General features: G+C 41.7%; 956 protein-coding genes, 23 tRNA genes, 3 rRNA genes, 1 other RNA gene, 7 pseudogenes, 7 riboswitches and 3 other annotated features (2 of these 1000 cut by a window edge). Of the genes and pseudogenes, 737 read left to right on the top strand and 253 right to left on the bottom strand.

Annotated features, from left to right (window positions below; all coding sequences use genetic code 11):
* The 7 genes from MHI11_RS19930 to MHI11_RS19900 form a co-directional block, all read left to right on the top strand.
* On the top strand, positions 1-428 hold the end of the coding sequence (locus tag MHI11_RS19930) for a sugar-binding transcriptional regulator (RefSeq protein WP_113767912.1). Its footprint begins 517 nt before the window's first position; only the last 428 of its 945 coding nucleotides appear in the window; the start codon falls outside the window, past its left edge; the stop codon is at positions 426-428.
* A gap of 84 nt (positions 429-512) precedes the next feature.
* Entirely contained in the window at positions 513-1,184 is a 672-nt protein-coding gene (gene deoC, locus MHI11_RS19925) for a deoxyribose-phosphate aldolase (RefSeq protein ID WP_340962160.1), read from the top strand.
* Between the two features lie 166 nt (positions 1,185-1,350).
* Complete coding sequence (locus MHI11_RS19920; protein ID WP_340962158.1) at positions 1,351-2,532, top strand: NupC/NupG family nucleoside CNT transporter; 1,182 nt, start codon at positions 1,351-1,353, stop codon at positions 2,530-2,532.
* Between the two features lie 25 nt (positions 2,533-2,557).
* Positions 2,558-3,859 carry a pyrimidine-nucleoside phosphorylase gene (locus tag MHI11_RS19915; RefSeq protein ID WP_044140343.1) on the top strand — a complete coding sequence of 434 codons (1,302 nt, stop codon included), beginning with the start codon at positions 2,558-2,560 and terminating at the stop codon, positions 3,857-3,859.
* Between the two features lie 181 nt (positions 3,860-4,040).
* Positions 4,041-4,484 carry a MarR family transcriptional regulator gene (locus MHI11_RS19910; protein ID WP_044140342.1) on the top strand — a complete coding sequence of 148 codons (444 nt, stop codon included), beginning with the start codon at positions 4,041-4,043 and terminating at the stop codon, positions 4,482-4,484.
* A 23-nt stretch (positions 4,485-4,507) separates the two neighbouring features.
* Positions 4,508-5,137 carry a nitroreductase family protein gene (locus MHI11_RS19905; protein ID WP_340962359.1) on the top strand — a complete coding sequence of 210 codons (630 nt, stop codon included), beginning with the start codon at positions 4,508-4,510 and terminating at the stop codon, positions 5,135-5,137.
* A 25-nt stretch (positions 5,138-5,162) separates the two neighbouring features.
* On the top strand, positions 5,163-5,456 hold the full coding sequence (locus MHI11_RS19900; protein ID WP_106065956.1) for a putative quinol monooxygenase: 294 nt from the start codon (positions 5,163-5,165) through the stop codon (positions 5,454-5,456).
* A 265-nt stretch (positions 5,457-5,721) separates the two neighbouring features.
* Here the strand turns inward: MHI11_RS19900 and MHI11_RS19895 are convergent, their stop codons facing one another.
* Positions 5,722-6,660: an MBL fold metallo-hydrolase gene (locus tag MHI11_RS19895; protein ID WP_340962155.1), complete on the bottom strand. Its 939-nt coding sequence runs from the start codon at positions 6,658-6,660 to the stop codon at positions 5,722-5,724.
* A gap of 655 nt (positions 6,661-7,315) precedes the next feature.
* Between MHI11_RS19895 and MHI11_RS19890 the strand changes: the two genes are divergently transcribed.
* The 3 genes from MHI11_RS19890 to MHI11_RS19880 all read left to right on the top strand — a co-directional run bounded on the left by MHI11_RS19890 (position 7,316) and on the right by MHI11_RS19880 (position 10,536).
* Positions 7,316-9,697: an immune inhibitor A domain-containing protein gene (locus MHI11_RS19890; protein WP_340962152.1), complete on the top strand. Its 2,382-nt coding sequence runs from the start codon at positions 7,316-7,318 to the stop codon at positions 9,695-9,697.
* A gap of 207 nt (positions 9,698-9,904) precedes the next feature.
* Positions 9,905-10,159: an ORF6C domain-containing protein gene (locus MHI11_RS19885; RefSeq protein WP_034620285.1), complete on the top strand. Its 255-nt coding sequence runs from the start codon at positions 9,905-9,907 to the stop codon at positions 10,157-10,159.
* A 5-nt stretch (positions 10,160-10,164) separates the two neighbouring features.
* Entirely contained in the window at positions 10,165-10,536 is a 372-nt protein-coding gene (locus MHI11_RS19880; RefSeq protein WP_003215243.1) for a DUF1304 domain-containing protein, read from the top strand.
* A gap of 34 nt (positions 10,537-10,570) precedes the next feature.
* Here the strand turns inward: MHI11_RS19880 and MHI11_RS19875 are convergent, their stop codons facing one another.
* Positions 10,571-10,735 (bottom strand): hypothetical protein, encoded by a 165-nt coding sequence (locus MHI11_RS19875; protein ID WP_003214630.1) that lies wholly within the window; start codon positions 10,733-10,735, stop codon positions 10,571-10,573.
* Between the two features lie 255 nt (positions 10,736-10,990).
* On the opposite strand from MHI11_RS19875, the gene MHI11_RS19870 reads away from it, so the two are divergent.
* The 11 genes from MHI11_RS19870 (at position 10,991) to MHI11_RS19820 (ending at position 23,409) form a co-directional block, all read left to right on the top strand.
* Positions 10,991-11,647 carry a type 1 glutamine amidotransferase domain-containing protein gene (locus tag MHI11_RS19870; RefSeq protein WP_003215149.1) on the top strand — a complete coding sequence of 219 codons (657 nt, stop codon included), beginning with the start codon at positions 10,991-10,993 and terminating at the stop codon, positions 11,645-11,647.
* A 140-nt stretch (positions 11,648-11,787) separates the two neighbouring features.
* Positions 11,788-12,915, top strand: a complete 1,128-nt coding sequence (locus MHI11_RS19865) for a hypothetical protein (RefSeq protein ID WP_111912950.1) — start codon at positions 11,788-11,790, stop codon at positions 12,913-12,915.
* A 56-nt stretch (positions 12,916-12,971) separates the two neighbouring features.
* Positions 12,972-13,075: riboswitch (TPP riboswitch) on the top strand.
* Positions 13,076-13,162: 87 nt separating this feature from the next.
* Positions 13,163-13,849 (top strand): thiaminase II, encoded by a 687-nt coding sequence (gene tenA, locus MHI11_RS19860; protein WP_340962148.1) that lies wholly within the window; start codon positions 13,163-13,165, stop codon positions 13,847-13,849.
* Complete coding sequence (locus tag MHI11_RS19855; RefSeq protein ID WP_106065962.1) at positions 13,846-14,445, top strand: ECF transporter S component; 600 nt, start codon at positions 13,846-13,848, stop codon at positions 14,443-14,445. The genes tenA and MHI11_RS19855 overlap by 4 nt, the downstream gene beginning before the upstream one ends.
* Positions 14,420-16,018, top strand: a complete 1,599-nt coding sequence (locus MHI11_RS19850; protein WP_340962146.1) for an ABC transporter ATP-binding protein — start codon at positions 14,420-14,422, stop codon at positions 16,016-16,018. The genes MHI11_RS19855 and MHI11_RS19850 overlap by 26 nt, the downstream gene beginning before the upstream one ends.
* Positions 16,008-16,742: an energy-coupling factor transporter transmembrane component T family protein gene (locus MHI11_RS19845; protein WP_340962145.1), complete on the top strand. Its 735-nt coding sequence runs from the start codon at positions 16,008-16,010 to the stop codon at positions 16,740-16,742. The genes MHI11_RS19850 and MHI11_RS19845 overlap by 11 nt, the downstream gene beginning before the upstream one ends.
* Positions 16,743-16,891: 149 nt before the next feature.
* Complete coding sequence (locus tag MHI11_RS19840) at positions 16,892-17,731, top strand: methyl-accepting chemotaxis protein (protein ID WP_044140331.1); 840 nt, start codon at positions 16,892-16,894, stop codon at positions 17,729-17,731.
* A gap of 171 nt (positions 17,732-17,902) precedes the next feature.
* The gene (locus MHI11_RS19835) at positions 17,903-18,718 is read left to right on the top strand and encodes a YwqG family protein (RefSeq protein ID WP_340962143.1); all 816 of its coding nucleotides are present in this window, start codon (positions 17,903-17,905) and stop codon (positions 18,716-18,718) included.
* A 233-nt stretch (positions 18,719-18,951) separates the two neighbouring features.
* Positions 18,952-19,785 carry a BglG family transcription antiterminator LicT gene (licT, locus tag MHI11_RS19830; RefSeq protein ID WP_044140329.1) on the top strand — a complete coding sequence of 278 codons (834 nt, stop codon included), beginning with the start codon at positions 18,952-18,954 and terminating at the stop codon, positions 19,783-19,785.
* A 326-nt stretch (positions 19,786-20,111) separates the two neighbouring features.
* Positions 20,112-22,019: a beta-glucoside-specific PTS transporter subunit IIABC gene (locus MHI11_RS19825; RefSeq protein ID WP_340962140.1), complete on the top strand. Its 1,908-nt coding sequence runs from the start codon at positions 20,112-20,114 to the stop codon at positions 22,017-22,019.
* Positions 21,991-23,409 carry a glycoside hydrolase family 1 protein gene (locus MHI11_RS19820; protein WP_044140327.1) on the top strand — a complete coding sequence of 473 codons (1,419 nt, stop codon included), beginning with the start codon at positions 21,991-21,993 and terminating at the stop codon, positions 23,407-23,409. Before MHI11_RS19825 ends, MHI11_RS19820 begins: the two co-directional genes overlap by 29 nt.
* A 54-nt stretch (positions 23,410-23,463) precedes the next feature.
* Here MHI11_RS19820 and MHI11_RS19815 read toward each other — a convergent pair whose 3' ends face one another.
* From MHI11_RS19815 to MHI11_RS19795, 5 genes are all read right to left on the bottom strand, one after another.
* The gene (locus MHI11_RS19815; protein WP_265208694.1) at positions 23,464-24,588 is read right to left on the bottom strand and encodes a 5-methyltetrahydropteroyltriglutamate--homocysteine S-methyltransferase; all 1,125 of its coding nucleotides are present in this window, start codon (positions 24,586-24,588) and stop codon (positions 23,464-23,466) included.
* Positions 24,589-24,675: 87 nt separating this feature from the next.
* A riboswitch (SAM riboswitch) is annotated at positions 24,676-24,788 on the bottom strand.
* Between the two features lie 81 nt (positions 24,789-24,869).
* The gene (locus MHI11_RS19810) at positions 24,870-26,189 is read right to left on the bottom strand and encodes a gluconate:H+ symporter (RefSeq protein WP_065099236.1); all 1,320 of its coding nucleotides are present in this window, start codon (positions 26,187-26,189) and stop codon (positions 24,870-24,872) included.
* 51 nt (positions 26,190-26,240) lie between these two features.
* Positions 26,241-27,662: a four-carbon acid sugar kinase family protein gene (locus MHI11_RS19805; RefSeq protein WP_217012556.1), complete on the bottom strand. Its 1,422-nt coding sequence runs from the start codon at positions 27,660-27,662 to the stop codon at positions 26,241-26,243.
* A gap of 7 nt (positions 27,663-27,669) precedes the next feature.
* Entirely contained in the window at positions 27,670-28,563 is an 894-nt protein-coding gene (garR, locus tag MHI11_RS19800) for a 2-hydroxy-3-oxopropionate reductase (protein WP_340962139.1), read from the bottom strand.
* A 198-nt stretch (positions 28,564-28,761) separates the two neighbouring features.
* Positions 28,762-29,619, bottom strand: a complete 858-nt coding sequence (locus MHI11_RS19795) for a MurR/RpiR family transcriptional regulator (RefSeq protein WP_340962138.1) — start codon at positions 29,617-29,619, stop codon at positions 28,762-28,764.
* A 161-nt stretch (positions 29,620-29,780) separates the two neighbouring features.
* Here MHI11_RS19795 and MHI11_RS19790 point away from each other — a divergent pair, with 161 nt between their 5' ends.
* Positions 29,781-30,458, top strand: coding sequence for a DUF3298 and DUF4163 domain-containing protein (locus tag MHI11_RS19790; protein WP_044140323.1), 678 nt, complete (start codon positions 29,781-29,783; stop codon positions 30,456-30,458).
* 81 nt (positions 30,459-30,539) lie between these two features.
* Here the strand turns inward: MHI11_RS19790 and MHI11_RS19785 are convergent, their stop codons facing one another.
* Positions 30,540-30,719 carry a hypothetical protein gene (locus tag MHI11_RS19785; RefSeq protein ID WP_003215411.1) on the bottom strand — a complete coding sequence of 60 codons (180 nt, stop codon included), beginning with the start codon at positions 30,717-30,719 and terminating at the stop codon, positions 30,540-30,542.
* Between the two features lie 288 nt (positions 30,720-31,007).
* Positions 31,008-32,240, bottom strand: a complete 1,233-nt coding sequence (gene pepT, locus MHI11_RS19780) for a peptidase T (protein ID WP_340962134.1) — start codon at positions 32,238-32,240, stop codon at positions 31,008-31,010.
* Between the two features lie 226 nt (positions 32,241-32,466).
* On the opposite strand from pepT, the gene MHI11_RS19775 reads away from it, so the two are divergent.
* The 5 genes from MHI11_RS19775 (at position 32,467) to MHI11_RS19755 (ending at position 35,877) form a co-directional block, all read left to right on the top strand.
* Positions 32,467-32,790: a WXG100 family type VII secretion target gene (locus MHI11_RS19775; protein ID WP_044140321.1), complete on the top strand. Its 324-nt coding sequence runs from the start codon at positions 32,467-32,469 to the stop codon at positions 32,788-32,790.
* Between the two features lie 4 nt (positions 32,791-32,794).
* The gene (locus tag MHI11_RS19770; protein ID WP_340962133.1) at positions 32,795-33,991 is read left to right on the top strand and encodes a DUF6861 domain-containing protein; all 1,197 of its coding nucleotides are present in this window, start codon (positions 32,795-32,797) and stop codon (positions 33,989-33,991) included.
* 12 nt (positions 33,992-34,003) lie between these two features.
* Positions 34,004-34,762: a hypothetical protein gene (locus MHI11_RS19765; RefSeq protein ID WP_340962132.1), complete on the top strand. Its 759-nt coding sequence runs from the start codon at positions 34,004-34,006 to the stop codon at positions 34,760-34,762.
* 21 nt (positions 34,763-34,783) lie between these two features.
* Positions 34,784-35,311, top strand: a complete 528-nt coding sequence (locus MHI11_RS19760) for a YfjD family protein (RefSeq protein WP_340962131.1) — start codon at positions 34,784-34,786, stop codon at positions 35,309-35,311.
* Positions 35,312-35,409: 98 nt separating this feature from the next.
* Positions 35,410-35,877, top strand: a complete 468-nt coding sequence (locus MHI11_RS19755; RefSeq protein ID WP_044140317.1) for an XRE family transcriptional regulator — start codon at positions 35,410-35,412, stop codon at positions 35,875-35,877.
* A 57-nt stretch (positions 35,878-35,934) separates the two neighbouring features.
* Here MHI11_RS19755 and MHI11_RS19750 read toward each other — a convergent pair whose 3' ends face one another.
* Complete coding sequence (locus MHI11_RS19750) at positions 35,935-36,282, bottom strand: helix-turn-helix domain-containing protein (RefSeq protein WP_003214932.1); 348 nt, start codon at positions 36,280-36,282, stop codon at positions 35,935-35,937.
* Positions 36,283-36,489: 207 nt separating this feature from the next.
* Between MHI11_RS19750 and MHI11_RS19745 the strand changes: the two genes are divergently transcribed.
* The 6 genes from MHI11_RS19745 to MHI11_RS19720 all read left to right on the top strand — a co-directional run bounded on the left by MHI11_RS19745 (position 36,490) and on the right by MHI11_RS19720 (position 42,211).
* Positions 36,490-37,479, top strand: a complete 990-nt coding sequence (locus MHI11_RS19745; protein WP_003215391.1) for an asparaginase — start codon at positions 36,490-36,492, stop codon at positions 37,477-37,479.
* Positions 37,480-37,507: 28 nt separating this feature from the next.
* A complete protein-coding gene (aspA, locus tag MHI11_RS19740) occupies positions 37,508-38,929 on the top strand; it encodes an aspartate ammonia-lyase (RefSeq protein WP_340962130.1) in 1,422 nt (473 codons plus the stop codon).
* A 143-nt stretch (positions 38,930-39,072) separates the two neighbouring features.
* Positions 39,073-40,479, top strand: coding sequence for a Na+/H+ antiporter NhaC (gene nhaC, locus MHI11_RS19735; protein ID WP_340962128.1), 1,407 nt, complete (start codon positions 39,073-39,075; stop codon positions 40,477-40,479).
* Positions 40,480-40,776: 297 nt separating this feature from the next.
* Positions 40,777-41,202, top strand: coding sequence for a YwqH-like family protein (locus tag MHI11_RS19730; protein WP_340962127.1), 426 nt, complete (start codon positions 40,777-40,779; stop codon positions 41,200-41,202).
* Positions 41,203-41,239: 37 nt separating this feature from the next.
* Positions 41,240-41,503, top strand: a complete 264-nt coding sequence (locus MHI11_RS19725; protein WP_044140312.1) for a YwqI/YxiC family protein — start codon at positions 41,240-41,242, stop codon at positions 41,501-41,503.
* Between the two features lie 282 nt (positions 41,504-41,785).
* Complete coding sequence (locus MHI11_RS19720; protein ID WP_340962126.1) at positions 41,786-42,211, top strand: DUF5082 domain-containing protein; 426 nt, start codon at positions 41,786-41,788, stop codon at positions 42,209-42,211.
* A gap of 44 nt (positions 42,212-42,255) precedes the next feature.
* On the opposite strand, the gene MHI11_RS19715 is transcribed toward MHI11_RS19720, so the two are convergent.
* Positions 42,256-42,468, bottom strand: a complete 213-nt coding sequence (locus MHI11_RS19715; RefSeq protein ID WP_223250412.1) for a hypothetical protein — start codon at positions 42,466-42,468, stop codon at positions 42,256-42,258.
* A gap of 136 nt (positions 42,469-42,604) precedes the next feature.
* Here MHI11_RS19715 and MHI11_RS19710 point away from each other — a divergent pair, with 136 nt between their 5' ends.
* The 7 genes from MHI11_RS19710 to MHI11_RS19680 all read left to right on the top strand — a co-directional run bounded on the left by MHI11_RS19710 (position 42,605) and on the right by MHI11_RS19680 (position 50,008).
* Positions 42,605-44,563: a BglG family transcription antiterminator gene (locus MHI11_RS19710; protein WP_340962125.1), complete on the top strand. Its 1,959-nt coding sequence runs from the start codon at positions 42,605-42,607 to the stop codon at positions 44,561-44,563.
* Between the two features lie 89 nt (positions 44,564-44,652).
* Complete coding sequence (locus MHI11_RS19705) at positions 44,653-45,963, top strand: PTS sugar transporter subunit IIC (RefSeq protein WP_185108094.1); 1,311 nt, start codon at positions 44,653-44,655, stop codon at positions 45,961-45,963.
* Positions 45,964-46,063: 100 nt separating this feature from the next.
* Positions 46,064-47,695 carry a glycoside hydrolase family 1 protein gene (locus MHI11_RS19700; protein ID WP_260406852.1) on the top strand — a complete coding sequence of 544 codons (1,632 nt, stop codon included), beginning with the start codon at positions 46,064-46,066 and terminating at the stop codon, positions 47,693-47,695.
* A 12-nt stretch (positions 47,696-47,707) separates the two neighbouring features.
* Positions 47,708-48,031 carry a PTS sugar transporter subunit IIB gene (locus MHI11_RS19695; RefSeq protein ID WP_044140307.1) on the top strand — a complete coding sequence of 108 codons (324 nt, stop codon included), beginning with the start codon at positions 47,708-47,710 and terminating at the stop codon, positions 48,029-48,031.
* 19 nt (positions 48,032-48,050) lie between these two features.
* A complete protein-coding gene (locus MHI11_RS19690) occupies positions 48,051-48,380 on the top strand; it encodes a PTS lactose/cellobiose transporter subunit IIA (protein ID WP_024423898.1) in 330 nt (109 codons plus the stop codon).
* A gap of 65 nt (positions 48,381-48,445) precedes the next feature.
* A complete protein-coding gene (locus tag MHI11_RS19685; protein ID WP_340962124.1) occupies positions 48,446-49,306 on the top strand; it encodes a polysaccharide deacetylase family protein in 861 nt (286 codons plus the stop codon).
* Positions 49,307-49,639: 333 nt separating this feature from the next.
* On the top strand, positions 49,640-50,008 hold the full coding sequence (locus tag MHI11_RS19680) for a VOC family protein (protein WP_106066370.1): 369 nt from the start codon (positions 49,640-49,642) through the stop codon (positions 50,006-50,008).
* Between the two features lie 63 nt (positions 50,009-50,071).
* Here the strand turns inward: MHI11_RS19680 and ribD are convergent, their stop codons facing one another.
* From ribD to MHI11_RS19665, 3 genes are read right to left on the bottom strand one after another with little or no spacing between them, the layout of a single operon-like run.
* On the bottom strand, positions 50,072-51,163 hold the full coding sequence (gene ribD, locus MHI11_RS19675) for a bifunctional diaminohydroxyphosphoribosylaminopyrimidine deaminase/5-amino-6-(5-phosphoribosylamino)uracil reductase RibD (protein WP_106065981.1): 1,092 nt from the start codon (positions 51,161-51,163) through the stop codon (positions 50,072-50,074).
* The gene (locus MHI11_RS19670) at positions 51,150-51,911 is read right to left on the bottom strand and encodes a GTP cyclohydrolase II (RefSeq protein WP_003215082.1); all 762 of its coding nucleotides are present in this window, start codon (positions 51,909-51,911) and stop codon (positions 51,150-51,152) included. Before MHI11_RS19670 ends, ribD begins: the two co-directional genes overlap by 14 nt.
* Positions 51,889-52,782, bottom strand: a complete 894-nt coding sequence (locus MHI11_RS19665; protein ID WP_185108084.1) for a VOC family protein — start codon at positions 52,780-52,782, stop codon at positions 51,889-51,891. The genes MHI11_RS19670 and MHI11_RS19665 overlap by 23 nt, the downstream gene beginning before the upstream one ends.
* Before the next feature lie 176 nt (positions 52,783-52,958).
* Here MHI11_RS19665 and MHI11_RS19660 point away from each other — a divergent pair, with 176 nt between their 5' ends.
* The 15 genes from MHI11_RS19660 to cydC all read left to right on the top strand — a co-directional run bounded on the left by MHI11_RS19660 (position 52,959) and on the right by cydC (position 69,443).
* Entirely contained in the window at positions 52,959-53,291 is a 333-nt protein-coding gene (locus tag MHI11_RS19660; RefSeq protein ID WP_050944548.1) for a winged helix-turn-helix transcriptional regulator, read from the top strand.
* Positions 53,292-53,661: 370 nt separating this feature from the next.
* Positions 53,662-54,120: an NEAT domain-containing protein gene (locus MHI11_RS19655; protein WP_340962121.1), complete on the top strand. Its 459-nt coding sequence runs from the start codon at positions 53,662-53,664 to the stop codon at positions 54,118-54,120.
* 20 nt (positions 54,121-54,140) lie between these two features.
* Positions 54,141-54,797: a heme uptake protein IsdC gene (gene isdC / locus MHI11_RS19650; RefSeq protein WP_340962120.1), complete on the top strand. Its 657-nt coding sequence runs from the start codon at positions 54,141-54,143 to the stop codon at positions 54,795-54,797.
* A gap of 18 nt (positions 54,798-54,815) precedes the next feature.
* A complete protein-coding gene (locus tag MHI11_RS19645; RefSeq protein ID WP_340962118.1) occupies positions 54,816-56,624 on the top strand; it encodes an NEAT domain-containing protein in 1,809 nt (602 codons plus the stop codon).
* A gap of 75 nt (positions 56,625-56,699) precedes the next feature.
* Positions 56,700-57,587 carry a heme ABC transporter substrate-binding protein IsdE gene (gene isdE / locus MHI11_RS19640; protein ID WP_340962117.1) on the top strand — a complete coding sequence of 296 codons (888 nt, stop codon included), beginning with the start codon at positions 56,700-56,702 and terminating at the stop codon, positions 57,585-57,587.
* A gap of 33 nt (positions 57,588-57,620) precedes the next feature.
* Positions 57,621-58,607, top strand: a complete 987-nt coding sequence (locus tag MHI11_RS19635; protein WP_044140297.1) for a FecCD family ABC transporter permease — start codon at positions 57,621-57,623, stop codon at positions 58,605-58,607.
* Positions 58,594-59,364, top strand: a complete 771-nt coding sequence (locus MHI11_RS19630) for an ABC transporter ATP-binding protein (RefSeq protein ID WP_340962116.1) — start codon at positions 58,594-58,596, stop codon at positions 59,362-59,364. Before MHI11_RS19635 ends, MHI11_RS19630 begins: the two co-directional genes overlap by 14 nt.
* A 26-nt stretch (positions 59,365-59,390) precedes the next feature.
* Positions 59,391-60,143, top strand: coding sequence for a class B sortase (srtB, locus tag MHI11_RS19625; RefSeq protein WP_044140295.1), 753 nt, complete (start codon positions 59,391-59,393; stop codon positions 60,141-60,143).
* Positions 60,144-60,161: 18 nt separating this feature from the next.
* A complete protein-coding gene (locus MHI11_RS19620) occupies positions 60,162-61,100 on the top strand; it encodes an ABC transporter substrate-binding protein (protein ID WP_340962115.1) in 939 nt (312 codons plus the stop codon).
* Complete coding sequence (locus MHI11_RS19615) at positions 61,097-62,110, top strand: FecCD family ABC transporter permease (protein ID WP_044140293.1); 1,014 nt, start codon at positions 61,097-61,099, stop codon at positions 62,108-62,110. The genes MHI11_RS19620 and MHI11_RS19615 overlap by 4 nt, the downstream gene beginning before the upstream one ends.
* Before the next feature lies 1 nt (position 62,111).
* A complete protein-coding gene (gene isdG, locus MHI11_RS19610) occupies positions 62,112-63,233 on the top strand; it encodes a heme oxygenase (protein ID WP_044140292.1) in 1,122 nt (373 codons plus the stop codon).
* Between the two features lie 332 nt (positions 63,234-63,565).
* Positions 63,566-64,981 (top strand): cytochrome ubiquinol oxidase subunit I, encoded by a 1,416-nt coding sequence (locus MHI11_RS19605; RefSeq protein WP_340962114.1) that lies wholly within the window; start codon positions 63,566-63,568, stop codon positions 64,979-64,981.
* Entirely contained in the window at positions 64,968-65,984 is a 1,017-nt protein-coding gene (gene cydB, locus MHI11_RS19600; protein ID WP_044140290.1) for a cytochrome d ubiquinol oxidase subunit II, read from the top strand. The genes MHI11_RS19605 and cydB overlap by 14 nt, the downstream gene beginning before the upstream one ends.
* On the top strand, positions 65,984-67,720 hold the full coding sequence (gene cydD, locus MHI11_RS19595; protein WP_126740979.1) for a thiol reductant ABC exporter subunit CydD: 1,737 nt from the start codon (positions 65,984-65,986) through the stop codon (positions 67,718-67,720). Before cydB ends, cydD begins: the two co-directional genes overlap by 1 nt.
* The gene (cydC, locus tag MHI11_RS19590) at positions 67,710-69,443 is read left to right on the top strand and encodes a thiol reductant ABC exporter subunit CydC (RefSeq protein WP_065099261.1); all 1,734 of its coding nucleotides are present in this window, start codon (positions 67,710-67,712) and stop codon (positions 69,441-69,443) included. The genes cydD and cydC overlap by 11 nt, the downstream gene beginning before the upstream one ends.
* 57 nt (positions 69,444-69,500) lie before the next feature.
* Here cydC and MHI11_RS19585 read toward each other — a convergent pair whose 3' ends face one another.
* Positions 69,501-70,538 (bottom strand): pectate lyase family protein, encoded by a 1,038-nt coding sequence (locus MHI11_RS19585; RefSeq protein WP_340962357.1) that lies wholly within the window; start codon positions 70,536-70,538, stop codon positions 69,501-69,503.
* 474 nt (positions 70,539-71,012) lie between these two features.
* Here MHI11_RS19585 and sigY point away from each other — a divergent pair, with 474 nt between their 5' ends.
* The 13 genes from sigY (at position 71,013) to MHI11_RS19520 (ending at position 82,307) form a co-directional block, all read left to right on the top strand.
* Entirely contained in the window at positions 71,013-71,546 is a 534-nt protein-coding gene (gene sigY, locus MHI11_RS19580; RefSeq protein ID WP_044140287.1) for an RNA polymerase sigma factor SigY, read from the top strand.
* Positions 71,543-71,854: a YxlC family protein gene (locus tag MHI11_RS19575; protein ID WP_044140286.1), complete on the top strand. Its 312-nt coding sequence runs from the start codon at positions 71,543-71,545 to the stop codon at positions 71,852-71,854. Before sigY ends, MHI11_RS19575 begins: the two co-directional genes overlap by 4 nt.
* Positions 71,851-72,063 (top strand): hypothetical protein, encoded by a 213-nt coding sequence (locus MHI11_RS19570; protein WP_044140285.1) that lies wholly within the window; start codon positions 71,851-71,853, stop codon positions 72,061-72,063. Before MHI11_RS19575 ends, MHI11_RS19570 begins: the two co-directional genes overlap by 4 nt.
* A gap of 307 nt (positions 72,064-72,370) precedes the next feature.
* A complete protein-coding gene (gene gdhA, locus MHI11_RS19565) occupies positions 72,371-73,741 on the top strand; it encodes an NADP-specific glutamate dehydrogenase (RefSeq protein ID WP_044140284.1) in 1,371 nt (456 codons plus the stop codon).
* Between the two features lie 83 nt (positions 73,742-73,824).
* Positions 73,825-73,938: a hypothetical protein gene (locus tag MHI11_RS19560; RefSeq protein WP_003214702.1), complete on the top strand. Its 114-nt coding sequence runs from the start codon at positions 73,825-73,827 to the stop codon at positions 73,936-73,938.
* Between the two features lie 126 nt (positions 73,939-74,064).
* Positions 74,065-75,447, top strand: a complete 1,383-nt coding sequence (locus MHI11_RS19555) for a copper amine oxidase (protein WP_340962111.1) — start codon at positions 74,065-74,067, stop codon at positions 75,445-75,447.
* A gap of 77 nt (positions 75,448-75,524) precedes the next feature.
* Positions 75,525-76,139, top strand: a complete 615-nt coding sequence (locus MHI11_RS19550; protein WP_340962109.1) for a class F sortase — start codon at positions 75,525-75,527, stop codon at positions 76,137-76,139.
* Between the two features lie 237 nt (positions 76,140-76,376).
* Positions 76,377-78,320, top strand: a complete 1,944-nt coding sequence (locus MHI11_RS19545) for a BglG family transcription antiterminator (protein WP_044140281.1) — start codon at positions 76,377-76,379, stop codon at positions 78,318-78,320.
* A 122-nt stretch (positions 78,321-78,442) separates the two neighbouring features.
* The gene (locus tag MHI11_RS19540; protein WP_044140280.1) at positions 78,443-78,748 is read left to right on the top strand and encodes a PTS sugar transporter subunit IIB; all 306 of its coding nucleotides are present in this window, start codon (positions 78,443-78,445) and stop codon (positions 78,746-78,748) included.
* A 14-nt stretch (positions 78,749-78,762) separates the two neighbouring features.
* On the top strand, positions 78,763-80,112 hold the full coding sequence (celB, locus tag MHI11_RS19535; RefSeq protein ID WP_044140279.1) for a PTS cellobiose transporter subunit IIC: 1,350 nt from the start codon (positions 78,763-78,765) through the stop codon (positions 80,110-80,112).
* Positions 80,113-80,138: 26 nt separating this feature from the next.
* A complete protein-coding gene (locus MHI11_RS19530; protein WP_003215078.1) occupies positions 80,139-80,465 on the top strand; it encodes a PTS lactose/cellobiose transporter subunit IIA in 327 nt (108 codons plus the stop codon).
* Complete coding sequence (locus tag MHI11_RS19525; protein ID WP_044140278.1) at positions 80,462-81,790, top strand: 6-phospho-beta-glucosidase; 1,329 nt, start codon at positions 80,462-80,464, stop codon at positions 81,788-81,790. The genes MHI11_RS19530 and MHI11_RS19525 overlap by 4 nt, the downstream gene beginning before the upstream one ends.
* A gap of 118 nt (positions 81,791-81,908) precedes the next feature.
* Positions 81,909-82,307 (top strand): hypothetical protein, encoded by a 399-nt coding sequence (locus tag MHI11_RS19520; RefSeq protein ID WP_044140277.1) that lies wholly within the window; start codon positions 81,909-81,911, stop codon positions 82,305-82,307.
* A gap of 313 nt (positions 82,308-82,620) precedes the next feature.
* Here the strand turns inward: MHI11_RS19520 and MHI11_RS19515 are convergent, their stop codons facing one another.
* The gene (locus MHI11_RS19515) at positions 82,621-83,712 is read right to left on the bottom strand and encodes a branched-chain amino acid aminotransferase (protein WP_003215056.1); all 1,092 of its coding nucleotides are present in this window, start codon (positions 83,710-83,712) and stop codon (positions 82,621-82,623) included.
* 368 nt (positions 83,713-84,080) lie between these two features.
* Between MHI11_RS19515 and MHI11_RS19510 the strand changes: the two genes are divergently transcribed.
* The 5 genes and pseudogenes from MHI11_RS19510 to MHI11_RS19490 all read left to right on the top strand — a co-directional run bounded on the left by MHI11_RS19510 (position 84,081) and on the right by MHI11_RS19490 (position 90,307).
* Positions 84,081-85,508 carry a DUF1565 domain-containing protein gene (locus MHI11_RS19510; RefSeq protein WP_113767872.1) on the top strand — a complete coding sequence of 476 codons (1,428 nt, stop codon included), beginning with the start codon at positions 84,081-84,083 and terminating at the stop codon, positions 85,506-85,508.
* A gap of 116 nt (positions 85,509-85,624) precedes the next feature.
* Positions 85,625-85,734: riboswitch (SAM riboswitch) on the top strand.
* 170 nt (positions 85,735-85,904) lie between these two features.
* A pseudogene (locus MHI11_RS19505) lies at positions 85,905-87,004 on the top strand (sugar ABC transporter substrate-binding protein).
* Between the two features lie 69 nt (positions 87,005-87,073).
* Positions 87,074-88,570 carry a sugar ABC transporter ATP-binding protein gene (locus MHI11_RS19500; RefSeq protein ID WP_340962107.1) on the top strand — a complete coding sequence of 499 codons (1,497 nt, stop codon included), beginning with the start codon at positions 87,074-87,076 and terminating at the stop codon, positions 88,568-88,570.
* Positions 88,567-89,580 (top strand): ABC transporter permease, encoded by a 1,014-nt coding sequence (locus tag MHI11_RS19495; protein ID WP_044140271.1) that lies wholly within the window; start codon positions 88,567-88,569, stop codon positions 89,578-89,580. The genes MHI11_RS19500 and MHI11_RS19495 overlap by 4 nt, the downstream gene beginning before the upstream one ends.
* 94 nt (positions 89,581-89,674) lie before the next feature.
* Positions 89,675-90,307: a GTP pyrophosphokinase gene (locus MHI11_RS19490; RefSeq protein ID WP_003215004.1), complete on the top strand. Its 633-nt coding sequence runs from the start codon at positions 89,675-89,677 to the stop codon at positions 90,305-90,307.
* Positions 90,308-90,354: 47 nt separating this feature from the next.
* On the opposite strand, the gene MHI11_RS19485 is transcribed toward MHI11_RS19490, so the two are convergent.
* Both MHI11_RS19485 and MHI11_RS19480 read right to left on the bottom strand, forming a co-directional pair.
* The gene (locus MHI11_RS19485) at positions 90,355-90,495 is read right to left on the bottom strand and encodes a hypothetical protein (protein WP_165840211.1); all 141 of its coding nucleotides are present in this window, start codon (positions 90,493-90,495) and stop codon (positions 90,355-90,357) included.
* Between the two features lie 19 nt (positions 90,496-90,514).
* Complete coding sequence (locus tag MHI11_RS19480; RefSeq protein WP_268508602.1) at positions 90,515-91,600, bottom strand: Rap family tetratricopeptide repeat protein; 1,086 nt, start codon at positions 91,598-91,600, stop codon at positions 90,515-90,517.
* Positions 91,601-92,127: 527 nt separating this feature from the next.
* Between MHI11_RS19480 and MHI11_RS19475 the strand changes: the two genes are divergently transcribed.
* The 3 genes from MHI11_RS19475 to MHI11_RS19465 all read left to right on the top strand — a co-directional run bounded on the left by MHI11_RS19475 (position 92,128) and on the right by MHI11_RS19465 (position 94,331).
* Entirely contained in the window at positions 92,128-92,892 is a 765-nt protein-coding gene (locus tag MHI11_RS19475) for a transporter substrate-binding domain-containing protein (RefSeq protein WP_065097770.1), read from the top strand.
* A gap of 69 nt (positions 92,893-92,961) precedes the next feature.
* Entirely contained in the window at positions 92,962-93,606 is a 645-nt protein-coding gene (locus MHI11_RS19470) for an amino acid ABC transporter permease (protein ID WP_003215015.1), read from the top strand.
* Positions 93,603-94,331, top strand: coding sequence for an amino acid ABC transporter ATP-binding protein (locus MHI11_RS19465; protein ID WP_003215369.1), 729 nt, complete (start codon positions 93,603-93,605; stop codon positions 94,329-94,331). Before MHI11_RS19470 ends, MHI11_RS19465 begins: the two co-directional genes overlap by 4 nt.
* A 77-nt stretch (positions 94,332-94,408) precedes the next feature.
* On the opposite strand, the gene MHI11_RS19460 is transcribed toward MHI11_RS19465, so the two are convergent.
* On the bottom strand, positions 94,409-94,792 hold the full coding sequence (locus MHI11_RS19460; RefSeq protein WP_003214664.1) for a VOC family protein: 384 nt from the start codon (positions 94,790-94,792) through the stop codon (positions 94,409-94,411).
* Positions 94,793-94,911: 119 nt separating this feature from the next.
* Between MHI11_RS19460 and MHI11_RS19455 the strand changes: the two genes are divergently transcribed.
* The gene (locus MHI11_RS19455) at positions 94,912-96,093 is read left to right on the top strand and encodes a class I SAM-dependent rRNA methyltransferase (RefSeq protein WP_065097779.1); all 1,182 of its coding nucleotides are present in this window, start codon (positions 94,912-94,914) and stop codon (positions 96,091-96,093) included.
* Positions 96,094-96,131: 38 nt separating this feature from the next.
* Here the strand turns inward: MHI11_RS19455 and MHI11_RS19450 are convergent, their stop codons facing one another.
* Positions 96,132-96,812 (bottom strand): CidB/LrgB family autolysis modulator, encoded by a 681-nt coding sequence (locus MHI11_RS19450; protein ID WP_044140267.1) that lies wholly within the window; start codon positions 96,810-96,812, stop codon positions 96,132-96,134.
* Positions 96,806-97,189, bottom strand: a complete 384-nt coding sequence (locus MHI11_RS19445) for a CidA/LrgA family holin-like protein (protein ID WP_012011691.1) — start codon at positions 97,187-97,189, stop codon at positions 96,806-96,808. The genes MHI11_RS19450 and MHI11_RS19445 overlap by 7 nt, the downstream gene beginning before the upstream one ends.
* A 165-nt stretch (positions 97,190-97,354) precedes the next feature.
* On the opposite strand from MHI11_RS19445, the gene cidR reads away from it, so the two are divergent.
* The 4 genes from cidR to MHI11_RS19425 all read left to right on the top strand — a co-directional run bounded on the left by cidR (position 97,355) and on the right by MHI11_RS19425 (position 100,248).
* A complete protein-coding gene (gene cidR / locus MHI11_RS19440; protein ID WP_003214744.1) occupies positions 97,355-98,242 on the top strand; it encodes a cidABC operon transcriptional activator CidR in 888 nt (295 codons plus the stop codon).
* A 17-nt stretch (positions 98,243-98,259) separates the two neighbouring features.
* Positions 98,260-99,084, top strand: a complete 825-nt coding sequence (gene thiM / locus MHI11_RS19435) for a hydroxyethylthiazole kinase (RefSeq protein ID WP_283924030.1) — start codon at positions 98,260-98,262, stop codon at positions 99,082-99,084.
* The gene (thiE, locus tag MHI11_RS19430; RefSeq protein WP_340962105.1) at positions 99,071-99,739 is read left to right on the top strand and encodes a thiamine phosphate synthase; all 669 of its coding nucleotides are present in this window, start codon (positions 99,071-99,073) and stop codon (positions 99,737-99,739) included. Before thiM ends, thiE begins: the two co-directional genes overlap by 14 nt.
* A gap of 134 nt (positions 99,740-99,873) precedes the next feature.
* Positions 99,874-100,248, top strand: coding sequence for a nuclear transport factor 2 family protein (locus tag MHI11_RS19425; RefSeq protein WP_060597556.1), 375 nt, complete (start codon positions 99,874-99,876; stop codon positions 100,246-100,248).
* Positions 100,249-100,473: 225 nt separating this feature from the next.
* Here MHI11_RS19425 and MHI11_RS19420 read toward each other — a convergent pair whose 3' ends face one another.
* From MHI11_RS19420 to MHI11_RS19410, 3 genes are all read right to left on the bottom strand, one after another.
* On the bottom strand, positions 100,474-100,812 hold the full coding sequence (locus MHI11_RS19420; RefSeq protein WP_044140262.1) for a DUF4288 domain-containing protein: 339 nt from the start codon (positions 100,810-100,812) through the stop codon (positions 100,474-100,476).
* A 345-nt stretch (positions 100,813-101,157) separates the two neighbouring features.
* On the bottom strand, positions 101,158-102,699 hold the full coding sequence (locus tag MHI11_RS19415; protein ID WP_003214799.1) for a solute symporter family protein: 1,542 nt from the start codon (positions 102,697-102,699) through the stop codon (positions 101,158-101,160).
* Positions 102,696-103,010: a DUF485 domain-containing protein gene (locus tag MHI11_RS19410; RefSeq protein ID WP_106066975.1), complete on the bottom strand. Its 315-nt coding sequence runs from the start codon at positions 103,008-103,010 to the stop codon at positions 102,696-102,698. Before MHI11_RS19410 ends, MHI11_RS19415 begins: the two co-directional genes overlap by 4 nt.
* Before the next feature lie 323 nt (positions 103,011-103,333).
* Between MHI11_RS19410 and MHI11_RS19405 the strand changes: the two genes are divergently transcribed.
* Positions 103,334-103,570 (top strand): hypothetical protein, encoded by a 237-nt coding sequence (locus MHI11_RS19405; protein ID WP_106072007.1) that lies wholly within the window; start codon positions 103,334-103,336, stop codon positions 103,568-103,570.
* A gap of 177 nt (positions 103,571-103,747) precedes the next feature.
* A complete protein-coding gene (locus MHI11_RS19400; RefSeq protein ID WP_106030652.1) occupies positions 103,748-104,125 on the top strand; it encodes a hypothetical protein in 378 nt (125 codons plus the stop codon).
* A 466-nt stretch (positions 104,126-104,591) separates the two neighbouring features.
* On the opposite strand, the gene MHI11_RS19395 is transcribed toward MHI11_RS19400, so the two are convergent.
* Entirely contained in the window at positions 104,592-105,170 is a 579-nt protein-coding gene (locus MHI11_RS19395; RefSeq protein ID WP_340962103.1) for a hypothetical protein, read from the bottom strand.
* Between the two features lie 604 nt (positions 105,171-105,774).
* On the opposite strand from MHI11_RS19395, the gene MHI11_RS19390 reads away from it, so the two are divergent.
* Positions 105,775-105,945, top strand: a complete 171-nt coding sequence (locus tag MHI11_RS19390; RefSeq protein WP_161792787.1) for a hypothetical protein — start codon at positions 105,775-105,777, stop codon at positions 105,943-105,945.
* Positions 105,946-106,063: 118 nt separating this feature from the next.
* Here MHI11_RS19390 and MHI11_RS19385 read toward each other — a convergent pair whose 3' ends face one another.
* The gene (locus tag MHI11_RS19385) at positions 106,064-107,416 is read right to left on the bottom strand and encodes an IS1182 family transposase (RefSeq protein WP_340960248.1); all 1,353 of its coding nucleotides are present in this window, start codon (positions 107,414-107,416) and stop codon (positions 106,064-106,066) included.
* A 434-nt stretch (positions 107,417-107,850) separates the two neighbouring features.
* On the opposite strand from MHI11_RS19385, the gene MHI11_RS19380 reads away from it, so the two are divergent.
* Entirely contained in the window at positions 107,851-108,978 is a 1,128-nt protein-coding gene (locus MHI11_RS19380) for a Rap family tetratricopeptide repeat protein (RefSeq protein WP_340962102.1), read from the top strand.
* Positions 108,968-109,216: a hypothetical protein gene (locus tag MHI11_RS19375; RefSeq protein WP_268508514.1), complete on the top strand. Its 249-nt coding sequence runs from the start codon at positions 108,968-108,970 to the stop codon at positions 109,214-109,216. Before MHI11_RS19380 ends, MHI11_RS19375 begins: the two co-directional genes overlap by 11 nt.
* A gap of 247 nt (positions 109,217-109,463) precedes the next feature.
* On the opposite strand, the gene MHI11_RS19370 is transcribed toward MHI11_RS19375, so the two are convergent.
* The 3 genes from MHI11_RS19370 to MHI11_RS19360 all read right to left on the bottom strand — a co-directional run bounded on the left by MHI11_RS19370 (position 109,464) and on the right by MHI11_RS19360 (position 111,253).
* The gene (locus tag MHI11_RS19370; protein WP_044140253.1) at positions 109,464-110,132 is read right to left on the bottom strand and encodes a glycosyltransferase family protein; all 669 of its coding nucleotides are present in this window, start codon (positions 110,130-110,132) and stop codon (positions 109,464-109,466) included.
* The gene (locus MHI11_RS19365; protein WP_044140252.1) at positions 110,125-110,814 is read right to left on the bottom strand and encodes a class I SAM-dependent methyltransferase; all 690 of its coding nucleotides are present in this window, start codon (positions 110,812-110,814) and stop codon (positions 110,125-110,127) included. The genes MHI11_RS19370 and MHI11_RS19365 overlap by 8 nt, the downstream gene beginning before the upstream one ends.
* A gap of 298 nt (positions 110,815-111,112) precedes the next feature.
* Positions 111,113-111,253, bottom strand: a complete 141-nt coding sequence (locus MHI11_RS19360; protein ID WP_003215413.1) for an anti-repressor SinI family protein — start codon at positions 111,251-111,253, stop codon at positions 111,113-111,115.
* A gap of 456 nt (positions 111,254-111,709) precedes the next feature.
* Here MHI11_RS19360 and MHI11_RS19355 point away from each other — a divergent pair, with 456 nt between their 5' ends.
* Together MHI11_RS19355 and MHI11_RS19350 are read left to right on the top strand one after the other, a co-directional pair.
* A complete protein-coding gene (locus tag MHI11_RS19355) occupies positions 111,710-112,093 on the top strand; it encodes a GtrA family protein (RefSeq protein ID WP_034620336.1) in 384 nt (127 codons plus the stop codon).
* Between the two features lie 27 nt (positions 112,094-112,120).
* Positions 112,121-112,378 carry a hypothetical protein gene (locus tag MHI11_RS19350; RefSeq protein ID WP_003215318.1) on the top strand — a complete coding sequence of 86 codons (258 nt, stop codon included), beginning with the start codon at positions 112,121-112,123 and terminating at the stop codon, positions 112,376-112,378.
* A 35-nt stretch (positions 112,379-112,413) separates the two neighbouring features.
* On the opposite strand, the gene MHI11_RS19345 is transcribed toward MHI11_RS19350, so the two are convergent.
* The gene (locus tag MHI11_RS19345; RefSeq protein ID WP_003214606.1) at positions 112,414-113,259 is read right to left on the bottom strand and encodes an AraC family transcriptional regulator; all 846 of its coding nucleotides are present in this window, start codon (positions 113,257-113,259) and stop codon (positions 112,414-112,416) included.
* A gap of 182 nt (positions 113,260-113,441) precedes the next feature.
* Here MHI11_RS19345 and MHI11_RS19340 point away from each other — a divergent pair, with 182 nt between their 5' ends.
* From MHI11_RS19340 to qoxD, 8 genes are all read left to right on the top strand, one after another.
* Positions 113,442-114,620: a galactokinase gene (locus MHI11_RS19340; protein WP_003214735.1), complete on the top strand. Its 1,179-nt coding sequence runs from the start codon at positions 113,442-113,444 to the stop codon at positions 114,618-114,620.
* Positions 114,620-115,612: a UDP-glucose 4-epimerase GalE gene (gene galE, locus MHI11_RS19335; RefSeq protein WP_340962101.1), complete on the top strand. Its 993-nt coding sequence runs from the start codon at positions 114,620-114,622 to the stop codon at positions 115,610-115,612. Before MHI11_RS19340 ends, galE begins: the two co-directional genes overlap by 1 nt.
* A 34-nt stretch (positions 115,613-115,646) precedes the next feature.
* A complete protein-coding gene (galT, locus tag MHI11_RS19330; RefSeq protein ID WP_340962100.1) occupies positions 115,647-117,167 on the top strand; it encodes a UDP-glucose--hexose-1-phosphate uridylyltransferase in 1,521 nt (506 codons plus the stop codon).
* Positions 117,168-117,171: 4 nt separating this feature from the next.
* Positions 117,172-118,254, top strand: a complete 1,083-nt coding sequence (locus MHI11_RS19325; protein WP_065097784.1) for a M24 family metallopeptidase — start codon at positions 117,172-117,174, stop codon at positions 118,252-118,254.
* 516 nt (positions 118,255-118,770) lie between these two features.
* Positions 118,771-119,727: a cytochrome aa3 quinol oxidase subunit II gene (gene qoxA / locus MHI11_RS19320; RefSeq protein ID WP_113754954.1), complete on the top strand. Its 957-nt coding sequence runs from the start codon at positions 118,771-118,773 to the stop codon at positions 119,725-119,727.
* Positions 119,728-119,754: 27 nt separating this feature from the next.
* A complete protein-coding gene (gene qoxB / locus MHI11_RS19315) occupies positions 119,755-121,713 on the top strand; it encodes a cytochrome aa3 quinol oxidase subunit I (protein WP_003215069.1) in 1,959 nt (652 codons plus the stop codon).
* Positions 121,713-122,330 carry a cytochrome aa3 quinol oxidase subunit III gene (gene qoxC / locus MHI11_RS19310; protein WP_034321973.1) on the top strand — a complete coding sequence of 206 codons (618 nt, stop codon included), beginning with the start codon at positions 121,713-121,715 and terminating at the stop codon, positions 122,328-122,330. The genes qoxB and qoxC overlap by 1 nt, the downstream gene beginning before the upstream one ends.
* A gap of 1 nt (position 122,331) precedes the next feature.
* The gene (gene qoxD / locus MHI11_RS19305) at positions 122,332-122,712 is read left to right on the top strand and encodes a cytochrome aa3 quinol oxidase subunit IV (protein WP_007497818.1); all 381 of its coding nucleotides are present in this window, start codon (positions 122,332-122,334) and stop codon (positions 122,710-122,712) included.
* Between the two features lie 55 nt (positions 122,713-122,767).
* Here the strand turns inward: qoxD and MHI11_RS19300 are convergent, their stop codons facing one another.
* Complete coding sequence (locus tag MHI11_RS19300) at positions 122,768-123,034, bottom strand: spore morphogenesis/germination protein YwcE (protein ID WP_003215279.1); 267 nt, start codon at positions 123,032-123,034, stop codon at positions 122,768-122,770.
* 474 nt (positions 123,035-123,508) lie between these two features.
* Here MHI11_RS19300 and MHI11_RS19295 point away from each other — a divergent pair, with 474 nt between their 5' ends.
* The 3 genes from MHI11_RS19295 (at position 123,509) to MHI11_RS19285 (ending at position 126,638) form a co-directional block, all read left to right on the top strand.
* Positions 123,509-124,720, top strand: coding sequence for an FtsW/RodA/SpoVE family cell cycle protein (locus tag MHI11_RS19295; protein ID WP_106066982.1), 1,212 nt, complete (start codon positions 123,509-123,511; stop codon positions 124,718-124,720).
* Positions 124,721-124,830: 110 nt separating this feature from the next.
* A complete protein-coding gene (gene nfsA / locus MHI11_RS19290) occupies positions 124,831-125,580 on the top strand; it encodes an oxygen-insensitive NADPH nitroreductase (protein WP_144520127.1) in 750 nt (249 codons plus the stop codon).
* 56 nt (positions 125,581-125,636) lie between these two features.
* Positions 125,637-126,638 carry an LLM class flavin-dependent oxidoreductase gene (locus MHI11_RS19285; RefSeq protein WP_340962098.1) on the top strand — a complete coding sequence of 334 codons (1,002 nt, stop codon included), beginning with the start codon at positions 125,637-125,639 and terminating at the stop codon, positions 126,636-126,638.
* 15 nt (positions 126,639-126,653) lie between these two features.
* Here the strand turns inward: MHI11_RS19285 and MHI11_RS19280 are convergent, their stop codons facing one another.
* Complete coding sequence (locus tag MHI11_RS19280) at positions 126,654-126,881, bottom strand: hypothetical protein (protein ID WP_340962097.1); 228 nt, start codon at positions 126,879-126,881, stop codon at positions 126,654-126,656.
* Positions 126,882-126,962: 81 nt separating this feature from the next.
* Positions 126,963-129,389: a S8 family peptidase gene (locus MHI11_RS19275; RefSeq protein ID WP_340962096.1), complete on the bottom strand. Its 2,427-nt coding sequence runs from the start codon at positions 129,387-129,389 to the stop codon at positions 126,963-126,965.
* 500 nt (positions 129,390-129,889) lie between these two features.
* On the opposite strand from MHI11_RS19275, the gene MHI11_RS19270 reads away from it, so the two are divergent.
* The 7 genes and pseudogenes from MHI11_RS19270 to MHI11_RS19240 all read left to right on the top strand — a co-directional run bounded on the left by MHI11_RS19270 (position 129,890) and on the right by MHI11_RS19240 (position 136,026).
* Entirely contained in the window at positions 129,890-130,168 is a 279-nt protein-coding gene (locus tag MHI11_RS19270; protein ID WP_044140240.1) for a hypothetical protein, read from the top strand.
* Between the two features lie 52 nt (positions 130,169-130,220).
* Entirely contained in the window at positions 130,221-131,054 is an 834-nt protein-coding gene (locus tag MHI11_RS19265; RefSeq protein WP_106066030.1) for a PRD domain-containing protein, read from the top strand.
* 254 nt (positions 131,055-131,308) lie between these two features.
* A complete protein-coding gene (locus tag MHI11_RS19260) occupies positions 131,309-132,697 on the top strand; it encodes a sucrose-specific PTS transporter subunit IIBC (RefSeq protein ID WP_340962095.1) in 1,389 nt (462 codons plus the stop codon).
* A 19-nt stretch (positions 132,698-132,716) separates the two neighbouring features.
* Positions 132,717-134,174, top strand: coding sequence for a glycoside hydrolase family 32 protein (locus MHI11_RS19255; RefSeq protein ID WP_340962093.1), 1,458 nt, complete (start codon positions 132,717-132,719; stop codon positions 134,172-134,174).
* Between the two features lie 500 nt (positions 134,175-134,674).
* Positions 134,675-134,868 (top strand): annotated as a pseudogene (locus tag MHI11_RS19250) (septation ring formation regulator EzrA); the annotation flags it as partial.
* A 64-nt stretch (positions 134,869-134,932) separates the two neighbouring features.
* Positions 134,933-135,424 (top strand): hypothetical protein, encoded by a 492-nt coding sequence (locus MHI11_RS19245; protein ID WP_340962092.1) that lies wholly within the window; start codon positions 134,933-134,935, stop codon positions 135,422-135,424.
* A gap of 350 nt (positions 135,425-135,774) precedes the next feature.
* Positions 135,775-136,026, top strand: a complete 252-nt coding sequence (locus MHI11_RS19240) for a hypothetical protein (protein ID WP_231129509.1) — start codon at positions 135,775-135,777, stop codon at positions 136,024-136,026.
* Between the two features lie 324 nt (positions 136,027-136,350).
* Here the strand turns inward: MHI11_RS19240 and MHI11_RS19230 are convergent, their stop codons facing one another.
* The 3 genes from MHI11_RS19230 to MHI11_RS19220 all read right to left on the bottom strand — a co-directional run bounded on the left by MHI11_RS19230 (position 136,351) and on the right by MHI11_RS19220 (position 138,042).
* On the bottom strand, positions 136,351-136,617 hold the full coding sequence (locus MHI11_RS19230) for a YesK family protein (protein WP_044140235.1): 267 nt from the start codon (positions 136,615-136,617) through the stop codon (positions 136,351-136,353).
* A 125-nt stretch (positions 136,618-136,742) separates the two neighbouring features.
* A complete protein-coding gene (locus tag MHI11_RS19225; protein WP_155758700.1) occupies positions 136,743-136,889 on the bottom strand; it encodes a hypothetical protein in 147 nt (48 codons plus the stop codon).
* Complete coding sequence (locus MHI11_RS19220; protein ID WP_126740956.1) at positions 136,876-138,042, bottom strand: Rap family tetratricopeptide repeat protein; 1,167 nt, start codon at positions 138,040-138,042, stop codon at positions 136,876-136,878. The genes MHI11_RS19225 and MHI11_RS19220 overlap by 14 nt, the downstream gene beginning before the upstream one ends.
* An 871-nt stretch (positions 138,043-138,913) precedes the next feature.
* On the opposite strand from MHI11_RS19220, the gene MHI11_RS19215 reads away from it, so the two are divergent.
* Both MHI11_RS19215 and MHI11_RS19210 read left to right on the top strand, forming a co-directional pair.
* A complete protein-coding gene (locus MHI11_RS19215; protein WP_008359596.1) occupies positions 138,914-139,168 on the top strand; it encodes a hypothetical protein in 255 nt (84 codons plus the stop codon).
* A gap of 74 nt (positions 139,169-139,242) precedes the next feature.
* Positions 139,243-139,725 (top strand): hypothetical protein, encoded by a 483-nt coding sequence (locus MHI11_RS19210; protein ID WP_126740955.1) that lies wholly within the window; start codon positions 139,243-139,245, stop codon positions 139,723-139,725.
* Positions 139,726-139,770: 45 nt separating this feature from the next.
* Here MHI11_RS19210 and MHI11_RS19205 read toward each other — a convergent pair whose 3' ends face one another.
* The gene (locus MHI11_RS19205; protein WP_044140232.1) at positions 139,771-140,580 is read right to left on the bottom strand and encodes a bifunctional hydroxymethylpyrimidine kinase/phosphomethylpyrimidine kinase; all 810 of its coding nucleotides are present in this window, start codon (positions 140,578-140,580) and stop codon (positions 139,771-139,773) included.
* Positions 140,581-140,706: 126 nt separating this feature from the next.
* Positions 140,707-141,012, bottom strand: coding sequence for a general stress protein (locus tag MHI11_RS19200; protein ID WP_065097796.1), 306 nt, complete (start codon positions 141,010-141,012; stop codon positions 140,707-140,709).
* A 128-nt stretch (positions 141,013-141,140) separates the two neighbouring features.
* On the opposite strand from MHI11_RS19200, the gene MHI11_RS19195 reads away from it, so the two are divergent.
* Both MHI11_RS19195 and MHI11_RS19190 read left to right on the top strand, forming a co-directional pair.
* The gene (locus MHI11_RS19195; protein ID WP_126740954.1) at positions 141,141-141,968 is read left to right on the top strand and encodes a glycosyltransferase family 2 protein; all 828 of its coding nucleotides are present in this window, start codon (positions 141,141-141,143) and stop codon (positions 141,966-141,968) included.
* On the top strand, positions 141,965-142,645 hold the full coding sequence (locus tag MHI11_RS19190; protein ID WP_278177043.1) for a uracil-DNA glycosylase: 681 nt from the start codon (positions 141,965-141,967) through the stop codon (positions 142,643-142,645). Before MHI11_RS19195 ends, MHI11_RS19190 begins: the two co-directional genes overlap by 4 nt.
* Positions 142,646-142,678: 33 nt before the next feature.
* On the opposite strand, the gene MHI11_RS19185 is transcribed toward MHI11_RS19190, so the two are convergent.
* Positions 142,679-144,037, bottom strand: a complete 1,359-nt coding sequence (locus tag MHI11_RS19185) for an aldehyde dehydrogenase (RefSeq protein ID WP_340962090.1) — start codon at positions 144,035-144,037, stop codon at positions 142,679-142,681.
* A gap of 169 nt (positions 144,038-144,206) precedes the next feature.
* Between MHI11_RS19185 and MHI11_RS19180 the strand changes: the two genes are divergently transcribed.
* Genes MHI11_RS19180 through MHI11_RS19170 form a run of 3 tightly spaced genes read left to right on the top strand, consistent with a single transcriptional unit; the run spans position 144,207 to position 146,322 of the window.
* Positions 144,207-144,539 (top strand): YwdI family protein, encoded by a 333-nt coding sequence (locus tag MHI11_RS19180; RefSeq protein WP_340962089.1) that lies wholly within the window; start codon positions 144,207-144,209, stop codon positions 144,537-144,539.
* A gap of 33 nt (positions 144,540-144,572) precedes the next feature.
* Entirely contained in the window at positions 144,573-145,892 is a 1,320-nt protein-coding gene (locus tag MHI11_RS19175; protein ID WP_044140225.1) for a purine/pyrimidine permease, read from the top strand.
* A 58-nt stretch (positions 145,893-145,950) separates the two neighbouring features.
* Positions 145,951-146,322 carry a DUF423 domain-containing protein gene (locus MHI11_RS19170; protein ID WP_003215282.1) on the top strand — a complete coding sequence of 124 codons (372 nt, stop codon included), beginning with the start codon at positions 145,951-145,953 and terminating at the stop codon, positions 146,320-146,322.
* A gap of 41 nt (positions 146,323-146,363) precedes the next feature.
* On the opposite strand, the gene MHI11_RS19165 is transcribed toward MHI11_RS19170, so the two are convergent.
* The 3 genes from MHI11_RS19165 to MHI11_RS19155 all read right to left on the bottom strand — a co-directional run bounded on the left by MHI11_RS19165 (position 146,364) and on the right by MHI11_RS19155 (position 148,546).
* On the bottom strand, positions 146,364-146,981 hold the full coding sequence (locus MHI11_RS19165; protein ID WP_340962087.1) for a cupin domain-containing protein: 618 nt from the start codon (positions 146,979-146,981) through the stop codon (positions 146,364-146,366).
* A 133-nt stretch (positions 146,982-147,114) separates the two neighbouring features.
* Entirely contained in the window at positions 147,115-147,657 is a 543-nt protein-coding gene (gene gerQ / locus MHI11_RS19160) for a spore coat protein GerQ (RefSeq protein ID WP_003215192.1), read from the bottom strand.
* A gap of 223 nt (positions 147,658-147,880) precedes the next feature.
* Positions 147,881-148,546 carry a YIP1 family protein gene (locus tag MHI11_RS19155; protein WP_340962354.1) on the bottom strand — a complete coding sequence of 222 codons (666 nt, stop codon included), beginning with the start codon at positions 148,544-148,546 and terminating at the stop codon, positions 147,881-147,883.
* Between the two features lie 184 nt (positions 148,547-148,730).
* On the opposite strand from MHI11_RS19155, the gene MHI11_RS19150 reads away from it, so the two are divergent.
* The 12 genes and pseudogenes from MHI11_RS19150 (at position 148,731) to MHI11_RS19095 (ending at position 159,556) form a co-directional block, all read left to right on the top strand.
* The gene (locus tag MHI11_RS19150) at positions 148,731-149,501 is read left to right on the top strand and encodes a glycosyltransferase family 2 protein (protein ID WP_340962085.1); all 771 of its coding nucleotides are present in this window, start codon (positions 148,731-148,733) and stop codon (positions 149,499-149,501) included.
* Between the two features lie 6 nt (positions 149,502-149,507).
* A complete protein-coding gene (locus MHI11_RS19145) occupies positions 149,508-150,920 on the top strand; it encodes a capsular polysaccharide export protein, LipB/KpsS family (RefSeq protein ID WP_340962083.1) in 1,413 nt (470 codons plus the stop codon).
* 21 nt (positions 150,921-150,941) lie between these two features.
* Complete coding sequence (locus MHI11_RS19140) at positions 150,942-152,120, top strand: DegT/DnrJ/EryC1/StrS family aminotransferase (protein ID WP_217012687.1); 1,179 nt, start codon at positions 150,942-150,944, stop codon at positions 152,118-152,120.
* The gene (locus MHI11_RS19135) at positions 152,117-152,992 is read left to right on the top strand and encodes a GNAT family N-acetyltransferase (RefSeq protein ID WP_268453498.1); all 876 of its coding nucleotides are present in this window, start codon (positions 152,117-152,119) and stop codon (positions 152,990-152,992) included. The genes MHI11_RS19140 and MHI11_RS19135 overlap by 4 nt, the downstream gene beginning before the upstream one ends.
* Position 152,993: 1 nt before the next feature.
* Positions 152,994-154,118 carry an N-acetylneuraminate synthase family protein gene (locus MHI11_RS19130; protein WP_340962078.1) on the top strand — a complete coding sequence of 375 codons (1,125 nt, stop codon included), beginning with the start codon at positions 152,994-152,996 and terminating at the stop codon, positions 154,116-154,118.
* The gene (locus tag MHI11_RS19125; RefSeq protein ID WP_111911767.1) at positions 154,108-154,848 is read left to right on the top strand and encodes a cytidylyltransferase domain-containing protein; all 741 of its coding nucleotides are present in this window, start codon (positions 154,108-154,110) and stop codon (positions 154,846-154,848) included. Before MHI11_RS19130 ends, MHI11_RS19125 begins: the two co-directional genes overlap by 11 nt.
* On the top strand, positions 154,845-155,873 hold the full coding sequence (locus tag MHI11_RS19120) for a PseG/SpsG family protein (RefSeq protein ID WP_340962075.1): 1,029 nt from the start codon (positions 154,845-154,847) through the stop codon (positions 155,871-155,873). The genes MHI11_RS19125 and MHI11_RS19120 overlap by 4 nt, the downstream gene beginning before the upstream one ends.
* Before the next feature lie 2 nt (positions 155,874-155,875).
* On the top strand, positions 155,876-156,616 hold the full coding sequence (locus MHI11_RS19115; protein ID WP_340962073.1) for a sugar phosphate nucleotidyltransferase: 741 nt from the start codon (positions 155,876-155,878) through the stop codon (positions 156,614-156,616).
* Positions 156,613-157,578 carry a dTDP-glucose 4,6-dehydratase gene (gene rfbB, locus MHI11_RS19110; RefSeq protein ID WP_340962071.1) on the top strand — a complete coding sequence of 322 codons (966 nt, stop codon included), beginning with the start codon at positions 156,613-156,615 and terminating at the stop codon, positions 157,576-157,578. The genes MHI11_RS19115 and rfbB overlap by 4 nt, the downstream gene beginning before the upstream one ends.
* A gap of 3 nt (positions 157,579-157,581) precedes the next feature.
* Positions 157,582-158,427, top strand: a complete 846-nt coding sequence (gene rfbD, locus MHI11_RS19105) for a dTDP-4-dehydrorhamnose reductase (protein ID WP_044140213.1) — start codon at positions 157,582-157,584, stop codon at positions 158,425-158,427.
* 1 nt (position 158,428) lies between these two features.
* Positions 158,429-158,884, top strand: coding sequence for a dTDP-4-dehydrorhamnose 3,5-epimerase family protein (locus tag MHI11_RS19100; RefSeq protein WP_003215275.1), 456 nt, complete (start codon positions 158,429-158,431; stop codon positions 158,882-158,884).
* Positions 158,885-159,076: 192 nt separating this feature from the next.
* Positions 159,077-159,556, top strand: a pseudogene (locus MHI11_RS19095) (Lrp/AsnC family transcriptional regulator).
* 115 nt (positions 159,557-159,671) lie between these two features.
* On the opposite strand, the gene MHI11_RS19090 reads toward MHI11_RS19095, so the two are convergent.
* Entirely contained in the window at positions 159,672-161,024 is a 1,353-nt protein-coding gene (locus MHI11_RS19090; RefSeq protein WP_340960248.1) for an IS1182 family transposase, read from the bottom strand.
* 613 nt (positions 161,025-161,637) lie between these two features.
* On the opposite strand from MHI11_RS19090, the gene MHI11_RS19085 reads away from it, so the two are divergent.
* Together MHI11_RS19085 and MHI11_RS19080 are read left to right on the top strand one after the other, a co-directional pair.
* On the top strand, positions 161,638-162,606 hold the full coding sequence (locus MHI11_RS19085) for an alpha/beta hydrolase family protein (RefSeq protein ID WP_106066990.1): 969 nt from the start codon (positions 161,638-161,640) through the stop codon (positions 162,604-162,606).
* A 4-nt stretch (positions 162,607-162,610) separates the two neighbouring features.
* Positions 162,611-163,147, top strand: coding sequence for a hypothetical protein (locus tag MHI11_RS19080; RefSeq protein WP_052465521.1), 537 nt, complete (start codon positions 162,611-162,613; stop codon positions 163,145-163,147).
* Positions 163,148-163,244: 97 nt separating this feature from the next.
* Here the strand turns inward: MHI11_RS19080 and hemQ are convergent, their stop codons facing one another.
* The gene (hemQ, locus tag MHI11_RS19075; RefSeq protein WP_106032086.1) at positions 163,245-164,015 is read right to left on the bottom strand and encodes a hydrogen peroxide-dependent heme synthase; all 771 of its coding nucleotides are present in this window, start codon (positions 164,013-164,015) and stop codon (positions 163,245-163,247) included.
* Between the two features lie 239 nt (positions 164,016-164,254).
* On the opposite strand from hemQ, the gene pta reads away from it, so the two are divergent.
* The 13 genes from pta (at position 164,255) to MHI11_RS19010 (ending at position 174,516) form a co-directional block, all read left to right on the top strand.
* Positions 164,255-165,226 carry a phosphate acetyltransferase gene (pta, locus tag MHI11_RS19070; RefSeq protein WP_003215086.1) on the top strand — a complete coding sequence of 324 codons (972 nt, stop codon included), beginning with the start codon at positions 164,255-164,257 and terminating at the stop codon, positions 165,224-165,226.
* A gap of 133 nt (positions 165,227-165,359) precedes the next feature.
* Complete coding sequence (locus MHI11_RS19065; RefSeq protein ID WP_065097818.1) at positions 165,360-166,211, top strand: MurR/RpiR family transcriptional regulator; 852 nt, start codon at positions 165,360-165,362, stop codon at positions 166,209-166,211.
* Between the two features lie 142 nt (positions 166,212-166,353).
* Positions 166,354-167,025, top strand: coding sequence for an RraA family protein (locus MHI11_RS19060; RefSeq protein ID WP_106066991.1), 672 nt, complete (start codon positions 166,354-166,356; stop codon positions 167,023-167,025).
* Positions 167,026-167,035: 10 nt separating this feature from the next.
* Complete coding sequence (locus MHI11_RS19055) at positions 167,036-167,920, top strand: prephenate dehydrogenase/arogenate dehydrogenase family protein (protein WP_065097820.1); 885 nt, start codon at positions 167,036-167,038, stop codon at positions 167,918-167,920.
* A gap of 36 nt (positions 167,921-167,956) precedes the next feature.
* Complete coding sequence (locus MHI11_RS19050) at positions 167,957-169,291, top strand: TRAP transporter large permease subunit (protein WP_340962064.1); 1,335 nt, start codon at positions 167,957-167,959, stop codon at positions 169,289-169,291.
* Between the two features lie 13 nt (positions 169,292-169,304).
* On the top strand, positions 169,305-169,571 hold the full coding sequence (locus MHI11_RS19045) for a hypothetical protein (protein WP_044140203.1): 267 nt from the start codon (positions 169,305-169,307) through the stop codon (positions 169,569-169,571).
* Between the two features lie 174 nt (positions 169,572-169,745).
* The gene (locus MHI11_RS19040; protein WP_340962060.1) at positions 169,746-170,156 is read left to right on the top strand and encodes a YwqH-like family protein; all 411 of its coding nucleotides are present in this window, start codon (positions 169,746-169,748) and stop codon (positions 170,154-170,156) included.
* A complete protein-coding gene (locus MHI11_RS19035; RefSeq protein ID WP_340962058.1) occupies positions 170,149-170,427 on the top strand; it encodes a YwqI/YxiC family protein in 279 nt (92 codons plus the stop codon). The genes MHI11_RS19040 and MHI11_RS19035 overlap by 8 nt, the downstream gene beginning before the upstream one ends.
* An 11-nt stretch (positions 170,428-170,438) precedes the next feature.
* On the top strand, positions 170,439-172,151 hold the full coding sequence (locus tag MHI11_RS19030) for a T7SS effector LXG polymorphic toxin (protein ID WP_044140200.1): 1,713 nt from the start codon (positions 170,439-170,441) through the stop codon (positions 172,149-172,151).
* Between the two features lie 21 nt (positions 172,152-172,172).
* On the top strand, positions 172,173-172,490 hold the full coding sequence (locus tag MHI11_RS19025; RefSeq protein WP_044140199.1) for a hypothetical protein: 318 nt from the start codon (positions 172,173-172,175) through the stop codon (positions 172,488-172,490).
* Between the two features lie 263 nt (positions 172,491-172,753).
* Positions 172,754-173,143, top strand: a complete 390-nt coding sequence (locus tag MHI11_RS19020) for an SMI1/KNR4 family protein (RefSeq protein WP_044140198.1) — start codon at positions 172,754-172,756, stop codon at positions 173,141-173,143.
* Positions 173,144-173,417: 274 nt separating this feature from the next.
* Entirely contained in the window at positions 173,418-174,263 is an 846-nt protein-coding gene (locus MHI11_RS19015) for a lipoate--protein ligase family protein (protein WP_111911782.1), read from the top strand.
* 19 nt (positions 174,264-174,282) lie between these two features.
* On the top strand, positions 174,283-174,516 hold the full coding sequence (locus MHI11_RS19010) for a DUF5970 family protein (RefSeq protein WP_340962050.1): 234 nt from the start codon (positions 174,283-174,285) through the stop codon (positions 174,514-174,516).
* Positions 174,517-174,550: 34 nt separating this feature from the next.
* On the opposite strand, the gene MHI11_RS19005 is transcribed toward MHI11_RS19010, so the two are convergent.
* Entirely contained in the window at positions 174,551-175,351 is an 801-nt protein-coding gene (locus MHI11_RS19005) for an RsfA family transcriptional regulator (RefSeq protein WP_282059542.1), read from the bottom strand.
* A 238-nt stretch (positions 175,352-175,589) separates the two neighbouring features.
* Between MHI11_RS19005 and MHI11_RS19000 the strand changes: the two genes are divergently transcribed.
* The 4 genes from MHI11_RS19000 (at position 175,590) to MHI11_RS18985 (ending at position 178,844) form a co-directional block, all read left to right on the top strand.
* Complete coding sequence (locus MHI11_RS19000; protein WP_003215259.1) at positions 175,590-175,811, top strand: DUF1450 domain-containing protein; 222 nt, start codon at positions 175,590-175,592, stop codon at positions 175,809-175,811.
* A gap of 168 nt (positions 175,812-175,979) precedes the next feature.
* The gene (locus MHI11_RS18995) at positions 175,980-177,281 is read left to right on the top strand and encodes an HD domain-containing protein (protein WP_007497716.1); all 1,302 of its coding nucleotides are present in this window, start codon (positions 175,980-175,982) and stop codon (positions 177,279-177,281) included.
* Positions 177,282-177,311: 30 nt separating this feature from the next.
* Entirely contained in the window at positions 177,312-177,812 is a 501-nt protein-coding gene (locus MHI11_RS18990; protein WP_012011603.1) for a YwgA family protein, read from the top strand.
* A gap of 225 nt (positions 177,813-178,037) precedes the next feature.
* Entirely contained in the window at positions 178,038-178,844 is an 807-nt protein-coding gene (locus MHI11_RS18985) for a zinc-dependent metalloprotease (protein ID WP_044140192.1), read from the top strand.
* Between the two features lie 49 nt (positions 178,845-178,893).
* Here the strand turns inward: MHI11_RS18985 and MHI11_RS18980 are convergent, their stop codons facing one another.
* Positions 178,894-179,079 carry a 2-hydroxymuconate tautomerase gene (locus tag MHI11_RS18980; RefSeq protein WP_003214939.1) on the bottom strand — a complete coding sequence of 62 codons (186 nt, stop codon included), beginning with the start codon at positions 179,077-179,079 and terminating at the stop codon, positions 178,894-178,896.
* A 113-nt stretch (positions 179,080-179,192) separates the two neighbouring features.
* On the opposite strand from MHI11_RS18980, the gene MHI11_RS18975 reads away from it, so the two are divergent.
* Together MHI11_RS18975 and MHI11_RS18970 are read left to right on the top strand one after the other, a co-directional pair.
* On the top strand, positions 179,193-179,849 hold the full coding sequence (locus MHI11_RS18975; protein ID WP_373861322.1) for a site-2 protease family protein: 657 nt from the start codon (positions 179,193-179,195) through the stop codon (positions 179,847-179,849).
* A 12-nt stretch (positions 179,850-179,861) separates the two neighbouring features.
* The gene (locus MHI11_RS18970; protein WP_065097836.1) at positions 179,862-180,380 is read left to right on the top strand and encodes a YwhD family protein; all 519 of its coding nucleotides are present in this window, start codon (positions 179,862-179,864) and stop codon (positions 180,378-180,380) included.
* Between the two features lie 125 nt (positions 180,381-180,505).
* Here MHI11_RS18970 and MHI11_RS18965 read toward each other — a convergent pair whose 3' ends face one another.
* The gene (locus MHI11_RS18965; RefSeq protein ID WP_340962041.1) at positions 180,506-182,575 is read right to left on the bottom strand and encodes a transglycosylase domain-containing protein; all 2,070 of its coding nucleotides are present in this window, start codon (positions 182,573-182,575) and stop codon (positions 180,506-180,508) included.
* Between the two features lie 224 nt (positions 182,576-182,799).
* Between MHI11_RS18965 and speE the strand changes: the two genes are divergently transcribed.
* The 5 genes from speE to argS all read left to right on the top strand — a co-directional run bounded on the left by speE (position 182,800) and on the right by argS (position 187,215).
* A complete protein-coding gene (gene speE, locus MHI11_RS18960; RefSeq protein WP_003214614.1) occupies positions 182,800-183,630 on the top strand; it encodes a spermidine synthase in 831 nt (276 codons plus the stop codon).
* 69 nt (positions 183,631-183,699) lie between these two features.
* Positions 183,700-184,572: an agmatinase gene (gene speB / locus MHI11_RS18955; RefSeq protein WP_283924014.1), complete on the top strand. Its 873-nt coding sequence runs from the start codon at positions 183,700-183,702 to the stop codon at positions 184,570-184,572.
* A gap of 78 nt (positions 184,573-184,650) precedes the next feature.
* Positions 184,651-185,052 carry a hypothetical protein gene (locus tag MHI11_RS18950; RefSeq protein ID WP_283924013.1) on the top strand — a complete coding sequence of 134 codons (402 nt, stop codon included), beginning with the start codon at positions 184,651-184,653 and terminating at the stop codon, positions 185,050-185,052.
* Between the two features lie 70 nt (positions 185,053-185,122).
* Positions 185,123-185,545 (top strand): DUF1934 domain-containing protein, encoded by a 423-nt coding sequence (locus MHI11_RS18945; RefSeq protein WP_044140186.1) that lies wholly within the window; start codon positions 185,123-185,125, stop codon positions 185,543-185,545.
* The gene (argS, locus tag MHI11_RS18940) at positions 185,542-187,215 is read left to right on the top strand and encodes an arginine--tRNA ligase (protein WP_044140185.1); all 1,674 of its coding nucleotides are present in this window, start codon (positions 185,542-185,544) and stop codon (positions 187,213-187,215) included. Before MHI11_RS18945 ends, argS begins: the two co-directional genes overlap by 4 nt.
* A 51-nt stretch (positions 187,216-187,266) precedes the next feature.
* Here the strand turns inward: argS and MHI11_RS18935 are convergent, their stop codons facing one another.
* From MHI11_RS18935 to MHI11_RS18925, 3 genes are all read right to left on the bottom strand, one after another.
* Entirely contained in the window at positions 187,267-187,584 is a 318-nt protein-coding gene (locus MHI11_RS18935) for a hypothetical protein (protein ID WP_044140184.1), read from the bottom strand.
* Between the two features lie 537 nt (positions 187,585-188,121).
* Positions 188,122-189,272 (bottom strand): IS3 family transposase gene (locus MHI11_RS18930; protein WP_340960284.1). Its coding sequence is split into 2 segments (ribosomal slippage): positions 188,122-188,999 and positions 188,999-189,272, totalling 1,152 coding nucleotides; the frame shifts between segments, so codons are not numbered across the junction.
* Between the two features lie 124 nt (positions 189,273-189,396).
* Positions 189,397-190,368 (bottom strand): S66 family peptidase, encoded by a 972-nt coding sequence (locus MHI11_RS18925; protein WP_340962038.1) that lies wholly within the window; start codon positions 190,366-190,368, stop codon positions 189,397-189,399.
* A 155-nt stretch (positions 190,369-190,523) separates the two neighbouring features.
* Between MHI11_RS18925 and cls (MHI11_RS18920) the strand changes: the two genes are divergently transcribed.
* From cls (MHI11_RS18920) to MHI11_RS18910, 3 genes are all read left to right on the top strand, one after another.
* The gene (gene cls, locus MHI11_RS18920; RefSeq protein WP_340962036.1) at positions 190,524-192,026 is read left to right on the top strand and encodes a cardiolipin synthase; all 1,503 of its coding nucleotides are present in this window, start codon (positions 190,524-190,526) and stop codon (positions 192,024-192,026) included.
* 105 nt (positions 192,027-192,131) lie between these two features.
* Positions 192,132-193,847, top strand: coding sequence for an ABC transporter ATP-binding protein (locus tag MHI11_RS18915; RefSeq protein ID WP_034620332.1), 1,716 nt, complete (start codon positions 192,132-192,134; stop codon positions 193,845-193,847).
* Between the two features lie 72 nt (positions 193,848-193,919).
* Entirely contained in the window at positions 193,920-194,918 is a 999-nt protein-coding gene (locus MHI11_RS18910; RefSeq protein ID WP_044140182.1) for a S66 family peptidase, read from the top strand.
* 30 nt (positions 194,919-194,948) lie between these two features.
* On the opposite strand, the gene MHI11_RS18905 is transcribed toward MHI11_RS18910, so the two are convergent.
* The 3 genes from MHI11_RS18905 to cls (MHI11_RS18895) form a co-directional block, all read right to left on the bottom strand.
* Entirely contained in the window at positions 194,949-195,203 is a 255-nt protein-coding gene (locus MHI11_RS18905; protein WP_044140181.1) for a hypothetical protein, read from the bottom strand.
* 73 nt (positions 195,204-195,276) lie between these two features.
* On the bottom strand, positions 195,277-196,239 hold the full coding sequence (uvsE, locus tag MHI11_RS18900; protein ID WP_340962033.1) for a UV DNA damage repair endonuclease UvsE: 963 nt from the start codon (positions 196,237-196,239) through the stop codon (positions 195,277-195,279).
* 12 nt (positions 196,240-196,251) lie between these two features.
* On the bottom strand, positions 196,252-197,448 hold the full coding sequence (gene cls, locus MHI11_RS18895) for a cardiolipin synthase (RefSeq protein ID WP_065097845.1): 1,197 nt from the start codon (positions 197,446-197,448) through the stop codon (positions 196,252-196,254).
* A gap of 143 nt (positions 197,449-197,591) precedes the next feature.
* Between cls (MHI11_RS18895) and MHI11_RS18890 the strand changes: the two genes are divergently transcribed.
* The 14 genes from MHI11_RS18890 to pyrG all read left to right on the top strand — a co-directional run bounded on the left by MHI11_RS18890 (position 197,592) and on the right by pyrG (position 212,077).
* On the top strand, positions 197,592-199,703 hold the full coding sequence (locus tag MHI11_RS18890) for a heterodisulfide reductase-related iron-sulfur binding cluster (protein ID WP_340962031.1): 2,112 nt from the start codon (positions 197,592-197,594) through the stop codon (positions 199,701-199,703).
* A gap of 102 nt (positions 199,704-199,805) precedes the next feature.
* Positions 199,806-200,981 (top strand): acetyl-CoA C-acetyltransferase, encoded by a 1,176-nt coding sequence (locus MHI11_RS18885; RefSeq protein WP_340962030.1) that lies wholly within the window; start codon positions 199,806-199,808, stop codon positions 200,979-200,981.
* A gap of 19 nt (positions 200,982-201,000) precedes the next feature.
* Positions 201,001-201,864 (top strand): 3-hydroxybutyryl-CoA dehydrogenase, encoded by an 864-nt coding sequence (locus tag MHI11_RS18880; protein ID WP_340962029.1) that lies wholly within the window; start codon positions 201,001-201,003, stop codon positions 201,862-201,864.
* Between the two features lie 11 nt (positions 201,865-201,875).
* On the top strand, positions 201,876-202,988 hold the full coding sequence (locus tag MHI11_RS18875; RefSeq protein ID WP_340962028.1) for an acyl-CoA dehydrogenase family protein: 1,113 nt from the start codon (positions 201,876-201,878) through the stop codon (positions 202,986-202,988).
* Positions 202,989-203,004: 16 nt separating this feature from the next.
* Positions 203,005-204,147: an acyl-CoA dehydrogenase gene (locus tag MHI11_RS18870; RefSeq protein WP_340962026.1), complete on the top strand. Its 1,143-nt coding sequence runs from the start codon at positions 203,005-203,007 to the stop codon at positions 204,145-204,147.
* Positions 204,148-204,493: 346 nt separating this feature from the next.
* A complete protein-coding gene (locus tag MHI11_RS18865) occupies positions 204,494-204,685 on the top strand; it encodes a hypothetical protein (protein WP_106066081.1) in 192 nt (63 codons plus the stop codon).
* 1,072 nt (positions 204,686-205,757) lie between these two features.
* Entirely contained in the window at positions 205,758-206,048 is a 291-nt protein-coding gene (locus MHI11_RS18860; RefSeq protein WP_003214902.1) for an uberolysin/carnocyclin family circular bacteriocin, read from the top strand.
* A gap of 158 nt (positions 206,049-206,206) precedes the next feature.
* Positions 206,207-206,386 carry a hypothetical protein gene (locus tag MHI11_RS18855; RefSeq protein ID WP_340962023.1) on the top strand — a complete coding sequence of 60 codons (180 nt, stop codon included), beginning with the start codon at positions 206,207-206,209 and terminating at the stop codon, positions 206,384-206,386.
* A gap of 695 nt (positions 206,387-207,081) precedes the next feature.
* On the top strand, positions 207,082-207,528 hold the full coding sequence (locus MHI11_RS18850; protein WP_223250666.1) for a hypothetical protein: 447 nt from the start codon (positions 207,082-207,084) through the stop codon (positions 207,526-207,528).
* A gap of 13 nt (positions 207,529-207,541) precedes the next feature.
* Positions 207,542-208,072, top strand: a complete 531-nt coding sequence (locus tag MHI11_RS18845) for a stage II sporulation protein M (protein WP_044140170.1) — start codon at positions 207,542-207,544, stop codon at positions 208,070-208,072.
* 30 nt (positions 208,073-208,102) lie between these two features.
* Positions 208,103-208,717, top strand: a complete 615-nt coding sequence (locus tag MHI11_RS18840; RefSeq protein WP_044140169.1) for an ATP-binding cassette domain-containing protein — start codon at positions 208,103-208,105, stop codon at positions 208,715-208,717.
* Positions 208,696-209,199 carry a hypothetical protein gene (locus MHI11_RS18835; protein ID WP_283924004.1) on the top strand — a complete coding sequence of 168 codons (504 nt, stop codon included), beginning with the start codon at positions 208,696-208,698 and terminating at the stop codon, positions 209,197-209,199. Before MHI11_RS18840 ends, MHI11_RS18835 begins: the two co-directional genes overlap by 22 nt.
* 492 nt (positions 209,200-209,691) lie before the next feature.
* Positions 209,692-210,231, top strand: coding sequence for a DNA-directed RNA polymerase subunit delta (rpoE, locus tag MHI11_RS18830; RefSeq protein ID WP_044140168.1), 540 nt, complete (start codon positions 209,692-209,694; stop codon positions 210,229-210,231).
* A gap of 238 nt (positions 210,232-210,469) precedes the next feature.
* The gene (pyrG, locus tag MHI11_RS18825) at positions 210,470-212,077 is read left to right on the top strand and encodes a glutamine hydrolyzing CTP synthase (RefSeq protein ID WP_185107712.1); all 1,608 of its coding nucleotides are present in this window, start codon (positions 210,470-210,472) and stop codon (positions 212,075-212,077) included.
* A 41-nt stretch (positions 212,078-212,118) separates the two neighbouring features.
* Here pyrG and MHI11_RS18820 read toward each other — a convergent pair whose 3' ends face one another.
* On the bottom strand, positions 212,119-212,649 hold the full coding sequence (locus MHI11_RS18820) for a DUF2529 domain-containing protein (RefSeq protein ID WP_044140166.1): 531 nt from the start codon (positions 212,647-212,649) through the stop codon (positions 212,119-212,121).
* A gap of 179 nt (positions 212,650-212,828) precedes the next feature.
* On the opposite strand from MHI11_RS18820, the gene MHI11_RS18815 reads away from it, so the two are divergent.
* From MHI11_RS18815 to MHI11_RS18770, 10 genes are all read left to right on the top strand, one after another.
* A complete protein-coding gene (locus MHI11_RS18815; protein WP_003214681.1) occupies positions 212,829-213,203 on the top strand; it encodes a response regulator in 375 nt (124 codons plus the stop codon).
* A 178-nt stretch (positions 213,204-213,381) separates the two neighbouring features.
* Positions 213,382-214,239 carry a class II fructose-bisphosphate aldolase gene (locus MHI11_RS18810; protein WP_003214879.1) on the top strand — a complete coding sequence of 286 codons (858 nt, stop codon included), beginning with the start codon at positions 213,382-213,384 and terminating at the stop codon, positions 214,237-214,239.
* A 112-nt stretch (positions 214,240-214,351) separates the two neighbouring features.
* The gene (gene fsa / locus MHI11_RS18805) at positions 214,352-214,990 is read left to right on the top strand and encodes a fructose-6-phosphate aldolase (protein ID WP_003215343.1); all 639 of its coding nucleotides are present in this window, start codon (positions 214,352-214,354) and stop codon (positions 214,988-214,990) included.
* A gap of 247 nt (positions 214,991-215,237) precedes the next feature.
* Positions 215,238-216,527, top strand: a complete 1,290-nt coding sequence (locus tag MHI11_RS18800; protein WP_003214820.1) for a UDP-N-acetylglucosamine 1-carboxyvinyltransferase — start codon at positions 215,238-215,240, stop codon at positions 216,525-216,527.
* A gap of 32 nt (positions 216,528-216,559) precedes the next feature.
* Positions 216,560-217,525 carry a class II fructose-bisphosphatase gene (gene glpX / locus MHI11_RS18795; protein WP_003214904.1) on the top strand — a complete coding sequence of 322 codons (966 nt, stop codon included), beginning with the start codon at positions 216,560-216,562 and terminating at the stop codon, positions 217,523-217,525.
* A 364-nt stretch (positions 217,526-217,889) separates the two neighbouring features.
* Complete coding sequence (gene rho / locus MHI11_RS18790) at positions 217,890-219,173, top strand: transcription termination factor Rho (protein WP_044140164.1); 1,284 nt, start codon at positions 217,890-217,892, stop codon at positions 219,171-219,173.
* Positions 219,174-219,303: 130 nt separating this feature from the next.
* A complete protein-coding gene (gene rpmE, locus MHI11_RS18785) occupies positions 219,304-219,504 on the top strand; it encodes a 50S ribosomal protein L31 (RefSeq protein WP_003215407.1) in 201 nt (66 codons plus the stop codon).
* Between the two features lie 87 nt (positions 219,505-219,591).
* Positions 219,592-220,194 carry a thymidine kinase gene (locus MHI11_RS18780; protein ID WP_044140163.1) on the top strand — a complete coding sequence of 201 codons (603 nt, stop codon included), beginning with the start codon at positions 219,592-219,594 and terminating at the stop codon, positions 220,192-220,194.
* A 279-nt stretch (positions 220,195-220,473) separates the two neighbouring features.
* A complete protein-coding gene (malS, locus tag MHI11_RS18775; protein WP_340962020.1) occupies positions 220,474-222,174 on the top strand; it encodes an oxaloacetate-decarboxylating malate dehydrogenase in 1,701 nt (566 codons plus the stop codon).
* Positions 222,175-222,262: 88 nt separating this feature from the next.
* Positions 222,263-223,219 (top strand): AEC family transporter, encoded by a 957-nt coding sequence (locus MHI11_RS18770; RefSeq protein WP_106066085.1) that lies wholly within the window; start codon positions 222,263-222,265, stop codon positions 223,217-223,219.
* Positions 223,220-223,253: 34 nt separating this feature from the next.
* Here MHI11_RS18770 and racA read toward each other — a convergent pair whose 3' ends face one another.
* Positions 223,254-223,802, bottom strand: a complete 549-nt coding sequence (gene racA / locus MHI11_RS18765) for a chromosome-anchoring protein RacA (RefSeq protein WP_111911806.1) — start codon at positions 223,800-223,802, stop codon at positions 223,254-223,256.
* 210 nt (positions 223,803-224,012) lie between these two features.
* Between racA and prfA the strand changes: the two genes are divergently transcribed.
* From prfA to MHI11_RS18660, 21 genes are all read left to right on the top strand, one after another.
* Positions 224,013-225,080 (top strand): peptide chain release factor 1, encoded by a 1,068-nt coding sequence (gene prfA / locus MHI11_RS18760; protein WP_044140158.1) that lies wholly within the window; start codon positions 224,013-224,015, stop codon positions 225,078-225,080.
* Positions 225,070-225,954, top strand: a complete 885-nt coding sequence (prmC, locus tag MHI11_RS18755) for a peptide chain release factor N(5)-glutamine methyltransferase (RefSeq protein ID WP_106066086.1) — start codon at positions 225,070-225,072, stop codon at positions 225,952-225,954. Before prfA ends, prmC begins: the two co-directional genes overlap by 11 nt.
* 142 nt (positions 225,955-226,096) lie before the next feature.
* The gene (locus MHI11_RS18750; protein ID WP_340962352.1) at positions 226,097-226,576 is read left to right on the top strand and encodes a hypothetical protein; all 480 of its coding nucleotides are present in this window, start codon (positions 226,097-226,099) and stop codon (positions 226,574-226,576) included.
* 119 nt (positions 226,577-226,695) lie between these two features.
* On the top strand, positions 226,696-227,352 hold the full coding sequence (spoIIR, locus tag MHI11_RS18745) for a stage II sporulation protein R (protein WP_340962015.1): 657 nt from the start codon (positions 226,696-226,698) through the stop codon (positions 227,350-227,352).
* A 63-nt stretch (positions 227,353-227,415) separates the two neighbouring features.
* Positions 227,416-227,859 carry a GNAT family N-acetyltransferase gene (locus MHI11_RS18740; RefSeq protein WP_003215151.1) on the top strand — a complete coding sequence of 148 codons (444 nt, stop codon included), beginning with the start codon at positions 227,416-227,418 and terminating at the stop codon, positions 227,857-227,859.
* 161 nt (positions 227,860-228,020) lie between these two features.
* Entirely contained in the window at positions 228,021-229,073 is a 1,053-nt protein-coding gene (locus tag MHI11_RS18735; protein ID WP_340962013.1) for an L-threonylcarbamoyladenylate synthase, read from the top strand.
* 60 nt (positions 229,074-229,133) lie between these two features.
* Positions 229,134-229,688: a manganese efflux pump MntP gene (locus MHI11_RS18730; RefSeq protein ID WP_335351373.1), complete on the top strand. Its 555-nt coding sequence runs from the start codon at positions 229,134-229,136 to the stop codon at positions 229,686-229,688.
* 63 nt (positions 229,689-229,751) lie between these two features.
* The gene (locus tag MHI11_RS18725) at positions 229,752-230,210 is read left to right on the top strand and encodes a low molecular weight protein arginine phosphatase (protein WP_340962008.1); all 459 of its coding nucleotides are present in this window, start codon (positions 229,752-229,754) and stop codon (positions 230,208-230,210) included.
* A gap of 140 nt (positions 230,211-230,350) precedes the next feature.
* Positions 230,351-230,800, top strand: coding sequence for a ribose 5-phosphate isomerase B (gene rpiB, locus MHI11_RS18720; protein ID WP_044140151.1), 450 nt, complete (start codon positions 230,351-230,353; stop codon positions 230,798-230,800).
* Positions 230,801-230,812: 12 nt separating this feature from the next.
* Positions 230,813-231,352 carry a TIGR01440 family protein gene (locus MHI11_RS18715; protein ID WP_340962006.1) on the top strand — a complete coding sequence of 180 codons (540 nt, stop codon included), beginning with the start codon at positions 230,813-230,815 and terminating at the stop codon, positions 231,350-231,352.
* A gap of 177 nt (positions 231,353-231,529) precedes the next feature.
* Complete coding sequence (gene glyA / locus MHI11_RS18710; protein ID WP_065097863.1) at positions 231,530-232,777, top strand: serine hydroxymethyltransferase; 1,248 nt, start codon at positions 231,530-231,532, stop codon at positions 232,775-232,777.
* Between the two features lie 146 nt (positions 232,778-232,923).
* Positions 232,924-233,553, top strand: coding sequence for a uracil phosphoribosyltransferase (gene upp, locus MHI11_RS18705; protein ID WP_003214553.1), 630 nt, complete (start codon positions 232,924-232,926; stop codon positions 233,551-233,553).
* Positions 233,554-234,076: 523 nt separating this feature from the next.
* Complete coding sequence (locus MHI11_RS18700; RefSeq protein ID WP_044140148.1) at positions 234,077-234,460, top strand: ATP synthase subunit I; 384 nt, start codon at positions 234,077-234,079, stop codon at positions 234,458-234,460.
* Between the two features lie 7 nt (positions 234,461-234,467).
* Complete coding sequence (atpB, locus tag MHI11_RS18695; RefSeq protein WP_044140147.1) at positions 234,468-235,202, top strand: F0F1 ATP synthase subunit A; 735 nt, start codon at positions 234,468-234,470, stop codon at positions 235,200-235,202.
* Between the two features lie 54 nt (positions 235,203-235,256).
* Positions 235,257-235,469: a F0F1 ATP synthase subunit C gene (atpE, locus tag MHI11_RS18690; protein ID WP_044140146.1), complete on the top strand. Its 213-nt coding sequence runs from the start codon at positions 235,257-235,259 to the stop codon at positions 235,467-235,469.
* Positions 235,470-235,600: 131 nt separating this feature from the next.
* On the top strand, positions 235,601-236,122 hold the full coding sequence (atpF, locus tag MHI11_RS18685) for a F0F1 ATP synthase subunit B (protein WP_044140145.1): 522 nt from the start codon (positions 235,601-235,603) through the stop codon (positions 236,120-236,122).
* A complete protein-coding gene (locus tag MHI11_RS18680) occupies positions 236,119-236,664 on the top strand; it encodes a F0F1 ATP synthase subunit delta (protein WP_034660287.1) in 546 nt (181 codons plus the stop codon). Before atpF ends, MHI11_RS18680 begins: the two co-directional genes overlap by 4 nt.
* A 16-nt stretch (positions 236,665-236,680) precedes the next feature.
* Entirely contained in the window at positions 236,681-238,189 is a 1,509-nt protein-coding gene (gene atpA / locus MHI11_RS18675; protein WP_034660286.1) for a F0F1 ATP synthase subunit alpha, read from the top strand.
* An 88-nt stretch (positions 238,190-238,277) separates the two neighbouring features.
* The gene (locus MHI11_RS18670; protein WP_044140144.1) at positions 238,278-239,144 is read left to right on the top strand and encodes a F0F1 ATP synthase subunit gamma; all 867 of its coding nucleotides are present in this window, start codon (positions 238,278-238,280) and stop codon (positions 239,142-239,144) included.
* A 24-nt stretch (positions 239,145-239,168) separates the two neighbouring features.
* The gene (gene atpD / locus MHI11_RS18665; protein ID WP_034660283.1) at positions 239,169-240,590 is read left to right on the top strand and encodes a F0F1 ATP synthase subunit beta; all 1,422 of its coding nucleotides are present in this window, start codon (positions 239,169-239,171) and stop codon (positions 240,588-240,590) included.
* 24 nt (positions 240,591-240,614) lie between these two features.
* Positions 240,615-241,010: a F0F1 ATP synthase subunit epsilon gene (locus tag MHI11_RS18660; RefSeq protein WP_044140142.1), complete on the top strand. Its 396-nt coding sequence runs from the start codon at positions 240,615-240,617 to the stop codon at positions 241,008-241,010.
* 41 nt (positions 241,011-241,051) lie between these two features.
* On the opposite strand, the gene MHI11_RS18655 is transcribed toward MHI11_RS18660, so the two are convergent.
* The gene (locus MHI11_RS18655; protein WP_065098079.1) at positions 241,052-241,525 is read right to left on the bottom strand and encodes a hypothetical protein; all 474 of its coding nucleotides are present in this window, start codon (positions 241,523-241,525) and stop codon (positions 241,052-241,054) included.
* A 170-nt stretch (positions 241,526-241,695) separates the two neighbouring features.
* On the opposite strand from MHI11_RS18655, the gene MHI11_RS18650 reads away from it, so the two are divergent.
* From MHI11_RS18650 to MHI11_RS18625, 6 genes are all read left to right on the top strand, one after another.
* Complete coding sequence (locus MHI11_RS18650) at positions 241,696-241,926, top strand: DUF1146 family protein (RefSeq protein ID WP_044140141.1); 231 nt, start codon at positions 241,696-241,698, stop codon at positions 241,924-241,926.
* A gap of 128 nt (positions 241,927-242,054) precedes the next feature.
* Complete coding sequence (locus MHI11_RS18645) at positions 242,055-242,789, top strand: YwmB family TATA-box binding protein (RefSeq protein WP_044140140.1); 735 nt, start codon at positions 242,055-242,057, stop codon at positions 242,787-242,789.
* Positions 242,790-242,821: 32 nt separating this feature from the next.
* The gene (gene murA / locus MHI11_RS18640; RefSeq protein ID WP_034660278.1) at positions 242,822-244,129 is read left to right on the top strand and encodes a UDP-N-acetylglucosamine 1-carboxyvinyltransferase; all 1,308 of its coding nucleotides are present in this window, start codon (positions 242,822-242,824) and stop codon (positions 244,127-244,129) included.
* Between the two features lie 257 nt (positions 244,130-244,386).
* On the top strand, positions 244,387-245,412 hold the full coding sequence (gene spoIID, locus MHI11_RS18635; RefSeq protein WP_340962004.1) for a stage II sporulation protein D: 1,026 nt from the start codon (positions 244,387-244,389) through the stop codon (positions 245,410-245,412).
* Positions 245,413-245,738: 326 nt separating this feature from the next.
* On the top strand, positions 245,739-246,437 hold the full coding sequence (locus tag MHI11_RS18630) for a VWA domain-containing protein (protein ID WP_340962349.1): 699 nt from the start codon (positions 245,739-245,741) through the stop codon (positions 246,435-246,437).
* A gap of 82 nt (positions 246,438-246,519) precedes the next feature.
* Positions 246,520-247,197: a VWA domain-containing protein gene (locus tag MHI11_RS18625; protein WP_340962002.1), complete on the top strand. Its 678-nt coding sequence runs from the start codon at positions 246,520-246,522 to the stop codon at positions 247,195-247,197.
* Positions 247,198-247,249: 52 nt separating this feature from the next.
* Here MHI11_RS18625 and MHI11_RS18620 read toward each other — a convergent pair whose 3' ends face one another.
* Both MHI11_RS18620 and MHI11_RS18615 read right to left on the bottom strand, forming a co-directional pair.
* Positions 247,250-249,598 (bottom strand): FdhF/YdeP family oxidoreductase, encoded by a 2,349-nt coding sequence (locus MHI11_RS18620; protein WP_340962000.1) that lies wholly within the window; start codon positions 249,596-249,598, stop codon positions 247,250-247,252.
* Positions 249,599-249,680: 82 nt separating this feature from the next.
* Entirely contained in the window at positions 249,681-250,946 is a 1,266-nt protein-coding gene (locus tag MHI11_RS18615) for an L-lactate MFS transporter (RefSeq protein ID WP_044140135.1), read from the bottom strand.
* A gap of 134 nt (positions 250,947-251,080) precedes the next feature.
* Here MHI11_RS18615 and fdhD point away from each other — a divergent pair, with 134 nt between their 5' ends.
* Entirely contained in the window at positions 251,081-251,869 is a 789-nt protein-coding gene (gene fdhD / locus MHI11_RS18610; protein ID WP_106066096.1) for a formate dehydrogenase accessory sulfurtransferase FdhD, read from the top strand.
* 10 nt (positions 251,870-251,879) lie between these two features.
* Complete coding sequence (gene moaA, locus MHI11_RS18605) at positions 251,880-252,887, top strand: GTP 3',8-cyclase MoaA (protein WP_065097872.1); 1,008 nt, start codon at positions 251,880-251,882, stop codon at positions 252,885-252,887.
* A gap of 253 nt (positions 252,888-253,140) precedes the next feature.
* Here the strand turns inward: moaA and rpsN are convergent, their stop codons facing one another.
* The 4 genes from rpsN to MHI11_RS18585 form a co-directional block, all read right to left on the bottom strand.
* Positions 253,141-253,410, bottom strand: a complete 270-nt coding sequence (gene rpsN, locus MHI11_RS18600; protein WP_003215208.1) for a 30S ribosomal protein S14 — start codon at positions 253,408-253,410, stop codon at positions 253,141-253,143.
* 16 nt (positions 253,411-253,426) lie between these two features.
* Positions 253,427-254,623 carry a GTP-binding protein gene (locus tag MHI11_RS18595; RefSeq protein ID WP_050944430.1) on the bottom strand — a complete coding sequence of 399 codons (1,197 nt, stop codon included), beginning with the start codon at positions 254,621-254,623 and terminating at the stop codon, positions 253,427-253,429.
* A gap of 80 nt (positions 254,624-254,703) precedes the next feature.
* A complete protein-coding gene (gene rpmG, locus MHI11_RS18590; protein ID WP_003214771.1) occupies positions 254,704-254,853 on the bottom strand; it encodes a 50S ribosomal protein L33 in 150 nt (49 codons plus the stop codon).
* A 142-nt stretch (positions 254,854-254,995) separates the two neighbouring features.
* Entirely contained in the window at positions 254,996-255,418 is a 423-nt protein-coding gene (locus MHI11_RS18585) for a DUF5362 family protein (RefSeq protein ID WP_340961999.1), read from the bottom strand.
* A gap of 299 nt (positions 255,419-255,717) precedes the next feature.
* Here MHI11_RS18585 and MHI11_RS18580 point away from each other — a divergent pair, with 299 nt between their 5' ends.
* Positions 255,718-255,912 (top strand): hypothetical protein, encoded by a 195-nt coding sequence (locus MHI11_RS18580; protein WP_003215165.1) that lies wholly within the window; start codon positions 255,718-255,720, stop codon positions 255,910-255,912.
* 33 nt (positions 255,913-255,945) lie between these two features.
* Positions 255,946-256,347: a hypothetical protein gene (locus MHI11_RS18575; RefSeq protein ID WP_185107725.1), complete on the top strand. Its 402-nt coding sequence runs from the start codon at positions 255,946-255,948 to the stop codon at positions 256,345-256,347.
* A gap of 48 nt (positions 256,348-256,395) precedes the next feature.
* Here the strand turns inward: MHI11_RS18575 and MHI11_RS18570 are convergent, their stop codons facing one another.
* A complete protein-coding gene (locus MHI11_RS18570; protein ID WP_340961998.1) occupies positions 256,396-256,905 on the bottom strand; it encodes a hypothetical protein in 510 nt (169 codons plus the stop codon).
* Positions 256,906-257,003: 98 nt separating this feature from the next.
* Between MHI11_RS18570 and MHI11_RS18565 the strand changes: the two genes are divergently transcribed.
* The 3 genes from MHI11_RS18565 to MHI11_RS18555 are packed head-to-tail and all read left to right on the top strand — an operon-like array spanning position 257,004 to position 259,889.
* Complete coding sequence (locus MHI11_RS18565) at positions 257,004-258,803, top strand: ABC transporter ATP-binding protein (protein ID WP_340961996.1); 1,800 nt, start codon at positions 257,004-257,006, stop codon at positions 258,801-258,803.
* A gap of 1 nt (position 258,804) precedes the next feature.
* Positions 258,805-259,362: a MauE/DoxX family redox-associated membrane protein gene (locus MHI11_RS18560; protein ID WP_335351371.1), complete on the top strand. Its 558-nt coding sequence runs from the start codon at positions 258,805-258,807 to the stop codon at positions 259,360-259,362.
* A complete protein-coding gene (locus MHI11_RS18555; RefSeq protein ID WP_340961991.1) occupies positions 259,359-259,889 on the top strand; it encodes a TlpA family protein disulfide reductase in 531 nt (176 codons plus the stop codon). Before MHI11_RS18560 ends, MHI11_RS18555 begins: the two co-directional genes overlap by 4 nt.
* A gap of 31 nt (positions 259,890-259,920) precedes the next feature.
* On the opposite strand, the gene MHI11_RS18550 is transcribed toward MHI11_RS18555, so the two are convergent.
* Positions 259,921-260,430 (bottom strand): GNAT family N-acetyltransferase, encoded by a 510-nt coding sequence (locus MHI11_RS18550; protein ID WP_044140124.1) that lies wholly within the window; start codon positions 260,428-260,430, stop codon positions 259,921-259,923.
* Positions 260,431-260,546: 116 nt separating this feature from the next.
* Here MHI11_RS18550 and MHI11_RS18545 point away from each other — a divergent pair, with 116 nt between their 5' ends.
* Complete coding sequence (locus tag MHI11_RS18545) at positions 260,547-261,443, top strand: peptidoglycan DD-metalloendopeptidase family protein (RefSeq protein WP_003214850.1); 897 nt, start codon at positions 260,547-260,549, stop codon at positions 261,441-261,443.
* Positions 261,444-261,523: 80 nt separating this feature from the next.
* Here the strand turns inward: MHI11_RS18545 and MHI11_RS18540 are convergent, their stop codons facing one another.
* The 5 genes from MHI11_RS18540 to MHI11_RS18520 all read right to left on the bottom strand — a co-directional run bounded on the left by MHI11_RS18540 (position 261,524) and on the right by MHI11_RS18520 (position 265,648).
* Positions 261,524-261,871, bottom strand: a complete 348-nt coding sequence (locus tag MHI11_RS18540; RefSeq protein ID WP_003214763.1) for a P-II family nitrogen regulator — start codon at positions 261,869-261,871, stop codon at positions 261,524-261,526.
* 18 nt (positions 261,872-261,889) lie between these two features.
* On the bottom strand, positions 261,890-263,098 hold the full coding sequence (locus tag MHI11_RS18535) for an ammonium transporter (protein WP_044140123.1): 1,209 nt from the start codon (positions 263,096-263,098) through the stop codon (positions 261,890-261,892).
* A 193-nt stretch (positions 263,099-263,291) separates the two neighbouring features.
* Positions 263,292-264,032, bottom strand: coding sequence for an amino acid ABC transporter ATP-binding protein (locus tag MHI11_RS18530; RefSeq protein WP_044140122.1), 741 nt, complete (start codon positions 264,030-264,032; stop codon positions 263,292-263,294).
* 10 nt (positions 264,033-264,042) lie between these two features.
* The gene (locus MHI11_RS18525; RefSeq protein WP_106066105.1) at positions 264,043-264,720 is read right to left on the bottom strand and encodes an amino acid ABC transporter permease; all 678 of its coding nucleotides are present in this window, start codon (positions 264,718-264,720) and stop codon (positions 264,043-264,045) included.
* Between the two features lie 40 nt (positions 264,721-264,760).
* Complete coding sequence (locus MHI11_RS18520) at positions 264,761-265,648, bottom strand: transporter substrate-binding domain-containing protein (protein WP_106067011.1); 888 nt, start codon at positions 265,646-265,648, stop codon at positions 264,761-264,763.
* A 168-nt stretch (positions 265,649-265,816) separates the two neighbouring features.
* On the opposite strand from MHI11_RS18520, the gene MHI11_RS18515 reads away from it, so the two are divergent.
* Positions 265,817-267,205, top strand: a complete 1,389-nt coding sequence (locus MHI11_RS18515; RefSeq protein ID WP_106066107.1) for an MFS transporter — start codon at positions 265,817-265,819, stop codon at positions 267,203-267,205.
* 37 nt (positions 267,206-267,242) lie between these two features.
* Here the strand turns inward: MHI11_RS18515 and MHI11_RS18510 are convergent, their stop codons facing one another.
* The 3 genes from MHI11_RS18510 to MHI11_RS18500 form a co-directional block, all read right to left on the bottom strand.
* Positions 267,243-267,842: an undecaprenyl-diphosphatase gene (locus MHI11_RS18510; RefSeq protein ID WP_044140370.1), complete on the bottom strand. Its 600-nt coding sequence runs from the start codon at positions 267,840-267,842 to the stop codon at positions 267,243-267,245.
* Between the two features lie 104 nt (positions 267,843-267,946).
* The gene (locus tag MHI11_RS18505) at positions 267,947-269,134 is read right to left on the bottom strand and encodes an MFS transporter (protein ID WP_044140116.1); all 1,188 of its coding nucleotides are present in this window, start codon (positions 269,132-269,134) and stop codon (positions 267,947-267,949) included.
* Between the two features lie 15 nt (positions 269,135-269,149).
* Positions 269,150-269,563 (bottom strand): MarR family winged helix-turn-helix transcriptional regulator, encoded by a 414-nt coding sequence (locus tag MHI11_RS18500; protein WP_340961988.1) that lies wholly within the window; start codon positions 269,561-269,563, stop codon positions 269,150-269,152.
* Between the two features lie 338 nt (positions 269,564-269,901).
* Between MHI11_RS18500 and spoIIID the strand changes: the two genes are divergently transcribed.
* The 4 genes from spoIIID (at position 269,902) to MHI11_RS18480 (ending at position 273,179) form a co-directional block, all read left to right on the top strand.
* Positions 269,902-270,180, top strand: coding sequence for a sporulation transcriptional regulator SpoIIID (gene spoIIID / locus MHI11_RS18495; protein WP_008343327.1), 279 nt, complete (start codon positions 269,902-269,904; stop codon positions 270,178-270,180).
* Between the two features lie 184 nt (positions 270,181-270,364).
* Positions 270,365-271,366, top strand: a complete 1,002-nt coding sequence (gene mbl, locus MHI11_RS18490; protein ID WP_012011515.1) for a cell shape-determining protein Mbl — start codon at positions 270,365-270,367, stop codon at positions 271,364-271,366.
* Between the two features lie 124 nt (positions 271,367-271,490).
* Positions 271,491-272,330: a flagellar hook-basal body protein gene (locus MHI11_RS18485; protein WP_003215293.1), complete on the top strand. Its 840-nt coding sequence runs from the start codon at positions 271,491-271,493 to the stop codon at positions 272,328-272,330.
* 30 nt (positions 272,331-272,360) lie between these two features.
* Positions 272,361-273,179 (top strand): flagellar hook-basal body protein, encoded by an 819-nt coding sequence (locus MHI11_RS18480; RefSeq protein WP_106071348.1) that lies wholly within the window; start codon positions 272,361-272,363, stop codon positions 273,177-273,179.
* 14 nt (positions 273,180-273,193) lie between these two features.
* Here MHI11_RS18480 and MHI11_RS18475 read toward each other — a convergent pair whose 3' ends face one another.
* On the bottom strand, positions 273,194-274,249 hold the full coding sequence (locus tag MHI11_RS18475; protein ID WP_340961987.1) for a tetratricopeptide repeat protein: 1,056 nt from the start codon (positions 274,247-274,249) through the stop codon (positions 273,194-273,196).
* Positions 274,250-274,467: 218 nt separating this feature from the next.
* Here MHI11_RS18475 and fabZ point away from each other — a divergent pair, with 218 nt between their 5' ends.
* Both fabZ and mscL read left to right on the top strand, forming a co-directional pair.
* Positions 274,468-274,902 carry a 3-hydroxyacyl-ACP dehydratase FabZ gene (fabZ, locus tag MHI11_RS18470; protein ID WP_012011512.1) on the top strand — a complete coding sequence of 145 codons (435 nt, stop codon included), beginning with the start codon at positions 274,468-274,470 and terminating at the stop codon, positions 274,900-274,902.
* Between the two features lie 125 nt (positions 274,903-275,027).
* Entirely contained in the window at positions 275,028-275,423 is a 396-nt protein-coding gene (gene mscL / locus MHI11_RS18465) for a large conductance mechanosensitive channel protein MscL (protein WP_268485138.1), read from the top strand.
* A 221-nt stretch (positions 275,424-275,644) separates the two neighbouring features.
* On the opposite strand, the gene MHI11_RS18460 is transcribed toward mscL, so the two are convergent.
* Positions 275,645-276,055 carry a YwpF-like family protein gene (locus MHI11_RS18460; RefSeq protein ID WP_003215215.1) on the bottom strand — a complete coding sequence of 137 codons (411 nt, stop codon included), beginning with the start codon at positions 276,053-276,055 and terminating at the stop codon, positions 275,645-275,647.
* Positions 276,056-276,172: 117 nt separating this feature from the next.
* Here MHI11_RS18460 and MHI11_RS18455 point away from each other — a divergent pair, with 117 nt between their 5' ends.
* From MHI11_RS18455 to MHI11_RS18445, 3 genes are all read left to right on the top strand, one after another.
* Entirely contained in the window at positions 276,173-276,529 is a 357-nt protein-coding gene (locus MHI11_RS18455; protein ID WP_065097885.1) for a hypothetical protein, read from the top strand.
* Between the two features lie 373 nt (positions 276,530-276,902).
* Entirely contained in the window at positions 276,903-277,763 is an 861-nt protein-coding gene (locus MHI11_RS18450; protein WP_217012704.1) for a Cof-type HAD-IIB family hydrolase, read from the top strand.
* Positions 277,764-277,916: 153 nt separating this feature from the next.
* Positions 277,917-278,705 carry a PAS domain-containing protein gene (locus MHI11_RS18445; protein WP_340961985.1) on the top strand — a complete coding sequence of 263 codons (789 nt, stop codon included), beginning with the start codon at positions 277,917-277,919 and terminating at the stop codon, positions 278,703-278,705.
* Between the two features lie 68 nt (positions 278,706-278,773).
* Here the strand turns inward: MHI11_RS18445 and MHI11_RS18440 are convergent, their stop codons facing one another.
* On the bottom strand, positions 278,774-281,551 hold the full coding sequence (locus MHI11_RS18440) for a DEAD/DEAH box helicase (RefSeq protein ID WP_340961984.1): 2,778 nt from the start codon (positions 281,549-281,551) through the stop codon (positions 278,774-278,776).
* Positions 281,538-283,145: an SWIM zinc finger family protein gene (locus MHI11_RS18435; protein WP_106066112.1), complete on the bottom strand. Its 1,608-nt coding sequence runs from the start codon at positions 283,143-283,145 to the stop codon at positions 281,538-281,540. The genes MHI11_RS18440 and MHI11_RS18435 overlap by 14 nt, the downstream gene beginning before the upstream one ends.
* A 186-nt stretch (positions 283,146-283,331) precedes the next feature.
* Between MHI11_RS18435 and MHI11_RS18430 the strand changes: the two genes are divergently transcribed.
* Positions 283,332-283,475, top strand: coding sequence for a hypothetical protein (locus tag MHI11_RS18430; protein ID WP_003214884.1), 144 nt, complete (start codon positions 283,332-283,334; stop codon positions 283,473-283,475).
* 116 nt (positions 283,476-283,591) lie between these two features.
* Entirely contained in the window at positions 283,592-284,911 is a 1,320-nt protein-coding gene (locus tag MHI11_RS18425) for a UDP-glucose dehydrogenase family protein (protein WP_340961983.1), read from the top strand.
* A 35-nt stretch (positions 284,912-284,946) separates the two neighbouring features.
* Here the strand turns inward: MHI11_RS18425 and MHI11_RS18420 are convergent, their stop codons facing one another.
* The 5 genes from MHI11_RS18420 to alsS all read right to left on the bottom strand — a co-directional run bounded on the left by MHI11_RS18420 (position 284,947) and on the right by alsS (position 289,214).
* Positions 284,947-285,480 carry a chromate transporter gene (locus tag MHI11_RS18420; protein ID WP_340962347.1) on the bottom strand — a complete coding sequence of 178 codons (534 nt, stop codon included), beginning with the start codon at positions 285,478-285,480 and terminating at the stop codon, positions 284,947-284,949.
* Positions 285,480-286,070, bottom strand: a complete 591-nt coding sequence (locus MHI11_RS18415; protein ID WP_340961982.1) for a chromate transporter — start codon at positions 286,068-286,070, stop codon at positions 285,480-285,482. The genes MHI11_RS18420 and MHI11_RS18415 overlap by 1 nt, the downstream gene beginning before the upstream one ends.
* A gap of 7 nt (positions 286,071-286,077) precedes the next feature.
* Positions 286,078-286,590: an Lrp/AsnC family transcriptional regulator gene (locus MHI11_RS18410; protein ID WP_221450687.1), complete on the bottom strand. Its 513-nt coding sequence runs from the start codon at positions 286,588-286,590 to the stop codon at positions 286,078-286,080.
* Positions 286,591-286,707: 117 nt separating this feature from the next.
* A complete protein-coding gene (budA, locus tag MHI11_RS18405) occupies positions 286,708-287,478 on the bottom strand; it encodes an acetolactate decarboxylase (protein ID WP_113767784.1) in 771 nt (256 codons plus the stop codon).
* 38 nt (positions 287,479-287,516) lie between these two features.
* Positions 287,517-289,214, bottom strand: coding sequence for an acetolactate synthase AlsS (gene alsS / locus MHI11_RS18400; RefSeq protein ID WP_044140100.1), 1,698 nt, complete (start codon positions 289,212-289,214; stop codon positions 287,517-287,519).
* Between the two features lie 150 nt (positions 289,215-289,364).
* Here alsS and alsR point away from each other — a divergent pair, with 150 nt between their 5' ends.
* Both alsR and MHI11_RS18390 read left to right on the top strand, forming a co-directional pair.
* Complete coding sequence (alsR, locus tag MHI11_RS18395) at positions 289,365-290,261, top strand: acetoin biosynthesis transcriptional regulator AlsR (RefSeq protein WP_126741278.1); 897 nt, start codon at positions 289,365-289,367, stop codon at positions 290,259-290,261.
* Between the two features lie 65 nt (positions 290,262-290,326).
* A complete protein-coding gene (locus tag MHI11_RS18390; protein WP_050782684.1) occupies positions 290,327-290,929 on the top strand; it encodes a flavin reductase family protein in 603 nt (200 codons plus the stop codon).
* Positions 290,930-291,003: 74 nt separating this feature from the next.
* Here the strand turns inward: MHI11_RS18390 and rbsB are convergent, their stop codons facing one another.
* From rbsB to MHI11_RS18345, 9 genes are all read right to left on the bottom strand, one after another.
* The gene (rbsB, locus tag MHI11_RS18385; RefSeq protein ID WP_340961981.1) at positions 291,004-291,921 is read right to left on the bottom strand and encodes a ribose ABC transporter substrate-binding protein RbsB; all 918 of its coding nucleotides are present in this window, start codon (positions 291,919-291,921) and stop codon (positions 291,004-291,006) included.
* A 13-nt stretch (positions 291,922-291,934) separates the two neighbouring features.
* Positions 291,935-292,888 (bottom strand): ribose ABC transporter permease RbsC, encoded by a 954-nt coding sequence (gene rbsC / locus MHI11_RS18380; RefSeq protein WP_044140093.1) that lies wholly within the window; start codon positions 292,886-292,888, stop codon positions 291,935-291,937.
* 1 nt (position 292,889) lies between these two features.
* A complete protein-coding gene (locus MHI11_RS18375) occupies positions 292,890-294,371 on the bottom strand; it encodes a sugar ABC transporter ATP-binding protein (RefSeq protein WP_216927342.1) in 1,482 nt (493 codons plus the stop codon).
* Between the two features lie 15 nt (positions 294,372-294,386).
* Positions 294,387-294,779: a D-ribose pyranase gene (rbsD, locus tag MHI11_RS18370; RefSeq protein ID WP_065097896.1), complete on the bottom strand. Its 393-nt coding sequence runs from the start codon at positions 294,777-294,779 to the stop codon at positions 294,387-294,389.
* Complete coding sequence (rbsK, locus tag MHI11_RS18365; RefSeq protein ID WP_065097897.1) at positions 294,776-295,654, bottom strand: ribokinase; 879 nt, start codon at positions 295,652-295,654, stop codon at positions 294,776-294,778. Before rbsK ends, rbsD begins: the two co-directional genes overlap by 4 nt.
* Positions 295,651-296,637 (bottom strand): LacI family DNA-binding transcriptional regulator, encoded by a 987-nt coding sequence (locus tag MHI11_RS18360; RefSeq protein WP_044140089.1) that lies wholly within the window; start codon positions 296,635-296,637, stop codon positions 295,651-295,653. Before MHI11_RS18360 ends, rbsK begins: the two co-directional genes overlap by 4 nt.
* Positions 296,638-296,754: 117 nt before the next feature.
* The gene (locus MHI11_RS18355) at positions 296,755-297,897 is read right to left on the bottom strand and encodes a Ger(x)C family spore germination protein (RefSeq protein WP_340961978.1); all 1,143 of its coding nucleotides are present in this window, start codon (positions 297,895-297,897) and stop codon (positions 296,755-296,757) included.
* Complete coding sequence (locus MHI11_RS18350; RefSeq protein WP_340961975.1) at positions 297,887-298,984, bottom strand: GerAB/ArcD/ProY family transporter; 1,098 nt, start codon at positions 298,982-298,984, stop codon at positions 297,887-297,889. The genes MHI11_RS18355 and MHI11_RS18350 overlap by 11 nt, the downstream gene beginning before the upstream one ends.
* A complete protein-coding gene (locus tag MHI11_RS18345; RefSeq protein WP_044140086.1) occupies positions 298,974-300,455 on the bottom strand; it encodes a spore germination protein in 1,482 nt (493 codons plus the stop codon). Before MHI11_RS18345 ends, MHI11_RS18350 begins: the two co-directional genes overlap by 11 nt.
* A 747-nt stretch (positions 300,456-301,202) precedes the next feature.
* Between MHI11_RS18345 and pgsB the strand changes: the two genes are divergently transcribed.
* The 5 genes from pgsB (at position 301,203) to MHI11_RS18320 (ending at position 305,532) form a co-directional block, all read left to right on the top strand.
* Positions 301,203-302,384 carry a poly-gamma-glutamate synthase PgsB gene (gene pgsB, locus MHI11_RS18340; RefSeq protein WP_012011489.1) on the top strand — a complete coding sequence of 394 codons (1,182 nt, stop codon included), beginning with the start codon at positions 301,203-301,205 and terminating at the stop codon, positions 302,382-302,384.
* A 15-nt stretch (positions 302,385-302,399) separates the two neighbouring features.
* Positions 302,400-302,849 (top strand): poly-gamma-glutamate biosynthesis protein PgsC, encoded by a 450-nt coding sequence (gene pgsC / locus MHI11_RS18335; RefSeq protein ID WP_012011488.1) that lies wholly within the window; start codon positions 302,400-302,402, stop codon positions 302,847-302,849.
* Between the two features lie 18 nt (positions 302,850-302,867).
* Positions 302,868-304,034, top strand: coding sequence for a CapA family protein (locus MHI11_RS18330; protein WP_044140085.1), 1,167 nt, complete (start codon positions 302,868-302,870; stop codon positions 304,032-304,034).
* Positions 304,031-304,201: a hypothetical protein gene (locus MHI11_RS18325; protein WP_003213661.1), complete on the top strand. Its 171-nt coding sequence runs from the start codon at positions 304,031-304,033 to the stop codon at positions 304,199-304,201. Before MHI11_RS18330 ends, MHI11_RS18325 begins: the two co-directional genes overlap by 4 nt.
* Positions 304,202-304,308: 107 nt before the next feature.
* Positions 304,309-305,532 carry a C40 family peptidase gene (locus tag MHI11_RS18320; RefSeq protein ID WP_340961972.1) on the top strand — a complete coding sequence of 408 codons (1,224 nt, stop codon included), beginning with the start codon at positions 304,309-304,311 and terminating at the stop codon, positions 305,530-305,532.
* A 56-nt stretch (positions 305,533-305,588) separates the two neighbouring features.
* Here the strand turns inward: MHI11_RS18320 and MHI11_RS18315 are convergent, their stop codons facing one another.
* Positions 305,589-306,470: a Cof-type HAD-IIB family hydrolase gene (locus tag MHI11_RS18315; RefSeq protein WP_340961970.1), complete on the bottom strand. Its 882-nt coding sequence runs from the start codon at positions 306,468-306,470 to the stop codon at positions 305,589-305,591.
* A gap of 390 nt (positions 306,471-306,860) precedes the next feature.
* Positions 306,861-307,826, bottom strand: coding sequence for an LCP family protein (locus tag MHI11_RS18310; protein WP_268484672.1), 966 nt, complete (start codon positions 307,824-307,826; stop codon positions 306,861-306,863).
* 270 nt (positions 307,827-308,096) lie between these two features.
* On the opposite strand from MHI11_RS18310, the gene MHI11_RS18305 reads away from it, so the two are divergent.
* Complete coding sequence (locus MHI11_RS18305) at positions 308,097-309,461, top strand: sugar porter family MFS transporter (RefSeq protein ID WP_340961968.1); 1,365 nt, start codon at positions 308,097-308,099, stop codon at positions 309,459-309,461.
* Positions 309,462-309,598: 137 nt separating this feature from the next.
* A complete protein-coding gene (locus MHI11_RS18300) occupies positions 309,599-310,996 on the top strand; it encodes a bifunctional glycosyltransferase family 2 protein/class I SAM-dependent methyltransferase (RefSeq protein WP_340961966.1) in 1,398 nt (465 codons plus the stop codon).
* Between the two features lie 13 nt (positions 310,997-311,009).
* Here the strand turns inward: MHI11_RS18300 and MHI11_RS18295 are convergent, their stop codons facing one another.
* The 5 genes from MHI11_RS18295 to kduI all read right to left on the bottom strand — a co-directional run bounded on the left by MHI11_RS18295 (position 311,010) and on the right by kduI (position 316,433).
* Positions 311,010-312,155 (bottom strand): Ger(x)C family spore germination protein, encoded by a 1,146-nt coding sequence (locus MHI11_RS18295; protein ID WP_340961964.1) that lies wholly within the window; start codon positions 312,153-312,155, stop codon positions 311,010-311,012.
* Entirely contained in the window at positions 312,152-313,252 is a 1,101-nt protein-coding gene (locus MHI11_RS18290) for a GerAB/ArcD/ProY family transporter (RefSeq protein WP_340961962.1), read from the bottom strand. The genes MHI11_RS18295 and MHI11_RS18290 overlap by 4 nt, the downstream gene beginning before the upstream one ends.
* Positions 313,253-313,255: 3 nt before the next feature.
* Entirely contained in the window at positions 313,256-314,722 is a 1,467-nt protein-coding gene (locus MHI11_RS18285) for a spore germination protein (protein WP_044140078.1), read from the bottom strand.
* A gap of 105 nt (positions 314,723-314,827) precedes the next feature.
* A complete protein-coding gene (gene kduD, locus MHI11_RS18280) occupies positions 314,828-315,601 on the bottom strand; it encodes a 2-dehydro-3-deoxy-D-gluconate 5-dehydrogenase KduD (protein WP_106066127.1) in 774 nt (257 codons plus the stop codon).
* Between the two features lie 4 nt (positions 315,602-315,605).
* On the bottom strand, positions 315,606-316,433 hold the full coding sequence (gene kduI / locus MHI11_RS18275; RefSeq protein ID WP_340961957.1) for a 5-dehydro-4-deoxy-D-glucuronate isomerase: 828 nt from the start codon (positions 316,431-316,433) through the stop codon (positions 315,606-315,608).
* A 262-nt stretch (positions 316,434-316,695) separates the two neighbouring features.
* Between kduI and MHI11_RS18270 the strand changes: the two genes are divergently transcribed.
* The 12 genes from MHI11_RS18270 to MHI11_RS18215 all read left to right on the top strand — a co-directional run bounded on the left by MHI11_RS18270 (position 316,696) and on the right by MHI11_RS18215 (position 331,137).
* Complete coding sequence (locus MHI11_RS18270) at positions 316,696-317,706, top strand: LacI family DNA-binding transcriptional regulator (protein WP_044140075.1); 1,011 nt, start codon at positions 316,696-316,698, stop codon at positions 317,704-317,706.
* Between the two features lie 86 nt (positions 317,707-317,792).
* Entirely contained in the window at positions 317,793-318,809 is a 1,017-nt protein-coding gene (locus MHI11_RS18265; RefSeq protein ID WP_080772960.1) for a sugar kinase, read from the top strand.
* Positions 318,781-319,380, top strand: a complete 600-nt coding sequence (locus MHI11_RS18260) for a bifunctional 4-hydroxy-2-oxoglutarate aldolase/2-dehydro-3-deoxy-phosphogluconate aldolase (protein ID WP_044140074.1) — start codon at positions 318,781-318,783, stop codon at positions 319,378-319,380. Before MHI11_RS18265 ends, MHI11_RS18260 begins: the two co-directional genes overlap by 29 nt.
* A gap of 118 nt (positions 319,381-319,498) precedes the next feature.
* Positions 319,499-319,954 (top strand): GNAT family N-acetyltransferase, encoded by a 456-nt coding sequence (locus MHI11_RS18255; RefSeq protein WP_044140072.1) that lies wholly within the window; start codon positions 319,499-319,501, stop codon positions 319,952-319,954.
* A gap of 67 nt (positions 319,955-320,021) precedes the next feature.
* Positions 320,022-321,023, top strand: coding sequence for a sugar-binding protein (locus tag MHI11_RS18250; RefSeq protein WP_268507596.1), 1,002 nt, complete (start codon positions 320,022-320,024; stop codon positions 321,021-321,023).
* Entirely contained in the window at positions 321,020-322,462 is a 1,443-nt protein-coding gene (locus MHI11_RS18245) for a sensor histidine kinase (protein ID WP_340961949.1), read from the top strand. The genes MHI11_RS18250 and MHI11_RS18245 overlap by 4 nt, the downstream gene beginning before the upstream one ends.
* Positions 322,456-323,874: a response regulator gene (locus tag MHI11_RS18240; RefSeq protein WP_106067039.1), complete on the top strand. Its 1,419-nt coding sequence runs from the start codon at positions 322,456-322,458 to the stop codon at positions 323,872-323,874. Before MHI11_RS18245 ends, MHI11_RS18240 begins: the two co-directional genes overlap by 7 nt.
* Positions 323,875-323,976: 102 nt before the next feature.
* Positions 323,977-325,242, top strand: coding sequence for an ABC transporter substrate-binding protein (locus MHI11_RS18235; protein WP_340961947.1), 1,266 nt, complete (start codon positions 323,977-323,979; stop codon positions 325,240-325,242).
* 61 nt (positions 325,243-325,303) lie between these two features.
* Positions 325,304-326,269 carry a carbohydrate ABC transporter permease gene (locus MHI11_RS18230; protein ID WP_065098081.1) on the top strand — a complete coding sequence of 322 codons (966 nt, stop codon included), beginning with the start codon at positions 325,304-325,306 and terminating at the stop codon, positions 326,267-326,269.
* Positions 326,266-327,087 (top strand): carbohydrate ABC transporter permease, encoded by an 822-nt coding sequence (locus tag MHI11_RS18225; protein WP_012011467.1) that lies wholly within the window; start codon positions 326,266-326,268, stop codon positions 327,085-327,087. Before MHI11_RS18230 ends, MHI11_RS18225 begins: the two co-directional genes overlap by 4 nt.
* A 146-nt stretch (positions 327,088-327,233) precedes the next feature.
* A complete protein-coding gene (manA, locus tag MHI11_RS18220; RefSeq protein ID WP_111911873.1) occupies positions 327,234-328,184 on the top strand; it encodes a mannose-6-phosphate isomerase, class I in 951 nt (316 codons plus the stop codon).
* Positions 328,185-328,506: 322 nt separating this feature from the next.
* Positions 328,507-331,137: a glucosaminidase domain-containing protein gene (locus MHI11_RS18215; RefSeq protein ID WP_340961943.1), complete on the top strand. Its 2,631-nt coding sequence runs from the start codon at positions 328,507-328,509 to the stop codon at positions 331,135-331,137.
* Positions 331,138-331,154: 17 nt separating this feature from the next.
* Here the strand turns inward: MHI11_RS18215 and MHI11_RS18210 are convergent, their stop codons facing one another.
* The gene (locus tag MHI11_RS18210; RefSeq protein WP_268507588.1) at positions 331,155-332,342 is read right to left on the bottom strand and encodes a CDP-glycerol glycerophosphotransferase family protein; all 1,188 of its coding nucleotides are present in this window, start codon (positions 332,340-332,342) and stop codon (positions 331,155-331,157) included.
* Between the two features lie 11 nt (positions 332,343-332,353).
* Positions 332,354-333,124: a WecB/TagA/CpsF family glycosyltransferase gene (locus tag MHI11_RS18205; protein ID WP_044140062.1), complete on the bottom strand. Its 771-nt coding sequence runs from the start codon at positions 333,122-333,124 to the stop codon at positions 332,354-332,356.
* A gap of 371 nt (positions 333,125-333,495) precedes the next feature.
* Between MHI11_RS18205 and tagD the strand changes: the two genes are divergently transcribed.
* From tagD to tagH, 6 genes are all read left to right on the top strand, one after another.
* A complete protein-coding gene (tagD, locus tag MHI11_RS18200) occupies positions 333,496-333,885 on the top strand; it encodes a glycerol-3-phosphate cytidylyltransferase (RefSeq protein ID WP_008343212.1) in 390 nt (129 codons plus the stop codon).
* Positions 333,886-333,975: 90 nt separating this feature from the next.
* Positions 333,976-335,442 (top strand): alpha-glucosyltransferase N-terminal domain-containing protein, encoded by a 1,467-nt coding sequence (locus MHI11_RS18195; protein ID WP_340913186.1) that lies wholly within the window; start codon positions 333,976-333,978, stop codon positions 335,440-335,442.
* Positions 335,443-335,490: 48 nt separating this feature from the next.
* Positions 335,491-337,752 carry a CDP-glycerol glycerophosphotransferase family protein gene (locus tag MHI11_RS18190; RefSeq protein WP_340961937.1) on the top strand — a complete coding sequence of 754 codons (2,262 nt, stop codon included), beginning with the start codon at positions 335,491-335,493 and terminating at the stop codon, positions 337,750-337,752.
* A 181-nt stretch (positions 337,753-337,933) separates the two neighbouring features.
* Positions 337,934-340,300, top strand: coding sequence for a CDP-glycerol glycerophosphotransferase family protein (locus MHI11_RS18185; protein ID WP_065097919.1), 2,367 nt, complete (start codon positions 337,934-337,936; stop codon positions 340,298-340,300).
* Positions 340,301-340,473: 173 nt separating this feature from the next.
* Complete coding sequence (locus MHI11_RS18180; RefSeq protein ID WP_065097920.1) at positions 340,474-341,301, top strand: ABC transporter permease; 828 nt, start codon at positions 340,474-340,476, stop codon at positions 341,299-341,301.
* A 19-nt stretch (positions 341,302-341,320) separates the two neighbouring features.
* Positions 341,321-342,925, top strand: a complete 1,605-nt coding sequence (tagH, locus tag MHI11_RS18175) for a teichoic acids export ABC transporter ATP-binding subunit TagH (protein ID WP_340961932.1) — start codon at positions 341,321-341,323, stop codon at positions 342,923-342,925.
* A gap of 114 nt (positions 342,926-343,039) precedes the next feature.
* Here the strand turns inward: tagH and MHI11_RS18170 are convergent, their stop codons facing one another.
* Together MHI11_RS18170 and galU are read right to left on the bottom strand one after the other, a co-directional pair.
* Entirely contained in the window at positions 343,040-344,392 is a 1,353-nt protein-coding gene (locus MHI11_RS18170) for an IS1182 family transposase (RefSeq protein ID WP_340960248.1), read from the bottom strand.
* A 125-nt stretch (positions 344,393-344,517) separates the two neighbouring features.
* Positions 344,518-345,399: a UTP--glucose-1-phosphate uridylyltransferase GalU gene (gene galU, locus MHI11_RS18165; protein WP_034660174.1), complete on the bottom strand. Its 882-nt coding sequence runs from the start codon at positions 345,397-345,399 to the stop codon at positions 344,518-344,520.
* Positions 345,400-345,668: 269 nt separating this feature from the next.
* On the opposite strand from galU, the gene wecB reads away from it, so the two are divergent.
* Positions 345,669-346,808 (top strand): non-hydrolyzing UDP-N-acetylglucosamine 2-epimerase, encoded by a 1,140-nt coding sequence (wecB, locus tag MHI11_RS18160; RefSeq protein WP_268507581.1) that lies wholly within the window; start codon positions 345,669-345,671, stop codon positions 346,806-346,808.
* Between the two features lie 81 nt (positions 346,809-346,889).
* Here the strand turns inward: wecB and tagU are convergent, their stop codons facing one another.
* Positions 346,890-347,810 carry a polyisoprenyl-teichoic acid--peptidoglycan teichoic acid transferase TagU gene (gene tagU / locus MHI11_RS18155; RefSeq protein ID WP_044140056.1) on the bottom strand — a complete coding sequence of 307 codons (921 nt, stop codon included), beginning with the start codon at positions 347,808-347,810 and terminating at the stop codon, positions 346,890-346,892.
* A gap of 182 nt (positions 347,811-347,992) precedes the next feature.
* On the opposite strand from tagU, the gene MHI11_RS18150 reads away from it, so the two are divergent.
* The 15 genes from MHI11_RS18150 (at position 347,993) to MHI11_RS18080 (ending at position 365,352) form a co-directional block, all read left to right on the top strand.
* The gene (locus MHI11_RS18150; RefSeq protein ID WP_003212891.1) at positions 347,993-348,316 is read left to right on the top strand and encodes a hypothetical protein; all 324 of its coding nucleotides are present in this window, start codon (positions 347,993-347,995) and stop codon (positions 348,314-348,316) included.
* Between the two features lie 24 nt (positions 348,317-348,340).
* Complete coding sequence (locus MHI11_RS18145; RefSeq protein WP_340961924.1) at positions 348,341-350,449, top strand: SpoIID/LytB domain-containing protein; 2,109 nt, start codon at positions 348,341-348,343, stop codon at positions 350,447-350,449.
* Positions 350,450-350,472: 23 nt separating this feature from the next.
* Positions 350,473-351,963, top strand: coding sequence for an N-acetylmuramoyl-L-alanine amidase (locus tag MHI11_RS18140; RefSeq protein WP_044140362.1), 1,491 nt, complete (start codon positions 350,473-350,475; stop codon positions 351,961-351,963).
* A 222-nt stretch (positions 351,964-352,185) separates the two neighbouring features.
* Positions 352,186-352,773 carry a hypothetical protein gene (locus MHI11_RS18135; RefSeq protein WP_238153564.1) on the top strand — a complete coding sequence of 196 codons (588 nt, stop codon included), beginning with the start codon at positions 352,186-352,188 and terminating at the stop codon, positions 352,771-352,773.
* A gap of 199 nt (positions 352,774-352,972) precedes the next feature.
* Positions 352,973-353,632 (top strand): sugar transferase, encoded by a 660-nt coding sequence (locus MHI11_RS18130; RefSeq protein ID WP_044140051.1) that lies wholly within the window; start codon positions 352,973-352,975, stop codon positions 353,630-353,632.
* An 18-nt stretch (positions 353,633-353,650) separates the two neighbouring features.
* Positions 353,651-355,102 (top strand): teichuronic acid biosynthesis protein TuaB, encoded by a 1,452-nt coding sequence (tuaB, locus tag MHI11_RS18125; RefSeq protein ID WP_340961921.1) that lies wholly within the window; start codon positions 353,651-353,653, stop codon positions 355,100-355,102.
* Positions 355,099-356,283: a teichuronic acid biosynthesis protein TuaC gene (gene tuaC / locus MHI11_RS18120; protein WP_340961919.1), complete on the top strand. Its 1,185-nt coding sequence runs from the start codon at positions 355,099-355,101 to the stop codon at positions 356,281-356,283. The genes tuaB and tuaC overlap by 4 nt, the downstream gene beginning before the upstream one ends.
* 79 nt (positions 356,284-356,362) lie before the next feature.
* The gene (tuaD, locus tag MHI11_RS18115; protein ID WP_044140047.1) at positions 356,363-357,700 is read left to right on the top strand and encodes a UDP-glucose 6-dehydrogenase TuaD; all 1,338 of its coding nucleotides are present in this window, start codon (positions 356,363-356,365) and stop codon (positions 357,698-357,700) included.
* 14 nt (positions 357,701-357,714) lie between these two features.
* On the top strand, positions 357,715-358,644 hold the full coding sequence (locus MHI11_RS18110; protein WP_340961915.1) for an NAD-dependent epimerase/dehydratase family protein: 930 nt from the start codon (positions 357,715-357,717) through the stop codon (positions 358,642-358,644).
* A 39-nt stretch (positions 358,645-358,683) separates the two neighbouring features.
* Entirely contained in the window at positions 358,684-360,141 is a 1,458-nt protein-coding gene (gene tuaE / locus MHI11_RS18105; protein WP_065097928.1) for a teichuronic acid biosynthesis protein TuaE, read from the top strand.
* A gap of 72 nt (positions 360,142-360,213) precedes the next feature.
* Positions 360,214-360,891: a teichuronic acid biosynthesis protein TuaF gene (gene tuaF, locus MHI11_RS18100; RefSeq protein WP_126741301.1), complete on the top strand. Its 678-nt coding sequence runs from the start codon at positions 360,214-360,216 to the stop codon at positions 360,889-360,891.
* A 23-nt stretch (positions 360,892-360,914) separates the two neighbouring features.
* Positions 360,915-361,670, top strand: a complete 756-nt coding sequence (tuaG, locus tag MHI11_RS18095) for a teichuronic acid biosynthesis protein TuaG (RefSeq protein ID WP_044140043.1) — start codon at positions 360,915-360,917, stop codon at positions 361,668-361,670.
* Between the two features lie 25 nt (positions 361,671-361,695).
* Positions 361,696-362,886 (top strand): teichuronic acid biosynthesis protein TuaH, encoded by a 1,191-nt coding sequence (tuaH, locus tag MHI11_RS18090; protein ID WP_044140361.1) that lies wholly within the window; start codon positions 361,696-361,698, stop codon positions 362,884-362,886.
* Between the two features lie 131 nt (positions 362,887-363,017).
* Positions 363,018-364,085: a glycosyltransferase family 4 protein gene (locus MHI11_RS18085; RefSeq protein WP_003212692.1), complete on the top strand. Its 1,068-nt coding sequence runs from the start codon at positions 363,018-363,020 to the stop codon at positions 364,083-364,085.
* A gap of 116 nt (positions 364,086-364,201) precedes the next feature.
* Positions 364,202-365,352 (top strand): IS3 family transposase gene (locus tag MHI11_RS18080; RefSeq protein ID WP_106030396.1). Its coding sequence is split into 2 segments (ribosomal slippage): positions 364,202-364,475 and positions 364,475-365,352, totalling 1,152 coding nucleotides; the frame shifts between segments, so codons are not numbered across the junction.
* 56 nt (positions 365,353-365,408) lie between these two features.
* On the opposite strand, the gene MHI11_RS18075 is transcribed toward MHI11_RS18080, so the two are convergent.
* Together MHI11_RS18075 and MHI11_RS18070 are read right to left on the bottom strand one after the other, a co-directional pair.
* Positions 365,409-366,497 (bottom strand): LCP family protein, encoded by a 1,089-nt coding sequence (locus tag MHI11_RS18075; RefSeq protein WP_106066156.1) that lies wholly within the window; start codon positions 366,495-366,497, stop codon positions 365,409-365,411.
* Entirely contained in the window at positions 366,482-367,150 is a 669-nt protein-coding gene (locus MHI11_RS18070; protein WP_003212936.1) for a YigZ family protein, read from the bottom strand. The genes MHI11_RS18075 and MHI11_RS18070 overlap by 16 nt, the downstream gene beginning before the upstream one ends.
* A 221-nt stretch (positions 367,151-367,371) precedes the next feature.
* On the opposite strand from MHI11_RS18070, the gene MHI11_RS18065 reads away from it, so the two are divergent.
* From MHI11_RS18065 to MHI11_RS17950, 24 genes are all read left to right on the top strand, one after another.
* On the top strand, positions 367,372-368,547 hold the full coding sequence (locus tag MHI11_RS18065) for a sensor histidine kinase (protein ID WP_268508547.1): 1,176 nt from the start codon (positions 367,372-367,374) through the stop codon (positions 368,545-368,547).
* 64 nt (positions 368,548-368,611) lie between these two features.
* The gene (degU, locus tag MHI11_RS18060) at positions 368,612-369,301 is read left to right on the top strand and encodes a two-component system response regulator DegU (RefSeq protein ID WP_008348273.1); all 690 of its coding nucleotides are present in this window, start codon (positions 368,612-368,614) and stop codon (positions 369,299-369,301) included.
* Between the two features lie 217 nt (positions 369,302-369,518).
* Entirely contained in the window at positions 369,519-370,361 is an 843-nt protein-coding gene (locus MHI11_RS18055; protein WP_268508546.1) for a DegV family protein, read from the top strand.
* A gap of 119 nt (positions 370,362-370,480) precedes the next feature.
* Positions 370,481-371,860, top strand: a complete 1,380-nt coding sequence (locus MHI11_RS18050) for a DEAD/DEAH box helicase (RefSeq protein ID WP_326480611.1) — start codon at positions 370,481-370,483, stop codon at positions 371,858-371,860.
* Between the two features lie 66 nt (positions 371,861-371,926).
* Complete coding sequence (locus MHI11_RS18045) at positions 371,927-372,220, top strand: late competence development ComFB family protein (RefSeq protein WP_106066158.1); 294 nt, start codon at positions 371,927-371,929, stop codon at positions 372,218-372,220.
* A complete protein-coding gene (locus tag MHI11_RS18040) occupies positions 372,217-372,903 on the top strand; it encodes a ComF family protein (RefSeq protein ID WP_340961909.1) in 687 nt (228 codons plus the stop codon). Before MHI11_RS18045 ends, MHI11_RS18040 begins: the two co-directional genes overlap by 4 nt.
* Positions 372,904-372,959: 56 nt before the next feature.
* Positions 372,960-373,379: a TIGR03826 family flagellar region protein gene (locus tag MHI11_RS18035; RefSeq protein ID WP_034660147.1), complete on the top strand. Its 420-nt coding sequence runs from the start codon at positions 372,960-372,962 to the stop codon at positions 373,377-373,379.
* A 79-nt stretch (positions 373,380-373,458) separates the two neighbouring features.
* The gene (flgM, locus tag MHI11_RS18030) at positions 373,459-373,722 is read left to right on the top strand and encodes a flagellar biosynthesis anti-sigma factor FlgM (protein WP_003213252.1); all 264 of its coding nucleotides are present in this window, start codon (positions 373,459-373,461) and stop codon (positions 373,720-373,722) included.
* Between the two features lie 18 nt (positions 373,723-373,740).
* Positions 373,741-374,223 (top strand): flagellar protein FlgN, encoded by a 483-nt coding sequence (locus MHI11_RS18025; protein ID WP_106048172.1) that lies wholly within the window; start codon positions 373,741-373,743, stop codon positions 374,221-374,223.
* Between the two features lie 15 nt (positions 374,224-374,238).
* Positions 374,239-375,759 carry a flagellar hook-associated protein FlgK gene (gene flgK / locus MHI11_RS18020; protein WP_268508544.1) on the top strand — a complete coding sequence of 507 codons (1,521 nt, stop codon included), beginning with the start codon at positions 374,239-374,241 and terminating at the stop codon, positions 375,757-375,759.
* A 9-nt stretch (positions 375,760-375,768) separates the two neighbouring features.
* Positions 375,769-376,680 carry a flagellar hook-associated protein FlgL gene (gene flgL / locus MHI11_RS18015; protein ID WP_340961905.1) on the top strand — a complete coding sequence of 304 codons (912 nt, stop codon included), beginning with the start codon at positions 375,769-375,771 and terminating at the stop codon, positions 376,678-376,680.
* Positions 376,681-376,728: 48 nt separating this feature from the next.
* Positions 376,729-377,307 (top strand): DUF6470 family protein, encoded by a 579-nt coding sequence (locus MHI11_RS18010; RefSeq protein WP_003213106.1) that lies wholly within the window; start codon positions 376,729-376,731, stop codon positions 377,305-377,307.
* Between the two features lie 28 nt (positions 377,308-377,335).
* Positions 377,336-377,770 carry a flagellar assembly protein FliW gene (gene fliW, locus MHI11_RS18005; RefSeq protein ID WP_340961903.1) on the top strand — a complete coding sequence of 145 codons (435 nt, stop codon included), beginning with the start codon at positions 377,336-377,338 and terminating at the stop codon, positions 377,768-377,770.
* Complete coding sequence (gene csrA / locus MHI11_RS18000; protein WP_003212955.1) at positions 377,764-377,988, top strand: carbon storage regulator CsrA; 225 nt, start codon at positions 377,764-377,766, stop codon at positions 377,986-377,988. Before fliW ends, csrA begins: the two co-directional genes overlap by 7 nt.
* Before the next feature lie 153 nt (positions 377,989-378,141).
* Positions 378,142-378,483 (top strand): flagellar protein FlaG, encoded by a 342-nt coding sequence (gene flaG, locus MHI11_RS17995; protein WP_003213002.1) that lies wholly within the window; start codon positions 378,142-378,144, stop codon positions 378,481-378,483.
* 20 nt (positions 378,484-378,503) lie between these two features.
* On the top strand, positions 378,504-380,033 hold the full coding sequence (locus MHI11_RS17990) for a flagellar hook-associated protein 2 (RefSeq protein ID WP_268508542.1): 1,530 nt from the start codon (positions 378,504-378,506) through the stop codon (positions 380,031-380,033).
* Positions 380,034-380,050: 17 nt separating this feature from the next.
* Entirely contained in the window at positions 380,051-380,455 is a 405-nt protein-coding gene (gene fliS / locus MHI11_RS17985; RefSeq protein WP_058013567.1) for a flagellar export chaperone FliS, read from the top strand.
* Positions 380,452-380,793, top strand: a complete 342-nt coding sequence (fliT, locus tag MHI11_RS17980; RefSeq protein ID WP_003212921.1) for a flagella biosynthesis regulatory protein FliT — start codon at positions 380,452-380,454, stop codon at positions 380,791-380,793. The genes fliS and fliT overlap by 4 nt, the downstream gene beginning before the upstream one ends.
* 13 nt (positions 380,794-380,806) lie before the next feature.
* Positions 380,807-381,187, top strand: a complete 381-nt coding sequence (locus MHI11_RS17975; protein ID WP_003213093.1) for a hypothetical protein — start codon at positions 380,807-380,809, stop codon at positions 381,185-381,187.
* 32 nt (positions 381,188-381,219) lie between these two features.
* Entirely contained in the window at positions 381,220-382,905 is a 1,686-nt protein-coding gene (locus MHI11_RS17970; protein ID WP_268508541.1) for a methyl-accepting chemotaxis protein, read from the top strand.
* A gap of 189 nt (positions 382,906-383,094) precedes the next feature.
* Entirely contained in the window at positions 383,095-383,658 is a 564-nt protein-coding gene (hpf, locus tag MHI11_RS17965; RefSeq protein ID WP_003213481.1) for a ribosome hibernation-promoting factor, HPF/YfiA family, read from the top strand.
* A gap of 186 nt (positions 383,659-383,844) precedes the next feature.
* Positions 383,845-386,370, top strand: a complete 2,526-nt coding sequence (secA, locus tag MHI11_RS17960) for a preprotein translocase subunit SecA (protein ID WP_065097934.1) — start codon at positions 383,845-383,847, stop codon at positions 386,368-386,370.
* Between the two features lie 67 nt (positions 386,371-386,437).
* A protein-coding gene (prfB, locus tag MHI11_RS17955; protein ID WP_113755007.1) for a peptide chain release factor 2 occupies positions 386,438-387,539 on the top strand; the annotation gives its coding sequence in 2 pieces (ribosomal slippage) (positions 386,438-386,509 and positions 386,511-387,539; 1,101 coding nt in all).
* A 124-nt stretch (positions 387,540-387,663) separates the two neighbouring features.
* Complete coding sequence (locus MHI11_RS17950) at positions 387,664-389,457, top strand: M3 family oligoendopeptidase (protein WP_044139347.1); 1,794 nt, start codon at positions 387,664-387,666, stop codon at positions 389,455-389,457.
* A 209-nt stretch (positions 389,458-389,666) separates the two neighbouring features.
* Here MHI11_RS17950 and MHI11_RS17945 read toward each other — a convergent pair whose 3' ends face one another.
* Positions 389,667-390,401, bottom strand: coding sequence for an alpha/beta family hydrolase (locus tag MHI11_RS17945; protein WP_044139348.1), 735 nt, complete (start codon positions 390,399-390,401; stop codon positions 389,667-389,669).
* Positions 390,402-390,590: 189 nt separating this feature from the next.
* Here MHI11_RS17945 and MHI11_RS17940 point away from each other — a divergent pair, with 189 nt between their 5' ends.
* The 5 genes from MHI11_RS17940 (at position 390,591) to MHI11_RS17920 (ending at position 395,150) form a co-directional block, all read left to right on the top strand.
* On the top strand, positions 390,591-391,439 hold the full coding sequence (locus MHI11_RS17940; protein ID WP_003212797.1) for a YitT family protein: 849 nt from the start codon (positions 390,591-390,593) through the stop codon (positions 391,437-391,439).
* Between the two features lie 48 nt (positions 391,440-391,487).
* Complete coding sequence (gene cccB, locus MHI11_RS17935; RefSeq protein ID WP_044139349.1) at positions 391,488-391,823, top strand: cytochrome c551; 336 nt, start codon at positions 391,488-391,490, stop codon at positions 391,821-391,823.
* A gap of 380 nt (positions 391,824-392,203) precedes the next feature.
* Entirely contained in the window at positions 392,204-392,890 is a 687-nt protein-coding gene (ftsE, locus tag MHI11_RS17930) for a cell division ATP-binding protein FtsE (protein WP_034660129.1), read from the top strand.
* Positions 392,883-393,773, top strand: coding sequence for a permease-like cell division protein FtsX (gene ftsX / locus MHI11_RS17925; protein ID WP_340961897.1), 891 nt, complete (start codon positions 392,883-392,885; stop codon positions 393,771-393,773). Before ftsE ends, ftsX begins: the two co-directional genes overlap by 8 nt.
* A gap of 111 nt (positions 393,774-393,884) precedes the next feature.
* Positions 393,885-395,150 (top strand): murein hydrolase activator EnvC family protein, encoded by a 1,266-nt coding sequence (locus tag MHI11_RS17920; RefSeq protein ID WP_340913130.1) that lies wholly within the window; start codon positions 393,885-393,887, stop codon positions 395,148-395,150.
* Between the two features lie 50 nt (positions 395,151-395,200).
* On the opposite strand, the gene MHI11_RS17915 is transcribed toward MHI11_RS17920, so the two are convergent.
* The gene (locus MHI11_RS17915; RefSeq protein ID WP_044139352.1) at positions 395,201-395,941 is read right to left on the bottom strand and encodes a sulfite exporter TauE/SafE family protein; all 741 of its coding nucleotides are present in this window, start codon (positions 395,939-395,941) and stop codon (positions 395,201-395,203) included.
* Between the two features lie 153 nt (positions 395,942-396,094).
* Here MHI11_RS17915 and ctpB point away from each other — a divergent pair, with 153 nt between their 5' ends.
* The 3 genes from ctpB to MHI11_RS17900 all read left to right on the top strand — a co-directional run bounded on the left by ctpB (position 396,095) and on the right by MHI11_RS17900 (position 399,497).
* Positions 396,095-397,543: a carboxy-terminal processing protease CtpB gene (gene ctpB, locus MHI11_RS17910; RefSeq protein ID WP_340961894.1), complete on the top strand. Its 1,449-nt coding sequence runs from the start codon at positions 396,095-396,097 to the stop codon at positions 397,541-397,543.
* Positions 397,544-397,887: 344 nt separating this feature from the next.
* Entirely contained in the window at positions 397,888-398,241 is a 354-nt protein-coding gene (locus tag MHI11_RS17905; protein ID WP_003212923.1) for a swarming motility protein SwrAA, read from the top strand.
* A gap of 68 nt (positions 398,242-398,309) precedes the next feature.
* The gene (locus tag MHI11_RS17900) at positions 398,310-399,497 is read left to right on the top strand and encodes a PDZ domain-containing protein (RefSeq protein WP_340961892.1); all 1,188 of its coding nucleotides are present in this window, start codon (positions 398,310-398,312) and stop codon (positions 399,495-399,497) included.
* 10 nt (positions 399,498-399,507) lie between these two features.
* Here the strand turns inward: MHI11_RS17900 and MHI11_RS17895 are convergent, their stop codons facing one another.
* Positions 399,508-399,873 carry a winged helix-turn-helix transcriptional regulator gene (locus tag MHI11_RS17895; protein ID WP_003213136.1) on the bottom strand — a complete coding sequence of 122 codons (366 nt, stop codon included), beginning with the start codon at positions 399,871-399,873 and terminating at the stop codon, positions 399,508-399,510.
* A 229-nt stretch (positions 399,874-400,102) separates the two neighbouring features.
* Between MHI11_RS17895 and MHI11_RS17890 the strand changes: the two genes are divergently transcribed.
* The gene (locus MHI11_RS17890) at positions 400,103-400,777 is read left to right on the top strand and encodes an NAD(P)H-dependent oxidoreductase (RefSeq protein ID WP_044139356.1); all 675 of its coding nucleotides are present in this window, start codon (positions 400,103-400,105) and stop codon (positions 400,775-400,777) included.
* Between the two features lie 90 nt (positions 400,778-400,867).
* Positions 400,868-401,092: a binding site (T-box leader), on the top strand.
* Between the two features lie 75 nt (positions 401,093-401,167).
* Entirely contained in the window at positions 401,168-402,517 is a 1,350-nt protein-coding gene (locus MHI11_RS17885) for an amino acid permease (RefSeq protein ID WP_003212968.1), read from the top strand.
* A 212-nt stretch (positions 402,518-402,729) separates the two neighbouring features.
* Here MHI11_RS17885 and MHI11_RS17880 read toward each other — a convergent pair whose 3' ends face one another.
* The 6 genes from MHI11_RS17880 to MHI11_RS17855 all read right to left on the bottom strand — a co-directional run bounded on the left by MHI11_RS17880 (position 402,730) and on the right by MHI11_RS17855 (position 410,656).
* Complete coding sequence (locus tag MHI11_RS17880) at positions 402,730-404,145, bottom strand: HAMP domain-containing sensor histidine kinase (RefSeq protein ID WP_044139357.1); 1,416 nt, start codon at positions 404,143-404,145, stop codon at positions 402,730-402,732.
* Positions 404,142-404,828 (bottom strand): response regulator transcription factor, encoded by a 687-nt coding sequence (locus MHI11_RS17875; protein ID WP_044139358.1) that lies wholly within the window; start codon positions 404,826-404,828, stop codon positions 404,142-404,144. The genes MHI11_RS17880 and MHI11_RS17875 overlap by 4 nt, the downstream gene beginning before the upstream one ends.
* On the bottom strand, positions 404,825-405,808 hold the full coding sequence (locus tag MHI11_RS17870; protein ID WP_044139359.1) for a YncE family protein: 984 nt from the start codon (positions 405,806-405,808) through the stop codon (positions 404,825-404,827). Before MHI11_RS17870 ends, MHI11_RS17875 begins: the two co-directional genes overlap by 4 nt.
* A 276-nt stretch (positions 405,809-406,084) precedes the next feature.
* Entirely contained in the window at positions 406,085-407,419 is a 1,335-nt protein-coding gene (locus tag MHI11_RS17865; protein WP_340961889.1) for an MFS transporter, read from the bottom strand.
* Positions 407,420-407,461: 42 nt separating this feature from the next.
* Positions 407,462-408,034, bottom strand: coding sequence for a TetR/AcrR family transcriptional regulator (locus tag MHI11_RS17860; protein ID WP_060597371.1), 573 nt, complete (start codon positions 408,032-408,034; stop codon positions 407,462-407,464).
* Between the two features lie 90 nt (positions 408,035-408,124).
* Positions 408,125-410,656 (bottom strand): PEP/pyruvate-binding domain-containing protein, encoded by a 2,532-nt coding sequence (locus tag MHI11_RS17855; RefSeq protein WP_044139362.1) that lies wholly within the window; start codon positions 410,654-410,656, stop codon positions 408,125-408,127.
* A 284-nt stretch (positions 410,657-410,940) separates the two neighbouring features.
* On the opposite strand from MHI11_RS17855, the gene MHI11_RS17850 reads away from it, so the two are divergent.
* The 3 genes from MHI11_RS17850 to uvrA all read left to right on the top strand — a co-directional run bounded on the left by MHI11_RS17850 (position 410,941) and on the right by uvrA (position 416,351).
* Entirely contained in the window at positions 410,941-411,186 is a 246-nt protein-coding gene (locus tag MHI11_RS17850) for a CsbA family protein (RefSeq protein ID WP_012011392.1), read from the top strand.
* A 295-nt stretch (positions 411,187-411,481) separates the two neighbouring features.
* Entirely contained in the window at positions 411,482-413,467 is a 1,986-nt protein-coding gene (gene uvrB, locus MHI11_RS17845; protein WP_340961886.1) for an excinuclease ABC subunit UvrB, read from the top strand.
* 7 nt (positions 413,468-413,474) lie between these two features.
* Entirely contained in the window at positions 413,475-416,351 is a 2,877-nt protein-coding gene (gene uvrA, locus MHI11_RS17840; protein WP_044139365.1) for an excinuclease ABC subunit UvrA, read from the top strand.
* A 233-nt stretch (positions 416,352-416,584) separates the two neighbouring features.
* Here the strand turns inward: uvrA and MHI11_RS17835 are convergent, their stop codons facing one another.
* A complete protein-coding gene (locus MHI11_RS17835; protein WP_003213489.1) occupies positions 416,585-416,815 on the bottom strand; it encodes a hypothetical protein in 231 nt (76 codons plus the stop codon).
* A 197-nt stretch (positions 416,816-417,012) separates the two neighbouring features.
* On the opposite strand from MHI11_RS17835, the gene MHI11_RS17830 reads away from it, so the two are divergent.
* The 5 genes from MHI11_RS17830 (at position 417,013) to MHI11_RS17810 (ending at position 422,991) form a co-directional block, all read left to right on the top strand.
* On the top strand, positions 417,013-417,348 hold the full coding sequence (locus tag MHI11_RS17830) for a membrane protein (RefSeq protein ID WP_044139366.1): 336 nt from the start codon (positions 417,013-417,015) through the stop codon (positions 417,346-417,348).
* A gap of 11 nt (positions 417,349-417,359) precedes the next feature.
* Positions 417,360-418,451 carry a DUF4097 family beta strand repeat-containing protein gene (locus MHI11_RS17825; RefSeq protein ID WP_044139367.1) on the top strand — a complete coding sequence of 364 codons (1,092 nt, stop codon included), beginning with the start codon at positions 417,360-417,362 and terminating at the stop codon, positions 418,449-418,451.
* A 6-nt stretch (positions 418,452-418,457) separates the two neighbouring features.
* A complete protein-coding gene (locus MHI11_RS17820) occupies positions 418,458-418,652 on the top strand; it encodes a PspC domain-containing protein (protein WP_044139369.1) in 195 nt (64 codons plus the stop codon).
* Positions 418,653-419,039: a phage holin family protein gene (locus tag MHI11_RS17815; RefSeq protein WP_003213568.1), complete on the top strand. Its 387-nt coding sequence runs from the start codon at positions 418,653-418,655 to the stop codon at positions 419,037-419,039.
* Positions 419,040-419,133: 94 nt separating this feature from the next.
* A complete protein-coding gene (locus MHI11_RS17810) occupies positions 419,134-422,991 on the top strand; it encodes a metallophosphoesterase (protein ID WP_340961880.1) in 3,858 nt (1,285 codons plus the stop codon).
* 29 nt (positions 422,992-423,020) lie between these two features.
* On the opposite strand, the gene MHI11_RS17805 is transcribed toward MHI11_RS17810, so the two are convergent.
* From MHI11_RS17805 to nagA, 3 genes are read right to left on the bottom strand one after another with little or no spacing between them, the layout of a single operon-like run.
* Positions 423,021-423,746, bottom strand: a complete 726-nt coding sequence (locus tag MHI11_RS17805; RefSeq protein ID WP_251190772.1) for a GntR family transcriptional regulator — start codon at positions 423,744-423,746, stop codon at positions 423,021-423,023.
* A 24-nt stretch (positions 423,747-423,770) separates the two neighbouring features.
* Positions 423,771-424,496: a glucosamine-6-phosphate deaminase gene (nagB, locus tag MHI11_RS17800; RefSeq protein WP_044139373.1), complete on the bottom strand. Its 726-nt coding sequence runs from the start codon at positions 424,494-424,496 to the stop codon at positions 423,771-423,773.
* Positions 424,496-425,686: an N-acetylglucosamine-6-phosphate deacetylase gene (gene nagA, locus MHI11_RS17795; protein ID WP_340961876.1), complete on the bottom strand. Its 1,191-nt coding sequence runs from the start codon at positions 425,684-425,686 to the stop codon at positions 424,496-424,498. Before nagA ends, nagB begins: the two co-directional genes overlap by 1 nt.
* A gap of 177 nt (positions 425,687-425,863) precedes the next feature.
* Between nagA and hprK the strand changes: the two genes are divergently transcribed.
* From hprK to MHI11_RS17755, 8 genes are all read left to right on the top strand, one after another.
* Positions 425,864-426,796, top strand: coding sequence for an HPr(Ser) kinase/phosphatase (gene hprK, locus MHI11_RS17790; protein ID WP_003212943.1), 933 nt, complete (start codon positions 425,864-425,866; stop codon positions 426,794-426,796).
* An 11-nt stretch (positions 426,797-426,807) separates the two neighbouring features.
* Complete coding sequence (gene lgt / locus MHI11_RS17785) at positions 426,808-427,632, top strand: prolipoprotein diacylglyceryl transferase (protein WP_340961874.1); 825 nt, start codon at positions 426,808-426,810, stop codon at positions 427,630-427,632.
* Between the two features lie 19 nt (positions 427,633-427,651).
* Positions 427,652-428,596 (top strand): nucleoside recognition domain-containing protein, encoded by a 945-nt coding sequence (locus tag MHI11_RS17780; RefSeq protein ID WP_340961872.1) that lies wholly within the window; start codon positions 427,652-427,654, stop codon positions 428,594-428,596.
* The gene (ppaX, locus tag MHI11_RS17775) at positions 428,593-429,243 is read left to right on the top strand and encodes a pyrophosphatase PpaX (RefSeq protein ID WP_340961870.1); all 651 of its coding nucleotides are present in this window, start codon (positions 428,593-428,595) and stop codon (positions 429,241-429,243) included. Before MHI11_RS17780 ends, ppaX begins: the two co-directional genes overlap by 4 nt.
* Before the next feature lies 1 nt (position 429,244).
* The gene (locus tag MHI11_RS17770; protein WP_340961868.1) at positions 429,245-429,763 is read left to right on the top strand and encodes an acyltransferase; all 519 of its coding nucleotides are present in this window, start codon (positions 429,245-429,247) and stop codon (positions 429,761-429,763) included.
* A 69-nt stretch (positions 429,764-429,832) separates the two neighbouring features.
* On the top strand, positions 429,833-430,261 hold the full coding sequence (locus MHI11_RS17765; RefSeq protein WP_003213266.1) for an Rrf2 family transcriptional regulator: 429 nt from the start codon (positions 429,833-429,835) through the stop codon (positions 430,259-430,261).
* Between the two features lie 86 nt (positions 430,262-430,347).
* On the top strand, positions 430,348-430,989 hold the full coding sequence (locus tag MHI11_RS17760) for an NAD(P)-dependent oxidoreductase (protein WP_106029373.1): 642 nt from the start codon (positions 430,348-430,350) through the stop codon (positions 430,987-430,989).
* Between the two features lie 43 nt (positions 430,990-431,032).
* Positions 431,033-431,671, top strand: a complete 639-nt coding sequence (locus MHI11_RS17755; RefSeq protein ID WP_044139379.1) for a DsbA family protein — start codon at positions 431,033-431,035, stop codon at positions 431,669-431,671.
* Between the two features lie 60 nt (positions 431,672-431,731).
* Here MHI11_RS17755 and MHI11_RS17750 read toward each other — a convergent pair whose 3' ends face one another.
* Positions 431,732-432,526 carry a C39 family peptidase gene (locus tag MHI11_RS17750; protein WP_106066189.1) on the bottom strand — a complete coding sequence of 265 codons (795 nt, stop codon included), beginning with the start codon at positions 432,524-432,526 and terminating at the stop codon, positions 431,732-431,734.
* 233 nt (positions 432,527-432,759) lie between these two features.
* Here MHI11_RS17750 and MHI11_RS17745 point away from each other — a divergent pair, with 233 nt between their 5' ends.
* From MHI11_RS17745 to MHI11_RS17665, 17 genes are all read left to right on the top strand, one after another.
* Positions 432,760-433,935: an ATP phosphoribosyltransferase regulatory subunit gene (locus tag MHI11_RS17745; RefSeq protein WP_340961864.1), complete on the top strand. Its 1,176-nt coding sequence runs from the start codon at positions 432,760-432,762 to the stop codon at positions 433,933-433,935.
* Complete coding sequence (hisG, locus tag MHI11_RS17740; protein WP_065097966.1) at positions 433,928-434,569, top strand: ATP phosphoribosyltransferase; 642 nt, start codon at positions 433,928-433,930, stop codon at positions 434,567-434,569. Before MHI11_RS17745 ends, hisG begins: the two co-directional genes overlap by 8 nt.
* Positions 434,566-435,855: a histidinol dehydrogenase gene (hisD, locus tag MHI11_RS17735; protein ID WP_268453910.1), complete on the top strand. Its 1,290-nt coding sequence runs from the start codon at positions 434,566-434,568 to the stop codon at positions 435,853-435,855. The genes hisG and hisD overlap by 4 nt, the downstream gene beginning before the upstream one ends.
* On the top strand, positions 435,852-436,436 hold the full coding sequence (gene hisB / locus MHI11_RS17730; RefSeq protein WP_065097968.1) for an imidazoleglycerol-phosphate dehydratase HisB: 585 nt from the start codon (positions 435,852-435,854) through the stop codon (positions 436,434-436,436). The genes hisD and hisB overlap by 4 nt, the downstream gene beginning before the upstream one ends.
* On the top strand, positions 436,436-437,074 hold the full coding sequence (gene hisH / locus MHI11_RS17725) for an imidazole glycerol phosphate synthase subunit HisH (RefSeq protein ID WP_268453909.1): 639 nt from the start codon (positions 436,436-436,438) through the stop codon (positions 437,072-437,074). The genes hisB and hisH overlap by 1 nt, the downstream gene beginning before the upstream one ends.
* A complete protein-coding gene (gene hisA / locus MHI11_RS17720; protein ID WP_340961857.1) occupies positions 437,071-437,808 on the top strand; it encodes a 1-(5-phosphoribosyl)-5-[(5-phosphoribosylamino)methylideneamino]imidazole-4-carboxamide isomerase in 738 nt (245 codons plus the stop codon). The genes hisH and hisA overlap by 4 nt, the downstream gene beginning before the upstream one ends.
* Positions 437,805-438,563 carry an imidazole glycerol phosphate synthase subunit HisF gene (gene hisF, locus MHI11_RS17715; protein ID WP_106067312.1) on the top strand — a complete coding sequence of 253 codons (759 nt, stop codon included), beginning with the start codon at positions 437,805-437,807 and terminating at the stop codon, positions 438,561-438,563. The genes hisA and hisF overlap by 4 nt, the downstream gene beginning before the upstream one ends.
* Positions 438,560-439,189 carry a bifunctional phosphoribosyl-AMP cyclohydrolase/phosphoribosyl-ATP diphosphatase HisIE gene (hisIE, locus tag MHI11_RS17710; RefSeq protein WP_106066194.1) on the top strand — a complete coding sequence of 210 codons (630 nt, stop codon included), beginning with the start codon at positions 438,560-438,562 and terminating at the stop codon, positions 439,187-439,189. Before hisF ends, hisIE begins: the two co-directional genes overlap by 4 nt.
* Positions 439,190-439,320: 131 nt before the next feature.
* Entirely contained in the window at positions 439,321-440,778 is a 1,458-nt protein-coding gene (locus MHI11_RS17705) for a tetratricopeptide repeat protein (RefSeq protein ID WP_340961854.1), read from the top strand.
* Between the two features lie 363 nt (positions 440,779-441,141).
* The gene (locus tag MHI11_RS17700) at positions 441,142-442,533 is read left to right on the top strand and encodes a C40 family peptidase (protein WP_065097973.1); all 1,392 of its coding nucleotides are present in this window, start codon (positions 441,142-441,144) and stop codon (positions 442,531-442,533) included.
* 233 nt (positions 442,534-442,766) lie between these two features.
* Entirely contained in the window at positions 442,767-443,717 is a 951-nt protein-coding gene (trxB, locus tag MHI11_RS17695; protein ID WP_034620189.1) for a thioredoxin-disulfide reductase, read from the top strand.
* Between the two features lie 358 nt (positions 443,718-444,075).
* Complete coding sequence (locus MHI11_RS17690) at positions 444,076-444,540, top strand: 8-oxo-dGTP diphosphatase (protein ID WP_003213484.1); 465 nt, start codon at positions 444,076-444,078, stop codon at positions 444,538-444,540.
* Positions 444,541-444,579: 39 nt separating this feature from the next.
* Positions 444,580-445,467, top strand: a complete 888-nt coding sequence (gene rapZ / locus MHI11_RS17685) for an RNase adapter RapZ (RefSeq protein WP_044139397.1) — start codon at positions 444,580-444,582, stop codon at positions 445,465-445,467.
* Positions 445,468-446,427 carry a gluconeogenesis factor YvcK family protein gene (locus tag MHI11_RS17680; RefSeq protein ID WP_044139390.1) on the top strand — a complete coding sequence of 320 codons (960 nt, stop codon included), beginning with the start codon at positions 445,468-445,470 and terminating at the stop codon, positions 446,425-446,427.
* A 17-nt stretch (positions 446,428-446,444) separates the two neighbouring features.
* The gene (whiA, locus tag MHI11_RS17675) at positions 446,445-447,395 is read left to right on the top strand and encodes a DNA-binding protein WhiA (RefSeq protein ID WP_044139391.1); all 951 of its coding nucleotides are present in this window, start codon (positions 446,445-446,447) and stop codon (positions 447,393-447,395) included.
* 26 nt (positions 447,396-447,421) lie between these two features.
* Positions 447,422-447,679 (top strand): HPr family phosphocarrier protein, encoded by a 258-nt coding sequence (locus MHI11_RS17670; RefSeq protein WP_044139392.1) that lies wholly within the window; start codon positions 447,422-447,424, stop codon positions 447,677-447,679.
* Between the two features lie 39 nt (positions 447,680-447,718).
* Entirely contained in the window at positions 447,719-448,462 is a 744-nt protein-coding gene (locus tag MHI11_RS17665; protein WP_340961851.1) for an arylamine N-acetyltransferase family protein, read from the top strand.
* Between the two features lie 50 nt (positions 448,463-448,512).
* Here the strand turns inward: MHI11_RS17665 and MHI11_RS17660 are convergent, their stop codons facing one another.
* Entirely contained in the window at positions 448,513-449,007 is a 495-nt protein-coding gene (locus MHI11_RS17660) for a ribonuclease (protein ID WP_376765241.1), read from the bottom strand.
* A gap of 178 nt (positions 449,008-449,185) precedes the next feature.
* A complete protein-coding gene (locus MHI11_RS17655; protein WP_065097976.1) occupies positions 449,186-450,163 on the bottom strand; it encodes a 2-hydroxyacid dehydrogenase in 978 nt (325 codons plus the stop codon).
* A gap of 554 nt (positions 450,164-450,717) precedes the next feature.
* Between MHI11_RS17655 and MHI11_RS17650 the strand changes: the two genes are divergently transcribed.
* Both MHI11_RS17650 and MHI11_RS17645 read left to right on the top strand, forming a co-directional pair.
* The gene (locus tag MHI11_RS17650) at positions 450,718-451,299 is read left to right on the top strand and encodes a beta-class carbonic anhydrase (protein ID WP_065097977.1); all 582 of its coding nucleotides are present in this window, start codon (positions 450,718-450,720) and stop codon (positions 451,297-451,299) included.
* Positions 451,300-451,336: 37 nt separating this feature from the next.
* On the top strand, positions 451,337-452,959 hold the full coding sequence (locus MHI11_RS17645) for a SulP family inorganic anion transporter (protein ID WP_340961849.1): 1,623 nt from the start codon (positions 451,337-451,339) through the stop codon (positions 452,957-452,959).
* Positions 452,960-452,987: 28 nt separating this feature from the next.
* Here the strand turns inward: MHI11_RS17645 and MHI11_RS17640 are convergent, their stop codons facing one another.
* Positions 452,988-453,317 (bottom strand): MazG nucleotide pyrophosphohydrolase domain-containing protein, encoded by a 330-nt coding sequence (locus MHI11_RS17640; RefSeq protein ID WP_003213115.1) that lies wholly within the window; start codon positions 453,315-453,317, stop codon positions 452,988-452,990.
* A 136-nt stretch (positions 453,318-453,453) separates the two neighbouring features.
* Here MHI11_RS17640 and MHI11_RS17635 point away from each other — a divergent pair, with 136 nt between their 5' ends.
* Positions 453,454-454,032 carry an LOG family protein gene (locus MHI11_RS17635; RefSeq protein ID WP_044139006.1) on the top strand — a complete coding sequence of 193 codons (579 nt, stop codon included), beginning with the start codon at positions 453,454-453,456 and terminating at the stop codon, positions 454,030-454,032.
* 59 nt (positions 454,033-454,091) lie between these two features.
* Here MHI11_RS17635 and clpP read toward each other — a convergent pair whose 3' ends face one another.
* Positions 454,092-454,688 carry an ATP-dependent Clp endopeptidase proteolytic subunit ClpP gene (gene clpP, locus MHI11_RS17630; RefSeq protein WP_003212962.1) on the bottom strand — a complete coding sequence of 199 codons (597 nt, stop codon included), beginning with the start codon at positions 454,686-454,688 and terminating at the stop codon, positions 454,092-454,094.
* Positions 454,689-455,120: 432 nt separating this feature from the next.
* On the opposite strand from clpP, the gene MHI11_RS17625 reads away from it, so the two are divergent.
* The 4 genes from MHI11_RS17625 (at position 455,121) to abc-f (ending at position 459,628) form a co-directional block, all read left to right on the top strand.
* A tRNA-Arg gene (locus tag MHI11_RS17625) sits at positions 455,121-455,196 on the top strand.
* Between the two features lie 175 nt (positions 455,197-455,371).
* Positions 455,372-456,262: an ABC transporter substrate-binding protein gene (locus tag MHI11_RS17620; protein WP_260564454.1), complete on the top strand. Its 891-nt coding sequence runs from the start codon at positions 455,372-455,374 to the stop codon at positions 456,260-456,262.
* 147 nt (positions 456,263-456,409) lie between these two features.
* Positions 456,410-457,579 carry a macrolide family glycosyltransferase gene (locus MHI11_RS17615; RefSeq protein ID WP_340961847.1) on the top strand — a complete coding sequence of 390 codons (1,170 nt, stop codon included), beginning with the start codon at positions 456,410-456,412 and terminating at the stop codon, positions 457,577-457,579.
* A gap of 459 nt (positions 457,580-458,038) precedes the next feature.
* The gene (abc-f, locus tag MHI11_RS17610; protein WP_445661863.1) at positions 458,039-459,628 is read left to right on the top strand and encodes a ribosomal protection-like ABC-F family protein; all 1,590 of its coding nucleotides are present in this window, start codon (positions 458,039-458,041) and stop codon (positions 459,626-459,628) included.
* A 15-nt stretch (positions 459,629-459,643) separates the two neighbouring features.
* Here abc-f and MHI11_RS17605 read toward each other — a convergent pair whose 3' ends face one another.
* Positions 459,644-461,053, bottom strand: a complete 1,410-nt coding sequence (locus MHI11_RS17605) for a polysaccharide deacetylase family protein (protein WP_340961845.1) — start codon at positions 461,051-461,053, stop codon at positions 459,644-459,646.
* Positions 461,054-461,341: 288 nt separating this feature from the next.
* Here MHI11_RS17605 and MHI11_RS17600 point away from each other — a divergent pair, with 288 nt between their 5' ends.
* The 4 genes from MHI11_RS17600 (at position 461,342) to MHI11_RS17585 (ending at position 464,679) form a co-directional block, all read left to right on the top strand.
* The gene (locus MHI11_RS17600; protein WP_080772918.1) at positions 461,342-462,394 is read left to right on the top strand and encodes a FecCD family ABC transporter permease; all 1,053 of its coding nucleotides are present in this window, start codon (positions 461,342-461,344) and stop codon (positions 462,392-462,394) included.
* On the top strand, positions 462,391-463,392 hold the full coding sequence (locus MHI11_RS17595; RefSeq protein ID WP_044139002.1) for a FecCD family ABC transporter permease: 1,002 nt from the start codon (positions 462,391-462,393) through the stop codon (positions 463,390-463,392). Before MHI11_RS17600 ends, MHI11_RS17595 begins: the two co-directional genes overlap by 4 nt.
* Before the next feature lie 17 nt (positions 463,393-463,409).
* Complete coding sequence (locus tag MHI11_RS17590) at positions 463,410-464,315, top strand: iron-hydroxamate ABC transporter substrate-binding protein (RefSeq protein ID WP_044139001.1); 906 nt, start codon at positions 463,410-463,412, stop codon at positions 464,313-464,315.
* A gap of 139 nt (positions 464,316-464,454) precedes the next feature.
* Positions 464,455-464,679, top strand: a complete 225-nt coding sequence (locus MHI11_RS17585; RefSeq protein WP_003212682.1) for a phage holin — start codon at positions 464,455-464,457, stop codon at positions 464,677-464,679.
* An 88-nt stretch (positions 464,680-464,767) separates the two neighbouring features.
* Here the strand turns inward: MHI11_RS17585 and slrR are convergent, their stop codons facing one another.
* On the bottom strand, positions 464,768-465,238 hold the full coding sequence (gene slrR, locus MHI11_RS17580; RefSeq protein WP_044139000.1) for an HTH-type transcriptional regulator SlrR: 471 nt from the start codon (positions 465,236-465,238) through the stop codon (positions 464,768-464,770).
* Positions 465,239-465,495: 257 nt separating this feature from the next.
* Here slrR and MHI11_RS17575 point away from each other — a divergent pair, with 257 nt between their 5' ends.
* The 19 genes from MHI11_RS17575 to MHI11_RS17485 all read left to right on the top strand — a co-directional run bounded on the left by MHI11_RS17575 (position 465,496) and on the right by MHI11_RS17485 (position 485,994).
* A complete protein-coding gene (locus MHI11_RS17575) occupies positions 465,496-466,227 on the top strand; it encodes a YveK family protein (protein ID WP_044138999.1) in 732 nt (243 codons plus the stop codon).
* Positions 466,217-466,900, top strand: coding sequence for a CpsD/CapB family tyrosine-protein kinase (locus tag MHI11_RS17570; RefSeq protein ID WP_340961841.1), 684 nt, complete (start codon positions 466,217-466,219; stop codon positions 466,898-466,900). The genes MHI11_RS17575 and MHI11_RS17570 overlap by 11 nt, the downstream gene beginning before the upstream one ends.
* Positions 466,901-467,065: 165 nt before the next feature.
* Positions 467,066-468,940 carry a polysaccharide biosynthesis protein gene (locus MHI11_RS17565; RefSeq protein WP_340961839.1) on the top strand — a complete coding sequence of 625 codons (1,875 nt, stop codon included), beginning with the start codon at positions 467,066-467,068 and terminating at the stop codon, positions 468,938-468,940.
* Positions 468,906-470,045, top strand: coding sequence for a glycosyltransferase family 4 protein (locus tag MHI11_RS17560; RefSeq protein ID WP_340961837.1), 1,140 nt, complete (start codon positions 468,906-468,908; stop codon positions 470,043-470,045). The genes MHI11_RS17565 and MHI11_RS17560 overlap by 35 nt, the downstream gene beginning before the upstream one ends.
* 2 nt (positions 470,046-470,047) lie before the next feature.
* Positions 470,048-470,887: a glycosyltransferase family 2 protein gene (locus tag MHI11_RS17555; protein ID WP_340961835.1), complete on the top strand. Its 840-nt coding sequence runs from the start codon at positions 470,048-470,050 to the stop codon at positions 470,885-470,887.
* Positions 470,880-472,010, top strand: coding sequence for a glycosyltransferase family 1 protein (locus tag MHI11_RS17550; RefSeq protein WP_340961833.1), 1,131 nt, complete (start codon positions 470,880-470,882; stop codon positions 472,008-472,010). Before MHI11_RS17555 ends, MHI11_RS17550 begins: the two co-directional genes overlap by 8 nt.
* A 14-nt stretch (positions 472,011-472,024) precedes the next feature.
* The gene (locus MHI11_RS17545; RefSeq protein ID WP_044138995.1) at positions 472,025-473,128 is read left to right on the top strand and encodes an EpsG family protein; all 1,104 of its coding nucleotides are present in this window, start codon (positions 472,025-472,027) and stop codon (positions 473,126-473,128) included.
* 27 nt (positions 473,129-473,155) lie between these two features.
* Positions 473,156-474,178 carry a glycosyltransferase family 2 protein gene (locus tag MHI11_RS17540; RefSeq protein WP_044138994.1) on the top strand — a complete coding sequence of 341 codons (1,023 nt, stop codon included), beginning with the start codon at positions 473,156-473,158 and terminating at the stop codon, positions 474,176-474,178.
* A 12-nt stretch (positions 474,179-474,190) separates the two neighbouring features.
* The gene (locus MHI11_RS17535; protein WP_340961829.1) at positions 474,191-475,213 is read left to right on the top strand and encodes a polysaccharide pyruvyl transferase family protein; all 1,023 of its coding nucleotides are present in this window, start codon (positions 474,191-474,193) and stop codon (positions 475,211-475,213) included.
* A 28-nt stretch (positions 475,214-475,241) separates the two neighbouring features.
* Positions 475,242-476,756 (top strand): MATE family efflux transporter, encoded by a 1,515-nt coding sequence (locus MHI11_RS17530; RefSeq protein ID WP_044138992.1) that lies wholly within the window; start codon positions 475,242-475,244, stop codon positions 476,754-476,756.
* A gap of 20 nt (positions 476,757-476,776) precedes the next feature.
* Positions 476,777-477,370, top strand: a complete 594-nt coding sequence (locus MHI11_RS17525; protein ID WP_340961826.1) for a sugar transferase — start codon at positions 476,777-476,779, stop codon at positions 477,368-477,370.
* Positions 477,333-478,019, top strand: coding sequence for an acetyltransferase (locus MHI11_RS17520; RefSeq protein ID WP_340961824.1), 687 nt, complete (start codon positions 477,333-477,335; stop codon positions 478,017-478,019). The genes MHI11_RS17525 and MHI11_RS17520 overlap by 38 nt, the downstream gene beginning before the upstream one ends.
* Positions 478,019-479,197 carry a DegT/DnrJ/EryC1/StrS family aminotransferase gene (locus MHI11_RS17515; protein WP_340962342.1) on the top strand — a complete coding sequence of 393 codons (1,179 nt, stop codon included), beginning with the start codon at positions 478,019-478,021 and terminating at the stop codon, positions 479,195-479,197. Before MHI11_RS17520 ends, MHI11_RS17515 begins: the two co-directional genes overlap by 1 nt.
* 149 nt (positions 479,198-479,346) lie before the next feature.
* On the top strand, positions 479,347-480,969 hold the full coding sequence (gene nikA / locus MHI11_RS17510; RefSeq protein ID WP_340961822.1) for a nickel ABC transporter substrate-binding protein: 1,623 nt from the start codon (positions 479,347-479,349) through the stop codon (positions 480,967-480,969).
* A gap of 18 nt (positions 480,970-480,987) precedes the next feature.
* Entirely contained in the window at positions 480,988-481,932 is a 945-nt protein-coding gene (nikB, locus tag MHI11_RS17505; protein ID WP_340961820.1) for a nickel ABC transporter permease subunit NikB, read from the top strand.
* Positions 481,929-482,762: a nickel ABC transporter permease subunit NikC gene (nikC, locus tag MHI11_RS17500; RefSeq protein WP_003213255.1), complete on the top strand. Its 834-nt coding sequence runs from the start codon at positions 481,929-481,931 to the stop codon at positions 482,760-482,762. Before nikB ends, nikC begins: the two co-directional genes overlap by 4 nt.
* 4 nt (positions 482,763-482,766) lie before the next feature.
* Entirely contained in the window at positions 482,767-483,582 is an 816-nt protein-coding gene (locus tag MHI11_RS17495) for an ABC transporter ATP-binding protein (RefSeq protein WP_181462029.1), read from the top strand.
* Positions 483,583-483,595: 13 nt separating this feature from the next.
* Complete coding sequence (gene nikE / locus MHI11_RS17490; RefSeq protein WP_044138985.1) at positions 483,596-484,411, top strand: nickel import ATP-binding protein NikE; 816 nt, start codon at positions 483,596-483,598, stop codon at positions 484,409-484,411.
* A 257-nt stretch (positions 484,412-484,668) separates the two neighbouring features.
* A complete protein-coding gene (locus MHI11_RS17485; RefSeq protein ID WP_044138983.1) occupies positions 484,669-485,994 on the top strand; it encodes an MATE family efflux transporter in 1,326 nt (441 codons plus the stop codon).
* Positions 485,995-486,014: 20 nt separating this feature from the next.
* Here MHI11_RS17485 and yvfG read toward each other — a convergent pair whose 3' ends face one another.
* Entirely contained in the window at positions 486,015-486,230 is a 216-nt protein-coding gene (gene yvfG, locus MHI11_RS17480) for a protein YvfG (protein ID WP_003213121.1), read from the bottom strand.
* Between the two features lie 70 nt (positions 486,231-486,300).
* Here yvfG and rpoN point away from each other — a divergent pair, with 70 nt between their 5' ends.
* Both rpoN and MHI11_RS17470 read left to right on the top strand, forming a co-directional pair.
* The gene (gene rpoN, locus MHI11_RS17475; RefSeq protein WP_340961816.1) at positions 486,301-487,599 is read left to right on the top strand and encodes an RNA polymerase factor sigma-54; all 1,299 of its coding nucleotides are present in this window, start codon (positions 486,301-486,303) and stop codon (positions 487,597-487,599) included.
* A 172-nt stretch (positions 487,600-487,771) separates the two neighbouring features.
* Positions 487,772-488,509: a FadR/GntR family transcriptional regulator gene (locus MHI11_RS17470; protein ID WP_044138981.1), complete on the top strand. Its 738-nt coding sequence runs from the start codon at positions 487,772-487,774 to the stop codon at positions 488,507-488,509.
* Between the two features lie 27 nt (positions 488,510-488,536).
* Here MHI11_RS17470 and MHI11_RS17465 read toward each other — a convergent pair whose 3' ends face one another.
* Complete coding sequence (locus MHI11_RS17465) at positions 488,537-489,979, bottom strand: sigma-54 interaction domain-containing protein (RefSeq protein WP_340961814.1); 1,443 nt, start codon at positions 489,977-489,979, stop codon at positions 488,537-488,539.
* Positions 489,980-490,187: 208 nt separating this feature from the next.
* Between MHI11_RS17465 and MHI11_RS17460 the strand changes: the two genes are divergently transcribed.
* The 13 genes from MHI11_RS17460 (at position 490,188) to MHI11_RS17400 (ending at position 503,697) form a co-directional block, all read left to right on the top strand.
* Positions 490,188-491,381, top strand: coding sequence for an ornithine--oxo-acid transaminase (locus tag MHI11_RS17460; protein WP_106066219.1), 1,194 nt, complete (start codon positions 490,188-490,190; stop codon positions 491,379-491,381).
* Positions 491,382-491,487: 106 nt separating this feature from the next.
* Positions 491,488-492,903: an amino acid permease gene (locus tag MHI11_RS17455; RefSeq protein ID WP_340961810.1), complete on the top strand. Its 1,416-nt coding sequence runs from the start codon at positions 491,488-491,490 to the stop codon at positions 492,901-492,903.
* Positions 492,904-493,217: 314 nt separating this feature from the next.
* Entirely contained in the window at positions 493,218-494,255 is a 1,038-nt protein-coding gene (locus MHI11_RS17450; RefSeq protein ID WP_340961808.1) for a sugar-binding transcriptional regulator, read from the top strand.
* Between the two features lie 29 nt (positions 494,256-494,284).
* Positions 494,285-495,292, top strand: coding sequence for a type I glyceraldehyde-3-phosphate dehydrogenase (gene gap, locus MHI11_RS17445; protein WP_003212811.1), 1,008 nt, complete (start codon positions 494,285-494,287; stop codon positions 495,290-495,292).
* A 213-nt stretch (positions 495,293-495,505) separates the two neighbouring features.
* The gene (locus tag MHI11_RS17440) at positions 495,506-496,690 is read left to right on the top strand and encodes a phosphoglycerate kinase (protein ID WP_340961806.1); all 1,185 of its coding nucleotides are present in this window, start codon (positions 495,506-495,508) and stop codon (positions 496,688-496,690) included.
* 30 nt (positions 496,691-496,720) lie between these two features.
* The gene (gene tpiA / locus MHI11_RS17435) at positions 496,721-497,482 is read left to right on the top strand and encodes a triose-phosphate isomerase (RefSeq protein WP_003213530.1); all 762 of its coding nucleotides are present in this window, start codon (positions 496,721-496,723) and stop codon (positions 497,480-497,482) included.
* Positions 497,475-499,010, top strand: coding sequence for a 2,3-bisphosphoglycerate-independent phosphoglycerate mutase (gpmI, locus tag MHI11_RS17430; protein WP_003213111.1), 1,536 nt, complete (start codon positions 497,475-497,477; stop codon positions 499,008-499,010). Before tpiA ends, gpmI begins: the two co-directional genes overlap by 8 nt.
* A 29-nt stretch (positions 499,011-499,039) precedes the next feature.
* Positions 499,040-500,332: a phosphopyruvate hydratase gene (eno, locus tag MHI11_RS17425; protein WP_003212752.1), complete on the top strand. Its 1,293-nt coding sequence runs from the start codon at positions 499,040-499,042 to the stop codon at positions 500,330-500,332.
* Positions 500,333-500,589: 257 nt separating this feature from the next.
* Positions 500,590-500,859, top strand: coding sequence for a hypothetical protein (locus MHI11_RS17420; RefSeq protein ID WP_044138975.1), 270 nt, complete (start codon positions 500,590-500,592; stop codon positions 500,857-500,859).
* 58 nt (positions 500,860-500,917) lie between these two features.
* Complete coding sequence (locus tag MHI11_RS17415; protein WP_217012136.1) at positions 500,918-501,685, top strand: ATP-binding cassette domain-containing protein; 768 nt, start codon at positions 500,918-500,920, stop codon at positions 501,683-501,685.
* A complete protein-coding gene (locus MHI11_RS17410) occupies positions 501,657-503,054 on the top strand; it encodes a hypothetical protein (RefSeq protein ID WP_044138973.1) in 1,398 nt (465 codons plus the stop codon). The genes MHI11_RS17415 and MHI11_RS17410 overlap by 29 nt, the downstream gene beginning before the upstream one ends.
* The gene (locus tag MHI11_RS17405; RefSeq protein ID WP_044138972.1) at positions 503,051-503,419 is read left to right on the top strand and encodes a hypothetical protein; all 369 of its coding nucleotides are present in this window, start codon (positions 503,051-503,053) and stop codon (positions 503,417-503,419) included. Before MHI11_RS17410 ends, MHI11_RS17405 begins: the two co-directional genes overlap by 4 nt.
* Positions 503,416-503,697: a hypothetical protein gene (locus MHI11_RS17400; RefSeq protein WP_044138971.1), complete on the top strand. Its 282-nt coding sequence runs from the start codon at positions 503,416-503,418 to the stop codon at positions 503,695-503,697. The genes MHI11_RS17405 and MHI11_RS17400 overlap by 4 nt, the downstream gene beginning before the upstream one ends.
* 22 nt (positions 503,698-503,719) lie before the next feature.
* Here the strand turns inward: MHI11_RS17400 and MHI11_RS17395 are convergent, their stop codons facing one another.
* Together MHI11_RS17395 and MHI11_RS17390 are read right to left on the bottom strand one after the other, a co-directional pair.
* Positions 503,720-504,184, bottom strand: coding sequence for a GNAT family N-acetyltransferase (locus MHI11_RS17395; protein WP_080772914.1), 465 nt, complete (start codon positions 504,182-504,184; stop codon positions 503,720-503,722).
* A gap of 15 nt (positions 504,185-504,199) precedes the next feature.
* On the bottom strand, positions 504,200-504,664 hold the full coding sequence (locus tag MHI11_RS17390) for a hypothetical protein (protein WP_340961802.1): 465 nt from the start codon (positions 504,662-504,664) through the stop codon (positions 504,200-504,202).
* A 117-nt stretch (positions 504,665-504,781) separates the two neighbouring features.
* Here MHI11_RS17390 and MHI11_RS17385 point away from each other — a divergent pair, with 117 nt between their 5' ends.
* Positions 504,782-505,414, top strand: a complete 633-nt coding sequence (locus MHI11_RS17385; protein ID WP_044138969.1) for a MarC family protein — start codon at positions 504,782-504,784, stop codon at positions 505,412-505,414.
* 54 nt (positions 505,415-505,468) lie between these two features.
* On the opposite strand, the gene MHI11_RS17380 is transcribed toward MHI11_RS17385, so the two are convergent.
* Positions 505,469-506,005: a GbsR/MarR family transcriptional regulator gene (locus MHI11_RS17380; protein WP_340961799.1), complete on the bottom strand. Its 537-nt coding sequence runs from the start codon at positions 506,003-506,005 to the stop codon at positions 505,469-505,471.
* Between the two features lie 269 nt (positions 506,006-506,274).
* Between MHI11_RS17380 and MHI11_RS17375 the strand changes: the two genes are divergently transcribed.
* From MHI11_RS17375 to MHI11_RS17360, 4 genes are read left to right on the top strand one after another with little or no spacing between them, the layout of a single operon-like run.
* Positions 506,275-507,423, top strand: a complete 1,149-nt coding sequence (locus MHI11_RS17375) for a betaine/proline/choline family ABC transporter ATP-binding protein (protein WP_003212926.1) — start codon at positions 506,275-506,277, stop codon at positions 507,421-507,423.
* 13 nt (positions 507,424-507,436) lie between these two features.
* Complete coding sequence (locus MHI11_RS17370) at positions 507,437-508,090, top strand: ABC transporter permease (protein ID WP_340961797.1); 654 nt, start codon at positions 507,437-507,439, stop codon at positions 508,088-508,090.
* A gap of 13 nt (positions 508,091-508,103) precedes the next feature.
* Positions 508,104-509,021: an osmoprotectant ABC transporter substrate-binding protein gene (locus tag MHI11_RS17365; protein WP_044138967.1), complete on the top strand. Its 918-nt coding sequence runs from the start codon at positions 508,104-508,106 to the stop codon at positions 509,019-509,021.
* A 21-nt stretch (positions 509,022-509,042) separates the two neighbouring features.
* The gene (locus tag MHI11_RS17360) at positions 509,043-509,732 is read left to right on the top strand and encodes an ABC transporter permease (protein WP_065098005.1); all 690 of its coding nucleotides are present in this window, start codon (positions 509,043-509,045) and stop codon (positions 509,730-509,732) included.
* An 80-nt stretch (positions 509,733-509,812) separates the two neighbouring features.
* Here MHI11_RS17360 and MHI11_RS17355 read toward each other — a convergent pair whose 3' ends face one another.
* The 3 genes from MHI11_RS17355 to MHI11_RS17345 form a co-directional block, all read right to left on the bottom strand.
* Positions 509,813-510,133: a winged helix-turn-helix transcriptional regulator gene (locus MHI11_RS17355; protein WP_106066228.1), complete on the bottom strand. Its 321-nt coding sequence runs from the start codon at positions 510,131-510,133 to the stop codon at positions 509,813-509,815.
* An 82-nt stretch (positions 510,134-510,215) separates the two neighbouring features.
* Positions 510,216-510,617, bottom strand: a complete 402-nt coding sequence (locus MHI11_RS17350) for a helix-turn-helix domain-containing protein (protein WP_340961793.1) — start codon at positions 510,615-510,617, stop codon at positions 510,216-510,218.
* A 130-nt stretch (positions 510,618-510,747) separates the two neighbouring features.
* A complete protein-coding gene (locus tag MHI11_RS17345; RefSeq protein WP_340961791.1) occupies positions 510,748-511,152 on the bottom strand; it encodes a helix-turn-helix domain-containing protein in 405 nt (134 codons plus the stop codon).
* 153 nt (positions 511,153-511,305) lie between these two features.
* Here MHI11_RS17345 and MHI11_RS17340 point away from each other — a divergent pair, with 153 nt between their 5' ends.
* From MHI11_RS17340 to MHI11_RS17305, 8 genes are all read left to right on the top strand, one after another.
* A complete protein-coding gene (locus MHI11_RS17340) occupies positions 511,306-511,539 on the top strand; it encodes a helix-turn-helix domain-containing protein (protein ID WP_106067294.1) in 234 nt (77 codons plus the stop codon).
* 26 nt (positions 511,540-511,565) lie between these two features.
* Positions 511,566-511,856 (top strand): AbrB/MazE/SpoVT family DNA-binding domain-containing protein, encoded by a 291-nt coding sequence (locus MHI11_RS17335; RefSeq protein ID WP_044138961.1) that lies wholly within the window; start codon positions 511,566-511,568, stop codon positions 511,854-511,856.
* A 186-nt stretch (positions 511,857-512,042) separates the two neighbouring features.
* A complete protein-coding gene (secG, locus tag MHI11_RS17330; protein WP_003212746.1) occupies positions 512,043-512,276 on the top strand; it encodes a preprotein translocase subunit SecG in 234 nt (77 codons plus the stop codon).
* A 124-nt stretch (positions 512,277-512,400) separates the two neighbouring features.
* A complete protein-coding gene (locus tag MHI11_RS17325) occupies positions 512,401-513,147 on the top strand; it encodes an alpha/beta hydrolase (RefSeq protein ID WP_044138960.1) in 747 nt (248 codons plus the stop codon).
* A 19-nt stretch (positions 513,148-513,166) separates the two neighbouring features.
* Positions 513,167-515,509: a ribonuclease R gene (gene rnr, locus MHI11_RS17320; protein ID WP_319610336.1), complete on the top strand. Its 2,343-nt coding sequence runs from the start codon at positions 513,167-513,169 to the stop codon at positions 515,507-515,509.
* Positions 515,510-515,648: 139 nt separating this feature from the next.
* A complete protein-coding gene (gene smpB / locus MHI11_RS17315) occupies positions 515,649-516,119 on the top strand; it encodes an SsrA-binding protein SmpB (protein WP_340961785.1) in 471 nt (156 codons plus the stop codon).
* 175 nt (positions 516,120-516,294) lie between these two features.
* Positions 516,295-516,658: a transfer-messenger RNA gene (gene ssrA, locus MHI11_RS17310) on the top strand.
* Between the two features lie 284 nt (positions 516,659-516,942).
* The gene (locus tag MHI11_RS17305) at positions 516,943-517,740 is read left to right on the top strand and encodes a hypothetical protein (RefSeq protein ID WP_340961784.1); all 798 of its coding nucleotides are present in this window, start codon (positions 516,943-516,945) and stop codon (positions 517,738-517,740) included.
* A 335-nt stretch (positions 517,741-518,075) separates the two neighbouring features.
* Here the strand turns inward: MHI11_RS17305 and MHI11_RS17300 are convergent, their stop codons facing one another.
* Positions 518,076-518,315, bottom strand: coding sequence for a hypothetical protein (locus tag MHI11_RS17300; protein WP_044138957.1), 240 nt, complete (start codon positions 518,313-518,315; stop codon positions 518,076-518,078).
* A 245-nt stretch (positions 518,316-518,560) separates the two neighbouring features.
* Between MHI11_RS17300 and MHI11_RS17295 the strand changes: the two genes are divergently transcribed.
* The 10 genes from MHI11_RS17295 (at position 518,561) to MHI11_RS17250 (ending at position 529,495) form a co-directional block, all read left to right on the top strand.
* Positions 518,561-520,150 (top strand): histidine kinase N-terminal 7TM domain-containing diguanylate cyclase, encoded by a 1,590-nt coding sequence (locus MHI11_RS17295; RefSeq protein WP_340961781.1) that lies wholly within the window; start codon positions 518,561-518,563, stop codon positions 520,148-520,150.
* Between the two features lie 276 nt (positions 520,151-520,426).
* The gene (locus MHI11_RS17290; RefSeq protein WP_106036520.1) at positions 520,427-520,882 is read left to right on the top strand and encodes a DUF6376 family protein; all 456 of its coding nucleotides are present in this window, start codon (positions 520,427-520,429) and stop codon (positions 520,880-520,882) included.
* Positions 520,883-520,983: 101 nt separating this feature from the next.
* Complete coding sequence (locus MHI11_RS17285) at positions 520,984-521,289, top strand: metal-sensing transcriptional repressor (protein WP_065098016.1); 306 nt, start codon at positions 520,984-520,986, stop codon at positions 521,287-521,289.
* A gap of 74 nt (positions 521,290-521,363) precedes the next feature.
* Complete coding sequence (gene copZ, locus MHI11_RS17280; RefSeq protein WP_012011271.1) at positions 521,364-521,570, top strand: copper chaperone CopZ; 207 nt, start codon at positions 521,364-521,366, stop codon at positions 521,568-521,570.
* Positions 521,571-521,650: 80 nt separating this feature from the next.
* Positions 521,651-524,086, top strand: a complete 2,436-nt coding sequence (locus MHI11_RS17275) for a heavy metal translocating P-type ATPase (RefSeq protein ID WP_340961778.1) — start codon at positions 521,651-521,653, stop codon at positions 524,084-524,086.
* Entirely contained in the window at positions 524,083-524,217 is a 135-nt protein-coding gene (locus MHI11_RS17270) for a hypothetical protein (RefSeq protein WP_260564453.1), read from the top strand. The genes MHI11_RS17275 and MHI11_RS17270 overlap by 4 nt, the downstream gene beginning before the upstream one ends.
* Positions 524,218-524,393: 176 nt before the next feature.
* Positions 524,394-525,671 carry a cation:dicarboxylate symporter family transporter gene (locus MHI11_RS17265; protein ID WP_003213370.1) on the top strand — a complete coding sequence of 426 codons (1,278 nt, stop codon included), beginning with the start codon at positions 524,394-524,396 and terminating at the stop codon, positions 525,669-525,671.
* Between the two features lie 16 nt (positions 525,672-525,687).
* On the top strand, positions 525,688-527,133 hold the full coding sequence (gene aspA / locus MHI11_RS17260; protein WP_058013682.1) for an aspartate ammonia-lyase: 1,446 nt from the start codon (positions 525,688-525,690) through the stop codon (positions 527,131-527,133).
* Positions 527,134-527,249: 116 nt separating this feature from the next.
* Positions 527,250-528,566: a sensor histidine kinase gene (locus MHI11_RS17255; RefSeq protein WP_065098019.1), complete on the top strand. Its 1,317-nt coding sequence runs from the start codon at positions 527,250-527,252 to the stop codon at positions 528,564-528,566.
* Positions 528,563-529,495 (top strand): response regulator, encoded by a 933-nt coding sequence (locus tag MHI11_RS17250; RefSeq protein WP_044138951.1) that lies wholly within the window; start codon positions 528,563-528,565, stop codon positions 529,493-529,495. The genes MHI11_RS17255 and MHI11_RS17250 overlap by 4 nt, the downstream gene beginning before the upstream one ends.
* 16 nt (positions 529,496-529,511) lie before the next feature.
* Here MHI11_RS17250 and MHI11_RS17245 read toward each other — a convergent pair whose 3' ends face one another.
* Positions 529,512-530,120 carry a TetR/AcrR family transcriptional regulator gene (locus tag MHI11_RS17245; protein WP_340961774.1) on the bottom strand — a complete coding sequence of 203 codons (609 nt, stop codon included), beginning with the start codon at positions 530,118-530,120 and terminating at the stop codon, positions 529,512-529,514.
* An 89-nt stretch (positions 530,121-530,209) separates the two neighbouring features.
* Here MHI11_RS17245 and MHI11_RS17240 point away from each other — a divergent pair, with 89 nt between their 5' ends.
* Positions 530,210-530,758, top strand: a complete 549-nt coding sequence (locus tag MHI11_RS17240; protein WP_058013685.1) for a hypothetical protein — start codon at positions 530,210-530,212, stop codon at positions 530,756-530,758.
* Positions 530,759-530,795: 37 nt separating this feature from the next.
* Here MHI11_RS17240 and MHI11_RS17235 read toward each other — a convergent pair whose 3' ends face one another.
* From MHI11_RS17235 to MHI11_RS17225, 3 genes are read right to left on the bottom strand one after another with little or no spacing between them, the layout of a single operon-like run.
* On the bottom strand, positions 530,796-531,734 hold the full coding sequence (locus MHI11_RS17235; protein WP_340961771.1) for a metal ABC transporter substrate-binding protein: 939 nt from the start codon (positions 531,732-531,734) through the stop codon (positions 530,796-530,798).
* A 13-nt stretch (positions 531,735-531,747) separates the two neighbouring features.
* The gene (locus tag MHI11_RS17230; protein ID WP_044138947.1) at positions 531,748-532,620 is read right to left on the bottom strand and encodes a metal ABC transporter permease; all 873 of its coding nucleotides are present in this window, start codon (positions 532,618-532,620) and stop codon (positions 531,748-531,750) included.
* Complete coding sequence (locus MHI11_RS17225) at positions 532,620-533,363, bottom strand: metal ABC transporter ATP-binding protein (protein WP_058013687.1); 744 nt, start codon at positions 533,361-533,363, stop codon at positions 532,620-532,622. Before MHI11_RS17225 ends, MHI11_RS17230 begins: the two co-directional genes overlap by 1 nt.
* A 432-nt stretch (positions 533,364-533,795) precedes the next feature.
* On the opposite strand from MHI11_RS17225, the gene MHI11_RS17220 reads away from it, so the two are divergent.
* From MHI11_RS17220 to MHI11_RS17190, 7 genes are all read left to right on the top strand, one after another.
* Positions 533,796-535,895, top strand: coding sequence for a heavy metal translocating P-type ATPase (locus MHI11_RS17220; protein ID WP_340961769.1), 2,100 nt, complete (start codon positions 533,796-533,798; stop codon positions 535,893-535,895).
* Positions 535,896-536,036: 141 nt separating this feature from the next.
* The gene (locus tag MHI11_RS17215) at positions 536,037-536,723 is read left to right on the top strand and encodes a DsbA family protein (protein WP_058013689.1); all 687 of its coding nucleotides are present in this window, start codon (positions 536,037-536,039) and stop codon (positions 536,721-536,723) included.
* A complete protein-coding gene (locus tag MHI11_RS17210; RefSeq protein ID WP_044138942.1) occupies positions 536,720-537,133 on the top strand; it encodes a disulfide oxidoreductase in 414 nt (137 codons plus the stop codon). Before MHI11_RS17215 ends, MHI11_RS17210 begins: the two co-directional genes overlap by 4 nt.
* 146 nt (positions 537,134-537,279) lie before the next feature.
* Entirely contained in the window at positions 537,280-537,891 is a 612-nt protein-coding gene (locus MHI11_RS17205; RefSeq protein ID WP_003212961.1) for a trimeric intracellular cation channel family protein, read from the top strand.
* 321 nt (positions 537,892-538,212) lie between these two features.
* The gene (locus MHI11_RS17200; protein ID WP_003212699.1) at positions 538,213-540,228 is read left to right on the top strand and encodes a Na+/H+ antiporter; all 2,016 of its coding nucleotides are present in this window, start codon (positions 538,213-538,215) and stop codon (positions 540,226-540,228) included.
* Between the two features lie 63 nt (positions 540,229-540,291).
* Positions 540,292-541,161 carry an ROK family protein gene (locus MHI11_RS17195; RefSeq protein WP_340961767.1) on the top strand — a complete coding sequence of 290 codons (870 nt, stop codon included), beginning with the start codon at positions 540,292-540,294 and terminating at the stop codon, positions 541,159-541,161.
* A 69-nt stretch (positions 541,162-541,230) separates the two neighbouring features.
* On the top strand, positions 541,231-542,076 hold the full coding sequence (locus tag MHI11_RS17190; protein ID WP_044140933.1) for an aldo/keto reductase: 846 nt from the start codon (positions 541,231-541,233) through the stop codon (positions 542,074-542,076).
* Between the two features lie 40 nt (positions 542,077-542,116).
* Here MHI11_RS17190 and modB read toward each other — a convergent pair whose 3' ends face one another.
* From modB to MHI11_RS17170, 4 genes are all read right to left on the bottom strand, one after another.
* The gene (gene modB / locus MHI11_RS17185; RefSeq protein ID WP_044140928.1) at positions 542,117-542,782 is read right to left on the bottom strand and encodes a molybdate ABC transporter permease subunit; all 666 of its coding nucleotides are present in this window, start codon (positions 542,780-542,782) and stop codon (positions 542,117-542,119) included.
* Complete coding sequence (gene modA / locus MHI11_RS17180) at positions 542,782-543,558, bottom strand: molybdate ABC transporter substrate-binding protein (RefSeq protein ID WP_106066247.1); 777 nt, start codon at positions 543,556-543,558, stop codon at positions 542,782-542,784. The genes modB and modA overlap by 1 nt, the downstream gene beginning before the upstream one ends.
* Before the next feature lie 151 nt (positions 543,559-543,709).
* Positions 543,710-545,560 (bottom strand): LTA synthase family protein, encoded by a 1,851-nt coding sequence (locus tag MHI11_RS17175; RefSeq protein WP_106066248.1) that lies wholly within the window; start codon positions 545,558-545,560, stop codon positions 543,710-543,712.
* 124 nt (positions 545,561-545,684) lie between these two features.
* Positions 545,685-546,176 carry a metal-dependent hydrolase gene (locus tag MHI11_RS17170; protein WP_340961764.1) on the bottom strand — a complete coding sequence of 164 codons (492 nt, stop codon included), beginning with the start codon at positions 546,174-546,176 and terminating at the stop codon, positions 545,685-545,687.
* A 171-nt stretch (positions 546,177-546,347) separates the two neighbouring features.
* On the opposite strand from MHI11_RS17170, the gene MHI11_RS17165 reads away from it, so the two are divergent.
* From MHI11_RS17165 to MHI11_RS17155, 3 genes are all read left to right on the top strand, one after another.
* Entirely contained in the window at positions 546,348-546,776 is a 429-nt protein-coding gene (locus tag MHI11_RS17165; RefSeq protein ID WP_065098026.1) for a MarR family winged helix-turn-helix transcriptional regulator, read from the top strand.
* Positions 546,777-546,858: 82 nt separating this feature from the next.
* Positions 546,859-547,002, top strand: coding sequence for a small acid-soluble spore protein SspJ (gene sspJ / locus MHI11_RS17160; RefSeq protein WP_003213383.1), 144 nt, complete (start codon positions 546,859-546,861; stop codon positions 547,000-547,002).
* Positions 547,003-547,123: 121 nt separating this feature from the next.
* Positions 547,124-547,302, top strand: a riboswitch (Lysine riboswitch).
* A gap of 192 nt (positions 547,303-547,494) precedes the next feature.
* Positions 547,495-548,901: an amino acid permease gene (locus tag MHI11_RS17155; protein ID WP_319610284.1), complete on the top strand. Its 1,407-nt coding sequence runs from the start codon at positions 547,495-547,497 to the stop codon at positions 548,899-548,901.
* A 35-nt stretch (positions 548,902-548,936) separates the two neighbouring features.
* On the opposite strand, the gene MHI11_RS17150 is transcribed toward MHI11_RS17155, so the two are convergent.
* Complete coding sequence (locus MHI11_RS17150; protein ID WP_185107868.1) at positions 548,937-549,875, bottom strand: iron-hydroxamate ABC transporter substrate-binding protein; 939 nt, start codon at positions 549,873-549,875, stop codon at positions 548,937-548,939.
* A 259-nt stretch (positions 549,876-550,134) separates the two neighbouring features.
* On the opposite strand from MHI11_RS17150, the gene MHI11_RS17145 reads away from it, so the two are divergent.
* The 20 genes from MHI11_RS17145 (at position 550,135) to MHI11_RS17050 (ending at position 571,598) form a co-directional block, all read left to right on the top strand.
* Positions 550,135-551,187 (top strand): FecCD family ABC transporter permease, encoded by a 1,053-nt coding sequence (locus MHI11_RS17145; protein WP_065098029.1) that lies wholly within the window; start codon positions 550,135-550,137, stop codon positions 551,185-551,187.
* Entirely contained in the window at positions 551,188-552,210 is a 1,023-nt protein-coding gene (locus MHI11_RS17140; RefSeq protein ID WP_340961762.1) for a FecCD family ABC transporter permease, read from the top strand.
* A 21-nt stretch (positions 552,211-552,231) separates the two neighbouring features.
* Positions 552,232-553,047, top strand: coding sequence for an ABC transporter ATP-binding protein (locus MHI11_RS17135; protein WP_003213716.1), 816 nt, complete (start codon positions 552,232-552,234; stop codon positions 553,045-553,047).
* Positions 553,048-553,223: 176 nt separating this feature from the next.
* A complete protein-coding gene (locus MHI11_RS17130; protein WP_044140919.1) occupies positions 553,224-553,946 on the top strand; it encodes a response regulator transcription factor in 723 nt (240 codons plus the stop codon).
* A gap of 3 nt (positions 553,947-553,949) precedes the next feature.
* Complete coding sequence (locus MHI11_RS17125) at positions 553,950-555,704, top strand: sensor histidine kinase (RefSeq protein WP_044140918.1); 1,755 nt, start codon at positions 553,950-553,952, stop codon at positions 555,702-555,704.
* 136 nt (positions 555,705-555,840) lie between these two features.
* Positions 555,841-557,277 (top strand): glucuronate isomerase, encoded by a 1,437-nt coding sequence (gene uxaC / locus MHI11_RS17120; RefSeq protein WP_340961757.1) that lies wholly within the window; start codon positions 555,841-555,843, stop codon positions 557,275-557,277.
* 68 nt (positions 557,278-557,345) lie between these two features.
* Positions 557,346-558,356: a LacI family DNA-binding transcriptional regulator gene (locus MHI11_RS17115; RefSeq protein ID WP_340961754.1), complete on the top strand. Its 1,011-nt coding sequence runs from the start codon at positions 557,346-557,348 to the stop codon at positions 558,354-558,356.
* A 59-nt stretch (positions 558,357-558,415) separates the two neighbouring features.
* Complete coding sequence (locus MHI11_RS17110) at positions 558,416-559,873, top strand: tagaturonate reductase (protein WP_340961752.1); 1,458 nt, start codon at positions 558,416-558,418, stop codon at positions 559,871-559,873.
* Positions 559,870-561,363 (top strand): UxaA family hydrolase, encoded by a 1,494-nt coding sequence (locus MHI11_RS17105; RefSeq protein ID WP_044140914.1) that lies wholly within the window; start codon positions 559,870-559,872, stop codon positions 561,361-561,363. Before MHI11_RS17110 ends, MHI11_RS17105 begins: the two co-directional genes overlap by 4 nt.
* A 20-nt stretch (positions 561,364-561,383) precedes the next feature.
* Positions 561,384-562,775 (top strand): glycoside hydrolase family 28 protein, encoded by a 1,392-nt coding sequence (locus tag MHI11_RS17100; RefSeq protein WP_340961750.1) that lies wholly within the window; start codon positions 561,384-561,386, stop codon positions 562,773-562,775.
* A 172-nt stretch (positions 562,776-562,947) separates the two neighbouring features.
* Positions 562,948-563,898: an ABC transporter substrate-binding protein gene (locus MHI11_RS17095; RefSeq protein WP_340961748.1), complete on the top strand. Its 951-nt coding sequence runs from the start codon at positions 562,948-562,950 to the stop codon at positions 563,896-563,898.
* Positions 563,864-564,922 carry a FecCD family ABC transporter permease gene (locus MHI11_RS17090; protein ID WP_340961746.1) on the top strand — a complete coding sequence of 353 codons (1,059 nt, stop codon included), beginning with the start codon at positions 563,864-563,866 and terminating at the stop codon, positions 564,920-564,922. The genes MHI11_RS17095 and MHI11_RS17090 overlap by 35 nt, the downstream gene beginning before the upstream one ends.
* Positions 564,919-566,199, top strand: coding sequence for a heme ABC transporter ATP-binding protein (locus MHI11_RS17085; protein WP_065098041.1), 1,281 nt, complete (start codon positions 564,919-564,921; stop codon positions 566,197-566,199). The genes MHI11_RS17090 and MHI11_RS17085 overlap by 4 nt, the downstream gene beginning before the upstream one ends.
* Positions 566,200-566,322: 123 nt before the next feature.
* On the top strand, positions 566,323-566,892 hold the full coding sequence (locus MHI11_RS17080) for a cob(I)yrinic acid a,c-diamide adenosyltransferase (RefSeq protein WP_065098042.1): 570 nt from the start codon (positions 566,323-566,325) through the stop codon (positions 566,890-566,892).
* 166 nt (positions 566,893-567,058) lie between these two features.
* Positions 567,059-567,451, top strand: a complete 393-nt coding sequence (locus tag MHI11_RS17075) for a hypothetical protein (protein WP_065098043.1) — start codon at positions 567,059-567,061, stop codon at positions 567,449-567,451.
* A gap of 15 nt (positions 567,452-567,466) precedes the next feature.
* The gene (gene liaH / locus MHI11_RS17070) at positions 567,467-568,129 is read left to right on the top strand and encodes a stress responsive protein LiaH (protein WP_065098044.1); all 663 of its coding nucleotides are present in this window, start codon (positions 567,467-567,469) and stop codon (positions 568,127-568,129) included.
* A 111-nt stretch (positions 568,130-568,240) separates the two neighbouring features.
* On the top strand, positions 568,241-569,110 hold the full coding sequence (gene liaG / locus MHI11_RS17065; RefSeq protein WP_106067281.1) for a LiaG family protein: 870 nt from the start codon (positions 568,241-568,243) through the stop codon (positions 569,108-569,110).
* A gap of 30 nt (positions 569,111-569,140) precedes the next feature.
* Positions 569,141-569,905 (top strand): cell wall-active antibiotics response protein LiaF, encoded by a 765-nt coding sequence (liaF, locus tag MHI11_RS17060; protein ID WP_044140904.1) that lies wholly within the window; start codon positions 569,141-569,143, stop codon positions 569,903-569,905.
* The gene (gene liaS, locus MHI11_RS17055; protein ID WP_044140903.1) at positions 569,902-570,966 is read left to right on the top strand and encodes a two-component system sensor histidine kinase LiaS; all 1,065 of its coding nucleotides are present in this window, start codon (positions 569,902-569,904) and stop codon (positions 570,964-570,966) included. Before liaF ends, liaS begins: the two co-directional genes overlap by 4 nt.
* Positions 570,963-571,598, top strand: coding sequence for a response regulator transcription factor (locus MHI11_RS17050; RefSeq protein ID WP_340961740.1), 636 nt, complete (start codon positions 570,963-570,965; stop codon positions 571,596-571,598). The genes liaS and MHI11_RS17050 overlap by 4 nt, the downstream gene beginning before the upstream one ends.
* A gap of 47 nt (positions 571,599-571,645) precedes the next feature.
* On the opposite strand, the gene MHI11_RS17045 is transcribed toward MHI11_RS17050, so the two are convergent.
* From MHI11_RS17045 to MHI11_RS17030, 4 genes are read right to left on the bottom strand one after another with little or no spacing between them, the layout of a single operon-like run.
* Positions 571,646-572,014, bottom strand: a complete 369-nt coding sequence (locus tag MHI11_RS17045; protein WP_003212877.1) for a hypothetical protein — start codon at positions 572,012-572,014, stop codon at positions 571,646-571,648.
* 37 nt (positions 572,015-572,051) lie between these two features.
* Positions 572,052-573,173, bottom strand: coding sequence for a Ger(x)C family spore germination protein (locus tag MHI11_RS17040; RefSeq protein WP_340961738.1), 1,122 nt, complete (start codon positions 573,171-573,173; stop codon positions 572,052-572,054).
* On the bottom strand, positions 573,170-574,264 hold the full coding sequence (locus MHI11_RS17035) for a GerAB/ArcD/ProY family transporter (RefSeq protein WP_340961736.1): 1,095 nt from the start codon (positions 574,262-574,264) through the stop codon (positions 573,170-573,172). The genes MHI11_RS17040 and MHI11_RS17035 overlap by 4 nt, the downstream gene beginning before the upstream one ends.
* Positions 574,251-575,675 (bottom strand): spore germination protein, encoded by a 1,425-nt coding sequence (locus MHI11_RS17030; RefSeq protein ID WP_111912033.1) that lies wholly within the window; start codon positions 575,673-575,675, stop codon positions 574,251-574,253. The genes MHI11_RS17035 and MHI11_RS17030 overlap by 14 nt, the downstream gene beginning before the upstream one ends.
* Positions 575,676-575,789: 114 nt before the next feature.
* Here MHI11_RS17030 and MHI11_RS17025 point away from each other — a divergent pair, with 114 nt between their 5' ends.
* The gene (locus tag MHI11_RS17025) at positions 575,790-575,957 is read left to right on the top strand and encodes a YvzF family protein (RefSeq protein ID WP_003213147.1); all 168 of its coding nucleotides are present in this window, start codon (positions 575,790-575,792) and stop codon (positions 575,955-575,957) included.
* Positions 575,958-576,045: 88 nt separating this feature from the next.
* Positions 576,046-577,440 carry a class II fumarate hydratase gene (gene fumC / locus MHI11_RS17020; protein ID WP_065098049.1) on the top strand — a complete coding sequence of 465 codons (1,395 nt, stop codon included), beginning with the start codon at positions 576,046-576,048 and terminating at the stop codon, positions 577,438-577,440.
* A 79-nt stretch (positions 577,441-577,519) separates the two neighbouring features.
* Here the strand turns inward: fumC and MHI11_RS17015 are convergent, their stop codons facing one another.
* Complete coding sequence (locus MHI11_RS17015) at positions 577,520-578,398, bottom strand: TetR/AcrR family transcriptional regulator (protein WP_065098050.1); 879 nt, start codon at positions 578,396-578,398, stop codon at positions 577,520-577,522.
* A gap of 192 nt (positions 578,399-578,590) precedes the next feature.
* Between MHI11_RS17015 and spxO the strand changes: the two genes are divergently transcribed.
* Positions 578,591-578,755, top strand: coding sequence for an anti-adapter protein SpxO (gene spxO, locus MHI11_RS17010; RefSeq protein WP_095285802.1), 165 nt, complete (start codon positions 578,591-578,593; stop codon positions 578,753-578,755).
* 20 nt (positions 578,756-578,775) lie between these two features.
* Here spxO and MHI11_RS17005 read toward each other — a convergent pair whose 3' ends face one another.
* Together MHI11_RS17005 and MHI11_RS17000 are read right to left on the bottom strand one after the other, a co-directional pair.
* Entirely contained in the window at positions 578,776-580,107 is a 1,332-nt protein-coding gene (locus MHI11_RS17005) for a HAMP domain-containing sensor histidine kinase (protein ID WP_065098051.1), read from the bottom strand.
* Positions 580,104-580,781 carry a response regulator transcription factor gene (locus MHI11_RS17000; RefSeq protein WP_003212732.1) on the bottom strand — a complete coding sequence of 226 codons (678 nt, stop codon included), beginning with the start codon at positions 580,779-580,781 and terminating at the stop codon, positions 580,104-580,106. The genes MHI11_RS17005 and MHI11_RS17000 overlap by 4 nt, the downstream gene beginning before the upstream one ends.
* A 336-nt stretch (positions 580,782-581,117) precedes the next feature.
* On the opposite strand from MHI11_RS17000, the gene MHI11_RS16995 reads away from it, so the two are divergent.
* On the top strand, positions 581,118-582,488 hold the full coding sequence (locus MHI11_RS16995) for a S1C family serine protease (protein ID WP_044140893.1): 1,371 nt from the start codon (positions 581,118-581,120) through the stop codon (positions 582,486-582,488).
* 45 nt (positions 582,489-582,533) lie between these two features.
* Here the strand turns inward: MHI11_RS16995 and MHI11_RS16990 are convergent, their stop codons facing one another.
* Positions 582,534-583,379: an oxidoreductase gene (locus MHI11_RS16990; protein ID WP_340961731.1), complete on the bottom strand. Its 846-nt coding sequence runs from the start codon at positions 583,377-583,379 to the stop codon at positions 582,534-582,536.
* 111 nt (positions 583,380-583,490) lie between these two features.
* On the opposite strand from MHI11_RS16990, the gene MHI11_RS16985 reads away from it, so the two are divergent.
* The 3 genes from MHI11_RS16985 (at position 583,491) to MHI11_RS16975 (ending at position 585,240) form a co-directional block, all read left to right on the top strand.
* Positions 583,491-583,937 carry a YusW family protein gene (locus MHI11_RS16985; protein ID WP_170965972.1) on the top strand — a complete coding sequence of 149 codons (447 nt, stop codon included), beginning with the start codon at positions 583,491-583,493 and terminating at the stop codon, positions 583,935-583,937.
* A gap of 148 nt (positions 583,938-584,085) precedes the next feature.
* Positions 584,086-584,916 carry an ABC transporter ATP-binding protein gene (locus MHI11_RS16980; protein ID WP_003213584.1) on the top strand — a complete coding sequence of 277 codons (831 nt, stop codon included), beginning with the start codon at positions 584,086-584,088 and terminating at the stop codon, positions 584,914-584,916.
* A gap of 72 nt (positions 584,917-584,988) precedes the next feature.
* The gene (locus MHI11_RS16975) at positions 584,989-585,240 is read left to right on the top strand and encodes a YusU family protein (RefSeq protein WP_044140890.1); all 252 of its coding nucleotides are present in this window, start codon (positions 584,989-584,991) and stop codon (positions 585,238-585,240) included.
* 32 nt (positions 585,241-585,272) lie between these two features.
* Here MHI11_RS16975 and MHI11_RS16970 read toward each other — a convergent pair whose 3' ends face one another.
* Genes MHI11_RS16970 through MHI11_RS16960 form a run of 3 tightly spaced genes read right to left on the bottom strand, consistent with a single transcriptional unit; the run spans position 585,273 to position 586,047 of the window.
* The gene (locus tag MHI11_RS16970) at positions 585,273-585,620 is read right to left on the bottom strand and encodes a spore coat protein (RefSeq protein ID WP_058013724.1); all 348 of its coding nucleotides are present in this window, start codon (positions 585,618-585,620) and stop codon (positions 585,273-585,275) included.
* Between the two features lie 11 nt (positions 585,621-585,631).
* Positions 585,632-585,865 (bottom strand): hypothetical protein, encoded by a 234-nt coding sequence (locus MHI11_RS16965; protein WP_223250686.1) that lies wholly within the window; start codon positions 585,863-585,865, stop codon positions 585,632-585,634.
* Between the two features lie 44 nt (positions 585,866-585,909).
* Entirely contained in the window at positions 585,910-586,047 is a 138-nt protein-coding gene (locus tag MHI11_RS16960) for a YuzL family protein (protein WP_003212904.1), read from the bottom strand.
* A 199-nt stretch (positions 586,048-586,246) separates the two neighbouring features.
* On the opposite strand from MHI11_RS16960, the gene MHI11_RS16955 reads away from it, so the two are divergent.
* From MHI11_RS16955 to sufB, 19 genes are all read left to right on the top strand, one after another.
* Positions 586,247-588,634 (top strand): 3-hydroxyacyl-CoA dehydrogenase/enoyl-CoA hydratase family protein, encoded by a 2,388-nt coding sequence (locus tag MHI11_RS16955; RefSeq protein ID WP_126740877.1) that lies wholly within the window; start codon positions 586,247-586,249, stop codon positions 588,632-588,634.
* 12 nt (positions 588,635-588,646) lie between these two features.
* A complete protein-coding gene (locus MHI11_RS16950; RefSeq protein ID WP_340961728.1) occupies positions 588,647-589,822 on the top strand; it encodes an acetyl-CoA C-acetyltransferase in 1,176 nt (391 codons plus the stop codon).
* A 14-nt stretch (positions 589,823-589,836) separates the two neighbouring features.
* A complete protein-coding gene (locus MHI11_RS16945; protein ID WP_106067273.1) occupies positions 589,837-591,618 on the top strand; it encodes an acyl-CoA dehydrogenase family protein in 1,782 nt (593 codons plus the stop codon).
* A 309-nt stretch (positions 591,619-591,927) separates the two neighbouring features.
* Positions 591,928-592,284, top strand: a complete 357-nt coding sequence (locus tag MHI11_RS16940) for an arsenate reductase family protein (RefSeq protein ID WP_044140884.1) — start codon at positions 591,928-591,930, stop codon at positions 592,282-592,284.
* A gap of 66 nt (positions 592,285-592,350) precedes the next feature.
* Complete coding sequence (gene gcvH / locus MHI11_RS16935) at positions 592,351-592,734, top strand: glycine cleavage system protein GcvH (RefSeq protein WP_003213614.1); 384 nt, start codon at positions 592,351-592,353, stop codon at positions 592,732-592,734.
* 44 nt (positions 592,735-592,778) lie between these two features.
* Entirely contained in the window at positions 592,779-593,015 is a 237-nt protein-coding gene (locus MHI11_RS16930; protein WP_044140883.1) for a YusG family protein, read from the top strand.
* Between the two features lie 128 nt (positions 593,016-593,143).
* Entirely contained in the window at positions 593,144-593,488 is a 345-nt protein-coding gene (locus MHI11_RS16925; protein ID WP_044140882.1) for a toprim domain-containing protein, read from the top strand.
* A gap of 12 nt (positions 593,489-593,500) precedes the next feature.
* Positions 593,501-593,803 (top strand): thioredoxin family protein, encoded by a 303-nt coding sequence (locus MHI11_RS16920; RefSeq protein WP_340961723.1) that lies wholly within the window; start codon positions 593,501-593,503, stop codon positions 593,801-593,803.
* Between the two features lie 120 nt (positions 593,804-593,923).
* Positions 593,924-594,265: an SCP2 sterol-binding domain-containing protein gene (locus MHI11_RS16915; RefSeq protein WP_003212918.1), complete on the top strand. Its 342-nt coding sequence runs from the start codon at positions 593,924-593,926 to the stop codon at positions 594,263-594,265.
* A 102-nt stretch (positions 594,266-594,367) separates the two neighbouring features.
* Positions 594,368-594,476, top strand: a riboswitch (SAM riboswitch).
* Between the two features lie 154 nt (positions 594,477-594,630).
* Positions 594,631-595,656, top strand: a complete 1,026-nt coding sequence (locus tag MHI11_RS16910; RefSeq protein ID WP_340961721.1) for a methionine ABC transporter ATP-binding protein — start codon at positions 594,631-594,633, stop codon at positions 595,654-595,656.
* Positions 595,649-596,317, top strand: coding sequence for a methionine ABC transporter permease (locus MHI11_RS16905; protein ID WP_044140880.1), 669 nt, complete (start codon positions 595,649-595,651; stop codon positions 596,315-596,317). Before MHI11_RS16910 ends, MHI11_RS16905 begins: the two co-directional genes overlap by 8 nt.
* 14 nt (positions 596,318-596,331) lie before the next feature.
* On the top strand, positions 596,332-597,153 hold the full coding sequence (gene metQ / locus MHI11_RS16900; protein ID WP_044140879.1) for a methionine ABC transporter substrate-binding lipoprotein MetQ: 822 nt from the start codon (positions 596,332-596,334) through the stop codon (positions 597,151-597,153).
* 117 nt (positions 597,154-597,270) lie between these two features.
* Positions 597,271-597,639 carry a carboxymuconolactone decarboxylase family protein gene (locus MHI11_RS16895; protein ID WP_003212803.1) on the top strand — a complete coding sequence of 123 codons (369 nt, stop codon included), beginning with the start codon at positions 597,271-597,273 and terminating at the stop codon, positions 597,637-597,639.
* 215 nt (positions 597,640-597,854) lie between these two features.
* Complete coding sequence (locus MHI11_RS16890; RefSeq protein WP_162839378.1) at positions 597,855-597,992, top strand: hypothetical protein; 138 nt, start codon at positions 597,855-597,857, stop codon at positions 597,990-597,992.
* A 210-nt stretch (positions 597,993-598,202) separates the two neighbouring features.
* Positions 598,203-598,988, top strand: a complete 786-nt coding sequence (sufC, locus tag MHI11_RS16885; protein ID WP_044140878.1) for a Fe-S cluster assembly ATPase SufC — start codon at positions 598,203-598,205, stop codon at positions 598,986-598,988.
* A gap of 18 nt (positions 598,989-599,006) precedes the next feature.
* Complete coding sequence (gene sufD / locus MHI11_RS16880; protein WP_044140877.1) at positions 599,007-600,320, top strand: Fe-S cluster assembly protein SufD; 1,314 nt, start codon at positions 599,007-599,009, stop codon at positions 600,318-600,320.
* Entirely contained in the window at positions 600,320-601,540 is a 1,221-nt protein-coding gene (locus MHI11_RS16875; protein WP_340961719.1) for a cysteine desulfurase, read from the top strand. The genes sufD and MHI11_RS16875 overlap by 1 nt, the downstream gene beginning before the upstream one ends.
* Positions 601,530-601,976: a Fe-S cluster assembly sulfur transfer protein SufU gene (sufU, locus tag MHI11_RS16870; RefSeq protein WP_003212941.1), complete on the top strand. Its 447-nt coding sequence runs from the start codon at positions 601,530-601,532 to the stop codon at positions 601,974-601,976. The genes MHI11_RS16875 and sufU overlap by 11 nt, the downstream gene beginning before the upstream one ends.
* Before the next feature lie 17 nt (positions 601,977-601,993).
* Entirely contained in the window at positions 601,994-603,391 is a 1,398-nt protein-coding gene (gene sufB / locus MHI11_RS16865; RefSeq protein ID WP_003213112.1) for a Fe-S cluster assembly protein SufB, read from the top strand.
* A 78-nt stretch (positions 603,392-603,469) separates the two neighbouring features.
* Here the strand turns inward: sufB and MHI11_RS16860 are convergent, their stop codons facing one another.
* The 3 genes from MHI11_RS16860 to MHI11_RS16850 are packed head-to-tail and all read right to left on the bottom strand — an operon-like array spanning position 603,470 to position 605,538.
* Positions 603,470-604,621, bottom strand: coding sequence for a site-specific integrase (locus MHI11_RS16860; protein WP_340961717.1), 1,152 nt, complete (start codon positions 604,619-604,621; stop codon positions 603,470-603,472).
* Between the two features lie 35 nt (positions 604,622-604,656).
* Positions 604,657-605,100 carry an ImmA/IrrE family metallo-endopeptidase gene (locus tag MHI11_RS16855; RefSeq protein ID WP_340961715.1) on the bottom strand — a complete coding sequence of 148 codons (444 nt, stop codon included), beginning with the start codon at positions 605,098-605,100 and terminating at the stop codon, positions 604,657-604,659.
* A gap of 18 nt (positions 605,101-605,118) precedes the next feature.
* On the bottom strand, positions 605,119-605,538 hold the full coding sequence (locus tag MHI11_RS16850) for a helix-turn-helix domain-containing protein (RefSeq protein ID WP_340961712.1): 420 nt from the start codon (positions 605,536-605,538) through the stop codon (positions 605,119-605,121).
* A 305-nt stretch (positions 605,539-605,843) separates the two neighbouring features.
* Between MHI11_RS16850 and MHI11_RS16845 the strand changes: the two genes are divergently transcribed.
* The 3 genes from MHI11_RS16845 (at position 605,844) to MHI11_RS16835 (ending at position 606,653) form a co-directional block, all read left to right on the top strand.
* A complete protein-coding gene (locus tag MHI11_RS16845; RefSeq protein WP_340961710.1) occupies positions 605,844-606,047 on the top strand; it encodes a helix-turn-helix transcriptional regulator in 204 nt (67 codons plus the stop codon).
* Entirely contained in the window at positions 606,047-606,316 is a 270-nt protein-coding gene (locus tag MHI11_RS16840) for a group-specific protein (protein WP_106035595.1), read from the top strand. Before MHI11_RS16845 ends, MHI11_RS16840 begins: the two co-directional genes overlap by 1 nt.
* Positions 606,317-606,380: 64 nt before the next feature.
* On the top strand, positions 606,381-606,653 hold the full coding sequence (locus MHI11_RS16835; protein ID WP_340961707.1) for a hypothetical protein: 273 nt from the start codon (positions 606,381-606,383) through the stop codon (positions 606,651-606,653).
* A 14-nt stretch (positions 606,654-606,667) separates the two neighbouring features.
* Here MHI11_RS16835 and MHI11_RS16830 read toward each other — a convergent pair whose 3' ends face one another.
* Positions 606,668-606,967, bottom strand: a complete 300-nt coding sequence (locus tag MHI11_RS16830; RefSeq protein WP_340961705.1) for a hypothetical protein — start codon at positions 606,965-606,967, stop codon at positions 606,668-606,670.
* Positions 606,968-607,093: 126 nt separating this feature from the next.
* On the opposite strand from MHI11_RS16830, the gene MHI11_RS16825 reads away from it, so the two are divergent.
* The 3 genes from MHI11_RS16825 (at position 607,094) to MHI11_RS16815 (ending at position 608,667) form a co-directional block, all read left to right on the top strand.
* Positions 607,094-607,741 (top strand): Rha family transcriptional regulator, encoded by a 648-nt coding sequence (locus MHI11_RS16825; protein WP_340961702.1) that lies wholly within the window; start codon positions 607,094-607,096, stop codon positions 607,739-607,741.
* A 342-nt stretch (positions 607,742-608,083) separates the two neighbouring features.
* Positions 608,084-608,431, top strand: a complete 348-nt coding sequence (locus MHI11_RS16820; RefSeq protein WP_340961700.1) for a hypothetical protein — start codon at positions 608,084-608,086, stop codon at positions 608,429-608,431.
* A complete protein-coding gene (locus MHI11_RS16815) occupies positions 608,428-608,667 on the top strand; it encodes a hypothetical protein (RefSeq protein WP_340961698.1) in 240 nt (79 codons plus the stop codon). The genes MHI11_RS16820 and MHI11_RS16815 overlap by 4 nt, the downstream gene beginning before the upstream one ends.
* A gap of 2 nt (positions 608,668-608,669) precedes the next feature.
* On the opposite strand, the gene MHI11_RS16810 is transcribed toward MHI11_RS16815, so the two are convergent.
* The gene (locus MHI11_RS16810; RefSeq protein ID WP_340961697.1) at positions 608,670-609,047 is read right to left on the bottom strand and encodes a DUF2513 domain-containing protein; all 378 of its coding nucleotides are present in this window, start codon (positions 609,045-609,047) and stop codon (positions 608,670-608,672) included.
* Positions 609,048-609,179: 132 nt separating this feature from the next.
* Between MHI11_RS16810 and MHI11_RS16805 the strand changes: the two genes are divergently transcribed.
* The 11 genes from MHI11_RS16805 to MHI11_RS16755 all read left to right on the top strand — a co-directional run bounded on the left by MHI11_RS16805 (position 609,180) and on the right by MHI11_RS16755 (position 615,092).
* Positions 609,180-609,932 carry a hypothetical protein gene (locus tag MHI11_RS16805; protein ID WP_340961695.1) on the top strand — a complete coding sequence of 251 codons (753 nt, stop codon included), beginning with the start codon at positions 609,180-609,182 and terminating at the stop codon, positions 609,930-609,932.
* 150 nt (positions 609,933-610,082) lie between these two features.
* Positions 610,083-610,493: a hypothetical protein gene (locus MHI11_RS16800; RefSeq protein WP_340961693.1), complete on the top strand. Its 411-nt coding sequence runs from the start codon at positions 610,083-610,085 to the stop codon at positions 610,491-610,493.
* A 148-nt stretch (positions 610,494-610,641) separates the two neighbouring features.
* A complete protein-coding gene (locus MHI11_RS16795) occupies positions 610,642-611,295 on the top strand; it encodes a Replication protein O (RefSeq protein ID WP_340961691.1) in 654 nt (217 codons plus the stop codon).
* The gene (locus MHI11_RS16790) at positions 611,288-611,647 is read left to right on the top strand and encodes a replicative helicase loader/inhibitor (protein WP_340961689.1); all 360 of its coding nucleotides are present in this window, start codon (positions 611,288-611,290) and stop codon (positions 611,645-611,647) included. Before MHI11_RS16795 ends, MHI11_RS16790 begins: the two co-directional genes overlap by 8 nt.
* A complete protein-coding gene (dnaB, locus tag MHI11_RS16785) occupies positions 611,644-612,972 on the top strand; it encodes a replicative DNA helicase (RefSeq protein ID WP_340961686.1) in 1,329 nt (442 codons plus the stop codon). The genes MHI11_RS16790 and dnaB overlap by 4 nt, the downstream gene beginning before the upstream one ends.
* Positions 612,969-613,184, top strand: a complete 216-nt coding sequence (locus MHI11_RS16780; RefSeq protein ID WP_340961684.1) for a hypothetical protein — start codon at positions 612,969-612,971, stop codon at positions 613,182-613,184. Before dnaB ends, MHI11_RS16780 begins: the two co-directional genes overlap by 4 nt.
* Positions 613,185-613,294: 110 nt before the next feature.
* Positions 613,295-613,483: an XtrA/YqaO family protein gene (locus MHI11_RS16775; protein ID WP_340961682.1), complete on the top strand. Its 189-nt coding sequence runs from the start codon at positions 613,295-613,297 to the stop codon at positions 613,481-613,483.
* Positions 613,484-613,580: 97 nt separating this feature from the next.
* Positions 613,581-613,772, top strand: coding sequence for a hypothetical protein (locus MHI11_RS16770; RefSeq protein WP_340961680.1), 192 nt, complete (start codon positions 613,581-613,583; stop codon positions 613,770-613,772).
* Between the two features lie 14 nt (positions 613,773-613,786).
* Positions 613,787-614,290: a sigma factor-like helix-turn-helix DNA-binding protein gene (locus MHI11_RS16765; protein WP_340961677.1), complete on the top strand. Its 504-nt coding sequence runs from the start codon at positions 613,787-613,789 to the stop codon at positions 614,288-614,290.
* The gene (locus MHI11_RS16760) at positions 614,280-614,714 is read left to right on the top strand and encodes an ArpU family phage packaging/lysis transcriptional regulator (RefSeq protein WP_268507865.1); all 435 of its coding nucleotides are present in this window, start codon (positions 614,280-614,282) and stop codon (positions 614,712-614,714) included. Before MHI11_RS16765 ends, MHI11_RS16760 begins: the two co-directional genes overlap by 11 nt.
* A gap of 180 nt (positions 614,715-614,894) precedes the next feature.
* Positions 614,895-615,092 (top strand): hypothetical protein, encoded by a 198-nt coding sequence (locus MHI11_RS16755; protein ID WP_268454767.1) that lies wholly within the window; start codon positions 614,895-614,897, stop codon positions 615,090-615,092.
* Here the strand turns inward: MHI11_RS16755 and MHI11_RS16750 are convergent.
* Positions 615,074-615,415: a hypothetical protein gene (locus MHI11_RS16750; protein ID WP_340961671.1), complete on the bottom strand. Its 342-nt coding sequence runs from the start codon at positions 615,413-615,415 to the stop codon at positions 615,074-615,076. The genes MHI11_RS16755 and MHI11_RS16750 overlap by 19 nt on opposite strands.
* 60 nt (positions 615,416-615,475) lie before the next feature.
* Here MHI11_RS16750 and MHI11_RS16745 point away from each other — a divergent pair, with 60 nt between their 5' ends.
* From MHI11_RS16745 to MHI11_RS16600, 30 genes are all read left to right on the top strand, one after another.
* Positions 615,476-615,646 carry a hypothetical protein gene (locus MHI11_RS16745; RefSeq protein WP_340961669.1) on the top strand — a complete coding sequence of 57 codons (171 nt, stop codon included), beginning with the start codon at positions 615,476-615,478 and terminating at the stop codon, positions 615,644-615,646.
* A 50-nt stretch (positions 615,647-615,696) separates the two neighbouring features.
* Positions 615,697-616,017, top strand: a complete 321-nt coding sequence (locus tag MHI11_RS16740; RefSeq protein WP_340961667.1) for a hypothetical protein — start codon at positions 615,697-615,699, stop codon at positions 616,015-616,017.
* Complete coding sequence (locus MHI11_RS16735; RefSeq protein WP_340961665.1) at positions 616,014-616,190, top strand: hypothetical protein; 177 nt, start codon at positions 616,014-616,016, stop codon at positions 616,188-616,190. Before MHI11_RS16740 ends, MHI11_RS16735 begins: the two co-directional genes overlap by 4 nt.
* 56 nt (positions 616,191-616,246) lie before the next feature.
* Positions 616,247-616,966: a hypothetical protein gene (locus MHI11_RS16730; RefSeq protein WP_340961662.1), complete on the top strand. Its 720-nt coding sequence runs from the start codon at positions 616,247-616,249 to the stop codon at positions 616,964-616,966.
* Positions 616,938-617,294 carry an HNH endonuclease gene (locus MHI11_RS16725; RefSeq protein ID WP_340961660.1) on the top strand — a complete coding sequence of 119 codons (357 nt, stop codon included), beginning with the start codon at positions 616,938-616,940 and terminating at the stop codon, positions 617,292-617,294. The genes MHI11_RS16730 and MHI11_RS16725 overlap by 29 nt, the downstream gene beginning before the upstream one ends.
* Positions 617,287-617,607, top strand: coding sequence for a transglycosylase (locus MHI11_RS16720; RefSeq protein WP_340961658.1), 321 nt, complete (start codon positions 617,287-617,289; stop codon positions 617,605-617,607). The genes MHI11_RS16725 and MHI11_RS16720 overlap by 8 nt, the downstream gene beginning before the upstream one ends.
* 86 nt (positions 617,608-617,693) lie before the next feature.
* The gene (locus tag MHI11_RS16715; RefSeq protein WP_340961656.1) at positions 617,694-618,200 is read left to right on the top strand and encodes a phage terminase small subunit P27 family; all 507 of its coding nucleotides are present in this window, start codon (positions 617,694-617,696) and stop codon (positions 618,198-618,200) included.
* Entirely contained in the window at positions 618,200-619,912 is a 1,713-nt protein-coding gene (locus MHI11_RS16710) for a terminase large subunit (RefSeq protein ID WP_340961654.1), read from the top strand. The genes MHI11_RS16715 and MHI11_RS16710 overlap by 1 nt, the downstream gene beginning before the upstream one ends.
* Positions 619,913-619,929: 17 nt before the next feature.
* Positions 619,930-620,112: a hypothetical protein gene (locus tag MHI11_RS16705; RefSeq protein WP_340961652.1), complete on the top strand. Its 183-nt coding sequence runs from the start codon at positions 619,930-619,932 to the stop codon at positions 620,110-620,112.
* A gap of 6 nt (positions 620,113-620,118) precedes the next feature.
* Entirely contained in the window at positions 620,119-621,360 is a 1,242-nt protein-coding gene (locus tag MHI11_RS16700; RefSeq protein WP_340961650.1) for a phage portal protein, read from the top strand.
* Positions 621,353-621,985, top strand: a complete 633-nt coding sequence (locus MHI11_RS16695; protein WP_340961648.1) for an HK97 family phage prohead protease — start codon at positions 621,353-621,355, stop codon at positions 621,983-621,985. The genes MHI11_RS16700 and MHI11_RS16695 overlap by 8 nt, the downstream gene beginning before the upstream one ends.
* 35 nt (positions 621,986-622,020) lie before the next feature.
* The gene (locus tag MHI11_RS16690; RefSeq protein ID WP_340961646.1) at positions 622,021-623,208 is read left to right on the top strand and encodes a phage major capsid protein; all 1,188 of its coding nucleotides are present in this window, start codon (positions 622,021-622,023) and stop codon (positions 623,206-623,208) included.
* A 21-nt stretch (positions 623,209-623,229) separates the two neighbouring features.
* A complete protein-coding gene (locus MHI11_RS16685) occupies positions 623,230-623,526 on the top strand; it encodes a hypothetical protein (protein ID WP_340961644.1) in 297 nt (98 codons plus the stop codon).
* 23 nt (positions 623,527-623,549) lie between these two features.
* The gene (locus MHI11_RS16680) at positions 623,550-623,951 is read left to right on the top strand and encodes a collagen-like protein (protein WP_340961642.1); all 402 of its coding nucleotides are present in this window, start codon (positions 623,550-623,552) and stop codon (positions 623,949-623,951) included.
* Between the two features lie 14 nt (positions 623,952-623,965).
* Positions 623,966-624,325 carry a head-tail connector protein gene (locus tag MHI11_RS16675; RefSeq protein WP_340961640.1) on the top strand — a complete coding sequence of 120 codons (360 nt, stop codon included), beginning with the start codon at positions 623,966-623,968 and terminating at the stop codon, positions 624,323-624,325.
* Entirely contained in the window at positions 624,243-624,608 is a 366-nt protein-coding gene (locus MHI11_RS16670) for a phage head closure protein (protein WP_340961638.1), read from the top strand. The genes MHI11_RS16675 and MHI11_RS16670 overlap by 83 nt, the downstream gene beginning before the upstream one ends.
* Positions 624,601-624,984, top strand: a complete 384-nt coding sequence (locus MHI11_RS16665; protein WP_340961636.1) for an HK97-gp10 family putative phage morphogenesis protein — start codon at positions 624,601-624,603, stop codon at positions 624,982-624,984. The genes MHI11_RS16670 and MHI11_RS16665 overlap by 8 nt, the downstream gene beginning before the upstream one ends.
* The gene (gene gp17, locus MHI11_RS16660) at positions 624,981-625,349 is read left to right on the top strand and encodes a tail completion protein gp17 (RefSeq protein ID WP_340961634.1); all 369 of its coding nucleotides are present in this window, start codon (positions 624,981-624,983) and stop codon (positions 625,347-625,349) included. Before MHI11_RS16665 ends, gp17 begins: the two co-directional genes overlap by 4 nt.
* Positions 625,350-625,360: 11 nt before the next feature.
* Entirely contained in the window at positions 625,361-625,987 is a 627-nt protein-coding gene (locus MHI11_RS16655; RefSeq protein WP_340961632.1) for a major tail protein, read from the top strand.
* A gap of 38 nt (positions 625,988-626,025) precedes the next feature.
* Positions 626,026-626,361, top strand: a complete 336-nt coding sequence (gene gpG, locus MHI11_RS16650; protein WP_060596927.1) for a phage tail assembly chaperone G — start codon at positions 626,026-626,028, stop codon at positions 626,359-626,361.
* Between the two features lie 2 nt (positions 626,362-626,363).
* Positions 626,364-626,558 (top strand): hypothetical protein, encoded by a 195-nt coding sequence (locus MHI11_RS16645; protein WP_017367766.1) that lies wholly within the window; start codon positions 626,364-626,366, stop codon positions 626,556-626,558.
* A 15-nt stretch (positions 626,559-626,573) separates the two neighbouring features.
* Entirely contained in the window at positions 626,574-630,590 is a 4,017-nt protein-coding gene (locus tag MHI11_RS16640) for a phage tail tape measure protein (protein ID WP_340961629.1), read from the top strand.
* Positions 630,591-631,424 carry a phage tail domain-containing protein gene (locus MHI11_RS16635; RefSeq protein ID WP_034665788.1) on the top strand — a complete coding sequence of 278 codons (834 nt, stop codon included), beginning with the start codon at positions 630,591-630,593 and terminating at the stop codon, positions 631,422-631,424. It abuts the gene before it with no gap.
* 12 nt (positions 631,425-631,436) lie between these two features.
* Positions 631,437-633,179 (top strand): phage tail protein, encoded by a 1,743-nt coding sequence (locus tag MHI11_RS16630; protein WP_340961626.1) that lies wholly within the window; start codon positions 631,437-631,439, stop codon positions 633,177-633,179.
* 38 nt (positions 633,180-633,217) lie between these two features.
* On the top strand, positions 633,218-635,773 hold the full coding sequence (locus MHI11_RS16625; RefSeq protein ID WP_340961622.1) for a peptidase G2 autoproteolytic cleavage domain-containing protein: 2,556 nt from the start codon (positions 633,218-633,220) through the stop codon (positions 635,771-635,773).
* 12 nt (positions 635,774-635,785) lie between these two features.
* Complete coding sequence (locus MHI11_RS16620; protein ID WP_340961620.1) at positions 635,786-637,447, top strand: BppU family phage baseplate upper protein; 1,662 nt, start codon at positions 635,786-635,788, stop codon at positions 637,445-637,447.
* Positions 637,448-637,461: 14 nt separating this feature from the next.
* A complete protein-coding gene (locus MHI11_RS16615) occupies positions 637,462-637,746 on the top strand; it encodes a hypothetical protein (RefSeq protein ID WP_003216383.1) in 285 nt (94 codons plus the stop codon).
* Positions 637,743-637,922: an XkdX family protein gene (locus MHI11_RS16610; RefSeq protein ID WP_003216807.1), complete on the top strand. Its 180-nt coding sequence runs from the start codon at positions 637,743-637,745 to the stop codon at positions 637,920-637,922. Before MHI11_RS16615 ends, MHI11_RS16610 begins: the two co-directional genes overlap by 4 nt.
* Before the next feature lie 44 nt (positions 637,923-637,966).
* Positions 637,967-638,386 (top strand): phage holin family protein, encoded by a 420-nt coding sequence (locus MHI11_RS16605; protein WP_144459771.1) that lies wholly within the window; start codon positions 637,967-637,969, stop codon positions 638,384-638,386.
* Between the two features lie 46 nt (positions 638,387-638,432).
* On the top strand, positions 638,433-639,254 hold the full coding sequence (locus MHI11_RS16600) for a peptidoglycan recognition protein family protein (protein WP_340961615.1): 822 nt from the start codon (positions 638,433-638,435) through the stop codon (positions 639,252-639,254).
* Between the two features lie 80 nt (positions 639,255-639,334).
* Here the strand turns inward: MHI11_RS16600 and MHI11_RS16595 are convergent, their stop codons facing one another.
* Complete coding sequence (locus tag MHI11_RS16595; RefSeq protein ID WP_340961613.1) at positions 639,335-639,847, bottom strand: hypothetical protein; 513 nt, start codon at positions 639,845-639,847, stop codon at positions 639,335-639,337.
* Positions 639,848-640,248: 401 nt separating this feature from the next.
* On the opposite strand from MHI11_RS16595, the gene MHI11_RS16590 reads away from it, so the two are divergent.
* Entirely contained in the window at positions 640,249-641,382 is a 1,134-nt protein-coding gene (locus MHI11_RS16590) for a response regulator aspartate phosphatase (protein WP_340961611.1), read from the top strand.
* Positions 641,383-641,536: 154 nt separating this feature from the next.
* Here the strand turns inward: MHI11_RS16590 and MHI11_RS16585 are convergent, their stop codons facing one another.
* Positions 641,537-641,689, bottom strand: a complete 153-nt coding sequence (locus MHI11_RS16585; RefSeq protein ID WP_340961609.1) for a hypothetical protein — start codon at positions 641,687-641,689, stop codon at positions 641,537-641,539.
* Between the two features lie 256 nt (positions 641,690-641,945).
* Positions 641,946-642,596, bottom strand: coding sequence for an FMN-dependent NADH-azoreductase (locus tag MHI11_RS16580; protein WP_340961606.1), 651 nt, complete (start codon positions 642,594-642,596; stop codon positions 641,946-641,948).
* 84 nt (positions 642,597-642,680) lie between these two features.
* Between MHI11_RS16580 and MHI11_RS16575 the strand changes: the two genes are divergently transcribed.
* Entirely contained in the window at positions 642,681-643,613 is a 933-nt protein-coding gene (locus MHI11_RS16575; protein WP_126740869.1) for a helix-turn-helix transcriptional regulator, read from the top strand.
* Between the two features lie 76 nt (positions 643,614-643,689).
* Here the strand turns inward: MHI11_RS16575 and MHI11_RS16570 are convergent, their stop codons facing one another.
* Positions 643,690-644,889 carry a DUF418 domain-containing protein gene (locus MHI11_RS16570; protein ID WP_340961603.1) on the bottom strand — a complete coding sequence of 400 codons (1,200 nt, stop codon included), beginning with the start codon at positions 644,887-644,889 and terminating at the stop codon, positions 643,690-643,692.
* Between the two features lie 247 nt (positions 644,890-645,136).
* Between MHI11_RS16570 and MHI11_RS16565 the strand changes: the two genes are divergently transcribed.
* The 7 genes from MHI11_RS16565 to MHI11_RS16535 all read left to right on the top strand — a co-directional run bounded on the left by MHI11_RS16565 (position 645,137) and on the right by MHI11_RS16535 (position 651,723).
* Positions 645,137-645,832: a response regulator transcription factor gene (locus tag MHI11_RS16565; protein WP_340961601.1), complete on the top strand. Its 696-nt coding sequence runs from the start codon at positions 645,137-645,139 to the stop codon at positions 645,830-645,832.
* Positions 645,819-647,126 (top strand): HAMP domain-containing sensor histidine kinase, encoded by a 1,308-nt coding sequence (locus MHI11_RS16560; protein ID WP_113768055.1) that lies wholly within the window; start codon positions 645,819-645,821, stop codon positions 647,124-647,126. Before MHI11_RS16565 ends, MHI11_RS16560 begins: the two co-directional genes overlap by 14 nt.
* A gap of 37 nt (positions 647,127-647,163) precedes the next feature.
* Positions 647,164-647,592 carry a phosphate-starvation-inducible protein PsiE gene (gene psiE, locus MHI11_RS16555; protein WP_113768054.1) on the top strand — a complete coding sequence of 143 codons (429 nt, stop codon included), beginning with the start codon at positions 647,164-647,166 and terminating at the stop codon, positions 647,590-647,592.
* A 295-nt stretch (positions 647,593-647,887) separates the two neighbouring features.
* The gene (locus MHI11_RS16550) at positions 647,888-648,841 is read left to right on the top strand and encodes an ABC transporter substrate-binding protein (RefSeq protein ID WP_126740866.1); all 954 of its coding nucleotides are present in this window, start codon (positions 647,888-647,890) and stop codon (positions 648,839-648,841) included.
* A 70-nt stretch (positions 648,842-648,911) separates the two neighbouring features.
* The gene (locus MHI11_RS16545; RefSeq protein WP_065098069.1) at positions 648,912-649,928 is read left to right on the top strand and encodes a FecCD family ABC transporter permease; all 1,017 of its coding nucleotides are present in this window, start codon (positions 648,912-648,914) and stop codon (positions 649,926-649,928) included.
* The gene (locus MHI11_RS16540; RefSeq protein ID WP_003212627.1) at positions 649,921-650,958 is read left to right on the top strand and encodes a FecCD family ABC transporter permease; all 1,038 of its coding nucleotides are present in this window, start codon (positions 649,921-649,923) and stop codon (positions 650,956-650,958) included. Before MHI11_RS16545 ends, MHI11_RS16540 begins: the two co-directional genes overlap by 8 nt.
* A 21-nt stretch (positions 650,959-650,979) precedes the next feature.
* Positions 650,980-651,723, top strand: coding sequence for an IucA/IucC family C-terminal-domain containing protein (locus MHI11_RS16535; protein ID WP_113768052.1), 744 nt, complete (start codon positions 650,980-650,982; stop codon positions 651,721-651,723).
* A gap of 15 nt (positions 651,724-651,738) precedes the next feature.
* On the opposite strand, the gene MHI11_RS16530 is transcribed toward MHI11_RS16535, so the two are convergent.
* Positions 651,739-652,617 carry an endonuclease I family protein gene (locus MHI11_RS16530; RefSeq protein WP_113768051.1) on the bottom strand — a complete coding sequence of 293 codons (879 nt, stop codon included), beginning with the start codon at positions 652,615-652,617 and terminating at the stop codon, positions 651,739-651,741.
* 169 nt (positions 652,618-652,786) lie between these two features.
* On the opposite strand from MHI11_RS16530, the gene MHI11_RS16525 reads away from it, so the two are divergent.
* Both MHI11_RS16525 and MHI11_RS16520 read left to right on the top strand, forming a co-directional pair.
* Complete coding sequence (locus MHI11_RS16525; RefSeq protein WP_065098096.1) at positions 652,787-654,022, top strand: pyridoxal-phosphate-dependent aminotransferase family protein; 1,236 nt, start codon at positions 652,787-652,789, stop codon at positions 654,020-654,022.
* 160 nt (positions 654,023-654,182) lie between these two features.
* Positions 654,183-655,373, top strand: a complete 1,191-nt coding sequence (locus tag MHI11_RS16520) for an MFS transporter (RefSeq protein ID WP_340961593.1) — start codon at positions 654,183-654,185, stop codon at positions 655,371-655,373.
* Between the two features lie 53 nt (positions 655,374-655,426).
* Here the strand turns inward: MHI11_RS16520 and MHI11_RS16515 are convergent, their stop codons facing one another.
* Both MHI11_RS16515 and MHI11_RS16510 read right to left on the bottom strand, forming a co-directional pair.
* Complete coding sequence (locus tag MHI11_RS16515) at positions 655,427-656,584, bottom strand: oxalate decarboxylase family bicupin (RefSeq protein ID WP_226803990.1); 1,158 nt, start codon at positions 656,582-656,584, stop codon at positions 655,427-655,429.
* A gap of 64 nt (positions 656,585-656,648) precedes the next feature.
* Positions 656,649-657,809, bottom strand: coding sequence for a PucR family transcriptional regulator (locus MHI11_RS16510; RefSeq protein ID WP_340961591.1), 1,161 nt, complete (start codon positions 657,807-657,809; stop codon positions 656,649-656,651).
* Positions 657,810-658,129: 320 nt separating this feature from the next.
* On the opposite strand from MHI11_RS16510, the gene MHI11_RS16505 reads away from it, so the two are divergent.
* The 5 genes from MHI11_RS16505 to MHI11_RS16485 all read left to right on the top strand — a co-directional run bounded on the left by MHI11_RS16505 (position 658,130) and on the right by MHI11_RS16485 (position 661,990).
* A complete protein-coding gene (locus MHI11_RS16505) occupies positions 658,130-658,981 on the top strand; it encodes a DUF72 domain-containing protein (protein ID WP_003212748.1) in 852 nt (283 codons plus the stop codon).
* Positions 658,982-659,044: 63 nt separating this feature from the next.
* Positions 659,045-660,418, top strand: a complete 1,374-nt coding sequence (locus MHI11_RS16500) for a bifunctional metallophosphatase/5'-nucleotidase (protein WP_340961588.1) — start codon at positions 659,045-659,047, stop codon at positions 660,416-660,418.
* Between the two features lie 66 nt (positions 660,419-660,484).
* A complete protein-coding gene (locus tag MHI11_RS16495) occupies positions 660,485-660,790 on the top strand; it encodes a YunC family protein (protein ID WP_012011159.1) in 306 nt (101 codons plus the stop codon).
* A gap of 75 nt (positions 660,791-660,865) precedes the next feature.
* A complete protein-coding gene (yunB, locus tag MHI11_RS16490; protein ID WP_044140941.1) occupies positions 660,866-661,630 on the top strand; it encodes a sporulation protein YunB in 765 nt (254 codons plus the stop codon).
* Between the two features lie 129 nt (positions 661,631-661,759).
* The gene (locus tag MHI11_RS16485) at positions 661,760-661,990 is read left to right on the top strand and encodes a hypothetical protein (RefSeq protein ID WP_003212760.1); all 231 of its coding nucleotides are present in this window, start codon (positions 661,760-661,762) and stop codon (positions 661,988-661,990) included.
* Between the two features lie 56 nt (positions 661,991-662,046).
* Here the strand turns inward: MHI11_RS16485 and MHI11_RS16480 are convergent, their stop codons facing one another.
* Complete coding sequence (locus MHI11_RS16480; protein WP_340962339.1) at positions 662,047-662,991, bottom strand: M23 family metallopeptidase; 945 nt, start codon at positions 662,989-662,991, stop codon at positions 662,047-662,049.
* A 327-nt stretch (positions 662,992-663,318) separates the two neighbouring features.
* On the opposite strand from MHI11_RS16480, the gene lipA reads away from it, so the two are divergent.
* A complete protein-coding gene (gene lipA, locus MHI11_RS16475) occupies positions 663,319-664,215 on the top strand; it encodes a lipoyl synthase (protein WP_340961585.1) in 897 nt (298 codons plus the stop codon).
* 39 nt (positions 664,216-664,254) lie between these two features.
* On the opposite strand, the gene MHI11_RS16470 is transcribed toward lipA, so the two are convergent.
* Positions 664,255-664,890, bottom strand: a complete 636-nt coding sequence (locus MHI11_RS16470; RefSeq protein WP_044140853.1) for a YhcN/YlaJ family sporulation lipoprotein — start codon at positions 664,888-664,890, stop codon at positions 664,255-664,257.
* A 120-nt stretch (positions 664,891-665,010) separates the two neighbouring features.
* Between MHI11_RS16470 and MHI11_RS16465 the strand changes: the two genes are divergently transcribed.
* Genes MHI11_RS16465 through MHI11_RS16455 form a run of 3 tightly spaced genes read left to right on the top strand, consistent with a single transcriptional unit; the run spans position 665,011 to position 666,526 of the window.
* Positions 665,011-665,286, top strand: a complete 276-nt coding sequence (locus MHI11_RS16465; protein WP_003213192.1) for a YutD family protein — start codon at positions 665,011-665,013, stop codon at positions 665,284-665,286.
* A gap of 19 nt (positions 665,287-665,305) precedes the next feature.
* Complete coding sequence (locus MHI11_RS16460; RefSeq protein ID WP_340961583.1) at positions 665,306-665,740, top strand: DUF86 domain-containing protein; 435 nt, start codon at positions 665,306-665,308, stop codon at positions 665,738-665,740.
* Between the two features lie 18 nt (positions 665,741-665,758).
* A complete protein-coding gene (locus tag MHI11_RS16455) occupies positions 665,759-666,526 on the top strand; it encodes a TIGR01457 family HAD-type hydrolase (RefSeq protein ID WP_155758722.1) in 768 nt (255 codons plus the stop codon).
* 47 nt (positions 666,527-666,573) lie between these two features.
* On the opposite strand, the gene MHI11_RS16450 is transcribed toward MHI11_RS16455, so the two are convergent.
* The gene (locus MHI11_RS16450) at positions 666,574-667,074 is read right to left on the bottom strand and encodes a phosphatidylglycerophosphatase A family protein (RefSeq protein ID WP_044140851.1); all 501 of its coding nucleotides are present in this window, start codon (positions 667,072-667,074) and stop codon (positions 666,574-666,576) included.
* Positions 667,075-667,206: 132 nt separating this feature from the next.
* Here MHI11_RS16450 and yutH point away from each other — a divergent pair, with 132 nt between their 5' ends.
* The 6 genes from yutH (at position 667,207) to MHI11_RS16420 (ending at position 675,061) form a co-directional block, all read left to right on the top strand.
* Complete coding sequence (gene yutH, locus MHI11_RS16445) at positions 667,207-668,217, top strand: spore coat putative kinase YutH (protein WP_340962337.1); 1,011 nt, start codon at positions 667,207-667,209, stop codon at positions 668,215-668,217.
* Between the two features lie 85 nt (positions 668,218-668,302).
* A complete protein-coding gene (locus tag MHI11_RS16440) occupies positions 668,303-669,286 on the top strand; it encodes a 2-hydroxyacid dehydrogenase (RefSeq protein WP_106066293.1) in 984 nt (327 codons plus the stop codon).
* 208 nt (positions 669,287-669,494) lie between these two features.
* On the top strand, positions 669,495-670,796 hold the full coding sequence (locus MHI11_RS16435) for a homoserine dehydrogenase (RefSeq protein WP_340961580.1): 1,302 nt from the start codon (positions 669,495-669,497) through the stop codon (positions 670,794-670,796).
* Positions 670,796-671,857 (top strand): threonine synthase, encoded by a 1,062-nt coding sequence (gene thrC, locus MHI11_RS16430; RefSeq protein ID WP_044140848.1) that lies wholly within the window; start codon positions 670,796-670,798, stop codon positions 671,855-671,857. The genes MHI11_RS16435 and thrC overlap by 1 nt, the downstream gene beginning before the upstream one ends.
* Positions 671,854-672,786, top strand: a complete 933-nt coding sequence (gene thrB, locus MHI11_RS16425) for a homoserine kinase (RefSeq protein ID WP_113768040.1) — start codon at positions 671,854-671,856, stop codon at positions 672,784-672,786. Before thrC ends, thrB begins: the two co-directional genes overlap by 4 nt.
* Positions 672,787-673,090: 304 nt before the next feature.
* Positions 673,091-675,061, top strand: a complete 1,971-nt coding sequence (locus MHI11_RS16420; protein WP_340961578.1) for a S9 family peptidase — start codon at positions 673,091-673,093, stop codon at positions 675,059-675,061.
* 210 nt (positions 675,062-675,271) lie between these two features.
* Here MHI11_RS16420 and MHI11_RS16415 read toward each other — a convergent pair.
* Positions 675,272-675,571, bottom strand: a pseudogene (locus tag MHI11_RS16415) (NifU family protein).
* Positions 675,572-675,692: 121 nt separating this feature from the next.
* On the opposite strand from MHI11_RS16415, the gene MHI11_RS16410 reads away from it, so the two are divergent.
* Both MHI11_RS16410 and MHI11_RS16405 read left to right on the top strand, forming a co-directional pair.
* On the top strand, positions 675,693-676,022 hold the full coding sequence (locus MHI11_RS16410) for a YuzD family protein (protein WP_003212989.1): 330 nt from the start codon (positions 675,693-675,695) through the stop codon (positions 676,020-676,022).
* 99 nt (positions 676,023-676,121) lie between these two features.
* Positions 676,122-676,352, top strand: a complete 231-nt coding sequence (locus tag MHI11_RS16405) for a hypothetical protein (RefSeq protein WP_065099091.1) — start codon at positions 676,122-676,124, stop codon at positions 676,350-676,352.
* Positions 676,353-676,402: 50 nt separating this feature from the next.
* Here MHI11_RS16405 and MHI11_RS16400 read toward each other — a convergent pair whose 3' ends face one another.
* Positions 676,403-677,470, bottom strand: coding sequence for an NAD(P)/FAD-dependent oxidoreductase (locus tag MHI11_RS16400; protein ID WP_065099090.1), 1,068 nt, complete (start codon positions 677,468-677,470; stop codon positions 676,403-676,405).
* 255 nt (positions 677,471-677,725) lie between these two features.
* Here MHI11_RS16400 and MHI11_RS16395 point away from each other — a divergent pair, with 255 nt between their 5' ends.
* The 3 genes from MHI11_RS16395 to erpA all read left to right on the top strand — a co-directional run bounded on the left by MHI11_RS16395 (position 677,726) and on the right by erpA (position 679,523).
* Positions 677,726-677,962: a YuzB family protein gene (locus tag MHI11_RS16395; RefSeq protein WP_003213414.1), complete on the top strand. Its 237-nt coding sequence runs from the start codon at positions 677,726-677,728 to the stop codon at positions 677,960-677,962.
* Between the two features lie 270 nt (positions 677,963-678,232).
* Entirely contained in the window at positions 678,233-679,087 is an 855-nt protein-coding gene (dapF, locus tag MHI11_RS16390) for a diaminopimelate epimerase (RefSeq protein ID WP_044140842.1), read from the top strand.
* Between the two features lie 73 nt (positions 679,088-679,160).
* Positions 679,161-679,523 carry an iron-sulfur cluster insertion protein ErpA gene (erpA, locus tag MHI11_RS16385; RefSeq protein WP_065099089.1) on the top strand — a complete coding sequence of 121 codons (363 nt, stop codon included), beginning with the start codon at positions 679,161-679,163 and terminating at the stop codon, positions 679,521-679,523.
* Positions 679,524-679,646: 123 nt separating this feature from the next.
* Here erpA and MHI11_RS16380 read toward each other — a convergent pair whose 3' ends face one another.
* Complete coding sequence (locus MHI11_RS16380) at positions 679,647-680,063, bottom strand: hypothetical protein (RefSeq protein WP_340961574.1); 417 nt, start codon at positions 680,061-680,063, stop codon at positions 679,647-679,649.
* A 194-nt stretch (positions 680,064-680,257) separates the two neighbouring features.
* Here MHI11_RS16380 and MHI11_RS16375 point away from each other — a divergent pair, with 194 nt between their 5' ends.
* Entirely contained in the window at positions 680,258-680,464 is a 207-nt protein-coding gene (locus tag MHI11_RS16375; RefSeq protein WP_012011136.1) for a hypothetical protein, read from the top strand.
* Positions 680,465-680,509: 45 nt separating this feature from the next.
* Here MHI11_RS16375 and yumC read toward each other — a convergent pair whose 3' ends face one another.
* A complete protein-coding gene (yumC, locus tag MHI11_RS16370) occupies positions 680,510-681,508 on the bottom strand; it encodes a ferredoxin--NADP reductase 2 (protein WP_065099087.1) in 999 nt (332 codons plus the stop codon).
* Between the two features lie 391 nt (positions 681,509-681,899).
* Between yumC and MHI11_RS16365 the strand changes: the two genes are divergently transcribed.
* The 4 genes from MHI11_RS16365 (at position 681,900) to MHI11_RS16350 (ending at position 684,518) form a co-directional block, all read left to right on the top strand.
* A complete protein-coding gene (locus tag MHI11_RS16365; protein WP_189318741.1) occupies positions 681,900-683,117 on the top strand; it encodes an NAD(P)/FAD-dependent oxidoreductase in 1,218 nt (405 codons plus the stop codon).
* A 129-nt stretch (positions 683,118-683,246) separates the two neighbouring features.
* The gene (locus tag MHI11_RS16360) at positions 683,247-683,372 is read left to right on the top strand and encodes a YuiA family protein (protein ID WP_157957789.1); all 126 of its coding nucleotides are present in this window, start codon (positions 683,247-683,249) and stop codon (positions 683,370-683,372) included.
* A gap of 81 nt (positions 683,373-683,453) precedes the next feature.
* A complete protein-coding gene (locus MHI11_RS16355) occupies positions 683,454-683,774 on the top strand; it encodes a YuiB family protein (protein ID WP_044140838.1) in 321 nt (106 codons plus the stop codon).
* A gap of 99 nt (positions 683,775-683,873) precedes the next feature.
* Positions 683,874-684,518, top strand: a complete 645-nt coding sequence (locus tag MHI11_RS16350; protein WP_003212854.1) for a 3D domain-containing protein — start codon at positions 683,874-683,876, stop codon at positions 684,516-684,518.
* Between the two features lie 41 nt (positions 684,519-684,559).
* On the opposite strand, the gene MHI11_RS16345 is transcribed toward MHI11_RS16350, so the two are convergent.
* Complete coding sequence (locus MHI11_RS16345) at positions 684,560-685,036, bottom strand: divergent PAP2 family protein (protein ID WP_044140837.1); 477 nt, start codon at positions 685,034-685,036, stop codon at positions 684,560-684,562.
* A 325-nt stretch (positions 685,037-685,361) separates the two neighbouring features.
* Here MHI11_RS16345 and MHI11_RS16340 point away from each other — a divergent pair, with 325 nt between their 5' ends.
* The 3 genes from MHI11_RS16340 (at position 685,362) to MHI11_RS16330 (ending at position 689,258) form a co-directional block, all read left to right on the top strand.
* Positions 685,362-686,852 (top strand): leucyl aminopeptidase, encoded by a 1,491-nt coding sequence (locus MHI11_RS16340; RefSeq protein ID WP_340961572.1) that lies wholly within the window; start codon positions 685,362-685,364, stop codon positions 686,850-686,852.
* Between the two features lie 141 nt (positions 686,853-686,993).
* The gene (locus MHI11_RS16335; protein ID WP_044140834.1) at positions 686,994-688,322 is read left to right on the top strand and encodes a Na+/H+ antiporter family protein; all 1,329 of its coding nucleotides are present in this window, start codon (positions 686,994-686,996) and stop codon (positions 688,320-688,322) included.
* A gap of 159 nt (positions 688,323-688,481) precedes the next feature.
* Entirely contained in the window at positions 688,482-689,258 is a 777-nt protein-coding gene (locus MHI11_RS16330) for a sporulation protein (protein WP_340961571.1), read from the top strand.
* Between the two features lie 69 nt (positions 689,259-689,327).
* Here MHI11_RS16330 and MHI11_RS16325 read toward each other — a convergent pair whose 3' ends face one another.
* From MHI11_RS16325 to MHI11_RS16315, 3 genes are all read right to left on the bottom strand, one after another.
* On the bottom strand, positions 689,328-689,924 hold the full coding sequence (locus MHI11_RS16325) for a biotin transporter BioY (protein WP_340961569.1): 597 nt from the start codon (positions 689,922-689,924) through the stop codon (positions 689,328-689,330).
* 115 nt (positions 689,925-690,039) lie between these two features.
* The gene (ald, locus tag MHI11_RS16320; RefSeq protein ID WP_044140831.1) at positions 690,040-691,176 is read right to left on the bottom strand and encodes an alanine dehydrogenase; all 1,137 of its coding nucleotides are present in this window, start codon (positions 691,174-691,176) and stop codon (positions 690,040-690,042) included.
* A 110-nt stretch (positions 691,177-691,286) separates the two neighbouring features.
* Positions 691,287-692,516 (bottom strand): PucR family transcriptional regulator, encoded by a 1,230-nt coding sequence (locus MHI11_RS16315; protein ID WP_044140830.1) that lies wholly within the window; start codon positions 692,514-692,516, stop codon positions 691,287-691,289.
* 405 nt (positions 692,517-692,921) lie between these two features.
* On the opposite strand from MHI11_RS16315, the gene MHI11_RS16310 reads away from it, so the two are divergent.
* The 8 genes from MHI11_RS16310 to MHI11_RS16275 all read left to right on the top strand — a co-directional run bounded on the left by MHI11_RS16310 (position 692,922) and on the right by MHI11_RS16275 (position 704,296).
* Positions 692,922-693,215, top strand: a complete 294-nt coding sequence (locus tag MHI11_RS16310) for a WXG100 family type VII secretion target (protein ID WP_003213769.1) — start codon at positions 692,922-692,924, stop codon at positions 693,213-693,215.
* A 95-nt stretch (positions 693,216-693,310) separates the two neighbouring features.
* The gene (locus MHI11_RS16305) at positions 693,311-693,550 is read left to right on the top strand and encodes an EsaB/YukD family protein (RefSeq protein ID WP_003213579.1); all 240 of its coding nucleotides are present in this window, start codon (positions 693,311-693,313) and stop codon (positions 693,548-693,550) included.
* Positions 693,551-693,564: 14 nt separating this feature from the next.
* Entirely contained in the window at positions 693,565-694,878 is a 1,314-nt protein-coding gene (gene essB, locus MHI11_RS16300) for a type VII secretion protein EssB (RefSeq protein WP_340961566.1), read from the top strand.
* 51 nt (positions 694,879-694,929) lie between these two features.
* Complete coding sequence (gene essC, locus MHI11_RS16295) at positions 694,930-699,405, top strand: type VII secretion protein EssC (protein ID WP_340961564.1); 4,476 nt, start codon at positions 694,930-694,932, stop codon at positions 699,403-699,405.
* Complete coding sequence (gene esaA / locus MHI11_RS16290; protein ID WP_106067666.1) at positions 699,402-702,299, top strand: type VII secretion protein EsaA; 2,898 nt, start codon at positions 699,402-699,404, stop codon at positions 702,297-702,299. Before essC ends, esaA begins: the two co-directional genes overlap by 4 nt.
* Entirely contained in the window at positions 702,289-702,774 is a 486-nt protein-coding gene (essA, locus tag MHI11_RS16285) for a type VII secretion protein EssA (RefSeq protein ID WP_034620111.1), read from the top strand. Before esaA ends, essA begins: the two co-directional genes overlap by 11 nt.
* A gap of 99 nt (positions 702,775-702,873) precedes the next feature.
* Positions 702,874-703,617 carry a (S)-benzoin forming benzil reductase gene (locus MHI11_RS16280; protein ID WP_189282620.1) on the top strand — a complete coding sequence of 248 codons (744 nt, stop codon included), beginning with the start codon at positions 702,874-702,876 and terminating at the stop codon, positions 703,615-703,617.
* 145 nt (positions 703,618-703,762) lie between these two features.
* A complete protein-coding gene (locus MHI11_RS16275; RefSeq protein ID WP_106029264.1) occupies positions 703,763-704,296 on the top strand; it encodes an HD domain-containing protein in 534 nt (177 codons plus the stop codon).
* On the opposite strand, the gene MHI11_RS16270 is transcribed toward MHI11_RS16275, so the two are convergent.
* Positions 704,293-705,777, bottom strand: coding sequence for an esterase/lipase family protein (locus tag MHI11_RS16270; protein WP_340961559.1), 1,485 nt, complete (start codon positions 705,775-705,777; stop codon positions 704,293-704,295). The two genes, MHI11_RS16275 and MHI11_RS16270, sit on opposite strands and share 4 nt — an antisense overlap.
* Positions 705,778-705,959: 182 nt before the next feature.
* On the opposite strand from MHI11_RS16270, the gene MHI11_RS16265 reads away from it, so the two are divergent.
* From MHI11_RS16265 to MHI11_RS16225, 9 genes are all read left to right on the top strand, one after another.
* On the top strand, positions 705,960-706,196 hold the full coding sequence (locus MHI11_RS16265; RefSeq protein WP_003213721.1) for a YuzF family protein: 237 nt from the start codon (positions 705,960-705,962) through the stop codon (positions 706,194-706,196).
* A 185-nt stretch (positions 706,197-706,381) separates the two neighbouring features.
* The gene (locus MHI11_RS16260) at positions 706,382-707,485 is read left to right on the top strand and encodes an AI-2E family transporter (RefSeq protein WP_003213254.1); all 1,104 of its coding nucleotides are present in this window, start codon (positions 706,382-706,384) and stop codon (positions 707,483-707,485) included.
* 71 nt (positions 707,486-707,556) lie between these two features.
* A complete protein-coding gene (locus MHI11_RS16255) occupies positions 707,557-707,778 on the top strand; it encodes a spore germination protein (protein WP_003213446.1) in 222 nt (73 codons plus the stop codon).
* A gap of 100 nt (positions 707,779-707,878) precedes the next feature.
* A complete protein-coding gene (locus MHI11_RS16250) occupies positions 707,879-708,100 on the top strand; it encodes a spore germination protein (RefSeq protein ID WP_340961557.1) in 222 nt (73 codons plus the stop codon).
* 96 nt (positions 708,101-708,196) lie between these two features.
* Positions 708,197-708,445: a YueH family protein gene (locus MHI11_RS16245; RefSeq protein WP_034660684.1), complete on the top strand. Its 249-nt coding sequence runs from the start codon at positions 708,197-708,199 to the stop codon at positions 708,443-708,445.
* 27 nt (positions 708,446-708,472) lie between these two features.
* Entirely contained in the window at positions 708,473-708,880 is a 408-nt protein-coding gene (locus MHI11_RS16240) for a YueI family protein (RefSeq protein ID WP_044140823.1), read from the top strand.
* A gap of 60 nt (positions 708,881-708,940) precedes the next feature.
* On the top strand, positions 708,941-709,492 hold the full coding sequence (locus tag MHI11_RS16235) for a cysteine hydrolase family protein (RefSeq protein WP_012011112.1): 552 nt from the start codon (positions 708,941-708,943) through the stop codon (positions 709,490-709,492).
* 17 nt (positions 709,493-709,509) lie between these two features.
* On the top strand, positions 709,510-710,979 hold the full coding sequence (locus tag MHI11_RS16230; RefSeq protein ID WP_058013789.1) for a nicotinate phosphoribosyltransferase: 1,470 nt from the start codon (positions 709,510-709,512) through the stop codon (positions 710,977-710,979).
* 139 nt (positions 710,980-711,118) lie between these two features.
* Positions 711,119-712,345, top strand: coding sequence for an EAL and HDOD domain-containing protein (locus MHI11_RS16225; RefSeq protein ID WP_106066310.1), 1,227 nt, complete (start codon positions 711,119-711,121; stop codon positions 712,343-712,345).
* A gap of 30 nt (positions 712,346-712,375) precedes the next feature.
* Here the strand turns inward: MHI11_RS16225 and MHI11_RS16220 are convergent, their stop codons facing one another.
* Entirely contained in the window at positions 712,376-712,729 is a 354-nt protein-coding gene (locus MHI11_RS16220) for a hypothetical protein (protein ID WP_034620108.1), read from the bottom strand.
* Between the two features lie 505 nt (positions 712,730-713,234).
* Here MHI11_RS16220 and degQ point away from each other — a divergent pair.
* The 6 genes from degQ (at position 713,235) to MHI11_RS16190 (ending at position 718,053) form a co-directional block, all read left to right on the top strand.
* Positions 713,235-713,375, top strand: a complete 141-nt coding sequence (degQ, locus tag MHI11_RS16215) for a degradation enzyme regulation protein DegQ (protein ID WP_003213123.1) — start codon at positions 713,235-713,237, stop codon at positions 713,373-713,375.
* Positions 713,376-713,526: 151 nt separating this feature from the next.
* Positions 713,527-714,450, top strand: a complete 924-nt coding sequence (locus MHI11_RS16210) for a polyprenyl synthetase family protein (protein WP_044140821.1) — start codon at positions 713,527-713,529, stop codon at positions 714,448-714,450.
* Positions 714,428-714,598 (top strand): competence pheromone ComX, encoded by a 171-nt coding sequence (gene comX, locus MHI11_RS16205; RefSeq protein WP_012011107.1) that lies wholly within the window; start codon positions 714,428-714,430, stop codon positions 714,596-714,598. Before MHI11_RS16210 ends, comX begins: the two co-directional genes overlap by 23 nt.
* Positions 714,599-714,611: 13 nt before the next feature.
* The gene (locus tag MHI11_RS16200; RefSeq protein ID WP_340961554.1) at positions 714,612-716,918 is read left to right on the top strand and encodes a sensor histidine kinase; all 2,307 of its coding nucleotides are present in this window, start codon (positions 714,612-714,614) and stop codon (positions 716,916-716,918) included.
* Positions 716,919-716,998: 80 nt separating this feature from the next.
* Entirely contained in the window at positions 716,999-717,640 is a 642-nt protein-coding gene (locus MHI11_RS16195) for a response regulator transcription factor (RefSeq protein WP_340961552.1), read from the top strand.
* Between the two features lie 23 nt (positions 717,641-717,663).
* Positions 717,664-718,053, top strand: coding sequence for a hotdog fold thioesterase (locus tag MHI11_RS16190; RefSeq protein ID WP_106066313.1), 390 nt, complete (start codon positions 717,664-717,666; stop codon positions 718,051-718,053).
* An 86-nt stretch (positions 718,054-718,139) separates the two neighbouring features.
* Here the strand turns inward: MHI11_RS16190 and mnhG are convergent, their stop codons facing one another.
* The 7 genes from mnhG to MHI11_RS16155 are packed head-to-tail and all read right to left on the bottom strand — an operon-like array spanning position 718,140 to position 723,916.
* Positions 718,140-718,514 (bottom strand): monovalent cation/H(+) antiporter subunit G, encoded by a 375-nt coding sequence (gene mnhG, locus MHI11_RS16185; RefSeq protein WP_003213369.1) that lies wholly within the window; start codon positions 718,512-718,514, stop codon positions 718,140-718,142.
* Positions 718,498-718,779, bottom strand: coding sequence for a Na(+)/H(+) antiporter subunit F1 (locus MHI11_RS16180; RefSeq protein ID WP_003213177.1), 282 nt, complete (start codon positions 718,777-718,779; stop codon positions 718,498-718,500). The genes mnhG and MHI11_RS16180 overlap by 17 nt, the downstream gene beginning before the upstream one ends.
* Complete coding sequence (locus MHI11_RS16175) at positions 718,779-719,258, bottom strand: Na+/H+ antiporter subunit E (protein ID WP_003213059.1); 480 nt, start codon at positions 719,256-719,258, stop codon at positions 718,779-718,781. The genes MHI11_RS16180 and MHI11_RS16175 overlap by 1 nt, the downstream gene beginning before the upstream one ends.
* Positions 719,259-719,264: 6 nt before the next feature.
* Positions 719,265-720,743, bottom strand: coding sequence for a Na+/H+ antiporter subunit D (locus MHI11_RS16170; RefSeq protein ID WP_340961550.1), 1,479 nt, complete (start codon positions 720,741-720,743; stop codon positions 719,265-719,267).
* A complete protein-coding gene (locus MHI11_RS16165) occupies positions 720,736-721,077 on the bottom strand; it encodes a Na(+)/H(+) antiporter subunit C (RefSeq protein ID WP_003213576.1) in 342 nt (113 codons plus the stop codon). Before MHI11_RS16165 ends, MHI11_RS16170 begins: the two co-directional genes overlap by 8 nt.
* Positions 721,077-721,508, bottom strand: coding sequence for a Na(+)/H(+) antiporter subunit B (locus MHI11_RS16160; RefSeq protein ID WP_044140818.1), 432 nt, complete (start codon positions 721,506-721,508; stop codon positions 721,077-721,079). The genes MHI11_RS16165 and MHI11_RS16160 overlap by 1 nt, the downstream gene beginning before the upstream one ends.
* Positions 721,505-723,916 (bottom strand): Na+/H+ antiporter subunit A, encoded by a 2,412-nt coding sequence (locus MHI11_RS16155; RefSeq protein WP_340961547.1) that lies wholly within the window; start codon positions 723,914-723,916, stop codon positions 721,505-721,507. Before MHI11_RS16155 ends, MHI11_RS16160 begins: the two co-directional genes overlap by 4 nt.
* Positions 723,917-724,135: 219 nt before the next feature.
* On the opposite strand from MHI11_RS16155, the gene MHI11_RS16150 reads away from it, so the two are divergent.
* Positions 724,136-724,345, top strand: coding sequence for a hypothetical protein (locus MHI11_RS16150; protein WP_050944039.1), 210 nt, complete (start codon positions 724,136-724,138; stop codon positions 724,343-724,345).
* Positions 724,346-724,419: 74 nt separating this feature from the next.
* Here MHI11_RS16150 and MHI11_RS16145 read toward each other — a convergent pair whose 3' ends face one another.
* From MHI11_RS16145 to malK, 7 genes are all read right to left on the bottom strand, one after another.
* Positions 724,420-725,757: a 2-hydroxycarboxylate transporter family protein gene (locus MHI11_RS16145; protein WP_003213451.1), complete on the bottom strand. Its 1,338-nt coding sequence runs from the start codon at positions 725,755-725,757 to the stop codon at positions 724,420-724,422.
* A gap of 175 nt (positions 725,758-725,932) precedes the next feature.
* A complete protein-coding gene (locus MHI11_RS16140) occupies positions 725,933-726,892 on the bottom strand; it encodes an ABC transporter permease (protein ID WP_003213713.1) in 960 nt (319 codons plus the stop codon).
* Entirely contained in the window at positions 726,893-727,939 is a 1,047-nt protein-coding gene (locus MHI11_RS16135) for an ABC transporter permease (protein WP_340961544.1), read from the bottom strand.
* Entirely contained in the window at positions 727,932-729,467 is a 1,536-nt protein-coding gene (locus MHI11_RS16130) for an ABC transporter ATP-binding protein (protein ID WP_340961542.1), read from the bottom strand. Before MHI11_RS16130 ends, MHI11_RS16135 begins: the two co-directional genes overlap by 8 nt.
* A gap of 159 nt (positions 729,468-729,626) precedes the next feature.
* Positions 729,627-730,709: a BMP family lipoprotein gene (locus tag MHI11_RS16125; RefSeq protein WP_044140813.1), complete on the bottom strand. Its 1,083-nt coding sequence runs from the start codon at positions 730,707-730,709 to the stop codon at positions 729,627-729,629.
* A 394-nt stretch (positions 730,710-731,103) separates the two neighbouring features.
* Positions 731,104-731,811: a response regulator gene (locus tag MHI11_RS16120; RefSeq protein WP_340961540.1), complete on the bottom strand. Its 708-nt coding sequence runs from the start codon at positions 731,809-731,811 to the stop codon at positions 731,104-731,106.
* Positions 731,804-733,402, bottom strand: coding sequence for a malate sensor histidine kinase MalK (gene malK, locus MHI11_RS16115; RefSeq protein WP_044140811.1), 1,599 nt, complete (start codon positions 733,400-733,402; stop codon positions 731,804-731,806). The genes MHI11_RS16120 and malK overlap by 8 nt, the downstream gene beginning before the upstream one ends.
* 185 nt (positions 733,403-733,587) lie before the next feature.
* Here malK and MHI11_RS16110 point away from each other — a divergent pair, with 185 nt between their 5' ends.
* A complete protein-coding gene (locus MHI11_RS16110) occupies positions 733,588-734,145 on the top strand; it encodes a YufK family protein (RefSeq protein WP_044140810.1) in 558 nt (185 codons plus the stop codon).
* A gap of 42 nt (positions 734,146-734,187) precedes the next feature.
* On the opposite strand, the gene MHI11_RS16105 is transcribed toward MHI11_RS16110, so the two are convergent.
* The 3 genes from MHI11_RS16105 to MHI11_RS16095 form a co-directional block, all read right to left on the bottom strand.
* Positions 734,188-734,598 (bottom strand): thiol-disulfide oxidoreductase DCC family protein, encoded by a 411-nt coding sequence (locus MHI11_RS16105; RefSeq protein ID WP_044140809.1) that lies wholly within the window; start codon positions 734,596-734,598, stop codon positions 734,188-734,190.
* A gap of 19 nt (positions 734,599-734,617) precedes the next feature.
* The gene (locus MHI11_RS16100) at positions 734,618-736,519 is read right to left on the bottom strand and encodes a transglycosylase domain-containing protein (RefSeq protein ID WP_044140808.1); all 1,902 of its coding nucleotides are present in this window, start codon (positions 736,517-736,519) and stop codon (positions 734,618-734,620) included.
* Positions 736,520-736,627: 108 nt separating this feature from the next.
* On the bottom strand, positions 736,628-737,806 hold the full coding sequence (locus tag MHI11_RS16095) for an MFS transporter (RefSeq protein ID WP_044140807.1): 1,179 nt from the start codon (positions 737,804-737,806) through the stop codon (positions 736,628-736,630).
* Positions 737,807-738,024: 218 nt separating this feature from the next.
* On the opposite strand from MHI11_RS16095, the gene kapD reads away from it, so the two are divergent.
* Positions 738,025-738,642 (top strand): 3'-5' exonuclease KapD, encoded by a 618-nt coding sequence (gene kapD, locus MHI11_RS16090; protein ID WP_003213730.1) that lies wholly within the window; start codon positions 738,025-738,027, stop codon positions 738,640-738,642.
* On the opposite strand, the gene MHI11_RS16085 is transcribed toward kapD, so the two are convergent.
* Positions 738,639-739,031 (bottom strand): kinase-associated lipoprotein B, encoded by a 393-nt coding sequence (locus MHI11_RS16085; protein WP_044140805.1) that lies wholly within the window; start codon positions 739,029-739,031, stop codon positions 738,639-738,641. The genes kapD and MHI11_RS16085 overlap by 4 nt on opposite strands.
* 90 nt (positions 739,032-739,121) lie before the next feature.
* Here MHI11_RS16085 and MHI11_RS16080 point away from each other — a divergent pair, with 90 nt between their 5' ends.
* On the top strand, positions 739,122-739,301 hold the full coding sequence (locus MHI11_RS16080) for a hypothetical protein (RefSeq protein WP_044140804.1): 180 nt from the start codon (positions 739,122-739,124) through the stop codon (positions 739,299-739,301).
* On the opposite strand, the gene MHI11_RS16075 is transcribed toward MHI11_RS16080, so the two are convergent.
* Both MHI11_RS16075 and MHI11_RS16070 read right to left on the bottom strand, forming a co-directional pair.
* A complete protein-coding gene (locus tag MHI11_RS16075) occupies positions 739,302-740,594 on the bottom strand; it encodes an ATP-binding protein (RefSeq protein WP_340912779.1) in 1,293 nt (430 codons plus the stop codon). It lies immediately after the preceding gene.
* Between the two features lie 133 nt (positions 740,595-740,727).
* Positions 740,728-741,903: a MalY/PatB family protein gene (locus tag MHI11_RS16070; protein WP_340961538.1), complete on the bottom strand. Its 1,176-nt coding sequence runs from the start codon at positions 741,901-741,903 to the stop codon at positions 740,728-740,730.
* Positions 741,904-741,986: 83 nt separating this feature from the next.
* Here MHI11_RS16070 and MHI11_RS16065 point away from each other — a divergent pair, with 83 nt between their 5' ends.
* A complete protein-coding gene (locus tag MHI11_RS16065) occupies positions 741,987-742,247 on the top strand; it encodes a YugE family protein (RefSeq protein WP_003213422.1) in 261 nt (86 codons plus the stop codon).
* Here the strand turns inward: MHI11_RS16065 and MHI11_RS16060 are convergent.
* Positions 742,244-743,068 (bottom strand): alpha/beta fold hydrolase, encoded by an 825-nt coding sequence (locus MHI11_RS16060; RefSeq protein ID WP_050944033.1) that lies wholly within the window; start codon positions 743,066-743,068, stop codon positions 742,244-742,246. The two genes, MHI11_RS16065 and MHI11_RS16060, sit on opposite strands and share 4 nt — an antisense overlap.
* A gap of 176 nt (positions 743,069-743,244) precedes the next feature.
* Here MHI11_RS16060 and MHI11_RS16055 point away from each other — a divergent pair, with 176 nt between their 5' ends.
* From MHI11_RS16055 to yugI, 3 genes are all read left to right on the top strand, one after another.
* The gene (locus MHI11_RS16055) at positions 743,245-743,745 is read left to right on the top strand and encodes an Lrp/AsnC family transcriptional regulator (RefSeq protein WP_003213765.1); all 501 of its coding nucleotides are present in this window, start codon (positions 743,245-743,247) and stop codon (positions 743,743-743,745) included.
* Positions 743,746-744,939, top strand: a complete 1,194-nt coding sequence (locus tag MHI11_RS16050) for an aminotransferase (RefSeq protein ID WP_044140799.1) — start codon at positions 743,746-743,748, stop codon at positions 744,937-744,939.
* Between the two features lie 199 nt (positions 744,940-745,138).
* A complete protein-coding gene (gene yugI, locus MHI11_RS16045; RefSeq protein WP_003213420.1) occupies positions 745,139-745,531 on the top strand; it encodes a S1 domain-containing post-transcriptional regulator GSP13 in 393 nt (130 codons plus the stop codon).
* Between the two features lie 67 nt (positions 745,532-745,598).
* Here the strand turns inward: yugI and MHI11_RS16040 are convergent, their stop codons facing one another.
* The gene (locus tag MHI11_RS16040; protein WP_003212952.1) at positions 745,599-745,835 is read right to left on the bottom strand and encodes a DUF378 domain-containing protein; all 237 of its coding nucleotides are present in this window, start codon (positions 745,833-745,835) and stop codon (positions 745,599-745,601) included.
* A gap of 144 nt (positions 745,836-745,979) precedes the next feature.
* Between MHI11_RS16040 and MHI11_RS16035 the strand changes: the two genes are divergently transcribed.
* From MHI11_RS16035 to MHI11_RS16025, 3 genes are all read left to right on the top strand, one after another.
* Positions 745,980-747,143: an iron-containing alcohol dehydrogenase gene (locus MHI11_RS16035; protein WP_044140798.1), complete on the top strand. Its 1,164-nt coding sequence runs from the start codon at positions 745,980-745,982 to the stop codon at positions 747,141-747,143.
* Between the two features lie 121 nt (positions 747,144-747,264).
* A complete protein-coding gene (locus MHI11_RS16030; protein WP_044140797.1) occupies positions 747,265-748,437 on the top strand; it encodes an iron-containing alcohol dehydrogenase in 1,173 nt (390 codons plus the stop codon).
* 126 nt (positions 748,438-748,563) lie between these two features.
* A complete protein-coding gene (locus MHI11_RS16025; RefSeq protein WP_340961535.1) occupies positions 748,564-749,919 on the top strand; it encodes a glucose-6-phosphate isomerase in 1,356 nt (451 codons plus the stop codon).
* A 63-nt stretch (positions 749,920-749,982) separates the two neighbouring features.
* Here MHI11_RS16025 and MHI11_RS16020 read toward each other — a convergent pair.
* A protein-coding gene (locus tag MHI11_RS16020; protein WP_106030396.1) for an IS3 family transposase occupies positions 749,983-751,133 on the bottom strand; the annotation gives its coding sequence in 2 pieces (ribosomal slippage) (positions 749,983-750,860 and positions 750,860-751,133; 1,152 coding nt in all).
* 184 nt (positions 751,134-751,317) lie between these two features.
* On the opposite strand from MHI11_RS16020, the gene MHI11_RS16015 reads away from it, so the two are divergent.
* Positions 751,318-751,536, top strand: coding sequence for a spore germination protein (locus tag MHI11_RS16015; RefSeq protein WP_044140795.1), 219 nt, complete (start codon positions 751,318-751,320; stop codon positions 751,534-751,536).
* 31 nt (positions 751,537-751,567) lie between these two features.
* Positions 751,568-751,969 (top strand): YugN-like family protein, encoded by a 402-nt coding sequence (locus MHI11_RS16010; protein ID WP_012011078.1) that lies wholly within the window; start codon positions 751,568-751,570, stop codon positions 751,967-751,969.
* Here the strand turns inward: MHI11_RS16010 and MHI11_RS16005 are convergent.
* Positions 751,966-752,952 carry a potassium channel family protein gene (locus MHI11_RS16005; RefSeq protein ID WP_340961533.1) on the bottom strand — a complete coding sequence of 329 codons (987 nt, stop codon included), beginning with the start codon at positions 752,950-752,952 and terminating at the stop codon, positions 751,966-751,968. The two genes, MHI11_RS16010 and MHI11_RS16005, sit on opposite strands and share 4 nt — an antisense overlap.
* A 118-nt stretch (positions 752,953-753,070) precedes the next feature.
* On the opposite strand from MHI11_RS16005, the gene MHI11_RS16000 reads away from it, so the two are divergent.
* From MHI11_RS16000 to MHI11_RS15975, 6 genes are all read left to right on the top strand, one after another.
* The gene (locus tag MHI11_RS16000) at positions 753,071-753,295 is read left to right on the top strand and encodes a hypothetical protein (RefSeq protein ID WP_003213467.1); all 225 of its coding nucleotides are present in this window, start codon (positions 753,071-753,073) and stop codon (positions 753,293-753,295) included.
* A gap of 81 nt (positions 753,296-753,376) precedes the next feature.
* A complete protein-coding gene (locus tag MHI11_RS15995) occupies positions 753,377-754,051 on the top strand; it encodes a zinc metallopeptidase (RefSeq protein WP_041816317.1) in 675 nt (224 codons plus the stop codon).
* Between the two features lie 48 nt (positions 754,052-754,099).
* Entirely contained in the window at positions 754,100-755,392 is a 1,293-nt protein-coding gene (locus MHI11_RS15990; protein WP_044140793.1) for a hemolysin family protein, read from the top strand.
* A 135-nt stretch (positions 755,393-755,527) separates the two neighbouring features.
* Positions 755,528-755,929 carry a secondary thiamine-phosphate synthase enzyme YjbQ gene (locus MHI11_RS15985; RefSeq protein WP_340961530.1) on the top strand — a complete coding sequence of 134 codons (402 nt, stop codon included), beginning with the start codon at positions 755,528-755,530 and terminating at the stop codon, positions 755,927-755,929.
* A gap of 16 nt (positions 755,930-755,945) precedes the next feature.
* Positions 755,946-756,977 (top strand): nitronate monooxygenase, encoded by a 1,032-nt coding sequence (locus tag MHI11_RS15980; RefSeq protein ID WP_340961528.1) that lies wholly within the window; start codon positions 755,946-755,948, stop codon positions 756,975-756,977.
* A 24-nt stretch (positions 756,978-757,001) separates the two neighbouring features.
* On the top strand, positions 757,002-757,232 hold the full coding sequence (locus MHI11_RS15975; RefSeq protein ID WP_340961526.1) for a hypothetical protein: 231 nt from the start codon (positions 757,002-757,004) through the stop codon (positions 757,230-757,232).
* Positions 757,233-757,271: 39 nt separating this feature from the next.
* Here the strand turns inward: MHI11_RS15975 and MHI11_RS15970 are convergent, their stop codons facing one another.
* The gene (locus MHI11_RS15970) at positions 757,272-758,012 is read right to left on the bottom strand and encodes a protein-glutamine gamma-glutamyltransferase (protein ID WP_044140789.1); all 741 of its coding nucleotides are present in this window, start codon (positions 758,010-758,012) and stop codon (positions 757,272-757,274) included.
* A gap of 156 nt (positions 758,013-758,168) precedes the next feature.
* Here MHI11_RS15970 and MHI11_RS20995 point away from each other — a divergent pair.
* The 8 genes and pseudogenes from MHI11_RS20995 to MHI11_RS15945 all read left to right on the top strand — a co-directional run.
* A pseudogene (locus MHI11_RS20995) lies at positions 758,169-759,218 on the top strand (cache domain-containing protein); the annotation flags it as partial.
* Positions 759,210-760,160 (top strand): methyl-accepting chemotaxis protein, encoded by a 951-nt coding sequence (locus tag MHI11_RS20990; RefSeq protein WP_372706104.1) that lies wholly within the window; start codon positions 759,210-759,212, stop codon positions 760,158-760,160. The pseudogene MHI11_RS20995 and the gene MHI11_RS20990, both read left to right, overlap by 9 nt.
* A 126-nt stretch (positions 760,161-760,286) precedes the next feature.
* Positions 760,287-761,333, top strand: a pseudogene (locus tag MHI11_RS20985) (HAMP domain-containing protein); the annotation flags it as partial.
* Positions 761,328-762,278: a methyl-accepting chemotaxis protein gene (locus MHI11_RS20980; protein WP_404841040.1), complete on the top strand. Its 951-nt coding sequence runs from the start codon at positions 761,328-761,330 to the stop codon at positions 762,276-762,278. The pseudogene MHI11_RS20985 and the gene MHI11_RS20980, both read left to right, overlap by 6 nt.
* Positions 762,279-762,452: 174 nt before the next feature.
* Positions 762,453-763,490: pseudogene (locus MHI11_RS20975) on the top strand (HAMP domain-containing protein); the annotation flags it as partial.
* Positions 763,482-764,429 carry a methyl-accepting chemotaxis protein gene (locus tag MHI11_RS20970; protein ID WP_445661869.1) on the top strand — a complete coding sequence of 316 codons (948 nt, stop codon included), beginning with the start codon at positions 763,482-763,484 and terminating at the stop codon, positions 764,427-764,429. The pseudogene MHI11_RS20975 and the gene MHI11_RS20970, both read left to right, overlap by 9 nt.
* Positions 764,430-764,593: 164 nt before the next feature.
* A complete protein-coding gene (gene tlpB / locus MHI11_RS15950; protein ID WP_340961518.1) occupies positions 764,594-766,582 on the top strand; it encodes a methyl-accepting chemotaxis protein TlpB in 1,989 nt (662 codons plus the stop codon).
* A gap of 90 nt (positions 766,583-766,672) precedes the next feature.
* Positions 766,673-767,197, top strand: coding sequence for a type 1 glutamine amidotransferase domain-containing protein (locus tag MHI11_RS15945; RefSeq protein ID WP_044140784.1), 525 nt, complete (start codon positions 766,673-766,675; stop codon positions 767,195-767,197).
* 81 nt (positions 767,198-767,278) lie between these two features.
* On the opposite strand, the gene MHI11_RS15940 is transcribed toward MHI11_RS15945, so the two are convergent.
* Entirely contained in the window at positions 767,279-768,262 is a 984-nt protein-coding gene (locus tag MHI11_RS15940) for a Gfo/Idh/MocA family protein (RefSeq protein ID WP_340961516.1), read from the bottom strand.
* Positions 768,263-768,462: 200 nt separating this feature from the next.
* Between MHI11_RS15940 and MHI11_RS15935 the strand changes: the two genes are divergently transcribed.
* The 4 genes from MHI11_RS15935 to MHI11_RS15920 all read left to right on the top strand — a co-directional run bounded on the left by MHI11_RS15935 (position 768,463) and on the right by MHI11_RS15920 (position 771,668).
* The gene (locus MHI11_RS15935) at positions 768,463-768,855 is read left to right on the top strand and encodes a DoxX family protein (RefSeq protein WP_340961514.1); all 393 of its coding nucleotides are present in this window, start codon (positions 768,463-768,465) and stop codon (positions 768,853-768,855) included.
* A 65-nt stretch (positions 768,856-768,920) separates the two neighbouring features.
* Complete coding sequence (locus MHI11_RS15930) at positions 768,921-770,063, top strand: AI-2E family transporter (RefSeq protein WP_003213553.1); 1,143 nt, start codon at positions 768,921-768,923, stop codon at positions 770,061-770,063.
* Between the two features lie 126 nt (positions 770,064-770,189).
* A complete protein-coding gene (locus tag MHI11_RS15925) occupies positions 770,190-771,023 on the top strand; it encodes an undecaprenyl-diphosphate phosphatase (RefSeq protein WP_034660680.1) in 834 nt (277 codons plus the stop codon).
* A 171-nt stretch (positions 771,024-771,194) separates the two neighbouring features.
* Positions 771,195-771,668, top strand: coding sequence for a stress protein (locus MHI11_RS15920; RefSeq protein WP_340961512.1), 474 nt, complete (start codon positions 771,195-771,197; stop codon positions 771,666-771,668).
* Positions 771,669-771,709: 41 nt separating this feature from the next.
* Here the strand turns inward: MHI11_RS15920 and bioB are convergent, their stop codons facing one another.
* The 3 genes from bioB to MHI11_RS15905 all read right to left on the bottom strand — a co-directional run bounded on the left by bioB (position 771,710) and on the right by MHI11_RS15905 (position 773,795).
* Positions 771,710-772,705: a biotin synthase BioB gene (gene bioB / locus MHI11_RS15915; protein ID WP_044140781.1), complete on the bottom strand. Its 996-nt coding sequence runs from the start codon at positions 772,703-772,705 to the stop codon at positions 771,710-771,712.
* Positions 772,706-772,867: 162 nt separating this feature from the next.
* Positions 772,868-773,218 carry a hypothetical protein gene (locus MHI11_RS15910; protein ID WP_003213146.1) on the bottom strand — a complete coding sequence of 117 codons (351 nt, stop codon included), beginning with the start codon at positions 773,216-773,218 and terminating at the stop codon, positions 772,868-772,870.
* Between the two features lie 199 nt (positions 773,219-773,417).
* Positions 773,418-773,795, bottom strand: coding sequence for a helix-turn-helix domain-containing protein (locus MHI11_RS15905; protein ID WP_044140780.1), 378 nt, complete (start codon positions 773,793-773,795; stop codon positions 773,418-773,420).
* A gap of 158 nt (positions 773,796-773,953) precedes the next feature.
* Here MHI11_RS15905 and MHI11_RS15900 point away from each other — a divergent pair, with 158 nt between their 5' ends.
* From MHI11_RS15900 to MHI11_RS15815, 18 genes are all read left to right on the top strand, one after another.
* Positions 773,954-774,217 (top strand): helix-turn-helix transcriptional regulator, encoded by a 264-nt coding sequence (locus MHI11_RS15900; RefSeq protein WP_340961510.1) that lies wholly within the window; start codon positions 773,954-773,956, stop codon positions 774,215-774,217.
* Positions 774,214-774,366 carry a hypothetical protein gene (locus MHI11_RS15895; RefSeq protein ID WP_165840216.1) on the top strand — a complete coding sequence of 51 codons (153 nt, stop codon included), beginning with the start codon at positions 774,214-774,216 and terminating at the stop codon, positions 774,364-774,366. Before MHI11_RS15900 ends, MHI11_RS15895 begins: the two co-directional genes overlap by 4 nt.
* A complete protein-coding gene (locus MHI11_RS15890) occupies positions 774,344-774,586 on the top strand; it encodes a hypothetical protein (RefSeq protein WP_065099047.1) in 243 nt (80 codons plus the stop codon). The genes MHI11_RS15895 and MHI11_RS15890 overlap by 23 nt, the downstream gene beginning before the upstream one ends.
* 50 nt (positions 774,587-774,636) lie before the next feature.
* Positions 774,637-775,038 carry a hypothetical protein gene (locus tag MHI11_RS15885; protein WP_044140778.1) on the top strand — a complete coding sequence of 134 codons (402 nt, stop codon included), beginning with the start codon at positions 774,637-774,639 and terminating at the stop codon, positions 775,036-775,038.
* Positions 775,035-775,241, top strand: coding sequence for an XtrA/YqaO family protein (locus MHI11_RS15880; protein ID WP_012011053.1), 207 nt, complete (start codon positions 775,035-775,037; stop codon positions 775,239-775,241). The genes MHI11_RS15885 and MHI11_RS15880 overlap by 4 nt, the downstream gene beginning before the upstream one ends.
* Positions 775,242-775,367: 126 nt before the next feature.
* Positions 775,368-775,886: a sigma-70 family RNA polymerase sigma factor gene (locus MHI11_RS15875; protein ID WP_340961507.1), complete on the top strand. Its 519-nt coding sequence runs from the start codon at positions 775,368-775,370 to the stop codon at positions 775,884-775,886.
* Positions 775,887-776,038: 152 nt separating this feature from the next.
* Positions 776,039-776,683: a phage terminase small subunit gene (gene terS, locus MHI11_RS15870; RefSeq protein WP_044140775.1), complete on the top strand. Its 645-nt coding sequence runs from the start codon at positions 776,039-776,041 to the stop codon at positions 776,681-776,683.
* Positions 776,684-776,691: 8 nt separating this feature from the next.
* The gene (locus MHI11_RS15865) at positions 776,692-777,993 is read left to right on the top strand and encodes a PBSX family phage terminase large subunit (protein ID WP_161792788.1); all 1,302 of its coding nucleotides are present in this window, start codon (positions 776,692-776,694) and stop codon (positions 777,991-777,993) included.
* Positions 777,990-779,447 carry a phage portal protein gene (locus tag MHI11_RS15860; protein ID WP_044140773.1) on the top strand — a complete coding sequence of 486 codons (1,458 nt, stop codon included), beginning with the start codon at positions 777,990-777,992 and terminating at the stop codon, positions 779,445-779,447. Before MHI11_RS15865 ends, MHI11_RS15860 begins: the two co-directional genes overlap by 4 nt.
* A gap of 38 nt (positions 779,448-779,485) precedes the next feature.
* Positions 779,486-780,574 carry an XkdF-like putative serine protease domain-containing protein gene (locus MHI11_RS15855; RefSeq protein ID WP_044140772.1) on the top strand — a complete coding sequence of 363 codons (1,089 nt, stop codon included), beginning with the start codon at positions 779,486-779,488 and terminating at the stop codon, positions 780,572-780,574.
* A gap of 22 nt (positions 780,575-780,596) precedes the next feature.
* Complete coding sequence (locus MHI11_RS15850; protein ID WP_044140771.1) at positions 780,597-781,520, top strand: phage major capsid protein; 924 nt, start codon at positions 780,597-780,599, stop codon at positions 781,518-781,520.
* Between the two features lie 13 nt (positions 781,521-781,533).
* Complete coding sequence (yqbG, locus tag MHI11_RS15845; protein ID WP_044140770.1) at positions 781,534-781,917, top strand: protein YqbG; 384 nt, start codon at positions 781,534-781,536, stop codon at positions 781,915-781,917.
* Positions 781,914-782,270, top strand: coding sequence for a YqbH/XkdH family protein (locus MHI11_RS15840; protein WP_044140769.1), 357 nt, complete (start codon positions 781,914-781,916; stop codon positions 782,268-782,270). The genes yqbG and MHI11_RS15840 overlap by 4 nt, the downstream gene beginning before the upstream one ends.
* Positions 782,267-782,764 (top strand): HK97 gp10 family phage protein, encoded by a 498-nt coding sequence (locus MHI11_RS15835; RefSeq protein ID WP_044140768.1) that lies wholly within the window; start codon positions 782,267-782,269, stop codon positions 782,762-782,764. The genes MHI11_RS15840 and MHI11_RS15835 overlap by 4 nt, the downstream gene beginning before the upstream one ends.
* Before the next feature lie 4 nt (positions 782,765-782,768).
* Entirely contained in the window at positions 782,769-783,224 is a 456-nt protein-coding gene (locus tag MHI11_RS15830; RefSeq protein ID WP_044140767.1) for a phage tail terminator family protein, read from the top strand.
* Complete coding sequence (locus tag MHI11_RS15825; RefSeq protein ID WP_003212736.1) at positions 783,211-783,423, top strand: hypothetical protein; 213 nt, start codon at positions 783,211-783,213, stop codon at positions 783,421-783,423. The genes MHI11_RS15830 and MHI11_RS15825 overlap by 14 nt, the downstream gene beginning before the upstream one ends.
* A 3-nt stretch (positions 783,424-783,426) precedes the next feature.
* Complete coding sequence (locus MHI11_RS15820) at positions 783,427-784,773, top strand: phage tail sheath family protein (protein ID WP_044140766.1); 1,347 nt, start codon at positions 783,427-783,429, stop codon at positions 784,771-784,773.
* Between the two features lies 1 nt (position 784,774).
* Positions 784,775-785,218, top strand: a complete 444-nt coding sequence (locus tag MHI11_RS15815) for a phage tail tube protein (protein WP_003213309.1) — start codon at positions 784,775-784,777, stop codon at positions 785,216-785,218.
* A gap of 285 nt (positions 785,219-785,503) precedes the next feature.
* On the opposite strand, the gene MHI11_RS15810 is transcribed toward MHI11_RS15815, so the two are convergent.
* Positions 785,504-785,593, bottom strand: a complete 90-nt coding sequence (locus tag MHI11_RS15810; protein WP_080772987.1) for a putative holin-like toxin — start codon at positions 785,591-785,593, stop codon at positions 785,504-785,506.
* Between the two features lie 152 nt (positions 785,594-785,745).
* Between MHI11_RS15810 and MHI11_RS15805 the strand changes: the two genes are divergently transcribed.
* From MHI11_RS15805 to MHI11_RS15715, 19 genes are all read left to right on the top strand, one after another.
* Positions 785,746-786,186 (top strand): phage tail assembly chaperone, encoded by a 441-nt coding sequence (locus MHI11_RS15805; RefSeq protein ID WP_012011040.1) that lies wholly within the window; start codon positions 785,746-785,748, stop codon positions 786,184-786,186.
* Positions 786,187-786,227: 41 nt separating this feature from the next.
* Positions 786,228-786,365 (top strand): hypothetical protein, encoded by a 138-nt coding sequence (locus tag MHI11_RS15800; protein WP_088002055.1) that lies wholly within the window; start codon positions 786,228-786,230, stop codon positions 786,363-786,365.
* Positions 786,366-790,409 carry a transglycosylase SLT domain-containing protein gene (locus MHI11_RS15795; protein WP_340961503.1) on the top strand — a complete coding sequence of 1,348 codons (4,044 nt, stop codon included), beginning with the start codon at positions 786,366-786,368 and terminating at the stop codon, positions 790,407-790,409.
* A complete protein-coding gene (locus tag MHI11_RS15790) occupies positions 790,402-791,070 on the top strand; it encodes a LysM peptidoglycan-binding domain-containing protein (RefSeq protein WP_106066345.1) in 669 nt (222 codons plus the stop codon). Before MHI11_RS15795 ends, MHI11_RS15790 begins: the two co-directional genes overlap by 8 nt.
* A 12-nt stretch (positions 791,071-791,082) precedes the next feature.
* Complete coding sequence (locus MHI11_RS15785; protein ID WP_111911917.1) at positions 791,083-792,093, top strand: XkdQ/YqbQ family protein; 1,011 nt, start codon at positions 791,083-791,085, stop codon at positions 792,091-792,093.
* Positions 792,090-792,356: a DUF2577 family protein gene (locus MHI11_RS15780; RefSeq protein ID WP_034659738.1), complete on the top strand. Its 267-nt coding sequence runs from the start codon at positions 792,090-792,092 to the stop codon at positions 792,354-792,356. Before MHI11_RS15785 ends, MHI11_RS15780 begins: the two co-directional genes overlap by 4 nt.
* Before the next feature lie 14 nt (positions 792,357-792,370).
* Positions 792,371-792,793 (top strand): DUF2634 domain-containing protein, encoded by a 423-nt coding sequence (locus tag MHI11_RS15775; RefSeq protein ID WP_044140762.1) that lies wholly within the window; start codon positions 792,371-792,373, stop codon positions 792,791-792,793.
* A complete protein-coding gene (locus tag MHI11_RS15770; protein ID WP_340961498.1) occupies positions 792,786-793,835 on the top strand; it encodes a baseplate J/gp47 family protein in 1,050 nt (349 codons plus the stop codon). Before MHI11_RS15775 ends, MHI11_RS15770 begins: the two co-directional genes overlap by 8 nt.
* Positions 793,819-794,742: a YmfQ family protein gene (locus MHI11_RS15765; RefSeq protein WP_340961496.1), complete on the top strand. Its 924-nt coding sequence runs from the start codon at positions 793,819-793,821 to the stop codon at positions 794,740-794,742. The genes MHI11_RS15770 and MHI11_RS15765 overlap by 17 nt, the downstream gene beginning before the upstream one ends.
* A gap of 11 nt (positions 794,743-794,753) precedes the next feature.
* Positions 794,754-795,137, top strand: coding sequence for a phage tail-collar fiber domain-containing protein (locus MHI11_RS15760; protein WP_044140760.1), 384 nt, complete (start codon positions 794,754-794,756; stop codon positions 795,135-795,137).
* Between the two features lie 14 nt (positions 795,138-795,151).
* Positions 795,152-796,030 carry a hypothetical protein gene (locus MHI11_RS15755; protein ID WP_340961494.1) on the top strand — a complete coding sequence of 293 codons (879 nt, stop codon included), beginning with the start codon at positions 795,152-795,154 and terminating at the stop codon, positions 796,028-796,030.
* Positions 796,031-796,039: 9 nt separating this feature from the next.
* Positions 796,040-796,369, top strand: a complete 330-nt coding sequence (locus MHI11_RS15750) for an XkdW family protein (RefSeq protein ID WP_340961492.1) — start codon at positions 796,040-796,042, stop codon at positions 796,367-796,369.
* Complete coding sequence (locus tag MHI11_RS15745) at positions 796,366-796,539, top strand: hypothetical protein (RefSeq protein ID WP_003212881.1); 174 nt, start codon at positions 796,366-796,368, stop codon at positions 796,537-796,539. Before MHI11_RS15750 ends, MHI11_RS15745 begins: the two co-directional genes overlap by 4 nt.
* A gap of 7 nt (positions 796,540-796,546) precedes the next feature.
* Positions 796,547-798,031, top strand: a complete 1,485-nt coding sequence (locus MHI11_RS15740; protein WP_340961490.1) for a hypothetical protein — start codon at positions 796,547-796,549, stop codon at positions 798,029-798,031.
* Between the two features lie 79 nt (positions 798,032-798,110).
* Positions 798,111-798,323, top strand: a complete 213-nt coding sequence (locus MHI11_RS15735; RefSeq protein WP_106029229.1) for a BhlA/UviB family holin-like peptide — start codon at positions 798,111-798,113, stop codon at positions 798,321-798,323.
* Between the two features lie 11 nt (positions 798,324-798,334).
* Entirely contained in the window at positions 798,335-798,598 is a 264-nt protein-coding gene (locus MHI11_RS15730; RefSeq protein ID WP_340961487.1) for a phage holin, read from the top strand.
* A gap of 62 nt (positions 798,599-798,660) precedes the next feature.
* Positions 798,661-799,731 carry an acyltransferase family protein gene (locus tag MHI11_RS15725; protein ID WP_340961485.1) on the top strand — a complete coding sequence of 357 codons (1,071 nt, stop codon included), beginning with the start codon at positions 798,661-798,663 and terminating at the stop codon, positions 799,729-799,731.
* A 59-nt stretch (positions 799,732-799,790) separates the two neighbouring features.
* Positions 799,791-800,615, top strand: coding sequence for a peptidoglycan-binding protein (locus tag MHI11_RS15720; RefSeq protein WP_340961483.1), 825 nt, complete (start codon positions 799,791-799,793; stop codon positions 800,613-800,615).
* Positions 800,616-800,729: 114 nt separating this feature from the next.
* Entirely contained in the window at positions 800,730-800,918 is a 189-nt protein-coding gene (locus MHI11_RS15715; protein ID WP_340961481.1) for a hypothetical protein, read from the top strand.
* Positions 800,919-800,972: 54 nt separating this feature from the next.
* Here MHI11_RS15715 and MHI11_RS15710 read toward each other — a convergent pair.
* Together MHI11_RS15710 and cudC are read right to left on the bottom strand one after the other, a co-directional pair.
* Positions 800,973-801,045 (bottom strand) — tRNA-Ala (locus MHI11_RS15710).
* A gap of 72 nt (positions 801,046-801,117) precedes the next feature.
* Positions 801,118-801,675 (bottom strand): choline uptake/conversion transcriptional regulator CudC, encoded by a 558-nt coding sequence (gene cudC / locus MHI11_RS15705; protein ID WP_340961479.1) that lies wholly within the window; start codon positions 801,673-801,675, stop codon positions 801,118-801,120.
* Positions 801,676-801,882: 207 nt separating this feature from the next.
* Between cudC and betB the strand changes: the two genes are divergently transcribed.
* Positions 801,883-803,352, top strand: a complete 1,470-nt coding sequence (gene betB / locus MHI11_RS15700) for a betaine-aldehyde dehydrogenase (RefSeq protein ID WP_340961477.1) — start codon at positions 801,883-801,885, stop codon at positions 803,350-803,352.
* 27 nt (positions 803,353-803,379) lie between these two features.
* Entirely contained in the window at positions 803,380-804,588 is a 1,209-nt protein-coding gene (locus MHI11_RS15695; protein ID WP_044140747.1) for an iron-containing alcohol dehydrogenase, read from the top strand.
* A gap of 241 nt (positions 804,589-804,829) precedes the next feature.
* On the opposite strand, the gene MHI11_RS15690 is transcribed toward MHI11_RS15695, so the two are convergent.
* Complete coding sequence (locus tag MHI11_RS15690) at positions 804,830-805,309, bottom strand: DinB family protein (protein ID WP_340961473.1); 480 nt, start codon at positions 805,307-805,309, stop codon at positions 804,830-804,832.
* Positions 805,310-805,513: 204 nt separating this feature from the next.
* Between MHI11_RS15690 and MHI11_RS15685 the strand changes: the two genes are divergently transcribed.
* Positions 805,514-806,044, top strand: a complete 531-nt coding sequence (locus MHI11_RS15685; RefSeq protein WP_065098973.1) for a hypothetical protein — start codon at positions 805,514-805,516, stop codon at positions 806,042-806,044.
* 11 nt (positions 806,045-806,055) lie between these two features.
* A complete protein-coding gene (locus tag MHI11_RS15680) occupies positions 806,056-807,603 on the top strand; it encodes a flotillin family protein (protein ID WP_003213366.1) in 1,548 nt (515 codons plus the stop codon).
* A gap of 151 nt (positions 807,604-807,754) precedes the next feature.
* Here MHI11_RS15680 and ftsW read toward each other — a convergent pair whose 3' ends face one another.
* The 3 genes from ftsW to MHI11_RS15665 are packed head-to-tail and all read right to left on the bottom strand — an operon-like array spanning position 807,755 to position 810,698.
* Positions 807,755-808,888, bottom strand: a complete 1,134-nt coding sequence (ftsW, locus tag MHI11_RS15675; protein WP_445661868.1) for a putative lipid II flippase FtsW — start codon at positions 808,886-808,888, stop codon at positions 807,755-807,757.
* A 5-nt stretch (positions 808,889-808,893) separates the two neighbouring features.
* A complete protein-coding gene (gene rodA / locus MHI11_RS15670) occupies positions 808,894-810,048 on the bottom strand; it encodes a rod shape-determining protein RodA (protein ID WP_044140741.1) in 1,155 nt (384 codons plus the stop codon).
* Between the two features lie 14 nt (positions 810,049-810,062).
* Complete coding sequence (locus MHI11_RS15665) at positions 810,063-810,698, bottom strand: helix-turn-helix domain-containing protein (protein ID WP_044140740.1); 636 nt, start codon at positions 810,696-810,698, stop codon at positions 810,063-810,065.
* A gap of 169 nt (positions 810,699-810,867) precedes the next feature.
* Between MHI11_RS15665 and MHI11_RS15660 the strand changes: the two genes are divergently transcribed.
* Complete coding sequence (locus tag MHI11_RS15660; protein WP_044140739.1) at positions 810,868-811,422, top strand: GNAT family N-acetyltransferase; 555 nt, start codon at positions 810,868-810,870, stop codon at positions 811,420-811,422.
* 240 nt (positions 811,423-811,662) lie between these two features.
* Here the strand turns inward: MHI11_RS15660 and thiT are convergent, their stop codons facing one another.
* Positions 811,663-812,238 (bottom strand): energy-coupled thiamine transporter ThiT, encoded by a 576-nt coding sequence (gene thiT, locus MHI11_RS15655; protein WP_044140737.1) that lies wholly within the window; start codon positions 812,236-812,238, stop codon positions 811,663-811,665.
* Positions 812,239-812,336: 98 nt separating this feature from the next.
* A riboswitch (TPP riboswitch) is annotated at positions 812,337-812,438 on the bottom strand.
* A 391-nt stretch (positions 812,439-812,829) separates the two neighbouring features.
* On the opposite strand from thiT, the gene MHI11_RS15650 reads away from it, so the two are divergent.
* The 24 genes from MHI11_RS15650 to MHI11_RS15535 all read left to right on the top strand — a co-directional run bounded on the left by MHI11_RS15650 (position 812,830) and on the right by MHI11_RS15535 (position 820,115).
* A 16S ribosomal RNA gene (locus MHI11_RS15650) occupies positions 812,830-814,378 on the top strand.
* A gap of 182 nt (positions 814,379-814,560) precedes the next feature.
* Positions 814,561-817,491 (top strand): 23S ribosomal RNA (locus MHI11_RS15645).
* A gap of 61 nt (positions 817,492-817,552) precedes the next feature.
* Positions 817,553-817,668 (top strand): 5S ribosomal RNA (gene rrf, locus MHI11_RS15640).
* The 16S, 23S and 5S rRNA genes sit together here with 21 tRNA genes alongside, the layout of an rRNA operon.
* A gap of 474 nt (positions 817,669-818,142) precedes the next feature.
* Positions 818,143-818,218: transfer RNA gene (locus MHI11_RS15635), tRNA-Val, on the top strand.
* A 33-nt stretch (positions 818,219-818,251) separates the two neighbouring features.
* Positions 818,252-818,327: transfer RNA gene (locus MHI11_RS15630), tRNA-Thr, on the top strand.
* 37 nt (positions 818,328-818,364) lie between these two features.
* Positions 818,365-818,440, top strand: a tRNA-Lys gene (locus MHI11_RS15625).
* Between the two features lie 8 nt (positions 818,441-818,448).
* Positions 818,449-818,531: transfer RNA gene (locus MHI11_RS15620), tRNA-Leu, on the top strand.
* Between the two features lie 30 nt (positions 818,532-818,561).
* Positions 818,562-818,633, top strand: a tRNA-Gly gene (locus MHI11_RS15615).
* Positions 818,634-818,645: 12 nt separating this feature from the next.
* Positions 818,646-818,731: transfer RNA gene (locus tag MHI11_RS15610), tRNA-Leu, on the top strand.
* Between the two features lie 11 nt (positions 818,732-818,742).
* Positions 818,743-818,819, top strand: a tRNA-Arg gene (locus tag MHI11_RS15605).
* 7 nt (positions 818,820-818,826) lie between these two features.
* Positions 818,827-818,903: transfer RNA gene (locus MHI11_RS15600), tRNA-Pro, on the top strand.
* An 8-nt stretch (positions 818,904-818,911) separates the two neighbouring features.
* A tRNA-Ala gene (locus MHI11_RS15595) sits at positions 818,912-818,984 on the top strand.
* 24 nt (positions 818,985-819,008) lie between these two features.
* Positions 819,009-819,082 (top strand) — tRNA-Met (locus tag MHI11_RS15590).
* A gap of 4 nt (positions 819,083-819,086) precedes the next feature.
* Positions 819,087-819,163 (top strand) — tRNA-Ile (locus MHI11_RS15585).
* Positions 819,164-819,170: 7 nt separating this feature from the next.
* Positions 819,171-819,263 (top strand) — tRNA-Ser (locus MHI11_RS15580).
* Positions 819,264-819,286: 23 nt separating this feature from the next.
* Positions 819,287-819,363: transfer RNA gene (locus MHI11_RS15575), tRNA-Met, on the top strand.
* Positions 819,364-819,411: 48 nt separating this feature from the next.
* Positions 819,412-819,488 (top strand) — tRNA-Asp (locus tag MHI11_RS15570).
* Positions 819,489-819,506: 18 nt separating this feature from the next.
* Positions 819,507-819,579, top strand: a tRNA-Phe gene (locus MHI11_RS15565).
* Positions 819,580-819,606: 27 nt separating this feature from the next.
* Positions 819,607-819,682: transfer RNA gene (locus MHI11_RS15560), tRNA-His, on the top strand.
* A gap of 11 nt (positions 819,683-819,693) precedes the next feature.
* Positions 819,694-819,767 (top strand) — tRNA-Gly (locus MHI11_RS15555).
* A gap of 17 nt (positions 819,768-819,784) precedes the next feature.
* A tRNA-Ile gene (locus tag MHI11_RS15550) sits at positions 819,785-819,861 on the top strand.
* Positions 819,862-819,867: 6 nt separating this feature from the next.
* Positions 819,868-819,942, top strand: a tRNA-Asn gene (locus MHI11_RS15545).
* Positions 819,943-819,945: 3 nt separating this feature from the next.
* Positions 819,946-820,036: transfer RNA gene (locus MHI11_RS15540), tRNA-Ser, on the top strand.
* A gap of 7 nt (positions 820,037-820,043) precedes the next feature.
* Positions 820,044-820,115, top strand: a tRNA-Glu gene (locus tag MHI11_RS15535).
* A gap of 77 nt (positions 820,116-820,192) precedes the next feature.
* On the opposite strand, the gene MHI11_RS15530 is transcribed toward MHI11_RS15535, so the two are convergent.
* The 3 genes from MHI11_RS15530 to MHI11_RS15520 all read right to left on the bottom strand — a co-directional run bounded on the left by MHI11_RS15530 (position 820,193) and on the right by MHI11_RS15520 (position 822,546).
* Complete coding sequence (locus MHI11_RS15530) at positions 820,193-820,669, bottom strand: TspO/MBR family protein (protein WP_034620862.1); 477 nt, start codon at positions 820,667-820,669, stop codon at positions 820,193-820,195.
* An 86-nt stretch (positions 820,670-820,755) separates the two neighbouring features.
* Positions 820,756-821,490 carry a TraR/DksA C4-type zinc finger protein gene (locus MHI11_RS15525; RefSeq protein WP_044142124.1) on the bottom strand — a complete coding sequence of 245 codons (735 nt, stop codon included), beginning with the start codon at positions 821,488-821,490 and terminating at the stop codon, positions 820,756-820,758.
* Positions 821,491-821,607: 117 nt separating this feature from the next.
* Positions 821,608-822,546 (bottom strand): 1,4-dihydroxy-2-naphthoate polyprenyltransferase, encoded by a 939-nt coding sequence (locus tag MHI11_RS15520; protein ID WP_044142125.1) that lies wholly within the window; start codon positions 822,544-822,546, stop codon positions 821,608-821,610.
* 381 nt (positions 822,547-822,927) lie between these two features.
* Here MHI11_RS15520 and MHI11_RS15515 point away from each other — a divergent pair, with 381 nt between their 5' ends.
* From MHI11_RS15515 to menC, 6 genes are all read left to right on the top strand, one after another.
* Positions 822,928-824,346, top strand: a complete 1,419-nt coding sequence (locus tag MHI11_RS15515; RefSeq protein ID WP_340961467.1) for an isochorismate synthase — start codon at positions 822,928-822,930, stop codon at positions 824,344-824,346.
* Positions 824,339-826,081 carry a 2-succinyl-5-enolpyruvyl-6-hydroxy-3-cyclohexene-1-carboxylic-acid synthase gene (menD, locus tag MHI11_RS15510; RefSeq protein ID WP_340961465.1) on the top strand — a complete coding sequence of 581 codons (1,743 nt, stop codon included), beginning with the start codon at positions 824,339-824,341 and terminating at the stop codon, positions 826,079-826,081. Before MHI11_RS15515 ends, menD begins: the two co-directional genes overlap by 8 nt.
* A complete protein-coding gene (gene menH / locus MHI11_RS15505) occupies positions 826,066-826,890 on the top strand; it encodes a 2-succinyl-6-hydroxy-2,4-cyclohexadiene-1-carboxylate synthase (protein ID WP_044142128.1) in 825 nt (274 codons plus the stop codon). The genes menD and menH overlap by 16 nt, the downstream gene beginning before the upstream one ends.
* Before the next feature lie 14 nt (positions 826,891-826,904).
* Positions 826,905-827,723: a 1,4-dihydroxy-2-naphthoyl-CoA synthase gene (menB, locus tag MHI11_RS15500; protein WP_044142129.1), complete on the top strand. Its 819-nt coding sequence runs from the start codon at positions 826,905-826,907 to the stop codon at positions 827,721-827,723.
* A 74-nt stretch (positions 827,724-827,797) separates the two neighbouring features.
* Positions 827,798-829,255 (top strand): o-succinylbenzoate--CoA ligase, encoded by a 1,458-nt coding sequence (locus MHI11_RS15495; protein WP_340961463.1) that lies wholly within the window; start codon positions 827,798-827,800, stop codon positions 829,253-829,255.
* A complete protein-coding gene (menC, locus tag MHI11_RS15490) occupies positions 829,242-830,366 on the top strand; it encodes an o-succinylbenzoate synthase (RefSeq protein WP_113768703.1) in 1,125 nt (374 codons plus the stop codon). Before MHI11_RS15495 ends, menC begins: the two co-directional genes overlap by 14 nt.
* A gap of 106 nt (positions 830,367-830,472) precedes the next feature.
* Here the strand turns inward: menC and MHI11_RS15485 are convergent, their stop codons facing one another.
* The 4 genes from MHI11_RS15485 to MHI11_RS15470 form a co-directional block, all read right to left on the bottom strand.
* Positions 830,473-830,664: a hypothetical protein gene (locus tag MHI11_RS15485; protein WP_044142132.1), complete on the bottom strand. Its 192-nt coding sequence runs from the start codon at positions 830,662-830,664 to the stop codon at positions 830,473-830,475.
* A 25-nt stretch (positions 830,665-830,689) separates the two neighbouring features.
* Positions 830,690-830,848, bottom strand: coding sequence for a DUF1540 domain-containing protein (locus tag MHI11_RS15480; RefSeq protein ID WP_008360682.1), 159 nt, complete (start codon positions 830,846-830,848; stop codon positions 830,690-830,692).
* Positions 830,849-830,916: 68 nt separating this feature from the next.
* Positions 830,917-831,963 carry a cytochrome d ubiquinol oxidase subunit II gene (locus tag MHI11_RS15475; RefSeq protein WP_185108921.1) on the bottom strand — a complete coding sequence of 349 codons (1,047 nt, stop codon included), beginning with the start codon at positions 831,961-831,963 and terminating at the stop codon, positions 830,917-830,919.
* Between the two features lie 21 nt (positions 831,964-831,984).
* A complete protein-coding gene (locus tag MHI11_RS15470) occupies positions 831,985-833,316 on the bottom strand; it encodes a cytochrome ubiquinol oxidase subunit I (protein WP_065098664.1) in 1,332 nt (443 codons plus the stop codon).
* A gap of 175 nt (positions 833,317-833,491) precedes the next feature.
* On the opposite strand from MHI11_RS15470, the gene MHI11_RS15465 reads away from it, so the two are divergent.
* A complete protein-coding gene (locus MHI11_RS15465) occupies positions 833,492-833,734 on the top strand; it encodes a type B 50S ribosomal protein L31 (RefSeq protein ID WP_003217579.1) in 243 nt (80 codons plus the stop codon).
* Between the two features lie 278 nt (positions 833,735-834,012).
* Here the strand turns inward: MHI11_RS15465 and MHI11_RS15460 are convergent, their stop codons facing one another.
* On the bottom strand, positions 834,013-835,002 hold the full coding sequence (locus MHI11_RS15460) for a metal ABC transporter solute-binding protein, Zn/Mn family (RefSeq protein WP_044142135.1): 990 nt from the start codon (positions 835,000-835,002) through the stop codon (positions 834,013-834,015).
* A 213-nt stretch (positions 835,003-835,215) separates the two neighbouring features.
* Here MHI11_RS15460 and MHI11_RS15455 point away from each other — a divergent pair, with 213 nt between their 5' ends.
* Entirely contained in the window at positions 835,216-835,782 is a 567-nt protein-coding gene (locus MHI11_RS15455; protein WP_044142136.1) for a beta-class carbonic anhydrase, read from the top strand.
* A 1-nt stretch (position 835,783) separates the two neighbouring features.
* Here the strand turns inward: MHI11_RS15455 and yidD are convergent, their stop codons facing one another.
* The gene (gene yidD, locus MHI11_RS15450) at positions 835,784-836,008 is read right to left on the bottom strand and encodes a membrane protein insertion efficiency factor YidD (protein ID WP_003217666.1); all 225 of its coding nucleotides are present in this window, start codon (positions 836,006-836,008) and stop codon (positions 835,784-835,786) included.
* A 126-nt stretch (positions 836,009-836,134) separates the two neighbouring features.
* On the opposite strand from yidD, the gene MHI11_RS15445 reads away from it, so the two are divergent.
* Positions 836,135-836,608 (top strand): S-ribosylhomocysteine lyase, encoded by a 474-nt coding sequence (locus MHI11_RS15445; RefSeq protein ID WP_003217624.1) that lies wholly within the window; start codon positions 836,135-836,137, stop codon positions 836,606-836,608.
* A 114-nt stretch (positions 836,609-836,722) separates the two neighbouring features.
* Positions 836,723-837,157, top strand: coding sequence for a FixH family protein (locus MHI11_RS15440; protein ID WP_044142137.1), 435 nt, complete (start codon positions 836,723-836,725; stop codon positions 837,155-837,157).
* 8 nt (positions 837,158-837,165) lie between these two features.
* Here MHI11_RS15440 and ytzI read toward each other — a convergent pair whose 3' ends face one another.
* The gene (ytzI, locus tag MHI11_RS15435) at positions 837,166-837,312 is read right to left on the bottom strand and encodes a YtzI protein (RefSeq protein WP_034665318.1); all 147 of its coding nucleotides are present in this window, start codon (positions 837,310-837,312) and stop codon (positions 837,166-837,168) included.
* 131 nt (positions 837,313-837,443) lie between these two features.
* Between ytzI and MHI11_RS15430 the strand changes: the two genes are divergently transcribed.
* From MHI11_RS15430 to MHI11_RS15415, 4 genes are all read left to right on the top strand, one after another.
* Positions 837,444-837,881 carry a Dps family protein gene (locus MHI11_RS15430; RefSeq protein ID WP_044142138.1) on the top strand — a complete coding sequence of 146 codons (438 nt, stop codon included), beginning with the start codon at positions 837,444-837,446 and terminating at the stop codon, positions 837,879-837,881.
* Between the two features lie 125 nt (positions 837,882-838,006).
* Positions 838,007-838,198, top strand: a complete 192-nt coding sequence (locus MHI11_RS15425) for a hypothetical protein (RefSeq protein WP_003217712.1) — start codon at positions 838,007-838,009, stop codon at positions 838,196-838,198.
* A gap of 155 nt (positions 838,199-838,353) precedes the next feature.
* Complete coding sequence (locus tag MHI11_RS15420) at positions 838,354-838,758, top strand: phage holin family protein (protein WP_044142140.1); 405 nt, start codon at positions 838,354-838,356, stop codon at positions 838,756-838,758.
* A gap of 43 nt (positions 838,759-838,801) precedes the next feature.
* Positions 838,802-839,110, top strand: coding sequence for a hypothetical protein (locus tag MHI11_RS15415; RefSeq protein ID WP_044142141.1), 309 nt, complete (start codon positions 838,802-838,804; stop codon positions 839,108-839,110).
* A gap of 18 nt (positions 839,111-839,128) precedes the next feature.
* Here the strand turns inward: MHI11_RS15415 and MHI11_RS15410 are convergent, their stop codons facing one another.
* The gene (locus MHI11_RS15410; protein WP_278176199.1) at positions 839,129-839,920 is read right to left on the bottom strand and encodes an AIM24 family protein; all 792 of its coding nucleotides are present in this window, start codon (positions 839,918-839,920) and stop codon (positions 839,129-839,131) included.
* Between the two features lie 22 nt (positions 839,921-839,942).
* Positions 839,943-840,596: a TerD family protein gene (locus MHI11_RS15405; protein ID WP_106065807.1), complete on the bottom strand. Its 654-nt coding sequence runs from the start codon at positions 840,594-840,596 to the stop codon at positions 839,943-839,945.
* A 248-nt stretch (positions 840,597-840,844) separates the two neighbouring features.
* Here MHI11_RS15405 and ytkD point away from each other — a divergent pair, with 248 nt between their 5' ends.
* Entirely contained in the window at positions 840,845-841,321 is a 477-nt protein-coding gene (gene ytkD, locus MHI11_RS15400; protein WP_044142144.1) for an RNA deprotection pyrophosphohydrolase, read from the top strand.
* 35 nt (positions 841,322-841,356) lie between these two features.
* Here ytkD and MHI11_RS15395 read toward each other — a convergent pair whose 3' ends face one another.
* From MHI11_RS15395 to MHI11_RS15385, 3 genes are read right to left on the bottom strand one after another with little or no spacing between them, the layout of a single operon-like run.
* Entirely contained in the window at positions 841,357-842,103 is a 747-nt protein-coding gene (locus tag MHI11_RS15395) for an ABC transporter permease (RefSeq protein ID WP_423190598.1), read from the bottom strand.
* A gap of 34 nt (positions 842,104-842,137) precedes the next feature.
* Entirely contained in the window at positions 842,138-842,908 is a 771-nt protein-coding gene (locus MHI11_RS15390; protein ID WP_044142147.1) for an ABC transporter ATP-binding protein, read from the bottom strand.
* Positions 842,909-842,923: 15 nt separating this feature from the next.
* On the bottom strand, positions 842,924-843,925 hold the full coding sequence (locus tag MHI11_RS15385) for an ABC transporter substrate-binding protein (RefSeq protein ID WP_340961457.1): 1,002 nt from the start codon (positions 843,923-843,925) through the stop codon (positions 842,924-842,926).
* 173 nt (positions 843,926-844,098) lie between these two features.
* Here MHI11_RS15385 and MHI11_RS15380 point away from each other — a divergent pair, with 173 nt between their 5' ends.
* Genes MHI11_RS15380 through MHI11_RS15355 form a run of 6 tightly spaced genes read left to right on the top strand, consistent with a single transcriptional unit; the run spans position 844,099 to position 849,235 of the window.
* Positions 844,099-844,827 (top strand): carotenoid biosynthesis protein, encoded by a 729-nt coding sequence (locus MHI11_RS15380; RefSeq protein ID WP_340961455.1) that lies wholly within the window; start codon positions 844,099-844,101, stop codon positions 844,825-844,827.
* Positions 844,796-845,542: a lysophospholipid acyltransferase family protein gene (locus MHI11_RS15375; protein ID WP_340961453.1), complete on the top strand. Its 747-nt coding sequence runs from the start codon at positions 844,796-844,798 to the stop codon at positions 845,540-845,542. Before MHI11_RS15380 ends, MHI11_RS15375 begins: the two co-directional genes overlap by 32 nt.
* Positions 845,527-846,654: a glycosyltransferase gene (locus MHI11_RS15370; RefSeq protein ID WP_340961451.1), complete on the top strand. Its 1,128-nt coding sequence runs from the start codon at positions 845,527-845,529 to the stop codon at positions 846,652-846,654. Before MHI11_RS15375 ends, MHI11_RS15370 begins: the two co-directional genes overlap by 16 nt.
* Entirely contained in the window at positions 846,651-848,132 is a 1,482-nt protein-coding gene (locus tag MHI11_RS15365) for a phytoene desaturase family protein (protein ID WP_340961448.1), read from the top strand. Before MHI11_RS15370 ends, MHI11_RS15365 begins: the two co-directional genes overlap by 4 nt.
* Before the next feature lie 26 nt (positions 848,133-848,158).
* Positions 848,159-848,953, top strand: a complete 795-nt coding sequence (locus tag MHI11_RS15360) for an alpha/beta hydrolase family protein (protein ID WP_044142153.1) — start codon at positions 848,159-848,161, stop codon at positions 848,951-848,953.
* Between the two features lie 39 nt (positions 848,954-848,992).
* Positions 848,993-849,235 carry a DUF2584 domain-containing protein gene (locus MHI11_RS15355; protein ID WP_044142154.1) on the top strand — a complete coding sequence of 81 codons (243 nt, stop codon included), beginning with the start codon at positions 848,993-848,995 and terminating at the stop codon, positions 849,233-849,235.
* A gap of 44 nt (positions 849,236-849,279) precedes the next feature.
* On the opposite strand, the gene pckA is transcribed toward MHI11_RS15355, so the two are convergent.
* A complete protein-coding gene (gene pckA / locus MHI11_RS15350) occupies positions 849,280-850,866 on the bottom strand; it encodes a phosphoenolpyruvate carboxykinase (ATP) (protein ID WP_012010978.1) in 1,587 nt (528 codons plus the stop codon).
* Positions 850,867-851,093: 227 nt separating this feature from the next.
* Positions 851,094-851,227, top strand: a riboswitch (SAM riboswitch).
* Positions 851,228-851,422: 195 nt separating this feature from the next.
* Between pckA and metK the strand changes: the two genes are divergently transcribed.
* Both metK and asnB read left to right on the top strand, forming a co-directional pair.
* Positions 851,423-852,625 (top strand): methionine adenosyltransferase, encoded by a 1,203-nt coding sequence (metK, locus tag MHI11_RS15345; protein WP_340961445.1) that lies wholly within the window; start codon positions 851,423-851,425, stop codon positions 852,623-852,625.
* 150 nt (positions 852,626-852,775) lie between these two features.
* The gene (gene asnB, locus MHI11_RS15340; protein WP_340961443.1) at positions 852,776-854,674 is read left to right on the top strand and encodes an asparagine synthase (glutamine-hydrolyzing); all 1,899 of its coding nucleotides are present in this window, start codon (positions 852,776-852,778) and stop codon (positions 854,672-854,674) included.
* Positions 854,675-854,816: 142 nt separating this feature from the next.
* Here asnB and MHI11_RS15335 read toward each other — a convergent pair whose 3' ends face one another.
* Positions 854,817-855,332: a gamma carbonic anhydrase gene (locus tag MHI11_RS15335; protein WP_012010975.1), complete on the bottom strand. Its 516-nt coding sequence runs from the start codon at positions 855,330-855,332 to the stop codon at positions 854,817-854,819.
* Between the two features lie 45 nt (positions 855,333-855,377).
* Here MHI11_RS15335 and MHI11_RS15330 point away from each other — a divergent pair, with 45 nt between their 5' ends.
* Together MHI11_RS15330 and MHI11_RS15325 are read left to right on the top strand one after the other, a co-directional pair.
* Positions 855,378-856,157 (top strand): alpha/beta hydrolase, encoded by a 780-nt coding sequence (locus MHI11_RS15330; protein ID WP_065098653.1) that lies wholly within the window; start codon positions 855,378-855,380, stop codon positions 856,155-856,157.
* A 31-nt stretch (positions 856,158-856,188) separates the two neighbouring features.
* Positions 856,189-857,268, top strand: coding sequence for a tetraprenyl-beta-curcumene synthase family protein (locus tag MHI11_RS15325; protein WP_340961441.1), 1,080 nt, complete (start codon positions 856,189-856,191; stop codon positions 857,266-857,268).
* A gap of 146 nt (positions 857,269-857,414) precedes the next feature.
* Here MHI11_RS15325 and MHI11_RS15320 read toward each other — a convergent pair whose 3' ends face one another.
* Together MHI11_RS15320 and MHI11_RS15315 are read right to left on the bottom strand one after the other, a co-directional pair.
* Positions 857,415-857,987: a tRNA (mnm(5)s(2)U34)-methyltransferase gene (locus MHI11_RS15320; protein WP_044142159.1), complete on the bottom strand. Its 573-nt coding sequence runs from the start codon at positions 857,985-857,987 to the stop codon at positions 857,415-857,417.
* The gene (locus MHI11_RS15315) at positions 857,984-858,949 is read right to left on the bottom strand and encodes a TIGR01212 family radical SAM protein (RefSeq protein WP_012010971.1); all 966 of its coding nucleotides are present in this window, start codon (positions 858,947-858,949) and stop codon (positions 857,984-857,986) included. Before MHI11_RS15315 ends, MHI11_RS15320 begins: the two co-directional genes overlap by 4 nt.
* A 152-nt stretch (positions 858,950-859,101) precedes the next feature.
* Here MHI11_RS15315 and MHI11_RS15310 point away from each other — a divergent pair, with 152 nt between their 5' ends.
* The 7 genes from MHI11_RS15310 to MHI11_RS15280 all read left to right on the top strand — a co-directional run bounded on the left by MHI11_RS15310 (position 859,102) and on the right by MHI11_RS15280 (position 863,979).
* The gene (locus tag MHI11_RS15310; RefSeq protein ID WP_034665376.1) at positions 859,102-859,377 is read left to right on the top strand and encodes a YtzC family protein; all 276 of its coding nucleotides are present in this window, start codon (positions 859,102-859,104) and stop codon (positions 859,375-859,377) included.
* Between the two features lie 141 nt (positions 859,378-859,518).
* Entirely contained in the window at positions 859,519-859,698 is a 180-nt protein-coding gene (locus MHI11_RS15305; RefSeq protein ID WP_003217546.1) for a hypothetical protein, read from the top strand.
* A 17-nt stretch (positions 859,699-859,715) separates the two neighbouring features.
* Positions 859,716-860,108 (top strand): GntR family transcriptional regulator, encoded by a 393-nt coding sequence (locus MHI11_RS15300; RefSeq protein ID WP_044142160.1) that lies wholly within the window; start codon positions 859,716-859,718, stop codon positions 860,106-860,108.
* Positions 860,101-860,979, top strand: a complete 879-nt coding sequence (locus tag MHI11_RS15295) for an ATP-binding cassette domain-containing protein (RefSeq protein WP_044142161.1) — start codon at positions 860,101-860,103, stop codon at positions 860,977-860,979. The genes MHI11_RS15300 and MHI11_RS15295 overlap by 8 nt, the downstream gene beginning before the upstream one ends.
* The gene (locus MHI11_RS15290) at positions 860,973-861,959 is read left to right on the top strand and encodes an ABC transporter permease subunit (protein WP_106065798.1); all 987 of its coding nucleotides are present in this window, start codon (positions 860,973-860,975) and stop codon (positions 861,957-861,959) included. The genes MHI11_RS15295 and MHI11_RS15290 overlap by 7 nt, the downstream gene beginning before the upstream one ends.
* Before the next feature lie 21 nt (positions 861,960-861,980).
* Positions 861,981-862,679, top strand: coding sequence for an ABC transporter ATP-binding protein (locus MHI11_RS15285; RefSeq protein WP_044142163.1), 699 nt, complete (start codon positions 861,981-861,983; stop codon positions 862,677-862,679).
* Positions 862,669-863,979 (top strand): ABC transporter permease, encoded by a 1,311-nt coding sequence (locus tag MHI11_RS15280; RefSeq protein WP_340961438.1) that lies wholly within the window; start codon positions 862,669-862,671, stop codon positions 863,977-863,979. The genes MHI11_RS15285 and MHI11_RS15280 overlap by 11 nt, the downstream gene beginning before the upstream one ends.
* 65 nt (positions 863,980-864,044) lie before the next feature.
* Here MHI11_RS15280 and MHI11_RS15275 read toward each other — a convergent pair whose 3' ends face one another.
* Together MHI11_RS15275 and MHI11_RS15270 are read right to left on the bottom strand one after the other, a co-directional pair.
* Positions 864,045-864,746: a coiled-coil domain-containing protein gene (locus MHI11_RS15275; RefSeq protein WP_044142165.1), complete on the bottom strand. Its 702-nt coding sequence runs from the start codon at positions 864,744-864,746 to the stop codon at positions 864,045-864,047.
* 87 nt (positions 864,747-864,833) lie between these two features.
* The gene (locus tag MHI11_RS15270; protein WP_003217570.1) at positions 864,834-865,637 is read right to left on the bottom strand and encodes a PAS domain-containing protein; all 804 of its coding nucleotides are present in this window, start codon (positions 865,635-865,637) and stop codon (positions 864,834-864,836) included.
* 425 nt (positions 865,638-866,062) lie between these two features.
* On the opposite strand from MHI11_RS15270, the gene MHI11_RS15265 reads away from it, so the two are divergent.
* From MHI11_RS15265 to MHI11_RS15240, 6 genes are all read left to right on the top strand, one after another.
* Positions 866,063-866,392: a DUF4257 domain-containing protein gene (locus tag MHI11_RS15265; protein WP_223250657.1), complete on the top strand. Its 330-nt coding sequence runs from the start codon at positions 866,063-866,065 to the stop codon at positions 866,390-866,392.
* 103 nt (positions 866,393-866,495) lie between these two features.
* Positions 866,496-866,717: a binding site (T-box leader), on the top strand.
* 97 nt (positions 866,718-866,814) lie between these two features.
* On the top strand, positions 866,815-869,229 hold the full coding sequence (gene leuS, locus MHI11_RS15260; protein ID WP_065098645.1) for a leucine--tRNA ligase: 2,415 nt from the start codon (positions 866,815-866,817) through the stop codon (positions 869,227-869,229).
* A gap of 130 nt (positions 869,230-869,359) precedes the next feature.
* Positions 869,360-870,262: a dienelactone hydrolase family protein gene (locus tag MHI11_RS15255; RefSeq protein ID WP_111911352.1), complete on the top strand. Its 903-nt coding sequence runs from the start codon at positions 869,360-869,362 to the stop codon at positions 870,260-870,262.
* 46 nt (positions 870,263-870,308) lie between these two features.
* On the top strand, positions 870,309-871,061 hold the full coding sequence (locus MHI11_RS15250) for an NAD-dependent epimerase/dehydratase family protein (RefSeq protein ID WP_340961435.1): 753 nt from the start codon (positions 870,309-870,311) through the stop codon (positions 871,059-871,061).
* 219 nt (positions 871,062-871,280) lie between these two features.
* Positions 871,281-872,141, top strand: a complete 861-nt coding sequence (locus tag MHI11_RS15245; RefSeq protein ID WP_087976618.1) for a carbohydrate ABC transporter permease — start codon at positions 871,281-871,283, stop codon at positions 872,139-872,141.
* 25 nt (positions 872,142-872,166) lie between these two features.
* On the top strand, positions 872,167-873,666 hold the full coding sequence (locus MHI11_RS15240; RefSeq protein WP_106065794.1) for an extracellular solute-binding protein: 1,500 nt from the start codon (positions 872,167-872,169) through the stop codon (positions 873,664-873,666).
* A 45-nt stretch (positions 873,667-873,711) separates the two neighbouring features.
* Here the strand turns inward: MHI11_RS15240 and MHI11_RS15235 are convergent, their stop codons facing one another.
* Complete coding sequence (locus tag MHI11_RS15235) at positions 873,712-874,551, bottom strand: aldo/keto reductase (protein ID WP_340961433.1); 840 nt, start codon at positions 874,549-874,551, stop codon at positions 873,712-873,714.
* A gap of 12 nt (positions 874,552-874,563) precedes the next feature.
* A complete protein-coding gene (locus MHI11_RS15230; RefSeq protein ID WP_340961431.1) occupies positions 874,564-875,751 on the bottom strand; it encodes an MFS transporter in 1,188 nt (395 codons plus the stop codon).
* A 155-nt stretch (positions 875,752-875,906) separates the two neighbouring features.
* Here MHI11_RS15230 and MHI11_RS15225 point away from each other — a divergent pair, with 155 nt between their 5' ends.
* A complete protein-coding gene (locus tag MHI11_RS15225) occupies positions 875,907-876,278 on the top strand; it encodes a winged helix-turn-helix transcriptional regulator (protein WP_340961429.1) in 372 nt (123 codons plus the stop codon).
* 40 nt (positions 876,279-876,318) lie between these two features.
* Here the strand turns inward: MHI11_RS15225 and MHI11_RS15220 are convergent, their stop codons facing one another.
* On the bottom strand, positions 876,319-878,619 hold the full coding sequence (locus tag MHI11_RS15220; RefSeq protein ID WP_340961427.1) for a helix-turn-helix domain-containing protein: 2,301 nt from the start codon (positions 878,617-878,619) through the stop codon (positions 876,319-876,321).
* A gap of 231 nt (positions 878,620-878,850) precedes the next feature.
* On the opposite strand from MHI11_RS15220, the gene MHI11_RS15215 reads away from it, so the two are divergent.
* From MHI11_RS15215 to MHI11_RS15185, 7 genes are all read left to right on the top strand, one after another.
* Positions 878,851-879,816, top strand: coding sequence for an ABC transporter permease (locus MHI11_RS15215; RefSeq protein ID WP_065098637.1), 966 nt, complete (start codon positions 878,851-878,853; stop codon positions 879,814-879,816).
* Positions 879,817-879,834: 18 nt separating this feature from the next.
* Positions 879,835-880,947, top strand: coding sequence for a glycoside hydrolase family 88/105 protein (locus MHI11_RS15210; protein WP_340961425.1), 1,113 nt, complete (start codon positions 879,835-879,837; stop codon positions 880,945-880,947).
* Entirely contained in the window at positions 880,944-881,468 is a 525-nt protein-coding gene (locus MHI11_RS15205) for a lipoprotein YteS (RefSeq protein ID WP_340961423.1), read from the top strand. Before MHI11_RS15210 ends, MHI11_RS15205 begins: the two co-directional genes overlap by 4 nt.
* A 17-nt stretch (positions 881,469-881,485) precedes the next feature.
* Complete coding sequence (locus MHI11_RS15200; protein WP_044142179.1) at positions 881,486-882,778, top strand: Gfo/Idh/MocA family protein; 1,293 nt, start codon at positions 881,486-881,488, stop codon at positions 882,776-882,778.
* A gap of 21 nt (positions 882,779-882,799) precedes the next feature.
* Positions 882,800-883,483 carry a YesL family protein gene (locus MHI11_RS15195; RefSeq protein ID WP_044142180.1) on the top strand — a complete coding sequence of 228 codons (684 nt, stop codon included), beginning with the start codon at positions 882,800-882,802 and terminating at the stop codon, positions 883,481-883,483.
* 54 nt (positions 883,484-883,537) lie between these two features.
* Positions 883,538-883,849 (top strand): rhodanese-like domain-containing protein, encoded by a 312-nt coding sequence (locus MHI11_RS15190; RefSeq protein ID WP_340961420.1) that lies wholly within the window; start codon positions 883,538-883,540, stop codon positions 883,847-883,849.
* A 101-nt stretch (positions 883,850-883,950) separates the two neighbouring features.
* The gene (locus tag MHI11_RS15185) at positions 883,951-884,133 is read left to right on the top strand and encodes a sporulation protein Cse60 (RefSeq protein WP_003217582.1); all 183 of its coding nucleotides are present in this window, start codon (positions 883,951-883,953) and stop codon (positions 884,131-884,133) included.
* A 45-nt stretch (positions 884,134-884,178) separates the two neighbouring features.
* Here the strand turns inward: MHI11_RS15185 and MHI11_RS15180 are convergent, their stop codons facing one another.
* The 4 genes from MHI11_RS15180 to MHI11_RS15165 form a co-directional block, all read right to left on the bottom strand.
* Positions 884,179-884,703, bottom strand: coding sequence for a CbrC family protein (locus MHI11_RS15180; RefSeq protein WP_044142183.1), 525 nt, complete (start codon positions 884,701-884,703; stop codon positions 884,179-884,181).
* 340 nt (positions 884,704-885,043) lie between these two features.
* Positions 885,044-886,576: a glycine betaine transporter OpuD gene (opuD, locus tag MHI11_RS15175; protein WP_106065787.1), complete on the bottom strand. Its 1,533-nt coding sequence runs from the start codon at positions 886,574-886,576 to the stop codon at positions 885,044-885,046.
* Between the two features lie 139 nt (positions 886,577-886,715).
* Entirely contained in the window at positions 886,716-886,913 is a 198-nt protein-coding gene (locus MHI11_RS15170) for a hypothetical protein (protein WP_106065786.1), read from the bottom strand.
* A complete protein-coding gene (locus MHI11_RS15165) occupies positions 886,910-888,181 on the bottom strand; it encodes a BaiN/RdsA family NAD(P)/FAD-dependent oxidoreductase (RefSeq protein WP_044142185.1) in 1,272 nt (423 codons plus the stop codon). Before MHI11_RS15165 ends, MHI11_RS15170 begins: the two co-directional genes overlap by 4 nt.
* Before the next feature lie 175 nt (positions 888,182-888,356).
* Between MHI11_RS15165 and MHI11_RS15160 the strand changes: the two genes are divergently transcribed.
* Both MHI11_RS15160 and MHI11_RS15155 read left to right on the top strand, forming a co-directional pair.
* Entirely contained in the window at positions 888,357-889,979 is a 1,623-nt protein-coding gene (locus tag MHI11_RS15160) for a putative polysaccharide biosynthesis protein (protein ID WP_111911334.1), read from the top strand.
* Positions 889,980-889,995: 16 nt separating this feature from the next.
* Positions 889,996-890,712, top strand: a complete 717-nt coding sequence (locus MHI11_RS15155) for a pseudouridine synthase (protein ID WP_106065784.1) — start codon at positions 889,996-889,998, stop codon at positions 890,710-890,712.
* A 76-nt stretch (positions 890,713-890,788) separates the two neighbouring features.
* Here the strand turns inward: MHI11_RS15155 and MHI11_RS15150 are convergent, their stop codons facing one another.
* Positions 890,789-891,010, bottom strand: a complete 222-nt coding sequence (locus MHI11_RS15150; RefSeq protein ID WP_008356419.1) for a DeoR family transcriptional regulator — start codon at positions 891,008-891,010, stop codon at positions 890,789-890,791.
* A 371-nt stretch (positions 891,011-891,381) separates the two neighbouring features.
* Positions 891,382-892,680 (bottom strand): NCS2 family permease, encoded by a 1,299-nt coding sequence (locus MHI11_RS15145; protein ID WP_044142189.1) that lies wholly within the window; start codon positions 892,678-892,680, stop codon positions 891,382-891,384.
* A gap of 94 nt (positions 892,681-892,774) precedes the next feature.
* Here MHI11_RS15145 and pepV point away from each other — a divergent pair, with 94 nt between their 5' ends.
* Together pepV and MHI11_RS15135 are read left to right on the top strand one after the other, a co-directional pair.
* Complete coding sequence (gene pepV / locus MHI11_RS15140) at positions 892,775-894,175, top strand: dipeptidase PepV (RefSeq protein WP_340961416.1); 1,401 nt, start codon at positions 892,775-892,777, stop codon at positions 894,173-894,175.
* Positions 894,176-894,198: 23 nt separating this feature from the next.
* On the top strand, positions 894,199-894,825 hold the full coding sequence (locus MHI11_RS15135) for a Type 1 glutamine amidotransferase-like domain-containing protein (protein WP_106065782.1): 627 nt from the start codon (positions 894,199-894,201) through the stop codon (positions 894,823-894,825).
* A 48-nt stretch (positions 894,826-894,873) separates the two neighbouring features.
* Here MHI11_RS15135 and cysK read toward each other — a convergent pair whose 3' ends face one another.
* Positions 894,874-895,803: a cysteine synthase A gene (gene cysK / locus MHI11_RS15130; protein WP_044142192.1), complete on the bottom strand. Its 930-nt coding sequence runs from the start codon at positions 895,801-895,803 to the stop codon at positions 894,874-894,876.
* 94 nt (positions 895,804-895,897) lie between these two features.
* On the opposite strand from cysK, the gene thpR reads away from it, so the two are divergent.
* The 4 genes from thpR to MHI11_RS15110 all read left to right on the top strand — a co-directional run bounded on the left by thpR (position 895,898) and on the right by MHI11_RS15110 (position 899,474).
* Complete coding sequence (gene thpR / locus MHI11_RS15125) at positions 895,898-896,449, top strand: RNA 2',3'-cyclic phosphodiesterase (RefSeq protein WP_052465550.1); 552 nt, start codon at positions 895,898-895,900, stop codon at positions 896,447-896,449.
* 25 nt (positions 896,450-896,474) lie between these two features.
* Positions 896,475-897,410, top strand: coding sequence for a hypothetical protein (locus tag MHI11_RS15120; protein WP_044142194.1), 936 nt, complete (start codon positions 896,475-896,477; stop codon positions 897,408-897,410).
* A gap of 48 nt (positions 897,411-897,458) precedes the next feature.
* A complete protein-coding gene (locus tag MHI11_RS15115) occupies positions 897,459-898,388 on the top strand; it encodes a YegS/Rv2252/BmrU family lipid kinase (protein ID WP_106029013.1) in 930 nt (309 codons plus the stop codon).
* A gap of 285 nt (positions 898,389-898,673) precedes the next feature.
* The gene (locus tag MHI11_RS15110; protein WP_170966030.1) at positions 898,674-899,474 is read left to right on the top strand and encodes a phosphotransferase family protein; all 801 of its coding nucleotides are present in this window, start codon (positions 898,674-898,676) and stop codon (positions 899,472-899,474) included.
* Here the strand turns inward: MHI11_RS15110 and MHI11_RS15105 are convergent.
* Positions 899,471-899,746: a YtzH-like family protein gene (locus MHI11_RS15105; protein WP_340961411.1), complete on the bottom strand. Its 276-nt coding sequence runs from the start codon at positions 899,744-899,746 to the stop codon at positions 899,471-899,473. The two genes, MHI11_RS15110 and MHI11_RS15105, sit on opposite strands and share 4 nt — an antisense overlap.
* A 188-nt stretch (positions 899,747-899,934) precedes the next feature.
* Between MHI11_RS15105 and trmB the strand changes: the two genes are divergently transcribed.
* From trmB to MHI11_RS15090, 3 genes are all read left to right on the top strand, one after another.
* A complete protein-coding gene (trmB, locus tag MHI11_RS15100; RefSeq protein ID WP_044142198.1) occupies positions 899,935-900,576 on the top strand; it encodes a tRNA (guanosine(46)-N7)-methyltransferase TrmB in 642 nt (213 codons plus the stop codon).
* Positions 900,577-900,690: 114 nt separating this feature from the next.
* Positions 900,691-901,539 carry a YtnP family quorum-quenching lactonase gene (locus MHI11_RS15095; protein ID WP_044142199.1) on the top strand — a complete coding sequence of 283 codons (849 nt, stop codon included), beginning with the start codon at positions 900,691-900,693 and terminating at the stop codon, positions 901,537-901,539.
* Positions 901,540-901,612: 73 nt separating this feature from the next.
* Positions 901,613-903,310 carry an NAD-dependent malic enzyme gene (locus tag MHI11_RS15090; RefSeq protein ID WP_080984725.1) on the top strand — a complete coding sequence of 566 codons (1,698 nt, stop codon included), beginning with the start codon at positions 901,613-901,615 and terminating at the stop codon, positions 903,308-903,310.
* Between the two features lie 42 nt (positions 903,311-903,352).
* Here MHI11_RS15090 and MHI11_RS15085 read toward each other — a convergent pair whose 3' ends face one another.
* Entirely contained in the window at positions 903,353-903,667 is a 315-nt protein-coding gene (locus MHI11_RS15085; protein WP_003217759.1) for a PepSY domain-containing protein, read from the bottom strand.
* Positions 903,668-903,866: 199 nt separating this feature from the next.
* On the opposite strand from MHI11_RS15085, the gene MHI11_RS15080 reads away from it, so the two are divergent.
* Complete coding sequence (locus MHI11_RS15080; RefSeq protein ID WP_340961408.1) at positions 903,867-904,940, top strand: M42 family metallopeptidase; 1,074 nt, start codon at positions 903,867-903,869, stop codon at positions 904,938-904,940.
* A 42-nt stretch (positions 904,941-904,982) separates the two neighbouring features.
* Here MHI11_RS15080 and MHI11_RS15075 read toward each other — a convergent pair whose 3' ends face one another.
* Complete coding sequence (locus tag MHI11_RS15075; protein WP_044142201.1) at positions 904,983-905,429, bottom strand: YtoQ family protein; 447 nt, start codon at positions 905,427-905,429, stop codon at positions 904,983-904,985.
* 201 nt (positions 905,430-905,630) lie between these two features.
* On the opposite strand from MHI11_RS15075, the gene MHI11_RS15070 reads away from it, so the two are divergent.
* From MHI11_RS15070 to ccpA, 11 genes are all read left to right on the top strand, one after another.
* Complete coding sequence (locus MHI11_RS15070) at positions 905,631-906,659, top strand: PTS transporter subunit IIC (RefSeq protein ID WP_065098621.1); 1,029 nt, start codon at positions 905,631-905,633, stop codon at positions 906,657-906,659.
* Positions 906,646-906,966 carry a thioredoxin family protein gene (locus MHI11_RS15065; RefSeq protein ID WP_003217665.1) on the top strand — a complete coding sequence of 107 codons (321 nt, stop codon included), beginning with the start codon at positions 906,646-906,648 and terminating at the stop codon, positions 906,964-906,966. Before MHI11_RS15070 ends, MHI11_RS15065 begins: the two co-directional genes overlap by 14 nt.
* 19 nt (positions 906,967-906,985) lie before the next feature.
* A complete protein-coding gene (locus MHI11_RS15060) occupies positions 906,986-907,798 on the top strand; it encodes a DUF1444 domain-containing protein (protein WP_340961406.1) in 813 nt (270 codons plus the stop codon).
* Positions 907,799-907,814: 16 nt separating this feature from the next.
* Complete coding sequence (gene ytpR / locus MHI11_RS15055; protein WP_044142204.1) at positions 907,815-908,420, top strand: YtpR family tRNA-binding protein; 606 nt, start codon at positions 907,815-907,817, stop codon at positions 908,418-908,420.
* A gap of 196 nt (positions 908,421-908,616) precedes the next feature.
* Positions 908,617-911,370 carry a DNA translocase FtsK gene (locus tag MHI11_RS15050; RefSeq protein WP_340961404.1) on the top strand — a complete coding sequence of 918 codons (2,754 nt, stop codon included), beginning with the start codon at positions 908,617-908,619 and terminating at the stop codon, positions 911,368-911,370.
* A 303-nt stretch (positions 911,371-911,673) separates the two neighbouring features.
* Complete coding sequence (gene murC / locus MHI11_RS15045) at positions 911,674-912,972, top strand: UDP-N-acetylmuramate--L-alanine ligase (RefSeq protein WP_044142205.1); 1,299 nt, start codon at positions 911,674-911,676, stop codon at positions 912,970-912,972.
* A gap of 223 nt (positions 912,973-913,195) precedes the next feature.
* The gene (locus tag MHI11_RS15040; protein ID WP_024424855.1) at positions 913,196-913,615 is read left to right on the top strand and encodes a DUF948 domain-containing protein; all 420 of its coding nucleotides are present in this window, start codon (positions 913,196-913,198) and stop codon (positions 913,613-913,615) included.
* Between the two features lie 26 nt (positions 913,616-913,641).
* Positions 913,642-914,112 carry a YtxH domain-containing protein gene (locus MHI11_RS15035; RefSeq protein WP_065098617.1) on the top strand — a complete coding sequence of 157 codons (471 nt, stop codon included), beginning with the start codon at positions 913,642-913,644 and terminating at the stop codon, positions 914,110-914,112.
* A 33-nt stretch (positions 914,113-914,145) separates the two neighbouring features.
* Positions 914,146-914,469 (top strand): bacillithiol system redox-active protein YtxJ, encoded by a 324-nt coding sequence (ytxJ, locus tag MHI11_RS15030; protein WP_106065771.1) that lies wholly within the window; start codon positions 914,146-914,148, stop codon positions 914,467-914,469.
* 217 nt (positions 914,470-914,686) lie between these two features.
* Positions 914,687-915,763 carry a bifunctional 3-deoxy-7-phosphoheptulonate synthase/chorismate mutase gene (locus MHI11_RS15025; protein ID WP_003217626.1) on the top strand — a complete coding sequence of 359 codons (1,077 nt, stop codon included), beginning with the start codon at positions 914,687-914,689 and terminating at the stop codon, positions 915,761-915,763.
* Between the two features lie 450 nt (positions 915,764-916,213).
* A complete protein-coding gene (ccpA, locus tag MHI11_RS15020) occupies positions 916,214-917,215 on the top strand; it encodes a catabolite control protein A (RefSeq protein WP_003217727.1) in 1,002 nt (333 codons plus the stop codon).
* A 42-nt stretch (positions 917,216-917,257) separates the two neighbouring features.
* Here the strand turns inward: ccpA and MHI11_RS15015 are convergent, their stop codons facing one another.
* Genes MHI11_RS15015 through MHI11_RS15005 form a run of 3 tightly spaced genes read right to left on the bottom strand, consistent with a single transcriptional unit; the run spans position 917,258 to position 919,728 of the window.
* Positions 917,258-918,418, bottom strand: a complete 1,161-nt coding sequence (locus tag MHI11_RS15015) for an acetoin utilization protein AcuC (protein WP_340961399.1) — start codon at positions 918,416-918,418, stop codon at positions 917,258-917,260.
* A complete protein-coding gene (locus MHI11_RS15010; protein ID WP_340961397.1) occupies positions 918,415-919,056 on the bottom strand; it encodes a CBS and ACT domain-containing protein in 642 nt (213 codons plus the stop codon). Before MHI11_RS15010 ends, MHI11_RS15015 begins: the two co-directional genes overlap by 4 nt.
* A 39-nt stretch (positions 919,057-919,095) precedes the next feature.
* Positions 919,096-919,728: a GNAT family N-acetyltransferase gene (locus MHI11_RS15005; protein WP_044142211.1), complete on the bottom strand. Its 633-nt coding sequence runs from the start codon at positions 919,726-919,728 to the stop codon at positions 919,096-919,098.
* Between the two features lie 155 nt (positions 919,729-919,883).
* Between MHI11_RS15005 and acsA the strand changes: the two genes are divergently transcribed.
* Positions 919,884-921,608, top strand: a complete 1,725-nt coding sequence (acsA, locus tag MHI11_RS15000; protein ID WP_044142212.1) for an acetate--CoA ligase — start codon at positions 919,884-919,886, stop codon at positions 921,606-921,608.
* Positions 921,609-921,667: 59 nt separating this feature from the next.
* Positions 921,668-921,906, top strand: a binding site (T-box leader).
* Between the two features lie 53 nt (positions 921,907-921,959).
* A protein-coding gene (gene tyrS / locus MHI11_RS14995; RefSeq protein ID WP_340961393.1) for a tyrosine--tRNA ligase crosses the window boundary here: on the top strand, positions 921,960-922,746 show its 5' portion. 482 nt of this gene lie beyond the right edge of the window; 787 of the gene's 1,269 nt are visible here — the first part of the coding sequence; it begins with the start codon at positions 921,960-921,962; its stop codon lies beyond the right edge, outside the window.

Below are 922,746 nucleotides of genomic sequence, written 5' to 3'. Positions count from 1 at the left end.
TTCCTGTTGTGTTTGATAGTGCAGCTGTTAAAGAGATGGTCGAACAGGACAGACATATTCAGCGCATCATTGAAATGGGCAAACAGGCGAATATTGCTGTGTTCACTGTTGGAACGGTAAGAGATGAAGCCCTTTTGTTTAGACTTGGTTACTTCCGCGAAGAAGAAAAAGCACTGCTTAAGGCATCCAGTGTCGGAGACATCTGTTCGCGCTTCTATGATCAAGAAGGACGCATTTGCAGTGAAGCGATTAACAATCGCACAATCGGTGTGGAGCTTGATGATTTAAGAACAAAAGAACGCTCTATTCTTGTTGCTGGCGGACATCGCAAGGTTGCTTCTATCCACGGGGCACTTAGAGGGAAATATGCGAACGTATTGATCATTGATCAGCACACAGCAAGAGTTCTTTTAAATGTCACAAAATAAATGAACAAAATTTCATAACCATGTTTACAAATGTTCATCGGTCATATATGATGAAAGTATCATAATTAAAAGGAAGTGTGAAGCATGACGATAGCAAACCTTATTGATCATACAGCACTAAAACCAGATACAACTAAAGCTGCGATTTTGCAGTTACTTGAAGAAGCGAAGACTCATCAATTTGCATCCGTTTGTGTCAATCCAACATGGGTGTCACTTGCAGCGAAAGAACTAGCAGGAACAGGCGTTGATGTATGTACTGTCATCGGTTTCCCGTTAGGCGCAAATACAACGGCGGTCAAGGCATTCGAAACAAAGGATGCGATTGAAAACGGAGCGACAGAAGTGGATACGGTCATCAATATTGCGGCATTGAAAGACGGCGAATATGATGTGGTTGAACAAGATATTCGTGCGGTAGTAGACGCGGCGAAAGGTAAGGCACTTGTGAAAGTCATCATTGAAGCGTGTTTACTCACAGATGAAGAGAAAGTACGAGCTTGTGAGCTTTCAGTGAAAGCAGGCGCTGATTTTGTGAAAACATCAACTGGATTTAGTACAGGCGGTGCAACCGCTGAGGACGTCGCATTGATGCGTAAAACAGTAGGTCCTGATATTGGGGTCAAAGCTTCAGGCAGCGTGAGAACAAAAGAAGATGTTGAGGCAATGCTAGCTGCAGGCGCTACCCGTATTGGTGCGAGTGCAGGGGTGTCTATTATCAAAGGGGATCAATCAGCTCCTTCGAAAGACTATTAATTCATACGATCCTATGGTAGGATAACATTCGTGACTCATAAATGGTGAAAAAGTCATATGCGGAAGGATCTCACTTTTGGGAATTTCTTCCGCACTTTGTTTACGAAATAGGGTTTGTTCTATTCAATCGCATTAATGTAAACGAATTCATTCGAGGAGGAAAAACATGAAATACGTGATTGGTATCATCGGTTTGCTGGTGATTCTCGCCATTGCATGGCTGGCTAGTAACGGGAAAAAACGAGTAAAATTCCGTCCAGTAATTGTCATGATTGTACTGCAATTTATTTTAGGTTATATTCTGCTCAATACAGGTGTTGGGAACTTCCTAGTCGGAGGTTTTGCAAAAGGATTCCAAATGCTTCTAGGCTATGCCGGTGAAGGAATCAACTTCGTATTTGGCGGGTTAATGAATGATAAGGCGTCAACTTTCTTCATCAACGTTTTACTGCCGATCGTTTTTATTTCGGCATTGATCGGTATCTTGCAGCATTGGCGTATCCTCCCGCTTATCGTACGCGGAATCGGGTATTTGCTTAGTAAAGTAAATGGAATGGGGAAACTAGAATCCTACAACGCAGTAGCGTCTGCGATTTTAGGTCAATCAGAAGTCTTTATTTCCATTAAGAAACAGCTCGGATTACTACCTAAGCAACGTCTTTATACATTGTGTGCATCTGCGATGTCAACTGTATCGATGTCCATTGTCGGTGCATACATGCAAATGATTAAACCAGAGTATGTTGTAACAGCACTCGTGTTGAACCTATTTGGTGGGTTTATTATTGCGTCTATCATCAATCCTTATGAAGTGGCTAAGGATGAAGACATGATTGAAATTGTAGAAGAAGAAAAGCAATCCTTCTTTGAAATGCTTGGCGAATATATTATGGATGGTTTCAAAGTAGCGATTGTTGTCGCTGCGATGTTGATTGGTTTCGTTGCATTAATTGCGATGATTAATGGAATCTTTACAGCTGTCATCGGTGTTTCTTTCCAAGATGTACTTGGATATGTGTTTGCTCCATTTGCTTTCCTTGTCGGTGTACCTTGGAGCGAAGCTGTACAAGCAGGAAGCATTATGGCAACGAAAATGGTATCTAACGAATTTGTGGCAATGCTTGCTCTAACTGGAGAAGGTTTGCATTTCACTGCTCGTACAGAAGCGATCATTTCTGTATTCCTTGTATCATTTGCGAACTTCTCTTCTATCGGTATCATTGCTGGAGCAGTCAAAGGCTTAAACGAAAAACAAGGAAACGTTGTCGCACGCTTTGGATTAAAGCTTCTATTTGGTGCAACACTTGTCAGCTTCTTAACAGCAGGCGTTGTCGGTTTGATTTACTAATTTAAAAAAAGGAATGGTGAAAACAATGAGAATGGTAGATATCATTGCAAAAAAACGTGACGGAAAAGAATTATCTTCAGAGGAAATTTCTTTCTTTGTCAAAGAATATACGGACGGAACAATTCCTGACTACCAAGCAAGTGCCTTGGCTATGGCAATTTTCTTCCAAGATATGACGGATCAAGAACGTGCTGACTTAACGCTCGCTATGGCGAACTCGGGAGACACGATTGACCTCTCTGCCATTGAGGGTATTAAAGTAGACAAGCACTCAACAGGCGGTGTAGGCGATACAACAACGCTTGTACTCGCTCCTCTTGTGGCTGCACTTGATGTACCTGTTGCGAAAATGTCTGGCCGCGGCCTTGGACATACAGGCGGTACAGTGGACAAGCTCGAAGCGGTAAAAGGCTTCCACGTAGAAATTACAAAAGACGAATTCATCGAGCTTGTGAACCGTCATAAAGTAGCGGTCATTGGTCAATCAGGCAACCTGACACCAGCGGATAAAAAGCTTTATGCCCTTCGTGATGTGACAGGAACCGTTAACTCAATCCCGCTCATTGCTAGCTCTATTATGAGTAAGAAAATTGCTGCTGGCGCAGATGCGATCGTATTAGATGTGAAAACAGGTGCAGGTGCTTTCATGAAAACACCTGAAGACTCTGAGAAGCTTGCAAAAGCCATGGTCCGCATCGGAAACAACGTTGGCAGACAAACGATGGCTGTCATCTCTGATATGTCTCAGCCACTAGGATTAGCGATTGGAAATTCCCTTGAAGTGAAAGAAGCGATTGATACGCTTAAAGGCGAAGGTCCTGAAGACTTAAACGAGCTTGTACTCACATTAGGAAGTCAAATGGTCGTTCTTGCGAAAAAAGCAGAAACGCTTGATGAAGCAAGAGAAAAGCTAATTGAAGTCATGAAAAACGGCAAAGCACTTGAGAAATTCAAAGAATTCTTAGAAAATCAAGGTGGGGACGGCTCGATTGTAGATCAGCCGGAAAAACTGCCGCAAGCCCCTTACCAAATCGAAGTTCCTGCAAAGGAAGCAGGTGTGGTTGCTGAAATCGTCGCAGACGAGATCGGTGTTGCAGCGATGATTCTTGGAGCAGGACGTGCGACAAAAGAGGACGAGATCGACCTATCTGTCGGCATCATGCTGAACAAAAAAGTCGGCGATCGTGTTGAAAAAGGAGATTCACTCGTGACACTTCATGCAAATCGTGAAGACGTTGCGAATGTCGTGGAGAAAATTTATGACAACATCCGCATCGCAGATCATGCTGATGCACCAACTCTCATTCACACTGTGATCACAGAATAAAGAAAAAAGGACAAAAGTGCTTCGCCGCTTTTGTCCTTTTTTTATTCATTTCTTTTTCTATTGAGATAAAAAATTTCACTTTATGAATCAAACCTCTTGCAATCATTAAATAATGGGTGTATATTAGTTGACGAGTCAATGATTGATATATCAACTAATTGATCTGAATAGAAAAGAGGGGATGGCATTGACTGCATTTTGCTCTGAAGAAGCAGAGGTATTATACCGTTTGCAGTGTGTGAACCGTATGATGGGCGTGAAGTTCGAAGCATGCACGGGCATCAGCCAATCAAGACTAGAGTTGCTATCACTGTTATTCCAAGCAGACGAAATCAGCCAGTCAGATTTGCAGAAAAAAGTAAATATTGATAGTGCGGCTGTGACGCGTCACTTAAAACAGTTAGAAACAAAAGGAATGGTCACGCGCAGAAGAAAGCCAGAAGATAATCGAGTCACACTTGTTCGTCTGACAGAAGAAGGCAGAATAAGAATCGAAGCTTCTAAAAAAGAAAAAGAACGATTTATCTCAGAAATGCTTGAAAACGTAAGTGACGAAGAACGAAAGCTTCTCACTGATGTGCTCAACCGAATACAACAAAACATCGAAAAGATTCAAACAACCTAAAGGAGTGTTTCAACATGGCTACAATATTAAAAACAAACGATTTTATGGAAATTATGAAAGGACGCCGCTCCATTCGTAACTATGACCCAGCTGTGAAAATCAGCAAAGAAGAAATGGCAGAGATTTTAGAAGAAGCAACAACTGCACCATCATCAGTGAATGCACAACCTTGGCGCTTCATGGTCATTGACAGCCCAGAAGGAAAAGAAAAGCTTGCACCACTTGCAAAATTCAACCAAACTCAAGTGTCAACATCAGCAGCTGTCATTGCTGTATTTGCAGATATGAAAAGCAATGAATACTTAGATGAAATTTATTCAAAAGCAGTGGAGCAAGGCTACATGCCGCAAGAAGTGAAAGAAAGACAAATTGCTGCACTAACTGCACACTTTGAGGTACTTCCAGAGCATGTCAACCGCGAAACAATCTTAATTGACGGTGGAATTGTGTCTATGCAGCTTATGCTTGCAGCACGTGCACACGGCTATGATACAAATCCAATTGGCGGATTTGATAAAGAAGTCATCGCTGAAACATTTGGCTGGGATAAAGAACGTTATGTACCAGTGATGCTGTTATCAATTGGGAAAGCTGCTGACGAAGGTTATGCTTCTTACCGCTTACCGATTGAACGCATTACAGAGTGGAAATAATATCTTTTAAAAAGGAGACGATTAGATGATTATTATTCATGCAGGGATGACCATTCATCCAGAAAAAGAAATCGTATTTCTAGAAGAAATCAATGCATTAATGAAAGCTTCACAAGCGGAAGAAGGCAATGTATCCTACAAGCTGTTCAAGGATACAGCTAAGGAAAATACCTTCTTAATGGTAGAAGTGTGGAAAGATGACGCTGCGGTTCAGAGCCATAATGCGAGTGCACATTTCCAAGCTTTCGTAGCGAAGGCAAAAGAATTCTTAGCCGCTCCACTTGACGTTGTTGCCTTTCAAGGCCAGCAACTTTCATAGTAAAACAACAAACACCCTAGGCGTTCAGGACTGGACCCTATAAAGGGAGACAAATAAAAACACCTTTAAGTTGAAAATCGGGTATAGAATACCTGAAATCAATTTGGAGGTGTTTTTCTTTGGGTTCAAGAGTTAGTTATTCACTTGAAGTGAAGATGAAATCAATTAAGGAGGTAAAATAATCAAGTCAAAATATTTCATCTAATCATTCAGGTGCTCCCATCTAAAATGAGAACACACTGAATGGTCAATCATATTTATGACATCACGGCCACTGTTGTTCGCCTTTCATGACTTTAGCACTCAATTCTAAGTCTCCAGTGTTCGTAAAGTTCGGATACTCTTTCTTCATTTCAGCAATCAATTGAGCTGAATTGTCTGCCCTCTTAGCTGCTGCTTCAAATTTTGTAATATAGTCACGGGTAAACACAACTGCTGATGTATCTTCAGCACTCTTACCTAGATAATGACCTGGAATCACACGTTCCGGCTTCAGATCAAGAATATGATTTAGAATTTCACGCCATTGATCACGACTTTTTTGAGATTGATTGTCTGCTGTCCAAACATATTCATTCTCATAAACAGGTACTCCACCTAGAACTGTTTTTTTCGATGGAACCCAAAGAAAAGTGTGAGATGGGTCTGGTCCGTCAAGTCCAATGATGTTGATGTTTTTTCCATCAACGGTCAGTTTATCTCCCTTTAAAACATCTGGAATTATCTGTGCTGTTGGTGCATTTTTCTTCAATATTGGATTCCAGTAATCATTTTTGGCCTGAATCGTTTTTTTAATTCCCTTAACAGTTTCAGGCGTTGCCACAATTTTCACATCAGGGAATGCTTCACGAATGGCAGAGAGACCAAAGTAATAATCTGGGTCTTTATGACTGACATAAACAGTTGTCAGTTTCTTTCCTGTATCGCGAATCATTTTTACTAACTTCTCTGCATTATCCTTTTCAAACTGGGCATCGACAAGAATGACCTCTTTCGGTCCTTCAATCAAGCTAGAAGTGACAGCAAAAACTCCTTTATCACCAGGGTTGAATGTTGTGATTTTAAGATTTACAGCTTGTTTGTCCGCTGTGTTTTTGTTATTGGTTGCTGTATTTTTTGTATCTTCATTGCTAGCACATGCGCTTAGCAATAACACGAAACAAAGACCTAAAGTAAATCCTATGACTGATTTTAATTTAAACATTAGATGATTCTCCTTTTTCATTTTTTACGAAGACCCTATATGTTATTAATGACTAAAAACACAGGTCTTATGTATGAGTGTAGCCAACACATAAATAAATATTTCTTTAGCGAATTAATTGGATATTGTTCAATCATTAACCTCCCCGAAACAAAGTGAATATTTGATTCATGCTGGATAGCCTTAGAAAAAAGATGTAACGGACTCAGTTACACCCAGATGAGATGTAACCATTATAGTTACACCTTTTGGTTGATGTCAATAGAAAAAAATTTGAGAGTTTCAACAAAATTCACCCTAATATGCCTTTTTAACGATCTGTTTTAGCAGTATCATGAGCATGTCCCATAAGGGTATGCCCGCTGATAATGCTCGATCGAATTCTTCCACTCCAGTTTGAAATTAGAAAGTCACCGAAAAAGTTTCGGCAACTGGCTGTTTCATTAAGGTGTTTTGATCCATGTATCAAAAACGGGTGTCAGTCCCCCGTTCATCACCCAGGGTTCTTTTATTTTCGACACCTTGTTCCGTCCATTTTATTCCCGTATTGTGCATTTTCCACAAAGTTTCTGAAAATAAAATGTTTTTCGACTTAAGTATATTGGAATATGCTAGAATGAGATATTATTTATTACCAAATTAGGGAGGAACCAAAATGAAAAAAGGGAAATGGACGAGCATAGCACTAACAGCTGTCCTCGGTTTAGGCACATTGACAGCTTTCAGCACCCCTCTATCAGCCCACACTACAGAAAAGTCAACATCCTCAGACGGCGGTCATTATTCAGGTATTCCATTCGATGCAAGTGTTGTGAATGAAGACCGTCTCATCAAAGCCTTGAAAAAACAAGGAAAGATCAAAAAAAATGCCAATGAAGCAGAAACCCAAAAAGCATTAAAGAACTATTTAAAGAAAAAAGAAGAAGCTGCCATGAAACAAAGTGCCAGCACCTTAACAGAAGAGCCTGAATTTCTGAAAGAATACAAACAAGAGGTACATAACAAATTAGCCAAAAAGAAAAAGTTAAAGAAGCATAAAGGAAAAGAAGGCAATCATGTAAAACCGGTCAAAAAGGAAAAGTATAAAGGCGATGTTCGCAATGATAAGGTATTGGTTTTATTAGTAGATTTTAAAGATTATAAGCATAATAGTATTAAAAAAGAAGAGACTGATATGTACTATGACAAGTACGATCAGCAGCACTATCAAGACATGCTTTTCGGAAAAAATGGCTACATCGGTCCAGATGGGAAACGAAAAGTATCCATGAAGCAATATTATGAGAAACAGTCTGGCGGCAGTTACACGATCAGTGGAACGGTTGCTGGCTGGTATACAGCGAAGCATGAAGCAGCCTATTATGGCGGGAACGTACCTGATGAATCAGGCAGTGACGGCAGACCGCGTGAATTGGTGAAAGAAGCACTCGAAGCAGCAGCAAAGGACCCGAACATTGATCTTGGTGAATATGATCAATGGGACCGCTATGATATGGATGGGGACGGCGTTTATAACGAACCAGACGGCATCATTGACCATCTGATGGTCGTTCATGCTGGCGTAGGTGAAGAAGCTGGCGGCGGACAGCTTGGCTCTAATGCAATTTGGTCGCACCGCTGGTCACTTGGTGATGTATTTGAAATTCCAAACACTGAATCTGAAGTCGGACAAGGCGGGAAATTAGGCGCGTTAGATTACACGATTGAGCCTGAAGATGGCGCGGCAGGCGTATTTACACATGAATTCGGACATGATCTCGGTCTTCCTGATGAGTACGATACACAGTACACAGGTGGAGGCGAGCCCGTATCCTACTGGTCGATCATGTCAAGCGGAAGCTGGGCAGGTAAAGTCCCTGGAACGGAACCAACAGGCTTTAGTCCATATGCGAAAGAAATGCTTCAAAACTTACATGGCGGTAACTGGCTTACTGGACAAACTATTGATGGTAAAACATTAAAGAAAAGCAAAACAGTGCTGATTGATGAAGCAGCAACAAAAGGAACGAACCATGATGCGGTTCGAGTGGATTTACCAGATAAAGAGATTGTGGTCACAAAACCTGCTCAAGGACAAAATGCGTACTTTAGCGGAACGGGTGACAATTTAAATGCGATCATGACGACAACAGGTATCGATTTGTCGAAAGGGAGCAAAGCAGAGCTGACATTTAAAGCATGGTACGATATCGAAGAGGATTATGATTATGCGTATGTAGAAGTTCGTGAAACAGGAACCGATCAGTGGAAGACCATTGCTGGTAACATCACGAACGATCGAAATGAAGCTGGAGCGAACGAAGGCAATGGAATTGACGGAAAATCAGACGGATGGGTAGATGCAGCCTTTGATCTTTCTGCTTATGCAGGAAAGAAAATTGACCTGCAATTCCGCTATACAACCGATGCAGGCTATTCACTGCCAGGCTTATTTGTAGATGATTTAAACATCACTGCAGATGGAACGAAAGTATGGTCAGATGATGCCGAGGGCACGTCTACTTTCACCTTTAACGGATTCTCGAAATCGAATGGAAAACAATATGCAGCACAATACTATTTACTAGAGTGGCGCTCATATGCTGACGTCGATAAAGGGTTAAAGCATATCAAACGCGGGGCAAGCCTCATGAGCTATAATAACGGTTTGGTCGTGTGGTATGTCGATCAATCCTACGGTGATAACTGGGTAGGAAAACACCCAGGGAACGGTTTCCTTGGGGTAGTAGATGCGGATCAGCAAGTATTGAAGTGGAGTGACGGCTCCATTGCAGCCACAGGTTTCCAAGTACATGATGCAGCATTTTCTTTGAATCCAAGTACGAAGCTCAATATTGATTATACAGCGACAAATGGCTTAACGTTGGTAGATCGCTATATTCGCCCGACTCGTACATTTAGTGATAAAAAGAATTATGTGAATCCAAATAATCCAGATGCAGGGCGTGATGTCCCAACATACGGTCTATCCTTTAAAGTTGTTGGACAAAGTAAGGATCGTTCTGTTGGAAAGGTATTAATTTCTAAAAGTAACTAAACAGAAAGCCGGATTCTACCATTGAATCCGGCTTTTTGATATGGTAATAAACTGTTTTTGATGAAAAGGACGGCTTTTTGGTCGAATGTCTGTTCTTTTTTATTTTGATATCCGAATGAAATCATTATATAATAGAGATTGGAAGGTTTTTCTTTCATACATGGTTCTTTTTAGCTGTTAAAACAAAGGAAAGGATGAGCGTTACCAATGAGTTGTGTCACTGCTAAGCAATTAAAGGTGATAAGAGGGACGATGCAGACTTTTTGCAGCCATTTCGAGTATGATGGTCACGGTAAGCTTCATATCAATACCATCATGGCTTTTATTAAAAAGGAGTTTGGTGTGAGAAAAATGAAAGACATTCCACAAAGCCGCTTTACTGAAGCGCTTGAATTAATACAAGACTTTGATTTATACACGGATAAAATAGAGATTCGTGATCGTCTATCAGAAAGGAATTAACTAAATTGAATATTTTAGCAATAATACTAGTAGGAATTGTCGCATTAGAACACCTTGTCATTATGTTATTAGAAATGTTTTTTATGGAATCAAAGATGGCAAAGAGATCCTTTAAGCTGCCAGAACACTTGCAAAAGGATCCAAATGTAAAAGTGATGTTTGCCAATCAGGGGCTTTATAACGGGTTTTTAGCTGCAGGACTGATTTGGGGGCTCATTCTCGGATCGAATACTGTTGGATATATGATTCAGCTATTTTTCATTCTTTGCGTGATCATCGCTGCGGTATTTGGCGGTGTGACCTCTAATAAATCAATCATCGTCAAGCAAGGAGTACCAGCGCTTCTTGCATTAATTGCGCTTATCCTGGCAATTTAACCGTAAATAAAGTCGCCCGAGTAAAGGGCGGCTTTTATCTTTTTCGAAGACCCATTAGACGAATAATGGATGTCAGACATAGTGCAACGGCAACGGCCAAAATAATTTTTCCATACATGACCCCTGTTAAGTTCATTAAAAAGACGGCCAATATGATACAGAGCGTGATGATGATCATCACAATCGAATAGGTTTTCATCTCTTTTCCACTCCTTTAAAAGTCCCCTCACATCCGTGAGGTCTATCCATCTTACCCTCATATGATATCACTCAATGACAATTTTACATGAAATTCCCTACCAATAGAATGTGACATATTGATTAGATTTGATGACATGCCATATTTTTTAGAAAATCGGGTATACCATAAAGAGTTGCAACGAAGTTCAATTGCTTGATATTTAATTGTGCAAAATATAAAATGGAAACATGATAAATCGAAAGGATGATCAAGATGAGTAAGAAAGTGTTATTAGTATCGACAAGCAGTTCAGAAATGAACGGACATCCAACAGGCTTATGGCTAGAAGAGTTGGCAGAGCCATTTCATATTTTTAAAGAAAATGAACTAGACGTTCAAATTGTCTCTATTCAAGGTGGAACTGTCCCTATTGATAAAAATTCAATTCCAGAAGGTGTTCCAGCGCAATATGAAGATGTATATGAATTACTTCAAGACACAAAGGCGCTTACAGATGTGAACCCAGCTGATTATGATGGCATCTTCTTTGCGGGAGGACACGGCCCAATGATCGATTTTGCGTCTAATCAACTGGTAGCCGATGCAATCTTAGCTATTTCAAACAAAAATGGTGCAGTCGGAGCTGTTTGTCACGGCGTTTCAGCATTCATTGATGTGAAGGATCAAGATGGCAAATCATTTATCGAAGGTAAAAAAATCACAGGCTTCACAAACGAAGAAGAGGAAGCTGTTCAGCTGACATCAAAAGTTCCATTTTTATTGGAAACAAAACTTCGTGAGCAAGGGGCAGCGTTTGAAAAAGGAGATGCCTTTGCACCATACGCTGTAGTTGACGGACAAATCATTACTGGACAAAACCCAGGTTCTAGTGCAGAAACAGCACGCCTGTTTGTTAAAACCATTTCATAAAGTGATCAAAAAACCAGTCGCAGCAAATACGGCTGGTTTTTTGTCATAAAAATTTCCTGAAAAAGACCAAAACAACGAATGAAATATGGTAAAATATTCACAGGGTAAAAAACCCAATTAAGGAAAAAGGGGATGTTCCTGTGAGAGCATTTTATGGAAAAATCACTGCAACTTTATTATCCATTCTACTCGTCACAACAGGTTTATTTTCACCAGTATTAAAAGCAGAAGAAGCACCGAAATCAGATGGGAAATTGTCACCACTGACGGAAAAAGCCATTCAGCAAGTGCAAGACTCGTTTTTGAAACAGGATGAAGGAACCGCTATCCAAAAGAAGCAGCTAAAAAAATCTTTTAAAGTAGATAAGAAAAATGGAATCAGTATCAAACGAAAAGCCGCTAAAGATGGTAAGATGCGTACATCTTCCGTTCGCTCCATTGATGGACTAGCCATCAACCAATCGGTTGTCTTATCAGAGGACGACCCAGTCGATTTATGGTTGTTAAGTACGACTTCACCTCAGGCACTCATCAGCCGAATTACCTCTTCAAATCCCGATTATTTTGTACAATTATTTGTTGTTGATTATGAAACTGGACAAGCTTATCCGACGGATTTGATTCAGCCAGCAGGCAGTCTCCTTGGTTTGACCAATTTACCAGCAGGTGACTACGCATTCGGTATCACAAGCGGTGGAAATTTCGGAGACTCTTACACGTTACAAGTGAATGCAAAAAACCCACCCAATTTCACAGGGGCTGTTTCCCTCTCTTCCACCCTGCAATACTTTGTAGCTGAGTATGCGAATGGGGATGTTTTCGCTAATGGTACAAAAGTGTATAACAAACAATCTAAGACCGCCGATTATAAATGGGAGCGTGTATTTTATTTCTCCTATGACGGAAAATATGATCAGAGAACCCATTCTGTTGAAAGTGTGAAAGTGAAAAGTATTTCGGCACCAGTATCGTACTCTTCTCCTTATGCGAGTTCATCTGAGGCCATTCTCGTCTACTTAGATGTGGAGACGTTATTTATGTATCATGAATCATCGTTTGCTAGCGGACAATACTACCATAGTAGCTTTGTTGATACACTTGGAAAGACAACGCCAAGGCGTTTAGATATTGATGATATGACAAATTACGGCGATCATATTTTAGCTGTTGATTTGAAAACAGGAAAACCAATTGATTTCTTCAGTGTCCTTAATTTTTACTATGCTGCAGGGATCGAAAAGCTGCCTACGATCAGAACGTTGAATTAAGAAAGGCGGTTGACAGCAAATCTACACATGTGTAGAGTAAAGATAATTGAATGACAAAAGTCCACTAGGGGAGTCATATATGACTGAGACAAGAGAAAATCTTGGACCCTTTGAACCTGATCTAGTTTGTACTAGCGGAGGGAAGTGGAGCTGGACCTCGTCTTATTCATGATTGAATCGATAAGAAGGCCGCTCCATTTGGGGTGGCTTTTTCATTTATTCTACTGAAGAAGAGGAGGCTTTTTTTATGACGTTTTCAGCGCAATTAAGAGAAGAAACAGAACCATTATTTGAAGCCATTTATCAGCATCCGTTTGTTAGAGGACTGGCAGCAGGAAAGCTGGAAAAGGAACAGATCATTCATTACGTCAAACAAGATGCAGAATATTTACATGCTTTTATTAAAATTTATGCAGCAGCTCTTAGCAGATGTACAGACAAAGAAGATATTGCGTTTTTCCATCAGCAGATTGCGTTTGTACTAGATAGTGAGACACACCCTCATCAAAATCTTTGCCGAGTGGCAGGTGTATCATATGATGAGCTCCAAGGTGCCCCGCTTGCTCCGAGTGCTCATCACTATATTCATCACATGCTACAAGTCGCCAAGGAAGGTACGCTTGGAGAAATCATCGCTGTCCTGCTTCCATGCCCTTGGACATATTGGGAAATCGGGAAACGAATGCTCGCATATGTGCAGCCTGACCCGTTACATCCGTTTTATGAGTGGATCACATTTTATGGAGGGTTAACCGACTCTATTACAGTGGAGCTTTGCAAGCGGCTCGATCAGCTGGCGGAAGCAGCAAGTGAGAAGGAAAAGGAAAAAATGAAACAGCACTTTATCTTAAGCTGTCAGCTTGAGTACAAGTTTTGGGATATGGCGTTTACGGTGGAAGAATGGCCAGTTCCATTTGAGGTGCATTCATCATGACATGGAAGATGAAAGAAGTTGTCCTTGCTGTCATTTTATCCGTTGCATGTGGTGTCATCTATTTAGGATGGTCCACACTTTACTTACCCATTACAGCACTTGTTGGCCCAGCAGGAGGCAACATCATGTTTGGCATTTGGGTGATTGCCAGTCCAATCGTCGCGTATATCATTCAAAAGCCGGGAGCTGCCCTGATTGCAGAAACAGCCGCTGCCGCTGTGGAATTACTGACAGGCAGCCACTTCGGTCTTTCAGCCCTGCTGATTGGTGTATGCCAAGGGCTTGGGGCAGAAATCGCCTTTGCTCTTTTTGGTTATAAACGATATCGCATGTGGACACTGATGCTGTCAGGTGCCTTTGCAGCTGTTGGAGCAATGGCATACAGCCTCGTTGCGAATGGCTTTGGTTATTACACACCTCAAGTTTTACTCATCACACTGATGACTCAAATCATCAGCGGAATGATACTGGGCGGATGTTTAGCGAAAGTAGTGGTGGACGCATTATCTAAAACCGGTGTACTGAATCAATATGCCATCATGAAAGAAAAACGAAACAAAGGTGAACAGCATGAATTCATTTCTCGCGTGCAATAATCTCACTGTCCGTTTTTATGAACAGCCTCAGCCCGTTTTGCATCAAATCTCTCTTTCCATTCAAAAAGGAGAAAAGGTGCTTATTTTAGGACCAAGCGGTAGCGGTAAATCCACGCTCATCTCCGTTCTGGCTGGCATCATTCCAGAACATTTAGAAGCGGACATGCAGGGCGAAGTGATATTGCAAAGACATACAGGCGTCATGTTTCAGGACCCTGATTCCCAGTTTTGTATGCATCGCGTCAATGAAGAAATTGCCTTTAGCTTAGAGAACCGTTCTGTCCCTCGTGACGAGATGGATGGCATCATTCAGCAGCTCATGCAAAAAGTTCAACTTGATGTCGATCCGAATACAGACATCCACACATTATCTGGCGGCATGAAGCAGCGATTGGCGCTTGCTTGTTTACTAGCGTTAGAGCCAGATGTGCTGTTCTTTGATGAACCGACCGCACAGCTTGATCCAGCAGGCAGAATGGAGATATTTCAGCTTCTACAGCAGCTTGCAGCTGATCAGCGACAAACCATGATTTTTGTAGAGCATGTGCTAGATGGTGTCATTGAATGGATGGACCGGGTGATTTTATTAAATGATCAAGGCAGCATCTTAGCAGATGGGTCTCCAAAAGATGTGCTCGCGACTTATGAAATAGAAATGAAAGAGGCAGGAATTTGGAGGCCGAAATTATTTCCCGAGAAATGGTCTACGATCTTTCAAGATCCATTTCATCCAATGAGTCACAAGCTTATGCAAACCTTTGAAGCAAGAAAGAAGCAGAATGAAAAAGTGCCGTCGACTAAGCGGGAGACCATCATTCGTTCAGAAGATCTTCAATTAAGCTACGGGAAAAAGAGGATTATGAGTGATCTTCAGCTTGATATCAAAGCAGGGGATTGGGTGGCGATCATTGGGAAAAATGGAAGCGGTAAAAGCACATGTCTCAAACATTTGGTTCGTTTAGAGCCAACGAAAAAAGGCCACATTTTTTTAAAAGAGACACTTCTTAAAAAATGGTCTGACCGAGAACTATATGAAAAAGCAGGCTTTGTGTTTCAAAATCCGGAGCTTCAATTCATACAAGATACAGTGTTCGATGAAATTGCATTTGGTGGAAGGCAGCGTAATTGGCCAGAATCCGTTGTGCAAGAAAAAACAGTTCAGCTATTGAAAGAGTTCGGTTTAGAAAAGCATGCAAAAACTCATCCTTTCACTTTAAGCTTAGGTCAAAAAAGAAGATTGAGTGTGGCTACAATGCTCCTTTTTGATCAGGATGTCCTATTGTTAGACGAGCCGACTTTCGGGCAGGATGAAAGAACAGCGAAGGAATTAATCAGGCGTTTGAAAGAGCGTCAACGCCAAGGCACCACTATTTTGATGGTCACACATGATATGGACCTTGTCGATGAGTGTGCCGATCAAGTGCTTCTTTTTCATCAAGGAAAGCATGTGTATGATGGCACGCCTTATGATTTGTTTTCAAATCAGGAACTTGTCGATGTTTATCAGCTGAGAGCCCCGTTGCATTATCGCTATGTGGCTGAAAGAAAGGAAGTGCTGACGATTGCAAAGTAATCATTCCTTTCTTTCCACTGTGAATCCAGTCATCAAATTACTCACTCATCTACTTGCGATGTGTTGTCTCATGGCGATATCTGATCCTAAAACAACCTTCATAATCTGGCTGTTTGCACTTGGTATTGGACTTGTTTTAGGCGGATGGAATTTGAAGTATCTTTTCACAAGACTTGTCCCTTATCTGCTCTTTTTTATTCTCGTGTTTTGGATGATGGCGGCCTTTGGCAAGGGGGATCATACTGTTTGGAAATGGGCATGGTTCCATATGACAGAGGAGAGTTTAAGAAATGGACTCACCATCGCTCTCAGAATGCTTGGCTTTGTGACATTCGGTCTCCTGTTTACGTCCACAACAGATTTGACAGCATTTATGATGAGTCTCATTCATCAGTGCAAAATGTCGCCAAAATGGGCGTATGGGATGCTTGCTGGCTTCCGGTTTATTCCGTTATTTCAAAGTGAATTAAAGCAAATGAAGGCGGCGCATAAAATTAGAGGCAATAAGCAAAAAAACAGCTGGAAAGCCTTTATGCGTTATGCACTTCCTCTTTTTACACAGGGCGTACGAAAATCAGAACGGTTGGCCATTGCGATGGAAGCAAGAGGCTTCACGGGTGAGAGAGAGCGGACGTATTATCATGTCATCAGCACTTCGTGGATCGACTATATGTATCTTTTGCTCATCGTTATCAGTGTCTTGATATGCATGTCCTTTTTTTAAAAATACCCACATTCTCTTGATAGAATGTGGGCTTTTTATATGTCTTAGGTCATTTGATTGATATTAGTGCACATTACAGGCTGTAATAGACCTTATAACGAACCGATAAAGAGGATGTACTGAGAAAAAGAGAGGATGAACGTGAGCGAATGTCACAGAGAATTGATAACATAATAGACGCTTTACCAATCATTGGACTAGCTATGAGAGAGCAACTAACCTTTTCTGTTTTAGGGAAAGAGAAGGTTCTTTATTATCAGCAACATGGGGACATTGACTTAGGATTTAAAGCTGGTGATACAGTGGCTGATGGATTTCAAAACTTTTCGATGTTGAAAAATGGGAGAGAGCCATCGTTTATCCAAATTCCGAAAGAAGTATACGGAATTCCAATGGATATTGTAGCCGTTCCAATTAAAGATGAGACGGGTCAGGTAGTCGCTGCTTTCTGCGTGGCCTATGATCAGACCAATCAACAACGATTAGATGACATTATGACGGAGAGCAACGAAGCTTCCGAAAAACTAGTCGCAATGGTACAGCAAGTTGCTGCGCATTCAGAGGAACTACAAGCGACAAGTGAACAAATTCTACAAAATACGAAAACCACTGTAGAAAATTCCTCTAAAATCAATCAAGTGTCCAATCTTATCAAAGGTATCTCTGATCAAACGAACTTACTTGGACTCAACGCATCAATTGAGGCTGCAAGAGTAGGTGAAGCAGGAGCAGGCTTCGGAGTAGTCGCAACGGAAGTGAGAAAACTGTCAACTCATGCGAAACAAGCGACGACTGATATTGAAACAGCGCTAAAAGATGTGCAGGGATCGATTAAAGGAATGGAAGAAGAAATAGCACAAATTGTCGCTTCTTCTGAGCATCAAGCAGAGCTTGTAGGCACGTTTACAAAAATTATTGAAGGTCTTCATGAAACAAATGAAACGATGAAATCACTCGCAGAAGACTTAGTGAATTATCAAGTGAAATAAAAAATAGATCGACCAAAACCTCCAGATTAATCGGAGGTTTTTTTCGTTTTAAGGTGAGGAACTTGTTAGGATATTGACCGATTGATCGCTGACAGGCAGTGTACACTTCTGTATGATAGAAAAGAGATACTACCCTGGTCAGTAGACCTATTCATAAGGAGGAAGACCATCGTGACACAATCAGCGAGGCTGCAAGAAATCATAGCACCTTACCGTAAAATGTTAGATCAAACTGAACAACCAATGATTCAACTAAATATGAAACAAGGAAAAACAGGACCATACGACAGCAAAATTGCAGGTGATCCTTACTTCCCTAAAAACGACGAATATCCAGTTGATGGCGCAGGACACCCTATGAAGCTTTTGGCACAAATGAATTTTGGCCAGCTACCGAAGCTGAAGGATTATCCAGAAACAGGACTTCTGCAAATTTTTATTTCTGTGCATGATGATCTTTATGGGATGAATATTGACCATAAAACAGAGCAAAAAGATTTTCGAATCAAATTTATTGAGGAACCTTTTTTGGCAGAAGAAGAGTTGTTGACTGATTTTTCTTTTGTGAAAATTCCTGATGATTTTTATTTTCCTGTGACGAAGGAAGGCGCCATTACAGGTGAACGATCAAGTGAAACGATTAGTGTAGAAGATTTCCGCTTTGAGAAAATCACAGGTAAGCGAAGCTGGGACCTATTCGAAGGTGTAGAAGGTATTGATGGAGATGAAGCGGATGCCTTGCTAGATGAATTTTATGAGACAGAGAGTGGTTTTGGTCACAAATTGGGTGGATATCCAGGCTTTACACAAGAGGATCCGCGTACCTATGAAGACCAAGAGCATACCGTTCTACTATTACAAATCGACTCAGATGATGAAGTGGATATGTTGTGGGGAGACTGCGGAATCGCCAACTTTTTTATCAAACCAGAAGACCTCAAACGAAAAAATTTCGAGAATGTCGTCTATAATTGGGATTGCTCCTGATTTTGTAAAAAACACTCTTTAAACACTCTTGATAGAGTGTTTTTGTGTATGTTTTTAGACTTTTTGCCCCTATTTCGTCATGTTTGAGAGGTAATATGTCATTCTTTCTAGTTGACCGTATCAAAAAAAAATGTAAAATCATCTTAAAGTCCTCTTTTTTGATAATAATAATAAAATGACATATCAATCAACAATAAATGCTCGAAAAAGCGGGATGTACTGGGGGGTATTAATTGATCATTTCGAAAGTAATCAATAATAATGTGGTCAGTGCGTATGATGACGAGCAGCATGAGCTGGTCATTATGGGCAGAGGGATCGCTTTTCAAAAGAAAAGTGGAGACCCGATTGACGAAGAACGTATTGAAAAAGTATTTTCCATTCAAAATAAAGATATATCAGAAAAATTCAAAACCCTGCTTTATGATATTCCAATCGAGTATATGCAAGTGTGTGAGGCGATTATTGATCATGCGAGAACAACCCTTAATAAAAATTTGAATGACAGCATCTATGTGACACTGACAGATCATATCACCTTTGCTATTGAACGTCATCAAAAAGGAATGGACATCAAAAATGCCTTGCTCTGGGAAATCAAGCGGTTGTACAAAGATGAGTTTATGTGTGGTGTAGAAGCGATTCGGATTATTCAGGACAAGCTCAACATTCATCTTCCTGAGGATGAAGCCGGTTTTATTGCGATGCACATTGTCAATGCAGAGCTCAATGAAGAAATGCCGAACGTGATTCAAATTACCAAACTCATTCAAGATATTTTAAATATCGTCAAGTATCACTTTCAAATTGATTTAGACGAGGAATCATTAAATTATTTCCGTTTTGTCACGCATTTAAAGTTTTTTGGGCAGCGTCTGTTTAACGAAACACAAATGGAAAATCAAAATGAATTCCTGTATGAAGTCGTAAAAGAGAAAAACACTGCAGCTTTCCAATGCGCCGAAAAAATTAATGATTATGTTCAAAAAGAATACAACCGAAGTCTCATAGAAGATGAGATGTTATACTTAACTTTGCATATCGACAGAGTGATAAAAAGAAAATAAATTTAAAAAGAAAGCGTTGACATCACTAAAATAACATGATAATTTATAACTATAAACTAAATAACCCACAATCTTTTAGGATTGTTACTGGTCAAGCAGGCAAAACCTAAATCATTGTCCCTATCTTTGATAAGGCATGATTTAGGTTTTTTTATATCTAAAGACATATAAAATTAAATAAAGATCAATCGCTATGAAGGATTGTTACTGGTTAAGCAGGCAAAACCTAAATATCGATTAATGTCTGAATCGCTATTTTTCGGACATTAATGGATGTTTAGGTTTTTTCTATATCAAGATGTAATCAACGATTGGAGGGTAATACAATGAACCACAAACAAACAGCAAAAGAAGTTTTAGAGCTTGTCGGCGGTGAAAAGAATGTTAAGCAAGTCACGCATTGTATGACAAGACTTCGCTTCAACTTATACGATGAAGGCAAAGCGGATAAAGAGAAGCTGCAATCAACAGACGGGGTCATGGGTGTGAATCAAAGCGGAGGTCAATATCATGTCATTATCGGCAATGATGTTTCAAATGTCTATCAAGCGATGATTGCTGACTCAGGACTGTCAACAGATGTAAAGTCAGGCGGTACAGAAGAAGCATCAAAACAAAATGTGATATCAAAGCTTTTCGATTTTATCTCTGGTGTCTTCACACCGATTCTTCCAGCCATTGCTGGAGCCGGTATGATCAAAGGGATCTTGGCACTCATGCTTACGTTCCAGTGGATATCGGATAAAAGCAGCACATATGCAATTTTAACAGCTATCGGAGACGGAGCCTTTTACTTCTTACCGATTCTGCTTGCTGTAAGCGTAGCTAAAAAAATTGGCACAAATCAGTATATCGCCGCTGCCATTGCAGCCGCCGCACTGCACCCGCAGTTAACGGCTTTACTAGGCGCAGGAAATACAGAATTTCTAGGCTTACCAGTGGTTGCCGTTGTGTACTCTTCATCGGTGATTCCAATTCTACTTACCATCTGGCTCGGCTCATATGTTGAAAGATTCGCGGAAAAATATAGCCCAAAATCATTGAAGATCATCCTTGTTCCAACGGTCACACTTCTTGTCGTAGTACCAATTATGCTTATCGCAGTTGGACCGCTTGGTGGGATTATCGGAAATGGCCTTTCAGGTGGAATTGATTTATTGTTCAAACATGCAGGTATTTTGGCCGGACTCTTGATCGGCGGCTTCATGTCACCATTGATCATTACGGGCATGCACTATGCACTACTTCCAATTATGATCAACAACATTACGTTAAACGGTTTTGACTTCATTCTTCCAATGATGTTTGTAGCAAATATGGCACAAGCAGGCGCAGCATTCGGTGTCTTCTTAAGATCAAAAAACAAAACATTCAAATCATTGGCGATGTCTACAAGTATCACTGCATTAATGGGTATTACTGAACCTGCTATGTATGGTGTGAACATGCGATTGAAAAAACCGTTCCTTGCAGCCCTCATTGGTGCAGCAGCAGGCGGCGTGTTCATGTCAATCTTTAAAGTAAAATCATATGTGATATCTGGATCAGCAGGTCTCCCTGGTCTCCCGACATTCATTGGCCCAACATTTGTCTACTCTATCATCGGCTTAGTAATCGCCTTTGTCGCAGCAACGATCATGACACTTGTTCTAGGATTCAAAGATGTACCAGTGAAAGATGATAAAAAAGCAGACAAACCAGAAGAAAAGAAAGACACAGTAGCACTTCAAAATGAAGTGGTACAAAGCCCGCTTGAAGGACAACTAAAGCCGCTAAATCAAGTAAATGATGCAACATTCTCAAATGAAATCATGGGTAAAGGTACAGCCATTGTCCCAACAGTTGGACGTGTAGTAGCACCATTCAATGGCAAGGTTGAAACCATTTTTCAAACGAAGCATGCCATTGGCTTAAAGAGTGACCAAGGCACAGAGCTTCTCATACATGTTGGAATTGATACGGTGAAGCTTGGCGGAAAGCATTTCACAAGTCATGTAGAGTCAGGCGATCTTGTTCAAGCAGGAGATGTGCTCGTTGAATTTGATATCGAGGGCATTCAGCAAGAAGGCTATGATGTCACTACACCAATTATCGTCACTAACACAAACGATTTTGCACAAGTTGATGCGAAAACAGAAGGCACGATTTCAGTACAAGAGACACTGCTCACAGTCAGTGTAGAAGAAAACGAGGAGGGCATTCAACATGAACAAGTTAGAAAAAACATTTCCTAAAGGTTTCTTATGGGGCGGCGCTGTTGCGGGCAACCAAATTGAAGGTGCTTATAATAAAGATGGAAAAGGCTTATCGACAGCTGATGTATCACCGCACGGTATTATGCATCCATTCGATGAATCAATGAAAGACTTGAACTTATATCATGATGCGATTGACTTCTACCATCGCTATAAAGAAGATATTGCACTCTTTGCAGAAATGGGATTCAAATGCTTCAGACTATCCATTTCTTGGCCGCGTATTTTCCCAAATGGCGATGATGCTGAACCAAATGAAGCAGGCCTTGCTTTTTATGACAGAGTATTTGATGAACTGCATAAGCATGGAATTGAACCAGTTGTCACGATTTCTCACTATGAAATGCCGCTTGCACTTGTGAAAAACTACGGCGGTTGGAGAAATCGTAAGCTTGTCGATCTGTATGAAACATATGCGAAAACGTTGTTTACTCGCTATAAAGACAAAGTGAAATATTGGATGACCTTTAATGAAATCAACGTCGTGTTACATGCGCCTTTCACTGGCGGCGGACTTGTATTTGAAGAGGGTGATGACGAGAAAAGCATTCAATATCAAGCAGCGCATCACCAATTTGTTGCAAGTGCTTTAGCTGTCAAAGCAGGACACGAAATCATTCCTGATGCGAAAATCGGCTGTATGATTGCAGCGATGACAACTTATCCGTACAGCTCAAGACCAGAAGATATGTTTGCAGCGATTGATCAAGATCGTAAAACATTGTTCTTCTCAGATGTACAGGCAAGAGGCTACTACCCAGGTTACATGAAACGATACTTCCGCGAAAATGGAATTCATATTGAGTTCCAAGATGGTGATGAAGACATCCTAAGAAACCATACAGTGGACTATATTGGCTTCAGCTATTATATGAGTTTTGTGACAAGTACAGATCCAGAGGTTCTTGGACAAGTGACTGGTGGTAACCTATTCGAAGGCGTGAAAAACCCTTATCTAGAAGCAAGTGATTGGGGCTGGCAAATTGATCCAAAAGGACTTCGTACAACACTAAACCAGCTATATGACCGCTACCAAAAACCATTGTTTATCGTAGAAAATGGACTGGGTGCTGTCGATCAAGTAGAAGAAGACGGATCCATTCAAGACGATTACCGAATTGATTACCTCAGAAGCCATTTGCTAGAGGCGAGAGAAGCCATTGCAGACGGAGTAGACTTGATGGGTTATACAAGCTGGGGCCCAATTGACCTTGTCAGCGCATCAACAGCTGAAATGAAAAAACGATACGGCTTCATTTATGTCGACCGTGATAACGAAGGAAAAGGAACATTAGATAGAAAGAAAAAGAAAAGCTTCGATTGGTATAAACAAGTGATTGCGACAAATGGTGATCATTTAGATGCATAAAAGAAAAAAGACAAACCGTTCATACTGCGGTTTGTCTTTTTTTCGTCAAGGGGACTATGAAGTCCACACTTGATCTGCAATCTCAATCACATGACGAAGCTTTTCCCATTGCTGTTCTTCTGTTAACAGATTGCCTTCCTCCGTTGAGGCGAACCCGCATTGCGGACTCAAGCAAATCTGGTTAATGTCGACGTATTGAGCAGCTTCCTCGATTCGTTTTTTAATCTGTTCAGCCGGCTCAAGCTCACCATACTTTGAAGTGACAAGGCCTAGTACGATTTGGAGATTTGGGTTCTTCACATAGCGAAGGGGTTCAAAGCCGCCAGAACGATCATCGTCGAATTCTAAAAAGAGACCATCCAGATCTAAGCCGGCAAAAATCGTTTCTGCCGCTGCTTCATAACCGCCTTCAGCTGCCCACGTCGATTTAAAGTTACCACGGCAAATGTGCATAGTGATCACCAAATCCTCTGGACGATCGGCAACGGCTTCATTGATTGTTTTTGCAAACGACTCACGAAGTTCATCTTCCTCGCGGCCAAAGGCTTTGATTTGTTCCTGACCTTTTTCAGAAAAGAACACTGCCCATGCGGTATCATCTAGCTGTAAGTAGCGACAGCCTGCATCATAAAAAGCTCGGATGGCTTTCTTATAGGCCTGTGCCACATCATGGTGGAAATCATCTAAGCTGTCATACACACCTTCATCAAGCTTTCCACGGAAAAAGAGCATATTCGGACTTGGGATCGTCATTTTAGCCGTATGCTCACCAGCGATGCTGTGAAGGAATCGATAATCCTCCAGCATTGGATGATCTGTAAAATCGATTTTACCTGTGACCTTGATGCCCCGTGCTTTTGTCGTCGTATTGTGGAATTGAATACCTTGATCTGCTTCAAATCCTTCGACCCCATCTAATCCCTCAAGAAAGTCAAAATGCCACCAAGCACGTCTGAACTCTCCATCTGTGACAACCTCTAATCCAATTTCCTTTTGCTTCTCCACAATACGAGTGATTTCTTCATTCTCAATTTGTCGGAGCTGCTCTGCTGTCAGTGTGCCGTCTGCTTTTTGCTTGCGTGCTTCCTTGATACGTTCTGAACGAAGTAAACTGCCTACTTGATCTGCGCGAAATGGCGGTTTCGTTGTTTTCTTTCCAATGGTTTGTACTTGTGTCATGCTGAATCCCTTCTTTCTACAGGTTAAAAATCAAATAAAAAAGCTCTTCCTTGGATAAGGAAGAGCATCATATACTGAGAGAACTCTGCCTTATCTTCAAACAAGCATCTGCTTGCTTAAGGAATTAGCACCATTCTGTTCCGAGGAACAGCGGTTGCCGGGTTTCACAGGGCCAGTCCCTCCACCACTCTTAATAAGGTTACCTTTTGATTCAATTTTCTTAATAAACATAATTATTCAACTTTTCCGAGAGAAAGTCAATGGTTTTTACAGTTAATTTTCTACATGAACAAATCAGCGACGAGAACACCCGCTAGTCCGACAAGTGAAAGAACGGTCACCATCAATGTCCACGTTTTAAAGGTTTGGGCCATGGACAGGTTAAAGTATTCTTTGTAAATCCAGAAACCCGCATCATTCACGTGAGAGAACGTAATACTGCCGGCACCTGTTGCGATCACCATTAATTCTGGGCTCACACCTGTCAATCCAATCAAAGGAGCAGAAATACCAGCCGCTGTGAGACCGGCGACGGTGGCTGATCCTAAAGATACACGAAGGACCGCAGCAATCAACCAAGTGAGAAGCAGTGGAGAAAGTGTGCTTCCTTGCATGATTCCTGCAATGTATTGATCAACCCCGCTATCAATGAGCACCTGTTTAAAGGCGCCGCCACCTGCAATAATTAATAAAATCATTGCAATAGAACCGATAGAATCTGTGATTGATTTCATCACATCCTGCATGCTCTTGCCTCTGCCAAGTCCAAACGTGTAGATAGCAAGAAGCACGGAGATTAACAGTGCAATCGCCGGTTCGCCTAAAAACTCAGCGGTTGGCAGTAATGGGGAGGACGGGAAGAAAATTTCTAAAACTGCTCTGAATGTCATGAGCAATACAGGCAAAACAGCGGTGAAAATGCTAATGCCGAAGCTTGGCATTTCCTCTTCTGTAAATTCCTTTGGATTAAATAAGTTCTTTGGAATATGTGCGTGTAACTGATCTTTTTTAAATAGTTTCGTAAAGAGAAGTCCACCTACTAAAACTGCAGGAATCGCTAAAATAATCCCAACTAATAAGGTTTGTCCCATGTTTGCTTGAAAGACATTTGCAATGGCAGTCGGCCCTGGGTGAGGAGGGAGGAAGCCATGTGTGGTGATAAGTGCAGCGACGAGCGGCATACCCACATAAAGCACAGGAAGTCTTGCAGCTTGTGCGATCGTAAAAACTAGTGGAATCAAGATAATGAATCCGGTTTCATAAAATAGAGCAATTCCGATCACAAATCCAGTCAGCATCGTTGCCCATTGAATTTTTCCAATACCGAATCGGTCAATGAGTGTCATCGCAATACGCTGAGCTCCGCCAGAATCAGCCATCAATTTACCAAGCATCGCCCCAAAACCGAGAACGAGTGCGAGGTGACCGAGCGTACTGCCGAGTCCTTTTTCGACGGAAGCAATCGCTTCAAGTGGTGACATTCCTTCTAAAACAGCAACAATTAAAGAAACAATAATCAAAGATATGAAAGCGTTTAACTTAAAGACAACCATGAGTAAAAGCAATAATAAAACGCCAAGTCCGATAAACACTAACGACATGATCTTTCCTCCTTTGTGGTGCATAAGGGAGTGCAAAACACCCCCTATGCTTTATCCTTCAAGTATGTCTACAGCTTCTTTTAACGTATCCCTTGAACCAACATTTCCCGGGAAAATCACATAAGACATGAAAGGGAATTTACTATCTTCACCTGTTTGCCAAACGGGAATGCCTGGTCTGATCTGCCCTGCCACAGTTGCGCGTTTCACGTGAAGTCCTCTAGTTCCAATATCGCTGGAGGTAATGCCACCTTTGGCAATGAGATACTTAGGGCGAATTGTGAGACGCTGGACAATGCTTGTCACAGCATCACTAATTTTTACAGAGAGCTTTAATTCTTCCTCCTGACGATCATCCCCAAGGTCAAGCCGTTCTCTTCTTGTATAAACAGCCACAGATTGACCAGATGCTAATAATGCCTCAGTTTGCTGAATCACGCGGTCAATTTCTTGTTGAAATGCTTCAGGCGCCAGCACGAGATGTGTATTAAACTCAATAAAAGCTACCTCTTTATTCTGTTGAAGCGCTTTTAATTGATCTGTTGTCTTCTTCACATGAGAACCAATCATAATGAGACCACCGTGCGGGCTTTGTTCTTGTATCAAGTCATGTCTTGTTAATAAGGCACGATCCCCTATACCGCCAAGAACTTTTGTAAGTGCCGCCGCACTTCTGAACATGAGTTGCTTTCCTGCTTGAATGGCCTCAATGAGAGCGGTGACAAAGACTTTGACATCGTCATAGTCCATAGCGTTTACAACCACCTTTTTAAAATCGGTCACACTCATGAGCTGTTTTTTTATTTGATCAATCCGTAAAGCCCGTAGATCATCTAACGAAATGTAGGTGGTGTTCTCTTTCGTGAACGATCCGTTTGACTTTTCTTCAATCCATTCTCCGAGATGAGATGACTGAAAGCCGAATGTGCGATCTCGTGCAAATTCTGTGTCACCAGCAGGAATTAATTCGTGTCCATCTTGGACGTAATGAATATTGTTGATCGTCAAGCGTCCACCTTCTTGGAAAAAAGGAAGAAGGATTTCTCCATTGAATTGGCGGGAGCTTTGCTGTTCAATCGTGGTTCTGAGTACGTCAGTTTCCAGCGGAAAGTGTCCACGAAGAGTAGAATCTCCTCGGCTGACAATAATGAAATCCTGATCAACACGTTCCGCTACCTTCACAATTATTGAAGCGATTGTTTCATGCACAGCAGCCGTTTCCTTCTCTGTCATACTGCGAGAATTGGTCAAAATAAAGAACATTCGGCTGTCTTCAAGAAAACCGGCTTCAATGCTTTCTTCTGACCAATCGGTGAAAACAGAGACGCCATGTACGGTTTGAATCCCTGTTGGATCATCATCTAATACAATGACTTTATGATGAAAGCTGTTCAGTGCTTGTTCGTATGCTGATTGAATGATCTTTGAATCCGCTTTCGGAAGGGCATTCAGTATGTCAGTGCTTTTTTTCATGACCATCTCATCCTTTCTTCACTTCGACATGAGCCATTTTTTCGTAATATTGAACGATGCCGCCATGGTCAAGCCCAGATTTTCCGTCCGCTTTGAGAGCGTGGAAGATTTCGAGCAGTTGGCTAGAGAGCGGGAGAGGAACGCCGATATCATGAGCAGTTTCCATCACATTGGTTAAATCTTTTAAGTTGATGTCGATACGTCCGCCTGGTTCAAAGTTTCGTTCTAAGATGAGAGGGACCTTTGCATCGAGAACAGCACTTCCTGCCAGCCCGCCGCGAATGGCTTCATACATTTTGTCAATGGCAATGCCTGATTTAGCGGCAAGAACGAGCGCCTCGGACATAGCGGCAATATTTAAGTTGACGATGATTTGATTGGCGAGCTTCGCTGTTGTTCCGCTTCCATTTGTCCCAACTAATACAACCTCTGTGCCCATCGCAAGCAGGACATCCCTCACTTGCTCAAAGATGACTTCTTCGCCGCCAGCCATGATGGCAAGTGTTCCGTCTATTGCCTTCGGTTCTCCGCCGCTGACAGGTGCGTCGATAAATTCCACCTGATGCTGTTTTGTAAGAGCAGCTAAAGCTCTAGAAGTAACAGGGGAAATTGAGCTCATATCTACGACAACAGTGCCAGGTTTAGCTGTAGTTAAAATGCCATGATCACCTGAAACAACTGCCTCTACATGCTCTCCTTTAGGAAGCATTGTGATGATGATATCGCTTTTAGAAGCGGCATCAGCTGCTGAAACAGCACCTTTTGCTCCGGCTTCTTGTAACGCTCGAATCGCTTCCTCATTTAGATCGAAAACACTCACAGTATGACCGGCTTTTAATAGATTGAGTGCCATAGGCTTTCCCATAATACCTAATCCAATGAATCCAATTTTCTTTGTCACATTGAACGCCTCCTATATAGAAAACCCTTACAAAAAGCGCTTTCTTTTTCTTTTGTTAGTATATATACTATCCATTTGTTTTAATAGTAGTAAATAAACTATTGTTCATTTAATGTACATGACGTGATAGGAACGTGTCAACGGAAAATATGAGAAAAGTCACAAAAAAAGACCGGAATCAGCTCCGGCCTTTTGCGTTCATGTTTTATTTTTAGCTACGGCTAATCGAGATCGTTTCACTTTTTCAATGGCATTTGATCCTAGTTCTAAAACAGCGGCGACGTATAGTACATCAATGATCACAAGCTGGTTAATACGGGAGATCATGGAGTCAGATCGATAGGTTGTCTCCCTGGAAGAACTGAGCAGATGAAAGTCAGATCGCTTTGCGAGCTCTGATTTCGGATAGCTGGTGATAGAGGCAACCTTTGCTCCCTTTTCTTTAGCAAATTGCACGGCATCAAGAATTTCTCTACTCTCTCCTGAATGGGAGATCGCAACGATAAAATCGTGTTCCGTGGCGTGAGTAGCAATCATGTTCATCATATGCGGATCACTGCATAGACTCACTTCAAAACCAAGCTGGAGGAACTTATGATAAGCATCTCCAGCAATAAAACTGGACGCACCTGCTCCAAAGAAGACGGTTTTATGTGCCTGTTTCATTTGTTCAATGAATTGCGTGACAGCATGGTCTTCTAATATATGCTTCATATCTTGAATAGAGTTTGTTGTTAACTCTATGACCTTATGTTTAATGTCAGCTACACTATCGGATGCCTCGATCTCACCGTATATGGATTGAGGCGTATTGGTTGCAATATCCTGTGCGACATGGACACGAAACACTTGGTACGATTCATAGCCAATTTTTCGTAGAAACCGAAAGATCGTCGTTTCACTAGTATTGCATTCAGCAGCGAGTGCACTAATGGAATGAAGCACAACTTTCTGAGGATTTTCTAAAATGTAATTGGCAATCTTTTTTTGGGTCGGAGACAAACTATGAAACGTTGTCCGAATGTGACTAAAAATATTCTCTTCTATGATAAACACCACACTTCATCTAGCATTCTACATTAAGCATACAGGAACTTATGAAAACGGTAAACAAACCCGATGTGGAAAAAGGAAGAATAATATGGAAATAATGCTTTTTTTGGTTCTTTTGTCATGGTATACTCAATTGGTAATAGACAAAAATGGGGGTTTTTACTATGACGATGAAAAAAGGCCTAACAATCAGCCTGCTCATTTTCTCACTGATTGTTTCGTTGTTTGCGCCAGTTGGATCTGCGGATGCCAAACAAGCAAAAAAAGCAAAAGTAAGCACACACTATTATAAAAAGAAAAAAACATTCAAATATGCACAGGTGAAAAACCTAAGCAAGGCGCATATGAAAACCATCAATCGTGATTTAAAAGAAGACATCGCCTTCTCTTATTCTACTTACTTATTCTTAAAGGACGAAGCGAAAAAGGAAGGCTACGGGAAGATCACGTACGAAAGATCGTTTAAAACGAAATTTAACAATGGGAAGAAGCTCAGTATCTTAAACTATGATTACATGAATGATGGTGGAATGCATGGGGATACGATGGTTTCCAGCATGAACTATGTGTTAACGAAGAAAAAGACAAAGCAGCTGTTCTTGACAGACGTTGTGAAAACAAAGAAAAAGCGTACGAAAGTAAGAGATTATATTTATAACTACACAAAGAAACATAAAAGCAAATTCTATGCGAACCTGAAAAAAAGAGACATTGAAATCAACTACAACACGCAGTATTACTTCACGAAAAAGGGAATTGCTGTTGTTTTTCAGCCATATGAGATTTCACCTTACTATGTAGGAATTCCGATGATTCAAGTTCCTGCGAAGGTATATAAATAAAAAGAAAAACGACCACTGAGTCTGGTCGTTTTTTGTTATGTACTCACACAAAAGAGCCCCATATGAGGCTCTTTTTCAGATTTATACTTGTTTAGGTGCATCGTTTAGTGGATGACGGCGTTTTCCGTTGTAGTGGCGGCGCATACGAAAGATTTCAAACTCCGAAAGCTCTGCGCTTTTTCGTTTTGGTGTGCGGTTATCTTTTTTGAAAGAGAATAGTAAGTAGCAGCAAAGTGAAGCGATAATCAATAAAATCATCATATGACATTCCTCCAATTCATCCTATTCTTTAAGTGTAGACAGGGTGAGTGATGTTTATAACTGAAAATAAGCAGCAGAATCGGTTTAGTTCTTAATGTTTAGATGATCTGCTAATTTAGGTCTAAAATACTGGTTGTTTGTAACTATTATATTTCCAGTTATTGCACTCGTCAAGAAGAATTTTTCTGGGGTTGTCTCTATTAGTACGAATAAGTGTCATAAAAGTTTCAGAAAATTGTAAACTTTTATTAAAAAACCGTTCCCGAACAGGAACGGTTGTAAACATATCTATGCTTTTTCTTCAAATAAACGGGCGATTTCAACGATGACTTCTGTTGCTTTCACCATGTTCTCGACAGAAATAAATTCATATTTACCGTGGAAGTTTTCCCCGCCAGTAAAGATGTTTGGCGTTGGAAGACCTTTATATGAAAGCTGGGAGCCATCTGTACCGCCGCGGATCGGTTCGATCACAGGTGTCACTGAGCGGTTTTCCATGGCTTCATGGGCAATATCCACAATATGTTTCACCGGCTCAATTTTTTCTCTCATATTATAATATTGATCTTGAATGCTGAGATTGATGCTGTTTTCTCCGTAAATGGCTTTTAAGTCATTTGCTATTTTTTCAAATAGTGCTTTGCGTTCGTTAAATTTGTCTTTATCAAAATCACGAATAATATATTGCAGCTCTGCTTCTTCGACTTCTCCTACAAACTTCGTGAGATGGAAAAATCCTTCGTAGCCTTCTGTGTATTCCGGAGATTCATCAGAAGGAAGCTTGTTGTGGAAGAGCATCCCAATCTTCGCAGCGCTGACCATTTTGTCCTTTGCTGTCCCAGGGTGGACGTTGTTTCCTTTAATGGATACTTTCGCACCTGCTGCGTTGAAGCTTTCATATTGCAGCTCCCCGAGCGGTCCTCCGTCAATTGTATACGCATAGGAAGCGCCAAAGGCATCAACATCAAATTTGTGCGGCCCTCTGCCAATCTCTTCATCGGGTGTAAAGGCGACGCGAATTTTTCCATGCTTGATTTCTGGATTTTCAATTAAGTAATGCATAGCGGTCATAATTTCTGCGATACCTGCTTTGTTATCTGCACCAAGCAAGGTTGTGCCATCTGTAGTGATCAGCGTATGTCCTTGATATTTTTGTAAATTTGGAAACTGTGATGGAGATAAAACGATATGTAGATCTTCATTTAAGGTGATGTCGCCGCCTTGATAGTCTTCATGAAGCTTCGGTTTCACATTCTTGCCGGTGAAGTCAGTAGCTGTGTCGATGTGAGCCAGGAAGCCAATGGTCGGGACGTCTTTGTCTGTGTTAGATGGGATCGTTCCCATGACATAGCCGTTTTCATCCATTGTTACTTCTTGAATCCCGATGGATTTCATTTCTTCAACTAGCTGTCTCGCTAAGTTCAACTGTCCTTCAGTCGATGGGCAGCTTTCCTTATCTGCATCCGACTGCGTATCTACCTTCACATAACTTGTGAATCGCTGAATCATTTCTTCTTTCATGTATACGTCACTCCTTTTGTAGAATACGTTCATTTTATCACGTCTTGAATGCGCTTCATAACAAGAAAGGTTTTCTCTGGTAATTAGAGTGGAAAAAGACCTACTTTCATTTGGTGATGTGTTGAATGGTTCTTTAGGGTGATTTTTTCGGGTGTCTTTTTATTTATAATGAGGACATATAAAATCATCCATTTGTACGTTAAATTGGGAGAAAGGGGTGCGAAAGTTGGATTCTAGTCAAACGCTGGCACTCGCTCAAAAGTTTCAGGAAGCAGCTGTTGAGATTCGGCAGTCAAAGCAGCTGCTGGAGAATCGGCTCAAGGCAGTAGGATCAGGCTGGCAGGGAGAAGCAAGGAATAAATTTGATCAAAGCTTTGAGGAAACAACGGCACGCTATGATCAATTCGAAAAGGACTTGCTTGAAACAAGTCAGGAACTGCGCGACGCAGCGGTCAAAATCGAGGAACGGAAAGCTGAAATTGCCAGAATGGAAGAGCTTGAGCGAAAGAGACGAGAAGAACGGAGAGAAAGAAACCGAGAAGGGAGATGATGTGATGGCACGTGACATAGTGGTTGATCCAGATCAGCTGACAGGGCTTGCGAATGATGTTTTAGGCGAACTTTCTGTCATTGAAACGAAGCACCGCGATTTACATAGTGAACTGGATGGTCTCATTTTAGGCTGTGATCCTCGGTATAGAAGCTGTTTTTCAGGCGTCGGGGATGCATGGGGAGCAGGACAAGCATTGATCAGTAAATTGAGCAGTGATGATATTGCGATTCGTCATGCAACAGATAAAATGGTCGAAGCAGACGATATTTTACGGAAAATGTACAGCATTTATGATCAATATGGGACGCTCACGAGCTTAGCTGGTATTGTGATGATGCAGGCGAAATACTACGGGCTTGGGATGACGACCTTCATTAAAGACAATGGCCGGTATGCCGCGCAGCATTCAAAGCTTCTGCTTGATCTGACCAGCCGGGTAGAAGGAACGAGATTTGACCGGCTAGCAAGGATTTGGCTGAGTAAAAAAGAATTATTAAGACGATCGAACTGGTCGATGGCAGACTTGGTCCATAAGAAATTCACAAAATTTTATCCTGATGATACGGTTGCATTCACGAACAGTGTCCGTGATTTTACAAAAGGAAGTATCAATTGGAAGGACACGGCTGGAATCAAGTCTGTTCTGAAAAATGGGGCAAGATTTGCGAAAGGAAATGCCATCATTGCAACGGTAGTCACTGGTGCAACGGAAACAGTCGGCTGTGGATTGAAAATTGCCGAGAACTATGCAGAATTCGGTGATCAGCCAGAAGTCCTTAAGCGTGAAAATGCTAAGGCTGTTGGAAATGCAGTGAACAATACGGTCTTTATCGCTGGCGGGTCTGTCGCAGGTGCCGTTGTCGGAGGAGCTCTTGGAAGCTTTGCAGGACCGATTGGAACCGTCGTTGGAGGAGCCATTGGTTCCGCAGTCGGTGGATTTATAGGAGAAAAAGTCGCCAAGCTGACATCAGGCTTTGCTGAGCAGGTTGCAGTGAAATTAAAGGACCCAATTCATGCGGTTGTGGATAAAGGGAAACAAGCATTTGAGCTGGCAGGTCAAGGTGTGAAAGCAGTTAATGACACCATTGATCAGGCAAATCAGGTGATACATAAAGGGATAGAAAAAACAAAAGAAACCGCAGATTCGCTCATAAAAGGTGCAGGCGATTTCTTTAAGGGTGCATTTTCTTTTGGATAAGGAGAGATCAAGTTGGATCAGCTAAGTCTAAGTATTGAGGAACTCATCTTTAGTTTTTACAGTGAAGGCTATTTTGAACAAGGTATGTCCTTAAAGGAAGCCTATTATCCTGATGTAGAGGACGAGCGTCTAGGGTTTTTATTTGAAATTGCATGCCGCTCTTTGCTCGCAAAAGGTGTACTTGAATTTCGAAACAGACAATATCGTTATAAAGCGGAATACCGTCATTTTATCCAGGCGATGAATGATGCATCTCACACCGTCAAGGCATCTCGATTTGGGGATGAAGATGAAGAAGTCAGTACCTCCTTTCACACGACACAGATGGGCGTATATGCGCACCATACACTTTATGATCAACAAGTCCATCAGATTCAAAAACTGAAAGATGACCAGCAGGCAGAGGAGCAAGTGACTGCCTTTTTCAATATACAGATGAGTGATCACCCTGCACCTGTCGTCACCCTGCAAGCAGAGGAATTTGAAAAGCTATTAGAGCAAGCAAGTGAGGCGAAGAATGAGTGGCCCTCCTTCCATCATCGAGCAGAGAACGAAGAACTCGTGCAGGCATTTGTTTCTGATGTACAGAAGAGAAAAGGAAAGATGGACTCCCTCATGAAGGTCGTCTACGACAAAAATAATACGCCTGATGTGGAATCCATGTTATTTGTCATTCCAGGCGAGAAACAGTCGTGGCTTGTGTCGGGAATAAAAGAAAGTGAATTTCGCGTGGAGACGGCTCATAGAGACGGATTACGTTCTATATTCTAATGGAGAAAAGGAGAATGACGCTTGAATCCAAGTGTAGTAATAGAAGTGAGAAGCAGGGCCTTTTTAAGGGTATGGGCATTCTTAGCAACGGGCGGCTTCGGTATCATTGGTATTTGGTTGTTTTCAGAAGCTCTTACATTTGAATCGAATTATACATTGTTTTTATTTTTAGGCGGACTATTAGGCATTGTCTATGGCTTGATCTCTTTTTTGATGATTTTGCCGGCTTTTACGAAGAGGGGAAATGTGATTTTTCGCATTCAGCGCGGGGAGAATGGTGCTGTGCTGTATCGAGAGCGGACGATCCCTTTTCAAGACATTCAATCCATTGATATGCGCAGGCATCGGTACAGTGTAAGGGGATTTCTCTTCATGGATGTGCTCATTCGGAAAATGGATGGGAAATTGATCAAGATTCCAGCGTACAGTATTTTAGATGAAGAAGTATTCGAGCAAACCGTCAAACAAGAGATCTATCCATATTTAAATCAGGCAGCCCAAGAGAATTGGAGACAGCAGCATGGTCAGGTCGAAGAGCAGATCGACTAGGAGGTATTTCCCATGATTCCGAAGGATGAGGCGCCACTTTTTCGAAAAAATCGTGTATGATGTCAGTAAAGACTGAACACTCGGAGAGGTGATGAGAGATGGATAAAGAGATGGTAATCGACCTCGTCACAGAACAAATGGCACGAATTCGAAAAGAAAAGAATTATACGCAGGACCGCATGACTGAGGTACTTGGTCTATCGAAACGGCATTTGCAGCAGGTTGAAAAAAATAGGCTGCGCCTCAACTGGACGCAAACTGCGGCCGTATGTGCATTATTCAGGGATAGTGACATTTTAAAAGGGACACTTGGGGATGATCCGCTTGAGATTCTGGAAGTCGTGGCACATGATGAATTGCATCTATCGGTGGAACGTACGATCGGCGGAAAGGTTTGGTGGCGGACGTCTATCAAAAAAGGCACATTTCGTCTTCAGCAAAATGTGCTCAGTCAGCATTACCGCATCTTAGATGATGAGAATTATCGCTATTATAGTTCATTTAATAAAGAAGAAGCGAAGCGGCGGTTAGAGGAATTAAGTCAGCTGTCTTCTCCTTATTCTTAAGCAGCTGAAAAAGAAAAGAGAGGCACCCAATTGATAGGGGCCTCTCTTTTCTTTGTTTTATACTTTTAGGGTGTTTTTCGCCCGAATAAAGGCAACAAGCTGTTTGATTTCTTCATCATTTAGGGGAACGCCGTCTACAAGAATGGTTCCTTCTTTTGCTTCCGTCAGTTCAATTTTGATGTCAGAGATTTTACGTTGTATCTCTGGCTCGTCCGTTCTACCAAGTAAAAAATCAATGGACGTATCATACAAATCAGCCAGGCGCTTCACTGCTTCAAGCGAAGGTCGTCGGTACCCAGATTCGTAACCGGCATAGGTGCTTTTGGCGATACCTAGGCGATCTGCCGTATGCTGGAGAGACCATTTTTTCTTTTTTCTAAGAGTGGTTAAACGATCGAGTATCATTACATGAACGCTCCTTTATATACAACAACAGTATATCATATTTTGTGATAGAATGTACGCGTTATGCGTAATAATTTCTTGATTAATTCGCGTTATGTGACTATAATGGCAATGAAGGTACGCGTAAAGCGTATATTATAGAATAGCACAAGCTGGCTTATAATATGTGTGACAAACGAAGTAATTTTACTGAAAGAGGTGGACCTGTTGAAGAAATTATTGCTTTTAACCACTGGTGGGACGATTGCATCTGTAGAGAGTGAAAATGGTTTGGCTCCAGGTGTTAAAGCTGAGGACCTTTTAAGCTATTTAAACGAAATTAATGCAGAGTACACAATGGACACAAAGTCCCTAATGAGTATAGATAGTACAAATATGCAGCCTGAATACTGGGTGGATATCGCAACAGCCATTTATGAAAATTATGATCAATATGACGGCTTTGTCGTCACGCATGGAACCGATACAATGGCCTATACATCAGCAGCTCTGTCTTATATGCTGCAAAATCCGGATAAGCCGATCGTGATTACAGGTTCACAAATTCCGATTACGTTTAAGAAAACAGATGCGAAGAAAAACATCACCGATGCCATTCGCTTTGCATGTGACGGCGTAGGCGGTGTGTATGTTGTCTTTGACGGCAGAGTCATTCAAGGAACACGCGCAATCAAACTAAGAACGAAAAGCTACGATGCATTTGAAAGTATTAACTATCCATATATTGCATCGATTGAAAACCATCAAATTGAATACAATAGCAAAGTAAAAAGATCGTCAATGAAACCGCTTAAATTAGATGCATCCTTAAACACTGACGTTTGTCTCTTGAAATTGCACCCAGGTCTAAAGCCTGAGTTCTTAGATGCAATCAAAGGTGTGTACAAAGGAGTCGTCATCGAAAGCTACGGCAGCGGCGGAATTCCTTTCGAAGGAAGAAACCTTTTAGAGAAAATCAACGAATTGCTCGAAGAAGGCATTTCTGTTGTCATCACAACTCAGTGTCTTGAAGAAGGAGAAGACATGAGCGTGTATGAAGTAGGACGCAAAATCAATCAAGAACTAGTGGCACGTTCACGAAACATGAACACAGAGGCTATCGTGCCGAAACTCATGTGGGCACTAGGTAAAACAACAGACCCAAGAGAAGTGAAAAAGATTATGGAAACGCCAATCGCAGAAGATTTAGTGATTTAACTATTCTATAGAAAGCAGGTCATATCAGATGGTTCAAGCAACTTATCGCTATGAGAAGGATTTTCTTGGAGAAAAAGAAATTCCGGCAGACGTGTATTATGGGGTTCAAACCCTTCGTGCAAAAGAAAACTTCCCGATTACTGGATATCACATGCATGAGGAACTGATTAGAGCCTTTGCCATCGTGAAAAAAGCAGCTGCTCAAGCCAATATGGAAGTTGGACGTTTATATGAAGGAATTGGAAATGCCATCGTACAAGCCTCTGATGAAGTCATTGAAGGCAAGCTGCATGAGTACTTTATTGTAGACCCAATTCAAGGCGGCGCAGGAACGTCGATGAATATGAATGCCAATGAAGTGATTGGAAACAGAGCGCTAGAAATCATGGGACATCAAAAGGGTGAATACATCCATTTAAGCCCAAACACACATGTAAACATGTCACAATCAACGAATGACTCGTTTCCAACAGCTATCCATATTGCTGTATTGAAGCAGTTAGACATTCTGCTTGAGACAATGCAAACGATGCATGACGTATTCAAAAAGAAAGCGAAAGAATTTGATCATGTGATCAAAATGGGACGTACGCACCTACAGGATGCTGTTCCAATTCGTTTAGGACAGGAATTTGAGGCTTACAGCAGCGTGCTCAGCCGTGATATTAAGCGGATCAACCAATCAAAGCAGCATTTATATGAAGTCAATATGGGTGCAACAGCTGTTGGGACAGGCCTAAATGCAGATCCTCGTTATATTGAGATCGTCGTGAAGAAGCTAGCCGATATTTCAGGTCTTCCGCTTGTAGGCGCAGAGCATCTCGTGGATGCAACGCAAAATACAGATGCTTACACAGAAGTGTCTGCTGCATTAAAAGTATGCATGATGAACATGTCTAAGATTGCCAATGACCTTCGCCTAATGGCTTCTGGTCCGCGAGCAGGTCTTGCTGAAATTGCATTGCCAGCTCGTCAGCCAGGATCATCCATTATGCCTGGGAAAGTCAATCCAGTCATGGCAGAGCTCATTAACCAAATCGCATTCCAGGTCATTGGGAATGACCACACCATCTGTCTTGCCTCTGAAGCAGGTCAGCTTGAGTTAAATGTGATGGAGCCTGTTTTGGTCTTTAACTTGCTTCAATCTATTAGTATAATGAATAACGGATTCCGTTCATTCACAGATCATTGCTTAGTGGACATTGAAGCAAATGAAAAACGTTTGAAAGAATATGTCGAAAAAAGTGCAGGTGTGATCACTGCCGTGAACCCTCACTTAGGCTATGAAGCTGCGGCTAGAATCGCAAGGGAAGCCATTTTAACAGGACAATCGATCAGAGATCTTTGCTTGCAAAATGATGTGTTAACAGAAGAAGAACTTGATATTATTTTGAATCCATTCGAGATGACAAAGCCTGGCATTGCGGGTGCAGAGCTCCTAGAGCGATAATAATATCAAAAATTTTATTTTATTGATATGTAGAATTGCCTGTGAAATAGAGAAAAACAGGCAATTCACTTTCTTTCGAATTGACACACTTTTTTCACAATATTTTGAAAACGCTTAACGCACGCACAAAGGGAGGAAACACAATGAAATCACCACGTCTGCCGTCTATTTTAGAAGTCGTGTTTGTACTTGGCTTGTTTTTAGCAATTGTTTTATCTTTTACTCTTTATTTCAAATTGGATATTCAACTGGCATTGTTTATCTCATGGTTTATGGTCATTGCTTTAGGTATTCGTTTAGGACACTCATACAAAGACCTTCAAAACGCCATTACAAAAGGGATATCGAATGGTTTAGAGGCTGTTTTGATTTTACTTGCAGTAGGTGCACTTGTTGGAACATGGATTGCTGGCGGAGTGGTACCAACATTAATTTTTTACGGACTTGAATTTATTCATCCTAATATTTTCTTATTAGCTACGCTGATCATCTGTTCCATTATGTCTGTTGCTACAGGCACATCATGGGGGACAGTTGGAACTGCAGGTATTGCCATGATTGCAATAGGTGAAGGATTGGGAATCCCATTACCTATCGTAGCCGGAGCCGTTTTATCAGGTGCCTATTTTGGTGATAAGTTATCCCCATTATCTGATAGTACGGTGCTCGCTTCCTCACTTTCAAAAGTGGACGTGCTCGCACATGTTAGAGCGATGATGGTCTTATCCATTCCTGCCTTTGTTATTACTGCCATTATGTTTACAATCACTGGATTTATGTATGGCGGAAAAAATATTGATCAAGGCAAAGTAGAGTTCTTGAAACAAGCACTACAAGATACATTCACCATCAATATTTGGATGATTATTCCGGCGCTAATTGTTGTACTATTACTTGTTTTGAAAAAACCATCAATGCCTGTTATTGCCATTGGTGCACTTCTTGGAGCTATCTGGGCAATGGCATTCCAGGGAATGAATCCAGCCGATGCACTTGGTACAGCTTATAATGGCTTCTCGATTAATTCAGATGTAGACTTCTTAAATACGCTGTTAAACCGTGGCGGTATTGTCAATATGTTAGGATCTCTAGTGGTGATTATTCTCGGTCTCGGTTTCGGTGGAGTACTGGAATACTTGGGCGTATTAAAAGTCATCGTCGCTACATTCGAGAAGAAATTGCATAATGCAGGAAATGTGACTCTATCAACACTTGTTGTTGCATTCTTCGCTAATATCTTTGGCTGTGCGATGTATGTATCATTAATTCTTACACCGAAAATTATGGAAAAGAGCTATGATAAATTAAAATTAGACAGACGAGTTTTATCCAGAAACTCCGAGGTCGGTGGTACGCTGACGTCAGGAATGGTTCCTTGGTCAGATAACGGGATTTACATGGCGGGAATTCTAGGCGTATCGACATTCTCTTATTTACCATTTATGTGGTTGAGCTTTGTTGCCATTGCTCTTGCTATTATTTACGGATATACAGGGAAATTCATCTGGTATGTGAAAGATCAACAGCAAAGTGAAGAATCAGCTTCATAAGCCGTTTACAAAAGCCGCTCCTCAACCGAGCGGCTTTTGTTTGTCCTAGGTCTGCATGACTATATGTGACATATAACAAATAATCAGGATTTAAGACCCCCTATAAAAGAGGTCTTAAGGGGTAATGAGAAGCAGAATGAAAGCATATTTATCCCATAAAAAGGGCACAAATCCCTATTCAAACATGAGTCTTTGAACCTTATAATAACAATATTGGAAAAAGTGCTATTCACCTTACGCTCGTTTAGAAGAACTCTAAGCAGCGTTTTTATTTTTTGTCAGGAGGAGGAACCCATAATGAGCTTATCAAATATGCTGTCTGCCCTAAACGGTGGCATTACAAATAAAAAGGCAGAAATTGAAGAGAAAATCGCTCGACTGAAAAAGGCGAAAAGTAAGGTCGAACGTGAACAAGATGCGGCAGAAACAGACCTGAAGCAAATCAAGCAGCCAAAGCTTGGGACCTCTTGGAAAGGTGAGCGAAGCCAGGATTTCAAATCAGAGCGGAATGAAGCACATGATGAGCTGCAAACGATTGTGAACGACAAGTACCCACGCTATGTGAGCCGCATCGAATTCAAAATTAGTACGTTAGAAGCTGAACAAGCAGCGTTATCCTTTGCCAGTTCCCTAGCTGGAGACGCCGCACGTCTTGCTGAAAAAGGAGAAGACGCAGTGGAGGACGCCAAACGCTTGATCTCAAAAGCATGGAGTAGCTTATAAACTACCTTCATGCTGAACAAACTTGGAGGATATCACGATGGGACAAATTAAGTTAAACTACCAAACAGTTATGAATCAACTAGACGAAGTCTCCCAAGCAGTCGAAGCTTTAACGATGAAAAAAGCAGCAGATAAAGCAGGTGAAAACAGCCTTGAATTTGTGACCAAGTGGACGGCACGTGAGGCAGAGGTGAACGAAATGGTTTCAAGTTTTAAAGAAGCCTTAATCAAAAATGTTCAGGACACGCGCTCTAATGTGAAAACTTTAAAAGAACAGGACGAAGCGATTGCGGCAAAATAATGGCAATCATTTTTCTAATGGGTTTTATGGGATGATACGAAATATAGTTCTAAGGGATCATATATAATTTGGGAATTGCGACCCTGTGTTATTCCGTTTTTCTTCCAAACACGTCACTAAAAGGACACCTTTTCCCTATTTAAGACTGAGGCTTTTCACCTTATACTATACTTAATGAAAGCAAAACGATAGAAATGTCAGGTTTGGAGAAATCAAGTGAGTTGATCGTTTCCAAGGCTCTGATGCTGTGCTTTCGTATGAGGTCCGATAGAGGTGGATGACATGAGTTTATCCGAGATGCTACACCATCTGCATATGGGAATTGAAAACAGACGTGCAGAATTTGATGACATGATCTCTCGGTTAAAGACAGACAAAAGCAATATTCGAACAGAACAAGATCTTGCGCAGTCAGACATAAAGGAAATCAAGAAACCTGTTCTAGATTCGTCATGGAAAGGTGAGAGAGGAACCGACTTTCATCGCCACCGAAAAGATGCCTATCATGTAATGCATGACATCGTGAACAATGAGTATGAAAAATATATCGCAGAGATTGATCAAAAAATCTTGCACTTTGAATTAAAAAAAATGGAGCTGGCTGTTGCCAGTAACTTTGCCGGAAGAGCCCAGGACGTGATGGAAAAGGGTGAGGATTTTGCACTCGATGTTAAACATCTGATTGAACGGGGCTGGAAGGCTCTTTAAAATAATAAAAACAGCCGTCTCATCAGCGAGCGGCTGTTTTTTATTTAGTCACATCCACCGCCACTATCCCCGGAATCTCCCCCGCAGGAGGCATCAGAAGCGTGATGAGTATAAGAATCAGTATATGTACTTGTTGTTGAACTGTGATGTGAAGAACGCTTAGCAGACGTACGCTTATCCTTTGATGTGAATAAATGGGCAATGATTGCTCCTAAAGAAGCCAATATGATCATAACAACAAACATAAAAGAACCCATGATGCATCCCTCCTCTTGTTTCCTATTCATACGAATGAGCCATATCGTGGTTCCCGATTTGAAAGAAAAACTGGGCAAAGAGTTCTATTTTCGTTTATGATGATAGGCAAAAGTAAATGCCAAGGGAGGAGAGCCTATGCTATCTCTACGTCAGGAGGAGCTGCTGAATCGACTGATGCAAGCGGAACAGGAACTGACTAGTGAAGAAATTGCCCGCATGATTGGCGTCACATCAAGAACCATCCGAACAGATATGAAAGCGCTTAAATATATTTTGGATGAACATGGAGCCGTACTACATATCAAACGCGGGGCAGGGTATACATTGACCGTAGAGGATTATGGGTCTTTTCGTACATTTTTGAAAAAGTCATTGGGAGAAAGAAACGAAAAAAAGGAGCAGACCATACCCAATCAGCCTGAGGACCGTGTAGCCTATCTATTGAAAAGGCTGCTTCTGTCAGAAGACTATATCAAGTTAGACGCGCTGGCAGAGGAATTATTTGTGAGTGAATCGACAGTGAAAAATGATTTGAAAGCGGTCAGACATCTGTTTTCATTACATGGACTTTCTGTGTCACATCGTCCTAAATATGGACTGCGGCTGACAGGGGATGAAATGAAATTAAGATATTGTATGGCTGAGCATGTGTTTCAGCAAGCGCATGCGAACCCTGCGCTGTTACCTGAAGAAACGTATCAATTGATTCAGGATATCGTGCGTTCACGTACAAAAGCTAGCGGACTTCATCTGTCAGAAATCGGTTTAAGTAATTTAGTCACCCACATCGCCATTGCATGCAAACGAATTGAAGAGAAAAAACTGGTCATGATGCCAGAAACGGAGTTAAAAGAGATTCAAGTGCAGCCTGTTTTCCAAGTAGCTCAACAAATGGCAGAGGATATTCGGCATGTTCTAGCGATTGATTTTCCATTATCTGAAATGGCGTATATTGCGATTCACTTGATGGGAGCGAAGATGATGGCATACGGAGATACCGGTCATACGCTATTTCATCTTCTAGACGAAGATCACTTTCGCTTCATCCACCAACTGCTTGCTTATGTAGAGGAGCACATGTCACTTGATATTCAATTTGATAAAGAGTTAATCGTTGGATTAAGTCTTCATTTGCGTTCCGCTATTCATCGTTTTAGGTACGGTATGAACATTCGTAACCCTTATTTAACGGACATTAAAAGGCATTATCCCATTGCATTTGAAGCTGGCGTCTATATGGGTAGATGGATGAGAGAAAAAGAGGAGATTGAGATTCATGAGGATGAGATTGGGTATTTGGCGCTTCATATCGGAGCTGCAATCGAGCGGACAAAATCACAGCATGTGAGAAAGAGATGCCTGATTGTGTGTGCGACGGGTGTCGCCAGCAGTCAGCTCCTTCTTCATAAGCTGACTGCGGCTTTTAGCGGAAAGCTGGAGATCGCTGGCACTGCAAGTGTTGGGGAAATTCTTTCGTATGATTTGAGAAGCATTGATTTTATTATTAGTACCATTCCGCTTCAGAACACGTTGCCGGCGCCAGTGATTGATGTACATACCATTCTAAGTGACGATGATATTGTGCGGCTGAAACGGTTTTTGCAGGGCGCGCAGGATACAGGGGTTTTGCGGTATGTGAGTCCGGCGCTGACATTTTTTCAGCAAGACCTTCAATCAAGGGAAGAGGTACTGCAATTTTTCGTAAACGTGCTCAAGGAACAGGATCGCATCCCGGAAGAGTTTGAACAATTATTGCTGGAAAGAGAGCAAGTGTCACCGACATCGTTCGGTCATTTGGTTGCAATTCCCCATCCGATGAAGCCGGCAACAGATGACACGTTTTGTGCGATCTGTACGTTGAAAAAACCGGTGCTGTGGGGTGAAAATCGGGTACAAGTCGTTTGTTTGTTGAGTATCCAGAAGACGTATCAAAAAGAATTACAGTCACTTTATCAATTTCTTGTACGGCTGACAGAGCGCAAGGAAGTGGTGGAGCAACTCATCAAGGCCGCTTCATTTGAGGAACTGACGGCGGCGCTTCAAGTATTGGAGCATCCGAATGAAAAAACGGGACATCCATTTCCGCATCTGTGAGGAAAAAGATTAGATGTTAATGAAAGCGCTTTTAAAATAACATCAAAAAGGAGGATGATCACGAGTTTTTGCAAAGGGGGAGACAGATCATGAGCTTCAAGGAGAAAGCGGCAGACGTCATGGGGAATGTGGCTTATCGCATCACGAATCAGAAGTATATTATGGCGATTAAACAGGCATTTGTCACACTGATGCCAATCATCATTACAGGGGCTTTTGCTGTATTGGTGGCAAATATGATCATGAGCCCGGAAACAGGGCTTGCTCATTTTGAGATGTTCAGATTTTTAGCGGAGCTTCAACCAATTATGAAGGCAATCAATTATGCCACGCTGAACTTTTTAACGATTGGGGCTGTGTTCCTCATTGGGATAGAGCTTGGGAAAATCAACGGGCACAAGTCCCTGTTCCCAGGGTTGATGGCATTGATTTCATTTATATCTGTTATTCCAACGACACTTCTTCTTGAAGTGGATGGATCGATGCGTGAAGTTGTAGATGTACTGGCAAGGCAATTTTCCGATCCAAAAAGTTTATTTTTAGGGATGATCATTGCGATCGTATCTGTGGAAATCTTTTGTAAGCTGACCGAGGTGAAATGGCTGCAAATCAAGATGCCAGATTCTGTTCCATCGAATGTGGCTACATCTTTTTCGTCACTTTTTCCTTCGATCATTACGATTACGATCATTAGTTCATTCGGCTTTGCATTTCATCGTTTGACAGGTATTTATTTGCATGAAGCAGTGTATAACGTGGTGCAACGCCCGCTAGAAAGTGTTGTACAGGGTCTACCAGGGATTTTAACGTTGATGTTTGTGGCACAATTCTTCTGGGTGATCGGCATCCATGGCAACCAGATGATCAAACCGATCCGGGAGCCGCTCTTATTAGGATCGATTGCAGTGAATATGACAGCATTTCAAGAAGGAAAAGAGATTCCGAATATCATCACGATGCCATTTTGGGATGTGTATATGAGCATCGGTGGTTCAGGTGTGACCATTGGGCTTTTGATTGCGATTTTTATTGCTGGAAGAAGGGAAGAGATGCGAAGTATTGCCAAGCTCTCATCTGGTCCGGGTCTCTTCAACATCAATGAACCCGTTATTTTTGGCTTACCTGTTATGTTAAACCCTGTGATGGCAATTCCATTTATCGTCACACCACTTGTGACAGGAACGATTGGTTACATTGCGACGGCTACAGGGTTTGCTGGAAAAGCCGTCGTGATGGTGCCGTGGACGACACCACCGATTGTGAATGCATGGCTGTCCACCGCTGGCAGCATGGGGGCTGTCATCACACAGCTCATCTGTATTGTGGTCGCAGTCTTCATCTATTTTCCATTTGTTCTCTTGTCTAACCGTAAACCAGAAGTGGCACCAGATTCAGAATAAAAGGAGTGACATGAATGAACATGCAATTCAGGTGGTACGGAGAGGATGATCCCATTTCACTTGACCGTAAATATACGAAAAAAGGGCAGAAAGTCTCAATATGGGGACAATTGTGAAGGCTTTGGATGAAGAGGGCTTTGCTGGCTACGTCCGGCCTGATCATGGGCGTATGATCTTTGGCGAGACAGGCAGGCCTGGCTACAGTTTATATGATCGGGCGCTTGGGGCTATGTATTTGCAAGGAATTTGGGAAGGACTTCACACTTCACGTTCAAACGAGGAAAGGGAAGGTGGCGACATGAACAGAATCGAGATTCCAAGAGATTTTATCCTAGGTGCTGCAGCCTCTGCTTGGCAAACGGAGGGATGGAAGGGAAAGCAAGTGCATCAGGACTCGTACATCGATTTATGGTATAAGAACGGGTATCACGTTTGGCACGAAGGATATGGCCCGGCTGGTGCGACGAACTTTTACGAGCGCTATCCAGAAGATGTAGCCCTCATGAAAGAAATCGGTCTGACTCATTATAGGACATCGATCAATTGGTCAAGATTTCTTATCGATTACGAGAAGGGGATTGTGGATGAGGACTATGCCCGTTACGTTGATGATTTGATCAATGAATTAATCGCAGCAGGTGTAGAGCCGATGTTTTGCTTAGAGCATTATGAGCTTCCAGCCGTGCTACTTGAAAAGTACGACGGATGGTCATCAAAGCATGTCGTCGAGCTGTTTGTTCTCTATGCGGAAAAGGTGTTTGAGCGATATGGAGACAGGGTCAAGCATTGGTTTAGCTTTAATGAACCGATTGTTGTCCAAACACGCGTTTATCTTGATGCTATCCGGTATCCCTTTGAGCAAAATACGAAGAAATGGATGCAGTGGAACTATCATAAAGCGCTGGCAACAGCAAAAGTGGTGAAGCTGTTTCGGGAGATGGGATTGAAGGAATCAACAGGTGCAAAGATCGGGGTGATTCTCAATCCAGAAGTGACGTATGCAAGATCCTCTGCTCCGCATGATCAAGAAGCGGCACGGATGTATGATTTGTTTTTCAATCGAGTGTTCTTAGATCCCTCCATCAAAGGGGAGTATCCAGAGGAATTGCTCGATGTGTTGAAAAAGCATGAGATTCATTTCGATGCGACAGAGGAAGAGCTTCAGGTCATCAAGAATCATACGGTTGATGTCATTGGGCTCAACTTATACTATCCGCATCGTGTCAAAGCACCGAGTAAGGCGTGGAATGAGATGACGCCATTTCATCCGTCTTATTATTACGATATGTTTGAGCTTCCAGGAAGAAAAATGAATCCATTCAGAGGCTGGGAAATCTACCCGGACATTGTCTATGATATGGGCATGAGAATAAAAGAAGAATACGGAAATGTTGAGTGGTTTGTGGCCGAAAACGGCATGGGTGTAGAAAAGGAAGAACGGTTTAAAAAAGAAGACGGTATCATTGATGACCAGTATCGCATTTCATTTATCAGCCAGCATTTGAAACGGGCACTTCAAGCGAAAGCAGAAGGCTCAAATTGCACGGGCTATATGCTGTGGGCTTTTACGGATAATGTATCGCCGATGAATGCCTTTAAAAACCGCTACGGATTAGTCGAAATTCAGCTGGAAAATGAACGGAATCGCCAGTTGAAGGCATCAGCGTATTGGTACCAGACATTAATTAAAGCAAGGGAACTGAAGGCCCAAACAGAAGTCAACTATCGATAGGAGTGTTGGGATATGAAACGAATCATTCTCGCTTGTGCCGCAGGAATGTCGACATCCATTGTAGTGTCCAAAATGAAGGCAGCCGCAGAAGCGAAGGGGCTGGATTATGATATATACGCCATACCTGAAGGGGCTATTGCGGATGAATTAGAAGAGCATGGAGAAGATGTGCAGGTGATTTTACTTGGACCGCAAGTAAGCTTTATGAAAAAGGCAGCAGAAAAAACAGCGGCACCTTACCAAATACCTGTTGATGTCATCAATGTGAGATTATACGGAACAGCGAACGGAGAAAAAATACTAGAGCATGCTCTGAAACTAGCAAATGAATCTTAAGTAATTGGAGGAGAAGCAGATGACGGTATTAGAGGAAATGCAGGGAGCAGCCTTTCAAATTATTGCTCATGCAGGCGAGGCAAGAAGTCATTATGTTGAAGCCATTCGTCTAGCAAGAGCTGATGATTTTGAAAAAGCACAGCAGTTGATTGAAAAAGGGGAGGAAGCGTTTCGAAGCATCCACAACCTGCACTTGTCGCTGATCCAAAAAGAGGCGGCAGGAGAGCAGCTTCCCTTTTCTTTACTGCTGATACACGCAGAAGATCAAATGCTCACAACAGAGACCATTCATCTGCTTGCCATTGAAATGATTGAAATGTGTAAAAAAATGAACACCCTGTCAAAATAGATATCAGCTAGTAACCAATTTCTGTTATAATCATTCGATAGATAGAGAGAAAGCAGGATTGGTGAATGAAAAAAACATGTATGTGGATGACGGTTGGTCTTTTGGCGCTGTTCATTTCGGGCTGTATGGGAACGAAGGAGCAAACGGAAGGAAACCAGCAAGTGGTCAAAGAGGAAAAGGGTCCATTACGATTAAAAGAAACAGAAGAGATTCAGCAGACAGAAGCGGAAGTGATTGATACACAAAGCTGGATTGAGCAAAAGGAGCCGGTAGAGCTTCCGATTTTGATGTATCACAGCATCTCCAGCGGTAACTCGCTTCGTGTACCAAAGAGCGAGTTTGCGGCTCATATGAAATGGCTGAAGGACAACGACTATGTCACGCTGTCGCCAGAAGAAGCGCACCGCGTCTTCACAACAAATACGAAGCCAAGTGAAAAGTGTGTCCTCATTACATTCGATGATGGATATACCGATAACTATACAAAGGCATTTCCGATTTTAAAGCAGTATGGAATGAAAGCAACGATTTTCATGATTGAGCAATCCATTGGGCGTCCGAACCACTTAACGGATGAACAAATGGATGAAATGATGGCAAATGGGCTATCGATTGAGAGTCATACCATTCATCATTTAGAGCTCAATCGTTTATCAAGGGAGCAGCAGAAAGAGGAATTAAAAGGGTCAAAGACATTCTTTGATCAACGTTTTTCTCAGCGTACGAGAATGGTCAGTTATCCTGTCGGGCGCTATAACGAAGACACGCTAAAGCTAGCGAAGGAAGCCGGTTATCAAATGGCTGTCACCACTGAACCAGGACATGCGAAGAAGGAACAGGGCATGATGTCCTTGCACCGTGTTCGCATTTCACCGGGACTTTCACCCGAAAGCTTTGGCAGGCTGGTAGAAGGGAATGGACGATAAATGTTTCACATGAAACATTTTACGACAAGTTTCACCAAAATTAATCACTACACATGATATGTCTTGGTTTCAAATGTCATTACAAGAGACACTTAGATGGACAGAACTTTCATTACAATGAGAGTTCTGTTTTTGAAAAAAATTTTGCACTGTCATTTAGATGAAATCAATCAAACTCTACATCGTATGAAACACCTCACTGGAAGACTCCAAGTATCAAGCCCACCAATGAAGCAAAGAACAAAAATACCCAAGCAAATTTGCTCAGTATCACAAAAACTTAAGAAACACTTCATAGAAAAACCAATTGAGAAAAGAAAGGAAGAGAGGATTATGTCAAATTTTGTTGGAATCGATCATGTTCAATTAGCTGCTCCAAAAGGTAGTGAAGAGAAAGCACGTTTGTTTTTTGGCGGAATTTTAGGAATGGAGGAAATACCCAAGCCTAGTAATCTAGCTAAACGTGGAGGTGTCTGGTTTCAATGCGGTCACCATCAGCTTCACATTGGAATTCAGGATCATTTCCAAGCTGCAAAGAAAGCCCATCCAGCTTTTCTTGTAAAGAGTCTATCGGAATTAAAAAAGGCATTATTGAAGCACCACATTAGCATCAGAGAAGATGAGCCATTGGAAGGAGCCAGCCGGTTCTATGTAGAAGATCCCTTTGGGAATCGAATTGAATTTTTAGAGAGAACAGACTAAAAAAACTAGATTTTTAAAAACAAGGCGGCTGTTGAGGGGATCTAAACAGCCGCCTTATTTTTGTTATTGATAAACGGGGTAACCCGTTATTTTGATATCTTTCCCTAGTGTTTCTACTGAGAGTTGATCCAGTTCAATGGCATCACTCATGAGACGTATGCCTTCGCCTCCAAAAAAGGAAGGAGACAGCCTTCCGCCAATGAGTTTAGGTGCCATATAAATGACCAATTTATCTACAAGCTGCTGTTCTAAAAATGAAGCATTGATCTGGCCGCCGCCTTCAATCATGAGGGAGGAGACATTTCTTTCTCCCAGCATTTGAAGCACTTCTTGCAGGGGCACCCGCGTCTCGCTGTCTGTTACAAAGACGCTGACGCCGGCTGCTTCTAAAGCGGCTCGTTTTTCCTCATCGGCTTGCTTTGTTGTAAAGATCCATGTTGGTGCCATCTGATCAGTGACGATCTTTGCTGTCAGCGGTGTTGAGAGCTTAGAGTCTAAAACAATTCGAATCGGATGATGCCCATTTGGAATCCGTGCAGTTAGTGAAGGGTCGTCATGAATAACAGTTTGAGCACCGACCAAAATCGCATCATTGATACTGCGGATATGATGAGCATCATAACGGGATGTCTCAGATGTAATCCATTTGCTGTCAGACGTAGCAGACGCAATTTTTCCGTCTAAGGTAATACCTGTCTTGAGCGTCACGAAAGGTGTTTTTTTCGTAATAAAATGATTAAACACTTCATTCATGAGAATGGATTCCTGCTCAAGTACGCCTGTAATCACTTGGATGCCAGCATCTTGTAAAATGGCGATTCCACGGCCAGCGACAAGCGGGTTCGGGTCAAGTGCTGCCACGACAACGGTTTCGACGCCTGCTTTCACAAGTGCCTCCGCACAAGGACCTGTACGGCCATGGTGAGAACAAGGCTCGAGGGTCACATAAATGGTGGCTCCTTTTGCCTTGTCTCCAGCCATTTTAAGTGCATGAATTTCAGCATGTGGTTCACCGGCTTTCATGTGAGCACCGACTCCAACAATTTCATTATCGCGCACAATCACAGCCCCGACGAGCGGGTTCGGTGATGTCTGTCCTTTCATTGCACGTGCATTTCCTAGGGCTAGATTCATATATCGCTCATGATGTGGCAATCGTACGCACCTCTTGCTCCGCCTTCATGTGACCTGAGCGGTTGATTTTTGTCTGCAAGTATTTTTCATTAAACTCTGAGACATCACCCCAAAGCGGAATACGTCCAGAAAGAGATAAGCCTGCATGGCTGATGGCATCTGTCTTTTTCGGATTATTGGTAATGAGTCTGACTGGCTTTGTACGAAGTGTTTGAAGAACCGCGATGGCTTCTTCATATTGACGCGTGTCATCTTCAAAGCCGAGTGCTTCGTTCGCTTCTACTGTATCGTAGCCGTTTTCTTGAAGGATATAAGCCATGGCTTTCGTGAAAAGTCCAATACCTCGGCCTTCATGGTTGGCTAAATAAAACAGGGCACCTGCACCATTGTCCTCAATCATTCGCATGGACTGCTTCAATTGGAATCCGCAGTCGCAGCGCTTGCTTCCGAAAATATCACCAGTGTGGCAAATGGAATGCATGCGGATAAGAGCTTCGTCAGCGTGCTCGAAATCTCCATACACTAGCACGCTTGACTGCTGATGATCGGCAAGCTGGCGGGACGAGAGGCTTTCGATTAAAGCTTCATCTGACAATGGCTCTAACCCATCGTCTTTTAACCATGAATACCAGTTGAACATCACCGTTCTGCCGTCTAAATTCACTGGCAATTTAATGGGTCCAGTGATATATATATACCCGTCTTCTTGCTGTACTCGTTTGATTTTATCTTTTAAAATGGCTGTTTTAAGATCTGTGTGTTTGTCCATATTCTGCACCTTCTTTTTTGTCTGTTTCTTCAATCTGTAAACGAACGAGAACGCCAAATGGATCAACAAATTCGTTGCTTTTTCCTATTGTTTTCACTTGAGTGCCTGCTTTTGTTAGACGCTCAACGACGGACTGTCTGTCTGCTTTTTGTGGGAATACGAGTGTATAGCTTCTAATTCCTGAAAAACGTGGATCAATGGCTCCTTTTCGTCCGCGTCCCCATGCATTAAAGGCAAGGTGATGGTGGTACACACCAGCGGCGATAAATACGCTTGCTGGTGGAGCCATTCGGATATGAAAACCGAGCGTATTGACATAAAAGGAATCAGCTTCTTCTGGGTTCAGATGGAAATGTAAGTGTCCCATCACTGTACCAGCCGGAAGTCCTTCCCACGTCGTATCAGCGGCTTCTTGCAGGAGACCATCTCCATCAAGAGGTGCATTTCCACCACCTTTCAGTTCTCCATGCTCACCTACCCAAACGTCCTCAGGGCGATCAGCATATATTTCTACGCCAATGCCGTCAGGGTCACTTAAATAAATGGCTTCACTGAAAAAGTGATCGCTTGCTCCAATTAAAGGATAGCCTTTTTTCATCACATGTGCCAGCCATGTGCCCAGGTTTTTTCTGGTAGGTAATAAAACAGCAAAATGATAAAGTCCTGGCTCATGATCAGGCTTCTCCTTGAGCTGTGCATCTTCTTTTAACAAAAGAATGGGTTCCTTTGCATTGCTTCCAAGAGTGGCGGTGGATTCCGTCTGTTCTAATATGGTAAATCCTAAAATGTCTGTATAAAAAGGTAAAGAACGCTCAAAGCTGGATACATGTAACTCTGTTACACCCAATCTTAGCTTCTCAATTGTCTTCAAGCTCGGTCATCTCCTTCATGATATATGCATCGGCATGTTCAAATGTTTTTGAAAATATATAAAAATGAATACCTTGTTACTTAAAGTAACTAAACTATATAATAGTTAGTTGCTTATTTCAAGTAATTAATTATGTTATAATGAAAAAAAGAGAGAAAAGCGGGAGGGAGTAAGGTATGGCTCAAGTAGATGGCTGTCCAATCACAGATGCCATGGAGATTCTAGGCAAGAAGTGGGTCATTCTCATCATCAATCAGCTTCTGACAGGCCCTAAGCGTTTCTGTCAGCTTGAAAATGAAATGAACATCAGCGGACGATTATTATCAGAAAGGCTGAAGGATTTAGAGGCTGAAGGACTCGTTGAGAAAAACGTATACCCTGACATTCCAGTACGGATTGAATACGAATTAACAGCGCAAGGGAAGAAAATAGAGCCGATTATTCGTGAAATGTATGCTTGGTCTTTAGAACGTAAAAACAGCAAAAAAGGGGAACATGTCCCTTCCTAATCGATTTCGATCAGTCTGTCTGATCGAAATTTTTTTGTGCGATTTTCCAGAAATCTAAGTCAATAGTATGAAAAATGATGTTGACAATAAATTCACTCATCATATAAGATCAAGAAGAAGAGGGTTCTTTTCCCTGTAATGGAATGGAGGTCATGCCATGGAATCATGAATGGGACAGATTGCCTAAAACACGTGTCAAACCATCATTTAGAAACAGACATCTTTGGCTTTTAGGAAGCAAAGATTTATTTTTTCAACTCAATTGATAATGATTATCATAATCATCTATAAGTGTGATCAAGCGCTTATAAAGGTTATTTTTTTTATTGTTCATTGAGAATAATTATCAATATCATTTAGGAGGGTTCACATGAAAGCCATTCGTTCAACATCACACGTATTATTGTTCTTTAGCTTTGTTCTATTATTTGCTCTAGCCCCGATTAGCTCAGCCTCAGCAGCAGGCTTAGCAGATGGTCAACATTCAGTACAATATGTGGTATGGAAGGCAGATAGCGATTCGACTTCAACAGCGAATACGTATTTTGAAAAACCAGCCAAGCTTGTCGTGAAGGAAGGAAAAATCAAAGCACAAGTCACGTTAACGAATAGCTCTTGGATCACAAGCTTTAAAACACTTGATCAAGGTGTCTACAAAGATGCGAAGGTGATTAATACAAACACAGCTGTGAATAAGAGAACAGTAGAATTCAACGTGAACAGCCTGACAGAAGTCGTACCAGCAAAAGTGAGCGTGACTGTACCGGTCATCGGATATACAGGCAATTATGACGTACGTCTCAAGTTTGATGCAGCATCTGTTCAATAAAAAGGGAGGAAATTCGCTTGATGAAAAAAATGATGAGGCTATCAGTCTTCATGACCGCTTTATTATTGGCACTCATGCTGCCTTTTTCAAACGCACAGGCTGCCACGTTAAAGGATGGTACATACTCCGTCAACTATACTGTGCTGAAGGCTGAAGGAAATGCGGTCTCCATGGCAAATGATTACTGGCTGAAGCCAGCAAAAGTGATTACAAAAAATGGGAAGCTGACAGTACAAATGACTATTAAAAATAGCAGCTGGGTGACGGAATTTAAAGTCCCCGAAAATGGCAGCTATGTCGATACAACGGTTCTCTCAACCAATAAAAAAGCCAACACAAGGATTGTTCAGTTCCAAGCTCAGAGCTTGTCTAAACCAATCAAGTCAAAAATTCATGTCACTGTAAAATCTGCTGATTATGATCATGATTATACCATTCAGCTGAAATTTGATGAGAGCAGTATCAAGTCACTTTCTTCTAACAGCTCAAACGAAACAGCGGGTGCTGCAGAAAATCATCAATCATCAAAGGAATCAACCAAAAAATCTGATTCATCCACTCATACGAAACAAGAAGAGAATCCTCAAACTGGTGATACAAACCAGGCAGGGTGGCTCCTTGTGCTTGCTCTATGCTCAGGCGGATTTTTAGCAAGAAAGTGGATCATCAAGCATTAAGGAAGGAAGTGTCACCATTTGAAACGTCTTTTTCATCTAAAGGCAGCCATTCTGCTCGTTTTATTCAGTTTATTGACTGCATTTCAGATTCCTCAAGGAACGGCTCAAGCTGCATCATTTGTTGATGGTGAATACACGGTCGGATTCACTGTTTTAAAAAATGGCAGCACAGAAGCGTCCATGATGGATACGTATACAGAAAAGCCAGCTAAGCTGATTGTGGAAAATGGCAAGACGACTGCCTATGTCACACTGAAGCAAAGCAAAGAGATTACAGATTTCAAGGTCGAACAAAATGGCGCTCTTGTCACCACTGAAACCGTCAGTGAGGATGAAACTGCCAATACACGTGTGATCAAGTTTGATGTTGCCGACTTATCAGCCAAATTAAACGGCTGGGTGAAAATTTACTGGGATTTAGGCGGCCTTATTTATGACGAAGCATATGACGTACAGCTTGCATTCGATCAAAGCAGCCTAACGCTCGTTACACCTGCAAAGCCAGACGATAACGAAACAAAACCAGATGACCAAAATGGCACAAAGCCAGACGATAACGAAACAAAGCCGGATGACCAAAATGGCACAAAGCCAGACGATAACGAAACAAAGCCAGATGATCAAAACGGTACAAAGCCAGATGATAGCGAAACAAAACCAGATGATCAAAATGGTACAAAGCCAGATGATTCTGCGCAAAATCAATTAAAAGATGGTGTGTATCGTGTCAATTACAGTGTGCTAAAAGGGGATGAGGACGAGGCATCTCGGATGAACCAATACTTCTCACATCCTGCATCCTTAACCGTCAAAAACGGAAAGCAAACCATTTCCTTTACGGTGAAGGACAATACGTCGGTTGCTTCTTTGAAAACAGAGAAAAACGGCTCTTATCAAGAAGTGAAAACCGTCAGCACAGATCAAGCAAAGAACACAAGAATCGTCTCATTTGATGTAGCTGATTTGAAAAAAGCTGTCAAAGGAAAAGTACACATTGTGGTGGCAGCTGCTCACTATGACCAAACCTACGATATTCGTTTTCAATTTGATTCAAAGAGTATCTCTCCACTTAAGGACGGTCAGGTAGAGGAAGAAACACCAGCCACTCCAGAAACACCAAAACCAAATACACCATCACCAGAAACAAATAACGGCGGAGTTGCTCAAGAGACGGCTCAGCTTAAAGATGGTGTATACAAGCTTCCTTTCTCAATGAAGAAAGCAGACAAGGATGAGCTTTCTCGTATGAACGATTACGTCGTGAGCCCTGCGACATTGGTTGTGAAAAATGGCCGCCATTTCGTTTCATATACAGTGAAGAATAGCTCAGCCATCACGTCCTTCCAAGTAGGAACAGGTGGCAAGTTTGAGGAGACGCTTGTTGCAAAAACAGATCAAAAATCAGATACACGAGTGATTCAATACGAAGCCAAAAGCTTAAGCACGGCTCAGGCAGCACGCGTGAAAATTGACATTCCAGCTGCGAATTACCATGAGCAGTACGATGTCAAACTTGTTTATGACACAAAAGGCATCGCACTTGGTGAAGGAAGCGGAATTGCGACGGTTATTGGAGACGATGAGAGTATCGGCTTTGTCAAAAATCCAAATGATCGCGATTCTCAACCAAATCAACTTGAGAATTTAGCGCCAGAGGAAACAGGCGCAGAGCAGATGACATTTACGCCATCAGATGACCAAACCAAGTCTGAGACTGGACAGCTGAATCCGAAAACAGGAGATACCTCTCTTCTCTGGATGTATATTCTTTTATTCGGCGGGTCGTTATTCGTGCTCGTGAGAAAGTATCAAACTAAGGCAAGATAGATTGTTTATTTTAAGTGAGATGCGCCATTCAACTCGGCGCATCCACTCTCTTTTTTCGAAAGGAGGCTTCTGTTTTTGAAGCATCGAATGTTACGTTCCCTGATCGCTGCTTTAAGTGTGTGCGTGATCTTGTCAGGGTGCTCACAGTCGGCTGAAAGCTCAGCGAAAGGCAAGAAAAGCGCGGAATCAAGTGCGCGCATTGTGGCAACGACTGTAGCTGCTGTGGAGATCATGGATGCTTTAGAGGTGGATCTTGTCGGGGTGCCAACAAGTCAAAAATCCTTGCCAGCTCGTTACAAAGGACTGCCAGAAGTCGGCAACCCAATGAGCCCGGACATGGAAATCATCCAATCACTTCAACCGACAGGTGTCCTGTCTGTCACGACCCTTCAATATGATTTAGAGACACCCTTTCAACAAGCAGGTGTCCCTGCCACATACTTAAATCTCGAGAGCATGGCTAACATGGAGAAGGCGATTAAGAAGCTCGGAGATCAGTATGACAGAAAGAAACAAGCCGAGCGCATTGTGTCTGACTTTGAGCAAAAAAAGAAAGACATACAAGAGAAGACGAAGGGAAAACGAAAGCCATCCGTTCTGATTTTGCTTGGTGTACCAGGCAGTTATTTGGTGGCGACAGAGCATTCATATATTGGTGATCTTGTGCGTATCGCAGGTGGAAAGAACATTGTCAAATGTGAGAAAATGGAGTATTTGGCTTCCAATACGGAGTATTTACAAAAAGCCAATCCAGATATCATCCTCCGGGCCGCACATGGGATGCCAGATGAAGTCGTCCGTATGTTTGATCAAGAATTTAAAACAAATGACATTTGGAAGCATTTTCATGCAGTCAAGCAAGACCGGGTGTATGACCTCGAAGAAAGCTTATTCGGGACAACGGGCAATTTAAAGGCAGCAGAAGCATTAGATGAACTAACGCGTATGCTGTACCCGTCATAAGCGGTGAATCTGAATGATAAAAGGACGTTTAAGATGAAAAAAACAGGGATTTTATTTCTGACAGTCAGTGTCTTACTAGTGTGCGTGTTTATTTATTCCGCCATTACTGGGAGCATTCATGTCACCCCGATTGAATTATTGGAAGGGCTCATCACCGGTCAACATGCACAGGTAGAAATCATTAAAGATCTCAGAATTCCTCGCATGCTCATTGCAATGTTTACAGGGGCAGCCTTATCTGTCTCCGGTGTACTGCTGCAGTCGGTCATGAGGAATCCATTAGCTGATGCCGGCGTCATTGGGATTTCATCAGGAGCCAGCTTCTTTTCTTTAATGGCAATAACAGCACTTCCTCAATTTTATTTCTACTCTCCTTTATTTTCGGTGTTAGGTGGAGCCATTGCGTGTTTCCTCGTGTATGTTCTGTCTTGGAAGGGTGGATTAAGCCCCATCCGTATGATTTTGGTTGGGATCGCCATCAATGCCATGTTTACTGGAATGGCAGAAGCGTTCGTGACCATTTGCAGCTATTTCAATATCACGATCAATCAGTCAGGACAGTCGAATCTTACGATGAAAACGTGGGGAGATGTCCGTTTAATCGGAGTCTATGGCGTCGTCGGCCTTGTCGTAGCCCTTTTCTTCAGCAGATGGTGTAACCTCTTGGCTCTTCAGGACAAGACAGCGAAAAATTTAGGATTGCGTGTGACCAGAATGCGCCTTTTGATTTCCATCACAGCTGTATTGCTTGCGGCGGTGACAGCAGCGGTAGCAGGCGTGATCGCCTTTGTCGGTTTGCTTATCCCACACATTTCAAGAAGACTTGTCGGCTCGGATCACCGGGTACTCATTCCATTTTCTGCGTTAAGCGGGGCTTTGCTGATTCTGACGGCTGATACGCTCGGCAGGACGCTTGTCGCGCCAAATGAAATTCCTGCTTCTACGATCATGGCCGTGATTGGCGGGCCATTTCTGATCTTTTTACTAAGAAGGGGGGATCGTCTCCATGGACATTCGTGAGGTGTCATTCTCATATGACCAGCAGAAGGACATCGTTCAATCGGTCACAACACACATTGAAAAGGGGAAAATCACAACCATTATCGGTCCGAATGGCTCAGGGAAATCCACACTGCTTTCATTGATGGCGCATAACCATGCTCCAAACAAAGGGCAAATTCACTTAGACGGCCAAGCACTGAATGCGTTTAAGCCAAAGGAGCTGGCAAAAAAGCTGGCTGTCGTCCATCAGCAAAATGAAGCGCCGCTTGATTTAACGATCGAGAGGATCGTGGCATTCGGCAGAACGCCGTACCAGACGATGCGCGGAGGAGACAAGGAAGAGGATGAGAGAGCGATAGAGTGGGCGCTTTCCAGTACAAAGCTAACGGAAAAACGAAAGGTGCCGCTCGCCTCACTGTCAGGCGGTGAGCGGCAGCGAGTATGGATTGCGATGGCACTTGCGCAAAAAACGCCGATCCTTTTCTTAGATGAACCGACAACCTATTTGGATATCTATTATCAATTTGACATTCTTGAGCTGATTCGAGAGCTTAATGTTGTGCATGGGTTAACGATTGTCATGGTGCTGCACGATATGAATCAGGCTGTTCGATACAGCGATGTCATCATTGCGATGAAGGATGGACAGATCATTAGTGAAGGACAGCCAAACGATGTGTTAACTGAAGAGATGGTGCGGCACATTTATCATGTGTCCGTCACGATTACACAGGATGCAGAAACAGGGATGTACATCGTGCCTGTTGGTATATAAGCTGTGCAAAAAGCAGGTGAGACAGTGTGAAAAGAGGAAAACGGGTCTGGCAGCGGATGCTGACGATCGTCTGTTTAGGTGTATTCATTTATAGCGGATCGGCCATTGGCTTAGAGCTGTTCGGCTATTATCAAAATCGTCAGGTGCTGGCAAAGGCTCAGACGATGTATGGTCATGAGAAAGGAATGAATGAAAACCGGGAGCCGGGAACCATTCGTACGTCATTTGATGAACTGCGGAAGGTAAACGACGACATTGTCGGCTGGATCAATATGAAGGACACGATGATCCAATACCCAATCGTCCAATCTAGCGATAATGCGTTCTACTTAACCCGTAATTACTTAAAAAATGGCACCCGGGCAGGCAGTATTTTTATGGATTATCGCAATGATGTCTTGCATGAAAGTCCGAATACTGTGGTGTACGGGCATCGGATGAGAGATGGGTCCATGTTCGCTGGACTCACAAACTATTTAAAAAAGGATTTCTTCGATGAGCATCGGACATTTCAGTACGATACGCTGTATCAAAGCTATGAAGCGGAGATTTTTGCCGTGTATGAAACAACGGTGGACTTCGATTATATTCAAACCGATTTTCAAGATCTTGGCGAATATGCGCACTACTTGCAAGCTGTGCGAAAAAAATCAATCTACCAAACGAAGACAGACGTGTCCACTGATGACCTCATTCTCACTCTATCGACCTGTGATCATGTGCTTGCACCGAAAAACGGGCGTCTCGTGGTACAGGCAAAGCTAAAGAAAGTTTACTAGAAAAGGAGAGACAGGCGGTTGAAATTTTCACATGTGATCTTCGTGGGACTTGTCTTGTTGCTTCTCCTCGGCGGATGCAGTCAGGTAGCACCTGTAGAGAAAGGGAGCGGTCAAGGTGCGCTGAAGATAAAGGACTTTGCGGGCAGAACGCTGTCGATTGAAGACTCCCCTCAGCGTATTGTCTCATTATCGACTGGAGACATGAGCATCCTATATGCCTTAGGCGGTGAGGTGGTCGGTCGTCCGGCCGCCGAATTACCAGAGAGCTTACAACAGGCTACATCAGTCCAAACAATTGGTACCACACATCAATTTGATGTAGAGCTCATCACCAGCTTAAAGCCCGATGTCGTACTTGGGAATGAACAATTAAACAGCAAGGACATCTCTATAATAGAAGGAATTGGTTCACAGCTTCTTTTGACAAGTGCCAATTCAGTGAAGGACATCCAGCGCCAAATTACGTTATTCGGAGATTTGCTAGGGAAGCAGCAAAAGGCAAAAGCGCTTAACAAGCAAATCGATCAGCGGAAAAAGCAGGTCAAACAGCCTCAGAAAAAAGTGAAGACACTCGTTGTATACGGGGCACCTGGCACATATATGGCGGCACTTCCTCAATCCTTAAGCGGAGATTTACTGCACATCGCTGGAGGGACGAACATTGCCGAGAATGAACCGGCACTCGAGAAATTCCCTCAATACGCTCAAATCAATGCAGAAAAGGTCATTGAAGCTGATCCTGATCTTATCCTGCTTATGACCCACAGCAATCCTGAAGATGTGAAAGCGGGCTTTATGAGTGAAATGAAACAGAATGCCGCATGGCACGATGTGTCAGCCGTCAAACATGGACACGTCGAGATTCTGCCTAGTGATCTATTTGGGACGAATCCAGGCGCAGACGTGATGAGAGCGATTGATGAGCTAGAGAAAAGATTGAAGCGATTGTCATCATGAAAATGAATGCAGAATTAGATTTTCAAAAAAGACAGTCGAGGCGAAGATGGCTGATACCCGGGCTATTCATCTCGTTAGTTGTAGGCGCATGCCTAGGGCTTGCATTAGGTTCTGTTCAATTATCACTGCAAGACTTACTCTCTGCTTTGACGGGATCAGGTCAGCCTGTTCATGAAAAAATTGTGATGGATTTACGCCTGCCGCGCGTTCTCATCGGTTTCATCGTTGGGGCATGTCTCGCAGCATCAGGGGCGATTTTACAAGGAGTCGTCCGAAATCCACTCGCTGACCCTGGCATCATCGGTGTGACGGCTGGCGGCGGATTGGCTGCTGTGCTCAGCATGATTGTGTTTCCACAATTCACGTATTTGCTGCCAGCCGCTGCTTTCCTTGGCGCTTTATTAGCGGCACTTGTGGTGTATATGCTCTCATTTGATCAAGGGGTTTCACCGCTGAAGCTGATTTTGGCGGGAGTGGCAGTCAATGCCCTGCTTGGGGCGGTGATGAATGGGTTTATGGTGCTTTATAGTGAGCGTGTACAGGCTGTCCTGCCCTTTTTATCAGGAGGATTAAATGGACGGAGCTGGCATCATCTAACCTTCGTGTCGCCATATGCGCTCGCTGGGTTGTGCCTTTGTTTTTTTGCCATCAAGCCGGCAAATCTTCTTTTGCTTGGCGATGAATCGGCTCAGCTGCTCGGTCTCAGAGTAGAGCGCACCCGGTTTTTCTTAATTGCACTGGCGGCACTTTTAGCTGGTGCAGCAGTAAGTGTGAGCGGCTTAATTGGATTTGTCGGACTGGTCGTTCCTCATTTTATCCGTCTTTTAATTGGAGATGACTACCGGTACCTGCTGCCGATCTCGATGCTGGGCGGAGGCGTGCTTGTGGTTTTTGCAGATACAGCGGCACGGGTATGGTTTACACCGGTTGAACTGCCTGTGGGTATCCTGCTTGCCTGCATCGGTGCACCTTTCTTCCTCTATTTATTAAAAAAGAAAGGGAGGGGTTAAGTTGGATGTGATCGCTATGGATGACGTGAGTCTCAGTCAAGGAGGCTTTCAGCTGTCATCTATATCAGCAGCTGTTCCTAAAGGAAGCGTGACAGGAATTATTGGACCGAATGGATCAGGGAAGTCGACTTTTATTAAAGCAGCCGCACGTCTTACGTCAATCGAAAGCGGCACGATATACATTCACGATATACCGCAAAAAGAGATGACCGCTCAGGAGATCGCAAAGGAGATCGCCGTTCTCATGCAGACGAGAACAGCCATTCCATCTATGACCGTACGGGAGCTGGTCGCACTTGGACGCAGCCCGCATCGTTCGATCTGGAAAAAAAGCTCGAAGACAGATCAAGAAGCGATTGAGTGGGCGCTTAATGTGACCAATAGCCGGATCAATGAAAATAGAATGCTGCATACATTGTCTGGCGGAGAAAGGCAAAAAGCGTATATTGCGATGGCGCTCGCTCAGAAGACAGAGACGATTATTCTGGATGAGCCGACAACTTACTTAGATATTGCGCATCAGCTTGATTTACTAGAGCTGCTCAAACAGCTGAATAAGACGCATGGGATCACCATTTTAATGGTTCTTCACGACCTGCAGCAGGCAGCAAAATATTGTGACCGCCTTATTGCGATGAAGCGTGGTCAGATTGATCAAATAGGGACACCAAAAGAAGTATTAACAGAAAGCTTTTTCAAAGAGGTCTTTGGAATTCAGGCTGAAGTTCACTTAGACGGTGAGCATCCGCTTATTATTCCAATCGCTTCGATCCAACAACAAAAGGGAGATGAACCAAACATGATCATTGTCAACAACCAGGTAAGAGTAGAAAAAGGCAGTGCCGACCACCTCGTCAAGCGTTTTAACAAGCAAGGACAAGTAGAATTCATGGAAGGATTTTTAGGCATGGAAGTATGGGTCACACAGCAGACAACCGAATACGATGAAGTGACCATTCATACACGCTGGAATCGAAAAGAAGACTTTGTGAATTGGACAAAATCTCAGGCATTTGGTGATGCGCACGCTCATGGGAAAGCGAAACCTGAAGGACTATTAAAAAACAAAATTACGTACTATGAAGTGCAAGTCACTAGACCAGCTTTACAGAAAAAAGCCTAAAAAAGAAACACAGCGCTGCAGCTCACGTGTAGCGCTATTTTTTTTGCGTTTTTTTACTTTCTGTCACATATCTTTGACAAAGTATTCAAATAACTGACACAATACCATCCAATTTTTAGGTAAAATTTACTTTATTTTTGAAGCGTATGGGTGTAAAGTACAGGTATAAATAACTAACCGAATGAAAAGCAAGAGTAAAATTTCACCGAGCAAACCATTTCAAACAGGCTATCATTTGTGAATCATTGAACAAATATTGAATATTTTGTGAAGTGGTGAGCATAGATGTTTCGAATCATTCGGCATGTGAAAGTAAGGGAGGATGTAAGGCTGTGAGTGAGCTGTTTTTAGCAAGATTTCAATTTGCTTCAACGACATTATTTCATTTTATTTTTGTTCCTATGTCAATAGGTTTAGTGTTTATCGTTGCTTTGATGCAGACCCTTTATGTCGTCAAGAAAAAAGAGATTTATAAAAAGATGGCGAAGTTTTGGGGTCATCTATTCTTACTCAATTTTGCAGTAGGTGTGGTGACAGGGATTCTCCAGGAATTCCAGTTTGGGATGAATTGGTCAGATTATTCAAGGTTTGTCGGTGATGTCTTTGGTGCACCGCTTGCCATCGAGGCACTATTGGCCTTTTTCCTTGAATCTACATTTATTGGCCTTTGGATTTTCGGCTGGGATCGTTTGCCTAAGAAAATTCATTTATTGTGTATTTGGATTGTTTCCATTGGTACGATTTTCTCAGCATTTTGGATTTTAGTAGCCAACTCATTCATGCAGGAGCCAGTCGGATTTGTGATAAAAAATGGCCGTGCAGAAATGAATGACTTTGGGGCTCTTATCACGAATCCGCAGCTCTGGGTAGAGTTCCCACACGTTCTGTTTGGTGCACTTGCAACAGGTGCTTTCTTTATTGCAGGTGTTAGTGCCTATAAAATGATCAAAAAACAAGAAGTAGCTTTCTTTAAAAAATCTTTCCAAATTACTATGATACTTGCTTTAATTGCTGGCTTAGGTGTGGCGTTCTCTGGACATGACCAAGCAAAGCATTTAATGAAAGCACAGCCGATGAAGATGGCAGCAAGTGAAGCCCTTTGGAAGGATAGTGGAGATCCAGCGGCTTGGACACTATTTGCCAATATTGATACAAATAAAAAAGAAAACTCTGCGGAGATCAATATTCCGTTTGCTTTAAGTTACTTGGCTTATTCGAAGTTTAGTGGAGATGTGCCAGGCATGCTGACTCTTCAAAAAGAATATGAAGCAAAGTTTGGTCCTGGAGACTACATTCCGCCAGTAAAAACAACCTTCTGGAGCTTTAGAATCATGGTTGGTGCCGGCATGCTGATGATTTTTGCCAGTATGATTGGCTTGTACTTGAGCTTTAGAAAGAAACTCGAAACGAACAAATGGTTTTTACGCTTCATGGTAGGGATGATTGCATTCCCGTTTATTGCGAACTCAGCTGGCTGGATCATGACTGAAATTGGGCGTCAGCCGTGGACGGTCTTTGGGATGATGACGACGGCTCAATCGATTTCGCCAAACGTATCGTACGGTATGCTGTTATTCTCAGTCATTAGCTTTACGACGATTTATCTGATTCTTGCCATCTTGCTTGCCTACCTATTCATTCGAGAAATTAAAAAAGGTGCACATTCGGAAGAGGATACAGATCAAAAGTATGAAACGGACCTGTCTACAGATCCATTTGATGGAGGCGCATATCATGGCATATCTTAACGAGATTTGGTTTATTCTTGTCGCAGTATTGTTTGTTGGATTTTTCTTCTTAGAAGGATTTGATTTTGGTGTTGGGATGTCCATGCAGTTGCTTGGAAAGGATGCGCACGAACGCCGCATTTTGATTAACACGATTGGTCCTTTCTGGGATGCGAATGAGGTCTGGCTGATTACAGCTGGGGGCGCTATTTTCGCTGCTTTCCCTAACTGGTATGCCACGATGTTCAGTGGATACTATATACCGTTTGCGGTTCTCCTTTTAGCACTCATCGGGCGCGGGGTCGCCTTTGAATTCCGAGGGAAGGTTGAGAAAGCTTCTTGGATCAAAGCATGGGACTGGGTCATCTTCTTTGGCAGTCTGCTGCCGCCGTTTCTACTCGGTGTGCTATTCACAAGTATTTTACGCGGGATGCCAATTGATCAAGACATGAACATGTACGCTGGTTTTACGGATTTTGTGAACCTTTATTCAGTGATTGGCGGGTTAGCTGTGACGGTTCTTTGCCTTCTGCACGGATTGATTTTCGTCACACTTCGTACAGAGGGTGATTTAAGAGATCGTGCGAGAAAGCTTGGCAAGCGTGTCCTGCTTATTGCGCTGCCAGTTCTGGTCCTATTTGTTGGTGTATCTATCATGGAAACGGACATTTATACGGTACGCCCAATCATCACCATTCCGTTAACTGTCCTCATTGTGGTTTGTTACGTAGCGGCTCTATTCTTTATGAAAAAAGAACGTGATGGCTGGACTTTCCTATTCACAGGTGCGGGCATCATGGTGACAGTGACGATGCTGTTCACTGCATTGTTCCCGCGCGTCATGATTAGCTCAATCAACCATACGTTTGATCTGACCATTCAAAACGCTGCATCTGGATCTTATTCACTGACGGTCATGACGATTGTTGCCATTTCTTTGCTGCCCTTTGTGCTTGGGTATCAAATTTGGAGCTATTACGTCTTCCGTAAACGTGTAAGCGGTAAGGAGCCAATGACCTACTAATGGATAAACGTTTGCTTCAATTAAAAGGAATGAGAGGGCTTCTTGCCCTCTTAGGTATTGTGTCACTCATCCAAGGAGCAAGTATTATTTTCCAAGCACAGTGGCTGGCACATGCCATTACTACGCTGTTTGACGGGAAAAGCCTTTCGCAGGCAACGCCTTATGTCCTGCTGTTTCTTGCTGCCTTTCTGGTGCGGCACGGTCTCACCTTGATTCGGGAGAAGGTCATGTTTACCTACTCTTCCCGAATTGGAGCAGACGTCAGAAAACAGTTGTTAGACCAACTCTTTCGTTTAGGTCCAGCTTTCACAAAGAAAAAGGGTACAGGAAAGCTTGTCACTTTAGCGATGGAGGGAATTGCTCAATATCGTCAGTATTTACAGCTATTTTTGCCCAAAATGGTGAACATGGCAGTGATACCGGCAATGGTCCTCATCTATGTTTGGACATTAGACGAGACATCTGCCGTCATTTTAATCGTGACGCTGCCGATTTTAATTATCTTTATGATTTTGCTAGGTCTTGTCGCTCAGCGTAAAGCGGCCAAACAATGGAAATCGTATGAGAAATTATCCAATCATTTTACTGATTCTCTCCGCGGCCTTGAAACGCTTCGTTACTTAGGGATAAGCAAAAAACATTCCCGCAATATCGGGGAAGTGTCAAAGCGATATCGAAAGGCGACCATGAGCACGCTGAAGGTCGCATTTCTTTCATCATTTGCGCTTGATTTCTTTTCCATGCTTTCGATTGCAACCGTCGCTGTCTTTCTTGGCTTGCGATTAATTGAAGGGGAGCTTCTGTTATTGCCGGCTTTGACGGCGCTCATGCTAGCACCGGAATATTTCCTGCCAGTACGTGAAGTGGGAAATGATTATCATGCCACGCTAAATGGAAAAGAAGCGAATGAAGCGATGCAGGTCATTTTAGAAGAAAAGGGCTTTCGCACGCAGGAGACACAATCAGTGCAGTTGAACGAGTGGAATGAACAGTCTGCGCTCACCCTGCAAAATGTAAGTGTCCAGCATGACGAACATGCCCCTTATTCGATTCAGGATGTAGATCTCACTGTCAAAGGGAAGAAGAAAATCGGAATCATTGGTGCCAGTGGTTCAGGGAAATCGACGTTAACCGATGTGCTCGGCGGCTTTGTTGAACCGACCTCAGGTCAAATCACGCTAAACGGCCAGCCGCTTGTTCATTTACAGATGAAGGAATGGCAAAAGGAAGTCGTCTATATGCCGCAGCACCCTTATTTATTTCACATGACATTAAGAGAAAACATTCGTTTTTATGAACCACATGCAACAGATGAAGATGTGGAAAGAGCTGTCTGTGAAGCTGGCTTATCTCAGCTCGTGGCGCAGCTGCCAAATGGTATTGATGAGGTCATTGGAGAACAGGGAAGAGGGCTAAGCGGCGGACAGGCACAAAGAATTGCGCTTGCGCGAACGGTGCTGGGCAAGCGGTCCATTATGCTGTTAGATGAACCAACGGCGCATCTCGATATTGAGACAGAGTATGAATTGAAGAAAACAATGCTTCCACTGTTCGAAGATAAACTTGTGTTCTTAGCGACACATAGGCTTCATTGGATGCCAGACATGGATGAGATCATTGTCATGGATCAAGGAACGATTGCGGAAATGGGTACACATGAATCATTAATGCGAAGAAAAGGCGTGTATTATCAATTGGTACAGGAGCAAATGGGGGCGGTCACACATGGTAAGTAAAGGCTGGTTTATACCTTATATCAAGGAGAATCAAAAGCTGTTTGCGCTGGTTTTATTTCTAGGGGCAATTGCAGTATTCTCTGCTTCTATGCTGATGTATACGTCAGGATTTCTCATTTCAAAAGCTGCCACAAGACCTGAGAATATACTGATGGTCTACGTCCCAATTGTAGCTGTCCGTACCTTTGGTATTTCACGCTCAGCTGCCCGCTATGCAGAAAGATTGGCGAGCCACCAGCTCATTTTGACCATGATTGAAAAAATGCGTGTCCGCCTATATGACATGGCTGAACGAAGTGCGAAACAGACAAAGCTGGGTACAGGTGAAATGCTGGGGCTCTTGTCAGATGATGTTGAGAGACTGCAGGATGCCTATTTAAAAACCATCTTTCCATCTATCGGTGCGCTGCTTTTATATGCCGCATCCATTGGGGCACTTGGTCTATTCTCGTGGCCTTTTGCTGGCTTGATGCTGCTTTATATGGCACTTCTCGTATTTGTTTTTCCATACGTCACCGTGCTAGTGAACCGGGCGAGACAAATTCAAATGAAAAAAGGCAGAAATGAACTGTACAGCCATTTAACAGATGCCGTCATGGGCGTGAGTGACTGGTTGTTTAGCGGCAGGCAGAAAGATTTTGTTGATGAATATGAACAGAAAGAAGCGCAGCTGTTAGCGCTTGAAGCAGCTAAGCACCGGTTTATCCGTCTGCGCCAGTTTTTTGCACAGCTTATCATTGGAGGAGCGGTCGTGCTTGTCGTGTATTGGAGCGGTTCAGTTGTTCAGTCAGGATCGATGTCACACACCCTGATTGCAGCCTTCGTGCTTGTGCTTTTTCCGTTAACAGAAGCCTTTCTTCCACTCTCAGATGCAGCAGGTGATATTCCAGTCTATCAGCATGCTGTCAGCAGATTACATCATTATGAAAAACTTTCGTATGAAGGAGAATCTGAGCGCAAGACAGTTGACCAGCCGGTTGTTTCTCAAGGTGAAGCTGTTTCTTTTGATCAAGTGTCCTTTGGGTATGATTCGCATCAACACGTGCTAAAGCATCTGTCATTTTCATTGAAGCAAGGAGAATCGCTTGCTCTCTTAGGAAAAAGTGGTGCAGGAAAATCGACTATTTTGAAATTGTTAGAAGGAGCTGTCGTGCCAAATCAAGGAGCTGTCAGTATCCAGGGGCAACCGGTCGAAAGCATTCGAGAGAACGTATCCACCTATGTGTCAGTGCTCAATCAACAGCCGTATTTATTCGATACCACTGTTTTAAACAATATTCGCTTAGGCTCTCCAGATGCGACAGAAGAGCAAGTAAAAGAAGCAGCGAGACAAGTGCAGCTGCACGATACCATCGAATCTTTGCCAGAGGGTTATCACACCGGTGTTCAGGAGACAGGTATTCGTTTCTCAGGTGGAGAAAGACAACGGATGGCGTTAGCACGGATTTTGCTGCAAAACACTCCGGTTGTTGTATTAGATGAGCCCACCGTCGGACTTGATCCACGCACAGAGCGTGAGCTGCTTGAAACCATTTTCCGTGTGTTAAAAGGAAAAACGGTCATTTGGATTACCCATCATCTCACTGGCTGTGAGGCATGTGACCGCATTATGTTTATTGAAGATGGACAAATTGAGATGCAGGGGGAGCATCAGGATTTACTGAAAGAAAACCCACGCTATCAAAAATTGTATGAGATGGATCGTCCGTTTTCTACAATTTAAATAGATGAAATGACAAGAACGTTCGGACAGAGATTTCTGCCCGAACGTTTTGTGGTTTTAAGGGTTTACTTTTCCAACACCAGCATTTGATACCACTTCTGATTTGACATTGTTCACGTTAAGCAAGGAGTAGTTATAAGGAGGGTTGTACGTACCTGTAGAAGACGTTGGCAGACTGCCTGAGCTGTTAATATATGAGTTGTTGATGACATGCCATGTACCGACTTGACGGCTATCCCAGCTGCCGATCGCATTTTTTGTATTTTCAAATACGTTGTGCTCAATTCTCATTTTTGCGCCCATACGAGAGTTGATCGCTGTCGTATGGATACCTTTATAGTAGTTGTTATACACATGACCTTCCCCATAGCGCATAGATGGTACACGGGAATTCAGGTTTTCAAAACGGTTGTTGTGGAATGTTATTTTTCTGTTGTAGTTGTCGTTATCAGAGTTGCCCATGAGCATCGTTTTCCAGCTGTCATGAACATAGTTCCATGAGAAGGTAATATAGTCGGAGTCATTTTTCACATCAAATAATCCATCATAATCATCTTTACCAGAGTTTAATGTATTGTACAGTTCATTATGGTCGACCCATACGTTTTTAGAAGCGCCTTCGATTCCGATGGCATCCTTGTCACCGATTTTGCTGTGATGGATTTTCAGGTTGCGGATGATGATGTTATTGGAACGCCATACTTTAATGCCGATTCCATTAAATTCACCTTTCGTGCCTTTGCCGACGATCGAGACATTGTTTGTATCTTTCACATCGATTTTATTGGCAGATGTATTAGAAGGAGTAATCGTCCCGTCGACAACAATTTTTAATTTTTCGTTTGTTCCTTTACTTTTGAGGGCAGCCAATAGTTCATTTCCAGTTTTGACTGTGACGGTTTTACCGCCTTCACCGCCTGTTGTACCACCATTTAATGTGGAGAATCCTTGTTGATTAAAATTGGCCATAATAGAAGGGCTTTCCGGATACTTTGCTGCCGCTTTTGCCTCCCCATTAGGTGCAAATAATGAAGTCACGAGACCAACCGTTAACACACCAGCTAACATTGGAACTTTTTTCTTCAAAGTCAACATCTCCATTCAATTTTGTTTTAATGTAAACGTTTCCAAAAATAAGCTGCAATTCAACTGCTCCTCCTTTCTTCGCCAGTATTGCCTTTTTCGGAATGTAGGAAGAGCATAGCATGCAAAAAGGTATCATCGGCTAAGAATTGGCGTTGTGTATTCCATGATTTTCTAGAAAACTAAGGCCATGATTATTTTATTTTCGTCTAAATGAGACAAGGATCATTGACGATAGGTATTGGGATAACCTAGTGATTATGGGGGAGAGCATCTCCGCTTGATAGAAAATCAGAACGCATCATTTTATTAGAGACGAAAGAATGTCATAATCATTACATAAGAAAAAACTGGGTATTTAACGCTTCAAATACTGGATCAACAGGGAGAAAAGCAGACAAGCTAAAAAAATAAAACCTATTTTGAACGATATCGTTATACGTGTCGTCTCATGAATAAGAGAAGAAAGAGGAAGGAGGGGTGTGTTTGGAGCAGACAGAAGAGACATTATTGATTCAGCGGGCAAAACAGGGGGATGATGCTGCATTTACAGCCCTATATCGTCATCATTATTCCTTTCTTTACCGTTATATAATGAAGCTCACCCTTCAACAAGAGCTTGCAGAAGAAATCATGCAAGAAACGATGCTGAAAGCGTACATGAAACTCTCTTCATTTAGAGGAGATTCCTTATTTTCAACATGGCTCATATCCATTGCATCTAGACAATTTTTGGATCACCAGAAGAAAAGAAAACGTGAACAATTGAGGGAAGAAAAGGCGAATCAAGAGACGATACGCCGTTTTAAATGGGAGATTCAGCAAAAGGGACATACATGGCATGAGATGTGGGATGCTCTTAACGAATTGAAGGCTCAGGAGAGAGCGCCGATTATTTTGCACTATTATTATGGCTTTACTTATCCAGAGATTGCTTCAATGCTCGGGATGAGAGAAGGTACTGTGAAGTCGAGGGTTCATCATGGATTAAAGAAAATTCGAAAGGAGTGGTCTCAATGAAGGAAGATCAGTTCACCGAACGTTTAAAGGAAGAGTTACAGCAGCTAGATGAACAAATTGAAGTGAAAGAGCCAAGTGAACAGGCTGTCATGATGATGCTGAAGCAGGCGAAGGAACGAGAGAAAAGGCGTTTTAAACAAGAAGTACTGGCGTACGTTCTCATCAGTCTGACCATTCTGGCACTATTTGTCGCTGCCATCTCCCATTTGCCTATCATCTTCATTCTTCTTCAAGTAGTGAGTGTGCCGCTCTGCGTCGTTGTCGGCATCAAGGAATATCAACACATTAAAGGAGGGTCTTCCTTATGAGTCAGTCGGAGATGATCATCTTATTGTGCGCATTGCCGTTACTATTTGCGCAGGGCCTTCTTTTATTTATGGATGCAAAGAAAAGAGGGCGTTATAAGTGGTTTTGGGGCATTGTCGGTTTAATTAACTTCCCATCGTCTTCTATTTTATATTGGCTTTGTGTGGTGTACCCTGATCGAAAAAAAGAGGAGAAGATCCGAAAAGATTGAGCAGACGGCCTATAAAACTTTAGGCCTTTTTTTCTTGTTGAAGATCAACTAGAAATCATTCATGGTTCATCTAATTGTCAAAGAGTGCGGGATATATAACGTCTAAATCATGATTTCTAGCTCAATAGTCATTCTGTAAGAGATACTTTCTAAAAACGATTGCGGCGGCTGCTTGATCCATCTCAAATCGGCATCATTTTCATCTGTTATCAGTATTGATCCGTTTTTACAAATGGTGTTAAATTAATCTCAATATGCGTTAGAAAATCTAACAAGATAAAAGATATACAAAGGAGGCAGATGAGACATGTTGACCTTAGATCGAGCAGCGCAAACAGCACAAAGCTACATCGACCGTGTGTTAGAAGAGGTGGAAAAACGAAATCCTGGTGAGGAGGAATTTCAGCAAGCCGTAAGAGAAATTCTAGAATCACTCGTTCCCGTTTTTGCAAAGCATCCAGAGTATGAAAAACAAGGCATTTTAGAACGACTCATCGAGCCTGAGCGGCTTGTGGTATTTCGCGTACCATGGGTAGACGATGAGGGGAAAGTACAAGTCAATCGGGGATTCAGGGTTCAATTCAATAGTGCCATCGGACCTTATAAAGGAGGCATTCGTTTCCACCCATCTGTCAATGCAAGCATTATTAAGTTTTTAGGATTTGAACAAATCTTTAAAAACGCACTGACTGGTATGCCGATCGGTGGAGGAAAAGGTGGATCAGATTTTGATCCTAAAGGGAAATCGGATGGAGAAATCATGCGTTTCGTTCAAAGCTTTATGAGTGAGCTCAGTCGATATATTGGACCTGATCAAGATGTGCCAGCAGGTGATATTGGCGTAGGGGCACGCGAAATTGGCTATATGTTCGGGCAGTACAAGAAAATGCGTGGTGCTTATGAAGCAGGTGTACTCACAGGGAAAAGCCCTGGATTTGGAGGCAGCTTAGCGAGAAAAGAAGCGACAGGCTATGGATTGGTGTACTTTATGGAAGAAATGTTAAAAGCACATGGACTTCAATTTGAAGGACGTTCAGTTGTCGTGTCCGGCTCAGGGAATGTGTCTATTTATGCGATGGAGAAGGTCATAGAGCTAGGTGGTAAGGTCGTTGCGTGCAGTGATTCAAGCGGAGCGATTTATGATCCACAAGGCATTTCATTAGAAACAGTGAAACAGCTGAAGGAAGGAAGCAATCAACGGATTGGGGCATACATAGACATTCACCCGCATGCTGAATTGATTGAAGATTGCGAACAAATTTGGTCTGTTCCTTGTGACATTGCGCTCCCATGTGCAACGCAAAATGAAATATCTGAGATGCAGGCACAGCAGCTCGTGGAAAATGGTGTCATTGCGGTAGGAGAAGGAGCGAATATGCCTTCTACTCTAAAGGCAGTCAAAGTTTTTGAACAGAATGATATTCTATTCGCGCCGGCAAAAGCGGCGAATGCAGGCGGAGTAGGTGTCTCAGCGCTGGAAATGGCGCAAAATAGTGCAAGAATGTCTTGGACATTTGAGGAAGTAGATGATCAGCTGAAACAAATGATGCAGACGATTTATCGTCAGTGTACAGAGACAGCAGACGAATATGGACACTCTGGAAACTTAATAGTAGGAGCAAATATTGCAGGATTTCGCAAAGTGGCAGATGCGATGATCGCACAAGGCGTGATTTAACTCCTGCTCTCCCGCACCTGTTTATTTCATGCCAAGATGGGGAATCTTCCTTGTAAGAATGACAATAAGGAGGCGCGGGAGAAATGAAAAAATGGCTGAAACAAATTTTTAAATGGGCACCTGTGATTTATCCAGTGGTGAGAAAAATATATAAAGAGCGGAAAGCATCTAAACGTCGTAACGTATCAGCCGGATAATCCGGCTTTTTTTTATGCAAGCATGACCGATTGTGCGCTAAACAAAAAAAGATGATAGATTTGAATGATCCATTTCATGCTTCTTTCCGTTAAGTACATAACAAACGGAAAGAGGAGGAAAAACAGATGAACATGAAAAAAGCGATTTTAACCATTCCGCTTAGCGCAGCATTACTATTTCCGGCAGCCCATAGCGCAAGTGCACACGAAGGACATATGCATGGAGAGGCAAAGAAGACATCTGCGTCACAAGAGGTGTCAAACAAAGCAACCGATCTTCGAGCAGCACTAGACCAGTTATTTTCGGAGCATGCCTACTTAGCAGTCATCACAATGCAAAAGGGAATTGACGGCAGCAAAGATTTTAAACAAGCAGCGGCAGCGCTAAATGACAACACAAATGACTTATCGGAAGCCATCGCTTCTGTGTACGGAAAAAAAGCAGGGAAACAATTCAAAGACATTTGGTCAAGCCATATCGGCTACTTTGTGGATTATGTACAAGCAACCGCAAAGAAAGATGAGGCAGGTAAAAAGAAAGCAGTTAAGCAGCTTGACCAATATCGTATGAAACAAGCCGACATGCTCGATCAAGCAACAGGCGGGAGATTGAAAGCAAGTGAGCTTGAAGAAGGCTTGAAGATGCATGTGAACGAACTATTAAAAGCGTTTGACAGCTACACAGAAAAGGATTTTGATACGGCCTATGAAACCGTTAGAAAATCCATTCATCATATGTTTGAAGTAGGCAAAGGCGTATCGTGGGCGATCACAGATCAATTTCCTGGGAAATTTGATCATAAATCTGTCGATACACCAGCCGCAGATCTTCGTGAAGATTTAAACTACTTGTTCTCAGAGCATTTGGCACTTGCGGTCGTTGCCATGCAAAAAGGAAATGATGGTAGCAAGGACTTTGATCAAGCAGCAGCAGCTTTGAACGAGAATACAAATGATTTATCTGATGCGATTGCATCTGTTTATGGTAAGGATGCAGGAAAACAATTCAAATCCATTTGGTCAAGCCATATTGGTTACTTAGTTGATTATGTCAAAGCGGATGCATCAGGAGACAAAGAAGTGAAAGAAAAAGCTGTGAAAAACTTGGATGCATATCGGATGAAGCAAGCGAAATTTCTAGATCAAGCGACAGATGGCCGTTTAAAGGCGGCGGATTTAGAAGCTGGCTTAAAAATGCATATTGATGAGCTGATCAAAACATATACGTCTTACCATAATGGCGAATATGATCAGCTTTATCCAACAGTGAGAGAAGCATACGGTCATATGTTCATGGTCGGTCAAGATGTCGCAGCAGCGATTGTTGATCAGCATCCTGAACTATTCAAATCTAACATGCCTAACGAAATGCCGAAAACAGGTATGGGAGGCACAGCCGGTCCTTTAGGTATGTCATATGAAGCATTTGCGGGATTAATCGCAAGCTTGATCCTAGCTGGCGGTGCAATGGGTGCGCTCTTCCTAATTCGTCGTAAGACATCAAATTAAGCTCATATCAAAACAAAAGGGGGGAACGGAACGTGCACAATCGTGCCGTTCCTTTCTTTAAAAGGAGGCAGACTGACTTGAAAAGGTGGCTGTTTGGTCTTCTGATGCTTCTTGTCATCACGGGCTGTGCATCAAAATCGATGAATGATTCGTCATCCGCTAAAACAACCTCATCTCCTGAAAAAATGACAACAAACCAAGCCACAAAACAGTCTCATTCAAAAGCCATGTTAAAAGACGAACCGTCCGGTATTATCCCGGCTGAAATTACGATTCCGGCGATTGATGTCAAAGCAAAAGTAGAGAAAACCACTTTATCAAAGGATGGCAGTATGGGCGTTCCAAAAAATACGGACAACACAGCTTGGTTTAAAGATGGTCCAAAGCCAGGAGATAAAGGAAATGCCGTCATAAATGGCCATGTTGATAATAAATGGGGACCTTCTGTTTTTTATCGATTAAAGGAGCTGAAAAAGGGAAACAAGGTAATCGTGACATCCTCATCAGGAAAAAAGCGAACCTTTGAAGTGATCAAAGTACAAAGCTATCCGCGTGAAGAAAAGCCACATGCGTTTTTCGGGTATGCTTTTACACGAAATCTCAATTTAATCACATGTACAGGGACGTTTGATCATGCAGCTGGGACTCATGAAAAAAGATTGGTTGTCTTTACCCAGCTAATCTCTTCATAAAAAAGGCGATGACACGAAGGTGTATCGCCTTTTTATCATGGTTTCCAAACGCTCCTACAAAAAAATGCATAGGTCATTGGATATGGTTTGTTGTATAAATAGGGGCGTTTGTCATATAAATGAGATGGTAATTTTTATTTCTTTTCAGTAGAATATGAGTAATGAAGAGAACTGCAAGCGTATACACCTTGTCCAGACAAGGCAGATTCTCCACCCTTACATAAGGAGGCCGATCTGATGCTGAGTAAAAGACTGGCGCACATCTTAAGTCAGCTCATGGCAGCGGAGACCCCGCTCACAAGCGCTGCGCTTTCTGTCAGTTTACAAGTAACAAGCCGCACCATTCGTACAGACATCAAGGAACTGAACGACTGTCTCGCTCCTTATCAAGCGGCTGTAACAGCTGTTCGAGGAGCTGGCTATGAGCTGTTGATCAACGATGAGAATGCCTTTCGCCGTTTTATGAAAGAGGAGGTCGAACAGGAAGAGCCGCTGGCTGTTCTGCCAGAGGAGCGCGTTCGGTTTATTTTAAAAAAGCTGCTTCTCGCAGAGTCTTATGTGAAACTGGAAGACTTACAGGAGCAGCTGTTTATTAGTAAATCGACGATGAGTAACGATATGAAATGGGTCAAACGCAAGCTTGAGCCCTTTGATCTAAAGCTGGAAGCAAAGCCGAATAAAGGCTGCCGGATCAAAGGATCGGAGATGAAAATTCGTTATTGTATGTCAGAATATTTATTCAGTGAACGCCGATCCTGCCAAACGATGCTGAACACGGCAGTCACCATTTTGCCAAAACATGAACTGGAATTGATTCAGAAAACAATCATTGATTATATCAATGAAGAACGAATGAATCTATCAGACATTTGCATGAATAATTTAATCGTTCATGTCGCGATTGCCTGCAAACGAATTAGACACGGAAACTATGTATCTGTTTTGCCAGAGGAAATCAATGAGATTCCACGAGCAAAGGAATACGAGGTTGCTAAAAAAATGGTGGAATGCCTTGAAGGACTGCTGGACGTCTCTTTTCCACAAGAAGAGATCGTCTATATCGCCATTCATTTATTAGGAACAGCCAAAATGGTGCAGTCCTTTTCATCGAGCGCTCAAAAACAAATTGTGGATGATGACACGAGCCGTCTTGTCCAGCTGATGCTCCAAGCCGTTGATCAAAAGCTGCAGCTTGATTTAGCCGGTGATGCGGAATTAATGATTGGGCTGAGTCTGCACTTAAAGCCAGCCATGACCCGGTGTAAATATGGGATGAACTTAAGAAATCCAATGCTTGATGAAATAAAGGCGGGGTATCCACTTGCCTTTGAAGCAGGAATTATCGCCAGCAGGGTCCTTGAAGAAGAGGAGGGGCTGAGTATTCATGAGAATGAAATCGGATATATGGCGCTTCATTTTGGTGCGGCTTTAGAGCGGAGGAAAATGGAGATTCCGCCGAAGCGATGTCTCATCGTCTGTGCGTCTGGTGCAGGAAGTGCAAGACTGCTTCAAGATCGTCTGCGGTCACAATTTGGGTCGAAGCTGACCATTTTAGGAACAGCAGAGCTTTATTCGCTTCCGCATGTCTCTTTACATGCCATGGATTTGATTATTACAACGGTCCCGATTCAGATGGATTTACCGATTCCAGTCATACAAGTGAACACCATTTTGGGAGGCGGCGACTTTTTAAAAATTGAAGAAGCCCTGACGAGTGAAACAAGGGTGACATTGGCCTCTCAATATATGAAAAAGGAATTGGTCTTTACAAAACGCGCCTTTCAAACAAAGGAAGAGGTCATCACTTTTCTCACGAAAAAAGTCATCGATATGGGATTAGCACCAGCAGAACTTACACCTTCTGTGATGGAAAGAGAAGAGGCTGCACCGACATCCTTCGGGCATTATACAGCCATTCCGCACCCTATGACGCCGCTGACAGAAGAGACATTTTGGGCGATCTGTTCATTAGAAAAACCGATCATATGGGGAGAGAAAAAAGTTCAATTTGTTTGCTTGCTTTGTGTCGAAAAAGAGAATGCCAAAGATTTAAAAGGGATGTATCGTCTGCTGGGCGAGCTTGTGCACAATGTGAAATTCATTCAGCATCTCATCGCCTGTGATACATTTGAAGACATGCTCGATATCATGTATAAAAAGGCCCCTTCGTACAAGAGCTAACAATGTGATCTTAACTTTTTCCGCTTCCTAAAGGAAAAAGTATAGGTGTTTATGAAAGCGGTTTCATAATATGATGAATGTGTAAAGAAAAGCTACACACTTTCAAAAGGAGGCGTTTACACATGAACATCTTATTGGTTTGTGCAGCAGGTATGTCAACAAGCTTACTAGTCACAAAAATGGAGAAAAGCGCACAAGAACAAGGAAAAGACTATCGTATTTGGGCAGTATCTGGAGATTCAGCAAAAAATCATATTGATCAAGCCGATGTGCTTTTATTAGGACCACAGGTTCGATATTTATTACCACAAATGAAAAAGCTCGGAGAAGAAAAAGGGATTCCAGTCGACGTCATCAATACCGTGCATTACGGCGTATGTAACGGGGCTGAGGTTTTAAAATCTGCTGAACAGTTAATGAACGGATAAAGGGGGCGGAAGGGATGAATGGATTCAACCGATTTCTAGAAGAGAAGGTCATGCCGTTTGCAGGGAAGATTGCCGCTCAAAGACATTTACAAGCATTGCGTGACGGAATTGTTTTAACCATGCCTCTCATTATTGTCGGTTCACTGTTTCTCATTTTAGCCAACCTTCCGATCCCAGGATACAGCGATTTTATGGCAAGTATCTTCGGAGCAGAATGGGCCACGAAACTATCCTATCCTGTTAATGCAACCTTTGACATTATGGCACTTGTTGCAACCTTCGGGATTGCCTACAGGCTTGCTGAAAAGTATGCAGTGGATGCCCTATCATCTGGTGCGATCGCTGTTGCAGCTTTCCTTTTGGCAACACCATATCAAGTTCCTTTCACACCTGAAGGCTCAACAGAAGCCATCTTAGTAGGTGGGGGAATTCCAGTTACATTGATGGGCAGTAAAGGGTTATTCGTTGCCATGATTATTGCCATGCTTTCAACTGAAATTTACCGATTCATTGTCCAGCGGAATATCGTCATTAGGATGCCTGATGGTGTACCGCCAGCAGTGAGTAAATCGTTTATCGCACTTATTCCAGGTTTTGTGGTCATCACGCTGATCTGGGTCGCAAGACTTGTGATTGAGATGACACCATTTGAGAGTATTCATAATATCATCACGGTCTTAATTGGCACACCGCTTTCCATTCTTGGTGGAAGCTTAGGCGGAAGTATTGTCGCCATTGGTGTGCAAATGCTCCTCTGGGCATGTGGTATTCACGGAGCAACCATTGTCGGCGGCGTCATGGGCCCAATTTGGCTCGGTGCGATGGATGAGAACCGTCTCGCATTCCAAGCAGGAGAAGTGCTGCCAAATATCTTCACAGCGCAGTTCTTTGAAATCTTCATCAATGTCGGCGGTAGCGGTGCAACGCTTGCCTTGGTGCTGACGATGATCTTACGTGCCAGAAGTAAACAAATGAAACAGCTTGGCCGACTTGCCATTGGGCCAGCCATCTTTAACATCAACGAACCGATCATCTTTGGAATGCCGATTGTTATGAATCCAATGCTTCTGATTCCGTTTATCCTTACGCCTATCATGATGATCATCACGACATATATCGGAATGAGCACAGGGCTTGTCGCAAAACCGGCGGGGATTGCGGTCCCATGGACGATGCCGCCTATCATTTCAGGCTATCTCGCCACAGGAGGCAAAATCTCAGGTGCTGTCATGCAGCTGATTAACCTAGCGTTGTCATTCGCTTTATACTACCCATTCTTTAGAATGTGGGATAAGCAGAAATTAAAAGAAGAAAGTGAACTAGAAACAAATGCAACAACTGATGAAAATGTCGTCAGCATGTAATAGAGGAAACAAGGGGGATGCGGCCGATGGAAATGGAACAAATTGTGTTTCAACTCATCTTACACGGCGGGAATGGCAGAAGCTCTGCGATGGAGGCCATTACATGTGCAAAGCAAGGGAATTTTGATGAGGCGAAGCAAAAATTGCAGGAAGCACAAGACGCGTTAAATGAGGCGCATCACGCACAGACAGAGCTGATCCAAGGAGAAATTAGAGGAGAAAAGACCGATATTAGCCTCTTAATGATCCATGCACAGGATCATCTCATGAACGCAATGACCGTCAAGGAGCTTGCGGCGGAAATCATCGAGCTCCATGAAAAAATGAAGCAACTCGGAGGTGTCAATTCATGAAAGATGGAATCAAAATTGTCACAATAGGCGGAGGATCAAGCTATACGCCTGAGCTTGTCGAAGGATTTATCAAACGATATCATGAATTGCCTATAAAGGAATTATGGCTCGTGGATATTGAAGCGGGTCAGGAAAAGTTAAACATCGTGGGTGCTCTCGCGAAACGTATGGTCGAAAAAGCCGGTCTGCCGATTGAGGTACACCTGACGCTTGACCGCCGGGAAGCCCTGAAGGACGCAGATTTCGTGACAACACAATTTCGTGTAGGACTGCTGGAAGCACGGGCTAAGGATGAGAGAATCCCACTTAAATACGGCGTCATCGGTCAGGAAACGAACGGACCAGGCGGCTTATTTAAAGGCCTTCGAACCATCCCAGTCATTCTAGATATCGTGAAGGATATGGAAGAGCTTTGTCCAGATGCATGGCTTGTGAATTTTACAAATCCAGCCGGCATGGTCACAGAAGCTGTGCTGCGCTACACTAATCTAAAAAAAGTAGTCGGACTATGCAATGTCCCAATTGGGATGAAAATGGGGATTGCCAAGGCGCTTGATGTGGATGTTGAACGGATCGAGGTACAGTTTGCCGGCCTCAATCACATGGTCTATGGATTAGACGTGTATTTAGACGGGGTCAGCATTATGGATCAAGTACTCGATGAATTAGGAAATCCGAATAGTCAGTGGTCTATGAAGAACATTGAAGCGAAAAACTGGGAACCTTCTTTTGTAAAAGGATTAGGAGTGATCCCATGTCCGTATCATCGCTATTACTATAAAACAAAAGATATGCTGGAAGAAGAGCAAAAAGCAGCCCAAGAAAAAGGAACAAGAGCAGAGGTTGTCCAGCAGGTCGAGCACGAATTATTTGAGCTCTATAAAGATCCTGAATTATCGATTAAACCACCACAGCTCGAAAAAAGAGGCGGGGCATATTACAGTGATGCGGCATGTAACTTAATCAGCTCCATCTATAATGATAAGCATGACATCCAACCAGTCAATACAGTGAACAGAGGGGCGATTGCCAGCATTCCGGCTGATTCAGCGGTTGAAGTGAACTGTATCATTACGAAGGACGGACCAAAACCAATCGCGACGGGTGATCTGCCTGTAGCTGTGAGAGGGCTCGTTCAACAAATCAAATCATTCGAGCGTGTGGCAGCAGAAGCGGCAGTCACAGGAGATTACGAGACGGCTCTTGTAGCGATGACGATCAATCCGCTTGTCCCTTCTGACGAAATTGCAAAGCAAATTTTAGATGAAATGCTCGAAGCACATCGTGAATATTTACCGCAATTCTTCAAATCAGTCAAAGCGTAAAACAAAATGGCCCCTTTATGGGGTCGTTTTTTAATCATTGCCCCATATGGAAATTCAAGAAAGAAGTGTATGATATAAAAAACAGCATGTATGGCTTCAAAGAAAGGACGGTTTGAGTATGGTTGCAATTGGTTTAATGCTTTACGGCTTTATCGTTCAACCTCTGTTGAGTTATGGCACAGTGGTCTTGTTTTTGTATGGCATCATCGCTTCTTTTATTGGTCTTATTCGTCATAGACAGTATGTATGGATTTATGTTCTTCGCCTGCTCGTTTGTTTTACCTTTCCAGTGACCAACCTGTTGATGTATTTCGCAACGATTGGTGGAGATGAAAGAGACTTTGATTTTCAGCCGATGCCGTTTGTTTATTATCTTGTCTTTATCATAGAAATCATCATCGTCTTTTTACCAGAGATTTTTTTACTGATCGAAAGAAAGCGGAGCATCAAAGGGAAACAGTGGATATATATAGGGGCGATTGTGGGTGTATCGGTCTTGTTTTGGTGCACGATTTGATGGAAGGCTGACTGGACATCTAAGTCTATTTCCCCTTTTTGTTGCGTAACCTTTTTCGTCTAACCTTTACAAAAGTAATAGAAAGAACAAAGATAGAAATTCCGAGAAGCTTAAATAGAAACCGGGTGTGGAACGGTGAATCGTCGAAGCCTGTAGCGATGATGATCGATCCGATGAAAAGACCAAAGAACGCTAGTAGATAAGTAAAAAACATACCATCACTCCTTAATGTGTTATTACCATTATAAGGTATATCAGAGGGGTAAATAAACAAAAAAAGAACCCTTCATGATTGAAAGGTTCTTTTACATGCTTAAGCTTGTTTGACGACCGAATCGACTTCTACTGTCCAGCCGAAGATATCTGGTTGTGTTCCTTTTTGAATACCCGTAATGGCTTCATACAATTTCTTCGATACTTCACCTGTTTGACCATCTTGAATCACATATGGCTGATCGTGATAAATTAATTCCCCGACAGGAGAGATGACGGCCGCTGTTCCAGTTCCAAAGATTTCTTCAAGCTCACCTGATTGATGTGCTTCAATTAACTCATCAATCGAAATTTTACGCTCTGTCACTGGAATTCCCCAGTGTTTTAATAGCTCAAGTACAGAGTTACGTGTGATGCCTTCTAAAATGCTACCGTTCAATTCAGGCGTCACGATTTCTCCATTGATTTTAAAGAAAATATTCATACTCCCGACTTCTTCAATGTACTTTTTCTCAACTCCATCAAGCCAAAGAACTTGTGAAAAACCTTTCGTTTCAGCGACTTGCTGTGCCTTGAGGCTTGAGGCGTAGTTTCCAGCTGTTTTGGCATTTCCTGTTCCGCCTTTAACGGCACGGACAAATTCGTTTTCAACGGCAATTTTGACAGGATGGATGCCTTCTTTATAGTAAGACCCCACTGGAGATAGGATAATGAGCAGCTTATATGTGCTTGACGGCGCAACGCCTAAATACGGCTCAGTGGAAATAATGAATGGACGGATATACAAGGAAGTGCCCTCTGCATCAGGTACCCAATCCTTATCAATGCGAATGAGTTCATTTAAGCCCTCTAAAACCGTTTCTGTATCAATTTGAGGGATGCACAGGCGGTCATTGGATCTGTTTAAGCGTTCCATGTTCTTTTCCGGACGGAACAAGAGAATTTTCTGATCCTCAGAAACATAAGCCTTCAAGCCTTCAAAAACAGATTGCCCATAATGGTAGACCATCGAAGCTGGGTCCATTGGAATGGCCTGATAAGGGATAATTCTTGGATCATACCAGCCTTGATCAATGGAATAATCCATCACAAACATGTGATCTGTGAAGATTTTTCCGAATTCAAGTTGATCAGATTGAGGTTTTGGTTTTTTTGTTGAACTAAGTTCAACGCGGATGGGTTGTTTTGGCATCGTAAATCTCCTTGCTGTTTGATTATTTGAAAATTCTAATAATATGAAATAATTATGATTCTATTCTATACCTTCACAAAATATTAGCAATAGGTTTTCTGGAATTCAGACAAGAAAAATCTGTTAAAGCGCTTTCCTTCTCTCTGCCGTCAGTCTGCCTCATGTCACCCCTTTTTAATAAAGAAATAAAATCCAAATACATTATTAACTGATTAATCTGACAATTTAAAAGCGGATAAATTTCCTGTAAGATATTCTTTCAACCATACACCTTTTGACCGGTACATTGCAAGGGGCATTGTCATATTTTAATCCTCTTTTTTTTAACCGATAAAGAAAGAAGAGAAGTGAAAGGAGCAAACAACAAGATGAAACGAGCGATACCAGGCATTTTACTTATTTTATTCATGACCGTGATCAGCTTCGGTTGTCAAGCGATGACGGAGGAGGCTGGCGCCAAGCAGGGAACTGCCTATTACGTGGCGACAAACGGAAACGACAAAAACCAAGGAACGAAGCAAAAACCTTTTCGCACGCTGAAAAAAGCGGCAAGTATGGCGAAAGCCGGGGCAACCATTTATGTTAGAGGCGGCACATACAAAGAGAAATTGATTGTCCGCCATTCAGGGACAAAGAAAGCACCTGTTATCTTTCAAGCTTACGGAAAAGAAAAACCTGTCATTAGCGGGGCTTCACTAAAAGGAAATCAAGCAGATGGCGGTCTTGTCACGATCGATCAAAAAAATTACATTACCCTCAAAGGTCTGACGGTGGGACATCTCAAGACGAATAAGGAAGATCTGACCCCAGTCGGTATTTTCATCAAAGGAAGCGGGAAAGGCGTCAAACTTCTCAACAACCGAGTGTATGACATTCAGACGATACACAAAAATGGGAATGCGCACGGTATTGCGGTCTATGGAACAAAAGCTCCTGCGGCCATTGAAGACATTGAAATCAAAGGGAATACTGTTGAAAAATTAAAGCTGGGCTTCAGTGAAGCGCTTGTGCTGAATGGGAACGTCAAAAAGTTCCGTGTGACACATAACACCGTCCGCCACACTGATAATATAGGCATTGATTTAATTGGTTTTGAGAACGTAGCACCTTCTAAAAAGTACGATCAAGTCAGAAATGGTGTTGTATCTAGAAACAAAGTGTATGAGATTACGAGTGTAGGAAATCCAGCCTATGGCAAAGACATCTCTGCTGGTGGAATTTATGTGGATGGCGGGAAGGACATTGTGATTGATCATAACATCACACATCATAATGACCTAGGGATTGAAGTCACAAGTGAACATAAAGGAAAAATGGCAGATCGTATTCGCATTGAACACAATCAAGTGTATTTGAACCGTTATACAGGCATTTCAATTGGCGGTTATGATAAAAAGCGAGGCGGAACAACAAATACGACGATCTCACATAATATTTTATACAAAAATGACACAGCCGGCTTAGAAGGCGGTCAATTGTTGATGCAATATCAAGCCGTGAACAATCGAATCACGAACAATATCATGACAGCGAGTACCTCGCATTACTTAGTCGTGAATCTTTATGGAGTAAATCAAAAGAATACCTTCCAGAAGAACGTGTATGACGACCGCAAAGGTGCGAAAGCATCACAGTGGGTATGGCGCGGGAAATGGATGGAAGGTTACAAAACGTATCTCTCTAAAAGCGGCCAAGATAAAGGATCAGCACACCTCAATCCACAATTTGTGAGTGAGAAAAAATATGATTTTCGCCTGAAGAAATCATCACCTGCTAAGAAAATCATCGGAAGTTAAGTATGTCTGAGCCACAAACTCATTGTTTTAAATTTTCAAAAAAATCATTGACATTAATGTGACATCACATTAAAGTAAAGAAGACATTTCAACGAAAACAAAATTTCATAACGGATCTCTTATCAAGAGAGGCAGAGGGACTGGCCCTATGACGCCCGGCAACCGTTTCTACTATAGAAATTGGTGCTAATTCCTGCAAAGCTGTGACAGCTTTGACAGATAAGAGAGGAAGAATTCCCGATACATGTTTCATGCAACGGTGATCAAGCCTCTCTTTCCAAGAGAGGCTTTTTTTTCGTCTCTTTTTCAAATGGGAGAACAGTTTACTGGCGTTTTCCCACATTTTTACCTAGTTTTCCGATGTGAAAAATAAAAACAACTTGAGGAGGAACAGCAATGAAGCGTAAGTATTTTACATCTTGTTTTATATTATTAACGGTATTGACCGTCCTATTAACAGGCTGCGGCACTGGATCAAGTGCAGGCTCAAAGGCAAATACGAACGAAAAGGTCTCCTTTGACAATGTACCGAAGCGATTTGCAAAGGGACAGGGAGCCAAAATTAAAGTCATCCGTAAAATCGGAGGAGATGATCATACAGCGCAGTTTTTAGCTGGGACGAAGGCAGAAGGTGAAGCGCTTGGCTTTACGGTAGATGTCTACACCGCAAATGGAGATACAGCGAAGTTCCATGACGCGATCTCTCAGGCGCTGGAAGAAAATTATGATGGTTTTATCATCTCTCATGGGGACGACGAGGCGACCGTCGCTGACGTGAAAAAGATCACAGCGAAGGGCATTCCAGTCGTAGCGTTCGATTCAAATCCTAAGCTGAAGGACATCAAAGGGGTCACAGTGACGTCTCAAGATGACGAACAATTAGCGAAAAAATCACTAGACGCACTCGTGTCTAATTTTAAAGGAACAGCAAATATTGCGTACCTCTGGGTAGATGGATTCCCGCCAATGGTGAGACGAAACAAGGTCTATCAAGAAACGCTCAAACAACATTCAGGGATCAAGGAACTTGACCGCTTTGGTATTGCCTCCTCTGATACGTCTGTTCAAACACAAAATGCAGTAGCAGCGATGCTGAATAAATATCCAAAGGGTAAACTTGATGCTATTTTTGCCACGTGGGATGCCTTTGCCATTGGCGCAGCAAGAGCGCTAAAGGAAGCAGGAAGAACAGAAGTGAAGATTTATGGGATTGATGTGTCAAATGCTGATCTTCAAGAAATGACAGCAAAAGACAGTCCATTGATCCGAAGCTTATTGGCGCAGTTGACGTGAGAATTCTTGCGAAGAAAATAGCGGGTGAGAAAACCCCGTCTTCCTATGACCTTGAGGCCTCTCTCATCTCACAAAAACAGCTTCAACAATCAGGAAAGGCCATCAATATGGTCAATCTTGCAGACGAAGTGAAGGGGTTCGGTTCATCGACTGCCTTTGAAGAAGATTGGATGAAGACCTTGAAGAAGCATTATTCAAAATAAACGCCGTGCACTCTCTTCTATAGAGGGTGTTTCGTTTTTCAGATGATGATCATGAGAAGGAGGACATCTATGACTTCGCCGCTAGTTTGTATGAAACATATTTCGATTGAATTCCCAGGAGTAAAAGCGTTAGATCAAGTGAATTTCACATTAAAAAAAGGGACAGTTCATGCACTGATTGGAGCGAATGGTGCTGGGAAGTCCACGTTAATGAAAGTTCTTTCTGGCGCTCATTCGCACTATGAAGGAAGCATCCAAATCAATGGTCAGGCGGCATCGATCCAAACCCCAAAGGATGCGGCCTCATATGGTGTGCAGACGGTTCATCAAGAAGTGGACACAGCTCTCGTTCCCTACTTAAGTGTTGGTGAGAATATGATGATACATCAGATTGAGAAAAAAACATTTGTCGACTGGAAAGAGCTGCACCGTAAGGCAGCTCAACGATTAAAAGAACTGGACATCGACATCTCCACAAAACGCCTTGTGAGTGATCTAACCCTTGCGGAAAAACAGATGGTGCTCATCGCCAAGGCCGTTTCAATTAAATGTAGAATTTTAATTTTAGATGAACCAACGGCCCCGCTAAGTCATACAGAAACAAACAAGTTATTTTCAATGATTGACCGGCTGAAACAGAATGGAACGGGCATTGTGTTTATCTCTCATCGTATGCCTGAAATTTTCACCATTTGTGATGAACTGACAGTGATGCGAAATGGAACCGATGTCGCAGCTCATCTTGTTCAAAATACAGATCCGCAGCAGATCATTGAAGAAATGCTTGGTGCGCCATTAGAGGAGCAATTCCCGCCTCGTACACCGTTGATGGATGCACCTATTGCCCTTGAAGTGAAGCAGCTAAACGACCAGCATAAATTACGCAATATTCATCTTCATGTGAAAAAGGGTGAAATTCTCGGAATTGCAGGCCTTGTCGGTGCTGGAAAAACGGAATTGTGTAAAGCCCTTTTCGGCGCCTCAGAAAAAACGACGGGGACTGTACAGCTTCATGGTCAAACTGTTCATATCGCATCGCCTCATCAAGCCGTGAGAGCTGGAATGGCCCTTGTGCCAGAAGAACGGAGAAAGGAAGGGATCCTGACGGAAGAGAGCGTGGGGTGGAACTTAACGGCCGCAAGTCTTCGTTCATTCTCAAGCGTGTTCAGCTTCTTACATCGTTCGAAGGAAAAGCGGGAAGCAGACGAAATCGTCAAACGACTTGGCGTCAAAACCCCATCTCTTGAAGCAAAGGTGAAGCATCTATCCGGTGGAAATCAACAGAAGATTGCCATTGGAAAATGGCTGCTGGCTGAAGCGGATGTCTATCTCTTTGATGAACCGACTAAAGGTGTTGATGTTGGAGCGAAAAAAGATATTTTCACGCTGATTGCAGAGCTTGCCGCCCGCGGGAAATCTGTGATTTATGCGTCAAGTGAGCTGTCGGAGATTGCAGGGATCGCAGACCGAGTCTATGTGCTGTATGATGGCAGCATTGCCCGGGAAATGACTGCCCCAACGACTGAGGAAGAGCTTTTATATCATTCAACAGGAGGACAATCATGAGTGAACAACAAATTCCAGCCCCTGTGCAGCAAACGAAAAAGCAGCGGCCATCCTTTCATCTATTTGATTTCTTTTATCGATATGGCACGATCTTAACCATTGTTGTATTGATTGTGGTATTTGCGGCAGCGAATCCAGCGTTTTTGCAATCAGGGAATATCATCAATATTTTACGGTCTATCTCCATTGTGACCATTATTGCGGTGGGCCTTACCATCTCCTTGGCAGTCAACGGCTTTGATCTATCAGTCGGATCAGTCGCAACGTTATCGAATGCAATCGTGATTTCTATGTTTGTGTGGTTTTCGCAAAACCCGCTGATTGCGATCCTCTCTGCGCTAGCGGCTGCCCTTATTGTTGGTTTACTTAATGCCTTGATGATTGTCAAAATGAAAATTCCAGATATGCTCATGACATTAGCCATGATGTTTATCATTCAAGGGCTGGCTCAGACGTATACGAAAGGGGCGACCATTTCTGAAAACATGGTGCTGCCTGACGGTACATTCTCAACGGGTACAATTCCTGCCTTTTTCAGCAAAATCGGACAGGTGCCATATATCATTCTCTTAATGGCAGTGATTGTGCTATTTGCACATGTTTTCATGACCTACACAAAGCACGGACGATTTATGTACATCATTGGAGGGAATAAGGAAGCGGCTCGATTGTCCGGTATTCATGTGAATAAATATAAAATCGCGGCATATCTGCTTTCGGCTTTATTTGCGGCAATCGGCGGTATTGTGCTGGCATCAAGGGTAATGACAGCGGAAATAAATGCGGGCACACCATATTTAATGGATGGCGTAGCGGCAGCTTTTATCGGTTTTTCCGTCATGGGAGCAGGAAAACCAAATGCATTTGGTACGTTTATTGGGGCTGTGCTCATCGGAATTTTGCAAAATGGGCTTGTGATGATGTCTGTCCCTTATTATGCGATGGATATTGTGAAAGGCTCTGTACTCGCCCTTGCGCTGGCGTTGACATATTATAAACAGCGAGGCTGACGACGTATTTTTTAAAACCTTTCGAGTCCTGTCTCCGTCTAGTAAACGGAAAGCGGTGCAGCCGCCGTTTCCCAAAAGGAGATGACAAATAGAAATGAATATGTCAGCAACTCATGTAGAAGATTTGAAGAACGTCATGGAAGACTGGAAAAATGAATTATTAGTATATAAATTTGCATTAGATGAAATGGATACGAAGTTTTCAATCATCAGCCAGGAATATAATTTAATCCATGGCCACAATCCAATAGAGCATACAAAATCACGGATCAAATCCTTTGAAAGCATTGTAAATAAATTAGCAAGAAAAGGGTGCGACATCACAACACAATGTGCCAAGGAGTATATTCATGATATCGCAGGTGTCCGTATCATCTGCTCCTTTATTCAAGATATCTATAATATTATGGATGTATTGAGGCAAAGAGAGGATCTGAAAATCCTTGAAGTGAAGGATTACATTCAACATCCAAAACCAAATGGCTACAGAAGTCTTCATTTAATTGTGGAGATCCCTGTGTACTTAACGAATCGGGTGGAGCATGTGAAGGTTGAGATTCAGGTGCGGACCATAGCGATGGATTTTTGGGCGAGCCTTGAACATAAAATCTATTATAAACTGCAAAACGATGTCCCTCATCAGCTAACCGATGAACTGAAGGAAGCGGCAGATATCGCCCATTACTTAGATGAAAAAATGCAAAATATTAAACGAGAAATTGATTAACCCATAAAAAAGAGCAGCTGCGATATTCACAGCTGCTCTTTTCATGTTTAAGGATTGGTGCCGCGGTCTCTCTTTTGAATGATATCTTGAGATTGTGCAGATTGGCTGTTTTTTTGGATAGAAGCGCCAATGGAGACACCTGTTATCAAGAGTGTCAAAATCGCAGTTGTGATAAGCCATTTTTTCATCATACATCACTCCATATTCTTAACAAGTTTTTAAGGACAACGCCTTGTTCCAGAAATAAGTGGATTCTTCATGAAGTCCCAGATCCGTTAAGTAAGCAGCTGCATCCTGACAGATGGCTTCAAGATCGACAAGAAAATTCATAGATTCTAATTGATCACAATAAGACTTGATTTGCTCTATCATGTTGTCTGGCTGAAGCATAAGTGTTTCTAAAATAGATAATTTAAGTGAAATATTTCGTTGCTTTAAAGTTTCTGCTTTTTGAAGTGAAAGCTGTACATAATAGTGGAACAAACCAGGCTTTTTCAGCTTGAATAGTGCTTTTGTGTAGGCATACATGGCTAGTAAGTAGCCGCCTGGAGAAGACGTTTCAAATGTCTCGATCAATAAAGCTTTTTCTAGGAGCGGCACAGCTGCACTGTATTCATTTCTAAGACTTTTAATAAAAGCTGCATTGCAATACGCATGACCAAGTAAATCTGGGTCTTCCATTTGTTCTAGTGAATGAATCACTTCTTCAAATAATGACTCTGCCTCATCATATTTTGATTGATCAGCATAATTCAAAGCGAGCATCATTTGACAGCTGATTGATTTTTTCACATAACATGGATCTGCGTCATAAATAGATGAAGCCATTTTCAAGTGGTGTATGGAGAGGAACGAGGATCTTATATTATAGTAAAGACACCCTGTTTTATAATGAAATTCTGCTTTTTCAATGTCATCGTGGACGAGATCTAATTTATCCTCTGCCAATTTTAAAAGGTGAAATGCCGTATCCTGATTGCCTCTGCGCATTTCATACATCCCTTTAAAGAAATAGAAATAGTAGCTGAGCATGTCATCTGTACGGATTGCATTTTCATCAACAAAAAGACTATGATCCAACGAGGCTGTATCTTCAATGAGATCCTTAAAACGGTACTCTAGCAATTGATAGTAAAGTAAGACGTCTTGATTCTCTTCCATGCGATCAAACGCTTGAAGAATCTCTTCTTTTAGCTGGATCGCACCTTGTATTTCTCTTTTTTTCATCATGACATACCAGTCATTTAACATATTCGCTACATCAACGGACGACAAAACACCTGTTTCTGCCAATTTATATCCTCCTTTCTTCATCTATCCATCTCGTTCGATTTCCGTTCATCTGAATTCACTTTCCATATTCAGTATCTTCTTATATTTTAAGCGCTCTCTCGCAATTTGTAAAACATGTTTTTTGATGTAAATTCAACCAATTGTGAAAGAAATAGGGATCAGGTGCTTTTTTGTATACGCTTACATATTTTTAGGTAAAAAGAGGGTTTTAGAAAAAATATATTACGATATCAATAGAGAGAAGAAGGTCATTCAAGCATCTGTTTTCGTATGTTAGAAAAAACGGTGGTTTTCAAGGTGATCTCTCGTTTTTTGTAAGGTTATCTCACATTATGATTGTGAATCGCTCTTCTTTTAGAATAAAATGAGTTATTCGCAAAAAAGTAAAATTTAAAGAGACTATTGATCTAGGATTGTATGGATCTTTGGTATTGATAAAAAGTATCACACACTATAGCTTTAGCGTGGTATAGTATTATTGGTATTGCGAATATTTAGACAAAACTGACAATAGGGGGTCGTGTTTTATGAAAAAATCGATGTTACTGATCATGGGACTCATTGTTGTGCTCGTCATGGCAGCCTGTGGATCAAAATCGGACAGCGGTTCGGGAGAAGGCAAAGGCACATATAAAATAGGGATAGATACAACATATCCGCCGTTTGAATTTGAAAAGGGCGGTAATTATGAAGGGATAGACGTTGATCTGATTAACGCCATCGCGAAAGACCAAGACTTCAAAGTGAAACTTGAAGCTATGGACTTCTCAGGCATTATTCCAGCAATGCAGGCAGGCCAGCTTGATGTAGGGATGGGCGGGATGAGTATTACAGATGAGCGTAAGAAGAAGGTGGATTTCTCAGATCCGTATTTCGACGCTGGATTGACAGTTGTTGTGAAAAAGGACAGCAGTATCAAATCAATTGATGATTTAAAGGGGAAAAAGCTAGCTGTTAAAAATGGGACGACGGGTGCAAAATTTGCATCAGATAACGCAGATAAATATGGGTATGAAGTGGTTCAATTTAATGACAGCCCATCGATGTTCCAAGAAGTTTCAAACGGAAATGCAGATGCCTTAATAGAGGATTATCCTGTCATTACGTATGCAATTGCACAACAAGATTTAAACTTGAAAACAGTTGGAGACCGATTGAATGGAGACCAGTATGGTATCTCTGTGATGAAGGGGAAAAACCAAGACCTATTGAAAAAGATCAATAAAGGTCTAGAGAACCTAAAGAAAAACGGTGAATATGACAAAATTATCGATAAATATTTGAAGTCATAACACAAGCGAGGCGCGCTTCGAGCGCGCTTTCTTTATGATGCGCTGTATGTGAATTAGGGAGGGAGAAACATGGACACGATTATTAATGCATTTCCGTATTTAATGGATGGTTTGCAAACCACTTTATATATCTTTGTTGTTGCTATCATTTTAGGATTTATCATCGGTTTAATAGTGGCATTATTCCGTCTGTCACCTTTTAAAATCTTAAATTTCATCGCACTCGTCTTTGTCAATGCCATCCGAGGCACACCATTTATCGTACAGCTATTCTTCATTTACTTTGGTTTGAATACACTTGAATTCATATCGCTTGATCGAGTGCCGGCAGGGATTATTACAGTAGCGATTAATGCAGGGGCTTATTTCTCAGAAATTATTCGTGCTGGGATTCAGTCTATTGATAAAGGACAAACAGAAGCTGCACGTTCCTTAGGTTTTACAGGGGGACAAAACATGCGCTTTATCGTCCTTCCGCAGGCATTTCGCCGCATGCTTCCAGCCATTACAAACCAAGCCATCATCAGCTTGAAGGACACGTCTCTCTTATCAATTATCGGAATTGCCGATATTATGCAGCGGGGACAAGTACAGGCATCGGCAACATTTGATCCTTTGAATGTCTGGCTCATTGTCGGTATCATTTATTTCGTGATCATTTATTTACTTTCTCTACTGGCTAGCTACGCAGAAAGGAGATTTGATATCAAATGAGTATGATTACGGTGAAAAATTTAAAGAAATCCTTTGGCGATCACGAAGTGTTAAAGGATATTAATGCAGTCATCGAAGAAAAGGAAGTAGTGTGTGTGATTGGTCCTTCTGGATCAGGTAAAAGCACGTTTCTAAGATGTCTCAATAAATTAGAAGATATTACGGCAGGTGAAGTCGTTGTCCACGGACATACGATTACAGATCCTAAGGTGAATATCAATAAAGTACGTCAAGAAGTGGGGATGGTGTTTCAGCACTTTAATTTATTTCCTCATAAAACCGTTTTAGAAAACATCACGATCGCACCGATGAAGGTAAAAGGTACCGACAAGAAGGCGGCAGTCGATAAAGCGATGGACCTGCTTGAAAAGGTTGGCTTAAAAGACAAAGCCAAAAGCTACCCTAACCAATTATCTGGTGGACAAAAACAGCGTGTCGCCATCGCAAGAGCCTTGGCAATGGACCCGAAAGTGTTATTATTCGATGAACCGACATCTGCTCTTGACCCTGAAGTTGTCGGGGATGTATTAGCAGTTATGAAACAATTAGCCGTCGAAGGCATGACAATGATTGTGGTCACACATGAAATGGGCTTTGCGAGAGAGGTAGGAGACCGCGTGATCTTTATGGATGGCGGATATATTGTCGAGGAAGACAAACCGGAGGCTCTCTTTGGAAACCCGCAGCATGAGCGTACAAAATCATTTCTTAGTAAGGTGTTATAAAAAAAGAGTAAGGGCATATGGATGCTCTTACTCTTTTTCTTTTATGGGGCATAGCCGGTCCCATTTCCTAGGAAATATTAGCGCTGGAAGAATTCGATCCATTCTTGGTCTGGCCCTCTGAAAAAGAAGTAGCAGTATCCATTTGGTAGCGTCGTAATTTCTTCATCAATTAATTCGATTTGCAGCTTTTGAATACGATTGAATTCAGCATGAATATTGTCTGTTGTAAAGGCAAGATGGTGAACCTTTCCTTCAGATGGCAGATCGCTGCTGTACCCTTGGATGAGCTCAATTTCCGTTTCTGCCTCATCTTTAAAGCCGAGAAATGCAAGCTCAATGATTCCGTTTGTATGAGTGATGCGATCCTTTAATTTCATGCCCACGACTTTTTCATAAAAATCAATGGACGTATCAATATTTGAAACCATAATACCTGTATGATCTAATCGTAATGTCGTCAAAAAAAGAGCCTCCTCTATGGTGTGTTGATATTTTTCTCCTCATCTTATCATAATAGAAGTAACGTATACATTCATTATGATAGGATAGAGAGAGTCAATTTAGGATAAGGATGACACGAATGAAAAAAATCTCATTAAAACAAACATTTGCAGAACAAGTGAAAAAGGGATATCCGCTCATTTCTAAAGATGCTGTATCACATGTAAACGGTGTGAAAGAAGGCGAGCTGATTGAATGGGTGGATGAGCGAGGCGCCTTTTTGGGAAAAGGATATTATGGTGTGCAAAATAAAGGGATCGGCTGGGTACTTACTATTGATGCTAACGAAAAAATAGACCACGCCTTTTTTGTCTCCAAGCTTGAGCAGGCAGAGAAAAGCAGAACGCATTTATTTCGTGATGCACAGACGACTGCTTTCCGTGTGTTCAACGGAGAGGGAGATGGCATTGGCGGGTTCACGATTGATCATTATGACGGTTTCTATCTCATCCAGTGGTATAGCGAAGGAGTGTATACATTCAAGGCGGAAGTATTGGCTGCACTTGAGCATGTATATCCAGACTATAAAGGCATTTATGAAAAGAAACGATTTGATACGTCTGGACAGTATATAGAAGATGATGATTTTGTAAAGGGAGAGAAAGGTGAATTCCCTCTCATCGTGAAAGAAAATGGCATGAACATAGCGGTTTACTTAAATGATGGTGCGATGACAGGCATTTTTCTTGATCAACGTCATGTGAGAAAAGCAATTCGAGATCGTTATGCAAAAGGAAAGACCGTGCTCAATACATTTTCTTACACAGGCGCTTTCTCCGTAGCAGCAGCACTTGGCGGAGCGAGCCGGACGACAAGTGTAGATGTCGCAAACCGCAGTTTGAAAAAAACATCTGAACAGTTTGAAGTCAACGATATAGATGTGGACGGGCAGGATATGAAAGTCATGGACGTCTTTAAGTACTTTCCGTTTGCTGCGAAAAAAGGATGGACCTATGATCTTGTCATCTTAGACCCGCCTTCCTTTGCACGCACGAAAAAGCACACATTTAGTGCGGCGAAGGATTATAAGAAGCTATTAAAAGAAGCCATCCAAATCACAGCTGAGAACGGCGTCATTGTGGCATCAACGAATAGCAGTGCATTTGGTATGAAGAAATTCAAAGGATTTATTGCGCAGGCCTTTAAAGAATCAGGGCAAACCTATCGTATCCTTGAAGAATATACACTTCCTGAGGATTTCCGTACGACGAAGAATTATCCTGAAGGAAATTATTTAAAGGTTGTCTTCATACAAGCATAAGAAAAAAGCCATTTTCCGATAAAGGGAAATGGCTTTTTTTATAAGGCAAACGACATGAGGATAGGCGCTGCACATAAAGTAATGATGGCTGAAAGAATCATCGACACACTTGAGATCGTCCCTGAGACGGAGCTCATTTCAAATGCCTTCGATGTTCCTGCCCCGTGTGCACCTGTACCAAGCAGGACGCCCATGGCAATGTCATTATCAATACGGAAATAACGAATGATCATTGGACCGATGATTGACCCAAACAGTGCGGTTAATATGACGAATACTGCCGTAACGGACGGCATCCCGCCAATCATTTCTGACACACTCATCGCCACTGGTGTTGTGACCGACCTTGGGACAAGACTTTCAATAAGGCCTGTATCCAAATGAAACAACTTCGCGATAAATGCCGTAGATAGAATCGCAATGACAGAACCGCAAGCCACATTCAAAATAATTTCCACTGCATGCTTCTTCAGAATGTGAAAATACTTATAGAGGGGAATGGCGAAAGCAACAGTCGCAGGCTGAAGCATATTCGTGAGCCATTTCCCGCCTTGATTGTATGCGTCGTAAGGAATATTGACGATTAACAGAAAGACGACAAGGACAAGCGGTGTCACAAGTAATGGGGAGACATAGACCTTCGGATGTCGTTTATACACCGCTTTTGATCCGAGATATAAAAGAACTGTTAAGATCAGAAATAGTGCGCCAACTAACATAGCTTTTTTCGCTCCTTTCTTTTCGCAATCATTTGCGTCATGATACCAGTCGAGAGCATGACGACAAAGGTACTCAGTAAGACGACAAGGACAATACTTGTACCAGATTGAGAAAGCAATGTTCCATAATCAATGACACCAACGGCCGATGGGATAAAGAATAGCAGCAGTTCTCCGAGCAGCCATACGGCACCAAGTTCAATCCACTTTAATTGAATAATTTTAAAATGAAGTAATAAGAAAATGACCAGAATGCCTAAAATCGTACCCGGTATTCTTAAATGCAAAAAGGCCGCGAGCACATTCATCAATTTCGCAAAAACAAACAAAGCCATAATCTGAAGGACAGCAATCAGCGGCGTTTTGAGCAATTTCACTTTCTGTTCACTCCTTTTTCTATATAATTTGTTCACTGTTTCACAAAAACATGACAACGTTCCAATTGATTAGCTTACTTTAAAGTGTACAGCACGTTCAGTTATAGGTAAAATACATATATCGAATAATTAGTATTCCTTTTGTCTATAGGAAGGATGAGTCATGTGGACATTAGACATTTAACATATTTCTTAGAAGTGGCGAGGTTAAAAAGCTTCACAAAAGCATCACAATCTCTTTATGTGTCGCAGCCTACCATTTCCAAGATGGTCAAAAATCTCGAGGATGAGCTGGGGGTGCAGTTGTTTTATCGGAATGGCCGGCAGGTTGAAATGACAGATGCTGGACAAACGATGTATACCCAGGCGAGTGAAATCACACAATCATTTCAAAATTTAACGAGCGAGCTAAATGATTTAATGAATGTCAAAAAAGGACATATTCGCATCGGGCTGCCACCGATGATTGGATCGAGTTTTTTCCCGAATGTCATGGGAGAATTCCGCCAGCAGTATCCAGATGTCACATTTCAACTAGTGGAGCACGGATCTATTAAAGTAGAGGAAGGGGTCGAGGATGGTTCGTTAGATATTGGTGTCATTGTTCTGCCTGCAAATGATAAAATCTTTCATACGTACACCATTATTAAAGAGGACATGAAGCTCGTGACGCATCCATCACATCCGATGGCAGGTCGAGATAAGGTTGATTTAGCTGATTTAAAGGAAGAGTCCTTTATTTTCTTTCGAGAAGACTTTGTTCTGCATAGCCGGATATTGAATGAATGTATGAATGCGGGCTTCCGGCCCAATGTCATTTATGAAACGTCTCAATGGGATTTCATTAGTGAGATGGTAGCCGAGAACTTGGGAATTGGCCTTCTGCCTGAGCGGATCTGCCGTGATCTTGATCCTGAAAAGGTGAAAGTCATTTCCTTAAACACGTCGATCCCATGGCATTTAGGAGTCATTTGGCGAAAGGATCGCTATTTGTCGTTTGCGGCAAGAGAATGGTTAAAGCATACGAAATCCTATGTGTGGGGAGCAGAGTAAAAGGGAGGATGATATGGATGAAAACAAGTGACGTGTCTCATTTATTGGAAAAGGTTCGAGCGGAAAATCCACTCGTCCATAATATCACCAACCAAGTCGTGACGAACTTTACAGCGAATGGTCTGCTTGCTTTAGGCGCTTCGCCAGTCATGGCAAATGCCAAAGAAGAAGTGGCTGAAATGGCGCAATTAGCCGATGCGCTTGTGCTGAATATTGGCACACTGACCAAGGAGACGGTGGAGGCCATGATTCTGGCTGGACAATCTGCCAATAAAAAAGGGATACCTGTTCTATTAGATCCTGTCGGCGTTGGTGCGACAGCGTTTCGAATGAAAGCGGCAAAACAGCTGTTAGAGCAAGTGAACATGACAGTTGTCAGAGGGAACGCTGCAGAAATTGCTCATTTACTTGAAGTGGATGGCTGGGAGTCAAAAGGCGTGGATGCGAAAGCAACGAACGGAGATGTATCGGCACTAGTCAAACAAGCGGCGAGGACACTTCAGACCGTTGTGGTGATCACTGGGAAAGTCGATGTAGTGTCAGATGGAGAGGACGTGTTGTCTATTCATAATGGACATGAATGGCTCACCAAGGTGACGGGAACCGGCTGTTTACTGACGTCTGTCATCGGGGCATTTTGTGCAGCAGGTGAAAGGCCGCTTCACGCGTCGGCAGCTGCTCTATTGTTTTATGGTGTCGCAGCTGAAAAGGCAGCTCAGTACACCCAGAATAAAGGGCCAGGTACGTTTCAAATGGAATTGCTCAATGCACTCTCACACACAACTGGCGATGATGTGTTAACGCTAGGGAAAATAGGGGGAATGTCACATGACAAAGGCTGATCAACAGCAAATCAAACAGCAATTATCGGTTTATTTTATTATGGGAACAGCGAATACAAGCCGGCAACCGCTTGATGTTTTGAAAGAGGCGATTCAAGGCGGGATCACCATGTTTCAATTTCGAGAAAAGGGTGAGGGAGCCTTGCAAGGAGAAGAGAAGAAACAATTGGCTCGCCAACTTCAAGTACTTTGCCAAGAAGCGAATGTTCCGTTTATTGTAAATGATGATGTGCAGCTAGCGATAGATCTTGATGCAGATGGCGTTCATGTTGGCCAGGAAGATACAAATGCAGTAGACGTCAGACAAAAAATAGGGAATAAAATATTAGGTGTGTCTACGCATAACCTAGATGAAGTAAAACAAGCCATGAAGGACGGCGCAGATTATGTCGGCATGGGCCCAGTTTATCCAACAGAAACGAAAAAGGATACACGCAGTGTCCAAGGAGTATCATTGATCACGGAAGTGCGTCATCATGGTCTTCATATTCCGATTGTTGGCATCGGGGGTATCGCATACGATAATGCAGCACCAGTCATACAAGCAGGGGCAGATGGTATCAGCATCATCAGTGCCATTAGCCAGAGTGCTGACCCTAAGAAAGCAGCAGAAGAATTGAAAGCACTTGTAACATCAGAAAAAGCATTACTTTAATCTGGAGGAGACATGGATTGACTCAATTCATGTCTTTTCTGATTTCGGGGAAAATAGACAGGTGTGAAACAATTGTGTACAATCAAATTGTTCGATTATTGTCGAAATGACAGGTAAATAAAGGAGAATGAACAATGGAAGTTCTCGATACGTATTTTCGCCGCTACGATGAAGCTGGAAAAGGGCAAGAACAAATGGATGAATTGCTCGCATTGTTTTCTGACGATGTCATGATTGTCTTAAATGGTGCAGAGAAGCCTGGGATCCAAGCGTTTACACAGTTTTTAAACACATTTTTCCACGTGCATGAAGACATCAAGCATATGTGGGATGGATGGAAAAAAAGAGAAGACGGAAAGTATGAAACCAACTGGGCCGTTTGCGGGAAACTTTCGGATGGCCGTGTTTATACAGCAGAAGGAATTGATATTGCAGAACTGGACGACAAAGGAAAAATCGTTTATTTAGAAAACGTTCCGAAAAATCCAGAGTTATTTCAGCGCTATTAAAAAGCCGGCTCATCAGCCGGCTTCCAGCGTGTAGACAAACCCTCGCATTCGGTGTCAGTCCTGCGCGCCGGTACTCACGAATGTCAAATTCGCTCTGTTCCGGTGCTCGTCCTTCCTAGAATGCAAAGGTTTTCTATCACGCTGAAAAGAAGACAAAGGGCTAAAATCAAGATCATTTTAGCCCTTTGTCAACAATCTGAAAGCCGGCTCACCTGCCGGCTTCTTTTATTTGTCTAAAGAATAAGCCTCGATGGCTTCTTTCACCGAAGTTTCTTTATCAAAAATAAGGTGGCGGCTGTACACTTCACTTAAATGCAGTGGTTCTTGATCTAAGTCATCTAGAAGCTCAAAGACATCTAATATAGCTGCTAATTTTTTGGTCGTTTGTCCACCTGCCGCATTATCAAAGGTTTCTTCTAGAAAGCTCTTTTGGATGATATCTTTTACTTTACGATGGTTTTTTGCACGCACCAAAATGATCCGTTCTTCAAATATTTTATCGGGCATACTGCTTGGTGATGAGATGGATTCAAATAATAACTTGGCAGAATATATCTGACGCATCAGTAATGTCACTTCTTTCTTGCAGCTTTTTCATTGTACAAATATGAGTTCCTCAACGTGTGAATTGATTTCCAGTATGTGTATATCATGATAACATATGAGTGACGCAGAGCGTTTGTACAACATAAAAGGGGAGGTGAAAAAGGTGAAGAGTGTGATTGATAATAGAGGAGAAACGCATGAAATTCTGTTGATCCTCGTCACATGCTGCTCTCTGATCACATGTAGAAGGTTTGCCAGATTAGAGAAATATAAAAATAAGTTAAAAGGTCAGTTTATCCCTTACTGAGAGCTGCTTTTTTAGAGAAAGAAAACAAAAAAGCCGGCTCATCAGCCGGCTCTTCCTTATGAATCGGTATCCATATGCATCCCTGTATGTGCCTTTACTTGTATTTCTGTAAAGGTGTCTTCATCTGCTTTTTCAGAGGAGAAGATCGTGCCTAAGTAAGCGGCAAGGAATCCGAGTGGGATCGAGATAATTCCAGGGTTCGACAGCGGGATGAGCGGGTCTCCTGTAAAGATGGCTGCTCCCGATGGGTCCCAGACGCTTGGGCTGAGCGAGACGATAATCAGTGCGCTCAGCAGTCCTACTAAGCTCCCTGCAATGGCACCTGTAGAATTAAATCGTTTCCAAAAGACAGTGAAGATAATCAATGGTAAATTTGCACTTGCTGCCACTGCGAAGGCAAGTGACACAAGGAAAGCAACGTTTAACGATTGGGCAAATAATGCGAGAATGATAGAAAGAATGGCCACGCCGATGGAAGCAAAGCGTGCCGCTTTTACCTGTTCCCGTTCACTCGCTTTCCCTTTGCGGATGATCTGACTATAAAAGTCATGCGCAAAGGCAGACGCGGCGGATAGGACGAGACCAGTTACCACCGCCAAAATGGTCGCAAAGGCAATAGCGGAAACAAAGGCAAATAACAAATCTCCTCCAAGGGCTTGGGCAAGCAGTGGAGCGGCCATATTTCCTGCTGCATCTGCTGCTGTGATCGCTTCTGTTCCAACAAAGGCAGCAGCACCGAAGCCAAGGAAAACTGTCATTAGATAAAAAATACCGATGATCCACGTAGCGGATAGAACAGATTTACGCGCAGAAATGGCATCCTTCACCGTATAAAACCGGATCAAAATGTGCGGCAAACCTGCTGTCCCAAGCACTAGAGCAAGGTTCAAAGACAGGGTCTCTAAAGGCACATCATATTTATTTCCCGGGTGAAGAAATGCCCCACCGAGCGGGGTCGCTGTTTTCATCTCCTCAAACATCTTCAGCAGGCTAAAATCAAACTTTGCAAATACAAGCAGTGAAATAATCAGTGTCCCAAGCATGAGAAGTACAGCCTTTGTAATCTGTACCCAGCTGGTTGCGATCATGCCACCAAACACGACATAAATGGTCATCAAGACACCGACGATCAGTACCGCAATCCAGTAATCAATGCCAAGAAGCAGCTTGATTAATGCACCTGCCCCAACAAGCTGTGCAATCATATAAAAAGTAGAGACTGTGATTGTGTTAAACGCAGCAACTCCTCGAATGGCAGGACGCTTAAATCGTGCAGCAATCATATCGGCCATCGTATATTTCCCTAGATTTCGAAGCGGTTCGGCTACAACGTAAAGTACGACAAGATACGCTACTAGAAAGCCAATGCTATAGAAAAAGCCATCAAATCCATTTAACGCGATCATTCCAGCGATTCCTAAAAATGATGCGGCAGACATATAGTCCCCAGCGATGGCAAGTCCGTTCTGAAATCCAGTCAGACCTCCACCTGCTGTGTAAAAATCGCTCGCATTGCTCGTTTTCTTCGCAGCAAAATATGTGATGACCAATGTGAGCCCTACGATCGCTATGAATAAAATAAAAGCGGTCATGCTCATTCGCCATCACCTCTCGATTCAATTTTTAAAGCGCTTACATATTTGTCAAACTGAGCTGCTTTTCTCGCATAAAGTCCACATAATACCCAGGTCATCACAAATTGTGTGAGGGCGAATAACCAAGCCCATGAGATCGCGCCAATTGCCGGCTTGTTCAAAAAGGTGAAGTAGGATGTAGCAACCGGAAGTGAAAAGTAAAAGAGAAAAAAGAAAATCGTCATCGGTACGATAAATCTGCGTTTTTCCTCGAGAAGTTTTCGAAAATCCTCTGAAGCGGCAACCTTCTTATAATGAACTTTTTTGTCTGCCATTGTTTCCTCCTTTGTACGAATTAGGGACAAGGTACTCCAATGCATATGAGACGATCTGGTTGTTTATGACAGTATATCATAAAAAAGGCACCCGAAAAGGGTGCTGAGCCTGATCAAAACATGACTTTATCTTGAGGTATTGTGTTAAGTCGAGAAGGGGCAAGCATTCTATTATATGAAATATCGGCCTTGGAAGAGTGAAATATGGAAAGGTTACTGACCGTCTTGCAGGCGCAAGACGGTATTTTTTGCTTCGTACTGGTTTAGTATATACTCGTGTTGAGATATGCGAGTATATACCTGATTCTGTGGAACACGCTGCAATGACTCCTAATGTTGAAGATGAAACGGCAGAGACTGTTGAATATGTACATTTACGTTTGCCAGACGGAAGTACAATTCAACAAAGGCCCTATCCGATCTATTACTGGTTTAAGATTTTCTTCGATCGGACCGGAAAAAAAGAAGCGCAGTATAATCATTATGATAGCCCAATCAATTTTAATCAGTCACTTGAACAGGCAAACTTATACACTTTAAAAGGATTTAATCTGATTTGAACGAGATAAAAGACAATATTCGTGAAATCGTTTCGCTTGTATAGTTGGCCACACTTTTTCATTCGTGTTTTAGCTCATTTTGGATCTTCCAGGGCAGCTGTTTTGTTCGCATTCTCTCCACACAACAAAAAACTGAAATTCGTTATTTTAACATGAAACTTAAAGGAGGATTTAGACATGGCAATTATTAAAGAACAATATTTAGAGCAGCATACAGAATTTAAACCACCATTTCAAAAGGAAGAAGCAACAATCATTATTCAGGAACAGAGTAGCCAACCGACTTTAGACTTTGCTTTAGCATTGTTGCCGACATTAGGAAAGGTCACACGTATTACGCATTTTAGAAATGGTCAAAAAGTGAGATATTATACGTATGTGGAGACTGTTGCCTATAAATTATTTATTTACCAAGGTTTAGCCAGTAATTATAACGGCGAAGGCAGCCACGCTTTTCAGTCATTTTTAATAAATGTGGGAATTCCAGAAGAAGAGGTTTCTTTCATAACAAAGTCCAATGGTGAAGATGTGGCCGTAATTGAAATAGCTTTATAAAAAGGGTATTTTGAAGTCGAGGATCAAGGAGAAAATCGTATTATGGAATATAAATTAGTACCGGTACACGCCGGCATACCCGAAATGGAATAGTCGCGCGCTATAATCTTTATTGAAACATACAAGGATGGTATGTTAGATAAAGATGATAAAAATTCATTCCAGAGAGGTTTTCAACTGTGCCTTATAGATTTCGGATATAAAATAGTGGAAAAGTGAAAATCAACATAAGAAGCCGTTAATGGCTTCTTTTTTATGTAAAAAGGGTTGTTTTACTAGGAGAAGAATGTGAGGGCTTACCGATCGTCTGCACGCTGCAACACTTTCTATACGCTTACCACTAATTAATGCAGAACCAAAATATTTTCAGGAATTTCAAAAATTTTGTGTTGAAGTCTTATATTAAGAGTAAGCAGGCTCTTACTGGAGCCTGCTTTTTTTATTTATTGTTGCTTAACAGTTATTTTTAAGGTATTTTTACAGTATATGCTAAATTAACAAACATAATATTTACGCCTACATCAACTTTCTTATATTTGTTTTTAACTGCCCATGCAACAGCACCAGAAGTTCCAGCAGTAATAGCCGCAGCTGCTCCAGCACCCCATGGTCCGGCAGCAGCAATTCGACTTGTGTACCAACCGATATATCCGGCTGCAAATCCACCTGCTACTATGGCATTCATGCTTCTAACTTTCGGTCCTAATTTGAGGTGTAAACCTACAAAACCTAAAGTCTGCATGTCACCTTTTTTCTCATTCTCTTCAAAGCTAAATTCTTCTGATTTCATTGAAGTCATTAGTAGACTGTCGTGTTCTGAAATTCCCATTTCCATAAGGGTTTCTTTATCAGCTGTAAAATGAATATTTCCATCCTTATCTAATTCGAAGTAATTAGATAGTTTCTCTGCTAATTCCAATTGTTTTTTATCTACACTGACTGGAGGGGTCTCGTTATTACCTTGACTGGCATGACTAATCATTGGAGAAGAGAAACCAAATGTAATAGTAAGCACACTTAACACTACTAGAAATTTTTTAAACATACGTACCACTCCTATTTGTTTTTTGGGGTAACGCATACATGATATTTCCTTCTATTGGGGTGGAATACTTAGAGGTTAAGGAGAGTAATAAAATGTATTTATTCTTATTCACTTTGATTTATTGTGTAATCACACAGATGTTGAGTTTTTCCTTTGAGATGTCTTTTGGTGTGTACTTGATAGGTTTAGCTTTAATCAAAGGACTTTCTAGTGTGGAAATTAAAGACATCTTTAATTTCAAAAAGACAAGGGACGTGTTCAAAGAAAACAGATTTATAGATTCTTTGATGGAATTGTTTTCTTTGGTAATAGTGTTTATTAATGCATACATAATTGATTATGAACCATTCTCTCCCTTTGAGTTTGTTTATACTTTTTTCTTGCTTGTAATTCTGTACAGGTTCCTATTTTGGGGGATCATAAGAGAGTCAAAAAAATGGTTGCATAAAGAAGCATAGGAGACATGGATTTATAAGAATCACTCACTTTCTTTGATATATTTCCATGCTACCATTTATTTCTTGATAATTGGTAATGTGATGGAAAGTTTCTTTTTGGGTTGCGGTGACCGCAATATAGGTTCTTTTATTAGGGAGGATAATTTATGATGACTGTAATACCAGTATTGATGATGTTAATTGGTGCTTCTTATTTTGCTGTTTATATGAAAAAACGTAAGAATAATAAAGAAAAAGAGATGGGTTATAAAGTTGTTTTTGCCGTTGTTTACTTTTTACTGAGTGTCCCATTCATCAATATGGTCATCACTGGATAATAAAGAACAGGCTAAAGAGCCTGTTCAGATTGTAGAGAAACTCATGTTTTTCTACAATCTTTTTTATTTTCATCGTAATGATGATGGATGAGATTAAAGAAAAAGGCCTCCCACACACCTAGCCTAGCTTCGCTAGGTGTGTGGCAATCTTCTTCATGTTCTGACAGGCAGCTGTGAGAAGCACTTGCTCACTCACATTTTGTTTTCCCCTCAACCGGCAGTAGCGAAGCCCATGCAGTTGTTTTGAATCTGCAAAGCTTCGCTCTATTTTTTCTTTTCTTTTTTTATATAGCTCTTTTCCAGAAGCAGACAGACGATTTTGTCTGATCTTTTCTTTATGTTCTTCCCATACATGTCTTGAGATCACTTTTTGATGATTTTTCGACCTTGTACAGCTCTCTAGGAAAGGACACGATACGCATTTTTTAGGGTCTGATTTGTAGAATCGATAACCTTTTCGATCAGTTGTTGTATATAATAGCTTCTCGCCATTTGGGCATATGTAGTGATCATGTTCAGAATCATACTGAAATTTCCATTTCTCAAATAATCCTCTTGTTGGATGAAAGCGTCTATGTGCGATGACACCAAAAATACGGCGATCGGATAAACCTTTACAGATTGGGGTTGTCAAATAACCAGAATCAAGGGCAACAGCTTCTACTTGAAAACCAAATCGGGCGATTTGGTGATCCAATCGATCAAGATACGGAACAGAGTCATGGATATTGCCGGGCGTGACATGGGCATCCGTGATGATATTGTACTTCATATCCGTTGTACGGTGGTCTAGGTAGAAAAAGCCTTCTGGCTTGTTTTCACGATAAAGATAGCCACTTTCAGGGTCAGTCGTACTTTGACGAATGTCTTTTTCCGTTTTCACCTCCTCTTTTACCTTTAAGGGCTTTTTTCCGTGTACCTCTCGATCTTCTTGGATCGCTTCTTCTAAATCATTTATATAGTTCTGAGTATCTTGTTCAATCGTTTTTCTCGTATATTTATGTTTATTGGCATTGGCTTTAAGATGAGTCGAATCAGTAAAAAGAACGCGGCCTCCTACCATATCATGATTGATGGCTTGAAGCACAATTTCATCAAAAATGTCTTGAAAAATCGTTGTATCTTTGAATCGAGTACGACGATTCCAGCTAATGGTCGAGTGGTGGGGAACGGGGTCATTGATGTTCAAACCTAAAAACCATCTATACGCCATGTTATAGTAAATTTCTTTTTCAAGTTGTCTTTCAGAACGGATACCGTACAGGTATCCGATAAACATCATTTTGAACAAAATAAGTGGATCAAGAGAAGGACGACCTTTATTCTCACTATAATAGGGTTTGACTTTATCTACGATAAATGAAAAATCAATGTACTGATCAATTTTACGAAGCAGGTGATCCTCTTCGACCAGTTGATCTAGCAATACAAATTCGGCTTCGTGCTGAGAAGAATTTCTAGTGTGGAACATGAGAAAAACACCTTCCTTTAGTATGCTTTTCTCTATTATAAAACGGGGGAATGGAAACTTTAAGGGAAAAAATAAAGCTGTCGAGATTTTCTCGACAGCCTGAACAGGCTAAAGAGCCTGTTTTTTTGTTTCTTAAAAAACATGGCACCTATTTTAAAAACACCACCAAGAGCGTTCATATTCGTTTCTAAGCATCTTTATTTATGCTCGGGTTTTTCATAGTGTGATGCTTCAAGAACGCTTATATGGGATTTAAATGCGTTAACTGCTGTGATAGCATCTAAAAACCGATATGTCTTGTGTCCTACTTGCTTAAAAAGTGTTTGCGTCATGCCGAAAATTTTACATATACATATGAATGGATAAATAGGGTTTTATTAGGAATTCTTGTGCTAACATTTATTAAAAATTGGTTTTCTAGGGGGGGATTGTAGATGGCGTCTATACCGTCTCCAGTTGTAGCGATCAAGATAAATGAATGGTATAAGCAAATAAAAAGATTCAATGTTAAAGAGGCCCAGATGCTAAGGAAAGAGGTTAGAAAAGATATAGATGTCATGGAAGAAGATGAACAGGCGGTTCTTTATTTTCAGTTGATGGAGTTTCGTCATCAATTGATGACAGACTATGTGCAGCCTTCTAAAGAACCACTTGAAAAATCGGATTACTTGAAAGCTGTAGAAGGACAAGGAAAAAAGATGTCAGCCATTCTTGAATACTATTTTAATTTTTTTCAAGGCATGTATGAATTCAAAAATGGTGAGTTTATTAGAGCTATTGTGTTCTATAAGCGCTCGGAAAAGCGCCTGGAGCAAGTAGGGGATGAGTTAGAAAGAGCGGAATTTTATTACAAATTATCTGAAGTGTTTTATCACATGAAACAGACACATGTGTCTATGTATTACGTTGGTCTTTCTTATGATACTTATAAGGCGCATAAGAGCAATTCCCTTTATATGATTCGAGAAATTAATTGTCTAACTGTTATGGCAGGTAATTTCATTGATTTTGAATGCAGAGAAAAGGCGCTTCCTCATTTATTGTCAGCTTTAGAAAAATCTAAGGCAATTTCTAATAAGCCAATGATTGTGAAGTCATTATTTAATATTGGGTGTTGTTATAAAGGATTAGGTGATTTTAATAGGGCGCTAGCTTATTTTAATCAGGTTATTCTAGAAGGAGAGCCTATTAATGCTACAGAGTTGCTTTTGGTTTATTATGAATTATCGTTATTTCATTTGAGTCAAAAGGAATTTATTGAGGGTGAAAGATTTTTCAAAAGAGGCTTGGAAGAAGCGAAGAATAGAAAAAATGATCTGTTTTTATCGTTGCTGATGGTATTGGAAATTTTATTTTTAAAAACAGCAAACCTAAGTGAAGTCTTGAGCTCGTTGGAAAAATTAGAGAATGAGAGGGGTTATCCATACATGGAAGACCTAGCGCTCGAAGCGGCTCGGTACTATAATGAGAATGGGCGTATGGATGAATCTGTAAAAATGTATGAAAAAGTGATGTACGCCCGAAAACAAATCCAAAGGGGCGACTGTTCATATGAATTTTAAAACGGTTCTTACTGGTTTTTTGAGTGCTTCAGCATTGCTAGGTATGATCTCATTATCATCTGTCGATTTTGATGTGAATTCAAGAAATGCTACTTCTCCAGAATCCACTGATCTGACTGTAAGGAATGCTACAGGCAGTAGCGTTACTACTGAGGATTTTGCTGTGAGGAATGGAACCCGTTCTAGTGAAAATCCTGATGTTCGTTTTGGAACACGTGATTCTAGATTATCTACTTGATGAATCAAACAGACCTTTAGGGTCAGGCTGTCGAGAAAATCTCGACAGCTTTATTTTCTCGGAAAGGTTATCGGTTCTACAAATCAGATCCGAAAGCATGTGCTCCGTGACCTTTTCTTGAAAACTGCACAAGATCTCAAAAGCACCAAAAGACTCATTCTCACCTAACATCATGATGTGGAAAATAAAAAAGAATGTAGAAAAACATGAGTTTCTCTACATTCTGGTGACCCGAAAAGGGTGCTTTCTATCGATAATTTGCAAGAAATGTTTGTCTCGCTTTTTCATACGCTTCCGCATCAAAATGATCTCCGCATTTGTGGATGCACCAAGGCTCTTCTTGCCTCGCAATTCCAACCTCATAGCCCTGTTGCATGAATTCAAAGGATTGCGAAACATCATAAAAATGAAAGCCATCAAAGAGGTCCTCACGCCACTTCACATCATATTGCGTCGCCATGAAAAGACCATCAATCGCCGAAGCGTTCATATAATCTTGCGCTTCTGCCTGTTGACGACCACTTTCAAACGAAAGCAGCTGATAGGTGTTGTGACGATATTCAATGACTTTCCCCCTGCAATCAGAACTCTCCCACCAAATCCCATTGTCAGGCACGCTTTCTGCACCTATGACCCCAATCATCCCAAGTGATGGATGCTGTAAAAAAAGCGGGATCAACTCAAGCAGCATATGCTGTTTGACAATCAAGGTATCTTGATGAAGATAAATTTTAAACTGAGCTGGATGAGTGATGGCTTCATTATAAGCAGAGGTCATACTGGATGCATGTCTAATTGGCAGTACCTCCACATGATATCCATGGGGAGCAGGAAGTGAAGCGAGCTGCCGAAAGCAAGCCTGAAACATGGCCTCATCATTTACACATAAAACAAACAGGATGGTGGGGTTACTCATGAAGCTGAACCGCCTCAACCACATACTGATAGGCGGTAGCGGCCTCATGAAAATCTGAACGAATGCCATGCTTCATGAGTAATTCATGTAAATCAATCATTATGCTCTCATAGGAAGGATGCTGTACGCGAATGGTTTCGAGTTCGCGAATACGAAAGCCTGCTGAATGAAAGAGTGCATGAATTTCATGAAGAGTGAAGAAACGTAAATGAGTTTGATCCATTAATCCTGCATCTGAATAAGTGAATCTGCCGGCTAATAATTCTAAAACGGTTGATATGTGACCGATATTCGGAATGGATGACAGGATGGCTCCTTCTTTTTTAAGGAAAGGTTTGACCTTCTTTAAAACGGCCCACGGATCCAATAAATGTTCAAGGACATCTCCGAATATAATGCAGTCAAATTGTTCCTGTTCGTAAGGGAGCGTCATCTGTTCAATATTTCCGCATAGCACATGATCTAGCTCTTGCTCAGCCTCTTTTGCTGCATTCTCAAACGATTCAATTCCATAAATGGTCCGGCCCTTTTGTTTCAGGACTTTTCCAAGCTTGCCTGTGCCGCATCCGATATCCAATAAAGACGTCCATTCCTCACGAATACGGCTGACAATGACCGGGTTCACGCCATGATAATACTGATCCTTTTTTTGGTGATAATAGGAAAGGGAATCTGAACTCACGCTCTACCCACCTTTCTGCTTTCTCATTGTTTTCATGCTTAATATATGGGTGGGGAGCTTGGTTTTATAACGAGAGAAGAACAATTTTTATGAATGGTGGCTAAAAAGGGATCATATAAAGAACGGGAAACGGACTGTCCTCCTAATATAGAAAGACAGAACCCCATGAGTGGAAGGGATTGGTATGAAGGGGTGTTCTACTGTAGCGTATCGTCATGAAAGGATTTTTAAAAGGTCAATTGACAAGTCAGAACTTTTAGCCAAAGCAGTCTGAAAGACAAAGGATAACGGCGTTGATTTACGGTTTGTTTATCATCTTCTGATCACCGTTGGATGTTAAAAAAGCTTGTATTTCTTCGATGGCTAGTCCAATTTTTTTCGCTTCCTGAATCAAATAAACCCACTCTTCGTCAACTCTTCTTTTCACTTGCGTATCCATAATATCCTCCAGTTCAATAAGACATATTCATCTGCAACCAATGACTTGAACAAACCGTCTAGTAACTGTACGTGTGGATGAAAACAGCGCAAAATAGATTTTGTCGAAAAATGATGACATTTAACCTATTTTGTAAAATCTATCACCTACCACGTTCCTAAAAAAATGACTAAAAAACCCATAAATATTGATTTCTTACTTCTAATAATAAACAATTGTAAAGTCAGTTAAAAGATTATAAATTAAAATAATGAAAAAGACCTAAAACATTTGGCTTATATAAACCAATTAGGTTGACATTTGCCATCGAGTAGAACAAATTTCATCTGTGCAGGACGTACATATTGTTCGTTTGGGAAGTTCTTCTCAAGATGGTATTCTAAAAGAAACAGAAACCACCAAGAAGGAATGAAGAAAGACATGTATAGCCTTTTTCAAAAGTATCAAGAAGTTGTCATGTATCTTGTGATGGGTGTGTGTACAACCATTGTCAACATAGTCAGCTTCTACTTATTCGTTGAGATGTTTTCCATGGATTATAAAACAGCTACAGTTGTTTCATGGGTATTTGCTGTTCTCTTTGCTTATATCACCAATAAGAAGTATGTCTTCAAGCAAAAGGCCCGTGATACGAAAAGCCTTATGCGTGAGCTTTCTTCATTTTTTAGTGTTCGTCTCATGTCTCTAGGTGTAGATCTAGGGCTGATGATTTTATTTGTGACCCAAATGGCGCTCAATGAAACTGTCGCAAAAATTCTTGTCAACTTTGTGATTGTGGTCGTGAATTATGTCGCCAGTAAATGGTTCGTCTTCAAGAAAACAAAAGAAGATGCGATTTAACACATGAAAAAAGATAGGTGATGTGAAATGAGCAGCAGGCCAGACGAATTATATGATGTCATATATCAACAAACAGAAAAGCAGCATGAACAAGTGCTGAGGCTAGTCAAAGAAATGACCGCACATCCAGAAGCGTTTTCGGAACAAGAAAAGGAAAAGATCAACCGAATGGACATTGCGCTTCAAACAGCAACGGACATTTTGGAAAACTTAATGACACCTGACACTCAAATGACCATTGTTTTAAGACAAGGGAGAATCCATGTTGACCTGACGAAAGCGTAAAAGAAGCAGCCAATTGTAAAAGCGGCTGCTTTTTATTATGCATCGCTTGTTTCCCGCAGTTGCTTTGGAGACATGCCGATTTTCTTTCGAAAGACTTTATTCAAGTAATTCGCATTTCTGTAGCCGCACTGTATGGCGATTTCTTCAATCGAGTATTTTGTTGTTTTCAGTAACGTTTCCGCCTTTTCTAACCGAATATTGGTTAGATAGTGAATAGGTGTGAAGCCAGTGGCCTTTTTGAATTCCCTCGTAAAATGACTTTTGGATAAACGTGCCGCAGCTGCCATATCGTCCGGGCCAATTTCCTCGTGAAAATGATGGCTGGCAAACAAGGCCGCTTGAACGATGGGCTCGGGCCATTTCTCCATTTGTCCCTCAAGCTTTGGCAAATATGAATACAGTTCCATGACAAATTGATAAGCAAGGCTAGACCCCTCAAATGGATTGGTAATCCGTCTTTCACTGGCTTCATCATAAATGGTCTTGAGCAGGCGGATCGGTCTGGAATTCGGATGAAAACGCATGACCTGCTTTCCTTGGTCAATAAATTGGTCAAAGCAAAGATCGCAGGCTTCCCCGTAAAGCGTTAAATAGAGAAATTCCCAATGCTCACTGTCTTCTGGAAAATAATATTGGTAGGCACTTGGGCTTTTCACGAGAAAGGCCTGACCCGGCAATACTTTGAAACGTTTCTCTCCGATTTCAATCATGCCATGTCCAGACAGTGTGAGCTGAAAGATGCACTTGCCCTGATCCTTCCGCTCCACGCCATTCCAGCTATATAACGAAGAAGATTGAACTTCCCAGCCAACAGACCAGATTTGTGCTGGCAATGTCACATCAGAATGGTGAAAACGAAATGCAAATGCTTCTTTCTTCAAATTGGAAACCCTCCTTCACAGCAAAAAACAACCTTTTTCTATTTAGAATCATGTTACACCTCATATCACATCGTACCATTCACAGCAAAAAAAGGGTATTTTTTAACGATTTTTTTACCATTGAACTGATGCTGCTGGGACAACTAAAATAAAAAGTATCAGAAGAGAAAAGGGGAATGGATATGATCGATACGTTACGCGCGGCATTTCACCAGCAATTTGGAGATAGAGAAGAACTTCGCTACTTTTTTGCCCCAGGAAGAGTGAACTTGATTGGTGAACATACAGATTACAATGGAGGACATGTATTTCCATGCGCGCTTACTCTCGGGACGTATGCTGCTTGTGCGAAGCGGTCAGATGGCCGCGTGAGAATGTATTCCTTGAACTTTGATCGCGATGGTGTGAAAGAATTCAATCTTTTTGAAATCGCTTACGTAGAATCGGACGGCTGGGCAAATTATCCGAAGGGTGTGTTCAAACAGTTTATAGAAGCAGGAATGAAGATAGAAGAAGGCTTTGACATTGTGTACAGTGGCAATATTCCAAATGGTGCAGGCCTGTCTTCCTCTGCCTCCATAGAGCTTGTCACCGCTGTTCTCATCAATGAATGGCATTCATTCAGCGTTTCAAATGTCCAACTTGCCCTCCTTTCACAGCGTGCAGAGAATGAATTTATTGGTGTCAATTGCGGGATCATGGATCAGTTTTCGATTGCCCTTGGAAAAGAAGATCACGCCATTTTGCTCAATTGTGACACCCTTGCCTTCGAATATAGTCCGTTTCGGCAAGAGGGACTGGCGCTTGTCATCGCCAATACAAACAAAAAACGGACACTGGCTGATTCCAAATACAATGAGCGCCGGGCAGAGTGTCAATCCGCTTTAAATGATCTTCAGAAAGAAATCGACATTGCCCACTTATGTGAGCTCACTGCGGATGAATTTGCGAGGGTTGCCCACTTGATTGAAGATGACGTCTGCCGCAAACGAGCAAGACATGTCGTGACGGAAAACGAGCGGACGATGAAAGCAGTAAATTTTCTGAAAGATGATAAAATGGAAGAACTAGGTGGGCTCATGAAGGCTTCTCATCATTCTTTAAAGAATGATTATGAAGTAACAGGACTTGAACTAGATGCACTGGCTGAAGCAGCTTGGCGGCACCCGGGGACGATTGGCTCCCGTATGACAGGTGCAGGCTTTGGCGGATGTACGATCAGCATCGTGAAAGAAGAGCTGCTAGATTCATTTATAGAAGAAACTGGTGCGATATATCAAGAGAAAACAGGGATTCAAGCCTCTTTTTACACAGCTGGAATTGGAGGCGGCGCAAGAGAACTCACAAAGGGGGAAGTGTGATGACAATTTTAGTTTGTGGAGGAGCAGGGTACATAGGCAGTCATGCGGTGGCGGCTCTTTTAGCGAAAGGCGAACGAGTAGTGGTAGTGGATAATTTGCAGACAGGCCACAAAGAAGCTGTTTTGGAAGGAGCTGTCTTAGAGGAGGGTGATTTACGAGATCACGCCTTTTTAAGACAGGTGTTCAAAAGGCATCAAATAGAAGCGGTCATGCACTTTGCGGCAGATTCACTTGTTGGGGAGAGTGTAACAGACCCGCTTAAGTACTATAACAACAACGTCGGCGGAGCAACTGCTTTACTACAAGTCATGAATGAATTTGATGTGAAACACATCGTCTTTTCTTCCACTGCTGCTGCATACGGTGAACCGAAGCGGGTGCCGATCGATGAAACGGATGAAACGAACCCAACAAATCCATATGGAGAAACGAAACTAGCCATTGAAAAAATGCTGAAGTGGTCTGAGCAAGCGTATGGAATAGAATACGTGGTACTTCGCTACTTTAATGTAGCTGGTGCCCATACAGAAGGACTTGTCGGAGAGGATCATCAGCCTGAGACGCATCTCATTCCAATTATTCTGCAAGTTGCTCTAGGAAAACGGGATCAAATGATGATTTATGGTGATGATTATGAGACAGAGGATGGCACGTGTATTAGGGATTACATTCATGTGATGGATTTAGTAGAGGCACACATCTTAGCTGTTGACCGGCTGCGTGCTGGAAAAGGCAGTGCGACCTACAACTTAGGGAATGGAACAGGGTTCTCCGTGAAGCAGGTCGTAGAAGCTGTTAGAAAAGTCACGGGGCATACCATCCCGGCACAAGTGGCAAAAAGACGCGCGGGAGATCCAGCAAAGCTGATTGCTTCTTCTGAAAAAGCACTGCAAGAATTGGGATGGACACCTCAATATGCTGACCTTCACACGATCATTCAGAGTGCGTGGGATTGGTTTCAGAAGCATCCAGATGGTTACCAAAGTGAATAAAACGTAAAGGCAGGCAAGAGAGGGGACAGAGGGAATGGCGATTGATATTTTTGAAAAGCTGGAACAGCTGATTCAATATGGGATCAATAAAGAGCTAATGACATCACTAGATATCGAATATACGAGAAATCGACTGCTTGAGGTACTCAGGCTCGATGAAGCGGAAGCAAGAACAGTCTCAGGAGAAGAAGACCTTGAAGACATCTTAATGCCGATGCTCGATTGGGCAGTAGAAACAGGGATTATTCCTGAAGGGACAGATACGTATCGTGATTTACTAGATGCGAAAATCATGGGCTGCTTGGTGGCTCCTCCAAGTGTTATCTATGCGAAGTTTGAAGAGAGACGCAAGCAAGAGGGACCGAAGGCAGCTACGAGCTGGTTCTATGAGATGCAGCAGCATGCCCACTACATTCATACAGGCAGGATCGCCAAAAATGTACAGTGGTTTACACCAACAGACGATGGCGTGCTGGAGATCACCATTAATCTATCAAAGCCAGAAAAGGACCCTAAAGCCATCGCTGAAGCGAAGAAGCTCAGTCAAAAGCAATACCCTCTTTGTCTCCTTTGTAAAGAAAACGTTGGGTTCGAGGGGCGGATCAACCATCCAGCGAGACAGAATCACCGGATTATTCCTGTGACACTCTCAGATGAATCGTGGTTTCTGCAATTTTCACCTTATGTGTATTACAACGAGCACTGTATAGTGTTCAAAGGCAAACATGAGCCAATGAGCATCACCAAAAAGACCTTTGAACGACTGCTTTCCTTCATATCTATATACCCGCACTATTTCATTGGATCGAACGCCGACCTTCCGATTGTCGGAGGCAGTATATTAAGTCATGACCATTTTCAAGGCGGTGCGCATGAATTTCCGATGGCGAAAGCAGAGATGGAAGAAGTCTTTTCTCTCAAAGCCTTTCCAAATGTGCGAGCTGGCATTGTGAAATGGTCGATGTCTGTGATCCGACTTCGAAGTAATGAGCGGAAGTCGCTCGCAGACGCAGCAGACTTTATCTTACATGAGTGGAAACTGTATTCAGATGAAGTGGTGGGGGTCATCGCTCATACAGGAGAGACACCTCACAACACCATTACACCTATTGCGAGGCGTCACGGGGATGACTATGAATTAGATTTAGTGCTTCGTAATAACCGTACAAACAAGCAGCACCCGGACGGCATTTTCCATCCGCACGAAGAAGTCCACCATATTAAAAAAGAGAATATCGGATTAATTGAAGTCATGGGCCTTGCTGTGCTTCCTGGTAGATTAGCAGAGGAAATAAGTCAATTAAAAGAGGCTTTGCTATCTGAAAGTCCACTTGAAGAAATCAAAGCCCGTCCTGCTATCATGAAGCACGAGGCTTGGGCGAAGCGGCTGCTTGAAGAGAACACCTTTACAGAGGACAATACCGAAACCATTTTACAAAAAGAAATTGGCTTTATTTTTTCTCGAATTCTCTCGCAGGCAGGTGTGTTTAAAAGAACTGAGCAAGGGAAAACAGCTTTTAACCGTTTTATTCAAATACTTCAAACAGGCAGGTGATTAGATGATTGAACAAGTAAGAGAATTAATGGAAGAAAAGCAGCTTGATGGTGTTTTGATTCAAAAGCGAAATAACTTCTCCTGGCTGACAGGCGGAAGAAGGAATCATATTGTGTTAAATACGCCAGAGGGCGTGTGCCAGCTGCTCGTCTTAAAAGACGACCTCGTCCTCATTGTGAATCAAATGGAAGAAAAGCGGATCATTGAAGAGGAAATGGCGTACGTCGATCATCCGTTTCAAGTGGTCACAATGGATTGGTATGAGGATGAGACCCCATACATTCAAGAACTCACAAAAGGTAAACGAATTGGGACGGACATTCAAATAGATGGATTCGAATGGATCGAACCGGATTTGTCGCATGTTCGCTCGATCCTAACCGCCTCACAGCTCAGACAATATGAAACACTGTGTCATGAAACAGCGGTCATTGTAGAAAGTGTCTGTCAAGAAATCGTTCCAGGGCAGACCGAGCACGAGATTGCTTCGCTTGTTGCTCAAAGAGCCATTACACAAGGGATGACGATAGAAGTCCTGCTTCTGGCAACCGATGACCGGATCCATCAATACCGTCACCCGATTCCAACAGATAAAGCTCTTCAAAAGCACGCGCTTGTTGTTCTCTGCGCGGAGCGGCACGGGCTCGTTGCGAATGTCACAAGGTCTGTTTACTTTGGTCAGCTTCCGAAGGAGCTTGAAGAGAACAAAGAGCGTCTAGCACGAATTGACACGGTCATGAATGCCGCCACTCGTCCTGGGGGAACATTAGGAGATGTTCTGAAAGCAGGTATTGCTCAGTACGAAAAAGAGGGCTTCCCTGATAGCTGGAAAAAGCTTCATCAAGGGGGAAAGACGGGATTTGTATCTAGGGAAATCATTGCTGTTCCCTCATCGAAGGAAGAAATTCAGCTTCATCAAGTGTTTACATGGAACCCTTCATTGCCTGGACTGAAATCAGAGGATACGATTGTTGTAGAAAAAGAGGGCAACCGATTTTTAACGTATACAGGCAAGTGGACGTACATGGACATTGAACATGAAGGGAAGATCTATAGACGACCTGACATCTTAGTGAGAGATGAATAAATGCAGAGTGCCGGCGCTGAGCCGGTTTTTTGCTGGAAGTCTTTAGCGAGATTCCACTAATTCAGCATCATTACCAATTCTTACAGCGTATACACAGAGGATCGATACTTTCTTTTCTTGTGAACTTGCGTTAAAATGAGTAAGGTTTTTGTTAAATGTAGGGATACCTATTTTGAAATTGTTTACCTAGATAAAATTTCATTAAGTTAAATTGAAATTTGACCAAACTTTTTTATTGTGGTAAACCTAAATTTGACAAAGTTCTTGATTGTTTGTCCTTTGCCTTCAACTCTCAACTTTTCAAAATCCTAGAAATTTATTGTGTGTGCAATAATATAAATTTATGTCGAATTTATGACATTTTAATAGAAATCTGTTGAAAAATAAATGAACTTTTGAAAAAAGGGAAGCTAACTGTAACAGATTTTGATAGCATTACAAAGGGAAGAAAAGTTTTCGAAGGCAGATGGCTTTTCACAATTATTCAGCAATTTATACATTATCTAAGGAAGGATGGTGATCTTCTTGTTCAGAGCCATTAAACCTATGCTTTTATTAGCGATGCTCGTGAGTGTTTTTGTATTAGGAGGTTGCAGCAATATCGCTGTTTTAGATCCTAAAGGACCTGTCGCAGCACAACAAAAAGACTTAATCCTTTTATCCATCGGATTCATGCTCTTTATCGTTGGTGCGGTATTTGTACTGTTTACCATCATTTTGGTTAAATACCGCGAGCGTAAGGACGTTGGAAACGCCTCTTATAACCCAGAAATACACGGGAACACGCTTCTAGAAGTTGTCTGGACAGTGATCCCAATATTAATCGTTGCTGCCCTTTCAGTTCCAACTGTAAAAACAATTTACTCTTTGGAAGAGGCACCTCAAGCAACAAGCCATAAAGATCCTCTTGTCGTTTATGCTACAGCTGTTGATTGGAAATGGATCTTTAGCTATCCAGAGGAAAATATTGAGACAGTGAACTACTTAAACATTCCAAAAGATCAGCCGGTTTTATTCAAAATCACTTCTGCTGATACAATGGCATCACTATGGATTCCTCAGCTAGGCGGGGAGAAGTATGCGATGGCTGGAATGGAGATGGAACAATATCTTCAAGCTGATCAAGTTGGCACATATCAAGGAAGAAACGCCAACTTCACAGGCGAGGGCTTTGCTCAGCAAAAATTCAAAGTCAATGCGATGACGCAGTCTGACTATGATAAATGGGTAAGCAAAACGAAAAAAGAAGCACCAAAGTTAACGAAGAAAACGTATGACTACTTGATGCTTCCTGATGCTGCAGATGTGCAGACATTCTCATCAACACATTTATCCTTTGCGAAGCATGGAGAGGATTCTGAATACGCACTCCAAGCACGCAAACGTTTAGGTTACAAATCAGTTTCTCCGCATTCCAAAACAGATCCTTTCGAGAATGTGAAGAACTATAAAAGAAAACTAGATAATGAATAAACTGACTAAGGAAAGGAGGAGGCCGTTATGCATTTGAAATGGGATGAGTTTTTTGTAACTGGAGACCCATTAATTCTTGGTGCGCAAATATCTATCGCTCTTACTTCCATTGCTATCGTGTTTGTTTTAACCTACTTTAAAAAGTGGAAATGGCTCTGGAAAGAATGGCTAACATCAGTTGATCATAAAAAGCTTGGGATCATGTATATCCTTGCTGCTGTGATTATGTTCTTCCGCGGTGGGGTAGACGGACTGATGATGCGCGCACAGCTGGCGCTTCCTAATAATACGTTTTTAGATTCCAACCACTATAATGAAATTTTCACAACGCATGGTACGATCATGATTCTATTCATGGCGATGCCATTTTTAATTGGTTTAATCAACGTCGTTGTACCTCTTCAAATTGGTGCACGTGACGTTGCATTCCCTTATTTGAACAACCTGAGCTTCTGGACATTTATGGTCGGAGCGATGCTGTTCAACATTTCCTTCGTCATTGGAGGATCACCAAGTGCAGGCTGGACGAGTTACATGCCGCTCGCCGGAAATGATTTCTCACCAGGACCTGGACAGAACTATTACTTGCTCGGGCTCCAAATTGCAGGTATTGGTACACTTATGACTGGTATTAACTTCATGGTGACCATTTTAAAAATGCGTACAAAAGGTATGACGCTTATGCGTATGCCAATGTTTACATGGACAACGTTGATCACGTCTGTCATCATCGTATTCGCATTCCCTGTACTAACAGTTGCTTTAGCACTTATGACATTTGATCGTTTATTCGGTTCTGCATTCTTTACACTCGAAGCAGGCGGTATGCCAATGCTTTGGGCGAACCTTTTCTGGATTTGGGGACATCCTGAGGTATATATCGTGATCCTGCCGGCTTTCGGTATTTTCTCAGAAATCTTTGCGACGTTCTCAAGAAAACAGTTGTTTGGTTACAAAGCGATGGTTGTATCGATTGTGGCAATCTCTGTTCTTAGTTTCCTTGTGTGGGTTCACCACTTCTTTACAATGGGGAACAGTGCAGCGGTTAACTCATTCTTCTCGATTACAACAATGGCAATTTCTGTACCAACAGGTGTGAAAATCTTTAACTGGCTCTTTACGATGTATCGAGGCCGTATCAGCTTTACTTCACCAATGCTTTGGGCACTTGGTTTCATCCCGAACTTCGTTATCGGTGGTGTCACTGGGGTTATGCTTGCGATGGCAGCTGCGGATTACCAGTACCATAACACGTACTTCCTTGTATCCCACTTCCACTATGTATTAATCGCAGGTACTGTCTTTGCTTGTTTTGCTGGTCTTGTTTTCTGGTATCCAAAAATGTTTGGTTACAAGTTAAACGAAAGAATCGGCAAATGGTTCTTCTGGGTATTTATGATCGGATTTAACATCTGTTTCTTCCCGCAGTACTTCTTAGGATTGCAAGGAATGCCAAGACGTATTTATACGTATGGACCAGAAGATGGCTGGACTGCACTAAACTTTATTTCAACAATTGGTGCATTTATGATGGGTGTCGGATTCATCATCCTTTGCTACAACATTTACTACAGCTGGAGACACGCGAAACGTGAAGTGTCTGGAGACAGCTGGGGAGAGGGACGTACTCTTGACTGGGCGACATCTTCTGCAATTCCGCCGCATTATAACTTTGCAGCACTTCCAGAAGTGACAACACCAGATGCATTCCATCATTGGAAGCAAAACAATGTAGACGTTCATCCTGAAAAAGAATTCAAGAAAATTCACATGCCGCACAATTCAGGCAGACCACTTATCATGTCTGCATTCTTCGGACTTGGTGCATTCGGTCTTGTATTTGAATGGTACTGGATTGGCGTTATTGGCTTAATCGGTGTATTCGCAACAATGATTTTACGCTCATTTGAATATGACGATGGCTACTATATTCCTGTTGAAGAAGTGATTGAAACAGAGAAAAAGAATAAGGAGGCGCAGAAGTAATGGGACATAATGATAGCAGCTATGCAAATGCACCGCTTGAATATCAGTCTGAAACGGGACGTTTAAACATCCTTGGTTTCTGGATATTCCTTGGCGCGGAAATCGTGTTATTCTCAACACTTTTTGCGACCTACTTTGTTCTTCATGGCAGAACAGCTGGCGGCGTTTTACCAGCTGAGCTGTTTGATATGAAGCTTGTATTGATCATGACATTCCTGCTATTGGTTAGTTCATTTACATGCGGGATTGCCGTTCATGAAATGCGCCGTGGAAGTACAAAAGGGGTTGTCATTTGGACGATCCTCACACTGCTTCTAGGTGCAGGCTTCGTTGGGTTTGAGATTTACGAGTTCTTCCATTATGTACATGAGGGTGCGAGCATTCATACAAGTGCGTATTGGTCTGCATTCTTTGTACTCTTAGGAACTCACGGATTACACGTATCCATCGGTATCTTCTGGATTACCGGGGTCTTGTTCCAAATTAAAAAACGTGGATTAACTCCACAAACAGCATCGAAGATTTTTATCTCAAGTCTATACTGGCATTTCCTTGATGTTGTATGGATTTTCATCTTCACAGCTGTTTACTTGATCGGATTAGGGGGGCTTTTGTGATATGGCTGGAAAAACACATTCCTCAGCAGAGCACGAACACTTCCCTTGGAAACACGTAGTTGGCTTCATCCTATCCATCGTGCTAACCATCTTAGCATTCTGGATTGCCATTGGAGCTGAAATTGGCAGTTCTGCAAAACTATGGATTATCTTTGGTTTTGCCTTCATTCAAGCGTTCTTGCAGCTATTCATGTTTATGCACATGACAGAAAGCGAGAACGGAACTGTTCAAGTCGGAAATACATTGTTTGGTCTGTTTTGTGCGATTATCTTCGTTATCGGATCTGTTTGGATCTTTGCGGCTCACTACAGCCACGGAGAGAACAGCAAAGACGGTTATTCACCTTCTGCACCAAAGCAATCTGAGCATTCAGAGAAATAATAAAAAACCACTCATCTCTCAAAGGTGAGTGGTTTTTATCATGATGTTGTGTTATTTATCTGGTGCTGCTGAATCTTTTGCGAATGAATGGAAGTCCATAAATGAGGAACGCTGCAATGTGTGCCAAAATGACATTAATGGCAAAGAATGCGATCATGAAGGTATGTCCTGCTGGAGATAAACTGCTTGTCATGTAAAGACCGAAGAAAATCCACATAATCATAATGGGTGGAATAGAAGCTAGTGCAATTTTTCTGTTTTCGAGCCATAAAAACAGGGGTGTAGCCGTTGCAATACATAGGTACGCAAAGAACATATCCATCGTATCCAACTCCTTTGTAAGTTGATGTTCAATTCAAATGAGAGGTCAGGATGCAATTGTGTCTGTTTTTAGGAGATATTGTGAACATTTTGTTACAAGTATTATACCACAATTGACTTTGAAGTAAACTCAATAATTGGAAAATGGGCCTTATTCCGTAGAGTAGTTTTTTCCTTTTCTGTCCATAAAACTTATGCTGACTTGATAATTGCTTGTCATATCGCCACATAGGTCATTGAATTTTCCCCTTAATATCTGTAAAATAGTCTTTTAAAAGAACTCGTGATCGGTTGAATGGTAAGAGTATAGAGGGATTTTTTCCTATTGTTAGGATGAAAAGTATTTCATTTTTTGAAAAATGGTTGGAACCTTTCGGATGTATCTTCCGTCATATTTAAGGTGAGTTGCTTTTGTGAAAAATTCAATCTAATATAAATAAGGGCTTTTATGTTTTGTAATAAGGGTGGTTAGTTCATGAACAAGCAGAATACATCTCCGTACTATCAAGGGGATTTAATTTTTATATTTTTAGCCTTCTTTGCCATCAGTGTCATTGCGATTTATGCTGCGGGGCAATTTGGGCAGTATGGATCTAATGCATGGACCAGACAGATTATTTACTACATGGTCGGAGTTATATGTATTGTAGCCATAAATTACTTTGATTTGGAGCAATTAGAGAAGCTAAGTCTCTATATTTTTATAGGCGGCATACTGCTGTTACTTTTTCTGAAAGTCGCTCCTGCACAAATCGGAGGTCATGATTTTGCTCCAATTAAAAATGGTGCAAAAAGCTGGTTTGTGATACCAGGGGTTGGAACACTTCAGCCTTCAGAGTTCATGAAAATTGGTTTGATTATGATGCTTGCATCTGTCATCGGCAAGTCAAGCCCTAGAGGAAAACGGACATTAGAAGACGATATCTTCCTACTATTAAAAATTGCCGGTGTAGCAGCTGTTCCAGTTGGATTGATTTTCTTACAGGATGCAGGTACGGCAGCTGTCTGTATGTTTATTGTCGTTGTGATGGTGTTTTTATCAGGGGTCAATTGGAAGCTGATTTCTCTCATCGGTTCCGTTGTTGTGCTTTTAGTTGCCGCTGTGTTAGCCGTGATCATACTTTTCCCTGATGTTGCGAAAACAATTGGTATTCAGCAGTATCAGATTAACCGGATTACCGCTTGGCTACCTGATAGTTCAACGTCAGCCAATCAAGCGCAGACTCAGGATGCGTCTGGGTCTGATAAATATCAAGTAGACCAGGCCATTATGGCTATTGGTGCTGGACAGATTTTTGGGAATGGGGTTAAAAACTTAAAAGTCTATGTCCCAGAAGCACAAACAGATATGATTTTCTCCATTATAGGAGAAGCCTTTGGTTTTATTGGCTGTGCGTTTGTTGTGATCATGTTCTTCTTCTTGATCTACCGGCTTGTCGTGCTGATTGATCGTATCCATCCTTATAGCCGATTTGCGTCATTCTTTTGTGTAGGATATACAGCACTTATTGTGATCCATACGTTCCAGAACATTGGAATGAACATAGGCGTAATGCCTGTAACAGGGATTCCGCTCCTATTTATCAGCTTCGGAGGAAGCTCTGTTTTATCTGTTCTCATTGGATTCGGGATTGCTTATAATGCAAGTGTTCAATTAACGAAATACCAAAGTTATTTATTTAAATAAAACGGGTAAGGGCAGTCTAAGCATAGACTGTCTTTTTTCATTCGAGTTTTAATTTTTGAAAAGCCATATGTCTTTGCCTTATGATAGTAGAAGTGAAGGAGGTCTTCGAATTGAACAAAACGATAGAAACGATATTAAATCATCGGTCCATCCGTTCGTTTACAGACGAGCGTTTGTCCGAAGAAGAGGTGCTGACACTCATTAAAAGTGCACAGGCCGCTTCAACATCAAGCTATGTACAGGCGTACAGTATTATTGGTGTGACAGATCAGGAGAAGAAGGCCAAGCTTGCTGAACTGGCTGGAAATCAGCCATACGTTGAGAAGAATGGGCATTTCTTTGTCTTTTGTGCAGACTTGAAACGCCATGATGATATTGCAAAAAAAGCAGGGAAGAATCATCAGGAGGCGCTTGAGAATACAGAAGCCTTTCTCATTAGCGTCATTGATACGGCGCTCGCTGCGCAAAATATGAGTATAGCCGCAGAATCAATGGGACTTGGGATCTGCTATATAGGCGGTCTGCGTAATCAACTGAGAGAAGTATCTGATTTGCTTGAAACGCCATCATATGTGCTGCCGTTATTTGGTCTGGTTGTCGGACATCCAGCGAGTCAATCGTCACAAAAGGAACGACTGCCAGTTGAACTCATTTATCATGAAAATTCATATCAGCAAGATGAAGCGCATGTGGATCGTTATTTAAAAGAATACGATGATCGTATTTCATCATATTATGAAGAACGAACAAACGGAGAGAGAACAGATACTTGGTCTAAGCAGATGCTTCGCGGCTTTAGTCAGCCAAAGCGTGCCTTCCTTGGAGAATTTGTGAAAGAGAAGGGCTTTAATCGAAAATAAATAAGACATCCCCCTTTCGATGGAGAGAGGGGGATTTCTGTAAGAGGTGCAGTAAGATGAAATTAAGTATACTGGATCAATCTCCTTTAATTGGAGATGCAACACCTGCTGAAGCCTTGAAGCAAACGGTTGAATTGGCAAAGCAGGCAGAGAATTGGGGCTATCACCGTTTTTGGGTATCAGAGCATCACTTTTCAAATCGGCTTGCAGGGTCGAGTCCAGAGGTGCTTCTCGGTCATTTATCAGCCGTTACGTCACATATACGTATTGGTTCAGGCGGTGTGATGCTGCCTCACTATAGTGCCTATAAAGTAGCAGAGAACTTCAGGGTTCTTGAAGCACTCGCTCCTGGCAGAATCGATCTTGGAATTGGACGTGCTCCTGGTGGTATGCCCATTTCCTCCATAGCTCTTCATCATGGTGAACGAAAACGTCTAGGTGATCAATATCCTGAGCAGGTAGAAGAGTTGAAGGTCTATTTACACGACCTAGCGGATGAATTTTACCCGCTGCCCCATTTAACCGCTTCTCCGAAGGTAGAGACTGCACCAGAGGTATGGATGCTTGGTTCCTCTGGAGGAAGTGCAAGACTTGCGGCGAAAGCAGGTGCAGGCTATACGTTTGCTCTATTTATCAATGGCGAAGGCGGAGAAGATTCTGTAGAGCAATATATCAACCGGTTTGAACCTTCAGCATTCGGTGATGAGCCGCGCGTCAGTCTGGCGGTCTTCGTTTTATGTGCTGAAACAGAGGAACAGGCAGAAAAACTGGCAGTCAGCTTAGATTTATCCTTACTCGCCAATGAACAGGGGCAAAACCTTGGGGGCTTTCCTTCATATGAAAAGGCACAGGCTTATTCCTATAGTCCATATGAACAAAAACGAGTGGCTGCCAATCGTCAAAGGATGGTGGTTGGAACGCCATCTTCTGTGAAAAAGCAGCTGACGGCACTAACGAAGGCTTATCGTACAAATGAAGTGATCGCCGTGACCATCACTCACCGCATGCAAGACCGGCTCACATCGTATCGTTTATTAAAAGAAGCCTTTGATGCATAACGTATGTATGTCTGTTTACCGTCCACGCAGCCAGTAGAGAGGGAAGAGGAGCATCATGATGAAAATAAACGCGGCTGTCACCAGCAAACTAAGCGGGTAAATGAAGGACACATAGACCGTCAGCTCGCATGCTTGATGAACAGGACGAGGATGTGTCGCGTGTAAAAGGGTGAGAAAATACACCAAGGTGATCGTTAGAAAAAAAGCAGTAAAAAAAGAAACGATCCATAGCAATATCAACATCAGTCTCTCTTTCCTCCATATATGATCGAAAAGCCTTGATGAGCATATCTGCTCATGCAAGGCTTTTCTTGTGATTCACGTTTATTCAGGGTGAATTTCGAAAGGTTCCTTCGTTTGAACAGTGTCGGATTTCCCTTTCAAACTGGCATACGCAAGCATTGTATACTCACCAGGTTCGAGCTTTTGACCTTGATTGATCGTGCCATTCCATTTTACGCGGTGTTCTCCTTTATCAACATGTTGATAAACACCTGCTTCACCTAAATATTCTCCATCTGTCGAGTAGACGAGGAATGCAAGGTTTTCAGCTCCGCCAGGCAGATAGCTGCTAATGACATAGCTTCCAGCACGGTTATCCGGCTCTACAGCAACCGAAGTGACGCGAGGATAATCAGGCTCTTTTACAATCAATAAAGTCGGAATCTCTGTGACCTTTCTGCCATTTTCGCGAAGGGTAATGCTACCTTGGAAGGTTCCTTTTTTGGTTTTACCGTAGTTCACTTGTACCGCGGAAGTAAAGGACCCAGTGGAATTCCCTTTGACAGTGATTTTTTTCGTTCCGTTTGTGCTGATGCCGCTGCCATCGAATTTGTAATCAATGGTATACGTTTTCGGTGCTTTTGAAAGGTTTTCTACCTTGAATTTCTTCGTTTTGATTTGAACGCCTTTTTCTTTCAAGAAAGTGCCGTAAGAATAACTCGCATCAGAAACGATAGATGACGCTTGGAGTGATTCGATGATGCGAACACTGCCTGTCCCTTGTGTGTTGTGAGGGAATGGGCTGCCGTTTGCGTCAAATAGTTTTTCTGCTGTATTCATCAGCAATGCTTTGATTTGTTCTGTTGAGTACGATGGTTTTGCTTGCTTCATGATCGCTGCAACCCCAGCCACATGCGGTGAAGCCATGCTTGTCCCTTGCTTTGAGCCATATCCGTAAGGCTGAGAAGCATCATGCGTTGGGATTGTGCTCACAATGCTGACGCCTGGCGCTGATAAATCAGGCTTAATCATCCACGTATCAACAACTGGTCCGCGAGAGGAGAAGTCAGCGACTTGCTCACTAAGTTCTTTGACAAATTGAATGGAGAAAGTTGTTGTATTGTTTCCAGCCTCAATGGCTTTGACAAGCGCCGCTCCTTCAGCTTTTGAAAGCTTAATCGTTGGAAGAGCAAGTCCCGGTACATCGACTGGAATTTCTCCATCGGTGTTGTTATACATCACAACGCCGATTGCACCAGCAGCTTTTGCATTGTCGACTTTATCAACAAAGGCAATGGCTCCTCGTTCGATCACGGCAACCTTTCCTTTCACGTCGATGTCTTCAAATGCTTTTTCGTCACCGATACCTGCATGGACGAGTGTGATTTGTTTTTGGTCAAGTGCTTTTAAATCACTCTCTTGGTAGTAGCCCATCACTTTTGCAGTAGAATAGTTCGGGAATTTTACATTGTAAAGGCTGTACGGAAGCTGAGTTGCTCCGACAGAAATGGCATCTCTTGACGTGCCGGGAGATCCGACTGTCCAGCTGTTCGGACCACTGTTTCCATTCGATGTGACAGCGACAACGCCTTCAGACATGGCCCAATCGAGTGCGATGCTTGTGGCATAATCAGGGTTATTCACACTGTTTCCGAGAGAGAGGTTCATGACATCTGCTCCATCAGTAACAGCCCGGTCGATGCCTGCAAGGACGTTCTCAGTTGTCCCAGACCCGCCTGGTCCAAGTACACGGTAGGCAAGAAGCATTGCATCCTTTGCGACACCTTTAATTTGTCCATTGGCAGCAATTGTCCCTGCGACGTGTGTACCATGGTCTGTTGATTCGCCTCTAGGGTCTCCTTTAGGAGTCTCTTGCGGAGAATAATCGTTATCAACAAAATCATAGCCTTTGTATAAACCAAAGTTTCCTTTTAAATCAGGGTGGGTATAGTCTACTCCAGTATCAATGACAGCGACTTTTACCCCTTTTCCAGAGTAGCCGGCATCCCAAGCTTTTGGGGCACCGATAAATGGAGCGCTTTTATCCATAAGGGGGGAGACATCTTCGTTTGGAAGCTGGATGCTTTCTTTTTTCACTTCATCTGTTTGATATGTAACATCCGGATAAACGGCTTTTACTCCGTCAACTGCGAGCAGCTTCGGAATTTCGTTTGCAGGAAGTTTCATAGAGAAACCAGAGAAGACTTTTTCATATTCTTGACGAACACTCGCTTTATCAATTTCTTTGAGTGCTTCATTTTTTACTTTTGTTCGAGATTTTTTGAGGGAGGCCTTCGTTTGTGCTTTGCCTTCTTGTTTGGCTTCAACTAAGGATTTTTCCTTTAATTCAACAATGACAGTGGTGTGTTTTCTAGTATTGACATTGATTTCACCGAAGATTTCTGCTTTTTCCAGTTCCACCTGTTTGTTCGATGGAGCGGCACTAGCCTGTTGACCTGTAAAGAATGTGGATAAAATAAAAATAGTGGAGAACAATAGAACAGAAGAACGAGAGATGACCTTTTTCATTAATTTTCCCCTTTCTAGCTGTGTTTTTAGGGAGATAGCCTTTCTTTTTGTGGATAAATAGGAAAGATTCACTGCCCGTTATTAAGTATTCAATACGTTGAAAACAATTCCTTTACTAAAATGGTCTTATTTTACATAGTCAAAAAGAACTATTTTGTTTATAAAGTCTCACTTATGCACAAACTCCTGTTGATAACTCAATTATTTAGATACATATATGGAAAACAAAAAAATCTCATACACAAAATCTAGTAATGGGGTGTTGATATGTGGATAAACCCTGTTGATAAGGTGTGCTTATCTTTTGGATATAGTGTGTATAAAATTTTTATTCAAACATCCACTTACATGATGAACTTCTGCACTTTTCAACAAAACTTCTGAAAACTAGTTTGTTTTTTCACCCAGATTGTGACAAATCTCTCTTTTTTCTCGGGATATGATAGGAGCAGTTGTTTTGCTAGAACTGCTAGATTCTAAGAAAAGCGGAGGGATGTTCAGTGAGGAAATTCAAAAACTGGTTGAGTGTATGGTTTGGTTTCATGATGAATGTGCTTGTGAATCCTGGTGTGATGATGAAGCAGCAACGTTTTCAGGCGGCAGCGGTGGATGAACGTTTCTTTCAAGTGGTGAAAGAGAGAGAGCTAGAGAAGCTGGCAGAAGAAAAGAACAAGAAGCGCAGGTCAGAGAAACCGTTTAAGCAAAGTCTGATGATGCTTGATGAGAAGACAACGAGAGAGGCGCGTGCTGGTCCGCTCTTACCTTTACATGAGAGATGAAAAAGGGTAAAATCCCACATAAGAAACGTTATCTGGTGGGAGAGGATACCCCTTGAAGATATATAAGATATTGAATAACAATGCAGTGATTGTAAAGGAAGGTGATCAGGAGAAAATTGTGATGGGTCCCGGAATTGCTTTTCAGAAGGGGAAAAATGACGTCGTTCCCGTTCAAAAAATAGAGAAAATCTTTGTTGTGCGTGAAGAAAATGAGAAATTCAAACAAATTCTTGCGACATTGCCTGAAGCGCATATTGAGGTGGCAGAGCATATCATCAGTTATGCGGAGGGTGAACTGATGATGCCGCTTAGTGATCATATCCATATATCACTGACTGACCATTTATCCTTTGCCATTGAGCGTATTCAAAAGGGCATTGTGCTATATAATAAATTGCTTGGTGAGATCAAAGTCTTATATAAGCAGGAATATGACATTGGGAAGTATGCCATTCGTTATGTAAAGGAGCGGCTCGGGGTTGAACTGCCGGACGATGAGGCAGGGTATGTGGCACTCCATATTCATACGGCCAAAATGAATACGGAGTCTATGAAAAAGACCGTGAAATATACAACGATGATCAAAGAAATGATCGAGCATATAGAAAGCTACTTTCAGCATTCAATTGATGAGAATAGTATTTCCTATCAGCGGCTTGTGACACATTTGAGGTATGCATTAGGCAGGTTGGAATCAAATGAGGCATTTCAAATCATGGACGATGACATGCTGAGTTTTATCCAAACAAAGTATGATTTGGCTTACCAGTGTGCACGTGGACTCGCTGATTTGTTGAAAAATGAATATGAACTTCATCTCCCTGAATCGGAGATCGGCTACATCACGCTGCATGTCCAGCGTCTGCAGGATGCCGAATTGGTTTAGTGTTTGTGCCTGCATGCAGGCTTTTTTTTATGCACACTACTCTAAATAGTGTATATGGGTCAATAGATTCGAAAAAAGAGGTTGACGCAGGTCACGCTCTTATACTATGATGAAAGCGTAATCAAAACTTGATATCGTGGGATTGTGACTGTCAGGCAGGCAAGACCTAAAATTTGCGTAACGAGGGGACGTGTATGTCCTTTTATCGTTAGTGAATTTTAGGTCTTTTTTGCTTTAAAAAAGGAGGAGACAACATGGATTATCAAAAAACAGCCAAAGAATTAACAGAACTATTAGGCGGCAAAGAAAATGTCATCAGTGCCACGCATTGTGCAACAAGACTCAGATTGGTGATGAAAGATGAGGAACTGATTGACAAAAATGCCATTGAGGAACTTGAAGGGGTGAAAGGGGCTTTCTCAAGCTCGGGGCAATTCCAAATCATTTTTGGAACGGGAGCAGTCAACAAAGTATATGAACCATTTGCTCGTGAGACCGGCCTTGAGACAGACGACGAGAAAGAAAAACCTGTCAGCCATGATGAAGCAGTGAAACAAAAAATGAATCCACTTGCACGTTTTGCAAAGACGTTATCAAATATTTTTGTACCGATCATTCCAGCCATTGTTGCAAGCGGTTTATTAATGGGGCTTTTAGGCATGATGAAAGCCTTCAAATGGGCTGACCCAAGCTCCGCGATTTTCCAAATGCTTGATATGTTCTCAAGTGCAGCCTTTATCATTTTGCCCATTTTAATTGGGGTCAGTGCAGCGAAAGAGTTTGGTGGAAATCCGTATTTAGGAGCCGTTATTGGGGGGATTATGATTCACCCGAACCTGCTCAACCCGTGGGGACTGACGGATGCGAAACCAGAGTATATGCATTTATTCAATTTTGATATTGCTCTTCTTGGTTACCAAGGAACAGTCATTCCAGTGTTATTGACTGTGTACATCATGTGTCTTGTTGAAAAGAATTTAAGAAAAGTGGTTCCGAACAGTATTGATTTACTTGTGACCCCGTTTGTGACGGTGATTGTGACTGGATTTGTGACGTTTATTGCTGTTGGACCGCTTGGAAGATTGCTCGGTACAGGAATTTCGAATGCACTGACATTTATTTATGATCATGCAGGGTTCTTAGCAGGACTCATTTTCGGAGGAGCCTACTCTCTCATTGTGCTCACAGGGGTCCATCATAGCTTCCATGCGATTGAAGCAGGACTGCTGAATGATATTGGGCGTAACTATTTACTGCCAATTTGGGCGATGTCCAACGTAGCGCAAGGCGGGGCAGGCTTGGCGGTCTTTTTCCTAGCGAAACGCGCGAAAACAAAAGAAATAGCACTTCCTGCAGCCTTCTCAGCTTTCCTAGGGATTACCGAGCCTGTTATATTCGGTGTCAACCTCCGCTATCGTAAGCCGTTTATTGCCGCGATGATCGGAGGCGCATTAGGCGGGGCATTTGTTGTCTTCACAAAGGTAGCAGCCAACGCCTATGGTTTAACGGGTATTCCGATGATTGCGATTGCAGCGCCATTTGGTGTGCAAAATGTGGTAAATTATGTGATTGGTATGTTAATCGCTGTTGCTGTTTCATTTACCCTCACCATCATCTTCAAAGTAAAAGAAGTCGAAAAATAATCAAGGAGTGGTCACAGTCATGACAACAACTGACGCAGCACTTCGTCAAAAGGTAGCAGAACGTATTCGAAACTATGAGCATTTGGTGAAAAAAGATGTGTATCGCCAGCATTTTCATTTAATGCCGCCAGTTGGTCTTTTAAATGACCCGAATGGGTTGATTCAATGGAAAGGGGTCTACCACGTTTTTTATCAGTGGCAGCCATTCAAAACGGGTCACGGCGCAAAATTTTGGGGCCATTACACATCGACAGATCTAGTAAATTGGCAGCACGAGGAAGCCGCCCTTGCGCCAAGTGATTGGTTTGATCAAAACGGCTGTTATTCTGGCAGTGCAGTCATTGACGATGGACATATGTATGTGATGTACACTGGCAACGTTCGCGATGAACAAGGAAACCGCGAGACGTATCAATGTTTAGCTGTTTCAGAGGATGGCATTCATTTTCAGAAAAAAGGTGTCGTGGCGACGCTACCAGAAGGATTCACCGCCCATTTTCGTGATCCGAAAGTATGGAAGCGAAATGGCCAGTGGTACATGGTTCTAGGTGCACAAAGCCTGAACCTGAAAGGGAATCTTGTCTTGTTTACCTCTGATACTTTAGACAATTGGACGTTTCAAGGCATCATTGCAGGCAGTGGGAAAAATGGATTAGAGGATTTCGGCTATATGTGGGAATGTCCAGATCTATTTGAATTAGATGGCCGAGATGTCTTGATTGTGTCGCCGCAGGGGCTCGAGCCGGATGGCTTAAAATATCATAATACACATCAATCAGGCTATTTTGTTGGGAGATTGGATGACCATACTTATCAATATACGCACGGAGCGTTTGAGGAGCTGGACCGAGGCTTTGACTTCTATGCGCAGCAAACCTTTCTAGACGAATCAGGCAGACGCATTTTAATTGGATGGATGGGAGTGCCTGATCAAGGAGAAGAGCATCACCCAACGATTTCGTATCAATGGATACACTGCCTCACCATTCCGAGAGAGCTGCGTTTAGATGATAACGGACATCTGATTCAAAAGCCAGTCACTGAGCTCCAGGCGATGAGAACCAACGAACAGGAGCATGTTTTCCATATCAAACGCTCCGTCCAATCGATTCCTGTAGATGATATTACGAGCGCAGAGTTATTCATTGATCAGATTGATACACAAAAAGGGTTTGAATGCTGTATTCGAGCGGCAGCCCGTATCATTTATGATAAAGGTGAGGGCAAACTGACACTAGAGCGAGATCGATTTGAAGATCGATCAAAAGAAGTTCGAGAAGTAGCAATAGAGGAATTACACGACCTTCACATCTTTATCGATGCATCGTCAATTGAGATTTTTGTAAATGGAGGCCGAAAAGTATTGACTGCTCGTTACTTTCCTTCCCCGGGAAATAAATCAATCTCGATCAGTGGCAGAAATGAAACAAAGCTTAAACTAAAAACATGGCATTTACAAAGAGAAGCAGCTCAATGATCTGCTCAACAAGTAGAGAAAACGTCTACGACTCCTACAAGTGATGATCAGTATGATGTGAAATTGAATTTTCCGGTTGATAAGTACAAGAAACAGCGCAATGCTATAAATAAGGGAGCTCTTCAGCCGCCTGCACAATTGATAGAGAAGGTGTCGATTAAAAATAGGAAATGTCAAACAAGAAAAAAGAGATGAATCATGAGGTTGTATAGGTAGAAATCAACCTGTTGAAATATTACTACTAAAGCTAAAGAAGAGCGAAAAAGAAGCAGGAAGGGATAGCCTGCTTCTTTTTATTTTGTGCAGTGAGTAAACCTCTATTTTCCTTAAAAGCGCAGAGGAAGTGTTTGTACATGCCCAATGAAAGAAATACAATTACAGCGTTCCATTGTTGGAAAAGGAACGGGGAATTGAAGGTTAAACCCAAACCTTTCAAGTGACATATTCTAAAAAGACTAATAGGATAGATGCAACAGGGTGACATTGTCTTGGTTTTCTAAGACAAAAAGAAGCCATACAATTTGAACTTCTTTGACAAGAAAACTACAAAAAATTCTATTGCTCTCAATTAGCTTGGAGAGCTTGGAAAAATCAAGGTCACGATATTGACCATTATAAAAACGATTTAGTCGTGTCCCCAATGGAATTAGTAAACTCTAACAACACGAAGATTTTTTATCATAAAAAAAAGTAAGTTGAAAGCAGTCGGGGATTTCCCCGATTGCTTTGCTTGTTTAAAATTAAAAGGAGATGATTGAATGAAATACTTTAAGTTGCTTTTATCAGCTTGTGCCATAGCATTAATATGTACAGCATGTTCAAAGAAAGAGGAGGCTGTGGGAGACTCTTCTAAGGGAGAGCTGAGCAATATGAAAGATAGTAAATTTGCTGTAATTCATTCAAAGATGATGAATAGGGGATGCGAGATAGTAAACTATAACGATATAGGGAGTAAGCTATCAAGCGTGTCATTAAAAGACTGCGTGGGATTTACTTCGTCTACTCAGAGTGATAATAATATGTACTTCTCATCTAATAGGTCTAATTATCATGTCTCGATAGATAAGAATAATGGCAAGGTAAACCATCTACAAACAAAATCACTTTCAAAATCTACAGAAGACGAGGGAGCATTTTTTATTAACTACTCTAATGGCTATGTTCTACATGATATAAACGTTGGCTATGTAGAAGGTGGATTAGCAGGAGAGTTAGTTTATTGGGAAGAAGACAGCGGAAGTAAAGAGTAACTCAAATTCAACGGAGAATTGAGGACAGCTATATTTGACCATAAAAAAATATATGCCATTTTGAACAATGATGAACATATCATATTATCCTCTATAGACCCAAAAAGTCATAAGACTAAAAGAAAGAAACTGGACATTGACTCTGTTTTTTATCCTGACAACAATGAATCATTAAATAATTTAAACAATAAAGAATTAATGATTGCTGTAAATGATGATGTCGATAGTAAGAAAAATTCTATGTTAATTATAATCAACAAAGAAACTCTCGATAAGAAAAGAGAAATCGTAATGGATAAGGGGTTCAATATCTACAAATTACGATAATATCCCATGAAGGAGAAGTTAAAATGTTTAACAGAGACTTCAAAGAGATATCTTCTGAAAAAATTCCACTTAATTTTAAATCAGATGACGAACGTTTAGAAGAGGTCAAGATTTTATACGGCAAAATTTATGCATTGGTAAGAATGTTTGATAGAGATAAGGATGGAGTTATTGGCAGAATTATTGAATATAATATTGAAAGCAAAGACTCTAAAGAGATATCTCTAAAATCTGATAGAGATTGGGAAATGACAAGCTTGGAAGTTGTAAAATAACTGACGAGGAGCGTGGAGTAAATCAACTTACATTATCTTGAACCCATGAGGCTTGTGTTATTCACATTGCCATTGTTGTATTTGGCTTGGGGGATTATTGGCTATTTAATCTTTAAGAAGGTTCATGTGGTTTTAACTATCACATTTATAACTTCAACCATTTTTATATTTGCCTATACTGGGTTTGACATGTCAAATATGTATTGGGTAGGGGTGGTGACTTTTTTATGCATGTGCACCTCTGTAATTACAAAAATTATTCGAGACATGTATATTCGCTATAAAAAAGCATAATCAACAAGCTTATGTCCACAAACATAAGCTTTATTTTTGTTTCATACCACTAAAATAACTCAAAATGCTTGTAATAATTAAAGTGATAACTGATGAAACTAACAAAGAAACGCTGATCGCTCCTAACCCTAAACCTTCCCATCCTCCCACAAAAAAGCTTATGAGCAATAAGATGATACTTACCATCATTAAAACTGCTGGAAATCCATACTGGAAAGATGACTGGTTTTTTTTAAAGATTAAAGAAACGCCTAGTATAATAACTGTAAGGATAGTTGTCAGTAGCCAGAAAGACATTTGTTTTTCCCCCTTGAAAGAGATGATGAAAGAACCCTAATGAATAACCAGGGTTCTTTTCAATATCGTACCACTGATTTAAGCTGTTTACCAAAGCAGCCAGTCACAGAACCTTTTCTTTGATCTTATATTTTATTTCCAGCTTCTTTCCCTACACTCGATGTAATCACTTTGTCAGCCACTTCATGTGAGACAGCAGCAGAATGAAAAATTGGTAACGCTAATGCTACAGTTACAAGCATGATGGGAACAAAAATTTTACTCTTCAACATATAACAATTCCCCTCCTTGAATTAACGACTTTGCTTCAAGAGCTCTTTCATAAAAAACGACAGCAATTTCCAACTGCCCACTTCTATTATAGTATCGTGCAGCTTCAAAAGCTAGTTGATACACATCTTCGTAAAGATTTTTGCTTTGTAGGGTATCAAGCCAATGTTTTAACTCTGTGATCGCATTTGGTGTCTTAGATTGAAAATAAAGGCAATATAAAAATTTCATTTCTGCTTCATAAATTATGTCATCCAGTTGTTGGGCCGCCGAGACCCCTTTCTCAAAAGTTTCGGCTGCTGGAACAACCTGTCCTAATTTCAAGAGAGTGTATAACTTGTTAAAATAGGATTTTGGAACATGTGATGTTTCATTCTTTTCAAAAAGTTCACAAGAAGTATCAAAATGGGACAAGGCTTCTGTATATTTTTCTAAGTGGAAATAACACTTGCCTAAGTTAAAGATCGTAGAGGATATAAGGTATTCGTTTTTCGTCTGCTGTGCAAAAGAATGGGATTTTTCAAAGTAAGTAAGTGCATCAGCATATTGTAGCTTAGATAGATAATTTCCAGCGATGACTGAATAACACCAGGCTATTTTTTCTTGCATTAATGGTTGTTCTATAAATAGACTCAATGCTTTATGTGCAAACATGACAGAAATTTGATACTGGTCTATATGGTAGTACACTTCTGATAACTTGTAGTAAAATTCAGCCTTTTCAATAGGGTCTTCAACATCCACAAGAATTTTTTCAGCACTTTTATAAGAACTGATCGCCTCGTCAAATTGTTTTTTCCTAAATTCGTGCATTCCTTTAAAAAACCAGAAATAAAAATCTAACATCTTTTCAATTTGATCTTTGTCTTCGTGAAGTGATTGATCAATCTTATGTTTCTGCTCATTTATCTGAACCATATATTCATCTAACTCTTGGCTAGATAACTTAGGCTTGAGGTAGCTTAGCATTAAGTCATGTCGAAATTCTAGAAGACTAAAATATAATAAAACAGTTTGATTTTCCTCCATACTGTCAAAGAGTCGTTTAACATCCGCTTTTAAAAATTCAGCATCAGTTATTTGATCTTTTTTGATGGCTGAATACCATTCATTTAGTTTGATCGCAACCTCGTCATAAGTGATAGAACCACCCATATATACTCCCCCTTCATATTCCTATAAAACCAATTATATACAATACCTTAACATGTCTAACTATTCTAAAATCGAACAGATGCGCTATTTATGTAAATTTTCGGTATACCGCAAAATCAAGCTGACTCTAAGAGGGAAAATGAGTAATTCATATAACATATGACATGCTACACATTACTTATTTTTACATAAATGTTGGAAAATAAATCGTCATCTGCGATAATAAGTCTAAATTGTGGTGAATAGAAAGGGGCAGGTAATTAATGAATCACTTTAAAGTTATGATATTGAGCCTTACCTTATTAATGGGGATCACAACTAATGTACATATAAATTCCTCAAATGATTTTCAAACCGCAGAAAACGGATACTTTGGATAAGCATTAGGAGAAGTAGACTCTCCACAAGTTTACTTTTTCTATTGGGTTTTCTAGTGTTAGCAAAAAGGCGTACTGGAATAAAAAGCAACTCCATTAATGATTGATTGAAAAAAGAACAAAGAAAAAGCCCTGTCCGCAGGGCTTTTTTGTTCGTCTTTATTTAGTTCGATGCTTCATTTTATGAATTGTTCTATAAGCCGATTCAACGCCAATGAAAACGACAAAGAATATAACTATCCAACTGAACAGGTCAGCCCAAACATTGGACATGTTTAGCTGGGGTTAGCCCATTCCATTATACCGCTCTGGTTTTAATAGTGAAATCAACCCGTATCTTAAAGCCTATATCATGTATATACAAGAATGGCCAGAAGCGGTTTGATGACGTTTTACATATATGATAACAGGTGGAATTATGGTATCATTTTAAAATATATACAGCTGAGGCTGACGTTTATCCAAATGCGGTAGGACAAAAAGGGGTTGTTTATTTGAATTCAAAACAGCAGCCGACGACTAGAAAACGCTTGGAGACAATGGCAGATCATGTTGAAGATAAACGTGAAGAATATAAAGAATTGCTCATTCAAGTCCAATCTATTCTCGGTGAACCTTCTCTAGAGCAGGAAGAATTAAAAGAGAAGCTGTCAGATACGTATAAACAAATGAAAGAATATGCCTTATTTGTCGAATCTATTGAAGCCTTTATTCGAAAAATGGCGAAAGAATCTGATCAGCAAAAGTAGATATTCCTGTATGGATAAAAGAGTGTACCCAGACGCGGGTATGCTTTTTTTCATGAAATGAAAGGTGACGTCAATTGAAGATAGAAACGTATATTAATTTGGAGAACAAGAAGAAGTTTGTACCCATTGATGATATTGAAAAGATCAAAACATTCGTTGCTACGAAAGAAGATTTTATGGAACAAGGGTTTACAAACCTTGAAGGCACAATTACGTTCGATCATGAGGAAAAGGGGAAAATAGAGGATTTCGAAAATCCAGATTCTATTGAAGAGTTGTGGCATTATTACACAAACATTTTTGAGAAATATGTGGAAGAAGGGTATGGAAAAATATATTATCCAAGTGTTCCATTAGAGAAACAGTTAGAAAAAAGATCTGATCATGAAGTGATGTTATCGCTTGATAATCAAACCTTAATTGCAGAGTATAAAGAACTTGTGCGTCATTTTATTGAATCTGGTCGTGAGTTCATTCGCTTTCTAGAAAACATAGCACCGCAGGTAGATCATTCTGGTTTCACCAATCAATTGAACGATTTAGAAAAAACATGTTAAAAACAAAAACCGATTCACCCAAAAGGCGAATCGGTTTTTTCTACTCTACTTATCAAAACGATGAGCAGAGTGCTTTGTTGGTCCGATGTATTCATTTAGCTGGAAAGAGCCTTTGATGGCAGCTGTGATGAATTCTTTTGCTGCATAAATGGCTTCTTTCACGTCTGAGCCGTTTGCTAGTTCAGCTGTGACTGCTGCTGAGAATGTGCAGCCTGCGCCGTGTGTGTATTCTGTGTCGATCTTCTCTGTTTCAAGTCGTTCGAAGGTTTGTCCATCATAAAGCAAATCGATCGCTTTATCTGGGCTTAGCTTACCGCCTCCAGTGATGACCACATACTTGGCACCAAGTTCGTGAATGCGTTTTGCTGCTTCTTCCATTTGTTCGATCGTTTTGATCTCACCGATTCCGCTTAATTGACCTGCTTCGAAAAGGTTAGGCGTAATGACGGTTGCCAGTGGCGTGAGCTTTTCGCGCAGTGCTTCCGCATGCTCCGGATATAGCACTTCGTTCGCACCCTTACAAACCATAACAGGATCAATGACGACATTTTTTAGGTCATATGTTTTGATGGTGTCCGCTGCAAGTTCGATCACGTCGACTGTTGGGAGCATACCCGTTTTCAGTGCATCTACCCCAATGCCTTCTACAATGGTAGAGAGTTGCGCACGAATCGTCGCCGTATCAATTGGAAACACCTGATGATCCCAATGGTTATGTGGGTCCATTGCAACGACAACGGTTAAAGCTGTCATCCCGTAGACGTTTTTTTCTTGAAACGTTTTTAAATCTGCTTGGATACCTGCACCGCCGCTTGAATCCGAGCCTGCGATGGTGAGTGCTTTATTCATAGACATAGTTGCTGAACCTCCAATGTGATGTGTAACAGTTACTGTTCTATCCCTTATTATAATCAGCTTTTCCGTTTATCACAATGAAACGACATAAAAAAGCGTTCCACCTTAGGAAGAACGCCTTTCCCCTTACCTTTTACAAATCACCAATTTCCCCTTTTTCAGTTCGTCTAAAAGTGTTAAAGCTAATTCCTGATCGGCGCCAACCGACATCATTTTGGCCATGAGCTCGTCATCCCGGGTGCGGATGACATTGGCAATTTGATCTAAAATCCCTTGATCGACCGCTGTCATGCTTTTGGCATTCGTATGCTCTGTGACGGTATCAGAGCGTTCTGGATCGTACGCAAAAACAAAAATATCATCCTTTGGTGAACGTATTTGTTCAATGGTCTGTTTCGCTTCTTTGCTATTTTCTACTGTGAAATATTCCATCGTGATCACTCCTTTTCATCAAAAATTCCCATTTTCCCGTCACATCAAACCGCCTTTTATATCATGAGAAGAACGTCATTTTATGTTTTAATGGAAAAAGACGAATCTATTAAAGGAGTTAGCTGAATATGAAGATTTCCTTATTAATTGTGACACATAACCGGCTCAGCGCACTGTGTGAGCTGCTTGAATCTATTACGAGACAAACCGTACAGCCTTTTGAAATTGTGGTTGTGAATGATGCAGGAGAGCGCGTCGAGATCATTCAGGAACTCTACCCCGAACTTCCGATCCGCTTGATCCATTTAGATGAGAACGTCCAGCATGTGAATGCTAGAAACGTGGGGGTGCGGGAGCTGACAGGCGATGTGATCATGCTGAGTGACGATGATGATTACTTTACACCTTGTCATATTGAACGTATGAGTAAGGCGCTGGAGGACGCCGATTTTGTTTTTTCTGATGCTGAAATTGTGTCATTTGAAGAAAAAGGTGCGACCCGCTTCCCGGTGTCAAGACGTCTGTTTGCGTATACAGCTGCTATTGAGGATATGCGTGTCTTTTCTACATACGTTCCTTCCGGCAGTATGTATAAACGCTGTATACACGATGAGATTGGCTATTTTGATCCAGCGATGCATCATTACTGGGATTGGGACTTTTTCTTACGTGTCACGCAGCACGCCCGGGTCAAACGAGTGCCGGCTGCCAGCGTGATCTATGCGTTTTTTGATGGCGGAGGGAATCAGTCTAGTGATCTTGGTGAGACAAGGAAGAACTACTTAGATGATCTAAGTGAAAAGCATGGGCTGGGTGACCTTCCGACAGCGAACTTTGCTGTCTTATTAGAAGAACCAGCGATGAAAAAACGAGAATCAGAGAGTGAGATTGTGTGGGACGGAAAACCGATGATCTCAAGACTAACGCAGCAGACACAAGGAGGAGAACCCCAATGAAGCCATTTTTAAATGATAGCTGGTGGGCTGTGATGAAAAGTGAATTTGAACAGCCATATTATCAGGAATTACGTGAATGGATGAAGGAAGAATATCGTACGCAGACCGTTTTTCCGAAACCGGATGACGTTTATCGTGCGCTTCATTTGACGTCATATGAAGAGGTCAAAGTGGTGATTTTGGGACAAGACCCGTATCATGGCCCAGGTCAGGCACATGGATTAAGCTTTTCTGTTCAGCCTGGTGTGAAGCATCCGCCATCGTTGAGAAATATTTTTCAGGAGCTAAAGGATGATCTTGGCTGTCCTGTTCCAAATCACGGCTCACTTGTGAGCTGGGCAGAGCAAGGTGTGCTGCTCTTAAACACTGTGCTGACCGTAAGAAAGGGCGAGGCGAATTCTCATAAAGGCAAGGGCTGGGAACGTGTGACAGACCGCGTGATTGATGTGCTGAATGAACGTGAGCAGCCCGTCGTTTTTGTGCTGTGGGGAAGACATGCTCAAAATAAGAAAGAACGCATTGATCAAAACAAGCATTTCATCATTGAGTCCCCTCATCCAAGTCCTTTTTCTGCAAGAAACGGCTTTTTTGGCAGTCGTCCGTTTTCAAAGGTAAACGCGTATTTAAAGCAAATGGGGACAGAAGAAATTAACTGGTGTATCCAAGATATTGAGTAAAAAGAGGACGAGGGGAGAGACCCTTCGTCCTGTTTATTTTAAAAATTTACGAACCAAGTCGAGTCCGTTTTTCGCATTTGGATAACGGAAGGAAAAATCGAAGCGATTGGTTTGGCGCAGGACGCTTTTTTCATGCGTAAACGTAAAGAAGCTTTCTTTCCCGTGATATCGTCCCATGCCGCTTTCACCCACGCCTCCGAATGGCAGGTAAGGAGTAGCGACATGCATGAGCGTGTCATTGATACATCCTCCACCAAATGAGAGATGGTCTAGAATATAGGATTCTGTTTCTTTACTTGTTGTAAATAAGTAAAGCGCAAGCGGCTTCGGTCTAGCTTTGACCATATGAGCTGCCTCGTGCAGAGAATCGATGGTCATGACAGGCAGAATCGGTCCGAAAATTTCCTCCTGCATGACAGGATCTTCCCATGTGATGTGGTCTAATATGGTCGGAGCGATTTTGAGCTCGTGTTCATTGCGCTGTCCCCCCGTGACGATCGTTCCATTTGAGAGGAATTGTGAGAGCCTGTCAAAGTGACGCTGGCTGACATTTTTCCCAAAGTGCGGATGTGTTTCCGGTTGTTCGCCATAAAAGTCACGGATACAAGCTGTCATTTCCCGCAAAAGTTCTTCTTTAATGGATTCATGAACAAGCAAATAGTCTGGTGCAATACACGTTTGCCCAGCATTGGTGAATTTGCCGAACGTGATTCGCTTTGCCGCTAATTTGATATCTGTATCAGGCGTGACGATGCAAGGGCTTTTTCCGCCAAGCTCAAGTGTGACTGGGGTCAAATGCTTTGCGGCGGCTTCCATGACGATTTTGCCGACTGCCACACTTCCTGTAAAGAAGATATAATCAAAGGGCAGTTTCAACAGCTCTGTACTCACATCTACACCGCCTTCTACGGCAGCTGCATGGTCTTCTTGAAATACACGTTCCACCATTGCACTGATTACTTCTGAAACTTGCGGCGTCAGCTCAGACGGTTTTAAAATAACGGCATTACCCGCAGCAATGGCACCAACTAATGGAGAAAGGGCCAATTGGAAAGGATAGTTCCAAGGAGCAATGATGAGCACACTTCCATAAGGTTCCTTCATAATCATACTTTTCGACCCGATATGAGTGAGGGGCGTTCGCACGCGTGTTGGCTTTGCCCATTTGTGGAGGTGCTTGATGGTATGATTGATTTCTTCATACACCATCCCGATCTCTGTTGTGTAGGCTTCCTGTTCGGATTTATGTAAATCATGGGCCAAGGCTTGTAAAATATCCTTCTCATGCTGTTTGATGGCTGCTTTTAAGTCTTTAAGAAGACGGATGCGTTCTTCCACCGGCGGCTTTTGAAAGACTTTTTGTTTCTGAAAAAGAGTAGTGAGTTTGTCCATTATTCAATCCTTTCATAAACGATGTTGTTTCTTTTATTATGTGTGAATGACGATGCCGGGTCAAATAGGAGAGGCGTGAGCGCACTGCTTTGAAAAAATGAACCATTTCGTTTGTTCATTTGGTAAAATAATGTTGAAAGACGATTTTTTTAGATTGGAGGGTCTACCCTTGAATATTCATATATCAAGCCTGCTCCAAAAAATGGAGGAAGCGGTTCAAAAGGCGAAACAAAGTGGAAATGATGAAGAGGTGAAACGTCAAGTGGCGGCGATTTTTTCACTATGTGATGTCATTCTCGATGCACCATCACAGGTGCAAATGCCGCAAGCGCCGATTATCTCGCCACCTTCTTCGATACAGACACCGCCCGCGCCGCCCGTATCCTCAGATCAAGCCATGCTTGAGAAACTGATGGGTGCGAGTGGTGCGAAGAAATTTCAGCATCAAGAAGAGGGGCAAAAAGACAAGGATGGGAATGGCGACTCTATCTTTGATTTTTAATGGTCTTGTCACGACAAAGGGAAGGTGATTGGTTTGAAACTATTTTTGGGCGCCATTCAGTGGATGGCATTTTTTATCGCAGCTTCTATTGCTGTACCAATTGCGATTGCACAAGCATTTGAATTGAACCAAGTGCAGTCAGCAGAGCTGATTCAAAGTACATTCTTTTCACTTGGTCTTGTGGCGATGGTGCAATGTTTATGCGGCCATATGCTGCCGATCAATGAAAGTCCAGCAGGGCTTTGGTGGGGTGTGTATACCCTTTATGCAGGTATGACAGGAACCATCTTTGCGACGTATCCTGAAACTCTGCAAGCACTACAAGGGGCTTTAATTTTTAGTGCCGCTTTCTTTTTTATTTTTAGTTTATTTAAAATCATTAATTGGCTCGCGTCTTTATTTACGCCAGTCGTCACAGGCATTTACTTGCTATTATTAGTTGTCCAGTTAAGTCAGCCGATCATGAAAGGGCTGATGGGCATCGGCTATCGGGGAAATCAGGTGGATGGGCTTGTCTTTTGCTTGTCGATCTTGATTATTGTTCTGACCTTCATGATCAGCCGCTCAAAATGGCATTACTTAAGGCAGTTTTCTGTGTTATTTGCCCTTGCAGGAGGCTGGTTGTTATTCGCTCTACTCGGGTTGGCAAAGCCGGTTCGAATTCCAGAAAAAATCATCGAGTTTCCGAAGCTGTTCCCATTCGGCATGCCAGTCTTTGACAGTGGATTGCTTGTCACGTCCTTTTTCATTACGATATTACTCATTGTGAACATGCTGGCAAGTATTCGAATTGTGGAAAGTTCAGTGAAGGCGTTTGGTGAACTGCGTGAGCGGAAGAGAGCTCGTCCGGCTGGTTTTGTCGCAGCATTTGGCCACTTACTGAGCGGATTGATCGGAGCGATTGCGCCTGTACCTATTTCCGGGGCAGCAGGATTTATCCAGACAACGAAAATTCCATCGAGAAAGCCATTTTTCATAGGAAGTCTGCTCATCGTACTCATTAGTTTGTTCCCGCTGCTCATGAGCTTTTTCTCCGCATTGCCATCACCTGTGGGGCTTGCTGTAAACTTTGTGGTGTTCTCCTCAATGATTGGGATTGCGATGTCTGAGTTTGATCAGTATGAGAAAGAAGAAATTCCGCGGATTCGCTTTGTCCTAGGGATTGCCGTTTTAGCAGGTGTAGGGGCGATGTTTGTACCGCAGGAGGCCTTGAAAGGCATGCATCCTGTGCTCATTTCATTATTAAGCAATGGACTTGTTCTAGGTACACTCATTGCGATCGCGGTCGATCAAGTTCTGTTACGAAAGAAAAAGAAATCCGACAATCTCGTGTCAACGTATAGGGAAAGTTGAATGTCGTCTGTCACCCGCGCTATGATAAACATAATTGACGAGATAAGGAGAATGACGAATGAAACTATTTTTCATTTTAGGTGCGATTAATGCGATGCTAGCTGTTGGACTCGGAGCCTTCGGTGCGCACGGTCTTGAAGGGAAAATCCCTGAAAAGTATATAGAGATTTGGAACAAAGGGGTTCAATATCAGATGTTCCATGCGATTGGACTATTTATTGTCGCCTTTCTTGCAGATAAGCTGTCAGGTGTTTCTCTAGTCCCAACCGCTGGCTGGGTGATGCTTGCAGGTATCCTTTTCTTCTCAGGAAGCCTTTATGTCCTAGCATTGACTCAGGTGAAGATTCTAGGTGCCATTACCCCAATTGGCGGAGTGGCGTTTATCGCTTCTTGGATCATGCTTGTCATTGCAGCAGCAAAAAATTTATAAGCCAAAAAACCGATGCTCTGTGAGGGGCATCGGTTTTTTTCTTAATTCCAGTAAGGGGCGTAGTTTGGCGGTGCTTGATAATAAGGGATGTAGTGAGACGGAGGGACAGGGTTCGTTTGTGCTTCCTCTTCTCTGTGGCAAAATGGTCCGATAAACGCACTTGGCTTCACAGGCTGAGTCGCCTGTTTCCACTGTGTTTCGTTCATGCAATACGTATGTGCCATGATGTGAGCAGGGGTGAGGGTGAGAAGGTCTGAGCCTAGGATCACTTCTGGCGTAGATGCGTTAAAAATGGCTAACAAATGAGTTCTGTCTTGAAGGGCAACTTCGTAGTGCCACCAGCCTTGAGGTACGTTTGCCACCTGTCCTGGGGTGATGGTATAGGTGTGCAGTTTTTTTGTAAAAGGATTCAGCATCGAGACGGTAGCAGAACCGGCTATACAATAAACAAGCTCTGCGGCATTTTGATGATAATGAGGCTCTACGACTTTGCTTTTACTCAAATATATATCCAGCAGGGATACTTGATCCAACGAGTTTAATTGTTTTTTCCCTAAAACGTTAATCAGGTTATGCTGATCGTATTTCACAAGTGGACTTTGATTCAGGTCGTATGAATATTTAACATTTGGTGATGTATAATCCAGCTCAACAGTCATGAATGTCACCTCTAGGTGTTTGATAAAAACTACTAGGCATCTTATGAGCAGCACCCTAGAGTTGTGACAAAAACCTAGTCAAAAGAAAAAAGCAAGGGCGCCTGCTCCTTGCTTTTGCGATATGTGGCGTTATCTACCTCGGAGAATACGTGGACATGGAGTATGGATAGTCGTATTGAATTTCCCCATCAAACGTAATGTAATCAAGATAGATCGTTAATAGTAAGTATCGTGTTCCTGTCTTGTTATCACTAATGATAATGTGGTCACGTCCTGCAGCTTCAATGACGCCTCTGAAAATCTTCGAGTTCCATTCCTTACTTGCCTCAAACGTCATATAAATCGTGGCTACCTTGCCGCGGTTCAATCGTAAAATATTTTCAATATAGGACTGCTCGATTGGCAGTTGACCAGTGACATTCTGCTGATAAATCGGTCCAGAAGGAATTTGATACGGCTGCCCGCCGCTCTGCGTGCCCTGCCCCCCTGGTGAAGAACCAGTAGACGGCATTGGTGAAAATCCCTGCTGCATTTGACCTTGCATTTGACCCTGCGTTTGGGGAGGGACTGAATAACCCATCTGCTGCGCAGGATACGGATTTGCTCCATATTGTTGCTGGCGAAAATCTTGACCTTCGAAACCCGAACCTTGCCCAAATTGATTTTTCAATTTCATAACGTTCCTCCTCTTTCCTCATGGTGTTCTAAACAGAAGGCGCTTAAGCACCTGTTGTTTCCATAGCATTCTTTCTCTCTTTCACACTATGAGACAGGAGGGGAGAATATGTACATTGAACGAAAAAAAGGAACTGTGGTGCAGTTCCTTAGGCGCGGTCAAACCCTCGCATTCTTTGTCAGGTCTGCGCTTCGTTGCTTACGAATATGATGTGCAACCTTCCTTACATCATCCAATTTACAGCGCGCTGGACACCAAATAAAAGAGTAATGATAAGAAAACATGCAGCAAGCGGTGTGATCACAATGAGAAAGGCTTGCCATAATCTGAGCTTCATCACAGCGGCAATGCCTAAAACAGCCATTCCCAATATCCACGTCTTTGCATAAGCATCAATCAGTGTTAAAAGATCGAGATAATACCAAACCTCATAATGCTGATCTAAATAGGGTGAGATTTTGACAAACGTATACGGACCGAGCATTCCAATCGTGAAAATCCAACTGAGTGCAAATAAAGCAGAAGGGAAAAAGACCGACAGCGTGCAGGCTTTGAGCACATCTCGATATGCGGTTTGACTGCCGAAAAAAAGACGACCTAACCACTTTAGGATGAGTACACCGAAAAATAGCGCCAGATTGCCTGAGAGAATACCATATCCCGCACCTTGTAACAGAATAAAAGGAAATGGAATATGATTGCCCATATAATCGCTAAAATATCCTTCGTAGATCCAGCCTGTACCAGCGATACTTGCAAGAAGCATCATCAGCCAAATGGGAATAGAGGAATGTTGATATGAGCGAATAATCGTTTTTGTCGCCACGAAAATTTTAAAAAATCGAAAAAAACCTTTTACTTCCTCTTGTTGGGAGTGATCATTCTTCATAGCTTCCAATGTTCTTTACTCCTTTAATACACATAAATGATTACTTATATTACCAAAAAATTCGCGTTTTTCAAAGATAGATCATTAAAAAAATACAATTTTATAAAAAATAGGTCACTCTACAGTCTCTTTAAGAGGAGACACATATGATAAACATAGTTTGAAAGAGACCGAGGTGAAAACTTTGACAAAAGTAACTGTCATTATGACGAGCTACAACAAGGCGGCTTACGTCGGCAGATCGATTGAAGCGATTTTGCAGCAGACGCTGTCAGATTTTGAACTATTTATCATGGACGATGGTTCAAACGAAAAAACCCTTGCCGCGATTGAGCCCTTTCGCAAAGATCCCCGTGTTCATTTTATCCAAAGTGGTGTCAAATCGCTGGAGGAGAGAACAGCGAAAACCCGATACGCCGTCCTCATTAATCAAGCATTAGAACTAGCAAAGGGCGAGTATATTTCCTATGCCACAGATGACAATGTCTATGCCCCGGACCGTTTAGAGAAGCTCACACATTATCTAGATGCTCGACCAAGTGAAGATATTGTCTATTCTGCATCGAAAGTAATCTATTTAAATAGCAATAAAGAGCCAGTAAAGGAAACGATTCGACCTGCGCAAACGGTGCAATGGAATGCACCTTGTGCCATAGATCATTGCTCGGTCGTTCATCGTGCTTCTATTTTAACAAAAATTCATACTGAATTTGGGTCTTACTGGGACGAGAGTCCGCATTTTTATCGAATAGGGGATGCCCGGTTCTTTTTTCGATTAAATCATTTTTATCCGTTCTATCCCTATGATGAAGTTTTAGATACAAATTACATCACAGAACAGTCGATTCACTATCAATTGGCGGAAGACGAGAAAAGTGCCTTTATTCAAGCACTTCCTGAGCAGTCTACCTGCTGGGAGCTCCGCCATATATTAAAACAAAGACATGGGAGGTGACCTGAAGTGTCGCACTATATTCATCATTATTGGCAGGTGTACTTTGAGTATGTGAATCTTATGAAGGATTTGTCCTATCAACAAATTCCCCTTGGGTTGATCAGCAATTTCTATCAATATATCAGTCCTGAGGTAAGGGAACGTATGGAGGATGAAGCATTCGGTCAAGAATTGACAACCGATTGTCCGTTGCCGGAAGAGATTCAGCCATTTTTTGATCAACATAAGCAGCAGATCAAGCGTATTGCTTATCGTCCGGCGAATGGAAAGGTCCTGCTTCACTTTGAACATCTGCGTTTTACTGAACAAAATTACATGCGGTTCCATCCGAGTCAAACGGTGGTGCTTGCTCGCTGGAAGAAGGCAGATTATTTCGGTTTACCGGTCATCAGCAAGCCGGAATTAGCAGGAGAGGTTAATAAAGAAGCCCATGCTGAATATATTGAGAAAGCAAATGCTCTCCTTAAAACTTACGCAAAGCATCCGGTCTTTGGCAATGTCTTTTTTAGAGAAAAGCTTCGTAAGGACATTGTGCAATTTATTGATGTGATTGACCAGACAGAAGTGCTATTTCAGATGGAGCCAATTGCAGCCATCATTGTGGGGACAACGGAGGATGCTTACAGCCGCGTACTTGCACTGCAAACTGTGAAACGCCAGCTCACGAGTATCTGTCTTCAGCACGGCGCACTGATGGGAGACGAAGCCTTTTTGCCGATTTTCACGACGTGCCACGGGGTGTTTGGAAAGTATGAAAAAGACTGGTATGTAGACAAAGGCTGTCAGCTGGAACAGGTGGAGATCACAGGTCATCCGAGGTTTGATTTGGTGAAGGATCGAACGCCGCTTCAGCAGGAACTCATCTTTCGTAAATTGAACTTCAATCCTGCCAAAAAGACCGTGCTTGTGGCAACGCAGCCGTTTTCAGAAGCCTTCTATGGTGATGTGCTTAAAACGATTGCAAAACGGAAAGACATTCAGTTGATCATGAAGCCGCATCCGTGGGAAATTGCCCGCAACCGATTAAATGAGTATGTGTCCATTGAACGAGCAGGAAATCATGTGAGATTGATTAAAAAAGAGATCGACTTGTATGACCTATTGCCATATATGGATATGGTCATTACGCTCACATCAACCGTCGGTCTTGAAGCGATGCTCTTTGAAAAGAGTGTGCTGATCGGGAAAATGACAGAAGGCAGAAGATACCCTTATTACGAGTCGCTTGGCAGCTATCATATGAAAAACCCTGTTGAACTGGCTGAGAAAGCCATTCGTATTTTGTCGGATGATCAAGAGATGAAGCTGGCAAAGAGGCAAGGAGCTGAGTTCATTAAACAACATTATCCGCATGCGCGATCGACCGATGTTCTGCTTTCTCTGCTTCAAACAAAAACAGGTGTGGATTTTCAGAGATGAAGATAGGGGTGTGCAAGCGATATGGAAAAAAAGAGAGAACAATTTCTTCCTTATGCCCTGCCGTTGATTGAGCAGGAAGAAATTGACGAAGTCATTGGAACATTAAAATCTGGCTGGCTGTCAACCGGACCAAAAGTCAGACAGTTTGAAGAAGAGTTTCGGCAGCTGACCGGTGCAAAACATGCGATCGCTGTCAATTCATGTACGGCTGCTTTATTTTTAGCCTTAAAAGCTAAAGGGATTGGGAATGGGGATGAGGTGATCACAACGCCTCTGACATTCTGCGCAACAGCCAATACGATCATTCATACAGGGGCAGCACCTGTATTTGTCGATATTGACCCAGCGACACTCAACCTCGATGCAGAGAAACTAGAAGCGGCGATTACACCACACACAAAAGCGATTGTCCCTGTTCATTTTGCTGGTCAATCGTGCGATATGGAACGGATTTTAGCCATTGCCAAAAAGTACGATCTCTTTGTGCTTGAGGATGCCGCTCATGCTCTGCATACAACGTATCACGGGCAGCCGATTGGAGCGATTGGTGATGCGACTGCCTTTAGTTTTTATGCGACGAAAAATATAGCGACCGGAGAAGGCGGCATGCTGACGACACATGATGATGCACTTGCCGCTCGGATCAGAAGACTAGCACTCCATGGGATGAGCAAGGGAGCATGGAATCGTTATGGAGAAAAAGGAACGTGGTACTACGAGGTCGAGGAACCTGGCTATAAAATGAACATGTTTGATGTGCAGGCATCGTTAGGGCTTGTTCAGCTAAGCCGTTTAGATGATATGCAGGCACGGAGAGAACAAATTGCGAAAGCATACAATCAAGCATTTCAAAAGGAAGCAGGGCTGATCCTGCCGCCAGTCCATCATGAGGGAAGACATGCATGGCATTTATATGTACTGCAAGTGGACCCGAAAGAAGCATTCATCACACGCAATGAGCTGATTGATCAGCTGCAAAAGGACTATAAAATCGGCACGAGTGTTCACTTTATCCCTGTTCATGTGCATCCATACTATCAACAAACCTACCACTATTCACCAGAGGATTTCCCTGAGTCACTCGCGTACTACAAGCGAACCCTCTCACTGCCTCTTTATCCCAGTATGACAGATGAAGATGTGCAGGATGTCATCACTGCGGTGCTGTCTATTTTAAAAGAACAGAAGGCATCTTCATGAAGACCGTTCATGCACTAGACGATCAGGTGCTGTCCGCTTGGATTGAGAAATACGGTCAACAAATTGAACAAATGAAAGGCTTCAAACAGTTTGGTCTTGTCAGTGGCGCCCAGCTCAAAGCAGTGCTGTTATACGACTGGTCAAAATGGGAAAGCGGTATATTTGATCAGCATATTTTTCATGTGAAGTTTGCGGAAGCTGAGTCAGCATCTGCTTTTCAGGAATTGATGGAGCGCTTCATCAATTGGATGAGAACAGAAAAATGCGATTTTTTCTTTTTACGTCTTGAAGCGGCGGATGTTGAAAAAAACCGCATCGTCCAAAAGCTGTCACATGTGTACTATGTGGGCGGTCTCACTCGTCTTGAAGCGCCGCCTGTTCACTTGGAAATGCCATCAACAGTTGAAGATGTGATCATCAGTCTGCCGAATGAAAAGGAATACGATGAGGCGGTGTCACTCGCTTATCAGGCTTTTGTGAAAAGCCGGTATGCCCTCGATCCATTTTTAGACCAGAACGTCGTCCAGCATTTCTATCAAGAATGGATGAGAAATAATGTTCTCGGACGTGCAGATATCAATATCGTAGCAAAGGTGAACGATGAAGTCGTGGGCTTGATACAAGGGATGACCAAGGGCGATGAGCTGGCGCTTGAGCTGTTTGCGATTAGACCGGATGTACAAGGAAAAGGGATCGGGAAAAAGCTGTTTATTGAGATGATGAAGGTCTCTTATGAGAGAGGGCATCGTTTTATTTCTGCCGGAACGCAGCTGCATAACACAACCGCCATTCAGCTGTATGAAAAGATGGGCTTTAGAACAACAAATGCCTTCTTGTATTACCATGTATGGCCGAAAAAAGGAGAGAGGTAAGATGGCGCATTTCTACATTGGAGATCGCAAAGTGGGGGATGGTGCGCCTGTCTTTATCATTGCAGAGGCAGGCATTAACCATGATGGAAAGCTGGATCAGGCGCTTGCTTTAATTGATGTGGCAAAAGAAGCAGGTGCCGATGCAGTGAAGTTTCAAATGTTCCAGGCTGATCGGATGTATCAAAAGGAACCAGGTTTATACGAAACTGCCAAGGGAGAAGAGGTGTCCATTTTTTCCTTAGTCGAACAAATGGAGCTGCCGCCAGAATGGCTGCCGGTGTTATTAACCCGCTGTGAGGAAAAAGGGCTAATATTTTTAAGCACAGTGTGTGACGAAGAATCGGCGGATTTATTAAATCAAACCGATCCGAAAGCTTTCAAACTGGCATCCTATGAAATCAATCATTTGCCTCTTTTGCGACATACAGCTTCTTTTCAAAAGCCCATCATTTTCTCAACTGCCGGGGCCACTATTGCAGATGTTCATGAAGCATATGAGGCGATTACAAGCTTGCAAAACGATCAGGTTGCCATCATGCATTGCGTCGCAAAGTATCCAGCACCTAGAGCTTACACGAATCTTCGTGTGCTCCAAGCCTTAGTCTCCGCTTTTCCTGAGGCAGTCATCGGTTTTTCCGATCATAGTGAGCATCCTACTGAAGCCCCTGTTGCTGCTGTGAACCTTGGGGCAGCCATGATTGAAAAGCATTTTACGATAGATAAGACGCTGCCTGGCGCCGATCATTCCTTTGCGCTCGATCCCGAAGAATTAAAGGAAATGGTTCAGCATATTCGAGCGGTGGAAAAGAAGCGAAACCAATCAGAAACAGACGCTCATTCTGTGTCAGAGGAACTCCTTGGCAGTTCTTTTAAAACGACAACAGCCATTGAAGGGCAGATTCGTGAATTTGCGTATCGAGGGATTTTTACGACAAAAGGTATTGCAAAGGGGGAGACATTGACCGAAGAAAATCTAGCCGTATTACGTCCAGGACAAAAAAGCCAAGGTCTGCATCCGCGGTACATGGAGATTTTACTTGGCGCCAAGGCTGTCAGAGACATTCCAGCCCATACAGGGGTTTCGTGGAAAGATGTGCTCATGCAGGAGTCTACAAATGATCAATGATGTGCTCTTTGTCATACAGGCTAGAATGGGCTCAACAAGACTGCCAAAAAAGGTGATGAAACCAATCGGTGGTATGGCGTTGATCGATTTTATCGTTGAACGGGTAAAGCAATCAGCTTATTATAATCACAAAACGCAGAACCTCATGATCGCCACAACAGTCGAAGCAGAAGATGATCTATTGGCTCATTATTGTTTATCAAAGGGCTATAAGGTATTTCGTGGCAGTGAGATGGATGTATTGCAGCGATTCGCAAAGATAGCTCAACATTTTGAACCACAAACCATTGTACGTTTAACGGGAGATAATCCATTTATAGATCCAGCGCTTTTGTCGAAAATGCTTGAAGAACATAGACAGAAGAAGGCTGATTACACGTATACGACCGGAACACCACTCGGTATTTCCGGGGAAATGATCAATGCAACTATTTTACGTAAAATCGACAATTTTCCCCTTACGCAGCCGGAGCGTGAGCATGTCACGCTGTATATCCGAAAGCACCCTGAGCAATTTCAACTACAATTATTCACACCGCCCAAAGAACTCGCATATCCTGCTTATCGATTCACGATTGATACAGAAGAAGATTATGTATTTGCCACCCGTTTACTTGAGAAAGCCGGTGGATCTATTACTGTGCCTACGGCTGAGCTTATCGTCATTTGTGAACAAGACCCTAATATTGTTCGGTTGAATCAATTTGTGAGACAGAAGGATGCTGAATGAATAAAAAAATCATGATTGTTGTTTACGGTGGTTTTTTAAGAGGAATGGGGCATATCGTTAGAATGAAACGTCTGGCAAAGGAACTGATTCAAGAAGGAAACGACTTATATTTTTATACAAATGAACAGATTTGTGTAGAAATGCTCTCGCATCCAGCATGGCACGTTCATTTGGTGCAGGAATCAAACGTATTCCTTCAAATGGAGCAGGACATAAAAGAGCTAAATCCTAATCTTCTGCTAATCGATGTCCTTGATTGTGACCTTCAGTTCCTTCGATCGATCAAAGCGTCCTCCAGAAATGCAAAACTGGTCTTATTTGAAGAAGAAAGAACAGAAGCTTGCCAGCTTGCTGATGCTGTCGTAAACGGCATTTATGGTGGACTAGATGAAAAGCACCTGCAAGTAAATGGAACGGACTACTTTTATGGAACACCTTATTTATTGTTAGATCACGAGATCAACAAATTAAAAGACACATATGAGGTTCGCAAAGAATGTAAGAAGGTGGTGATCAGCCTTGGGGGCAGTGATCCAAGTGGATTATTAACAAAGGCTGTATCAGCACTTCTCAAAGCAGGCCATTTACACATTCTAGCGGTTACAGGAAAAGCCTCTCGCATCGAAGAAGAAATCGAGGCTACACATATTCAATTCATTCGTCATACGGATCAATTACCTGCCCGTCTTGCAGAAGCCGATCTAGCGATTGTTGCTGGCGGGATGACGTTATATGAGGCCGTTTGTATCGGAGTGCCTAGCATTGTCCTTTCGCAAGTAGACCACCAAGCAGTAACAGCCACTCGTTTTGCACAAGAGGGAGCCTGTCACCATCTTGGATTAGGTAGCCTTGTGGATGAAAAGGATATATGGCGTGCTGTTCGAAGGCTGTCCGGCAGCTACTTTCTCCGCAGGAGCATTCATCTCAATGGACGGTCACTTATTGATGGAAAAGGAACCGAACGAGTGAAAAACATTCTTATACACCTCATGAATCATCACCAAAAAGAACATAAGGATGTGTAGATGTGAAGGGAGTTATTTTAGCAGGAGGAAAGGGATCACGACTGGCACCTTTAACAAAGATTTTCAATAAGCATTTATTGCCGGTTGGCCCATATCCGATGATTTATTGGTCATTGTTCAAATTAAAAGAAGCGGGAATATTGGATGTAATGGTCATATCACAAGCAGAACAAATCCCGCTGTTTCAAAAGCTACTTGAAGGCGATCAGGAACTAGGGATGAACATTGTGTATCAGGTCCAGCCTGAAGCTTCTGGAATTTCGGACGGCTTATCCTACGCAAAGCCCTTTGTAGAAGGGGAAAAGTTTGTGCTCATGCTTGGTGATAATGTATTTGAGGATTCGCTAACCCCTTTTGTTGAAGCCTTTCAGCAGCAAGAAAGTGGTGCGAAGGTTCTGTTGAAAGAAGTGGCAGATCCAAAGCGGTTTGGCATTGCAGAAATTGATGCCACCCACCACCGAATTGTATCAATTGAGGAAAAACCGAAGTATCCGCGTTCATCCTACTGCGTCACGGGCATCTATTTTTATGATCAAGAAGTCTTTCAATATATTGAGAAAATCTCGCCGTCAGATCGAGGCGAATTAGAGATTACAGATGTAAACAATCTCTATATCTCAAATAGCCAGCTGACCTATGATATGTTAAAAGGGTGGTGGATTGATGCAGGAACACATGAATCTCTCCACCAAGCATCGACGAAAATGTTTGAAACGATGAAGAAAAAAGAGGGATACGAATGACGAAGTCTTATTTCATTACAGGCGGAGCGGGTTTTATTGGACTGAATTTTGTGAAGCTGCTGCTTCAGGAGACAGATGTCCGGCTCACTGTTTTTGACAAGTTAACATATGCTAGTCATCCAGAGGAGATGGATGAATTATTAAAGCTGTCTCATTTTCGTTTTATTCAAGGGGATATCACCCTTCAACATGAGCTGGATCAAGCGTTTGATGAAGTCTATGATGCTATCATTCATTTTGCAGCAGAATCCCATGTTGATCGCAGTATTGAATCGGCAGAGCCCTTTATTCAAACCAATGTCCTCGGTACCTATCGTATGCTGGAGGCAGTCTTAAAGGGCAAGGCGAAAAAACTTATTCATATTTCAACAGACGAAGTATATGGAGATTTGGAACTGAATGATCCGGCTTTCACAGAACAAACACCACTTTCACCGAATAATCCTTATTCAGCAAGCAAGGCAAGTTCAGACCTGCTTGTAAAATCTTATATCCACACTCACCAATTACCCGCAATGATCACAAGATGCAGCAACAACTACGGACCGCATCAGCATGAAGAGAAATTAATACCGACGATTATTAGAAAAGCAATCAATGGAGAAAAGATCCCGATTTATGGAGATGGCCAGCAGATTCGCGATTGGCTGTATGTAGAGGATCATGCGAGAGCTGTAAAGCAGGTCCTTGAAAACGGAACAGCTGGGCAAGTGTACAATATCGGCGGTGGCAACGAGAAAACGAATCTCGATTTGACCAAAACCATTCTGACGCAGCTCGGGATCAATCATGACCTTATTGCGTTTGTTGAAGACCGTAAAGGACATGACAGACGGTATGCGATTGACGCCAGTAAGCTAAAACGGGAGCTTGGCTGGACGCAGGAGACGTCATTTGAAGCAGGTATTGAAAAAACGATCAATTGGTATCGTGCCAAATATGATCAGAGCGAAGAAGGGTGACCGATGAAAGTTTTAATCACCGGTGCAGGCGGGCAACTAGGGAAGGAATTGAGCAGACAGCTTAAGGAGAAAGACATCACCGTCATTTCCTTAACGAGGAGCATGCTCAATATCGCAGACCAGCAAGCAGTCAGACATGCGATGAGACACTTTCGTCCTAATATTGTTGTCAGTGCAGCAGCATATACCTCAGTAGATCAGTGTGAAACAGAAACGGAAAAGGCGTATCTTATTAATGGTATTGGCGCCTACTATACAGCGCTGGAGGCAAAGAACGTAGGGGCTGATGTGTTACATGTCAGTACAGATTATGTGTTTGACGGGCAAGCAGACACGCCTTACCAAGTCGATGCACAGCCAGATCCTCACACCATTTATGGAAAAAGTAAAAAGCTTGGTGAGGAATTGATTCATCTTGTATCAGACGAAGTGAAAATCATCCGTACATCGTGGCTATACGGACATGAGGGACATAATTTTGTGAATACCATCCTTCGGCTCGCAGAAACAAAGGGTCATTTGCGCATCGTGAACGATCAAGTAGGCTCACCTACTTATACAAAGGATGTCGCAGAGGCCATCATTCATTTGTTTGATCAACAGGCAGGAATTTATCATGTCAGTAACCGAGAAAGCTGTTCCTGGTTTGACTTTGCGTCAGAAATTGTGGCAAAAAGCGGCCTGTCTACGACCATTGAGCCAATTTCCACAGAAGAGTACGGCTTTCAAACACCTCGTCCAGCCTATTCTGTGTTAGACCTTCAAGCGATTGAAGCCACAGGCTGGCAGCCGAGACATTGGAAGGATGCGCTTCACGAATATTTGCAGAAAGAAGGGAGATGGCATTAGCATGATTGATGGTGTACAAACGAAAAAACTCATGAAACATTGTGATGATCGCGGCTTTTTTGCAGAGCTCATTCGAGATGATGAGCCCATGCTGCAACGTTTTGGGCAGGCATCGTGGTCGAAAAGCTTTCCAGGTGTGATCAAAGCCTTTCATTATCATGAAAAGCAAGATGATGTTTGGTTTTTCCCAGCAGGTCATGCTCAGGTCGTTTTATACGATTTGCGTGAGGACTCTCCTACAAAGGGTCAAACCGATGTGTATTATATGGGGGAAGACAATCCAATGCTCCTCCTCATCCCAAAGGGTGTCGCACATGGCTACCGGGTACTAGGCGAGACGCCGCTGCAAATTGTCTATTTCACGACAGAATCCTATGACCCGAAAAACCCAGATGAAAAGAGAATCGCTTGGAATGACGAGACAATCGGATTTGATTGGGAAACGACATTTAAATAAAGAACAAAGGCCTTTCGCAGGAGAAAGGTCTTTTTTGATTGAATTCAAGGAGAATGAGTTGATACAACCAACAAGAGTAATCAATGCACATACAAGCCCTACCATTATTTAGTTTTATTTTGCATTTTGCATCATAAGTATTATCATAAAATACTTTTCAAATGGAACGATTTTTAGATAGGAGAGGTACGAATGAAAATCACCGATGTTGATGTGCATATTTTAAATGAATTGAAAGAAGATGCGCGCTTATCTATGAGGGAATTGTCCAAACGAGTCAATTTATCCGCACCTGCGGTAGCAGAAAGAGTGCGTAAATTAGAGGATGCAGGGATTATCGAAGGGTAATCGGTTCAGGTTAACTATAAAAAATTAGGGCTTATGATTGACTGCCTGCTGGAAGTCACAGTGCTAAACGGGGAGTATCAGCGTTTTGTGGCTTTTATGAATCAGCATCCACGCGCTTTTTTTGCTTATCGAGTGGCAGGGCAGTCATGCTTTTTCATTAAGCTGTCTGTCGCGTCCCTTGAAGAAATTGAAGCCTTTATTCAGGCAGTGTCTGGGTTTACAAAAACCGTATCTCATATCGTCTTATCCGAGCACTCTTTTTCCCACCTAGTTCAGCAACGTGTGAAACAAATAGAAGAGCCAGAAATGACCGTGATGAAATAAAAAAGGACCTAGCTCAGGTCCTCAGATTGTAGAGAAACTCATGTTTTTCTACAATCTTTTTTATTTTCATCGTAATGATGATGGATGAGATTAAAGAAAAAGGCCTCCCACACACCTAGCCTAGCTTCGCTAGGTGTGTGGCAATCTTCTTCATGTTCTGACAGGCAGCTGTGAGAAGCACTTGCTCACTCACATTTTGTTTTCCCCTCAACCGGCAGTAGCGAAGCCCATGCAGTTGTTTTGAATCTGCAAAGCTTCGCTCTATTTTTTCTTTTCTTTTTTTATATAGCTCTTTTCCAGAAGCAGACAGACGATTTTGTCTGATCTTTTCTTTATGTTCTTCCCATACATGTCTTGAGATCACTTTTTGATGATTTTTCGACCTTGTACAGCTCTCTAGGAAAGGACACGATACGCATTTTTTAGGGTCTGATTTGTAGAATCGATAACCTTTTCGATCAGTTGTTGTATATAATAGCTTCTCGCCATTTGGGCATATGTAGTGATCATGTTCAGAATCATACTGAAATTTCCATTTCTCAAATAATCCTCTTGTTGGATGAAAGCGTCTATGTGCGATGACACCAAAAATACGGCGATCGGATAAACCTTTACAGATTGGGGTTGTCAAATAACCAGAATCAAGGGCAACAGCTTCTACTTGAAAACCAAATCGGGCGATTTGGTGATCCAATCGATCAAGATACGGAACAGAGTCATGGATATTGCCGGGCGTGACATGGGCATCCGTGATGATATTGTACTTCATATCCGTTGTACGGTGGTCTAGGTAGAAAAAGCCTTCTGGCTTGTTTTCACGATAAAGATAGCCACTTTCAGGGTCAGTCGTACTTTGACGAATGTCTTTTTCCGTTTTCACCTCCTCTTTTACCTTTAAGGGCTTTTTTCCGTGTACCTCTCGATCTTCTTGGATCGCTTCTTCTAAATCATTTATATAGTTCTGAGTATCTTGTTCAATCGTTTTTCTCGTATATTTATGTTTATTGGCATTGGCTTTAAGATGAGTCGAATCAGTAAAAAGAACGCGGCCTCCTACCATATCATGATTGATGGCTTGAAGCACAATTTCATCAAAAATGTCTTGAAAAATCGTTGTATCTTTGAATCGAGTACGACGATTCCAGCTAATGGTCGAGTGGTGGGGAACGGGGTCATTGATGTTCAAACCTAAAAACCATCTATACGCCATGTTATAGTAAATTTCTTTTTCAAGTTGTCTTTCAGAACGGATACCGTACAGGTATCCGATAAACATCATTTTGAACAAAATAAGTGGATCAAGAGAAGGACGACCTTTATTCTCACTATAATAGGGTTTGACTTTATCTACGATAAATGAAAAATCAATGTACTGATCAATTTTACGAAGCAGGTGATCCTCTTCGACCAGTTGATCTAGCAATACAAATTCGGCTTCGTGCTGAGAAGAATTTCTAGTGTGGAACATGAGAAAAACACCTTCCTTTAGTATGCTTTTCTCTATTATAAAACGGGGGAATGGAAACTTTAAGGGAAAAAATAAAGCTGTCGAGATTTTCTCGACAGCCTGAGGACCTAGCTCAGGTCCTTTTTGTTCGTCTATCTGACTGATAGCTCATGATCGTTATGATGAGTCCAATGAAAGTTACAGCTGCAGCAAATAACGGCACAAGCTGCAAGACTGTCAAGCGCTACACCGCTGGCATTCCCGAAATTAAAGGCAGAATGGCTGAGGGCATATATAGAAAATAAAATTCTGTATTACAAGATATCTTAAACAGACTAAATGTATTTATAAAAATGTGAATTGTTAATAAGGTATTGTTGCTGATGTGAGTTTGTTGATTGTGGATTTATATTAATCTTTAAAATCTCTCAACCTATTGATATATATGCATCGATAAGGTCTTTTATGATTTCCCTTATATTTTTTGTCTTTATATCTTGTTTATTACACATCATTGGCTTACTAATGGGCTTTCATTCATCAATTTATTTATTTAATTTGTTTCCAAAAAAATAACCTTTTTTTGCTAAAATATTCGTATAGTAATAATTTGAGATTAAAGGAGTCAATTCTTTTGAAGCTTTTAAAAGTAATAGATTACGCAGCATTAATGGGTATGCACAGAACAAGAAGCAAAGAAAGTCACTATAATAATTTGCCTATTGACGTAGGTAATAGGGATCGTTTTTTTGGTGCTCAGCCAATTGATTTAGAATTTCACATCAATAACCATACAGCAAACTTAAAAAGTGGAATATTTTCTTTTAATTCAAGCATCAAATCTGGTGAAGATAAGAATGACAAGGTTTCTGGGGAAGTGTTTTTACGAAAAGAGTCAAAGTACAAGCCCAATGTAATCTTCGTACATGGATGGCGAATGGATTCATACGACAGAATCAAGAAGATTTATCACGATAAGATCGTTAAAAATTATGATTGGAATATGTATTACTACACGCTGCCTTATCATTTCAATAGGGAACCACAAAATTCAACATATTCTGGTGAACAGATGATTAGCGCCAATATAAGTCGAACAGTGCAATCCTCCCAGCAAGCTATTGTTGAACTTAGAGGGCTGATTAAATGGATCAAGGAAAACGAAGGCGGAGAAATAATAATAGTTGGCATTAGTTTAGGAGGGTGGCTAACAAACTTATTAGCAACAGTCGAGAAAGACGTGAATATTGTTGTATCAGCTTTTTATGCGAACAATATTGCGCATTCCATTTGGAATACTCTTCCTGGCAAGTATATACGAAGAGATCTGGAGGAACATGGAACAACGTATGAAGAACTCGACAAAGCTTGGGACATTATGAACCCTAGTAAAGCAAAACTTCTCGTAGACAAAGAAAATGTACTCTTAATATCAGGAAAATATGACATGTATATCGACATAAACGATGCTGATACTCTGTGGAATAGCTGGAATCAATCTAAAAGGCACGTATACAGTTGTGGGCATGCTGGAATTGTTCTATCTAGAAATAGAATAGCAGCTGACACACTTCAATTTATTGAAAGTAGGCTAAGGAAATAAAATGATGTTCATCCTAACTGCATTGTTGTGGGCCATGAGTTTAGTTTTGTTTCTTACTTATCCTGAAAATGAAAAAACAAGATGGGGTAGATTTATTGGATTTTTTGGTGGTTTTGGTGGTTTAAGTGTAATTTTGTCATATTACTTGGATGGTTCATCTAGCCATTTACAGCTAATCCATTACATTACATCATCTATTGGACACTATGGAACAGCATATGCAATTATGATTTTCGACCTTGTGTTCTCAGAAATAATCACAAGTAAAAAGCGAAGTTTCATTTGGAAAATAATTTTGTTCATACCCGTAATCATTATGCAGATTTACTTTACGGAATTTCCTCAATGGCAAACACATCATGTAGTTCTTTCTTTATGGGTCGTACCATATGTCTTTATTTCAATAGGTTTGATGGTTTATGCAGCATATACAGAAAAGAGTATAACAAGCAAAAGACAAAAGGTTTATACATGTCTAGTTGTTGTTCCAACACTTGATGACACATTCAGTCATGCCAATCGAAAACGCACCGAGCGTTAAAGCAAAAAGAGCAATGGGGAAGTTTTTCATGATGTGATCACCCTTCTAAAAAAATATATAAAAAGGCTTCGGAAAGATCCGAAGCCTTAAGAGTTTATCATACATGAAAATAAGACGCCAGCTGCTCGTTTGCTAATCGGTTTCCGACAAAGAAAGAACCAAATTCGCCGTAGCGTGCACTGACTTCATCAAAGCGCATTTCATAAACCAATTTTTTGAATTGAAGCACATCGTCAGAGAAAAGAGTGACGCCCCACTCATAATCATCAAAACCGACGGAGCCTGTAATGATCTGCTTTACTTTCCCAGCATAACTGCGGCCAATTAAGCCGTGGCTTCTCATGAGTGATTTACGCTCATCCATAGAGAGCATGTACCAGTTGTCGTTGCCGGAACGTCTTTTATCCATTGGATAGAAGCATACGTATTGAGAAGAAGGGAGCTCTGGGTATAGACGCGCACGTACATGTGGGTTCTCGTAAGGATCTCCGCCATCTCCGCCTCCTGCTAAGTAGTTGCTGAGTTCAACAACTGAAACGTACGAATAAGCTGGGATCGTAAATTCTGCTAGTCGTGTCTTGTTGAATTCAAGTTCAATTTCACCCAGTTCTTCCATGGTTGGACGCAAAATCATGAGCATAATATCTGCTTTTTGGCCGACAATACTATAGATTGTTTGGCTTCCAGCCTGATCGTGCTCAGCTGTTTTCCATTTTTCTAATAGACCTGTGAATTCATGAAGAATCGCTTGGCGCTCATCACTTGTCAGCAGCTTCCAAGCTGTCCAGTCAAAGGTTCTAAAATCATGCAGTGCATACCAGCCGTCTAGTGTTTGAGCTGCTTCATTGGTTGTATGTTGTTCGCTCATTTTTTTCACTCCTATTTACAGTTTTCCATCTGTTCCAACTATAACATAGTTTGTCCAAATGAAGATGTGATCAAAACTTGAACGACGAAGTCAGCTGTATGGAAATTGATTTAATTAGTTTGAAAAATAAGAATTTAATATGTAAGCGCTATAATGTAAGTTGGTAGTTTGAATTTATGTAGAAGAAGAGTATGCTTAAAAGAGAACGCTTTTTTTGTAAAATCAAGGAGGGTATATAAGTGGCAGATATTTTTTCAACAGTTCAGGAAAAGGTTGCAGGTAAAGGAGTAAAGATCGTTTTTCCTGAGGGAATGGACGAACGCATTCTAACAGCCGTTCAAAAACTAGCAGATGGCAAAGTCTTGCAGCCAATTGTTGTAGGTAAAACACAAGAAGTTGAAGCAAAAGCAAAAGAATTAGGTCTTACACTTGATGGTGTTGACGTGTATGATCCTCATACATATGAAGGTTTTGAAGAGCTTGTACAAGCTTTCGTAGAAAGACGTAAAGGCAAAGCAACTGAAGAGCAAGCAAGAAAAGCATTACTAGATGAAAACTACTTCGGTACGATGCTTGTGTACAAAGGTCTTGCAGACGGACTTGTGAGCGGTGCAGCACACTCAACTGCTGACACAGTACGCCCAGCACTTCAAATCATTAAAACAAAAGAAGGCGTAAAGAAAACATCTGGCGTCTTCATCATGGCTCGCGGCGAAGAGCAATATGTGTTTGCTGATTGTGCAATCAACATTGCACCAGACAGCCAAGATCTAGCTGAAATTGCAATCGAAAGTGCAAACACAGCCAAAATGTTCGACATCGAACCACGTGTGGCAATGCTTAGCTTCTCTACAAAAGGCTCAGCAAAATCAGACGAAACAGAAAAAGTATCTGAAGCAGTTCGTATTGCAAAAGAAAAGGCACCTGAGCTTGTACTTGATGGGGAATTCCAATTCGATGCAGCTTTCGTTCCTTCAGTAGCAGCGAAAAAAGCACCAGATTCCGTCATTAAAGGCGATGCTAGCGTATTTGTTTTCCCTAGCCTAGAAGCTGGAAACATCGGCTACAAAATTGCACAGCGCTTAGGTAACTTTGAAGCTGTAGGTCCAATCTTGCAAGGCTTAAACCAACCAGTAAACGACCTTTCAAGAGGCTGTAATGCCGAAGACGTTTACAACCTTGCGCTTATCACAGCAGCTCAAGCACTATAAAATAGCATCTCGGCTAAAACAGTCAGCGCGATAGATTCGTGCTGGCTGTTTTTTTATTTTGGACAAATGTGTACAATATAGAAAGAAAACAATCTGATCGTAGATAAAGCCGATAGGATGGGCAGGTGCTAAAATGGAGGATTTAATATATAAGCTTCAGCATAAGGTCGCTTTTTTAACTGATGCACAGAGGAGAATTGCAGATTATATCGTACAACATCCAATGGAGGTCGCTTTTTTAACTGTCGATAAATTAGCGTCAAAAGTCGGGACGAGTACAGCAACCATCATGCGATTCTCTGCTGCTGTGGGGTATTCTGGTTTTTCTGAGTTTCAAAAAGAGCTCCAATCAGCTATGAAGCATAAAGCCGACCCTCAAACAAGACTTGAGGCGAATCTCAAGCATTCAAATAAGAGTAAGCTCCTGCATAACCATGTAGAACTGCAATTTCAAAATATCCAGTACGCATTGGACAATATCACGGAAGAAACCTTTCAACAAATTGTTGGGAAAATAGCCAACGCGCGCCACGTTTTGTGTACAAGTGTCCGAAGTGGAAGACCTGTTGGCGAGTACATGTCATTAGGAATCAATCGGCTATTGGGGAATTGCCAGTATATTGATGCAGATCAAAGTGACTGGGTGGATGATTTGGTTCATTTCAACTCGGATGATTTCATTATAGCTGTCAGCTATCCGCGCTATGCAAAGCGTATGAAGGATTTGATGGAAGCAGCGAAGTCTTATGGAGTGGAAGTCCTTTTAATTACAGACAGTTACAGCTCTCCACTAACCAAATATGCACAATATGTATTACCGTGTTCCTCAGCAAGTGTAGGCTCTCATAACTCTGTCGTATCTGCTATCTTTATCGTCGATTTCATCTTAAGTGCATTAGCGATGAATGATCCTGAAAGAACAAAACCACGTTTAGATCAAATCAATCATATGTTAACGAAAATGAGTTATCACACAACACAATAGTCGTGTGGGGACTCATTTTTTATTTTTTGAAAGCGCTTTACTAATTAAAAATGAGATGGTATGATCATATCACGAAAGTAATATATATTACTTTAAATGAATTAAATGTAATGAATATAACTCAAAGGGGATGATGGAAACAATGAGTACTGTTCATTTCGTGTCAAATGATCTTATAGCTAGGGCAAGAAAGCTTAACTCGACCTTGCTGTCAGACGTGATGGGATGCACCGGCGCGATGGATCATCAAATCAAACCAGTTGCGAGAGGCATGAATGTAGTCGGCACAGCTTTTACCGTGAGCTTACGGCCAGGAGATAATCTGTTTCTTCACCAAGCGATTTATTCTGCACAAGTAGGCGATGTACTCATTGTTGATGGGAAAGATCATAGGGGTCACGCATATTTAGGAGAATTGATGGCTAGTTCAGCAAAAGCTGTTGGAATAGAAGGAATCGTGATCGACGGTCTTGTCCGCGATAAAGTCGCTTTAGAGGAATTAGCTTTTCCAATCTATAGCAAGGGGTTCACGCCGAATGGACCTTTTAAGGATGGTCCTGGTGAATTGAATGAAATCATCTCGTGTGGAGGGGTCAAAGTATCACCAGGTGACTTGGTCGTTGCAGATGATGATGGAGTAGTGATTGTCCCGAAAGAGAAAGCAGAAGAGATGCTGTCACTAGCTGAAGAGAAACTAGCGTATGAAAACCAAAGATTAAAAACCATTCAACATTATATGAGCGAAGGAAAGCAGGATATCAGTCTCTTAGCGCCTGCATGGCTAGAGGGCAGAATGAAAAAATTCCAGGGATAGGGGAATTGTGATGAAGATAGGCTTTATCGGTTATGGAGAAGCTGCATATGAGCTGTCAACGGGATTGAAAACAGAAGGATTAGATCATTTTTATGCGTATGATGTACTATTACAGAATGAGAAACATGCTGGAACAATGAAAGAAAAAGCAGCCCGCACAGGCGTCGAATTAACAAGTAATGTGAGTGAAGTCATTGGAAAATCTGATATTGTTATTGCGGCTGTGCCAGCGAATAAAACCTTAGAAGTGGCTCAATCCGTATTAGATAGTTTGAAAAAAAATCAAGTATATGTGGATGTGTCGGCATCAACTCCAGATATCAAAAAACAAGTGGCAAACGAAATTGAAAAGCAAGAAGCTCTATTTGTAGATGTTGCCATGCTAGGATCTCTTCCAGTTAACAAACACAAGGTTCCAATCACTGCTAGCGGCAGTGGAACAGATCGATTCATTGAATTAACGAAAGAATACGGTATGAATATTACAAAAATCAGTGATCAGCCAGGAGATGCCTCAGCCTTAAAGCTAATAAGAAGCATTTATATGAAAGGGATTGTCGGTTTACTCATTGAACTTTTGGAAATTTCCAAAAAATATAATGTCGAAGATCAAGTGATTTCTTCACTAAGCGAAACGCTGGACAGCAAAAGTTTTGAAGAGACGATGAATCGTCTTGTGACAGGAAGTGCATTACATGCAAAAAGACGAGCGGTCGAACTACTTGGCTCTATTGAAATGCTGGATTCAGCTCATATTGATGCGAGCATGTCCCGGGCAGCACAACAGAAGCTAGAGAGATTAGCAGATTTTCAATTCGTTGAACGGTTTAATGGGGAAAAACCAGCCAGCTGGGAAGAAGTCATTGACGTGATGCAGCAAGGGCGATTTTTGTAAGCGCTTTATCAAAATAAGGGGAGGCGAAGAAACGACATGGGTTTTATTGCATTGATTGTATTCATAGCCGTCATCATTATATGGAATGTCATCGTGAAACGAAATATGGGAGAAGCCATGCTATTAGGCTTTATTGCAACCACTTTGTTTGGCGGAATGGATGCATTAAGACTTTTCTGGGATGGTTTAATATTTGCATCCACATATGAGGTGCTTTATGCAGCCGTTGCGTTTGTATTCATGGCCTATTTAATCGAAAAGCTGGAATTAATTCACGCACTCTTGCGCATCCTGAATTCGGTTGTCGGCAAGCTTCCTGGGGGAGTTGCTTATATGAGTACGTTAGGTTCAGCAGTGTTAGGTGCTCTTTCAGGTTCAAATTCTGCAAACACAGCTGCCACTGGCTCTATCACGGCCTCTTGGATGATTAAATCAGGCTGGAGCCGAACCCATACGGCCACGATTCTAGCCGGGAATGGCGGACTTGGAGCGGCACTGCCTCCGAACTCTTCCATGTTTATCATGCTGGGCTTTGCACCAGTTGCAGCCCTTGTATCTGAAGGTGATTTATATATTGCTCTTTTAATAGGAGGACTGTATCAAGTCGTATACCGGTTTATTCTTGTGTATATTCTGGTGAGAAAAAATAAAATTCAAGCGATGCCGCCAGATGATATTGTCCCTTTTAGAGAAGCTGTGAAAAAAGGGTGGAAGTCGATCTTTATTTTTTTCGGTGCATTGATCCCGATTATCATGACGATTGGTCCACTTGCAAATTATTTAAAAAGTAATCCAAACATTGGACCAGAGGCAATGGATCAAATTTCTTTAATTACGTGGATTCCAATTCTCATGATGCTGATTAGTTTAACAATTGGAAGAAAAAAGGCGTCTGCTTTAGATTGGTCTAAGTTTTTCAAGTCGGCCATTCCTAAGTTTACAACGATTGGAGCATTGATGCTGTTTGCTGTTGCTGCTAGTCAGGTGCTTGCTGAATTAGGACTCGCAGAAGATTTGACGCAAATCACATCAGTACTTGCCATTCCGAAGTGGCTCATGGTGCTCATTGTTGGTGTTCTTGTCACGCTGGTAGCTGGACCATTATCTTCAACTGCCACATTAACAGCTGTTGGACTTGTCTCATTTTCAGCTTTAATCTCAGTCGGAGTAGATCCAGTTGTCGCTGTTGTCGCCATTCTTGCCTTTTCATCAACAGAAGGCGCTTCCCCGCCGGCATCAGGATCAATTTTTATCGCTTCTGGTCTTGCAGGAGCCCGGCCGGAGAAAACATTTATACCACTCATTCTTTACTATATGCTGCCGATTGTAGGAATTGGCTGGCTCATCGGAATGGGCATACTTCCAGTATAGAAAGGAGAAACATATGAGAGCATTGATGGAATGTTTATTTAAAGTGCTGCTTGTCCTTTTCTTAACGTCAGGTACCCTGTTGGTATTCGGTCAAATACTAGGGATTCTCTTGCAAAATGGAGATTTGATCATAGCAAGTACGAACCTATTCAAAAATCCAACACTGGTGTTAAGCGCTTTTTTTAGTCTTGTCGGTTTCTCTCTTCATTATATTCCTGAAAAGCAAAACACGTCATTTAGCGATCAACCATCAGCATCAGCTGGTGATTCGGTCAAATAAGCGTCAAAAGCTGGATTCAGTTGGTGGATTCAGCTTTTTTGCGCGTGTGAATTAGGTATAAAAACCCAATACCTACGATTCATTTTTCGTTGAATTCGTTTTCAATCATATGCCTCTTGTGCTAGGAAATGGTAACATAACGGAGGACTATTTGAGGAATAGAGGTGTTTGACGATGTCTGGAGCTATCATCGGTTATACAACAGCCTTGTATTCGTTAAAGGCAGACATATCCATAAAAAAAGAACAAATCATAGAATTGAGCATGTGTCGAAAAGAAATAAAAGAAGCAAAGTCTACTCTGGCAGATGCTAACAAGAAAATGACTTATCCATATCTGACATCACATACATGGTTTGGCCATCTTGCAGATACGTTTGATGACATTCGAGACGAGATGGCATCCGCCAGTCAAGAGATAAAAGGTGTACAGCTGATTAATCTAGTGAATCGAATTGATGAGAAAATCAGTGACTTAAAATCAGAGATTCATACGTTAGAACATGAGATCCATTCTGTTGAAAGAAAAATAGAGAAAGAAAAGCAGAAACAATTGGAAGAAAAAAGAGGGAATTCACATGAGTAGAGAAATCAAAATAGATGCCAGTGAAATCAAACGAGTTTTACAACATGCAAAACAATCAGGCGCTCAAATGAATGCAAAACTTCCAACATCCATCAAAGGGAGAAACCAGCTCATAGAAGCAGACACATTAGAAAAAATCAATCAACAGTTGAACGAATTAAGTACATCCTACATAGGCATTCTTCAGAAACAGCTTGTACAAACAGAACAAGCGGTGAACACCATGATCGAAACGGACAAGGCGCTTGCCTCCAGCAGTAAAAGAAAATAAAGGAGAACGCAATGAAAACCCTTGACGCTTTTGCGCTAATAAACGGAATTGACCAAACGCTGAATACATTAAAGCAGCAATCACAACAAATCAGCTCCATAGAAAAACAAATCCATCAGATCATCTCACTTGATGGCGCACTAAAGGGAGAGGCGGGACAAGCCATCCGCTCCTTTTATACAGAATGTCATATTCCCTTCCTGCAATTCTTTCAGGTCGTCATTGAGGAATACAGCACTGCGCTGAAAAGCACAAAACAGGCGCTTCATGCTCTTGAACCAAATCAGCACGGCTTGATCTCACAATCATTTATTGAACACGAACTAGATCAAGGATTAAAAAAAGCCGAGCGCACGATATCTGAGATTGTAACGGATGTAAACCATGCCATCGGCAGAATTGGTCATATTGTTCATTTGCCAAATGTAGACGAATCAGCTTTTCAGCAGAGCTATCAAAAAGCCTGGCTCGAGACCTCAAGAACCATTGGTCTGCTTCATGCATTTGACCGAGAGCAGACAAGCGCTTTGCAAGAAACAAAAAGCTCCCTTCAAACAATGAAGCAATTCATCAACACGTTAAGCACCATGTTCACCGGCCCAAAAATCGACATCACCACCTATCAAAAAGGGTCTATTTTCAAAGATGGAAAAGAAGAAAAAATAAGCAGCAACGTCGGTGGATTGAATGACAAAATAGACAATCTGAAAGACAATAATCCGATGATGATCATGCTGAAGAAACTGAGAGAGAAAGAACGGACGGATGTGGAGACGGTTGTTCTGGATGACACACATAAATACATCAACAAACAAGTCACAGTCAACGACCCATCCTTTACGACATTGCAAAGGGAAGCCGTGAACGGGAAAAACAAGATTCATAGAGACATCAGGGTCATAAATGGTAAACTATACAACGTCAAAGGCATTAAAAAATTAAAAGAATTCGATATCGCAGATGAAGTTGTCACCGACTCATCCGATATTGATTTTATTGGCGGCCGATACACCGTTTACGCCAATAAACAAATCATCCGAACGTATATCGCAAACGGTGAAGTAAGAATAGAAGAAGTAGACAAAATCCCAGAAAGCCGGAGCCGAGGCAACGCGAAGCGCATATTAGACGGTGAAGTTGTCTCAACAACCGAAAACATCATCCTAGAATACAGCGGAATCTACGACGGTTATCGAGCCGTAACCGGCAAAGACCCCGAAACCAGCCAAAACATCAGCAGAACAGAACAAGCTCTGTCCGCAGCTTCTATTATTCCATTTATGAAAATCATTAAGGGCGGGAAATATGTTTTTAAAATTGATCAAGGGGAGAAAGTGGTCAAGAAGGTTGAGAAGCCGACTAGCGTTACAGGTCAAGTTGGTTGGAGTTTGTCAAAGGGCGGAGGAATAATAAATCAAAGAAAATATTCTCAGCATGCTCTAGAAAGAATGGCACCAAATATTCCTGAAGTAAGGGCAACCTTAACAAGAAGAGCATTAAAAAAAGCTGATGAATTAGGTTATCAGCCGCAAACAAAGGACTTCAATGATTTTATAAAAAAATATGTAGATCCAAGAGATATTCCGCCTTCTGTTATTGAGGATGCTATAAAGAATACCAATAAGATACCTGGCCATAGAAAAGGAACTTTTGTTCACGATACACAGGATGTAAGAGTTGTTATAAATGAATTTGGTGATGTTATTACAGTTATCCCTAAATAATGAGTAAAAGGGTGAATGGAAATGTTTATAAAATATGATGAATATGATTTATTAGAACTTTTTCAAAGTGAGCCAGTTAGTATTACGGGCAATTTAGATGATGGAGAGTACATTTATTCTTATGAAGACGATCTGAATTTCAAATTAATTTTATCCCTTGATGTATATAAACAAACAATTAGTATAAGTATTACATTTAATGATTTTGTAGTTTTTTCAGGTGAGTTCTCTCACGTAACCAGCATAAAAAGAAATGACCGGACTCTGATTGTGTATGTGAATGAGGAAGAAACTCTAAAAGTTAAATTTTACAATCAAGTGGGTGTTGAGTTAATTTAATTGATATTTAAATGTTTTTTAGATTTATCTACATGGCAGATTGTATAAAAACATGAACGAACTCGTTTACTCATTAAAGTCGTAAGACTAATCATGAGGTGCGGTTCTTTAATTGGAACATTAATTTTAATAGATGGTTAGAAAGTATTGAAAATTGATCTCATCATTTTCTATTAAAGGTGCTGCTGTGGATGTATAAAAGGATCATGACAAAATTAGCTGTTTAAAAGCTAGTTCAACCCTTTAGTAGGAGGCTTTCCAAAATGATCAACTTCTCTCAAAATCCCAACAATCCTGAACCAGCAAGTGACAAACACATCAAAGAGGCAGAATCCCAATTAAACATGGTGCTGCCTGATGCTTATAAGACCTTACTCAAACAGACGAATGGATGTTCCATTGGAGGCGATGTCCTACTATACGGGACGGGGGATATAGTGGAACGCAATGCAACGTGGGAAGTCCATCATTATGCATACGGCTTTGTGGCGATTGGCGACGATGGCGGCGGACAAGTATTTCTCATGCGTTTGGCTGAGGATGAGAAAAAGGTATGGATTGTGGACGCTGGTATAATGGACCCTCAGCATGCGGAGATGATGACCGAAAACTTGATGAAATGGGTAAGTGATGGCTGTATCATAGAAACATGATCCATAAAGGAGATGATCGATTTGCCTTGGAACACATTGATCGCTGCCGGCCTCATGGTTGGGGTACCTTTCATTTTGTTCGCCACTGTTTATTTCATCATGAAAACCAAGAACAAGAAATCCAAATCATCCAACTGAAACGCTCTGTGACGCCCAATGTCATAGAGCTTTTTTGAAATGAACAAATGCCATGTCCCTCATTTTCCCTCCATTCATCCCATGTTCCTTCCATGTTATAATAAACACAGTTTATGAACGAGAGGATATGCAGGACATGAAAAATGAACCTATTGAGTTACTGACACAGCCGAAATGGCGAATCATAGATCAGTCAAGCCTCGGTCTCTATGTAGACCCGAAGCAATCCTTTGCGATGGATGATACGCTTTGTGCGTCGGTCGGGAAGGGGCTCTCACCAGCAACAGCCCGTTCTTGGGTGCATCACAATACAATTGTGCTTGGGATTCAGGATACAAGACTTCCATTTCTGCAAGATGGCGTGAAGTTGCTTGAGGAAGAGGGCTATCGCGTCATTGTACGCAATTCAGGCGGACTTGCTGTGGTGCTGGATGAAGGTGTCTTGAATGTATCGTTAATTTTTGCGGAACAAAAGAAGGGCATTGATATTGACCGCGGGTATGATGCGATGGTGGAATTGGTACGCCGGATGCTGTCTAAGTATGAGGTGGACATTGAAGCTTATGAGATTGTCGGCTCTTATTGTCCTGGCAGCTATGATCTAAGCATCAATGGAAAGAAATTTGCAGGCATTTCTCAACGTAGATTACGCGGTGGAGTTGCTGTGCAAATTTATTTGTGTGCAGATGGAAGCGGGCGGGAACGTGCCGACTTAATCCGCCGTTTTTATGATGCCGCCTTAAAGGATAAACGGCAAGAAGTGAAGGCAGTATTTCCTGATATACAGCCAGATACGATGGCGTCTTTATCAGAATTAACTGGAGAACCAATTGATTGTGCGCTTCTTATGCGTCTTTTACTAGAAGAGCTTCAAACGCTCAGTGATCAGCTGACAGCGTCAGGACTAAACGCAGAAGAACAGCTTGAATTTGAAAAAAACATGACGCGGATGATTGAGCGGAATGAAAAGGTGTTTTCGTAAAAAGAAAGGAAGGGTTCTGGTGAAATCCAAAAACGGCGGTTACCTCTATTTACTATGGCTTCCTGTTATCATGGGAGCCGGCTACGGCATTTCGCTTTTGGTGCCGTTTCTTCAGCCTGTACTGACACTTGGCATCGCAGGTCTTTATATGTTTATATTTGGTGATTTTCAGGTGAGACAAGTCAGGTATATTTTTATGTTCGTCTTTTTGATTAATGTCCTATTTAGTGTGATGCTATTTTTGGGCATTTAAAAAAGTGCTTCCCGCAGATGGGGAGCACTTTTTGTTATTCTGCCATTTTTTCGAGGTTGCCGTTCCGGTCCATTTTAAAGGTTGGAGCGGCAGTGTCGTCCTCTTCAAACAAAACTAGTTTTCTTGCACGGTTCATGATTTTGACGAGTGTTTCATAATCTTCTTGAATGGTGAGTTGATCCTTTTCAAGCTTTTTCACTTCTGTTTCTAGCTGTGTGACTTTATGTGAAAGTTCGTTGTTTTCTCGTTTTAACCGGCTGTTTTCCATGCGTAAGGCAGACGATTGCTGTCCATCGCCTTCATAGCGGCGCAAGAAATCAATGACATCTTCGATGGTTAAATCCTGTTGCTGCCTAAAGGGATTGGCTTCTGGCTTTTTCTCTACGACATGAGAAGCCTGTGACAATAAATGTGATAAACTAGCTAACTCTTCATTGTAGCTTTGGTCTACAAACTGGAGCTGCTCGGCTGTTTCAGATGCTGGTGCAAACGTTTCCTCCTGCGCTGGTTCCAGCTCCTGTGAGAATTCCTCTTGCGTGACTGTTTCTTCTACTTGCGGCTGATAGAGTAATCGTTTCTTTGCAGGCTGACCATTGCCAAGTGCGCGCATCCGCTGTTTTCTTTGTTTTTTGGCAAGTGCTAACGCTTTTTCATATTGATGCCTCACAACAGCATTCCATCTAAAACCGCATGCCGCTGAGGTACGGTTCAGCTTGTCTCCTACTTCTTCAAACGCATTCAGCTGTGTGCTGCCTTCTCTGACGTGACGTAAGACGGTTTCTGCCAAAAGAAGATCATCTTCCTCTGACCAAGCATCTTGTCTTTGTTTTGACATGTTTAAACCCCCATATGATTTGATGGTATTAGATTAGCCAAGTTCAAGAAAGTTTATACAAGTTTGCTAAAAGGATAGTGGAAAATACTAGCTTTTATGTGAGCATGCTTCGGCGTTTACAAAGCGTCTTGCAAGTCCAGCCGCTTCGATGTACAATGTTGGGTGGTATATTAAGACTCTTGGTTGTCCAACTGTTTCATATAAAATGAAGTTCATCATTGAAAGGAAGCGTAAGACCATGGCTAATGAGTTTCGCGTATGTGACGATTGCGATGCGACGAACCTAAAGACGTTGCTGCCTCGACTCAAATCGGTTGACCCTGATGCAAAAATTGAAATTGGCTGTCAATCCTATTGTGGTCCAGGACGAAAAAAGGCTTTTGCGTTTGTGAACAATCGCCCATTATCCGCACCAACAGAAGATGAGTTACTCGAAAAGGTTCAAAAAAAAGTCAAATAAATGTCACTGAATGTGTTCAGTCGACCTAAAAAGAGGTCCGCCCCTGTCAGGTCGGGCTTTTTACGTCCGTGCAATGGTTGAGAACACATTCACGAGCAATCAAGGATGTTTTCGGGAAAAGTTACCCGATATAATAGAAACACGTCTTAAAAAAAGAGGGACGAAACGATGGCGTATCCAAAAGGGAAATTATCTGAGGAAAAGGTATTTAAAGATCCTGTGCACCGTTATGTTCACGTACGGGACGCATTAATATGGGATTTAATAGGAACAAGAGAATTTCAGCGCCTGCGCCGAATTAAACAGCTAGGAACCACTTATTTGACGTTTCATGGTGCAGAACACAGCCGTTTCAATCATTCACTCGGTGTATATGAGATTGTGAGACGGATTGTGGATGATGTATTCAAAGGACGGCCGGAATGGGATGAGGGAGAACGCGAGCTTGTCCTGAGTGCGGCCTTGCTTCATGACCTCGGACATGGACCATTTTCTCATTCCTTTGAAAAGGTCTTCCACTTAGATCATGAATCGTTTACAAGAGATATTATTTTAGGGCAAACCGAAGTCAATGAAGTGCTTCGCCGGGTGAGTGATGATTTCCCGAAGCATGTGGCGGAAGTGATTGCCAAGACGTATCAAAACAAACAGGTGGTCAGTTTGATCTCAAGTCAAATTGATGCCGACCGTATGGACTATTTGCAGCGTGATGCCTACTATACAGGCGTGAGCTACGGCCATTTTGATATGGAACGTATTTTGCGCGTGATGCGTCCGAGAGAAGATCAGATTGTGATGAAGCAGAGCGGGATGCATGCGGTCGAGGATTATATTATGAGCCGCTATCAAATGTACTGGCAAGTCTATTTCCACCCAGTGACACGCAGTGCGGAAGTCATTTTAACGAAAATTCTCCACCGTGCAAAAGAGCTGCATGAAACGGGCTATATTTTCACACATGCCCCTGTTCATTTTTATTCGATTTTCGAGGGGAATGTCACCACAGAGGACTATATTAAACTGGATGAGTCCATTGTCTTATTTTATTTTCAGGCGTGGGAAGATGAAGAAGATCACGTGCTGGCTGATTTGTGCCGCCGTTTTATGAACCGCCGATTGTTCCAATATACAGAGTTTAATCCGAATGAAGAAATGACGAAATATTTCAAGCTGACCGCCTTGTTCAAGGAGGCAGGCATTGATCCTGACTATTATTTAGTCGTCGACTCTTCCTCTGACTTGCCATACGACTTCTACAGACCAGGGGAGGAAGAAGAGAGACTGCCGATCCACCTTTTGACGCAAAGTGGTCATATTAAAGAGCTGTCGAGACAGTCAGATATTGTTGATGCCATTTCCGGTAAACGAAGAACCGATCATAAACTTTATTTCCCGATGGACTTAATTGTAGATATGTCGGAAAAAGCTGAAGAAAAGAAGGCGATCATGAAGCTGCTTGGATTGGGATAAGGAAGTACTGAAAAAGGAGATGTCGGGAATTTGTTGAAAGAGCATGCAAAGTTGATGAAGGTATTCTCTGAATCCGGGGAAATCGTTGGACGGAAGAAGCTGCAAAAGATGATTTACATAGCAAAAAAGCTAGATTTGCCTTTTTACGAGAAATACGATTTTCACTTTTATGGCCCCTATTCAGAGGAGTTGACGCTCAGAATTGAAGAGCTGTGCAACCTTGGATTCTTGGACGAAATGAAGGAAAAAAAAGGCGGATACTATCAATATCGCTATTCGCTGACGGACAATGGGAAAGAGTTTCTCGATCAGTGTGAAGTGGACATGCCTGACCTCAAAGTGCTGACGCAGCAGATGAACGAGCAGTCGTCTCGTTTCCTAGAGCTCGTCTCTACGATTTTATACTTTGATGATCTGCCAGAAGATGAGGTAAAGGAAAAGGTCTTCACCATTAAAAGCAAGCAGCGCTATACGGACGAAGAATTTGAGGATGCTCTTGCTTATATTGATCAGTTGAAGGAATTGAACTAGTTTCGCAAAAGCCCAGCATTTAGGGCTTTTTTTTGTTTTGTAAGACCCAGACCAAAAGCGCTATTTTTTGCTGAAATGTGTGCTGAAGGATCCGGAAAATTAGTGAATATGACGTATTTCGACTTTCTTCCTGTGTATCTAATTCCCTGTTTTTGACTGAATAGAAGGAAAAAAGTGAATTTTCAGTGAATATATAACTTTGTGAAAATCAAAGGAGGGATAGGAATGAAAAAGCGTTCAGTCTTTTTGTCATTTTTATTGGTAGGTAGTTTGTTACCGGGAGTAAGTTCAGCTTCAGCACCAGTCGCGAGTACTGGTCATGGGCATGATCATGGTCCATTCGAAACACATATTGGTGAGGGGTTGCCAAAGGCAAACGATTTTAAAGATTTGACGAAAGCACCTCCAATTGAACGAGATGTGACAACAAAGGTATTAGATGAGTCTGGTAAGCAGGTAGGCTCTAGAACCTTTAAGGCGAATACAGGAGATTCTATTTCAACAAAGGCAAGTACAGGCAGTCAAAAAGTAACGGTCTATGCTGTAGCAGATGCGCAGTATCGTGCGAAATATAGTGACTGGCAGACGCGTATTGTCAGCATCATCGAGCAAGCGGACGTCACCTTTAACCGTGATCATGATGTGGACTTTGTCGTACAAGCAGTAGGATCTTGGACATCTTCTGGATCAAATGCAGAGCAAATTTTATCTAACCTTTCGCGCAGCTTTGATGGCAGAGGATACGATTTTGTCACTGGATTTACAGCAAATCCAAACTTTGATGCGGGCGGAATCGCTTATGTATACAATAGTGCACCGCGCGGAAGTGCATTCGCCGTCAACCTTGATCAAGGAACAGCGAATACAGCAAAAGCGGCTACGCATGAATACGGCCATAACTTTGGCTTACCTCATGACCCTCAAGGCAGCGGCATTGTCTGCTTAATGAATTATGATTATTCCTACACAGTCGATTTCTTTGATGCGGCTCATAAAAATCAAGTGAACCGTAACAAAGCGTGGTACAGATAAAATAAGAGAAAAAAGGACAAACACCTATGTGCTTGTCCTTTTTTTATGCTTACAGGTCGCTCATTCGCTTTCCTGCTACGGCATAGTGTTCTTTTTTCATTTCTTCAATAATAACAGAGACTTTTTCTGCACCTGCGCCTGTTGTTTCAACAACAGCATCAGTGACTTTCTCCACAAGAGCTCGTTTCTGCTCGTCTGTTCTTCCTTCAAGCATTTGTACGGTGACAATCGGCAATGCGAAAACCTCCTTTTTCCTTTCATGCTACGCTTCCCTTTAGTTTAAGGGACTTCTTATAGTATACTGAATGAAGTAAATCATTGTATAGAAAGAAAGAGGGATTCATGCCTTTGAACCAATTTCTTGTGTATCCATTAGAACTCATTCCATATGTCGCCATTACACTTGTTGTTGCATTTACGATGCACGAGCTGGCACATGCATATGTTGCGTATCGTTTCGGCGACCCGACAGCTAAGAACCAAGGGAGACTCACATTAAATCCACTGAAGCATCTTGATGTATTTGGGACGATTTTGATCTTTGTGGCTGGGTTTGGCTGGGCGAGACCTGTACCGGTCAATCGTTACCATTTCAAAAACCCGCGCTTAGCAGGAATCTGCGTCTCGATTGCTGGCCCTTTAAGTAACTTAGTGTTGGCGTTTCTAGGCTTTTTCGTGTACGTGTTTCTTCAGAAATTTGGCGGGGAGTCGCTCATGCGCTTTGAGCCGGGAGTTGATCATTTCTTCCGGATATTTATTAACTTGAACGTCATTTTGTTCCTATTTAACTTATTGCCACTTCCGCCGCTGGATGGGTATCGTATTATTGAGGACGTTGTCAGCCCCCGTATCCGGGCGAAAATGACGCAATTCGAACAATATGGGATCATTATTTTTCTCATATTCGTGATCACACCGCTAGGACAGTTTGTTTTTGGTCCATTGATCGGAATGCGGGATCAAATCATTCAATGGTTTAATCTTATTTTGAAGCCGCTGCTTTAGGAGGTTTAATGAATGGAAGGTAAAAAGAAGAAACCAATTGGTTTTAACATCATTAAAAAAACAGATGCAACCGACGGACACGGAGGCTTTGGAGCGGGTGCGCTCAGCCTAGATAACATTTCGCCGGTGATCATTGACGTAGAGGAAAAGGAAGCTGTCATTGATATTGGTGCGATGCATGCAAGAAGTGCCGTGGAAAAAGGGATTAAATTCTTGAAAACAAAAGAAGAGGTACCGAACGGAAAGCCGTATTGGCTCGTATGGGTGACCATTGACCGCAGAGAAGAAGGCCCTTATTATGCGGGTGTGACGGCTTGCGAAATGACCGTCGACCGTTCAATCCGCCGCGGGTATAAGTCGCTTCCAGAGCATGTGAATTTCATGGATAAATCAATGAAGCGAAATATCGTCGTCAGTCATATGGATGATGTATCGAAAAAGGTGCTGGCTGATTTCTTGAAGAGTCATAATGAAGCACTATGGGAAGCATCTACAGATGAATTAAAAGAAGGATTGGCTGTCCCTGAATAATTGTGAAATTTTTGTGAAGAATGGCGAATTGCTACCAATTCCAGCTGATTTTTGAGTAAACTGGTGTTAAAGCTAGGACATGGAGAATCCCGAGATGCAGATCTCGGGGTTTTTCATGTCCTTTTTTAACGTTTCAGCCACTTTTCCCACCATTTCTTTGGCTTTTGATCTTGAACCGGATCTTGCTCAGAAGATTTATTCTCAGCACCGTAGCACACACCTGTCGGCTCTGTTCCTTCTATAAAATAGGTGAATACCTTTGATTCACACCCTGGACCCGCAAGATCGCCGGTTTTTGGATTGATATACACACCTTTTACACCGTCTGGCGGCATGAAGGAGGACGCTGGCTGTTTAGAGAGGGCTGATTCCATAAAGGATGCCCATATTTTTTTTGCATAGGCTGTTTCTTCGACCGAGTCAATGGTACGCCCTTTATCATAGCCCGTCCACACACCTGTGACGAGCTGGGGAGAGAAGCCGATCATCCAACTGTCCGCTCCTGTCGTTCCCGATTTTCCTCCGTATGTTCGCGTGAGATCCTTCATAATGGTGCGGCCAGTGACACTTGTATAGCCGTTTAATTGATCATTGAACATTCCTGACATCATGTCAGTGGTGACAAAGGCTGCCTTTTCATCTAAGACTTGCTCTCGTTTTTGTTTTTCTTCAAAAAGCACGTTGCCTTTAGCATCCGTTACTTTTGTAATAAAGGTGGGTTTGACTCGTTTTCCGCCATTGACAAGCATTGCGTAAGCATTGGTCATTTCAATTGGTTTGACAGGGGACGTGCCTAGGGCAAGTGATGGCACTTGATCTAGTTTTTCGTTGATGCCAAATGTTTTGCCAGCACGTACAAGCTGCTCCATTCCTAAAAATAGATGGGTTTTCACGGCATAAATATTATCAGACAGTGCTAGGGCTTGAAGCATTGTAATGCCGTCATTCGCGTAATAGCCGTGATAATTGCTTGGTGAATAAGCAGCACCGCTTCCTTGATCATCCAGCTCAAAAACTGTTTCTTCACTGCGCATGACGGTTGCTGGTGTAAACCCATTTTGCAAGGCAATGTAATAGAGAAGAGGTTTCATTGTTGAACCGGGCTGTCTTTTCGCTTGTGTCACTCGGTTGAATGGACTTTTCTCATAATCTCTTCCCCCTATGAGGGCGAGTACATGACCTGTTTGGGGATGAATAGCAGTAAAACCGATTTGGATATCTGATTTCGAATAGATTGTGCTTTTTAACGTCTTCTCTGCAATTTTCTGTAACTCTGGATTTAAAGTCGTTTGGATATGAAGGCCATAGGTTTCGATCTGCTCCTCAGTTAACCCCAAGCTTTGTTTCAACTCACGAATTACATCATCATAAAAATACGGGGCTTGCTTTGCTTGCAGCTGCTTCTTCTGCAAAGGGCGATAGGACAGTTTTTCTTTCGCGGCTTCAGCGGCTGCCTTTTTCGTAATCATGCCGTCTTCTTGCATGTGCCTCAAAATCATATTCTTTCTTGCGCCGGCTTTCTCTTCATTCACATAAGGGGAGTAGAGAGAAGGGCCCTTTGGGATACCGGCAAGTAAGGCAGATTCGGCGAGGGTTAAATTCTTCGCTTCTTTCCCGAAATACAGACGGGACGCTGCTTCCACGCCATAAGCTCCATGACCATAATAAATGGTGTTCAAGTATCCTTCTAAAATCTCATCTTTTGTATAGTTTTGCTCTAAGCGGATCGTGTAAAAGGCTTCATTCCATTTCCGCTTCCACGTTTTATCATGATCTAAATACAGATTTCGTGCATATTGCTGGGTGATCGTGCTGGCGCCTTGTACTTTAGCCATGGCACGAATATCAGCCACTGCAGCACCCGCCATCCGTTTCACATCAAAACCATGATGCTCATAAAAGGTTTTATCCTCTACAGCTACAGCTGCCTGCCTGATATAAGGGGACATGTCCTTTAAGGGCACCCAATATCTTTTTTCTCCAAAGCTGGATTCTCCAAGCTTTGAACCATCGGCTGCATAAATCGTCGTAGATTGGGGAACTTGAACAGAAGGGGCGCCTTGCCATTTGGCTATTAAAAGAATCGTCAAAAAGACAGTGCCTGCAAATAGAAAAGCGAGCAAGCCAATAAAAAAACAGGCTCGAATCGTTTTCACGGTCATGCGGATTTTTTTATTACTCATGATTGTGTCCATGCAAAGCCCCCATTTTGACGGTTTTTTATCAGTATGGAACAAAGAAAACCGTTTTAAACAAATGATTGAAAGAGCGTGCATTAAAATTGAAGAGAAGTCATGCGGTTCTTTACAATTTGATATGAATCCACTATACTTTTTTCTTGGACAATCGATATAGTCATAGCCGATAAAGGCGCTAACAATAGATGTTTGTTTATTATTGGATGAGAGGAAGATGGACAATGAGCGAACTTTGGTATACAGAGAAGCAAACGAAGAATTTTGGTATTACATTGAAGGTGAACAAAACCCTTCACACAGAACAAACAGATTTTCAGCATTTAGAAATGGTGGAAACAGAAGAGTTTGGCAATATGCTGTTTTTAGACGGTATGGTGATGACATCTGAGAAAGATGAGTTTGTATACCATGAAATGGTGGCACATGTTCCTCTTTTCACTCATCCAAACCCGGAAAATGTTCTTGTCGTAGGCGGAGGAGACGGCGGTGTCATTCGTGAAATCCTCAAGCATCCAAGTGTGAAAAAAGCGACACTTGTTGATATTGATGGCAAAGTCATCGAATACTCGAAGAAATTCCTTCCTTCGATTGCTGGAAAACTAGACGATCCTCGTGTGGATGTCAAAGTCGGAGACGGCTTTATGCACATTGCTGAAGCTGACAATGAGTACGATGTTATCATGGTGGACTCAACTGAACCAGTTGGGCCAGCTGTGAACCTGTTCTCTAAAGGATTTTACGCAGGAATTTCAAAAGCACTCAAAGAAGACGGTATTTTCGTGGCACAAACGGACAACCCTTGGTTCACACCTGAGCTGATTACAAATGTACAGCGTGATGTGAAAGAGATTTTCCCAATCACGAAGCTTTACACAGCAAATATTCCAACGTATCCAAGTGGTCTTTGGACATTTACCATCGGTTCAAAAAAATATGATCCACTTGCTGTAGAAGACAGCCGTTTCTTTGATATTGACACGAAATATTACACAAAAGAATTGCACAAAGCGGCATTCGTTCTGCCGAAATTTGTGAGCGACTTAATCAAATAAATCAAGCGAAGAGGAAATGCGCAAATAACAGTTTGCGCATTTTTTGAAGCGTAAAAGGAGGAATCTTGCATGAGATTCGACGAGGCTTATTCAGGAAAGGTATTTATTGGAAGTAACCCGACATGGGAAGATGCAAAAGTCATTTTATATGGTATGCCGATGGATTGGACCGTCAGTTATAGACCAGGCTCACGTTTTGGCCCAAACCGTATTCGTGAAGTATCGATTGGATTAGAAGAATACAGCCCTTATTTAGATCGTGAACTGCATGAGGTGCCATTCTTTGATGCCGGTGACATTCCGCTTCCTTTTGGAAATGCTCAGAAAAGCTTGGACTTAATTGAAGAGTATGTCGACAGCATTTTAGAAAAAGGGAAGTTTCCATTAGGAATGGGCGGCGAGCATCTTGTGTCTTGGCCGGTTTTCCGTGCGATGCATAAGAAATATCCTGATTTGGCGATTATCCATATGGACGCACATACGGATCTTCGTGAGGAATACGAGGGTGAGCCTCTGTCTCATTCAACACCGATTCGTAAAGTAGCAGGACTCATTGGACCTGAGAATGTGTTCTCTTTTGGGATTCGTTCTGGGATGAAGGAAGAATTTGAATGGGCAAAAGAAGCGGGCATGCACATTTCTAAATTTGAAGTGCTGGAGCCGTTGAAGCAAGTATTGCCAAAGCTGAAGGGGCGTCCAGTTTATGTGACGATCGACATTGATGTACTCGATCCAGCTCATGCACCTGGTACAGGCACGGTGGATGCTGGCGGTATTACATCAAAAGAGCTGCTTGCATCCATTCATGCCATTGCAGGATCTGAGGTTCAAGTAGTCGGTGCAGACCTTGTAGAGGTAGCACCTGTATACGATCATTCCGACCAAACAGCGAATACAGCGAGCAAGCTTTTACGCGAAATGCTGCTTGGATTTGTGAAATAACACCTTGATAGAGGAGCTTGTCATCTCATGTGGACAAGCTCTTTTTTTACATGGATCAAAAAATAAAGGAGGCAGTTCATGTTTTTTTCTATATTGATGGTGCTTCTCGCTTTTTGTGTGTTAGCGGCGGGTTTTCTCACGCTGAAACGAGAGCTCGCAGCTGCGCCGCCCGTTTTTGCTTCGAAAAAGGAAGCAAAGGAAGAGATGTTGGGGCTGTTTCAAGATCGAGGCTTTTTCTATTTGACGGCCATTGCGTTATTCATGCAGGTGATATTTAAGCGAGCACAGATCGTGCCATTTGATTTTTTTTCAGGTATTTTTGGCAAGTTCAGGCGTACAAGCTCTTTTTTATTTAATCAAAAGAAAAGACATGGGCGTAAAGGCTGTGTTGGTGGTATTAGTCAGTTTCCTGTTTCTTTTTTTCTAAAGGGATGGCGTAAGATAAAAACGAAGTTTAATCGCAGTGAAGAAGAGAAATGATGGTATGATAGGCGATCATGAATATGGTATACTATTTTAGTTAAACGGGTCTTAGCAAAGGAAGTGCAAAATGACACAAAACCAAATTTCAATTCATGTAAAGTCAGTGATGAAACCAGAGACGGAGCCGGCTGAAACGATCGAATTCCGCACGACTGGAACGTATCAAGAAAAGAATGACAAAACGTATCTCACTTACCATGAAGAACATGAAATGGGTCAAGTAAAAACCGTTGTGAAAATGAGTGAAAAAGAAATTTTTGTCATGAGATCAGGGGCCATTCAAATGAAGCAGCGCTTTCTCATTGGGGAAACGACCGTCACACATTACACGATGCCATTCGGTACACTACAGCTTGATGTACACACACATGGCATTGATCTGGATGTGAACAAGGGACTGCTGCACATTACGTACGATATGCTGACAGGGGAAGATCAAAAGCATTTACATACATTATCGATTTCGTATAAGGAGGATTTACGTTCATGAATATCGCAGAACAGGTCAAAGATGCGTTAAAAGAAGAAATTATTGCGGCAGTCGTCAAAGCAGGACTTGCTGATGAAAGCCAGGTACCAGATGTCCTTTTAGAAGTGCCGAAAGACAAAACTCACGGTGATTACTCCACCAACATGGCGATGCAGCTTGCCCGCATTGCAAAAAAAGCACCTCGCCAAATCGCAGAGGACATTGTCAAAGCGTTTGATAAAGGGAAAGCTTCTATTGAAAAACTGGATATCGCAGGTCCAGGGTTCATTAACTTTTATATGAACAATCAGTATTTAACAAAGCTCATTCCAGCTGTCCTTGAAGCAAAAGAGGCATATGGTGAAACGAATACAGGCGGCGGCCAAAAGGTGCAAGTTGAATTCGTCTCAGCCAACCCAACAGGTGACCTTCACCTTGGACATGCCCGCGGAGCAGCTGTAGGTGATTCTCTTTGCAACATCCTTGATAAAGCAGGGTTCGAAGTGAGCCGTGAATACTATATCAACGATGCAGGCAATCAGATCAATAACCTTGCTTTATCTGTAGAGGTACGTTACTTTGAGGCGCTCGGTCTTGAAAAAGAGATGCCTGAAGACGGCTATAGAGGAGAAGACATCAAAGGCATCGGGCAAAAGCTGGCAGATGAATTTGGTGACCGTTTCGTGCATGAGCCAGAAGAAGAGCGTATGAAGTTCTTCCGTGAATACGGCTTAAAATACGAATTAGAGAAATTACGTGTAGACCTTGAGAATTTCCGTGTCCCATTTGATGTATGGTATTCAGAAACCTCTTTATATGAAAACGGAAAAATTGAACCAGCGCTGGAAACACTTCGCGCTAAAGGCTATGTCTTTGAAGAAGACGGCGCAACGTGGCTGCGTTCAACTGATTTTGGCGATGACAAGGACCGCGTGCTCATTAAAAAAGACGGCAGCTTCACTTACTTGCTTCCAGATATCGCATACCATAAAGACAAATTAGACAGAGGCTTTGATCAGCTCATTAACATTTGGGGAGCGGACCATCACGGCTATATCCCTCGAATGAAAGCGGCGATCCAAGCACTTGGATATCCTGCTGGCAAGCTTGAAGTAGAAATCATTCAGCTCGTTCACCTATACAAAAACGGTGAAAAAATGAAGATGAGTAAACGTACAGGAAAAGCCGTCACCATGCGTGATCTGATTGAAGAAGTAGGTCTAGATGCCACTCGTTATTTCTTCGCGATGAGAAGTGCGGCAACACATATGGACTTTGACCTAGACTTAGCGATTTCTACGTCTAACGACAACCCTGTGTACTATGCACAATATGCGCATGCGAGAATTTGCAGCATGCTGCGTCAAGGGGAAGAAAAAGGCTACGAGCCAAACCTTGAAAAAGCAGATTTCTCTCACATTCAATCGGAAAAAGAGTACGATCTTCTCAAAATCATTGGCAGCTTCCCAGAAGTTGTAGCAGAAGCAGCTGAAAAGCGTATTCCGCACCGTGTAACGAACTATATTTATGACCTTGCATCAGCCCTTCACAGCTTCTACAATGCCGAGAAGGTCATTGATGTAGAAAACGAAACAAAAACAACAGCACGTCTTTCACTCATGAAAGCAACACAAATTACGCTTGCAAATGCATTAAAACTAATTGGCGTATCGGCTCCGGAAAAGATGTAAGAACACGAAAAAACCCGCTCGGAACGAGAGTGGGTTTTTTCGTGTTTTTCATCAATCAGCTTTTAGATCACTTTTATTTCTCTGAAAAATCTCAATTTCATAATCCTCTAATGCTTGTTTAGGAAGTTTCTTTTCTAAGACAGATTGCAAACTTACCATATCTTTTGAAGTATCGATGCCGATGGAAATTGTGGGATCTGTCTTGATAATTTGATAGTTAAACAATGCATGTTCTTCCCATAATGAGTCCAATACGTGGATGACCTTTTCATCTAATTCCTCTTCAGAAAGGGTGAGAGTTTTTGAAGTGAAGCTTAATCCAACAATACAAAGAGTAATAAAAAACAAACCAATCAAACGTTTTATCATTATATCTCCTTTATATAGTTAATATATTCCTTTAATAGATCATAACATCCAATTGGATTTGTAGAAACAAGTTCATAAAAGGTCTTTTGAATTGATGATAATCAAACAAGGTTCCTTATAATTATTTAAATTGACTCCATTCAGAATATGTTAAATAAAAACATCCGCTATCTACTAGAGACAGCGGATGTTGAACATTACCCAAGCGTATTAATAATGTTAGAAATAGAATCGAATAATTGACTAAGTACATCAGAAAACATAGAGTGCATCCTCCCTTCGGTAAGCATGTAGTATGTGTGCGTTAATTAGAATTATCCAAGTGTATTAATAATGTTAGAGATAGAATCGAATAATTGGTTAAGTACATCAGAGAACATGTTTTTGCCTCCTCTCTTTTCTTTTTACATCTACTTAACGAAGGGGTTGGAGGGTTGGATCACTTTTTCTAAAAAATTTTTAAAAAAGATGGTGGCATAGAAAAAAGCACCACATATGGGACTGACCCCCGTTTTTGAGACAGGGATCAAAACACCTTTATACAGCCAATTGCCGATAGTTTATCGGTGATTGGTTGTTTAGTTTCGTTTGAATACGAATGTTGTTATAATAATAAATGTATTCTTTGACAGTGCGTTCTACGATGCTGGTCGTAGTGCGGTCAATCCTGTTAAGATAGAACGTTTCAGACTTTAGTGAGGAATGAAACGATTCGATGGAGGCATTATCAGCGGGCGTCCCTTTACGGGACATGCTCATGGTAATGCCTTTTATATGAACAGCTTTCTGATACTCGTAAGATGTATACACAGAACCTTGATCGCTATGTAACACGCAATTCTCAGGCAGTGCTGGGAGCTGATTAAGTGTGTTTAAGATAAAGTCTGTGTCCTGCTTATCACCAATCGTAAAAGCAATCACTTCTCCATTATATAAATCCAAGATACTGGAAAGGTACAATTGTTTCTGTCCATAAGGCAAATACGTGATGTCCGTTACTAGTTTTTCAAGAGGGCGATCAGACTGAAAGTTCCGATCCAATATATTACCGGCCACGGCATAGGGCTGCCCATTCTTCTTACGCTTTTTCATTTTAACCCGGCATTGCCACTGGTTTTTCTGCATGATACGTTGAACAGTTTTATGGTTAATACGCATTCTTCTTTTTAGTATGGCTGTGATTTTTCGATAACCATATCGATATTTGTGCTTTCGGCACAACGTGCCGACCTGTTTCTCTATTTGTCTTTTAGAATGATTCTGAGTCAAATCCTTTTTCCATCTATAATACGAAGTACGTAAGATGCCTAAATGGACACAGATGTCCTGTACTGTCATCGTTTTGCACAATTCTTCTACCAGTTTGATTGACGTTTCCTTATCAACTTCCTTTCCAATTCGTTGTACTTTTTTAAAACTTCATTCTGTTGACTCAAATAGCGATTTTCTGCCTGCAGTCTCTCTAATTCGGAAGAGTACTCGGGACCCTTTCCATAGGTATATTGTTTTCCAACAGGCTGTTCGAACCGGTGTGTATCCCCAGCCTTATGCCACCTCACCCATGTCTGAACCTGCGTCTTATTCTTGATATTCAATTTCTGCATGATCTCTTTCATAGGTACGCCTGCCAATCTCATTTCTACAGCCTTCTGTTTGACTTCAACCGGATAACTCACTCTTGTCCCCATAGAAAAAACACCTCCATGTTTTATTTCGGATCACAACGATCCATTTTCAAACTTGAAGGTGTTTTTTATTTGTCTCATCTTATGGGGTCAGTCCCTATTCGGGTGCTTTTTTAGCCTTTATTAGTTATGAATGAATGCGCAGCTTCACGTCTCCATCTTTACATGCTAGCTTTACATTTCCACTAATCGGTAAGGTGAAAACCGGCTGCGTATGTCCGATATCGACATCGTAAATCACTGGAATGTGTTTGAGCATTGGGTGCTTATCTAGAATGAATCTTAAATGTTCCTCTGTCATCTCGGATTTCTTCTGAAAGCGTCCGATGATCAGTCCTTTGATTGATTCTGCATGCTGCAAGAGGGATGTGAGGTCTCTGGCGAACATTTCAGGGAAAACCAACTCATCATCCTCCACAAATAAGATGGCATCCTTGATATGAGGCATAAACGACGTCCCTTGCAGTAAATTCAGTGTACAAAGGTTACCGCCATACAAGGTGCCTTCAGCTGTTCCTTCCTGATATATTCCCCATTTTGTCGGATGAAATTGCCTGTTCGCTTGATCAAGATACCACGCATCATCACTCCACTTTGTCGAAGGGATCACATCAAAAGACTCACCGCCATTCATCAAGCAGGCTTGAAACATAGCGGTCTGCTCCTCTTGTCCTTGCTCCATTTGGAAGCTGGAGAAATGAGGGCTTGAGTATGTCACCATCTCACATTTGGCAGTAATAGCGCTTGCGAGTGCGGTAATATCACTGTAGCCGCAAAGAACTTTAGGGTGCTGACGAATCAAGTCGTAATCAATGTAAGGCAAGAGCTCATTGCAATTGAAGCCTCCGATTGCTGTCAAAATACCGTCTACTTCATCATCTGTGAACGCCTCATGGAGATCAGACAAGCGGTGTTCAATAGATGAAGAGGAATGAAGATCACATTCAAACGCGTGTTGTCCAAAAGAGACGGTGAAGCCTAACATCTCTAAACGCTTTTTTGCTTGAGCGATTCCTTCTTCTGATAAAATGCTGGCACTTCGGCTTGGGGCAATGACACGAAGATGACTACCTTTTTTTAAAGGAGGTGGTGTATGCATAAACAAATCTTCCTTTCCATCACATATTTATCCATTATATCGGATCAAATGGTCCAAGTCTGTAAAAGCTAGAAGAAAGGCATAGGTCGTGCGTTTCATACAAGCTGTGCAAAGGGTATGGAAGAGAAAAGACAGAAAGAATGAGGGCGGAGAATGTGAAAAAGAGAAGACTGGAATTTTTATTTTTATATTTTATGATATTCGGGGCATATGTGGTGTATTGGTGGCCGGTTCCAGCGTGGAGTGTTCAGCTGTACGCAGCGGTTTATATCGCCATTATTTTATTTAGTATCATCTCACTCATGCTAGAGAACCGTACATCACAGCACACACTCTTATGGATGTATGTTTTAATCTTTTTCCCGATCATTGGCTATATGTTTTATTTGTTCTCGGGACAGCTCTATGTGAAAGGTCATTTATTCAAATCAAAAAGAATGTACAACCGTGAAAAACTACGCAGAATATCTGAGCTTGAGAGCAAGCCGGATGAATCAAGTCTAACCGAAAATCAGCGGACTTTTTTTCATTACACAGAAAAAGCAACAGGCATGCATGTGAACACAAATAGTGATATGGACATTTTAAAAAATGGGGAGGAGACGTTTCCCCGTATTTTTGAAGAATTAAAAAAGGCAAAATCGTTCATCCATATAGAATATTACATGTTCAAATCGGATTTCCTCAGGCACCGGATGATGGAGATTTTGATAGAAAAAGTGAAAGAAGGGGTAGAGGTTCGCTTCATCTATGATGCGGCTGGCAGCATTCGCTTCTCCCGAAAAGATATTAAACGCTTGAAGCAGGCAGGAGTCAAGGTCGCTCCATTTCTGCCTTTAAAATATGGTTTCTTTAATCAAAAATTCAATTTCCGAAATCACCGCAAAATCGTGATCATTGATGGGAAGACAGGATTTGTCGGCGGGTTAAATGTCGGAAAAGAATATGTCGGACGTGATGAAAATATCGGTTTTTGGCGTGATACGCATACCATGTTAAAGGGTGAGGCTGTCCAAACCCTTCACTCTATTTTTATGCTCGACTGGGAGTATGTATCAGATGAAGTATTAATTGATGATCCGAAATATCATACGCCGCATCCTGTGACGGGAGAGGATGTCATTCAGGTTGTACCAACTGGACCCGATATGAAAGAAAGTATGAGTGATTTATATGATGCACTCATCTCAAATGCGAAACAATTTGTCTGGATTGCGACACCTTATTTTGTCCCTAATGAATCCCTTCGTACAGCATTGAAAATTGCTGCTACAAGAGGGGTGGATGTCCGGGTGATGGTACCGGAGATCAATGACGGCTTTCTCACACAATACGCCACACGATCCTATTTTTCTGAGCTTCTAAAAGAGGGCATCAAGGTGTATCACTATCAAAAGGGCTTCATGCATCAAAAAGTAATGATCGCAGATGGAGAACTTGCCTCTGTCGGCACTGCAAATGTGGATATGAGAAGCTTTCAGCTCAATTTTGAGGTCAATGTCTTTACAGCCGCGAAAAAGCCCATTGAGCAGCTGATGGCACACTATGAGGAAGATATGATGGAATGTGAGCAGATGGGACCTGTTCATTTTTATAAAAGAGGCTTAAAAGAACGATTAAAGGAATCATTTGCTCGGTTGTTTTCTGGCGTTCTATGAGGATTTCTAGTCAAAGAAATCATTTCCTAATCTAGTATTTTGAAGAGGATTCCTCTATAATTGAAAATGATTATCAATTATAGAGGAAATGAGGTTCTTTTACATATGCTAAAACGCTTTTTCGCCTATTACAGGCCCTATCGAGGTCTGTTCTTTTTAGATTTCTTTTGCGCTGTCGCCGTTGGATTAATGGAACTGGGTTTCCCGCTTATCGTGAACTACTTTATTGATACATTGTTGCCAACAGGGAACTGGACAGTCATTGTCTGGACCGCATTTGCGCTGTTTGTCATTTATGCCCTCAGCTCGGTTATGCAATTTATTGTGTCGTATTGGGGGCATATGCTTGGCATCAATATTGAAACAGATATGAGGAAGAAGCTGTTTGATCACTTTCAGCGCCTATCCTTTAAATTCTTTGACAACAACAAAACGGGTAAGCTCATGTCACGGATGACAAACGACCTCATGTACATTGGAGAAGTGGCGCATCATGGTCCTGAAGATTTGTTTATAGCGATTATGACGATTCTTGGTGCCTTTGCAGTCATGCTGATGATTAACTGGCAGCTGGCCATTTTAACCTTCCTGATCATGCCGGTCATCATCTGGCTTGCTCTTCATTTTAATAAGAAAATGACGCATGCGATTACACAGCTGAACAATGACATTGGAGACTTTCATGCAAGGGTTGAAAACAATATCGGCGGCATTCGTCTTGTTCAAGCATTTGCCAATGAACATTTCGAGAAAAAACGTTTTGCTGAAAACAACAACCGTTTTCGAAAGGCGAAGCTTCTTTCCTATAAAATTATGTCGGTCAATGGATCGATCAGTTACATTCTCACACGTCTTGTGACACTGTTTGTCCTTCTCGCAGGTACATGGTTTGTCCTGCAAGGTCAATTAACGGCAGGTGGCTTTATCGCGTTTGTTCTGATCACAAATGTTTTATTTAGACCGATTGATAAAATCAACACGGTCATTGAAATGTATCCAAAAGGCATTGCGGGCTTTAAAAGCTATGTCGATTTACTAGAAACAGAGCCGGATGTGAAGGATACAGAGGGAGCACGTGATGTACACGGACTAAAAGGTGAAATTGAATATCGAAACGTAACATTTGGCTACGATGAACACAGTCATGTGCTGAAGAATATCGATTTAAAGATTAAACAAGGAGAAACGGTTGCGTTTGTCGGGCCTTCAGGAGCGGGGAAATCAACCATTTGCAGTCTGCTGCCTCGCTTTTATGATGTGGATGAAGGGGAGATCACGATTGATGGTATAAGCACAAAGTCGATGACATTGTCATCTTTAAGGCAGCAGATCGGTATTGTGCAGCAGGATGTCTTTTTATTCTCAGGCACCATTCGTGAAAACATTGCGTACGGCAACTTAGAAGCCAGCGATGCAGAGATTTGGGAGGCTGTAAGAAGTGCGCATTTAGAGGAACTCGTACAGCGTTTCCCAGAAGGGTTAAATACCGTTATAGGTGAGCGCGGCGTCAAACTGTCAGGCGGTCAAAAGCAGCGTCTGTCGATTGCGCGGATGTTCCTGAAAAACCCGTCCATTCTCATTCTAGATGAAGCCACGTCAGCACTTGATACAGAAACAGAAAAAGCCATACAGGATGCACTGAGTGAACTGGCTGTCGGCAGGACAACGCTCGTCATAGCCCACCGCCTTGCAACAATTAAACACGCCGATCGTATCATCGTCGTGACAGAGGAAGGCATTGAAGAACAAGGCCGCCACCAAGATTTAATTCAAATGGGCGGCGTATATAGCAGACTGCACGAAGCGCAGTTTGGTCATTAAAGATTAAGCCCTTTTGATAAGGGGCTTTTTTTGTTAGGATAGAAAAAACTCGTGTAGGAAGGGTCTGATGGAATGAAGAGGCTTCGGCGATTACAAAAGGGCGATAAGATCGGTATTTTTTCACCTTCAAGTCCAGCATCAGCGACCTCGCCTCTTAGGTATGAGCGGGCGAAGAAGTGGCTTGAGCAAAAAGGATTCATTGTGGTACCAGGATCATTAACAGGGAAAGAGGATCACTACCGTTCAGGTACAATTCAAGAACGAGCAGATGAGCTGAATGAGCTAATGGCTAGGGAAGACTTGGCGTGCGTCATGTCAATGATTGGCGGGACAAATTCAAATAGCTTGCTCCCTTATCTTGATTTTGAGCTGCTGAATCAACATCCGAAGATCATGATCGGTTATTCAGATGCGACAGCGATTCTTTTAGCCGCTTACGAAAAAACGGGACTGCCTGTATTCTACGGACCGGCGCTTGTCCCATCTTTTGGAGAGTTTGAACCGTTCGTCGCTTATACGTATCAGTCGTTCGAAGACATCCTGATGCATCCTCAACCCATTCCTTATCAGATCAAAAAACCACCTTTTTGGACGGATGAACGAATCAATTGGGAAGAAAAGACGCGTGATAAAGAGCAGCGTTCGAACGATTGGCTGTGCGTCATAGGAGGACGGGCAGAAGGCAGATTGATCGGCGGAAACCTGAATGCAATGTACGGCTTATGGGGCAGTGAATTCATGCCAGCGATCCAAACAGGAGACATTCTCCTCATTGAAGATTGCATGAAAACCGCTTCGGTTGTAGAAAAAAACTTCTCTTTATTGAAAGTAAATGGAGTGTTTGAGCGAGTATCAGGTATTCTTTTGGGAAAACATGAGCTGTTTGATGATGAGGGAACGGGAAAAGAACCTTACGAGATTTTACTTGAGGTGCTTGGAGAGACAAAGAGACCGCTCATCGCAGATTTTGACTGTGCCCATACGCACCCGATGCTTACGATGCCAATCGGGGCACAAGTGAAAATGGATGCAGCTTCAAAACAAGTGTGGTTGACGAAAGAGTGGATCTAACAAAAAGAGCGGCCTGAGGGCTGCTCCTTTTTATGAAACCTGCTCTTTTTCAAAAGGCTGCAAGAGATCTTGCGCTTTTTTCCCCTCTACGACAATTAAGTAGTCAGACTCTAAATGAGTGAGCCTGAAGGTTTCAAGCTCTACGATGTTCTTGATGTTACACATTGTTTTTTTAGAATACACATATAGACGATGTTGAGCCTGGTGGCATTTTTCATAAAGAGAAATAAGCTTATGTAAATTCAATGCTTTCGCAGCGATTTGGATTGAATAGATTTGAGACATCTTCATATCCTCCTGTTAATAACTTTCTCACAATAGCTTTGTTACCCCTGTTTGAACAGAGATAAACCTTTCTCTATGATTTCCACTCAATGGTTCCTCCGCCGGTTCGCTTGTTGCCTCTTATCGCAGACAGCTCTTCGACAAGTCGGAGCAGTGCCTGATCCTTTAACTTCGCCTCAATCATAAAATCTATATCACGCCCATACGGTTTTAATGCATGAAAAAGCGGTAAGACAAAGGACATATCTACACCATCTGCATGACTGCGTATGGCTTTTTCTGATTTCGGTGAGGATAAATGGATTTTAGGCGGAATTCCAGTGCTCGTCCAAGTGTCGAACATTCTTGGCAGGATGTCTTCAAGCACGGCATCATCATCTTTATTGGCCACGTGATGATGGTAATCAAAAACAAAGGGAATACCGTGCTTTTCACATACACCAAGGGTTTCTAACGACGTATACGTTTTGTCATCATTCTCAAGCGTCATTCTTGCCTTGATATGCGCCGGAAGCTGTTTGATATTGTCATCAAAACGTTGAAGCGCCGATTCTTTATCACCGTACGCACCGCCCACATGAATGTTCATATAGCCTTCCTTTTCGAGCTTCATCGCCTCAAGCATTTGATAATGGTACGTCATATCAATCACGGCATTTTCTGTGATTGAAGGCTTGGGGCTAGTAAACAAGGTGAATTGATTGGGGTGAAAGCTCACACGCAGTTCATGCCGTTTCACCAACTCGCCAATTTCAAGAAACTCCTTTTGAAAAGGTGTCACAAAGTCCCAGCGTACCTCAGGATGGGTCGCAAGCGGGACGATCGAACTCGAAAAACGGTAAAGCGGGATATCATGAGCAATGGCAAAGTAAAGCGTTCTTAATGTATTCACGAGATTGGCCTTTGTTGTTCGTAATAAAGCCTCTTCTCTCTCTTCCTTCAGAAGCTTGCTGTATCTTGTAAAGGTCAGTGACTTGGCAGGAGAAGCCTCCCACAAGGTGACGACATTGGATACATAACCAAATCGATAACGCATAGGTCAGCTCCTTTATAAAAAGTACGAGAACATGGCGCCAACCCATTCCAGCGGACGTGACAAAAGCGGACGCTGTGTCAATTTCTCCTCTGTCATAAGCTCAGACACTTCTATATGCTCGCGAATTTTTTCTTCTACGTGTGCAGTAAAGTCGACATCATCAATGGCGACGTCAACTTCTTCGTTTAAAAACAAGCTGCGTTTATCAAAATTTGCCGTACTGATCATACAGCGTCTCTGGTCAATTAGAATGGCTTTTGCATGATAAAATCCTTTATAAAAACGATAAACAAGGCAGCCGGAGGCAATGAGGTCCTTCAAATAATGAAATCCAGCCTCTTTGACGAGGGGATGATCTGCTTTCATTGGGATGATGATTTCAACCGTGACGCCCCGCTTTCGTGCATCAAGCAGTGCACTCAGAAGAGGAGCAGATGGAATAAAGTAAGGCGTACAGATGATGATCTGTTTCCTCGCCTGCTGAATATCTTTGAGAAACAAAGCTTCTAAAGAGAAACCAGCAGTCGCGCGTGTTGTGCATTGTAGTGTTCCCGGTTCCAAAGCAGGAAAAACCTCATATTGCAGCTGATGAATGCCAGATGTCCGGTATAAATCATTCAAAAACACATGCTGGAGATCTGCGACAACTTGTCCCGTCATGCGCAAATGATAATCCTTCCAAATACCAAACCGACCCTTTTTTCCAACATATTCATCACCAATATTAAACCCGCCAATATAGCCAATCTTTCCATCAATTACCGTGATTTTACGATGATTTCTCATGTTTAACCGATAAATCAAAAAAGGGAAACGAGGCTTATTTAAAAAGTAAAATTGGATGCCGCTTTTCTCCAGCATATCAATGGACTTTTGATCAAACGGATAGGACCCTAATCGATCGGTCAGTAAAAAGACGGAAACCCCTTGTTCAGCTTTTGTTTTCAAAGCTTGTAACACCCTTTGACCAATCTTGTCGTTCTTTACAATAAAGAACATCATATGAATAGAAGAAGAGGCGTGCTGAATATCGGTGATCAGCTGTTCAAAGAGTGGTTCGCCATCATGATAAAAGGCGGCATCACCGCTTGTTTGATCAAAAGATCGTTCAAAAGCGCGGGTGGAAAAATATTTCTTTCCCATATAAAGGTCTAACAATATGAGACAAACGATGACAATGAGTACGAGTAGGATGATCAATGCGATCATGAAGCTTCCTCCTTTTTTGCATATTTAAATAGTGTACCCAAACGTGTAAAAAATATTGACTGAATACTCATTCATTATTTATGATAGAGGTACAACATGGAAACGGAACAAAGTGGGTTTTGGGGAATGAAAGGGGGAGCAAGATGAATAGCCTTTTAATCATGAACATGATCGCATTTGCGGCGGTGACCGCTTACGCTGTGTATTTGTTTATTTATCTCATTCGAACACGAGCAGCGTACATTCGTCTTGGTAAAAAAGAAGAGTTCCAACAAGACATGAAAAAACGCTTAGAGCGTGTTTGGGTCAATGTATTTGGGCAAAAGAAGCTGTTAAAGGACAAGAAGAGCGGCATCATTCATGTGCTGTTTTTCTACGGATTTATCCTTGTACAGTTCGGAGCCCTTGATTTTATTATGAAGGGACTCGTTCCAGGCAGCGGACTCCCTTTAGGTCCGCTTTACGGTGTCTTTACCTTTTTCCAAGAGGTAGTCACACTTCTCATTTTAGTAGCTGTTGTTTGGGCGTTCCATAGAAGGTATGTGGAGAAGCTTGTCCGTTTAAAGCGTGGCTTTAAATCCGGTCTAGTGCTTTTATTTATTGGCGGCTTGATGCTGACCGTTTTACTTGGGAACGGGATGAATATCATCTGGCATGGACACTCTTTATCACCAACGGAGCCAATCGCATCCAGTATTGCTTTCTTGCTGGGCGGTATTTCACCTCTTGCGGCAACGGTTGTTTTTTATGTCGCATGGTGGGTGCATCTCCTGATTTTGCTGACATTCTTAGTGTATGTCCCGCAGTCAAAGCATGCTCACCTCATTGCAGGACCGGTGAACGTATTTGCCAGCAGATTAGACCCGCCAGGCAAGCTGCAAAAAATTGATTTTGAAGATGAGACACAAGAGACCTTCGGTGTGGGAAAAATTGAAGACTTCCGTCAGTCACAGCTGATCGACCTTTACGCTTGTGTGGAATGCGGGCGCTGCACAAATATGTGCCCAGCAACAGGTACAGGGAAAATGCTGTCTCCAATGGATTTGATCTTAAGGCTAAGAGATCATTTAACCAATAAAGGGGCCGCCATTACATCAAAGACGCCTTGGGTTCCGCAGCTTGCCTTCAGGCAGACAACAGGAAATCAGCTGGCGCTTCAGGCGAGAGGAGCAGGTGCAGAGGAGTCGGCTGCTAGCTCGATGTATCATCCTTCTCTTATTGGTGAAGTCATTACAGAGGAAGAAATTTGGGCATGTACGACGTGCCGAAACTGTGAAGACCAATGCCCTGTCATGAATGAACACGTTGACAAAATTATTGATATGCGCAGATATCTTGTGCTGACTGAAGGGAAAATGGATGCAGATGCACAGCGTGCTATGACAAGTATAGAGCGCCAAGGGAACCCGTGGGGATTGAACCGGAAAGAAAGAGAAAATTGGCGTGAACTGAGAGAAGATGTGCACGTGCCGACAGTAAAAGAGCTGAAAAAAGCAGACCAAACCTTCGATTATTTATTCTGGGTTGGTTCAATGGGGGCATACGACAATCGAAGCCAAAAGATTGCGCTTGCCTTTGCAAAGCTTCTCAACGAAGCAGGTGTGTCCTTTGCCATCCTAGGCAATAAAGAAAAAAACTCAGGTGATACACCAAGAAGGCTTGGAAACGAATTTTTATTCCAAGAGCTTGCTGCAAAAAACATTGAAGAATTCCAGAAAAACGGTGTCACAAAGATTGTTACGATTGATCCGCACGCCTACAATTTATTTAAAAATGAGTATCCAGACTTCGGGCTTGAGGCAGAAGTGTACCATCATACAGAATTACTGGCAGAGCTAGTGAAAGAAGGAAAAATAACGCCTGTACATGAAGTGAACGAGGTGATTACCTTCCACGACTCTTGCTACCTAGGCAGATATAACGAAGTGTATGATCCGCCGAGAGACATTTTAAAAGCCATCCCTGGTGTGACGCTGAGAGAAATGGAACGGCATCGTGAAACGGGTATGTGCTGCGGTGCAGGCGGGGGCTTAATGTGGATGGAAGAAGAGACGGGTACCCGGATTAATACTGCCCGAACGGAGCAGGCGTTACAAGTGCAGCCGTCCATCATCAGCTCAGGGTGTCCTTATTGCTTAACGATGCTGGGAGATGGGACGAAAGCGAAAGAAGTAGAAGAGCAGGTAGGTACATTTGATATCGCAGAGCTTCTTGAAAAATCAGTGTTTGGCGAAGCTGGAAAGCAGGTTTCGTAAGCAAAACAGGCCGATGAATAGAATGTTCATCGGCTTATACATGGCGCTGTACATCTGCTGTTTAGATAATATGTAAGCGGTAACAAAAGGGAGGGGACATACATGAGTAAGACAGTCATTGTATCTGGAGCAAGAACACCATTTGGAAAACTAGGCGGTGCTTTCAGTGGGTTGACTGCCGCAGAACTAGGCGGAGTGGCAATCAAGGCTGCGCTAGAAAGAGTGCCGGATTCACATCATGTGGATGAGGTCATCATGGGAAGTGTTTTGCAGGGAGGACAAGGTCAGATTCCTTCAAGGCAAGCAGCAAGACATGCTGATCTTCCGTGGTCCGTTCCGACGCAAACCATCAATAAAGTCTGTGCATCAGGAATGCGCAGTGTGAGCACAGCAGATCAAATCATCCGAGCTGGAGATGCGGAGGTCATCGTAGCGGGCGGTATGGAATCCATGTCACACGCCCCTTATTTGCTAAAAAAAGCGCGATGGGGCTACAAAATGGGAGATGGTGCGGTACAAGATGCGATGATTTTAGATGGATTAACCTGTTCGTTTACAGGCGTTCATATGGGTGAGTATGGGAGCATGGCTGCGAAGGAGCTCGGTATCACGCGGGAAGAGCAAGACCTTTGGGCATTAAGAAGTCATGAACGAGCGATCGAAGCGCAGAAAAACGGCTTTTTTCAGCATGAAATCACTCCCGTCACCGTCAAGACGAAAACGGGAGAGCGGCTGATGACAGAAGATGAATCCCCGCGTCGTGATACGTCATATGAACGGCTGTCAAAGCTCATGCCTGTTTTTGATCAAACGGGTACCATTACCGCTGGAAATGCACCAGGTGTCAATGATGGAGCAAGTGCGCTTCTTTTAATGAAAGACACATATGCAAAGCAGCATGACGTCAAGTCATTGGCAATCGTGCTTGGTCATACGCAGGTAGCTGTAGAGGCAAAGGATTTTCCGAAAACACCAGCCTTTGCTATCGAGAAAATTTTACAGAAAACAGGCAAGCGCCTAGAGGATATCGATCTATTTGAAATCAATGAGGCCTTCTCAGCTGTGGCGCTGGCATGTGAAAAAATAACCGGGCTTGACCGGCGGAAAATGAATATCAACGGTGGTGCAGTTGCGCTTGGTCATCCCATTGGGGCAAGCGGAACACGTATCATATTGACCTTGATTCATGCATTAAAACAAAGAGGCGGCGGTATTGGCATTGCGACGATTTGCAGTGGAGGCGGTCAAGGAGATGCCATCATGATAAAGGTAGATTAAAAGGGAGGCGTTCATCGTCATGAGTACAGAAGAAACCGTCATGGTCGTTGGAGCTGGTCAAATGGGATCAGGCATTGCCCAAGCTTTTGCTCAGTCTGGCTATACAGTTCTGCTGCATGATGCATCTGAAAAGCAGATTCATCGAGCCATTTCCTCCATGACCAAACAACTGACGAAACGAGCAGAAAAAGGAAAGCTAGCCCATCAGGCAGTCCGAGATATTACGCAGCGGCTTGCCGTATCTACAGATTTAAAAGACGTGCAGCAGGCTCATTTAGTGATTGAAGCTGTATCTGAACAAATGAGTGTGAAAAAGCAAATCTTTGAAACACTCGATCAATTTGCAGAGGCGAAAACGATATTTGCAACAAACACATCCTCCTTGTCGATCACAGAATTAGCAGCTGTTACGGGGAGACCGGAGCAAGTGATTGGCATGCATTTTATGAATCCGGTGCCTGTCATGAAACTCGTTGAGGTCATTCGAGCGTTGCAAACGAGTGACGACACGTATCAACTCGTTTGTGAAACAGCAAAGAATTTAAACAAAACCCCAATTGAAGTGGAAGACTTCCCAGGGTTTGTATCAAACCGCATATTGATGCCAATGATCAATGAAGCTATTTACACCCTTTATGAAGGCGTGGCAGATGCAGAAAGTATTGACGGTGTCATGACGCTTGGAATGAATCACCCAATGGGGCCGCTTCGTCTCGCTGATTTCATCGGACTAGATACATGTTTATTTATTATGAATACCCTTCATGAGGGACTTGGGGATAGCAAATACCGACCTTGTCCTCTTTTGAAAAAATACGTGAATGCAGGCTGGCTGGGCAAAAAGACAAAGAGAGGTTTTTACACATACCACGACCACTCATAGGGGGAGTCAAAATGGATGTTTTGCTTACGGATCAACAGCGACTCTGGAGAGAACAGGCAGCAGAATTTGCAAGACAGCGTGTATTCCCTGAAGTGGAAGCCATGGAACAAGGTCAGTTCCCAAGAACACTTTTAGCAGAAATGGGACGACAAGGCTTTCTGGGGATTCCAATACCAGCTTCGTATCAAGGCTTAGGAGCAGATTTTACAACGTATATCATCGCCATTCATGAATTATCCAAAGTGAGTGCGACCATCGGTGTCATTGTGTCCGTTCATACATCTGTTGTGACGATGCCTATTTTGGCTTTTGGAACGAATAAGCAAAAAGAATCCTATGTTCCGCTGCTTGCATCCGGGCAGAAACTGGGAGCATTTTGCCTGACTGAACCGAAGGCAGGCTCAGATGCCTCCAATATTCAGTTAAGAGCAGAGCGGGCGGGCGACCATTATGTGTTAAATGGTACAAAAATGTTTATCACAAGCGGCGGGGAAGCAGAACTGTATCTTGTCTTTGCCGTGACAGATCCTGCTTCTGCGAAAAAAAATATATCGGCATTCATTGTCGAGAAAGGTACACCAGGATTTACGATCGGAAAAGATGAGAAAAAGATGGGGCTCCATGGGTCAAAAACTGTCACGCTTCATTTTGATGATGTGCGGATTCAAAAACAGCAGCTGCTCGGTGCAGAAGGAGAGGGCTTTCACATAGCCATGTCTAGTTTAAATGCGGGGAGAATCGGTATCGCGGCTCAAAGCCTCGGTATAGCTGAAGCCGCATTAACCGAAGCGGTGACGTATTTAAAGCAGCACCCGGCAGGTCTAGAAACGACCATTCGGCTGGGTGATTTGGCAGCGAAGCTTGAAGCTGCCAAACTATTAGTCTATCAAGCGGCTTTTTATAAAGAGGCGAATCGTCCGGTGACAAAGGAAGCATCCATGGCAAAGCTATTTGCGTCAAAAACGGCGGTTGAGATCAGTACAGAAGCGATCCATTTACTCGGCATGGACGGTTATACGAATCGCTATCAAGCAGAACGTTACTTTCGTGATGCGAAAGTTTGTGAGATCTATGAAGGAACAAGTGAAATTCAAAGGCTGGTCATTTGTAAACAGCTAATATGAAACGAGGTGGCTCATGATGCAGTTTCAATTAAGTGATGAACATGAAATGATTCAAAAAATGGTGAGGGATTTTGCGAAAAATGAAGTAGAGCCAACAGCAGCAGAGCGGGACGAGACAGAAACGTATGATCCAGCTATTTTTCGCCAAATGGCGGAGCTCGGTTTAACGGGCATTCCTTGGCCGGAAGAGGTAGGCGGGATCGGTAGTGATTATTTAGCCTACGTCATCGCAGTGGAGGAGCTTTCAAGAGTGTGCGCCTCTACAGGCGTCACCCTCTCCGCCCACACCTCTCTCGCCTCGTGGCCTATCTATACTTTCGGAACAGATGAACAAAAAGAGACCTATTTAAAGCCGCTTGCAGAAGGACAGAAGGTAGGGGCATATGCACTCACTGAGAGCGGTTCGGGTTCAGATGCCGGCGGAATGAAGACAACGGCAGTAAAAGCAGGCAGTGAATACGTCCTGAACGGTGCGAAAATCTTTATTACAAATGGAGGCATTGCAGATTGTTATATTGTGTTTGCTGTGACAGACCAAGAAGCTACATCTCGAAATACGACCGCCTTTATTGTAGAAAAAGAGACACCGGGCTTCTCGGTCGGCAAAAAGGAAAGCAAACTGGGCATTCGCTCATCGCCAACGACTGAAATTCGATTTGAAGATTGCCGGATTCATGAAAGAAACCGGCTCGGACAAGAAGGAGAAGGCTTTAAAATAGCTATGATGACCCTCGATGGCGGAAGAAACGGTATTGCTGCTCAGGCTGTTGGGATTGCACAAGGCGCTCTTGATGCGGCAGTCGATTATGCGAAGGAGCGAAAGCAATTCGGCAAACCAATCATTCAGCATCAAGGAATTGCTTTTAAGCTCGCAGATATGGCAACCGCAATTGAAGCATCTAGGCTGCTCACTTATCAGGCAGCATGGCTCGAAACGAAAGGGCTCCCGTATGGAAAGGAATCAGCTATGTCCAAGCTCTTTGCTGGAGATACAGCCATGAAGGTAACAACAGAAGCCGTCCAAATCTTCGGCGGCTACGGGTATACAAAGGATTACCCAGTCGAACGATACATGCGTGATGCGAAAATCACCCAAATTTATGAAGGCACACAGGAAATCCAGCGCCTAGTCATCTCACGCAAACTGCTAGATATGTAGAAACAAAGCAAAGACCACCTGATGTGAGGTGGTCTGTTTTGGTTCATGAAGCATTAATCACTAGCATCATCCAAAGTTTTTTTATTTTAGGATTGTAAAAGGATAGTGTCGGCAACAGGAAACAGCTTTAACGTATGAGTGATTTGTAACTGGTGAAGTAGTGAGTATTGGTACATGTGAATTGGCAATATACCTACTAAAGAATTAGACCTCAAGAATGATATAGCTATAACCCACATACAAGGTAATAGTCAGGTTTTCCTGAATTTAAGATGATTTCCAGTATCGATCCATATTATATTAGCATTATGTTAAAATTAAGAAAATAAAAATATGGGAGGTTATTATGACCACAACTACTACCATTATAGCAATTGTGACTTTGGTGATATGGATCATGGTTTCCGCAGAACTTTCGAAGTCTTCAAAGAAAGATCACAATGAAAAAGAAAATAGCCGTAGAAAATTAATTGTTTTAATGCTTGCAGGCATCATATTGACCATAGCAGTAGTCATCTCATTACTTCAGAATCTCTAGCCTTAAAATAAACGATAAAAGTGTATCGTTATGAAAGCATATTTCAATGCTTGAGAACTAGATAACAAGTTCATCTCATTCACCAATGTGTTTAGACTTTGCAGAAATGTCAGGGTTCAGCCTCATTTCTAACGTGATGGTTATGATTCTGCCTACATAAAGGAGCAATGCTTTTTTTGCCCGAATATCTGGATCTAAAGAAAATACAGAAATGACTATACAGACGATTCATGCAAAAAGCAGCCATTATTTTTCATCATACGTTCAAAGATTTGAATAATGGGTATCTATTTTGATATCAAATCGAAGTCGAGACAACTCAATATGAGTGTCTCGATTTCTTTTGGAATTGAGGAAATTGATTCAATTTAACTAGGTGATTTAATCCATTTTCTTCTTTTTCGACTCCGATTTGTAGGGACTTATGTTGTGTTTTAGAGAATAGTATGTTTATCACATTTTCTAAATGTTACAATTTTTCAAAAGCTATGATAGGAACTGAAATGTATAAAGATACTGATATATTTCCAAAAATGAATCGCTCCCTAATACAGGATACGGTTCTTCTCTCCTTAGGGTCAATGTATATAACTTACTTCCCATTCCATTCATCATTTCTCTTGAATTCAAAATAAAATCAACTCTTTTTCCACATCTATAACATGATCTTTCAGTGATTTTTTGAACTTGGTCTCTGTCTTTAACGAAGGTGAGCTCCGATTGTTGAAGAATATCTCAGTAATAATCAAAGTACTACAGGAAACGAGCATCTCTTAAAAAAATTCATCATAAAAGTTTACCTGTCTCTAAAAAGAAGGCATTGAAGATTTGAAACGAATTGATTTTTTGATAGTGTTTATCAGAAATTCTGACTAGATTTAAATGAATCAGAGCATTTTATGCTATTACATAAGTGCCCGGTAAAAATGGAAAATGAACGTAAATCCTGATAAAAACTGATTACAAATACCGTTAATTAAATAAATATTACAAATTTTCCAAAAAAATATTGAAATGTAATTTACTTCTTGCTAGACTAAAGAAGTAGTAAATAATCGAAGGAGGTCATATTATGACGAAAGCAACAGATTCTAAGTTTTATGCTTTATTATCGCTGTCACTTCTTGCGGTAACATTAGTAGCTTTAGTGATTGGTAATGGTTCTTTGATTGCAGCAAATCTGGGTGTTAGTACTGCAACTGCGGCAACAGTAGTGAATTTCTTAGATACTTGGTCCTCAGTAGCAACTGTCATTACAATCGTTGGTGTTTTCACTGGCGTAGGCACAATTAGTTCAGGTGTAGCTGCTGCTATCTTGGCTATTCTTAAAAAAGAAGGAAAAGCGAAAGCTGCTGCTTTTTAATCTAAAAAAAAATCATCTCAATCTTTATTGAGATGATTTTTTTTCAAAAGTGTATTGATATCAGATGAAACAACGTTCAATAGACAGGGACTTAAAAACTAATTTAACGTTTTATGCCCATCCGGCTTGTAATAAAACATTAATTAGGAGGAAATTTTATGATAAAAACAAAAAATCTTGGCTCATTCTCACTATTGTTATTTGCAGATACAGTCGCATCTTTAGTCGTTGGAAATGGTTCAAAGATAGTAGCCAATCTAGGTGTTAGTACTGGGGCTCCCGCTGCTATTTTGTTTGTACTTAAAAAACAAGGAAAAGCCAAGGCTGCTGCTTTTTAAAATGACTTATGCATAAAACAAATAAACTATTTAAAATATATGATCAAAGTATAATGGGGTACCTCAATTATATTGGGATGATTCTTTTTTCTTTCATTGTGATGGTAGCGTTGATTTTCTATCGGGGTGAGATTCCCGGCACTTACCTAAACAGCTTTGTTTTTATTTCAATATACATTGTAGCTACAGCTAATATTAATCGTTGTGTATTACCGTATAGAAGACAGCAGCCAGGCGTGGTCTTTGTCTCTAAACAATTGTTGTTGAAACATTTATTCTTTACGATTAAAAAAGGATATTCAGTTCAATTACTTTTGGCTTGTTTCATCGCTTTAACCTTTTTGTTAGTAGAAAATCAATATTTCATTATGATACTAGCACTTATTGTCGTGATGCTTTCTTTTGCATCTCAATTATTGTCCGGTCTATTCAATATCATCAACAGAGTACTCCTTTTGTTGCAATTTTGGTATATCATAACGTCCGTTTTTGAAGCAGTGATGATACTGCAAATAGTACAGTCTCTTCTTATTTACATTTACATAAGTAATTCTCATAGAATACCTTTGACAACTGGACTTTCCTTCCTAAAAAGTGCGAATAAGCAATATAGGTCTGGAAATATTCTGTATTTATTTTTGTCATATATCACTAGTAATAAAATATTGATCATTTTAATAGGTGCCTTAGTATCAATGCTTACTTATTTCGCCCAATCCTTTTTAACGAAAATAGAAAATCTGCCTGCGCTCATTTTAGTCTATATAAACTTTATTACGATCTTAGAAATCTTAATAGGGTCGAAAAAGGAAGAGATTGTGCTTGATAGGGCAAGAATCGAGACGTTGCAATCCTCTTTGATTGTGAGTCCGTACGAGAGATTTAAATCCAGTACGATATATTTACTATGTCTTGTACTGATTTTTGTCAGTGTGTGTGGAATAGTCGGAGTAATGATCAACACGTCCGATATCTCAATTATTCTTAAAAATACGTTATCGTTGCCTTTAATCATCTTTATTGGGGTCGTATATTTCAGAAAAACAGAACTATTAATCAACGATTATGAACATAAGTTATTGAAGCTGTCCTTGCCTATTTTATTACTCATATGCATTACTATTTTCACGATTACTTCATGAAAAGAGGAGGAAAATGATACATAAAAGATTGAAGTATTTTCTGTGGTACTACTCTATCTACTGTATATTGCTGATAGGTACAGGGATTTATCTAGGGAATATAGTCAACAAAGATTTATTTGAAGCCGCACCACCAACTTCGGGCCAGGAATTTATGTCTGTAGTCCTGACACATAACTTAACGAACTTTGCAATGTATTTACTGGGTTTCTTGTTGTCGCCGTTATTTCAAATAATGGATTTTGGAGGTTCGTCCTTCGTCATTACGATGGGTTTTAGAACGCTAGGAGCACAAGAAGCTTTAGGTAAACTAATTCCTCATGGGCTATTAGAATTTCCAAATATGTTGTTTTATCAAGGAATCAGCCAGTATGTGCTTTTCACACTAATTTATACGAAATCAATTAAAGCTGCTTTAGGTGTCATGAAAAAAATGATTCCTTATTATCTACTATCGTTAGTCATCCTAATAATAGCTGCTTTTATTGAAGGGTATGATTCTTTATTATTTTCTATCATGATCAATAATAGATGGTTTTATTGAAGACTCTATACGACAGAGAAGGGGATTCAAGTGGGATTAGAATTTGTAGAATGTACGAAGAAGTTCAAAAACAATATCATACTAGATAAAGTGAATTTTTCAATTCCAACAGGTCTCTTTCATTTAGTGGGGAGAAATGGTGCAGGTAAAAGCACTCTCCTTAAAATGATAGCTGGTTTAGATAAGAGATACTCTGGAGATATTGAGGCAAACAAAGAATCGACTCTTTATTTAAATGTGGATCCTATTGGCATTCACCCATTTACAATTAGAGAAAACCTAGAGATTCTGTGGAATACGTTTAAAATTGTGCCGACTGAAGAACAAATGGGGAAAGTGAATGATTTTTTTGATGGTAACCTAGATGGTTCGTATAGCAGAGCATCTACGGGTATGAAAGCGAAGGTAGGATTATCTTTATTATTCGTAAAAGATTGGGAAACCATTCTAATTGATGAAACCATGTCATCTCTAGATTCAGAGAGTATAGAGATGCTATCTGAGAGGCTAGTGAATCTCTCTATTAAAAAAATTTCAACCATCATATATGTTTCCCATAGCATGGTGAATAAACGCTTAAACGATCATTCAAGCATTATGAGTATAGGGGATGGGAGGTTATTATGGAACAACGTCCAAGAATAACATCATTGATATCATTGGTCATTTTTATTATGGCCAATTATTATTTCGTTACTTTTGCTATTGAGTTGAATGGCTACATTTCGCAACTAGATGATTTAAGAGCTATGTTAGAGGATATGTCCTATGAAACGATGCTGAATCTAATTGTTGTCATTACAACAATTCTAACCACCATCAGCCTATTAGTTCAGTATCTCATCGCAAAATTCCTATTAATCATCTTTGCTCCAGAGATTAAGGGTCATTTGTTTTATGCTCTAATTCCTAAAATTATCATTATGTTTATTAATGTAATATGTATGGGGATCTTGCAAATACAAAGCTTATGGCTGTACCTCTTCACGGCACTCATAGGAGCAGTGTTGATCTTGTTCTTTTTTCAATACAAAAAAGCGAACTGGAAAGCTTCGATTCTCTTTGCGGCACCATTTATTATAGATGCTTTCATTTCCTTAGGAAAAGAAATAGTCGCTGTACTGTAATGAATAATAAATAGAGCATGAACTCTTGCGAAAAGAAGTAACGGTATTCGCATAAAAACTGAATTCAAGGTTCCTTGAGAAAAAAGGTGTTATACAATTTTTTTCATTAAAGGTACACGTCAACTGAACCCGTTGGCGTGTACCTTTTTATACGCTTTATAAAAAATGGACAATCACTTCGTTCGAATGATAGCCAAAATTTATTCATTCACCATTGCTGCCTCTGATTGTTCCCATTTTTTCGTTTGGAATGAATAAATCGGTTTACAAAATGCAGGCCGGACACAAAAGCTAGACCCATTTCACCTAAATGATGAACCATTAGTTGCTCCCCTTGAGAAAAAATCAAAAATTAACATGATTAAAGGTGGCATAAACTCCCCTAATTTGTTTATAATGAGAGGTATGGTTTGTCGTAAAAATAAGGGATAAACACTTATTATTTCACTGATAAATGGATACATACATGTAATAGAAAGGGAGTGTCTGACCTTGAGTTTGAAAGAATACTCACAGGAGCAGCTCAAGCACATGTCTTTAGTTGAACTTGCTTATGAAATTTTCAGAGACAGCAAAACACCGATTACGTTTTCCGAGTTAATAGATGAAATGGTCCGTTTACAAGGAATACAAAAATCTGATCTTGATGATCGCCTTGCTCAATTTTATACAGACTTAAATATAGATGGCCGCTTTATTTCGTTAGGTGATCAGAGATGGGGACTTCGCAGCTGGTATCCAGTTGATCAAATCGAAGAAGAAGTTCAGCCAGCTGTGAAAACAAAAGCGAAAAAGAAAAAAACAAAAGCAGCTGTCGTTGAAGAAGACTTCGATGAAATTGAAGAGGAAGAGGAAATCGAAGAGCTTGAAGAAGAACTTGATCTTGTTGAAGACGACGATGATCTCGACCTAGACGATGATGAGGAAATCGAGGAAGATATAGAAGACTTCGACGAAGACGATGACGAAGATGATGATGGCTTAACAGAAATTGACGAAGACGATTTAGACGATAATAAGGAAGAGAAATAACCCTCACAAACCGGTCCTCAAAACAGGATAAAACCGTCTTGACTTTCGAGAGCGAACTATGTAGTATGTATTTTGGGCTCTCTAAAAAGAGTACGTAAAGATACGTTCATTTACGCTCCCTTTCATTTATTTGAAAGGGAGCTTTCTTATTTTTCAAGAGATTTAGGGATACACTCTAAAAAGGATGAAGCTGTGCATGTCTAGTCATGCAAGGGTAAAAAAGAGAGGAGCATACGAAATGACAAAGTATATTTTTGTAACAGGAGGAGTTGTTTCCTCACTTGGAAAAGGGATCACGGCTGCCTCGTTAGGCCGCCTTCTGAAAAATAGAGGGATGGATGTCACCATTCAAAAATTCGATCCATATATCAACGTAGACCCAGGGACGATGAGTCCATATCAGCACGGTGAGGTCTTCGTCACAGATGACGGTGCTGAAACAGACCTTGACTTAGGTCACTATGAGCGCTTCATTGATATTAACTTAAATAAGTACAGCAACGTTACAACTGGTAAAATCTACTCTACTGTTCTGAAGAAAGAGCGTCGCGGCGACTATCTAGGCGGAACTGTACAGGTTATTCCCCATATTACAAATGAAATCAAAGACCGCGTGTACCGTGCCGGAAAAGAAACAGGTGCAGATGTGGTCATTACAGAAATCGGCGGAACAGTAGGAGACATCGAATCCCTTCCTTTCCTTGAAGCGATTCGTCAAATGAAGAGTGACATTGGCCGTGAAAACGTGATGTACATTCATTGTACGCTTGTTCCTTACATCCGAGCAGCAGGTGAACTGAAAACAAAACCAACACAGCATAGTGTCAAAGAACTTCGCAGCCTTGGTATTCAGCCAAACGTTATTGTGGTTAGAACTGAAATGCCAATGACCCAAGACATGAAGGACAAAATTGCGTTATTCTGTGATATTGATACAAAAGCTGTTATCGAATGTCAGGATGCAGACACGCTGTACTCTATTCCGCTTGATTTACAAAAACAAGGACTAGACAAGCTTGTATGTGAACATATGAAACTTGACTGTCAAGATGCAGACATGACGGAGTGGACAGCGCTAGTCGATAAAGTGCAAAACCTCTCAAAACAAGTCACAATTGGTCTAGTAGGAAAATATGTTGAACTGCAAGATGCCTACATTTCTGTCGTTGAATCACTTCGCCATGCTGGTTATGCATTTGATTCAGACGTTCAAATCAAATGGATCAATGCAGAAGAAGTGACAGCAGAAAATATGGCTGATTTCGCGCAAGATGTCGACGGCATCATCGTTCCTGGAGGCTTCGGAGACCGCGGAGTGGAAGGGAAAATCATTGCTACACAATATGCCCGTGAAAACAAAGTGCCTTTCTTCGGAATTTGCTTAGGAATGCAAGTTGCGTCAATCGAATATGCACGAAACGTACTAGGTCTTGAGGGAGCTCATTCAGCGGAAATTGATCCTGAAACAGCGTTCCCAATCATTGACCTTCTTCCAGAACAGAAGGATGTAGATGATCTAGGCGGAACACTTCGTCTTGGTCTGTATCCATGTAAATTAGATGAAGACTCCAAAGCATTTGCTGCATACAATGATGAAGTGGTCTACGAACGCCACCGCCATCGCTATGAGTTTAATAATGAATTCAGACAGCAAATGGAAGCTGCAGGATTTGTCTTCTCTGGTACAAGCCCAGATGGACGTCTTGTTGAAATTATCGAGCTGAAGGACCATCCTTGGTTCCTTGCTTCTCAGTTCCACCCGGAATTCGTCTCAAGACCGACAAGACCTCAGCCATTATTTAGAGATTTCGTTGGTGCTTCATTGCAAGCATCTGAATCAAAATAAAACAAAAAAACTGCCGAGAATATCATCTTCTCGGCAGTTTTTTATTCATATTCCTCAACGATTTCTTTCACAGTAAACGATAGAGCGTGGTAGACGTATAAGCATGTCATTAAAGCAGGATAACCGAACCTTGTTCCGTCATCAGCAGGCACAAGCGGTTTCTTGAGCTGAAAATCAATATGGACATCACAATGCTCTTCAATCATGGACGACTCCTTTTGTGCCGGCCCGACACCGACAACGGGCGTCCCTTGCGCATGCAGTTCTTTTACAAGAGATTGAATCTCCTCGTCTTCTGGGTCTGAATAAAATAGCAGCACTCTATCGCTTGGATGAAGCAAGCTGCGCTCCGTTTGATCAAGCGGCAGCACTTTCGCACCTGGAAATGGCTCCTTGCTTTCAGTTGCCTCTAGGGCTACAGCAGCCAGTTCATTCTTCCCGTGAAAATAAACAGCGTGTCCACTGACAACGGCTTGTGCAAGAAGGCGTGCACCATCCTCGATCGCTTCAGCCTGCTTTTCTCCAATACGTGAAAAAATACCTGATAACTGGGTCGTGAAAATTTTTAACAAGACGGATTTCCTCCTTCGGTCAGATCATTTTATAATAGAATATAAAGGAATATTAGGAAAAATGCTCAGAAAATGTCGTAAAGTAAACTATTATAAATAAAGGAAATGTGAAAATCAAACAGAATTATTTAACAACAGCTCTTTTTATGGCGAAAAATGAAAGCAATGGGGTGTAACAGATGAATGAGAAAATTTTAATTGTCGATGATCAATATGGTATTAGGATATTGTTGAATGAAGTGTTTCATAAAGAAGGCTATCAAACCTTCCAAGCAGCCAATGGACTTCAGGCGTTAGATATTGTGAAAAATCATAGACCAAACCTTGTGCTGCTTGATATGAAGATTCCCGGAATGGATGGAATTGAAATTTTAAAACGCATGAAATTAATTGATGAAGACATCCGCGTCATCATTATGACAGCCTATGGCGAATTAGACATGATCCAAGAATCCAAAGAACTCGGTGCTTTGACGCACTTTGCAAAACCTTTTGATATTGATGAGATCCGAGATGCTGTCAAAGAATACTTGCCGCTCGAAACAAATGGGTAGTTGGAAATGATTGAATCGAGTCATTCTGTTGCCGATTTGTCGAATAATTGGTATCCTAGATAAGAAGAAGAAAGCGATCTGACTTTGAAAGTTTACATATGGCGAGAAATTCTGGTCATGCTAGGGTGGAGAGCTTTTTTTAGTAAGCAAATTAGCTACATAGGGAGGATTTTTCATCATGCCTTTAGTTTCAATGACAGAAATGTTGAAAGACGCAAAGGAAAAAGGTTACGCTGTTGGACAGTTTAACTTAAATAATTTAGAATTCACGCAAGCGATTTTACAAGCTGCTGAAGAAGAGAAATCTCCAGTTATCTTAGGAGTATCTGAAGGAGCAGGACGCTACATGGGCGGCTTCAAAACAGTTGTCGCAATGGTTAAAGCGTTAATCGAAGAATATAATGTAACAGTTCCTGTTGCGATTCATTTAGATCACGGTTCAAGCTTTGAATCTTGTGCAAAAGCGATCCATGCAGGATTTACTTCTGTCATGATCGACGCTTCTCACCATCCATTCGATGAGAACGTAGCAACAACTGCGAAAGTAGTTGAGCTTGCACATTTCCACGGTGTATCTGTAGAAGCTGAGCTTGGAACTGTTGGCGGACAAGAAGACGACGTCATCGCCGAGGGCGTTATTTATGCTGATCCAAAAGAGTGCCAAGAGCTTGTAGAACGCACTGGTATTGACTGCCTTGCACCTGCATTAGGTTCAGTACATGGTCCATACAAAGGTGAACCAAACCTTGGTTTCACTGAAATGGAAGAAATCGGTAAAATGACAGGTCTTCCACTTGTTCTTCATGGCGGAACAGGTATCCCAACAGCTGACATCAAGCGCTCAATTTCACTTGGTACAGCAAAAATCAATGTAAACACTGAAAACCAAATTGCTTCTGCGAAAGCAGTACGCGAAACACTTGCTGCAAAAACAGAAGAGTATGATCCACGTAAATATCTTGGACCAGCTCGTGACGCAATTAAAGCGACTGTTATCGGCAAAATGCGTGAATTTGGTTCTTCTAACCAAGCATAATTTGATGAGAACCGAAAGCCGCCTGAGTCACAGGCGGTTTTCTCCATATCTTGAGAAAGCGCAATCAAAATTTACATTTCAGACAATTTATTGATAGGAGAGTGGCACGGTTATGTTATTTTTCGTAGATACAGCGAATATCGCAGACATCAAAGAGGCGCACGAGCTTGGCATTTTAGCAGGCGTCACAACAAACCCTAGTTTAGTAGCGAAAGAAAAGGACGTATCATTCCACGACCGTCTTCGCGAAATCACTGACGTGGTATCAGGTTCTGTCAGTGCAGAAGTCATTTCCCTCAAAGCAGAAGAAATGATTGAAGAAGGAAAAGAGCTTGCTGCCATTGCACCAAATATCACGGTTAAAATCCCAATGACAACAGATGGTCTTAAAGCTGTCAAAGCGTTAACAGACCTTGGAATTAAAACAAACGTCACTTTGATTTTTAGTGCAAACCAGGCACTTCTTGCAGCTAGAGCTGGTGCGACATATGTCTCTCCATTCCTCGGCCGCTTAGATGATATTGGCCAAAATGGTCTCGATCTCATCAGTGAAGTGAAAACCATTTTTGATGTTCATGGCTTAGATACACAAATCATTGCTGCATCCATTCGTCATCCGCAGCACGTGACAGAAGCTGCACTTAGAGGTGCTCATATCGGCACAATGCCGCTGAAAGTCATCAAGCAGCTGACGAAACACCCATTAACGGATGCGGGCATTGAGCAATTTTTAGCTGACTGGAATAAATAAGTGATTGTGGCAGGCGGGATTGTCTCCTGCTTGCCGCAGTTTTCCTTAAAAACGCTAAGAAATGTTTTGTGCAAAGAAGAGAACATCACAGCCTCGCAAAGCTTCGATTATTTTTCTTCCGACAAATTTCGTTTAACCTGTATTCTTTCTCTTGATATTGGCTAAATTTTGGACAAGACCTTTTAAAGCGCGACATCCACAAACAGTATAACTCCAACAGTGATCTTCTTTAAGAAGGGAGACAAATATGGAAAAGTTAAACATTGCCGGCGGTGACCCCTTGCGCGGGACCGTACATATTAGTGGTGCGAAAAATAGTGCAGTGGCACTGATTCCTGCCACGATTCTCGCTGATTCTCCAGTAACGATTGAGGGCCTTCCGCATATTTCAGATATTGACACATTACGAGATCTGTTAGAAGAGATTGGCGGAAAGGTCACATTTGAAAAAGGTGAAATGGTCGTCAATCCTGCTTCCATGATCAGTATGCCGCTTCCTAATGGGAAAGTGAAGAAACTGCGTGCGTCTTATTATTTAATGGGCGCTATGCTGGGAAGATTCAAGCAAGCTGTCATTGGGCTGCCAGGAGGGTGCCACTTAGGACCTAGGCCGATCGATCAGCATATTAAAGGCTTTGAAGCACTCGGAGCCGAGGTGACAAACGAGCAGGGTGCCATTTATTTGCGCGCTGAAAAATTAGTCGGAGCCCGTATTTACCTTGATGTGGTCAGTGTAGGTGCGACCATCAATATCATGCTGGCAGCCGTACTGGCTGAAGGAAAAACGGTGATTGAAAATGCCGCAAAAGAACCCGAAATTATTGATGTAGCGACACTGCTTGCAAGCATGGGAGCCAAAATCAAAGGTGCGGGTACTGATGTGATTCGAATCGAAGGTGTAGAATCTCTTCATGGCTGTAAGCATTCCATCATCCCTGACCGTATAGAAGCAGGCACATTTTTAATTGCTGGTGCTGCGATGGGGGATGAAGTTGTACTTGATAATGTGATCCCAACTCATTTAGAATCAATTACGGCGAAACTTAGAGAGATGGGGTTCACCATTGAAACAAGCAACGATCAGATGCTGATCGTTGGCAGAAACGAAGGACTCAAGCCTGTCGATATCAAAACCCTTGTGTATCCGGGCTTTCCGACGGACCTTCAGCAGCCGATGACGGCGCTGTTAACAAAGGCGAAAGGCACGAGTGTGGTCACAGATACGATCTACTCAGCCCGCTTTAAGCACATTGACGAATTACGCCGAATGGGGGCAAACATGAAGGTCGAAGGAAGATCTGCCATTATCACTGGACAGACTCAGCTTCAAGGAGCAAAGGTGAAAGCAAGTGACCTGCGTGCAGGTGCTTGTCTCGTCGTTGCAGGGCTAATGGCAGACGGTGTGACCGAAATCACAGGGCTTGAACATATAGACAGAGGATATAGTTTGCTTGAGAAGAAGCTTGAAGGCTTGGGTGCAACCATCTGGCGTGAAAAGCTGAGTGACCAAGAAATAGAAGAACTTCAAAATTCATAAGGCTTTGACTGTGAGAGGAGATTTGGACAAAAATGGAAAGAAGTTTATCGATGGAACTAGTACGGGTGACAGAAGCAGCTGCGTTAAAATCTGCTCGTTGGATGGGAAGAGGATTAAAAGACGAAGCAGATGATGCTGCAACAAGCGCAATGCGTGATGTATTTGATACCATTCCGATGAAAGGAACAGTGGTCATTGGCGAGGGGGAAATGGACGAAGCACCAATGCTTTACATTGGGGAAAAGCTTGGGAACGGATACGGACCTCGCGTGGATGTAGCTGTTGATCCATTAGAAGGAACAAATATTGTGGCAAGTGGCGGCTGGAATGCCCTAGCTGTTATTGCAGTTGCAGATCATGGCAATTTGCTGAATGCACCTGATATGTACATGGATAAGATCGCAGTAGGTCCAGAAGCGGTAGGCTGCATCGACATTGAAGCGCCTGTCATTGACAATCTTCGCGCTGTAGCAAAAGCAAAAAACAAAGATATTGAAGATGTGGTTGCAACGATTTTAAACAGAGATCGACATGAGAAAATCATTGCTGAACTGAGAGAAGCAGGAGCAAGAATCAAACTGATCGATGATGGTGACGTTGCAGGAGCCATTAATACAGCATTTGATCATACAGGTGTTGATATTCTATTTGGTTCAGGCGGAGCGCCCGAAGGTGTCCTTTCTGCTGTTGCGTTAAAGGCACTTGGTGGTGAAATCCACGGAAGGCTTCTTCCTCAAAGTGAAGAAGAATTAAGACGCTGTGAGAAAATGGGGCTAGATGTTGGCAAAGTCCTAAGAATGGAAGACCTCGTGAAAGGCGACGACGCCATTTTTGCAGCGACTGGTGTAACAGACGGTGAGCTATTAAAAGGTGTTCAATTCAAAGGCTCTGTTGGAACAACACATAGCGTTGTTATGCGTGCGAAATCAGGTACAGTTCGTTTCGTAGACGGCAGACATAGCTTAAAGAAAAAACCGAATCTTGTCATTCGTCCGTAATCTGAAAGCGGGTATTTATTACCCGCTTTTCATATAGGTGTCAAATGTATATCATTTTCTTTTTAAAGTTGAATATTCTCTGCAAATGAGGTAAAACTAAAGAGTGCTGCGAAATTTTCTGCGAATTTACTTCTTTTAAGCTTCAACAAGTTTAAATACTGCCGCATCATGACGATATACTCATTATCCTTCTCTATGTTGACAAAGCTCGAGTTCACATTGTTCCTATCTTTACGATAAAACGAGTGGGAGCGTTACCATGAGAGCGAGGTCATTCCAACAAAAACGGAATTAAAAGCTAATCAAATACAATGGTCATGCATTTGTAATGAAATACATTGACTAGAAAAGTGTGGTGTCCATATTGAAAGATGTTTCGATTTCATCTTTGGAAAATATGAAATTAAAAGAGCTGTATGAGTTAGCAAAAAAGTACAAAATCTCTTATTACAGCAAACTAACAAAAAAAGAATTAATTTTTGCCATCTTAAAGGCGAACGCTGAGCAAGAGGATCTCTTATTTATGGAAGGGGTTCTTGAAATTATTCAGTCTGAGGGTTTTGGTTTCTTAAGACCAATTAACTACTCCCCAAGTTCTGAAGACATTTATATTTCAGCTTCACAAATCAGACGCTTTGATTTGCGAAACGGAGATAAGGTGTCTGGAAAGGTACGACCTCCAAAAGAGAATGAACGCTACTATGGCCTCCTTCATGTCGAAGCGGTAAATGGGGACGACCCAGAATCAGCTAAGGAACGTGTTCACTTTCCTGCACTCACGCCGCTATTCCCTGATCGTCAAATGATTCTTGAAACACAGCCTAATCACCTGTCTACTAGAATTATGGATATGATGGCGCCAGTTGGGTTTGGGCAGCGTGGTTTAATTGTTGCACCGCCTAAGGCTGGGAAAACCATTTTGCTCAAAGAAATTGCCAACAGCGTTTCTGAAAATCACCCAGAGTCAGAGCTGATTGTCCTTTTGATAGACGAACGCCCGGAGGAAGTAACAGATATCGAACGTTCTGTTGCAGGGGATGTTGTTAGTTCAACCTTTGACGAAGTACCGGAAAACCACATTAAAGTAGCAGAGCTTGTATTAGAGCGTGCGATGCGTCTTGTTGAACATAAGAAAGATGTCATCATCTTAATGGACAGCATCACAAGGCTTGCTCGTGCATACAACCTTGTCATCCCGCCAAGCGGCCGAACGCTTTCCGGCGGTATTGATCCAGCGGCTTTCCACCGTCCAAAACGCTTCTTTGGTGCTGCGCGTAACATTGAAGAAGGCGGAAGCTTGACGATTTTAGCCACTGCGCTTGTTGATACGGGATCACGTATGGATGATGTGATTTATGAGGAATTTAAGGGGACGGGGAACATGGAGCTTCATTTGGACCGCTCTCTTGCAGAAAGAAGAATTTTCCCAGCGATCGACATTCGTCGTTCTGGTACGAGAAAAGAAGAACTGCTTGTACCAAAAGAGCATCTTGATCGTTTATGGGCGATGAGAAAATCGATGTCAGATACACCTGACTTTGCTGAGAAATTCATGCGCAAAATGAGAAAAACAAAGACAAACCAAGAGTTTTTTGATATTTTAACGCAAGAATGGAAACAAGCGAACATGTCTGCATCAAGAAGATAGTTTGTTGAAAAAATACATTTGCAATCATAGACTCACACTGTTATAATTTCATCATGTGCGTTTCAGAATTTATTCTGAGATATTAACTCTGTTTCCGAATTGGATTCAGGGCGGAAGGAGATGACAGTAGATGAAAACAGGAATTCATCCTAACTACAAAAAAGCTACAGTCAAATGCGCTTGTGGAAATGAGTTTGAAACTGGATCAGTAAAAGAAGAGGTACGCATCGAGATTTGCTCTGAATGCCATCCTTTCTATACAGGCCGTCAAAAATTCGCTTCTGCTGATGGACGTGTTGACCGCTTTAACAAAAAATACGGTCTTAAGTAATAATAGATACAATAAACAGGCAGGAATCCGTTCTTGCCTGTTTTTTTACGTGGATTGATGGAACTTTAAAACGGGGGAGAAGACCTTATGTATGTGATGAAACAAAGCGGTTGGCTTGAAGTCATCTGCGGAAGTATGTTTTCTGGAAAGTCGGAAGAATTGATTCGGAGAGCCAAAAGGGCCACCTTTGCCAAACAAGAAGTAAAAATATTCAAACCAGCGATTGATAACCGGTATAGTACAAGCTCAGTTGTTTCACATAACGGTTCATCGGTCGATGGGATTGCAGTAGCCTCACCAAAAGACATAATAACGCACATATCAGAAAGAACCGATGTCATTGGCATAGATGAGGTGCAATTTTTTGATGAGACAATCATTGACATTGTCACTCAATTGGCTGATAAAGGTTACCGAGTCATTGTTGCAGGCCTTGATCAAGACTTCAGAGGAGAGCCATTTGGTGTTGTTCCGCATTTAATGGCATGTGCAGAGCTTGTAACAAAACTTCAAGCAGTTTGTTCGGTATGCGGCTCCCCAGCGAGTAGAACACAACGCTTGATCGACGGTAAACCCGCATCCTATGATGATCCCATTATTTTAGTAGGTGCGCAGGAATCATACGAAGCACGATGCAGACATCACCATGAAGTATCAAGACTTGACGTTGGTACAACACTTGACAATTAAAAAAATAGCAAATGCCGCTGTGTTTCGTTTTTCGAGATTTTGGCTGAACACCCATCATTTGTACTTAAATAAATTAAATAACGCTACGAAAAAATTATCTAATTTTCAACGCTTGCGTTTTAGTATAAGCAGGCATAAAATGACTAACTGTAGTGTAAAGCATTTTAACGAAAAGTTCGATTTCTTGTCATAATTTTTTTGATTAAGGATTATTCTCCTTAATCGTTCTTTAAATTAATAGTTCACTTTATTTATATTTTAGAAAGAGGGTAGTTTTTGATGAACAACGTGAAGAAAACAAAAGAAGGGTACCTCGAAACCACTTTGACAGGTAAAGATGTATTATCGATTCCAACGTTGAACAAAGGCGTTGCTTTCTCTGAAGAAGAAAGACAAGAGCTTGGACTAGAAGGCTTACTTCCTCCAACTGTTCTCACTTTAGAACAACAAGCGGAGAGAGCGTACAAGCAATTTCTAGCACAGCCAGATCGTCTTCGTCAAAACGTATACTTAAGTGATTTGCAAAACCGTAACGAAGTATTGTTCTATAAGCTTATATCAGACAAGCTTCGTGAAATGCTTCCTGTTGTGTACACACCAACTGTTGGAGAAGCGATTCAAGAATACAGCCATGAATACAGAAGACCTCATGGTGTCTATCTTTCAATCAACAACATTGACGGCATTGAGAAAGCATTTGAAAACTTACATGCAACAGCAGGAGATATCGACCTTATCGTAGCAACTGACTCTGAGAGCATTCTTGGAATTGGTGACTGGGGTGTCGGTGGTATCAACATCGCAATTGGTAAATTAGCTGTTTACACGGCTGCTGCAGGTATTGATCCAAGCCGCGTGATTCCAGTCGTATTAGATGTTGGAACAAACAATGAAAAATTATTGAATGATCCATTATACATCGGAAACCATCACAAACGTGTACAAGGTGAAAAATACGAAGAATTCATTGATGCATATGTAAAAGCAGCGCTTAAATTCTTCCCGAAAGCATTGCTTCACTGGGAAGACCTTGGAAACAAAAACGCGCGTAACATCATGAAAAAATACAATGATAACATCCTAACGTTCAATGATGATATTCAAGGTACTGGTGCCATTACTTTAGCGGGTGTACTTGCAGCTGTCAAGAAAACTGGTACACAATTGAAAGATCACCGTATTGTGATTTTCGGAGCAGGATCAGCTGGTATCGGAATCGCAGATCAAGTGCGTGACACAATGGTACTTGAAGGTCTGACTGAAGAAGAAGCAAACAATGCATTCTGGACATTAGACTACAGAGGGTTGTTAACAGATCAATTTGAAGATGAAGTGCTTGATTTCCAAAAACCATACCTTCGTTCTTCTGATGAAGTAGAAGGCTGGGCTCGTGATGAAAAAGGGCAAATCTCATTTGCTGAAACTGTTCGCAGGGTGAAGCCAACGATTCTAATTGGTACATCAGGTCAAGGCGGCGCATTCACTGAAGAAATCATTAAAGAAATGGCAGCTCATACAGAGCGTCCAGTGATCATGCCAATGTCTAACCCAACACCACTTGCTGAGGCAGTGCCAGAGGATCTGTTTAAATGGACAGACGGCCGTGTATTGATTGCAACAGGAAGTCCGTTCGAAAACGTTGAGTATAACGGAATTGAACATGAAATTGGACAATCAAACAATGCGTTCGTTTTCCCTGGACTTGGTCTTGGTTCAATCGTAACGGAATCTAAAATCATCACAAAAGGCATGTTCGTTGCTTCTGCGGATGCGATTGCTGAAATGGTTGATCATGATAAACCATGTGCTGGTCTTCTTCCAAGCATTGATAAATTGCAAGAAGTTTCGATCAAAGTGGCCATTGAAGTGGCAAAAGCAGCAATTAAAGATGGTGTCGCAAGAAGAACGCCTGACGACATTGAACAAGCTGTGAAAGATGCAATGTGGATTCCTGAATATAAAAAAATTGTAAGAGCATAATAAATTGTGTAACGCGGCATTGTTTAGGGTAATTTAAACAATGCCGCAATAAATAGAAACTTGTAAGGATTTAAGGAGGAAGAGTAAGATGGACTTTTTAAATATTTTGATCCTCCTAGCACCGATTTTTTTCGTTATCGCGCTGGGTTGGTTCGCAGGGAACTTCGGCAGCTATGACGCTAAATCTGCGAAAGGTGTAAGTACACTTGTTACAAAGTATGCTTTGCCAGCGCACTTTATCGCCAGCATTCTGTCAACACCAAAAGATAAATTCTACAGTCAAATTCCATTTTTCGTTGCATTGATTTTCGGAATCGTTGGTTTTTATATTATTATCCTTTTAGTTACGAAATTTGCTTTTAAATATGATTTAACAGATTCATCTGTTTTCTCGTTAAACTCAGCACAACCGACCTTTGCATTTATGGGGATTCCGGTCTTGGGCAGTTTATTTGGGGCTCAAGAAGTTGCAATTCCGATTGCTATTACCGGAATAGTTGTAAATGCATTGCTTGATCCAATTGCCATTATTGTGTCAACTGTCGGTGAAAAAACAAAAGGAAAAGCCAAAGACGGCGAAAGTTTCTTAAAAATGACGACAAAAGCGATTTTGCATGGTTTATCAGAGCCGCTTGCACTTGCACCGCTAGCAAGTATCATTCTTGTTCTTTTAGGATTTAAACTTCCTGCAATTGGACATGAAATGCTAGAGGAAATCGGAAGTGTGACGTCGGGGGTTGCGCTATTCGCAGTCGGTGTCACTGTAGGTATTCGAAAAATTAAATTGAGCTTACCAGCATTTAGTATTGCACTACTAAAAGTAGCTGTACAACCGGTTCTTATGTATCTTATCGCCATTTTTATGGGTCTTTCAGCGGATGAAATTACAAAAGCTGTATTGCTTGTTGCCTTCCCAGGTTCAGCTGTTGCAGCAATGATCGCAACACGATTTGAGAAACAAGAGGCAGAAACTGCATCCGCATTTGTGATCAGTGCCATCATGTCACTCATTACATTACCAATCATTATTGCGCTTACCGTATAATATAGTAGAAAGGCTGCCTAACGAGGCAGCCTTTTTAGCGAAATGAATGAAACATAGGGAAGAGCGCACGCTTTTTTTTGAGGTCAGTGTGCGTGATTTCCTTTTTTTCTTCTATTTGAGAGGGTTGTTTCAAGCTCCCAGCAAGATGCTCAAGTTTAGTGGTGAGATCTTCAATTTCTCTACGGTGCTGGAGCAGCTGATATGATACACCTTCATCTGCTTTTTTAGCCAGTTTCCGTTCGAGTTCTTGCAGTCGTTTTTCTACATCAGTGCTGTGTAATTGCTGCTGAATGAGCTGATTCACTTGCTTTTCTAATGCTTCAATCCGCTTTGTGGAGGCATCAGTTTCTGCAGCAGGCGATAACTGTTGAACGGTTTCCGCGTGGATTGGCAATCGAATGTCTTGAAGGATCACACCCTCACTCATTTGGTGTTTGACTTCTTTGAGAAGCTGTACAATATCTTCATGAAATTCATAATGTCCAAGTTCATTCCGGGCGACAGGGATGTTGAGCTGTTTGACCCAACGCTGAATCGTTTTTGAAGAAACGCCAATTTCTTTTGCAACCTCATTTGTATTCAAACCAAATGCCCTCCCTTTTTTCAATTATAAGTACCATTCTCTTCAAGAAGGACCTGTTCCTTCACGTTAGACAAAACAAGTAACCAATCGCCAAAGATCGTGTTTTCTAGCGAAAAATTGCAGAAAATCAATTGTTTTGGAAATTTTTTTGACTGTCATACCCCGCTATACTATAATTAGACTGTTACGCACAAAACAGAGGTGAAGACCATGTTAGACCGTTTAAAATCAATTGAAGAACGCTATGAAAAGCTAAATGAATATTTAAGTGACCCTGAAGTGGTGAACGACCCTAAGAAGCTTCGTGAATATTCAAAGGAACAATCTGATATTCAAGAAACTGTTGAGGTATATAGACAATATCGTGCGGCATACGACCAGTTGAGCGAAGCGAAAGCAATGCTGGAAGAAAAGCTGGATGCCGAGATGCGCGACATGGTCAAAGAAGAAATTTCAGAGCTCACAGAGGAAACGGAACGCTTAGAAGACGAGCTGAAAATCTTGCTGATCCCGAAAGATCCGAATGACAACAAAAACGTTATTGTTGAGGTTCGTGGTGCAGCAGGAGGAGAAGAGGCCGCGCTTTTTGCTGGAAACCTTTACCGTATGTACAGCCGTTATGCTGAAATGCAGGGCTGGAAAACAGAAGTAATGGAAGCGAGTGTGACTGGAACTGGCGGTTATAAAGAGATTATCTTTATGATCAGCGGGAAAGGCGCATATTCCAAACTAAAGTTTGAAAACGGTGCACACCGCGTGCAGCGTGTTCCGGAAACGGAATCAGGCGGACGGATTCATACATCAACAGCGACAGTTGCTGTCTTGCCCGAGGCTGAAGAAGTTGAAATTGATATCCACGAAAAAGACATCCGTGTAGATACTTTCACATCAAGCGGACCTGGCGGACAAAGTGTTAACACAACCATGTCTGCTGTTCGATTAACTCACCTACCAACAGGCGTGGTTGTATCCTGTCAGGATGAGAAATCACAAATCAAAAACAAAGAAAAAGCCATGAAAGTGTTACGTGCAAGAATTTATGATAAATTCCAGCGTGAAGCACAGGCTGAATATGATCAAACGCGTAAATCTGCTGTTGGAACAGGGGATCGTTCAGAGCGTATTCGTACGTACAACTTCCCACAAAACCGTGTAACAGACCACCGCATCGGATTAACGATTCAAAAGCTTGATCAAATTTTAGAAGGAAAACTTGACGAGATCATAGATGCATTAATTATGGAAGACCAAGCAAGAAAGCTTCAAAATGCAAAATAATCAGCGAACCAATTTTGAAGCCCTTAAATGGGCTTCTTCTTTGTTAACGGAAGCCGGTAGAGACCAAAACGCAGCAGAGCTCCTTTTGATGCATGTACTGGGCATAAGCAGAAGTGAACTTCTTGCACGTTTTCATGATCAGCTGCCAGAGGAGCAAGATCGGTTGTTCAGCGAGTTAGTCACGCAGCACAAGAAAGGCGTGCCTGTTCAGCATCTAACAGGTATTGAATTCTTTTACGGCCGTCCATTCGAGGTGAACAAACATGTTCTCATTCCTCGCCCTGAAACGGAAGAGGTCGTTTTGGCGGCGCTGAATTTGATGAGTGACATCTTCCCGCACGATCAGCCGCTCAAAGCAGTAGACGTTGGCACCGGAAGCGGGGCAATTGCGATTACGCTCGCTCTTGAGAAAGAAACACTATCTGTCACAGCAACGGATATTTCACATGAAGCACTTGCGGTAGCAAAGCGGAATCAACAAGCGCTAGGTGCAGACGTCCATTTTTTACAAGGGGACTTACTCGAACCTATCAAAGATCAGGGCATCAAAGTGGATCTGTTTATTTCCAATCCACCTTATATTGCGGCAGAAGAAATGGACAGCTTGTCAGAGGTGGTTACGAAGCATGAACCAGTAAATGCGCTGACAGATGGACGTGATGGTCTGTGGTTTTATAAGCATCTCATTCGTGATCTTCACCATGTACTTCATAAACAGGCGGTCGTTGTCTTTGAAATTGGACATACGCAAGGGCAAGATGTAAAAGCACTTCTCTTGCAGTCATTTCCCGCGGCAGATGTCCGCATCGTCAAGGATATTAATGGGAAAGACCGAGCTGTTTGCGCACACATTCAAAACGGAAAGTCCGGCTGAATAAAGTCGGACTATTTTATTATGTAAAGATGAAACTTATGGTAAAAGAGAAACGTATATATAGAAGAATGAACATTCTGATCATGATTTTTTTACATAAATTTGTTTTGAAGGAGCGAATGGTGTGAACAGAAGGTATGCGATGGTGTTGGTCATCGTCAGTGTACTATTGATTGTGAGTGCTTGTGGCAAACCGAGCTTTAAAAAAGAAGCAGCAGCATTTGGAGAAAGCTATAAAAAAGCACAATACACAGTGAATCGAACAGATGACCTAACTGATATGAAGGAGAAGCTGAAGTCTTATTTAACCGAGCATGAATATCAAGAATATACACAAGACAGCATGTTCCCAAGCGTGTTAGAAGCAGCAAAGGATCAAGATTGTCAAATTAAGCTGAAGAATATTACGTTTACGCCTTCAGATGAAAGCGATGACAGAATTGAATTTAACTATGAAATGATGATTCAATTTATTAATCAAAACGGAAAAGTCAAAAAAGAAATCAAGAAAAAAGGAGCAATGACTGTCATCAAAACAGATGCAGGGTTAAAAATCAGCCGAGATTGGGATGGAAGACTGTACCCTTCCGATTACCAATCCTCACTCCAAAGCCGTTCTTAATGGAACGGTTTTTTTTATTTGACTCATAATCTATTAAAAAAATCATTTTTCCTGTTTATGAGACGGGTTTCCTGGACACAATGTTTGTAGCGAAGAGAAAAAGTAGGGGGGAACACATCATGTTTAAAAGTAAAATGATGATTTGTCTTTATATGTTTCTATTATTATGCGGTGCTTTTGCAAACCTTGGCAGAGAGGAGACAGCGGCTGCTTCTGCAAATCAGCCTGTTGTGATACCAGATGAAGCCATTCGATTACGCATTTTAGCAAATAGTGATCGTTCAGCAGATCAGGATGTGAAAAGAAGCATTCGAGACGAAGTCAATGCCAATATGACAGAATGGGTCAAAGACCTTACATCCATTGAAGAAGCAAGACGTGTGATTCGGTCCAAGCTGCCAGAAATCAATCGTATTGCCAAAGCGAAATTGAAGGAGCAGCACATTGATCAATCCGTATCAGTCAGTTTTCAAAAAGCCTCATTTCCAACAAAGCTCTATGGAAATTTCGTTTATCCTGCAGGGAAATATGAAGCCATTTTAATTACGCTTGGAGAAGGGGATGGAGCCAATTGGTGGTGTGTATTATTCCCGCCGCTCTGCTTTATCGATTTTTCAAATGGAGAAGCCATCGCGTCGCCAGAGGGGGATGAGGATAACGAAGTGACAGCACAGCAAACAGATGAATCTGTGAATGAAGTGGTCAAAGAAGAGAAAGAAGAGAAGGGTGAAGTGAAATTCTTTTTATTCGAATGGGTCTCTAGTCTTTTCTCCTAAAAAAGGTATAAATCTGTTTTTGCCTCATAGAGTTGAAGTAAGAGATCAAAAAGAGGTGAAAGCATGTTTTATCAATTAAGAATAGCCACAGAAGAAGATGCCCCAGCGATCAATGCTTTTCTTGAAAAGGGACAAGCGAAAGGCGGCGTCACGCTTGCAGAGCGTACGACATTTGTTGTCATGGAAGATGCAGAAGGTCAGCTGGCAGGGTGTTTAGGTCTTGAACAGCTTAGTGAACAAGAGGGCTTGCTCCGGTCTCTTGTCATATCAGATAAACTAGGTCAAGGACACATCGTGTCTTTGTTCCAAAGTGTTCAAACGCTCGGAGGGAAAATAGGTGTGGATACGTTTTATGTCGTTGCCAACCACTCCTCTTCGCATGACTTTTTGGCATTGATGGGCTTCACGGCTTTAGAGGATATTCCAGAAAGCATGTGGGTATCTGCACATGCAAAAGAGATCTTAGCGAAAGAACAGGCTGTGGTTCTTCAAAAAAAAGCCAGTTAATCACAATATATTGAACTTATACACATACTTATCCACTGTTAAACAAGCGTTATCCACAAATTGTGGACAACGCTTGTTTTATTGATCATCATCTTTTATACTTTCAAAAGGATAATTGAGATATATCAACAGTTTTATCTTTTTTAAAAGGAGTTTGTATGATGTTAAATACAAAAAGGTGGTCTGTGGATTTAGAAAAGGATTTATCCACATACTATCCACAAATTGAACAGGCAGCGTTGTTATTGCAGCAAAACGAAGTGGTCGCTTTTCCGACAGAGACAGTGTATGGACTAGGGGCTAATGCGAAAGACACAGAAGCTGTCATGAAAATATATGAAGCGAAAGGGCGTCCAAGTGATAATCCATTGATTGTCCACATTGCGGAGATTGAGCAGCTTCATGAATTTGCACAAATAGAAAGCGAAAAAGCAAAGGCATTGATGGATGCCTTTTGGCCGGGTGCTTTAACCATTGTTCTTCCGTGTAAGCCGGGCGCTTTATCAAAGCAGGTCACGGCAGGTTTATCCACGGTCGGTGTGAGAATGCCTGACCATCCGATTGCGCTGGAGCTTATCCGAACGGCTTGCCTGCCGATTGCCGCACCAAGTGCCAACCGTTCAGGCAAACCATCACCAACACAAGCTGACCATGTAGCGAGTGATCTCGATGGAAGAATCGCTGGGATTGTCGATGGTGGTTCAACTGGTATTGGCGTTGAGTCAACGGTTGTATCCTGTGTCGACGAGATTCCAGTCATCCTAAGGCCGGGCGGAATTACAAAAGAAGCTTTAGAAGAGGTAGTAGGAACGGTCAGTATTGACCCAGGGCTGACAAAAAAGGACGAGGCGCCTGTATCGCCAGGGATGAAATACACACACTATGCCCCTGAAGCTAAAATGTACCTCTTTTTTGGAAGTGATGAAGAGATGCAGCTTCACATTCAAACATACCAAGCAGCAGGTTTAAAAGTTGGTGTGCTGACAACAGAAGAAAAGAAATCGTTGTTTGCGGCAGATGTTGTTTTCAGCTGTGGATGGAGAGAAAAACCTGAAACGATAGCGGCGAACTTATATCGTGTACTGAGACAATTTGATGAGACAGATGTAGATGTTATTGTTTCAGAAGCCTTTTCAGAACAGGGGGTTGGTTCAGCAATTATGAACCGTCTGCAAAAAGCGGCAGGAGGCCGAATCCTCTCTTCATTCAAATAGTTCTAACCCTTCTTGGACAAACATAGGTTAAAGGAGAATGTGTGTCCAAGGGGGATTTACATGTACGAACTAGCTGGCGAATTGCTGACGCTCAGCATCATGGCTTTTGCACTGGGGATGGATGCTTTTTCGGTTGGACTTGGCATGGGAATGATTCAGCTGAGGTTCCGCCAGATCATTTATATTGGACTTGTCATTGGGATATTTCATATGTTTATGCCGCTTTTTGGTATGTTAACAGGTCAGCTCTTATCAGGCTGGCTCGGTCTCCTTGCCACCTATATCGGCGGGGCGCTGCTTTTGGTGCTCGGGCTGCAAATGATCATTGCGTCTATTCGCAAAGAAGATAAACCATTTATCGCACCTGTGGGCACTGGTCTTGTTCTTTTTGCAACAAGTGTCAGCTTAGATAGTTTTTCCGTTGGTTTAAGCCTTGGAATTTACGGTTCTCGCGTGTGGATGACCATTTTATTGTTTGGTTTTTTTAGTATGATCCTCACATGGCTTGGGTTATTTCTCGGTAAACAAGTTCGATCATGGGTGGGATCATATAGCGGGGCGCTTGGCGGAATCATTTTACTAGCCTTTGGTATCAAATTATTATTTCCGCTCTAGTCAGTCTCCTTACATAACATGTAGAATGAAATGCTATATAATAGAAGAAAAGGAGGGCGAAAGATGAAAATCTTATTTGTTTGTACGGGAAATACATGCAGAAGTCCGATGGCTCAAGCCCTTTTTGCTTCAATTGCACATGATAAAGGTTTAGAGGTCACTGTTAAATCAGCGGGCATTTTTGCCTCAGATGCTGGGAAGGCTTCTCCTCAAGCGGTCGAAGCGTTATTTGAGAAAAGCATTCCGCTGAATCACTCTTCAGCAAAACTGACAGAGGATCTTCTGCGAGAAGCTGATTACGTTTTCACCATGACCATGCAGCATAAACAGTTGATTATGGATCAATATGCACATGTAAAAGACAAGATCTTCACTCTAAAGGAATTCGCGACAGGAACAGAAGGCGATGTTTCCGATCCATTTGGAGGAAGCCTGTCTGTTTATCAGGAAACACGTGATGAACTTGAAGCATTGCTCCATCAGCTGGCTGAGAAATTGAAAAAGGATCGGACATCCTCATAATGGACAACCTGTAAAACCGTTGCAACAACGGTTTTTCTGCTTTTATTTGCAAATGACTAAGCAGAGGTTAAAATATAACTGTAAATAAAAAATAAATGTAAGGCTTAACAGATCAACTCACCCTTAGGAGGAATTGCCCGATGAAAGTAGCTATTGCATCCGATCACGGCGGAACGAATATTCGTGAAGAAATCAAACAACTGATGGATGAATTGAAGATTGAATACATTGATATGGGTTGTGAATGTGGATCAGGTTCTGTAGACTACCCAGATTATGCTTTTCCTGTAGCCAATATGGTGGTAAACGGAGAAGTTGACCGCGGCATTTTAATTTGCGGGACAGGCATCGGTATGAGTATCTCGGCAAACAAAGTAAAAGGAATTCGCTGTGCGCTGGCGCATGATACATTTAGTGCGAAAGCGACTAGAGAACATAATGATACAAACGTCCTTGCAATGGGAGAACGAGTCATTGGACCTGGATTAGCACGTGAGATTGCACATATTTGGCTGACAACAGAATTTACGGCAGGACGACATGCTGTACGGATTGGTAAGATTGCTGATTACGAAGAAAAGCACCTATAAGGAGCGCTTAACATGAACATTGGTCAAGATTGGCTTGAAATGTTAAAAGAGTTTCATCAAATGGTCGAACTGCGTGCTGGGCAAATCTTAGTGTTCGGCTGCAGTACATCAGAAGTGGCTGGTGAGCATATTGGGACAGCAGGAAATGAGCAAATAGCTGCGTCCATTTATCAAGAATTGGATCAGCTAAGACGAGAGACCGGTATTGACCTCGCTTTCCAGTGCTGTGAGCATTTGAATCGTGCTCTTGTTGTGGAAGAAGAAGTGGCTTTCCGGCTTAACCTAGAGATTGTGGCGGCAGTACCTGTCCGAAAGGCGGGTGGTTCGATGGCGGCTCATGCGTATCAGCACATGGAACATCCTGTGTTAGTTGAATCCATCGAGGCGCATGCTGGAATCGATATCGGTGATACATTAATTGGGATGCATCTAAAGAGAGTCGCTGTACCTGTTCGCCTTAGTCGTCATCAATTAGGACATGCACATGTGACGTTTGCGAAAACGCGTCCGAAGCTGATTGGCGGAGAACGAGCGGTTTATACAAGATCTTAGCTTAGATATATTTCTAATATAATGTTGAATGATGAAGGCGCTTCACCACTTGAACATTCGGTTTTTCGCAAAAAAAGAAGTCAATTTCCCAAAAAAACTTTTACATTTCACTCAAAAACCGTGTACAATGAGATGGTGAAAACATCGAATGGAAATAGATTGGAGAGGATTTCGCTGATGAAACATTTACCTGAGCAAGACGCACAAGTATTCAAGGCAATTCAACTAGAGCGGAAACGCCAGCAAGACAAAATTGAATTAATTGCATCAGAAAACTTTGTAAGCGAAGCAGTCATGGAAGCGCAGGGCTCTGTATTAACAAACAAATATGCAGAGGGCTACCCTGGTAAACGCTACTATGGCGGTTGTGAACATGTAGACGTTGTAGAAGATATCGCACGTGACCGCGCAAAAGAAATTTTTGGCGCTGAGTATGTGAACGTACAGCCTCACTCAGGTGCTCAAGCGAACATGGCCGTATACTTTACCATTCTTGAGCATGGCGATACAGTGCTAGGTATGAACTTATCACATGGCGGGCATTTAACACACGGAAGCCCTGTTAACTTTAGTGGTGTACAGTACAACTTTGTAGAATATGGTGTTGATAAAGAAACGCAGCATATCGACTATCAAGATGTACTTGAAAAAGCACGTGAACATAAGCCAAAGCTAATTGTTGCGGGTGCAAGTGCATACCCACGTCAAATTGATTTCAAAAAGTTCCGTGAGATTGCGGATGAAGTCGGTGCTTACTTTATGGTCGACATGGCTCACATTGCAGGTCTTGTTGCAGTAGGTCTTCATCCAAATCCAGTTCCTTATGCAGATTTTGTGACAACGACAACTCACAAAACATTGCGTGGACCTCGCGGCGGAATGATTTTATGCCGTGAAGAGTTTGGTAAAAAGATCGACAAATCGATCTTCCCTGGTATTCAAGGTGGACCACTGATGCATGTCATCTCTGCAAAAGCTGTTTCTTTCGGTGAAGTATTGAACGGAGATTTTAAAACGTATGCACAAAATGTCATTGACAATGCGAAGCAGCTAGCTGAAACCCTTTTATCAGAAGATATTCAGCTTGTGTCCGGTGGAACGGATAATCATCTTGTTCTTATCGACTTGCGTTCTCTTGGCATTACAGGAAAAATTGCAGAAAATGTTCTTGATGAAATCGGTATTACAGTGAACAAAAATGCGATTCCTTATGATCCAGAAAAACCTTTTGTCACAAGTGGTGTACGTGTTGGTACAGCAGCAGTGACAAGCCGCGGTTTCGATCAAGAGGCGATGAAAGAAGTAGGTTCCATTATTGCGCTTGCTCTAAAACATCATGAAAATGAAGCGAAATTAGAAGAAGCGAAAAAGCGTGTATCTGATCTAACTGCCCGCTTTCCTCTATATAACGAATTAGATTATTAAAAGCAGACCCATTTGCCTATTTTTGGCATGTGGGTTTTTTTTGTAGGATTTGCGAATCATATTGAAAGATGATGTCTTTTTATGTAGAATTGTAGGAAGTGTGCAAAGTTCACCGGAAGATGACAGAAAAGGAGTTGTAGCAAGCAATGGCAAAGGTTTATGTATTTGATCACCCGCTTATTCAACACAAACTTACATATATTCGTGACGTTCATACAGGAACAAAAGAATTTAGAGAGCTAGTGGATGAAGTCGCAACATTAATGGCATTTGAAATCACAAGAGATTTACCGCTTGAAGAGGTAGATGTAGAAACACCTGTACAAGTAGCGAAATCAAACGTGATCTCAGGGAAGAAACTCGGTGTTGTGCCAATTTTAAGAGCAGGTCTTGGAATGGTGGACGGGATTTTGAAACTCATTCCAGCTGCTAAAGTGGGACATGTCGGTTTATACCGTGATCCGAAAACATTAAAGCCTGTTGAATATTATGTGAAGCTTCCATCTGATGTGGAAGAGCGTGAATTTATCGTAGTAGATCCAATGCTTGCAACTGGAGGTTCAGCAGTCGAAGCATTGAACAGCTTGAAAAAACGCGGGGCAAAAAACATTCGCTTCATGTGTCTGATTGCTGCTCCTGAAGGTGTAGAAGAAATGCAAAAGCATCATCCTGACGTTGATATCTACATTGCAGCATTAGATGAGAAATTAAACGAAAAAGGTTACATTATCCCAGGCCTTGGTGATGCTGGTGACCGTATGTATGGAACGAAATAATTAACAAAGAAGTCATGTACATATCATGTACTTGACTTCTTGGTTTTAAAAAATGCTCTTATTTAAATTTTTAAAGGACGTTCGTCATAGGGAGTCCTGTTATGAACCTTGGGAATTCTCATATTTCTCGAGTGCTTTGTGATATTTTTATACAATTATGTTGAAAATGTGAACATTCTGTGTGCGCCAATATTTATAGAAAAGTTTTTTAACTTTCAACTGATTGACACATCATAGAGCCTATTGTATGCTAAACGAGGGTATTATGGTAAGGTTTTCATAGCCTATAGCACTCTATCAATCCTCAATATGAATCCTAAAAAACCCCGAAAAAAATGGGTTCATACCAGCTAATGAAGCAGAACCCCATAAATTTTAAGATGTCAAGTCTGATTGCACAATCAGTTTCTTGGTGATTTGTTTTTCTGAATAGAACGGCGTAAAAACAAATGTCTTTTCTATGGATTTAATCACCATTTATTGACTTTTTTCACAAAATTCTTCATCAGGAGATAGATATTTGATGGATGAGCCAAACCTTATTTTTCGTAGGCAAAGTAAATATTTGTTATATATCTTGGCTGCATTTGTTTTAGGTTATGCATTGCCAAGTTATAAAACAATATTTCTTGGTTTAATTATCGGCACGTTATTCAGTTTTTTTAATTTACTGCTTGTGATTCGAAGAATGAATGCTTTTGATCACTCCATTGAAACAGGTAAACCTGTGCGATCTCTAGGAAGTGCGGCAAGATGGTGCAACGGACTTATCGCAGTTGCCATTGCTTGGCGTTACCCAGAATATGTTCATCTGGTAGGTATTGTTTTTGGATTAATGACAATTTATCCTGTCATTATGATAGATTCCTTCATTCAGCTTAAACGCTCTACAACGGAAGAGAGGTGAATACTCTTTGAACCACGGTGCAAGAACAGAAGAATTTCTAGGATTAACATTTAATATGTCCAATGTTCTTATGATTACTGTAGCCAGCATCATCGTTTTTCTCATTGCAGTTCTTACTACACGTACATTGGCAATCCGTCCAACCAAGGCACAAAACTTTATGGAATGGGTTGTTGATTTCGTCCGTAATATTATTGGAAGCTCGATGGACATGAAGACAGGTGCTCCTTTTATTGCACTTGGCGTCACATTGCTTATGTACATATTTGTCTCTAATATGCTTGGTTTACCATTTGCCATTACTATTGGAAATGAGCTTTGGTGGAAATCACCTACTGCTGATCCAGGCATTACACTCACTCTAGCGATTACTGTTGTGGGTCTGTCTCATTACTATGGGATTAAACATAGAGGAATGAAGAATTATGTAAAAGGTTTCCTCGCGCCTATTCCATTTCTATTCCCGCTTAAGATTATTGAAGAATTTGCAAACACGCTAACGCTCGGTTTGCGTCTTTATGGTAATATTTTCGCCGGGGAAATCTTGCTTGGTCTAATTGCAGGATTATCCACGAATTTTTATGCTCAAAATATTGGGCTTGGCATCGTCGGAACAATTGGTGCGATTGTGCCAATGCTTGCTTGGCAAGGTTTCAGTCTGTTTATTGGAGCCATCCAAGCATTCATTTTCACTATGCTGACAATGGTGTACATTTCTCATAAAGTCAGCGACGAACATTAATTTTAAAATTTTCTTGTCCTTATGTGGACGTAAATTAAAGGAGGAGCTTTATAAATGAATATTTTAGCAGCAGCAATTGCAATTGGTTTAGCAGCACTAGGTGCAGGTATTGGTAACGGTTTAATCGTTTCAAGAACAGTAGAAGGTATTGCTCGTCAACCAGAAGCTGGAAGAGAGTTAAGAACAGTTATGTTCATCGGGGTTGCATTAGTTGAGGCCGTTCCGATCATCGCAGTAGTTATCGCATTCCTTGCATTCTTTGGTTAATGTGTTAAGAACTGCACTATAGACTATATGAGACGAAATGGCGAAGATCATTCTAGACAGAACCTTCGCCATTCCTTTATGTTTTATGGTTTCTTAACAATTAACTTTAGGAAGGGAGTTGCCTAACAAATATGTCACAGTTACCAATGGTACTAGGAGCAAGTACTGGTGTATTTACAGGTGGAGATATGATTTTCCAACTTTTAAGTTTGCTCATCTTGCTTGCACTTTTAAAGAAATTTGCGCTTAAGCCTTTATTAGGGATTATGAAACAGCGTGAAGATTATATAGGAAATGAAATTTCAAGTGCTGAACAAAAGCACGTTCAAGCTGAAAAGCTTCTTGAAGAACAACGTGTCTTATTGAAAGAAGCACGCGAAGAATCACATACACTCATCGAAAATGCGAAAAAGATTGGTGAGAAGCAAAAAGAAGAGATCATTCAAGCAGCACGTCAAGAGTCAGAGCGCTTGAAAGAGTCTGCTAGAACTGAAATCGTGAAAGAAAAAGAACAAGCTGTGGCTGCACTGCGCGAGCAGGTTGCATCACTATCTGTACTTATTGCATCTAAAGTGATTGAAAGAGAACTTGATGAGCAAGCACAAGAGAAATTGATTCAAGAGTATCTTAAAGAGGCAGGCGAAAGCCGATGAGCGTGACTATTGTCTCTAAGCGTTACGCTTCTGCTCTTTTTGACATCGTTCTTGCTTCTTCGGCAGTAGACGAAACTGAAAAAGAGCTGAATGAGATCAAAAAAGTTCTAAAGGCTGACCAAGAATTGAATGACTTTCTTGTTCATCCAAAGATTACGGCAGACAAAAAGAAACATTTGATTGCAGAAGCTTTCAAAGGTGTTTCGACACATGTATTGCACACAATGTATTTATTAATTGACCGCGGGCGCACGAATATTTTCTCTGAAATGACGTCTGAGTTTGTGAAACTGGCAAACCGCACGAAACAAATAGACGATGCGGTCGTGTATTCAGTGAAACCGCTGAGCGGCGCTGAAATTCAATCTTTATCTGAAGTATTTGCCAAAAAAGCCGGAGTCACATCACTGCGTGTTGAAAATGTGATTGACAAGGATCTAATAGGCGGAGTGAAAATCCGTATCGGAAACCGCATTTATGACGGCAGTGTCAGCGGAAAGCTTTCCCGCATTGAACGTCAGCTTGCAGGCGAAAATCGTTAGAAGGGGTGAAACCTTAGTGAGTATCAAAGCTGAAGAGATTAGCGCGCTGATAAAGCAGCAAATCCAAAACTATCAATCTGAAATTGAAGTAAAAGATGTCGGTACAGTCATTCAAGTAGGGGACGGTATCGCGCGTGTACATGGCCTTGACAACATTATGGCAGGAGAGCTGGTTGAGTTCTCTAACGGTGTAATGGGTATGGCTCAAAACCTTGAGGAGTCTAACGTAGGTATCGTTATTTTAGGACCTTACAAAGATATCCGCGAAGGTGATGATGTAAAACGTACAGGTCGTATCATGGAGGTTCCAGTAGGTGAAGAGTTAATCGGACGTATTGTGAACCCACTTGGTCAGCCTGTTGATGGACTAGGTCCAATTTTAACAAGCAAAACTCGTCCAATCGAAAGTGAAGCACCAGGCGTTATGGATCGTAAATCTGTACATGAGCCGCTTCAAACAGGGATTAAAGCAATTGATGCCTTGATTCCAATCGGACGTGGACAGCGTGAATTGATCATTGGTGACCGTCAAACAGGTAAAACATCTGTTGCAATTGATACGATCCTAAACCAAAAAGATCAAGACATGATCTGTATTTATGTAGCGATCGGACAAAAGGAATCAACGGTTCGTGGTGTTGTTGAAACACTTCGTAAGCATGGTGCGCTTGATTACACAATTGTAGTCACAGCTTCTGCATCACAGCCAGCTCCGCTACTTTACCTTGCTCCTTATGCAGGTGTAACGATGGGTGAGGAATTCATGTATAACGGCAAGCACGTACTTGTTGTATATGATGACCTTTCTAAACAAGCGGCAGCTTACCGTGAGCTTTCATTATTGCTTCGTCGTCCTCCAGGTCGTGAGGCATTCCCTGGTGATGTTTTCTATCTTCACTCTCGCTTATTAGAGCGTGCAGCGAAGCTTAGTGACGAAAAGGGTGGCGGTTCTATCACAGCATTGCCTTTCGTAGAAACGCAAGCTGGCGATATCTCTGCATATATCCCAACAAACGTTATTTCAATCACAGATGGACAGATTTTCTTACAATCTGACCTCTTCTTCTCAGGCGTACGTCCAGCAGTAAACGCAGGATTGTCTGTATCCCGTGTAGGTGGTTCTGCACAAATCAAAGCGATGAAAAAGGTAGCAGGTACACTTCGTCTGGATCTTGCTTCTTATCGTGAGCTTGAAGCATTCGCTCAATTTGGATCTGATCTAGACCAAGCGACTCAAGCAAAATTAAACCGTGGTGCTAGAACAGTTGAAGTCTTAAAACAAGACTTGAACAAACCGCTTAAAGTTGAAAAACAAGTAGCGATTCTTTATGCACTTACAAGAGGATACTTAGACGATGTCGCGATTGCTGATGTCAAACGTTTCGAAGCTGAATTATTCATGTACATTGAAGAAAACCATAAAGACTTGTTTGACACGATCTCTCAAACAGGAAACATGCCTGCTGATGAAGAGTGGAATACAGCAATCGAAGGCTTTAAACGTACGTTTGCACCAAGCAACTAATTAGTAATCTTTCCGAGAGAAAAAGATTCTCTTTTTCTCTCTTTTCACGTAAATGAACACGGATTCCTGAAAAAAGGTGGTGAAATCTTTGGCCTCATTACGCGATATAAAGTCAAGGATCACGTCAACGAAAAAATCGAGTCAGATCACAAAAGCGATGCAAATGGTATCAGCTGCGAAACTGAATCGTGCTGAAAACAATGCGAAGTCTTTTGTTCCTTACATGGAGAAAATCCAGGAAGTCGTTGCTGCAATCGCAACTGGAACAAGTGCTAAGCACCCAATGCTTCTTTCAAGACCTGTCAAGAAAGCAGGGTATCTCGTCATTACATCTGATCGAGGACTTGCAGGACCTTTTAACAGCTCGATTTTGCGTGCCGCTTACCAAACCATTCAATCTCGTCATCAATCCGCTGATGAATATACGGTGATTGTGATTGGTAAAATCGGACGCGACTTCTTCAAAAAGCGCGGTATTCCAGTTATTTCTGAAGTCACAGGGCTTGGAGACGAAGTAGCGTTTGCTGATATTAAAGAATTAGCAAGCAGTACAGTTCAAATGTTCTCTGATGAAGCGTTTGACGAACTTTACATGTTCTACAACCACTTTGTCAGTGCCATTTCACAAGAAGTAACAGAGAAGAAATTATTGCCGCTAACGGACATTTCGGCCGCAGCGACACCCAATAAACGTTCCGCATCTTATGAGTTTGAGCCTTCTGAAGAAGAAATTCTTGAAGTTCTCCTTCCTCAATATGCAGAGAGTTTGATTTTCGGTGCGCTTCTTGACAGTAAAGCAAGTGAACATGCTGCAAGGATGACAGCAATGAAGAGTGCAACAGACAACGCAAAGGAATTGATCGACAGCCTGACACTCTCTTACAACCGTGCTCGTCAAGCAGCGATTACACAAGAGATTACAGAAATTGTCGGCGGAGCAGCTGCCTTAGAATAGAAATAATTGTCAGGAGGGAATGCAATGAAAACAGGACGCATCAGTCAGATCATGGGACCAGTCGTAGACGTTCATTTTGAAGACGGTCACTTGCCTGAGATTTATAATGCGATCAGAGTTTCGCATAAAGCGGAAAGTGAAAGTGAAGTTACTATCGACTTAACTTTAGAAGTAGCACTACATTTAGGTGATAATACAGTCAGAACCATCGCAATGGCATCAACAGATGGTGTGAAGCGCGGTATGGAAGCTGTAGACCTTGGAAAACCAATTTCAGTACCAGTTGGTAACGTAACACTTGGACGTGTATTCAACGTACTGGGAGATAATATTGACTTAGATGAGCCACTTGGTGTGGAAGCTCAAAGAGATCCAATCCACAGACAAGCGCCTTCTTTTGATCAACTTTCTACAGAAGTTGAAATTCTTGAAACGGGTATTAAAGTTGTTGACCTTCTTGCTCCTTACATCAAGGGCGGAAAGATCGGTCTATTCGGTGGAGCCGGTGTAGGTAAAACCGTTCTGATTCAAGAATTGATCAACAACATCGCACAAGAACATGGCGGTATTTCTGTATTCGCTGGTGTTGGAGAGCGTACACGTGAAGGAAACGACCTTTACTACGAAATGAAAGATTCTGGCGTTATCGAAAAAACAGCCATGGTCTTCGGTCAAATGAACGAGCCACCAGGTGCACGTATGCGTGTTGCCCTAACTGGTTTGACAATGGCAGAGCATTTCCGTGATGAACTAGGTCAAGACGTATTGTTCTTCATCGATAACATCTATCGTTTTACACAAGCAGGTTCTGAAGTATCAGCCCTTCTTGGACGTATGCCTTCAGCGGTAGGTTATCAGCCGACACTTGCAACAGAAATGGGTCAGCTGCAAGAGCGTATCACGTCTACAAACGTAGGATCGGTTACATCGATTCAAGCGATCTATGTACCTGCGGATGACTATACGGATCCAGCTCCAGCAACAACGTTCGCTCACCTTGATGCAACGACAAACCTTGAGCGTAAGCTGACTGAAATGGGTATTTACCCAGCGGTTGATCCTCTTGCTTCAACATCTCGTGCACTTGCACCTGAGATCGTTGGCGAAGAGCACTATGCCATCGCACGTGAAGTGCAGCAAACATTGCAGCGTTATAAAGAACTACAAGATATCATTGCCATTTTAGGTATGGATGAATTATCAGAGGACGATAAGCTTGTGGTACACAGAGCGCGTCGTGTTCAATTCTTCCTATCTCAAAACTTCCACGTAGCAGAGCAGTTCACTGGCCAAAAAGGTTCTTACGTGCCATTGAAGGAAACTGTTAAAGGCTTCAAGGAAATCTTATCTGGTAAATACGATCACCTTCCAGAAGATGCATTCCGCTTAGTTGGACGCATTGAAGAAGTGGTTGAAAAAGCCAAAGAGATGGGTGTAGAGGCCTAATCTGGTCCTTAGGAGGGTAAAAGCATGAAGACCGTTCAAGTCAATATCGTTACTCCCGACGGCCCAGTGTATCAAGCGGATGTGGAAATGGTCAGTGTCAGAGCAGAAAGCGGTGAGCTTGGTATTTTAGCTGGCCACGTTCCAATGGTTGCTCCGCTAAAAATCGGTGCAGTTCGCTTAAAACATAGTGGATCAACTGAATTGGTTGCAGTAAGTGGCGGATTTGTTGAAGTTCGCCCTGAACAAGTAACCATTCTTGCTCAGGCCGCTGAAACATCAGATAAAGTTGATGTCGATCGTGCTAAATCAGCGAAACAGCGTGCTGAAGAGCATTTGAACCACCCGAATGAAAGTGATATACGCCGGGCGGAACTCGCATTAAAACGGGCGTTAAACCGTTTAAATGTAGCAGGGAAATAAAACAGAAAATCCTTCTTATCACAATGATAAGAAGGATTTTTTTAAAGTGACATGAGGGATTGGTACATTGACACATATGGATGAGAATCCTGTTTTTCAAGATATAAGTGCTCGCAAAACTGCGTACTATGCCACGTTTTATTGTGCCGTCGCAAACCCAGCGTATATTGATGTGGAGAGTCCATATAAGGCCGTACCACCCAGTCAGCATCTGAATGATGACGAAGAACAACCTCTCCCATATACACACTCATCATCGCTTCTAATGCATCTATTGGCATTTTCCACTCGGCAAACAGCTGCTTGGTAAATGCATCAAAGTAAAGTGATTCTAACTGATTCAGGCTTTCCTCAGAGTAATCCAAAGAAATGTTATGAAAATGACACAATTGCGCTAATTCTTCTAGCTGTGTCTGTCTATAATCAAAGTAGAAAGCAATGGCCTCCCATTCATGATCAAATGAGGGAACCAGTTCTCCGTACAAATCAACAAAGTCAGGAAAAGAATCTTTCAATATGTTCAGCTCCTTTCACACGCAGTATATCATCTCCTTGGCACCAGGATAAGAGGGGATTTACTCTAAATGTAGCTCTTTTTTCCAAATGATTCATCTTTCCGATTTTCGAGGATATAATGAAAGGGAGTTTTCCTTTACAGAAATAAATAAAAGGAGGATTCAACTGTATGGAAGACGTAGGACAACAAGCAATTGTTAGTATTGTGATCCACCTGTTTTTTATTGCGGTTACATGGTGGGCATTGCTTGCCGTAAATATTGACCCACTGATTAAAAAAGGGAAAATCATTCAGGCAAGATTGCTGATGATGCTCATTACCATTGCTATTGCATCTGCAGTCAGCAATTTCTTCCTTGATTACTTAAATTTCTCCAGACAAATACCTTATATGTTCTAACGTAAAAGGTTTGGTCACTGCCTTATGCGGGAACTTAAAAAGAAGTGTCAAAAGTATGGCCTTTGATGACTTTTCCACGTATGCATAGACCTCCTTGCGGCAACACTTGTAGCAAGGGGGAATGACAAGTGAGAAAGTATGTAAAAGGTTGGCCATTATTTGCGTTTATTCTTTTTTTTGTTCTGATGATTCAAGGTGTTCGTGCGGAAGAATCTTCTCCGCTCGTCCAAATAGCAGAAGGTCTAAAAAACCAGCAAATTGAAGTAGATGGATGGACTCTTCACGCCAAAACAAATGTAGACATTTCATCCGAACAATTTTCAAAAAAAGTGAAACGTTTCAAAGACGAACTACGACAGTATGAGTGGACCGAAAAAGAAGAAGAACATGTCACCAAAGTCACAGGAATTTACAAAGATGAAAAAAATGATACATTATCGAAAATTTTACTCGTGAAGACCGACACAAAATCCAATCAAAAGTCGTATTTATTATATGAGCAAAAAGGTGCTCGCCCACTGAATACCTGGGAGCATACATATGATCAGTTCGTACGTCATGCAAAAAGCATATTACAAGAGAAATTTGTAATTTTTACTTGTCTCGATGGTCATGTAAATGGTATGATGGATGTTGTTTTGCAAAAAAAGGCTGAAATGTTAGCAAATGAATTTCAAGCAAAACCAGTTGAGTATCTCGTTGAGTCTAATTTTGTGTCGCTTTCCGCTTACACAGATAAGTGGGAACAGTTCATTATGACTTCAAATGATAAAATGAATGTTCAAATTGCCATCAGAAGTTCGGAAATGAACGAAAATCATACGATTACGGTTGGCACACCAATCGTAACGACTGAATATTAATATAGAGAATTTGGGACGCGGAGGGGAAGACCTTGGAAAAAATCATCGTCCGCGGCGGTCAAAAGTTAAACGGCACAGTTAAAGTAGAAGGAGCAAAAAATGCCGTTTTACCAGTTATCGCTGCATCTTTGTTAGCAAGTACAGAAAAAAGCGTAATTTGTGATGTACCTACGCTCTCCGATGTATATACAATCAATGAAGTGTTACGTCATTTAGGAGCAGAAGTACATTTTGAAAATAACGAAGTATCAGTGGATGCATCTCATGCACTAGAAACTGAGGCTCCGTTTGAGTATGTCCGTAAAATGCGAGCGTCTGTGCTCGTCATGGGACCACTTTTAGCAAGAACAGGTCATGCAAGAGTTGCATTACCTGGAGGGTGTGCGATTGGTTCAAGACCAATTGACCAGCATTTAAAAGGCTTTGAAGCAATGGGAGCTAAAATTCAAGTAGGAAATGGTTTCATCGAGGCTGAAGTTAAAGGCCGTTTAAAAGGTGCGAAAATCTATTTGGATTTCCCAAGTGTTGGCGCAACTGAAAACATCATTATGGCAGCAGCATTAGCTGAAGGAACAACGATTTTAGAAAACGTAGCAAAAGAACCTGAAATTGTTGATTTGGCAAACTACATCAATGCCATGGGTGGTAAGGTTCGCGGAGCTGGTACTGGTACAATCAAAATCGAAGGTGTGGAAACACTTCACGGTGCAAAACACAACATCATCCCTGACAGAATTGAAGCAGGTACTTTCATGGTGGCAGCAGCCATTACAGAAGGAAATGTTCTTGTGAAAGGCGCAGTGCCGGAGCACATGACATCACTTGTAGCAAAAATGGAAGAAATGGGTATTCAGATCATTGAAGAAGAAGAAGGTTTAAGAGTCATTGGACCATCTGAGCTCAAGCCAATCGATCTAAAAACAATGCCACATCCTGGTTTCCCAACGGATATGCAATCTCAGATGATGGCGCTATTGCTTCGTGCGAACGGAACAAGCATGATCACAGAAACGGTATTTGAAAACCGCTTTATGCATGCAGAAGAATTCCGCCGTATGAATGGTGATATTAAAATTGAGGGTCGCTCTGTCATTATCAACGGGCCGGTTCAACTTCAAGGTGCTGAAGTGTCAGCGACTGATTTAAGAGCAGGAGCAGCACTTGTACTTGCTGGATTAGTAGCAGAAGGTCATACACGTGTCACTGAGTTGAAGCATATCGATCGTGGTTATGTGAACTTCCACCAGAAGCTTGCAGCAATCGGTGCAGATATTGAAAGAGTAAATGATGAAACAGCAGATGTGACACAAGAACAAGTTGTATCAGATCTGAACGCGTAATCATAAAGAAATCAGTGTGTCCATTGGGGCATGCTGATTTTTTTTTTAGAATCATAGAATGATTTATTTTCAAAGCTTATCATTAGTGTATCCAACCATCTTAAATTTTATTCATAAAGACGAACAGTAAAATCAGTTGATAAACAGCCTCTTATCTTCATCAAAAGACTTGTCCACCGAATGAAAGAAGCTGTCATATTAGCTTGTCCCCGCCCATAGGATAAAAGAGATTCAATGACAAATGGGGGCAGCCAAATATGAAACCAATGATATGGACAATCGCAGGAATATGCATCATTATTTTAATGATTCCAACTTTACTTGTGTTGCCGACGTTTCAAGGGAAACCGGAGGCAAGCCAGCATGTATCAGCGGAGCCATCAGTTAAAAAAGAAGTGAAGGGTACAGTCAAATTGAAGCAATCACCCGTCGCTATCCCCGTCTATCGTTCAGCTCATCAGCAGGTAGAAAACATCCCCTTAGAAGAGTATGTGATCGGTGTCGTAGCATCTGAAATGCCAGCTGATTTTGAGATGGAAGCACTTAAGGCACAGGCACTCGCCGCAAGAACGTATATCGTCAGACAAATGATCATCGATAAGACCGTCAAATCACCAAAGGGCTCTCTTGTAGATGATACCCAAATGTTCCAAGTTTATAAAAACAAGCAGGAACTCAAGAAAATTTGGGGAAAAGCGTACAATTGGAAGTTAAAAAAAGTCACAGAAGCTGTTGCTAGCACACAAGGAAAAGTGTTGACCTACAACGAAAAACCAATTGATGCCTCATTCTTTTCAACAAGTAACGGGAAAACGGAAAATGCCGAAGCTTATTGGAAAAATGAAATCCCATATTTGAAAAGTGTCCCAAGTAAATGGGACGAAAAATCGCCAAAATTTCAAAACAAGAAAACCATCTCAGTGAATGAATTTCAGCAAAAATTAGGTGTGACGCTCACTCAGCAGGCTCAGGTAGGACAGATTGTAGAACGGACACCTGGAAATCAAGTGGCGAAAGCCGTAATAAACGGTAAAACACTGACAGGCAGAGACATTCGAGAGTCATTAGGGCTTCACTCAGCGGACTTTACATGGGAACGACAGGGCCAGCAAATTATCATCACGACAAAGGGGTATGGCCATGGTGTTGGAATGAGTCAGTACGGTGCGCATTATATGGCACAGTCAGGCAAAAAAGTAGATGCTATCGTGAAACATTATTATAAAGGGATTCAAATTGAATCAGCTGATCGTTTTCTTAACACATATATGGCTAAAAAATAAAGCAAAGGTGCCTCAAAATGGGGGCATCTTTTTTTGTGTGTTCCAAGAGGTTTGAACAGAATGTGTCAATTTGCGACTTAAGACGCACCTCAGGAAATCTTAAACATTTACGTCCCGACAAGAACCGATGGCCGATACAAAGCCCCTCGAAAGAAGGAGAAATCAAAAGAAAAAATGATGTGTTGGGTGAATATATCTAGACAACTGACAGATTTTTAGTGATTTTGATGAAAGAGAAAAAGGGACCGAGTCCTATACCATTCCAAGACAGAATATTTTACGATTAAGATGTTTCAATTTAATACATAGGGAGGAAGGAAAAAATGATGTTGAAAAAAGTATTTACACTCGTAACCTTAGCTGTATTGACATTATCTATGTCAATCTCTTCACCAGTATTTGCAAAAGCATCTACAGTCAAAAAACATAACAAAGATGTAAGAGTCACCATCTTACTTGATGCAAGTGGAAGCATGGCAAGAAAAGTAGAGGGAGAACGCAAATTTGACATCGCAAAACAAGAGGTATTTAAATTTGCTCAGTCACTTCCAAAAGACGCTAAAATTCGTATGAGCTTGTTTGGCTCTGAAGGAAACAACAAAAATTCAGGTAAAGCTCAATCATGTGAAGTCATTAGAGGCGTTTATGGCGTACAGCCTTACGAAAAAGAAAGCTTTGAAAACTCTTTAAACGGACTTGGACCAAATGGCTGGACACCGATTGCTCGTGCTCTTGAACATGCAAAACAAGCGGATGAACAGCTTAATAATGGAACAAAACATATTGTGTACCTCATCACTGATGGCGAAGAAACTTGTGGCGGGGATCCAGTAAAAGTAGCAAAAGAATTGCATAACTCAAAAGGCTCGACTGTTGTTAATGTCATTGGATTAGACTTTAACGATGGCTATGAAGGTCAATTAAAGCAAGTAGCCAAAGCTGGTAAAGGCCATTACTACCAAGCAAGCACTGGTAAAGAAATGGGTTCTATCCTGTCAGCAGAATCATTAAAACTACACGAATAACTTGCTCAACAAAAGGGAAACGATTGATGTATGCTTTCGTTTCTCTTTTTCTGTACAAATGTAAAAAGGGAGGTTTTTATGAATGAAACGCAATATTGTATTAACCATTTTGGCTAGTCTTGTCCTGCTTCTTTCTTCACCAGCTCATGCTGTGACAAAAAAACAGGAGCCGGCTCATGTGGTGATATTACTCGATTTAAGCGGCAGCATGGCGCAATCAATTGAAGGCGAAAAGAAAATCGATATCGCCAAACGTTCTATTCAAAGCTTCGCAAGTATTTTATTAGATGATACACAAGTCCTTCTTCGTGTATTTGGTCATGAAGGAACCAATAAAAATGCTGGAAAAGCAATTTCTTGTGGAAGCTCTGAAGCCGTTTATGGATTTGGATCATATGAGTCATCAACATTTCAGCAAGCACTGAATGTGTATAAGCCAACTGGATGGACACCACTTGCAAAAGCATTAACAGATACGAAGCAAGATTTTGAAGATCACCAGGCTGAAGGGAAAAACATTGTCTATGTCGTCAGTGATGGTAAAGAAACTTGTGGAGGAAGCCCTTCACAAGCAGCAAAGGAATTATATGAAGGCGGAATTGACACCATTGTTAATATCATCGGCTTTGACGTGAATGAAAAAGAAGCCAAAAGTCTAAAGTCTGTTGCAAAAGCAGGCGGTGGACAATATCAACCGGCTGCAAATGCCGAAGAATTGAATCACATTCTACAAAATGCAGCGAGCACTTTTGGTCAGTAGGATATGAATGGGAGCTGGGGATTGTTTTCCCCAGCTGTTTTTTAGTTTAAGATCAATTCAAAGTGGTTTCTAATTCATCAATTCGTTTCTCCACGTAGTGCTGGTCTTTTCTTGCATGAAAGGTTTCAGCTTTTTCTAATATAGCCGCCGTATTATATTCGGGAATCTGTGAGTAGCTCTCATACACACCCTTTGGAATTAAAACGTTCCCTTCAGGCCAGTAAACAGCGATATTGCCACGTTTCAACTCCCCGAATTGAGCGACTCCTTGGTAGGATCCATATTGATTAAACAAAACAACTGGATCACCTTCTTTGACATAAAGCTCTTTAGCATCTTCGTCATTCATCAAGATAGAATGACGCTTCCCACCATTAAAGGCATCCTTTTCACTATAGATCATCGAGTTGAATTGCTTTCCTCTTCTTGTCGTGATATTAAAATGTCCCTCGGTTTTTCGGTATTGAGGCAGCTGGGCAGGAAGAAGATGTCCTTTGCCGTCCGGTGTTGGACACTCTCCGTCTTCACATAGCCAGGCACCTCCCCATTGAAAAACGTCTCCTTTATGACGTAAATGCTGTATGCCATCATAGTTTCGATTTGCGATCGCAATCTCACGGCGAATGTCTTCAGCCGTTTCGAAATGCATCAGTTCAGCATCTTGTGGGCGTACTCTTTTTGCAAGATCCATATAAATATCCCATTCTGCTCTGGCTTCCTCAATCCGAGGTCCTTCAATTTCTGGACTGAAATATACCATGCGTTCCGTACTAGTTGATGTACCGCCGCCTGGCTGTTCATATCTTGTCATAGCAGGCAGAACAATGACCGTCTCTTCTGCCTCTACTAGCGTAGAGGTATTCAAAATGATATCTTGATGGACACGGAGTTCAAGCTCAGATAATGCTTTTTCGATCGCATCTGGATTTGGCATCGTTTCTAAAAAGTTCCCGCCGCTCGTAAACAGCATTTTGAGTTTTTGCGGATGTTCTTTTGGGAGAGCCATTTTCTCAAAGGATTGCCCAATGGTGTCACCATGCCATTTCGGAATGTCAAACCCCCAAATCTTTTCGATTCTTTCAATATTCTCTTCATCAAAATCACTGCCCGGCAAAACAAATGGGTCAGCACCCATTTCACCAGAACCTTGAACACCGCTATGCCCGCGAATTGGCATGACACCACAATGTTTCCTGCCAATAAATCCACGTAACATAGCAAGGTTAGCGACCTGTGATATATTATCCGTTGCAAAGCGGTGCTGGGTAAGACCCATGCTCCAAATAAAAACGCCTGAATTGGCATTGGCAAGAAGGATGGCAAATTCCTTCATTCTTTCTTTTGATAAGCCTGATGATGCCTCAAGGTCTTCCCATTTCAACTGTGCGACATGCTGCTGTAAATCCTGTATGCCGGTAGTATGAGCTTGAATAAATTCATGATCAAGAGCGGAATGGGGCGCGTGTTGCTCCATGTCAAACCAATGTTTGATGACACCGTTCATAAACGCAATATCGCCGCCTATATTGACTTGATAGAAATCATCTGCGATTTTTGTGCCGAATAAAGCACTTTCTGGAATAGAGGGAACCCAGTACTTTTCCATGGCAGGTTCTTTGTACGGATTGATGACAATAATTTTGGTTCCTTTCTTTTTCGCCGCATACATATATTTAGTGGAAACGGGCTGATTGTTTGCTGCGACAGATCCCCAAAAAATTAAGACATCTGTTCCGATCCAATCGTTGTAATTACAGCTGGAGGCTCCTATGCCAAGAGATCGCTTAAGAGCGGTTTTGCTCGGTGAATGACAAATGCGAGATGCATTATCAATATGATTTGTCCCGATAAAGCGAGCTGCCTTCGCAGCGGTATAATAGACTTCATTTGTAATTCCTCTAGCTGTTAAATAGAAAGCGAGCTGCCGTTTATCAATTGATTTGATTTTAGCTGCGATTTGATCTAATGCATCATCCCAGGAAATACGCATAAAGGCATTGTCACCTTTTTTTCGAATCAGTGGATAAGGGATACGGCCAAGTTTGCGGAGAGTAGTGCTGTCCATTTGTTTGAGCTGTTGAATGTCTTCAAACCATTTTGGATCAATAGCTGGCATTGTATTAAGACGAAGTACATTTAGTCTTGTGGTGCATATATGAGGTCCTGCGAGCGTTTGGTCATATAACCCTGAAACACCAAGGGCACAGCCGTCACACACGCCTTGCGTTAAAATACGATATGCATAGGGGAGATTATCCTTGTTCTCCCAAGCCACTTTCATCGTATCTCGAATGTGTTTCGGCTTTACTTTTCCAAGTCCCATAGGCGCAAAAGAGGCCCATAGCTTTGGTGAGGGTTTTTTATTAAGCTTAATAGGCCCCTTATGTTTTGTTTTCCCCATGATATCATCACCCTCCTATTACTTTATAAAGCGTTTTCATATCTAAAAATTACCTTTAGATTGTGATTCTGTCAAATTCAAATTAAGGTCGGGATGAGACAGAAGCAGCAGCAGTAAGGTTTGTTTCTCTAAGCTGCTGAATATCCTTCCGTATGAGAAGAGATATGATAAAAGCGATGAAAAATAAGCCAGAGAACACCATCAGACTCTGCGTGTAGTTACCTGTTATATCCCGGATAAAGGATGAAAATAAAGGTCCTGCTAAACCAGCAGCTGCCCAGGCTGTCAAAATATAACCGTGTATGGCACCAAGTTGTTTCGTGCCAAATAAATCCCCAATATAGGCTGGAATTGAGGCAAACCCTCCTCCATAGCACGTATAAATGATTGCCATCACGATTGAAAAGACGAGTGGTTCTTTTAAGTAGGGAAGTAAAGGAAAAGCAATGAGCTGGATACTAAAGAAGATTGTATACGTATTCGGCCTTCCGATATAATCTGAGAAGGAAGCCCAGCCAATCCGTCCTAAACCATTAAAAGCACCTAAAATGCCAACAAGGGTAGCTGCAGCACCTGCAGTGAATCCAACACTTTCTTGAGCAAGAGGCGATGCTACTGAAATAATGGCAATTCCGCATGTGATATTAATAAAGAGCATGAGCCATAAATAATAAAAACGTCGTGTTTTGATCGCTTCATTTGCTGTAAGCTGTGATAAATCCTGAGGGATTTTTCTTTGATTTGTTTTTAACACATCAAATTGTTTGATGTCATCAGGTGTTGGTGGTGATAAATAAAGAGATGAAATCACCATGATCATAAAATAGGAAATTCCAAGAATGTAAAAGGTATTTGCGATATCTACTTTTTCAATGAGATATTGGATAATTGGGCTGCAAATAAGAGACGCAAATCCAAAACCCATAATAGCTAAGCCGGTTGCAAGTCCTCTTCGGTCCGGAAACCATTTCACTAAAGTTGATACAGGTGCAATGTAGCCTACCCCTAATCCTATCCCAGCGAGTACACCATAAAATAAATAGAGGAGAGGGAGTGAGGACATGTGGACAGCGAATCCTGACCCTGTCATCCCGATACCGAAGAAAATGGCTGAGAAGAGCCCTGATGCCCTTGGACCATATCTTTCAACGAAATGCCCCATGAAAGCAGCAGATAATCCTAAAAATAAAATAGCAATACTGAAGGTCAGGCTTATTTCTGTGAGTGACCACTGAAAGGCCTGATGTAAAGGATTCGTAAACACACTCCAAGCATAAACAGACCCAATAGATAAATGAATTCCCACAGCACTTGTTGCGATGAGCCAGCGATTTTTCGATTTGTTCATTTTGTTCCCCCCATATAAAGCAATCAAAAAGTTTGATAAGATAGAAATATGTTACATTTTTATGACTTTTTAAAATAATATCACAATTTGATTGGTTCATATAACTAAATTTGTGCTGAAAGGAAGGTCATACAATGAATCCTTCTGTTAAAAAGAAACGAGTCATACACCAATACCGTGAAGGTCAATTTACTTGCAAAACAGATGAAGTTGTAGAAGAATTTCCTTTAACTGTGATCGTGAATGGAGAGGAATTTGTAACACTTGTTTGTTCACCAGATCATTTGAAAGAATTGGTGATCGGTTTTTTAGCTTCAGAAGGAGTCATTCGATTTGAAAATGAGATTAAAAGGTTTACAATAGATGAAAGTATGGGCTTTGCCTATGTTGATTTAGTTCACTCAAGCCGATTTCAGTCATCAGATTTTACAAAGCGGGTGATTGGTTCTTGCTGTGGGAAAGGGAGACACTTTTATTTTCTCCAAGATGTAAAAACAGCAAAAACAGCCATTGATCGAATCAACATTTCTGCTGATACTTGTATACGTCTAATGAAATGTTTACAAGAAGAAAGTCAATTGTTTCAACATACTGGTGGTGTGCATAATGCTGGACTGTGTGATACAGAAAAGCTATTCATCACTAGAACTGATATAGGAAGACATAATGCATTAGATAAAATCTATGGATACTGTTTACTTCATCAAATTCCACTTAGAGATAAAATTCTTGTGTTTAGCGGCCGGATATCGTCAGAAGTTCTATTGAAGGCAGCAAAACTAGGAGTGTCGATCGTCATCTCAAAATCAGCACCTACTGAGCTGGCGCTTAATATGGCAGAAGAATTAAATATCACGACAGTTGGATTTGTCAGAGGAGAATCTTTTAATATCTACACTCACCATCAGCGTATAACAGAATAGGAGGCAAAGTATGGACAGTATATTGGATAGGAGACATCGACCATTGCGCGATTTAAGAATATCAGTAACAGATCGCTGTAACTTTAGATGTACGTACTGTATGCCTGCTGAAATTTTTGGACCAGATTATCCTTTTTTGAATAAAGAAGAACTGCTTAGTTTCGAAGAAATTGAACAGCTTGCTACCCTTTTTGCAAAGGACCTAGGTGTGGTAAAAATACGCATCACGGGTGGTGAACCTTTAATGCGAAAAGATTTGCCTATCTTAATAGAAAAGCTCTCAAAAATTCCAGGAATCGAAGATATTGCGATGACAACTAATGGAACGCTTTTACCTGTATATGCTGATAAGTTAAAGAAAGCAGGTCTTCAAAGAGTCACCATTAGTTTGGATTCATTAAATCCTGACCGTTTTAAGCAAATGAACGGAAGGAATATTTCTATCCAAAAAGTGTTTGATGGGATTGAAGCTGCAAAAAAAGCTGGACTTGCTATTAAGATCAATATGGTTGTTCAAAAAGGTGTGAATGATCAGGATGTTTTACCAATGGCAGCTTACTTTAAAAAAGAAGGACATGTTCTCAGATTTATCGAGTTTATGGATGTCGGAAATACGAACAAATGGAATCTAGAGCATGTCATGACAAAGAAAGAGATCATTGGTCTAATTGATTCAACATTTCCCATCAAACCAGAACCTCCTCAATATCCAGGTGAAGTAGCCAACCGATTCTTTTACCAAGATGGTTCAGGAGAGATAGGCATTATTTCTTCTGTTTCAGATGCTTTTTGTGGAACATGTAATAGAGCGAGACTTTCTGCTCGCGGTGAATTGTTTACATGTCTTTTTGCATCATCGGGTTTTGATCTGAAGCGGGTGATTCGCTCAACAAAAGATAATGAAGATATAAAGAACATATTGAAGGAACTATGGTCGAATAGAGATGATCAATATTCAGCTGAGAGAGAGCAGAAGAAAGATCAGAAAAAAGTTGAAATGTCATACATCGGTGGGTAGTGACAACAAAGTATCATGATCATGATTTTTTGAAAAGTAGAGAAAATGTCATAATCATTGTTGAAAATCCTTTTATAGAAATAGGTCTATTCATCTTAGAATCCTGTCATGATCAAAAACCAGCAGAAACTCTGCTGGTTTTTAAAATGTTATTTTGTGGCTCAAAAAGGTTGAGATATGCTTAGAAAATAGATTTTTCAACATTTTTTACTGCTTTACTTTTATGGGAGTTGTGATAAGATCAACTCAATCTTTACCAGCTCGATTTTTTCACTCCTGGAATTTGGCCCTTATAGGCAAGCTCACGAAAAGCAATTCTAGACATTTTAAATTTTCGTAAGTAACCTCTAGGACGACCGGTTAACTCACAGCGGTTTTTTAAGCGAGTAGGGGAAGAGTCTCTAGGTAATTTCCGTAAAGCTTCATATTCACCTTTTTCTTTCAACTCTTTTCTTAATTCTGCATATTTCAATACAAGCTGCTGCCGCTTTTTTTCTTTAGCAATTTTAGATTTTTTTGCCACTTAAAACCCTCCTGGCTTAATGTTGGATTTTCCATTGAAAGGGGTCTTCAAACGTAGTCCATTCTTGATCAAATTCCTCAGGTGTGAGCAAGCATTGATCAAGTGTGCGAATGATATCTGCTTTAGGTAAATCTACGCCAATAAACACAAGTTTTGTATGCCTGTCACCAAATTCTGCGTCCCACTCATCAAGAAGCTCTGGTTCTTGCTTTAATATCTGTGCTTTTTCTTGCTCAGGCAAGGCAGCAATCCAGTAGGCAATTGGTTCAATCGCAACAGATTTTCCAGCCTGTGAAATTAAAATGGTTAAATCATGATGTGTGGCAAGCCATGTAAATCCTTTAGCGCGAACTATTTGCTCTGGCATCTGATCTAACCAATTATTTAACCTGCCAGTATGGAAGGGAAGTCTTCTTTCATAAACAAAGGAGGAGATTTGGTATTCTTCTGTTTCTGGCGTATGCTGAGAATGCCCAGCGTTGATTTCTTTAATCCAGCCAGCAGAAGCACTGGACTTTTCAAAATCAAATAAACCAGTATTTAAAATGTCACTTGGCTTTACTTGCCCTTTTGAGGTTCTGATGATAGATGCTTCTGGTTGAAGTGTGGTCAGCACGTGCTCAAGTCGGTCTAATTCTGAGTTTGATACTAGATCACACTTATTGATAATCAACACATCGCAAAATTCAATTTGATCAATAAGTAAATCGGAAATTTCTCGTTCGTCATCATCGGAAACGGCTTGTTTACGGTCTAATAGACTTTCTCCTGACTGGAAGTCGGTCCAGAAACGGTTCGCATCTACAACAGTAACCATCGTGTCTAGCCGGCAAAAGCGCGTCAAATCTATCCCCATTTCTTCATCAATATAAGAGAAAGTTTGCGCGACTGGAATAGGTTCACTAATACCTGTTGACTCAATGACAATATAATCAATATGGCCAGTCTTACATAGGCGCTCTACTTCGATTAACAAATCTTCTCTTAATGTGCAGCAAATACAACCATTGGATAATTCAACTAGCTTCTCATCTGATCGAGAGAGCTCACCGCCTTGTTTGATAAGTTCTGCATCAATATTGATTTCGCTCATGTCATTAACAATAACAGCTACTTTTAACCCTTTACGATTTTGTAGTACATGATTTAATATCGTTGTTTTTCCTGCTCCTAAAAAACCGCTTAATACTGTAACGGGTATTCGTTTATTCATTTCCTTCTGTCCCTTTGCCAATGCTCATGTTCATTTCCGCCTCTCTTAAAAAGTAATGATTACGATTTGAAACCTAAAAATTATTTTGTTTCTCTATGAAGGGTATATTTCTTTAACCGAGGAGAATATTTTTTTAACTCCAGTCGGTCTGGATTCGTTCTTTTATTCTTTGTTGTGATATAGTTTCTGTCACCAGTTTCAGTACAGGCTAAGGTAATTTTTACACGCATCAGTAATAGGACCCTCCTTTAATTCGTAATTGTTACGATTTGTATTTTAAAATGATCAAGATAGAATGTCAAGCTTAGAAGGGTAAAACAATGTCAAATATCAAACAAAAGGGGTATCAAATGTTCATTGATACCCCCTCCATTAATAAAAGTCACCAAGCTCTTCTTCGTATTCACCTTCGTAGTGCTGAATGTCACTAGGAATTTCTTGAAGAAATGCTAGACCGCCTAATATCAGCATCAGGATAATGGCGATGAATGAGAGAATGGCTGTGACAATACTTGATATGGCAAATAGCGTCTGCATTTTCATCATCTTAGCATATTGTTCTAATAACTCTTCATAAGAAGTATCAGGAGCTTGAATTAATTGTTCAGCTGCGTTTACAGATTTTTGTACATGGATTCCCATCATAATGAGGAAGACGCCAAGGGCAGCAGGAAGAACAAGCCAAAAACCAATAAGAATAGCTAAGCCACCTGAAATATAGAGAAATATACTACCAACTTTTCCCCACTTTGTGATCGAATGTAGAGATTGAATGATTTTCTCAGTTTGTTGCAATGGTGTTCACTCCTTTATGTATTCATTCTTTATCATACTTGAGCAGGTAGTACTTTAGGAAGAGTGAATGTAGAACAATTTTTAAAAATTTCTATCTTCACTTTACTATTTATGGATAAATAAATTATCTTTGAATAAGAAAAAAGTAACATTTACTATGAATTTTAACGTCAATTTATGTCATAAATAAGATTAGTAGTTAAAAATAATTAGTAAAATTATCAAAATATGTTGTTAGTTGTCTTGTAATTGGTTATTATTGTGTTGTATTACCATAAAAATTGGAAGGTGGAATTCATATGTTAGATCGTTTCTTAAACAAAATGACCAATGTTCAACCTGCAGCTTCAAGATGTATTTTGCAAAAATTAGTCACTTCATGCAAATCAGCGCCAACTTGTTTCCTTCAAGGTGTTGGAACTTTCCGTTACTACGTGGATCGTGATACAGGTGAGATTTGTACTAGCCAAGAACGCATTAGATGTGGCTGCTAAATTCAAGGATTTTATTTAATAGGATGTGAACGCATGAGCATATCTTCAATTTCATTCTTAACAAATGCTATGCAGACGTCAAACAGTCGTCAAGCGAGTCAAACATCCAATTCTTTTTTAAACCAAGCAGCGAAAATTGTTCAAGGCGACCATTCTCCAGAAGAGAGAAAGGCATTATTTCAACAACTGACTCTAGTTCAGCAAGGAAAAGATTTAGAGCTTCATGTGTCTAAATTAAAGGAACTAGAGAAAGAGGTTCAAAAAGAATCGTCTTCTTCGTCCGTTACTGTGAATCAGCATGGTGACCAAGTAGATATTTCAAATGAGGCTCGCAGTGAGTTTGAACAAGCTGAGGAACAAGCCACAGCTTCAAGTGAAGCGAGTGAAATCGCCGCAAGGGAAAAGGATCAGGATATACAGGCAGATTCAAACTAATAAAAAAATGAGGCGTGTGTTTTTTATCTTCACATGCCTCATTTATGTTTATTTTGCAGAAAACCTTGAATAAAGACCATCCGGAAAAGGGGCTGCATATGAGATTGTTTCATCTTCTTCTACCATGATGTAATATGGAAACTCTTCAATATGAAAGGCGCCTATCATTTGTTCGTCCACTGAGATAATTCGCATGTTGGTTTGGTTATCACGATATAATTCTTGATCCTCTTTTTTCCCATTCTTTAGAAAAATACTAAAAGAAATGTCTAATTGACGCTGCTTTTTCGTTTCTAGGAATTGTTCCAGTGATGGGCTGCAATGCGGACATGCTGTGTCAGTGAATATAAGCAGCTGCTGCTTGTGATTGGTTTGCAGTAGATCATTTATTTGAATAGGTGATGGTTTTTCGAGTAGCGGATGAACAAATTTTTGTCCAACATGCTGGATCGGTAAGATGATTAATTCCATCTGATGTTTTAAATAGATCATGATTCCGATCGTCAATAAAAGGCTGCAAAGAATAAGAGTTAGCTGTAAAAGTAAGATTGAAGTCATCGTATATCGTCCTCTCAGAATGAAGTTACGCAGAGCTATCATAATATAAATATCAAAAATATGTCAATTATACTAAATGGTGTAAGGTGGAGCGTTTGATGAGTACAGTGAACCATTGTTTATATGCAATCTCCTATACTTGGAAAAGAAGTCGATCATATCTTCTATTAACTCTATTCATCCAAGTGATCGTTGGCTTTATGCCTTTGGCTAGTGTCTGGATTATTCAAACATTGATTAATGAAATTATTTTATTCATGACTTCTTCAGGAGATATTCAAAAGGTCTTAAGGTTATTTGGGTTGCAAATGGTCATTGTGATTTTAGGATATGGGCTTCAATTCATTCTTCAGCTTAGTCAGCAGAAAGCGACAAATCTGATTGGTTTGCATTTGAAGGGTGAATTGCTTCAAAAAGCGATCAGGCTTCCATATATTACATTTGAACACCCGTCTTTTTATAATGAAAGTCAACGTGTGATGAACAGTCATCAGCATGTTCTGAGTATGGTTAGAAGTATTTTTACAATCATGAGCGCATTGATTACTGTTGTATCACTTCTCATTTATATGATTGGTATCCATTGGGGCTTGGCGGTCATTCTGATCTTATGTACTCTGCCTGTCTTGTGGATTGAGCTTTTCTTTGGAGGTGCACGGTATCAATTAAACCGCATGTTAACGGCCAATGATCGAAGAGAAATGTATGTGTCTGATCTTGTTGCGCAGCGAGATTCATTGAAGGAAATCCGTTTATATGGAATTGGAAATTATCTTCTTCAAAAATGGCAAGGTCATTATGTAAAAAGTGCAGATGAAAAATATAAATTACTAAAACGTCAGGTTCGCTGGGAGATGGCAGGCGGATTGCTTATGACATTTGCCTATGTGTGCTGTGGTCTTTTTATTGTCTTTCTTATCTTTCAAAAGAAATTAGCTGCGGGTACGTTTGTTGCTGTGCTCCAAGCTGTGCAAAATATTCAAAGTGGTTTTCAGGATTTGACGAGGGAATGTTCTAGTTTATATGAAACGAGTCTCTATATTGATGAAATGAGAACTTTTCAAAAGAGAGAAGAAGAAATTGATGAGCAGACAGAGGAAGCGGCATCGCTTCGTAGGATTGAATGTATTCAGTCCATTACGCTAGAAAATCTCTCTTTTACCTATCCGAATATGAAAACGCCTGCTATTGAACATATACATTTTCATATCGATAAAGGTGAACGCATTGCATTGGTGGGGGATAACGGATCAGGTAAGACGACCTTGATTAAATGCTTGACCGGTTTATATGATCCAGACAAGCCGAATATGCAAAGGGTCAATGGTGAATCGATTTCGACCATTTATAAAAAAACATATCATGCGAGAATGGCCGTCCTTTTTCAAGATTTTATGAAGTACGAATTCACTGTGAAAGAAAACATTGGATTTGGCCGTATCAACGAAATAGATAAGGAAGAGCGCATGATCTCAGCTGCACGGCAAGCAGGCATAGAGAAAAGAATTCATCAAATGGAAGAAACATACGATGCGCAGCTTGGCCGGTTTTTTGAAGAAGGTCATGAACTATCTGGGGGACAATGGCAAAAGCTTGCGATGGCGAGAACCTTTTTTAGAGAAAGTGATTTTATCATTTTAGATGAACCGACTTCTGCTCTCGATCCGCTATCGGAGATTTCACTCATTCGAAAGCTATTCGATCATACGCAGGATCAAGGGGTCTTGTTTATCACCCACCGTATGGGAGCGGCCCGCTTAGCAGACCGGATTATCGTGATGAAAGATGGTGCTTTCGTTGAAGAGGGGAACCATGAAGAGCTGATGGCGCTAGATGGAGAGTACAAAAGACTTTACGAGGCACAATCCCAACTATTTCAACAAAAGGAGATGGCGTAAGGTGAGTGTCTTTTATTTTATAGGTGTCTATTTATTAGGAATCATCTTTGCAGGTTCATGGCTTGATAAAGTGAGAAAACAAACGGCGCATATTCAGCAGATGAATGCTTATCGACTGCTGCCTCCTGCGCTCACGGCGCCCATGTTTTATTTGTTTTTGACTGTTGAATTGGCTTGTACGGGTTTATTGTTCGTGTGGAACATGTCTCTTGTACCTGCGATTGGTCTTACAGCACTTTTATGTATCTATACTGGAGCGGTCACCTTCAATTTATTGAGAGGACATCGTCACATTTCATGCGGCTGTGGAGGTTTGCTTGAAAATGACCGCCTTCACTGGGGAATTGTGATTCGTAATGTGTCGATGCTGGCTCTTGTGATTGGGTTGTTTTATGTACATCCCTATGTAGAAACAATTCCGTGGCCATTTCATATTATTTGTTTTCTGATTGCAGTGGCTGTCTGTTTGATTATAGCGGTTGGGAAAACAATCATGATGTTCAAAAGAAAATGGATGAATCAATTTGAATCGTTTATAGAAGGAGACCAAGTGAAATGACTGATATTCTACTAATTATTGTGTTATTCATTGTCATTGCTCAGTTGGCGGTCGTGTTTTTGCTTGCCCGCTTTATCGGAAAATTTATGAGTAAAATTAAATCCCTTGATGGGATTGAATTAAAGGAAGCGGATGTTGGTGATGGTGCGCCGTTATTTCGAAGCTATACACATTTAGGAGATAAGGTTATTTTAAAGGAGTATTTACAGAACGGAAGAGCCGTGATGCTGTTATTTGTAAATACCACTTGTATGACATGCAAAAGCATTTTGTCTGATATGCGTCAGCACATTTCTAGCGGTGATACTCAATTCATTTGCATCAATGGAGATGAACAAGGAGATGATGCATTGCTTCTTCAATTGCTGCCTGATCAAGCTGTGTATGTGCGCTCTTCGCAAATCATGGAGCTGTATGGGGTAACTGTGGTTCCGCAAGCGATTCTGATAGATGAACATGGCATCATCCTCCAAAGAAAGGCTGTTCAAAATGCGAAACAGTTTGAACAGTTGTTACACGCATCATAAAAGGCGTCTCTTTGTTGGAGAGACGCTCGTTTTATAATTCTTTTCCTAGAATGTCTAAATCGTACCTGCTGCCGTCCATTTCTGCGATGCGTGGCAAGTGACCCCATGTTTCAAAGCCGTGCTTTTTAAATAATCGAATGCTGGCTTCGTTGTGCCCGAAAATAAAGGCGAGTAATGTTCGAATGCCTAGTGAAGGTGCCAACTCAATGGCCTCTTGTAAAAAAAGTGATCCTAAGCCTCGCCCTCGATCGTCTTGGTTTAAGTAAATACTCATTTCAACGGTCCCGTTGTATGCGGGTCTTCCATAAAACGTTTCAAAGCTGAGCCAGCCGTAAATATGTCCATCCTCATCTGTTTTCACATAGAGAGGTCTTTTCTCTGAATGATTCAAAAACCATTGCCGGCGGTCTTCAACTGAAACTGGTTCTGTATCGGCGGTTACTTCTCTTGAAGCAATAGTCGAATTGTAAATATCAACGATTGCTTTGAGGTCATCTTCTATTGCTATACGGTTGAAAGTTTTCACATTAAAGTCCCCCATCTTTTTTTCATTCATCATACATATTATTGATGCGATTGCGCAAAATAAAAAGAAAAATGATTTCGTGTGTATATATTTTTTGAAAAGTGTTCAGAATGTTGCTGAGGTGATGAAAAATGAGAGAGGAAGAAAAGAAACGTACTTCCAAAATCACAAAAGTTCAGCAATTTTTCCGTAAGCGCTGGGTATTCCCTGCAATTTACTTGGTCAGCGCAGCGGTCGTGTTAACAGCCGTTCTTTGGTATCAAGCTGTATCAAAAGATGTGAAAGACCAACTATCTGATGGAAACCAAACAGGGCAAGAACAGCGTGATGATGCCGTTGAAGTTGGAAAGCCAATTGAAAATGTTGCCATGCCAGTCCAGAATTCTGATAATGTTTCTGTCGTGAAAAAGTTCTATGAAGCAGATGCTGATCAAAAAGAAAAAGAAGCAGCACTTGTAAACTATAATAACACCTATACCTTGAGCAAAGGTATTGATCTTGCAGATAAAGATGGCAAAGTGTTTGATGTCACAGCTGCTCTTAGTGGAACAGTGGTTCAAGCGAAAAAAGATCCAGTTCTCGGTCACGTCGTTGAAATTGAACATGAAGATGGATTATCGACTGTTTATCAATCGTTGTCACAAGTGAGTGTTAAAGAAGGCGATGAAGTGAAGCAGAATGATGTCATCGGTGCTTCTGGTAAAAATCTTTATGGTGCTGAAAGCGGCAACCATGTGCATTTTGAAATTCGTATGGAAGGTTTAGCGCTTAATCCACTTAGCTTCATTGACAAGCCTGTTTCGACTATTGAAAAGGCCGCGCAAGAAGTGACGGAAGAAGCAAAAGAACCTGCTCAGCCAAAAGCTGATGAAAAAACGAAGGAACCTGCTGCTGAAGATAAGGCCAAAGAGCCTGCTGGAGAAAAATCTGAAGAAAAGTCTGATGAGAAGGGGAAATCCTCTGATCAAGAAAAGTCTTCTGATTCCTCTAAAGACAGCAGTCAATCTGAAGAAACAAAACAATCTTAAGTCTTGAAACCTCTGTATATGAATCATGCAGAGGTTTTTTTCTGTCTTTAAAAAATCCCCCGCACTCGGCGGGGGATGGTTTAGAGTGCGGCAGGTCCTTCTTCACCTGTCCGAATGTTGATTGTATTTTCTATCTCATATATAAAAATTTTCCCATCCCCTGGTTCGCCTGTACGAAGTACCTTTTGAGCTGTTTCAACGACCTGTTCGACAGGTACTTCGCTTAGGACGATTTCAATCTTTAATCGTTCGTACACATTACTTTCCTTTTTGACGCCGCGGTATAGCTCTGTATGTCCCTTTTGTAAACCGCAGCCGTGTACATTCGAAAAGGTAATGGAAGTGACACCAATCTTTCCAAGCTCCACCTTTAATGTTTCAAAATTGGCTGGACGTGTGACAATCTCCACTTTATACATTTTGCTCATAGAGACACCCCTTTTTCATTAATCTTGATAAGCTTTTTCCCCATGCATGGTTAAATCAAGACCCACTGATTCTTCTTCTTCGGTTGCGCGAATCTTAAAGAAGAGATTGACCACTTTGATGATTACGTATGTCACAACAGCTACAAAGGCATAAGTGGCAACAATAGCGACGACTTGCTTCCAAAGTAAGCTGGGATCTCCGTAAAATAAGCCATTGGCTCCGCCGTCATTGACAGAGGTTGTTGCGAAAAGCCCTGTTGCAATTCCTCCCCAAGTCCCGCCAATTCCGTGAAGTCCGAATGCATCTAGTGCATCATCATAGCCAAATTTGGCTTTGAGTGAGAAGACTCCCCAGAAACACACGATGCCGCCGATGATTCCGATGATAATAGAAGCAAAAGGTGTGACAAAACCTGCGGCAGGTGTAATTGCCACAAGACCTGCGATGGCTCCAGAAATCGCGCCGAGCATGGTCGGTTTTTTGTTGATCATCCACTCGACTAACAGCCAGCCAATGATTCCCGCAGCAGCAGCTGTATTGGTGTTAATAAAGGCATACATTGCGACACTGTCTAAGGTAAGAGCACTTCCAACGTTAAAGCCAAACCATCCAAACCAAATGACAGCTCCGCCAAGAAGGGTATAAATCAAATTGTGAGGAGAAGAGCTTGCTGCTTCTTTACGCTTCCCGAGCACAATCGCTACGACTAGACCTGCAACACCTGATGAAATGTGAACCACGTTTCCTCCAGCGAAGTCGAGTGCACCCATTTCGCCAATCCAACCGCCGCCCCATACCCAGTGTGCGACTGGCGCGTATACAAATGTGACCCAAAGGAGTGTAAACACGACGACCGCTGAGTAACGAATTCGTTCAGCAAAGGCACCTGAGATGATGGCTGTTGTTAAGACGGCAAAGGTCATTTGGAACATCATGAACAATGAATGTGGAATGGTCTCACTGTAGGAACCAGGTTCAAAGCCAACGCCTTTTAGTCCAATCCAGTCTAAGCCTCCAATCCATGCATTGCCTGGCGCAAAAGCCAAGGAATAGCCGAACATGATCCATACGATAGACACGATCGCTAGTGAAGTTAAGCTGTGCATGGTTGTACTTAAGACGTTTTTACTTCTCACGAGTCCTCCGTAGAATAAGGCTAAACCCGGTGTCATTAACCACACAAGTAGTGCGCAGAAGAACATAAATACTGTATCACCCATTTGCATGCTGCATTCCCCCTGAATCATTCAGAATTAATTGATTTCTTAATTCCTCATTATAGAGAGAAAAGTCATATATAACATATTCATGTAAGTTAATCTTACATGGTTTTTGGTTATATTCAATATAAATGGATGAAAAGTTCGTGAAATATGAGAAAAAACGTGCATTGAGCACGACAAATAAAGGGCGTTTGACCTATAAAATGGAGCTGAGAAAGACTTTGGTTCGTTCCTCTTGAGGAGAATCGAACAATTTTGATGGCGTGCCTTCTTCGACGATACGGCCTTCGTGCATATAGACGACACGATCGGCGACTTCTTTCGCAAAGCCCATTTCATGTGTGACGATAACCATCGTCATGCCTTCTTTTGCGAGACTTTTCATTGTTTGCAGTACCTCGCCTACAAGCTCTGGATCGAGGGCAGACGTAGGTTCGTCAAATAACATGACATCTGGTTTCATGGCGAGAGCTCTTGCAATAGCCACACGCTGCTTTTGACCGCCTGATAGCTTAGAAGGATATACGTTGGCTTTATCCGCAAGTCCGACCTTTTCTAACAGGACATTGGCTTCTGATACAGCTTGAGTCTTTTTTGTTTTTTTCACCATAACAGGCGCCTCGATGATGTTTTCAAGCACAGTTTTATGCGGAAAGAGGTTAAAATGCTGAAACACCATGCCTATTTTTTGCCGCATCTCGTTTAATTGATCGCGTTTTGGGTGAACAGGACTCCCATCAATGATGATTTCTCCATCATTTTTGATTTCTAAAAAGTTCATACAGCGGAGCAAGGTGCTTTTTCCAGAGCCACTGGCTCCAATTAAGACGACCACATCATTTTCATAAACAGTGAGGTCGATATCCTTTAAAACATGCAGTTCTCCGAAGTGTTTATTGAGTTTTTCAACACGAATGAGTTCCTTTGATTCTGTCATGTTTCTCCTCCTAATGGTCACTGACTGATAGTTTCTTCTCAAAGGTTTGGACAGCGAATGTTAACAGCAGGACAAGAACTAAGTAATAGACGGCTACAACAAGTAAATAGGTCATATTGTCAAAGCTGTTTGAGCCTTGGGTCGTGGCGACGTTAAATAGTTCATTGACGCTAATAAAGGCGGCGAGTGATGAATCTTTTAAGCCGATAATGAACTGGTTGCCAAGAGGGGGGAGGGCGCGTCGCATCGCTTGCGGGAGAATGATGCGTCTCATTGTTAGAAAACGTCCCATGCCAAGAGAGCGTCCTGCCTCTTTTTGTCCCTGATCGATCGATTGGATGGCGCCTCTGAATATTTCTGCTATATACGCTCCATTATGAAAGGCGAGCGCAATGGAAGCGGCCCAGAAGTCGGGGATATTTAATTCTGTCAGTCCAAAATATAGGATGAAAATTTGAACAATCAGTGGTGTGCCGCGTACAAGGAAGATATAGGCGTTGGCGATATAACCGAAGACAGTCACGCGTGATATTTTCAATAAAGCAAAGAAGAGCCCGATGAACATGCCGATAAAGATACTGATCACAGTGAGCTGTAAGGTGAGTAGCATTCCTTCTAAAAAAATACCTCTTGAATCAATCAGCGTCTGAAAAAAATGTGATAGGGTAGGCAAAACAATCATCTCCATTTGAAGAAAGTGCGCCTAAAAAAGGCGCACAATCGTGGTTTTAATTTTGTTTGACCGTGATGTCTTCATCAAAGTATTTCTCGCTAATTTGTTTTAATGTTCCGTCCTTTTTTAATGCGTCAATCGCATCGTTGATCTCTTTTATGAGCTGTTCATTTTCTTTAGATACAGCAATTGCCTGCTCGCTTTGTCCGAGTCTTTCCTGCGCTTCGATCTTTAATTTTTTCTTCATGGCTTCTGCACCTGTGGCGAAATCCGTCACGACTGCATCGTGTTTTCCGTTTGCTAGTGCTTCTAAAGCGACTACATCACTGTCGTAATATTTTGGTTCCTGCCCGCTATGTTCCTTTGCAATATCAGCGTAGGACGAGCCTTTTGAAACAGCGATTTCTTTGCCTTTTAAATCATCAGCATGTTGAATGTCTGCTCCAGGTCTTGTGAAAATTTGCGGACCAGAGTAGTAGTAGGGCTTAGAAAGAAGGACGTGTTTTTTTCGTTCCTCATTGATGGTATGACTTGCAACTGCCGCATCAAATTTTCCTGATTTCACACCTTCGACGATGCCTGCGAACTTATATTTCTTCTGTATAGGCTCAAGGCCTAGTTTGTCACTGATCGCATTGCCTACATCGATATCAAAGCCTGACATCTGATTTCCATCCATGTAACTGAACGGGTGAAATTCACCTGATGCTGCAAATATAAATTTTCCATCCTCCAAAATTGGCGACCCTTTCGCTGTAGAATTACGTTTATCTCCGTTCCCATTTGTTTCATTTGAACCACACGAAGACAGAAGTAATACTGCAACCGAGAAAAGGGCTGGGACCCAAAACCGTCTTTTCTTAATAATAAGCTTCTCCTCCTTTTCAGCCGTTCTCCATATAAGGAGAAAGTAGGCTTTTAAATATGTGTAGCATCTTACCATTTGTTCCTCATATTCTCAATTTCATATGTGTTTTTCCAACACTCGCCCTTTTTAAAATGTATGTCTTGCTTTTCCAAGAGAGAACTTGAATTGATCAGGGTAAAAAAGGGAAATGAATCTCATAATAACGGAAGGAAACATGCCAGAACATAAAGAGGGGGTCGGTGTATGAAGAAGTGGAGGGACAACCGAAAAGTTTTTTTAACTGCTATTGCCTTTGGGACGATGTTAAATCCGTTGAATTCCTCAATGATTTCTTTGGCCTTGCATCAAATCCAACATGAATTCGGTTTGTCATTTACGACTGTATCTTGGCTTATTTCGTCTTTTTATTTAGCTAGTGCGGTGACGCAGCCGGTGAGCGGCCGGATTGGGGATCATGTGATGAGCCGGAGAACATTATTTTTATTCGGACTGGGTCTTGTGGCGGTTTCAGCCATCTGTGCGCCGTTTGCCCCGACGTTTGCGGTGCTGATTGTGATCCGGCTATTGCAGGCAATTGGGAGCAGTGCCATTTATCCTTCTGGTGTCGGACTCATTCGGGATCATATTCAAGACAAGCAGGCATCGGCGTTAGCGGTATTGTCCATTTTTGCTTCAGCGATGACGGCGCTTGGACCGACACTTGGCGGCTTTTTGATGACAATCGGTGGCTGGCCGGCTATCTTTTTAGTGAATCTGCCTTTTATTTTGATCAGCTTCTTTCTTGGACTATCTTTGTTTCCAAAGGAGCAGAAAAAGAGAAAGCTACGTATAGGTGAAACGATACGGAAGCTCGATCTGCCAGGCATGTTGCTTTTTACAGTTTGTATTGTCCTTCTGCTTTCGTTTTTATTATCACTAGGTCATGGCATTCAATATGTACAGGGGATTCTTTGTCTCGTGAGTGCAGGCGCTTTTATTTGGTGGGAGTATCAGGTGGATGAACCGTTTATTCAAATTCGGATGTTCAGACAGGAGCAGCGGCTTTCACTCGTGTATGTGCAATTTATCATTTTAAATATCTTTTTCTATTGTCTTTTCTTTGGTTTGCCGAGCTATTTCCAAGATGAATTAGGCTGGCGTGTGGAAATGACGGGTCTTTTTATGCTTTGCATGTCTGGGGTGAGCATCATTATCTCTCCGCTGACGGGAAAGTGGGTGGACCGCGGGGATGAACGCCATCCGGTATTAGCCAGTGCGGTATTGATGCTGGCTGGGGCGTCTGCGATGACCTTCTTTTTTATTCCGGCACCATTATGGGGAAAAGGGCTGGTTCTAGCGCTGCTTGGACTTAGTTACGGGATTGGAAATGTTGCGCTACAAGCTGCGATGCTCAAGGCAAGCCCTCAGCATATGATTGGCACGTCCTCTGGGCTTTTTCAAACATGCCGCTACCTTGGTTCTATTCTATCGTCTGCTGTTCTCGGTATGCTGTTTGGGGATGAAATTGCTGGTCCACATTTTGAGCAGTTAGGTTGGACGTTGATTATCATTTCCCTTATCGGCATCGGTGTCAGTCTTTATTTTTCGAACAAGGTCAGAGGAGGACATTCAATAAAAAAAGCGGCGCGATAAGTGGAAGAAGATTCTTCATCACGTTATCGCAAGCCGCTTAAGAGTTAGACAGGTCAGAGCCCTGATCCTTTTGCTTCCTTCTGAATATTTTCCCTACAATTGTCTCATAGAAAGTGACGATGCGATCAATTGGAGAGTCAAAGAACTTCCATAATTTATTCATGATAAACACGACCACAATGGATACGATCAAGCTGCCTAAAACATCTAGTGGATAATGGTGACCGACCCAGATGCGGGAGAATCCTGTGAGTAATCCAAAGACGAGCAAGATGTTGCCAAGCTTTTTATTACGAGATCGAATGGCAAGTGAAAGAGCCAGTGCACCTGTTGTATGGTCACTTGGGAAGGAAGCGTCTGCTGAGTGCGGAATGAGTGTGTCGACTTTATGCGCCACAAACGGTCGCTCCTCATAATGAAACAGTGTAATCGCAAAATTGACAATAAGTGCCGCGATGCCCGTTACACCGGAAAAGAAGACATGCTTCTTAAATTTGTGATTACCTAAAAACCAGCAAATCAATAAGACAAGGGCGTACACAAGAATGGCCTTTTTCGTAATGAAAATCATGGCCTGATCTAAAAACTCAGAATGATGAGCCATCCCGTGTATCACTTTAAACAGTTCGTAATTCAAAACATCACCTATACCTTCGCTTAATGCCAACTATTTTTCAAATAATCGTTTATTTGAAACATCCTATATTTTAGCATGTTTCCGTTGAAGTTTAAAATAGAATCCTATTCTGATAGGGAGACCTTCTGTGCTTTTGCTTCTTGGGGCTTTCGTTCGCTCCAATAAAAAACAATCATACTGAGCAAGACAACAATACCTGCAATGAGATATACATTTGAAAAGTCTGTGAAGCTGACAAGAAGACCAAATACAAATGAGCCAGCAGCAATACCCGTATCATATAAAGTGAAGAAAGTAGCCGTCGCATAGCCTGTACGGTGAGCTGGTGAGTGCTGAATGGCAAGTGTTTGTAAACATGGTACTAGCGATCCATAGCCAAGTCCAATGACACCACCTGATAGAAGAAGCATTGTAGCTGAATGTGTAGCTGTCAGCATCCATAAACCAATCGCAAAAAGAGCAATCGAAGGATAGATCACAATGTGAGGTCCTACTCGGTCAAAAAGTCTGCCTGTAAATGGACGTGATCCAAGCATCGCTGCCGCAAACACAATAAAGAAATAGCTGCTTGCCCCCATCAAGTGAAGGGAATTGGCATAGACTGAAATAAATGAAATGATCGGCGAATAACAGAATGAAATAATGATGCCGACCGCCGCTGTTTTTAATGCACCTTTTTCAAACAGATGAGAAAAAGTAAATCGGAAGACGACACTACCCCCATCTTCAAGCTCTGGCTGTCTGATCAGCATCGTAAAAGCGGCACCAATGGTAACGATAATGGAAAAAAGAAGGAATAAGGAATGGAATCCTACTTTTCCTACTTGATTGAGTGCGATAAATGGACCGATAACCACAGCGAGGTTCATGGACATGACAAAGTAGCCGAGTCCTTCCCCGCGTTTATGTTTTGGAATCATATCTGCCGCAATGGCACTGGTTACTGTCGTCAAAATGCTAAAAAAGATGCCTTGCACGAAACGCAGCATGAGAAGTGTTTGGAATTGATCAATTGAGATGTATAAATAAGTGAGTAAGGCAAATGCCGTTGAGGAGAAAATCGCCATCCGTTTTTTACCGAATTTCTCAATAATCGCTCCAGAAAACGGTCTTGTCACAATGGCGGACAATAAGAAGACCGTCACAAGGAGACCGCCCTGTGATTCTGTTCCATTTAGTTCATCCATTGTGTAAATAGGCAGCAAGGTTAAAAGGGCATAAAAAGAGGTGAACGTAAATAAATTCACCAGGACAATCATGATAAAGTCTCTCGTCCAAATGCGTTCGTTCATGATGTATGTCACTTCCTATTCAGTTGATAATTTGTGTAAAAGTGTATGGAGGAGTTGTTTTTCTTCGTGGGTGAGATCTGAAAGACATTCTTCTTCAAATTGTTCCATCGTACGTTTGATTTCTTCAAATCGGGCCTTAGCATCATCTGTCATCACGATCAGATTTTCACGTTTGTCTTTTCCTTGTACACGTTGCACCCAGCCATTTGCTTCTAGACGGGTTACGGTTCGGGTAATGGTTGGGGCTTCGACGTTCAAATATGTCCAAATGTCTTTTTGGGTTTTCGGGCCGAATGTATCCAAACAAAAAAGTACAGTCCATTGGGACATGTACAAGTCATAAGCAGCAAGCGCTTCGTTCGCCTTTTTAGACAGCAGGCGTGCGCTTTGGTGTATTTGATGTAAACACTCTCTATTTAACGTATCCATATGCTCACCTTTATTCAATATTTAGCTAGGTAAATAAAATCACCTTTTCTATTTTACGTGCTCGACCCATTCTTGTAAAGTGAAAATTTTCGCCACTCGAAATGATTGCATTTTCTGATAAATCCCTTGTCCCATCTTCATTTTTAGCATATTCCCTATGCAATGCTAATACACTGTTACAAACCTGACAAAGAGAGTGTTTGAGGTGAGGGATCGTGTTTGGCATTTACTACCTAATGGATGAGAAATTAAGACGAACAAGCGCCTCTGAAAATGGATAATATTGATACGAATCTCATTTCACACTTCTCACATCCATTTTAGGGAGGTCGAGTGGTGTGCACGATTACATCAAAGAGCGAACAATCAAGATAGGAAAGTATATCGTGGAGACAAAGAAAACCGTTCGTGTAATTGCGAAAGAATTTGGAGTCTCTAAAAGTACTGTACACAAGGATCTAACAGAAAGACTGCCAGAAATTAATCCAGATCTGGCTAATGAAGTGAAGGAGATACTGGATTATCATAAATCAATCCGCCACTTGCGAGGGGGAGAAGCCACTAAATTAAAGTATAAAAAAGAAGAAATTTTAGAAGGCGAGCCTGTGAAACAATAAGTTTAGTTCTTTGTTCATAAACATGATATATATATCTTCCTCATATCGGTAGTTTCTAACCACAAATTTTGTAAAGACTTTTGTAAAGAAATATCTTTTTTTCTGCAAATTATGATAGAATATATAATTAGGGCAGAATGTGGTATTTGCTATGGAAACAGATTTTCAAGGAGGATATATATAGATGTTTGCTAGGGATATTGGAATTGATCTTGGTACTGCCAATGTACTGATTCATGTCAAAGGAAAAGGAATTGTGTTAAATGAACCATCTGTTGTAGCTCTTGACAAAAACAGCGGGAAAGTTTTGGCTGTTGGAGAAGAGGCTAGACGTATGGTTGGACGTACGCCTGGGAATATTGTTGCGATTCGTCCATTAAAAGATGGCGTAATTGCTGATTTTGAAGTAACTGAAGCGATGCTCAAGCATTTTATTAACTCATTAAATGTGAAAGGGCTATTCTCTAAGCCGCGTATGCTCATCTGCTGCCCAACAAATATTACATCTGTTGAGCAGAAGGCGATCAAAGAAGCTGCTGAAAAAAGCGGCGGTAAGCATGTATTTCTTGAAGAAGAGCCAAAAGTAGCAGCTATTGGTGCTGGTATGGATATTTTTCAGCCAAGTGGAAACATGGTCGTAGATATTGGAGGCGGAACGACAGATATCGCTGTCATCTCAATGGGTGACATTGTAACCGCCTCTTCTATTAAAATGGCTGGAGACAAATTTGATCTGGAAATTCTCAACTACATTAAAAAAGAGTACAAGCTGTTGATCGGTGAACGCACGGCTGAGGATATTAAGATCCAAGTTGCAACGGTATTCCCAGACGCACGTCACGAAGAGATTTCAATTCGTGGACGAGACATGGTGACAGGATTACCAAGAACGATTACCGTCACAAGCAAAGAAGTAGAAGAAGCATTGCGTGAATCTGTATCTGCGATTGTTCAGGCTGCGAAGCAAGTTCTTGAGAGAACACCGCCTGAATTATCAGCTGATATTATTGATCGCGGCGTCATCATTACAGGTGGCGGAGCTCTTCTAAACGGGCTTGATCAATTGCTTGCAGAAGAGCTGAAAGTACCAGTTTTCGTTGCTGAGAATCCGATGGATTGTGTAGCTGTTGGTACTGGCGTCATGCTTGATAATATGGACAAGCTGCCAAAGCGTAAACTCAGCTAATGATGTCCCTCATTCTTTTTCGAAAGAATGGGGGATTTTTATTAAAGAACCCTGCAAATATGCCGATATATTTCATAGAAGATTGTGTTTAGGTCATGTGAAAGAATTTTAATGAGGTGAGCACGTGTTAAAAGGACTATATACCGCAACATCTGCCATGATCGCTCAAGAGCGGCGGACAGAAATGCTTTCAAATAATATCGCAAATGCGAATACGCCAGGATATAAAGCGGATGAGGGGACCATGCGGGCATTTCCAGAAATGCTGCTAAGCCGAATGGAGTCAGGACGTTTTCAAACTTCCTCAGGCAAAGGTTTTAGTGTTCCGCAGCAAACGCCGATTGGCGGCATTAATACGGGGACATATATGCAGGAACTGATCCCTCAATTTACACAAGGAACTTTAAAAACAACAGATCAAACAACGGATGTCGCACTAGTCGAAAATAATGTGCCGATCAACCCGGAGACCAATCAGAAATCAGCGCTCTTTTATGCGGTCAATACCCCAGAAGGCGTTCGTTATACGAAAAGTAGCTCGATTACAATGAACGCACAAAATCAGTTGACTATCAATGGACGTGCCCTTCTTTCTGTCACAGGTCAGCCAATTACGGTTCAGAGTGAGAATTTCAAAGTGAATGCAGATGGAACTGTGAGTGAAAATGGACAAAATCTCGGGCAAATTGATGTGCGTGTTGCGATGGATACAAGGAATTTAGCGAGAGAAGGAAATGATTTATACCGTACAGCTGATAACCAGCCCCTGCCAAGCGCAGTCAATAACGGTCAAATGTCCTATACGTTAAGTCAAGGTGTATCGGAGCTATCGAACGTGGATGTGACGAAATCATATACAGAAATGACAACCGCCTATCGAGCATTTGAAACAAACCAAAAAGTGGTTCAGGCGTATGATAAAAGCTTAGAAAAAGCAGTGAATGAAATCGGCAGAGTGTACTAATCAAGAAATGAAAAAGAAAGGAGGATTCTCATGCTTAGAACGATGATCAATGCAGCTGTATCAATGAACGAAGTACAAAAGCAGCTTGATATTATCAGTAATAACATCGCGAACAGTGAAACAACAGGGTACCGTGCGAAAAATACCCGTTTCTCAGAGCTGATCAGACAACAGTTCAACCAAGTGGATGAAAAAAATGCACAGGTGGCAAACAGTCGTCTGACACCTGATGGGCTAAGGCTTGGGACGGGTACGATGGTCAATGCGTCCATTAACTCTCTGCAAGGCTCGATTAAAGAAACAGGTCGTGATCTTGATGTTGCATTTGGAGCGCCATCTCAGTATATGCAGGTCAATGCCGGCGGTAATATTCGTTATACAAGAGACGGTTCTCTTTACTTACAGCCAGGCAATAATCGTAATCAAGTGCAGCTTGTCACTAGCGAAGGCCATCCGATTCTTGATGAAAACGGAAATGAAATCGTCTTAAATGCGAATTTCCGTGATATTTCAATTGATAAAAATGGACGTCTAACAGCCATTTCAAGAGACAATCAACCGAATCAGCAAGTGAATTTAGGGGTTGTACAAGTCAATAACTCTTCAGCACTTGTCTCTGAAGGAGATAATTTGTTCTCAGTTGACGGTACTTATCAAGGTGCATTAACGGCACTAAATGGAGCAAACCGCCAAGCGATTCAGCTTCAGCAAGGTGCACTTGAAACGTCGAATGTGGACATGTCTAAAGAATTAACAGATCTTATGACAACACAGCGCTCCTATCAGATGAATTCAAGAACGATTACGATGGGTGATCAAATGCTTGGATTAGTGAATACAATTCGATAACGAGCAGGCTGACATCAGCCTCTCATGATAAAAAAGGCGGCTCGCTCAAAGTCGCCCTTTTTTTTATAAAAATCTGAGACATCGGCAAGCAGATCCTTAAGATCAATCCAAGCTTCTTTTCGTTCAAGGCATGTGACGAGCCTTGCAATCTGCTCATCTGCCTTTGGCGTTTGGCTGTAAAGAAGAAATAAGATTTGGAACTTGATTCTTAATATATCAAATTGTGAAGCAACGGCTTCTTTTAATCCTTTTTGAATATACTTCATTCCTTCATCGGTTAAATTTTCTTTATAACAGGAACGCACAGTTTCATAGAGGCACGATACATAGGAGTGTGCGGACTTCCGGTATGCTGGGAGATGAAGTGCTTTTTTAAAGTATTCCAGCGCTTTCTTGTGACGGTTTTGTCTCGACTGAATAAAGCCAGCGTCATAATAAACGATACCGAGCAGTTCTTGATCATCAATGATTTTCACGTATTCGATGATCTCAATAAAAAGAGCTTCTGCTTCTTCATATTTTTTTTGATCGCTAAAGTTAAGTGCGAGGACAATTTTGCACCGATAAATGCTATGGATATCCCCGTGCTTTGCAAAGATATCCATGGCTTTTTCAACATGACGAATCGATAACAACGAATAGCGGTTGTTATAATAAACACCACTTGTACGAAAATGGAACTCGGCTTCCTCTAGCTCATCGTCTAGCAGCGGCAGTTTTTCTTCTGCTTTTTCAAGATAATGAATGGCATCATTTTGATCGCTTTTTAAAGATTCGTATAAACCGAGAAAGAAGTTAAAATAATATTGCAGTTGATCGTTCATTTGGTCTTTGTACTGCATCAGTTCATGTTTAATTTTTTCTAAGTCCTCTGTCTGATTCATCCAGAGCTGATGCCGAAAAAGCATCAGCTGATAATGTAAATAGAGTTCCTGTTTTTTTGATATTTTACGTTGATGTTTTAATAGAGTTATTTTGATTTCTTCAGCCTTCGAAAAATGTCGATGCTTTAGCATTGTATACCACGAATGGAGAAGTTTTTTAATGGATTTATCACTTATAAAATTCATTTTTACCCTCTTATTCAATCAATGATGTAATATATATTACCATATTTGTGAAAAAATAATGAGTGTAGTGTGGATTATATTTGATGACAATAGGTAATAGTGGATTCTATTTTTTACCATATATGTAGAGCGGACGTTGAAAAATACGAGCATTCATAATATACTTCTATAGGAATCAAATGAAGATCATCGATATAGAAAAAAGGAGAGATCAAGATATGCTTGATGCTCAGCAAATTCAAGACATTATTCCACACCGTTATCCATTCTTATTGGTCGACCGTATTTTAGAGGTTGAAGGAGAGAAAAGAGCGGTTGGGATTAAAAATGTCACAGTGAACGAAGAATTTTTTAATGGTCATTTCCCAGGATACCCAGTCATGCCGGGTGTGCTTATTGTAGAAGCACTTGCGCAGGTGTTTGGGGTCATTATGTTAGGCAAAGAAGAAAACAAAGGGAAAATTGGTTTGTTTGCAGGAATTGACGGATGCCGTTTCAAAAGACAGGTGAAGCCTGGCGATCAGCTTCGTTTAGAGGTGGAAGTGACGCGCCTTAGGGGTCCAGTTGCAAAAGGAAAAGCAGTAGCCACAGTAGATGGCGAAGTGGCATGTGAAGCAGAACTCACATTTTCTATCGGTCCTAAAGTATCATGATTTGCCTGGCGGTTCATCAAGGATGAATCGCTTTTTATATGGAAACAACTAGTCTGAACGGATCAGGACTTGCTTTTTTGACAAAAAAACGTCATATTAGACAAAAAAGATGAAGGTGATAAAAGATGCTGAAAGAATTTAGAGAATTTGCAGTCAAGGGAAATGTCATTGACTTGGCTGTAGGTGTCATCATTGGGGGAGCATTTGGCAAAATTGTCACTTCTCTTGTGAATGATTTGATCATGCCGCTCGTCGGTATTATTATTGGCGGACATGATTTTAGCGATCTATCTATTAAGATCGGATCTGCTCAAATTTTATATGGAAGCTTCATACAAACAGTGATTGATTTCTTGATTATCTCGTTTTCCATTTTTATCTTTATTCGTTATTTGAATAAATTAAAACGGAAAAAGGTGGAGGAAGAAGAGGTTGTAGAAACGCCGGATCAAACGGAAGTTTTACTAACTGAAATTAGAGATCTCTTGAAAAATCAAAGCCAATCGAAAGATGTGCAATAAAAAAAGAGCGGCTAACTCCGCTCTCAGCATGTAGGCAAACCCTCGCATTCGTTGTCAGGTCTGTGCTCTGGTGCTCACGAATATTCAATTCGTTCCGCTCCAGTGCTCGCCCTTTCTAGACTGCAAAGGTTTTCTATCACGCTGAAAGGAAGACAAAGGGCTAAAATAAGATTCATTTTAGCCCTTCGTCAACTATCTAAGAGCGGCTAATCCCGCTCTTTTTATGTGTTTTGTTTAAATGCATCCAGCAGTTTTTCTCCGGAAAGCCCCTCTTTGACGAGGTCTTTAAGTACTTCTTCGGTTTCTGTTCTGTAACGATTTGTAATCATCTTACCATCGAGCAGCACAGAAATGTTTTCTTCTAAAGCAACAATGTTTTTGACTTGGACAGATAGATGAACAGGGCGGTTGTTTTCTTTTGTGATCGTCACAAGAATCTTCACTTCAGTGTGCTGCTGAAAGAGCACCTCAAACACCTGTCTATGTTTCTTTGGAATGAGTGCCTCGATCATCCAGTGATTTTCGCCATCTTCTTTATTAATGATTAAACCGTCACGAAGGGGAATGCTGGACATTTTATCTTGCTTTGGATCAAGTTCGATTTTTAAATCAATCAGCCTAAAGGTTTTCATTTTTTGCACCTCACAAGCGTTCATTATTCGTAAGTATCATTATAGCATACAACATCTGTATAAATGAAACCGCTGCCTGCTTAAAGCGAGCTGCATATGAGTGAAAGGAGATGTTTTATGGAGTCTTATCAATTGCGAAACATACATATTGGCGAGGAGAAGGCAAAGAGCACAATGCGCGTTTATTCGTGGGGAGACATTCTTTCATTTTGTGATGTGTACATGGAAGAAGGTGAGTCACTCACGTTTCAATACGTCACCGAGGATCAAATGGACTACTTTGAATTTCAATTGTCGATTCATGACGGACAGCTTTGTTTTTATTGGTTTGCGTGGGACGGATCTGATTATATTCACATGCCTTCTAGTAATTGGATTCATTCAGACGTTTTTTATCAATTTATGAAAAATAAGTTTTTCATTAAACAAAACAAGATGATGTATTATACTCAAGCGGTAAAAAGCAGAAATTAAAGAGGTAATAGAGAATTTGAGGGGGGGATTTTGTCATTTTCAGGTTTTGTCACATACAACCTTTCTCGGTAGACTAAGGGCAGTTGAAAGGAAAGGAGGTACGGTCTGAATCAAAAGGTAACGTCTAGCATCTGACAGCCCCCCTCTAGCTAAAGCTGATAGACGCTGCCTTGAGCATAAGAACACTGCGTAATAGAACCATCGCTTCTTTGTATAGGTCATGTGTCCTCTTAAATCCCCTTGTGTGTATCCGGTCATGTAGCGTGGCCGGGTACCCTTTTATTCAATGATAAACCGATCACCTCTTGATGAGGGATTTTATCAGCGGTATGATAGCCAAAATGGAGACAAAAAGGAGAGAACGATGACAAACATTCAATTGATTGCAACGGATTTAGACGGAACGTTATTGAATAGTGAACACAAAGTGAGTCGGGAAAATGAGCAGGCATTAAAGGAAGCAGTGGCGAATGGATTGGAAGTTGTCGTTTCAACAGGAAGAGCGTATTTTGATGTGAGGTCTATTTTTGATGGGCTTGGGATGAATACATGGGTGATTAGTGCCAATGGAGCTGTAATTCATGATCCGGCTGGACAAGTATATCATTCAGCTACTTTACAAGAAGAAAAGGCCAAACACATATTGAAATGGCTTGAAGAACGTGATTATTATTATGAAGTTTTTACAAACGAAGCCATTTTCACACCGAATCGTGGTAGAGAGCTTCTGGCGATTGAAATGGATCGCTTAAAAAGTGCAAATCCAGAAGCGGACTTGAGTGTTTTAAAACAAGCTGCAGAAGTACAATATAGTCAGTCAGGTTTTTCTTATATTGATACATATAAAGAGTTGTTTCGTGAGGATCGAAAGCTTTCATTCTACAACATCTTAGGTTTCTCTTTCTTTGAAGACAGATTGAAGGCAGGTTGGAATATGTTTGGTGATGATTCAGATGTCACAATGGTCAGTTCAGCCGATCATAACTTTGAAATTGGTTCAAAGGATGCATCTAAAGGCCAGGCATTAACAAGGCTGGCAGAACGACTTGGTATTCCTTTAAGCCAGACAGCGGCTGTAGGAGACAGTTTAAATGACGAATCGATGCTTCGAGCAGCTGGTGTTGGGGTTGCGATGGGCAATGCGAGACAGGATATGAAAGAAATCGCTGATCATGTCACGTTAACAAATGATGAACATGGTGTGGCGTATATGATTCGGCACCTGTTGAAATAGATGCATCGGATGTCGTTGTATAATCCACATAGGATAAAGCGCATTCTACAAAAGGGGAATTCAGAACTACTTCTATTTACACATGATGTGGAACATCATATAATTTAATGATGAACATAACCCGCTTGTAAGGAAATTAAGGAGAGTAAACGAATGGCGCTGGAATCTTATAAGTCCGAAAATCTGCATTTAATCAAGGAAGCCTTAGATTATACTCAGGTTGGCCTGACGGTGACGGACCCGTCTTTACCTGATAATCCTTTAATATATGTGAACAAGGGCTTTTTAGATATGACAGGCTATCAAGAACCCGAAGTATTGGGGAAGAATTGTCGTTTCCTTCAAGGAAATGAAACAGAGCCAATCTCTCTCCAACAAATTAGAACAGCTATTGAGAACAAAGAGGCTGTCACTGTTCAGCTGAAAAATTATAAAAAATCTGGACAGATGTTTTGGAATGAGTTAAGTGTAGCTCCTCTTTGGATTGATGAAAATGAAGGGGAACGTCTTTATTTCGTTGGTCTGCAAAAAGATGTCACGAAAGAGAAGGAACAGCAGGAGCTTCTTGAGCAATCAATTGATGAAGTGCTGAACATTTCTGTTCCCATTGTTCCTGTGAAAGATGGTATTTCTGTGTTACCGATCATTGGTACGTTAACAGCGCCAAGATTTGATAAGATTATCTCCACAGTCTCCACCTATATCTCTCAATCCAAGGACGATTATTTTATTGTCGATCTGTCTGGTTTATTAGAAGTCGATTCATTTGTGGCAGATGCGATCTTTAAGCTGAATGATTTGATTTTAATGACAGGTACGGAACTCATCGTGACAGGAATTAAACCGAACCTTGCGATGAAAATGGGAGAAATGAGAGAAGACTTCCGTGAATTGAATACGTATATGAACGTGAAATCTGCATTGAAAAAACTGCACATTTAACCTATGTTCATATGAAATGAAAAAAGAGGACTTTTCATCATGTTGAGAAAGTCCTCTTTTTGCTTGGATTAAGATGATTGAGCGGCGGCACTTAATGTGAATAAATCTTCTAGTTCGTTTGTCGATAGCTCTGTAATCCAGCTTTCACTTTGGATAATTTGATCATTTAACGTTTGCTTTGTTTCGAGCATTTGATCGATTTTTTCCTCGATCGTGCCCGTTGTGATCATCTTATGGACGTGAACAAATCGTTTTTGTCCGATCCGATAAGCACGGTCGGTCGCTTGGTTTTCCACAGCAGGATTCCACCATCTGTCGTAGTGAATGACATGGTTTGCGGCGGTTAGGTTAAGTCCTGTTCCTCCTGCTTTTAAAGAGAGAATTAAGATGTTGAATTCTTTCTTCTGGAAGCGGTCCACCATTTTATCCCGCTCCTGTTTGGACAGACTGCCATTTAAAAATTGAACTGGTTCTCCAAACATCTTTTCCGCCAGCTGCTTGATCATGTTCCCCATTCCAATATACTGCGTAAAGATGAGGCAGCTTTCTCCTTGCTCGTGTATTGCTTTTAACAGCTCTGCGAGTTTATCCATTTTTAATGAACGTTTCAGCAGTTTCACATCGGCTCCACTCTCTTTTAAATAGAGAGCCGGGTGATCGCAAATCTGTTTGAGTCTGCCGAGCATACTTAAAATAATGGCTTTCCGCTGCATTCCTGTTAACGAAGCCATGTGTTCGAATGTATCCTTCACGAGCTGTTCATATAAAGAAGCCTGCTCAGCGGATAGCGGAATGAATTCTTTTTCTTCGAGTTTCTCAGGCAGGTTCAGGGCGACCTCTTCATCTTGCTTTGTTCGTCTTAATAGGAAAGGCTTAATCAGTTGCTGTAGCTGTTCAATTCTTTTTTCATCACGGTCTTTTTCAATCGGCAGAACGAATTTCTTATGAAAGCTCGTTAAGCTGCCGAGATATCCTTTGTTGACGAAGTCAAAAATGGACCAAAGCTCTGTTAAACGGTTTTCCATAGGTGTCCCGCTAAGGGCAATGTGATGCTGCCCTTTGAGCTGTCTGATCGCTCTCGATTGTTTCGTATGGGCATTCTTAATGTTTTGGGCTTCGTCTAAACAAATCGTATCCCACTTTGCTGATGTTATTTCATCACGATCAGAATGTGAGAGTCCATAAGACGTCAGGACAACATCTGTTGACTCGTATGCCTTTGTAAAGTGTTCCCCTTGAGGACGCGATGGCCCGTAATGCAAGGCAACATTCAAGTGTGGTGCGAAGATTTCAAGCTCTCGCTGCCAGTTTCCTAAAACAGAGGTCGGTGCAATGATGAGAGATGGAGCGGCATTTTGCTCCTGCTCCTTCAAATATGTGAAATACGCAATCATTTGAATCGTTTTTCCAAGCCCCATATCGTCTGCTAAACAAGCCCCAAATCCATGAGATCTTAAGAATAACAGCCAGTTGACACCATGCTGCTGATACGGCCTGAGTGTGCCTTTGAAGGACTCACTCATTTCGTATGAAGGCAGTTCATGCGTATCATTTAACTGATGGACAAGCCCTCTTAATTGAGACGAAAGTTCAAATTGAATATGTGCAAATGCTGAGCTGTCTAGCAGCTCTGGAATCGATTCAGAGGATGCTTCTTGATCTGCCAGTTCACGTGACAAAATATCAGACATGTGTAGCCCTTCATTTTCGGCACGCTCCATCCATTTTTTCATTTGCTGGATGAAGGTTGGATCGATTTTGATCCATTGTCCACGAATATTGACAAGGCGCCGTTTACTTTGGACAAGCTCGTTGAACTCATCTTCTGTCAGCTCGATGCCGTTTGTAGCGAAGCGCCAATTAAAGTCCATCAAGGCATCCATTCCGACATGTGACTCGCCTCTTGGGGTAGAGGAAATCCTTGCTTTTAGCATCATGGTGCTTTCTTTGACAATTTGCCACCACGATGGGAGTAGGATCTCAATGCCCATATTCACAAGTGTTTCACTAGCTTCAGATAGGAAGAGCCACGCTTCGTCTTCTGACATGAGCGTGGTGCCAGATGTGAAAGAGAGCCAAGGAACAATTTGACCGAATCGCTCCAGCTCTCTTGAGATTTTATCTTGATACGGATGCCAAGACCTTTTCAATGAACGGATGCCTTCAAAAAAGTGAAGGTCGCTGTTTTTCTTATCACGCAAAAACAATTCGATTTTCCAATCATCTCCGTCGAAATCCGGTTCATTTAAACGCAAGCCGACAGTGAAAGGTGTGTCGTCATCAATCCAGCCAATCGTTTCCAAGAAATCCTGCTCATCTAAAAAATGTCCTTGGAAGGATGAGAGCGCAGGCGATTGTTCTGTCATGCGGTTCCATTTGTGCTGTAAGGCATCATCATATTGAATATAATCCTGTACGGTAAAGGAGAACCACTCAGCCGTATAGCCATCTAATAGTCCTTCTTTGTCTTTAAAACGAAGCACACCTTTTGTCCACGCCTCGTAATCGGGAATGAAATCTTCATCCTCGATGAATTCATAAATGGTGGAGGCTGTCTTCATCAGTGGTTCCGTTTCATCGGTTAGTGTCACATGACTAAAGGTATTAAACGAATTTTTTCCTAGCAGTTCGACGGTCATCCAAGGGCTTAGCAGGAAGGCAGGTGTGCCAATAAAGCTTACATCTTCTAAAAATGTTCCGTAAAAAGACGATTCGTGCCATTGGAAAAGCTGCCTCTTCATTTCATTAAGCGGAACAGGGTGTCCGTCCTCTGCTTGGGCTGAAATGGTGAAAGAGAAATCTTCTGTTTGTTCTGCATGAATGACAATTTGTTTATGGCGTGTCATCAATTAATTTTCCTTTCTTCATTTCCTCTTGGAACGCACGCAGCCGTTTCGTTGAATCCTGTAGCTGCTTTACATATCTTTCCCAAATCGCAGTTTTTTTCGTTTTATGATAAAGCGTGCGCAGTTTTTTTAGCATTTTCACAGATTCTCGATAAGCACTTCGATTCTTTTGATCGAGAAGCTGTGAGATTTCACGGTGATATGATGGAATGAGCGCTTCAGGCTCCTCTTTTGCAATTTGTTTGATCAGATCCTTCTCCAGTTCACTGATGGAGAAACCAACAAGGCTGTGAATCTCAATCCATTCTGCATAACGCTGCTGTGCATATAAGAGCTGACTATATTCAGTAAACGCATAGGGCATGCAGATTTGGAGGTAGCGTTCATATAAATGATGATCCTTTGTCTGCTTAAAGTATGCGTCTAAATAGAAGAAGAAATCACTAACGGCTCCTCGTAGTTCTCTATAGGAAAGGTCGAGCTGGCAATATTCTTCTAAAATATAGGTGATCTCATGATACCAGAGCTTGAGCCGCTTCCAGTCCTTGCGGTTTGTCAGGTCCTTCAGCCAATTGAGCACATTTGGCAGCATATCTGCATTGAGCAGCTTTAATTGCTGAAAAAGGCTATCGTCTTCTTTCATTAAATAATCCATGTGCATCAGTCCGATGGTACGTTCAACCGTTTGCTCTTGCTGCTGAGCATTCTTTAGTAATTCTGTTTCTTTTTTAACCCATTTCCCTCTATTTAATATGGTGCCCCAAATCTCCATAAAGACCGCTACTCGTTCATGCTGGAAAGGTCCGTTTATTTGAAGAAGTGTCCGAACGGCAGTTGGTGTGTTTTCAAGAAACGGATCGAGGGAAAAGGAAAGGGCGTATGTCTTCAAGTGATCCACTGAATCGAAAATGGTGTTCATGAGTTGTTCTACATATGGATTCATGGAATAAAAGTCCTTCTCGGCATCAAGCTGGCCAAGGTCGATTAATTCATGAATCCTTAACCACACATCGATTGACGTATGAATCGCATACAAACTCTTGAATTCAGGAGAATGAGGTGCGTGTTTTTTTAGGATCGATAAATAGCCATAATACAAATGCTGCGGTGTTTGCTGGTGCTTTGGTGTCCGTTTCAGCCAGAGGTTAAATTCCTCTTGGAAAAAATTCAACCAGCTTTGGAGTGATTGTTCGTCTGGGCGCTTCACTTGGAAGTGCTGACGAATCAATTCTTTGCTGCGCTGTAATTCATCTTTTTCTGACCAATTTTCTGTAAATCCAGTCACACTCTCCACTTGAGCGTATAGCGAAAAGAAGACAGCGAGAATGTGTTTACAAAGTCCATCTGCCGGACATGAGCAGCTGCTTCTCACAGGAAACAGCACATGAAGATGGACTCTTGCTGCCACGACATCATGTACATAAGCTGACCATTCCGTATCAGATTCTTGCTTGAGACGATATACACTGTCCTGTCTATAAGTAATCAATGCTTTTTTGATGAGTTGTTTGTTTTCATCTGTTGCAGGAAGAAGTTCTTTGATCTGTTCGGCTGTTTGTTTGATTTCTTCCTCGTTGATGTTGTGCTGAAGCATTTGATCCGCTCCTAACCAAGTAAAAGATTCCAATTCTTTTATTATAGCTCAATGGTGATTTATAAAAAAGTTTTTCATGAAAATGGTCATAAATTTCAAAAGCTGTCGAATGATGTATTAGAGTATTGCATAAACCAACCATACAACATATAATAATGAAATTAGTGGAATCGAAAGGATACAGACATGGATAATAAGGGTTTGAATCAAGAAGAGTTTTTAAAAATTTTGATGTACGCTCATGATATTGGTGAGAATTCAAATGATGTCACCACAAAAGAAATGCTTGAAAATCTGATTGCTCATATTCGAAATGGTCTTGTTTCATAAAAGTGACCCCCTGCTAGTGATGGCAGGGGGTTTTTGTATGCTTTTATGAATGGAACGAAAGCTCCCAGCATACGATGTCATTACAAGCATAAGGCGTATGGGGAGCTGATGGTGTCATGAATATTGCAATTGCAGGCTGTGGATATGTGGGACTGGTCACAGGTGTGTGTTTAGCGGAGTCAGGGCACAATGTGGCGTGTATTGATATTGACCGGAGAAAGGTCATGCAGTTGAAACAGGGACATCCACCAATGCATGAGCCGGGATTAAAAGAACTGCTGAAACGCAATCTTGAGCAAGGACGAATTCAATTTCACATAAATGGAGCGGCAGCCTACCCGCGGGCTGATGTGTTAATGATTGCGGTCGGCACCCCGCAGCAGGCAGATGGCCAAGCTGATTTACAATATGTGTTTCAAGCTGCAAAGGAAATGGGCACAAAAGCGAAATCTGGTGCGGTTCTTGTGGTGAAAAGTACGGTGCCTGTTGGAACGGGTGATCAAATCGAACGGATGATCCATCAAGAATTAGGACGGAATGAGCCATTATCGATTGCATCTAACCCAGAGTTTTTACGAGAAGGCTCTGCCATTTCAGATACATTGAGGGCAGATCGGCTTGTCATTGGGGCTGAAACAAAAGCTGTATTAGATCGGCTCGAGGAGATGTATGCTGATTTCCATTTGCCAGTGGTCAAGACAGACCGAAAAAGTGCAGAAATGATCAAGTATGCATCAAATGCTTTCCTTGCGACCAAAATCAGCTTTATGAATGAGATTGCCTCCATTTGTGAAAAAACAGGTGCTGATGTTGAATGGGTGGCGCAGGGAATGGGGCTCGATCAGCGGATTGGTTCTTCATTTCTCAAGGCGGGGATTGGCTACGGAGGTTCTTGTTTTCCAAAGGATACAAATGCACTTGTCCAAATCGCAGGGCATGTGTCGCATGATTTTGAGCTGTTAAAGGCTGTTATCAAAGTAAACAATGAGCAGCGAGCCGGTTTTATCCGAAGTATTCAGGAGAGACTGGGATCAAATCTTGAAGGAAAGCGAATTGCACTTCTTGGCCTTGCTTTTAAACCGAATACAGACGATATGAGGGAGGCGCCGTCGGTTCCAATTGCTCATGAACTCGATCAATTAGGCGCGGAGCTTGTGGCGTATGATTCTGTTGCCGCACGCAATGCCGCTCGTGAGCTACCTGAAAAAGTCGTGTTTGCTCATACGATTGAAGAAGCGCTAAAGGATGTCCATGCAGCTTGTATATTAACAGAGTGGACAGAAATTCAGACGTTTCCGCTTACGTCCTATAAGGAATGGATGAGACAGCCGCTTATTTTCGATGGGCGAAACTGCCATACGCTTGAAGCGGCAGAACAAGCAGGAGTCGAATATCATTCGATTGGGCGTAGACCGGTTTCTCCAATCTATATGTAAAAGAAAACCGATAACAGGTCATGTTATCGGTTTTTTTAATGCGGCAGAATGAATCCGCCATATAAAAAGGCAGCCACAATGAGAAAGGCGGGGTGCATTTTGAATTTAGTCATAAAGAAAAAGGAGATCGCGGCAATGGCGAGCGACTGTGTCCAGCCAATGGCTTTCACTGCATCTCCTCCGATTTCCCATGTTAATAAAAGCATCATCATCGCAATGACAGGCTGGACGGATAAGGTCATGCCTTTGACGACAGGGGATTGACGAAAGCGGTCAATCAGCTTGAGCAATAAAATCAATCCAATGGCTGATGGCAGTACAGTTGCAAGCAGTGCCACAATAAAGCCTGGCCAGCCCATGACGTCATAGCCGACATATGCCGCGATTTTTGTCGCAATTGGTCCTGGCAGTGCATTGGCTAAAGCAAGCATATTGGAAAATCCTTCGTTCGTCATCCAATGAAAATGGTTGACGATTTCTTCATAATTCAGCGGAATTGATGCAGGTCCTCCGCCATATCCTAATAGATTGGACAAGAAGAATGCCCAGAATAAAAAGAGAACCAGCATCATGAAGACACTCCTTTCTCTTTATTTGGTCGGTTCCAGCGTTGTTTCAGTTTGAAATGAAAAGCGCCATAGCATAAAAAGATGATAACAATGATTCCTGGATGAATGGACAGCACCTGCAGCCCGATAAAGGCCACAAGGAACAGAGCGATCCCGAAGATCATTCCGAAGCCTTTCAGCGTTTTTTGTCCAAACTCGTATGCCATGATCCCGAGCAGCACGGCAATGACTGGTGTCACGGCGCCAATCATATTTTGAATGATTTGTGAGGAGCTTAAGACGCTGACAAGTGTGACGAGTGCCACCATGGCGAGACATGTCGGTAAAATATGGGCAACTGTTGAGACAATTGCGCCGGATACGCCCTTCAATCGATAGCCGAGATATGCTGACATTTTGGTCGCGATCGGACCTGGTAATGCGTTGGCGATGGCGAGTGTTTCTCCAAATTCGTCATCATTGATCCATTGATATTTCACTACCGTTTCATGGCGAATGAGTGGTATGACGGAAGGACCTCCGCCAAAACCGAGAATACCTGTTCGCACCATAGCGATGATGAGTTCGATATATGATTGCAAGTGCTTCAACTCCTGTCTACAATTTCATGCCCATTCGGCTTTTGTATCGTTTAATGAGCATTTGGCAGTCCACACTCACGACGCCTTCTAGCGGGTACAGTTTTTTTGTCAAGAATGTCTCCATTTCCTGTTCATTTTGAAAAATGCCATGCATATGCAGCTTGCTTGGCCCTGTCATGTGATAAAGGCTTGTGACAGCTGTTTCCTGCTCAAGCTGAAGGGCGACTGCTTCTAAAAATTTCGGCTCAACCTCTACATTAAAGAAGACAGAAACATGAATGCCGATCTTAGCAGGATTGATGACCGTTGTGAATCGTTCGATGACACCTGCTTCAATTAGCTGCTGAATACGGGCTTGCACAGCAACACGTGAAAGACCGACTTGTTTCCCGAGATCTGTATAGGACATACGCCCGTCCTCATGTAATAGGGATAAAATTTGTTTATCCCGTTCGTCTAATGTTAGGTTCGGAATGCTATAGTCGTTTGCCACCGTATGACCACCTTTCTTTTGTTGATATTTTAACATATTTTATTACGAATAGAATGAGTGAATCTCAATTTTATAACGAAATGAAATGTAATGAGGTGATGAGTGTTCTTTTTGCATAAAAAGACACCCCGGAAGCACCGGGGTGTCTTTATTTTATTGATCTGGGCTGCTTTCTGCACTGGCAATTTGCTGTGCGAGGTCAGCTCGATCAATGTCTGCTTGGAAGAATTCCTGCGTATTTGGCAGATGTAAATTCATATGACGTTTTTGAGAAATTCGGATGGTCACTTGATCAACGGTGTAATCAAATACGTGTCCGCCGACACTTCGATCGTCATCAATGAAATGAAGATGATATCCACTCACCGCAATGCCATGTGCGTACTGCGGTGTACGGAAACCAGCGATCGTTCCTTGAATTTCCTCGAAATCGAAGATGGGCTGTGACTTGACTGCTTCCACCATCGGAACGTAAGGTTTTTCCTGTTTTTCGACCGTACGGGTTTGAACCTTTTTGAATGATCCATCAATGCGGATTGCATAAAACACATTCTTGCTTGGTAAAATGCGGTCGATTTCTTCTTCTAGCTCTTTGCTCGTCATGGCTGCATCAATTCGATGAACGATATCTGTTTCAAAGAATGCTAGAGAGCAGAAGGGTGAATAATCTTGATCTGTTACCGGTGTCGCTGTTCCATCTGAGCGCAGTCGATAAAATGCGCCGTCAAAGCCGATCAGCTCTCCATCTAATTGATTGAATGTACCAATGCCGAAATCACCGTGCTCGGGAATTTGTGAAAGGGAGAAATCTCCATCATATACGGCTTCCAGCAAAGAGGTCATCGTCGATACTTGATAGACCTCTTGCTGTTTGTCATGTTGTCTTGTGTCGCTGTGTTGATTCATTGGGTGCATCATACCCATATCCGCTCACTCCTTTGGTGTAATGTATGGACATCTTATCAGACGTTCAATGTGTGTGTTTCACGAAAGACTTCTGGCCATTTTTGACTGGCGAGGTCTGGGTTGTCTTGATAGTCAATCGGAATATCAATAATAACGGGTCCTTCTATGTTTATACCCTTTTGGAGGACAGTTGAAAGCTCTTCAGGTGAGTTAACCCGTAATCCAGTCGCTCCAAAGCTTTCCGCATATTTCACTAAGTCGATCTGTCCGAATTCAACGCAGGATGTGCGGTCATATTTCATTTCCTGCTGAAATGCCACCATGTCGTATGTGCTGTCATTCCAAACAAGGTGAACAAGATTTGTTTTCATGCGGACGGCTGTTTCTAGCTCCATTGCAGAGAAGAGAAAACCGCCATCACCAGAGACCGAAATGATCTTTTCATCTGGATTCAATATGGAAGCCGCAATGGCCCATGGTAATGCGACGCCTAATGTTTGCATTCCGTTGCTCACGAGGAATGTGTTCGGCTCATAGACGCGGAAGTGACGCGACATCCAAATCGCGTGAGACCCGATATCACATGTGACCTTCGTGTCATCAGGAATCAGGCGTCTTAATGTATGAATGACATCCAGCGGGTGAGATAGATGACTTTCTCTTTCTGGTGCTTTTTCAATGTCGCTTAACAGCTCCTGCAATTCAGTGACGAATTCAATTTGTTCTTTGCATAGAGAAAGTGGAACACTGTCATGGGCTAGATGTTTAACGGTTTCAGCTATATTGCCAACAAGCTCAAGTGCCGGCTCATAAAAATGGTCAATATCTGCCTGGATGTCATCGACATGGATGATCTGTCGCTGCTTCGGCTGAATATTCCAATGCTTCGGATCGTATTCAATTGGATCAAAGCCGATGGTTAAAAGGACATCTGCTTGTTCAATGAGAAGATCCCCCGGCTGATTTCGGAATAAACCGATTCTGCCTACATATTGAGACTCAAGCTCTCTTGAGAGAACGCCGGCTCCTTGGTACGTTTCGACAAATGGAATTCCAAGTGTTTTCAATAATGTTCTTGTAGCCTTTGCAGCAGCTGGACGACTTGCTTTCATTCCCACAATGGCAACAGGTAAGTGTGCATTTTGAATTTTGGCGATAGCCGAGCTGATGAGAGCATCCGGTGCAGGACCTAGTTCTGGAGAAGGGTGAGCAGACACTGGTATTTGTGTGGTGTGTTCTGTCACGACATCTTGTGGAAAGCTGATAAATGCTGCTCCAGCCTGCCCCTTTTGTGCCGCGCGAAAAGCATTTGTTAAGGCTTCGGGTATATTATGAACGTCTTGTACTTCAACACTGTATTTTGTGACTGGTTTGAATAATGCCGCATTGTCGAGTGATTGATGTGTTCGTTTCAGCCGATCCGCACGAATGACGTTTCCAGCGATTGCGACAACAGGATCACCTTCTGTATTGGCTGTTAATAGACCTGTTGCTAAATTAGATGCGCCAGGACCTGATGTGACGAGACAAACACCTGGTTTGCCGGTTAAGCGGCCGACAGCAGCTGCCATAAAGGCGGCATTTTGTTCGTGTCTGCATAGGACAAGCTCTGGACCTCTGTCTTTTAATACATCAAATACGGCGTCAATTTTGGCACCTGGAATTGCAAAAACATGGGTCACACCTTGAGCAATCAGCGTATCAACAATCAATTCTGCTCCTCGTCTTGTTAGGGGTTGTGCTTGAGAATTCATTTACCCCGCACTCCTTTCGGCAAGTAAAATTTTTTATGAAAATATATTTTCATGATATGATTTACTATACATTTCAAAATGGAAAATTTCCAATATCTGTTTAACGTGGTTTTAATATGTTTCACGAATAAGTGTGCAAGGGGTGAAAGGATGGAACTGAGACATTTGCAATACTTTGTCACAGTAGCAGAGGAGCTGCATTTTGGCAGAGCAGCCGCACGGTTGAATATGACACAGCCTCCACTTAGTCAGCAAATTAAGCAATTTGAAGAAGAATTGGGGTTTCCTTTGTTTCACAGGTCGAAGCGAGTGGTGGAGCTAACAGCTGCTGGAAAGGTCTTTTTACATGAGGTGCGGGGTGTGCTGCATCAGCTTGATAAAGCCGTTGATCATGCCCGGCATACAGCAAGAGGAGAGCTGGGAAAAATCATCATAGGGTTTGTTGGAACAGCGACGTATGATATTCTGCCGCCAGTTGTACGCGAATTCAGAGAGCTGTATCCCTCTGTCAGTATTGAGCTGAAGCAGCTTTCTGTTCCGCAGCAGCTAGGAGCGCTTTTAAATGGGGAGATTGATATCGGTTTTTTACATCCTACATCTCCTCATGAAGAACTGGTCAGCCGTTTGATGAAGCAAAGTGAATGTATTTTTGCGATTCCGAAAAATCATCCGCTGGCGAAAAAAGAGGCGGTCACGATCGAAGATATTCGTCATGAACCGATTATTTCTTTATCACATGAATCATGGCCGTCCCTTTATCAACACTTTGTCCTGCTATGTGAAAAGTACGGATTTTCTCCAAATATTGTGCAGGAAGCGGCGGAATATCAAATGGTGATTGGCTTAGTCACAGCTGGTGTCGGTATCGCAGTTATTCCAAAATCAGCCCGGCGTTTATTTAATCTAGATGTTGTGTATCGGTCCATGGAAGGTGAACAGCTTCTGGCAGAATGGACGATTTCCTATAGACGAGAAAATCATAATCCGGCTTTATTTCATCTTGTCCACCATATCCTGCATCGCACCGAGCCTGAATCAGAGGCATAGAAAAAGAGGTATGGTATGATGTCGATACACCAAAAGGAGGCGTGTCTGAATTGATTACGTTGCAAATGGATCAGCTATCAAGAAAAGAAGCATATAAATTATTATCGGGTTCTATTGTTCCACGACCGATTGCGTTTATTACAAGTCTGTCTAAAGACGATGTTGTCAATGCCGCACCATTTAGTTTCTTTAATGTCATCAGCGGACACCCGCCGCTCCTCGCAGTTTCTATCGGACGACGCGAAGGTCAGATGAAAGACACAGCGCAGCATATGATTGACAGAGGAGAATTTGTAGTCCATGTGAGTGATGAAGCGATAATAGAAGATATTAATGAAACAGCTGCTACGCTGCCACAGGATGAGAGTGAGCTGGATCGAACCGGTCTTCATCAAGTAAAGAGTCATGTCGTGTCAGTGCCGGGCATTCAGGAAGCGCGTATTCGCTTTGAATGTCAGCTTGAAAAGCATCTTACCTTTCAAAATGATGAAGGGGAGATCACGGTCGATCATATCATTGGCCGGGTTGTGTGTGCGCATTTAGATGAGGCTGTTTATGATGCGGAAAAAGGATATGTTTCGACTCATGAACTAAAGCCAGTCGCACGTTTAGCGGGAAATGATTATGCCCATTTAGGGACGTCATTTGTGCTAAAAAGACCAGAATGAAATGAAAAGAAGACAAAGGACTAAAGCCCTTTGTCAACCATCTGTACCCCCGAGGGAAGTCGGGGGTTTTGTGTTTATTTTTTCTGTTCTAGTTTCAGTGGAGCTGCGATGTTCTTTTCTACTTTTTTCCCTTTTAAGACGTCGCTTGCAGCGCCGACTGCCAGTTTCCCGATTAGCTCTGGCTGCTGGGCGACTGTTGCGGATAGTTTTCCTGCTTTGATCGAGTTGAGAGCATCTTCGTTTCCGTCAAAGCCAACGACGATTATGTCTTTTCCAGAGCTTTGAATCGCTTCTAGAGCGCCAAGTGCCATTTCATCATTGTGGGCAAAAACGGCTTTGATGTCAGGGTTTCCTTGAAGGAGGTTTTCCATGACGTTCAACCCTTTTGTCCGGTCGAAGTCAGCCGCTTGTTTTGCTGTCACTTTTAGATCCTTATCTGCTATTTGATGGAATCCTTTTCCGCGCTCACGTGTAGCGGAAGCGCCTGGTACACCTTCTAATTCAGCGACTTTAGCGCCTTTTCCAACCTTGTCGATAATAAAGTTAGCTGCCATTTCGCCGCCTTTGACGTTATCTGAGGCAACAAGCGCTTCTACTTTTCCGCTTTCAGCTGAGCGGTCTAATGTGATGACAGGAATATCTGAAGCATTCGCTGATTCAACAGCAGTTGAGATGGCAGACGAGTCCGCTGGGTTGATAAGCAATGCGTCGACCCCTTGCTGAATTAAATCTTCTACGTCACTTGTTTGTTTCGCTGAATCATTTTGTGCATCTGCAATGACGACTTCGATGCCAAGCTTTTTCGCTTCTTTCGTCACCCCGTTTTTGAGAGAAACGAAGAATGGGTTGTTTAAAGTTGAGATCGAGAGACCGATTTTGATGTCTTTTTTCTTCCCATCTTTTGTTGATTTGGCCCACTCTGGTGGTTCTAGCGAGCAGGCAGAAAGCATGAATAATGAGAGAGTCAGAATGAGAATGAGATATTTTTTCATAGCAGCTGCCTCCTTAAGCAGATTTCTTTCTGTCTAGTAGGACTGCAATCAAGATGACAATCCCTTTCACAACAGATTGATAGAATGATGATACACCAAGTAAGTTCATACCATTGTTCAGGACACCGATGATGAGCACCCCGATCAGTGTGCCGACAATTCGTCCTCTTCCGCCAGACAGGCTTGTCCCGCCAAGTACAACAGCAGCAATCGCATCAAGCTCATAGGACGTACCAGCTGTTGGTTGAGCTGAGTTTAGGCGAGAGGTTAAAATGGCACCTGCTAAAGCAGACATGAAACCTGCCAATGAATAAATCATAATTTTTACGCGTGGTACTTTGATTCCTGAAATGAACGCAGCTTTTTCATTTCCGCCGATGGCATACGTTCTTCTGCCGAAAGGAGTTTTATGAAGAAGCACCCAAAGTACGATAAAGGTGAGAAGCATCGTGATCGCTGGAACAGGAATGCCTAAGAAATACCCGCGGCCGAATAACTGAAAGGCATAGTTAGAACCGAGTCCTGTAATCGGGTTTCCATCTGTATAAACAAGTGTTAACCCTCTGAAAATCGTCATCGTGGCAAGTGTTGCGATAAAAGGAGCCATTTTTCCTTTTGTGATTAAAAGACCGTTGACCATCCCAAGAATAGCGCCGATGATACAGCCAACGATAATAGCTAAAATCGGGTCCATACCAGACACGATAAATCCGGCAGTCAGTGCACTAGAAAGTGCTAAAATGGCACCGACAGACAAATCAATTCCTCCGGTTAAAATAACAAACGTCATACCAAAGGCAATGAGGGCATTAATGGAGATTTGTCTCAGTAAGTTTAAGATGTTTAATGGCTCTAAAAAGGCCGGGTTTAAAATAGAAACAATGGCAACAAGGATGATGAGTCCTAAGAATGGCCCAAGCTTTTGCATGATGTTGTCAAATCGTCCATTTGAAGTAAGTGGTTTCATGTTACTTCCCTCCTGTAGCTAGTGTCATAATTCGTTCTTGTGTTGCGTCTGCTTTATTTAATTCGCCGCTGATGGTTCCTTCATGAATGACAAGCACTCGATCGCTCATCCCTAGAACTTCTGGGAGCTCAGAGGAGACCATTAAAATGGCGACACCTCGATCAGTCAGTTCATTCATTAACTGGTAGATTTCTCGTTTCGCTCCGACGTCGACACCTCTTGTCGGTTCATCTAAAATCAAGACCTTTGGCTGGATGCCGATCCATTTGGCGATGACGACTTTTTGCTGATTTCCACCAGAGAGACTTCGAGCAGAGATTTCAGAGGAAGCCGTTTTAATCGTCAATCTTTTGATGAGCAGGTCAACAAAATCCTGTTCGTTTTTCTTATCGATCAGTCCTTTTGGAGAGAAGCTTTCTAAGTTTGGCAGACCAATGTTTTCTCGAATGGATGCATCCAGCATAAGTCCTTCATCTTTGCGATCCTCTGTGATAAAGCCGATGCCAAGCTTGACGGCATCACTTGGTTTTTTAATGATAGCCTTTTTTCCATGAACCCAGATTTCACCTTGATCAAGAGGATCAAGACCAAACAGCGACCGCATCATTTCGGTCCTGCCAGCGCCCATTAAGCCTGCAACACCGACGATTTCTCCAGCTTTAACGGAGAAATTGATATCTTGAAATTGTCCTTTTCTTGTCGCTTGCTTCACCTCAAGGATAGTATCTCCTAGAGAAGGCGTTCTCTCAGGGTATCGATCTGTTAATTCGCGGCCGACCATTTTTTTGACCACCTCATGGAAATTCGTTTCAGGTATGGCTTTCGTATCGACCGTTTTCCCATCGCGCATGATGGTAATCCGGTCACAAATCGCAAAGATTTCCTCCATACGGTGAGAAATATAGACGATGGATACGCCTTCCTTTTTGAGAGATTCAATGACCTGAAAGAGCTTTTCAATCTCACGGTCCGTTAGAGCTGCTGTTGGCTCATCCATGATGATGACCTTCGCTTCCGTCATTAATGCCTTTGCAATCTCAATCATCTGTTTTTGTCCAACAGAGCAGCTGCCTGCCTCTTGATCAAGCGAGAGGTTCACAGACAATCGGTCCAGCTGGCTTTGGGCAAGAACCTTCATTTTCTTTGTGTCTAGCAATCCAAATTTCGTATAGATTTCTTTCCCGATGAATAGGTTTTCCAAGACGGTCATATCTGGCCATATGTTGAGCTCTTGATGAATAAAGGCGATACCGTGTTGTTCCGCTTCCTTCGGATTTTTGAAAGCGATTTCTTTCCCGTCGATATGAATCGTTCCCTGGTCTAATGAATAAAGACCTGTGAGCAGGTTCATTAAAGTTGATTTTCCTGCGCCATTTTCACCCATGAGCGCGTGAACCTCACCTGTGACGAGGTCAAAGGAGACCCCGGAAAGAACGGTGTTTTTTCCAAAGGCCTTATGGATGTTATGCATCTCAATGTTCATATCTGGCTCCTCCTTTTAAAAGATGACACCGGCATGAAGAATGCAGTTTGCGTATGGGGTGGCTTCACCCGTGCGAATGACTGCTTTTGCCTGTTTGGTCATGTCTTTGAACGTCTCGTGGTCTACATCATGTAATGGGTGTGAGAACGCTTTCTTTAGAAATAGATGATCTCGCTCATTGGCTTCTTTGATTTCACTAGCTACAGTAATGTGTTCAACCGCCATTTCTTGAAGAAGGAGGGAGGTGACCTCCTGAAAGGACGGTGTGCCGATTGATAGTGCCAGGTCGATTTTGACTGGACCTTCTGGAATAGGCAGGCCGCAGTCTGCGATGACGATTGTATCTGTATGACCAAGGTCAGCAAGTACCTTGGCGATATGACTGTTTAAGATGCCGTTTTTTTTCATTTTTTTCTCTCCAGTTCTTCTCTTGTTGGCATGCCGCCTTGTGCACCGAACTTGGTGACAGACATTGATGCTGCAAGGTTAGCGAATGCAAGTGCGTCATAGAGAGAGTTGCCTTCTGTTAAGGCGACAGCCAAGGCTCCGTTAAAGGTATCGCCTGCTCCTGTTGTATCAACTGCTTCGACTGGAAATCCTGGGACTAGCACTTCTTTCAATCCGTCAAAATATCGAACCCCATTTTTCCCTTCTGTAATCAGTAATTTGTTAGGGTATTGACGCAAGGCGTCTTCATTTGGGAGTCCATTAAACATGAGAACAGCCTCGTGCTCATTCGGTGTAATATAGGCAGCCTGGTCTAAAACTTGATGCGATACTTTGCGGGCAGGTGCAGGGTTTAAAATCACAGGGATTTCTTTTTCACTGCAAATGGCGCAGACAGCTTCGACCGTTTCTTCAGGTATTTCCTGCTGAATGAGCACTATTCCAATATCATCTATTGTAGAAAGTGCTTCTCTTACATAGTTAGGAGTGACCTCGTCATTTGCCCCTTTGACCACGACAATGCTGTTATCACCTTCTGCTAAAATGATATGAGCCGTGCCGCTTTCCATTTCGGTAACCGGTTTCATATATGAGGTGCGGACCCCTTGATCTTGTAGATTGCTGAGAATATCTTGACCATAGGCGTCATCACCGACTCGGCCGACCATGTATACATCAGCTCCGAGTCTGGCACTGGCGACTGCTTGATTGGCGCCTTTTCCGCCTGGGACGGTTTTAAATGATTCGCCTAACACTGTTTCACCGGCATTTGGTCGTTTATTCGAAGTGACGACTAAATCCATTGAACAGCTTCCTACTACGACAATATGACTCATTGTGAATCCACCTTTCTTGTGGTCTCTCGTTCAATAAAAGAGACGGGCATTTGGATAACTGGTTGATCTATAGGTTGTTTCTGAATCGCTTTGATTAACAGCTGTGCCGCTTCTTTTCCCATCTCATAGGCAGGCTGCCTAATCGTTGATAGGGAAGGGAAGAGCAGCTCGCTTTGCGGAATATCATCAAACCCAATGATTTGAACATCCTCTGGAACGGCTTTTCCGATCCGAAGTGCTTCGTGAATGACCGCTGTTGCGACGATGTCGTTACTGGCAATGATGCCATCTGTTTCAGGGTACAGCTGGAAAAGAGCCTTGGCACTCTTACGGGCTTCTTGAAAAGAAAATGAAGCATTAGACATCACATGGAAGTCGACACCCTTTTCGGTCAGTACATCGAGTGCACCCTTGAATCTCTGCCTCGCTGTTTGAAGGTGGGCAGGTCCTTTCAGCAGTGTGATCTGCCGGCTGCCGCGCCTGATTAATTCCATTGCAGCCATTTTCCCGCCAGCTGCAGTATCTGCAGATACAGAAGGTGCATGTGGAACGGTTCGATCTAAGAACACAACCGGCAATTCATCATCATTGTATATATCTGATTCAGGTTCGTTTGTGACAGCGATGACACCGACTACTTGATTTTGTTTAAATGTTTGTAAATAAGCCAATTCCTTTTCTCGATCTTCATCACTGTTTCCGAATAATAACCGAAAACCTTGCGCATGAATCTCATCCTCTACGCCTCTAGCAAGCTGAGGAAAGAAGGGGTTTGTGATATCAGGCAAGATCAAACCGATTAAGCGGGATTCTCTTTTGAAAAGGGATCTAGCCACTTCATTGGGAAAGTAGTTCAGCTCCTGCATCGCTTGTGTCACGCGAATTTTCGTATCTGAATGGACATATCCAGTATCGTTCAGTACGCGTGAAACAGTGGCAACAGACACTTGTGCAGCTTTTGCAACATCTTTAATTGTAGCCAATGGAGTGCCTCCCTTCGTGAATGTGTAACCGTTTACACAAATAGATTATCATGAAAGCTTTTAAATGACAATCTTAAAAAAATAAAAAAAGAAAAGAAAGATGACATCTTCCTTTTCTTAACTAATAATCCCTGTTTCTGTAATATTCACTTTGATTTTTGGGATAATTTTTACATTTGGATAATCCGTAACCCAGTTCATTTTCATGAATTCATCATAGTGTCTTACACGATATTTTCTGCCTAGGCTAAGGACGTCAGAGTTTGCTTCTTGCAGGGAGGCCACGACTTTTTCTGCTTCTTTTGTCAAAATTGCGGAAAGCCTTTTGTTGAGCATTTTAATTTTTTTATCTGTGTCTAGATTATCTTTCGGGTATTCAAGGACAGAGGTCGTGAATTCATACTCAAGAGAAAAGGTTAAGTTTCGATGGTCAGGATTGATAATGTTGATGTCTCTCTTTGAATCTGTCACTTGAATGGTGATGTAATTGTTCTCCTTTGATTTCATATCACTTCTTACTTTTTTAGTGAAGTTCGCATATTTGCCCATATTCTCGTCCATGACAGTGAGAAGAATGGCATCTTGTCCGTACAGCTCACCTTTCTTTTTCTCATTATCAAATAGGGCTACGCCTTTTACACTCGTTAGTTTTTTCTCTTGATCATAGTAGAGTAACGGCAGTGTGAAATCCTCTCCGGTTTGCAGCATTTTGGAACGAATGCTTTGCATGTTTTTAGGTGCTACTTGGGAGGATTGAGATGCAGTGGTGATGAGGTTATTTAAATAATCGCTCACAATGACCTTTTCCTTGAGGAGCTGGTTGATTAATTCCACACAGGTTCCCCCCTGTACCACTGCAAGATTGGCGAGCAAAGGACTTTTTGGATCTCGATAGAACATATCTAAATAGGGGAGAAGGCTATTTTGAGCAAATTCATCACCGATTAGCATGACTCGCATTTTTGATATATCAATTTTTTGATCGACAATTCGGCTGAAGTTGGTTCTTGCTTTTCTTAATGTAGGAGCTTCAGTTGTAAGAACAGTGGTTAAATAGCTGCCTGTATTTCCTTGCGCCATGCTTTGAGACTGCTGCACTTTACGATAGGTGATGGAGAACTTCGCATTGTCGTCTTCTCCTTGATCAACCGTAGACGTTAACACAAGAGACATATTTTTTAATAAGTTTTGATCCCAGCAGCCAGGCATGAAGATAAGCGATATACACATGAGGAGCGTCAGCGAAAACTTATGACGCATGCGATTTCACCTTCCCTTTAAGATGTTTGATAAAAATGATGATGGCCATAATGATCGGCAGTGTGTAAATAACTGAAATTTGAGCAATGGTCGTAAAGTCGTTAAAGCGCTGTATTCTAAAGTTATCGCTTGCGAGAAAACAGCAAGCCGCGTAGATGAAAATGGCAAAATAATAGACATATTTTTTATGCTCTTTTTTATTAAGTAGGCTCGCTAGGCCATTGGCACAGAAGTGAAGGTAATTGCTGAGTGTGGCAAGAATGACAAACACCCAGAAACTTAGAAAAATTAAATCTGTTCGTTCAATGATTCCGAATGTAATGGTCTTTAATAGATAAAGCACAGGATTTGGAATGATATCAAGCTCAATCGGGCTGAAGAACATAAAACAAATCAATGTAATAAATAGGTAGAAAAGCGTCGTGCATATATTTGAAATCGTCATGACCTTATACCGTTCTTTGATGGAACCTTTCATGAATGGAGAGATGATGAGAATCATTTCAAAGCCGTTCATCGAGAGCACCACATCTTTCAATCCAAGCTGGAACTGAGACAAATCCGTCTGGAAGAAAGGCATGAGGTAGTCAATATTGGTTCCTTTTAACGAATAGAACATGAGTAAAGACAACATGAGCAAAAAGGGGGTTAAGATAAAGTTAAACCTGACGACCGCTGTGATTTTTTCTTTTGCGATGTAGATGATAGAGATCGTCAGCAATAAATTAATGACCCAGTTTGGCGTAAGTGGCAGTACCCATATACCAAGTATTCTGGTGAAAATTGAGAGAACAACAATGCAGATCGAGGCAAAATAAACTGTATAAAGCCCGATTAAAATATGCCCTATCCATTTCCCATAGACTTTGATTAATGCTTGGAAGAACGATATGTCAGGATATTTTTGAATGATATAAATGAAAATGGTATTGATGATTTGAATAAATACGCCGGCTAAGATAATCGCCATCCAGCCATCGTGCCCCATATCTTTCATCAGCAAATGGGGAAGTGCTAAAATCCCAACACCAATTTGAGATTGGATGAGAAAAAAGACCGCTTGAGATGGAGATATTTTATTTTTCATTTTTCTTTTCCCATCCTCTCAATTGTTCAATTTGTTTTTTCCTTTGCGGATTTAAATAAACAGGACGCTGTTTGTACATCCACATAGGTAGTCGAATGACGGTGTCCTTTAAATCCTGCCAGTTAAAAGGTGTAACAGGTGATAAGTACGGTACACCTAATGATTCTAGGCGGCATAAATTCATGAGGACGATGGCAAGGCCAAATGAAATGCCGATAAAGCCAAACATTGACGCCATGAACATGAGCGGAAAACGCAGCATCCTGATGGTAGACGTCATTTCAAATGAAGGAAGGACAAAGGAAGCAACGGCAGTCACGGCAACGACAACGATAAGGACATTCGAGATGAGTCCTGCTTGTACTACCGCATCCCCAATGACCAAACCGCCTACGATCCCAATGGTCTGCCCGATGGGTTTTGGCAGACGCACCCCGGCTTCCCGTATGAGTTCAATGGTAATTTCCATCAGCATGGCTTCGATTAAAGGAGGGAAGGGAATCCCAATAATAGAATTCTTCATGGTCACGGCGAGTTCATCAGGGACCACCTCATAATGAAACCCAATCACGGCGATATAAAAAGATGGTAGTATGACTGCGATGATGCAGGCGAGATAACGCAAAATACGGATAAATGTAGCTGGAATCCAGCGGCTATTATAATCATCTGGTGATTGAAAGAAACTAAAAAAGGTGACAGGAAGAATAATTGCCATAGGGCTCCCGTCCATCAGCACTACAATACGACCTTCAAGAATGGCAGATCTCACCTTATCAGGACGTTCTGTATCAATCAGCTGCGGAAAAATAGAAAATGAATCATCTTCGATCGCCTCAACAATAGAACCAGGACTAATCAGCGTGTCTACTTTAATAGAAGAGATCCGTCTGTTTACCTCTTCTACCTTTTCCTGATTCGCTACATCAGAAATATAAACAATCGCAAGCTTTGTTTCTGATTTTGTACCGACCTTATGGTACTGAATGGCGAGCTTCCGATCATTTAAGTGAGAACGCAGTAAATATATATTCGTATCCAAACTTTCCACAAATCCATCATGAGCACCCGCAATGATGCTTTCTGAAGAAGGCTCAGAAATAGAGCGAAGCGGCGGCTGCCCGACAGCAAATAATTTGATCTGCGAGGAATTTTCATCAAGAAAGGCAATGCTTCCTGCAATAATACTGTCAGTGATCAGAGTCAAGTCGCCTGTTTCAAGCGTACTAAGAGACTTTGTATAATCTTGTTTTCCAGGAGGACCTAACAAGTTACCGATAATAAAGTTGTTCAGTTTGCCTTCATCAATTCTTGTTTTAATAAAAAACAGGACAGATTTCGTTTCATTCACCATTAACTCTCGGTATTCAAAATCGCCGCTTTGCTGAAATGTTTTTTTCAGAATCCGGATTTTTTCCTCGAAGCTGCCTGATAAAAAATGCAACCGTGTTTGCTCATTGCTGTTTGGCATCTTTAGCCTCCTCTCACAGATTTTTTAACCTTAGTGTAAGCGGGGAAGCTGATTTTATTCGTCGCCTTTGGGGAAAGCATGACATGAATTGACAACTTTCAACTAAAATCATATTAAAAATGTTAAGAAATGATGAATCTTGATAAAAACAAATGAATAATGTTTCATTGTGTAGGTCATAAGGATCGAATATCGTAAAGAACAGGCATTTCGAAATGATCAATAGTTTACATATTATCCCGATTTTTCGTGACCTGAAAATAAGCATATGACTTGATTTTTTATGAGGTGACCTTTGTCATAGGTCAACGTGTAGCGTTCTGACCGATGAAGATGACTTTCTAACCTGTTCCTTCAAAAATCGAAAACATTCCAAAACACGCACTATTCATTTAAAGCGCTGATACGACTGATGTTATAGAGTTTAAAGGGCTTTAAAACATTGATTCAAAATACATCTTAACAATTGTCAAAAAATTTAGGGAGAAAAGGACAAAAGATTTTTCGATGCTTGATGGTAACGCTTACTCTTGATTGAAGCCGAAATTCAGGCTGATTTTTGTCCGTCTTTTGGCCTTTTCATTTAAAGAGGAGCTAGGTCAATTCACCTTCTGATTAGAGGATTTTGGCATACGAGGAAGTGAAAGATTATGTTACATAATACCGATTGTGATTTTATGCTGAACCTATATACTGTTGATTGAATTTACATATCACACTCATAAAAAAAGGAGATGTAGATAAGCGATGTGGTTAATCGTTATAGCCTGTGTCATCATGTTAGGGATTGGCTTTATTGAAAAGAAGCGTCACCAAAAAAATATCGATGCCCTACCGGTGCGCGTCAATATTAATGGTATTCGCGGAAAGTCTACCGTTACAAGATTGACAACCGGTATCTTAATGGAGGCAGGTTATAAAACTGTCGGCAAAACAACGGGAACAGATGCAAGAATGATTTATTGGGATACGCCAGAGGAGAAACCGATTAAAAGGAAACCGCAAGGACCGAATATCGGTGAGCAGAAGGAAGTTATGAGAGAAACCGTTGAAAGAGGAGCAAATGCCATCGTCAGTGAATGTATGGCGGTAAATCCAGATTACCAAATCATCTTTCAGGAAGAGCTGCTTCAAGCGAATATTGGCGTGATCGTAAACGTTCTTGAAGATCATATGGACGTCATGGGGCCGACACTTGATGAAATAGCAGAAGCCTTTACAGCGACAATTCCTTACAATGGACACTTGGTTATTACGGATAGTGAATATACGGATTTCTTTAAAGAGATTGCGAAAAAACGCAATACAGAAGTCATTGTTGCAGATAATTCCAAGATTTCTGATGAGTATTTACGGAAATTTGAGTACATGGTCTTCCCAGATAATGCCTCACTTGCACTTGGTGTTGCACAGGCATTAGGAATTGATGAAGATACGGCATTCCGAGGAATGTTAAATGCGCCACCTGATCCAGGAGCGATGAGAATTCTTCCATTAATGGATGCGAAAACACCTGGACACTTTGTAAATGGTTTTGCGGCAAATGACGCATCATCTACATTGAACATTTGGAAGCGTGTGAAAGAAATTGGCTATCCAACAGATGAACCGATTATTATCATGAACTGCCGTGCGGATCGTGTAGATCGAACGATCCAGTTTGCGGAGGATGTACTTCCTTATATTGAAGCAAGTGATCTCGTCTTAATTGGTGAAACAACAGATCCAATTGTAAAGGCATATGAGGATGGAAAAATTCCGGCTGACCACTTACACAACCTTGAATATCAATCTACAGAAGAAATTATGAACATGCTTGAGAAAAAGCTTCATAATCGAGTGGTTTATGGAGTCGGCAATATTCATGGTGCCGCTGAACCGTTAATCGAAAAAATTCAAGAATACAAAATTAAGCAGCTTGTCAGCTAGGAGGAAATATAGAAAATGTTCGGATCAGATCTTTATATCTCGTTAATTTTAGGTGTTCTACTTAGTTTAATCTTTGCAGAAAAAACAGGAATCGTACCAGCTGGACTTGTTGTCCCAGGTTATCTGGCGCTTGTATTTAACCAGCCAGTCTTCATTTTAGTTGTCTTATCTGTCAGCTTGCTTACGTATGTCATCGTTCGCTTTGGTCTATCGAAATTTATGATTTTATACGGACGCAGAAAGTTTGCTGCGATGCTGATTACAGGGATTGCCTTAAAGCTAGTCTTTGATTTCTTCTATCCAGTGGTCCCATTTGAAATAGCAGAATTCCGCGGAATCGGTATTATCGTTCCTGGATTGATTGCAAATACGATTCAAAAGCAAGGTCTTACGATTACCCTTGGAAGCACGTTACTTCTAAGTGGTGCAACATTTGCCATCATGTATGTTTACTATCTATTTTAAGATAAGGTGTGTCCAATGATGAATAAAAAATTGAGCTTTCAGGAAAAGCTGCTGAAAATCACAAAGAACCAAAAGAAAAAAACGAATAAACATGTACTGATTGCTTTACCGATCGTCATTGCTTGTACATTTCTATTTACGTTTATCGGGCAAGCAAAAGTGCCAACTGTACAAAAGAATCCAGAAAACATCCTGACCGCTTCGTTTGTCGGTGACATTATGTTTGGAAGAAACGTAGAGAAAGTAACAGACCGTTATGGAAAACAGCATCTCTTTCGCTATGCCAAACCATACTTTGATGTGTCAGATTATGTGACTGGTAACTTTGAGCATCCAGTCGCATCAGACCGGGAACAAGCGGCGCAAAAGAATATTCATTTAAAAACAGATGAGGATTCTGTCAAAGCGTTGAAGGATTTGAATTTCTCTGTATTAAACTTTGCGAATAACCATGCGGCAGACTATGGTGAAAAAGGGCTAAACAAAACGATTGATGCCTTTAAACAAGCTGACATGGATTATACAGGCGCAGGCCATAACCTTCAGGATGCGAAGCAGAACATTTCGTATAAAGAAGTAAATGGTGTCAAAATCGCTACACTTGGTTTTACTGATGTGTATGGGAAAGATTTTAAAGCAACGAATCGCCAGGCGGGTATCTTGCCAGCCGATCCATCTATCTTTATTCCGATGATTTCGCAGGCTGCTGAAAAGGCAGATATCGTCGTTGTTCATGCTCACTGGGGACAGGAGTACAACAATGAGGTAAACGATAGACAAAGAGAATTGGCAAGAGCGATGTCTAAGGCTGGTGCTGATATCATTATCGGTGCTCATCCGCACGTTCTTGAGCCAATGGAAGTCTATAACGGCACGGCGATCTTCTATAGCTTAGGAAACTTTATTTTTGACCAAGGCTGGTCAAGAACACGTGATTCTGCACTTGTTCAGTATCATCTGAATGAAGATGGAAAAGCGACATTTGAAGTTGTCCCAATGTACATCAAAGAAGCAACACCTGCTCCGGTTAAAGCAGGATCATTTGAATCAAAATCCATTATCCGTATGCTGACAAATGGTACGAATGCGGATTGGAAAGAAAAAGACGGACACATTTTCTTTGAAGTAGATCACGCTGATAAAGTTAAACACTTAAAAGAAAACGGAGGGAAAGAGAAGAAATGAAATTCCTAAAAGCAAGCTGGCCGTTTGTTGCATTAATTTTAGTCTTTGTCTTTATGTCTGCTTTTAAATTTAGTGACAGCCTCACAGATCATGAAAAACAAAAGATCTCGGTTGAAATGCAGAAAATCGAACAACAAAAACAGTCAAAAACGGAAGCAAGTAAATAACTCTAACGAGCATAGAGGGCACGCATTGCGTGCTCTTTTTTGTCGAAAAAAGGTGTAAAAAGTTAGGTGTCATGCCGAAACTATAGAAGAAAGGAGGGAGAAAGATCATGAAATGGAAAGGAATAGTGATTGCTGGATGCGCGCTCGTAGGGCTGATGTTCATGTCTCAATCAGAAATATCTGCTCAAACAGTGTCTCCTTTGCAGCAAGCGGAAAAGCTGATTGGAACACCTTATCATAAAGGAGGAACCGATCCAAAAACGGGCTTTGACGTATCAGGGTTTACGCAATATGTGTACAAGACATCAGGAGTATTTGATTTGCCGCGGAAGGTAATCGACCAGTATCAGATTGGAAAAAAGGTATCATGGGACAAAGCCCAGCCAGGTGACCTTGTATATTTTCGCAGCCTTGAAGAAACAAAGGATATCCCGACACATGTAGCGTTGTACGCTGGTAACGATCAGGTCATTCACATCACGCTTAGTCAAGGTGTCGTGAAAACAGACGTCAGCAAAAGCAAATACTGGACGGACCGATTTTATGCAGTCAAACGACTTCCCGGCACACCGGCAATCTCGGATAATCGTCTTGTGAAAGATGCGATGAAATATTTAGGTATTCCTTATGTATTTGGTGCAGCAGACCCTAAGATTGGCTTTGATTGTTCAGGCTTTTTACAATATGTATTTGAAAAATCACTAGGGATTTATTTGCCTCGAAGTGCTGAACAGCAGTGGATGGTTGGAGAAAAAGTAGCATTAGATGATATACGTCCTGGGGATTTTGTCTTTTTTAGCAACACATATAAGCCAGGCATTTCTCATGTAGGGATGTATATTGGGGGCGACCGTTTTATTCATGCGAGCCGTTCGGAAAGTGTCACAATTTCTTATTTGTCTGAATCGTATTGGCGCGAAAAATGGACAGGTGCAAAACGATTAACGGAGCTGAAATTAGCAAAAGAAGACCCGATTGTCTCAAAAGCCGCTACGTATATTGGAGAAGTTCCTTATGTCAAAGGTGGGACGAATCCAAAGCAAGGCTTTGACACAGCAGGGTTCACACAGTATGTGTATCGAGAAGTACTTGGTATTGAGCTGCCTCGTTATGCGGCAGGTCAAGTCAAGGCAGGTACGCCTGTGAAACGGTCGGAGCTGAAGCCGGGAGATCTCGTTTTCTTTAGTGGAACGTCATTGATACCGGCCATTTATGCAGGATCAAATCAAGTCATTCATATGACCGTCTCAAATGGTGTCGTGCTTACGAATATGAAAACAAGTACGTACTGGAAGGATAAGTATGAGACGGCAGTTCGAATTAAAAAATAAAGAAAAAGCCCGATCCACGTTCGTATCGGACTTTTAGACTTCTCTCTAGGCGCTGATCAGACAAGCGTCTTTTTTTCGTGGAATTGATTTTGTAAAAGCAGATCAATAAAGTAAGCAACACCGTCTTCATGATTACCTTTTGTAATGTAGGTGCTCTTTTCTTTAATGACATCGACTGCATTCCCCATTGCAATGCGGTGGCCTGCTTCCTCAAACATGGATAGATCGTTGGGGCTGTCGCCGATCGCATAAATATGTGAGCGGTCTACGCCATAATGAGCTGCGAGCTTTTTGAGGGCATGTCCTTTTCCAGACTCTTTTGGAAGAACCTCAATGATATGTTTTCCAGAAGAGGTCAATGAAAGCTCAGGCATTTCCGCGAGGAGATCTCGTGCTTCCTGTAGTTTATTCATATCAAACGAGAAACAGAGTAATTTATAGGTCGCTTCATTCGACTCAAAAATCTGACGAATATCATCCACTGGTTTGATGCCAAATTGTTTGAATTGAGTCATTGCCACTTCCCATAAATCAGCTACATCTTCATTTGGATTCGCGCTTTTGATCACATCAAATTCTGCTTTCAGCTTCTCTTTTCCATCAAAAGGAGAGAGGAGCGCATCGTCCGTGTAGACCTCAAAGTAAATGTTTCGTTCTACTAATGCCTGAGCCGCTCGTTTTCCTGCTTCTTGGTCAAGTGTGATACGGCTGAAAAGTTCGTAACCTTCTGTATGAACGGTTCCGCCGTTTGCTGCAATAATAGGGATATCCAAATCGCCAAGCAGTTCCTTCACATCAAAAGTCGCCCGCCCTGTACAGATGGTGACAATATATCCCGCTTCCTTCGCGCGGATCAATGCTTCCCTGTTTTGAGCAGATATTTCACTTTTTGTATTTAAAAGTGTACCGTCTAAATCAATCGCAATCATTTTTTTCATCGCTGTCAAATCCTCCTTCATGCATGCAATAGCCTCTTCAAAGTATGTACGATTTCGTTCCTTCTCATGAGCAATACGATGCTTGTTCCTCTCTATCAAGGCTAAACAAAAATGATCGAATGATCAAGGAAATAAGCCAAAGGGGAAAAATCTGCATCATCGTTAGCAAGTAAAAAAGCGCCCCTTAGGGACGCTTTCAGCGTGTAGACAAACCCTCGCATTCGGTGTCAGTCCTGTGCACCGATGCTCACGAATATTAAATTCGCTCCGCTTCTGTGCTCGTCCTTCCTAGAGTTCTATCGCGCTGAAAAGAAGACAAAGAGCTAAAATAAAAACCATTTTAGCCCTTTGTCAACAATCAAAAAGCGCCCTTTGGGGACGCTTTCTGTTTTATGATAATTCAAGCTGCTTCTTCAATTCAGTCTTCACTTCGTTTAGCTGGTTTTGATCCAATTGGTAATAATAAACCCCGTTTGGCTGGTAATCAGAGCCTTTAAGCTGAATGGTATCTACCGATTTCAATGACGTCAGAAGTGGGAAAAGCCCGACTAGCTCTTTCATTGAAAGGTTGGTCGCGACATTATCACCAAGCGTATCAATGATATTGTCATATGACGGAATAGATGTTAACGATTTTGATTTATCAAAAATGGCTTTTAATACTTCCATTTGACGCTGCCCGCGCATTAAATCACTATCTGCTTTTCTAGTTCTCACATATGCGAGAGCTTGATCACCGTCTAGCGTATGAGTTCCTGTTTGAAGCTGTACCTTGCCCTTTGTATCTTTTAGAACCTGTTTGACTACATATTTATCCTTGACGTTAATAGAGACCCCGTTTAGTTCATTGACGATCTCTTTAAATGCTTTGAAATTACTTTGGATCACAAAATCAACCGGAATATCTAGTAAATCTTCGACTGTACTCAAGGTTAAATCTGCACCGCCAAATGCGTGTGCATGTGTAATTTTGTCATAGCCATGCCCTGGAATATTTACATATGAGTCCCTTGGAATGCTTAATAATTTCACGGTTTTATTTGTACGATTGACGGTTGCTAAGACCATCGCATCGCTTCGTGCTTGTTTCACTGTTTCGCCCGGTCTGCTGTCAATACCAAGCAGCAAGACAGAAAAGCTGTCTTTCCCAGGATCGAATGCTTCAATCCGTTTGACAGATTGAGCGCCGCGATCTAAAGATACTTGCGCTTTTTTGGCAGCATTTGTCACTTTATAGTAGGCATAGCCTGTGACAGAAGCGGTTGTTAGTAAAAGAATACCGATGATAAACAGAGTGACTTTCACCCATGGCTTTAAACGCTTTTTCCCTTTGCGTTTAGTTCTTGATTGATCCATATATTTTAAACCCTCGCTATGTTTTTTATAGTAAAGATGTCCTTTTTTTGCTTACAAACTAAAACAAATATACCTTAAAACGGGATATAGTGCGACGTTTTTTTCACTAATGCTTAATTGACGTTTCCTTATCGTAAAAAGTTTCAATGATACGCAAATGAAATATATTTGTCATAAAACATCGAAATGTTTGAAGTGACAGAAAGTGAGGAAAATGATTTTCCATAGAGAAACATCCAGTACATACAGAACAAAAGAGGGGTTATGAACATGAAAAATCGGAATGGATGGCTTTATTTTTTCGGCGCACTCGGCGGCGCCTTATATGGCTATGATACAGGTGTCATTTCTGGCGCCATCTTATTTATGAAAGAGGATTTAGGGTTAAACGCATTTACAGAGGGACTTGTTGTCAGCTCAATTTTAATCGGAGCGATGCTCGGTTCCTCTCTATCTGGAAAGCTGACAGATCAATTTGGGCGGAAAAAAGCCATCATCGCCGCAGCGATTTTATTTATTATTGGCGGATTTGGTACAGCCCTTGCTCCGAATACGGAAGTGATGGTCTTATTCCGAATTGTGCTAGGACTTGCTGTCGGGTGCTCGACCACGATTGTTCCATTATATTTATCTGAACTTGCTCCAAAGGAATCGAGAGGTGCACTGTCCTCATTAAACCAGCTCATGATCACATTGGGTATTCTTCTCGCCTATATTGTGAATTACTCTTTAGCGGATGCAGAGGCATGGCGCCTGATGCTTGGAATTGCGGTCGTGCCTTCTGTGCTTTTATTATGTGGGATTATGTTGATGCCAGAAAGCCCCCGCTGGCTGTTTGTCCATGGACAGGCAGACCGTGCGAAAGAGATATTATCTAAACTCAGAAAGAGTAAGCAAGAAGTTGAAGAAGAAATTTCAGACATTCAACAGGCGGAAAGTGAAGAAAAAGGCGGTTTTAAGGAATTATTTGAGCCATGGGTACGCCCGGCATTAATCGCTGGTGTCGGTCTTGCCTTTTTGCAGCAGTTTATCGGTACCAATACGATTATTTACTATGCACCAAAAACATTCACAAGCGTTGGCTTTGGCAATTCAGCGGCCATTTTAGGAACCGTCGGAATTGGGGCTGTGAATGTTGTCATGACGTTTGTGGCGATTAAAATTATTGACCGTGTAGGGCGTAAAGCTTTGCTCTTATTTGGGAATGCTGGCATGGTCCTTAGTTTAATAGTCCTATCAGTGGTCAATCGATTTTTCGAGGGGTCAACAGCTGCAGGATGGACAACCATTATTTGTTTAGGACTCTTCATCGTCATCTTTGCTGTCAGCTGGGGTCCAGTCGTTTGGGTGATGCTTCCTGAGCTGTTCCCAGTACATGTCCGAGGAATCGGTACGGGCGTCTCTACCTTCCTCCTTCATACAGGGAATTTAATCATCTCGCTTACATTCCCAACTTTACTAAGCGCGATGGGTATCAGTAATCTCTTCCTCATTTATGCGGTCATTGGCGTAGGTGCCTTCTTATTTGTGAAATATATGGTGGCTGAAACGAAAGGGAAAAGTCTTGAAGAAATTGAAGAAGATTTAAAAAAGAGAAACCGTGCCGTCACAGGTGAAGAAGGAAAAACGGTGTAAACAATGACCAGCTGCACGCATGCAGCTGGTTTTTCTTTGTTAAACAAACGTTTAATTAAGAAAGGACAATCTCTCATCTTCTGAACGTGCTGCATATGACATACATATGGAACAGACGGGCGAAAGGTGGAAATGAGATGAAAGGGAAAACGAGCATTGTCATCCTGACATACAATGAACTGCATTTAACGAAAAAATGTATCGACAGCATCAAGCAGCATACCCGAAGTGACCAATATGAACTCATCATCGTTGATAATGCGTCAACCGACGGGACGAAGAAATATGTGAGAGAGTTGAAAGATGTGATTTTCATAGAAAATGCAGAAAATCGAGGCTTTGCAAAGGGCTGTAATCAAGGAGCGAAAAAAGCGACAGGAGATAGCATTCTCTTTTTAAATAACGATACGATCGTGACGGAAAACTGGCTTTCTCCATTAAGAGAGGCGTTATTTGCATCAGAACGTATTGGGATGGTAGGACCAGTCTCCAATTATGTGAGTGGTCCTCAAATGGTCGAGCCATCGTATACAGATGTGAAGGAGCTCCCAGCTTTTGCAAAGAATTATACGGCTGCGAAAAAAGGTCAGAGAACTTATGTACATCGGCTTGTGGGATTTTGTCTGCTTGTGAAAAGAGAGCTTATTGAAGAGGTAGGTTTATTTGATGAACGGTTCGTGTATGGATCATTTGAGGATGACGACCTTTGTTTGAGATCCTTGCTCAAGGGATATCAGCTGCAAATCGTTCACGATTCATTTGTGCATCATCACGGTCATGCAACCTTTCGAGCGAATCAAGAAACGAACATCTCTACACTGTTTGCAGAGAACAGGCTTCGGTTTTTAGATAAATGGGGCATTGATCTCAATCTGATGGCTCCTCATCCGTACTTTGCGGCTCTGCTGCCTGAAGACGCTGTTTATGTACTGGATGCGGGATGCGGCGCAGGGGCAACAGGGCTTGAAATAATGAATCGGCAGTCTGTTGACATGTACGGGGTAGAGGCTGATCCATTAAAAGCAGCCATCGCAAAGGCATATTATAAAGAAGTCATCGAGGCAAAAGCAGATGAGTACCCATGGTTAGAGAAAGAGGCTTTTTTTGATGCGATCATTTTTTCGGATGTTTTAGAGCATGTGTCAGATCCTTGGCACATCATTGAACAAGCGCACGCATCTTTAAAGCCAGGCGGCGTGATCATTTGCTGCCTGCCCAACATGATGCATGCAGAGGTGCTTCTCCCGTTAATGACAGGGGATTTTACGTATCAAGATGTAGGAATTTTAGACCGAGGTCACCTGAGGTTCTTCACACCAAATACAATGCGTGCGCTTTTCCCAGACCATTTGTTTGAACGGGTGATCGAGCAGAGGGTCAATGTTCCGATTGATCAAAACGTCCAATTGTTTTTTGACGAGATAGCAAGAGTAGGAGCGTCACTTGGCTTTCAAACAAAAGCGTTGACTGATCAAGTGACTCTATATCAGCTTTTAATTGTCGTGCGTAAAAAAGGCGGCTCCCCTTCGGGATAACCGCCTTTTTGCTTTACCATTTAAAGCTTTTTGTTGCACCTTCTGCACCAAAGTTCAAGATGCTGACTTTGACATCGTAATCAATGGCTGCTTCTTGGAAGAGCCTATCCCACTCGGTACCATGCCGATCCCAATAGTCAGGATATTTCATACGGAACTGCTTGTTAAACAATATGGGATCAACGCCCACTTCTTTTTGCACATGATGGATCGCTTTTTGAATGCGTTCTTTAATTTTATGAGCAAAGATCCGCTCAAATCGTTTGATATACTGCTCATCGAATGAGTTTTCAGGAGGATATTGATCCTCAGACAATTTTCCATTTGTTTGTACGCTAATTTTAAAGGATACCTTTCCATTTTTCAGATAGGGCTCGACCTTCGTTTTTGCTTTTTTGATTTCATACGTTATCGGATAACCTTTGTAGGTGGCAGGTACAACGCCGCCTGAAATTCGGTCCATCACCCAGTTTAAAGATTGTACATCCTTCGCAGGGATGAAACCGATCAGCTTACGTGTTTTTCCGTGAATGATGCCTGCTCCATCATAAATAAGTTCACCGTCTATCGCATCTACACTTTGCACAAGGAAGCTAACGCCCATCTGAAAGTAATCAGACGCCCGGCCAATACGTGTTGGCGGTGCGATTTTTCCGTTAAAGCTTCGATTTTTGGATGTTTCGAAGATATGCTCAACTGGGACCTTTTGCTGTGATTTTAATTTATGGTTGATTATTTTTGACGCATCATCTCGTGACACGAAAAGGTAGCTGCTTCTTCGAACCTCATCATCTCGTATAAAGTGATTGAGTGTTCCTTGAATACCGTGATGCTCCGCCTGGGTTTTACCAAACAAAAAGATTTTCAGGTGATCACTATAGATCGGCGGGTCCTTCAAGGCGACATTACTGACAGCCTCCAGCACATTTTTTCCCTTCGAGACAACATTCACATAGCCGGGAGAATCGGCTTCTTGTGTTCCGCCTGTTTTCGGTACAAGGTTTTGATAGGTCAGCTTAACGCCATCCTCATCTTCCTCATCAATACCAACACCGCGTACAAACGATAGTTTTTCAATATCCTTTAAATCCCAGCATCCTGCTGATAGAAGGAAAAGACAGCAGGACAAAAAGATGAACACTACACGTCTTCCTCTCATGCAGAACGACCTCCCCATTTTTTGCGTATCATCAACAGAACAGCTGTAATAAAAGGAATGGCTAAAACCGCGAACAATGCGTAGCCGAGTAAAGTAGAGTAGTAAAAGACTTCATTGATATTTCTTGGAAATAAAGAGAGGGCAGAGGTAATCAAAAACAGCAGCCATAGCAGTCTCGTTACATTGGTCGTCTTAAAGACCGTTTGGCACCCTTTAATGGCAAATTGGAAAAAGCCAAGCATACAAATAAACTGCTGGCACGTCCAGATCGTCAGTAAAAAAATATCAAAGCGTTCAATGAAGACCCCTTCAAGTTCTAACGCTTGAATGAGTGAGACGGTGGGCCAGGTGAGGGATTTTGTTTCTCCGACGGTCATGGAACCAATCACGATAAAGAGCGTGAGGGAGTATACAAGAGTTGTAATTCCAACACCGATCGCAGCGGCCCATTTCGCTTTTGACCATTTGTCTTTATAGATGAGTGGTACGACAAATAAAATCACTTCAAAGCCTGTAAATTGAATAAATGTTTGAGAGAACAAATTACTGAAATCTTTAAACCCGTGTGCCATGACAGGACGTAAATAATCAAAATCGAATATTTTCAGACAAAACAGCATGAGCCCGATGTAAATGATCAAGGCGATGGGATAAATGTACGTGACCAATTTGACGACTGGGAAAATACCGCTTTTCAAATGATAGATCGCCACAAGTAAAAAAATCATGACAATCACGGACATGGGAGTCGATTCCAGCAGGAAAAATTGGACCACTTCACCGAGTACACGCGCTTCAAAGCCGACAATGCCTAGTAAATAGGCAATCAGCATTAAATTAAAGAACGTGCCAATGATGGCACCGGCTCCTTTTCTATTTGACTCAAAAATGGTATCCGGCGCATTTTTTTCAGCAATCCATCCTAACAAAAAAGCAATGAAAGCAAAGATGACTCCCTGTATTAATACAATGATCCAGCCATCAGGGAATCCTGAATTGGCAGAACTGCATGGAATGGTTAAAATTCCAGCGCCTATCATTGTAGAGCTGCACAGAATGGTGACTTGTAACAATGATAGCTTCTCAGCTCTGTACATCGTTTAATCTCCTTGTCTTTTGAGATTTTTTATTTTTGCTGTTTTCGGTCTCGATTTAAATAGCCCAATTGGTAAACGTACGTACGTATCCTTTAAATCTGAAAACGGTGAAGACAAAACAGGTGTGAAATAGTCAAAACCAAAGGTCTTTAATTGCATCAGGTGACAAAGAACAAATAAATAACACATGATTAAGCCATATAATCCAAACATCGCTGAACTGAAAATGGCCATAAACCGCAAGATGCGTAGCGGGAAACTAAAGTCATAGGACGGTGCCGTAAAGTCAGCTAGTGCGGTCAGCGACACAATAATCACCATTAAGGCACTGACGATATTAGCTTGGACAGCCGCCTGACCAATAATCACGCCGCCAATGAGTCCAATTGTTTGTCCAATAGCCCTCGGAAGACGAAGACCAGCTTCCCGCAGCAGCTCTATCGTAAATGACATGAGAATGGCTTCGACAACAGGAGGGAACGGAACATTTTGCCGACTGCCTGCGATGGTGATTGCCATCCGTGTCGGTAATAATCCGGGGTGGTAAGAGACAAGAGCGATGTAGAGCCCTGGTAAAAAAATCGTTAACAGTACGGCAAAATAACGTAGCAGGCGTAATAGAGTCGCACTTGTCCATCTTTGGTAATAATCCTCCGGTGATTGCATCAAGGCTGTAAAGGTCATCGGTAAAATGAGCGCAAAAGGAGTGCCATCGAGTAAAATTGACACTTTTCCTTCAAGCACAGATGCAATCACCCGGTCAGGACGTTCTGTATTTTGAATCTGCGGGAAAATGGAGATGTGGCTGTCCTCAATCAGCTGTTCAATATAGCCCGTTTCAGGGATGTCATCCATTTTGATTTCGGTCATGCGTGATAAAACATCTTCTACTAATTTAGGGTCAACAATATCACGAACGTACACAAGGGCTGCGGACTTTTTATTGCGAGTACCTACATTCACCTTTTGAATGACAAGGTTTGGGTCATTTGCCCGCTCACGGATTAAAGCCGTGTTTTTTTCAAGATTTTCAATAAAGCCGATCCGAGGCCCTCTTACAAGGACTTCCGATTGCGGCTCTTCTACTTCTCTAAATTGAAAAAGGTTCGTTTGGAGCGCAAGTGCTTGAGCCACGCCATCTACAAATAAAATAGCCCTGCCGCTATATAACTGCTCGATGGCAAGGTTCATATCCTCGAGCACGTCATTTTGGATGCCAAAGAACGTTTTAGACAGGGCTGGAAGCGTACTAGAATCAACCTCGGTGATATCCAGTTCCTTTTGCATGGGTGAAATGATTTGTTTGGAAAGCATCTCAAATTCTGTGAGTCCTTCAACGTACATGAGACATGCAGAGATAGCAGAAGGGCCAAATGAAAATGAGTGGAACACGATATCATCACTTTTCCCGGCAAAGCTTTTGACGCGCTTGATGACGGACGCTATATCTTGTTCAATACGACTTTTCATAATACCTCACCCTCATGTCATGTTTTTTATAGAGTGACTCGGATGGTGGAGAATTATGCAAATAGAAAAAAGAGAATCCCTGCAAATAGGAATTCTCTCGTCTGTTTATCTCGCAAGCCAACCGCCATCAACCGCTAAAATATGACCGTTCATATAATCAGAGGCTGGTGAGCTAAGGAAAACAGCCGCACCGGCTAGATCCTCAGGCTTTCCCCAGCGCCCGGCAGGAATTCGTTTGAGAATCTCTTCATTTCGATTCTCATCGTCCCGAATGGCTTGCGTGTTATTGGTCGCAATGTAACCAGGAGCGATCGCATTCACTTGTATATGCTGGTTCGCCCATTCGTTTGCAAAAGCCTTCGTCAGCCCTGCGACTGCGTGTTTACTTGCTGTATAAGCGGGGACAAAGACACCGCCTTGAAACGATAGAAGGGAGGCGATATTGACAATTTTCCCTTGCCTATTTTTCAGCATCTGCCGCCCAACCCTTTGGGTGAGGAAAAAGAGACTATTGATATTCACATCCATGACCGTATGCCAATCTTCCTCCGAATAATGAGCGGCCTGCTCTCTTTTAATGGTGCCGGCATTATTGATTAAAATATCGATCGTATGCTTTTGTAACATGGCATCGACAGCCTGCTTTGCAGTTTGAGGGTCGGAAAAGTCAACCTGAACCGCATGAAACGAGCGGCCCGCCTGTTCGACTAGCGCTTTCGTTTCCTCAAGCGGTGTGTGGTGGTATGTGCCGATAATATCTGCGCCTGACCTGGCAAGCGCCACAGCAATGCCCTGCCCAATGCCGGTTCCAGGACCTGTCACAAGGGCTGTTTTGCCTTCAAGAGAAAAGAGGGACGCTACATAGGATGCTGTCGTCATCACATTACCTCAGCTGGTCCATTGGGACAAAGTCCATATCTTTAAACGTATAGTTCTCGCCCGCCATCGCCCAAATAAATGAATAATTCGCTGTACCCGAGCCTGAATGAATAGACCAAGCAGGAGAAATGACCGCTTCCTCATTGGCCACAACGAGATGTCTTGTTTCAGATGGCTCCCCCATAAAATGAAAGACACGAGCATCTTCTTCGATATCAAGATATAAGTACACTTCCATACGTCGATCATGAATATGAGCGGGCATCGTATTCCACGTGTTATTGGTTTCCAGTTGAGTGATTCCCATCATGAGCTGGCAGCTTTGGATGCCGTTTGCGTGGATGACTTGATACAGGTTTCGTACGTTTGAAGCAGACGCTTCCCCTAAGTGATTCGGTGTTAATTCAGCGATAGCTGCTTTTTGCGTAGGGTACGCTTGATGAGCCGTGGCGGATACAAGATAGAACTTGGCTCCCTCGCCGGATGAACTAGCAAACTGTACATCTTCGTGTCCAAGCCCAATATATAAGAAATCTTTGCGCTCCAGTACAAAGGCTTCACCATCGACAGTGACTGTTCCTTGACCGCCGACATTTACAATGCCGATTTCTCGTCTTTCAAGGAAATATTCCGTACGTAGAAAGTCGCCCGCATCTAATTTGAGCGGCTCTTTAGATGGCATGACTCCGCCAATCACCACGCGGTCCTCATGTGAATAGTAGAGCTTTAATTCACCGCTGACGAATAGTGTAGGAATATGAAAATGACGACGAAGTTCCTCTGTTGTAAAACGTTTGACCTGTTCAGGGTGTACAGCATAACGATTTTCCATTTGAAATAAGCCTCCCTTTCCATCTGAAACAAAGTATGGGTATTTTATTTGGTATCGGTTTCAAGGAAAATTTTAGAGGAAAAAGAGAGTGCAGTCAACCGTTATTTTGAAATCGCTTTCTTTTTGTTTATTTAAATGGTTTTTTGTCATCTTCAATCAAAAAAATCTTCTGGAATTCAAGAAATTATGATATGCTCTTTTTAAGTTATTTGAAATCGGTTTCGAAACAAATGAGAAGACATTGATTGTGGGAGTTTTTTGAATGAAAGAGAAAAAGCAAACGAAAGTGACCATCAACGAAGTAGCCGCTTATGCAGGTGTTTCAAAATCAACTGTATCCAGATATATCAATGGCAGAACAAATGAAATTTCTACTGAAAAGGTCAAAAAAATCAAAAAAGCCATTGAGGAACTGCATTATCGTCCGAGTCAGCTCGCTCAAGGTTTGAAAGTAAGGAAAAGCAAGGTCATTGGGTTTATTGTAGCCGACATTACGAATCCATTCTCTGTAGCGACACTTCGCGGAGTCGAAGAAATTTGTGATGAATATGGATACAGCATCATGGTATGCAACACAGATAACCGGCCAGAAAAAGAACGAGAAATGCTCCTCAAGCTGAATGCGCATTATATTGAAGGGCTCATCATCAATACGACCGGCCAGAACAATGACATTTTGCAGGATTTTAAGAAAGACGGTGTGCCGATTGTTCTTGTTGACCGGAAATTATCTGAACTAAAAGTCGACACAGTGACAACGAATAACCGTGATATCACGATCCAGTTGCTTCAACAAATGTATGAGAGAGGCTATGAACACATCGCCTTCTTTACTGAGCCGGTCGATGGGATCAGTCCTCGTGAAGAACGAAAAGAAGCATATGAACAGACAGCCATGAGTAAACATAAGAAGCCTATCATTGCAGAAATTGATTTGAAACAAAAGGAACAACTGCGAGAAGAGCTTGTCCATTTTGTCCAATTAAGTCAGCAGAAAAAAGCAATTTTAGCAGCCAATGGATTACTTATGCTGAAGCTGATCAGTGAGCTTGTAGAACTCGGGTTAAAGATTCCAGAAGATATAGGCATCGCAGGCTTTGATGATACAGAATGGTATAAGCTGATTGGGCCTGGAATCACAACGGTTGCCCAGCCATCTCATGAAATGGGGAAAGCCGCCATGCAAAAAATCAAGACTCGGCTTGAAGGGGATGAAAGTGCGCCCCAAACCATTCAGCTTGATGGAGAAATCATCGTAAGAAAATCCTTATAAACAACAGACAGAGAAGAGTATACATACGTGCATGCTCTCTCTTTTTCAACTAATTTGAAACCGGTACCGAGAAAGGGGAGAAATGAGTGAAAGCATTGGATGCGGTCACATTTGGGGAATCAATGGCGATGTTTTACGCAAAAGAAGCCGGAGAGCTTCATCAAGTGCATACATTTCAAAAGGCGCTTGCTGGTGCCGAAAGTAACGTGGCAGTCGGTTTGGCGAGGCTAGGTTTTGATGTGGGATGGATGAGCAAAGTCGGAGCAGATTCACTGGGCACATTTATTTTAGAAGAGCTTCAAAAAGAACGAGTCGATACAAGTGCAGTGATCCGTTCAAATGATGGGTCTCAAACAGGGATATTACTTAAATCCAAAGTGATAGATGGAGACCCTGATGTCACGTATTATCGTAAAGGCTCTGCTGCGAGCACAATGAGTCCAAGCGACTTTCCCGCGAATTATTTCAAACAGGCAGGACATCTCCATATGACAGGTATTCCGCCTGCATTATCCAGTGAAATGAGAGCGTTTTCTTTTCATGCTCTTCAAAAGATGAAAGAAGCAGGCAAAACCATTTCATTTGATCCAAACCTTCGGCTGCAGCTATGGGAAGAGGAGGAAGATATGATCCATACAGTGAATCAGATGGCTTTTCAAGTGGATTGGTTTTTTCCGGGGCTTGCAGAAGGACAAAGGCTCACAGGCTGTCACGAGCCGGAAGAGATTGCAGATGTTTATTTGCAAAAAGGCGTCAAGCTTGTGGTCATTAAGCTCGGTGCAGAAGGTGCCTTTTATAAAAGTACAGCCAGTCAGGGGGCTGTGAGCGGCTTTTATGTGCCAAATGTCGTGGATACAGTCGGTGCCGGTGATGGATTTGCCGTAGGGGTCATCAGCGGCTTACTGGATGGTTTATCATATAAAAAATCTGTGACAAGAGGCAATGCTGTAGGGGCTCTTGCGGTGATGTCTCCAGGCGATAAGGACGGCCTGCCTACTCGGGAAGAGCTTCAGGCTTTTATGAAAGAAGCCAAGCGATATCACAGACGGGAATATATGAAGGAGGACGAAGGATATGGGAAAGTCAGCAAGTTTGAGCGTTAAAGAGCGCCTCGCGGCTTGTAAGCTAATCGCAGTGGTGAGAGCGGAGAGCGAAGCGGAAGGCATTGAGATCATTCAGCGTTTAAAGAAAAAAGGCGTTCGTGCCATTGAAGTGACGTATACCACGCCAAATGCTGAACACATCATCGCATCCTTTCAGCATGAGCAAGATCTGATTGTAGGAGCAGGCACAATCACCACCCTTCAGCAGGCGCAGTCAGCCATTGACGCAGGCTCGCAATTTATTGTCAGTCCAGGGTATCTCCCTGTCATTGGAGAGCATCTCTCATTTCACAACACACTCTATGTACCAGGTGTCCTCACCCCAAGTGAAATCATGCAGGCAAAAGCAGCTGGATACTGCTTGCTCAAACTTTTTCCAAGCGGCTCCTTCGGTTTATCCTATATGAAAAACTTACAAGGCCCATTTCCAGACATTGAATTTATTCCAACGGGGGGAATTCATCCAGCTGATGTGCCAAAATGGCTGAAAGCAGGCGCAGTTGCAGTAGGGGTCGGAAGTCAGCTTGAAAGCAGTACGGCAGAAGAATTACAAGCGGTTCTTTCTTCATAAATAGGCGCTATCAAATGAACAACTGGCAGATGAATGCCGGTTGTTTGTTCGTTTATCTGACATAACAGCAGGTGAATGCTGACTCTTCACGTACAATAGTTGTGAAGGAGTGATAGATGTGTACATTCAACAAGATACACTCATGGATGGACAAATAGAGCAGCTGATGACCGCTCATATAGAAGAAATGAAAGAGCATTCCCCGCCAGAAAGCATTCATGCCCTTCCGTTAGCTGATTTGAAAAAGCAAGATGTCACAGTGTGGAGTGTGCGGGATGGAGAGGAGCTTCTTGGCTGCGGAGCGTTAAAGGAGCTGTCAAGTGATCACGGCGAAATCAAATCCATGAGGACCGCAGCTCTCCATATGCGAAAAGGTGTAGCAAGGTATATGCTGAACCATCTTCTACAAGAGGCAAAAAGGCGCGGTTATTCACGTGTCAGCTTAGAGACAGGTGCGATGTCTTTCTTCGAGCCAGCAAGAAAACTATATGAGAGTGTTGGGTTTTATATTTGTCCGCCTTTCGGTTCATATCAAGAAGATCCAAACAGTTTATTTATGACAAAGGAATTATAGAGGTCGAGAGAGTATGCTTATAAGCAGCTCTTTTTTTATGCGCAGTTTTTGAAAGGGGGAGGATGTGGTGAAAGTATCAAAGTGGATCGGGGTGAGCGCCTTTCTCACTTTTTGTGTCGTATCTGTCATTTTTTTAACATCATTAGGTCAAGATTTATTTAAAATTGAAAGCGCTTCCGAAAAAGCGTCAACAACCTATCAATATCACTTTGTCCTTGTACCGGAGGAACTTGATAATGAATATTGGCAGCTGGTACAAAAGGGAGCTGCTGATGCGGCAGCCGCTCATCGCGTGTATTTAGAATATTTGGGTCCGAAGCAAGCCGATATAGACGACCATTTGAAAACCATTGATATGGCAATCGCAGGGCATGTCGATGGCATTATGACACAGGGTCTTGATGCGAAGAAATACAAACCGCTTTTTCAGAAGGCGAGGGATAAAGGCATTGATGTTGTCACCGTTGATACGGATGCAGAGGGGAGCAAGCGTCAAGTGTATGTAGGCACAGACAATTATTATTCTGGCTTTATCGCAGGACAGGCACTCATTGCAGATACAAAAGGCGAACAGCACGTAGGAATTGTCACAGGCAGGCTTGATGCCGTTCATCAAAAGCAGCGCGTCAAAGGGTTTCGAGACGCCGTCGCCGTTGAAAAACGCATTCATATTGCTGGAATAGAAGAATCAGCCATTACCAAATCAGGGGCCTCCGGTGCCGCGTATAAACTATTAAACGATCATGCAAAGCTCACTGCATTTTACGGTACGAGTGCATTAGATGGTGCAGGTATCATTCAAGCAACAGCGCAATATCAATCGTCTACAGATGTCTATGTACTCGCATTTGATACGTTACCAGATACGATTCAGGCGCTCGATGATGGAGAGATTGATGCAGTCGTTGTTCAGCACCCTTATGAAATGGGCTACCAAGCAGTGGAATCGCTTGTGCGTTTGCAGAAAGGTGAAAAAGAAGAACCGCTTCAGTACACAGGAACGAGTGTGATTCGGCGCGAGGATCTGCCGCTGCAGCAAACAGACAGAAGGCAGGGGGTGCAGCCGTGAGAAGGATTCGAAGTAAGTTGCTACTGGCATTTTTAATCCTTGTGTTTGTTGGTAACGTGGCCGCTTTTTTCGTCTATTGGAGCAGCTCGAATATCACATCAGAATATAGCAGAAGCTTTCGTTCTTTTCTCCTGCTTAATGATATATCGACAGAGGCAAAAACGATGTATGAAAAGGTCAATGCGTATGCGATTGAAAAGGATCAGCAGTTTGCCAAAGAATATCTAGCTTCAAAACAAATATTGAAATCCTACGACCAGGCATTGCGAAAAGATGCCGGGCTTCATGCGGCAATTCCTTCTATTGAAAAATATCAATATATGATGCGGACGCTCATCAATGAAAGTGATGCGACCATGACATATGTAAAAGAAGGGAAAATCAAAGAATATGCAGCAAGTGTGAAGGAAGTAAGAACCGTCTCCTCCTATATACAAGAGCAAACGATGACCCTGCTTGATGATGAATTGTCTGAGTATCAAGTACTCTACCAATCTCTGCAAAAAAGACACCAAACCTATGCGCTCTTTACCTTATGTTTGTTTACGCTGTCCATAGGGGTCGCCTTATGGATGGCGTATATGATTGCTGGCGGGATATCAAGACCGATCGTCCATCTCTCTCGAAGCGTAAAGGAAGTATCCGAAGGGAACTTTGATGGAGCGGACTTGCATGTCACCTCAAAGGATGAAATTTCTGTATTAAATGAGGCTTTTCAGCGAATGCGTCAAGAGATGAAAATGATGATTGAAGAGATGAAACAAAAGGCAGCCTTAGATCAAAAAATCAAAGACATGAAGCTGAAAACGCTACAAAACCAAATGAACCCACATTTTTTATTTAATACATTAAACATCGTCTCACGCATGGCTTACTTAGAATCAGCGGATGCCACATCGAGGTTGATCCAATCCGTTTCCACTCTCATGCGTTATTCGCTGTCAGCTCTCAGTGCATCCGTTACGCTCGAACAAGAAGTAAAAGTGGTCAAAGAATATTTTCATATACAAGAAACAAGATTTGCCGATCGTATCACATGCAAAACGACCATAGATGAATCGTGTTTATCTGTACATATCCCAAGTCTCACCTTACAACCGCTTGTTGAAAATGCCTTTATTCATGGCGTTGAACCGAAGGAGGAAGGCGGGCTTGTCGAGCTCTCGATCTATCAAGAAGGCGGCTATGTGATGATTCGGATTCGGGACAATGGGATGGGAATCAATGAACAAGAGAAAAGGAGATTGCTATCAGAAAAAGAAGAGGAAGATCCAAACATCTTGAGTAAAGGGCATTCGACAGGGATCGGTCTTCGAAATGTGATGTCAAGGCTGCATTTGTTTTACGGGGTAAAAGATGCCCTTCAAATTGACTCAAAGCCAAACGAAGGCACCACCATTCAATTGGCTATTCCGATGAAGGAGGGACCTGCATGCTGAACGTGCTGATTGTGGATGATGAAAAAATAGAACGACTAGCGATGCGGAAGTTCATGACGGATTGGCTTCCAGAGTGTCATATCGCAGGAGAAGCTGAAAATGGAAAAAAGGCGGTTGAATTCGTGCGGACTGAGCCCGTTCATCTTGTGCTCATGGATATTCAGATGCCTGGAATGGATGGACTCATAGCGATCAAGCAAATCAAAGCGATCAGTCCTCATACAAAATTTATTATGCTGACAGCCTACGATACGTTCGATTATGCCAAGCAAGCGATGCAAGAAGGGGTGAAGCAATATCTCGTCAAACCGGCTGACAAAGATGAAACCATCGCCGCCATTCGAACGGTTGCGGCAGAGATTCAGCAGGAGGCGTCTCAGCGGCAGGCGGTGGCGGCCGGGCAGCAGTCAAAGTGGCTTGAAGCTCATGTCATAAACGGTCAACCCTATACCTCCACGGAGTTTCAACAACTGTTTCATGAATTCGAAGCAGGTCTTGTCATCGCTGTGCAGCGGACAATCGGGGATCAGCTGTTGATGGATTTACAGACATCTCCCCTTTTTCATACGGTACCGATTCAGGTGAGTGGTGAGCTGTTTACATGTCTCATTTATCGTCACCAAGCGCCTGGTCATTTAAAGGCAGATGTCCTACAGGCGATTCGAACTGCCACCACAAACGATCAGCCTTCACCTGTCGTTGGCATAGGACACCCGGTCTCAAATCCGCTTTATCTTCAGAAAAGTGCAGCAGAGGCGAAGCTTTCCTATTATCAGCGAAAAAAGAGCCCCGGCGTTGTTCGTTATGGTTTTTACCAAACAGAAGAACAGTCTCATCCATTGATCCATCTGCCGGAGCTTGCAGACGATATGATGCAGGCAATGGAAGAAGGGAGAAGAGAGGATGCGCTCGCTTTATTCGATGCCTTTGAGCTAGAGGGGGCGACCCTTTCACAACTAAAAGAGCTGCTGATTTTATTTAAATCACGGCTACGAACAGACTGGCCAATATTAACGATCAGCACCGCAGCTGAATGCCGTCAGTGCTGTGAATATTTATTTGACGTGTACGAAGCAAGAAACCAGACTGTGAATGATATCGATCGGGCAAAGCGATACATCAAAACGCATTTTTGTGAACAGATCACGCTGGAGCAGACTGCCGCCTATGTTGATTTAAGTCCAACCTATTTCACAAAACGGTTTAAAGACGAGACAGGGCTGACATTTAAAGAGTATGTGACCACCTGCCGGCTGGATAAAATCAAACAGCTTCTCAAAGACAGCTCGCTTAGTTTAAAAGAAATTACTTATCAGGCAGGATATACAGACCCCAATTACGTCAGCCGTGTGTTTAAGAAGATGGTGGGTTGTTCACCGAAGGAATATCGAAAACAGACCGTAAAAAAATGAAGAATTTCATAAAAAAGTGAAGAAGTTTGCCTAAAAAAAAGCAAGGATCTGCCATTATACTTATTGTGATAACGCTTACAAAATAGGGATGGGGGATCAATCATGAAGGTTAAATTAGGCTTTACGCTGTTAGTGCTCTGTATGCTTATCGTCACTGCCTGTAGTTCATCGACGAGCTCAGGTGCGAAAAAAGAGGGCGGAGCAGAGAAGCTCGACATTTTTTCTTGGTGGACTGGAGCAGGTGAAGAGGACGGACTGAAAGCACTTATTCAATTGTTTGAAGAGAAAAATAAAGACATCCCAATTGAAAATGCAGCCGTCGCAGGTGGTGCTGGTACAAATGCAAAGGCTGTTCTGACTAGCCGGATGCAAGGAAATGACCCGCCAGCTACATTCCAAGTACATGGCGGAGCGGAGCTGAATGAGAGTTGGGTCGCAGCAGGCAAAATGGAGCCGCTGGACGATCTATATGAAAAAGAAGGCTGGAAGGACAAATTTCCGGAATCACTCATCGACCTTGTCAGCAAAGATGGGAAAATCTATTCAGTACCAGTGAATATTCATAGGGGCAATGTGCTTTGGTATAACAAGAAGGTATTTGATGATGCAGGCTTAGAGCCGCCAACGACCTTTGCTGAATTTTTCAAAACAGCAGATGCATTAAAGAAAAAAGGCATTACACCGCTTGCACTTGGTGATAAAGAGCCTTGGGCAGCGACGCATTTGTTTGAGAGTGTGCTTCTCGGCGTTTTAGGCGCTGATGGATATCAAAAACTTTGGGCTGGCGACATGAAAATGGATGACGCAAAAGTGAAGGAAGCGGCAGACATCTTTGGACGTATGCTTGAATATGTCAATGATGACCACAGCTCACGTAACTGGCAGGATGCCTCGCAGCTCGTAGCAAAAGGGGAAGTTGCAATGAATGTCATGGGCGACTGGGCGAAGGGGTACTTTGTGAATGATCTGGATCTGAAGGTGAATGAAGACTTTGGATACGTGGCGACTCCTGAAACAGAGGGAAGCTTTATGGTGATCACCGATACATTTGGACTGCCAAAGGGCGTGAAACAGCCAGAAAACGTGAAGAAATTCTTATCTGTCTTAGGATCTGTGGAAGGACAGGATGCATTTAATCCGCTGAAGGGATCGATTCCGGCACGTGTGGATGCAGATGTTTCTAAATATGATGAATACGGAAAATCGGCGATGAAGGCATTTAAAGAATCAAAGCTGGCGCCGTCTCTCGCGCATGGTTCAGCTGCTGAAGAAGGGTTTGTGACAAAAGCGAATCAAGCCGTCAATATCTTCGTCACACAAAAAGATAGCAGCCAGTTTGTTTCATCTTTAAAAGATTCAATGAAATAAAGACGAGGAGGCGGCGACTAAGCACCGCCTCTTTTTTAAAAAGGAGTGTAGCTTCATGCGTATGGATACATCGCCGATCACAAAAGCAGCAACACCTAAAGTCAAACGTGTTCAGAAAAAATGGAGTGGGGATCAGCTGCTTGCGCTTCTATTTTTAGCCCCGTCGGCTGTGTTGTTATTCATCTTTGTTTACGGCTTTATTGGCTGGACAGGGTATGTGTCATTATCAAATTGGACCTCGCTTGTTCCTGATTTCTCTTTCGCAGGGCTTCAAAACTATATGATGCTGTTTCAAGATTTCCGCTTTCAGTCTGATCTTCGGAACACGGTCTTTTTTACTCTATTCTTTATTGGAGCCGTTATTGCCTCTGGGCTCGCACTTGCGATTTTACTAGATCAGAAGATCAAGGGTGAATCTCTATTTCGGAATTTATTTTTCTTTCCAATGGCCCTTTCCTTCGTTGTGACAGGGGTCGTCTGGCAATGGATTTTAAACCCGTCCACTGGGGTGAATCTATTTTTAAAGACGCTTGGTATCCAGCCTAAGTGGTATACGGATACGAACATTTTAGCCGGATTTGTCTGGGGGAAAATTGAGTTTGGTATCCCTGCGGCAATGATTGCCGTCGTGATTGCAGCTGTTTGGCAGATGACTGGATTTTCTCTAGCGATGTATTTGGCGGGTTTGAGAGGCATTCCAGAGGAAGTAAGAGAGGCTGCTAGAATGGATGGCGCAACCGAGTGGCAGATTTACCGGAAGATTATTTTTCCTCTATTAAAACCGATTACTGCAAGTGTCATTATCATCATGGCTCATATTTCATTAAAGATTTTCGATTTGATTTACTCGATGACAGGACCGGGTGCAAACTTTGTCACAGATGTTCCGGGTGTTTACATGTTTGAAATGACCTTTAGAGGAAACCATTATGCAGGTGGTGCCGCCATCGCGATTGTTATGCTGATCTCTGTTGCGGTCTTTATCGTGCCATATCTCCTGTCGAGCCGAAAGGGGGCGTCATCATGACAGCTAGATGGTTTGTCCGTCCAGTCCTTTATGCTTTATTGATTTTGTGCAGTCTCTTTTTTCTGATGCCAGTCTATGTCATGCTCGTCACAAGCTTGAAGCCATTAAGTGAAGTGACCCTTGAGAAAATGTGGGCGCTGCCGTCAACACTCGATTTTTCAAGCTATCAAATCGCATTTGAAAAGCTAGCACCCAATTTAATGAATTCTCTTTATCTAGTCATTCCGGCTACCTTATTGTCAGCTGTCTTAGGGGCGATGAATGGCTATGTCCTATCAAAATGGCGTTTCAAAGGGTCAGAAGTGGTCTTTACGCTGATGCTGTTTGGAATGTTTATTCCATATCAAAGTATCCTCATTCCACTCATTCAATTTTTACGCGAAGTCGGATTGTATAATTCGATTCCAGGTTTGGTGCTTGTCCATGTCGTATATGGACTCCCAATCACAACGCTCATGTTTCGAAACTTCTATGTGAGCATTCCTGATGAAATGATTGAATCGGCAAAAATGGACGGTGCAGGGTTTATCGGGATTTTCAGACATATGATTCTTCCGCTTTCGATCACAGGATTTGTTGTGGTCGCGATTTGGCAGTTCACAAATGTATGGAATGAGTTCTTATTTGCAGTCACGATGACCACTGCAGAGCATCAGCCAGTGATGGTTGCCTTGCAAAATCTATCTGGCAGTCAAATTGTGCAATGGAACGTCCAAATGGCAGGGGCGATATTGGCCGCACTGCCGACACTTTTGGTTTATATTCTGCTCGGAAAATACTTTGTCAAAGGGCTTCTCGCAGGCTCTGTCAAAGGATGAAATATTTTTGTGTTATCGTTTTCATTTGGTGTACTGAAAGGATTGACTTCTCTTTAGATAGCGTCATAATAAAAGTTGAGACTTGCTAGTTTTCATCAAGCTTGGCAAGGATTATCAAAGGGTAGCAAAGGGAGGAGTCATCCTGAATGAAGCAGTCACCAATTTTTTTACTGCCTGAATTGAAGGAGAGAATATGGGGAGGTACAGCCTTAAGAGATCAATTTGGCTATGATATTCCTTCTGATCAAACGGGAGAATGCTGGGCAATTTCTGCTCATCCAAACGGACCAAGTGTCGTGCAAGACGGTCCATATAAAGGGAAAACGCTGATCGAACTATGGGACAATCACAGAGAATTGTTCGGGGGAATAGAAGGCGATCGATTCCCGCTGTTAACCAAAATTTTAGATGCAAACCAAGACTTGTCCGTTCAAGTTCATCCAGATGATGATTATGCGGAAAGACATGAAAATGGCGAGCTTGGAAAAACAGAATGCTGGTATATCATTGACTGCAAAGAAGGAGCAGAAATGATCTATGGGCACAATGCAAGAACAAGAACTGAGCTTGTGACCATGATGAACAGTGGAGATTGGGAAGGTCTTTTGCGTCGTGTGAAGATTAAGCCTGGTGATTTTTATTATGTGCCAAGCGGTACCATTCATGCGCTGTGCGAAGGAACGCTTGTCCTCGAAACGCAGCAAAGCTCAGATACAACCTATCGAGTATATGATTATGAACGAAAAGATCAGAATGGCAATGAACGTGAACTTCATTTTGCGCAAGCCATTGATGTCACAACGGTTCCCCATGTAGACGGTTATGCAGATGAATCAGTTGAAACACGCCGTGGGCTGACCATTCGAACGTTTGTTGAAGCAGAGTATTTCTCTGTGTATAAATGGGAAATTGATCAAGCAGTGGAGCTTTCGCAAGATTATCCGTTTTTGCTGTGCAGTGTAATTAGCGGGGAAGGGGCTTTAACGCATGATGGGCATACATATCCACTGCCTAAAGGAGCTCATTTTATCCTGCCAGCTGAAACAGGGAGCTTCTCAATTGAAGGAACTTGTGAGCTGATTGTATCGCATATATAAAGGAAAAGAGGACTTCGACGGGGTCCTCTCAGATTGTTGACAAAGGGCGAAAATGACCTTTATTTTTGCCCTTTGTCTTCTTTTCAGCGTGATAGAAAACCTTTGAAGTCTAGGAAGGACGAGCACCGGAGCGGAGCGAATTTGACATTCGTGAGCACCGAAGCGCAGACCTGACACCGAATGCGAGGGTTTGTCTACACGCTGAGAGGACTTCGAAGGGGTCCTCTATTTTTCTATTGCATAAATGACTTGAAAGAGTACTTGTTTTTGTCGATAAAGAGATTAGTAGACTATTATGCAAAGTAAGAGAGGGACAGTGAACGTGAAAAAAACCATCAAGATTATGTTACTCGCAGCTGCCTTTGGTATGACAATACAGACGGGCAAAGAAGCGCAAGCAGCCTCCTATGTCGATCAATCCATTTATACGATGAACACCTCAAAGGTATTTACAACAGAATCAGAAGTAAAAAAAGCAGTGGAAACATTGAAGAAGGACAAAAAGTGGACAGCCACTTATCAAACCTCAGGAAACACGTCGACCTATCAGCTCACTGCCTCAGGATATGAGTCACAAGCAGCAGCGAGTGCAAGTGCAGCTGCATTAAAAAAAGAGACGGGCATGAGCGGTACAGTGTCGCCAGTAGGTGACCGGCTTCCTTTACAAAAGGTCGTATCTGACCCCGTCAATGATCAAGCTCAGGCGAAAAAGCTCTCGCTCGAGCTAACGAAAACATCAGGACTTAATAGCACCTATGAAGTCATCAATCAAAGCAGACCTTCTTATCAGGTCATTTCAGGCACCATTGATTCTGAAACGAAAGTCAAAAATATTCAAACCGAATTACAAAAGCAGGCCGGTGTCACCAGTACATACCAAACTGAAAACAAAGCTGGCACTGTGTATCAGTTGATTTCAGGCGGTATCGTTGGACAAAGTAAGGCGAATACGATCCTACAAGGCTTTCAAAAAGAGTCTGGTTTAAAAGCGGTGCTTCAAACGGTGACAGCAGGCAAGCCATATTACATCGTCACATCAGCTGCACAAGTGAGCCAGTCAAAAGCACAGACGCTTCTTACCCAGCTCCAAAGAGAAGCAAAGATCAGCGGGAAGATTCAAAAGACAGGCGCTTTAAAAAATGTGTATCGCTTGGAATCAGGCTATTTCAAAGACAACAAACAAGCATCCTCGGCTGCGGCCCAGATTAAGAAACAAACCGGCGCTACAGGGACTGTGCAGCGAGTGGGAAAAACAAAAAATTATATCGTGAAGCTCAATCAACTGAACCATACAGCATACGGAAAAACGGTGGCCTTTTTCAAGAAAAAGAAATGGCGCTACACATCAAAAAAGATCTCTTCTACACAGCCATATCAAGTAGTGACTGGAAACCTATTGGGAGATGATCAAGCGAAAAAAGCAGCAGCTTTCTTCCAAAAGAAAAAGGTATCAGCGACAACGAAAAAAACAGGTAAAGCATCTGACAGCACGTATCGACTTGTCGTCAATCAATCAGCGGACCAAGCGAAAATAAATAAAGGTGCCGCATATTTAAAAACGCAGAAGGTGACAAGCAGCATCACAACAAGTAAGGGACAAGCTGTCAGCAAAACGTATAGTCTCAAGACAATACCTGTATATGAGCAAAGTAAAGTCAAGCAGGCTCAAGAAATTATCAAGAAAAATGGCGTTGCCAGCAGTACAAAAACGCTGACAGAAGCGGTTAAACAATACCGGATTACGACAGAGCCGACGGTGAATCAGACAAAACTGAATCAAGCGCTAAGCTATTTAACGAAACAAAAAATGAAAGCAACTGCTCAAAAAACTGGCGCAGCTGATTATGCTCAATATCAGATCAAAACCGGTGCCATCTCAACAGCCGCATTGCGCGATCAAGGCATGGCATTTTTCAAAAAACGGAATGAACCAGCTGCTTATCAAACAACAACGAAGCCAACCTACAAAATCAACATTACGCAGCAATTCACAGGATTACCAACTGTAAATGCAGCGATTGCTTTTGTGAAAAGTCAATATGGCTGGACAGCTACAGCTGTAAAAATCAAAAATGGCCCAATGGTCATGCAAACGAACTACAACCTCACTGTCAATGAGATGGTGAACAAGCAAATGAAGGTGTCACCACAGACCGATGGCGCAGCCTATGTATATGCACCATATGTCGACACGGCGACGTCAACTGTGAATACGGACGGCTTAAATGTTCGTTCGACACCTGATTCGAGCTCTGCAAGCAACATCGTGGCACAGCTGAATAAAGGAGCAAAAGTGAAACAGCTTGGGAAAGAAGGAAACTGGATCAAGATCAGCCTTGGCTGGAGAAATGCAAGTGCAGCAGAGGTGCAAAAATATGTAGACCCAGCTAACATTGCTGAGGGCACTCAATCTTATTTCCAATTTCTAAAACTCTCTGAAGCTGCGAATCTCAATCCGGCAGAAGTGAATTCAAAGATTCTAGCAGGCAAAGGGATTCTTGCAGGTAAAGGACAAGCCTTTATTACGGCAGCGAAAACTTATCATATCAATGAAATTTATCTCATTTCTCACGCGTTGCTTGAAACAGGTAACGGAGGTTCCATTTTAGCGAATGGTACGATGTTTAATGGAAAGAAAGTATATAATATGTATGGCATTGGCGCATACGACAGCAATCCAAATTACCTCGGTGCAAAATATGCGTATGAACAGCAATGGTTTACGCCAGAAGCAGCCATTATTGGCGGGGCAAAATTCATTGGCAACAGCTATATCAATCACGCCACATACAAACAAGATACGATTTATAAAATGCGCTGGTCTAGTGCAGCGACTCATCAATATGCAACAGATATTGGCTGGGCATATAAGCAAGTCACTCGTATGTATAGCTTGTATAACTTACTTGATAACTATACGCTCTATTACGATATCCCGGTTTATAACAAATAAAAAAACGTCCGTGCTTCCTAATGAGAAGCCGGGCGTTTTTTGTGTAAGAGCTGCTGTTCAATAAAGGATAAGAGTTGCTCACTAGACCTTCCCTTTGAATATTGATTCCATTCCTCGGCGAAGGTTTTGATTCGTTTTAGTTGATCTGATTCATTTAGATGAAGCAGCTCCTTCAAGAGCATGTCTTGAGTGATGCAAGCCTTCCCAGGAATGATGTCCTCATACCGATCGACTAAGCCGCGTTTCTCTCGATAAGTGTCTAAGTCATAAGTGAAGAATAAAACAGGTTTTTCAAGCAGCGCATATTCAAACACAATCGACGAGTAATCTGTGATCAGGACATCGCATGCACAAAGCAATGGATAAAGCGGCTGATCGGACACATCAAATATCCATTCATCGTCTGTTTCCGCCTTCGCTAAATGTTTGACCGCAGGATGAAGCTTGACGAGCAGAATATAATCTCCGTTTAGCTCTGTTTGTAATTGCTCCTTTGAAAAAGGCAGGACAAGCCCGTCCATTGCAAAGTCTCGATAGGTCGGTGCATAAAGCAGGATCTTTTTCCCTTTAGGAAATTCGTTTGGCTTCAAGGAAGACGGGCGCTGATCATAGTACACATCCGTCATCGGGACCCCAGTTGGTAAAAAACGTTCATCATTGACTCCAAATGAAGACTTAAAAATCTCGCGCATATGATCTGAGCCTGTAACGATATAATCGAAAGACGTATAGACTCGTTTGAACCGTTTGATGTCACGAGGACTTCGTTCCGAATTTGAAGCATCTTCAAGACCGAATTTTTTCAACGCCCCATTAGCATGCCATACTTGAATACAGGTGGTAGAAGGACGTTTTCTGAGTACAGTTGTCATGAGAAAGTAATTATCTGTCACGACAACCTTGCTTTTAAACATCGTATAAATACATTGAATGAGATGGAGAGGATTTTTTTCATGAAAATAGCGAAATGACAGATGAGACTCGTCCTTTTCTATCGCAGAAGCATGCTTCGTATAGAGGACAGTAAGCTTCATCGTCATGTTCGCCTGTTGTTGATAAGTATCAATAAGAGCAGCTGCATTCTCTTGAAATGAAACAAGCAGCGTCACCTGGTTTTCACGTGGTTTCACGCCGCTCATCAGCCATCCAATAAAAGAAACGAAAGCTGCATAGCATAAAATGATCATTGAGCGTATATTTATCATTGGTCAGTCTCTCACAGCTGCTTCGTCTGATCCTTTACTTGCTCAGGATAGTAACGTTTTTTCCCTTTGTTTTCTTTCAATACGGCAAAAGCGTATTTAGGAATATTCAGCATTCGTTTCCATCTCCATGGATTCACAACAAGTCTGTACAGCCATTCTGTATTTGTTTTAATCATCCAGCGTGGTGCACGCTTCACCGTTCCGCTAAATACATCAAAGCTTCCGCCTAAACCGATGCAAACAGCCTGCGGGAATAAATGACGGTATTCATAAATAAAGTTCTCCTGATTTGGATAACCTAAAGCAACGAACACCATATCTGCTTTCGAGCGAGCGATTTGCTTTGCTACGAAACGTTTATCGGCTTGATAACCGTCACAGCTGCCTGCAATGACCACATTTGGATATTCCGTATCAATTCGCTGTTTAACAGCCTCAAGCACTTCTTTTTTTGCCCCATATAAAAAGATACTTTTAGACTGCTTGTTTGCTAGATCAAGCATAGACATGAAGACATCAAAGCCAGCAATTCTTGACTTCAGCGGACTTTGTGTCAAACGTGACATCAAGACGACGCCTACACCATCCGGCAGCACATAATCCGCAGAAGAGACAACTTGATGATACGCATGATCCTTCATAACAGCATAGCCAATCTCTGGATTGACAGTGGCAATCATGGCGCCTCTTCTTTGAGAAATATGATGGTGATTCATATAGCTAATAAATTCATCTAGGTCGCCGTTTACATAAGAAAGGTTAGAGACCACTTCTGTTTGCATTGTTTAGACCTCCTTTTTCATCTTGTTATCTATGAACGTTCATTGTAAATTCATTCTTCGTCTACACATCATTTTATCACAGATGCTCCATGAAATATTAACAATAACTTTACAAACCTTTAAATTTCATGACATTTTCATCAATTCATAATGAGGCTGATGCGAGAAACATTGATTCTTCGGACTTTTCCTTCTGCGCCCAATAAATTGGAAATAGTTTGTCTTTACATCTGCTTAACGTTTGATGGGCGCTGTGATATAATGAGGTTCCGAAGAGCGAAAAAATACGAACGAAGATCATAGGATTACGGATAAACATTACTGCATGAAAGCAGTTGAATAAGGAATGAAGAAAGGAGTTCATGTTTGCAATGAAGAAAGTTATTACTTACGGTACATTTGATTTATTACACTGGGGGCATATTAAGCTGCTCGAACGTGCAAAGCAGCTTGGAGATTACTTAGTAGTGGCCATCTCTACAGATGAGTTTAATTTACAAAAATCAAAAAAGGCTTATCATAGCTACGAGCATCGAAAGCTCATTCTTGAAACGATTCGTTATGTAGACGAAGTCATTCCAGAAAACAGCTGGGATCAAAAAGTCCGTGACGTGCAAGAGCACGATATTGATGTGTTTGTCATGGGAGATGACTGGGAAGGTAAATTCGATTTCTTAAAAGAGCATTGCGAAGTCGTGTACTTGAAAAGAACAGAAGGCATCTCGACCACACAAATTAAGGAAGAAATTGCTGGACTTTAATAGATCGAAAAAAAGTACTTCTTATCTTTTGGTGAGAAGTGCTTTTTCATGTAAAATACAAGTTATCATTATTTTTAAGGAGAGCTTCCTTTGTTTCAAAATTGGATGAAGAAAAAAGTTGAACACACATTGGATCAACCTGAACAACATGAAACAATGACATCAGTTGACATGCCTGATATGGACTACTACTTTATCATGGGTGATGTACCAAAACAGGATGAGCGCTTAACGAAGTCTTTAAAAGCGAGATTAAAGCCATTGGCTGACAAACATAAACGTAATGCCATTTTAACTTTGAATTATGATGCAAATGTGAAAGAACATATTCATAGCTTGGAGGAGACCCTTCTGCACCAAGTTGATATCTTGAATGTATTTGAGCACTATATTCTACCGGAAAGCGGAAGTAAAAGGCGTTACTCGGAATTTATCATCGGTACATCTTTTCAATCGATCAATGAAGCAGTGATGCCAGTAGAAGAATCAACAGTTCAGGTGACGAGATATGAACTGCCATCTTCCCCTATTTGTTATATTGATCAATATAATGAAGAGCAGCAATTAGTAAAGAGGGAAGAGTACAATTGGCAGGGCGTTTTGTGCAGAGTACAAAGCTTTGTTCCTCATACAGGTGCCCTATACTTGGAAGAACTAATCAATGACGATGGCAATATCTATATGGAGATCATCTACCCTGGAGATACAAAAAAGAATCCAGTTCGGCATATTAATTGGTATAAAAAAACAGGAATTCAAACTTTTACAAAGAAGACAGATATAAAGCAACGATGGTTATCTAGTATTCAAACACAAAATGACCGTTTGAAACTGATGATTACAGAAGACCGGGATCAAGACCGTCACCTGTTTAAAATCGATCAGCCTGAAACAACGTATTATGCTGCATTTGTACATGACGCTCATTATGAAGAAGATCCGCATCAACTCTATTCTCATTACGAAGAATTATTTAAACAAATAAGAAAACAGCAAGTGGATGCCGTCTTCTTTGGAGATACTAAGCATAAGGTAGATGTTGAGAAGGTATTGGGAGAACAAGCCTATTTTTATCTTGTGCCTTCTGATGAAATGTCTCTTTGGAATACAACACTTCATCATATGCTCGAAAATCGTGAGCGTAAAGATGAACTGAGAAGGATCGTGGACCGCATGAAATGGGTTTTGCGTGATCTAAGCGCTGAACATCATGTTCTTCATCTTCAGCTTGAGCTGAAGGACGAAATGAGTCATGCGGATCATGTGCAAATCGATTTCGCAGGATATGATCGAGTGAATGGAGCTGAAATCATATCTCAAACAATCGATGAAAACCATCAAGTCAGCTTCCCAATTGGGCATTTTCAAACAAAGAAAAATATTGAAATCAATCAAACAAAATACGTTGATTTTTACATTCGTTTTAAAACAGAAGAACTTCAGGAAGTTTTGCAGCGTCTAGAAGTAGAGGAAGAGCTGCTCACCAATAAACCATCGTCAATCGATGGGTGGTCGTATCAAACGAAACAAGGAAACTATTCTTGGAAAGTAAAATAATGTGACAACAAAGCGGTAAGATTTCTGAACAGAGGAGATTAACGATTAATGATTGAAGAGGGAATTCATAAGAAGAGTGTCGTTGAAGGGTTAAAAAATCATCATGAGCAACTAGAAATGCTTATTCGCATCGACGATGACATGCCATTAACAGATAGAGAATTTTATTTGTTTATGAGGGAAAGAGTATCCAAACAAGAGCTTTTCCTTCCGCTTGTTCATCAAGAAGACAATCTATTCAAATTGGTATTGAGTGAATCATCGCTTCCGCTTGCATTAGAGCAGGGTCAGACATACAACCTGTATGTGACGGACTATCTGAGTGCAAACAAAGAAGAGGATGAGGACGAGCTTGAGGATTCGGCCTATGATTCTGATTCGGAAGAAGAGGAAGAAGAACTTAAAGAAACGGATCATGCCGAAGTAGAAGAGAAGTCGCCATACTATAAACGCCGTTTAAAAATGGAAATAGAGAAGCCAGAGCTGACTTTTTTAGAAAATAAAGGCGCGATGCTGAATGTCATCCCATATCGTACGGATAAAGGAAATGCATCGTTTAAAATCAAGCGTGAGCTAAAGGTTGTGAAATTCAATCATATCGAGCTCAACAAAGATTGTACGTTATCTTTATCTGGTTATGCAGGCATTCTTAGTGCAGAGCATCCTTATGAGATCAAGGAAGTAAAGCTTCTAGTGAAGAGAAATGGCGAAGAGCCAATTGAGCATCGTTTTCCGGTAAATATGACTCCAATAAAAGAGGAAGTGGTCAAATACCGTGATGATCAACAAGTACCACAGCTTTATCAATTTCTAGCAGAAGTTCCTTTAGAGGAATTGTCCTATTCGTTAAACAAACGTTTTGTATATCGCTTCTATTTTGAATTTATTTGCGATGTAGGTGGAGTAGAGGAGACTTTAACGACCACTTCTTTAGTCCTTGGAGATCGCTCGAACAAACTCAAAGGACTTGTTCAAATTCATAAAAGAAACGATGTCCCGATTCGATATGAGGTGTATCGAAAGAAAAAAAGACAAACGCTTGGCATTCGAATTAATGATTATACAATGAAAACACGTGCGAAGTACTATGTCAAAAGCAAGTGGAAGAAGTTCAAAAAGCAAATCGGCAAAATAAAAAAAGTCCGTAACCGCCTTGTGACAAGTACCTTCCAAACGACCTTTCAGCTGGCGAGCAAGCTGTCTGTGAAAAAGAAAACCGTTATGTTTGAAAGCTTTAATGGAAAACAATTTAGCTGTAACCCGCGTGGGATCTATGAGTATATGAAAGAAAATCATCCTGAATATACATTGATCTGGAGCGTGAAAAAAGGGCACGAAGCACCGTTTAAGGAAAAGGATATTTACTATATCAATCGTCTGTCATTGAAATGGATTTTTGCGATGGCAAGAGCTGAGTATTGGGTCGTCAACAGCCGTTTGCCGCTGTGGATTCCAAAACCAGAGCATACAACATACTTGCAGACATGGCACGGTACGCCGTTAAAACGACTGGCGATGGATATGGACGAGGTGCATATGCCTGGAACAAACACGAAAAAATACAAAAAGAATTTCACGAAGGAAGCGTCGAATTGGGATTACCTCATTTCTCCAAATGCTTACTCGACTGAAATCTTTACACGTGCCTTCCAATTTCAAAAGACCATGATTGAGTCAGGATATCCGAGAAATGACTTCCTTCACAATCAAAACAATGAAGAAACGATGAGAGCACTCAAACAAAAAATGAACCTGCCGCTTGATAAAAAATTAATCTTATATGCTCCGACATGGAGAGACGATCAATTTTATAAAAAAGGGCAGTACAAATTTGATTTAGACCTTGATTTGCATGAGCTGAGAGCCGCTGTCGGAGATGAATATATTATCATTCTGCGTATGCACTATCTAGTCGCTGAAAACTTTGATTTAGGACCATATGAAGGCTTTGCCTATGACTTCTCTCATTACGAAGATATTAGAGATCTTTATATGATTTCTGATCTGCTCATCACTGACTACTCATCTGTATTCTTTGATTATGCAAACCTCAAACGTCCGATGCTATTCTATGTGCCAGACATCGAAACATATCGTGACAAGCTGAGAGGCTTCTACTTTGACTTTGAACAAGAAGCACCTGGACCTCTTGTGAAAGAAACAGCGAGCGTCATTGACTGGGTAAGAGAAACAGAACAGCCAACCTTTTCTTTGCCAGCTTCATTCGCACCGTTTTATGAAAAATTCTGCTATTTAGAGAGCGGAGAGTCTTCGAAGCGTGTGGTGGAAGTAGTGTTTTCTGAAAAATAGTTTAAAAAGTACCGTTCTTCACCTTTGAACGGTACTTTTTTGTGTTTTTTATTCCAATGTACACATATTTAAAAGTTGTGGTAAAAATAAAAAAACATAGAATTTTAACAGTAAACATGCTAAATTTAGATAAGATTATCCGGTAATGTAAATTTGCTGAAAATAATATAGAGGTGCTTCAATGTACAAACTTTATCATAATTTTATAGAAATTCTTAATTTAGATGAACATAAGTTAGTTATATATATTGATAACATAGAGAAGTTGTGCACTTTTGAATTTAAAGAGTTAAATGTAAATGAGTCAAAGTGGATTTGTGAAATTGATGTAAGGGATCAGATGATTTTTGAATCCACAATAGACAATTCTAATGAAATGATCTATCTCTATGCAAAGGATCATAACCTGTATATTGTCAAAGAATGCTCAGACATGATCCAATCAGATCAAGTACTTCCTATTGAAATTAACAATCAATTTGAGGATATTTATGTCAAGCAATTAGGGTTAGATCGCTACGGCTTATACAGCGGCGAAAAGGAATTGTTATTATTTTCAGGGCTGCTGAATGTAGATGAGATCAATCGTAATTATAAAATAGATTTGCCCATCGAAGAGGCAAATAGACGATTTGAGGATATCTCCTTTATTCAATACAGTGCTTTCCACTTTGTGATTACCTATGACTGTCAGAATAAAGAACTAAATGTAAGGAAAATTTTGTTTGATGTGATGCAGGAACATAAAGATATTCAAGTGACTGTGAATAATCGTAATCAAATCAAAATTTTAAATAAAGTGACGGATCAAAAGAAAATCATCAACTTTAGACTCGTCCCTAGATATCAGCCGCTAAAAGTTTTTGGTAAAGATACCTTAGACCAGTTCAAAGATGACAATATTCTTAATATCTTAGTGATTAATAAGCAAAGATATTACATCTATGTCAGAACGAATGGCGTATACTTAGTGAGAGGAAACCCATATCTCGTTACTAAACATACGTCGAGATTACGCATCTTTAGTTTGTTTAATAGTTTTTATGTTTTTGGAAGATTGACGCATTATGCGTATAATTCAGACCAAAAATATGAATATCTTTACATTAGAAACTCTGAGCATCAGCTGGCGAAATTTATAAGACCATTTAGAAAGATTAAATTCTTGAAAAGATATGGTTTCTTTAAAATCTCGTTAAATGATCTTGATTTAGACAGCAGAATCCACAATAACTTGTTTGTAGGAAATGATCACCGAATTATCCATAGTTTAAGGTTGAAAAAGAAGGATAAGAAGGTCAAAACATATATCACGAAAAAGAATGGGGACAAGCTACAAGTCCTAAGAACCAATCTATTTGGAAATGTGACATCAACTATTATTCCTTATTCACAGGAATATTCTTTATTTAGTAAAGTGAAAATAAAAATAGCGAGTATCCTATCATCATTCTATAAAGACAAAAAGTATCGTGTGAATTTGTTTTTTGAGAAAAAGAGTGATAAAGCAGATGAATCAGCTATTAGAGTGTATGACTATGTACAGGAAAATTGTCAAACAGACTCAAAAAATTACTTTATTCTTAATAAGAAATCAAGCGCATATCCAGCATTGAAAACGAAATATGGAAAGGGTATCATACCGAAATATAGTCTCAGACATTATTTAAGTATATTTAATGCCAGTTATTTTATATCAAGTGAATTATCTAACCATGTTCTAAATGATAGGTTGTATATTGACCATCTCAGAGAGAGAATCATGAGTGTCCCACTTGTCTTTTTACAGCATGGCATTATGTTTGCTAAACCAGTTGATAATCCAATGGCCTTTGGATTCCATAAAGACAAGAATCAATACAATATTTATAAATCAGTCATCAGCTCTGAATTAGAGGCCGGTGAATTTTATAAAATGAACTATGATCGTGAGGATTTGATTTTGACAGGTCTGGCAACCTTTGATCATGCCAAATTAGTAGACGGTGCAGATAAGATCGCCTTTATGCCAACTTACCGATATTGGGAAGAGGGACTTATTTATACGAATAGAATTGAAGAAACATCTTACTATAGAGTTCTAATCAAAATCATCAAAAGCTTTGAAGAAGCAGGTCTTCTTGATCGTCTGTTAATTGTACCGCATAACAAATTTTCACAGTACGTTTATCAAAATCTGCCTCAGTATAAATATATTATTTCTGATAACCCATCGGAAGCGCTAAAAGTGTCAAAAGTGTTTATTACTGATTATTCATCTGCTATTTATGATGCACAATATAGAGGTGCCTACCCTATTTTTTATTGGGAAGAAAAAGATTACTTGATTAGACAGTATAAGGCGATTCCTCCTGTAAACGATGAAAATGCACCAGGACCGATAGCATATAATACACAAGAGCTGATTCGAATCGTGAAACATGCGATCGATCGTCAGTATGTTGTGGAAGATGAATATAAAGAAAAATATCTGAAAATCAACAGCTTTAACGATAATCAGAATACGAAAAGAATTACGGATTTCTTAAAAGAGCACCAAATTATCTAATATGTGATGACCCCCCTGAATCAACGATTGAAAGGATTCAGGGGGTTTTTGTCTTCTAGTTTGACGTGCATGACTTTTGTTATAAGATGAAATGTGCATCGTTATCTGTTACAATTATGAGCGGTGCTTTTTAAAAAAGTAATCCCAAAAACTTATATCTAAGGAAGATTAGAATGAACGCAATGTTGACGATATTAAAGGAGCAAATTAGCTCATTTCCGCTGATTATGCGACTTGCTGTTTATGAAACAAAATCAAAATATCAGATGAATTATTTAGGTGTTTTATGGCAGTTTTTAAATCCATTGATTCAAATGCTGGCTTACTGGTTTGTTTTTGGTCTGGGAATTCGCGGAGGGCAGCCAATTGTCATTGGAGGGATGGAAGTTCCATTTATCATTTGGATGCTTGCTGGATTAATCCCTTGGTTCTTCATTAGTCCGACGATACTTGATGGATCAAACAGTGTGTTTAAACGCATTAATATGGTATCGAAAATGAATTTCCCGATTAGTGCGCTGCCGTCTGTAGTGATTATGTCCAATTTGTTCAGCTACTTTGTCATGATGGGTGTCTATCTGATTGTGCTGATTTCCTATGGCATATATCCTGATGCGCACTGGCTACAATATATATACTATTTTATTTGTATGATCGCGTTTATGTTTTCGTTTAGCTTGTTTAATTCCACGATTAGCGTACTCGTGAGAGACTATCAATTTCTTTTACAATCAGTGACACGTTTACTTTTCTTTTTGCTGCCGATTTTTTGGAATATCTCAGAGAAGCTCACTGGAGACAAAGCATGGATCGGGGATATACTAAAATTGAATCCACTTTTCTACATTATTGATGGTTTTAGAAATAGCTTGTTAAAGGGAGAATGGTTCTTCCATGATGTGAAATATACGCTTTATTTTTGGCTGATCACGCTTCTTCTTTTAACAGTCGGTTCATTGCTTCATATGAAATTTAGGGATAAATTTGTCGATTTTCTTTAAAAAGTAAGGAGATTATACGATGAAACTAAAGGTTTCGTTTCGAAACGTATCCAAGCAATACGTCCTATATAAAAAGCAGTCAGATAAGATTAAAGGGCTGTTTTTTCCTAATAAAAATGAAAAAGGTTTCTTTGCTGTTCGTGATGTGTCCTTTGATGTATATGAAGGCGAGACGATTGGTTTTGTAGGGATCAACGGATCTGGAAAATCAACGATGTCGAATCTTCTTGCGAAAATCATTCCACCGACAAGTGGTGAAGTTGATATGGACGGCCAGCCTTCGTTAATTGCCATTGCGGCAGGGCTAAACAACCAATTAAGCGGGAAAGACAACATTCGCCTCAAGTGCTTGATGATGGGGCTGACGAATAAAGAGATAGACGAACTATATGAAAAAATCGTAGAGTTTGCGGATATTGGTGACTTTATTGATCAGCCTGTGAAAAGCTATTCAAGCGGAATGAAGTCACGTCTTGGCTTCGCCATTTCAGCGCATATCGATCCAGATATCTTGATTATTGATGAAGCGTTGTCTGTTGGTGACCAAACCTTCTATCAAAAATGCGTGGATCGAATCACAGAATTTAAGGAACAAGGGAAGACGATCTTTTTTGTCAGCCATTCCATTAGCCAAATTCAAAAAATCTGTGACCGAGTGGCTTGGATGCATTATGGTGAGCTTCGTATGTTTGATGAGACGAAGAAGGTCGTGAAAGAGTATAAGGAGTTTGTTGAATGGTTTAACAAGCTTTCTAAAAAAGAAAAAAAAGAATATCAATTGAAACACAAAGAAGGTCGCAAAGGCGTACAAAAAAAGACAGAGAAGGTGTCTCGATATGATGAGAACGGAAAACGACGTTCCTTTTTTGGGCCAGCCTTTCAAGTGACGATAATAGCTGTTTTAACGATTTTACTTGCCTTATCGATGTTTTCGGATCGTCCGCTTCGTACACTGGCGACGTTTGGCGCCATCCCAGCAGATAAGACAGAATCGCCTCAGTCAAAGAACCCGCTAACGAAAGGGGCGCCTGATTTGAAAAAGGTGGAACGACAGACGCTTGTCACGGCAGATCCACTCACGGTGTACAAAGATCAAGCCATGAAAAAGAAGGCAGGTGTCACTTTGCCATTCGGGCAAGAGATACAAGCTGTCGCTGAAAATAAACAAACCGTTCAAATCAAAACAGCATCAGAGACGTATTTTGTCAAACCTGAAGGGCTTCAACCTGCAGAGGAATTAAAGTCTTTATCCATTGGACCTGGACAGTTCAACTCGTATGTATCGCCCGCATCTGCTGGCTCGTATGAGTATTTACTTTCTTTCCTTGGAAAAGAGGAATCTGTGCTTAAGCAAAAAATGCAAACGCTGAGCTCGATCAAAAGTGATCAAGGCGGTACGATTGAGCGATTGACCACAGAGAAAACTGACTATGTCATTCAAAATGGTCAAGCAAATGCTATTGTCTTTCATGAGGTGATGCCGATCTCTCCTTCGACACTTGGACTGACAGAACAGAAGGTTTGGATGAATGAGAAACAAACGAAATTCGCAGTAAAGGGCGAAAGCAATCTGTTTGTCATTGATAATGAAGAGCATACACTGACGATTTCAGTGATGAAATAAAAAACTGCCGATTCCGGCAGCCAGATTGTAGAGAAACTCATGTTTTTCTACAATCTTTTTTATTTTCATCGTAATGATGATGGATGAGATTAAAGAAAAAGGCCTCCCACACACCTAGCCTAGCTTCGCTAGGTGTGTGGCAATCTTCTTCATGTTCTGACAGGCAGCTGTGAGAAGCACTTGCTCACTCACATTTTGTTTTCCCCTCAACCGGCAGTAGCGAAGCCCATGCAGTTGTTTTGAATCTGCAAAGCTTCGCTCTATTTTTTCTTTTCTTTTTTTATATAGCTCTTTTCCAGAAGCAGACAGACGATTTTGTCTGATCTTTTCTTTATGTTCTTCCCATACATGTCTTGAGATCACTTTTTGATGATTTTTCGACCTTGTACAGCTCTCTAGGAAAGGACACGATACGCATTTTTTAGGGTCTGATTTGTAGAATCGATAACCTTTTCGATCAGTTGTTGTATATAATAGCTTCTCGCCATTTGGGCATATGTAGTGATCATGTTCAGAATCATACTGAAATTTCCATTTCTCAAATAATCCTCTTGTTGGATGAAAGCGTCTATGTGCGATGACACCAAAAATACGGCGATCGGATAAACCTTTACAGATTGGGGTTGTCAAATAACCAGAATCAAGGGCAACAGCTTCTACTTGAAAACCAAATCGGGCGATTTGGTGATCCAATCGATCAAGATACGGAACAGAGTCATGGATATTGCCGGGCGTGACATGGGCATCCGTGATGATATTGTACTTCATATCCGTTGTACGGTGGTCTAGGTAGAAAAAGCCTTCTGGCTTGTTTTCACGATAAAGATAGCCACTTTCAGGGTCAGTCGTACTTTGACGAATGTCTTTTTCCGTTTTCACCTCCTCTTTTACCTTTAAGGGCTTTTTTCCGTGTACCTCTCGATCTTCTTGGATCGCTTCTTCTAAATCATTTATATAGTTCTGAGTATCTTGTTCAATCGTTTTTCTCGTATATTTATGTTTATTGGCATTGGCTTTAAGATGAGTCGAATCAGTAAAAAGAACGCGGCCTCCTACCATATCATGATTGATGGCTTGAAGCACAATTTCATCAAAAATGTCTTGAAAAATCGTTGTATCTTTGAATCGAGTACGACGATTCCAGCTAATGGTCGAGTGGTGGGGAACGGGGTCATTGATGTTCAAACCTAAAAACCATCTATACGCCATGTTATAGTAAATTTCTTTTTCAAGTTGTCTTTCAGAACGGATACCGTACAGGTATCCGATAAACATCATTTTGAACAAAATAAGTGGATCAAGAGAAGGACGACCTTTATTCTCACTATAATAGGGTTTGACTTTATCTACGATAAATGAAAAATCAATGTACTGATCAATTTTACGAAGCAGGTGATCCTCTTCGACCAGTTGATCTAGCAATACAAATTCGGCTTCGTGCTGAGAAGAATTTCTAGTGTGGAACATGAGAAAAACACCTTCCTTTAGTATGCTTTTCTCTATTATAAAACGGGGGAATGGAAACTTTAAGGGAAAAAATAAAGCTGTCGAGATTTTCTCGACAGCCTGACTGCCGATTCCGGCAGCTTTTTTTAATTCACTTCTTCTTTTTCGAGAAGTTGTTTCATAAATGGAATGAGTTTCTTTTTCAGATCCTCATCTTGAAGGGCAAACTCGAGAGTCGTCTCGATGAAGCCTTGCTTCTCACCAACATCGTATCGTTTTCCTTCGAAATCATAGGCGAATACACGCTGGATGTCATTCAGCTTTTGGATGGCATCTGTCAGTTGAATTTCCCCGCCTGCACCAATTTCTTGCTGATCAAGGTACATAAAGATCTCTGGCGTGAAAATGTAACGTCCTAATATTGCTAGATTGGATGGTGCTGTACCTTGCGGCGGCTTTTCCACAAAGTTTTTCACTTGGTAGCGGCGTCCTTCTTGTGTAAGAGGGTCGATGATCCCGTAGCGATGCGTATCGCTGTCTGCTACCTGCTGAACACCAATCACAGATGAAAGGGTCTTTTCGTATTCATCCATCAGCTGGCGAAGCCCAGGTGTTTCGGCTTGAACAATATCATCACCTAATAAAACGGCGAAAGGCTCATCACCGATAAAGTTGCGTGCGCACCAAACAGCGTGTCCCAGTCCTTTAGGTTCCTTTTGACGTATGTAATGAATGTCAGCAATGTTAGAGGATTTTCTCACCTTTTCTAGAAGCTCGCTCTTCCCTTTTTCCTCTAGGTTGCGCTCTAGCTCTGGTGCAAAATCAAAATGATCCTCAATGGCTCTTTTTCCTTTTCCAGTGACGATAATAATGTCTTCAATTCCTGATTCAACAGCTTCTTCAATAATATATTGAATGGTTGGTTTATCAACGATTGGCAGCATTTCTTTAGGCATAGCTTTTGTTGCAGGGAGGAAACGTGTCCCAAGACCTGCAGCTGGTATAATGGCTTTACGTACTTTTTTCAATGAACTTTGCACCTTCCTTACATAGATAACCGATTTAATCACTCAATGTTTGTTCTTGGTCGTCTGTTTAAAGTGTAACTTACAAATCATAGGAAAGACAAATGATTTCACTAAAATGAATTTTAGATAATTCATATTTTATATGTTAAATGTAAAGGAAAGAGAAATTTAACGTTAATTCAATGTAAATTTCTTTTTTTATACCATTAAATTTATCCTCCAAATTGTGTATAATTGAAAGTACTATACTAGGAAAGAGGATTAAACAAGTGAAAAAACTAAATGTAATGACTATTTTCGGTACTAGACCTGAAGCGATCAAAATGGCACCACTTGTCCTTGAATTAAATAAACATCCACAGATAAATTCGATTGTCACTGTGACAGCCCAGCACAGAGAAATGCTTGATCAAGTTCTTGAGGCTTTTTCAATTAAGCCAGATCATGATTTAAACATCATGAAGCAGCGCCAGACATTATCTGAAATCACATCAAATGCACTGTTAAAGCTAGACCAATTATTCCAAGAAGAAAAACCTGATATTGTCCTAGTCCATGGGGATACTACAACAACCTTTGCAGGAAGCTTGGCAGCATTTTATCACCAAATTTCAGTTGGGCACGTCGAAGCAGGATTGAGAACACACAATAAGTATTCGCCTTTCCCAGAGGAATTGAACCGTCAAATGACAGGCACTATTGCCGATATTCATTTCTCTCCTACAGAGGAAGCGAAGCAGAATCTTTTAATTGAAAATAAAAAAGAAGAGACCATTTGTGTGACAGGGAATACAGCGATTGATGCCCTGCAAACTACAGTTACTGAGCATTATCAGCACCCTATTTTAGAGAAAATAGGCACGGATAAAATGATTTTGTTAACGGCCCACCGCAGAGAGAATCTCGGTCAGCCGATGAAAAATATGTTTAGAGCCATTAGACGTGTTGTAGAAGAGTTTGAAGATGTTCAGGTCGTTTATCCTGTTCATTTAAACCCTGCCGTACGTGATGCAGCTCAGACAGAATTTAGCGGTCTCGATCGTGTACACTTAATTGAACCGCTTGAAGTCGTTGATTTCCATAACTTTGCTGCCGCTTCGCACTTTATCTTAACGGATTCTGGCGGTGTACAAGAGGAGGCGCCTTCTCTAGGGAAGCCAGTTTTAGTGCTCCGTGATACAACAGAACGTCCAGAAGGCGTGAAAGCCGGCACACTTAAGCTTGCAGGTACGGATGAAGAGACCATTTACAAAATGGCTAAAGAGCTGCTAGTAGATCAGAAGGAGTATGACAGCATGTCGAAGGCGTCTAACCCTTATGGTGACGGACAAGCATCAAGACGAATTGTCGAGGAGCTCCTCCATCGATTTGGATTAAGTGAAGAAAAACCTGCCCCATTTAAATCATAAAAAAAGAAGACAAAGAGCTAAAATAAAAACCATTTTAGCCCTTTGTCAACAATCTGAAGACTACAGTCATGTAGTCTTTTTTTACTGCTCCAAACTGTCCTTCAATTCCTTCTTCACTTTAGCCAAACTGCTATCATCAAGCTGATAATAATAGATATTATTGATGCGTGCTCCCGTTCCTTTCAGCTCGTGCTGCTTCACACGCTGTCTTGCGTCACGGTAGTCATTCATCATCGTCCACATGTCATCAAAGGACATGTTGGTCTTCATATTGTTTTCCACGACTTTGAACATATCGCCGAACTTCGTAATAGATGAAATGTTTGCCCCTTTAGCAATGATGCCTTCAATGACTTGACGCTGCCTTTGCTGACGTCCGAAGTCACCCTTTGGATCTTGTTTTCTCATTCTTGTGTAGGCAAGGGCTTGATCGCCATTTAGATTAATTTCTCCTGTACCAAATGAATGACCATCATAGCTGAAAGCAAATGTGCTGTTCACTGTAATACCACCAACTGTATCGACAATATCCTTAAAGCTTTCCATATTGACTTTCACGAAGTAATCAACAGGTACATCAAGCAATTCCTCTACAGTATCAGCTGCCATTTGTGTGCCGCCGAATGCATAGGAGTGGTTAATTTTATCCATTGTGCCTTTTCCGACAATTTTCGTATACGTATCACGCGGGATACTCACCATCTCAGTCGTTTTGGTTTTTGGGTTAACGGTCATGTATATTAATGTATCCGCACGGCCTCGGTCATTTTTTCTTTCGTCAACACCCATGACTAAAATAGAAATCGGGTCTTTCTTATTTAAATCGACATCTTTGTCACGCTTATCTGACTTCTTTAAATTCTCCTGAATGCCTGCCACGGTTGAAGCTGCTGTATTCCAAAGATGATATGCATATCCGCCAGTTGCTAATACGAATAAGCCAATAATCGATAAAACAATCCAAAGAACCTTTTTCTTCTTTCGTTTTCTTTCAGCTCTCATAATGTCCCTCACCTTTTCTATGATTCTTCCATGATTATAGGTTTACGAATCTTGATAAACAAGTTATTTTTTTACTCTGAACCTAGATATAGACGTTGTAACAAAAAAAAGGTTTCAAAAAACCTTAAATTTACCTTAAAATATTAAGTTATAAGACGATACAAAGACATGAGGTGAAAAAAATGAAGAAAATCGTCGTTTTACCGTTCTTAATACTACTACTTGGTATCGTGCTCACAGCATGTGGAACGGCTGAGCAGTCCTCGGGAGAAAACAACACAAGCAGTTCAACTCCTCAGGTGCTGGAAGAAAAAGCTGAATTTATTGGAATGGCTGATGCACATACAGTCGAAGTGAAAAAAGTGAATACGACCTTAAGCTATGAATTTACGGATAATTTTAAAGATGTGTTAAATGAATTCAAACCAGGAGACAAAGTAGAAATCTCTTACTTTATCAATGACAGTGGTCAAAAGGAAATTCAAAAGATTGAAAAACAGAAGTAAAAAAGATGGGCGGGATGAACAAAATTGAAGAAAACAGGCGTTACACTTATTGTTCTCATGACAATGACTCTACTAATCGCACCCTTTCAGTCTGCCATGGCTAGCTCGACAATTTCAGTGAAATTGTCTAATTATATCGGAAATAAAAAAACGATGGATCTATCCACAGCTGGAGAATACAAGCTGTCAGGATCGAATGTCGCTGTCACGAAAAGATATGATGGCAAAAATCGCTACGAAGTTGCCAATAGCATCGCGTCTGCCGGCTGGAAGAATCCATCAACAGTTGTCATTGTGAGCCGTGATGCATTTGATCATGCCATTTCTGTATCACCGTTAGCTTACAAACTAGGCGCACCCATTTTGTATACAAACATTGAAAAACTAACAAAAACAACTGAAAACCAGTTGAAGAAAATGAAGCCGGATAACATCCTGATCGTTGGTAACACGAAAAGTATTTCAACAGCTGCTGAGAAATCTATTAAAAAGTATGGGAAAGTCAGACGTATTAGTGGAAAAGACAAGTTTGAAATCTCCCAAAAAATCGCTAAAGAAATGGGTAACTATAAGCAAGCTGTCGTTGTCGGTGGAAACTCATTTATGAATGGGATTGCGATTGCATCCTATGCATCGAGAAAGGGATATCCAATCCTGTTAACAAAAAAAGATTCCATTCCGTCTTACAAGCTGCCAAGCAAAGTCATCATCATCGGTAGTACGAAAAGTACGGGACAAAAAGTAGAGAATCAAATTAAAAAAACGTCACAGGTAACAAGAATCAGTGGTGCCAATCGCTATGAACTCTCTGTGAATATAATGAAGAAATTAAATATCAATGCAGATAAAGTTTATTTGGCAAAAGCCTCTAGCTATATTTATGCTATGCCGCTGTCTCAATTGGCTGCAAAGTCTAATAGTACTGTTGTGTATGTGAAACCGGATTCTGTCACAGCGTCACTAAAAAAACTGCTGAAAGAAAAGGGTACATATGCTTATCACCTTGCTGGTAGCACAAGTGCGATTAAAGATAGCTTGAAGAACTCATTAGCCAAACAAGTCTATCTGAAAAAAAATCAAAACTACCAATTGAATATTTCTAACGGAAAAATTTCATTAAAAGGCATAAAGACGTATAACAATGTAAGAGTTGTTCCTGAGAAATATTCAACGAAAAATATCCTTCAAATTGCAGGGAAGCCGTACTTAGGCAGCGTCAACTTTGCAATTGAATCAGGTTATATCAGGCCGACTCTCGAAAATATCCCATTTGAAGACTATCTAAAAGGCGTGGTACCAAATGAAATGCCTGCAAGCTGGCATGTTGAAGCGCTAAAAGCACAGGCAGTGGCCGCTAGAACGTATTCAGTGAAAAGTATTGGAAAAGTCGTACCTGATACAACTGCCTTCCAAGTATATGGAGGATATAACTGGTACACGAATTCGACAAAAGCTGTCGATGCCACAAAAGGGAAAGTACTGAAATACAACAATCAGCTCATTTCAGCCACCTATTATTCTAGTAATGGCGGATATACAGAGGCAAGTGAAGAAGTGTGGGCAAATGCACTGCCGTACTTAGTGGCCAAAAAGGATACAAAAGATCCGGTCAATGCATGGACATTAAAACTCTCTAAAAAACAGCTAGGCACAACATTGACTGCTAGCACAGTAGCATCTCAGTGGTCTAAGGCAAAAGAGACAAATGCAACGGATCTTGCTGGTCTCAAATCATGGCTGCTCAAAAACAAAGAAACAGCTGCATCTGATATGAAGATTGCATCCATCTCAAGCCTGACGTTCTCAGGAAAAACAAAAGGCCAACGTGCGAAGACGGTATCAATCAAGCTGACATATCATTTGAAAAATAAAACAGGCACATATGCAGTAAACAAAAGTACAACGGCAAGTATGAAGATGACCGAGTTTAGATCCATCATGGGCGCAACAAAGGTGAAAAGCACATTTGCGTCAGTCAAAAACAATACAAATGACTTTACGATTTCAGGAAAAGGATATGGTCACGGCATTGGCATGAGCCAATACGGTGCCAAAGCTAGAGCAGAATCTGGAAACTCATATTCTTCCATACTTTCGTTCTACTATCCAGGTACAAAACTAACAAACTATTAAAGGGTTAAAGGAGGACATAGATGATGCGCTCAATCATGAAAACAGCCATCCTCAGCCTCATCGCCATTTTCGTTATTGTTCCAACAGCTTCAGCAGATAATTCAGTCTCACGAATTGATGGCGGAAGCAGATATGCTGTAGCAGCAAACGTAGCGAAAAAGGGATGGGGAACTGCAAGTACAGTCGTAATAGTAGGGAAAACTGCGTATGCAGATGCAACAGCAGGGATTCCACTTGCACACCAAAAAAATGGACCAGTTCTTTATACAAACAGTAAGAGTCTTTCAGGTGATACGAAAAAAGCCCTAAAGGCTTTAAAAACAAAGACAGTGATCGTTTTAGGCAGTACATCAAGTGTGTCAAATAACGTAATCAATGAAGTGAAGAAAATGGGCATCTCTACACAACGTATTTCAGGAAAAAATCGATATGAGCTATCTGCAAATATCGCAAAGAAAATGAAAAAGCCAGCAGGCGTCGTTGTCGTTGAAGGTTCCTTCTACGCTCATGGGATTGCAATTGCACCGGTAGCAGCACAAAAAGGTTTCCCGATTCTCTACACAGATAAAAAGGGACTTCGTTCTGAAATCGCATCTGTTGCAAAAGCAAGCAATGTCAAACAAACCATTGTAGTCGGCGGAGAAAATTACGTCACAAAAGCAGCTTATAATCAATTGAAATCTCCAACACGAATTAAAGGCTCCACTCGTTATGACGTTGCCGCTAATATTGTGAAAAAGTATAATATGAGCACGAACAATACCTATGTAGGAAGAGGGTTTGGCTACGCCACTTCATCTTCTGCTGCAGGGATCGCAGCGAAGCAAAACAAAGCATTGCTTCTAACGAATGAAAAAACATTACCAAAAGTAACAAGAGCAACCATTAGCAGTAAAAAAATCACCAAATTTACTGTCGTAGGCAGTGCAAATACGGTGACACCAACTGTCGTGAATCAATTGAAAAACCCTGTCGTCGGGAAAAAAGTATTCATTGACCCAGGTCATGGCGCACATGATTCAGGAGCTGTAGGCTACGGGTTATATGAAAAGAACTTGAATTTAGATGTAGCCAAGCGTTTAAATACGAAATTAAACAACGCGGGTGCACTTGTTACCATGTCAAGAACATCAGACACATTTGACAGTCTTCAAACACGAGTGAGCAAAGGTGCGTCAGCAAATGCAGATATCTTCATCAGTGTCCATGCAAACTCAAATGATAACAGCAGTGCAAACGGAACAGAAACGTATTATGACAAAACATATGCGTCTGCAAACAGCTTGAAGCTTGCGCAAAACATTCAGCCGAAAATGGTCAGTGCACTTGGTACAAGAGACCGTGGTGTGAAAACAGCTGGATTCTACGTGATTAAATATTCTAAAATGCCGAGTGTTCTTTTAGAAACTGGTTTTGTGTCAAGTCCAGTTGATTCAAACATCTTGAAATCGGCTACGTATAAAGATCGTTTAGCGTCAGGCATTTCAAGCGGTGTGTCAGGTTACTTTAGATAAGAAAATACAAACATGAGGGGTGCCTCAGATACTCCTCTTAGGCTGCTCGAGAACGTCTCTCGGCAGCCTTTTTTCAAAAGTCTATGAAGTGATCGGGTCATCAATAGTGTGTCAAGTTAAAAATACATTTCATTTCTAGTTATCTTTGTTATAATTGAAACATAAAAGGTGAATGGTTTACGCGTGAATCTAAGCGACAGCCAATCGACAAATCATGAAGAGGTGACAATTTTGAAAAAATTAATCACAATGCCGTTTCTAGTATTGCTTCTAGGTGTACTACTCACAGCATGCGGCACAACAAATCAATCAAGCGACAACAATAAGGATGACAGCAAAAAGGAAACAACCGAAGCAGCTGATCAAAAGAAAGAAAATGCTTCAGAGAAAAAGGAAAAAACAGAAGATCAGTCATCAAATGAAAAAGCAGATGATCAAAGCAAAGAAACAGTTGCTCCAAAAGAAGAGCAATCTGGTCAATCTGATGAAGACGCAAAAGACAGCTCAAGTAAAGAAATCACAAAAGAAGAACCTACTAAGGAACAATCAAAAGCTGAATCTAAAACAAAGAAAGAATCAACAACAAATAAGAAAAATGAAGTCACCAAGGAAGGCACATATGTCGGCTTGGCTGATGGACATACCATTGCTGTGAACATTGATGGCAAAGAAGTCGCTATTCAATTCGGAAATACGTTTTCTAAACAAGTGAACAGCTTAAAAGAAGAATCAAAAGTGAAAGTCACTTATACAAAAGATGCAAACGGAACCCTTCGATTAAAAACGATCGAATCTGTTAAAGCAAAATAAAGAAAAGACCCGGAGACCCGCAGAATTGCGGGTCTTTTTTACGTTGAAAAGGGCATAACTTGATATAAGTGCACATTCTTAACACAGTTTTACAAGACTTAACAGCGCATTTACATTTGCTTAATGTTGCTCTGCTAAACTGACTTTCATAGAACATCTCTTTACACAACAACTACTTTGAATGGTGAGGTGCAGGTCAGTGAGTGCAGAGAAAGCGATGAATCTTTATAGAGAATATGAAGTGAGACGAAACCACTCTTTTGCTTTAACAGAACATATGGTTCGTTATTTATTTGCAAAACGTTTCATAGATTTAATGTTCTCGTTCATCGGATTGATGTTGAGTACGCCAATCATTTTGCTGTTTGCTCTTTTGATTAAGCTGGAAACACCGGGACCAGCCTTTTATATGCAGGAGAGGGTCGGGAAAGACGGTGTTTACTTTAAATTATGGAAGCTCAGATCGATGAGAACCGATGCTGAAAGCGGAGGAGCGAAATGGGCACAAAAAAACGACCCACGTATCACCAAAGTGGGAGCCTTCATTCGTAAAACAAGAATCGATGAACTCCCTCAATTCATCAACGTGTTAAAAGGAGAAATGAGTATCGTAGGTCCGCGTCCAGAAAGACCGATGTTTACCGCAGAATTTAATCGGACGATTCCAGGTTTTACGAAAAGATTAACGGTCAAGCCGGGGCTGACAGGTCTTGCACAAGTAAATGGAGGATATGAAATGAGTCCAAGTGAAAAATTAACACACGACTTACAGTATATTCAAAACTTGACATTTTCTCTCGACACGAAGATTATGGTAAAAACGTTAAAAGTCATCATGACGGGTGACGGAGCCAGATAAGTAAAGTAGGGAAGAGAAATGGCAAGTATGAAAAAACGCATGCTAGGCGGGGCAAAATGGACAAGCTTGTCCGCATTCATCATTACGATCATCCAAATTGCACAGTTCGCCTTTTTAGGGAATGTGATGTCACTGAAGGAGTTTGGACTCGTTGGCATGATCACAACTGTCACAATATTTACGCAGATTTTACTTGATCTAGGGATCGGGGCAGCGATCATCCAAAAGGAACAAACAACAGAACGTCAATTATCCACATTATATTGGATCAACTTACTCACTGGAGTTGTCTTATTCTGTTTACTCATTCTAGTTAGCCCAATGATTGCCGCCTTTTATAACCGGCCAGAGCTGGAGGGGTTGCTGAAACTATTATCAATCATGTTTTTGATTGCTCCTATTGGCCAGCAATACCAATACATGATGCAAAAGGACTTAGCCTTTAAAACATTAAGTGCCATTGAAGCCATTGCAACTATGATATCGCTGTTTGTTTTACTCGCTTTGGCCTTCTTCATCAATCCGATTGTAGCCTATGTCATGTCTCAAGTGCTTCTGCAATCTGGAAAAGGGCTTATGTATGCCGCAGCTTATTGGAAGAAGTGGCGCCCAGCACCTGTTTTTGCATTAGGAGAAGTGAAAGAATTTTTCTCATTTGGTGTATTCCAGCTCGCATCCAGACTAGTCAATCGAGCAGGATCGAACATAGACATGATTTTAATCGGCCGGTTTCTTGGAGCAGAAGCGTTAGGTATTTATAGCTTGGCGTATCAAATCGTGACGATCCCCGTGCTTAAGATTAACCCAATCGTGACGAGAGTGGCTTTCCCGGTTTTCGCAAAAAGTCAGCGTGATCACTCCATGCTGCGAGAGGGCTTCCTCAGTATGACGAATATGCTCGCATTGATTAGCTTTCCGTTATTAATCGGTCTTGCTGCCGTATCAGATAGCTTTATAGAAGTAGTGTTTGGCGAGAAATGGCTCGTAGCTGTTCCGGTTCTTAATATATTGTGCATTGTCGGACTTCTGCGTGTGCTGATGAATCCAAACGGGTCAATACTCCTTGCAAAGGGGAGAGCGGACTTAGCCTTTTATTGGGATACGGGGATGCTTCTTGTGTATGGATGCGCCTTATATGTAGGTGTCAGCACAGGCAGTCTGCTCACAGTAGCTTGGGTTTACTCAGGTGTCAGCCTGCTCAACTTCATTGTCGGCAGATGGCTCATGGCGTATGTCATTCAGCTAGATATGAAGGTTTATTTGAAATCACTTGGCAAGCCTGCTGCTATGACGCTATTGATGGCCGCCTGTGCGGTAGCCCTCCATCAAGGGATGAAGCTGACGTCAGCCGACATTTTACTTCAATTAGGATTGACGATTTGTGTCAGCGCAGCATTGTATGGCTTGCTGCTCATCAAAATGTATCCGCAAGTTGCAGGCAAATTATTGAGAAGAGGTCGTTCGTCATGAAGGTGCTATGGCTGACAAGTGTATATCCTAGTGAAACACATCCAAGTGAAGGCGTATTCCATGAAACGCAAGTGCAGGAGCTGCTCAAACAAGGAATACAAGTGACCGTCATATGTCCCAACCCGGTCAATCCACCGGTTTTGCGGATGCTGAAGGCGTCCTATCGGCAGAAAAAAGATCTGCCCGAGCAGGAAGTGAGAAACGGAGTGACCGTATACAGGCCGCCCTATACAGCGCTCCCTGGACAGCTGAAATGGGCACAGCCGAGTAAACGAATAGCTTCTACTGTTCTCAGCGCCATGCAGCGTTATCAGCTGTCACCAGATTTTATCCATGCGCACTTTGCGATGCCATCTGGCGGAGCGGCGGCTGTGATTCAGAAAAAAACGCAAATTCCTTATCTTTTGACCTTACATGGCAGTGATGTGAACGTGTATCCGGGCTATAGCAAAGGGGCACATGCAGCCTTTGAAACGGCAGTGAAACAGGCATCTGCTGTTCTGACGGTGAGCGAGGAGCTTGCTAAAAAGACACATGACATGACAAAGGTGGAAACGCAATGCCTCCCGCTCGGTATTCCGCTCCAGTCATTTTCTAAAACGGAAGAAGATCAACAAGGCATCAGGAAAAAGTTAGGCTTACCCCTTCACGACAAGCTCGTTGTCTTCGTCGGACGATTAGTCAAAGAGAAGGGCTTACTTGAATTAGCTGATGCTGTCAGCGGCTTGGATGGTGTGAAAGCAGTTTTTGTTGGAAAAGGCCCCCTTGCAAAGGAGCTCACAGAACGTGCTGGAGCATCCATTCTACTCCCAGGGCAGGTGCCAAATGATCAGGTGAAAGACTATTTAATAGCAGCCGATTTGTTTGCACTCCCATCCTATAGTGAAGGAATGCCAACCGTTGTTCTGGAGGCGCTCGCTTTAAAAGTACCTGTCATTGCGACAAGAGTCGGTGGTCTCCCAACCTTATTTTCTAGCTATCAACACCTCCTCGTTGATCCGTATTCGGCAAATCAGTTAAAAGAGGCCATTCACGCCTACCTTTATGAAAATAGATGGAATGAGCAAGTGAAAAACGATCTTTATCAAATCGTTCATACAGAATATTCATCAGCAAATAATACGAAGCAGCTCATACAGCAATATGAAAAGGTGCTTCATCAATCAAGATCCATCGTTTAAACAAGATGAAATGTGCAAAGAATGATAGATAGATAAACAGCTTGGAACGGACAATATGCTTTTACTGAGAGGATGAAAAATGTTGAAGAAAATTGCTGTGATTGGAACAGGGTATGTCGGGTTAGTATCGGGTACTTGTTTTGCTGATATCGGAAATCGTGTCATCTGCTGTGACATCGATGAATCAAAAATCAACAGCTTAAAAAGTGGTGTCGTTCCCATTTATGAACCGGGTTTAAAGGAATTGATTGAAAAAAATACGGAAGAAGGAAGACTGTTTTTTACAACCAATATTCCTGCTGCTATCCGGGAATCAGAAATTATCTATATTGCTGTAGGGACTCCGATGACAGCACAGGGGGAAGCAGATTTAACGTACGTGAAAGCTGTCGCTCAAACAATTGGTGAACATCTAAATGGCTATAAAATCATCGTCAATAAAAGCACAGTGCCCGTTGGAACAGGCCGGCTCGTTCAAGCCATTGTCGAAAAAGCATCGCGCAGTAAATATCCTTTTGATGTCGTATCCAATCCAGAGTTCCTCAGAGAAGGCTCTGCCATCAAAGACACGATGAATATGGAGCGGGCAGTCATCGGCTCAACAAGCACCCATGCGTCAACCATCATCAAAAGATTGCATGATCCGTTTCAAACAGAGGTTGTGGAGACCAACTTAGAAAGTGCTGAAATGATTAAGTATGCTGCAAATGCCATGCTTGCCACAAAAATCTCATTCATCAATGACATTGCAAATATTTGCGAGCGGGTGGGCGCTGATGTTGAAAAAGTTAGCGAAGGCGTTGGATTAGACAGCCGCATCGGGCATAAATTTTTAAAAGCGGGCATTGGATTTGGGGGTTCTTGTTTCCCGAAAGACACGATGGCTCTTCTCAAAATTGCCGAAACAGCCGGCTACCGGTTCAAGCTGATCGAGTCCGTGATTGAAACGAACAATCACCAAAGAGCGCACCTTGTCAGCAAACTGATGAGTGTATTCGGTGATATTAGAGGAAAAACCATCTCTGTTTTAGGTCTCGCATTCAAACCGAATACGAATGATATGCGTTCTGCGCCTGCATTAGACATTATCCCAATGTTGAGAGAGCTAGGTGCTTTTGTGAAGGCCTATGATCCGATTGCTTATGTAGAAGCAGAACGAGAGCTTGGCCCGCAGGCTGTCTTCAGTAATGACCTGTATGAAACAGTAAAAGATACGGATGCTTGCCTCATCCTAACAGAATGGGATGACGTACAGAAGATGGATAAAGATCAAATCAAGCAGCTGCTTCGTTCACCGATTGTAATTGATGGAAGGAATTTGTTTGATCCAGCAGAAATGAAAGAGAGAGGATTTATTTACCAGTCTATCGGCCGCCCAGGCGTATGGGAAGCAGAATTGGTATCAAAGGCACAATAACAGGGGGAGCTTGGATGAAGAAAGTAATGGTTACTGGGGGAAGCGGATTTATTGGATCACACACGGTAGAGGCTTTACTAGAAAAAGGTTACGAGCCCATCGTTCTTGATAACTTTTCAACTGGATCTCGGGGAAATATTGCCCACCTTTCCGTTCAATGCATTGAGGCAGATGTCACAAAATCAGAAACGGTCGATTTGATCAAACAAATAAGACCGGATTATATCATTCACCTTGCAGCACAGGTGAGTGTCGCCGTGTCTGTTCAGAATTTCGTTTATGACGAAGAGGTCAATATCAAAGGGTCCCTGCACGTCATGAAAGCAGCGGCTGAAGCAGGGGTGGAGAAGGTGGTATTTGCCTCATCGGCAGCTGTCTATGGAGATCCAGTGTATTTGCCAGTAGACACCGCTCACCGGCTAAAGCCTGGTTCGCCTTATGGTTTATCGAAACTCACAGTAGAGCGATACTTAGAAATGGCAAAATCACTGTATGATGTGGACTATTGTATTCTTCGGTATAGCAATGTTTATGGTCCGCGACAAGATGCACTTGGCGAAGGCGGGGTTGTCTCTATTTTCTCTGATAAGTTTGCAAAGGATGAGGCTCCTTTCATTTTTGGAGACGGGGAACAAACAAGAGATTTCATCTATGTAGGTGATCTAGCAGCAGCGAATGTCGCGGCTTTAACAGCTCAATCAAACGTTTGTTTAAATATTTCATGTGGTGTTTCGATCACTGTGAATGAGCTATTTCAAACGATGAAGCGAGTGACGAGGTCGCATCTTGAACCAATTTATAAGCCGCAGCGTGCAGGAGATATTGTGCATAGTACATTGGCAAATGAGGAAACGAAACAAGTCTTAGCATGGGAGCCTGTTGTGAGTTTACAGGAAGGTTTGGCTCGTACCATTTCCTACTATGAACAGGAAGTCAAGGCTTAATCCCTCAAATCGGATGGGTTGCTTAGGAGGAAAATGGGTATGAGTGTGAAACAAACAGCATGGCAAATCATGATTGGATGTATTTTGTTTGCAGCAGGGATCGGGCTTGTACAAATGGCATCCGCGCAGCCCGTCGGGTTAAAGAAGATGGTAGCTGTTCCGATTATACTTCTGATCCTGTCGGCTGCTCTCGTGTTGATGAAGCTGTACATGAATGGTGAGCAAATCTTCATGTCAGCCATCTATCTTTTGATTACATTGACCTTTCTCAACAACGCGTTCTTTTCTATTAGTGCAGGATTCTTTAGTCTTTTTCTCTACCGTATCATGCTCATCGCCACCTTTACTTTATTCATATGGCGGATGAGAGATAAGGGGACGTACATATCGCAGTGGCAGCAGATTCGTGTCAAAGGACTTCTTGGTTTTTTCGCTGTATGGTTTCTTTACGGGCTCATCTCACTGCTTTGGGCTCATTCGGTCACATACGGCCTGAAATATATGTCCCTTCTTGCAATGGGGATGGGATTTGTCTTTCTAGTCGTCATGTATATTCAGCGAATGGATCAAGTGGTGACTTTTTATAGCATTTGGCTTGTCATGACTGTATTTGTGATGGGGATTGGGTTCTATAATCACTTTACATTGAACCATTTACCGAATACCTCATTATATCTAGGGCCAGTGTATAAACAGCACTATCCTACATCTGTCTTTTTTAATCAGAATGACTTTGCAACGTTTTTATCGATTAGTTTCTTTTTATATCTAGCATGCATGCGTCAAATGAAAAACGGTTATATCAAAGCGTTTGGATTATTAGGTGCAATCGCAGCGCTGTATCTCATTTTGTTAACCGAATCCCGCGCTAGTCTGCTTGGGATATTTGCAGGAGTGGCGATCTATGTGTGGTTGCTGCTGCCGCGTTTTCTCAAAAAATGGTCAATCGTTGCAGCAAGCGGACTTGTCGTCATCGGTATCGCTGTCTTTTCAGCCAAGATTTATTCGATTTTTTATGACTTGTTTCTCGCTTCTCAGGTCGCGCATTCTTTTAGTGAACCACTCCCGTCTAACATCGCGAGAGCAAATTTAATCAAAAATGCTTGGCACTTCTTTACGAATTCATACGGATTCGGAGTTGGAGCGGGGAATGTGTCTTACTACTTAGCTCACTTTTCGATCTTTGACACAGACCAGGTCGTAGAAGTGCACAATTGGCTGCTGGAATTGATGACGAACTTCGGATTTGCAGTCATGCTGGGCTATATCTCAGTATACGCCTATCTCATGTTCACACTGTACAAACAATACCAATGGGCTGACACAAGATCGGCAAAAATGATCATTGAGGGGTTGTTTGCAGCCATGCTGAGCTTTCTCGTTTCAAGTATCAGTCCTAGCTCCGTCTCGAATTTATATTTCCACTGGGTATTTTTAGGACTGGTGATCGCAGCGGTGAATATGCTGAAAAACAAACAACGACTCAAGCTGTGGTAAACCGTGTGTGATGCTTTGTTTGTATGGCTACACTAGTGAAAGAGCAAATACGTCAATGTTGGGAGAATGAACATGTCTGGTTTCATATCTAGGATAGGGAAGCGAATCAAAAAGTACATCGTATGGCTCATACTGCTGCCTGTCGTATTAGGCGTTTTTGGTTTCTTTTTTGCTAAAGGAACTACGCAGCAGTCTAGTTACACAGCTGCTGTTACCCTCACTCTCGGTAAATATGATGATGGGGTGTATAACAATATGGCAGAAGTGACATCTCTATTAAAAAGCGATGCATTTCTAAACGAAGCACTCAGTGATGTGAAAGAAGAAGAAAGACAGGATGTGAAAACCCGTCTCATCCTTACCAATCAATCGGATACACAATTACAGCTGTCTTTCACGGATGCCGATAAGGATCGTGCTTTGGCTGTCGTGAAGCAGGTGTCGGATACATTTCTCAAGCAAGATAAAGCGTTATTTACAAAAAGGCAGCAGGTGATTGAAAGTAGATTAGCTGCTCTTGAAGACGAATCGGTCAGCAATGATTCCAAAGTCGATAAAGAACGATTCTTATATGAATTGGAGTCAACAAAGCTTGGAATGAAGCAGGCAAAAATTGTTGATCCTGCCCAAGTACTTGATGAAGGCAATAAAGGCATGTCAGCTAAAAAACGTGCACTTCTTGGGCTTGTCATTGGCTTTAGTATCTCGCTCATGTTTGTGGTCTTACCCGAAGTGTTCAAAGAATCTTAATGATGAACTGGAGATGAGTCTAGGTGAACAATCAACCGTTAGTATCCATCATTACACCTGCGTATAATGCGGAACGTTATTTAACGGATACAGTTCATTCCGTCCTTGCCCAAACCTATTCCAATTGGGAGCTGATCATTGCAGATGATTGTTCTACAGATGGAACTAGAAAGCTATTAGGGGATTTAAGTCAAGCGGACGACAGAATCAACGTCATTTATTTAGAGGAAAATGGGGGAGCTGCCATTGCTAGAAACGCAGCCATCAAACAGGCAAAAGGACGCTTTATCGCTTTTTTAGACAGCGATGATATGTGGAAAGAGACGAAGCTCGAAAAACAGGTAGACTTCATGCTGACAAATGATTATGCCTTTACATTTACGGCATATGACATCATTGCAGAAAACGGAGAATCATTAGAAAAAACCGTCACTGCGCCAGCGAGATTAGACTATAATGAAGCCCTGAAAAACACCATTATCGGCTGTTTAACGGTCATGCTTGATCTTCAAAAGGTAGGACATGTGGAAATGCCGAACATTCGCACAAGGCAGGATTTAGCTACTTGGCTGTCTATATTAAAAAGAGGATTTACAGCCTATGGAATGAGTGAACCGCTCAGTGAATATCGCATCGTTGGGAACTCCATCTCTAGTAACAAGTGGAAAGCAGCGAAAAAAACGTGGTTTGTCTACAGAGAAATTGAGCAGCTTCATTTTGTCAAAGCGTCTTGGTGTTTTATGCACTATGCGACAAATGCTGTGAAGAAGCGCTTATAAACAGAAGGGAAAAAAGGTGATAAAGGTGAAAGCAGACTCGATCATACATGTTGTCGTAGCGACGGGAGAATGGGGACAGGACGGACTGAGGTACAGACGGCATCGGCTGGCCGAATTTCTAGCATCTGATCCAGAAACAAAAGAGGTCATCTGGGTATGCCCGTCATCATCTCGTCATACAGCTCCCTTTCAGCCCATAACAGATCGAATGAAGCAATTGACCATTCCTGATGTGCTCAAGAGCAAATTATTTCGCTTTGGTCGATATCAAGACATGTTCTATATTCATAAATTATCCCCTCTTCTTGAACATTTGCGGCAGGAGGAAAAGATGGGGATCGCCGTTTGTTTATGGTATACGTTTCCGGGTTTTCCGCTCTTATCTTCTTTATTTGAATGGAAACATATTGTCTATGATTGCAGTGACCTGTGGGGAGAGCCGATAAGCGGCAACCATAACATCCTTTCTTATATGAGGCAGCGTGTCATTGTCAAAGCAGAAAATCGAATCATTAAATATGCACACAGCATTACATGCTCTTCTCAATATTTACACGATCAAATCAAAAAACGTCTTATGGGAGAACCGAAAGATGTATTTACGGTGGAAAATGGCGTCGAGTACGATGTGTTTGCGAAAAGCAATCTTCCGTGTAAAGAAGATGTGCTGGAAGGAAGAGAAGGGACTGTGCTTGGTTTTATCGGAGGAATTAAGCCAAAGCTAGATTTTGACATGATGGCTGAAGCTGCTCGTATGCGGCCTGATTGGACATTTTTATTTGTCGGTCCGGATGGAACGAATGGAGATCCATCTTTTCAGCATGCACTCAAACTGCCTAATGTGATTTGGACAGGTGCTGTTGCTCCAGAAGAAGTGCCTGCTTATATGAAGCTGATTGATGTAGGTATGATGCCATATAAACAATCCCCTTACAATCAAGCGGTGTTCCCTCTCAAGCTTTATGAATTTTTAGCCGCTGGAATACCGGTTGTCGGTTTAAATCTCCCATCAACGGAAAGGCTAAAAGAGAAGGATGTGTATGAATATTTAGAGGGCGATGATCCTGCGCTCTTCGTAGAAGCCTGCCTGAAAGTGATCAGCAAAAAAGACGACACGAGCTATAGACATCTAAGACAAAGCCGAGCGAAGAAAAAAGATTGGCACGCGCTGTTCACAAACATGGTGGAACTAACGAATATTAAAGAAAACGCATAATTCATTCGGGATTGTGCGTTTTTACTTGTTTCATCACCGGGGGAGGTTGTGATCATCCTCTATTCAATTGTATAATGGAAAGAGCGGCCAATATACAAAATACAGATTTCAATTTAGAAGGAGACTGACCTATGGATTACGAACGCGCCTTATTAGCGTTTTTTGTCTCTCTGGCTACAGTTTTAATTGTGACACCAATCGTCAAAAAGTTTGCAATTAAGATTGGTGCAGTGGACCAGCCGAATAAACGAAAAGTTCATGATAAAGTAATGCCTCGAATGGGTGGTTTGGCAATTTTTATTGGAGTAGCGGCTGGAGCATTAGCAGGCGGGCTGTTTCTACATAATAAAATTACAGCAATTTCAGTTGGTGCCGTACTCATCGTCATTTTAGGTATATTTGATGATAAATATAATTTAAGTGCAAGATTTAAATTTCTCGTACAAGTCCTTGTTGCTTGTTTGATTGTGAGCACGGGCTTAAAAATGGACTTCTTCTCTGTTCCTTTTTTAACAGATCGAATTGAGTTAGGCTGGATGGCATATCCCCTCACCGTGCTATGGATTGTGGGCATCACAAATGCCATTAATTTAATTGACGGCCTTGATGGACTAGCTGCTGGTATTTCTGTCATCGGTTTATCAACGATTGCAGTGATGGCATTTTCTGCTGATAAGATTCTGATTCTTTCTTTATCTCTTGTCGTCATTGGCAGTACGATCGGCTTTCTCTTTTACAACTTTCATCCGGCGAAGATTTTTATGGGAGATACCGGTTCGCTATTTTTAGGCTATATGATTTCGGTGCTGTCACTTTTAGGGTTATACAAAAGTGTCACTTTGTTTAGTGTTGTTGTTCCTGTGATCATTCTAGGTGTTCCTATATTTGATACGACCTTTGCAATCATTAGACGCATATTAAACAAACAGCCGATTTCATCACCGGACAAATCTCATATTCATCATAGACTAATGGCCTTTGGCTTGTCCCATCGCATGGCTGTCATCGTGATTTACATGATTGGCTTAGTCTTTAGCTTAAGTGCGATTTTGCTGACAAGCGCGACCATTTGGTTATCGCTGATCATTATCTTTTTACTGGTGATGTTTATGCAAGTGATTGCGGAAGTCACGGGTTTGGTCAACGAAGAGTTCAAACCATTTACGAAATTCTATAAACGAATGGTGAAAAGACAATAAAAAACAGCCCGTTCCTAGGAAGGAACTGACCCCATAAGATGAGACAAATAAAAAACACCTTCAAGTTTGAAAATGGATCGTTGTGATCCGAAATAAAACATGGAGGTGTTTTTTCGATGGGGACAAGAGTGAGTTATCCGGTTGAAGTCAAACAGAAGGCTGTAGAAATGAGATTGGCAGGCGTACCTATGAAAGAGATCATGCAGAAATTGAATATCAAGAATAAGACGCAGGTTCAGACATGGGTGAGGTGGCATAAGGCTGGGGATACACACCGGTTCGAACAGCCTGTTGGAAAACAATATACCTATGGAAAGGGTCCCGAGTACTCTTCCGAATTAGAGAGACTGCAGGCAGAAAATCGCTATTTGAGTCAACAGAATGAAGTTTTAAAAAAGTACAACGAATTGGAAAGGAAGTTGATAAGGAAACGTCAATCAAACTGGTAGAAGAATTGTGCAAAACGATGACAGTACAGGACATCTGTGTCCATTTAGGCATCTTACGTACTTCGTATTATAGATGGAAAAAGGATTTGACTCAGAATCATTCTAAAAGACAACTAGAGAAACAGGTCGGCACGTTGTGCCGAAAGCACAAATATCGATATGGTTATCGAAAAATCACAGCCATACTAAAAAGAAGAATGCGTATTAACCATAAAACTGTTCAACGTATCATGCAGAAAAACCAGTGGCAATGCCGGGTTAAAATGAAAAAGCGTAAGAAGAATGGGCAGCCCTATGCCGTGGCCGGTAATATATTGGATCGGAACTTTCAGTCTGATCGCCCTCTTGAAAAACTAGTAACGGACATCACGTATTTGCCTTATGGACAGAAACAATTGTACCTTTCCAGTATCTTGGATTTATATAATGGAGAAGTGATTGCTTTTACGATTGGTGATAAGCAGGACACAGACTTTATCTTAAACACACTTAATCAGCTCCCAGCACTGCCTGAGAATTGCGTGTTACATAGCGATCAAGGTTCTGTGTATACATCTTACGAGTATCAGAAAGCTGTTCATATAAAAGGCATTACCATGAGCATGTCCCGTAAAGGGACGCCCGCTGATAATGCCTCCATCGAATCGTTTCATTCCTCACTAAAGTCTGAAACGTTCTATCTTAACAGGATTGACCGCACTACGACCAGCATCGTAGAACGCACTGTCAAAGAATACATTTATTATTATAACAACATTCGTATTCAAACGAAACTAAACAACCAATCACCGATAAACTATCGGCAATTGGCTGTATAAAGGTGTTTTGATCCCTGTCTCAAAAACGGGGGTCAGTCCCGAACTGGGCTGTTTTATTATTGTCCTGATGTGCTGGAAGGATTAGTTGTATCACTTGATCCTGTTTCACCAGAGGATGTATTGGTTTGTGAATCTGTTTCAGTCGAAGATTCAGTAGGAAGCTTTAAATGCGTCCGTAATTCATTTTGTACGTTAGCTAGATTGGTTTGATCTGGCTCAAAGTAATACGTTCGATTTGGTCCTAAATAAAGATCTGACCCTTTAATAGAAAGTGTTTCTGTGTCGTCTCCCTTAAACCCGCTGTAGATTTGCTGAAGCGCAAGACCTTCTGTGATACGGAAGTTGGTCGTAATGTGATCACTGACTTCTTTAGCGATATTATCGACGTTCGCAATGTTATTTGCCTTCGACATTTGATCAATCATTGCGCGTAAAATTTGTTTCTGACGATCATTACGTCCAAAATCACCGCGTGGATCTTGTTTTCTCATCCGAGCGTAAGCAAGTGCTTCTTCCCCGTTTAAATGCATATTGCCTTTTTTGAAGTAAATCTTTTTCGATTTTTTCACATCACTTTTTTCATTGAAGTCAAATGGAACATTGATATTAATTCCGCCGACTTCATCAATGACATCCTTGAATCCGTCAAAATCAACGGTGGCATATTTATCAATTGGAATATGCAAGAATTGTTCGACAGTTTCAATCGTCTCGTCTTTTCCGCCTTTAGCAAATGCTGCATTGATCTTTTCTTTACTTCCTGTCGTGTCACTTGCAAGCTGTACGCGTGTGTCACGAGGGATACTAACCATTTTCATCGTTTTGTCTTGAGGGTTAATCGTTGCAACAATAAGTGAATCTGAACGGCCATGATCACCATCTGTGGCATAATCCTCAATTCCGACAAAAAGTACAGAGAAGGGTTTCTTTTTAATATCAATGACCGCATCACGAAGCTTCGATTTCTCTCCGCGGTTTAGTTCGTCATATGTTTTGTCAGCGGCTTGAAGTGTATTGACTATTTTATAGACTGCAAATCCGCCCATGCATATGATAAGAAGCAAAAATAAGACCAGGATACGTTTGAAAATTTTCTTCTTCTTACTCTTTTTCTTTCGTACACGCACTTTTACTCGTTGTGCCATTCATCTGTCTCCTTTATCGGACCAATGTCCTTTTCTAAATAAATCAGTTCGCCTTCTTTTGTAACACTCTTTCCATTTGTCAGCTCAGTCATCCATTCAATGAACTGCTCTGTTTGTGTTTCTTCTACATACGTCTCAAAAATAACATCTTCTGCATAATGAATTTCTTTTAGCTGAAAAGATGAGGCTCTAAGCTCATTCTCTACCTTTCCAAGCCATGTATAATCTATTGTTGTGTGCATCGTACGCATTAAACAGCGCTCTACCATCCCAACATGGTTGATGGCTTCTGATACAGATTTTCCGTAGGCACGAATCAAACCACCGGCGCCTAGCTTAATACCGCCGAAATAACGAGTGACTACTACGACTGTATCTTTCAGCTTCCGTTTTTTTAACACTTCAAGCATTGGCACACCTGCTGTACCACTTGGTTCACCATCATCATTCGCTTTTTGAATCAGGTCATGTTCTCCAATGAGATAGGCAGAACAATTATGTGTGGCATTCCAATGTTGTTTTTTAATGGATTGTATAAATGCTTGTGCTTCTTCTTCTGAGACAGCACGCTGTATATGACAAATAAAACGTGATTTTTCAATGACGATCTCATGCTCGCCACGACTTTTTACTGTAAGATAGCGATGCAGCAAAAGACATACCCTCCTGAAAAGCAAATTGTAAGACTAGAGAAAATTTGCTTTGATTTTAGAATTTTACAGCGTATTTTGTTATGATGATAGGGGTAGAAAAAGGGTCGTCATAAAAACTTCATGATTTATACGCATTCTTTCATTATAATTCGACATAAAATGCAGATCAATGACATTTATAATAAAAAAAGATGACATCACTGTTACGGGAGGGAAAAGCCATGACAACACCTAAAATGGATCCGAGATTATTGGATTCAATCATCATGAAAATGCTAAGTACAGTTGATGGCAGCAAGGACGAAGTATTTAGGATAGGCGAACAGTCCCGTCAACAATATGAAAGCCTTGTAGAAGAGCTGAAGCAAATCAAGCAGCAAGTAAACGAAGTAATTGATTTTGGGGATAAACTAGAAGTCCATACGAGACATGCTAGAAATCGCTTATCTGAGGTCAGCAGAAATTTTAACAAATTTAGCGAAGAAGAAATACGCGAGGCCTACGAAAAAGCACATAATCTGCAAGTGGAACTCACCATGATCCAGCAGCGTGAAAAGCAGCTGAGAGAAAGAAGAGATGATCTAGAAAGACGATTGTTAAGCCTTCAAGACGTCATTGAACGCTCTGAAACGCTTGTGAGCCAGATCACAGTTGTTCTCAACTATCTCAATCAGGACTTACGCCAAGTTGGCGTGTTACTTGAAGATGCTCAGGCAAAACAAGATTTTGGACTTAGAATTATTGAAGCCCAAGAAGAAGAGCGCAAAAGGGTATCCCGTGAAATTCATGACGGTCCGGCCCAGATGCTGGCAAACGTAATGATGCGTTCCGAATTAATTGAACGGATTTTCAGAGACCGTGGGACAGAAGAAGGCTTTAAAGAAATTAGAAGTCTCAGACAGAATGTGCGAAATGCTCTGTACGAAGTGAGAAGAATCATTTATGATTTAAGACCAATGGCTTTAGATGATTTGGGTCTCATTCCGACGCTAAGAAAATATTTAAACACAATCGAAGAGTATGATGGAAAAACCAAGATCACATTCCAATGCCTGGGGGATACAGAAAGCGAAAGAATTGCTTCACAATTTGAAGTGGCACTGTTTAGACTAGCCCAAGAAGCTGTCACAAATTCATTAAAGCATTCCGAAGCTGAAGAAATCTCTGTAAAAGTAGAAGTGACGAAAGACTTTGTCACGTTAATTATCAAAGACGATGGAAAAGGCTTTGATATGAAAGATGTGAAAACAAACAAAAACAAATCCTTCGGTTTACTTGGCATGAAAGAACGCGTAGACTTACTTGAAGGTAAAATGACCATAGACTCAAAAATAGGTCTAGGGACATTCATCATGATTCGCGTGCCATTAACATTGCAAAATAAAATTGTAAAATAGAGACAAAAGACATATTGACCATAAAGTTCAGGTGTAGAACAATAAACATGGGGAGGCGTAGCTTGTGACTAAAGTAAATATTGTAATTATTGATGATCACCAATTATTCCGTGAAGGTGTCAAACGGATTTTAGATTTTGAACCTACTTTTGAAGTAGTTGCAGAAGGAGACGACGGAGACGAAGCTGCACGTATCGTAGAACACTATCATCCGGATGTTGTCATTATGGACATTAATATGCCGAATGTAAATGGTGTAGAGGCTACAAAGCAGCTAGTTGAGCTTTATCCCGAATCAAAAGTCATTATTCTATCTATTCATGACGATGAAAACTATGTGACACATGCATTGAAAACAGGAGCAAGAGGCTACCTGTTAAAAGAAATGGATGCAGACACGCTCATTGAAGCAGTGAAAGTCGTAGCTGACGGAGGATCTTATTTACATCCGAAAGTTACTCATAACTTAGTAAATGAATTCCGACGCCTAGCGACTAGTGGCGTTTCAGCACATCCACAGCATGAAGTATATCCTGAAATTCGCAGACCACTTCATATCTTAACGAGACGTGAGTGCGAAGTACTTCAAATGTTAGCTGACGGAAAGAGCAATAGAGGAATTGGTGAGTCGCTCTTTATTAGTGAGAAAACAGTCAAAAACCACGTGAGTAACATTTTACAAAAAATGAATGTAAACGACCGTACACAAGCTGTTGTTGTAGCAATTAAGAACGGCTGGGTAGAAATGAGATAATGTTCCGGACAAGTACTCCTTTTTCGCCTGTTTTTGGTTCTCTCACATGTCAATTGGAGAGAAATGATAGGTAGATAAGGAGTCTTTTTCGGATATAACGGGCTTGCCTATTGATTAGGCAGGCTTTTTTGATTACTATTATAAACCTAATGAATAACAATGATCATTCATTGAAAATAAAAAAGAGCAACTTAACGGATAAGGAAGGTATTTAAGAATGAAAATAGCCGTTGTAACAGACAGTACTGCTTATATACCACAAGAGCTGCGTGATAAACATCATATTCATATGATCCCTCTTAATGTCATTTTTGGCAACGAATCATACCGTGAAGAAATAGAAATGGATTGGAAGACATATTATGAAGAAGTCAAAAAGCATAAAGACCTTCCAACCACCTCTCAGCCTGCTTTCGGTGAACTAATAGAATTATATGAAAAACTAAGTGAAACATACGATGCCGTGATTAGTATTCACCTTTCTAGCGGAATTAGTGGAACATATAATAGTGCAGCCTCAGCAAATGACCTAGTTGACGGAATTGACATTTATCCGTTTGATACAGAAACTAGCTGTATGGCGCAAGGTTTTTATGTGATAGAAGCTGCTGAAAAAATCCAAGCTGGTGCTTCTCCAGAAGAAGTGTTAGCCCATCTCAATTACCTTAATGAGAATCAGAGAGCTTATTTTATGGTAGACGATTTAACTCATTTACAAAGAGGCGGCAGATTAAATGGTGCTCAGGCTTTTATTGGGAGCCTCTTAAAGGTAAAGCCTATACTGCATTTTGACAACAAGCTAATTGTCCCTTTTGAGAAGATTCGTACACGGAAAAAAGCCATTTCACGTATATTTGAACTATTTGATGAAGATGCATCGCGTGGTGTCCCGATGAGAGCAACAGTGATACATGGTAATAGAGAAGAAGAAGTAGACGATTTGATTGCGCACTTATCAGAAAAATATCCTCATGTTGAATTTTATAAAAGCTATTTTGGTGCCGTAATCGGCACTCATCTAGGCGAAGGCTCTTTAGCTCTTGGCTGGGTGATTAAATAAATCCTAAAAACCTCTTTTCTCTTAGAAAAGGGGTTTTGTTTTTCTTTTTTAGCTGTTGGACGAAAGGTCATGTCTTTGCGCATAATAGGCAAACATCAGTTGAAAGGTGTTTGTTGAAATTGAACATGGACAAAGCAATGGAACTAGGGCAACACCTGCAGTCACGCCACCTGCTTACTGCTGAAACAAGATGCTCACAGTCTGATTTGGATTGGTTGGAGGAGAAAGGGTTAGTTATCCGAACACCTTCTATTGAGAGGAAAGCAAATGGTCTAATTTGCTGCAGGTGTGGTGTATCAAAAAATCGGTACTTTGCCCACTCTCCGTGTGACAAGTGTCAAAAAGATTGTGTGTATTGTAGATCATGCATCATGATGGGGAAAACAACGGAATGTGGCTTTCTTTATGAATGGACGGGTCCACAAATGGAAGAAGCATGTCACTCGGAATTAACATGGCAAGGAGACCTGTCTAAAGGACAAAAAAGAGCGTCAGAAAAATTGATAGAAGCGATAAAACACAAATCTGATCTACTCATCTGGGCAGTTTGCGGGGCAGGGAAAACAGAGGTGCTTTTTCACGGAATAGAATATGCCTTACATCAAGGAATGAGTGTCTGCATTGCGACACCTAGAACTGATGTTGTCCTTGAACTAGAGCCGCGGCTTAAAAAAGCTTTTCAAGGAATGAAAATAGCTGTTCTTTATGGAGGAAGTCCTCAAAGGTTCCAAATAGCACCGTTAGTAATCGCTACAACTCACCAGTTGATGAGATATAAACATGCATTTGATGTGCTCATTATAGATGAAGTCGATGCCTTCCCTTATTCAATCGATGAACGTCTCCAATTTGCTGTTTTAAAGGCAATGAGAAAGAAAGGGGTTAGGGTTTATTTAAGTGCGACGCCGTCTAAGAAAATGATAAGAGATGTATCTCGTGGACAACTAGAAGCCGTAAAAATTCCTCTGCGCTTTCACCAACAACCTTTACCGGTCCCATCCTTTCAATGGATTGGACATTGGAAGAAGAAATTAAAAAAGAATCAGCTCCCACCTAAAGTAATGAATTGGATGCAGAAACATATTACAAAAAAGAGAAGGGTTTTACTTTTTGTTCCTTCTATTTCTACTATGAAGAAGGTAACGAAGGTTCTTAGAAAGCACCACTTAAATGTAGAAGGGGTGTCTGCTGATGATCCAGACAGGAAACAAAAGGTCCAGCAATTCAGAGATGACAAATACGATGTACTAGTTACAACCACAATTCTAGAAAGAGGCGTAACCATTCCAAATGTGCAAGTGGGGGTACTAGGTGCAGAATCTACTATCTTTACAGAAAGTGCACTTGTTCAGATTTCTGGTAGAGCAGGTAGACATCCCGATTTTTTTAAGGGAGATGTTTTCTTTTTTCATTTTGGTTTAACGAGAAGTATGAAACAAGCAAAGAAGCATATTGTAAAAATGAATGATACAGCTGAAAAAGAGTTCTCCGAAAAATAATGTAGGTTCAACTAAATTTCATGGTACATTTATATTCACAATACACAAATGGCAGGAGAGACAAATATGCTGCTCAATGCAAAAGAAACACTACTCAAGGAAATCCTCTATCAATATCTCAACCAATTAAACATGATTTGTCACTGTGAAAAGTGTATAGAAGATGTATTAGCTATTTCACTAAATCAAGTGAAGCCTCAGTATATAACAGATATTGATAAAATATCTTACAGTAAATCTGAGATGGTGGACAAACAGAAGAATACGGCCATGCTGGTCATTCTCACAGAAGCCGCTTCAAAGGTCTCCACATTTCCAAGATGCGAAAATCGTCTGCCGATAAATAAGGATAACAATTGATCTGCCTCATTTGTGAGGGGCATTTTGTCGCTTCTTTTACATGGAAATCATTACTTCTATTAAATGATGATCGTCTATGTATAGCATGTAAGCATCACCTAGAAAAAATTCAACGCCCGATTTGTCCAGCCTGCGGGAGAGCACAGTCGAACGATCAATTATGTCAAGACTGTTCCAGGTGGAAAGAACGCCCTGATTCTACTACATTACTTGTGAAAAATAGGTCTGTCTATGCTTACAACGATTTGATGAAAGAGGTCCTTTCCCGCTTTAAATTTCGAGGTGATACAGCTTTAGCTGAGCTTTTTAAACAAGATGTCCAAGCAGTATTTAAGCGCTCTTTTTCAATTAAAGAACCTGTGCTGATCCCGATTCCTTTAAGTAAAGAAAGACTAAAGGAAAGAGGGTTTAATCAGTCCGTCATACTTGCTTCCTTGATTGGTGAGCCGATCCTTCAGCCACTTGTGAAAATACATCAAACCAAACAGTCCAAGAAAAAGAAAAATGAACGTTTAGATCAAAAAGGAATGTTTCAAATCAAACAGACAGATGCGATCGTTCAAAGGGATGTTATCTTAATTGACGACATTTATACAACAGGGGCCACCATTTATGATGCGGCGAGAATTTTAAAAGAAGCAGGTGCCAAAAGTGTTTCCTCTTTTACGTTGATCCGTAGTTAAAATTCAGGATAATTAACCGATAATAAGAAGAGAAAATAACGTAAGGGGTTTTGGTTATGAATCAATTGGCAAACTGCCCGCAATGTAATCAGCTGTTTTTAAAAACGACCATCCAAACGGTTTGTAACAAATGCTTTGAAGAAGAAGAACGTTCTTTTGATATCGTTTATAAATTTTTGCGAAAGCAAAGTAATAGACAATCAACCATTGCTGAAATAGTAGATGCAACAGAAGTTGATGAAGAATTAATCTTGAAATTTATCCGTTTGAAAAGACTTCAAATTAGCCAATTTCCGAATATCAACTATCCTTGTGAAAGATGTGGCCAACCGATCAGAAAAAACAAGCTGTGCAGCCAATGTGAACAGGACATTCATTCGCAAATGAGTCAAATGAACCAAGAAGAAGAGCGTAAAAGGGAGATTGAATCTAGGAAAAAAGACACCTATTATGCCATTAATCCTAAAAACGATTGATTCCCTAAACTAAGTTGCAGTTTGGTCGATAAAATGGATAGAATCAAGACAGACTGTAACGGAAAGCGAGAGGAATCCCGTGAAAATTAATCGATATGGAACACAACCAGTAAATCCTTACAAGAAAACATATGAGAAACAAACGTTGCAATCAAATCAAGCAAAATCAACTGATAAAGTCGAAATTTCTAAAAAGGCAATCGAAATGCAAAAGGTGCCGAATATCATGAAAGAACGCCAAGATAAAATAGACCAAATTAAAAAAAGCATTGAAGCCGGAACATATCAAGTAGATACAAAGGGCATTGCTGATAAAATGTTGAATTTTTATAAACAACAATAACAAAAGGGAGTAGCGTGAATGTCAGTTAAAATAATCATTGAAGAGCTGCATCGTCTCTATGGATTGCATGAACAGCTTTTGAAGCTGTCGAAGGATAAAACAGAAATGCTGAAAAGTAATGAGATTGATGCTCTTTCAGAGGTTCTGAATTTAGAGCAAAAATATATTCAGGCCATTTCTCAATTAGAAGAAAAAAGAATTGAAGCGACAGTTCAATTTTTACAAAGTGATGAACCGCCAACCATCACCGCGTGTATCGAAAAGGCTGAAGGTTTGGATCAAGAAGAGCTCATTTCGTTATATGACAAATTAAATGACATCATGGTGGAACTGAAAGATGTAAATGAACTGAACAAACAGCTCATTCAGCAGTCGCTTCAATTTATTTCACTGACATTCGATCTCGTTAACCCTAATAAAGAAAATATGAATTACGGACAAAATGGTCTTGAGAGTTCAAAGCCTAAACAGCAGAGGGCTTTGTTTGATTCAAAGGCGTAAACAAGGAGGATACCAATGGGTTCTACATTCATGGGACTAGAAACGGCAAAAAGAGGAATCACAGCCCAGCGTGCAGGGCTTTATGTCACATCAAACAACGTCTCCAATGCAAATACAGATGGCTACTCAAGACAAAGAGTTACCTTTAAAGCAGATAATCCTTATCCAGTCATTTCAGTTTATGACGGCAAGACGTATGGCCAAATGGGGACAGGAGTTCAAGTTGGAACCGTTGAAAGAATTCGAGACAGCTTTTTAGATCTGCAATTCAGAGATCATAACAATAACTTGTCTTACTACTCAACAAAATCTGATGCCCTTTCGCAAATGGAGGGAGTTATGAATGATTTGACGGATGAAGGCTTAAACAGAGCTTTTGATAACCTTTGGAAATCATTACAGGTCCTATCCGAAACAAAAAATGCCGATACAGCGTCTGCGCGTACAGTTGTTAAAACAAGTGCACAGGCTTTGGTAGATCAATTCCGTCTACTTAATTCGTCTTTAACAACGATACAAAAGAATTTAAAAACAGAACTCGATTCAACAGCCAAAAATGTGAACACGATTTTATCTCAAATAGATGAAGTGAACAAACAAATTGCAGCAGTTGAACCAAACGGGTATCTTCCAAATGATCTATATGATACGCGTGATGCGTTGGTAGATCAATTATCTTCACTTGTTGATATTAAAGTGAGCTACAATCCATCTGGCGGGAATGCACTCAAAATTGCAGAAGGAACTGTTAACATCGACATTATCGGTGCAAATGGACAATCTGCTGGAACGATTTTGAATGGCATTACAAGCGAAAAATCTGAACTGCAAATCTCCTATGATAATACAACGGGACTTGTTAACTCACTTCAATTCGGAACAACAACCATTGCAGCAGATCAGCTTCAAGTGAATGGTAAAGTAAAAGCACTTGTTGAGGCTTATGGCTACATGTCAAATGGTGCTGAAAAAGGCATGTATCCAGACATGCTTGCAGAGCTTGATGAAGTAGCACAAGTCTTCATGGATACATTTAATGATGTGCATAAGCAGGGGTACACATTAAATGGCACAAGTGGACAAGACTTTTTTGATATCGAGAATAATAATGATCTGAATAAAGGTTTAGCTGCTCGTATCAAAGTGAGTGATGTTATTTTAGCATCAACAGATAATATTGCAGCATCTCTCAATCAAACAAAAGGTGACGGTTCGAATGCTACGAAATTAGCTGGTATTCAAGACTTAAAGGTACCAATCGGTGGCAATACAACGACGATCCAGGATTACTACCAAAATGTCATTGCTGAGATGGGAATTCAAGGGAAAAAGAACATAACGCTAGAAAGCAGTTCAGCCGCTCTTGTCAATTCAGCCAATGAGCGTAGAATGTCGACGAGTGCTGTTTCCATTGATGAAGAAATGACGAATATGATCCAATTTCAGCATGCATATAATGCAGCTGCGAGAGTTGTGACATTACAAGATGAAATATTGGATAAAGTAATAAACGGCATGGGTGTCGTAGGAAGGTAGGTATAACTGATGCGAGTCACACAAGGTATGATTTCTCAAAACTCACTTCGTAATATTAGTAAAAGTTATGAAAAACTTTCTAAAATAAATGAGCAAGCACAAACAGGGAGACGTTTCACAAAAACATCTGATGATCCCGTTGCAGTAGTAAAAAGCCTTCAATATAGCACAGCAATGTTTCGAAATGATCAATATCAAAAAAACTTAAATGAAGCACAGAACTGGATTGATACATCTGAAACAAGTGTCACTGAAATCATTGATATTATGTCAAATGTACGAGATAAAGTGCTTGATGCGGCTAATGGAACAAAGCAGCCAGAAGATTTAGCAGCTATCGGAGTAGAAATTGGCCAGATGAAGAAACAAATCATTGACGCGATGAACACTCAGATGTTAGGTAAGTTCGTATTTAATGGAACAAATACAAATGTTAAACCAGTTGTTGAGAACGCAGATGGTACGTTTACGTTTAACTTTGAAAACTATACAGATGCAAATTCTGTTAAGTCGAACATTTCTGATGGTATCACTTTAAATGTGAACTCAAATCCAATTTCAGCGTTTGGTGGACAGACTGCCAGCGGTCAAAATGTCATTGAAATGCTGACGGATTTAGAAAACTCATTGAAAAATGGAACGTTCGCAAATTCTGATGATGCGTTAGGAAGTATCGATCAGTTTAAAGAAGTGATGAGTGCTGAGCGCTCGGACTTAGGAGCCCGTTCAAATCGTGTTGACTTAGTAGGCAGTCGCTTGACTTCACAATTCGAAGTACTAAAAAATGCCAAATCAGATAATGAAGATGTAGAAAGTGAAAAAGCAATTATTGATCTTCTTCAACAAGAGACTGTGAATAGAGCAGCTTTAGCAACGACGGCTAAAGTTATTCAGCCATCCCTTGTCGATTTCTTAAGATAATAAAAAGCATCCGTTGGGTGCTTTTTTGCATCATGGAGGTGTACCTATATGCAAATCCCTAGATTGTTAATGCAACAAACCTATGCAAAGCTGCAAATGTCGACAACTCCTTCTCGGCAAGAAGTAGAGCAGCCCAGAGCAGACCTTGAGATTCAGCAGCCCAGAGCCGTCATGAATATGACAAGGACACCGTCAAAATTAACTATAGATCAAACCGAGGCATTTGCCGATATGGATATCAAGTCGATTTTTAGACGTTCTGAGGAATGGGCAGCTGAGGGGAAACGTGCTGTTGGAGAAGGAATGGGCAGAAGAGCGGAAGAAGGCAGTGAACTCATCAAGATCGAGAATGGTGGGAATGCAATTGCTGAGTTTGCCAAAATCAATGGCACTCCTCCAGCCAAACAATTCAATATTGGTGTGATCCCTTCATTCTTTAGTGTGAAAATTCACTATCAGCCATCTGAGCTTCAAATTGAAGTGGAGCCTCAAAAAGCTATTATAGAGGCAACGCCTCATAAACCAATCGTTAACTACCAGCCAGGTAAGGTCAATATTGATATGTTACAATACCCAGATTTAAAAATAGAAGTTGACGAAACGGGCCAAAATGGTGATAAGGTATAGTTAAGAAAAATGAAAAAGGTCGTGAATTATGATCATTCAAACAAAATACCATGGTGAAGTGACAATCAAAGAGGAGCAAATCATCAACTTCTCTAATGGAATACCAGGATTTCTGGATCAAAAACAGTTTGTCATTTTACCTTTATCAGAAGAGTCTCCATTTTTAGTTCTTCAATCATTGAAAAATGCAGAGTTAGGCTTTATTGTCAGCAGTCCGTTTTTATTCTTCAATCAATATGAATTCGATTTAGACGAAACGGTCGTAGATATTCTAGAAGTAGAAGATGCCAATGATGTGGAAGTCATGGTGATCTTAACAATGGAATCTTCTATTAAAAAAACGACAGCCAATTTAAGAGCGCCTATTATTGTGAACCGGAAAAACATGAAAGCCAAGCAGGTGATTTTGCATGATTCAGCCTATCATACAAAACATTTGTTAGAGGTGGCATCCTCATGTTAGTTCTCTCGCGTAAATTAAACCAGTCGATTCAAATTGGCGATGATATTGAAGTCAAGATTATTTCAATCGAAGGCGATCAAGTGAAAATCGGGATTGAGGCTCCTAAGCACATTGATATTCACAGGAAAGAAGTGTACCTGTCTATTCAAGAAGAGAACAGTCGTGCTGCGAGTTTATCCGTAGATCTCCTCTCTCAATTATCCTCACAAAAAAAGTGAGGATTTTTTTATCTGATTCAGCTATCCTTCTCCACGTTTCTGTGTGGATGTTCACCATCTATATGAAACTTTAACAAATCGGTCCATCTATATTTAATTTGAAAATTCAAAGCCGATATAAAAGGTAGATTAAAGCACAGGAGCTGAATAACTATGTCTGTTGGTAAGTTGACATCGCTAGAGCCAATTATCGATGCATTTCAAACCCGTGTTTCTAATAACCAGAATGACAATGCAAACTCTGATTTACAAGCAAATGGCAAGGTCGTTTCAAAAGAAGAAATTGAAAAAACGCTTCAAGGAGCAAACAAGCTGATTGAACCCACTCAATTTCATCTGCAATTTGAATTACATGAAAAACTCAATGAATATTATGTCAAAGTCGTAGATAACCAAACAGAAGAAGTCATTAGAGAAATTCCTTCCAAGGAATGGCTTGATTTCTATGCGGCAATGACAGAAATTGTCGGTTTATTTGTAGATAAAAGAATGTAAGTGAAGGGAGAACATAAAAAATGGTCAATCGAATTACTGGATTTTCAAATGTGTTTGATATTGATGAAATCGTATCAAAACTCATGAAAACTGAGCAAGCACCACTTGATAAAATGACACGCCAGAAACAAACACTTGAATGGCAAAGAGACAGCTATCGCGAGGTTAACTCGAAAATCAAAGAATTAGATGATTTGATCAACAGTTTAAACTTAACGCGTCCAACTACATATGGCGCCAAAAAAGTGACAAGCTCAAATGAATCTGCTGTCACAGCAACTGGGTCAACAAATGCTGCCTCTGGCTCAATCAATGTCACCCAACTAGCGACAGCTTCTGTCTTCAAATCGTCTGGTACATCTGGATTTACACCTGCAAATGGCACGTTTACATTCGAGGTGACGACACCAGATTCGACAAAACCGAAAATGGTGACGATCAATACTTCTGATACCGATACAATTGATAACATTGTGTCAAAGCTAAACAACTCGCAATTAGGTGTGACAGCTTACAAAGGACAGATCTTTGATGGAACGAACTACGTGGATACAATCGCTCTTACTTCTCGGACAACAGGTGAAGGTGTCAGCATTAAAGCAGCTGATGGTAATTCAGCTTCATTCTTCACTCAATTAGGCTTCCAAGTGGATGGAGATAACAAATTAGTTGCGACCACTCAAGGACAAAAAGCGCAATACGAGATTAATGGCCTAAAAATGGAAAATAACAACAATATATTTGAGCAGGCTGGTATTACGTACGAGCTTAAAGGGACAACCGATCAGCCTGTCAGCTTAAACGTTTCAACAGATGTGGATGCAATCTTTGATAAAATTAAACAATTTGTTGATAAATACAATGAGCTCGTTGAGCAAATTAATGGTAAAGTCAATGAAAAGAAAAACAGAGACTATCAACCATTAACGGCTGAAGAGAAAAAAGGGATGTCTGAAAAAGAAATAGAGCTATGGGAAACGACCGCGAAGTCTGGCTTGCTGAGAAGTGATTCCATTTTACGATCTGGTGCCTCTAAAATAAGAAGTGATTTTTATGCTAATATTACGACAAGTGATGCGAATAAAATTCACCTCACACAAATTGGTATTGAGACATCATCCAAGTATAAAGATGGTGGAAAGCTGGAATTTAGTAAGGATATAAATGGAGTAGAGAAATTAAGAAAAGCCATTGAAGAAGACCCGGAGAAAGTCAGACAAATGTTCATCTCGGGTAGTTTAAATGTGGATTCAAAAGATAAAGACAAAGCACAACAGCAATATCAAGAACAAGGAATCATTTATCGTGTCAAAAATTCCTTAACTGCCTTCACGAAGAGCATTCAAACAAAGGCGGGAAGCACAACGATGGAATTAAAGGAATACGGACTTGGTAAGGACCTTGATTCTTTAACAAAACGAATGGATACATTCCAAGATCGTTTAAAAATGGTGGAAACCCGCTACTACAAAAAGTTTAGCGCCATGGATAGTGCGATTCAAAAGCTAAACAACCAATCTGGCTATCTTTCTCAACTGCTTGGACAATAATTGGAGGTTTATAACATATGGCAATTCAGAACCCTTATGCCGCCTATCAGAAAAATTCTATTGAGACTGCAACACCTGCCGAGTTGACGCTTATGCTTTATGAAGGCTGCTTAAAGTTCATTAGACTAGCGAAGTATGCCATTCAAAAAGAAGATGCAGAAACGAGAAATGTGAACCTGAAAAAGGCTCAAAACATCATTCAAGAATTAAATGTCACCTTAAATCGTTCTTATGACGTATCAAAGAGTATGGCAAGTATGTATGATTACATTTATCGCAGACTGATTGAAGCCAATCTTCAAAATGACGAAGAGATGTTGAATGAAGTAGAGCAATACGTAACTGATTTTCGTGATGCGTGGAAGGAAGTTATTCAAACCGATCGAAAAGGGCGCCACCACTCTATTGGGGGATCTCTATGAGTATTGTGGACCAGCTGCATGACCAAACATTAAAAATGGCAGCCGAAATAACGGCAAATCCGCAAAGTGACACCTTGGTTGAAGACTTTGATGCCTTTTTAATTGAGAGAGATGAATTAATGAGAGATATTCAGCATGAGCTGACGGATCAAGAAAAAGAAAAAATCAAAGAAATCATCCAAACAGATCAACAGATGGCGAAGCAATTAACTGTGATCCAAAATGGGATCAAAGCAGATATTCAAGCCATTCAAAAAAAGAAAACGAAACAGCTGAATTATCAAAATCCATACCAGCCTATGACGAGTGACGGCGTATATTACGATAAACGGAAATAATTAGGTGAGACCTGTGGCGTATCGTTCAGATGACTATATTTTATTAACCACATATTATGAACTTCTATTTACGATAGAAGAGAGTCTAAAATATTTAGATGAAATTGAGAAGGATTTTGCTAAAACAGAAGGGGATCGGATCTTTAATGATCTGATCCATGCCTTCTTTCATTTAGAGACAACACATCCCCTTCTGCTTTCAATTATAGAAAATGAGCACTTTGCCAAAACGATTCGTTCGTTTGATCAAATTTTTTTAAGTTTTGATATACTAGCTTTCTATACATTCCCTTCAATACACTTCCAATCATTCCTTAAAGCATATTTTATACCTGAATATAGAAAGTGGATGGATGAAATACATGCCTGTATGAGGCCGTATGTCATTCATTAATTTTTGTTCAATTCAGACTTTCGGAGGAAATTATGAGACTAAAAAATCAATTTTTGTTTGGGCTTATTGTCATATGTGTATTGTTTGTCAGTATTTTAGGATTCTCAAGCTTCATCTATTACAAAACAGATCAATCCTACAAGACGCTTCTCAGTAAAGAAGTGAAGCTTTATCAGACCTCACTGGAATTAGAGGCGCTTTTGCAAAAACAGGAAGCACAAATTAAAACATATGTTGTCGTGCAAGATGCTGAAAATTTACAGAAAATTGAGCAAACATATGAAGAGATTAATAAGAAAACAACGGAAGCTACAAAAATGAGCTCTGTCAAACAAGCAAAAAATCTATTAGATCAAATCTCAGAAAAGAATTATCTCTACTACACCTCAACGAACCGACTATTTAATTCATTGAATATGCAAAATCAAAAAGAATTCAACACACGCCTCAATCAAGAATTACAACCTATCGAACAAGAAATACATACCTTTACAAAAGAATTTGCTAAAACTCAGTTGAAGCAACGTGACCAAAAAATCAATCAGCTCAACCAAGACAGTAATCAATTACTATTCACTCTCATTCTAGTTAGTGCGGTCATTATTGTTGGCTTTTTGTTGATTGGGACAAGATTCGTTTATCGTATGACAAAGCCGATTGTGTCTGTCACAAATGCTGCGAGAAGGATGGCAGATGGTGACCTTACACTTGAAGAGATTGAAGTGACCTCTAAAAATGAGATTGGTCAACTCGGTACTGCTTTTAATCAAATGACAAAGCATTTGCGTCAGCTCATTTTACAGGTGCAACATGGATCAAGACAATTAGCTGATTCTGCTGCTCAGTTTGAGGAAACGATTCATCAAACCATATCGGCAAGTGAGCAGACATCTAGCTCGATTGAACAGGTCAGTGAAGCTTCACGTGAACAATCAAACGCGGTCGGAAAAGTAGCTTCTGCCATTCAAGAAGTCTCGACTGGTATGCAAAATGCAGCTGAACACACATCCGATGTTTCGGGTCACTCAATTTCAGTGACTGAAAAGGCTGAAGAGGGTGCAGCGCTTATTCAGCAATTCGTAAAACAAATGAGCTCTATCAAAGCGTCTGTGAACGAGCACCATTCCACAATGGCTCATGTACAAGCCCAGTTTACAGGCATTGAAGATTTGTTAGGTCATATCCATGCCATCGCTGATCAAACGAATTTGCTTGCTTTAAATGCTGCTATTGAAGCGGCAAGAGCAGGAGAGCATGGGAGAGGCTTTGCGGTGGTAGCAGATGAAGTGAGGAAACTGGCGGAAGAATCTAGTCAGCTGACAGATCAAATTAGTCAATTGCTCGCGAACGTGAACAAAGATACTGAAAAATCATCACATACGATGAAAAAGGTTGAGCAGGATGTAGCAGAAGGTGTGAAAGTATCGCAATTGTCAGAACAGAGCTTTCATGAAATCCTGGAATCTATTCGTGATATTTCGATGAAAGCAGAGGAACTTTCAGCTACTGCAGAGGAGATTTCAGCTAGTACAGAGGAAATATCTCAGACGGTTGGGGTCATTGAAGAAGGAGCCAAACGCAATTCAGAAGAGACGGAGTACATGTCTGCGGCTGTTGAAGAATCATTGGCAGCAAATGAAGAAATGAAAGCAGCGGCGGAGGACTTAAAAACCTTATCTCAATCGCTGAAAACATCAATATCATCTTTCACCATTTAAATGTGCGCTGGTCTTTTTCAAGAATGAGCCGAATATATATTCATCACCTATCAAGTAACAGTTGATGCACCGCAAAATTCGACAAATTTCAATGAAAATTCACATTTTTTTTACGTTTGAGCAGGAGAAAAGGAGGGAAAAGTAGAAATAGGTTTACATATCCTTAATTTTAAAGGAGGCGTTCTTTACATGAATTACAATGTCAGAGGAGAAAACATCGACGTAACACCTGCACTAAGAGATCATGTCGAGAAAAAAATTGGAAAGCTGGAGCGTTATTTTGAGACAGACGTAGATGCTTCAGTCAACGTGAACTTGAAGTTTTACAATGATCAAGAATCTAAAGTTGAGGTTACCATTCCAATGACTGATCTAGCACTTCGAGCTGAGGTGCATAATGAAGATATGTACAATGCAGTAGACCTAGCAGCCAGTAAATTAGAACGTCAAATCCGAAAACACAAAACAAAAGTAAACCGTAAATTCCGCGAGCAAGGTGCCAAAAAGCACTTATTTGCTGGAGGAAATGGGACGGCTGATGTAGCTGTTCAAGATGACGAAGAAATTGATGAAACAGAAATCGTCAGACAAAAACGTTTCAATTTAAAACCGATGGATAGCGAAGAGGCCATCCTTCAAATGAACATGTTAGGTCATAGTTTCTTCGTCTTCACAAATGCTGAGACAAATTTGACCAATGTGGTCTATCGCCGAAATGATGGAAAATATGGACTGATTGAGCCAAACGCTTAATCTGATCTAAAATCAACCTAAAAAAAGTAAACCCGTTCCCTCCATGAGGGGCGGGTTTTTTGTGCGAAATCATTGCAAATTCTTTGGAAATGAAGGAAGGTATGGTATGATAAATGCAGGTAAATATGGACCTGTCAATCTTTTGGACATGCCGAAAAATTGCATGAAATAGAGGAGCGTTATTATATGCTTGGAATCTTAAACAAAGTGTTTGATCCTACGAAACGTACGATCAGCAAATATGAAAAAAAAGCAAATGAAATTGAAGCTCTCGCTCAAGATTTTGAGAAATTATCTGACGAGGCTTTACGAAATAAAACGAACGAATTTAAAGAAAAACTTGAAAAGGGACAATCCGTGGATGACCTGTTGGTTGAAGCATTTGCAACGGTTCGCGAGGCATCACGCCGCGTGACAGGAATGTTCCCATTTAAGGTGCAGCTCATGGGGGGGATCGCGCTTCATGAAGGCAACATTTCTGAGATGAAAACAGGTGAAGGTAAAACGTTGACTTCAACAATGCCTGTTTATTTAAATGCTCTTTCTGGAAAAGGCGTCCACATTGTGACAGTCAACGAATATTTGGCAAGCCGTGATGCAGAGGAAATGGGCAAGATTTTTGAGTTTCTTGGCTTAACGGTTGGCTTAAACTTAAACAGCTTAGACAAAGATGAAAAAAGAGAAGCATATGCTGCTGATATTACGTATTCTACAAACAATGAACTTGGCTTTGACTATTTACGAGATAACATGGTGCTTTACAAAGAGCAAATGGTTCAAAGACCGCTTCATTATGCCGTGATTGATGAGGTTGACTCCATCTTAGTTGATGAAGCGAGAACACCTCTTATTATTTCTGGACAAGCTGCGAAATCTACAAAGCTTTACGTACAAGCCAATGCATTTGTTCGTACATTAAAAATAGAAGATGATTTCACATACGATATTAAAACAAAAAGTGTACAGCTGACAGAAAGTGGAATGACGAAGGCGGAAAAAGCATTCGGCATCGAAAACTTATTTGATGTCAAACATGTCGCACTGAACCATCACATCGCCCAGGCGCTAAAGGCACATGTTGCGATGCAAAAAGATGTGGATTATGTCGTTGAAGAAGGTCAAGTCGTTATTGTTGACTCGTTCACAGGACGTCTAATGAAAGGACGCCGTTATAGTGAAGGTCTGCATCAAGCCATTGAGGCAAAAGAAGGTCTCGAAGTGCAGAACGAAAGTATGACCCTTGCAACGATTACGTTCCAGAACTACTTCCGCATGTATGAAAAGCTTTCTGGTATGACCGGTACAGCGAAAACGGAAGAAGAAGAATTCCGTAACATTTACAACATGCAGGTTGTGACAATCCCAACCAATCAACCAGTGGTTCGTGATGACAGACCTGATTTAATTTACCGCACAATGGAAGGTAAATTTAAAGCAGTGGCTGAAGATGTTGCACAGCGCTATATGACAGGGCAGCCAGTGCTTGTCGGAACAGTAGCGGTTGAGACGTCTGAGCTTATTTCTAAGATGCTTAAAAATAAAGGGATTCCTCATCAAGTGTTAAACGCGAAAAACCATGAGCGTGAGGCACAAATTATTGAAGAGGCTGGTCAAAAGGGTGCCGTCACCATTGCGACCAACATGGCAGGACGTGGTACGGACATCAAGCTTGGCGAAGGCGTCAAAGAGCTTGGCGGTCTAGCTGTAATTGGGACAGAGCGTCATGAATCACGACGTATTGATAACCAGCTGCGCGGACGTTCTGGTCGTCAAGGAGACCCAGGGATTACCCAATTCTATCTCTCTATGGAAGATGAATTGATGCGACGATTTGGTGCAGAGCGTACGATGGCAATGCTTGACCGCTTTGGCATGGATGACACTACGCCTATCCAAAGTAAAATGGTGTCTAAAGCCGTTGAATCATCTCAAAAACGCGTTGAGGGGAACAACTTTGATTCCCGTAAACAGCTTCTGCAATATGACGATGTGCTTCGCCAGCAGCGTGAAGTGATTTACAAACAGCGCTTTGAAGTCATTGATTCTGATAACTTAAAATCGATTGTGATCAATATGATTCAGTCTTCAATTGAGCGCGCTGTTGGTTCTTATACGCCGAAAGAAGAGCTTCCTGAAGAATGGAAACTAGATGGGCTTGTTGAATTAATCAACACGAACTATTTAGATGAAGGAGCCATTTCGGTCAAGGATATTTACGGTAAAGAAGCAGATGAAATCACCTCCTTCATTATGGATCGTATTAAAGAAAAATACGATGCAAAAGAAGAAACATATGGCGATGAACAAATGCGAGAATTTGAAAAAGTCATCGTTCTTCGTGCGGTGGATTCAAAGTGGATGGATCATATCGATGCAATGGATCAACTGCGTCAAGGGATTCATTTACGTGCGTATGCACAAACAAATCCGCTTCGTGAGTATCAAATGGAAGGATTTGCGATGTTTGAGCATATGGTCGCTTCAATCGAAGATGATGTGGCCAAATATGTCTTGAAATCAGAAATCCAAAACAACTTAGAACGTGAAGAAGTCGTTCAAGGTCAAACAACAGCTCATCAGCCTCAAGAGGGTGATGAGGAGAAGACAGTGAAAAAGAAGCCGGTACGTAAAGTCGTAGACATTGGCCGAAACTCACCATGTCACTGCGGAAGCGGCAAGAAATATAAAAATTGTCATGGGAAGACAGAATAAGTAATGGAAAGAGGTGAAAACCTCTTTCTATTCATGTTAGCCCCCATACATCTATGAGGTGAAGGATATGGAATTAGTAGAAATTAGACAAGAGCTTGAAAATATGGCTAGCAGGCTAGCTGATTTTAGGGGGTCTCTTTGACCTCGAAACAAAAGAAGCCAAAATTGCAGAACTCGAAGCGACCATGTCAGAGGCTGATTTTTGGAATGATCAGCAAAAGGCACAAGGCATCATCAATGAAGCCAATGCACTAAAGGATAATGTGAATTCATACCATGAGCTCAGTGAATCTCATGAAGAGCTGCAAATGACACATGACCTATTAAAGGAAGATTATGACGAGGAGCTTCATGTAGATCTTGAGAAAGAGCTGAAGAACTTAACTAAGCAATTTAACGAGTTTGAACTGCAGCTTCTCTTAAGTGAACCATATGATAAAAACAATGCCATCCTCGAGCTTCACCCAGGCGCAGGCGGTACTGAATCACAGGACTGGGGTTCTATGCTTCTGAGAATGTATACTCGCTGGGCAGAGCGTAGAGGCTTTAAGGTTGAAACGCTTGATTATCTTCCTGGTGATGAAGCAGGAATTAAGTCTGTGACATTGCTCGTCAAAGGGCATAACGCATACGGGTACTTAAAAGCAGAAAAAGGGGTCCATCGTTTGGTTCGTATTTCTCCTTTTGATTCATCTGGCCGCAGGCATACGTCGTTCGTTTCCTGTGATGTCATGCCTGAGTTCAATGAAGAAATCGATATTGATATTCGAACAGAAGATATCAAAGTAGATACGTATCGTGCAAGCGGCGCAGGTGGACAGCACGTCAATACGACTGACTCTGCCGTTCGTATCACACACATTCCAACCAATGTCGTGGTGACATGCCAAACAGAAAGATCACAAATCAAAAACAGAGATCGTGCGATGAAAATGCTGAAATCGAAACTTTATCAAAGACGGATCGAGGAACAGCAGGCTGAATTGGATGAAATCAGAGGAGAGCAGAAAGAAATTGGTTGGGGAAGCCAAATTCGCTCTTATGTATTCCATCCGTATTCTCTTGTGAAAGACCATCGAACCAATACGGAGATGGGAAATGTTCAAGCGGTAATGGATGGAGATTTAGATTCATTTATCGATGCTTACTTACGTTCGAAATTATCATAAAAACTCGGCTTCTTGCCGGGTTTTTTTTATTGTGAGAAAATATAATGAATATAAAGGAATACATACGCCATACTGACTCTATATCCTTTGTATGATGAAATTAGCAAATAAAGGGGGAAATATTTTGGGATTAACAACATTACAAGAGACGTGGGATTTAGATGCCTTTTTTAAAGGAGGCAGCTCTTCACCAGAATTTAAAACATACTTGCAACACATTCAGCAGCTATTAGATGAATTACGACAAAAGGTCGATGCCTTTTCAAAAGAAGATACACACATTGAAAATAGGTTAACGTCTGTCCTTGACACGTATGAAACCACATATAAAAAACTGTCTCAAGCAGGTTCATTTGTTTCCTGTCTTCAGTCTCAAAATACAAAGGATATGAAGGCTGGCAGTCTTCGAGGTACGATTGCTAAGCTGGAAGCTGATTTAGGTACCATTCTTGCGCTGTTTGATCAGGCGCTTGCTGCCATCTCTCCTGAAAAATGGGAGGATCTCATGAATTCAGAGACCTTTTCAGATGTTCGCTACATATTAAATGAACGCAGAGAGCGCGTGAAGGATCAATTGCCTGTTGAACAAGAAACATTGATTCAAAAGCTAGCCGTTGATGGCTACCATGCGTGGGATGAGCTTTATTCTAGCTTAGTGAATAAGATTACGATTCCGTTTGAACAACATGGTGAAACGCAGATGATCTCTGTCGGCCAAGCGGAAAATGCGATGGATAATCCAGACCGTGAAGTCAGAAAGGCTGTTTATCATAACCTAGAACATGCATGGACGCAGGACGAACATCTATTTGCAAGCACGCTCAATCATTTGGCAGGTTTTCGTTTGCAAGTATATGAAGCAAGAGGCTGGGATCATATCTTAAAAGAGCCGCTTGATATTTGCCGGATGAAACAAGAAACCCTTGATGCCATGTGGTCTGTGATTGATGAACATAAGCAGCCATTCATTGATTATTTACATCGAAAGGCTGACATGCTTGGAGTGGATAAGCTAAGCTGGTTTGATGTTGGGGCTCCTATTGGCAGTGAGACCAAGATCTATCCGTATCAGGAAGCAGCTGCTTTTATTGTGAAGCATTTCGCTGGGTTTGGAGAAGAGCTTGCTGCTTTTACAGAAAAGGCCTTTAATGAGCGCTGGGTAGAAGCTGAGGATCGCCCGAACAAACGAGTAGGCGGTTTTTGTACAAATTTCCCTGACAGCGGAGAGTCACGCATTTTTATGACCTTTTCAGGCAGTCCATCCAATGTGGCGACACTCGCGCATGAGCTTGGTCATTCGTTCCATCAGGAAGTGATGCAGGATGTTCGCATTCTTAATCGCAAATATGCGATGAATGTAGCTGAAACGGCGTCGACATTCGCAGAAATGATTGTGGCTGATGCTTCATTAAAAGAAGCGGCAAATGAAGAGGAGCGCCTCAGTTTGTTAGAGGATAAGCTGCAGCGAAGTGTAGCTTTTTTCATGAACATTCAATCTCGTTTCTTATTTGAACAGCGCTTTTATGAAGAGCGTAAACAAGGAGAAGTGCCGGCGGACCGGTTGAATGAGCTGATGGTAGAAGCGCAGAAAGAAGCCTTTGGTGACTCACTAGATGAATACCATCCGCATTTCTGGGCGTCTAAGCTGCATTTCCATATCACGGGTGTACCGTTTTATAATTTCCCGTACACATTTGGCTACATGTTCTCACTAGGAATTTATGCAAAGGCCTTGCAGGCTGGTACTTCGTTTGAAGAAAAGTACATTGCATTACTAAAGGATACAGCTTCAATGACAGTAGAAGATTTGGCCTATAAGCACTTAGGTGTCGACCTTACCCAAAAAGACTTTTGGGAGGAAGCCATTAGCCTCGCTGTAGCAGACGCTGAAGAGTTTTTAGAAGCGACGAAAAAGTGAAAATGAAAAGCCCCCATTACGGAAGCTTTAGATTGTTGACAAAGGGTTAAAATGATCTTTATTTTAGCCCTTTGTCCTTTCGGCGTGATAGAAAACCTTTGAAGTCTAGGAAGGACGAGCACTGGAGCGAAGCGAATTTGACATTCGTGAGCACCAGCGCGCAGGACTGACAACGAATGCGAGGGTTTGTCTACACGCTGAACCTCCCATTACGGGAGCTTTTTTGCTGGTTTTAGCCATTCAAGCATCGTTTGAATGATATCCTTTTGCTGAGTGAGGGCTGGAATGTCCGCTGGCTGATCACCTTTTTGTTTACCATACATGCCAAACTGAGCATGGTTCCCGCCTTTTATTTCATGATAAACGGTTTGAGACGGCAAATTTGTTTTCGATTGCTTGATTTTCTCTTGTGTCGCAAGTCCGTCCTTTTCACCTGATATAGAGAGGACGTTCAAGGACGGTGATTTCAGCTCATCTGATGCTGGATAAGACGCAAGGAAAAAAAGACCGTCGAGTTTGCGCTGATTTTTTTCTGCAAACATAGCGGCGGCTGTTCCGCCTAGTGAATGACCGCCAATATACCAATGTTTGATCGTTTGATGATCTTTCATGATATCTTGTGCTTTATTTGTATGAAAAATCGCAAACGAAAATGGCATGTCAGGGATAAAGACAGAGTAGCCTTTTTTCATCAATTCATTCCCGATATAGGCGTATGAAAGTGGTTCTACCTTTGCTCCTGGATAGAGAATGATGCCCGTATCGCTTTTTGTTGATGCAAATGTATAGACGTTGTTTTTATGTTCCACTTGCTCGATGTTCACTTGCTTTTTTAATGCGGCAGATGGTCCGTATGTAAAGCGGCTCCATGTATAGAAAGCACCAAAAGCCAAAATGATCAGTGCAAGTAATGTAATGCCTATGATCTTCAGTATTTTCTTCATCGCATGTCCCTTCTTTCTCATGTACATATTAAATATACCATCATTTGCTCCTATGCCAAACGGCAAGCACGCTGATCCGTTTGTGTGATAAAGTATTAATCCATTAGCACTGCATTTGGCTGTTATTTACATTCGTAATAGGAGGGCTTAAAATAGGTGTGCATTCAGAAGTAACGGAGGAAGACAGACATGAAGCAGGGACATTCACAATTATGGATTGAAGCAAAAAATTACTTGTTCATTTTAATCGGATCAGCCATTGTGGCGATTGGATTTAATACGTTATTATTACCGAATCAGATTGCCGCAGGTGGTGTGAGCGGGATTAGTACGATTATGCAGTCATTCGGCTTTGAAGCGGCATATGTGCAGTGGGGGCTCAACATTCCGCTGTTTATCGCTGGCTTTTATTTATTAGGCGGTACATTTGGCGTGAAAACGCTCGTTGGCTCTATTTTCTTACCTTTGATGGTGTTTGTCACAAGACATATTGCACCTGTGACACATGAAGCGCTCTTAGCAGCCATTTTTGGCGGAGTGGTGATTGGGATCGGCATAGGGCTCGTGTTCCTTGGAAATGGATCAACAGGTGGAACGGCGCTCGCTGCCAAAATCATCAATAAATATACAGGACTCACGCTTGGCACCTGTTTAGCGATGATGGATGGCCTAATTGTCCTGGCTGCGATGACTGTTTTCGGGATTGAAGAGGGACTGTACGCTGTCATTGGTGTGTTTATTTCAAGTAAAACGATTGATGTCGTACAGGCCGGCTTCAGTCATTCGAAAATGGCGATGATCATTACAGGGCATGAGGATGAAGTCAGACAGGCAGTATTTGATCAAATTGACCGTGGTGTCACAAAAATCTCAGCAGTCGGAGGATATACCGACCATGACCGTCCAATTCTAATGTGTGTCGTTGGACAGTCACAATTCACAAAGTTGAAACAAGTGGTGAAAGCAATCGATGCATCAGCATTTGTCATCGTAATGGATGCAAAAGAGGTGCTTGGTGAGGGTTTTAAAAGGGCGTAAACAAGGATATAATAGCGTTGACCAAATGATTGTAAGGGAGGGAAATTGATGCAAAAGAGCGGATTAATGATGCTGTTTGCAGCGATGCTTCTTGTTCTTGCGGCTTGTGGAGGTAATTCAAGCAGCAGTGACAGTGACAAAGAAGGCAGCAAAAGTGCTTCAACTGTGAGCAGTGGTGAGGAAATTTATCAGCAAAACTGTATTGGCTGTCATGGGAAAGACCTATCTGGCGGAGGCGGACCAAGCCTGAAAGAAGTAGGGAAGAAATATAATGAAAGCCAAATTGCAGATATTGCACAGAATGGTAAAGGCTCTATGCCAAGCGGAATGGTAGATGAGAAGCAAGCAAAAGAAGTAGCAAAATGGCTTGCAGAGAAAAAATAAAACCTTTGTCTAATCGACAAGGTTTTTTTGTTTTTATATGTAGAAAAAGACTTTTGAATAGTATGGAAACGCATTATATTAAATTTTATTTAAAAAATAAGGGTAAAAAGGCACACTTTTCGGTTTTAAACGTTGTTTTTACCTTTTAACGATAAGTTTTGAAATATAAATGTAATACCATTGCGTCGATTCATGACGTATAATTGGAGTTGTTGAAATTTAGACGATTCATTTTTTTCATCTTTTTGGATGAAAAGGACATAAATTGCTTGTACGTATCGAAGGGTATGTGCGTGACCATACATAACGTTTTTTGACGATAAGTGTCAAAACATCATGATAAGCTGTTAGTCAGCAATAAGAAAAGATTAGGTGATTACATGATTGAAATGAAGGAAGTCTACAAGATCTATCCTAACGGTGTAAAGGCGATCAATGGAATCAATGTCTCTATCCACCCAGGAGAGTTTGTGTATGTTGTTGGTCCCAGTGGTGCTGGTAAATCCACTTTCATCAAAATGATGTATCGTGAAGAGAAGCCAACCAAAGGGAAAATCTTAATTAATAGCAGAGATTTAGCCTCAATTAAGGAAAAAGAAATTCCTTACGTAAGAAGAGAAATTGGCGTAGTGTTCCAAGATTTCAAACTACTTCCAACCCTCACGGTGTTTGAGAACGTGGCATTTGCTCTTGAAGTCATTGGGGAACAGCCTCATATCATTAAGAAAAAAGTGCTGGATGTACTTGATTTGGTACAGCTCAAGCACAAAGCACGACAATTTCCTGACCAGCTGTCTGGCGGTGAACAGCAGCGTGTATCTATCGCTCGTTCAATCGTGAATAGTCCTGAGGTTGTCATTGCAGATGAGCCGACAGGAAACCTTGATCCAGATACATCTTTGGAAATCATGAAGACACTCGAAGAGATTAATAACCGCGGAACAACAGTCGTCATGGCGACACACAACAAAGAAATTGTAAACAGCATGAAGAAACGCGTCATCGCAATCGAAGATGGAATGATTGTGCGTGACGAAGCAAGAGGGGAGTACGGCATTTATGATTAAAACTCTCTCGCGGCATTTACGTGAGAGCTTCCGTTCACTTGGAAGAAACACGTGGATGACATTTGCATCAATTAGTGCGGTCACTGTCACATTGATTTTAGTTGGGGTTTTTCTTGTGATTATGCTCAACTTGAACAACATGGCATCGAATGCTGAAAAAGAAGTAGAAGTAAAAGTGTTAATCGAATTAACGGCGAATCAAAAGCAGCAGGATGAATTAAAAGCAGAAATTGAGAAGATTCCTGAAATTAGTGATGTCAAGTACTCATCTAAAGATGACGAACTAAAAGCGCTGATTAAAAGCTTTGGTGAAAATGGACAATCCATGGGACTTGTTGATCAAGAAAACCCATTAAACGATGCGTTTGTTGTGAAAACATCAGATCCACACGATACACCAAAAGTAGCGAAGAAATTAGAAAACCTAAAAGGTACGTATAAAGTAACCTACGGAAAAGAAGAAGTCAGCCGACTCTTTAATGTGGTTGGAGTGGCGCGAAATGTAGGGATTGCGCTCATCATTGGGCTTTTATTTACAGCTATGTTCTTGATCTCTAATACGATCAAAATTACGATTTTTGCTAGACGTAAAGAAATCGAGATTATGAAACTCGTAGGTGCAACGAACTGGTTTATCCGCTGGCCATTCTTCATTGAAGGATTACTGCTTGGTGTATTTGGTTCCATTATACCAATCGCTCTATTGCTTGGCACATATCAATATGCAGTGGGCTGGGTGGCACCAAGAGTACAAGGCTCATTTATTTCCATGCTTCCATATAACCCATTTGTCTTTCAAGTTTCACTGGTCCTTCTATTGATCGGTGCAATCATTGGTGTATGGGGCAGCTTGACATCCATTCGTAAATTCTTAAAAGTATAAATCTATTTTTGATGGCAGCACTCGAGAATTTGCTAGAAGATGTGACCGGTTGAACCGATTCATCCGGTCGACTCTTCATGCAGGCAGTTGTCATAGGAGGGGAATATCGTTTTGAAAAGAAAGCTGATGATGGCTGGAATGGCAGCGTTTATTGGAACAACGTGGCTATACATTCCAGGGAACGAGAATCGTGCATTCGCATATGAAGACCTAGATCAAAAACGTCAACAAATCGAAGAGAAAACATCAAAGACTGAATCAACTTTGAAGAAAAAGAAATCAGAGCTGGCTAAGCTTGAAAAGAAAGAATCCAAGCTCAAAAAAGAAATTGAAAAGATTGACCACAAGGTAAGTGCTGCAACTGAAAAAGTCGCTGAAAAAGAAAAAGAAGTCAAACAAACGAAGCAAGAGATCAAGAAACTAAAAAAAGACATTCAAGTCATCAATGATCGAATTGAAAAAAGAAAAGCTATATTCAAAGATCGAATTCGTTCGATGCAAAAAAGCGGCGGTACGATCAACTATTTAGATGTGCTGCTGGGTGCTCGCAGCTTTAGTGATTTTGTCGGTCGTGTTGGGGCTGTCACAACCATTGTCGAAGCAGACAAAGACATGATTACAGAACATGAAAATGATTTAAAGCTGGTGGAGCAAAAAGAAGCAGAGCTAAATAATCAGCTAAGTGGACTTGAAACATCTCTGAAAGAGCTAGAAGAGTTGAAAAAGGATTTGTCTAAACAGCAAAAAGAAAAAGAGAAAATCTTAGGGAATGTAACAGATAAAAAGAATCATACTCATGATGAATTAGGCAAACTTGAAAATGAACAAGAAATTTTAGCGAACCAAAAAGCGGCTGTGAAGTCTGAGGAAGCACGCCGCCAAAAGGAAGAAGCAAAGAAAGCGGAACAAGCAGCTGCTGAAAAAAGTGCACCTACACCTCAAAGTGGCGGTTCAGATCAAGTATCTGATACACCAGCAAGCAGCTCAGGCTTTATTAAACCAGCTGCTGGTCGATTCTCATCTGGCTTTGGCGGACGTTCTGGCGGAAACCACTACGGTTTAGATATTGCAGCAAAAGGCACAGTATCTGTCGTCGCAGCTGCATCTGGAACAGTCACGAACTCAAGCTACTCATCGAGCTACGGGAATGTAATATTCATTACGCATAATATCAATGGACAGACTTATCAAACGGTATATGCCCACCTGTCTACAAGAAGTGTGTCCACAGGGCAGAGAGTCGAGCAAGGACAATTCCTAGGATACATGGGGAATACAGGCCAGTCACATGGTCAGCATCTCCATTTTGAAATTCACAAAGGATTATGGAATGGCGCAAAATCAAATGCAGTCAATCCAGCGCAATATATTCGCTAATCAAAAAGCCGATAACATCACGTTATCGGCTTTTCTTATTCTAAATAAAATTAAAATAACAGCAGTAAACCGGCAATAATAGGTGTTAACAGTACAGCCGATTTCAATAAAAGCTTCGGTGCAAGGCGTGTGAATTTTGCGCCAATATATGCGCCTAATACTGTTCCGATTAAAATTTGAATCAGCAAGATAAAATCAACATAGCCCTCTGTAATATATCCAATTCCACCACCGATGGAAATCGGAATAATGACAAGCATTGTCGTGCCAACTGCCTGTCGAATGGAAAGTCTCAGTAAAATCAAAAGTCCTACTTGGATAAATGGTGCGGACCCGATACCAAACATACCTGACAGCAATCCGGATACAAGTCCTAAAATAATACCCCTTATGAGCAGTTGATGTGAAGAAAGCGGCTGCTGCTCAGCTTCTTCCTTCAGAACAAATAATTTGATCATCATAAACACAGCGGATAAAAAGAGCATGCCAGCTGTTAAATAGTGCAGATTTCCTTCTGGGATAAAAGGAGCAATCTTAGCTCCCGCAAAGGAAGCAAAACAAGCCAAAGCTCCGACGATCAAACCAGATTTCAGCTGAATATTCCCTTCCCGGTAATGGCTGTATGCACCTGATAACGTCGTAAATGCCATTGCGGCTAAAGATGTCCCAAGTGCGGTATGGATAGGGATATCAAAAATTAACGTAAGCAATGCGATAACAAAACCAGCACCGCCTGCACCTACAAATCCTAATAAAATTCCTAATAATAGCATCGTCAATATAATATACATAGCGAAGACTCCTTCTCGATCATAACAAAATAAAAATTACACCTAATAAAATAATTAGTCAAGCCTTCGCGACAGAATGTCTTTACATGAAATCCCTTCTTCTGGCATATAATAACTCAGGTCATCAGGAAGAGTTGAAGAAGGAGGCCAAATATGAAAAAACAAATCGCATCTATTATGGCAAGTGTCGTTCTATTAATCAGTGCAGGGGTGATGACGCATAAAGAGGGAACTCATGCAGAGTCACCGCAAGCAGCTGCTGCAATGGCTGGACAAGCTCAATCAAGTGATAAGGCGAAAGAGAATGGTATGGAGAAAATTGAGAAAGCCTATGACCTTATTTCGAATGAATATGTAGAGGAAGTGGATCGCCAAAAGCTGCTTGAAGGCGCCATTCAAGGAATGCTTTCAACTTTAAATGATCCGTATTCAGTATACATGGACAAGCAAACCGCCAAGCAATTTTCTGATTCGCTTGATTCTTCTTTTGAGGGAATTGGGGCAGAAGTGGGGATAGATGAAGGAAAAATCATTATCGTCTCTGCCTTTAAAAAATCCCCTGCAGCAAAAGCAGGTCTAAAGCCGAAAGATGAAATCATCAGCATTGATGGTGAGTCGATGAAAGAAAAAAGCTTAAACGATGCTGTACTGAAAATACGAGGGAAAAAAGGAACATCCGTCGCTCTGAAAATCAGACGAAATGGGATTGAAAAAGAGTTAACGTTCCAAATCAAACGAGAAGAAATCCCACTTGAAACCGTGACTTCCTCTGTGAAAGAGGTGAATGGTCATAAAACAGGCTATATCGCGATCTCAAGCTTTTCAGAAGATACTGCGAAGGATTTCACGTCAAGCCTGAAACAGCTCGAGAAAAAGGGCATAGAAGGTCTTGTGCTTGATGTGAGAGGAAACCCTGGCGGCTATCTGCAAAGTGTAGAAGACATTCTGAAGCACTTTATCACAAAGGATCAGCCTTATATTCAAATTGCAGAACGGAACGGCGACAGGAAACGCTATTTTTCAAAGCGGAAAGAACAGAAGCCTTACCCAGTTAATGTTTTAATTGATAAGGGCAGTGCATCCGCTTCTGAAATACTTGCTGGTGCTATGAAAGAAGCCGGAAAATATGAAGTCGTCGGTGATGTCTCCTTTGGTAAAGGCACTGTGCAGCAGGCGGTTCCAATGGGTGACGGCAGTAACATTAAATTAACGTTGTATAAATGGCTCACGCCAAAAGGGAATTGGATTCACAAAAAAGGTGTCGTACCAACGATTGCGATTCATCAGCCAGATTACTTTACTGTAGGACCGCTTCAGCTGAAAGAACCACTTCAGCTTGATATGAACAATGAAGAAGTGAGACAAGCACAGACGATATTAAAGGGATTGTCATTCGACCCCGGCAGAGTAGACGGCTACTTTGATGAAGAAACGAAAAAGGCGGTATTAGCCTTCCAAAGCACATACAATCTCGATAAATCAGGTGTAATTGATCTGAAGACAGCGAAAATGATGAACAAAATGGTGGATGAAGTGAAATCCTATAAAAAAAATGATCTTCAACTGCAGACTGCACTAAAAGCACTATATCTTAAAAAATAAAGAGGCGAATAAATGCCTCTTTTTTTTGGTTCATAAGTGTCACAAACATGTAATAGTTTATTCTTAAAAATAAATTATATCGAGAAATATATTCATTTATTTTACAAAAAACATAACATTCCTTCGATTTTACCCGATAACTTATTTATATAAGAGACTTTCTGTTGATTTAAACATGTCATGAAAATGAAACTTTTGAAAGTTGTATGTTACATAAATAATTCTTACAATATAAAGTAGCACTCATTTTAAATATTTTATTTTTTGCGGATATTCAGCTTGAGCATTAAGCTGTACCGAGGTTTGCGCTTTTCTTAAAAGAACTAGTAAATGGGGGTACACAATTGAAAAGGGCAAGTATTGTGAGAGAGAAAAAATATTACGAGTTGGTAGAGGAGCTTAAGAGTCGTTCGAAAGATGTGACGTTTTCCGCTACAAAGGCATTAAGTCTGCTCATGCTGTTAAGCAGGTACTTGGTCAATTACACAACGGTAGAATCAGTCGACGAAATCGATGAAGACTGTGCTGAGATATACTTCAATTATTTAATGGATAATCATAAGAGACTTGGTATAAACTTAACCGACATCAAGAGGTCGATGCAGCTGCTCGGCGGCATACTAGATGTAGATGTCAATCACTACTTAAAAGATTTTTCACTGTCCAATGTCACACTTTGGATGAATCAGGAGAAATAAACCTGGTGTCAAGCATCGATTTATTTGATAGAATAAGAGAAAATGCTTGACTTGGGCGGTGAACGATAATGAGCTCGGAGTGGATGGGAGCTGGATTAAATGCGGTCGGTCTGTTTTTAATCCACCCTCTTTTTTATTTCATGATATTAATCAGCCTGTTACATGGCTACATCCGCGTAAAGCGGGAGAGAAAAGCGTTTCAAACAAGAATAGAAGATGTATACGATGAACTTAAATTTACATATTCAAAAGGATGGATTCTAGGGATTTGCCTATCCGTCATTTCAGTAGGCTTAGGGATTGCCCTCCCACCTGGATTCATCGTGCTGATTGCAGCGATGACCATCGTTTGCTCTTTATTCTTTAAGGCGAGTGCGCTTTCGTCTGCATACACACTCGGTTTCAGTTTTATTGCGGCACTAGGACTCATGTATGTCCAAGTGAGTCATTCATGGCTGCCGCAGCTCTCAATGATGAATGCATCAGCCGTTGTTATTCTGCTAGGTCTTTTATTAATGACCGAGGGGATTCTAGCCTATCGAACGGCGCATTTACGAACATCGCCTGCAATGGTGATGAGTGCGAGAGGACTTTTGATTGGGCAGCAGCGGGCAAACCGTCTGTGGCTTTTACCGCTTGTTTTGCTGATGCCGGCAGGTGAATTTACTTCTTCTCTGCCATGGTGGCCGGTGCTTCAAGTACACGATCAAAGCTTTTCATTTATTTTGATTCCATACATCATCGGTTTCGGGCAGCGGATTCAAGGATCGCTGCCAATTGTGAGCATTCAAATTACGGCACGGCGTATTCTCATGCTTGGACTCGCTGTTGCTTTACTAGGTGCTGCAAGTATTTGGTTTACGCCGATTGCATGGGCAGCTGTATTGATAGCGATTGCCGGAAGAGCTATCCTTTCATGGAAACAGAGAGTTAACGACAATGCGGCTCCATTCTACTTCTCTAAGCGTAATCAAGGGCTAATGGTGCTGGGAATCATTCCGAATACACCTGCAGCTGATTTAAAGCTTGAGATCGGAGAAGTCATTACAAAGGTGAATGGAATTGAAGTCAAAACCGTTTCGGAATTTTACGAAGCCCTTCAAACCAATCGTGCTCTGACAAAGCTTGAGATCATTGGCTTGAATGGTCAGACAAGGTTTGAGAAACGCGCTTCTTACGAAGGGGAGCATCATCAGCTTGGCATCCTGTTTGTGAAGGATGATCCACAGCAAGAATCAACGGCGATTTCATCATAAAAAAAAGCTGCTAGAGATGGCAGCTTTTTTCTTTTGGACGCGCTTCTTTTCCATAGGATTCGCCCCATTCACGCATAGCGAAGATGATAGGCTTTAACGTATCTCCTAGAGAAGTGAGTGAATATTCGACACGAGGAGGGACCTCCTCATAGACTTCTCTGTGAACAACGCCGTCTTGTTCTAGCTCGCGCAATTGCAGCGTAAGAACACGCTGAGAAATTCTTGGCAGAAGCCGGCGTAATTCGTTGTATCGTTTTGGACCGCAAGTCAAATGATAAAGGATCACTCCTTTCCATTTTCCTCCTATTACACTCGAGGTGGTTGAAACGGGACAGCCATGATTGACAATACTGACTGGATTGGATGGTGCACTCATTTTTACACTCCTTTCTAAGACGAAATGGGTGATAAACGAACATGATTGTACCTAACGAACAAAAATGTGCGTACTTGAATCAAAGGAAACTTTTCTTTTACCATAGAGGTATCACATCACACATTCGGTCTGTTCGTTTTCTTATCATAACAATTTCTATATGGGAATGGAAAGAAATTGGATTCGTGAAACTTCACACCCTAATCGTTCACTAGAAAGGATGAATACCATGCGAGACAAAGAGCAATTAAAAAAAGAAATCATTGAGGCGTATGAATTCCGTCATGCGACAAAAGAGTTTGACCCGGCGAAAAAGATTTCAGAAGATGACTTTGCGTTCATTTTAGAAACAGGAAGACTTTCTCCAAGCTCTGTCGGCTTTGAGCCTTGGAAGTTCCTCGTCGTTCAAAATGAAGCATTTAGAGAGAAATTAAAAGAATATACATGGGGTGCGCAAAAGCAACTTCCAACTGCCAGCCATTTTGTGATCATTTTGGCAAGAACAGACGCCCGGTATGATTCACCATATGCAGAATACATCAACAAGGAAATCAAAGGAATGACAGACGAAACGTTTGAGATGGTAAAAGAACGCTACAAACAATTCCAAGAGAATGATCTTCATTTGATGGAAACTGACCGTACGCTCTTCGATTGGGCTTCCAAACAAACGTATATTGCCCTTGGAAATATGATGACAGCCGCGGCACAAATCGGCATTGATTCATGCCCTGTTGAGGGATTCAGCTACGATGAGATTCATCGTATGCTTGAGGAAGAAGGATTACTTGAAGATGGTCAGTACGACATCTCTGTCATGGCTGCCTTTGGGTATCGAGTCATTGAGCCAAAGCGCGGCAAAACGCGTCGTCCAATGGATGAAGTAGCCGTTTGGATTCGTTAAAAGAAAATGTCTGAAAAAGGCTGTTGACAATTGCGTGGTTAGTCAGTATATTTAAAAAATAAAATCTTTTATAAATAGACAAATTGACTATAAAACGCTTTGACTTGAGAATAGTAAATGAATATCCGTTTTCTAAGAGAGCTGCGGGTTGGTGCAACGCAGTAAAACGGATCATTGAACTCGCTCAAGGAGCGGCAAGACTGAATGAATAGTAAGTCTTTACGTGTGACCTCCGTTATTGGGTTTCAAGTTGGATTCAGCTATGTCTGAGTCAATAAGAGTGGTAACGCGGTTGCAAGGTCAGTCGTCTCTTCAAGGAGATGACTGGCCTTTTTATATGCTTTTATCTTATATTTGTCTGAAGATTCAAATTTAAAGGAGCTATAGAAAATGGAAAAGGAACATGTGCAGTTAAAACGAACAATGACGTCAAGGCATATTATGATGCTCGCACTTGGCGGTGCCATCGGTGCTGGTCTGTTTAAAGGAAGCAGTTCTGCCATTGATATCGCGGGTCCTGCTGTCATTTTGGCATATATGATTGGTGGTCTTATTTTATTATTTATTATGCAAGGACTTGCCGAAATGACAGTTGCACGACCTGGCGCTAGAACATTCCGTGATCTAATTGAACCTGTGTTAGGCAAATACCCAGCCTATTTCTTAGACTGGATCTATTGGAAAATGTGGGTGTTGAACATTGCAGCAGAAGCGATCGTGTCTGCAATCTTTATTCAGTACTGGTTCCCACAAGTACCGATTTGGACACTTGTGTTAATCATTTCACTTGTTGTGACATTGATCAATGTTTGTTCAGTCAAAATGTTTGCTGAAACAGAGTACTGGTTAGCTTCTATTAAAATTGCTGTCATTCTTTTATTTATTATCATTGGGTTAACGATGCTGTTTGTCTCATTCGGACAGCATGCAGCACCGGGATTATCCAACTTAACCGAACACGGAGGATTTTTCCCGAATGGAACAGGCGGCTTAATTGCGGCAATGCTGGTGGTCGTGTATTCATATGGCGGAACTGAAATGATTGGGGTTACATTAGCAGAAACGAAAAACCCTGAAAAAGTCATCCCAAAAGCCATTCAAAGTACATTTGTACGAATCATCGGTTTTTATGTACTTCCGTTCTTCATCATCGTCAGCTTAATTCCTTGGAATCAAGTAAACAATGAACAAGTGAGCCCATTTGTCACAGTGTTTGCAACGATTGGTGTGCCATATGCAAGTGATATCATGAACGGGATTATTTTATTAGCGATCTTGTCTTCTATGAACTCTGGTCTGTATGCTTCTTCAAGGGTACTATTTACACAGGCAATGGATGGCCGTATATGGAAGGGCTTTTCGAAGCTGTCGAAACAGCAGGTGCCAGTCAGAGCGATTCTAGTATGTACATCTACTTTGTATGCAGCCGTATTAATCTCTCTTTTTGTAGGAAGTCAAACCTTTAATTATTTAATGGGATCTTTAAGCTACACGGTCTTATTCATTTGGTTTATTATTGCTGTCGGGCATCTAAAGTCTCGAAGCGTAGCAGCACCAGGAGGATATCGCGTCAAGCTGTATCCCTTCACAACATGGTTTTCTGTCATTGCGATCATTGCCATTTTTATTGGCGTAGTATCAACAACTCCGATTGTCCAAACCTTGGTCACAATGGGTATCTATCTCATCATCACGCTTTCTTTCTTCATCAATAGAAAGCGGTTTGAAACAGCTGTTTAATTTAAAAGCGTGCAGGACTTTTGAAGAAGGTCTCGCACGCTTTTTTTAATGCAGTTTTATTGTTTGAACGAAAGCAATCGACTATCCTTTTGAAAGGAAATGATGCATAAAAGTAGATGATCAAAAAGGGGCTGAAAATAGCTGTTCAAATTTAGGCGACTGATGCGTATATTTGGATGAAACGAATGACCTTACCTACAAAATCTAATTGATTATATCGTATGCAGGTCTTCATCGATTGGAGTATTTGGCAGCTGGATGATGGCTGTCGTACCGTATCCTGGCTCAGATTGAATATCGAACGTGCCATGATGTTTTTTCATGATTTGATAGACAATAGCTAGTCCAAGGCCTGAGCCGCCATCTTTTCTCGTACGTGCCTTATTTACTCGGTAAAATCGCTCAGAAACATGCGGAAGGTCTTCTTTTGGAATGCCGTTGCCCTCATCTGTCACTCTCAATTCAGCTTTATGTTGGTGAACTAGTAATTCAATCGAGACCGATTTTCCAGAGGGAGTGTAATGAATGGCATTGTCCAGTAAATTACGAACCACTTGTTGCAGCCGATCGCTATCGCCATACACAATACAATCCTCATCAAGTGTCCGTTTCAGATAAATGCCCTTTTGATTAGCGATAAATGCCATTTGATCAAGAACGTCATGAATCAGCTGAGCAAAGACGATTGGCTCCATCGTTAGTGGATAAGAATCTCCTTCTAGCTGTGCAAGGTCTAAAAGATCATTCACAAGCCGGCTTAAACGTGCAGCCTCATCCTGGATGATGTGCATTCCTTTTTTTTGATCAATGATCCCTTCTTCAATACCTTCAGCATATCCTTTCATATAACTTAGCGGAGTTCGAAGTTCGTGGGAGACATTCGCAAGAAATTCCCTGCGGTGCTGCTCAACCTTTTCAAGGGTAGAAGACAGTTTGTTAAAAGAGCGGCTCAGCTGGTTTAATTCATCTCCGTTTTTGGTCACAGCCATCCGTTTTGAAAAATCGCCAGATTCCATTTCCATCGCAATTTCTTTCATTTGATTAATTGTCCGAACGACTTTATTGGAGCTTTTATATCCGATAAAGAAAATCAGGAGCAGAATTAATAAAATGGATATGCCAAGTGTCAATCTGATTTGGACAAAGGGTTCATATACATCCGATAAGGGCATGGATAGAAAAATTGTCCCTGATAGCTCATCTTTGCTTGAGAAAACAGGGATGGCGATGCCAAGAATATCTTGATGAAACTGTGAGTGTTCTCTAATCAACACGACGGTTTCCCCTTGAAGGAGCTTTTGGCGTTCCTTAAACGTGATGAGGTTATCATTTGTGTTCGTATCAAAAGGAAGACCACTTGAAAGCTCCATTGGGTCATCTGTAAAAATAATGTTCGCCTGACTCGAGTCGTTAGCCCATTTTATTCTATCGGTAAAATACGTATCTTTCCCGTGTTGATGATAGATTTGTGCCAGCTTTTCACCTTGTAAACTTAAGGAATCAATCTGCTTATCAACATATAAGTGCTGGTATAAGTAATAGGTGAGGGCAAGAGCTGAGGCAGCAACGATTCCGGTCACTACAAGGATTAAGAAGAGCACTTTCTTTTTAATCGATAAAGGCTTCATTCTTCCTCCTCAAACTTATAACCGACACCCCAAACGGTTTTTATATGCCGTTCCGCTCCCTTTAATTTCAGTCTCAGCGTTTTGATATGTGTATCGACTGTTCGTAATGAGCCACTAGTAGAATGTGATTCCCACAATTTTTGATAGAGCTGTTCTCGTGAAAACACTTGGCCTTGATTGAGTAAAAGAAACATGAGCAAATCGAATTCTCTTCTAGTTAAATTAATGGGCTCCTGATGGATATAGACTTGTCTACCATCCTGATCAATCTCTATGTCACCAAACTGTATGCGGCTGCGCTTTAGCGAAAGACCTCTAATTCGTCTCAAAGTTGTTTCAATTCTTGCTGCAAGCTCACGTAGACTGAAAGGCTTCATGATGTAGTCATCCGCACCAATTTCTAGGCCTCTAATTCGATCTTCCTCATAACTTCTAGCTGTTAAGAATAAGATGGGGATTTGAGATGTTTGCCTGATACGCTGGCAGACTTCAAATCCATCCATATCAGGCATCATGATATCTAGTACTACAAGGTCAACAGGTTCTTTTTCAAGCTGACGTAAGGCATCCAATCCATTACTAGCTGTGATGATGTGAAAGCCTTGTCTTTTTAAGAAGGACCCGATTAACTCAAGCATATCGAACTCATCGTCTACGATTAAAATATGCATTTGTTCTTTCATTTCTTTTCCTCCAACACGATAGCATAAGGTCCTGATGGGACATTCAGTCGATTTTTCATCATGAATGTATGTTTATCGATAATTGATACTGAATTGTCATCTAAGTTACTCACATATATTGATGTGGTATCAGCGGTGATATAATTCGGATTTTGACCAGTTTCAACAGAAGCAAGCTGCTTATTCGTCTCTGTATCTACTTTGTATAGCGTATGATCTCCATGACAAAGTACATATAAAGTAGAAGAATTTTTCTCTGAAAAGAATGCAACAGGCATAACGCCTAGTTTTATTTCTCGCTGCTTTTTACCTGTTTGAGGGTCGTAAGCAAAAATGCTCTTATTTAAGGTGCCTGGTTTACCGTGACCACCGATCCAAATGGATTGTCCATCAAAATGAATACCAGAAGGTCGTTCAAGTACAGAGAACGTACGTATATGTTTTTCCTTCTCAATATCTATGACAGAGACAGTATGACTTTCTGCATTTAAAACAAATAAAGTACCTGACGGAGAAAGTGTCATAGAAGAAGGTAACTTTCCTGTCTTCACAGTTGCTTTTATTTTTTTACGCTGCGTATCAATAAAATAAACGACATTTTTCTGTGAATCCGCTGCAATTAAGGTGTGAGAAGCTGCATCATATGTAAGGGAAGTCAGCCCTTTATTCACATCCATATAATCTGTTGCTGTACCTTTTTTTAAATTAATTTCGATAAGCGATTCTCCTTCTTTACTAGTTGCGATGATGACGTCTTTGTTGATTTGGATAAGATCAGTGAGCGGATGTTTTAAATCAACGGAAGAGATCATTTTATTCTTTTGTAAATCAACGATTGAAAAGGAGGCTTTTTTTAATTGAGAGATGACCGCGATCGATTGAGAGCTGCCAGGTGGAGTAAACTGCTGGTCTTTTCCACAGCCTGACAGGAATAACAATAGAGCTGATAAATAGATCAAAACATATTTTACACGTTCCATTCTTCCGCTCCTTTGCGTCCTCTATTTTCAAAAAGCATACCACAAAAATTGTGAAAAAAAATCGAAGTTATCAATGCTGAAAGAGTTGAAAAACAGATCTTAGGTGGATGAATGAGGACAATTCAATTTAAAGTTCCTTTTTTGTCTAGTCATATGGCTTTTTTTCCTCTTTAAAAAAGGATTTTCAATATTTGATTCCTGTGCCAGCTATAGCTTACAGTGATAAAAATAATGAAAACTCCCCCGCTCTAAATCGACATAGAGCGCAGGGAGTCATTAGGCAGAATGCCCAGATGATGGAGAGGTAGATTTCGTTTTGACGCGTTGGGATAAAAGGAAGCCAAGGATTCCTGCGCCCATTAATACAATAAATAAAGGTTGGAAACCACTCATGATACCAATCAAAGTCGACGAAATGATACTGCCAAAATATCGAAAGGTTGAGAAAATACCAGATGCCGAACCAGATAAACTTTGATCAACAGCTGTTAAAGAAGCCATCTGCATACTTGTCATACCAATCCCTGATGAAATTCCACCTGCGACTAGTGTCACGATCAGCAGTGGTAAGGTTGGGTACTGACTCAGTGTAATTAACATGATGCCTGTTAAAGTAAGGCAGAGAAATGAAAAGCGAATCATTTTTTTCGCGCCTTTTTTTGGATGGAGTCTTGCGCCTAATAAACCGCTAAGAGACATACAAAGAGAAAATACCGATAGAATCATACCGCTTTGTGTATGAGAAAGGGCAAGTTGCTGTTCCATAAACAGTGGCATGATGAGAAGGATAGCATACATCACAAAATTACTTAGCATGATCGACAGATTCGCATTTGTAAATGAACTGTTTTTAAATAGGGACAAATCGATGATCGGATTCTTTACTTTCCGTATATGTCTAAAAAATAAAGGAATGACAATCAATGCTAGAATGCCATAAATTAAATATTCATTTAGTAGCTGGCTTTTTGAGCATAGAATGACTGTGGCAATTCCGATGGTTAAATACAATGAACCGATCATATCTACTCTTGCGTATATACGTGTATGCTTTATCTTTGGAATAAGTAAAACACCGGTGACTAGTGTAAGAAATAGGAATGGGATATTCACTAAGAATATGGAATGCCAATCAAAACTTTGAATGAGAATTGATCCAATAAAAGGCCCAAGTGCGGCACCAATACCAGCACCAAATCCAAAGTAACCCATTGTTTTAGATAGCTTTTCTGGTGAGACTGTTGCACGAATCAAAGCAATGCTATTCGGTGTTAAAATAGCCCCGCCAGCTGCTTGAATGGAGCGAAAAATGATGAGAAATGCTAGATTAGGTGCTAAAGCACAGCCAATCGAGCCGATTAAAAAGAGTGTCACTCCGGTTAAATACATGCGGCGGTGTCCGTATATATCTCCTAACTTACCAGCGATAGGCTGGGTGACCGCCATGACAATAAGATAAATCGTGACAACCCAAGTAATGTTTGAAATGGATTGATCATAATAAGTTGATATGGATGATAAAGCGACTGCGATCATCGTTGAGTTGACCGGAACTAGTATAGCTCCAAGTAACAAAGAATAGATGATCAAACTCTCTTTTTGCAATTTCAATGTGTGTATACCACCTTTTGGAAAAAAGAAGAATTCCACCCTTTAAGCGGGAGAAATTCCTCTCATGAAAATGTGTGTGTATGTCTCAATAAAATCATCTTTTTGTGTTAATACGAGCTGGAAGTCTTGCTCAAGCTGCTGAATAAAAAAACCGAAATACGTACTAATGAAAATGTCTGCATAAATGTCTTCTTTTCCTTTTAAGACATGATGCTGAGCACTCATCTTTTTGAAATATTGTATCAGCATTTCCCTTAGTTCTTGAGGATAAATTTTTTCATGACTAGTCAAATCTTTAAACATAGCCGGTTCTCGCATGCTGATATAAATAAATTCTTTTTTTGAAGTTAAATCTTCAAGGAAATATGAACCGAGAAACTTTAAATCGGTGTATAAATCGCCTTTAAATTCTGCTTCTAAGGTTTTTGTCGGTGTTGATTTCATTTTCATAATGGCAGCAATGACGCCGCGTTTGTTTTTAAAGTTGCGGAAAATAGTCGCTTCACTGACATTCGCTTTTGTGGCTATTTCTTTGGTTGTGGTTTTTTGATAGCCCTTTTCAGTTAACAAATCCATTGTTGCGCGAATGATTCGTTGATTTGTAGATTTTAACAAGCATACTCACCTCAGGTCATGAATGTGTTTGCAACAAAGTAAGTATACCGATAAAACCTATGACCGCCAATATGATCCAAAATGATAAAGTTAGGCACGTGCATGCTGTTTTAATATCTGAATGCGTCCATTGCTTCCATCTACTGTCACAAGGTCACCGGATTGAAGTGTTTCAGTCGCTATTCGGGTACCTAGGACAGCTGGCATCATATACTCTCTAGCAATAATAGCTGAATGAGACAAAATGCCTCCAGCATCGGTTATGACTGCTTTTGCATCTCTAAATAAGCTCGTCCATAAAGGTGTGGTTGTTTTGCAAACTAAAATATCATCCTTTTGAAATTGTGAGAATTCCTCAGCACATGTAATGACTTTTACTCTTCCAGAAACAATACCGCTAGATGCGCCAATTCCATAGATCATATCGCTTGTGTTGTTTTCATTTTCTCTTAATGAACCGAGCATTCTTTCTACTTGCTGCAATTCAGATTCAGTTGGGGTGCCCATATAAGCTGGTGGCTGAATGGCTTCATTTTCTTTCATGTCAATTTTTCTTTGTGCGATGACCGTATCAAATGTTGTAGACGTTGTGAGCGCTGTGTGTACCTCCTCATCGTAGAGATACCATAGATCTTCTTGATGAGGAATCGCTCCTTTTTGTACAAGAAGTTCACCAATTTTTAATAGATATACCCTGGCTTTAGCATCTAACATGGCATCAATGTAGAAGTGGTGATCATCACGGATATTAGCGGCCTGTAGAGCAAATTGATAAAGTGTCTCAAATTTCGTTTTAAACGCTTCATCCTTCACTTGGCTCATAAAATGTTCATATGTCTCTTGTCTTTTGATGACGGCTTGTGCAAATTCTTCATCAAAATCACATTGGTGTTGAATGTTGTTTCTGATGATATCTAGTATAAACTCAGGGTTTTCCGCCCATGTCTCCTCCGTAAGATCATGACTTTTAACAGATCGCCAGCCATAGACTTGAAGAAATTCCTCTAATTCCGAAATGAAGTGTCTGCCTTTTTCCGATTGAGTGAGTGCATCAAGCAGCTCTGGGTTCTTTTCATGCTTCATAAACGCTTGATGAAGTTCAGTATCTTGAAGGACACTCTTTGCAAAATCAGATAGCTTCTTGTCTGTTTCAAGAGATTTGTTCATCACGCCTATCATCATCTCATGCAGCAGGATCACTTGTGATTGATCACCAGTATACGTCACAAGCATGTCTTCAATCATAGTCGATAAAATGACTTGAGGTATGACAATATCAAAATGATCATCGTATGCTTGTATATAAAAAGTCTTTAATTTTTCGAAGCCGACGATGGCGTCTTCAATGATCATCGGTTCCTTCATTTGGCGATCGAGTTTTTCATAAAAGGGAAAGAAATTTTTCTCTAAAATCTCATACATACGTTCACTTAAATGTGGAAATAACTCAAATATGCTCTCATCAAAAACTGGTGCAGTTTCTGCACTCGCTTCAGGCAGGGACGGTGATGAATACAGGTGACCTCTATAAAGCTTGATATCTTTAATATTCAGATCAGGCACTTGATATTTTTCACCATTTTTCTTCATACCGCTTTTTAATGCTGGGATGATCAGACTTGAAAAGAGAGGACTTGTTGGGCCCGGCATATGATCGTCCATTGAGATCCAGAAATCCTGCAGCTCGTCTGGCTGCATTTGAAAAGAAGCGCCCGCTGTCTCATCTGCTGCTTTTGAGAGGACTGCAGTAATCGGCCTGGCTTGAAGTAAATAAAATGTGCCATTTGCTATTCCAAATTCGATATCGACGCTATGACCATAAAGTGTTTCTACTTGTTTGGTGATTTGCGTGATTTCTACTAATTGGTCATCATTCAGGCAAAACTGACCAGCCATTTCCTCAGTTACTGATTGTTCAATGACACCTTCTTGATAAGGTACAATTTGCAGTTCTTTCGTTCCAAGTGATTTTTCAATAGAAAGTGTCTCTTTGTCTACAATAAATGTGTCTGGTGTCACAATCCCGGAGACGATAGCTTCTCCTAGTCCGTAGCTTGCTGTGAGCATCATTTCATTTGTTTTTCCTGTTACGGGATTTTCACTAAAGATGACACCGGAGACGTCAGAATGGATCAATCCTTGAACGACAACAGCCATGAGCGGCATCTCTTCCTCGTTTTCATCCATTTCTTCCTTATATTCTGTCACTCTCGCTCCAAAATAAGAAGACCAGCATTCTTTGACAGCCTGTAAGAATTCTTCATTTGTTTTGATATTTAAATAGGTCTCGTACTGTCCTGCAAATGAGGCGCCTTCGAGATCTTCAGCAACAGAAGAGGATCGAACTGCAACTGAGGGATAAGTCTTCCGCAATGATTGAAAGGACGAAAGGAGTTCTGCTTCCATTTGAGAAGGGAACGATGCTTCTTTGATTTTGTCAGCAAGGTTTTGTTCAGTTGGATGCAGGTTGTGATATGAAAGAAAGCTTGAAAAGCTGTTGGTTTTGATAATAAATCCATCTGGGACTGGCAGGCCGTGATTGTTTAATTTGATTAAATTCAGGCCTTTTGCCCCTGCGAGTGCTGCGGATTCTTCAGCCGCATGAAATAAAACTGAATACATGGGAATGCCCCCTTATCCAAATAGCCAATGGTTTGTCTATCTCTCTATTGTTTTTAAAATGATAGTGCGCACTATCATTTTAATCATAGGATTTATTGGATGTTACTGTCAAAGACGGAAAGACCTATCTTTACAAAGGGGACATTCTCACTAATTTCCTTCTATATCTATAACAAAAGTCTCCGAACAGAAAGAAAAATAGGTGAAATTGAAAACTGTGAATTGTTCAATATGCCAATCTTTACTATAATCAAGGGAGTAGACCAAGAAGAGGGAGGGTTTATGTGATTACAAAAGCCATATTTGCACTTGTTTTTCCTTTCCTGCTCGTTATTTTATTTTCAAAGGTTACTTATAATCATTATGTGGGCATTGCATTAACAGCAGCGCTTTTATTTGCCTCGTACATGAAGGGCTATACAGAAACCTACTTTATTGTGGGATTAGATATCATTTCTTTAGTAGCTGGGGCATTATATATGGCTAAAAAAGAAATTGAAAAGAGAGAAAAGGCTGAAAAACATCATTGATATCATCATCAAGAGCGTGTTAGGCAGAAAGATGACGTTTTATAAGCTGTGCTTACGAATTCTAGTGAGTGCAGCTTTCTTTTTGTGCTCTTTTTCTGCTCATCGAATATCTCACACCAAAATGTTCCATACTAAAAGGAAGGTTTTCTTAAGAGGGTTATTTGCCATTGAAGAGAGGGTATGACTGTATTGGAAATAAAAATCAAGCAAGAGCCGAACTTTAGTTCGTATTTTTGTGTTCTTTTATGATAATATATTCATTAGATAGATTTCGTAACGAAACGGAGGCTTTGATGTGAGTGACCGCTTTGAATTAGTTTCTAACTATCAGCCCCAAGGAGACCAGCCGAAGGCGATTGAAAAGCTTGTTGAGGGGATCCATCAGGGAAAACAGCATCAAACGCTGTTAGGTGCTACAGGTACGGGAAAGACCTTTACTGTATCCAACCTGATCAAAGAAGTGAACAAACCGACACTTGTCATTGCGCATAACAAGACACTTGCCGGTCAGCTATACAGCGAGTTCAAGGAATTCTTTCCGAATAATGCTGTCGAATATTTTGTGAGTTACTATGATTATTACCAACCAGAGGCGTATGTGCCTCAGACTGATACATTTATTGAAAAGGATGCCAGCATCAATGATGAGATTGATAAACTGAGACACTCTGCTACGTCCTCGTTATTTGAGCGGAGAGATGTCATCATCATTGCCAGTGTCTCCTGTATTTATGGCTTAGGTTCGCCAGAGGAATATCGAGAGCTTGTGCTGTCTTTACGTACTGAAATGGAGATTGAACGCAATCAGCTTCTTCGTAAGCTGGTGGACATTCAGTATTCTCGTAATGATATAGATTTTCAGCGCGGAACCTTCCGAGTACGAGGAGACGTCGTTGAAATTTTCCCTGCTTCACGTGATGAGCATTGTATCAGAGTGGAGTTTTTCGGTGATGAAATTGAACGTATTCGTGAAGTGGATGCACTGACTGGAGAAATACTCGGTGATCGTGAGCATGTGGCTATTTTCCCAGCATCTCACTTCGTCACAAGAGAAGAAAAAATGGAAAAAGCAATTATTAATATTGAACAAGAGCTTGAAGAGCAGCTCGAAAAACTTGGAGATAATGAAAAATTGCTAGAAGCGCAGCGTCTTGAGCAGCGGACAAGATATGACCTTGAGATGATGAGAGAAATGGGCTTTTGTTCAGGAATCGAGAACTACTCAAGGCACCTGACCTTGCGTCCTCCTGGTTCAACACCTTACACATTGCTTGATTATTTCCCAGATGATTTTATGATTGTTGTCGATGAGTCACATGTGACAATACCGCAAATACGCGCGATGTACAACGGGGACCAAGCAAGAAAGCAAGTGTTGGTTGATCACGGATTCCGTCTGCCTTCAGCACTTGATAACAGACCGCTCACCTTTGATGAGTTTGAAAAGCATATTAATCATATTGTACATGTATCTGCCACTCCTGGTCCTTACGAGCTTGAGAAAACCCCAGAGGTTGTGGAACAAATTATTCGTCCAACAGGTTTACTTGATCCAATCATTGAAGTGCGTCCGATTGAAGGGCAAATTGATGACTTAATTGGAGAAATTCATGCGCGGGTTGAGAAAAATGAACGTGTACTCGTGACGACGCTGACGAAGAAAATGTCTGAGGATCTTACAGATTACTTAAAAGAGATCGGAATCAAGGTCAATTATCTGCATTCAGAAATTAAGACCCTTGAGCGGATTGAGATTATTCGCGATTTACGTCTCGGAAAATATGATGTGCTTGTGGGAATCAACCTTCTTCGTGAAGGACTGGATATTCCAGAGGTGTCGCTCGTAACGATTTTAGATGCAGATAAAGAAGGCTTTTTACGTTCTGAAAGATCCCTTATCCAGACGATTGGCCGGGCAGCGAGAAATTCAGAAGGCAGAGTCATTATGTATGCAGATAAAATGACCAAATCAATGGATATTGCGATTCAAGAAACGAAGCGAAGACGAGAGCAGCAAGAGGCGTATAATGAGAAATATGGAATTACTCCGCAAACCATCCATAAGAAAATCAGAGATGCCATTAAAGCAACAAAGATACATGAGGAATCGGAAGAATATGAAACAAATACAGCACCAAAGCTGTCAAAAATGAGCAAAAAAGAACGAGAAAAAGTGATCGAAAAAGTCGAGATGGAAATGAAAGATGCAGCAAAAGCGCTTGATTTTGAAAAAGCAGCAGAATTAAGAGATCTATTGCTAGAGCTAAAAGCGGAAGGATGATTGCCTGATGGCTATGGAACGAATAGAGGTGAAAGGTGCTAGAGCCCACAACCTTAAAAATATTGATGTGAATATCCCGCGTGACCAGCTAGTGGTCATCACGGGGTTATCTGGTTCAGGAAAATCGTCTCTTGCCTTTGATACCATTTATGCAGAGGGTCAGCGCAGGTACGTTGAATCTCTTTCAGCGTATGCGCGCCAATTTCTCGGTCAAATGGATAAACCGGATGTAGATGCCATTGAAGGTCTTTCTCCGGCGATTAGTATTGATCAGAAGACGACGAGCCGGAACCCTAGATCAACAGTTGGAACCGTTACTGAAATCTATGATTATTTACGACTCTTGTATGCTCGAGTTGGGAAACCTATTTGTCCGATACATGGGATTGAAATTACGTCCCAAACGATTGAGCAGATGACAGATCGTATTTTAGAATATCCAGAAAGAACGAAATTGCAAGTGCTTGCGCCGGTCGTATCTGGCCGCAAGGGAACACATGTTAAAGTACTTGATCAAATTCGAAAGCAAGGCTATGTGCGAGTAAGAGTCGATGGAGAGATGGAAGATCTATCAGAAGAGATCGAGCTTGAAAAGAACAAGAAGCATTCCATTGAAGTCGTGATTGACCGAATCGTGGTGAAGGAAGGCGTTGCGGCTCGGCTGTCTGACTCCCTTGAAACGGCGCTGCGACTAGGTGAAGGCCGTGTGATGATTGACGTGATTGGACAAGAAGAGCTGTTATTCAGTGAACATCATGCCTGTCCGCACTGCGGATTTTCTATTGGTGAGCTTGAGCCGAGAATGTTTTCATTTAATAGTCCTTTTGGTGCCTGTCCGAGCTGTGATGGGCTTGGCTCTAAACTAGAAGTTGACCCTGAGCTTGTCATTCCTAATAAGGATTTGACGTTACGACAGCATGCCATTGCCCCTTGGGAGCCGCAGAGCTCACAATACTATCCTCAGCTTCTTGAGGCAGTATGTACACATTACGGCATCGACATGGACATTCCAGTGAAAGATATACCGTCGCATTTATTCGATAAAATTTTATATGGCAGCGGCTCTGAACGGATTTATTTTAAATATGAAAATGATTTTGGTCAGGTACGTGAAAATGAAATTGAATTTGAAGGTGTTCTTCGTAACATTGAACGACGCTATAAGGAAACCAGCTCTGATTATATTCGTGAGCAAATGGAGAAGTATATGGCGAACCAGCCATGTCCGACATGTAAAGGATATCGTCTGAAAAAAGAGACGCTTGCGGTTCTGATCAATGGTAAACATATCGGAGAAATCACTGATTTGTCTGTCTCTGATGCCCTTGATTTATATGGTGAAATCGAGTTGTCTGAGAAAGATTTGCAGATTGCCCAGCTCATTTTACGGGAAATCAAAGAGCGCTTGTCCTTCTTAAATAATGTGGGATTAGATTATCTGACTTTGAGCCGGTCGGCTGGCACACTATCGGGTGGAGAGGCGCAGCGGATTCGTCTGGCGACTCAAATTGGGTCAAGGCTGACGGGTGTTCTTTATATATTAGATGAACCATCCATTGGCCTGCATCAGCGTGATAATGACCGGTTGATCGGGACATTGAAAAACATGCGCGACATCGGGAATACCCTCATTGTCGTAGAGCATGATGAGGATACAATGCTAGCCGCTGATTATTTGATTGATATTGGACCTGGAGCAGGAGTTCATGGAGGAGAAGTGATTTCAGCTGGGACGCCGGAAGAAGTCATGAAGGACAAGAAATCTTTAACAGGACAATATTTATCTGGAGAGAAATTTATCCCGCTACCGGTTGAAAGAAGAAAGTCTGACGGCCGCTACATTGAGATCAAAGGGGCAAAAGAAAACAACTTGAAAAACGTCAATGCGAAGTTCCCTCTAGGCATCTTTACAGCTGTGACCGGTGTGTCAGGTTCAGGGAAAAGTACGCTTGTGAATGAAATTCTATTAAAATCACTTGCGCAAAAACTGCACAGAGCGAAGACGAAGCCAGGACAGCACAAAGAAATCAAAGGAATGGATCACTTAGATAAGGTGATTGATATTGATCAATCTCCAATCGGTCGTACGCCGAGATCCAACCCTGCCACGTATACAGGCGTATTTGATGATGTGCGGGATGTGTTTGCACAAACCAATGAAGCAAAGGTACGAGGGTATAAAAAAGGTAGATTCAGCTTTAACGTCAAAGGTGGACGCTGTGAGGCATGTCGCGGAGATGGCATCATTAAAATCGAAATGCACTTTTTACCTGATGTGTATGTGCCTTGTGAGGTGTGCCACGGGAAACGGTATAACCGCGAGACACTTGAGGTCACATATAAAGGGAAGAACATTGCTGATGTGCTTGAAATGACCGTGGAGGACGCACTCCAATTTTTCGAGAACATCCCGAAAATTAAGCGGAAGCTTCAAACGATTTTTGATGTTGGACTAGGGTACATTACACTTGGACAGCCTGCGACGACATTGTCCGGGGGAGAGGCGCAGCGTGTGAAATTGGCATCTGAGCTTCACCGCCGTTCAAACGGAAGGTCTCTTTATATTTTAGACGAGCCGACAACAGGTCTGCATGTAGATGATATTGCCCGTTTATTAAAAGTGCTTCAGCGTTTGGTCGAAAACGGAGATACGGTGCTAGTGATTGAGCACAACCTTGATATTATTAAGGCTGCTGATTACCTCGTTGATCTCGGACCAGAGGGCGGTGCAGGCGGCGGAACGATCATTGCCTCTGGGACTCCTGAGCAAATTGCAAAAGAAAAAGCTTCTTACACTGGTCGATACTTAAAGCCTATTTTAGAGCGTGACCGTAAACGAATGAAACAGTTGGTCAAAGAAACGGAACGTGTGACATCGTCATAAGAAAAAACCCCTCTTTATCGAGGGGTTTCAGCGTGTAGACAAACCCTCGCATTCGGTGTCAGTCCTGCGTGCTGGTGCTCACGAATGTCAAATTCGCTCCGCGCCAGTACTCGTCCTTCCTAGGACTGCAAAGGTTTTCTATCACGCTGAAAAGAAGACAAAGGGCTAAAATAAAGAACATTTTAGCCCTTTGTCAACAATCTGAAACCCCTCTTTATCGAGGGGTTTTCCTTTTATTGCGCATCTTCCTTCGGCATTAAATGACTGAGTTGCGTTAAATCCTTTAAAATATGCGTGCTGCTGCTGTCGAGCAGTACTTTTAAATAACGGATATCACCATACTGTGGGTGAGACGGATGAATGGTCTCAAGCTCCCTGATCATATCGCTGTTCATGCTTTTCTGTTTCTGTATAAGGTCTAAAAGCGTTTGAGCCGTGTGATTAGTATTATGATGATCTGTCAAAATAATTACCCCCTATAATGATAATCACCATCTTTTCAACATATTTTAAAGGGTAATCCGTGAAGAATCTACACTTAGGTGCAAAAAGATGTAATTTGTGTCTAAGGTCATATGTAAATTGAATGATTTTGAAACTTTTGATACGCAATAAACGTATGAGTTAGAAAGGAATTTTCATCATGAAGGAGCGAATATATATGAATAGAGATCAGTCGATCATTGCATCAATTTGTTATTTTAGTGTATTTTTTATGCCGTTTATTGTACCGATCGTGGCATATTTTGTAGTCGACCAGAAGGAACCGAAACGGCACGCGATGCGGGCATTGTGGTCACATGTTTTGCCAGTCGCAGCGTGCGTGTTGCTGGTTTTTGGATCTATTCCATTTTTATTATCGACACAGGCAAGTGACTCACTCATGCCAGTGATCACGATGCTCATCCTGTCCTTTTTAGTCGCCATTGGCTTTTTGATCTCTGTCATTTGGAATATCATTCAAGGTATTAAAGTACTTCAATCCATCAAATCGTAGGAGGGCTTTGTATGAATGAAAAAGAACGCATCTTAAAATTAGTAGAAGACGGGACATTATCGGCAAAAGAAGCGATTACGCTGCTTGAAAAACTGGAGGAAAGTCCGTCTGTTTCATTAGAAAAATCAACGGCTGACCACACCTTTCATGAAGAAAAAGCTGGCACAGAGAGCAAAGGAACTGGTACCGAAAATCTTGGTGCAAAGCTGTTTGGCTGGTTAGATTCTGCGGTGAAAAAGGTGAAAGACGTAGATCTTGATTTGAACTTTGGGCAGTCGGTCGACGTTGAGCACATTTTTCAGTTCAAAGACGCTTCGCTCTCTCATTTAGATATTCAATTGGCGAACGGCAGTCTCAATGTGATGCCTTGGGACGATGGCGATATTCGAGCAGAATGCCATGCGAAAATCTACCGTGCAGAAGACGGAGAGCAGGCAAGACAGCAATTTCTCAATCAATTGGACTGCGGCCTCGAAGGGGATAAATTTTTTATCCGGACCGAAAAGAAGACGATGAAAGTCAATGTCACTTTATATGTACCGCGTATCCAATACGATAAAATCAAGGTTAAACTGTTTAATGGTCCGATTCGCGGGGAAAAGCTAAAGACAAAAGAACTTGCTGCGAAAACCACCAATGGTGTTGTCTCTTTTGCCTCTCTACAGGCTGAAAAGGTTGGAATTGAAACAGCAAACGGACAAATTAAACTGGCGGATCACGAGTGTGGTATGATTGAAGTAGAAACCATCAATGGGCTCATTGACCTACGCGGGAAAAGTGAATCAATTGATGCCCAAAGCTTTAACGGAAACATAGCGGTTCAGCTGTCGGATGAAAAGTGCCGTTCCATTTATGCGAAAACGACAACAGGCAGTGTGGACGTCCAGATCCCGCGTGCGTGTGCAGTGACCGCTGAGCTGAAAAGCAATCTTGGGTCTATTTCTCACGATTTGCTTGATGCAGAGATGATTAAAGAGAAAAATGAGACATTACAAAAAGAGAAAATGATCAAAGCCAACCAACAGGCAGTGAACAGTATATCCATTTTTGCAGAAACAAAAACAGGTTCAATACAAGTAAAGCACCAATCAGACAAGGAGTGATTCTACATGAAGAAGCTTTATCGTTCAGCAACAGATAAAAAAATAGCGGGTGTTGTTGGTGGACTTGCCGAATACTTAAGTGTCGATGCATCTCTGCTTCGCATTTTAACGGTCATCATCGGATTTATGACAGCATTTATGCCAATTTTCTTGGTCTACTTCATCTGGTATTTTGTTGTTCCGGAAGAAGGCACTAACTAAATGCTTAGATGGATCGTCAGTATTTTAGTCAATGCATTACTTTTAATCGTCATTGCGGGATATTTTGATTCAGGCATTCTGCCAGGGCTTGGGAGCGTATATATTGAAGGGTTTGGCGCAGCCATTGTGGCAAGTATTATTTTATCCTTGCTCAATATTTTAGTGAAGCCGTTTTTGATCATTTTAACGCTTCCAGTAACCGTCCTTACACTAGGATTGTTCTTATTTGTGATTAATGCCATCACACTTATGATGACATCAAGTTTTATGGGCGATAGTTTTAATATTGATGGGTTTGGAACGGCCATTTGGATGGCTGTCATATTATCCATTTTCCATCTGTTGATACAAAAAGGAATTGTGGAGCCGTTAGCGAAAAAAAGCTAACGGTTTTTTTGACCCATTTTGTATCGTTTCTCCGTTTCATCTGACATAAAAACTTCCTTCAGGAGACACAATATCCGAAGGGAGGCGGTGCACGATGGTGAACATGAGCAGACAAATCATGCTTTTATGTTTTTTTATCATTCTTTTTTGTTTCAATCAGCCTGCTTCAGCAGGGCCTTTTATTCAAACACAAGTCAATATACCGGACAAGCCTTTTTCTCCTTTTATCTTTGATCCCTTTCATGTGGATGTTCGTCCAGTTCTAGGGGAAAAAAGCCGTGATCTCCAGTTTCGTGCGTCTATTACGGATCCGGAACAAATTTTGTCTGCGAACTTGTATTATAAACAAAGTGATGAGCTAGGGTACCGTTTGATCCCAATGGAACGGCTGCCAGGTATGAAGCCAGAATTTACCGCGAAAATTCCGCCAGATCAATTATGGAATTCAACCGTTCGTTACTATACAGAGTTTCTTACGCAAAAGTCCGTGATCAAAACGGCAGAACAATCTGTCCACTTAAATGGATTTGAAGAGGATCTTTCGCGCATTCCGGACTTAGTCATCACAGAAATTGTTGTCAATTCAAAAAATCGCAAAGGCAAAGATGCATTTGAATTTATTGAGGTATATAACACAACACATGAGCCTATCTCTCTTAAACATTATCAGCTTCGCTATCGCAATCCTGCACAAGGAACTGAAATGGATGATGTGTATTCCTTTCACACAAATCCAGTCACTCTTTCACCTGGAAAACCGTATGTTTTCTGGCTGAGGAAAAAAGGACAGGAGCATTTAACTGTAGCGGACTTCAATGCTATGTACAAAAGTCAATTAAAAGAGGGAGAGCATGTATCTGTCATCGAAAGCAAAGGGCTGTCCAACTCTAAATCCCGTCTTGTTTCCATCACAACAAATATAGGGGAGGAGATTTCTTCAGCAGCATTTCGTTTGAAGCCTTCATGGTTTAGTGAGCATAAATCTTTGCTGTTCAAATATCCAATGGACGGTACTTCGCAAATGAAGCTGATCTCGAATATTGAAGAAGAGCCTACGCCTGGAAAAGTGCTAAAAGCACAAATTCCATCTGAGAAAAAAGAAATTTCTCAAGATATCCATAAACCTGTGATTGAAGATATGACAGTGAGGAAACCAGTGAAACCAACTGAAAGCATAGAGATTAAAGCAGATGTACAGGATGATCAGGTCGTCAAAACCGTCAAGCTTCGCTATCGAACAAATCGGAAAGATGATTTTAAGGAGATACTGCTTCAAAAAGATCATAACGACCGGTTATTTCATCATATTATTTACTCACCTGTGTTGATTGGTAAAGAACAATTGGAATATCAGCTTGAAGCGTCAGACGGTGAAAATACAGCAATGACGATGAAAAAAATAATTGATGTGGAGCAAGTTAGCAAAGCTCATGGCCTTCGATTCAATGTAGAAGAAGGAGATACGGTTTCAGGATTATTTCCATTAAAAGCAACGTCTGATCAGAAAAAAAGCATTGAATTATTGATAGATGGAAAGCGGAATCAGCAAGTGTTTTCTGCCCTTGAAGCAGATCCATATATTGCATTTGATGTCAAAGGGACAAATTTATATTTTAAAAATGGTGTGTCCATAGGTAAGCACTTACTTTCTATTTTTGATGATTCGACAAAAGTGTATCGTACCTATACAATGCCAATACCAGAAGCAGAGATGAAAAAAGAAGGTCTCCAAACAATCTCTTTCCATGCTGGAACAAAGACTTCTCCAGTAGACCGGCTGCCTGGAGAGAATCACGATGATTTTGAATTAAAAAACGTCCGGATGATTTTGTCGAATGGAACTCAAATTCCTCCAATCAATGCAAAGCCGGAAAAAGAATGGAGAATGGGTGACAGTGGTAACGCCAAAAAGGTCAGAACATTTCAATTTGAAATACCAAAAGAAGCTTATGTTTCAACGTTTATGAAGTGGGATACAAGAAGGTTGAAAGAGGGGCCGCACCTGATTGAGGCCAAAACCTCAGACGAGCATGCATCTGTACATGTGATGGTCGATAATACAGGTCCAAAAATTAAGACCAATGTCCAAACAAACGATCCATATAAAGGAGCCTTTACGTTAAAAGCAAACGTAACGGATCGCTGGAGTGACATAGAGGAGATGAAGGCATATGTAGATGGCAAGCCAATTTCGTTGCCATACCAGACGTCCTCTAGCGAATTAAACCCGGGGGAGCACACGTTGACAATTAAAGCAAAAGATGCAGCAGGGAACTTGACGACGGTGAAAAAGGAATTCAAAACGGTGCATGAACACCCTGAGCCACCAGAACGTGTAGCAGATAAGACGAAAATGAAATCGTCAAAGCAAACTGTGCTCACCAAGGACCCAACGAATGATAAGCTGGATTATTCCTTTTACCGTGCGTATCAATATACATCGTTGCATCCATCAATGAACATTTTGAAATATGCAGCGGAGACAGAACCGCCAAAGAGCTTTAACGAAAAAGGAGAAATGATTTTTTCTCATGAAGAAAGGAATCGCATTGCATTTGCTGATGGTAAGTCAGTTGAAACGAAGGATTTACATCGTTTTCCCTATCATCGTTTTCAAATCAAGGTTCATCAAGATGTACGTGAAAAGGATGTCGTCGAAGCGATATGGAAAGGGAGTTCATTGACAGGGAGAAAGGTGACCATGTATGCATGGAATCATCAGCAAGAAAAGTGGGATAAAATTACTCATCATTTTGCTAAGAATCAAAAGGAATTTTACCTGAAAGGACTGCTGTCCGTCAGACAGTACATGAAGAATCATACGTTTGATTTGCTTGTACAGGATGAAATCAGTAAAGCGCAAAAGCCATATAAGATGGTTTGGATGTCTGACACACAATATTATGCAAAGAGCTATCCCCATATCTTTAAACAAATGGTCGAGTGGATCAGAGACCAGAGAGAAAAGTTAAACATTCAATATGTGTTCCATACAGGTGACATTGTGGATGATTCAAAAGATAAACAATGGCAACGAGCCGATACGTTTATGCGCGTGTTAGATGAGCATCAGATTCCTTATGGTGTTTTAGCAGGAAATCATGATGTTCGACATAAGGACGGTTTTTATGCGGAATATGGGAAATATTTCGGTGAGAAACGCTTTGCAAATAAACCGTACTATGGTGAATCCTATCAAAACAATCGAGGTCATTATGATCTCATCTCTGCCGGTGGCAATGATTATATGATGGTATACATGGGCTGGGGGATTAAGCAAGATGAAATTGATTGGTTGAACCGTGTGATTTCTGAGCATCCAGACCGTATCGTCATTTTAAATTTCCATGAGTATTTGTTGGTCAGTGGCAACCGCAGTCCGATTGGCGAGCTCATCTTCCATCAGGTAGTGAAACGTCATCCAAATATAGTGGCGGTATTTAGCGGTCACTATCACGGAGCGAGCAGGAAAGTAGATGAGCTTGACGATGACAAGGATGGTAAAGTAGACCGGAAAGTATATCAAATACTCGCCGATTATCAGTCAGGACCTGAAGGTGGACAAGGGTTTATGCGATTGATAACAGCCGATCAAGAAAAAAACCAGCTTCATTTTACGACATACTCGCCTTACATGAATCAAGAGCATTTCTACGATCCTAAAACGTATGGAGATCAGGATGAATTTTCAATCGATGTGGATTTGACGCCGAAAATGAAATCTGTCAAAACCAACTATTTTGAACTCAATGTGTACACAAATGTTTTGATAGGAGAGGCGCGCGGCGTAAAAAGCGGCAAAAAAGCGAGCTTTGAGTGGAAAGGCTTAAAGCCAAACGAAGACTATTATTGGTACACCGTAGCAAAAGATCGTTTTCAAGGAAAAGCGATTTCACCGATATGGAAAATTCATACAAAAAATGATCGTGAAGAAACATTTCTTAGGAAATAAAAACAGTGCTCCTTTTATAAGGGCACTGTTTATCTTTCCATTGTATGAATGAGCTTGTAACGATCTCCTCTATAAACGGAAAGAACATATTCAAACGGAATATCATTCTGAAAATAAGTCGTTCTTGCGATTGAGAGCACGGGATCGCCTGTTGAAATAGACAGCACGTGTGCTTCTTCATTTGAAGCAACATTCGCTTCAAGCTCTTGTTTTGCATGAGCAATTGTAAGGCCTGTTTGAGTCTCTATATATTCATATATAGAGCCAGTTAAATGTTCTCTTGTTAAATCTCCTGCAAATGCTTCAGGGATATAGCTCGTTTCAATCGCCATCGGTTCATCATTTGCGAGGCGTATCCGTTTGAGTTCAAATATATCATCGCCATTTGACAGTTGTAAGACAGGCAGCAAGTGATCTGGACAGACGGTTTTTGTGAAATCAATCAGCTGGCTTGAAGCTTTAAGACCACGCTGACGCATATCCTCTGTAAAGCTTGTTAAACCTTGAAGCGGCTGTTCAAATTTTTTTCGGCTCACAAAGGTGCCTTTTCCTTTTTGTCGATACAAATATCCTTCGTTCACAAGATTCGATAAGGCTTGTCTGACAGTCATTCGACTTATACCAAAGCGTTCGGCATATTCTCTTTCAGAAGGAATGAGTGTATCAGGTGCTAATGTTCCATCCTCAATCTGTTTTTTCAAATTCTCCATAATCTGATGGTACATCGGAATAGGTGACTGCTTATCAATAAACATGTGAAAATCCTCTCGTGTTTAGCTTTAGCGTAGTGAACCAGCTTCTCGATCAATCAAAATCGTCACATCTTCATGAAGTTTCAGAGCAGATGCTGGGAAGTCTGGATGTATCTCAGTCTGTTCTAAATATTGTATCACTTCCGCTTTTGATTTTCCTGATGCAAGAAGGAGAATCTTTTTACTAGAAAGAATGCTCGCAATGCCCATGGTGATGGCATGTGTAGGCACTTCATCAATAGAAGAAAAGTATCTTGCATTGGCCTGCCGGGTATTTTCATCTAGTTGCACGACATGAGTCTTTGAGTTAAACGGAGTACCGGGCTCGTTAAAACCAATATGTCCATTTTGACCGATTCCAAGAAGTTGAAGGTCGATGCCGCCTATGTTTTGAATGAGCTGATCATATCTTAAGCATTCCTTTTCTAAATCAGGTGTAGCGCCATTTGGAAGGAAATACTGATCCTGTGGAAGATCAATATGATCAAATAAATGACGTTTCATATAGGTCATATAACTATTTTCATGATCTGAATCAAGCCCTGCATATTCATCTAAATTGACTGTTTTTGTTTGTTTGAAAGACAATTGTTGTGATTGATGAAGGTGAATTAACTCTTGATACGTATCAAGAGGTGTACCGCCCGTTGCCAGGCCGAGTACGGCATCTGGTTTAGAAGCGATTGTGCGCGCGATCAGGGCTGCTGCTTCTTTTCCTAATTGTTCTTTATCTTCAAATTCAATGATGTTCATTAGTGGTTGGCCTCCTTTTTCTCAAAGACGATTTGTCCATGGCAGATCGTCATCATTAGTTCACCAGACTCATCCCAGATCACAAGGTCTGCTTGTTTTCCAACTTCAATCGAACCAAGCTGCTGATCAAGTCCTAGCTGAATGGCTGCATTAGTTGAGGTCATCTTTGCTATCTCTGTCCATTCACAATGTGTGATCTGTTTCATTCGTTTGACGCCATCTTTCATTCGCAGAATTGATCCTGCAAGTGTACCATCTGCCAGTAAAGCTTTTTCGCCGCTGACTGTGACTGTTTGGCCCCCAAATTCATACGTGCCATTTCCAAGTCCTTTTGCGCGCATCGAGTCTGTGATCATCATTAAACGATCACTTCCTTTTGCCAAATACGCCAGCTTGATGGCAAGTGGATGGGAGTGTATCCCATCCGTAATCAGCTCAGTATGGAGATCCTTGTTTGTAAGAGCAGCTCCTACAGCGTTTGGTTCACGATGCTGAAACGAACTCAGTGCATTATAAAGATGTGTGACATGGCGTGCACCATGCTTTGCTGCTAATTCAATCATGTCATGTTGGGCATTCGTATGTCCAATAGAAGGAATAATGTTTTTTTCTTGCAACAAGGAAAGAAAAGCAAAATCAGGGTCTTCCTCAGGTGCGAACGTGACGATTCGAATAAGCTGTTCAGAAGCATCCAGCCATTTTTCAAAAAGAGGGCGATCGGGCTGCTTTATCCATTGAACAGGCTGTGCCCCTGCTTTATCTTTAGAAATAAAAGGACCTTCAAGATGGATACCTAAACATTGTGCCTGAACGCCTGCTTGTTCTTCATTGTATTGTTTCCACTGGGCGACATTTTTAAGTGCTTGCTCTATCTCATGATGGTTTTGAGTGATGGTTGTGGCTAAAAAACTTGTCGTTCCTTCTGATGGTAAGTTGTCAGCGAGTGTATTCATGGCTTCTGATGTCGCATCCATCATATCTGCTCCATATCCGCCATGGATGTGAATATCAATCATTCCGGGAAGTAAATAAAAGTTTTCCCGGGAAATATATACTTTTTCATAATTTCCTGTCGGTGGTGTTGTTGAAATATAGTCAATCTTGCCGCCGCGTAAACCGACAAAACCGTTTGCAATCATTTCGGTCTTTGTCACAATATGAATATTGGAGAGCAATAAAGAGTTGCTCATGATTGTGCCCCCTTTAGTCATTGTCTTTGACTTAGTTTACCCTTTTTAAGTATAGTTGTCTATACCAGTAAATGAACGGAAACAGGATCAGGATAAAATACTGTTTTGGGATCATCATTGAAAGTGATAAAATAGAGCTGTATTTCTGAATCGCCTGTGATAAAAGGAGGAAGAAGCGTGCCGAAAGTTCGTACGAAGGACATAATGGAACAATTTCATCTTGAACTGGTAAGTGGGGAAGAAGGGATTAATCGTCCCATTACAATCAGTGATCTTTCCAGACCAGGTATTGAAATGGCTGGTTATTTTACATATTACCCAAAAGAAAGAGTTCAACTTTTAGGGAAAACAGAGCTTTCTTTTTTTGAACAGCTCCCAGAACGCGAACGAAAGCAGAGAATGATGTCTCTTTGTACTGATATTACCCCTGCAATTATTTTGTCACGAGATCGTGAAGTGCCGAAGGAATTAATTGAAGCTTCAAATGAAAATGGCGTACCTGTGTTACGTTCAAGCCTAAAAACGACAAGACTGTCGAGTCGTTTGACCAACTTTTTAGAAAGCAAGCTTGCACCAACGACTGCTATTCATGGTGTGCTCGTAGATGTATATGGTGTAGGTGTATTGTTAATTGGAAAAAGCGGAGTAGGAAAAAGTGAAACAGCCTTAGAATTAGTGAAGAGAGGACACAGGCTGGTCGCAGATGATTGTGTAGAAATCCGTCAAGAGGATCAGGATACGTTAGTCGGAAGCGCACCAGAGCTGATTGAACATCTTTTAGAAATCCGCGGGTTAGGCATTATTAATGTGATGACCTTATTTGGAGCTGGGGCTGTCAGAAGCTATAAGAGAATTACGATTGTGATGAATCTTGAGCTTTGGGAACAAGGCAAACAGTACGATCGTTTAGGACTTGAAGAAGAGAAGATGCGAATCATCGATACAGATGTACCGAAGCTGACCATCCCTGTCCGGCCCGGGCGAAACTTAGCGGTTATCATTGAGGTGGCTGCGATGAACTTCAGGTTAAAACGCATGGGACATAATGCGGCGGAACAATTTACAAGTAAACTAGCCGATGTCATTGAAGACAATGGCCAAGATGAATAGGAGTTGTCTATATGAACGAAGCGATTCAGCCAATTGATCCGATTGCTTTTCAGCTCGGACCTCTTTCGGTTCATTGGTATGGTGTGATCATTGGGGTAGGAGCCTTACTAGGACTCTGGCTCGCACTGAGAGAATGTGAGAAAAGAGGAATCAATAAAGATACGTTTATTGATTTAATCTTATTTGCCATTCCAATAGCGATTATTTGTGCACGAATTTATTATGTATCCTTCGAATGGGATTACTATCAGCAGCACCCAAATGAAATCATTAAGATTTGGCATGGCGGAATTGCCATTCATGGCGGGCTGATAGGCGCTGTGCTGACAGCAATCGTCTTCACAAAAGTGAAAAAGGTGTCCTTCTGGAAAATAGCCGATGTGGCAGCACCTAGTATTTTACTAGCGCAGGCCATTGGACGCTGGGGGAACTTTATTAATCAGGAAGCGCATGGTGAGGCTGTTTCAAGAGCCTTTTTAGAGAATTTGCATTTGCCTGAGTTTATCATTAATCAAATGTATATTGATGGGACGTATTATCACCCAACGTTCTTATACGAATCATTATGGAATCTTGCCGGTGTTGTGATCTTGGTTTTATTACGTAGAGCATCGATGCGCAGAGGCGAAATCTTCTTGTCTTATTTAATTTGGTATTCAATCGGTCGTTTCTTCATAGAAGGTATGAGAACGGACAGTTTGATGCTGACAGAACATCTTCGAATCGCTCAAATGATTTCGATTGCCATTTTTGTAGTGGCTGTTCTGCTGCTGATCTTTAGAAGAATAAAAGGTCACGCATCGATCCCGTATAAAGAGAACAACTCATCGAATTAAAGCAGGGGGGATCAGAAGGATGCAGGAGACATGGAAAAACGGCTTAAAAGCAGGGCTATCGACAACTTGGACACTTGGAAAAGTCATCTTTCCGGTTACCATTCTCGTCAGTATCTTGCAGCATACGCCTGTTATGGATTGGATGATTCAATTCACACGGCCATTTATGGGATTGTTTGGTCTTTCAGGAGAAGCAGCTATTCCTCTTGTATTAGGAAATGTGTTGAACTTGTATGCTGGCATTGCCGCCATTTTGACACTAGATCTTCCTGTGAAGGAAGTGTTCATTTTGGCCGTGATGCTGTCCTTTTGCCATAACCTGATCATCGAATCGACTGTTGCAGCAAAGGTTGGACTGAGAGTGTCTGTCATTTTGCTTGTCAGAATCAGTCTTGCTGTTATTTCGGCTATTGTCATTCATCTCGTTTGGCAGGGAGGCCAGGAGCCGGCACAATATGGACTGCTGACAGCAGCTCAGACGGCTGATGTGCCTTCCAGCTGGTACATGATCGTTCTTCTCGCTTTACAAAAAGCCGTACTCGGTGTGCTCCAGCTCGCCTGTATCGTCATCCCTCTCATGATCATCATTCAATTCATGAGAGATTTAGGATGGCTCCATACGTTGTCTAAGTGGCTGTCTCCATTTACGAGAATGCTTGGAATGAAAGAAAATACGTCGATGACGATGGTCGCTGGGTTAACCATTGGTCTGGCATACGGAGCTGGCGTGATGATGAAGGCAGTGGAAGAGGACGGCGTGAGTAAAAAGGATTTAACCCTTGCTTTCATTTTCCTTGTTGCCTGCCATGCAGTGGTCGAAGATACGCTGATATTTATTCCACTTGGGATTCCTGTGTGGCCGCTTCTTGTCATCCGCCTGATATCTGCTATTTTATTAACAGCTGCCATTAGCTATATTTGGCGAAAGCGCGAGCTCGTAGCTGTTAGAAAGGAAGCCATATGAACGAATCAACTGTTAACACCGTGCTATTTGATTTAGATGGCACATTAATCAATACGAATGAATTAATTATTGCTTCATTTCAACATACGCTTGATCATTATTACCCTGGTCAGTACAGCCGTGAAGAGATCCTCCATTTCATTGGTCCGTCATTATTTGATACATTCTCTGCGATGGACCCTGATCTAACGGATGACATGATTCAGATGTACCGTACGTTTAATCATGAACAGCATGATCTGCTCGTGACTGAATATGAGACTGTTATAGATACATTGAAAGTCTTGCAGGATCGAGGATTTAAGCTTGGAATTGTCACAACAAAGATACGTGACACAGTGTTAATGGGATTGAAGCTGACCGGTTTAGAGCCATTCTTTGAGGTGATTGTGACGCTCGATGATGTCCAAAATGAGAAGCCGCATCCGGAGCCAGTCCAGCTGGCATTGTCCAAGCTTGGCAGTGATCCACATGAAGCGGTGATGGTCGGCGATAATTATCACGATATTTTGTCTGGTCAAGCGGCAGGGACAAAAACAGCAGGTGTTGCTTGGTCAATTAAGGGAGAAGAGGCCCTTTTAAAGCATCGCCCTGATTTTATGCTAAAGAAAATGAGTGATCTTCTGGCGATTGTTGGAGCTGATTGAGTTGAGAAAAACAGATCGATATCCTGTAAAAGGGGTCAATTCGTTACGACAAGTCTATCGGACGGTCCCCTTTTTCAAAGTGGTGAAAAACTTTATTTTCATTCAAATCGCACGGTACACGCCTTTTATGGGAATGAAAAATTGGATATACCGAACCTTTCTTCGTATGAAGGTTGGCGAAGATACAGCGTTTGCCTTAATGGTCATGGTGGATCTCATGTTTCCTGAGAAAATCACGGTCGGTCGAAATTCGGTGATTGGCTATAACACCACCATTTTGACCCATGAGTATTTGATTAAAGAATACAGACTTGGGGAAGTCTATATTGGGGATGAAGTCTTAATTGGAGCCAATTCCACCATTTTACCTGGTGTGACCATTGGGGATGGGGCGATCGTGTCGGCTGGTACACTTGTTCATAAGGATGTTCCAGCAGGCTCATTTGTTGGAGGAAATCCAATGCGCATGATTTATACGAAAGAAGAAATGAATGCACGTCAATCTAAGTCTGCTGAGTAGCTCGGCAGACTTTTTTGTTGACAATATGTTATGGTGTAACTATAATGATTACAACAGAGGTGAGAAAACATGAAAATCAGCAGCAGATTTACTGTCGCTGTCCATATTCTGGCCTTGCTATCACTTGAAAAAGGATCATTACAGACATCGGAGGATATCGCGGGAAGTGTGAATACAAACCCAGTGGTCATCCGCCGTATTATGAGTAAATTAAAAAAAGCAGGCCTAATCTCAACGAGTCTTGGCAAAGGCGGTTCTCAGCTGAACCGCAGTGAAGACGATATCACGCTGCTTGATGTGTATAAAGCGGTTGAAGTGGTGGATGAGGGAGAATTGTTTCAAATCCATGAAAGCCCAAATCCTGACTGTCCGATCGGTGCAAATATCCAGGCTGTGCTTGAGTTAATCTTGTGCCGCGCTCAAAGTGCGATGGAGCAAGTGCTTGCTGAGATCAAATTAAGTGAACTAACGCAGGTGTTAATCAAAAAAATTGGATGATCTATTCAATTTTTTTTACCTCTGTTGTAACTGAATTGGTTACACCTTTGTTTATTAAATAAAATCATTTTACAGGAGGAATTCATATGAAAATCGGTATTATTGGCGCTACAGGTAAAGCAGGACAGGAAATTGTAAAAGAGGCTCAATCAAGAGGACATGAGGTAACAGCCATCGTTCGAGATGCGAAAAAAGTGACAGATTCATCCGTAGCTGTTATTGAGAAGGATGTGTTTCATTTACAAGCAGAAGACATCAAAGGCTTTGATGTTATCGTCAATGCATTTGGCGCACCTGCTGGACAAGAGCACCTTCACGTAGAGGCAGGGAAAAAGCTGATTGATATTTTGAAAGAGGTACCCGATACGCGTTTAATCGTTGTGGGCGGAGCGGGCAGTCTATTTGTTGATGAAGCCAAAACAACAAGACTTGTTGATACACCAGAATTTCCAAAGGAGTATGTGCCTACTGCTTCACAGCAAGGTGAAAACCTAAAAGACCTTCAACAAACCGAAGGATTAAAATGGACTTTCCTCAGCCCTGCTGCATTCTTTGATCCAGCTGGCAAACGCACAGGTTCTTATGTGAAAGGGAAAGACCAACTGATTGTCAATTCTAAAGGTGACAGCTATGTGAGCTATGCCGACTACGCCATTGCGCTTGTCGATGAAATTGAGCAGGCTGCCCATGTTGGAGAACGTTTTACCGTTGTATCTGAAGCAGAATAAGTGATTCGTTGCCGCTAAAAACGATGAGTGAGGAGTTTAACGTATGAATGATCAAGAATTGTCTCTCATTTATGTATGGGATGCGTATTGTGGCTGGTGTTATGGGTTTTCTAACAGTATCCGTACTTTGCATGAGAACCATCCTGAAATGTCACTGACGCTCGTATCTGGCGGCTTATTTGTAGGAGAAAGAAGTCTTCCAATAAAGGAATATCCACATATATCAGAAGCAAATCAACGGATCAGTCAGCTAACAGGCGTTGAGTTTGGTGAACGTTATCAGAAGCTGCTAGCAAACGGGACATTTCTCTTAGACTCTGAGGCTGCAGCCATTGGGTTTTCAGCATTAAGATCCGTTGTTCCAGATCGTGCATTGTACTTGGCAGCATCGATGCAAAAGGCTTTTTATCAAGACGGAAAAAGCCTGAGCGATGATGAAACGTATCAGGAGATCGCTCTGGCACATCATCTTGATCCTAAAGCCGTCATTGAACGAATGAAAACAAAAGAAGTCATCAATGCTGCGTATGCCGACTTTGCGAAGGTTCATCAACTTCAAGTGAATGGATACCCTACCCTTTTATTAAAAAAAGGGGATGAATACTTCAGTGTAGGCGGAGGAGCGATGACAGCTGAAAAGCTTGAGGAGCGCCTGAAGGAAATCATAGAAGCATCATCATGAAAAAAACCATCCTCTATTCGGATAGAGGATGGTTTTTCATGTTTTCAAAGAGAAATTGTTCTAGGCTTTAATGATAATCGCCTGCCTGCCCATCTGTTCCCAAGAATCTTCAAACTGATCGCGATCGACTTTTTGATTCTTTTCTCCGTATGGGTTATTTAAGTAGACATGCTCCTTGTCATAGCCTGTGATGACCACGCTATGCATATTAAAGCTTACATCTATTTTGCCATTTGGTGTATTCCATGTTTCCATGTTATCTATTTTGTCAAAGGTGGATGTGGTAATCACCCAAACAGGATACCCTTTTTCAAGTGATTGATAGATGGCCTTTTTGACAGGTTTTCCGCTTAAGTCGACGACTTGAGCGCCCGCATGTTTTTTCGCAAGCTGATAAATAGGTTCATGGTATACACCAAGACCTGGTCCATTCTCCATATCGCCTACAAACCCGTCATGTGGGTCTCCTTTTAAGCCATTTTCATAATTGAGTGGAACACGTTTAATTTCATTTGCCAATGTGTCTTTCGTCACTTGCTCGTAGCCGCTGTAATGAAGAAGCATCGCTAAGCTTGTGACTTCGCATCCATTATAAAGCTTTGGGGCATCCATTTGATTGTAGAGGATGACGTCCATGGCTTTTTTGCTTCCTTTTAAGGAAGAATAGGTGGTATCTGTTTTTTTCGTTGATCGTGTTTCTTCAGCTGCGAGTGCCGTATCGTTTTCTTTTTCTTTGGCTGCTTCGTGTGGCGAAGCTGTCTTCTTGACTTGGTCGATTTGTGTCACGTATATAAAGCCGAAATAAACAAGGCATGCGCACAACAAAGTTAAGATTAATGTCTGGATGAACTTCACTGTAATCTCCTGTGTTATTCAATATTTTTATGTATTATAGCACGTTCTTTCATCCAACATGCAGAAAAGAGATAGGTGTCACTTGAATGTAATAATTCCACAAATTTTTCGTGAAAATAGAGAGAAAATAAAAATGATTGATTTAATCACTTTATTTTGTTAGCATATTATCATATTAGCGAACTAAAGGATTCGGAATTTTTTGTTTTAATGTGTTGGAGGTGCAGAAGAACATGTTTATGTTTGAGAAACCGTATGGTATGCGGGATTCATTACCAGGATTGTATGAGACGAAGAAAAAAGTGAGACATTCCTTAACAGAGGTCATGAATGGTTGGGGTTACCGGTTGATGGAAACACCAACGCTTGAATTTTACGATACAGTCGGTGTTCAATCGGCGATTACAGATACACAGCTCTTTAAGCTGTTAGATCAGAACGGGCAAACCCTTGTACTCAGACCAGATATGACGGGACCTATTGCTAGAGTGGCAGCTTCAAAGCTTCATGAACAGGCGTTTCCGCTTCGCGTTGGGTATGCGGCCAATGTGTTCCGGGCACAGGAAAGAGAAGGCGGAAGACCATCAGAATTTGAACAGGTCGGAATTGAGTTGATTGGAGACGGTTCGATTAGTGCAGATGCTGAAGTGATCGCGCTTGTCGTATTCGCATTAAAAAATGCTGGGCTCAATTCCTTCAAAATTGCAATTGGGCATGTCGCTTTAGCAGAGACGTTATTTGTAGATGTGCTGGGAAATACAGAGCGTGCAAACGTCCTTCGCCGATTCTTATATGAAAAGAATTATGTAGGATATCGTCAGCATGTGAAGCAATTGCCACTCTCCTCCATCGATAAAACGAGGCTGTTACAGCTTTTAGAGTTAAGAGGCGGCCAGGAAGTCACAGAGCGGGCAGAGGAAATCGTCGTTTCACAAGAAGGAAAAGAGGTGCTCACGCAGTTAAAGTCGCTTTGGGAGACACTTGAAGATTACGGCTGTACAGAATATATCCGTCTAGATTTAAGCATGGTGAGTCATATGAGCTACTACACGGGTATTTTGTTTGAAGTATTTGCAGATCATGTTGGGTCAGTCATCGGAAGTGGCGGCAGATATGACCACTTGCTTGCTCATTTTGATGCACCTGCACCAGCTACAGGATTCGGACTTCGATTAGATCGTCTGCTTGAAGCGCTTGATGCAAAAGAAATCAATGAACCGCAGGAGGCAGTGATTTTTAGTAAAGAACAAAGACTGGAAGCTTTTGCTTTTGCAGAAAAGGAGCGGTCAAAAGGGAAAAAGATCGTGCTGCAAGACTTAGCAGGGATTGAAAATATTGACGCGATGACCAAGGCATTTGAGCAGGTGACTTATTTTATCGGCGCTAGAAAGGGAGAGCAAAATGGGTAAAGTGTTGACGATGGCGATGCCAAAGGGCCGAATATTTGAAGAAGCCGCAGGGCTGTTAAGGCAGGCAGGATATCAACTGCCAGAGGAATTCGAGGATTCAAGAAAGTTAATCATCGATGTACCGGAAGAAAACCTCCGCTTTATTTTAGCGAAGCCAATGGATGTGACGACTTATGTAGAGCACGGTGTAGCAGATGTTGGCATTGCAGGAAAGGATGTCATGCTCGAAGAAGCTCGTGATGTGTACGAGGTGCTTGATTTAAACATCAGTAAATGCCATTTAGCGGTTGCCGGATTGCCGGGAGCCAGCTGGGGCGGTGTCGCACCGCGTGTGGCAACAAAGTACCCAAATGTCGCATCTTCCTATTTTAGAGAACAAGGGGAGCAAGTAGAGATCATTAAGCTGAATGGTTCCATTGAATTAGCACCGCTCATCGGACTCGCCGATCGTATTGTAGACATTGTCTCTACAGGTCAAACACTCAAGGAAAACGGACTTGTTGAAACGGAGCATATTTGTGATATTACATCACGGTTTATTGTCAATCCTGTGAGCTATCGGATGAAGGATGTAGTGATCGATGAAATGGCGCAGCGCCTTGCAAGAATCATTGAAGGGGAGGAAACATCATGAACATCACCTACATACAAGAAGGTGAGACAGAGACACTCTCGCTCAAACGGACTTTAGATACAGGCACGGAAGAGCAGCGCCTGGCTGTTCAGCGGATTATACAAGAAGTGAGGCTAAATGGTGATCAAGCGGTACAGTCTTTTACAAAGCAATTTGATGGGGTGCTGCTTGAAGATCCGCTTGTCAAAGACGAGGAAATGACAAAAGCCTCCGAACGTTTGGACCCAGCCATGATTCAAGTGATTCAAACGGCTATCCGTCATATTCGCACATACCATGAGCGTCAGCTGACATCCTCTTGGTTTTATCACCAGCAGGATGGCTCGATGCTCGGACAAAAGGTGACACCACTTGATGCAGTTGGTGTGTATGTCCCCGGCGGAACAGCTGCTTACCCATCATCTGTTTTAATGAATGTGATTCCGGCGCTTGTCGCTGGTGTTAAGCGAATTGTCCTTGTGACACCCCCAGGGAAAGACGGCTACCTCTCTGACGCTGTACTCGTTGCTGCGAAGGAGCTCGGTATTACAGAGATGTATAAAATGGGCGGTGCACAGGCGATTGCGGCACTTGCCTATGGAACAGAAAGCATCCAGCCTGTTGATAAAATCACAGGTCCAGGCAACATCTATGTCGCACTGGCAAAGCGGGAAGTATTTGGTCAGGTAGACATTGATATGATTGCCGGTCCAAGTGAAATTGCGGTTCTAGCAGACGACACGGCCATAGCACATGAGGTGGCGGCCGATTTACTTTCTCAGGCAGAGCATGATGCGCTGGCATCTAGTATTTTGGTGACCCCGTCTAAGACACTTGCTGAAAATGTGCGAGCTGAGGTGCAAGCGCAACTGGACACCTTGCCAAGAAAATCAATCGCTGCACAATCCATACAACATCATGGCCGTATATACGTGACAGATTCCATGGATCGTGCAGTAGACGTCGTCAATCAGTTAGCGCCAGAGCATTTAGAGGTGCTGACAGCATTTCCAGAATCATTTCTTGGTCAAATCAAGCATGCAGGGGCGATTTTTTTAGGGCGTTATAGCCCTGAGCCGGTGGGAGATTATTTTGCAGGACCGAATCACGTGCTGCCAACCAACGGAACAGCTAGATTTTCTAGCCCGCTTGGTGTGACCGATTTTCAAAAGAAAACGAGCATTATTTCATATAGTCAAGAAGCCTTTGAGACACACAGGAATAGCATTGCGGCTTTTGCCAGGTTAGAAGGGCTCGAAGCACATGCAAGGTCGATTGAATCGAGAAAGCGGGGGGAATCGTCATGAGACAGGCGGAAACAGCGAGACAAACAAATGAAACGAATATTTCATTATCGTTAGAGATTGATGGGGAAGGAAAAGCGGATATTCAAACAGATGTCCCTTTTATGACACACATGCTCGATCTATTTACGAAGCATGGACACTTTAATTTGACCGTTGATGCGAAAGGAGATACAGATGTTGATGATCACCACACAACAGAAGATATCGGCATCGTGCTTGGGCAAATGTTTAAGGAAGCGTTAGGTGATAAAAAGGGGATTAAGCGGTACGGGTCCAGCTTTGTTCCAATGGATGAAACGCTTGCCCAGGTCGTGGTCGACTTAAGTAATCGTCCTCATTTGGAAATGAGAGCGGCCTTTCCAAGTCAAAAGGTCGGTACCTTTGATACAGAGCTCGTACATGAGTTTCTTTGGAAGTTTGCGTTAGAAGCTCGTATAAACCTTCATGTAATTGTTCACTATGGAAGCAATACGCACCATATAATTGAAGCTATTTTTAAAGCGATGGCACGTGCTTTGGATGAAGCAACAACCATTGATCCACGTGTGAAAGGGATTCCTTCGACAAAGGGGATGCTCTAATGATCGGAGTCATTGATTACGGAATGGGAAATTTGTTCAGCGTATCAAAAGCACTGGAACGAGCAGGTGCCCGTTATATTGTCTCCGCTGATGTGGAGGAGCTCAAAAAGGCAGATGCTTATATTTTGCCTGGGGTCGGTTCGTTTCGTGATGCGATGCAGCTGTTAAAACAGACAGGGCTTGAGGCGTTTATCCACCAAGTAGTGCAGGAAGGAAAGCTGCTATTTGGCATTTGTCTTGGGATGCAGCTGTTATTTGAAGAAAGCGAAGAGGCAGGGCGTACGAAAGGTTTGGGGCTGCTAAAAGGGCGTGTCGTTCTTTTAAAGGATCGTGACCATGATGGGCAAAGGCTGAAGGTGCCTCATATGGGGTGGAATGAGCTCACATTTCATCAGCCCTCCCCATTGTTTGACGGGGTATCCGAAGGATTTGCGTACTTTGTTCACTCTTATTATGTGAGGGATATGAATCCAGAAGAGCAATTAGCAAGCGCAGACTATGGCGTTCAAGTACCAGCAGTTGTCGGCAAGGGAAATGTGCTAGGCGCACAGTTTCACCCTGAAAAAAGCAGTACAACGGGCATGGCGCTGCTCAAACAATTTATTCAATTAGCAAACGAACAGAGGGTGAACAAATGAGTGAATTTACATTGTATCCAGCAATTGATATGAGAAATGGCAAATGTGTACGGCTCGTGCAAGGAGATTATGATCAAGAAACCATTTATGGAGATTCGCCGCTCGATATGGCGACGCGATTTGCAAATGAAGGAGCAAAGTGGATTCATCTCGTTGATCTAGATGGTGCGAAAGCGGGGAATCGCGTCAATCATGAGCATGTGCTGGCGATTGCTTCATCCTTAGATGTAAATGTACAAATTGGTGGCGGCATTCGGACAGAAGAAGACGTTGCCTTTTATATAAACAATGGTGTAGCTAGAGTCATCCTTGGCAGCTCGGCTGTTTCTAACCCTGCCTTTGTGAAAAAAATGCTTGCGCAATATGGGGAGAAAATAGCGATTGGCATTGATGCGCGAAATGGATTCGTATCGACTGAGGGGTGGCTTGAAACATCGAAAGTGAAGGCAGAGGAACTTGGAAAAGAATTGGCAAAGGAAGGCGCGGAGGTCTTTATTTTCACGGATATTCAAATGGATGGCATGCTGGCTGGTCCTAATGTAGAAAGTACAGTTCGCTTAGCAGAAGCTACTGGCAAACAAGTCATTGCTTCAGGCGGTATCAGTTCGGTAGCCGATCTCCAAAAGCTGTCAGCACAAAAACAGTCAGGCGTTTCTGGTGCAATCATTGGAAAGGCACTTTATACGGAGCGGTTTACTTTAGCTGAAGCAATTGAAGGGCTTGACCGCGTATGATGACAAAACGAATCATCCCATGTCTCGATGTGAAGGAAGGTCGTGTGGTCAAAGGGGTGCAATTTCTCGGCTTAAAGGATGCTGGTGATCCGGTAGAATTAGCGCAGATATATGATGAGGAAGGGGCGGATGAACTCGTCTTTCTTGATATTTCTGCCTCTCATGAAGGCCGGAAAACGATGGTAGATGTGGTCAAACAAGTGGCGTCCACTCTTGCCATCCCTTTTACGGTAGGCGGGGGAATTAACCACCTTGAAGACATGAAGCGCATATTAAGAGCGGGTGCAGACAAAGTATCTGTGAATACAGCGGCAGTTTTAAGACCAGAACTCATTTCAGAAGGTGCCGATTTTTTTGGTTCCCAGTGCATCGTCGTCGCAATAGATGCAAAGTACGATGAAGAGAAAAAAGCGTACATGGTTTATACACACGGAGGGCGCCGTCAAACGGATATAGAGGTTAGCGATTGGGCAAAAGAAGCCGTGCTGAGGGGGGCAGGAGAGATCTTGCTGACAAGTATGGATGCCGACGGTGAGAAAAAGGGCTTTGATCATCAATTAACAAAGCTTGTGTCAGAAGCTGTCACCGTACCTGTCATTGCTTCAGGAGGCGCTGGCAATGCTCAGCATATGCTGGAGGCATTTACAAAAGGAGAAGCGGATGCAGCTTTAGCAGCTTCCATTTTTCATTATAAAGAGACTTCAATTCAAGAGGTAAAGACATACTTGAGAGAACACGGGGTGAAGGTCAGATGAAACAGGCAAACGAATTATCCTTTCATGAGGCAGGCCTGATACCTGCGATTGTACAGGATGCTCAAAGTAAGGAAGTATTGACATTGGCGTATATGAATCAAGAATCCTATGAAAAAACACTAGAGACAGGGGAAACATGGTTTTACAGCCGATCAAGAAACGAGCTTTGGCACAAAGGCGCCACATCTGGACATACTCAGCGAGTCACATCCATTCGATATGACTGTGACAAGGATGCTCTGCTTATTCTTGTCTCACCAAGTGGACCAGCGTGCCACACTGGCAGCTATAGCTGCTTTTCGGAAGAAGGCGTGAAGCGTCAAACGGAAGAGCAGGATCGTTTTGCCATTTTAAATGAACTTGAACAGGTGATTGCGAAACGTCAGGCAGAAATGCCAGAAGGCGCTTATACAACCTATCTATTTGAAAAAGGGGTCGATAAAATCCTGAAAAAGGTAGGGGAAGAAGCGTCAGAGGTCATCATTGCCGCGAAAAACCGGGATCAAGAAGAATTGAAATGGGAAACAGCCGATCTTCTGTATCACCTGCTTGTGTTATTACGTGAACAGCAATTGCCACTTGATGATGTATTAAAAGTATTAAAAAAACGTCATCAAGGCGAGTGAAAAGCCGGGGGCACCTCCGGCTTTTTATTTCCTAAGTGAAAAACAAATCCTTCCTTTTCTTTTGTTCTATGTGACGACTCTTGAAGTATGTTATACTACACACGGTACACTGTTCGAAATGGAGGGTATCAGTGAGTAAATACACTTCTCAAAATAATCACACACAAGTCGTCCAGCTATTCCAAGATGGGCATTACTTTTTTCATAAAGGTCTAAAAGCTTATAGAGAAAGAAATCTATCTAAAGCGAGTAAGCTCATACAGCGGGCTATCGTACTTGAGCCTGAAAATGTAGAAATGCTGTCACAGCTTGCTATTATTTATACTGAAATGGGTCATTTCCAACAATCAAATGAACTGCTTGATTTCATCCTTGAACATATTGATGAAAATATGTTTGAGTGTCACTATTTTAAAGCCAATAATTATGCGAATCTAGGACTCTTTCAAGAGGCATATAAGTCAGCGACTGCCTATGCTTCATTAGAAGAGAACGGGGAATTTGCAGATGAAAATGATGACCTTCTCGACTTGCTCGATATGAGTGACGAAGAGGACGAAGATTTTCCTTACGATCAGGATGACCTGATTGTGAAGCAGGATCAAGCAAATCACTTGCTGGAAAGCGGCAGGCTTGATGAAGCCATTGAGATGCTGGAACAGATGATTGTTGAGTATCCAGAATTTTGGTCAGCGTACAATAATCTCGCATTGGCCTATTTTTATTCTGGTCGAATCCATCAGGCGAAAGAGATGCTGAACCGGGTTTTAGATGAAAATCCGGGTAATCTGCATGCCCTTTGCAACCAGCTTGTCTTCTATCATTATGAAAAAGAAGAAGAAAAGGTCAATACGTTAGCAAAGCAATTAACGCACGTGTATCCAATATTAAGTGAACAGCGTTATAAGCTTGGCGCAACATTTGCCCTAGTTGGAGAATTTGAATGGGCCTTTAAATGGCTTTATTCTTTGTACAAAACAGGCTTTCAAGGAGATAGTACATTTTTATACTGGCTCGCAAGCGCAGCTTATTATACAGGTCACAAAACGCTTGCACAGACGGTTTGGGATAAGATGGTCGAAGAAGATATCGATGCAGATGAAATCAAGCCGTGGCAGGATAAACCTGAGGAGACTGAGCCAATGGTCTCCATTAAGGAGCGGCTGACGGCGTACTATGTAAGCAAACAAAAAGGGGAACGTGATGTTCTTCAATCTGTCCTTGATGCACGCGCAGCGAAAACAGCCTTCGAACAGCAATTTATTGAACTGCTCTTATACGAAGATGAAATGGAAGAACGGTCTTTTTCAGAAGATGCGGTTTTCGCAAAACAGGCGGCATCCAGCTTGGAAGAAGCGGTTCAGCCTGACAGCCATATGCCTTATTTTTGGTTATTCCATATTATTCAGCAGGCACGTGCTTCTGGCGTAGATAAGAAAAATGCGCCTGCATGGGCAGCAGCATCTTATTATTTATGGATGCAGGAGCAAGAAGAATCTATTAGCAAAAAAGAGATTGCAGCCTCTTTTCAAATCAGTGTTCAAACACTGTCTAAATATGAACAAGTCATTTGTACATTAATTGATTGAATAGGTAAATAGATTTAGAAGATTGCAGCATGGCCGAAAAGGTCATGCTTTTTTCTTGGATAAAAAGGTGGGATTTGCAAGGATTTGGCGAAGTATGACAATCACGACATGTTTTTGAAACATAAATGTAATAAAAATATTAGCTCATTTTGTCGATGTCTCATGTATAATGAAAATCGTGGATTAAAACAAAGACATATATTTAGATATTTTACTATACATAATGAAACACCTAGTGATAGAAACAATCTGGTCAACATCTGACTGATCAATCAGGAAGAAAGACATAGATAGCACAGATTGATCGCAGAGAATTTGCTGCTTTCTCATGTCGCTTGGAAATTGTCAAAGGAGGAACTATTCGTGAAAAAGTTTATTACTTTCGGTTTAGCTTCGGTCATCGGAGCGAGCAGTTTATTTATCCCATTTACTCATGAAGCAAACGCACAGAACTTTGAACAAAAGAAACAAGAGCTGGACAGCAAGCAATCTGAGGTCAACAAAAACCTTCAAAAGAAAAAAGATGAGCTTTCAAAGCTTGAAGCAAAACAAGAGGCACTTGCACTAAAGCTAAAAGAAATTGACGAGAAAGCTTTAAAAACAAGTGATCAAATCGAAGAAAAACAAAAAGAAAATGAACAAACGAAAAAAGAAATCAATGCACTCAAAAAAGACATTGCTGATACTGAAAAACGTATTGAAGATCGAAACAAATTCTTGAAAAAGCGTGTACGTGCGCTTCAAGAAAGCGGCGGTTCTACGAAATACATAGATGTATTACTAGGAGCGAAAAGCTTTAGCGATTTCATCAGCCGTGCAGGTGCAGTATCTACACTCATCAACGCAGACAGCGAAATCATTAAAGAGCAAGAAAAAGACAAAGCTGAGCTTCAAAAGTCTGAAAACGAATTAAACACAAAGCTTGAAGATGTTCAAAAGACACTTACAAAGCTTGAAACACTTCAAACAGACTTGAATAAACAGCTGGATGAAAAAGACAAGCTATTCAAGCAAGTGAAAAAGCAAAAGGGAAGTGCTTCTTCTCAAATCAGCGAGTTAAACAGTGAGGCTAACAGCATTGCATCTGAAAAAGACGCAACAATCGCTGCTCAAAAACAAGCTGAAAAAGAAGCAAGAGAAGCAGCTCAAAAAGCTAAAGAAGAAAAAGTACAAAGACAACAGCAGCGTCAAGCTAGTGTTCAAGCAGAAGACAACAGCTCAACGAACGACAGCAGCCCGTCTTCAAATAACAGTAACAGTGGATCTTCAAATAACAACGATAATAACAACAACAGCAGTTCACCAAGCAAGAAGCCATCTACTGGCGGTGGATCACCTGTCAGCAGTAACGTAGGCGGAATCGAAGGTGCGATCAGCACAGGCTCTACCATTGTTGGACAATCTCCATATAAATGGGCTGGCGGCAGATCTCAAGCTGATATTGACGCACGTCGTTTTGACTGTTCTTCATTCGTTCGCTGGGCATTTGCATCAGCAGGCATCAACCTTGGACCAGTTGGCGGTACAACAACAGATACGCTTGTAGGTAAAGGAAGAGCTGTAAGTGCATCTGACATGAAACGCGGAGACCTTGTGTTCTTTGATACGTATAAAGTAAATGGACACGTTGGTATTTACTTAGGAAATGGTACATTCTTGAACGATAACAGCTCTCGCGGTGTTTCAGTTGACTCTATGAGCAATGTTTACTGGAAAAAAGCATTCAATGGCGTTGTAAGAAGAGTCGTTGAATAAATCATTACTTACTATATAACCGTAAACAGGCTTCCTTAAACAGCAGTTTAAGGAAGCTTTTTCTTTTTTTGAAGATATGAGCAAATGATTCGCTTATTATCCGCAGATTTAATAGGATATGGGTAAGGAATAAAACTAAGAGTGGGATGGATGCTTTCTGTCATGAATGGAAGCATCACCCAAGGGCATTCTAATAAGAAATGCTAGCAGCAATTGAAGAGGGAGTGACAGTTGTGTCAGAAGAAAAAATCTACGATACGATCATCATTGGAGCGGGACCTGCCGGAATGACAGCCGCTGTTTATACATCACGTGGAAATCTTTCAACATTGATGATTGAAAGAGGGATTCCAGGCGGTCAAATGGCTAATACGGAAGATGTCGAGAACTATCCTGGCTTTGAAAGCATTTTAGGGCCAGAACTTTCAAATAAAATGTTTGACCATGCGAAGAAATTCGGTGCTGAGTATGCATATGGCGATATCAAAGAAATCGTAGATGGTGAAGAGTACAAAATCGTCAAAGCCGGTTCAAAAGAATACAAAGGACGCTCTGTCATTATTGCAGCAGGTGCGGAATACAAAAAAATCGGTGCACCAGGTGAAAAAGAACTTGGCGGCCGAGGCGTCTCTTACTGTGCAGTATGTGACGGTGCTTTCTTTAAAAACAAAGAGCTCGTCGTCATTGGTGGAGGAGACTCTGCGGTAGAAGAGGGTGTGTACCTCACACGCTTTGCGTCAAAAGTAACGATCGTTCATAGACGCGATAAGCTTCGTGCACAAAGCATTTTACAAGCACGTGCTTTTGATAATGAAAAAATCGACTTCATGTGGAACAAAACCGTTAAACAAATTAATGAAGAAAACGGTAAAGTCGGCAGTGTGACTTTGATTGATACGGTGACTGGTGAAGAAGAAGACTTTAAAACAGATGGCGCCTTTATCTATATCGGAATGCTGCCACTGTCTAAACCATTTGAAAATCTCGGCATTACAAATAAAGAAGGCTACATCGAAACAAACGAAAGAATGGAAACGAGAGTGGAAGGCATTTTCGCCGCTGGTGACATTCGTGAAAAAACACTCCGTCAAATTGTGACAGCAACAGGTGACGGAAGTATTGCCGCACAAAGCGCACAGCATTATGTAGAAGAGCTTGCTGAAAAACTCAAAGCAACGAAATAAAAGGCTGTCGTAAATCCTTAATATAGCGTCATGGGCTTTTAACTGGAATGTAACACGGGTGAAACAATTTTCCGTTATGATAAAACTAGTAATTGACCCCCTTTTATAAGGAATACATGTTTGGCACGGATGAGAATCCGTGTCCTTTTTTTTTGCTTAAAATCAGAAATTCATGAGATGTTCACAAATGACGCATGGAGAACCATTAGTTGCTGTAAAATAAAGAGTAGAAAAATTGCCCGCCACTCCTTTCAGACGAAATTCGGTCTGATTTCGGTGAAGAAGGGGCATGTTCATTGTGGGAGTCAGGATGAACCTGTATAATAAGTTAAAGACATAAAAGAGTAGGTGACAGCTGATGCAACGAGTAACCAATTGTGTGCTGCATCACGAAGATCAAGTTCTCTTGCTGCAAAAGCCAAGACGGGGCTGGTGGGTAGCGCCGGGCGGAAAAATGGAAAGCGGAGAATCGGTCAAGGATTCAGTCGTTCGAGAGTATAGAGAAGAAACAGGAATTTATATTTTAAATCCACAGTTAAAAGGTGTTTTTACCTTTATCATAAAAGAAGGCGATCAAATCGTTCAAGAGTGGATGATGTTCACCTTTATGGCAGATTCATTTACTGGAAAAAACGTAACAGAGTCAGAGGAAGGCATTTTAAAGTGGCATGAAGTAAAGGATGTGCCGCATTTACCGATGGCACCAGGAGATTCCCATATTCTTGATTTCATGCTAAAGGGAAAAGGACTTCTTCACGGTACTTTTACGTATACACCTGATTTTGAATTGATTGCTTATCGGTTAGACCCTCAAGGAGACTAATACATGAACCGTTTTTATAAAGAAGGAGAGGAAGCAGGCATGAATACGCACAAACAAGGAGATATTCAGCTTGTGATTATTACAGGAATGTCAGGTGCGGGGAAAACCGTTGCCATTCAAAGCTTTGAAGATTTAGGTTACTTCTGTGTAGATAACTTGCCGCCATCACTTTTACCAAAGTTCCTAGAACTCATGAAGGATTCTAATTCGAAGATGAGCAAGGTCGCCCTTGTGATGGATTTACGCGGACGAGAATTCTTTGACAGCTTAGTTGCAGCCTTAGATGAAATGAGTGATCTTGGCTGGATCACACCAAGAATATTATTTCTAGACGCAAACGATAAGGTGCTTGTCTCAAGATACAAAGAAACGAGACGTTCGCATCCTCTTGCGACAACAGGTTTGCCGCTCGAAGGAATCGCAATGGAACGCGATCTGTTAGAAGAGTTAAAAGGCCGGGCTCAAATGATTTTTGATACATCGGATTTAAAACCAAAACAGCTTCGAGAAAAAATTGTCGCGCACTTTGCCACGACCCAAGGGCAGGTGTTTACAGTGAATGTGATGTCCTTCGGTTTTAAATACGGTCTGCCGATTGATGCTGATCTTGTATTTGATGTGAGATTTCTGCCGAATCCTTACTATATTGAGAGCATGCGTCCACAGACTGGAAACGATGAAGAAGTGCGTTCCTATGTAATGAAATGGAGCGAGACACAAAAATTCACAGAGAAATTAATTGACCTTCTCAGCTTTATGCTTCCGTCCTATAAACGAGAAGGAAAAAGCCAGCTTGTGATCGCTATTGGCTGTACAGGCGGACAGCACCGATCAGTGACGCTAGCGAACTACTTATCGGAGTATTTTAAAAATGACTACTACACTCATGTCACTCACCGGGACATTGAAAAGAGAAGCAGAAAATAGATGACGACACTTCCAAAGGTGGTCATTCTTGGCGGGGGCACTGGCTTATCTGTTTTGCTCAGAGGGCTAAAAACAAAGCCAGTGGATATTACCGCTATTGTAACGGTTGCTGATGACGGAGGCAGCTCAGGCAGACTGCGGCATGATTTGAATATTCCGCCTCCAGGCGATATTCGAAATGTCCTTGCAGCTCTCTCTGATGTTGAACCACTTGTAGAAGACTTATTTCAGCACCGTTTTAACAAAGGGAATGACTTAACAGGCCACTCACTTGGCAACCTCATTCTTGCGGCCATGACAAATATAACCGGTGATTTTTTTCATGCCGTCACAGAAATGAGCAAGGTCTTAAATGTAAGAGGAAAAGTCTTACCAGCAGCGAATTCAAGTGTTGTTCTACATGCTGAACTAGAAAATGGGCAAGTGGTAACAGGAGAATCAAAAATCCCAACCTACGGTGAGCGAATTAAACGAGTGTTCCTCACACCCAATACGATTGAGCCGCTCCCAGAATCGATTCAAGTCATTCGTGAAGCCGATTTGATCGTCATTGGACCTGGCAGCTTATATACAAGTATCTTGCCAAACTTACTTGTACCGCATATTGGCGAAGAAGTGATTCGTTCGAAGGCGAAAAAAGTGTATATTTGCAATGTCATGACGCAGCCAGGGGAAACGCTTTCCTACAGTGCAGCTGATCATGTGCAGGCATTAAACGATCATATGGTTCGTCCATTTATTGATACCATTTTTGTGAACAATAAAGAAATTCCAGAAGAGATCAAAGCAAAATATGCAGAAGAACAGGCACAGCCTGTACAGTTCGACACAGATGTACTCAAGGCAATGGGACTGGAAGTCATCCCTGGGGAAATCATTACATACGACCAGCATGTGATTCGTCACGACACGCTGAAAGTAGCCGCGCTGCTTGTCGACCTGTTGCATAAGAAAAAATAGGAATGGGGGTGGCAAGGATGTCATTTGCATCCGAAACAAAAAAAGAGCTGACTAATCTGGACGTGAAGGACTGCTGCACAAAAGCAGAGCTTTCTGCCCTCATCCGTATGAACGGTTCATTATCTTTCTCTAATCGAAAATTAATTCTAGATATACAGACAGAGAACGCAGCCATCGCAAGACGGATTTATACGCTGCTAAAAAAGAAATATGATGTCACAGTCGAGCTGCTCGTTCGTAAGAAAATGAGATTAAAAAAGAATAATGTGTATATTGTCAGACTGGTAGAACGAGCGAAAACCATTTTAGAGGATTTGAAAATATTAGGTGAGCATTTTGTATTTGAGCGCAATATTTCAGAAGAGCTTGTAAAGAAAAGGTGCTGTAAGCGCTCCTATATGAGAGGTGCTTTTTTAGCAGGCGGTTCTGTGAATAATCCAGAAACGTCTTCCTATCACCTTGAGATTTTTTCACTATATAAAGAACACAATGATGCCCTTTGTGAGCTGATGAACCAATTTCATCTCAACAGTAAAACACTTGAGCGTAAAAAAGGCTACATCACATATATGAAAGAAGCCGAAAAAATTACCGAATTTTTAAGTGTTGTAGGTGCGCATAATTCACTTCTTCGCTTCGAAGACGTTCGGATCGTCCGTGATATGCGGAATTCCGTGAACCGGCTCGTCAATTGTGAAACAGCAAACTTGAATAAAACGATTGGTGCATCGCTGCGTCAGGTCGAGAACATCCAATTCATTGATGAAAAAATTGGACTTGATGCTCTGCCAGATAAGCTGCGTGAAATTGCAAAACTGCGAGTCGACTATCAAGAGGTCACGCTAAAGGAACTGGGAGAAATGGTGGAAAGTGGCAAGATTAGCAAATCAGGCATTAATCACCGCTTAAGAAAGCTAGATCAAATTGCAGAACAATTACGAAACGGACAAGCTGTTACACTCAAATAGGAGAATGAAAAAGGGAGGCAGATCATATGGTGGAAAAAACGGTCACCATCCAGTTGAAAACAGGCTTGCAGGCACGTCCCGCTGCTTTGTTCGTACAGGAAGCGAATCGTTTTGGAGCTGAAATCTTTCTAGAGAAGGACGGAAAAAGAGTCAATGCGAAGAGCATTATGGGTCTCATGAGCCTTGCGATCAGCTCTGGGGTCACTGTTAAACTGATAGCAGATGGTGCGGATGAACAAGAAGCCATTGATGCGTTAACGGATTTTATCAATCAAGAAAACTGAGTCTCTTCACAGACTCAGTTTTTTTAGAAGGGAATGAACATGATGCAATCAGCATTTTTACAGAAGATCGGATACGAAGGCCAGTCCATCACCTTTGATGACCTGCCTGTATTATTAAAAAAGATGGCCTACACCTTTCCATTTGAAAATAGATCTGTGCTGAACAAACAATCCTATGCCTTGAATCAAGAAGGATTGAAAGAGCATCTTCTTGAAGGAGGCAGAGGAGGTCTTTGTTACGATCTCAATCCTCTTTTATATTATGTGTTAAATGAGGCAGGACTCGCTGTACAGCTCGTTCAAGGGACCGTGTATAACAAGGAAGCGGGCATATGGGCAATTGATGGTACGCACGTAGCCATGACGTTGAATCATCAAAACGAACGGTATCTTATTGATGCGGGTTTTGGTGTGAATTTACCTCTCCAGCCTGTACCCTTTACTGAAGAATGGGTGGAAGGAGCGTCTATTCGGTTTCGAGTCAAAGAAGAAGAAACTGAAAAAGGTACGCATCTTCTCCAATTAGATAGAGGAGAAGGCGCTGAAACAGGCTATGCATTTACATTGGAAGAGGTGAGTGAGCCTACATTGGTCCAAATGAGAGAGGAGATTTATGAAAATGAAGCCTCTCCTTTTAACAAAAGACCACTTGCTTCAAAGCTCACACCAACAGGACGTGTAATCGTCACCGAGGATCATGTCACTATACATGAACATGAAGAAGTGTCGAAAAAACCGCTGTCTCTGCCTTTTGAGGAATACGTGAAAACCCTGCTGCCATAAGTGGCATCAAAAAAACAGCCCTGCGTCAAATGGGGCTGTTTTTTGATTGATTATCGAATCCGTGTGAATGTCGCGTAATGGTCTGTTGTTTTGTAAATGAGCCAGTCACTTGAATACACGAGGCGGTCAGCATTGCGGAAGCCTGAGACGTAGTTGATATCTGCCTCACGCCATGTGCGGCCGCTTGCTGAAGGGAGACGTCCCTCCCGGTTAGAGAAAACATCTCCACCGATGCTTTTGCCTGGGGCAACCTCTGCTAGATTTCCCTTCGATGCCACCCATCCAAGAGCACTTGCTTGTGATTTTGTGATGTAGTTATCAGGCAGTCGTTTGTAGCGAATCAAATAATCTGCTACACCATCAAACGTATTAATGACGGCAAGGGTATGAACATCTGATGTCAGTTGAATAGAAGCTGTTTTATTTGTGGCGGTCGGTGTAAGTGGTGTTTCGGCATTGGCTTGCTGCGGAATAAAACCAGAAAACAGAATAGCAGCAATCAGAGCAAACATAGTAAAAACCGAACTGATTTTTTTCATCTTCATCCTCCTATTAAGGAAATCGGAAGCTGTCCTCTTGATGCTTGTCTACCTCATATTATAGCACCCGAATATGAAGGAAATGTAAAGAAACAGGATCTTTGCTAAAATGAGGCTTTTCTCCTGATATTCTTCTGATGAAATAAATAAAAAGACGCAGCTCTGAATCCTGCGTCTTTTCCGATTAAGATGAAGCAAGCTCCTTCACAATATCTACAGGGGCTTTGCCATCAATTCCATGAATCACATTATGAATGGCTCGTTTCAGCATAAGATCCCGCGTTGTTTCAGTAGCGGAACCGATGTGGGGAACAAGGGTGACATTGTTCATTTCTTTGAAAGGATGATTCTCCTGAAGCGGTTCCTGTTCAAACACATCAAGACCTGCGCCTTTGATCCATCCCTCTTGAAGCGCTTGAATGAGGCTTTTTTCGTCCACTGTTTTCCCGCGGGAGATGTTTACAAATAAAGCCGTTTGCTTCATTAACTTCAATTCTCGTTCGCCAATCATATGATACGTTTCATCGGTCAGCGGTGTAATCAACACAATGATATCAGCTTGCTTTAGTAGGTCATCAAGTGTGCAATATAAAGCGCCATATGCTGATTCAGCCTTTTCATTCCGGCTGCGGTTATGATACAGGACATTCATATCAAAACCATGTGCAGCTCGTTTGGCGACTTGCTCTCCGATTCGTCCCATGCCAATAATGCCAAGCGTTTGATGATGGACATCGATGCCAAAGATATCTTCTTCCTGTACAAATTTCGTCCATTTCCCCTCACGGATAAAACGATCAAGCTCGGCAATTCTTCGCGCAGAGGAAAGAATGAGTGAAAATGCAAGGTCAGCCACAGTATGATCGAGTGTATGAGGCGTGTGCGTTCCGATTATGCCTCTTTGCCTCATCACTTCTATATCGAAGTTGTCATAGCCAACAGAGTTATTGCTCACGACCTTGAGTTTTGGTGCGTGATCTAATAGCTCTTGATCGATTTTCGTCCCAGACGTTAAAAGACCATCAGCATGCTGCAATTTTTGAAACAAAATATCTTTTGGAATGGGGTCTTTGGATTGCCACACCTCGTATGTACAATGTTCCTTTAGTATTTCCTCAAATGAGGCAGGTAATGGTTTGGCGACAAAAATATGTGGTGTCACAGTCAACTCGCTCCTTTCACATGGTCATCTTGCTCCTTTTATTATAAAGCAACCATTTCGTCTGAACACGTTTGAAGGTTATCTGCTCAATATTTAATATACTAAAATAACGGAAAAGAGAGACATTTTCTTAGTGAAAAAGGTTATTTATATGCCATCTGATGCATTTATTACTTAGGTGGAAATCAGCTAATGGGAGATGTGACATATGAAGAAGCCGGTTTTTCTGAGAGATTATCTGACAAACTGGAAAATAGATCGAGATTTTTTGATAGAAAAATGATTATATTTGAAACATATTAAACGGGAAGGTCGTTTTCTACTAAACCATTTCATCGTCTTTTGGCGAGCAGAGAACGATAGATTGAAAGGAAGACCGCGTCCCCCTTGCGATGAAGCGTAAATGAGAGAAAATGATCGCATTTCTTCTCATCGTTTTCTCATTTTTTTCTTTTTTTTCTATCATTTTTCATCTTTAAGCTTGAGAACACACGAAAGAAAAGGAGGACAGGCAGGAGCTTACGTGACTTATAAAAAGATTGGGAGTTGGCAAAATGGGATCAAAATTAGAACAGATTCTTCAGCACAATTCAAAATTCGTACAAGAGAGACATTATGAGCCTTACAAAGTGGGGAAATTTCCTGAAAAGAAACTCGTCATATTAACTTGTATGGATACACGTCTTTTGGAATTATTGCCGCAATCCATGGGGCTGCGCAACGGTGATGCGAAGATCATTAAAAATGCGGGCGCCATCGTAACACATCCTTTTGGCAGTGTGATGCGGAGTATTCTGCTAGCAATCTATGAACTAAAGGCAGAAGAGGTATGCATTGTAGGACATCATGAATGCGGAATGGCAGGTCTTGCGGCAGATCCTTTACTTGAAAAGGCGAAAGCGCGTGGCATTGAAGAGAAATGTTTGAGCATTGTGAAAAACTCAGGAGTTGATTTAAAGGGATGGCTGACAGGCTTTGATTCGGTTGAAGAGAGCGTGTCCCAAAGTGTGAAATTGGTCAAAGAGCATCCACTTATGCCAAGTGATGTGGCTGTTCATGGACTTGTCATTCATCCAGCAACGGGAAAGCTGGATGTCGTTGTGAAAGATAATCAGATTGACGCACAGTATACCTAAATCATCTACACATACTTGAAGGAGGCCAACACATACCATGCGTTTTTATGGAAGATTTGAAGGATATGATTCATCAAAATTTAGACGTGATTTAATCGCTGGGCTTGTCGTGGGCGTTGTGGCAATTCCTTTAGGCATGGCTTTTGCCATTGCATCTGGTGTCGGACCAGAATATGGATTATACACAGGCATCGTTGCCGGCATTTTGATTTCATTGTTTGGTGGTTCAAAGTATCAGATCGGCGGGCCGACTGGGGCGTTTGTTCCAATTTTATTTGGTATCGTCAGCCAATACGGTATCGAAAACTTACTCATTGCCGGTTTTATGGCAGGGTGTATGCTTGTATTATTCGGGATATTCAAACTAGGGAAGCTCATGAAATTTATTCCTCGTCCGGTTATCATCGGCTTTACTGCTGGCATTGCTGTCATTATTTTTTCAGGGCAGATTGCCAACTTCCTCGGATTAAAGGGTGTTGAAAAGCATGAAAGCTTTTTCCTCAATATGAGAGAAATTGTGGTCCATCTCGGTACCGCAAACAGTCTTGCCATCATCACAGCTGTTATTGGGCTTATTGTGATTTTGGCGGCACAAAAATACATTCCCAAAATACCTGGTGCTCTATTAGGTCTATTGGCTTCAACGTTTCTAGCTGTTCTCTTTTTCCAAGGACAAGTTGAAACGATCGGCTCGGCATATGGGGAAATTCCTCGTCAGCTGCCAAGCTTTGCTTTTCCTGAATTAACGATTGAAAAAATGATCTACCTCCTCCCTCCAGCGATTGTCATTGCGCTTTTAGGCGGCGTGGAATCAATTTTATCGGCAATGGTCGCAGACAATATGAAAGGCTCAAAGCATGACAGCAATAAGGAGCTTGTTGGGCAAGGAATTGCCAATATGGCGGCACCGCTGTTCGGAGGAATTCCGGCGACTGGGGCGATTGCCCGTACGGCAACAAACATCAAAAATGGCGGAGCAAGCCCGATTTCTGGTGTTGTGCATGGCGTCGTCGTGCTGCTCATCTTAATGCTATTTGCGCCATATGCGTCGATGATTCCACTTGCTGCGATGGCACCGATTTTAATGTTTGTTGCTTGGAATATGAGTGAGAGAAAAGAGTTTATCAATATTGTAAAAGTGAAAAATGCGGATTCCCTTGTACTTGTTGTCACCTTCCTGCTAACGGTCATCGGTGATTTGATTATTGGCGTCACCGCAGGTCTCATTTTAGCCTTTATCGCTTTCATCAAAAAAATGAGCCAGACGACCAGCATTCATCCAAACGTTGCGGTTCCCCAGATGGAAACAGCAGCAGCTTTAGAAAAACAGACAGACCAGCAAGGCATTAGTATGTACGCCATTGAAGGGCCGCTGTTTTTCGGAACAACAGATTCACTCGAAAATTCGATTCTGGACCATGTTCAGACAAAGCCAAAAACGCTCATTCTGCTCATGAATAAAGTCAATTATATGGACACATCAGCAGAAGCGGTGCTGATGAATATCTCCAACCGGTTAAAGCATCATAATGGTAAGCTGATGATTGTCGGACTTCAATCACAGCCGAAAGAGCTTTTGCGTCGAACAGGTCTTTTCCATCATATTGGAAAACAGCATTTTTTTGAACGAACAGATGATATCTCACCACAGCAGCTATAAAGGTGGAAAAAAGCACGTGACGATGTGGTCACGTGCTTTTCAGTTCTGAAAAACGCTTTGTGAGTTTCTGTTGATGAGAGGAGAAGATCTCTTCTACTGTGACATCATAGAGATCGGCTAAAATAAGTAGATTCGCTAACACATCTCCCATTTCTTCAACGAGTTCTTTCTTCAACTCAGATGATTTTTGTTTTTGCTCGTCAGGCCGGTCACGTCCGATCTCGATGGCTCTAACAGCGCGAGCGAGTTCTCCTGTTTCTTCCATCAGGAACCCTAACCGGATAAACGGTCCGTATTCTGTCCAATTTCTCTTTTTGTAAAAATCCTTGATCCATTTCTCCATCTCATTTGTTTGCATTCTCTTTATACAGCTCCTTATATGGTGTGCACCTTTTGATTTTACACTATATATAGACGAAGCGGTTGTTTTTAAAAAAACAATTATAGTAGAATGAGTGGGTGAAGAAATCATAGAGAGAGATGGAGCTGTTTTGATGAAAACGATTTGTGTGTTTGCTGGTTCGAATCCAGGCGTGAAGGACGTCTACAAAGAAAAGGCTGTAGAGCTGGGGACTTATATGGCAGAGCATGACATCCGTCTTGTATACGGCGGTTCACGAATTGGATTGATGGGTGCCATTGCAGATGAGGTTTTAAGAAATGGCGGGCAAGTCATTGGAGTTATGCCTAAGGGGCTTTTTAGAGGAGAAGTTGTGCATCAAGAGCTGACAGAATTAATCGAGGTAACAGGAATGCATGAACGAAAAGCGAAAATGAGTGAGCTGGCTGATGGATTTATTGCGATGCCAGGCGGCTTTGGTACATATGAAGAATTATTTGAGGTGCTATGCTGGGCACAAATCGGCATTCACCAAAAGCCAATCGGCTTGTATCAAGTGAATGACTATTTCAATCCGCTCATTGACATGGTGAAGTTTAGTGTACAGGAAGGTTTCTCGAATGAATCACACCTCCAATTGTTACATGCCTCCAGCGAACCGGAGGAATTAATCACGCAGATGGCTTCTTATCAAACACCATCTCTTCAGCAGAAATGGACGGAGCTGTCTTAAAGCGTATTTCAACCACAAAAAACCGTCTGTTCGAGGAGCAGACGGTTTGTTTTGTTATATTATTTTTGTTCTTCTGCATTACGGGTCAAGACTTTGTCAATGAGTCCGTATTGAAGTGCTTCTTCCGCTGTTTTGAAGTTGTCACGATCTGTATCGCGCTCAATCACTTCGATTGGCTGACCAGTACGTTCAGCAAGTACTTGGTTCAGTTTATCGCGTAAAGAAAGGATTCGTTTTGCCGCAATTTCAATTTCTGTTGCTTGACCTTGGGCACCACCTAGTGGTTGGTGAATCATGACTTCACTGTTTGGAAGAGCATAACGCTTACCTTTTTCACCAGCAGCAAGCAGGAACGCACCCATAGATGCAGCCATACCAATACAAATGGTTGATACCTTTGGTTTAATAAATTGCATCGTATCGTAAATGGCCATACCAGCTGTGATTGAACCGCCAGGGCTGTTAATGTAGATAGAAATATCTTTTTCTGGATCTTCAGCTTCTAAGAAAAGCAGCTGTGACACGATGGAGTTGGCAACATTGTCATCGATCGCAGAACCAAGCATGATAATACGGTCTTTTAAAAGACGAGAATAAATGTCGTAAGCTCTTTCCCCACGATTTGTTTGCTCAATGACTGTAGGTATTAAATTCATAATGTTCCTCCTTCACCTTTTAGGTAAGTATGTAATTCAATGATACATTTTTGGTCAATAAAGGTCAAACAAAACGCAATCAAAAAATTCGACAGCCACATGTTATTTTTCCCAAAAATTATTTTTCTTAAACCATGGAAAAGGTTTAAAAAAATATGGTAAAACTTTGGCTATGCAGTGACCATGCTTCTCCTAGGATGGTTGACATTGTTCATTTGGCCATTTATTGATGGGATCATTTGTCTTGTCAAAACAGTGGATGAAGTAAATGAAAATATGGAACGAAAAATTATTGCATCTGTTAAAAGCGCATAAGTCGACATGTCTGCATCTTTTCGGTGCAGGCTTCTTCTTTGAAGTCATCAGAATATCATTGCTTTCTTGCAGCATTTCCCTTATAATTTGATATGCTGACGTTCAAAAACATATCGTGCGCTCGTAGCTCAGTTGGATAGAGCGGTGGTTTCCGGTACCACGTCTGCCGGGGGTTCGAATCCCTCCGAGCGCGTACTTGGCCTTGTTCACGATTGATAAAGGTCCAATTTAAACCCTCTCCTTTGGAGAGGGTTTTTTCGTTTTACTATATGTATCATTCACTTTTAAAACTGTTCATTTAATGATTGTCTAATTATGCTATAATTAATAATCATTCTCAATTAAAGGTGGTTTCGCAAGTGAAAAAAATGATATGGTTGATCAGTTTGATGGCATTATTGTTAGTGGCATGCGGGCAGAAAGAGAATAAAGAGCAAGCAGCAAGCACACGTACATATACAACTGAAACGGGTGAAAAGATCACCATTCCTGCTAAGCCAAAGCGAGTTGTTGTTTTAACGGCGCAACTTGGAAGTTTCCAAAAACTTGGTGTGACACCAGTTGGGATGACGGATGTTTATCCTAAATCATCCTTTTTAGATGAAACAGGTGTGAAGCGGGTGCCTATCGAAAATGTGGAGGCGATTGCAAAGCTGAAGCCTGATTTGATTATTGCTTATTCTCAAAACGCACAGGTTGAAAAATATAAAAAGATTGCCAAAACGATCACATTCACGACAAGTGAACACAGCTTCAAAGAGATGCATATTGAAATCGGAAAGATTCTTGGAAAAGAAGCGTTAGCAAAAAAACAAATAAAAGAACTGGATGAGCAGTTAAAGAAAGACGGAGAAGAAGTCAAAGCAAAAATAAGTGATGACAAGACATTCTCCATCATGGATGTTCAGCCAAAGCAAGTATACTTATTTGGTACTGATTTTGGCCGCGGCGGGGAAGTTATCTATCAAGGCTATGGATTCAGCCTGCCTGCAAAAGTAGAAAAGGCACTTCCAAAGGAAGGCTATCTTGGTATTTCGTTAGAAGAGATGAACCAGTATACAGGTGACTATTTACTTGTCCCCACAAAGGATGGAAAAGAGCCAAACCTAGATATCACGGGCAGCGGTGTATGGAAAAAGAATCGAGCGGTGAAGCAGGGACATGTTCTTTATTATTCAATCAATGAATTTATCTATGCAGATCCGATCTCAATTGAAAAACAGTCTGCTGCGTTTAAACAAATGCTGCTCAAAAAATAATAGAAAAAGGACAAAGCACTTAACTTGGGGCTTTGTCTTTTTTCTTCTAGTCATCTCTTAAAATACTGGTCATAAGACTCATTTCTTCCCTTTACAGGCTGTATATGATTAACATGGAAGAGAATTTACAATGAGGAGGGATTTCTTGTGGCGAAGATTTTATTGATTACATTTCCCGCTGAAGGGCATGTGAATCCTATGTTAGGGATCATCAAAGCATGGGCGGATCGTGGAGATGAAGTGCATGCGGTCACAACTGTACATTATGAGGAACGAATCAAACGCTTAGGCGCTCACGTACATAAACATCCAGACTATATTCGGACATTACACGTGGATGAAGGAAATCTCGATTCCATGCAGCCATTCTTTCATGCCATGTTGCAAACATCATTTGATATTTTAGAGGTGGTAGAAACACTTTCTCAGCAGCATTCATTTGATTTTGTCTATTTTGATATGTTTGGTGCAGGGGAGCTTGTTCGAGATTATTTACAAATTCCAGGAATCGGTTCAAACCCATCTTTTGTGCTGCAAGAGGCGCATTTTGATACACCGCTATACAGAAAGGATGAGAAAGCCGATCATCTGTTAGAAAGCATACAAGAGCGTTTTGGCGTTCAGCCAACGCGTTTGATGCAATTCATGAAAAATCGCGGAGAACTGAATATCGTGTATACAAGTGAATATTTTCAGCCGTCTGTCGATGCAGTGAACGACTCATTTGTTTTCATTGGACCGAGCTTTCTAAAAAGGGCAGATCAGCATGATTTCCCGCTGGAAGCACTTGAGCAAGAAAAAGTCGTCTTTATTTCGATGGGCACCGTTCTTGGGGATACAGAAGCATTTTTTAATATGTGTATTGATGCATTTGCCGACTTTGATGGAAAAGTGGTGCTCGCAACAGGTCAAAAAGTGGATCGGTCTCTCTTGAAAGAAGCACCTTCTCATTTTCTGATCGAGCCTTATGTGCCACAGCTTGAAGTACTTGAGCTGACAGATGTGTTTGTGACGCATGGCGGAATGAACAGTGTCAATGAAGGCATTCATTATCACGTTCCGATGGTTGTCATTCCGGTCGACAAAGATCAGCCGATGGTCGCACAAAGACTGACCGAGCTATCTGCTGCCCGTGCACTTGATAAAGACCAACTGACAGCAAAGCAGCTAAGAGAAACCGTGGAATCTGTTCTGGGAAGTAACACATACCGTGCTGGAATCGAAAAAATTGAAGAAAGCTTCCAAACAGCAGGCGGAACAGATAAAGCATTGCGGACGATTGATCAATGGATGCAGACGAAACAGACTCAATCATGAGTCTGTCAGCGTGTAGGCAAACCCTCGTATTTGGTGTCTGACGTGCATGAAAGTGGAATTGCTCTGCTTTGGTACCAGTCCTTCCAAGACTTCAAAGGTTTTCTATTACGCTGAAATGAATGGACTCACCTGTGCCATTTCAGCTTGACAAAAAATAACCAATCTTTTATTGTAAACGTAACAAACGACGGAAGGGTGACCCAATGCAATGAAGTACTAATCCTATGACCTGTAAGCAAAATGAAAAAACGAAGGCAGTGAGCAAACGATTGGTTTGCCATGTTTGCTGCGTTTTCATTTTTTAGCTTCGGAATAGGATGGTACAGCTTGGGAATCAAAGAATGAGGAGATTGATACGGGGATGTGTGTGTTCAAATAGGAACGGCACGTCATCCGAGATTGATCCGCTTATTTTTGTACACCATTTTGCCTCCTATTCTGAGAATGGGAGGCTTTTTCATGTCTCCTGATACGAAAGGAGTGGGTTGGATGTTAGTAAAAGCCAATCAGTTAAAGGTGTTTCGAAAAGATCGATTGTTATTTGATATTGAGGAACTTACCATCCATCAAAGTGACCGCATTGGACTTGTCGGGGCAAATGGCAGCGGGAAAACGACGTTATTGCATGTGCTCGCGGGACAAGAGACACCAGACAGTGGCACGTTTGCTGCCACAACGACCTGCACACTGCTTCCTCAGCTAAAACAAGCGGATGGCATACAGAGTGGTGGTGAGATGACCCAGGCTTATATTGAAAGCGCGTTAAACCGTCCTTCTGCCCTTTTATTAGCAGATGAACCAACGACTCATTTAGATACAGAGCACATTGAGTGGCTGGAAGAGAAGCTTCACAATTATCAAGGAGCCCTCATTGTCGTTTCACATGATCGTGCTTTTTTAGATGCGGTATGTACGGAGATTTGGGAGCTGGATCATGGACGGCTCAATCAATACAAAGGCAACTACACGCAATTTGCACATCAAAAAGAGCTGGCGCATCGTCAGCAGGTGGAAGCGTACGAAGCTTATACCCAAAAGAAAAAACAGTTAGAGCATGCGCTAGAAAAGAAAAAGAAAAAAGCCGACAAAGCTACAAAGCCATCCCAAAAGCTGAAATCCTCAGGGCCAAAAATTGCAAAGCCCTACTATGCAAATAAGCAAAAAAAGCTGCAAAAAACAGCCAAATCGATTGAAACAAGGATGGAGAAATTAGAAAAGGTTGAGAAAGTAAAAGACATTCAGCCCATTCAAATGACGCAGCATACAATGAAGGAAGTAGCGAGCCGTACCATTTTGCGAGTGAAAAATGTAGATGGCAAGGCGGGCGATCAATTGCTTTGGAAACAGGCGAATGTGGAAGTGAGAGGCGGGGACAAGGTCGCCATCATTGGCAAGAATGGGAGCGGGAAAACGACATTTCTCCGAATGCTGGTAAATGGACATCTCGGAGTTTCTCGCTCAGAAGCTGTCAAGCTCGGTTATTTTCGTCAGGATCTTTCAGGATTAAAGGTAGATGAATCGATTTTACAAAATGCGCTGAAAGAGGCAGTTCAAGATGAGACAGTGGTACGAACGGTTTTAGCGAGACTTGGATTTCGAGGAGATGACGTGCATAAACCTGTTGGGGTATTAAGCGGGGGAGAACGGGTGAAGACTATGCTGGCATCCCTGCTTGTCAGCGATGCCAATGTTCTCATGCTGGATGAACCGACGAACTTTCTAGATCTGGCGGCAGTTGAAGCGCTTGAAGGTCTATTGAAGGATTACCCGGGTACTGTTGTGTTCGTTTCCCATGATCGTAGACTGATTGAGAAGGTGGCGACTCGCATTTTCCATGTTCATGAAAAGCGTATTGAAGCTTTTTGTGGCACATATGAAGCGTATAAACAAAAAGGCGACAAACCAGCTGTTACCCAAAGAGAAGAGGAGCTTCTGTTAATTGATTTACAGCTGTCTGAAGTGCTCAGCCGGTTAAGTATTGAGCCATCTCAGGAGCTGGAGGAGACATTTCAAGTATTATTGAAACAAAAGAAATCTTTGGAGTCATAAAGAAAACCCCTGTGTTTATTGCACAGGGGCTTGTTCATGTCGTTCTTTTTTTAATTGATCAAGCTCACTGACTGTGACGAGCTGATAGCCTTGTTTGGTGAGTTCATGAATGATCTTCACTGCTGCTTGAGCTGAGCTGTCATAAATATCGTGCATCAACACTGTTCTGCCATCTGCTGCATGTGAAAGAACGTGGTTTGTGATCTGCTGGCTGTTGCGAATTTTCCAATCCTCAGGATCAACATCCCATAAAGAGACCTTCATCCCAACTGCTTGATTGATGTCTTGATTTGTCCCACCATATGGCGGTCTAAAGTGCGTAGGTGCATACCCGCTCGCTTTCTCAATCAGCTTCTGAGTGTCCTTCACTTGTTTCACCGCCTCCTTTAAAGGCAGTCTTGTTAATAAAGGATGACTGTAAGAATGGTTTCCGATTTCATTTCCGCCTTTTAGAATATCAGCAAGCATATTAGGATAATACTGCACCCTGCTGCCTAATACGAAAAAGGTCGCATGTCCTTTATTTTCCTTCAGTGCTTCTAAAATCTTTGAGGTGGTCGCTGGATTCGGACCATCATCAAATGTGAGGGCGATGGCTTTTTTATTTGGATCAAGCTTTGATTTTTGCGGCAGCTTGACGGCTTTTCTTTTCGGATTTGGTTCTTTCATTTCATTTTGATTTTTGGTTTTATTCATATATTCTGGCTTCATTATATCTTTCAGCAGCGTCTTTTTAATCGAAAGTGTTTGGAGACCAAGATCTTCGCCGGCTACTTGAGATGCTGGGAAATAAAATTCTACATATTTCTCTTTCAAGGCAAATTGACTGAAGTTTTGAGCAGTAGGGGCTGTTCCCTTCTGAAGGAGCGTCTGATCCTTAGATAAGGTTTTGTCCTTTTGAAGCTCCGAATATGTAATGTAGGATAATTTCTTCAAAAAGTTGGTTTTAGGTAGAAATAAATCTTTTGTGTCAAGAAAGGTTTTTTTCTGAAAATCATAGTTGATCGTGAGATGATTGGTGGTCCCATTTTGCTGACCTGTATAGGTATAAGTCGTAAAGCGAATAGCAGCCGACTGCTTCGCATAATGCACCATATCATAATCAATATTCAGTTCAAAGCGTTTGTTTTCATCGACGTCCTTGGCTTCACTAAACGTCTTTTTGAAATGCTCTAAAGCTGAATTGGCATAGCTTTGAATCTTGTCATCTAGCTCTTTTTGATGAAAAAGAGGATAGTTGACTGCATATCTCATAAATTTCCCGTCATTTACGAGAGTGACGATTTCGACGTTTTTATAGTTCGTATCCTGCTTTACATTTTTCTTCTCGGTACCACTTGCTTGTTGATTCTGAAAGAAAGCAACGACTCCAATGACGATCGCAAGTGCAAATAGGCCGATACTCCATTTTCCCTTTAATGACACAACGTTCAAATCTCCTCTCAAGACGGGTCATTCTTTATCAGTTTGACATCTGTTTGTAATATTTTTATAACATTTGACTTACTTTTGTCATTTTAGAGGATGTTCAGGCGGAATGTCAACTATTTTCCTATTAAACTATGAGAAAAAATGATAGGTCATTTCAAACGAGCAAAGACTGTCAACTGCATACCTTCATTAATTAAAAAATAAGGTGTTGTACATTGATTTTTGAGAGGCAGGCAGATATAATTTTGATGATTATGATTCTCATTTTCAAACAGACTTTTAATGAAGAAAAGGATGACACCGATTTTGCAGGATAAGCGAACACCTCAACAAAAACGATCATCATATATTCTGTTCTTTTTGATATTTTTTCTCGCCGTTCTTAGTTTGGCGGCTGCCATGTTTTTGGCTGTATCATATGGTGCCAAAACATTGTCTCTGCAAACGGTTTGGACAGCTGTATTTGACTATCAGTCAGATGTCACAGAGCAGCAGATCATCCATGAATTAAGACTTCCTCGTGTTTTAGGAGCAGCTCTTGTTGGAGCGGCATTTGCCGTAGCGGGTGCGCTCATGCAGGGGATTACAAGAAACCCGCTGGCCGATGCGGGGATTTTAGGCATCAATGGCGGTGCGATGTTCGTGGTCGCTCTTTGTTTTGCTTTTTTCCCAGGAATCCCTTATTCGGCCCTTATGTTGTTTTCCTTTATTGGTGCAGTGCTCAGTACGCTGCTGATCTTTGCGATTGGTGCGGCTGGTGGCGTTTTGACACCACTGCGCTTAACAGTAGCAGGAGCCGTTGTGGCTGCATTGCTTCATGCACTTAGCTCTGGAATCGCGATTTATTTTGACTTAAGTCAGGACCTTGCGTTTTGGTATGCAGGCGGAGTGGCAGGTGTGAAATGGCCGCAGCTGACAATTCTTGCCCCGGTCATTCTCGTAGTGATCGTATGGGCGATGCTATTAGGACGGTCACTGTCGCTACTGTCGCTTGGTGAAGATGTAGCGGCAAATTTAGGGGTGAAAACGCGACAAGTGCGAATACTAGGAATGGTAGCTGCTGTATTATTAGCAGGGGTTTCTGTATCAGCAGTCGGCTCCATTGGGTTTGTCGGTCTTGTCATCCCACATATCGCACGAAAGCTGGTTGGTGTAAACTATCGTTTCGTCATTCCGATGTCAGCGATATTAGGCGCGGTACTGCTTGTCTTTGCTGACCTTGCCAGCCGCACCGTTAATCCGCCGCGAGAGCTTGCCATTGGCGTGATGGTGGCACTTGTCGGTGTTCCTTTCTTCTTGTATATTGCCAGAAAAGAAGGGAGGAACCTGTCATGAGAGAGAAACAGCGGGCTCTTGTTGTGACAGTCGTTTTGCTTTGTTTAAGTGTGGCAGTTGTGCTGTATAGCTTAAATACCGGTACGCTGAAACTAAATCCTCTTGTAGTCGTCAAAACGTTATTCGGCTTTGGAGATTTTCAAAGTGAAACGGTGCTGTTTGACTATCGTCTGCCTCGAATCGTGGTAACGATGCTAGCGGGAATTGGTCTTGGTATTGCGGGAGGCATTTTGCAAAGTCTATCTCGTAACCCGCTGGCCGATCCAGGGATTATTGGACTGAATGCAGGCGCTGCATTTGGCTTAATCGTGTTTGTGACGTATTTCCACGCACTAGAAGGCAATCCCTCTCTTCTTATTCCGCTCTTTACATTTGGCGGAGGGCTTCTTGCGGCAGCAGTCATCGTGCTTCTGGCGTATGACCGGCAGGAAGGGCTCGTTCCCATCCGGCTGATCCTAGTAGGAATTGCAGTTGCCGCGGGATTCAGTGCTTTGACATTATATTTGTCATTGAAGCTAGATGAAGATACATACACATTTGCTTCAAGATGGCTTGTCGGCAATGTCTGGGGGAGAGACTGGATTCATGTGTTAGCGCTTCTGCCTTGGATTGTCTGCCTTGTGCCGCTTACGCTGATGCAGTCAAGCACGCTCAATGCGTTGACATTAGGAGATGCTGTCGCCTCAAGTGTAGGTGTACGTGTTCAGCGTCAGCGTCTCCTTTTGCTGACCTTAGCTGTTGGTTTGGCGAGTGCAAGTGTTTCGATGACAGGCGGTATTGGTTTTATTGGACTTGTCGCTCCGCATTTGGCAAGGCGGCTTGTCGGCTCACTCCATCAATATTTTTTACCAGTTAGTGCGCTGATTGGCTTGTTGATTTTGGTCAGTGCCGATACAATTGGACGTTCCATCTTTGCCCCAAATGCCATACCAGCGGGTGTCGTTGTGGCTTTTATCGGCGCTCCTTATTTTCTCTATTTATTAGCAAAAACGAAATAAACAAGAAAGAGGAACTCATCATGAAAAAATTACTTGTGCTTGGTTTAACGCTCTGTTTTATCTTGCTTGCCGCTTGTGGTCAACAGGAAACAAAGAATAAAGCAACTCAAAATGATCATGGAACACCGAAAATTGCTTCCTTGTCTATTCATTTAACGAATGACTTATTAGCACTCGGTATCAAACCAGCAGGCTCTGTTGTAGGAGGGGATTTAAAAGATTTCCTTCCACATGCGAAGAAGCAGCTGAGTGGTACGAAGAAGCTGGGCATCGCAGCCGATCCTGATATGGAGTCGCTGCTTGCATTACAACCAGATGTTATTTACGTTGATGAAGAACTAGCTGGACAAGACTTATCGAAATATAAGAAAATCGCCAAAACGGAAGTGTTTGATTTAAATAACGGCACTTGGCGCGATCATTTGAAAAAAATCGGCAAGCTCGTCAATAAAGAGAAAGAAGCCGATCAATATATTCAGGATTACAATCAAGAAGCAAAAGAAGTCAAATCGCTCATCAAACAAAAGATTGGAAAAGGAAAAGTAATGGCGATCCGTGTGACGGCAAAGGAGCTTCGAGTATTTAGCATGAAGCGCCCAATGGGTCCAATTTTGTACGAGGATTTAGGCCTCACACCTGTCGATGGGGTGAAGAAACTGGACAGCAAACGGCCATTTGAAGTGATTTCTCAAGAGGTTCTTCCTGACTATGATGCAGATGCTATCTTTGTCGTCGTGAACCGTGATGATAAAGCGCAGCAGGCATTCAAGCAATTAAAAAAGACGCCGATTTGGAAGGGTCTAAAAGCTGTGAAGAACAATCAAGTCTATCCGATTGCCGATCAGCCATGGCTCGATTACTCAGCACTAGGCAATAAAATGGCTTTGGATGAAGCGAAAGAGATGTTTTCTACATCAAAATAAGATGAAATCAGGCATCATTCCTTATATAGGCATGATGTCTCTTTTTTTGATCCGGTCTTCTATTCTTTCGGTTTTTGCATACATATGAGAGAGAACGAGCCTTACCGGCCGTGAAGCGGAAGAAAGGGAGGGGTTACAGTTGGAAGTTCAAAAAATTAGTGCAGGTACAATCGCAAGGCTTGTGCTGCTTTTGCTCGCACTTGTCAACAGTGCGCTAACCGCTGCGGGAAAAAGCCCAATTCCTATTGATGAAGAAGGTATTCAGCAATTCATCACGTTAGTCTTTCTTGGAATTACATCTCTCTGGGCCTATTGGAAAAACAATGATATAACGAAAAAAGCACGAACAAAAAAAGCAGAATAAGAGGAAAAAGAGCCTTTTTATGATAAAAGGCTCTTTTTCAGCGAAGCGTCAAACGCCTCTCCCCGCAATTTGACTCTTCCTGAAAGGCTTACGCCCGTCGTTCTCCCATGTTGGCGAGGAATGCTTTTACTTCCTCAATGCTTAAGCCGATAGCTTTCGCCTCACTCATCAGACGCTTCCACTCTGTTATATTCGAATCCGTCAACTTTCTATGAGTGACATGTAACGTCTTTTCTTCCTGCTCCTTTCGGTAAGTTTGGAGCAGCTGATAGAGTTCTTCTTTTGGCATGCCGGATTGGACGGCATTGACGATATGCTCCCGCCATTCGTGTTCACCACTCTCAGAGTCATGAAACATCAACGTCTCTGCATCAAATAGCTCTTGTAAATCAATCTCTAGCGAAGAGGATACCTTTTTTAAAAACTGGACAGATGGATTTCTGTGGACACCACGCTCAATTTTACTCAAATACGATTTAGAAACATGGGCATCTTCAGCCAGCTGCTGAATGGAGTATCCTTTCCTCTTTCGGTAAATGCGTATCACCTTTCCTATCATTCGATTAATGATCTCCCTTCTCCCTGGCGAATCGTACTGCGACCTTTTTGTTCATTATAAGAAATAAATTGTTCTTTATAAAATTCAAAAACGTAAGAATCAGGAAGTAAACAAAAGAAAACGAACGATTTTGTTCTTTAAAAAGAACTATAAGACCTATTATGACATTTTTCTTTGCGGGTATTATCTTTTATAATCCAATCATTAACAAAAAGAAACCATATATAACCTTTTTATGATGAAATCGGGAGGTATCTATGAATGAGAATATAGGTTTTAAGCAGCTGTTTTCTGTCATTAAAGAGAAAATGGCCCTTCTGATCCTGATTGTCCTGATCGTAACGGGCATTTCAGCCTACTATCAGTTCTATGTCTCGACTCCTGTATATCAGGCAACCACTCAAATTCTTGTTCATAAACGCAGCAATGACGCACAAGCGAACTTAAACGATATTCAGATGAACCTTCAATATACACGTACCTTTCAAGTTTTATTAAAAAGTCCGATCGTCATTGAAAAAGTAAAAGAAACACTCAACCTTACAGAATCAGCTGAAGGATTAAAACACAAAATTGCCACAAGTACAGAAAATGAGTCTGAGGTCATCAATATTTCTGTACAAGATGAGGATCGCGCAAAAGCAGTTGCCATTGCGAATACTGCAACAGAGGTGCTGCAAGAAGAAATCAAAAAAACCATGAATATGGATCGCATTAATGTTTTGTCTGAAGCCAAGCTGTCCAATACGATTCTCATGAATTCAAGAAAATTCGTTCATATCGTACTGGCACTAGGCGCCTCTTTATTAGGGGGAATAACACTCATTTTCTTAATGAACCTACTCGATGATACTGTAAAACGAACACATCAAATAAGAGAAGAGATCGGATTGCCGTCGCTCGGCAGCGTCTATCAGATGCAGGCAGACAGGAGGGCAAAAAAAGACAAGCAGTCCGTCATAACGGGAGGACAGAACATTGATCTTTAAGAGAAAGAAAAGAGAAAAGAGAGATTTATCCTGTATTTCTGTATTAGATCCTCACTCTGTCATAGCAGAACAATTTCGTACGATCCGAACGAACATCGAATTCACATCAATTCAAACAAGGCTGAAATCCATATTGGTGACATCCTCCTTGCCGAAGGAAGGGAAATCATTTACGGCTGCAAATCTAGCAGCTGTTTTTGCACAGCAGAAAAAGCGGGTGCTGCTGATGGATGCTGATTTGCGAAAGCCGGCTGTTCATGAATATTTTGACCTGAGTCATCACACTGGCTTGACCAATGTGCTATTAAATAATTGCAGCTTGGAGGAAGCTATTTTACCCACACCTATTGAACATTTAGAGCTGCTTCCGAGTGGAACCATTCCGCCGAATCCAGCTGAGCTGCTCTCCTCATCTGTCATGAAGCATCTGTTTTATGAAATTGAACAGCAATATGACATGGTGATTGTTGATTCTGCGCCACTTCTGCCAGTAGCCGATGCAAAGATCCTGGCGAACCGGACAGATGGAAGCATTCTTGTTGTCTTAAGCGGCAAAACCAAGATAGCTGCGGTGAAGAAATCAAAAGAAGTGTTAGACGGGACAACAGGTAAATTGCTTGGGGCTATGCTAAATGGCAAGAAAGAGAAAAAGGGAAGGCTGTATATGTATTAACAAGATTGATAGGTGATGTCTCCTGATCTTTAACAATGGAGGCACTCGATCCTGCTGTGGGCATGACCAATGCCTTAGATGCTCGTCATCAATAGTGGGATGTGAGGACGGGTTTGATGCCCATTTTACGTAAGAATAGAGATGCTTTAAAAAGGGGGAGGAGCGTTGACTTACGCCCAAAGATTATCAATCATCGTGGCACTAGATTCATATCTCATCTTAGTGGCTGTCTTTTTTGGTTTTCAATTTGTCCAAGAAGCGGCGTTAACTGTTTATACATTTGAAATGCTCGTCATTTCTTCGCTCAGTCTACTCATTGGGCACCATTTGTTTTCGTATATTTTTCACGTGTACAAGCAAGTATGGGCTTATACAGGGGTAAGAGAGCTATTTTCTTTAATGAAGACCTTTGTATGTTCTTTTTTATTTTCGATGGCAATGCTGTACCTCTTCGTGCAGACATGGCCCTTCCGTTTTTTATTCATCGTGTGGCTTTTTCACGTATTATTCATCGGTGCATCTCGAATGGCGTCCCGGCTATTACATGATGGGGCAAAGCGGCTGCAGGTAGAAAAGGAGCGGGCCTTAATCATTGGCGCCGGATCAGCTGGGACGATCATCGTTCGTCAGCTTCAGCAATCGAGTGATGTACATATTGAACCAGTCGCCTTCATAGATGATGACAAGACGAAGCATAGGCTTGAAATCATGGGACTGCCTGTTCTAGGGGGAAAAGAACAGATTCAAACAGCTGTTGTGATGATGGATATTCAAAAGATCATCATCGCCATTCCGTCCAAAAGCAGCCATACCTTAAAAGGGCTTTATAAAGAATGCGTAGCGACTGGAATTAAAACGCAGATCATGCCGGAGATGGAGCAGATTTTAAAAGGAACCCATGCGCTGAATCAATTACGAGATGTACAGCCAGAGGATTTATTAGGTAGAGAACCGATTCAATTAGATTCAAGCCGACTATCTGTCCATTTAAAGGGGAAAACCATCATGGTCACAGGGGCAGGCGGATCGATTGGGTCAGAAATCTGTCGTCAAATTTGTGTGTTTGCTCCTCAAGCGATTGTGCTTGTGGGACATGGAGAATTTAGCATTCATTCTATTTTACTAGAGCTGAAAGAAATGTATGGGGACACCATCAGTCTCTATCCGCAAATTGCGGATATCCAAGATAAACAGAAAATGAGAGAAATCGTTGGTCAGTTTCAGCCGAATATGATTTATCACGCCGCAGCACATAAGCACGTCCCGCTCATGGAGATCAGTCCAAAAGAAGCAGTGAAAAACAATATTATCGGGACAAAAAATGTCGCAGAAGCTGCACATGAGCATGGCATTGAAACATTCGTCCTCATTTCCTCTGACAAAGCGGTCAATCCTGCCAATGTGATGGGCGCCACAAAACGATTTGCTGAAATGCTGATCATGCAAATGGGGGCAAGCAGTGACACGAAATTTGTCGCAGTTCGGTTTGGAAATGTACTCGGAAGCAGGGGAAGCGTCATTCCAATTTTTAAGAAACAGATCGAACAAGGCGGGCCGGTCACGGTCACGCACCCAGCCATGACAAGATATTTTATGACCATTCCAGAAGCATCGAGACTTGTCATTCAGGCGGGTGCCTTGGCAGAAGGAAGACAGATTTTTGTATTAGATATGGGGGAGCCAGTGAAAATTGTTGACCTCGCAGAAAACCTCATTCACCTCTCAGGTTACACCACAGACCAGATTCCGATTACGTTCACAGGCATTCGTCCTGGTGAGAAAATGTATGAGGAATTACTCAACCAGCATGAAAAAGCACAGGAACAAATTTTCCCGAAAATTCATATCGGCCATGCGCTGGATGGGGACCCATATGTGCTGAACCGCTTTATCCATGAATTTGACATGATGAGTGAAGAGCAAATGAGAGAAGCATTGTTTGTTGCCATCGAATCGGATGATTTGTTGTCTGAACAGATGAAAAGAGAGGGGGAAGCGCTTGCTGATGAAGAAAAAAGTCTTGTTTTGCGCAACGGTTGATTATCATTTTAAGGCATTTCACCTTCCGTATTTCCGGTGGTTTCAGGAACAAGGATGGGAAGTGCATACAGCGGCAAATGGTCAGCTGGAGCTTCCCTATGTGGATCAAGCGCACTCGATTCCGATTCAGCGATCTCCTTTTCATGTGCACAACCGGTTTGCGTATGTGGAGCTGAAGAAGCTGTTAGCGGAAGAACACTATGACTTCATCCATTGCCACACACCAATGGGAAGTGTGGTTGGCAGACTTGCAGCCAAAAGCGCGCGCAAAAAAGGGACGAAGGTTCTTTACACAGCACATGGCTTTCACTTTTGGCAAGGAGCGCCGCTTCAAAACTGGCTGCTCTATTATCCGATTGAGCGATGGCTCGCCCGCCATACAGACGCTCTGATCACCATTAATGGAGAGGATTTTAAAAGAGCAGATCGTCTATCAAAAGAGCGGACATCTGTTTATTACGTTCCTGGTATGGGTGTGGATATGAAACGATTTGCACCAGTTAATGAAAAAGAGAAGCAGCATCTTCGTGCAGTCCATGGCTTTTCTTCAGAAGATTTTATTGTGCTGTGCGCTGGCGAATTAAATGCGAATAAAAACCAAGGAATGCTCATCAAAGCATGTGCCCAGCTATATAGGAAAATACCAAATGTGAAGATCGTGTTTGCCGGGGAAGGGGCAATGAGGCCGATGTATGAAAAGTTGGTTCACGAACTCCATCTTGAAAAGCATGTCCACTTTGCTGGTTTTTGTAAACAAATCGAGGAATGGATGCATTTGAGTGATGTATGTGTGTCGACTAGTTTAAGAGAAGGGCTCGGCATGAATCTGCTTGAAGCGATGTCTGCGGAAAAGCCGGTCATTGCAACAGAGAATAGAGGACACTGTGAGTTGATCAGACATGGCGTGAATGGTTTTTTAGTCAAACCGCATGATGTGAATGACTTGGCTGAATATTTGCACCATCTTTATCACAAAAGAGATCAGCTGCCCCTCATGGGAAAAGCGGGGCGCTCCTTAGCCCATGCATTTGCACAGGAGCAGACGGTGAGTGCTATGGAAGAAATTTATACAACCTTTATGGATCAAGCAAAGAAGGTGATGTGAGCATGCATAAGCCAAAGGTGTCTATCATCATGGGCGTCTACAATTGCCAAGACACAGTAGAAGAAAGTATTGACTCCATTCTTCATCAAACATATGACAACTGGGAGTTCATCATATGTGATGACGCATCAACAGACGGCACCTATGAAAAAGTGCTGTCCTATACAAAACGAGAACCTGAAAGAATTCGCCTTATCCGCAATGAGCATAATCAAAGGCTCGCTGCCAGTCTGAATCGCTGTCTAGCTGAAGCGAGGGGAGACTTGATTGCAAGGCAGGATGGCGACGATATATCAGTACTTGATCGTTTAGAAAAACAGGTGGATTTCCTTGAATCACATCCTGAATATGATGTGGTCGGGACGGCGATGACCGTGTTTGATGAATTGGGTACAAAAGGTGTACGTGCACTGATTTCAGAGCCTGATCGAAAAGTGCTGGCAAGAGGGACGCCTTTTTGTCATGGAACCATTATGATGAGGGCGGCTGCGTACAAGGCTTTAAATGGATATCGCTCTGTGAAAACAACGAGGCGGATGGAAGATATTGATCTGTGGATCCGTTTTTTTGCTGCGGGGAGAAAAGGCTTTAATTTACAAGAGCCGTTATACCTTGTGAGAGAGGATGAAGCGGCTTTTCAGCGTCGTAAGTTTCAATATTCGATAGATAATGCTTGGCTCGTTTTAAAAGCATGCTGGTTATTAAAATTGCCGCCGGTTCATTATTTGTTTGCGCTAAAGCCGGTGGTCCGCGCCTGTTTATCACCGAAGATCATGAAATTTTATCATCAGCGGAAGCTGGAGGCGTCTTTGTTGAAAAGGAGGACGATTCGGGATGAGTGAGCCAAAGCGTGTACTTCATATTGTGGGCGGGATGAACCGCGGCGGAGCTGAAACGATGATCATGAACATCTATCGTGCGCTCGATAGAAATATCCTCCAATTTGACTTTATTACCCACCGGAAGGATGTCTGTGATTATGATGAGGAAATTCAGAGGCTCGGAGGACGTATCTTTTACGTCCCGAGTATTGGGGCATCCTCTCCTTTGGCATTTGTCAGAACATTGACAAAAACGATCAAACAAACAGGACCGTATCAAGCAGTGCATGCACATACAGATTTTCAAACAGGCTTCTCTGCTCTTGCTGCGAAATTGGCGGGTGTGAAGGTGCGTATTTGTCATTCGCATAATACAGCTTGGAAACAGTCGCCAAATTGGGTAGATCATATGATGCTCAAAGGGTTTCGCCGGCTGATTTTTGCATTTTCTACAAAGCTTGTTGCATGCGGTGAGGATGCCGGTTCCTTTTTATTTGGGCAGAAAAAAATGAAGAATGGACAGGTTGAGGTGCTGCCGAATGGGATTGATTTATCCCTTTTCTTTCAGCCTGATCCAGAAGAAAAGGTGAAGATCAAAAAGCAGCTGGGTCTTCAGGGAAAAAGTATGGTGATAGGTCATATTGGCCGTTTTCATGAACAAAAAAATCACGTTTTTTTTATGGAATTGGCACAGACCTTAAAGAAGCAGGGGGTCTCATTTCAGCTCGTCCTTGTAGGGGATGGACCGCTGAAGCAGGTGGTTGAATCATATGCGGAAAAGGCCGGTTTGTTAGATAACATTGTCTTTACAGGCGTCGTATCGGACGTTCCAGACTATATGAAAGCATTTGATGTATTTGTGATGCCTTCCTTGTTTGAAGGCCTTCCGCTTGTTTTAGTGGAAGCACAGGCATCTGGATTGCCTTGTGTGATTTCAGATCATATTACAGAGGAAGTAGATTTAGGCTGCGGTCTTGTGAAAAGAATGTCGCTGCGGGATTCCGCGCATGAATGGATGAAGGCGGTGCTTGAAGCGTATCATGCAGAGCCTCCTCTTCAAGAGACCATTACGTACCAGCTTGAACAAAGAGGATTTGATGTCAAACAGAACATCACACGTGTGATGAATGGATATGGACTGTAAGGAAGGAATGGCAGATGGCGGTATATTTGGTGAACATGATCATGGTCTATTTATGGTCGAGCTTTGCCGCATTTTACGGTAAGCGTGATGATACCATTCAAAGCGGATGGCGGCCTAACAAAATTCTCGTGTTATTTCCGTTTTTGTTTCTTTGTATTGTCGCTGGTATTCGGTACAAAGTAGGAACCGATTTTGTCACATATGGACAGATGTATGAGTTCTCCGTCAATTATGAAAAGCCTTGGCACATATTCGGATTTGGCATGGATAAGGCAGCCACTGACCCAGGATTTACATTTATTTTATGGATGCTCAATCAACTGTCCCATGATCCGCAAATCATGTATATCTCGGTTGGGGCGATCACTTATTTTTTTATCATCAAGACGCTCATTCAATATGGCCGTCCCTTTGAGCTGAGTATGCTGCTTTTTCTCGGCACCTTTCATTATTACGCTTCGTTTAATGGCATGCGTCAGTATATGGTGGCGGCGGTTCTTTTTTACGCCATCCGTCTTGTGATCAATGGTCAGTGGAAATTGTATTTTCCGCTTGTCCTCGTATGTTCATTGTTTCATTCATCGGCTCTTATCATGATTCCTGTGTATTTTATCGTGAGAACAAAATCGTGGTCATGGATGATGCTGGTCTTATGCATGATTTTCTTAGGGTTAACCGCTCTTTATGACCGCTTTATTTCCGTGTTTGTCGTAATGCTGCAAGGCAGTTCGTATGGGCATTACGAGGAATGGCTCACAACGAATACAAATGGAATGAATGTGACAAAAATCGGTGTATTGATTTTGCCGCTTTTGCTTGCTTTTCTTTATCGAAAACGGCTTCGTGAGCTGACGCCTGAGAGTGATTACGTTGTGAATTTTTGTTTGCTCGGTTTCTTGTTTGGGATCCTTGCCACAAAGGATGTCATTTATGCAAGATTTCACATTTATTTTGGCTTGTATCAGCTTATTTTACTGCCGTATTTCACACGCATTTTTGATCAGCGGTCTAATGTCTTTATCTATGTAGGGATTGCTGTTTGCTATATTCTGTACAGCATCATGCTGATGCCGTTCGATTCATCTGTGTTACCGTACAGGACGATATTTACAAAGTAGATTTTGAGAAAGGTGGGGCATGTTGTAATGCCAGCTATCAGTCTATTGGTCGCAGTCTACAATACGAGTCAGTATGTGGAGCAATGCCTTCAATCAATTGCAGATCAAAGTTTTTCAAATATAGAGGTCATTCTCGTGAATGATGGATCTACAGATCATAGCGGAGAATATCTTGAAGCATTTGCTTCGCAAGATCAGCGGTTTCGGGTCATTCATCAAACCAATCAAGGGTTAGGCGCTGTGAGGAACCGGGGCATCGAAGAAGCAAAGGGCACGTATATTGCCTTTATTGATTCAGATGATATTCTAGCGCCTCATTACTGCGAAGCCTTGTATGAAAAAGCTGAAATGACCGGCGCAGATCTAGTTGTCAGTGAGTACTGGATTCAATTTGAACAGTCAAAGCGAACCATACCAACGACGTTGTTAGCCGAGCGGCCGGCCGAAAAAACGAGTTTAATTGAAGCGTTATTGCATGGAGACATTACGGGGTTCTCATGGAATAAGCTGTATCGACGTGCCTTTATCGAAGAACATCACATTCGATTTCCGCTGCGGGGGGAACTTGAGAACATAGAAGATCAATATGTGACGCTGCGCTGTTTTTCTTTATCTCGCGGCATTGCCTTTGTTCATGAACCTCTTTATTACTACCGTGTTCATCTGTCTTCTATTGTGCAGCGATATCAGAAGCAGTATTTTCATCATGGACTAACCTTTTATCATGCGCAGCGCTTGTTTTTGACAGAATATGATGACATCTCTCTGTATGAAAAGGCACTTGATTTTTTTATTGTCAATCATACCCTTCATTGTATGCTCAACGAATGGAAGAGCCAAAATGCACTCTCTCTTCGGGAAAAGCTTGATCACATGCGGGAAATGGTGACACACGAGGCTTTTCAGCATGCCGTCAGACAAGTGAAACCATCGAAGCTCACCGCGCGAAAGCGAATGATTTTATTCCTTGCGAAGTGCCGGCTGGTTTATCCGCTGTCTGCCGCCGCTTCTAGCTATCAAAAATGGATCGAATATCAAACAAGGAAATAGGGGGTGATGAGATTGACATTGCAGCAATTGAAGGCGCACGCCGCAGAGTGGCTGCTCTTAAAGGTTAAATATCCGCTTGAATATCGACTGAGCCGCCAAAGCCTGCCAGAGCGGAGTCATCAGAAGAAAATCATTCTCACGCTGCTGCCAGGGCATGATAATTTAGGGGATCATGCGATTGCCTATGCGAGTTATTGTTTTTTAAAAGAGCACTTTCCTGCCTATGACATCATGGAAGTGGACATGAAGGAGATCTATCGCCTCGCCCGTCCGTTAAAGCGTATGCGGCACCCAGAAGACATCGTCTGTATCATCGGTGGGGGCAATATGGGGGACTTATACCGTTATGAAGAGTGGACGAGACAATTTATCATGAAAACCTTCAAGTCCTATCCGGTGATTCAATTACCGGCCACTGCCCATTTTACAGAAACAAAGAGAGGAAAAAGAGAGGAACGCCGCGCCATTCAAACATACAAACATCATCCAAGGCTGCTTCTCATGGCAAGAGATCAAACAACCTACACTTGGATGAAGCAGCACTTCCCTGATCAAGATGTGTGGAAACAGCCTGATATGGTGCTGACATTAGATGAATCAAACAAGGAACTAAAACGTGAAGGGGTTCTACTTTGTTTGCGAGAGGATAAGGAAGCGTATCTCACTGAAAAGGAGCGGCGGCGGCTAAAGCAGCATGTTCAAGAGACGTATGATCAAGTCGGTATGATCACAACGACAATTGGCAAACGAGTGGATCGAACGACTCGCTTAGATGAATTATCTGCTTTATGGAAAGAGTTAAGTAAGGCTCAGGTCGTCGTGACAGACCGGCTTCACGGCATGATTTTTTGTGCGATTACGCAAACACCGTGTGTTGTCCTCAGGTCGTTTGATCATAAGGTGATGGAAGGGTATGAATGGGTGGCTCATCTTCCGTTTTTGACGCTATTGAAAGAACCGAATGAGGCGTCTGTGAAAGAGGCGATTCATCAGCTGATGAAAACGAGCAGACAAAAGGGAGAGGAAGCTGGATGAAGGCTTTTACACGCTGCGTGAAATCAAAATGAATCGAGCGTTTCTTTACAATGCCAGTGCAAACATCATGACGTTTGTCTTGATGATGCTTATGTCTGTTTGTTTAACACCGTATATCGTTCATACACTTGGAGTCGAAGCATTCGGCTTAATCCATCTGACGCAAAATATGATCAACTATTTATCGGTTATTACGGCGTCATTAAGTGCTGTGGTGGTGCGTTTTTTTTCTGTGGCGGCTCATAAAGGAGAAATGGAGAAGGCGCAGCGCTATCTCTCATCTTATTTCGTCAGTTCCATTTTTTTATCGATTAGCCTTTTTCTGTTTTGTCTGTTCATGTCCCGCCAGCTGGTAGAGTGGCTTCATGTGCCTGATGATCTCGCCAAGGACACACAGACCGCCTTTATATTAGGGGGTCTTTTATTTATGCTCAATTTTGTCATGTCCGGCATTGGGGCTGCGCCGTTTTATGCGAATAAGTTATATGTATCAAGTATTGGTCAGACCATTCAAATGTTTTTGAGGGCACTGATGATTGTGCTGCTGTTTACATGGACGGCACCCGCCATCTGGCATATTCCACTTGCGGCTGTGATAGGAAGCTTGGGGGCTATGGGAATTGGTATCTATTATTTTAAAAAACTGATCCCTTGGTTTTCGTTTAAGTGGCGGCACGTTTCACTATCTTCTAGTCTCACACTTGTTCGATCAGGGGTCTGGCATTCTTTTGAGCAAATGGGGATTTTGCTATTTTTACAGATTGATTTATTGATGACCAATCTGCTCATTGGAGCGGAAGCGACGGGACAGTATGCGGCGATATTACAATTTCCATTATTATTACGCACACTCGCAGGGACATTGGCGGTTGTATTTGCCCCAACGATTACGAAATTTTACTCGAATCAAGATGAAGAAGGTCTCATTCAATATGCAGCCAGTGCCATTAAGTGGAGCGGATTATTTGTCGCGTTTCCGGCCGCTCTGCTAGGAGGACTTGCCGGTCCGCTCATGCTTTTATGGCTTGGACCTGCCTTTGAAGAGCTGAAATGGCTTCTTATGATTCATGCTGCTTATTTATGCTTGACCTTGATGTTTTTACCGCTGACATATGTGCCGACCGCTTTTAATCGATTGAAGGTTCCAGCGGTGGTCACGCTCATATTAGGTGTATCCAATGTACTTTTTGCCTATGGATTGACTCATACGCTTCAGCTTGGTTTATACGGCATTGCATCAGCGGGAGCGATTGTTTTATTGATCAAAAATATTGTGTTTCTGCCATTTTATACGGCCCGCATCACGAATCAGAAACGCACCATCTTTTACAAACATACGATGGTTCCACTTGCAGGAGCGCTCATGATTTGGGGCGTCTGTGCAGGAATTCAAGCGATTTATGACGTGACGTCCTGGTGGGAGCTGTTTTGTATTGGCGGTCTATGTTTCTTTCTTTATATGGGCTACGTGTATCAATTTGCAGGAACAAAACGAGAGCGGCAGCAGCTGGTGCATAAGGTAAAACAAGCTGTTTCCCGCTAGTGAGAAAAGGAGATTTCATGATGAAAAGAATGTTAGATGTGATGGTGGCATTGACGCTACTCATCGCAGGCAGTCTTCTTTTTCTTCTGCTTTATGGACTGATTCGGTGGAAAATTGGGAGGCCTGTGTTGTTTCGGCAGAAGCGGCCTGGTCTGTATGGCTGGCCATTTATGCTATATAAATTTCGGACGATGACCGATGAACGTGACGAGCACGGGGTGCTCCTGCCAGATCATCTTCGATTAACAAAAACCGGCGCCTTGATTCGCAAGCTCAGTCTTGATGAATTGCCGCAGCTAGTCAATGTCCTAAAAGGAGAGCTCAGTCTCGTTGGACCAAGGCCGCTTCTGATGGAATATCTACCGATGTATACAGAGGAGCAAGCAAGGCGCCATCTTGTCAAGCCTGGCATTACTGGATGGGCACAGGTGAATGGAAGGAACACGATCTCCTGGGAGGAGAAATTCACCTATGACCTCTGGTATGTCGAGCATCAATCGTTTTGGCTTGATATGAAAATTTTATGGATGACCTTGCTAAAAGTCATCAAAACAGAGGGGGTGCAGCAGCCGCATCATGCCACAGCTGAAAAATTCAAAGGAACCGATATGTAAAGTGCAACCGATTGGTTTAATTGGGGCTGGCGGGCATAGCAAAGTCATTCAAGAAATGATTGCTGCCCATCCCGATTACTCATTATGTGCCGTATTAGATGATCAATTTGAAGAGACTACGACTCAAAGCAGCATCTTGTATGGACCGATCTCCATGAGTCAAGAGCTGAGAGAGACAATGCCGCATATGAAATGGCTGATTGCGATTGGGCAAAATGAGAGCAGACAGTTAGTAAAGGAACGCCTCTCCTTTGAAAACACGGCATTTGCCACACTCATCCATCCACGGGCGGTCGTAAGTACATCAGCGGTCATTGGAAGGGGAACTGTCGTGATGGCAAGGGCAGTAGTTCAAGCAGATGTAGCAATCGGTGAACATGCGATTATCAACACAGGATCTATCGTAGAGCATGACTGTATACTCGAATCGTTTGTCCATCTGTCACCAGGAGCAGTGTTAACTGGATGTGTGTCTGTACGAATGGGTACCCATATTGGGGCAGGTGCTGTTGTGATACCCGGGACATCGATCGGAAGCTGGACAATCATTGGCGCAGGAGCCGCAGTAACAAGAGATATACACGATCAGAAAGTCGCTGTAGGCATTCCTGCAATAGAAATCAAAGATCGGAGAGAGGGTGGGAAATGATGCAAGAAAGAAAACGGATTTACTTATCACCACCGCATATGAGCGGAAAAGAGTATTTGAAAATAGAGGAAGCTTTCAAGAGTAACTGGATTGCACCACTTGGACCTCTTGTGAATGAATTTGAGCAGGCAGTTGCGCGCTATGCAGGAGTGAATGCAGGAGCGGCTTTATCTTCTGGAACAGCAGCAATTCACCTCGCATTAAAGCTTATTGGCGTTGAAAAAGGGGACCTTGTCTTTTGTTCTACCCTCACATTTGTGGCAACTGCAAATCCGATTTTATATGAACAAGCCACGCCCGTTTTTATTGATTCTGAAAGGGATACATGGAATATGTGCCCGATTGCTTTAGAGAAAGCCTTTGTGGAATCAAAACGACTTGGAAAAAGACCCCGTGCTGTCATTGTCGTGCATTTATATGGACAAAGCGCAAAAATGGACGAGATCCTGGCGTTGTGTGAAGCATATGATGTACCAGTCATTGAGGATGCGGCTGAATCGTTAGGTGCTCTATATAAAGGAAAAAAAAGCGGCTCAATGGGCAGGTTCGGCATTTATTCGTTTAATGGCAATAAAATCATTACAACATCAGGCGGCGGAATGCTTGTGAGTGATGATGAAGCTGCAATCGAACGCTGCCGCTTTCTCGCTTCACAGGCTAGAGAACGCGCGATGCATTATGAGCATCAAGAAATAGGATACAACTATCGCATGAGCAACCTGCTAGCAGGCGTCGGGATTGCTCAGATGGAAATATTGGACGAACGTGTTGAACAAAAGCGCCGCATTTTCAAGCGTTATCAGGATGCGTTATCTAAAGTAGAAGGTCTTTATTTCATGCCTGAATATCAAGACACCAAGTCCAACCGCTGGCTGACGACATTGACCATTGATCGCGATAAAAGAACCTCTCCAGTGGATATCATTGCTGCACTAGAAGAAGAACAGATTGAAGCAAGGCGTGTATGGAAGCCGCTGCACGAGCAACCGCTCTTTCGTGATTGTCCCTTTTATTCAGCGGCGAAAGGCACTCCCGTATCTGAATTGTTATTTGAAACAGGGCTTTGTCTCCCCTCTGGAACAAGTATGACAGACGCTGAACAGGATCGTATCATTGACACACTTCGTCATGCCCTGCGAGAAAAAACCTTCACCTCTTCACAGGCTGCTCACTCGTAAGCAGCCTGCCTCTCTTTTTATAAAATTCATCAATTTATGGAAAAAATAGGTTTATTTATTGTCAATTCGTTTTAAATATGATATTGACAACGGGGTCCTTCCTCCTTAAAATGAAAATGATTATCAGCATCAATTAGGAGGAACATCTTATGTTTATGAGGAGTCAATTTTTTCCGAAAATTAAAATAAATACAGTCATCCCTTTCCTGCTTATCTTTTTATTAGTAGGCTGTTCTCAAGCAAACAATGGGGCAGATGGAAACAAGGATCATCCTGACATGATCACGATGGCTTGGCCGAGAGATATTGGCGAAATGAATCCTCACGTATACAACCCATCACAATTGTTCGCACAATCAATGATTTATGAGCCATTGGTCAGCTATCAAAAGAATGGAAAGCTAAAACCTGAATTAGCGAAATCATGGGATGTGTCAAAGGATGGCAAGGTGTACACGTTCAATCTAAGAGACAAAGTGACATTTTCAGATGGATCTGAGTTTAATGCAAACATTGTGAAAAAGAACTTTGATTCCATCTTAAAAAACAAGGATATACATAGCTGGTTAGGTGTGATAAAAAAGATCAAAAAGACAGAAGCAGTAGACAAGAAAACATTTAAACTCACATTAACAGAGCCATATTATCCAACTGTTCAAGAATTAGCCGTTGTCCGCCCGGTTCGTTTCTTAGGCGAAGCAGGTTTCCCTAAAAACGGTGATACGTCAAAAGGAATTGAAAAACCAGTGGGGACAGGCCCTTGGGTATTAAAAACATATCAAAAAGATGACTATGCCATTTTCGAACGAAATGATCATTATTGGGGAGAAAAACCAAAGGTCAAAGAAATCAAAGTCAAGGTCATCCCAGATGCGGAAACGAGAGTCATGGCATTTGAAAAAGGTGATGTAGACGTCCTTTACGGAGAAGGAACCATTAGCCTAGATGCCTACAAACAGTTAGAGGCGAGCGGTAAGTATGAAACAAAAATGTCAGAGCCGGTAGCAACGAGACAGCTTGTCATGAATACAAAAGTCGATCAGCTGTCAGATGAGAAAGTGCGACATGCCCTTCAATATGCGATCAATAAGAAATCAATGGTAGAAGGTGTTACCTCTGGCTTAGAGGATGAAGCAGATCACATATTGCCGACCAACATGCCTTACACATCTGATATTAAGGTGAAATCGTTCCAATATGATGTAGACAAAGCGAAAGCATTGCTGGATGAAGCAGGCTGGACACTACCAAAAGGAAAAACCGTTCGTGAAAAAGATGGAAAAACGCTTGAATTTAGTATGATGTATGATTCAGCAGAATCGATTCAAAAAGCGATGGCTGAGACGCTTCAAGCAGAATGGGGTGCCATTGGCGTTGGTGTCAAACTTGAAGGTGTGGAGCTGGCAACACAGGTGCAGCGCTTTAAAGCTAATAAGTTTGATATGAACTTCTTTAGCAACTACGGAGCGCCATATGATCCGCATACATTTATGAACGTCGTCTCATCAGATGGTTTTGGATTCAAAGAAGCCATCTCAGCCTATCCAAATAAGGACAAGCTGATCAAAGAAATGAGCGAAATTCCATCAACAACCAATGAAAACAAACGAAAAGCACTTTATTCGTCTGTCTTATCTTCATTACAGGATCAAGGGGCAATTGTGCCAATCTCTTATTTTAAAAAGACAGCCGTTTATCAAAAAAATGTGAAGGACTTTGAGTTCCCAGCAAATCGCGACGAACATCCATTCACAGGTATTAAGCTGAAGTAATAGAAGGAAGGTTAGGAAATGGGCCGCTATATCGTCAAACGCATGCTATCAATCATCCCTGTATTTTTATTAGCCACTCTTTTCACGACTGGTATGATTCACCTTTCGCCAGTTGACCCGGCTGAGGCATATTTAGCAGCGGCTCATATCCAGCCAACGGATGAAATATTAGCGCAAAAACGAAGTGAATTTGGTTTAGACCAACCGTTTTATATGCAGTATCTTCACACCATTGAAAAAGTCATTCATCTTGATTTTGGCAAGTCATATATGTCCAACCAGCCTGTGCTCAATGAGGTGATCTATAGAATACCAGCGACGATTCAATTGGCGCTGACTAGTCTACTGATTGCAATTTGTGTCAGCATTCCACTCGGTTTTTTCAGCGGCATGAGGAAAAATGGCATCGTTGATCATGTGAGCCGGCTCATTTCTTTCTTAGGAGCATCTATCCCGACATTTGTCTTGGGGTATTTGCTCATCTTCTTTTTTTCAGTGAAGCTTGATCTTCTACCGGTAGAAGGAGTGGGAACATGGGAGCATCTCATTCTGCCGTCGGTCACACTGGCCGTCCCTTTAATTGCTACGTATACAAGGCTATTACGATCAAGTGTGAGTGAGGCGCTTCAAGAGCCGTTTGTTCAATATGCGAGAATCAGAGGATTAAAGGAACGGTCAATCATGTTCAAGCATGTATTGAGAATCGCGATATCGCCAATGCTGACAGGGCTTGGGGTGAATCTTGGCAAGCTGCTGACTGGAACCATTATCGTAGAGGCAGTTTTTTCATGGCCAGGGTTTGGACGTTTCTTTATTGAAGCGATCTTTAACCGGGATCTGCCGGTCATTCAATTCTATGTCCTCATGGCAGCATGTATCTTTATTTTGAGCAGTTTGATTGTGGACTTACTTCAGCTGATCATTGACCCCCGTATTTCCAGAAAGGAAGGCCGCCAGACATGATGACAAAAGGAAAATATCTCTTCTCTCATCAAAAGCTGATCTCGATCTGCGTGGTGCTCCTTGGTCTATTGCTGATTGTGACAATATGTGCGCCGTGGATCGCTCCACATGATCCGGCGGCTGTCAATCTAGCGATGAAGCTAAAGGGGTCTTCGTGGGAGTATCCTCTTGGGACAGATCAATTAGGCCGATGCAATTTATCTCGAATTTTATATGGTGCACGTGTTTCACTAGGCTGTGCGTTATTAATCTTTCTCTCTTCTTTATTGATTGGGTTAATCGTTGGTTTGTTGTCAGGTTACAAAGGTGGCTGGATCGATCACGTCTTAATGAGAATCTGTGACGGGATCATGGCATTCCCGAACCTGGTGCTGATCCTCGGATTAGTCGGCATCTTCGGTCCTGGACTTTCTCAAGTAGTGCTTGCCTTGATGCTTGTGCAATGGGTATACTATGCTCGCGTCTTCCGAGGAATGGTGCTGAGTTTAAAAGAACAGAACTTTATTGCTGCTGCGAAAATTAGCGGGACATCCCACTGGAACATCATGAGAAAGCATATGATTCCAAATGTCCTGCCGCCACTCGCGGTCATTGGCACACTCGAAATGGGCTGGGCGATTATGGATATTTCAGCGATGTCCTTTCTCGGATTAGGCGTTCAGCCTCCTATGCCTGAATGGGGAGCGATGATCCATGAAGGTAAATCGTATATTCAAACGAATCCTCAGTTGATGCTGTATCCAGGTCTTGTCATCATGGCTGTCGTCGTCCTCTTTAATTTACTAGGAGAAGCCCTTTCAGAGAAATATGGTATCAAACGCCGTGTGTAAAGGAATGATCAATGTGCAAGAGTCCATTTTACAAATAGAGAACCTGCATGTGCAGACGAAAACGCCTCATGGGACAACCTCTCTTATTCAGGACGTATCGTTTGAAGTAGGGCGAGGTCAAATCGTTGGATTAATAGGTGAGAGCGGCTGCGGGAAAACGGTGACAAGTATGTCGATCTTACATATGCTTGACCGGAAAACAACGGATGTCACTGGTAGCATCACATTACAAGGACGAGAATTGATCGGTATGAGTGAAAGGGCTATGCGCTCTATTCGGGGCAAGGACATCTCATATATTATGCAAAATCCAATGAATAGCTTTACGCCAGTATGGACGATCGGTCATCAGCTGATTGAAACCATCCGCCGGCATACCACTGTCAGTAAAAGGCAGGCAAAAGCGAAGGCAATGGATGCGTTAGCGCAGATGAATCTGCCGCAGCCAGATAAGCTGTTAAACAAGTATCCCTTTGAACTAAGCGGCGGCATGCTGCAGCGTGTCATGATTGCCATGGCTGCCTGTATGCACCCGCCTCTCCTCATAGCAGATGAACCAACAACTGCTTTAGATGTACACACGCAGAAGCTGGTGCTGGAGCATCTGAACCAAATTCGTCATGAGTATGGAACTGCCATTTTGCTCATTACTCACGACCTTGGCGTCATTGCAGAAATGGCAGATCAGGTTGTTGTCATGAGACAGGGAGAAATGGTTGAAAAAGCAGAAGTGCTTGAGCTTTTTGAAAACCCCAAGCATGATTATACAAAGAAACTATTAGCAGCTCGTCCATCCATCCCAGCTGTTTGCCCGATTTGAGGTGAGAAGGCCCTTGCATTTATTAGAAGTGAAAGCAGTAAGTCATTCATACAACAGCCGGTCGTTTCTGATGAGAAAAAAAGGCGCAGACCAAGTCTTAAACGGCGTCAATTTAATCATTGAAGAAGGCACGTGCGTCGGATTGCTGGGGCAAAGCGGCGCAGGGAAAAGCACACTAGGCCGCATCATACTTGGTCTAGAGAAGCCAAAATCCGGTCAGGTCCTTTTTGAAGGGCAGGATATATATTGTGCAGATCAAAGAACACGCAAGCATTATCGACGGCATGTGCAAGCGGTGTTTCAAGATTCGTACTCGGCGGTGAATCCAAGGTGGACAGTCGAACAAATTTTATCCGAGCCGCTTGAAAACTATGAAACCATGAGCCGAAAAGAACGCAAAATCGTGCTGATCCATTGGCTGGAAAGAGTCGGGCTCAGCGAAAAGGACTTGTCTAAATATCCGCATCAATTCAGCGGTGGCCAGCTGCAAAGGATCAACATTGCAAGAGCCTTATTGCTGCAGCCAAAGCTCGTCGTACTGGATGAATCCGTCAGCAGCTTAGACATGGTCACACAGGGTGTCATTTTAGATTTATTAGTAGAATTAAAGAAGGAACTAGGTGTCGCTTACTTATTTATTACACATGATATGACGGCAGCCTATCACTTAAGTGATCAATTGGCGATATTAGATCAAGGTGAACTTGTTGCTCAATTTCGATCAAAGGATGATTTCTTTTCATCAGATGAGAAAGCGGTGCAAAAGATGAGAGCTGCAATGCTCGCAGACCATCCTTTGTCCCGAACGATTGGCAGACCGGTCCGATAAATCTTCATTACATCAATGCCTCTTTTAGAAGAGGCTCAGCGTGTAGACAAACCCTCGCATTCGTTGTCAGGTCTGCGCGCTGGTGCTCACGAATGTTCAATTCGCTCCGCGCCAGTGCTCGCCCTTCCTAGACTTCAAAGGTTTTCTATCACGCTGAAAAGAAAACAAAGTGCTAAAATAAAAATCATTTTAGCACTTTGTCAACAATCTAAGCCTCTTTTAGAAGAGGCTATTTTTCATGAAAGGCAGGTGGCATCGTGAACCATCGAGCGTATTTAGCTTTAGCCATTCCTTTAACCATCTCAACGATGACCACTCCATTACTTGGAGCTGTTGATACAGCAGTTGTGGGTCAGCTTGCCAACCCCGCGTATATTGGAGGCGTCGCGGTTGGCAGTCTCATTTTCAGTACACTCTATTGGCTCTTTGGTTTTTTGCGGGTGAGTACATCTGCTTTTGCCGCTCAGGCAAACGGGGCGCAGAGTGAAGAGCAGGGCGTACTTGCTTTTCTAAGACCCTTTTTAATCGCCATCATTGTCGGCCTTTGTTTTATTGCCCTGCAATGGCCCATTATTCAATCTGCTTTTCTCGTGATCTCTCCGGCTGCGGATGTAAGGCAATTTGCAGCAGATTATTTTCATATTCGGATTTGGGGTGCGCCGTTTACCTTGATGAATTATGTGATATTAGGCTGGCTGATGGGAATGGCAAAAATGAAAGAAGCCCTCTCTTTACAAATCTTGATCAATGTCATGAATATGGTCCTTGCCCTCCTGCTTGTTCATGTGTTTTCGCTTGCAGTCAAAGGGGTGGCGGCCGCGACATTGATATCTGAATTAACCGCCTTTGTGCTAGGCGCATGGATCATCATGAAGCATTCAAAAAACGGGTTCCAGATGCCGTCTATTAAGAAAATCATGGATACACAGGCAGTGCAGAAAATGTTTCATGTGAATAAAGATTTGTTTATTCGGACGATTTGTCTGCTTGTCGTGATTAACATGTTTACAGCAAAAGGTGCTTCTTTTGGAACAGAGATGCTGGCGGCCAATGCCATCTTATTTCAAATTCACTACATCATGGCTTATTTGTTTGATGGTTTTGCCAATGCATCCAGCATCCTTGTGGGCAGATCAGTTGGAGCAAATAACCGCACCCTCTATGAGAGAACTTTAACCCTTTCGAGGCAATGGGCATTTGTCATGGCATGTCTCATTGCGTCGGTTTATTTTCTATTAAAAGAGCCGATCTTGGGCTTGTTTACAAATCTCCCCCGTCTTCTAGATGTGACATTAGGCTATGCAGACTGGCTCGTTCTCTATCCGTTTGCCGCTTGTTTCGGTTTGGTCATATACGGTGTATTTACAGGTGCGACAGAAATTGCCCCTGTCAGAAATTCGATGCTGTTTGCGATGATCTTGTTTATCGTTGTTCAAGCAGCGGTTACGCCTATTTGGCATAATCACGGATTATGGTTTGCCTTTATCATCTATACTACCGGACGGTCTGGCTTTTTGATGATGTACAAATCAAGGCTGGATCAGAAGCTTTTCGCAAATGAAAAACACCCTTTGCCATCGTGACAAAGGGTGTTCATGTTCGTTCATTCGCTTTCTTTTTTCACCTTTTGATACGCCTCATCAAGGTGCTGAATTCGCTTCAAAACCACAGCATTTTTGGTCAGCTGATCTTGTACAAGCGTTGACACCACTGAGCGGTAATAGGCATTCATGGCATGAATCTTGTCTTCATTTTGATTCATGGCGATGTGTTGTTTCAAGTTGTCAACAAAGTATGGAACGGAAAAAAGTTCAGACATGGGAATCACTCCTATTTCGTATATACGGTCCGTCAATCTTCATGTAAAATGATGAGAGGGAGGGGAGACAATGAGCCTTAATCTGCAACAAGAACAAGTATTAAAGCAGGTGCTCACACCAGAACTCAGGCAGGCCATTACATTGCTCCAGCTGAATAGCACTGAGCTTGGCGAGTATCTTGACCAGTTAGCGCTTGAGAACCCTCTGATTGAGCGGAAAGACACGGACAGCTATCAACCAGTTTATCATAAAAAATCTCAAGATCGAATGACAGAGCCGTATCGAACGCATCAAAAAGAAAGCCTGCAAATGTATTTAAAGAAACAAGCCCTTGATTTAAATCTAAGTGAAAAGAATCAAAGGATCTTTCATTTTATGATCGAGTCCATTGATTCCAACGGCTATTTAAATGAACCGGTTGACGAGATGGCAGCTGTCTTAAAGGTGTCAGCTGAAGAAGTAGAAGCCGTCCTTCATCAGCTTCAATCGCTAGAGCCTGCCGGTATTGGTGCAAGATCTTTACAAGAATGCATCCTGCTTCAGCTGAGAAGAAAAAAGGAGCGCTGGTATGAAGCCGAGCTGATCATTGATGAGCACTTCTTTCTCTTTGCAAGAAAGGTTTGGAAGGAAATCGCGGCGAAAACAGGCATTTCCATGAAAACACTTCAAGCGGTACAAGATGAGGTGTCGCAGCTTGAACCAAGACCAGGCATCCATTTCTCATACGAAGAAGACCATGTGTATATAGAGCCGGATGTGACGATTACTGTCGTGCAGGACCACATCACATTTGAGCTGAATCAGCGCGCTTTCCCAGACGTTGAAATGAATAAAGGATACTTCGCCATGATTCAAGACCGAAAGCGGCATGAAGTATATGCGTATCTAAAGGAAAAAGAGCAGCAGTACAATTGGCTTGTCCAAGCGCTGAAGCAAAGAAAACAAACGATGACCCATGTCGTTCGTGAGATTATCTTACACCAGACAGATTTTTTCCTTACAGGGAAACATAAAATGAAACCGCTTACGATGAAGCGTATCGCAGATATATTGCAAGTGCATGAGTCAACAGTCAGCCGAACGGTGAAAGGGAAAATGGTGCAAACCCCTTATGGCCTCATGGAAATGAAGCAATTTTTCCAAGCAAAGCTAGAAGGACCCTCACTGGAAGAGGCGTCCAGCTACACAGTCAAGACGTACATCGCAGAGCTGATCCAAACGGAAAATAAGAAAAAACCGTATTCAGATCAGCAAATGATGACGCAGCTTCAGCAAACCTTTGGCATTCGAGTCTCACGCCGAACCATTGCGAAATATCGTGAACAAATGAATCTTCCATCATCTACACTGCGGAAGCGCTATGATTAAAAAGAAGTACTTGCCAGAAACACGGCAGGTGCTTCTTTTTTGTTGAAAGCGAGGCACACAGAAGATTTTTTGAAAATTAAATCGGGGAGACGTGTGAACGGAAATTTTGGGGTAAAGTATAAGATAGGGCATGAGCCGAAAAGGGTAGACAACAGTGATGAGGTGAGACCAATTGAAATATAAACAAATCAAAACCAAAAAAATATATGAAGAAATTGCGGATGCATTAATCGAATCGATTCGCACTGGTGAGCTTCTTCCGGGAGAAAAATTAGATTCGGTTCAAGCGCTCTCAGAAAACTTTCAAGTCAGCCGTTCCGCTGTGAGAGAGGCGCTGTCTGCTCTCAAAGCGATCGGATTAATAGAGATGAAGCAAGGGGAAGGCACATATGTGAAGCAGTTCGATCCTGAACAGCTCGCATTTTCTTTATCTCCTGCATTTTTAATGAAGCAGCATGATGTCAGGCAACTGCTTGAAGTGAGAACCATTATTGAAACAGGTGCTGTCAAAAAGGCGGCGCTGCTTCGGACGGACGATGACCTTCATCAGCTGCGTGATGCACTTGAACAAATGAAGCTGGCAGAAGCCCATGAAGAAATTGGTGAAGAGGCAGATCTCACCTTCCATCTCGCCTTAGCCAAAGCCTCGAAGAATGATGTATTAAAGGTGTTAATGAATCAGGTCTCATCCTTGTTAGTAGAAACGATGCGGGAAACGAGAAAAGTCGTGTTATTCTCAACGAAAGCCTCCATTCGGAAGCTTTACGAAGAACATGAACAAATTTACAAAGCCATCGTTGCAAGGCAGCCAGAAGAAGCAGAGAAAGCGATGCTTACGCATTTGAAAAATGTAGAAAATCTGCTCGGTGATGTGCTGCAAAAACCAGCAGAACATTCAGATACACAATAAGCTGTGCCGAATGATGGCACAGCTCTATTATTGACGAGAAATATGTAGCTTTTTCATTCGATATTGCAGACTTTGCCTGCTCATGCCCAATAACTTTGCAGTCTGTGAAATATTATCGTCCATTTTTTCTAAGTAATGGACGATGTATTGTTTTTCGAATTGTTCCATTTGGGTTTGGAAATCAGTCGTCTGTTCTGGGCTTGTATACACAAAGGTGTCAGCAGCTGCGGTTTGCTGCAAAGAATTTGTTTGCAATTGCGCCTTAGGACGGGCTTCCCCGTGCTTAAATCTAAAATGATAGGGAAGGTGATGCATGCTTAAGTCGTCTTCATCCATCATCATATTCATCCCCGCCTCAATCACATGCTCAAGTTCTCTTACATTGCCTGGCCAATGATACGCCTTAAAAAGGGCAAGTACCTCTTCATCAGCCGTCCTCACCTTCATTTGAAACAGCTCATTATATTTTTGAATAAAATGATTCACAAACGTAGGAATGTCCTCTTTTCGTTCAGAAAGCGGCGGAATAAATAAGGTGACAATACCGAGACGATAAAATAAATCCTTGCGCATGCGTCCACCTGCGATTGCATCCACAGGGTCCTCATTCATATTGGCAATCACTCTTACATCAACAGCAATTTCCTTTGTACTTCCTAGCCTTCTCACACGTTTCTCCTGTAAGACGCGCAGTAGTTTTGCTTGAAGATGAGGATTTAGTGAGTTGATCTCATCTAAAAGCAAGGTTCCTCCTTGCGCCTGCTCAAATAAGCCAGGCTGATCAGCTGCCCCCGTAAAAGCCCCTTTTTGTGTACCAAAGAGCAGGCTTTCAATCAAATTATCAGGCAGTGCCGCACAATTTTGAGTAATAAAAGGTCCAGATGACCGGCTGCTGCCGTTATGAATGCTTTGAGCAAACAGCTCTTTCCCAGTCCCAGTTTCGCCAACAATGAGCACATAGGAGGAGGTGCGTGTCGCTCGTTTCGCATGCTCAATCACCTCTAAAAAGGCAGGGCTTTGTCCAATAATAGAATCGAAGGTAAAGCGGGTGCTTCCTTTTTTCTTCATATTGTGATGAATCAGCCGTTCCAGCTTGGTCACATCATTCGAAATTTCAACTGCCCCTTGAATGAGACCGTCTCGAACGAGCGGGTATGTATGGTTAATCGTTGTGATTTCTTTTCCGTTGTAATTATGATACGTCTGCTTGGCATGTACGGTTTGTTTCCCGGTACGCAGCGCTTGGACAAGTGTACTGTGCATCTCATCTTGAAAGGCGAAGAAATCGAGTACATTTTTATGGAGAACATCTGAGCGTTTTAAAGACTCGATCTCCATCATTTTTTTATTATAAACAACCGTATGTCCATTCTCATCAATTGCATGAACCCCGACATCAATTAAATCGAGCATTTGTTTATATAAATCAATCTCATTTTCAAGCTTTGCGGCATGCAGATCTTTTTTCAATTGTGCCACCTCCTGACGTTACCTCTATTTTACATGAAAAATTTTGCGGTTTCCTTTAAAAAATTTGGCATATGCAAAGAAACTTTGCGTAATTAATGAAGTAGACCCCATGATCAAGCGGTCAGAAAGTTGGCACGATCCTTGCATAACATATGGATGAAGATGAACCCGATTGAAAAAAGCTACCTTACAGAAGGAGGAATAGATGATGACACAGACAAATGAATTGATTCAACAAACAGAACAATATGGAGCGGCAAACTATCATCCGTTGCCAATTGTGATTTCAGAGGCTGAGGGAGTGTGGGTGACAGACCCTGAAGGCAATCGATATATGGATATGCTGAGTGCGTATTCCGCAGTGAACCAAGGACATCGCCATCCCCGCATTATTGAAGCGCTCAAAAAACAGGCAGATCGCGTGACACTCACGTCGAGAGCCTTTCATAATGATCAGCTTGGTCCTTGGTATGAAAAAATTTGCAAACTGACGAATAAAGACATGGCACTGCCAATGAATACAGGTGCTGAGGCTGTAGAAACCGCTGTAAAAGCAGCGAGACGCTGGGGCTATGATGTGAAAGGAATCGAAGAGAATCGTGCAGAAATCATTGCGTGTGTTGGCAATTTCCATGGGAGAACGATGACGGCTGTGTCTCTTTCCTCAGAAGCAGAATACCAAAGAGGTTTCGGCCCAATGCTTCCTGGAATTAAGTTGATTCCTTACGGAGATATTGAAGCGTTACGTGAAGCTATCACACCACAGACAGCGGCTTTCCTCATTGAACCGATTCAAGGTGAAGCGGGTATTGTCATGCCGCCAGAAGGCTTCTTGAAAGATGCCAAAACGCTTTGTGAGCAAGAAAATGTGCTGTTCATTGCGGATGAAATTCAAGTGGGGTTAGCACGAACAGGTAAGATGTTTGCGTGTGATTGGGAAGACATTGAGCCAGATATGCTGATTCTTGGGAAAGCTTTAGGCGGCGGAGTATTCCCAATCTCGTGTGTTGTAGCAAACCGCGATATTTTAGGCGTGTTTAACCCTGGTTCTCATGGGTCTACCTTTGGAGGAAATCCTCTTGCGTGTGCGGTGTCGCTTGCTGCACTGGATGTTTTAATCGACGAAAAGCTTGCAGCCCACTCTATGGAGCTTGGTGAATACTTCAAAGACAAATTGGCACGCATTCAAAGTCCTGTGATTAAAGAAGTGCGCGGCCGCGGACTATTTATAGGCATGGAGCTGACAGAGGCAGCTAGACCTTATTGTGAAAAGCTGAAGCAAGCAGGTTTGTTATGTAAGGAAACTCATGAAACAGTCATCCGTTTTGCACCACCGCTGACCATTTCAAAAGAAGATTTAGACTGGGCGATTGGTCATATTGAAGCACTGTTTCAAGCTTAAATGGCAAAGGGGGAGGAAGCTTCACTTTCTCCCTTTCTTTTTCAACGAACAGCGAATTTTGTCAAAGGATGCTGAATAGAAGAGGGAAAGTGGGGAAGTGGATTTGATGCAAGAACAGCAAAATGAACTAGAGCGTTCCATGAAAAGCAGACATCTTTTTATGATTGCCTTAGGCGGCGTCATCGGTACGGGCCTTTTCCTTGGATCAGGATTGATTATCCATCAGGCAGGGCCGGGGGGAGCCATTCTATCGTTTATCATTGGCGGACTGTTCATGTATTTGGTCATGCTGTGTCTTGGAGAATTAGCAGTGGCGATGCCAACAGCCGGTTCCTTTCAGGAATATGCAACCAAATATATAGGCCCGTCCACAGGCTTTATGATTGGCTGGCTGTATTGGTTTAGCTGGGCGTGTACGATTGGTCTGGAGTTTACATCAGCAGGCATATTGCTCCAAAGGTGGTTTCCAGATATCCCGGTTTGGCTCTGGTGTCTAGCATTTAGCGTGATATTATTTGCCGTGAATGCCATCTCTGCTCGCAGCTTCGCTGAAACGGAATTTTGGTTTTCAGCCATCAAGGTTGCGGCCATCCTATTGTTTATTATCATCGGAATTGGCGCAATTTTCGGAATGATTCATTTGAAAGGAGGAGAACCAGCCCCTTTATTTCGTCATTTGACGGATCATGGCGGACTATTTCCTAATGGTGTTTTTGCTATTTTATTAACCATGGTCACGGTCAATTTCTCCTTCCAAGGAACAGAACTTGTAGGGATCGCAGCAGGTGAGAGTGAAAGCCCTGAAAAAACATTGCCTCGATCAATACGGAATATTATTTGGAGAACGATGGTCTTTTTCGTTTTATCAATTGCGGTTCTGGCAGCACTTCTTCCATGGCAGACAGCAGGCGCTGTCGACAGTCCGTTTGTGGTCGTGCTGGACAAGGTCGGCATCCCATATGCTGCAGATATCATGAATTTTATTATCATCACCGCTGTCTTATCTGTAGCAAACTCTGGATTATATGCGTCATCACGTATGCTCTGGTCGCTTTCAAAGGACGGGAAAGGACCTGCTTTTACGAAAAAGCTGTCCAAGCGTAAAATCCCGATCAATGCATTATTGGTGACAATGGGTGTATCCGCTCTATCTCTGCTCACAAGTGTTGTGGCACCAAAAACGGTGTATGTGTGGCTTATTTCGATTTCTGGAATGGTTCTTGTTGTGGTGTGGATGTCCATTTGTTTGTCTCAATATTTCTTTAGAAAACAATTCATAAAAGATGGTGGAGATGTAAAGGATCTCGTCTTCCGTACACCGCTCTATCCATTTGTCCCAATAGCAGGCTTCATCGCATTTGGCATCGTGCTCATCAGCCTATTCTTTATTGAGGATCAGCGGATTGGCCTTTATTGCGGCGTTCCGTTCATGGCAGCCTGCTACATCATTTATTATCTCAAAATCAAACCGAAGGAAGAGGCAAAGCGTTTCGCCGAAGAGGAAGGAATCCCAAAAACATAAAAGACGACTATATCAAAAAAATGTGCATGCGGACCTCTTACGCATGCACACTTTCATTGATGAATTCATTCAATATAGAAGAAAATAAAATATTTTGAAAAGAAATATCATAGCAAGAACCCTGATGACAAGCAGGTTATCGGTGAAAATGTGTCTATTTTTTGTCTAAATGTGTTTGTAATAGTTGAAAATGCAAGATGATCCTGTTAAAATAATTAAAGAAAGCAGGGATTGATTTTTTTTGGCTGTGGCGGGACGTTTTTTGTCACAGTGGGACGTTTTTAGTCCAACGTGAAAAGAAAGGGTCGTTAGCCATGAATCGTTTATTGGAAGCTCAAAAAAAATTATTGCCAGATCTTCTCATCGTTATGCAAAAACGCTACGACATTTTGCAGTACATCAGATTAGCTGAACCAATCGGCCGCAGAAGTCTTGCGACGAGTCTTGGTCTCAGTGAGCGCATCTTACGTACTGAAGTTCAGTTTTTAAAAGAACAAAATCTGCTGGATGTCAAAACGAGCGGCATGATGCTGACGAGTGAAGGCCACGCTTTGCTTGAAATGCTTGAAGGAATGATGAAAGACGTTTTAGGTTTAACCTTTTTGGAAAATACATTAAAGAGGAAGTTAGGCCTAGAAGAAGTCGTGATCGTTTCTGGTGACAGTGACGAATCCCCGTGGGTGAAGCAAGAAATGGGAAGAGCTGCTGTCCAATGTATGAAAAAAAGGTTTACTGGAAATAATATCGTCGCCGTCACTGGCGGAACGACGATGGAAGCCGTTGCCGAAATGATGACCCCTGATGCCAAAAACAGAGACATGATGTTTGTCCCTGCGAGAGGCGGTCTTGGGGAGAATGTAAAAAATCAGGCAAACACCATTTGTGCCCACATGGCTGAAAAAGCTTCCGGTACTTACAAACTGCTGTTTGTTCCAGGACAGCTGTCAGAAGGTGCTTACTCTTCCATTATTGAAGAGCCGTCAGTCAAAGAAGTGCTTCAAACGATCAAATCATCCACGATGCTCATTCATGGAATCGGTGAAGCAAAAACAATGGCGATGAGACGAAACACACCAGCTGAAGATTTAAAAAAGATTGATGAGCATGACGCAGTGACAGAGGCCTTTGGCTATTACTTTAATCGTGATGGTGAGGTCGTCCACAAAGTGCACTCCGTCGGCATGCAGCTAGATGATTTAGAAAGCATTCCACACATCATTGCTGTTGCAGGTGGATCATCAAAGGCAGGGGCCATTGAAGCTTATTTCAAAAAACCCCGCCGAACGGTTCTCGTCACAGACGAAGGAGCCGCAAAAGAGTTATTAAGGGAGTCAATTGATCCCTCAATATAAACATTGTGACCTATAAAAGGAGGAACATCATGGCAGTAAAAGTCGGTATTAACGGATTTGGACGTATTGGACGTAACGTATTTCGTGCAGCATTAAACAATCCTGAAGTTGAGGTAGTAGCGGTTAACGATCTAACAGACGCTAACATGCTTGCACACCTTTTACAATATGACTCTGTTCACGGAAAACTAGATGCAGAAGTTTCTGTAGACGGTACAAACTTAGTAGTGAACGGTAAAACAATCGAAGTATCAGCTGAGCGTGACCCTGCGAAATTAAGCTGGGGTAAACAAGGCGTAGAAATCGTTGTTGAATCTACTGGATTCTTCACAAAACGTGCAGACGCTGCAAAACACTTAGAAGCTGGCGCTAAAAAAGTCATCATCTCTGCTCCTGCTAACGAAGAAGATATCACAATCGTTATGGGTGTAAACGAAGACAAATACGATGCAGCTAGCCACGATGTCATCTCTAATGCATCTTGTACAACAAACTGCTTAGCTCCATTTGCAAAAGTACTTAACGATAAATTTGGTATCAAACGCGGTATGATGACAACAGTTCACTCATACACAAATGACCAACAAATTCTTGATCTTCCGCACAAAGACTACCGTCGTGCTCGTGCAGCTGCGGAAAACATCATCCCAACTTCTACAGGTGCTGCGAAAGCTGTTTCACTTGTATTGCCTGAACTTAAAGGTAAATTAAACGGTGGCGCTATGCGTGTTCCAACACCTAACGTATCTTTAGTTGACCTTGTGGCTGAATTAAACCAAGATGTAACTGTTGAAGATGTAAATGCAGCACTTAAAGAAGCAGCTGAAGGAGAACTTAATGGAATCCTTGGCTACAGCGAAGAGCCATTAGTATCTGGTGACTACAATGGTAATGCAAACTCTTCAACAATCGATGCTCTTTCTACAATGGTCATGGAAGGCAGCATGGTGAAAGTCATTTCTTGGTACGATAACGAGAGTGGATATTCTCACCGCGTTGTTGACCTTGCAGCTTACATTGCAAAACAAGGTCTTTAATTTCTCACACTGAAGGAACTCACTTGGTTCTTTCCTAGAGACACGATATAATGAAGACGGACAAGGGAAGGGGAAGCATCCCTTTCCCTTTTTCTCTGTTTTTATCCGTTCTGCACGATTTCTCGTTTTGATGAGGGCAAAATGGGAAAAGGATAAAGAGAGACTTGTCCAATGCGTAAGGAAACCAGAATAAAGGAGGATCTCCTGACGAGCATGAATAAGAAATCAGTAAAAGACATTGACGTAAAAGGTAAAGTTGTGTTCTGCCGCGTAGATTTTAACGTTCCAATGAAAGACGGAAAAGTGACGGATGATACTCGTATTCGCGCAGCATTACCAACGATTGAGTATTTAACAGGACAAGGCGCAAAGGTACTATTAGCTAGTCATTTGGGTCGTCCGAAGGGTCAAGTTACTGAAGAATTGCGTCTGACACCTGTAGCGAAACGTCTTCAAGAGCTTCTTGGAAAAGAAGTGAAAAAAGCGGATGAAGCTTACGGCGACAACGTGAAAAAGCAAATCTCTGACTTAAAAGAAGGAGATGTGTTAGTGCTTGAAAACGTTCGTTTCTATCCTGGTGAAGAAAAGAACGATCCTGAACTATCAAAAGCATTTGCTGATTTAGCCGATGTGTATGTCAATGATGCGTTCGGTGCTGCACACCGTGCACATGCATCCACTGCTGGTATTGCAGCATATCTTCCGGCTGTTTCGGGCTTCCTCATGCAAAAAGAGCTTGAGGTTTTAGGAAAGGCAGTTTCCAACCCTGATCGCCCATTTACAGCGATTATTGGTGGCGCCAAAGTAAAGGATAAAATCGGTGTGATTGAAAGTCTTCTTGATAAAGTGGACAACCTCATCATCGGCGGCGGACTTGCTTACACATTTGTGAAAGCACTAGGCCACGAAGTAGGAAAATCTTTATTAGAAGAAGACAAAGTAGATTTAGCGAAATCCTTTATGGACCGTGCAAAAGAAAAAGGCGTGAACTTCCTGATTCCAACAGATGTTCTGGTAGCCGACGACTTTTCAAATGATGCGAATACAAGCATTGTGCCAATCTCTGAAATTCCAAGTGATCTAGAAGCACTTGATATTGGAACAGAGACAATAGGCAAGTACGCTGATGTCATTAAAAACAGCAAACTTGTTGTTTGGAACGGACCAATGGGTGTATTTGAAATCGACGCATTCGCTAAAGGAACAAAAGCAATCGCAGAAGCACTGGCAGAAGCAAAAGATACATATTCTGTCATTGGCGGTGGAGATTCAGCAGCAGCTGTTGAGAAATTTGGTCTTGCTGATCAGATGAGCCATATTTCTACAGGCGGCGGCGCTTCACTTGAATTTATGGAAGGCAAAGAGCTTCCAGGTGTTACTGCATTAAACGATAAATAAGACCAAAACTGCTATAAGGAAGTGTCAATCATGAGAAAACCAATTATAGCTGGGAACTGGAAAATGAACAAAACACTTGGCGAAGCGGTTAGCTTCGTTGAAGAAGTCAAGTCATCCATTCCATCTCCTGACAAAGTGGAATCCATTGTCTGTGCGCCAGCCCTTTTTCTTGAAAAGCTAAACAGCCTTTCTAACGGAACAGACCTTAAAATTGGTGCACAAAACATGCACTTTGAAGAAAATGGTGCATTCACTGGTGAAATCAGCCCTGCTGCGCTAAAAGATCTTGGCATCGGCTACTCAGTGATCGGTCATTCAGAGCGCCGTGAATTCTTTGCTGAAACAGATGAAACAGTGAACAAAAAAGCACATGCTGCATTCAAGCATGGCATCGTTCCAATTATCTGTGTAGGTGAAACGCTTGAAGAGCGTGAAGCTGGCAAAACAAATGAACTTGTCGCTGATCAAGTGAAGAAAGCACTAGCTGGTTTAACAACTCAGCAAGTCGCTGAATCTGTTATTGCATATGAGCCAATTTGGGCAATCGGTACAGGGAAATCTTCTACAGCGAAAGATGCAAACGACGTTTGTGCGCATATCCGTCAAACGGTTGCAAGCGAATATGGTCAAGAAGCGGCAGACAGCCTTCGCATTCAATATGGCGGAAGCGTGAAACCTGCGAATATTAAAGAATACATGGCAGAATCCGATATTGACGGTGCTTTGGTAGGCGGCGCAAGCTTAGAACCTCAGTCTTTCGTTCAATTATTGGAGGAAGGTCAATATGAGTAAGAAACCAGCTGCATTAATCATCTTAGACGGATTCGGTTTAAGAGGCGAAACAGTTGGTAACGCTGTTGCCCAAGCAAAAAAACCGAACTTCGACCGCTACTGGAACGAATTCCCGCATCAAACCTTAACAGCTTCAGGTGAGGCAGTAGGCCTCCCGCAAGGTCAAATGGGGAACTCTGAAGTTGGGCATTTGAACATCGGTGCAGGACGCATTGTGTATCAAAGCTTAACAAGAGTGAATGTTGCCATTCGTGATGGGGAATTTGAGAAAAACGAAACGTTCCTAGAGGCAATGACTTATGCAAAAGAGAATGACAAGGCCCTTCATTTATTCGGTCTCTTGTCAGACGGTGGTGTGCACAGCCACATTCAACATCTCTTTGCCCTGCTAAAGCTGGCGAAAAAAGAAGGCTTAACAAAGGTATACATTCATGGCTTCTTGGACGGACGTGATGTTGGTCAGAAGACAGCCAAAGTGTACTTAAAACAGCTTGAAGAACAAATCAAAGAAATCGGTGTCGGAGAAGTGGCAACACTTTCTGGACGCTATTACTCAATGGACCGTGACAAACGCTGGGATCGTGTGGAGAAAGCATATCGCGCGATGGCGTATGGTGAAGGCCCAAGTTATCAAAACATCTATGATGTCGTTGATGACTCCTATGAAAATGGGATCTACGATGAATTCGTTATTCCATCTGTCATCACGAGAGAAAATGGTGAGCCAGTTGCAAAAGTAAACGACGGCGATTCTGTGATTTTCTATAACTTCCGCCCAGACCGTGCGATCCAAATTTCGAACACCTTCACAAATGAAGATTTCCGCTCATTCGATCGCGGAGAAGCACATCCGAAGAATTTACACTTCGTCTGCTTCACACACTTCAGTGAAACGGTTGATGGCTATGTTGCCTTCAAACCAGTGAATTTGGATAACACAGTAGGAGAAGTGCTAGCGCAAAATGGATTGAAACAGCTGCGGATTGCTGAAACAGAGAAATATCCTCACGTGACGTTCTTTATGAGTGGTGGACGTGAAGAAGAATTTCCTGGTGAAGACCGCATCTTGATCAATTCGCCAGATGTGGCAACCTATGACCTCAAGCCAGAAATGAGCGCTTATGAGGTAAAGGATGCACTTGTTGCAGACATCAATGCTGACAAGCATGATGCGATCATCCTGAACTTTGCTAACCCGGATATGGTTGGTCATTCAGGTATGCTCGAGCCAACAATCAAAGCCATTGAAGCAGTAGATGAGTGCTTAGGAGCTGTTGTCGACGCAATCCTAGCAAAAGGCGGACATGCCATCATCACGGCAGACCACGGTAACGCAGACGTGCTGATTACCGAAGAAGGAAAGCCGCATACTGCACATACGACAAACCCTGTTCCAGTCATCGTAACGAAAAAAGGTGCAACGCTTAGAGAAGGCGGCATTCTAGCCGATCTATCTCCAACGCTTTTAGACTTACTTGGTCTTGAAAAACCAAAAGAGATGACAGGAACATCATTGATTCAGAAATAACAAATTGATTCAAAAGGAGAGAAATAACGATGCCATACATTGTTGACGTATATGCACGCGAAGTATTAGACTCTCGCGGTAATCCAACAGTTGAAGTAGAAGTTTACACAGAATCTGGCGGCTTTGGCCGTGCACTAGTACCAAGTGGTGCTTCTACTGGTGAATATGAAGCAGTAGAACTACGTGACGGAGACAAAGACCGTTACCTTGGAAAAGGTGTTCTGACAGCTGTAAACAACGTAAACGAAATCATTGCACCAGAGCTTTTAGGCTTTGATGTCACTGAACAAGTAGCAATTGACAAAATGTTAATCGAACTTGACGGAACAGAAAACAAAGGGAAATTAGGCGCAAACGCAATCCTTGGCGTATCTATCGCTGTAGCACGTGCGGCTGCTGATTTCTTACAAATTCCACTTTACCAATACCTTGGTGGATTCAACTCCAAAACGCTTCCAGTGCCAATGATGAACATCGTCAACGGCGGAGAGCATGCGGATAACAACGTAGACATTCAAGAATTCATGATTATGCCTGTAGGTGCTCCGAACTTCCGTGAAGCACTTCGCATGGGCGCACAAATCTTCCATAGCCTGAAATCTGTATTAAGTGCAAAAGGCTTAAACACAGCTGTAGGTGACGAAGGTGGATTCGCTCCAAACCTTGGTTCTAACGAAGAAGCACTTCAAACAATCGTTGAAGCGATTGAAAAAGCTGGTTTCAAACCAGGTGAAGAAGTGAAGCTTGCAATGGATGCTGCATCTTCTGAGTTCTACAACAAAGAAGACGGTAAATATCATTTATCAGGCGAAGGCGTTGTGAAAACATCTGCTGAAATGGTTGACTGGTATGAAGATATGGTATCTAAATACCCAATCATCTCGATCGAAGACGGCCTTGATGAAAACGACTGGGAAGGTCACAAACTATTAACTGAGCGCCTTGGCAGCAAGGTTCAGCTAGTAGGAGATGACTTGTTTGTTACAAACACGAAGAAGCTTTCTGAAGGAATCAAAAACGGCGTTGGTAACTCAATCCTAATCAAAGTAAACCAAATCGGTACATTAACTGAAACATTTGATGCAATCGAAATGGCAAAACGTGCAGGATACACAGCTGTTATCTCTCACCGCTCTGGTGAAACAGAAGACAGCACAATTGCAGACATCGCTGTTGCAACAAACGCTGGACAAATCAAAACAGGTGCTCCGTCTCGTACGGATCGTGTGGCGAAATACAACCAATTACTTCGCATCGAAGATCAATTGGCTGAAACAGCACAATATCACGGCATTGCAACATTCTATAACTTGAATAAATAATGCCAGCAACGCGCTGCGTTCCGCTCTTATATCAGAGTGGGCGCAGCGTTTTTTTGTGTTGAATGAGATCCCGCAGCTGTTTCAATAGTCACATCCTATTTTTGTAAAAAATCGTCCTTCAGTCAGAGGGAAAGCGCGCAACTCCACCATTTATAAGCAATAGATCATGAAAAATCGACTAAAAATATGATCTGAAATGAACTTATGTTTTCTGTATGTGGGATGGTATCATTTTACATATATTAGGGGGTGATGAGATGCTGAATCCTTTTAGCCTTCGTTTTCCAGTAGGTGTGTATATGTATATCCTTCAGCTACTGGCGGCATATGATGAAAGGAAGCAACGAATTCTAACTTCTAAGAATGTACAGAAAAACGCATTTTGGATTTATGTCCTTGCCGCTATATTGGGCATTATTTCACTTGGAGCATTGATTTGGGCATGTAAGACCTTTGGAAAGGGCTCCAAATTTTTAGGAGAGTTCAAATTATTAGGCATGTACGTTAAAATCCAATGCGGTTTCTAACAGGGATGAGAACAGATGCAAGGTCATCTGTTCCATCTGAAACAAACGGAGGGATATGATGCTGTCACTACAATTACAAGAAAAAACGTATAGCCGCACCTTCTCTCTCCGTAATATTCAAATGAACGTGGAGAAAGGCCAGACGATGCTTCTTTTAGGGCATAATGGTGCAGGAAAGACAACGATGATTCAAGCTATGTTTGGGCTGACGCCATTTACTGGATACGTTTCCTTACATGGTGAACAGCTGAACCTTCAATCCTCAGCTCATATTTCCCTTTTGAAAAAACATGTTTCCTATATTTCTGACGATCATGCGTTGTTCGATTATTTAACACCGAGGGAATACTTTCAATTACTTCAGCTGCCAAATGAGAAAGATGTCACACGAGAAGAGACATTCACCGATTTGTTTGAGCTGAGTCCGTATATGGATCAGCCAATCGCTCAGCTGTCCCATGGCAATCAAAAGAAAACACAGATCATTTCGCAGCTTCTCAAACCATGTGATTATTATGTGTTCGACGAGCCAACGAACGGACTTGATCCAGATATGATGATCATCTTAAAAAAGGTGCTCATGAAGCTGAGAGATCAAGGCGCTGGCATCCTGATTTCAACTCATCATTTGAGCTTTGGTGATACATTATATGATCATCTCATGATCTTAAGAAATGGTGACGTGAAGCTGAATATGTCCCGCCAAGAAACGAATGAGACATTTCCTCATCAGGCACTTGAAGAGATTTATAAAGAAGTAAATCGAGATTACTATATGCAGGTGGAGAGGTTACTCAATGATTTGGACACGACACGTTCTTCATAAAATCGAATGGGGCATGCTGACAACGAAAGGAAAGCAGCTTGGAAAAAAGTATCCTTTGCAGCTTCTCGCAGCTGCCGTTTTTTTCTTGCTCATCTATGCAATATACGTTGTCATCAGCCTGCGCTTTTACATGCAGGCAGGTGAAAGTGAGCCAGCTGCGCTATACCTCCAATTTGTCAAAATGTCGCTCTTACTATTAGGAGCAGGGATTGTGTTATCCCGCAATAAACTGAAGCGCCAAGAATATCAATTCTACTTTTTGAACAGTGCGATACAAAGTGTACCCTTTGTCCTTTGTGCGTATTTCTTTCCAGTGCTTTTTTGCTTCCTCATGGCTGGATTACTTTTTTTACCGATTGTATTAGGTCTTTTGATCACGGGTGTCACCCCATCTCTGTATTGGATCATCGTTGTTTGCATCACATGCGGCATATTGGCACTTTATACGCTCTCTTCATGGATGCTAATGCGGATCGGTGTAAGTCATTTCGTATCAAAAACAAAGGAGCATTTACTGCTACAAACAATCGGCTTTGCGGCACTTCAAGTACTCATATTTCTTCTTTTTCAAAAAGCAGTGGAGATGATCCATGTATGGCCGGCTGTCTATCTGACGTTGCTGGTGATTCTTCTAAGCGCTGGCTGGCTATGGGTGAAGGGCTTAGCAGCTTGCTATGTTCATCAAATGTTTTTGCAGCTGAAAACAGAGGTAAAGTCATTTTCTTACCAGAAAATTAGGACGTACTCTTCCTTTCTGACGCATTTGCGGCAGGAAGTGGTCTATTTCATCCGATCAGCTGTTTTTAAAGAACAAGGCATTTTGTTCCTCTTTCTCGTTTGTTTGACGATTGGGCTGCCATTTGTTTTTACGCCGGAAGAAACTGGATGGCTGTATGCCTTTATTGTGCAGTTTGCGTTAAAGGAAATATTGATTATGCTTCCGCTGATGATTGGCAGAGAATATCATATCAATCAACGGGCCATCTTTATGTTAAATACATCAAAGGGCGCGTATATATTGTCGAGAATTTTATTTTATTACGCAATCAATTTACTCATTTATTTTGTGTATATTGGCCTTGCTTATTTGGTGATCGGTATTGAAAGTGAAGGTCATGGCTTGGCGAGTTTGTCCATTTTATTCATGACCGTCATGGCAGCCTGTACGGGGTTTGTCGTGAAAATCAGTGATTTTAATAAACTGTTTGTCATCGTGATGATGATTGCTGTATTCAGCTTCATCGATATGCTTTTATTAGAGTGGCTGTCATCTAATATGTCTCTACTCGCCACCGCTTATCTGCTTGGTTCACTTGCCTTTTTCAGTTGTATATATGCAGTGATGTTAAAAAGGCCGATATTGCGATGATGGGGCTTGTCATTAGTTTACTAGCGGTTGTGCTCATTCATGAACTCGGTCATATGCTGATGATCATGGTGTGCAACAAAATTGAAAAAAGACCGCTCTTTGATTTTGTGGTCACGATTGATTGGAAGCATGTGGCGATCGTCCATGAGACATTTGCCAGGCCGAGCTTTAATCTGATGGTGGCACTTGCGGGTCCGCTGTTTCCGGTGCTCTGCTCGATTGTGCTTTTCTTAATGTGGAAGCATCCGGTGAGTCATCAGCTGCTGTTTTTTTCTTTACTGAACACTGTGATGCTGCATCCAGCTTGCCCAGACGGGAAAAATATCACAGCCAGTTTAAAAGAGATGAAGGAGAGAAAGAGATGATCAAAGTATTTCATTCGTTTTCTAGCGGCTTAACACTTGCGATGCTGTATATATTTTCTGTGTTTATGACCCCTGTCTTTTTACTGCTGCTAGAGGTCAATCATATTGAATCAAGTCCAACGCTGTTTGGCATGCCATTTTATATTATGAAAATTGAAGAGTATCAATTCAGCTCTGAGGCGACGCTTTTTGGATGCGTTGTCTGCTTTTTAGCTGGCGCTGTGCTTTATTTTTTCATTCAATATGTGATTCATGCTATGAAGAAACGAAGAGCATAAAAAAAGCAGGCTGAACAAATAGTCAGTCTGCTTGAAATGTGAGAGACAGCCGTACCATATCCATACACTGAATCCCGTTTTCATAAATTGGTTCATCATAATGCTTAAGGAAGAAATCGTGATCGATCGATGTTAGGCGGAAGCCGCATTTTTGATAAAGTGCGAGCTGCTGAATACTCGAGTTGCCTGTGCCGATTTCAATCGTATGAAAACCAGTGGCTTTCGCTTCAGCGATCGCATGGCGGATCAACTGCTTCCCAATTCCCTTTCCTTGCCATGACTCCTTCACAGCAACATTCATGATTTCCACTGAATGCTGAGAGAGCGATGATAGCACATAGACACCAATCACTTCCTGTGCATGAAAGGCGGCATAACAAGAGCCGGATTGCACATAAGCGAGAACCTTTTCCTTTGAAGGGTCAGCTAATAGTAAAAGATCCATAGGGAGAGATTGATCATGAGATAATGGCCGAATCTGTATCACATTTTTTCATCCTTTCTATTCTTTAATATACCCTTGTTTCACGCCACAATCATATTGGTCCTGTACCCACTGAGAGGGAGGATGATGAGTGACATTCGGGTCTTTTTTGACAGTTGGTTTCCTTGTAGACTGAGTGGTCTGCTTATTTGCTTGAGCAGTGGCTTTTGCTGCCGTCAGCTCTTTTTGAAGCTGGTCGACTTTTATCTCAAGCGCTTTACGCTGTTTGACCTCTTTTTCATAGGCTTTCTTTTCTTTTTTGAGCTTTTTTGTGACGGTGGCTATTTGCTTTTTTTGTTCATCGTTTTTATGCTTCATATCTGTTTGATCTGATGTTAACTGCGAGAGCTTCAGATCGCTCGTGTTGCTTTCTTGCTGGTGTGTTTTCTCTGCTTTTTCGATGGTCTGCTGCTGCCAAACAATCCAGCCACCTAAGGCAATAACTGCTACAGAAAGAAGAATGATCGTCATTGTTTTCTTCATGTGTGAACCCCTTTCTTTAAACCTCTATTATCATCGGTTAAAGATATACAGGTTTTAACATCACAAGGGCATATTCACATCAGAATGGCAGACACTATGAAAAAAGGAGGGTGTCTGTTGATTTCCTTTATGATTCATGTTGTCGTCTCATTATTTGCTGTATCAAATCCCATTGGAAACGTACCTCTTTTCATCACCTTAACAGAGGGCTATACAGAGAAAGAGCGCTCCCAGACAGCCAAAAAAGCCATCGTGGTCTCTTTTATTATTCTGATTGCCTTTCTATTAGCAGGCAGGCTCATTTTCAAATTGTTTGGGATCGATATTCATGCACTCCGCATTGCTGGCGGTATTTTTATTTTTGGTATCGCTTACAATTTGCTGAATGCAAAAGAATCGCACGTCCAAAATCCTCATTCGGAGGAAAAGGCAGAAAGCAAAGAGAAGGCAGATATCTCCGTTACGCCGCTCGCCATTCCGATCATCGCTGGTCCCGGTACAATCGCTACAGTGATGAGTTTAACCCCGGGAAGTCAAGGGATGCTCCACATGTTTTCGATTCTAATCGGCATTGTCATCGTTCTTGCCATGACGTATTATGCCTTTCATTATTCAAGTTTTATTATGCGAAAAATGGGGAAAACAGAGATGAATGTCGTGACGCGTTTGATGGGATTAATTCTGGCTGTAGTGGCAGTTGAAATGATCGGCGCAGGCTTAAAAGGGATGTTTCCGATGTTTATATCATAAGTGTATATAAAAAAGCTGTTTTTTTCTACAATGATGTAAAATAAAACAGCTTTTTTAAGGTTTCGGCACATGCTTAAATACTTCTTCACTTTCAAAGAACTCAATTAAGCGGCTAATCCAATCATAGTAATCAAGACTTTCCTTGATTTCTGAAAGAAGCAGATTGATTTTATCCTCTGTTTCTTTTGGTAAATCTTCCTGTTCAAGCAGCTCTTGCAATTCCTTGCACGTTTTCTTATGTGCTTTACGGTTTTTACTGACAACACGTGTCCAATTGGCTGCAAACAATGAAATAAACGTTTGGTATTGATCTTGCTCAACATCATAAAGATCTTTACGTATTCCTTTTTCATAAACCTTTTCCGCAATATTTAAATCAAGCATTTCTCGAACGACTTGACTCATCCTCGTTTTGCTCATGCCGGTCGCCTCTGATAGCTCTTCCAGCGTCATTGGTTTACGGTTCATGTGAATGATACCAAGCACTCTACCCACTGTAGAAGAAAGACCAAAGGCATTCATGTTCTCTGCAGCTTTTTCAATATAATGATCCTGTGCTTTTTGAATGGCGCCTAGCGCTTGCTTGTCCACTCCCCGCTTCATCCCTTCACGACTGACAATTTGTAACACAATATATCATATACCTGTTTGTTGATGAAAACAATAAATATTGAGTAATTGCTAGTAATTTGGAGGAAAAAGGAGAGATATCTAGATATTACGGCGTTAACTGAAAATTTTATATAAATGTTATGCAATACAAACACATTATAAACTTTTTATTTTATAAAGTTTGCACTATAATTAATAAGGTGTAAATTTTCTGAATATATAGATCCAACTAATTGGAGGTGTCTCATTTGCTGAAACTAGAGAATGTATCTAAGACGTATAAAGGTGGAAAAAAAGCTGTCAAAAATATTGATTTAGACATAGCAAAAGGAGAATTTATTTGTTTTATTGGACCGAGTGGCTGTGGTAAGACCACAACCATGAAGATGATCAACCGACTCATCGAACCTTCCTCAGGAAACATTTTTATCGAGGGAGAAAATATTATGAAAAAAGATCCAGTTCAATTAAGAAGAGAAATCGGTTATGTGATTCAGCAAATTGGACTGTTCCCCCATATGACCATCGCGCAAAACATCTCACTTGTGCCGAAGCTCTTAAAATGGCCGGAAGAAAAACGTAAGGAACGAGCACGCGAACTGCTGAAGCTCGTCGACATGGGCCCAGAATTTTTAGAGCGCTATCCTCATGAACTTAGTGGAGGACAGCAGCAGCGCATCGGAGTTCTTCGCGCACTGGCAGCAGAACCCCCTCTGATCCTCATGGACGAACCATTTGGTGCACTTGATCCAATTACACGAGATACATTGCAGGAAGAATTTAAGAAACTGCAAAAAACGTTAAATAAAACCATCGTATTCGTCACACATGACATGGATGAAGCGATTAAACTGGCTGACCGAATTGTGATTTTAAAAGATGGAGAGATTGTCCAAGTAGGCACACCTGAAGATATTTTGCGTAACCCAGCCAACGAGTTCGTAGAAGAATTCATCGGAAAAGAACGCCTGCTTCAATCAAATCCGAATATGGAACGTGTAGAACAAATGATGAACACGTCACCAGTCACCATTACAGTCGAACAAACGTTGACTGATGCCATCTACATCATGAGAGAAAAGCGGGTCGATTCCTTGCTTGTAGTAGACGAACATGATGTGTTAAAAGGCTATATCGATATTGAAACAATTGATGCGAACCGCAGAAAAGCGGCTTTCGTTGGTGAGATCCTAAATACAGAGTTCTATACTGTACAAGAAGGCGCACTTCTCAGAGACACCGTTCGGAAAATCTTAATACGCGGTATTAAATATGTACCGGTTGTCGATGCCAAAGGGCATTTAAAAGGCATTGTGACACGGGCAAGTCTTGTAGATGTTGTGTACGACTCCATTTGGGGAGACGATACGCCAGCGTCTGCCATTGAAATGAACTAAGGGAGGTGGACACATGGATCAAATCATCGATTTTCTAGAGAAAAATGGTGGGGAACTCCTCACAAAAATGTGGGAGCATTTATATATTTCCTTAATTGCTGTCGTGCTAGGAATTATCGTTGCCGTTCCTTTAGGCGTCGTTCTCACGCGAATGAAACGAGGCGCAGGCTTTGTCATCGGTGTCGTGAATATCTTTCAAACACTCCCTAGTTTAGCGATTCTTGCATTTTTTATTCCTATTTTGGGGGTTGGGAAAATACCTGCAATCGTTGCTCTTTTTTTCTATTCGGTATTGCCTATTTTGAGAAATACGTATGCCGGCGTCCAAGGTGTGAACAAAAATCTGCTTGAATCCGGTAAAGGGATCGGCATGACCACATGGGAGCAAATTCGTCTTGTGGAACTTCCGCTTGCTGTACCGATCATTATGGCAGGTGTCCGAACGTCAACGATTTATTTAATTGGTTGGACAACACTTGCTGCTTTTATCGGTGGAGGCGGTCTTGGTGACTACATTTTGATTGGACTTCAGCTATACCAGCCGGAATACATTATTGCAGGTGCCATCCCAGTCACTATTTTAGCGGTCATCATTGACTTTACATTGATGAAGCTGGAGAAAAAAGCAACACCAGAAGGCTTAAAAGGATTGAAGGAAGTTTCATAAGGAGTTGGCTTATGTGAAAAATCGAAAAACAAAATGGATCAGTGCACTGCTTGCCGGATGCTTGCTATTGATAAGCGGCTGTTCACTTCCTGGACTAGCCGGCTCCTCAGGCAATACGCTGCGGGTGGGAGCACAAAACTTTACCGAATCAGAAATAATGGCCTATATGGTGAGCGAAATCATCGAACATTACACAGATAAAAAGACAACGATTGTGAAAAACTTGGGCTCTAATACCGTACAGCAGAAAGCAATGGAAAACGGTGATATCGACATTTCGGCGACAAGATATACAGGGACAGATTTGACAAGTACGCTTGGAATGGATGCGGAAAAAGACCCGGAGCGTGCAATGGAAATCGTCCAAAAGGAATTTAAGAAACGCTATGATTACAAATGGTTTGATTCGTATGGATTTGATAATACGTATGCCTTTGCCGTGACGCAAAAGATGGCGAAGGAAAACAAGTTAGAAACGGTCTCTGACTTGAAAAAGAATGCGAAGAATTACCGGTTCGGTGTCGATAATATATGGCTCAAAAAGAAAGGCGACGGTTATGAAGGATTCGTGAAAACATACGGAATTGAATTTGGAAGCACGTATCCAATGCAGATTGGTTTAGTCTACGATGCATTAAAAAATGAAAAAATGGATATTGTGCTTGCCTATTCAACAGATGGACGAATCAAAGCCTATAACCTCAAAATCTTAAAAGATGATAAGCGGTTTTTCCCGCCATATGATGCATCGCCCGTTGTCCCGGAAAAAGTTTTAAAAGAGAACCCAGGGCTTGATAAGGTGATCAACAGACTGATCGGAAAAATTGATACAGAACAAATGCAAGAGTTGAACTATCAAGTCGACGGAGAGCTTCAAGAACCAGCCACCGTTGCGAAGAATTTCCTGAAAAAGCACAATTACTTTGAGTAAGATGGGGAGGTGTCACGGCTGATGGACACACTGCAGCAATTATGGACGTATTATCAGCAGAACGGTTCATATGTGTTAGAAGAATTTTATCGGCATTTTCTCATGTCAGCGTATGGGGTGCTGTTTGCGGCGATAGTCGGAATTCCAGTAGGCATCTTTGTGGCGCATTACCGTAAGCTGAGCAACTGGATCTTCGCCATTACCAACGTCATTCAAACCATACCGGCGTTAGCGATGCTTTCCGTGTTGATGCTCGTGTTAGGACTTGGCGCAAATACAGTCATCTTATCACTCTTTCTGTATTCGCTTCTGCCGATCATCCGCAACACGTATACAGGAATTGTCAGCATTGAACATGCTTATTTAGAAGCGGGTAAAGCGATGGGCATGACGAAATGGCAAGTGCTGAGAATGGTTGAATTACCGCTTGCTTTATCGGTTATTATGGCTGGTTTAAGAACTGCACTGGTCATCGCTATCGGCATTACAGCGATTGGGACATTTGTTGGTGCAGGAGGTCTAGGTGATATCATCATCAGAGGATCAAACGCCACAAACGGAACAGCCATCATTTTAGCAGGCGCTATTCCAACTGCACTCATGGCCATTATCGCTGACCTAGTCATGGGCTGGCTTGAACGCTATTTAAGCCCAACGAACAAGAAAAAAGAAAGAAAAGCATTAGCTGAAAAAAACATGACATCTGCTTAAGCGGTTGAAAAGACAAAACCTCCCTTACATCTGTAAGGGAGGTTGTTTTATAATGATCAGGCAGTTCACATGCGGTTATTTTATGATTCGAGCGTGATCCATTCAGTAGACCACTTCGAAATTTCCTCAAAAACGGGTGCAAGGGAACGCCCCATATCAGTTAAAGAATACTCAATACGCACGGGTGTTTCAGCAAAAACCTCCCGTTTTACAATGCCTGCTGCTTCCAGCTCTTTTAATCTCTCAGATAATACTCTTCCGCTTAAATTTGTCAGAGCGGCCTCAATTTCACTAAAGCGCTGCGGACTTGAGAGAAGCTGAAAAACAATCAGTGCAACCCAGCGTTTACTCAATAACTCAACTGCTTTTTCAAACCGCGGGCACATGTCAGATTGATTCATCTTTCTTCACTCCAATCTGAACCCATTATACCGTAAATTTGTCATAAATCAGCTCCAAAAGCTTGTCAATGATCAAAACATTCTATGATGACGAACGGCTGTTTAATATAAATAACAGATAGCGGTTAAGATCTTCTATTTCTTTTTTCGAAAGAGTTGACCAAATGTCTCCATCAAATAGCTCGAGATCACCAAGTTCATATTGCGTTGCGGCTTCCTTTATTTTGGATAATGACGTTTCCTCTTCCTTCAGCTGATGGACAGAAGAGGCTTCCTCAATATAGCCCGCAGCCTGCATCATTTCCTCATAAGGGACCTTTAATGCACCGGCTAGTTTTTTTATCGTAGGAGGCTTCGGAATGCCGCGTTTCCCATTTTCAATACGAGAAATACCAGCAGCACTGACCTCTGAATACATCGCTAATTGGTTCACTGACAGCTTCTTTTCCTCACGTAATGCTCTTAAGTATGCACCAAAGTTCATCAAGGCAAAACCTCACATGGTTATAGATTAGATATATCTATTTTACTTGATTTGTTGACTATTGGCAACAAGTATACCATGAAAATATTGACATTAGTTAATAGTGAATGTATCTTAGGGTTATGCCCCGCTATTTGTTCGTCTTTTTTTGGTTGGTGAGCGTGAGAAAGTATTCATTCAGCTGGCTGATGTCTTGTGCGGATAGCCTTTCCCATAGGTCTCCGTCAAAAATGGGAAGATGTTCTACATCCTTTTGAAGCGCCGTTTGATAGATTTTCAACACGGATTCATATTTTGGTTTCATTTCATGAACTTGTTCCTGTTCAATATGACCGGCAAGCAGCATTAAATCCTCATAAGGCACCTTCAAGGCGTGTGCTAATTTTTTTATGGTTAAAGGCTTCGGCACACCACGCTTTCCATTTTCAATACGAGAAATACCAGCAGCGCTTACACCTGAATACATGGCGAGTTGATTGACAGACATTTTTCTATTTTCTCTTAAAATGCGTAATTGTTCACCAAAGTGATTCATGACATCGAACCTCACATTTCAGTATATGACTTATTTTAGTATGATCATTGACCAAAGGAAATAGCAGAGGGGCAAAAGTGTTGACTTAAGTTAATGGATCTGTTTCATGTGAGCACCTACACGTTGTACATATTGATTCCATAGGAGGTTGTAATGATGGTCGAAAAGATTCAGATCAGGCGGACTTTTGTCATGCAGTATATGATCGAAAACGATATGTCTTTAAATCAGCTCGCTGATGAAATTGGCATTTCTCCTGCCACACTCAGCAGGGTATTAAATGGTCATCGGAAACCAGGCCAGCTTGTCATTGGCAAAATGATTCATTACTTTGATAAAAAATTTGAAGATCTATTTTACTATGAAGATGTTGACAAAAGTCAATAAGCAAAATGATCAAGGAGGCAATGTCGTTGAAAAGAACTGGGATGGTCAGACATATTGATTCACTAGGCAGAATTGTTCTGCCTTCAGAAATGCGTAAGGTACTCAATATTAAAGAAGAGCAGCTTTTAGAAATTTTCATTGAAGATCAAACCATTATGCTGAAAAAATATGATGCAGATAAGAGCTGCCTGTTAACTGGACAAGTGACGAAGTATAACAAAAGCTATGGAAATGGGAAAGTGATGCTGAGTCTTGAAGGAGCTGAACGTTTGTTAGTAGAATTAAAACAGCTATTGAAAGAAGAAGCAACCCGTTAAAAACACGTTTTTAACCGAAAATTGCATATAAAAAATGCTGCATACTACTCTTTGGAATGAAATTGAATCAAAATAACGAATAAAGTCGACAATATAGAGGGAATCTTTATTTTGATGTTTCGTGACATGCACCTTGTTTTCATGTAAAATAAAGTTATGTGTACCAGTTTGTCTGGAGGTGTTTTCATGCACGCATTTGTTATCACATTACTCGTAATTGTCAGTATCGCACTTATCATCGTTGTATTGTTACAATCTAGTAAAAGTGCTGGACTGTCAGGCGCTATTTCAGGTGGAGCCGAGCAGCTTTTCGGTAAGCAAAAAGCGAGAGGTCTTGACTTGATACTTCACCGTTTAACGGTTATTTTGTCAGTGCTTTTCTTCATCTTAACACTTGCATTGGCATATTTAGGCGTGTAAAGCGCGAGTAACAGAAGGTCTGATCTTTTTTCAGACCTTTTTTTATTATCAGCACTCTTTTGTGTTTGTTTCATACATACAAGTGGAAAATATAAACCATATCGGAAGGAAAGGAAGTCACATCATGAAAGTTGTTACACCAAAACCATTTACGTTTAAAGGTGGAGAAAAGGCGGTGCTTCTTCTTCACGGTTTTACTGGGAATACAGCCGATGTTCGAATGCTTGGCCGTTATTTGAACGAAAGAGGGTATACGTGTCATGCACCACAATATAAAGGACACGGTGTGCCGCCAGAAGAGCTTGTCCATTCAGGCCCTGATGACTGGTGGAAAGATGTAGAAGAAGGCTATCAATTCTTAAAAGATGAAGGCTATGAGGAAATTGCGGTTTGCGGCCTATCCCTCGGAGGAGTTTTTTCATTGAAATTAGGTTACACTGTACCTGTAAAGGGAATTGTACCTATGTGTGCACCTATGTACATAAAAAGTGAAGAAGTCATGTATCAGGGTGTACTAGAATATGCCCGTAACTATAAGAAATTCGAGGGTAAGTCAGAGGAGCAAATTGAACAGGAAATGGAAGAGTTCAAGAAAACGCCAATGGATACATTGAGGAGCCTGCAAGAACTCATTGCAGATGTTAGAAATAATGTCGACATGATTTATTCACCTACTTTTGTTGTTCAGGCACGTCACGATCATATGATTAATACAGACAGTGCGAATATCATTTACAACGAAGTAGAGACAGATCAAAAGCATTTGAAATGGTATGAAGAATCAGGCCATGCGATCACGCTTGATAAAGAGCGCGAAAAGGTTCATCAGGATGTATATGCATTCTTAGAATCACTTGATTGGTCAGTTTAAATATATAGGGGGTTAGAGTGTGCAAAAAGAAGAATTTATGAATGAATTACTCGCTTTTATGAAAGATGAAGCGTATAAACCGTTAACCGTTCAAGAGCTGGAAGTGATGATGGAGATTACCAATCCTGATGATTATAAAGAGCTCGTCAAAGCACTTGTGATCCTAGAAGATCAAGGGCTCATCGTTCGCACGCGCAGCGATCGCTACGGTGTACCAGAAAAAATGAACTTGGTAAAAGGAAAGCTGTCTGCTCATGCAAAAGGCTTTGCATTTGTGACACCAGAAGAGTTTGGACAGGATGATATTTTCATTCCACCTAATGAGCTAGGCACAGCGATGAATGGTGATACGGTCATGGTTCGTGTCAGCCACAAATCAAACGGCACAAAAAAAGAAGGGACTGTCATCCGAATTCTGGAGCGTAATACTCAGACGATTGTCGGTACCTACACAGAAACGAAAAGCTATGGCTTTGTCATTCCTGATGATAAAAAAATCACAACCGATATCTTCATCCCGAAATCCGCTAAAAATGGAGCGGTCGAAGGGCATAAAGTGGTCGTGACGCTGACTAGCTACCCAGAAGGAAGAATGAGTGCAGAGGGCGAAGTGACTGAAATTCTTGGTCATAAAAATGACCCTGGCATTGATATACTATCAATCATTCATAAACACGGCCTGCCAGGGGAGTTCCCAGAAGAAGCGCTCAAGCAGGCAGTAGACACACCTGAAACGATTGATGAAAAAGACCTAGAAGGCAGACGTGACTTGCGCAACGAAACGATTGTAACCATTGACGGAGCAGATGCGAAGGACTTAGATGATGCCGTTACGGTGCAAAAGCTGGATGATGGCAAATATAAGCTAGGGGTGCATATTGCAGATGTCTCTCATTATGTCACAGAGAATTCCCCGATTGATCAGGAAGCTTATGAGCGTGGAACGAGTGTGTATCTCGTAGACCGCGTCATTCCGATGATCCCTCACCGTCTGTCAAACGGTATTTGCTCATTGAATCCGAAGGTCGATCGTCTCACGCTGTCTTGTGAAATGGTCATTGATCGAAATGGGAAGGTCGTCAAACACGAGATTTTCCAAAGTGTGATCAAAACGACGGAAAGAATGACCTATACTGATGTGAATAAAATTTTAGTCGATCAAGACGAAGAGCTTATAGACAAATACGAGCCGCTTGTGCCAATGTTCCAAGAAATGGAGAAGCTTGCAGAGATTCTTCGCGACAAACGGATGGAGCGCGGGGCAGTAGACTTTGACTTCAAGGAAGCAAAAGTGCTTGTAGATGATGAAGGAGCGGCGAAAGAAGTTGTCGTTCGTGAGCGTTCTGTCGCAGAGAAATTAATTGAAGAATTCATGCTTGTTGCAAACGAAACGGTTGCAGAGCATTTCCACTGGTTGAATGTACCTTTCATTTATCGAATTCACGAAGAACCAAATCCTGAGAAGCTTCAGCGCTTTTTAGAGTTCGTGACAACGTTTGGTTACATTGTGAAAGGAACGTCGACAAACATTCACCCGCGTGCACTTCAAAGTGTACTTGATGCTGTGAGGGATCAACCAGAAGAAGTTGTGATACAAACTGTGATGCTTCGTTCGATGAAACAGGCGAAATATGATCCAGAAAGCATCGGTCATTTTGGTTTATCAACGGAATTCTATACACATTTCACATCACCGATCCGCCGTTATCCGGATTTAATCGTGCATAGACTGATCAGAACCTATTTGATTCAGAAAAAGACAGACGAAGCAACTCTAGAAAAGTGGGGCCAGCTGCTTCCTGAAATTGCAGATCATGCGTCTACAATGGAGCGCCGCTCAGTTGATGCAGAGCGTGAAACAGATGATCTCAAGAAGGCAGAATTTATGCTTGATAAAATCGGTGAAGAGTTTGATGGAATGATTAGTTCCGTGACGAACTTCGGACTATTTGTTGAACTGCCGAATACAATTGAAGGTCTTGTCCATGTCAGCTACATGACAGACGACTACTATCGCTTTGATGAGCAGCACTTTGCCATGATCGGTGAACGCACAGGAAATGTCTACCGTATCGGTGATGAAATCACAGTCAAAGTGGTGAATGTCAATAAAGATGAGCACTCGATTGATTTTGAAATCGTCGGTATGAAAGGGACTCGCCGTAAATCGGCAAAAGATTTTAAGTTTAAAAAACGAACAGATTCACCAGCGAAAAAAGGGCGCGGAGGCCAAAATGCCTCTGGGGATAAAGCCAAAGAGGATAAAGGCGGAAGTGACTGGTTCTCAGGCCGTAAGAAGAAGAAAAAGAAAAAACGCGTATTTGATAACGCACCAAAACAAAAGCGTAAAAAGAAAAAGTAACGTGACAAAAAGCAAATAGGGCATCACGCTCTATTTGCTTTTTGACCACATAGCGTCAGCGTTGTCTAAAGCTGGATTGTTTGATAAAATAATCCGTACGATTTGGACCGTGTTTGTGTCAAAAGGAGGGTGTACGCCAATGCCAAAGGGAGAGGGAAAGGTTGTTTCCCAAAACAAAAAAGCAAATCATGACTATTTTATAGAAGAAACATTTGAAGCCGGCCTTGTGTTACAAGGAACTGAAATCAAATCGATTCGTGCAGGAAAAGTGAATTTAAAAGATTCTTTTGCCAAAATCGAACGAGGAGAAGTGTTTCTTCATAACATGCACGTGAGCCCATACGAGCAGGGGAACCGTTATAATCATGATCCGCTGAGAACGAGAAAACTGCTGCTTCATCGCAAGCAAATCAGTAAATTGATTGGTGCGACAAAGGAAGAAGGCTACTCACTCGTGCCTCTGAAACTCTATTTTAAAAATGGCTTTGCCAAAGTGTTGATCGGAATTGGTAAAGGGAAAAAGAAATACGATAAACGTGAAGATCTGAAGAAAAAAGATGCAAAACGCGAAATCGACCGTGCCTTCCGTGATCGACAAAAGCAATTCTAGCCTGATGCAGATGGCTTGCTGTGAGCGGAAGTATTATGCTACAATATGATATGCAGTAAACAATCATCGTGTTTTTACAGAAACCACCAGTTGTTTCAAGCGATGAGGTTGTTATAATAGTTATATACGGAAGCAGTTAAGCTGAACGTTTCCATCCCGTATATCCCTTTTACAAGGGGACGTTACGGATTCGACAGGGGCGGTTCGAGCTTGAGCTGCGAGCCGAGAGGCGATCTCGTTAACACGCACTAAATGTAACTGGCAAAACTAAAAGTTTTAACCAAAACTTAGCACTAGCTGCCTAATAAGTGCAGCGAGCTCTTCCTGACATCGCCTATGTGTCTGTGAGGAGCCCAATGAAGTAGGCTACGCTTACGTTTTCGTCTGAGGACGTAAGAAGAGATCCATCAGACTAGCTCTCCAAGCGCCCGTCAGCAGGCATGAGGATGAGTGAACACCACAAATATGTTGACTACGCTCGTAGACGCTTAAGTAATCGATGTCTCTGGACGTGGGTTCGACTCCCACCGTCTCCATCAAAACTTTTAGAATGCAGTCGTATCAAGGGTTTGAAAGCCCTTGATGCGGGTCTGGCATCATTTTTTCAACATGTTGTTCTAAACGATTGGTTAGCACAAAAGGATTTTATTAAAAACTTTAATAAAAAAAGACGCTATTTTTAGCGTCTTTTTTTATTTAGTCATAGTATTATAACCTAAATTTTTATTCGGAGCCTCCTTGTTTACAGGTATTAAGAATTTAACTTTTATAGAAGGTATTTGTAAAGGTGTCGATGAATTTATTTTTTAAAAGAGTTTCAATTTTGACAGTAATTATCTTCACGATTAGTTCATTATCTACTCTAACTAGTTTCGCAGAGTCAGATATTGAGGAACAACCTGTGTTAGAGGGAGTTCTAGTAGGTGAAACAGTAGAGGGTATAAATTCAAATGATGTTAAATTGAGTAGGGAAGTTTTATCTGAAGAGTTCGATCTTGAAGAAGAGGTTAGAAATATGCCTTCGATAGATGAAATGACGAAAGATGAGAGAAAACTTTTTGATAAAATAGTAGAAGAACAAACAGAGCTATCAAATGTTACTGAGAAGGAAATATTTAAAAAAGAACTAACAAATTTCTTCGATAAAGAATCTGATACATATAATGATTTGTCAGCAGCACAAGAAGAGTTAGTGGAAGAAATAAATGATTCAACTCTATTAGAAAATGAGAATTTAGCATTTGCTAAAGAGGTATTTGCTTCTTCCTTTGGGGTTAAAGAAGTTGAAGCTGCTAAAAAGAAAAAATCATCAGGTATAAAGGTTGGTGTATCTGTTAGGTTTGCAGGTGCAGTTTTCAATGCTGTTATTGGTTTTGCTGTCGGGGGTGGCGTTGGTGTTATACAATCATTTATTATTAAAAAAGGCAAAGCAGAAGCGAAAAGAATATTCACTAAAACCGTGTCAAGTAGATTAAAGGCGTGGGGAGCTAAAAAATTAGCGGTTTCTATTGGTGTTGCTGTCGCGATTGCTCTAAATTATTTGGATATTGGAACCCAAATTGCTAAACAATTGGATAAAAGGGATAAACGCCCTAATAATGGTTGGGTGGATATTTATTAGGAGGAATTTTGTGAAAAGTATAATGAAGTATGCTGTTATGATTCTCTTTATCAGTGTATTTTTCTATTATTACAATATGTTTGTACCAAAAAACTTTTTGTACATTATCATTGCACTTCCTATTTGTCTTATTGCTATTAACATTATTGATAAGTTATTTACTAATAAGTGATTATGAAAAATAAGCAAGCAAAAGCTTGCTTATTTTTTGTAAGGTAATTCAATTGAATATAATCTAATTGATCATTTACATTTAAATACTAGTTAGCTTTCTATTTAACTTATAATTAAACTGACAAAATAAGTACTAACATAGTCTCAATTTTGTATAGTTTTCAAGAACGTGTCTTCTGAGAAGACAACACCAACCGAACAAACAAAGGAAAAACGACAACCACGGCAATCATCATCAAAAATCCATCCGGCATAAGTTCCACAAACGTTGTCTGGATCACATAAATCGCAATCAGCAGCAAGTAACTGATCAAAAATATCAATCCAGAACTTCTCTTTTCAAATGGCTTCTCCAAAAGAATCAGCATAAACAGCCCCGCCATGATAATTAAAAAAGTCATATACCTTGCAAGCCTCCTCTTCATTGATTCCCAATCCCACATTGTACAGATATTTCTCCGATCGCAACATATCTCTCCCTCAAATTAAGCAAAAAGTAGCGGAAATATAAGGTCTCATGAACAAAAGTCGACCGACACTTTACAAAAAACCTCCAACCAAATCAAAATCACATCTTCCCATTTGTGACTTCCTCATATATAGTAAGATTAGACTAGTTCTAAATAACTGAAATTGGGGCGTTTACATGGATTCGATTGTTTTACATTTTATTGTGATCATGAGTGTTTCTGGCATTCTGTCCGTGATATTATCAATCATTGCTCATGCGAACCGCCACCGGTATATTGGCTGTCAATTGTTTATGTACATGTCTGGAGCAACTGCGATTTATATCTTTGGGCACACGTTTGAATTATTGGCAAGTACACCTAGGGAGATTATGTTCTGGGTTTGTTTTCAATACATGGGTCTTCCGTTCATCGCGCCATTCAGTCTAATGATTGTGCTGCAATTTACGGGATTCCATCAATATTTCACAAAGCGCCGCGTGCTTCTCATCTTACTGATTCCAACTCTCACCACCATTATGGTGTTCACCAATTCTTTTCATTCACTCTTTTATCGAAGCATCACGATGAATCCGGTAGACGGATTTTTATTGGCTGACTTTACGATTGGCTATTGGTATATCATTCATGGTGTCTATACATTTGGCTGTTCGATGCTCGCTATTTTTATGCTGGTTTGGTTTTTGCGTGTCACAAAAAAAGAATATTTAAAGCAGATTCTAATTTTGCTAGTGGGCATGTTACTGCCAATCACGACATCTTTTATCTATTTATTAGGCGTGACACCTCTTCATATTGACCCTGTCCCTGTGGTGATGTTTTTAACCAATGCACTCTACTTATGGGCGATTATGTCGTTCCAGCTCTTTAAGCTCTCTCCCATTGCGATGGAGCGTGTGTTTGAGCATATGTCTGAGGGGGTTCTCATTTTAGATCGATACCGGACACTCATAGATTACAACCCCGCTGCTGCATCGATCATTCCAGCACTTTCTAATAAAAAGGGGATTGGCTATAAAATAGACGATATTTTCTCGGGAATCATCAAAGATACTGACTTCATTCAGTGGCTGCGTTCTCCGCAGGATCATTCGCAATATGATTTAATGTTGAAAAGGGAAAAAGATCATTCCAGCTATTATCACTTGACCGCATCGTCTCTATTTAATAGGAGAGGAGAGATCGAGGGCAGGCAAATTGTGATCAGTGATGTAACAGAGCAGCGTTTGCTCCAGGAAGAGCTGGAGCGCCGTGCGTATATTGATGGATTGACGAATATCTTCAATCGGTCTTCATTTATTGAACGAACGCAGATGATCCTAGAAGAGGATGCGCAGGATACGGCTGTTATGCTGTTTGATATTGATTTTTTTAAACAAATCAATGACACGCACGGACATCATATTGGAGACGAGGCGCTGCGTCATGTTGTCACCATTTGTCAGCAGCATTTACAAATGGACGATTTATTCGGACGATATGGCGGAGAAGAGTTTGCTATTTGTCTGCCGCATCATTCTTTTGAAGAGGCGTGTCATATTGCGGAGCGAATTAGACATTCGTTTGAGATGAGTTTCTTTGAGAATGATGAGGAAAAAGTGCGAGTGACAGCGAGCTTTGGAATTGCTCACACAGCTTATGTTCCCAATGTATTAGAAACTCTTCTATTTGAAGCAGACCAAGCTTTGTATATGTCAAAACGCCAAGGACGCAACCGGATTTATGCGTCCACTGGAGCGGACTATATGCTTTATGAAGAGCATTAACCTGCTGCTAGCTTCTCATTGACGGTTGTCCTGACATTCGATATGATAAACATAACATTTGAACGGTTTCCTAAAGGGGAGTAGCTTTTACGGTTTGATCGTCATTACAGAAACATCCGTTGTTTCTCGGCCATTCCGGCATGAACATGTTAGCCAGACCTTTGCCTATCACACATGAGGCAAAGGTCTGGCTTTTTTAGGTCTTATTGCATCTGTGTGATGGGGGGAGCGGGACAAATGATGCTTTCAATACCTCAGATGAAAGGATGATCAATCTTGAAAAAATATGTGATCTCTTTGCTCTTTTCCGGCACGCTTGTATTAAGTGGATGCTCTGGTTTGCTTGACCAAGTAAGTGATACAACGACATATGTCACAGAGGCAAATGAGTATGTGACGGACATTCAGCAATTTACGGAGAACTTTCCACAGCTCGCAGAAGAAGCTGTGAAAAACGCCGCCAAAAAAGCAGAATTAACCCAGCAGTTAGAATCATTGAAGGCAGACATTCAAGAATTTAATGAAATCACAGCACCCAAAATAGCAGAAGACCTGCATGCGCAGATCATTGAAAAAAATAAGGTGCTGTCAGAGGACATTCAGACGTATTTACAGCAATTGAAAGCAGACAACATCGACGTTGCCGCCATGCTTGAGGATCAGCAAGGATTGATCAAGCAGCTTCAGCAGTCCGTCAATCTATTGCAGGACATTGAACAATTAACAAACTAAAGCAAACACGATAGAGTGTAATCAGCATATCTTTGCCTTTTCCGGTGGAGATATGCTTTAATTTAAGTAAAGATAAGTCATATTAGAAAAAAGGTGATCACATGACAGAACATGAAGAAAGACATATGGCTTCGCCAAGAGCCGACAAGGATAAAGATCAATTGATCAATCGGTTGAAACGAGTGGAAGGACAAGTGCGTGGGATTCAGCAAATGATTGAAAACGATCGTTACTGTATAGATGTTGTCAATCAAATCTCCGCTGTCAATGCGGCTTTGAAAAAGGTCAGTCTTCAATTGATGGAAAAGCATACCCATCATTGTGTAGCAGATGCAATCAAGAGCGGCAATGGGGATGAAGCCATTGAAGAGTTAATGACGGTCTTTACGAAACTGACAAAATCGTAGCATTTATATGTTTACATTGATACCCTACTAGGGTATAGTAAGGTGTAGAAAATGATTGATGGAGGCGATGAGAAGTGGAACAAGCAACACTTCAAGTGCAGGGCATGTCTTGCGGACATTGCGTGAAAGCAGTCGAAGGAAATGTAGGAGAACTAGCAGGTGTTGAATCTGTGAAAGTCCATTTAGACAAAGGAGAGGTGGAAGTTTCATTTCACCCAGATCAAGTCACGTTACACCGTATCTCTGATGTAATTGAAGAACAGGGATATGATGTCGTATAAATGAACATACGTGCTGCATAACAGCACGTATTTTTTTCAAAAAAAGATACCCCTATGGAGTATATGAAGAGGTGAGATGAATGAAAAAGGAAATTGATTTTCAAATTACGGGGATGACCTGTGCTGCCTGTGCAGGACGCATCGAAAAAGGATTGAACAGGCTGGAAGGTGTGGAGGATGCCAATGTGAATTTGGCGCTTGAAACATCTCATATTGTGTATGAAGCAGAACAACTCACACCAGATGATCTCAAGCAAAAAATTCAATCCTTCGGCTACGATGTGGTGATGGAGCAAGCGGAATTTGATATAGAGGGAATGACGTGTGCAGCGTGTGCCAACCGAATCGAGAAAAAAATAAACCGGATGGATGGTGTTGATCACGGATCTGTGAACTTTGCGCTGGAGACCCTTCAGGTCACGTATCACCCAGGCCAAACGTCTACAAGTGATATAAAGGAAGCGGTTCAGTCCATTGGGTATTCTTTAATTGAACCAGCTGTAGATGAAGCAGAGGAAGGAAAGAAAGATCATCGCCAAGCAGCAATAGAGAAACAAACGGCACGCTTTTTATTTTCAATGATTCTGTCACTGCCGCTTCTTTGGGCAATGGTCAGTCATTTTTCTTTCACGTCTTTTATTTGGCTGCCCGAAGCGTTCATGAATCCTTGGGTTCAGCTAGCGTTAGCAGCGCCCGTTCAGTTCATTGTCGGCTGGCCCTTTTATGTAGGTGCGTATAAAGCGTTACGTAATAAAAGTGCCAACATGGATGTTCTTGTCGCACTTGGGACGTCAGCTGCATTTTTCTATAGTTTATATGAAAGCATTCAGTCAGCGGTTCAAGGCACACATGAGGCAGCCCTCTATTATGAAACAAGTGCTGTACTCATTACGTTGATCGTGCTCGGAAAATTAATGGAAGCAAGAGCAAAAGGGAGATCATCAGAAGCGATTCAAAAGCTGATGGGCCTACAAGCGAAAGAAGCGGTCATCGAGCGAGATGGGAAAGAGATGACCGTCCCTATTTCCGAAGTGAAAGTGAATGATCTTGTGTTTGTCAAACCGGGAGAGAAAGTGCCGGTAGATGGAGAGATCGTGGAGGGAAGAACCGCAATTGATGAGTCCATGATTACGGGCGAAAGTCTGCCTGTTGATAAAACGGCTGGTGATGCGGTCATCGGGGCAACGATCAATAAAAATGGGTTTGTGAAAGTGAAAGCGACAAAGGTTGGAAAAGAGACCGCCCTTTCACAGATTATTAAAGTCGTAGAACAGGCACAGGGCTCAAAAGCACCGATTCAAAGGATGGCCGATCAAATATCAGGGATATTCGTACCCATCGTTGTAGGAATTGCTGTGCTCACCTTCCTTATATGGTTTTTCTTTGTTGATCCAGGGAATGTGACTTCAGCACTTGAAACCTTTATAGCGGTCATCGTCATTGCGTGTCCTTGTGCACTTGGTCTTGCTACACCAACCTCTATTATGGCGGGTAGCGGTCGTGCGGCTGAATCCGGCATTCTGTTTAAAGGCGGAGAGCATTTAGAAGTGACCCAATCACTGGATACGGTGGTTTTAGATAAAACAGGGACTGTGACAAAAGGGGAGCCGAGTCTGACAGATGTAATAGTGTCTGCCAATTGGACAGAAAATACGCTCCTACAGTTAGCAGGATCAGCTGAACAACAGTCGGAACACCCGCTTGCCAGAGCGATCACAGATGGAATGAAGGAACAAGGTCTAGAAGTGGTCGAGATTGAAGCCTTCCAAGCTGACCCAGGTCATGGAATTGAAGCAAAGGCGGCAGGGCGCAAGCTTTTGATTGGAACGCGTAAGCTATTACAGAAACATCATATCCCATATGATCAAGTCGAAGCATCCGTCACAATGCAGGAGCAGCAAGGGAAAACGGCTATGCTTGTTGCCGTTGATGGAGAAGTCGCCGGCATTGTCGCGGTCGCAGATACGATCAAATCATCTTCACCTCAAGCGATCAAGCGTCTGAAAAAGCAAGGGATTCACGTCGTGATGATGACAGGTGATAACAAGATGACAGCAGAGGCGATTGCGAAACAGGCGGGCATTGATCATGTCATTGCTGAAGTTCTGCCTGAGGAAAAGGCTGCTCACATTGCGGCGCTTCAGGAACAAGGAAAGAAAGTCGCCATGGTCGGAGATGGCATCAATGATGCACCGGCCCTTGCGACAGCAAATATTGGGATGGCAGTTGGAACAGGGACAGATGTCGCCATGGAAGCAGCAGATATCACACTCATGACAGGAGACCTCCATGCCATTGCTGATGCGCTTGAATTTAGTCGAAAAACGATGAGAAACATCAAGCAAAATCTATTTTGGGCGCTTGCTTATAATTGTATTGGGATACCGATAGCTGCTTTAGGACTTCTTGCGCCATGGCTTGCAGGAGCAGCAATGGCCTTTAGCTCCGTGTCGGTTGTATTGAATGCGCTCAGATTGCAGCGACTGAAACCGGTTAGAGAGGGAGTGGCACAATGAAGCTGAATGTCAAATGGATTTGGACGATTAGTGCATTGTTCTACGTTGCTCTGGTCCTTATTGGATATGCGATATACGATGGAGCTTATTTACAAAAAGATACACCAAGTGAACAAATACAAAATCATTAGGACTTCGCTCAAAAGCGAAGTCTTTTTTTAACAATTTTGTGGAAAAACCCACCTTTTAAAAGATTTTTCATAAAAAATTCACTTCTTTTTGTTCCTTTTTGTCGTTTTTTGTAGGTTCATCGTTAAGATGCGATTAAGCAACAAAGAAAGCGTTATCAAAAAAAGGGGGTTCACGTATGAAAAAGTTAGGTTTAGCTTCTCAAATACTCATTGCGCTTGTTCTGGGTGTTATCGTGGGAGCGCTGTTTTATCAAAATGAAACCGTTATTAATGTGTTAACGCCGATTGGCGATATATTCATCCATTTAATTAAAATGATCGTTCTTCCAATTGTTATTGCTGCGTTGATTGTAGCAGTAGCTGGTGTAGGGGATATGAAAACCATCGGAAGACTCGGTGGGAAAACGATTCTTTACTTCGAAATTGTCACAACGATTGCATTAGCAGTAGGACTGCTTGCAGCAAACGTCTTCCATCCTGGTACAGGAATTGACATGAGCAACATGGAAAAAGGCGATATCTCTAAATATGAAGAGACATCGAAAGCTTCTTCCGAAAAAGCAAGTTTCTCTGAAACGATTGTGCATCTAGTGCCAACAAACGTTTTCCAATCCATTGCAGAAGGTGATCTATTACCAACGATCTTCTTTACAGTCTTATTCGGATTAGGAATAGCCGCAGTAGGAGACAAAGGGAAACCAGTGTTAGGGTTCTTTGAGGGTATACTCGAAGCCATGTTCTGGGTGACCAATAAAGTGATGAAGTTTGCACCATTTGGTGTATTCGCGCTCATCAGTGTGACGGTGATCAAATTCGGGGTCGGAGCGCTTCTCCCGCTAGGTAAACTGGTACTTGTCGTTTACGGCACAATGGCATTCTTCGTGATTGTCGTACTTGGCATTATCGCAAAATTAGCTGGAACAAGCGTCTTTACACTATTTAGAGTGCTAAAAGAAGAAATCATTCTTGCATTCTCAACAGCAAGTTCAGAAGCTGTACTGCCTAGACTAATGGATAAAATGGAGAAGTTCGGCTGCCCGAAAGCGATCACGTCGTTCGTTATCCCAACAGGCTATACCTTTAACTTAGATGGAAGTGCCATCTATCAATCCATTGCCGCCATATTTGTTGCACAAATGTACGGCATGCCACTTTCCATCTATGAGCAAATTACGTTACTATTAATCTTGATGCTGACATCTAAAGGAATGGCTGGTGTACCAGGTGCATCAATCGTTGTTGTCATCACAACACTTGGTGCAATGGGACTGCCGCTTGAAGGACTTGCCTTCATCGTTGGGATCGACCGTATTCTTGACATGGTTCGTACAACTGTTAACGTATTTGGTAACTCACTTGCAGCCATTGTCATGTCTAAGTGGGAAAAAGTTTTTGATCAAGAGAAATCGAAGAAGTATATTGAGGAATTAAAACAACAAACAAAAGCAGCGTAAAAGGAGATCTTTTCAAATGACGAAGCTACAGGACAAGCAAGTTCGAATCGAACGAGACTTTCTAGGTGAAAAGGAAGTAGACACTCAAGCGTATTATGGAATTCAAACATTACGTGCAGTAGAGAACTTTCCAATTACTGGCTACCATGTTCATGAGGAACTCATCAAAGCATTAGGGATTGTCAAAAAGGCAGCCGCACTTGCAAATATGGATACACAGCGACTATATTCTGGTCTTGGAGACAAAATTGTTCAAGCCGCAGACGAAGTTATTGAAGGAAAATGGAACAATCAATTTATTGTCGATCCAATTCAAGGCGGGGCTGGCACTTCAATGAATATGAATGCCAATGAAGTCATTGCAAACAGAGCGCTTGAACTACTAGGAAAGGAAAAAGGTGCTTATACTGAGCTAAGTCCAAACACGCATGTGAACATGTCGCAATCAACAAACGACGTTTTCCCAACAGCGATTCATATTTCAACATTGAATATGATTGAAAAACTACTTTATACGATGGAAAACATGCATCAAGTCATGACAGAAAAAGCGCAAGAGTTCGATCATGTCATCAAAATGGGACGTACGCATCTTCAGGACGCTGTTCCAATCAGACTTGGTCAAGAGTTTAGTGCTTATGCAAAGGTTCTTGCTCGTGATATTAAACGTATCAAGCAGTCTAGACAGCATTTATATGAAGTCAATATGGGAGCAACAGCAGTCGGAACTGGATTAAATGCTGATCCTAAATATATTCGCCAAGTGGTTGGCTATCTATCTGACATTAGCGGATTACCGTTAGTTGGAGCTGAAGACTTAGTCGATGCCACGCAAAATACGGATGCTTATACAGAAGTATCAGCTGCACTGAAAGTATGTATGATGAATATGTCCAAAATGGCGAACGATATTCGCTTGATGGCATCAGGTCCAAGAGCAGGCTTTGGTGAGCTTCACTTGCCGCCAAGACAGCCAGGTTCATCCATCATGCCAGGGAAAGTCAACCCAGTGATGCCTGAGGTCATGAACCAAGTGGCATTCCAAGTCATCGGAAATGACCACACGATCTGTCTTGCATCAGAGGCTGGTCAGCTTGAGCTGAACGTGATGGAACCAGTCCTTGTGTTCAACTTGCTTCAATCTCTCAGCATCATGAAAAATGTATTTGAGTCCTTCGTAGACAACTGCTTGCGTGACCTAAAAGCAGATGAATCTAGATTAAAAGAATATGTAGAAAAAAGTGCTGGTGTCATGACGGCGGTCAATCCGCATATTGGTTATGAAGCTGCTGCACGAATTGCCAGAGAAGCGATTCTTACAGGCGTATCTGTACGTGAGCTTTGTCTGCAAAATGATGTTTTATCAGAGGAAGAGCTTGATGTCATCTTGAATCCTTTTGAAATGACTAAACCAGGTATTGCTGGCGCATCACTTTTAGAAAAGGATCGTTTAGAAGATTAAGCGGCATCATGAGAAGCGCACACCGACAAAGTTCCGGTGTGCGCTTTTTCATGGATGTTTGTTTTTCTCAAGCCCACATAGTATACTATCGTCAATTATTAGGGATGTGACTGCGTTTGAATCTACTGAAAAAATGGCTAAATACAGAGCCTTATTTAATTGTGATGCTCATTGTACTGACACCGATTGGCGGAGAGTTTAAATTTTATCCTTTTGAGGACAGCTTTCGGGTCAGCTTTGGAACCGTTGTCTTTTTCTTTATCCTGCTTCAAATGAAAAAATTCCCGGCATGGGCAAGCGGTATCATTGCAGGGGTTTCTGTTTTTGCGTTTCGCGTGCTTCTTGATACAGCCGTCACAGGTCATCTTCCGCTGGAAGAGGCGATTTCATTCAGATTTCCTCCCCTGCTTTATTACGTCGTCTACGGCACGCTCTTTTATTTATTAAAGGTCAGACGTTTCCGCGATCAGCCTTGGCTGATTGGAGCGACAGGTATCATCATGGAGCTATGTGCGAGCGTTGTTGAAATGATTGCACTTCGTGGCACCATCGATGAAATTTTAACGATGCGGACGCTGTTTCAACTTTTCGTTTTAGCGATTTTTAGAAGCTTTTTCGTGTTGGCTTGTTATACAATGATTCGCTTATATGAAGAGCAGGCGAGAGAGCGTCAAATGAAAAAGGAAAAGGAACATCTGCTCATGCTCCTGTCTAATCTTTACACGGAATCTACATACTTTCATAAAACACTTGCACATGCTGAGCACATTACAGCGACATCCTATCAATTGTATCAATCTCTGCATCACGCAAAGGATGCAGAGTCAGTGGATTTGAAAAAGCTCGGAAAAACAGCCCTGCAAATTGCAGGAGAGGTGCATGAGATCAAAAAGGATAACCAGCGGATTTTTTCTGCCTTATCAAAGCTGATTCATGAAGAAAATTTCCAGGCTTATGCAAGTCCTGCCCATATTGCTGGGCTTGTGATTCGTATCCATGAAAATTACGCAGAATCTCTTAAAAAAAACATTGTCTTTCATTATGATGAAGATGGGCAGCATCCCGCCTATCACGTGTATACCATTCTATCTTTGTTAAATAATATCGTTTCCAATGCTGTCGAAGCCATTCCGGTGGATGGAGAGGTGTCTCTCTCTATTTCCCAGAAAGAGAACCATGTGATTTTTCAAATTAGTGACAACGGGCCTGGCATTAAAGAGCGTAATCATCATGTGATTTTTAAACCCGGTTTTACTTTAAAATACGATCAGGCTGGGAATCCATCAAGCGGTATCGGGCTTTCCTATGTGAAGGATACAGCGGAGAAGCTTGGCGGAAGTGTTGAGATGAGGAGTATCCCAAATAAACAAACGATTTTCACGTTAACGATACCATTGGATCAAGTTAGTAGAAAAGAGGGGGTTGGGAGATGAGATTTTTTATTGTGGATGATGATGAAGCCGTGCGTTCTTCACTGGCTCAGCTTATTGAAGATGAAGAGCTTGGCATTGTCGCGGGGGAAGCAGAGGATGGCGCAGAATTAACAGCAAGCTACTTAAATGATTTGCATATTGATATCTTATGTATTGATCTATTGATGCCGGAACGAGACGGACTTGAAACGATTCGAGCTATTAAGGATGAGTTTCATGGGAAATACTTAATGCTGTCACAGGTAGAAACAAAGGAATTAATCGGCCAGGCGTATACGCTTGGTGTTGAGTATTATGTGACAAAGCCAATCAATCGTGTAGAGGTCTTAAGTGTGCTCCACCTCATGATTGAGCGGCTTCATTTAGAGCATTCAATTGAAAATATTCAGCACTCACTCAAATCCGTCATGCAGTTTCAGCAGCGCGGTCAGACGAAAACGAAGCAGCGGGGGAAAAGTCTTGCAGAGGCAGGTCAGTTCTTGCTGGCGGAGCTTGGGATTGTCGGTGAGAAGGGGTCTAAAGATTTATTAGATATGATTCTCTTCACAGATCAATATTTAGCGCTGCATACCGATCATCATGATTCCTTTCCTTCTTTAAAGGTTATTTTCACGGGCGTCACCGAGGAAAAATTAAATGAGCCTTACACATCGGCAGACATTGCAAGAGAAGCGAAGGCAGCGGAACAGCGGGTAAGGCGTGCGATCAACCAATCATTGAAACATATCGCATCACTTGGGTTAACCGATTTTTCTCATCCGACCTTTGAAAATTACGCATCTAAATTCTTTGATTTCACCATCGTGCGAAAGAAAATGAGTGAATTAACAAAAGAGACCAGCGGTAGAGAAGAACATACCCGTATCAATGTGAAGAAATTTGTGCAGGTGCTCTACTACGAAGCAAAACGTATTTTTATGGAAGATTAAAAAGAAACATGCTCCCTCATGAGGGGGACATGTCTTTTTTGGTGATGGATTGCAGGTGCATCTGCAGTACGGAGCGTATGAGCTGAGGCGGTAAGCGATGAGGCTGCAAGATTCCATTCAATGCAAGTCCGTTGATGACCGCATAAAGCCGCTCAGTTTCGACTAAAAGATCGATATGATCAAGCAAGAGCCCATCCTCTTTTAATTTCATTAAACAATATTGGGTCATTTGGAAAAGCTCGTCATACATCTTTGCATTGAGCGGCTGTAAATCAGGTTCAGTCATCGACTTGACTGTAAAAGCCTGCCACACCTCCATTTCAAATCTTCGTTCTTCATCAAGTGGAAGAACCTGCTCCAATAACGCGAGGACATTTTCTTCCGTTGAACCGTTCAGCTGAAGTTCTGTCATCCGCTCTTTGACTCTTTCCTGAATCAATGTCATAGAGAAAAGAAATAGCTCCTGCTGTGTGGAGAAATAATGGCGCATAGAGCCCGCTGAAATGCCAGCTTCTACTGCTACTTTTCGTACAGAAGCGTTCTCCAATCCATCCTGTTTAATCACTCTCATGGCAGCTTGAGCGACTTTTTGTTTTTGTTTATAGTGATCGACGATTTTTGGCATACATTGATTTTAGCACAGCTATTGTTTTTTTAACACAGTTGTGTTACTTTTTATTTAATACAATTGTATTAAAAAGGATGTGGTGAATATTGATCGGGTTATTGATTGTGGCATGTGAAATTGGATTTTGGCTGTTTATTCTGGTGGGTTTAACACTTCGTTATGTGTTTAGACAGAAAAAGTGGGGCGCCTTTTTTCTCATTTGTACACCGATTTTGGATCTCATTCTTCTTGCAGCGACGTATATGGATTTAAGGCAGGGGGCTGTGGCGAGTGTCATTCACGGGCTCGCGGCTGTTTATATTGGGGTGAGCCTCGCTTTTGGACATCAAATGGTGAAATGGGCAGATGTCCGGTTTGCTTATCGATTTGCAGGAGGCCCTAAGCCGAAGGGAAGACCAAAGTACGGGAAGGAACGGTCTGTGTATGAAATAGTCGGCTGGACGCGGCATCTCGTCTCTTATGTCATCGGAGCCGGTCTACTATTTGGGTTATCCTACCTTATACAAGCACCAGAACGAACGGAAGCACTGATGCAGCTAGCGAGAGTATGGGGAATGGTCTTAGCCATTGATTTCGTCATTAGCATCAGCTATGTGATCTGGCCGAAAAAACACCCGCAAAATATAGCCAGCTAATAAAAAAGACAGGCGGACTCACTCCGCCTGTCTTTTCTTATGATGAAAGACCTTTGTAAATGGTGTCAATATTCCATTTCATCATCTTATAGTAACTGTCCCCATCTTCACCTTTCTTTCCAATGGAGTCAGTAAATACTTTTCCTTTAATCGGAACCCCAGTTTCTTCAGATAGGCTTTCAAGGCTGCGTTGATCGACACTTGTTTCAAGAAAGAGCGCAGGCACTTGATGATCTTTGACGAAATGAATGATGCGCTTCATTTGTCCAGGTGTTCCTTCATTTTCTGTGTTAATCTCCCAAATGTAGCCTGCCTTCAGTCCATAGGCATCTGCAAAATACTTGAAGGCTCCCTCACTTGTCACAAGACGCTTGTTGTCTTTCGGTAGCTGGTCGAACTTGTCTTTTGCTTCATTATGAAGCGCCTGAAGCTTATTGATATAGGCTTCTGTATTTTTTTCGTAATCCTCCTTATGCTCAGGGTCCGCTTTAATAAGTGCATCTCTGGCATTTTTAGCATACAGAATCCCATTTTCGACATTTAGCCAGGCATGGGGGTCCTGCTGGCTTTCCAGTCCTTTTGAAGACAAGTGCTTTACTTTGACGCCTTTACTTAATTCGGCTACAGGTGCATCATCCCCGTCCTTGCCACTCGATTCGAGCAGCTTTTGAAACCAGCCATTCCCTGTTTCAAGGTTTAAACCATTATATAGAACAAGGTCTGCATCCGTTGTATGCTGAACATCCTTTGGCAGTGGATCAAATTCATGTGGGTCTGTACCAATGGGAACAATGCTGTGAATAGAGACGTGCTCTCCGCCTACTTCCTTCACAATGTCATAAAGAATGGAGTAGGTCGTGACGACTTTTAATGTGCCGTCATCTTTGCCGGAATTATTTTGTTTTGTAGAACAGCCTGTGATGACCATAAGGGCAATGAATACTGCGGTCAAACGGATTGCAAATACCTTCTTCATATATGTCCTCCTTTTACATAGACGCTTCCTTTTTTAGCTGCGTTCGTTTTCGTTTAGACCTTAATGATCTCCATAGAATTCCTTGCTTTGGTGAAAGGATAAAGGCACTCCCGAATAAAATGGTCGCAACTAGCACGATAGAAGCGCCAGACGACAAGTTATACGTAAAACTAAGCCCAAGTCCGACGACAGCAGAAACTGCCCCGAAAAATGCAGATAAATAAATCATAATCCATAGCCGGTCTGTTAAGAGATACGCAGTGGCTGCCGGCGTAATAAGCATGGCAACGACAAGAATAATCCCAACAGTTTGCAATGAAGCAACGGTCACAAGGGTCAACAACGTCATGAGAAAATAATGGATCATTCGATTCGGTAAACCGTAAACCGAAGAAATCACCGGATCAAATGAACTAATGAGCAATTCTTTGTAGAAAACGATAACGGCCAGCAGGATAAAAATGCCGATGCCAAGCGTAATCCACATATCAGATGATCGAACAGCTAGAACGTTTCCAAACAAGATATGATATAAATCACTGGAACTTTTCAAAAATGTGATCAAAATGATCCCGATTGAGAAAAAAGCGGTGAAGACAATGCCAATCGCAGAGTCATTTTTAATGCGGCTGTTTTGACTCACGTATCCGATCCCAATCGCTGTTAATACGCCAGTTAAGACGGCTCCGAAGAAAAAGTTAATTCCCAGCATATAAGAGATGGCGACACCTGGCAGCACAGCATGCGATATGGCGTCTCCCATCAATGCCATGCCCCGTAAAATGATAAAGCAGCCAATGACCCCGCAAATAATGCCTACCATCACGGATGTAAATAACGCTTTTTGTAAAAACGCATATTCAAAGAGTCCGGTTAAAAATTCCATTACACGTCTCCTCCTGCTGATTTTAAGAATGGTAGCTGCGTTTCATATGCCTCCAGCATGACCTCTGGGCGAAGGATGTCGTGTACAGGTCCCGCTTTGATGAGTTTTTTATTTAACAGAACGAGATGACTGAAGTAATCATCGGCTTTACTTAAATCATGATGGACCACTAAAATGGTTTTTCCTTCATCCCGTAATTCCTTCAAAATGCGAATCATTGTTTCTTCACTTGCCATATCAATTCCAACAAATGGTTCATCCAAACAGAAGAGCTGTGCGTTTTGCGCAAGTGCTCTTGCAAGGAAGACACGCTGTTGTTGACCGCCGGATAACTCACCAATTTGTCTTTTGGCAAAGTCCTGCATGCCGACTTTTTCTAAACAGTGGTATGCATATGCCCGGTCTTCTTTTTTCGGACGTTTGATCAGGCCAAGCTTCGGATATGTTCCAAGTAGGACGGTATCCAGCACATGAATAGGAAACGTCCAGTCTAGATCATTTCTCTGAGGTACATAGGCGATCTGTTTTCTAACTTGTTTAAAGGGCTGTTCAAAAAAGCGAATATCCCCTTGGTCTTTTTCAATTAAATCTAAACATGCTTTGAGTAAAGTCGATTTACCGGCACCATTTGGACCTATGATTCCTGTCATCGTTCCTTCCTGTATGGAAAGAGAGATGTTCTCTAAAGCATCCTGCCCATGATATGAGACATGAAGACGGTCGATTGTTAAAGCATTTGGCATCTCTTGCGGCCCCTTTCAATCATCATTGCACTTCCTAAAGATATATGCATACATTAAATAATTTTGACTAAAGGATGAAATGATTCTCTAATCCTATTTTGTTTCCTTAGGGAAACTTTTATTTTATTCTAAGCGTCTGTCCTTCTTTTGTAAAGAGAAAAACTATATCTTATTCTGTAAGAGGGCAAATGATCGTTTTTATGTTATGCGCAGAGCGGTGGGCATGAGCTTGGTTTATTGAAAATCCGTGTGACAGAATGGGACACAAAAAAACCAATTATTTCTTCATAAATAATTGACAGAAGATAAGAAATCCTCATATAATAAGGGTAATCCAATATATGAATATATGCTCATATATAAAGTTTTTAATTTTTAATAGGTTGAATCGATCCAGGGAACGTTACTTATCATATAGAAAAAGGTGAGAACATGAAAAAGATGAAGGATGAATACGTATTAAGCGGTCTTGATTGCGGCAACTGTGCACGTAAAATAGAAACAGGTGTCAGCAAAATGGATGGAGTGGAAGCTTGCTCTGTTAACTTTGCGACAGGCACCTTGACTGTGACGCATGCAGATAAGCAAGAAACGATGTCAAAGCGAATTGAAAAAACTGTTCAGTCCATTGAACCTCATGTGAGTGTATCACCGAAAGAAGATGGTCATCATCACGATCATGATCACGGGACGAAAAATTTAAAAACGATTGTGCTGAAATTAATTGGCGGTGCAGTCATTGGAACAGCCGCTTTCTTTATACCTGAAGATGGTATATTAAAGTTCCTTATGTTCTTCGCAGCATATTTACTAGTCGGCGGTGATGTGGTTTTTAAAGCGCTGAAAAATATCGTGCGAGGCCAAGTATTTGATGAGAACTTTTTAATGACCATTGCAACAGTTGGTGCTTTTGTGATTCAGCAATATCCAGAGGCACTGGCAGTGATGCTCTTTTACCAAATTGGAGAGCTCTTCCAAGGGGCGGCAGTGAACCGTTCAAGACGTTCAATTAGTGAATTAATGAATATACGTCCAGAATACGCGAATCTAAAAGTCGGAAATGAAACGAAAAAAGTGAATCCAGAAGAAGTAAAAGTCGGTGACCGTATTGTCGTGAAGCCTGGTGAAAAAATTCCGCTGGATGGGCTCGTTATTGAGGGCTTCTCACTTGTTGATACATCCGCATTAACAGGGGAGTCGGTGCCGCGGGATGTAGAAGCGGGAAAAGAAGTTCTTGCAGGATTTGTGAATCAAAACGGTATACTTGAAATTGAAGTTCAAAAAGAGTTAAGCGAATCGGCTGTGACGAAAATTTTAGATTTGGTTGAGAATGCAAGCAGCCGAAAAGCACAGACAGAAAATTTCATTACAAAATTTGCGAAATATTATACACCGGCTGTCGTCGTACTCGCCTTATTGCTTGCCTTTGTGCCGCCGCTTCTTATTCCATCAGCGCAATTGTCTGATTGGGTGTACCGGGCACTTGTCTTTCTCGTGATCTCTTGTCCTTGTGCTCTTGTTGTATCCATTCCATTAGGATTTTTCGGGGGAATTGGGGCAGCGTCTAAACGAGGCATCCTTGTCAAAGGCAGTAACTATTTAGAAGCATTGAATTCTGTGAAATATGCGGTATTTGATAAGACGGGCACGCTTACAAAAGGAAACTTTACAGTGACCAATATTGCCACAGCCAGTGACAAGTGGTCAGAAGAAGAGCTGCTTTCTTTTGCAGCACTAGCAGAAGCCCATTCCTCTCACCCTATTGCAGAATCGATTAAAGCGGCGTACAGCTCACCGCTTGATGAAAGTCAGATCGAAGCATATGAGGATATCGCGGGACATGGAATTAAAGCGACCATCAGCGGTTCTCACGTCTTAGCGGGAAATCACCGCTTGATGGAGCGAGAAGGCATTGCGTATGAAAAAGAAAAAAGAAGCGGAACCGTTGTGTACATGGCAATTAACGGTGAGTTTGCCGGATCAATCTTGATCGCAGATGAATTGAAGGACGATGCAATCGAAGCCGTTTCTGCTCTAAAAGCGTCTGGTATTCAAACCGTCATGCTCACTGGTGATGCTAAGCAAGTCGGAACTGCGGTCGCTAAGCAAATTGGCATTGATGAAGTGCATGCAGAATTATTACCGCAGGATAAAGTAACGAAATTAGAAGAAATTGATCAGAAAAAAGCGCCTCAAGAAAAGCTATTATTTGTTGGGGACGGCATTAATGATACACCGGTATTAGCAAGAGCAGACATAGGAATTGCAATGGGCGGGCTTGGTTCAGATGCAGCTGTCGAAGCGGCTGATATCGTCATCATGACGGACCAGCCATCAAAGGTAGCAGAAGCCATCGCTGTCGCAAAACGAACAAGAAGGATTGTATGGCAGAATATCGCATTTGCCCTTGGTGTCAAAGGCGTTTTCCTATTACTCGGAGCATTCGGAATTGCGACGATGTGGGAAGCGGTCTTCTCGGATGTCGGTGTCACCGTACTCGCTGTTTTAAATGCGATGAGGGTCATGAAATAAAATTGTAAGGAAAATTTCATGAATACCATCTTTCATAATGGACCCCCTCTTGTTAAAATAGAAGAAGTTGGATAATGGCATTTTTCTAAGCTATTATCCAACTTTTTTTAAAGGAATGATAAAGATAAGGTAGGTGCTTATGTGAGTAAGAAAAATAATCAATCTTCATCCATTAAATTTGCTGTCATTTTAACCATTATCGCAGCTCTTCTCATCGGTATATTTGTTGTGATTGGAAACAAGAACAGCCAAGAAGCACAAACAGTTGACAGTAAGCCTTCGATTAAAGGACAGCCTGTCATAGGAGACAAAAACGCAGCGGTGCAAATTGTCGAGTTTGGGGACTACAAATGTCCGTCATGTAAATCATTCGAAACAGACATTTTCCCAAAACTGAAAGCAGACTACATAGATAAAGGCGATGTATCATTTTCATTTATTAACTTGCCACTGCCTGTTCATGGAGATGGCGCAGTGTTAGCAGCACTAGCTTCTGAAGAAGTATGGAAAGAAGATCCAAAAAACTTCTGGGCATTCCATGAAGCTGTCTATCAAGCACAGCCAGATAGTGAAGCAGAATGGGTTACGCCTGCTAAGCTGACTGAATTAGCGAAAAAGACAACAAAAATTGATACGGACAAACTCAAAGATAACCTATCAAAGAAAACGTATCAGCCGCAGCTGAACACAGACGATCAGCTTGTGAACAAATACAAAGTCAATTCAACACCAACGATTTTGATTAACAATAAACAAGTTCAAAACTTCTATGACTATGATGAAATCAAAGAATTAATTGATCAAGAGCTCAAAGGGAAGAAATCATGAAGAATAAGCTTATTTACTTGTACAGTGCTTGGATTGTCTCGATCATTGCGACGATGAGCAGCCTGTATTTAAGTGAAATTAAGAAGTTTATTCCATGTGATATGTGCTGGTTCCAACGCATTTTCATGTACCCGCTCGTGCTTTTACTTGGAATTGCTACGTTCCGGGGGGATGTCAAAGTGAAGTATTACGTACTGCCTTTGGCTGTGATCGGTGCTGGGTTTTCCATCTATCATTATATGGAACAAAAGATCCCAGGCTTTGCGTCGATTCGCCCTTGCCTCAGCGGTATTCCTTGTTCTGTTGATTATTTGAACTGGTTTGGTTTTATCACCATTCCGCTGTTAGCACTTATTGCATTTATTCTGATCATCATCAGTATGCTGCTGTTAAATGCAAAAGAAGATTGAGAGATAGCCTGCTTTTTAGCAGGCTGTTTTTTATTTTTGCAAAAAGATAAAATTTAAAGAAAATTTGTATTGCTTTTCGCTTATGTCAGATATACATTAAGGGAGTAGTGTTAGATGATCAGATCATGTAAGGAGATAAGCGGAAAATGGCATGGGAAGTCTTAAGTATCATTGGTATTATCGCATTCGCCATTAGTGGTGCGATAGTGGCAATGGAGGAAGAGTACGATATTCTTGGTGTGTACATTTTAGGGATTGTGACAGCATTTGGCGGTGGAGCGATTCGGAATCTATTAATCGGTCTTCCGGTGTCTGCTTTATGGTCACAGGGCAAGATGTTTACCATTGCTCTTGTATCCATTACGATTGTGTTTCTTTTTCCAAAGCTTTTGCTCAAGCACTGGAGCACATGGGGGAATTTCTCGGATGCGATTGGCTTAGCAGCGTTTGCGATTCAAGGTGCATTATTTGCTGTGCAAAGAGAGCTTCCACTCAGTGCGGTCATTGTTGCAGCCATTCTGACTGGAAGCGGTGGCGGAATTGTGCGTGATTTATTGGCAGGGCGAAAGCCGCTTGTGCTAAAAGCAGAGATTTACGCAGTCTGGGCAGCACTTGGCGGCTTACTCGTAGGACTCGGTTTAGCACAAGGAGAGATTGCTTTGTATTTGCTGTTTCTCATCCTCGTCGTATGCAGGGTTTGTTCCTATCTATTCAAATGGCGGCTTCCCGCTAGGTCTTATTTTTTAAATAAAGGGTAAAACGAGAAAAGAGCGATTTCGCTCTTTTTTTGTGTTTGAAACGAGCTGGATGTCAGCAGGTAATGGAGTTTTCGTGTAAAATAAAAGCAGGGTCTTTTTGTTCATCATTGGAACAATACATATGATGAAAATTTTGTCAGCTGGCTGAATATCTGGATTCAGCCTTTTTTTGCCTAGATGGATTGTTATGTGTTGGTTTCACATTTTGCGGAATACTAAAGAAGCTCCTATGATCGGACGGATGAATCAACTCGAAATGAACACATCTTTGCATGTAAGCAAAACTTGACGAAAAAATTAAAAGAGGAGGGACACGTACTAGTGGAGATTTTTTTGGCAGTGCTCGTACTACTTGCACTCATTGCATCATCTAATATTATCAATCGTTTTGTCCCCTTTATTCCAGTCCCGTTAATTCAAGTGGGCTTAGGAATACTGGTGGCAGCTTTTCCTTCAGGTTTACATATTTCTTTAAATCCTGAACTATTCTTCGTTTTATTCATTGCGCCGCTGTTATTTAATGACGGGAAGCGTACCCCAAGGGACGAGCTGTGGAAATTAAGAGCGCCGATTCTTCTGTTAGCCCTAGGGTTAGTTTTTGCGACAGTCATTGTCGCGGGATATACCATCCATTGGATGATCCCAAGCATTCCGCTTCCAGCCGCATTTGCGCTTGCAGCGATTTTATCACCGACAGATGTGGTAGCAGTCAGTGCTCTTTCCAGCCGTGTGAACATGCCAAAGGGCATCATGAGATTGCTGGAAGGCGAGGGATTAATGAACGATGCATCAGGACTTGTTGCCTTTAAATTTGCCATTGCAGCAACAGTAACTGGCGCTTTTTCAATTGCTGAGGCATCCTTTAGCTTTGTCCTAATTGCCGCAGGTGGTCTATTGACTGGATTTATTCTATCCTTTTTTATCATTCGTTTTCGCTATTTTCTCCGCCGTTTAGGAATGGACGATGTCACGATGCATATCATTCTGCAAATCCTTACACCATTTGTCATCTATTTAGCAGCTGAAGAAATTGGTGTATCCGGTATTTTAGCCGTTGTTGCTGGCGGTGTGACACACGCTATTGAGCAGGATCGAATGGAAGCAAATTTAGCCAAACTGCAAATTGCTTCATCAAACACATGGAATATTATTTTATTTATTTTAAACGGACTTGTTTTCGTTATTCTTGGATTGCAGATTCCTGATGTATCGACAGTGATTTTCCAGGATGAAGCATTTAATAATATGCAGGTCATCAGTTACATCTTAATCATCACGCTATGTCTCATGATCCTGAGATTCTTATGGGTATGGCTCTTCTGGGCAGGTAACTGGAGTGTAACGAAAAAGCAGAATGTGAAAAAACCGAAGCTGCGTGCTTCGATGCTGATGACATTCTCTGGTGTTCGTGGTGCTGTCACTTTAGCTGGTGCCTTCTCAATACCATTTACGCTTGCGGACGGATCACCATTCCCCGAGCGGCATTTGATTATTTTCCTCGCGGCAGGCGTCATTTTATGTACACTCATTTTAGCTAGTGTATTATTGCCTCTTTTATCTGAGAAAAAAGACAAGCAAATCGCCGTGGATTTGGATACAAAGGTTCAGCATGCGAAACGGAAGCTGCTGAGAAGTGCCATTAAAACCTTAAGAGAAGGAATGAATGAAGACAACAGGGAAGTGTCTCTAGCACTCATTAATGATTACCGAATGAAGCTGCGTAATATCCAGCGTGAGCCGTACCAATTCGGGATGAGAAGACAGGAACGAAAAATCAGATTGCATGGAATTAAAGCAGAACAAATGAAGCTTCAGCAATTAATTGATGAAGAGAAATTAGATAAAGAAGAAGCCTATGAGCTACAGGAGAGATTTCATGAGCTGGAAATGCTGTATTCAAACTCCTTCAAAATTCGTTTTTCAAAAGTGAAGTTCCTGCGCTTGCTTCAATGGCTCCAATTATGGCGACCGAATCAGCTCGTTTCCAGCGGTATTTTAGAAAACGAAGACTCGTACAAGCAAATCCGTAAGAAAACGGCAGAGGCTGCTGTGGATTCGATCAAACAGCATATGACCGATGAAAATAAACAAACGTGTCACCAAGTGATTGGCTTTTACAACCAAGTCATTTATCGATGTGAACACGGTCCAAGCTTCTTTCAGCAAAAAGATCGTTCGTTTGACCGGAAGAAAAAAGAGCTTAACTTCCAAGCTGTACAGACGATTCGAAATGAAATTCAAACTTTGTATGAAAATGGTGAAATCAATCGTGATATTGCCCATCATTTAAGGGAGTATATCAATGATATGGAAGCTGTTCTCTTGACCAATACGTAATGTTGTCATCTTTTCCCCTATGTTTTATGATGAAGAAAGAGAACGAGCAGGGGGAGATCAATGATGGCGTATTATGGAGCAATTGAAGCTGGCGGTACAAAGTTTTGTTGTGCAATTGGCAATGAGCACGGGGACATTCTCGAAGAAATGACGATTCCTACAGAGCACCCAGAAAAAACGTTACAAAAGCTCATCCCATTTTTCGAGCAGCATGACATTGAAGCATTAGGGGTCGGCTCCTTTGGACCGATTTGTGTCCAAAAGGACGACCCTTCTTATGGTTATATCATGAACACGCCGAAAGTAGAGTGGAAGCATTACCCGTTCATCCCAGAGCTAGAGAAGCAATTAGAAGTCCCAGTATCTTTTACAACAGATGTCAATGCGGCAGCTTTAGGTGAATTAACAAAAGGAGCGGCCAAAGGGCTGAATAGCTGTATGTATATCACGGTCGGTACGGGGATCGGTGCTGGCGCTGTTGTAAAAAACGAGCTTCTTCACGGTCATTCGCATCCAGAGATGGGGCACATCCTTGTCAGGCAGCATGAATCAGACGTATTTGAAGGAGTCTGCCCAGCGCATGGAACGTGTTTAGAAGGACTGGCAGCTGGCCCAGCGATTGAGAAAAGGTGGGGGAAATCTGCCAAAGAGCTCACAGAGGAAGAAGCAGTTTGGGCACTTGAAGCCGATTATTTGGCGCAGGCACTGATGCAATACTCGCTCATTTTAAGCCCAGAGCGCATCATTATGGGCGGGGGCGTCATGAAGCAAAAACAGCTGTTTCCACTAATTCGAGAGAAGCTTGCTGTTTATCTCAATGATTATGTAGACCTGCCGCCGCTTGATACATACATTGTCTCTCCTGGACTTGAGGATAAGGCCGGCATGACAGGAGCTTTGCTGTTAGCCATCGAAGCGAAGAAAAACGCCTGATAATAGAGTTTTAATGGACAACGTGAGATAATGAAAAAGATGGAATCTATGAAAAAGGTGGTTGTTAAAATGGTTAAAAGCTTGAATGATACCGTAACACTGAATAACGGAGTGGAAATGCCTTGGTTTGGTTTAGGTGTATTCAAAGTGGAGGACGGCAATCAAGTGGTAGATGCCGTAAAAGCAGCCATACGAAACGGATACCGCAGTATTGATACGGCTGCCGTTTATAAAAATGAGACAGGCGTAGGCAAAGCGATTAAAGAATCTGGCGTGAAACGAGAAGATTTGTTCATTACGTCTAAAGTATGGAATACGGATCAAGGCTATGATAAAGCACTGGCTGCATTTGACGCAAGCTTGAATCGATTAGGTCTTGATTACTTAGACCTCTATTTGATTCATTGGCCTGGCCCAAATGCAGAAACATTTAAAGACACATGGCGTGCGCTTGAGAAGCTTTACAAGGATGGGAAAGTGAGAGCCATTGGCGTCAGCAACTTCTACATTCAGCATTTAGAAGAGCTGTTAAAAGATGCTGAGGTTGTTCCAGCCGTGAACCAAGTTGAATTTCATCCGAAACTGACACTTGTCAAACTGCGTCAATACGCAAAAGAAAAAGGCATTCAAATTGAAGCGTGGTCTCCGCTCATGCAAGGAAAGCTATTAGATCATGACGTATTAAAGGACATGGCTGCACGCTACAACAAATCTGTTGCGCAGGTCATCTTGCGCTGGGATCTGCAAAGCGGCGTCGTGACGATTCCTAAATCAATCAACGAAGAACGCATTAAACAAAATGCAGATATTTTCGATTTCGAACTATCCAAGGAAGACATGGAAAAAATCGATGCATTAAACAATAACGAGCGCGTCGGCTCGAATCCAGAGACGATGACGGTTGGGTTTGAATAAATGAAAAAAATCCCCTTTCTCATGTGAGAAAGGGGATTTTTTATGTACTGCTTCTTCGCACAGCCAAGAGCATAATAAAAGATAAAATCACAATACAAATCGTCCATGCCCAAGCAAGCTCCATGCGTCCAGAATCAATCGCCACATAAATAGCGGTTGGGAGTGTTTGGGTTTTTCCTGGGATGTTGCCGGCAAACATTAAGGTCGCTCCGAATTCTCCAAGGGCTCTTGCAAAGCTGAGGATGCTGCCTGACAAGAGGGATGGCAGGGCAAGAGGTACCGTAATATAGGCAAAGACTTGGAATGAATGAGCACCATCTACTTTTGCAGCCCCTTCAATATCTGACTCAACTGTAGAAAAGCCAGCCTTTGCTGATTGATACATGAGCGGGAATGCCACGACTGTCGAAGCAATGACCGCCGCCCACCATGTGAAAATGACCGGCTGATGGAAAATCCATTCAATCACGCCCCCTATTACACTATGCTTTCCGAATACGACGAGCAATAAAAAGCCAACGACTGTTGGCGGTAGAACGAGCGGCATCATCAGGAGCGTTTCCACAATCATTTTCCCTTTAAAAGTTGTTCGCTTCATCCAGAAGCCAATCGTTGTGCCAAAGACAGTGGCCAACAGTCCGCTAACGATGGCCACTTGAACGGACAGCCAAATGGGTGATAAAAAGTCTTCAGTGAGCATAGGCATTACGACACTTGAAAGCCGTATTTCTTAAAAATGGATGTGGCTTTATCAGATTGAAGAAATTGAAAAAAGGCCTTGGCTTCCGTTAGATGTTTTGTCCCTTTGACAATCCCGACAGGATATATAACCGGGGAGTGCATGTCCGAATTTGCCTCAGCTGCAATCTTTACCTTTTTGGAGACGAGGGCGTCTGTTTTATACACAACACCTGCTTCGACATTTTCAGTTTCAACGTAGCTTAGAACTTGTCGTACATCTTTGGCATAGACAGCATTCTTTTTCACTTGGTCCCATAAGTTCAGTTTTTTGAAGATCTCTTTTCCATATGTACCAGCAGGAACCGATTCAGGTGTGCCAAGAGCAATCTTTCCTTTTATGTGCTGGACGTCTTGAAAGCTTTTAATAGAGGAAGAGCCATCTTTTGGCACAATAAGGACGAGCTCATTTTGTATGGCGTCCTTGATATAATCTTGATCAATGTCTCCAGATTGAACAAGTTCATCAAAGGGCTCTTCAGCTGCTGAGAAAAAGAGATCCGCTTTTGCTCCTTGAGCGATTTGCTGCTTCAATGCGCCGGATGACCCGAAGTTATTCGTTAATGTCACATGTGGATGCTGTTTGTGAAAGGAGACTTCAATTTCCTTTAGTGCATCCTGAAGACTTGCCGCTGCTGAAATCACAAGCTCTGTTTTTTTATTCGAATTAGATGGCTTCATCTCTGTTTGGCATCCACTCAGGAGCAAACATATGGAGATGAGGGCTAAGAATGTATACTTCATGTTCACACCTCTTATCATTCAATATCATGTAGTTCCCTTTATTATAAGCAAACTTATTTAAGCATTCATAGGCTTTCAGCAAAAAGAGAAAAGAAAAAGCCGCCAAATGGCGACTTTTAGCGTGACGACTAAGGAGATCGTTCTATCCTGTTTACTGCTGATAAAAACGCAGCAAATTCCCATTGATCACCTTGTCTGATAAGGAGAGCTCTTTATTGGCTTTTTCGATATAAGGCTGACATACCTCATCCTGCTTCACGGGTTCTTTTGTTTTTTGATCATAGCAGGTGTTTTTTGTATAGAGATAATCATCTGTAATAAAGTTCCCGTTTCTCAGTACAGCGAAAGGCGTCCGTTCATTTGAAAATAAATCATTGCCGAATTGAATGGAATCCTTCGTTTCAATCCCTAGTAAGTGAAGAAGTGTCGGCTTTACGTCCATTTGACCAGCTGTTTCAGAAATCGTCTGCGGTGCATGATCCGTGACACCAGGAATGTAAATTAAAAAGGGAACACGCTGCAGTTTGACCGCATCAAACGGTGTGATTTCCTCTTTATTAAGCAACTGTGCCATTGCCTCATGATGTGCCTCAGAGATGCCATAATGGTCACCCATGAGGACAAACATCGTATTGTGATACAATCCTTCTTCTTTCATACGGTCAAAAAATGTCTTAATCGCTTCATCTTGATAGCGGACGGTCGTCACATAGCGATTTAAAATGGTACTGGACGAATCATATTCATCAATAAACTGATCCTTCGGGTCAATTTCAAATGGAAAATGATTGGTCAAAGTAATAAACGTACTGTAATAAGGCTGCTTCAACTTTTTTAAATGATCAACGGATTGATCAAAGAAGTCGATATCCTTTAAGCCCCAGCCAGTGGAATTCCGTTCATTGACATGATATGAATCGACATCATAAAAACGATCAATTCCTAGAGATTCATACATCACATCACGATTCCAAAACGTTTTATTATTCGCATGAAATTGGACGGATTGATAGTTTTCCTTTTTCAACTGCTTGTATAACGTATCATATTCATTATCACTCGCTGTGAAAAAGACAGCGCCGCTGCTAGAAGGATAGAGGGAATTAGCGACAATAAACTCTGAATCGGACGTCTTCCCCTGCTCTGTCTGCTGATAAAATTCATCAAAATAAAAACTCTTTTTAGCCAATTGATTTAAAAAGGGAGTGATATATTGTCCATTTACCTTTTGGTTCATGACAAATTGCTGCGTGGATTCAAGTGAAATGAACACAACGTTCTTGTCTTTAGCAAGTCCGAAGTACTCTTCGTTTGGTCCGCTGTAATCAGCCTTTGTGTAGTTTGCTACAGTAGAAAGCGTATCTTCATCTGCAAAGGCCTTTTGTCCAATGCGTGCCGTTTGGGCAGCACCGTCATACAGATGGAATTGGAACAGCCCGAGGTTTCTGACAATGACTTCACGATCATAAGAGCTTGTCAGAAATCGAGGGTGATCCATCATAGCTGAGCTGACATGAAACAATAGGAAGCTGCAACAGATCGCATAATATGTTTTGATCGTCTTGTATGACGCTTTTGGGGCTAATGGTTTACGCTTGAGCAGCCAAGCAAGTACAACAAAATCAACGAGCATCAGCACAAAGAGCGGGTGGAATAATTCCGTCATACTGCTGCCCATATCTCCCATGTTCTTCGCTTGGAATAGCACGGGAATGGTAATGAAATCAATGTAAAAACCATAAAAGATCGTATTCGATATAAGAATCGCCGTAAGAATAAAATTTGCAGTCAATAAAAAGACCTTTTGTTTGGTTTCATTTAAAAAAAGAGCTATCCCAAACAAAGGGAGTAGAAAGCTAAGTGGATTGATCAAAAGCAGCCATTCATGAAACAGATTGGCCGTTCGTATGTGAAATCCTAGTTGATAAATGATGTATGTTTTCATCCACATGAAGAGGATGGAATACACTAAAAACCAGTGATTTTTGAAAAACGCTTTCATTTATGTATCTCCTCATCATTCTGTATTCAGCTGCAAGGCAAAAACACTTATCTTAAACCTACTAAAAAAATGAGGAATGATCAATTCATATCTTATTTTTTTCGCAAAACTCTTTTTTATTCTGTTAGAACTGAATGGGGATAGATATGCCGCAGATGACGGCGATGTAATAGCAGGTGACGACAGTGAGAGCAGCTAGTACGACTTGTTCTCCTGTGCTGCCTGTTTTGACATAGAAGGGGAGACGCACTTTAATGGAAGCTGGAAATAAAAATTTAATGCCGTTTACTGTTCCAGCATCAAGGATAAGGTGGCTCGTCATTCCAACTAGTAAACCGATACTTAGGCTGTCATTTGGTATGTATGTTGTCGCGAGAAAATAAATGATCAGCAGAAATAATAAACTGTGAGTGAACGTGCGATGACCGAATACGCTGCTAATCATTGCTGAGAGCAGCGTAAATTTTCTACCGATTTTACTTTTTGTATGGCAAAGGTCGGGGATCAAAGCACCTGCTGATCCAGCTGCAGCCATGATGACTGGGTCGAATCCGTAGTAGTAGGCGACGGCTGTTGAGGCGGCGATTCCGCCCATAATGTGTGTTTTTCCTGTCATGATGCGTACTCCTGTTCTATCTTTTGTTCAAGTACCCACTATATCAAGGGTGAATTCATTCAGCAAGGCTTATTTCTAAAGAAAAAGAGGACAAAAGGGTTGGCTGATTGGAAAAACATTCTATAATAAGGGGGAAGTCATGTTGATACTAACGATAAGGATGCGATTCGGATGGGTAATGCAGACATTTTAAAAGAAATTGTTCTTGTACATTATGAAGTCAGCCGTAAATTAAACCGCAAGTTACTTGAGTTAGAAAAAGACATCACGCCTCCGCAGATATATGCTCTTTCTATTTTGATACAAGGCAAAGTATCACATGCCGAAGAGCTGAAACAAAGACTCTCTTTAAACCCAGGCGCAGCCTCCATTGCACTCAATAAATTATGTGAGCAGGGCTATATTCAGAGAGAACGGGACAAAGACGACCCCTCGCTCGTCCGATTAGAAGCCACCGAAAAAGGGCAGGCGATTTATGAGAAGCATACACGTCTTTTCGGAAAGGTGATTCAGCATATGATGTCAGACTTCACAAAGGAAGACTTAAAAACCTTTTTGACGTACCTGCAAAAAATGAGACAGACCTTTCAAGATGATTGAGCCTTTCCACTTTGTATAATGCGGCGCACTGTAGCACAAATTAAACAGGCAACCGCATTTTATGAAAAGGGAGGAAACAGCGATGTCATTTTTCCAAAAGGATAAAAAGGCGAAAAGCGAGAAAGATCACAAGCAAGTAGATCAGCTGTTAGAAGAAGCAAGCAAAGAGCTAGCAGGCGATCCGCTTCAGGAAGCTGTACAAAAGAAGAAAAACAATGATCAATAAGCAGGTATAGGGCAGAGAAATGATTCTCTGCCTTTTTTCTATGTTTTTCCCTTTGACAGAAGTGAGAATGTTTGATAACCTTCGTGTAGTAAAAATGAATAGAAATCCTCACGCTATGTCTCAGTGAGGTAGAGGTTGCGCGGATGATGAGTCACTCATGGGAGAGATGGAATCGAAGATCATGAGAAAAAAGGCATCAGCGCCGAAGTGTAGAGAGAGCTCCAACTTTCTTTATGCTGGGTCTGCATTGAATAAATGCAGGACTGCCACGTCTTTGAAGCGTGGAGGGCTATCCGGAGATCAAGGTGTATGTTTTGAAAAGCATGGACTGTTGTTCAGGCTTTTTTTTATGTTCTGAGTACCGAAGATAAGGGTATGCTGTTAAGAAAGTGACCCATGATGAACATAAAGAATACAAGTCATTGCTTCACAAATATATCAATGAAGATACTGCCGGGTCTGGTCCGAAGTGAATATAACGGAGGTACGGAAATGGAACAGACAAAAAAATGGGGTTTTTGGTTATTGACGGCTTTTGTCGTCGGAAATATGGTAGGTTCAGGCATCTTTATGCTGCCAAGTACGCTTGCCCAGCATGCGAGTCCTTTAGGTGTGACGATGGCATGGCTTGTCACAGGTGGCGGTGTGCTGATGATTGCACTTGTTTTTGGGCATTTGTCCATTCATAAGCCGCAGCTAACGGCTGGACCACAAAGTTATGCAAGAGCGCTTTTTAACGATCCGAAAAAAGGGAAAGCGGCCAGTTTTACAATGGTTTGGGGATATTGGGTAGCAAGCTGGATTAGTAATGTCGCGATTATTACGAGTCTTGCCGGTTATTTAACGACATTTTTTCCTATTCTCACAGTGAAGACGGAGATTTTCACCTTTGGAAAAGAAGCGATCACACTTGGTCAGCTGACAACATTTATTGTATGTACCATTCTTCTTTGGGGAACACATACTATCTTAATTACAAGCTTAAGTGCTGCAAGTAAATTAAACTTTATTACGACCTTTTCAAAGGTACTTGGATTCGTCCTTTTTATTGTTGCGGGATTATTTGCATTCCAAACGGCATTATTTGAACATTATTACTTCCCAGTTGCAGCAAAAGGCGAAGGAATGCTCGGACTTGGAGGCCAAATTCATCATGCGGCCATTTCCACACTATGGGCATTTATTGGCATCGAATCTGCTGTCATTTTATCAGGAAGAGCGTCCTCGCAGCGCGATGTGAAACGTGCAACGATTACAGGTCTTTTAATTGCACTTTCTATCTACATGGTTATTACTTTGATTACAATGGGCGTCCTACCGCACGATCAGTTGCAAGGCTCAGATAAACCATTCGTTGACGTGCTTCAGCTCATTATAGGACCGGCTGGCGGAATTGTAATGGCATTGCTTGCGATTATTTGTTTATTTGGTTCGATGCTCGGCTGGATCTTACTTGGTTCAGAAGTACCGTATCAAGCAGCAAAGGCTGGCGATTTCCCGGCAGTATTTGCAAAAACAAACAAAAAAGGCAGTCCTGTTTTTGCTTTAACGGTTACAAACATTATGTCACAGCTGTTTATTTTCTCAGTGATGTCTCGTACGATTAATGAAGCTTTTACCTTTTTAACGACATCAGCGACACTTGCGTATCTCATTCCGTATATTGTGTCTTCGATCTATAGCTTTAAAGTCATCATGCAAGGTGACACGTATGATCTTCAAAAAGGGAAGCGAACAAGAGACGGAATCATTGCACTTGTAGCGATGGGGTATTCCGCTTGGGTCATTATTTCTGGAACAGCTGATTTGAAAACATTTGGACTTGGCATCGGTCTGTTTTTAGTAGGTATTTTGCTTTATCCATTCATGTCAAAAGGATTTGCCAAAGGAACAGAATAAGGGAAACGTTTCTTCACTTGTGGAGAAACGTTTTTTTATGATGCAGATGTTAAACGGTCCACAATAAACTCAAGCTGTCCTTCTAGTGACACTGGGTCATTAAAGAAGTAACCGACAGGATCGATTTCAAATACGTGTTTATTTTGTACAGCAGGAAGTGATGCCCAAATGCTGCTTTCATACACCTGGTCTCCTTTACTTTTTGAACCGCTCCATGGACTAGTGAAAATATAGTCGCCTGCGTATTCTGGCAGCTTTTCAAGGGAAATGTTTGCATAGCCGACCCCGCTGTCGATGGCATCTTTTTTAACTGCCTTTGGCGCACGTAATTTCAACTCGTCATAAATAATTTCGCCTCCGCGTGCAAAGGTGTTTCCAAAGATATAGATACCTTTATCAAAAGGTGACACGATTGAAACGGTTTTGCTGCCGACCGCTTTTGTTACTCTAGGCTTTACCTCAGCAATTTTGGTGTCCCATTTCGTGATCCATTCTGCTGCTTTTTTCGGTGTACCTGTCATTTTACCGAATTCTTTTAGTTGATCTTTAAAGGAATATTGATTGTATTTAATGGCAACGGTTGGCGCAATTTTTTTGTATTGATCAAATTTCTCGTCTTCTTCCCAAGCAATAATCATATCTGGATTCAAAGCGGCGACCTTTTCGACAGAAGGGGTTGTTCCAAGGTTTTTGACACCATCCGTTTTGCCTTTATAGAAAGGGTTTTTAAAGATGGGCGCAGTTGCAGCAATTGGTGTCTTGCCAAGTGTCACGAGGTCACCGTAGTAGCTTTCTGCTAGAAGCACAATTCGTTTTGGATCTTTAGGGAGTTTGACTTCACCTTTCACATCCTGATAGGTGATTGTGTCATCCTGATTGGCGCCAGATTTTTTATTTGAAGTGCTGCCGCAAGCAGCTGTAAACAGCATAAGAATGGCTAAGGAAATCAAAAGAAATCCAGATCGTTTTTTCACAAAGATTCTCTCCTATTCACTTTATTGTGATAATGATTCTCAATTTCAATTGTATCGTAACATGATGGGATGAAAAATGCATCGGCTATTTTAGGGCCTAAAGAAAAATGGTAAATTTCTCACGGTTTTTTGATGAAAATAAAGAAAATGTTCAGAACAATGATTTCAAAAAGAAAAGAAAGTGATATACTAGACTTCGAGATTGATAATCATTATCACTAATGAGGAATAGATTTGAACGGAAAGGAAGAGACTGGTTTTGGGCTCACAATCGAATAAACAGCTGCCGGCCAAAGACGATGCAATGGATATTGTCACAAAGCCCTTTGGAACAGCAGCTGTTGTCATCATAGGAATCATCGCTTTAGCATTTGGTCTTTTTTTATCGGTATCATTAGGAGCGGCAAACATTCATTTGCACACTGTGTGGGAAGCCATTTTTTATTTTGATCCACAACAAACTTCACATCAAATCATCCGGGAATTAAGGCTGCCTCGTACAATTGGAGCAGCACTCGTCGGTGCCTTTTTAGCCGTATCGGGGGCTATTATGCAAGGCATGACAAGAAATGCGCTTGCGTCTCCTGAAATTATGGGTGTGACAAATGGCTCTGCATTTGCGATTGCCATTGCGTTTGCTTTTTTCCCAGGACAATCTTCTTTTACATTAATTCTTTGGTCATTTGTTGGTGCGGCACTCGCTGCCTCTATTGTGTTTGGTGTCGGTACTCTTTCAAAAGGTGGATTGACCCCAGTGAAGCTCGCACTAGCTGGTACGGCTGTTGGGGCACTTTTAAGCTCCATCTCCTCAGCAATTGCCATCCGGTTTGACGTCGCTCAAGACATGAGCTTTTGGTATGCTGGCGGCGTGGCTGGTGTGAATTGGAGCAATATTAAGGTCATCATTCCAGTTGCGGTTGCGGGGCTGATCATCGCAATGATTCTTGCCCGCTCGATCACTGTTCTCAGCTTAGGTGATGAATTGGCAAAAGGGCTTGGACAGTACACGAAAACTGTCAAGGTACTTGGAATATTGGTCGTCATTCTTCTAACAGGTGCTGCTGTCTCAGTGGCCGGTTCTATTGGCTTTATCGGGCTTGTGATTCCTCATGTCACTCGTTTCTTGGTCGGAGTTGACTATCGATGGATTATCCCATGCTCAGCTATTTTAGGGGCGGTTCTGTTAATTTATGCAGACATTGCTGCAAGGCTGGTCAATGCCCCATTTGAAACGCCAGTCGGTGCCATTACTGCAATTATAGGCGTTCCTTTCTTCTTATATTTAGCTAGACGTGAAAGGAGCGGGATTTAGATGGAAATGGTGCAGCAGGCAAAGAAAAAGAAATACAAACGAACGATGCTCATGATCTTTTTGGCGATCGTGGCTGTGTTCCTTATTAGTTTAAATACCGGAGAAATTCGCATTTCTCCGATGGATACATTGAAAACATTTTTTGGATTCGGAAGTGAAATGGATGAGCTTGTATTATTCGAGTTCAGACTTCCAAGAATGGTCATCGCTTTACTTGTTGGCGCTTCTATCGCTGTATCAGGAGCGATTTGGCAAGGTGTTTCTCAAAACGGTTTAGCCGATCCAGGCATTCTTGGTGTCAATGCGGGCGCAGGCTTTGCAGTGGTTTTGTTTATTTTTGCTTTCCAAGGTACGATGTCAAACCTAGGTGATTTTACGATTTTTGTACTGCCGCTCTTCGCTTTTGTAGGTGCAGGCTTTGCTGCATTTCTCATCTATGTGTTAGCGTGGAAAAAGGGCATCACACCTGTTCGTTTGATCTTAACTGGTATTGGCGTCAATGCTGCATTTTCAACAGCGATTGTGGTGATTCAATTAAAAATGAGCCCAAATGATTTTAACCAAGCCATTGTGTGGTTATCTGGAAGCATTTGGGGCTCAAGCTGGACGTATGTCCTGGCTGTCCTGCCATGGATGCTGATTTTCCTTGTATTAGCGGTTGTAAGAGCACGCTACTTAAATATCATGAATTTGGGTGACCAGCTTTCCTACGGCTTAGGGATTTCGGTTCATAAAGAAAGAAGCTTTTTTATGCTGATTGCTGTTGCATTAGCAGGTGCTAGTGTCGCTGTTGCAGGTAGTATCTCGTTCTTAGGGTTAGCCGCACCGCACTTGGCGAGAAAGCTTGTTGGACCGAAGCATCAAGGAATGATACCAGCCTCCGCGTTGATTGGCGCATTGTTATTATTACTGGCAGATACACTTGGCCGCGTCATACTTGCACCATCAGAGGTGCCAGTTGGTCTTGTCGTTTCGGCTTTAGGCGCACCTTACTTCATTTACTTATTGATGAAAACGAACTAAGAAGGAAGGAGAGTACAACATATGAAATCGCTTGAAACAGAAAAGCTTTGTATTGGCTATAATGACCGTTTGATTGTAGACGATTTAAATATCAGTATCCCAAAAGGCAAGGTGACGACATTGATTGGACCGAATGGGTGCGGGAAATCAACGATTTTAAAAACAATGTCCCGTATCATGAAGTCCAGTCAAGGAGCTGTTTACTTAAATGGCCAGGCCATCCATCAAACGCCAACAAAAGAAATTTCAAAACAAATGGCGATCTTACCGCAGACTCCCGAAGCACCAAGCGGGCTGACAGTCTATGAGCTTGTGTCATATGGACGTTTCCCGCATCAAAATGGATTTGGACGCTTATCAAATGAAGATAAACGAATCATCAGATGGGCACTTGAAGAAACGGGTATGATTGCTTTTCATGACCGGCCAATTGAAGCACTTTCTGGTGGACAGCGTCAGCGTGTATGGATTGCGATGGCACTTGCCCAGGAAACAGAACTGCTTCTATTGGATGAGCCGACGACGTATTTGGACCTTGCACATCAGCTCGAAATTCTTCAGCTGTTAGAACGGTTAAACAGAGAGCAGGGACGTACTGTGTTGATGGTCATTCATGATTTGAATCATGCGGCACGTTTTTCTCATTACATGATTGCCCTCAATCAAGGAAAAGTTATCAAAGATGGGTCGCCTCATGAGGTCATGACCAAAGAGGTGCTTGGTCAGGTATTCCACATTGATGCAGAAATTGTACTTGATCCTAGAACAAATAAGCCGATCTGTTTAACATATGACTTAATGAATCATGAAAGAAAGCTAGAAGCTGTGAATGGATAATAGATGGACAAGGAACTCGGTGTGACTACCGGGTTTTTTTGTGTCCTCGAAAATACCTAGTGTTTCCATTTTCTCCAGTTGATATTTTTTCGCTTTTATGCAGAAAAGAGGTACTTTTTTACTTTAGACAATGGTAATATACGGTTAGAGATCATAGCTAGAAAGGAAAGAGATGCGTGGAAACAGCAAAAATATTGATTGCAGATGACGAAGAAGCAATTGTCAAAATGGTTGAACGCGTATTAAAAAAAGAAGGATTCAAGCATATATATAAAGCCTACCATGCAGATGAAGCATTAGATATTGTCAAAAACGAGGACATCCACCTATTACTTCTAGACGTGATGATGCCTGATAAGTCTGGCTTTGATATTCTTCCTGAAATGAGAAAATATACGAAAGCGCCCATTTTCTATTTAACTGCAAGAACGTCTGATGTAGATAAACTGACCGGATTTGCGCAGGGGGCAGATGATTACATTACAAAACCATTTAACCCGCTAGAGCTAGTGGCTAGAATTAAGGCTCACTTAAACCGAACTTATATCTCCTTGCAGGAAGACCAAGATGATGCCCAAAGCCGATATGAATATGCCCATTTCTCCTATCATCCTCATTCAGCCGAATTGAAAGTAAGAGGAGAGGTGACTGCATGCTCAGCTCAGCTTCTCTCCTTGCTGAAGTACTTTTGTGATCATCCGAATGTGGTTCTTTCAAAAGATCAAATCTATGAGAAAGTATGGGGCGTTCCATCATATGGTGATAATAACACCGTGATGGTGCATATTCGAAAGCTGAGAGAAAAGATCGAGTTAGATCCGAGTCAGCCAGAATATATTGTGACGATCCGTGGTATGGGCTATAAATTTATACCGCACCCAGCAAAGGTTCTTAAATAATTTATGAATTTACGAGCAAAACTCTTCTTTCACTTTGTTGGACAAATGTTTATTTTGATTGCCATTTTGGTGATCGGAAATACGTTCTCTGATAATTTATATTTAAAAAAATACTACGAGAACATGGCTGAAACCGGCTTAACAAAAGCTGATGGAGATACACTCATGAGCTGGCTTTATTTTAACGAGGATGGAGAAATGGAAGCTGATGATCAGCTCAAGCAAGCAGTGAGAAAACGTGACGGATGGCTGCAAGTCATTGATTCAAAAAAGGATAACGTCTATAGCTATCACCGCCCTAAGTCCATTCCAACATCCTATCAAAAGGATGAAATGATCAAGATCTTTGAAAAAAGACAATTCAAAGATTACAAGATGTACTTCTGGCCCATTGAAATTGATCAAAAAAGCTTTATCGTGTTGTATGGGTTCAAAACGAACAGCACAAAGGTCGCCAATTATCTGAAGCAGCACGAGAAAGACTTGGCTGCACTCTCTCAATATTCGGTTGATACGAAAGAATTCTTGAAGAGAATGAATGGATCGGTGCATCTGTTCAATGATGAAGGGAAATATTTAAAGGGCATTCGAGCCAATACCAATTTGAAGCATGAGGTAACAGATGTTGAACTGCTCAAGTATCAATCAAAGCCTTGGGAGTTTAGAAGTGATCTGTCTTATATCAGGGTGAATAAAAACCGGTATATCATTATTTCTGTACCAAATAAAGTATACAGCCCAGATGGATTATACGATAAAGAAACAGACGCTTTAAATCAATATACGACCATCTTAATTGCAGGTCTTGCGATTACGATTATTATCGTCATGACATTATGGTACTCGTATCGCTATGGACTGCCGATCTATCACATTATCCGCTGGCTGATTTTCTTATCTAGAAATAAATTACAGGAACCAACAAATAGAAAAGGAATTCCAATCAGTAAAAATAAAAAAGGTCGTATTAAGCGGGAATACCGATTATTTGAGGATATCCTAAAAACAATGGATCAGCTCACGCTTACATTAAAAGAGAATGAAGCAAACCGAAGAAAAATTCAAACCACAAGGGAAGAATGGATTGCAGGATTGTCTCATGATTTGAAAACACCCCTTAGTACGATTTATGGCTACGGGCTCATGCTTGAATCTGATCAATATCAATGGTCAAAAGAAGAAGTCATGGAAATGGGACAGGTGATTCGTGAGAAATCAGAATACATGTCGACCTTGATTGAAGATTTAAACCTCACGTATCGATTGAAAAATGGGGCCTTGCCTATTAATCGAAAGCCGGTCGAGCTGGGTGAATTTTTAGCCTCTATTATGGACGAGTTTTCAAGAAGCTCTTTTTCTGAGGATTTTTCATCCTCTTTTGAAGATCAAACTAACGGTGTCATCTTTGAGATCGACAAAGCTTGGTTCAGACGAGTGATTGAGAACCTGCTGGCGAATGCAGTCAAGCATAACCAAAAAGGCACGCATATTACAGCTGTTTTGTCTGAAACAAAAGAAGAAGTTCGGATCGAAATGAAAGACAACGGATGCGGAATGGCACAAGAAACGGTCGATCACTTATTTAACCGCTACTATAGAGGGACAAATACAAATGACCCAACGAATGGAACAGGACTTGGTCTAGCAATAGCAAAAGAGCTTGTCTTGCTGCATGACGGCGATATTCAAGTGGATAGTGAACCAGGTGCAGGAACAACTATTGCGATTATCCTAAAAAAATCACCTCCTGTAAAATAGCCAAAAAACGATTTTCCTTTCTTAAGGAGATCGTTTTTTCCTGTTTTAGGATTGAAATCAACTTTATAAACGATTACAATTAAATTGTTAACGTGAACAAATTATTTTCATACGATAAGAGGGATGGGGGAATTTGATGAAAGCCTTTTTAGATGAGCAGTTTTTACTAAACAGTCCAACGGCGGAAAAGTTATACCATGAGTTTGCAAAGGATCTTCCAATCATAGATTACCATTGTCATTTAAGTCCTAAAGACATCTATGAAAATAAAACCTTCCGAAATATTACCGAGGCATGGCTTTATGGAGATCATTACAAATGGCGTGCCATGAGAGCAAACGGCATCCCTGAAACGCACGTCACGGGGGATGCATCTGATTATGATAAATTTTTGGCGTGGGCGAAGACCGTCCCTATGACCATAGGAAATCCGCTCTATCACTGGACCCATCTAGAGCTGAGAAGGTATTTCGGAGTCGAATACCTATTAAATGAAAAAAATGCAGACATCATTTGGCAGAAAATCAATGAAAAGCTGCAAGGAGAGGGATTTGGGGCGAGAGACTTCATCATGAAATCAAACGTTGAAACCGTTGTGACAACAGATGATCCGGTCGATTCACTTCAATATCATCAAAAACTGCGGGAAGAGGGATTCTCTGTACAAGTGCTTCCGGGGTTTCGACCTGATAAAGCACTCGATATAGCGAATGATCTGTTTGAAAAATATGTTCATGAGCTGGCAGAAGTTTCAGCTATCCCAATACAATCCTACCAAGACTTCTTAAATGCCCTCCGTGCGAGAATTGATTTTTTCCATGAACAAGGCTGCTTGATCTCGGATCATGCCATTAATGAAATGACATATGAAGAAACGACACAAGAAGAAGTGGAGACCATCTTTCATAAAAGAATGTCTGATCATCCATTGACGGAAAAAGAGAAGATTAAATTTAAAACAGAGACATTCATTATGCTAGGTCAGGCTTACTGTGAGCGTGGCTGGGCAATGCAGCTTCATATCAATGCACTTAGAAACAACAATACGAAAATGTTTGAGAGGCTTGGACCAGATACGGGGTACGATGCGATGAATGACGAAGACATTGCAAAGCCGCTTGGCCGAATATTAGATCGTTTAGAACAAGAAGATGCATTGCCAAACACGATTCTGTATTCCTTAAATCCAAGGGACAATGTAGTGATATCAACATTGGCTGGAAGCTTTCAAGACGGGAAGACACCTGGGAAGATGCAGCACGGCACAGCCTGGTGGTTTAATGATACGAAGCAAGGAATGACAGAGCAGATGATGGCTCTTTCCAGTATCGGACTGATCAGCCGTTTTATCGGGATGCTGACAGATTCACGAAGCTTTTTGTCCTATACAAGGCATGAATATTTCCGAAGACTGCTTTGTGATATCATCGGGGATTGGGTAGAAAAAGGAGAAGTCCCCTATGACCTTGAGCTGTTAGGGGGCATTGTGAAAGGTATCAGCTATGAAAATGCCAAGCAATATTTTCAATTTGACCGGGCAAAGCAGCTCCATCATCAAAGTAAAATCACATGAGGAAAAAGGTAAGAAAATGAAAGCGGTTTTATGATAAGATGGAAAAAAATCATAAAAGGCGGAATAGCATGACAGTCACAATTAAAGACATAGCAAAATTGGCAAATGTCTCTCATACCACAGTATCAAGGGCTTTGAATAACAGTCCTTTTATTAAAGAGAAGACAAAACAAAAGATTTTGTCGATTGCAAAACAGCTGAACTATTCACCAAATGTCCATGCCAGAGGCCTTGTATCACAAAAATCGTTTACAATCGGTCTGTTTTTCACGAGTTTAACAGAAGGCACATCCTCAAGCTTCTTTGTGGATGCGTTAAAAGGTGTCAATAGCGTCATGACAGAGCATTACAATCTGTTTGTTAGGGGTATTGACGATTTTCACGATTACACAACCATTCATAAACAGCGCTACGATGGCATTTTGCTGATGAGCCAAAGCGAGCACGATGAAGCGTTTATCCATCATGTCAAGAAACAGGGCATTCCAATCATTGTGCTGAATCGCCGTGTAGAAAGTAATGAAGTGATGAATATATTAGCAGATGATAGTCAAGGAGCATATCAGGCAGCGCACTATTTCATTCAGCAAGGCCATCAACAAATCGCCATCATTGAAGGAAAAGAAGGCTTTAAATCGACTCAGGAGAGAAAAGCTGGATTTCTCCAAGCGTTAATTGATCACCATATTCCTATGAAAAAAGAATATATGATCACGGGTGACTACCATATGAAAAGCGGCTATGAATCAATGGAATCCCTGCTGACACTTGATCATCCGCCAACAGCGCTTTTTTGCTCTAACGATGACATGGCCATTGGTGCGATGAATGCTTTATATGCAAAGGGCAAGACGTGTCCAGACGATGTCTCTATTATTGGTTTTGACGATATTGCATTTTCATCCTACACCACGCCTGCACTGACCACGGTAAAAAAGCCAATCGAAAAAATGTGTGCACTTGGAGCAGAAGCCATCCTATCGGTCATAAACGGTGAAGAGCAGGAAGAGGATCATATGGAAAAAGTGTATGTCCACACAGAGTTGATGATCAGAGATTCAGTCAAAAAGGTGCAGTAATCAGCATCTTTTATAGAAAAATGTTCACGTGTGCATAAATTGTAGAGAGGGGAATCCATTTGAAACGTTTATCAAAAACCATATACCCGGTGCCTGAGTATCCAGAAACGATTTTGCAGATTGGTGAAGGGAATTTTATGCGAGGCTTTATTAATTGGCACATCCAAAAGCTGAACGACTGCACAGATTTTAAAGGAAGAGCTGTTGTTGTTCCTCCGAGAAAAGGATCTGTTGCAGCTTTAAATGAACAAGATGGCTTATACACATTATGTATACAGGGCTATCATGACCAGCAAGAAATGAATGAGCGCATGGTCATTCAATCGATCAGCAGAGGAATCAGTACTTATACGGATTATGATGTTTTTTTACAAGTAGCTGAAAACCCCGATCTCCGTTTTGTCTTCTCCAACACGACAGAGGCAGGACTTATGTTCAGAAAGGAGGATTGCTTGGAGGATCGACCGCAAGCGAGTTTTCCAGGAAAGCTGACAGCGTTCTTATATCACAGGTTTAAAGCATTTGCTGGAGATGAACAAAAAGGGCTGATCATCCTTCCATGTGAGCTGGTTGAACATAACGGTGATCGCTTGAAGGAATATGTGATAGACATGGCAACTGAGTGGGACCTGCCGCTTGCGTTTATCACATGGATCAAGGAAGCCAATACGTTTTGTAATACGCTTGTGGATCGGATTGTTCCTGGGTTTTCTAAGGAAGCAGCTGAAACTGTCCAAAAGGAAGAGGGGTATATCGACGAGTTGCTTGTCACGGCAGAATACTATCACCTATTTGTTATTGAAGCACCTGTCTTCGTACAAAAAGAGCTGCCCTTTCAAGAAGCGGGTTTAAATGTCCTTTTTGTAGAGGATATTGCGCCTTATCGCATGAGCAAGGTACGGATTTTAAATGGTGCCCATACAGCGATGGTGCCAATCGCTTACTCATGCGGGGGAGAAACTGTAAAAGAGGCTGTGGATGATGAGGATGTTGGTACGTTCATCCGGCGGATGCTGGAGGAGGAAGTGCTGCCAGGGCTTGAGCTCTCTCGAGATGAGCTTCTTCTTTATACACAATCGGTTTGGGATCGCTTTTGCAATCCATTTGTGAAGCATCAATTGCTGGATATTGCGCTCAATGGTGTGTCTAAGTTTCGAACCCGTATTCTTCCGTCATTGCTTGATTATGTTGAGCAAAAGAAACAGCTGCCAATGAAACTCGTGTTTTCACTCAGTAGCCTCATTTATTTTTACAGATCACATGCAGATAAGATAAAGGATGATGAGACTGTACTGGTATTCATGAAGGAAGCCTTTGAAGGAGAGAACCAATCTAATGAAGCGATCGCAGCTAAGATTCTATCATATGAGTCATTATGGGGGAGAAATTTAACGGATATAAATGATTTGGGTCATGCTGTAGCTGATCAGCTTACCTTCATACAGGAGCAAGGGATGAGAAGGGCTGTTCAAAGAATGCTGCAACATCAATATGAAAGTCAGGGGGAGAAGGCATGAAAGATTTTATTGTGATTCACCCTTCAGATAATGTCGGTATTGCTTTAAAAGTACTTGAACAAGGGGAGGAGCTGCAGCATCAAGATCATTCCGTTGTTTTAAAAGAGACCATCGCCAAAGGTCATAAGTTTGCATTGGCTGATATCAAGCAAAGAGAGAATATCATGAAATATGGCTACCCCATTGGGCATGCAACGACTGCCATTTCTGCTGGAGAATGGGTGCATACACATAACATCAAAACCAATTTATCAGGAAAGCTTGATTACGAATACAAGCCTTCATTCACAGATAACCCCTATGAAAAAACGAATCTTACATTTAAAGGATATAAACGAAAAAACGGGGAAAGCGGGATTCGCAATGAGCTTTGGATTGTCCCAACCGTTGGATGCGTAAATGGCATCGCCGATCAAATCATCCAAATTTTTACCGCTGAAATGGGCGGAAGCATCCATCCGTTTGAAACAGCACTCGTATTAAAGCACAATTACGGATGTTCACAGCTTGGGGACGATCATGAAAATACAAAAACCATTTTACAAAATGCCGTGAAGCATCCCAATGCTGGAGGAGTGCTCGTCCTCGGACTTGGATGTGAAAATAACGATATTGACAATTTTCAGTCTACATTAGGTGAATATGACCGTGAGAGAGTGAAATTTTTAAGAAGTCAAGAAGTAGGTGATGAAATTGAGACGGGAGTCGCTTTACTCAAAGAAATTTATGAGGCAGCGAAAGAAGATCACCGTGAAGAGGTCCCGTTATCTGAGCTGAAAATCGGCTTGAAGTGCGGGGGATCAGATGGATTCTCCGGCATTACCGCAAATCCGCTTTTAGGAAGGCTGTCCGATTTTATTGTTGCTCAAGGAGGCACGACAGTGTTAACAGAAGTGCCCGAAATGTTTGGAGCTGAAACGATTTTAATGGAGAGAGCGGAATCAGAAGCGACCTTCGACAATATTGTGCAAATGATCAATGACTTTAAACAATACTTCATGGATCATCGACAGCCAGTATATGAAAATCCTTCCCCGGGAAATAAAGCAGGTGGAATTTCGACATTAGAGGATAAATCTCTCGGCTGTACACAAAAAGCAGGGACTTCTGACATTCAAGATGTGTTGAAATATGGGGAATTGCTGAAGCGAAAGGGCTTAAATTTATTAAGTGCGCCGGGGAATGATTTGGTTGCTTCATCTGCTCTTGCCGCTTCTGGCTGTCAGCTTGTCCTTTTTACAACAGGCAGAGGGACACCATTCGGCACGTTTGTCCCAACAATGAAGGTCTCGACGAATACAGCCTTATATGAAACAAAAAAGCACTGGATTGACTTTAATGCGGGAGAACTGCTTGAAGATGTACCAGAAGATGTTGTGTTAGAAAAATTTATTTCAACTGTCATTGATGTGGCGAGCGGAAAGCGATTAAATCATGAAAAAAACAATTTTAGAGAGCTGGCTATTTTCAAAACAGGTGTCACACTTTAAGGCGACTGGGGGATGAGAACGTGTCTAAAAAACGGGATTTAATGTATATCACAGCAGGAACGGTACTCACAGGAATCGGACTCACTCGTTTAGCAAGACAAGGGAAGAAAGACAAAGAAGCAAACGGAATCGATCAAGTGTTAAAGCAGATAAAAGCACCGCTGTTCCCTGATCGTGAATTTAATGTGGTTCATTATGGTGCAGATGCGAAGGGAACCGAGCTTTCAACAGATGCTATCCAGTCTGCCATTAATGATGCGCACCGTTTGAAAGGGGGACGTGTGCTGATTCCAGAAGGGACGTTTGTGACAGGTGCGCTAGAATTGAAGAGTCATGTAGAGCTGCATTTGCATGAGAAAGCGTATGTGGCATTCAGCCAAAACCGAAAGGACTATTTGCCGCTTGTACTGACAAGATATGAAGGGGTTGAGCTTTATAATTATTCACCTCTCATTTATGCACACCATGCAGAAAACATTGCCATTACAGGAGCTGGAACGCTTGATGGCAGAGGGGATGAGCATCATTGGTGGCCTTGGAAATATGGCACGAATGGCCAGCCTTCTCAAGATCGAGATCGTCAGCTTCTATTTGACATGGCTGAAAAGAGAATACCAGTAGAAGAAAGAGTGTTTGGAGAAGGGCATTATTTAAGATCAAGCTTTATCCAGCCTTACCAATGTCAGCAAGTTCTTATTGAGGGAGTGACAGTGAAGGATTCACCGATGTGGCAAATTCACCCTGTACTAAGTGAAAATGTGATTGTCCGTGGAGTCCATATTATCGGGCATGGACCAAACACAGATGGTGTCAATCCAGAGTCTTGCCGGAATGTGCTCATTGAAGATTGTTATTTTGATAATGGCGACGATTGTATTGCCATCAAATCTGGAAGGAACGAGGACGGACGGAGAATAGGGATTCCATCTGAAAACATTGTCATTCGTAGAAATAAGATGCGTGATGGACACGGCGGAGTGACGATTGGGAGTGAAATCTCTGGCGGGGTAAGGTATGTCTATGCAGAGAATAATGTCATGGATAGTCCGAACCTTGACCGGGCACTGCGGATTAAAACCAACTCTGTCAGAGGCGGTACCATTGAACATATTTACTTTAAAAACAACACAGTCAAAAGCCTAAAGCATGAAGTGGTCTGTATCGACATGATGTATGAGGAAGGAGATGCGGGTCCACATCGTCCTGTTGTACGTCATATTGAAGTAGAAGGGCTGAAAAGCAGCGGCGGACGATATGGTGTGAAAATAGCCGCCTACTCACATTCCCCCGTGACCCATTTCAACATGAAAAATTGTGTCATAGATCATGTGACGTATCCACTTTCTTTGGAGCATGCAGTAGCGCCTTCATTTCAGAAAGTTGTCATCAATGGGGAACAAATTAATAAATAGATGGGCGTAAAACAGTCTTTTTAGAGGCTGTTTTTCTTTTATCAGAACGAAAAAGACGCTTTTAGAAATCACATATACAACCTATCTGCACTGTAGTATAATATTCCCGAAATTAGAAAAGAATTGACGGAAGAGATTTCGTCAAGCAGTACATAAATCAGGGGGTTCATTCATGAAAAAGTTAACGGCCATTTGGCTATCGCTCCTGCTTGTGATGGGTGTTTTAGCAGGATGTGCAGGTGCTGAAACAGACCATAAAGCAAAGAGTTCACAAAGTAACGAAACAACGACTGCGGCATTTCCTGTCTCGATTAAAGATGCAGCAGGTAAAACAGTCGAAATCAAAGAACAGCCTAAACGAATTGTTTCATTAATTCCAAGTAATACAGAGGTTGCGTATGCGCTTGGTCTTGGAGATAAAATGGTTGGACGATCTGATTTTGACAATTATCCAAAGGAAGTTGAAAAGGTAGAGAAAATTGGCGGACTTGAATTCAATGTCGAGAAGGTGATTTCCTTAAAGCCTGATCTTGTACTAGCTCATGCCTCACAGATGGGATCAAAAGAGGGGTTTAAACAGCTAGAGGATGCAGGAATTCAAGTACTGACTGTAAATGATGCCACTTCCTTTAAGGATGTGTACAAATCGATCAATATGATCGGTGAAGCAACAGGTGCAAAAGAAGCATCAACAAAGCTTGTAGACGAGATGAAAGCAAAATTGAATCACATCAAGAAACAAGCAGAAGCGATCTCCAAAGACAAACAAAAAACAGTCTTTGTTGAAGTTTCAGGTACGCCTGAAATTTATACAACAGGTACTCATACATTTATGGATGAAATGCTTTCTGTTATCCATGCGAAAAATGCTGCTGGTGATCAAACTGGCTGGGTACAAATGACAGAGGAATCAATTATCAAACGAAACCCTGACGTGATCGTCACAATTGATGGTTCCAGTTTAGCTGATCTGAAAAAGAGAGACGGCTGGAATGCGATCAAAGCAGTGAAGGAAAAACAAGTCTTTCAATTGAATACGGATCTCGCATCAAGACCGGGGCCGCGATTGGTTGAAGGAGTCGAGGCTCTTGCGAAAAGCATCTATCCTGACACGTTCAAATAAATTCGTCATCGCATACACACTAAGTGCTTTACTTCTTGTGGTGAGCATTGGAATGGGAATCTCCTTTGGAAGCTTAGGGATTCCCATTCCTTCTATTCTCCGTATATTTGTTCATGAACTATTCGGTGTGCACATAGGCACAATAGATTCAATTGATCGCAATATTATGATGAATATCCGGCTGCCTAGAGTGATATTAGCGGCACTAGTCGGAGCAGCGCTGGCGTTATCTGGTGCAGCTTTTCAAGGTTTATTAAAAAATCCTCTTGCTGACCCTTATACGCTGGGGGTTTCTCAAGGGGCATCAGTTGGAGCCGTCGCGACCCTATTTTTCAGTTTGCAGCTCCCTTTGCTCGGCAGTTTCACGCTGCCTTTTTTCAGTATGACAACAGCGCTTGTGACCTTATGTCTCGTCCTCTTTTTTGCGCGTCTTGTTCATCGGGGGATGAGCATTTCCTCTTTAATTTTAACAGGAGTGATTTTCAGCTCTTTTTTGGGCGCGCTTATATCATTAATGATTGCTTTAACGGGTGATGATTTAAAAGAGATTATTCATTGGCTTCTTGGCAGTGTGTCCATGAGGGGCTGGCGCTATATTGCGCTTTTCCTTCCTTTCTTTCTGGTTGGGACCTTTGCATTAATGCTGATTGGGAGAGATTTGAATGTCATGACGTATGGCGAGGAGAAAGCAAAGCTATTAGGTGTACATGTGAAAAGGAGCAAATATATCGTGCTGCTTGCTGGATCGATTCTGACTGGTAGTGCAGTAGCGGTGTCAGGTACGATCGGATTTGTGGGACTTGTGATTCCGCATTTTATTCGCCTCTTAGCGATCACAGACCACCGGCACCTCCTGCCTTTGTCTATGCTGAATGGCGCTTCCTTTCTCGTTTTAGCAGATGTGTTATCACGTACGATCATTGAGCCGACTGAATTGCCGATCGGCATCATCACAGCGTTAATTGGTGCCCCTGTATTCGGCATCATCCTCATCCGTAAATATAGAGGAGGGACGCATCTATGATTCAAGTGAAGGAAATCAAAGGTGGATATGGAGAGAAAGAGGTCATACGCGGCATCAGTCTTGAGGTAAAGCAAGGGGAATTTCTCGGTATACTTGGTCCAAATGGAAGCGGGAAGTCGACCTTGCTTAAAATGATCTCTGGGTTGCTGGAACCTGATAGTGGTGAGGTACGTCTGAGCGGTCAACTGATTCAATCCTATCGTCCAAAGGCGCTTGCGCAAAAAATGGCTGTTCTACCGCAGAAAACGGACCAAGCCTTCTCATTTACAGTGGAAGAAACGGTTCAATTCGGTCGTTATCCATATCAAAAAGGATGGCTACAATCTGTTACCCAAGAGGATATGCGAATCGTAAACAAAGTAATGGAACAAACGGATGTTGCTCAATTTAAGGATCAATCTATTCATGAGCTAAGCGGGGGAGAACAGCAGCGTGTGTACTTGGCACAGGCACTAGCCCAGCAGCCTGAATATTTATTGCTGGATGAACCAACCAGTTTTCTTGATTTGGCCTATCAAAAAGACTTGCTTGATTTAATTAAAGAAGAGACCACTTCCTCTAGGTTGACGGTGATCGGTGTGTTTCATGATGTGAACATCGCCAGTTTGTATTGTGATCGGCTGCTGCTACTTGATGAAGGGAAGACAGAAATAGTAGGGCTGCCGTATCACGTCTTGACGCCTGAGCGAATCAACCGTGTATATGAAACAGATGTAACACCGCTCCAACACCCGCGAAGGGCAAACCCTCAGTTGACCATTGAACCTGCGGGGGCTTCTGTAGCATCAAATGCAAAGTTAGCGGATGGGTGGAAAACGTATGGCGGAGAAGGAATGACGTTTTCCCTCAAACAGCCGCTCCGCATCCTTTCCTCACATCAGAAAAAGGGCGGCTTCTTTTGGAAAAGGTCTCTCGGAACGGGAAGTGAGATGCTTCGTGACGAGTTGGATGATCGTGAAGGACTATTGTTTTACGATCAAACAAGTGGACTAAAACAATTTGCTGCTGAAGACACAGACGACGACATGGTGCTTTACGGCATGCGTCATCAAGAAGAGTTGACCATTTGGCTTGTACTGAAAGAGTCTATATCAGACGGATCGTCTGTTCAGCTCATGGGGCAGCTTGTCCACATGATGAAACGGGAGACGAGCATGTTCATTCATCATCTATGTATCGCTGCTGCGGGTATGCAAGAAACGGAAGATGATGAGCATTTACACGAAAGATTAAAGCAGAAAGTGCACCTTCTTCTTTATTCATTGAATGCCATTTAAAAGTGAACCAAAGGGTTCGCTTTTTTGTTTATGATGCGATTACAGTACTTTAGTTAAACAAATACATCCTTTTCACTTCAGGTTATACTAAAAGGACAAAGCAATAGACAAGGAGGAACACCAATGAAACTTTATACAAAAACAGGGGATCAAGGTCAAACAGGCTTGATCGGCGGGAGAGCCGATAAGGATGATGTGAGAGTAGAGGCGTACGGCACGTTAGATGAGGCGAATAGCTTCATTGGACTCGCGCATGCACATTTACGTCAGCATGGCGAATTGTTTCAAGACATTTTGTCAGAGCTGATTGTGATACAGCACGAGCTGTTTGACTGCGGCGGTGATTTGGCAGCAGTGAAACCACCGAAAGAAGGTAAATTAACTGAAATGTCTGTATCAGTCCTTGAGCAAAGAATGGATGTCTATGTAGAAGAAGCCGCGCCACTCACGAAGTTTATTTTACCGGGCGGCCAGGAAGGTGCAGCTCTTTTACATGTGGCGCGGACAGTCGTCAGAAGAGCAGAGCGGCATATGGTGACGCTTGCGAAGCAGGAGGAGATTCCATCAGTTGCGCTCACATATGTAAACCGGCTTTCTGACTATTTATTTGCAGCTGCCCGAATCGTGAATCATCGGCTCGGTGAAGCGGATGTTGAATATGAACGAAGTGCAAACGTATTTCGGTCTAAATAAAGAACAGCACTCTTCAAATGAGAAGAGTGCTTTTTTATTGGATTCTACCGCTCAGTCTGAGCGAAGTTACGACTCTGGTCGCAACGAAAGATCAATCTGCGACACGTTTTGCCAGCTTTCTTTTTTGACTATAGTAAAAGCAAGGAGCAAGAAAGGAGGCATGAAGATGAAAATAACAAGTAAAACCATCATCGGTTCGATTTTAATGTTTGTCGGTCTATCCATCTTCTTCGGTGGTTCACTAGGAGGGCTGATCCCGATTCTGATTGGGGCGTGGCTCATCTATGTAGGTGTAAAGAAATATGAAAAAGGCAGTAAAACCTTCGGCGTCATTCTAGCAGTCATTGGTGTCATGATCGTTGTGCAAGCTCTGCCGTTTATCCTTGGAATCGCATTGGCTGGGGGGCTTCTCTACTTCGGCTGGACGATGATCAATGGTGAACAGGCAAAAGAATCATCAAGTAGATCATATATGGAGCCAAACACGTCACCGAAAATGGAAGAACCTATGCACACGTCATTTGATCAAGAATGGGAAGATTTTTTAAAGAAAAAATAAGAGGAGGAAATTCAAATGGTATTCAGAAGAATGAGAGATATGTTTGTTGCAACGGTCAATGAGGGCTTAGATAAAATGGAGAATCCACGTGTCATGCTAAATCAGTACGTTCGTGATATGGAGGACGATATTGCCAAAGCGAAACATGCGATCATCAAACAGCAAACGATTCAACAAGGCTTCCTGCGCAAAGCAGAAGAGACGGAAGCATTTGCTGATAAAAGAAAGAAGCAGGCTGAGCTGGCATTTCATGCAGGAGAAGAAGAATTAGCACGAAAAGCGCTCACAGAAATGAAGTATTTTGAAGAAAAGCATCAGGAATATCAGGAAGCTTATCAGCAATCTGTGAAACAATTAAAAGAGCTGAAAGAGCAATTGCAGCAGTTAGAAACGAAGCTGCGTGATATTAAAGACAAGAAGCAGGCACTCATAGCAAGAGCAAATGCCGCACAGGCAAAGCAGCATATGAACGAATCTATGAATAAAGTAGATAGTGAAAGTGCATATAAAGAATTTCTTCGAATGGAGAACCGTATCGAAGAAATGGAGACAAAAGCGGGCAGCTATACACAATTTGAGGATCAAGGAGCATATGCTCATCTAGACTATGCTGATGAGGTTGAAAAAGAATGGCAGAAGCTCAAGCTGGAGAAGAAGCCTGAGCAGCAAGCAAACTAAGAAATCAATGGCAGATCGGAAGAAAAGCAGGATTTTTCTTCCGATATTTGATTTCTTTCTGTTTCGCTTTTCCTTATAATGAAAAGGTCAGAAGATAAAGGGATGGTATGAATGAAGCGGTTAATCGGTCTAATTTGTATACTTGTAGGTGTCTTTTTAATGATTGGGATGCTTTTCAAAAACGAAGATCTCTTTCATTTGAGTTTCTCCCGTGAAAAAGCAGTCACAACAGCTTCAGCGAAAAAAGATGAAATTGATCAATTAGATATTTCTCTTTCTGGATTTCGCGTGAAGGTAAAGCCTGAAAATCGTTCCGATATTTCCGTGATGGTCGTAGGTGGAAAAGGGAAAATGTATGCGGAACAAACAGGCAGTACATTTAACGTCCGTGCTGAAAATAAAGGATTCTTGTTTTTCTCTTCATTTGAAAAAGGAGAACTCTTAGTCAAAATTCCAACAGATTATCATAAAAATGTGAAGATTACGGGTGGAAGCGGCGTCAGTGAGGTGGACGGCGAAGGGAAACTGTCTCTTCAAGATGTGACGCTTAAATCAACAAGCGGAAACCTCAATGCCGAGAATTTCTCAGCAAACAATGTCGAAATCAAAGCGACATCCGGCAGACTCTCTGTGTCTTACATCGATGCGAAAAATAGTGATATTGGAGCAACCTCAGGCCGTGCCGATATTAAAGATGTCAAAGGCGAACTGCAGCTAGAAATGACGAGTGGTAGATTGACGGCAAGCTTTGATACCATTGAATCACCTGTCTCCTTTCACATGACATCAGGCAGCGCAAAATTTAACCTGCCGGATGAAGGAGATTTTAACGTCAAAGTGAAAAAAACAAGTGGAAGTGTGGATCACTCCTATCATTTTGATCAAGCAGATAGTGAAGGTCGAGGCTTTACAGGTACGCAGGGAAAAGGGACACACTTAGTCGATATTGAAATGACAAGTGGAAACTTAAAGCTGCGGTAATGAACGGAAGAAAGGAAGGAGGCGAGTCAACTGCGTTTTTCAAGGAATCAAATTTTAGGCATCATTGTCGTGATTTTTGGTATTAATCTATTTCTCAAAATTATTGGGATCGGAGCCGAATTGTTTTGGCCCGTGTTTTTTGCGCTGGCAGGCTATTGGCTGCACTCAAGATCCAAACGTTGGCTCGGTTCAGTTTCCTATATTTTTGCCGGCTTTCTCTTTTTAAAATTCCTGCTCAATATTACATTTAGTCTCACAGGATATTTATTTGCGGCCTTTTTGATATATGCCGGCTATCGCTTATTGAAAAACAAACCCGTTTTTGATGTCGATAAAAAGGAAGCATCGGAGGGCGATAAGCCTTCTCTGAAAGTCAATCTTGAAAAAGAGGGCGAGCAAAAGAAAACAAAGAGCCAGACAAAGCCGCGCAAGGAGCATGACTTTTTTATCGGTGAAGTCAGGCTGATGAAAAAGCCGTTTCAATTAAGTGATTTGACGATTTCAGGGTTTATCGGGGATGTCAAAATCGACTTATCAAAGGCCATCATCGCAGAAGAAGAGAGCACGATCGTGATAAGCGGGCTCATCGGAGATGTGGATATTTTCGTACCGCAGGATATTGAAGTATGTGTGAGTGCTTCAGCTGCCATTGGTGATATGAAAATTATTGATGAAAAAAGAAGCGGATTCGGCAGTAAAGTGTATGTGATGACCGACAATTACGATGAGAGTAAACGAAAAGTGAAAATCTCCATCTCTTTACTGATCGGAGATGTGGATGTGAGATACTTATGAGGAAACTCCATCTAGGTATCCAGTGGCAATCTATTCGTCTTGGAGTAGGGATCTCGCTTGGTGTTGTCATCATGACGATGCTGCCCATGTTTTTTTATTATCAGCTTGATCCGATGATTCTCCTCTCTACCCGCTGGTTCGGCATCCCATTTTTTTGTATTTTACTGATCATTAGTCTTGCCATTGGGGTTTCTGCCTCACATGTATTTGGCTATCAGCATAAAAAGCGTCTTGATCAGCTTGTAGAGTCGATTTTAAAGTTTGAAAATGGGAACTTTGCATACAGACTGCCGTCTCTTGGCGACGATGAAATTGGCTTAGCGGCAGATCAATTAAATGAAATGGCGAAACGAGTGGAAGGTCAAGTAGCCTCTTTGCAAAAGCTCTCGAATGAGCGGGCAGAATGGCAGGTGCAAATGAAAAAGTCGGTCGTCTCAGAAGAACGTCAGCGTTTAGCACGAGAACTGCATGATGCGGTCAGCCAGCAGTTATTTGCGATTTCAATGATGACCTCTGCGATTCTTGAAGTCATGAAGGAAAAGGATGAAAAGATTTTAAAGCAGATGCGCCTAGTCGAACGAATGGCTGGCGATGCACAAAATGAAATGCGTGCCCTTTTGCTTCATCTCAGACCGATCACCCTTGAAGGAAAAGACTTGAAAAAGGGCTTGATTGAGCTCCTAAATGAATTTCAAGCAAAGCAGCCGATTGATATTGATTGGGAAATAGAAGATGATGTTCCGCTGTCTAAAGGAGTAGAGGATCACCTCTTCCGAATTGTACAGGAAGCCCTGTCAAATGTGTTCAGGCATGCAAAGGCGACAAAGGTGACGGTGCGTCTGCTCATTCGAAATCGGCAGGTGCAGCTGAAGATTATCGACAATGGGATCGGCTTTCAAACCGATCATGTGAAGACGGCCTCCTACGGACTGGAATCAATTCGTGAAAGAACAAGTGAAGTAGGCGGTGTCGCAGAGATTATGTCATTTGAAGGAAAAGGAACACAAATTGATGTGAAGGTTCCCATTTTTGATGAAGGAAAAGGAGAGAACGTTCGATGATTCGAGTGCTTTTAATCGACGATCACGAAATGGTGAGAATGGGGCTTGCTGCTTTTTTAGAGGCACAGGCTGATATTGAAGTCATTGGTGAAGCGTCAGATGGACAAAGAGGTGTAGAGCTAGCAGTTGAATTAAGGCCAGATGTCATTTTAATGGATCTTGTCATGGAAGGCATGGATGGCATCGAAGCAACGAAAAGAATTTGTCAGGAAATTGAAGATGCACGAATTATCGTTCTGACGAGCTTTATTGACGATGATAAAGTTTATCCAGTGATTGAAGCAGGTGCTTTAAGTTATTTGATAAAAACATCCAAGGCAGGAGAAATTGCAGATGCCATTCGGTCTGCAAGTATCGGCGAACCAAGACTAGAATCAAAAGTAGCTGGAAAGGTGATGAATAAACTTCGTCATTCCTCAAATGGATCGATCCTTCATGATGCATTAACAGCAAGGGAAATGGAAATCTTGAAGCTGATTGCCGATGGGAAATCGAATAAAGTCATCGCTGAGGAACTATTTATTACAATTAAAACAGTGAAGACACATATTACAAACATTCTTTCCAAACTCGATGTAGAAGACCGGACGCAAGCGGCTGTGTATGCGCATCGTCATAAGCTGATTCAATAAAATAAAAAAACAGCTTTCAAAAGAAAGCTGCTAGAACATGCGTAAATTTAGTCCTTCTGTCCTGTGATCGGACGTTCGGATAGTTGATGGAGCTCAGGAACTGGAAAAGCCTCCTGCTCCTCGGCCGATTTGTCTTCTAGGGCTTTCTTCATCTCGGATAATAGCTTTACGCTCTCCTTTGCCAATGCTGCCTTTTTCTCTTGCAAACCAATGATCTGTGAAAGTCCGACGAATATACCGCCTCCAACAAGAAGGAGCGCAGGGGTTTGTCCATAATAAATCACGATCAAAAATGTGCTCGAAAAGCTGTCGGCTTCAATGAAGAAATCTTCTTTTGATTGCATGAATACAACGACTAACAGGAGTATTCCTAGAATCAAAAATAGAATGCCGGCCGAAAGTAAAGCTCGTTTCATGATTGACACCCTTTTTTTCTTACCATTTTAACATACTCTATAAGGATTGTGTTGCGCCCTTAGTCCCGAAGTCACGGATTTTCACATTTGCTTTGTAACGAATATCTGATTCACTAAAAATTTCATCCCAATGTTTTGCTTCTTTTCGAAAATCCTTCGGGTAGGCAATACTCGCCTTTTGATAGAACCCGCAAATATCTGCTTTGATCTCGTGCTGTAATTCACCGATGAAATCTTTAACGCTTGTCTCTAATCGACGCTTGACAACGCCTTCAATTTCTCTGAGATACTTTTCATTAAAAGCGTTTTCACGTTCATTCCAATCCTCAGACAATCGTCCATCAAGCTCCACTGACACATCAAATTGATATTTTCCGTTGGCTGATTTATTGGTTTTAATATGGTGCTTGAGTTTGAAAATCTCAAAAGAGTAGCTGCTGTGTTCATATTCAAATTCAATGACTCCACCCAGTCCGTCTCCAGTTAACAGATTGTATGACTGTACTGCTAACGGAGAGATATTGGTGAGAAATCGCTTATTCTTAATAATAGAGGCTCCATCGAGCATTAATTTTCCTTGATCGACGCTGACTTTCGGAATAGCGAAAGATACATTGTTTTGCATGGCAGAAGAAATATCTCCTAATGAGACAGTCTTAAACATGAGAATGGTCGATTTTCTATTCTCAGAAATATCGTATAAGGTCGTAGAGGCTGGCTGTCCGTCGTCATTGATTTTCAGCATGTCTCCAGGATTTTTAGAGGTCATAAAGACGAGGCCTCCTCTCCTCGTTTCATTGTCTCGAATGAATTGATTAATGACGAGGTCGAAATCATTCTCATTGATGAGTTCCTCAGAAAACAAAAACACCCGTAGCTGCTGTGCGAAAATGCGATGGCTTTTCAGCGCCGTTGTGTGGAATATTTGATGCACAGAATCCCCGTTTGTTTCAATGATTTTCGTAGGGTCTTTGATGTTTGATTCCTGAGAGATCTTTTGAGGAACGAGGACTTGCATAGATACCTTTAATTTATTCCCTTGGTCCCCTTTGTCTACTGCAAATCCAATCGCCATGTTAAGCTCCTCAATATTTGTACTATCCCAGCAACCGCTTAATAGAACCAGCGTCAAAAGAGCACAAGCTGCCTTCTTTTTCATGCTGTTTTCCGCCTCCTTTTGAAAAACACGATAATGAATAAGAGAAACGGGAGAATGCCGAACAGCAGGAAAAAGAGGTTGTTCACATAGGTTAAATAATTTCGCACTGTATCGACATCCTTTGGAAAAATCGCTGCAAAGTAAATGACAATTCCCATTAAAACAAGGACCACTTTTTTAGGAAACTTGGTCAGTTTAGACACCCCGATTGCAGCAAAAAATGTATATCCGACAAAGCTTGTATAAAGCTGAATCAGCCAAACGATAAGCAAAAAGGAGTCAATTCGTTCAATAAAAATCCCCTGAATATCAAATGATTGAAATAAGGCAATGGTTGGCCAAGTCAAAGTCGCCGTTTCTTTCACCGTGAACGCACCAACCACAAGAATATAGGTGAAAATATAGATGATCGCAGGAATCAAAAAGCCGACTGTACCATAAGCAAAGGTGTGTTTTTGCGTGTTCAAATAGGCAGGCATAAACAGCATCATTTCAATGCCTACAAACGAAATGGCTGATGCGTTCAAAGATTTGAAAACAGGGGAGAATCCCTCTCCTAAAACGGGACGGAGGTTATCTAGCTTAAATTCTTGCACGCTCAGTCCGTAAGCGACAAATAAAATGATGAGCGTCACAATCAGAATAAAAGGAAATAGCCTGGCTAAATCACCAATCCCTCCAATGACAAGATAAAAACCAACCAAAATAAAGCTGATCATTGTCATCGCTACAGGTGTGTTTTGAAGCAGAAAGAACTTCACCATTTCCGACATAGCCCGTACTTCATAGCTAGCAACGCCAAGAAAATAAATAATAATCAAGAGGTTAACAAGCGCGCCAATCCATTTTCCAAGTCCCTCATTCGTATAATCATAATATGAGGAGAAGGGGACTTTTTTCATCATCAGGACATTTGCAAAAATAAACACAATGTAAATGACACTCATGAGTAAGAGTGCAATCCAGCCGTCAGGTGTAGCCGCAGCCTGAGCCATTGCTCTTGGCAGAATCATCATACTTGCGCCTAGTGTTGTATTTGCAATAATGGCACTTGCCTGATAGCTTGATATCGACTCTTTATGATTGACCATCTCGTTCTCCTTTCTGTTGATTTTTTAAGGGCAATCGAATAATGGAATTGTCCTCGTTTTTATAGCTGAACACAAAATCTGGTGAGAAATATGGTGTGCCAAAACTTTTTTGCCGTGTGAGATGAGTAAGGAGTACGAGCATAAACAGCACAATCCCGTATAAACCAAAGGTAGCCGCAGCAAACATGGACACAAAGCGGAGCACACGAAAGGACATGCCCATCCCGTATTGAGGAACAGTAAAGGACGCAAGGGCCATCACGCTGACGATAATCACCATGATTGAGCTCACAATATGAGCCTGAACGGCTGCCTGCCCAATGACAACCCCGCCAACAAGTCCGATCGTTTGACCGAGCGGGTTTGGCAGCCTTAAGCCGGCTTCCCGCAGAAGCTCAATCGTCATCTCCATGATGAGTGCCTCCACAATAGGCGGAAAGGGGACATTTTCTCTTGTACTTGAGATCGAAATAGCCAGAGTTGTTGGTAAAAGTCCTTGATGGAACGACACAAGCGCAATATAAATGGCTGATAAAAATAATGTCAGAAAGATTGAGGTAAACCGCAGCATACGAATGAGAGAGGCGGCGATCCATCTTTCATAATAATCATCCGGTGATTGCATAATCGTCGCGAGCGAAGCAGGTACAATTAACACAAAAGGCGAATGATCGACAAAGATGGCGACTCGCCCATTGTTCAAAGCAGAGGCGACTTTATCAGGCCGTTCTGTGTTTTGAATTTGCGGAAAAGGAGAATACACATTGTCTTCAATGAGCTCCTCAAGAACACCAGAGTCTTGTATATCATCAATGGTGACTTGTTTGAGCCGTTTTTTTACCTCTTTTAAAACAGAGGTTTCAACGATACCGTCAATGTACATGATGGTCACTTGGGTGTATTTCTTTTCCCCGATCTTCATGTTCACTGTTTTGAGGTCAGGGTTTTTCAAGCGCTGTCGCACGAGAGCTAAGTTCGTATTTAAATCTTCAATGAAGCCAACTTTCGGCCCTCTTACGACTGTTTCAGATGTAGAATCCCCTAAACTGCGTTTCTTTGTTCCCTTCGTTTCTAAAATATAAGCATGTTGAAATCCGTTAATCAAAACCACACAGTGTCCCTGAAAAATTGCATCGATTATTTCTTCAAATGTCTTCACCGAACGAGTTGTCATCATCGATAAATTGGATTCCAGCTTCTCTTTTGTTAGAGAGGTATGATCTTGCAGTAGCACCTTTAAGAAGGTTTGAATGTGCATGGTTTCGTTCATTTCTTTAATGTATAAATAGTAAACAACCTGCCCGTGAGGCAGCGTTTTTTTCTCATGGACTAAATCATCCATTTCCTTTAATTGCGGGAGAATGACGGAGAGATTATCGTATAAGTGCTCTTTCAATGGAGTCTGATTCAAAAGGATCACCCGCCTCAAATAACTTTTTCTTAGCATTACCTGCTTGAAAAAACAATATTCTGTGTTACATTATTTTGTGGTAAAAGAAAGAATGAGGGTTTTGGAGGAAACAAGATGGCACAAATTCGTTTAGCAGGAACAAAAGAGGAGATTGACCGTATTCTACAGTCGTTTGACAAGCATTATGAAGTGACATATACATCAAAGGATTACGGAAAAACGAACCCAAAATACAAATATTCGAAAGATGTCCGCGTTTATATTGAACTAAAATTAAAATAAAGATAAAATTTTAATTGAAAACGCTTAAAGGATTTTGGTTTTTTGTATAGAATAGAGTTGAGTGTATAAAGCTATGGAGGGATACATAATGACAGAATTTAGAATCGAAAAAGATACAATGGGCGAAATCAAGGTGCCAAAGGACAAGTTCTGGGGTGCACAAACACAACGAAGCAAAGAAAATTTCAAAATCGGTTCTGAGAAAATGCCAAAGGAAGTTGTGAATGCGTTTGCAATTTTGAAACGTAGCACAGCGATTGCCAACGAACGTCTTGGCAACCTTGAGAGCGAAAAAGCAGAAGCAATTGCTGCTGTATGTGATGACATCATCAGCGGAAAGTATGACGAGCATTTCCCGCTTGTTGTATGGCAAACAGGTAGCGGGACACAAAGTAACATGAATATGAACGAAGTCGTTGCAAATAGAGCAACTGTTTACTTGAAAGATAAAAATAGTGAGTTCAGCATTCATCCGAATGATGACGTCAACCGCAGCCAAAGCTCAAATGACACATTCCCAACTGCTATGCACGTGGCAGCTGTTTTAGCTGTGTACAAAAAATTATTGCCTGCGATTGATCAATTAAGAGCGACTCTTGATGAGAAAGCAAAAGCATATCAAGAGATTGTTAAAATCGGTCGTACGCATTTGCAAGACGCAACTCCACTGACAGTAGGTCAAGAAATTAGCGGCTGGGTGTACATGCTGGACCGTTCAAAAGAAATGATTCTAGAATCAACTGAAAAAATGAGAGAGCTTGCGATTGGCGGAACAGCTGTTGGTACAGGAATTAACGCACATCCTGAGTTTGGTCAATATGTCGCTGAGGAAATCAGCAAGCTGACAGGTCAAAAATTCAATTCTTCACCAAACAAATTCCATGCGCTGACAAGCCATGATGAAATTACGTATGCACACGGTGCCCTAAAAGCACTTGCAGCTGATTTAATGAAAATTGCCAACGATGTGAGATGGCTGGCAAGTGGTCCTCGCTGCGGAATTGGTGAATTGATCATTCCTGAAAATGAGCCAGGAAGCTCCATTATGCCAGGTAAAGTCAACCCAACTCAAAGTGAAGCTTTAACAATGATTGCAGCACAGATTATGGGGAATGATGCAACGATCGGTTTTGCTGCCAGCCAAGGAAACTTTGAGCTGAACGTATTTAAGCCGGTTATCATCTATAACTTCTTGCAATCAGTTGAATTACTTGCTGACGGTATGAACTCATTCCATGACAAGTGTGCAGTTGGAATCGAACCAAACCTAGAAACAATCGAGAAAAACTTGAACAATTCATTGATGCTTGTGACGGCACTTAACCCGCACATCGGATATGAAAATGCAGCGAAAATTGCAAAGCTTGCTCACAAAGAAGGTTTAACGTTAAAAGAAGCAGCACTTCAATTAGAGCTGTTAACAGAAGAGCAGTTTGAAGAGTTTGTGAAACCAGAAGAAATGGTGACACCGAAAGCAAAATAAGAACCAGGGGCGGCTGCCCCTGGTTTTTTTCATTGAACGTGATGTGGACAAAAATGAAACCAAGGTTGTGCCTTGGGTTCTACAAATGATCTTCTTTCAAAATACGCAAAAGTGATTCAGAGTGGGTTTGGAGCGGTGCGTATAATTTTAATTGATGCAGCATGCCTTTCACGATGACTTGTCTAGGTTTCTGTTTGTTTAATTCATTTTCTAGAATGCCGAGTGCTTCAAATAAATCAGGCTCGTCTTTCACTTCATAGTGTGCTTCAGCCTGCTCTCTTAATTCTTTTAAAAGAGATTCTGTCAGCGGGTCGAATGACCGTTCATAAATAGGACCAAACCAATCGCTCGCTTGATCTACAGAGATAAGCGGAAGATCATGTCGCTCCATCATACCGCCCATCAAATCATCGATACGGTGAATCATCGTTGCGGCTAGCTCCTCAGCCTCTAGCTGAAAATCATATAAAATCGCAAGCTCGAAATAAACGTGGCTCATTCCCTCAATCGTCAAACAAAGATCAGCCATATAAGGAATCGCTGCATCTCCATATACCTGCTTAATGTTATCAATGTGAAGCTGAATGGTGGCAAGTCTGATTTGTTTTGCGAGCTGCTGCGTTTCTTCATTCATTGGCAGTGCTCGATCGCTCAGCTGCATTTTAATAAAATCCTTTTGCTGCAAGATATTATCGTAGTAGACAGTGAGCTGCTTACGGTAGGCTTCCTTTGGTGTGCCTCCCTCTGTTTGAACCTCATGGATCCGGGTAAATACCTTATCGTAATAGTAATGTAAGATTGAAATGAGCAGTGCTTCCTTTGATTTAAAATAAAGATAAAAAGCACCCTTTGACATGTGGCATTCATCCGCAATTTCCTGAACAGACGTTGTATTGTAGCCTTTACTGGCAAACAATTTCATGCCGGCCTCAATGATCATTTTCTCTTTCTTCTTCAATATGAATGTCATCCTTTCTTACCGAGAGACAAATGTCTTAGGAAACGTGCGCAAAGAGATGTGACTTATCGGTCATAAACGACGAAAGTTTTCAAAAATTAATCAGATTGTAACTTGTTTTTTACAGTGTAATTCTTTATATTATAAAGTAAGGTGACCAACTGGTCAAAAAATGTGAAAGGATGATGTTCCATGAGAGAAATCGATGATATGATGAGACGCTTGCGAACAAAAGGAATTCAAGTAGAAAAAGTCAAAATGCCGAAAGAGACAACCATTGAAAAGAAATGGATGTATCAAGCTGGCAAGAAAATCAAAGCCACATACCGTGATTTCAATGGGTATTCATTCATCTAAAAAAGACTGCGGTCAAAAACCTACAGTCTCTTCTTTGGTACCGTGATCGTATAACGTACACCTAGATCATCATTTTCAATTGATATAGACGCTTGATGCATGGAGAGAATTTTTTTGACAATGCTTAATCCAATACCGAATTCGCCCTTTTTTCCCTTACTAAAAGGTTCGTATAGGTTGGATAGCATATGTTCTTCAATTGGAGGACCGTCATTACGAATAACAATGCGTATTTGATCCTCTTCCTGTTTCATTTGAATATCAATTTTCCTTTTTGCGTAGCGAAGTTGATTTTCTAGTACATTCTCAAATAATTTGCTCCATTGTTCTGGATCGCCTTCAAGAGTAGCCTCATCATCTAAGTCCACGTTCCACTGTAATTCATTTTTCGACCAGCGTATTCGGTCGACCACTTCCAGCATCGTATTACTCAGTAGGAAGGAAGCATGTGCAGGGTGTTGATTTGATAAATAATCAAGCTTTGTTAAGTACAGCAAATCCTTGATTTTCTTCTCAAGCTTTTCTGCTTCACCTTCAATGACTTCCACCGTTTGTTCAAGATCTCCCTTAGGAAAAATACCATCTTTAATCGACTGCGTATAGCCGCGGATGACCATGACAGGAGTCTTTAAGTCATGTGATATATTTTGCAAAAGAGTCCGTTCTGTTTCATCCTTTTGAATGAGTTTTTGTCTCATTTCTTCAATGGTATGACCAAGCTTTCCGATTTCATCTTGCCGGTCAACGATGACAGGATCGTCCCAGTCCTCTTGTGCAATCCGCTTCACGTGCTTTTCAAACGCAACGATTGGACGGGATAAGTAGCGGGCAAGCCAAATCGATGGAATCCAGCTTAATAAAATAACGGTGCCCAAGATAAAGATCAGCTGTTTAAACAGCGTAAAGGAAAGGTCATCTCGATAAGAGTCTGGCGCATAAGACAAAAGAATATATTGTGTATTGCCTGTTGATACTTTTTTGATGACAAAAAAGATGTGCTGGCCATTCACCTCTTCAGAATAGCGTTTCGTTGCGCTTTTTTGTTTTTTCACAAAGGATTGGATTTTCTCAATAAAGGCGTGCGGGAAAAACTGCGCCATTTGGTTTAATTCATCTGACGGAATCAGAATGTGCTGCACCGAGCGGTTTTCCGGTGTCGACTTTGGCGAGCCGTCTCGGTTCAACGGATATTCTGTGAGAACCTGTTGTTCATTTTCGATATTTTTATAAATTTCATTCGTGAAAAAATTTCGTAATGTATTGGAAAATAGAATGATCAGGACAATCGAGATGGTGAGCAAAATACCAGAGATGACGATCCAAATTTGAAAAGCGAGTGGTTTGTTCTTCATCCTTTTAGCATCCTATAGCCAAATCCATAGATGGTCTCGACCTTTAAGTCGGGCATTTTTTTGCGCAATCGTCTGACAAGGTCATCCACCACACGATCTGTCCCGAAGTAATCGTGTCCCCAAATTTTGACGAGAATATCTTCACGAGAAAAAGCATGTCCTTGATGATGTGTAAATAAAAGCAGCAAGTCAAATTCCTTAGAAGTTAAGTTAATCAGCTGATCTCCTTCATACACCTCTCTTACATCCTCATGAATGACATAGGAGGAGACGGGTGTGACACTTTGCTGCTGCGGAGTATCGCTGTTTTTGTACACAAGCTCAAGCAGCTTTTGCACCCGAATGATCAGCTCGCGCGGAAGAAATGGCTTCGCAATATAGTCACTGCTTCCTAGCTCTAAACCGAGGACACGATCAATATCTGCGTCGCGTGCTGAAATGAAAATGACCGGTACGTCAGGTGATGCGGCTTTGATTTCTTTAATCAGTGTGTAGCCATCTGTATCAGGCAGCATGATATCTAAAATCCATAGATGCGGCGGCTTATTCATTGCTTCGCGTGCCGCTTCTCCGGTTAAAAAAGAGGAGACATTCCAATTTTCACTTTCTAAATATTTGGTTAAAAGTTCGTTTAAGTTTTGTTCATCTTCCACTAAATAAATGGTGTACGACAAAGTCTTCCACATCCTCTCACCGTCATTATAACGGGATACAAAGGCGGCATGTCAACAATCACATGCTTTTTTCACAATTTCACATATTCTTCTCATCATTATCCCATAATGTTTGTTTATGATAAGCTCAAGGGAAAAAAGGGCATAGATAAAAGGCAGATCAATAGGTGCTTTTCACGAATGTGCGCACCTTGCTTTTTTTCTATGAATAAGTATTATATAATTTGACATATTGTCATGTAGTATTTTCAATGATGTTGCCATTAAGAGGACATGAGTCCGATCTACACATATGAATCAAGCAAGTCATGAACATGATGTAAAGGAGTGTAAGCGATGGATTTCCGAAGAGAAGATGAAGAGAAGAAGTTGAATCAACAAGAAGATGTACATCAAGAGAATGAGAAACAAATAGACGAACCTGAAAAAGAAAAGGAACTCGTTTTTCAACCTCATGAAAACGAAGCTTCTGCCACTCAGGAGAGTGTGACAAACCATTCTCCTCAAATGGGGGATGACCGTGTGTCGAAAAAGGAGAAAAAACGGAAAGCAGCATGGCTCAGTCCGATCCTTGGAGGAATTATTGGCGGAGGCCTTGTGCTTGGCATTACACCGCTTTTGCCGCAGTCACAGGACACAGCAGCAAACACTCAAACGCAAACAGCGTCAAGTGAACCTGCAGCTTCTGAAAATTTCTCAACAAAACAAATTACCAATGCCACGAATGTCTCTGATATGGTAGAAGATTTAGAGCCAACCATTGTGGGAGTCTCAAACTATCAATCTACCCAAAATTCGTTTGGCCTTAGCGGTGATTCAACAGAAGCTGAAGCTGGAACGGGTTCTGGTGTCATCTTTAAAAAAGATGGCAAAAAAGCGTACATTATTACAAATAACCACGTAGTCGAGGGTGCCAATAAACTGAAAGTTACACTTTATGACGGAAAAACAAAAGAAGCGAAGCTTGTCGGCAGTGACGTGATGACAGATTTAGCTGTTGTCGAAATCAATGCAGACGGCATTGATAAAGTGGCGAGCTTTGGTGATTCTTCTAAGCTCCGTGCTGGGGACAAAGTGATCGCAATTGGGAACCCGCTTGGTGCTCAGTTCTCTGGTACTGTGACAGAAGGGATTATTAGTGGTCTTGATCGTACAGTTGAAGCGAACACGTCATCTGGTACGGTGGAAATGAATGTACTGCAAACAGATGCAGCGATCAATCCAGGAAACAGCGGTGGACCGCTTATCAATACAGATGGTCAAGTCATTGGTATCAACAGCTTAAAAATTAGCGAAAGCGGTGTGGAATCACTCGGCTTTGCAATTCCAAGTAACGATGTCAAACCGATTGTAGATGAGCTGTTGAAAAACGGAAAGGTTGAACGTCCTTACCTTGGCGTACAAATGATTGACCTTGAGCAAGTGCCTGAAACGTATCAAGAAAATACGCTCGGCCTATTTGATAAACAAATCGGCAAAGGGATTTACGTAAAGGATGTATCAAAAGGATCACCTGCACAAAAAGCAGGCTTGAAGTCTGGAGATGTCATCATCAAGTTTAAAGGAAAAAACGTGGCGAATAGCTCTCAGCTGAAAGAAATTTTGTACAAAGAAACAAAAGTCGGCGATAAAACGACAATGACTGTTATTCGTGAAGGGAAAAACAAGAACCTAGACATTACCCTCGGACAGTCTGAAACTGAATAAATGAAAAAACAGGTGGACGTTAAAGGTCTACCTGTTTTTTTATGCTTATTTTTTTGAAGAGAGTGTACGTAATATGATCTTTTCCCACATGCTCCAAGGCAGGAGCTGCTTTGCTGTAAATGAAAACCGCACTCCTTTCCCAATTGGATATCTCAGCTTTTTCAGTCGCTTCTTCTCGGCTAATCGAATCACAAGATCTGCGACTTCACGCGGGTCCCCGTAGTTTGATTTCTGGGCATTGATATGAGCCATCATTTTTTGATAGATGTGTATGTATTTCGAGCCTTCCTCTGGCTGCAACATGTGCTCGTTCATAGACGTGTTCCAAATATTCGTTTGGAAAGAGCCTGGCTGGATCAAGGCTACCTGTATACCGAACGAGGCCAGTTCAATGCGTAAGCTCTCTGTGTAGCCCTCTAAAGCAAACTTGGAGGATACATAAGGAGAAAGTGCGGGCATTCCCATTAATCCGCTGATGCTACTCATATTGAATATTTTTGCACCATTTGTCATCAGCGGAAGGACGGCTTGTGTCACTTCCATGACTCCGAAGACATTGACATCAAATTGCTGGCGGTACGTGTTAACAGGAACCTCTTCAGCAAAACCCGCATAGGCTGTTCCTGCATTGTTGACAAGCAGGGTAATTGGGGCGTAAGCATGTAGCTTTTTCTGAAATGCTTGAATTGACTGCGTGTCTGTCACATCTAATGCTTCAATATGTATCGATGCGGATAACGAGGCTTGCTCGATTTCTTCAGCAAGCTTTTTTGCATTCGCTTCCTGCCTGACACCTGCAATCACTTTATAGCCTTGCTTGGCGAGACCTATCGTGATGAGCTTGCCAAAGCCGCTATTGGCACCAGTTACAATGGCTGTCCTTTTCATCATCTCGTACCTCCTTTTTGTTTCAATTTACCATAGCCCGCTCTTTTATTGAATAACGAAAAGAAGGATGGAGAAGAATAAAAAGCGATGATAAGAAATAGGAGGTAGCACATGATGTGTTGGAAGAAGGCGGGACAAATAGGAGTGCTGCTTTTTATGCTGTCTGGCTGTCAATCGATTGAGCCGCTCCAGCAAACAAAGGAAGCAGAAGCAGAGAGTCTCTCAGCGGTTCAAATGAAGGAACTTCCATTTGAGCATCTCCACCTGCATGTTCAATACGGGCAGAAAAGCGAATTATACGAAGCCACCTATCGTCAGGCGAAAGGAAAAGAAGAAGCACTTATTCGTGATCATATGAACGGTGTCCGCTATGAAGGTGAAGAAGCATTACGCGAGATGAAGATGAAGCTAAATGATATGTCGATTCCTAGTGCGAAGATCAATGAAACGTATGTAAATGAGCTATTAGCTGCTTTTAATTTAGACGATGATTATCAGCGAATTCAGGTCGATATGAAGCTTGAAGATGGGACCAAACGTACATTCCAAAAAAAGAAGTAAAACGGAACTTTCTCATTTTTTAATTGAAAATGATTTTCAAGATCATTTAAATCTGATACACTAAATTGAGATAAGTGATCTTTTGCGTCTATATATAGACGATATTTCATATAAAAAATTTGCATGAGAAAAGGAGCGTTTGAGCGGAATGAGTGCCATTTCTACTGAAGGTTTAAGCTTAGGCTACGGAGAAACAATGATCATAGATGAACTAAATGTATCAATCCCTAAGGGTGAAATCACAGTATTTATTGGCAGCAATGGATGCGGTAAATCCACGCTACTTCGCTCTTTGGCCCGTCTCATGAAGCCAATGGGTGGTTCTGTCCTGCTTGAAGGTCATTCCATTGCCAAATTACCAACAAAGGAAGTAGCGAAACAGCTCGCCATTCTTCCGCAAGGACCAGAAGCGCCAGAAGGATTAACCGTGCATCAGCTAGTGAAGCAAGGCAGATATCCTTATCAAAATTGGCTGAAGCAGTGGTCAAAGCAAGACGAGGAAGCAGTGAATCGTGCACTGAAGTCAACAAAGATGGAAGACCTTGCTGATCGAACGGTCGATTCATTATCAGGTGGACAAAGGCAGCGTGCATGGATTGCGATGACGTTAGCGCAGGAGACGGATATCATTTTGTTAGATGAGCCGACGACGTATTTAGATATGACGCATCAAATTGAAATTCTCGACCTTCTGTTTGACTTAAATGAAAAAGAGCAGCGCACGATTGTCATGGTTCTTCATGACCTGAATCTCGCATGTAGATATGCTCATCACCTTGTAGCGATTAAAGACAAGACGATTTATGCAGAAGGAAGACCAGAAACGGTCATTAATTGTGATCTTGTGAAAAATGTCTTTGATATGAACTGCCAAGTGACAACAGATCCTTTATTCGGAACTCCATTATGTATTCCGCATGGCAGAGGACGCTGTATTGTGCAGCAAGCGCAAGCGGAGACATTTCTCGCTGCAAGATAATCGTATGTCAAAAGCCTGACATCTGTTACGTACAGAGTCAGGCTTTTTTCTGAAAAAAGGAGCGGAAGATCAATGGGAAATGAACTAGACGAAAAGCTGGAAGGCTTGCTTGAGAAATATACTGAGCTGTTGCTTGGCGAATCAACAGACGCACTGAAACAAGATGTGAAACAGTGGGTAATCTATTCTCATATTGCAAAAAGTATGCCGCCTCTAGCAAAGCACTTTAATGAAACGTATCCAGAGGCTAAGGAAGAAATCAAAGAAACAATTCAGCGGATCAAACAAATGAACGAAGCTCATCGAGCGAATCAAGATCGCTAAAAAACTGCCAGCTCCATACTGGCAGTTTTTCTTTATGACATCTGTGATGGTCCGTATGGAGATTGTTCTGTCAGTGTTTGCTGGAATTTCTGGTGCGCCTGCTGGAGCTTTTGCTGTTCAGCGGCTTCAACAGAATACCAGCCATATCGGAACATGACATCATATAAATGTCTTTGTGTTTTCTGAGTTTCTAGTGCAATTCGCTGAATATCCTGATAAAGAGATTCATGACTGAATTCATTGAGCGCTGTGTTGTATCCGCTTGTCATATATTTTTCAGTCGACAAGAGATCTGTGACAAAATCACGATCATTCATGTTTGTTGTCGTGGGAACCGGAGTTTGAGGATTCCCGATTTTTTGTTGGTTTTGTTGTTCCATGTTTTTTCCTCCTATTGCATAAAGCCAGTAGACTGGCCTTGCCCTGAGCTGCCTAAATGCTGAAGAATTTGTGTGTAATGCTGATGGTGCATTTGGCCCACTTGATTTAATTCTTGTTTCAATGTTTGGTCCTGGCAATGCTCGGCCATAAAGTGAGCCTTTTTCATAGCGATCAAGTTCCAATTCAGCATATCCTCTAAGTACAAGGAATCCTTCACTGAAATGACTTGCGGGGGCATATTCATTTGCTGATTGTTCAAGGTGTGTTCCTCCTTACGATTTTGTTTCCTTACTGATTCTTTTTATATTGTTGATTTTGACTAGTCTTTTTGCCGCCTAGGTCTGCTTCCTGTGATGGACCTGCGTTTCCTTTTACACTTGCAGCACTTACGCCTGCTTTCGATGGGTTTTTCTTCAAACGAGACATGTGGACATCACCTCCATTCTTACAATGCCCTCTCATCTTTAATTCATACGCCGCAAAGTAAGGCACATGAGAATGTGTGAATTTTTGAAATCCGCTCTTGAACTGTTTCGGAAAATCTTTTAAGATAAAGAAAGAGGCATTGCTTTTTTTTGGACAAAAAATGAATGACTGTTCATTCAAAATGTTTAGGGGGATATTTATGGGCAAACATATTCGCAAGGCGGCTGTCATTGGTTCAGGTGTCATGGGCTCAGGCATTGCTGCGCATCTAGCCAATATCGGGATACCAGTAACATTGCTAGATATTGTGCCAAACGAACTGACAAAGGAAGAAACGGCAAAAAAGCGAACGCTTGATCACCCTAGTGTTCGGAATAGATTAAGTCAAGAAGCGATGAAAAAATTGTTAAAGCAAAAGCCAGCACCTCTTACTTCAGCAAAAAACCTATCATACATCACACCGGGAAATCTCACAGATCACCTTTCCTTATTACATGATGCTGACTGGATCATTGAAGTCGTCACTGAAAAGCTCAGCATTAAACAACATGTATTCTCTCTCATCGACGAACACCGCAAAGAAGGCAGTATCGTATCAAGTAACACATCTGGAATTTCGGTTGAAAAAATGGCAGAAGGCCGATCAGAGGATTTTAAACGTCACTTTTTAGGCACACATTTTTTTAACCCAGCTCGTTATCTAAAGCTTTTAGAAATCATTCCTATTCAAGAAACAGATCCAGAAGTACTCCAATTTATGAAAACGTTTGGCGAGGATGTACTTGGTAAAGGCGTCGTTGAAGCGAAAGATACGCCGAACTTTATTGCCAATCGTATTGGTACTTATGGACTCCTTGTTACAGTGCGTGAAATGCTTGAAAACAAATACACCATTGGAGAGGTGGATTCGGTCACAGGACCTCTCATTGGAAGACCGAAAAGCGCGACTTTCCGTACACTTGATGTTGTAGGGCTCGACACGTTTTTCCATGTAGCCCGCAACGTATATGACCAAGTAGAAGGAAAGGAAAAAGATATTTTCCAGCTGCCTGAGTTTATTGAACGAATGCTTGAAAAAGGATGGATTGGCAGCAAGGCAGGGCAAGGATTTTATCAAAAAAATGGAAAGACCATTTTAGAACTTGACCCTGTGACGCTCACATACGGAGAACGAACGAAACTGAAAGATCCAGGCATTGAGATGGCAAAGCAGCAAAAGGGAACGAAAGCGAAATTGAAAGCGCTTATTTATCAAGATGGCCGTGCAGGACAATTGCTCTGGAACATGACGGCACCTGTGCTCCTTTATTCAGCTCAGTTAACAGGCGAAATTGCGGATGATATTCAGTCCATCGATAACGCAATGAAATGGGGATTTGGCTGGCAGCACGGTCCATTTGAGCTATGGGATGCAATCGGTGTGAAAAAAGCAGTCGAACGCATGGAAGCAGAAGGACACAGCATCCCGCAGTGGGTGCAAGACATGCTGTCAGAAGGACACGATACATTCTATCAAGAGAATGCTGATGGAGAGCGTGCGTTTTATCACAATGGGGCTTATGAACAGGAAAAAGGAAACGACAAGAATATTTCCTTAGCGAGATTGAAAAAGAAGCAGGGCGTGATTTTTAAAAATGCTGGTGCGAGCTTGATTGATATCGGTGATGATGTCGCCTTGCTCGAATTTCACTCCAAAAGCAATGCCATTGGACTAGATGTCATTGACATGATCAATCGCGCTGTCGATGAGGTGGAACAGAATTATAGAGGGCTTGTCATCGGAAACCAAGGGAAGAACTTCTGTGTTGGTGCTAACCTTGCTTTGATTTTAATGGAAGCTCAGGACGATAATTTCTTTGAAATTGACTTTGTGATCCGCCGCTTCCAGCAGGCAATGATGAAGGTGAAATATAGCGACCGTCCAGTCGTTGCTGCTCCGTTTGGTATGACACTCGGAGGCGGAACAGAGGTTTGTATGCCGGCAGCAGCTATTCAGGCGTCCAGCGAATCATACATGGGTCTTGTCGAAGCGGGAGTTGGACTGATTCCAGGCGGCGGTGGAAACAAAGAATTATACCTTCGCCATCTGCAAGGATCAGCTAAGCCGCCAGAGACCGCTATACAAGATGCTACGCTGAAAACATTTGAAACGATAGCAATGGCGAAAGTATCCACTTCGGCAGAGGAAGCGCGGGATATGAACATGCTTCGCGCGAGTGACCGAATCAGTATGAACGGAGATCACCTGATCTATGATGCGAAACAACTTGTGCTCTCTCTTGATGAAGCGGGTTATCGTGCGCCGCTCAAGCAAAAGGTGCCCGTCATGGGAGAAACAGGCTATGCAGCAATGATATTGGCGGCCGAAAATATGAGATTGTCTGGATACATTTCAGAGCATGACATGACCATTGTTAAAAAATTAGCTCATGTTATTTCCGGCGGGAAACTGCCATTTGGAACAGAGGTAGAGGAGCAATACTTATTAGAGCTTGAAAGGGAAGCCTTTTTAAGTCTTGTAGGAGAAGTGAAATCACAAGCACGCATGCAGCACATGCTCGTCAAAGGAAAACCTTTACGTAACTAAGGGGGAGTCAAAATGAGAGAAGCAGTCATTGTCGCTGGCGCGAGAACACCAGTAGGGAAGGCGAAAAAAGGATCGTTAAAACATGTTCGGCCTGATGATATGGGCGCATTGTGTGTAAAAGAAACATTAAAGCGTGCCGGTGATTACGACGGACAGATAGATGATTTGATCATCGGATGTGCAACACCAGAAGCTGAACAAGGATTAAATGTGGCTCGTAATATTGGAGCATTAGCAGGGCTTCCATATACAGTACCTGCGATCACCATTAACCGCTACTGCTCATCTGGTCTTCAGTCAATCGCTTATGCGGGTGAACGAATCATGCTCGGTCAGGCAGAAACAATCTTAGCCGGTGGAGTCGAATCGATGTCACAGGTGCCAATGATGGGTCACTCCATTCGTCCGAATGCTCATTTGGCAGAGCAAGCGCCTGAATACTATATGAGCATGGGACACACGGCAGAGCAGGTGGCGCAAAAGTATCAGGTCACACGTCAAGATCAGGACGCCTTTGCGGTAAGAAGTCATCAAAAGGCAGCCAAAGCATTACAGGATGGAAAGTTTTCAGATGAAATTGTATCCGTTGATGTAACAGAGCGGCGGGTAGGGAAGCAATATCAATTAGAAGAACATCAATTCAAGTTTTCACAGGATGAAGGCGTGAGAGCAGGGACAACGGAAGAGATTCTTTCTACTTTGCGTCCGGCTTTCTCGACAAAAGGCACGGTGACCGCAGGAAACTCTTCACAAACAAGTGACGGCGCTGCATGTGTGATGATGATGGATCGTGAGAAAGCATCCTCACTTTCCCTTCAGCCTCTTGCCAAGTTCCGGGCGTTTGCTGTTGGTGGTGTACCGCCTGAGGTGATGGGAATCGGTCCGATTGAAGCCATTCCGCGTGCGCTGAAAATCGCTGGACTTGAGCTGAAGGATATCGGGCTGTTTGAATTAAACGAAGCGTTTGCCTCTCAGGCCATTCAAGTCATTCGTCATTTAGGAATCGATGAAGAGAAAGTGAATGTCAATGGCGGGGCAATCGCGCTAGGTCATCCGCTCGGCTGTACAGGAACGAAACTGACACTGTCGCTCATTCATGAAATGAAGCGGCGAAACGAGCAATTTGGCATTGTCACAATGTGTATCGGCGGGGGCATGGGAGCAGCAGGAATTTTTGAATTGATCTAAAGGGGGAAATCAGAATGAAAGCAATGGAAGAAGTAAAAAAGGGTGGAAGCTTCTTAATTGATGAGACGAATTATGAACATATCTTTACACCAGAGGATTTCTCTGATGAGCATCAAATGATTGGAAAGACAACAGAGGATTATATTTTACAAGACGTTGTTCCATATATAGATCAAATTGAAAACCATGAATTTGAGCATTCCGTCAGGCTTCTCAAAAAGGCTGGAGAGCTTGGGCTGCTAGGAGCTGACGTGCCTGAAGAATTCGGCGGACTTGGATTAGATAAAATCAGTTCAGCCATTATTACCGAGAAATTCTCCAGAGCAGGAAGCTTCTCGCTTTCCTATGGCGCCCATGTAGGCATTGGATCTCTGCCCATCGTGCTGTTTGGAAATCAAGCACAAAAGGAAACATATCTTCCTGGACTCGCTTCTGGAGAAACAATTGCAGCGTACGCCCTCACTGAACCAGGATCAGGCTCTGACGCCCTTGGAGCAAAGACAACTGCGGTCTTAAATGAAGCCGGAACTCATTATGTGCTGAATGGTGAAAAACAATGGATCACAAACTCCGCATTTGCCGACGTCTTTGTCGTATATGCGAAAATTGATGGTGAACACTTCTCTGCTTTTATCGTAGAAAAGGATTTTCCAGGTGTCAAAACGGGACCTGAAGAGAAAAAGATGGGCATTAAAGGGTCATCGACGAGAACATTAATACTTGAAGATGCTCAAGTGCCGAAGGAGAATTTACTAGGTGAGGCTGGTAGAGGTCACGTCATTGCCTTTAACATTTTGAATATCGGACGCTACAAGCTGGCTGTCGGGACAGTTGGTGCGTCAAAACGTGTCATTCAATTATCGGCAGAATATGCAAATCAGCGTAAGCAATTCCAAACGCCTATTTCTCGATTTAGCTTAATTGGTGAAAAAGTAGCCAACATGTCGGCAAAGCTCTATGCGATGGAAAGTGCTGTTTACCGCACAGTCGGATTATTTGAACAGCGCATGGGCCTATTAAGTGAAGAAGAGCAAAAGGACGGCAAAAAAATCGCCCAGTCCATTGCAGAATATGCGATTGAATGCTCTCTTTGTAAAGTGCTTGGCTCTGAAACTTTAGATTATATTGCGGATGAAGGTGTGCAGATTCACGGCGGATATGGATTTATGCAAGAATACGAGGTCGAAAGAGCCTATCGTGACTCGCGGATTAACCGTATTTTTGAAGGGACAAACGAAATCAACCGTCTGCTTGTACCAGGCACATTCTTGAAGAAAGCGATGAAGGGAGAGCTTCCGCTGCTTCAAAAAGCGCAAACCTTACAGGAAGAGCTCATGATGATGATGCCGGAAGAGCCGGGTGATCAGCCGCTCGATCAAGAAAAATACTTGCTCGTCCATGCGAAAAAGATCGCCTTAATGGTATCTGGAATGGCGGCGATGAAGTATGGAAAAGCATTAGACAAAGAGCAAGAGATTCTTGTGAACATAGCGGATATCGTCAATGAAATTTTTGCTGTTGAATCGGCGATTCTGCGTACTGAAAAGGCAATCGCTGCATCAGGGCTAGATAAGAATACTCAAAAGCTTGCTTACACACAAATTTTCACGCAGGAAGCCTTCTTAAAAATTGAAGCCCATGCAAAAGAATCCTTGATCGCGATGGAAGAAGGAGATTCACTCCGCATGAATCTGTCAGCTCTTCGCAAACTGACAAGATTCACCCCGATCAATGTCATCGCCAAAAAGCGCGAAGTGGCGAAACGAATCTTTGAAGCAGAGAAATATATCGTATAAGACGGCTTAAAAGGTGCGGATATCACTCCGCACCTCAGCGTGTAGACAAACCCTCGCATTCTTTGTCAGTTCTGTGCTCCGGTGCTCACGAATGTCAAATTCGCTCCGCTCCGATGCTCGTCCTTCCTAGACTTCAAAGGTTTTCTATCACGCTGAAAAGAAGACAAAGGGCTAAAATAAAGATCATTTTAGCCCTTTGTCAACAATCTGAGGTGCGGATATCATTCCGCACCTTTTTGTAAGCATACATTTAGGTTTTTAAAATATTTTGTGATAAAATGTTCTCACTACTTGCAGGAGGTGAAAATAGTGGCTTTAGATTTTTATGAATACCCATCTTGCGGTACATGCCGAAAAGCAAAAAAATGGCTGGAAGAACACAATAAAGACATCAACAGTATACATATCGTCGAAGAGACGCCTGATAAAGAAACATTAAAAGCGCTTTACGAAAAAAGCGGCTTAGAGCTGAAGAAGTTCTTTAATACAAGCGGACAGAAATACCGAGAGCTACAGCTGAAAGATCAACTTCCTGCAATGTCAGAGGAAGAGCAGCTCGAATTACTCGCATCTAACGGAATGCTGATCAAGCGTCCGATTACAACAGACGGTAAACGAGTCACAGTTGGATTTAATGAAGATACATTTAAAAGCGTCTGGAAATGATGTAACTTTCATTCAGATTGTGGTATCTTCAATATAGATTGAAAGAAAAGACTGGAGGGGTATTGAATGAGCACACCAAAAGATTTACGTTATTCAGAAGAACATGAATGGGTCAAAGTAGAAGGAGATAAGGTGCGTATCGGTATTACGCATTTTGCTCAATCTGAGCTAGGCGATATCGTGTTCGTTGAGCTTCCTGAAGTAGGAGACAAAATTACAGCGGACGAGCCTTTCGGAAGTGTAGAATCAGTGAAAACAGTTTCTGAGCTTTACGCACCGATCAACGGTACAATCGTCGAAGTGAACGATGAGTTGGATGACAGCCCTGAATTCGTCAACGACTCTCCATACGAAAAAGCATGGATGATCGTGGTAGAGCCAGCTGATACATCTGAAATTGAGAACTTGATGACTGCTGAGCAATATGAAGAAATGACAAAAGAAGACTAATTCACGTGAAATTGGACACTCTACCTTTATGGGGGGTGTCCAATTTGTCTTTTCAAAAAGAACATGTGGATATAACAGATCATGTCACTGGACGATTCAAAGAAAGCGGCATGGTGCTGTATCATCAAAATGAAGAGATTGGCACGATGATTAGTGAAAACCAATATGAGTTAAAATCAGGTTATTCCTATGATCAAAATCGTTTTTATCGTCTGACGGATACATTGACCCACGGGACAGAAAAATATGTAGACTGTGATGATGAAAATGGCTGGTGCTAATCACAGATGAGGCTGCAGTGAGCATAAGCTGCAGTCTTTTTAGTGCAAGCGCCTAATCTTTACAACCTGAATGAAAAATTGTAATCTAAGGGAGAAGTGAACAACGTCAAAAGGGCCGGGTGATCGTGATGAATGTAGAGGTAGAAAAGGTCATCATTGTAGAAGGTAAAACAGACAAACAAAAGCTAAAAGAAGTCATAAGTGAACCTGTTACCATCATTTGCACCAATGGCACGATCAGTACATCGAAGCTGGATCAGCTCGTAGACGAATTATTGGGGAAAGACGTTTACATATTAGCAGACAGTGACGATGCAGGCGACAAACTGCGGAAGCAATTTCGAAAAGAATTCCCTGAAGCACTTCATCTTTTTGTCGACAGAACGTACCGCGAAGTGGCCGCTTCACCGTCAGCCCACATTGCATCTATCCTATTAGCTGCAAACATTGATGTTCATTCGAAATATATATGAGGGTGGACGTATATGAAAGAGATTGAAGAACACGAATTCAAGGAGATAAAGGACGATTTATTTCTTTTATACTTATATACACCGTTTTGCGGAACATGTCAGCTGGCAAAGAAAATGCTGGCTCTCGTAGACACCATGCAGCCGGATGTACCATTTTACGAAAACAACTTAAACTACTCACCAGACTTTGCGAAGGCTTTTGAGATCGAAAGTGTTCCTTGCTTTCTACTGTTTAAAAAAGGTGAGCTGGTGCAAAAAGGCTATGCCTTTCACTCCGTTCCATATCTTCATGAAATGATTGAAACCGCTAAATAAAGCGGTTTTTTGTCATATTTCAAGCACTTCATCTGAAAATTTGTCGAGTTATTTATAAAGGACAAGCGAATGTTTGTAGAGAAATGTTATGTATAACCAAATGACAGGGAGGTTATACATGTGGAAAAAGTGAAAACCCATGGAAACACAGGGCAGCGATTATTGCTAAAGCCGCTGCTCTCATCATCATCCTTGAAGATTACATTTGAGGCGGAAACTGACTCTTGTACATTGATTGTGGATGAGCGTGGTGAAGTGAAGAAACTACCTGCAATTGAGTTATCGGATCTCATCTTTTATGGTGAGAGAAAAGAAATACTTCAATTATTAGATGGAGATATGTCCTTACAGCAGTTAATTAGCAGGGGACAAGTGAAAGTAAAAGGGTCATTCCGTGCGCTCCTAAGACTAGAGGCGGTACTTTGGCTGACGAACGGTTTTTTTCGAAAAATGATAACTTAGTCGTTTACTTGGAAATTAGCGATTTACAGCGTTGACATATCTCGGGTAGCATGATATTCTACGTTAGTAAAAACATGAACATCACATAAAACAACATATTTTCTCTTATTAAGAGAGGTGGAGGGACGTGCCCTATGAAACCCGGCAACCGTCAGCATAGCTGAAATTGGTGCCAATTCACTCAAAGCCGCAATGCTTTGAAAGATGAGAGAAAGGCGTATTGAACATAAAAGGCCTTTCTGCTTGCGTTGCAGTTAGGTCTTTTTTACTGACCTCACGTCAGGCACGAGGCATGGCAGCAGGAAGAATAAATAACGTATGTGATGGCAACCTATAGATTCAGCAAGAAAGCAGGTGAACAGACTGTGATCCATTTACAGAATGTATCAAAAACGTACCACTCAAAAAGCGGAAATGTTGATGCCGTGAAAGACGTCAACTTGGATATCGATAAAGGTGAAATATTCGGAATTATCGGGTATAGCGGTGCCGGAAAAAGCTCGCTTATTCGCCTATTAAACGGTCTGGAGCTGCCAACAGCAGGAATTGTTGAAGTGGCAGGAAACCGGATCAATGAAGTACCAAATGCGAAACTTCGGAAAGCAAGACAAGAAATCAGCATGATTTTCCAGCACTTCAACCTACTTTGGTCGAGAACGGTGAGACAAAATATTATGTTCCCGCTTGAGATCGCAGGTGTAAAGGCATCAAAACAAAGAGAACGTGCGAATGAACTGATTAAATTGGTCGGTTTAGAAGGAAAAGAAAATGCGTATCCGTCTCAGCTAAGCGGCGGACAAAAGCAGCGTGTGGGAATTGCGAGAGCATTAGCAAATGATCCAAAGGTTCTTCTTTGTGACGAAGCGACGTCAGCGCTTGATCCGCAAACAACGGATTCTATCCTTGAGCTTTTAGCGGATATCAATAAACGATTAGGGCTCACGATTGTGCTGATTACGCACGAAATGCACGTTATTCGCAAAATTTGTCATCGCGTAGCGGTGATGGAGAATGGACGCATTGTCGAAGAAGGCGAAGTATTACGCGTCTTCAGACAGCCGAAGGAAGAAATGACGAAGCGATTTGTACAGCAGCTTGCTGAACCAGAGGAAGCGAAAGAAACAATCGAGCACGTCTTAGAGCGTGTAAAAGAAGGTCGGGTCGTACGGTTGTCCTTTATTGGCGATTCTGCCGAGCAGCCGCTCATCACTGAAATCGTTCGATCCTTCCAGGTCGATGTGAACATCCTTCAAGGAAAGATTTCTCAAACGCAGGAAGGCGCGTTTGGAACACTCTTTATCCATATTAATGGAGAAGAGACCGAGGTAGAAAAAGCCATCGCCTATATCCAAAGTAAACAGGTTGAAATTGAGGTGATGACACATGTTTGAGAAATGGTTTCCGAACGTTGATTTAGATGTCATTTGGAATGCAACGGGTGAAACAGTCTATATGACACTCATTTCATTGGCGTTTGCATTTGTTATCGGAATTATTCTTGGACTCCTGCTTTTCCTTACAGGAAAAGGCGGTCTTTGGGAAAATAAACCGATCAATGCTGTCATCGGTGCAGTCGTCAACATTTTTAGGTCGATTCCTTTTATCATTTTAATTATTCTTTTATTAGGGTTCACGAAATTCTTAATGCATACAATTCTAGGTCCAAATGCAGCACTCCCTGCCCTTGTCATTGGGTCAGCTCCATTCTATGCACGTCTTGTCGAAATTGCACTGCGTGAGGTAGACAAAGGAGTCATTGAAGCAGCACGGTCAATGGGAGCGAAAACGTCGACCATCATTTTCAAAGTATTGCTACCAGAATCATTGCCAGCCCTCATTTCAGGTATTACCGTAACAGCGATTGCTTTAATTGGCTCAACTGCGATTGCAGGTGCAATTGGAGCAGGCGGACTTGGTGACCTTGCTTATGTGGAAGGATACCAATCTGGTAATACAGATGTCACACTTGTAGCCACTGTGTTTATTCTCATCATCGTCTTTATTATTCAAATAATCGGTGATTTGATTACAAATAAAATTGATAAACGTTAAGGGAGGATTTATTCATGAAGAAATTGATTTTAAGTGCACTATTTCTAGCATTTGCAGGCATCTTAGCTGCATGCGGTTCATCTAATAACGCAAGTGATAGCAAAACCATTACGGTTGCCGCTTCAAAAACACCACATGCCGAAATTCTTGAAGAAGCAAAACCACTTCTAAAAGAAAAAGGCTACGATCTAAAAGTGAAAGTACTTAGTGATTATAAAATGTACAACAAAGCGTTAGCTGAAAAAGAAGTGGATGCAAACTTTTTCCAACATATCCCTTACTTAAACGAAGAAAATAAATCAAACAAAGATTACAACCTAGTTAGTGCCGGTGCGGTTCACCTTGAGCCTTTCGGTATCTACTCTAAGAAGTACAAATCAGTAAAAGATATTCCAAACGGCGGCACGATTATCATGACAAACAACGTAGCTGAACAAGGACGTATGCTTACCCTGCTTCAAAATGCAGGTGTCATCAAGCTTGATCCGAAGGTTGATACAATCAATGCAACGGTAAAGAACATCAAAGAAAACCCAAAGAATCTAAAGTTCAAAAAAATCGCTCCTGAACTAACAGCGAAAGCTTATGAAAACAGTGAAGGTGATGCTGTGTTTATTAACGTCAACTATGCGATTCAAAATAAATTGAATCCGAAAAAAGATTCAATTGAACTTGAGCAAACAAAGAACAACCCATATGCAAACATCGTGGCTGTTCGCAAAGGTGAAGAAAAATCAGATAAGATCAAGACGTTAATGGAAGTTCTTCACTCTGATAAAATCAAAGAATTCATCGACAAAAAATATGACGGTGCAGTTCTGCCTGTATCTGAATAATGTATCTAGCTGATACGCTAAAAAACCTCGCTTTCATCAAAGCGAGGTTTTTTGTGTATTTTTTCAAATCTCGCTCATAATAAAAATGTACAAATGACCTGAAGGGATGGAATGAAGATGAATGAACAGCATATGAGCGGATCCATGCAGCAATCACTGACTGATTATAAAACGGCAATGGGTGAATTTCAGAAGAAAATGCCGGTGTTTGGGAAGAAATTCAATGAATTCACGGAGCAGTGCTTTCAGAGCGATTCATTAACGCAAAAGGAAAAACAAATGATTGCCCTTGGCATCAGTATTCATGCACAGGATGAATACTGCATGATTTATCATACAAAGGGAGCGCTCGACCAAGGCGCGACAGAAGAGAATTTGCTAGAGGTCGTCAGTGTGGCAGCAGCGTTCGGCGGCGGTGCTGCACTAAGTCAAGGCATCACAGTTGTTCAGCAATGTATTGACGAATTTGGAGGACAGACGCATTAAGGGAAGGATAAGATGGCATTTTTCCATCTCAGGGAGTTGAGTCGTTCTCAGCCGATTGTGTGAGAAAATATGCCAGCATAGCGCGTCATATCCCTTTTGAGTGAAGCCGCATGCCTTTGATACAATAAAGCTACACTCAAAGAAGGGAATGGTTTATTATTTGTTCGGACCATAGTACACTGGGATTGGATTATACCGCCGAGATGGAAAAGGCCATGCATAAGGCTCATGGCATGAGCTATGCAGAGTACGAAAGAGACCATGACTTACGGATGAAAGTGGAATATAAACGAGAGCAGTCCTATCGAGATGAGAAAAGGCAGCTCGCAAAAATGAATATACGAGGCTATTGATAGCTAAGGGGCGGGGAGAACAGTTTCCCGTCCTTTCTTTATGGAAACAGTCTTTTCGACATAAATCCTTTTATCCACCTGCATTTTTTGTTAGAATTTTGAGAGCATCCTCTCACGTATATCGTGAATGTGTTGTATTCAGTTTTAATTTGTTATAAAATTAGAATGAGAATAAATTGAGAATAATGATTATTTTGGAGGTATCGATATATGACTGCTTCGACATTAACAATTAAGGACTTGCACGTTGAGATTGAAGGGAAAGAAATCTTAAAGGGTGTAAACCTCGAGATAAAAGGTGGAGAATTCCACGCAGTAATGGGACCAAACGGTACAGGTAAATCAACTTTATCTGCTGCCATTATGGGTCATCCTAAATATGAAGTAACAAAAGGCAGCATTTTGCTTGATGGCGAAGATGTACTTGAAATGGAAGTAGATGAGCGCGCTCAAGCAGGTCTTTTCCTTGCGATGCAATACCCATCTGAAATTAGTGGTGTGACAAATGCGGACTTCCTTCGTTCTGCTATTAACGCTCGCAGAGAAGAAGGCGATGAAATCTCTCTAATGAAATTCATCCGCAAAATGGACGAAAACATGGAGTTCCTTGAAATGGACCCAGACATGGCGCAGCGCTACCTAAACGAAGGTTTCTCAGGCGGGGAGAAAAAACGCAACGAAATTCTTCAATTAATGATGATTGAACCAAAAATTGCGATCCTTGACGAAATCGATTCTGGTCTTGATATCGATGCGTTGAAAGTGGTTTCTAAAGGGATTAACAGATTGCGCGGCGAAAGCTTCGGCTGCTTAATGATCACTCACTATCAGCGTCTACTGAACTACATCACACCAGATCACGTTCATGTCATGATGCAAGGACGTATCGTGAAATCTGGCGGACCAGAGCTTGCACAACGTCTAGAAGCAGAAGGCTATGACTGGATTAAAAAAGAGTTAGGAATTGAAGACGAAACTGTTGGTCAAGAAGCGTAAGCGTTAGGAGGATTATTGATGACATTAGAAACGAAATTATCAGTAGATCAAGATTATGTCAAAAGCTTCTCCGAGAAGCATCAGGAACCGGCATGGATGAGTTCCCTTCGCTTACAGGCTCTTGAAAAAGCAGAAGACCTTCCAATGCCAAAGCCTGACAAAACGAATATTTCTAAATGGAATTTAACCAATTTCAAACAGCATACAGTCGAAAGTGCGCCATTTGGATCATTAGAAGAGCTTCCTGAAGAAGTGAAATCTCTCATTGATTTAGAGGACGCGGATAAGACAGTCTACATTCAGCGTGATCAAACGCCAGCATACTTGTCCCTTTCAACGGAAGCGAAAGACAAAGGCGTGATCTTCACTGATCTTCATACAGCGATCCGCGAACATGGAGATCTAGTGCAGAAATACTTCATGACTGATGCAGTGAAAGTAGATGAGCATAAACTAACCGCTTTACATGCTGCTTTAGTGAATGGCGGAGCTTTCCTTTATGTACCAAAAAATGTAGAACTTGAAGCCCCAATTCAAGCCATCTACCTGCATGAAAATGACGACACGACTTTGTTCAACCATGTCATCGTCGTAGCAGACGATCATAGTGCAGTCACATATGTAGAAAACTACATCAGTACAGCAAAACCTGAAGAAGCAATCTTCAATATCGTGTCCGAAGTGTTCACGGGAGCTAATGCCCGCGTCACTTACGGTGCAGTAGATAACCTTTCAGAAGGTGTCACAGTCTATGTGAACAGACGCGGTATGGCAAATGGCCGTGACAGTAAAATCGAATGGGCGCTTGGCTTGATGAATGATGGAGACGTCGTGTCTGAAAACATCACAAAGCTTATGGGCGACGGGACATTCGGTGATACAAAATCAGTTGTTGTCGGCCGCGGGAATCAAACGGAAAACTTTACAACAAGCATCATCCACTTCGGTAAAAACTCTGAAGGGTATATCTTGAAGCATGGTGTGATGAAGGATCAAGCATCCTCTATCTTTAACGGAATTGGTAAAATCGAGCATGGCGCAACGAAGTCAAATGCCGAGCAGGAATCACGTGTTCTCATGCTGAGTGAGAAAGCACGCGGTGACGCAAACCCGATTCTATTAATTGATGAAGATGATGTAACAGCAGGGCATGCTGCTTCTGTTGGACGTGTCGATCCAATTCAACTGTATTACCTCATGAGCCGCGGGATTTCCAAAGAAGATGCAGAAAGACTTGTGATTTATGGCTTCTTAAATCCAGTCGTCAAAGAACTGCCGATTGAAGGAGTTAAAAAGCAGCTCGTTTCTGTGATTGAAAGGAAAGTAAAATAATGAATATCAAAGACGTTCGTGAGCAGTTTCCAATCCTTCATCAGCAAGTGAACGGACATGATTTGGTGTATTTGGACAGTGCGGCGACTTCTCAAAAACCAAGAGTGGTCATTGATGCAATGAATGAGTATTACCGGTCTTACAACTCGAACGTCCACCGGGGTGTTCATACCCTTGGAACAAAAGCAACGGACGCATACGAGGGTGCCAGAGAGAAAGTTCGTGCATTCATCCGTGCTTCATCTGTCCAGGAGATTATTTTTACTAGAGGTACAACAACCGCACTGAATACAGTGGCGGTCAGCTATGCCAGAGCAAACCTCAAAGAAGGCGATGAGATTGTCATTACGCACATGGAGCATCATGCGAATATCATCCCTTGGCAGCAAGCGGCAAAAGCAACTGGCGCCACATTGAAATATATTCCGTTACAGGAAGACGGCACGCTATCGCTTGAAGATGTGAAGCAAACGATCACACATCAAACGAAAATCGTCGCTGTCACACATGTCTCAAACGTACTAGGAACCATCAACCCGATTAAAGAAATCGCTAAAATTGCACACGATCATGGTGCCATTATTGTCGTCGATGGTGCGCAAAGCACGCCGCACATGCAAATTGATGTTCAAGATCTAGATTGTGACTTTTTCGCATTCTCTGGGCATAAAATGTGTGGACCGACTGGCATCGGTGTACTTTACGGGAAGAAGGACCTTTTGAATAATATGGAGCCTGCTGAGTTTGGTGGTGAAATGATCGACTTTGTGGATCTGTATGATTCTACTTGGAAAGAGCTGCCGTGGAAATTTGAAGCGGGAACACCGATTATTGCCGGAGCAGTTGGACTAGGAAAAGCGATTGATTTCTTAAATGACATTGGTATGGAAGAAGTCAGCCGTTACGAGCATCAGCTTGCCACTTATGCGCTTGAGCGCTTTAAGGAGCTTGAAGGTGCGACTGTTTATGGACCGCAGCACCGAGCTGGACTTGTGACGTTTAACTTAGACGACGTCCATCCACATGATGCGTCAACTGTTCTGGATACGGAAGGTGTCGCCATTCGTGCTGGACACCACTGTGCACAGCCGCTCATGAAATGGCTTGGTGTATCAGCAACTGCAAGAGCAAGCTTCTATCTGTACAATACAGAAGAAGAGATTGACGAGCTCATCGCAGCGCTCCGTAAGACAAAGGAGTATTTTACGAATGTCTTTTAATGTAAACTTAGACACACTGTACAGACAAGTGATTATGGATCATTATAAAAATCCGAGAAACAAAGGTGTGTTAAACGACAGCATTGTCGTCGATATGAACAACCCAACGTGTGGTGACCGCATTCGTCTCACGATGAAAATCGAAGACGAAAAGGTCATGGATGCGAAATTTGAAGGAGAAGGATGCTCGATTTCAATGGCATCTGCCTCTATGATGACGCAGGCGATTAAAGGGAAAGATATTGAAACAGCTTTGAAAATGTCTCAGATTTTCTCCGATATGATGCTAGGAAAAGAATACGACGATTCCATTGATCTTGGTGACATTGAGGCGCTGCAGGGAGTGGCAAAATTCCCTGCCCGCATCAAATGTGCAACATTATCCTGGAAGGCGCTTGAAAAAGGCGCATCTGCCGAAGATAACGGCAAATCATAAGATTGGAGTGAAAATGGATGGCTAAAAAAATGCCAGATGTTGGTGAATATAAATACGGCTTTTCTGATAAAGACGTTTCCATTTTCCGTTCAGAGCGCGGACTGACAAAAGAGATCGTTGAAGAAATTTCTCGTATGAAAGAAGAGCCTCAGTGGATGCTCGACTTCCGTTTGAAATCTCTTGAGCTCTTTTACAACATGCCGATGCCACAATGGGGCGGAGATTTAAATGCATTAAACTTTGATGAAATTACGTACTACGTAAAGCCATCAGAGCGCTCTGAGCGTTCTTGGGATGAAGTACCAGAAGAAATCAAAGAAACCTTTGATAAGCTTGGGATCCCAGAAGCAGAGCAAAAGTACTTAGCAGGTGTATCTGCTCAGTATGAATCTGAAGTTGTGTATCACAACATGAAGCAAGACCTTGAAGATCTAGGCATTGTGTTTAAAGATACAGACAGCGCATTAAAAGAGAACGAAGACATCTTCCGTGAGCACTGGGCAAAAGTCATTCCTCCGACTGACAACAAATTTGCTGCGCTTAACTCGGCTGTATGGTCTGGTGGTTCATTTATCTACGTACCAAAGGGCGTCAAAGTAGATACACCACTTCAAGCATACTTCCGTATCAACTCTGAAAACATGGGTCAGTTCGAGCGTACACTCATCATCGTTGATGAAGGCGCACATGTGCATTACGTAGAAGGCTGTACAGCACCAGTTTACACAACAAACTCACTTCACAGTGCGGTTGTTGAAATCGTCGTGAAAAAAGGCGGCTACTGCCGTTATACAACGATTCAAAACTGGGCAAACAACGTCTTCAACCTTGTCACAAAACGTACAGTATGTGAAGAGAATGCGACAATGGAATGGATTGATGGAAACATCGGTTCTAAGCTGACAATGAAATATCCAGCGGTCATCCTAAAAGGTGAAGGCGCTCGTGGTATGACATTAAGTATTGCCCTAGCAGGTAAAGGTCAGCACCAAGATGCAGGTGCGAAAATGATTCACCTTGCACCAAACACATCTTCAACGATCGTATCGAAATCGATTTCCAAACAAGGCGGTAAAGTCACATACCGCGGAATCGTTCACTTCGGACGTAAAGCAGAGGGCGCACGCTCAAACATCGAGTGTGACACACTCATCATGGATAACAAATCAACATCTGATACGATTCCTTACAATGAAATCTTAAACGACAACATTTCATTAGAGCACGAAGCCAAGGTTTCAAAAGTATCAGAAGAGCAGCTATTCTACTTGATGAGCCGCGGAATTTCTGAAGAAGAAGCAACAGAAATGATCGTCATGGGCTTCATCGAGCCATTCACAAAAGAACTACCAATGGAATATGCCGTTGAAATGAACCGCTTGATTAAGTTTGAGATGGAAGGTAGTATAGGTTAACCGTTGATATACCGGGGATTAAAGGTGTTTAGGCATTGTATTTATATTAAGCACCCACAAAACACCCACAAAATTTAATTAATGAACATACCGCAGATACATTTCCATTGCCTGGTCTTCAATTTTTTTGGTGACATGGAGGTACGTATCTGCGGTTGTTTTTATGCTAGAATGTCCTAACCGTTCCGATACATATTTAATATTTACGCCTGCTTCTAAAAGGTGTACAGCGTGGCTATGTCTCAAGGCATGTGGAGACAGAACGGGAAGATTAGCTCTTTTACAGACTTCTTTGAAATACTCCCTCACAACATTTGTTTTTAACCATTTACCCTCATGCTGAAAGAATATAGTGTTATCATCGGGTTGAACGTAATTAGTGTACATTAAAACAACTTCATTTCTGTTTACTCTGTGTTTTTTTAACAATGTTACTGTTTGATCATCCAGTTTTATTGTTCTGTAACTAGATTGTGTTTTAGGTGTTGAAATGTAAGGTTGAGTGTTCAAGGGATATACTAGAGTTTTATCGACTGTTAACTCTCCGTTTTTTAAATTTATATCATCCCATGTTAATGAAAGAGCTTCTCCAATCCGTAAACCTGTTCTTGCTATTAAAGTGAAAAGGACGTAATACTGAATTGAATGTGCATATTTTGTATTCTTAACAGGTGTTTTTACTTGATTTAGAAATCTTTCAGTTTGTGAAAGAGTGAAGTATTTTAATGCTTTTTTCTGCTCCTTCTTTTTAGGTATTTTTATGTTTTGCAACGGGTTTTCTCGAAGGATTCTAAAATCATGTACAGCTTCATTTAAAGCTGAATTCATTATACTGTGAATTCTTCTAATAGTTCCTTCGCTATATTTTTCAATCAATTCATTTAACCATTTTTGATATTCATTCCGTTCAATATCTCTTAAACGATAATGTTCCCATCTAGGTAGAATATTGATTCTAATAGTTCTTTCTTGTAAAGAGTAGGTTGTTTTTTTTACGGATGGCTTTTTATATACTTCTAACCAAACGGGAAAGTATCCCCCGACTGTTTCGTTTGTTGAATCAAAACCAACATATTCAAGATCGTGCGCCGTTTGTTCCGCAGCGATCCTAGCCTCTTTTTTTGTTCTAAATCCCCTTTTTGATTTCTCTTTATACTTTTCCGTTCTTTTATCTTTATATCTAATTCTATATTCCCAAGTACCGTTTTCATGTTGTCTGAAACTAGCCAAGATAGTTCACTCCCTGCTTTTATTTTCAGATCAATTCAAGAACGTTTGTTCGGTTTTTTGTTTAAAAAAATACTATGGTAATTTTGTACAAGTTCTTTTGGAATCCCATAATCCTTAAATTCACAATAAGTAATGCCCCTTTGAACGGAAGAAAACAACAAATGCATTGCGAAAAAGTTTGCTTCCAGTTCAATTTTTTCAGTGGAAAAGAAAGTGTTTCTTTTCAAGAATGGAGTATTAGAGTCGCTATGAAGCAATGCATGTCCTAGTTCATGAGCGCAAACAAAAAAACTAGATTTTTCACTTACCTTTTCATTTATGTGAATGAATTTAGTACGAAAATGTTTGCTGTAATATCCCAGGGTATTCCCTAAGTCTTCATGAATTGTAATGATTCCAAGTTTATTGGCAATGAAAAAAGGATCAGTTGATTTAAATCTACTTTTTAATTTTGAAACAGTTTCAGTAATATCGCCCATGATTTAAAATATCATCCCTTATCTATATTTTTTAGGAGTGTATTTTTGTTTTGCTATTTTCTTTGCTATTCTCAAAGTGTTCTCGAGACTAGCGATTAATAGTTCTTTATCTTCTTCTTCCATATCATCTAGTGTTTGACCGTCAAAAGCAGCATAACTATTTCCTTCAAGTCCACTAATAATGTTTTGCAATTCCTTTTGTATGTCCTTTTCATCTTTTTCTGTTAATTCAAAACTTCTTTTAACTTCGGTGCGTCCTAAAAGGTAATCCGTTGACACGTCAAAATAATCCGCAACTTTTTGTAATGTCTCACTTTTAGGTGAAACATTATCCCATCTTCTAATTTGTCCGTTTGAAATTCCAATCTGCCTCTCAACTTCGGCGAAAGTCACTTTCTTTTCATCACATAGTCCTTTTATTCTTCTCACCAAACTCATTTGGATCAACCTTCCTCAAGGCTTAACGAATACAAAATGACTTAAAAGTTATTTTTGTGTTGACATGCGACTTTAAAGTCATTATACTGTGTTCATAAGCTAATTAATTAGCAAAAAAGACAACAAAAAAATGTGCCCAATAAAAACATATTCGGAGCTGGGGAGCAATGAAATGTATGTTTATAGGCTTTTATAAGTCTTATTTCGCTATGGATTCATAATAGCAAAAAAGTCATTTCGGGTCAATATGATTTAGCTAATTAATTAGCCTTTTTATATTTTTTGGAAGGAGGCAAAGGTTTGAAATGTCATTTCTTACAGCAGCAAAAGTTAAGTCAGAAATGTATATGCGAGGTATAACGCAAAAGCAGTTAGCAGAAATGCTAGGTGTGTCCGCCCCCTATATCAGTGACATCATCAACGGTAAAAAAAAGGGAAGGAAAGCACAGGAGCACGCCAAACATATTTGTAAAATATTAGGCGTATCCGAGAGAGGTGAGTGGGATTAATGATCACTTTTGAAATTGATCAAAACCTCTTAGAAGAACAGGTTTCAAAAGAACTTTCAAAAAGACTTGAAGCGATTGAACACAGGGTTACATTTTGGGACACAAAAGAATTGTGTAAGCAAACAAACATGAGTCTCAACTTCATAAAAGAAACATTTTTTTATGATTCGAGGTTTCCAAAATATCGAGTCGGCACAAAATGGCTTTTTCCTGCAAAAGAGTGCGAACAGTTTTTAATAACTTGGTTGAAAGAACAATCCAGGGGATAACTTTTCGATTGTTCCCCGAAAGTGGAGAATGACAAATAATTTGAAAAACAGGAGGTTTTAAAAAATGAATGAAAAGATATCTGGATTACACAGGGACATCTACAGGATGAATGATTATGAAGCGTTTAAAAGTAATATAAAGAAATTAATTGCTGATCATGAAGATAAATTAATCGAGTTGATCAGAAGCGTTTCAGAGACATACAACGATGTTGAAAGAGAATTAAATGTATTACGACAAGAGGCAACCTATCACGGAGATAAAATTCTTTTAGAAATAATCAATAGAGTCGAGATACGTTTTGCGCTTGAAAAAGGTAGCTTACCTCTCAAGTAAGCCACCATTAGTTTTTATATTACCGATATAGATTTAATAGCTGATGTGAAGTACATGGTTTTATCTGAGCCATCACCAATTGAGAACATGTCATGAGAAAGTAGGAATCCGCCAATTCCTAACCTTTCATCAGACGTTGATAAAGCTGAACCTTCTTTTTCGAAATCACCTTGCAAATTACCTATATATTCTTTTTGGAGATAAAAAATATTTTCATTAGGTTTGTCTGTTCTCGGTGAATTATTAATTCCAACTAGTAAAGTGTCTTGATGTATTTCAATTTTATCGCCATCTAAAAAGTTAATAACTATCATATTTTGTACACCTCCCTTCAAAAATATTCTATCAGAAGGACAGTGTTCAGTGCGCTGAATTTTCAGCACACCTAATTTAAAAATTCTCACTCGGATATTTTTCCGAGTCAATACAGGAGGAACAACATGAATAGCAATTTACAAGTAATTGAGCAGAATGGACAGCTTTTAGTAGACAGTCGAGAAGTGGCTGAAATGACTGGAAAAGAACATAAGCATCTTCTTAGAGACATTGAAGGTTACATGGGAATTTTAGGAGAGTCCAATTTTGGGCTTACCGATTTCTTCATTGAGAGCACATATAAAACTAAACAGAATAAGTCAGCTAAACATTTTTTTCTAACACGAAAAGGCTGTGATATGGTCGCCAACAAAATGACAGGCGAGAAGGGCGTATTGTTCACCGCTGCATATGTGACCCAATTCAATCAGATGGAGCAGAACCTACAGAACTTTTCTAATCTTAGCCCACAGCTTCAACAGATGATTCGTCTTGAGCAAAAACAGAACGAAGCAGATCAACGGATCGGCAAGCTAGAAAACAATCTAGGCATCAATGCTTATCAACAAACGGTCATTCAAAAGCGAATCAACAAACGTGTGTATGAGCTTGTAGAACGATATGAAGAAGATTCAGAAGGCAAACGTCGTATGTTCTCAAGCATCCACCGCAATTTTAGGGACGCATTCGCAGTGCCGACATACAAGGATTTAAGAAAGCTAGACTTTGAGGAAGCTATTTCATGGATTGGCACTTGGAGACCGTTGATATAATCGCATTGCTCAAAATTGAGCTTTGTGCATTCTTAGCCCGATTCGAGTACCAAATTGGTACTCTCATTTCAAATGAGGGTATTCATTTACCGCAGATGACGGACTATGTTGAACATAGGGCGTAGTTTCAACCGACACCCTCAAAGGTCGCATTTTCCGACTTTTGAAGCACGATTTGTGACACCCTCACAGCCCAATTTTGCGCCGTCAAATTATGAAGAATCTATGAGCTGATGTCATTTGAAACGACTGGAGATGACGTAACGATTCGTGACGTCACCGATAAACAAAACTCACTCCTCAAAGTTGTGGAGTCAAAACAAACAGAAGGAAGGTAAATAAATGGAATTGTTGATTGAAAACATTTGTCCCGAGCCAACAGATCGTGAGAGTTTTATCCGAAACGTTCAATCCGCTATTAGACTTAAAGGTTTCGTCCTATGCTATAAATCGGAAAGCAACAACGGCACTATCTTTGAAGTTGTGGAACTGGTTCATCATGAGCGTGGCGCTGCTATCAGTAGATTCGATGTGAACGGCGTTCCCTGCGTCTTGCGGTTCAGAGAAGCGTCAGTGGAAGAAATACTAAACGTCAAAGCAAAATTGAAAGCACAAGGCGAAGAGGCGTATATTCCGGTAGAACCTGCAATTTCAATTAACAATATCGAAACACAGGAGGTAACGGCATGAGCGACAAACAAAATAAAACAACCCCTGCGGCAACAGAGGTTGACTCTAAACTTTTTCGACGTATTGGTCTTGCTGGTTATGAAATTAAACAGCAAAGAATCAGTGAAAATCCAACTGATAATCTAAAAAGCACTTTAAGTGTTGAATTCTTATTTATTAGTCGGAATTCAGGTGTTGATAAATTCGATAAGTTTTTGAAAGACTTGACTCTATTCATTGAAGAACAGAACAAATAAACCTAGAGTCCAATTCTAGACTTTATAAACGCAGCTGCGACTTGAGACACAGTAGGTAATGACACGCTAGCGAGTTGGGAAATGTTTGCCTTAGTGTCTTTCCAAATACCATCGTCTCTAATGTTGTCCAAAAATTCATGTCCAGAGAATGAAATAGACGAGACGATAATATCCCAAATTTCATTACCGCCTCTTTGGATTTTGCCGATAAGATATTCGGTCTCAATTAGTTTAGTGACACAGTAAATTGTTTCATCTTGACCAAACTTGTCTGCGATTTTAGAAGATTTGATATCGCTAAAATAGATATCATCATTGAGACCTAGCTTTTCTTCAAATTCAAGCATTAGCAATCTAACACAATCATGATTCAGTTTCATAGTTTCACCTCCTATCTAAACAGATAGGAACATTATACCAATTAAAGAGATTAGCAAAAAGATAGATTTGAAATATTTTCTAAAAATTGAACCAAACCAATTTTGGGGCGGTTAAAACAGGAGGCAAAACAAATGACAACTATCACGACATGGAATAAGAGACTAAAGAAGGTTTACAGAGAGGTAAAAGAAATTGAACCGCTCTTAACCGCTGCTATCAAACAGTACGAAAGCATGTATTCGCATGGTGTAAAAAAGATCATGCAGTCCAATTTGAAAGAGGTTATAACAGGAGTGCCAAAGGAAGAAGCTGTTAAATTTTTGGGGACTAAATTGCTGGAGGTGTTCGAATGGGATGGTATTCTCCCGGTGGAGAAATACAGTAAATTCAACGCTTTGGTTTGGGCTAAACGTATTCAAAGAGAATTGGATCAGCAGGATGAAGTCATTAGGTATTATCGAAATCGCCTATGGAGAATTAATTCTTTACTTGAAAAATTAGAGGAAGTGTATAGAAAGAATTACGAAAAGAAAAAAGTGAGAAAAGTCTTTGAGTTGATGCACCAAGTGACACACCTCATTTTCTTGAGACCTAAACGTGTTTCAGACATTGCTAAACTTATCGAATTGTCATTTTTCCCTATGGGTAAAAACGAATTCTTGTCCTTGCTGTCAATTGACCACAGCAGAGAAAGAGCGGAAGAAGTGAAAAGCCACATTGATTCTATTCCTAAACAAGTTGATTTTAATACGTTTTGCCACTTTGTTCATGATTGGGTGTTAGAAGATGAAAACAGTGACGTGTTTTTCACAATCCTTTCACACACTAATGTTGAAGCAGCGGTTCAAAGATATGACAAATATAAGTTAGATCAAGCTAAATAAATAAAAAGGACTGATCCGATCGGATCAGCCTAAATTCTTACTTGTCATCATTATAGGATGATGCAAGTAAGGAAGGGTATCAGGAAGACTCTAACATGATTAATAAAAAAATACAATAATCAAATTTGAGATAAAAAGGGGATTTTTAAAATGAAATTAATGGGGACAACTTCAAAGGTAATCAAAGCGAGAGCGAAGCTAGAGCATATCGGTCGTCAAGATGAAAAAGAGGCTCATATGTATGATGCGGGCATGGTATCAGTCTTAAAATTTGTTGCTGCCAAAATCCTTTATGGTCCTGAAGGGGCGCTTACAACAGAAATCGAGTGGTCTGACTCGTCTTTAGAAACACAACATACCGTAAACGAATTATACGATAAGCTAGAAGGGTTTTTATCTAATTCAAATGATCTTGCGAAGCTATTGCAAGATCTTGACTCAGCACACGCAGCAAAGGCAAGTTTTGAGATTGAAGATGCCTTTGTAACTGGGTTCGTGGCAGGTTTCCGCTACTTGATGGATGAAGCAGCATACAGCGAGAACGTAAATTTTCTAAAGTAAGGTGATTGATATGGTCGGTTGGATCAAGTTGCATAGGAAGATTAGAAGTAACCCAATTTTCAATGATCCGCAGTTATTAAGGTTATGGCTAATATGTCTAACAGAGGCTTCACATACGGAACATGATCAGATAGTGGGTAGACAAAAAGTGAAGCTAAAGCCAGGTGATTTTGTGACAGGTCGTTTTGCTTTGATGGACATGTACAATACCGGTCTTAAATCTAAGGACAGGGTAAAGGGAGAAAAGACAATTTTTCGTTGGTTGGAACAGCTTCAAGAAATGGGATATTTGACAATAAAAAAGACCAACAAATTCAGCATTGTAAGCATTGATAATTGGGCTATTTATCAAGATGGGGCTTCCGAAAACGACAACAGTCTGACCATCAAAAGACCATCAAATGACCATCAAATGACCACAAACAAGAATGTAAAGAATGATAAGAATGAAAAGAATATAAATAATTCTCGTCACAAGTACGAACCTTGTGACCTTGAGAATGCTAATTTGCTTTATCAAAAAATGCTTGAAAATAATCCGCAAGCCAAGAAACCGAACCTTGAAAAATGGGCGAGTGATTTTAGGTTAATTAGACAGATCGACAAGCGGACAGATGAACAAGTCAAATACCTGATCGACTGGACACAACAAGATACCTTTTGGAAAGCGAATATATTGAGTCCTGCACGTCTAAGAAAACAATTTGACCATTTGGTCGTGAGAATAAAATCGAGCCATGAAGAGGCAAAGAGAAAAAGCCCTGTCTTGAATGAAAAGGAGTTTGATTTGACAGATGACTAAAGCAGAGACACTTGAATTGTTAAAACTAATCAAGACATATTACGAGCATTTTGAGTTTGATCAAACAAAGCTAGATGCATGGGCAAGAATCTTAAAGCCCGAGAATTACGAGAAGATCGAGGCGAATTTGATCGTTTATGTGAAATACAATCAGTTTCCGCCCAAAGTTGCTGATCTAATCAAAGCAAAAGAAGCAAGGAAAGACCGATCCGCAGCCATACCCAATGTTGAGGAAACTCACAGCTACCTTTCTGAAATGGACAAGGCTAAACCAACCGAGGAAGAACTAGAGCAGATCGAGCGGCATAAAGCAGAGATACGAAAGGTGCTTGGGATAGGTGATCCGTCATGACAGGAACTATTTTTTATTACAACGACGAAGCAGAACAACAATATCTAGGCGCTATCTTACAAGAGCCGGACTTGATTAAATATTCACAGCTCAAGCCAATTCATTTCTATCGACAGCAAAACCAATCCATTTTTAAAGCCTTTCAAGAGCTTGATAAAAACGGCGATCCTATTGACATAGTGTCAGTTATTGAGCATGTGGGACGAGAAAATATAAATGGAATCGGTGGAAGAAAATACTTAACTGAATTGATGAATGCCTCAATCACTACAGCTAAACAAGCATTTTATGAAAATCTAATTATTGATTATTGGAAAAAGCGAGAAATAGCAAAAGTTGGCGCTTCGCTTAAAGAATCTTCGAGTACCGACGATACGAGTCAAACTATACAAGAGGGTATAAGCTCTCTCATGAGTTTAGAGGATGCGACAGGCACGGACGATGACGGGTCTATCAATAACGATCTTGTTGAAATCTATCAAGAGTTAGAAACGCCTAAAGGTGATGTAACTGGTATGCCTAGCGGATTTACTGAATTGGATCGAATGACGTCCGGTTTTCAGCCTCAAGAATTAATTGTTATCGCTGCCCGTCCATCCGTAGGAAAAACCGCCTTTTGTTTAAACGTTGCGAAAAACTTTATGGAAAGTCCAATCAATCTAAATAAGAGTGGAGCGGTTGGCATCTTTTCGCTTGAAATGTCACGTAAGCAATTAATAAAACGAATGCAGTCTAGTATAGGTAACATTAACGCTCAATCCATTAGAGCTAGTAATTTAAATGTTGATGAGTGGAGCAGTCTTAGCAAAGTGAACGGAGTCTTAGATAGTGCCGCTCTACGAATATTTGATCAACCTGGAATGACTGTCAATGACATTTGGGCGAAGGCTCGCAAGATGAAAAGGGAATTTGAAGGCAAGGACATGATGATCATTATTGACTATCTGCAATTGATCGTCGGGAATCCAGTCCACAGAGGAAACAGACAAGCAGAAATCGGAGAAATAAGCCGTATGCTCAAGCAGATGGCAAGGGAATTAGATATTGCTGTCATAGCATTGAGTCAGCTTTCACGTGGTGTCGAGCAACGTCAGGAGAAACGCCCTATGATGTCAGATATCAGAGAGTCGGGGCAGATCGAGCAAGACGCTGATGTTATCGGCTTCCTCTATCGTGATGATTATTACGACAAAGAAACAAAGAACAAAAACATCATTGAGGTCATCATAGCAAAACAGCGGAATGGTCCTGTCGGCACTGTGTCATTGGCTTTCATCAAGGAATTCGGGAAATTTGTCAATTTGGATCATGGTCCGTCGTCATGACGGTCAAAGATTGGTATAAAGAGGCGATAAAGCACAATCAGTACGCCTTTATATTGCTGATCGAATTTCTTGTTTACGAAAAGGCAGTGATAAAAATGACGGATCAAGAAGAACAGCTCTTTTTTTACCTACAGCCAAAATTTAAAGAAAAAATGAATAAGCATTTGAAGAACTATCATACAAAAATTCAATTGGAGGAATCGGGCATATGAATCAAAAGAAGGTGCATCAATGACAAAGCGACTACTAATCTTTTATGTTGTGTTCGGGTCACTGTCAGCTTTAGCGGTCATGTATATAAATTAAGGAGGCAATGAAAGACTTGAGATTACAAGACATTCCAAGTAAAATTATAGATATTGAGAACACAGGAAAAGAGCCTATTGTTTTTGTTTTATCTGATGGCGTAGCGAGATATGCACAGTTACCAGCTCATGGTGAAATAAAAATCGTTACACATGACAACAAAGTAACTCGTGTTAGTTTCAATGAAGGCGAGTTATTCAAATAAACCGTTCTACCGGAAAGCCGGGGGACACTGATCATGACAGCATAAGCGCTGTGTGGTTGGTGTCCCTTTTTTTATTTTCAGAAAAGGAGAAACCAAAATGAAAACGTTGAGAGCTGCTTTTATAAAAGCGGGTTATAAATCTATGCCAACAAAAAGAACTGACGTTCCTAAAAACAAATGTACTCGAAATCACACGCAGGAGCTTTCAGAAGAAGATATAAAGTCGCTCATGGGTATTTACCGCCCTACATATAAAAGAGGGCGTGGAGGGTCATTTAAAAGCAAATAAAAGGGGGTGGTATTTTGAAAGATTTAATCAAGGAATATAAAGCAGCGTTAAAAGAAACTGAAAGGAGTTTGGCAGCATCTAAAGACGAAGGAGAAAAGAAAATGTACCGCTCAATGATCTATGACTTAGAATATGCGGTCGAGTGGATGGAAACAGAAAGAGAACCAAGTGCAAGGCGTGACATGGATCGACGTTCCTATTATCAACGTACAGTATTCACAACATTAGAAGTGCTTGACGCTTTATCTTCAAAATATCACGTTCCCGAACCTGACCCGCATGGAGTAAACGAAAATGAACTAGATTTACTCGATTATGTCATGTCAACGTTGACGGATAAGGAGAAAGAGATTTATATAACTGTTGTTGGTCATAACCTATCTTTCAGTAAATGTGCCGCACTTCATGGTATAGCAAAAGGGTCAGTCCAAAAACATATAGAGAGGGCAAGAAAAAAGATCGCTCGAAAGGTAGAGGAATTGAGATCGGGAGAAAGGAGATACGCTGATGTTGGGTGAACCGCCTGTAATAGATAAAAAGGAAACGAGAAAAAGAGTTGAAAAGATTCTCGACAACTATCGTTTGTATCTTCTTCAAGTTCCCGATGATATGCTGCCTAAAATAACGGCCGGATTTAGTATCGTCCCGCCATCTGTGACGAATGCTTTTCATTCATCTACAGAGAGTACGGCCATGAAACGTATTGAGTGGGAACAGAAACGAAATGCATATCTTGAAAGAGTACAAAAGGCTGTCAACCGTCTCCCGGCTTATGAAAGACAGATCATTATAAAACGTTATATGCAGCAAGAACCTGTTTTCGATTACCAGGTTTATAATGAAATTGGCATGAGTGAAAGATCATATACACGCCTGAAAGGAAAGACATTTCTTGATCTCGCTTATGCTCTCAATGAAGTTGTATTTAAAGCACCCGTTTAGAGGTGTTTTTTATTTTGGCTGAATTTTGGCGTAAAAGTGGCGTGTTTTTGGCTGAATTTTGGCGCAGCATGACGTGAAAAAGGTTGTAATATTGTATTATGCGATAAATTGATAGGGCGGCTTCCATTGCGGAGGTCGCTTTTTTATATAGATACCAAACAATTATCAGGAGGTAATGGTATGAGCGATAAACAAAAGAAAACAACCCCTGCGGCAACAGAGGTTGATGATGAACGGATGCAAGCTGAACAGCTTTTGAATGATATTAATTCTGGAAATATCTCAATTAATGAAGCAAGATCTGTTCTAGGTTTGCAACCGTTAGTGAATCCCAGAGCTAATCTAAAATATATTGCTATTCAAAATAGTTCTATTTGATATAAAGAAGGTTTCTCATCTAGTTTGTTAAGATTTTGCAGATTTTTTAATGCTTTAATTTGCATGTTGTTATGTTTACATAATTGTGGAATAACAACTAACAAAGCCTCATGTGGAAGGTCAAGATTGTAATGACGGGCTAATACTTCTCGAAGCTCATCTGAATAAATTGTATTAAATTTCTCACCTAAAAAAATAACATCAAACCTTTCACTTTTTATGTTATTTAGACTAAGACTTTCTTGTTTTAGATCTTGCAGCGCTTTACTAATGATCATCATGTCATTCAATGTATTTTGAATATCTGACTTAACATCACTCATGTTTTCACCTCCTATCTAAACATATAGGAATATTATACCAATAAGTAAGGAGAAAAGAGAATGACAAATAAGAACATTATTGTTTATTCAAAAAAAGATGGCGTCAACAGACTATTACCTATTGACACCAACGATTTGATTTCTTTGACAAAAATCGTTGAAAAGAATTATCCGACAGAGAAAGAATTTATCTATTCCTTAGTGCAGGGTGTAGAAATTAAATTATTCTAAACGAGTGAAATAAATGTGAGGCGCCATTCCATTGGATAGGTGTTTTTTATATGGAGGAGTTATCTGTGGTAGAACTCTTAATCTTAAAAGGCTGTTCAAAACAACGCACAAGGACTTTCATCGTAGGGGCAAACACTTGTCAGGCAAGAGCGCTATGGCAAGATTTAAAAAAGAAATTCCCACAATATAAATATCCACAATTTGTTTCAATGAATCCGGCAAAGCTAGACGGGGTAAATCCTAGCGAAACAATTTTAATTTTACTGCCGGGCTATTATCGAAATCCAATAATCAACTGCTATGAATTTCAATGGTTGAAGGAAAATGCCATTGAAGTAATTCATATCAATGAGGAGGAAATAAAGGCGTGAATGACATGGTAAAGGAACCGCCTTTAGGTATTATCCCTAAGTTTATACATGATGAACGTAGAGCAGAAGATCTTGTAGCAGCTATTGAACGAAGAATATCAGCAAGATCAGAAATTCCCCTTGAGTGGTTTGAAGAGTATAACAACCTCATCAAGCATCAAGTGAAGAAATAAATGTGAGGCGCCCTTCCAATGGATGGGTGCTTTTATTATAAGGAGAGTGTGGAGAAATGTATTTAAACTTATCTTATAGAAGCATCTATGATCAACTGGATGAGGCATTATCTAAAAAGACTTTGATTGTTACGAATAGAAAAACAAGGCGAATCGGCAAGACGGAAGCACTTGTACATCTTGCTAAAATTAAAGAATTGCCGATTGTTGTCAAGGATTTAATAGTTGAGAGCTACGCAAAAGAGTATCCAAGTATAAGGGTAATTGGAGAGACTAACGCTACAAGAAGCACTCTTTTAAATACTGTACTGATTGAAGAGGGTGTACAGGAAAAAACCATTACTATTTTAAGAGAGAAGGGTGTAACAGTATCTGGGTTCTTTGTTGACATGAGTTCATTCTATAATCCGTACGAAGAACTAAAAGATGATGCAGGCATTAAACACGGAACAACGGTTAAAGGTTTAGGAATCCCAACCTTGATGACCAAAGAAGAAGCAGAGAACCTTGAGCCGCGGACGTTTGAACAGCCGCCATTGCTTCAAATCACTCTTAAGGAATTAGATTCAGTCCCAGAGGTAATCCATAATGGAGAGCCATTGGAAGGGCGGATTGATATAGATTTCAATTGGAAAACGGGCGGATTTGAGACAGTTGGCTCTACTTATATTAATCTGCGGACGCTTGGGATTAAGGGTAAGAAACCAAGTGAAAAACGGATTGAGTATAAACAGGGAGAAGCGTTGCATGAAGAAGTCACTAAAACCCTGCAATGAACCTGGTTGCCCTCAACTAACGCGTGAAGGATATTGCCAGCAGCACAAGACATCGAAGCCTTCATATGATCTGTTTCGTGAATCATCGTCACGCCGTGGGTATAATAGCCGATGGCGTAAAGCGCGTGAAGGTTATCTAGTAAAGCATCCTTTGTGTCAGTCTTGCATGTTACAAGGTAAGCGTATTGTTGCTACAGTGGTGGACCACATCAAGCCACATAAGGGAGGAAAAAAACTATTCTGGGATTCTTCTAACTGGCAGCCACTGTGTGCGTCCTGTCACAGTAGGAAGACCGCTAAAGAAGATGGAGGGTTTGGGAATGGTTAATCAAACATGCGTGTGTGATCAATGCGGTATCTCCCTTCTTATCCAAGGTAACTCAAAGATTGAGAAGTTGAGTGATGGAGTGAAGAGACATTATATTAAATGTCCTAGATGTCTAACTGAATACACATCTTACTTTACAGACGAAGTGATCAGACGTAAGCAAAGCAGGATCAGAAAACTGTTCGTTGTTCTTCGGAGTGCGAGATCAGAGAAGTTACTCAAAATGTATAAAAAGAAAATCAAAGAAGCGCAAGTTGATTGTCAAAAAGACATGGATCAACTAAGGCGGGAGATGGAAGCCCCCCTACCTTAAATCCCTAGAAACGATTTGTCGTAGACCGCGTCTCCCTCAACATCGCGAGAAATTCCCTAAATGAAAATTCGGAAGGAGGTGAGGGGATGGCAAGACCGAGACAACCAGTTGACTTGTTACTAGTGAAAGGGAAGAAAAACCTTACCAAGAAAGAGATTGCAGAAAGAAGAGAGCAGGAAATTAAGGCACCAGATGACAAAGTGAAAGCTCCTTCCTACTTACCGAAAGACTTAAAAAGAGAATTCAAAAAGATAGCGGACGAGCTAAAAAACATCGGAATTATCACAAATTTAGATGTTGATGCGCTTGCCCGTTTTTTGTTTGCTCGAAAACAATACCTACAAATTACCGAAATCATACTTCGAACACCTGTTATAACTGATGTTGAAGATGAGGACGGTAATCTGATTGAAGTAGCGAGCCAAAAGTATAGTGATCTTCTAATAAATCAAGACAAACTGTTTAAACAATGCAGACAAGCATCAAGTGATTTAGGATTAACCATTTCCTCACGCTGCAAACTTGTCATTCCGAAAAAAGATGATGGGAAACCGAAGTCAAAAGAAGAAGAACGCTTTGGAGGGCGCATGTAATGGTAACGCAGGAAATGACCGCAGAGCTTTTAATTGAGCGTGTATGGTCATATTGTGAAAAGATCCAAACGGGGGAAATAAAAGCAGGAAAGAAGCATAAGTGGGCTGTTGAGAGGTTCATAAGAGACGTAGAGCGGCTAGCAGAAGAAGACTGCCCGTATTATTTTGATGCGGAATCAGTTTTAGACTTCTATGAATGGGCCAAGCAATTTAATCATGTCGAAGGGATATTAGCTGGTAAGCCGATTGAACTGACAGACTTTCAGTTATTCATGGCTGCTAATATCTATGGGTTTTACAAAAAACAGAATAGCGCTAGACGATTCAGAAAAGTATATATCCAGTTAGCTAGGAAAAATGCAAAATCGCAACTACTGGCTATAATGGCTTCGTATGAGATCTTCCCAACTCAAGAAAAACATCGTGTGTTTATTGCAGGTTGGTCGAGGGATCAATCAGATGAAGTATATCAAGCAATCCTTGAACAACTACATCACGCGCCGATTTTAGAGGGGAAATATACGGATGCCAACGGAAAGATTAAGAAACACAATACAAATTCCATAATTCAACCTCTTTCAAGGGAAGCTCGAAAGGTAGGAGACGGGAAAAACCCATCTTTAGGAATTGTAGACGAATATCACGCACATGAAACAAGTGAGATTTATGACGTACTCAATAGTGGAATGGTAGCGAGACGAAGCCCCCTTATGGTAATTATTACAACTGCTGGTTATAACTTAAACGGTCCCTGTTTTAAAGAGTATCAATATACAAGTAAAATACTTGACCCTGATGTAGATACGGAAAAAGAAGATTATTTTGTATTGATTTGTGAGCTTGATCCTGGTGATGATGTTAAAGATGAATCTAACTGGATTAAAGCAAACCCAATCGTTGCAACTTATGAAGAAGGCATGACGTCTCTAAGATCAGATTTAGAAACGGCTCTCGAAGTGCCTGAAAAAATGAGAAGTTTCCTTACAAAAAACATGGATCGCTGGGTCGATCAAAAAGACAATGGCTATATGAAAATGTCTAAATGGCGGGCCTGTCATGGTGAAATACCCGATCTAAAAGAAATGGCTATCTATCTTGGTGTAGATTTATCTATGACAATGGATTTGACGTCAGTTGGCTGGGTAGGTGTGATGGATAATATTTATTATGTTGGTCAACATTCCTTCATTCCAGAGGTAAAGGCAAAAGAGAAAATGGCTACTGATAAAGTGCCTTATGATTTATGGCGTGATCAAGGTTGGATGACATTCACATCAGGGGAGGCAGTTGACTATCAATTTGTTGAAAGGTGGATAATTGAATTTGCCCATGTCAACAAACTGAGAGTCATGGAAGTTGGATACGACAAGTGGAATGCGCTGCACTTAGCACAAAGGCTTGAAAGTAAAGGGTTTAATATGGTTGAAATACCGCCAAGGTTTCATCACCTTTCTTTACCGACAAAGGATTACCGACAAAAGGTGTATGAGGGTAAGGTCATTCATGCGAATGACCCATTGCTCACTTTTGCGTATAATAATGCAATCCTTAAACAAGATCCACAAGAAAACATCATGCTAGACAAAGCGAAATCACCTCAAAGAATAGATCCAGCTGCAGCCGTTATGAATGCTTTTGCTAGGGCCATGTATCACGATATGGGTGCAAACGTTGACTTAAACAAACACTTTTCAGGAGATTTCAGTTTTTAGGATTAGGATGTGAGAGAGTGAAAAAATTTATTGTTTTTTTTAAGATGATTTTAAATGACTTGCTGTTTATCGGAGGGTGCATCTTTATTCTGCTGGCAGCGTATCGGGTAAATACAAACATCGGTCTATTTCTGACGGGTGTATTTTTTATGTTTTACGCCTACCTGCTGTCAAGTCACGCGCGGCAGAAAGAGAGGTGAAAATAATTGTTTATAGACAAGTTTTTTGAAAAACGATCCGACTCAACAACATTAGACGGTTTCAGTCAGCTGATCAATCTATTCGGAGGCAGAGAAACGGCAAGCGGTGAAAGAGTCAGTGAAAGCAATTCGCTTGTGCAGCCGGACATTTTTGCATGTGTCAATGTCTTGTCTGACGACATCGCAAAGCTACCGATACACACATTTAAAAAAGAGAGTCAAGGAGTCAACAGAAACCCTAATCATCCATCTGCCTATGCAATCTACGCAAGGCCAAACCCGTACATGACAGCTTATGTGTGGAAAAAACTGATGATGACGCATGTCCTCACATGGGGAAATGCCTATTCGATGATTGAATTTGGAGCACATGGTTTCCCTGAAAATCTTTACCCGTTGCGGCCAGATGCGACGAACGCATATATACATCCCGAATCAGGAATGCTTTGGTACCAAACCACTGTAAACGGAAGAATGACGGAACTATATGAACACCAAGTGTTGCACTTTAAAGGATTATCTACGGATGGCATACATGGCAAGTCGCCTATTGGGGTAGTGCGAGAGCATATAGGCGCTCAAGCAGCTGCAACGAAATACAACGCCAAGCTGTATAAAAATGAAGCCACGCCGCGAGGTATTCTAAAGGTTCCTTCTTTCTTGGATGAAAAGCCAAAAGAGAACGTCAGAAAAGAATGGAAACGGGTCAATCAAGGTGAAAACATAGCGATTATTGATAATGGTCTTGAATATCAATCTATTGCTATGCCGTTGCAAGAAGCGCAGTTTGTAGAATCTATGAAATTTAACAAGGCACAAATTGCCATGATTTATAAAGTTCCGTTGCACAAGATCAACGAATTAGATAAAGCCACATTTTCAAATATTGAGCATCAATCCTTGGAATACGTAAAAAATACACTGCAACCGTGGATCGTGAATTTTGAACAGGAATTAAATATTAAGCTGTTTACTGACAATGATCAAAAAGCGGGCCATTATGTAAAATTCAATGTTGATAGTGAGCTGCGCGGCGATAGTAAAACTCAAGCCGAGTATTTCAAATTTATGATCGAATCAGGAATATTAAATAAAAATGAGGTTCGTGACTTGATGGAAAGAAACCCAATTGAGCATGGTGACAAATATCTTGCGAGTCTCAACTATGTATTCCTTGAATTCATGGAAGATTACCAACGCTTAAGAGCGGGATCAGCCATGAAGGGAGGTGACAGCAAGAATGAGTAAAGAAAAAGAAGTGCGGCTGCTCACGACGCCAATTGAGATCCGTTCCGATGGTGAAGGACAATCCGAATATGTGGAAGGCTATGCTTTGAAATTTGAAAAATGGTCCGAGCGTTTGGGATGGTTCAAGGAAATCATAAGCAGGAACGCTTTAGAATCTACCGATCTATCAAACGTCATTGCACTTTTTAACCATCGAGAGGATTTTCCCCTAGCGAGAAATACCGTTTCAGGGGAGTCAGGACGGCTTGAACTCGAAATAGATGGCATAGGTCTTAAATTCAGATTTAAACCGTCAGACACGTCATATGCCCGCGATCTCATGGAGAATATACGCAGTGGCGTTATTAATCAATGTTCTTTTGCCTTTTCGTTGGATTACAACGGAGACGAACCCGACGAATGGAGAATTAACGAAAACGAGGACATATACGAACGAAGAATAAACAACATTCACCGCATATATGACATATCTCTTGTAACGACACCAGCGTATAGCGATACCGAAGCTGTAGTAGGTGCCCGCAGCTTAGAGAAAGTAGAAGAAATGAAAGAACAACGAAGCGTACCAACAGATGAAATTTTAAAAATTGAATTGGAGCTATTAAGCCTTGATCTTCCAGAGTGAGGCTTTTTTGCATTCAATAAGGAGGAAAAATACAAATGTCTAAAAAAGAAATTGAATTACGTCAGCAGTTTACGCAAAAGAAAGAAGATGCTGATAAAGCACTAGCAGAAGGAAAAACAGAGGAAGCGCGCCAGCTTCTTGATGAAGTAAGAGAACTCAAGAATCAAATTGAACTGATGGTAGAAGGAAGATCACTTGACGTGCCTGATTTACCTGGCGGTGAAAATTTTGTGCCGGAGCTAGAACGTAACCCGGAGGGGCGAAAAGGAGCCGAAGGGGATAAAGAGGAACGTCAAAAGAAGTTCACCCAATTGTTCATGAAGTCTCTTCGAGGTAAATCCTTAACACATGAAGAACGTGAATTCCTAGAAAATCCTGAATTCAGAGCGATGTCAGGAAAAAACGAAGAAGATGGCGGAATCCTGATCCCCGAAGATATTTCAAGAACTATTAAAGAGTTAAAGCGGGAGCAACTACATCAACTTGAGCAATATGTAACAGTCGAGCCTGTGGCAACAAGATCAGGTAGCCGTATGCTTGAAAAAAACGGAGACATGACACCATTCCAAGACATCGAGGAAATGGGAAACATTCCAGAAACAGACCAGCCTAAGTTTACAAAACTAACATATACCATCACTGACTATGCGGGGCTTTTACCACTTTCAAATACATTGCTGCAAGATACAGATCAAGCGATCATGACATATGTCGCGAAATGGTTCGTTAAAAAATCAGTCGCAACAAGAAATGCACTTATCCTGAAAATCCTTGACGATTTGAAAAAGGTTGAATTTAAAGGCCTGGATGACATTAAAAAGACTTTAAACGTTACGCTAGATACTGCCATTTCTGCCGGGGCGATCATCATGACAAATCAGGATGGCTTCAACTATCTTGATCAATTGAAAGACGCGGACGGCAAATATCTACTCAAAGACATTCCATCCGAGCCGACAAACAAAATGCTGTTTGGTCGCCGCGTGGTGGTGATCTCAAACAAAGTCTTGAAAACAAAAGCAGGGAAAGCACCTGTAATCGTTGGGGATTTAAAAGAGGCAGTTGTTTTATTTGATCGACAGCAACAGTCTATCGACTATACGAATCTTGCAGCAGGATCATTTGAAACAAACACAACGAAAGTACGAGCGATTGAACGTGAAGACGTTGTGGCTTGGGATAAAGAAGCAGTAGTATACGGTCAATTGTCAATAAACGAGTAAATCGAGATGAGGTGAAGAGTCATGCGAGTGACGAAAAACTACACCACTGACGGCGGGGATCGAACTGTCATCGGTGGTGTTTTAGAATTAGCAGGTGGAAAAATCGTCAAAGACGGCCAGGAAGTGAGTCTAGGTGGCGGCGGATCAGCTGCACCAGGAAGCGTTACTCATGAAATGTTGGCTGAAAAAGCTGTCCGGTCGGCAAACATCGGGACAGGAAGCATCATGCCGGAGCATCTTAATTCGTCTATTGAAACTAGGCTTAAGGGAATGGAAGACGAAATAAAAGAGCTGCAAAGTAAACTGAGCAAAGAATAATAATTGAAAGGAATTGATCTATCATGGCTAAAGATTATTTGTTTGAAAGTAATGGAGTATACACATCTGCAGAGGAGGGGACAGACGGTAAGCCTATCACGCCTGTTTATGTAAAAGGAAACAGTAAAGAAAACCCTCTCTTCATTCAAGGGATGCAAGGTGAAAAAGGACCAAAAGGTGATACTGGTCCTCAAGGTCCAAAAGGCGATCCGGGAGAGCAAGGCCCAAAAGGTGACAAAGGAGATTCCGCAGTAATTGAAACGGGGGCTATTAAAAACGACCATTTAGGCGATGGATCTGTGAACTCACGGACAATCGGTAAAGGTAGCGTTAAATGGGACAATATCAATTCAGAAGTGCAAAAAATGATCACTGATTTAGAGTCGCGAGTCGACAAAATAGAGGGTAAAGAAAATACCGAATAAGTAGGCGGTCTTTTATGGATTTAAAAATGCTGAAAGATGAATATTTAAAAATTGATACCGACCAAGATGATGCCTTGCTTAAAACCTTAATTACTGCAGCAAAGGGATACATCAAAAACGGAATAGGACGGTATGTAGAAGGTAATGCGCAGTATGCACTTGTAACAGGCATGCTTGTTGCTCATTGGTACGAAAATCGAGGGGTGTATGAGTCAGGCGTTTCCGGCTCATCCATCCCTTTTACTATTCGGGATCAACTAACTCAACTTCGCTATGTGGAGGTAGAAGAGGATGATGAAGATAAGCAAGCTGAATCGGCGGTTAATCTTCCAGAAAAAGAAAAGGATGCAGGACGACGAGCTGAAATGGAATGAAGCCTATGAAAATGTCTTTGAGACATGGGGAACTATCGAAGGTTTTAGCGGATCAAAGTCAGACACGCTTGTTGCTGGCGCGCTAGGGGTTAAGTCACCGAAGAAAATCACAATTAGATACAGAGAAGACGTTGCTCAAGATATGCGTATTCTTCATCAAACTGGATCAGACGAGGCAGGAGAGCCGATCTACCGCACTTTTGATGTCATGGATTACAACGACATTGAAAATAAAAAGAAGCAGCTTGAAATTACTTGTAACGAGGTCGGCATAAATGGCTGATATGGATATTGAAGGGTTCGAAGATTTAACGAGATATTTTAATAAAATTGGTGACGACGTGGAAAAAGCTGAAAAGGTCGCTCTTAAAGCTGGCGGAGAAGTAATAGCAGAGCACCAAAAACGTAACGTGAATAAGAGTTCAAAAAATCAGCCTCACATGGTCGATAACATCACCGTTTCAGCTACAAGAGAATCAAAAGACGGTGAGCTGTTTGTTTCGGTTGGGCCGAATAAAAAAGTCGCTTACAGAGGTCGCTTTTTAGAATGGGGCACGTCAAAAATGCCGCCACATCCATTCATCGAGAAAGCCAGAATCGAAGGGGAGGGACAAGCTGTGAAAATCATGGAAAGAATTATCACGGCACCTATTAAATGAGTCTTGATGCAAAGAAAGAATTGAGTGCAGCGTTAATAAAAAACAATGAATTAAAGCAGCTTGTCACAGGTGGTTTTCATAATCTTGTGGCCGATGATGTGGCCGCATTCCCCAGGGTTGTATTTTCAGAGATTACAAATAGGGATCAGGAGTACAGAGACAACCATTCGGCAGCAAGTGAGGTACGGTTCCAACTAAGCATATTTTCAAAAGCAGACACACGGAAAGACGAAACAGAAATAGCGAAAGAAATAGATCGCCTTATGAAAGATTTAGGTTACGGAAGATATGATTCAGTGGATCTTTACGAAACAGATACAAAAATCTTTCACAGAGGCATGAGGTACGTCAAAACATTTTTCTAGGAGGAAAACAGATGGGGAAAACAATCTACGGATTAGACATGTTTCATTATGCTGAGCTGATTCAAGACGACGATAAAGGACTTGAATATGCAAAGCCTGAAAGACTGCCAGGAGCTGTAAACGTCAAAGTCGATCCTAAATCAGAGCAGTCTAAATTTTGGGCCGATAACGGAGTTTTTGATTCTTTTAACAACATGGGTGACATTGACCTTGAAGCTGAAATAGCAGATTTACCTATTGAGGTGCAAAACAAAATTTTCGGTCACAAGGTCGAGAATGGGATTTCTTTTGCCAGCTCTGATGATAAGGCGGTTTTCTTGGCTTTCGGGTTTAGAGCGAAAACATCCACAGGCGGGCACAGATATTATTGGTTCTTAAAGGGACTTCCTGAATTGATGGCTAACGAAAACAAAACGACAGAAGGTAAAGCAGATCCTGAAACAGCAAAATTTAAAGCAGGTTTCATGACTCTTCAAAATAAGAAGGGGAAAAACCGTTGGAAGGCACAAGCTGAGTTCGACGAAGGCTTTGATCCCGATGAATGGTTTAAACAAGTTGTATACGACGGGGCGTCGTTTGCAAAAGGAAAAGATACAGAGGATTCCACAAGTTCAGTAGACATCGGAAAGGGCGTTTAATAACGCTCTTTTTTATTTTGTAATCGGGAGGCAATAACATGGAAGCAATGACAATAGAACTACATTTAAATGGCAAGAAAAAGAAGTTCTCGACACCTAGCTTTATCACAGGTGCTTTGTTTAGAACCGCGGTAGAAGTAACAGAAGACTTTGAATCAAATGATCCTGAAAGACTTTATACAAGCGCACAATCAGAGTTTATCTGCGAAGTCTTCGGAAACAAGTTTACAGCAGAAGAATTTGAACAAGGCATTGATTCACGACTTTTAACTAGAACAATCTACGCAACTGCAAACTATGTTATCGGAAATATCGTTGAAGCGAGCAAGATCCTGAATCCTGAAACTGCAGAGGAAGCAGAGCCGGGGGAGTAAGTTTGTCCGATGCTGTCCTTGATATGTATAACGCATTAGAGGACATTGGCTTTACTCAAAATCAGATAGATGAGATGGACATTGTTTACCATCTGAAACGTCTTGCGCGAAGAAAAGAAGCGAGCAAGGAAAAGCCAAGTAAGAACGCCGCAGCATCGGATAAGCCTTTATACATTGATCAAATACCTGGACTGTAAAAAGGTGGTGAGGGATTGAGCAAAGACATTAAAGTAAAGCTGTATTCTAATTCGTCCCAATTTAACGGGGAAATGAAAGCAATTTCAACTCAAATGAAGAACATAAAGTCTGAGTTTGAAAAAAATAAGACTGCTGTTGGTGTGTGGGGCAATGAACTGAAAACGTCACAAACGAAAGTCAGAACCCTTTCACAGCAATTAGACCAGCATAAAATGAAGGTCAAAGCGCTTGAAAGAGCGTATGCAGATTCAGCCATCAAGAAGGGAAAGGATGCTGAATCAACGCAAACCCTAGCCCGCCGACTGAACTATGCAACAGCTGAAATGAATAAAACGCAAAACGCGTTAACACAAACGACCAACAAAATTCAGAGGATGGAAGCTGAGATAAAAAGAACATCCTCATCGCTTTATAAAATGGGCCAAAGAATGAATACAGTTGGCAACAAAATGAGAAGTACGGGTGCTTCGGTAGCAATGACTACGGGTGTTGCTTTTGCTGGCTTGGCCCTCCCACTAAAAGATGCAGTACAAGTGGGTATGGACTTTGAAAAGCAAATGAGTAAGGTCCAAGCTATTTCAGGTGGTACAGCCCAAGAAATAAAAAAGCTAGAAAAACAAGCAATGGATCTTGGGGCAACATCAGTTTTTACTGCTAGTCAAGCAGCAGACGCACAAAGTTTCCTGGCTATGGCTGGATTTAAAGCAAACGATATTTACGCAGCCATGCCAGGTATGTTGAATTTAGCAGCTGCAGGTCAACTAGATTTAGCTGCCGCCGCCGACATTTCCTCTAATATGATGCAGGCTTTTGCCTTGAAAGCTGAGGAAGCAGGTCACGCATCGGATGTAATTGCATACGGTGCTGCTAACGCAAACACCAACGTAGAACAAATGGGAGAGGCTATGAAGTTCCTTGCACCTAACGCCAATTCTCTAGGTTGGGGGTTAGAAGAGTCAGCGGCCGCAGTCATGGCGTTTGGTGATGCAGGTTTACAAGGTTCTATCGCAGGTCAAGCGTTTGGTACATCATTGATTCGTCTGGCAACACCTGCAAAAAAAGCTCAGAAGGTAATTGATAACTTAGGCTTCGCATTTTTTGATGCGGCCGGAGATATGAAAAGCATGCCGGAAGTCGTTGCAGAAATGGAAAAGGGCATGAAAGGCATGACGAAAGAGCAGCAAGCCGCAACCCTTAAAACCATTGTAGGCGCTGAGTCTTATAAACATTGGGCTATTCTCTTACAAAAAGGCAGCAAGGCTTTAAAAGAGAACACAAAGGCTTTGAAGGAATCAGACGGTGCTGCTCAAGATATGGCAGATACGATGCTAGATAATGCACGAGGCAGCATCGTTGCCTTTAATTCTGCTGTAGAAGGAGCAAAAATCAAACTAACTAAAAGTTTACTTCCTGCGCTTGGTAACCTAGCTGAAAAAGGCGCAGACATCGTTTCTATGTTTAACAAAATGGATTCTGCCACAGCCCAAACGGTTGCTAAAACTGCGTTGTTTGCTACGGGTGTCTTGGGTGCCACAACAGCAGTCGCAACGCTCACAATGGGTATCGGTGCGCTCTTAGCATTTACGGGTCCAGTGGGGCTTGCAATAGTCGGTGGAACGGCATTATTAGGCGGTATTGCCGTAGCGACATATGCGTATAATGAGCAGCTTAAAAACCAAAAGAAACAACAAGAAGAAGCGAAAGAATCGGCTCTTCTATATGGTGAGGGCGTTTCTAAAGCGACACAAAAAGCGGCCGGATCATACGTCAACTTGCGTGAAAGAGCCACTTCACAACTGTTTCAGTTAACACAGGTTTCAGGAAAAGAAGCAGAGAAGATGGCAAGCAATCTATTGACTACCTATCAAGAAATGTCTTCTTCTTTGATTAAAGAGCTAGAAGGATTTAAAACAGACGCAATCGCAGTTCTCAAAGGATTATTTGAAGATCAGGATAAAGAGACAAAGAAAATCGGAGAAGATGTGACAGATCAACTAGTCGGGAACATTGATAAAGATGTTCAAAATGTTCGAGAGAAGATGCGTCAACTCAAAAAATTGAAGGATGAAACAGATTTATTATCATCAAACATGAATGCTTCTCAAAAGAAACGATTTGAAAGCATTGTTTCATTCTATCAAGAGGCAACGAGTAAATTTGCAGCTAATCAAAAGGATGCTTTAGCTATCCAGCAGAGAGTTTCCGAGAGTCAAAATAAACTCTCTTTTAAAAATGCTAAAAGTTACAATGATCAAATCACAGAAATATACAAAGAAGGACAGAAGGCAGCAAAAGAAGATCGAGACTATAGAAATAAGATCTTAGATGAAGCAATGGTGAAAGATGCGGAAAACGCTGAAAGTTATAAAGCCTTCAAAGAAAAATCAAATGCCGATTACCAAGAGGCTCTTGCTAAGAACCTAGAAGCGTATAAAAACAATTCAAAAGCGTTATTTGATCAAATGGCTCAAGATGGAAAACTACTGGACTTGGAAACGGGAAAAGCCCTGGAAAAGCAAAAAGAATATTCCAGTAATTCAATGGGAATCTTTGTTGAAATGGAAGAAAGTGAAGCGAAGTACCAAGAACGATGGGCCGAAAAACAAGTAGCATTCTTGCAAAAACTTGGAGATAGCAAAGAAGAAGCATTAGAAAAAACGAAAAAAGCGCTCATAGAGTTTAACGAGGGGTTGGGCCGTTCTACAGAAGAGTCCGCGAGCAAAGCAAATGAAGCGATTGAAAAGATAGAAAACGAATTCAACCGCGCAACATCCGCCCGTGAATCAGGAAAGAAAATGGGCGATGAATTTGCTGATGGTCTAATAGATGCCACACCAAATACATTGGCGAGTGGTTCTATTCTAAAACAGTCATTGGATCTTAAATTACGTGAGGAAAACGGCATCCCTAGAATTGCAGGACAAGAAAAAGGTCAATCGTTTAGTGACGGTATCAGTTCGTCAAAAGTTAACGTATCTAACAGTGGTACAGTGCTGCAGCAAGCACTTAGGCAAAAGCTAAGTGAAGGCAATGCAGGAGCTAAAACATCCGGTTCACAAAAGGGCCAATCATTCAGTGCAGGTATAAGCTCAACAAAAGGTAGCACAAGCACGGCAGCAAGCAGCGTAAACCAAACGGCATTATCCAATCTTAATAAAAATACGACCCAAGCTACTCAAGCAGGTGCAACAAAAGGAAAGAGCCACAGTGCGGGAATAACAAGCACAAAGGGTGCCAATACGTCTGCAGCATCTTCGGTGAGCGCGACAGCAACAGCCCAGCTTGCCAAAACAACCGATGGTGGAGGCGGACAAAAAGCAGGGACTCAATTTGCATCTGGCATCCGCAGTCAAGCCGGAAACGCTAGTAATTCGGGTAGCACCGTAGCACAATCGGGAAAACAAGGCTTATCAAGTGTCAAAACAAACAGTGTCGGTGCTGATTTTTCTACAGGTTTCGCTAACGGTATCCGTAGTGTGGCTGGTGCAGGTGGTTCGGTGTGGAAAGCTGCTTGGGCTATCGGTAAAGTGGCAATTCGTTCACTGAAAGATTCTATACAGTCTAAATCTCCGGCTAAAAAGACTATTGCAGAAGGTGCAAACTTTGGAGATGGATTCATTATAGGCCTTGATGAAAAAGCTCAAGACGTGAAAAAAAGCACTGCATCTATGGCGCAAGGTGCTATGTCGTCATTTAAGTCTGAAATTAATAGAATGGCTTTTAACATCCAGGGAGCAGCAGATGAAATAAACACAATGCGCGCTGAACTGACTGTGAGAAATGAGATTGATACGCCTGTATTAAACCAAAAGCTAGATGCCCTTATTAGTCTTCTATCAAATAATCTACAAACGAACAATGAAAGCGTAAGTGCTACAGGGCAAACAATCAAAATCCATCCTGCACCTGTCATTATTGGCGGTGAGCATTTAGCAGACATCATTTTTAATCAAGGAGACACATCCATACTAGATAAAAAGAGCGCTCAAAAATATGAGCAGAACGCCTATAAAGGAGGGCTGAAAAGATAAATGGATCTGTATTTTGATTTCAGAGACGGAATGGGGGAGCAACCTTTATCGGGGTTGCTGCCCTATTTTAAGTTACTTAGCTTTGCGCCTGATGCGCCGAGCACTGACAGGGAGCTTGTACAGTTAACTAGGTTTAACGGACTTGTACCGACGCAGCATCCACGCGACATAGTGTACAAAGAAAGGTCTATCAAGGTTGAGATATTGCTTGATGCTAAAATCGCGGCAAACTTTTATCAGTATAGACACGAGTTTTATGATCTCGTTGTTCAGCCCTCCTGGTATTACATCTCATGTGATCTGCTTCCTGGGAGACGTTTTGCGGTTACGTGTGACGGAGGGTTTCAAATACCCAAAGACAAGCAAAAAAACCAGGTATCTTTTCAGGTGGATTTTAACAATATCACAGGGTTAGCAGAGTCAAAAGGCACGTCTTTAAGCGCTCAGAATTTTTCCGGCGAGAGATGGTTTTCAGGAATGGGTATCCAAAGGCGCGACGATCTGCAGTACCGATTTAAAAACAAAAAACGGTTTAGTGTTTTCAATCCCGGCGTACCAATTAATCCACTGCAGCATGATTACAATGTGCTGCTTAACGCAAAGGGAAAAAACATAACGATTATCAATCACACGAATAACGAAAGATTGAAAATAGAAGCCGAACTGAAAAAGTCCCAGCAGGTTAGAAACCTGAAACAGTATACCGTTGTCGGTAATAAAAGATTGAAAACGTCGGGAAGGCTGCCATCCTTAGATAAAGGTATGAATGACTTTGAGATACAGAATACAAATGACTTTGAAATTGTATTCGATACAAGATTTTATTTTCCGTAAAAGGGGGATGTCATGGCTGCGGCTGATTTTATCAAAAAACTGGCACCGGGAGCACAAAAGGTTTACAAAAAATACAACGTTCTTGCAAGCCTTGTCATTGCTCAAGGGTGCTTAGAAAGTGGTTTTGGGACGAGTGGTCTTTCTAAACAAGCAAATAATTTGTTTGGAATTAAAGGGACATATAACGGTAAATATGTTCTTATGTGGACAAGTGAGCAAGATAAGAAGGGGAACGTTACAAGGATACAAGCTAAGTTTAGAAAGTATCCATCATACGCAGAGAGTTTAGCAGATCTTGGAAGCCTATACACCCGTTTGAGTCGTTACAAGGCAGTGGTCGGTGAAAAAGATTACAAAAAAGCTACTGTAGCAGTTTCAAAAGCTGGGTACGCTACTGATATACATTACCCGTCAAAACTCAACAGCATCATTGAAAAATACAATCTGACTAAGTACGATGGCGAAACCGTTCCCGATGTTCCAGAAGAACCAAGCGAACCTGAAACACCAACTAAACCTTCTTATCCAAGTAAAGAGTATCAGGGCAAGGATGTAGAGTTAAATGACGGGCTACCTTCTGATATTGATTTTAGGCAGCTGCATGTCTCAACCAAAGACGGCAAAGAGCTTGTGGAAATCGTCGGCGCTGTGTTGGAGCTTCAAGACGATACAACAGGTAAGAAGAGTTTCACCTTTACCCTATTGCGGACTGAGGATAACGGAACTGAATTTGATTTACTTGTTACAGGGAACATACTGTACCTGGATGAAAAAGTTTACAACCATCAAAAATATTACATTACAGATATCGAACTTGATCAAAGCAGAAAAAACGTGCTGCAGAAAAAGGTAACGGCCAATCATGTGTACACTGTTCTTCTTGTAAATAGCAGGGTCGAGGAAAAAACGTCAAAGAAACTCAACATTAAAGAAGCGCTAGACATTGCACTTGCGGATACACCTTTTCAGTATGTCCTGAAAGAAAAAGAATCAGCATTTGATACCGTTGATCAAGACGGCTTCGGCGAAAAGAATAGAATCGAATTAATGGATCAGATTGTTGATGACTATGAAATAGAGCTTGATGTAAACAACTACGTCATCTATGTATATAAAAAGATGGGAAGAGTAGTAGATTACACTTTTGACAGCCGATACAATATGCCAGGCTTTAAGTTGAAGATCAATGATCAAAACACGTCAACTCGCGCATGGGGTTACGGTGCAGAAAAGAAAGCTAAGAAAAGTGAGACTAAATCAACTGATACAAAAACGAACGAGGATGAAAAGGAGAAAGAGCCTGAATACGAATTCGAGCCAATCCTATACATTCATCCTGCCGAAGATAAATTTTTGATCGAGGGTAAGCCGCGCTGGGGTGAGCCGATAAGAGATGACACAGTAAAAAAAGCAAGCAACATGGTATCTGCTTTGAAAAAGCATGTAAACCCGTATCCTGATGTGGTCGTCGAGGCAGAGTATCAGTATATCTATGAGCCAGCACTACAAGGCATAGAAGAGGATTTTTGGAAGGGTGACACCATACATGTCATTGCTGATACGGCGAACGGGATCACGTTTGAAGACGATGTAAGACTAGTGTCTGTAACCTATAACCCCCTTAATCCTTATGACAGTCCTAAAATGACTTTCGCTAACTTCCGAAAAGATATTCAGGATTATCAAGTAAGCCAGGCGCGGCAGATTAAGCAGCAAAAAAGATATATAGATCAATTGATGAGAACGCTCAATTAGAAGCGTTTTTTCTTTTGGAATCGAAAGGAGTGAATATATTGGTCCGGCTTAAAAAGGATTACGATACGACAAGAAATTCAGTCTATGAATCCCAATTGCGCGGGGATATGAAGACAATTGAAAACGAGCTTAATAAAAACGCTACAGAATTACACTCTCATAAGAACCATGAAAAAGCGCACTCTTCTAGTCAAATTAAACATGGCTTGTTTACTGTTGCAAATAGGATAGAAAATATGTGGGCTAGAATTACAAATCTTGTGCTGAATCATGACGGCAAGGACGTAAAAGAGGTTGTAGATATACGAGTCGCAATGGATGCAAGTATACACAAGACGGCCAAAGATCGCTTAGACTACGAGTTTGCAAAGATTGAAAAAAGATTTAAGCGTGAGGTAAATGTGGACGATTTTGGAGCCGTACCCGATGGAAAGACAGACTCTACAGAGGCTTTTAAAAAGGCGTTTGGAAACGGGCGAGTTCGAGTAAAAGCATCTGCCGGCGTATACATCGTTCGTGGAATCCGTATTCCTTCTAATTCAGCATTGATTGGACAGGGAAAAGGGATTACTACTTTTAAACTTCATGATGATGCACCTGCCAGCACGATTCTTTTAACAAACAAAGACCATAGCGGCAACAAAAACATTTATGTTGATGGTTTTTCGTTAGACTGGAATCGTGATCGACAGGGCGGCATGAGGGCAACGGGCGGCATTGCCTCAAGTGCATTAACTTTCGTCAAAGTCCATTTTGGCTGGGTGAAAAATGTTCAATCAATTAATCCGGGATTACATGGTTTTGACTTCACCGCACCATCTTACAATATATCAGGATCTAATTATACAAAAGATGGATGTAGATATATTTGGATTGAGAACTGTGAGGCGAGTGGGTACGGTGATGACGGTATCACTACTCATTACAGCGAGTACATCTTTATTGATAAATGTCATTGTTCCAATCCGAGTGGAAAAGCACATAAAGAGGGTACAGCAAATTCAAACGGTATTGAGATAGATGATGGTTCTCGAAATGTTTGGGTGAACGGATCTTATACAAGCGGGAACATTAGAGGAGTAGAGGTCAAAGCACATGCACAATGGCCGGCGGCTCAAAATGTTCATGTATCAGATCATGTATCGTATCGAGATGTGCGGAGCTATGATGCAAGACACATAGGCCACCACAGTGCGTCTGATCCGCAAAGTACGACCGCGCGTGATGTGTCGTTTACTAATTGTGTGTCGATTGAGCCTGTATTTAACGATATGTACAAGGGGTTATCGCCTAGAGCGCTTGTGGTATCTGCTTACCATCGTGTTAAAGTCACTAATTTTACAGCTATAGGTAATCCATCTTATGACTACAAAGGGAATCCAGTTGTTGCTATTCAATACAAAAGTAGACGGGTGGATATCAATGGTTTAACAGTCACTGGCTTTAAAAGAGCTTCTCACGATGTTCGAGTTTTTGGTGGCCCGCAAAGAGCTGATGATGTTACTATCACGAACTTTAATATCGAGAATTCCGCACCTATAGGGATTGGGATAGGTGGAAGAGTCTATTCAGTCAAACTGATGGCAGGAAATCTTATTCATTCTAACGGCAACATTGGGGTGTATTCACCTAATACACAAACAACGATTGTAGGAGTACACGCAAATGGCTATAGCAAAGCAGCAGATCTAGCTAAAAATACTAATAAGCAGATGCCGACACGCTTAAAAGGTGGATTGGTTGCTGGTTCAACGTCAGGACACGCTTTGTCAGATTCGAGCGCGGTCATTGCTGCTACGGGTTCATGTAAAACAAAAGGTCCTGCAAATAGTGTATTAGCTTCTAGGGCGGGATCGTCAACCGAAGGATCAAGACAAGCTGTCATCGCATCCAACAACAGCCACACGAAGGGTAATGGATATGCCCGTACAATCTTGTCATCACATAATGTCAAACAATCAAAGAGTTACACTATTTCAGGGGGATACAACGATCTTAAATGGCAAATTTCATCTAAATCAGGAAACATCACGAGTGCAGGTCAAGTACGTGGCGGATCTTCTCTTTCGGATTACGCGGAGTATTTTGAAAGCGCAAGTGGTCATGAGATTCCGACAGGTACAATGGTTACACTGAAAGGCGAAAAAATTATGCCAGCGCAATTAGGTGATTATCTACTAGGAGTGGTGTCAAATACTGCTGCAGTTGTTCTCGGAGAATCCACATTTGAATGGCAAGGGAAGTATTTACGTGATCGTTTTGGGACCTTGATAACTCAAAAAATTGAAGTTGCTCACTATGATGAAGAAGGCAATGAAATTTTCGAGGTGCTAGATTTACCTATAGAAAACCCTGACTATGATCCTGAAAAGTCAAAAGCCTATCAGTCAAGAGCCGAACGTAAAGAATGGCATGTGATTGGATTGGTTGGACAAGTCATGGTACGGATTGATGACACAGTAAACGTTGGTGATTCAGTCAAAGCTAAAAACGGTGTTGCGACAAAAGGTCAGTCCAATTGGCAAGTGATGAATATTGAAACGCCTTATGATTCCGAAATGGGTTATGGTATTGCAAAAGTATTTATTAGATAGGAGGTGCTATTTATGGTTTCTAAAAATGGGAAACTTGATTTCAATGTGAATGCATACACCAGTTCAAGCATTACAACCAATATCAATTTTTGGACACAGGATCGTCAGACAGCACGGTTGGTATTTAAACTCACGAAAGATGGCGCGCCGTTGCCTTTAGCAGCTGTCACGGGAAAACTTGTATTAGTTATGGCCGACGGCAGCCGATTCATTAGAGACGTAACGATAGTTGATAGAGTGAATGGTCACGCCGAGTACGTTTTGTCAGATAAAGAGATCAAGCATTATGGAAATGTACAAGCTGAGCTGAATTTGTATTATACAAATGATCAATCTATGTCCGTGCATCAGTTCTCTTTTAACATTTCAAAGTCCCTCATTGATCAAGATATTGTCCCAATCACAGAACACTATGTGGACGAGTTCGAGGCTTTAAGAGCAAAGATAAATGAGCTTTACGAAGAGTCTATACAAACGATTGATGATCTGAGGGCCAAGTTTGAGGACTTGGATAAGATCGAGACTAAAGAAGGCGCACAAGGTAAAGTAGATGAACACGCTAAGGATACAAAGTTGCATGTCACAGAAGCAAAACAAAAATCATGGGATGCAAAAGAAACAACTACTGGATCACAGGCTAAAGTAGACGCAGCACTTTTAGCAGCCAAGAAATATACGGATGAACATGCTAAGAATAGCGAAATCCATGTTACAGAAGCAGAAAAAGACAAATGGAATAATGGTCAATTATTTAGATTGACCCAAAGTAATGGTAAGCCCATTTATAAAGGGACAAGTGAGACCACAGATTACAACGAGATAACTGATACCGGTCTTTATCTTATCTATAACAAGGGTTTAAATGGACCACCAGCAGTTAATAGGTCATTCATGATAGTGATAAGTTATGGTAGTACTCTTTTACAGACTGCATATGACACGAACGGTAAGGATTCGTTTTACAGAGTACGCAATCAAGATTCTACATGGGCTGATTGGACACGTGCCCTTAATGAAAAAGATAAAATAACCCAGAGCGAAAAAGATAAATGGAACAACGGACAGCTTTATAAACTCACGCCTAACAATGGTAAAGTTGCAAGGGTACCGAATGGTACCGACATATTCACCCTACCTACAGGTCCTTACATGGGGGCACAATTGTTGAATGCACCAGTAGATAATGATACGAGTTTCTATTACATCAATGTGTTGGAGACGGCATATGAACAAAATGAAGTAGTTTATAAGTGCATTATCGCTACAAGGTCTTTTGATAACATAACTTGGATCGGTACGTTTCATGCCCAAGGTTTCAAAGGATGGGATCGAGTGTTATCCGAAAAAGACTTAAACAGCACTTGGAATCAAGTCACACTTGTTACTGGAACAACAAAACACTTTGCCGGAAATCCACTCAAATTCTCGATACGTCTAAACTCTTTACATCTTCGGGGGTCTTTCGAAGGAATACCAGCGAACGAGACTATCATTGCTCGTTTTGCTCAAAAACCATCCGGTATAACTACTTTTGGAGGCACTACAGTTGGATCATACGGAGCAGCACGTTTGACGCTTGGCGTAGATGGTGCACTCAAGTTCGACGGGTTAAATGCGAACGATAACTCAAAAGTAACACGTATTGAGATAAACGAAGAAATTCCATTGTGGTAAGGGAGGGAAGCATCATGCACGTTTATTACTATGACGAAAATTTTAAATATCAAGGTGAAGATGTGATAAGTGATTATGAAGAGATTCCGAAAAATGCTACGGATGTACGGCCGAAAAAGGGTTTATATCTTCCTGAATATGATGAGAGCAAGAAAGAGTGGTTTGAATCAGCATCTAAGGAGTATATTGATAGCTTGAAGCCAAAGCCGCAACCTGCTGATGCTGTCACAATGCTTAAAAAACAAGTTGCCATGCTAACGCATCAAGTAGCACAGCTACAGCGAGGGGGCACATCGTGATATACCCTACAGCAGAAGATTTAAAAGTGTTTTGGGCTTGGGAAGTTTATACACCTGAGATTATGCGTGATTATGTAGCAATGGGCGTCATTACAAAAGAAGAATTTGAAGAGATAACAGGTCTTGCATTCGACAAGCCAAGTGTATCAGTAGATTTAGGAACAACAGCATCTTAACAGGTGCTTTTTATTTTGCCTTCTTAAAGGAGGTGATTAACGAAATGGAGGAAACGATAGTGTTTATTAACTTTGAAACTTTGGATTTAGCGAAGACTTATTTATTTGGCGGTGTGAAATTTTTGGACTTGCTCGTGCTGCTAAGTGTTATTGACGTTCTGACGGGTATCATCAAAGCGTGGAAAGTTGGCAAACTACGCAGCCGTACAGCATGGTTCGGTTACGTGCGTAAAATGCTTAGTTTTGTTGTCGTGATTGTGGCTAATATCATTGATCAGATCATGGGCTTAAATGGAGTGCTGACCTTCGGGACAGTGCTTTTTTATATCGCAAACGAAGGGCTTTCAATTGTAGAGAACCTTGCGCAGATCGGCGTAAAAATTCCAGCTTCCATCACAGACCGTCTTCATGTGATCGAGTCTGACAGCCAAAAAGAAGAAGAGGAAAAGAAAGCTGCTGAGTAATCGGCGGCTTTTTTCTATATAAAAACAAATTAAGGAGTAGATGAGCATGACAATCAAAGTGAAAAAGAACATGGTCCCATCCATCAGATACGGTTTAAAATGTCCGAACAAAATGGATGCAGAATACATTACCATCCACAATACAGCGAATGACGCAGCAGCTAAAAGTGAAATTAGCTATATGATCAATAACACTAGCTCAACGAGCTATCATTTTGCGGTTGATGATAAAGAGGTAATCCAAGCAATTCCGTTAGACCGAAATGCGTGGCACTCTGGAGACGGCACAAACGGAACCGGTAACCGCAAGTCAATCGCTATTGAAATTTGTTATAGTCAATCTGGTGGAACTAGATATAAAACTGCTGAAAAGTTGGCCATTCAATTTGTGGCACAGTTACTAAAAGAACGTGGTTGGGGTGTTGATCGAGTACGCAAGCATCAAGACTGGAACGGAAAGTATTGTCCTCACCGCATCCTTGGAGAAGGTAGATGGAACTCATTTAAAGCAGCCATTGAAAAAGAGCTGAAGGCATTGGGCGGTAAAACATCATCATCTAAGCCTAAGAAAACATCATCAGCAACAACACCTAAGAAAAAAGCATCTAAGAAGGCGTACAAGCTCCCAACAGGCATCTTTAAGGTAAAAGCACCTTTGATGAAAGGTGACACTGTAAAGCAAATTCAAGAAGCTATAGCGGCACTCTACTTTTATCCAGACAAAGGCGCAAAAAATAACGGCATTGATGGCTATTACGGACCGAAAACAGCGAATGCGGTCAAACGATTCCAGCTCATGCATGGTCTTAGCGCTGACAGCATCTATGGACCAAAGACAAAAGCGAAGCTAGAAAAGCTATTAAAATAAAAATCTATAGACATAAGACTATAGATAGTGTTAAACAAGAAACCCCCTGTCCGTTACTGGATGGGGGGCTCTTATTGGTTTTATTTATCCAAACTATCAATATTGGTGTCTACTTCCGAAATCCATTTTTTTGTTTTAGTTGTTTTATACTTGCCATTTAGATATATTTTTGTTGTGGCTTGATATTCAGCTTTAGTGTATTTTTTGATCCATCTGTATTTTTCAGTCGAAACAAGCCTAATTTTGGCTTTTGTTGAAACATAATTCATAACCATGCCAGTAAACGCAGCCGCCGCAGCTCCACCGACATTCAGCGTCCTCATCATATATTGACTAATTTTATATGCGCCAGCACCCGCAGCGGCTGCAACAATATGAGACGGGATGGTATAATCTGATTTGAATTGACCGTCCCAACTAGCTTGAGTTTCTACTTCTGATTTCAAGACGTTGTCATCCAATACTGAATAAGAGGTTTGATCGGTATGTTCAATTGGAGTCTGAACCTTTTCATTAGCAAAAACGGGAGCGCTTACAGAAAACGTTAAAACAAGAGACATAGCGGCAATAGATAAACTTTTGTAAATTTTCATATTAACCCTCTTTCTAGTAATATTGTAATACATTGCCTATTATAAACAGTTAATTGTGTGATTACCACCTTTTTTGTAATAAAATGTAGAAAATATATTGAAAGGTTGATTGATCTAGATGAAAGACCTCATTACAACTGTATTGGTTGCGACTGTAGTCGGAACTATCGTTTATTTTGCTGATAATCGTTTAAATGATATATTCATTGCTTTGCTCGTTTTCTTCGGGATATATTTAACAGTTACAATATGTAATCATGTCTTTAAGCGTTACGACCGCAAAAACGATCAATAATAATGTATTGATCAATGTCTAAATTGCGTGAATTTTGCGGTGATAGTAATAAATGGGTATGTTATTATATGTAAATGTAGGGATGATATAGGGAGGTTAGATGGGAATGGAGAAAGTTCTATCGTCACACGTAGGCGTTAAAATCAACGAATGGTATTATCATATTCAAAGGTTTAACGTAGCAGATGCGGAGGCTTATAAAGAGGAAATAAAGGCATCGTTAGACCGCATGGAAGAAAACCAAGATTTACTTTTATATTTTCAATTAATGGAGTTTAGACACAAACTCATGCTTGATTATCTTGATCCGTTGAAAGATGGTCATGAGCGTGCTGATTTTAAGAAACTAACTTTGGAAATAAAAAGGGAACAAGAGAAGCTAACGGGATTACTTGAATACTATTTTAACTTCTTCCACGGTATGTATGAATTTGAGAATTATAACTATTTGAACGCTATTACATTTTATAAACGTGCTGAAAAAAAACTTTCTCTAGTTAGTGACGATATTGAGAGTGCTGAGTTCAATTACAAAATGGCTGAAATCTATTACCACATGAAACAAACCCACATGTCTATGCACCACATAGCGAAAGCCATAGAATGCTATAGAGAAAAAGACACCTATACAATTAGAGAAATTCAATGCTCCTTCATCATCGGACTGAATTATATTGATATGGGATGCCCCGAAAAAGCAATGCCTCATTTCGAAAAAGCCTTAGAAAAATCAGTAGATAGTACGACTAAAAGATTAAGGGGATCGGCTCTATATAATTTAGGATTAAGCCATTTCCATTCCGAAGATTTAGATAATGCAATAAAATACTTTAAAGAATCAGTGACAAGTTTTAAGGAACAAGGATATGAACACTTGAACAGAATTCTCGATCCGTTGATTATGCTAGCAAGATCGTATTTTCACAATAATGACAATGATCTCGGCTTATACACCCTCTACCAGGGAATAGAGTTGGCTGAAAAATTAAATGATGATGTAATGCTTAAAGTGTTCACATTCTATAAGGCGCTTTATGTAAAGGAAGATTATGATAAAGTTCATAGTGACATTGATTATTTGAGCAAAAAAGGCATGTACGCAATTCTTGAAGAATTATCGAAAGATGCAGCAAGAAAGTACAATTCAGTAGGAGATAAGGATCGGGCGTCGAACTTCTATGAGAAGGTTCTTTACTTCCAAAAATTAATTAAAAGGAGCGATTGCCTTTATGAAATTTAAGTCAGTAATAGCAACCCTTATTATTGTGGGGACATTAAGTACAATCGGTTATTTTGCACTATCACAGAATCATGATGAGGCGATAAGAGGTCATACATCAAGTATCAGCTTTAATAAATTCAATTAGAAAAAGCCCTTTCGAGGGCTTCTTTTTTTATTTGAATATCTTTTTCATTAGCTTGCCGGATGCTTTACCAGCAGCACGTCGCATGATACGTTTTCCGATAGTAGCCTTTTGAACGGCGTTGACGTCACCCAGGTATTTTGATGTTTTATAAAGGAATGATCTTAATTTATTTATGTTCATGTATTTCACTTCCTTCATTAATATGTATTTATGTGGGCACACCCACAAAACACCCACAAACTTATGACGGCTTATTATTTTATATGACGCAAAACAAATATAAAACATGGGAATCACTATCACAAGAGAACGTACGTTTGCGTGTGATTCCCAAAATTAATTAAGTTTGAAATGGAAGGTTCAATCGGTTAATAAAAAAAGACCAAAAACGTGAAATCAAACGTTTTTGGTCTTTTTGTTTTTGAAAAAATCCAATTCACATCTCGCTAGGCGAGTAAAACTCGTCAAAGGCTTTAGACAAATCGTCAGCTGCAGATGTCAAGATCGTTTCTTCCTCTAAAATCGCTGTTCCTTGTGCTCGGACAATATGAAATTGTTGAAAGCCCATCAAGTTTTGGAATATTTCTTTTAGGTAGTAATGTGAAAATTCCAAAGGTGTGTATCGATCGTTATTTGTGAAAATTGAGCCACTTGCTTGAAGCAAAAGTACACGATAATCGTCAGTCATCAGACCAACTGAACCATTTTCTGTATATTTAAACGTTTCTCTAGCAATAAAAATATTATCTATATAATCTTTCATACGTGAAGTCACATTGAAATTATGAACAGGTGACACAATGACGATTCGATGATGTGCTTTGAATTGAGCCAATAAAGCAGATGAAGAAGCAGCGATTTTTTCTTCGGTAGCTGTTAATGTTTGTTCAGATGCTTGCTTATTCCAAATACGTAGCAGCTGGTCTTTTTCGATACGAGGAATTTCAGTTTCATGTAAATGTAAAATTGTTGGTTCTTCATGAGGGAATCTTTCTTTAAACTGTTCTAAAAATAGTGTTTGCAGTTTGTTTGAATAACTTTCTCGATGAGTGAAATCAGGGTGCGCGTTAATGATTAATGTTTGCATATACATGCTCCTTTTCTTTTGATAAACTGAGTATAAAATATAAAGGTGACAAAACATGTCACCTTTTTCAGAAGGAAAATCAAAATGAAAAAATCAGAACGATTAAACCAAGAGCTTATTTTTTTAAGTGATAAATACTCATTTCAGTTAAAGGATTTAGAAACCGAATTTGGCATATCGAAACGTACGGCTTTGAGAGATATGGAAGAGCTAGAGTCCATGGGTTTAGCTTTTTACGTTGAAAATGGCAGACATGGAGGATATCGACTGATCAAACAATCTCCATTGGTCCCTATTTATTTCAATACCGATGAAGTTCAAGCTATTTTTTTCGCGCTTAAAGCGCTAGACCTAGTATCAGCAACACCATTTAAAAAGTCCTACTCACAAATTCGGCAAAAGCTGTTTGCGACAATGTCTGATGAGAGAAAACAAATGATCACGGAGACTTTGGATGTGATTCATTACTATAATGTCGCACCAGTTAGTGAACAAAATCATTTGGAATTGATTTTACAGGCGATGATGGAAGATCAAATCGTGAGAATGACGTACACTCAATATGAAAATAAATGGATCAGGCTGCAATTTCTTGAGTTGTTTTATCGAAATGGGATTTGGTTCACCAAAGCATATGAAGTTCAAAATAAAAAGTGGGGCATCTATAGATGTGACTTTATGAAGGACTTGATCATTGAAGAAGAAGGCAGAGGCACCTTTACGAAGGAAGAATTAAAAGCAATGCAGCTCAAGTACGAAAAAACTTATCATGATATCTCATTTAAATGTCGATTAACGGAACAAGGAAAAGAAAAGTTTTTGAAGAATCATTACCCGAATATGAGATTGGAGATCATTGATGATACTCCATATATTGTAGGTGGGTACAACCAAGAAGAATTATCGTATATGACTCACTATTTGATCTCATTTGGGAAGCATGTGAAAATTGAATACCCAGATGAATTAAAAGAGAGTTATTTGACTCAATTACAAGAAATGATTGAGCAGTATTGAAAGTGAACGGATTGTCTCTGAATCACAAACTTAACATATTAAAAAAGGCGAACTGTAGCCATTCGCCTTTTTTCTTTTACTTCGCCGCATGAAATGTATTGGTTTTCGATCTGTCATTGACCTTCCCATACGTCAGCTGCCGCCAAATAAATTCCATCGGTCCATACTTAAACCGCTTTAACCAAAACGTACTGAAAAGCACAAGGAAGACATACACGCCAATAGCCATGAAGAACGTAGCAGCCGGCTGAAGATGATCGACAAGCCCCGCTCCATATTTTAGAAATAGCATGGTTCCAATGATTGAGTGAAGCAAATAACAGGTTAGTGACATCCGCCCGACTTTGGTAAATACCATCAAAGCACCTCGCAGCTGAGGAACGTGTAGAAACAGCATCGCAAGTGTACTCATATAAAACATACTGCCAGTTAATCCTCCGTTTTGTTCTAGAGCAGTGGCCATGTTCACCCAGAGTGTATTTTCAAAAGGATTGACCGCTGCTATGATCGTACTGCCTTGTGTGATGAGAAAAGCGATGGTACAAATGATCCAAATGCGATTCCAAATCGTTTTTTTCGCCTCCATGTTTTTGAAAAACTCCATTTTCACAAAATAAACACCAAGCAAAAACATGTAGAACATGGAATAGACGATTGAAAATGAGCTGGAAGCCATCGTCACCATATCTGTCCATCGGTCACCAATAGATGCTAAATAAGTCAGACTGTTGTGGCTGGTCAAATCAAAATCGGCAAGGTCCGGCTTGCCCGATGAGCCTGTACTGATGGTATGAAGCAGCATTGTGAAAAAGGGTGTGAGCAATTGAATCACAAAGAGTGTGATCAGCCAGTATCGGATGGTTTTGGCTGTACGTTTGTAAAAGAAAAGCAATAAAAAGCCAGCGACTGCATAATACGCTAAAATATCACCAATCCAAACAAAGGTGACATGCAGAAGGCCAAATCCTAAGAGAATGGTTAATCTGCGGGCAAACAGCTTGTTCGGACTGTCCACCTTCTGAGCAGCTCGATCCATAAAAATCATAAAACCAACCCCGAATAGGAAGGAGAATAACGTAATGAATTTCCCTGAGGCGAACCAATTCACCAAGTTGTGAAAGACATCATTTGCTTCCATATCGAATCCCTTCGCCGAATCCACGATCAAAAAGTAATTCACCAGAATAATTCCCATTAAGGCAAATCCCCGTACGATGTCTAAGAAATGAACCCGATCTTTCAAACTCATCGCGTGTGCTACTTTGTTTGCATTCATATCCATGCTCCTTTTCTTGTTATAATAGATGTGATTCGGATCTAATCATTAATCCTTACAATGAATTAATATAAAGACCAATTCTTAACAATTTATGAAGAAGCAAATTTTGGGAAATGAATGTGACAAATTGATGGCAGACCTTCACTTTCATATCCTGTTAAGATTTATACCGTATTCTTTTCACGTTGTTAGATGATATATAGTAAAGACATAAGAAATTCACGTATCATGAGGTGAGAGAGACATGACGCATCGAATATTAATCGTAGAAGATGATCAGGATATTGGAGACCTTTTGCAGGAATCCCTTACACGTGCTGGATATGAGGTGCAAAGAGCGATGAATGGCGAGCAAGCATTGAAGTTTGTGGACGATTCGCTCGATTTGGTGATTTTGGATGTGATGATGCCAGGCATATCAGGCATTGAAACGTGCCAGCAGATGAGAGCCTCTTCTAATGTCCCGATTCTATTTCTAACAGCCAAATCAAGTACATTCGACAAAACCGAAGGCTTACTTGCCGGTGGGGATGATTATATGACAAAACCCTTTTCACAAGAGGAGCTTCATGCTAGAGTCATTGCACAATTACGCAGGTACACCGTCTATCAGGAAAAGAAGGAACAGGAAGAAACGTTTCTTGTTGGGGGCAAGCTAAGGGTGAGCGAAGAATTTAATGAAGTGTGGAAAGAAAATCAACAAATCAAGCTATCTGATTTAGAATATCGTATGTTGAAGCTGCTCATGACCAGGCGAAACAAAATCTTTTCAGCCCAAAATATTTATGAGAGCGTGTGGGGACAGCCTTATTTCTATTGTTCCAACAATACGGTGATGGTGCATATTCGAAAGCTACGTGCCAAAATTGAAGATGATCCTGCACGTCCTGTATATATCAAAACAGAATGGGGAAGAGGATACCGATTTGGCAAATCGTAAATATACACTAGCCAAAAAGCTAGCACTATTGATTTTGACAGCTACGGTCGTGAGTGGACTTGTCTTTTTGACGCTGCAAAAGATCACCAATGACCTCATTGACGGATATTTGAGTTCAGACGAGTATTACGAGGAGGAGTCAGCCAAGTACATTCAAAAATTCAGCCGCTACGTGTCAGAGAATCAGCTGTCTTCTACAGATCGAAAAGCGTTTGGTGAGTGGGTGAAAAAAGAGAATTACATTAATTTGACCATCTTCAAGGATGAAGTGCTGCAATATAACTCTATCTATTCAGCTGCTGATGAATCGGCGTATGGAAAAGAAAAGGTGACCCAGTACGCTGAGCATCATTCGTATCCAGTTCAGTTTAGCGACGGTGAAGGCCGCGTCATGGTGGATGGTTTCTATTCATCTCGTTACCACGATCTTGCCTTTACACTCGAGCTGCTCGGAGCGACACTTATTTTTCTCCTCATTGTTCTGCTTGGCATTCGCAAAAGTTTACGCTACCTGCAAACGATTCACCAAGACATTCATATTCTTGAAGGCGGCGAGCTGGACTATGAGATGACGGTGAAAGGGCATGATGAATTAGCAATGATTTCCAAAAGTATTGAGGATCTTCGTAAAGCTTTTCTGGACAAGCTCCAAGCCATTGACGAGCTGCAAGAAGAGAGTCGCAGTCTGGTGACCGAGATGTCACACGATATGAGAACACCGCTGACGTCGCTGATGATGAATTTAGAGTTTGCGAAAAAAGAGGAGGCTGGAGCGGATACACGTAAAGATCAATATATAGTAAGTGCTTATGAAAAAGCACTGCAATTGAAAAATCTATCTGATAATCTGTTTGCCTATTTTCTACTTGATAAAGAACATGAACCTGAGCTTGAGACCGTTGCAGTCAAAGAGGTCATTTACGATCTCTTATCAGATCAGGTGTCGATCTTGCAGCAAGAGACATTCAAGGTTCATCTTTTAGGAGAGCTGCCTGACAGCTATATCAACGTGAATGTCGAGGAACTTGGCCGAGTGTTTGATAATCTGATGTCCAACATACTGAAATACGCCGATCCGAAAAAAGACATCAATCTCACGTTTCTATCCGATCAAGAAATGTTTGAGATCCATGTGAGCAATGCGATAAAAGAGACAAATGGCACGCAGGAAAGCACTGGACTTGGTGAACGAAGCATAAAACGAATGATGTCCCGCATGCACGGGCAGTTTGAAAGGATGGAAAAGAACGATGTTTACTACATCGTGCTGCGATTCTGGCACATCAAAATATAAATCACAAATGAATAACATGGAATGGAGAGACAATCTAATGAAACGATTCAACAACTTCCAAAAGGTACCCGATCTCTTGCAAGGTCTTCTGAATATCTGTCTATTCTTTCTGGCCATTGCATTAAGCGTCCTCTTAATTAGTGAAACTTGGTATATTGTCCAATTCGTCTACAAAACTTTGTTTAACAAAGGAGAAAGCTATTATAGGATGCTTGGAGAACTGCTGATCTTCTTTATGTATTTTGAGTTTATTGCCTTAATTATAAAATACTTTAAATCCAACTTTCATTTCCCGCTTCGCTACTTTATTTATATCGGCATCACAGCTGTCATCCGTTTGATTATCATCGATCATGAAGAGGCTGTATCGACGTTCTGGTGGGCGCTCGCCATTCTTGCTATGACCTGTGCACTCTTTATCGCCAATAAACGACATACCGCGCAGGAGCATGAAGAAGTGAAGTGAGGGAAGAAGACGAACGATTGCCGTTCGTCTTTTTTAGGTTGATAGAGAAAGTCTGATTATGAACAATAAGTCGTCATTAATGGAGTAGAGTACGAAAAAGGAATTCAATGTAAATGATTATCCAGAGGAACGAAGAGAGGCCAATCACTCCAATAATGAGAACAACTAGTCAACACTCTCCCTTTTTCTTAAAAATTTACATTGACACCATCCTTTTCTATGATAAAATCATAGTGTGATAATGAGAATCGTTATCAAACGATATGACTACATATAGAATGGATAGGTGAGGTACATGTTCAAAAAATCTTTTTGGTCGTTGTTAGTTGTGCTCTCCATCGTTTTACTTGCAGCTTGCGGCAGCAATAGCAGTGAAGGCAAGTCAGATAGTAAAGAGAAAACGAGAACCGTTGAAAGCGCTATCGGTTCAACTGAAATTAAAGGATCGCCTAAACGTGTGGTGACGCTGTACCAAGGAGCAACCGATGCAGCAGTCGCGATGGGCATTAAACCAGTGGGTGTTGTTGAATCATGGCTTGAGGCACCTACGTATAAATATTTAAGAGATGACTTAAAGGATGTCAAAATTGTTGGGCAGGAAATACAGCCAAACTTAGAGGAAATTGAAAAACTTAACCCAGATTTGATCATTGCATCAAAAGTCCGTCACGAGCAAATTTTTGATCAACTACAAGAAATCGCTCCAACTGTTGCAACAGAAACAGTGTTCACATTTAAAGATACAGTGAAATTAATGGGTGAAGCGTTAAATCAGCAAGACAAGTCAAAAGAATTGCTAACGAAGTGGGATGACCGCGTCGCTGACTTCAAAGAAAAAGCGAAAAAAGACATCAAAAACTGGCCAATGAGTGTGTCTGTAGTGAACTTTCGTGCAGATCATGCTAGAATCTATCAAACTGGATTCGCAGGGTCAATTTTAACAGAGCTAGGCTTTGAAGGACCTAAGAATGTCAAAGATAAAAAGCAAGACATCATTACACTGACAGACAAAGAGAGCATTCCGCAAATGGATGCAGATGTGATCTATTACTTCATGGATGATCAGGATAAAGCCGTTGAAAAAGCATATAAAGAGTGGACGAGTCATCCTTTATGGAAGCAGCTTGACGCAGTGAAAGCGAAACAAGTGCATAAAGTCGATGAAATCACTTGGAACATGGGCGGCGGTATTATCGCTGCAAACATGATGCTTGATGATATTGATGATCGTCTCGGAATTGATAAATAAGGATAACAGAGGAGAAAATGTGAAAAATCATTTTCTCCTTTTTCCATAACAGATTGAAAGCGGGAATCAGATGAGAAGTTTATTAAAAAAGGATTCGAGCAAGGCGCTGCTGTTTGCTGGATTCGTCGTATTGATGGTGGTCTTTTTTATACTCAGCATTTCTCTTGGGCAAACCTCGATTTCCCTCAAAGCCACCATCCATGCGTTTCTTCATTTTGATGAATCGGATCCAAACAGTGTCATTGTCATGACATCCAGATTATCAAGAGCTTTAATTGCAACAGTTGTTGGATCAAGTCTAGCGATTTCAGGTGCACTGATGCAGGCATTAACGAGAAATCCGCTTGCAGCGCCAGATTTGTTAGGAATTAATGCAGGTGGACTATTTTTTATCGTCATTTCGATTGTTTTCTTTTCAACAGAGTCATTAACAGGCTATATGTGGACAGCCTTTTTAGGTGCGGCAATTGCAGGGATGCTCGTTTTTCTTTTGGGCTCCATTGGAAGAGATGGATTGACACCGGTCAAAATTGTCCTTGCAGGTGCGGCGATATCTGCACTGTTTGCGTCCTTTACACAAGGTCTTTTAATCGTGAATGAACAGTCGATTCAAAGCATCCTGTTCTGGATGGCGGGTTCAGTGTCTGGAAGAAGCATTGATATGCTGCTGCCTGTTTTGCCTTATATTTTAGGTGCGACAGTTGTGGCGCTGCTTCTTGGACGCTCCATCAATGTCCTTTTGTCAGGAGATGATATTGCAAAGGGGCTTGGTCAGCGTACCCTGGTGCTGAAAATCACGATGGGGGTACTCGTCGTCTTCTTAGCAGGTGGTTCCGTCGCTGTCGCAGGATCGATTGGGTTTGTTGGTTTTCTAGTGCCGCATATTGTGAAAAAGCTTGTCGGACCTGACCACCGCTGGGTACTGCCGTATTGTGCCGTTGTGGGGGCGTCGCTTTTACTTGTCGCAGACCTTGCGGCTCGTTTTCTGATCATGCCGCAGGAAGTGCCGATTGGTGTCATGACGGCGGTAGCAGGAGCGCCTCTATTTGTTTATCTCGTGCGCAAGGGGTTGAAGACAGGTGGCTAAAACATATACAGTGCGTTCAAAGGGCGGGCGCATTTCATTTCAATTTTCAAAGCGGACGTTTTTGATTTTACTTTTATTGACGGCCATTGCTTTTGGGTTATTTATTCTCAGTCTCTGTATGGGCAGCCGATTTATTTCGCCTGTGGATGTGCTTCTTCATATAATCGGTCAGGGAGAGGGAAATACTTTTGTGCTCAATACACTGAGGATTCCAAGAACACTGCTGGCTGTCTTAGTGGGGGCCGCGCTTGCGGTATCAGGGCTTATTTTGCAAGGTTTAATTCGCAATCCGCTTGCATCGCCTGACATCATTGGGATTACGAGTGGTGCTTCGTTCGGTGCGATTATGTTTATTGTTTTTTGGATGGGCACTGTGCCTATTGCGTATCAATCCTTATGGGCGATTGCAGGGGCTTTTGCTGTCTCGTGTCTGATTTATTTGCTTTCATGGAAAAAAGGGGTCAAGCCGATTACACTTGTCCTAATGGGAATTGGGATTTCTGCCATTATGAAGGCGTGTGTGACGTTTACTCTTGTTCTTAGTGATACGATGACGACGACAAAGTCATATATCTGGCTGACAGGCAGTTTATATGGTTCTACGATGAAGGACGTCACGTCGATGCTTCCTTGGATCATGATCATTTTACCGATTGTCATGGTGTTAGCAAGAACGATGAATGTGAAGGAGCTTGGAGATGATCTCGCAACAGGTCTCGGGGTGAAAGTGCAGGCAAAACGGTTATTCTTTCTGCTGATGAGTGTGACATTGGCGGGGATTGCCGTTGCTTTTGCTGGCGGTATTGAATTTGTTGGACTCATGGCACCGCATGTTGCACGGATGATCATCGGCCGTTCGTTCATTGCGCTGGTCCCGGCATCTGCGCTTGTTGGAAGTATTCTCGTGATGCTCGCAGATTTAGTCGCTAGAACGGCTTTTCTACCGTTAGATGTACCAGCAGGTGTATTCACGGCCGCAATTGGGGCACCGTTCTTTATTTATTTGTTATACCAACAACGAAATCGATAAACGAAAGATGGAGGTTTTGATATGAGGCCAGAGTGGGTTGAGAGAGAATTACTTGATTTCGGGGTACACATCACAAATGAACCAATGACATCTGATCGCACACTTGCTGCGCTTTTTTCAGAAGCATCTGTCCTGCGTTTATTAGAGGCTGAAAAGGAAGCTATGCATGCACCGAATTTAGCTGTAGCGGCGTCGATGTTTTCAAAGCGTTATGCTTACTTAGCCGTCAGTTCCTCTTTGTACATGATGACGTTGTATGACGGTGTCTATCAGTTTCCACCGGAGGCATGTGTCTTTAGAGAGGATCGGAAAATTGAAATTGATGAGTCATTGTGTTCGTTTGTTCCATTAGAAGGAGATCGATATGAATGGAGAGAGCAGGTTGTGCATGCGCTGTTTACGGAGTGTGTCACACCTCTTTTAGATGTACTGAAGCGTACGTCAAGACTTCCGTATACCATTTTGTGGGAGAATATAGCGGTTCGTATCAATTCTCTTTATCGCAGCATGATGCGGGAGGCTGAAGACCCTGCGGTGAAGCAGCGCGTGCGGGAGGATTATCTGTATCTGAAGCAAGCAGCTGGTGATGTATTCGGAGCAAAACAAAATCCATTTCATCACAGCTTAAACTTAGATGACAGTTTACTAGTAACATCCAACCGTAAGACTTGCTGTATGTATTATAAGCTCGAGAAAAAATCGGAGAGTCTCGATTATTGTCTTGTCTGTCCTCTTGATAAAAAGAAAGGCACTGCTTGTTCGTAGCAGTGCCTTTCTTTTTTATTCCCAAATCTCACTTGCCCATTCTGGGTGATCGATAAAGGGATTGCGGTTGTTCTGGTATGTTTGATAAATGATCTTGTTGCGGTTCCGTTCGATTTGATCGACAGGATCTTGTTTGTGCCACTTGAGAAGTACGGACATTTTGCCGTGAAGAGGGGCGCTACCATTATTCACTTTGTCGTTTAATTCTAAATCTGGAAAGCGGTCATCTCCTTCGTACCGCACCGCCATATAAAAGAGCATTCTTGCCACATCCCCTTTCACCCGGCTATGAGGTTCGAATGAGTCGCTATCGTAGAAGTTGCCCGGCGCTCCCTTGTATTCATTTCCGCCCAGATCAAAATCTAAATTTCCTCGTGTGCTATTCGTTTGCACGTCTGTTGCTCGCAGATGATGGAGATCTGTACCTGGGCCCTGGCTTGTCCCAAAATTGCCGTGTGACTTAGCCCAGACATGCTCCCGGTTCCACTGGCCAACATTTCCGCCATTCGCTTGCTTTGAGCGAGAGATACCGCTATAGAGCAAGAGCACGTTGTTTGGATTTTTTGGATCTTCATCTGTTTTCTTTAAGGCATCCCAAACTTGGCTGTAGGATAGCTGCTTATGATGATCAATAATATCGTGTAAAGCTTTCTTTAAAGCGGGGCCTGATTTGCCATTAGCAGATTGATAATAGGAATCAATTTGACTTGCAGCGGCTATTTTTGCTTGTTGTGCAGATGTTTCGTTTTGAAGCTGTAACGGGGAAAATGTGATGGTTTGGCTCGGTTCATTCAGAGTAAAGCTTTGAGCATTCGCAGCTTGCGGCAGTGGGGCGGCTAACGTACCGAATATCATGATTCCGGCAGCCACAGTTCCAAATAAGGTTCTCTTCATTCGATTTCCTCCTTGATAGGGAATGTATTCTCTTTATTTCTATCATAATGCCAGAAAGAAATAAATGGATTTATCGTAAATTTTATGTAATGAGTTCATAGGAAAAGAGATTGCTATTTTATCAGCATTACTGTATAAGTGGGCATATAGGATGACAGCAAGGGAAAGGATGGATAACGTGAAAGAACTGCAAATACCTTCAAGAACGATTATGACACCAGGACCTGTTGAAGTAGATCCCAGGGTGCTCCGTGTAATGAGTACGCCCATTCTCGGTCAATTTGATCCAGCATTTACACATATTATGAATGAGACGATGACCTTATTGCGGTCCCTTTTCCAAACAGAAAATGAATGGGCTTTTCCAATTGACGGCACGTCTCGTTCAGGGCTTGAAGCTGTGCTTGCCAGTGTTATTGAGCCGGGAGATTCAATGCTTGTGCCTGTTTTTGGCCGGTTCGGTCATCTTCTCATTGAAATAGGACAGCGCTATGGTGCTGAGGTACATACAATGGAATGTGAATGGGGAACCGTTTTTGACCCTAGCGATATCATTCAGGAAATGAAGCAGATCAGGCCTAAAATCGTTGCGATGGTCCATGGTGAAACATCCACCGGACGAATGCAGCCGCTTGAGCAAATTGGTGAAGCGTGCCGAGCACTGGATGCATTGTTCATTGTAGACGCTGTAGCAACCATTGGCGGGGTCCAGGTGAAAGTGGACGAATGGAAGATTGATGCGGCAATTGGTGGTACGCAGAAGTGCTTGTCAGTTCCATCAGGTATGTCACCTATCACGTATAATGAACGGGTGGCAGCTGTCGTTGAATCGAGAAAGAAAGTGGAAAAGGGAATTGCGACTCAGGATGAATTGCAAGAGCAAATGGATATTTCTCCAATTAAAAGCAATTACTTTGATCTCAGCCAGCTCCAGGATTATTGGAGCCCTAGGCGATTAAATCATCATACAGAAGCGACAACGATGCTCTATGCACTTCGTGAAGGGGTTCGTGTTGTGCTGGAAGAAGGTCTGTCTGAGCGTTTCCAAAGGCACGCATTTCACGAGAAAGCCTTGATGAAAGGCCTTGAAGCGATGGGACTTGAATTGTTCGGTGATCCACATTGTAAAATGCCAGTTGTGACATGTATTGAAATTCCAAGTGGTATGGATGGAGAAGCGGTACGTGCCGATCTGCTTAAGCATTTTGGTATTGAAATTGCCAGCTCCTTTGGACCGCTAGCCGGACGTATATGGAGAATTGGCACAATGGGCTATAGCTGCCGAAAAGAAAATGTGCTGTTTGTGTTAGCAGGGCTGGAAGCAATTCTAATCAAACACGGTGCATCTATCCATTGCGGCGCAGGGCTTCAGGCGGCTCTTTCTATCTATGAACAAGATGAATAAAGTCAGACGGATACTCGCTATTTGCGGGTATTTTTTTATTTGGAAAAGAAAACTAAATTTTGAAAAACTAGACTTATAGACAGTGATATCGCTATACTGAAGAAGTTCTGATCATTTTTGTCATCATTTTCATTTATTTTGCAGAAAGAGGTTTTTTGATATGAAGAAAATGGGCAGATTATATATTTTGATGCTCAATATTTTTATTGCCATGCTTGGCTTTGGCCTCATTGTCCCTGTCATGCCAAGTTACATTGAAGCCTTTGGCGCAACTGGAAAAACACTCGGTTTTCTTGTCGCTGCAACTGGTCTTACACAGTTTGCTTTATCGCCGGTTGCAGGCGCATTGACCGATCGATTTGGACGTAGAAAATTGATCATTGCCGGGATTGCCGGCTTTACCATTGCCCAGTTTATTTTTGCATTTGCAGATCAGCTTTGGATGCTGTTTGTGTCTCGGTTTTTAGGTGGTGCAGCCGGGGCTTTACTCATGCCAGCCATGTTTGCATACATCGCTGATATCACAAGTGAGAAGGATCGAGGGAAAGGAATGGGGCTATTTAGTGCAGCAATGACGTTAGGCTTTGTTATTGGACCAGGCGTAGGCGGCTATTTGGTCGAGTACGGAATCGCTTTTCCTTTTCTCATTGCAGGTTCCTTTGCAGCTCTTTCTACCCTATTATCCATCCTGTTTTTACCTGAAACATTAACAAAGGAAAAGCAGGAAGAAGCACGGTTAAACAAAGACATTCATTTCAACCCGTTTGTACAAATGATGCAAGCTTTAAAGACATCGTACGGTTTTTTGTTTATATTGGCGTTTGTCCTCAATTTTGGCATCATTCATTTTGAATCGATTTTTGGCTTATATGTAGACCAAAAACATGGATTTACACCGAAGGATATTGCGTTTGTGATTACGGTTGCGGGTCTTGCTGGCGTGCTTGTCCAAGGTGCGTTGGTGAATGCCTGTGTGAAACGATTTGGTGAAATGCGCGTCGTGCGTTATGCACTGCTAGGAGCGGCTTTGATGCTCATCGTCTGCCGTGTTGCGCCGTCCTTTTGGCTGATCTTTGCAGGCTCTATTTTATTTTTGTCGGCTACTTCATTTGTTCGTCCAGCCCTCAATACATTGCTGTCCAAAATGGCAGGTAATCAGCAAGGAGTAGCGGGCGGCCTCAATACATCCTTTATGAGCCTTGCCAATATTGTCGGACCGAGCCTTGCGGGCATTTTATTTGATGTGAATATTGAGTTTCCTTTTATGCTCGGAACACTGGTGCTTTGCATAAGCTTCATTGCATCCATCGTGTGGGGGAAAAAAGTGCAGCATCCTTCGACAGTTTCTTAAAATTTGTTTTTAAAAAACCGATCAGTACGGCTTGATCGGTTTTTTGATGCGCATCATCTCTTATATTTCACGACAGGTGATTTTTCTTTATGAAGCGCACGAATCATGGCATCATCTACATGCAAATGCTCTTTCACTAATTGAGGAGGTGTTAAGGCCATCCACTGATTCAACGAAATATCTGCAAAGCGATCACTTTTAAACATTTCTAAAAACCAAAGGCTCGTTTGGCCGATATTTTGGATGTAATGTCCCATACCAAAAGGAACATATCCGACATCACCTGCTCTGTAATTAAAGGTGCGGGCAGTGCCCCCGGCTCCAAAGACCGTCATTTTGGCTGTACCGGTTAAATAGTATTGCCACTCATCATTATTAGGGTGCCAGTGCATTTCTCTCATGCCGCCAGGCTTTACTTCAACAAGCGCAGCTGCAATGGTTTTTGAAACAGGGAAATTCCGTGAATCGACAATGCGGACAGTTCCCCCAGAGGTCGTCAGCGGTTTTTGGCGAAGCAGCTGGTACGTAAATGGCGGCTCGATGCTTCCGTATGGATCAGATACCGTTTGGCTTTCTATTGATGCTGGCGGAGAGCCTTGAAACATGTAGCGCTGCTTATTCGGAATATGGTCAAACAGCTTCTTAGGAACGCCAAAATTGTCGGAGAGAATGTTTTTCGGTGTATGGGCAAACCAGTCTGTGATGGTGAACGTATCAAATTCAGAAAAAGCGCCATCATCAAAGACTAAAAGAAATTCACACCCGTCCTCAAGTCCTTGAATGGAGTGCGGAATACCTGGGGGGAAATACCATAAATCTCCTTCTGCTACATCAGCGATCATATTTCGCCCTTCTGCATCTACAGAGGTGATGCGGGCTTTTCCTAAAATCATATACGCCCATTCAGCCTGCTTATGCCAATGGAGCTCTCGCACTCCGCCTCGAGTCAGCCGCATGTTGACACCCGCAATCGTTGTGGAAACAGGCAGCTCTCGCTTCGTAATTTCTCTCGACCAGCCGCCATGATTTAAATGCATATGTGTATCGGAATATGAAAATTTTAAATTAGGAATGATTCCGGCATCGGTTTTAGGTGGAACAAGCATATCTGGGTTCTCGATATCTCGAAGGACGTCCCGCGGGCCTAGATCGGTGGCACCAGCACCATCCTCTCGAATTGGCTGCGGGATGTGACGCAGCTCATCATCCATTGATCATCCCTCCTCTTGTATCATTTTTCTCCTCCAAACTATATGAAACTTCGGAAGAAAACATTCACTCAGGATGGGGTGAAAGAAGCATCTGAATACGTAATGCTAAGCGCAGCCTTAATGTGGTTTCAGGGTCTTTTAAGCTGATCCGCAGCAGCTCCTCACACTTCTCCAATCGATAAATGACCGTGTTGCGATGAATAGACAAACGTTTCGCTGTTTCTGAAATGTGGCAATGCGTTTCTAAATAGACAGATAAGGTGTGGAGGAGATTTTGACCGGCTTCATATAACGGGTGAAGGTGCATCTGGTGAAACGTGACTAAATCCTTTCTTGGAATAAGCTTTAATAAATCTGGCACATCCTTTGCCTGATAGAAGTGTATATATTCCGACTGCGCCGAGAGATGTCCGGCTTGAAGCGCTTCTAATGCTTCACTATAGCCCTCAGATAGATGGGTGATGCGACAACTAGTCAAGCTCGCGCCAAAGGAAATGGTGTGATTCACTTGAATGCTAACGAGCATCTGCAGCTGTTTCAAAAAAGAAAGGAGTCTTTCACTCATCTCTGACCAACTGCCCGTCTCTTCCATTAATACAATGCCCATATCACCTTTGACAAATAAAAAGGAAGGGAAAGGAGAGCTTGGAAGTGCGCTGTCGAGCAGATCAACGACTTGTTCTAACATCAGTTGCTGCTTGAAAAAATGAGTGGTCTCATGACACTGATCGAGCTGACAGATCATACATAGATAGCTGCTATCTACATTTAATCCAAACGCCTTCGCAATGTTTGCAGCGTCTTGCTGAGAATACGATGAACCCTCTATCCATCTGCGAAATCCTTCATTTCTGGCATGCTTGGCCGTTTGCTGGGCAGAATATTGTCTCATTCGCGCAATCGAGATTTCGTGTACTGCTTGTTCAATGATGACTTGCAGTGTTTCATCCAGCGGAAGGATGAAGGAAGGAATGACCACATACTCACATGTTTGTTCGATTAGATCAATCGGAAAGACAGAAAAGGTTTGCTTCGTATCTATTATTGAAAAATAATGGGGTGTCCGGCTTTTGAAAAAGGGGAGAATGCGAATCCAATCTGGGCTCGTGATGATGATGTGCGAGTTGCAGAGAAGGCGCCCATGCTGGTTACACAAATAGACAGGCTTGTGAATCCTTTCGGCGATTTTTTGCAATGCTTCAAACTGGTTATCGTCTAAGTTCATATCCACTAAGTCTCCTTTATTGAGAACTTTAGTTCTTGGTGAAGATGAATAAATAAATGGACAATCACTGTTCACTTCTCTGATATGCATTTTATGTTATCAGCTCAAATCATTTAAGATAGAAAGTTGTCAACTAATATCACAAACAAACAGAGTTCATGATAAAATCACGCACCATCAGTCATCTTCATTCAGAATTACGGGCAAATATGATATGTTGTAGACAGAAGAATTTCTTTCAGAAAGATGGGTATGACAAGAGAAAAAGGCTTTCATGTGAGGAAGCCGTCTATACATGAGAGTGGCAAGAGGTGAGAAACATGATTTATATCGGATTAACTGGCTGGGGTGACCATGACAGTCTTTATCCGCCGAAAATCGGCAGCGCGCAAAAGCTGTTTCACTATTCGTCTACGTTTCCCATTGTGGAGCTGGATGCCAGCTTTTATGCAGTTCAGCCTGAACGTAATCATGAAAAGTGGATCAAGGATACGCCAGATACCTTTCAATTTGTCGTGAAAGCATATCAAGGAATGACCGGTCATCAGAGAGGCGAAATTCCGTTTGCTTCGAAGGAAGAGATGTTTGACGCATTTATTCTTTCATTGACTCCGCTTATTCGTGAAGGGAAACTAGCCATGGTTCTATTTCAATTTCCACCATGGTTTGATTGCAAAAAAGAGCACGTCCTTTATTTAAGATGGTGTAAAGAGAAGATGGGGGACATTCCGTGTGCCCTCGAATTCCGTAACCGCACATGGTTCTCAGATGAATTTTATGAGCAGACCTTGTCCTTTATGGAAAAAGAAGGCTGGATTCATTCTGTTTGTGATGAGCCGCAAGTTGGAGAAGGCTCCATTCCGCCAGTCATACAAGCTACGCACCGTGATAAAACATTGGTCCGTTTTCACGGAAGAAATAAACAGGGCTGGCTTCACCCAGCAGACCATGAGAATTGGCGTGAAGTGCGATACTTATATTTATATAATGAAGCTGAATTAAAAGAGTGGAAAAAGAATCTCGACATCCTGCATCAGCAATCAAAAGATGTCTATGTCGTGTTTAATAATAACTCCGGCGGAGATGCAGCGGCGAATGGCCAGCAGATGATTGATTTGCTGGATATTACGTATTCAAGCCTTTCTCCGAAGCAGCTAGATTTATTTAGTTAAATGAGAGCTGCGGCTTTCAATTTGAATGAGACGGTTCAGTGACAACTTGAGGGAGAGATCAACATGCTGCAGAGGCTATGGTTATATCATACAAACGATTTGCACAGCCACTTTGAGAACTGGCCAAAAATCGCAGCTTATATTGAGGAAAAGCGTCAAGTTCACGATCAGATGCTCTTGTTAGATATTGGCGATCATATGGACCGAGTGAACCTTGTGTCAGAAGCTGATTATGGAAAGGTAAACGTCAAGCTTCTCAATCAACTTGGCTATGATGGGGTCACGATTGGGAATAATGAAGGCATTACGCTGCCTCATGATCAGCTCGATCAATTATACGAGCATGCACAATTTCCAGTGATCCTGTCTAATTTATTTGTGAAAGGCAAAAGGCCAGCGTGGGCAAAGCCCTATCATATGATCCAAATGGAAAATGGACTGAAAATATGTCTCTTAGGCGTGACCATTGCGTATACACCCGTCTATGAAAAGCTGGGCTGGGAGATGACAGATCCGTTTGAGAGCATACGGGACATGCTGCAGGAAGTGAAGGGACAAGCGGATATCATTGTGCTCTTATCCCATCTTGGTATCATCCATGATCGGGAGGTCGCCCGTGATTTTCCAGACATCGATATTATCCTAGGCTCACACACGCATCATTTGTTAGAACAGGGTGAAATGGACAATGGGGTACTGCTTGCATGCGCTGAAAAGTATGGGCATTATATTGGCTGTGTCGAGCTGACCATTGACACAGCGAGCAAAGAGTTAATCGAGAAAAAAGCAACGGTACAGTCAGTGGATCAGCTAATCAGTGAATCAGATGAAGCGATCACTACCTTACAGCAAGCAGAGAGAAGAGCAAAAGCCCTCATGCAGGAGAAAGTAACAGCGATTGAATCAAGGCTAGAAACGAAGTGGTTTGATGAATCCCCGCTTCCGCAGCTCTTAACAGATGCCATTAAAGATTGGTGCGGGGCAGATATCGGCATGATGAATGCAGGCATGGTGCTTGATTCATTAGAGGCAGGAATCGTGACAAGAGAAGAAGTCCATCGAATCTGCCCGCATCCCATTAACCCAATTAGGGTGACGCTTTCCGGTCAACAGCTCATCGAAACCGTTCGGCGTGCATGTGAAGAAAAAATGGAACAGCTACGCATCAAGGGCTTTGGCTTTAGAGGTGAACTGATGGGGAAAATGTTGTATAGCGGCCTCACTTATACAGTAGAAGAAGGCGAAACCAAACGGGTAAAGGATGTTTTTGTGCACGATCAATTGATCAGAAAAGACGCCTTATATACGGTTGGCACAGTCGATATGTATACATTAGGCTCTCTATTTCCTCATATCCGTGACCATGAACACATTGAATATTTCATGCCGGAATTTTTACGTGATGTGCTTACTTGGCGCCTGAAGGAAGCCACATGAAATCCGCTTTAGCCTAACAACACTCGCCCTCTTGTCACATAGATTGTGATGAGAGGAGTGAGGGATTTGGTGAATTTAACACCTATAACAATCGATGGACATTCCTTTACAGCCGTCACCGTCAAACTGCCGAAAACGAATTTTATGGCAGTGACAAATGAACATGGATATATCATGTGCGGTGCACTGGATGTCGGGCTCTTAAATGAAAAGCTTGCAGATAGAGGCATTATCGCAGGGAGAGCAGTTGGTGTGAGAACGATTGAGCAATTGCTTGATGCCCCTTTAGAATCTGTGACATACGCTGCAGAAGCGTTAGGCATTACAGCTGGAACCATTGGAAGAGACGCCTTATTAAAAATGGTCAAATAAAATGGAGAGATGATTCCTATCCCCCCGCCTGTCTGCATACACTTGTAGTGGAGAAGGGGGGATTTTTTATTGAGAATGAACCGCCGCTATCGCCCCTATAAAAAGGGCCCTTTGCCATTCCGATACGTCATGCTGCTTGCCATCTTATTCTTTGTACTCTCAACCGTCATTAGTCTATTTTTTATTAACCGCTCCATTAAACCAACCCTTATTCACATTGCTGAACTAGAAACAGAACGTATCGCCAATCATCTGATTCAATATTCCGTCCAAGACTTTGCAGAAGATCAGGAGAATATGAAGGATATGGTGGTCATGAATACAAGTGAGAACGGAAAAGTAACGACCATCGATTTTAATGCGCAGGCAACATCGAAAGCAATGGCTGACCTGTCACGTCATCTTCAAAAAAATTTAGAGGACATTGAAAAGGGGAACTTTCAAAAAGAGGCAAAAGAAGCATTAAAGGATCAAACAGATGGACATGATGGCATTATATATAACATTCCGCTTGGGCAAGCGTCCGGAAATGCACTCATCGCCAACCTAGGACCAAAAGTGCCTGTACGGTTTAGTGTCATTGGTGATCCGCATACGGACGTTGAAAAAAACATTAAGCCTTATGGCATCAACAATGCCTTGATTGATATTAGTGTTCTAATCGAGGTCAAGGTGAGAGTCATTATCCCGTTTGCATCTGAAACAATCGTGGTCAAAAACTCAGTTCCCGTCTCCATCCAAGCCGTTCAAGGAGACGTACCAGATTATTACAATGGCAGTGGAACGAACTCAGGCGCTCCATCGATTGTTCTCCCAGAGAAAAAGGAGAAGAAAGAATAACAGCCCAAGGAATGATTGGGCTGTTTTTTGATGTGCAGTCATTGTAAATAAAAACCTCATTCACTACTTGATTCCATATGGATGAATGTGTCATGATCAATTTTAATTGTTATTAGGGGGAGCAGCTTTATGAAGAAACTTTATGTAAGTGGTATTTGTTTTTTGGTTTTTGCCATAGTATTTAGTGCTAAATATATCACAGCATCCATTTTACTGGTCAGAAATGAAAGTTTAAGTATCGATATTTTTAGAGGTATGTTTGACATGATTCCATTGGAAGTAACAGTTGTGTATTTCATTTTTCTCATCATGGGAATTTTATTTTTAATTTTAGGTTTGAAGGAGAAAAATGAGCAGTAACTTGCTTAGACATGAAAAAGGAGAAGAGTGCGAAAACGCTAAACTTCTCCTTTTCTTTAATGTCGTTTCCGCTCAGCTCTTTCCCACGCCCTTAAATGAGGGTATGGATCAAAAGACCATTCAGTTCTGCCATTGTCTTTATACATGCCATAGTGAAGATGCGGCGGAAATTTCCCTGCTGTGCCTGGAGGGCCATAACCGGAGCTTCCGACAGATCCAATGACCTGTCCGGGTTCAACAATTTGACCTGCTTTGAGTCCTTTTGCAAAGCCATTTAAATGAGCGAAGTAATGATAATGGTTATGAATATCTCGAATCCCAATCCGCCAGCCGCCAAAGCGGTTCCAGCCTTTCATTTCAATCACACCATACGATGTCGCACGAACGGGAAGTCCATAATGGGCAAATAAATCCGTACCCTCATGAATTCTTCTGCCTCCAAATCCTCTTGCATCTCCCCATGTACTCCGGTAGCTGTAGTCAGCTCCGACTGGAAGAGGGAAAGCGTGCTTTACGAGGTCAAGATGACCATAGTGCTGATATAGCTTCATAAAAGATGAAATGATTCCAACGGTTTGATCTCGTCCATAATAGTCCCATAAAGCAATTTTTAATTGATCAATGCTGTTGCCGTAATGAAGCAAGTATTGAGCAAACGTGAATAATACATCCTCATCGTCATCGCTGCTTGCTTTTCCATCCCCGTTTCCATCAAGTCCAATTCCATCAAACACTTTAATGCTTAAAGGAGAGGTATCCTGCTTATTCGGGTTTTCAGGGCCGATCCACATTTCCCGGGGAATGTAGATGCCAATGACGCCTTTTTGTTTCGGTAAATCTCTTCTGCTTTTTCGAATATTGTGCTCATACTGATCAACCGCAGCAAGTACATACCATGGAACTTGTGTCGTGATGGCGACTTTTTCGTATAGTGCCATTCGCTGCTTTAGTACATCTGGCTGCTTGCCTTCCCCTTGTGCATGAACAGGTAAAGGGAGCATTGAAAGAGCGATCATGATGGCTAAAACCACTTTCACAAACGTCCACCTCCTTTCATCAAGCATCGTCTTCTACCGTTTAGTGTGGTTAGATCACCCTATTTCATAAGAAGAAAATGTTAGTAATTTTCTTCTGATTTTTTTAGGAGGCTTTTGGGTAATTTTGCAGCTCATTCCCTTGTTGTTCAATCTGTACTATGTTAAAGTGTCTAAAGAAAAGGCTTTAGGCCGAAGATTCAATTTTTTGCAGCTTCTTAGCTGCATCCATCGTATATAGCAGGAAGATTTTTGTAGATGCACCTTTAACGAATTCATATGGAGATGATGGAATTGGCAAAGAAGGAAGAGCACGTTAGAAAACCGGACTGGCTTAAAATTAAGCTGAATACGAATGAAAACTATACCGGTTTGAAAAAAATGATGCGGGAAAACAACCTGAATACCGTTTGTGAGGAAGCAAAATGTCCGAATATTCATGAATGCTGGGCAGTGAGAAGAACCGCTACATTTATGATCCTTGGATCTGTTTGTACGCGCGCATGCCGTTTCTGTGCGGTGAAAACTGGACTTCCAACTGAGCTAGACCTGCAAGAGCCAGAACGCGTGGCAGATTCAGTGGCTTTGATGAACTTAAAGCATGCTGTTATAACAGCGGTTGCAAGGGATGACCAAAAGGATGGCGGAGCAGGTGTGTTTGCTGAAACCGTTCGTGCCATTAGAAGAAAAAGCCCATTTACGACAATTGAAGTTCTCCCTTCAGATATGGGCGGCAATTACGATAATTTGAAGACGTTAATGGACACACGTCCTGACATTTTAAATCACAATATTGAAACCGTTCGCAGATTAACGCCAAGGGTTCGTGCGCGTGCTACATATGATCGTTCATTAGAATTCTTGCGCCGTGCAAAAGAAATGCAGCCCGACATTCCAACGAAATCAAGCATTATGATTGGACTCGGTGAAACGAAGGAAGAAATCATTGAAGTGATGGATGATCTTCTTGCTAACAGCGTCGATATTATGGCGATTGGTCAGTATTTACAGCCTTCGAAAAAACATCTAAAAGTTCAAAAATACTATCATCCAGATGAGTTTGCAGAGCTGAAAGAAATTGCGATGTCAAAAGGCTTTAGCCATTGTGAAGCTGGACCGCTTGTGCGCTCTTCCTACCATGCAGATGAACAAGTAAACGAAGCGTCTAAAAAGCGTCAGGCGCAAGCATAACAAAGAAAACGCCAGAGATCTCTGGCGTTTTTTCTCGTATTAATTTTGGCCGTAAGGGGCGTTTCTTCTCATGGTACGGTCGGAATTCGTCATACCATTTGCATCTTCTTTCGTAGAAATATCTCCACCTTGAGGAGAATATTTCATTTGTTGAATTGTTTTGGTTAAGATTTGATCAAAATCACGTGAATTGGTTTGAAGACGTGAAAAATTGGCAATGGATTGAAAGTGCTCTGGATTATCAGAGACGTATACATGATAATAACGAGGGAGAACAGAAACCGCCGTTTTCTTTACTTGATCGGCAGATTCTTCCCGATTTTTGTTTCCTGTTTGATACACAATCAGTGCATCCTCATCTGTCACAAGTGTGGCTGCATCTTTGATGTTTGGAAGCTGCACAGTTAAACTTGTAATGACATGGGCGAGATGCTCGCGATTTAAAGCAGGTGTTCTTTCTTTCTGATCTGTTACTTGCTGGCGCTGATAACGAACATATCCTGCTCTGTTTGTGTCTGCTTCTGGCATGTTGGAATTATTTCCTTCATGACGATCCGACAGACGGATGGTTTTACTTGAAGAATCTTCATCCACTTGCCGGTTCATACCTGATTGAAAGCCGCACCCGCCTAAAAGCATGCTGAGAAGAATCGCGGCTGTCAGTTGTTTCTTCATAAAAGTGACCTCCTTTTTTCTTTAGCTTCGGCTAAAACGGAAAAAACATGCTTTAGCAATTGATGGAGTTCTTCCAATGAATTATCATTAAAGATGGATCGTTTAAAAAGAGGTGAGAAGATGATCGTCATTCAGAATGCTACTTTTGATCTTGTAAGAGATATTAAAGACGGTTTTGATGAAGAAGCGTTTAAAGCAAGGTACTCAGATATTTTAAATAAGTATGATTATATTGTGGGGGACTGGGGCTACAATCAGCTGAGGTTGAAGGGGTTCTTTGATGACCAAAACCAAAAGGCCACATTTGATACAAAAATCAGCACACTCGATGAATACATTTATGAATACTGTAATTTTGGCTGTGCCTATTTTGTCTTAAAACGAATCAGAAAATAACGCAAAGGGGAGCGTCATGATGTATTTCGTAGACAGAAAAAAAATTGAAGAGACATTACGTTTTTTCGAGGAGCAATATGAGTTGATGCGCAGTCATCAAACATGGACAAGTCCACTAGAGAAAAAAGCACTGGAACGAATTGTTCATTTGCTCGTCGAATGTATTCTTGATACGGGAAATGACATGATTGATGGCTTTATTATGCGTGATCCAGGAAGCTATGATGACATCATGGATATTCTTGTTGATGAAAAGGTTGTACCCGAAGAGGAAGGCATTCAACTGAAAAAGCTTGTCTCGTGCCGTAAAACACTTGTACAGCAATACCAAGAAGTGGTTCATCACGACTTGCTGCAGGTGATCAGCGAGGTTGAGCATGCGCTACAGGTTTTCCCAAACCGCATCCGTATCTACTTAGAGCAGGAGCTTGGCCCAGTATCAGCGTTTAAATAATCCATTGGAGTTGTGAACATCATGAAATACAAAGGCTATTTAATTGATTTAGACGGAACAATGTATAAAGGAACAGAAAAGATCGAAGAAGCAGGTCAATTTGTTCAAAAGTTAAATGAGCTAAACATTCCCTACTTGTTTGTCACGAATAACTCGTCACGCACGCCAAAGCAGGTAGCAGAAAAACTTGTTTCATTCAATATCCCAGCAACAGAAGAACAAGTCTTTACAACAAGTATGGCAACAGCCAATTATATTGCCGAACAAAAGAAAGACGCGTCTGTTTACGTCATCGGTGAAGAAGGAATCAAGCAGGCCATTGAAGAAAAAGGGCTGACGTTTGGTCAGGAAGACGCTGATTTCGTTGTTGTTGGAATTGACCGCGACATTACATATGAAAAATTCGCAGTCGGTGCGATTGCCATCCGTCAAGGCGCACAATTTGTTTCAACAAATGGAGACATTGCTATTCCAACAGAAAGAGGGCTTTTGCCAGGCAACGGCTCGTTAACATCTGTATTGACCGTTACCACTACGGTCCAGCCAACATTTATCGGGAAGCCAGAATCCATCATCATGGAACAAGCCATGCGGGTGCTCGGGACCGATGTGTCTGAGACGCTCATGGTGGGCGATAACTATGATACGGATATTATGGCAGGGATGAATGCAGGAATGGACACATTACTCGTTCATACAGGCGTGACAACAAAAGAGCTGCTTCAGAAATATGACAAACAGCCAACCTATGTCATTGATTCATTATCAGAGTGGATTGAGCGATGATCATAAAAAAAGAGGACAAGCGTTATGCGCGCGTCCTCTTTTTTGCTTTATTCCACATTTCTCGCACTATGTGCCAGTCTGCTTGATGCTGCAGCAGCAATGGCGCCGACAATGTCATCTAAAAAGGTGTGGCACTCTCCTGTGGATTTGTCGTTGAGTGTCCCGAGAATTCCTGGTTTTTCTTTATCGATATATCCGTAATTCGTAAAGCCGATCGAACCATAAATATTGACGATAGCAAACGATAAAATTTCATCAACACCATACAGGCTTTCGTCTGTTTCTAGAATAGACTGAAGCGGCTCGGTCAGTTTTTTTTGCTCGGCGAGTACGTCTAGTTCGACGCCTGTTAATATCGCATTTTGGACTTCTCGTTTTGCGATGACACGCTCCACATTGTGGATGCATTCTGACATGTCTAAGCCAGGATGATATTTTTCCTGTAAAAAGTAGACAAGGTCTGCTATATCTTGAATGGATACGCCTCGTTCTTGTAAACGGCGTCTTGCTGTTTTTTCTACTTCGTTTATCTCATGATGATGCGGCATATATTCCTCACCCAATCCTCGTAATTTGTCCACAACGTGTAAAAAGCTTCGGATAGTAAATAGTATTCATAAATCCCTCAACCTGCGACTACGATATGGTAAGAGATCGATCATATGAACGCAGGTGAAAATATGAAAGAAACCATTTATCACACATTTGGTATTGATGTGCGTCAACTTATGCCATATGGCAGTTATCAGAGCTTTCAAACGTCGGAGGCTCTCTTTATCATTGTTCCTGTGTCTCATTTGCGAGAAGAAGAACTCACAGAGTTGTATCATATCAGTCAGTATTTACTGAATGCCGGAGACCCATACGTCGCTGTGTTTGAATTAACAAATGAAGAGAAGCCCACCTTTACTCATGGAAAGGAGCTGTATGCTTTACTAAAGGCAGCACCGCCGATCTCAAGCCGTTCGTTTCAACAGGCGTCAGAGCTGGCGGCCTTTCATGTCAGGGGAAGAGGATTTCCATATGAGGTGTCTGAAACAAAACGTGTGGGAGCGTGGAAGGAATTATGGGCAAAACGGTTAGATCAGCTTGAAGGCTTTTGGATGCAGCAAATGCACCAAAAACCACTGGAACGGTTTGAAAAAAATTTCATCGAATCCTTTCCGTATTATCTAGGATTAACGGAAAACGCCATTCAATATTTAGTGGATACTGAGCTGGATGATGAACCGAAAGAATGCGACTCAGGCACTGTCTGCCACCAGCGTTTCTCGCGGAGGACGTGGCCGCATGAGCAGCCGCTTCGTTTACCTGTAGATTGGGTCTTTGATCATCCGACCCGGGATATTGCCGAATACTTAAGAGAAACCTTTGTCCAGCATAAGGAAGATTTAATTGAAGAGGGTTTTTCCTATCTTCAGCAATATGAGCAGGTGACACCACTTTCTTCTTTTTCTAAGCGTTTGTTATACAGCCGCTTGTTGTTCCCGCTTCATTATTTTGAAATTGTGGAAGGCTACTACATGTCGGGAGAAACTGAAAAATCATATTATGAAGAACGGCTAGATTACGTCTTAAATGATGCCAATCGCTATGAATACTTTCTAAAGGTCTTTCAAGAAATGAGTGCCATGCGAAGCGGCGGGAGCCTCATTCCACCTGTTGGCTGGATCACAGGTCCACTGATTTGAAGTTTCAGTGAACAGATGAAACGTCTCTTTTCTCTTGAGGCGTTTTTCGTTATGCTTAAAGAAATCAATCAAAGGAGTGTTCTTCTTGACGAAACCTTATGTCTATATCACAAGAAAGCTGGATGAAGCATCACTTACACCACTAAAAGAAGTCGCTCATATCGAGATGTGGCCAAGCGAAGATGAGCCATGTCCACGAGAAGAATTAGAAAAACAAGCAGCGAAAGCGGATGCGCTTCTCACCATGCTGTCAGATCAAGTAGATGAAGCCCTTTTATCAAAGGCTCCACATGTTAAGGTGATCGCAAACCTTGCTGTGGGTTATGACAATATTGATCTTGAAACCGCTAAAAAGCGCAACATCACCATTTGTCATACGCCTGATGTATTAACGGAATCCACGGCTGATTTAGCCTTTGCCCTTCTGATGGCATCAGCGAGACGGATTGTCGAGGCGAGTGATTGGATTAAGGAAGGAAATTGGACAGGCTGGGGCCCGCTTCTTCTTGCAGGGGCTGATGTTCATCACAAAACCCTTGGAATTGTCGGCATGGGCAGCATCGGAACAGCGCTTGCCAAGCGGGCAGCAGGTTTTGACATGAAAGTGCTGTACCATAACCGGTCAAGAAAGCCAGAGGCAGAAGCGCAGCTCGGCGTGACCTATGCGGCTTTTGAGGACTTGCTCACGCAGTCTGATTTCATTGTCTGCCTGACGCCGTTAACCCCAGAAACGAAAGACATGTTTAATGAAAAGGCATTTGATCTGATGAAGAACTCTGCTTATTTTATTAACGTATCAAGAGGACAGACTGTGGATGAGGATGCTTTATATGAGGCAGTCACGACAGGAAAAATTGCCGGCGCTGGTCTGGATGTATTTAGACAGGAGCCTGTCAGCCCATCTCATCCGTTAACAACATTACGTAACGTCACGGTTCTCCCTCATATTGGCAGTGCAAGTGTCGAAACGAGAAAAACGATGATGCGTTTATGTGCTGAAAATATTGCGCTTATCTTACAAGGTCAGCAAGCTAAAACACCGGTTCGTTCATCATATCAGGCTCCCTGATTTTAGGGAGCTTTTCTGACAAAAATATTTTGAAAATATAGAATCTTGATATAAATAGCTGTTAAGCGGTTTCATTCTCACAATCTCATATTTTATTACCTTGTCAAAATGAGGATACCCCTTTATAATGTGTGTACATTGAATGTCTGTGTTAGGTTAACAAATGTCTTTTTAGAGAGGACATTGACGGAGAAAGGTGGAATTTCAGGTGAAGGCAATTCGAGTTGGGCTATTAGGATTAGGAACAGTGGGGAGCGGTGTCGTCAAGATTATCCAAGATCATCAGGATAAATTAATGCACCAGATCGGCTGTCCGGTATTAATACAAAAAGTGCTTGTGAGCAATCCCGATAAAAAGAGAGATGTGGATGTGGCAAGAGAGGTCTTCACAACTGAAGTATACGATGTGATTAGAGATCCAGAGGTTGACGTCATTATTGAAGTGATGGGCGGCATTGAAGAGACAAAACAATATTTAATAGATGCATTAAATGAGAAAAAGCATGTCATTACCGCTAATAAAGATTTAATGGCACTTTACGGAACAGAGCTTTTACATGTGGCGAAAGAAAATGGCTGTGATCTTTATTATGAAGCAAGTGTCGCCGGAGGAATACCGATTCTGCGTACGCTGGAGGAAGGATTAGCCTCTGACCGAATTACGAAGATGATGGGGATTGTGAACGGCACAACGAATTTTATTTTAACGAAAATGAACGTCAATAAAAGCGCATATGAAGATGTCTTAAAAGAAGCGCAGGATCTTGGCTTTGCAGAAGCAGACCCAACAGCTGATGTAGAAGGACTAGATGCAGCAAGGAAAATGGCGATTCTTGCAAGACTCGGCTTTTCCATGAATGTGGAATTAGAGGATGTAAAGGTCAGAGGCATCTCTGACGTTTCTGATGAAGACATTAATTTCAGTAAACGATTTGGCTACACAATGAAGCTCATCGGAATTGCCCAGCGGGACGGAGAAAAAGTAGAAGTTAGTGTCCAGCCCACCTTACTCCCTGATCACCATCCGTTATCATCGGTCAACAATGAATTCAATGCGGTGTATGTCTATGGGAGTGCTGTAGGAGAAACGATGTTTTACGGACCTGGAGCTGGAAGTCTGCCAACGGCAACCGCTGTTGTATCAGACTTAGTCGCAGTCATGAAAAACATGCGCCTTGGCGTAAACGGAAGCGGATTTATTGCACCGCAGTTTGAGAAAAAGATCAAATCACCATCGGAAGTATTTGCTCAGCAATTTTTAAGAATTCATGTTAGAGATCAAGTCGGGGCATTCTCCCGTATTACATCTATTTTTTCTGAAAGAGGCATCAGCTTTGAAAAGATCCTTCAGCTTCCTGTGAAAGGGCATGATGAGCTGGCTGAAATTGTGATTATTACACACCAGACCTCAGAAGAAGATTTCTCAAATATCCTGCAAAAATTAAACGATCTCGACGTGGTGGTTCAAGTGAAGAGCACGTACCGAGTAGAAGGGAACGGTTTAAGCTGATGAAGTGGAATGGACTTATTGAAGAATTCCAAGAATTCTTACCAGTAAACGAATCAACACCAAAACTAACATTAAATGAAGGGAATACCCCGCTGATTCACCTCGCCAAGCTTTCGGAAAAGCTAGGGATTGAGCTTCATGTGAAAACAGAAGGCGTCAATCCAACAGGCTCTTTCAAGGACCGCGGGATGGTCATGGCTGTTGCAAAGGCAAAAGAAGAAGGCAATGATACGGTCATGTGTGCTTCGACAGGGAATACTTCTGCAGCGGCAGCGGCTTATGCAGCCCGTGCTGATATGAAATGTATCGTCATCATTCCAGACGGAAAAATTGCCTTTGGCAAGCTTGCACAGGCTGTGATGTACGGAGCAGAGATCATTGCGATTGACGGTAACTTTGATGATGCACTGAAAATCGTCCGCAGCATCTGTGAAAAATCGCCGATTGCCCTTGTGAACTCTGTCAATCCGTACCGAATTGAAGGACAAAAAACGGCGGCATTTGAAATCTGTGAGCAGCTAGGCTCGGCCCCGGACGTACTGGCGATTCCTGTTGGAAATGCAGGAAACATCACTGCCTACTGGAAAGGCTTCAAGGAATATCATGAGAAAAAAGGAACTGGACTGCCTGTTATGCGCGGCTTTGAAGCAGAAGGCGCAGCAGCGATCGTGCGAAATGAAGTGATTGAACAGCCAGAAACTGTGGCAACTGCCATCCGTATCGGAAATCCTGCAAGCTGGAAACAAGCTGTGGCGGCGGCAGATGAATCAAACGGAAAGATTGATGAAGTGACAGACGAAGAAATTCTTCATGCATATCAATTGATTGCTCGTGAAGAAGGTGTGTTTGCAGAGCCAGGCTCATGTGCGTCTATCGCAGGTGTGCTCAAGCAGGTGAAATCCGGAGAAATCAAGCCAGGCAGTAAAGTTGTTGCGGTATTAACAGGCAACGGATTGAAAGATCCGAATACGGCCATTGATATTTCACAAATCAAGCCGGTCACACTTGATGCAGATGAAGACCAAATTCTTGAACACTTAGAAAAGGCCGCGCGCGTATGAGTAAAGCCTCCATGCTTTTTTCAATCACAGTACCGGGAAGCACTGCCAATTTAGGACCAGGCTTTGATTCAGTTGGAATGGCGCTCAGCCGCTATTTAAAGCTATCGGTCTATGACCATGATAGCTGGCTGTTTGAAGCAGAATCAGATGTCGTGTCTGGGATTCCATCAGGCACCGACAACCTCATTTATCAAACAGCCAAAAAGGTCGCAGATCACTTTGGAAAAACACTCCCGCCTGTTTATGTCAAAGTGTGGAGTGATATTCCATTGGCACGGGGGCTGGGAAGCAGTGCTGCTGCAATTGTGGCAGCCATTGAGCTAGCCAATCAGCTTCTCGAATTAAATATGCCGGATGATCAAAAGCTCTTTTTTGCAAGTGAGGTAGAAGGCCATCCAGATAATGCGGGTGCCTCTTTATTCGGAGGTTTACTGATTGGTCTTCATGAAGAAGACAAGACACATGCTGTCAAAGTGCAACATGTGGATATAGATGTTGTTGTCGTGATTCCTTTTTATGAAGTGCTGACAAAGGATGCCCGTGATGTCCTGCCAGAGGATTTTTCCTATAAACATGCTGTCAGTGCGAGTGCTGTGAGCAACGTGCTTGTTGCGGCATTAATGACGCAAAACTGGCCGCTTGTTGGAGAAATGATGAATAAGGATTTATTTCATCAACCTTACCGCACAATGCTCGTCCCAGAGCTGTCGAAAGTAGAGCATGTCGCTTCGCTAAAAGGAGCGTATGGAACGGCATTAAGCGGTGCTGGTCCGACAATCTTAACCTTAGTTGAAAAAGGGAAGGGAGAAGCGCTGAAAAAGCAGCTTGCCCAAAACTTCCCGCATTGTGAAGTAGATTTGCTGACAGTACCAGTAGAAGGTGTTGTCGTGGAGCATGATCCTGTCAATCAAGTAAAGAACGTGCTGTAAAAATGCACGTTCCAGCGTGTAGGCAAACCCTCGCATTCGGTGTCAGTCCTGCCTGCTGGTGCTCACGAATGTCAAATTCGCTCCGCTCCAGTACTCGTCCTTCCTAGGGCTGCAAAGGTTTTCTATCACGCTGAAAAGAAGAAAAAGAGCTAAAATAAAGATCATTTTAGCCCTTTTTCAATAACCTGAGAACGTGCTGTAAAAATGCACGTTCTTTTTTTACCCTTGTTTTTATAGGATAAAGCAGGGATTATTATTTAGAGGATCGAACTATTTTTTATGCATAAAAGGAGGAGATACATTCATGAAGAAACTGATGACAGCAGAAGATTTAACGAAGATTGTTTCTGTTTCTCATCCGGTTTATTCACCAGATGGAAAAAAGGCGGTTTTTACAAAGGTCACGGTGAATGACAAAAAGGATGATTACAATATCCATTTATGGGTTCGAGATGAAGAGACAGAGGAGCTGTCACAATGGACATTTGAGGATGGAAAGCATCATCAGCCAGTGTGGTCAAAAGACAGCAGGCAGCTTGCGTTTATTTTGCAAAAGCCAAAGGAAGCTCCCCAGCTTGCACTGATTCAGAGCGAGGGAGGCGGTGTGCGTACCTTAACGGCGATTCCATACGGAGTATCTCATCCTGTCTTTTCACCAAATGGAGCTTTCATTTATGCGGCTGTGTCACTGAAACAAACAGAGTCTATACATGATGAAAAAAAGGAAGAGCGAGATGATTTCGCTCCTGCGGTATATGATGATTTAACCTATAAAGCAGATGGCAGAGGTTTTTTAGATGGGCGTTTTACGCAGATCATTCAAGTGGATGCTCACTCAGGAGAGGTAGAGGCTGTCACAAGCAGGCAGCATCATCATGTGAATCACACGCTCTCTCCGTGCGGGAAATGGCTTGCCTATATTCAATCAAATCCTCAGAAACCTTACATAAGTGACGTGTGCCTCCGATCATTAGAGGATGGTACGACAAAGAAAATCACACAATCATCAGGCGCTTATTCTACCATGTCTTTTGCTCCTAATGGAGAAAGCCTCGTGTATATCGGACATGAGCGCGAATTTCAAAATGCTACTTTCCCAGCATTATGGCTGTATGATCTGAAGGAGGGAAATGTCGTTCAGTTGTCAGAAATGCTCGATATGTATGTGGGCAACTGTATGGCAGGGGATAGCGTTATGGGCGAAGCCAATCAGCTTCCGCAGTGGACAAAGGATAGCCAGGGATTTTATGCACTTGTTTCTGATCAAGGCAGTACAGGGATTTATTATTTCTCTGTTGAAGGCTTAGCCTATCCTGTTCGATTAGAGGCAGAACATATCACAAACTTCAGCCTTCATCCAGATGAATCCAAATTATTGCTTAGCCGACTGTCACCCGTTTCACCAAGTGAGCTGTATGAGCTGACATTAGGGGAGGCGGATCTAAAGCAAATCACGTTCGAGCATGATGAATTCCTCAAGGAGCATGTCCTATCGGTACCAGAGCCATTTTCGTTTCAGTCAAAAGAAGGCGACGAGGTGCATGGCTGGTTTATGAAGCCCTCCCAAATGGAAGAGGTGAAGACTTATCCGCTTATTTTAGAAATTCATGGCGGACCGCATGCCATGTATGGTTATACGTATTTTCATGAATTTCAAATGCTCGCCGCTGAAGGCTATGCCATCGTATATATCAATCCTCATGGCAGTCATGGATACGGACAAATGTTTACCGACCGTGTGAGAGCGAGCTATGGTGACGTTGATTATGAGGATGTCATACTGGCTGTTGATCATGTGCTGAAAGCCTATGATTTCATTGATGAGACAAGACTTGGGGTGACAGGTGGGAGCTATGGTGGTTTTATGACCAACTGGATTGTCGGACAGACCGACCGTTTTCACGCAGCCGTCACACAGCGGTCCATTTCAAACTGGATTAGCTTCTATGGCATCAGTGATATCGGTTATTACTTCACAAGATGGCAGATTGATGGGGATATTTATGATTCAGCCGATAAGCTATGGGATCGTTCGCCGCTCAAGTATGTGAGACAGGTGAATACGCCGCTTCTCATCCTGCACAGCGACGAAGACTATCGCTGCCCAGTTGATCAAGCAGAACAGCTTTTTGTAGCACTGAAGGAGCTTGGGAAAGACACAAGGCTCGTCAAATTCCCGAAGGCTTCTCATGATTTATCCAGAAGCGGACATCCGGGGCAGCGTATTCAAAGACTGACCTTTATAAAGGATTGGTTTAGAGAGAAGTTAAGTTAATAATGAAAAAACGACCCAAATCGGGTCGTTTCAGCGTGATGACAAACCCTCGCATTCCGTGTCAGTCCTGCGTGCTGGTGCTCACGAATATCAATTCGCTCCGCGCCAGTACTCGACCTTCCTAGAATTCAAGGGTTTTCATATCACGCTGAAAAGGCTAATAATGAAAAAAACGACCCAAATTCGGGTCGTTTTCATGTCATATATGAATTAGAAAACCTGTTCAACTTCTACAACGCCAGGCACTTCTTCTAATAATGCGCGCTCAATACCGGCTTTCAATGTAATGGTTGAACTTGGACAGCTGCCGCATGCACCAAGAAGACGTAATTTCACAATGCCATCTTCAATGTCTACAAGCTCACAGTCTCCACCATCACGTAATAGAAATGGACGAAGTTTGTCCAGTACTTCCTGTACTTGGTCTTTCATTTCGACTTCAGTCATTGGATATAATCGCTCCTTTCACAACATATCACCATTATATTCATCTGGACGATAAAAATCTATTGATTGGTTTCAAAGTTTCCTTCTCATTATAGCACAAACTCATCTTGAAACAAAAAGTGATTTTGACTTTTTTCATACAGAAAATTCAGCTAAAATAAAGAAAGAATAGGGGGCTTGCCAAATGAATCAAACCGTCGACCTTTATGTATATGGAAGAGATGTACTTTGCGCTAGCTGCGTGAATCTGCCTTCTTCAAAAGATACATTTGAGTGGTTAGATGCAGCATTAAAACGAAAATATCCAAATCAGCCGTTTCGCATCACATATATTGATATTGAGCACCCACCAGAAAACGAACACCAAAAGGAATTGTCTGAACGAATTCTTGATGATGAATTCTTTTACCCGCTTGTCTTAGTTGAGGATCAAATTGTTGGAGAGGGCAATCCAAAATTAAAAGACATCTATCAAGAAATGGAGAAATACGGTTACACGGAGAGCAGTGAATAAACTGTTCTTTTTTTTGAAAATAAATCGAACAAACGTTCTTTTTTAGGTTGAAAAAGAACGTTTGTTCGATTATAATCAAATGAAAGGAGCGTGAGCATCATGAATTATTTACTGAAACAATCTCTTCATCAGCAAATACCAATTGAGATGATTTATATGAAGAAAAACGGAGAGTGCACGAAGCGTAAAATCATTGTCCACCGTCAAACGGACCAGCTCATTCAAGCGTATTGTTTATCAAAAAAGACGATGAGAACGTTTCGTAAAGACTGCATCCTTGCCCTTGCTCCGATCAAATTGATCCGTTCATCGGCACATGCCGTTTCATAGAAAAAAGCTCCCTCGTCATGAAGGAGCTTTGAGAAAAAAATCACATGATGTTAGCCATTGTGATGCTTGTACATCCAAAGGAGTCCGGATTTTAGAAGTCTTGGTACACGGCCAATAAGTGGACGATCTGCTACTAAGCCAAAGCCGGCTTTTTTCCCTAAAGAGCCTAAGACACCTTTTAGCTTAAACTGAGGATAAGCCTCAGGAAGCGGCTCGTTTTTCCAGCGTTTTTGCAGAGATTGGACAATTTGTTCTGCCTGCGCCTCGGCAAGCTGTGCACTTGGGGCATGCGGCAAGCTTGCGCAATCACCCACGACATAGACGTGCTCATTTCCAGGGAGATTGTGATGAGGTGTTAGTACGACGCGGCCTTGTGCGTCTTTTTCAACATCCATCTCTCGTATCACTTTGCTTGGCTGAATGCCTGCTGTCCATACGGTGACCTCTGCTTCAATGGCGTCATCATGGTTGTAAACAACACCTTCTTCAACCTTCGTAATATTGGCACAGTTAATGATCTTTACGTCATTTTCTTCAAACCACTTTTGCACATATAAACTTAATCTTTTTGGGAAGCTTGATAGAATCAGCTCTCCGCGGTCAAAAAGAATAATGTTTAAATCAGCACGGCTTTCTCTTAATTCACTGGCTAGCTCTACCCCGCTAAGTCCAGCACCGACGATACCAACCGTTGCACCTGCACCCAAATTGTTTAATTTGTTATACGTATGTCTTGACTGATCAATGGTTTGAATGCTGTATGTATGTTCTTTCGCACCAGGGACATTATGATACTTGTCCTCACAGCCGAGTCCAATCACCGTGTCGTCATAAGGAATGGGTTCACGGTCGCTGAATAAGATCTGTTTGTTTTCAATATCAATTTTTTCTACTTCCCCATATTGAATATCCAGCTTCGGATGCTCTGGAAAAGATACTCGGATGTGATGATCAGAGATCGTTCCAGCAGCGAGTGCATAATATTCTGTTTTTAAACAGTGGTAAGGATTTCGATCAATTAATGTGATAGTAACATCATCAGGTAATTGATTTGGCAATAAGCGGTGGAGAACCCGCATATTCCCGTAACCTCCGCCGATCAAGACTAAATTTTTCATGACGATTCTCCTTTTCCCCGTAGACATTGAAAAACACTTATACTAAAAAACTTTAAGTTAAAATACCAAATAAAATTATATCGAATTTACTGTGAAACCACAATAATTGTTTCAAAATAACCTACATATTCATTAGTTAGTCCTAAATAGTAAAACATTTTACGAGTAATAGGCGTAACGATACAGGTGAAGCTCATGTTTTGACTAATAGAAGGAATTTCGGTAGGATGGTAAAGCAATGTGAGGTGAAGCAAAGTGTTCCCACTGATCGAATTTTGTGTAAGTAATCTTGCGCAAGGGTCTCAAGAAGCAAAAGAGAAGCTTGATAAAGACCCAAACCTAGACGTTATGGAATACGGCTGTTTAAGCTACTGCGGCAAATGTATGGACTCCCCATTTGCACTCGTGAATGGAGAATTTGTTTCAGGAGAAAATGCAGAGCAGCTAGTCGAGCGTATTTATGCTTTTATAGAGGAAAATGAGATGTTTTAAATGCACCACATGGGTCATGAGGTGCATTTTTTTCATACTTTCAGTTTCCATTTTTAAGGAGAATCAATAGAAAGCGCATCCAATATGTTATGCTAATAAAATATCATCAAAATGAAGCATCACACGAGAGAAAATGAGGCATATGCATAATAAAAGCCCCTTGCCATGGCAGCAAAGAGCTTTTATGTATGAAAAACGGGGGATGATAAGATTGTCTCCTGAATCGACTCCTTTTATACTATAAAGAAACAACATTTTTGGAGGACGCTCATGACATCATTTCAATTCACGAAAATGCACGGACTAGGAAATAATTATATTTACGTCAATCAGATGAAGGAACAGCTTCCAGAAGAGCAGCTATCAGAGATAGCAATCCGCGTGTCTTCTGTTTATACAGGAATCGGTTCAGATGGTATGATCCTCATTTGTCCATCAGATATTGCACCTGTGAAAATGCGCATTTTCAATAATGATGGATCAGAGGGGAAAAACTGCGGCAACGGTCTGCGCTGCGTCGCAAAATATGTGTATGAGCATCAAATCGTAACAGACACAACGTTTCAGATTGAAACATTGTCAGGACTCGTTGAAGCGACCGTTCATGTGCAGGATGGTCACGTACATTTAGTGACAGTTGATATGGGAAAACCTCGTTTTGAAAAAGAAGAAATGCCGATGCTTGGTGAACCAGCCAGCACAACGATTAATGAACCGCTTGATTTTGGCACGACGACCTTAAATGGAACGGCTGTTTCAATGGGAAACCCGCACATCGTTTTTTATTTAGAGGACATTGAAAAGGCACCGCTTGATACAGTTGGGCCAATCATCGAAAAACATGACATGTTCCCAGAAGGCGTCAATGTAGAATTTGTAGAAGTGGTCAGTGAAACAGAACTGCATTTTCGCGTGTGGGAAAGAGGGTCTGGCATTACTCAAGCCTGCGGAACGGGAGCTTGTGCGGCGGCCGTATCCACGATTGTGAATGGACAGGCGAAAAAAGAAACGGACATGACGGTTCACTTAGCAGGCGGAGATCTCATCATTCGCTGGAAAGACAATGAGCATGTGCTCATGACAGGACCTGCTGAAACGATTTGTGACGGCACATTTTATTTGTAAACCATTTATTTGAGAAAAGGCACCATCACGTTTATAATTGAAAAGAAACATCCAGTCAAAAGGAGGGATGATCATGAGTACACCAGTAACCATTACAGAAGCTGCTGCACTGCAGATTAAAGATATGATGAAAGAACATGAAGAAGAAAATGCGTTCCTACGAGTGGGCGTAAAAGGCGGCGGCTGCAGCGGTCTTTCATACGGCATGGGATTTGACCATGAAGTTTCAGAGAAAGACACGCAGTTCGAACAGCAAGGCATTCAGGTCCTTGTCGACTCCGAAAGCCTTGATATCATGAAAGGCACTATCATTGATTTCAAACAATCACTAATGGGCGGCGGTTTCACCATCGACAATCCGAACGCGATTGCTTCATGCGGATGCGGCTCTTCTTTTAGAACAGCGAAGAATACCGGTACGCCGGAAGAGTGTTAACAACTGATCATGGATTAAGATAAGCCTTCTTGTTCGTTTGTTTTTGTAAACAACACGATCGAGGAGGCTTTTTTATTGAGGAAAATCAACCATAAAAAAAGACACTCATTCAGTGTCTCTTTCTCATATAGCTTCTTCTATTTTCAACAGTTCTTTATCCAAGACATCCACCAGCTCTTGGGTGCTAAACATATAGATCACCACTTCTTTATTGCCATCTTCCACATGAACTTCAATCACAATTTTAATCTTTGCTTGTTTTTCATGGTACACCACTTCAAAAGTACCCACTTTTTTCGTTTCATTGTTTTTATTCATTTTGTGAACTTTAGAGAGTATCTGTTTGATTTCTTGATCACTCAAACCAGAATCTAAAATTGAAGTGGACACATGCTTTAAAAAAGGTTCTAGTTGATCAACATCCATATTCAATCCTGCTGCGAACTGAGCATAATGTTTATTGTAGTCTTTTGCAAACAGTTCAACTGAGCCACCAATCATCAGTAACAAGCTCAAACTGATTATTAAACGCTTAAACATCTTTCCACCTATCCTCCATTATATCTTCTTCATTTCCTATATCGGTTGATCAGATAAAACCTTCATTCTCTCTTCAACAATTTATAAATCGCTCAATTTTGTTACAGCTTGCTCTCACAACTGGCTATTTCCACCCGAAAAGAGTATCATGAGAACCAAACATAAACTGTAGGTAGAAAAGAGGTTGCTAAGGTTTGAGTGAACAAATCAATTGCAGGAACTGTCATGAACTGATTCCGTATCGTTCCAAAACGTGTCCAGCTTGCGGGATTGAGAAGCCGCTTCCGAAAAAGGAACGTGTGAAGGATCGGGTGATTTTGGTTGTGGCAGGGATTGTTGTGGTGCTGCTTGCTGCAATGGTACTTGGAATGGCGAATGCCTATATTGGGGTTTTTAAATAAACGAAAAAGGAGTTCCGCTTGTGGGAACTCCTTTTTTGATTTCGCTTATTTGTTTTCAAATAAGCTTGTGGAATGAAGAGGCTGTACACGGGCTTTCGGGTCCATGTAGGCTTTCGCATTATTGACAGCCGTTGGTGCTTCACCGAATCCGCTGGCAATCAATTTGACTTTTCCTTCATACGTACAGATGTCTCCTGCCGCATAGAAGCCTTCAATGTTTGTTTCCATTGTGGATTTCACGACGATCGAGTTCTTTTCGATTTCAAGACCCCATTGCTTAATTGGTCCAAGAGAGGAAACAAAACCGAAGTTGACGATCACGTCGTCCACATCAAGCACTTGTTTTTTGTCGCCTTTGACTTCTTCTAGCACAATCTGTTCAATGCGGTCTTCACCAATGAGCTCAGTTGGCACAAATGGTGTCACGACATTGACTTTCGAATTGTGCAGGTTTTCTACACTGTGCTCATGCGCACGGAATTTATCGCGGCGGTGAATAATGGAAACCTCTTTTGCGATAGGTTCAAGCATCAGTGCCCAGTCCACCGCAGAGTCTCCGCCGCCAAGAACAGCGACACGTCTGCCAGCAAATTGATTCAAATCATTAATGAAGTAATGCAGGTTGCTTCCTTCAAATGATTCTGCTGCATCTAATTCAAGCTTTCTCGGTTGGAATGCACCGTTACCAGCTGTGATGATGATCGTTTTAGAATAATGAATCTCTTGATTTGTCACAAGTTTAAAGATACCATCTGCCTGTTTTTCAACTGTTTCAACTGCTTGCTCTAAGCAAATGGTTTGATCAAATTTATCCATTTGTTCCTTTAAGTTATCAATTAATTCTTGTGCGCGGATTTTTGGAAAACCAGCCACATCATAAATGTATTTTTCAGGGTAAAGAGCGGATAATTGACCGCCGAGCTGAGGAAGGCTTTCAATGATTTTCACACTTGCCTGTCTCATGCCACCGTAAAACGCAGTAAACAATCCTACTGGGCCGCCCCCGATAACGGTAATGTCATATACCTTAGAATCTTCTTGCATTCCTCTAATCCTCCCAAATGAAAATTGTTATCACTATATCATATCATACCACACATCGTCGTTTGACTTGTTTTGAAAAACTTGTCGTTTTTTGATGCCGAAGCTTTGAAAAAGAGGGAAAAGTGAGAAAGACCGTTTATCATGAGGATTTTCAGTTTAAAGCCTTGAAAATTGGATCAGAACTCGCTATTATTGTTAAGGGAACTAAATATTAATTTTTTATGAATTTTTGTCGGATACGGTCAAATGCTTTCGTTTTATGTAGGTGAAAGTTCAGATTTTCACATACTTATTTTTTTGTTTAAATTTCATAAAATGCCGGAAAGCGGTTGAGAATAACGATATGTAATTCTTTATCCGTTTTACAGCAAATTTAAAAAAGGTGGATGTGATTCCAGTGAATAAACCGAAAATCGTTGTATTAGGTGCAGGTTATGGCGGATTAATGACTGTAACAAGATTAACAAAACAGCTTGGCACAAATGATGCGGACATTACTCTTGTGAACAAGCATAATTATCATTACGAAACAACATGGTTACATGAAGCAAGTGCAGGTACACTTCATCATGACCGCTGTCGTTATCAAATCAAAGATGTGATTAACAGTTCCCGTGTCAACTTTGTACAAGCAACAGTTGAAAGCATTAATAAGGAAGAGAAGAAAGTCGTGACATCAGATGGCGAACTTTCTTACGACTACCTTGTTGTTGCGCTTGGTGCTGTTCCTGAAACATTTGGTATTGCAGGACTGAAAGAATATGCATTCTCAATCTCTAACATCAACTCTGCTCGTCAGCTTCGTGAGCATATTGAGCTTCAATTTGCGACGTATAATACGGAAACTGAAAAACGTCCAGAGCGCTTGACAATCGTTGTCGGCGGTGCGGGCTTCACAGGTATTGAGTTCCTTGGTGAGCTTGGAAACCGTGTGCCTGAGCTTTGCAAAGAGTATGATATTGATCAAAAAGATGTGCGCATCATCTGTGTAGAAGCTGCACCAACAGCTCTTCCAGGATTCGATCCTGCATTGATCGACTATGCAATGAACTACCTTCAAGGTAAAGGTGTTGAGTTCAAAATTGGTACAGCGATCAAAGAATGTACGCCTGAAGGCATCATTGTTGGAAAAGACGATGATACTGAAGAAATCAAAGCTGAAACTGTTGTTTGGGCAGCTGGTGTACGCGGTAACCCAATCGTTGAAGAAGCTGGATTTGAAAACATGCGCGGCCGCGTAAAAGTATCTCCAGATCTTCGTGTACCAGAAAATGATGATGTATTCATCATCGGTGACTGTTCATTGATCATCAATGAAGAAATCAACCGTCCATACCCACCAACTGCACAAATCGCGATGCAGCAAGGTGAAACAGTAGCGAAAAACCTTGCCGCACTAGTGAAAGGTGGTTCTCTTGAAAGCTTTAAGCCAGACATCAAAGGAACAGTTGCTTCTCTTGGTGAACACGACGCTGTAGGTGTTGCGTTTGGTAAAAAACTTCAAGGAACAAAAGCTTCAGCAATGAAGAAAATCATCGACAACCGTTCTTTATTCATGGTTGGCGGACCAGGACTTGTTCTGAAAAAAGGAAAATTCAAGTTCTTCTAAACCATCATAGACAAAAACGTGTATCCTCGTGATACACGTTTTTTTTTGACATATTTTCTTACTTGGTTATCGGCAGTAAAGTATGGTATGATAAATTATCAGAAAATTTAGATTAAGGGAGTGAGCAATATGAATGCACATACAAAAGAAAAGAAGTCCACCTGTCAATATTGTTCGGGGAAAGGATATTTTCAGCTATTGCTCGGCGGATCTGAAACATGTGAGGAATGTAAAGGGACAGGAAAGAAGCTTTAATCCATCTGCTTTTTCCATTGATTGACTTCATCTCTATTTCCAAGTTAAACTAATGATGGGATATTTGGGGGTGGAGATGAAGTGATCAGTTTACCAGTCGTTATCATTTCAGTTATTTTATTTTTCGTGTTATTCTTCGGCATTGGCTTTTTGCTCAATATGCTGCTGAGAATGTCATGGATTATGGCTATTTTATATCCAATTGTATGCCTTTTCATTATCAATAATCAAAAGATGATCGCTTATGTCAGAGAACCGGGCACCGCTTTTTCAGGAATAGGAGACCGCATTGTCTCTCTCGCTGCGGCCGATATCATGATCTTGTTAAGTGGTCTGATTGGTGCAATTGCATCAGGTTTTGTCATCAATGCACTTCGAAAAAGAGGATATCAAATGTTTTAACTCACTTGTGGACATGCAAGTGGGTTTTTTTGTTTCTCCTTTGCATAGTTTCCATTTTGTTTGGAAACAAATAGATGGGTAGAGGAGTGACAAATAAAGATGAAAACATGGATGAAACGATTGTTCATGACAGCCCTTTTTATGCTTGCTCTTTTGACAAGCTTTACGGGCATATCTGGAGTTGAACCAAGTGATGTAGCTGCCTGGGTGAAAGAGACTGACCCTGGCAAGCAAGTATCTTCTTTTTTCCAACAGCAAAAAAGAGAAACGATGGCACTCAAAAGTGATGACTTGCGGGCTATTTCTCTCGAAGAAGCGTTTAATTGGAACGATTACCCGAAGCAAAAGGTTGTCGCCACAGGCTATACAGCAGGTGTGGAATCAACAGGTAAAACGAAGGAACACCATGCATATGGCATTACATATTCAGGCGTCAAAGTGAAACGTGATTTATATTCAACCGTGGCAGCAGATCCATCAGTCTTTCCGATTGGAACTGTTCTCTTTATCCCAAACTATGGCTACGGAGTGGTCGCAGATACGGGAAAAGCCATTAAAGGTCATAAGCTTGATTTATACTATGAAACCGTAGATGATGTGTATAGAGAATGGGGTAAAAAAGTGCTCGATGTGTATATCATCAAAAAGGGCGAAGGAACGTTAACGGAAAAAGACTTAAACCAGCTTAATGAAGCAAAATCAATGCAAGTATTCCGTCAACAGTTTCAAGCCAATAAAGAATAAAAAAGCTTTGGACAAGTTTTAGGTCCAAAGCTTTTTCGCTTCTACATGAAGTAATAATCTAAGATGAGTGTCAGTAAGACCCCTGTTAAGCCGCCAAAGAAGACTTCAATCGGCTTATGACCAAGAAGCTCTTTCAATTTCTTTTGCTTTTCTTTTTCTTCCGCACTCGGGAAATTCTTTGCTTCAGAAACAAATCGGTTAAAATCTGTTACCAGCTTGTTCAGTACAGTCGCCTGTTCTCCTGCCTGTCTGCGTACACCTGTTGCATCGAACATGGTAATAATCGCAAAGATGGCTGAAATCGCAAAGATCGATGTATTTAGCCCGTGCTCTAAAGCCACTGCTGTTGAGAGTGCTGTTACGGCTGCGGAGTGTGAACTTGGCATTCCGCCTGTGCTTGTAATGAGCGACCAATCTAGTCGTCTAGAAATGATAAATTGAATCGGTACTTTTACAAATTGAGCAAAAAAGATGGCTGCAAGGCTGGCAAGCAGCGGAAAATTCGTCAGTACGCTCATGAACAAGAAACATCCTCTCTGTAAGAAAAAATATCGTGCAAAATGATGGACTGTGTACCCTAGTATGATGAAAAAATGATAGCAGATTCAAATGCTGCCAAGTCCATGTTCAATTATAACATTAAAGAAAGTAGATGTGGAACGGGGAGACGCGGACGGGCTGTACAAGTTTTCATCGCTTTTTCATGATGCCCTTCCGCGTGTGAAAATATAAATGTTCATCAAGTAAAGACAGACTGGCAATGATCGTATAGACCCGCAAATTTTGATATAATAGAAGTTCCAATGTGAAAAATGGAGTTCATTGAAGGAGCGTGTGATAAATATGTTTTTCTCGACAAATGAATGGCAACATAAAGATACACTGGCGATCGGACTTTTTCAAAAGAGCCAATTATCAGGAAAAGCAAAAGAAATGGATGAATTACTTGAAGGACGAATCACTGAATTATTAAAAGAAGGCGATATTTCATCTAAACGAAATCAGCTTTCGAAGTTTTTCCCATCCCCTGAAACAGGCATCAAACGCATTTATTTTGTCGGGCTTGGGAAGGAATCAGATTACACGTTTGAAGAGGCAAAAGAAGGATTTGCCCACCTATTTAAAAAGCTTCATCAAGATAAAAAGCAAGCGGTTTCTGTCTTGCTAGATACGTTTATTGGAAAGGATCTGCCTGCCCAAGATACAGCCCATGCCCTTTCTGAAAGCTGCCTTTTAGCTACATATGAATTACAAGATTTTAAACATAAAACAAATGAACCAGATCGCTTTATCGAGTTTGTTTATGCAACGACGGATCATGATACAGCAGAAATTCAGGCAAGTCTGAAAGTGGGCGAGGTCTACGGGCAGTCCGTCAATTCGGCTCGTACCCTTGTGAATATGCCGCCGAACATGCTCACATCATCTGATCTGGCTTCGTACGCGGCAGAGCTTGCGTATAAATACGAATTTGAGATTGAAATTTTAGATAAAGAACAAATGGAAGAGCTCGGGATGGGCGGGATTCTAGCTGTCAATAGAGGCTCAACAGAACCACCAAAGCTCATCGTTCTGAAATATCAAGGCAAGGAAGAATGGACGGACGTGATTGGGCTTGTCGGTAAAGGCATCACATATGATACTGGTGGCTATTCGTTAAAGCCAAGAGCCAGTATGGTTGGGATGAAAACTGATATGGGCGGCTCAGCCTCTGTTTTAGGTGCTATGGAAATCATCGGTGAGCTGCGCCCAGAGCAAAATGTCATTGCTGTCATTGCCTCGACAGACAATATGATCTCGGCTGACGCTATGAAGCCGGATGACGTCATTGTGTCGCTTAGCGGTAAAACAATCGAAGTGCTGAATACGGATGCAGAAGGCCGTCTTGTTTTAGCAGATGGGGTGACATATGCGAAGCAGCACGGTGCCTCTGTTCTTGTAGACGTGGCGACATTAACAGGCGGAGTCATTGTGGCACTTGGAAATGAGACAACAGGCGTCATGACAAATAACGATGAACTGTATGCCCAGTTTAAAGAGGCATCAGAAGAATGCGGTGAAATGATTTGGCAGCTGCCAATCACTGAAAAAGATAAAAAGCGCGTACGAAACAGCAAAATGGCGGATCTCAATAACTCACCAGGCCGTGATGGACATGCGATCATGGCAGGAGCATTCATTGGTGAGTTCGCTGAGGATACGCCTTGGGTTCACTTGGATATTGCAGGAACAGCAACAACAGAAAAGCCTTCATGCTTTGGGCCAACAGGGGCGACAGGTGTGATGGTAAGATCACTCGCAACGTTTGTGGAACGATTTGAAGGAAAGAAATAAAGGATGAGGCTCTGCCAAATGGCGGGGCCTTTTTTGTGTAGGACAAACGCCATTTGACGTAGTATTTTTTCTATGGTAACATACGTTGGTACTTTAATTATCTACTACATTAGTAAACTAAAGGATTTCGGGGGTTTCACCATGAATGCAGTTGTTTTAGCGGTTGTTTTAATGTTGATATTAAGCTTGCTGCGGGTCAATGTCGTGATTGCGCTGGCACTTGGTGCTTTAGCTGGCGGACTTGCGGGTGGATTAGGCCTGGGAGGAACAGTGGAAGCCTTTACTGACGGGCTCGGAGGAAATGCGACAGTGGCGATTAGTTATGCGCTTTTAGGGGCATTTGCTGCGGCGCTGACAAAAACGGGTCTTCCAGATGCCATGGTTGAAGGAGCAGTGAAGCTTTTAGGAAAAGAAGGCGACTCAAGAAGAAAAACATTATCAAAAGTACTGATCATTCTTGTGATTTTGATCGTATCTTGTTTTTCACAAAACGTCGTTCCTGTTCATATTGCCTTTATTCCAGTCTTAATTCCGCCATTATTAAAAGTGTTTAACGAGCTTCAAATTGACCGTAGACTGCTAGCGTGTGTCATGACCTTCGGACTCACTGCACCATATATTTTACTTCCAGTCGGTTTTGGACAGATTTTCCACGGAATGCTCCGTGACAATATGAAGGATGCAGGTCTAGCTGTGAATTTAGCAGATATTCCATATGCCATGCTGATCCCTGTTGGGGGGATGGTGCTAGGATTGATCGTCTCCCTTTTCATGTATCGTAAGCCAAAAGTATATGAGAATCGCGATATTACAGATGTAGAGAAATCAGCTTATACGACAAAAAGTCTATTCTTTGCCGGTCTTGCCATTCTCGTGTCCTTGATTGTCCAGCTTTATCTGTCTCAAAGCCTTGGCGTGGAAGGGATGATCTTCGGTGCACTTGCAGGACTGCTTGTCTTGTTTGTGACCGGAATGATGAAACGCGATGAAGCAGATCAACTGATTACATCTGGAATGAACATGATGGCATTTATCGGTTTTGTCATGCTTGTTGCGGCTGGATTTGCCAACGTTTTAACCAAAACAGGAGACATTGAAACGCTTGTTAAAGCATCTTCACAATTTATCGGCAACAGCCAAAGTCTTGCGGCCATTTTAATGCTGCTTGTGGGTCTGCTTGTGACAATGGGGATCGGATCATCATTTGCCACGATTCCGATTATTACGACCATCTTTGTTCCACTTTGTTTACACCTTGGATTTAGTCCAATGGCGACCATTGCCATTATTGGTTCAGCTGCGGCTGTTGGGGATGCAGGTTCACCTGCAAGTGACAGTACGCTTGGACCGACATCTGGATTGAACATGGATGGACAGCATCACCACATTTGGGGTACATGTGTCCCGACTTTTATCTATTATAATATTCCTCTTGTTCTATTCGGCTGGCTTGCGGCGATTATCCTGTAAGATGAAAAGCTTGTAGAGAAAACGATGATGTTTTTTCTATAAGCTTTTTTGTTGTTCACAAGCGAAAAAATAATTAGGACTAAAGTATGTATTAAATGAATCTTTCTTCCTCTATTTTACGTATATATGCTGATAAAAATGAAAAGGGGAAGATGGGACATGTCATTTTTTAAAAAGCTAGCGGCAAGTGCAGGGATTGGTGCGGCAAAGGTAGATACCATTTTGGAGAAAAACGCTTATTATCCTGGACAAGAGGTAAGGGGAACTGTCCATGCAAAGGGCGGAAAAATCTCTCAGGACATCCGCTATATTGATGTTAAGATTCAAACACAGTATGTGATTGTGCAAGATGATGAAGAGCGTCGAAAATATGTGGATATCTTTTCTTTACGGGTGACGGATTCTTTTACCATCCAGCCTGGCGAAAAACACGAATTTCCGTTTTCATTTATTCTTCCGATTGATACCCCGATGACTATTGGAAAAGTAGAAATTGCCGTAGTGACAGACCTTGATATCCAAGGCGGAATTGATAAATCTGATTATGACCGTATTTTTGTGGAAGCACATCCTTGGGTGAAAAATGTACTGGAAGCAACTAGTCATCTAGGCTTCCACTTGAACGAAGCGGACTGTGAACAAGCGCCTTACTTCCAGCGTCGTCTGCCATTCGTTCAAGAATTTGAGTTTATTCCGACATCAGACTACTATCGTTATATGCTTGATGAGCTAGAGCTGATTTTTCTGATAGATGAAGGCGGCTTAGACATTGTGTTTGAAGTCGACCGCAGAGCAAGAGGACTCAGAGGGTGGCTTGAGGAGATGTATCATGATGGAGAACAGCTTGTGCGCTACCGCTTCAGTCCATCAGATCTTGAAAATGTAGAAGTGCTTGTAGGGATGCTAGAAGGAATCATCGATCAATACGCTGAGTAATGATGAAAAAAGAGCCTAAATGAAGAGAGGCTCTTTTCTCTATGTTCAACTTGTAGATGATGTCTGCCCTTATGATGCGGCTTGTTGTTTTCGAAAGGACGTGGCTTTTGAAACAGAGCGATAAATTTTAGGTGCTAGCATCGCAAGCAATATCGTCAATGCGTAGTCTTTCACCATAAACCAGATCATAAAGAACCACGTGGTTTGATAGGAAATGGGTGCATTCAGCCACACATTTAATGCGAGATAAGTATAAGTCGTTCCAATCACATACATGACGGTCGTACCTGCAATAGCTGCAAGCAAAAAGCGGCCAAAGTCAGGATTTTTTCTTTTTTCTAAAATGAATCCAGCTAACCAAGCAGCAGGAATATACGATAAGACAAAACCACCGCTTTTACCTAAAATCACCCCAAAGCCTGCTGAGAACTGTGCGAATACAGGTGCGCCAGCAATTCCGACCAAGGCATATACAATCATAGCTAATGCACCAAGCCGTCTGCCGAGCAAAAGACCAGCAAGTACACAAAAAAATGGCTGCATCGTAAGTGGAATTCCGCCGACTTGCAAAAACGGCACAATGGATGTGATATTGGCTCCAATCGCCATGAGTGCAGCAAACATTCCGACTAACACAAAATCAGCGGTTCTTGTTTTCTGTTGCATGATGTTTCCCCCTGTCTTATCTGTACAAATAGATTAAGGGGATGAGGACTGTTTGTCAACCTATTTTTATCATTGGTTAACAATAAAACCCGCCCTTTAAAAGGGCGGGTCTGTATTAAGCTTCTGTCATAGAAGACGCATCGATCGCTTGATGAACTGGCACATAATCATAGCCGAGATCACGAGCGACGGCTTCATATGTGATATGTCCGTTCATGACATTGACACCTTCTGCGATGGCTTTGTTTTCTTGAATGGCTTTTGCAGCGCCTTTATGAGCAATTTGCAGTGCGTATGGTACGGTGACATTCGTTAAAGCAACAGTCGATGTCCGTGGAACTGCTCCAGGCATATTGGCGACAGCATAATGTAAAATACCGTGTTTTTCATAAGTAGGTTGATCATGTGTTGTGATATGATCTATGGTTTCGACAATGCCGCCTTGGTCAATGGCTACGTCTACGATGACGGAACCGGGCTTCATTTGCTTCACCATTTCTTCCGTCACAAGCGTTGGTGCTTTGGCACCTGGGATCAGTACCGCACAAATGAGAAGGTCTGCCTCACTGACTGAATCGGCGATGTTGACGGGGTTAGACATTAACGTTTTCATTTGATGACCAAATTGATCGTCCAGCTGACGTAAGCGTTCTGCGTTTACGTCAATAAGAGTGACATCTGCGCCAAGTCCAATCGCCATTTTCGCTGCGTTTGTTCCAACAACACCGCCGCCTATAATCGTGACCTTCCCTCTTGATACCCCTGGTACGCCTGCGAGCAAGATGCCTTTACCGCCTTTTGGCTTTTCTAAAAATTGTGCACCGATTTGGGCGGCCATTCTGCCTGCCACTTCAGACATAGGTGTTAAGAGAGGGAGTGATTTTCCGTCCGTTACAGTTTCATAAGCAATAGCTGTGACGCCTTTTTGTTTTAAAGCTTCAGCCAAGGAGGGCTCTGCAGCAAGATGCAGGTACGTAAATAAGATGAGTCCTTCTCTGAAATATGAATATTCCTCAGGTAATGGTTCTTTTACCTTCATGATCATATCAGAAGATGCCCACACATCTTTCGCTTGATCAAGAATTTCTGCACCAACAGATACATAATCGTCATCAGTGAATCCGCTTCCAAAACCAGCGTTTGTTTCAATCAAAATCTGATGTCCAGCTGAAAGTAATTGAGAAGCTGCTCCTGGTGTTAATGCCACTCGGTTTTCATTGTTCTTAATCTCTTTCGGAATGCCGATGATCATGTTTATTCCTCCCATGCTTATCTATTCATATTGTATGTCTAGTGTATCCCGAATGTTTAAAAAATGCTTCGGTTGAAATAAAAAATAAAAAAACGCCTCTTTGTGAAATTTCACAAATGGACGTTTTTTAGCTTCATATCAAGGTATATGGTCATTTTCTCATTCATGTTTTTTAAATCGATTTCTGCAATGTCTGTAATGCGTTTTAATCTGTAATTCAATGTATTGATGTGGATGTTTAATTGCTTTGCCGCAATATTGGCATTGCTGTCACAGTCAATAAATCGTTCAAGGGTTTCGACTAGGTTGGAATGGTGCCTCAGGTCGTAATCTTCCAGCTTTGATAATGAGTAACTGGAGTAAGATGAGCCCCTTCGTTTTTCAGCGAGGACATCTAAATATTGATAAATACCAAGTTCAGAAAAACTGTGTAAACGTTCGGTTTCAACAGGGAAGCGCTCTTTTGTTTTTAATACAGCGAGTGCTTCTTTATAGGATGGCTGAATATGAGAGATGTTATCGTAAATTCCACCAATCGCTGCTTGAACGTGATGGATATGATAACGGTCAGACAGCTGCTGCAGCATGCCACTTGTGAATTGTTTAATATCCTGCAGCGGGTGCTCTGTTTTTGGTGAGACAAGAATAATGAATTCGTGAAAATCAACAGTCGTTAACAGCACTTGGACTTGCTGCGTTGTTTCAAGCAGATAAGATAGCTTTTTTTCTGTGTCCTCTGTGAGTTCGTCACGAAGGCGGAAGATGATGATGGCATAAGTGTCTGGACATCTGATGCCGAGTCTTAAAAATAGGTCGAGCATCTCATCCTTTTCATGAATATGACCTGTGAGCATCTTCCAAAAAAGCTCCTGATTGCGTACTTCTGTTTTCGTTTTGCGAATTTGTAAGTTAAGTAATTTGTTTTTAACAGCATGTGCTGCCATCTTCAGAAGGTCCATGTCTTCTTCTGAAAAAGGCTGTGTGGATTCAATCGCCCAGATAAATCCGAGTACTTCTTTGTCCTTCCAGATTGAAATGGCAACCCTGCTAGATAAACCCACCTCTGCAATTTGAGGGACACGAAGCGGTTCGTCTGTTTTAAGGAGTGTAGGAATGATGCCGTCCTTCCAAAGCCGATTAATGACCTTTTCCGGTACGCGGCGGGAGATAATGGTTGAAGTTCTGGCGGGATCAGTAAAATCATTATGTGTGCTATAAGCGAGCAATCGATGATGCGTATCTTCTATAGTAATAGGGCAATTGAGCACATCACTAATTTGGTCTGCCACATCCTCTAAACGATCAAGACTATACTTAAATGGATCCGTCTTTTTTGTCATAAAAACCCCTGCTTTTTCGAATATTTCACGTACTTACATTATGAAGAGAAAGAGGTACGTAAATCAATAACAAAATGCCATAAATTTAAAAAAGAGATCGCTATGAGAAGCGAGCGCATCGATGCTGAAAGAAGGCGAAAAAGAAATAGTACAATAATAATGTAGTAATAAATCAATAGGCGGAAAGATTCAGTGAAGTGTGTCTACACTTATTAAGAATATATGACCAAAAAAATGTTAAATACTAGATAAAAAGCGAAAATACAGTAATTCTATAGACTCATTTTGTAAAATAAAAACAGATTTGTTTGACTGTGTATCATTTCTGTTTTTATAATAATAACGTCAAAAAATAAGTGGATTAGCCCATTATATGGCGGCTATGCACGGGAGGTAATGAGGAATATGTCAGGAATTATTCGTGTAACCCCAGAAGAACTAAGAGCGACCGCTAAGCAATATGGTGTTGAAAGTCAAGAAGTGTTAAACCAAGTTGATCGTCTAAATAGAATGATCTCAGATTTAAAAGGAATGTGGGAAGGTGCTTCTAGTGAAGCATTTGCTGATCAATACGAGCAGTTAAAGCCTTCATTCATCAAAATGTCTGATCTATTAACAGATGTCAGCAATCAGCTTGATCAAACGGCAAATACACTTGAAAGCACTGACCAAGACATCGCCAGCCAAATCCGCGGCTAATCAAAGGGATTTCCTTTCTAAGTGTGAAAAGCAGAAAAAGCGCCGAGTCTGTCAATGGATGCCGGCGCTCTTTCTATTTTGTGAGGTGGAAATTTGTGTATATCGATATTACCATCGACTTAAAAAATTATGATGGCAGTGTGTTTGATTTGAGACTATCAAATTATTTACATATTAAACAAGTCATCCATATCGCCTGGCAGGCAAAACAAATCTCACTTCCTAAGCGAGAAGGCGGCTGGGTGCGAGTAGTCAATAAGAAAGCTGTGTTTTCAGGCGAATATAAGCTGTCAGACTGTGGAATCACCACAGGAGACAGGCTGGAAATACTATGAAAGGACTTTTGTAAATGGCAGATAAAAAGAGTTCCTATTTAGAAGAACAATTAGAAGCAGTGATGAAAAAAGAGGGCGTAACCTACAGCTTCATTTTTCAAAGAGAGACCATTAAACTCTTAGACGGTTTAGAAGCGGCACCAATCAAAGACATCAATCCTTCATTCAAAAAAGAGATTCAATTAACTGAAGATGAGGTCATTATTTCTATTCAACCGCCTCCTGCCTATCAGGAATTTCGTTTCATCCATGCGAAGGATGAAAAAAGCAAATGGATTTTTTCATACCAGCTTGTCGATGCAGTGTGCAAACACGACGTGAAGCGGCTGCATCCTATTGTTTCTCCTGAAAACATTGTTTTTCATCAAGGCTTAGCTCCTGCACTTTTGCATTACGGCGTCAAAGAAAGCATCCCGCCATATGAAACGGATGAGCATCGTCTGTTAAAAGAGGTCAAAGCCGTCATTCTTCGAGTGGTGGACCATGAATATCAGTTTCAAGAATATGTGGCTTACAGCGAGACGCTGAAATTATCTGAACTGGCAAAAGAGATCAACGAAACGCAGTCTCTGGAAGAATTGTCTGCCCTGATTCAGCAAAAGATCGAAGCGATTGAAACGAAAGAGAAAACGCTATTGACCATTCCGAAAAAGAAATGGAAGGTCGAACGATATGTCGGACTAGGTCTGCTTGTCCTATTAATCCCTGCATTGGTGTACACCATTTACACCTTCTTTTTTGCGATGCCGAAACAAGAAGCGTATGTCGAGGCAAACAAATATTATCTCAACAAACAGTACAGCCAAGTGGTGGATACGTTAGAAAAATATTCAGCCAATCAAATGCCGGTCTCTCTTCAATATGAACTGGCCATTTCGTATGTACAAACAAATCAAGGCAATCTGTTACTCGATCAGCATAAAAAAGAAATCACAGATACATACACATTACAGACTGATCCGCAATATTTCCTTTTCTGGATTCATATCGGACAAGGCAATAGCAAGGAAGCACTTGATATTGCACGTGTACTTGGAGACGACCGGTACATATTTACGGCACTCGTCGCCTACCGCAATGACATTCAAAACGATGACAGTCTTTCTGCAGAAGAAAAACAAAAACAGCTAGATCCAATTATTAAGGAAATGGCGAAATATGAAGAAAAAGAAACAACGGAGACAAGCACCAATGACTCCTCGGGCGCAAGCCAAACAGATGAAACAGCTGAACAAAAAGAGCAGTCAAAAGCCGATCAAGAGAAAAAAGAGAAAGAATCTGAAGCGAAAAAGAAAACCTCTCAGACGAAAAAAGATGAGAAAAAATAATTCTTTCGATACAACTGACAGTTGGTGCTGTCCCATGAGGAGGTGGAGCGTTTGAGTCTTCTTTGGGTTTTTTATGAGGAGGATTATCAAACCGTCCGTTTAGACGAGCAGTTCAATCGAGAAGCTGTGATTGGACCTGAAATAGAGCATACGGTGACAATCCCTTCACTTTCGTTTGATGAAGGGGTCATCCGTTTAACTCCCGATGAACCGAATGATGGCTTTTCCATTTATCAGGGTGAAAAGAAGAAAGGCACATTGCTTCCACATGAACCATATAAGCTTAATACACTGACACTTATTTTAATGGAAGCACATCATGATCAACACATTTATTACCTAGGAAATAGAGTCGAGCTGTCTTTTTCACGTGAGAACAAAGATGAGATCGATGTGTGGAAAGAACAAGCGCATTCTATGTTTCAAGATGCGAGCCAGTTTACTTTGGAGAAAATCGAAGGAACTTGGTATGTCATGCCTCAGGACGAAACTATTTATGTGAACGGGAAAAAAATTCACGGTCCAGAGACAATTGATGCTGGAGATGAGCTGTTCTGGAACTTTCTAACGGTGACATTGAAAGATGATGATTTATTGCAGGTGACTGCATATGAACCATTTCAAACACGTTTGGAAAAAACAAGAGCACCAAGCACAGAAACAAAACAAAAATATCCTTTATATAGACGAACACCACGTTTAATTTATGATCTGCCAGATGACCGGGTTTCCTTTAGCTTTCCTTCGCAGGAGAGCGAAAATAACAGCAGAGGGCTCTGGCTTGTTGTCCTCCCGCCGCTTGTGATGCTTCTTGTGATGGGAATTGTCGCTCTTATCCAGCCGCGCGGAATCTTTATTGTCGTGTCGATGGCGATGTTTATCATGACATTAATCACATCGTCTGTTCAATACTTTAAAGAGAAATCACAACGCAAAAGACGGGAAGAGAAACGGCAACGAGTCTATTCTCTTTACTTAGAAAATAAACGAAAAGAGCTGCAAGAGCTTTACGACCGCCAGCAATATATTTTGACGTATCATTATCCGTCATTTGAAGAAATGAAGTATTTAACGTCAGAAATTAGCGGCCGAATTTGGGAAAAAACACTTGTGAGTGATGATTTCTTGCAGCTGCGTCTTGGGACGGGCGCAGTTCCGTCAAGCTATGAACTATCGATGAGCGGCGGTGATATGGCCAATCGTGATATCGATGACTTAATGGAACAAACGCAGCACATGCAACAGGTCTATCGTGAAGTGAAGGATGTACCTATCACATTCGGTCTTGCCGATGGCCCAACTGGATTGATTGGAAAGCCAGCCATTGTAAAAAAGGAGCTTCATCAGCTTGTCGGACAGCTTGCTTTCTCGCATAGCTATCATGATTTAAGATTTGTGTTTATTTTTCATGAGCAGGAGTATGAGAATTGGGAATGGATGAAATGGCTTCCGCATTTCCAGCTGCCTCATACATACGGCAAAGGGTTTATTTACAACGAACAAACACGCGATCAGCTGTTGTCCTCCATTTATGAAATTTTACGTGAGCGTGATCTAGAAGAAGAAAAAGAGAAGAAGATCTTTACGCCTCACTTTGTGTTTATCGTGACAAATCATGAGCTCATTGCGGAACATGTGATTTTAGAATATTTAGAAGGCAGCCGAACTGACCTTGGCATCTCCATTATTTTTGCTGCTGAAACAAAGGAGAGCTTAGCTGAAAACATCTCGACGCTTGTCCGTTATATTAACGAGGAAGAAGGAGATATTCTCATTCAGCACAAGAAAGCCGTCCGAATTCCATTTCAGCTTGATACACATGAGCGCAGGGACAATGAGCTATTTGCCAGAACGCTGAGAACATTAGATCATCAAGTTGGCATGACCAATTCGATTCCTGAAACGGTCTCCTTCCTTGATCTTTTTCATGCCAAACAGGTAGACGAGATTGGCATTCGTGAAAAGTGGCTCACATCAGAAACGGCTAAATCACTCTCTGTGCCAATCGGTTATAAAGGAAAAAATGACATTGTGGATCTGAACCTGCACGAAAAAGCACACGGCCCGCACGGCCTGTTGGCGGGAACAACAGGATCAGGGAAAAGTGAATTTTTACAGACGTACATTTTATCGCTCGCTGTACACTTTCACCCGCATGAAGTCGCTTTCCTATTGATTGACTATAAAGGAGGCGGAATGGCGCAGCCGTTCCGGAATATTCCTCATTTACTTGGTACGATCACCAATATTGAAGGCAGTAAGAACTTTAGTGAAAGAGCGCTTGCCTCAATTAAAAGTGAATTGAAGAAAAGACAACGCTTGTTTGATCAATATCATGTGAATCACATCAATGATTATACGAAGCTCTATAAGGAGAAAAAGGCTGAACAGGCAATGCCTCATTTATTCTTAATCTCTGATGAGTTCGCTGAATTAAAAAGTGAAGAGCCCGACTTTATTAGAGAGCTTGTCAGTGCGGCACGTATCGGCCGAAGCCTCGGGGTTCATCTCATTTTGGCTACCCAAAAACCAGGTGGGGTGATCGATGATCAGATTTGGAGTAACTCCCGCTTTAAGGTCGCATTAAAAGTACAAGATGCGTCAGACAGTAAGGAGATATTGAAAAATAGTGATGCGGCGTCTATTACCGTTACAGGCCGCGGCTACTTACAAGTAGGAAACAATGAAATCTATGAATTGTTCCAATCAGCTTGGAGCGGTGCGCCTTATATGGAAGATGGCTACGGATCAGAAGATGACATTGCCATTGTGACTGATACTGGACTTATTCCGTTATCTGGGGTAAGTACAGAGCCGGCTGTGAAAAAGGAGACAGTGTCGGAGATTTCTGCTGTTGTGGATGAAATTGAACGTATGCAGCAGGAGCTTGGGATTGAGAAGCTCCCAAGTCCTTGGCTTCCACCGCTCGAAGAACGGATTCCAAAATCACGTTATGCGTCAAGTGAAGAGCATGTCTTCCATTTTGCGCTTGTCGATGAGCCAGATCAGCAAAGCCAGCATCCACTTTCTTATCACATGATGGAGGATGGGAACATTGGTATCTTTGGTTCCTCCGGCTACGGAAAATCACTTGCTGCCACAACACTGCTCATGAGCTTTGCGGAGAGATATTCACCTGAAGAATGGCATGCGTACATTTATGACTTCGGAAACGGAACATTGCTTCCGTTAGCCAAACTGCCGCACACGGCGGATTATTTCTTAATGGATCAAATGAGAAAGATTCAAAAGTCGATGACGCGTCTGCGGGAAGAAGTTGAATACCGCAAGCGGTTATTCAGGCAGCAAGAAATGAGTCATATCAAAATGTACAACGCCTTAAATGAGAAAAAGCTCCCATTCATTTTCATCGTGATCGACAACTTTGACATTGTCAAAGACGAAATGCATGAACTTGAATCTGAATTTATCCAGCTGAGCCGTGATGGTCAATCATTAGGAATTTACTTCTTGATTACAGCGACTCGGGTAAATGCAGTCCGCCAATCTCTTATGAACAACTTGAAAACAAAGGTCGTCCATTACTTAATGGATCAAGGAGAGGCGTACTCGATTATTGGCAGACCGAAATTTAGCTTAGAGCCGATTCCGGGGCGAGTCATTATCAACAAAGAAGAGCTTTACTTTGCACAAATGTTCCTACCAGTTGAAGGAGAGAACGATCTCGAGCTGTTTGAGCATTTGAAACAAGAGATTCAGCTTCTTCATGATCGCTTTGAATCAGCTGAAAAACCAAAACCTGTACCAATGCTTCCTGATAAACTAACCATTTGGGAGCTAGAGAATCGCTTAGAAGAACAAAAACAGCCTTATGACATTCCAGTCGGACTAGATGAGGAATCTGTTGCTCCTGTTTACTTTGACTTGAAGAAGAATAAACACTGCCTCATCATCGGTCAAACGCAGCGAGGGAAAACAAATGTGACAAAACTGATGCTTGATCAGCTTTTAGCAGCAAAACCTGAGAAGCTGGCCGTCTTTGATTCGATTGATCGGGGTCTCTCTCATTATGCAAAAGAAGAGAACATTGATTACCTTGAAACAAAAGATGATATCACCGAATGGGCAGAGGAAATAGACCGTTTATTCAAGGTGCGGGAAGAGATGTACGTCGAAGCTGTGCGCCGGGGAGAGACTGATCAGTTGTCGTTCCCTCAAATTGTGCTTGTGGTTGATGGCATTACGCGTTTTCAGCAGACAATCGACCCGCGTCTTCAAGATCAATTGGCTGATTTCATGAAATCATATGCGCACCTAGGCTTTAGCCTGATCGCATCAGGAAATCATACCGAATTCAGTAAAGGCTATGATGCACTCACAAACGAAATCAAACAAGTTCGTCATGCCATGTTACTCATGAAAAAATCAGAGCAAAACATCATACCGCTTCCGTATGCAAGACAAGAACCAGACATTCAGCCAGGCTTTGGATATTTGGTTGAAAACGGGAAAGAGAAGAAAATCCAGGTTCCTTTATGTGCGGTAGAAAGGAAGAGTGTTCAATGACAGAGCAGCAAAAAAGCTCCATCAAAATCGTATCGACCATGATATTGATTCTGGTTCTGCCGGTTTTATTTTTCCACCTTATTGGAGATGATCCGGCAAAACAGAAAAAGAATGCCACGCGTAATATTGCTGTGGTCAATGAGGATATGGGAGCGAGCGAAAGTGAAAACACCGCTCGTTTCGGACAGGATGTCGTGGCCGCATTATCAGAGCGTCCAGATTATACATGGACCGTAGTGAACCGCAGTGCGGCGGAAAATGGACTGAAAAGCAGAAAGTATGACGCTGTCCTCTATATTCCGTCTGATTTCTCTAAAAATGTGCTGAGCTATGATAAAGATCATCCTGAAAAGGCATCCATTCAATTTTCCATTCAAGATCAGCTCAATTCAGTCAATAAAGAGAAAGTGCAAAGAGAGCTGGAAAATGCGCAAAAGAAAATGAATGAACAGATGTCGACTTTATACTGGAGTTTTGTATCACAGGAAATCGGCAATGTCAGAGAAGAGTTTGAGCATATTGTCGGCAAAGAAGTCGAATTCCAAAACACGATGTATAACTTCTATAAGCCAAACTCAAACAAACTATCAGACGCCGTTCAGCAGCAGAAGAAACAAATAGAAGAATTAAAAAATGCGATGACCGACTCGCAGAAACAGTATAAAGACGGTCTGACTACAACAGAAGAAGCAAAGAACCAGTTAAAGGACTTTGTGAAAGTAGTCGATCAGTACCAGCAGTATCAAGACAAACAAAAGGACCTCTTGATCAAAGCGCAATCGACAAACCAAAAACAAATCCAGCAGGGGCTCAAACAGCTCGCTGATATCCAAAACCAAAATGCCCGCAGCTTTAGTGATCAGATGGGCGGACTCAAAACAGACATCAACGGGGTACAAAGTCAGCTGAACACAACGGACAGCGCCATCCAATCTGTTCAAAAGTCAAGAGAAGAAGCCATTCCTAAGCAATCAACGGGATTAACGGATCTTGTGATAGCGTCTCAGAAGGAACTAATTAAAAACTATGAAGAGCGTTACTTAGAATACTATCGAAATAAGATATCATCCTTGCAGACAAAGCTATTGGCAAAAAGGCAAGAGTTGATGGACGAGCCTGAGCCGCCAGTTGATTCTGAAGATGACGGGCCATCAGATCAAGATAATGAAAACCCAGAAGAGATTGGGATTAACCTAGATGAAGAAACAAATGAGCTCTCACAAATTTCAATAGAAATGAACGACCTTGCGGATCAATTAGGAGAACAGGAGACACCGCCTTCGGCTGGAGATGGGGAAGAAGGTGAAAGTGGTGAAAATCCTGCTCAGCCAGATAGCGGTAGCAAGGATTCATCGCAGGATGACCTAAAAGCACTCTCAACTCGCTTAGATGAAGTGAAAAAGAAAATTCAAGAAAAAGCTTCCGCTCATAATGACGAATTGAAAGACAAAGTGAGTCAAATGAGTAAAGAGCTTGAGAAACTTACGAAAAAAGTAGAAAAGCTTGAAAAGATGTTCCTATGGTTACAAGATCGATATAATGTGATTCCAAATGAAATCAAAAATCAGGAATCCACTATTTTAAGTAAAGTAAAAGAGCTGAAGGGCAGAAACTCACCGATTGGTGAAGCTTTTAATGACAATCTTTTTGAGAAAAAGTTCGAAACAAAATCAACAAGAACTAAAAAATTAATGGAGTATTCCAATCAACTCTCTCAGCTAGAGCTGATGATCGCAAATGTCTATCAACCATCTAATAACTCTTCTTTATATGACGCAAAAGAAGAGAATATCCAGTCCATCCTCTCCATCAAAAAAGAGGAAACAGACAACTGGGATACGCTCAAAAAACAAATGCTGACGTCAAACGATGATGTGTCTACTTTTATTGATGAGATGCAGAAGTTTTCAGATGGCTATGCAGAATACATTTCGACTCAGCAGGCAAGCATGGAACAGGAATTAAACACAATTTCTGAAAGTGCGGACAATGTTGCGGAGCAAATGGCTGATCAAGGAGATGCAGTGTATACGGCAGACCTTGCAGGCAGTTCTATTGTTGTCAGTGCGCAGGATTCAATTGGTCAGGAAGTGCTTCGACTTTCTGAAAATATGAGTTCGTTAACCGACCGCCAAAAAGGGGTGGCGGATTATACGAATAATATTGAAGAGAGTGTGACAACAGTTCAAGAAAAAGCGGATACGCTGAATGAAAACTGGAGCAAGAATGTTCATTCCACGAAGCTTGTTCAGCAAGATTTGAAAGGTATTTTAGGAAACACATTAAGTGATCAAGGCAACAGCAACTATGTGTATAATCACTTAGCCAATCCGCTGAAAATTAGCGGTGATGTACCAGAAGAAAAAACGCAGACTGTACCGCCAGTGGTCATTTTGGTCATTGTGATGATCAGTAGTTTGTTAATTGGCTTTTTCAGCTCGTATTATGCGGCAGCGCCGATCCTGGTTAAAGGTGCACTGTTTGGCATCTTAAATCTATTAGTCGGACTCATGATCAGCTTGTTCGGACTGAACATTTACAAGCTTGCAGATGATCAAGCGATTCAGTGGTCCATTTTCACGATCTTACTATTAGTGGCTTGTTCCGCCTTTATTCGCACGGCGTTCCTTTTCGGCTCTATTGCCGGATGGATGGCAGCAACGGCGCTTATTTTCTTCTTTGTCGCACCATTAATTGATTTGGTGATGCCGAATTTCCATTTCACAAATCCAGTGACAGACGTGTACCTGTCCATCCAATATGGAAATGGAGATCACTTTGGAATGGGTGTTATAGGATTAGTGATTTTAACTGTCCTCTTCATGGCCATCCCGCTTGTGACAAAGCTATGGAAAGATAAAACGGAGGAACGTGATGTGACTCATGAGGCTTAATCTGTTCGTGAAAGGGATGGCACTTGGTGTCATGTCCCTTTTTCTCCTCATTCCTGCTGCTTTCGCTGCTGGTGAAGATACGGATACAAATGTCAAGCCGAATGAATATCAAGAAAAAGAGCTCAATATTAACTCAAGTATATTGAGGGATCAAACGAAATACGAACAAAGTAAAAAGACATCAACAGTTAAAACAGACATTCATTTTGCTGAACCGCCTAAAACTCCGGGAGGGTCTCTTTCTCCGCAGCTTTTCAGTGATCTAAAAGAGAACCCGCCCAAAACATCAGCTCACATGATGGAAGAGATGAATATCTCTTTTCGTGATGCCGCTGTATCGGCACCTTCTGGAGATGATTATGAGAAGCAGTCATCCGCACTGCTTCCGATCATCTTTGGTTTCTTAATCGTCTTTGGCATCGTTGTGATGTTTATTCTAATTCCAAAGGTGAATGTGAAGGCTGAGAAGAAATAGCCTGTCTCTTTAAAAAGAGGCAGGTTTTTCTTTATGCAGATTGCTTGAAGTCGTACCGTTTCCATACGTAAAATAGAGTTATCAAGGGAGGAGATTGTCATTCGAATTTCAATCGTTACAGGCGGATCAAAAGGATTTGGCCTAGCACTTGTGAACCGGCTGCTCTCACGCGGAGATCATGTGTACACGGCAGCAAGAAGTGCATCACCGATTTCTCATCCGAAGCTTACACATACACAGGTCGATCTGACAGATGAGCAAGCAGCAGCCAAATGGCTTCAAGATTGTCTCACGCCGCAAACACTGGCAGCAGCTGATGACATCTTATTCGTTAATAATGCAGGCATGGTGACACCAATCAAGCGTGTGGGGCAAGGCGGACAGGATATGCTTCATCAGCATTATACGCTGAATCTATTGATTCCTGTTTTGCTGAGCCATGTGTTTGTTAAGCATACTCAATCATTTAATGGAAAGAAATCGATTGTTCACCTTTCTTCTGGAGCGGCGAAAAATCCTTATAAAGGCTGGAGTGCGTATTGCAGCTCAAAGGCAGGACTTGATATGTTTATGAGGACTTTGCATGAGGAACAGCAGGACGAGGCGTATCCAATCAACACGTTTTCGTTTTCTCCGGGCACAATTGATACAGATATGCAGGGAGAGATTCGGAAATCATCAAAACAGGACTTCGAACAAATTGATCGTTTTCAGCAATTATATGAAACAGGTACTTTGAAGAGTCCAGATGAAGTCGCAAGTATTTTGCTCGATCTTTTAGCAGATGATCCAGCTGGCGGCTGCGTATACGATGCACGTGACTATGTGAAAAAGCAGTCATAACGACTGCTTTTTTCCGTCTTGTACAAGCAAAACCGGCTAATTTGACATAAGCTAATCTTGAGACTCATAGAAAATATAACAGAACATTTGAGTTTCTTTTCAGAATATGTTAGGATGCTAAAAATATAGATAAGGAGGGGTTTCCATGAGAAAGGTTACATTAATGGATGTTTACACCCATCCAGTTGCTCAAAAGTATTTAAATCGTTCAGGAAAAGCCCATGCGATTGCTTGTGCTTATCACGCATTCAAGCTGGCGATGAAGGCTGGGATTAACCCAGATCTGGCTGTGAAAGCAGCGCTCTTACATGACATTGGCCATTATGAATGGTATACAGCCGGCGGAGAGTGGGATTACGAGACATATAGACGAAATGATATTCATGCCATTAAAGGTGCAGAGCGGGCACATAAACTGCTCATACGGCTCGGGGAGGAACCAAAAGCAGCCAAAGATATTGCACTTGCGATTCTGCTTCATACAGATTCCTATTTGCCAGAGGGCGACCTTCATAAGGACACACTTCAACAAATTGTGAAGAAAGCAGATGAAATGGATGAAGAGCCTGGCGGACACCACCATTACAGACAAATAGACGAATCACTCGCAATGAAAAAAATGGCCGATTTGGATCAGAAAGTGCAACAGGCACTTCAGCCCATGAAACGCTCTGTTTAATATGGAATGTCTCCATGAATCGTTCCGTGCTGATCAACATACAATGTGCGAATAACGGTACGGTTAAACGCAGATGTCCCTGACGTAGTGAGTCCAGTGTATTGCACCGTGACGGAATAAGCACCTTTTTTTTTCAATTGAATAGCTGATGAGCTACTTGTTTTCAGTGGATGATCCTTTTGTGCGTCTTTAAAGTAATTGGTTTCCACAGATTTGCTTAACCGTTTAATAAGACCGCTTGAATGGGTCGATGCACCCTCTGACTTCGAAGCAGCTTCTTTAATTTCTTCATTTAATGGTGAATCAAAGGTTACAAGCAGCAGATAAGGAGCTCTTTTTCCTGAGTTCGATTGAATCGTCCATTTTCCAGGAACGGGTTTATTGATTTTCACATGGTGTGAATATGCGCCTTCATATGGGAAAGATGCTTCCGATGTCTTAAGGTTTGTTAAGACATCTCCATTTGGGGCAATGATTTCGGGCTGCGTCTCCTGCCTTTCATTTAACCACTGGATCGATAAGCCATTCGTTCCTTCCTCTACATAGAACGCTTCTGTTTGATCCTTTTCACTTTCTCCACCTTTCACATAAACATCTGTATTGAGCTCAGCAGAAACGGGCTCTTGTTCCTCTTTATGTTTATTTTCAGCGCTCGCGGCATTTGCCAGCAGCTGATGCTGGAACACAGGAAACATACTTGTGCCGTTTTTGATTGAATAGTGATCCCATTTTCCGGTTAAAATATTGTTTGCATATGATAGTTTTGTGCTGTTTACCGTGACGGCACCATCATTTGTACCAAAGCTCTTTAAATACATGCCGCCTAAATACAGCGCACCGCCAAATGTTCCCCATTCCGAACCAGAGTAGGTGACATATTTATTGGGGAACGCCTCTAGCTGGTCCGTTTCACTTCGAAAAGCCGCCATTAGACCGGTTTGCAAAGAATAAAGCGCGTCGCTTTTTTGTCCAAGAATTTCCGCAAGCCAGCTTCCGCCCTTGCTATATGCTAGATCCGCAAGCGGTGTCCCGTTATGAGGAGAGCCGAGAGTAATGACTTTTTCCACATAGGGATGGGCTTTGAAATACACCAGGGCGGACTGTGTATCGACCCCTCCTTTACTATGACCAATCACAATGAGTTTTCTACCAAACGCATCATAGATTTCTTTGAGCTTTTCCGCTAATAGTTTGCCGTTCTTTTTCATGTCCTGATCTGGGTGCAAATCTATGAATGCGCTTTCGTATCCGTTCAAAACAGCCTGCTTTGCCATATCGTTTCGATTGGACCAAGTGGAGGAGGAGCTGTTAATGCCATGAACAAAAACAAGTGGTGGTTTTGACCCGTCTTTTTGAATGGGCTCTTCTCCTTTAAACCACTTTCCTGGCGTCCCTGGGGGATCTCCAATTGTCCCTGCATACGCATAACTTGCAGAGGATAGAAAGAGCATGACAGCAACAATACAAATGAGTTTTTTCAAGACAATTCACCTCTTCAAATGATTTAAATTGTTGGCAGCACCAATCTATTATACTTCTAAAAAATGTAAAAACGTATCAATTGTTAAAATATGGTATTAATGTTATGGGGTTGCCATGAGTGACATTCACATGGGTTCATGCATACGCTGTGGGTAAATACACAAGTAAAGGGGCGGGTAGTATGGCACAACAAGGAAGTCCGCAGCTTGTTTCATTAGTTGATCCATATGTTTATCAAACATTGCAGAAAGTGGTCGGTATGAGATTAATTGTGCAAACAGTGAAAGATACGGTCCGTGGGAAATTGAAGGAAGTCATGCCGGATCATATTGTGATAGAAGCGGGGGCCAAATCAGTTTTTTATGTGCGGATCCAGCAAATCGTGTCGGTGATGCCTGATCACAGTGAAAGAGTGTAACAAGCAGACGCATAGGTGTCTGCTTTTTTTCATGCTTATAGAATGTATATCTGGGAAAAGTGCATGATATACCAATTGTTCTTTTTTTTTCAAAAAATGAGGTTCTAAAAACAAGAAGCAGTTGACAGAAGGTGGGTTGAATAGTAGTTTTTTAATAAGATCAATATGTAACAGGAGGAGCATCTTTGTTAAAATCTAAAGTTCATTTTTGGACATTCCAAATATTACTTGTTTTACTCATTGTGTATGTATCAACAAAGGTTTCGTTTTTATTTCAGCCGATTATTTTATTTGCGTCAACACTGTTTGTCCCTATCTTGCTGGCAGGTATTCTCTTTTTCATTTTTAATCCAATTGTGCGATTCTTGTCCAAGAAGATTCCTAGGTCACTCGCCATCCTGATTATTTATCTCCTGTTCATCGGACTCATCACATTCATCGTCAATGCTGCCGGACCTGTCATTGTCACGCAGTTAGGCGGACTTGTCAAAAGCTTCCCTGGATATGTGACGGACATGCAGAAATTTATCAATGACTTTTCGCATTCTAAAACATTTACTTGGATGATGAGCCAAGATTATGTGTCTGTCTCAAAGTTTGAACAGACGGTCGTTTCGACATTAAAGGCATTACCGGAAAACATTGCTTCAAGCATGTCTGCGGTGTTTGGCGTGATTGCGAATATTGCCTTAGCCGTCATCACAGTTCCATTTATTTTATTTTATATGCTGAAAGACGGGCATAAGTTTCCGGACAAGCTCGTTCAGTTCTTACCAATGCCTTACCGCAAGGAAGGGCTCAAGATCTTCAAAGAATTAAACGACACGCTCGCAGCCTACATACAGGGGCAGATTATTGTCTGTTTGTTTGTCGGAGTCGCTTGTTTTATTGGATACTTATTAATTGGTGTGAAATATGCGCTTATTCTCGGTATTATCATTGCGGTCACAAATGTGATTCCATACCTTGGACCATATCTTGGAGCGGCACCAGCTGTGCTGATTGCCTTTCTTGATTCGCCTGGAAAAGCAGTGGTGACAGTGATTGTGATTCTTGTCGTGCAGCAAATTGACGGAAATGTCATTTCTCCATTGATCATTGGGAAACGCCTGAACACACATCCTTTGACCATTATCCTGTTATTAATTGGGGCAGGAAGCTTTGGTGGCATCCTTGGCATGATCTTTGCGGTTCCTGTCTATGCACTGCTCAAAGCCATCACCCTGAATATTGTCAGATTGGTTCAGCTGCGTCAGCGGTCTCGTAAAGAACAGCATTTAAACGTCTAAGGCAGGGCAAATGCACAACTTTTCCCTTTCTGCATAAGATGATTGACATAAGCAGATAGGGGGAGATTCTGATGCCTGCCATCGTTGGACCTATTCATATCGAGTCATTAGGAGGAAATGGTGCAGCTACTTTCGGTGATGTACTGGCCATTGCTCCTTTAGCTGTAGACCACTCGACTGGCGGGGCTGGAGCCTTTAATTCAGGTGATTATATGTCTCTTACAAGTGATCCAAATGCGACGATGCTTTGGGACTTCACATTGTTTGGCCAGCCTCAATCATTTAATGCATAGAAAGACAGCTGATGCTCACATATCAGCTGTCTTTTTTATGTTGGATAGACACGTATTTTTCTCATAGGCATATGATGAGGGGAGTAAAGGTGGTGGAAAGATGCCAGCGATTGTTGGGCCTATTCATATTGACCGTGTGATTGGAAATGGTTCTGCACATTTCGGTGATGTTTTTGCCATTTCGCCAAAAAGTGTCGATCACTCTGCCGGTGGATCAGGTACGTATAATGCAGGTGACTTCGCCCAATTTTTTAACAATCCAAACGTCACATTTGTTTGGGATTCAGATCTTATTAGTCAGCAGAAGAGCTTCAATGCGTAGCCAGCTTTGAAAGGGAATTCCTTTTCTGAAGCTGTCTTTTTTTATGGTACAATGGATATGGATGTAAGAAGAAAAAAGAGGTGTGAACAGAGTCAAATGAAAATTAGAAAAGCACACATCACAAGCCGGCAACCAAAGACCTACAATGTATATTTACATGAAAATAAAAAAGAATATAAAACGCTTGTTGCCGTACCTGATATTGAATGGAGTATCTCCATTGCGTACGAGGACGAAAAAGAGCAGCTGATCCATACGCTCGAGCAATCCTTAATGGAAAGAGCAGAAACAGACGAAGCCCGTGAACTTGCACTAAAGATTGTGCACTGGGTCACAGAAATGTAAATTTTAAAACCAGGAGTGAAAACAGCGATGAAAGAAGAATCCGTAGACTTTTATTTGCAGCAAGGGATATTTGGACATGCTGAAACAAAACCCGATGAACGAAGAATGTTTCTCGGTTCATTAAGAGAACGAGCGCTTCTTGCCCTGACAAAGGGACAGGTATCACGAAATAAACCGTATCAAGAGGTCGAACAAATATTAAAGGTCAACCGTCAGGCCACTGTTCTTTTAAATGGTGAGTTGTCCTATGCTTCTTATTCTCAATATGTGAAAATGGCTAATGCCGCTGGATGTTCCTTTAAAGTGGTGAATCATCATGAGGCACATTCACCTTTTGGTCTTGTGATAGAGCTGCCGAATGCGGTCAATCAAGAGCACATCTATATAGAAGATGAGCTGTTTCAAAAGGCTTTTGCTCACGAATCTGTTGAATAGGTTTCCCTAGTGAAATGAATAAGCTATAATGAGTCAAAAGAGCATATGGGAGAGATGCGGATGGGCAAAGCATTGATTTGTATTGATTATACCGTTGATTTTGTTGCAGACGATGGAAAATTGACATGCGGAAAGCCTGGACAGGCGATTGAGCCTAAGATCACAGAGATCACTTCTTCTTTTATTGATGAAGGGCACTTTGTCGTCTTTGCAGTCGATCATCATGAGGAGCAAGACCCTTATCATCCAGAGACAAAGTTATTTCCGCCCCATAATATTCGCGGGACAAAGGGAATTGAACTTTATGGCAAACTAAGTTCACTATTTCACACGTCAAAGCATTTAAAACATGTCTACTATATGGAAAAAACAAGATACTCTGCTTTTGCAGGCACTCAATTAGAAATGAAACTGCGCGAGCGTGGCATCACTGAACTTCATTTAGCCGGCGTATGTACCGATATTTGTGTACTTCATACAGCTGTTGATGCGTACAATAAAGGCTTTGAACTTGTGATTCACGAGAATGCTGTAGCGAGTTTTAATGAAGCGGGGCACGAGTGGGCACTTTCTCACTTTGAGCAGTCGCTTGGTGCGAAAGTGGTTAAGTAAGGGAAGGAGAATGGAAGTTGGAGCATCGGTTTATTGACGACAGTTTATCACTACATACAGACCTTTATCAAATTAACATGGCAGAAACGTATTGGAGAGACGGCATTCATGAGAAGAAGGCAGTGTTTGAACTCTTCTTCAGAAAGCTTCCATTTGACAATGGCTTCGCTGTATTTGCTGGTTTAGAGAAAGCGATTGAATATTTATCGGACTTCTCCTTCACCGAAAGTGATCTAGCGTATTTAAAAGACGAACTTGGTTATAAAAGCGATTTCATTGATTATTTAAGCGGGTTGTCCTTTACAGGCTCCCTTCATTCAATGCGGGAAGGCGAAATTGTCTTTGCAAATGAACCGATTATGCGCATCGAGGCAACGCTAGTAGAAGCGCAGCTAATCGAAACCGCCTTGCTGAATATTGTGAACTTCCAGACGCTGATTGCAACAAAGGCAGCTCGGATTAAAGGAATCATTGAAGACGAGACAGCACTAGAATTTGGAACAAGACGTGCACATGAAATGGATGCAGCAATGTGGGGAGCAAGAGCGGCACTCATCGGCGGCTTTCAGGCGACAAGTAATGTTCGTGCTGGGAAACGCTTCAACATCCCAGTGTCAGGAACACATGCTCACGCACTTGTACAAGCATACCGTGATGAATATACGGCATTTAAAAAATACGCTGAAACCCATACAGACTGTGTCTTTTTAGTCGATACGTATGATACCGTGAGATCCGGTATTCCGAATGCCATTAAGGTAGCGAAAGAATTCGGAGACAAGATCAACTTTATTGGTGTCAGACTTGATAGTGGTGACCTTGCCTACTTGTCTAAAAAAGCTAGAACGATGCTGGATGAAGCTGGATTCCATGACGCAAAAATCATTGCATCAAGTGATCTCGATGAACATACCATCATGAATTTAAAAGCACAGGGTGCCAAAATTGATGTGTGGGGTGTTGGAACAAAACTGATCACAGCATTTGATCAGCCAGCTCTCGGTGCAGTGTATAAGCTTGTGTCCATTGAAGAGAATGGTAAGATGAATGACACCATCAAAATTTCATCCAACCCAGAGAAAGTGACAACACCAGGACGTAAACGTGTGTACCGCATTATCAACCAATTGAATCATCACTCAGAGGGTGACTACATTGCGCTCGAAGAGGAAGATGTTCATAGTGAGGATAAGCTGAAAATGTTCCACCCTGTGCACACATTTATCAGCAAATTTGTCACAAACTTTGTGGCGAAGGATCTACATGTCCCGATTTTCGAACAAGGAAAACTTGTATATGACAATCCGGATATTCAAACGATTCAAGCCTATGTGCAGGAGAGCCTCGGACTTTTCTGGGAGGAATATAAACGAATCAGCAAACCAGAAGAATATCCAGTCGATTTGAGTCAAAAATGCTGGGATAACAAGATGCAGTTTATCCATGACGTGAAAAATAAAATTAAACTAGAGCTTTATGAAAGCTAATGTTGGAAAAAGGAGATCATCAAGCCGGGTGATCTCTTTTTTTTATTTTTTGACCGATTCAAATTGAACCATAAGCGCAATCATTTGGTATACTGAAAGCACATCTTGTTTGTCATTGCATAAAGGAGGATTGGAGCAGTTGAGGGTGTTTGTTGCGAGACAGCCTATTTTTAACAGAAAAGAACAAGTCGTATCATATGAGCTACTTTATAGAGATAGTGAAACCAATACATATAGCGCTGAAGATGGTGACCAAGCGACAACGGACCTCATTATTAACAGTTTTTTAAATATCGGCATCGAAACATTGACAGAAGGCAAAAGATGCTACATTAATTTCACCGAAAGCTTACTTTCGTCTGATCTGCTCACCTATTTTGATCCGCATCAGCTTGTGATCGAGATATTAGAAAATGTCCCGATTACCCCGGCACTTATTATGAGATGTAAGGAATTAAAAAAATGGGGATATACGATTGCGCTTGATGATTTTTTTCTAAGCGGATCACATTTCAGTGACAAGTTGCTTGACGAACTCCTCTATTGCATTGATATTTTAAAAATTGACTTTCTAAAGACCACATCGGAAGAACGTAGAAAAATTCTACATACCTATAAAAAATATCGACTTCGTTTCCTTGCAGAAAAGGTGGAAACGCGAAGAGAATATGAAGAAGCGCTAGAAGCCGGCTTCCATTTGTTTCAAGGGTATTTCTTTAGTGAGCCGCATGTTATATCAGGACGAGCATTATCGACCAGCTTCCATGCGTACCACCAGCTATTAAATGAGCTGAGCAAGGAACAGCCGAATATCCAGGTCGTGACACATTTTATTGAAAGTGACCTTTCGCTATCATACCAATTATTAAAAATGCTCAATTCAGGCGGCATGAGACGTCTTTATCAAATCAAAAGTATCCGGCAGGCGATTATTCTGCTTGGTTTTAATGAAATTAGGCGTTGGATCTTTATTCTTTCATTTAAAGAATTGAATGTTCAAGCCAACTCAAGCCAAAAAGAAATTATTAAAATGTCCTTCATTCGGGCGAAAACGTGTGAACTGATTGCGAGTCGTACCGAACGAGAGCACCCAGCCTCTTATATGCTGACAGGCATGTTTTCTCTCATTGATACACTTGTCAGGGCAGATATCACAGAACTTGTAAAAGAACTGCCGCTTTCTGATGAAGTGGGCGAGGCACTGCTTGGCTATGAAAATGATTATTCATTTGTACTTGGTGTAGCCAAACGGATTGAACGAAATGAATGGGATGATGAGATGTTAGATGGGAATCTCCCGAAGCAAGAAGCCTACGGATGTTATATAGAAGCCATTGAATGGTGTCATAAAATGTTTGAATCTTAAAAGCCGCCCACGTCAGAGCGGCTTTTTTTGTTATGCCCACTGCAAAAGAAGAAACAGTCTGCTAGAGGCGAGAGACAAGTAGATACGAATGCCTTCTGGACTAAAGCGGATGTCAATACCACTTTTCACACCGATTTGTTTCAGCATTCTGATGACACTTGTCGAATCAGAGCGCTCAGCAGCCTCCATGATCCGCTGTGCAAACGAAAGCGAGCTGGAAATTTGCTGTGTAATAAGTGAAGCATCAGCAACAAGTCGGGCTGATTCCTTTGCGGCTCGTTGAAACGAGTGGGCATCTACTGGAGGAAAAGTCATAGGCGTGCGCGGATATGCACGGCTCATTGCGGGACCCTGCAAAGCAGGATAAGGAACATAGTAAAACACATCGTCACCTCTTCTCTCATTGACGTGAAATTGGACGGATATCTGTTCTAAATGTATGTAGAAAATCAGAATAAAGAATCAAAATGATCTTTCTATCTTTATAAATCCAACATAAAAATAGGTACTTTTGCGGTCAATTTCGGTGAATGTCGCCAAAAAATTGCGGTGTCCACAATGGGGTCTGTCGTCTGACCTATAACACGCAAAACCGAGGTTATAGAAGGGATCGTATGTTCTATTGTGAGAGAAGTGTGACGAATGATGCCTATTATTGTTGCATTAGTGACACAATTCCTTTGAAATTAAGATAAAAGTATGATTTGAAAAGTCAGAAAATGATGAAAAAAGACCTATTGAATTTTGCGGTATCACGCACACATTTTGTGCATACTTTTCGGTGAAAAAATACTCAATTACATTTACACTGTTAGTAACAGATCAAATACTTATGACCCAATCACCATACACAAATACATTGATCTTCCAAAAAAGGAGAGTGGAATCGATGGAAAAGTATGAAATCGAAGAACTTAAACAATTATTATGGAAACTTGAAAACGAAATTAGAGAAACAACGGCTTCTCTTCATAACATTAACAAAAGCATTGATCAATACGACAAATATGAATATGTGAAAATTTCTTAAAGACTTGATAATCATCAAGTCTTTTTTTTATCCAAATACATACAAAAAAAGGATATATTATTATATAATTGTTAAATAGTGATGTCAGTGGACATTTGCTCATGTCTTTTTAGTAAAATAAAAGGCGGAAGGGTGAGGGACAAGACCGAGTATGCTAAACTATCTAGAGAATACAAAAATCAAGCAGAATATGTCTGATTTTATTCAACATGCAGTCAGGCAGAAAGATTTACAACAACTGCTTCTAGAATTTACAGATATAAAGAATGAATTTCCCTTTGGGCAATTGGCTTACAAGCATTATGAGGCATTTGGCGGACAAGACAAGCAAGCGATTACACAATTGGCAGCAGGGATTGAACTTCTCATCTTATCAGCCGATATATTAGATGATATCGAAGATCAGGATAAAGATTCGTATCCTTGGATGAAATGTCAGAGTGGAATTGCGATTAATGCGGCGAATGTTCTTTTTACATTGAGTTTTGAAGTCTTTTCAAAGCTTGAGCATGCAACGGAAATTTTACACAGTGTATATACTTATTCTATTCAATCAATGCAAGGACAGCATATGGATATGACACTGGAGCCAGAGAATGAGCAGGATTGTTTAAATATCATGAAGTCAAAAGCAGGATCACTGTTTGTGTTACCCTGTGTGTTAGGGGTTATCTTGGCAACAGGTTCTTTTGAAAAGAATGTAGAAGAATATGCGTATTATCTTGGAATGGCGGAGCAGCTTGAAAATGACTATTTAGGTCTTTTTAATAAAGAGAATATTGATTTTAAAAGAATGCAAACATTACCGCTAGTTTACTTGAAAAATGAGTTTAATCCATCTAGTTCAGACTTGCTAAGGTATTTTCAATCAAAGGATAAGAGTGCCGGCTCTGAAGTATTAAAGGATAAATTAAAAAAATCTGGTGCTCAACAATATGTATTTATTATGAGAAACCTTCTCAGAAATAAGTTTAAAGAAACATTCAAGAAACTACATTTAGAGGCTTCAAAAAAGAAAAAACTGATACTTTTTTTAATTGGAGATGGAGAAGATGAAAATTCAGGAATTGGTTAGTTATTTAGTGGAGAATCCTTCAACATTAAATCAAATCGTTAATGGGAACGCATCACTGCTTCACGTTGATCAAGAAACTGCAAGTATTATTGTTGACGGATTCCAGAAAGAAGACGTTATTAAAGCAATCATATGGTCAACTGCTTGAGTAGATAAATATTATGAGAAAGTTTTACTCTAAGTTAACAGTTATATTAGTTATCCTTAGCTTCATCTATGTGATTTATATCTCTTATATCAACGTATTTAATATTTTTGTTGGAGCAGCTGTTAAGGAAAATAGTCACGGTCAACTTGAGGTAGTGGATGTCGATAATTTTACAGATAGCTATCTAGCTGGAGTTAGAAAAGGCGATATCATACTTGAAGTGAATGGGAATAAAAAACCAGTTGAAGAAGTTAAAAGAGGTTTTTTAGCTAATGTTAAAAGTTTAGTCGTTGATAGACATGGTGATAAAATTGATTTAGAGAATGTAAGGTTATTGAGTCAAGCGAATCTGTTTATTTATCTAATACCAGTCATTCTTTATTCCATCTGTCTATTTTGTATATTTATGATTTTAAAAATGAATAAAGCAAACCAAAAAGAGTCAGCTTATATTTTAGCTTTATTTCTTTTGGCGGTGTCTATAGGTTATGTAAGTTCTGGTGGTTCTGGAAAAGGAGAGGCTATCAGTCGTATTCTTGTAATCGTTACAATGAATATTGTACCTCCACTATATATGCACTTTATGTATCAATATTTAAAAGAATTAGGAACAGAAATTATTCGTCGTCGAGTTCTTTTTTATTTGTATCTAGTTCCAGTTACTAACGTTTTATTAGTTTTATTCTATAAAAATAAAGCTGGACCAGTAGATCTATTAGCATATGTCAATTTACTTTCATTTTTTGTTCTGGCTTTCCTTTCGATTATTATCACTATAAGGGCTGCTAAAAAATTGAAAGACAATGAAGTCAGCAATGTACTTCGAGCATTTGCACTCATTTTAATCTCAGCATTCAGTCCATTCATGCTATTTTTTATCATTCCTTATTTTTTTGGTATATATTTTATTTCACCATATGTTGTAGCATCGTTTGTTCTTTTAATTCCTTTTTTCTTAGTCTATCAATTTATGTCAAATAAGCTGTATAATGTTGATTTCTTTATGGGGAGGATTAAATACTACGGTTTTTTAGCGATTACACCAACAATACTAGTGGTTGTTCTTTTTGATTTTATTCAAAAGCCGAATGCAAATTTCTATACAGTGAAATTTACGATCATCACGTACATTCTTATGCTCACCGTTTTCTACTTTAAAGAAATCATCGATTTCCGCTTTCGTTTGAAGCGTTTTTCAGAGAAGCATAATTATCAGGATAGTGTATTTAAATTTACACAGCTTATTCGTGAGGCGTCATCACTTCATCAAGTATTGTATCATTTAAAATACACCATCTTAGAAGTACTTGTTGTGAACAAAGCCTTTGTGCTTGAAGTGAAGGCAGATGGACAAATTGTTGAAATTGATGAATCAATAGAAGAAAGCCAGCTATGGAAAGATTATGTGGATCAATTTCAAGATATTTTAGGTGAAGTCGGAAAAATCATTGCGCTTGATAAAGGGTTCATGATGAAAATTGGTGAGCGGGGCGGTCACTCTTTTGTGATTTGCTGTTTATCTAATTTACGTACACCTAAATTGACGCGGGATGAGATTTCTTGGTTGAAAACATTGGCATTTTACACAAGTGTCAGTTTAGAAAATGTCGTCAAGATTGAAGAATTGATGGAGCATCTTGAAGATTTGAAGCAGCGTGAAGCGAACCCCGCTTGGCTGAAAAAAGTCATGTTTGCGATGGAGGAAAAACAGCGCTCCGATTTAGCGAGGGATCTTCATGATTCCGTGCTGCAGGATTTGATATCGCTGAAAAGACAGTCAGAGATGTTTTTAACGAATTTCCAAAACGATCAATGCCCAACGTCTATTGAACAATCGCTTATATCATGGAATGAACAAATGTCTAAGGTGATTCAAACGACGAGAGAAACGTGTCATGAACTTCGGCCGCAGCTGCTGTACGATTTAGGTTTAGTGAAGGCGATATCGAAGCTGACTTCTCAAATTCAGGAGGAAGCACCATTTCATATTCGGCTGAATACGACACGCTTTGATAAGGAGCTGGACATTGATATTGACTCCCAGCTCAATATTTACCGAATTGTTCAGGAGCTGTTATCCAATGCCTTGAAACATTCTCAAGCCAGCCAAGTGCTCGTAATGCTGATTTGTATTAAAGATCAGGTTGTTCTTCACTACGAAGATGATGGAGTAGGCTTTGACGCAAGCCATCTTGATCAGCACACCATGAGCATGGGCCTCTCTGGGATCAGAGAACGAGTCAAGGCGTTAAATGGGAAGCTTCACATTCATACAGCACCTGAAAAAGGGCTCAAGGTGAAAATTGAAATGGAATTGTAACGATTTATTCAGGAATAAGACTTGGCATCTGCCAAGTCTTTTATATAAAATGGAAGTGAGTGATTTAAAGGGAGGAAGACATGAAGAAGATATTGGTCATTGATGATCATCCGGCTGTCATGGAAGGGACAAAAAGCATATTAGAATCAGATCAGCAGCTATCAGTCGATTGTTTAAGTCCTGATGCAGAAGCCGCCTTTTTAAAGACGTATGACTTTTCCATCTATGATGTGATTTTGATGGATTTAAATCTCGGGGATATCAATGGAATGGACATTGCGAAACAAATTCTAGAAACCAACCAACAAGTGAAAATCATCATTTATACAGGATATGAAGTAGATGATTATTTTGAAGAGGCCATTCGGGCTGGATTGCACGGTGCAATTAGTAAAACAGAGACAAAAGACAAAATTATTGAATACATACACCGCACATTGCAAGGAGAAGTTGTCATTCAGCTATCCTATTTAAAGAAATTAATTTCACAGCAGCAAGAAAAGCCAGAACAGGCGCAGCAGACCGATCACGAGCTGTTAACAGAGCGAGAGTGTTTGATCCTCAGAGAAGTGGAAAAAGGATACACGAACCAAGAGATTGCCGATGTGCTGCATTTGAGCAAACGCTCGATTGAATACAGCTTGACGTCCATCTTTAATAAGCTGAATGTTGGCTCTCGAACCGAAGCGGTGTTAATTGCAAAATCTGAAAGTGTGCTGTAAACGTGTGAAGGGAGAGAACCCTGATGGAAGTGAATGGATCAAATACACTACTTGAGGCACTGGGGATTGAGATTGTAGAGTGTAATGAGTCTCGATGCGTAGCAACAATGCCAGTCGATCACAGAACAAAACAGCCATTTGGACTGCTGCACGGAGGAGCTTCTGCTGCTCTAGCAGAAACAGTGGCAAGCATGGGAGCTGCGGCTCATTTAGACTTAACTCAGCAAGTTTGCTCAGGGATTGAAATCAATGCCAATCACTTAAAATCTGTACGTGATGGAGTAGTGACAGCGACGGCTGTTCCTGTACATGTTGGGCGCCGGACAATGGTATTTCAAATTGATATTAAAGATGATCGAGACCGGCACATCTGTACGTCAAGATGCACACTTGCTGTCATTGATCGCATATAAAAAAGCTCCCGGTGCAGCGGAAGCTTTTTTTAGGTTGGATTGATTCATAAAAAGCAGATCCTCACATATGAGGATCTGCTTTCGGTTTATAAGTACGAGTCTTCTTTGCGTTTAATCACGAAGTTACGAAAACCGCCATAATCATCCTGTACACTTCGTTTGTCCATCTTGACCCCAGTATTGTAGGCGGCTCTTCCGATCAAGTGTGCGCCGACTGGAGCTGTTAAAAAGATAAAGACAATCCCAAGTAGGATCTTCGCAGAAATAATGCCTGCAAGAAACCATTCGTGAAAGAACACCCCAACTAATATGAGGACAACACCAAGTGTCGATGCTTTTGATGCAGCATGCATACGTGTATAAACATCCGGCAGGCGAAGAACGCCAATGGCTGAAATGAGACAAAGGATGGCGCCAAGCAGGATAAAGAAAATGACAATAGCTTTAGCGATGACGATCATTTTCAATCACTTCCCCTTTCTCAAGGAATTTGGAAAAAGCGACAGTGCCGATAAAGGCAAGGATACCGAGCAGTAAAATAATTTCAAAGAACGTTGTCGTTTTCAGCAAAATAGAAACGATAGCTGTCATCCCAATTAAATTGATTCCTATCGCATCAAGCGCACTTACACGATCAGGAATAGAGGGACCTTTGATAACCCGTATCACAAAAAGAAAAGTGGACAGTGCAAGAATGCCAAGTGAAATTTGTAATATGAGCTCCATTACTTACCGCTCACCTCCTGAATCGCTTTTTCAAATGAAACCCGGATATCGTGAATGGCTTTTTCTGCATCTTCAATATCCATCGCATGAATGTATAAAATGGAACGATCATCAGAAATATCAATGACAAGTGTACCTGGTGTCAATGTAATCATATTAGCCAGTATGGTGATTTCCCAATCCGTTTTCAAGTCTGTACGAAAGGCGAAAATACCGGGCTTAATGGTGAGCTTTGGAGATAATACGGTCTTTAATACACTTAAATTGGCAAGAAGCAGCTCTCGAATAAATATCATGACGAGCTTGAAAATCGCAAACAGGGCATAGCCGTAAAAACGCTGCGGGAAAAACCGCCGAAGCATAAAAATGGCGACCATCCCTAGTACAAAGCCTGATACAAAGTCTGCGGCTCTGTATGTATCATTCATAAACATCCATGTAAAGGCGAGGAGAGCGTTTAGTAATATTTGAAAGGCCATGTTCATCTACTCCTTCAGCACAGCTTGAATATATTTTTCTGGTGTTGAGAGCATTTCCGCTGCTTGATTGATATAAGGGGCAATGAACTCTGTCCCTAACCCAATGGCAAGCGACAAGATCACAAGCAGTACGCCAGGGTACACCATTCCTTTAATCGACGGTTTCCTTCTTCGCATATCTTGTTCCTCGCCCCAAAATGCGAGCATGAAGATCCTCATAATCGAATACAGGACAAGCAGGCTGGACAGTAAGAGAAGGATAGAAAAGGTCATGTATCCAGCAGAAAAGCCGCCTTCTACAATCTTTAGCTTTCCAACAAACCCACTCAGAGGCGGGATTCCTGCTAGGGATAAAGCCGATATGAAAAACATCCACCCTAGTAAAGGCTGAGATTGAATCAGTCCACCCATCTTTTTCAAGTGATTGGTGCCAGCATACACAAAGAGTGCACCTGCCAGCATAAATAAAGCGCCTTTAATCACCATGTCATGAATGAGATAATAAATGGCCCCTTGGAGTGAGGCAGGTGTATTGGCTGCAATCCCAAACAAAATGACCCCAACTGCTGTGACAATGTTATAGATGACGATCTTTTGCACATCAGAATAGGCAATAGAGCCAATCACACCGAATATCACCGTTAGTGCGGCAAACCAAGCCATGAGTGTATGTGTAAACCCTGTATCATGTATAAAAATTAACGTAAAGACTCTGGCAATCGCATATAAGCCAACCTTTGTCAGCAGTGCACCAAATAGAGCAGAAATAGCCGCTGGCGGTGCATGATATGATCCTGGCAGCCAGAAATAAAGCGGGAAGATCCCAGCTTTTAAGCCAAATACAATGAGAAACAGAATAGAAATGACAGTGATTAATCCTGTTTGCCCTGATTCAGCTATTTTCACACTTAAATCAGCCATATTCAAAGTGCCCGTGACTGCATATAAGCAAGCGACACCGACAATAAATAATGCCGACGAGATGATATTAAATACAATATATTTGAGTGATTCTCGAAGCTGAGGCTTTGATCCGCCTAACACAATGAGCATATAAGACGCCATTAGCAGCAACTCAAAAAAGACAAACAGGTTAAAAATATCGCCTGTTAAAAAGGCCCCACTTACGCCAGCTAACAAAAATTGTACGCCAGAGTAATAGAAAAGCCGCTCCTTTTCCTTCCCAATTGTTTGAAAGGAGAATAGAACTGTCACTAGCCCAACAACGGAAGCGGTGAGCACCAGGAGCGCAGCAAACTGATCGGCCACAAGGGCAATCCCAAATGGTGCTTTCCAGCCTCCTAAATAGAGAGTTTGAATCCCATTAGTAAAGATGGTTTGGACTAAATACACATTACAGACAATGGCTAAGAGCGAAGCAAACACACTAAAGCCTCTCGACAGCATGATGTTCTTATTCATAAAGATCAATAGTGTAGCAGCTAATAATGGAATTAAAATTGGCAGGATCACGAGATTATTCATGCTGATCATTTCCTCTCATTTGATCCATGTCATCTGTTCGCAGCTCTTGGAAGGCACGGAAGGCCATGACAAGTAAAAAGGATGTCACACCAAAAGCAATGACAATGGCTGTTAAAATTAATGCTTGTGGTAATGGATCTACATAGGATGTGAGCCCCTCTTTTAAAATAGGTGGAGCTCCTTTTTTTAAGCCGCCCATTGTTAAAAGAAGCAAATGGACGCCGTGACTTAAAACAGCAGTACCGACGATGACCCGTAAAAGGCTTTTTGAAAGCATTAAATAGGTCGCCGCCATAAAAATAATACCGACGATAATAGACATTAGAAATTCCATTATTCCTTCTCTCCAATCGTTTGAATAATGGTCATGGTGACACCGACAACAACTAAATATACACCGATATCAAACAGTACGGCTGTCGCCAGTTCTGTTTTCCCTAAAAACGGCAGTTGAAAATAATCAAATGTATGGGATAGAAAAGGTGCACCGAATAGAAATGATCCCATCCCCGTCAGGATCGCGACGAGCAGCCCGGTCGCTGCAACATAAATAAAGTTAAAGGGCAGAATACGTCTCACTGTTTTCAGATCATAGGCTAAAAGCAGAAGAACGACAGCCCCAGCACTCATCAGGCCGCCAATGAACCCCCCGCCAGGGTTGTTATGTCCCGCAAGAAATAAGTGAAGGGAAAAAAGCAGGATGATGAATGCTGTGATTTTTGTTGTGACTTGTAAGAGCATATCATTCGTATCAATTTTCCTCATCGCCGCACACCTCTCTTCCGTTTTCCTTGTGCCTGTGCCTTTAATAATCCATAAATACCGAGTGCCGCAATGGCAAGTACGGTAATTTCAAAGAGTGTATCAAAGCCCCTGAAATCTACAAGAATGACATTGACAATGTTGTCGCCGCCAGCAAGTTTATAGCTGTTTTCAATAAAGTAAGTTGAAATGGACTCAAGTGACTGCTGACTTGTGGAAGCAAAAGCAAGACAAGTGACAGTGAGACCAACACCTATTGAAATGATCAAATTGGTTAATTTGAATTTTCTCGTTTTTTGCTTCAAGCTCAGCTTCGGCAAATGATAGAAGCAAAGTAAAAACAGTGCGACAGAAATCGTTTCAATAATCAGCTGTGTCAGTGCAAGGTCAGGTGCTCTGAAAATCACGAAGAATAATGACAGCGTGTATCCCATGACACCTAGAGCAATAATGGCAGTTAAGCGTGAGCGGGCGAATACGGTCGTGACCGTCGCCGCCACCATCACAAGTGAAAGAATGGCTTCATACGTGCCAATTGGCGCAGCTTTTTCTGTTTCAAATGAGAAAGCTTGCTGATAGAACATCACGCTGCCAAGTACGATAATCATGAACCCAAACACATAGACAAGGTAATCACGAAGGAAACCGGTCATATAGCTGTTTGTTAGGCGATAGGAGCCTTTTTCTAAGCCTATCAGTGAACGGTCATATAAGGAGTTAAATGACCATTTCTTCTTGAAAATATGATATATCGGACGCCATTTTGACAACGTCAAATATCCGATAATTCCTAAAGCTACAACACCCATTGTCATATAGAGCTCTGGCTTAAAGCCGTGCCATGCTTCAATTTTGACAACAAAGCGTTTTCCTGGATCAATCGCATCAGGAATAATGGCTGCAATTGCAGGTTCAATGACAGAATAAGCTAGAATATTTGGGAAGAAGAAAAAGGTGACCACAAGTGCAGCAAGGATAATTGGCGGGATGAGCATACCAATCGGTGCTTCATGCGGCTTTTTCTCTAATTGATCTAACTGAAGATTGCCTCTAAATGTTTTAAAGAGAAGCATCATACTGTAAATGAACGTAAAGACACTAGCGAGCCAAGCAATTGCTGGGAAAATAGCGCCCCATGTTGAAATATCTGTAAAGCTGATGTCAGAAATGCGCAGCATACTTGTGAAAAACAGCTCTTTACTTAAGAAACCGTTAAATGGCGGTAGTCCAGCCATTGAAAATGTACCGATTAACGTAATCGTAAAGGTGATCGGCATGATGGTCATTAAACCACCTAATTTCCGAATGTCACGAGTGCCGGTTTCGTGATCGATAATACCTGCTGCCATAAAGAGACTGCCTTTAAACGTAGCATGGTTAATGAGGTGAAAAATAGCAGCAAGAACGGCTGCGCCAAAAAAGGCAGGGTTGTTTTCATGAATCGCAGCTGCGCCGACGCCAAGCATGAGCATAATCATGCCGAGCTGACTAACTGTCGAGTAGGCCAGAATGGCTTTCAAATCATTTTGCCGGACGGCATGGAATGATCCCCAGAATAATGTGATAAGTCCGACAATGGATATGGTCCAGAACCACACCTCTGATATAGCAAAGATCGGACTGAAGCGGGCAACAAGATAAATACCGGCTTTCACCATCGTAGCAGAATGCAGATAACTGCTCACAGGGGTAGGTGCTTCCATTGCATCAGGCAGCCAGATATAGAATGGGAATTGCGCTGATTTCGTAAAGGCACCTAGTAAGATCAGGATCATGGCAGGGATAAAGTAAGGTGATGCCATAATGAGCTGAAGCTGATTGACTGCTTCACGAATACTGAATGAATCAGTGATCAGGTAGATGAGGATGAAGCCACCAAGCATAGCTAATCCGCCAAAAACAGTAATAAGCAGTGATTTGGTTGCACCATATCTAGAGCGCTCCCGCTTATACCAATACCCAATTAAGAGGAAGGAAGAAATACTCGTTAGCTCCCAAAACAAGTACAGAACCACCATATTGTCAGAGAGAACCACACCAAGCATAGCGGTCATAAACATTAACAAATACGTATAGAAAGAGCCAAGCTGTTCTTTTTCTTTTGATAAGTAGAAAATACTGTACAAGACCACAAGTGCGCCAATACCTGTAATTAATAATGCAAATAACAAGCTAAGGCCATCAACATATACAGTAAAATTCATCCCTAAAGATGGAATCCATTCAGCTTGTGAGAAAAGCGTTCGTCCATTCGAGGTAATGTGTAACATTTGGATGAAATAGGTGAATAAAATAATCGGCAAGATGAGAACAAACCACCCTGTATGTATACGCCTTACATATTTAAAAAGGAAAGGTACAACAAAGGCGAGTAAAAAAGGTGATAGGATGGCGAAGTGAATAAGCTGCAAGAAAATGAACCTCCTTTGATCAATATAAATTCACGTTCTAAAGAACTGGTAATTAAAATTATATCTTAAATACAGCCATAGTGCATTGGTTTGAAACGATTTCGAGCAAACTGTATTTGTTTTGGGTTCTTTTGACCACAAAAATAATTTTATCAAAAATGAAACTCATTGTATATTGTTTTGTTTTTCGTACATGCTTTTCTTAAAGGAGCTGATTAAATGAAACGAAAGATCGCCATCAGCTTAAGCATATTCTGCACGATTTTAGGAGGAGCATTCTTGATTGACCGAAATGATCAAAAAAGGTGGCAGGAAGGCAGTGAATGGCCGCTATTTTCTGAGCACCTTTTCCGCATGAGCTATCAGGAAACTAAGCTGTATCCTTTTCAGCCTAGGGAATATTTACGAATTGTATTAGCTGATGAATAAAATCATATAGGATAAAAGAAATATAAAAAAGCATGTGCCTATGAGAGGGCACATGCTTTTGATGTTTCAATGTTTTAAGTAAACATTCTAAGTAAGATTGTTGCGCAGATCACAGTTGCTGCTCCACCAAGACGTGTAGATACTTGTGCGAAAGGCATGAGACCCATTCTTCCAGAAGCTGAAAGGATCGCAACGTCACCAGTACCGCCAAGTCCGCTGTGACAGCCTGTCACAATCGCAGATTCTACTGGGTACATGTTCATCAATTTCCCAACGAAGTAACCAGAACCCACCATTCCAAGAACGACAGCGATACATACACAAACGAATGGAATAGAAATCACTGTTGCTACATCATCAAGTGGAATGTATAGAATCCCTAGACCGACCATAAGCGGCCATGTAAAGCTTCTTGATACAAACTTGTAGAACTGCTGTGAGCCATCTTGCAGATGCTGAGGCATCACGTTTAAGTATTTGATTAAAGCGGCAAGAACAATCATTAAGATTGGACCTGGAATATGAACAAAGCTTTCTAATAAACCACCAAAAATGAACGTTGTACAAGCCACGAGTACACCAGCACCCATTAACCCAAAATCAACTTTTGGATCCATATCAGGCTGTTCAAAAATTTCATTTGCCTCTTTAGATTTTACAAGACGACCATTCCCGTTTAGTTCAGGACGTTTTTCACCAAGCTTCTTCATTGCGCCAGCACAGATAATGGCAATGACGTTCCCAATGACGGCAGCAGGAATTAATTGAGAGATTAATGACTCTGCTGATACACCAAGAATTTGTGAATAAGCAATAGATAATGGCAAAATCCCTTCTCCAACACCACCGGCAATAATCGGAACAATAATAAAGAAGAACGAATGATGCGGTGTGTAACCAACTAAAAGACCAACAAGAATTCCGGCAGTCACAGCTGCAATTGTACCTGCAACAAGAGGAACAAACATACGAATAAGGCCTTGTACTAAAACAGTTCGCTGCATCCCAAGAATACTACCTACTACAAGAGCAGAAATATAGAAGTAAAGGAAGTTCGACGTCTTCATAAGAGACGTAACCGCTTCCAACGAGTTCGGATTCAGAACATGAAAAAAGACCAGGAACGATGGTACGAATAAAGAAAGAATCGCCGGTCCACCAATATCTTTTAATATCGGAATACGTTGTCCTATATCTCCAAGGAAAATCCCCAAAATCATAATAACAGCGAAACCACCAAGCATATTTGCTGGAATTTTATTAAAATAAGCGGCAGTTAAAATAATCGCTGCAAGTACTAAATACACAGGTAAGTCAATAACACCAATTTTCCAAGACATGATCTTACGGAAAACGCTTTTATTATTGTCAGAATCGTCTGTAATCGATTTCAATTGTTGTGTATTAGCCACATAAACACCCCCAAATGCTATTTGTCTCAATTGTAGAAGATTCTGTGACACTCATCTATTTATTAAACTAAATTAAGTGTAATAAAAGTAAAATAAACAGGAGTTTTTATGTTTTTATCATACAAAAATCCCCTGAAGGTAGTTTATCCTTCAGGGGATTGATCATACATCGTTATTATCGTTTTCCTTTTAAATAAGGTGTCCCAAGTGCTTTCGGTGCATCTGCTCGGCCGATGAAGCCAGTGAGTGCTAGGATGGTCAGCACATATGGTGCAATGAGCATATACACGTTCGGTATATCTTGGAAGAGCGGCAGGAGAGAGCCAATAATGCTTAAACTTTGAGCAAATCCAAAGAATAAAGCAGCGCCCATTGCGCCGAATGGGTGCCATTTACCGAAGACAAGTGCAGCTAGTGCGATGAAGCCTTGTCCAGTAATGGTTGCATGTGAGAAATCAAGAGCGATGGTTGACGCATAAACAGCTCCGCCAAGACCACCAAACAGTCCACTAATAAAGACACCGATATAGCGCATCCGGTACACTTTGATTCCCATTGTATCAGCAGCCATTGGATGTTCTCCGACTGCACGAAGACGAAGACCAAACGGCATTTTAAATAAAACAAACCAAGCTACAACCGCAAGCGCTAATGCGAGTATGGACGTATAATAAACATCTTTAAAGAAGATATCGCCAATTATTGGAATGTCACTTAAAAGGGGAATATCCCCTTTATAGAAAGGCTCTGTAATTTTATCTGTTTGAGCTTTCCCGTAAATGAGTTTCACGACAAACAGCGTAGCGCCAAGTGCCAGCATGTTAATCGCAACACCACTGACCGTTTGATCTGCACGGAATGTAATGGTCGCAACTGCATGAATGAGAGAGAACAATCCGCCAATCGCCATTCCGACGAGGAGCCCAAGCCACGGGGTCAAGGCCCCGAATGTATCAGCAAAAAACAAGTTAAAGATAATACTGGAAAATGCTCCGACGACCATCAAACCTTCAAGACCGATATTCACAACACCTGATCTTTCTGAAAAGACGCCTCCAAGAGCGGTTAAAATAAGTGGTGCAGCATAGACAAGTGTTGCTGGGACGATGATTTCAAGAATTTGCAGAAATCCCACTTATTTTCCCCCCTTTTTCTTCATTTGGTTCATCACAAGACGGATAATATAGCTTGAGGCGACGAAAAGAATAATGATCGCAATGACAATATCAACGACCTCAGTCGGTACGCCAGATTCAAGTGGCATATTTAAAGCGCCGACCTTCAATCCACCAAGCAGCAGTGCAGCAAGAACAACACCAACAGCAGTATTTCCACCTAATAAAGCGACGGCGATTCCGTCAAAACCTACACCGGTAAACGAGCCTTTAATTGATGCATATTCAAATGTACCAAGACCTTCCATTGCGCCTGCAAGACCTGCAAAAGCACCTGAAATGAGCATCGCATAAATGATATTGCGGCGAACATTCATACCGGCATAATGGGATGCCTGCTGGTTCATTCCAACAGCCCGCAATTCAAAGCCTTTAGAGGTTTTTTGAATAATGACCCACATCACGACCGCAGCTATAATGGCAACAAAAATACCATTATGCATCCGGGAGAAATCGGTGATTTGTTCAAAGAAACCAGAGCGAAGCGAGGCAGTGGCATCGATTTTTTCTGTTTTATCTTTATTATTTGTTAAGACATTTGAAATCAAATAGTTCGTCACATGAAGGGCAATGTAGTTCATCATGATCGTGACAATCACTTCATGAACATAAAAACGAGCCTTTAAAAACCCAGGAATAAAGCCCCATAATGCACCAGCAGCAGCTGCGGTGATGAGTGCAAGTGGCAGATGGATGTACATAGGTGCATGGACAGTTGTACCGATCCATACAGCAGCTACCCAGCCAATCAGCATTTGACCTTCTACACCGATATTAAAGAGACCTGTCCGAAATGCAAAAGCAACAGCAAGCCCTGATAAAATGTAAGGCGTCACTTGTCTGATGGTTTCTCCCATATAATAGGTTTCACCGAAGACGCCATTCCAAAGGGCGCCATAGCCTTCGATGACACTATAACCGCTTGCCAGCATAATAATGGCCCCAACAAAAAGACCAAGTACAATGGCTATAGGCGGAATGAGCAGATTTGTTAAGCGATTAGACATTTGCTTCTTTCCCCACTTCCTGTTGCGTACTTCCAGCCATTAATAGACCAAGCTCTTGCTCTGTTGTTTCTTTTGGATCAACGATGGCAATAATGCTACCTTCGAATATAACAGCAATCTTATCACTGACATTCATAATTTCATCAAGCTCAAATGAGATGAGGAGGACGGCTTTGCCTGTGTCCCTTTGCTCAATGAGGCGCTTATGAACAAATTCAATCGCACCAACATCAAGTCCACGTGTCGGCTGAGCGGCAATTAATAAATCGGGATTGCGGTCAACTTCACGGCCAATAATGGCTTTTTGCTGATTCCCGCCTGACAGGGCGCGTGCCTCTGTATATTCACTCGGTGTTCTTACGTCATACTCGGCAATGATTTGCTTTGCCTTTTGGTATATATTTTTCATATTCATCAAGCCAAATTTTGAGTATGGACGCTGGTAATACGTTTGTAACGAAATATTCTCTCCTATTGAAAAATCAAGCACTAGTCCGTGTTTATGACGGTCTTGAGGAATGTGTCCAATTCCAGATTCGGTCACCTTACGAGGCGGAAGATTTTGAATGGCTTTCCCGTTTAGCATGATCGTGCCAGATTCTGATTTTTTTAGACCGGTAATGGCTTCAATCAATTCAGATTGACCATTGCCATCGACTCCAGCAATACCAACAATTTCTCCAGCCTTTACTGAGAGGTTGAGATGTTTGACCGCTTCAATTCCTCGTGCGTCTTTTACCGTAAGATCCTGAATTTGAAGTACTTCCTCAGCAGGAGAGGCGTCTTTTTTGTCTGTCTTAAATGAAACTTCACGACCGACCATCAGGCTTGCAAGCTCATCTTTGTTTGTGCTTTCCACATCAAGTGTACGAATGCCTTGGCCTTTTCGGATAATGGTGACGCGGTGACATGCATCCATAATTTCTTTCAGCTTATGGGTAATTAAAATAATGGATTTGCCTTCATTGATTAAGTTTTTCATAATTTGTATGAGTTCTTTAATTTCTTGAGGTGTTAAGACGGCTGTTGGTTCGTCGAAGATCAAAATATCAGCGCCGCGGTAAAGAGTTTTTAAAATTTCTGCACGCTGCTGCATGCCGACAGAGATGTCAGATACTTTTGCGTCAGGGTCTATTTTTAAACCATAGCGGTCAGAAAGCTCTTGTACTTGCTGTATGGCTTGTTCTTTGTCGATCTTTCCAAATTTCTTGGGCTCTTTTCCTAAAATGATGTTTTCAGCGACGGTGAAGGTATCGACAAGCATAAAGTGCTGATGCACCATACCGATGCCTAAATCACTTGCATCATTCGGGCTAGAGATGGTCACAGGTTTTCCGTGAACCTTGATTTCACCTTTTTCAGGCTGGTACAGTCCGAAAAGCACGTTCATGAGCGTTGATTTTCCAGCGCCGTTTTCACCAAGCAGCGCATGAATTTCGCCCTTTTTTAGCTGCAGCGTAATGTTATCGTTTGCTACAATGCCAGGGAATTCTTTGCGTATATTCAACATTTCAATGACATAATCCACAGGTTTAACCGCTCCTTTTTTAGGGTGCTGATGAAGATAAAAACTAGCAAAAGAAAAGCTGCAAAACGAGGCTGCAGCTTTTCTTTTACCACCTTTTACGAATAAAGAGGAGGTAAAGGAGAAACAAGGGGATAAGGCGCGCTTATCCCGATGTTCAAATTAAGCTTTAAAATCTTTTAGTTCATCACGTGTTGCAGGGATTTTAATTTCGCCCTTGATGATTTTTTGTTTCCATTCTTCTACTTTTTTCAATACATCTTTATTAAGGTTGTCCTGAGATGGAGAAATGTCAAGAGCGCCTTCTTTCAGACCATATGTGATCACTTCGCCGCCAGGGAACTTACCTTCTTTTGCTTTCGTTGTTAAGTCTTGTACCGCTTTGTCTACTTTCTTAACCATAGAAGTAAGGGTGACACTTTGTTTTGTTCCAGGTACTTTTCCTTCGTCATACTGGTCTTTATCTACACCGATGACCCAAACTTTGCGGTTAGGATCCGCTTTTTTCAGGTTTTTCGCTTCTGTGAAGACACCAGTTCCAGTGCCGCCAGCAGCATGATAAATGATGTCGACGCCGGATTTGTACATGCTTTCAGCTGTTGCTTTCCCGATGTCTGCCTTATCGAATGCACCAGCATATTTCACTTCAACTTTTGCTTTCGGGTTAGCTGCTTCAACGCCTGCACGGAAACCAACTTCGAATTTTCTGACTAATTCAGAATCAACGCCGCCGACAAAACCAATTTTGTTTGATTTTGTAGAAAGAGCAGCCGCAACACCCACAAGGAATGATCCTTCATTTTCGTTGAACACAATGCTGGCTACGTTGTCTTTTTTCACGACAGCATCAACGATGGCAAAGTGGTTTTTCTTACGCTGATCTGCAATTTCACTAATAGAATCTTGCATTAAGAAACCAATTCCGTAAATAAGGTCGAATTTCTCACGAGCAAGTGTGTTTAAGTTTGTTGTATAGTCAGCGTCTGATTTAGATTGTAAGTAATCAAAGCCGTTTTTACCTTTTTTTAGATTGTTGTCTTTTCCAAATGCTTGTAAACCTTCCCAAGCTGATTGGTTAAACGATTTGTCATCGACACCACCGACATCAGTTACCATTGCAACAGTGAATTGATCTTTATCTTTTTTGCTTTCACCGCTGTTTGAGCCAGAGTTGCCGCATGCTCCAAGGATGGTTCCTGCTGCTACGACTAAGGACAATGCTAGTCCAATTTTGCGCTTCTTCAAAACATAACCCCCTATAAAATTTAAAAGTTTCAGAAAAGTCTCGCGAAAAAAGACCGACCTATCTCTTCTCACCCTTCTGAATAGGGTATTTTATCCTGCTTTCTCCTGAAACTTATGGAGGACAGGAGAGAAGATGTAAGACATCAGACTTATATCTCGTTGAACTAATCAATCATAATTTATCATTTCCAATCGAATAAATAAATAGAAATTTGTTTTATTTTAAAAAAAATGTTAAAAGGCTAAATTCGATGTCTTTTTATGTGCTGAAATATGATATAATGCCGCTTTTGTGATGTGATCTACTACAGTGGAACCACTGATATCAAGGGGTTTGTCACATCGTGTTCCATAAAAAAACATCTGGCCTCTGTATAAGGTCAGATGTGTCAAATTATAGATATTGCTGAATTAAATTCATATTTGTTGTACTGAGTTTATATTGGAAAACAGGGCGTCCAATTGTCCCGTATGCCATTTCAACATCAACTACTTCGATGTCCTCAAGGAATTTCAAGTATTTTCTAATAGAGACTTGAGAGATTTCTGTATGATTCGCTAGGTCTTCGGTCGTGAAAGCCTGATGACCGAATGATTGAATACTTGTCCAGATGAGTTTGAGTGTGCTTTTGGTCAGGCCTTTTGGCAGAAGGACTTTTTCCGTCTCTGCTTTTTTATGAAAGAGCTTCGCATCTAAATCATTTTGCGAGATGCTGTTCATCGTTTGGTACAAGGCGTGTTTTCGTTTAAATTCTGAGAGCGCTGATTGGAAACGTTCAAATTCAAACGGTTTGATCAAATAATCAACAGCCCCGTTTCGCATCGTTTGCTGGATCACGTCGACTTCATTGGCAGCTGAAATGACAATGACATCAACCGAATGATTTTGTTTGCGAATTTCTGATAATAATGCCAGGCCATTTTGTCCAGGCATATAAATATCGAGCAGTACAAGGTGAATGGCTTCTGTTTTTAAGATGTCCAGTGCCTGCTGAAAAGAGGTGGCAATCCCTTTTAATTCAAAGCCCTCGATTTGGGTCAGGTAGCGTTTGTTCAGCTCCCCAACCATTGGATCATCTTCTACTATTAACACATTAATCATGTGAATCCTCCTTTTGTTTATACGGAATGCGGAGACTAAAGGTCGTTCCTTCTCCTTTTTCACTCGTGACAATCAAATGTCCGTTCAATTTTTTGATGCTTTGGTCAACGAAGTAGAGACCGAATCCTCTGTCTTCGCCTTTAGTTGAAAAGCCTTGATCAAACATGATGTCTTGTTCTTCTTTTGTGAGACCAACACCTGTGTCTGTAATTTCAATATGAAGCTGCTCCTGAACGTATCGGAATGAGATCGAGATGTTTTTCGTCTCAGTATGAGAAACAGCATCGAGTGCGTTATTTAACAGGTTGCCAATGACGGTAATGAGATCATGCGTCACTGCCGGGTCCTCTGAATTTGGGACTTGTGTGCTGCATATGACTTCTAAGGTCGCGCCTTGTTCCCTGATATAGCTTTGTTTTCCTAGTAAAAATCCTGCTAAAACAGAGTTTTTCACATGGTTGATGATTTCATTTGTTTCCGTCTGCTGATAGATCGCAATATCTTTGATATAAGTGCCAAGGTCATCGTAGTTTTTGAGCTGAACCAATCCTAAAATGACATGAAGCTTGTTCATAAATTCATGCGACTGGGCACGGAGGGCATTTGCATACATTTTGACTCCGCTCAGCTGCTCAGCCAAGTGTTTGACTTCTGTTTTGTCACGGAAGGTGGCGATTGCTCCAACGATCTCGCCCTTTACCGTAATCGGGACTTCGTTAAATACGAGCTCCAGTCCGTTCATTCTCACGTCGCGGTCAAGCAGTGGCTTGCGTGTTTCAATGACTTGCTTTAGGCCGCTTGAAGGGAGGAGCACCTGAACATCTTGTTCTCTAGGATCAACCATAATGCCCATATTATGAAAGAGCCGTTTCGCTTCAGCATTGGCGAGCTTGATTTTACCGTGCTGATCGACGGCAAGAATCCCTTCTTTTGTTGATTCTAGCATGGCGCTTCGTTCTTTTAATAATGTAGCAATCTCATCGGGCTCTAGTCCAAACATAATTTTCTTCACTTTTCGTGCCACAATGAGTGCTCCGATGATACCAGAAAGAAGACTGAGCGATATGACGAAGTAGAGTGGGAGTAAGCTTTGGTGAATAATCAAGTCAATTTCCTTTAACGTAATCCCTACTGCCACAGCCCCGAGCTGCTTTCCGTCTTGATCATAAACAGGAACAAAAGCGCGCATGGATCTGCCTAGTGTTCCAGAAGCTGTACTAATATGTTCTTTACCCTGTAATGCTAGTTTTTCATCACCGCCAGCAAACCGCTTCCCGATCTTCTGCGGATTTGGATGGGTTTTGCGAATGCCGTTCATATCCATCACGACAACGAATTCAGTTTTGGTGATTCGCTGAACACTTGTTGTATATTGACGCAGTGCAGAGTATGAATGCTTTTCTAATGATTTCGCCGTGATCGGTGCCTCTGCGACCATTTTGGCAGTGGAGAGGGCGATGTCACGTTCCTGCTGATGAATGTTCTTAGCTGTTTCTGACCAGATCGTAAAGAAAGTGATACAAAGGGAGATCAGGACAACGATACAAACAAAAATCGTCAGCCTTGTTTGCAGTCTTAATGTTTTTTTCACGAGTATACCCCTAACGCACGATTTTTTCGTAATAGTAATACTTTAACGGGAAAATGTAAGTTTGTGAAGGAATGTACGTGCAAAATCACAAATTTGATTTTGCTGCCAGTTTACTTTGAAAGCATCTTGTCAATCCGTTTTAAGTGAGCCATAATAAATGTGAGCTTATGAGAAAGGATCTATTTATGAAAAATACATATTTGACTGGATATTTTCCGCTGATTTCGATTTTACTATTCAGCTCTGCTTTTTCGATTTTCACAGTAGGGATTACGACTGATTTCTTGACTCAAGCAGGTATTTTAAAAGGAATGCTGGAATTCTTCTCGGAACAGGGCATCCGGCTTGCTCTTTTTGCTGCTTTTGCACTTGTTTATTTTATGATTTTATCTGCCTTGAAACTGATTGCAGATACGGTGTTAGAGTTGGCGCTACTCTTTTTCGCGAAAGACCCTGAAGGAGAGAACTTAAAGAAAATTCGGATTGCATCCGTTGTTTATTTATTTGCCAGCTTGCTTGCATTTCTGCTGACGCAGCAGCTGATTCTGCTTGTCGGACTATTTGTTTTAGCAGGTCTTGTCTATTTTATCTGGGTAGTGGTCCGCATTTATCAATCGCTTTCCATGCTAAATTTAATTGGATTTATGATGTTTATTTTGCTGTTTTGGGCCACGTTTTTAATCGGCATTTTGTACTTATTTATTAAGCTTTATAATAGTGTTATGGCAAGTCTTCCTTCATAAACAGACAAAGAAAGCATCCTCCGATAGTGGAGGATGCTTTTTTTATGATAGAAACCGTTTTTGAATATCCGGTGTAGGTATCATACAAGATGTTTTTTGACCGAACCATTTGTAGCGATTTTTCGCTATCCGCTCATAAAACCAATCACGGATAGGGCGCGGAATGGCAAGGAATAAATAACTCCATCTGTAGATCCCTTTTAAATGCCGCGTGGCTTTTAAAATGCCTGTCGACTTCGTATAAAGGGTGCCTTTTTCAATATAAATGAATGAATTAAACTCATCTAAAGGCAAACCGTTTTCTTTTAAAATGCGCTGCCCTGTATCTGATTGTAATGAAGCAAACATCATTCGCTCATTTGGATCACGTTTAATCACAAACTGAACAGCGCCGCTGCACACGTTGCAGACACCATCAAATAAAATCAAATGAGGTGGATGTGTTGAATGCATTGCAATCAACACATCCTGTTTATCTGGCGTATTGCATCGTATTCTTCCAAATACGTAAGTGCGGACTTGAGCTGTAAATAGATTCAACCGTTCCTCTATCTCTTCCAACCCATACACCCATTGTATATTGATCTGTCAGTCCAACAAACCAAATGTCTTTGTAGTCATTGGATGTCCCTGTTTTACCACCAATGTAAGGGGAACTGAAATTCGCTTTTTTCCCTGTTCCGCTTTTTACAACGGAGGCAAGCAGTTTACGCATGGTGTCATTTGTCCGTTGAGAATACACTTGCTTCGGTGACTCTTTCCACTTGTAAAGGGTTTTACCGTTTAAGTCTGTCACCTTTGTGATCGAATGATTTTGCGTGTAAGCACCTTGGTTGCCAAAGACGGTATACGCATCTGTTATTTCTAGCGGCGAGAAGCCCTTCGTAAATCCGCCAAGTGCAGAAGGCAGGCGATAATCATCCGCTACGATATGTTCGAATGAGAATTTCTCTAAATAACTGAAGCCTTTTTTGACACCGACTGTATCCAGCATTCGGATCGCAGGTGTATTGTAAGAGTTCTTAAAGGCTGTTTCAAGTGTGACGGTTCCATACGTTTTATGATTATAGTTCTGCGGACAGTATCCGCTGCTACAAAACTTGCCGGCACTAATTTTGCTTGAAGCTGTTGCACCGGTTTGGTCGATGTAAGGACCATAGTCTAAAAGCGGCTTAATCGCAGAACCAGGCTGTCTTTGCGCTTGATAGGCGTAGTTGAAATCAAACTTTTTATAGTTCTTCCCGCCAGCAAGTGCAACAATTTGATGTGTTTCATGATGAATGACCGCTGATCCGCCTTCTACACCTTGGTAAGGTAGTTGCGCATTGAGCTGATAGACGGCTCGTTGCTGTAAGGAAGGATCAAGTGCCGTATAAATTTTGACACCATCCTGAAGCAGAGCACTAACCTTTTCAGATAATTCTTTTTGAATGGCTTTTTTTGCTCCATCTGTTTTGGCCTTCTTCAAGCGTTTTGTAAAGCCTTCCTGATCTGACACAAGATCGGTAAATTCCTCATTGGCATATGTCACATAGTCAGGGTAAAGGTTTTTCTTTTCACTCAAGGACAGGCTGATTTTTTGTTTGACGGCTTTTTTGTATTGCTTTTTGGTGATGACGCCGTCTTTCTTTAAAATACCTAGCAGTCGTTCTTGGCGTTTCTTTGTATGTTTGAATTGCTTCAATGGGTCATACAGTGTTGGGTTGTTTGGAATCGCAGAGATAAATGCCATCTGTGCAAGCGTTAAAGAACTAAGCGGCTTATCAAAATAGTAATTAGCCGCAGAACCGACACCGTAAACACCATTACTGAAATAAATCGTATTTAGATAGCTTTCGAGAATTTCATCTTTCGAGAATTTCCGCTCTAATTCATAGGAATAGAGCAGCTCTGTAAACTTTCGGGTGAACGAACGTTCATGGCTTAAATATAAATTACGAGATAATTGCTGTGTGATCGTACTTGCGCCTTGGCTAATGCCATGGTTTTTCACATTTGAGGCAAGGGCACGAACAACTCCCATAAAGTCAATGCCTTTATGGTCATAAAAGTTACGGTCCTCTGAGCGGAGGAACAGCTCCTTCACATGATCAGGAATTTTATCATACGTGACGAACACTCGGTTTTCATCGTTTGATACGATCTCAGAGATGAGAGAACCATCCCGGTCATACATATAACTGTTTTGGGAAAAATCTATCTTTTCCAGCTTGATTTTTTGATCAAGCACTTCGTTCACAGGCTTCACACTTGCAGCTTCTTCCTTTGATAGATAAAAAGTCAGAACAAATAATGGAATGAGGGCAGCAAGTAATAACCAACCAATCATTGCACGAAACATGAGGTCACTCACTTTCTTCAATTTTCTAGCCATATCGTACCATTCTTTTGCGAATACGAGAAGGTTATTTTTAGAAAAGAATGGGCTTGAAGTCTAGTGAATAAGGCTTCTACACAAGAAAAAAGAGTATCTGATGTTGGATCAGACACTCCTTTCTTTTGCCTTGGACTGTGAGCGGACTGCCCATAAAAATAATGCGCCAAATAGAAAAATTCCGGCGGTGACATAAAAGACAGCTGGAATCCCGTAATGACTCGCCACAATGCCGCCAATCACCGGACCGACAACATTCCCAAGAAAGCGGAAGCTGACATTGTATCCAAGCACTTCCCCTTGCATAGAGGCAGGTGCTTTGATCCGAATATACGCCGTCGTACACGGAATAATCCCGCCAAGTGCCATCCCGTATAGAAAGCGGAAAAGTACTAACATCGCATAGGAATCCGCCATTGCTTGCGGGATGAATAAAATAGAGGAGAGGATGAGAAGGGCAAGCAGCACCTTGTCGTGACCAATTCGATCTCCGAGATCTCCCCATTTTCGTGTAAAGAGCAGGTTGCCAAGTCCAGTTGCAGAGAACGCAAGACCTGCATAAAATGCGAGATTAACAGGACCGTGTAAATCATGAATGTATAAAGCCAAAAGTGGCTGAATGCTAAAGTTCCCTACTTGTGTAATAAACGTTAAAAGCATCGTGACGACAAGCAAAGGCTGTTTGAAAATATGAACGAGCACATCCTTCCGTGAGTAAGAAACGCGCCTCGCTTCTTTTGAACGGATGGGATGCTCTTTCACTCCGAAAATAATCACAATTGCTGACGCATAAATGACAGCCGCTGTGAGGAAAAACGTATAAATAAATCCGACGCTGTCTGCCATGAATCCGCCCATTAATGGACCAAACAATCCTCCGGCAACATTACTCATCTGCATCGTACCAAGGGTTTTACCGGCAGTTGCCTTTTCCGTCTGTGCAGAGATGAGTGCCATTGAAGTCGAGATAAAGCCTGTGACAAGCCCCATGAACAGCCGCAGGGCGAATAGCTGATAAACGGTTTGCACAAGCCCCATTAATAGAATACTTGTTGCAATCCCAATCCCGTTAATGAGCAAAATCTTTTTATAGCCATGCCGGTCTCCAATCCGTCCCCAAATCGGAGAAATCAGAAAGGCCGTTAAAAATGTGACGCCAAAGACATAGCCGCTCCATCTTTGGACAAATTCATTTGAATAACTGCTATCAAGAGATTCTATGTAAAGTGATAAAAAAGGGACGATCATTGTAATGCTGGCAGATACAAAAAAGTTCACAAACCACATGATGTATAAGTTTTTCTTCCTGTTTGTGATAGAGACCACCTTCTTTATTTATTTCGTGTTCCTTAATAATTATAAAGGAAAATAAACGATCTTTCATCTGATGGATAGGTTGGGCATAGTGAATCTGCATTATTTTCAAGAAAATGAAGTGATTTCAAGGTCCGTCTTAATATAATGGTATCAGAATGAAAAACTGACGAAAAAGTGAGGTGAGACTGGTGGAACAGAAGACGGTGCTTGTGGTCGATTTTGAATTTACGATGCCTGATGGAAAGTATCATCCGCAAAATTTTTTTCCTGAAATTATTGAAGCTGGGGTAGTGAAAGCGGCAAGTGAAACGATCATAGACACGTTCTCTAGCTACGTCAAACCGAAAAAGTTCCCGAAGCTGACGAAGCGCTGTAAATCGTTCCTCGGCATTACGCAGCAGGATGTAGAGAGCGGGATTTCCTTTGAGGCATTTATCGAGAAGCTTGTGTCGCTTGATGGGGGAGAGGATTGTGAGATTATTACATGGGGCAATATGGACATGAAAGTGCTGAAGCAAAACTGTATGCTCAATCACATTGCCTTTCCTTTTAAGGGGAAGCTGAGGGACCTTGCCTTTGAATATAAAACTTTTTTTGGTGATCGCACACTGACAGGGCTTCGGAAAGCGGCAAAGGAATACGGCAGTGAAGGAGCTGGTAAGCATCATAAGGCACTAGATGATGCCATGACGACTTATCAGCTGTTAACCCTTTTTGAAAAAGACAGAGCCTATGTGGAAAATCCGCAAACAACCAAAATTGGTGAGCTGATTGATTTCTCACACTTTTTTGATTCGGCTGATTAGCGGGCGTCTTCTGGAAAATAATCTTTTTCGAGAGAAGATAGGCATGCTCTTGATTTTTCAGCCCATTTTGAATCATCCGCATGGAGCGCTTGTTTTAATTTTTCTACAGCTTCTTTTAGTGATACTTGATAATCTGGTATAACGCCATCATAAGGCTTCACCATATGATGAGGGATATTCGTCTGTTCACGATAGGCCAAAGCCCGTCTTTCTTGGAAAAAAGGCACGTCTGCTTCTTTTGGGTGATGCAGGTCGCCTTGAGTGGGATGTGTCAGAACGGCTTTTACTTGAACGAGATAGGCCGATGGTTTCACTGCTGTCACTTCCCCAACGTAAACACCTGTTTTATAAAAACCTTTCACAACTTGTCCAATTTGAATGTCTGTCATGTGAAATTCCTCCATTTCCTTCTCGTAGGAAGGTATTTCATTTCTTTTAGCCAATATAGTGAAGTAAACGAGCAAAAGGGGGAATGGCGAATGCTGTCGTTCATCGCACTCTTTCTACTGTATTTTCCTGAAGATAAAAGGGAGTACATCCCAGCGGCAATCACCACGGTGATTTTCTTTATGGCTGCATTTATTTGCTTTCGTCTGATCGTTCGTGCGTCTAAGAAGCAGGAGCGGATAGATGAAAAAAAGACAAAAAAAATGGAGTGATCATTTTCTTCTTGTATCTTCAGGAAACTTCACGGTAACGGTTGTACCAGACTGAAGCGAGCTTTTGAAACGAATGGTGCCATGGTGATTTTCAATGATAGAAAATGTCACGGTCAGCCCAAGTCCAGTCCCTTTATTTTTCAAGGTGTAATAGGGTTCGCCAAGCTTTTTCATTTGGTTTTCTGTCATTCCTACACCGTTATCTACGAAATAAATGCATATTTTATGATTTTCTTTTGAAGCAAAAAGTTCAATTTTCCCTTCGTGTTCTGGGGCTGCTTCAATCGCATTTTTGATTAAATTAATCATGACTTGCTTAATCTTCGTTTCATCACCTTGAATGTATAAGTCTGGTTCAATGGATTGATGAATCGTGACCGATTTGAAATTCGCATAGGATGTCATCAGTGATGCACATTCCTCGAGTAATTTAGATAGGTTGAGAGATTCAATTTGATAATAATTTTGTTTCGCAATGTCAAGATAACTCGTAATAATATCCTGCGCCCTGTCTAACTCGGACAGAACGAGATTTTTATAATCTTTATTGGTTGACGTCTCTTTTGTATTGTCACTAGAAAAGAGCAATTGGATAAAGCCTCTCACCACTGTCAGCGGATTGCGTACTTCATGGGCAACGCTTGCAGCGAGTTCACTTACAATGGTCAGCTTTTCTGATTGGACGAGCTGTGTTCTCATTTGCGCATTTTCTTTCACGAATTCAATGGAATAGATACTTAGCACGAGAAAGAATATGTAGTAAAGAGTTGAGAAAAATAACTCAAGTAACTTCTGCTGCATAATAAAGGCCGGGCTGTATTCCATTATGCTGACCGCAAATAGTCCAATGTAAATAAAGAATCCTTTGGATAAACCGATAAGCACTCCATACATCAGCTTTTTCAGCTTCGGATATTGACGCCATTTCCGGTAGAACAGAAATGGGATGAAAAAGTAAATCGGTACGACAATGAGTCCAACCCATAAAAAAGAGCCATACATCACGAATTTGACCATGGAACTTATCAAGATGGCGACGATCCCAGCTGTGTAGCCTCCGTATAAAATGGCAAGTACAAGAGGGATGGATTGAAGGCCAGTCTGCAAGTCTAAAATCGAACCAACTGGATACATAATACATAGTGCTGAAGAGATGGATGCGAATACTGTGATGAGCAGTTTATTCGTTTTTGGGAAATGAGCAGGGGTCCGGCTTAGCCATAGCGCATGATATAAAAAGATTGGAAATAGAATAAAAGATACATGGAGCAGAAAATCCTTGAACATTTCCATTTAAATGCTCTCCTCGTAAATAATAGTAATTCCTCTCATTATATCATTTCATGTACAAAGTAGATATGATAAAAGGAGGGTTTTTTTCTTTAAAAAGAACACCCGTGAGGATGTTCTTTCGATCATATAGGCCTTATTCAGATGATTGCGTAAACGCTTGTTGAAGGCGTTTCAATCCTTCTTTGACTGTTGAAGCAGGACAGCCGAGATTCATCCGAATAAAGCCGTCTCCTTCGAGTCCGTACACGTGACCAAGCTCTAGGATCACTTTGCCCTTTTTTAGCAAATTGCGTTTCAATTCCGCTTGACTGAATTGATAATCTCGAATGTCCAGCCATAATAAATAAGAAGCATCTGGTTTCATATAACGCATGTTTGGAAGATGTTCGTCCATATAGTCCATTGCCATTTTCATATTGTTTTCGAGATAAAGAACAAGTGCATCAAGCCACTCATCCCCATGGCGGTATGCTGCTTCCATCGCAGGGATCGCAAAAGCATTCAGTTTGGCCAGTCCGTTTCTTTGCATTTCATTGTTGAAAAGGGTTCTTTTTTCTTCATCGGAAATGATAATGGCAGATGCTTGGAGGCCAGCTAAATTAAATGTTTTACTTGGTGCAATGCACGTCACTGTGATATGTGCTATGTCGTCAGAAAGACTAGCAAATGGTACATGCGGCTTTCCATATAGCATCAAATCAGAATGAATCTCATCTGAAACGACTGTGACACCGTGCTTGATACAGAGGTCTCCTACTCGCTTTAACTCTTCTTTTGACCACGCTCTTCCGGAAGGATTATGCGGATGACAGAGGAACATGAGCTTCGCTTCTGGTCTGCTTAATTTTTTCTCTAAATCATCAAAATCCATGACATAGCGGTTGTTTTCTATTTTTAAAGAATTGGTTGAGACTGTTCGTCCATTTCGTTCAATCATTTGATAAAAAGGAGTATACACAGGGGACTGTATGACGACTTCGTCACTTGGTTCTGTATAGGCTTGGACTGCAAAACTAAGTGCCGTGACAATCCCAGGTGTGAAGGTGACAGCTTCTGTCTGGATCGACCATCCATGCCTTCTTTTGAGCCATTCAGCTACTGCCTGCTGCGTATCCTGATCTTGAAAAGCATAGCCAAATACACCGTGATCCAATCGCTTTTTTAATGCATCAAGGACGACCTGCGGCGCTTTAAAATCCATATCGGCTACCCACATTGGCAGCGCATCTGTTGTAAGGAATAAAGACTCTGCTTGATCCCATTTCACTGATTTTGAACCTTTACGTATGATCTGTTCGTCGAAATTCATGAAACCCACCTCTAGCCGTTTTTCAACCATTGTTGGTTGTGCTAAAATAAACATCACAAAATTTATTATAAGCGGTGATACCGATGAAAGATAGTCAAGCTGTAGAAGAGATGATTCAACTCATTAAGGCATGGGACCCTTTTCAATATGGGGAGGACTTTTATGAAACGGAGCCTGCTGACGTCATCAGTGCATTATACGACGCAGAAGACTCTTTATCTTTAGCAAAAGACATTCAAGCCATTTATCATCACTCATTTGAGCAGCTCCTGCCTTTTGAGAGCTGTCAACATATAGCGAATCAGCTTTTCGTCATACGAGACAGCAGCTCCTGCACACGCTAAGACAGGCTGAAATGTCCGATTTGATCAGACACAAAGACCGGATTTTCCTCAGGAACGAGGTGCCCGGTTTTTTTTAATGCGTGCAAGGTCGAGTTTGGCAGATCCTTGTGCAGCCTCTCTCCTATTTGGATGGGAACGATTCGATCTTCCTCACCCCAAATGAGCAGCACAGGTGTCTCCATTTTCTTTAGGACATCCGAGGTCAAATCCCCTTCCCGGTGCCGAATCAAGCGGAAAATCCCTCGGAAAATTTGATCATCAGAAAAAGGCTTTAAATATCCATCCACCATCTCTTGATCAATGATGGAATGATCATGCACAACAGCCGTTAAATTTTTCATGATGCCTTGCTTCAAGAGCTTTCTTTTAAGATAGAGATAAAAATAAGGAATATATGTGCTGTAAACAACTGATCTCTTTGATTTATTTAAATATCCTGAGCTGCACAAAAGGACCGCCTTTTCAAATAGGTCTGGCCGTTCAGATGCGGCATATAAAGCAATTTGGCCGCCCATCGAATGACCCACAAGGATCGCATGCTGAATCTGTAAGTAACCAGCTAGCTCGATAATGATCTTTGCCATGTTGCGATAGCTGTAAATAAACGTATTCGACTTCTCGGACTGTCCAAATGGCGGCAGATCGATCGCGATTAAATTGAAGTCTTGTTTCAGAAGCGGGATGAGCTTTCGATAGCTGAAGGTAGAAGAGAAAAGACCATGAATTAAGATCAATGTTTTCTTCCCCTGATTTGGATAGTGCTCGTAATAGATGTCTAAACCGAATTTACTTTTCATATAAGCTGGCTGAACAATGTCCATACTCATCACTCCGATACTTGATACTCTCTCTGTTAGGTGACTGTATTGTACCCTAAAAAGTGGATTTCAAGCTATGGTTAGCATCTTTTCCCTGCTTAGCATAATGGGAAAAACGTGCTATAATGTTCAGAAGATTTTTTAAAACTAGCTTTTTACAATCTGAGGTGTGAAATTAAATGAAACTAACAGAAAAAGAAACTGAAATATTAGAGATTTTAGATGAAAACAGCCGTGCCGATTTAAATACAATTGCAAAAATGGCAGGCGTGACAACAGAAGAAGCAGAAGCGATTATTCAAAAACTTGAAGATCAAAAAGTCATTATTGATTACTCAACCATGATTGACTGGCGTAAAGTAGATGGTCACGAAGGCGTCACAGCAATGATTGATGTCAAAGTGACACCAAAAAGAGGCGTCGGATTTGATGAAATTGCTGAACGTATTTACCGCTTTCAGGAAGTGGAGTCTGTCTATCTCATGTCAGGTGTTTACGATCTATCTGTTGTGATCCGCGGAAGATCTATGTCTGATATTGCCCGCTTCGTGTCTGAAAAATTATCGACACTTGATTCCGTTGTTTCAACAACTACCCACTTTATTTTGAAGAGATATAAACATGATGGGAAAGTGTTTGAAACAGGAGACGATGACAAAAGAATCGTGGTGTCACCTTAAATGAAAAAGTCTTATTTATCTGAAACGGTGCAAAGCATTCAGCCGTCAGGTATTCGAAAATTCTTTGATTTGGCAGCCACAATGGAAGGGGTCATTTCCCTTGGTGTTGGCGAGCCAGATTTCGTGACAGCTTGGAATGTCAGAGAAGCAAGTATTATGTCATTAGAACAAGGACTTACCTCTTATACGGCGAATGCAGGTCTGTTATCTTTGCGAAAAGAACTGAGCCACTATTTATATAAGCGATTTGACATCGATTACAGTCCTGAAGAAGAACTCATTATTACGGTAGGCGGAAGCCAGGCTCTTGATTTAGCCTTTCGTGCAATTTTAAACGGCGGCGATGAAGTGATCATTCCAGAGCCTTGTTTCGTAGCATATGGGGCCCTTACGACACTTGCGGGCGGAGTACCTGTTTATTTAAGTACATCGGCTGAAAAAGATTTCAAAGCAGATTCTGCGGATCTTCGCACGAAGTTGACGCCTAAGACAAAAGCGATCCTGCTTTGCTCACCATCAAATCCAACTGGCTCAGTCTATTCAAAGGAAGAGCTTGAAGATATTGCTCAATTTGCAAAAGAGCATGACCTTCTCATTATCACGGATGAGATTTACGCAGAGCTGACGTACGATGAAGCTTTTACAAGTGTGGCGGCAATTCAAGATATGAAGGAAAGAACGATCCTCATTTCAGGCTTTTCAAAAGGGTTTGCCATGACAGGCTGGCGCTTAGGATATGTGGCAGCACCTCCTGTACTGCGCGATGCCATGCTGAAAATACACCAATATTCTATGATGTGCGCACCCTCTATGGCACAATATGCAGCAGAAGAAGCCTTGAAAAATGGGCTTGAAGATGTAGAGAAAATGAAGAAAAGCTACAGAAGGCGGCGAAATTTGTTTGTCGGCTCTTTGAATGAACTGGGGCTCACATGTCACCAGCCAAACGGCGCATTTTACGCTTTCCCGTCCATTAAAACGACGGGCATGACGTCAGAACAATTTGCTGAGGAGCTGCTCCTAAGTGAAAAAGTAGCCGTAGTCCCTGGTAATGTCTTCGGACCGAGTGGTGAAGGTCATATTCGTTGTTCATATGCTTCGTCTCTTGACCATCTTCAGGAATCACTTTCAAGAATCCAGCGCTTTTTGCAGGAACGACAAGTGAAAGAAGAAGCACCTGCCATCATCAAATAAAAAAAAGGCATCAATCCATTAGGACTCATGCCTCTCAAATTAGGGGGGAATACTAGAAAGCATTCTTGTTTTCAGGTATTCCCCCTTTTGAACTGATCTAAACCCAATTAAAAAATATTTTGCGTAAAAGACCGTTCTGTGATATAGTTTTTAATTGCGTATAAACGAATATTAAAACATTTATTTAGGAGTTGTTATCATGGCGACAAAGTTTGAAGTAGGCAGTGTTTACACTGGTAAAGTAACAGGATTACAAGCGTATGGTGCGTTTGTTGCATTAGATGAAGAAACTCAAGGACTTGTGCATATTTCTGAAGTAACACATGGTTTCGTAAAAGACATCAACGAGCATCTTTCAATTGGTGACGAAGTTCAAGTGAAAGTTCTTTCTGTTGATGAAAAAGCTGGTAAAATCAGCCTTTCTATCCGTGCTACACAAGAAGCACCTGAAAGAAAAGAAAGCAAACCAAAGAAACAAAGACCACAGCAAGTGAAAGAAGAAGCTGCTACACCACAAGGTTTCAATACGCTTAAAGATAAACTTGAAGAGTGGATTGAGCAGTCTAACCGTAAAGACTTAATCAAGAAATAAAAAAAGCACCGCTTCAAACGGTGCCTTTGGCTGCCTCGTATAGGCGGCCTTTTTTATGTCTTTTTGTTTAGCGAACCTCTGGATTCGGCTCGTCACGGCGAACAGCTTCTTCGCTTGGCTTGAACAATAGACCAAGGTTAACAAGACCTGCAATTCCAACAAGACCATAAATAATACGTGATAATGCAGAGCCTTGTCCGCCAAAGATCGCTGCTACTAAGTCAAATTGAAAAAAGCCGATTAGTCCCCAGTTAATAGCACCGATAATCGTGAGCACGAGGGCAATACGCTGAATAGCACTCATCGTGATTCCTCCTTTCGCTACAGCATCAATACATTTATATTTTGCAGATTTTTAGCCAAACTATGCGTAAGAAAATGGATTAAAGCAAATTACTTTACTTTTGGAATGATTGAGGCGCATAATGTAGCGCGAGGAGGAGATCAAATGGATCGATTTACTTATTGGAACCCAACGAAATTAATATTTGGAAAGGGAGAAGTTTCAGCCCTTTCAGATGAACTCAAACACTACGGAAAAAACGTATTACTTGTATATGGTGGAGGCAGTATTAAACGAAACGGCCTTTATGACCAAGTTGTCAGCATCCTAAAAGAATCAGGAGCTGCAATCACTGAACTTGCTGGTGTTGAGCCAAACCCGCGCTTAACAACGGTAAGAAAAGGGGTTGAGCTTTGCAAAGAGAACAACGTTGACTTTATTTTGGCAGTTGGCGGCGGCAGTGTTATTGATGCAACGAAAGCGATCGCAGCCGGAGCCAAGTACGATGGAGATGCTTGGGATATCGTGACGCGTAAGCATGTCCCAATGGAAGCAATTCCGTTCGGTACGGTGTTAACCCTTGCTGCAACAGGTTCTGAAATGAACTCTGGATCAGTGATCACAAACTGGGAAACAAATGAGAAATATGGCTGGGGAAGTCCAGCAGTTTTCCCTAAATTCTCTATTCTTGATCCAGTGAACACATTCACTGTACCAAAAAACCATACGATTTATGGCATGGTTGATATGATGTCTCACGTGTTCGAACAATATTTCCATCACACGGAAAATACACCTTACCAAGACCGGATGTGTGAAGGGCTTCTTCGTACAGTCATTGAAACAGCACCGAAGCTGATTGGCGATCTAGAGAACTATGAGCTGCGTGAAACGATCTTATTCACTGGGACCATTGCGCTCAATGGTATGCTGTCAATGGGAGCACGCGGTGACTGGGCATCTCACAACATCGAGCATGCGGTATCTGCTGTCTATGATATCCCTCATGCAGGCGGACTTGCGATCTTGTTCCCGAACTGGATGAAGCATGTCATTCAGGAAAACCCAGGCCGCTTTAAACAATTAGCGGTACGCGTATTCGATGTGGATCCTGCGGGCAAAACAGACGAAGAAGTGGGCTTAGAAGGAATCGACAAATTGTCAGCTTTCTGGACAAGTCTTGGCGCACCGAACCGTTTAGCGGACTATGATATCAACGATGAGAAAATTGATTTAATCGCAGATCGTGCAATGGCACGCGGTGAATTTGGTCAATTTAAAAAGCTAAACAAAGAAGATGTTCTAGCTATTTTGAATGCTTCTTTATAATCAAACAATGAAAAGATAATTGCTTTCGAGCAGTTATCTTTTTTTGAGTTCGACGTGTACATATGTTAAAGTAGTCTTTCATGTTTTTGGATATATACGCTGTAAGGAGATGTATCAACAGATGGAAAATTTTATTTATTATAATCCAACGAAATTAATGTTTGGAAAAGGACAACTAGACGGACTAAAAAGCGAACTCGCTCGTTATGGAAAACGAGTGTTACTTGTATATGGTGGAGGCAGCATTAAGAAAAATGGTCTTTATGATAATGTGATCAGCGCGTTAAATGAAGCAGAAGCTGACGTATTTGAGCTGTCAGGTGTTGAACCAAACCCGCGCCTCACCACAGTGAAAAAAGGAATCGACATCTGCCAAAATGAAAAAATTGATTTCTTATTAGCTGTTGGCGGCGGCAGTGTGATCGACTGTACAAAAGCGATTGCAGCCGGAGCGGAATATGACGGAGATGTGTGGGACATTATCTCAAAGAAAACAACCGCTCAAAAAGCATTGCCGTTTGGCACAGTGCTGACACTTGCGGCAACTGGTTCAGAAATGAATCCAGACTCTGTCATCACAAACTGGGAAACAAATGAAAAATATGTGTGGGGCAGTTCAGTCACTCATCCTGCTTTTTCAATTTTAGACCCTGAGCATACTTATTCAGTGCCAGAAAATCAGACGGTGTACGGCATGGTCGATATGATGAGCCACGTCTTCGAACAATACTTCCATAATGTCAAAAACACGCCTTTACAGGATCGAATGTGTTTTGCTGTTCTTCAAACAGTCATCGAGACAGCACCAAAACTGCTTGAAGACTTACAAAACTATGAGCACCGTGAAACGATCCTTTACGCAGGAACGATCGCTTTAAATGGCACGCTGCAAATGGGGTACTTTGGCGACTGGGCGTCCCATACGATTGAGCATGCAGTATCGGCTGTCTATGACATTCCACATGCAGGCGGACTTGCAATCCTCTTCCCAAATTGGATGCGTCATACACTCGATCATAATGTGGAGCGCTTTAAAAATCTCATGCTGAACATGTTTGACATCGAGACAGAAGGAAAATCTGATCGTGATATCGCATTAGAAGGTATCGACAAACTGTCAGCATTCTGGACAAGCCTAGGTGCACCAAGCCGTCTAGCCGATTATGATATTGGTGAAGATCAGCTGGACAAAATTGCCGACATTGCGGCGAAAGAAATGGAATACGGTGGTTTTGGTAACTTTATGAAACTTGGTCGTGATGACATTCTTTCTATTTTGAAAGCTTCTTTATAATCCTGCTTGCCGTTTCTCTCTATGAGAAACGGCTTTTTGCTATCGGAGTGACGATCACTTGATTTCAATAGCTAGTTCCGCTAAAGTGAAAGGGACAGAACTAACGTAATGGAGGGCTTACAAGCGATGACACATATTCAATTTGACTACTCAAAAGCGTTACCTTTCTTTCAAGAACATGAGCTTACATATTTAAAAGATTTTGTGAAGGTGGCCCATCAAAATATTCATGAACAAACGGGTACAGGCAGTGATTATTTAGGCTGGGTTGACTTGCCGAAGCAATATGATCGCGAAGAATTTGCCCGCATTAAAAAAAGTGCAGATAAAATTAAGTCAGACTCTGATGTCTTGCTTGTTGTCGGAATCGGCGGTTCGTATCTCGGCGCACGTGCGGCGATTGAATTTTTGAACCACTCTTTCTATAACACGCTGCCAAAAGGCAAACGCAAGACGCCACAAATCATCTTTATTGGAAACAACATCAGTTCTTCTTATTTAACAGATGTGATGGATCTATTGGAAGATGCAGATTTCTCTATTAACGTCATTTCAAAATCTGGTACAACAACAGAGCCAGCGATTGCGTTCCGCATCTTTAAAAAGCTCCTCATTGAAAAATACGGTGCCGAAGAAGCGAAAAAACGTATTTATGCAACAACTGATAAGGCACGCGGTGCATTGAAAACATTAGCAACAGAAGAAGGCTACGAATCATTTATCATCCCTGATGATGTAGGTGGACGCTATTCAGTATTAACAGCAGTAGGTCTATTGCCAATTGCTGTGAGCGGTGCAGACATTGATCAGATGATGGAAGGTGCGGCAAAAGCAAGCGAAGACTTCGCTTCATCTGAGCTTTCTGAGAATGCGGCATACCAATATGCTGTCGTCCGTAATGTCCTTTACAATAAAGGCAGAACGATTGAAATGCTGATTAACTATGAGCCAGGACTGCAATACTTTGCAGAATGGTGGAAACAATTATTCGGTGAAAGTGAAGGGAAAGATGAAAAAGGAATCTACCCTTCATCTGCGAACTTCTCAACAGATCTTCATTCACTTGGTCAATATGTTCAAGAAGGAAGAAGAGACTTGTTTGAAACAATCGTTAATGTAGACAAGCCTCGTCATGAGCTTGTCATCGAAGCAGAAGAACAAGACCTTGATGGCTTGAACTATCTAGCAGGAAAAACGGTTGATTTCGTTAATAAAAAAGCATTTGAAGGAACGATGCTTGCTCATACAGATGGAAAAGTACCGAATCTGATCGTCACAATTCCTGAGATGGATGCTTATACATTCGGATATCTCGTTTACTTCTTTGAGAAAGCATGCGCGATGTCTGGATATCTACTAGGCGTTAATCCATTTGACCAGCCTGGTGTAGAAGCTTATAAAGTGAATATGTTTGCTTTATTAGGAAAACCAGGCTTCGAAGAGAAAAAAGCCGAACTTGAAAGCCGACTGAAACAATCGTAAGAATGAAAAGCACACCTTTGAAGGGGACTGACCCCCGTTTTTGAGACAGGGATCAAAACACCTTTATACAGCCAATTGCCGATAGTTTATCGGTGATTGGTTGTTTAGTTTCGTTTGAATACGAATGTTGTTATAATAATAAATGTATTCTTTGACAGTGCGTTCTACGATGCTGGTCGTAGTGCGGTCAATCCTGTTAAGATAGAACGTTTCAGACTTTAGTGAGGAATGAAACGATTCGATGGAGGCATTATCAGCGGGCGTCCCTTTACGGGACATGCTCATGGTAATGCCTTTTATATGAACAGCTTTCTGATACTCGTAAGATGTATACACAGAACCTTGATCGCTATGTAACACGCAATTCTCAGGCAGTGCTGGGAGCTGATTAAGTGTGTTTAAGATAAAGTCTGTGTCCTGCTTATCACCAATCGTAAAAGCAATCACTTCTCCATTATATAAATCCAAGATACTGGAAAGGTACAATTGTTTCTGTCCATAAGGCAAATACGTGATGTCCGTTACTAGTTTTTCAAGAGGGCGATCAGACTGAAAGTTCCGATCCAGTATATTACCGGCCACGGCATAGGGCTGCCCATTCTTCTTACGCTTTTTCATTTTAACCCGGCATTGCCACTGGTTTTTCTGCATGATACGTTGAACAGTTTTATGGTTAATACGCATTCTCCTTTTTAGTATGGCTGTGATTTTTCGATAACCATATCGATATTTGTGCTTTCGGCACAACGTGCCGACCTGTTTCTCTAGTTGTCTTTTAGAATGATTCTGAGTCAAATCCTTTTTCCATCTATAATACGAAGTACGTAAGATGCCTAAATGGACACAGATGTCCTGTACCGTCATCGTTTTGCACAATTCTTCTACCAGTTTGATTGACGTTTCCTTATCAACTTCCTTTCCAATTCGTTGTACTTTTTTAAAACTTCATTCTGTTGACTCAAATAGCGATTTTCTGCCTGCAGTCTCTCTAATTCGGAAGAGTACTCGGGACCCTTTCCATAGGTATATTGTTTTCCAACAGGCTGTTCGAACCGGTGTGTATCCCCAGCCTTATGCCACCTCACCCATGTCTGAACCTGCGTCTTATTCTTGATATTCAATTTCTGCATGATCTCTTTCATAGGTACGCCTGCCAATCTCATTTCTACAGCCTTCTGTTTGACTTCAACCGGATAACTCACTCTTGTCCCCATAGAAAAAACACCTCCATGTTTTATTTCGGATCACAACGATCCATTTTCAAACTTGAAGGTGTTTTTTATTTGTCTCATCTTATGGGGTCAGTCCCGAAGGGTGTGCCTTTTTTATTTTCTCACGGTTCCTGTGCAAGCCTCCTTACGCTCTGTACATAGAATAATGAGTAGAGGAGGGTGAAACATGAGAACGAATCATATTTACATTCACGATATTTCTGGCCAGGCAATCGTCAACTTTGGAAATGTCGGACGTATTTGTCCGATGAGTGCTGTAAAGGATACAGAAGGCGCTGGCAGTGCGAACGAGACGAATCAATCATCCAATCAAAGCTTATTTGATGCCACTTTTTCAAACAATGTACAAATCACGAGAGATAGATGTATGAATTCTTCTCTTTAACGAAACCTATTAGACAAAAGGAGGGTTTCGTATGATTCATGTACCATCCAGGCTGCCTGGTGAAAGCTTTTCACTTTACCATTTAGAAGAGACGATGAAGCCGCTCGGTTATGTTATTAATGGTAACTGGGATTACGATCACGGATACTTTGATTATAAAATTGATAATCGTGATGGCTATACTTTTCTCAGAGTTCCTTTTACAGCCGAAAAGGGCCAGCTGGATCAGCCAGGCGTTGTGGTGAAACTGGGAGATCCATTTCTCTTAAAGCATGTCTATCAAGATAAGTTAGATGATCATGCGATGGTTGGAAATGTGGGAGCATCCTTTAACCAATTCCAAGAACCAAAAGAGAAAGATGGAGATGTATCAAAAGCTTATACTGAGATTGGCTTTTCGCTCGTCAAGGAATTAGAAGACGCACTGCTTTAAAGGCTGATTAGTTCATCCTCTGGATGAAGCTCATAATCAAAGGGAGGATTCATCATGGGTCCTTCTTTTTTTTGTACACCGACAATGATCACATGATGCTCTAAAAAATGATGGAGCGCTGTTAAGAATGTTTCTCCGGCTAACGAAGCTGGAACCGGTATGATGGTGATCTGTTTATGCAAGGACATATGTCGTTTTTTCTTTAACGCTTTGAACTGTTCCTTTAAAAGAAAATGCTCGACCATTAAATGATTGACTGCATCAGAGGTATGAATGACTTGATTGGCGCCAGCCCGCTCGGCATTTTTCACGTAACGATCTGTTAAAATTTCAATTAAACAGTATAGAGAAGGGTTTAATCCTTTTGCTGCAAGTAATGTTAAAACACTCTGCATATCAGCTGTCACTTCATTCTCGTGCTGATCTGCGGTAATCATCAGTGCATCTGCACCTGAAATATTGGCTTTGCGAAGTGTGCCATCTTCGGTGCCATGTCCTTTAATAAAATGAACATTCTCTAAAAGCGGCCCTTCCTTCAAGGAGTCATCAATCAGCACAATCGGCATAGCTGGATCAATTGTTTGAAACGACTGAAGCAGTTTGTTCGTTTTCTCATTCCAGCCGACGATAATGAGATGTCCTTTCCCTTTAAAGGCGACCTTTCCTTCTACATAATGGTGCTGCTTGCTGAACACAGCGGCGGCAAGTGTGGCGAAATAAGCCGTGACAAAGCTTGCCCCGATCAGAATCAGCGCCATACCTGCGATTTGTCCGGGCATGGTTTGCGGCACAAAATCACCGTAGCCGACCGTCGCAACTGTAATGAGGGCCCACCAGATCCCATCAAAGATCGTATGATACTGCTTCGGTTCAAGTAAAACGATTAATTGTCCAAAAAAAAGAAGCAAGAAACAGATGATGATGGCAATTCGAAGATACAGTGGCCACCTTAGCCAAGCGATAAAGATACGATTTGATTTCATTGGACTCTTCCTTTCAGGAAACTGCTAATGTCAGTATGCCCGATTGAGGAAACATTTTTTCATCTTCGTCATGTAGATCCCATATCTTAAAATAAGAGAGAAGAAGGAGGGAATGCGAATGTCGTTCGTTCAAAAGACCGTACTTCTTTTTATCGGCGCTCACTTTTTATCATCAGCTATGATCTTACTTGTGTTTGACTTAAATGCGGTGAATCATTTTATGAATGATTTTTCATGGCTGCACTTTTTTCAAAACCTATACGGAACGGTGACCTTTTATACAGCATGCTTAGGTGTGTTCTTCTTTTTCATTGGCGTGGTGATCCCCCTTAAAAAGACCTAGTGCTTTTTTCTGTACACGTTACATAAAAGTCATTAAAATTGTAAATAAATATATAAAATAAAAAGGAAGCTGATGAGCATGCTGTTTTTTTATTTTTTAACTTTTGCCGCATTGGGATTATCATTTTGGGCACAATTTAAAGTAAAGAATAATTTTGAAAAGTATTCAAAGGTTGAAGCATCCAGTATGAAAACAGGTGCGGAAACCGCTCGACATATTTTAGATCGCAACGGGTTATACGACGTGCCTGTTGAACCGGTAAGAGGAACTTTGACAGATCATTACGACCCGACGCAGCGTGTGGTTCGCTTATCTGAACCTGTGTACTACGGCCATTCCATTTCGGCCATTTCAGTCGCATCACACGAGGTTGGACATGCCTTGCAGCATCAGGAATCCTATGGTGCGCTTGTCTTGAGACATAAGATCTTTCCTGTTGTGAACTTTGCATCTGGTGTTGCCCCGCTTCTTTTCCTTGGTGGAATCTTACTTGGCAGCCTTAACTTAATCGGGCTTGGGATCATTTTGTTCTCAGCGGCTGTGTTCTTTCAGCTTGTGACATTGCCTGTCGAGTTTAATGCAAGTTCTCGTGCGAAAGATATCATTGTTTCAGAAGGAATCATTAGAAGCAGTGAAGAAAGAGGCGTGAACAAGGTGTTAAATGCTGCCGCTCTTACGTACGTCGCAGCAGCCCTTGTCTCCTTGTTTGAATTGCTCCGTTTTGTAATGATCTTCCTAAATGGCCGTAATGATTAATTGATGCCAGAGGAGGTGAGCCCTTACCATTGTTAGGTAAGGGTTTTTTTGTATATTTTAAACGTATTTTTAGTCATATTACTCATTGCTGCGACAGCATTTTTTGTTGTCACTGAATTTGCGATTGTGAAAATTAGAGGCTCTAAAATCAATCAACTGATTGAGAGCGGAGATAAGAGAGCCATTCACGTACAAAAGCTTATATCAAATCTCGACGAATATTTATCCGCCTGTCAACTCGGCATTACCATTACCGCTTTAGGCTTAGGGTGGCTGGGCGAGCCGACGGTGGAGCATTTTCTGCATCCACTGTTTGAGGAGTTGGGGCTTCATTCCGCATTAACCGACATCCTATCGTTTATCATCGCATTCGTGATCATTACGTTTTTACATGTCGTTGTGGGAGAACTGGCGCCTAAAACGATTGCCATTCAAAAGGCAGAGGCGGTCAGCCTTGTGACAGCAAAGCCACTCATCTTTTTCTATAAAGTCATGTACCCGTTTATTAAAGCATTAAATGGATCTGCGCGAGGCATTGTGAAATTATTCGGTTTTCATTCTGTCAAAGAACATGAAGTGGCGATCAGTGAGGAAGAATTGCGTCTCATTTTATCTGAAAGCTATGAAAAGGGTGAGATTAACCAATCTGAGTACAAATATGTGAATAAAATTTTTGAATTTGATAACCGAGTGGCGAGAGAGATCATGATTCCTCGTACAGAAATTTCAGCCATAGAGATTGAACAGACGCTTGAAGACGTGACACATTATATGCTGAACGAAAGATACACACGCTACCCCGTCATTAAAGAAGACAAAGATCATGTGATTGGTGTCATCAATAGCAAAGATGTGTTTAAGGCGAGTTTCCTGAATCAAGATGTGACGATTGAAGACTTAATGCGTCCTGTGATACGGGTGATTGAAAGTACGCCTGTTCAAGAATTGCTCATTTTGATGCAAAAGGAACGAATTCATATGTCAGTGCTCGTAGACGAATATGGAGGAACAGCCGGGCTTGTTACAGTAGAGGACATATTAGAGGAAATCGTGGGCGAAATTCGTGATGAATATGATCAAGATGAAACACCTCATATCGTCAAAAAAGGTGACTTCCATTATGTAATGGATGGGAAAGCCTTGATTGATGAAGTGAATGATTTATTGGATTTAGCTATAGAGAATGATGATGTTGATACAATTGCTGGCTGGATGATGACACATAAATTTGATATTGAGATTGGAGATACGATTGAAGCAGAAGGCTGTGAATTTACCATCATAGATGCGGAAGACCATCATATTCGGACCATTGACATCAAAAAGGTCCACTTTTCCTAAAAACCTCGTAACACTTGACGAGGTTTTTTTACTTGGTAAACTTTAGGTGGGAGAATACCTTCCACCGATAAACAGTGATTGATTTCACATAAAAAGGGTATGGTTTTATAGAAATAACAAAAGGGAGCCGCTCATATGAAAAAAATCAATGTACAAACAAACAGACGCGATGAGATGATCGACGTGACCAGCGAGGTCCATCAATATATTAAGGAAACAGGTATTCAAAACGGAACCGTCATCGTCTACTGTCCTCATACGACAGCAGGGATGACCATTAATGAAAATGCGGACCCAGATGTGAAACGAGATATGCTCCGCCGGCTTGACGAAATCTTTCCGTGGGAACATTCGAAGGACCGCCATATGGAAGGAAATACAGCCGCACATATGAAAGCGAGCTATATGGGTGCCTCGCAGCATGTTCTCATCCATCATGGTGATCTTGTCCTTGGCACATGGCAGGGAATCTATTTCTGTGAGTTTGACGGGCCGAGACATCGCCATTTTTATATACAGGTGTCATCAAACGAGTAAGAGATGGGGGACATAAATGGGGGATATCACGAAATTACTGCAAATCAAATATGGGATTATTCAAGCACCAATGGCAGGAGGTGCCGTGACACCGCAGCTGGCAGCCGCTGTTTCGCAATGCGGGGGACTTGGCAGTTTGGCAAGTGGATATGTGCAGCCTGACCATTTGAGGCAGCAGATCAAACAGGTCAAACAGCTGACAACGGGCCTGTTTCAGGTCAATGTATTTGTACCAGAGCCAATTTCTGAAGTCAAAAAAGAGGATGTGGCTTTTTGGGAGAAGAGATTGCCAGCAAGACCAGTAGCTGATAGTCTGCCGAGCGAAGAGGAATTGTGGCATGATTTTGAACAGAAAATCAACATTCTTTTGGAAGAAGACGTACCGGTCGTTTCCTTTACCTTCTCTTGTCCAAATGAACAAACGATACATCGCTTAAAACAAAAGGGGATCTTTTTGATCGGAACCGCCACAACAAAAGAGGAAGCACTGCTTTTAGAGGAAAAAGGGATGGATGCCATTGTTCTGCAAGGAAGTGAAGCAGGGGGTCACCGAGGTACCTTTTTACCTGCAAAAGGAGATGCCCTGATGGGACTCTTTAGCCTGATCTCTGACGTCCAGACGCTCTGTCATGTGCCATTGATCGCCGCAGGCGGGATTACAGATCGAACAGGTGTGGAAGCCGCTCTAGCGCTTGGAGCGGATGCGGTGCAAATCGGCACACGATTTTTAGCCAGTCAGGAAAGTGCTGCGGCAGACGTATACAAAAAGGCGATTTTACAGGCAGAAAGCAGTGAAACAAAGATCACAAGGCTGTTTTCTGGAAAAAGAGCAAGAGGTATTGTGAATCAGTGGATGGAGGAAGAAAGACAGAATGAAGATAGGGTTCTTCCTTATCCGGTTCAGCATGTATGGACGACACCGATGCGAAAAGCAGCAGCTGCTGCGGGTAGCCCTGATCAAATGGCTCTTTGGGCGGGACAGGGCGTCGGTCGCATTCACTCGATTTTAACCGTTGAGGAGATCATGCATGAACTGACGCACATATAAAATCATGTTGGGTGGTGTGAAAGGGTGGACATTTTAAAACATTCATACCGAAAAAAAGGACAAATTGAATTTTGGTTTGATGAATTTCCGCACTCTCCTGCCATCCTTACGCCCATTCGTCATTACTATTTTGTTCGTTATGTAAAATGGAGCCGGCACGATCCGCCGGTCACAAGAAAAGACTTAGAAAAAATGGAGCTCCTTGCGAACACGATGCTTGGCACGCTGCAAGATTATCGAAAGCGCAAGGCATAAAAAAGCCCCTTGTCATAACCACTAGACAAGAGGCTTTTTTTAGCTGCCAAACATTTGCCTGAGATAAATCACATCCATCCGAGTAGTCTGCGGCAATAGATAAGCAGATTGAACAGCACCTGGCCGCCTTCTCTTATTCAATTTATCGATAATTTCTGCCGCTGTTAAAATCCCTAGTCCATGTCCGTAATATTGATCTTCACCTAAGTAAATCACATTTTCCCCGCGCCACTGTGACTGCTGATAGCTAAACTCTGGATTCTCAAAATATAAGCAATCCCCATAGATAAAGTCATTCCCGCGCTCTGTATAAATCGACAATGTATCATAATGCCAGTCATACAGGGTTAGACTGCGAAGCCTTCGGTTAAACTTCTCGTCTCCTACCGTTTGCAAGACGCCCATATAAAACACGATGACAATGGCAGTGGCACATTCAAATGCATATTGTGAGCCATTTTCAAAAATGTCTTTAATGCCTCTAGATGGTTCGACTTGATAGCGCAGCTCTAATGCCCCTGCTTCAGATACGCGCCAAAAGGCGTCATTTGCACGAGACCTTTGAAAGATGGCAAATGAGGCACCACTTTTATGCAAATCTCTTGCAGCATTCATAATGTTCGATCTCAATGTGACCTCAAATAACAAATCAGATGCTTGCCTGTAGCGGAACGTATCATTTGAGGCTTGTAACTGCATCAAAATGATCCGCTTTTGTCCTTCTAGCTGAAATGAAGCCAGCTGCTCATTTGTCACTGGCTGTCCTGAAAGGATAATCATATGAAAAGCGCCCCCTTTTGTATTAGCGTATGCAGGGTGCTTGGGCAAGGAATCAATTTGTGGAAATAAACAAAAAGGCATCCTTTTTATTAGAAAAACATGAAAATAATATGAAGATGTCCGATATATAACATATCGTTTAAAAGGAGGAAAAACATGAAAAATGCACTAAAATGGTTGAAAAAACCATCGATTTCTAAGAGACTGATTATTTCATTCACTCTCGTTCTTGTCTTGCCAATTATTACACTCAGTACAATTTCATATCAGATTGCCAAAGAAGAATTAGATCATGAAATCATGTACGGAGCAAACACAAGGGTCAATGAACTGAATGATATGATCCAGCAAAAGCTTATGAATAAGGAAAACGCAGTAAAACTCTTTACTGAAACATCTACTGCTGCAGACTTTAAGAAGAACAACCAGGATGAACTGTATGAGCATTTCGAGATATACAGTAAAATCAATGAAGATGATGTGGTTGGATTTTATGCAGCAAGTAAAAAGCGTGATTTCATTCAGTTTCCTAAAGTAGACATGCCAAAAGGCTATGATCCAACAACGCGCGATTGGTATCAACTAGCTATGCAGGATGACAGTGGTAATCCAGTTGTAACCAACCCATACATCTCTGCTACAACAAACGGTATGGTTGTCACGATTGCCCAGCGTCTGAAGGACGGATCGGGAGCGATCGGAATTGACATTGATGTGCAAGACATTGTCGATAAAATAAAAGAGATTAAAATCGGACGAGAAGGATATCCAATTATTGCAAATAAAAACAAACAAATTGTGGCTCATCCAGAAGAAAAGTCAGGATCTAAGGTCACTGAAAATATTTCATCTATCCTTTACAGCGGAAAAGAAGGAACGTCAACTTATGAGAATAAAGGAGAACAAAAGCGTCTCGTTTTTGTGACAAATGATTTAACAGGTTGGAAAATTGCTGGAACGATGTTTGTATCAGAAACAGAAGAAGCAGCACAGCCAGTTTGGAATTCTGCCATTATTCTTTTAATTTCTTCTTTTATCCTTGGCGGTATTGCGATCTTCTTTATCGTTCGCTCCATCACAATTGGACTTCGAAAGCTTGTTGATTTCTCAGAAAAGGTGAGTGATGGTGATTTAACCGAAACCCTTGAAACCAAATCGAAGGATGAAATTGGAGATCTCACGAGAAGCTTTAGCAAAATGAGTGAATCCCTTCGTGACGTCATTCGAGCGGTACAGCAATCTGTCGACAATGTGGCTTCCGCTTCCGAGGAGCTGACGGCAAGTGCCAGCCAAACAAGTCAAGCAACCGAGCATATCACAATGTCGATTGAACAATTTTCAAACGGAAATGAAGCACAAAACGAGAAAGTCGAATCTAGTACGAATCAGCTTGTGGCAATGAATGAAGGATTACAAGGCATGTCACAAACGTCATCAGAAGTGGCTACTGTCTCACTTCAATCGACAGAGGCAGCTGGTCAAGGCGGTCGAATTGTTGAAAGCACAGCGAGCCAAATGAAACATATTGATACATCTGTACAAGAAGCAGAACAAGTCATGAAGCAATTAGAATATAAGTCTAAAGATATTACGAGCATTTTAAATGTCATTAACGGCATTGCAGATCAAACGAATCTTCTTGCGTTAAATGCAGCCATCGAAGCAGCTAGAGCAGGCGAATCAGGACGCGGCTTCTCTGTCGTGGCAGAAGAAGTGAGAAAACTAGCTGTCCAATCGGCAGACTCAGCGAAAGAAATAGAAAAACTCATTCAAGAAATTGTGTTAGAAATTGCTAAATCTCAAGATATGTTCAAAACGGTCAATCGAGAAGTACATGCAGGACTTGGTATGACAGAAGAAGCAAAAGAAAGCTTCCAGAACATTTATGAGGCGGCAGAAGGAATGTCGAAAAAACTGACGCAATTAAACGATACAGCCATTGATCTATCGAGCGGTTCGAAGCTAGTTTCACAAGCTATGCAGGAGATGCGCCAAGTCTCTAGAGAAAGTGCGGCGAACATTCAGGACATTGCGGCTTCTGCTGAAGAGCAACTTGCATCTATGGAAGAAATATCATCTTCTTCAGTGACACTATCTAACATGGCAGAGGAACTAAAAGAGCTCACAAGTCAATTTAAAATTGATTAAATAATGATGTAAAAATACCCAAAATTGTCTGGGTATTTTTTTTATATTTTAAACATCGTTTTCAGCCTGTAAAAATAAACCTTTCATCCGATAATAACTTTAGAGAAGTAAAGGGGGAAAGAGAAAATGGGGAAAATGATCCAATGGTTAAAAAAACCATCCATTTCAAAAAAATTAATTATTGCCTTTTTGGTAGTCCTTATCCTGCCAACCACTGCACTGACAATTAGTGCATTTTTTACATCAAAGACAGAGCTAGACAAACAGATTATGGGCAGTGCAATGAGTCAAGTCAATGCATTTGATACTTTAATCAATGAGAATATAGGAAATAAAGCAGATGCTGTGGCTCTGTTTACAGACTCACTCAAAGCGTCTAATCTCCAAGAAAAAAATAGAAATTCGACCATTAAAGAATTGCAGCAATTTGGAAAAATTAATGAAAAAGATGTTTCCGCTATCTATGTAGGCTCCGAAAAGGGATTGTTTATGCAATATCCTGTTCAAAAGATGCCTGATGGCTACGATCCGAGAGAGCGCCCATGGTATCAAGAAGCGCTCAATGCAGAAAACGGTAAACAAGTCATCACAAAACCATATGTAGCAGCCTCCACAGGCAAAATGGTCATCACCATTACTCAAAAAATGAAAGATGGTTCAGGTGTTATTGGACTTGATATGGAAATTGACACCCTGATTCAAAAGTTAAAAGAAATCAAAATTGGGCAAAAAGGTTATGCCTTCATCATGGAGAAAGATAAAACAGTTTTAGCAGATCCGACCCAAAAGCCAGGAAGTCAGGTCAATGAGAATCTAGCAAATATTATTTATCAAAACAAAGAAGGAAGCGGCAGCTACACACTCAAAGGAATAGATAAAAAGGTTGCGTATGTGACCAATGAATTAACCGGCTGGAAAATCGGTGGAACGATGCTCGTATCAGAAGTAGAAGATGCAGCAAAGCCCGTTTTCAATACAGCCATTATTGTGTTCAGTGTGACACTTATCGTAGCAGGTACCCTCATCTTCTTTATCGTCCGCTCTATATCTAAAAGATTATCCAACCTTGCCCGTTTCTCGAAAAAAGTCAGCGAAGGTGATTTGCGAGATAAGCTTCAGATCCAATCAGATGACGAAATTGGCCAAGTTGGGAAAGGCTTTAATACAATGATTGACTCATTAAGAACCCTCATTGGTGCCGTCCAAACCTCAGTCGAAAATGTCGCTTCTTCATCAGAAGAACTGACCGCCAGCGCAGGGCAAACAAGTAAAGCAACAGAGCATATTACACTAGCCATTGAACAATTCTCAAATGGAAATGAAAGTCAAAATGACAAAGTCGAATCCAGCTCAGAAGAGTTAGATGAAATGAACCGTGGCCTTCAGCACATGAATGAGTCGGCTGAATCCATTACTGCTTCATCGATCAAATCAACAGATATCGCAGGGGAAGGCGGACAGCTTGTCGAGAAAACCGCTTCTCAAATGAATGTCATTGATCAGTCCGTGAAAAAAGCAGAGAATGTCATCAGCGCTCTTGAAAGTAAATCAAAAGACATTACACAAATTCTAGGTGTCATCAATGGAATCGCCGACCAAACGAATCTACTTGCGCTAAATGCAGCAATTGAGGCAGCAAGAGCTGGGGAATCCGGCAGAGGCTTCTCCGTTGTAGCAGAAGAAGTAAGAAAACTGGCTGTTCAATCAGCCAATTCAGCGAAAGAAATCGAGAATTTGATTAAAGAGATCGTTCAAGACATCGATGTATCACAGGAAGTATTCACTGCGGTGAATCGAGAAGTTCAATCAGGCTTAAGCTTCACTGAACAAACAAGAGTCAGCTTCCACAATATTTTCGAAATGACAAAAGAAATTTCTGACCAGCTTCAAACAATGAATCAAACAGTTGTTCAGCTTTCAAATGGCTCTGTACATGTGTCAGAGGCTGTCCGTGAGATTGCAGACGTCTCACGTGAAAGCTCCGCAAACATTCAAGACATTGCGGCTTCAGCGGAAGAACAGCTCGCATCTATGGAAGAAATCAGCTCCTCCTCTGCTACACTTTCATCAATGGCAGAAGAATTGCGTGATTTGATCAGCAAATTTAAAGTCGAATAGACATAATAAAGAGCCCTTCAGCTAGAGGGCTCTTTTCCAATTGAGTAAATCAAAAGAAATAGGTAATTTTACTTATTTTTATTTATATCCGAACATTAAGTCTTGAAAAATAATTCATATTACCTAAGAATAGAAGAGGGAGACCACAAATCATAATCCAAAAGGAGTAGAGTCATGAAAAAAATCAACTTTTTTAAGCACTTTACAATGTCAAAGAAATTAATTACTGCATTCTTAGCGATTCTCCTAGTGCCAATTCTCGTATTGGCAGCATTTTCTTATGAAGTGGCATCAAAGTCTCTCAATGATGAGATTATGTCTAGTGCTGCAAATGGTGTTCAGCAATTAAACGAACTCATTAATAAAGATGTACAGCCTAAAATTGATATCGTTTCTTATTTATCGAAATCGGTGAAAAAGAGTGAATTGACTTCTAAAAACAAGGATTTACTCAAGGTGAAATTAGAGCAATTATCGGAAACAGATGAAGATGTAGTGGAAGTATTCATTGCAGATCAAAATGGTAAACTAACCGAATATTCCGAGATTCATAAAGGTAGTGCGGCGAGTGCAAAAAACGAACCGTGGTTTCAACAATCGATGGGAGATGAGAAACTCATCATTTCAGATCCTTTTGTCGACAAGTCATCAGATGACCTGCTCATCACAATATCAGAACAGTTAGCAGATGGTTCTGGAGTGATTGGAATCAATGTGCGCTTGAACACGATCGTGAAAGATACAAACAGTATCAAAATAGGCAAAGAAGGCTATGCGTTTGTCGCGACTCCAGATCAGCATTATATTGCCCATAAAACAGACAAGCCTGGGGCGAAATTGACAGGTGATTTCATCACGAAATTGTATGATAAAAAACAAGGCAGTTTCAAATATGAATACAATGGACAGCCGAAGCAAATGTTCTTTGACACAAATGAAGCAACAGGCTGGAAGCTTGCTGGAACCATGTATGTGGACGAAGTCCATGAAGCTGCAAAACCAGTGCTCGACTTAACAATGATCATACTGGCAGTTGCGATTGCCATAGGCGGAATTGCGATTTATTTTATTATTAAATCGATCCGAAAGCCACTGATAGCACTCTCTGAATCGGCTGAGAAAATCAGTCAGGGTGATCTGACCCAGCACATTGAAGTTCGTACTCATGATGAAATCGGTAAGCTTGCGCAGAGCTTTAACGAGATGTCAGCTAAGCTGAAACAAGTCATTCAAGCTGTTCAGAATTCCATTGAAAATGTGGCCGCCTCTTCTGAAGAATTAACAGCAAGTGCGGGACAGACCGCTCAAGCGACTGAGCATATCACATCATCTATTGAACAGTTCTCAAACAGCAATGAACATCAAAATGATATGATCGAAAAAAGCTCAGTCCAGTTGAACGAAATGGATCGCAGCTTATCCCATATGGTCGATACGACCTCTCATATGATGGAATCGTCGATTGATTCAAGCAAAACGGCTCAGGCTGGTGGAGAACTTGTTCAAAAAACAGCAGGGCAAATGCAAACCATTGAGCAGGCAGTGAAAGAAGCAGAGCTTGTAATTCAAGGCTTAGAGCAGAAATCAAAGGATATTACGAACATTCTGGGGGTCATTAACGGCATTGCCGACCAAACCAATCTCCTAGCTTTAAATGCTGCGATAGAAGCCGCTCGGGCAGGAGAAGCAGGTAGAGGTTTCTCTGTTGTTGCAGAAGAAGTTCGTAAGCTGGCAGAGCAATCCGGAAGCTCTTCAAAGGAAATTGAAAGCCTGACGAACGAGATTGTAGAGGAAATTGAAAAATCACAGAATATGTTTAAACAAGTAGCAGGTGAAGTACAATCTGGATTAAATATTACAAATGAAACGAAAATCAGCTTTGAGAAAATCACCGATAAAACATCAGAAATGACAGAACAAATGAAACAAATGAACGGAACGGCCAAAGAACTCTCGCATGGCTCAAATGATATTTCACATGCGGTGAATCAAATCAAAGAGCTTTCACGAGAAAGCTCCGCAGGCTTCCAAGATATCGCAGCATCCGCAGAAGAACAGTTGGCATCTATGGAAGAGATTAGCTCCTCCTCTGCTACGTTATCTCAGATGGCAGAAGAGCTAAGAGAGCTCATTAAACAATTTAAAATGTAAGAGTATAAGGAAGCACCTGACGTTTTGGCGTCAGGTGTTTTTCCATTCAATGCATATAATTTGGGTATTTTGGTCTTATTTAGACTTTAATAAGTTAAAAAAGTAAAGAACATAGTAGTGCTTCCGATATATATACTATCTTACTAAAAGGAGTTTTCTTTTTTATGAAATTCATACAGTATTTCAGAAAGCCATCTATTTCAAAAAAGCTCGTATTCTCTTTCTTATTCATTCTTTTATGCCCAATCATTGTATTGGCATTCTCTTCATATCATACGGCGAGCACCTCCTTAAATGATCAAATCATGCAAAGTGCAAAGGAGAACGTCGAGCAGCTAGATAAAAATATTACGAAGGTTGTGAAAGTGAAAACAGACGCAGCCGATTTCTTTAGCAAATGGATCACGGAGAAAAAGCTTAAGCAAAAAGGCACGACAGATATTCAAGGGCGCTTTGAACAGTTCATGAGTATGAATGATGACACAGAAGGCATTTTTGTCGCTTCAAGTGATGGCAAAGTGTTTTCAAGATATCCTAACAAAAAAATGCCTGCTGACTATGTCGCAACGGAGCGGGATTGGTATAAAGACGGCTGGGAGAAAAACGGAGAGCTGTCTGTTTCAGCACCGTATCCAACAGCTTCCACAGGTACGCTTGTGGTCACCATCTCTAAAAAGTTAGAGGACGGATCAGGAGTCATTGCAATGAACCTAGACATTGCAAATCTAGTAAAAGAATCAAATAGCATAAATATCGGGAAACAAGGCTATGCCTTTATCGGAAGTCCGGATCGTACCTTTGTTGCCCATCCTACGAAAAAAGCTGGAACAAAATTATCTGGTGAATGGCTAGAAAAGCTTTATTCACAAGATGAAGGTTCTATGAGTTATATGTTTGAAGGAAAAGAAAAGCAAATGGAATTCACCACAAACAAAGCGACTGGCTGGAAAATTGTTGGTACGATGTTTGTGACGGAAGTAGAAGAAGCTGCACAGCCAGTCTTTAACATGGCCGCTATCATTTTAGCTGGCGCGCTCATCATTGGCGGGATTCTGATTTTCTTCATTATCCGTTCCATTACAAAACCACTTTCTATACTTGTCTCTTCTTCAAAGAAAATCAGTGAGGGAGATTTAACAGAAAAAATTGATGTCCGGTCAAAAGATGAGATTGGACAGCTAGGCACAAGCTTTAATGAAATGAGTGAATCATTAAGAGATGTCATCCAAGCAGTACAAACATCTGTAGAAAACGTGGCTTCTTCATCTGAAGAACTGACAGCAAGCGCAGGTCAAACAACAAAAGCAACCGAACACATTACATCATCTATTGAAACATTCTCAAACGGCAACGAAAATCAAAGCGAAATGGTGGAACAAAGTGCGGCTCATTTAAAACAAATGAATGAGGGACTGAACGAAGTCGCAGAAACATCTGATGTCATCACAGCGTCATCTATTCAATCAAGAACAGTCGCGGAATCAGGCGGACAGCTTGTGGAGCAAACCGTTGGCCAAATGAAGACGATCGACCATTCAGTGAAAGAAGCTGAAGGGGTGATCAACGGGCTAGAGCATAAATCAAAAGACATCACAAGCATCCTAGGTGTGATTAACGGCATTGCGGATCAAACGAATTTACTTGCACTCAATGCTGCCATTGAAGCAGCACGTGCAGGTGAGTCAGGCAGAGGCTTCTCTGTTGTCGCAGAGGAAGTACGTAAACTTGCAGTTCAATCATCAGATTCAGCAAAAGAGATTGAAAAGCTTGTGAAAGAAATTGTATCTGAAATCGAAACATCTCAAAATATGTTCAAGTCAGTGAATGAAGAAGTGAAGAATGGTCTTTCCATTACAGATCAAACGAAAGAAAGCTTCTCACAAATTAATCAGCAAACAGCCGAAATCGCTAAAAGAATGAATGAAATGAATACAACAGTACGCGAGCTTTCAAAAGGATCTGAGCAAATTTCTAAAGCAGTGAATGAAATTGCAGATGTATCACGAGAGAGTTCAGCAAGCATCCAAGATATCGCTGCATCTGCTGAAGAGCAGCTTGCTTCTATGGAAGAGATTAGTTCTTCCTCTACGACTCTTTCCCAAATGGCGGAAGAATTACGTGATTTAATTAAAAAATTTAAGATCAGCGAATAAGATCAAGTGGTTCTCCTCAAGGGGAACCGCTTTTCTTTTTAAGAGGTCATCTCGTACAATAGAGGAAATCGAAAGAATAGGAGAGATGTTATGCGTTTATCAAATAAGAAGGTCATTGCGTTTGTCAGTGATGATTTTGAAGATTTAGAGCTATGGTATCCGGTTCTACGTTTAAGAGAAGAAGGGGCAACTGTGCATCTTGTAGGAGAAAAAGCAAATCATGAGTACACCGGGAAGTATGGTGTGCCGGCCGTATCTGATGCAGATTTTTATTCCATTCAAGCGGATGAATATGATGCTGTGCTTGTCCCAGGAGGATGGGCGCCAGATAAACTGCGCCGTTATCCAGAAGTGTTAAACATCGTTCGTTCATTTGATGAAAAGGCGAAACCAATCGGGCAAATTTGCCACGCTGGCTGGGTGCTGATTTCAGCAGGAATCCTGCACGGCAAAAAAGTGACAAGTACACCTGGTATTAAAGATGATATGACAAATGCTGGAGCGGACTGGTTTGATGAAGCAGTCGTCACAGATGGTCACCTCGTCTCGAGCAGACGTCCGCCGGATCTTCCTCCATATGTGAAAGCATTTGCGGATGTGTTAGCGGCAACATAAACAATGGATCCACAACAAAAAACAAAGGGCGAACTTGCACATCATGTTCGCCCTTTGTTTATCATTTCATGCCCATTCATTTTATCTATCGGCAGGAAACCTCACGCCCATTTGTTTTCTCGCCTCGTCCATGACGGACATGGTTTGAACAGATAAGGCAAATGTATTGACCGGAGACTGAATCATTCCTTGCTGAATACACTCAATAAAATGACAGATTTCATAATACATGGCTGGCTGATCATCTTTGAGAGAGATGTCGGTATGGTGTCCTTGCCGATCATGGATCGTGATACGCGAAGGACGGTGGAATTGATCAATCACCATCGTCGCATCCTCTCCTTGAATTTCCGCAGATAAATGAGACGTTGAAATTTTAGAATGAAAAAGGAGTGCTTGATGCCCGTCATATTGTAAAAGGACAGAGCCGCTCCCATCTACACCAGAAGAAAGCTTATAGCCTCTTGCGGTGATTTGATTCGGCAGACCAAATAAATAGACCACCGGGTAGACGAGATACACACCGATATCCATTAAAGAACCATTGGATAATTCAGGCTTAAAAGCATTTGGAATCTCGCCATTTCGGTAGGCATCGTATCTTGAGGAATATTTACAGTAATGAGCGACCACTTGCCGAATGGGTCCGAGCTGATCAAGATGCTGTTTGATTTGAAGGAAGTTGGGCAGAAATGTCGTTTTCATCGCTTCCATCAAACACACTTGATGTTTTTTCGCTGCAGCAATCATCTCTTCCACTTCTTTTCGGTGAGAGGCGAATGGTTTTTCGCATAAAACGTGTTTTTGGTGCTCCATCATTAACATGGCCTGCTCTTTATGAAGGGCATTTGGACTCGCAATATACACGGCATCAAACGCATCACTTTCTGCCATTTGATGTAAGTTCGTGAAAACTGTATCAATACCGTATTTTTCGGCAAATGCCTGGCCTTTTTCAGCGGACCGTGAATAGACGGCTGTACATGTAAAATCAGCTACTCCTTCACCGGCCTGTAAGAATCGATCTGTAATCCAGTTCGTTCCGATGACAGCAAATCGAATCATGTCGTTCCCTCCTTCTGCTTTTCTCTGATTATACATCCTTTGAAAGCGTTTGTATGAAAGAACATTCTTTTTATTGAAGAGCGGATGAAACCTTTATATAGGCTGATGCGTCTTACATAAAGGATATAAATGTACGAAAAGGGGTAGTTTCTTCCTTCATTCGGGTAATACTCTGATAGAAGGGAGAGGAGGAAACGACCATGAAGCGAATCCTGCATATAGGAAGTACATACGTCTTTGCGCTTTTATTCATAACAGCCGGTATTTTTCATGTGATAGAGCCGAGCGGCTTTGCCCGTATGATGCCAGGCTGGCCATATCCATATGTAATGGTCTATGCGACGGCATGCCTAGAATGGCTGCTGGCTGTCTTGCTGCTTTTGCCAAATGTCAGGATCGTAGCAGCAAAAATCATTGCTGTCTATCTTGTCCTCATTTTCCCTGCAAACTTATTTGCTGCACGAGAGGGAATCCCCTTTCCAGGTCAAGAAAGCACAGAGCAGTCTTTGCTATGGATAAGACTGATAGGACAGCCAATTCTAATTGTATGGGTGATGTCTATTGCGAAATGGGATAAAAAGCTGAAACAATGACCACCATATCATGATCAGGTAGTGTACAATTTATTCATAAATAAGCCCGAGTTTGGAGGAACGATATGAATTCTATGCAAATGTGGAGCAGTCGATTTAGAAAATTTTTTCTTGATAACAAGTTTGTTCTCTTTTTACTCGTCCTGCTATTAATCGGATTGAATATCCTTGTTTTCATGAAAACATCCTTTATTTTCACACCGCTCATTGTACTCGTCAAAACCATCGCCTTACCGATTATTTTAACGGGGGTCGTGTATTATTTATTAAATCCGATTGTCAATTTGTTAGAGAAGTTTAGAGTCAAACGGATCTTTTCGATTTTGCTTTTATATATTGTCATTATTGGCATTATTACAGTGACGATCGTGTCTATTATTCCGTTTTTACAAGCGCAAATGATGAGTCTGTTTCATAACCTTCCGAAATATGTTGATACGGTAGAAGATCAGATTAGACAACTAACGGGAAGCAACTTCATTAATCAAGCGCAAAAAGCGATGAATTTTAACGTTTCTGAATTGGTGAGCAAAGCGTCAAGTCAAGCGACGAAAATTTTGGAAAGTACCTTTACCGGAGTGGGGACATTCTTAGGGGCGCTCACTGAAGTCATCATCTCGATCGTGACCGTTCCATTCATTCTGTTTTATTTATTAAAAGACGGCAAAAAATTACCTGACTATTTCTTGAAATTTATTCCGAATAAGTTTAGAGAACATACACATATCGTGCTTCACGAAATGAACCATCGCCTGAGCTCTTATATTCTCGGACAGATCATTGTCAGCTTTTGTATAGGTGTTCTTCTTTTAATTGGTTATATGATCATTGGGTTAGACTATGCCTTTTTGTTAGCTATCATTGCGGCATGTACAAGTATTGTGCCTTACCTTGGTCCAACGATTGCCATTACACCAGCGATTGTGATTGCCCTTGTTACGTCACCAATTATGCTGCTCAAACTAATCATTGTCTGGACAGTTGTTCAGCTCATTGAAGGGAAATTTATCTCACCTCAGGTCATGGGGAAAAACCTTCATATCCATCCAATCACGATTATTTTTGTTCTCTTAACAGCAGGTAAATTGTTTAGCGTAGTCGGCATCATTGTTGCGATTCCAACATATGCCGTCCTGAAGGTCATCACGACCCACTTGTTTGATTGGTTCAAAATGCGATCCAATTTGTATAAAGAAGAAAAGGTTTAATGTCATAATCTTTTTTTGAAAAAAATATAGTATCATAAAGACGAGCTTTCGATGAAGAAAGCTTGTCTTTATGTGGACATAGATGGTTGCCTGTTCAAAAGATCAGAATTGAAAGGAAAGAAAATCATGAATCTATGGGATTTATTCGTGGCACTGGTTTTAGGAATTGTCGAAGGATTAACAGAGTATGCACCTGTCTCGTCTACAGGTCACATGATCATTGTCGATGATCTATGGTTAAAATCAAAGGAAATCATTACGCCAGAGGCGGCAAACACATTTAAAGTCGTGATTCAGTTAGGCTCTATTTTAGCTGTCATGATTGTGTTCAAGGATAGGATTTTGAACTTGTTAGGCTTAAAGAAAAATATCACTGAAGAACAAAAGCGCAGCGGGCATAAGCTGACCATTGCTCAAATTGCAGTAGGACTCGTCCCAGCCGTCATTTTAGGATTCTTATTTGAAGATTATATTGATAAATACTTGTTTGACGTGAGAACAGTTGCTGTCGGTTTGATTTTAGGCGCAGTACTGATGCTTGTCGCTGACTGGATCAATAAACGTAAAACAGAAACAAGCTCTGTCGATAACATGACGTACAAACAGGCGCTTTATATCGGACTGTTTCAATGTTTGGCGTTATGGCCAGGCTTCTCTCGCTCAGGTTCAACAATCGCAGGTGGGGTTATTCTTGGTTTGAATCACCGTGCGGCAGCTGACTTTACATTTATCATGGCGATGCCGATTATGGCGGGCGCAAGCTTCTTAACACTTGTGAAAAATGCCGAATATTTAACAACAGACATGCTGCCATTCTTTATCGTCGGCTTTGTGAGTGCGTTTGTTGTGGCTCTCTTTGTTGTTCGATTCTTCCTAAAACTGATCAATAAAATCAAACTGGTGCCTTTTGCGATATATCGAATTATCCTAGGTGTGATTTTATTTATCCTATTCATGTAATGCTGGAAACTACTCTTTAAAAAGAGTAGTTTTTTTGTTATTCCAACTCTTTTAAACAGTAAAATTACCCTCTTAATTGGTAGAAAAAGAAGTTTTTTCATAAATTAGTGTTTAAGAGACAAGAGAAGGGGTAGTACATAAACATACCAATTAAAGGAGGAGTTAGAAATAATGAGAAAAGCAAGCAAATTTTTTGTTAGTTCTGTGATCGCTACGTCAATGGTTGCTGCCCCTCTATCTCTTACGACTTTTGGTCAAACGGCTGAAGCTGCAACGACAACAGGTGTTGATGGAAGTGTCTCTATTGATCCAGTAGCCATTGCCGATAAAATTGAACAAGCAGTAAAATCATCTCAAAATCGTGATGGATTCGTTAAAAATGCAGCGTACAGCGCCTTCTATGAAGCAGGTCAAAACTATAACGTCGTTGTCCAAAACTTAAGCCAAGACCATGACTTTAGCGGACTGAACAATGTGGTTTACTATGATAGTGTTGAATATGATGGTATTACGTTTGGTATTTGGGTATTCGAAGATGGGACGTTCGTCAATAATGGTGACGGCGGCTATATTAACTGGACATTTGTTGGTAGCTTTGACCGTGAGGAAGGAAGCGGCACTGTCGACTTCCATAAAAGATTCTAATCTTATTGTTAAAAGTCTGCCGATTCACCGGCAGACTTTTTTTATAACGCACATTCTTCTATGTCAAAACCTAAATCTTCAATGATATGATGATCCATTTGGACTTGCTGACCTTTTGTTGTCAAATAATCGCCTACGAAAATGGAATTTGCCGCATAAAGGGCAAGCGGCTGAAGCATCCGTAAATTGAACTCTCTGCCTCCAGATACTCGAATTTCCTTGGTTGGATTGACAAACCTCATGAGTGCCAACACTTTCAATGCTTTGACCGGATGTGTTCGTTCTTGATGCTCAAGTGGTGTTCCTTCAATTGCATGAAGAAAGTTGACTGGAATAGAATCCGCATCAATGGCTCTGAGCGCAAAAGCCATTTCGACAATTTGCTGGTTGGTTTCACCCATTCCAATGATCACCCCTGAGCAAGGTGACATGCCCGACTGTTTGACCTCCTCAAGGGTCGACAAGCGGTCATGATATGTATGAGTTGTCGTAATGTGAGCATGATGATCTTGATGTGTATTGATATTGTGATTGTACCGATGAACCCCTGCTTCCTTCAGCCGCTTCGCTTTGTCTTCATTTAATAACCCAAGACATGCACACACCTTCAAAGGCATGGTCTCAGTGATCTCTTTTACTGCTGCCGTCACCTCATCTAATTCTCTGTGAGAAGGTGCTCTGCCGCTCGCGACAATACAATAAGTCCCCGCTTTTCTCTTGAGCGCCTCACGCGCGCCAGCCACAATCGTTTTTTGATCAAGCATTGTATATCGTTCAACCGGTGCTTTAGAAATGATCGACTGTGAACAATAACCACAGTTTTCAGGACAATAACCGCTTTTTGCGTTAAAAATCATATTTAATTTCACCTTATTTTGAAAAAAATGAAATCGTACTTGATAGGCTGCATGCATGATAGATAATAATTCTCTATCGTCAGCTTCAAGAATATCTAGACCTTCTTGCAGCGTGATCCGTTCATTTTTCAGCGCTTTCTCTGCTATCGCTTCCCAAGACAAAGACATTGGTTTTCCCATCATAAGCTCCTCTCATTATGTTAACTTATTTTTATTAAAAGTTAACATAATGGATAGTCGTTGGCAAGCATTGGATAAATGAAGTCTACAAAAATACTTGAAGACACACAAAAAGGCGATGATCATGAAGTCATCGCCTTTTTATATGTAAAGCTTTATAGCTTATCGAACAGTAATATAGTTAATCACAAGCTCGCCTAGTGAATTATAGTAGGAAACTGTGACAGAACCACGTTGTACGGCACGAATCCAAGTGAAGTTCGGAGCTGTTTGATCTAATTGAATGGCATATGTTGCGCCTGACACAGAAATTTGACTTGCTGGAAGAGAGACGGCGATTGAAGAACCTACAGTAAGCGTACGGTTCACTGTAATCACTTTATTCATAATAGGAGCTTTTGCTATAACTGGTTCTTTTGGCTGAGCAGCTGCATGAGCACCTTCAGTTTGGAAGAACGTAAGAGCACCTAAAGCAGCTAAAGACAGTGTACAAGCTTTCATTAATTTTTTCATCGGTAACACTCCTTTTTTTGGTATATACATATATTAATAATAATAGTATTATATGTCAATTAAAATATGTGAAAAAAAGAGTATTTATGGTGAAATTTGTCACATATTATTCATGAGTCTTCTCTTTTTTCGGGGGAAAAGAGACATAAAAAAAAGCTGGGCGTATCCCAGCAATGTAAAGCTTTATGAAAAGAGATGATCAATCGTCGTCTCGCTGTTTTGGCTGACGGCCTTTTTGCTTCTCTTTTTCTTTAATGTAGTGAATAAAATCGATGGTTTGTCTTCGTGCTTCTTCGGAAAAATCGGAGGCAGCCTTAAACGCAATTTGCAAATCAGGATCGTCTGCAAGGTCGGCATCAATTCCGCCTTTGTCCTTACCTGTGAGAAGATAGTCCGTTGAGACCCCGTATAACTCGGCGATTTTCACAATCATTTCACCGTCGGGCTTTCTCAAGCCATATTCCCAATTTGCATAAGTGGACATCGCCTTTAATCCGAGTTTTTTAGCAACCGTTGACTTGCTCCATCCATGCTTCTCTCTTAATTCAGTTAAAATCTTTCCAGTCAAATTATCCATTGGAAACACCTTTTTTCATGTTATGAGTAAATTTTATCATGAATTACACGGAAAAGATAAATAATTACACAAAAAGAATAAAAAATGATTGACTTACTCGTTTTGTGTATATTATCATAATGAATATAACTTACACATATTGAGTAAGAGGTGGAAAGATGAAACTTGAAAATTTACGAGAAGAACGCATTTTCCAAGGAAAAACACAAACCTATATGGCGAAAAAATTAGGGTATAAGTACACGAGCGGCTATGCAAATATAGAAATGGGCAGAACGAAGCCCAGCTTAGAAATAGCAAAGCATATTGCAGATTTGCTAAATAGGGGTGTTCAAGAGCTTTTTTTTGATCAAAAGTTACACGAAATGAGTAATTCTTTAAAGGAAGAGCACTTCTTTGAAAAGGAGAGACAAACAAAATGAATATTGAACATCCAATGGTAGCGCAGATGAATGACTTTGGATATCCAAAAAGCTACTGGTCATATGACATGACACGTTATGGGTATCAAGCAGAGATTGAGGAAAGTCTGGAGGGATTTGAAGAAGATGAAACATCAGATGACGTTTGATGCCAGAAAGGAAGCGCAGCTTTGTTTAGTCCAAGCTGGCGGCTGGATGACCTTTCATCATCAGAAACCGGTGTTTGTTTTTTCCACATCAGAAGACAAGCAAACATACATGACCCTCTTGGCGGAAAAGGTCGCTGAAGCAAAAAAGGAGGAATCAAGACGACATGAAACGATGGAAGAAAATCATGGCAATCCTCAAATGCTTGCTCAAAGCGAGTAAAAACGAACAAAACATCCGTCAGTGGGAAAAGGATGACGGGAGATCATAACATGGTCATCCATTTCATTATTGAGGCAGAGTTTTTGTTAACAAAAGATACATTGATAAAAAGAATACGAGCAGCAGCAAAAGCGCAATGCCCGCATAAAATAAAAGACGCACTATCACTCGAGATTCGTTTATTTGACGACATGCCGCTTGACATAGCTGACTGTCAAATCAAGCGTACATACGCAGAAAAAGGTTTGATACGTCCAGTGAACGTCAGCATCTTTCAGCCCCGACTACACCATATTCAAGAAGCACTTCATTCTATTGCGGATAGGGCCCCTCTACAGATTGTCGATTTAAGAGTTTCCCAGTTTTATAGTATGCGTCCAAGAATTGAAATCATTTTAAATACGATAGGTGATGGCACAAAGTCCTCACCAATTAAGGAGACAAGCATATGAACGAGCCAAAACAATTATTCATTCAAGAAAACCAGACATTTGTCGGTGAGATGGAAACAGGAAAAATTCAAGTCATCGTGTTAGATGGGAATGTAGGAACAGCTTATCAGATAGATGTACCTGAACATGGAAAAACCATTATCCAAACGGCAAAAGGTCATTTTGCAAGAGTAGATCACGAGATTGGTTTTAAAATCAGCTAGATCACTGAACAGATCACAACATCATACGTCCAAGACGGAAAGCCTGCGGACACTGATCAAGACCCTATGAAAAGGGGACTGATTGGTGTCCGTTTTTTATTTTCTTAAAAAAGGGAGAGAGCCAATATGCAAGATTTACTTATCGAATACAAACGAGCATTAAAGGATGCTAGAAAACAATATGAACCATTTAAAGAAAAAGAAGAACATCAGCTGTCCGTTCAAGACAAGCATGATAAAAAAATGATCGCAAGTATGGTCAGCGATCTCGAATACGTCGTGGAATGGCTTCAAATTGGCAGACAGCCAGGCGCACGCAGAGGATTAGACAGACGTTCAGTCTATCAGCGCACCATTCTAGCAAATCCAGAAGGGTTAGAGGCTTTATCACATGAATATACACTCATCCAAGAAAATGAAAAAGAAGTCAGTGAGCGGGACAAGAAACGAATTGACGAAGCCTTGTCCGTTTTAACGGATCGAGAAAAGGACGTATTCTTCATGCACACAACACAAGGATTATCGTTTAGCGAGATTGCGATTATGCTGGATGTGAAAAAAGGAACTGTCCAAAAACATATGGAGAGAGCTCGGACAAAGATGTCCAAAAAAGTACAAGAACGCCTATTCGAAGCAGCTGAATAGGCGTTTTTTCTTTTACAAAATAAATGGAGCAACACTTGTCTTACAGTTGCCACCTATAGTTAGAAAGACCAAACGGATGTTTGCTAGCCCTACACAAATGATTCCTTCACAGGAAATCGTTCGAATTAAAAGGAGGCGGCAGGTGAATGTAAATGAAAGATAAACGGATAGAAGCCAAGCAAGATTATATGAAAGGGATGACGTACCAGCAAATTGCTGATCATTACAATGTCTCGATCCATACCGTGAAATCATGGAAAAGACGATACGGATGGCAAAGGCAAAAAGGTTCGTCAAAGCAGGCACACTCGATCTTCAATCAGTTTCTTTCAGATGAAACAATTGAAATCATGGAGAAAATGAGCGGGCGTACATCGCTTGATTTAATCTGGGATCAAATTCAAATTCAATATGCTGCCATTATTCGGGCGCAGCGCATCATGTATGTGTCAGATCAAGATGACATGATCAAAGAGCTGAAAAAGGCGGCATACATGCCTTCTTCATTAGAAGAAACAGTAGAAGGCATTCAGCCAGAACAAGAAATCAGCACAGAAGAATATTCGTTTCAATTTTCATGGGATCGGCATGCCACCTTTTTAAATGCCCAATCCCGTGCAATGGGAGAGCTCAGGCGTCTCATTAAACAGTTTGAAGAGCTTGCACATGCGAAGGATGAACGAAGATTAAGGCTAAAGCAAATTGAACTGACCATCGAAAAAACAAAAAAAGCAGTGCGCGAAGAAAAAGAGGAAGATCTTCACATCATGATCAAGCGAAAAGAGGATAACTCATGACGTCATTGATTGAAAAAGAAGTCAATCCTCACTTTGAACATTTTCTATTCGATTGGAATCAAAAGTTTCAATTTTTAGTAGGCGGCTACGGCTCCTCGAAAAGCTATCACATTGCGTTAAAACTCATTTTAAAGCTGCTGGAAGAAAAACGGACAGCACTTGTCATTCGAGAAGTATATGATACGCACCGCGAATCAACCTTTTCTCTCTTACAAGAGATCGTCAGCGATCTTGGCATCGATCATGTAGTGAAGTGCCGCAGTTCGCCGCTTGCCTTGACGTTTCGAAATGGCAGCAGCATCTTATTCAAAGGGCTGGACAAGCCTGAGAAATTGAAATCGATTAACAACATCTCGATCATTTGGATTGAGGAGTGTTCAGAGGTTTCTTATGAAGGCTTTAAAGAGCTGCTTGGAAGATTGAGGCATCCGTCCTTACCGCTTTATATGATGTTATCGACCAATCCTGTTGGTCAAGATAATTGGACGTACAGACATTTCTTTCGAGATGAACAGCTGAAGCGATTTGTCCTAGATGACGAAACCTTATACAAAAAACGCACCGTTGTGATCAAGGATACGTACTATCATCACTCCACAGCGGAAGATAACCTATTTCTCCCTAAAAGCTATGTTGAGCAGCTGGATGAGCTGAAAGAATACGACCCAGACCTCTATCGAATTGCGAGGAAGGGCTATTTCGGCATCAATGGAACAAAGGTTTTTCCTCAATTTGAGGTAAGAAATCATTCTGATGTATTAGAAGCCATTCAGCAGATTGATCGGCCGCTAAAACGAGCAGGCATGGATTTTGGATTTGTTGAATCATACAATGCGCTCATTCGATTAGCCGTCGACCATGAAAAAAAGTACTTATATATTTACTGGGAATATTACGACCGCGGGAAAACAGATGATGAAACAGCTGTTGACCTAAAAGAGTTCATTGAATCAAAGGAACTCATCAAAGCCGATGCAGCTGAGCCTAAAACCATTCACTATTTTCGGCAACTTGGATTTCAAATGGTGGCAGCACATAAGTTCCAAGGTTCGCGTTTGCAATATACGAAAAAGATCAAACGGTTTAAGAAAATCATTTGCTCTGATGCTTGTCCGTATACAATCTATGAACTTCAATCACTGACCTATAAGGCAGATAAGGATGGACGTTTAGAGGAAGATGCATTTCAAATCGATCCGCATACATTATCAGCCATCTGGTATGCGCTGGATGATTATGAAGTGACGGATTTGAAACAGACCGCCTCAGAGCGTGTCCGTCCAAACAGAGAGAGGAGGTCCATACAATGAAACAATTGAAAGCAACGATTATGAAGGCAAACATGTCTGATCATACAAAACAAATGTATGCAGATGAATTTTCCTATGAAAAAGATGACATTGTTCCCCCGCCTTACAACATTAATGAATTAAAAAGCATGGCAGAATATTCAACCATTCTTCAGCAATGTATTGATGCGTACAAAACGAATATTTTAGGCTTTGGATTTGGAGTGGAATATGCCTTTGACTTTAATGCAGAAGGTGTAAAACCGGCAAAAAAGAAAGCCGCAGAAAAGGAATGGACAAGACTTGAAGAGTTTACGAAGTACATGAATTATGATGAGTCCGCTGATGTGATTCTTGGCTATGTCCTCGAAGACCGAGAGAAAACGGGCAATGGTTTTTTAGAGGTGCTGAGAGATGGACAAGGAAAGCCGGCCGGAATCGAGTATTTAGATGCGCTCCATATCCGCATTTGCAAGCTTAGTGAGCCAGTCGACGTTGAATTCAGTTACACAGAAAATGGCGAATTAAGAACAATGAATCGAAAGAAACGATTCCGCAAATATGTGCAGGTGATCAACGAAAAGAAAGTCTTCTTCAAGGAGTATGGTGATCCGCGCATTTTGCACTGTGAAACAGGCAAGTACGATGACACCACACCAGAGCCGCTTCGCGCAACAGAAGTAATTCATTTTAAAATTGGCAGCGGAACGTATGGGATTCCCCGCTGGATTGGCAACATCGTCAATATGTACGGAGCACGCAAGGCAGAGGAGCTGAACTATCTTTATTTTAAACAAGGACGGCATGTACCAGGTGCCATCATTGTCGAAAATGGGATGCTGTCAGAATCCTCTTATCAGCAGCTTCAAGATTATATGGACGATATTGAAGGGTCTGATCATGCACATAAATTTCTATTGCTTGAAGTTGAAGGTCTGCCAACAGAAAAAGGGTTAACCGGAGAAGAAGATGTCTCAAATGTCAAAGTAAACTTCAAATCTCTAGCCGAGATCCTGCAAGAAGATGCGCTCTTTTTAGAATACGATGAAAAAACAAGAAACAAAATCCGCTCGGCGTTTCGCCTTCCGCCAATTTACACAGGTGAGTCTCAAGACTATAACAAAGCGACAGCAGATACCGCGCGTAAAACAACAGAAGAGCAAGTATTTCAGCCGGAACGACATCTCATCACAGGAAAACTCAATACGCTTTTTCTGCCGGATCTTGAAATTTGGCATGTCCGTTTTCTATTAAATGGTCCTGATTTTAGAGACCCATTAGAGATTGCCAAGGTACTGACACCATTTATTCAGGCGGGAGCAGTGTCACCAAACGATTTGCGCGATCTAGCAGGAAGAATCCTCGGAAAAACGCTAGAGGAATGGCCTGAGGAACTGTATCACCGCCCTTTAGAAAGCCGCATGAAATCAGCTGAAGAAAAGCCTCAACCAGAGCCGGACCAGCTGACGAAATAAACAGAAGCGAGTGCGCTTTTTTGAAAGGGGGTGAACATATGCCAAGAGAACTAAAAAACGCTAAAATTACGCATGTTTCCTACGTGGACAAAGCAGCGAACAAGAAGAAATTCTTTTTGATGAAAGCAAAGAAAAAGCGGCCTGACTTTCAAAAGGAGGTCAGTGTCCTGACAAAGGCAGAAGATGCTCATCGCCTCGTGTACGGTGTCGTGTATGAGCCGAATACGCCTGATGCACATCAAGACTTTATGACAGCCAAGGAAATTGAAAGAGCGGCACACGGCTTTATGAAGGATGCCCGTCATATTGACAAGCAGCATGATTTTCAGGATGGTGTTGGCGAAGTGGTTGAATCATATATTGCTCCGGCTGATGTTGAAGTGGGCGGGGAGCTCATTCGCAAAGGATCTTGGGTGCTTGTGACAAAGGCTTCCCAAGAGATTTGGGATCAAATTCAGAAAGGCCACATTACAGGCTATTCAATGGCTGGAACGGCGGACATCGTCGCCATAGAAGAACAAGATCAGCTTCTATCTCAAGATACAAATGAGAGAGGGCTTTTTTCTTTGCTGAAAAATTTCTTTTTAAAAGAGGAAGGTGCAAACATGTCACAACCATTTTGGAACGTTTTAGACCATCTGCTGGAAACCTTACAGTCAAGTGATGGTGATGAGGCGGAAGTAAGAGCTGCCTTAGAACAGCTCATTCCAATCATGCAGGACATCCTGAAGTCAGAGGATGTCCTTCAAACGATTGGTGAAAGGCCAGCAGACGTACAAAAAGAAGAGGCCGCTTTGACGACGGATCAAGTACGAGAGCTCGAAAAAGCAAAAAAGGCCATCGAAAACGTCTTGCAGCAGGCTGAACAGCAGGAAACAGAACAAACAGGGGAAGAACCTGTCCAAAAAGTGCTCGAGCAAGTCGTTGCACCGATTCGTCATCAGCTCTCTTCCTTAGAGAAATCAGCCAGCAGAGAAAAAGCAGCGATGCAGGAAGTGCTTCAGGAGCAGCTTTTGCCTATTTCAGAGCGGATTCACATGCTTGAAAAGGCAAGGGGCATATCAAAACAAACAATCCACGATACACAAAACGACACGACAAAACCCATATGGGATGGCTTACTATAAGCCGAAATAAGGAGGAAACAGTGTGAGAAATCAAGAGTTGATTCGCAAGGCCGAAATGACACTTGCCAGCTTAAAAACCGGCGGTCTCATGAACGCAACCCAATCCAACACATTCATTAGAATGATGCAAAACACACCGACCGTTTTAAATGATGCACGCATCATTCCGATGGAAAGTGATTCACAAAAAATCGAAAAAATCGGCTTTGGCCAGCGTATTTTGCGTCCAGCAGAAGAGGGCCAAGCGCTTGATGCGAAAGACCGTGTTGTCCCAGCGACAAGCACTGTCCAGCTAAATGCAAAAGAGGTCATTGCAGAAATTCATATGACCTACGACAGCATTGAAAACAATATTGAAAAAGACGGAATTCAGCAGACCATTATGCAAATGCTGGCTGAACGAGCGGCCGTTGATATTGAAGAGCTCATTGTCAATGGGGATACGACTTCAGCAGACCCGTTTTTAGCCCAAATGGATGGCGTGAGAAAACAAGCAGTATCTCATATTGTTGATGCAAATGGAGCGGAAATTAGCCGCCAAATGTTTAAACAAGCCTATAAAGCGATGCCGTCAAAATATTTACGTGTACCTCAGGATTTCCGTTTCTACACATCCCCAAGTTTAGAGGTGGAATGGAAGGATCAAGTAGCAAACCGTCAGACAACTCTCGGAGATGCGGTGATTCAAGGCGGTCTTTCTTCTGCATTCGGTGTGCCGGTCAAAGGTCTTGCCAATATGCAGCCATATGACGAAGCGGGAACAGACGTATCAGATATTTTGCTGACACACCCTAAAAATATTATCGTAGGTTTTTCTCGTCATATTCGAATTGAAGTAGAAAAAGATATTCGCAGCCGGAAATTTATTATTGTCTTAACAGCGAAGCTAGACAGCAAATTTGAGGAAGAGGATGCTGTAGCAAAAGTGATGAAAGTGAAAGAGTAGGTGAAGGCAGGTCATGATTATTTCTCCTGAAGAACTGCAAGCCTATTCTGTATTTGAGCGTGTGAAAAATCGATCTGTAGAAAGACTGACAGCAGATATTATCGAAGCAGAAGCTGCGGTATTTCAGATCGTAGGTCATGATTTCTCAAGCGGAAAATATCAGCCCCTCCCTGAAAAAGCAAGAATCGCATTATTAAAAATGGCTCAATATTTTGCCATGCTGAATGATGATGAATCTATGATGAAAGGCTTTACGTCAGAAAAAATGGGTGATTATTCATATGCGAAGGCAGCTGATCAAGTGAAAGGCAAACCTTATGTATATGCCCTGCTTGTCGATTACATTGAACCATCATTATCGGGCGGCAGTACCAAATTAAAGGTGAGATCATTATGAGTTATCAATCTCTCTTAACAGACCGCTGTGATCTTTTTCACCTTGAACATCAGGAGGCTTCCCGAGGAAAATTTGGGATTCCAGCTGATGACTTACAAATGACTCTTTCCTATCCCGATGCGCCTAGCCTGACGGACCTGGCTTGTTATGTCATAGAAAAAAATCAGTCACTTGTGCAAGAAGAGCCGAATACAGTGATTTATCAATCTTATCTTGTCCATTTTCCTTTAGCAAGTGATATTCGCCTACATGACAAAATGGTGTGGAACGGCGTCTCACTTAAGTTGCAGCAGCCCAAAATAATGAAAAATCATCACATTGAAGTGATGGCAGTCAGGAAGGAAAATCTATGAAAATTGATGGACTTGACCGGCTACTTTCACAGCTGGAAACAGCGTGTGCTGGCGGCTTAAAAGCAGAATATCAAGATTGGCTAGAGGATATGGGCCTAGAGCTTTTGGACATCATTCAGGATGAGCTAATCAAGGAGAATGCTGTCGATACAGGCCGGCTTCTAAGCTCCTTTACGCAAGGAGACAAGGAGAATCATTTTCTCATGTCAAAAGGTGGTCTCACACTTGAAGTGGGAACGCAGCTTGAATATGCCTCCTATGTCAATGACGGACATGCTACTTCTTCAAGTGGAGAGCGAAGATGGGTGCCTGGCAGGTGGGCTGGCAGCCGCTTTGAATACGATCCGAATGCAAAGACAGGAATGATGCTTGCCTCTCAATGGATAGATGGAAATGGCTACTGGGATCATGCTGTCATGCTCTATGAGCAAATGTTTGAACGGTCGCTGGATCGAAAGCTTCAAAGCTGGTTCGATCGACATTTTGGGAGGTGATGAAATGAATCAAGAAGTCGGGGCAATCATGCATTATATTTACACACACTTTCCTGTGACAATGTATGATCGACTTTTACCAGAGCGTTTTCAAGTACCATCCGTTTATGTGCCGCCCGTAACAGTGATCAGCGGTCCAGATACGGTATCTACGTTTATGAAATCTTATTCGCTGCAAGTGAAAGTGTTTCATATGGATTCAGAAAAAGCGCATGACGCGGCAGAAACGATTGTTGATGCATTGCTTGCTGATCGTCAAATGATTCAGATGATGAGTGAAGATGGAGAGGTGCTTGATGATTATGTCCGCATAAAAAGAGTGGAAACCAAAATGTTAGATCAAGGCGTAGCAGCGATTGTCCTGACGTGGGATAGCAGTTATTGGTACAACCGAGACAAACAAGCAAGCCTTGAAGATATCAATTTCTCAGATGGGGTGATCAAACGTGAGCAAGACTAAAAAAGCAGAGCCCGCTCAAACAGCTGGTGAAGAAAAAGAATTTGGCTTTTCATTTGAAGCCTTAAAGGAGCACAGTAAGGATCTTTTTGGGGTTAAACCAGAAATCCTTGAAGGTGCTCTTTTTTATATCAAACATCAACCAATTACAAAAACAGAAGCGAAAAAGCACATTGATGCTTTTTTGTCCAAGGAGGTTTAAAGGATGAACGGAGGCACATTTACACCAGGTACAGAGAAAAAGCGTCCTGGCATTTACTTTAATTTTAAAACAACAGCAGAGCAGCGAATTACTTTAGGCGATCGAGGTACGGTGGCACTTCCTCTTGTGATGAGCTGGGGAGAACCAAAAACCTTTATTTCCGTTTCCAATATGGAAGACTTAAATAAAAAGGTTGGACTTAATATTGATGACAAGTCGCTTCTTCTTTTCCGTGAAGCAAAGAAAAAAGCGCAAACGGTTTTGCTTTACCGCCTAAACGAAGGGGAGCCAGCCAAAGCTGAAATCTCAGAAAACTTTGTGGTCACAGCCAATTATGGCGGTCTAAAGGGAAATGAGATCACCATCCAAGTGACAGAAAATGTACTCGACAGCACAAAACGTGACGTCATCACTTATCTTGGTACAGATATTGTGGATAAGCAGGTTGTCACGGATGTTAAAGATCTTGTGAAAAACAAATATGTTCAATTTTCTGGTGAAGGTGAAGCAGTTATCACAGCTGGTGTGGCACTAAGCGGCGGAAAAAACGGTGTGGCAAGTGTCGCAGATTATACAGCTTTCCTAGAAGCAGCAGAAACAGAATACTTTGATGTCATTGCGCTCCCAGTCGATAATAGTGAGCAATTAAAAGCAACCTTCGCTTCATTTATCGAGCGTCTACGTGATAAGCAAGGACGTAAGGTGCAAGGCGTTGTCGCTAACTATGCAGCTGACCAAGAAGGCATCATCAATGTGACAAGTGGTGTCGTGCTGGAAGATGGAACAGAACTAACACCTGCTCAAACAACAGCTTGGGTCGCAGGTGCAAGTGCAGGTGCAAACTTCAATCAGTCACTCACCTTTGTGGAATACGAAGGAGCAGTGGATACATTAGAACGCCTTGATAATGATCAAGTAGAATACCGATTATCACAAGGTGAGTTCCTCTTCACCTTTGATGCGAGAGACCGCACGGTGAGTGTTGAAAAAGATATTAACTCTTTAACAAGCTTCACAGCTGAAAAGAATCAACAAATAGCGAAAAACAAAATCATTCGTGTGCTTGATGCCATCAACAATGATTTGACGTTTGAATTAAAAAATCTGATTAAATTACGGAAAGCCAATGGCAATGACATTCCAGCATCCGATGATGGAGTGCAACTTGTGAAAACACTGATTACACAGTATCTCACACAGCTTCAAGATGGCAGCGGCATTACAGGCTTTAACTCAGAAACAGATATCGTCATCGGTCTCAATGAAGATCGTGATGGATTTATTATCGATCTAGCTGTTCAACCAGTAGATGCAGCAGAAAAATTCTATTTCAATGTGGAGGTGAAGTAAGATGGCTTTTAAAGCGCAAAATACAATTTCAGGTAAAGAGGGTCGTCTTTTCTTAGAAGGTGAGGAACTTGCCTTTATCAAAACGTTTGAAGCAAACGTGGAAAAAAACAAATCAGAAGTCAACGTGATGGGCCGCCGAATGACTGGTCATAAAACAACTGGGGCAAACGGAACAGGAACGGCAACATTCTATAAAGTTACGTCTCGTTTCGTTCAATTAATGCTCAACTATGTGAAAAAAGGGGAAGATCCTTATTTCACTCTTCAAGCTGTGATTGACGATAAATCATCAGGCCGAGGTACTGAGCGTGTGACATTATTTGATGTCAACTTCGATTCAGCTAAAATTGCTGGACTGGATGTCGATTCAGAAGCACTAGAAGAAGAAGTTCCGTTTACGTTCGAGGACTTTGATCTTCCTGAAAAGCTGAAGAATTCCTTTTAATGAACAAAAGGCATACAAATGACGAAAATATATGTTGTTTTTATTTTATTCAACGATATGGTATAATTTTTCATAGTTACAGAGTAGCTACAAAAGAGTGACTGTGTAACCCCAAAAAGTTTCTTAGAAATATGTTTACATGCAAAGTACTTTGCATAAAATAAAAAGAAGCTAGGATGCGTCAACATCCCGGCACTGTACAATTTGGCCCTCAAGGGGCTGGCTAATCGAATAGGATACTTTAGGATAGACTTCCCTTTTACCTACCAAAGCTCAAGGGGGAGTCTATTTTTTGTCTATATACGTCAACAGGGTTATGATAAATGACCCGAAAGCAAGCATTAACATTAGTGCTTGAAATGTTGACATGAGCATCACCCCCTTCCTATCGGGGGATGAGCCAGACACCCTTGAGCTAGCCGTTCAATTGTACAATTTAAATTATACATGAAAAGATTGGAAAGCACATTCAAAAATGGATGTGCTTTTTTGCATTCAAAAAAACATAACAAAGGGAGTTTTTAAACATGAGCGAAAAACAAACATTTGATCTTTCATTTTTTATGCCAGGACAAACAGTAGAAGCAGAAGAGGTCAAAGTGCCAATTTCTAAGCGTTTTGTTGATAAAAAAGGGAATGTCATTCCTTTTGTCTTTAAAGCCATTACAACTGAACGCATTGATGAACTGGAAAAAGAAAACACCACGTTCAAAAATGTCAAAGGAAGAGGCCGTGTGAAAGACTTAGACAGCCAACGCTTCTACGCACGTATTGCCATTGAATCAACGATTTACCCAGATTTCCGCTCAAAGGAATTAAGAGAAGCCTACAGCACACAAGATCCAGTTGAAGTCGCAAAACGTGTATTATCTGTCGGCGGTGAATACGCAAACTGGTTAAACAAGGCCATTGAAATCAACGGATTCGAAGACGAAATTGAAGATTTAGAAGAAGCAGCAAAAAACTAATAAAAGATGGGGATAAAGAAGCCGTGTTTTTATATTACGCCATGCATGAGCTTCACTACTCCCCATCTGAACTCCTAGATTTATACGAATCACCAAGACCGTTCAAAGCACTCCTATTCGGACTCATCAGCTACAAGCTAGACATGCTAGAAAAAGAAGCAAAGAAAGGAGGGAAATAATTGGCGAAACTCACTGCACGATTTGAATTAGAAGACAAAGTATCGAAGAAGCTGCTGCGAATACAAAAGCGATTTCAAACATTTGAGAAGCAGCTCAAACCATTTAGAAAACCGGTGAAAATAAATCTGGATATAGATGACAAGAAATTAAAAAACTTCAGTTTATCGCTTCGGAAAATGTCAGTGATTTCCATGAGACTAGATCAAGGAATCTTTCGTGATCTTAAAGCATTAAACAATCAGTTAAATATGCTCCCGAATCACTTGGTCATATCCATTCAAGCGAAGGGGCTAAATGTCATTAAATCCAGCATAAATCGTTTAAAGCAAGCGGGAACAAGCCCCATTATGCTGACGTTTAAACTAAACGATCGATTGTCAGGTAAAATGTCATCAATCAAAAAATCTATCTTTCAGCTCATGAACAGAACGTACTATATGAGATTAAACATGGTTGACCAAGCCACCGCTGCAATTCAACGAATCAAAAAGACACTCAAAAGCTTGACGATGTCTAAACACGAAATCAGAGTGTCTGTTCAAGACAATGCAAAGAGTAAGTTGAAAAAACGAGATCAAGCAGAGTCGGTTGTGAAAGAACAAAACATCAAAAAAGAGCCTGAGGCTGTTAGTCCGTCAGTGAAAACGGAAGATTCTAAACAGAGCTGGCTCCAGAACCTTGCCAATAAGGGATTAAGTGAAATTCAAAAATATGCGGGTGATGTTGCAGATAAAGTGAAGGAAAAATTGAGTCCTAGAAAGTTTTGGGATGAAAAGGCACTTCCTTGGGTTGAAAATAAAATAGAAGAGTACAAGCAAGATGTGATTGGAAGAATTAAAGAGAAGATTAAATTTAATCCTGAAAAAAAACTAGATCAATTGGTGAAGGCTGGATTAGATCGACTCTTAGGTGCAAGTGATCAATCAAGTGAAAGTACCACTCAGGCTCCAACAACAGCACCAACATCAACACCAACAACAGCACCAACATCAACACCAACAACGGCACCAACATCAACACCAACAACGGCACCAACAACAGCACCATCAAATCCAGCTCCCAAAACGAAACCTCAGTCTCGAGGTGGAAAAGGCTTGTTTCGCAATAGTTGTTGCCCCTGCTGTGCAAGAGGTTTAAGCAGGGGAGGATCTACTAAAACTAAAAATCGAAATGGTCGCTCACCAAGACAGACGAGAAATCCAAATGCTACAACAAGAACCGAAATGAATAGAAGACCTCCAAGTAGATTAGGGAAACTGAAAACAAATGCCGGCAAATTATTTGGAAAAATCCCTACTGGACTAAAGAAAGGTGCGGGTATCGCAGCTTCAGCTGGCGGACTTACGGGTTTAGTGAAAGGTAGCAAGGGGTTAAGTGGATTAGGGAAAGCGATGAAAAGTATAGGTAAAGGGAGCGGCAAGTTATTAAAGAAAGTACCTATTCTAGGAAGTGTACTTAGTGCAACAAATCTAATCGGTATGAACAAAGAGAATGCTGGTGAAAAGATTGGTACGACTGGAGGCGGCATCGCCGGCGGAATGGCAGGTGCAGCAGCAGGTGCAGCTATTGGAAGCGTAGTCCCAGGGATAGGTACAGCCATCGGCGGTCTAGTAGGCGGCATCGCTGGAAGTATGGGCGGAGAATCTATCGGTGAAACAATTGGAAAATGGTTTGATGGAGGCGGATTTGAAAAGATTGGCCAAAAAGCCATTGAAATCAAAAATCAAATTGTTGAAGTTTGGTCAACAGTCGTGGCTTGGTTCACAGAAAATGTATGGACGCCACTAAGTGATACAGTCGCTACAGTAGCAACAACCATCTGGACAAATCTAGTCAATGCATGGACATGGATACAAGAAACGTTCAGTGCAGTAGCGGGCTGGTTTATCGAAAACGTTTGGACACCGCTCAGCGACACAGTCGTTACGGTAGCAACAACCATCTGGTCAAGTCTAGTCAATGCATGGACATGGATACAAGAAACGTTCAGTGCAGTAGCGGGCTGGTTTATTGAAAACGTTTGGACACCACTGAGCAGTACAGTTGTTACAGTCGCTACAGGGATTTGGACAGCATTATCAAATGCATGGAAAAAGATACAATCAATCTTTGGAGCTGTATCGTCATGGTTTACGGAAAATGTGTGGAATCCACTTGTAGATACAGTAGGAACCATTAAAGATAGCATCGGGAAAAAGTTTGAAGAAGCGTATAAAGTGGTGACAGATATATGGGATGGATTATCCAAATGGTTTGAGGACAACATTCAAAAGCCGATTGTAAAAGTAGCAGAAGCTATTGGTGATGGGTTTTCTAAAGCGTTTGGGTGGGTCAAAGATTTGTTTAATAAGGCTGGCGGTGGGGTTGATTTTGTATTGAAACATGTCTTTGGAGACCCTGATAAAAAAGCCACAGGCGGCTATATCACCCAGCCAACCTTATCATGGGTCGGTGAAGCAGGTAACGAATTTGTCATTCCAACTCAAAATAACCGAGGGCGCGGGAAGATGCTGCTTGCTCAGGCTGCTTCTCATCTTGGAATGTCTGTTATGCCAAGCGGAGTAGCTGGAAATCAAGAAGTATCAAGCTCTCCAGCTCCTACAGCAGTAGCTTCATCATCTTCTGTCGGTTCAATAGACGGATCGGTCTCGATGACTGGGAACATTCAAGCCTCCAGCATAGGCGAGCAATTTAATAAGGATTTTGAACAAGGATTAAATCAAAAAGTGATTACACTTGATCAATGGAAACAAAAGAATATTCAGCAGCCTTTTGGTCAATTGACCTCAGACTCAAATAAGTATGGTCAGCAAACAGTTGTTGCTTTTGCGAATGGTCAGCAGATGACACCTACAGGAACAGACAGCTTTTTGCAAAGTCGTGTAAAAGCACCATACCAACAAGTGATGACAGCATCGCCAACTTGGGGTTCTGGAACGGTTAGTGGTTTTGCCACAGGTCAAAATGCCACATCAGTTGGTACTAGCCAATACGTAGATCAGCACATCAAACAACCATTTCTACAAGCAAAACAAGAATCACCAGGCTGGGGCTCAGGAATGATGGATGCCTTTAACAGTGGCATGCGTTCAAAAGCAAGTGAAGTCACACAAGCCGCCAAAGAAATGGCGAAGAAAGTAGAGCAGGCGTTTAGAGAGGAATTAGACATTCATTCCCCTTCACGCGTCATGATGAGTCTTGGGAAATTCGCATCGATCGGTGTCGTCAAAGGACTCGACTCAGTTGATGTGAAAAAGTTTGCTGAAAATCAGGCTGGTTCATTAATTGGAGCTTTCAGCGGTATGGGGGCTTCGGGTCTTAGTGTTCAGCAATGGCTCATGGCAGCTCTCATGGCAACTGGCACATCGATGAACTGGCTTCCAGGTCTGATGACCATTGCGCAGCATGAATCGAATGGAAATCCGAGAGCAATCAACTTATGGGATTCCAACGCCAAGAAGGGAACGCCTTCTAAAGGCTTAATGCAAACCATTGGACCGACGTTTAACGCCAATAAAGGCAAGGGCATGAATGACATTTGGAACCCAATTCATAATGCCGTAGCAGCCATTAACTACATTAATGGCAGATATGGAACAGTCTTCAATACACCGGGATTACGAAGTATGAGAAGAGGCGGACCTTATAAAGGCTACGCAAATGGTGGACTGATTACTCAGGAGCAGGTTGCTAGAGTCGGTGAAGGAAACAAACGCGAATGGATCATTCCTGAAGAAAGAGGCATTCGCGGAAGGTATTTATTAACGCAGGCAGCCAAGGCACTTGGGATGCAAGTATATGATCCAGCAAATGCGTCTGCTCCTTTACCAGAATCACAGATGCAGCAAGTCACCTCAGCTCAGTCTTCTAGTCGTACAGCATCGTCAAGTAATAAGCAAATCACCATTCAATTCAATGGGGATCAGCATTTTCATAATGGACAAGATCAGCAATCGCTTGTCGAAAAAATTAGACAAATGCTCGTAGATGAACTGGAAGTAGAGCTTCATACAGGAACGAAGGGGGTCGTGATCGATGGGTAAATCAGTGTATCAATTGTGGATTTCCCAAGGAAAGGACAAGTTGCGATTCCCTGTCCTTCCATCTGAACTTGAAATCACAAATAACGTACAAAATGAAACGGTAAAGGTTGCCTCTTTTGGAGAACTGACCTTTATTGATGTCCCATCGGCTAAGCAAGTATCATTCACTTCATTATTTCCTAAGAAATATTCGCCAATTGCTGAATATAAAAGCATTCCATCACCAGAGAATGCGATAGCGAAAATAGAACGAATGATGCGTTCAAAGAAGTCTGTGCGGCTGATTGTAACGGGGACAAAAGTCAATATGACGTGCAGCATTGAAAGTTTCACCCATAAAGAAGGGTCATATGATATTGGCGATCGTGAATTTACGATCGAGTTAAAGGAATACAAAACCGCATCGCCTAGGAAAATCAAACGAAAGAAAAAAGCAAAACAAACGAAAAAGAAAAGGCCTTCAAAAACACCGCCAAAAATGTACACCGTCAAAAAAGGGGATACGCTATGGGCCATTTCAGGCAGGTTTTATGGCGACAGTACAAAATGGCGGCGTATTTGGAATGCCAATAAATTAGCGATGATTAAACGTAGCAAACGCAATATTAAGCAGCCGGGGCATTGGATTTTCCCTGGACAAAGGTTAAAAATACCACAATAGGGGGGGCTGGCATTGATCGAGCTTTTTGCCATCAGAAGCGGCACCATGTATGAGCTTGTCACAGAGAGTGTGACACTTCAGGGGCAAAGGTATCAAGCCCCTCGCTCTATTCAAGCAAATATTATCACAAAGCAAGGGAGTCAAACATATTACCGTGTCTCAGAAGGGGACACGGTTCTTTTTAAATGGAAAGGAAAAGAGCTGTTCAGAGGCATTGTGTTTTCTCGGACGCCTGTTGAAGGGAAACTGACCTTTACCGCATACGACATGCTTCAATATTTGGTGAAAAACCAAGATGTTTATGTTTTTTCAAAACAAAGAGCAGATCAAATCTTGAGACGGATTGGGGCTGACTTTCAAATTCCAATGACCTCCATCGCCAATACAGGTCATGTCATAAAATCACTAGTGTTTAAAAACGATACGAGCCTATATGACATGATTCTGAAAGCATTAAAAGAAACAAAGCGGCAAACCGGCAGAAACTATCAAATCTATTCTGCTAAAGGAAAGATGGGGATCAGAGCTTGGCCAGATCCAGAGGACGTATGGGTCATTGAATCAGGTGTCAATCTCATTGGCTATCAGTACAGCACCTCGATTGAAGAGACAGCCACTCGTGTCAAGCTGCGCACGTCTGCAGATGAACAAGGGAAAAATAAGAAAAAAGGCAGCAAATCAGAGATTGTAGTGGTCGAACAGGATAAAGCAGGTCAGAGTAAATACGGTATTTTACAACATGTTGAGACGGTTACAGGACAAATCAACCAGCCGCAGCTGCAAAAAAGAGCCAAAGTACGGCTGGCAGAGAAAAAAGGCGTGAAACAAGAAGTCAAAAGCATCCAAGCACTTGGCATTCCTGAACTGCAAAGCGGTCTTCCAATCTATTTAAAAATCCCTGAAATCAACGTGAAAAAAACCTACTGGATCGATCAAGACAAACATGAATTTAGTGGAGTGAAACACACCATGACAATAGATGTCGTTGAGAAAAATTCCATTCCAAAGGGTGATCAAGCGTGAGGTTAAGTGAAGCAATTAAACGATTAGCAGTGAATGCTGTAGATGCCGCCTCTCCAATTGATCTGGTGGTTGGAGAAGTCACGGCAGTTTCTCCTGTAAGCATCCGGTTAAATGAAAACCATAAATTGGTCATCCCGGAAGAATTACTGATTTGGCCAAAGCGCCTTAATAAGGGTGAGGATGATGAACTGAAAAGGGGAGACAGCATTATGGTGCTGGCAATGGCAGGAGGGCAATCCTTCTACATCATCGACAAATTGTAAGGGAGGTGATGAACGTGGCACTTTCACCAGAGGAAGAAATTGAGGAAACAGAAGAAGACGAAGAGGTGGAAACCTCGACGACGTATCGAATAGATGTTGAAACTAGCAGACTGACAGGCGAAACCATTTCAGGCATTGAAGCCATTCGTCAATTCGTTTATATGACACTTAGGACAGAGCGGTATGCACATCCTATTTACAGCCACGACATTGGCACTGAAATTCAGGAGCTCTTGACGGATACAGAAGCCACGGATGAATACAAAGAAATGGAGATTCCGAGGCTGCTAGAGGAAGCATTGATTGTGGACGAACGGATTGATCATATTGAAGAGATAGAGGTCACAAAGGAAAATGACTCGTTTCATGTCAAGCTAGCTATTGTCACAGATGAAGGCACATTAGAAATAGAGGAGGTGATGGAGAGCGATGTTTGAGGAACAAACGTACGAAGCATTAATGGAAAGAATGATAGACAGACTGCCAGATGACATAGATAAAAGAGAAAACAGCGTCATTTGGAATGCCTTGGCACCTGCTGCTGCTGAACTGGCCCAGTCCTATATTTGGCTTGATCAAGTATTCGAGCTGGTCTTTGCAGATACAGCACAAGGAGAGTTTCTAGATCGGCGGGCCGCTGAAGTAGGAATTGAAAGAAAACCAGCGACTAAAGCGGTTTGGTCCGCAGCTATTAAGCCGGAGGATATCAACATCCCAGCTGGCTCACGGTTTTTTATTGAAGACGTCTATTTCAAATATTCGAACGATGGCACGCTAGAATGCGAGACACCTGGCAGGATCGGCAATGGTCAATTAACAGATCAGCCGCTACTATCTCTTGATACAATCCCGGGGCTTGAATCAATTATCATGAAAGATTTGGTAATACCCGGACAAGAGGAAGAAGATGACGCTTCGTTATATGATCGCTACTTAATACGTGCTAGGCGGGAGGCTGTCAGTGCCAACAAGGCGCATTATAAAAAATGGGCTGAGGAAGTGACAGGGGTTGGCAGAGCGAAGGTATTCCCGCTTTGGAACGGAGAAGGGACGGTCAAGATTGTCATCACAGACGGCAATCTAGATGTTGCATCAGATCTGCTTGTTAAAAGAGTACAGGAATATATTGACCCAGTGCCAGGCGAAGGAGAAGGACAAGCGCCTATCGGTTCAAAAGCGACCGTCGAAAGCGCCAAATGGCTGAATATTGACATAGAAGTAGCCGTCGAACTTCAAATGGACTGGACCCTTGAAGGAGCGCAGAAAGAAATAGAAGAAAAGGTCAAAGCGCTGTTGAAATCAATCGCATTTGAAAAGAGTACCATTCGAATGTCCGCATTAAATGACATTCTGTACCATTCAGAAAGTGTATCAGATTATGCAAACGTGTTATTGAATGGGGAGTCAAAAAACTTAGTGTTACAGGACATTGAGATACCGCGTCTGAGGCAGGTGAAGGTTATTGAGCAAACAGGATGAAATGAAAAACTACTTGCCGCCATATTTTACAGAGATTTATGAAGTCGATCACCTGCTCAAAACAGAAGCGCCAGAGTTTGAGCAATTGGATGAATCCATTTTCGATTTAACGGATCAGTTCTTCCCTTTGACAGCGACATGGGGATTGAATAGGTGGGAAAGAATGCTGAAGGTGCAGCGAGAATCAGATGATTCCATTGAACTTCGCAGAGCACGCTTACTCAATATGATGTCAAACATTCCACCGATCACGTATCTTTCTTTAGAGAAATCGGTGAATCGTTTTCTCAAAAATCCAAGTGCCATCATCCGTCTGACCACCAATCGCTACCATTTCGCCTTACGTGTGAACCTAGATGATCTGCAAAACACTAGATATATTGTAGAAATACTTGAAACGTTAAAGCCGGCTCATTTGGCTTATACGTTCACTGCATTTCATCATACCGATGTACATGAAAAAAATGATCATCACGGGAGGCTCACACTGCGAAGCAGAGTGGGTTTTTTCGATCATATCCCAATTTTACTCAATGGTGAATTTTTATTAAATGGGTCGTTTTATCTTAGCGGAACTCGAGGGACAACCGATGTACCTGCTCGTTTTCGGCATTCGTTGAAGATGAGAATGCCGCTTCAGCACAAGTTAGAAACCACATATCGCATGAATTATGTCATGACTGGACCGGTACATGAAACAAGGCAAAAAGCGGCACTGACATTACGCACAAACAACCAGCTGTCACATCAAACCAAAAAGAAAATGACGTTCCGATTGCCAGTACATGTCCAAACTGAACAGGGCGGCAGCTTACTAATTAAGGATCATTACTGGATTCTCGACGGATCTGTTCCGCTGGACGGATCAAAAATGCTAGCAGCTACTTCTCAAAAAATAGAGCTATAAGGAGGATCACAATGGCTGATCAATTAACCGTAACAACACTATATGCACGTCAACAAATGGCAAAGGCAAGAGCAGAAGGAACAAAACTCACAAAAGTCGTCAAAATGGCATTTGGAAATGGCGGGACGAAGGATGGAAAACCGATCTCACTAGACGGCACTGAACAAAAACTCAAAAAAGAACTCGTCCAAAAAGAGATTGATTCGTTTACATTCATGGAACCAGCAAAAATCCGCTACACCTGCACGATCGCCGAAGGAGAACTTGCAGGAGAAGTCATCAACGAACTAGCACTTGTCGACGAAGTCGGCAAATTCACCGCCATCCGCACCATGACAGACAAACAAAAAGACGGCGACATCGAATTTGTTTTTGAGATTGATGATATTTATTAATGGAGGGGAATGAAATGGACATCAAATCACCTTTACCGTTTGAAACCTCTGACAAAGCACATGCCAACTTATTTAACCGGATGGTCGACACTCTAGTAGAGAATGACAATGCGCTCAGGCTACAAATAGAAGGAATCAAAAATGAAAGCTTATTTAAACTAACAGGCGATCAAGCCATTCAAGATGCATCAGTCAGCGGTGAGGAATATCCAGATGGCATTACGTTCATGGATATTGGACAAGCGAATGATACCGGATATCCTACGAGATTTGGCTTTGTGAAAAATGAAAAATATAGTAATTTTCGATTTGTTCAATTTTACTATGGGACTGGAAACGAAGCGGGCAATTATTTTGATAGCACGGGTACATGGTGCCGTCATTGGTGGACTGGATCGGGTTGGACCGACTGGCATAAGCTTTCTGGATTCTGTCATGCCAATATAGGTACAACTGGAAAACAGTTATTAACCAAAGGTGAGTATCAAAAAATCCTTTTTAATCGAAAGATAAAAGACAGTCATAACAATTTTGATATTAAAAATAATCGCTTCATCTGCCCTGAAAACGGAATGTATTCAGTGAATGCAGGTGTTTATATTGAAACCTTTCAACGATACGCAAACTTTGAATTATCGATCTATTTAAATGGAAGAAGATATAAAAATATTGCACATCAAAGACAGAGTCCGACAAGCCCATCTGATGTGTTGAGCTTTAGTATGGGACTTTATGGTGCTGCGAACGTACCTGCTAATAAAGGGGATTATTTAGAAATTTACATGTATGCAGGATATGACGGAGATGTTAGTCGTTATGTATCAGATAATTCAGGCTGGTACAACTATTTTGACATTACAGAAGTAGGAGGCAGAAATTTCCCGAGAGTATAGGAGGATTCTATGATTTTATATGAAGCCATTAAGTATAAATACCCCGATGCGGACCCGCAAAAGGACTTTGAACTTAGAAATGACGGAGACGGTTCGTATATCAACGAGTGGCATTTAGATGTGCCAAAGCCAACGGCAAAAGAATTGAAAGAATGGTGGAAGGAATCTCAAATCAATCCAAGGTATCAACCACCTCTTCCGCTAGATTATCTAGCACAAGAAGTAGCCAAAGAAAAACTCATGAGAAAACAGCTTGAACATCAATGTGATCATTTAACAAACGAAATAAAAGCGCTAAAAAATGAGATCCTTTTATATAAAGGAGAGCGTGAATCATGAATTATTGGGTGATGGCGTTGTATTTTAAATGGGTGACCCCTGAATTGGTCAAACAAGCGGTGGAACTAGGCGATTGTTCAATGGAAGATTTAAAAACAGGATATGAGCAAAGGATGCTCACTCTAGAGCAGCTACAAGAAATGGAACCAAGCATCAAAGCAAGGGAGTGAAAACTGAATGGAAATAAAAGAACCAAAACCTTTTGAAGTAAATGATAAAGCACATGCTGATTTGTTTAATGACATGGTCAAAGTACTTCTTGAAAATGATCATGGATTAATAGAGCAGTTCTTGAAACATACAAATGATTCGAGAGTACACGCATCTGAAACAGAAAAGAAGAAATGGAATCAATCTCAGTTATATAAAATGACGAATGATAACGGATCCCAGTTGGTCAATATTCCAGCTGGCGGCAGTATTTATAACGGAATTAAATCGTTAGGTGCCTGCTCTTTCTATGCCCCAGGTGGTTCTGGAGTAGTCGATTCTCCTGCTATAGGTAATGCTGCATTAAGAGGCTTTCAGCTTGTGGGTCAAAATAATATTGGCGTAGGAATCGCGATTGACACATCAGGCAATGCATTTTGTTTTTCCTATCATGTGAATGACATTGCGATCAATTGGCTGCAAATACCTAGTCAAAACGAAAAAAACAAATGGGACGCAGGACAACTATCTAAAATTACCGCTGACGATGGAAGAGCATACGAAAGAATTAATGCAAACGATCCTAGTATTTTGGATAAACTCATTAAATTACCGGGCGTGCATTCTTGGTATATCCACGAAGCACATCCTGATTTGCCGACAAGAAGTTCTATGAGAGCTTTATCAGTCTTTAGTGAAAATACCTATGGCTGGATTATTGGGGCAAATAATACAGGTGATGTGTACATCAATCGATCCACGACAGATGTTACCGGTACTCAGCAAGAATGGAGCGGATGGAAGAGGTTGAACGAGCATCCGTTATTGAAGGCGAATGGAAATAGAATGCTTATCCCTACTGGTACAGATATATTAACGCTGCCATCTGGCTTTTATTATGTCTCTGGAACGAACGCAGTGAATATGCCATCAACGACCGATGCTTCTTGGTTTAATGTAGATATTATAGAAACGGGAAATAATCGCAAAACATTTCATGTGAGTCGAAGCTATGATAATAGTCATTGGTACGGAACGACTCATACAGATGGGATTTTCAGAGGCTGGAAACGGATATTAACAGTGGAGGATATGTCAAATACTTCTTTTGTTGATTCGTATGATCAGAATAATTCTTCAACTGTAGCATCTGAAAATATTCCAACAAAACTCCTTTTTGGAGATACAAGATCAGATGATTTGGGCGAATATGATCGTTCACGGTCTGAAATTACTTTGAAAAATAGCGGCTTATATTTAATAAGACTTTATTTGACAAGTACGAATATTCCGGTTGGATCAGATAGTATTATCTCATGCTACGTGAATGGATCAGAATATCAACGCTTTGGAAATTGGAATCCAGTTATTTCATCCAGTGTCTATGTGATGTTCCTTCAACAAAAATTTAAAGCAGGAGATAAGTTAACATTTTATATTACTCCCAAAAATACTGGCAGAACCATCACTATTGGAACAGCTTACGTTACCTTATCTCAATTAAGATGGTAAAAAGTAAGTTACAATCCAGATCCGAAACGGACAAATTGGTGCAATGCGGGTAATTTATTTCGGGAAGAAGGTGATTCCAATGGAAGTAGATGTCGTCCAAAACTTAATGACACAAGGTCCTTTTGCCGTTCTCTTTTGCTGGGTTCTGTTCTATGTTCTCAACACAACAAAGGAACGAGAAAACAAGCTTAATGCACAAATCGAGGCGCAAAATGATGTGTTAGCAAAGTTTAGTGAGAAATATGACGTTGTGATCGACAAACTCGACAAAATTGAACGGAATTTAAAATAGGAGGAAAAATCATGAAGACATTCGACAAAGGCACTGTGATTCGCACATTGCTTCTTTTTATTGCGCTCATCAATCAAACGCTTGTCATGTTTGGACAGACGGTGCTGCCGATTAGTGAGGAGCAAGTACAAACCGCTGGTGAGGCACTATATGTAGCAGGTTCCACCATTTTTACGATGGTGACAGCCATTATCGCTTGGTTTAAAAACAATTATGTGACCTACAAAGGTCAATTACAAAAAGATACCCTGAAACAAAGAGGGCTAACAAAATAAATGTATAGTTGCGCTGGCTTCCTTCTTCATATATCCTAAAATTGGAGTTGGAGGGAAGCCAGTTGTTAGAAAAAGATTTAAAATTAAGTAATATAAAGGGCTTGTTGATTTTTCTAGTTGTTTTCGGACACTTAATAGAACTCAATAAACAGAATTATTATCAGCTTTTTGTGTTTATTTACGCTTTTCATATGCCACTTTTTATTTTTATCAGTGGGTATTTAGCTAAAAGAATGAAAGTAAGTAAAATGATTAATCTATTTCTTTTATACATTATATTTCAGTCGTTTTTTGACTGGTTTCTTTATTTTATAGGAGAATATAAAACCCTATCGTTTCATTATGGTAAGCCGCAATTTCATTTGTGGTATATCGTAAGTATGCTCTTTTGGTATGCACTAGCTTGGGGGTTATCAAAGTTAAGACTAAGTTTAATAGGGAAATTAAGTATCTTTATTATTATATTCATTGTCTGTTTTATTTCACGCCAGTACACAGGTGTGATCGTAAATACAGTGAAAGAGGTTTATCCGAATTTTACATCTTACACACTTAGTTATCAAAGGACAATTTCATTTGCACCCTTCTTTTTTGCTGGCTTTTTTATGACAAAGGAAAGCTTGAATGCTGTTTATAAGATTATAAAACCCTCAATGGCAAAGGTGTTACTCATAGTGACGGGATCATTAACAATTTTATTGATTGAGTACACACCAAACTTAGAATGGCTGTTTCGTGGCAGCTTTGGAATAAAACGATTTTTGGCTCATGATGAAAGTTATTTAATGAAAATGCTCCTTCATTATCTCTTGTCAGCTTGGATATGTTTGCTTGTTCTTATCGCAGTAAATAGTAAGAAGAGTATTCTAACAAAGTGGGGGGATTATTCACTAGGAATTTTCTTGTTCCATCCTGTTTTTGTGTTTATCTTAAGAAAGACTGAATTCATGAATGAATGGAGCGGAGATACTCAACTTGTTTTTTATTTCGCATTAGCATTTATCATTGTGAGCTGTCTAGGCTCCAATCTTTTTGCGGCAGTCAGTTGGTTCATTACTTCCCCATATAATACAATCAAAAAATTAACATCTTTATTAAAACCAAAAGCAGAAGAAAAAAATACAAATTTCTAAGTCCCTTAGCAGGGGCTTTTTTTAAGGCTCAATACACTAATCAAAGGAGAACAAAGAACATGGCTGAAAAAATTGGATTGCAAACTCTTATAGACCGTTCGGTTAGAAATATGGGTGCCGGCATTCACAGTGTTGTAAAAGAAACTGCAATTGAAATGATTAAGCAAGCATACAAAGAAGGTATCTATGTACAAATTACTTCTGGTTACCGTTCGTTTGCAGAACAAAATAAGCTTTACGCTCAAGGTCGTACCGCTCCTGGGAAGATTGTCACCAATGGTAAGGGTGGTCAATCAAATCACAACTATGGTTTAGCGATTGATTACGTTCTATTAAGTGCGGATGGGAAAAAAGCGCTTTGGACGGTTAACGAGAAATGGCGTCGAGTAGCGCAAATTGGGAAATCACTAGGGTTTTCGTGGGGTGGAGACTGGAAGAGTTTTAAGGACTACCCGCACCTTGAAATGATGGGCAGTTTGACTTTAACGCAGCTTCAAGCGGGTAAAAGACCTTTCTTGGTGTCATTTATATCAAATAAAGTTTCTGAAAAGCCAATTAAGACAAAGTCAGTTGGAAAATTATTAGCAAATGGCTCGATAAAATCTAAATCAAGTACATCTAAAAAGTTAGATATCTTGCCATCGGGCATCTTAAAAATAACCAAGCCCTTAACAAAAGGACCACAAGTCACTGCCGTGCAAAAAGCATTATCTTCTCTCTATTTTTACCCAGACAAAGGGGCAAAAAACAACGGGATTGATGGCTATTATGGATCAAAAACAGCGAATGCGGTCAAGCGGTTCCAGCTTATGAATGGTCTAGCGGCAGATGGGATATACGGTCCGAAGACGAAGAACAAAATCGAACGATTGCTGAAAAAGTGATCATTCATAAAGTGCTATCAGCAGGTGAATGGATTTCCCCTTGCTGATAGCTAACAAAAAATGACATCATTTGTGATATAATCGACCGAATCACTATCATAAGGGGAGAGTGAAATGAAAAAGGAACTGTTCCAAGTCATCATGCTGTCAGTGCTGCTCATCTATTTCTTTTATCACGGAATGACGAGTGATTATCCTGTGTCTTACACAAGCATTCTCATCACGGCTTATGTCTCTGTGATCGCGTACCGCATCATAAAGATATTAAGGTTAAGAAAAAACAAAGAACAAACAGAGCTGTAAGAAATAAATACATAAAAAAACCATCCTTGATTTCTCAAGAATGGTTTTTCTTTATGGAGCATAGCGGGATCGAACCGCTGACCTCTACGCTGCCAGCGTAGCGCTCTCCCAGCTGAGCTAATGCCCCGATGTGTTACGACATAATTTATTATAATCAATCCTCCTGTAAAATTCAAGCTTTAAAACGCACACACATCGTCTATTTATCTTTCTGATCAATCGGGATATAGTCAAAGATTTCCCCTGAATGAACAGAGTCTGCTAAACGTCTCAGCCAGTCATAGTAGGCTTTTGAACTTTCAAGCTGCTCAATCAGTTGCTGCGCTTCCTCTCTTACATGTTCCTCCAACTGATCATCACGAGCCACCTCTTGAAGCCGCACTTGCGCTTCTTCTATCGCCGCTAAATTGACCTCGACCTCTCGTTCCCACTTTTGTGGAAAGAAGTTCATGAAAAACTTAAAAAAGTCTTTTTCAGCAACAAAGCTGTGTTTTCTTCGTCCTCGGTGAAAGGTCTTTTTGACAATATTCATGTCTTGCAGTTTTTTCACACCTGTACTCATACTTGGCTTGCTCATTTGCAGCTCTTCACGCATTTCATCCAGCGTCATTTCTTCATTTAAATACATGGTCCCATAGAGAATACCAGCACTTCGTGTAATTCCATAGAGATCCATCGTTTCAGCTATGGAATCAATGACTAGATCTTTAGCAGCTAGAATACGATCCTCTGCTTGTGACTGCTCCTGCTTTTTCATCTTGTCCCTGCTTTCTATTTAGAGAATTCAATACGTTCAAAAAAATCTTTATGGACTATATGTTAACGAAAGAATGCAAAATGTCAAAAGAAAATGAAGCATATCTCCCTTTGACAGAAAAATTTGAACATGATACGTTAATTATGTTCAAAACGTTAAATTTTTATTTAACAAATTTATTGAAAAGAATCAGAGGAGGTTCCTTCTATGAGTCAAACACTATTTATAGATGGACAATGGGTTGGCGCCAAAAGTGGCGACACGCGGGATATCATCAATCCATTTAATCAAGAAGTGATCGCGACAGTCAGTGAAGGATCAAGAAATGACGCGCAGCTCGCCATTAAGGCAGCGAGAAAAGCCTTCGATCAAGGTGACTGGGCAAACTTGCCTGGACTTGAAAGAGGAAATATGGTGTTTAAGATTGCTGAATTAATTAGACGTGATCTTGATGAACTAGCCAAATTGGAATCGCTTGATACTGGTAAAACAGTAGAGGAAAGCAAAGCTGATATGGACGATATTGCGGACGTGTTCCAATATTATGCAGGGCTTGCCGACAAAGATGGTGGGGAAATCATTGCATCGCCGATCCCGAACTCAAAAAGTGAATTAGTCAGAGAGCCTGTCGGTGTATGCGGGCAAATTACTCCTTGGAACTATCCATTGCTTCAAGCGAGCTGGAAAATCGCTCCTGCTCTAGCGGCGGGGAATACAATCGTATTAAAGCCAAGTGAAATTACACCACTCACCACGATCAAAGTATTCAAACTCATTGAAGAAGCAGGCATTCCAGCAGGGGTTGCGAACCTAGTCCTTGGGCCAGGTGCAACGGTTGGTGATGAGCTTGCTGTGAATGATCAAGTAGATTTGATTTCATTTACAGGCGGTATTGAAACAGGCAAGAAAATCATGCAGGGAGCCAGTGGGAATGTGAAGAAAATCGCCCTTGAGCTCGGCGGGAAAAATCCGAATATTGTGTTTCAAGATGCTGATTTAGACGTAGCGGTTGACCAGGCAATGAATGCTGTGTTTTTCCATTCAGGGCAAGTGTGTTCAGCAGGTTCACGTTTGCTAGTGGAAGAATCCATTCATGATGAATTTCTAGAAGAACTGGTGAAGCGTACGAAAAAAATCAAGCTAGGCAACGGCTTTGATGAAGAAACCCAAAGCGGCCCGCTCATCTCAGCTGAGCATCGAGAAAAAGTAGAAAAATACGTCAGCATTGGGTTAGATGAAGGCGCCAAATTAGAAACAGGCGGAAAAAGACCTGACGCAGATGAGCTTTCAAATGGGTTCTTCTACTTGCCAACGATTTTCTCAGGCTGCACGTCAGAGATGCGGATTGTCCAGGAAGAAGTCTTTGGCCCAGTATTGACAGTTGAATCCTTCCGTACAGAGGAAGAAGTGATTGAGCTGGCAAACGATACGATTTATGGATTAGCAGGAGCCGTGTGGTCTTCTGATATCAGCAAGGCCGAAAGAGTCGCTCGTCAATTAAGATTAGGCACAGTTTGGATCAATGATTTCCATCCTTATTTCGCTCAAGCACCTTGGGGTGGATATAAGCAATCAGGTCTAGGACGTGAATTAGGGCGCACTGGGCTCGAGGAATATACGGAGCTGAAGCATGTATATCGTAATACAAAACCTGAAGCGATTCGTTGGTTTCAATAAAAATCACACATTTGGAGGAGATTCTATATGACATTAAATATGAAAATTGAAAGCATGCAGAAATTCCATACATTTGAAATTCCGACTGTCATCAAACATGGCATCGGTGCAGTGAAACATGTTGGGGAAGAAGTAAAAGCATACGGTGTCTCAAAGGTATTACTTGTAACAGACCCAGGTATTTACCTGGCGGGCGTGGTAGATCCAGTGATTGCTTCATTAAAAGAAGCACAAATCGATGTGGTGCTATTTGATAAAGTAGAGCCAAACCCGCCAGTCCGGTTAGTGAATGAAGGCTCTGCGTTATATGAAAAAGAAGGCTGTAATGGATTAGTTGCAGTAGGCGGCGGAAGCTCAATGGATACAGCGAAGGCGATCGGTGTAGAAGCGACGCATGAAGGCTCAGTCCTTGATTACGAAGCGGCAGAGGGAAAAAAACCGCTTGAAAAGAGAATTCCACCTTTAACCACTATTCCAACAACGGCTGGTACAGGTTCAGAAGTAACGCAGTGGGCAGTGATTACAGATGAAGAAAGAGAATTCAAATTCAACACAGGTGGCCCGCTCATTGCAGCTCACCTCACAGTCATTGATCCAGAGCTTCATGTATCCATGCCGCCTCATGTGACAGCAATGACTGGAATTGATGCACTTGCACACGCCATTGAATGCTATACAATGAAATTTGCTCAGCCTATTACAGATGCGGTCGCGCTCATGGCCATTGAATATGCAGCTCATTATATTCGCCGTGCCTTTGCCGATGGTGAGGACTTAGAAGCCAGATATGGAATGGCACAAGCTGCAATGCTTGCCGGACTTTCTTATGGAAGCGAATCAGCTGGAGCTGCACATGCGATGAGTCAAACACTCGGAGGCATTATTCCTGTAGCGCACGGTCAGTGTGTCGCAGCAATGATGGGACCGGTGATGGAGTATAACTGGAAAGGGTATCCCGAAAAATTTGCTCGTATTGCGCAAGCATTTGGAATTGATATTAGCCGAATGTCAACAGAGGAAGCCGCAAAAGCAGCAGTGAACTGGATGTATGATTTAGTGGAAGACCTAGAAGTTCCTTCATTAGAAGAACAAGGTGTATCAAAAGATATGATTGACCGCTTATCTAAAGAAGCAATGAAAGATCCGCAAACAATTGGAAACCCAAGAGATCTAAACGAAAAAGCGTACAACTGGATTTATGCTCGCTGTTTTGATCTAACACCTAAAACAGTGTAACAATGAAAAAAGGCTCCCAAAAGGGAGTCTTTTTTCATTGTTGACAAAGGGCTAAAATGATCTTTATTTTAGCCCTTTGTCTTCTTTTTAGCGTGATAGAAAACCTTTGAAGTCTAGGAAGGACGAGTACTGGAGCGGAGCGAATTTGACATTCGTGAGCACCAGCACGCAGGACTAACACCGAATGCGAGGGTTTGTCTACACGCTGAAAAGGCTCCCAAAAGGGAGTCTTTTTTATGTCTTAGAGCTGTTCTTTAATTTCTTTGATTTGATGGATATGGCGTTTTTCGTGTGCGCCGATAAAATCAAGATATTGCTTAAGGGATAACTCTTCAAACACAGGGTGTGCAATGACGCGCTTGAAATCATCCTCAGTAAATGTTGATAAAATTTGATTGAGCTGCTCACGTGCTGTATCGAGCTCATCTTTTAAATGTGTAGGTGTCACATGCTTGCGCTCAGGCTCAACAATACTAGGCGCAGTCGCTTTTCTAGAACGATCCTCTGCCATTTCCACCGGCTTTGGCTCATATTCTTTGATCGGTGCTTTTTTTCCCTCAGCAGCTAGATGTGTTGCTGCCACGAGGTCCATCTTCTTTAAATGATCTGCCACCTCTTGAATACTCCAAGTATCATCAGATAATTTTTGATTCAATTGTTCTTCGTTCAAACCTTGTAGCTCTTGCCACAATTCTTGTCTTGCATCATGTAATAAACTCATTTTCATCACCTCAAGATCAAATTTTAACATACTGGTACATGACAATCATTCTTTAGCTATCGGCGAATTCCTGTGAAGAATTGTGAGTAAATTTGAAACCTTTACAAAAGTGGTTCGTATTACCTGTTAGAAGGAATACATTGGAGGTGAGCATGGTCTAAATGAAACAAAGGCTGTTCATTTCATGAAGAAAGGGTGAGGAAGATGGATGTGTTCGGGCTGCCACTTCAGACGCTGTATTTATACATATTGATGATATCAGGAATCCTGACACTTGTTTTCGTCTTTTTCGGCGATGTATTTGATGGATTGTTTGAAGCGATTCCTGTTCCATTCCTTCAACCAACATTAATTCTCGCATTTCTTACCTTTTTCTCGGCTGGAGGGTTTATCTCTGAAAAAACAGCAATTGTAGGGAGTGGACTTGGCGCAGTCTTATCTGCCATCCTCGCAGTGGTTCTTGTGACCTGTTTGAATGTATTTGTCTTAGTCCCGCTTTCCTCTGCTGAAGAATCTCTTTCATATACGGAGGCCGACTTAAAAGGAAGAACTGGGGAGATCATTGTATCTGTTCCAAAAGACGGGTTTGGAGAAGTGCTGTTAATTAGTAATAGCGGGAAAATCTCAAAGCCTGCCGTCAGTTTCGACGAAGAGGAGATTCCATATGGAACTCAGGTACTGGTCGTCGAAGTGAACAAAGGCGTCTTATCAGTTATACCAAATGAAGAAATCTAGGAGGGAATGCTATGCCAGGAACAACCATTTTGATTATCATTGGAATTGTGCTTGTGATTCTGATTGCACTTATTGGTGTATTTGTTTCGAAATACCGGACTGCAGGTCCAGATGAAGCGTTAATCGTCACAGGAAGTTACCTAGGAAGTAAAAATGTCCACGTGGATGAAGGTGGAAACAAGATTAAGATTGTAAGAGGCGGAGGTACCTTTGTACTCCCTGTTTTTCAACAAGCAGAGCCGCTCAGCTTACTATCTAGCAAGCTAGATGTTTCAACACCTGAAGTCTATACTGAACAAGGTGTTCCAGTCATGGCGGACGGAACAGCCATCATTAAAATCGGCGGATCGATTGAAGAAATTGCTACTGCTGCAGAGCAATTTTTAGGTAAAACAAAAGAAGACCGCGAAAACGAAGCGAGAGAAGTTTTAGAAGGACACCTTCGCTCCATTTTAGGGTCAATGACAGTTGAAGAGATTTATAAAAACAGAGAGAAATTTTCTCAAGAAGTACAGCGTGTCGCTTCTCAAGATCTAGCGAAAATGGGTCTTGTCATTGTATCGTTTACCATCAAAGATGTCCGTGATAAAAATGGCTATTTAGAATCACTAGGTAAACCTAGAATTGCCCAAGTGAAACGCGATGCAGATATCGCAACAGCAGAAGCAGATAAAGAAACACGTATCAAACGTGCAGAAGCAGATAAAGATGCGAAGAAATCTGAGCTTGAGCGTGCCACTGAAATCGCTGAAGCAGAAAAGATCAATGAACTGAAAAGAGCAGAATTCAGACGTGAACAAGATACAGCAAAAGCAAGTGCCGACCAAGCGTACGATCTTGAAACAGCACGTAACCGTCAGCACGTAACTGAACAAGAAATGCAAGTGAAAATCATTGAACGTCAGAAGCAAATTGAATTAGAAGAAAAAGAGATCCAGCGTCGTGAGCGTCAATACGATTCTGAAGTGAAAAAGAAAGCGGATGCGGATCGTTATGCGGTTGAGCAGTCAGCTGCGGCGGAAAAAGCGAAACGCCTCGCTGAAGCAGATGCCAAGAAATACAGCATTGAAGCAATGGCAAAAGCAGAAGCTGAGAAAGTCCGAATTGACGGGCTTGCCAAAGCGGAAGCTGATCGTGCGAAAGGGGAAACAGAAGCAGAAGTCATTAGACTGAAAGGACTTGCGGAAGCGGAAGCGAAAGAGAAAATCGCTGAAGCATTCGAACAGTATGGTCAGGCAGCAATCCTTGATATGATTGTGAAAATGCTTCCTGAATATGCGAAGCAAGTCTCTGCACCACTTTCTAACATTGATAAAATTACGGTTGTGGATACGGGAGGTAACGGAGAAGGTAGCGGTGCCAATAAAGTCACTGGCTATGCTACAAACCTCATGTCCAGTCTGCAAGAAAGCCTGAAAGCATCCTCTGGAATTGACGTCAAAGAAATTATTGAGAACTTTTCCGGCAAAGGCAATGTGAAGCAAAGCATTCAGGAACTAACGAATGAAATCAAACAACCAAGAAAAAAAGAGATCGCTGATACTCAAATAGAAGAATAAAATCAATTCAGCGTGATAGAAAACCTTTGAAGTCTAGGAAGAGCAGCTACTTTTGCGGAGCGAATTGAACATTCGTGAGCACCAGCGCGCAGACCTGACAACGAATGCGAGGGTTTGTCTACACGCTGAGACACCTTCCATCAGAAGGTGTCTATTTGGCATGCGCCCGATATGGATTCCTTTTTACATATGAAGAAAGATTTACGAGAATACCAGCAGATATCATCATGAACACTAGGGAGGAGCCGCCATAACTAATGAAAGGAAGCGGAATGCCTGTGATCGGAAGAAGACCAAAGACAGCACCTAAATTAAAGACTGCTTGGAGCATGATTTGAAACGTAAGCCCGATCGTTAACAGTTTTCCAAAAGGGTCATGTAAAGCCTGCACAATTCGCATTGCGCGATACATGATGAATAGATATGCACCTATCACAATCAAAATCCCCATAATGCCCAGCTCTTCACTGATAATGGCCATAATAAAATCCGTATGGGCTTCTGGAAGAAAGCCTAGCTTTTGAATACTCCCGCCTAAGCCATTCCCTGTCAGTCCGCCTGAATTCATTGCGAGATACGAATGAATCAGCTGATAGCCATCTCCATCTTCATACTGAAAAGGATCACGAAAAGAAGTCAGCCGCTTCAAACGGTAAGGTGCTGTCACTGCAAAAAAAGTGATACATGCTAAGGCAGTCGATCCTAGCAAAATAAGATGGCGCGTTTTCAGCCCAGCGCATAATAAAATGATGCCACAGCTTAATAAAATAGACACAGCTGTGCCTAAATCAGGCTGCTTTAAGATTAATAAAAAAACAAGACTTAAAAGGATGAGTGGCGGCAGTACGCCTTTTTTAAAAGATGTAATGTACGCCTGTTTTTTCGCGTACACATAGGCAAAATAGATCACCATCACTAGTTTCACAGCTTCCGAAGGTTGGAGCATAAGAGAGCCCAGCTGAATCCACCGCTGTGAATTGTTTTTGACAACACCAATTCCAGGAATCAGGACTAGGATGAGACATAGCAATGACAGCATGACAAGCCATTTCATCCATTTACGATAAATCTGATAAGGGAAAAGAGCGGCAATGAAAAAAAAGAATCCCCCAATCAGGAGCCATTGCCATTGTTTGATAAAGAAATAGCTGCCCTTCTCATACTTCACTTCTCCTAAAGGATAACTTGCACTGTACACCATCAGTAAACCAAATAAGCAGAGGAACACAATCGTTCCAGCAAGAACGCGGTCAACTTTTTTGAAATGAGATAGAAGAAATGCCATCATCTTCAATTCCAGTTGTCTCCAAACATATAGGATGATGACCTGATATTGACACTAAACACGAGGCCAATGGCGGTCATGTTAGTCAATAGCGCACTGCCTCCATAGCTGATAAAAGGAAGCGCAAGTCCCGTCACAGGCATTAAACCGATTGTCATCCCTACGTTTTGGAAAACTTGAAACACGATCAGCCCAACGACACCTGCACATATGTACAATCCATAAAGCGTATTAGCATGCATAGCCACATGAATGATTCGGTAAATCATCATTAAGTACAAACACATCAAAAGGGAGGCGCCGATAAAACCAAACTCCTCACCAATGACGGCAAAGATAAAATCCGTATGCGCTTCAGGGATATTACCTCCTTGTACTTGATGACCCTGTGTAAAACCGCTACCTGATAATTGACCTGATCCAATGCCGAGCATCGATTGTTTCAGCTGATACCCGTATGTTGAATCAAATTCATCGGGGGAGAGCCAGCCATAAATGCGATCAAGCTGATGTGGCTTAATGATTTTTGTGAAATGCTCAAAGTGTTCGTTGTGTAAGTAGACCAAAAATGAAAGAAGTGCAAGAAAAGAAGCCATTAATGCGGCTATCATTTTGCTGGAAATTCCTGACACAAGCATCAGTGTAAAGGCGATAGATAATATCACGAGCGCTGTCCCTAAATCAGGCTGAATTAAGATGAGGAAAAAAGGGACAACGGTCCAGCAAACGACTTTACTTGTAGGAATGATGCTTTCTTTAAACGAAAATCGCTGATGCTTGTATTGGTTCAAGACAGCCGCTAGCAGCAGGATCACAAAAATTTTCATGAACTCTGATGGCTGAACTTTGATTGAACCGAAGCTGATCCATCTTTGGGATCCGTTTTGACTCGTTCCGAAAAAATGCACAAGAATAATGAGAAAAATACCACCTGTAAATAACCGAAAAGATAAACGCTCAAGAAGTTCATAATCAAAGTATGCAGCAGCGGCCATAAGACCGAAACCGACGATATACCAGAAAATTTGTCTTTTGACGAAATAAAACATATCCTGCGATTCATACTGTCCTGATCCGCTATATACAGCTATCAGGCTGATGACAAATAAACAAATAACAGTGAGTAAAAGTATGAAGTCAATGTTGTACTGTTTTTTCATAGCTTCTTTTCCTGTTACCTATTTGTCAGCTGGTCTATGACGATTTTCACAGCCGCAGCATCATCAATGTAGCCGATCGGAAAAATATAATCTGGTATTAAGTCAACAGGCATAATGAAATAAAGGAGTGTGCCCCCCATCAGCATTAATTCTCGAGAAGTACCTCGTCCGATCATAAATAAGCTGTACATGTCTTTCAAATGCTGAAGGAATGGCCCGGCGCCGTTTACCGCCTCCATCTTTTTCTCAAACTTTGCTGAGATCGTTTCTTTTCCCTCGTTTGTTTGGCTATAGGTCTCATATTCGTTTAGCATTTGTTTCAATTTGGTCTGACTAAATGTACCGTCGTAGACCTCCTCATCTTTCAGTGTTTTTTCGATCTCTACGACCGTTTGTATGAACGTATCACTATGTACCTTTTCGTTTTTGATTGGAAACCCTGAAGCAGCTAATAGTTGATCTAATGATAGGTTCAGAGAATCTGAAAGCCGCTGCAGATGATTCAAAGTTGGTTTTCTTTTTCCATTCATGATTCGAGACAGTGTCGCTTTATCAATTCCTGTGTACGTGCTGAGCTCTCTTAAAGATAGAGAACGTTGTTGCAATCTTTCCTTTAAGAGAGACCCAAACTCAGTTGTTTTAGAATCCATTTTACGCCATCCTTTGTATGATGTATCAACTCTTCTATAAAAGAAGTCGTACCCAATATAAAGGTGTGTTGACAAAATGTCAACGAATATCCTTTATTGATTGAATTTTAGGAAATAGGAATTTATCATAATAAAGATAGGATGAAAACAGTGAGAAGGAGTGGCGCGGATGAAGGTGAGGCATGCTGTACAACAAGATATTCCTAAAATTGCCGAAATACATGTGAAGAGCTGGCAGACGACTTATCAAGGCATTATTAATCAGGATTATTTGGATGGTTTAAATATAGAAGATCGAGAAGAGAGCTGGAGAAGAAGGTCACTTGAAGGGACGTTTGTCGCAGAGGATGCCGAGGGGGTATTTGGTTTTGCTTCTTTTGGAAAACAACGTGATGAGCGCTATCCAACATATGATGGAGAACTTTACGCGATCTATTTATTGCAAGAGAAACAGAGATCAGGAGCAGGTATCGCTTTAATTGCAGAAGGAGTGAGTTATTTAATAGAGAAAGGGTATCAGAATATCATGCTGTGGGTATTTGAACAAAATTCGGCAAAGCATTTTTATCAAAAGCTTCAACCTCATTTTGTCGTTACCAGCCAGTTCGAGCTGGCTGGCGAGAAGCATGATGAAATAGGGTATGGGTGGGAGCTGCCTGTATTAAATGACCATCTACACCGAATTAAATCGTCAGCTTCCAATAATAATGAGAGAAAAAAGTGAAAAGCACAGCTAAAAGCATATAAGAGATAAGAGGAGAAGCTTCTACTTTTCCTTTTATTCCTGCTATTTTTAAAGCTTCATGGAAACCTGCCAAAAAATAAGCAAGACTGAGAATATAGCAGCACAGCATAATGGAGTAAGGGTTCATTGGCGTACCTCCAACATGAAATCTTCTACTATTAATAGATTCCATAGAGCGGCAAATTATGCATAAAAAAATAACCAGCTGAAATCAGCCAGTTATTTTTGGTGAGGAAAAACCAAACGAGATGCACTTGGTATGAGTATGCAAAGAACGATACTGCAAATAATAAATGAAGGAACCATATATGTGCTGTTATAAATTAAAGAGTAAACCCAACCTGGAGTTCCTTTTGGTGCATAATGAGAAAAGAAAACAACACCAGAGATAAAGAACGTCAACAGTCTAAAGAAACTTGCAACAAATACGGATAAGGTAATATAGAAGAATTGCTGCTTTCGCTTTTGATCCTGAATGGCTTTTTTAATCAATCCAGAAAATAGGCCGCTTAGGGAAATGACAACAGATGCGACGAAATAATCGAGAAATCCTTGAACTGGTGTAGCGATAATAGGGCCATTCATCAGCTGAAGGCCTGCAATAAGCACACCAATGATAAACCCGGTTGATATTCCCCATCTAATAGACATAAGAATGACGGGTATCATAATCAGCGCAAGAGATCCGCCGTTCGGCATTCTTAAAAAGAGACCTGATAAGTAATCTAATACTAGTGCAAGTGAAGTCATAATTGCGATTTCCATCAGTCGTACCAATTGATTTGATTGCTGCATAAAAAAATCTCCCTTTTCATGAATTGAGCAAGGAGAGACCGTGTAAGGATGAGTATGTTATTCATAGAAAAACATATCGAGTTGAATACACCACATGTATTCAATTGAATCCACATTCCTACTTCAGTATTAACTGACAGGTTCAAAGGGTCAGAACAACGAATGTTCACTCTCAGCACAAAGCTCCCCCTGCGGTTATTTAGTTTTCTTCTATTATAAATATACTAAAGACCTTCAGGATCAACAATAGAGAATTCCTGTGACAATCAATTTTTGTATGATTATATAGGAAGAGATAAGAAAAAATAAATTATCTAGAAAAAACACTTGTTTCCTCTCTTAAAAGGTGTTATATTTGTATTCGCCGCTAAAACAGTGCGGTTATTAAATAACATAAAGAAAAAAGTTGTTGACTTTATCTTGATAGAATGTTATATTAATAAAGTCGCCTCTGAGAGACGGCGAAGATGATCTTTGAAAACTAAACAAGACAAAACGTACCTGTTAATTCGAGTTTTATAAAAAAATCCTATGAAACATCATAGGTAGTCAGTCAAACGCTGACGAAAAACAAAACTTCGGTTTTGTACTTTTTCGGAGAGTTTGATCCTGGCTCAGGACGAACGCTGGCGGCGTGCCTAATACATGCAAGTCGAGCGAACAGAAGGGAGCTTGCTCCCGGATGTTAGCGGCGGACGGGTGAGTAACACGTGGGTAACCTGCCTGTAAGACTGGGATAACTCCGGGAAACCGGAGCTAATACCGGATAGTTCCTTGAACCGCATGGTTCAAGGATGAAAGACGGTTTCGGCTGTCACTTACAGATGGACCCGCGGCGCATTAGCTAGTTGGTGGGGTAATGGCTCACCAAGGCGACGATGCGTAGCCGACCTGAGAGGGTGATCGGCCACACTGGGACTGAGACACGGCCCAGACTCCTACGGGAGGCAGCAGTAGGGAATCTTCCGCAATGGACGAAAGTCTGACGGAGCAACGCCGCGTGAGTGATGAAGGTTTTCGGATCGTAAAGCTCTGTTGTTAGGGAAGAACAAGTGCGAGAGTAACTGCTCGCACCTTGACGGTACCTAACCAGAAAGCCACGGCTAACTACGTGCCAGCAGCCGCGGTAATACGTAGGTGGCAAGCGTTGTCCGGAATTATTGGGCGTAAAGGGCTCGCAGGCGGTTTCTTAAGTCTGATGTGAAAGCCCCCGGCTCAACCGGGGAGGGTCATTGGAAACTGGGAAACTTGAGTGCAGAAGAGGAGAGTGGAATTCCACGTGTAGCGGTGAAATGCGTAGAGATGTGGAGGAACACCAGTGGCGAAGGCGACTCTCTGGTCTGTAACTGACGCTGAGGAGCGAAAGCGTGGGGAGCGAACAGGATTAGATACCCTGGTAGTCCACGCCGTAAACGATGAGTGCTAAGTGTTAGGGGGTTTCCGCCCCTTAGTGCTGCAGCTAACGCATTAAGCACTCCGCCTGGGGAGTACGGTCGCAAGACTGAAACTCAAAGGAATTGACGGGGGCCCGCACAAGCGGTGGAGCATGTGGTTTAATTCGAAGCAACGCGAAGAACCTTACCAGGTCTTGACATCCTCTGACAACCCTAGAGATAGGGCTTTCCCTTCGGGGACAGAGTGACAGGTGGTGCATGGTTGTCGTCAGCTCGTGTCGTGAGATGTTGGGTTAAGTCCCGCAACGAGCGCAACCCTTGATCTTAGTTGCCAGCATTTAGTTGGGCACTCTAAGGTGACTGCCGGTGACAAACCGGAGGAAGGTGGGGATGACGTCAAATCATCATGCCCCTTATGACCTGGGCTACACACGTGCTACAATGGACAGAACAAAGGGCTGCGAGACCGCAAGGTTTAGCCAATCCCATAAATCTGTTCTCAGTTCGGATCGCAGTCTGCAACTCGACTGCGTGAAGCTGGAATCGCTAGTAATCGCGGATCAGCATGCCGCGGTGAATACGTTCCCGGGCCTTGTACACACCGCCCGTCACACCACGAGAGTTTGTAACACCCGAAGTCGGTGAGGTAACCTTTATGGAGCCAGCCGCCGAAGGTGGGACAGATGATTGGGGTGAAGTCGTAACAAGGTAGCCGTATCGGAAGGTGCGGCTGGATCACCTCCTTTCTAAGGATATATGGAGCAGTGTGCGTTTTCGTCTTGTTTAGTTTTGAAGGATCATTCCTTCAAGACATGTCTCTAGCGAGACAGGATTGTTCTTTGAAAACTAGATAACAATAAGTAATACATTCACATTGAATGCAATGCAAAGTTCATCACACATAGTGATTCTTTCTAAAGTAAGAAATGGTTAAGTTAGAAAGGGCGCACGGTGGATGCCTTGGCACTAGGAGCCGATGAAGGACGGGACGAACACCGATATGCTTCGGGGAGCTGTAAGCAAGCTTTGATCCGGAGATTTCCGAATGGGGAAACCCACTGCTCGTAATGGAGTAGTATCCATACTTGAATACATAGAGTATGAGAAGGCATACCCGGGGAACTGAAACATCTAAGTACCCGGAGGAAGAGAAAGCAAATGCGATTCCCTGAGTAGCGGCGAGCGAAACGGGAACAGCCCAAACCAAGAGGCTTGCCTCTTGGGGTTGTAGGACACTCTATACGGAGTTACAAAGGAACGATATAAGCGAAGAGGTCTGGAAAGGCCCGCCAAAGAAGGTAACAGCCCTGTAACTGAAATGTTGTTCTCTCCAGAGTGGATCCTGAGTACGGCGGAACACGTGAAATTCCGTCGGAATCCGGGAGGACCATCTCCCAAGGCTAAATACTCCCTAGTGACCGATAGTGAACCAGTACCGTGAGGGAAAGGTGAAAAGCACCCCGGAAGGGGAGTGAAATAGATCCTGAAACCGTGTGCCTACAAGTAGTCAGAGCCCGTTAAAGGGTGATGGCGTGCCTTTTGTAGAATGAACCGGCGAGTTACGATCCCGTGCAAGGTTAAGCAGAAGATGCGGAGCCGCAGCGAAAGCGAGTCTGAATAGGGCGCATGAGTACGTGGTCGTAGACCCGAAACCAGGTGATCTACCCATGTCCAGGGTGAAGTTCAGGTAACACTGAATGGAGGCCCGAACCCACGCACGTTGAAAAGTGCGGGGATGAGGTGTGGGTAGGGGTGAAATGCCAATCGAACCTGGAGATAGCTGGTTCTCTCCGAAATAGCTTTAGGGCTAGCCTCAAGGTAAGAGTCTCGGAGGTAGAGCACTGATTGGACTAGGGGCCCCTACCGGGTTACCGAATTCAGTCAAACTCCGAATGCCGATGACTTATCCTTGGGAGTCAGACTGCGAGTGATAAGATCCGTAGTCGAAAGGGAAACAGCCCAGACCGCCAGCTAAGGTCCCAAAGTATACGTTAAGTGGAAAAGGATGTGGAGTTGCTTAGACAACCAGGATGTTGGCTTAGAAGCAGCCACCATTTAAAGAGTGCGTAATAGCTCACTGGTCGAGTGACTCTGCGCCGAAAATGTACCGGGGCTAAACGTATCACCGAAGCTGCGGACTGTTCTTACGAACAGTGGTAGGAGAGCGTTCTAAGTGCTGTGAAGTCAGACCGGAAGGACTGGTGGAGCGCTTAGAAGTGAGAATGCCGGTATGAGTAGCGAAAGACGGGTGAGAATCCCGTCCACCGAATGCCTAAGGTTTCCTGAGGAAGGCTCGTCCGCTCAGGGTTAGTCGGGACCTAAGCCGAGGCCGAAAGGCGTAGGCGATGGACAACAGGTTGATATTCCTGTACCACCTCCTCACCATTTGAGCAATGGGGGGACGCAGGAGGATAGGGTAAGCGCGGTATTGGATATCCGCGTCCAAGCAGTTAGGCTGGGAAATAGGCAAATCCGTTTCCCGTGAAGGCTGAGCTGTGATGGCGAGCGAAATTTAGTAGCGAAGTTCCTGATTCCACACTGCCAAGAAAAGCCTCTAGCGAGGTGAGAGGTGCCCGTACCGCAAACCGACACAGGTAGGCGAGGAGAGAATCCTAAGGTGATCGAGAGAACTCTCGTTAAGGAACTCGGCAAAATGACCCCGTAACTTCGGGAGAAGGGGTGCTTCTTAGGGTGTTAAAGCCCCGAGAAGCCGCAGTGAATAGGCCCAGGCGACTGTTTAGCAAAAACACAGGTCTCTGCGAAGCCGTAAGGCGAAGTATAGGGGCTGACGCCTGCCCGGTGCTGGAAGGTTAAGAGGAGCGCTTAGCGTAAGCGAAGGTGCGAATTGAAGCCCCAGTAAACGGCGGCCGTAACTATAACGGTCCTAAGGTAGCGAAATTCCTTGTCGGGTAAGTTCCGACCCGCACGAAAGGCGCAACGATCTGGGCACTGTCTCAACGAGAGACTCGGTGAAATTATAGTACCTGTGAAGATGCAGGTTACCCGCGACAGGACGGAAAGACCCCGTGGAGCTTTACTGCAGCCTGATATTGAATGTTGGTACAGCTTGTACAGGATAGGTAGGAGCCTTGGAAACCGGAGCGCTAGCTTCGGTGGAGGCATCGGTGGGATACTACCCTGGCTGTATTGACCTTCTAACCCGCTGCCCTTATCGGGCAGGGAGACAGTGTCAGGTGGGCAGTTTGACTGGGGCGGTCGCCTCCTAAAATGTAACGGAGGCGCCCAAAGGTTCCCTCAGAATGGTTGGAAATCATTCGCAGAGTGTAAAGGCACAAGGGAGCTTGACTGCGAGACCTACAAGTCGAGCAGGGACGAAAGTCGGGCTTAGTGATCCGGTGGTTCCGCATGGAAGGGCCATCGCTCAACGGATAAAAGCTACCCCGGGGATAACAGGCTTATCTCCCCCAAGAGTCCACATCGACGGGGAGGTTTGGCACCTCGATGTCGGCTCATCGCATCCTGGGGCTGTAGTCGGTCCCAAGGGTTGGGCTGTTCGCCCATTAAAGCGGTACGCGAGCTGGGTTCAGAACGTCGTGAGACAGTTCGGTCCCTATCCGTCGCGGGCGCAGGAAATTTGAGAGGAGCTGTCCTTAGTACGAGAGGACCGGGATGGACGCACCGCTGGTGTACCAGTTGTTCTGCCAAGGGCATCGCTGGGTAGCTATGTGCGGACGGGATAAGTGCTGAAAGCATCTAAGCATGAAGCCCCCCTCAAGATGAGATTTCCCATTCCGCAAGGAAGTAAGATCCCTGAAAGATGATCAGGTTGATAGGTCTGAGGTGGAAGCGTGGTGACACGTGGAGCTGACAGATACTAATAGATCGAGGACTTAACCTATATTCTAATGTGAAGCTTGAACATTGTTATCTAGTTTTGAGAGAACATTCTCTCCATCAGGTTTGGTGGCGATAGCGAAGAGGTCACACCCGTTCCCATACCGAACACGGAAGTTAAGCTCTTCAGCGCCGATGGTAGTTGGGGGTCTCCCCCTGTGAGAGTAGGACGCCGCCAAGCTTGTATAATGATCAGTTCCATACGGAACTGGTCTTTTTTTGTGCTTCTTGAGAAAATATGCTGTTGGTTGCACTTGTTTGATGAACGTTTGGACACTCTAACTCATTTACAAGCATGTGAAACACATTAAAACAAAAGAGATCGAGCGTTTCAGTTAAACCAGTAGAGAGTTAGATTAATAGATGATAGAAGAGCTCTGTATCGTTATTAGTAGATAATTCTATTTCGGACATACTGTATCTAATGTGAGATGTTAATATTTATAAAGGAATTGCCCGTTTTTAAAGAGAATATAGAGTGGAGAAGTTTAAGTGATGAACGTTAGATCACGCTGTTTGAATAGAGGAAATAACGGTCATTTGTTAAAAGAAATACGTAATGAAAATTGAAATAAAATTTTTTTAATATAGCCTTTACAAATGATGAAAACCTGTATATAATAATCTTTGTCGGATCGAGAGATTCCTACATAGTGGAGGATTAGCTCAGCTGGGAGAGCATCTGCCTTACAAGCAGAGGGTCGGCGGTTCGAGCCCGTCATCCTCCACCATATTTATTCTTACATAATGTTAGGATAGATAAAGCCGGTGTAGCTCAACTGGTAGAGCAACTGACTTGTAATCAGTAGGTTGGGGGTTCAAGTCCTCTTGCCGGCACCACTTTCATATGGTAAGATAGACAAGTCGCTTTTAAAGCGAGCCATTAGCTCAGTTGGTAGAGCATCTGACTTTTAATCAGAGGGTCGAAGGTTCGAGTCCTTCATGGCTCACCATGTTTCATGCGGGTGTGGCGGAATTGGCAGACGCGCTAGACTTAGGATCTAGTGTCTTTATGACGTGGGGGTTCAAGTCCCTTCACCCGCATTGCCAAATAAAATAAAGAAATCCTGTAATGCGGAAGTAGTTCAGTGGTAGAACACCACCTTGCCAAGGTGGGGGTCGCGGGTTCGAATCCCGTCTTCCGCTTATACCATCCACGCCGGGGTGGTGGAATTGGCAGACACACAGGACTTAAAATCCTGCGGTAGGTGACTACCGTGCCGGTTCAAGTCCGGCCCTCGGCATTATACAATAAGCGCCCGTAGCTCAATTGGATAGAGCGTTTGACTACGGATCAAAAGGTTAGGGGTTCGACTCCTCTCGGGCGCGCCATTAAGATCGGGAAGTAGCTCAGCTTGGTAGAGCACTTGGTTTGGGACCAAGGGGTCGCAGGTTCGAATCCTGTCTTCCCGACCATCTTTTATGGGGCCTTAGCTCAGCTGGGAGAGCGCCTGCCTTGCACGCAGGAGGTCAGCGGTTCGATCCCGCTAGGCTCCACTTTTAAAAGATTATTTTGATCATGGCGGTGTAGCTCAGCTGGCTAGAGCGTACGGTTCATACCCGTGAGGTCGGGGGTTCGATCCCCTCCGCCGCTATAAAGGACCTTTAGCTCAGTTGGTTAGAGCAGACGGCTCATAACCGTCCGGTCGTAGGTTCGAGTCCTACAAGGTCCACCATCTATACGGAGGAATACCCAAGTCCGGCTGAAGGGATCGGTCTTGAAAACCGACAGGGGTGTCAAAGCCCGCGGGGGTTCGAATCCCTCTTCCTCCGCCATATTTTTTAAAAACTTATATCATCGCGGGGTGGAGCAGTTCGGTAGCTCGTCGGGCTCATAACCCGAAGGTCGCAGGTTCAAATCCTGCCCCCGCAACCAAATTATTTTATGTACCAATGGGGAGTGCTCATTGAGTACAACCAAAATGGTCCGGTAGTTCAGTTGGTTAGAATGCCTGCCTGTCACGCAGGAGGTCGCGGGTTCGAGTCCCGTCCGGACCGCCATTTTTAAAATGAATACTTGGCTCGGTAGCTCAGTTGGTAGAGCAACGGACTGAAAATCCGTGTGTCGGCGGTTCGATTCCGTCCCGAGCCACTTTTATAAAAAAATATTGATAGTATGGCGGTTGTGGCGAAGTGGTTAACGCACCAGATTGTGGCTCTGGCACTCGTGGGTTCGATTCCCATCAATCGCCCCATACATATTTTTGCGGGTGTAGTTTAGTGGTAAAACCTCAGCCTTCCAAGCTGATGTCGTGGGTTCGATTCCCATCACCCGCTCCATTTGTATATCCGTTCATGGGCCTGTAGCTCAGCTGGTTAGAGCGCACGCCTGATAAGCGTGAGGTCGGTGGTTCGAGTCCACTCAGGCCCACCATGATATTCCGCAGTAGCTCAGTGGTAGAGCTATCGGCTGTTAACCGATCGGTCGTAGGTTCGAGTCCTACCTGCGGAGCCAAATGGAGAAGTACTCAAGTGGCTGAAGAGGCGCCCCTGCTAAGGGTGTAGGTCGCGCGAGCGGCGCGAGGGTTCAAATCCCTCCTTCTCCGCCATTTATCTGGCCCGTTGGTCAAGCGGTTAAGACACCGCCCTTTCACGGCGGTAACACGGGTTCGAATCCCGTACGGGTCATGTTTAAAAGAGATCTTGTCAAAGATCTCTTTTTTATTTTCTTCAAAAAAGAAAGACCGCCATTATAGCGGTCTTTGTTACATGTTCATGGAATAGATCGTATAAGACAAGTATGTTGCAAAGAAGCCCCATAAGACATAAGGAATTAGTAAAATTGGAACGACTTTGCTTAGTTTACGTGAGACGATGACAAGAGCAAGTGCTGTCAGTGCTACAAGCAGGCAGTCGATCGTAGCGGCAAATAGATCTTTTTGTGTAAATTGAAAAAAACTAAAGGCTTGATTAAATACATAATTTAAAAGAAAAAGAATCCAAAATGGTAAAGTGATTTTTTGAAATCCATACTTTCCATAAATGATCGCTGCGGACAGCGAGATGAGAGCAAATAAGACAGCCCACACAGCACCAATTACTCCACCACTCGGTGTCCATTCCGGTTTATTTAATGCATCATACCACTCTCTGTCAATCGGAAACAAGAACCCGGCAATAGAGAATAATGCGTATGTAATAAAGAAGACAACCACTGCCCAAATGATACTTTTTCTAGCCATTAAGAATCTCCTCCAATCAAATTCACTCTTAAAGTGATTTCCCAATTATTACATGATATAAACATAAAGCCCCCAATATGAGGGGACTAATGATTTTCTTTTGTATAAGGTTCTTCTTCGTACGGCTTCAAGTCACCAAATACCGTCATGACGCCTTCTTCGTCTAATGCCTTTTCATAGGCTTCGTGCGCTTTATTTGGATATACCTTACTTGCCTTGCCCTCAATATCAGCAGCTGCAAATCCTTCATAGTCTTCGACATAATCTTCATCTTCTGATTGTGTATACACATCATCGTATGTCAATGGAGGAAATTCCATATCAGACGGCGTATCAGAGTTTCCGTAGCGTTCTACGTCTTGATATGCATCCTCTCCATCATAGGCTGCACTTTCTTCATTTTCGAATTGCCCTGACGGCGGACTTAATAAATCCTCTTCAATCGGACGGTTTTGTGAAACGGTTTGTTCTTTTGAATGCTCTGTGCATGTGACGGCACTAGGTAAGGCTTCTAAGCGTTCCCTTGGGATAGGTGATTTACAGACCTTGCATAGGCCATAAGAGCCGTCTGTGATGGCTTGAAGTGCTTCATTAACGTCTAACAGATGTTCGTGTTCCAAACTGTTTAACGCAATATCCTTCCCGCGTTCGAACAGCTCTGTCCCTTGATCACCTGGGTGATTATCATAGGCTGACAGATCTCCGACCGAATCATAAGGAAATGATACTTTTTGTTCATCGTCATGGCTTTTGGCTTCGAGTTCGTGCTTTTCATCGAGAAGTCGCTGCTTCAAATGATGTAATTCGTCTTTAGACAACAAAGCGATCATCCTTTCATATCAAACATAATGTTAGTATGAGCAATTTTATCTGTAAGACTAGTTCCAATTTGAAGCAATTCCTCATGAAAAAACGCCTGCGGCTGCAGGCGTTCTTTGTTACGCGATATAGTATTGTAAGATCAAAGCGATTGTCAGCAGGAAACCGAAAAATGTATTGGTTTGAGCTGTAGATTTCATGGCATTCATTAATTCAATTGGTTTTTCTTTTTGCCTAAATTCTTTGATAGCTGTATATGCTTTTGGCACACTGAGTAAAACAAGAAGACTCCAAAGGCCGACAATATCTGTGAAGATATAAACAAAAATAAGTACATAAGAGATCAAAAACATGGAAAGTAAAATGTTCACAGCAGCCTTTCGCCCAGCAAGAATAGCAAGTGTTTTTCGTCCATTTTCTTTGTCGCCGTCTAAATCGCGGATATTGTTTGATAGTAAGATGGCACCAACTAAAATAGAAATTGGTAATGAGACGAGAACAGCTTTAGACGTTAGTGTGCCTGTTTGAATATAGAAACTGATCAGGATGATTCCTAGTCCCATAAAAGCACCTGACACAAGTTCTCCAAACGGTGTATATGCAATAGGAACAGGACCGCCTGTATAGAAATAGCCTGCTGCCATACAAATGAGTCCTATCAGTGCAATCCACCAGCTAGACATCATGCAAATATACACTCCTAGTAGTAAAGAAAGCGCAAATAGTGCATAAGCAAGGCCGAGAACGGTTTTAGGCTTCACGCCATTTCTGACAATGGCACCGCCGATGCCGACAGATTTCTCATTGTCCAATCCGCGAACATAATCAAAGTACTCATTAAACATGTTCGTTGCGATTTGGATAAACATAGATGCAAACAGCATAGCTAAAAATAGCCCAACATGTATTTGACCACTTGGAAGTGCTAGAACAGTTCCTAAAGTAACGGGAATAAATGCTGCTGTTAATGTATGCGGTCGTAGTAAATTCCACCAAATCCGCCAGTTCTTATCAGGCTTAATCGGTGAAAGTTGATCTGATATCGATTGATGCTGCATAAAATATACTCCTTTAAATAAAAAAATACGTACACGTCCAAATTCCAGTTTAGCAAAGTTCAAAAAGGTGTCAATATATTGATGCGATGAAACCTGAAAAAGATGTTTGCTAATCGTTGCCATATCGAGAGAAAGCTTGATCTTAGAACAAGACTTTCCATTTTTCTTATAGATGCTCTCGTTTCAAGAAGCAGAGCGAAAAAATCTAGAAAGCGTGATATAATAAGGATTCGAGGTTTTAAAAGCTGTTTTCTTTACTAAGTTCATCTGTTAAGGTTTATAATAGAAAAGCAGGTCATTCGACATACTCGAATGTTCACGTATTTTTTCATTATGGTTTTATTTTTTTATGTTATTTCATGGATTTTGGAGGAATGTATCATGGTGACAACAGTGCAAAGTACTTTCCGGCAGGAAGCGCTTGCGACATTAGAAGAAGCGAATAACGTCAACCATGCTGTTTTGATAAGCTACTCCAGAAGAGTTGACGATCTGGATCCTCTTGCCTTTTTCCAAAGCGGCGAAGCGGATTTTTTAGGCGAGCGGTTTTTTTGGTCTGATCCAGAAAGCCAAATGATATTTTCTGGACTTGGCAGAGCGGCCGTTATTAAATCATCTGAGCAAGGCAAGGAACGATTTGATACAGTTCATCAAGAATGGGAACAGCTGAAGCAGCACATGTTCCATTTTCATGATGAGAAGGAGTTAAGGCAAGCGGCTGTTGGTCCGCTTTTATTTGGAGGATTCTCATTTGATCCGTATGAAGAGAAGGCGCGTCACTGGGAAGCTTTTGGCGAGGCTCATTTTTTTGTGCCATCGATGATGCTCACTGTCTCGAAAGAAGGCACGTTTCTTACGATCAATGAATGGAAGCAGGTGGACGGTAATGTTCATCAGCTCATTCAAGAATTAGAACAAAAAGCCTCTCATTACGAAACATTACCGCTCAGACATGGTGGACAAGCTGAACTTGTTCATATGGAAGAACGAGATGTGAAGGAATGGATGAAGGCGATCCAAGAAGCGACAGACCACATTCGTGCAAACGAATATGAAAAAGTTGTTTTAGCAAGAGAAGTCTTGCTTCACTATAAAAATCAAATTGAACTCGCTCCACTGTTATCAGAATTATTAAAGCATCAAACAACGAGTTATGTATTTGCGGTTGAACAGGGGAGACAAGCATTTGTCGGAGCTACGCCGGAACGCTTAGTGAAAAAAAGCGGCGGAGAGGTCTTTTCATCTTGTTTAGCAGGTTCGATTGTTCGTGGAAAAGATGAAGAGGAAGATCGAGCATTAGGCGAGGAACTGCTGCATGATGAGAAGAATTTGATTGAACATCAAATTGTTGTCAATATGATTGAGCAAGCATTTGAGGCCAATTGCCTTCGCGTGCATAAACCAAATCAACCTAGTCTTTATAAAACAAAAAACATTCAGCATTTGTTTACACCGATTGTAGGAGAAATTAAAAACAGCTGTTCCCTCTTTTCGTTAATTGAACAGCTCCATCCGACGCCAGCATTAGGCGGATATCCGAAGGAAAAGGCGGTTGAGGTCATTCGTGAAATCGAACCGTTGAAACGTGGCTGGTACGCAGCGCCGGTAGGGTGGATTGACTCTCAGGATAATGGAGAATTTGCTGTCGCCATTCGGTCAGGTCTTATTGAGGAAGACCATGTTCGTTTGTTCGCTGGCTGCGGCATTGTAGAGGATTCCCTTGCAAAGCAAGAGTACGAGGAAACGCAAGTGAAATTAAGACCAATGCTATCTGCCCTTGGAGGTCGTCCTATTGAATAATCAAATCATGACAACATATATTGGCAGATTGATGGATGAATTTGTCCAAGGTGGCGTACAAGAGGCAGTTGTCTGTCCAGGTTCTCGTTCGACCCCGCTTGCAATGCTGGCTCTAGCCCACCAAGACATCAATGTCCATGTATTAGTGGATGAACGGTCTGCTTCTTTTTATGCGCTTGGTCTTGCAAAAGCAAGTCAAACACCAGTGCTGCTTATTTGTACGTCAGGTACAGCAGCAGCTAACTTTTACCCAGCCATTGTAGAGGCACATTATTCCCGTGTCCCACTTATTGTTTTAACTGCTGATCGACCGCACGAATTGAGGGAAGTTGGGGCACCTCAAGCGATTGATCAGCAATTCTTATTCGGTAAGTTTGTTAAATGGTTCACAGACTTAGCATTGCCAGAAGAAAATCAGACGATGTTACGCTATGTTCAGACGGCTGCGGCAAGAGCAAATCATATGTCGATGCAAGAGCCGAAGGGACCTGTACAAATCAATGTCCCTCTGAGAGAACCATTGCTTCCTGATTTGTCTATTGATCCTTTCGAGCGAGAAGAAACAGACCGGAAAAAAGTATTAGCTACAGGACAGGCTTTCCCAAATGACGATGCGATATCTGAAATTGTGACGGTTATGAGCCGTTCCAAAAAGGGACTGATTGTGTGTGGCGAGCTTCATACGGAGGAAGAGAAAGAGGCAGTATTACGTCTTTCAAAAGCCTTGAATATACCGATTTTAGCGGACCCGCTGTCTCATTTGCGAAATGGTCATGAGCATGCAGATCTTATTATTGATGCGTATGATTCTTTATTGAAAGATGAAGCATTGCAGCAGCACCTATTGCCGGATATGGTTATTCGTTTTGGACCGATGCCTGTGTCTAAGCCTTTATTCAAGTGGCTGGAAAAACATGCAGAAGTGAATCAGATTGTTGTTGATGCTGCCGGAGGTTTTCGAGATCCTGGGCTGAGTGCTTCATATGTCATTGAAAGTGATGTGGCAACTTTTGTAGATGAAGTAGTTAATAGAGCGGATCAACGTGAGGATACAAGTTTTCTAAAGCGCTGGCAGGATGCAAATTCATCATTCAGAACGCATGCTTCTCATTATTCTGATGAGGATCTGTCATTTGAGGGGAATGTGTACCGTCAGCTTCAGCATCTTTTGCCGAAGGAGAGTGTCCTGTTTATCGGGAATAGTATGCCGATTCGTGATGTGGATACATTTTTTGAAGCGCAATCGAAGCCTTTTCGAATGATGGCGAATCGAGGAGCAAATGGTATTGATGGTGTTGTGTCTACAGCACTTGGCACGTATGCAGCTTTGAAACAGCCGGTCACCTTAGTGATTGGAGATTTATCATTTTACCATGATATGAATGGTCTCCTTGCAGCGAAGTTGATGGACATTCCACTGACGGTTGTGTTGTTAAACAATGATGGAGGAGGCATCTTTTCTTTCCTTCCGCAGGCGTCTGAGGAACCGTATTATGAAAAACTCTTTGGTACACCGACTGGACTGAATTTTGAGTATGCTTCGAAGTTGTATGGGGGAACCTATGCGAAACCGTCAACGAAACAAGAATTACATGATGTCTACAAGGCGCATATAGAAGAGCCTGGACTTCATTTAATTGAAATTGAAACAGATCGGCATTCTCGTGCAAGCAAGCATCGTCAAATGATGGATGACATATTGGAAGAAGTGAAAAAAGAATGTCTTCTTTCATAATACGGATGCGTGATGGTGTGGCGTACGAGGTGGTGGATCAGAATCCATCAGGTGAGAATGCCACGCTATGCTTACACGGTTTCACTGGAAGTGCGGCTTCTTGGACATTCTTGAATGCTTATATGGAAAATACAAGATTGATTCAAGTCAGCCTGCTTGGACATGGCCGCACGGACTCACCAGAAAGTATAAGAAGATATGCGATGTCGCATCAACTAGCAGATCTTGCAGAGATTTTAAACCAATTAAAGCTTCACAAAGTGAATATTCTCGGATATTCTATGGGAGGACGTATTGCTTTATCATTTGCCTCTCGTTATTCAGAGCGAGTCAACAAGTTGATTCTAGAGAGTACCTCTCCAGGGCTTCGCACGTTTAAAGAGCGGATGGCAAGACTCAAACATGATCATCAGCTGGCTCAGAAAATGAGACATGAAGGTTTAGTGAAGTTTGTGGATTTTTGGGAGAGTATCCCACTGTTTGCTTCGCAGAAAACTTTATCAGCTGACACGCAGGCTCAACTACGAGAGGAAAGGCTAAAAGCCAATCCACTTGGACTGGCTCGCAGTTTAGAAGGCATAGGAACAGGTTCGCAGCCCTCTGTTTGGAAGGCTTTAAAGCATATGAATTTACCTGTTTTGTTGATTTGTGGAGCGCTTGATGAAAAGTTCTGCAATATCGCCACACGTATGCAGCAGGAGCTTGAAGGCAGTCAATTTATATTAGCTGAGCAGGCTGGGCATACAGTTCATGTGGAACAACCACATTTTTTTGGTAAAATAGTTAGTGAGTTTATTACCCAAGGTTAGAGGAGGAACTATTGATGGCTATTGAATGGCAAACTGAGCGTCAATATGACGAAATTTTATATGAAACGTACAATGGGATTGCAAAGATCACGATTAATCGTCCACATGTACATAACGCGTTTACACCAAAGACTGTGAGTGAATTGATTGATGCATTTTCACGTGCTCGTGATAATTCAAATGTTGGTGTGATCGTACTTGCAGGTGCTGGCGGCAAAGCATTCTGTTCTGGTGGAGATCAAAAAGTACGCGGTCATGGCGGTTATGTAGGAGACGATCAAATTCCGCGTCTAAATGTATTGGACTTACAGCGTTTGATTCGTGTCATTCCAAAACCTGTTGTTGCGATGGTTGCTGGTTATGCAATCGGCGGCGGGCACGTTCTTCATATTGTATGTGACCTGACAATTGCAGCAGATAATGCGATTTTTGGACAAACTGGTCCAAAAGTAGGCAGCTTTGATGCTGGTTATGGTTCAGGCTACCTTGCACGTATTGTTGGTCATAAGAAAGCGAGAGAAATCTGGTACTTATGCCGTCAATACAATGCACAAGAAGCGCTTGATATGGGACTTGTTAATACTGTTGTACCATTAGAGCAGCTTGAAGAGGAAACAGTGAAGTGGTGCGAGGAGATGCTAGAAAAGAGCCCGACTGCTTTACGATTCTTGAAGGCTGCATTTAATGCAGATACGGATGGATTAGCTGGAATTCAACAATTTGCAGGAGATGCGACACTTCTTTATTACACAACAGATGAAGCAAAAGAAGGACGCGATTCCTTTAAGGAAAAACGCAAGCCAGACTTCGGTCAGTTCCCGCGTTTCCCTTGATTCAATCATACCGATGAAAAACAGCTTAGTGCATCAGACTAAGCTGTTTTCTTTTACGAAAAGGAGGTGTCGTGATGAAGCAACCGAATTGGCTGCTGCACCGTGCTTATTTAACACCAGAAAGAGTCGCGCTCATTTATCAGGATAAAAAGTGGACATTTCGCAATTTAGCTGATGAAGTCAATGAGCTTTCAAATAGACTTGCACAAACATTATTAAAAAAAGGGGAAACGGTCGGGATTCTGATGAACAACCATCCTCAAATGGTGATGCTTGTTCATGCTTGTTTTTCATTAGGATTCAAAATCGTGCTATTGAACAATAAGTTAACAAAGGCTGAAAGGCGCTATCAACTTGAAGATGCAAAAGCAGCCGCTTTATTTACTGAACCGGTTTATGCAAGTGATCATAAGGGTGATCTACCCGTTTATACAATGGAGACTTTACCTGAAGCAGGTCACGACAATGTAAAGAAAATCGAAAGCGAATTTGATTTGAATGAAACAGCAACAATCATGTATACATCTGGCACAACAGGACAACCAAAAGGGGTCGAGCAAACGTTTGGCAATCATTTTCATAGTGCTGTTTCCTCTGCACTCAATATGGGCCTCAGAGAGGATGACCGCTGGCTTATTGCACTGCCTCTTTTTCATATTAGCGGGTTATCCGCTTTATTTAAGTCTGTGATTTATGGGATGACTGTCGTACTTCATCAAAAGTTTGATGTCGATGAAGTAAAGGGTTCGATTGAACAGCATCGTGTGACGATGATATCTGTTGTTCAAACGATGTTATCCCGTTTATTAAGCAGGCTGGAAGAATGTCCGTCTTCTTTGCGCTGTCTTTTATTAGGCGGAGGACCTGCGCCTTTTGCGATGCTTCAAGAAAGCAAAGAGAAAGGTTTCCCTGTGTTTCAATCCTACGGCATGACAGAAACCTGTTCACAAATTGTGACCCTTGCGCCTGAATTTAGTGTAGAGAAGCTTGGATCAGCAGGAAAACCCCTTTTTGGATGTGAGCTGAAAATTCAAGATGGTACACGCATTTGTCGTCCTTTTGAGCATGGCGAAATTATGGTGAAAGGGGCAAATGTCATGAAAGGGTACCTTTACCGTGAAGAGGCGACCGCAGCTGCTTTTGATCAAGGCTGGCTGAAAACGGGTGATATCGGCTATGTGGATGAGGAAGGATTTTTATTTGTGCTTGACCGCCGTTCAGATTTAATTATTTCTGGCGGTGAGAATATTTATCCTGCTGAAATTGAAGCGATCCTGTTAACACATCCGCATGTAAAAGAAGCCGGAGTGACGGGTATGTATGATGATAGATGGGGAGAGGTACCAGCAGCCTTTCTTGTCACAGACCATAAAATACCGGAGAACGAGCTCTATGCTTTATGTGAGTCGCATCTAGCAAAATATAAATGGCCTGCCGCTTTTCACTTTGTGGACGAGCTGCCAAGAAATGCGTCAAATAAATTGCAGAGGCACAGACTCAAGTCAAAGGGGTTTTTAGATGATTCAAATTGAACGAGTGATTTTATATCATGTCACGATGAAGCTCAAGCAACCATTTACCACAAGTCTTGGAACCATCTCAGAGCGTGAGTTTATTATTGTCGAGGTAAAAGATCAAACGGGATTGACTGGATGGGGAGAGGTGTCAGCCTTTTCTTCTCCGTGGTATACAGAAGAAACCATTGAGACTTGTTACCATATGCTGAGAGCTTTTTTTATACCAAATGTGCTGACACGCACCTTTACACACCCTTCAGAAATACCAGACAGCCTGTACCAATTTAAAGGCAATAGGATGGCGAAAGCGGGAATTGAAGCGGCTGTTTGGGATATTTATGCGAAGCGTGAGAATAAGTCGTTACGAGATGTATTAGGCGGCACCAAGGATAGAATACCTTCTGGTGTTGTGGCGGGGTTAGGACCCGTTGATGACATGCTGAAGCAAATACAGCAATTTGTGGACCAAGGTTATCAGCGGGTGAAGGTGAAAATTAAGCCGGGGCAGGATATTGGACTCCTTAAAAAAATTAGAGAGTCTTTCCCTCACCTCCCGCTAATGGCGGATGCAAACTCTGCTTATGAGTTAAAGGATATTAGCAAGCTCAAGCAGCTCGATGACATTCGTTTATTAATGATTGAACAGCCATTAGCTGCAGATGATATTGTCGATCATCGCCATTTGCAAAAGCATTTAAAAACACCGATATGTTTGGATGAAAGTATTTGTTCCTTAGATGATGCTAGAAAAGCGGTAGAGCTTGGCAGCTGTCAAATTATTAATGTGAAGCCTTCACGAGTTGGAGGGCTGACAGAAGCCCTTAAAATCCATACATTCAGTAAGGAGCATCAAATTCCGTTATGGTGCGGTGGAATGATTGAAACAGGTATTTCCCGCGCGCAGAACGTGGCACTTGCTTCGCTTCCACAATTTACAATTCCAGGTGATATTTCAGCTTCGTCAAAATATTGGGAGCAGGATATCATTTTTCCTGAAATCAAGGTTGAAAATGGCTTTATAGAGGTACCTCGTTCCCCCGGAATGGGCGTAGAAGTGGATTATCAAGCGCTTCGTTCCTTTTCAGATAAAATTGACGTCTTTACAAAACATGATTTTGTGATGTGAAAATGAGGTATTCACCTTTTGCACATCCAATAAAATCTATATATAGTGAGAGAAAGTTTTTCCTTCCTGTCTCAACAAAAAAGAAAGAGCGGTGATCCGCTCTTTCTTACTCTTCTACCAGTTTGCTGTCATAAGCAAGCTGTCCAATATAGTGATCCATTTCACTTGGCATGTCTGCTGCATGGCCATATTCATAATCCCAAAGGTTTAAAAAGGAGTGAGCAGCCTGATAAAATGCGGCTTCGTCCGCGTCATGAATTTCGTCAAAAAACGTTTGAAGCAGCCGATCGTGTTTCAATGCGATGCGCCTCCTCAAATGAGACTTAAAGATCTTGTGGTTTAAACGTTTTACAATCCGTTTCTTCACTTTTTTCAGCCGTATTTCCTGTGTGGCTGACGACATAGATTGCATCTGCCCCACAGCGGTTCCCAGCATTCCAATAGGAACAGTTATTGACTTCACAAAGGATTTTTTGACTCATACAGATGACCTCCTTTTGAGTATGTCTTTCTTCTATAATGTAACCGAAATGAACCTCATCCATTCACGTTAATCTTCCTGGCGAATATAGCGCTTATCCTTCATAAACAATTTCCAGAAGAAATAGAACCCAGGGAATAAGATGATAAAACCTACAATATACGTGATAAATAATGCTCTAAATGTCACAGGGTCTGTAAATCCAGACATGATTGTAATATCTGGATAGGCCATATAAGGCAAATGGGCACGTCCGTACACATAGCTTGCTAAAAAATATTGAACGGTAATCGCAATGACAGCTAAACGCGGCCGGCCTTTCCGATGCTTAAACCGGCTATTTGGTAAAAATAGAGCCAGCCCTGCTAGCAAAAACATCAGGAGTGATACAAGAAGAATAGGGATGTTCTGCATCATTTTTGTGAACAGCCAATTTGCCTCGCTCCTTAATGTCAGCATGATGAAAAAGGCCATCATGAGTGAAAGCGGACCCGTAATGAGCGCTCCTCTTCTATAAATGCTGTAAGCTTCATCTTCATCAGCCACATTTGAGAAATCAGCTAAAAGCAATGACGAAAGAAAAAGGGTGCTGAAAATGGCAAAGCCGACAAAAGAATAGACATTTGCACTTGTAAAGACCAGTCCAAGATCTAATGAGTAGTTGTTGTTCTCCTCAAAGATAAATCCACCATGTGTAATCGGAAGAACCATGATCAGGATCGATGGAATGATAAAGCCGCTAATCCCTGAAATATAAGTCACTGCTTTTCTGTATTTTTTAGGAAGAGAATGAGAAAACACGAGAAATCCGCTTCGCAGTGCAAGAAGCAATAATATGATGCTACCGGGTATTAATAAAACAGTACCAAGGACAAAGGTCGCACCTGGAAACATGCTAAACAACGCAACAACAATTGCCACAATGAATACGTTAGTTACTTCCCATGTTGGAGAAAGGTACTTATTTGCGATATTAGCGGCCTTTGTTTGTTCTTTATTCATATAAATCATGGACCAAAATCCTGCGCCGAAATCCATTGATGCCATCACTGCATAGATAAAAACGAACCCCCATAAGATGGTGATTGCAATGAGTGCATCAGTTGTCACATCCATTTGCATCTTGATCGCTCCTTTTTAAGATTCTGTTAACCGTAGGTCTTCTTCAATCGAATGTTTTCTAAAGTAGTACGTCAGCACAATCACAGTTGCTATGCCTAAGATGAGATAGACAATGGCAAAAAGGATAAAGAGTGTGCCAATTGAGCCTGATGATGTGACGACCTCTGAGGTTTTGAGCATTCGATAAATAACCCATGGCTGACGGCCTGTACATGCAAAGATCCAGCCGAACTCAATGGCCAAAAGACTAAGGGGCCCGCCGAATAAATAAAGAAAAAGGAGCCACTTCGGATAATGATCGCGTTTTAAAATTTTACGGTAAAGCAGTGCTAACACCGCAAACAAAATGAGAACTGAGCCAATAATGACCATGCCGTTAAATAACGTGTGAATAAATAAAGGCGGCCACTCATCACGAGGGAAATCATTTAAGCCTTTGACCACGGTATCAAAGCTATTTCCTGCCAGAAAGCTAAGCGCCCAAGGGATTTCAATTGCTCCTTTAATTTCCTTTGAATCGGCATCAGTAAAACCACCTATTGCGAGCGGCGCATGTGATTGTGTTTCAAATAAACCTTCAGCACCAGCTAACTTTTCTGGCTGATATTCATACAGAAGCTGAGCAGACTCATGACCATTTATGGCCGTTAGAAATGAGAAGAGGCCTCCTACAATAAGTCCAAGAAAAAGGGCTTTTCGATGAAACGTATAGAGTTTCTCATTCTTTCTTGTTTTGAGCATTTTAAAAGCTGCCACTGATGCAATCACAAAAGCACCTGTTGTAAAAGCAGATAGCACGACATGTGTCGCAGTTACGACAAAGCTTGGATTGAAAAAGGCCTTCCAGGGCTCGATATTCGTAATTTCTCCATTGACCATTTGAAAGCCAGCAGGAGTACCTTCAAACGCATGTACGTTTGTGATCAGAATCGCTGAAGCGGCTGCACCAATCACGACAAAAATAACGGTAATGATGCGCATAGCAGGTGATAGGCGATCCGCTGCGTACACATAAATAGACATAAATAATGCTTCAATAAAGAACGCATAAATTTCAATCTGAAATGGAAGTGACATGACCTTTCCGATGACCTCCATAAAACCTGGCCATAGAAGAGCGAGCTGGGTACCAGCAATCGTGCCTGTTGGAATGGCGACACCTAACAAGACAGCCTGCGCTTTCGTCCACCGTTTGGCCATGACAGCATAGTGAGGGTCCTTCGTTTTTTGGAAGATGAGTTCAGCTAACAAAATCATTAGCGGGATGCCGACGCCAAGCGAGGCATAAATAATGTGAAAGCCCATGGTTGTGCCGAACAGGCTTCTAGCTAAAACGAGATCAGTCAATTTTTTCTCCGCCTTTCTTATCACTTCTCTTTTTCATGATGTTATTATTCTCCACCATTTTTAGATTATTCTTCCTGACTAAGAAAGCTTGATTTTTGACAAGTTGTAAAAGAGGGAGTAGAATATAAATATAAAACGTAATCATTACGTTTTGATAACGAAAGGAGTTTTGACATTGAAAAGAGATATTCATCCAACCTCACATGAAGTTGTATTTATGGACGTAAACAGCGGTTACCGCTTTTTGAGTAAATCGACAAAGTCATCCAATGAGACAGTAGAATGGGAAGATGGGAAAACGTATCCTGTCATTAAAGTAGAAACAAGCTCTGATACGCATCCTTTTTATACAGGACGCCAAAAATTCGGAGAAAAAGGCGGAAGAGCCGAGTTGTTTAAGAAAAAGTATCAAATGTAATATAAAAAGCACACCCTACAATGGTGTGCTTTCAGCATGTAGACAAACCCTCGCATTCGTTGTCAGTCCTGCGTGCTGGTGCTCACGAATGTCAAATTCGCTCCGCGCCAGTACTCGTCCTTCCTAGACTTCAAAGGTTTTCTATCAAGCTGAAAAGAAGACAAAGGGCTAAAATCAAGATCATTTTAGCCCTTTGTCAACAATCTGAAAGCACACCCTACAATGGTGTGCTTTTTTTACAGCAAAAAACCCCGGATAATCATCCGGGATTTTAACAATTAATCATTTAAAGCGGTTTTTAAGGTCTTTAGATTTTGTTTCATTAAGCTGACGTAGCTTTCGCCATTTTTGGCATCATCTTCAGTAATAGATTCTAGATTTTTAAGTGTGAGGCTTTTTGCCCCAATTTCACTGCGGATCGTATCTGAGACTTTGCTGCTGACGTTGTTTTCAAAAATCACATATTGAATGTGGTGCTTTTCAGCTTTTTGTACAATGCTTTCGAGCTGCTTTTGTGAAGGCTCTTCAGAAGCGGATAACCCTAATACACTGATTTGTTCAATGCCGTAGCGCTTTTCCCAATAACCGTAGGCTGCATGGGAAACAAGGATTTCTTTATGTTTTGCTTTAGATAACGTTGTGTTGAACTCTTGATCTAGCGATTGCAAATCCTTTTTTAGTTTTTCATAGTTTTTTGTGTATTCGTCTTTATGATCTGGATCTAATGAAACGAGTGTATCTTTAATGTTTTTCGCCATTTGCTGTGCATAAACAGGGTCTAACCATGCATGAGGATCTTTATCTCCGTGATCGTGTCCATCATGGTCATGATCTTCCCCTTCATGATCGTGATCATGGTCTTCGCCGTCTTCATGTGAATGCTCTTCTTTTGTCGATAACAACTTGATGCCTTCGGCTGCTTTGACTGTTTTCACGCCTTGGTCTTTTAACGTAGAAGCGGTTTTGTCAGCGAATGCTTCAGCGCCTGTGCCGCTGTAGATGAAGGCGTCTCCTTCAGCCATTTCAACCATCGTTTTTGAACTTGGTTCAAAGCTGTGTGCATCTGCATTGGCAGGGTACACGCTTTGCGCATGAACATGAGAACCACCAATTTTTTCAGTGAAATCTTGAATCGGGAAAATTGTGGTGTAAACGGTTAGTTTTCCGTCTGCTTTCCCTTTTGAAGCATTTGTCCCCGCACTGCTTGAGCAAGCGGCAAGACCGATCGCAAATAAAGCAGCTGTTAACATATAAAAGATTTTTTTCATGTGGAAAATGTCTCCTCTCAATCTATTAGATAGAAATGATTACGATTTAATGTCCTGAGTTATTGTATCGTAATAATTACGATTTGAAAAGAGGAAAATAAAAAATTTTCATCAGCAGATGTTTCCTTTTAAAAAAATGCGCTGCAAAACGTGACGAAATTTCTCACATTGTGCTATATTTATTTTTAAAAAAGATAAAGGAATGGACAACGTATGAAACTTTTAGAAGAAATCATCGAATATAATCAACAATTTATTGAAGAAAAGAAATACGAAGAATTTACAACAACGAAGTTTCCACAAAAAAAAGCTGTCGTTCTGTCGTGTATGGATACAAGACTTGTCGAGCTGCTTCCACGTGCAATGAACATGAAAAATGGAGATATCAAGATCGTTAAAAGTGCTGGTGCTCTTGTGTCTCATCCATTTGGAAGTATTATGCGAAGCATTTTAGTGGCTGTTTATGAATTAAATGCTGACGAGGTTTATGTCATTGGGCATCATGATTGCGGTATGAGCAAAATAGACAGCCAAACACTTTTAAACAAAGCCATTGAGCGTGGTATCCCAGAAAAACGTATTGAAGTACTGGAATACTCAGGAATCGATTTTAAACAGTGGCTCAAAAGCTTTAGTTCGGTTGAAGAGAGCGTGAAGGACAGTGTGTCCGTTGTGAAAAATCACCCGCTTCTCCCATCAAATGTGCCTGTGCACGGTCTTGTCATTGATCCTGGAACTGGCAAGCTTGACGTAGTCGTCAACGGATATGAAGAAAAATAATTTATTTTTCCTTTTTCGGCGGGACAGGATCGATGCCGCCAGGATGGAGCGGATGACATTTTAAAATCCGTTTGATGGTGAGCCAGCCGCCTTTTAAAGCGCCATGCGTTTTGATCGCTTCTAGCCCATAGTTTGAGCATGTTGGGTAAAACCGGCAGCTAGGCGGTGTAAGAGGGGAAATACATTTTTGATAAAAGCGTATGATGCCGATAAAAATTTGTTTCATAAAGGTTCCTCCTTGTCTATCTTTCACAGTATAAGAAAAAAGGACAAGGAAGGAAAGTTTTATAAACTAAACTGGTCGGAGAAATATGTTATAATATAGGAAATTGCAATTATAGGAGTGGTGATTATGCCTTCAGTTGAAAGCTTTGAACTTGATCATAATGCTGTAAAAGCGCCATACGTTCGTCATTGTGGCGTTCATAAAGTGGGATCAGATGGAGAAGTCAATAAATTTGATATTCGTTTTTGTCAGCCAAACAAACAAGCAATGAAACCTGATACGATTCATACATTAGAGCATTTACTTGCGTTTAACATTAGAACACACTCAGAGAAATACGATCATTTTGATATCATTGATATTTCTCCAATGGGCTGCCAAACAGGCTACTATTTAGTGGTCAGTGGTGCACCAACTCCAAAAGAAATCGTTGAACTTCTCGATGCAACATTCAAGGATGCAGTTGAGGTAACAGAGATTCCTGCTGCAAACGAAGAGCAATGCGGTCAAGCGAAGCTACATGACCTTGAAGGTGCAAAACGTTTGATGCGTTTCTGGCTTTCTCAAGATCAAGAAGAGCTTCTCAAAGTATTTGGTTAATCGATCATAAACCGGACATGATGATGTCCGGTTTTTTTGTATTCGATCATGAGATGTCAAAATAGGGGATATTTGTTAAAATGGACATGTCAGTAAAAGAAGGGGGAACTCGGAATGCGAAAAATGTTGGGAATGATATTGATGCTTTTGTTACTAAGTGCATGTGGGAACTCTGCAGCAAATAGTGGCAAAGGGGAGGTACCTGAGCTATTAGAAGTGAAGCTTACAGGACCTGAACAAGTGGAGAAAAATGAAAGCGTTATAGTAAAAGCAGCTGTCACATATGGTGATACGCCTGTTGATGATGCAGACGAAGTTCAATTTGAAGTGTGGAAAGATGGCGATAAGGATAACAGCAAGATGATTCAGCCAAAGAAAGAGAACAAAGGTGTATATGAATTGCATACAGCCTTTAAAAAAGATGGCCTTTATATCATACAAGTCCATGTGACAGCTAAACAGCAGCATAATATGCCAAAGACAAACATCCATGTAGGTGATGTGAAAAAAGAGAGTTCATCTACTGAAGAAGAAACCTCACATCATTAAGTGTCATTTTATTTCGGGTTAGGACGTTGGTTTGGTTCAGCATCCTGTGGTGAATCGATTTTATGCTTATATTCATAAGCTTTCGATGTTGTCCACAGCGATAAAAAGACAACGATTGAGATAATGATAAAGCTGATAATTCCAAGTAGCAGCATCTAACTCCCTCCTTATTTCCATATTAACATATATTTCATGCAGTCAAAATAGAAGAAATTCATGGCAGGTTTCAGTATAATAGGAAAAGGGTATTCTCATACTAAACGCAATTACATAAGGAGGAATAAACATGTCTGAAAAATTATTACACGTCGTCAATAAACAAGTAGCTGATTGGACTGTGCTTTACGTAAAATTACATAACTATCACTGGTACGTAAAGGGAAAAGACTTCTTTACACTCCATGAGAAATTTGAGGAACTTTATACAGAAACAGCGACATACATTGATGATTTGGCTGAGCGTATGCTCGCGTTAAATGGAAAGCCTGTTGCGACAATGAAAGAATGCTTGGAAATTTCTAGCATTCAAGAAGCTGAAGGTAATGAATCAGCGGAGCAAATGGTGAAAAATCTATATGATGATTTCTCCAATATCGCTGAGGAATTAAAGCAAGGAATGGAGCTGGCTGGAGAAGTTGGCGATGAAACAACAGGAGATATGCTGCTTGCGATTCATCAATCTATCGAGAAACACAACTGGATGCTTAAAGCATTTTTAGGATAATACGTATGTGGAAGGAATGTCGATCATGAAGAGATCGACATTCCTTTTTTGTTGGAATCGGGACAGACAGCCCATTGAAATCATAGGGCTTTCAGCCGAAGAGAAAAGAGAAGGGAGGGGAGAAGATGTCTTCTATTGCAGGAATGATGAGTCAGCAAGTCGCGAGCATTCAAAAAACACTTAATATTAGTTTGTTGAATTCACAGCTTGCTACGAATACAGCACAAGCCATGGTCATGCTGGATCAAGTTCAGCAGCAGCCTCAAGCTGTTCAACCAAAGGATTCAGACGCTCGCTTTATTGATGTGAGAGTCTAAAGATGGAAGCCGCCGCACAAGGCGGCTTTTTTTCTTGTCATCACTCTGTCTGATTTAAAAGGCGATGCCTTATTTTTTGTCGTCCAAGCTATTGCGAAGATCTGGCATATAATATTGAGGTAAGGAGTTCCACTCTGAAAGGATGTTGATGCCAAGTGAGCAAGGATTTAGGCATCTTTTCGTTGTTTACAGTCAGTTTGTCAGCGATGGGCTTTCTGTTTGGTGGAGCAGGAAATTTACTGATGATATTAGTAACACTCATGGCCATTGAATTAATTTGTTCAAGCCTAAGAGAATCTTTGACAGGGCAGCTCACAATGAAACGTTTTTCTACACGGCTTGTTCGAAAGATTGTGACGGTCTCCTTAATATCCATGGCGCATTTCTTCGATGTCATGCTGAAGACAAATGGGATGATTAAGGATTTAGCGATCATCTTCTATATTATTTATGAATCTTACCAAATCGTCTCGACAGCCAATGCCCTCGGAATTCCCATTCCACAGTTGTTTATTGATGTGTTGGACATGTTAAAAAATAAATTGCGCAAAAAGCCGTAATTTCTTCATATCTGGTCATACTAAAGGAAAAAGGATGAATCAGATGACGAGACACACATATTATGTATCCGTACAGGATGGGTCGATATCGCAGCATAGAGATGCGGCGGCTTGGCAATTTCAAATAGAAGCAGACGATGATCAAATTTTGCAGCTGAGAGACTATTTCGATGAACAGTATATGACAGATTGGAAAGGCTTCTTTCGAGCGCATGTTCCGTATCTTGAATATCATTATGACAGTCCGAATGATGAAATGGATCGAAAAAGAAAAGAGATATACTCAATGATTTTCGAGCTCGGGAATGAAGAGACAAAGAGCTTTATTGAAACAAATGGATTAATGAATTGAAAAAGCATGTACATGCTTTTATTTTCGCGGTTGTAAGATGCCTCCGATCAGGTCACTAAGCCCGCCTCTATTCTCTTGCTGAGATGTCTGTGAATTAGTGAATTCATGAGAGGAGTTCTGGCTCTGAGGCTTATAACGGTTATCATCTAAACCAACCCGTAAGCCGGATGTACGCTCAGATGGCTGGATAATGACAATTTGGTCTTGTTCTTGGAACTCAAATAAGTAGGATTCACCAGATGTTTGTCCGATGAGGGTCTTCCAGTTCACATCTAATTTGACCTTCGGTGCTTTACCTGTCCAAGCAACGATGGCGTCAGGGTCTACACGGCAAGGGGCTTTTAAAATGAGCGGGTTTCCATTTGTTTTAATGGCGACCTGCGCCCCGTGGCCTTGATAGGAGAGCTTTGATGTAAATAGTCCTTTCTGTGAAAAAATCCCTACGCCTACTGGTGTCACGCCGTAATGACATTCCTCAGTAAAGGCAAGTAAATCCTCACTTTCTACACTTACATGCTGCCAAGGACCGCTCGGCTCAAGATTAATCACTGTCACGTGCTCGCTGGAATCAGCCAAATAACAAGTACCTTGTCCACTTACTTCCATCACCTCAAGGTTTTCACCTGTCAATTTTCTGCTGATATGGTTAAATACTTGACTGACCATATTTCCTTTGTTCGTACCGAGTAGTCGTTTGCGGTATTGAAACGTACCTTGATCGGCAATCATTGCGCCTTTTTTCGCAAAAAAGATTCCGCTGCCTTCTGCTTGTAAAGTGAGTTCTTCTATCGTGTTGAAATGAAATCCCATTGGTGCCGGCTCCTTTCCTGCGTCAAGATGTGAATCCGTAGATGCGGCATAAGTCATTTAAATCTAGCGTAGTTCCTTGTCCGGTTGCGATGATTTTCCATTCTTCTTCATCTCTTATGAGTTGAGCGCAAATGATGGAGGTACAATACGAATAATCTTCTGTTAATTGAAAGGTACAAATCTCTTGTTGTGAGATTTGATCAGTCAGATGCACGTAAGCGTTCTCCACTTGTCCAAAATGATGCTTGCGCTCGTGTGCATCATGTATCGTGGCTGTTACAACGATTTTATGAATATTAGGAGAGACTCTGCTTAATTGCATAATGATCATTTCATTGTCTCGATACCCGCCGCCAAATTGATGATCACCAAGATGGCGAACAGCCCCGTCTAAGCTTTGCTGCTGATGATAATAGATCAGATGGCTTGGAGACAACAGTTTGTCCTCTTCATTTAAGAGAAACACTTGCGTATCTAAATCAATTGGCTGGCCAGCCAAATCCCAGCCAAGCCCGATTTGAATTTGGTCGATATTTGGATTGTCTTTAGTTAAATCTAGCTTTTGCCCTTTGATGAGGTGTTTCTTGATCACCTCATGAGGGGCGTCTTCTTTTTCAATTTTACTGGGCGTAAGCGATTGATCTTTTTCTTGTTTTGACCCATTTGTTATCCTCATGCTGTTTTCCTCCTCGTCGTAATAGGACAAACACTAATTGATTTACGTCATTAAGGGATAAAAGGTTTCATGATTAAAATGGGGTGAAGTTGGGGATGATAAAAAGGTTTTAGCAACGATACCTCATTTTAAATACAGACGAAATGAAACCACTCGTTTGTTTCACTTTTGATAAAAATTCTTCAGAGAAATGTGATCTGTGGTATGATGTTTTACAAGAAGCAAGGACAGGATATGAGGGATTTTACATGCATGTATTTAAAGACTATTATCATAATACGGTCAAGCTCTCCTTTGAAGAGAAGCCTTTTTCAAGTCATCCAAAGCATGTTTGGGCCATCTGCCGTTACCAGGGGAAATGGCTGCTCACTGAACATGAGGATCGGGGCTATGAGTTTCCAGGAGGGAAAGTTGAGCCAAATGAAGAAGCAGACCAAGCCGCTATACGTGAGATTCAAGAAGAGACGGGTGCTGTTGTTCGTGAATTAACGTATATTGGCCAATATCAGGTGCTAGGCAGAGAAAAGATCATCGTAAAAAATATTTATTTCGCTGATATTGAAAGGCTAGTGAAGCAAGACACGTATTTTGAAACGAAAGGTCCTGTTCTTTTCGCAGACTTGCCAAGATCTATCGCAAAGAATAAGAATTTCAGTTTTATTATGAAAGATGATGTGTTAAGACAAAGTCTTGCTTATTTAGAAAAGAACGGTTTGATTCGTTAAAAAAAGCGAGCGCAGGGAGACCATCCCTGCGCTTTTTATTTTTGGAGAAAACGGCGTTCGAGCCATTCCACAAGCTGGTACATGATGGTAGCAAACACAGCAATAATGAAAAGACTTAAGAACACGAGTGTAAAGTTGAAGACTTGAAAGCCGTATATGATCATGTAGCCAAGCCCTTTTGAGGATACAAGAAATTCCCCTACAATGACCCCAACCCAAGAAAGACCAACATTCACTTTGATGGCAGAAATCATCGTTGGAATACTAGCTGGCAAAATGACCTCACGAAAGACGACGCTTTTTTTCGCGCCAAAGGTTTTCATCACCTTTAAATAATTCTCATCGACCTCTTGAAAGGCAGTGTAAATGACGATCGTCGTAATGATCACACTAATGATCGCACCCATGGCGACGATGCTAATCATACCAGGTCCAAGGGCAACAATTAAAATGGGGGCGAGGGCAACTTTTGGCATGGCATTTAAAATAACTAAATAAGGATCAAGAACGTTTGCGAATCGGGTAGACCACCATAAGGCGGCAGCGAGCAAAATGCCGCAAAAGGTACCAAGTAGAAAACCGAGCACCGTTTCAAATAATGTAATACTCATATGATTCATTAAAGAACCATCTTGAATTTTTTGCACAAACAATTGGCAGACCGCAGATGGTGAACTGAAAATAAGCGGATCAATGAACCTGAAATGACTGGCAAGCTCCCAAAGCGAAAAGAAGCTGGCGAATATGATGAGCTGATAGATACGTGTGATCCGTTTTTCCATTCGGTATTTTTTGCGATAGGCTTCATGTAAAAGGTCACTGTGTTTCAACTGTTTTCAGCTCCTTCCAAATCGTTTGAAAGAGCTCTTGGAAATGCGGGGTCTGTCTCGCTTCAAAAGGAGAGAGAGCCCTTATGTCGTCTGGAACGGTAAAGATTCGCTGGATAGAGCCTGGATGTTTTGAGAATAAGAAAATGCGGTCACTCATCGCAATGGCTTCGCCAATGTCATGTGTCACAAGGACTGCTGTTTTTTGATAGTCTTTTAATGTGTGAAAGACGAGATCTTCTAATGTGAGTTTGGTTTGGTAGTCTAGCGCTGAAAATGGCTCATCTAGTAAAAGCAGACCGGGATCAACTGCAAGCGTTCGGGCGAGAGCCGCACGCTGCCTCATTCCGCCAGACAGCTCCTTCGGATATTTTTCCTCGACTTCAGGCAGTCCAAGCTTTGGCAGTAAATCAAGGGCAGCTGAGGTGGCCTCATGCGAATCTTGTTTCGCAATTTTTAACCCGAGAATGACATTTTCCTTGATGGTCTTCCAAGGAAACAAATAATCTTGCTGGAGCATATAGCCGATTTGATGCTCCTGTTGATTTGGTTCTTTTCCTTCGATTAAAATTCGACCTTCAGAGGGCGGCGTAATTCCTGCGATGATAGACAGCAAGGTGGTTTTTCCGCAGCCGCTGGGACCAATAAATGAGATGAATTCACCTTGGTCAATCTCCATATTGATGTGCTGTATAGCTGTTGTTTTTTCTTTTAAAGAGAAGTACGTATGGGTCACATGGTCAATTTGAAGGAAAGACATGTGCTACCTCCTATTCTATTTGTGATCTGTGACCTTCTTTGCAATGGATGAATCGACAAGTTGTTTGTACGGGATAAATTCCGGCAATTCACCGCTCTCCTTCATGATTTCCTGCAATTTGTTCCATTCTTCTTCATTTAGAAGGGGATCTGTTGCATAGGAATCTTGCTGTTTGTAGCGTTTGATGGCAGTTGATAAGACTTCAAGATCTGTATCAGGAAAATGAGACTGAATGGCCTTTGCGATCTCCTCAGGCTGCTTGGCTTCTACCCATTTCTGCGCTTTGTAAATGGCTCGGATGAAGGCTTCAGCGGTCTCTTTGTTTTCCTCTAAGTAACTCTTCTTTGCCATGAAGGTGGTATATGGCACCTTGCCAGAAGCTTCTCCAAAGGAGGCGGTAATGTACCCTTTCCCTTCTTTTTCGAGTAAGGAAGCGGTCGGTTCGAATAACTGTACAAAATCGCCAGTTCCAGAGGAGAACGCACCTGAAATGTTGGCAAAATCAATATTTTGAATCATACGAAGATCCTTTTTTACATCAATGCCTTCTTTTTTCAAGACATATTCACCAACCATTTGCGGCATGCCGCCTTTCCGCTGTCCTAAGAAGTCTTTTCCTTTTAATTGATCCCAAGAGAATTGGTTTACTTTCTCCCTTGAAACAAGAAATGTGCCGTCTGTTTGTGTCAGCTGTGCAAAGTTTATGACAGAATCCTTTGTGTCTTGAGCCTCTACATAGATAGAGGATTCAGACCCGGTCAGGGCGATATCAGCACCGCCTGATAAGAGAGCTGTCATCGTTTTATCGCCGCCCCAAGTGGTTTTTAGTTCAACCTCCAGGCCTTCTTCTTTGAAGAAATCCTCTGATAAGGCGACATATAGCGGAGCATAAAAGACCGAATGGGTCACCTCGGCTACTTGTACGGTCTGCTCCTGTTCTTTTTTACAGGCGACAAATGGAATAAAGAGCAGGACGACGACGATGAATGCCAGTCTGACTTTGATGCAACGATTCAAGAGTAATTCGCCTCCTTTGTTCTAGATCACTATTAAAGTATGTGAAAAGGGATTTTTGGTGAGTGCCTAGATGAAAATAAGAAGCGCATTGTTTATTTATAGAACGCGTCTTTTTTTCTATACTAGAGGCATGAAGGCTTTCTTGAATTTGGCAGAAATAAAGGAGCGGTTTCGTGTATAGATTGAGTTGGGTATTTATTGGATGGTATTTAGTAGGTCTGATCTTAATGGTCTTTTTTGAAGTGCCAGCATGGCTTCAGTTTGCAAACGGAATCTTTCTTGTGCTGTATGCTTGCTGCGTCATAGAGATTGGGCGACAGATTTATGGGTCATGGGGGTTTGTCATCAAAAGGGCAGCCATTGTCGGGGTGCTTACATTTACGGTGGAGTGGGTAGGGATCACAACGGGGTTTCCATTTGGGGCCTATGACTATTATCCGACGCTAGGTTTTCTAGTGGCGGGGGTACCGTTAACCATTGCATTTGCTTGGGTTGGCGTGTTGTTAAACAGCCTTTTTTTATCCAGTCAGCAGTCAAAGTGGAGACGAGCCGTCGAAACGGGAATATGGATTGTGTTGCTTGACCTCATATTAGATCCAGTAGCAGCTGAGCGGAAGTTTTGGGTGTGGTATGACGGCGGTGGGTTTTATGGTATTCCTTTTGAGAATTTTGTGAGCTGGGGTATGATTGGAGCAGGACTTTCATTTCTTTTCCCGCTTGTCTCAATTGATCAAAAGGCACTGAGTTGGACGAGTCGTATTTATCAGGCGATGGTGTTCTTTTTTGGTCTTTTGGCATTAAAGGGCGGACTCGATGTTATTTTTTATTTAGCACTGATCATTGTCATTTTGTGTGAAGGAAGGGTTCGATTTGAAAGAAAGCGACAAAAGCCGATCGTTTAGACGTCTATTTTCACTTTATCTAGAGCGATATTTACTCCATAAGCATTTCCGCTGTGTCATGATGAAAGGTTCGGTGGACCCGAAGGAAAACCTGCCTGTTCTTTATCTCGCCAATCATAGCTCATGGTGGGATGGACTGATCATTTTTCTTTTAACAGAAAAGGTGTCTGAACTTGATCACTACATGATGATGGAAGAGAAGCAGCTGAAGCAATATGCTTTTTTCCGAAAGCTTGGAGCGTTTCCAGTTCATAAAGAGAATCTGAAAAGTGTGAAGCAAGCATTAATGACTGCAAGAGAGAACATGCAGGATGGCGGAGCGGTATGGCTTTTTCCACAGGGGAAAATTATGCACCAGGATGTGCGGCCGCTTCAGCTGGAAGGAGGGGCTTCTTTTTTAGTGAGGCAATTTGAGCAAGTCGTGGTGAAGCCTGTAACCTTGCAGTATACATTTAATCAATATCAAAAGCCAATAGTTTCTGTTGTGTTCGGTGATGATGCCATCGTATCTGGAAGCTCCCTGCGAAGCAAGGATATGACGCGTATACTTGGCGATCTGCTTGAAACGCAGTTAAACAGGCATCAAGCACAGGTCATTGCGGATCCTGATTTTTCAATAAACGAAGAATTTAAACAGATCACAAGGACAAGTCAGTCAACAAGTGATGCGTTTGATTCTTTTAAAAAGTGGGTGAGAACATGGCGCTCTTCTTAACTGTAATCAGTGTGCTGTTGCTTTGTCAGTTTCTATTCACCATATGGAATATGAAGCAGTTTCCTGTGTTAAAGCCCGCTTCCTTTTCGCCAGATGAACCTATTTCGTTATCGATCTTGATTCCGGCTAGAAATGAGGAGAAACGGATAGAAGCCTGTCTTCAGTCGATCGTTGATCAACGTCTTTATCCGAAAGAGGTGATTGTACTTGATGATCATTCGACCGATCAGACAAGAGCGATTGTGGAGCGCTTCTCACAAACATATCCATGGATTCGTGTGCAGTCAGGCCGGCCATTAAAGCCAGGCTGGCTAGGAAAATCATACGCCTGTTCTCAGCTCGCTGAGGTGGCGGCTTCTGATTGGCTGTTATTTTTAGATGCGGATGTCCGGTTGAAACGGGGAGCAATTGAAGCTGTGTACGAGCAGTTATGCGCGCAAAAAACGGGCATGCTGTCAGGCTTCCCCGAGCAAAAAACAGGAACATTCTTTGAGCATCTGGTCGTTCCCATGATGATGTTTACGATTGGCTGTCATCTGCCTGTGAAGTGGGTCAGAAAATCAAAGAATTCGGCTTTTGCCGCCGCACATGGGGGCTTTATTGCCATTGAAAAGAGTTGCTATCACAATATCGGCGGGCATGAAGCGATTAAGGATTCGCTAGTGGATGATATAGCATTGGCTAAACGGGTGAAGGAACAAGGCTTTCCGTTCACACTTGCAAGCATTCATCCGTTTGTGTATATGAGAATGTATGAGAGTGGACAAGAGGTATGGGAAGGTTACAGGAAAAATTTGTTTCCAGGTGTCAAGCGAAGCATTGCTTTGTTAAGCAGTGTCTTTTGTTTATACACCCTGCTTTATTTGGCTCCAATCATTTGCTTGATGGTGGCTTTGCTAAAGCTGGATGTGCTTAGTATATGTTTATCCATTCTTTGCTACGGACTAGGTGTGTCGATCAAAGCGGCAATTGATATTGAGAACGGAAGAACATCTGCAATGGCCTTTTTATTACCGGTCAGTATTTTGAGTCTGATCGCCATTGGCTATGCTTCTATGAAAATCGGGCTGAAAAAAGAAGGGTATGAATGGAAAGGGAGAAGGTACGAATGAAAAAAGTGATCATCATCGGCGGCGGGCTTGGCGGATTATCAGCAGCGATCCGCTTACAGTCACGCGGGGTTCAGGTCACCATATTAGAAAAAGAAGCAGCTTTAGGCGGGAAATTACAGCGCCATCAGGAGGCTGGCTATTCTTTTGATCTAGGACCGAGTACCATTACAATGAAGTCATACTTTGAGGAAGTATTTGCTTCCTGTCATAGACGGATGGAGGATTACGTCACATTTTATTCGATTTCTCCTCTGACCAAAAATGTTTTTTCAGATGGACATACGGTCGAATTTACGCCGAATATTGAGCAGATGGAATCACAAATTGCAGCATTCAGTCCTGAAGATGCGAAGCAATACCGTGCATTTTTACAGGAATCAAAGATGCTTTTTCAACAGGCTGAGGATCAGTTTTTAAATCGTTTGTTATTGACGTGGAAGGATAAGGCGGATGTAAAGCTCGTGAAAGCACTTCTCTCTGTCAAACCGTTTACAACCGTTCAACGCTTGCTGCGTCAATATTTCCATCATCCGCATACATTGGCGATGTTTGGACGGTATGCTACATACATCGGGTCTTCTCCCTATGAGGCTCCGGCTATTTTTAATATGATGGCGTATTTAGAAGGGGAGAAAGGGATTTATGGCATAAAGGGTGGTACATATCGTTTAGTTGAAGCATTTGAGACTTTGGCAAAGGAATTAGGCGTACAGATTCACCTGAATGAACAAGTCAACAAGATTCATGTGAAGGACCGGCGAATCAAAGGAGTAGAAACGGCTCACCAGATGTATGGAGCTGATCAAGTCATTGCCGGAGCGGACGCGCTGACTGTCTACCGCCATCTGATTGATGAAAAAGACCGTCCAAGCTTTTTAAATCAAAAGCTTGCTGCCATTGAACCGTCATTATCTGGCTTTGTTCTCTTATTAGGTGTACCTAAAGTCTATGAACAGCTGTCCCATCACAATGTGTTTTTCCCAGAGAATTATGAGCAAGAATTCAAGGATATTTTTCAGAAAAAACAACTGCCTCAGGATCCAACGCTTTACATATGTTATTCAGGTCATTCAGAACCAGCTTTAAGTGGAGGACCGGGAAGAAGCAACTTGTTTGTACTGGCGAATGCGCCTTATGTGACAAAAGAGCAAGATTGGGACATGCTAAAGGAGACATACCCGCAGCTTATGAAAACAAAATTAAAGGAAAAGGGTCTCTTTGATCTGGATAATGTGGCCGAATATGAAGCGGTTCAAACTCCGCTTGATCTGCAGCAGAAAACGGGCGCATATCATGGAGCCATTTATGGTATGTCTTCCAACTCGTTCAAGCAGGCGTTCTTCCGCATCAATAATCAGTCAAAGGACATTGAAGGACTTTGGTTTGTTGGAGGAACGAGTCATCCAGGCGGCGGCACGCCGATGGTGACTAAATCAGGCCAGCTTGTGGCAGAAGCGATCATCAAGCATTTGACGTAAGAACAGATGAAAAGGAGAGAAATCAAGTGATTGTGGAAAAAAGAAGGTTTCCGTCCCCCCATCCGCATATTCACTTATTTACAGTGACCTATGAGGCAGATGGACTTCGGATCAAAGGGCTGCTCGCTGAACCAGCCGGAGAAGATCTCTATGACGGCTTTTTGTATTTAAGAGGCGGCATAAAAAATGTGGGGATGGTCAGACCAGGCCGAATTGTGCAATTTGCCGCGCAGGGATTTGTCGTATTTGCGCCCTTTTACAGAGGAAATCAGGGAGGCGAAGGAAACGAAGACTTTGCCGGAGAGGACCGGAAAGATGCTTTTGCTGCCTTTCAATTGTTAAAGCACCATAAAAAGGTGAAGCAGGATCGTATTCATATCTTTGGTTTTTCGCGCGGAGGCATTATGGGCATTTGGACCGCTGTTGAAATGAAACAGGAGGCCGCTTCCTTTGTGACATGGGGAGGCGTCAGTGATATGAAGCTCACCTATGAAGAGCGTGTGGATATGAGAAGGATGATGAAACGTGTGATTGGCGGTCCCCCGCACAAGGTGCCAGAGGCCTATGAGGATAGAACGCCTTTAAATGATGTGGATAAAATTGAAGCGCCTGTTCTCATCATCCACGGAGAAGAGGATCAGAATGTATCCATTGAGCATGCGTATTTATTAGAAGATGCGCTGCGCCAGCACGGAAAGTCAGTGGAGACTTGGTATTTCCATGGATACAACCATTATTTTCCGCCGCAGCATAATCGGGAAATTGTCAGAAGGCTGACGACGTGGATGCACAGCCGGAAAAGCGGAAATGTGGTAAAATAAGCAGTATAACGAAATTTAGAAAGTAGGGGGATTTTCAATATGGGAATGCCTGTTGAATTTAATACAATGATTGTCACGAAGGGAAAAGAGACAAGAATTGAAGAGAATGTATTTGAACTCATGAAGGAAGGGTACCGCATTTATCCATTAAATATTCCGCTTGAGGTGCGTAAAACGAAAGACGGAGAAAAAACAGGGACAGCACTCGTTGAAAAGCTAGAGCTTACAGACAATGTGACAAAGGTGACTTACCGTCTCGTATCATTACATTCAACGAACTAACAAAAAAGCTGAGGGAATGATTCCCCTCAGCTTTTGTCATTTGATTATACGAGTGGTCCGCCTTTGGCTTCAATGTCACTTGCTGCGTGGCTGAATTTTTGGAAGTTCTTTTTAAATTCATTGGCAAGGAAGTGTGCTTTTTCTTGATAAGCCTCTTGGTCATCCCATGTTTTAGATGGTTGAAGCACTTCATCTGGTACGCCAGGAATATGAAGCGGGATGTGTAATCCAAAGATGTCATCAGTGATCATTTCGGCGTTGTCGAGGTCGCCTTCGATCGCTGCTTGCACCATTGCTCTTGTATGCGCTAGGTTCATACGTTTGCCTGTACCATAGCCTCCACCAGTCCAGCCTGTATTCACAAGGAATACTTTTGCGCCGTGCTCATCAATTTTCTTGCCAAGCATTTCAGCATAGACGTGAGCTGGAAGCGGCAAGAATGGTGAACCAAAGCAAGTAGAGAATGTCGTTTCTGGTGATGTGACACCGCGCTCAGTTCCTGCTAATTTACTTGTGTAACCGCTTAAGAAATGGTACATCGCCTGTTCTTTTGTTAAACGGCTGATTGGAGGTAAAACGCCAAATGCATCAGCTGTTAAGAAGACAATGGCAGATGGGTGTCCTGCGATACTTGGCTTCACGATGTTATCAATCATTTCGATTGGGTAAGCAGCTCGTGTGTTTTCAGTGAAGAACGTATCATCATAATCCGCTTCACGTGTTTCTTCATCAAGCACAACATTTTCAAGAACTGATCCAAAGCTGATGGCTTTGTAGATTTGCGGCTCTTTTTCTTCGCTTAAGTTCACACATTTCGCATAGCATCCGCCCTCAATATTGAAGACTCCTGAGCCAGACCAGCCGTGTTCATCGTCACCGATCAGCTTGCGGCTTGCACTTGCAGAAAGCGTCGTTTTCCCAGTACCTGAAAGGCCGAAGAATAGTGCGACATCGCCTTCTTGACCGACGTTTGCTGAGCAGTGCATGGATAAAATATCTTGCTCAGGAAGCAGGTAGTTCATGACAGAGAAGATGGACTTTTTCATCTCTCCTGCATACTCTGTTCCACCGATCAGAATGGTGCGTTTTTCAAAAGAAACGATAATAAACGTTTCAGAGTTTGTGCCATCTGTTTCAGGATCTGCTTTAAAATGCGGTGCAGATAAGATGGTGAATGGTTTTTCGTTTGAAGAAGGTGTTGATCCGTCAGGTCTGATGAATAGTTGCTTTGCAAAGAGATTGTGCCATGCAAATTCGTTTACCACTGTAATTGGCATACGGTATCTTTCATCTGCGCCGGCAAATCCTTCAAAGACAAATAGTTCATCACGTTCTTTTAAGTATGACACAACCTTTGTATATAAACGGTCAAATGCTTCTTTAGAAATCGGCTGGTTGACTTGACCCCAATCAATTTTATGTTCAGAGCTTTCTTCTTTCACGATAAATTTATCTTTAGGCGAACGTCCTGTGTAGGCACCCGTTGTAGCACGGACAGCTCCTGTTGATGTTAAAACGCCTTCATCACGTGCCAAAATCTTTTCAACAAGTTTCGGAACAGATAAATTTTGGTGCGTATTTTCTAATGAGAGCAATGACTGCAAATCTTCTTTTAAATCCACTGAGTTCATAAAAAAACCCTTCCTTTACTGTTGAATTTGTTTTGTTTCGATTAGTATAACACATTCATAACAATAGTCTATACTATTTAAATATTTTTGTGTGTGTTTTTTCATTTCTGCTATGAAAATATGCTTTTTGGTGATGCTCATATTGTGGTGAAAAAAAGGGAAGATAATTCTGACGAAGCATTGACATGACGCAAGTGTTTAAGATAAGATATCTTATTGAACGGATACTCTTATCCCGAGTTGGTGGAGGGACAGGCCCGATGAAGCCCAGCAACCGGTTTCTTATGAAAAGGCATGAATATGCTGAGAAACCAAGGTGCTAACCTGATGCAAGGTACAAGAACACCTTGAGCGATAAGAGTGAAAGGCATGCGATCCCAGACCCTTTCCTCGCAATGAAGGAAATGGTTTTTTTATTTTTGGGACATCATATGAACAAATTGCCAATAACATCTCTAATAGAAACGTTTTCAAATATAAGAGGGAACGAGTTCCGTATCATATTGGAGGCCTCATCTTGGGATGATGTGGTCTTGTACAGGAGGAAATAGCCATTATGAGTCAAAATCGTCGTTTATTTACTTCAGAATCAGTGACAGAAGGACATCCGGATAAAATCTGTGATCAAATTTCAGACAGCATTTTGGATGAAATTTTAAAGAAAGATCCAAATGCACGTGTTGCCTGTGAAACTTCTGTTACAACGGGTCTCGTATTAGTAAGCGGAGAAATTACAACGTCTACTTATGTCGATATTCCAAAGACGGTGCGTGACACGATTAAGGAAATTGGCTACACGCGTGCGAAATATGGTTTTGATGCGGAAACATGTGCAGTGCTCACATCTATTGATGAACAGTCTGCTGATATTGCGCAAGGTGTAGACAGAGCGCTTGAAGCACGTGAAGGCACAATGACTGAAGAAGAACTTGATGCGATCGGTGCAGGTGACCAAGGATTGATGTTTGGTTTTGCCAACAACGAAACCGAAGAACTTATGCCGCTGCCGATTTCACTAGCGCATAAATTATCTCTCCGTTTAACTGAAGTTCGCAAGGATCAAACACTTGCTTATCTACGTCCAGATGGAAAAACACAAGTAACAGTAGAATATGATGATCAAAATAAACCTGTTCGTATTGATACAGTGGTTATTTCTACGCAGCATGCACCAGAAGTGACGCTTGAACAAATTCAAAGCGACTTAAAAGAGCATGTCATCAGCCCTGTCGTTCCAAGTGAACTGATTGATGAACAGACAAAATACTTTATTAACCCAACTGGCCGTTTCGTGATCGGTGGACCTCAAGGGGATGCTGGTTTAACTGGACGTAAAATCATCGTTGATACGTATGGCGGATACGCTCGTCATGGCGGCGGTGCTTTCTCTGGGAAGGACGCAACAAAGGTTGACCGTTCAGCGGCATACGCTGCTCGTTACGTAGCGAAAAACATTGTAGCTGCCGGCCTTGCAGATTCTTGTGAAGTACAACTTGCTTATGCAATTGGTGTTGCACAGCCTGTATCGATTTCAATTGATACTTTCGGAACAGGAAAAGCTTCTGAAGAAAAATTAATTGAAGTGGTTCGTGCGAACTTCGATCTTCGTCCAGCTGGCATTATTAAAATGCTTGACCTGCGTCGTCCGATCTACAAACAAACAGCTGCATACGGACATTTCGGCCGTCATGATTTAGATCTTCCGTGGGAAAAAACGGATAAAGCCGATACACTTCGCAAGGAAGCATTAGGACAATAACAACATATAAAACCGCTTATTTTAAGCGGTTTTCCTTTTGATTAAAAAAAAAATTCTACAATAAGCGAAAAAATGTGAAACAAAATCGGACAAATAACTGTCTAATTATAGGTCTACTTTTAAGAAATAACATAACGTGGAGGCAATAATATGTGTGGGTTTGTTGGTGTGTTTAATCACCGTCCATTGTCCGAAACTACTGAGCAGGAAGAGTTAATTAAACAAATGAATCGTCTCATCGTTCACCGTGGTCCGGATGATGAGGGTTACTTTCATGATGAGCATGTAGGATTTGGATTTAGACGTTTAAGTATTATAGATGTTGAGCACGGAAAGCAGCCGCTTTCTTATGAAGATGAAAAGTATTGGATTATTTTTAACGGGGAAATTTATAACTATGTGGAGCTGAAGGAAGAGCTTGTGAAAAAGGGCTATACGTTCAGCACAGATTCTGATACGGAAGTACTGCTTGCCACATACCGTCATTATAAAGAAGAAGCGGCTTCTAAGCTTCGCGGCATGTTTGCATTTTTAATTTGGGATAAAGAAGCGCAGCAATTATATGGCGCAAGAGATGCTTTTGGCATCAAACCGCTTTATTTTACACAAATGGATGAGCAAGTGTATTTTGCGTCTGAGCGCAAAAGCTTGATGGCTGTGAACGAGAACATTTTATTTGATGAGACTTCATTGCAGCAGTACATGTCGTTCCAATTCGTTCCTGAGCCAAATACGCTTGATCAAAAGGTGCATAAAGTTGAGCCTGGTCATCAGTTTATTTTACGCCCAGGACAGGAGATCGAATTTAAGACATACTGGAAAGTTCAATTCAAGCCTGAGCAAACACAAGAACAGAAGTTAATCGAAGAAGTACGTGATGCGATCTATGATTCTGTGAAAGTTCACATGAGAAGTGATGTACCTGTTGGTTCATTCCTCTCAGGTGGTATTGATTCTTCCTTCATCGTGTCTGTCGCAAAGGAATTACACCCTGAACTGAAGACATTCTCTGTTGGTTTCCAGCAGGATGGCTTTAGTGAAGTCGATGTCGCGAAGGAAACAGCTGATAAGCTAGGCTTACAAAACTTCAGCGCCGTCATTTCTCCAGAGGAATATATGAACGAGCTTCCGAAGATTGTCTGGCATTTAGACGATCCTTTAGCTGATCCGGCGGCGATTCCATTGTATTTCGTGGCAAAAGAAGCGAAGAAACAAGTGACGGTTGTTCTTTCAGGTGAAGGAGCGGACGAGCTGTTCGGTGGATATAATATTTACCGTGAGCCTATTTCTCTTAAACCATTTGAATCTGTACCATCTATGCTGAAAAAGCTTCTTCTTCGTCTGGCTCGTTTAATGCCAGAAGGAATGAAAGGGAAGAGCTTTATCGTTCGCGGTTGTACGCCATTAGAGGAACGTTATATCGGTAATGCGAAAATCTTTGAAGAGCCAGTGAAGAAAAACCTCTTAAAGCATTATGATCCAAGCATCACGTATCGTGACGTAACGAAGACATACTTTGAGGAAAGCGCAGGCTACAGTGATATTAACAAAATGCAATATGTTGATATCCATACGTGGATGCGCGGAGACATCTTATTGAAAGCAGACAAGATGACGATGGCGAATTCTCTTGAGCTTCGTGTTCCATTCCTTGATAAGGTCGTTTTTGAAGCGGCTTCTAAAATTCCAGAAGAGCTGAAAACAAAAGATGGCACAACGAAATATTTATTGCGTAAAGCAGCAGAAGGCATTGTGCCTGACCATGTGTTAAACCGTAAAAAGCTTGGTTTCCCTGTGCCAATTCGTCATTGGTTGAAAAATGAGATGAATGCTTGGGCAAAAGACATCATCAAAAACAGTCAAACAGATGAATACATTAACAAAGAGTATGTGCTTGATTTATTAAATGAGCATTGTGCTGGTAAAGCAGATCATAGCCGTAAGATTTGGACCGTCCTTATCTTTATGATTTGGCACAGCATTTATGTGGAGCGCAGCATTGATCCAGAGCAGTTGAATCATCAACCGAAAGAAGTTATCTTTAGTTAATGAAAAAAGGTTTTCAGCACAAAGCTGAAAACCTTTTTTGTTATGATAGAAAGCGGCGGAAAAGGGTAAAATAACAAGCGGTTCATAGTTATTGCTTAATATCCTGAAAAAAACATGATAAAGTGAAGATACGCGTATGATGTTAACGGGATATAAGGGAACGATAGTATTGTCCTTTTTCTACATATTCTCTACGGATTCTGTCCATGTCTTGGATATCTTCATCTGTTAACTGCCGGACGACCTTGGCTGGACGGCCGAAAGCGAGTGATCCTTTTGGAATGACCTTTCCTTGAGGGACAAGACTACCTGCACCGATAAAGGCACCTTCGCCAATTTCTGCACCATCGAGAATGATAGACCCCATACCAATGAGGGCATTTTTTCGAATGATTGAGCTATGTAATGTGACTTGGTGTCCAATGGTAGCACCATCTTCTATAAGAAGTGTTTTTCCAGGACTTTGATGCAGACAGGATAAATCTTGAATATTGACGTTTTTTCCAATTCTCACAGGAGCGACATCGCCTCTGATGACGGTTTGGAACCACACGCTCGAATATTCTCCAATCGTGACATCTCCAGTAATGGTGGCGTTATCTGCGACAAAGACCGATTCATGAATCTCAGGTGTAAACTGATGATATGGATAAATCACTTTTTCGACTTCCTTTCTTAATACAACATTTGTGAGGTGTTTACTTTGTGGACTTGGCATGCTGAAAGACCAGTTGGTACAATTGTGATTGTACATGGTGCGAGTGAATATCACGGCCGATATAAATGGGTGATCGAAATGTGGCGAAATGCCGGCTATCACGTCGTCATGGGTGACCTCCCTGGGCAAGGGACATCGACACGTGCGCGCGGCCACATTCGTTCGTTTCAAGAATACATTGATACAGTAGATGAATGGATCGAACATGCGAAATCATTCAGACTTCCTACTTTTTTACTTGGACACAGTATGGGCGGACTCATTTCAATTGAGTGGGTCAAGCAGTATACCCATACGAAGATTGATGGCCTTATTTTATCATCACCTTGTTTAGGTCTGCAATTTAAACCGAAGAAGCTAATGGATTTTGCATCAAAAGGTCTAAATGTGCTCGCACCGTCCTTTAAAGTCGAGTCAGGGCTGTCGATTGAACTAGCCACACGAAATCAGGCTGTGATTGAGGCAGACTCAAATGATTCCCTTTACGTAACAAAGGTGTCGGTTCGCTGGTACCGAGAGCTGATCAAAAATATTGATGCAGCCATGCAGCCTACGAATGTCTTTAAATCGATTCCGCTCCTTTTAATGCAGGCGGGCGATGATAAAATCGTCGATAAAACGAGGGTGATCAAATGGTTCAATGGCATTGAATCAACCAATAAATCATATCGTGAATGGGAAGAGCTGTATCACGAAATTTTTAATGAACCGGAAAGAGAAGATGTGTTTAAGGCAGCAAGAGCCTTTACAGATCAATATATTTGATGGTGAGCTTTTAAGTTAGGGGTGGATTGATTTGTCAGTACCAGAGCGTCCTTTTGCACTGATGACAAAGGTGTATAAAGATATTTTTCCGCTTGTTCATCAGGAGCTAAAAAAGTGGCGAGCTCATGCAGAAATGATTGAAAATGAAGAACTGCGAACGCAGGCATTAGCAAGCATATCGAGTAAAACCTTTCACTGCGAAGGCGGAGGTATTTTATCTCTTCTAGCAGGTGAGGCGAAAGAAACGTGTATTGAATTCATTGTGGCGTATCAAACCATCAGTGATTACTTAGATAACCTATGTGACCGCAGTACGTCACTTGATCCAAAAGATTTTCATATGCTGCATCAAGCAATGAGAGATGCGCTTGATATTCATGCTGAACTCAAGCCGTATTATCAATTCCGTGATGAGCAAGAGGATCATGGGTATTTACATGCGCTTGTCCGCACATGTCAAGACGTGCTGTCACGCCTTGAGCATTATCCGATCATTCAGCCGTATGTACACACGCTGTGTGATTATTATAGTGATTTACAAGTACATAAACACGTGGTCCCTCATGAACGTGTGCCTCGACTAGAGTCATGGTTCCGCCAATATGAAAAGGATTTGCCTAAGATGGAATGGTATGAATTTTCAGCTTGTGCAGGATCAACGTTAGGGATTTTCTGTCTTGTGGCGTACGCGCTGCAGCCGGACTTTACAGAAAAGCAGGCGAAGCAAATTTACGAAAGCTATTTCCCTTATATTCAAGGTCTGCACATTTTACTTGATTATTTAATTGACCAAGAAGAAGATAGGCTGGGGGGAGATCTGAACTTTTGCTCCTACTATGCTTCTCATCATGAGATGATGGATAGACTTCAGCATTTTATTGAAAAAGCGGATGAGCAGCTGAAAGGCATTCCGCATGAAAACTTTCATAAATTAATTAACAGAGGATTATTGGCAGTCTATTTGTCCGATGAAAAAGTGACAGCCCAAAAAGAGATGAATAAGCTGGCAAAACGGCTGATCAAATCAAGCGGGAAAACATCGTTCTTTTTCTATATCAACGGAAGAGCTTACCGGACCTATCAGAAAATGCCTTGGATGAAATCCTCATAAAAAAGCTCAAATCCATTAGGATTTGAGCTTTAGCGTATAGACAAACCTTCGCATTCGGTGTCAGGTCTCTGCTCCGGTGCTCGCCCTTCCTAAACTACAAAGGTTTTCTATCACGCTGAAAAGAAGAAAAAAAGCTAAAATGAACATCATTTTAGCTTTTTTTCAATGGCGACCACAAAAGGCGGGTCGTTTTGAATATTCATGTATTGATATGATAAAACTTGTACCTCTTCATGAGGAAGTGATCTGCAATAGTCGAGAAGCACTTCTTTTTCTCTTTTCCCTTCTGGGTGTCCATGATAAATCACAAGGACGATCAGACCTCCGGGTTTAAGCCAGTCGAGGAGCTGCTCAATGGCTTCAATGGTTGTATCGGCCTGAGTAGTGACGGCTTTATCGCCTCCGGGCAAGTACCCAAGGTTAAACACTGCGCCAGAGATATGTGCATATACATCTCTTGGCAAGTGTTGAGCCAGTTTTTCATGACCATCGTGAATCAGATGAACATATGGATATCCCTCGCCAAGCCTTTGGCGCGTCTGCTGTATGGCTTCTTCTTGTACGTCGAATGCGAAAACTTGTCCATCATGACCGACAAGATCAGCTAAATAGAGTGTATCGTGGCCATTTCCCATCGTTGCATCAATGACGATGTCGCCTTTTTGACAAGCCCGTTCTAACAGCTCTTTACTAAAAGGGAGCATGCGTTTCAAGATCATTTTGCTGCTTCTTCCAATCTGACGAAACGTTTGCCTTGGTAGCTGTTACGTCTTTCAAGCTCAGCATTAATGGCATTTAATACTTCCCACTTATTTACACTCCACATTGGACCGACCATTAATTCAATAGGGCCATCGCCTGTAATACGATGAATAATCATTTCTGGCGGCAGGATCTCTAGCTGATCACAAACAAGCTGGACATATTCTTCCTGGCTTAGAAACTCCAATTTGCCTTTTTCATATTGCTTGACCATTGGGGTTCCTTTTAAAAGGTGAAGCAAATGAATTTTAATTCCTTGCACATCTAAATCAGCAACAGCTTTTGCTGTCTCCATCATCATGTCCCGGTTTTCAAGAGGCAAGCCGTTGATGATATGCGAGCAGACACGAATGCCGTGTTTTCGCAGTTTTTCTACACCTTCTACGTAGCATTCATAATCATGGGCACGGTTAATGAGCATCGCTGTCCGTTCATGAACCGTTTGAAGACCAAGCTCTACCCAGAGATAAGTGCGCTCATTTAATTCAGCTAAATACTCCACCACGTCATCTGGCAGGCAGTCAGGTCTTGTCGCAATAGATAAACCAACCACACCATCCAAATTCATCACGGTTTCAAATTTTTCCTTTAAAACAGGAAGCGGGGCGTGTGTGTTTGTATACGCCTGAAAATACGCCATATATTTTCCGTCTTTCCATTTTGTATGCATCCGGTCTTTGATTTCGTTAAATTGAGTGACGAGATCATCCGCCCGGTTTCCTGCAAAGTCACCAGATCCTGCGGCACTGCAAAATGTACAGCCTCCGTGGGCTACAGTACCATCACGGTTTGGGCAGTCAAAGCCGCCATCTAATGCCACTTTAAATACTTTATGACCAAAGTGCTCTCGCAAATGATAGTTCCATGTGTGATAGCGTTTTTCGCTGTTTGAATATAAAAAAGGGTTATGCTGATCCAAGTCAGTAACCTCCTTGCGTAATAATAGGCATCCTTAAAGTTTAACAAAAATCATGAAGGAGGACAATTGAATCTGTCCAACATTTTCTTTAGTGAAAAAGCTTTACGTGGGCAAAATAGGCGTGAGCAATGATGAAATGGAGGGAATGCAGGATGGCAACAAGGCAGTCGATCGACGAATTTATCCAAAAAAGTACTGAAACCCTTGAGTTTGCAAATGAGCAATTTGATTTGAACTTACGCCAAGAGCATTATAATGAGGACGAATTTTCTAAGGCACAGCTTATGCTTGAAGATGCAGTCAACGAATTAGAAAAATTAAAAGATGTCGCCAATGACCAGCAAAGAGAGCGGTTAGACAGGGCGCGTGTTCAAATTCAAAGCTTGCAAAATCAAATGATTTTAGGTATTTCTTACGACAACGAATGATAAACAGATCCTTTTTTAAAGGGTCTGTTTTTTATTTTTGAAAGGCTATTGACTTTTTATTTGAGTGTCTATATTGTATTGAGTGTACTACATCAACTAATACACTAAAGACACTTAAAAAGTGAAGAAAGGTGTTCAACCATGAAAAAAGAAAAAAAACCAATCAATTTGAAGTGGATGGTGCTGGCTGTTGTGTTAGCATGTACATTTTTTTTCGTTCTCGTTTTCATTGGTTTTGAAGTTCAAAAAGATTTGATACTTAATTCAATCCCTTTAATGCAAGGGCATGAACAAGCAATAGGACTGCAAAAGCATGAATGAGGAAAGAGGGAGCCATCATGATTCAAATAGATCCACGAAGCGCTGCGCCAATATATGAACAAATCATTGAGCAACTCAAAATTTTATGTCTAAAAGGTGTAATGAAGCCTGGTGACAAACTGCCCTCTGTCAGAGAGCTCGCCACTATTATCATCGCCAATCCAAACACCGTCAGTAAAGCATATAAGGAGCTTGAGCGGGAAGGGATTATTGAAACACTAAGAGGTCGCGGTACGTATGTAACAGAAGAGGCTCAGTTAAAGCTGAATGAAGGGAAGGTATTGGAGATGAAGGAGCAATTAAGACAACTCATTATAGAAGCTCATTATGCCGGTATTGATATTCAACAACTGAAGGAATGGATAGAAGAGATCGGCTCAAGTCTTGAGGGAGGAAAAAAAGTTGATTGAGGTTAGAAATGTATCGAAGACATTAAATGGACGTGAAGTACTCAGTAACGTTTCCTTCAAAATAGGCGAAGGTGAGATCTTTGGTTTGCTTGGCAGGAATGGCTCTGGTAAAACAACACTTCTCCGCTTGATTCAGCAAATTCTTCTTCCAGATGAAGGAGAGATTTATTTTAAAGACGTGCTTGTGAAAGACCACCCGTTAGTAAAGCAAAATATTGTGTATATGCCAGTCGTCAATCCCTACTTTGACAGATACAATTACGGGCAGCTTGTCCAGCTGTTAAAGCATATTTATCCGAAGTTTGACGTGACATATGCCAATGAGCTTGTGAACCGCTATGAAATTCCGGAAAAAGTAAAATACCGTGAACTATCGACAGGGTTAAAAAAGCAGCTGTCATTAATTTTAAGCTTTGCGATCAAGCCAGCCGTGATTCTGTTAGATGAACCGACAGATGGTATTGATGCCGTCACAAGAAATGATGTTCTTCAGCTCATGATCGACGAGGTAGCGGAACGTGAAACGTCGATTCTCATCACATCGCACCGATTAGAGGATATTGAGCGTATGTGTAACCGAATCGGGTTTTTAGAAGGAAATCAACTCACAAGTGTCATGGATCTTGATGAATTAAAGAATGATTATCTAAAAATCCAGATGGCTTTTGAAGAAGATATGAACTTGAGTATACGAAAAAATGGTGTTGCTATATTAGATCAAGCTGGCATTTTTTATACAGCGCTTGTTCTTAAAACCGATGTAGAGGCTAAAGAGTACTTAAAGTCGCTGCAACCAAAAGTATGGCATGAACTGCCTGTCAATTTAGAAGAAGTATTCATTGCAAAGTTTGGAGGGAAACGGAGATGGTAAAGCGGCAATTATTATATAAGGAGTGGAAGCAATCAGAGCTGACATTTATTTTAGTCATGCTGGTTGCGGTGTTTGCAACGCCCTTTGCATTCTTAATGGAATATTCGTCTTTTCAAACATGTCTAAAGGATGCAGAGTGTATTGTAGATTCACCGCGTTTTTCTTATTTCTTTAATACAGATGTGTTTCTCTCCCTTTCTTGGTTAATGGGGGTCTTCTTTGCTGTCATTCAGCTAGGATTTGAGAGAAATAAAGGGCATATGGACTTTACCTTATCTTTGCCGTTTAACAGAAGTACAATCTATCATACAAAGTTTTTTTTAGGTGCTGGAATCATTGCAATCGTTCATGCCGTATCGTATGTTCTTACGTATTTACTTATTTTGGGACTGAATCCACTAGAGACATCTGGCTTTCATAGCGGTTATGTCATTTCATTTGTGACCTCCTTAATGTTTTATAGTTTATTTTTTGCAGCTGGTACTTTAACCGGAAGTTCCATTTCACAAGCAATTGTTGGGTTCAGCACAGCTATTTTACCCTTTTTAGTGATCGGATTACCGATTGTTCATTTAGATTTTATCTTGAAGACAAGTGGGGATTGGTTAGGTAAGAGCTTCGTTCATTTGATATCGCCTATGTCTCCAATTATTTATATTACAACTGAACCTTTCCAATCTGATTATCCTCATTGGTTCTCGGGTGAAAAAATTATTATCCCTATTGTCATGATGGTTCTGTTTTATCTAATTGGTTTAATTAGCTTTATAAAACATCCAATTGAACGAAATGGCCGCTTCTTTCTTTATCAAAAAATCGACCGGCCCATTCAGATTATGGTTATTGTCTTCGGTGTTCTAGGATTTGGCTGGGTTGGATTTTCTTCAGATAATTCTATATTTGGTTATATCGCTGGCATGCTCATCGGTGGAGCTGTAGGCGCACTAACAAGTTATTTCTTAATATATCGAAAAAGATAAACAGAGAGTAGGGGAGTAGAGATGATTCAGGTTCAAGCGTTAGATCATGTGTTTACAATTGGTAAAAAGGGCAGAGAGAATGAGATTCCTGTGCTAAAAGGGATTGACCTATCCATCAAAAGAGGCGACATTGCTTGTATTGTGGGTCGGAGCGGTTCGGGGAAATCGACCTTATTGAACTTAATTTCAGGATATATTACGCCAACGAGCGGACAAATTGTCATTGATGGGACCGATGTGACTGGCTTTAATGAAAAAGAATGGGCGGACTTCCGCTTAGATCACTTTGGTTTTATCTTTCAAAGCTTTCAATTGATCGGGAGCTTAACGACGTATGAAAATGTTGAACTTCCGCTCACTTTAAAAGGTGTGAAGCCGTCTGAACGAAAGGCGAAAGTAGAAGAAATGCTGAAACGAGTAGGTCTAGAACATCATGCAGGGCATTACCCGAATGAGTTGTCAGGCGGGCAGCAACAGCGTGTGAGTATTGCAAGAGCCTTGATTTTAAATCCATCTATTATTTTAGCGGATGAACCAACAGGCAGTCTAGATTCAGAAACCGAAGGAGAAATTTTAGCCTTTATCCAGCAGCTTAATCGTGAAAAAGGAATCACGTTTGTTATCATTACACATGACGATGAAGTCGCTTCAATCGCAGATACCACGTTCCAGCTTCATGATGGTGTATTAAAGAAAGGGGAACAATCCATTGAAATTTAGAGATCAGGTCAAATTCATTAGAAGAAACATGAAGAAAAATAGATTGCGTGTGTTTATGACCATTCTTGCGACGACAATGGCATGCTCTTTCTTAATCGTTTTAGCATCTGTTGGTTTTGGTCTGCAAAAATCGGCGCAAGATGAAATCATGAAACAGCAAATCATCACAGAAGTGAAAGTGTTAGGCAAGGAAAAGGGTGACGTCAAAGTAGATGATTTAAAGAAATATGATCATGTGAAATCTGTCGTCTCAAGAACGGCGCTCATTCCATTGGTAAACGTCGAGCTCGATGATCGCTCAGGTGAAACGCAGGCTGCTCTAACCGATATGAAAGAAGAAAAAGAAGCAGGGCTTGAGCTAGACCGAGGGAAAGTCCGAACATCAGCGAACGAAATTGTGGTCGGGTATCATATGGCTGAACAACTGTGGACAAAAAAAGAACGCCAAGCCTATGAAAAAAAATTAAATCAGACATCAAATGGTGAAGAAATGCCAAAGGAGCCTAAGGGCTACACGAAAGATATTTTAAATAAAGTGATTCAAGTCAAAGTACCAAAACTCAATGAAGAAAATGAAGTCGTCAAAGAAAAAACATTTGATTTCCGTGTAGTAGGTGTGTTGAAAAAGCCGAAACTGGAGTGGCAAGAGGATCATAAAATTTTTATTCCGAATGCGTATGAAAAGGAATTTGGTCAAATACTCGATCTATCTCCTGAAGCAGGAAATGTCGAGAAAATGACTTCTGTTTATGCAGATAAATTCGATAATGTCGGTGCACTCACGAATAAGCTGACAGATGAGGGCTACCAAGTCATCTCTGTGACGAATCAGCTTGAAGGTATGGATATGTTCTTTACAGTCTTCAAAATTGGACTTATTTTTGTTGGATGTATTGCAGTCATTATTTCTGCAATTGGTATTTTTAATACGATGACAATGGCAGTAACAGAGCGAACACAAGAGATTGGGATTATGAAAGCCATTGGCGCGAATCCATCGATTATCAAGCGAATGTTCCTGATGGAAAGTGCTTATATTGGGGTGATTGGGTCAATCATCGGAATTATCATCTCATATATCATTAGTTTCGCCGTCAATTTAATCATTCCAGCTATTTTGTCGTCCATGTCAGAGGGAGGGTCAAGTGATCAATTCTCGATCACCTTCTCCTACATTCCACTCAGCCTTGTGATTACGGCAACAGTGATTAGCGCAGGGGTAGCAATCCTTTCAGGGCTTAACCCAGCACGTAAAGCAACAAAAACGAATGTATTAGCAGCATTAAGAAGAGAAATCTAAAAAAAGAACCTCCTAAGGCACCCAATTGGGCTGACAGGAGGTTCTTTTTTTCGTGACAAAAATGGCTATTGCTTAGGTGCCCGGTACCCTGCACGCTCTGCTTCTTCTACGGAGCAAAACATTTTGGTTACATTTTTGGTTCTAGAGTAGTATCTGCTGCTCGGTGTGTGATAAATACCGTTGACACTTCCTTTAATGTTACAGGCTGCAGATTCTTTTTTTGTTTCCTTCTGTGATTCATGACCGCCTGTACTTTTTCCTTCATCTTTAGGAGCGGAGCGCTGAACGGTAGAAGACTCCGTATCGCTGCTGTTTTTCTTGTTCTCTTTTTTAAGTGTTTCGTTGCTTGAGGCAAGCTTGTCTATTTTCTCTTCAAGCGCTTGAATAGTCTTTTCTTGCTTTTTGACTGTTTCTTTTTCTGAGGTGATGGTTTCTAGCTTTTTCGCTAGTTTTTCTTTATCCTTTGTTGCGTCCTCTAAAGAAGCGGTAAGTTCCTCTTTATCAGCTTTTAAGCGCGTTATGTCAGATGTGAGCTGCTTTTGATCCTTTAACAGCTGTTCTGAAGATGGATCTGCTTGTGCCTTCGGTGCATCTGTGGCAGCAAACGGTAATGACATAATGGAAAAGATGAGACCCAAGATCAAGAAAGGATAAAATAGTTTCTTTGAAAAGATCTGCGCATTCTGGTGTTTGAGTAATAAGAAATTGACGGCATATCCTATGGCAAAACAAACACATAAAAGACCTATGATGAGTAACATCATCATCTAGTAGCCCCCCCTACATCTTTCATTACACCTATCATACCTCATTTTTCCATTTTTAGGGGGCGTTTCAACTAGAAAAACCCTGTTTTACACAGGGTTTTCAGCTAATGGTAATCCTTTGATTGCTTCCTTAACCGTCAAATAAGTGATTGTATCCTGAAAATCTGTATCCAAGTCTTTCATTTTCATTGCAAGCTGCGGTTTGATCCCTGTGATGATCAGTTCGGTTCCGGTTAGATTAAGAAGACGATGCAGCTTGAAAATGCGTGCTGCAACGGAATCATCGACATCGATTAAACCAGAAAGATCGACAATTAAATAATCATCCTTTGAATCATCTAATATACAAGTTAACTTCGCGACAATGGCATCAAAGCGTTCTTCAGATAGTTTTCCAATGAGTGGCAGAGCAGATACACCATTTTTGATTGGGACGATTGGCGTCGAAAGAGAGGTGACTTCCTGTAAGGAATCTTCTAGGAGCTGTTCATATTCTTTCTGTTTCGTAATATCCTTTTGAAAGCCAATGAAAAATGTTTTATCATCTTGTTCAATGTATAGAGGATCTATATTGAGTTCATTCCAAAAAAAAGTACCGTCTTTTTTATAATTTTTTAGCTGTGTGGTAATAGGTGTTTTATTCTGTATTCCATGACGTATTAAATCGAGCTGCTTTTGATCTGTGTCTTTCCCTTGAAGGAATCGACAATTACGCCCAAGAATTTCATCTGGTTTGTATCCAGTCATGTGTGTAAAGCCATGATTCACATAAACGATAGGGTTATCCTCTAAAGAAGGGTCTGTAATGACAACACCGATCCGCGCATGATCTAGCGCTTTTTTTATGAGTTCAAGCTGTTTTTGTAAGCCGAAGATGTTCGAGCTGACCATATTACCCTCCTTTGTTGCTGCTATCAGACATATCAAATGGTTGTCTTTTCAACCAAAGGTATTCCTTACTAACGTAACATAACATATGTTCTGTTTCAACGATTGCAATGGCTTTGTTAAATTTGTCATCATAGTTTGTCCTCCATTAGAATATAGTAAGTAAGGAGACTTTTCTTTAGAAAAAGAAGGAATCAATTGCTCATAATTCATAAAATGACAAAAATAGTTAATATGGATTATGTAAAAATGATTCCATTGCATCAAGATTGTTTTGGGTCATTCACATATAATGGAAGAAACAAGCTTTTTTTCTTCGTTAGAGAGAATAGACCTTTTACATGGATTATGACGGAACAGCAGAATGGCATTACAGGGGGCTGGACAGCCTGAAGTCGCTTTACTATTCTAAGGGCTTTAGGAAGGTGATGAAAATGCTGCAACAAGTCATTATTGCTTGCGCCATTGGAGGGGTCATGGGCATTCTCGGTCACGTAAAGAAAAAAGGCAGGCTAGAGAAGCCCAGAATGACAAAAAAGTTTATTTATTTAGGGTTTATTGAAGATTGGCTCGTTGGGATGATTGCCGCTACACTGCTTGTCTTATCCTCAAATCCCGATTCTAGTCTGCACTTGGTCATCTTATCAATTATTTCAGGTTACGGAGGAGAAGCAGTTCTGCGAAGCTTTGATTTTGTAAGAGAACAGCATTCACAGAATGCAGACTCCAACCGTCATAACCGATCTCCACACGAATAATATCCTCTAGTTTACCCTGATCTAGGGTACATTCCCATTGTATACAAACCTGCTTGCACTTATGATCATAATTCTATAAAATACTACTTAGATGACGGTTACGATAAGAACAGTGAAGAGGAGTAGTAGGAAAGCAGTATTTGTCTTTAGAGAATTGACGGCTGGTGAAAGTCAATCAAATCTGCTTCTGAACTCGCCTCAGAGTTGCAGTTGCGTTAAAGCTTCTGTCGCATGTCTGCGTTAAAGATATTAAGTGAGCGTACAAACAGAAAGTTACGCTAACAAGGGTGGTACCGCGGGAACCAAAAAATCTCTCGTCCCTTTCCAGGGATGAGGGTTTTTTGTTGATTTTAGAAAAATCTGAATTCTTGCAGTGGTCATCTGAGCAGATACAGCCGTACATATTAAAGGAGGTTTTCACATTGAGTTTTCAGCATCGGGAAATTGAAAAGAAGTGGCAGGATTATTGGCTGACACATAAAACATTCGCCACATCTGACTCGGAAGATAAACCAAAGTTCTATGCACTTGATATGTTTCCATACCCATCAGGAGCAGGACTTCATGTCGGGCACCCTGAGGGCTACACAGCAACGGATATTTTATCACGCATGAAACGTATGCAGGGATATGATGTTCTTCATCCAATGGGATGGGACGCATTTGGTCTTCCAGCAGAACAGTATGCACTAGATACAGGGAACGATCCGGCGGTCTTTACAGAAGAGAACATCAATAACTTCCGCCGCCAAATTCAATCACTAGGGTTCTCATATGATTGGGATCGAGAAATCAACACGACTGATCCAAATTATTATAAATGGACACAATGGATTTTCTTGAAATTGTACGAAAAGGGATTGGCGTATATCGATGAAGTACCAGTGAACTGGTGCCCAGCGCTTGGCACAGTCCTTGCAAATGAAGAAGTCATTGATGGAAAAAGTGAACGCGGAGGGCATCCGGTTGAAAGACGTCCGATGAAGCAATGGATGCTAAAGATTACGGCATATGCGGACAGGCTGTTAGAAGATTTAGAAGACATTGATTGGCCTGAAAGCATTAAAGATATGCAGCGTAACTGGATCGGACGTTCAGAAGGTGCACATGTTCATTTCGAAGTAGAAGGACATGATGAACAGTTTACTGTATTTACAACGCGTCCTGATACATTATTTGGTGCAACCTATGCGGTACTTGCACCAGAACATGCACTTGTTGAAAAAATCACAACAGCTGCTCAAAAAGAAGCAGTCGAAGCATATATGAAAGAAATTCAATCTAAGAGCGACTTAGAGCGGACAGATCTTGCAAAAACGAAGACGGGTATTTTCACAGGCGCTTATGCCATCAATCCATTAAATGGTGAAAAGATGCCGATCTGGATTGCAGATTACGTGCTGGCTACTTATGGAACAGGCGCGATTATGGCGGTACCTGCCCATGATGAGCGTGACTATGAATTTGCCAAAACATTTGATCTGCCAATCAAGGCAGTTGTCGAAGGCGGAGACATTGAAAAAGAAGCTTACACAGGTGATGGAAAACACATTAACTCTGATTTCCTCGATGGATTAGGAAAAGAAGAAGCGATTGAAAAAGTCATTGCATGGCTGGAAGAACATCAAAAAGGCGAAAAGAAAGTCACTTATCGTTTAAGAGACTGGCTATTTAGCCGCCAGCGTTATTGGGGTGAGCCAATTCCAATTATTCATTGGGAGGACGGAACTTCTTCAGCTGTTTCTGAGGAAGAGCTTCCACTCATTTTGCCTAAGACGACTGAGATTAAGCCAAGTGGTACAGGTGAATCACCTTTAGCCAATATTAAAGATTGGGTTGAGGTTGTCGATCCTGTTACAGGTAAAAAAGGACGCCGTGAAACCAATACAATGCCGCAATGGGCAGGCAGCTGCTGGTATTTCTTACGTTATATTGACCCGCATAACTCAGAAGAGCTTGCATCTCCTGAGAAGCTAAAGAAATGGCTTCCTGTTGATGTATATATCGGCGGAGCAGAACATGCTGTACTTCATCTTCTATATGCGCGCTTCTGGCATAAGTTCTTGTATGATATCGGTGTTGTTCCGACAAAAGAACCTTTCATGAAATTGTTCAACCAAGGAATGATTCTTGGGGAAAATAATGAAAAAATGAGTAAATCAAAAGGAAATGTTGTCAATCCAGATGATATCGTAGAATCTCATGGTGCGGATACATTACGACTTTATGAAATGTTCATGGGACCTTTAGATGCATCAATCGCTTGGTCTGAAACAGGACTTGATGGCGCTCGCCGTTTCCTTGATCGTGTATGGCGTCTATTCACAAATGAAGATGGCACAATCAGTGATAAAGTAACGGAGCAAACTGGAGGCGCATTAGAACGAAGCTATCATGAAACCGTGATGAAGGTAACAGACCATTATGAAGGCCTGCGCTTCAATACAGGGATCTCACAATTAATGGTGTTTATCAATGATGCCTACAAGGCTGATACACTACCGAAAGAATATGCAGAAGGCTTTGTGAAACTACTTTCTCCAATTGCACCGCATGTAGCGGAAGAGCTTTGGAATAAACTTGGTCATGAAGGGTCTATTTCTTATGAAGCATGGCCGCAATATGACGAGTCAAAGCTTGTTGACGATGAAGTAGAAATTGTCGTACAATTGAATGGGAAAGTGAAAGCAAAATTAACCGTTCCTGCTGATGCAACAAAAGAACAGTTAGAAGAGCTAGCCAAAAATGATGCACGTGTAAAAGAACAGCTTGAAGGGAAAACCATTCGCAAAGTGATTGCGGTTCCTGGGAAGCTTGTCAATATTGTTGCGAATTAGTGATGACACCCATCGGTATGAACCGGTGGGTGTTCCTTATTTCCCGGGACATAATTTTGTCGAAAACAAGGTGATTGCACGATCGATCTCGTATGTTAACAGATGATCAACAAAAGGAGGAGTGACGTCAATGGAAAAGGAAAGCAAACGTGAACAACTGCTCAGTCTGTTAGGAGAAATGCCAGAACGCCATCGCGTGGAGGCATATACGTTAAAGATCGAGGATCGTGAATCGTACGTAGTCGAAACACTCATTCTTTCAATCCATGGTGTGGAGGAAGTGCCCGCTTATTTTGTGAAGCCAAAGGATACGGTGAAAAAAAGACCCGTTGTGCTCTTTCAGCACTCTCATGGTGGGAACTACGTCGATGGGAAGGAAGAGCTCATCAAGGGTGCTCATTATTTGCAAGAGCCTTCATATGCGAAAGAGTTCACCTCAAAAGGCTATAGTGTCCTGGCTATTGATCATGCAGGATTTGGTGAGAGAAGAGGAAGAACCGAAAGTGAAATTTTTAAGGAAATGCTTTTAACAGGGAAAGTGATGTGGGGCATGATGCTGTATGAAAGCATGTGTGCAATTGATTATGTGCTGTCTCGACCTGATGTGCTGCCGGACCGGTTAGCTGTTTTTGGAATGTCAATGGGCGGGCTTCTTTCCTGGTGGACGGCTGCGCTTGATGAGAGGGTCAGTGTGTGTATTGATCTTTGTGCACAGGTCGATCACCACACATTAATTGAAACGAACAATTTAGACAGGCATGGCTTTTATTACTATGTACCAAGCTTAGCAAAGCACTTTACGGCAGCTGATATTCAAGCAATGATTTTTCCAAGGCCGCATTTAAGCTTAGTTGGAAAACTTGATCCACTCACGCCTGCTGAAGGCGTCGCACGCATTCAAAAGGGATTGAGCCAAACTTATCAAGCGGCTTCATTGAAAGAACGGTATCAGCTTGTTGGTCTTCATGCAGGTCATTTTGAAACAGCCGCTATGCGTCACGAGGCCACTCGATTCTTAAAAAAATGGCTGTAATCTATAAAGGCTTGGACATACTACGTCATTAGAAAGGAGGAGACACATGAAGAAGATCACGATCATTGGCGGGTGCGGTGTGATCGGCCGTATTTTAACAAAAACGCTCTCTTCTGAGTATGAGATCACCATTATTGATCAAGCGAGCTGTGTAAAAGGAGTTATTATTGCAGATGCAACGAATGAACAGGAATTATATGAGGCGATTCCGCGAGATACAGATGTCATCATACACCTTTTAAACATGGAGATGACGCATGATGTGATGAATCATGAGGAGTTTGAAAAAATGAATGATATTTTTTGGAGGAGCTCTTATTCTATGTTTCGATCAGCTACAAGTCTCGGCATACGAAAAGTCATTTTTGCAAGCAGCAATCACGTGACTGATCGTTATGAAAAAGATGGACGCTCCTTACTAGGGAGACATATTACAACAAACGATGTACCTGCGACTAAAAATGTCTATGGCATTTTAAAATTTGCTTCTGAACAGCTAGGCCGTTTGTTCCACGATCAAACGGGAATGTCTGTTATCAATTTACGGATTGGAACGGTTGTGACAGATGAGATGGAGGCATTACACGAGAAAGAACGGACGAAACGAACACTTCTTTCACATGAAGATCTAGCAGGGATGATAAAGGCAGCGATTGATACGGCCGTTCCCTTTGGGACATATTATGCCGTATCAGAAAACGAAGAAAAGCCTTGGTCTACGGAAAACACGAAGCAGGAGTTAGGCTACAGACCTGATGTGAATACGACGGAAATCCTTGAAGAAAATGATCGGGCGTAGGGCATAATCATGTCATTAGCTGATGATCTTATTCTTTTGTTTCATGAGCATAAAAGCACGACAGACAGGATCGACCTAGTTGGACTGTCAAGATGATTATAGACGCTTTCTTCCCCCATTTGTTACATTTTAATCACGATATCGTCACAGGCTGCAGCTTATTTTCGGATAAAATGATAACGCTTTCAAAGAAAGGGTGTGATGAACATAGATCGTTCTATTAAAGGCCGATTGTTCAACTTATTTAATTACTCTTTTCTACTCATGTTCGCATTAATATGTGTGCTTCCGTTCATCCATGTCATTGCAGCCTCTTTTGCTACAGTAGAAGAGGTCATCACGAAGAAGTTTATCTTGTTCCCGACCACGTTTTCTTTAGAGGCCTATCGGTATATTTTCTCTACGGATATTGTGTACCGCAGCCTTATCGTGTCCATTCTTGTGACACTCGTTGGAACAGCTGTCAGCATGTTTTTGTCCTCACTCATGGCATATGGGCTGTCTCGTCAGGAGTTAAAAGGCCGGAGAACATTGATGTTTCTCGTTGTCTTTACGATGCTATTTAGCGGAGGCATGATTCCGACGTTTATTGTGGTGAAAACACTTGGTCTACTTGATACCTATTGGTCACTTATTCTACCGGTTGCGATCAATGCGTTCAATTTGATCATCTTGAAAAACTTCTTTCAAAACATTCCGGCAAGCCTTGAGGAATCAGCGAAGATGGATGGCTGTAACGATTTAGGGATTTTCTTTAAAATTGTGCTACCACTTTCTTTGCCAGCTATTGCGACCATTTCACTTTTTTATGCCGTGACGTATTGGAATACGTACATGACCGCGATCCTGTATTTAAATGATTCAGTGAAATGGCCGATTCAGGTACTTCTAAGGCAGATTGTCATTGTTTCGAGCGGAATGCAAGGGGATATGTCGGATATGGGATCATCCACACCACCACCAGACCAAACGATTAAAATGGCTGTCATTGTGGTAGCCACCATTCCCGTTCTGCTTGTCTATCCATTTATTCAAAAGCATTTCAACAAAGGGGCATTACTAGGTTCTGTAAAAGGTTAAAAAGAAGGAACAACGGAGGGATCTTATGGGGAGAAAGAAATTATGGTTGATTGCGTTTGTCCTGTTATTTGCAGCAAGCGGTATTCTATCCGCATGTTCAAGCAAAGGAACAAGTTCATCAGATGAAAAGGTTGATTTAGACAAAAAAGTGAAGCTGACATGGATGGCCATTTTGTATCATCAGCAGCCGCCGAAAGATTCGGTTTTAAAAGAGATTGAGAAGCTCACAAATACAGAACTTGATATTACGTGGGTGCCAGATGCTGTGAAGGAAGACCGGTTAAATTCTGCACTTGCCGCCGGGAATTTGCCGCAGATCGTGACGATTCAAGACATTAAGAATTCGTCTGCTATTAATGCGTTCAGATCAGGTATGTTCTGGGAAGTCGGTCCGTATTTAAAGGATTATCCAAATTTAAGTAAGATGAACGAACTGATTAATAAAAACGCCTCTATAGACGGTAAGCTTTATGGCATTTATAGAGAGAGACCACTTTCAAGACAAGGAATTGTCATTCGAAAGGATTGGCTTGAAAATTTAAATTTGGATACACCAAAAACCTTAGATGATCTTTATGAGGTAGCGAAAGCCTTTACTGAAAAAGATCCGAATCAAAACGGAAAAGCGGATACAATTGGCTTTACGGATCGGAACGATTTGATTTATGGCGCATTTAAAACACTTGGTTCATATGAGGGAATGCCAACAGACTGGAAAGAAGAAAACGGCAAATTCACGCCAGACTTTATGACAGATGAGTACATGAATACGATGAATTACATGAAAAAACTGCGTGATAATGGCTATATCAACAAAGACTTCCCTGTGACAAGCAAAACACAGCAGCAGGAATTATTCTCACAAGGAAAAGCAGGAATCTATGTTGGAAATATGGTTGATGCTGTGAACTTGAGAGATGACGCGACAGATAAAAACATGAAAGTCGATATCTTGAACCGAATCAAAGGTCCAGATGGCAAAGAACGGGTGTGGGCATCAGGTGGTCATAATGGCATCTTCGCATTCCCTAAAACAAGCGTGAAATCAGAGGCAGAATTAAAGCGAATTTTGGCCTTCTTTGATCGCATTGCAGAAGAAGATGTCTATGGTCTCATGACGTACGGTATAGATGGTGAGCATTATAAGAAAGAAGAAGGGAATACATTTGTCAGGGAAGAAAGCCAAGTGAAAAGCTGGCAGACAGATGTACAGCCGCTTGTCAGTCTAGTAGGCATTGATAAACGTTACTTGAAAAATAAAGGGGATGCAGTTCGTACAAAATATGAAGAGCTAGAAGAAGACAATCAAAAGATCATCGTCGCCAACCCTGCTGAAAGCCTGTATTCAGAAACAGCCTCAGAACGAGGAAATGAATTGAAAAAAATCATCGATGATGCGACCTATAAGTTCATTCTTGGAGACATCAGTGAAGATCAATTTAAGAAAGATGTAGAGAAGTGGAAATCAAATGGTGGCAATAAAATCATAGAAGAATATGAAGCTTCCTTTAAAAAATCAAAATGATCAACATCAACACCCCCGCACAGTTAAAGAGCGGGGGTGTTTTTATTAAAAATCAAAGTTGTCTGGGTCTGGACCGATACGTTTGTTTTCATTTAAGTCAGATAGACGTTTCATATCCTCATCAGATAAGACAAAATCAAATATATCTGCATTTTCTTTTAAACGATGCGCTTTCGTTGATTTTGGAATGGTAATGACGCCTTTTTGCACATCCCAGCGCAAAATAATTTGAGCAGGTGTTTTGCCGTATGTGTCCGAGAGTTCTTTGATCACCGGATGATGAAGCAGTTCCCCCTGCATTAGCGGTGACCAAGCTTCCATTTGAATACCATGTGTGTTCAAATACGTATAGAGTGCTTCCTGTGTCAGTTTTGGGTGAAACTCGACTTGATTGATGGCTGGTATGATGTCTGCATCTTTTAATAGTTCGTCTAGATGATGCGACTGGAAGTTGCTCACACCAATGACTCTAACCTTTCCTTCACGATACAAGGTTTCCAGCGCACGCCAAGCGTCTTTATATTTTCCTTCAACCGGCCAATGGATTAAATATAGATCCAAGTAGTCAAGCTGAAGTTTTTTCAAGCTTTCCTCATATGCTTGTAGAGTGGATTCATATCCTAAATCGGCATTCCACACTTTTGATGTCACAAAGAGGTCTTCGCGGCGCAGTCCTGTTTCTGCAAGACCAAGTTGTATGCCTCGTCCAACCCCTTCCTCATTGCCATAAATAGCTGCTGTATCAATACTGCGATATCCTATTTGAATGGCTGTTTTGACGGCGTCTATTAATTCTGCACCATCTTCAACCTTGAATACACCGAGACCAAATCCTGGCATGTGGACCCCATTGTTTAATGCTTTTGTACTTTGTAAATGATTCATATTGAACACTCCTTAGATGGTTTGATTTTGTTCTTGTTGTTCCATTCGAAAACTAATCATCGTGAGAATCGCTGCGATGAGGACCATGATACCGCCGACCCAGCCTGTATGCACAAGCCCAAGAGTATCTGTCACGATGCCTCCTAAAAATGAGCCGATGGCGATACCAGCATTAAAGGCAGCAATATTCATAGCGGAAGCGACGTCGACTGCTCCTGGTGTGTATCTTTCTGCAAAATCAACGACAGCTACTTGAAGCCCTGGTACATTCATGAAAGCAAACAGTCCCATCAGCATGACGGTTGCGATGCCTAGCACCGTAAATCCAGCAGTCAAGCTAAGGATAAACAAAATGATGCTTTGAATGATAAACATGTAAATCAGTGCTTTCATTGGCTGCTCATTAGCAGCCTTTCCGCCAATGACATTTCCAGCTGCGATCGTGATCCCGTATAAAAGCAAGATCAATGCCACCGCCCCAGGCGCAAGACCTGTCACATGCTGTAAGAGAGGGGATAAATACGTAAAGACGACAAAGGTTCCTCCATATCCTGTTGCTGTAATGACAAATAGAAGCAAGATTCTTTTTGTTTTTAATAAGACCGCTTGATCCTTAAATGATGTTTTCACGCCTTGCTTTAATTGAGATGGAACAAGAAAATAGTTAGATATTAGTGCAATCAGACCAATAATGACAATCACACCGAATGATGTCCGCCACCCGAGCTCATGGCCAAGAAATGTCCCGAATGGCACGCCCGTCACAGTAGCAACTGTTAATCCAGTGAACATGAAGGCAATCGCACTTGCCCGTTTTTCTTTCACTACAAGGCTTGCAGCAATCGTAGAGCCAATGGACATAAAGATTCCATGGGACAAGGCTGAAATGATCCGTCCGATTAAAAGTACTGAAAAGGTCGGAGCCATCGTGGCAAGTGTATTTCCAATCAAAAAGACGAGCATAATGAGCAAAAGCAATGTTTTTCTTTTCATCGTTGAAGTCAGAGAAGTCAAAATAGGCGCGCCGAATGTCACACCAAGTGCATATAAAGAGACGGTCCAGCCCGCCTGGCTGACGCTCACTCCAAAGTCCTCCGAAATCATTGGCAAAAGACCGACATTAATAAATTCAGTGGTTCCTATAGCAAAAGCACTAATAGCTAGTGCGAGAAGGGCAAAGTGGTTTTGTTTTTTCTTCATGAATCAGTTCACATCCTTCTGTGATGACATTTTGATAGACGAAGCCGATCGGCAAGAGTTATTATCTAACATAGATAACGAAAAAAAAAGTACGTACTTTTTTGTAATATAGGTACTAAAAAGTGCCTGTTCGTATAAAGAGGAGTGAGGATTTAATGGAAAAGAAAAAATATAATATCTCCGTGGAAGCGACCCTTGAGGTCATTGGCGGAAAGTGGAAGTGCGTGATTTTATGTCATTTAACAGATGGGAAAAAACGTACAAGTGAATTGAAGCGACTCATGCCAAACATCACACAAAAAATGCTCACGCAACAGCTGAGAGAGCTTGAAAGTGATGGGGTGATTAACCGGATTGTGTATGAGCAAGTGCCGCCTAAAGTGGAATATGAATTAAGTGAATACGGTCAGTCGCTTGAAAGAATTCTCAATGCGCTATGTGATTGGGGAGCAGCTCATATTGAACGTGTGTACGGAGAGCCGCTTTCAGTGCTAGAAGACAGCATTTTAAATGAACAATTTAAATAAAAAAGTCCCGCTTCCTCCTATGAGAGCGGGACTTTTTGTCTTATATGCCTTTTTTCTGGTCACGGTATTTGCCAGGGGTCGTGCCTTCTAGTTTTTTGAAGGAACGGATGAAGTTTTGCGGGTTTTTATATTTCAGTTTTTCCGAAATTTCTTTGACGGACATATCGGTCTCCACGAGCCAGTTTTTGGCGACATGGTGTCTGTAGGATGAGAGATATTCACTGAAGGAAATATCCATTTCCTTTCTAAAAATACTGCTTAAATAATTTGGGTTGTAATGCAGGCGTGTGGAAATTTCATCCAATGTGAGATCTGAGTCGAATTCTTGATGAATGATATGGATGATCTTTTCTGAGATGTTTTTGTATTGTGATTCCTCGCGTGCACCTAGCTGGTCAATAATCGGCCGAATGATCTCATGTTTCAGCCATGCTTCGGTATCTTCAAACGTTTTAAATTCAAAAATCGTATCATACAGCATTTTATTGTCTTCGACCTCAAATAATTCAATGCCAAGCAAATGCATCAGCTCAATCAAATTGTTTAAAAAACGGGCGAGGGCGATATGGTACTCGTGCGGTCCTGCATTTTTAGAGAAAATGGATTGCAGGAGCACATGTAAATAGTGATCTGCCTTGCCTTGATCACCTGCTTTCATCGCATCAAATAAATCATGCTGCAGCTGCTTTGGAAAATGGGTTTTAAACGTTTTTCCTTGCTGGATCTGTTCATATAAGATAATGGACTTTTTCTCTGCTTTGAGTCTGTATTTTAAGGCCTCTTTTCCTTCAATGTAAGCCTGTTTTGCCATCGTGAGCTCCTGAAACTGGCGGCTGATTCCGATGCTGATCGATAAACCAAGCTGTTCCTCGATACGCAGCTGAATCGTTTCCGCTAATTGGTTTAAATATTCAGTAAACTCTTCATCTGACTTTGAGTGATTTAGGATAATCGTCGTTTGATGCTGATTGACAACTGTTGGCTGAAGGTGCTCCTCTTGCGGAATAATCTGCTCAATCAGTCCATTGATCGCAAATAAAAGTAAGTCAGCATCCTTTTTTTCATAAGGTGTTCCTTTTAGCGTATCAATTTGGGTCACAAACATGGATAAGTGAGACCAGTCCTGAGGGAATCCTAAACTTTGGAACCGGTTGTTAATCTCTTCTTCTGTCAATTTTCCGAGTAATAGCCGCACCATAAAGTATTGCTGGAGGTGCGTGACTTGCTGCTCAATACGTTCCTCTAAATCATTGTTTTGATCCTTCATTTGTTTAATACTCGATTCAATCAACTCAAATTCATTTTGAAAAGGCTGCTTTTGCAAAAAGGATTCATTGCGTGCAAAGGACTCATATAACAAGCGGATTGGTTTATAAAAATGTCTGGACCCAAACCATGAAAATAGTAATGAAAGCGCTAACAAAATAAAGCAAATAATAAAGGTGATCCACCCAATTGATTTCGTTTGTGCCTTGAGTTCTGGTATGGAAACAAAGGATAGGTACGTCCATTCGTTATAGTCTGATTTTTGAAACGTAATTTGATAGTTTAGTTCCTCGATCTTCATGTTAAATTGACCTGATCGCTCTTCACGTGATAGGACATGCTTGACGAACTCTTGATTTTTCAAGGATTCACCAATTTGTTCTTTGCGGTTATGTAGCAGCACTTTTCCGTTAGTATCAATGACAAACATACTGTCAGATTGAGAGAAGTCCGGCATATTGTCAGCAATCATGCAGCTCGGAATGCTGGCGACAGCGATCCCTTTTTTCTGGACACTGTTCATAGGGAGTTGTTTGATTAAGTTCACATTGTATTTGCAAAAGGAGGCCTTTCCTTCTTTTGTCGCAACAAGTGGATTATTCTCTTCAAGTGCCCAGCTGGAATGACTCGGAATATTGAGGTAAGAGGTGAGCGCTTTCTCTTGGTCTCCACTTGTGACATGATAAAGCCCTGAATTGTTCATGTACCAGTCTTCCATTTTACTGACGAGCGTAATATTGGAAAGATCGGTGTCAAAGGTTTGCAGGTAGTTCAGTTCCTGCTGTACTTGATTATAAAGCTGGAATTGGTCTGGATTTAAAGGTTCTGCCAGTGTTTGAAGGAGAGGCGGCGAACTGACATAGTGAGTGAGAGAATGATCAACTGTCTTTAAAATATGCTCAATATTGGATTGCGTTTGTTTAACGCTGTCCAGCTTTTCATTTGAGATATTTTCGAGTGCTGTTTTTTGTGAATGCTGATAAGAAAAAATACCGACAATGATGACAGGAATCGTACTAAGCATGAAAAAAAACGTGACGAGCTTGTAATAAAATTTATATTGCCTTCTTTTCATAAAACCCCCCATTTCAAACGGAACAATCTTTTCCTCTTTATTTATTAATCCAAAAATCTGGTAGGTTTGTCAATAATCATTTTCTGAGATTAGGATCATTTTCTCATGTTTTATGTAACGTTTTGAGTAGCTTCCCCTAAGTAAATATGATCTGATGATATGATTGTAGACGGATTTTTCATCCTTAAGATACAGTTAACACATGCATCAGCATGAGGGGAGGCTTTATCTATGAAAACAGAGGATGTCATTGCCAAGGGTATGCCTGCGGCAGCTTTGAAAAAAGAAAGAAGAAAGCGCTTACTTAATCAAATGCTTAGTCAAAAGTTTTTGTATGTCATGATTTTGCCAGGGCTCATTTATTTTCTTGTCTTTAAATATGTGCCGATGTGGGGGCTGATCATTGCCTTTCAAGATTATCAGCCGTTTCTCGGTATTCTTGGCAGTGAGTGGGTTGGCTTCAAACACTTTATTCGATTGTTTACAGAACCAACATTTTTCATCTTATTAAAAAATACACTGATTTTATTTGCCATGAATGTTGTGATTTTCTTTCCAATTCCAATCTTATTGGCCTTGCTTTTAAACGAGGTCAGATTGGCCTTGTTTAAGAAATTTGTGCAGACGATGATATACATTCCTCACTTCATGTCATGGGTGATTGTCGTGTCCTTATCCTTTGTTTTGTTAACAGTAGATGGCGGGTTAATCAATGAATTGATTGCTTTCTTTGGAGGGGAAAAGATTAACTTCCTTCTTAGTCAGGAATGGTTTAGGCCAATGTACATTTTACAAGTGATTTGGCGGGAAGCAGGTTGGTCGACAATCATTTACCTTGCGGCGATTACAGCGGTAGATCCGCAGCTATATGAAGCAGCGAAAATGGATGGAGCCGGCAGGCTGAGACAAATGTGGCACATCACTCTCCCTGCCATTAAAAGTGTGATTGTCGTTCTGCTTATTTTAAAAATTGGTGACACATTAGAGCTTGGCTTTGAGCATGTCTACTTATTACTCAATGCAACGAACCGGGAAGTAGCAGAAATCTTTGATACGTACGTTTATACAGCTGGTCTTAAGCAAGGGCAATTCAGCTATAGTACCGCTGTTGGTCTATTTAAAGCAGCCGTTGGACTCATTTTGGTTATGCTGGCGAATCGTTTAGCGAAGAAATTTGGGGAAGAAGGTATTTACTAAAAAGGGAGATGAAAAAGAATGACATTATCGACTAAAAAGGGATCACCACTTGAGCATGCAGAGAAATTAGCACAAACAATTATGAAAGCGCATACACCAATCGAGCTGCCTCCAGCTGGAAGATGGCATTATCATCAAGGCGTTTTTCTTTGCGGTGTGATGAAGCTATATGAGTCAACGGGGAACGAGACGTATTTCAATTATGTGAAAAGCTACGCAGATTCGCTCATTGATGAGTATGGAAACCTGTTATTCCGGAGAGATGAGCTTGATGCGATGCAAGCAGGGCTCATTTTATTCCCTCTTTATGAACGAACAGGAGAGAAGCGGTATGTGCTGGCAGCAGAGAAGCTCCGCGGGCTTTATCGCACATTGAATCGCACATCTGAGGGCGGATTTTGGCATAAAGACAATTATGCTTATCAAATGTGGCTGGATGGTCTCTACATGGGCGGACCTTTTGCCTTAAAGTATGCAAAGCTGAAAGGTGAAGAGGAACTGGTGGATATGGTGATCCAGCAAGAGCATCTCATGAGAAAACATACAAAAGATGAAAAAACAGGTCTGTATTATCACGCGTGGGACGAACGAAAAGTGATGCCATGGGCTGATCAAAAGACAGGCTGTTCTCCCGAGTTTTGGGCAAGGTCATTTGGCTGGTATGTCCTTGCATTAGCAGATATGATCGAGGATCTGCCAGAGCAGCATGAGGGGCGAAAGGTGTGGAAGGAAACGCTGACAGACATGCTGGAAAGTGTAGCTAGGTACCAGGATCAAGACACAGGTCTCTGGCATCAAATCATTGATAAAGGTACTCATAGCGACAACTGGCTTGAAAGCTCTGGATCGTGTTTATTCATGTACGCCATGGCAAAAGCAATGAACGAAGGGTATGTCAGCCTTCGCTACGCTGATCATGTGGTGAAAGCATATCAAGGCTTAATTCAGCATAAGACGGCTGAGACAGAAAACGGTGATTTTACCATCAATGATATATGTATCGGAACATCTGCTGGATTTTATGATTACTACGTCGGTAGAGAGAGAAGTACAAATGACTTGCACGGGGCAGGCGCTTTTATTATGGCGTTAACTGAGCTAGAGAAGCTGCCTGTTTTTCAAAAGGCATGAAGAGGCAAAAAAGGGCTGCGGCATGGCTCCTCAGCTTCATCGCTGCCTTTTGTTTGTCAGCCTGTCATGGGAAAACAAACGGTATCGATGTTCTGATTTTTTCTGACATGTCAAAGGGGATGAAGGATCAATTAGTCGAGAAGGCTTTTCAAACGGACCAAGAAACGTATAGCGTCCACATCTTTCCCGCGATTCCTGAAAAACTTCTTGTTGAAATTACCGCAAAAGAGGGGGATATCATGCTTGTCCCGGAAGAAATGTTTCGAACGTATGATGATCCTGAAAGCTTTCAGTTACTTGAAGAAATGGGCATTGATGATCAAGCGGCAGGGCCATATACGGTCGAGAACCAAAAGACAGGGAAAACGGTTGATTATGCGGTTCAAGTTAGTAAAGGCACGAAAAAGCTAAACGGCTATACCTTTCGATTACATCGAGATATGGTCGCTTTTATTCCCATGTATGCAGACAAGTCCAAAGAGGCGCTGTCTCTCATGAAACAGCTTCGTGAAAATCGATAGAAAAAGGGGTGGGGCCTGTGAAACGGATTGTGGTTTGCGGACTCAGTCATCGTGCGTTCAATATGTTTATTAAACCACTCACAGAGGATTTCAATGAGTATTACAGGATTACAGGGCTTTTAGATATAGATCATCATCGGTATACACTTTGTCAGGAGCGTTTTCCATCACTGCGGGGCGTCTCGTTTTTTCATGAAGAGGCATTTGATCAAATGGTGAAGGAAGCAAAGCCAGATATCGTCATTGTGGCAGGCAGGGATGACACACATGTCACCTATATTTTGAAAGCACTTGACCATGATCTCGATGTCATCACTGAAAAGCCGATGGTCACAACAGCAAAAGACGCCAAAAAAGTAATGGAAAAAGAAAAGGAAAGTAAAGGAAAGGTCACAGTCACTTTCAATTATCGCTACAATCCATTTCATCGAAAGATCAAAGAACTCATTTTAGAAGGAAAGATTGGAAGGGTCACATCTGTTGAACTGAGCTGGCTCATTGATACGTATCATGGCGCTAGTTATTTCAAAAGGTGGAACCGAACGCGGCAATTCTCTGGCGGACTATCCATTCATAAATCGACGCATCATTTTGATTTGGTCAATTGGTGGATCAATCAAAAGCCGAAGCAAGTATTTGCCTATGGGGCGCTGAACTATTACGGAGATAAAAGTCCTTGGAATCCTTTGCAGGGGGAAGAAAACAGGTATTGCGGAACATGTCATGTGAAGGATACATGTCATTATGAAGCAAGGTGGAATCCGAGGGTAGTACGCTCAAAGGTCGAGGACGATCATATCGAATCCGGTCAGGAGCAAACGCAGCAATACGCCAATTATCGCCCAGACGCCTGTATTTTTGATGAGGAAATTGACATTGAGGATACATATGTGGCATCAGTGGCATATGACCAAGGGGCTCTCTTCAGCTATTCGATTCAATTCTCAGCGCCTTACGAAGGATATCGGCTTGCCATAAATGGGACGAAGGGGCGCATTGAAACAAATGAGTTTCATGTGCCATCAAGAATTCCTTTTCAATTCCAAGAACAGACGATTTCTTATTATCCGATGTTTGGAGCAAAAGAGACGATTGAAGTTGTGAAGCAGCCTGGGGGACATGGCGGCGGAGATCCTTTGCTTTTGGCCGATTTATTTATCGGTAAAGATCCTTTAATTCACTATGACATATCAGCAGGGGCAGAGGCTGGTGCTTATTCAATTGCACTTGGGGAAGGCATGTGGCGGTCTGTTGCAGAGAAACGCCCAATTGACATAGAAGAGTTGCTTCATAAAGAGACGGTGTCATAAGAAAGAGAGGAGGGGAAAGAGATGGTTCATGATGGTTCAATGAGCAGAATGCTTCGAATGTGTGAGTGGGTGATGCGCCTCGCCTATACGAATTTGCTATGGCTGCTGTTCACTATGCTGGGGCTTGGGATCTTTGGATTGATGCCTGCGACCACTGCGTTATTTTCGGTGATGAGAAAGTGGATACAAGGGCATGAGCAAGTTAGCGTTTTCCGGACTTTTTGGAAGGTGTACCGTGAGGAGTTTGTACGCTCTAACTTGATTGGATTGGCGCTATTGATCATAGGAACGATTATATATGTAGACCTTGCGTATATTTATCCAACGAGCTGGTTTTTGCATGTGCTTCGTTTTGCCATTTATATCTTTGGATTTCTTTTTGTTGTGAGCTTGTTTTATATTTTTCCGCTGCTGGCTCATTATGATTGGAAAAAACGTCTCTATCTGAAATTCTCTCTTTTGCTTGGTATCTCATATTTGCAATATACACTCTGTATGCTCGTTTTCTCGGCTCTGCTGTTTGTTCTCTTTGCTTATTTGCCGGGAATCGTGCCGTTCTTTAGTGTGAGCATACTCGCCTATGGCCATATGTGGCTGGCCTATCAAGTATTCAAAAAAGTAGAGTTTGAAAGTGAGCAGCAGACAGCCGAAGTAAAGAAACGCCTGCCGTCTTTCCTGCAATCGAAGCGGGTGAATACACAGTGATGGGTTTCATTTGCTATAATGGTGTCACCGTGATTAAAAGGAGAGATGAGCACCGTGTCAGTAAAAGAAATCTCAATAGAAGAATTAAAACAAAAGCTAGAGCGAGAAGAAGCCATTCAGCTTGTTGATGTGCGTGAGGACGAGGAAGTAGCAGAAGGAATGATTCCAGAAGCTGTCCACATCCGAATGGGAGATATTCCTGAGAAACTGGATGCATTCGATCAAACGCAGGAGTATTATATTATTTGCCGCTCTGGTAAACGTAGTGAAAATGTCTGCTATTTCCTAGAAGACCAAGGCTATCAAGCGACCAATGTCGTTGGCGGAATGCTTGCTTGGACAGGAGAAACAAAACCGAAGCTGTAAGCAGAAGTCCTTTCATCTCATAGATGAAAGGCTTTTTTTGTTCATATGCCCGCCCTCATGTGCATAAAGATAGAGTAGCGAGAGAAGGGAGAGTGGCATATGTGCTAAAGGTAGCTGTATTTGATGAAGAGCACGAAAAAGATTTGCAGAGCGAAATCAATCTTTTTTTAAAAGGAATGGATGACGACCAAATCATTGACATCAAGTACAATGTAGCGGTGATCTGTGAGCAAGGAGGAGAACAGCTCTACTGTTTTTCTGCACTCATTTTATATAAAAAATAGACGGTATTAAAAAAAGGACCTGTTTGAAGGGTCCTTTTACTTTGTTTAACTGGCGTCAATATATAAACGATGCTTGTTGCAGTGAACACATTGAAAGAGATAGCCTTGCAGATCCCCGCCGTTGACAAGCCATTGCTTTAGGTTCTCTTTCGTTAATCCGCCGCCGCTGCAAATGTCTTCGATATCTTCTGTGAGCTCTTCCTCTAAATGTTCTATCTCTTTCCATCCGACATACTGGACGATCGCACAAAAATCTCCGCAATGGCTTAACCAATATTCCTGCTGCCAGCCGCGATAACCTGGTGTTCTATAGATCAGTTCATCTATATATTCCTCTTGCTCAACGTCATCACAGCTTGCATCGTCTTGAAAGATGCCATCGTATTTTTTAGCGGCTGAACCATCTTTAATGCACCAAGGGCAAATTCCTTTCACATCTTCAACAGAATAAAATGGACCATGATACACATATTCTCTTTCTTTTTCACAAACAGGACATGTCGTAGGCTCTTTTTTGATCACGTTTAACGAAACTGGATCTGGGTTGTACTTGAATGTAGGCAGCGTCATATAAACCTCCATTATGTAGAAATGATTTCATCATTATTTTACAGGAGTCCTCCTGCTTGCAACAATCTTAAATTGTATATATAGATAGAAAAAAGCCGTTCTTATGAGGAACGGCTTTTCAGCGTGTAGACAAACCCTCGCATTCGGTGTCAGTCCTGCGTGCTGGTGCTCACGAATGTCAAATTCGCTCCGCTCCAGTACTCGTCCTTCCTAGACTTCAAAGGTTTTCTATCACGCTGAGCTGAAAAAGAAGACAAAGGGCTAAAATAAAGATCATTTTAGCCCTTTGTCAACAATCTGAAAAGCCGTTCTTATGAGGAACGGCTTTTTTCGCTTGAGATTATGCTTTTTTTACTCTTGGACTTCGTGGTTTACTGACTTTATTGGCTTGCTTGATGGCTCTTCGTTCATCATTCAATGACTTATACAGTGAGATAATCATCAAAATAATGACAACGGAGAATGGCAAGGCTGCGAGCTTGGCTGTATTTTGCAGGGCTTCAAGTCCCCCTGAAAATAAAAGTACGGCAGCAACAGAAGATTGGATGATACCCCAGCTAACTTTGACACTGCCAGAAGGGTTCAATGATCCATAGGTTGTCTGCATTCCAAGCACAAATGTAGCTGAATCAGCCGATGTAATAAAGAATATAGCGATTAAAATAAGTGCTAGAATCGATGTGATCATCGCCAGCGGATATTCATTTAGTACACCGAAGAGCATTGTTTCTGTTGATAGACCCGCAACATCGACAATATTCTTTTGCTGTAAATCCATCGCAGATACACCGAAAATCGAGAACCATAGGAATACTAGGATAGAAGGAGCCACTAAGACACCTACTAAAAATTCTCGAATCGTTCGTCCGCGTGACACCCTTGCGATAAAGATACCGACAAATGGTGCCCAAGAAATCCACCATGCCCAATAAAAGATTGTCCATCCATTAATCCATTCTCTCTTCTCAGGATCATTTGGAGATAGACGGAAGCTCATTTGAACGATGTTGGATAAGTATTGCCCAATTGAGTCAGTAAATGAATTTAAGATAAAAACAGTTGGACCTACCAAAAGTAAGAAAAACATCAGAACAGCTGCTAATACCATGTTGATATTACTTAAATATTTAATGCCTTTTCCAATCCCGCTTAGAGCAGATGCAAGGAAAAGCACCGTCACAATCATGATAATGATCAATTGTGTGCTAAAAGCATTCGGAATTTGAAACAGGTAATTCAATCCACCGTTTATTTGTGCCGCGCCTAATCCTAGGCTTGTCGCAACACCAACTACAGTTGCAAATACCGCAATACAATCGATGGTTTTTCCGATCCATCCATTCGTTTTATTTCCTAAAACCGGCTGCAACGTTGCACTGATTAAGCCAGGTGCATCTTTTCTGAATTTAAAGTAAGCAATACAAAGTGCAACAATGGCATAAATAGCCCATGCATGAAGCCCCCAATGGAAAAAAGTATATCGAAGGGAATCTCGGAATGCCTGCGCCGTTTCAGTATCACCTGTTGGTGACTGGATAGCATAGTGGCTGATTGGTTCAGCTGCTCCGTAAAAAACAAGACCAATTCCCATACCGGCACTAAATAGCATCGCAAACCAAGAAAATAAGCCGAATTCAGGCTCTTCCCCAGGTTTTCCTAGCGTAATCTTACCGATCGGGCTAAAGATAAAGAATAGACAAAAGCCGACGAGTAGTGACACCACTAACAAGTAATACCAGCCAAAGTCATTTGTAATGTATGTTTGGATTTGATCTGTGACATTTTGCAGTGTTTCTGGAGAAAAAGCTCCCCATATGACGGCAACAAATGTGATCGCAATCACAATCCAAAATACACTTGATACGTTTTTCACACCATCTCACTCTCCTGTTGTTCTACACGTTTAAGCAGAGGATTTACTTAATATCCCCTAACTCAACTAATTTCAAACAAAAAGAGGCGAGCTTCTCACTCGACCTCTACTTTACCGTAACATGTTTTGCTTCCATTAATCAACTATCGATATGTGAAGATGATTTTTCTTCGATTCGTTTACGAAGACGATAAACGTATTCTTTTAAACAAACAGCGAAGATGGTAAACGCCAACACAATGGCAACTTTTAATGGGGTAATGGACAGCTTCAAGAAAAAAGCGGCTGTCAAGCTAATAACGACTGCAAATACAATTGGAAATGCACGTCTGATCATTGATCTCTCTCCTTTGCTTCTAGTGCAGCATTCATACCAGCAAGTCTGCCTGTTACAAGTGCTGACGTGATATTGTATCCGCCTGTATAACCATGGATGTCTAGAATTTCTCCGCAGAAATAAAGGCCGGGCATTTTTTTAGACGCCATTTTTTTCGGTTCAATTTCTTTCACAGAAACGCCGCCTCCTGTGACAAACGCTTTGTCCAAAGAGAGTGTACCGTTCGCATGAACGATAAAATGTTTGCAATCATGGGCGAATGCGCGCAGTTTGTCCTTAGCAAGACCAGAAAAAGTGTCTTGCGGATCTATACCGTTCCTCTCTAACAGAAACAATAAATAGCGTTCTTGCATCCAAGACTTTAGGACATTTTTAATGGCTTTTTTTGGTTCATCTTTTAGGTCTCGATGAAGCTTTTGGAAGAGATCTTCGTCATTAAGCTTCGGATATAAGTCTATTTGCAGACGGACGACCTGCTGCTTTTTCAATTCTTTCACCACAAATCCGCTGCATCTAAGAACAGCTGGGCCGGATAAGCCAAAGTGTGTAAAGATCATATCCATGACATGTGTGACGACGGGTTTTCCTTTTTTATTTAAAACACTGACAGCCACACTTCTTAAAGAAAGCCCTTGGAGCACTTTTTCTTTTATAAAACGTTCATCTGATGTGACCGGTACTTCTGTTGGGAAGAGCTCTGTAATTGTATGACCAGCGGCTTCTGCCCATGCGTAGCCGTCACCAGTAGAACCAGTATGCGGCACACTTTTTCCGCCAACAGCAATCACAATGGAATTACTTGAAATTTTTTCATCATTATTTGTAACAATTCCGGCTGCTTGTCCGTCTTGATACAGAACTGTTTTAATCTTTTCATTCGTTCGAATGGTAACATTGAGGTTGCGGAGCCTGTCTAAAAGGGCATCCACAACAGATTGTGCTTTGTTTGAGACAGGGAACATACGTCCATGGTCTTCTTCTTTAAGTTCAATGCCGAGGTTTTCAAAAAATGAAATAATATCCTCGTTATTGAACTCAGAAAATGCACTATATAAAAAACGGCCGTTTCCGGGAATATGCTTGATGATTTCTTCTACTGGAAGGCGATTGGTGACGTTACAGCGTCCACCGCCAGAAATGGCAAGCTTTCTGCCAAGCTTGGTTCCTTTGTCAATTAACAGAACAGTTGCACCGTGCTCTGCTGATGCAATCGCGGCCATCAGTCCAGAAGGTCCACCGCCTATGACAATGACATCATAATGTTTCATGTTACATTCCTCTTTCTACTTTCAGTCATTCATCTATTATAACGAAAATTGGGGAAGGCTGAAATATGAATTGATTGGTTTTGTACCTTCTGTATTGGATTTGTTACCTGTGCGTCGAAATGATGTGGTAAAATAGTTGAGTTGAATATTCATTAGAAAAATGGTGGTTAAGCGCATGTCTAATAAACTGCTTCGTGGTACGTTGGTTTTAACGATAGGGACTTATCTCTCTCGTATTCTTGGTATGATTTATTTAATTCCATTTAGCGCAATGGTTGGAGCTACTGGTGGAGCGCTATTCCAATATGGATACAATCAGTATACGATCTTTTTAAGTATTGCTACGCTTGGTTTTCCAACAGCGGTATCAAAATTTGTTTCTAAATATAATGCAATCGGCGATTATGAGACAACGAGAAAAATGTTCAGGGCGGGTATGTCGGTCATGCTTGTCACCGGGATTATCGCCTTTTCTATTTTATATTTGACCGCACCGATTTTTGCCAAGATTCAGCTTGGCGGATCAAATGAAATAGGTGGTTTGACTGTCGATCAAGTGGTATATGTGATTCGGATGGTCAGTTTAGGTCTTTTGGTTGTACCTATTATGAGTCTTGTGCGGGGGTTCTTCCAAGGACATTCTATGATGGGACCGACAGCTGTTTCCCAAGTCATTGAGCAGCTTGTCAGAATCATCTTTCTACTAACAGCAACGTTTATTATTTTAAAAGTGCTTGATGGCGGTCTTGTCATCGCTGTCGGATATGCCACATTTGCAGCACTTATTGGCGCATTTGGCGGTTTATTCACGCTTTATTTATATTGGCTGAAGCGCAAGGATCGACTCTTATCCATGCAGCCGAATACAGGTGCTTCCTCTGACTTATCTTATAAGCAAATGTTTACAGAGCTATTTAGCTATGCGGCACCGTATGTGTTTGTTGGACTAGCGATTCCAATTTATTCTTATATAGATACAAACACTATTAACAGAGCCATGATTGCATCAGGACATCAGGATATTAGTACAGCGGTATTGTCTATTGTGACGTTATATTTACCGAAGCTCGTGATGATTCCTGTGTCGCTTGCAACAGCGTTTGGCTTAACCTTGATACCAACGATTACAGAATCATTTACAGCTCGTAACTACAAGCTGCTCAATAGACAAATTGATCAGACAATGCAGGTCATATTATTTTTCGTGCTGCCTGCTTCATTTGGTATCTCGGCATTGGCTGGACCGGTTTATTGGTTTTTCTATCCGTCTGTTCATCCTGAGATTGGGATGTCAATTTTGTTCTGGTATGCACCTGTTGCGTTATTGTTTTCTTTATTCACCATTAATGCAGCGATTTTGCAGGGAATTAACAAACAAAAATTTGCCATCGTCAGTCTGTTGTTAGGGATCATCATTAAAACGGTTCTGAACATTCCGTTAATCAGTTGGCTGCAAGGAAATGGTTCTGTGCTTGCAACTGCATTAGGCTATAGCGCGTCCATCTTGTATATGTTTATCATGATTAAGCGCCATGCCGGCTATTCGTTCCGCAGGATTTTCAAACGATTTATTCTCATTGGTATTTTGACTGCGATTATGGCTGTAGTGGCGTATGTGACATGTCAGCTTGTGAGCCAAGTGATTTCGTATGAAGGTGGAATTGTTAATGCGGGTATTGTCATTTTGATTTCAATGATCACTGGCGGCGGTGTGTATCTGTTCCTGTCATATAAGGTAGGATTACTTGAGCGTGTACTCGGCAGCCGTATGCCGAAATTTTTAAGAAAAAAGAGTTAAGAAGAGGTGGAGTTTCATGAGGCTTGATAAATTGCTTGCTAGCAGCGGCTTTGGTTCAAGAAAAGATGTAAAGAAGCTGGTCAAGGCACGGGCAGTCACCGTGAATGGAGAACTGGCGAAGCAGGTGAAAGATCATGTTGATCCATCGAATGATGAAGTGCTCGTACACGGAGAGCGTGTAGAATATAAAGAATTCATTTACTTAATGATGAACAAACCAGATGGGGTCATCTCAGCAACTGAAGATTTGCGGGATGAAACGGTTGTCGATTTACTTGAGCCGGAGGATATCGCAAGGGAGCCATTTCCTGTCGGGAGACTGGACAAGGATACAGTCGGTCTTCTCCTCCTCACAAATGATGGACAGCTTGCACATCAATTACTTTCTCCAAAAAAGCATGTGCCAAAAACGTACGAAGTTCATTTGAAATATCCATTAGGAGATCAAGACATCAAGCGCCTTGAAGAGGGTGTTATCATTTTAGATGATTACCGTACGAAGCCGGCAAAGGTTGAAGTAGATGCGAATGAAAGTGAAGATACACGCATCCGTTTAACGATTACTGAAGGAAAGTACCATCAAGTGAAGCTGATGGCGCAAGCGGTGGGAAATGAAGTCATCTTTTTAAAAAGGCTCTCGATGGGGGCTGTCTCTTTAGATGAAGACCTAGCGCCTGGAGAGTACCGTGAATTAACGGATGAAGAATTAGACAGCTTAATCAATCGACCATAAATATAGAACAAAAGACAAAAGAAAAGAACCGGCATGTCGCCGGTTCTTTTTGTTATATGGACAGTTCATTATACGCTTAAGATGATATTTTTACTTTTTTTCTCGTTGTTTCCCATTTGCCTCTGCTTGGACTATGAACAAGATCGTTATAGGCAAGCACGTTTAAGTCTCTTTGAATGGTTCTAGGTGTGATCCCGAATTCATCAACCAGCTCTTGTGTCGTCACAAGACCTTTCTCTTGAATGAACATATAGACTGATTTTATTCGAGTCATCATACGGTTTGTTGAAGGTTTCAAAAAACCACTCCCTATCAATAAGATCGGATGGACTTGACTAACCACAACTTACTACACTAAAACTGCGAAATAAGGACATGCAACAATGGTAAATGTTCGTGTTTCTTAATGTTTTATTCTATTATACACGTTATTATGCATCTAGTTCCACCAAAAAGTCAACTTTACATGTTATTTAACTTGTCTTCATGAATCGAAACATGGTATATACCATGTTTTGAATTCGGTTACAACCCAATGGGCGTAAGGCGTATGGAGAATACTGTCACATTCAAACATCCAAAAATGAAACACAGAAAATTTACAAAATAAAAAATTCACTCATCTTAAAAAGACACATCCCTTGTTAGAATGTGCCTTTTTTGTTTCTGTTATCCTTCTAAGAAAAAGAGCTGAATGAAAAATAAAATGGCAAAAATAAGGACAAGAACATGTACTTCTCTCCATTTCCCTTTTGCCAGTTTCACAAGTGGATATGAAATAAATCCAAGTGAAATTCCGGTTGAAATACTAGATGTCAGCGGCATGGAAAGAATCACAAGAAAAGCAGGGAATGCTTCGTCTAGCTCGTTCCAGCGAATGCGTGACACGGAGTTCATCATCAAGCACCCGACAATGATGAGAACAGGTGATGTGATGGATGGTAAAGAAGAAATGGCTTGAACGAGCGGACCGAAAAACAATGCCACAATAAACAGTGCAGCGACTGTTAAAGACGTTAGCCCGGTTCTTCCGCCAGCAGCAACCCCAGAGGATGATTCAATATAAGCTGTTGTTGGGCTTGTTCCAAACATAGAACCAATCGTCGTTGCAGCAGAGTCAGCGAGCAGGGCTCTGCGTACCTTTGGCAGCTGGCCTTTTTTCATGAGTCCGGCTTGTTCAGCCACTCCGATCATTGTGCCCGTTGTATCAAAAATCGTCACTAGTAAGAAGGAGAAGACGACCGCATATAAATGATGAGAGAATACATCACCAAAGGCAGCGAATGGATTTGTAATCAGCATACCTTCTGGCAGTGCAGGGATGTCCATCAGCATCTTAGGGAAATGAAGCTGTCCTGTTACAAGGGCAATCAGTGTCGTTGCTAACATGCCGATAAACAGAGCACCATTGATTTGAAGTACCATTAAAATAACAGAGATCATTAAGCCGACAAGCGTTAAAATGACAACAGGCGAGCTTAAGTTGCCAAGCTTCACTAGATTTTCCGGGTCAGCTGTGATAATCCCAGACTGACGGAGGCCGATAAATGCAATAAAAAGCCCGATTCCGGCTGTAATGCCGTATTTTAAATTATCTGGAATGGCTTGAATCAGTTGTTTTCTAAGGGATGTTAACGATAAAATAATAAAGAGTATACCAGCAACAAATACCGCACTGAACGCTGTTTGATAGCTGATGCCGCCACCACCGACAACTGTAAAGGTGAAATAGACATTCAGCCCCATACCTGGTGCAATCGCAATCGGATAGTTTGCAAAAAGTGCCATCCAGAGCGTACCGACGACAGCAGCGATAATTGTTGCAGTAAAGACTTGGTCAAAAGGAATGCCTGCTTTTGAAAGAATTCCTGGATTAACGGCAACAATATATACCATGGTAAAGAATGTCGTCATACCAGCGATTAATTCTCTCTTTATGTTGGTTTGGTTTTCTTTTAACTGAAACATAAAATCCTCCATTTACGAACATTATTACAAAACAATTAATATAATATTCGTTTTAAGGGTGGATTGCAACCTTTTTTCAAGGAGGAATGGAAAAATGAATTGGGAAGCTGAAGTCATTCGAAAAAAAGACGACTTAATAAAGGACACACAATCTTTTTTGCAAATTGAAAGTGTCCTTGATGAAGAAGGAGGAAAAGAAGGACAGCCATTTGGTGAAAAAGTCGATCAGGCCCTTCAGTATATGCTGAAAAAAGGGGAAGACGAAGGCTTCACAGTCAAGAATGTGGATGGCTATGCAGGTCATATTGAATATGGAGAAGGCGAAGACATTGTAGGTGTGCTATGCCATGTGGACGTTGTGCCTGCTGGTGACGGCTGGACAACCCCGCCATTTTCAGCAGACATAAGAGAAAATAAAATATTTGCACGAGGCGCCATTGATGATAAAGGGCCAACCATGGCGGCTTTCTACGCACTGAAGATGTTAAAAGATACAGGGATGAAGCTGTCAAAAAAGATTCGAATGATCATTGGAACAGATGAAGAAAGTGATTGGCGCTGTGTGGACCATTATTTCAAGCATGAGGAGATGCCACAAATTGGATTCGCGCCAGATGCTGATTTTCCGATTATTCATGCTGAAAAAGGGATCGTTGATGCCATTGTGTCATTTACATATCAACGTACAGAACAACATCAGCGCTATACGCTCAAGCAATTCACATCGGGTATGCGGCTGAATATGGTGCCGGATGATTCAACTGCCACTGTGACAGCGGCACAAGAACACGATGCTGAATCATTAAAAACAGCTTTTGAAGCTTATCTTGCTGACAATCAATTATCAGGTGAGGTAAAGAATGTAGCGGATGGACTGCATTTCACATTAAAAGGTGAATCAGTTCATGCTATGGAGCCGGCGCATGGCATCAATGCGGGCATTCATATGGCCAATTTCCTATGTGGACAAGAATTAGATGAAGACGGGCTTGCGTTTACCTCTCAAATCAATGCTTTATTTGATCAGGATACAAGAGGGAAAAAGCTGGGGATTGCTTGCAAAGATCACATTAGCGGAGATTTGACTTTAAATGTTGGCACGATCCGCTATACACAAAGCGAGGAAGCGAAGCTAGGATTAAATGTCCGCTATCCAGTGACAGCAGACGGCAAGGACGTTAAAAAAGGGATCGAAGGCATCAAAGGGGCTACCCTTCTGAAATTTGACGACAGCCCTCCGCATCACGTTTCAAAAGATCATCCGCTTGTGAAAACATTGCAGCGGGTATATGAGGAACAAACGGGAGATCCAGCTCATCTGATTGCCATTGGTGGAGGAACGTATGCGAGATCTTTAGAAGCGGGCGTTGCCTTTGGTCCTCTCTTCCCTGGCAGACCAGATTGCGCACATCAGAAGGATGAATATATCGAAATCGACGACTTACTAAGAGCAACCGCTCTATATGCTCAAGCCATGTATGAATTGGCAAAATAGAAAAAGAGAAGAGGGGATTCACAGTGAAAAAAATGTTCTTATGCTCTTCATTCAAAGACAGCTATTCTCTCTTGTCTGACTTTGCGGGTGAATCATTAAAAGGAAAACGCGTGACATTTTTTCCAACAGCAAGTGCTGTGGAAGAAGTCACGCACTATGTAGAGGCAGCAAAAGAAGCCTTTCATCAACTCGGTATGCAGCTAGAAACCGTTCAAATAGCTGAGCAGTCTACCGAAGAAATCACCAAGATGATGAAACAAAATGATGTGATGTACGTATCAGGAGGCAACACCTTCTATTTGCTGCAGGAATTGAGAAAGCACGGTCTCGATGACGTGCTAAAAGAAGAAATCAATAAAGGCAAGTTGTACATTGGTGAATCCGCAGGGAGTATCATCATGGCGCCAAGCATTGAATATATCTCCGTGATGGATGATCGGCAGAAGGCACCAGAGCTTTCATCTTATCAAGGATTCAATGAGATAAGCTACTGTCCGGTACCGCATATGTACAATACCTATTTAGGCGAGGCTGCGCAGCAAATCATGGAGCAGTATGAGCAGACGCTCGATTTATGCCCGCTTACTGATGAGCAGGCTTTACTCATCACAGGGGAGCAGGCTGAGGTGAAGGCTGTCAAATCGTCCTAACCGAGAAAAGAAGAAAAAGGAACAGGGATTCATTGCCCTGTTCCTTTTTTAATCTTGAAAAACATCACTTGATAAGTATCGTTCGCCTGTATCTGCTGTCATACAGATCACAATTTGATCTGCCGGCAATTGCTTGGCTGTTTCAATCGCAGCATAGCAGGCTGCACCAGATGATGGACCAACTAAAATTCCTTCAAGACGGGCAAGCTGACGTGTGATAGTGTACGCATCTTCATCGCTTACTTGCACGATCTCATCATAGACATGCTCATTTAAAATATGAGGAATAAATCCTGGACTTGTGCCAACAAGTTTATGTTTGCCAGGTTTCCCGCCAGATAAGACTGGAGATCCCTTCGGCTCTGCCACACGTATGGTTAAATGAGGGAATGCTTTCTTTAATTCCTCACCAGTGCCTGTAATGGTTCCGCCAGTTCCTGCTGTTGCGACAAAGGCTCCAAGGGGCTTGCCAAGTTGTTTGACAGCTTCCATGATTTCAACAGCCGTTGTGCCTCTATGAGCATCTGGATTCGCTCTATTATCAAATTGCATCGGGATAAAGCTATGAGGAATTTGAGCTGCCAGCTCCTCTGCTTTGCGAATACAGCCTGGCATTTTTTCTTCTCCTGGGGTTAAAATGACCTGCGCCCCGTAAGCCTTCAAAATATTGATTCGTTCCTTTGTCATCGTATCAGGCATCACAAGGATGGCTTGATACCCTCTAGCTGCTGCGTTCATAGCTAAACCAATCCCTGTATTCCCACTCGTCGGTTCAATAATGGTCGCTCCTTTTGTAAGCTTCCCTTGTTTTTCAGCCTCAACGATCATATTGTAAGCAGCGCGGTCCTTCACACTTCCGCTAGGATTAAACGATTCCAGCTTTAAATAAACAGCTGCCGCATTGTCTGGCTGAAGCCTCTGTAATTGAACAAGTGGTGTATCGCCAATCAGCTCAGCTATATTTTGTGCAACCTTCATCATGTGACACCCTTTCTTCTCATTCCGCATTTCTTTAGTTATACTATCATCAATGGGGATTCGTAAAGTTTGTTATAAAAGGACAGGTGATATTGTGTCAGAAAACCGTCATTATTTTATTGGGGTTCACATCCCTGAACAACTTGCGCATCAAATCAAAAAAGACATTGATCAAAGAAGCGGACTGTCTTTTCAAAAATGGACAGCACCACATGATTATCATGTGACCTTGATCTTTTTAGGTGCCATTCCAGATGAGCGCTTAAAGAAGATCATCGAGCTGCTTGAGATCCTCTCAAAGGAAGCCGCTGCATTTTCACTTGAGCTGAATGAGGTCGGACAGTTTGGCACGAAGGAACGCCCAAGAGTCTTTTTTGCAAAACCTGATGAAAGTGAACCACTCATGCAATTAAGAGAAAAGGTGAAAGAAGCCGTATTGTCAGCAGGACATCCTGTTGAAAAGAGACCGTTTCATCCGCATATGACGATTGCACGCAAATGGAACGCGGATCACTCTTTTGCAGAACAAGCGCCTTTACGCAAAGAGCCATACGTGATAGAGGTTTCTTGTATGACTCTATATGAAATACGTCCGAGAGAAACCCCGCGTTATCACGCAATCAAACAATTTGCACTACATAAATGATTCTAAAAGTTGGAGTGAGCAGCAGATGGCGCAAATTATCAAAATTCAAGATTATATATCACGATATGAACAAGACCCGCATCACTACATCAATCAATTCATTCGATTGAAAAAGCAAAGGTGGGACGAGTTAAAAAAAGCTTCAAAAGAGAAGACGCAGCATTCATTTGACCAAATCTCTGAACAAGTGCCTAAACAAGAGGAGGAAAAGAGAAAGAAATTCTCCTTAAAGAGAAAGCAAAAAGAAGCCGATATGAAGAAGGAACGGGACCTGAGTCTTTTTAACGAGCCGACAGATATAGAGCAAGGTGTCTTTACAAACGTTCCTACAGATGAAACGAAGCTCATTCATTTTTTTAAGGATCATCTATTCGATGTTCAATTAAAATGGGCGAGCTCGACGATTTCCAACATTTCGACCGTTTCCCATCACATTCGATATGACGAAAAGCTGCGCATGCTTGCTAGGCAGCTTCCGGATTCATATTTTGTGATGTACAAACCGGTGCTGCTCATTCAAAAAGCAGAGATGGAATTATGTCCAGTCCTCATTACGCCGCTGGAAGTGATTTGTTTATCCTTCTTAGAGGCAGAGCCTGACAGCGTATATATCGGAACGAAGGAACGTTTTTGGGAAAAGCGGGCGAATGGGAAAGCGGTTCAGTCCGTTTTGAATCCTTGCGCAAGCCTTCTACGCTCTGGCACCGTCGTGTCAAAGATCTTACAGCAAAGCGGTGCCCATCTTCCTGTGAAAAAAATCTTGATCAGCCGTACCTCTTATATTGACTTACCGGAAGTTCCATACGGGATGGAGGTTGTCGATAAGAAGAAGGCGGAAGATTGGTTTGAAAAGCAGCGGAAAAATACTGCGCCGACAAAGCATCAGCAATTTAAGGCGACAAAAGCATTACTTGCTTATGGTGAATCAGACAGCAAAAGAAGGCAGGAATGGCTCGATTAAAGGCATAATGGAAGGTCACGAAAAATGAGACCTGAGTGGAGCTAATATATGAATGAATGGTACTTTATCGTTAATCCAGCAGCAGGACATGGAAAAGGACTTCGTACATGGAGGAGCATAGAGAAAGAACTACAAAAGGTGGAGATCTCATATCGATCGTTTCTCACCCAGCATGAAGGTCATGCAGAAGTATTGGCAAGACAAATTAGCGCCATGCAAGATGACAGGCTGAAGCGCCTGATTGTCATTGGCGGTGACGGAACCATTCATGAAGTCCTAAATGGCTTAAAGGAAATGGATCATGTGCAGCTAAGCTTTGTCCCCGCCGGTCATTGGAATGATGCGGCGAAGGGCCTTGGCATCCATCGTCAAGATGTCCTAAAAGAAGTGAGAAAGCAAAAGAGAATGCTCACCAAAACATTTTCACTCGGCTCCTTTCAAGATCACGCAGAAAGCGCGCAATCCGTTCTCTTTCTCAATCATATCGGTGCGGGGTTTGATGCGCATGTGCTAAGGAAAACAGTGTATTTCAGAGGAAAAAAGTGGTTGAAACGACTGGGGCTTGGGTTTATCATCTACCCGCTGTCATTTCTCCATTCTTTATGGTCCTTTAAGCCGTTCGACCTTGCGCTGTTTATTGAAAACGAGAAGAAGGTCTTTCGCCAAGTGTGGTTTGTGATTGTTTGTAATCACCCCTATTACGGAGGCGGGCTGGAAGCAGCACCAGAAGTGAGCGCGAGGCAGCCAGGCTTTCAAACACTCGTTGTCACAGATTTGAATCCATTTAAAGTGCTCTTTTTTCTAAGTGCGATGGTGTTTCGCAAGCACCTTGGAATGAAGGGCGTTACCCTGTTTCAACACGAAGAAGCGTACTTGGAGGCAGATGGAAAAATCTTATTTCATGCAGATGGAGAAGTGATTGGTGCAACGCCTGTTTTTGTGAAGACGAGTGATCGCTCCTTAAAATTACGTGCTTAAATCATGTCCCATGAATGTCCTAGTCAAAGAACCATGAAAAAAGCCTTTCTTTTCATAAGGTTCTTGTCCTGATTTTCTAGTTTTGCTTGACGAGTATAAGAAGGTAACGATAAAATCTATAGGACGGCTATTGTTTAGCATCTCAATCTCAATAGCTGTCCTTTTTGTTTTTATGATCATATAAATAAAAAAAGAAACAGCCTATTGACCTTCAATCGGCTGAATTTTGTCGACTAAAAAAGCACGATTTAAAATATTTTAAGAAATGATGGGTTGAAAATTGATATGAACTGGTTGGGACAAATATTAGGTAGCGAATGGCACATCTCTCCTGCTGGAGGCGCTACGGGAGATGCGTACTTCGCAACACACAATGACCAAAAGCTATTTTTAAAACGCAATACGTCACCGTTTCTTGCGGTTTTGTCAGCTGAAGGCATTGTGCCGAAGCTTGTCTGGACAAAACGGATGGAAAATGGGGATGTCATCACTGCGCAGCACTGGCTGAGCGGCAGAGAGCTGAAGCCAAAGGACATGAATGACCGTCCTGTCGCAGAGCAGCTAAGAAAAATTCATACATCGAAAGAATTGCTTGATATGCTGAAACGATTAGAGAAGCACTCTCTAGACCCAGCATCCATTCTGAAGCATTTAAAACAGTCCATATTTAAAGAGCAAATTGATTCGCGCGACGTCACACGTGCCATCCAGTACTTAGAGAAGCATGTGGAGGCAGTTCAATTTGAAGACAAGGTCGTGTGTCATTGTGACCTCAATCATAATAATTGGCTGCTGACAGATGAAAACCAGCTTTACTTGATCGATTGGGATGGGGCGATGATTGCTGACCCAGCCATTGATCTTGGACCACTTTTATACCATTATGTTGAAGAAGAGAACTGGGAAAGCTGGCTCTCAATGTACGGTGCCCCGCTGACGGACAATTTGCGAAAACGCATGGCTTGGTACGTCCTCGCTGAAACCGTATCGTTTGTTGTGTGGCATAAAAGAAAAGGAAATGAAAAAGCGCAGCAAGAAGTGCAAGCGGAGCTGTGCGCACTCTTACAGCGGTTAAATATTCATTAAGACAGAGGAATATTCTCGACCCACTCTGACAAATGCGATTGATGCGCCTCAATATGTGCAACGATTGAACTGACAGAAGTGCCCTTTTGGCTGTAATCATGAATATCTGTTAATAATTGACGAATGTCGGCATCAAGGTCTTCTTTTGCCAGCATTAATTGAATCACGCGTCCCACCTGTTCATATTCTGCAACAGTCCCGCAGCAATCCAACTGGTGGTCGGTTAAAATATCTTTGATTAATTGAAGCTGATGTTGACGGTTTAATCCCATACGTATGCTCCTTTTCTGCGTGTCATTTATGTGGTTAAACTGTGCATTCAGCGCCCAATTTATACATGCGGCAGACCAGCTCAAGCGAAGGGCTGGTCTTTTTCATATGCGCATAAAGATGCTGTCTTGCGGGTCTTTATGTTTCATGGTATCTTGATAAAATGTAAAGAAAATAGAGGTGTATCAAATTGAGAATGCGACATAAACCATGGGCTGATGATTACTTAGCTGAAAATGCTCATATTGCCTTAGCAAGCCCCGAGCAATATAAAGGGAAATGGCATGAGCTATTTGGAAATGATCATCCAATCCATATCGAAGTTGGCACAGGAAAAGGGAGCTTTATCGCTGGAATGGGCAAGCTTCATCCTGATATCAACTATATTGGCATTGAATTATTTAAAAGTGTCATTGTGACAGCAGTAGATAAAATCAAAGAGACAGATGTTGAAAATGTAAAGCTTTTGAACATTAATGCGGAAACGCTGACAGATGTGTTTGCGGCAAATGAGATTGACCGAGTGTATTTGAATTTCTCTGATCCGTGGCCAAAAGCAAGACATGAAAAGCGCAGATTGACGTTTAAGGCCTTTTTAGAGCGATATGAACATATTCTTCGTCCAGGCGGTGAATTGCATTTCAAAACAGATAACCGCGGGTTATTTGAATATTCTTTAAAGAGCTTTTCTGCATATGGCCTTCTTTTAACGTATGTAAGCTTAGATTTACATAAGGACGGACTAGAAGGAAATGTGATGACGGAATACGAAGAGAAATTCTCGTCTATGGGACAACCTATTTATCGATCAGAAGTGAAATTTCCAGAATAACAAGTGACATCAAGCTGGCTGCAAAAAAATTGCAGTCAGCTTTTTTCATGAAAAGATTGATGCATGCGATTTTTGGCTGTATTTGCTACGATAGAAAAAGGAGGGATGACAGCAATGGAGACAATGAACATAGGTGACATGGAACTGTTCTGGTTAAACGGGGGAGATACACACATGGACGGCGGTGCGATGTTTGGTGTGGTGCCAAAGCCGTTATGGTCAAAAAAATACCCGGTGAACGATCGCAATCAAATTGAACTGCGGTGTGACCCAATCCTTATACGGTGGAATGGTCTCCATTTTTTAGTGGATTCCGGCATCGGATCAGGTAAGCTGACGGATAAACAAAAACGCAATTACGGCGTAACAGAAGAGACGAAATTGGAAGAGTCACTCGCGGCACTTGGCCTGCAAACAGCAGATATTGATTACGTCTTAATGACGCATCTTCACTTCGATCATGCAAGCGGATTAACAAAACGTGAAGGAGAAAAGCTCGTGTCTGTTTTTCCGCAAGCAAAAATCATCACATCCAAAATCGAATGGGATGAAATGAGGGCGCCTAACATCCGCTCAAGAAATACATATTGGAAAGAAAACTGGGAGCCTGTAGCAGATCAAGTGGTGCCATTTGAAGAAAGCATCGAAGTAATAGAAGGCATTCAGCTGCATCATACAGGCGGTCATAGCAATGGCCATAGCATCTTAACGCTCACAAGTCAGGGCGAAACAGCGATTCATTTAGCTGACATTATGCCAACGCACGCTCATAAAAATCCATTATGGGTCTTGGCATATGATGATTACCCAATGACCTCAATTCCAGCTAAGCAAAAATGGCAGGCATTTGCAGAAGAAAAAAATGCGTGGTACTTGTTTTATCATGATGCGATTTACCGCGCTGTTAAGTGGGATGAAGATGGGCAAATCACACATGAAGTCAAAAGAGAAACAGGGAGATAAAAGATCATCTGCATGTTTTTTCGCCTTTCACACAAAATAACGACAAAATGAACTTGTGAAAGGAAGAGTGCAGGTGAACCAATTTTATCGTGTACATGGTGATGTCATTGAAACACCATTAAGAGGGATGGAAGTCATGTCCGTCCCTTATTTAAACAAAGGGGTTGCATTTACGAAGGAAGAGCGGGAAGAGCTTGGTTTAAAGGGATTTCTACCGCCTAAAGTTTTAACATTAGAGGATCAGGCAAAGCGTGCATATGAGCAGTTCAAGGCACAGCCGGATGAACTTGGGAAAAATGTGTATTTAACATCACTTCATGACAGAAACGAAGTGCTTTTTTACAAATTATTAAATGAGCACTTGGCAGAGATGCTGCCGATTGTCTACACACCGACGGTTGGAACAGCCATTCAGCGTTATAGCCACGAGTATCGAAAGCCAAGAGGGCTTTATTTATCAATTGATGACTTGGAAGGCATGGAAGAAATATTTGCCTCTTACGGTGTGGATGAATCCATTGACTTAATCGTTGCGACAGATGCAGAAGGCATTTTAGGTATTGGAGACTGGGGTGTTGGCGGTATTGCCATTTCAGTCGGGAAACTTGCTGTTTATACAGCTGCAGCAGGCATTGATCCTAGCCGCGTGCTGGCCGTAGTACTTGATGCCGGGACGAACCAAGAAAGTCTCTTGAATGATCCACTTTATGTTGGAAATCAGCATTCTCGCGTTCGAGGCGAGCGTTATGATCAGTTTATCGATCAATATGTAGAGCTTGCCCGCGCAACCTTTCCAAATGCCCTCCTTCACTGGGAAGACTTTGGGACAAAAAATGCACGAGCCATATTGGAAAAATATAAGGAACGGATTTGTACATTTAATGATGACATTCAAGGGACTGGAGCTGTTTCACTTGCTGCGGTTATGGCATGTGCAAAAGCTTCGAAGGTTCCGCTGAAAGATCACCGAATCGTCATTTTCGGAGCGGGTACGGCAGGGATTGGTATAGCGGAGCAGATCCGTGATGCGATTGTCAGAGACGGAGTCAAAGAAGAGGAATCATATGATCATTTCTGGTGTATTGATAAAACAGGTTTACTTACAGATGATTCGCCTGACATTCAGCCATTTCAAAAGCCATATGCAAGACGTTCTGACGAAGTAAAGGATTATGCCCGTAACGGTCCTAAGCATTCCATTGATTTATTAGAGGTCGTCAAACAGGCAAAACCAACCATCTTAATTGGCACCTCGACAGTAGGAGGAGCATTTACAGAGGAAATTGTGAAAGAAATGGCGTCACACGTAGAGCGCCCAGCGATTTTACCGATGTCGAACCCGACACCTCTTTCAGAAGCAAAGCCTGAAGATCTCATTGAGTGGACAGAAGGACGCGCCCTCGTGACAACAGGAAGCCCATTTGATCCTGTCGAATATGGCGGCGTCACATATGAAATTGGGCAAGCAAATAATGCTCTTGTGTTCCCAGGGCTTGGCCTTGGAACGATTGTGTCTAAAGCACGCCTCATGACAGACAGCATGTTTGTTGCGAGTGCTGAAGCGATTGCCAGCATGGTCAATGTCGGAAAGCCGGGTGCAGCGATGCTGCCAAGTGTCGATCAGCTTCGAACCGTTTCAGCGACAGTAGCTGTTCGTGTGGCGCAAGCAGCGATCGATGAAGGAATTGCAGAGGAAACGCCTGAGGACCTTATTCAGGCAGTACAGGACGCTATGTGGCATCCTGTGTACAAAAAAATCAAAGCCATATAAAAAAGAAGCTTCGCAAGGACACCCTTTGCGAAGCTTTCTTTATCAAGCCACAGAATCAATGACATCCACAATCATGCCTGTTTTGGCATCAATCATGACTTCGTACTGTTCAAGCTCGCCAAAGGCTGAGCGAGTAATGCCAGATTTGTACACATCAATCGTTTCACCATTTACGGTATACGGTTCTGGTACAGTATAAATCCAAGAGCCATCAATCGGGCCGCGCTGTTTAAAAGCGGATTTCACAATTTTTAATGCTTTTTCAGACGAGATATACGTAGGGAAAAATACTTTCTTTGCAACAATTGCAGCGGCTACGCCAATACTCGCACCAATCAGAACATGTTTTAACTTCAACGTGCTGCACCTCCGTATTGCTGTTTTTTCCATTATACAAAACTTGTCCATTGATGTTAAGGAATCCGAATAGTTGAAAGCATATTCAAAATTTCTGGAGAGATACTTGGAAAACCGAAAGAATTCTTATAGTATAAAGTGAGTGTTATTTTTATAGGAATATATATGGTCATTACATAGAAACGAGGTAAATCGTAGAATGAATGAAGAAACATTGTCGCTTTTCCGAAATTTAACAGAATTACAAGGTACTCCAGGTAATGAGCAACATGTACGTGCTTTTATGAAAAAGGAACTTGAGAAATATTCTGACGAACTCATTCAGGATCGTCTTGGCGGTGTGTTTGGGGTTCGCAAGGGACCAGAGAACGCACCTAAAATCATGGTGGCTGGTCATATGGATGAAGTGGGATTCATGGTTTCATCCATTACAAAAAACGGGATGATACGCTTCCAAACACTCGGCGGCTGGTGGAGTCAAGTCATGCTGGCGCAGCGTGTCGACGTTCATACCGATCACGGGCCAATTCCTGGTGTCGTCTCTAGTACACCGCCTCATCTTCTAACACCAGAACAAAAAAGCAAACCTGTGAAACCATCAGACATGCTCATTGATATTGGTGCAGACAGTGAAGAAGAGGCAAAAGAACTTGGCGTTCGCCCAGGACAGCAAATCGTGCCTGCAACAGTCTTTACCCCTATGGCGAATCCTAAAAAGATTTTAGCGAAGGCTTGGGATAACCGCTATGGCTGCGGACTTGCGATTGAATTATTAAAAGAAATAAAAGACGAACCACTTTCATGTCATCTGTATTCAGGTGCAACGGTTCAGGAAGAAGTAGGGCTTAGAGGGGCAGAAGTAGCTGCGAATATGATTCAGCCGGATCTGTTTTTTGCTTTAGATGCAAGCCCTGCAAACGATGTGACAGGTGACAAAACCCAATTCGGCCAGCTTGGTAAAGGTGCACTTTTGCGTATTTTTGATCGAACCATGATTACGCACCGCGGGATGAAAGACTTTGTGCTTGATACGGCTGAGTCAAACAATATTCCATACCAATACTTCGTATCACCAGGTGGTACGGACGCTGGACGTGTGCATATTTCAAACCAAGGCGTGCCTTCTGCTGTCATTGGAGTGTGTGCTCGCTACATTCACACAAGTCATTCAGTATTGCATGTGGATGACTATGCAGCGGCAAAAGAATTAATCGTCCGTCTTGTGAAAAACTGTGATCAAAGTACAGTGGATTCTATATATCAACAGGTGTAAATGTAAACAAAAGGCTGCCTCTTTCAAGAGAGCAGCCTTTTGTTATTGCTGTTCAAACACGTAAGATAACGCTTTGATCGCTTGGTTCACGGTTTCCACAGTGATATTCGCTTTATTTGATAGTTCCTTTAACGGATGGTGCAGTTCTTTTGGGCGGATCAAAATGAGAGGTTTCCCTTTAGCGATGGCAGCAGACGCATCCATTGCCGTGTTCCACTGTTTATATTTCTCACCAAAGCGGGCAATGACGACGTCTGCCTTGTTTAATAGGATCTCAGTACGGAAATTGTTCAAATCAGAAGCAGCATCATCTTTGAATATGGCATTCGGCTGCTCACCTAAAATGTCCTCACCAATGTGATCGGAGCGGTCATGATTCTCCATTGGACCAACAAATGTCACTGGCAGTTTCAACGATTGGCTTTTCTCCTTGATTTCATCACGCCACTTGCTATGAATTTCTCCTGCTAAATAGACGGTTAATTGCATAACGATCTCCTCCTTTTGTACAAACTTAGTAAAGGTTTGCCCTGTTTCTTTTCATGTTACACAAGAAGTGCTTGATAAAGCAAAAAAAATATGATTATGATATTCATGGTAGAGACTATTTTTTCATCGTAAGAATACTACATATAATGGGAAGGACAGGCCTTTTCGTCTTTCCTATGAGAAAGCAGGAAGACGACGTTGATGACTTATTTGAAAAGAAAGGGAATCTCCCTTTCGCCAAAAGTGTACTTCATTGATGCACTCTCTTATATGGCTTTAGGTCTATTTGCTACATTAGTAGTAGGTCTGATTTTAAAAACAGCAGGCGGTTTGTTATCACTTCCGCTCATCATCAAAATGGGAACACTCGCAATGGGGCTCATGGGACCAGCGATTGGCGTAGCCGTGGCGTACCGGTTACAGGCATCTCCATTGATCATTTTTGCAAGTGTTGTTTCAGGTGCTGCAGGAGCAGAGCTTGGTGGACCTGCTGGAAGCTTTGTCGCAGCATTAATTGGTGTAGAACTCGGCAAACTGGTCAGTGGTGAGACAAAAATTGATATTATTTTGACACCGCTTGTCACCATCATCACTGGTTTTTCCACCGCCGCTTTGATCGGTCCAGGGATTGAAGCCATGATGACAGGGCTTGGCAGGCTCATCATGTGGGGGACTGACCAAAGTCCACTGATCATGGGCATGCTAGTAGCAACCATTGTTGGACTTGCCCTCAGCTCACCAATTTCAAGTGCTGCGCTTGCGCTCATGCTTGATTTAAGCGGTCTTGCTGCTGGTGCTGCAACGATCGGCTGCTGCGCTCAAATGGTCGGTTTTGCCGCTGCAGGCTTTAGAGAAAATCGTTTTGGCGGTCTTGCCGCTGTAGGTATTGGCACGTCAAAATTGCAGCTGCCAAACATTGTAAAAAATCCCCTTATCCTTATTCCGCCGACGATAGCGGGCCTCATTCTCGCGCCAATTGGTATTATTGGCTTTGGGATGGTCAATAATGCGGCAGGGGCAGGAATGGGAACGAGTGGCCTTGTTGGACAGCTCATGACACTGACGGTTATGGGATTTCATCCATCTGTTTTTCTAGCGATTGCTCTTTTGCATATCGTTGGCCCGGCAGTGATTAGTTTGGTAGTATCAGAATGGATGAGAAAGAAAGGCTATATACAATTCGGAGATTTAACCATACAAACTGGAGGAATGAAACATGAAAAAAATTGAATCAAACGAAGAATTACAAAAAGTGATTCAAGAAGACTTAACAGTATTGCTATTTTCAGCGGACTGGTGCCCGGACTGCACCTTTATCGAACCATTCTTGCCAGAGCTTGAAGCAAACTACCCAGAATTTGAGTACTTCTATGTGGATAGAGATCAATTTATTGACACTTGCGCAGAGTGGGAAATTTACGGCATTCCAAGCTTTTTAGTATTTAAAAATGGGCAAGAGATTAACCGCTTTGTCAGCAAGGATCGTAAAACGAAGGAAGAGATTGAAGCATTTTTAACAGATTCTCTTTCTAAATAATGAAAGGAGAGTCTAAATCATGGCAAAAATGACATCAAGACAGCTTGCGAACGAACTCAAAAGCCGTCTGACAAATGACAGCTGGTCACACCAGTTTAACCGAGAAAAAGACACGCTTCGTATTGAAGATAAACAAACAGGCAAAGGGATCACACTAGAGCTCCCGCCAATCATTGCAAAGTGGGAAGTAAAGCCTGATGAAACATTGGATGAGATCGTTTATTATGTGAAAGAGGCGCTAAATGCCATGAAAGGCGAAGCGCAGCACATCTCAGGAAAAGAAAAGCAAATTTATCCGGTCATTCGATCCACTTCCTTTCCCGAGACATCAAGTGACGAGATTCCGCTCGTTTTTGATGAGCATACAGCTGAAACGAGAATCTACTATGCACTTGACCTTGGAAGCACCTACAGGTTAATTGATGAAAAGATGCTTCAAAAGGAAAACTGGACAAAAGAGCGAATCAGGGAAACCGCAAGCTTTAATGTCCGCTCACTTGAAACTGTGGTGAAAATGGATGAAGTGGCAGGCAACCGGTTTTATTTCTTCCGTGCGAATGACGGATATGATGCCAGCAGACTTTTAAATGAATCGATTTTACAAGAATACGCGCAAAAAATAGAAGGACAGATGGCCATCTCTGTCCCCCATCAAGATGTATTCATCATTGCAGATATTCGCAATGAATCAGGCTATGATATTTTAGGACAGATGTCGATGAGCTTCTTCGCCAGCGGCACGGTTCCGATTACCGCATTGTCATTTTTATATGATGAGGGCAAGCTTGAACCGATCTTTATTCTTGCTAAAAGCAGACCAAAACAGCAGTAGAAGGGAATTTTGAAGAATGAACGTTTTTTATAATGCAGAAGGTGTAGGCGACACACTTCTTATTTCATTGAAAGATGTGACGAGAGAAGAAGTAGGTCATGAGACGTTTGGAGATGTCGTAAGAATCTTCAATCAAGAAACAAAAGAAACAACAGGCTTTAATATCTTCAATGCATCCACTTACATGAAAATTGAAGAAAACGGATCTGTACCGCTTTCTGAAACACTTGTTCAAGATATCAACGAAATTTTAAACCGCAATGGTGTCAGTGAAACGTTGACTGTGGATCTATCACCAAAATTTGTTGTCGGTTATGTAAAGGAAAAAGAAAAGCATCCGAATGCAGATAAATTAAACATTTGCCAAGTGGATGTTGGCGATGAAACATTACAAATCGTGTGCGGTGCACCAAACGTTGATCAAGGTCAATATGTCGTGGTTGCAAAGGTTGGGGCAGTGATGCCAAGCGGTTTAATCATCAAAGATGCTGAGCTAAGAGGTGTTCCATCAAGCGGAATGATTTGTTCAGCAAAAGAATTAGATCTTCCAGACGCGCCTGCTGAAAAAGGAATTCTTGTTCTAGAGGGAAGCCATCAAGCTGGCGAACCCTTTCAAGCATAACCTCCCATAAACGGGCACATCAGAGCGAAGATTGTGTTATACCAAAAGTCACTAAGTACGTACTTAGTGACTTTTTTTCATCTACAGACAGCACAAATAGCAAAGAGCGGCACTTTTCTCGCTTTTCTGCATGAAAAAGCAATGGTATACTAAAAATCGCCCAAGAAAACGTAAGGGGAGTTAAAGTGAGTGATAAATGATGAGTTGGTTAGATAAATTTTTCAGTGTATTTTTAGGAGAAGAAAAGAAAGAAGAAAAAGCTGTGAGACCTGAGGAAGGTCCAGTTGCACCAAAGCAGCCAGTTTTTGAACAGCATAAAGAATATAAAAAAATTGAAGATACAAAAGTCTATTATGAATATCCGACAGGCAACTTCCGCTTTCCGCTCGTTCCAGATGAACCTCAGCGTGACGGAGTAAAGCAGGAAAGAAGACGCTCAAAGCAAGGCCAGTCAAAGGCTAAGCAGAAGACCTATGAGTCAAAACAAACGGTTCAGCCTGACATGAATAAAAAGCCATTCAAACCAGAGCAAATTCCATCACCGATCTATGGCTATCATCAGGATATGCGTCCGAAACGAACAGAGTCGAAAGAAGAATCATCTTCTGTTCAAATGAAAGCAGCAGAAACAGCGCAGCGTGTCACCCTGTTATCAGAAGAGGCAGAGCGTGAACGAAATGTCAGACAGCAAATGAACATTCCATCAATACGGAAAGAAAATCGTATGGAAGAAACAGTTCCAGCGCCAGCAGAAGAAAGAGTGGACATGCAAACAGACGTGACCCCGCTTACTTTGCAAGAGGAGCTCACTTATCACGATCACGTTCAATCAACGATGGAGCGTTTAAATGACGAGCCTTTCATTCAAACAGAGGAAAAAGAGCCAGCCTTTTCTGAGCCTCAAGACCACATTGAAGCTGACTTACATCATCAGCAAACCGAAGTATATCACGAACCGCCGGTAGAGTCTGAGCCTGTACAGGATGTTTCCAGTGAAAACGAAGAAATACAAGACAAACCGGTAGAACAGTTTGTAGATCATACTCAGGAAATAGAAATAGAACCGTTGACATTCGAAACAGATGAAGACACGCATTCCGCTATTGAAATGGAAGTAGACATATCGGCAGAAGAAGTAGAGGTACTAGACGTCATCTCAGCAGAATCAGACGAGGATATAGAAGCTGATTCCTTAGAAGACCATCAAGAAGAAGTGCCAGCGGCAGCATTAGAAGAAACAGAGCCAGTTGCCGAGCATGATCTGCAAGAAGAGCAATTGATAGAAGAAGCGGAAATAGTAGAAGATCAAGTGATGCCAATAGAACAAGAAGCAGACGATGAGACCGCTACTGAACGAGTAGAACCTGTCATAGAGCAGCAAGAAAAGCAAGAACAAGTGCATGAAGTGATGGAAGAAAAACCGAAACAGGCATCTCCTCAGCCACAACGTACAAGTGGACAAACCTCAACGGTTCCTTTTAACGTCATGATGTTAAAAAGTGATCAACGCGTGCAAGGACAAAAGAAAGCAGCAGATGGACAAGGATATGTGTTTCCAAGCCTCGCCCTTTTAGATGTACCTCCGGCTCAAAAAGGAGAGGACGGGACATGGGTGAAAGAGCGGGCAGAGCTGCTCAATGCCACGCTGAAAAATTTCAATGTCAGAGCAAGTGTTGTTCATGTCACGCAAGGCCCTTCTGTGACAAGATTTGAAGTACATCCAGAACCAGGTGTCAAAGTGAACAAAATCACGAACCTGTCAGATGATATTAAACTCAGTTTGTCCGCAAAGGATATACGAATTGAAGCACCGATTCCAGGAAAGAACACGATCGGGATTGAAGTGCCGAACCTTCACAGTAAAATGGTTTTCTTACGAGAGATGATCAGAAGCAGTGCGTTTAGAGACAATCCATCTCCTTTAACAGCAGCACTTGGATTAGATATCTCAGGACAGCCTGTTGTCGTTGATCTGCAAAAAATGCCGCATGGCTTAATTGCTGGAGCAACAGGTTCAGGAAAAAGTGTCTGCATCAATACCATTTTAGTAAGCTTAATGTTTAAAGCATCACCAGATGAAGTGAAAATGCTTTTAATCGACCCTAAAATGGTCGAATTAGCGCCGTATAATCATATTCCGCATCTCGTGAGTCCTGTTATCACTGATGCTAAGACAGCGACAGCTGCTCTGAAATGGGTAGTGGATGAAATGGAAAGACGCTACGAGCTGTTTGCGCACTCTGGTGTGAGAGAAATCAAACGATTCAATGAGCTTGTCAAAGAAAAACAAATGGGTGAAAAACTACCTTATCTTGTCGTGGTGATCGATGAGCTCGCTGATTTAATGATGGTCGCACCAAATGAAGTCGAAGAAAGCATTTGCCGAATCGCGCAAAAAGCAAGAGCGTGCGGCATTCACTTATTGATTGCGACACAAAGACCTTCTGTAGATGTCATCACAGGTCTGATTAAAGCCAATATTCCAACAAGAATTGCTTTCTCTGTCTCAAGTCAGGTAGATTCTAGAACGATCATCGACATGGCAGGTGCAGAAAAGCTTCTCGGAAAAGGAGACATGCTCTTCTTAGAAAATGGCTCCGGCAAGCCTACGAGGCTGCAAGGGAACTTTGTATCAGACCGCGAGATCGATCAAGTAGTGGCACATGTGAGGAAACAGCGCAAGCCGGTGTTCCTTTTCGAACAGGAGGAATTAATGCTCCAAGGCTCTGCGATTACAGATGAAGACGAATTGTTTATGGATGCCTGCCGTTTTGCCATTGAGCAGAATAGCGCTAGTACATCGAGTTTGCAGAGAAGATTTAGAATTGGCTACAATCGTGCAGCCAGATTGATCGACATGATGGAACGCGAAGGCATGATCTCTGGTGCAAAAGGCAGTAAGCCAAGGGAAGTCCTCATGACACTGAGTGACTTAGAACAGCTGATCTAAACAAACCACTTCATTTTTTTCATAAACATGGTATGATAGCACATAGGTGCAATTTTGGAATTGGACGCTTTTCGCATGCCTGTCAGAACGCTTTTTTATGTAAAATGAGCGAAAGCAGGTGTTAGAAATAGGAAAGTTGTCGGATACTAATCATAGTTAATATTGATTAGAATAGGAAGATCGGAAAAAAATCTTTATTTGGAGCTGCGATCTGTGAGCCGCTAGAGGCGAAAATCACAAGTTGCAAATTGAAATGAGCGTCATATACTGTAAGTCAGATAGACGTTTGTTGGAGGTACAATTATGACTGTTTATCATTTTGTTGGAATAAAAGGGACAGGTATGAGTCCACTGGCCCAAATTCTTCATGATACTGGGTATACTGTCCAAGGATCGGATATCGAAAAACATATCTTTACACAAAAAGCATTAGAAGAGAGAAATATTAAAATTCTTCCATTTGACCCAGATAATATTCAGCCAGGGATGACCGTCATTGCAGGTAATGCATTTCCTGATACACACCCTGAGATTGAACGCGCCCTTTCTGAAGGGATTCCTGTCATTCGTTACCATAAATTCCTTGGAGAATACATGGATACATTCACAAACGTTGCGATTACTGGTGCTCATGGTAAAACGTCAACAACAGGTCTGCTTGCCCATGTGATGCAATCAGCGAAACCAACTTCATACTTAATCGGTGATGGATCTGGTATGGGGAAAGAAAACAGCGAGTATTTTGTATTTGAAGCATGCGAATACCGCAGACACTTCCTCAGCTATCATCCAGACTATGCGATCATGACCAATATTGATTTTGATCATCCTGATTACTTCTCTGATATTGACGACGTGTTTGATGCGTTTCAAAACATGGCACTTCAAGTGAAAAAAGCCATTATCGCTTGCGGTGATGATGAGCATCTGCCTAAGATTCAAGCGAAGGTACCTGTTGTGTACTACGGTTTCAATGAAGAAAATGATTTCCAAGCACGCAATGTTGTGAAAAACACGGAAGGCACTACATTTGATGTCTTTGTACGAAATACGTTTTATGATACCTTCTACATCCCTGCCTATGGAAATCATAATGTCCTTAATTCATTAGCTGTGATTGCATTATGTCACTATGAAGCCATTGATGTAGAGCTCATCAAAGGGGCACTAACGACATTTAGTGGTGTCAAACGCCGCTTTAATGAAAAAGTAGTCGGTGAGCAGGTTTTAATTGACGACTATGCCCATCACCCAACGGAGATTGAAGTCACAATTGAAGCAGCACGCCAAAAGTATCCAGACCGCGATATTGTCGCTGTCTTCCAGCCACATACCTTCACACGTACACAGCAATTCTTAAGTGAATTTGCTGATAGTCTGAAAAAAGCGGACTATGTATACCTATGCGATATTTTCGGTTCAGCCCGTGAAAACATTGGGAAGCTGAGTATCGAAGATTTACGAGAAAAAATCCCGCAGGCCCAATTGATTGCAGAAGAAGATACATCTGTGCTGAAAGCGCACAAAGATGGGATTCTGATCTTTATGGGAGCAGGAGACATTCAAAAATATTTGCGTGCTTATGAAAAAGTCGCTGTATAAATACTTAAACGAAAAGTGCCGTTTTGATCGGCACTTTTTTTATTTTGAATAAAATGTGACAAAGGGGCTAATTGTGTCAACATGCCGCTTTTTTTCGTTCGCTGTGGACAGGAATCAGCCAATAAGTGTAGAATTATTAATCAATCGGTCATTCTAAGCGATGTTTGAATGATACAACGAGAGGGTAATGAATTGAATATGCCCGCAGCAAAGGAGGTATCAGATGATTATTATTCTATATTTAAGCGTTGCACTGATCGCAATTGCTTTCCTCATTCTTGTCATCTACTTGTCCAAAACATTAAAATCCTTACAGCTGACATTAAAGAATGTCGCATCAACTTTAGAAGGTCTTGAAGGTCAGATGCAAGGGATCACCACAGAGACAGCACAATTGCTACATAAGACGAATCAGCTTGCTGAAGATATTCAAGACAAATCGGCAAAACTCAACACAGTTGTGGATGCGGTGCAGGGAATTGGCGGCTCGATCAACCAATTTAATACAAGCATAAAGCAGGCAGCTGGTGCGGTTTCTTCATCCGTTGAACGAAATCAAGAAAAAGTCACGGATGTGGTAAGCTGGAGTAACGCAGCACTTGAAATTTATAAAAAATGGAAACAACGAAAACACCAAAAATAAACCATTTTCGCATAGGAGGAATAATCATGAGCAAAGACGGAATCAATAGCAAGGACTTTTTGATCGGAACACTTATTGGTGGAATTGTAGGTGCAACAACAGCTTTATTTTTAGCACCGAAGTCAGGGAAAGAGCTTCGCGATGATTTGAACAACCAAGCGAATGCTTTAAAAGACAAAACAGATCAACTCACAACAGATGCAAAGGAAAAAGGCACTGAATATGTGACGATTGCGAAAGATAAAACGTCTGAATTATCTCAGCTGGTGGCAGAACAGTCAAACCAAATTTTAGACAAAGTGAAAGACATAAAAGAACGTGCAGCTGGAAAAGCTAATCATGTGAAAAGTGAAGCAGAAGATGCGGCAGCTGATCTTGCGAGCGAAGCGTCAGATGTAGCAGATGAAGCCAAAGTACGAGCACAAGAAGCGAAATCAGAAATTGAAGATGGCATTAAAGATGTCAAAGAAAAAGTAGAACAATCGACTAAAGGCTAACTCTTACTGCACAGAGTGAAGAAGGAGAACATCATGTCAAAACAACTCATTGAAACAGAAGAACAGTTTGATCAACTAACGAATCAAGATGGGACCTTTGTCTTTTTTAAGCACAGTTTGACATGTCCGATCAGTCAAGCGGCTTTTCAAGAGTTTGAAGAATTTGCGTCTGCACATGAAGACGTGCCAACTTATTTCTTGCAAATTCAAAACACAAGAGAGCTTTCATCCTATGTGACAGAAAAATCAGGGGTAAAGCACGAAAGTCCCCAGGCACTCGTCTTTAGCGGTGGAAAAGTAAAATGGCATGCATCCCACTCAAGCATTACAAAAGAAGCGCTTGAACATAATGTGTAGAAGAAACGTCAGCAATTGCTGACGTTTTTTTGATAAAAAAAGGTTTACTTCAATCAAAACTATGCTATAATCTTACACATAATACTTTATCGCTTAAAAGCGTTTGGGTAATAAAGAAAATTTTCGTGACAATTCCGAAATCTTTGTTTATAATAAACCCTATCATGAGAGAATGAAAAGAAAAAAGCGAGAACAGGCAGAGGAAAGGATGACAAAAATGAGCAACAATGAACTAGAACAATTGAGACAGCAGGCAGATGAACTAAATCTTCAAATCTTAAAACTGATCAATGAAAGAGGAAGCATTGTAAAAGAAATTGGAAAAGCGAAAGAAGCGCAGGGTGTCAACCGTTATGATCCTGTCAGAGAGCGCACAATGCTGAACCAAATTCTTGAAGCAAATGATGGACCATTCGAAAACTCAACAATTCAGCATATTTTCAAAGAGATTTTCAAAGCAGGCCTAGAGCTTCAAGAAGATGACCACAGCAAAGCACTTCTTGTTTCTCGTAAGAAAAAATCGGAAAATACAATCGTGAACATCAATGGAGAAGCGATCGGTGATGGGAAACAGCGTTTCATCGTTGGACCATGTGCTGTTGAAAGCTACGAGCAAGTCGCAGAAGTGGCGGCAGCAGCGAAACAGCAAGGACTAAAACTACTTCGCGGAGGTGCATTTAAACCACGCACAAGTCCATATGATTTCCAAGGACTTGGTGTAGACGGTCTGAAAATTCTAAAGCGTGTAGCGGATGAATACGGTCTTGCTGTCATTAGTGAAATCGTCAATCCTGCTCATATTGAAGAAGCGATTGAGCATATCGATGTCATCCAAATTGGTGCACGAAACATGCAAAACTTCGAGCTATTAAAAGCAGCCGGATCTGTGAAGAAACCAGTTCTTTTAAAACGTGGTCTTGCAGCGACGATTTCAGAATTCATCAATGCAGCTGAATACATCATCGCCCAAGGAAATGACCAAATCATCCTTTGCGAGCGCGGTATCCGCACATATGAAACAGCGACAAGAAATACACTAGATATTTCTGCTGTGCCAATCTTGAAACAAGAAACACATTTACCAGTCTTTGTTGATGTGACGCACTCAACTGGACGTAGAGATCTTCTCCTTCCAACAGCGAAAGCAGCTCTTGCGATTGGAGCAGACGGTGTCATGGCAGAAGTGCATCCAGATCCATCTGTTGCTCTATCTGACTCAGCGCAGCAAATGGACATTCCTCAATTCGAAAAATGGTTAGATGCGTTAAGACCACTTGTCAACATTCACGCATAATCATAGATAGAAAGCCGCCGGATGACTGCCCGGCGGTTTTTCTATGGATAAAATACGATGAAGATTGGGAATGAAAGGAAAAGAGCACATTGCAAGCTTTAAAAGTGCTTGTTCACAATGTTTTCATTTTTAAAATTCAATAGAATCTGCTAAGATCATTGTCATAGCTGACGTTCTCGACGGTTTTTCATGAAATATGATTCAATTTACAGGTAACAAGCTCATTAAAGTTTGTTTAATTTAGTTATAAAAAGAAAGGGAACGTTTTCATATTGTGAAAAAACGTGTATAATTTCATAAAAGAATGTCATTTTGATGTAGATTGAAAAATTATGTGTCTCTTTTCATCGTTTTAATGACAAATAGGATATTATTTTCCTCGTATCTGACATGTCTCTATCCAATTGGTGAATGCTATAGATATGAAGTGTATTTGAAGGAGTGATTTATGTGAATAATGTTACAATATATGATGTAGCAAGAGAAGCAAATGTAAGTATGGCAACGGTATCACGCGTAGTGAATGGGAATCCGAATGTAAAACCAACAACAAGAAAAAAGGTACTTGAAGCGATTGATCGCCTTGGCTATCGCCCGAATGCTGTGGCGCGAGGCCTTGCAAGTAAAAAAACAACAACGGTTGGGGTCATCATCCCTGATATTTCTAGTATCTTCTATTCGGAGCTTGCTCGCGGAATTGAAGATATCGCCACAATGTATAAGTACAACATCATTTTGAGCAACTCAGATCAAAATACCGATAAAGAGCTCCATCTTTTAAATACAATGCTAGGTAAACAAGTAGATGGGATTGTCTTTATGGGTGGAAATATCACAGATGTGCTTGTTGAAGAATTTAAGCGCTCTCCTGTGCCAATTGTTCTTGCTGCATCTGTTGAAGAGCAGGCTCAAACACCATCTGTCAACATCAACTACGAGCAAGCGATTTATGATTCAGTTCAGCTTTTAGTTGAAAAAGGACATAAGCGAATTGCCTTCGTATCTGGCCCAATGTCAGAACCGATTAACTCTATGAGAAAGCTTGCAGGCTATAAGCGTGCGCTTGAAGAAGCGGGCATCGCATTTGACGATGCGCTCGTCGCTGAAGGCGATTATTCGTATGATTCTGGAATTGAATCACTTGCTCACTTGCTTGAGCAGTCTGACAAGCCGACAGCTGTTATTGCGGCTACGGATGAAATGGCGCTAGGTGTCATTCATGGAGCACAAGATAGAGGCGTATCCATTCCTGATGATTTAGAAGTGATTGGTTTTGATAACACGAGACTTTCTCTCATGGTGCGTCCTCAGCTGACAACTGTTGTTCAGCCGACGTATGATATTGGTGCTGTCGCAATGAGACTGCTGACAAAGCTGATGAACAAAGAGCAAGTGGATGACCAAATTGTGGAACTTCCGCACAGAATTGAAGAAAGACAATCAACAAAATAAAATGAAAAAGCAGGCTTACACATCAGTGAATGCCTGCTTTTCTTATGCATTTTTCTTTTCTCTTCTAACGGGCATCAGTGCTTTTTCTACAGTTTGAGCATTTTTTTCTGTGATTTCTGCTTTTCTTGGGATCGGTGGATATAAATCGTCAGGGTCTCTCCATGTGGATGGCAGGGTGACAGGAGATTGTTTATGCCAAGCCTGAACCCAGTCCTGAGGCAGTTCATTAGGCGGTGTAGTACCTTTCATTTCAAGCCAAATTCGGCTCCACGCCCTTGGCACGACACGCCAAATATCATATCCTCCTCCGCCGACAGCGATCCATTTGCCATCACAATATTGATGCGCTAATTCATGGGCAAGTCTAGGAATTTCCTCATATATTTTCATGGTGGCAGATAAATGGGTTAACGGATCATAGTAGTGTGCGTCTGCACCGTTTTGCGTCAAAATCACATCTGGTTTAAAAAAAGCAGCAATTTCAGTCACTGCTGTTCGGTATGCTTCAAGGAACGATTCATCTTCTGTAAATGCATCAAGCGGAATATTGTAGGCGTAGCCATAGCCTTTATCATGACCTCTTTCCTGTACTTGTCCAGTTCCAGGGAACAAATAGCGTCCCGTTTCATGAATTGAGACTGTACAAACCTCAGGGTCGTCATAGAAACTGAATTGTACACCATCTCCGTGATGGGCATCCGTATCAATATACAAAATTCTTGCACCGTATGTCTTTTGAATATATTGAATCGCCACTGAGCTGTCATTATAAATACAGAAGCCAGATGCACGCCCTTTAAACCCGTGATGAAGTCCACCGCCAAGATTCAGTGCATGCTGCGAGTGTCCCATCATTACTTGGTCAACGGCTGTGAGTGTCCCGCCAACAAGGAGAGAAGCTGCCTCATGCATACCTGCAAACATCGGTGTATCCTCCGTGCCAAGACCGTAGCGCTCACCCTCTGCTGTAGAGAGCTTTCCTTCACTAGCCCGCTGCACAGCTTGAATATAATCGGCTGTATGGACGAGCTTTAATTCCTCAAGGGTCGCCATACGCGGTGCGACGATCTCATCATTTGTTAACGCCTTCATTTTTTGAAGCAGGTCATATGTTAAGTAGACACGAAGCTGATTGAAGGGATGGTCTTGGTGAAACTGGTACGTTTGAAAAGAGGGTGAAAAAACAAAGGTCGCTTCCTTCATTTGATCGTCTGCTCCATAGGCCACAGCACCTTATAGCCTTTTGCACGAATCAGCTTCGTCACATGATCTGCATGCATGGTTTGAAGGCGGAAGACGAGTACTTTAGATGATTCATTTGCATGCGGATACACAAGCACACTCAGCATTTGAATATGCTGCTCCTTTATAATGGTCGTAATGTCAGCAAGACCTTCTGTCATTTGGTCCACTTCTACCTCTAAGTGTGACCCAGGCTGATCTGCACCTGTCAGTCTGACAAACGTACGAAGCAAATCAGTCTTTGTGATAATGCCTACAAGCTTGCCGCGTCTCACTACTGGAAGGCAGCCAATTCCGTGTTCAAAAAAGACACTAGAAATCTCTTCAACGAAATCAAGCGGATGAGCAGTAATCGTCTCTAATACCATGATCTCTTCAACAGGCCGCTGAATAAAGAGCTTCCTTTTTTCTGTTTCAAATATACTTGGACTGGCATTTTTAATATCTCGATCTGTCACCATCCCAATGACAGAACCTTGATCAGATACGATCGGAATATGCCGAATGTGATGTGCACTCATTTTTTTTATGGCTTCTTCAATCGTATCGGTTTTTCGCAGCGTGATCACATCACGCTCCATAATTTGTTCAATCATCATTGTTTACCAATCCCCTTTGCCAAAAAAACGAATTGAACGTTAATACATAAAGCGTTGATGGAAGCGAAGACGATCGAAGCGCTCAATCGAATCAGGATTCACATTTTTCCCGATTCTGGCCATTAAACAATTGGCTGGATGTGAGCTGATCTCTGGCTCGTCTGTTGCAAACCAAACAAGACCGCCTGCGTTCATCATTTTCTCCATCATCTTGCGGTACTCCCACACGTTTTTCTTTGTCCCCTTTAAATCCCAATGCCAGTAATATTCAGTTGTAATGATGATATAATTCTCCATTTGCTCATCCATCATGCTCACATCAAGTAAATGCTTACCAAGTGAGCAGCCTCTAAATGGAGGAGCGACCTCAATCGCGCCAAGCTCGATTAAATTGTCCATGTTGCCCTCTGACCAGCGCTCAAGCGGATCAGGATATAAATACGTGACATAGCCGACAACAAGCTCATCCACTCGTGCAATGATAATACGTCCTTCTGGAAGGTCTGCTATTTCAACAAGTGCTTGTTTCTGTTCCTCTGGCGTGCGAAATGCCGTTAGGCCTTCATGAAACGTATAGTTCGCAAGCTCTGATGCAGGTACCGGACCTTCAATCAGGATGGTACCTGTTTCTCGCTCAATGGTTTTTGAATAATAAGTTTTAGGATGCTCCACGTATCCACCGCCTCAAATTCTAGTGAGTCGTCTCTATTTTATCTTAAAACCTGCAAGAATTAAAACGGTTTCACTATAAGTTTTTTAAAAATTGAGAAAAAAAGTCATCTATACTATAATGGTCATTGTAAACGTATGCAAAGGGGGACTGTTTGATGAAAGTGGAAACGCTACCATCAGTAAAAGGAAACTATCATTTAAATGATTATGAGCAGGCATACAAAGAATTTTCATGGGAGGAAGCAAGAAAAAACTTCTCATGGTATGAAACAGGAAACATAAATGCAGCCTATGAAGCGATTGACAGACATGCGGACTCGTTTCGTAAGAACAAGGTGGCGCTTCACTACAAAGATTCACAGCGGGATGAAAAGTATACGTTCAGGGATATGAAAATCAATACAAATAAAGCGGGAAATCTATTCAGAGAAAAGGCGCATGTGCAAAAAGGGGATCGCGTATTTATCTTTATGCCAAGATCACCTGAGCTCTATTTTCTTCTGCTTGGCGCAGTTAAAATTGGTGCGATCGTTGGCCCGTTATTTGAAGCATTCATGGAAGGTGCGGTCAAAGACCGTTTAGAAAATAGCGAGGCGAAGGTCATTGTGACAACGCCGGATCTGCTTGAACGAATTCCGTTTGCAGAGCTTCCGAAACTTGAATCCGTCATCATTGTCGGCGGTGAAAAGGAAGATATCGATGGCGTTCGGACAATCCATTATGAAGAGGCTTTTGCGCAGGCGGCGAAGGACCTTGAAATCGAATGGATGGATGAAAAAGACGGCTTTCTGCTTCATTACACGTCAGGGTCGACAGGTACGCCAAAAGGTGTGCTGCATGTCCATGGTGCAATGGTGCAGCAAGACCAGACTGGTAAATGGGTGCTTGATCTGAAAGAAGACGATGTCTACTGGTGTACAGCTGACCCAGGCTGGGTAACAGGCACAGTGTACGGCATTTTTTCACCGTGGTTAAATGGGGCGACGAATGTCATTTTAGGCGGCAGATTTAACCCTGATACGTGGTATGAAACGATTGAATCACTAGGTGTGACCGTTTGGTACAGTGCACCGACCGCCTTTAGAATGCTAATGGGAGCAGGAGATGACCTCATTCAAAAATATGATCTCAGCTCGCTCCGTCATGTGTTAAGTGTAGGTGAGCCTCTTAATCCAGAAGTCATCCGCTGGGGAGATGCTGTATTTGGCAAACGAATTCATGACACTTGGTGGATGACGGAAACCGGTGCTCAGCTGATTTGTAATTATCCATGCATGGACATTAAACCAGGCTCAATGGGAAAACCGGTTCCAGGCGTAGAAGCTGCGATTGTGGATAATGCCGGAAATGAACTTCCGCCATATCGGATGGGCAACCTCGCCATCAAAAAAGGCTGGCCGTCTATGATGCATACGATCTGGAACAATCCTGAAAAATATGAATCTTACTTTATGCCGGGAGATTGGTATGTTTCAGGAGATTCAGCTTATATGGACGAAGACGGATACTTTTGGTTCCAGGGACGTGTCGATGATGTGATCATGACATCAGGAGAGCGGGTCGGTCCTTTTGAGGTGGAAAGCAAACTGGTCGAACATCCAGCCATTGCAGAGGCTGGTGTCATTGGAAAACCAGATCCGGTCCGCGGTGAAATTATTAAGGCATTCATTGCGCTTAGAAGCGGATATGAGCCGACAGATGAGCTGAAAGAAGAGATTCGTACGTTTGTGAAAAAAGGACTCGCTGCACATGCGGCACCGAGAGAAATCGAGTTTAAGGACAAACTGCCTAAGACGCGAAGCGGAAAAATTATGAGACGTGTGCTAAAGGCGTGGGAACTGAATTTACCGGCTGGCGACCTATCGACAATGGAAGATTAATTTTTTTCATCAGTTGACTTGATATCAAAAGTATGTTTAAAATGACATTAGTTGAATATGTAAAGGTTTTGACTGAGATTCAGTAGAATCATCTTTCCCTGTCCAAGAGAGCTGACGGCTGGTGCGAGTCAGTACAAAGAGATATTCGAATTACCCTCACGAACCGCTTTTACGAAAAGGAGCATACGTGCTGCCCTGATTAGTGAAAGAACGGATCTGTCCGTTATCAGTGTAAGTGAAAAGATGTGATTTGTTGTCTTTTAAGCAGGGTGGTACCGCGATATATATCGTCCCTTCGTTCATTCGAAGGGGCGTTTTTTATGTTAAATTGTAAAAAAAGGAGAATGAAATATGAGTCAATTGATGGAAGAGTTATCGTTCAGAGGATTAATTCAGCAGCAAACAGATGAAGAAGGTTTAACAAAATTATTATCGGAAGAAAAAATCAAGCTTTACTCCGGTTTTGACCCAACAGCGGACAGCTTACACATTGGTCACCTATTGCCAATTTTAACATTACGCAGATTCCAGGAAGCAGGCCATCACCCGATTGCCCTCGTTGGCGGCGCAACTGGACTAATCGGCGACCCTAGCTTCAAAAAAGCAGAACGTTCACTAAACCCAGCAGAAATCGTCGAACAGTGGTCAGATAAAATCAAAGGACAGCTCTCACAATTTCTTGATTTTGAAGCAGGTGAGAACCCAGCCGTTATCGTGAATAACTACGACTGGATCAGCCAAATGAATGTCATCACGTTCCTTCGTGATATTGGAAAAAACTTCGGTGTGAACTTCATGCTGGCAAAAGATATCGTCAGCTCACGGATTGAGACAGGGATTTCGTACACAGAGTTCAGCTACGTCATCCTGCAATCTTTAGACTTCTTAAACCTTTACAGAAATGAAAACTGTAAGCTGCAAATTGGCGGTAGCGACCAGTGGGGAAATATCACATCTGGACTTGAGCTGATCCGTAAGTCTGAAGCAGAAGGGGCAAAAGCATTCGGTTTAACGATGCCGCTCGTCACGAAAGCAGACGGTACGAAATTTGGTAAAACAGAAGGCGGCGCCATCTGGTTAGATAAAGAAAAAACATCTCCATATGAGTTCTACCAATTCTGGATCAACACAGATGACC

It is taken from the genome of Bacillus sp. FSL K6-3312, assembly GCF_038007485.1.
Taxonomy (GTDB): Bacteria; Bacillota; Bacilli; order Bacillales; family Bacillaceae; genus Bacillus; species Bacillus pumilus.
Note: the sequence above shows the minus strand (reverse complement) of the source record. Positions and strands in the feature narration are given on the sequence as shown.

Coding starts and splice junctions, on each gene's coding strand:
- deoC (WP_340962160.1), top strand. CDS start 513: ATGACGATAGCAAACCTTATTGATCATACAGCACTAAAACCAGATACA.
- MHI11_RS19920 (WP_340962158.1), top strand. CDS start 1,351: ATGAAATACGTGATTGGTATCATCGGTTTGCTGGTGATTCTCGCCATT.
- MHI11_RS19915 (WP_044140343.1), top strand. CDS start 2,558: ATGAGAATGGTAGATATCATTGCAAAAAAACGTGACGGAAAAGAATTA.
- MHI11_RS19910 (WP_044140342.1), top strand. CDS start 4,041: ATGGCATTGACTGCATTTTGCTCTGAAGAAGCAGAGGTATTATACCGT.
- MHI11_RS19900 (WP_106065956.1), top strand. CDS start 5,163: ATGATTATTATTCATGCAGGGATGACCATTCATCCAGAAAAAGAAATC.
- MHI11_RS19895 (WP_340962155.1), bottom strand. CDS start 6,660: ATGTTTAAATTAAAATCAGTCATAGGATTTACTTTAGGTCTTTGTTTC.
- MHI11_RS19890 (WP_340962152.1), top strand. CDS start 7,316: ATGAAAAAAGGGAAATGGACGAGCATAGCACTAACAGCTGTCCTCGGT.
- MHI11_RS19885 (WP_034620285.1), top strand. CDS start 9,905: ATGAGTTGTGTCACTGCTAAGCAATTAAAGGTGATAAGAGGGACGATG.
- MHI11_RS19875 (WP_003214630.1), bottom strand. CDS start 10,735: ATGAAAACCTATTCGATTGTGATGATCATCATCACGCTCTGTATCATA.
- MHI11_RS19870 (WP_003215149.1), top strand. CDS start 10,991: ATGAGTAAGAAAGTGTTATTAGTATCGACAAGCAGTTCAGAAATGAAC.
- tenA (WP_340962148.1), top strand. CDS start 13,163: ATGACGTTTTCAGCGCAATTAAGAGAAGAAACAGAACCATTATTTGAA.
- MHI11_RS19855 (WP_106065962.1), top strand. CDS start 13,846: ATGACATGGAAGATGAAAGAAGTTGTCCTTGCTGTCATTTTATCCGTT.
- MHI11_RS19850 (WP_340962146.1), top strand. CDS start 14,420: ATGAATTCATTTCTCGCGTGCAATAATCTCACTGTCCGTTTTTATGAA.
- MHI11_RS19840 (WP_044140331.1), top strand. CDS start 16,892: ATGTCACAGAGAATTGATAACATAATAGACGCTTTACCAATCATTGGA.
- MHI11_RS19825 (WP_340962140.1), top strand. CDS start 20,112: ATGAACCACAAACAAACAGCAAAAGAAGTTTTAGAGCTTGTCGGCGGT.
- MHI11_RS19820 (WP_044140327.1), top strand. CDS start 21,991: ATGAACAAGTTAGAAAAAACATTTCCTAAAGGTTTCTTATGGGGCGGC.
- MHI11_RS19815 (WP_265208694.1), bottom strand. CDS start 24,588: ATGACACAAGTACAAACCATTGGAAAGAAAACAACGAAACCGCCATTT.
- MHI11_RS19810 (WP_065099236.1), bottom strand. CDS start 26,189: ATGTCGTTAGTGTTTATCGGACTTGGCGTTTTATTATTGCTTTTACTC.
- MHI11_RS19805 (WP_217012556.1), bottom strand. CDS start 27,662: ATGAAAAAAAGCACTGACATACTGAATGCCCTTCCGAAAGCGGATTCA.
- MHI11_RS19790 (WP_044140323.1), top strand. CDS start 29,781: ATGACGATGAAAAAAGGCCTAACAATCAGCCTGCTCATTTTCTCACTG.
- MHI11_RS19785 (WP_003215411.1), bottom strand. CDS start 30,719: ATGATGATTTTATTGATTATCGCTTCACTTTGCTGCTACTTACTATTC.
- pepT (WP_340962134.1), bottom strand. CDS start 32,240: ATGAAAGAAGAAATGATTCAGCGATTCACAAGTTATGTGAAGGTAGAT.
- MHI11_RS19770 (WP_340962133.1), top strand. CDS start 32,795: ATGGCACGTGACATAGTGGTTGATCCAGATCAGCTGACAGGGCTTGCG.
- MHI11_RS19755 (WP_044140317.1), top strand. CDS start 35,410: ATGGATAAAGAGATGGTAATCGACCTCGTCACAGAACAAATGGCACGA.
- MHI11_RS19750 (WP_003214932.1), bottom strand. CDS start 36,282: ATGATACTCGATCGTTTAACCACTCTTAGAAAAAAGAAAAAATGGTCT.
- aspA (WP_340962130.1), top strand. CDS start 37,508: ATGGTTCAAGCAACTTATCGCTATGAGAAGGATTTTCTTGGAGAAAAA.
- nhaC (WP_340962128.1), top strand. CDS start 39,073: ATGAAATCACCACGTCTGCCGTCTATTTTAGAAGTCGTGTTTGTACTT.
- MHI11_RS19730 (WP_340962127.1), top strand. CDS start 40,777: ATGAGCTTATCAAATATGCTGTCTGCCCTAAACGGTGGCATTACAAAT.
- MHI11_RS19725 (WP_044140312.1), top strand. CDS start 41,240: ATGGGACAAATTAAGTTAAACTACCAAACAGTTATGAATCAACTAGAC.
- MHI11_RS19720 (WP_340962126.1), top strand. CDS start 41,786: ATGAGTTTATCCGAGATGCTACACCATCTGCATATGGGAATTGAAAAC.
- MHI11_RS19715 (WP_223250412.1), bottom strand. CDS start 42,468: ATGGGTTCTTTTATGTTTGTTGTTATGATCATATTGGCTTCTTTAGGA.
- MHI11_RS19710 (WP_340962125.1), top strand. CDS start 42,605: ATGCTATCTCTACGTCAGGAGGAGCTGCTGAATCGACTGATGCAAGCG.
- MHI11_RS19705 (WP_185108094.1), top strand. CDS start 44,653: ATGAGCTTCAAGGAGAAAGCGGCAGACGTCATGGGGAATGTGGCTTAT.
- MHI11_RS19700 (WP_260406852.1), top strand. CDS start 46,064: ATGGGGACAATTGTGAAGGCTTTGGATGAAGAGGGCTTTGCTGGCTAC.
- MHI11_RS19695 (WP_044140307.1), top strand. CDS start 47,708: ATGAAACGAATCATTCTCGCTTGTGCCGCAGGAATGTCGACATCCATT.
- MHI11_RS19690 (WP_024423898.1), top strand. CDS start 48,051: ATGACGGTATTAGAGGAAATGCAGGGAGCAGCCTTTCAAATTATTGCT.
- MHI11_RS19685 (WP_340962124.1), top strand. CDS start 48,446: ATGAAAAAAACATGTATGTGGATGACGGTTGGTCTTTTGGCGCTGTTC.
- MHI11_RS19680 (WP_106066370.1), top strand. CDS start 49,640: ATGTCAAATTTTGTTGGAATCGATCATGTTCAATTAGCTGCTCCAAAA.
- MHI11_RS19670 (WP_003215082.1), bottom strand. CDS start 51,911: ATGGACAAACACACAGATCTTAAAACAGCCATTTTAAAAGATAAAATC.
- MHI11_RS19660 (WP_050944548.1), top strand. CDS start 52,959: ATGGCTCAAGTAGATGGCTGTCCAATCACAGATGCCATGGAGATTCTA.
- MHI11_RS19655 (WP_340962121.1), top strand. CDS start 53,662: ATGAAAGCCATTCGTTCAACATCACACGTATTATTGTTCTTTAGCTTT.
- isdC (WP_340962120.1), top strand. CDS start 54,141: ATGAAAAAAATGATGAGGCTATCAGTCTTCATGACCGCTTTATTATTG.
- MHI11_RS19635 (WP_044140297.1), top strand. CDS start 57,621: ATGAAAAAAACAGGGATTTTATTTCTGACAGTCAGTGTCTTACTAGTG.
- MHI11_RS19630 (WP_340962116.1), top strand. CDS start 58,594: ATGGACATTCGTGAGGTGTCATTCTCATATGACCAGCAGAAGGACATC.
- MHI11_RS19615 (WP_044140293.1), top strand. CDS start 61,097: ATGAAAATGAATGCAGAATTAGATTTTCAAAAAAGACAGTCGAGGCGA.
- cydB (WP_044140290.1), top strand. CDS start 64,968: ATGGCATATCTTAACGAGATTTGGTTTATTCTTGTCGCAGTATTGTTT.
- cydD (WP_126740979.1), top strand. CDS start 65,984: ATGGATAAACGTTTGCTTCAATTAAAAGGAATGAGAGGGCTTCTTGCC.
- cydC (WP_065099261.1), top strand. CDS start 67,710: ATGGTAAGTAAAGGCTGGTTTATACCTTATATCAAGGAGAATCAAAAG.
- MHI11_RS19585 (WP_340962357.1), bottom strand. CDS start 70,538: ATGTTGACTTTGAAGAAAAAAGTTCCAATGTTAGCTGGTGTGTTAACG.
- MHI11_RS19575 (WP_044140286.1), top strand. CDS start 71,543: ATGAAGGAAGATCAGTTCACCGAACGTTTAAAGGAAGAGTTACAGCAG.
- MHI11_RS19570 (WP_044140285.1), top strand. CDS start 71,851: ATGAGTCAGTCGGAGATGATCATCTTATTGTGCGCATTGCCGTTACTA.
- gdhA (WP_044140284.1), top strand. CDS start 72,371: ATGTTGACCTTAGATCGAGCAGCGCAAACAGCACAAAGCTACATCGAC.
- MHI11_RS19560 (WP_003214702.1), top strand. CDS start 73,825: ATGAAAAAATGGCTGAAACAAATTTTTAAATGGGCACCTGTGATTTAT.
- MHI11_RS19555 (WP_340962111.1), top strand. CDS start 74,065: ATGAACATGAAAAAAGCGATTTTAACCATTCCGCTTAGCGCAGCATTA.
- MHI11_RS19545 (WP_044140281.1), top strand. CDS start 76,377: ATGCTGAGTAAAAGACTGGCGCACATCTTAAGTCAGCTCATGGCAGCG.
- MHI11_RS19540 (WP_044140280.1), top strand. CDS start 78,443: ATGAACATCTTATTGGTTTGTGCAGCAGGTATGTCAACAAGCTTACTA.
- celB (WP_044140279.1), top strand. CDS start 78,763: ATGAATGGATTCAACCGATTTCTAGAAGAGAAGGTCATGCCGTTTGCA.
- MHI11_RS19530 (WP_003215078.1), top strand. CDS start 80,139: ATGGAAATGGAACAAATTGTGTTTCAACTCATCTTACACGGCGGGAAT.
- MHI11_RS19525 (WP_044140278.1), top strand. CDS start 80,462: ATGAAAGATGGAATCAAAATTGTCACAATAGGCGGAGGATCAAGCTAT.
- MHI11_RS19520 (WP_044140277.1), top strand. CDS start 81,909: ATGGTTGCAATTGGTTTAATGCTTTACGGCTTTATCGTTCAACCTCTG.
- MHI11_RS19515 (WP_003215056.1), bottom strand. CDS start 83,712: ATGCCAAAACAACCCATCCGCGTTGAACTTAGTTCAACAAAAAAACCA.
- MHI11_RS19510 (WP_113767872.1), top strand. CDS start 84,081: ATGAAACGAGCGATACCAGGCATTTTACTTATTTTATTCATGACCGTG.
- MHI11_RS19500 (WP_340962107.1), top strand. CDS start 87,074: ATGACTTCGCCGCTAGTTTGTATGAAACATATTTCGATTGAATTCCCA.
- MHI11_RS19495 (WP_044140271.1), top strand. CDS start 88,567: ATGAGTGAACAACAAATTCCAGCCCCTGTGCAGCAAACGAAAAAGCAG.
- MHI11_RS19490 (WP_003215004.1), top strand. CDS start 89,675: ATGAATATGTCAGCAACTCATGTAGAAGATTTGAAGAACGTCATGGAA.
- MHI11_RS19485 (WP_165840211.1), bottom strand. CDS start 90,495: ATGAAAAAATGGCTTATCACAACTGCGATTTTGACACTCTTGATAACA.
- MHI11_RS19475 (WP_065097770.1), top strand. CDS start 92,128: ATGAAAAAATCGATGTTACTGATCATGGGACTCATTGTTGTGCTCGTC.
- MHI11_RS19470 (WP_003215015.1), top strand. CDS start 92,962: ATGGACACGATTATTAATGCATTTCCGTATTTAATGGATGGTTTGCAA.
- MHI11_RS19465 (WP_003215369.1), top strand. CDS start 93,603: ATGAGTATGATTACGGTGAAAAATTTAAAGAAATCCTTTGGCGATCAC.
- MHI11_RS19455 (WP_065097779.1), top strand. CDS start 94,912: ATGAAAAAAATCTCATTAAAACAAACATTTGCAGAACAAGTGAAAAAG.
- MHI11_RS19450 (WP_044140267.1), bottom strand. CDS start 96,812: ATGTTAGTTGGCGCACTATTTCTGATCTTAACAGTTCTTTTATATCTC.
- thiM (WP_283924030.1), top strand. CDS start 98,260: ATGAAAACAAGTGACGTGTCTCATTTATTGGAAAAGGTTCGAGCGGAA.
- thiE (WP_340962105.1), top strand. CDS start 99,071: ATGACAAAGGCTGATCAACAGCAAATCAAACAGCAATTATCGGTTTAT.
- MHI11_RS19425 (WP_060597556.1), top strand. CDS start 99,874: ATGGAAGTTCTCGATACGTATTTTCGCCGCTACGATGAAGCTGGAAAA.
- MHI11_RS19420 (WP_044140262.1), bottom strand. CDS start 100,812: ATGCGTCAGATATATTCTGCCAAGTTATTATTTGAATCCATCTCATCA.
- MHI11_RS19415 (WP_003214799.1), bottom strand. CDS start 102,699: ATGAGCATGACCGCTTTTATTTTATTCATAGCGATCGTAGGGCTCACA.
- MHI11_RS19410 (WP_106066975.1), bottom strand. CDS start 103,010: ATGGCAGACAAAAAAGTTCATTATAAGAAGGTTGCCGCTTCAGAGGAT.
- MHI11_RS19405 (WP_106072007.1), top strand. CDS start 103,334: ATGACTCCTAATGTTGAAGATGAAACGGCAGAGACTGTTGAATATGTA.
- MHI11_RS19400 (WP_106030652.1), top strand. CDS start 103,748: ATGGCAATTATTAAAGAACAATATTTAGAGCAGCATACAGAATTTAAA.
- MHI11_RS19395 (WP_340962103.1), bottom strand. CDS start 105,170: ATGTTTAAAAAATTTCTAGTAGTGTTAAGTGTGCTTACTATTACATTT.
- MHI11_RS19390 (WP_161792787.1), top strand. CDS start 105,775: ATGATGACTGTAATACCAGTATTGATGATGTTAATTGGTGCTTCTTAT.
- MHI11_RS19385 (WP_340960248.1), bottom strand. CDS start 107,416: ATGTTCCACACTAGAAATTCTTCTCAGCACGAAGCCGAATTTGTATTG.
- MHI11_RS19380 (WP_340962102.1), top strand. CDS start 107,851: ATGGCGTCTATACCGTCTCCAGTTGTAGCGATCAAGATAAATGAATGG.
- MHI11_RS19375 (WP_268508514.1), top strand. CDS start 108,968: ATGAATTTTAAAACGGTTCTTACTGGTTTTTTGAGTGCTTCAGCATTG.
- MHI11_RS19370 (WP_044140253.1), bottom strand. CDS start 110,132: ATGAGTAACCCCACCATCCTGTTTGTTTTATGTGTAAATGATGAGGCC.
- MHI11_RS19360 (WP_003215413.1), bottom strand. CDS start 111,253: ATGGATACGCAAGTGAAAAGAAGAGTTGACGAAGAGTGGGTTTATTTG.
- MHI11_RS19355 (WP_034620336.1), top strand. CDS start 111,710: ATGTATCTTGTGATGGGTGTGTGTACAACCATTGTCAACATAGTCAGC.
- MHI11_RS19350 (WP_003215318.1), top strand. CDS start 112,121: ATGAGCAGCAGGCCAGACGAATTATATGATGTCATATATCAACAAACA.
- MHI11_RS19340 (WP_003214735.1), top strand. CDS start 113,442: ATGATCGATACGTTACGCGCGGCATTTCACCAGCAATTTGGAGATAGA.
- galE (WP_340962101.1), top strand. CDS start 114,620: ATGACAATTTTAGTTTGTGGAGGAGCAGGGTACATAGGCAGTCATGCG.
- galT (WP_340962100.1), top strand. CDS start 115,647: ATGGCGATTGATATTTTTGAAAAGCTGGAACAGCTGATTCAATATGGG.
- MHI11_RS19325 (WP_065097784.1), top strand. CDS start 117,172: ATGATTGAACAAGTAAGAGAATTAATGGAAGAAAAGCAGCTTGATGGT.
- qoxB (WP_003215069.1), top strand. CDS start 119,755: ATGCATTTGAAATGGGATGAGTTTTTTGTAACTGGAGACCCATTAATT.
- qoxC (WP_034321973.1), top strand. CDS start 121,713: ATGGGACATAATGATAGCAGCTATGCAAATGCACCGCTTGAATATCAG.
- qoxD (WP_007497818.1), top strand. CDS start 122,332: ATGGCTGGAAAAACACATTCCTCAGCAGAGCACGAACACTTCCCTTGG.
- MHI11_RS19300 (WP_003215279.1), bottom strand. CDS start 123,034: ATGGATATGTTCTTTGCGTACCTATGTATTGCAACGGCTACACCCCTG.
- MHI11_RS19295 (WP_106066982.1), top strand. CDS start 123,509: ATGAACAAGCAGAATACATCTCCGTACTATCAAGGGGATTTAATTTTT.
- MHI11_RS19285 (WP_340962098.1), top strand. CDS start 125,637: ATGAAATTAAGTATACTGGATCAATCTCCTTTAATTGGAGATGCAACA.
- MHI11_RS19280 (WP_340962097.1), bottom strand. CDS start 126,881: ATGTTGATATTGCTATGGATCGTTTCTTTTTTTACTGCTTTTTTTCTA.
- MHI11_RS19275 (WP_340962096.1), bottom strand. CDS start 129,389: ATGAAAAAGGTCATCTCTCGTTCTTCTGTTCTATTGTTCTCCACTATT.
- MHI11_RS19260 (WP_340962095.1), top strand. CDS start 131,309: ATGGATTATCAAAAAACAGCCAAAGAATTAACAGAACTATTAGGCGGC.
- MHI11_RS19255 (WP_340962093.1), top strand. CDS start 132,717: ATGACAACAACTGACGCAGCACTTCGTCAAAAGGTAGCAGAACGTATT.
- MHI11_RS19245 (WP_340962092.1), top strand. CDS start 134,933: ATGAAATACTTTAAGTTGCTTTTATCAGCTTGTGCCATAGCATTAATA.
- MHI11_RS19240 (WP_231129509.1), top strand. CDS start 135,775: ATGTTTAACAGAGACTTCAAAGAGATATCTTCTGAAAAAATTCCACTT.
- MHI11_RS19230 (WP_044140235.1), bottom strand. CDS start 136,617: ATGTCTTTCTGGCTACTGACAACTATCCTTACAGTTATTATACTAGGC.
- MHI11_RS19225 (WP_155758700.1), bottom strand. CDS start 136,889: ATGTTGAAGAGTAAAATTTTTGTTCCCATCATGCTTGTAACTGTAGCA.
- MHI11_RS19220 (WP_126740956.1), bottom strand. CDS start 138,042: ATGGGTGGTTCTATCACTTATGACGAGGTTGCGATCAAACTAAATGAA.
- MHI11_RS19205 (WP_044140232.1), bottom strand. CDS start 140,580: ATGTCTATGAATAAAGCACTCACCATCGCAGGCTCGGATTCAAGCGGC.
- MHI11_RS19200 (WP_065097796.1), bottom strand. CDS start 141,012: ATGGAATATTTCACAGTAGAAAATAGCAAAGAAGCGAAACAGACCATT.
- MHI11_RS19195 (WP_126740954.1), top strand. CDS start 141,141: ATGAAGATTTCCTTATTAATTGTGACACATAACCGGCTCAGCGCACTG.
- MHI11_RS19190 (WP_278177043.1), top strand. CDS start 141,965: ATGAAGCCATTTTTAAATGATAGCTGGTGGGCTGTGATGAAAAGTGAA.
- MHI11_RS19185 (WP_340962090.1), bottom strand. CDS start 144,037: ATGGACAAACTCACTACTCTTTTTCAGAAACAAAAAGTCTTTCAAAAG.
- MHI11_RS19170 (WP_003215282.1), top strand. CDS start 145,951: ATGAAACTATTTTTCATTTTAGGTGCGATTAATGCGATGCTAGCTGTT.
- MHI11_RS19165 (WP_340962087.1), bottom strand. CDS start 146,981: ATGACTGTTGAGCTGGATTATACATCACCAAATGTTAAATATTCATAC.
- gerQ (WP_003215192.1), bottom strand. CDS start 147,657: ATGAAATTGAAAAATCAATTTGGGCAAGGTTCGGGTTTCGAAGGTCAA.
- MHI11_RS19155 (WP_340962354.1), bottom strand. CDS start 148,546: ATGAAGAATGATCACTCCCAACAAGAGGAAGTAAAAGGTTTTTTTCGA.
- MHI11_RS19140 (WP_217012687.1), top strand. CDS start 150,942: ATGGAAAAAAAGAGAGAACAATTTCTTCCTTATGCCCTGCCGTTGATT.
- MHI11_RS19135 (WP_268453498.1), top strand. CDS start 152,117: ATGAAGACCGTTCATGCACTAGACGATCAGGTGCTGTCCGCTTGGATT.
- MHI11_RS19130 (WP_340962078.1), top strand. CDS start 152,994: ATGGCGCATTTCTACATTGGAGATCGCAAAGTGGGGGATGGTGCGCCT.
- MHI11_RS19125 (WP_111911767.1), top strand. CDS start 154,108: ATGATCAATGATGTGCTCTTTGTCATACAGGCTAGAATGGGCTCAACA.
- MHI11_RS19120 (WP_340962075.1), top strand. CDS start 154,845: ATGAATAAAAAAATCATGATTGTTGTTTACGGTGGTTTTTTAAGAGGA.
- rfbB (WP_340962071.1), top strand. CDS start 156,613: ATGACGAAGTCTTATTTCATTACAGGCGGAGCGGGTTTTATTGGACTG.
- rfbD (WP_044140213.1), top strand. CDS start 157,582: ATGAAAGTTTTAATCACCGGTGCAGGCGGGCAACTAGGGAAGGAATTG.
- MHI11_RS19100 (WP_003215275.1), top strand. CDS start 158,429: ATGATTGATGGTGTACAAACGAAAAAACTCATGAAACATTGTGATGAT.
- MHI11_RS19090 (WP_340960248.1), bottom strand. CDS start 161,024: ATGTTCCACACTAGAAATTCTTCTCAGCACGAAGCCGAATTTGTATTG.
- MHI11_RS19080 (WP_052465521.1), top strand. CDS start 162,611: ATGTTCATCCTAACTGCATTGTTGTGGGCCATGAGTTTAGTTTTGTTT.
- hemQ (WP_106032086.1), bottom strand. CDS start 164,015: ATGAGCGAACAACATACAACCAATGAAGCAGCTCAAACACTAGACGGC.
- MHI11_RS19065 (WP_065097818.1), top strand. CDS start 165,360: ATGGAGGATTTAATATATAAGCTTCAGCATAAGGTCGCTTTTTTAACT.
- MHI11_RS19060 (WP_106066991.1), top strand. CDS start 166,354: ATGAGTACTGTTCATTTCGTGTCAAATGATCTTATAGCTAGGGCAAGA.
- MHI11_RS19055 (WP_065097820.1), top strand. CDS start 167,036: ATGAAGATAGGCTTTATCGGTTATGGAGAAGCTGCATATGAGCTGTCA.
- MHI11_RS19050 (WP_340962064.1), top strand. CDS start 167,957: ATGGGTTTTATTGCATTGATTGTATTCATAGCCGTCATCATTATATGG.
- MHI11_RS19045 (WP_044140203.1), top strand. CDS start 169,305: ATGAGAGCATTGATGGAATGTTTATTTAAAGTGCTGCTTGTCCTTTTC.
- MHI11_RS19040 (WP_340962060.1), top strand. CDS start 169,746: ATGTCTGGAGCTATCATCGGTTATACAACAGCCTTGTATTCGTTAAAG.
- MHI11_RS19035 (WP_340962058.1), top strand. CDS start 170,149: ATGAGTAGAGAAATCAAAATAGATGCCAGTGAAATCAAACGAGTTTTA.
- MHI11_RS19030 (WP_044140200.1), top strand. CDS start 170,439: ATGAAAACCCTTGACGCTTTTGCGCTAATAAACGGAATTGACCAAACG.
- MHI11_RS19025 (WP_044140199.1), top strand. CDS start 172,173: ATGTTTATAAAATATGATGAATATGATTTATTAGAACTTTTTCAAAGT.
- MHI11_RS19020 (WP_044140198.1), top strand. CDS start 172,754: ATGATCAACTTCTCTCAAAATCCCAACAATCCTGAACCAGCAAGTGAC.
- MHI11_RS19015 (WP_111911782.1), top strand. CDS start 173,418: ATGAAAAATGAACCTATTGAGTTACTGACACAGCCGAAATGGCGAATC.
- MHI11_RS19005 (WP_282059542.1), bottom strand. CDS start 175,351: ATGTCAAAACAAAGACAAGATGCTTGGTCAGAGGAAGATGATCTTCTT.
- MHI11_RS19000 (WP_003215259.1), top strand. CDS start 175,590: ATGGCTAATGAGTTTCGCGTATGTGACGATTGCGATGCGACGAACCTA.
- MHI11_RS18995 (WP_007497716.1), top strand. CDS start 175,980: ATGGCGTATCCAAAAGGGAAATTATCTGAGGAAAAGGTATTTAAAGAT.
- MHI11_RS18985 (WP_044140192.1), top strand. CDS start 178,038: ATGAAAAAGCGTTCAGTCTTTTTGTCATTTTTATTGGTAGGTAGTTTG.
- MHI11_RS18970 (WP_065097836.1), top strand. CDS start 179,862: ATGGAAGGTAAAAAGAAGAAACCAATTGGTTTTAACATCATTAAAAAA.
- MHI11_RS18965 (WP_340962041.1), bottom strand. CDS start 182,575: ATGGACACAATCATGAGTAATAAAAAAATCCGCATGACCGTGAAAACG.
- speE (WP_003214614.1), top strand. CDS start 182,800: ATGAGCGAACTTTGGTATACAGAGAAGCAAACGAAGAATTTTGGTATT.
- speB (WP_283924014.1), top strand. CDS start 183,700: ATGAGATTCGACGAGGCTTATTCAGGAAAGGTATTTATTGGAAGTAAC.
- MHI11_RS18950 (WP_283924013.1), top strand. CDS start 184,651: ATGTTTTTTTCTATATTGATGGTGCTTCTCGCTTTTTGTGTGTTAGCG.
- MHI11_RS18945 (WP_044140186.1), top strand. CDS start 185,123: ATGACACAAAACCAAATTTCAATTCATGTAAAGTCAGTGATGAAACCA.
- argS (WP_044140185.1), top strand. CDS start 185,542: ATGAATATCGCAGAACAGGTCAAAGATGCGTTAAAAGAAGAAATTATT.
- MHI11_RS18935 (WP_044140184.1), bottom strand. CDS start 187,584: ATGATAAAACGTTTGATTGGTTTGTTTTTTATTACTCTTTGTATTGTT.
- MHI11_RS18925 (WP_340962038.1), bottom strand. CDS start 190,368: ATGCATACACCACCTCCTTTAAAAAAAGGTAGTCATCTTCGTGTCATT.
- MHI11_RS18915 (WP_034620332.1), top strand. CDS start 192,132: ATGCTAAAACGCTTTTTCGCCTATTACAGGCCCTATCGAGGTCTGTTC.
- MHI11_RS18910 (WP_044140182.1), top strand. CDS start 193,920: ATGAAGAGGCTTCGGCGATTACAAAAGGGCGATAAGATCGGTATTTTT.
- MHI11_RS18905 (WP_044140181.1), bottom strand. CDS start 195,203: ATGTCTCAAATCTATTCAATCCAAATCGCTGCGAAAGCATTGAATTTA.
- uvsE (WP_340962033.1), bottom strand. CDS start 196,239: ATGCGTTATCGATTTGGTTATGTATCCAATGTCGTCACCTTGTGGGAG.
- cls (WP_065097845.1), bottom strand. CDS start 197,448: ATGATCGCATTGATCATCCTACTCGTACTCATTGTCATCGTTTGTCTC.
- MHI11_RS18890 (WP_340962031.1), top strand. CDS start 197,592: ATGAATAGCCTTTTAATCATGAACATGATCGCATTTGCGGCGGTGACC.
- MHI11_RS18885 (WP_340962030.1), top strand. CDS start 199,806: ATGAGTAAGACAGTCATTGTATCTGGAGCAAGAACACCATTTGGAAAA.
- MHI11_RS18880 (WP_340962029.1), top strand. CDS start 201,001: ATGAGTACAGAAGAAACCGTCATGGTCGTTGGAGCTGGTCAAATGGGA.
- MHI11_RS18875 (WP_340962028.1), top strand. CDS start 201,876: ATGGATGTTTTGCTTACGGATCAACAGCGACTCTGGAGAGAACAGGCA.
- MHI11_RS18870 (WP_340962026.1), top strand. CDS start 203,005: ATGCAGTTTCAATTAAGTGATGAACATGAAATGATTCAAAAAATGGTG.
- MHI11_RS18865 (WP_106066081.1), top strand. CDS start 204,494: ATGACCACAACTACTACCATTATAGCAATTGTGACTTTGGTGATATGG.
- MHI11_RS18860 (WP_003214902.1), top strand. CDS start 205,758: ATGACGAAAGCAACAGATTCTAAGTTTTATGCTTTATTATCGCTGTCA.
- MHI11_RS18855 (WP_340962023.1), top strand. CDS start 206,207: ATGATAAAAACAAAAAATCTTGGCTCATTCTCACTATTGTTATTTGCA.
- MHI11_RS18850 (WP_223250666.1), top strand. CDS start 207,082: ATGCTTACTTATTTCGCCCAATCCTTTTTAACGAAAATAGAAAATCTG.
- MHI11_RS18845 (WP_044140170.1), top strand. CDS start 207,542: ATGATACATAAAAGATTGAAGTATTTTCTGTGGTACTACTCTATCTAC.
- MHI11_RS18835 (WP_283924004.1), top strand. CDS start 208,696: ATGGAACAACGTCCAAGAATAACATCATTGATATCATTGGTCATTTTT.
- pyrG (WP_185107712.1), top strand. CDS start 210,470: ATGACAAAGTATATTTTTGTAACAGGAGGAGTTGTTTCCTCACTTGGA.
- MHI11_RS18815 (WP_003214681.1), top strand. CDS start 212,829: ATGAATGAGAAAATTTTAATTGTCGATGATCAATATGGTATTAGGATA.
- MHI11_RS18810 (WP_003214879.1), top strand. CDS start 213,382: ATGCCTTTAGTTTCAATGACAGAAATGTTGAAAGACGCAAAGGAAAAA.
- fsa (WP_003215343.1), top strand. CDS start 214,352: ATGTTATTTTTCGTAGATACAGCGAATATCGCAGACATCAAAGAGGCG.
- MHI11_RS18800 (WP_003214820.1), top strand. CDS start 215,238: ATGGAAAAGTTAAACATTGCCGGCGGTGACCCCTTGCGCGGGACCGTA.
- glpX (WP_003214904.1), top strand. CDS start 216,560: ATGGAAAGAAGTTTATCGATGGAACTAGTACGGGTGACAGAAGCAGCT.
- rpmE (WP_003215407.1), top strand. CDS start 219,304: ATGAAAACAGGAATTCATCCTAACTACAAAAAAGCTACAGTCAAATGC.
- MHI11_RS18780 (WP_044140163.1), top strand. CDS start 219,592: ATGTATGTGATGAAACAAAGCGGTTGGCTTGAAGTCATCTGCGGAAGT.
- malS (WP_340962020.1), top strand. CDS start 220,474: ATGAACAACGTGAAGAAAACAAAAGAAGGGTACCTCGAAACCACTTTG.
- MHI11_RS18770 (WP_106066085.1), top strand. CDS start 222,263: ATGGACTTTTTAAATATTTTGATCCTCCTAGCACCGATTTTTTTCGTT.
- prfA (WP_044140158.1), top strand. CDS start 224,013: ATGTTAGACCGTTTAAAATCAATTGAAGAACGCTATGAAAAGCTAAAT.
- prmC (WP_106066086.1), top strand. CDS start 225,070: ATGCAAAATAATCAGCGAACCAATTTTGAAGCCCTTAAATGGGCTTCT.
- MHI11_RS18750 (WP_340962352.1), top strand. CDS start 226,097: ATGGTGTTGGTCATCGTCAGTGTACTATTGATTGTGAGTGCTTGTGGC.
- spoIIR (WP_340962015.1), top strand. CDS start 226,696: ATGTTTAAAAGTAAAATGATGATTTGTCTTTATATGTTTCTATTATTA.
- MHI11_RS18740 (WP_003215151.1), top strand. CDS start 227,416: ATGTTTTATCAATTAAGAATAGCCACAGAAGAAGATGCCCCAGCGATC.
- MHI11_RS18735 (WP_340962013.1), top strand. CDS start 228,021: ATGTTAAATACAAAAAGGTGGTCTGTGGATTTAGAAAAGGATTTATCC.
- MHI11_RS18730 (WP_335351373.1), top strand. CDS start 229,134: ATGTACGAACTAGCTGGCGAATTGCTGACGCTCAGCATCATGGCTTTT.
- MHI11_RS18725 (WP_340962008.1), top strand. CDS start 229,752: ATGAAAATCTTATTTGTTTGTACGGGAAATACATGCAGAAGTCCGATG.
- rpiB (WP_044140151.1), top strand. CDS start 230,351: ATGAAAGTAGCTATTGCATCCGATCACGGCGGAACGAATATTCGTGAA.
- MHI11_RS18715 (WP_340962006.1), top strand. CDS start 230,813: ATGAACATTGGTCAAGATTGGCTTGAAATGTTAAAAGAGTTTCATCAA.
- glyA (WP_065097863.1), top strand. CDS start 231,530: ATGAAACATTTACCTGAGCAAGACGCACAAGTATTCAAGGCAATTCAA.
- upp (WP_003214553.1), top strand. CDS start 232,924: ATGGCAAAGGTTTATGTATTTGATCACCCGCTTATTCAACACAAACTT.
- MHI11_RS18700 (WP_044140148.1), top strand. CDS start 234,077: ATGGATGAGCCAAACCTTATTTTTCGTAGGCAAAGTAAATATTTGTTA.
- atpE (WP_044140146.1), top strand. CDS start 235,257: ATGAATATTTTAGCAGCAGCAATTGCAATTGGTTTAGCAGCACTAGGT.
- atpF (WP_044140145.1), top strand. CDS start 235,601: ATGTCACAGTTACCAATGGTACTAGGAGCAAGTACTGGTGTATTTACA.
- MHI11_RS18680 (WP_034660287.1), top strand. CDS start 236,119: ATGAGCGTGACTATTGTCTCTAAGCGTTACGCTTCTGCTCTTTTTGAC.
- atpD (WP_034660283.1), top strand. CDS start 239,169: ATGAAAACAGGACGCATCAGTCAGATCATGGGACCAGTCGTAGACGTT.
- MHI11_RS18660 (WP_044140142.1), top strand. CDS start 240,615: ATGAAGACCGTTCAAGTCAATATCGTTACTCCCGACGGCCCAGTGTAT.
- MHI11_RS18650 (WP_044140141.1), top strand. CDS start 241,696: ATGGAAGACGTAGGACAACAAGCAATTGTTAGTATTGTGATCCACCTG.
- spoIID (WP_340962004.1), top strand. CDS start 244,387: ATGAAACCAATGATATGGACAATCGCAGGAATATGCATCATTATTTTA.
- MHI11_RS18630 (WP_340962349.1), top strand. CDS start 245,739: ATGTTGAAAAAAGTATTTACACTCGTAACCTTAGCTGTATTGACATTA.
- MHI11_RS18625 (WP_340962002.1), top strand. CDS start 246,520: ATGAAACGCAATATTGTATTAACCATTTTGGCTAGTCTTGTCCTGCTT.
- MHI11_RS18620 (WP_340962000.1), bottom strand. CDS start 249,598: ATGGGGAAAACAAAACATAAGGGGCCTATTAAGCTTAATAAAAAACCC.
- MHI11_RS18615 (WP_044140135.1), bottom strand. CDS start 250,946: ATGAACAAATCGAAAAATCGCTGGCTCATCGCAACAAGTGCTGTGGGA.
- fdhD (WP_106066096.1), top strand. CDS start 251,081: ATGAATCCTTCTGTTAAAAAGAAACGAGTCATACACCAATACCGTGAA.
- moaA (WP_065097872.1), top strand. CDS start 251,880: ATGGACAGTATATTGGATAGGAGACATCGACCATTGCGCGATTTAAGA.
- MHI11_RS18595 (WP_050944430.1), bottom strand. CDS start 254,623: ATGAATAAACGAATACCCGTTACAGTATTAAGCGGTTTTTTAGGAGCA.
- rpmG (WP_003214771.1), bottom strand. CDS start 254,853: ATGCGTGTAAAAATTACCTTAGCCTGTACTGAAACTGGTGACAGAAAC.
- MHI11_RS18580 (WP_003215165.1), top strand. CDS start 255,718: ATGTTAGATCGTTTCTTAAACAAAATGACCAATGTTCAACCTGCAGCT.
- MHI11_RS18575 (WP_185107725.1), top strand. CDS start 255,946: ATGAGCATATCTTCAATTTCATTCTTAACAAATGCTATGCAGACGTCA.
- MHI11_RS18570 (WP_340961998.1), bottom strand. CDS start 256,905: ATGACTTCAATCTTACTTTTACAGCTAACTCTTATTCTTTGCAGCCTT.
- MHI11_RS18565 (WP_340961996.1), top strand. CDS start 257,004: ATGAGTACAGTGAACCATTGTTTATATGCAATCTCCTATACTTGGAAA.
- MHI11_RS18555 (WP_340961991.1), top strand. CDS start 259,359: ATGACTGATATTCTACTAATTATTGTGTTATTCATTGTCATTGCTCAG.
- MHI11_RS18550 (WP_044140124.1), bottom strand. CDS start 260,430: ATGGGGGACTTTAATGTGAAAACTTTCAACCGTATAGCAATAGAAGAT.
- MHI11_RS18545 (WP_003214850.1), top strand. CDS start 260,547: ATGAGAGAGGAAGAAAAGAAACGTACTTCCAAAATCACAAAAGTTCAG.
- MHI11_RS18540 (WP_003214763.1), bottom strand. CDS start 261,871: ATGAGCAAAATGTATAAAGTGGAGATTGTCACACGTCCAGCCAATTTT.
- MHI11_RS18535 (WP_044140123.1), bottom strand. CDS start 263,098: ATGCAAATGGGTGATACAGTATTTATGTTCTTCTGCGCACTACTTGTG.
- MHI11_RS18530 (WP_044140122.1), bottom strand. CDS start 264,032: ATGACAGAATCAAAGGAACTCATTCGTGTTGAAAAACTCAATAAACAC.
- MHI11_RS18525 (WP_106066105.1), bottom strand. CDS start 264,720: ATGGAGATGATTGTTTTGCCTACCCTATCACATTTTTTTCAGACGCTG.
- MHI11_RS18520 (WP_106067011.1), bottom strand. CDS start 265,648: ATGGTAAGATGCTACACATATTTAAAAGCCTACTTTCTCCTTATATGG.
- MHI11_RS18515 (WP_106066107.1), top strand. CDS start 265,817: ATGAAGAAGTGGAGGGACAACCGAAAAGTTTTTTTAACTGCTATTGCC.
- MHI11_RS18505 (WP_044140116.1), bottom strand. CDS start 269,134: ATGAACGAACGCATTTGGACGAGAGACTTTATCATGATTGTCCTGGTG.
- MHI11_RS18500 (WP_340961988.1), bottom strand. CDS start 269,563: ATGGATACGTTAAATAGAGAGTGTTTACATCAAATACACCAAAGCGCA.
- mbl (WP_012011515.1), top strand. CDS start 270,365: ATGTTTGCTAGGGATATTGGAATTGATCTTGGTACTGCCAATGTACTG.
- MHI11_RS18480 (WP_106071348.1), top strand. CDS start 272,361: ATGCTTAGAACGATGATCAATGCAGCTGTATCAATGAACGAAGTACAA.
- MHI11_RS18475 (WP_340961987.1), bottom strand. CDS start 274,249: ATGAATTTTATAAGTGATAAATCCATTAAAAAACTTCTCCATTCGTGG.
- fabZ (WP_012011512.1), top strand. CDS start 274,468: ATGCTTGATGCTCAGCAAATTCAAGACATTATTCCACACCGTTATCCA.
- mscL (WP_268485138.1), top strand. CDS start 275,028: ATGCTGAAAGAATTTAGAGAATTTGCAGTCAAGGGAAATGTCATTGAC.
- MHI11_RS18460 (WP_003215215.1), bottom strand. CDS start 276,055: ATGAAAACCTTTAGGCTGATTGATTTAAAAATCGAACTTGATCCAAAG.
- MHI11_RS18455 (WP_065097885.1), top strand. CDS start 276,173: ATGGAGTCTTATCAATTGCGAAACATACATATTGGCGAGGAGAAGGCA.
- MHI11_RS18445 (WP_340961985.1), top strand. CDS start 277,917: ATGGCGCTGGAATCTTATAAGTCCGAAAATCTGCATTTAATCAAGGAA.
- MHI11_RS18440 (WP_340961984.1), bottom strand. CDS start 281,551: ATGACACGCCATAAACAAATTGTCATTCATGCAGAACAAACAGAAGAT.
- MHI11_RS18435 (WP_106066112.1), bottom strand. CDS start 283,145: ATGCTTCAGCACAACATCAACGAGGAAGAAATCAAACAAACAGCCGAA.
- MHI11_RS18430 (WP_003214884.1), top strand. CDS start 283,332: ATGGATAATAAGGGTTTGAATCAAGAAGAGTTTTTAAAAATTTTGATG.
- MHI11_RS18425 (WP_340961983.1), top strand. CDS start 283,592: ATGAATATTGCAATTGCAGGCTGTGGATATGTGGGACTGGTCACAGGT.
- MHI11_RS18420 (WP_340962347.1), bottom strand. CDS start 285,480: ATGCTGGTTCTCTTTTTATTCTGGGCATTCTTCTTGTCCAATCTATTA.
- MHI11_RS18410 (WP_221450687.1), bottom strand. CDS start 286,590: ATGTTAAAATATCAACAAAAGAAAGGTGGTCATACGGTGGCAAACGAC.
- budA (WP_113767784.1), bottom strand. CDS start 287,478: ATGGGTATGATGCACCCAATGAATCAACACAGCGACACAAGACAACAT.
- alsS (WP_044140100.1), bottom strand. CDS start 289,214: ATGAATTCTCAAGCACAACCCCTAACAAGACGAGGAGCAGAATTGATT.
- alsR (WP_126741278.1), top strand. CDS start 289,365: ATGGAACTGAGACATTTGCAATACTTTGTCACAGTAGCAGAGGAGCTG.
- MHI11_RS18390 (WP_050782684.1), top strand. CDS start 290,327: ATGGATCAGCTATCAAGAAAAGAAGCATATAAATTATTATCGGGTTCT.
- rbsB (WP_340961981.1), bottom strand. CDS start 291,921: ATGAAAAAATATCTCATTCTCATTCTGACTCTCTCATTATTCATGCTT.
- rbsC (WP_044140093.1), bottom strand. CDS start 292,888: ATGAAACCACTTACTTCAAATGGACGATTTGACAACATCATGCAAAAG.
- MHI11_RS18375 (WP_216927342.1), bottom strand. CDS start 294,371: ATGAACATTGAGATGCATAACATCCATAAGGCCTTTGGAAAAAACACC.
- rbsD (WP_065097896.1), bottom strand. CDS start 294,779: ATGAAAAAAAACGGCATCTTAAACAGTCATATCGCCAAGGTACTTGCT.
- rbsK (WP_065097897.1), bottom strand. CDS start 295,654: ATGAGTCATATTGTCGTAGTAGGAAGCTGTTCAATGGATTTAGTCGTC.
- MHI11_RS18355 (WP_340961978.1), bottom strand. CDS start 297,897: ATGCGTCATAAGTTTTCGCTGACGCTCCTCATGTGTATATCGCTTATC.
- MHI11_RS18350 (WP_340961975.1), bottom strand. CDS start 298,984: ATGAAAAATAAAATATCTCCATCTCAAGCGGTCTTTTTTCTCATCCAA.
- MHI11_RS18345 (WP_044140086.1), bottom strand. CDS start 300,455: ATGCCAAACAGCAATGAGCAAACACGGTTGCATTTTTTATCAGGCAGC.
- pgsB (WP_012011489.1), top strand. CDS start 301,203: ATGTGGTTAATCGTTATAGCCTGTGTCATCATGTTAGGGATTGGCTTT.
- pgsC (WP_012011488.1), top strand. CDS start 302,400: ATGTTCGGATCAGATCTTTATATCTCGTTAATTTTAGGTGTTCTACTT.
- MHI11_RS18330 (WP_044140085.1), top strand. CDS start 302,868: ATGAATAAAAAATTGAGCTTTCAGGAAAAGCTGCTGAAAATCACAAAG.
- MHI11_RS18325 (WP_003213661.1), top strand. CDS start 304,031: ATGAAATTCCTAAAAGCAAGCTGGCCGTTTGTTGCATTAATTTTAGTC.
- MHI11_RS18320 (WP_340961972.1), top strand. CDS start 304,309: ATGAAATGGAAAGGAATAGTGATTGCTGGATGCGCGCTCGTAGGGCTG.
- MHI11_RS18315 (WP_340961970.1), bottom strand. CDS start 306,470: ATGAAAAAAATGATTGCGATTGATTTAGACGGTACACTTTTAAATACA.
- MHI11_RS18310 (WP_268484672.1), bottom strand. CDS start 307,826: ATGGATCAATCAAGAACTAAACGCAAAGGGAAAAAGCGTTTAAAGCCA.
- MHI11_RS18305 (WP_340961968.1), top strand. CDS start 308,097: ATGAAAAATCGGAATGGATGGCTTTATTTTTTCGGCGCACTCGGCGGC.
- MHI11_RS18300 (WP_340961966.1), top strand. CDS start 309,599: ATGAAAGGGAAAACGAGCATTGTCATCCTGACATACAATGAACTGCAT.
- MHI11_RS18295 (WP_340961964.1), bottom strand. CDS start 312,155: ATGAGAGGAAGACGTGTAGTGTTCATCTTTTTGTCCTGCTGTCTTTTC.
- MHI11_RS18290 (WP_340961962.1), bottom strand. CDS start 313,252: ATGTACAGAGCTGAGAAGCTATCATTGTTACAAGTCACCATTCTGTGC.
- MHI11_RS18285 (WP_044140078.1), bottom strand. CDS start 314,722: ATGAAAAGTCGTATTGAACAAGATATAGCGTCCGTCATCAAGCGCGTC.
- kduD (WP_106066127.1), bottom strand. CDS start 315,601: ATGACGACAGCATCCTATGTAGCGTCCCTCTTTTCTCTTGAAGGCAAA.
- kduI (WP_340961957.1), bottom strand. CDS start 316,433: ATGGAAAATCGTTATGCTGTACACCCTGAACAGGTCAAACGTTTTACA.
- MHI11_RS18270 (WP_044140075.1), top strand. CDS start 316,696: ATGAAAGAGAAAAAGCAAACGAAAGTGACCATCAACGAAGTAGCCGCT.
- MHI11_RS18260 (WP_044140074.1), top strand. CDS start 318,781: ATGGGAAAGTCAGCAAGTTTGAGCGTTAAAGAGCGCCTCGCGGCTTGT.
- MHI11_RS18240 (WP_106067039.1), top strand. CDS start 322,456: ATGCTGAACGTGCTGATTGTGGATGATGAAAAAATAGAACGACTAGCG.
- MHI11_RS18235 (WP_340961947.1), top strand. CDS start 323,977: ATGAAGGTTAAATTAGGCTTTACGCTGTTAGTGCTCTGTATGCTTATC.
- MHI11_RS18230 (WP_065098081.1), top strand. CDS start 325,304: ATGGATACATCGCCGATCACAAAAGCAGCAACACCTAAAGTCAAACGT.
- MHI11_RS18225 (WP_012011467.1), top strand. CDS start 326,266: ATGACAGCTAGATGGTTTGTCCGTCCAGTCCTTTATGCTTTATTGATT.
- manA (WP_111911873.1), top strand. CDS start 327,234: ATGAAGCAGTCACCAATTTTTTTACTGCCTGAATTGAAGGAGAGAATA.
- MHI11_RS18210 (WP_268507588.1), bottom strand. CDS start 332,342: ATGATAAATATACGCTCAATGATCATTTTATGCTATGCAGCTTTCGTT.
- MHI11_RS18205 (WP_044140062.1), bottom strand. CDS start 333,124: ATGCAAACAGAAGTGGTCTCTAACCTTTCTTATGTAAACGGCGACCTA.
- tagD (WP_008343212.1), top strand. CDS start 333,496: ATGAAGAAAGTTATTACTTACGGTACATTTGATTTATTACACTGGGGG.
- MHI11_RS18190 (WP_340961937.1), top strand. CDS start 335,491: ATGATTGAAGAGGGAATTCATAAGAAGAGTGTCGTTGAAGGGTTAAAA.
- MHI11_RS18185 (WP_065097919.1), top strand. CDS start 337,934: ATGTACAAACTTTATCATAATTTTATAGAAATTCTTAATTTAGATGAA.
- MHI11_RS18180 (WP_065097920.1), top strand. CDS start 340,474: ATGAACGCAATGTTGACGATATTAAAGGAGCAAATTAGCTCATTTCCG.
- tagH (WP_340961932.1), top strand. CDS start 341,321: ATGAAACTAAAGGTTTCGTTTCGAAACGTATCCAAGCAATACGTCCTA.
- MHI11_RS18170 (WP_340960248.1), bottom strand. CDS start 344,392: ATGTTCCACACTAGAAATTCTTCTCAGCACGAAGCCGAATTTGTATTG.
- tagU (WP_044140056.1), bottom strand. CDS start 347,810: ATGAGAGCTGAAAGAAAACGAAAGAAGAAAAAGGTTCTTTGGATTGTT.
- MHI11_RS18150 (WP_003212891.1), top strand. CDS start 347,993: ATGAAGAAAATCGTCGTTTTACCGTTCTTAATACTACTACTTGGTATC.
- MHI11_RS18140 (WP_044140362.1), top strand. CDS start 350,473: ATGCGCTCAATCATGAAAACAGCCATCCTCAGCCTCATCGCCATTTTC.
- tuaB (WP_340961921.1), top strand. CDS start 353,651: ATGGCAAGTATGAAAAAACGCATGCTAGGCGGGGCAAAATGGACAAGC.
- tuaC (WP_340961919.1), top strand. CDS start 355,099: ATGAAGGTGCTATGGCTGACAAGTGTATATCCTAGTGAAACACATCCA.
- tuaD (WP_044140047.1), top strand. CDS start 356,363: ATGTTGAAGAAAATTGCTGTGATTGGAACAGGGTATGTCGGGTTAGTA.
- MHI11_RS18110 (WP_340961915.1), top strand. CDS start 357,715: ATGAAGAAAGTAATGGTTACTGGGGGAAGCGGATTTATTGGATCACAC.
- tuaE (WP_065097928.1), top strand. CDS start 358,684: ATGAGTGTGAAACAAACAGCATGGCAAATCATGATTGGATGTATTTTG.
- tuaF (WP_126741301.1), top strand. CDS start 360,214: ATGTCTGGTTTCATATCTAGGATAGGGAAGCGAATCAAAAAGTACATC.
- MHI11_RS18085 (WP_003212692.1), top strand. CDS start 363,018: ATGGATTACGAACGCGCCTTATTAGCGTTTTTTGTCTCTCTGGCTACA.
- MHI11_RS18075 (WP_106066156.1), bottom strand. CDS start 366,497: ATGGCACAACGAGTAAAAGTGCGTGTACGAAAGAAAAAGAGTAAGAAG.
- MHI11_RS18065 (WP_268508547.1), top strand. CDS start 367,372: ATGACAACACCTAAAATGGATCCGAGATTATTGGATTCAATCATCATG.
- MHI11_RS18055 (WP_268508546.1), top strand. CDS start 369,519: ATGAAAATAGCCGTTGTAACAGACAGTACTGCTTATATACCACAAGAG.
- MHI11_RS18045 (WP_106066158.1), top strand. CDS start 371,927: ATGCTGCTCAATGCAAAAGAAACACTACTCAAGGAAATCCTCTATCAA.
- MHI11_RS18035 (WP_034660147.1), top strand. CDS start 372,960: ATGAATCAATTGGCAAACTGCCCGCAATGTAATCAGCTGTTTTTAAAA.
- MHI11_RS18025 (WP_106048172.1), top strand. CDS start 373,741: ATGTCAGTTAAAATAATCATTGAAGAGCTGCATCGTCTCTATGGATTG.
- flgK (WP_268508544.1), top strand. CDS start 374,239: ATGGGTTCTACATTCATGGGACTAGAAACGGCAAAAAGAGGAATCACA.
- flgL (WP_340961905.1), top strand. CDS start 375,769: ATGCGAGTCACACAAGGTATGATTTCTCAAAACTCACTTCGTAATATT.
- MHI11_RS18010 (WP_003213106.1), top strand. CDS start 376,729: ATGCAAATCCCTAGATTGTTAATGCAACAAACCTATGCAAAGCTGCAA.
- fliW (WP_340961903.1), top strand. CDS start 377,336: ATGATCATTCAAACAAAATACCATGGTGAAGTGACAATCAAAGAGGAG.
- csrA (WP_003212955.1), top strand. CDS start 377,764: ATGTTAGTTCTCTCGCGTAAATTAAACCAGTCGATTCAAATTGGCGAT.
- flaG (WP_003213002.1), top strand. CDS start 378,142: ATGTCTGTTGGTAAGTTGACATCGCTAGAGCCAATTATCGATGCATTT.
- MHI11_RS17990 (WP_268508542.1), top strand. CDS start 378,504: ATGGTCAATCGAATTACTGGATTTTCAAATGTGTTTGATATTGATGAA.
- fliS (WP_058013567.1), top strand. CDS start 380,051: ATGGCAATTCAGAACCCTTATGCCGCCTATCAGAAAAATTCTATTGAG.
- fliT (WP_003212921.1), top strand. CDS start 380,452: ATGAGTATTGTGGACCAGCTGCATGACCAAACATTAAAAATGGCAGCC.
- MHI11_RS17970 (WP_268508541.1), top strand. CDS start 381,220: ATGAGACTAAAAAATCAATTTTTGTTTGGGCTTATTGTCATATGTGTA.
- hpf (WP_003213481.1), top strand. CDS start 383,095: ATGAATTACAATGTCAGAGGAGAAAACATCGACGTAACACCTGCACTA.
- secA (WP_065097934.1), top strand. CDS start 383,845: ATGCTTGGAATCTTAAACAAAGTGTTTGATCCTACGAAACGTACGATC.
- MHI11_RS17945 (WP_044139348.1), bottom strand. CDS start 390,401: ATGAAGAAAATACTGAAGATCATAGGCATTACATTACTTGCACTGATC.
- MHI11_RS17940 (WP_003212797.1), top strand. CDS start 390,591: ATGAAGCAGGGACATTCACAATTATGGATTGAAGCAAAAAATTACTTG.
- cccB (WP_044139349.1), top strand. CDS start 391,488: ATGCAAAAGAGCGGATTAATGATGCTGTTTGCAGCGATGCTTCTTGTT.
- ftsE (WP_034660129.1), top strand. CDS start 392,204: ATGATTGAAATGAAGGAAGTCTACAAGATCTATCCTAACGGTGTAAAG.
- ftsX (WP_340961897.1), top strand. CDS start 392,883: ATGATTAAAACTCTCTCGCGGCATTTACGTGAGAGCTTCCGTTCACTT.
- MHI11_RS17915 (WP_044139352.1), bottom strand. CDS start 395,941: ATGTATATTATATTGACGATGCTATTATTAGGAATTTTATTAGGATTT.
- ctpB (WP_340961894.1), top strand. CDS start 396,095: ATGAAAAAACAAATCGCATCTATTATGGCAAGTGTCGTTCTATTAATC.
- MHI11_RS17900 (WP_340961892.1), top strand. CDS start 398,310: ATGAGCTCGGAGTGGATGGGAGCTGGATTAAATGCGGTCGGTCTGTTT.
- MHI11_RS17895 (WP_003213136.1), bottom strand. CDS start 399,873: ATGAGTGCACCATCCAATCCAGTCAGTATTGTCAATCATGGCTGTCCC.
- MHI11_RS17890 (WP_044139356.1), top strand. CDS start 400,103: ATGCGAGACAAAGAGCAATTAAAAAAAGAAATCATTGAGGCGTATGAA.
- MHI11_RS17885 (WP_003212968.1), top strand. CDS start 401,168: ATGGAAAAGGAACATGTGCAGTTAAAACGAACAATGACGTCAAGGCAT.
- MHI11_RS17880 (WP_044139357.1), bottom strand. CDS start 404,145: ATGAAGCCTTTATCGATTAAAAAGAAAGTGCTCTTCTTAATCCTTGTA.
- MHI11_RS17875 (WP_044139358.1), bottom strand. CDS start 404,828: ATGAAAGAACAAATGCATATTTTAATCGTAGACGATGAGTTCGATATG.
- MHI11_RS17870 (WP_044139359.1), bottom strand. CDS start 405,808: ATGGAACGTGTAAAATATGTTTTGATCTATTTATCAGCTCTATTGTTA.
- MHI11_RS17855 (WP_044139362.1), bottom strand. CDS start 410,656: ATGTATTCAGTTTTATTTCATGCGGCTGAAGAATCCGCAGCACTCGCA.
- uvrA (WP_044139365.1), top strand. CDS start 413,475: ATGGCTATGGAACGAATAGAGGTGAAAGGTGCTAGAGCCCACAACCTT.
- MHI11_RS17830 (WP_044139366.1), top strand. CDS start 417,013: ATGAATAGAGATCAGTCGATCATTGCATCAATTTGTTATTTTAGTGTA.
- MHI11_RS17825 (WP_044139367.1), top strand. CDS start 417,360: ATGAATGAAAAAGAACGCATCTTAAAATTAGTAGAAGACGGGACATTA.
- MHI11_RS17820 (WP_044139369.1), top strand. CDS start 418,458: ATGAAGAAGCTTTATCGTTCAGCAACAGATAAAAAAATAGCGGGTGTT.
- MHI11_RS17815 (WP_003213568.1), top strand. CDS start 418,653: ATGCTTAGATGGATCGTCAGTATTTTAGTCAATGCATTACTTTTAATC.
- MHI11_RS17810 (WP_340961880.1), top strand. CDS start 419,134: ATGGTGAACATGAGCAGACAAATCATGCTTTTATGTTTTTTTATCATT.
- MHI11_RS17805 (WP_251190772.1), bottom strand. CDS start 423,746: ATGTTTATTGATAAGCAGTCACCTATTCCGATGTACCATCAGATTATG.
- nagB (WP_044139373.1), bottom strand. CDS start 424,496: ATGAACATCATTGAATTTGAAGATAAAGAACAATTAGGAAAAGAAGCA.
- nagA (WP_340961876.1), bottom strand. CDS start 425,686: ATGAGCAACTCTTTATTGCTCTCCAATATTCATATTGTGACAAAGACC.
- lgt (WP_340961874.1), top strand. CDS start 426,808: ATGAACGAAGCGATTCAGCCAATTGATCCGATTGCTTTTCAGCTCGGA.
- MHI11_RS17780 (WP_340961872.1), top strand. CDS start 427,652: ATGCAGGAGACATGGAAAAACGGCTTAAAAGCAGGGCTATCGACAACT.
- ppaX (WP_340961870.1), top strand. CDS start 428,593: ATGAACGAATCAACTGTTAACACCGTGCTATTTGATTTAGATGGCACA.
- MHI11_RS17765 (WP_003213266.1), top strand. CDS start 429,833: ATGAAAATCAGCAGCAGATTTACTGTCGCTGTCCATATTCTGGCCTTG.
- MHI11_RS17760 (WP_106029373.1), top strand. CDS start 430,348: ATGAAAATCGGTATTATTGGCGCTACAGGTAAAGCAGGACAGGAAATT.
- MHI11_RS17755 (WP_044139379.1), top strand. CDS start 431,033: ATGAATGATCAAGAATTGTCTCTCATTTATGTATGGGATGCGTATTGT.
- MHI11_RS17745 (WP_340961864.1), top strand. CDS start 432,760: ATGTTTATGTTTGAGAAACCGTATGGTATGCGGGATTCATTACCAGGA.
- hisG (WP_065097966.1), top strand. CDS start 433,928: ATGGGTAAAGTGTTGACGATGGCGATGCCAAAGGGCCGAATATTTGAA.
- hisD (WP_268453910.1), top strand. CDS start 434,566: ATGAACATCACCTACATACAAGAAGGTGAGACAGAGACACTCTCGCTC.
- hisB (WP_065097968.1), top strand. CDS start 435,852: ATGAGACAGGCGGAAACAGCGAGACAAACAAATGAAACGAATATTTCA.
- hisH (WP_268453909.1), top strand. CDS start 436,436: ATGATCGGAGTCATTGATTACGGAATGGGAAATTTGTTCAGCGTATCA.
- hisA (WP_340961857.1), top strand. CDS start 437,071: ATGAGTGAATTTACATTGTATCCAGCAATTGATATGAGAAATGGCAAA.
- hisF (WP_106067312.1), top strand. CDS start 437,805: ATGATGACAAAACGAATCATCCCATGTCTCGATGTGAAGGAAGGTCGT.
- hisIE (WP_106066194.1), top strand. CDS start 438,560: ATGAAACAGGCAAACGAATTATCCTTTCATGAGGCAGGCCTGATACCT.
- MHI11_RS17690 (WP_003213484.1), top strand. CDS start 444,076: ATGCAACGAGTAACCAATTGTGTGCTGCATCACGAAGATCAAGTTCTC.
- rapZ (WP_044139397.1), top strand. CDS start 444,580: ATGAATACGCACAAACAAGGAGATATTCAGCTTGTGATTATTACAGGA.
- MHI11_RS17680 (WP_044139390.1), top strand. CDS start 445,468: ATGACGACACTTCCAAAGGTGGTCATTCTTGGCGGGGGCACTGGCTTA.
- whiA (WP_044139391.1), top strand. CDS start 446,445: ATGTCATTTGCATCCGAAACAAAAAAAGAGCTGACTAATCTGGACGTG.
- MHI11_RS17670 (WP_044139392.1), top strand. CDS start 447,422: ATGGTGGAAAAAACGGTCACCATCCAGTTGAAAACAGGCTTGCAGGCA.
- MHI11_RS17665 (WP_340961851.1), top strand. CDS start 447,719: ATGATGCAATCAGCATTTTTACAGAAGATCGGATACGAAGGCCAGTCC.
- MHI11_RS17660 (WP_376765241.1), bottom strand. CDS start 449,007: ATGAAGATGAAAAAAATCAGTTCGGTTTTTACTATGTTTGCTCTGATT.
- MHI11_RS17650 (WP_065097977.1), top strand. CDS start 450,718: ATGGGATCAAAATTAGAACAGATTCTTCAGCACAATTCAAAATTCGTA.
- MHI11_RS17645 (WP_340961849.1), top strand. CDS start 451,337: ATGCGTTTTTATGGAAGATTTGAAGGATATGATTCATCAAAATTTAGA.
- MHI11_RS17640 (WP_003213115.1), bottom strand. CDS start 453,317: ATGCAAACAAATGAGATGGAGAAATGGATCAAGGATTTTTACAAAAAG.
- MHI11_RS17635 (WP_044139006.1), top strand. CDS start 453,454: ATGAAAACGATTTGTGTGTTTGCTGGTTCGAATCCAGGCGTGAAGGAC.
- clpP (WP_003212962.1), bottom strand. CDS start 454,688: ATGAATTTAATACCTACAGTCATTGAGCAAACAAATCGTGGGGAAAGA.
- MHI11_RS17620 (WP_260564454.1), top strand. CDS start 455,372: ATGATATGGTTGATCAGTTTGATGGCATTATTGTTAGTGGCATGCGGG.
- abc-f (WP_445661863.1), top strand. CDS start 458,039: ATGTCTCCTGATACGAAAGGAGTGGGTTGGATGTTAGTAAAAGCCAAT.
- MHI11_RS17600 (WP_080772918.1), top strand. CDS start 461,342: ATGAAGAAAAGGATGACACCGATTTTGCAGGATAAGCGAACACCTCAA.
- MHI11_RS17595 (WP_044139002.1), top strand. CDS start 462,391: ATGAGAGAGAAACAGCGGGCTCTTGTTGTGACAGTCGTTTTGCTTTGT.
- slrR (WP_044139000.1), bottom strand. CDS start 465,238: ATGATAGGAAAGGTGATACGCATTTACCGAAAGAGGAAAGGATACTCC.
- MHI11_RS17575 (WP_044138999.1), top strand. CDS start 465,496: ATGAATGAGAATATAGGTTTTAAGCAGCTGTTTTCTGTCATTAAAGAG.
- MHI11_RS17560 (WP_340961837.1), top strand. CDS start 468,906: ATGAAGAAAAAAGTCTTGTTTTGCGCAACGGTTGATTATCATTTTAAG.
- MHI11_RS17555 (WP_340961835.1), top strand. CDS start 470,048: ATGCATAAGCCAAAGGTGTCTATCATCATGGGCGTCTACAATTGCCAA.
- MHI11_RS17550 (WP_340961833.1), top strand. CDS start 470,880: ATGAGTGAGCCAAAGCGTGTACTTCATATTGTGGGCGGGATGAACCGC.
- MHI11_RS17545 (WP_044138995.1), top strand. CDS start 472,025: ATGGCGGTATATTTGGTGAACATGATCATGGTCTATTTATGGTCGAGC.
- MHI11_RS17540 (WP_044138994.1), top strand. CDS start 473,156: ATGCCAGCTATCAGTCTATTGGTCGCAGTCTACAATACGAGTCAGTAT.
- MHI11_RS17530 (WP_044138992.1), top strand. CDS start 475,242: ATGAATCGAGCGTTTCTTTACAATGCCAGTGCAAACATCATGACGTTT.
- MHI11_RS17525 (WP_340961826.1), top strand. CDS start 476,777: ATGAAAAGAATGTTAGATGTGATGGTGGCATTGACGCTACTCATCGCA.
- MHI11_RS17520 (WP_340961824.1), top strand. CDS start 477,333: ATGCCACAGCTGAAAAATTCAAAGGAACCGATATGTAAAGTGCAACCG.
- MHI11_RS17515 (WP_340962342.1), top strand. CDS start 478,019: ATGCAAGAAAGAAAACGGATTTACTTATCACCACCGCATATGAGCGGA.
- nikA (WP_340961822.1), top strand. CDS start 479,347: ATGTTTATGAGGAGTCAATTTTTTCCGAAAATTAAAATAAATACAGTC.
- nikB (WP_340961820.1), top strand. CDS start 480,988: ATGGGCCGCTATATCGTCAAACGCATGCTATCAATCATCCCTGTATTT.
- nikC (WP_003213255.1), top strand. CDS start 481,929: ATGATGACAAAAGGAAAATATCTCTTCTCTCATCAAAAGCTGATCTCG.
- MHI11_RS17495 (WP_181462029.1), top strand. CDS start 482,767: ATGATCAATGTGCAAGAGTCCATTTTACAAATAGAGAACCTGCATGTG.
- yvfG (WP_003213121.1), bottom strand. CDS start 486,230: ATGTCTGAACTTTTTTCCGTTCCATACTTTGTTGACAACTTGAAACAA.
- rpoN (WP_340961816.1), top strand. CDS start 486,301: ATGAGCCTTAATCTGCAACAAGAACAAGTATTAAAGCAGGTGCTCACA.
- MHI11_RS17460 (WP_106066219.1), top strand. CDS start 490,188: ATGACACAGACAAATGAATTGATTCAACAAACAGAACAATATGGAGCG.
- MHI11_RS17455 (WP_340961810.1), top strand. CDS start 491,488: ATGCAAGAACAGCAAAATGAACTAGAGCGTTCCATGAAAAGCAGACAT.
- MHI11_RS17450 (WP_340961808.1), top strand. CDS start 493,218: ATGAATCGTTTATTGGAAGCTCAAAAAAAATTATTGCCAGATCTTCTC.
- gap (WP_003212811.1), top strand. CDS start 494,285: ATGGCAGTAAAAGTCGGTATTAACGGATTTGGACGTATTGGACGTAAC.
- MHI11_RS17440 (WP_340961806.1), top strand. CDS start 495,506: ATGAATAAGAAATCAGTAAAAGACATTGACGTAAAAGGTAAAGTTGTG.
- tpiA (WP_003213530.1), top strand. CDS start 496,721: ATGAGAAAACCAATTATAGCTGGGAACTGGAAAATGAACAAAACACTT.
- gpmI (WP_003213111.1), top strand. CDS start 497,475: ATGAGTAAGAAACCAGCTGCATTAATCATCTTAGACGGATTCGGTTTA.
- eno (WP_003212752.1), top strand. CDS start 499,040: ATGCCATACATTGTTGACGTATATGCACGCGAAGTATTAGACTCTCGC.
- MHI11_RS17420 (WP_044138975.1), top strand. CDS start 500,590: ATGCTGAATCCTTTTAGCCTTCGTTTTCCAGTAGGTGTGTATATGTAT.
- MHI11_RS17415 (WP_217012136.1), top strand. CDS start 500,918: ATGCTGTCACTACAATTACAAGAAAAAACGTATAGCCGCACCTTCTCT.
- MHI11_RS17410 (WP_044138973.1), top strand. CDS start 501,657: ATGATTTGGACACGACACGTTCTTCATAAAATCGAATGGGGCATGCTG.
- MHI11_RS17405 (WP_044138972.1), top strand. CDS start 503,051: ATGATGGGGCTTGTCATTAGTTTACTAGCGGTTGTGCTCATTCATGAA.
- MHI11_RS17400 (WP_044138971.1), top strand. CDS start 503,416: ATGATCAAAGTATTTCATTCGTTTTCTAGCGGCTTAACACTTGCGATG.
- MHI11_RS17390 (WP_340961802.1), bottom strand. CDS start 504,664: ATGAAGAAAACAATGACGATCATTCTTCTTTCTGTAGCAGTTATTGCC.
- MHI11_RS17370 (WP_340961797.1), top strand. CDS start 507,437: ATGGATCAAATCATCGATTTTCTAGAGAAAAATGGTGGGGAACTCCTC.
- MHI11_RS17360 (WP_065098005.1), top strand. CDS start 509,043: ATGGACACACTGCAGCAATTATGGACGTATTATCAGCAGAACGGTTCA.
- MHI11_RS17355 (WP_106066228.1), bottom strand. CDS start 510,133: ATGAATCAATCTGACATGTGCCCGCGGTTTGAAAAAGCAGTTGAGTTA.
- MHI11_RS17350 (WP_340961793.1), bottom strand. CDS start 510,617: ATGAACTTTGGTGCATACTTAAGAGCATTACGTGAGGAAAAGAAGCTG.
- MHI11_RS17345 (WP_340961791.1), bottom strand. CDS start 511,152: ATGAATCACTTTGGTGAACAATTACGCATTTTAAGAGAAAATAGAAAA.
- MHI11_RS17340 (WP_106067294.1), top strand. CDS start 511,306: ATGATGGTCGAAAAGATTCAGATCAGGCGGACTTTTGTCATGCAGTAT.
- secG (WP_003212746.1), top strand. CDS start 512,043: ATGCACGCATTTGTTATCACATTACTCGTAATTGTCAGTATCGCACTT.
- MHI11_RS17325 (WP_044138960.1), top strand. CDS start 512,401: ATGAAAGTTGTTACACCAAAACCATTTACGTTTAAAGGTGGAGAAAAG.
- smpB (WP_340961785.1), top strand. CDS start 515,649: ATGCCAAAGGGAGAGGGAAAGGTTGTTTCCCAAAACAAAAAAGCAAAT.
- MHI11_RS17300 (WP_044138957.1), bottom strand. CDS start 518,315: ATGACTTTTTTAATTATCATGGCGGGGCTGTTTATGCTGATTCTTTTG.
- MHI11_RS17295 (WP_340961781.1), top strand. CDS start 518,561: ATGGATTCGATTGTTTTACATTTTATTGTGATCATGAGTGTTTCTGGC.
- MHI11_RS17285 (WP_065098016.1), top strand. CDS start 520,984: ATGACAGAACATGAAGAAAGACATATGGCTTCGCCAAGAGCCGACAAG.
- MHI11_RS17275 (WP_340961778.1), top strand. CDS start 521,651: ATGAAAAAGGAAATTGATTTTCAAATTACGGGGATGACCTGTGCTGCC.
- MHI11_RS17270 (WP_260564453.1), top strand. CDS start 524,083: ATGAAGCTGAATGTCAAATGGATTTGGACGATTAGTGCATTGTTCTAC.
- MHI11_RS17265 (WP_003213370.1), top strand. CDS start 524,394: ATGAAAAAGTTAGGTTTAGCTTCTCAAATACTCATTGCGCTTGTTCTG.
- aspA (WP_058013682.1), top strand. CDS start 525,688: ATGACGAAGCTACAGGACAAGCAAGTTCGAATCGAACGAGACTTTCTA.
- MHI11_RS17250 (WP_044138951.1), top strand. CDS start 528,563: ATGAGATTTTTTATTGTGGATGATGATGAAGCCGTGCGTTCTTCACTG.
- MHI11_RS17245 (WP_340961774.1), bottom strand. CDS start 530,120: ATGCCAAAAATCGTCGATCACTATAAACAAAAACAAAAAGTCGCTCAA.
- MHI11_RS17235 (WP_340961771.1), bottom strand. CDS start 531,734: ATGAAGAAGGTATTTGCAATCCGTTTGACCGCAGTATTCATTGCCCTT.
- MHI11_RS17230 (WP_044138947.1), bottom strand. CDS start 532,620: ATGGAATTTTTAACCGGACTCTTTGAATATGCGTTTTTACAAAAAGCG.
- MHI11_RS17225 (WP_058013687.1), bottom strand. CDS start 533,363: ATGCCAAATGCTTTAACAATCGACCGTCTTCATGTCTCATATCATGGG.
- MHI11_RS17220 (WP_340961769.1), top strand. CDS start 533,796: ATGAAAAAGATGAAGGATGAATACGTATTAAGCGGTCTTGATTGCGGC.
- MHI11_RS17210 (WP_044138942.1), top strand. CDS start 536,720: ATGAAGAATAAGCTTATTTACTTGTACAGTGCTTGGATTGTCTCGATC.
- MHI11_RS17205 (WP_003212961.1), top strand. CDS start 537,280: ATGGCATGGGAAGTCTTAAGTATCATTGGTATTATCGCATTCGCCATT.
- MHI11_RS17195 (WP_340961767.1), top strand. CDS start 540,292: ATGGCGTATTATGGAGCAATTGAAGCTGGCGGTACAAAGTTTTGTTGT.
- MHI11_RS17190 (WP_044140933.1), top strand. CDS start 541,231: ATGGTTAAAAGCTTGAATGATACCGTAACACTGAATAACGGAGTGGAA.
- modB (WP_044140928.1), bottom strand. CDS start 542,782: ATGCCTATGCTCACTGAAGACTTTTTATCACCCATTTGGCTGTCCGTT.
- modA (WP_106066247.1), bottom strand. CDS start 543,558: ATGAAGTATACATTCTTAGCCCTCATCTCCATATGTTTGCTCCTGAGT.
- MHI11_RS17175 (WP_106066248.1), bottom strand. CDS start 545,560: ATGAAAGCGTTTTTCAAAAATCACTGGTTTTTAGTGTATTCCATCCTC.
- MHI11_RS17170 (WP_340961764.1), bottom strand. CDS start 546,176: ATGACAGGAAAAACACACATTATGGGCGGAATCGCCGCCTCAACAGCC.
- MHI11_RS17165 (WP_065098026.1), top strand. CDS start 546,348: ATGGGTAATGCAGACATTTTAAAAGAAATTGTTCTTGTACATTATGAA.
- sspJ (WP_003213383.1), top strand. CDS start 546,859: ATGTCATTTTTCCAAAAGGATAAAAAGGCGAAAAGCGAGAAAGATCAC.
- MHI11_RS17155 (WP_319610284.1), top strand. CDS start 547,495: ATGGAACAGACAAAAAAATGGGGTTTTTGGTTATTGACGGCTTTTGTC.
- MHI11_RS17140 (WP_340961762.1), top strand. CDS start 551,188: ATGGAAATGGTGCAGCAGGCAAAGAAAAAGAAATACAAACGAACGATG.
- MHI11_RS17135 (WP_003213716.1), top strand. CDS start 552,232: ATGAAATCGCTTGAAACAGAAAAGCTTTGTATTGGCTATAATGACCGT.
- MHI11_RS17125 (WP_044140918.1), top strand. CDS start 553,950: ATGAATTTACGAGCAAAACTCTTCTTTCACTTTGTTGGACAAATGTTT.
- uxaC (WP_340961757.1), top strand. CDS start 555,841: ATGAAAGCCTTTTTAGATGAGCAGTTTTTACTAAACAGTCCAACGGCG.
- MHI11_RS17115 (WP_340961754.1), top strand. CDS start 557,346: ATGACAGTCACAATTAAAGACATAGCAAAATTGGCAAATGTCTCTCAT.
- MHI11_RS17105 (WP_044140914.1), top strand. CDS start 559,870: ATGAAAGATTTTATTGTGATTCACCCTTCAGATAATGTCGGTATTGCT.
- MHI11_RS17095 (WP_340961748.1), top strand. CDS start 562,948: ATGAAAAAGTTAACGGCCATTTGGCTATCGCTCCTGCTTGTGATGGGT.
- MHI11_RS17085 (WP_065098041.1), top strand. CDS start 564,919: ATGATTCAAGTGAAGGAAATCAAAGGTGGATATGGAGAGAAAGAGGTC.
- MHI11_RS17080 (WP_065098042.1), top strand. CDS start 566,323: ATGAAACTTTATACAAAAACAGGGGATCAAGGTCAAACAGGCTTGATC.
- MHI11_RS17075 (WP_065098043.1), top strand. CDS start 567,059: ATGAAAATAACAAGTAAAACCATCATCGGTTCGATTTTAATGTTTGTC.
- liaH (WP_065098044.1), top strand. CDS start 567,467: ATGGTATTCAGAAGAATGAGAGATATGTTTGTTGCAACGGTCAATGAG.
- liaG (WP_106067281.1), top strand. CDS start 568,241: ATGAAGCGGTTAATCGGTCTAATTTGTATACTTGTAGGTGTCTTTTTA.
- liaS (WP_044140903.1), top strand. CDS start 569,902: ATGAGGAAACTCCATCTAGGTATCCAGTGGCAATCTATTCGTCTTGGA.
- MHI11_RS17050 (WP_340961740.1), top strand. CDS start 570,963: ATGATTCGAGTGCTTTTAATCGACGATCACGAAATGGTGAGAATGGGG.
- MHI11_RS17045 (WP_003212877.1), bottom strand. CDS start 572,014: ATGAAACGAGCTTTACTTTCGGCCGGCATTCTATTTTTGATTCTAGGA.
- MHI11_RS17040 (WP_340961738.1), bottom strand. CDS start 573,173: ATGAAAAAGAAGGCAGCTTGTGCTCTTTTGACGCTGGTTCTATTAAGC.
- MHI11_RS17035 (WP_340961736.1), bottom strand. CDS start 574,264: ATGGTCAATCATAAAGAGTCGATATCAAGCTATCAGGCAAGTGCCATT.
- MHI11_RS17025 (WP_003213147.1), top strand. CDS start 575,790: ATGGCACAAATTCGTTTAGCAGGAACAAAAGAGGAGATTGACCGTATT.
- fumC (WP_065098049.1), top strand. CDS start 576,046: ATGACAGAATTTAGAATCGAAAAAGATACAATGGGCGAAATCAAGGTG.
- spxO (WP_095285802.1), top strand. CDS start 578,591: ATGAGAGAAATCGATGATATGATGAGACGCTTGCGAACAAAAGGAATT.
- MHI11_RS17005 (WP_065098051.1), bottom strand. CDS start 580,107: ATGAAGAACAAACCACTCGCTTTTCAAATTTGGATCGTCATCTCTGGT.
- MHI11_RS16995 (WP_044140893.1), top strand. CDS start 581,118: ATGGATTTCCGAAGAGAAGATGAAGAGAAGAAGTTGAATCAACAAGAA.
- MHI11_RS16990 (WP_340961731.1), bottom strand. CDS start 583,379: ATGATGAAAAGGACAGCCATTGTAACTGGTGCCAATAGCGGCTTTGGC.
- MHI11_RS16985 (WP_170965972.1), top strand. CDS start 583,491: ATGTGTTGGAAGAAGGCGGGACAAATAGGAGTGCTGCTTTTTATGCTG.
- MHI11_RS16980 (WP_003213584.1), top strand. CDS start 584,086: ATGAGTGCCATTTCTACTGAAGGTTTAAGCTTAGGCTACGGAGAAACA.
- MHI11_RS16975 (WP_044140890.1), top strand. CDS start 584,989: ATGGGAAATGAACTAGACGAAAAGCTGGAAGGCTTGCTTGAGAAATAT.
- MHI11_RS16970 (WP_058013724.1), bottom strand. CDS start 585,620: ATGGAACAACAAAACCAACAAAAAATCGGGAATCCTCAAACTCCGGTT.
- MHI11_RS16965 (WP_223250686.1), bottom strand. CDS start 585,865: ATGAATATGCCCCCGCAAGTCATTTCAGTGAAGGATTCCTTGTACTTA.
- MHI11_RS16960 (WP_003212904.1), bottom strand. CDS start 586,047: ATGTCTCGTTTGAAGAAAAACCCATCGAAAGCAGGCGTAAGTGCTGCA.
- MHI11_RS16955 (WP_126740877.1), top strand. CDS start 586,247: ATGGGCAAACATATTCGCAAGGCGGCTGTCATTGGTTCAGGTGTCATG.
- MHI11_RS16950 (WP_340961728.1), top strand. CDS start 588,647: ATGAGAGAAGCAGTCATTGTCGCTGGCGCGAGAACACCAGTAGGGAAG.
- MHI11_RS16945 (WP_106067273.1), top strand. CDS start 589,837: ATGAAAGCAATGGAAGAAGTAAAAAAGGGTGGAAGCTTCTTAATTGAT.
- gcvH (WP_003213614.1), top strand. CDS start 592,351: ATGAGCACACCAAAAGATTTACGTTATTCAGAAGAACATGAATGGGTC.
- MHI11_RS16925 (WP_044140882.1), top strand. CDS start 593,144: ATGAATGTAGAGGTAGAAAAGGTCATCATTGTAGAAGGTAAAACAGAC.
- MHI11_RS16920 (WP_340961723.1), top strand. CDS start 593,501: ATGAAAGAGATTGAAGAACACGAATTCAAGGAGATAAAGGACGATTTA.
- MHI11_RS16905 (WP_044140880.1), top strand. CDS start 595,649: ATGTTTGAGAAATGGTTTCCGAACGTTGATTTAGATGTCATTTGGAAT.
- metQ (WP_044140879.1), top strand. CDS start 596,332: ATGAAGAAATTGATTTTAAGTGCACTATTTCTAGCATTTGCAGGCATC.
- MHI11_RS16895 (WP_003212803.1), top strand. CDS start 597,271: ATGAATGAACAGCATATGAGCGGATCCATGCAGCAATCACTGACTGAT.
- MHI11_RS16890 (WP_162839378.1), top strand. CDS start 597,855: ATGCATAAGGCTCATGGCATGAGCTATGCAGAGTACGAAAGAGACCAT.
- sufC (WP_044140878.1), top strand. CDS start 598,203: ATGACTGCTTCGACATTAACAATTAAGGACTTGCACGTTGAGATTGAA.
- sufD (WP_044140877.1), top strand. CDS start 599,007: ATGACATTAGAAACGAAATTATCAGTAGATCAAGATTATGTCAAAAGC.
- MHI11_RS16875 (WP_340961719.1), top strand. CDS start 600,320: ATGAATATCAAAGACGTTCGTGAGCAGTTTCCAATCCTTCATCAGCAA.
- sufU (WP_003212941.1), top strand. CDS start 601,530: ATGTCTTTTAATGTAAACTTAGACACACTGTACAGACAAGTGATTATG.
- sufB (WP_003213112.1), top strand. CDS start 601,994: ATGGCTAAAAAAATGCCAGATGTTGGTGAATATAAATACGGCTTTTCT.
- MHI11_RS16855 (WP_340961715.1), bottom strand. CDS start 605,100: ATGGGCGATATTACTGAAACTGTTTCAAAATTAAAAAGTAGATTTAAA.
- MHI11_RS16850 (WP_340961712.1), bottom strand. CDS start 605,538: ATGAGTTTGGTGAGAAGAATAAAAGGACTATGTGATGAAAAGAAAGTG.
- MHI11_RS16845 (WP_340961710.1), top strand. CDS start 605,844: ATGTCATTTCTTACAGCAGCAAAAGTTAAGTCAGAAATGTATATGCGA.
- MHI11_RS16840 (WP_106035595.1), top strand. CDS start 606,047: ATGATCACTTTTGAAATTGATCAAAACCTCTTAGAAGAACAGGTTTCA.
- MHI11_RS16835 (WP_340961707.1), top strand. CDS start 606,381: ATGAATGAAAAGATATCTGGATTACACAGGGACATCTACAGGATGAAT.
- MHI11_RS16830 (WP_340961705.1), bottom strand. CDS start 606,967: ATGATAGTTATTAACTTTTTAGATGGCGATAAAATTGAAATACATCAA.
- MHI11_RS16825 (WP_340961702.1), top strand. CDS start 607,094: ATGAATAGCAATTTACAAGTAATTGAGCAGAATGGACAGCTTTTAGTA.
- MHI11_RS16820 (WP_340961700.1), top strand. CDS start 608,084: ATGGAATTGTTGATTGAAAACATTTGTCCCGAGCCAACAGATCGTGAG.
- MHI11_RS16815 (WP_340961698.1), top strand. CDS start 608,428: ATGAGCGACAAACAAAATAAAACAACCCCTGCGGCAACAGAGGTTGAC.
- MHI11_RS16810 (WP_340961697.1), bottom strand. CDS start 609,047: ATGAAACTGAATCATGATTGTGTTAGATTGCTAATGCTTGAATTTGAA.
- MHI11_RS16805 (WP_340961695.1), top strand. CDS start 609,180: ATGACAACTATCACGACATGGAATAAGAGACTAAAGAAGGTTTACAGA.
- MHI11_RS16800 (WP_340961693.1), top strand. CDS start 610,083: ATGAAATTAATGGGGACAACTTCAAAGGTAATCAAAGCGAGAGCGAAG.
- MHI11_RS16790 (WP_340961689.1), top strand. CDS start 611,288: ATGACTAAAGCAGAGACACTTGAATTGTTAAAACTAATCAAGACATAT.
- dnaB (WP_340961686.1), top strand. CDS start 611,644: ATGACAGGAACTATTTTTTATTACAACGACGAAGCAGAACAACAATAT.
- MHI11_RS16780 (WP_340961684.1), top strand. CDS start 612,969: ATGACGGTCAAAGATTGGTATAAAGAGGCGATAAAGCACAATCAGTAC.
- MHI11_RS16770 (WP_340961680.1), top strand. CDS start 613,581: ATGAAAACGTTGAGAGCTGCTTTTATAAAAGCGGGTTATAAATCTATG.
- MHI11_RS16760 (WP_268507865.1), top strand. CDS start 614,280: ATGTTGGGTGAACCGCCTGTAATAGATAAAAAGGAAACGAGAAAAAGA.
- MHI11_RS16755 (WP_268454767.1), top strand. CDS start 614,895: ATGAGCGATAAACAAAAGAAAACAACCCCTGCGGCAACAGAGGTTGAT.
- MHI11_RS16750 (WP_340961671.1), bottom strand. CDS start 615,415: ATGAGTGATGTTAAGTCAGATATTCAAAATACATTGAATGACATGATG.
- MHI11_RS16745 (WP_340961669.1), top strand. CDS start 615,476: ATGACAAATAAGAACATTATTGTTTATTCAAAAAAAGATGGCGTCAAC.
- MHI11_RS16740 (WP_340961667.1), top strand. CDS start 615,697: ATGGAGGAGTTATCTGTGGTAGAACTCTTAATCTTAAAAGGCTGTTCA.
- MHI11_RS16730 (WP_340961662.1), top strand. CDS start 616,247: ATGTATTTAAACTTATCTTATAGAAGCATCTATGATCAACTGGATGAG.
- MHI11_RS16725 (WP_340961660.1), top strand. CDS start 616,938: ATGAAGAAGTCACTAAAACCCTGCAATGAACCTGGTTGCCCTCAACTA.
- MHI11_RS16720 (WP_340961658.1), top strand. CDS start 617,287: ATGGTTAATCAAACATGCGTGTGTGATCAATGCGGTATCTCCCTTCTT.
- MHI11_RS16715 (WP_340961656.1), top strand. CDS start 617,694: ATGGCAAGACCGAGACAACCAGTTGACTTGTTACTAGTGAAAGGGAAG.
- MHI11_RS16710 (WP_340961654.1), top strand. CDS start 618,200: ATGGTAACGCAGGAAATGACCGCAGAGCTTTTAATTGAGCGTGTATGG.
- MHI11_RS16695 (WP_340961648.1), top strand. CDS start 621,353: ATGAGTAAAGAAAAAGAAGTGCGGCTGCTCACGACGCCAATTGAGATC.
- MHI11_RS16690 (WP_340961646.1), top strand. CDS start 622,021: ATGTCTAAAAAAGAAATTGAATTACGTCAGCAGTTTACGCAAAAGAAA.
- MHI11_RS16685 (WP_340961644.1), top strand. CDS start 623,230: ATGCGAGTGACGAAAAACTACACCACTGACGGCGGGGATCGAACTGTC.
- MHI11_RS16680 (WP_340961642.1), top strand. CDS start 623,550: ATGGCTAAAGATTATTTGTTTGAAAGTAATGGAGTATACACATCTGCA.
- MHI11_RS16675 (WP_340961640.1), top strand. CDS start 623,966: ATGGATTTAAAAATGCTGAAAGATGAATATTTAAAAATTGATACCGAC.
- MHI11_RS16670 (WP_340961638.1), top strand. CDS start 624,243: ATGATGAAGATAAGCAAGCTGAATCGGCGGTTAATCTTCCAGAAAAAG.
- MHI11_RS16665 (WP_340961636.1), top strand. CDS start 624,601: ATGGCTGATATGGATATTGAAGGGTTCGAAGATTTAACGAGATATTTT.
- gp17 (WP_340961634.1), top strand. CDS start 624,981: ATGAGTCTTGATGCAAAGAAAGAATTGAGTGCAGCGTTAATAAAAAAC.
- MHI11_RS16655 (WP_340961632.1), top strand. CDS start 625,361: ATGGGGAAAACAATCTACGGATTAGACATGTTTCATTATGCTGAGCTG.
- gpG (WP_060596927.1), top strand. CDS start 626,026: ATGGAAGCAATGACAATAGAACTACATTTAAATGGCAAGAAAAAGAAG.
- MHI11_RS16635 (WP_034665788.1), top strand. CDS start 630,591: ATGGATCTGTATTTTGATTTCAGAGACGGAATGGGGGAGCAACCTTTA.
- MHI11_RS16630 (WP_340961626.1), top strand. CDS start 631,437: ATGGCTGCGGCTGATTTTATCAAAAAACTGGCACCGGGAGCACAAAAG.
- MHI11_RS16620 (WP_340961620.1), top strand. CDS start 635,786: ATGGTTTCTAAAAATGGGAAACTTGATTTCAATGTGAATGCATACACC.
- MHI11_RS16615 (WP_003216383.1), top strand. CDS start 637,462: ATGCACGTTTATTACTATGACGAAAATTTTAAATATCAAGGTGAAGAT.
- MHI11_RS16605 (WP_144459771.1), top strand. CDS start 637,967: ATGGAGGAAACGATAGTGTTTATTAACTTTGAAACTTTGGATTTAGCG.
- MHI11_RS16600 (WP_340961615.1), top strand. CDS start 638,433: ATGACAATCAAAGTGAAAAAGAACATGGTCCCATCCATCAGATACGGT.
- MHI11_RS16595 (WP_340961613.1), bottom strand. CDS start 639,847: ATGAAAATTTACAAAAGTTTATCTATTGCCGCTATGTCTCTTGTTTTA.
- MHI11_RS16590 (WP_340961611.1), top strand. CDS start 640,249: ATGGAGAAAGTTCTATCGTCACACGTAGGCGTTAAAATCAACGAATGG.
- MHI11_RS16585 (WP_340961609.1), bottom strand. CDS start 641,689: ATGAACATAAATAAATTAAGATCATTCCTTTATAAAACATCAAAATAC.
- MHI11_RS16580 (WP_340961606.1), bottom strand. CDS start 642,596: ATGCAAACATTAATCATTAACGCGCACCCTGATTTCACTCATCGAGAA.
- MHI11_RS16575 (WP_126740869.1), top strand. CDS start 642,681: ATGAAAAAATCAGAACGATTAAACCAAGAGCTTATTTTTTTAAGTGAT.
- MHI11_RS16570 (WP_340961603.1), bottom strand. CDS start 644,889: ATGAATGCAAACAAAGTAGCACACGCGATGAGTTTGAAAGATCGGGTT.
- MHI11_RS16565 (WP_340961601.1), top strand. CDS start 645,137: ATGACGCATCGAATATTAATCGTAGAAGATGATCAGGATATTGGAGAC.
- psiE (WP_113768054.1), top strand. CDS start 647,164: ATGAAACGATTCAACAACTTCCAAAAGGTACCCGATCTCTTGCAAGGT.
- MHI11_RS16550 (WP_126740866.1), top strand. CDS start 647,888: ATGTTCAAAAAATCTTTTTGGTCGTTGTTAGTTGTGCTCTCCATCGTT.
- MHI11_RS16545 (WP_065098069.1), top strand. CDS start 648,912: ATGAGAAGTTTATTAAAAAAGGATTCGAGCAAGGCGCTGCTGTTTGCT.
- MHI11_RS16535 (WP_113768052.1), top strand. CDS start 650,980: ATGAGGCCAGAGTGGGTTGAGAGAGAATTACTTGATTTCGGGGTACAC.
- MHI11_RS16530 (WP_113768051.1), bottom strand. CDS start 652,617: ATGAAGAGAACCTTATTTGGAACTGTGGCTGCCGGAATCATGATATTC.
- MHI11_RS16525 (WP_065098096.1), top strand. CDS start 652,787: ATGGATAACGTGAAAGAACTGCAAATACCTTCAAGAACGATTATGACA.
- MHI11_RS16520 (WP_340961593.1), top strand. CDS start 654,183: ATGAAGAAAATGGGCAGATTATATATTTTGATGCTCAATATTTTTATT.
- MHI11_RS16515 (WP_226803990.1), bottom strand. CDS start 656,584: ATGGATGATGAGCTGCGTCACATCCCGCAGCCAATTCGAGAGGATGGT.
- MHI11_RS16510 (WP_340961591.1), bottom strand. CDS start 657,809: ATGAACTTAGACGATAACCAGTTTGAAGCATTGCAAAAAATCGCCGAA.
- MHI11_RS16505 (WP_003212748.1), top strand. CDS start 658,130: ATGATTTATATCGGATTAACTGGCTGGGGTGACCATGACAGTCTTTAT.
- MHI11_RS16500 (WP_340961588.1), top strand. CDS start 659,045: ATGCTGCAGAGGCTATGGTTATATCATACAAACGATTTGCACAGCCAC.
- yunB (WP_044140941.1), top strand. CDS start 660,866: ATGAACCGCCGCTATCGCCCCTATAAAAAGGGCCCTTTGCCATTCCGA.
- MHI11_RS16485 (WP_003212760.1), top strand. CDS start 661,760: ATGAAGAAACTTTATGTAAGTGGTATTTGTTTTTTGGTTTTTGCCATA.
- MHI11_RS16480 (WP_340962339.1), bottom strand. CDS start 662,991: ATGCTCCCTTTACCTGTTCATGCACAAGGGGAAGGCAAGCAGCCAGAT.
- MHI11_RS16470 (WP_044140853.1), bottom strand. CDS start 664,890: ATGAAGAAACAACTGACAGCCGCGATTCTTCTCAGCATGCTTTTAGGC.
- MHI11_RS16465 (WP_003213192.1), top strand. CDS start 665,011: ATGATCGTCATTCAGAATGCTACTTTTGATCTTGTAAGAGATATTAAA.
- MHI11_RS16460 (WP_340961583.1), top strand. CDS start 665,306: ATGTATTTCGTAGACAGAAAAAAAATTGAAGAGACATTACGTTTTTTC.
- MHI11_RS16450 (WP_044140851.1), bottom strand. CDS start 667,074: ATGCCGCATCATCATGAGATAAACGAAGTAGAAAAAACAGCAAGACGC.
- yutH (WP_340962337.1), top strand. CDS start 667,207: ATGAAAGAAACCATTTATCACACATTTGGTATTGATGTGCGTCAACTT.
- thrC (WP_044140848.1), top strand. CDS start 670,796: ATGAAGTGGAATGGACTTATTGAAGAATTCCAAGAATTCTTACCAGTA.
- thrB (WP_113768040.1), top strand. CDS start 671,854: ATGAGTAAAGCCTCCATGCTTTTTTCAATCACAGTACCGGGAAGCACT.
- MHI11_RS16420 (WP_340961578.1), top strand. CDS start 673,091: ATGAAGAAACTGATGACAGCAGAAGATTTAACGAAGATTGTTTCTGTT.
- MHI11_RS16410 (WP_003212989.1), top strand. CDS start 675,693: ATGAATCAAACCGTCGACCTTTATGTATATGGAAGAGATGTACTTTGC.
- MHI11_RS16405 (WP_065099091.1), top strand. CDS start 676,122: ATGAATTATTTACTGAAACAATCTCTTCATCAGCAAATACCAATTGAG.
- MHI11_RS16400 (WP_065099090.1), bottom strand. CDS start 677,470: ATGAAAAATTTAGTCTTGATCGGCGGAGGTTACGGGAATATGCGGGTT.
- dapF (WP_044140842.1), top strand. CDS start 678,233: ATGACATCATTTCAATTCACGAAAATGCACGGACTAGGAAATAATTAT.
- erpA (WP_065099089.1), top strand. CDS start 679,161: ATGAGTACACCAGTAACCATTACAGAAGCTGCTGCACTGCAGATTAAA.
- MHI11_RS16380 (WP_340961574.1), bottom strand. CDS start 680,063: ATGTTTAAGCGTTTAATAATCAGTTTGAGCTTGTTACTGATGATTGGT.
- yumC (WP_065099087.1), bottom strand. CDS start 681,508: ATGCAAGAAGATTCTAAGGTATATGACATTACCGTTATCGGGGGCGGC.
- MHI11_RS16360 (WP_157957789.1), top strand. CDS start 683,247: ATGAATGCACATACAAAAGAAAAGAAGTCCACCTGTCAATATTGTTCG.
- MHI11_RS16350 (WP_003212854.1), top strand. CDS start 683,874: ATGAAAACATGGATGAAACGATTGTTCATGACAGCCCTTTTTATGCTT.
- MHI11_RS16345 (WP_044140837.1), bottom strand. CDS start 685,036: ATGAGCGTACTGACGAATTTTCCGCTGCTTGCCAGCCTTGCAGCCATC.
- MHI11_RS16340 (WP_340961572.1), top strand. CDS start 685,362: ATGTTTTTCTCGACAAATGAATGGCAACATAAAGATACACTGGCGATC.
- MHI11_RS16335 (WP_044140834.1), top strand. CDS start 686,994: ATGAATGCAGTTGTTTTAGCGGTTGTTTTAATGTTGATATTAAGCTTG.
- MHI11_RS16330 (WP_340961571.1), top strand. CDS start 688,482: ATGTCATTTTTTAAAAAGCTAGCGGCAAGTGCAGGGATTGGTGCGGCA.
- MHI11_RS16325 (WP_340961569.1), bottom strand. CDS start 689,924: ATGCAACAGAAAACAAGAACCGCTGATTTTGTGTTAGTCGGAATGTTT.
- ald (WP_044140831.1), bottom strand. CDS start 691,176: ATGATCATCGGCATTCCGAAAGAGATTAAGAACAATGAAAACCGAGTG.
- MHI11_RS16315 (WP_044140830.1), bottom strand. CDS start 692,516: ATGACAAAAAAGACGGATCCATTTAAGTATAGTCTTGATCGTTTAGAG.
- MHI11_RS16310 (WP_003213769.1), top strand. CDS start 692,922: ATGTCAGGAATTATTCGTGTAACCCCAGAAGAACTAAGAGCGACCGCT.
- essB (WP_340961566.1), top strand. CDS start 693,565: ATGGCAGATAAAAAGAGTTCCTATTTAGAAGAACAATTAGAAGCAGTG.
- esaA (WP_106067666.1), top strand. CDS start 699,402: ATGACAGAGCAGCAAAAAAGCTCCATCAAAATCGTATCGACCATGATA.
- essA (WP_034620111.1), top strand. CDS start 702,289: ATGAGGCTTAATCTGTTCGTGAAAGGGATGGCACTTGGTGTCATGTCC.
- MHI11_RS16275 (WP_106029264.1), top strand. CDS start 703,763: ATGAGAAAGGTTACATTAATGGATGTTTACACCCATCCAGTTGCTCAA.
- MHI11_RS16265 (WP_003213721.1), top strand. CDS start 705,960: ATGGCACAACAAGGAAGTCCGCAGCTTGTTTCATTAGTTGATCCATAT.
- MHI11_RS16255 (WP_003213446.1), top strand. CDS start 707,557: ATGCCTGCCATCGTTGGACCTATTCATATCGAGTCATTAGGAGGAAAT.
- MHI11_RS16250 (WP_340961557.1), top strand. CDS start 707,879: ATGCCAGCGATTGTTGGGCCTATTCATATTGACCGTGTGATTGGAAAT.
- MHI11_RS16245 (WP_034660684.1), top strand. CDS start 708,197: ATGAAAATTAGAAAAGCACACATCACAAGCCGGCAACCAAAGACCTAC.
- MHI11_RS16240 (WP_044140823.1), top strand. CDS start 708,473: ATGAAAGAAGAATCCGTAGACTTTTATTTGCAGCAAGGGATATTTGGA.
- MHI11_RS16235 (WP_012011112.1), top strand. CDS start 708,941: ATGGGCAAAGCATTGATTTGTATTGATTATACCGTTGATTTTGTTGCA.
- degQ (WP_003213123.1), top strand. CDS start 713,235: ATGGAAAAGTATGAAATCGAAGAACTTAAACAATTATTATGGAAACTT.
- MHI11_RS16210 (WP_044140821.1), top strand. CDS start 713,527: ATGCTAAACTATCTAGAGAATACAAAAATCAAGCAGAATATGTCTGAT.
- comX (WP_012011107.1), top strand. CDS start 714,428: ATGAAAATTCAGGAATTGGTTAGTTATTTAGTGGAGAATCCTTCAACA.
- MHI11_RS16200 (WP_340961554.1), top strand. CDS start 714,612: ATGAGAAAGTTTTACTCTAAGTTAACAGTTATATTAGTTATCCTTAGC.
- MHI11_RS16195 (WP_340961552.1), top strand. CDS start 716,999: ATGAAGAAGATATTGGTCATTGATGATCATCCGGCTGTCATGGAAGGG.
- MHI11_RS16190 (WP_106066313.1), top strand. CDS start 717,664: ATGGAAGTGAATGGATCAAATACACTACTTGAGGCACTGGGGATTGAG.
- mnhG (WP_003213369.1), bottom strand. CDS start 718,514: ATGATCGTCATCGCTAAAGCTATTGTCATTTTCTTTATCCTGCTTGGC.
- MHI11_RS16180 (WP_003213177.1), bottom strand. CDS start 718,779: ATGGAGCTCATATTACAAATTTCACTTGGCATTCTTGCACTGTCCACT.
- MHI11_RS16175 (WP_003213059.1), bottom strand. CDS start 719,258: ATGGCCTTTCAAATATTACTAAACGCTCTCCTCGCCTTTACATGGATG.
- MHI11_RS16170 (WP_340961550.1), bottom strand. CDS start 720,743: ATGAATAATCTCGTGATCCTGCCAATTTTAATTCCATTATTAGCTGCT.
- MHI11_RS16165 (WP_003213576.1), bottom strand. CDS start 721,077: ATGGAATTTCTAATGTCTATTATCGTCGGTATTATTTTTATGGCGGCG.
- MHI11_RS16160 (WP_044140818.1), bottom strand. CDS start 721,508: ATGAGGAAAATTGATACGAATGATATGCTCTTACAAGTCACAACAAAA.
- MHI11_RS16150 (WP_050944039.1), top strand. CDS start 724,136: ATGAAACGAAAGATCGCCATCAGCTTAAGCATATTCTGCACGATTTTA.
- MHI11_RS16135 (WP_340961544.1), bottom strand. CDS start 727,939: ATGTCTAATCGCTTAACAAATCTGCTCATTCCGCCTATAGCCATTGTA.
- MHI11_RS16120 (WP_340961540.1), bottom strand. CDS start 731,811: ATGATTAATGTGTTAATAGTAGAAGATGATCCAATGGTTGGGGAGCTG.
- MHI11_RS16110 (WP_044140810.1), top strand. CDS start 733,588: ATGAAAAATACATATTTGACTGGATATTTTCCGCTGATTTCGATTTTA.
- MHI11_RS16105 (WP_044140809.1), bottom strand. CDS start 734,598: ATGCATTCAACACATCCACCTCATTTGATTTTATTTGATGGTGTCTGC.
- MHI11_RS16100 (WP_044140808.1), bottom strand. CDS start 736,519: ATGGCTAGAAAATTGAAGAAAGTGAGTGACCTCATGTTTCGTGCAATG.
- MHI11_RS16095 (WP_044140807.1), bottom strand. CDS start 737,806: ATGTGGTTTGTGAACTTTTTTGTATCTGCCAGCATTACAATGATCGTC.
- MHI11_RS16085 (WP_044140805.1), bottom strand. CDS start 739,031: ATGACAGACATTCAAATTGGACAAGTTGTGAAAGGTTTTTATAAAACA.
- MHI11_RS16080 (WP_044140804.1), top strand. CDS start 739,122: ATGCTGTCGTTCATCGCACTCTTTCTACTGTATTTTCCTGAAGATAAA.
- MHI11_RS16075 (WP_340912779.1), bottom strand. CDS start 740,594: ATGGAAATGTTCAAGGATTTTCTGCTCCATGTATCTTTTATTCTATTT.
- MHI11_RS16070 (WP_340961538.1), bottom strand. CDS start 741,903: ATGAATTTCGACGAACAGATCATACGTAAAGGTTCAAAATCAGTGAAA.
- MHI11_RS16065 (WP_003213422.1), top strand. CDS start 741,987: ATGAAAGATAGTCAAGCTGTAGAAGAGATGATTCAACTCATTAAGGCA.
- MHI11_RS16060 (WP_050944033.1), bottom strand. CDS start 743,068: ATGGACATTGTTCAGCCAGCTTATATGAAAAGTAAATTCGGTTTAGAC.
- MHI11_RS16055 (WP_003213765.1), top strand. CDS start 743,245: ATGAAACTAACAGAAAAAGAAACTGAAATATTAGAGATTTTAGATGAA.
- MHI11_RS16050 (WP_044140799.1), top strand. CDS start 743,746: ATGAAAAAGTCTTATTTATCTGAAACGGTGCAAAGCATTCAGCCGTCA.
- yugI (WP_003213420.1), top strand. CDS start 745,139: ATGGCGACAAAGTTTGAAGTAGGCAGTGTTTACACTGGTAAAGTAACA.
- MHI11_RS16040 (WP_003212952.1), bottom strand. CDS start 745,835: ATGAGTGCTATTCAGCGTATTGCCCTCGTGCTCACGATTATCGGTGCT.
- MHI11_RS16035 (WP_044140798.1), top strand. CDS start 745,980: ATGGATCGATTTACTTATTGGAACCCAACGAAATTAATATTTGGAAAG.
- MHI11_RS16030 (WP_044140797.1), top strand. CDS start 747,265: ATGGAAAATTTTATTTATTATAATCCAACGAAATTAATGTTTGGAAAA.
- MHI11_RS16025 (WP_340961535.1), top strand. CDS start 748,564: ATGACACATATTCAATTTGACTACTCAAAAGCGTTACCTTTCTTTCAA.
- MHI11_RS16015 (WP_044140795.1), top strand. CDS start 751,318: ATGAGAACGAATCATATTTACATTCACGATATTTCTGGCCAGGCAATC.
- MHI11_RS16010 (WP_012011078.1), top strand. CDS start 751,568: ATGATTCATGTACCATCCAGGCTGCCTGGTGAAAGCTTTTCACTTTAC.
- MHI11_RS16005 (WP_340961533.1), bottom strand. CDS start 752,952: ATGAAATCAAATCGTATCTTTATCGCTTGGCTAAGGTGGCCACTGTAT.
- MHI11_RS16000 (WP_003213467.1), top strand. CDS start 753,071: ATGTCGTTCGTTCAAAAGACCGTACTTCTTTTTATCGGCGCTCACTTT.
- MHI11_RS15985 (WP_340961530.1), top strand. CDS start 755,528: ATGAAAAAAATCAATGTACAAACAAACAGACGCGATGAGATGATCGAC.
- MHI11_RS15980 (WP_340961528.1), top strand. CDS start 755,946: ATGGGGGATATCACGAAATTACTGCAAATCAAATATGGGATTATTCAA.
- MHI11_RS15970 (WP_044140789.1), bottom strand. CDS start 758,012: ATGATTATCCTTTCAGGACAGCCAGTGACAAATGAGCAGCTGGCTTCA.
- MHI11_RS20990 (WP_372706104.1), top strand. CDS start 759,210: ATGAGTGAATCCCTTCGTGACGTCATTCGAGCGGTACAGCAATCTGTC.
- MHI11_RS20980 (WP_404841040.1), top strand. CDS start 761,328: ATGATTGACTCATTAAGAACCCTCATTGGTGCCGTCCAAACCTCAGTC.
- MHI11_RS20970 (WP_445661869.1), top strand. CDS start 763,482: ATGTCAGCTAAGCTGAAACAAGTCATTCAAGCTGTTCAGAATTCCATT.
- tlpB (WP_340961518.1), top strand. CDS start 764,594: ATGAAATTCATACAGTATTTCAGAAAGCCATCTATTTCAAAAAAGCTC.
- MHI11_RS15945 (WP_044140784.1), top strand. CDS start 766,673: ATGCGTTTATCAAATAAGAAGGTCATTGCGTTTGTCAGTGATGATTTT.
- MHI11_RS15940 (WP_340961516.1), bottom strand. CDS start 768,262: ATGATTCGATTTGCTGTCATCGGAACGAACTGGATTACAGATCGATTC.
- MHI11_RS15935 (WP_340961514.1), top strand. CDS start 768,463: ATGAAGCGAATCCTGCATATAGGAAGTACATACGTCTTTGCGCTTTTA.
- MHI11_RS15930 (WP_003213553.1), top strand. CDS start 768,921: ATGAATTCTATGCAAATGTGGAGCAGTCGATTTAGAAAATTTTTTCTT.
- MHI11_RS15925 (WP_034660680.1), top strand. CDS start 770,190: ATGAATCTATGGGATTTATTCGTGGCACTGGTTTTAGGAATTGTCGAA.
- MHI11_RS15920 (WP_340961512.1), top strand. CDS start 771,195: ATGAGAAAAGCAAGCAAATTTTTTGTTAGTTCTGTGATCGCTACGTCA.
- bioB (WP_044140781.1), bottom strand. CDS start 772,705: ATGGGAAAACCAATGTCTTTGTCTTGGGAAGCGATAGCAGAGAAAGCG.
- MHI11_RS15910 (WP_003213146.1), bottom strand. CDS start 773,218: ATGAAAAAATTAATGAAAGCTTGTACACTGTCTTTAGCTGCTTTAGGT.
- MHI11_RS15905 (WP_044140780.1), bottom strand. CDS start 773,795: ATGGATAATTTGACTGGAAAGATTTTAACTGAATTAAGAGAGAAGCAT.
- MHI11_RS15900 (WP_340961510.1), top strand. CDS start 773,954: ATGAAACTTGAAAATTTACGAGAAGAACGCATTTTCCAAGGAAAAACA.
- MHI11_RS15895 (WP_165840216.1), top strand. CDS start 774,214: ATGAATATTGAACATCCAATGGTAGCGCAGATGAATGACTTTGGATAT.
- MHI11_RS15890 (WP_065099047.1), top strand. CDS start 774,344: ATGAAACATCAGATGACGTTTGATGCCAGAAAGGAAGCGCAGCTTTGT.
- MHI11_RS15885 (WP_044140778.1), top strand. CDS start 774,637: ATGGTCATCCATTTCATTATTGAGGCAGAGTTTTTGTTAACAAAAGAT.
- MHI11_RS15880 (WP_012011053.1), top strand. CDS start 775,035: ATGAACGAGCCAAAACAATTATTCATTCAAGAAAACCAGACATTTGTC.
- MHI11_RS15875 (WP_340961507.1), top strand. CDS start 775,368: ATGCAAGATTTACTTATCGAATACAAACGAGCATTAAAGGATGCTAGA.
- terS (WP_044140775.1), top strand. CDS start 776,039: ATGAAAGATAAACGGATAGAAGCCAAGCAAGATTATATGAAAGGGATG.
- MHI11_RS15860 (WP_044140773.1), top strand. CDS start 777,990: ATGAAACAATTGAAAGCAACGATTATGAAGGCAAACATGTCTGATCAT.
- MHI11_RS15855 (WP_044140772.1), top strand. CDS start 779,486: ATGCCAAGAGAACTAAAAAACGCTAAAATTACGCATGTTTCCTACGTG.
- yqbG (WP_044140770.1), top strand. CDS start 781,534: ATGATTATTTCTCCTGAAGAACTGCAAGCCTATTCTGTATTTGAGCGT.
- MHI11_RS15840 (WP_044140769.1), top strand. CDS start 781,914: ATGAGTTATCAATCTCTCTTAACAGACCGCTGTGATCTTTTTCACCTT.
- MHI11_RS15835 (WP_044140768.1), top strand. CDS start 782,267: ATGAAAATTGATGGACTTGACCGGCTACTTTCACAGCTGGAAACAGCG.
- MHI11_RS15830 (WP_044140767.1), top strand. CDS start 782,769: ATGAATCAAGAAGTCGGGGCAATCATGCATTATATTTACACACACTTT.
- MHI11_RS15820 (WP_044140766.1), top strand. CDS start 783,427: ATGAACGGAGGCACATTTACACCAGGTACAGAGAAAAAGCGTCCTGGC.
- MHI11_RS15815 (WP_003213309.1), top strand. CDS start 784,775: ATGGCTTTTAAAGCGCAAAATACAATTTCAGGTAAAGAGGGTCGTCTT.
- MHI11_RS15810 (WP_080772987.1), bottom strand. CDS start 785,593: ATGCTCATGTCAACATTTCAAGCACTAATGTTAATGCTTGCTTTCGGG.
- MHI11_RS15805 (WP_012011040.1), top strand. CDS start 785,746: ATGAGCGAAAAACAAACATTTGATCTTTCATTTTTTATGCCAGGACAA.
- MHI11_RS15800 (WP_088002055.1), top strand. CDS start 786,228: ATGCATGAGCTTCACTACTCCCCATCTGAACTCCTAGATTTATACGAA.
- MHI11_RS15790 (WP_106066345.1), top strand. CDS start 790,402: ATGGGTAAATCAGTGTATCAATTGTGGATTTCCCAAGGAAAGGACAAG.
- MHI11_RS15770 (WP_340961498.1), top strand. CDS start 792,786: ATGTTTGAGGAACAAACGTACGAAGCATTAATGGAAAGAATGATAGAC.
- MHI11_RS15760 (WP_044140760.1), top strand. CDS start 794,754: ATGGCTGATCAATTAACCGTAACAACACTATATGCACGTCAACAAATG.
- MHI11_RS15755 (WP_340961494.1), top strand. CDS start 795,152: ATGGACATCAAATCACCTTTACCGTTTGAAACCTCTGACAAAGCACAT.
- MHI11_RS15750 (WP_340961492.1), top strand. CDS start 796,040: ATGATTTTATATGAAGCCATTAAGTATAAATACCCCGATGCGGACCCG.
- MHI11_RS15745 (WP_003212881.1), top strand. CDS start 796,366: ATGAATTATTGGGTGATGGCGTTGTATTTTAAATGGGTGACCCCTGAA.
- MHI11_RS15740 (WP_340961490.1), top strand. CDS start 796,547: ATGGAAATAAAAGAACCAAAACCTTTTGAAGTAAATGATAAAGCACAT.
- MHI11_RS15735 (WP_106029229.1), top strand. CDS start 798,111: ATGGAAGTAGATGTCGTCCAAAACTTAATGACACAAGGTCCTTTTGCC.
- MHI11_RS15730 (WP_340961487.1), top strand. CDS start 798,335: ATGAAGACATTCGACAAAGGCACTGTGATTCGCACATTGCTTCTTTTT.
- MHI11_RS15720 (WP_340961483.1), top strand. CDS start 799,791: ATGGCTGAAAAAATTGGATTGCAAACTCTTATAGACCGTTCGGTTAGA.
- MHI11_RS15715 (WP_340961481.1), top strand. CDS start 800,730: ATGAAAAAGGAACTGTTCCAAGTCATCATGCTGTCAGTGCTGCTCATC.
- cudC (WP_340961479.1), bottom strand. CDS start 801,675: ATGAAAAAGCAGGAGCAGTCACAAGCAGAGGATCGTATTCTAGCTGCT.
- betB (WP_340961477.1), top strand. CDS start 801,883: ATGAGTCAAACACTATTTATAGATGGACAATGGGTTGGCGCCAAAAGT.
- MHI11_RS15695 (WP_044140747.1), top strand. CDS start 803,380: ATGACATTAAATATGAAAATTGAAAGCATGCAGAAATTCCATACATTT.
- MHI11_RS15690 (WP_340961473.1), bottom strand. CDS start 805,309: ATGAGTTTATTACATGATGCAAGACAAGAATTGTGGCAAGAGCTACAA.
- MHI11_RS15685 (WP_065098973.1), top strand. CDS start 805,514: ATGGATGTGTTCGGGCTGCCACTTCAGACGCTGTATTTATACATATTG.
- MHI11_RS15680 (WP_003213366.1), top strand. CDS start 806,056: ATGCCAGGAACAACCATTTTGATTATCATTGGAATTGTGCTTGTGATT.
- ftsW (WP_445661868.1), bottom strand. CDS start 808,888: ATGGCATTTCTTCTATCTCATTTCAAAAAAGTTGACCGCGTTCTTGCT.
- rodA (WP_044140741.1), bottom strand. CDS start 810,048: ATGAAAAAACAGTACAACATTGACTTCATACTTTTACTCACTGTTATT.
- MHI11_RS15665 (WP_044140740.1), bottom strand. CDS start 810,698: ATGGATTCTAAAACAACTGAGTTTGGGTCTCTCTTAAAGGAAAGATTG.
- MHI11_RS15660 (WP_044140739.1), top strand. CDS start 810,868: ATGAAGGTGAGGCATGCTGTACAACAAGATATTCCTAAAATTGCCGAA.
- thiT (WP_044140737.1), bottom strand. CDS start 812,238: ATGCAGCAATCAAATCAATTGGTACGACTGATGGAAATCGCAATTATG.
- MHI11_RS15530 (WP_034620862.1), bottom strand. CDS start 820,669: ATGGCTAGAAAAAGTATCATTTGGGCAGTGGTTGTCTTCTTTATTACA.
- MHI11_RS15520 (WP_044142125.1), bottom strand. CDS start 822,546: ATGCAGCATCAATCGATATCAGATCAACTTTCACCGATTAAGCCTGAT.
- MHI11_RS15515 (WP_340961467.1), top strand. CDS start 822,928: ATGGTGACAACAGTGCAAAGTACTTTCCGGCAGGAAGCGCTTGCGACA.
- menH (WP_044142128.1), top strand. CDS start 826,066: ATGTCTTCTTTCATAATACGGATGCGTGATGGTGTGGCGTACGAGGTG.
- menB (WP_044142129.1), top strand. CDS start 826,905: ATGGCTATTGAATGGCAAACTGAGCGTCAATATGACGAAATTTTATAT.
- MHI11_RS15495 (WP_340961463.1), top strand. CDS start 827,798: ATGAAGCAACCGAATTGGCTGCTGCACCGTGCTTATTTAACACCAGAA.
- menC (WP_113768703.1), top strand. CDS start 829,242: ATGATTCAAATTGAACGAGTGATTTTATATCATGTCACGATGAAGCTC.
- MHI11_RS15480 (WP_008360682.1), bottom strand. CDS start 830,848: ATGAGTCAAAAAATCCTTTGTGAAGTCAATAACTGTTCCTATTGGAAT.
- MHI11_RS15475 (WP_185108921.1), bottom strand. CDS start 831,963: ATGGATGTGACAACTGATGCACTCATTGCAATCACCATCTTATGGGGG.
- MHI11_RS15460 (WP_044142135.1), bottom strand. CDS start 835,002: ATGAAAAAAATCTTTTATATGTTAACAGCTGCTTTATTTGCGATCGGT.
- MHI11_RS15455 (WP_044142136.1), top strand. CDS start 835,216: ATGAAACTTTTAGAAGAAATCATCGAATATAATCAACAATTTATTGAA.
- yidD (WP_003217666.1), bottom strand. CDS start 836,008: ATGAAACAAATTTTTATCGGCATCATACGCTTTTATCAAAAATGTATT.
- MHI11_RS15445 (WP_003217624.1), top strand. CDS start 836,135: ATGCCTTCAGTTGAAAGCTTTGAACTTGATCATAATGCTGTAAAAGCG.
- MHI11_RS15440 (WP_044142137.1), top strand. CDS start 836,723: ATGCGAAAAATGTTGGGAATGATATTGATGCTTTTGTTACTAAGTGCA.
- ytzI (WP_034665318.1), bottom strand. CDS start 837,312: ATGCTGCTACTTGGAATTATCAGCTTTATCATTATCTCAATCGTTGTC.
- MHI11_RS15430 (WP_044142138.1), top strand. CDS start 837,444: ATGTCTGAAAAATTATTACACGTCGTCAATAAACAAGTAGCTGATTGG.
- MHI11_RS15425 (WP_003217712.1), top strand. CDS start 838,007: ATGTCTTCTATTGCAGGAATGATGAGTCAGCAAGTCGCGAGCATTCAA.
- MHI11_RS15415 (WP_044142141.1), top strand. CDS start 838,802: ATGACGAGACACACATATTATGTATCCGTACAGGATGGGTCGATATCG.
- MHI11_RS15410 (WP_278176199.1), bottom strand. CDS start 839,920: ATGGGATTTCATTTCAACACGATAGAAGAACTCACTTTACAAGCAGAA.
- MHI11_RS15405 (WP_106065807.1), bottom strand. CDS start 840,596: ATGAGGATAACAAATGGGTCAAAACAAGAAAAAGATCAATCGCTTACG.
- ytkD (WP_044142144.1), top strand. CDS start 840,845: ATGCATGTATTTAAAGACTATTATCATAATACGGTCAAGCTCTCCTTT.
- MHI11_RS15395 (WP_423190598.1), bottom strand. CDS start 842,103: ATGGAAAAACGGATCACACGTATCTATCAGCTCATCATATTCGCCAGC.
- MHI11_RS15390 (WP_044142147.1), bottom strand. CDS start 842,908: ATGTCTTTCCTTCAAATTGACCATGTGACCCATACGTACTTCTCTTTA.
- MHI11_RS15370 (WP_340961451.1), top strand. CDS start 845,527: ATGGCGCTCTTCTTAACTGTAATCAGTGTGCTGTTGCTTTGTCAGTTT.
- MHI11_RS15365 (WP_340961448.1), top strand. CDS start 846,651: ATGAAAAAAGTGATCATCATCGGCGGCGGGCTTGGCGGATTATCAGCA.
- MHI11_RS15355 (WP_044142154.1), top strand. CDS start 848,993: ATGGGAATGCCTGTTGAATTTAATACAATGATTGTCACGAAGGGAAAA.
- pckA (WP_012010978.1), bottom strand. CDS start 850,866: ATGAACTCAGTGGATTTAAAAGAAGATTTGCAGTCATTGCTCTCATTA.
- metK (WP_340961445.1), top strand. CDS start 851,423: ATGAGTCAAAATCGTCGTTTATTTACTTCAGAATCAGTGACAGAAGGA.
- asnB (WP_340961443.1), top strand. CDS start 852,776: ATGTGTGGGTTTGTTGGTGTGTTTAATCACCGTCCATTGTCCGAAACT.
- MHI11_RS15320 (WP_044142159.1), bottom strand. CDS start 857,987: ATGATCTTGAAACGCATGCTCCCTTTTAGTAAAGAGCTGTTAGAACGG.
- MHI11_RS15310 (WP_034665376.1), top strand. CDS start 859,102: ATGGCAACAAGGCAGTCGATCGACGAATTTATCCAAAAAAGTACTGAA.
- MHI11_RS15305 (WP_003217546.1), top strand. CDS start 859,519: ATGAAAAAAGAAAAAAAACCAATCAATTTGAAGTGGATGGTGCTGGCT.
- MHI11_RS15300 (WP_044142160.1), top strand. CDS start 859,716: ATGATTCAAATAGATCCACGAAGCGCTGCGCCAATATATGAACAAATC.
- MHI11_RS15290 (WP_106065798.1), top strand. CDS start 860,973: ATGGTAAAGCGGCAATTATTATATAAGGAGTGGAAGCAATCAGAGCTG.
- MHI11_RS15285 (WP_044142163.1), top strand. CDS start 861,981: ATGATTCAGGTTCAAGCGTTAGATCATGTGTTTACAATTGGTAAAAAG.
- MHI11_RS15275 (WP_044142165.1), bottom strand. CDS start 864,746: ATGATGATGTTACTCATCATAGGTCTTTTATGTGTTTGTTTTGCCATA.
- MHI11_RS15270 (WP_003217570.1), bottom strand. CDS start 865,637: ATGGTCAGCTCGAACATCTTCGGCTTACAAAAACAGCTTGAACTCATA.
- MHI11_RS15265 (WP_223250657.1), top strand. CDS start 866,063: ATGAAAATGCTGCAACAAGTCATTATTGCTTGCGCCATTGGAGGGGTC.
- MHI11_RS15255 (WP_111911352.1), top strand. CDS start 869,360: ATGGAAAAGGAAAGCAAACGTGAACAACTGCTCAGTCTGTTAGGAGAA.
- MHI11_RS15250 (WP_340961435.1), top strand. CDS start 870,309: ATGAAGAAGATCACGATCATTGGCGGGTGCGGTGTGATCGGCCGTATT.
- MHI11_RS15240 (WP_106065794.1), top strand. CDS start 872,167: ATGGGGAGAAAGAAATTATGGTTGATTGCGTTTGTCCTGTTATTTGCA.
- MHI11_RS15235 (WP_340961433.1), bottom strand. CDS start 874,551: ATGAATCATTTACAAAGTACAAAAGCATTAAACAATGGGGTCCACATG.
- MHI11_RS15230 (WP_340961431.1), bottom strand. CDS start 875,751: ATGAAGAAAAAACAAAACCACTTTGCCCTTCTCGCACTAGCTATTAGT.
- MHI11_RS15225 (WP_340961429.1), top strand. CDS start 875,907: ATGGAAAAGAAAAAATATAATATCTCCGTGGAAGCGACCCTTGAGGTC.
- MHI11_RS15220 (WP_340961427.1), bottom strand. CDS start 878,619: ATGAAAAGAAGGCAATATAAATTTTATTACAAGCTCGTCACGTTTTTT.
- MHI11_RS15215 (WP_065098637.1), top strand. CDS start 878,851: ATGAAAACAGAGGATGTCATTGCCAAGGGTATGCCTGCGGCAGCTTTG.
- MHI11_RS15210 (WP_340961425.1), top strand. CDS start 879,835: ATGACATTATCGACTAAAAAGGGATCACCACTTGAGCATGCAGAGAAA.
- MHI11_RS15205 (WP_340961423.1), top strand. CDS start 880,944: ATGAAGAGGCAAAAAAGGGCTGCGGCATGGCTCCTCAGCTTCATCGCT.
- MHI11_RS15195 (WP_044142180.1), top strand. CDS start 882,800: ATGGTTCATGATGGTTCAATGAGCAGAATGCTTCGAATGTGTGAGTGG.
- MHI11_RS15180 (WP_044142183.1), bottom strand. CDS start 884,703: ATGACGCTGCCTACATTCAAGTACAACCCAGATCCAGTTTCGTTAAAC.
- MHI11_RS15170 (WP_106065786.1), bottom strand. CDS start 886,913: ATGATCAGACGTGCATTTCCAATTGTATTTGCAGTCGTTATTAGCTTG.
- MHI11_RS15165 (WP_044142185.1), bottom strand. CDS start 888,181: ATGAAACATTATGATGTCATTGTCATAGGCGGTGGACCTTCTGGACTG.
- MHI11_RS15160 (WP_111911334.1), top strand. CDS start 888,357: ATGTCTAATAAACTGCTTCGTGGTACGTTGGTTTTAACGATAGGGACT.
- MHI11_RS15155 (WP_106065784.1), top strand. CDS start 889,996: ATGAGGCTTGATAAATTGCTTGCTAGCAGCGGCTTTGGTTCAAGAAAA.
- MHI11_RS15145 (WP_044142189.1), bottom strand. CDS start 892,680: ATGTTTCAGTTAAAAGAAAACCAAACCAACATAAAGAGAGAATTAATC.
- pepV (WP_340961416.1), top strand. CDS start 892,775: ATGAATTGGGAAGCTGAAGTCATTCGAAAAAAAGACGACTTAATAAAG.
- cysK (WP_044142192.1), bottom strand. CDS start 895,803: ATGAAGGTTGCACAAAATATAGCTGAGCTGATTGGCGATACACCACTT.
- MHI11_RS15120 (WP_044142194.1), top strand. CDS start 896,475: ATGGCGCAAATTATCAAAATTCAAGATTATATATCACGATATGAACAA.
- MHI11_RS15115 (WP_106029013.1), top strand. CDS start 897,459: ATGAATGAATGGTACTTTATCGTTAATCCAGCAGCAGGACATGGAAAA.
- MHI11_RS15110 (WP_170966030.1), top strand. CDS start 898,674: ATGAACTGGTTGGGACAAATATTAGGTAGCGAATGGCACATCTCTCCT.
- MHI11_RS15105 (WP_340961411.1), bottom strand. CDS start 899,746: ATGGGATTAAACCGTCAACATCAGCTTCAATTAATCAAAGATATTTTA.
- MHI11_RS15095 (WP_044142199.1), top strand. CDS start 900,691: ATGGAGACAATGAACATAGGTGACATGGAACTGTTCTGGTTAAACGGG.
- MHI11_RS15080 (WP_340961408.1), top strand. CDS start 903,867: ATGAATGAAGAAACATTGTCGCTTTTCCGAAATTTAACAGAATTACAA.
- MHI11_RS15075 (WP_044142201.1), bottom strand. CDS start 905,429: ATGCAATTAACCGTCTATTTAGCAGGAGAAATTCATAGCAAGTGGCGT.
- MHI11_RS15070 (WP_065098621.1), top strand. CDS start 905,631: ATGACTTATTTGAAAAGAAAGGGAATCTCCCTTTCGCCAAAAGTGTAC.
- MHI11_RS15065 (WP_003217665.1), top strand. CDS start 906,646: ATGAAAAAAATTGAATCAAACGAAGAATTACAAAAAGTGATTCAAGAA.
- MHI11_RS15060 (WP_340961406.1), top strand. CDS start 906,986: ATGGCAAAAATGACATCAAGACAGCTTGCGAACGAACTCAAAAGCCGT.
- ytpR (WP_044142204.1), top strand. CDS start 907,815: ATGAACGTTTTTTATAATGCAGAAGGTGTAGGCGACACACTTCTTATT.
- MHI11_RS15050 (WP_340961404.1), top strand. CDS start 908,617: ATGATGAGTTGGTTAGATAAATTTTTCAGTGTATTTTTAGGAGAAGAA.
- murC (WP_044142205.1), top strand. CDS start 911,674: ATGACTGTTTATCATTTTGTTGGAATAAAAGGGACAGGTATGAGTCCA.
- MHI11_RS15040 (WP_024424855.1), top strand. CDS start 913,196: ATGATTATTATTCTATATTTAAGCGTTGCACTGATCGCAATTGCTTTC.
- MHI11_RS15035 (WP_065098617.1), top strand. CDS start 913,642: ATGAGCAAAGACGGAATCAATAGCAAGGACTTTTTGATCGGAACACTT.
- ytxJ (WP_106065771.1), top strand. CDS start 914,146: ATGTCAAAACAACTCATTGAAACAGAAGAACAGTTTGATCAACTAACG.
- MHI11_RS15025 (WP_003217626.1), top strand. CDS start 914,687: ATGAGCAACAATGAACTAGAACAATTGAGACAGCAGGCAGATGAACTA.
- MHI11_RS15015 (WP_340961399.1), bottom strand. CDS start 918,418: ATGAAGGAAGCGACCTTTGTTTTTTCACCCTCTTTTCAAACGTACCAG.
- MHI11_RS15010 (WP_340961397.1), bottom strand. CDS start 919,056: ATGATGATTGAACAAATTATGGAGCGTGATGTGATCACGCTGCGAAAA.
- acsA (WP_044142212.1), top strand. CDS start 919,884: ATGAAAGTGGAAACGCTACCATCAGTAAAAGGAAACTATCATTTAAAT.